The following is a 922746-nucleotide window of genomic DNA, read 5'->3' on the forward strand; positions in this document are numbered from 1 at the left end:
TCAACAATTTTATAAAAATCAATCTTTTACTTGTGGATAAAGTGTCTTCATAATACGCGGCCTTGGGCCACTTATTTGGCTATTTTGACGCAATAAATGCATGATTTTTAATCATTAATGATGTGCGGGAATAAAAATTATATCTCTGGGAGTTTAACTGTGTATCTGTCGGTTTGGCAAAGTTGTTTATATGTATTGCAAGATGAATTGCCTTCGCAGCAGTTCAGTATGTGGGTAAGACCACTTCAAGCAGAAAGTACCGAAGATACCTTGACGATTTATGCACCTAATCGCTTTGTGCTTGATTGGGTGAGAGAAAAGTACCTCAATAGAATTAACGAACTATTAGTAGAAATTTGTGGTGTTGAAGCACCAGAGCTGCGTTTTGATGTAGGAAGTAAACCTTTATTAAACGCTCAAGCTGCACCGGTTGCAGAAACACAATCTGCGCCAAGCGCACACGCTTCAACAAAACAGCAACCTCGTGAGCAAAAGCCGATGGTTGAGCCTGCACCTAAATCAGGTTACAAATCTAATATTAAAGAGAACTATACCTTTGATAGCTTTGTTGAAGGTAAATCAAACCAATTAGCAAAAGCTGCGGCCACACAGGTTGCCGACAATCCTGGTTCTGCTTTTAACCCTGTATTTATATACGGTGGTACTGGTTTAGGTAAAACTCACTTATTACATGCAGTAGGCAATGGCATTATGGCAAATAAGCCAGACGCTAAAATTGTTTATATGCATTCAGAACGCTTTGTTCAAGACATGGTAAAAGCACTACAAAATAACGCAATTGAAGAGTTCAAACGTTATTATCGCAGTGTTGATGCATTAATGATTGATGACATTCAATTTTTTGCTAACAAAGAGCGCTCCCAAGAAGAGTTCTTCCATACCTTTAATGCATTGCTTGAAGGTAACCAACAAATTATTTTAACCTCTGACCGTTATCCTAAAGAGATTGAAGGCGTTGAAGACCGCCTTAAATCACGTTTTGGTTGGGGTTTAACTATCGCGATTGAGCCACCAGAGCTTGAAACACGCGTTGCTATTTTGATGAAAAAAGCACAGCAAAGTAAAATTAATTTACCACACGAAGTTGCTTTTTTTATTGCTAAAAAGTTACGCTCAAATGTGCGTGAATTAGAAGGTGCACTTAACCGTGTAATCGCCAATGCTAACTTTACCGGTCGTCCAATTTCGATCGATTTTGTAAAAGAAGCACTGCGCGATTTACTTGCTTTGCAAGACAAACTGGTTACGATTGATAATATTCAGCGCACCGTAGCAGAGTACTATCGAATTCGTGTATCAGATCTGTTGTCTAAGCGCCGCAGTCGCTCTATAGCAAGGCCTCGCCAAGTTGCTATGGCATTATCTAAAGAATTAACTAATCACAGCTTACCTGAGATTGGTGACGCATTTGGTGGACGCGATCATACGACCGTATTGCACGCATGTCGTAAGATAAAATCACTACGTGACGAAAGCCACGAAATTAAAGAAGATTATCAAAACTTAATAAGAACATTGTCATCTTAGGGCTGACTTTATTATGCAAATAACAATATCAAGACAACAATTTTTAAAGCCATTGGTGCAAGTGTCAGGTGCAATAGAGCGCAAACACACACTACCAATTTTATCTAACGTTTTGTTAGTGGTAGAAAACGGACAACTTTCAATGACAGGTACAGACCTTGAAATTGAATTAGTTTCTGGCGTATTTGTAGGTGACGATATTGCCGATACAAAACTAACGTTACCCGCTAAAAAGTTACTCGATATTTGTAAAAGTCTACCAGACGGTTCAGACATTACTTTAAGCTTGCAAGAGCATCAATTACTTTTAACCAGTGGTAAAAGCCGTTTTTCATTAACGACATTATCTGCTGATGATTTTCCTAATCTAGAAGAGTGGGACGGAGAGGTTGAATTTCAACTAACTCGTTTAGAGCTTCGTAAGTTACTCGAAAGCACGCATTTCTCGATGGCGAATCAAGACGTACGTTATTATTTAAATGGTATGTCGTTTGAAGTAGATAATACTGATATAAAAACAGTCGCAACAGATGGCCACCGTTTAGCGATTGCGCAAAAACAGTTATCGCAATCGCTTAATACTCAGCGTCAATTAATTATACCTCGTAAAGGCGTGCAAGAAATAATGCGCCTTATGGTCGCTGATGACGAGTTAGTAACAATTCAATTTGGCGCTAATCATATCCGTATTATCGATTTAGAGTTTACATTTACAAGTAAGCTAGTTGATGGACGTTTTCCAGATTACCGTCGTGTATTACCGCGTGGTGGCGACAAAGTTATTACAGCTAACCGTGAATGGCTACGTAATGCATTTCAACGTGTGTCTATTTTATCTAATGAAAAGTTTCGTGGTGTACGCTTAAACTTATCAAACGGTTTATTAAAAATTACGGCTAATAATCCAGAGCAAGAACAAGCGGAAGAGGTTGTTGAAGTAAGTTACCAAGGCGCGGATCTAGAAATAGGCTTTAACGTGTCTTACGTATTAGATGTACTAAACACATTAAAAACAGAAGACGTACTATTTACATTAGCCGACTCAAACAGCAGTGCATTAATTGAAGGTGCAGGCGATGAAGAAGCAATGTACGTTGTTATGCCTATGCGTTTATAAGACTATAAATACACAATGAGCTTAAGTCATTTGAGCCTCAAATATTTTCGTAATATTGAGGCGCTGACGCTAGAACCAGTTAACGGCGTTAATATAATATATGGTGAAAATGGCAGCGGAAAAACCAGCCTTTTAGAGGCTATTTATTACCTTTCTCACGGCAAATCTTTTCGTACTCCAAAACACAAAAGTATTATCGCGCATCAGCAAGAGCAGTTTGTAATTCACGGGCGCAAAACAATACACGACTTATCTATTCCAATTGGTATTAGTAAAACCAAAACGGGTGAAACTAATTTAAAAATTCAAGGTAAGGCGAGCCGTAAAATATCAGAACTTGCTCAACTTATGCCGGTACAAATTATTACACCAGAGAGCTATTCTTTATTTTTTGGCGGGCCAAAAGAGCGCAGAAAGTTTTTAGATTTAGGTTTGTTCCACGTGGAACATGAGTTCTTTTTTTTGTGGCAATCGTTTAATAAAGTACTTAAACAGCGTAATGCGTTGTTAAAAACTAAGCCAAAGAATTATTTTGACCAAATTAAGTTTTGGGACAAAGAATTTGTTAGACTGGCTGAAGAAATAAATAAATTAAGATTGGCGTATATAAGTAGGTTTAAGCAGCAGTTTTTTGATAAAATGTGTGCAGAATTAACGCTTGTACGCGATTTAGAAATGACCTTTAATGCAGGTTGGAAAGAGACTGAATCTCTTGCAGATGCGTTAGAGCAAAACTTTGAGCGAGATGCTCGCCAAGGGTTTACAAGTAAAGGGCCTCATAAGGCCGACTTTAGTTTTAGTGTCGCTGGCAACAGTGTGGAGAATACATTCTCACGCGGTCAATTGAAGTTATTACTATATGCGTTAAAAGTTACGCAAAATAGCTTAATTGAGTCAGAGACAGATAAGCAATCTATATTGCTAATAGATGATCTACCTTCAGAGTTAGGCGAAGATACAAAAGAGAAAGTGGGACAATTACTTGCTCACTGCAGTTCTCAAATTTTTATCTCTTCAATTTTATCTGAAAGTATTTCTGCTGTGGTGGAACCCATGCAACGAGAACTACAAATGTTCCACGTGAAACATGGCAACCTAATAACAAGATAAGTGGGATTAACCATGTCTGAGAATTATGACTCGTCGAGTATTAAAGTACTTAAAGGATTAGACGCAGTAAGAAAGCGTCCTGGAATGTATATTGGGGACACCGATGATGGCACAGGCTTACACCACATGGTGTTTGAGGTCGTTGATAACTCTATCGATGAAGCCCTAGCAGGTCATTGTGATGATATTTATGTAACTATTCACTTAGACGGTTCTGTCTCAGTACGAGATAACGGCCGTGGTATCCCAACTTCTATCCATGAAGAAGAAGGCGTATCAGCAGCCGAAGTTATTATGACGGTACTTCATGCTGGTGGTAAGTTTGATGATAACTCTTATAAAGTATCGGGTGGCTTACACGGTGTTGGTGTTTCTGTTGTAAATGCACTTTCAGAAAAACTAAAACTTACCGTTCGCCGTGAAGGTAAACTACACGAGCAGTTTTACACTATGGGCGTTCCCGATGCACCTTTAGCTGTTATTGGTGACTCAGAAACGACTGGTACAGAACTGCGTTTTTGGCCAAGTGGTGAAACATTCACAAATTTAGATTTTCATTACGAAATTTTAGCTAAGCGTTTACGCGAGCTTTCATTCCTAAATTCAGGTGTGAGCATCATTTTAAATGATGAACGTGAAGAAAATAAATCTGACCACTTTAAATACGAAGGCGGTATTCAAGCTTTCGTAGAATACTTAAACCGTAATAAAACACCTATACATAAAGGTGTATTCCATTTTACTCATGAACGTGAAGAAGATGGTATTAGCGTTGAAGTATCAATGCAGTGGAATGATGCATACCAAGAAAACATTTACTGTTTTACAAATAATATTCCACAACGTGATGGTGGTACTCATTTAGCCGGTTTTAGATCTGCGCTAACACGTACGCTTAACAACTACATGGAAAAAGAAGGCTTTAACAAAAAAGCTAAAACAACCAGTAATGCGACCGGTGATGATGCCCGCGAAGGTTTAACGGCTGTTGTTAGTGTTAAAGTTCCTGATCCTAAGTTCTCATCGCAAACAAAAGATAAGCTCGTTTCAAGCGAAGTTAAATCTGCGGTTGAGCAAGCAATGGCTGAAAAGTTCACTGAGTTTTTATTAGAAAACCCAGTAGATGCCAAAATTGTTGTTGGTAAAATCATTGATGCATCTCGTGCACGTGAAGCGGCGCGTAAAGCCCGTGAAATGACACGACGTAAAGGTGCAATGGACTTAGCTGGCTTGCCGGGTAAGCTAGCTGATTGCCAAGAAAAAGACCCAGCCCAATCTGAACTATATATAGTGGAAGGGGACTCTGCTGGCGGATCAGCCAAGCAGGGACGTAACCGTAAAAACCAAGCTATTCTTCCGCTTAAGGGTAAAATCTTAAACGTAGAAAAAGCACGTTTTGACAAGATGTTATCTTCGCAAGAAGTAGCAACGCTAATTACTGCATTAGGTTGTGGTATTGGACGTGACGAATATAACCCTGAAAAATTACGTTACCATCGTATCATTATCATGACCGATGCGGACGTGGATGGTTCTCACATTCGTACGTTACTACTAACATTCTTCTATCGTCAAATGCCTGAAATTGTAGAACGCGGCTATATTTATATTGCTCAGCCACCACTTTACAAAGTGAAAAAGGGTAAGCAAGAGCGTTATATTAAAGATGATCCAGCATTAGTTGAATACTTAACATCGCTTGCGCTTAATAATGCGGCTTTATATACAAGTGCAGATGCGTCGGCGCTTGAAGGTGAAGCACTAGAGACAATAGTTCATGATTACCAAAACACAGTTAAAGTAATCGAACGCTTAAAACGTAAATACCCAAGTACGGTAATGGAGCGTTTAATTTATCAAAGCGAACTGAAAAAAGAAGACCTTTCAGATGAAGCTAAAGTAATTGAGTGGACTAAAGAGCTAGTAGACGACCTAATAGCACGAGATGAAGATGCGACTATTTTTAATGCTGCAACAGAGCATGATACAGAGCGTAATTTATATTATCCGGTTGTGAATATTCGTCAGCATGGTGTTGATAAATCGCATGTGTTGAGCTATGACTTTATTACCTCACGCGATTACCAACGTATTGCTGTGACTGGTGTTAACATCGCAAATATCATTACAGAAGGCGCTTATATTCAACGTGGAGAGAAAACACTTCCTGTTGATAACTTTGTGGATGCTTTAGAATGGTTGATAGCAGAATCTAAACGTGGTCTATATATTCAGCGTTATAAAGGATTGGGCGAAATGAACCCAAGCCAGCTTTGGGAAACCACAATGGATCCTAGTGCTCGTCGTATGTTACAAGTGACGATCGAAGATGCCGTAGGCGCGGATCAATTATTTGCTACCTTAATGGGTGACCAAGTAGAGCCTCGTCGTGAGTTTATTGAAACTAACGCATTGCGCGTAGTTAACTTAGACGTATAAAAAGAATATTTACACCAAAAAAGGAGCCTGATGGCTCCTTTTTTATTTTCTTCAATTACACAAACTGCTTAAAACCTGAGTGTACACACGGTATACTAAAGGTAATTTTCACGCTACTTCTTAGATAGTAAAAAGCCAAATATGCAAAAATATGACGTAAAAACCTTTCAAGGTTTGATCCTGGCTTTACAGGATTATTGGGCGCAGCAAGGCTGTGTCATTATTCAACCACTTGATATGGAAGTGGGCGCCGGGACATTTCACCCGCAAACATTTTTAAAGTCTATTGGTCCAGAACCAATGTCGAGTGCTTACGTTCAACCGTGTCGTCGTCCTACGGATGGCCGCTACGGTGAAAACCCAAATCGCTTGCAACACTATTACCAATTTCAGGTGGTTTTAAAGCCATCACCAGATAACATCCAAGAGCTTTACTTAGGCTCGTTAGCGGCTATGGGTATCGATACGCTAACTCACGAAGTTCGCTTTGTAGAAGATAACTGGGAATCACCTACGTTAGGTGCGTGGGGCCTAGGTTGGGAAATTTGGTTAAACGGCATGGAAGTAACGCAGTTTACCTACTTTCAACAAGTTGGTGGTATTGAGTGTTCACCTGTAACGGGTGAGATCACTTACGGCCTAGAGCGTTTGGCAATGTACATTCAAGGCGTAGATAGTATTTACGACTTAGTATGGGCAGACGGTCCACTAGGGCGCGTAACCTACGGCGACGTGTTCCATCAAAATGAAGTAGAGCAGTCTACTTACAATTTTGAACACGCAAACGTAGAAGACTTATTTGCTCAGTTTGATAAATGTGAAGCAGAGAGCCAAAAGTTAATTGAAGCAAACTTACCACTACCTGCTTACGAGCAAGTAATGAAAGCATCGCATGCATTTAACTTACTAGACGCACGCCACGCAATTTCGGTAACCGAACGCCAACGTTATATTTTACGCGTTCGTGCGTTATCAAAAGCGTGTGCACAAAGTTACTATGACAAACGCGAAGCGCTTGGTTTCCCGCTGTGTAAGGATAAGTAAGTATGTCAGCACAAAATTTATTAGTAGAAATTGGCACAGAAGAGTTGCCACCAAAAGCACTGCGTAAATTAGCAGAAGCCTTTGCTGCAAACTTAACTGCAGAGCTAGAAACACTAGAATTAGCACACCAAGGCGTAAGCTGGTATGCATCGCCTCGTCGTTTAGGTTTACAAGTAAAAGCGCTTGAAGCTAAGCAACAAGACAAAGAAGTTGAAAAGCGTGGTCCAGCAACTAAAGCCGCATTTGACGGTGACGGTAACCCAACAAAAGCAGCAATGGGTTGGGCACGTGGTTGTGGTATTGAAGTAAAAGATGCACAAACACTCGAAACTGACAAAGGCGCTTGGTTATTGCACATTGCTAAAGTAGCAGGGCAAGAAACTAAAACGCTAATGACAGGTGCAATTACTAAAGCATTGGCTAAACTACCGATTCCTAAACCAATGCGTTGGGGCGCGAATAAAACACAATTTATTCGACCAGTGCACACAGTAACTATTTTGTTTGGTGATGAGCTACTTGAAGGCGAAATTCTTGGTAAGAAAATAACTAACCAGCTTCAGGGTCATCGCTTTCACCACCCAGAAAAAATTAGCATAAACCATGCGGACGACGTTTTTGACGTACTTAAATCTGCTTACGTTATTGCTGATTACGAACAACGTAAAGCGCAAATTCGTGCACAAATAGAAGAGGCTGCAAGCGCAGTTAACGCTGTTGTTGCAATGGATGAAGATTTACTAGAAGAAGTAACATCACTTGTAGAGTGGCCAGTGACTTTAACGGCAACATTTGAAGAAGCATTTTTAGATGTACCGGCCGAAGCGTTAATTTACACCATGAAAGACGATCAAAAATACTTCCCGTTATTAGATCAAAACGGCAAACTTTTAAATAAGTTTTTGTTTGTATCTAACATCGAAAGTAAAGATCCAAGTGTGGTTATTTCTGGTAACGAAAAAGTAGTGCGCCCGCGTTTAGCCGATGCACAGTTCTTCTTTGAAACAGATAAAAAGAAAACCCTAGAAAGCCGATTAGAATCGCTTGATAGCGTATTGTTCCAAAAGCAACTTGGTACGCTTAAAGATAAGTCTGAGCGTATTAGTGAACTTGCGGGTTACATTGCTGAGCAATTAGGTGCTGATAAAGTGTTAGCGCAGCGTGCAGGCTTATTAAGTAAAACAGATCTAATGACTGAAATGGTAATGGAATTTACCGACGTACAAGGTGTAATGGGAATGCATTACGCTCGCCACGATGGTGAAGCCGAAGATGTAGCCGTAGCGCAAAACGAGCAGTACATGCCACGATTTGCAGGGGATAACTTACCTACAAACTTAATTAGCTGTGCAGTAGCGATTGCTGATAAGTTTGACACGCTGGTGGGTATTTTTGGTATAGGCCAAGCACCTAAAGGTGACAAAGACCCATTTGCTCTTCGTCGTGCTGCTATTGGTGCACTGCGCATCATGGTAGAAAAAGAACTACCACTTGATATTTTAGACCTAGTCGCTAAATCGCAAACATTGTTTGGCGACAAGTTAACTAACTTAAATGTATCAACTGACGTATTTGAATTTATGCTAGGGCGCTTCCGTGCTTGGTATCAAGACGAAGGTATTGAAGTAGACGTAATTCAAGCAGTGCTTGCACGTCGTCCGACTAAACCTGTTGATTTTGATCGCCGTGTTAAAGCCGTAAGCCACTTCCGTACATTAGACGCAGCAGAAGCGCTTGCAGCGGCTAATAAGCGTGTAGGTAATATTCTGGCTAAAAACGACATTACCAGCCAAGGTAGTGTTGATGAGAGCTTATTAAGCGACGACGCCGAAAAAGTATTGGCATCACAAGTAGCAAAATTTACCACTGACCTTGCACCACTTTATGCAGATGGAAACTACCAAGAGGCATTAAGCCAATTGGCGGGTATTCGTGAAAGTGTTGATAACTTTTTTGACAACGTAATGGTTATGGCCGACGATGAAGCTGTTAAGCAAAATCGTCTTGCGCTTTTAAGCCAGTTAAGCGGATTGTTTTTAGGTATTGCAGATATTTCTGTTTTACAAAAATAACACCGATTAGCAATTTAAAAAGCCAGCGTTTTGCTGGCTTTTTAGTTTTCACTGTATGCAAAGGAAACCCCATTGATGATTTCTATGAAACGAATTTTAACCTTAGCAATTGCTGGTTTACTTACTGCCTGTACAAGCCAAATTTCGATTAACGATGTATTGCCACAGCAAGAGCTAGATAAAACAATTTATCTAAGAGGCGACTTTACGCTTTGGGACGCTGAACCTCAGTATCAGTTTTCGCCAGTTGGTCCAGCGCTTTATCAAGCACAAGTTAAATTTTCTAGCCCTGGTAAAGTGTACGAATTTAAAATAGCCGATGCCGATTTTAGTGAAGGCTACAACTGTGGTTACAGCGACTCACAACCAGCAGGGCAAAGCCTAACACTCGGCCAGCCAGCTATCGCAGACTGTAATACTATTTATAACTACTTTAGTTTCACACCAGCAATAAAAGGCACGTACATAGTAAGTATTGATTACAGCGACTACGACAGCCCACAAGTTACAATAACGAAGAAGTAATTAAAAATAGATTAAAAAATATAGTTTGTCGAGATCACTTATATAGATATAGTATGAATGTTCTAGTCAATCTTTATTTTAAGCATTTAGGGATATATGCAATGGCAACTAGTGTTAATCGTTTAGGTTTTGAGTTCAAACTATCTAACAATATTGATTTATTAGATTTTTATCAGCATCTAATATCTAGAAATGAAGGGAACTTTGAGTATGCAGGGACTACATATATTCTTTATGTTTCTTTTTTAAATGATTACTTAGTCGGTCAGATTCTAAAATATAAAGATGACGAGCATTTTTTAGAATCTAAGAAAGATACTGTGGGCAATTTAATTGTTACTAAAAGAAAAACTACAGAGGGTTATAATGGTACAGAAGCTGCCTCATTTATTATTAATCCAAAAACGGGTAGAGGACTTTTAGATACATATATAAACTCTGTTACACCAATGGTGTTTGGAGTTATATTAAAGCGTATTCATTACGAGGTTAGGAATCAATTTCTTAAAATTAAAAAAGAGCAATTGATAGAAATTGATAACGTATTAAGTAAGAAAGAAGCTTTATCAAAAGCTCGATCGTACTTTTCAGGTGAGTTCGATTTTAAATTATTAACAACAGATAATGACTTAGATGAAATATCAAGTACTATAAAATATCTAAAGAAGATAGTTGTAGAGTTTGAGCCTGCAAAAGTAGAAGGTAGTATTTTTGAACCATTATTAGGTATTTCTAAAAAAGGGAAAATTGAAGTTAGTGTTGCTGAAAATACCACTTTAGAAAGTATCAAATCTAGTGTTAATTCAATGTTTCAATGTATCAGCGGTGAAGACTCTAAATTAAAATTTTTTGGTCAAATGCATTCTGGTGAAGATATTCAAAGAGAGTTAGGAGATAATCTAGAGTACTTTGGAAAGCAAACATACGATCAGTATGTAAAATCATTACCAGAAAGGTTATGGAAAAATTACATCTATTCTGAATCAACTTCTTCGTTAATAGGCGCGATGAATAAATATGTATATTTGATGGGGGAAGTTGAGAGCGTTAGTATATGGTCAAATAGTAAATTATCAAATGTAGAATTATTAGATTTTGAAAAGGCTGCGAATGATGTGTGATCAACTTGTTGCTGATATTATTAACTACTACGCTAGTGTTAAAGGCTACTTATTTGTTACAAGTATAACTGTTGGTGCTTTTTTGTTCACTATGAAAACCTTTATTATTCAAACTATGAAAAAGGAAGTTTATGATACAAGTGCATATGGTGAGAAGTATACGAGCGCAAAAATAACAAATAAAAAATTAACTAGGTACAGACAATTAAATCGTTTAAGACTATTTTTGTTTTTAGCTGTTGCTTTTACTTTAGGGAGCGGTTTAATTCAATTAGTGCTAGGCTTTTTTGTAAATATATACACTGTCTTAGTTTGCTTTTTTATAGCGTTCGTTTCTTGGGTAATGGTTTTTATTGCGTTAATTTTAGTCAATAACAATCTTAAATATATGCTTATCTATAGTGATGCTCTAGTTAAATTAAAGAAAGAAGATAAATAATGATTTAGGGCTTTTAAAGCCCTTTCTTCACCACATATCTATACGGTGCTTCTTCTGCATCTTTAGCCACCAGCGTGTGATCCATAAACGTACAAAAGCTTGGAATGTCGCGAGTTGTTGATGGGTCATCAGCAGTTATTAATAACGTTTCACCATCATTCATTTTGCGAATAGCAGCACGTACCATCATTACTGGCTCTGGGCAGCGAAGGCCTATGGCATCTAATTGGTGATCGGGATTATCAAAGCTCATAATAAATTGGCCTGTTTAATTAAAGTGATTGCTGTGTACGCGAGTGCTTAGGTATAGCAATTAGTAAGTTTGGCAGTTTAACGCAATTTTAAGTGTAATTTAACTATTTTACTTATCTTAATATGCCCATTTCATTTGAAACATTATTGCTGCAAAACACGTTATTTAATAATACGCCCGATCACATAATTACGCTGTTACATGCTTGTTTGATAAAGGGACGTTTTTATAAATGAAGCTAATAAAAAAGGCGAACTGAATAAAATCAGTTCGCCTTTTTAATCACCAAGATGGTTTTACATGTTTAAGCTAATTAGTCTTGAACACGTTCAAATACAGTGGCAATGCCTTGGCCTAAACCAATACACATAGTTGCTAAACCGTATCGTACATTTTTGTCTTCCATTAAGTGAATAAGCGATGTGCTAATACGCGAACCCGAACAACCCAGTGGGTGACCAAGTGCAATTGCGCCGCCATTTAAATTCACTTTTTCGTCAACAACATCCATTAACCCTAAATCTTTCATTACAGGTAATGATTGTGCTGCAAAGGCTTCGTTAAGTTCTACTACGCCTAGGTCATCAATTGTAATACCGGCTTGTGCAAGTGCTTTTTTACTTGCTGGTACTGGGCCGTAACCCATAATTGATGGATCGCAACCAGCGACTGCCATTGCTTTAATGCGCGCACGAATTGGCAAACCAAGTTCTTTTGCTTTTTCTTCGCTCATTACTAACATTGCAGATGCGCCGTCAGAAAGTGCTGAAGAAGTACCGGCTGTTACCGTACCTGATGCAGGATTAAATACAGGGCGAAGCTTTGATAGACCTTCTACTGTTGTTTCTGGGCGAATTACTTCGTCGTCTTCAACTAAGATAAGCGAACCATCTGCATCGTGACCTTCCATTGCTAAAATTTCGCGACGGAAACGGCCCTCAACAGTTGCAGCTTGTGCACGTTGATGTGAGCGATAAGCAAATTCATCTTGTTGCTCACGGCTAATGCCATGAAGCGTAGCAAGGTATTCTGCTGTTAAGCCCATAGAGCCAGACGCTTGTGCAATTGATGTTGCTAAGCCTGGGTGAAAGTCGTTGCCGTGAGTCATAGGTACGTGACCCATGTGCTCAACACCACCAATTAGGTAAGTGTCGCCAGCGCCTGTCATTATTGCGCGTGCTGCGTCATGCAATGCTTGCATAGAAGAGCCACATAAACGGTTAACCGTAACAGCAGGAACGCTGTGCGGAATACCGGCAAGCAATGATGCGTTACGTGCTACGTTAAAGCCTTGCTCTAATGTTTGCTGTACACAACCCCAATAAATATCGTCAATTGATGCTGGATCAACTGCTGGGTTGCGATCTAGTAAGCCTTTCATTAAATGTGCGCTTAGGTCTTCTGCACGTTTATGTTTGAATACACCACTTTTAGAGCGACCCATTGGTGTGCGGATACAATCTACAATTACTGGATTATTCATGATATTAACCTTCCACCTTATAGAAAACACGACCTTCTTCGGCCCACTTGCGAGTTTGCTCAGATACTTGGTAAATCGCACCTAGGTGAGCGTATTTGTCTGCTGCTGCAACAAAGTTAGCTAAACCAGTTTGATCTAAGTAACGGAACGCGCCGCCTCTAAATGGAGGGAAACCAACACCGTAAACTAATGCCATATCTGCTTCTTGCGGCGAGGCAACAATGCCTTCTTGCAAGCACAGTAGCACTTCGTTGATCATTGGAATCATACAACGGTCGATGATTTCTTGTTTATCAAATTCTTTTGGTGCGTCTGTAATTGGGCTTAATAGCTCAATTGCTGTCTCGTCATGAGACTTTTTAAGACGACCGCGACGATCTGTTTCGTATTTGTAAAAACCTGCTTTGTTCTTTTGACCAAAACGTTTTTCGTTAGCAAAAATAGTAACAGGGTCTTTATCAGCACGCGCCATGCGCTCAGGGAAACCGTCAGCCATTACACCAGTACAATGGAACGCTGTATCAATACCTACAACATCAAGTAGGTAAGCTGGACCCATAGGCCAGCCAAATACGTTCTCCATTACTTTATCTACTTTCGCAAAGTTAGCGCCTTCAACCACTAATTTGCTAAAACCAGCAAAGTAAGGGAATAAAACACGGTTTACAAAAAAGCCTGGGCAATCGTTAACAACAATTGGTGATTTACCTAATTTAAGCGCGTAATCAACTACTGCATTAATTGTTTTATCTGAGGTTTTTGCACCACGGATAATTTCTACTAATGGCATTTTTGGCACTGGATTGAAAAAGTGCATGCCACAGAAGTTTTCTGGCTTATCTAGCGCTTGCGCTAGTAAATCAATGCAAATAGTCGATGTGTTTGAAGTAAGTACAGTGCCTTCTGGCATGTTCTTTTCAAGATCAGCGAGTACTGCTTGCTTAACTTTAGGGTTTTCTACAACGGCTTCAACAATGATGTTGGCACTTTGTAGGTCTGACGCGTTAAGTGTTGGCTTAATTTTGCTAAGTGTTGCCAACATTTTTTCCATTGGCATGTGTCCACGCTTAACTTTTGCACCTAATAACTTAGACGCTTCACCCATACCTAAATCAAGCGCATCTTGTTGGATGTCTTTCATTATAATAGGTGTACCTTTATAAGCAGACTGGTATGCAATACCGCCACCCATAATACCAGCACCTAATACAGCGGCTTGCTTAATTTCTACATCGCTGTGCTTAGCAAATTTACGTGCTTTGCCTTTAATGTATTGGTCAGCTAGAAATATACCTGTTTGTGCAGCTGCTTCTGGTGTACGTGCTAATTTAGCAAAGTTGGCATTTTCGATTGCCATTGCTTCATCGCGAGTACAGTTTGCCGCTGCTTTAATAGTACGTACAGCCATAACCGGTGCAGGATAGTGGCCTTTGGTTTTACCCATTACCATACCTTCTGCCATAGCGAAGCTCATGCCTTGCTCAACACGGTTTAATTTAAGTGGCTGTAGTTTTACGTTGCGTTTTGCTTGCCAATCTAGCTTGCCTGCAATCGCTAACTCAAGTGTTGATATACTTGACTCTAAAAGTTTGTCAGCACTAACTACCGCGTCAAACACACCTACTTTAAGGGCATCTGCTGCGCGGTTTTCTGCGCCTGAGGTAATCCACATCATCGCGTTATCGGCGCCAATGATGCGTGGTAAGCGCACTGTGCCACCAAACCCTGGCATTATGCCAAGTTTAACTTCTGGTAGGCCCATTTTAGCTGTTTCGCTTGCTACACGATAATCGGTAGCAAGTGCCCACTCACAACCACCGCCAAGTGCCATACCGTTTATAGCGCTTAGAGTTGGGAATGGTAAATCTTCAATTGCATCAAAAACGTCGGTTGCGTTTTTGATCCACACTACTAATTCTTCTTCAGGTTTAGTAAATGTAGGTAAAAATTCGAAGATATCGGCACCAATAATAAAGTGCTCTTTATCACTGGTAAAAATCATGCCTTTGATATCAGTATTGGCGGCTAATTCTTTTAATGCTGCTGCGCAATCTGAAAGAGTTTTTTGAGATAATGTGTTTACAGAACCTGCAACACAAAACTTAAACTCGGCGATGTTTTCCTTTAGGAAGCTAACTTCAAAGGAATCGCTTTTATATAACATTATTATTCTCCCTAGTTGACGAACTAAGACTGGTACGATGAGTTTGCATTTCAATCAGTGTGCTTGCTTTAAATTAAAAATGCAACGAAAAATTTAACTCGGTTACAATCGACTGGTTAAAATATAGCTGGTTTGGTGCTAAGGTGGTTGAAAAGTTTTTATTCACTACTTTAATTTTTTATTAAAGGACATTATGAAAAAATATTTATTAAGCATTGCGGCAGCTGCATTCATTTTCCCTCTTCATTCTGCCGAGGCAAGTATTGATAACGATGCATTTTTAGATGCTGAAAAAAAAGTCCGTCATGGAAGTTATCAAGATTTTAAACAAGCGGTTAGTAACCTTAACCATCCGTTAAAGCCGTATGTTGAAAAAACGTATTGGCAACGACATCCTAATATTAAATACCAGTCAGAAATAGAAAACTATTTAACTATTTATCAGCATACGCCCCTTGAATGGCCGGTGCGTAAAGCATGGTTAGCGTATTTAAAAAAGAAAAATAAAAAAGCGGCATATATTAATAATTACCGTGAAACATCAAATACAGAGCTTACGTGCACTTATTTGGATTTTCAGCTTGATTTAGGTGCACCTGAAAAAGCAATACTAAATCAAGTAACCGATCTATGGACTGTCGGAAAGTCGCAACCGCAAGAGTGCGACGAGCTTTTTTCAGTGTGGCGTAAAAAAGGTTACATGGATAAAGAAACTGTTTGGCAGCGAATTACGCTTGCAGCCGAAGGTGGCAAGCAAAGTTTATTACCTTACTTAAAAACGTTATTACCTAAAAATGAGCGCTACTTGGCTGATTTATATCTAAAGGTGCGTCGAGACCCTAGTGCTTCTGCTGGTTTATATCGATACAAAAAAAAATCAGCTAAAGAAGGGCAAATAGCAATTTATGGTGTTAAGCGTTTGGTTTGGCGCGATAAAGCACTCGCTTTAAAAGCATGGGAAAAGATAGAAAAAATATTTAAGTACAGCGACGAAGAAAAAGCGGATGTCTATTACACCTTTGCGTTGTCACTTGCTTCAAGTGGGCATAAGCAAGCGAGTTTTTGGCTAAATAAAGTGCCAAAAGAGCGACTAGACAGCAAGCTTATCCAATGGCAATTGGGCAATATGCTCAAAACCCAAGATTGGGAGGGGATTGCTGCATTTTTTACAGGGAAAGAAAATTTAAGCCTCGGCCAGCAATATTGGTTAGCTTATAGCTATGCACAACGTGGCGAGCAGCAAAAAGCAGACGATATTTGGAAAAAAGTAGCGACTAATCGTGATTATTATGGCTTTTTAGCTGCCGCACGCTTAGGGTTGCCAGTTGATTTAAATAATGAGCCTTTAATCGTTGATAAGGAACTGGTAGATAACGTTAGTAATGCACCAGGCTTTAAACGAGCAAAAGCGCTTTATGATCTTGAGCGCTTCACGTCGGCTCGCCGTGAGTGGAATTACTTAACTGATACCTCTAGTGATGAAGAAAAGCTAGCTGCATCACAACTATCTACAGATTTGGGCTGGCACGACAGTACTATTTTTACTTTAGCAAAAATTAAAGCGTGGGATAACGTAGAGCAACGTTTTCCGTTTGCGTTTCAAGATGTATTTGAACGCTACAGTAAACGCAGCAAAATAGATGTGGCCTGGAGTATTGCTATTGCAAGGCGTGAAAGCTCTTTTGCCCCTGATGCACGTTCTCACGCTAATGCACGTGGTTTAATGCAATTATTGCCAAGTACGGCCAAATATGTAAATAAAGGCAGTGTGTCGAGTAATCGATTATATCAGCCTAAAACAAATATTAGGTTAGGTACCAGTTATCTACAGTATTTAAAAAAGAAGAACCATGGCAACGAAATACTAGCAACGGCTTCATATAATGCAGGGTATCACCGTGTTAAACGCTGGCTACCTGATGAAGCTATTCCGGCTGAATTATGGGTGGAGCTTATTCCGTATCGTGAAACCCGTGATTATGTAAAAAATGTGTTTGCGTATCGTCAGGTTTACCATACTAGAATGGGCCGAGAAGGAAATGTTCTCGCGCCATTGCTTCAAATGAAAATGGGCGGTTAGTAAATATAAGTTTAAAGTGGGGGGTATTTACATGCTAGATACCCCCTTTTTTGAGCGCTTTGCGGATAATACCAATTTTATTAAAACATGATCATTCTAGCGTATTAAATAACTCAATAACTACGTTAAAAATTATTTATATAGAACAACTATGTATCATAATTTTAGCCTTGTTATTAAGCTATTTTCTTATCGCTATAATAGATCATTAATTTAATGCAATTGGTATAAGTGGTAGACTCAGAGCAAGTTAAATTTAACAGATGGATTAACAATGGATAAATTAGCCGTTTTATACGCCGAACATATTGCAACACTGCAACAGCGTACTCGTACAATTTGTAATAGCGAAGGGTTAGAAGGATTAGTAATTCATTCAGGCCAAGCTAAGCGCCAGTTTTTAGATGATATGTATTATCCATTTAAAGTTAATCCACAGTTTAAAGCATGGTTACCGGTTATTGATAATCCTCATTGCTGGATTGTGGTAAATGGCAGCGACAAGCCAAAACTCATATTTTATCGTCCAGTAGATTTTTGGCATAAAGTGCCTGATGAGCCACGCGACTTTTGGGCTGAATACTTTGATATAGAGCTACTACTTCAGCCTGATCAAGTAGAAAAGTTATTACCATACGATAAAGCTAAATATGCTTACATGGGTGAATACATTGAAGTAGCGCAAGCACTTGGTTTTAGTATTATGAACCCTGAGCCTGTACTTAACTATTTTCATTACCACCGCGCTTATAAAACGCAGTACGAACTTGAATGTTTACGCAACGCTAACCGCATTGCAGTAGATGGGCATAAAGCTGCACGCGATACATTTTTTAATGGTGGTAGCGAGTTCGACATTCAGCAAGCGTATTTAATGGCGACACGCCAAAGCGAAAATGAAATGCCGTACGGCAACATTGTTGCGCTTAACGAAAACTGCGCTATTTTGCATTACACGCACTTTGATCCAAAAGCGCCACACACTCATAACTCATTTTTAATTGATGCCGGTGCAAACTTTAATGGTTATGCCGCTGATATTACTCGTACGTATGATTTTAAAAAGCAGGGTGAGTTTGCTGAGCTTGTACAAGCGATGACTGTTCAACAAATCGAGTTAGGTAAAGGTTTAAAGCCGGGTATGCTTTATGGTGATTTACACGTTGAATGCCATAACCGTATCGCACAAATACTCAGTGACTTTAAAATTGTTAACCTACCCGCGACAGAAATTGTTGAGCGTAAAATTACCTCTACTTTCTTCCCGCATGGACTAGGGCATCACCTTGGTTTACAAGTGCATGATATGGGCGGTTTTATGAGTGACGAAAAGGGCACACATCAACCATCGCCTGAAGGGCATCCGTTCTTGCGTTGTACTCGCCTGATTGAAAAAAACCAAGTGTTTACTATTGAGCCTGGTTTATACTTTATTGATTCACTGCTTGGTGATTTAGCACAAACCGATAATAAGCAGTTTATTAACTGGGAAAAGGTAGAGTCATTTAAACCATTTGGCGGCATTCGTATTGAAGATAACATTATTGTTCACGAAGATAGCCTAGAAAATATGACACGAGATTTAGCGCTCGATTAATTCTAGTTAACACCAATTAGTTTATACACGTTAAAATACGTACATTATTTAAAGGGGCCTTTTGGCCCCCTTTTTACAAGTTTAAAATATGTCTGAATATAAATACCCTGCTGCTGACGTTTTTCATCAAGAAGAAATTAAAAAAAGTACGTTTATAGTCCACATTGCACACACCCCCGATTTAAATTCAGCTAAAGCATTTATTAAAAGCATTGAAGAAAAGTATAGCGATGCGCGTCATAACTGTTGGGCACATGTGGCAGGCAACCCCGGTGGCAGCCATGTTTATGGTTTTTCGGACGATGGTGAACCAAATGGCACTGCAGGAAAGCCTATGTTAAATGTGCTGGTGGGTTCAGGCCTTGGCGAAATCACAGCTGTCGTCACACGTTACTTTGGCGGCATAAAATTAGGCACTGGCGGACTAGTACGTGCTTATGGTGGCTCACTAAACAATGCGTTAGTGAAGTTGCAAACAGTGCTTAAAGTTCCCAGTGTTGAAATTACAGGGAGTAGCGAGTACAGCATGCAAGGCGCGATTGAGCAGTTATTAAAAACAAAGTATCAAGTGCTTAATATTGATAAGCAATTTACTGCTAATATTGAATGGGTGATTACAATAGATAGCCGCGAAGCGCAGCAAGCAATCAAAGATATTTTTGATTTAAGTCACGGCGCAGTTGAGTTAACGATTAAAGAGTAATAACCTACACAAATTGCATGTAATGCATATTCACTCTATTTAATTTGGTTGATACTACTCAACCTGAATTTACTAATAATAAAAGCGATAAGCTAAATGCAATTTCGTACCATCATAAAAATTCTTGGCCAACTCGTTGCGCTGTTTAGTATTACCATGGTGCCCCCAGCACTGGTGTCTTTAATATATAAAGACGGTGGTGGTGTTCCTTTTGTTTTAGCATTTATCTTTAGTGTTGTTATTGGCATGATGGCTTATTACCCAAACCGTCATGAAAATGGTGACTTAAAAGCACGTGAAGGCTTTTTAATTGTTGTTTTGTTTTGGTTGGTACTTGGGGCATTTGCATCGTTACCGCTTATATTTTTACAAGAACCGAATTTATCGCTCGCTGATGCGGTATTTGAAGCATTTTCTGGCTTAACAACCACAGGCGCTACAGTGCTTACCGGTATTGAGTATTTACCCAAATCGGTGTTGTTTTATCGCCAGCAACTCCAGTGGTTTGGCGGTATGGGTATAATCGTACTCGCCGTCGCTATACTGCCTATGTTAGGCGTGGGTGGTATGCAGTTGTACCGCGCTGAAATTCCAGGCCCGGTAAAAGATTCAAAAATGACTCCACGGATTGCTGATACAGCTAAGCATCTTTGGTACATTTATGTGTCGCTTACGTTGACATGTATGCTCGCTTATTGGGCGGCAGGAATGAGCTGGTTTGATGCTATCTGCCATGCATTTTCTACAGTGGCGATAGGCGGCTTTTCTACTTATGACGCATCGATAGGTCACTTTGATAGCCCTGTCATTAACTTTATTTGTGTATTCTTTTTAATTATTGCTGCAATTAATTTTTCGCTACATTATGCCGCTGTATCGAGCCGAAACGTAAGAGTTTATTTACGTGACCCTGAATTTAAAGTTTTCCTATGCATTCAGCTTGCACTTGTAGTTATTTGTTTTACGGTGCTTTCGTCAAATGAAATATATGCTAATGGCGACGAAACCCTCGATCAGGCTTTATTCCAAGCAGTATCAATGAGTACAACGGCAGGCTTTGCTACTGATAACTTTTCAACATGGCCTTTGTTTTTACCTATTTTACTTATATTTTCGAGCTTTATTGGTGGCTGTGCAGGCTCTACCGGTGGTGGTATGAAGGTCGTTCGCGTATTTTTACTTTATTTGCAGGGCGTGCGTGAGCTTAATCGTTTGGTGCATCCTCGTGCTATATATTCAATTAAGTTGGGTCGAAAGGCGTTGCCAGATAAAGTAGTAGAAGCTGTGTGGGGCTTTTTCTCTGCTTATGCGCTGGTGTTTATTATTATTATGCTAGCGCTTATGGGCACGGGTATGGATAACATAACGGCGTTCTCTGCCACTGCTGCTTGTTTAAATAATTTGGGTCCAGGTTTGGGTGATGTAGCATCGCATTATGGCGCGATAACTGATGGCGCTAAATGGTTGCTTACTATTGCGATGGTGTTTGGCCGGTTAGAAATATTTACTTTACTTGTGTTATTTACGCCAACGTTTTGGCGTGGATAAAGCTAACTGTTTTATTTAAAAAATACATTACAAGGGAGAGAATATGCCAATAAGCAATCTTAATAATATAATTATTGGCAGCTTGGTCGACCTAGAAATTTTAACGCCTACCAGTAGTAAACGCATTAAGACTGAGATGGTGGGATTACTTGATGATAAATTTATCATTTTAAATTATCCAAGCTCAAAACGCTTACCTGCGGCAAGTGATTATTTACGTGACGGTATAACCGTTGTCGTGAGGGCTTTAATAGAAGGCAGCGGTGGGAAAGTAATTGCGTTTCGTCAGAAAATTATGTCTATTTCTTCTCATCCGGCTCGGCTTATTTTTATAAACTTTCCTGAGCAGGTTCAGTTATTTAGTTTGCGTTCGCAAACGCGTATCCCTACTTTATTACCTGCAAAGCTAAAACTAAGTGACGACAGAGTACTCGAAGGTGTTATTAAAGATATCTCATTAACGGGAGTTATGTTTGATGTTAGAAGTAATAAAGAGCTTGAAAGTATAAAAGATATGCAATGTACTATTATGCTAGATAGCAGTGCGCAAAATTTTGAAGGCGAGGTGTGTAGTGTTAAAGAGCATGATGCGGGGATCAGGTGTGGTATTAAACTATTAGCCAGTGAAGATGAAATGAATACCTTTATGAAAGAGCACTTTATTGATCCCTCCATGCTCGAATTCGAAGTCGGTTAAAAGAGATTTCGCTATTTTGCAACAAAATAGCGATTGCCTGCTTTATAGATGAAAATTATTTGGTTATTATTTTTAATAATTAAATAAATAATATAAAACAGTAACTTAAAATAATAAAAGATTACCGTAATCTAATTTCATGTAATAAACCCAACCCAAATAAAGCTAAATTTTTGCTTTAAACCTCATCTAAAATATCTAAATTCATAATTTGTGGTTTTTTAATCTAAATTAACCTCTTGTTTTTATGGTCTATTTTGTTTTTTCATATCGCTGTGTTGCTAAAAAGCAACAGGAAAGCACTTGAAATTTATCCATATCACGATTTTATACTGTTAACCACATGAAAAATAACAGCTTTTAAAAGTTGGCACCTAAGTTGTAATAGTCATGGTGTACTGAACTTAAGCGTGATTTAAAGTGAGACACCTTAATCGCACACACATAAATTTGAAGGATACATATTATGAAACGCATTAATAAAACACTAGCACTTATTGCATTAGCATCTTCTTCAGCCGCTTTTGCTGCAACAGATTTTGATACACTTGATGTAGATGGCAGTGGCACAATTAGCCAAGCAGAAGCATCAGTAGATGCAAAGTTAATGAGCATGTTCTCAGAACTTGATACTGACCAAAATGGTGAGTTATCAAAAGAAGAATTTTCAGAAGCTTAATTAACAAGTATTTATCCTGAGTTGCCAAAGACAACCTAAGTAGGCAAGGAGCTTACGAAAGAGGGTAACAAGGAAGTGAAAAATTACGTTTAAGCTAAACGAAGCAACTTTTTTGATAGAACATTGAAGGATTAAACTATGAAACATTTAAATAAAGCACTGGCACTTATAGCTATAGCGTCTTCTTCAGTTGTATTTGCAGCATCAGACTTTAATAGCCTTGATATAGATGGTAGCGGCACAATTAGCCCAAGTGAAGCGGCAGTCGACACCGATTTAATGGCTGAATTTATCGAGCTAGATACCGACGGTAGCGGTGAGCTTTCTAAAGAAGAGTTCGCTAATTACTAGTTAACCAGAGTTCAGGTTAATTAATCTTTTTTCAGATTAAACATTTTTCACAGTCAGGGATCTTTGAAAAGGACTTCCTCTTTATTATTTAGGAAATTATTATGAAAACATTAAACACAACACTGGCCGTCATCATTTTAGCATCGTCGTCAGCTGCGTATGCCGCCGTTGATTTTGCCTCTTTTGATATCGATAGTGACGGGGTTATCACCAAGCAAGAAGCGCAAGTTAACGCGCAGTTAGTGAAATTATTTGATGACTTAGACACTGACGGGAATGGTGAGCTTTCTAAAGAAGAGTTTGCAAAAGTACAGTAACTCTAAAATGATAATTAACACGCGATTATCAACGATTAAAGCCGCCTTCGCCAGCGGCTTTTTATACGTCATAAGACTACAAAAATATAGCACTTACCTGAAATAGTTTTTCTACCACATTAATGTGTTTTTTATCGATTAAAAACATAATAACGTGATCGCCTGACATAATAATGGTGTCGTCATGAGCAATGAGTACGTCGTCATTTCGTACAATTGCCCCAATCGTTGTACCTGCAGGAAGTTTTATATCTGCAATAGCACGGCCAACCACCTTTGATGTATTCTCATCACCATGGGCTACCGCTTCAATCGCCTCTGCTGCACCTTTGCGTAATGAGTAGACGTTAACAATGTCGCCACGACGTACATGTGTTAGTAATGCCGAAATGGTGGCTTGTTGAGGAGATATGGCAATGTCTATTTCTCCCCCTTGTACTAAATCAACGTAAGCACCACGCTGAATAAGTACCATTGTTTTTTGTGCGCCCATACGTTTTGCAAGCATGGCTGACATAATATTTGCTTCATCGTCATTGGTTACGGCAATAAATACATCAACTTGATCAATATGCTCTTCTGAGAGTAATTCTTGATCTGATGCGTCACCACAAAATACAACTGTGTTATCTAGCATTTCTGAGAGTTGCTCAGCACGCTCTTTGCTACGCTCAATTAATTTAACTGTGTGGTTTTTTTCAAGTGAGCGGGCTAGGCCCGCGCCAATATTACCGCCACCCGCTATCATGATTTTTTTGTAAGAACGTTCAAGTTTTTGTAGTTCGTTCATTACTGCGCGTATATGTTTTGTAGCGGCAATAAAAAATACTTCGTCATCGGCTTCAATGACCGTTGTACCTAGTGGTTTGATTGCCTTACCTTGACGGTAAATAGCGGCAACACGGGTTTCTACATTAGGGATGTGTTCTTTAAGTGCAGACAATGCATAACCGACGAGTAAACCGCCATAATAGGCTTTCACTGCAACTAACGAGAGCATGCCATCGGCAAACTGCAATACCTGTAATGCGCCAGGGTAGTCGATTAAGCGACGAATGTACTTGGTTACGAGTGCTTCTGGGGCAATATAATGATCGATTGGCAAGTCGTCGTTCTGAAAAAGTTTCTCGCGGTATTTTAAATATTGCTCTGAGCGAATACGGGCAATTTTAGTGGGCGTTTTAAAAATACTGTACGCCACTTGGCATGCAACCATGTTTACTTCATCTGAACTGGTTACTGCAATAACCATATCGGCGTCTTCAGCTCCAGCTTGACGTAATACATCAGGATGCGCACTGTGTCCTACTACACCTTGTAAGTCGTACTTATCTTGAAGTTCACGCAATCGGTTACCATCTATATCAACGACTGTAATTTCATTCTGTTCGCCTACTAAATTCTCAGCGAGTGTTGCGCCTACTTGGCCAGCACCGAGTATGATTATTTTCATTATTTACCCGTGTTATAAGTAGCAATTAAGAGCCATTTTTAAATTATAAAAATGGCTAATTTACAGTTCATTAATTTTAGATTTTTTTAACTAGCTTAGCGTAATAAAATCCATCGCTTTCGCCTGGTAGTAGCTGTAACCCTGGCATTGTAACGGTGTCTTTGTCATGCAGAGGAATGTGCTCTGCATCGTCATTATTAGCTAAAAACTTAGCTACTTGTTGCTGATTTTCTTGTGGAAGAACCGAACATGTAGCGTATACCAATGTACCACCTGGTTTTAAAAGTGGCCAAATACTATTGAGTATATCACCTTGTAACTTAGCTAAATCTTCGATGTCTGATGCGCGACGTAACCATTTTATGTCAGGGTGGCGGCGAATTACACCAGTGGCCGAACAAGGCACATCAAGCAAAATACGATCAAATAATTTTTCGTCCCACCAAGTATGTGGTTGCGAGGCATCACCACATTGTAAGTCTGCACCTAAGCCAATACGGGTAAGGTTTTGCTTAACACGTTCAAGTCGAGTTGAGTCGCTATCGAGTGCAAGTACGTCTGCGTCAGCAAGTTCTAATATGTGACAGGTTTTTCCGCCAGGTGCTGCACAGGCATCTAAAATAGTGTCATCTGCTTTAGGCTCTAAAAAGCGTGCTGCAAGTTGTGCTGCGGCATCTTGTACTGAACATGCACCTGTATCAAACTCTGGTAAGGAAAATACATCGCGTGGTTTAGCGAGCTTAATTCCGTCTATAAAGTCAGGATTTAAGGTATGTTCAATATCGTTCGCCGTTAGCATATCGCTGTATTCTTGCGTGCTATATTGTGCTTGATTTACACGTAACCACATAGGTGCTTGTTGTTGGTTTTCTGCAAGTATGTCTTCCCAACTATCTGGGTAGGCCTCTTTTACTTGTTTGATAAACCAATTAGGGTGGTTGTATAAACACACAGGGATAAGCTCCGCTTTTTCTTCAAGCTCAATTTGCTGGCGTTGAAAACTACGTAATATAGCGTTAATAAGCCCTTTTAAACCTAAAGCACGTAATTGAGCAAGTGCATTTACAGTTTCAGATATTGCTGCGTGCGGCGGTACACGCATGTGTTGTAGTTGATAAATACCTACATATAATAAAAATTGAAATATTCTGCGTTTACCTTTTAGTGGATCTTCCACTAAATGTTGGCAGTAGTTTTCAAGGCTAGGTAAGTAGCGTAAAACGCCATAACAAATTTGTTGTAGTAGCGCTTTGTCTTTTGGTGGTAAGCCTTGGCTAGCAAATGGCAGTTCTTGATTAAGCGAAGCGCCTTTATCAACTACGTTATATAAAGTTTCAGCGGCAAGCGCTCGTACGTTTTGAACATTACTCATTGTTTTCGCCTAATACTGTGCCAGGGGTAACCCAGTCACTACGACCATTTAAAAAGTCGTTAATTGCCATTGGTTTTTTACCTTGCGGTTGTAATTGCGTAATACATAAAGCATGTTCACCACACGCCACTACTACGCCATTTTTGTCGCTTGATAAAATTTGCCCAGGATTACCTGATTGCGAGGTAACCTGCGCTTGATAAATCTTTACTGTTTGTCCACTCATTTGAGTAAAGCACACAGGCCATGGGTTAAAAGAGCGAATGTTTCGCTCAATTTGCAGCGCACTCATGGACCAGTCTATATTAGCTTCCTCTTTAGAAAGCTTTTTAGCGTAGTTAGCAAGTTCATCGTTTTGAGGTTCAGGCGTGAGCTCACCATTAGCTAATTTATTAATGGTTTCAATTAACGCATCTGGACCTAGTTCAGCAAGCTTGGTATATAAACTAGCGCTAGTTTCTGTCGTACTAATAGGGCAGCGGCTTATATGTAGCATATCGCCGGTATCTAGCCCTTCATCCATTTGCATTATTGTTACGCCGGTTTGTTCATCACCTGCCCAAATTGCGCGTTGAATAGGTGCAGCACCGCGCCAGCGCGGTAATATAGAACCATGCACATTTAAACAACCTAAACGTGGAGCTTCTAAAATAGCTTTAGGTAAAATTAAGCCATACGCTACAACAATCATAATGTCGGCATTTAAGCTTGTTAGCTCTGCTAGTGCTTCATCACTTTTTAATGACTGTGGCTGAAAAACCGGTAAGTTGTGCTCAAGCGCTAGCGCTTTTACTTCACTGGCTTTTAATTTTTTACCACGACCTGCAGGGCGATCTGGTTGGCTATATACACCCACTATTTGGTGTTCGCTTTGTATCAGCGCTTGTAAATGACGTGCGGCAAAGTTCGGCGTACCGGCAAATATAATGCGTAATGGTTGAGTCACTGAGTTTTCCTAAGGTGCTTATTACTGTTCTGCAAACTTGGCTTCTTTTTCAAGCTTTTTACGAATACGTTGGCGCTTTAATGGAGATAAGTAATCAATGAATAGCTTACCTTGAAGGTGATCTAGTTCATGTTGAATACAAATGGCCAGCAGTTCGTCTGCATCTAGTACAAACTCTTCACCGTTTTCGTTAAGTGCAGAGACTGTTACTGTTGCTGCGCGGTCAACTTTTGCATACGAGTTAGGTACTGATAAACAGCCTTCTTCGCTAATAGTTGAGCCATCTTTTTTGATGATTTGTGGATTAATCAATACCAGTGGCTCATCACGCTCTTCTGATACGTCAATAACAACAATTCGTTGATGAATATCTACTTGTGTAGCAGCAAGCCCTATACCATTTTCATCATACATAGTTTCCAGCATATCTTTAACAATTTGGCGTACTGTATCGTCAACTTGAGCAACTTCTTTTGCTATTGTACGTAAACGTTCATCTGGAAATCTTAAAACTTCTAACCTAGCCATAGTTACCTTTTTCACTTGTGCTTAATTTAGGGTATTGTATGCTCTTATTTTAGCCATTCACGTTCACCTTTAACAGGTTTTGGGCAATAATAATGAAAAAACAATACAAGGAAGCTCAATGAGATCCCCGTTAGTTGCAATCATGCTTGCATTAAGTGCTGCTTTTCCGGCAGTTGCAGATGTGTTGGAAATAAAAAAAGACGCGCCAAAACAGTATGTTGTAAAAAAAGGAGACACGCTCTGGGATATCTCTGGTATTTATTTAAATAAACCTTGGCTATGGCCAGAATTATGGCAAATGAATCCTCAAATAAACAACCCAAATCTTATTTACCCAGGGGATGCGCTAACATTAGTTTACGATGCAGACGGAAAACCTCGTTTAGTGATAAATAAAGCATACAGAAAGCTTTCTCCGCAGGGGCGTATTACCCCTAAAGGTAAAAATGCAGTTACAACATTGCCACTTGAACTAATTAAACCTTACTTGACGTATGAGCAAGCAATTAATAGCGACGAGATAGATAATAAGCCATATGTTTTGGGCGCAAATCAAAATACTAAAACACAGACACTGGGCCATATTTTATATATAAATGGTGATTTAAAATTAAATCAGGCTTACGCCATTTACCATAAAGGCGAACCTTATGTTGATCCTAAAACAAATACTGCACTAGCTAATAAAGCAAGCTTTGTTGGGGTGGTACGTGTATTTAGGCGAGGGGATATCACCAACGGTGTGCCAGCTTCAGTAAGGGTTGAGTCGGTTAAGCGTGAAATTAAACAAGGCGATTTTTTATTACCTCTAATGCAGGGACAAATGTTGCCAGCATACTTTAATATGCACCGACCTAAACAACCTGTTGAAGGTGCGGTCATTGCTTCTGCTAATCACAGTCGGGAATTCAGCACGATGGACATTGTGGTGCTAAACTTAGGTTCAGAACAACAAGTAGAACCAGGCCACATATTAGATATTGAACGTCAATCACCAGGTGTAATTGATGGACGACGAGGGCCTCGTTATCCTGAAGACTCCAGTAGCTTTGAAAAACTGGTATCAGACACCAGTGAGTTTGTAGGCTTAGAAGCAGACGAAAACAGTACCGTTTGGACTATGCCTAAAGAAAAAGTTGGCGAGCTAATTGTCTTTAAAGTGTATGACAAAGTAAGTTATGCGTTAATAACTAAAAACCAGCACCCAATTCGCATTGGAGATATTGCAGTTATTCATTAAGAAGTAGCGAGTCGGTGCTCTAGGAGAGAGCATGGATCAGTCATCTGGCAAGCTAGCCCACTGGCTTGCCTTTTATATGTGTAAAGGGTTGGGTATAAAAACCCTTTTAGCACTATCTACAAACTATTCCCTTGGGTCGTTATTCGACTTATCTCATGACAAGCTTGTACAGCTTGGGCTAAGCGCTAATCAAGCGAGTAATTTACTCAACACCAATTGGCAACAAGTCAGTCATTATGAGCAATTAATAGCGCTGAACAACATTACTGTTGTCTGTATTTTTGATGCGCTTTACCCAGAAGATCTCCGGCAGATTGCCAGTGCGCCTTTATTACTCTTTTGCAGGGGAGATGTCTCGTTATTATCAACGCCACAAATTGCAATTGTTGGCAGTCGTAATGCTACCCCTACTGGGCTTGAAATAGCCTCAGAATTTGCATACGAGTTAACTTTGGCGGGTATTACGGTTACTTCAGGTATGGCGCGGGGAATAGATGGAGCAGCACATAAAGGCTCTCTTGCTGGTACGGGGAAAACCATAGCGGTGCTTGGTACTGGGGTTGATATTTACTATCCCAAACGCCATAAACTATTAACAGACCAAGTTTTAGAAAGCGGTTTGCTGGTGAGTGAGTTTTTACCAGGCACAGCTGCTCATGCGCATAACTTTCCGCGTCGTAATCGTATTATTTCTGGGTTATCGTTAGGAGTGCTTATTGTTGAGGCTGAAATTAAAAGTGGTTCGTTAATTACAGTACGCTATGCGCTTGAACAAAATAAAGAGGTATTTGCAGTACCGGGTTCTATTAAAAACCCGTTAGCGCAGGCAAGTCACTTTTTAATAAAGCAAGGCGCTAAGCTGGTAGAAAACGTGGCTGACATTCTTGATGAGGTGAGTTTCACTTACGACAATAATGTATGTAGTAAAGAGCAGCCGATTCAAGCCAATTCTCAATGTGAGGTTTTAAATAGTATTGGCTTTGAAGTAACCAGTGTAGATGACATTGTGCGTCGTGCGCAGTGGCCAATAGATAAAGTACTCAGTAGGTTGCTCGATTTAGAATTAGACGATCAGATTGAGCGAGTGTTAGATGGTTACATCAAGTTAAGCGCAGGAAGGTAATATGTTTGATATTCTTTTGTATCTTTTTGAAAATTACATTCATAGCGAAGCGGATATATTTGCAGAGCAAAATGAGTTAACCGATGAGCTACTGCGTGCGGGCTTTCATAAGCCCGAGATATTTAAAGCACTCGATTGGTTAGAGCAATTAGCCGATTTACAACACAGCGACGAGTCTCCTTATCTTATTACTAACCCTAAAGATGCTGTGCGTATATTTACCGATAGTGAATGCCAAAGGCTCAGTGCTGAATGCCGTGGCTTTTTAATGTTTATTGAGCAAATAGGCGTAATCAATAATGTAACTCGTGAAATGGTAATGGACTGTTTAGCCTCTCTCGATAAACCAACTATAAGCCTAGAAGACTTAAAGTGGATTGTACTTATGATCTTGTTTAACGTTCCTGGCTCTGAAGAGGCATATGAGCAGATGGAAGATTTGATTTTTGATGAACCCAGCGAACTTCTTCATTAGAGATAATTATCTTGATTGTACTCAAATTACTTAAACGGATAAGCACGGCATTGCTTGTATCTTTAAGTGGTTTGGGTATATTAGGCGAAAATTCACCAACCTATTAGGATCACCATGAGTAAAATCGACCATTCGCTTTTCTCGGCGAACAAGCACGCCCTCGAAAAAGAATACGAGATATGCCCACAGTGTGGTTCAGAGTTAGTGATCCGCAATAGTAAATCAGGCCCTTTTTTAGGATGCGCAAGTTATCCCAAATGCGACTTTATTAGGCCACTGGCACATCACGACAGCAACGAAATAAAAATATTAGAAGATTCAGCATGTCCTGAGTGTAGCAAACCGCTGGTGGTTAAAAATGGCCGCTATGGTATGTTTATTGGGTGTACGGGTTATCCAGAGTGTCATTACATTGCTAACGAAAATGAAGAAAAGCAAAGCGAAGACATTTTGCCTAGTTGCCCTAAATGCAAAAAAGGTCATTTAGTCGCGCGCAGTAATAAGTTTGGTAAAGTATTTTATTCTTGTGATTGCTACCCAAGTTGTAAATACACGCTTAATAATAAACCGGTTGAACATCTGTGTCCTGAATGTGGCTGGCCTATCGTCATAGAAAGAAATATGGCAAACGGCATATTATTGCAATGCCCACAAAAAAGCTGCATGCATAAGCTCACCCCAACTGAATAACGTTTAATTATATCTGGAGACTACTTTGTCAGACCTTTCAAATACGCCCACTGCAATAACATGCTTAACGCAAGGCGAAGTTATTTTATACCCAACAGAAGCTGTATATGGCTTAGGTTGTGATCCAGATAATCAACAAGCCGTTGAAGCACTATTAGCTATTAAGCAGCGCCCGGTTGAAAAAGGGCTTATTTTAATCGCTGATAACTACGGACAATTATTAAAATACGTAGATGATGCAAAAATACCAATGGATAAACGCGCTGATATTTTTTCGAGTTGGCCTGCTGCAATTACATGGGTTATGCCTGCATCTAAAAATACGCCTAAATGGCTCACAGGGCAGTTTGATACCATCGCGGTAAGAGTAACAAACCATCCAACAGTAAAGCGTTTGTGCCAAGAGTTTGGTAAGCCACTGGTATCAACCAGTGCAAACTTAACCGGTCAAGAAACGGTAATTAGTATTGAGCAAGCCAAAGCGCAATTTGCAGAACAAGTTGGCTTTTACGTTGACGAGCCGTTAGGTGGTAATACTCAACCAAGCACAATAAAAGACGCCATGACTGGAAAAATATTTAGAGGTTAATATGCAAAGCGAATTATTAAATCAAGTAAAAGCATACTTTATGGCTTTGCAAGACACTATTTGCAAAGGTTTGGAGGCTACAGATGGCAGTGCTAAATTTATAGAAGATAACTGGCAGCGAGCAGAAGGCGGGGGTGGTCGCACACGCGTAACTACTAATGGCACTGTAATAGAGCAAGGTGGAGTTAATTACTCACACGTATTTGGCGCTTCAATGCCAGGTTCGGCAACAGCGCACAGACCAGAGCTTGCAGGACGTAGCTTTCATGCGTGTGGTGTGTCGTTAGTTATTCACCCTAAAAACCCTCATGTACCAACAAGTCATGCCAATGTGCGCTTTTTTATAGCCGAAAAAGAAGGCGAAGAGCCAATATGGTGGTTTGGTGGCGGGTTTGATCTCACTCCTTTTTACCCCGTATTAGAAGACGTACAACATTGGCATCAAGTTGCTCACGACCTGTGTGCGCCATTTGGTAGTGAAGTTTATCCAAAATATAAAACATGGTGCGACGAGTATTTTTATTTAAAGCACAGAGACGAGACGCGCGGAGTAGGCGGTTTATTTTTTGACGACTTAAACGAACTTGGCTTTGAAAAGAGCTTTGCGTTTATGCAATCGGTGGGTAATGGCTTTTTAGATGCCTATTTACCTATTATTGAACGTCGTAAAAATGACGAATACACAGAGCAACAACGTGATTTTCAGCTTTATCGTCGCGGACGTTATGTAGAGTTTAATTTAGTATGGGATAGAGGTACGTTGTTTGGGCTACAAAGTGGCGGGCGTACAGAATCTATATTAATGTCTATGCCACCACTTGCACGCTGGGAATATAATTATAAACCAGAACCAAGTAGCCCAGAAGCTAACCTATATCAGTATTACTTACGCCCGCAAGATTGGTTAACGAGTCAACCAAGTGAGCTGATAGCCCGAGAATGGCAATTATAACAATTACACAGTAATCAAAAAGGCGATAATTAGCGCCTTTTTGCATTGTGGCTAAATACAAATTTAATGCTGGTTAATCATGTGCGTTGCTAGTTGAGAGAATGATTGCTTTAAGCCTTCACGTAACAACGGGTTATCTATTTCTATATCCAGCGTTTTATTCATGCAGTACATCCATTGATCGCGCAATGCTTTATCTACAGTAAAAGGCATATGCCTTTTACGTAGCATTGGCTGGCCATGTTTTTCAGTAAATAGGTTTGGCCCACCTAACCAACCAGATAAAAATTCAAAAAATACTTGGCGAATTCGATCTAATGGCAGAGGATGCATATCATATAACGGTTTAGCGTATTCATCTGACTCCATTATGTCGTAGAATCGATTGGAGATAGCACGCGCCCCTTTCTCTCCACCTATTATTTCATACGGTGTTTTTTCAGGAGTAGGAGCCTGTTGCTCGGGAGCTGGCTTAGATTTAGAAAAAAGTCGTTTAATCATATTACTTATCATCGTTAATAGGCAGTATATAACTGCAAAGAGGTTGCTTTAAAATGGACAAATATGCGGTTTTTGGAAATCCAATTAAACATTCAAAATCCCCCGCGATACATAAACAATTTGCTGTATCACTGGGTGAGCAAATCGACTATCGCGCAATATTAGCACCTATCAATAGCTTTGAAAAAACAGTATTGTCTTTTTTTGAGCAAGGTGGTGTTGGTGCTAACGTTACAATGCCATTTAAAGAGCAAGCCTATGCAATGGCTGATGAGCTTACACAATTAGCTAAAATTGTAGGGGCTGTTAATACATTAAAAAAACGAGATGATGGCACATTACTCGGTGACAACACAGATGGTGTAGGCTTTGTAAATGATTTACTCGCTAATAAAGTAGCTATAACTAACAAGCGTATTTTAATTATTGGCGCGGGCGGTGCAGCTCGAGGCGTTATTTTACCTTTGCTAGAGCATAACCCTCAGGAAATAATAATAGTTAATCGCACAGCACAAAAAGCCAAAGAACTCGCAGAGCTGTTTACTCAATATGGACCAGTATCTGGCTTTGGCTTTAGTGATTTACCAGTAAGCGATTACTCACTAATTATAAACTCTACATCTAGCAGTATGAATAATGAGCTTCCAGCTCTTGATGAAAAATACATAACTAACTGTGAAGTCGCTTATGACATGTTTTATTCACTGCAAAATACCATTTTTATGAATTGGGTTGCACAGCATAATATTAACGCTAAGCTTTTAGATGGCAGTGGAATGTTAGTCGGTCAAGCTGCTCAAGCCTATTATGTATGGCGCAATAAAATGCCAAAAATACTTCCCGTCGTTGATGCGCTCAAACAAGGAATGCTTAAATGAATCAGGCAATACAGTTTATAGATAGACTCGAATTTAGAGAGCCCGATCACCAGTTAGTATTTTTTGCACAAGTTAGTGGCATGCTGGTGGAATGTATAATAGAAGTAAATACACTTAAATTAACAGACGAAAGCCATGCAACAGAGTATTTTGAACAGTATCGTTTTGATTACGAAGAACGTGCCGAGGAGCTTATCGAAGAAGAGAGCTATAACTCGGCAGGTCAGATAGAAGTAAGCTTATTACTCTAAGTTAGCAATTTCAGCTAAATACTCATCTTTAAGTGATACATAGTTATCGGCAGATACTTTTAAAAAGGCAAGTTCTTGCTCTGTAAGAGGGCGGGCTTGCTTAGCTGGACTTCCTACATATAAGTAACCAGACTCTAAACGTTTGTTTGGGGGCACCAAAGAACCTCCTCCAATAATAACATCGTCTTCAACAACCACGTTATCCATAATGATAGCGCCCATACCTACTAGTATACGGTTTCCTAATACACATCCGTGCAGCATTACCTTATGACCAACTGTTACATCGTCACCTATAATAAGTGGGTAACCATCAGGATTGCTTTTAGTTGCACGAGATAAATGCAATACACTGCCATCTTGTATATTTGTACGCTCACCAATACGTATATAGTTAACATCACCACGTGCAGCTACTAACGGCCACATACTACTATTATCACCTAAAGTAATGTTACCAACCAAAACCGATGACTCATCAATATAAACAGACGAATTAAATGAAGGAGTAACACCTTTATAAGAACGAATTGCCATAGTTAGTACCTTTTAGATCATAATTATTAGTCTTTGAGTGTATCAGCAAGGTGATTTTTGTACCATACAGTGCACTGTTTGGTTACAAAACTATCAGTTTTAGGGTGTTTAGTTCAGATACTAACCGAACAGTATCTTTTTTTACTTTTTCTTTAAAAAAGTGCTTGCGTAAAAATATGATCTCCCTATAATGCGACCCCACTGAGACGGGAAGCGCCAACGCATAGCGAGGCACGAACTACTCAGAGAGTTAAATAAAACTTCGGTTTTAAATCTTCCAAAAAGAAAGTTTAAAACTAAGTGTTGACTCGAAAAATAAAGGGTGTATTATTCGCATCCCTTGAGACGCTAAAGCGACTCAAAACGTTCTTTAACAATATAAAGCAATCATCTGTGTGGGCACTCGTACAGATTGAGTTCTAACAGCCAACCTACTTAGGTAGCGAGGCAAACAAATTAGAGTCTCAATTGAAAACTGAGTGACCAACAGAATAGTTATTTCGGTAATTATTCGGCACAGTCAATTCAATATCGAAAGATATTAAAATAAATTCAGAATTCATTGAGCTGTCGAAAGACATAAAACTTTTTAATTGAAGAGTTTGATCATGGCTCAGATTGAACGCTGGCGGCAGGCCTAACACATGCAAGTCGAGCGGTAACAGAGAGTAGCTTGCTACTTTGCTGACGAGCGGCGGACGGGTGAGTAATGCTTGGGAACATGCCTTGAGGTGGGGGACAACAGTTGGAAACGACTGCTAATACCGCATAATGTCTACGGACCAAAGGGGGCTTCGGCTCTCGCCTTTAGATTGGCCCAAGTGGGATTAGCTAGTTGGTGAGGTAATGGCTCACCAAGGCGACGATCCCTAGCTGGTTTGAGAGGATGATCAGCCACACTGGGACTGAGACACGGCCCAGACTCCTACGGGAGGCAGCAGTGGGGAATATTGCACAATGGGCGCAAGCCTGATGCAGCCATGCCGCGTGTGTGAAGAAGGCCTTCGGGTTGTAAAGCACTTTCAGTCAGGAGGAAAGGTTAACGGTTAATACCCGTTAGCTGTGACGTTACTGACAGAAGAAGCACCGGCTAACTCCGTGCCAGCAGCCGCGGTAATACGGAGGGTGCGAGCGTTAATCGGAATTACTGGGCGTAAAGCGTACGCAGGCGGTTTGTTAAGCGAGATGTGAAAGCCCCGGGCTCAACCTGGGAACTGCATTTCGAACTGGCAAACTAGAGTGTGATAGAGGGTGGTAGAATTTCAGGTGTAGCGGTGAAATGCGTAGAGATCTGAAGGAATACCGATGGCGAAGGCAGCCACCTGGGTCAACACTGACGCTCATGTACGAAAGCGTGGGGAGCAAACGGGATTAGATACCCCGGTAGTCCACGCCGTAAACGATGTCTACTAGAAGCTCGGAGCCTCGGTTCTGTTTTTCAAAGCTAACGCATTAAGTAGACCGCCTGGGGAGTACGGCCGCAAGGTTAAAACTCAAATGAATTGACGGGGGCCCGCACAAGCGGTGGAGCATGTGGTTTAATTCGATGCAACGCGAAGAACCTTACCTACACTTGACATACAGAGAACTTACCAGAGATGGTTTGGTGCCTTCGGGAACTCTGATACAGGTGCTGCATGGCTGTCGTCAGCTCGTGTTGTGAGATGTTGGGTTAAGTCCCGCAACGAGCGCAACCCCTATCCTTAGTTGCTAGCAGGTAATGCTGAGAACTCTAAGGAGACTGCCGGTGATAAACCGGAGGAAGGTGGGGACGACGTCAAGTCATCATGGCCCTTACGTGTAGGGCTACACACGTGCTACAATGGCGCATACAGAGTGCTGCGAACCTGCGAAGGTAAGCGAATCACTTAAAGTGCGTCGTAGTCCGGATTGGAGTCTGCAACTCGACTCCATGAAGTCGGAATCGCTAGTAATCGCGTATCAGAATGACGCGGTGAATACGTTCCCGGGCCTTGTACACACCGCCCGTCACACCATGGGAGTGGGTTGCTCCAGAAGTAGATAGTCTAACCCTCGGGAGGACGTTTACCACGGAGTGATTCATGACTGGGGTGAAGTCGTAACAAGGTAGCCCTAGGGGAACCTGGGGCTGGATCACCTCCTTATACGATTTAGAACTTATTTGTTCGTAGTGTCCACACAGATGATTGTTATTGTAAAGAGAACAACACTTATTGTTTTGGGTCTGTAGCTCAGCTGGTTAGAGCGCACCCCTGATAAGGGTGAGGTCGGTAGTTCAAATCTACTCAGACCCACCACTTCTTGTCTAATCAAGAAGATGGTTAAAACAGTAAGTACCAGCATATGTGGGGCTATAGCTCAGCTGGGAGAGCGCCTGCCTTGCACGCAGGAGGTCAGCAGTTCGATCCTGCTTAGCTCCACCACTTTTACTTCTTAAAAATAAATATTCTTTATCGGGCCATTAACCGCCTGAGAATAGAGTGTGTTTAATTTTGAGAGGTTTTTGTATCTCTTGCTCTTTAAAAATTTGGAAAAGCTGATAATAAAATTCTGATGAATACATTGTATTTATCAAGAGTTTTCAAAAGTAAAAAAACAATGGTAGCAGTACCATTGAGTGCCATTTAGTTAACTCTTATGAGTTGATTGATTGGTATCTACTTTAGTATTCAATATTGACTTCTGGCGAAGTTAAACTGTCACAAAACAAAGACCCGTTTGGGTTGTATGGTTAAGTGACTAAGCGTACACGGTGGATGCCTTGGCAGTTGGAGGCGATGAAGGACGTATTAACTTGCGATAAGCCTAGTCAAGCTAGTAAAAAGCGCTTGAGACTAGGATTTCCGAATGGGGAAACCCACCTGCTTGCAGGTATCGTTAACTGAATACATAGGTTAACGAGGCGAACGCGGAGAACTGAAACATCTAAGTACCCGTAGGAAAAGAAATCAACCGAGATTCCGAAAGTAGCGGCGAGCGAAATCGGAACAGCCCTTAAGCTTATTATGTGTTAATGGAAGGCTGCTGGAAAGCGCCACGATACAGGGTGATAGTCCCGTACATGAAAAGACATTTTAAGTGAAATCGAGTAGGTCGGAGCACGTGAAACTTTGACTGAATATAGGTGGACCATCATCTAAGGCTAAATACTCCCAACTGACCGATAGTGAACCAGTACCGTGAGGGAAAGGCGAAAAGAACCCCTGTGAGGGGAGTGAAATAGAACCTGAAACCGTGTACGTACAAGCAGTAGGAGCCCACTTGTTGGGTGACTGCGTACCTTTTGTATAATGGGTCAGCGACTTATATTTTGTAGCGAGGTTAACCGAATAGGGTAGCCGTAGGGAAACCGAGTCTTAACTGGGCGAATAGTTGCAAGGTATAGACCCGAAACCCGGTGATCTAGCCATGGGCAGGTTGAAGGTTGAGTAACATCAACTGGAGGACCGAACCCACTAACGTTGAAAAGTTAGGGGATGACCTGTGGCTAGGAGTGAAAGGCTAATCAAACCGGGAGATAGCTGGTTCTCCCCGAAATCTATTTAGGTAGAGCCTCGGACGAATACTTACGGGGGTAGAGCACTGTTAAGGCTAGGGGGTCATCCCGACTTACCAACCCTTTGCAAACTCCGAATACCGTAAAGTAATATCCGGGAGACACACGGCGGGTGCTAACGTCCGTCGTGAAGAGGGAAACAACCCAGACCGCCAGCTAAGGTCCCAAAGTCATAGTTAAGTGGGAAACGATGTGGAAAGGCCCAGACAGCCAGGAGGTTGGCTTAGAAGCAGCCATCCTTTAAAGAAAGCGTAATAGCTCACTGGTCGAGTCGGTCTGCGCGGAAGATGTAACGGGGCTAAACTATGCACCGAAGCTGCGGATTCAGAATTTATTCTGAGTGGTAGGGGAGCGTTCTGTAAGCGGTTGAAGGTGTACCGGGAGGTATGCTGGACGTATCAGAAGTGCGAATGCTGACATGAGTAACGATAATGGGAGTGAAAAACTCCCACGCCGGAAGACCAAGGGTTCCTATCCCATGTTAATCAGGGTAGGGTAAGTCGACCCCTAAGGCGAGGCCGAAAGGCGTAGTCGATGGGAAACAGATTAATATTTCTGTACTCGATATAATTGCGATGGGGGACGGAGCAGGCTAAGCAAGCATAGCGTTGGTAGTCTATGTGAAAGTGAGTAGGGCGTTTGTTTAGGTAAATCCGGACGAACACTAAACCTGAGACACGAGACGAGTCACTACGGTGATGAAGTTGCTGATGCCATACTTCCAGGAAAAGCCTCTAAGCTTCAGATTATATGGAATCGTACCCCAAACCGACACAGGTGGTCAGGTAGAGAATACTAAGGCGCTTGAGAGAACTCGGGTGAAGGAACTAGGCAAAATCGTACCGTAACTTCGGGAGAAGGTACGCTCCTATCTGTGATGAGACTTGCTCTCTAAGCGGACGGGAGCCGCAGTGACCAGGTGGCTGGGACTGTTTATTAAAAACACAGCACTGTGCAAAATCGCAAGATGACGTATACGGTGTGACACCTGCCCGGTGCCGGAAGGTTAATTGATGGGGTTATCCTTAGGGAGAAGCTCTTGATCGAAGCCCCGGTAAACGGCGGCCGTAACTATAACGGTCCTAAGGTAGCGAAATTCCTTGTCGGGTAAGTTCCGACCTGCACGAATGGTGTAACCATGGCCACGCTGTCTCCACCCGAGACTCAGTGAAATTGAAATCGCAGTGAAGATGCTGTGTACCCGCGGCTAGACGGAAAGACCCCGTGAACCTTTACTACAGCTTGGCACTGAACATTGAACCTACATGTGTAGGATAGGTGGGAGACTTTGAAGCAGCGACGCTAGTTGTTGTGGAGTCAACTTTGAAATACCACCCTTGTAGTTTTGATGTTCTAACGTTGGCCCCTGAATCGGGGTTACGGACAGTGCCTGGTGGGTAGTTTGACTGGGGCGGTCTCCTCCTAAAGAGTAACGGAGGAGCACGAAGGTTGGCTAAGTACGGTCGGACATCGTACGGTTAGTGTAATGGTAGAAGCCAGCTTAACTGCGAGACAGACACGTCGAGCAGGTACGAAAGTAGGTCATAGTGATCCGGTGGTTCTGAATGGAAGGGCCATCGCTCAACGGATAAAAGGTACTCCGGGGATAACAGGCTGATACCGCCCAAGAGTTCATATCGACGGCGGTGTTTGGCACCTCGATGTCGGCTCATCACATCCTGGGGCTGAAGTCGGTCCCAAGGGTATGGCTGTTCGCCATTTAAAGTGGTACGCGAGCTGGGTTTAGAACGTCGTGAGACAGTTCGGTCCCTATCTGCCGTGGGCGTTTGAGAATTGAGAGGGGTTGCTCCTAGTACGAGAGGACCGGAGTGAACGAACCGCTGGTGTTCGGGTTGTCATGCCAATGGCATTGCCCGGTAGCTACGTTCGGAACTGATAAGCGCTGAAAGCATCTAAGCGCGAAGCAGGCCTCGAGATGAGTTCTCACTAGACTTTTAAAGTCTCTGAAGGGCCGTTGAAGACTACAACGTTGATAGGCAAGATGTGGAAGTGGTGTGAGCCATTAAGCTAACTTGTACTAATTACCCGTGAGGCTTAACCATACAACGCCAAACGCGTTTTATGTGATAGTGAAGCAAGCGAAGAAGTTAATATAACTAAAGTAGACATTACTTAGAAAGACTTAAAAAATATTATCAGATATTTTCCAAATTCAGTTAGTGCGTAGAGATACGGATTAACGCCCAAATTTGCTTGGTGACAATAGCGTTTTGGACCCACCTGACTCCATGCCGAACTCAGTAGTGAAACGAAACAGCGCCGATGATAGTGTAGCATTTGCTATGTGAAAGTAGGACATTACCAGGCTTCAAATTGTAGAGAGCCCGACTAGAAATAGTCGGGTTTTTTTACGTCTGCAGAAAAGTGAAAATAAAAGCGGTAGCCAGAGCCCATACCGAACTCAGTAGTGAAACCAAACAGCTCGAAGGCGAGCCCTACGGAAGGCCGCCCCGACACAATGATAGTGTAGCATTTCACTGTGACTTTATACCGCTGTGGGCACTACGACATTCACGTAGGTCGGGTGAGCGCAGCGACTCCCGACACTAAGATCACCGTAAGTACCTTTTTATAAAGAGGTACTTCAATTCGAACCTCATTATATAGCTTCATATTTTCACTAAATCATACACTGATTATAGAGATGTTCGTTTCTTCTCACTTTGTTGCAATTTCATTCTTGGTTTAATAAGTGACCTGTGTAAAACTAGCTGCGTTAATTTAGTAAATCAGGTGACATGAATGTCGAATATTAAAGCTTGGAAACTTATAAGCCTGTTTTGTTTGTTCGCAGTGCTTATGGGTTGTCAATCTAAAGAAGAGCAGCTGCAACAAACAATTCAAGAGTCTATTAAAAAGGCTGATACGGAGCTGTCTCAGCTTGGTACTGCACTCGATAATGGGAATGTGCGCAATGCTATATTACTTAAAGAATATGGCGAGCTCCTTAAAAAACAACAACCAGAGCTTACAAAAGTTGTTGATGTAATTACCCTTGATGCAACGCGCCAAGGTGCACTTTATAGTGGTTTAACACAGCGACTTAAAGATATTAAAGGAACTTACTTAATTCCTCCTTACGAAGATACGTTGCATAGCATTGATTTGTTGCGTGATGCGTCTAAACCTACGCTATTTTCCGATGCGCTAACCGATCCTATTAATATGCTAGCTGATATGTCCAAAGGCACTTTAGCGCGTGTAGGCGCAATTAGTAAGCAAGCTGAAGGTGAGGGTGTTGGTAACCAAATGGTAGGTAACCCTAACTATGGTAACTGGCAATCAAATAGTAACGGTATTAGCTTTTGGCAATGGTACGGGATGTACCGTATTTTAGGTGATGTATTTGATCGTGTTGAATATGGAAGCTGGAGTAAGCGCCGAAAGTATAGTTATTACAATGACTATGGCCGTTCGCGTTATTCAAGCCCTAAACAAATTAAAACCCAAAGCGCGCTAGAAACACGCACGCGCCAAACATACCAACGCCAAGGTAAGCAGTTTACAAGCCCTTATGCGAGTAAAAAAACAGGTGCATCCGGTTTAAGCCGTAGTAGTTATACGCCACCAAAAAGCCGCAGTAGTTATTCTCGTTCGAGCAGTTATAGCAATAGCTCAGGAACGGTGCGTGATAGCGGTAGCAGAACCTCTCGTGGCGTGAGCCGTGGTAAGTAAAAGAATAAAGTTGGAGTTAGAATAATATGTATGAATTTAATGGAATAACTATGTGGTCACTGCAAGCGCTGGCGATTGATTTTGCAATTATTGTTTTATTATTTGTAAGCCTTAAATATATAAAAGGCTGGGTTTCAAACTTACATGCAAATGATGAAATAACAGAGCGTGATAACTTTGCTTTTGGTATTAGCTTTGCCGCTGGTTTAGTGGCACTGGCGATTGTATTAACGGGTGTAAGTAGCGGAGCTTTTGCTGCAACACTGCAACAAGAAGCATTGCAAATGTTAGCTTATGGCGCATTAGCAATTGTACTTATTAAGTTGGGTCACTTTTTTCAAGATAAAGTAGCACTTCGTAAAGTAAGCCTGCACGACGAAATAGTTAAAGGTAACGTTACAGCTTCAATAATTGATTTTGGTCATGTTGTTAGCGTTGCTATCGTTATTCGCTCAGCACTTTTATGGGTTGCTACTGATGGCTGGCATGGTCTTCCAATTGTAATTGCTGCCTTTATTATAGGTAGCGTTGTATTACTACTTGTTAGCCAGTACCGAGTGCAGTTATTTAAGCTTACAAATAAAAGTGGCGACTGCCTACAACAAGCAATTGTTGATGGTAACTTAGCTGTGGGTATTCGTTACGCTGGATTTTTAGTTGGTAGTGCATTAGCTATTACAGCAGCAACGGGTGTTGCACCTTACGCGGCTGATAATATTAATGCGAGTTTACTATACTGGGCTATTAGCGCAGTTGTGAGCCTTGTCGCATTTATTATTTTGCACTTAGTGACAATTAAAATAATTTTATCTGGTTGCGATATTTCCGATGAAGTTAATCGTCAAAAAAATGTAGGTGTAGCTACTATTTCTGCAGCAGTATCATTTGCTGTAGGTATTACTATGGCAACCTTACTAGGCGCATAATCAGTGTCATCAACCAACACTCCCCCAAGTAAGTCTCGCTTACTTGGGCACGATATATTACTAATTACTGTTATGGCCGTGCTTGCTGGATGCGGCCTTATTTATGAATACTTACTGTCTCATTATGCGGGCCGTGTACTTGGCTCAGTAGAAAGCGCTATTTACGCCATGATTGGTACTATGATTGTAGCAATGGGCTTAGGCGCTTTTTTAGCGCGCTGGTTTAAAGATGCATTTACCGCTTTTGCTTGGCTAGAAAGCATTATTGCTTTGGTTGGCATGGGCTGCATTTTAGCGATAGCGGGTGTAATAGCTGTAAGTTACTCTCTTCCTCATTTATTTTCGAGCATTTTTAATTTACCCCCTGATGTTGTACTTAATGGTTACGTATTTCAAAAGCTACAAGAGTGGTCACGTTTTCTACCTTATGTTTTTGGTTTAATACTGGGCTTATTTATTGGTATGGAAATACCGCTTATAGCGCGTATTCGTCAGCACGTTTATGGCCGTTTTTTAGAAAACAACGCAGGGACTATTTATGGTGCCGATTATATTGGTGCTGGTATTGGTGCCGCCATTTGGGTAAGCATCATGCTCTCAATACCTATAATGCAAGCTGCGGCGTGGACGGCGTTATTTAATATCATTGCAGGACTCGCGTTTTTATGGCGCTATCACACTTATGTGCGCTTTGCTAAGGCACTTTTAGTTTGCCATATAGTACTATTGGCATTGTTTGGCTTTATTTTAGTATTTGGCAGTAGCTGGATGAACAATCTAAGTAATGTTTTATACAAAGATAAAGTAATTTATTCGCAAGCAACCAAATACCAGCACGTAGTTTTAACCGAAAGATTAAGCAAAAACCAACCTCAGCCAATCACCGATTTATATTTAAATGGGCGTTTACAGTTCTCAAGTATTGATGAGCAAATATATCATTCAATGCTGGTTTACCCTGCAATGCTTGCCTCTAACAGACACGACCGTGTATTAATAATTGGTGGTGGTGACGGGCTTGCACTTAGAGATGTTTTAAAGTGGCCTGTAAGTGAAGTAACGCTAATAGATTTAGATGCGCAGCTTCTCAATTTATTTGGTCATAAAGACGGTGACTTTACGCCGCCAGAGCACATCAATAAGCGATTACTACAGCTAAACAATAAATCGATGCAAGACTCGCGAGCCAACATAATTGTGGGTGATGCATTTTTAGAAGTAGAAAAGCTGCTTGATCAATCTAAGCAGTTCGACACCATCTTAATTGACTTACCGGACCCAAATCACCCTGATCTAAATAAAATGTACAGTGACTACTTTTATAATCATGTACGTCAGTTATTAGCACCCGATGGCGCAATGGCGGTTCAATCAACTTCACCTTACCACGCTAAAAAAGCGTTTTTAAGCATTGCTAAAACAGTTAAAGCGGCTGGGTTTGAGTATGTTGAGCAGTATCAGCAAAACATACCTTCGTTTGGGCAGTGGGGCTGGACTATAGCTACTAAAATGGGGCAGTCGGCCAGTGGCCGTATTAATGATGCGACGGCTATGCCTGTGCCATCAAGGTGGATTAGTAAAGAATATTTATTGGCAAGCTTTGTATTTCCCAATCAATACTTTGAACAAGTTAAAAGTGTTGAGGTCAATAGGTTAGGCTCTGGTCAATTATATGATTACTACCGAACTGCATGGCAAATAGAAAGCGAATTGTATAAAAATTAAAAAACATGGTTGACATAATATGTCGGCCGTGAGAATCTTAACTCAGACATAATATGTCAAACGACAAAAGGCAGAGACATGGAATTAAATGAACTTTCAATAAAATTAGCTTCTTTTGAAACTGAAGGTGCTAACTTTGAGTCTTTCTTGATTGCCAACCCAGGCGAGCAAGATGTTTTACAAGTCATTGTTGATGGAAATGATGAACTTCCAATTTTTGTTACACAAACGCAAGAGCAGTTATTATGTATTAGCTACTTGTTTGACGAAGATGAAGTTAAGAGTGAATTACGCAACGAGTTGAACGAAACATTACTACGTTTAAACGTGCCAATTCCACTGAGTGCATTTGCTAAAATCGATAACAAATACGCGATTTTTGGTGCACTGTCGGTAAATTCATCATTAGATGACGTTACCCACGAACTAGTGACATTAGCCGATAACGCTATCGATGCACTAGAAGCCGTGACCTTGTATTTAAACGATTAATAGCTAGTTAGTGGAGTTAAGATTATGAGTATTTTAAAAAAATTATTTACAGCAGTACGTGGCGGCGCTCGTGAAGCAGGCGAAGCTATTGTAGACAAAAATGGTATCCGTATTTTTGAGCAAGAAATTGCAGACGCGCAAAATGCACTTCACCGTGCTAAAAAAAGCCTTACTGAAGTAATGGCTAAAGAAATGCAAACTAAGCGTAAAATTAGCGCTGTAGATGCATCAATCGCTGAACATGAAGCGTATGCAGGCCAAGCTCTTGAAAAGGGCAACGAAGCGTTAGCATTAGAAATTGCAGAAAAAATTGGTGACTTTGAAGCTGAAAAAGCTGAAAACGAGCAAGTATTATCTGGCTTTAGCAATCACATTGTTACGCTTAAGCAGCAAGTTAAAGATGCTGAAAAATCGATTAAAGAGAATCAGCGCCAGCTTACAATGGTTAAAACCACTGAAAGCGTACAGCAAGCAACAATGGCTGTTAACAGCACGCTTAATACAAACAGCTCGTCTATGACATCGGCTCGTCAATCACTTGAACGCATTAAACAGCGCCAACAAGATCGTAGCGACCAGCTAGGTGCTGCAAAACAACTTGAGTCAGACGTAAATGGCGATGACTTAAAAGCAAAAATGGCTGAAGCAGGCATTGGCGACACAAGTCCAAAAAGCGCTGATATTTTAGCTCGCATCAAAGCGAAGCAAAATAGCTAACCATTACGTTTATACTTTAAAAAGGTAACCGAGTTTTGCTCAGTTACCTTTTTTGCTTAGAGGGCAGCCTTCCTATGTTTAATTTTTTCAAATCTAAAAAAGAGCCAGAGCGTCAGCTTAATCATCCGAGCGAGCTTAAAAAAGGCGACATGTTTAGCGTTATCGACTCCTTTGCTTATCCGGCATGGCTAAAAGGTGAAACGCTACGTGTTACTGGTATTCAGACTTACCAATATCAGCATAGTAGCGATACTGAATTTGTACTTGAGACAAACAGCGGCCAAGTTGTATTTTTACAAATTGAGCAAGATGACGGCGAGGAGTGGGCTAACTTTTCTATTAAAATTCAGCGAAACGAAGTTGAGGAGATATTTAGCCTTGATGAGTTTGCGCGTATTTTTGATGAAGAGTCGTTAACCCACATTACAGTGCAAAATACACCAGAGCGCTTTATGCAGTTTTTAGCTAAAAGCTATCAACAAAGCGAGTCGCCTTATGTGTGTTATTTCCATAATAAAGATTACCGCAACCAAACTTTGCCTCGTTATGAGCAAGAAGGTGGTGAGCCATGTGAAATGATTTGCTTAGCGTCAGATAATGAAGGTTTTGGTTTAAATATCGAAATTTGGGATGGCGGCGAAACCGAAGTATCGCTAACGCTCATGCGTCCAATGTCAGACATTGTAGACTTGTTTCCCGGAGATGCTAAGTGAGTGATGCTAAAGACAAGTGGTTACGTCAGGAACAAGCTGTACGTGCCACACAAATGGCATTTGATCTAAGCAGCGAAGTTCAAAAGCTGATAAAAAAGCAAGCTATTGATCAAGAGCTAACGCCGTCAGATATGATCCGTAAAATACTTGGCTTAGATGTAAAATCTAAAAAAACGCGTCAACGTTTATCGTTTAATTTAAATGATGATGAAATTGCGCAACTAGCCAGTCGCTTTGATGTCTCAAGTGATGATAAGCGAGCCGTAAAACAACAAGTAGCTGACTTACTAATTGCTCACACTAAAAAAACTAAGTAGTTACACTAGATTATTATGAATATTATTTTAATTGCTTACTTAATTATTTTTGCGTTGTTTGGTACAGCGGCGAGTTATTTTGTACGTTTTATTTATGCGTATTGGGTGCTTAAAACAATGCCCATGAAGTACATTATAAAAGCAGGTATTTGCGTGATACTGGTGGTAGTAATTTCAGCGTTAATTCCGTATTTAAGTTAACGCTGAAATTAAGTTTGATTTACTTTATATCAAACGACTGACATTGCTGATTAATACACAGCGATTGTACTTCAAGTACAGGGGAGCAATCGGTTAAGCCTTGTGCTGCATTTTTTATTTTTTCTTGCTTTGTTATGAGTTGCGCAATATTTTCAGCTTTTTCTTGCGGGGTGTTAAGTGTTGAGTAAACAACATATTTACTCGGTCCACCGCATGCGCGGGCGCCAACTTCAAGCACTTTGCACTGAAAGCTAGCGGTGCAGCTATTATCACTCACCATGTCATTCAGCTCATTGTTTAAGTGAGACAAGTTTTTACTTTGTTCATTGCTTGACGTTATTGTGCTAGCACAACCACTTAGTAATAAAATGCTGCTAGCAACGCTTAAAATTGATAGTTTAATTGCCGATGATAAACAACTCATAACGTTATCCTTAAAATGCACTTACCGCTGAGCCTTCAAGTTTAACACATTTATTTTCAACACACTGCGTGCTTGGCGTTGTTAAATGCTGACAAATACTCATCATCCCTTTTTGTGCATTATAGTTACTTTCAAGCTTTGTAACTTTATCACTTAAGGCTGTTACTTGCTCTTCAGACACTGATTTTGTTGAATACACAATAAAACTACTCGGTCCACCACATGCGCGGCTACCCACTGCATTTACCCTACATTGCGTGCTTGTATCACATTGCGTGTCTGCAATAAGTGTATTTAACTCGGTTTTAGCTGCTCTGATATCTTCTATTGAAACTTCTTTTAAATCGGCTTTCGGGATTTTTTCAGCAACTGATTTGTTTTGTGTTTTAGTATTCTCTTGTAATTTTTGAAGTACTGGCTTTGATGTTTCAGTTTCAGAGGTGACTGTTACTTGCTCTGTTTCAGCTGGTGTTTTATCTAAGCATGCAGTTAAACAAAGAGGTAAAAGTATGGCTAACAATGGGGTACGCATAATAAACCTTGATAGTGATGAAATATTCATCACTATCATACACTGTGCATTTTTTACGGCAATAAAAACTATATAATCAAGTAATTAAAGTCCGCCCTGCGTTAGTTTGGTGGGATTAAGTAGCTTTTCGAGTTCACTGCGTGGTAAATCGGTTTCTTGTTCGGCTACATCAATAATAGGGCGAGCTTCTTTATAAGCCTGCTTTGCTATTTTTGCTGCTTTTTCATAACCGATCACCGGATTAAGCGCAGTTACCAAAATTGGGTTTTTAGCGAGCGCTTTATCTATATTAGGCTGATTTACCTTAAAGCTGGCAATGGCTTTATCGCCCAATGCTTGCGCGCTATTGGCAAGTAATTCTATACTTTGTAAAATATTATAAGCAATGACTGGCAGCATAACGTTCAGCTCAAAATTACCCGCTTGGCCTGCCACTGTAATGGTGGCATCGTTACCTATTACTTGTGCACTTACCATTGCAGCGGCTTCTGGTATTACTGGGTTTACCTTGCCAGGCATAATAGACGAGCCTGGTTGCAATGCTTCAAGCTCTATTTCACCAAGGCCCGCTAGTGGTCCTGAGTTCATCCAGCGTAAGTCGTTTGCTATTTTCATTTGTGCTACAGCGAGTACTTTTAATTGCCCCGAAAGCGCAACTATGGCGTCTTGTGAACCTATGTTATAAAAAAAGTTACTGCTAGGCGTAAATCTAATGCCTACATTGGCACTTAGGTTTTCTGTAAATTTTGCTGCAAATTTAGGGTCTGCATTTATTCCTGTTCCAACCGCTGTACCACCTTGTGCAAGTTCGCATACACGCTCTAAGCTATGTCTAATTCCTGCTGCAGCATGATTAACTTGTGACTGCCATGCACTTAGTGTTTGATTAAATGTAACAGGCATTGCATCCATTAAATGCGTACGGCCCGTTTTAACTATATGGCCTACCTCAGCTTTTTTATTTTCTAGGCTTTGCGATAAGTTTTCAAGCGAAGGAAGTAATTCATACACTACATTTATTGCACTACTGAGTGCGATAGCGGTAGGAACTACATCGTTAGAGCTTTGTCCCATGTTTACATCATCATTAGGGTGAATGCTTTCATTGCCTAATCGGCTAGCAAGTGTTGCAATAACTTCGTTGGCATTCATATTTGAGCTTGTGCCCGAACCTGTTTGAAAAATATCAACGGGGAAATGCTCAACATGTTCGCCATCAATAATACTTTGACAAGCTTGCTCAATAGCATTTGCTTTGTCTTTACTTAGATGGCCAAGCTCGCAGTTACTTTGTGCAGCGGCTTGCTTTATATAAGCCAGTGCAGTGATAAATTGCTTTGGCATAGAAAGGCCACTAATCGCAAAGTTATTAACTGCTCGTTGTGTTTGCGCCTGATAGAGCGCATCAGTAGGTACTTGTAGCTCGCCCATGCTGTCTGATTCTGTTCTAAAGTTGCTCATAAGTGTGCTCCTTAAAAAGGGTTGAATTCGTGGCTAAGAATACGAGCTTCACGCTCCAGTATTAAAAATTGTGCAGTATTGTTATGCACTTTATAAAACCGTTTCAATGCTAATAATGGTTTGTATAACTGCTCTAAACATTGCTTACGAATAGCATTATGGATAAGAGGGTCACACATTTTGTTCATAATTTCATGGTGTGTGCGCCTAAGATAAAACTCTTGAAGCAAAGGATTTCGCTGTTGTTCAAAGTTTTTGGCGACGTTTAGAGCGGTTTCTATGTAATCGGCAACGAGCATGGGTGCATGCAGGCCGGGTCTTAAGCAATGGCAAGAGAGTTCTTGATGGTAACGATGCTGTGCATGATTTGAAGACATAAAAAAACCGACTCAAGTTAACGATAATAGTTATCATTACATTTAATCGGTTTCAGTGTAAACAGTTATTATTAAAATTATTTGCGATATTAATTTGAGTTTTAATTGTAGCCAAGAATAAATATCTGATCTGTTTCATGTTTTGTTATCGCCTTTTGATTATGTTTAGGATGCGAAAGTAAATCGATTACTGTAGCTCTCATATCAACGGCATAACTATGATCGTCGGTGGTTTTTTCAATTATAGCAACAGCTGCATCTACAGCTGTATAAGAGGGAGTATGCATAATATTTTCCTATTAATTAAATCATAAATTAACCCAAGTAAGGGTTAATATAACTAAAGCATAATACATACCACTGCCTTAAATTAGTTGTAGTGTTATGAATTTAATAGTCTTTATAAATACTCGATACAATTTTAGTTACCCAAAATTAGCAATTTGCGATATTGTTGTGCAATATGCTTCTCATTTGGTGCAAAGTAATGGCTAAACCTTTCTCACAAGCTTGCGAAAATAACAAAAAGCCTATTTTAAAAGTGCTTACTCAGGTACTTAATAAAACGAAAGTATTGCTTGAAATAGGCTCAGGAACCGGCCAACATAGTGTGTTTTTTGCAGAACAATTACCACATTTACAATGGCATACAAGTGATCGCGCTATAAACCACGAAGGGATTAATTTATGGCACCACGAAGCTAATTTAACTAATTTACATGCGCCACTTGAGCTTGATTTAAATAATGAGTGGCCAATAGATAAGGTTGACGCTATTTATACTGCAAACACATTTCATATTGTAAGTTGGCAATTAGTTGAACGTTTTTTTGACGGTGTTAAACGTCACTTAAATAGCGACGGTATGTTGTGTATTTATGGGCCATTCAAATACCAAGATGAATTTACCAGCCCAAGTAATGATGACTTTAGTGCCTTTTTAACAGAGCGCGATCCGTTAAGTGGAATAAGAGATTTTGAAGCAGTTGAACAACTAGCTAAGCAAGCAGGGCTTACGCTTATTAGCGATACTGCCATGCCTGCAAATAATCAGTTACTCGTTTTTAAACGGCAGTAATGAGCTACATTGCTCTTTATATATATCAATATGGCCGCGTTCACGCTTTAAGTAGTCGCTTATTGCATTACTGAAATCGCCATCAACAATATGGTGAGCAGAGTAGGTAAGTACGGGTTCAAATCCGCGTGCTATTTTGTGCTCACCTTGTGCACCCGAATGAAAACAGTTGAGTTTATGTTTTATTGCAAACTCAATACCTTGGTAATAACACAACTCAAAGTGAAGCGAATCTACTTCCTCACTTGCTCCCCAGTAGCGCCCATACAGCGTATTTGCACCTACTAAACTGAGTGTTGCAGCAATCACGTTATCGTCTCTTTTGGCCAGCATAATAACGAGAGTATTAGCCATTAAGGCATGTAAAAGCGTAAAAAACTCCATATTTAAATAGCCCAAATGACCAGAACGCTTTAAGTAGGTACGCTGATAAAACTCACAAAACAATTGCATTATCTCGGGCGTAATTTGCGTTCCTTGCAGCCATTCAATATCAATATTTTGTTGCGCTATTTTAGCTCGCTCTTTTTTAAGTGACTTACGTTTTCGTGAGCTAAGTATTTGCAAAAAGTCGTCAAAGGTTTCAAAACCTTTATTAAACCACTGAAATTGCACACCCACTCTTAACATGGCATGTTGCTCAGTTAATGAAGTCGCTTGGGCTTGGTCGCAAAAATTAACATGCCAACCCGACCACTTTTGCTCAGCACTGTGTATGCTAAGTTGCTCTGTAATGTACTGATACACCGCATTTGGGTTAGCGTGATCGATAGCAATACGCTTGCCTTCAATAGGGCTAAAGGGAATTCCAGATAGCCACTTGGGATAATATTCTAAACCGTGTTTTTCGTATGCCTCAGCCCATGCCCAGTCAAATACGTACTCGCCATATGAATGACTTTTTAAATACCCGGGTGCAAGTGCAACGAGCGTATCATCTTCAAAAATAGCGAGGTGATGGGGCTGCCAACCGCTTTTTTGTGTTACGCATTGGCTTTGTTCAAGGGCATATAAAAAAGCATGTTGAGTAAATGGTTCATCACCAAATAAACGTTGCCACTGCGCCTGATCAATCTCATTAATACTGCTAAACCATTGGTGCGAAAACGTTCCCATGACTACTTACCTTGTAGTTGTTCTAAGCTGTTCTACATTTTTAATAAACGTACTAATTTGCATTTTAAGCTCGGTAAAATGAGGATTATAAGTTAAGCGTTGTAAAGCCGGATAGTGTTTTAAGTTGGCGCTTGTACGCTCTCCTAGTTGTGGTTTTGTTGTTGTTTTACATGTTTTGTACAGGGACTCATCGTTAATAAAGCTGCCACAATTACGATAGGTTGCGTTAATTCCATAATGTGGATTTTTCGGTGAGTTAACAACAGCAATATGCGACATACCATGAACTTTTTTACATTGAGGTGTTGTGCATTGCGGGTTATTTACTGTGTAGTCACTAGCAAAGTCTGGCGGTAAAATATCAGTGCTTCCATAAAGTACTAAAGTATCGAGTGGCTTATATTTTACTGAATTACCCTTGTGTAACGCACTTAATAATTTTAGCGTGGCACGCGTATCTATCGTGGTATCAATGTCGGAAAGTACACTAAAAATAGGCAATTTAAGTGCAGGGCGTTTGTTTAAACTACTTACGCTTGCAAGTGACATTGCATCGTATGAAGCGGCAGCTGCATTTAAAGGAAATGATTCATACTTAGCAAAGTCTACATCGGCGTCTTTATCTATCCAATTAACAAAGGGTATGGCATCAATCCACTTTGCTATCCAGCCGTACTTATTATGCGGCTCAGAGCCGGGAGAATAAAGCATAAGCGCTTTAATTTTAGGCGAAACAGTGTGTTTGGTTGCGTAATCAATAAGTAACGCTGCACCGGTAGAGTAACCTGCAAGTATCACCTCATCAAAGTCTTGCATCGATCGCTCAACTCCGTACTTGATTGCCTGTTGCCACTGGCTAACCTCTACATTGAGTAAAGCACTTGCGGCACTTCCATGCCCTGGTAATAATATAGTACGCACGGTATAGCCTTGCTGATAATACACTTGTGCTAAATCGTGATACGTAAAGGGTGAGTCAGTTAACCCGTGGATTAATAGTGCAACTTTATTACTGCTTGGATGCGTAAGCTCAAAAGGGGCAATAATATCTACAATAGTAGGGTCTGATTTTCGGGTACCTTGTGTCACTAATTGCTGATACGTTTGTGTAATAACGGGGCATGGCATATTTGCACGGGGATTGGCTTTATTTATATGTTTATACGCATAATCTAAGTAATGATTGAATGGTAAAAGGGCGTGGTAATTAAAACGCTGGTGATTGTGCTCATTTTCAAAGCGTAATAAGCCTTGTTGCTTACTTTTTGTTATAGATTTGAAGTCGCTCGCCTGCGATATACAATTTTGAGCGACAACAATATGCGAAAAAACACTTAAAATAAAACCAAAAAATATGTTTAAAATTAAACCACTATTGTTCATTAACTTCTGCATATTGGACAAGACACTCGGTTAGCTTACTGAGTTCAAGCGGTTTTGCAAGATGCTGGTTAAATCCAACAGCTTGTGCATGTGCTTTATCCTCTGGCATAACGTCGGCGGTTAAAGCAATGATAGGGAGCTCTTCGTCTGTTTTAAATTGCCTGATCAGTGCCGTGGCTCTATAACCATCCATTATGGGCATTTGGCAATCCATAAGCACTAAGTCAAAATGTTGTTCTTTTACAATGTTGACCGCCAGCTCACCATTTTCAACAATGTGCGGCACAATACCTAGCGACCCAAGCATTGCTTTAATGACCATTTGATTTACAGGATTATCCTCTGCAACAAGAATACTTAAAGATGCAGCATTGGTATTTGCAGTCGTTATGGTTGGGAGTTCTTCTGGCTCTGTTGTTTCTAGCTGTATCTCAAATGTGAAAGTAGATCCCTGCTCTAATTCACTTTGCAACGTTATTTGGGCGTTCATTAATTGGCTCAGCTCTCTAGCGATGGTTAAACCAAGGCCAGTCCCTCCAAACTGCCGTGAAGTAGAGCTATCGGCCTGAGTAAACGCATTAAACAGTTTGTTATGTTGGTTTGATTTAATGCCTATACCAGTATCAACAACGTTAATTGTTATTTTTACTTCATTGGTAGATACAAACTCGGTATCGATATTTAGTGTAACGCTGCCTTTTTTTGTAAATTTAATAGCATTACTGCATAAGTTAAGCAGTATTTGCTCTATCCGCATAGAATCGCCAATAAACCATGTGTCGGCTGGTAATTTACAGTTAATTTTCCAATCAAGGCCTTTATTTATAGCGCTTTGTTCAAACATGGTATTAATACGCTGTACAAGTGCATTTAAATCAAATGGGATATATTCAAGAACTAAGCGTTGTGATTCTATTTTTGATATATCGAGAATATCGTTTATTAGGTTTAACAAGCTTTTTGATGATGAGTTTATTTTATCCAAATAGCCAATGAGTGTATTTGCGTTATCTTCTTTACGCGCCAGAGACGAAAAGCCAATTACAGCATTTAACGGCGTACGTATTTCATGGCTCATATTCGCTAAAAACTGACTTTTAGCTTGGTTAGCTAAATCAGATTGCTTTTTAGCTTGTACTAGAGAGTAAGTGCGCTCAGCTACTTGGCGAGTCAGCGCAATTTGCTGCTGATTAAATAGTAGTAATACCATCAAAATTAATGAGCATACGGCCACTTGGAGTATAAGTAATAATAAAGTGAGTTGGCTATTGTGCTGTGATAAAAACTTTTCTTTTAGTGATAGTTTTACAACCCATTGTTGCCCACCAAAGTCGACATTGAACGACATTGGGCGACTGCCTTGTGCTTGGTCGAGGTTCTTTGAGTAATTAGTATAAAATGGAGGCTCGTTTATATCTTCATAAATACCAATCGAGAACATGTCTGATTGTTGCTCAGAAATAGCTTGTTCAATCATACTGCGCACTAAAAACACACCAGTGGCATAGCCTTTAATTTTTTCTCCACTCATACTTTGAGAGTGCACAGGCGCAAATAATAAATAAGCTGGGCTTGGCTCTTTGGTTTGCACCAGTTGGATTATTTTAGTGCTAATAGGTAAATATTTAATGGCAGGGTTGAGTAATGATGCTTTTCTATCTGAATTTGAAAAGACATTAAATCCAATCGCTTTTTGATTACCGTTAAAAGGTGCAATATATTTAACAATAACGAGAGGGTCATTATCCTCAAGTGGTTTACCTACGATATCAATATCTAAATGATAAATATTTGAGATTTCTTCAGTAAAAGCATTGCGCTGATCTTGGTCTATTTTTACATTCCACGATAAAGCTTTAATAAATGAATGTTGTTTGAGTAGCTGGCTTGCATAAGAATAAAAGTCTTGCTGATTTAATTTTGATGATGATTGGACTTGGCTAGCTAAACTTTGCACGGCAATAATACTGCGATTTGTGTACCTATATAAGCTATTTTCTATAACGTGAACTTCACGCTCAGCAATTTTAATCGTATTGATACGATTTTCTCGGTCATACAATTGAGTTGTAACGGCAACCGAGAAAAATAAAACTGAACATACTGCAAGAGTCGGTAATACAGATATATTATATTGATTCGACTTTTGTGGTAGCAGAGACAGTAACAATGGAGTGGCAATTAAAACGCCTAAAGTATCGCCAAGCCACCAGTAAGTAACATTTTTCCAGTGATTATCAATACTGTAAACAGGGTTGAATTCACTCAGTGCAAATACACCACAATTAGCTGAAATTAAGCTCACTAAAATGGCTACTACAACAATAAAATAAATGATATTTTTGCGTTTTTTAAAGCGTAACGGATGGCCCAACCAAAATTTTAAAAGCGCCGCACCTACCATTGCCTGTATTACAACACCAAAAGAGATGTACATCGCCTCATTAAATGAGTTGCCAATGAGTACCATTTCATGGACTGAGTTATTAAAAACATTAAGATTAAAAGCTATAGAAGCTATAAATAATGGCAGAATAAATCGCCACCACCATATATAACACCCCACTAAAGCAATACCGGCGGGTAACCAAATAGGAATTATTTGTGAGTTGAAAGCAAGTTTAGTGAGTGCAATGCCGACTAAGAAGTATGCAAAGGCAAAAATTATGTAAAAAATAAAAGAGTGATATTTTGAGTTAAAATTTTTCACATAAGGTCCAAGCGATTATTATTCTCATTTTTTAAATATCAGTATAGCTAACAGTAAGTTATTTGCGGAATTTTTATAATGGTAACTGCTTTTTGCTAAATGACTGCTTTAACACGACAGTTGATTCTATATTAGCAATGCAACTTAAACCACCTAATTGATGTTTTACAAATCTCTCATAGCTCTCAAGATCGTGTGCAATAATTTTTAATAGATAATCATAGCTTCCTGATATTACACAACACTCTAATACATGTGGTAATTTTTCTACATGTTGCTCAAATTGCTCAGCAGCACTTACCGAGTTTTGGCTTAGCCTCACAAACGCATACACCAGCACATTAAGATTAAGTGCTTTAGGATTTATAGCTGCGTGGTAGCCGGTAATAATGTTTTCTTGTTCGAGCTTTTTTATACGCCTTAAGCAAGGTGTATCAGACAAATTAATGCTGCTAGCCAAGTCTGAAACTGACATGCGGGCTTGGCTTTGCAGTGCGATGAGTAATTGCTGATCTTTTTTATCTAACATAGTTATCGGCTTTCATTAATTATTTTTATATTTGTAGTGATTATTGCTAAATATCATGGTTTTTACTATTTTTTTTGGCGTTTTACTCTCATTAAACTCTGTTAGCATTTAATTATAAAAATAATAGAGCACAACAATGAACACACATACCGCTATTTTCGATCAATGGATACGAACAGGATTTGTCACTTTAAATAGTGAACTTGAGCAGCTCTATTGGCAACAAACCGATAAAGCAAATGTAGAAGGAATAGGTGAGGCCTTAAAGCAACAGTTAGAAAAAGAAGGCAACGCATTAATTAGCAATTTATTAGCCGAGGGAAACACAGATCAAGGCTTTGATAGCGCTTTTGACTTACTCGGTAACGTAGGATTATTTATGGCGGCGTGTAGGCGCCATGAAATTACTGAGCCAAGCAGAGAAACTACTTCCCCGCTAATTGAAGCCTCAGCGCTTGCTATGCATATAGGCGCATCCATTGGCGTAACCCCTCGTTTTGCTACCGCCCACTTAACTACTCATAACAAAGCACTTAACGGTATTTATAAACGATTTACTAATTTACCTGATGAAAAGCTATTTATTGATTACAACACTCAAGGTATTTTGGCCTATAAACGTGCAAGTGATGCTTTATTAAAAATATTGCCGTTAGGTATTTCACACCCCTTGTGTGGTGAGTTATTAAAAGTAGCTAAACAAGCGCTTATAGATGTAACTGAGTCAAATAATGCACTTTATTCTGAGCTCGATACAGATCGCTTTTTTAACTGCGTTCGCCCTTATTATAAACCGTACCGTGTAGGTAAAGAGGTTTACAGAGGTGCAAATGCTGGTGACTTTGCAGGTATTAACGTGATTGATATGTTACTAGGGCTATGTAGCGCAAATGAGCCTAGTTACTCGCAAATGCTGGTGGATAAGTTTTTATATATGATGCCGGAGGATCAACAAATCCTACGAGAAGCCATGCGTATGCAAAGCTTTATGGATGACTTTTTACAAGCCAAGCCATTTAAAAATACAGATTGGTTTAAAAGCCATGCAACGTTATTTATTCAAGTGTGTAAATTACATGGCGACACCGCAGTCGGTCATCATAATCAATTGGTTGAAAAATTTATTGCTCAGCCTTCAAAAAATATGCAACAGCAGCATATGAGCAAGGTAACAGCAAGTGGTCCGCCGCTTCATGTATTACTTGATTCGCTCGAAAAATTAAGAGATAGGCGAGCCAGTGCCAAACGCGACGATATAAAAACACGTTTTGACGATCTAAATACACTTAAAGAATGGGTTAAATAGCATGCTTAAAAATGATTTTTGTATGGCTGATGGTTGTTATTTACTAAACCACTCGGTAGGGCGTCCTCTTAAAAATACACAGCAATATTTAGAACAGCACTACTTTTTACCGTGGGAGAGCTCAAATAAAGAACCTTGGCAACAATGGCTGCCCGCAGTTGAGCAATTTACTACCGCGCTTGGTAAGTTATTTAATGCGCCTAGTTCGCAGTTTTGTCCTCAAGTTAATTTATCAAGTGGCTTAACAAAGTTGCTTATGTCGCACCCTCGATTACAGCAAAAAAATTGTAAAGTGCTTATGGCGCAAAGTGATTTTCCGAGCATGGGTTTTGCAATGCAAAAAGCGTTGCCAGAGTGTGCGCAAATTATGTTTATACCAGAGCACGAAAATCTAACTGATATTAGTGTTTGGCAACGTTATATAACTTGTGATATCGACTTAGTTTTTATAAGCCATGTATATTCAAATACAGGTGTGCAGGCGCCGGTATACGATATTGTAGCTATAAGTAAATTAACTAATAGTCTGTCAATAGTTGATGTTGCTCAGTCAGCGGGTGTGATACCGCTTGATTTAAGCATACTCGATGCTGACTTTATGATTGGCTCGAGCGTTAAATGGTTATGTGGTGGCCCAGGTGCAGCTTATTTATGGGTTAACAAAAATCAAATAAAGTTCTGTGAGCCTAAAGATGTGGGGTGGTTTTCGCATCAAAATCCATTTGAGTTCGATATTAATAATTTTAAATATAACAGCAGTGCGCTTAAGTTTTGGGGTGGAACACCTTCTGTAGCGCCTTATATTATCGCTGCAAATAGCATTAATTACTTTGCAGAGCTAACTGCTCACAAGGTAAGGGATCATAATTTAGCTATGCTTACGCTTATTCATGAGCAACTAGCTGAATATGTTGCATCACCTATGGGTAGTGATAAATGTAGCGGGACTGTTATTTTATTTTTTAACAAGCAGCAAGACTATTTACTTACAGAGCTTAATAAAGCGAAAGTCAGCGTAGATGCTCGTAAATTTGGGATACGAGTATCGCCACATATTTATAATACCCGAGAAGACGTTGAGCAGTTTATTTCGATAGTAAAACGAGCACTTAAGGGTTTTGGCTAAGCTGCTGCTGTCTTTGTTTTAATGACTCTATTTTTTGCTGCATTTGATTAATTGATGCGTCGTAAGCTTGCTTTAACGAATTTGTTTTAGTTGCGATAGCATCAGCAATAGACGAAGCGCCTAAACGATTGGCTTTATCTTGAGTCATGTAATCTATCTGCTGTTTTTTAGCTGCGTATTCTTTTTGGTTTTGTGCAATAGATAGCTCAAGACGCTTTATTTCACGCTCTATTTGTTGAACCTCTAAGTAGTCATCCACAGAGGTGTCGCTAATACCTTTATCGGGCGTAGAGCTTTTATATGCTTCAATTACGTTTATATCTTTAAGAGTAATAACTTGTGCATCTTTAGCGCAAGGCGTTTGGCTAAAGGTAGTAACGCCCTTAATTACACACTTATACACTGTTGTACTTTGTGCCAAGGTAAAAAATGGAACTGCCGCGCAAACTGATAGCAATATGAATCGGATCATAGCTAAACCTAAAGTGGCTAAAGTTGTGTTAATAATGCCCGAAGTTATTACAAGGCACAATTTGTTTAGTTTTTATAAATTTTAGGCACAAAAAAACCACAATTAAGTGGTTTAAATTAAGTATGGTGGAGAGGGAGGGATTCGAACCCTCGATAGAGCTACAAACTCTATACTCCCTTAGCAGGGGAGCTCCTTCGGCCACTCGGACACCTCTCCAACGCATAACCGGTTGTATTGATGGAAGTAAAAAAGCCACCAATTAAAATATGGTGGAGAGATAGGGATTTGAACCCTAGATGGGCTATAAACCCATGCCGGTTTTCAAGACCGGTGCATTCGACCACTCTGCCATCTCTCCGTGACGCAGAATAATACTTAGGTGATACCGCTGTGTAAATAGCAAAATGACTGTTTGCCTAATATTTGTACGTAAATGAGGTTTTTTTTGTAAATAAATGGAAATTAAGGCAGTTTTTGAATAATAAATAGGTTGCAGCAAACTGTGGGATCTAAAGAAGAGGCTTCATTTAGTGGTTGAGTGTTTGCTGCACCGCAAAAATAATCATGGTTGGGTGATTATTTATATTGAGCTGCGCCGCTAAGTGCTAACCTTTTACCAATAGTGTTAAGTCTAGCTAACATTTTTGCTTTACGGTTAGTTGGTTTAACTGCAATGTGCGCAGATGCCGTTTGGTTTAATGTATTAATTGGATTCATTACCTTGCTCCGAGTTTGCCTGTTGAAATCGAGTGCATTTTGCACGTTAACTGATTAAAAATACAACGATAAAAATTGAGTGTGAAGCATTAGTTATTTTGATGTGAAAAGCTTTTAAATACGTTCTATTTTACTTTTTAAATAAGTGTTTTGAATAGTTATTTAAAAAACAAAATACCTACTGCTCTATATTTGCAAGGCTTGTGTGCTTGTTTAGGTTTTTATGCATTTTACTTTGTTTTTTTTGACTAATTATTCAGATTAAATTATTTTGATTAAAGTGTTTTCCTTCATGCTTTGCGGCTATGTTTTATATCAGTAAAGTTGCTGTTATTGATAATTACTAATGTGGGTAAATATATAATCAAAAAACAGCTTAAATTATTTGAAATTGTTCATTGATGATGGCGTTTATTATAACGAGTCAATGGCACTGCAATGATGAGTTTATTTTTTTCACTATATTGGTAATAAAAAAAGCGCCTACATACTGTAGGCGCTTTGCGTTAGTTGCGTTAAATAACGCGTCTAACTGGGGACGGAGCCACTTTTAGCTATTGCTCTATTTGCTAAAAAGGCATTAATTTGTTTTGTTGGGGTAAGCACAATGGCGTTACCTAATAGCACTAGGCTAAATCCTGCAAAGGTATTTGCATGCCATTCAAAGCCTTCAAAAAAGCTACTCAGTGTTACTGCCACTAATGGAAATAAAACAATAACGTAGCTGGCTTTTTCAGGGCCTATATTTCTTAGCAGCGCAAAGTAGCACCCAAAAGCGATTACGGTGCCAAATATTGATAGGTAAAGTAGTGATAACCAGTAACTTGGTGGAGCATTTAAACTAAATTGCACATCGTTCATTAATACATATAAAGCTAAGCCTATAGCGCTGTATAACATACCCCATGCATTGCCTTGCAATACACCAATTTGCTTACGAGAATTACGAACGCTTACCATGTTTCCTAATGAAGCCACAAAGGTGCCACCAAGGGCAAGTAGTAACCCGACCAACGCACCATTACTCAAGTCGAACTGCTGTAACTGTGGCCAAAACAGACACGTAATACCTAACACAGCGAGTACAGCACCTGTATAAATTCGTTTTGAGATTGGCTTACCAAAAAATAGTCGAGTGTTGACTATGTTCATAACCAGCAGCATTGAAAAGGCAATTGAGGTCATTGCGGAGGTTAAGTGATTTTGCGCCCAGTAAAGCATTAAATAGTTTAATCCAAAATTACAAATGGCTAATAAAACAAAAAAGCCATGATCTAGTAATTTAAATCGCATGTCGGGTTTTTTGTACGCTACATATAACCACATCAAAAGCGCTGCAATAGTAAAGCGATAAAATAACGATAACTCTACCGCAATACCGCCCAGTTGAAATTCGATGGCCAACCAAGTAGAACCCCAAATTAAAACGGTTGTAATGTATAGCGCTGCACTTTTCATGGTTACTCTCCAAAGCCCGATTGAATGGCTATTTTAAGACCTATCTGTATACTTACCATATACAGAAAAGTAAAAATGTAACCTATACAGATTTGGTGTGTGATGATAAGACAAAAAAATAGCCAAGGGCATGAGTTTCTATATCAACAAGTTATTCAGTTGATCAGAGATATGAGTGCCCAACAAGTTTTACTGCCTGGCGAAAAACTTCCATCACTGCGTAAAATGGCAGATAACTTAAGCATAAGTATCCCCACTGTAAAACAGGCTTACCAGTCACTTGAAGATCAAGGGTTAGTAGAGGCGCGTGAAAAATCGGGATATTTTTTAAAAGTCGTTAGCATGGCGCGCAATTTGCCTAAGCGCGTTAAATTAAGTCGCGAGCCTGTTGTGGTAAATAAACAAGCCTTAATAGAGCAGGTGTACAGTGCGATTCATCAAGCTAACGTAGTCCCTTTTGGTATTGCTAATCCAATTGCTGCTGCACCCACCGATAAAGCACTCGCCAGAAACATGCGCCGTGTAATGACAATTGCGGGCAGTAAAGCCATTAACTATGGGCCAACAGATGGGTTTGTACCGCTGAAAAAGCAATTGGTGCATCGCTATTTAGATTTTGGTATTGGCATTGATATGGACGAGCTTGTGATCACCAATGGTGCGCAAGAAGCCATGGCTATTGCGCTTAAATGTGTAACAAAGCCTGGCGATGTAGTTGCTATTGAGACGCCTTGTTATCACGGAATTATCGAGTTAATAGAAAGCCTAGGGCTTAAAGCGCTCGAAATACCACTGTGCCCAGATAATGGTATTTGGTTAAGTGATTTGGAACGCGCTTTAAATGAGCATGACATAAAAGCGTGTTTATTCTCTACTGCAATTAGTAACCCTGTGGGCAGCTTTATGCCTGATACAAATAGACAGCAGCTGGTGGAGCTACTTGAAAGTCATGACGTAGTGCTTATTGAAGATGACGTATACGGCGATTTATATTTTACGGCAAAACGAGGCACACCTGCTTTAGCGTACTCTAAAAAAGGATTAGTGATTAGTTGCTCATCTTTTTCTAAAACGGCAGCGCCGAGCTATCGTGTAGGTTGGTTAGTTGCGGGTAAATTTGCAACGCAAGCAAGGCGATATAAAAGAGCGCTAAGTTGCTCTGCTTCTTTAATAAACCAATGGACGTTATCTGAATTTATTGCCAGCGGCGAGTACGACCGAAATTTAAAAGTACTTAGGCAGCGCTTGCGCGATAATAAAGAGCGTATGCGATGGTGCTTACAACAAGCAATGCCAAAAAACACACGTATAAGCAATCCAAAAGGAGGCTGCGTAATGTGGCTAGATTTAGGAGGCGAGTACGATAGCCAAACATTGTTTTTACTTGCGCTTGAGGTCGGTATTAGTATTACCCCTGGGCTTGTTTTTTCGGCCTCTAATAAATATAAAAGCTGCGTCAGGTTAAGTTATGGTGTGCAATGGAGCGCGCAAATTGAGCAAGCAATAGTTACATTGGGTAAGCTTACTTTATTAGCTAAAAAGTAATACCAATCTGCTTATATATGGGGTCTATTTAACGTTAAGAAAATTACGCTAGAACTAGGCAAAAGTTTTTGTATCTAGTTGTTCTAAATAAAAATTTTTAACGAAGTTATAGTGCAATTTAATTCGTTAAATTGATCAAAGATTTATGCAGGTTGGTATAAGTTTGCGAAACACAAAAAAGCAGCATTTAAGTAAACTTAAGTGCTGCCAAAGGGATGTTAAATAACGTTTGCTGTACTAATTTTGTTTAAAGCTAAATAACTGGTAACCTTCAAGCTCTGGCACTTGCATTACTAATTGCTCTTCTTGTTTTGCAATATCAGCAAAGTTTCCACATAAAGAGTTAGCACGTTCTTCTAGTGCGCTTGCATGTAGCTCTACTTTTTCTTCTATTTGTGCGCCCATATTTTCCATACGTTGTTCAAAGGCATCCATATCGCCGCCTGAACCAAGTAACTCAGAACCTAAAGCAACTAAAATACTGCCCATTGATTGCATCACTGCTGATTCAACCGCTGTTTCTATCTGCTGCTCAAACTGTTGTTCAAAGTTTTCGCCAAATTGATTAAAACTTTGTTGGCCCATCACAAATGTACCTTGCTGGTAAAATGTGTTTTCTACTTCGATTTTAATGTCGTCCATAAGCTCTGACATATTATCAAGGCCGTCAATATTAAATGCATTGCCTACTTCTTCTAATGCTACTCCGGCAATTTTAACACCCTCAAGCGCTATATTAGCTACTTCAGGCAATTGAGTGCGTAAGCTATCAGAGTACTTGGTTAGCGCTTCGCGTTGTGAGTTATTAAGTGCTACAAATTCGCCATTTACGGTTAAGTCACCATGGGTATTAAATCGCATGGCTTTATTATTGGCAGTAAAAATTTCTAATTCGTTTGGTTTAATACGTACGTCGTTTTTAAATTCGACGTTACATTCATCGCTGCTAAATGAAATTGCAGAATCGTTGTCGTTATGAGCCATAGCTGCTGGTGTACAAATTAATGCGCTAACTAATAGTAATTTTTTCATGTGTATTCTCTGCTTTTTTGTTGATGACTATTAACTAATAACAAGTTTAATGCCATTATTTTTTTATTATAATAAACAGTAAGTTAATTTGTTCGAGGCCTTTTTAATAGGTTGGGTTAAGTTAAAAATAAACTATTTTTTAGTCAAATTAACTAAGTTCTACAAATCTATAAGCAATATTTATCGATACGATAAAAAACTCTCACTTTCCACAATTGAAATTTAGCGCTATTTATTCACATTACTGACATGAAGACTATTTACGATAGTCACGTGGCTTTATTTTGATGCTAATTTGCAGCGCATTTTGGTGTTAAACATTTTTAATTTACCGGCTATTGCGATAATAAAATCCTTGGCTGGTCTCAAACACTTTATGGAGTGGGTTGTGGGTAAGACATTTAGTTACGATGCGCTAGATGACGATTTTGTTGAAGACGAGTACGAAATGCTCGGACGTAATCAACACGATAAGAACAAGCAAAAGGTTAAGAAAAAGTTGGAAGACTACCTTGAGCAAAAACGCTTGCGTAAAAATCTAGGCGAAGACGATTTAAGCGATTACACCGACTAAATCACGCTAGTATAAATACAATACCAATTAATATTAGAGTCTTAAATGTGCAGTTAGCCGATATGTTTAAGTTTTAATAGTATTGGCAATAAAGAGGCCTTGCGCCTCTTTATTACTTTTAAAGCGTGCTTTTAGCCTGCGCTAATGCTTTTTGGATTGTAAGTTCTAATTTTTCGGGTTTAGTAAAAGGTGCATAGCGTTTAATTGGCGTCCCATCTGCGGCAATTAAAAACTTAGTAAAATTCCACTTTATTTTGCGTGTTAAAAAACCAGGCAAGGCTGATTTCAAATAACGAAAGACGGGATGTGCATGCTCACCGTTTACATCTACTTTGGCCGCCATTAAAAAGCCCACGCCAAAATTGATTAAACATCCTTGCTCTATTTGTGTTGCGCCGCCAGGTTCTTGTTGACCAAACTGGTTGCACGGAAATCCCAAAATTACTAAACCTTGGCTGGCATACTTATTATGTAAAGCTTGCAGCGACTCGTATTGGTAGGTAAATCCACATTTACTCGCGGTATTAACAATAAGCACAACCTTACCTTCAAAATCATTAAAGTTAATAGGTTGACCCTGCAAGCTTGTTGCGCTTAATTGATGAAATTCGTGCATTTTGGCGTCTTTTTATTATTGTTACCGGTATTTTAACCTGAGTACAGTATTTCATAAAGTATAAAGAGCACTCTAATTTAAAATTAGAAATAGCCCCATACCGGCAAGTGTTGTGTAATAAATATTATGTGTTTTATAGGCAACAATAATGGCGACTATCGCTGCGCTTAAATAAGGGTTTTGCCAGTTTAAGTTAATGCCATCTTCATTCAAAAACACGATAGGAACCCAAATAGCTGTCAGTACTGCGGGTGCGCTAAAACTCAAAAATTGCTGCATTTTTGGGCCTACTTTAAATGGTAAAGCGCGGTGCAAAAATAAATAACGCGTAAAAAATGTAATGCACGCCATGAGTAGAATAGTTGTCATCATGGCGTTACTTCCTTTTTAATGGTTAGTCTTGCTGTAACGTAACCTGCGCTCATTGCCAACAACGCTGAGCAAACAAGCCATAACTCAAATCCGGTACTTTTTAAAAGCGTTGCGCTAACACCTGCAACAATGACAGTAACGAGTGAGGCCAAATTTTTGATTCCCGGAATAACCAACGCGATAAACGTGGCGGCAATGGCAAAGTCGAGCCCTAAATTAGTTAAGTCGGGCAGCATTGTGCCGGCTACAATGCCAATTAATGTCCAAATATTCCATGCAATATAAAAACTAAAACCAGCACTCAATGCGTATATTAAACGCGTTTTTGTTCTATACGCTTTTCGATGATGAGAAAATGCAAATAGCTCATCGGTTAAAACAAAGCTCACAGGTAAGCGCCAACGCACAGGTTGATCAATGACCTTATGACGCACTGCTAAACCGTATAAAAAGTGCCGAGAGCTAATAATAAATGTTGTGAATAAAATTGTGAGCAATGGTGTGTTGCCCGCCATAAGTTCAATCGCAACAAGCTGTGCAGAGCCTGCAAATACTAATAACGACATTGCTTGGGTTTCAAAGGCGCTAAAACCATTTTGAATCGCTAAAGAGCCGCATAAAATACCCCAAGGAACAACGGCTAAACACAGTGGTAGCATATCTAAAAAGCCTTTTAAAATAGCTTTTTTAACTGGTTGCATGATATTTACTCTCACGGCTTGTAGAATGGCTCATAAGGATACCTTAATATTATGATGTTAAAGTAGTTAACAAATTAAATAATACTGTTTTTTTAAGGATAGGCACAATGACGACGTTAAAAGTGTGGGATGGGTTTATTAGATGCTTTCATTGGTTTTTGGTTGTAAGTATTGCAGTACTTTATTTTAGTATTGAAGAGGGCATGATTGAGCTTCACTTTGTTGCAGGTTTTTTTACTTTAGCACTTATAGTAACACGTTTAATATGGGGTGTTATTGGTAGTAAAACCGCGAGATTAAGTGGGTTACTGCACTCTCCTAGTGCTATTTTAAAGGCACTCAAAACACCAAGCGAATCGTTAGGCCATTCAGCACCCGGTAGCTGTATGGTGATAGTGTTTTTTATATTAATCATAACGCAACTTGTAAGTGGCTTAATGAGCAGTGATGGTATTTTAACTGACGGGCCGCTTGCTCAATATGTGTCTAGCGATACGATTGATTTTGCCAATTGGCTACATGAGCTGAATTTTGACATTTTACTTTATGCTATTGGCTTGCATGTATTAGCTATTATTGTTTATAGAATAAAAGGAAAACCGCTAGTTAAGGCGATGATCACAGGCTCAAAAGAGTTAAAAGCGGATGACTCTGAGGCTAAAGTAACAAAAGCGTCTTGGCCTGCGTGGTTAATATTTATATCTTTATTGGTGTTGCTGATATTTACGTGGGCGAAAGAGCCTTTAACTTATTTATTTAGTTAAAAACACATTAAACCAGCCTTAAAGGGTTGGTTTTTTATTTTGGTTACATTCTTTTTTTTGATTGTTGTGTGGTTGCAAATTATAATCATCAAGTTGTTAGCTTATTAAGGTGAGGATAAATTTTTTGCACGATTTATTAGTGCGTATAACTTGCCCTAGATGTATTTTTTGTGTATCCATATAGGTATGGGTAATAGTTTGTGACTCTTAAGGTGTTGCTGTGTTTATGCATACGTCGTTGGCCTGTGGAAAGTGGTCAACTATAGGTTGTTTAAATCATCATACCCAATTATTTATTGGTGATGTGGTGAGTGTAACCTTTTATGACTTGCAAGGAGAGCTAGTCAGTTTATCGTTTGATTATAAAATCACCTCGTTAGAGCAAGGTGAATCCCATGCATGGCCGCGTTTAGTTGCCGAGCACATTAATGTGCATATACCATTAATAAGCGCAGGGCGAATGACTGAACAAGGGCTCGTTGTTGCTTATCGACAAAACGAAATTTTTGCATTGCAAAGTAGTGGTATTTGTAAAGCCCAAGTTGATTTTCATTGCATCGCGAAATGTGATGATTATGTAGTTAAAGAATATGACGCATATGAATTTATTTATCCACAAAGTAGCGATTCTTACAATGCAGGTACAAAAGTACTACAACCTAAAACGGGAAAAATTTATCAATGTAGGCCTTGGCCATTCAATGAATTTTGCCGTGTTAATGATGAGAATAAAGTTATGTTTGAACCCGGCATTGGACAAAGCTGGGCTATGGCATGGATACAAGTATCAGATTAATAAATATAAATAACCTTCTTCCCATAGGTAGAACGATTTTAGTAATGAAACGTATTAGCTTCTAAGCCCTCTCAACTATTGAGTGGGCTTTTTTATTTTTATGGTAAACTGCAATTATTGTTATTTTTCAAATTGGTCTTTTCTGTGCCTCATCCTGATCACTCTCTAAATTTATTGTCTAACGTCCCTATCGCTAAAAAGCAAGCTCATATACTCAATGCGCATAATAAAACACGTGTCGATAACTATTATTGGATGCGTGATGATGAACGTCAAAATGAACACGTACTAGCGCATTTGCATGCTGAGAATACCTATTGTGATAAACAGTTAGCACCTATAAAGCCATTACAAAATACACTATTTGAAGAGCTTAAAGCGCGTATTGTAAAAGACGATAACTCGATACCCGTTAAAGACGGAAAGTATTGGTATCACTCAGAAGTGCGTGGCGATGATGAATATTCACGCCATTACCGCAGTACCAGCATAGAGGCTGATAATAAAGAGCTTTTACTCGATATAAATGCGCTAGCGGCAGGGTTCGAATTTTTTGAATTAGGTGAAGTCGCTCTTAGCCCGTGTGAACAACTTATGGCTTATTCTGAAGATACTGAAGGCCGACGTATATATTTAGTGCGTTTTAAAAACCTTGAAACAGGTGAGATGCTACCTGATGTACTTGAAAACACAGAAGGGCAAGTTGTTTGGGCTAATGACAATAAAACCGTTTTTTATGTTAAAAAAGATTTAAAAACATTATTAGGCTATCAAGTGTTTCGGCATGAGCTTGGTAGCGAGCAAAGCCAAGACGTAATGGTTTACGAAGAGCAAGATAGTAGCTTTTTTATGGGGCTTGGTAAAAGCCGCGACGAAAGCTTAATTATTATTGATTTAGCATCGACAGAGACCAACGATACATGGGTGCTTGATGCTAATAAGCCCACTGGCGAATTTAAAGCATTAATGCCGCGTGAAGATGGCCACGAGTTTGACGTAGATAAGCTAGGTAACACATTTTATATTGTGACTAACTGGCAGGCTAAAAACTTTAGATTAATGACGGCAACAAACGAAACGATTGCTGATAAAACACAATGGTTTGAGCATACAGCTCACAGAGAAAATGTCCTGCTTGAAGGTGTTGAGTTATTTAATGACTTTTTAGTATTAAGTGAACGCGAGCAAGGGCAAGCTAGATTTGTAGTTGTTAATAGGCAAGGAAATTGTATGGCACTTGAGTTTGCCGATCCTTGTTACTATGCCGCTATAGCAATGAACCCAGAGCCAGACACACGTACTGCGCGTATTTATTACTCCAGCTTAACAACACCGGGTTCTTTATATGATGTTGATTTAGCAACAGGCGAAAAAACACTACTTAAACAACAAAAAGTACTGGGTAGTTTTAATACCGATGACTATCAGTCAGAGCGATTAATGGTAACTGCTCGCGACGGCATCAAAGTCCCTGTATCTGTTGTTTATCGAAAAGACAGCTTTAAAAAGGATGGCACAAATCCGTTATTTCAATACGGCTATGGTGCGTATGGTTATACGATTGATCCAAGTTTTTCTAGTTCGTCACTGAGCTTGCTCGATCGTGGCTTTGTTTATGTTATTGCGCATGTTCGAGGCTCTGAAATGCTAGGCCGCGAATGGTATGAGCAAGGTAAAAAAGAGCATAAAAAAAATAGCTTTAGTGACTTTATTGATGTGACAAAAGCGCTTGTTGATCAAGGTTATTGTGATAGCAATAAGGTGTTTGCCTCAGGCGGCAGTGCCGGTGGTTTATTAATGGGAGCGGTTGTAAACCAGGCACCAGAGTTATATTGTGGTGTTGGCTGTCATGTACCATTCTTAGACGTATTAACCACAATGCTTGATGAGAGTATTCCGCTCACAACAAATGAATACGATGAATGGGGTAATCCAAACGATCAACAGTTTTATGATGTGATTGAAGCTTACTCACCTTATGACAATATTCGCGCACAAAACTATCCGAACATACTCGTTACTACGGGTCTTCATGATTCACAAGTGCAGTATTGGGAACCTATGAAATGGGTTGCAAAAATGCGTGAACTTAAAACAGATAGTAATATTTTAGTCTTTAAAACAGATATGGATGCAGGGCACGGTGGTGCATCAGGTCGTTTTAAAAGCTTAGAAGAAAAAGCCCTCGAAATGGCCTTTTTTATTGCTCTGTTAAATTAACTGCAAAATTGGAAAATTGTATTATTCTATATAAGTTGATATCTGTAAGGCAATTTATGTTTGGAGCACATGGCGAATTCCAGATTTTCTCGCAGCCACCTCATATGTATTTAAGATTGAAGGGGAGCTTTAATAATGAAGGTATAACATCATTAACTAATGGTGTTATTCAAGAATTGAGCACTCACCCTGAAAATACGATTAAGTTTGTGGTCGTTAATTTAAAAGAGTTTGAGCTGTTAACTCTGGATAGTCTTGATTCGTTAGAGGCCTATTTTGCGGGTGTAAAAGAACTTGGGTATCAACGAGTTGACTATATAAACATTAATATCATAGCTAAAAACATGTTTGAAAAAGTATGGAAAAATAGCGATGCAGAAGTTAATTTTTATAAAGATACCGACAGCTATTTATTAGTGCATCCAAGTGATAGTTATATAAAACAGAACTGGTAATTAATATGAGTATTATAAACCGCTACTGAAGAGGGCTTATAATACTCTCTAAACAGCCTTTATAGCGCCTTGAAAGGTTTAAGCACATATCGTTTTTTAGCCTTACTTTATAATCGCCACTGTCAGTAGGCATCAGTTCACAAATAGCTTGTTTTCTTACCAGCGTTGAGCGATGAATACGAATAAACCCTTCAGGCTCTAGCTGCTGCTCAATATTTTTCATGGTTTCGCGGTGTAATACCGGTGTACTACCTTGGGTAAAATGCAGCTCTACATAATTGCCTGCACCATTTATCCAAATAATATCATTGATATCAATTAATCTTACCTTACCTACATCTTTAACTACGATATGTGATGATGATTTTTCAGTTTGTGCGCTTTGCTGATATTGACGTTCGGGCGTGCTTGCAATCGGGCAAAGGTGAATCAGTTTATCAAAGCATTTATCAATACGTGGTGCAGTTGAATCTAATATTAAAAAATCAACCGCGGCCACTTCAAAAGCAAAACTCGCAAAATGGTCCGACTGGGCAATAATGACTAATTTCAGTTTTTAGCAAGTTCAGTTAAATGCACTATTTGCATAGGGTCAGACATGCTTGTTAACTCATAAAAAAGTACGTTGTATTGACTTGTATCTATCTGATCTAACCTCTTTTGTTGTGTTAGGGATTGAGATTCAAAGTGTCTATGTTCTTGCACTCTACTTGTTAAAAATGTTGCAAACTTAGTATTGCTAACAAATGTTAATGCATGAAAAGAAGCGATCATTATTTTATATCCTCGTTGTATAATTTAATAAAGACCGTACCTAATGGAAAAATGTTACGAAAATATAATTTTTATAAAACTATTGTTATTTGTTCACTTATCCCAGCAAATTTGCAGCTTGTACCAATATGAATGCCTTGTAAGTAATGTGTATAGAGTCTCAATACCAACCCCCTTAGTGTTGTCCGCGAGGTAACTATTTAGTTACAAAAACAACATTTCAAGAAAATAATTCAGGGGAATTACATGGTATTAACTAACAACGGTAGTGGGCGATTATTTAAAAAATCGTCGCTAACAGTAGCGCTAAGCAGCGTATTACTTGCGGGATTTTCATTTCAAGGTATTGCAGCCGAAGAGGATGAAATAAAAAAAATAGAACGAGTTCAAGTAACAGGTTCTCGTATTCGTTCAGCTGAGGCTATGTCCTCTGCGCCAATTCAGGTTGTAGATAGTGCAGCAATTGATGCATCTGGTTCTCTTAATATTCAAAATCTATTATTAGATAACCCTGCATTCGGTTCACCAGCTATTAGCCGTACTAATTCAAACTTCAACACAGCAAGTGCTGGTGTTGCAACGGTTGATTTGCGTAATTTAGGATCAGAAAGAACATTAGTACTTGTTAATGGTCGCCGTTATGTATCGGGTTTACCTGGTAGCTCAGCAGTAGATTTAAACACTATTCCTAGCCAGTTTATTGAGCGAGTTGAAATTATGACTGGTGGCGCATCATCAGTATATGGTTCAGATGCAGTAGCAGGTGTGGTTAACTTTGTTTTAAAAGATGACTTTGAAGGTATCGAATTTGAAGGCCAATTTGGTGAATCAAAAGAGGGTGATGATCAGTCTCGACAATTTTCTTTTACATCGGGTCTAACCAGCAATGATGGCAAAGGCCATGCAATGTTCCACTTAGGTTATTCCGATCAGGGTGCTGTTTATTCTCGTGATCGTGACCGTTCTGCCGTGGATCAAATTGCGCAAATAGCATTTGAAGATAACAAGACAGGGCAAGCTAATGATATTTTTGAAGCGATAAGTCCATTCTTTTCATCATTTCCACCACAAGGTCGATTTGATGCAGGAGATACTCGTTTTACATTTGATCAAAATAATAATCTACAAGACTCGTTTAGTACCAATGGTGGCGATGGCGTTGCTGCAAATGGCTTTAACCGAAGTGGTGTTCGTACAATCGCGATTCCAACAGAGCGTTACTTATTTGCATCAAATGGTAGTTATGAACTAAATGATAAACACAGCTTTTTCTATGAAGGGACATATGCATCTAGCACAACCCGCTCAGAGCTAGAACCATTCCCATTTGCGTCTGATGATATTTACGCGAATGGTCGTGTTCCTATCGAATTTGAAGTTAACGGAGAGTTGTTGCGTAATGCCTTCGTACCTGATGATATTTATAATGCAGCAACAGATACAGATGGTGATGGTAGCCGAGATATTTTCTTTGCAAAGCGTTTGAGCGACATTGGTAACCGTGGAGCACGTGCAGAGCGAGATACGTTCCGTATAGCATTAGGTTTCCAAGGTGAGATCAATGATAATTGGTTTTACGACACTTATTATGTATATGGTAAAACAAAAGAGTCACAAGTATCAGGCGGTTTAGTTAACGTACAAAGTTTTCGTCAAGGTTTAGAGGCTGTTAACGATCGCTTTGACTTAGATGAAGATGGCATAATTAACGAAGCGATCTGTATTGATGAAACAGCTCGCAGCTTTAGCTGTGCGCCGGTTAATATTTTTGGTTTTAATTCATTATCGCAAGATGTTATTGATTTTGTACGCGCTCCGAGTTCACTTTCAACGTCAGTTGAGCAAGAAATTGTGGGTGGTAACATCTCAGGTGATTTATTTGAGTTACCAGCAGGAACCCTGGGTATTGCTGCCGGTTTTGAATATCGTGAAGAGTTTTCTCGTAGTGAATTTGATGCACTACAACAAGCCGGTCTAAATGCAGGTAATGCAATTCCAGCAACAGAAGGTTCATTTGATGTAACTGAATATTATGTTGAAGCAAATATCCCATTGCTTGATTCTGTCACTATGAATGCAGCAGTACGTTTATCTGATTATTCTACAGTTGGTAATACTGAAAGTTGGAATGTAGGTTTAGATTGGGAGGTGACAGATAGTTTACGTTTACGTGCAACTCGAGCACGCTCGACCCGTGCGCCTAATATTGATGAATTATTTTCTCCACCTTCACAAACCTTTCCTAGCGGCTTAACTGACCCTTGTCGCGGTGTGGGAAGTAGTGGTAATGGCGCTGTGGGTGATGCGTGTCGTGCAGATACAGGTATTGCTAGTAATATTGCAACTAATGGTGAGTTCACATTGGGGCAGTCAGATTTGCAAGGTATTAGTGGCTTTAACCGTGGTAATCCAGATTTTACAGAAGAAGTGGGTAATTCAGTGACGGTAGGTGTGGTATTTACGCCTGAAAACTTGGTTTCTGGTCTTGATATTACGTTGGATTATTTTGATATAGATATAGACGACGCAATAGTTTCTACCCCTCGTCAGTTTATACTTGCACAGTGTTATGGTGGTGGTGATGAAAGTCTTTGTGATTTTATTACTCGTCGCACCGCACCATCAGGTAATAACAGTGCTGGTTCACTAGAGTTTATTGATAGTGGTGTAACAAACAGTGGTGGACTGAGCACTGAAGGTGTTGATTTAACGTTAACTTACGCTACGGATATAGGGCCCGGTGCATTCAAAACCCGCCTCGCATATACCTATTTAATTGATGGTTACAGTATCCCATTACCGGGTGAAGCTAAAGATGTATTTGCGGGTGAAATTGGTGCGTCTGAGCATAAAGCAAACTGGAACTTTGGCTATAAAATTAATGACTTTGATTTTAACTGGAGTATGACATTTACTGGAAGTGCAGATTTTGATGATCAATTTTTAAATGGCTTTGATAATATCCCAGCAGGCTCAGTTGGTGTTGGCTCTGTAACATACCATGATATACAAGCAAGCTATCATATTAGTGATTCAATGGAGTTATATGTCGGGGCTAATAACTTATTTGATAAAGAGCCACCGAGAATAATATCAGGAGTGAGCGGTTCTGATACGGGTACTGAAACTGATGCGGGTACGTATGATCCAACCGGTCAAACTATATACATTGGTTTTAGAAGTAAGTTTTAATCAATAATAGCAGTATTAGCTTCTAGTATTGTCATTCACAATAAAAAGCCTCGGTTGTCACTGAGGCCTTTTATTGTCCATTTAAACCAAAAACAACGCCACTGATCACTGGGGTATTGTTTAGTATTACGAGATGACTAATATAGTGGACGAATCGTTTACGATTTATCCCTAATTAAGACCTCTATGAGGGCTTTTATCTTTTTAGATTAAAATTAATCTAAGTAAGCTTTTAACATCCAAACCAGTTTTTCTTGCTCTGAGATGTAATCACTCATTAGTGAGGCTGTGCCTTCATCGTCTGCATCACCTGCTTGGTTTAAAATATCGCGCTGCATGTGAATTAACGTACTGTAACCAGCAAGTAGGTTCTCTACGGCTGTAACACCATCACTAATACCTTTAGCTTCTTTAATTTTACTTACTTCGAGGTAATCAGAAAATGCATGTAATGGAGCGCCATCTAACGTCAAAATACGTTCGGCAACTTCATCTACTTTTAAAAGTAATAAGTTATAAATTTCTTCAAATTTAACGTGTAGCTCAAAAAAGTTACGGCCTTTAATATTCCAGTGAAAACCACGCGCATTCATGTATTGAATTTGGTAGCTGCTTAATAGCGTATTGAGTGATTTTACGATGTCATCACTTTTTGCACTGTTTAGACCTATTGCGTTTACCTGTGACATAACTTGCTCCTTGAATAACCGTTGATTTGTGAACTTGTGATAAGTATTACTAATTTCGATAAATTAGTAAAATCGTTTAAATTTATCTGGTTAATCGCTTTAACCTATCAACTGTTCTTGGTATCTGTATTCACTTTAGACTATTAATAGAAGTGGGACTGATTAATAAAAATACTACCCCTCAAAAATAAATAAAACTTAAAAGTATATAAATCATGATCTGAAACAAACTTTATTCAAGGTAATAACTTAGCTATTTTTTTATTGATGTAGGTCAAAAATCATCCATCCTAACGGCGCATAATAATGTTGTCGAAATAATTAGGAGAGATAACATGCATGCAAAAACAGCGAAACAAAATAAAGCAGAGTTAATCGTGGTAGGAATTGCAGTCATCGCATTTGTGCTTGGGCTAGTAGCGCACTTAGCAGGTGCAAGCTTTGCTAATTCAGACTTTTTTGGTTACATAGCAGCGCCCATTCCGCTGATACTGGCAGTGGTATTTTTAATTAGTTATAAAATAGCAGCCAATGCTGAGGATTAATCTTTCTCGCTTAAGCATTTTAAAATGTAGTCGACCACTTCGCGTGAGTAAATCATACTGGTATGGCTTAAATGGAACACTTTATGTTCAGCCATACCTTTGAGCTTAGTTTCATCAAGTAATACAGTGCCATCTGATTTACTGCCTTTAACTATAAGGGGCATTAAACCAATGGGTAAGTCACCTGCAATACTAAAAAGCTTCGCTTTAAACGGCCAGTTACCATTTTGTGTAAGCAAAAATTCAACGCTATTTTTTAAAAAAGACTCAAACCCTTTTTGCTTCATTTTTTGTGCAATATGGCTACCTTGATGAGGCGTGCCTAAAGTAACTACTTTTGTAATGTGTTGGCTTGCAACTGAATTAGCTTCTAGGTATGCGCGAGCGACTAATCCGCCCATTGAGTGACATACGAGTGCAGAAGGTTCACCTGCAATAAATTCATCAATTTGAGCAAAAATAGCATCGCGGTTTGGATCAAGCGTATTATAAGTAAGGTTTAATACCTTAACACCAGATTCTTCCAAGCGAGAGCACAGTGGGCGCATAACAAAGCCAGACATATACAAGCCATGTAAAACAATAACGTGTTTAACTTTCATACGCCCTCAAAAAAGTGATTAGTTACATTAACTGCTGTGGTTTTATTTCAATATTAGTTGTATCGGTATTTACCCATGCTTCACCATCTTGAATGGTAATGGCGAGCTTAATGCCACGATCAACCAAAGCAGCAAGTGCTTGTGTGGCTGCGTAATCAAGGCTAAAAATACTCAGGTTTTTAAATTCATACAATTTAGGTTGATGTTTTTGCCACCAAATTGCTTGATTGTTTTCGCCATAAGTATATAGCACCACTTTTTTAGATTTATTACAGGCTTTTTTAAGGCGTTTTTCATCTGGTAAGCCAAGCTCAACCCACAGCTCTATCTCTTCACTATAGCTTACATGCCAAAGTTCAGGCTCATCATCAGCACTTAATCCTTTAGTAAATTCTAAACCATCACAGCTATTGAGTGCAAAAGCGAGTAAGCGAATCATTAACCGTTGGTCGGTTTCTGACGGATGTTGTGCCAAGGTTAAACTAAAATCTTGGTAAACGTGGCGGTCCATATCGCTAAGCGATAATTGCACCTTCATAATGGTGGATTTAAGAGCCATAACAACTAATCTAAAAAAATTTGCGCCAGTATAGCGCAATTAAATGAATTGCCAGTTAAAATAACGGTTAATTATACGTTAGGAGTTAAAAATGGCTATCCAGTGGTTCCCTGGGCATATGAATAAAGCCCGCAATGAAATTAAAGAAATAATGCCGCAAATGGATGTGATCATTGAAGTGCTTGATGCGCGCATTCCTTATAGTAGCGAAAACCCGATGGTGGCAACCTTGCGTGAAGGTAAGCCGGTCATCAAAATTTTGAACAAAGCTGATTTAGCTGATCCTAAAATGACGCAAATTTGGAAGGATTATTTTGAACAAGAAAATGGCGTTAAAGCGATTTCTTTTGGTCACGATAAAGCAGCTGAAGTACATCGTATCAATGAGCTGTGTAAAAAGTTAGTGCCGCATAAAGTAGGCGCCGATAAGCAAATAAAAGCCATGATAATGGGTATTCCTAACGTGGGTAAATCTACGTTGATCAATGTATTGGCTGGACGTATAGTTGCAAAAACAGGTAATGAACCTGCTGTAACGAAAGCACAACAACGCATTAAGCTTGAAGACGGTATTATGCTTTACGATACGCCAGGTATGCTTTGGCCAAAAGTAGAAAACGAAAACTCAGGTTATCGCTTAGGCGCTACAGGTGCCATTCGTGATACCGCACTTGAGTATGAAGAAGTAGCAAGTTATACCGCTGAATATTTATTACGTGCTTATCCTGAGCTTTTAAAAGCGCGCTATAAAATCGCTGAACTTCCTGAGAGTGATTGGGAGTTTGTTGAAATGGCAGGCAAAAAGCGTGGTTGTATTCGTGGTGGTAACCAAATAGACACGTATAAAATGTCTGAAATACTAATCAACGAATTGCGCGATGGTATTATTGGCCGTATTACGATGGAAACTCCGCAAATGCGTGAGGAAGAAGAAGTAATGGTTGCTGGTTTACGCGCAGCTGCAGAAGCTAAAAAACAAGCTAAAGAAGAAGAAAAGCTTCAGCGTCGAGCGCGAGCACGTAAAAACCGTCGTTAATTGATTTAGTTTAATTTAACCAACTAAATTACAGACATAAAAAAAGCCCGTAAGGGCTTTTTTAGTTTCATATCTACCGTCACCGATATGAGCAATGTAGCAAGTAAAATAGTAGGGCGGTTACTCGTCATAAACATCAAGGGGCGTTGCGGCTCATAACAAGTAACCATAGCTGTTAACGTGCGCCACACGTTGTTTCAGGGTCGAGAAACAAATCAATTCATTCCGTTACAAGTCAGTATATTTCCCGCCTTGTTGATATTGATTATCAGTTAGATTCAAGTGTCTGTCAACACCCAAATGCAAATAATTCTTATTATCTTATTGTGCAACTTGTAAGCTGATGTAAAGCATGAAAAAATTGCGACTATTTAATTTTTCTTCATCTTGGGTGATATATGCGGTGATTAAATCGCTCTTAGTTTAAACAAGTATTAGTTTTTAAAGATTAGTAATTTCTGAGTATATATTAAAGTTTTAGCTGTTTAAGCTATGGTAGTGTGTTGTTCCAAAATAACGAAATAACTTTATGTACCTAAAGTTAGGGCGAGAAAAAAATAGTGTTTTCATTATGTTACATGCGATTCTCAACTTGAAATACAAAATAGACCTTGCGCATAAAAAAAATATATTGAATTGATTGCATTTTAAGCGGCTTGCATGGTGATGTTCGCTTTAAGTGATGTTATACTCCTGCCGAATAATTTATCGACTTTATTAAGAGTAAAATTAATGGCAGATTTATCGAAGTACAGAAACATTGGTATTTTCGCGCACGTTGATGCGGGTAAAACCACGACTACTGAGCGTATCCTAAAGCTTACTGGTCAAATCCATAAAACAGGTGAGGTTCATGATGGTGAATCTACTACTGACTTCATGGAACAAGAAGCTGAGCGCGGTATTACTATTCAGTCTGCGGCTGTAAGCTGTTTCTGGAAAGATCACCGTTTTAACGTTATCGATACTCCTGGGCACGTTGACTTCACAGTAGAAGTTTACCGTTCACTTAAAGTATTAGATGGCGGTGTTGGTGTGTTCTGTGGTTCTGGTGGTGTTGAACCACAATCAGAAACTAACTGGCGTTATGCTAATGATTCAGAAGTTGCACGTATTATCTTCGTAAATAAATTAGACCGTATGGGTGCTGATTTTTACCGTGTAACTGAGCAAGTACGTAAAGTACTTGGTGCTGTACCACTAATCATGACTTTACCAATTGGTATTGAAGATGAATTTGTTGGTGTTGTAGATGTTTTAACTAAAAAAGCATACGTTTGGGATGACACTGGTCTTCCTGAAAACTACGAAATTACAGACGTTCCTGCAGACATGGTAGAAAAAACTGACGAGTATTATGAAATGCTTGTTGAAACTGCCCTTGAGCAAGACGATGAACTACTTGAAGCTTACATGGAAGGTGAAGCACCTTCTGTAGAAGACATCAAGCGTTGTATCCGTAAAGGTACTCGTGAGCTTGCTTTCTTCCCTACATACTGTGGTTCTGCGTTTAAGAACAAAGGTATGCAGCTTATTCTTGATGCTGTTGTTGATTACCTACCATCTCCTACAGAAGTTGATCCTCAACCTCTTATGGATGAAGAAGGTAACGAAAATGGCGAATTTGCAATCGTTTCTGCAGATGAACCTTTCAAAGCGTTAGCATTCAAAATAATGGATGACCGTTTTGGTGCATTAACATTCGTACGTATTTACTCAGGTAAACTAAATAAGGGTGACACTATCCTTAACTCGTTTACTGGTAAAACTGAGCGTGTTGGCCGTATGGTTGAGATGCAAGCAGATGACCGTAACGAATTAACTAGCGCACAAGCTGGTGACATCATTGCTATCGTAGGCATGAAAAACGTGCAAACTGGTCACACTTTATGTGATCCTAAGCACCCTGTAACACTTGAACCAATGGTATTCCCAACTCCAGTAATTTCGATTGCTGTACAGCCTAAAGATAAAGGCGGTAATGAGAAGATGGGTGTTGCTATCGGTAAAATGGTTGCAGAAGATCCATCTTTCCAAGTTGAGACTGATGAAGATTCAGGCGAGACTATTCTTAAAGGCATGGGTGAGCTTCACTTAGATATCAAAGTAGATATCCTTAAGCGTACTTACGGCGTAGACCTTATTGTTGGTCAACCACAAGTTGCTTACCGTGAAACTATCACTCGTGAAATCGAAGATAGCTACACGCATAAGAAACAATCTGGTGGTTCTGGTCAGTTTGGTAAAATCGACTACCGTATCAAGCCAGGCGAAGTTGCTTCAGGCTTCACGTTTAAATCATCAGTTGTTGGTGGTAACGTACCTAAAGAATTCTGGCCTGCAGTTGAGAAAGGCTTTAAGTCAATGATGGGCGAAGGTGTTCTAGCTGGCTTCCCAGTACTTGACGTTGAAGTTGAACTTTTCGACGGTGGCTTCCATGCCGTGGATTCATCTGCAATCGCGTTCGAAATCGCTGCTAAAGGCGCTTTCCGTCAATCGATCCCTAAAGCGGGCGCACAACTTCTTGAGCCAATCATGAAAGTTGACGTGTTCACTCCAGAAGATCACGTTGGTGATGTTATCGGTGACCTTAACCGTCGTCGTGGCATGATGAAAGACCAAGAAGCTGGTTTAACAGGCATCCGTATTAAGGCAGATGTACCGTTATCAGAAATGTTCGGTTACATCGGTACACTACGTACAATGACATCGGGTCGTGGTCAGTTCTCTATGGAGTTCTCACACTACGCTGCATGTCCAGCTAACGTAGCTGAAACTGTAATCGCTGCAGAAAAAGAGAAAAAAGCAGCTAAGTAATTAGCTCTTTAACTCTTTAAAAAAAACCCGCACATGTTGCGGGTTTTTTATTGCCTATAATTTTTGGATAAGAATATGCCAAGGAGGAGTAGCTCTATATTTTTAATAAAAGCATGTTCATTTATGTGGTCTGCTATTTTTTATTAGGTTAATTTTTGATGGGAGATCTTAACTAATACCAACCTGCATAAATCTTTGATCAATTTAACGAATTAAATTGCACTATAACGTCGTTAAAAATTTTCTATTTAGAACAACTAGATACAAAAATTTTGCCTAGTTCTAGCGTAATTTTCTTAACGTCAAATAGGCCCCATATATAAGCAGATTGGTATAATCTGAACTCTGGATAATAAATCTATCTCAAGCAGCTATTTTCAGCGCTCACTGCGTTGAATTTACTTGTAATAGGCCAGCGATTGACGCGTAAATTCGCCTTGTTTTCACTGAAAATCTCTGGCTAGAGAAAATAAATTTAAATATCACTATAATTCAAGACGTTGGTAAATCTCTTAACCAGAGCTCAGGTTAACTATTTTAATGCGGAAAAATATTTATTAGACAATAAAAAAGGAGCAACTTATTGCTCCTTTTTTGGTTTTTAACGGCTCTTTTATTTAGCGCTAATTAAACTTTTTTATCGCTTTAGCTTTTAGCGCTTTCATCTTTAGCTTGTGTGGCTTATTAAAGCTTTGAATGGGCATTGTAACCACATGCTCTTTTGGCAGTGTTGGAATAGTTGTTGGATATTGACCTTCTTGAGGTACAGAAATCTTTTTGAGATGAACCTTAAGCGCTTCTAAAGTAGCATCGTTATCTACTTCACTAGGGCAAATAAATATACCTAGATCTCTAAGGAACACGCCTAGCTTAATGCTACTTGAGTAACGGACTATAGGTGCTGCGAGTATTAAGCCTAATAGTATTGGCGACAACCACCAAAAAAATACAGGGGTAAAGTAATACGCTGTGCTGCCCCATGCAATAGCGACGATAGTTGAAAATAGCGTATAACCAAACGCTTCCCTCCAAGGAACCATTCGACCTTCACGAGGCTGTGCATCCCACTTTACTTTTTTACCTAAAAATACGCATATAACAAAGTAAGCATGAAATACCATCATTAATGGTGCAACAATAATAGCAAATACGGTTTCAATGATTGAGCCTAGTATCAGCTTAATTGAACCACCAAAGCGTTTGTTTCTGTGCACTAATGTAACAATAACACCCATTAATTTAGGTAGTAGTAAAATTATGATTGTTAAGTAAAGTAGTGAATCAATCAGTTCGGTTTTGGCAATTTGCCACGTCGGAAATAATTGGTACGCGCGATTAAAGTAAACATCGCTATTAAGCGCACGTGTTACGGCATCAATCGTACTTAGTGCGAGCATTGATAGCCAAATTAGCGATGAAATATAGGCCGTTGCTCCCAGTAAAAAATGAAATTTACTCATTAACTTTAATTTTGATGAGGACAGTAAACCAAGGTGTTGGATATTCCCTTGTACCCAACGTCTGTCGCGTACAGCATAATCTAAAATGTTACTTGGAACTTCTTCATAACTCCCTTCAATGTCTGATAGTAGCAATACGTCCCAATTAGCACTGTGTAACAAAGAGGCTTCTACAAAGTCATGACTTAGTATTTCACCACCAAATGGGGCATTACCTTTAAGCGTTGGTAAACCGCAACAGGTAATAAACGCCTCAACTCTAATGATTGCGTTGTGGCCCCAATAGTTTGCTTTATCGGTTTGCCAAAAAGCAGAACCAGTCGCTAGCATTGGGCTGTAAAGTACGGATGCAAACTGTAAAAAGCGGCCAAAAAAAGTATCTTGACGAACGGGGATAGGAATTGTTTGAATAAGGCCTGCTTGCGGGTTGTTTAGCATGCTTGTAATAAGCTCTAGCATGCACTTTCCGGTCATTACGCTATCAGCATCAAGTACAATCATATGGTCGTACTGGCTGCCCCAACGTTCACAAAAATCAGTTAGGTTGCCTACCTTGCGGTGTTTATTATCTTCGCGGCGACGGTAAAAAACGTGTTTAGCTGTACTGCCTAATCGCTCACACAATGCATGCCATGCACTTAACTCGTTTTTGGCTATTTGTGGGTCTTGGGTATCGCTAAGTAAATAAAAGTCAAAGTGATCTAGTTGCCCTGTTTCTTTTAGTGATTCTAGGCTTACTTCAAAGCCTGCGATAACACGATGAGTATCTTCGTTATAGATTGGCATAACAACCGCTGTTCTTTGCTTAGCAAGTGCTTGGCTGTCGAAAGAGATTGACTTAATACGCTTTAAAGTTAGTGGATCGATGCGCAGTAGTTGCAGTAAGAAACCAATTGTACCGCTACAAAATGCAGTAACAATCCACGCAAACGTAATTGAAAATAGGGCGAGTAATGCATATTCAAGTAAGGTCATACCGTTTGAATTTAAAATTTCAAACATAATAGATATGCCGTAACCTGATATGCCAAGAGCTGCAATAGCAAACAGCCATACACGAACTGTTTTGAAAGGCATTGACGTTCCCTTGTTTTGCTTACTTGATGTCATTTGGATACCAAACATAGCTCCATACCTCACTAATTTCTTTTTCACGTAGTTTTAGCGATAAACGCATATCTACTGGTTTTCCGTCTTGTGGGGCGATTTTAAAGGCCACACGCCATCCATATGTATCAGGTAGCTTTTGTATTGTTACATCACTCACTTCACCTGTTGTTAGCTGTATATCAGCCTTTAAATCTAGCTTTTTAGAGAGCTGGTTAAGCTCTGGTCCTGAAAAGTCGACAGTAAATTGACGGTGACTTTTTGGTGGAGGATTGTCTTCACCTGGTAGTGCTGCACTGCCAATTCTAGTACGCACCACGCGTGCTTTTTCATGTTGGTTTAAATGGGCATTAAAAGTCGTCATTTTATAGCTTAGTTTTAATGAATCTCCCGCTTTGAAGGGTTTTTCAGGTACCCAATAACTTACTATATTGTCATTAGTTTCTGTGTCAGTTGGTATCTCTACTAGCTCAACTCGACCATTACCCCATTCACCTTCTGGTTCAATCCAAAGGCTAGGGCGGTCGTGGTAATGAGCTTCTGTATCAAAGTAGTTATTAAAATCACGATCGCGTTGCGCTAAACCAAAACCTTTTGGGTTCTCGTATGTAAAAGAAGTGACGCTTAGTTGCGCGGGATTGTTAAGTGGGCGCCACACCCATTTATTATCTTGCGATTGTGTTAATAAACCGTCTGAATCGTGTACTTCAGGGCGGTAGTCATCAAAAAATTTAGTACTGTTTTCACCGTGATAAAACATACTCGTTAAGGGGGCAATACCTAGTTTTTTAACGTCTTTACGTGCAAATATTTGCATATTTACTTTTACAGCCGTATTTGTGGTTGGGTCTACATCGAACCTATATGCCCCCGACACTGATGGGCTATCAAGTAGTGCAAACATAACAATATTAGTTTGATCTAGTTTTGGCTTAACTAACCAAAACTCTTTAAACATTGGGAATTCTTCGCCTGAAGCTTCTGCAGTATCAATCGCTAAACCGCGAGCAGACAATCCGTAAACTTGTTTTGGGCCAACAACACGAAAATAAGATGCACCTTGAAATACCATTACTTCATCTTTGTACTCATTGGTATTTAGTGGGTAATGTAATCGAAAGCCAGCGTGACCAAGCTGAGTATTGGCAATGCTTTTAGTAATTTCTTCTTTTAGAGGAGCAGCAGTGCCATCGTACTGATAAAAGTCAGTACTAAATGGGAGGCGGGTGCGTTTTGAGTCACTATTAACAGTATTAATTGTAACGGGTGTTTTATATAAAAAACCGGGGTGGAATAGCTGTAGCTCGTAAAGACCTTCGTCTTTCCACACTGACTTGTCTTGTTTGAAGCGGATAGAGCGATAATCTTGATAATCAATATTATTGAGAGCATCAAGTTCAATGTTTTTTGGAGCTATATATTCTTCACTTGCTAGTTTTTTAGCACGCGCGCTTATAACGTCAAATAAACTACTTTGTGGAATGGCTGCTTCTGTTGTAGCTGCAAATGCTTGATTGCTGTTACCCCAAGCCGAAAATATAATAAGTAGACCCAAGAGTGGCTTTGAGCTCTTTTGCCATGTTGATAATCGATGGGTAAATTGTTTCATTTTCATTCCTTTATAAAAACACGACTTATTTTTAGGGTTGAGACTAAGTTATTTACTTAAGCAATTTTTAAACCTAAATAAATACATTAAAAATCAAAAAGCTAAGTAAGAGGCATAAAAGATCTCGACCACTCTTCGTGTAAAAAACACCCACGGCTATGTAGTTGCTTCTTACTTGGTTAGTTAGTTGACGATGATTTATATTATAAGGCGATATTACGAGGTGTTTACTGAAGCTTGTCTGAATTACATTTGTATAAAAATAAAAAAAGCCGCGATTGCGGCTTTTTAAGGGTATCTAAATTAGTTATTTCTTTTTAAATCTACGCACGATTGATAGCGGTGCTAAAAGAAGTGTTAACCAAAATAATGAACCTGCATCGTTATCGTCATCTGAACGTAGGTTATTAACTTTAATAGCTACATTTTCAGCTTTAGATACGTTACCTGCACTATCTTGTGCTTGAACAGATAAGGTAATGCGGTTTTCAAACTCGTAATCTAACTCACCGGCTACAATGAGTTGTCCCTGGTTGTTAATAGAAACACTGCTGTTTCCTGATACAATAAATTTAACAACTGGTGACTCATCTGCATTAGGGTCACTAAAATCAAGCGTACCAATTACTGTCCCAATCGCGCTATTTTCATCAATAGCAAACGTTTGATTCGCTGTAATAACGGGTGTTTGCTCTTCTGGTGTTAGCGTAATTTCAGATTTTATATCAACAATTACAGGATCATGATCTGAGGCGCGGTATGCGCTTTGAGAATATAAACTTGATTGTTGAGCATCACTTTTAAATTCAACATTGTAATCAAGCGAAATTGGTTCATCAGCATTAATATGCCAATCTTTAGCTGATACTACCTTGCTAAGTAATGATGCACTAGCTACTGCATGGTCAAGGCTACCAGCACGGCCAGAGAAGCTATAAGAGTAAGCAAGAGTATTGCCATCAAGCTCTGCGACTACATTTTTATATCCTTTATCAGCAAACGCACGTATTGGATCTTCCATTGCGTAAGCATTCATGTCGCCAACTAGAATAGTATCTTCGTCGTCAACACCCGTTGGTTTGCTATCAAGCCAATCTGCGAATGCATTCGCACCTTGTGTACGTATTTCATTCCAACAAGCTTGGCCATCATTTTGATCTTCGTTCGCACCGCTTGCACTACCACAACCACCTTTAGACTTTAAGTGCGCTACGGCTACAGTAAATACTTCATCAGTTGCTAAAGATTTAAAGCTTTGTGCGATAGGAGTACGATTACTAAAATCAAATGGTGCATCAGTAGTAATAGCGGCAGTACCGACTTCTTCTACCTTATTAGCACGATAAATCAACGCAGTCGTGATTGCATCTGTACCGATTTGATCAAGACCAAAGTCAACAAATGCATACTGGTTAGCTGCATCAGCTTCGTTTAATGCATTAACTAAGCTAGCAATAGCGCTAAATTCACCAAAACCATCATTTTCGATTTCCATCAAACCAACAACATCAGCTTGCATTGCGCTAATGGCACTTACAATTTTGGCTTCTTGACGAATAAATTCAGCTTCAGAATCTGCACCGCGACTCGTAGGGAACCCTTCACCTTGGCCATCACCATTAAAGTAATTAAGTACGTTAAAGCTTGCTACACGTAAATCTGCCTCAGCATTAAGTTCAGGTGCGTCTTTACGTGCATTTGTTGCAATAAATTGAGGTGCTACAGTTGGGTGAATTCGGTAAAGGCTAAAGCTATAAGCAAGTGCACCAGTCACTGTATTTACTGTATCACCAGTACGTAATGTATTTTCTGCTGATAAACCAGGAGTTGGATAGGCTGTAGGATCTAGATTTTGAACAGTTGAGCCATCATCGATTAATATTTTCTTAGTTAAGTTTTCGGCTTCAACTGCGTTAGCAGTATCACCAGGTAACGCAACTTGCGTACCTTGATACAAGCGCTCAGTCGCGACTTCAACTTCACCATATCGACCAAGGCCAAAGTTATTGGTAACAACTAATGGCTGTTCTAGCGTTACTAGCATACCTTCAAACGATTCTAAATAAGTTGCATCAGCTAAAGGCAAAGTTATTTTTGTAGCGGTTGAAGCTAAGCCAGTATCACAAACAGCTACTTGGCTTACGCTGCCGATTTGTGTTGCATCAAAATATTCTTCAACAGTACCTTGCACACGTACATGGTCGCCTACACTTACGTCAGTATCTGCAAAGTAAACAAACAGGCCTTCAGAAGTCAGTGGGTTAGCGTCTATATCTGCAGCAAGTGAGCTTATAAAAAAGCCTTTTAACTCATCGTCGCCTTGGAAGTCTGCTGTTACAACGCCTTCAAGTTCAACAACACTACCCACAAGAGGGCTTGCTGCACCATCGCCTTGAATAGCGCTAATCAATGTTTTATCTGCACCACATACTAATGGATCTAGTGGCTCAGGTTCTGGTACTGGAGCTGAGTCACTACCAAATACGCCTAAACCAGAAAAATCATCTTGGTCAAATTGCACCCATTCTTCGCTTGGGTCAAAAGGAGCGCTTGGCGAGGTACGGCCAACGAGGACGCTATCGTTGCGACGAAGTGTTTTATTTTGTGTTTGTACGCCACCTTCAGACCAATAAGAGCCCGGATCCGTACCAAATTGACCAAAACTATCAATGACAGTGTCGCCTTGAATTAGAACTAATGCATCATCACCGTTAAAGCTTGTAACACTATGCTCTAAATCAGCTTTACCTTTTAGCTCATCATTTGAACTTGGGTTTACGATTACATAGGTTCCGTTGGCAGGTAAAGTAGCTGATAAGTCGAGCGTAGATTGTATCGTTGTTTTACCGTTCACATATAAATTTAATTTATAGCCAGCAAGTGATAACGAATCAGTCGAGTTATTATAAAGCTCAATTGCTTTATTGTTGCTACTTCCTTCTACATATTCCGAAATGATAAGATTAGCGGAGGCTGGTGCACTAAGGCTTGCTATAACAAGCGCTAGTGGCGTTATTTTTGTTTTAAACATTATTATTTTTTTCCCGTGTATTGTGTCCCAAATGGGACACTTAGTTTAAGGAAAATTTATTACAAATAAAATACAATAAGTAAATAAAATGAAAGCAAAAATAGCGAAATTGTGACTATTGTATTACATTATTTACTTTTTAAGTATTGTGCAGCTTGTTTAGCGAAATAAGTCAGAATACCATCAGCACCAGCTCGCTTAAATGCCAAGAGAGATTCCATTATTGTTGCTTCCTCGTTCAGCCAGCCATTATCGATTGCGGCTTTGTGCATAGCGTATTCGCCGCTAACTTGATAGGCGAAAGTTGGCACGCCAAATTCATCTTTTACGCGACGTACAATATCTAAATAAGGCATGCCAGGTTTAACCATAACCATATCAGCGCCTTCTTGTAAGTCTAATGCAACTTCACGTATTGCTTCGTCAGAGTTTGCAGGATCCATCTGGTAGGTCTTTTTGTCAGCACCTTTTAAGTTCCCTGCAGAACCTATTGCATCTCTGAAAGGACCATAATAGCTAGAGGCATACTTAGCTGAATAAGCCATAATGCGAGTATGGATAAAGCCATCCGCTTCAAGTGCTTCACGAATTGCGCCAATACGGCCATCCATCATATCTGAAGGAGCGATAACATCGGCTCCAGCTTGTGCATGAGAAAGTGCTTGTTTAACCAATATTTCAGTTGTTACATCATTGATGACGTAACCTGAGTCATCAATGATGCCGTCTTGCCCATGTGTAGTGAATGGGTCAAGTGCACCATCAGTAATTACACCGAGTTCAGGGTAAGCTTCTTTTAAAGCGCGAACAGTTCGCTGCACTAAACCATCTTCATTGTAAGCTTCTTCGGCGAATAATGACTTTTTATCTGTAGGCGTTACCGGAAAGATTGCAATGGCTGGCACGCCGAGCTCAACGAGCTCTTTTGCCTCAATAAGCAATAAATCTATTGATAAACGTTCAATGCCGGGCATTGATTCAATCGCTTCACGACGATTTTTACCTTCAAGTACGAAAACGGGGTAGATTAAATCGTTTACGCTAAGTTGGTTTTCAGCCATTAGACGACGAGAAAAATCGCTTCTACGCATTCTGCGCATACGAGTATACGGAAAAAGGTCTAGTCCTGATTGGGCCATATTAGAATACTCCTACTGTGGAATTGGAAAATTAATTACTTGATTACGACCGTGCTGTTTAGCGTAATAGAGGGCTTTATCAGCGTGCTCGGTAAATATTTCGGGGGTGTTAAGATCATCTGCGACGCTAGTGTAAACACCAGCACTAATTGTAAATTTAATGTCAGTGCCAGCAACAATTACAGTACTTTGCGCAATTGTTTCGCGTATTTGTTCTGCAATATCTAACGCGCCTTCATTTGGTGTATTTGGAAGCAGCACTACAAATTCTTCGCCACCGTAGCGTGCAACTTCATCAAGTGGACGCTTTAGATTATTTTTTATAATATCTGACACCGCTCTAATAACCTGATCGCCAGTTAAATGACCATACGTATCATTAATTGTTTTGAAGCGGTCTATATCAAGCATAATAATACTTAATGGCGTTTGCTCTCGGCGAGAACGGCGAAGCTCCATTATTAATTTCTTATCAAAAAAGCGACGGTTTTTTATACCGGTTAAAGCATCTTCAGTATTAAGTTGCTCAAGCTCTCTATTTTTCTCTTCAAGCTCTCTTAAGGTTACTTGTAGTTCAAAGGTTCGTTCGTCGACAAGCGCTTCTAACTCTCGGCGAGCTTTTTCTTGTAACGCTAGACGTTCGTTTAAGAGTGTATCTTGCGCCGTATTTTTAGCAATCAAGGTTTGCTGCGTAACTATTTGTTGGTCGCGTTGCAAAATAAACTTTTCCATTACGGTATAGCACAAACAAAAAATACAGCTAAAAAAGCAAATAAAGACAATAACTAAACTATTCTGACCAAGTGAATACCAGCCCATTGCTGTAGCAATAAAGTAGGCCATAACTATAAGGAAGAAGATTAAAGTCAGTAAAAGGCCTTTATTTTGTTTGGATGGGTCACTACGAGTACATATAAGTGTAGTGATAATATAAAAGCACAAAATAATAGGAATAGTTACAAGGCTAAATAAAGTAACGATTAAGTTAGGTAGCAGCCAAACACATAGTAATGAAATGGCAAATAGGCTGGTTATTATCGTTTGTACCTTTAACAGCGTAGAGCGTTTAGGTTGGCAAATGAGTTGCTGTAAAGGTAAAAACAACAAGGTAATAAGCATCAGTAACATAGAGCTCATTAGTTGCTGTATACCCGTTAGGTTTGGATGAAAAAAACGCAAGCCAAATCCACACAAATAGGAGAGTAATAAACCTAACGTCAACGTTATCATACCAGCACAAGCAAAATAGAGCTTGCGTGAGAACCCATATAAAACAAGACAGCTAAAGGCTAACGAAAATACAAAACCAATGAGCAAACCATATATTAAATTTAGTTTACCTTTGTAAGCTAAATAACTATCTTGCTGCCACAAAGTTAAAGGTACTCGTAACCCCGCACTATCCGTAACTTTGAGGATCACAGTTGTTGTTGTGTTTGCAGGCAATGTTAATTTAACTAATAAAGATTCGCTTTTTATTAGGCGCTGAGAAAGCACAAAGGCGTCGCCTATTTGTGTTTGTGAAAGCAGCTCAGAATTGTGTAAATGAAAAACCTGAACTTTATTTAAGAGAGGATTATCTATTGAAAGTAGTGGCTCAACTTCACTGTTGAGTGTGTTTTTTATTGTAAATGTAAGCCATACTGGTCGTTGTTCTAACCCTAAGTTTAATGAGCTATTTTTAAGTGAATGCCAATTTTTCAAATTACTATTTCGAGCTTCTAAAAGCGAAGTTGGTTCAAAAGAATAGTTTAAATTTATGATATTTTGGGATTTAAAATTTTGGCTTATTACAATGGGATTTGCAGAAGCGTTAAATACACATACTAGGGTAAGTAGGCTAAATAAAACTTTTGCAACTATCATTAACGTGTCTCTAGAGCAAAAATGTGATTAAAGTTTTTTGTAGTTTGAGTTGCTACAGTTTCAGCTTCAATTTTATACAGTTGAGCGACAGTTTGGCAAATATGTGGAAGTAATGCGGGTTCATTTTTACGTGATTTGGGTTTAGGCTTAATCGAGCGCGGAATTAAAAAAGGTGAATCAGTTTCGAGTAGCAAGCGTTCTAAAGGAATGTGAGGGACTAATTGTTGTAACTCTTTCCCACGTCTTTCATCGCATACCCAGCCAGTAATACCAATGTAAAGCCCCAAATCTAGATAACTTTTTAACGAGCTAGCATTACCGGTAAAGCAGTGAAGTATACCGCGTACTTTGAATTCATTAAGTATTTTAAGCATATCTTCATTGGCATCACGTTCGTGTAGGTAAACAGGTAAATTTAAATCTTCGGCTACAGCAAGCTGGCGCCTGAAGACGCTGCGCTGAATATCTCGAGGTGAAAAATCGCGATTATAGTCAAGCCCACATTCGCCAATAGCAACCACCTCATCGTGCTTTGCAAGGTGTTTTAATTGAGTCTCTAATTCGCTGGTGGCTGATTTTGCATCATGGGGGTGTATGCCGGCTGTAGAGTATTGCTGATACTTTATAGCCAGCTCAAGAGATTGTTCACTCCCTGCTATGTCACAGCCAATAATAAGCATGTTGTTAACGCCTGCACTATTGGCGCGGTTAATAATCTCTTGATGCTGTTCATCAAACTGATGGTTAGTTAAATTAACACCAGCATCAATTAAGGTATACGACATTACTTAGTGCGCTTAACGCGAATAGAGCGATTTTGATTCGCTTTTTTTAATAAAAATGAGTTAAAAACACCACGAGTTATAACAACCGTATCACTTTCTTTTAAGCGCATACTATCAGAGCCAATTTGACGCCATTGTTGATCATTATCTAAATTAATAATGAGCTCACCATAAGCTGCTTTCTCTATTGAAGTAATTGTAGCTTTAATTTCAGTATCTTTTTCTTTGTATATCTCTTTATGCTCTAAACCAAAATCATCGGCATTTGCAACTGATGACGCTTTCTGTGTTGGAGCAGGTATTGGCACGTTAGTATTTGTTGTTGGTGGTGCTAAAACTTTTGAAACTGATGGCTTGGTTAGCGATTTACCCGCAATAGTATTGTCGTAACATAGCAAACGGTTAAAGTCGTTTTCAATAAAGCTACATGCTTGTAATGCTTGAGTGTTAATTTCTGTTTGCGCAGCAAATGTGGGTGCGCTTAATAAAACCAATAGTGAGAGTAGTTGTTTTTTCATTTTATTCCTCAGATTCTTGTTGTGGTTTAGCGGTATAAAATTTCGCTAAAATTAAGCCTAGTTCAAACAAAAGTAGCATCGGAAACGCTAGTAATGTTTGTGATAATACGTCGGGCGGTGTTAAAAACATCGCGACTACAAAAACACCTACCACGATATAAGGGCGTTTTTCTTTTAAGCTTGTTGTCGTTGTTGCGCCACTCCAGCATAGCAGCATAATGGCAACTGGAATTTCAAACGCGACACCAAAAGCAAAAAATAATTTTAATACAAATCCTAAATAACTACTTATGTCGGGCGCAAGAGTCATCATCTCAGGACCTGCGCTTGTAAAAAAGCCTAAAATAATTGGCAGTACTACAAAGTAACAAAAGGCTATACCACCATAAAACAGTATTATGCTAGAGGCGAGAATAGGCATGAGCATTTTCTTTTCGTGCTGATATAACCCTGGTGCGATAAACCCCCAAATTTGATGTAATATCCATGGAATAGATGCAAATAAAGCGACAAATAAAGTCAGTTTAAAAGGGGCGAAAAAAGGTGCTGTCACATCAGTTGCAATCATCGTTGCAGTGCTTGGCAAATGTGAGACTAGCGGCTGTGCAACAAAAGCGTAAATGTCATTTGCAAAATACACTATGGCAATAAAAATAACGAAAATGCTCAATAGTGCTTTTATAAGTCGATCTCGTAACTCAATTAAGTGAGCCACAAACCCCGATTTTACTTGCTCAACCATTATTATTTATACCATTTAGTAAGTTGACCATTGAAAAGGAAATTAATTTCACTTTTTTTCATCAATATGTTGGTTGTTTTCTGTCTTTGGCGGTTGTTTTTTATAGCTGTGGGTAACTGATTGAGCTGCTTGTTGTAGCTCGCTCAACGAGTTTTGCAGTTCAGGGCTTAAGTCTTTTAAGTTTTGTTGCTCTGCTTTTTTAAGGTTTTCATGCAGCTCATGTACGCGTAGCTCTTCGCTGACTTCGGCTTTAACTGAATTAGCTAGCGACTTGGCTGTTTTAATCCAGCGGCTCACTGTTCTTATAGCCACAGGCAAGCGTTCAGGGCCTAAAACCACTAAACCAACAATAAGAACAATAACAAGCTCCCACATTCCCATGCTAATTAAACCTTATTACTATCTTTGGTTTTTTCAGCGTTAGCTGGATCGTTTGGAGCTGCATTTTCTGATTTTTGGATTTGCTCGGTAGTGTCTTGTTCTGTACTTTTTTCATCAGACATGGCTTTTTTAAAGCCTTTAACAGCACCGCCTAAGTCGCCACCAATACCGCGTAGTTTTTTGGTTCCAAAAAGAAGAACGATAATTGCTAAAACAATCAATAATTGCCAAATACTAATACCACCAAAACCCATGGTTATCTCCAGTCTATAAAATGATTAAATGTATATTTTAAATACTAATTATACGCTCAATAACGCAAATAGCACTTAGTTTATGCGCTGCGCCATGCAGTTATAAAGCTAACAGCAGAGCAGCTAATAGCGATGCTGGCAGCAATTAAATCGTGCTGTAAATAACAAAGAGCTGACATGATTATTGTCGCACTACCAAACAAGCCCAAGATTAAAGGTTTTTGAGATACCTTTTGTATTTGTACTTGAGTGCGAGGAGTTCGCTTTAAATTTTGATAAATTAAATCCGGTAGCTCGGGCATTTTTTCTGCCCAAAAAGGTAAATTAGCATACATTTGTTTCAATACAGATAATGGGCCGACTTGTTGTTTTACCCAGTCTTCTAAAAAGGGTTTAGCTGTTTTCCATAAATCCAGTTGCGGGTAAAGCTGTCTGCCTAACCCTTCAACATACAATAAAGTTTTTTGTAGTAGTACGAGTTGAGGTTGTACCTGCATATTAAAGCGGCGTGCGGTATTAAATAAATTAACAAGCACATGACCAAACGAAATTTCAGCAAGTGGCTTGTTAAATATAGGCTCACACACTGTACGAATCGCAAATTCAAATTCTTCAATGCTGGTATCGGGTGGCACCCAACCTGAATCAACATGTAGCTGGGCAACTTGGCGATAATCACGATTAAAAAAGGCAATGAAATTTTCAGCTAAATAGCGTTTATCTTCTTTATTAAGCGTACCAACAATACCACAATCTATACCAATGTATTTTGGGTTTTCAGGATGTTCGCGAGAGACAAATATATTGCCAGGATGCATATCAGCATGAAAAAAACTGTCTCTAAATACTTGTGTAAAAAACACCTCTACACCGCGTTCAGCAAGTAATTTCATATTTGTATTTTGTGCTAATAGTGCATCAGTATCAGAGACAGGTATGCCGTAAATACGCTCCATCACTAATATATTATGGCGGCTATAATCGCTATAAACTGCAGGGATATAAAGAGAATCAGAATCTTCAAAGTTACGCTTAAGCTGAATGCCATTAGCGCCTTCTCGCATTAAGTCGAGTTCATCAAGGAGTGTTTTTTTATACTCTTTAACAACTTCTACAGGGCGCAGGCGTTTTGACTCGTTATGTACTTTGGCAAGTACTTTAGCGAGCTTTTCCATTAACGCTAAGTCAGCATTAATCTGTTCATGAATATTTGGACGAATAACTTTTATTACAACATCTTGCTCAATGTTGTGCTCATCAATAAGTTTTGCTGTGTGGACTTGCGCTATAGATGCCGAGGCCAGCGGTGCTTGTGAAAACTCACTAAATAATTCACTTATATCATTAATTTCGAGTGCTTTTTCAATGATTTCTTGTGCAAGTTCACCTTCAAAAGGTTGTACCTGATCTTGTAAAAACGCGAGCTCTAGGGCTATATCGTGTGGTAGTAAATCGCGACGGGTGGAGAGCATTTGGCCAAACTTAATCCATACAGGACCAAGCTCTTGTAATGCAAGACGTAAACGCAACCCTACTGACTTTTCTTTATGCTGATTGTGTAGCCAAAAAAAGCTTCCACGCATTATTTTGGCAAACCAGGGCGTTTTATGCTTAGGGACTAACTCATCTAACCCGTAGCTAAGTAGTGTTTTAGTGATGTAATACAATCGTGCAGTCGACACAAAAAATCCTTAGCGGGTTACGATGTTTAATAAGGCGTTTATACGCTGCTCAATAGCAGCAACTTGGCTTTTAATTACTCGGTTTTGTTGTTTGAATTGCTCAAGCTCTAAGGGATGAATAGTTATAGCAAGCTCATCCTGACATAAACTAGTAAGTGTAGTGGCTAACTGCTTTTTTACTTTACTGCTTTGCTGCTTGAGCGAGGTTAAGTGTAAATAAAGTTGCTGGGCCGGGCCATCGCCAATATGCTTTGATAGTTGTTCTGGCCAATCAATATCTAAACTCGAAAATGCGTTACTGTAAGTTTGGGCAATATTCAAATCACCTTGCAGGTCGAGTTTATCTTGGCGTATTAGCTGGGTAAGCATCGCTGGATTTTTTAGCGCAATAAGCGTATCTATATCGGCGCTTATCATGCAATCAGCGTTATCACTGCTTTGTGCGGTATATAAATGTAGTTTTTTATCAGCAAAAACGAGTTGGATTGTTTGTTGCCAATCTCTTACTTCAACAACTAAACGCAGCTCTTTAACTTCATTTAGTTTTTTTGAAAGCTTTGGGTCGAGTTTAAGTGCTTGATTAAGTACATGCTCGATAAGCGAAAGTACAAAGTTAGGCAACATGAAAAAAGTAGATGTGGTTGACCTATCATTATTTTTTTCAGTTACTTGTTCAAGCGCCATATCACCCTGCCTTAGTATTTAAAACCACGGTGAAGTGCAACAATACCACCTGTTAGGTTTTGATAAGTTGTTTGTTCAAAGCCAGCGTCATCCATCATTGCTTTAAGGGTATCTTGATCTGGATGCATACGAATCGATTCGGCTAAATATTTGTACGACTCGCTGTCGTTAGCAACTAGTTTGCCCATTGTTGGTAATAAATTAAATGAATAAAAATCGTAAGCTTTACTTAGTACTTCATGCTCAGGCTTGGAAAATTCTAGCACTAGTAAGCGACCACCTGGCTTTAAAATACGGTACATAGAACGAAGTGCTTTGTCTTTATCGGTTACATTACGTAAACCAAAAGCAATAGTGATCACATCAAAGCTATTATCTGGAAATGGCAGCATTTCGGCGTTCATTTGTACGTAGTCAATATTACCAACAAGACCCAAGTTATGCAGCTTCTCACGGCCCACTTTGAGCATTGAGGAGTTAATATCGCCTAAAACAACTTGACCTGTTTCACCGACTAATTGACTAAATTTAGCCGTTAAATCACCAGTGCCGCCAGCTAAATCAAGTACATGATGGCCTTTGCGAACACCAGAACTGGCAATAGTTTGACGTTTCCATAAGCGGTGCACACCAAAAGACATTAAATCATTCATTACATCGTATTTTGCTGCAACTGAGTGAAATACGTCTGCAACCATTGAGGCTTTGTCGTTTTCAGCTACCGTTTTATAGCCAAAATGCGTGGTCTTTTGCGGTGTTTCGTTCATGATTAATCTCTATCGTGGCAATAAGCACTAGTGTACTTTATTGTGTACTGCAGGTGCAATTTGAATATGATTTATCAGGTGATTTAATGCCCAGCAATAAAACAACTTTGCCCAAGAGATCGAGCTTTAAAAGCTGCATTTGAGGCTTTTTTAGCAAGTTGATTAAAATCATCTTGTTGCTGATGCTGTGCAATCCCTAATGATAAGTTTATAGCGGGTAGTTTTGTGCCACTTTTTGAGCTAACAAATCGCAACTTTTCTACCCCATTACGTACTTTTTCGGCTATTAAAGTTGCCGTTTCAGGATCAATGTCGGCGAGTAATATAGTAAATTGGTCTTTAGCAGTCCGTCCAGGTAAACCGCTTTGGAATACATACTTTTGTACTTGCTTAGCGACTTTATTCAAAATAACTTCACCAAGAATATCACCATAATTATCAACAAAGTGATCAAGGTTATCTATTTGAACAGCAATGGCACAAATGGATTTTTCTTGATTTGTCCAAACTTGGGTTTGTTGAGTTAAATAATGACGTTTATAAAGGCCCGTTTGGCTATCTACTATATGCTGCTTTCGGAGCTGAGTTAATTGCTTTTGCGTTTTTTCGTGTAACTTTTTAGCTTTGCTAAGTTCTTTCTTAAATTGTTTATGCTGCTCTAGTAACTCTACGGTTTGTGTATTGAGGATTTTAAGGGCTTTACGGCTTTGTTCTATACTGTTTTCATCAAGCGTATGCACACATTCATTTACTTGATCAGCAAAGCGGATAATTTGTTTTTCTGTTGCTTGAGCATTTCGAGAAAGTGACCCGATAATACCGTCAACATTTTGAATCATCGAGACTTGAGTTGTGTGCCCTTCATTTAAAAATTGAAAATATAATTGTTCAATTAAAACACTGTCTATATTTTCTTCTGTTGCAATCGCACGTTCTAGTGCATTTTTAAGGTTTATATTGGCTTGGCTAATATAGGTATAAATTACTTGAAAATTAAGCGGGGTTGGCGGCAGCGCATAACGCTCTAAAAACACACACACTTTAGTCATCTTTTCTTGTGCAATTGCCATGGAATCATGGAACATCATTTTTAAATACCAACTGAGTACGCATAAGAGTTAATTTAAATATCTCATTCCGTGAGGCGGTTATGCATCCGAGCTTTTATTATTTTTTACTACAGTAATCGTTATGGCGGTTATTTAAAAGTAAAAAAAGAGTTACGGAACTTAAATTTTCATTTTAACAACTCAATAGCTGCTTTTCTCATCAATTAAGCTTGTTTTTACTTCTGTTGATATAATTCACTCTCGAAATACACTTAGTTTTAGTAAGGTTTATAACCGTTGATTGGTCTCATTTACTTGCTATTTATTTAGCCTACGATAGCTTTGTGATATCTATTACATCGTCAAGTTAAATTGCAATGAATCATTTTTTACAGCGGCCAATGCGCCATTCTTTACTTGGTTTCATGTTTTTATGCTCATTAAGTGCATGTCAAATAACAACGCAAAATGCAGATCAACAGTTTACGCAGATAGCCAAAAGCATTGTTGATTACAGACAAAGCATTAATCCTTATAGCAATACAAAAGGGGTTAAAGGTTACTTGTTACCAAATCTATCGCCCGAATTTTTAGCGCAAGAATATAAGAATAAAACACAGTTACTTGCCGATTTAGATACCGTCAGCATTGATAAATTAAGTGATGAAAATCAAATAAACTTCAGCATTATTCGAGCACAAGTACAAAACAGCGTTGATGAGTATATATTCAATGCGCATTATATGCCGCTTACATCAGAGTATGGTTTTCACTCTGGATTATCATACATCATCAATAGCTCTCAATATAAAAATCAGCAAGATTTCGATACATACCTTGCACGTTTGGCGCAAGTTCCGCGGTTTTTTGAACAAAACATATATTGGATGAAAAAAGGGATAGAAACGGGCCTTACTCAACCTAAAGCTGTGCTAGAGGGTTACGAAGATTCAATTAATGCTTACATTGTTGACGATATAACTACATCTGAGTTTTATAAACCTTTTTTAACTAATACTGCTGGTTTGAGCGATAGTGAATTTAAGGCACTACAACAAAAAGCTAAAAACATTATAAAAGAAGATGTTATACAGTCTTATAAAAATTATTTAGTGTTTTTTACGCAGCAGTATCGACCTAGTGCACGCACAAGCGTTGGCATATCAGATACACCTAATGGCGAGGCATTTTATAAAAACAGAGCTAAGTATTACACTACTACCGACATGACGCCTAAAGAGATTCATGAACTTGGATTAAAAGAGGTCGCTCGAATTCGCAGTGAAATGGAGGACGTAATAGCTGAAGTAGGTTTTAAAGGCACATTCGCCGAATTTATTCACTTTTTACGTACGGATCCACAATTTTATGCCACAACACCAGAGCAGCTTTTAAAAGAAGCATCTTATATTGCTAAAAAAATGGATGCACAGCTGCCTAAGCTATTTCATACCTTGCCACGTAAACCTTATGGCGTAGCCCCCGTACCAGCCAATATTGCTCCTAAATACACAACAGGCCGTTATTCTGGCTCTAATCGAGATGATGAAGCAGGTTATTATTGGGTGAATACTTACGCATTAGATAAGCGCCCTCTCTATGTTTTAGAAGCGTTGACTCTGCACGAAGCAGTACCAGGACATCATTTACAAATATCACTTAATGCCGAGCTTGAAAATCTACCGAGCTACCGTCGTGATGCTTACCTTTCGGCATTTGGCGAAGGTTGGGGGCTTTACTCTGAATACTTGGGCTTAGAAGCTGGCTTTTATCAAGACCCATATAGCCGTTTTGGTCGCTTAACTTATGAAATGTGGCGAGCAGCACGTTTAGTTGTTGATACGGGAATGCACATGTATGGCTGGAGTAGAGATCGGGCTATGAACTTTATGAGCGAAAACACCGCGCTTTCGCTGCATAATGTTAAAACGGAAACCGATCGTTATATATCGTGGCCAGCACAGGCACTGTCATACAAAATTGGTGAGTTAACTATTAAACGTTTACGCGCTGAGGCAGAGCAAGCGCTTGGGAAAAATTTTGATATTCGTGAATTCCATCATCAAATATTACGCCATGGTTCAGTACCTTTATCAGTGCTAGAAACACAAGTACGTATGTATATAAAAAATGAATCAGTTAAGCTGGAAAGTAAATAAGTATAATTTTTAAAAATGGGTACTGAGTTGTTTTTATAGCTATGTAAGTTAGTACTCTGTTGGTAAGTAGTTGTATTTATTTTAAGTAAGCAGGTTAGTAATTATGATGAGCCATTTAGTTCATTAAAGCGGTCAGTACTTATTAGGTTTTATTTTAAAAATCACCAAGGGTCATAAATGAGCAATTTTATAATGTTTAGTATCGATATATTTGCAAGTATGTTTATAGTTTTACTCGGGTGCGTTGTGCTTACTGTAATTGTTTTTTATTTTCGCGATATTACACAAACTAAGCACGCTATAAGGCGAAATTACCCCGTGATAGGGCGTTTTCGGTATTTTTTTGAGCGCCAAGGGGAGTTTTTCAGGCAGTACTTCTTTGCGCAAGATAGAGAAGAAATGCCATTTAATCGAGCTGAACGAAGCTGGGTTTATCGTGCTGCAAAAGATGTTGACCGTACTGCGGCATTTGGCTCTACGCAAAGCTTAGAAGTAACGGGTACAGTTATGTTTATGAACTGTGCGTTTCCTACTTTAGATGAAGAAGCGCTCGACCCGAGTAATGTTACTTTGGGTCCATACTGTAAAACACCTTACACCACCAACTCGCTATTTAATGTATCAGGTATGAGCTTTGGTGCGTTATCAAAACCCGCTGTACGTGCTTTATCAAAAGGAGCTAAGTTAGCAGGTTGTTGGATGAACACCGGTGAAGGGGGATTAAGCCCTTATCACTTAGAAGGTGGGGCTGATATTGTTTTTCAAATTGGTACCGCTAAATATGGTGCACGAGACGAGCACGGTAATTTAAGTACTGAAAAACTTAAAGAAATAGCGGCTCACGAACAAGTCAAAATGTTCGAACTAAAAATGAGCCAAGGCGCTAAACCTGGCAAGGGTGGAATGCTTCCAGGGCGCAAAGTTAATGCCGAAATAGCTAAAATTAGGGGGATACCAGAAGGGCAAGATTCGATTAGCCCCAATGGTCACCCTGAAATTAAAAATCCAGCCGATATTCTTGATATGATTGCCACTGTACGTAACGCGACAGGTAAGCCTACAGGGTTTAAAGCTGTTATTGGTGCATACGGATGGTTAGAAACGTTGTTCGCTGAAATAAATCATCGTGGTATCGAGTCTGCACCTGACTTTATTACCATAGATAGTGCTGATGGTGGTACGGGCGCAGCACCGCAACCGCTTATGGATTCGGTGGGTTTACCACTGCGCGAAAGTTTACCGCTTGTAGTTAATATGCTTGAAAAACATGGGCTTCGAGATCGTATTAAAATAATCGCTTCTGGTAAATTAATTGTTCCTTCAAAGGTTGCTTGGGCATTGGCGCTCGGTGCTGATTTTGTTGTATCGGCTCGTGGTCATATGTTTGCACTGGGCTGTATTCAAGCAATGCAATGTAATAAAGATACTTGTCCAACCGGGATCACTACGCATAACGAGCGTTTGCAACGCGGCTTAGATGTAGCTGATAAAGCGCAGCGAGTAGCTAACTATAATAAATACATTCATTATGGCGCTGGGCTAATAGCTCATTCTTGTGGTGTGACTAGTGCACGCGAATTAAAACGTGAGCATGTACGTATAGTGCAAGAAAGTGGGCTTTCGGAACCGCTTGATAAAATTTACGAAAACTACAAGTAAGTTTTAACTAACTAGAAGGCGCTAATAGCGCCTTTTTAATGTTTGTTAGTTTAATTGGCTTATTAATAAACTAAAGAATGCTTCTTTGTTGTTGCATGTTTGTGCATTTAAAATAAGTTGCTCGCCTAGTGCTAATGTTTGTTTTTGCACTGTAAGGCGCGCATTCTCATCACTAATACTATCTATATCGCTTACGTGCGCAAGCCCTATAGTACGCCTAATTAGCTCAGCACCACAGTAACCAACAGCATCTTGCAATACGTTTTTCATAAAGTATTGCGCATAGCCTACTGGCGCTAGTGATTCATCTGTTGTTTTAGTGCGTATTAATTCAAGCCATTGCTGCTCAAATAAACTATAGGTGTCTACGATACAGCTAAGTAAATGTGTTTGGTAATTACGACGAGCCACAAAATCTTCAATATGCCCGTATTGTGCGCAGTAATTTAAAAGTAAATTACCAATAAAAGAGCCAATATCGAACCCAACAGGACCAAAAAAACCAAACTCAGGATCGATCATCTTTGTATTATTACAATCAACAAAAATACTGCCGCTATGCATATCACCATGAAGTAATGTTTGCGGGTTAGATAAAAAATTAGCTTTTAATTTTGCTATTTCTAACTTTAATGCGCTGTTTTTTTGTATTGCATCAACTTCGCTTTGTAGTTGATCTGGGTAGTTATTGCGTTCGTGCCCAATGTACGGGTCGCTAAAAAATAAGTCTTCAGTGATTTGGCAAAGCTCAGGATTAGTAAATTGGCTAACGAGCGCTTTTTTAGTTTGCGCGGTTAAGTAAAAATCTGAATTATAAAAGCCGGTGTGGCTTAAGTAGGTAGCTACATGCTGTGCCAATTTAGGAAATTGCTCTGCATTATTTTGTGCAGTACGCAATATTTGTAAATTACCTAAATCTTCTAAAATAGTAAGGGCTTGTATTTCACTATAATGTAAAACATTAGCAGTATAAGTAGGGCAAATAGCACCATGGTTAAGTAAAACTTGTGCTTCTATACGGGCTCTATCAAGTGTTAATGGCCACGACTCACCCACGCAACGCGCGTAAGGCAGAGCTTGCTTTAAAATAACACTATTGTTTTGCTCATCAGTAATTCTAAACACTAAATTAAGATTGCCATCACCAAACTCATACGCAGATAAGGTTTGTCCGGAATCAAAAAAATTACATTGTTTAGATTCAATTAATGTCGATACGTAATCGATAGCGCGCTGTGCGTTAAAAGCAACATAGTTAGTCATGGTTTTAATCTCAAAAATCAGCTTTTAAGCATTCTATACCTTTAAATGTTTAGATGTCTACAAGTCTAACTTGAGAGTTATTCAAAGTGGTGTAAAATAACGTTACGCATTTTTAATACCTTAAGCATTATGCAAAATTTAATCGCAAGCAGTTTAAAATATGAAAACGGGTCGCTTAGTGTTCTCGACCAATATTTACTACCTCACCAGCAGGTATGGCATCAGTGCCATGATGTAGAAACCATGAAAGAGCTGATCATTAACTTAAAAGTGCGTGGAGCTCCACTTATTGGTTTAGGCGCGAGCTTGTTAGTGGCGTATTTAGCTGGGCAAGGGGTAGTGAAAAGTGAGCTTGAAAAAGCAATCAATGAACTAGAAGCCACTCGTCCAACGGCGGTTAATTTAATGCATTGTATGGCGGCATTGCGAAAAGCTTTAACGCAAAGCGATTATGTTGCCGGTATTGTTAGTACTGCTGAGCGGTTGTTTATTGAAGATATTGAGCTGTGTGAACGAATGGCAAGCCGTGGCGCCGAGCTTATAAGTAGTGGCGACAACATATTAACTCATTGTAATACAGGGGCTCTTGCAACCGCTGGTATTGGTACTGCACTGGGTGTTATTTACAAAGCGCAGCAAAAATATGGCAACGTACATGTGTGGGTTGATGAAACACGACCATTATTACAAGGCGGTCGCTTAACGGCCTTTGAGCTTGAGCGCTGGAAAATACCTTACACATTAATTTGCGATAATATGGCGGCAAGTTTAATGGCTGCAGGTAAGGTAGATAAAATAGTGGTAGGGGCTGATCGTATTGCCGCCAATGGTGATTTTGCTAATAAAGTGGGTACCTATAATTTAGCCGTACTTGCGTATTTTCATAACATTCCATTTTATGTAGTTGCGCCTATTACTACGCTTGATACCAACACCGCGTGTGGTGATGATATAGAAATAGAGCAACGTAATCCTCAAGAAGTGCGCGGAGTTAGCGGTAGCTTTGGTGAGGCTTTGTGGGCACCCACTAATGCCAATGTATATAACCCTGCATTTGATATAACACCGGCAAAACTGGTTACAGGGTGGGTGTTAGACACGGGGGTTTATAACCAAAGTCAGGTAGAAAATGGCGGTCTCATAAAGCTTAAGTAACTTCGCGGTATTTTTGGTCCACGCTATGTTTATTAGTGTGGACCAAGGTTTTGAATGACCAACTTACGATAATAGTGGAAATTGCTCTGCAATAGACGAGTCAGTGCTTTTTGCTACCCAGCCCTCTGTATTGTTAAATAAGCGAATGGCAGTAAACTCAGGATCGCTTCCCATATCAAACCAATGCGGGGTAAGTTCAGGCACTGAAATTAAATCGCCTTGTTGGCAAAGTACCTGATAAACCTTATTGCCTAAATGCAGGCAAAATAGCCCTTGGCCTTTTACAAAAAAACGTACTTCGTCTTCACTATGAGTATGTTCAAATAAAAATTTTTTGCGCAGCTCTGATGCGCCAGGGTTACCTTTAGCTAGAGATATAACATCTACTGTTTGATAGCCATTTTCAGTTTTTAACCGATCTATATCGCTTTTGTACGCACTAATAATTTGCTCATGGGTGGTGTGCTGATTAATATCTGCATTTGCTTGCCACTGTTCAAAACGTACGTTTACTTTAGCTAGCTGCTTTGTAATATCATCAGCATTTGATGTGCTCACAAGTGCCTTGTTTGCATTGTTGTCGGCATACACCGTTAATTGGCTCATACTAATTGCTCCAATTTAAATTGACTAAAGTCATTAATATAAGGGTGTGCTTTAGTGCTTGCTTGCCCATCACGAATTAAATGTAGTGTTTTTAAACCCACAGCCTGCGCGGCGTCAAGCTCACCGGTTACATCACTTAAAAAGAGTATTTCTTCTGCCTGAAACGGTAACAGTTCAACAATGGTGTTATAGGCAGTTCGTTCTTGCTTTGCGCCAACTTTGGTGTCAAAAAAGTCAGAAAAAAAGCTGCGAATGTCGCCATAATCACTGTATTTAAAAAGCAACAGCTGCGCTTTTACCGAACCAGATGAGTACACATACAAAGTAATATCGTTGTTGTGTTGAGCTTGTAAAAAATCAAATGCATCTGGGTATAAATGACCCTTAAAATCGCCGTGTTCATACCCTGTTTGCCAAATTAAGCCTTGTAACTGCTTAAGTGGAGTGATTTTTTTATCTTCATCAATCCAGATAAGTAAGGCGCTAATGACTTCTTCTATATCGGCGTTTGGCTTTTCGATAAGGGCTTTTACGGCACTAATTTGCTCAGCTACATCGGGCTTATTAGCATTGGCACGTACAAAGGTAGGTAACTGTTTTGCTGCGTAAGGAAACAACACCTCTTTAACAAACGAGATACGGGTTATTGTACCTTCGATATCGGTTAAAATGGCTTTAATCATTTAGTTACTCCCGCTTGAATGCCTATTATTTTTAGGCGCTCTAGTTCGCAGCTAAATAAAAACTCTAAGGCTTCTAAGTGGCGACGAACTTCATCAATATTACGTCCTACTGCATATAAACCATGACCACGTATCAGTACGCCGTGCTCTATAGGCGTATGTAAATGATGGTCACTGACCAGCAGGCTTAATCGGTCAATATCTTGATCGTTATCGAAAATAGGAATGCTCAGCGTTTCTAAGTGCGAAGTAAAGCCGCTCAGTGCTTTTTGCATTTCATAGCCTGTTAAATCAAGCTGATGCTCTTGGGTAATTTGCGACAGTACGGTAGCGGCTACAGAGTGAGTATGTAAAACACACTGTGCATCAGGTATAAGCTGATACAAACTTAGGTGTAATTGTGTTTCTGCCGATGGTTTTACAGCTCCTGCTAGGCGCTCGCCTTGGTGATCTAATTGCAAAAAATGCGCTTGCGTCAGTGAGCCTTTATCGTGCCCACTTGCTGTAACAACAAAGCCAGTGCTAGTACGAGCTGAAAAGTTTCCGCCTGTTGCGGGTACCCAGCCTTTTTGGCTAACCCATTTTCCGGCTTCAATAAGTTGTGAAATAGCGGTATTGTTTTGCATACATTCCTCACTAATGAGCGTAAAGTTAATTGTTTTTAGACGGCTATACTTCTGTTTTAAGCAATGATAGCATCGCTTTAAGCGCAAAACCATCATTAAGGGCATCTCGTGTTTGAAAGTAAATTACCAAATTTAGGCGTTAGTATATTTAGCCAAATGAGCGGATTGGCTAATGAGTTTTCGGCAATTAATCTCTCTCAAGGCTTTCCTGAGTTTGATGCTCCTGATCTTTTAAAAACGCAGTTAAATTATTATGTGCAGCAGGGCGTTAATCAATATTCACCTTCAAGTGGTGTACCAAGATTACAGCAACAAATTGCTGATTTAGCAAAGCGCAAATATACAGCTGATATAAACGCAGCTGATCAAGTGACTGTTACTTCGGGTGCAACAGAGGCATTGTTTGTGGCTATTCAAACAATTGTGCGCCCCAGTGATGAAGTGATTGTATTTGACCCTGCATATGACTCTTACCAACCGGCAATTAAACTCGCTGGTGGAAAGTCGGTACACATTGCCTTAAGTGCGCCAAATTACACCATTGATTGGCAAGTAGTAAGCCAAGCAATTACTAAAAATACCCGTGCAATTATTATAAATACGCCTCATAACCCAAGCGGTAAAATATTACAGCCACATGATATAAAACAGCTTAAAAAGTTAGTTGGTACTCACAATTTATATGTAATAAGCGATGAGGTATATGAACACATTACGTTTGATGAACAACCGCATTTAAGTGTATTACGCGATGATGAATTATTTACCAAAAGCTTTGTTATATCGAGTTTTGGTAAAACATTTCATAGCACGGGCTGGAAAATGGGTTACTGTATTGCACCTGCCGATTTAGCTGTCGAATTTAGAAAAATTCATCAGTACGTTACGTTTTCAAGTTTTACCCCCGCACAGCATGCGCTTGCCGATATGCTAGAGCAGCAAGGTGAGCATATAGATGAGCTAAGCGGGTTTTATCAGCAAAAACGCGACTTATTAGCGAGTCATTTAAGTAACAGCCGTTTTAAAATTTTACCTAGCCAGGGCACTTACTTTTTATTGTTAGATTACAGTGATGTATCGGATTTAAACGATGTTGATTTTTGCCATTGGTTAGTTGAGCAAGCAGGTGTTGCGGCTATTCCGTTAAGTGTGTTTTATCAAAAGGCACCAACCGACAAAGTAATTCGTTTATGCTTTGCTAAAAACGACAACACTCTCATAGAGGCTGCGCAAATATTATGTCAACTTTAACCATTACAGCATTGCAAAGCTCGCTTTATTGGCTTGATAAAGATGCTAATTTAGCCATGTTTAATAAACAGCTTGAAGCAATTACGCATCAGCCCGATCTTATTTTACTGCCCGAAACATTCTCGACTGGCTTTGCTATCAATTTAGATTGTGCAGAGCCTGAAAACGGTAAAGTACTGACGTGGTTAAAGGCGCAGGCTCATAAACATAGTGCGGTTATTGCAGGTTCGGTACTTGTTGCACAAGGCGATAAAAAAGCGAATCGGTTTTATTGGGTAAAACCCGATGGTGAGGTGAGTTATTACGATAAACGCCATTTATTTCGCTTAGGCAGCGAGGGCGATTACGTTGTAGCAGGGCAAGCGCGTAAAGTTTTTGAAATCAACGGTTTTAAACTATTACCGCAAGTATGTTACGACCTGCGCTTTCCGGTATTTCAACGTAATAATAACGACTACGATGTAATGATAAACGTAGCAAATTGGCCAGCTGTGCGCCGCCATATTTGGGATACGTTACTTATGGCGCGCGCAATGGAAAACCTGTGTTACGTAGTAGGCGTTAATCGAGTGGGTGACGACGGTAATGGCGTGGCGCACAATGGCGGTACTGCAGTATACGACTTTAAAGGCGATGCATTAACTAAAGCGCAAGATGACACCGAGCAACTAGTTACTATAACACTTGAAAAAGCACCACTGGATGAGTTTAAAGCAGCGTTTCCTGCCTATTTAGATGCAGACCCTTTTACATTAGTTTAGAGCGATTTAATGATAAGCGCAGAATGCTCTAAGGAGATATAAATTTATGTTCTACAATTTTTGTGAGACCTTGTTTCTCTTAGGCTATAGAAGTTGCCCGCGCACAAACTTTAAATATTGCTCTAAGCTTTGTTGCCACAGATCTAACGCTTCATCAAGCATGTCGTTGTGTGGTTTTTTATCGAGTAAGCGGCGCTCTATTTTTTTTAGCGCTATACCATAACGATTAAAACCTAACTGTAAGGCTGTGCTTGCCTGGCGATGTAAAAGCTTAATACATTGCTCTGGATGCTGAGTAGTAAGCTCTTGGCAACGAATGAGTTTATTTCGTGCTGAAAGTACAAATTCGTTATAAATAGACGATACTTCATCTTCACTAAACGAAGTGGTTAGTGTCTCTGCTGCGGTTTCGTCGTACAAAGTGTCAATAAGTTCTACAGTAATATTAGCCGTTTGATTTGATTGAGAGTCGCTAAGTGCTTGGCGAAGCTTTTGGTGTTTAATAGGCTTGCCAACAATATCTTTTATTCCTAATTCTAAATATTCTTTTACTTCGTCGGGGCTAAGGCTTGCAGTAAAAGCGAGCACGGGAGTTCGTTGATTTTTATGATCAATGCGTTTTAGGCGTTTAAGTACTTCTTGGCCTGTTAAATCAGGTAAGTTCATATCAAGTAACACTACATCAAAGTGATGTTTTTGCATAAGCTCAATAGCGCTTTTCCCATCTTTTGCGAGCTTAATTTTGTGCTCATCGTCGGCCATAAATTCGATAGCAATTTTTTGGTTCAAATCTAAATCTTCAACCAATAATACATCAAGGCCTGTTAGGTAATCTTTAGTCTGGTGTCGCTGCTCTACTAAACTTAGTTCGCCCAAAGTAAAAGTGACGATAAAGCTAAATACACTGCCTGTACCGAGTTGGCTTGCAATTTCGAGTCGGCTACTAAGCTTTTCAAGCAAACGGCTGGTAATGGCTAAACCTAGGCCGGTTCCACCTTTTTCTTTACCTGCGCTACTTTGTACATAAGGTTCTGTTAAGTAAGCTATCTCGTCGTTTTCTATGCCTGGGCCAGAGTCCTTCACACTTATTTTTATGGTGTGTTCAAGTTGTTTCTCTAAAATTAAATCAACTTGAATTTTCACAACACCGTGGTCGGTAAATTTAATGGCATTACCCACTAAGTTAATAATAATTTGCCTAAGTTTTTGTTGGTCGCAGTAATAACAAGCTTGCTCTGGAATATTGCACACAAGCTCAAATTTAAGATGTTTTTGCTCGGCAAGTGGGCTCAGTAATAGACATAAATTATTGAGCCATGTTTTAAATTCTATATCTTCTTCATAAAGTGCTTCATCACTTTGATCTAGGCTTGCGTAATCAAGTACTTTATCTACGAGTAAATTGAGTGATTCGGCGGAGTTTATAATTGCCTCGCAATAAGCTTTATTACGAGTATCACTTGTTTGGTTCATGACAAGCTGAGCGCTGCCTAAAATGCCATTCAGTGGGGTGCGTATTTCGTGGCTAATAGTTGAGAGAAATAGTCCGCGTATTTCTAAGTCTTTTTGCGCTTTATCGGCTAGTTTATTGAGGTGTTGCTCTCTGCGTTCATTACACAATAAGGCCATGCCTGCAGCATAGAACATGGGTGCAATGACGCCATTTAAAAATAATAGTGAGCTAAACCAGCCATTAATTAATAGATTACTTTGTTCAATATCGTCCATAAATAACGAGCGGCCAATAAAACTAAAAGCAACGAGAGTCAATATAATAATGTATACAATACTGCCATTAGGATAGGGCGCACGGGCATGTTTGATAAATATAAATAATAAAAATATAGCTTCAGCTATATGTTGTATATCAGATGCAATAACTCGTTCGTGTAAAGAGGGATCAAAAAAGGTGTAATAACCGAGCATTACAGCGCTAAAAGCAGTAAATGAGCAGATTAATTTGAAGCCAATACCGTGATAATTTAAAAATTGGCTGAGTGATAGGCAATGCACAATTGAAGCTGCAAACATCATGCTACTGGCAATGCTAATAATAACTAAATTATGTGTATTACCAACAAGGGTAAAACCAATAACAGAACCCAGTAATAAAATAGGGTAAAAAATATAAAGCAGCGTACCCGGAGTTTGCTTGTTTGTTCGCCATGTTAAAAAATTAAGCAAGGTCATTACAACCACTATGGCTATGCTGGCAAAGTAAAGAGTGAAAGAGTCGAGCATTTAGTTTCCAGCGAAGTGATGTTTTAACAAGTGGGTAGTAAATATAAAAACAGACACCTAAGTGTCTGTTTTTATATTTAAACGAAATGCGTATTTAACGAATTTCGTCTGGTATATTTTGCTGCGCCCAAGACAATAGCTCAATGCGATTACGACATTTAGTTTTTCTAAATGCACTGTATAGATGAGTTTTTACAGTGTGCGGACTAATACTTAATTCTTCAGCAATTTCTTTATTTTTAGAACCATTACTCATTAACGAGATAATTGCTTTTTCTCGTTTAGTTAATTTAACTTGTTCTATATCACCTTCAGTTAGCTTATGAAGTGCATCTTTATTAAACTGCAGCATACGGTTTAATGCGTTACACATTATGTCACGGCGATACCAAAGCTGATCTTCCATTAATAAACGAATACCTTTCATTAATACATCGGCGTTATCAGTCGTATAAAACACACCACGAATACCGCTTAATAATGCACGGTTAGCTAGTTCTGGATTTTCGTCTAGGTTAAATAATATGATATCGCATTTAACGCGTAGGTTTACTAATTGTTCTTTTAGCTTTCCCCATGCATCTTTACTTGATGTTTCAATAAACAGTAATCGAGTTCCTTCAGGTATATCTAAAATGTTTGTACCTGTGGTTACGTCAAGGCCTTGCGTTTTTAACAAAGGTTCTAAAACGTTAATGCCAATAGTATTAATTGGCTCTTGATCTAATAACAAAAAGGCAGAACTGCTCATATTTTTATACTCTTTTATAAAGCTGACTGATTAAGTTTATCACGACTTCCACACCTTTTGTATTAGAAAGTCGCTATTTCACTTGAAAATAAGTATGATTTTACGATTATTTAAACATAAAATGTTGCAAATAAGTAATTTTTTCTCGTTTGTTAAACATGAGAAATATTAACATTTGGCACTTAACGTATATTAAAAGAGTACAATAAAAGTCATTATTTAAATAAAACTCTTTTTAACATCTTGATACGGAGGCCAGCCCATCTCTCTCCCTGCAAGCATATGCAAGTGTATATGGTATACAGTTTGCCCACCATGCTCGTTACAGTTCATTACTACTCGATAGCCGTTGTCTGCAAAATTATGTTGTTTAGCTAACTTTGCTGCTACGGTATATAAATTGCCAATTAAGTATGAATTTTCATCATTTATATCATTGATAGTGGCAATTGCTTTTTTTGGGATAATTAATACATGGAATGGGGCTTGAGGATTTATATCTTTAAATGCAAGGGTATCATCATCTTCATAAATAATGTCTGCTGGAATTTCACGATTAATTATTTTTGTAAAAATTGTATTTTGACTCATGGTATGTCCCTAATTAAATATTATGAAATTTAGGCTCACTAATGACAAAATTTCATAGCAGTGTCAAACTGAAAATAACTAAAGGAGTAAATATGCGTAAATCAGTATTAATGGGCAGTGCGGCAGTGCTGTTATTTAGTGTATCGAGTATGGCAGAAAATATTCACTTCCCTGAAGAGTTTGTGCCATTACAAGTGGGAGAGCGTGTTATAGAAAGCTCTTTATTTAGTCGGGTTGATGATTTAGAGCTTGCGCCGGGTACTTATCAGCTAAAATTAAAATATACCGACTTATATGAACAAGGCTTTGACGATCATGAAGTGATTGAGTCAGAACCGTTTTGGGTAGATGTTACCGTTGAAGCTGGGAAAAATTACACTTTGGTGTTTAATCGGGCAGATAACGCCGTGTCGGCGAAACTATTTGCAGAAGTACCAGAAGTGAGTTTACAAGCCAAAGGCAGCTCACTGCCTGAACCCTTAACTGTTATTTCCAATAATCAAATGGAAAAAGTAAAGCCAGTGAAACCAATGGTAAGTTCGGCTGTTGTTTCTCAAAAATCAAATAAGCCACTAGGGCCTGTTAATAGTCAGGGGATGCCAAGCGCAGCGAATATGCTTGATTTTTGGTGGCAACAAGCCACAACGTCAGAGCGTAAAGCTTTTTTAGAAAAAGTGACAAAGTAGAAAAATAGCAAAACAAAAGGGCCAAATTTGGCCCTTTTTAGTTTGTAGTTAACGCTATTTATTCAAATAATGCGTCAATAGTACCTTGTGCAAGAGGGTGATACCCAGGGCGTGCTTTTAAGTACACGCTTTGTGCCCACTCTTTTTTACCGTTAGTGATAAGTGATTTATATAACGGCACAATTAACTTACGACGGCCAATACCTGATAAGTGCTTATTAAGCGCAGGATAAATTGGTTGATAACCATTACCTACTGCTAGCATAAACCAAGCAAACGCACGTTCAGCGTTAGTTGATTGCGTTAGGTTAAATTCACTATCAAGCTCGCTCATTTTCTCTATGCTTAAATCGCGTGGTAAGTTATTTAAAAAGTGTAGCCACTCATGCACAGACCAATCAGCCGTTGGCAGTTGAGCTGCAGTTGTGTCGCCTTTTAGCCATGCTGCTGTTGCGGTATCTACTTTATCAAATGCATCAGAAGTAGGGTTTGGCGCATCACTTGGTAATCCAGGTTCAAAAATCCATTCGTTTACTTTATCCATGCTTACAACACCAGGATACTTTTCAATTAAGTTAGCTTTTAAGTAAGTAACAAATTGCGCGGTAGTAAGTGATTTAAACGAAAACTCTTTAAAGTACGCTTTTACAAACGGGTCAAACTTATCGCGACCATATTTGTTTTCTAGGTAAATTAAAAATAACTGACCTTTAGTGTAAGGCACTGAGCTAAACGCATCGTCTGGGTCGCGGCCATTAAGCTTTAAATTAAGGCGTGTATCTGGTGCATCAATTGTTTTAATTTGTGCGCGTAAAGACGCTGAATCAAGTGCTTGTTCCATAACCGCACGGTCACGACCAAATACTTCTTCCATAATGCGGTTTTCAACGTACGAGGTAAAACCTTCGTTTAACCATAAATCTTCCCACGTTGCGTTAGTTACTAAGTTACCTGACCAAGAATGAGCAAGCTCGTGAGCAATAAGGTTAACTAAGCTTTTATCACCAGCAACAACAGTTGGAGTAATAAATGATAAGCGTGGGTTTTCCATTCCACCAAACGGAAAACTTGGCGGTAGCATTAATAAGTCGTAGCGACCCCATGCATATTCGCCGTACATCGCGTTTGTTTTATCGATCATGGCTTGGGTGTCGTCAAATTCAGCAACTGAGGCATCTAAAATTGTCGGCTCAGCAAATATACCTGTTTGATGCGACATTGCTTTAAATTCTAAGTTACCTGCGCCAATAGCAATTAGGTAAGGTGAAATTGCTTGTGGCATATCAAAAATGTAGTCGCCATCTTTATAAAGCGCATCTTTGTTATCGGCACTCATTACAGCACGTATATCTTTTGGTGTATGAATTCGTGCAGAGTAAGTTACACGCATTGCGGGTGTATCTTGCACTGGGATCCAACTACGTGCATGAATTGCTTGCGATTGGCTGTACATAAATGGATGCGTCTTACTTGCCGTTTGCTCTGGTGTTAACCATTGCAGGCCTGAAGCTTCTGGACGACTGTTGTAGTAAATACGAACTACTTCAGCTTGGTTTTTAAACACAATAGTAAGCTTTGAGCCTTTAACGTCATCTCGCTTAGCTAAATCAAAAGTCGCTTTTTTCCAGTTACCGCTTTGATCTTTGTACATTACTTTATCAATGTCTAAGTCGCGGGTATCAAGTACGAGAGTTCTACTTTTGCTGTTGTTCCACTGAAGAGTATGCTCTACAAAACCTTCTAACTGCTTGTCGGTAAAGTCGACATCTAAATCAAGGTTTAAATGCGTAGTAACAACATCATCAAGGTTAGCATACGAGTTTTGGTCAATCGCATTAGCCATTGCTTGCGAACACATACCCGCCATAGCGAGGCTTAAAAAAAGAGGTTTAATTTTCATCATTACTCTGAACACAAATAAAAAAGTGCAGGTTTTATATCACGATTGACACGGCGGGTTGAGTGATTTTTACAATCTAGTGCCACATTTGCGACGATGAGGTAAACTATTGCGATTAGTTACCGGTATTTTTAGAGAGCTTTGTGGCGCATTCATTACACTCCTTACATACATTCGCATTAAACAGCCAATGCCAAAATTTTGTTGAAATTACTCAGCTTGAGCAACTTAAAACGCAAAGTTTTAGCGCGCCGTTTTGTTTGCTAGGCGAGGGCAGTAATACCGTATTTTTAAATGACTACATGGGTACGGTTATAAAAATAGCTTTAAAAGGTATTAAAATTACCGAGCGCGAGAACGACACACTAATAAGTATTGCCGCAGGCGAAAACTGGCATCAACTAGTTAGCTATTTATTAGAGAAAAATATACCCGGGCTTGAAAATCTAGCACTTATACCGGGCACTGTTGGCGCATCGCCGGTACAAAATATTGGTGCTTATGGCGTTGAAATAGATAAATTTGTTGAGTTGGTAGAGTACTTTGATATAACCACTAACACTATGCATTCATTAAATAACGAGCAATGTGAATTTGCTTACAGAGACTCAATATTTAAACATGCCCTTAAAAATAAAGCGGTGATCACGCAAGTACACTTAGCGCTCCCAAAAAAATGGCAACCAGTATTGAGTTATGGCCCTTTGCAGCAGCTTAAGGTTGTTACGCCGCAGGCTGTGTTCGATCAAGTAATACAAACTCGCAATAGCAAATTACCTAACCCATATACACTTGCCAATGCGGGTAGCTTTTTTAAAAACCCAATAATAACCAACCAGCAGTTAGCGGAGTTATTAAAGCAATTTGCAGATTTACCTCATTACGAATATGGACAAAGTCATCACAAGGTCGCAGCAGGTTGGCTAATCGAACAAAGTGGTTTAAAAGGGCACCGCGAGGCAGGTATTGAAGTGCATCAACAACAAGCATTAGTACTTGTTAATCACGGAAATAGTGAAGGCAGCGACCTAATAAAAATAATTAAACACATTCAGCAAGTGGTTTATACGCGTTACAACATTATGTTAGAGCACGAAGTACGTTTAATGGATGCACGCAGCGAATGCCATATTAACGCGGAGCCTAAGCAATGAAAGCACCTGATGGAAACAAACTCGCTATTTTAAATGCTTTAAAGCAAGGTGTTTTTGTATCTGGCCAAGCGCTGGGTGAACAGCTAGGAATTAGCCGAGCTGCGGTGAGTAAACATATCAAAACGTTACAAGAAATGGGCTTGGATATTTTTAAAGTGACTGGCAAAGGCTATTGTTTGAATAGTCAGGTGGGCCTTTTAAATAAAACACAAATTGATCAGCACTACAAAGCGCTAGGTGCAAATACTGCCGATGTAGAAGTACACCCTATTATTGATTCAACAAACAGCGAGCTTATGCGGCGTATACAGGCCAAAACAGCGCTTGAGTCTGGCACTGTTATTGTTGCTGAAATGCAGCAAGCAGGACGTGGTAGACGCGGCCGTGTTTGGCAATCCCCATTCGGCGCTAATTTGTATTACAGTTACTTTTGGCGTTTAGATGACGGCTTACAAGCTGCAATGGGCGTATCAATTGCAGTAGGTCTTGCAGTTTATGATGCAATTAAAGCCTTATACCAAGTTGACGTAGAACTTAAGTGGCCTAACGATATTTATATAAATAAGCAAAAACTTGCAGGTGTATTAATTGAATTAGATGGACAACCGCAAGGACCTTGTCAGTTAGTGATTGGTATCGGTATTAATTTACAAATGCCAGAAAGTTTTAGTAAAAATATAGACCAAGCGTGGACCGACTTAAACCAACATACTCAAAAGCTTGATAAAAACCAACTTGTGGCTTCTCTTACTCACCATTTGGAGCAGCGTTTAGCGCAGTATCGTCAAACGGGTTTGCAAGCTATGTATGAGCAATGGAATTCGCTCAATGCGTTTGCTGGTGAATATGTTGAACTAAACACAGGGCACCGAAGTTGGCGTGGAATATGTGAAGGTATTGACGCACAAGGTGGAATACGAATTCGCCAAGACGGGGAAGTAAAAAGTTATTACGGTGGAGAAGTCTCCCTTAGAAAGGCGCAATTATGAGATTATTGATCGACGTAGGAAATACATCATTAAAAGCTGTGTTGTGGCATAACGAGCAGGCACAAGCGGCAGATATAAATAATCTGCCTTGGTTACAAATAACCGACGTGATTTATGCATGTGTAGGGCGCAGTGATTTACTAAACGATATTCTCGCGCAAGCGGCTAGCAATAATATTATTTGTTTTGAAGCCAAGGTAACCAAAACGCTTGGAGATCTTGTATGCGCTTACGAGCATGTGGGTAACTTAGGCATAGACAGGTGGCTTGCGCTTATTGCTGGATTTACGTTATATCCAAACACAGCATGCATTGTTGTTGATGCGGGTACTGCGACAACAATTGATGTGCTTAATAGTGAAGGGTTGCATTTAGGTGGCTGGATTTTACCTGGGCTTGATTTAATGACCTCATCACTTACACAAAATACTCAACGTGTTTTTGATGACGGTAAAACTCCATTTACCAATGAACTGGGTAAAAATACGCCTAATGGTTTAAAAAACGGTGCATTAGTGGCAACCATTGGAGCAATTGAGCAAGCTAAGTTGCACTTAACGGATAAAAAAACAGGGCAAAAAGTACAAATAATTTTTGCTGGTGGCTATGGCTTACTTTTACAACAGCAATTTGAGGGAAGTATTTTTGATTCATTACTCGTAATGAAAGGATTAAATTACTGGCATCAGCTAAACAAAACAACATAAAAAAGTTCAAAAAACGTGTTTTCGCGTGAATATTGAGCATTTAAACTAAAAATTTACACTTTTTTTAATTTTATTGTTGCATCCCAATAAACCTTACTCTAATATCTCGCCCCGTACTAAAGCAGTGCCGACTTAGCTCAGCTGGTAGAGCAACTGACTTGTAATCAGTAGGTCAACCGTTCGACTCGGTTAGTCGGCACCACTTTCCTTTTACCGGAAGTGAATTAGTAGAGAATTATCGTGGAGGGGTTCCCGAGCGGCCAAAGGGATCAGACTGTAAATCTGACGGCTCAGCCTTCGCTGGTTCGAATCCAGCTCCCTCCACCACTTTATTCTTGACGGTTAGAGGTAGTTTAAGAACAGATTTTTATGCGGGCATCGTATAATGGCTATTACCTCAGCCTTCCAAGCTGATGATGCGGGTTCGATTCCCGCTGCCCGCTCCAGTTCTTGTGTTGCTGATATAGCTCAGTTGGTAGAGCGCACCCTTGGTAAGGGTGAGGTCGGCAGTTCGACTCTGCCTATCAGCACCAGTCCTAAGAATCTCCTTGATTACTTCCTTTATCTGTCAGAAAATACTATTTGAAAAAATTAACTTAATCTACCTCTGGTGGATTATTTTCATATGTAATTTAGATACACAAAACTGATAGGTTCCGTCATGGCAAAAGAAAAGTTTGAACGCGTAAAACCGCACGTAAACGTTGGTACAATCGGCCACGTTGACCACGGTAAAACTACACTAACTGCAGCAATCACTAACGTACTTGCAAAAGTATACGGCGGTGTTGCTAAAGATTTCGCATCAATCGACAACGCTCCTGAAGAGCGCGAACGTGGTATCACTATTTCAACGTCTCACGTTGAATACGATACTCCTTCACGTCACTACGCACACGTAGATTGTCCTGGTCACGCCGATTATGTTAAAAACATGATCACTGGTGCTGCTCAAATGGACGGCGCGATCTTAGTAGTTGCTGCGACAGATGGCCCTATGCCACAAACACGTGAGCACATCCTTCTTTCTCGTCAAGTTGGCGTTCCTTACATCATCGTGTTCATGAACAAATGTGACATGGTAGATGACGAAGAGCTACTTGAACTAGTAGAAATGGAAGTTCGTGAACTTCTTTCAGAATACGATTTCCCAGGTGATGACTTACCTCTAATCGCTGGTTCTGCGCTTAAAGCGTTAGAAGGCGAGAAAGAGTGGGAAGATAAGATTGTTGAGCTTGCAAACGCACTTGACTCTTACATCCCAGAGCCAGAGCGTGACATCGATAAGCCATTCATCATGCCTATCGAAGACGTTTTCTCAATCCAGGGTCGTGGTACTGTTGTAACTGGTCGTGTTGAAGCTGGTATCATCCGCATCAATGACGAAGTAGAAATTGTTGGTATCAATGATACAACTCGTTCTACTTGTACTGGTGTTGAAATGTTCCGTAAGCTTCTTGACGAAGGTCGTGCTGGCGAAAATATCGGCGCACTTCTACGTGGTACTAAGCGTGAAGACGTTGAACGTGGTCAAGTACTAGCTAAGCCTGGTTCAATCAACCCACATACTACATTCACTTCAGAAGTATACGTACTTTCTAAAGATGAAGGTGGTCGTCATACTCCATTCTTCAAAGGTTACCGTCCACAGTTCTACTTCCGTACAACTGACGTAACTGGTGACGTACAGTTACCAGATGGCGTAGAAATGGTAATGCCTGGTGATAACATCAAGATGACAGTAACTCTAATCGCACCAATCGCGATGGATGAAGGTCTTCGTTTTGCTATCCGTGAAGGTGGCCGTACTGTAGGTGCTGGTGTTGTAGCAACTATCGTAGCGTAATAATTAGCTTTAAAGTTAATTGTTATAAAAAGGTCACTCAGGTGGCCTTTTTTAATGCTTGAAGAAAAGTGTCATATGAAGGTGGCGCTCTTACCTTAGGCGTAGGTACTTTGTAGCAACGGTCAAAGCGTAATAATTAGCTTAAAAGTTAATTGTTATAAAAAGGTCACTTAGGTGGCCTTTTTTAATGCCTGAAGAAAAGTGATTAGCTCCTAGGTATAGCATTATTGCCATAGCTTGGGTTGAGTTTTACGAAACCTGAGGGAAAATAGTGCTGAAGATAACCATGCGGTTAAATATAAAAAAGCACGGCAGGGCCGCGCTTATGTATTGAGTTAGCTTTTGATTAAAAAAGCTTTAGTGCTTTTTCGCATGCTCTTGCGCTCGTTTTAAAACTCTTAATAAATTACCGCTAAGAATCTTTTTAATATCTTTATCGCTATAATCTCTATCCATTAAACCTTGAACAAGATTAGGGTAGCTAGATACATCTTTTAAACCGATAGGTAATGAATCGCCAACCCCATCATAATCAGAGCCAATACCTACATAATCAATACCAATTAGCTCAACTACGTGATCAATATGGTCAAGCACTTGCTCAAGACTTGCAAATGGGTATGGGTTTTTAGCGCGGTACGCAGCATCAAAATCTTTACTTAACTTAGTGCCTTCTTTTTTAGCTGACTCTTTTGTGTTTTTTAATTGCTTGCCCCAACTACCTGCTTTAGCGGTAACAAAGCTTGAGCCAAAGTTGATTTGAATAACGCCGCCATTTTTTTTCAGCGCTAATAACATATCGTCATTCATATTACGCTCAAAGCCGGGCGTGTATTTACGAAGTGATGAATGAGAGGCAATTACTGGTGTTTTAGAAAGCTCCATAACCTGATAAAACGCATCATCAGAAATATGCGATACATCGATTAGCATACCAATATTATTCATTTCAGTGACAAGCTCTTTACCAAATGGGCTTAAGCCTTTCCATTTACGGCGTATATCGTAAGACGAATCCGAAATATGGTTGCTTTGCGAGTGCGCTAGCGTAATGTAGCGAATGCCACGGTCGTAAAAGTGCTGAAGGTTTTTCATATCCCCTTCAATAGGAGAGCCGTTTTCCATACCCATCGCTATAGAAAGCTTGCCTTGTTTAAATTGCTCTTCAATATCAGTACTTGAGCTAGCAATAGCAAACTTATCGGGTGCGCGCTGGGCTATGGCTTCCATACTATCAATCATTTGATTGGCTAGCTGATAGCTTTTTCCTTTACCTTCAAACTCTAAATGCGCAGGAATATAAATTGACATAAATGGGGCGTTTAAACCGCCTTCAATAGCGCGAGGATAGTCAAAATCGCCATCAGTTGTTGCTTTGGTTACATCAACCCAGCTTTTGTGAATTCGATAAGGTACGTCGATATGGGTATCAATTAAAATGGTATCTTTAGCGAGTTTAATTGCCTTGTCAGATGCTGTTATTGTTTGTTCTGCTTGGGCTTGGCTAGTTAAAGCTAGTGATATGGCTACCACTAGAGTGCTGAGTTTTATCATGTTTTGGCTCTTAGGGTAAAAAGCCATTGTGTACGTTCAATTCAAAAGTTACAAGTGCTAATCAAACGACTCTGCTTGATGCTCCTCATTTTGCAGCGCTTTAAATTCGCCTTTCGAAATAATGGTTACAGACTCATGAAGCTCTGAAAAAAACACCATGGCTTCGCCATTTTTTAGCTGAAGCTTAACCTGGTTTACTTTAGATTCAATACTAGCCTCTATTTCGCCATAGTCGGTGCCTTCGCGCAAAACATAGCTTTCTATTAAGTTGTATAGCGTATCTTTATCGAGTTGCTCAAAAGGGATGATCATAGTTGCTCATTATTCACTTTATTTAAAACATATTGCCCAAAGTAATTGGGTACGGTTTTTTCTAACCAAAATATAGGCTTAAACGGATTTTTACCGGCAATAAAGCCAACATGCCCTCCTTTTTCAGAGATGCGCAGCGTAACATGCTCACTTACGTCTTGCCTACTCGGTACGGCTTTAATTGAGAGCATGGGGTCGTCTTTTGCATGAATAATTAATGTAGGCACAGCAATATGCTTTAAATATGGCATCGCACTGGCTTGACGATAGTAATCGTGAGCGTTTTCAAAGCCGTGCAAAGGAGCCGTTAGCTGGTTATCAAACTCTAATAGGTCGTCAATGTTCATTAATTGATCGGTAGTGATAGATATTAGCTGCTTAATTTGTGGCAACTTACGTTGCATCGACTTTTTCATGCGATCGAGCAAATACTTTTGATAAATTTTACCTAGGCTTTTACGAATTACATCGCTTGATGACGACAAATCATAAGGTGCAGAAACAACCGCAGCCGCGCTTAAAGGACATGCTAGTGCTTGTTCACCTAAGTATTTGGCAAGTACGTTACCGCCTAACGAAAAGCCAACGGCAACCATAGGTCTATTTGGATATTGTTGCTTTAGATGATTAATAAAAAAAGCTAAGTCGGCTGTATCACCACTATGATATGCGCGAGGCAAGCGATTTACTTCGGTTGAGCAATTTCTAAAGTGCATAAGCACAACTGCATAACCTTGCTTTTTTAATGCCTTCATCATGCCTTTAGCGTAAAAGCTATTTATATTACCTTCAAGGCCATGAAGGACTATAGCAAGAGGTGCAGTTTCGTTATGCGGAAGTGACCAAGCAAGTTCGATAAAATCGCCATCGGGTGTATCAAGTTGCTCAAGTTCGTAGCTAGTGTTATGAAATGGGCGGAAAAAACGCGGCATTATGGTTTGAACGTGACGGTTTGTCATCCACCATGCGGGTTTAAACTGTGGGATCATATTTGTACTACACACTTTGCAAAAAAGAATCGCTAGTGTATCAAAAAGAATAAAAAGCGCCTAATCAGTAACTGATAGGGCGCTTTGTGCGTCGTGCTTAATTTTGTTCGGGAATTTCTGCGTCATGTATTTTTTTCAAAAAGAAAAAAGCAAAAAAGATACACAAAGAAACAACGATGGTTAAAAACCCAAAAGACATAAATAAAACTGGATCTGTAAAAAAGTCTCTAAAGAATACGCTCATAAGTTGCTCCCCTCGTTTTTGATGGGTTAATCATAAGCGGTGTTTGCAGGTCGCAACGTGATCGAGATCAAGTAATTTTTCTAAGCAGGTGTAGGAGTGAAGCTAAGTTGATTTAGATCATGCTTTAAGAGGGGGTTCTATAGATTCGGTGCGTACTTCAACAATGTATGAAATGTATTTACTTACACGTATAGCTTTATATTGTTGGGTGTATCAGAAGTTTTTAATTTAAGACCGTTAGCGGTGCTTATGAGCATGCATTGCTGTTGTTTTTCAAGCTTTAGCTCAGTGCTTAGTAACTCTGCGCGTATTGTAGCGTAATCACTTATCGTATTCTGATTAGTTTTTAAATAGCTGCGTGCGGCGCGCAGGGGTTGTAATACGTGAGTATCAAACTCACTCACTACTTGCGTTAACTCATTTAGCTGTTGGGTATTAATACTTAAATTTAATGAATCTAAATAAAGCAGTAATAAGCATAAATTGACGTTTTTTCCTTGCTGGTTTTGTAGTGCCAGCAAGGTTGTTTGTTGCACAGGCTTTGCGTACAAGGTGCACGCAAACTGCCAAAAATGGTCGCTATTGAGCAAGTTCATCGGCGAATGCCTGCTCTTTTTCTTCCATTTCTTCAAGTGCCATAAGTAACTCTTCTTCAACGTCGTTAAGTTTAGGTGTAAGGGTTGCTTGCTTAGCTAATAACTCTTTAAGCTTGGCTTTGTTATCGTCGTTGTAGAGTTCGTTATCACCTAAGGTCACTTCAACTTCACTTAATTCAGCGGTGAATTTATCGAGTTGCTTTTCAAGCTTTTCAATTTGCTTTTTAAGTGGCTGAGTGGCCTTTCTAAACTCAGCCTCTAAGCGTTTTTGCTCTTTACGGTTAACACCCGGATTTGCTTTAGGCTCGTCGCTTTGCTGCGCTTTAACCGCTTCTTTATTCGCATTGAGTAACCACTGGTAATACGCATCTAAATCGTAACCAAACTGGGTTACTTTGCCGTCATCTACTAAGTAAAACTCATCGGCGGTATTTTTAAGCATATGGCGGTCGTGCGATACGGTAACCATAGCGCCTTCAAAGCCTTGTAGTGCCATAACAAGTGCATGGCGCATTTCTAAATCAAGGTGGTTTGTAGGCTCATCGAGTAGTAATAAGTTTGGCTTTTGGTATACCAACATGGCAAGTACTAAACGTGCTTTTTCGCCGCCCGAAAATGGGGCTACGGGCTCAAGGGCTTTATCGCCAATAAAGGCAAAACCACCTAAAAAGTCACGTAGTGATTGCTCAGTGGCTTTTGGGTCGAGGCGTTGCAAGTGCATTATTGCACTGGCTTTTAAATCAAGAGATTCAAGCTGATGCTGCGCAAAGTAACCAATATTTAATCCGTGATGCTGAATAACTTCGCCAGCTTGCGGCTCTAAATCACCAGAAAGCAGTTTAATTAATGTTGATTTACCTGCGCCATTTCGGCCAAGTAAAGCAATTCGGCTGCCTGGTACAAGGTTTAGCTCTATATTATTTAAAATAGTGACGTCACCATAACCCGCTTTGGCTTTATCTATTGTCATTAGTGGGTTTGGTAATGCTTTTGGCTCTGCAAACTCAAAGTTAAATGGCGAGTCGGCATGTGCCGGCGCTAGTTTTTCCATGCGTTCAAGTGCTTTCACACGGCTTTGTGCTTGTTTAGCTTTACTGGCTTTTGCTTTAAAGCGCGTTATAAACTGCTCAAGGTGCGCAATTTGATCTTGTTGCTTATCAAACATTGCTTGTTGTTGTAGTAAACGCTCTGCTTTTTGGCGTTCAAACTGCGAGTAGTTACCTTTGTAAACGTTGATAAGTTGCTTATCTACATGCCAAATTTGATCAACCACTGCATCTAAAAACTCACGGTCATGCGATATAAGTACAAGGGTGCCGGTGTAAGCGCGTAAAAAGCGTTCAAGCCAATAAACGGCATCTAAATCAAGGTGGTTTGTTGGCTCATCAAGAAGTAGTAAATCGGCGTCGCGTATTAATGCTTGGGCAAGGTTTAAACGCATACGCCAACCACCCGAAAACGAGCTTACAGGGTTTTCTATAAGGTTATTGGCAAAGCCTAGACCATGTAATAGCTCACCTGCGGTTGATTCAATGCTATAGCCTTTTATGTTTTCAAGCTGAATATGTACTTTGGCTTGTGTGTCGCCATCGTTGATTTTCTCGGCCTCACGCAGTGCTATACGCATTGCGTAGTATTCTGGGTGACCTTGCAGTACATAATCAATCGCGCTTATTTCAAGTGCAGGTGTCTCTTGCTTAACAGAGGCAATAGACCAATCTTTTGGAATACTACAGTTACCGGCATCTAGTTGTAGTTCTGATTTTAGTAAACCAAATAACGTTGATTTTCCACAACCATTAGCGCCAACAAGGCCTACTTTGTGTTCTGGGAATAACGTAGCTGATGCGTTTTTTAATAAGGCTTTACCGCCACGAAGTAGTTCTATTTCTGAGATTTGGATCATGAATGCGTTACTTTGCTGTGCCCTTGTTAAGTTGGCGTTATCATACCATAGAACTTAATGCGCTTATCAAGCGTATCAACAAGTGAAGTTATACGATAAAATGACAGCAGTTCTAACCACAGGAAAAATGTTGTGAGACAAAAAAAGCGATTTATTGCTGGTGCATCGTGCCCTGACTGCAAAGCCATGGATACTATGATGCTATACAGAGAACATGATGTTGAAAAAGTAGAGTGTGTTGAGTGTGGCCATAAAATGGCGCAACCTGATAACGCTGTTCAGGCGTCTACTCGCCAATTTGAACAAGTAATTGGTGTATTTAAACCGGGCGACTAACCCGGTTTTTTATTGCCTAATTTTTACCGGCTTTAGTAGTGCGGTGGAGGCGGCTCAGGTACTTCAGACATCATAGACGATGATGACTGCGACTCTTTAATTTTTTCTGCTAGTAGCTCAGTTTGGCGTTTCATTTTTGCTAAAAGTTGCTGGTGCACTTTTATTTCATCATTTAAGACTTCAATTGTTTCGTCTTGAAAAGCCACTTTGGCTTCAAGTTCCATTAAGCGATGTTCAATTGTGTTCATTATTCTCTCGTATAATAAATCGCTCTGCGATACCGCTGGAGCTTTCGGTTAACAACGACTTACCGTTATCTGTAAATGTCACATCTAGCACCACCGCCGATTTAGGCTTACTGCCTTCGCGCGGGGTAACCTGCCAAGTTTGAATTTTTTCACCGCTTGGTATTTGCCACAAATCTACGCGCTTATTTGGCGAGCCGGTTGCAAGCAAAGTGCCTTGTTCGTTAAAACGCACAGCAGTAAAAATTTTCTGACGCGCAATATACTTCAGTTTACTCACAAGATCACCTGTAGTCAGCTTCCATACATTTGCTTGTGCCATGCTATCGGCCGTAAACGCATAGCGACCTTGTGGATCGAGCGTCACTTGGGTAACACGCGTTGGGTGATTAAAACGATGAATTACTTGCCCTGTACGTGTATCCCAAAAGTAAGCAACATAATCGTTAGAACCACTTAAGGCGTAGCGTCCGTTAGGTGATAGGTCAACGGTGTTAACTTTATCTTGGTGGCCTAAAAATTCGATACGCCTGCCGGTTTCAAGGTTTATGAATACAACTACGCCGTCGCTACGGCCGTATAAAACACTACGGCCTTGATTGCTAATGGCAATATCGCGAATACTGGCTTTTTGTATTTTGTAATAACCTTTATTTTTGCCTGTGGCTATATCCCACACCGCAAACGTGGTTTTTTCGGCGGTAATGGCCACGCTGTTATCAAAAGCAATGGCTACTGCATACACTAGGCTATCTTGTGATTGTTGCTGAAACCACTGGTATTTTAGCACTTGCTGTTGATTATCCCACAGGGCGACCCCATGGTTAATGGAGGAGATCAAGCTGTATTTACCATCGTTCGATAGCGTTGATGAAAATGCACCTTGCGCAGCATGTTCGTAGCTTGCTACAGCCTGTTGTTTTTTATCGGTACAAGCTGTAGCTAAAAAACAGCTTAATACGATTAAATAAGTACGAAATATCGACATGTTACAGGTATTTCCTCTTAACTCTTAGTGACTGAGAGGTTAGACTAGGACGCGTTGAATGCCTAGGTTGTTTGTCTAATCACTGGATATGTTTTTAGTTTAGCTAACAATGTGAAATTTAGTCATTAAACAAGCAGCCTATCATGTAGGCCGTTAATCTTTAACTAGTAATAATACAATAAATGACAACTGCAAAGTGTGTCGGAGATTTAAAATGAAAAAGACGATTAAATTGTCATTGATTGCAGCGTCAGTTTTAGCGCTTACAGCTTGTAATCAAGAAGCAAAAAAAGAACAAGCAGAAGTTAAGCTAGACACTGTTGAACAGCAACAAGCATACGGTATTGGTGCATCTGTAGGTAACTTTTTAAATAAAGACTTAGCAGACAAAACTGAAATTGGTATTGAACTAGACCAAGCACTTTTAATTCGTGGTTTTGAAGACGCACTTGCTGGTAATGCAAAAATTGACGAAGAAAAAATTCGTGAAGTGTTAACTGCATTAGATACATCAGTACGTACTAAGCAAGAAGAAACAGCAAAAGTTGAGTCTGAAAAAAGCAAAGAAGCGGGTGTTAAATACTTAGCTGATAACGCTAAAAAAGAAGGCGTTACAGTAACGGAGTCTGGCCTGCAGTACGAAGTGCTTAGTGAAGGTGATGGCGAAAAGCCAGTAGCAACTGATGTAGTTAAAGTACACTACAAAGGGACTTTATTAGACGGTACTGAGTTTGATAGCTCATATGCACGCAACGAACCTACAACTTTCCCTCTTAACCGCGTAATTGCGGGTTGGACTGAAGGTTTACAGCTTATGTCAGTGGGTTCTAAGTACAAGTTTACTATTCCTTCAGAACTTGCTTACGGCGACCGCGATTTAGGTAAAATTCCTGCTAACTCAACACTTATTTTTGATGTTGAATTACTTGAAATTCAAAACGATGAAGACGCAGCTCCTGCAAAATAATCATCATATAAACTAAAAGTTATTTAGCTTATAAATGTAAAAAGGGACCTTAGGTCCCTTTTTTAATACGTTACTTACACGTATTAATTCGTGTGATTAGAAAACAAGTTATCAATAAGCTCATCCTCTAACGCAAATCGTGCTTCTAGCGCTTCACCGATAACAGATAAATCGTTATCAAAATCTTTTAATAAGTCTTCTTTATCTACTTCTGCGTATTTATCGTTAAAATCCAGTGCAATATCAGTTGTACTAGAAATACGCGGGTAAATTGCATTGGCAAGTTCTTGGCTTTTTGGGCCTTTATTTTCACAAGCTTTAGCAATGTCATCATAAATTTCAAAATGACCGGCAGACAAGTAATCCATCAGAATTTGGCAAAAAGATTCAATTTGAGCAGGCTCTGGTAAAGCATGATCTTTTTTATCATATGGAGAAAAACCAGCCATTTTACAAAAGAGCACAATAAGCTCTTGGCGTTCATTTAACCATTTATCGATTACTGTGTGGCTACCACCCCATTTCTGTTGAGCTTTTTCTACACGCGTCAGCATAACTGTTCTCCTAGCTGGGTTGGTCTTTAAATTAAGTATAATAAGTTTATATACATCAAGATATATTTAATTTGCGTGTATATCAACAAGTAAAATAGATGTTCTAAAAGCGATGTAATTTATTGAATGGTAAATGGTGAGATTTATTGCAGGCAAGAAAAAACCACCGGTTAAGGTGGTCTAATTTCTTTCATTGGCTTGTTATAACAAGCTTTCTTATTTTTATGAGATAATTTTTATTGTTGTTATTTTAAAACTTTTATTTTTATTATTTTAAGATTTTTATTATTGTTTTTGTTAACGCGGGACAAACAATAACAAGCTTTTTTCGATGTTGCAAACATATTAATAAAAAGTTTTAAATGTTATGGTTTGTTTGCTTGTTTTATAGTCAAAATAGGTTGAAACCGTAGATTATATTGATCTGCCTCTAGGTAAGGCTGTTTTCGTCCCTAAGCAATAGAGGGTCGGAGAATATGGTGGTACAATCTTGCACAATTTATACAAGTCTTAGGATCATTTACGCCATGAGCGAATTAAAAAACGACCGTTATTTACGTGCACTTGCAAAACAACCTGTTGATGTAACTCCGGTATGGATGATGCGCCAAGCAGGACGCTATTTACCAGAGTATCGCGCTACACGTGCACAAGCGGGCGATTTTATGAGCCTGTGCCGTAATGCTGAGCTTGCATGTGAAGTTACACTGCAGCCACTACGTCGCTACCCGTTAGATGCTGCTATTTTATTTAGTGATATTTTAACGATTCCAGATGCAATGGGTTTAGGTCTGTACTTTGAAACTGGCGAAGGTCCTAAGTTCGAACGTCCTATTTCATCACTTGCTGATGTTAAAAAAATTCCAAAACTTGATCCAACTGACGAGCTTGGCTACGTAATGAACGCGGTAAGCACTATTCGTCGTGAACTTAAAGGTGAAGTACCGCTTATTGGTTTTTCTGGTTCACCTTGGACGCTAGCAACTTATATGGTTGAAGGCGGTAGCAGCAAAGTATTTGGTAAAATCAAAAAAATGGCGTTTGCAGAACCGCAAACACTTCATTTATTACTCGATAAGTTAGCTGACTCAGTTATTGATTATTTAAATGCTCAAATTAAAGCTGGCGCGCAATCGCTAATGGTATTTGACTCATGGGGTGGTGTATTAAGCCCGCGCGATTACAACGAGTTTTCACTGCAATATATGCATAAAATTGTAGATGGCTTAATTCGTGAATACGATGGTCGTAAAGTACCGGTTACTTTGTTCACTAAAAATGGTGGTCAATGGATTGAAGCTATTGCAGCAACAGGTTGTGATGCAATCGGCCTTGATTGGACTATTAATATTAGCGACGCTAAACGCCGTGTGGGTGATAAAGTAGCTCTACAAGGTAATATGGACCCATCTATGTTACATGGTACACCAGAGCGTATTCGCCAAGAAGTAGGTACTATTTTAGAAGACTTCGGTACAGGTAATGGCCACGTGTTTAACCTAGGCCACGGTATTACACCAGATGTAGACCCTGAAAATGCTGGCGTATTCATTAATGCAGTACATGAGCTAAGTGCTAAGTACCATAAGTAATAGTCACTTAAACAAGCTTTAAAACTGTTTAAAAGTAAAAAACCCGCTAAGTTGCGGGTTTTTTGTTACCTATTTATAAAGGCATTTAAAACTACTTATTTAAATAAGCGATTTAAACCATTTAATGCTGCAACACGGTAGGCTTCAGCCATGGTCGGGTAGTTAAATGTGGTATTCACAAAGTAGTCGATATTATTGCCACCATTTTTTTGTTCCATAATGGCTTGGCCAATGTGAACAATTTCAGAGGCACGCTCGCCAAAACAATGTACGCCAAGTACTTCTTTGGTTTCGGTGTGGAATAATATTTTTAAACTACCTACTTCAGTACCAGCAATTTGAGCACGTGCCAAATGCTTAAACTGAGCACGGCCAACTTCATACGGTACTTTAGCGGCTGTAAGCTCTTGCTCGGTTTTACCGACTGAGCTCATTTCTGGGATGGTATAAATACCAGCCGGAATATCAACAATCAGTCTGTCATCGCAGTTACCACATGCAATTGCATCAGCAGCTATACGACCTTGGTCAAACGCAGCACTTGCAAGGCTTGGATAGCCAATTACATCACCTACAGCGTAGACGTTATCAATTTCTGTTTGGTATGTTTCGTTAACTTTTAATTGGCCACGGCTATCGGCTTTTAAGCCAATGGCTTCAAGATTTAGTGTATCAGTGTTACCAGTACGGCCATTAGCAAATAAAATACAGTCAGCTTTTACACGTTTACCTGATTTTAAATGCATAATAACGCAATCATCACGCGTTTCAATTCGGTCAAACTCTTCGTTGTGACGTATAACAATACCGCTATTCCAAAAGTGATAGCTAAGCGCGTCAGATATTTCTGCATCCATAAAGGCAAGTAGTCGGTCGCGTGTATTAACTAAATCAACTTTAGCGCCTAAACCTTTAAATATTGACGCGTACTCACAACCAATAACACCTGCACCATAAATCAGTACGCGATGAGGGTCATGCTCAAGGCCAAGTATTGTGTCACTTTCGTAAATACGAGAATGCGTAAAATCGACCTCTGGCGGGCGATAAGGGCGCGAACCCGTTGCTATAACAATCGTTTTAGCAGTCAGTCGTTCGGTTGAGCCGTCATTTCGTTTTATTTCAATAGTGTGCTTATCTACAAAGCTCGCATCGCCTTGAAACATATGAATGCGGTTACGATCGTAAAAGCTACTGCGTAAATTAGATTGCTTAGAAATAACCGAACTGGCGTGACGTAAAATATCAGGAAATGTTAAGCGGCTAGGGCGCTCGCCAACATTAAATAACGGATTTGCTTTATATTCAATATAACGACTAACAGAGTGGCGAAGCGCTTTTGAAGGAATTGTGCCCCAATGTACACAACCGCCACCAACAGATTCTTGGCGTTCAATAACCGCTACTTTTTTGTCGTTTTTTGAAAGGTTCATGGCGGTACCTTCACCGCCAGGACCCGTGCCAATAATAATTGCGTCATATTGGTATGTCACGGGTACTTTTTTTTGTTCTGGTTGTTTGGCCACAGCCACTCCTAAATTAATTAAAAGAGGCTTTTAATAACCTCGCATTAAGTGCTAGCCATGCCTGTTTTTGATTTTCCCAGGCGGCTTCCAACTCATGGTATTGTGCCATTAATGCTGAGCGTTCACACTGCTTTGCCATGTTATTTTTTTTAACTTCTAACACTTGTTTTTGTAGTGAACAATAATTTTGCAGTTTTTTCAGCAGTAAATCGTACTCTTGTTGTAATAATGTAATCTTATCTTGTGCTAAAGGCAATTTTGCAAGACGCGTTTGCGTTTTACTCATGAGCGTTTCGGCCTTAGCTTTTTCGATACGTTCAACAGGTGTACGCTTTAGTTTATTAGCTAAACCAACAGCTGCTAAAGAGCGGATCATCCATTTTGTTGGATCGTAATGAAACCATTTAATACCGTTACGGTAGTCGCTTGCAAATATATGGTGGAAGTTGTGATACCCCTCACCGTATGTAAATAACGCTAAAAAGCCGTTATCGCGTGCCGTATTTTTTTCGGTGTATGGGCGAGAGCCCCAAATATGTGCAACTGAGTTTATAAAAAAGGTAAAGTGTTGACTCAGTACTAAGCGTAGTAAACCTGCAAGAATTAACATACCCCACACATCACCAACCAATAAACCAAGTGCTAGAGGCAAGCCTACGTTCATAGCAATCACAAGCTTTAAGTAATGTTTGTGTTGCCACATAACAATTTTATTGCGCTGTAAATCACGACAATTACTATAATCACCGTAGCTATCGCCTTGGTAGTCACGTAACATCCATCCGATATGGCTATACCAAAAACCATTGGTCGCCGCGTAAGGGTCTTTTATTGGGTCGTCAACTTGACCGTGGTGTATACGGTGATCGCTACTCCAATGCAATGCACTGTTTTGCAGTGCAAAAGCACCACCAAGTGCAAAAATAAATTCAACTGCAGGGTGTGCGTTATAGGTTTTATGTGCCCATAATCGATGGTAGCCGGCAGTAATTGATAAGCCTGCATAAAACATGCAGCCTACAAAAGCAATCCAATGCGCGCTGGTAAATCCGTAGCTAATGGCGTACCAAGGTACAAGTGTGGCAGCCGCCAAAAAGGTTAGGCTAAAAAATAGGACGTTTGTCCAAATAATCGGTGGTTTATTCATAATTCTCAATCTCAGCGTACAACTGTAAGCTAAAATAGTATTTCAAACTCTTGTCGTCAAGTATTAGACTGTACAATTGAGCTAATATCACTAAATATTCATATAAAATAATTCAGGGAGCTGTTGATGTCGGGTGTTAGAGCGCAACAGAAACAAAAAACACGACAGGCGTTAATTCAAGCGGCATTTAATCAGCTGAGTGCTGATCATAGTTTTTCGAATTTAAGTTTACGCGAAGTAGCACGAGAAGCCGGTATTGCCCCAACGTCTTTTTATCGTCATTTTAAAGACATGGATGAGCTAGGTTTAACCATGGTAGACGAAGCGGGTTTAACCCTTCGCCAACTTATGCGCCAAGCTCGTAGACGAATAGCGAACGATGGCGGCAGTGTTATAAATACCTCAGTGGTTACTTTTATGGAGTTTATTGATAACTCAAGTAACCAATTTAGGTTGTTGCTGCGAGAACGCTCTGGGACTTCTAAAGCATTTAGAGCCGCTGTAGCCCGCGAGGTAAAACATTTTATTTTAGAGCTGGCTCATTATTTAGAAAGTGAAACTAAATGCAACGCTATGCATGCCTATATTCAGGCGGAATCTATGGTAACGCTCGTATTTAATGCGGGTGCAGAAGCGCTCGATATAGAAGGATTGCAACGCGACGAATTGATTGAGCGCGTTATTTGGCAATTACGTTATATTACTCGTGGGGCCGGGCATTACGTAAGAGAAACGAGTAAAGAAGCATAGCTTAAAAAAATTGCAAAAAGTTAATATAAGCACGGTATATTGCAGTGCTTATTAATTTAAGCGTCACTAGTCGCGTATTTGTTATTTTAATTCTCAATAAGCACCTAGCTTGAATTAAAAGACCCAATTGAATCATTTTTAAATCTGTTTTGTGGAATTTTTATGCTTGCTTCCATCGCTTTGTAATGTTAAAAATAGGCTTCACTGAACACACACACAAGAAAACAAGATGCATATTATTCGTTTAATTACACTAAAACTGAACCTCTTACTGCTATGGCAAGTGAGCGGGGATTAGTGTGTTTGCATCGAGTTGAACACTAAAAACCCCGCAATTGCGGGGTTTTTTTTATCTCGCGGCTGGGATTAATTGAAATTTGGGTAACATAGGAATGAGGGGCAGTTATGCAAGAGCAAGATAAAGTATGGATTTTTGATACCACCTTACGTGATGGTGAGCAGGCACTTAAAGCAAGCCTTACTGAAGATGATAAAATTCAATTAGCGCATACAATTAGCCGCTTGAATGTGGATGTGATGGAAGTGGGTTTTCCGGTTTCGAGCCCTGCTGATTTTCGCTCGGTGCAACGTATTGCAACTGAGGTAAAAGGCCCGATTATTTGTGGTTTAGCACGATCTGTTGCCAAAGACATTGAAGCCTGTGGCGAAGCACTTCGCACTGCACAACAAAGCCGTATTCATACTTTTATTGCAACAAGCCCTTTGCACCTTGAACATAAATTACGTATGAGCCTAGATGATGCAACGGCAATGGCCGTTAAATCAATTAAATTGGCACGTAACTATACTGATGATGTTGAATTTTCGTGTGAAGATGCCGGTCGTACGCCGCACTGGGATTTATGTAAAATTGTTGAGCAGGCAATTAACGCCGGAGCTTCAACTATTAATTTGCCAGACACCGTTGGTTTTGTAACGCCAGACGAATACGCTGCAATGATCCGCCACTTAATGAATAACGTGCCAAATATTGATAAAGCGCGTTTAAGTGTGCATTGCCACAACGATTTAGGTTTAGCAGTAGCAAACTCTGTGGCTGCAGTGCAAGCCGGTGCGCGCCAAATTGAGTGTACTATTAATGGCATTGGTGAGCGGGCTGGTAACTGCTCGCTTGAAGAAGTGGCGATGATCATGAAAATGCGCAAAGACCACTTAAAAGTATACACAGATATTAAAAGTGAAGAAATTTACCGCGCATCTCGCCAAGTGGCTAAAATTTGTAATATGCCAGTACAACCAAATAAAGCGATTGTTGGCGAAAACGCCTTTGCACATAGCTCAGGCATTCACCAAGACGGTGTATTAAAAGCGCAAAATACTTATGAGATTATGTCGCCAGAAAGCGTTGGTGTGCCAAGCAACCAATTAAATATGACTTCGCGTTCGGGTCGTCATGTTATTGAGCATCGCTTAGAAGAGTTAGGCTATCAAAAATCTGATTACGATATGGATGGCTTATATAAAAGCTTTATCGAATTGGCTGACCAAAAAGGCACAGTATACGATTACGACCTTGAGGCGATGATTTACTTTAATCAAATTAACGACAAAGACGAAAAATACCAATTAGAATTTGTTAACTCAGCCTCTAACTCGCAATCGGTAGCAAGCTCTACCATTGGCATGCGAATTGATGGCGAAGCAAAACAAGAAGCCGCGACAGGTAATGGCCCAGTTGAAGCTTCGTTTGCAGCGATTGAGCGCTTAACCGGTATGAGCGTTGAAATGATTGAATATAACTTAGAAGCGACAGGCCAAGGTGCAAGCTCATTAGGGCAAGTAAATATTATAGCTAAATACGATGGCCGACCTTACCACGGTGCGGGCATTGCAGCGGATGTGGTTGAAGCGTCGGTACGCGCCATGATCCGTGTTTATAACTTAATTTATCGTGCACAAAAAGTGTCTGATTTAAAACAACAAAGGAAAGCAGGATGAGTAAAACAAACTACAGCGTTGCAGTATTAGCTGGCGACGGTATTGGTCCAGAAGTAATGGCAGCAGCAGAGCAAGTATTGGATGCTGTGAGCAATAAGTTTGGTTTTACCCTTAACCGTGAACATTATGCAATTGGTGGCGCAGCCATTGACGAATTTGGTAAAGCATTACCAGAAAGTACACTTACTGCATGTGAAAACGCTGACGCTATTTTATTTGGTTCGGTAGGCGGTCCTAAATGGGAAAACTTACCACCAAATGAGCAGCCTGAGCGCGCATCGTTATTGCCGCTTCGTAAGCACTTTGGTTTGTTTTGTAATTTACGCCCTGCACAGTTATTACCTGCATTAAGTGCAGCGTCGCCACTTCGCGCTGATATTAGTGAAAAAGGTTTTGATATTTTATGTGTGCGCGAGCTTACTGGCGGCATTTACTTTGGCGAAAAAGGCCGCAGTGGTGAAGGCGCAGAAGAGTTTGCATTTGATACGCAAACATACTCACGAAAAGAAATTGAACGTATTGCACGCTTTGCTTTTGAAGCTGCAAAATTACGTAGTAACCATGTTACCTCTGTTGATAAAGCAAACGTACTTGCATCAAGTGTATTATGGCGCGAAGTAGTAACCGAAGTAAGCAAAGACTACCCAGAAGTAAGCCTAGATTACATTTACGTAGATAACGCCGCTATGCAGTTAGTTAAACAGCCTAGCCAGTTTGATGTACTACTTTGCGATAACTTATTTGGCGATATTTTGTCAGATGAGTGCGCCATGATCACAGGCTCAATGGGCTTATTACCATCGGCAAGCTTGAATCAATCGGGTTTTGGATTGTACGAGCCAGCAGGCGGTTCAGCACCAGATATTGCAGGTAAAGGCGTTGCAAATCCAATAGCACAAATTTTAAGTGCCGCATTAATGCTACGTTACTCGCTAGGGCAAGACGAAGCTGCACGCACCATTGAAAAAGCAGTAGCAGAAGCCGTAGAAGCAGGCGTTGGCACACCAGATATATATCCAAATGAAGGTTACAGCACAAGCGATGTGGCAGCAGCCATCGTTTCACGCATTTAATAACATAGTAAAGTTGCAGCACCGTTATGCTGCAACTCAAACAGATTAGGGAATTAGCAAGTGGCCCAAACGTTATACGAAAAAATTTGGCAAGCACATACCGTTGCCAGCATAAATGAGCAAACCGACTTACTTTATATTGACCGCCATTTAGTGCATGAAGTTACTTCTCCGCAGGCTTTTGCAGGTCTACGTGAAAAAAACCGTACTGTACGTTGCCCAGAAAAAACTTTTGCAACGATGGATCACAACGTATCGACTAAGAGCCGTTCACTTGATGCGGCAAGCGAAGTATCTAAAAACCAATTAATGGCGCTTGATAAAAACTGTAAAGAGTTTGGTATTGTACTTTACGATTTAAACTCGATTAACCAAGGCATTGTGCACGTAATGGGCCCAGAGCAAGGTATTACCTTGCCAGGCACAACCATTGTATGTGGCGATAGCCATACCTCTACACATGGTGCGTTTGGTGCATTAGCGCATGGTATTGGTACGTCTGAGGTTGAGCATGTATTAGCAACGCAAACGCTACAGCAAAAAAAGGCGAAATCGTTAAAAATTCAAATTAACGGTGTATTGCGTCCAACGGTTACGGCTAAAGATTTAATTATGGCGGTTATTGGCAAGTTAGGTACCGCTGGTGGCACAGGTTATGTAGCTGAGTTTTGTGGTGCAGGCATTGAAGCGCTTTCAATGGAAGCCCGTATGACGCTATGTAATATGAGTATTGAAATGGGTGCAAAAGCGGGTTTAATTGCATCTGACCAAATTACTTATGATTACTTAAAAGGTCGTCCGTTTGCACCTAAAGGCGCTGACTTTGACGCAGCTGTTGAATACTGGGAAACCTTAAAAACAGATGAAGGCGCACACTTTGATTTAGTTGTTGAGCTAAATGCCGACGACATTCAGCCACAAATTACTTGGGGCACAAGCCCAGAGCAAGTAATTGGTGTTGATGAGTGCATACCAGATCCTGACCAAGAGCCTGATTTAATTAAAGCCGATGCTATTCGCAGCGCGCTTAAATACATGGACTTAAAAGCGGGCGATAAATTATCAAGCGCGAAAGTAGACACGGTATTTATTGGCTCATGTACAAATAGTCGCATTGAAGACTTACGCGCTGCTGCAAAAATTGTTGAAGGCAAACATGTTGTTGCCGGCATAGAGGCGTTAATTGTACCGGGCTCTGGCTTAGTTAAAAAACAAGCTGAAGACGAAGGCTTAGCCGATATTTTTAAAGCGGCTGGCTTTGAGTGGCGCGAACCGGGTTGCTCAATGTGCTTAGCAATGAACGATGACCGCCTAGAAGCAGGTAAGCGCTGTGCATCTACGTCTAATCGTAACTTTGAAGGCCGCCAAGGCCGTGGCGGACGTACGCACTTAGTAAGCCCTGCAATGGCGGCAGCCGCTGCAATACATGGCCACTTTGTTGATATTAGAGGAGAAGCATAATGAGCATATTTTTTAGTGGCTTAATGGCCCCACTTGATAAAAACAATGTAGATACTGACCAAATTATTCCTAAGCAGTTTTTAACATCAACTAGCCGCGAAGGCTTTGATGCTGCCTTGTTTTACGATTGGCGCTACCTAGATAACGACGAGCCAAACCCTGACTTTATTTTAAACCGCCCTTGTTACCAAGGCGCGCAAATATTATTAACGCGCGACAACTTTGGTTGTGGCTCATCGCGCGAGCACGCGCCATGGGCGCTCAAGCAATATGGTTTTGAAGTGATTTTGGCTGAAAGTTTTGCTGATATTTTCTTTAATAACTGCGGCAACAACCAAATGCTCGCCATTGCGTTACCTGCCGACACACTTGAGCAGTTGTTTGCACTTAGCGAGCAGCACGACGATATAAACATTGAAATCGACCTTGAAAATCAAACACTAACAAGCAGTAAGTTTTCATCATTTAGTTTTGATATTAGTAAAGAAGTAAAAGAGCGCCTATTAAGTGGCTTAGATTTTATTGGTGTAACCGAAACGCTAAACCCACAAATTGATACGTTTGAAAAACAACTAGCAGCTGAGCGCCCTTGGCAGTAATTTTTTAAATTTAATACTTTAAAACGCGGCTAAGACTGTAATGCCGTTCATTCAAGGTGAGCGGCTTTTTTGTTTCTAGCTTATCGCACCGGTCTTGGTTTGACTGAACGAGGAAAACTTCGCTCTCTTCGAGGCTTTATAATTAGGCTTTCCGCCATGCTATAAAAGTATTTTAATTGACATGGTATTTCTCCAGATGTTGAATAAGGTAATCCAGCGAGTAGTCTCATTATTTGACCTAAACTACCATTGAAACTTAGTTGGTAAGGTAAATAATCACCTTTTAATATGTGGCACATTTTAACCATCTGATATCACATCATACTATAAGTAAGCAATACCCACACAGTTCTTGCTTTACAAGCGCTGGTGAACGACTTTTAACAAGCATATATTGCTTTTGTTCACGATAACCAAGCTCTATGTCCCCGCAGTGACTGTATAAATTCCCTATATCTACTGACGGATATCGCATTGGATCTGTCATAGATGTCATCACACTGTATGACTTACCCTTTATTTTTCTATTCACTAGCCTTGCGACTAATGTGTCAGGCAGCGTTGGCCACATTTTTCTTGCTCTAGGGTTACTGTTAAGTTGGACTAATTTATCATTACGCCCTCATGTCTGAATAACTTCATATTGTACATTATTTTTCAGTGGTATTAGCCAATGACGTCCACAGCCCGTCGCTAGCCATTTATGTAAAAGCCCTAAAGAATAAAAACCTTTGTCGAATAAAGTGAGACTGTTACCGGGTGTGGTTCCTATAAGCTTTTCAGGCAACACTATTTCATTGACCTTGTAAGCATCAAAAGCGCTGCCCGTTATAAAATGGTTGCTCAGCTCAATTTAACACACCATTCTGACTTGTGGATATTGCGTATTGGTCGGTTTTGTAAAGGCCTTGTTGTTTTGGGGGAGTTATCTGTACGCCAAACAACACCATCGAAATCAAGCAAAGTAAGTCCATGCCAGTGAGGGTGATTGGCGTCTTCATTTGTACCACTATAATTCCAATATCTTTGGGTGCATTTAAACAGTCCTTTTATGGCGGCTTCAGCAAAGTTATTACGACGCTGAGTTAAGACGCTAGGCGTTACAAATGGCTTCCCATATCGGTCAACAATATTGAGTATGATAACGGCATCAGCCATGGGCTTGTCATTATAAATAACCATACCAATTAACAACCAAGCCATTGATTTTAAGTTTAGTTTTTCTTTTTGTAGTGCAACGGTTTTGGTTAGCGCATAAGCTTCTTCGATAAGGGGTAAAGAAAGTAAATCTGCTAGTGTTTCAACGTCATTAGGTTTGATGCTGTTGATAATATCGAGAGCATTAGAAAGTTGCATAAAAAATCGAATTCTACAAAAAAATTGGATTTTTACATACCTAGAAGATCGTTCAAGTACTATTAGCTATTTCTGGAATGATTGACATTACGGCTAAAGCTGCGTTTATTTTTTATATATTATTTATGTTGTATTAACTATGATTAAAATAATAAACTATATCTTCTAGTCTTTTGATAATTATTCATTTCTGTTTTGCTGGAAATGTTAGGAAGTTTTATGAATTCTATTCGAGTACATTTAGACAATGTTTATTTAGATCCAAATAATTTTCGATTACATGGACACAGTAAATATAGAAAAGTTGAAAATGCTAACTTTTCTAATCATATGGTTCAAAAAAGAACTATGGATATGATTACAGAAGGGGAGCGAAATGAAGGAATTAAGGATCTTCTTGATTCATTTAAAAGTAATGGTTTTTTAAAAATCGATAATATTTTAGTAAAAAAGCTGGATGATGATAAATATATTGTCATAGAGGGTAATAGGCGTGTTGCTGCTTTAAAAACACTTATAACTCAATATGAAAAAGGTTATGAAACGGGTGTCGTTGATAATCAACTTTTAACAAGCAAGATTATTGATGTTGTTGAATATCCAGTAGAGCTTAATGAGTCTGAATCATATTTATTGCTTATGGGGTTGAGGCATGTTACCAAAGTTAAAGATTGGGGAGATTTTGAACAGTCAGAGCTAGTACATGACCTACATATTGAACACTCTCTGAGTTTTAGTGATATTTCAGAGAAATTAGGTATTCATATTGTTCAAGTTAAGAGAAGGGTCAATACATTTGTAGCAATGCAGTTATATAAGAAAGATGAGGATTATGGTAGCCAGTTTAGTTCAAAACTTTCCCCAATATTTTATGAGTTAATGGGCTCTCCTGATATTAGAGAAGATTGGCTAGGATGGTCTGAGGAAACTAAGGCTTTTACCAATAAGTCACGATTAAAGAAGTTTTTTAGTTGGGTATCTGCATGTGAAGATACAAAAGAACCAATAGTTAAAAATCGTGATGATATTAGGTTGTTGAAAAAAATAATACATGATAGCGAAGCTATTGATATTATGGAAGAAACAGGAAGTGTTCTTGAAGCATATGAGCAAAGTCTGTCTGTGACGACTGAAGGTGTGAAAAAAGCCATTTCTTCACTTAAAGGTAATGTTGATAAAATTACTATTTCAGCAGTGAGGAATCTAGGAGTGCAAGAAAAAGAAAAACTGCGTTCGGCAATTGATACACTAAAGGATATTGAGAAGTTGATAAAGTGACCACGTCAGTATACCCATACGAGCATACCTTATTATTAAAGTGCGACAGCTCTGGTGATTTTTATTCACAATGCCGTGCTCATTTGGCTATTACAGATGAATCGGTAGTTGAAGCCATAGTTGAAAAACTAAGTATTTTATCTGATAACCTAGGAACAAGTTGTTTTATCATCAAGCTCGATTTGTCTACATTAAACTATGTTATTTCTCCAAGCTTTATAAAGCGCTATAGGAGCTTCAATAAGTTCATTAAAGATATTACACCAAAGAATTTTGAATCATTATGCGCTTATTATTTAAGTTTGTTGGGTTGTTCTGAATTTTATACAACTCGCTACTCTAGTGATCAAGGTTTAGATTTTTACGGATTACTGCCATTCAATTCGTTTTCTTATTTTGGCCCTACAAGTGAAAAGAGCTTTTTAATTGGTCAAGCAAAGCTCTACACAAGTAAAGTTGGAACCGGTGAAATTAGAGAGTTCGTTGGCTCTTTGGAGTTGTTAAAAAAACAAATATTTTCAAGAGAAGTTTACTCATATAAGTTTGCTACAGAGATTAAAAGCTATTCTTTAGTAAACCCTATATTTATTTCATCATCTAGTTTTAGTCGTGATGCAGTTGAACTATGTGGGAAAGTTGGAATTAGAATGATTGATATTGTTAAACTAAGTGCTTTAATTGCGACAAGGGATGATATTTATGATAAAGATGCTTTAAAAAGCTCGGTTATTGAAAATTACCTTTGTTTGATTAAAGAAGCGGAAACGAAGTAATATAAAATTCAGCTTCTCATAATAAATTTATGATGGAAAGTTCATTGCGATTACTTTCTTTGTATTGGCTTGAGCATTACGCTAAATTTTTATATTTTTGGTACAGACTTATGAAATTATTAACGGCAGCAACTCTAATACTTGCCTCATCAACAGCCTTTGCACACCCTGCACCTTTGGTGTCTATTGCTACTCATGATGCCTTTTTTAATAGCATTGCAGCGCACTGCGGTAAGGCGTTTGAGGGTAAAGTAACAGTAGATAACGCAAAAGGGCCAAGCTCATTTGAGAATAAAAAACTGGTTATGCATGTGCGTAAATGTACCGACACTGAGCTACAAGTACCGTTTCACGTGGGTGATGATGCATCACGTACATGGATCATAACAAAAACGGGAAGTGGCTTGAGTTTAAAGCACGATCATCGTCATAAAGATGGCAGCGACGACGCATCAACTATGTATGGTGGCCATACGCTTGATGCAGGGTTTGCACAAATGCAGTCGTTTCCAGCAGACCAGTACTCTAAAGAGTTATTTGTAAAACAAGGCATTGCACAGTCTGTAGGTAATACATGGCAAATGTATATTTACCCGGAAGTATTTACTTATCGATTAATTCGCCAAGGACGTGAGTTTAAGGTGGATTTTGATTTAACTCAGCCGATTAATCCACCATCAGCACCTTGGGGTTATAAAGACTAAGGTTACTTGCCCTTGCTTGTATCTTCTTTAGTTTCGCATTGTAGTAAAACACTTAAATCTGGTTGATAGGCGCGTGGCTTAGTTGGAAAACGTTCATATTCTTGCACGCCTTCAAGCACTTTCAACATAAAGGTGTTGCCACGACATAAGCGCTCAGCATGGCGTAATAAAAATACGCTTTGGTTGGAAAAGTGTTTGTAATCGTCAGACTTAATTTTTATTTTATAATTGTCTTCGCCAATTTTTGTTTGGTAGTAATGCACTTTGTTGTCAAAGTCGTAGAGTTTTTCTGTTTCGGCTTTTTCAGCAAAGGCTGTATTTGCACTCGAAAGGGCCACCAGTGTAGCGCCTATAAATAAGCGTGGAGAGTTTAATCCTTTCATAAAAATGTATCCTTTAATTTGCGAACTTTATACCCATTAATATGAGTTATAAGGCCGATTAATTTTCGTTTAGTCTAACACCCAAAAGGGAAAGTGTGATGTTCAAACAGATAAAACAACTTTTTGCTGTATTCGATGACCAGCAGCCAAGTATGCAAAAGCACGATTTAAAAACAGCCGTTGCTGCATTGTTAATTGAAGTTATGCGCGCTGATGCCAAGCTCAAACATGATGAACAACAAACCCTGACTGTAACCTTAAAAAAGTACTTTAATTTAACAGATATCGAAGTTGATGAGCTCACCACTAATGCGACGAGTAGTTTGGATGGTGCGATAGATTACTTTCAGTTTTCAAAACAGATTAATGAGCATTGCAGCGCGGTACAGCGAATAGAAATAATAGAACTATTATGGCGCTTAGCGTATGCCGATGGAGAAATAGATCCCCAAGAAGACTACGTAATACGTAAAGTCGCAGGGCTTTTATATGTAACGCATACCGATTTTATCGCCGCAAAAATAGCGGCGACAAAGTAAGTAGGCGGGCGTGCAAGTTATTTTAACTTACTTGCAACGCTTACTAATTGATGAGCAAGGGCTGATACTTTTTCAGCCGTTACAGGTTCATTTATTTGCCCACTTTCATCAAACAAAGTGTGTACAGCGGGTACAGCAAGCTGATCGGCAAGCACTAATGAACCAATGCCGCTTAATATATCACGCACATGATTTAAACCTCGTAATCCACCAAGCCCACCTGGCGATGCTGCAAACAAAGCTACCACTTTATTACGAAAAGCAGGAACAGCACCTTGTTCTGTGCGCGATGCCCAATCAATGGCGTTTTTTAGTGCTGCGGTAATAGAGCCGTTGTACTCTGGGCTTGCTAGTAAAATACCGTCGGCTTTACGTAGCTTGTCTTTCAAAAGCTGTACATCGCTTGGTGTGCCTTGCGCTTCTATATCTTCGTTAAATAGTGGGATGTTTAATTCGTTTAGTTTTATTACTTCTACTTCAGCACCTGTTTGTAGAGCAAAACGTGCTGCTTCATTAATAATTTTTTGATTAAAGCTTTCTTGGCGAAGGCTGCCTGCTAGAGCGATAATTTTTGGTGCTGACATGGTAGTGGCCTTTTAATGTTTTAAGTTTCATGGCTAATGTAGCAAAATTTTGCTTGTAGAAAACCCCAATAAACGCAACACTTATGTGCGTAAATGCACATAAGTATAAGGTAAGCAGCATGGCGATAAAATTTGAAGATTGGCAAGACGTTAAAGTAGCGTTTGAAGTAGCACGGTTAGGCACGTTAACAGCGGCAGCAGAAGAGCTTAATGTACACCACAGCACAGTGCTTAGACGAATTAATAATCTTGAAAAAAACTTGAATACACGGCTTTTTCATCGCCATGCGCGTGGCTACAAAGTAACTGAAATTGGCACTAAGTTATTTGCAACGGCGCAGACTATTCATAGTTCGTTAGAGCAGCTTCATAACGATATTGCTTCGGCAGACAGTACACTTAGAGGGAGTTTGTTGTTAACTACGGTAAGCGGTTTTATGGATATACTTGGGGATGTGTGTGAGCAATTTCAGGCGTTACACCCGCAGGTGCAGTTAGAAGTTATTTTAGAACAAAAAAGGCTAAGGCTCGATCACGGGCAAGCACATATTGCTGTGCGTGCAGGCCCAAGGCCTGATGAAGGCGATTATATTGCTCAACATTTGGCCCAGCTTTCATCGGGCTTATACGCTAATAAACGTTATATTAATAAATACGGCATGCCTAAATTATTAAGTGATTTACAACAGCATAATTTTGTATCGGGTGTGGCAGGTTTTAATGCCCGCGTGCCTTATTTTGCGTGGGCTGATGAACATATTCCCGCATCGCAAATAAAGCTGCGAGTATCTGAAACCGCAGAAGCGACTCGTGCAATAATTAAAGGGCTAGGCATTGGCGGATTGCAGCATGACGTAGCGGCGCAATATCCTGATTTAGTGCCTATATTACACAGTGAGTTAAGCTGGCCTACCGATGTATGGTTAGTCACGCATCACTTAGTGCATCGTACTGCTAAAGTACAAGCTTTTGCAGGGTTGCTAAAAACACATTTTAGTAAGTTAGCTGCTAATCAATAGTTTTATACCAACCTGCATAAATCTTTGATCAATTTAACGAATTAAATTTCACTATAACGTCGTTAAAAATTTTTTATTTAGAACAACTAGATACAAAAATTTTTGCCTAGTTCTAGCGTAATTTTCTTAACGTTAAATAGACCCCATATATAAGCAGATTGGTATTAGCCGCATTTTAGCTATGTTTTAAATGATTATAGTGTTTTTTTTACTTCTATCCCTAGGCGTTTAGCCAAGCGTACTAAGTTAGCTCTATCTAATTCAAGCACTCTTGCTGCTGCTGACCAGTTGTAGTTATGCTTCTTTAATTGCTCAGTAATTACGTTGTATTGCAACGATTCTACAGTTTGCTTTAAAGGTTGGTTGATTAAGGTGTTGGTTGTACTTTGGCTTGCTACTAGAGAGTTTTGCGGCGCACTCGGGATTAAATCACAGTGCTCGCTTGTAATGGTTATTATTGGATTTTGCCATTGGCTTTGTTTTGCTTTTAGGGCGCTGCGGCTAATGACATGTTCAAGCTCGCGCACGTTACCTGGCCAGCTGTACTGATTAAGTAATGCTTGCGCTTCGGGGCTTAGTTTTAATTGTTTTATCCCTAATTTACGGGCTGTTTGCTCAATAAAATAACCAGCTAAGAGTGTTATGTCGTGCTCGCGTTTACTAAGTGGTGGCACAGTAATAGGGTAGACACTGAGGCGATGGTATAAATCGGCTCTAAAGCGACCTTGAGCTACTTCTTCTTTTAAATTTCTGTTGGTTGCAGCAACAACGCGTACATTTACGTATTTTGGCGTGTCTTCTCCTACCGTTTGTATTTCGCCACTTTGTAGCACTCGTAATAGTTTACTTTGCATGGCAAGGGGTAGTTCGCCTATTTCATCTAAAAATAACGTGCCGCCATCAGCTAATTGAAATTTACCTTGGCGCGAATTTAGTGCGCCTGTAAAAGCCCCTTTAGAATGACCAAAAAATTCACTTTCGGCGAGGTTTTCGGGAAGTGAGGCACAATTTAAGTGAATAAGCGGTTGATCTTTTCGAGCTGAATTTAAGTGAATGTTACGCGCAACAAGTTCTTTCCCTACCCCTGTTTCACCTAATATCAGCACGCTAAAGTTAGATGCTGCAACGAGTTTAATGTCGTTTTTAAGTGTTTGCATTAGCGGGCTTTGACCAATAATTTCACCGCCGTCCCGTGTTAATGCTTCACGATTTAGTTCTTGTACTAATGCACTTGAGTGCTGTGCATGCTGTTTGTAATGGGCAAGTTCTAAGGCCGTTTTAAAGTGCGCACTACACAGCGTTTGTAAAGTATTGAGTGTATCAGCGCTTATGCTGTTAAATGCATTGGCGTTAAGGCTATCAAACGTAAGTACGCCAAGTAGCGCGTTTTTATCATAAAGAGGTAAACCTAAACATGCATGTACCGGTATGTCGCCGGTTTTAGCTAATAGTAATCCGTCGTATGGATCGGGTAGTGGGCAGTCGTGCGCAAATTGCAGCGCAAGTGTGCTTTTGCAAATAGCTTCTAGGCGAGGGTGCTCTGCTATTTTAAATCGTCTGCCTAAACTGTCGGGCATTAATCCTTTAATTGCCAGTGGTTTTAATTGCTCGCCCTGAAGCGCTAATAACGCACTTGCATCACTAGGAATCACCCGCTCAACCGTTGCTAGTAATTGATCAAAACTATGCTCGTGCAGTGTACTTTGAGCAAGCTCTAGAGCAACTTGGGTAAGGTTGAATTGCTGGTTCATGTCAAAATGACCTGTTTGTGTTTTTATGAGTTAATTTATAGTAGGTCATAAAGACTCATAGTGTAAAGTGGTTTAATTTAACTTATTGAATTTAAATGAATAAAGTTGTTGGCACAGTATGTGTAATAGCTAAGTAACGTAGTTGGTTACAGAGATCGCCATGAACACTCTAATGCTGAATAATTTAAATAATCAAACACAGTTTAGTTCACTGTATGAGGCACTAGCGTGCGCTGAGAACTTTTTTGATCAGTATGGTTTAGGGCAGGAGGTACGATAATGCGCCCTATAAACTTAACTGAGCCAATGCCAGCACGCGTTGCTATTCATCAAGTATCTCAATGGCCGTTATGGATGCTTGCTTTTAGGCCTTTCTTTTTGGGTGGTGGTTTATTAGCGTTTTTGTCGGTGTGGTATTGGCTACTTATTTTAACAGGCCATGCAAGTTGGCACTTATCGATACCCGCTACATTATGGCACGCGCACGAAATGCTGTTTGGCTTTGCAGGAGTTGTAGCTGTTGGCTTTTTACTTACCGCTGCACAAACATGGACAGGCGTACCGAGCATAAGTGGGAAAGCCCTTATGTGGCTTACGTTTATATGGCTTGCAGCGCGCTTAGCCTTTTTTGTGATATTGCCTGATATTGCTCATTTTAATTTATATGCTGCACTTACATTACAAGTTATTTGGTGGCTAGGCGCCATAGCCGCGTTGGCTAATATGTTATTAAAAGCCAATAGCAAAAGTAACTATCCGTTTTTAGCTATTTTAGCTGTGCTTTGTGGGCTCAATGTATTGTATTTAATACTTGTTTTAAAACAAAACATGCAGCTTGCACTTGGTGTGGTTGATACCGCAGTACTGGTAATTACTTTACTAGTTGGCATTGTTGCGGGTCGCGTTCTACCATTTTTTACCGCTAAAGGTCTGGGTTTAACCGAGCAAGTTCGCACTCCTAAAATAGATAAAGCGGTGATGTATTTATCTATTGTGGCTATCACTTTATTTTTTATCAACAAGTTGTTTTTGAACACGATTAATCCTGCGTTGGTTGTTGCAACGGTTGCTGTGCTTCACCTGCTTAGGACTGGTTGTTGTTGGGATAGCAAGGTATTGAGAGTGCCGTTGTTATGGTCTTTGCATGTTTCGTACCTTACGTTAGGCGTAGGGTTAATGATGGTTGTATTTAGCTTTTATAGCAGTGCAATACAATTTAAAGATGCGCTGCACCTAATCACTATTGGCACAATAGGTATGATGATTTTAGCAATGATGACGCGTGTATCGCATGGTCATACAGGGCGTACACTCGCTATTCCTCATTACATGGCTGTTGCTTTTGCGCTTTTGCTTGTGGCCGCTATTATTCGTTCATTACTCCCTTTTATTATTGGGCCTCACCTTGCTTGGCAAATAAGTGCTTTGCTGTGGCTAGTGGCTTTTTCGTTATTTTCAATTCACTGCATACCTATATTAACGCGGCGTCGTGTTGATGGGCGTCGTGGTTAGTTCATCCATAGGAAACACATATGTTATCTAATAAAACTATTGAGATTGTAAAAAGCACAGTTCCGTTATTAGCGCAGGCGAGTACGGTTGTTACCGATCATTTTTATAAGCGTTTATTTAGCCATAATCCTGAGCTTAAAAATATTTTTAATATGGCGAATCAAGATACAGGTCGTCAGCAATTTGCACTTTTTAATGCATTGGCTGCGTATGCACAAAATATTGATAATTTAGCCGTATTAAAAGAAGCGCTAACACGTATTAATCATAAGCATACAAGCTTGAATATTTTACCTGAGCATTACCCTATTGTAGGTGCACATTTAATTGGTACTTTAAAAGAGCTTATTCCTGAGCAATTTACTCCCGATGTTGAATACGCTTGGCGCGAAGCTTACGGCGTACTTGCTGATATTTGTATAACCGAAGAAGCTGCTTTGTATGAGCACAGTAAAAATAAACACGGTGGTTGGGCGGGAACTCGCCAATTTGAAATAACCAGCAAGCAGGCTGAATCAGAACTAGTAACGAGCTTTACACTTACGCCAGTTGATGGCGAAGCTGTTATTACACATAAACCAGGGCAGTATTTAGGTATTAAAGTTAAGCCAGAGGGCGCTGAATATGAAGAAATTCGCCAGTATTCTATTTCACAAAAAAGTAACGCTAAAAACTACCGTATTAGTGTTAAAAAAGAGCTACAGCCAAAGCCTGGCATGGTGTCTAATTATTTACACTCATTAGAGCAAGGCACTATTGTTGAGTTATACCCGCCGGCAGGAGACTTCTTTTTACGCAATAACACAAGTCCAGCGGTACTCATTTCAGCAGGTGTTGGGCAAACGCCAATGCTGGCTATGCTTGAAACGTTATTAAGTGATAATTCTAATCAAGAGATTATGTATTTACATGCCTGCGAAAATACTCAGCAGCACTCGTTTTCAAAATATTTATATGATCTAACAGCGCAGAATAACCGCTTGCAAACAATAACCTGGTTTAACCAAGCGACAGAGGGCGCTGATTTTACAGGGTTGATGAACTTAAACGCAGTACAAGCACAGTTACCATTGAGTAATGGCGACTTTTACTTGTGTGGCCCTGCGGGGTTCATGGCATTTATAAAAAACCAATTACTTGGGCTCGGTGTTAAAAGTGAGCACATTCATTACGAAATATTTGGCCCGCATCAAGATTTATAATACCGTTTAAAAGTGGGCATATTTTAGATAATTATTTAGGCTACTAACTTAATCTCGCACTATAAAATTTACTCAATAGTGCGCAACCAATTAAATTATAGTTTTTTAGTATCACTTTGCGCTGCAAACGTTTGTTTTTGCCATGCATTAAAGAGCTTTTGTTGCTTATCTGATATCTTTAAACCGTAGGTTTTTTGCATATAAGCATAGGTGTCGGCTATACGTTTTCGCGCATAAACAGGCGGTTCAACTACACGTTGTTTAAAGTTTACTTTTACTTCGCAGCGGCCATACTGTGTGGCGTTTTCGTTAAGCATGCCAAATCGATAATTGGAGCGATCGGCATTAATTTCGCCAATAGCTGGCGCTAAGTTGTTTATATCGGCTTCCATTTTTCTAAATTTAGCACTTACTTTTCTACAATTTTTTCGCCCGCCATCTTGCCAACATTGTAGTTGATGACCAAATTCCCACGCCGGAACAATGTGTTCCCACTCAATGCGTAGTGCTCGCACGTTTATCTTACCTGAGCGTGTAAGCGTATTTCTCGGAACGTAACCACAGTTTGCGGGATCTGGAACGAGTTTTTTACCTTCTTTTTTAATGTCGCAGCCGCAGTAGATGCTTTTAGCGTTGTCAGGTAGGGTTTTAATAAGGTGTTTTTTTGCAGTAGAAAAACGGGTGAACTGCTCCGCTGATACCGAAACACACAAAAAACAAGCCAATAAGGCCAGAATAAATCGAGTCATATCCATCACATATGTGAACTACAGGAATGGCTAGTTTAAGCTGTTGATTAAAAAAGATAAAGAAGACTTAGAATTTAGCTTGAAATGGTTACTGGTACTTGCTCTTTTTATTTTTGTAAAAAAAGCTGATAGTGCGGGGAAACTATCAGCTTTGTATAAGCTATTTAACCTGAGCTTTGGTTAAGATACTTACATACTATAGCGAATACCTAAAAAGAATTGCCTACCAGTATGATTATACTCTCGTGGTAAATTAAGAGTTCCGTCACCAGTGGTATACAAGCGCTCATATTCATCGGTTAAGTTAATAGCTTCAAATGTTACGGTTACATTGTCATTGAGGTTATAAAAAGCAGAAAGGTCATAATGTGCTGGACCTGTTGTTGCTTCTTCAGCATTACCATTACTGCCAGTATAATCAGTAATGTAGTTATCGCGTTTATTCATTGAAACGCGAGCGCCATAATTTTCTTCTTCGTAATAAAGTGTGAAATTATATGAATTTTTAGAAAGCCCCGTTATTTCTCCTGCGGATACGTGAGTGTAGTTAGAAACAATACCGGTATTTTTTAATAACCCCGGTAAAAAGCTAAATGGCTGTTGATATATTAGCTCAATACCTTTAACAACAGTTCCCTTGCCATTTACAGGTACGTAATGGGTGTAGGGTGTTGTTCTTGGGTCAAGTGCACTTGATGGATCGTATTGCGGATCGTTATCAATGAAAGGTAAGTATGCAGGGTCAACTAATTTTTCTTCAGTTGAGCTGGTGATGAAAGTACCTATATCTTTATAAAAACCAGTTAAAGCAAGTAGCGACTCTTCATCAAAATACCATTCGATACCTAAATCAGTATTTGTTGAGGTGAATGGGTCTAAAAATGGATTACCCGCACTGACTGTTCCATTTAAATAGGAGAATGATGGGTTACCTGGGTTTAGTGAGCCAAGGCTTGGACGGGTCATGGTTTTGGATAACCCTAAACGTACAACAACATCTTGCGTTGCATCCAGTGCTAAATTTAAAACAGGTAAAACATTATCGTAACTATTTTCAATTTCAACAGGATCGCTTTGAATAAAGCCCGTTGATGTTGTTTCTGTTTTTACATAACGTAAGCCTACATTTGTTCGTAGGAGCATATCAGATATTTCATATTCAAAATCTGATTGAATATAAGCAGCGATGGTTTCCTCTTCAACTTCCCAGCTTTGTGCACTTCGCGCCGTCCACTCTTTATTGAGTAGTTGTGATTCAATTGCATCAAAATCGGCCACAATAAATTGCGGTAACGTACCATCATAGCCTGAACCATAATCATCGTAAGGCATTAATTGTGAAAAGCCGACGGCTGACTCTTGATCCGGAAATCCATTAATTTGCGATTCATCATAGTTTACTGTTCTATCGTTATAAGCAATCCCACCTTTAATGCTCATAAAGTCTGTTTCGTAAGTTAAATCTAATTTGGCAGTATCATTTTTTCTGAGTACATCCGTAGCACGAAGTCGACCGTCTGTTAAATTAAATGAACTTGCATCTAAATTATCATAGCCATAATCCATCACTGCAGTATTTGCGCTATTTCCAAAATCAATTGAGACGGTATGAGGTGTATTGCTGGTCATATTATAACGATATTGCTCAGAGCGAGCATTTGACTCAGCGGTGCCGATCATTGCATCTAATTTTAAGTAGTCAGATAGGTGGTATTTACCAGATAACACATACTGTTTAAATTTTGTTTTAGATACCTGTTGACGGCTTTCTGCACGGGACTTTACTCCACTAAATGTACCTGCCTGAATTTGTTTTCCATTTTCGGCAACTGTAATAGAGTCTGGAGTGATCTCGCTAAATGTATTTCTGAACATTTCGAAGAAATTATACATCGTACGACTGTTGTCGAGGGTAGAATGCAAGGTATCGAAGGTAATTACTAAGTCATCGTTAGGCGCATACTGTAATGAGCCTGTAAAACCTAATCTATCTTGTTCATTACCAAAAAAATCAGGGCGGGGAAGTCGAGGAGTCCATAGGCAATTTACATCATCAACTTGCTCACCTTCAAATTCACAATTTCCCACATCAGCTGTGCCAATAACGTCAGTATTTGATGTGTCAGCATAGACACCGCCGCCGTCTTTGACGGGGGTTGTCCAGCGAACGGTACCAAAACCTTCTTGGCGAACTGTGCGCTCTGATTTAGCGACAGAGAATAAAGCCCCAAAGGTATCGTCAGCAAATGTATTACTGATCATAAATACCATTCTAGGGTCTGTCTCTTCTGTTAAATCGTTATAGCCTGCCTGTGCCGACGCAGCTACATGAAGACCGGGGGAATCAAAAGGTTTTGCTGAATACATATCGACAGTACCTGCAATACCTCCTTCTTCGGTTGCAGCTGTTGGTGATTTTTGAATATCAACGCGATTGAATAGCTCTGATGCAAAAACGTTGAAGTCAAATGCTCTGCCGCCATTTACACCACCACCCGAATCAGTCCCATCTGTACTAGCAGGAACTTCCATACCATTAAGGGTTGAGCGGGTAAAAGATGGGCCTAAACCACGTAGAGTAATTTGACGTCCTTCTCCTCCTTCTCGCGAAATTGCGACACCAGGGATTCGCTGTAGTGACTCTGCGATATTTAAATCTGGAAATTTACCAATGTCTTCGGCTGCAATTGATTCCGTGGTATTTACTTCAAACCTTTTGGTAGCCAGCGATTTATTAAGTGATGATCTAAAGCCTGTAACTTCGATTAACTCAATTTCACTTTTCTTTTTTATATTTGTTTGTTCGGCTTCTTCAGCACTGATTTGAGCTGTCGTGCTAATTAATAATGCACTAATAATGTAATTAAGTGGCCTGAGAGTGAATCTTTTTGACGTTTTCATTGTGTGTTCCTGCTGAATTTAGGTAATGCCACTCAGTTCAGATTTTGCACTTATTTTTTGTGTTATAAGTAAGCGTAAATATGAGTGAGGTGTGTTTGGCTTTATTTAAATACACCTCTTTAAACAGTGTATTTAACCCGCATATTTAAAATGCCACCGGTGGCATATAAAAGTCAAGGTTATTTTTTATACTTTTTTAAACAATAATTCACTTAATTTTAATCCTCAAAGGTCAACAGGCCATGGAGTTTATAAAAAAGTATTGTTTGTACTTAAAAATGATAAATATTAAATAATGGATTATAAATGCGTAAAACTATCTATTTACCATATAAAACAGCTTATATTACATAGTTGATTTGGTATAAAAGTAAAACTGCGTTAAAGTTTGCGGTGTAATCATTAGAGGATAAATACTAAACAATGTCGGAAATTCAATTTTTAAATGTAGATCTAGAGCTTGAATCAAAGCAGGATATTAGCGTGCTAGTGGCAGACTTAAAAAAAGTCGCTACAGTTTTACATTATGACAAAGACGAATACCGTCAGTTAGCCCGCATTGAAGCTACAGGTGAAGTAGGTACACCAGATAAAGCAATTAACCATATCTGTGAGCTTATTGAATCGTGTTCGCGTAATGCGTTAAAGCAATGGCTAAGTTGTTCACGTAGAACATTTGATATTGGTTTTGAATCAGGCACATCGCCTAAGTGTTTTAACCAAGCTTTAGATGCAGATACATTATTACGTATATCTGCTATTGGTGCGGGTATGGAAATTACAATTTACCCAATCGAAAAGTAACAGTAAGTAATTATCTTCGCTCTACTACGGCTGCGGTCATTCTTGATACGCAGCAAAGCTCGTTTCGACTATTAGTAATTTTTATTTCCCAGACTGAACTACGCTTACCAATATGAAACGCTTTTGCGGTGGCTGTTAAAGTACCATTACGAGATGCTTTTAAGTGACTGGCGCTAATTTCTTGTCCGACACAATAAAACTGAGTGAAGTCGACTACGAAGTTAGCTGCATAACTTGCCACTGTTTCGGCAAGCACTACGTTGGCTCCTCCATGCACCATGCCCATTGGATTATGATGCGCTGGTATGGCAGGCATAGTTGCTACGAGGTAATCATCACCAATTTCGGTAATTTCAATTCCCATGGTTTTCATTAGTGTACCTTGGCCGTTTATACCCTCATCTAGCTGTTTGCAAAACTCTAAAGTAACAGGTTGATACCAAATACTCATAAGCTTACCTTTTAAAATAGTAGTAAAAATATGGCTTATATTTTCATAAAGTTAAGATAATGAAAATAAAAAAGTGGATCTAAATTTATAGCCAGATAGCGTGAGGCGGATAGTAAGAAGTAATAATAGGGATATCGTAGTTTATTGATACAATCGAGCAGTAAAGAAGAAATCGCCCTAGGCTAAATATAAGCAAGCAGCATAATGTTACTTGCTTATACTTAGCCAGATCTTTTATTGGTAACTAGCTATTAACTCGACATTACTAAAAGCACTGTAGCCTTTAATCATAATAGAGTAATTACCAGTGCGGGTGTCGCTACAGCTTTCATTATTTCCGTTTTTATACGGTCGGCAATCGTAGTTACTGCTCGTTGCAATTGCATTATATTTTACATGTAGGTCAACATCCCCAGTGCCATTAGAGGTCGAAAATGTGACTTGCTCAGCTTCACTTGGCACTGTAAAAGTAAACAATTGCTCACTGTTTCGATCACCACTAACAACGATAGATTGGTTATTTTGCAGTGTATTGTTATTTACCGGTGGGCTAGATGCAGATCTAAAATTTGCAATTGTGGGGTTTGTTAAATTTAAGACTCTAGCGTTATCGTGTTTTGATGGAGTTCCCATAACACTTCCGCTGTATGATTTGTTTGGATTTGACCAGTAATTGATTCTTGTGCAGTTATTTGTGCAGTTATAAGCCATTACTGAACGCCATTGTGATTGAGGTTGCTGATAACCATGGCCGAACGAATAAGGAGATGTTGATGGATCGTTTTCAGGGTTATGACGAGCACCTTGTAAATGACCAATTTCATGACCGAAAGAGTAATAGCCGGTTGCACAGTCATAATCAACCATCGCAAATGCGCTGTTAGCATTTGCACCAATTGCTTTGGCTTGGCCACAGTAGCCGTTAACGTCGTTTATTAATATGACTACATCAGCACCGTATTGATCTCGTAGTGTGTGCGCTTCATCCATATAACCATCGTTTTTGGTAGCTAAACGATTTAAATCCGTACCTGAATTTGTAGCTTCAGTATAATTAACTCGGCTTACATGGGCCAAACTAACAACTGCGTTGACACCTGAGTTTTGGTAACCCTGATTAGTCTCTACTATTGCAAGATCAATCAAGCTATTAATATCACTAGATTTTTGTTCTGCGGCTGGGGTGTATAAAACGAGTAAGCTAATATTGCTTTGCGCGTTAGTTGCCATAGCTGTTTGGAAGCTTTGTTCTGTTAAAATTTGTTCACTGATTGAAATAGTGTTGCTAGATTGCTGATAATCGGGTGCATGCTCAGCAGGTTGCTTGGCAGGATCTAATTCAATAAAATTATGATCAGAATGTTTATTCGGTTGCAATTTATAAACATGTTCATTTACCTTTATCGTACCAGAAATCCCCTTTGTAGATTTTATCAGTGTTACTTCGTCACCATCTAAGCTTTTACCTACCCAAATTAAGTTACCAGTTGCTGATGTACTTGCTGTACTTTTGATAAATTCAATGTCACTTCCCTGAACAGGTAAAAAGAATGCATTGGTTTTTGCGCTTAGTTCGAAAAGCGGTTGTCCAAATTGAGATTGAGCATTACCTTCTTTATTAATGTTTTGCGTAAAGTTAGAGTGTTGCACTTCGAAAAGTGGGACTTGGGCATACGCATAGCCGCTAAACAATAAGCCAATAAACAATGGTGAATATTTTTTCATTTGATAATCCTTTTAAGTGTTTGTACACATAAAGTGTACATGTTAATAAGTTGTTTTCAATTTATTAACATGTGGCTGTCATCAAATTAGCCCTTAATCGTAAATATAAAGATACAAATGTTTATTTTATGTAAGCAGTCGTTGTTTCTACATAAGTGTAAAAGTGATTTATTAACAGCAAGCAATCAATGTAATTTAAATTTGCGATTTTTATTTAACTGTATATACTCACAGTTAAATGTACTGTATGGAAAACCAGTTGTATGCGACCATTAACGAAGCGCCAAGCTCAAATTCTCGAATTAGTTAAAGTTTTTATTAAAGACACTGGTATGCCTCCTACACGTGCTGAAATTGCACAAACATTAGGCTTTAAAAGTGCCAATGCTGCTGAAGAGCATTTAAAAGCGCTTGCTAAAAAAGGTGCTATTAAGATGAAACCAGGTGCAAGCCGAGGTATTCAACTTGTTGAGGAAGAAGAGCCTGAACAGTTAGGTTTACCTCTTATCGGGCGAGTCGCAGCGGGAGAGCCTATTTTGGCGCAAGAGCACGTTGAGAGTCATTGTAAAATTGATCCATTAATGTTTAAACCAGCTGCTGATTTTTTATTGCGCGTTAACGGTATGAGCATGAAAGATATAGGTATTATGGATGGTGATTTGTTAGCTGTGCATAAAACTCAAGTTGCAGAAAATGGACAAGTTGTAGTTGCTCGTGTTGATGATGATGTTACCGTAAAGCGGTTTGAAAAAGCAGGCCGAAAAGTATTATTGCATGCTGAGAATGACGACTTTTCGCCAATTGAAGTTGATCTAGAAAATGAATCTTTTAATATAGAAGGTTTAGCCGTTGGAGTTATAAGAAACGCTGATTGGATGTAGTTTTTAATTTATTTTTATAAATGCGTGCTTTTTAGCACGCATTTTTGTTTTAACATTAGCACTAAAAATATGACGTAAACAGCCAACTAATTATTTTAGCTGTAAATTTTTTTGCACTTATATTTCCCCCTCCGAATACGTTAAACCCCTTTGTTTTGCTCATATTTTGAACTTCCTGTTGACTAGTTGATTACTGACTTTTTATTAATTACTCAATATCACCTGATTGTTTTTTATACTAAAACTTGCTTGTTGTTCGTTTTTTAGCTAATTATTAATGTGCTGAGCTAATAATAACTCACAGCTTTTTAGTTTTGAGAACACACAATATACACAAACTCGTTGTTGGCGCAGCAAAACCAATCAATATTAAATAAGATTGGCTAAAAAAATAAAAATAACGAATTGGCGTTTAAGCCGTATGCCTCTTCGCTTTGCATTCGCAATAGCATCAAAGGAGCCGTCACATGGGTAAACTGACCTCTACCTTGTGGCTTATATTATGTGTTTTTTCGCACTCAGTTTTGGCGAACAGCCAATACAATATGCGCAAAGGCGTAACCGATATAAGCAATAATGTATATCAGCTGCACATGACCATATTTATAATATGTTGTGTGATTGGGGTGATAGTGTTCGCAATTATGTTTTGGGCACTTATTCATCACCGTAAATCTAAAGGGGCTGTACCTGCCCAATTTCACGAAAGCACTAAAGTAGAAATACTTTGGACTGCAATTCCGTTTGTTATTTTAATTGCTATGGCAGTACCAGCCACTAAAACCCTTATTGCAATGGAAGATGCCAGCAAAGCTGATCTCACTATTAAAATTACGGGTTCGCAATGGAAATGGCATTATGAATATATGGGCGAAGATGTAGAGTTCTACTCTATTTTGTCTACCCCGCAAGATGAAATAGCGAATCTTGCAGATAAAAACCCTAACTACTTACTTGAGGTTGATAAGCCTCTTGTACTGCCAATAAATCAAAAAGTACGATTTTTAATGACTTCTGATGATGTTATTCACTCTTGGTGGGTACCTGATTTTGCAGTTAAAAAAGATGCGAACCCCGGCTTTATAAACGAAACATGGACCAATATTAACGAAGAAGGTACTTACCGAGGCCAATGTGCCGAGCTGTGTGGTAAAGATCATGGCTTCATGCCTGTTGTGGTGGTTGCTAAATCTGAGGCTGATTTTAAAACATGGTTAGCAGATGCAAAGCAGGCTAAACAAAAAGCAGCATTAGCAGATGCCGCATTACTTGATAAAACCCTCCCAAAAGAAGAGTTAATGACTTTAGGCGAACAAGTATATATGGCTAATTGTGCAGCGTGCCATCAGCCTACGGGCATGGGGTTACCGGGTGTATTTCCTGCACTTAAAGGCAGTCCGATAGTGCTTGGCGATATAAAAGATCACATTGATGTAGTTATCCATGGACGACCCGGTACGGCAATGCAAGCTTTTGCCAAGCAGTTATCTATAAAGCAATTAGCTGCGGTTATTACTTATAAACGTAATGCGTGGGGTAATGATACGGGTGATGTTATTCAACCGAGTCAAATACAGACAGCACTTGATGCCAAAGTGGAGGCGAACTAATGAGTAGCATAGTAGAACAACCTAACGCCAATGAAGCTCATCATGCTCATCACCCAGCTAAAGGTTTTAAACGCTGGCTTTACACAACTAATCATAAAGATATAGGTAGTTTATATTTAATTTTTTCGCTGACCATGTTCTTAATTGGTGGCGCAATGGCTATGGTGATCAGAGCTGAACTATTTCAACCAGGTTTACAGTTGGTCGACCCTCACTTTTTTAATCAAATGACCACAGTGCATGGTTTAATTATGGTGTTTGGTGCGGTTATGCCAGCCTTTACAGGCCTTGCTAACTGGATGATACCACTCATGATTGGCGCGCCAGATATGGCATTGCCAAGAATGAATAACTGGAGCTTTTGGATTTTACCGTTTGCGTTCTTAATCCTATTGGCATCGTTATTTATGCCTGGTGGGGGTCCTGCATTTGGTTGGACTTTTTATGCACCACTGTCCACAACATACAGTAATGATAATACTGCATTGTTTGTATTTGCCGTACATATTATGGGAATTAGCTCAATAATGGGCGCAATCAATGTGATTGTAACCATAGTGAACTTACGTGCCCCAGGCATGACATGGATGAAGTTGCCCTTATTTGTATGGACGTGGTTAATTACTGCCTTTTTATTAATAGCGGTAATGCCAGTACTTGCAGGGGCTGTCACTATGGTACTTACCGATAAGTACTTTGCGACCAGCTTTTTTGATGCCGCAGGCGGTGGCGACCCGGTGATGTTCCAACACATTTTTTGGTTTTTTGGTCACCCCGAAGTATACATAATGATTCTTCCTGCCTTTGGCATTATATCTACAATAGTACCTACCTTTTCTCGTAAAAAACTTTTTGGTTATGCCTCAATGGTATACGCCACATCCTCCATAGCACTATTGAGCTTTATTGTATGGGCTCATCATATGTTTACTACTGGGATGCCGGTCGCTGGCGAGTTGTTTTTTATGTACGCGACCATGCTTATATCGGTACCTACAGGAGTAAAAGTATTTAATTGGGTTGCCACAATGTGGAAAGGCTCAATAACTTTTGAAGTGCCAATGCTTTTTAGTATTGCGTTTATTGTGCTGTTTACCTTAGGTGGCTTTTCGGGGTTGATGCTGGCAATTACACCTGCTGACTTTCAGTACCACGATACTTATTTTGTAGTGGCGCATTTTCATTATGTATTAGTAACAGGGGCTGTATTTTCGATAATGGCGGGGGCCTATTACTGGCTGCCCAAGTGGACGGGCAATATGTTTAATATCACGCTAGCTAAATGGCATTTTTGGCTATCGCTGGTGAGTGTGAACGTATTGTTTTTTCCTATGCATTTTGTAGGGCTTGCCGGTATGCCGCGTCGAATTCCCGATTATGCACTTCAATTTGCCGACTTTAACGCAATCATAAGTATTGGTGGATTTGCCTTTGGTTTATCGCAATTGTTGTTTGTAGTTGTGGTAATTAAATGCGCGCGTGGCGGTGATAAAGTGCCTGCAAAAGTATGGGAAGGGGCAGAAGGTCTTGAGTGGGAAGTTGACTCTCCAGCGCCATATCATACTTTTTCTACGCCGCCGGTAATCAAGTAATGACACACGCACCGCTACTCAAACGTTTGGTACTTATTTGCATAGGCATGTTTGCCTTTGCCTTTGCTTTAGTACCTTTGTATGACGTGTTTTGTGATGTAACAGGGCTTAATGGAAAGCCTTCGCTTGAGCAAGCAGAGCAAAGTACACAAATAGTACAAAACCGAGAAGTTGGCGTTAGCTTTACTACCCACGCACAAAGTGGTGCACCGTTTGAAGTTAAATCAAAAGAATACAGTTTAGTGGTAAAACCCGGTGCAATGCGTGAAGTAATGTTTAGTGCAAAAAATAACAGCAACCTAGATAAAGTAATGCAGGCTGTACCATCAGTTTCGCCAGGTAAAGCGGCAAAGTATTTACATAAAATAGCCTGTTTTTGCTTTGATCAGCAACCTCTAAAAGCAGGGGAAGAACTTGAATTTAAATTGCTTTTTTATGTTGATACCGCACTGCCAAGCGACATTGAAGAATTAACTTTATCTTATACCGTATTTGATATTAGTGAACAGCTGGTGGCAAGTAATAACTAGCTTTTTAAACTAGTGTGAAACTAGGAGTAATAAAATGAATCAAGAATATGAGCATTATTATGTACCAGAACAAAGCCCGTGGCCTATTGTGGGCGCTATTGCATTGTTTTTTATTGCAGTAGGGGCCGGCTTAACAGTTATGAGTGTAGGCAAAGAAGGAGGTAGCGGGGTTTACCTGCTTTATACCGGTATTGCTGTACTTGTGTATATGTTGTTTAGCTGGTTTAAAAATGTAATTAGTGAATCGGACCAAGGTCTGTACTCAGCACAAATGGATCGCTCTTTTAGACAAGGTATGAGCTGGTTTATTTTTTCTGAAGTTATGTTTTTTATGGCCTTTTTTGGTGCGCTTTTTTATGCACGGGTATTGTCGGTACCTTGGCTTGGAGGCGCAGGCAATAATGCAATGACTAACGAGGTATTATGGCCTACTTTTGAAGCCGTTTGGCCGCTAGTTTCAACACCTGCTGGCGAAACTACTCAAGCTATGGGCTGGCAAGGCTTACCACTTATAAATACCTTAATACTGCTTACTTCCTCAGTTACTTTACATTTTGCCCACGTAGCGATGGAAAACAATAAACGCACTCCACTTAAGGTTTTTTTAGGCGCTACTATTTTATTGGGCGTTTGCTTTTTAGGGCTGCAAGTTGAGGAGTACATGCATGCATATAATGACCTTAATCTAACGCTAGATGCGGGCATTTACGGTAATACGTTCTTTCTATTGACTGGTTTTCATGGCATGCATGTAACGCTAGGAACCGTACTTTTATTTGTAATATTTTTACGGATATTAAAAGGGCACTTTACTAAAGATAAGCACTTTGCTTTTCAAGCAGCTGCTTGGTATTGGCACTTTGTAGATGTGGTGTGGCTGTGTTTGTTTGTATTTGTATATGTGCTGTAGCGTTTATTGGCGAATTATTTGCTTTAATAAAACCAAGTTTAAGCGCTGCAATAACAACAACTAAAACAACGACCGAAAACAATACGCGACGACCTAAAAAGTGAGACATAGGTCGTCCCTCAGTTTTCCCTGACACCATAATAAACAATGCTCTAAATAAGTTAAAAAGTATAAATATTAACAACAGTACGATAATAATTTTAATAATCACTGAGTTGACCCTTTATGCAGTTAGTTTTATGGCACAAACAAAAGCTTAGCTCACTAATCACACTTTGTATGGTTGTGGTTGTTGTACTTGTGTGTGTGCGATTAGGGTTTTGGCAGTTGGAGCGAGGTGAGCAAAAGCAGCAACAACTAACCGCTATTGCTAAGCAACAGACTCGAGGTGTGATGAGCTGGTCTCAATTACTTAACCTGCCTGATAGCTGGAACAAAACTGGTGTATTGGTTGAGTTAAAAGGGCGATTTGTGCAAAACCAATATTGGCTTTTAGATAATCAAGTTTATAACGGGCAAGTAGGGTACGACTTACTTGCTTTACTAAAGCCAGACACCGAAGAAAAAGTGATTTTAGTTAATTTAGGATGGGTAAAAGCGCCTATATCTAGAGATGCACTGCCAAAGGTTACTCTGCCTACAGGTATTTTTATTCTTAAAGCGCAAATAAAAGAAAATAATTTAAGTAGCTTTACGCTTGAAGATAAAACTACAAATAACGACTTACCTACAAGAATCCAATCTATCGACTTGGATATGTTGAGCACTCAAAGCCAGCAATCATTAATTAATTTTATGGCTTACAGACAAGGTACTGGTGATGAGATTGCAACACCTCATTATGAGGCCGTTGTTATGAGCCCTCAAAAGCATAATGCCTACGCTGTGCAATGGTTTTTAATTGCTGTTGCATGTGCTGTTGTGGCTATTTTTGCGAGTAAAAAAAGGACACATAATGAAAAATAATCCCCTTTTGTTGTTTGTGGGCTGCTGCGCAATCCCATTAGCTTTGGCATATGGCGCTTTAAAGTCTGATTGGTTGCCTACTGCAATTACTAATAATGGTGAGTTTTTAAGCCAAGAAATAAAACTTAAAAATTGGCCGCAAAATAATCCCAAACAATGGACTATTGCACTTAATTATTCAAACGAATGTAACACCCCATGCAGCGAACAGCTCAATGCACTGAATAACTTATATGTGGCACTTGGTAAAAACCAAGGCAAGGTTGATATGGCTGTAATGGGAAGTCCCGACAATAAAAATCTACCATGGAAAATTATTACAGAGCAACAGAGTTTAAATCCTGCAAGTTTATATTTAATTGATCATATGGGGTTAGTGGTACTTGAATATCCCTTTAAGGCTGAGCCACAAGAAAACCGTTTAGTACAAAAAGGGTTATTAAAAGATCTAAAAAAATTACTTAACTATTCTCGTTCTAGCTAACTAAGCTGAGCTTAAGTTGGAGTATCTGATGTATAAAAATTATAAAAACTTAGTATTAATAACAGGGTTACTCGCTTTGATTGTAGTTGCTTTAGGTGCGTACACCCGCTTAAGCGATGCAGGTTTAGGGTGCCCCGACTGGCCTGGTTGTTATGGCTTTTTAACGGTACCTAAGCATGAGGCTGACATAGCCTTAGCAACTCAAAGCTACCCCGATATGATGTTCGAAACAGCAAAAGCGTGGAAAGAAATGATTCATCGCTACTTTGCAGGTGCTTTAGGTTTACTTATTTTAGGTTTATTTGTGTTGGCTTTTTTAAAGCGCCAATATCCAACTACGCCAGTTAAACTGCCTTTAGCTTTACTTCTACTCGTGGTGTTTCAGGCTGCCCTTGGTATGTGGACAGTAACCATGAACCTTCAGCCGCTTATTGTAATGGGCCACTTATTAGGTGGCTTTAGTATTTTGTCACTTATAACGCTTTTATATTTACGGCTAACCGCAAAACCTATTATGGGTGGCGATAGCGGCGCAAAACGCTATTTTGGTTTAAGTTTAGTAGCGCTCAGTGTATTAATTATCCAAATTGCACTTGGTGGTTGGCTGGCTGCAAATTACGCCGCTCCTCATTGTAGTGGTTTGCCATTGTGTAATTACGCACAACCGTTTTCATTGAGTAGCGTATTTCAATTACCACTTGAGCACAGTAATTATGAGTTTGGTGTGTTATCGCAGCAAGCGCGTATGTCTATTCATTTATTACACCGCATTTGGGCACTGGTTACTTGCATCGTTCTGGCGCTAATTATGTGGAAAATATACAGCCAAGCGTACTCTAAAAAAATTAAAAATTGCGTGGTGAGCGTATTACTTGTCCTGCTTTGCCAAATTAGCTTAGGGCTTATTTTAGTACATTTGCATATTCCGTTGGGAGTTGCACTGGCGCATAATTTGATGGCTGCCATACTGTTATTAAGCATGGTTAGGTTGTGTTATTACCTAAAATCACGCACATAAAGGGGAAATGTAATGGCACTTATTATTGATAAAAAAATACTGCTACCCGTTAATACTCAATCGCTAATTTCGCGTACTCATAGTTTGCTGCAAGACTACTTAGCAATTAGTAAATTTAAAGTGGTAGCCATGCTGGTACTAACAGCTTGGGTTGGTTTAGCGCTGGCTCCCGATGTAGGGCGTGGTATGGCTGTACAGTTTATTAGCTTGTTAGGTATAGGGCTACTTTCTGCTGCTGCAGCGGTTATTAATCACGTGGTTGATAGCGAGATAGACTCAAAAATGGCAAGGACTCGTCATCGTCCTGTGGCTAAAGGGCGTCTAAGTAAAACACATGCGCTTAGCTTTGCAGCTATTATTGGGGTTGCTGGTTTTATTATGCTAATGGTGTGGGCTAATACCTTAACCGCTATATTAACGTTATTTGCATTGGTAGGTTATGCATTTGTTTATACATCATTTTTAAAGCGTGCTACACCGCAAAATATTGTTATAGGTGGGTTGGCTGGCGCAATGCCTCCATTATTAGGTTGGGTGTCAGAAACAAACCAAATGGCAGCAGCCCCTTGGTTACTTGTAATGATAATATTTACCTGGACTCCGCCACACTTTTGGGCGCTGGCTATAGCACGAAAAAGTGATTACGAACGCGCTAAAATCCCTATGTTACCGGTAACCCATGGAATCGACTTTTGTAAAACCTGCGTCGTTGCCTACTCTGTTTTACTCGCTGTTGTTTGCGTATTGCCTTATTTAATCGGTATGTCTGGAGTAATTTATTTAATAGGCGCATGTGTATTAAATGCAGTGTTTATATATAAGGCGGTCAAATTAAAAATTGCTGGAAATGATGAGACTGCAATGGGCTTATTTCGTTTTTCGATTATTCATTTAATGGTACTCTTTGTAATCTTATTTATAGATAAATGGCTCCCTTTATGAAGCAGTTATGGCTTGGATTAATTGTTGTTTTAGTTTTGTTTTTATCAGCATGTTCAAATGAAAATAGTCCACCAGATGTAGATGCATTAGTTTACGAAAATGCAAAGCCACTGTCTGATTTTACGTTAAACGATCAGCGCGGCGAATTAGTGACTAAGCAACAATTTTTAGGACAGTGGAATTTAGTATTTTTAGGCTACACAAGCTGCCCAGATATTTGTCCATTAACACTAGCTAAGTTAAATGCTGTTTATAAAAACTTACAGGCAGATTATCCGCTACAAGTTTGGTTTTTATCGGTTGATCCAAAACGCGATACACCAGCTAAACGAAAGCAATATATAGATTACTTTAACCCTGATTTTTTAGCTGTATCAGGGGAACATAAACACCTTTTTCCTGTTGTTCGAGAGCTTGGCTTAATTTACGCCATTAGCGATAGTAGTGAATCAGAATATGCAGTTGATCATAGTGCTTCGGTCGCTATGGTTGATCAAAATGGAGCCGTAAGAGCTATTTTTAAACCCGAATTTAAACAAGGTAGTGTGCCATTAATTAATGCGACGACTTTAACCGAAGAGTTTAAAAAAATAGCCGATTACTATAAAAACTAGTTTTTAACTTTTCATGTATTTTAAAGGAGCTTTATGCTCCTTTTTTTTGTTTTTCATTCCTGTTACAAAAATTAATTTAATTTTTTTAGGCCCTTTTATGGCATTTTTAATAACTAGGTCTAAGCTTTTGTTATGAAATAAATTGACAAGGAATGCACTTACTAAATGTTAAAACTTCCACGTGAACTTGTCATTATGCAAGCTGAAACACTGCATCAAGATTTACTAAAAGAACTCAATAGTAATAATGATATTTGTCTTGATATTAGCGATGTAATGTCTGCCGATACTGCCTCAATTCAACTTTTATGTGCTTTGCAAAAACATCTGCTTATCATTAAGCATAAAATAATTTGGGTAGGGGCGAGTGAAGCATTAACACATTCAATTGAGCAACTCGGTTTAAGTCATTACTTAATACTTGAAAGTAAAGGTTAGGAATTCATATGAAAAAAATTTTAGCGGTTGATGACTCAGCATCAATGCGTCAAATGGTAAGTTTTACTCTAAAAACAGCAGGGTTTGATGTAATTGAAGCAAAAGATGGAAGTGAAGCGTTAGCTATCGCTAAACAACAAGATTTTGATGTCGTAATTTCGGATGTAAACATGCCAATAATGGATGGTATTACGTTGATTAGAGAGCTGCGAGGCTTACCTAATTATAAATTTACACCATTACTTATGCTCACTACAGAGTCGGGCTTAGAAAAAAAAGTAGAAGGTAAAGCCGCTGGCGCAACAGGTTGGATAGTTAAACCGTTTAACCCAGAACAGCTATTAGCCGTTATTAAAAAGGTTATTCGCTAGCGAAGGAGTATTGTGTGAGTATAGATTTGAGTCAATTTTTTGAAGTTTTCTTTGAAGAGAGTTTTGAAGGCCTAGATACTATGGAGGCTGAGCTTTTAAACTTAGTGCCAGGTGAGGAAGACTTAGAAACTATCAACACTATTTTTAGAGCTGCTCACTCAATTAAAGGGGGAAGTGGTACTTTTGGTTTTAGTTCTGTTGCTGATTTTACCCATGTACTTGAAACACTATTAGACCAGATCCGCCAAGGAGAGCGAGAACTTAGCACTGAACACGTTAATTTATTACTCAAAGCAGTTGATTGCTTGCGAGGTTTACTTGCCGCGCTTCAAGCAGATCAAGCGTCTGATTTAACTGAAGCTAATGCTTTGCGGATGCAATTTGAACATGTGTTAGAGAAAAAAGACAACGTATTGGAGAGTAAGCCACAAAACGAAGCTGTGCTATCGACTAGCAACACATATCAAATTAACTTTAAGCCTCATCATCACTTATTTAAAACAGGAAATGAGCCGCTGTACATGATCAGTGAACTTGCTGAGTTAGGTGAATTAAAAACAACCGTTTTTTATGATTCAGTGCCTGATATTACGGAGTTAAGTTATGATGAATGTTTTTTACACTGGCGCTTTTTTTTAAATACAAGCCATGACGAAAAGGCGATAAAAGAAGTCTTTGAATGGGTAGAAGATGATGCAGATATTACAGTTGAATTATGTGTAAGATCATTTGATGATGAACAACCAGCTAGTATCTCAGATCATAACCATGATTTAGCTCTCTCAGATCAACCTGAAAAATTAGAAAAAATAACAACCTTACCCGCCAAATCAAAACCAAGTAGCAATAAAGATAAAAAAGTCGCTAGTGCGCCAGAGTCAACCTCAATCCGTGTTGGCATTGATAAGGTTGACTCATTAATAAACATGGTTGGTGAACTGGTAATTACTCAAGCTATGCTGAATCAGCTAAGTGAACAGGAAATAACATCAACTACGATTACGTCGTTGAAAGAGGGTTTAGCGCAACTTGCACACAATACACGTGACTTACAAGAAAACGTAATGCGTATTCGTATGTTACCAATTAATTTTGTATTTAGTCGCTTTCCTCGATTGGTACGCGACATAGCACAAAAGCTAAATAAGAAAGTCGAGCTTAAGTTGATTGGTGAGCAAACCGAACTTGATAAAACCGTAATGGAAAAAATTTCAGATCCTATGGTGCACTTGCTTAGAAACTCGCTTGATCATGGGTTAGAAACCGTAGATCAAAGAGTGCTTGCAGGAAAAAATCCAGTGGGAATTGTCACGTTAAATGCATTTCATCAAGGCGGTAATATTGTTATTGAGATAATGGATGATGGTCAAGGCCTTAATACCAAAAAAATTAAAGAAAAAGCAATCGCAAATGAGTTAATTACAGCCGATAGTAATTTAACGGACAATGAAATCAATGAACTAATTTTTATGCCTGGCTTCTCTACTATGGATGAAGTGAGTGAGCTATCGGGTCGAGGTGTAGGCATGGATGTTGTTAAGCGTAACATTCAATCTTTAAATGGTTCAGTTGAAGTAACATCGGCCCCTGGTATTGGTTCAACATTCACAATTCGATTACCGCTTACGCTAGCTATTTTAGATGGTCAGCTCGTTAAAGTCGCTCAACATACCTATATTATACCGCTCATTTCGATTGTTGAGTCATTACAAATTGATATCACAAAAGTAAGTCGAGTGGGTAAAGACCTTGATGTACTCAGACTTCGAGATGAATATATTCCTATTTTACGTCTATACGCTATTTTTAATCATCAAAATGCGATTGAGTCTTTAGATAAAACATTACTCGTAGTAGTTGAAACTGATAACCAAAAAGTAGGACTTTTAGTTGATGATTTATTGTCTCAGCAACAGGTTGTGATTAAAAGTTTAGAAGCTAACTATCACAAAGTTGATGGCGTATCGGGTGCCACTATTTTAGGAGATGGGCGCGTATCGCTGATTGTGGACATTAGTGGCTTAATAAAGCTCTCAGGTTTAAAAAAACCAGGCAGTCAAGAACTAACCATTGAAACGCAAGCCACTTTGGAGGCGTTATGAACTCAGAGCAAAGCCAGTTAAGTAACCAATTAAACCTTCAGCAGCAACAAGGAGTGAAGCAATTTTTAACTTTTATTATGGCTGATGAAGAGTACGGCGTTGATATTCTAACAGTACAAGAAATTCGTAGCTGGGAGGAAATTACAGTACTACCTAACGCACCTGAGTTTGTAAAAGGCGTAATTAACTTGCGGGGTACAATTGTGCCAATTATTGATTTACGTTTACGGTTTGGCTTACCAAGTACTGATTATGGATCATTGACAGTGGTTATTGTTATAAAAATAGAGTTTGAACAGGGCAGTAAAATTATAGGTATTGCAGTAGATGCAGTCTCAGATGTTTACAGTATTGTAGAGCAAGATGCTAAAGCTGTTCCTAGTTTATCTGAATCAAATAATTGTGAGTACGTTGCTGGGTTGGTCAATGTGGGCGATAAAATGGTGGCGTTGATCGACTTACAAAAAACAATGAATATTTAGTTTATAAAATAACTAAATAAAGTAATAAAAAATAAACTTAAAGGTGGTGATGGGCATGGGATGGTTTAGTAATCCAAAACAGTCAGAATCAAGTAATGATTTAATTGTAAGCGCATTAAATAAGTCATTAGCTGTGATTGAGTTTGAGCCAAGCGGAATAATAATTACCGCAAATGCTAACTTTCTTAGCGTAATGGAATACCAATTAGAAGACGTACAAGGACAACACCATTCTTTATTTGTAGATTATGATGATGCTAAAAGTAATGACTACAAAAATTTTTGGCAGCGTCTTCGCAATGGCGAGTTTATTTCCGATGAATTTAAGCGTTTTGCTAAAAGTGGTAAAGAGGTTTGGATTCAGGCTACTTACAATCCAATTATTAACTCTGAGGGCCAAGTACTCAAAGTCGTTAAACTTGCTACAGATATCACAGATCAAAAGTTGGTATCGGCAAATGCTGCCGGACAAATTAGTGCAATTAGTAAATCCCAAGCGGTTATCGAATTTAGTTTAGATGGCAGTATTATTAGCGCTAATGATAATTTTTTAAATGCTCTTGGTTATCAGCTTGATGAAATTAAAGGTCAGCATCATAGATTATTTGTCGCACCGGAATATGCAAATAGCAATGAATACAAAGAGTTTTGGACTAAACTTGGTCGAGGCGAGTTTGATTCAGGTGAGTATTTACGAATAGGAAAGCAAGGCCAAGAAATTTGGATACAAGCCTCTTATAACCCAATCTATGATATGAATGGTAAGCCTTTTAAGGTTATTAAGTACGCTACAAATATTACAGCGCAAAAAGAGCTTGAAAAAGCTTCTAGAAAGGCAGCCGATTTAGCTAATGCCCTAAAAGTTTGCCAGGCAAATGTAATGATTGCCGATGAAGAGCTTAATATTATTTTTGTGAACGATTGCGTTCAAAAAATGCTTAAAATACGAGAAAAAGAACTGCAAACAGTATTACCAAACTTTTCTGTAGATAATCTTATAGGTACCTGTGTTGATGACTTTCATAAGCACCCTGCGCACCAACGTGAGTTACTAAAAAATTTGGATAAACCACATAAAGCTGAATTACTTTTAGCAGGTGTTACTTTTACCTTAATAGCTTCACCTTGGATTAGTCAAGAAGGTAAAAAGTTAGGCACAATTGTGGAATGGGAAGATAGGACTGCTGAAGTTGCTATAGAAAAAGAAATTGCGACGCTCATTAGTGCAGCAGGTAAAGGCGATTTAGATACAAGAGTTATTGAAAATGGAAAAGAAGGATTTTTCTTACGTTTAGCTCAAGGGCTAAATAGTTTAGTTAAAATTGTTGATGATGCTGTCGCCGATACTGGAGATATGCTTGATGCTATGGCAAATGGTGATTTGTCAAAACGAATCGAGAAAGAATATAAAGGCTCATTTGATAAACTCAAACGTGATGCAAATACGACAGCAGATAAGCTCACCGAAGTTATAAATCGGATAAATTCATCGGCTACGTTAGTTGCAAGTGGCGCTGAAGAAATATCTCAAGGCAATGCTGATTTGAGTCAGCGAACAGAAGAGCAAGCCTCGTCACTTGAAGAAACAGCATCAAGCATGGAAGAGATGACCAGTACCGTTCGCCAAAATGCTGATAACGCTAAAGTAGCAAATGATTTGGCAGAAGAAACCTGTGAAAAAGCAATACAGGGTGGCGAAGTCGTTAACAGAGCTGTCACGAGTATGTCGGCGATTAATGAATCAAGCAAAAAAATTGCTGACATTATTGGGGTCATTGACGAAATAGCATTTCAGACCAATTTATTGGCGCTTAATGCTGCTGTAGAGGCCGCTAGAGCTGGTGAACAAGGGCGAGGCTTTGCGGTTGTTGCAGGGGAGGTTCGTAACTTAGCTCAGCGCTCAGCAGGCGCAGCTAAAGAAATTAAAGAATTAATAAGAGACAGTGTAGGTAAGGTCGCTGATGGTTCTCAATTAGTTAATGAATCAGGCGCTACACTGAAAGAAATTGTTGTTTCAGTACAACGAGTCACACAAATGATTTCTGATATTACAGAAGCATCCGAAGAGCAAAGCGCCGGTATTGAACAGGTAAATAAAGCTATTTCACAAATGGATGAAATGACTCAACAAAATGCTGCTTTAGTAGAGCAAGCCTCTGCCGCTGGTGAGTCTATGGCTGAGCAGGCAAATGAAATGCGTCGGTTACTCAACTTTTTCTCTTTAGGTCAGCAAGATACAGCGATGATTTCACCTACGATGCGAACGCCAGCGCCATCTCAAAGGCCACAGAATAATTATATTGGCAGTAAAACGCGAGGTGATAATTTTGTTGACTCGGCAGATGAATGGGAAGAGTTTTAACAACTCACCTTCTCGGCCTCGTTGTTATGTAATTACATTGAGGCATTGCTTGTTGGCTTGATTGAGAGTGAATAATGAAAGAGTTTTTATTTACCGACCGAGATTTTAAAGAGATTGCCGATCTTGTTTATAACGCATGCGGAATTGTACTAGGTGAACATAAACGAGAAATGGTTTATTCGCGTTTAGCAAGACGTATTAGAGAGCGAAACTTTGTTGATTTTAAATCATATTTAGCTTTCTTGAAAAAGAATAAAGATCAAGAATTCGATGCCTTCATTAATGCTATAACAACGAACTTAACATCTTTTTTTCGTGAAATTCATCATTTTGAATTTATTAAATCTGAACTTATACCTGTCCTTTTAAAAACAAATAAGCACAGTAAACGCGTGAGATTTTGGTCTGCTGGTTGCTCAACAGGGGAGGAGCCTTACAGTTTAGCAATGACATTAAATGCTGCATTTCCGAGTGATTGGGATGTGAAAATCTTAGCCACAGATTTAGATTCAAACGTGTTAGCAAAAGCGCAAAGTGGCATGTATACCGCTGCGAATGTTAATGGACTCAGTGAGCAGCAGCTCAAGCGTTGGTTTTTAAAAAGTAAGGATGGTGAGGCATATAAAGTAAAACCAAAATTGCAGGAATGTATAGCGTTTAAACGTTTAAACTTATTACAAGAGTGGCCAATGAAGGGCCCTTTTGATCTTATTTTATGTCGTAATGTAGTTATTTACTTTGATAAAGAAACGAAAGATCAGCTTTTTGAACGCTACGCTAATATATTGAGTGAGCAAGGGCATTTGTTCTTAGGTCACTCAGAAAGTATGGGTAAAGAGCATTCTCAATATAAAAACTTAGGTAAAACGATGTATCAAAAGGGCAGTAATGCACACGGAATTTAGAACAGTATTACCTAGCTTTGAGCATATTAAGCGGTATTGGGATTCAGGTCGGCAGAGCGTTGTTGCCAAAGTGCTCCCTGGTGAGTTTTATGTGTCGAAAAACAATGAACTTATTTCAACAGTACTCGGTTCATGTATTGCGGCTTGCGTTTATGACGAAGTACTAGGAATTGGTGGGATGAACCATTTTATGCTGCCAATTCAAAAAGGAGTGGAGCTTAATAATGCACATAGCTTAAGTTGTCGTTACGGTAACTGGGCTATGGAATATTTAATAAACGAAGTGCTAAAAAATGGAGCTTCACGTCGAAACTTAAAAATTAAGCTGTTTGGTGGGGGGAAAATTATTAGCGCGATGACTGATATCGGTTTGGGTAATATTAGTTTTGCTACCGCTTATGTTCAAGAGGAAGCCCTTAATTTAGTGGCGCATGATATGGGAGGCCCTTGGCCAAGGAAAATATTTTTTCATCCCCACACTGGTAAAGTTCATATGAAAAAGTTGAAAAACCTACATAACAATACCATTGAGAAGCGTGAAGTTCGTTATTTACAAAGCCTTAAAAAACAAGATGTAGTTACGGATATTGAACTGTTTTAGGTGTGTTTATGATTAAAGTACTCATAATAGATGACTCTCCTTTAATTAGGCGATTACTCACTGACGTTTTACAGCAAGCTGAAGATATTACAGTTGTAGGTAGTGCTGAAGATCCATATAAAGCACGAGAAATGATTAAACAACTTAACCCTGATGTACTTACATTGGATGTAGAGATGCCAAAAATGGACGGTATTAGTTTTTTAAAAAATCTAATGCGCCTAAGGCCAATGCCTGTAGTGATGATTTCTACATTAACACAAAAAGGTTCACCAATTACATTAGAGGCACTAGAGCTCGGTGCGATTGATTTTATAGCTAAACCAACGGCTAATATAAAAGATAAAATAAGCCAATATGCGTATTTAGTTCAGCAAAAGGTACGAGTAGCCGCTGGTGCAAGAGTTAGAAGTTATAAAAAAGCGTTACCATCGAGTGATCCTTTACCTATTAATGCTCAGTTTTTATTAAATAAAGTTATTGCTATAGGCGCATCAACTGGGGGCACTGAAGCGATAAAAGAAGTATTAATAAAAATGCCTATTAATTGCCCGCCGATTGTTATTACTCAACATATTCCCCCTGTATTTAGTACTTCGTTCGCTTTAAGGATGGATCGTACATGTATTATTAGTGTTAAAGAAGCAGAGCAGGGTGATAAGCTAGTCGCAGGTTGCGCTTATATTGCTCCTGGTGGTTTGCATTTAACCATTAAAAAATATGGTGGGCACCTATATTGTGAACTTGATGATAATGAGCCTGTAAATCGGCATAAACCAGCAGTGGATGTATTGTTTAATTCATTAGTAGAAATTAACGCTAAGAATGTTGTGGCAGCGTTGTTAACCGGAATGGGGAGTGATGGCGCAAAAGGATTGCTCGCTTTAAGGGAAGGTGGCGCGTACACACTAGCTCAAGACGAATTTTCGTCTGTGGTTTGGGGAATGCCAAAAGCTGCAGTGGAGTTAAACGCAGCAAACGAAGTTGTTGCGTTGGATAAGGTAACTGAGCGGCTATTGAATCAGGCTGTTAAAGTTTAATTATTTTCAATAACCCACGGCTGTGAGAACCAATAATAGTCACTCGGGTTTTTAATCGAAGGCGCAGTACAATTAAAGCGAGAACGGCCATTATTTAGCTCTTTTGGAGAAGTGACTTCAACCGTATTTTCACTTATCCAATTTAAGCTTGCTTGGCCAACATTTGAGACATAGCAGGCAAACTGTGTTTTATGAAAATCTCCCATTTCAAACTCTATGGTTAGTGTTGGTGGGTTTTGTGTTGTCACGCTATCTTGATACGTTAACTTTGTAATATTAAAAGCATGAGAATTTAGTTTTGTGATTAACGTATCTAGTTTACTGTAAAACCCAGAAGCTGGGAAACGCGGCAAGCGACTGAAGTTTGAGTTTTTATTCACCGCCCCAGAGTGTTGACCAATACCTATAAAGCCAAGATCAGTCACAAGAGCTTGTAATTCGTTATTAAATTCACCATACGGGTAGGCTAAATATTTGTAGTCTTGGCCAACCTCTTCTTTTATACGTTGTTGTGAATACAAAATATCTTGTTTGATACGTATTTTCCACTGGGCATCCGTTTCATTATCAAGTTTAATATGCAAATAATCATGTTGAGCACTGTGGTTGCTTATAAGCGCGCCCTTTTTGCTAAGCTCTTTGAGTTTATCCCAGCCCATTACATAACTTTGGCCTTCATCAATTAATTTTGGATTTACAAAAATAGTATATGGATAATTAAATTTCTCTAAAATTGGCGCTGCTTCGTCGTAATTGTTGTTGTAACCGTCATCAAAAGTGATTGCGATGGTTTTCTCAGGTAATGTTTTACCTTGCTGAAGTGCATTTATTAGTTCATTAAGAGGAATAACGTTAAAGTTATGCTCTTTTAAATAGCTTAAATGTTTAGTGAATGTATTCGCGCTAACACTCGTTACGGCAGGAAGGCTTTCACTAACATGATGGTATTGTAAAATAACAGCAGCTTGAACGCGTAGAGATACACTAATGAGAGAAAATAATACTAAATGAAACAATTTCTTATACATAATAAAGCACACCATAAAAGCTTGTTGTTGTTAGCCGGTCCGATGATACTATCAAATATCACAGTACCACTGTTAGGAATTGTTGATACTGCTGTCATTGGGCACTTAGGGAGCGCTCACTATTTAGCGGGTATTGCGCTTGGTTCTGCTGTTATTTCTATTTTATTTTGGCTAGCGGGATTTTTAAGAATGAGTACGACTGGCATGGTCGCTCAGGCTTACGGAGAAAATGATTTAACTCAATTAGCCGCCTTACTTAAACGTAGCTTATTACTTGCAAGTCTTGTTGCTGTACTACTTATCGCTTTATCTCCTTTGATAAAACATGCTATTGCATTTTTATCTGCTGCTAATAGCGATGTACTCGCACAAGCATATCAGTATTTTAGTATCCGCATTTTTAGTGCTCCAGCAGCATTGTGTAATTTAGTGTTACTGGGTTGGATGCTTGGTGTACATTACGGGCGAGGGCCATTTTATTTATTATTAGTAACAAACATAGTCAATATAGTACTCGATATTTACTTTGTTGTTTACCTTGATTGGGCGGTTGCTGGTGCTGCATGGGCGTCACTTATTGCTGACTATACCGCACTAATTTTTGCACTTTTTTTAGTGGTTAAACTAGCTAAAAAACAAGATATTGAGCTAAATGTACCGAATTGGTTGAGTATTAGCAAAATGGCTGAATTATTGAGTTTGAATCGCGATATTTTTATTCGCTCTTTAATACTGCAATTATGTTTTAGCTTTATGACATTTTATGGTGCACGTATTGGCGAAACGACACTCGCTGCTAACGCCGTGCTACTTAACTTTTTAATGTTAGTTAGTTTTGCTTTAGATGGTATTGCATATGCTAGTGAGGCAAAAGTAGGGCAAGCAAAAGGCCAAAAAAGTGTAAGTAATATCGAGTTATGGGTAAAAATCAGTGTATTTTGGGGAATGATGTTTGGATTGTTGTATAGCCTGTTTTTTGCCGTTTTTGGTGCTCAAATTATTATGCTTTTAACCAATGTGCCAGAGGTTATTAATGAGGCGACGCTTTATTTGCCTTGGGTTATTGCACTTCCATTACTTGCTATGAGTTGTTTTTTATTTGATGGTGTTTTTGTGGGTTTAACACGTGCAAAAGATATGCGTAATAGTATGCTTTTTTCGGCTACAGTTGGATTTTTTGGGGTGTTTTGGATATTTAACGAATTACAAAATAATGGACTATGGTTAGCTATGAGCTGTTTTATGTTAATGCGGGGCGTGACTTTGATTATTAAATACCAAAGGCTTAAAGAAAATAACAAGCTATTAGATTAAGTGCGATGATTATTTATTTCCATAAATCGGGATCGTGATTTTTTGGGCCAATGCCTTTAATGACTTGTGAAAAGCGGTTAGCAAAAATCCCGCAATAACCCCAAGCTGCAAAAAACAGTGCAGGGACTAAAATTGCAACGCCAATTATTTGCAAACTGTAATGAGTGTAATACCCAAGGGAGATGAATACCACGGCTAGCACAAATAGTGCTAAGCCGCGAAAAAAGCGCTTTAAGCTAAGTTTAGGGTTACTCCCTAAACGATAGATTAGTGGCTTTAGCATTTATAATAATTAATAGTAAGAGTGATCGCCCGCTTCGTGCTCTGTGATATCAGCAACACCGGTGATTTCTTCAAATTTAGCGATCATTTCTTTCTCGATGCCTTCTTTTAGCGTTACATCGATCATAGAGCAACCATTACAACCACCACCAAACTGAAGTATAGCAATGCCTGCAGCTGTTATTTCTACTAGACTTACTTGGCCGCCATGGTTTGCTAGTTGCGGGTTTACTTCAGTTTCAAGCATGTGCTGCACGCGTTCATTTAATGATGCATCATCACCAATTTTACGAGCTTTAGCATTCGGCGCTTTTAGCGTTAATTGAGTGCCCATTTTGTCAGTAACAAAATCGATCTCGGCTTCTTCTAAAAATGGCGCACTTTCTGCATCTACAACAGCATCAAAACCATTGAAATTTAGACGAATATCGCTGGCTTCAACAGCGTCTTCTGGACAATAAGACACACCACATTCCGCTTGTGATGAACCAGGGTTTACAACAAAAACACGAATATTGGTTTGTTGTGATTGATCTGCTAATAGTTTAGCAAAATGCGCTTGCGCTGTTTCGGAAATAGAAATCATAAAAACGGCTTTATACCTGACTAAATTACTCGGATACTGCATATCATACTCCGCTCATCGTGTTGCGGCTAGTGTTGAGCGTAAAAAGTTGGCATCTATTTTAAGCAATGGTAGCGTGCAATTAACAAACATTTTTAGAGTGATTTATATGCGGTTCATGTTAACAATAATGGTGGTAATACTGAGTTTTTCAAGTATGGCAAAGCCACTATCTTATTATTTTGAGCAAGATGTTCAATTTGACCCTACCATTCCCACCCCTGAAGCAGTGCTAGGTTATCAAGTGGGGGAGTGGCATGTAAGACACGATCAGTTAGTACGCTATATGGAAGTACTTGCGAAAAAAAGTGACCGCATAAACTTTGAAATTATTGGCCGTACACATGAGCAACGCCCGCTTGTGATGCTAACAATTACTGCCGCCAACAAGTTGCCAAACATAGAGCAAACTCGCCAAGCTCATTTGGCGCGTTTAAGTAACAACAGTGACAAAACTAAAGACCAACCTGCTGTTGTCTGGATGGGTTATAGTGTACACGGCAATGAATCATCGGGCAGCAACGCTTCATTATTGGTAGCCTATTATTTAGCAGCTGCTCAAGGTGCTGAAATAGATGAGCTATTAAATAACACAGTTATTTTACTCGACCCTTCACTTAATCCTGATGGGCTTGCTCGTTTTGCTAATTGGGCCAACAGTAACCGAGGTATGAACTTATCGTCTGATCCTAAGACCCGTGAACATGTTGAAAATTGGCCAAGTAGCCGTACTAACCATTATTGGTTTGATTTAAATCGTGACTGGTTATTACTACAACACCCTGAATCGCGCGCGCGAATTGCCAAATTTCATCAGTGGAAACCAAATATTTTAACTGACTTTCATGAAATGGGGCCAAATAGCAGTTACTTTTTTCAGCCAGGTATCCCAAGTCGTAAACACCCAATAACACCAGATGAAAATGTAACTTTAACGAAAGCGATTGCTAACTATCATGCAAAAACGTTAGATGAAAATAACGCACTTTATTTTACAGAAGAAAGTTTTGACGATTTTTATTACGGAAAAGGCTCGACCTACCCGGATGTAAATGGTGGTGTGGGTATTTTATTTGAACAAGCCAGTTCTCGTGGGCATATTCAAGAAACTATAAACGGACCTTTAAGCTTTGCATTTACTATTAAAAATCAGCTATTAACGAGCTTATCAACCTTTAAAGCAGCCATTGATAATCGCCAGGCGTTACTAGATTACCAAGCGAAGTTTTATAATCAGGCAGCTGATTTAGCCAGTGACGAGAGCTTTGAAGGTTATGTTGTTGAAGGCGCGAGCGACAACACCCGTACCAAGCACTTTTTAGAATTACTAAAACAGCATCAAATTAACGCTTACCCACTTACTAAACCATTAAAAGCAAATGGAAAAAGTTTTAGTACTCATAGTTATTTTGTGCCATTAGCGCAGCCGCAATACCGTTTAGTAAAAGCTATTTTTAGTGAGCAAAAAAACTTTGCTGATAATACATTCTATGATGTTTCGGGTTGGACTCTAGCGCATGCTTTTAATTTACCGTTTGCAAAAGTTAAAAGCAATTGGGGCTTAGATGTTGCAGATACTGCTTGGAATAAAGCGGTAAAAACATCTTTTTCCGATTTAAAAAATGGTTATGCCTTTGGTTTTGCATGGGACGATTATTTAGCCCCTAAAATGCTCAATACTTTACTTAAACAAGGTATTAAAGCACGCGTTGCATTGAGCTCATTAACTGCTAAATCAACATCGGGGGAGGTAAACTTCGAACCAGGTAGTATTATTATTCCAGCAGGCCTACAAACAAATATCGATTGGGTTGCCCAGCTTAGTAAAGCACAAAGTGAATTTGGTATTGCAATTAAACCAATTACATCAGGTTTAACAAGTAAAGGCGCTGATTTAGGTTCACGATCAATGGCCGTTGTTAGTGCGCCAAAGGTACTGCTTATTGGTGGGCAGGGCGCGAGCCAGTACGAAGTAGGCGAAGTGTGGTATTACCTAGATCGCTTTGTTGGCGCAGCGCCAACAATTGTTGAAATGAACCGCTTTAGCTCACTTGAGCTAAGTGATTACAGCCATATTGTACTTGCTCATGGCAATTACAATAGCTTATCTGACACTGATAAAGTGGCAATTAAAAGCTGGGTAAGAAAAGGTGGTGTTATTTGGGGTCACAAAGGCGGCGCTAAATTTTTAGTTGATCAGCAAATTCTTAAAGCAAGTTATCTATCACGACAAGATGTAGCGAGCGCATTTAATACGACAGGTTTAAGTTATGGCGACAAAGATCATTTAGCTGGACGTCAGCGCATTGCAGGTGCCATTTTTAATACCAATGTAGATTTAACTCACCCACTTAGTTTTTCACTTAATCGTAATACATTACCGGTATTTAAAAACAGCACATGGTTACTTGAAGCTTCCGATGCGCCGTTCGTAAATGTACTTACCTACACTAAAAAACCATTATTGGCAGGTTTTACTGATGCCGTTAATGTTGAGCAAGTTGCTGGTGGTGCTGGCTTAATTGCGCACTCATACGGACGAGGCACTGTGATTGGTATGACCGACGATCCTGTATTTAGAGGTTACTGGTATGGTACAAGCCGTTTACTTAGTAACGCTTTATTTTTTGGTCATACCTTTAGAGTGAATGGTGGGTAAAATTATTTTGTACTTTAAAACAGGCTGTTAAGACCTGTTTTAAAGTACGCGCTTTTTAATATGACATTTGCATGAATTTACAATGCAGGCGCATTTTAGTTAGTCATTTTAATTTACTATCTACCCTCTTTTAAAAGCATTATCGCTATAGGTTTAATTATGGTTTCCAGAAGACAGTTTCTTTTAAGTGCAGGTACGCTCGCATTTATTGGCCTTTCTAAAAGCGCATTTGGTAAAGTTACTTTAGCTAACTTAGCAGATAGCGTATATGCATACGGTGGTTTAATTCCTGATACAAAAAAACTACTCGATTTACCTGCTGGTTTTAGCTACAAGGTTATTTCCCAATTGGGCGATACTATGGATGATGGTTTAAATGTACCGGATAAAGCCGACGGCATGGGCTGTATTGCACTTGACGGCGACACTGTAGCGTTAGTTCGTAACCATGAACTTTCACCCAAAAATATTAAGCACGCAGCAACGAGCATTAAGTTGCATAAAACGCCTTTAGCTTACGATATATTTGATGATGGCGTAGCGCTCCCAGGTGGTACAAGTCACATAATTTACAACATTAAAGAGCATAAAAAAGAACAAGAATTTCTATCGCTCTGCGGAACAATAAGAAATTGCTCTGGTGGTATTACACCATGGGGAAGCTGGCTTACCTGTGAAGAAACCGTGGCTAATCAGGCTGATGGATTAGGTAAATCTCACGGCTATATATTCGAAATACCCGCTACTGCAAAAGGTTTGGTAAAACCAGAACCACTTGTTGCAATGGGACGATTTAACCATGAAGCAGCTGCAATAGATCCACGCACAGGCATTGTTTATCTTACTGAAGACAGAGGGGATAGCTTATTTTATCGTTTTATTCCTAATGAATACGGCAAGCTTAAAAACGGCGGCAAGTTGCAAGCGATGGCTATAAAGAGTACTCCACAGTTTGATACTCGAAATTGGAGTGAAGCAATAATGCCTCTACATACCAGTTTTGATGTTGAGTGGGTTGATTTAGATGAGCCACAAAGTCCTAAAGATGATTTAAGAGTACGTGGACATAAGCAAGGTGCTGCACTTTTTGCTCGAGGTGAAGGTGTGCATTGGGGTAATAAAGAGCTTTATTTTTGCTGCACTAATGGCGGTAAAAAACAACTTGGGCAAGTTATGAAATACCAACCCTCAGAGTTTGAAGGCAAAGAGAATGAAAGCTCATCACCAGGGACAATGCAATTATTTGTAGAAAGTGAAGATAAATCGTTGTTTAATTTTGGTGATAATTTAACGGTTGCACCTAATGGGCACTTAATCGTATGTGAAGATCAGTATACCGACGTAGTAGACAACCATTTACGTGGTGTAACACCTAGCGGAGATGTGTATACCTTTGCTCGCTTAACCGCGCAAACAGAGCTTGCTGGCGCGTGCTTTTCACCTGATGGTAACACGCTATTTGTAAACGTATATTCACCCACTAAAACACTTGCTATTACAGGCCCGTGGGATAGCTTTAAAGTATAAAAGATTGACCCTGTTGAGAGGTTTTTTAACAGGGTCTATATGCGAAGTAGATAAAAAGTAAATTAATATATCGACACAAATGTAAGTAACGTTATATTATATCTATTATGCCGAGGCTTACATTAGATTCACTTAGAAACCAAACAACACCACTAAAATATATATTAGTGTTTGTTGTGCTATCCAGTGTTTTTTCTGCTTGGCACGACACTTCTCACGTATTAAAAACGGGTCAAGAATGTGAGCTATGCTCAAGCTCTCTTGATTTAGACGATTCCATACCCGGCAAAGTAACTCTTTTTGAGTCAGACGTTCATTCTTTTTCTTCAGTAAAATTAAATAGTCAGCATTTTTACAGTGTATTTGTTGCAATCACAGGTAACAAAGACCCACCCGTCGTTTTTTAAAGCTAACCAGTTAAATGTATTTCAAACGCTCGTTATTTAATGATAACGAGTAAGTTTTATTGTGTATTTTTAGAGATAACGACATGAAAAATAATTATTCGCCTTTAGTGATTGCCTTATTAACAGCAATGAGTAGCACGGCATATGCAGCTGACAAAAACATCCAAAAAGATGAAACAGATATAGAAAGAGTGCTAATTACGGCTTCTCCGCTAAAGCGCACCGTGCTTGAATCAAGTACACCTGTAACCATTTTGAGTGGTGAAGCGCTAGATCAAAACCAAGCTGCAACGTTAGGTGATACTTTAAAGAATGTACCTGGAGTACATAGCTCTTACTTTGGTCCTGTTGCAAGTAGCCCCATTATTCGTGGCCTAGATGGACCGCGAATTAAGGTTGTGCAAAATGGTTTAGGTGCGTCTGATGCATCGCGCGTAGGGCCGGATCATCAAGTATCAACTGAAACATCTACCGCCACTCAAATTGAGGTACTAAGAGGCCCAGCTACGCTTTTATACGGAAGCGGTGCTATTGGCGGAGTGGTAAATGTGGTTGATAACCGCTTACCCATACAAAGGCAGGAAGGCGTAAGTGGTGAAGTATTTGCACAATACGATAATGTTGCTGATGCTAAAACACTTTCAACAGATTTAAATGCAGGTTCAGGTGATTTCGCTTTCCATATTGATGGATATACCCGAAAAACCGATGATTATAAAATCCCAGTGCCGGCAAATATAGATGAAGAGGGCGGTAGCACAACTCTTGCAAACTCAGACATTGATGCCAGTGGTTATAATCTAGGTGCGGGTTGGATAACCGATGATACACGTGTTGCGTTTTCGTATGGACATATGGACTCTGAGTACGGTTTACCGGGCGAAGAAGGCGTGTTTATAAAGTTAGACCAAGATCGCTATCAAGGCGTAGTTGACTGGAATAATTTAGATGGCTTTATTCAAGCCGTACATTGGCAAAATGCGTATACAGACTATGAACACTCAGAAATTGAAGGTGAAGAAATTGGCACTACGTTTAAAAACGAAAGTATAGAGTCTAGATTATGGGCTGAACATGCACCTGTATATGGCTGGAAGGGGGTTGCTGGTTTACATTATAATAAAAGTGATTTTGAAGCGATAGGTGAGGAAGCATTTACTCCTCCCACTAAAACAGACAGTATTGCTGCTTTTTTAATGGAAGAAAAAAAAGTAGGCCCACTTTTATGGCAACTTGGTACTCGTTTTGAGCAATCAACGCATAATGTAAATAATGACTTTTTTACTGAGCTAAGTGCATCAAATGATATTTCGTTCGAAAATAAAGATTACACAGCCGTATCAGGCTCTGCTGGAGTGGTTTGGAGTATTGACGATAAACACTCACTTGCTTTTAATTATGCCTATTCACAACGTGCACCATCAGCTTCAGAAATATATGCATATGGTCCTCATATTGGATCGGGTACTTATGAAATAGGCGGTGGGTTTGAGCTTAACGACGACAACGGCCAATATAATGTTGTGCAAACTGGTGAAAGCATGGACAAAGAGGTCTCAAATAATTTAGACATTACTTATCGTTACAATGCAGATACATGGAATGCCAGCGTTAGTGTGTTTAATAATGAGGTTAATAATTATATTTTTGAAGATTTTACAGATTTAGTTATTAGCGATGGATCCTTTATTTCATCGACAGACTATGAAAGCCAGGTTGCTATATCAGGAGAGCCGGATGAAGAAAGTGACGGCTTGCCAGTGGTGTTATTTTCACAGCAAAATGCGCGCTTATATGGTTACGAAGCACAAGTTGATTGGCATTTAAATGATGATTGGCGCTTAGAAGTTTTTACCGATTATACACGCGCTAAATTAGATGCAGGCGGTAATGTACCAAGAATACCACCAATGAGATTTGGATCATCTGTGCACTACGAGTATGGAAATTGGCATACTGAAGTAGAAGTTATCCGTAACAGTAAGCAAGATAAAATAGCCGAAAATGAAACTAATACAGATGGTTATACTATGCTTTCTGCTTCAGCTAATTATTATCTTGATTTAGGCGATGTTGATATGACTATTTATATTAAAGGCGAGAATTTAGCTGATAAAGAAGGGCGGGTGCATTCTTCATATTTAAAAGATGAAGCACCTTTACCTGGTCGTTCAGTTAGCTTGGGTGTAAGAGCTCGCTTTTAATCGTTAATAACTAACCATTAAAATCACTAAAGCAAGTGAGTCGCTATAAAGGGTGATACTCACTTGCTTTAAATAGGTGTTAAACAGGTTACAAAAGCCCATACTTGTTTAGCGCCAGCTTGTTTTAATGTATGAGTCGCTGCATTTAATGTAGCGCCCGTTGTCATTACATCATCAACAATAGCGACGGCTTTACCGCGCATATCCTGTGTACAAATAAAGGCATTTTTTAAATTTTTCATACGCTTTGCTTTTGATAGTTTTGACTGAGCCTGTGTTTTTTTGTCGCGAATAAGTACGTTACTCAATGGTAAGTAATTAGTTAAACATGGATACCATACTTGGCTAACTTGATTAAATCCACGGTCAAAAAAACGATTTTTATGCAGTGGTAAAATAACAAAAGCATCAGGTAAGTTTTGGCTCTGAGCAAACAGTTGTACAAGCTGTTTTTTAATGACTTGCTGCAATGCCTTTTTATAATGAATTTGGTTATTAAATTTAAGTTGCTTAAGCCAGTGCTCAAATGGAGGTTGATAAAATGCGCATGCAAATAACATATCAAACTCACAATTGGGAAACATTTCAACAATATCGGGGCGATGAAGTAAATTGGTATGCTCGTTTAAATTAAACAATGGCAAGTCTTCTAAACAATGTTCACACAGTCCTAATGATGCGTTAATAATACACTGGCACTGAACGCAGTAAGCAGGAAATAACCAGTTAAAAATGACTTTATTCATTGATTTGAACCGTACATTGCAATCATCTCTTTAATCGTTATTATGAGCTTAAGTTTGGTTAAGATTATGCAAATATGCAAAACGAATTAGTGTTATTACATGGTTGGGGAATGAATCAGGGGGTATGGCAGTTGGTTCAGCCAGAGCTTGAATTTTTATATTCAGGGAATGTACGCAGCCTTGACTTACCTGGGTTTGGTAATAGTATTGCTTGCCCAAGCCCTTATACACTCCATGATGCAGCCGCACTTTTGAGTGAACAACTACAACCACAATCAATTTTAATGGGCTGGTCATTAGGAGGCTTATTTGCACTGTATATTGCTAAGCATTGGCCTGAAAAAGTGTCAAAAATAATATTGGTTGCATCAACGCCATTTTTTGCAGAGCAAATAGATTGGCCTGGTATTAATTCCAAAGTATTAGAACAATTTAAAGACCAACTAGTTAATCATAGAGAAAAAACGATAGAGCGATTTTTAGCAATTCAAGCGATGGGAAGTGAGTCGGCAAGGGATGATATAAAGCAACTTAAACTATTACTAAATCAGTACAGCGCACCAAATACTGAAGCGCTTATGGCAGGTTTGGATATTTTAAAAAACGAAGACTTGCGTGAGTTATTTACTCGTTGCCCGGTCTCTATTAAAGGTATATTCGGGCGTTTAGATGCACTTGTACCTTATAAAGTGATTGCGGAAATATCAGCACTAAATACTGAGTTTGAATATGAAGTGCTTGATAAAGCATCGCACGCCCCATTTATTTCTCATAAGAGAGAGTTTTTATCTGTCGTTAAATCAATGCTTTAAAATTGAGCTGAAAATAGCGCAGTTTAAAGCTTTATTTTGTGCATAACCTGAGCGATAATTAAGCAATGTTAATTTGGTGGAGGTTTTAATATGCCAATCGGATCTGTATTTAATAACGGTGTTGAAGGATTTAATCGTGCTAGCCAAGGTATCGAAAAGGCCAGTGCTGAGATTAATCGTGCCAATATTGAACAGCAAGACGACGCGCAGTTAGCGCAGCAACGTCAGCTTACGGCAGCACGCCCTGAAGAAGCTATTACTGCACCTGTAGCACAACCTGCCCGTGTTGATGAAGCGCTTGTTAACTTAAAAGTTGAAGAGTTTAATGCCAAGGCAAATACGCAATCAATTCAAACGGCCGATGATGTACTTGGCACGTTAATCGATATTAAAGTTTAGTATTATGAATATTGTCACGCCATTTCCATCTATCAATATAAACACTGCAAATGTTTATACGGAAACTGCACGACGTGACAACCAACTACGCGAAGTCATTCCTGCACCAGCATCAAGTAGCGCAAGTAATACCGAAACTAAAGCCCAAAGTGACGCTGAAAAAGCGAAGTTGCCAGGTGGAAGTGATAGCGTAACATATGATGCAACGGGAAAAACAACAGACGAAAAATCAGTTCAACAACGCGATGAAAACTCAGAAAACCCTGAAGGCTCTGAACAAGAAAACGAAGCAAGTGAGCAACAAGAATTAGAGCAAGAAGAGCTGCAATTAGAGCAAGAAGAGCTGCAATTAGAGCAAGAACAGCTACAAATTAAAGAGCTCAAGGCTCGAGATACCGAAGTCAGAATACACGAACAAGCGCATGCCTCTGTAGGTGGACAACATGCAGGTTCGCCAAGTTATGAATATCAACGCGGGCCCGATGGTACTAATTACGCAGTTGGCGGAGAAGTACAAATTGATGTATCAGAAATACCCGGCGACCCACAAGCGACGATTGATAAAATGCAAACGGTGCGCGCTGCTGCATTAGCTCCTGCTGAGCCTTCGGGAGCTGATCGCTCTATTGCTGCAGATGCTACGCAAAAGCTAGCAGCGGCTCAGGCTGAGCTTGCACAACCTGAAAAAGAAGATGACGAAGACGCAAAAAGTAAACTTGAAGCTTCATTCTCTAGCGATGAAAGCAGCGATACAAAAACAGCTAAAAGTGACGAGCAAACACGTGATGCCAATGTTGAGGCACGTGCAGGGCGTATTGCTAACTTTTATCAAATGGCGACATCGCCAGCGAACCAAAGTAGTTTTTCAGCGTTAAGTTAATAATCTAGCAAAACATAACCACAAAAAAACCGCTTACGCGGTTTTTTTCGTTTTAGTTTAGGGCGTGTTGACCTTTGTGGATTGAAATTTGTTCGATCTAGGGGCTATTTAATCGCGGCGCGAGGTTTGTAACCTAGCGGGCTAAGTAAAAACCGAGCAACAAAGAGTTAATCGTCCCTAGAAAGAACCCAAAGGGCAGCGCATGTTTGGCATTTATGCTGCGTTATCGCCTATTTATGGGGAGTAACCACACGACATAGGCTCTGCCTTGCCCAAATACCAAACATACTGCTGCAAATTCAACCACGAAAGGTCAACACGCCCGAGTTGTACAACTATTATTTTTTCACTTTAGCATTAGCGAACGCATCGGCAAATGCATTACCCATTAACGCATTACCGTTGTCACGTTTAGGCTTTGCAGCACGAGGTTGCGAATTATTAGCACGTGCTTGTGGCTTTTGCGTAGCTGGAGCTGCTGACTTATTACTTGTGTCAATGTCGTCATCTAAGCGCATAGTAAAGCTTATACGTTTACGCGCTGCATCGACTTCTACGACTTTCACTTTTACAATATCACCAGCTTTAACAACTTCGCGCGGATCTGATATGAATTTATTAGTAATCGCGGAAATATGTACTAAACCATCTTGGTGAACACCTACATCAACAAACGCACCAAAATTAGCAACGTTTGAAACCACGCCTTCTAAAATCATACCTGGTTTTAAATCACTAATTTTTTCAACACCGGCTTTAAACTCAGCTGTTTTAAATTCAGGACGAGGATCTCGACCTGGTTTATCAAGCTCAGTAATAATGTCGGTAACGGTTGGTAAGCCAAACTTTTCGTCAGTGTAATCATTAGCAGCAAGTTTAGTTAAAAAGTCGCTGTTACCGATTAGGTTACTGACATCGACGCTATTGCGTTCACAAATACGTTTAACAACAGGATAAGCTTCAGGGTGAACTGATGAGTTATCTAGCGGATCGCTACCATTGTTAATACGTAAAAAACCAGCCGCTTGTTCAAATGCTTTTGGCCCTAAACGCTCAACTTTTTTAAGCTCACTACGTTTAGTAAATGTGCCGTTAGCATCGCGATAATTAACGATATTTTGCGCTAATGTTTTGTTCAAACCAGATACGCGTGTAAGTAGCGGTACCGATGCCATGTTTAAATCTACGCCTACTGAGTTTACACAGTCTTCAACAACGGAGATAAGGCTTTGGCCTAATTGGCTTTGCGATACATCGTGTTGGTATTGGCCAACACCAATTGATTTTGGCTCAATTTTAACAAGTTCAGCAAGAGGATCTTGTAGGCGGCGCGCAATAGAAACAGCGCCTCGTATAGAAACATCTAAATCTGGAAATTCATTAGCTGCAAATTCAGAAGCTGAGTAAACCGATGCACCCGCTTCGCTAACCATAATTTTACTAAGTTTAAGTTCGCTGTTTGCTTTGATAAGTTCAGCAACTAACTTATCTGACTCGCGTGATGCAGTACCGTTACCAATCGCAATTAGCTCAACTTTATGCTGACGACAAAGTTGCTCTAACGTACGCAACGATTTATCCCAATGATTTTGTGGAGCATGAGGGAAAATAGTTTGTGTAGCTAGTAATTTACCTGTGCTATCAACAACGGCAATCTTACAGCCTGTACGTAAACCAGGATCGAGGCCAAGTGTAGTGCGAGGGCCTGCAGGTGCAGCCATTAATAAATCTTTTAAGTTTTTAGCAAATACGTCGATTGCACCAGCTTCTGCTTTTTCGCGCATGGCTGCAAAAAATTCGTTTTCTAAATGCAGCCCTAATTTAATTTTCCACGCCCATTGCACAACGTTTAATAACCAAGGACTTGCCGCTTTATATTTAATATCTAAACGGTAATGCTCAGCAATCATGTTGGCACAAAGTTGCGCTGAATTTTCAGCACTAGGCTCAGGGTTAACATTTAACTGAAGTACACCTTCATTTCGAGCTCTCAGCATTGCAAGTGCGCGATGCGAAGGTACTTTTTTTAGAAGCTCTTGGTGTTCAAAGTAATCACGGTATTTAGTGCCAGCTTGTTCTTGGCCTTTAATAACGGTACTTTGAATTGCGCCATTTTGGCTAATGTGGCTTCTAAATTTAGCAAGTAGTTTTGCGTCTTCAGCAAAGCGCTCCATTAAAATAAACTTAGCACCTTCAAGCACTGCCTTTATATCAGCAAAGCCTTTTTCGATATTTATAAATTGTTCAGCTTGTTGTTCAGGATCAAGGTTAGCATTTTTAAACAGTGCATCAGCAAGTGGCTCTAATCCGGCCTCAATTGCTATTTGGCCTTTAGTACGGCGCTTCGCTTTATACGGGAGATATAAATCTTCAAGTTCAGTTTTGCTTTGCGCAGTACTAATATCTGCCTTTAACTCTGCTGTTAATTTATTTTGAGATTCGATGGTTGATAAAATAAAGCTGCGGCGTTCTTCTAGTTCACGTAAATATGATAAACGCTGTTCTAAAAGGCGTAATTGGGTGTCATCTAAGCCACCGGTTACTTCCTTTCTATAACGAGCAATAAAAGGCACAGTTGCACCTTCATCAAGTAACTTTGTTGCAGCAACAACTTGCTGTTGTTGTGCATTTAGCTCACCGGCTAAACGTGCAGAGATATCGCTCATGCAAAAACCTTTTTAAACAAAAATAAGACCAGTTAGTAAGTTAACTGATACGACTAATTGCTTGAATAATATCACACGAGGTTGTAATAAAAAGCTCTTAAAGCAAGCTATTTTCCTTGCTTTAAGATGGTTGGCTTGATTGGGTAATTATAGCGTTAAAAGAGCCCCTAGTGAGGGTGCTCTATGTTTTCTAATACTTCACTGAATGAATTAGCTATGGGGGTAATATGCAGAGGGATATGTAGCGCTTTAGTAATTTGACGTGCTGAGATTAAACCGCAAATTTCATTGTCAGTTGTAGTCACTAATAAAAACATCACCCCTTGATGCTCCATTGTTTGCAACGCATCACCAATACATGCGTAGCTTAAGCTTTGCATACTTACACTCATTAACTGACTTATTGGTGTCATTATGTGGCGTAAGCTAACTTCATTACGCGGTGTATTTAAACGCTGGGCAATAATCGTGATTTTTGAGCTTTGTAAATCAGCACTTGAAACTATTCCAATTAATTTTTGGTTGTCGTCCGTTACTAAGACAAAATCAGATTGTTGAGCGCTAATCTGTTTTAGTGCTGCTTCAATTGTTGTTTCATACTGGGCGCGGACAGGTGTTTTTTGAGTGAAATTATTTACCACTTTTAATGCCGGAGAGGCTAAATCAATTAATGGTTGGTCATCTGCAAATGTGCTTGCAATAACGCCGTGAGAAATGCTTTGAGTACGTAATTCTTTAAAGTTAGACATAGTAGTCACCTTAGTCGTTATAAAATTTAATTAAGTTGTAAAATAATGAATTAAATTAAATAGCTAGGTGGTCCGCGTTGGTACGCAGTGCTAAAAGGTCTGTTTAGATTGGTGCTCTTATAAAAAGAATCTACGACATTAGGAAGTGGTTGAGGCGACCTAAAGGTAATAGTATTAACGTGAGAGTCTACGTCAAAATCGAGGTTTGCCTGGTCAGGAATATCACAAGCAATAAAGTGATTAGATAGTTTAGCGTTATCAAGGTTTACTTCAGTGTTATTGGCATGCAGCGTCAAACTTACACTCATTAAAAGTGCAAACAATACGGCATTATTTAATATGCGCTGTACTATGTTTGACATACCCACGACCTTAATTAACTGCTTTCAAATTAAACAAATCAACTTGAATAATTCATTTATAGCTTATTGACCTAATTTACACAATCAAAAGTTAACATGATCTGAATCAAAACTTTTTATTTCTTTTTTTGGTAATCAATACTGTTTACATACCATTGCTTTTTACCCTGAGGAGTAGGTACTTCAAAGTCGTCATCTACTTGCTTTTTAATCAATGCACGCGCCATAGGTGAGTCTATTGATATGTAATCTTTTCGGTCGTAAATTTCATCAGGTCCGACAATTCTGAATTTTTTAGTTTCACCTTCTTCGTTTTCAATTTCGACCCATGCACCAAAAAACACTTTTCCATCTTGAACGGGAGAGTAGTCGATGATTTTTAAATCAGGTATGCGTTTGCGTAAATAGCGTACGCGACGGTCAATTTGGCGTAGCAAACGCTTGTTATATTGATAGTCAGCGTTCTCAGAGCGATCTCCGAGACTGGCCGCCCAGCTGACTATTTTTGTTACTTCTGGGCGTTTAACGTTCCATAGTTGGTCGTGTTCTTGTTGTAATTGTAAGTAACCTTCGCGGGTAACTAAATTTGTTTTCATGGTGAATTCTTTATTAACTCTAATGGTGTGCACGTTATTAAATTTGCCAAAACTTGTCGAGCGTAAAATGTAATAAAGTACGAGCAAGTAAGCTTTGAAATGTTCAGTAACAATCTAAGCAAGTAATTAGTTTTTGATTATTCAGTTTTTCATTTATATTAACTAATAATTGGATATAAAAATAAGAAAGAGATTATGGGACACGAGACCACAAAAGTATTGGTTGTTGATGACGATATGCGCTTGCGCAGTTTGCTTGAACGTTACTTAGTTGAGCAAGGTTTTATTGTGAGAACCGCAGGAAATTCGGAGCAAATGGACAGACTCCTTGAGCGTGAAAATTTTCATCTAATGGTTCTCGATTTAATGCTTCCAGGTGAAGATGGATTGTCAATTTGTCGTAGGTTACGCCAAAAAGAAAACGAAATCCCTATTGTTATGCTCACCGCTAAAGGCGATGAAGTAGATCGAATTATAGGTTTAGAGCTCGGTGCTGACGATTACATCCCAAAACCATTTAATCCACGGGAATTACTTGCGCGTATTAAAGCTATTTTACGCCGCCGCGCAAAAGAAGTGCCAGGCGCCCCTGCTGCTGAAGAAAACTTGATCGCATTTGGTAAATTCACCCTTAATTTAGCAACGCGCGAAATGAGTGAAGGGGACAAAACAATATCGCTTACCAGTGGTGAGTTTGCAGTGCTTAAAGCGCTTGTTTCGCATCCACGAGAGCCACTTAGCCGCGATAAGCTAATGAACTTAGCGCGTGGGCGTGATTACAGTGCGCTTGAGCGAAGTATTGATGTGCAAGTGTCGCGACTTCGACGCATGATTGAAATTGATGCTGCCAATCCGCGTTATATTCAAACCGTATGGGGTTTGGGGTATGTATTTGTTCCTGATGGTGAAAAGTAATTTATATGGGATTTTTTCCGCGTAGTGCGTTTGGACAAACGGTTTTTTTGGTAGCCGCATTATTACTAATAAACCAAATAGTGTCTTACGTTACAGTAAGCTTATATGTTGTAAAGCCTACAATTGAGCAAGTAAATTTAATGCTCGCAAAGCAAATAAAAACCGTATTTATAGATTGGGAAGACGGCATTGAGATAAACGACGAGGTTTCAGAAAAGTTTTTTGAAATCACAGGAATTGAAGTAATGACTCAACGTGAGGCAATGCGTAATGGGTTAGGGCAAACTCGTGAGTATTCAGGATTATCGCGCAGTATGACGAAACAGTTAAATGGCTTCTCGCGTGTGCGCATTAGCCAAACTGGTCCACTCATATATTGGGTCGAAGCCCCCCAAGCTCCAGGTTACTGGGTTAAAGTACCGTTAACTGGTTTCCAAGAGAATAATTTAGAGTTTTTAACTTTTTATTTATCAAGCATCGGATTTTTAAGTGTGTTAGGTGGGTGGTTGTTTGCAAGGCACCTCAATAGGCCGCTTAAAGCGTTACAGCAAGCTGCAATAAAAGTTGGTAAAGGTGATTTTACTACTAAGTTAGCAGAGGAAGGTTCAACAGAAGTGATAGAAGTAACGCGCGCGTTTAATCAGATGTCGCGGGGTATTGCTGCACTTGAGAATGACCGCCGTTTATTAATGGCTGGTGTGTCACATGATTTACGCACGCCGCTTACACGCATTCGTTTAGCGACTGAAATGATGGCTGAAGCTGATGAGTACTTACGCGAAGGTATTATTTACGATATTGAAGACATGAACGGTATTATCGACCAATTTATCGAGTATTTACGCCATCATAAGCGTGAAGAACTAACCTGTGAAAATATAAATGCACTGGTGGCTGAAGTTATTCATTCGGAGCTAAAGCATCAACGTGTAATTACGTTTAAAGAGAACCCAAGTATTGGCAATATACCGCTAAGCTCTGTGGCTATTAAGCGTGTAATAACAAATATGATTGGTAATGCGCTGCGTTATTCACAAGATGATATAGAAGTACTTAGTTATTTTAGTCCAAATAAAAAATATGTCGTTATTGCAGTAAACGATAATGGCCCCGGCATTCCTGAAAGTGAGTTAGAGTCTGTGTTCGAACCATTTAAGCAAGGTGATGCTGCCCGAGGGAGCGAAGGCAGTGGTTTAGGGCTGGCAATTATCAAGCGTATAGTAGATATGCACGATGGAAAAGTGATGCTTGAAAATCGTCCCGAAGGCGGGCTAAGTGCGCAAATATACTTGCCTATAAAAGTAACTAACCAAGCTGTTTAAAGCGAATAGCTGTGTAGTTACTAACTGTAAACTAAGTGTTTAATACCAAATGGACTTACAAGGTATAAGCCATATGATTACCTCCACATATTTCAAAATACATGTGCTATGTACGGTCAGGCATTAATCGTTTTTATTAGGGTATTGTATACAGCTTTTTCGTAGAGCTTTTTATAATGGAGCAAAATAGAGTGTTTGTATCGCTTTTTAGTATGCTTTTTAGCTGTTACATCATTAATACATTAATACCAATTCGTAATAATATTTGAGTAATTTGAGAGCTTAAACCTGACGCTAACTGTGTTAAATATTTCTTATATGGAACAACTAAATAACGAATTTTTGCCTTATTATCGACACTGTTTTCTTACCTCAAAATAGCTTACTTAATTAAGCAGATTGGTATTACGAAGATTAAATAGTGACCTTACTTTTTATAGCTACTTGATTTGTAATTATTCGAGTAGTTAGAAAAATTATTAGCATTGGATAGCTAATATATATTTTTACTCCCCATAAATGCCAAACATGCGCGGCCCTTTGGGTTTGCCCTAGAGACGGTTTACTTTTACTTAGCCCACTAAGCTGCAAACTTCCTGCGATAATTAGATAGAATAAATTTTAATCATGAAAGGCCAGTAGGTTCTAGAAGGTTGAAATTAATATTTCAGCTCCCACTTTTAGTTTTGTTATAAATCTATTTGAATTTACTTTGTATATTTTTAATAAGCTTAGTTTTTAAGTCACTGTTTTTTGTTCTTCTTTGGTAGGTTTTTATTTGTTCGATTATTTGATGTTGTTCCCAGGTAACAAACATGTAAATATTTAAATAAAATAATAACAACCAACAAGGATTGTTTTGTGAAATTTACATTGTGCTTTTTTCTATTAGTTTTATCTTCAATGGCTTCGGCTGTTACTGATAAATTTAATTTAACTGAAGATGGAAGTAAAACAGTTAGAATTTGGGAGGTTTGGCGTGTTATAGGCGCACGGGAAGCCTTTTTTGGAGCCGCCATTATAAAACCAAAAAACGGGACTTTAAGTTTTAATACAGATTCATTTGTTTATAAACCAAAGGCTAATTTTTGTGGTGTAGATACAACAACGATAAATGTCTCATTGATAGATTCTGGCAATAACCCAATTAGGTCTATATCTCTAGAATCCGATGAGCTTGTTGAGTACTCAACAAGTCCTATTTTAAATATTCTCCAAAGCTTTTTTGCCTTTGCAACAAAAGATGATGTAGAAAAGCCTCGAATACAATACGCATCCTATAGAACCTATTCAGCTAATTATCAAACTGTAAGCCAAAATGTGACTCGTTATCCTGTTAAGCTTACTTTTAATGTTGCATGTGTGAACGATTCACCAACAATCACAAACATAACGAATCAGTCAACAAACGAAGACATCACAAAAGCGATAAGCTTTACAGTGGGTGATGTTGAAACAAGCACTTCAAGCCTTGGTCTTTCTGTTGTAAGCAGCTCAAACACTTCACTATTGCCGACGAATCGCATTGTTTTTGGAGGGAGTGGCGCTTCGCGGGCAATGAGCATGTCTCCGGTGGCGAATAAGTATGGGTATTCAGACATTCGTATCCGTGTTAAAGACAGTAACGGTGCGACGAGAGACGATACATTTAGGCTCACTGTAAATAGTGTGAACGATGCACCAACGATCACAAATATAGCGAATCAGTCAACAAACGAAGACACCACAAAAGCGATAAGCTTTACAGTGGGTGATGTTGAAACAAGCACTTCAAGACTTGGTCTTTCTGTTGTAAGCAGCTCAAACACTTCACTATTGCCGACGAATCGCATTGTTTTTGGAGGGAGTGGCGCTTCGCGGACAATGAGCATGTCTCCGGTGGCGAATAAGTATGGGTATTCAGACATTCGTATCCGTGTTAAAGACAGTAACGGTGCGACGAGAGACGATACATTTAGGCTCACTGTAAATAGTGTGAACGATGCACCAACGATCACAAATATAGCGAATCAGTCAACAAACGAAGACACCACAAAAGCGATAAGCTTTACAGTGGGTGATGTTGAAACAAGCACTTCAAGCCTTGCCCTTTCTATTGTAAGCAGCTCAAACACTTCACTATTGCCGACGAATAGTATTGTTTTTGGAGGGAGTGGCGCTTCGCGGACAATGAGCATGTCTCCGGTGGCGAATAAGTATGGGTATTCAGACATTCGTATCCGTGTTAAAGACAGTAACGGTGCGACGAGAGACGATACATTTAGGCTCACTGTAAATAGTGTGAACGATGCACCAACGATCACAAATATAGCGAATCAGTCAACAAACGAAGACACCACAAAAGCGATAAGCTTTACAGTGGGTGATGTTGAAACAAGCACTTCAAGCCTTGGGCTTTCTGTTGTAAGCAGCTCAAACACTTCACTATTGCCGACGAATCGCATTGTTTTTGGAGGGAGTGGCGCTTCGCGGACAATGAGCATGTCTCCGGTGGCGAATAAGTATGGGTATTCAGACATTCGTATCCGTGTTAAAGACAGTAACGGTGCGACGAGAGACGATACATTTAGGCTCACTGTAAATAGTGTGAACGATGCACCAACGATCACAAATATAGCGAATCAGTCAACAAACGAAGACACCACAAAAGCGATAAGCTTTACAGTGGGTGATGTTGAAACAAGCACTTCAAGCCTTGCCCTTTCTATTGTAAGCAGCTCAAACACTTCACTATTGCCGACGAATAGTATTGTTTTTGGAGGGAGTGGCGCTTCGCGGACAATGAGCATGTCTCCGGTGGCGAATAGGTATGGGTATTCAGACATTCGTATCCGTGTTAAAGACAGTCACGGTGCGACGAGAGACGATACATTTAGGCTCACTGTAAATAGTGTGAATGATCGGCCACGTATTACTGGAGCTAATTCGATTAAGCTGTTGACTAATGAAAGTATCGGTATTGATTTTAGTGTTAGTGATGAAGAAACACCTTTGGGTTCTTTAAGATTGGATGTTGATGCTATGAATCCATCATTATTTAAAGAGCTAAAAGTTACTTTTATAAATGGAAAAGCCCACCTTGTAGTTGAAGCCTCAAGCCAAAGTGGAAGTACTAATATAGTTCTAAGGGTAACAGATGAGAATGAACTCGTTACCACTGAGTCTATAAGTGTATTAATTCAATCACCAATAGAATTAGCAACAGAGACCTCGGTTATTATTCCTTTAGATAAAGAGTCTACTGATATTGTAGCACCAGACTTTTCAGCAATTGGTGCAATTAAGGGGCAGGCTAGTGTAAGTGGTGGTGCGGCTACATATCAACTTCCGATTCAGCTTACCCCTGGGCGTTCTGGAATGCAGCCAGAAATATCATTAAATTATTCATCTCGTAGTGGTAATGGTATTGCGGGTGTTGGGTGGGCTCTTTCAGTTGGTTCTAGTATTACACGCTGCGCTGCAACTTATGCACAAGATGGGTTTACACAAAGTCCACAATATAATAGTAACGATCGGCTTTGTTTAGACGGCCAGCGTTTAATTGCTACATCGGGTAGTTATGGTAATTCAGGCACACAATACCGCACTGAAATTGATAGTTTTGTGCGTGTAACGCAAAGTGGCTCACTAAATGGCACATCTACGTGGTTTAAAGCTGAGTATAAAAACGGTCGAGTGTCATATTTTGGTAAAACAATTGACTCAAAAGTAATACATGAAGGTAGGACCGCTACTTATTCGTGGTTGGTTGAATATCAACATGATGCAACCAAGAATAATTATATTCATTATGACTATGCCTTATATGGAACTGCAGAGTTGTTGCTAGATCAGATTTCTTATACCGGTAGCTCGGTTAATAATAAAGGAGAGCAAAAAGTACAATTTATTTATGAGCCGAGAAATAAAATACACGAACGCTTTTCGTTTGGAGGTCGCTCAGTTGTTACACAACGACTCCACAAGGTTGATATTTTTAACGTTAATCAAAATGTTTGGAGTTATGAGCTAAATTACCAAAAGAGTACTGCATCGGGTAAAGAACTGTTAGATGAGGTTTCTCAATGTTTTAGCAATAATTATTGCTTACCTTCAACTTTATTTACTTGGAATAATACTCAAGAAGTATTAATGCTGGAGCCTTTAGGCGGGGAAAGTAACATACTTTATCCTAACGAAAAATCAATAAGCAAGGTTTTACCAAGAGGCGATGTAAATGGTGATGGCGTAAGAGATTGGTCAGGTTATTTTGTTAATGCTGAGGGGGACTTTAGCAACAACAATATAGCGTTAGATTCATGCCAGTTTAACCGATTTACACTTAGACATGAATGCAGCCAAGGGGATATTGACTTAGATGGAATAACTGATGAATGGTCAATTAAAAATCAAGAGTTAATGTTCGATTTGTCTAGTGAAGGATTAATTTCGACAAATATCGAAATGCCTCCTTCTTTAAAACCTGAATTAAGAGAAAGCCATATTCGGCAAATTGCAGATTTTAATAATGATGGTTGGCCAGACATATTACTTTATATTGCAAGTGATGCCCCTAAAATTGAACTTTACTTGCATCAAAAAAATGTAAGCAGACCTTACGTTCGTCCTGAATTTAGCTTTAGTCTTACAAAAGGTACAGCTAGCGATTTATATACCACTGTTCTTTTAGATGACTATACAGTATTAGGTGATATTAGCGGCGATGGCACAATAGATATAATGCATGTTAGTACGGGGGCTAAAGATATTATTCCGCCATTACAGGCCCGCCCAAAAACATTACTTTTGGGTGATGATAATTATCAAAACGATCATGCCTTGCCATTTAGCGTTACCTTAGGAACGCTAAAACCTCAGTTAAGTATGTTTATTGACTTAAATGGTGATGGATTAACTGATTGGCTTGGGTGGGAATATAACGAAAATATTATTTCTCTTACTTATAGATTAAATAAAGGGGCATTAGTATTTACAGCAAAACATACCCTTAGTAACAATCTTATCGAAACGGTAGAGCAGAAGGTACTTTATAACGCTGGGGAGTGGATAACGCGAAGAGTACCTAAATATGGAAGAGGCTTTCTTATTGAAGATATTAACTATGACGGAATACCTGAACTATTGATGCCAGGTAAGCGGTTACTGACCCGCTGCACTTCTTTAGGTAGAAATCGTTTTTGTGGTGATCAGTTATATGGTGAATGGGAAACACGACCAGGAGATCGAAGCTCTTTAATCCCAATTGATAGTAGTTCACTCGATAAAAGTATTTATCAATTTGATGCATTACATTTTAGTCAAAATAGTGCCGGGGAGTTGAGTGTAACTAAAAGCGAAACAAATCTGGTGGGGAACCCATATGATTCAGCATTTGTTGATGCATACGGAACAGGCTTAAGAAGCTTAGTATTTAATCATACATCAGAGCCTGGGTTTTCTAATCAAGGAAATGCTGAGGGGACTTTTTCTGCATATACTGAACAATACGGTGTATTTATAAATCGTAATTACGGTACTGGTTCAGGAGTGAGCGGTCGTGATTATGCCCCTGTAGATCTTATGTTAGCAGCTAAAGATGGCCTAGGTAAAGAAGCCAAATGGCAGCAACGACCATTATCGAGTAGCAAAGTTGAATATGATTTACTGAGAAACAGCATTATATCAGAGCCAGGGTATATTAATTTTGCATCTAGCATGTACGTTGTGAATTCATTCCTGCAAAGTAATGGTTTGAACGACACGACAGAAACAGCGTATAGCTATGCAGGCGCTGTGTATAACCAGTTCGGCCGTGGTTTTATGGGCTTTAAAAGCATTATAGAAAAAGATGTAAGTCGAGGGCTCGTTACACAATCAGACTTTAAACAAGTCTTTCCGTATCAGGGTAAGTTAGAACGCCAAGCTACTTTTGCGGTAAATGACTATAACGTGCGAAGTTATAATTTATTACAATCAGCAAGTCTGGAAGCTAATGCATTAAGCTATTCAAGTACTGACTGGCAGGATAACCTGAACCATACTATATCAGGTGTTTATAATGTATATCCTCGTTCTACAACGCAGCTAACGCGAGATCTTGATTCTAAAAGTGTTGTTACATCTACCAATAAAACCATAATTGGAATTGATGAATATGCAAATGTAACAGCCAACTCGGTAGAGATTAATGACGACTGGGGAGTGTATACAACGTCCCAAAGTAGTACTTATCAAATCGATGAAAGCAGTTGGTGGTTAAATAAACTCACTAATAAAACAGTGACAAAAAACGCAATTAAAGAGCGTAATAGTAATGATCCAATAACGAATGTAACACTCGATCAAAAAACATCTAATACAACTGTTTATTCTCAATATCATAGCAGTCGTCAGGCTGGTGTAGTCGAAATTAGTGGTAAAATAGGCTCAGCTATTTCGGGTAATGGCAGTACAGTTACGACTGCTTTTAATGATTACGGCTTACCGCACCTTGTAAGTCAAACAACCAAAGTACGCAACAGTAGCGGCAGTTGGGTTGACCAAACGCGGACGACATCAACTACGTACAGTAAAAATGGCATCAGCGAGGCAAGCGACGGCTATTTCCCCCACAAGCAAATCAATGCTAAAGGGCATATAAGTTATACCAATGTGAACCCCGCTACGGGGCAAGTAACCCAAACACGCCAACAACTCAGTGGCAGTAATTATCAAGTAACCAACTATGGCTATGATGATTACAACCGTCCGTACAGCGTTCAAACTGCGGGTATGCCCATTCAGTACAGTGCAGTACAAACACCGGATACACAAGCTCCCGAACACGCAGCTTTACAAGTCTTAAAGGTGGCAGCCGGGCAACCAGCCCAAAAAATCTATATAGATAAGTTAGGTCGTACACTACGCACTGCCGTACAAGGTTTTGATAGCGATTGGATATTCAGTGATGTTGTTTATAACAGTGTAGGTTATAAAACATTTGAATCTGTAGCACATAAAGAGCATGCCTCAGTATTTGGTACATTTTATACCGCACACGATACACTCGGTCGCGTAACTGAAAAAGTAACCAATCAACATTGCGGTGATATGACTACAAACTACGAATACAGCGAACTTGCCACAGGCATAACAGTTTATGATAGTTGTTATGGCATCACGCTAGATATGTCGCGTACTTACAATAGCCTTAAGCAACTAATGCAAACAACTGATGCAAACAATGGAATTACACGTTATAGCTATAATGGGCAAGGGTTACCAATCGTTATTCAAGATGCTAACGGCAATAACATTGTGGCAATGTACAATGCACTTGGTCAAAAAGTAGAGGTAAACGATCCAAATCAAGGTATCACTAATTTTCAATATAATGGTTTTGGTGAATTACAACATGAATCCCGAGCGGATAATAAAACCATCAGTTATGTAACCGATGTACTTGGGCGCGTTACACGACGCACCGCGACAGGTGAAAATACGTTAACGTATAGCTATGATGGCGCTACCTATGGCCTAGGGCAGTTAAATCAAGCGGCAGGTAATGGCGTAACAAAAAATTACGCATACGATAGTCGAGGCCGTCCTAGTAGCCAAACTATTATTGGTAGTGGTAAAAGCTACACAACAACCACATTTTACGACAGTAACTATGGCCGTGTAAAAGGGCTACGTTACCCGAATAACCTTACCTTAGAGTACATTTATAACGATGCAGGCTATCAAACGCAGGTAAAAAATGCCGCCAGTGGTTATGTGTTTAAAACTATCATTGAACATGATGTGTTTGGTAATATATCACAGGGGACATTAGGTAATGGGTTAAGTGAAAATACCGCTTACAGCCTTAAGAATGGTCAGATGACCCTTAAAACCATTGCTAAAAATAATAGCAATATCATGAGTATTAATTACTCAGCGTATGATGGGTTTGGTAATTTAAAAGCTGTTGATATCACCTCGGGGAGTATTGGCAACCAGCACAATTTTAGTGAAAGTTACAGCTACGATGCACTGCACCGTTTAGAAAGTAACGCTGTTAATGGCATTACGACTATTAATTACAGCTATGATGCGGTGGGTAATTTATTATCTAAATCGGATTACGCCTCACAATACGATTACACTAACGGTGCAACAGGTGGGCCGAATGCAGTAAAACGTGTGCTACGCAGCGGCAGTTGGAAAGTATTTAGTTATGATGCACGTGGTAATATGACACGAGGTGATGGGCTTACAAGTGCAACGTACAACGCGATGGATAAACCCGCACAAATTATAAAAAACGGTAAAACCCTCACCTTTACCTATGGTCCACAACACATGCGCTTTAAGCAAGTGAATGGCAGCGTAACCACTTTTTATAGCGATAAGTTATATGAAGAAGAAATCGACGGCACCAAAACCACATGGCGAGCTTACATAGACGACATAGCCGTTATAAGCCAAACGACAGGGGTCAGTGCAAGCATTCGATACACTCACCGTGACCGCTTAGGCAGTGCACGCGTATTTACCGACCATAACGGACAAGTAGAAGCAGAGCGAAATTTTGACCCATTTGGTAAACCACGGCTAGCCAGTGGCGGCTTGAAAGCATTTGGAGATTCAAAACTCGATGATATGGCGGATGCCAAAACACGAAGAGGCTTTACTGACCACGAACATTTAGATAATGTAGAGTTTATTCATATGAACGGTCGGGTGTACGATTATAACCTTGGTCGGTTTATGTCGGTGGACCCCGTTATTCAAAGCCCAACGAATAGTCAGAGTATTAACCCTTATTCGTACATAATGAATAATCCATTGGCGGGGACTGACCCGACTGGGTATGTGGCAGAAGATATTAAAACTAAGAAAATAATGGAAGCTCCTACAGGCTCCCACATAAAGCGCCAAACAGGAACTAAAGTTAGTGGCACTATTAATTCAGGCGGTGTGAAAACTAAATTTTCAGCTACAATATCGAATAATGGTGCGGTAACAGGAAGTCACACTAGTAGTGCTGGAGGTCAATCTGTTAGTGGTAATTTTACTGGTGATATAGGCTCTCAAAAAAAAATTGCTAAACAAGGTAGTACCAATGAAAATCAAACAGCAGCCTCCTATGAAGAAAAAGGTTTCCATGGTGAACCTTTAACCAGAATACCTTCCACCCTGCATGTCCCCGCTGGAGAAGAGAATGTAGATAGAATCGAAGAAGAGATCATTGACTCTTGGAGTTTGGATATAATTATCGGTAAGAACTGGAGACCTACATTTTCATCGGGCGTAGATTTACCTGACGTGAGAGATATATTGTCGGGGCACTCAATTGTCGGTGGACAAACTATAAGACGTGGCTCTCCTGTATCATTTGGCATGGAGATGCATGTAGATTTTCATGATTTTGATGTGAAAATTGAGCAATTTAGAAGAGTGAGAGTTAGAGGGAAGATTTCTACCTTTCGGACACGTCATAGAGCCTTGTCACCTAGCGGTGACGTAATGCGGTTTGATGGTAAGGGTCTGGTTATTGATAATACAATAAGAACTCCTTTAAAAGGTACTTACTTCCGTTACAAAACTAGCACAGGTCAAAAACTAGGAACACAGAAATGGCCTACACCTTTAAGTCGAAAAGTACCATTACGGTAGGGAGTTATTATGAAGATTGTATTGACTTTTTTTTTATTCTGGGTGGTGTTTTCTGGAAAAGCAAATGCTTCTCAATGGGAAAAGGATGTTTTGAATAATGTAGCTAAGGCTGATGCGGCCAATTGTGCACAATATCCTAAAGTATCAAATTTAGATGAACAGTTTCTATGTGAAGACTTGCTTATCAAAGTATCTAATTCGCTATACAAAAACTGGCTGAATGGCGGAGATAGGGCGGCCAAAAACCAATCCATTGCTGAATGGTGGTTAATGGAAGATTCTTCATCACTAAAAAGCCCATTAATTAAATTGCACTTAGCTGCTTTGTTAGGCCAAAGCAGCTTCCGTAATTTAACTAAGCAGCGAGAGTATGCTCGGAAATATTTGTTTTCGAATAATGAGCTAATTCAAGGTAATGCTATTATAGCTATTGCTTGGGTTGGTAATTGTGATGACGCAAAAGATATTATTGCCATTATCAAAATGGAGAAAGAAGGGATTGCGGAAGAAGCCGTGCTTTCATTACTGACTTTATTGGGTACCCATAAGTCTGTAAATCGTCTTACTGTAATTTCTGGTGACCTTAAACGAGATTCACTTAAAAAATTCATAGAAAAACAATTGTCTAACTTCGGGTAGACAATGCTTAGAAAACTAGGAACAGGTAAACTTAATTGGCAGAGTTAATTTAACTTTTATCCGTCACCATTATTTTTGCTAAAAAGTAAACAATAATAAACCAGACATATATGGGGAACCAAATAAACTAGACATCCACTCAAAATTTTGCACTTTTACGCTCAAAGTACTACGCTTTATTTAGTGTAAAAAACAAGCAGGATGTCTTATGGCCATCGCAAGAAAACGACAAATAAGTTTGGTTGATGCAAAATACTACCACTGTATTTCGCGTTGCGTGCGCCGTGCTTTTTTGTGTGGTGAAGACCACTTTACTGGTCAATCTTACGAGCATCGCAGAGGCTGGGTTGAAGATAAGTTACTGGAATTAGCAAAAATATTTTGTATTGATGTATGTGCTTATGCCGTAATGAGTAATCACACCCATTTAGTATTGTATGTTGATGATAAGAAAGCGAATAGGCTGAATGGTAAAGCGATTGTTATTCGCTGGCATAAGCTGTGTAAAGGCACCGCTCTTACACAAAAATACATACAGGGCGAAAAGCTAAGTAAAGCTGAACTTATCTTTTTTAACCAAACAGTAAACCAATACCGCGAGCGCCTATCCAATATTAGCTGGTTTATGCGGTTACTAAATGAAGATATAGCCCGCAGAGCAAATAAAGAAGATAATTGCACAGGCCGCTTTTGGGAGGGGCGCTTTACGTCTCAAGCATTATTAGATGAAGCAGCCCTTGCTGCCTGTATGGCCTATGTTGATTTAAACCCCATTAGAGCAAAAATGGCAGAAACGCCCGAAGAGTCAAACCATACCAGGCATCAAGCAACGCATAACACACGCAAAAGAAGGTAAGCAACCAAAACCACTACTGCGCTTTGCAGGCAAGCCTCGTCAAACAATGCCAAAAGGGCTGCCGTTTGAGCTTAAATCGTACCTTGAGCTTGTTGAATTAACAGGACGAATAATACGAGAGGATAAACGCGGGTATATTGATAATATGAACCTTCCTTTGCTTGAAAGGTTAAATATATCCCCAGAAAACTGGTTAAAACTGACTACGCAATTTACACGCGTATTTCATGGTGCTGTTGGCAAGCCAAGCTCACAAGTAAGTTATTGTGAAAATCTAAACAGAAAGCGGCGGGTGAATATCAGTAACTGCGAAAAGCTACTGGCATAAAACGTAAGCTACTCAGTAAAACTATTCAGTAATAAATCACAACTGCACCATGCAGCTATTTCCATGCGACGAATTTAATTTTAAGCGTTCTAATTTGTTTTTTACGGATGAAATGCAAGTAACCGAGAAGTGAAAGATAAATTTTTAACAAAAAAATCAAATTTAATAGCAACGTTTTGTTTGTTCAATTGAAGTGGCTGTCTAGTTTAGTTGTTACTCAAGCTGAGGATATGGAATTTACTTGATTTTACCTGATGCAAAAAAATAAACTAGACATATATGGACGCTCCCTTGAAGTCAAGACGAGCTGGTGTATAAACATCAAAATTGATGCCTTTATTTTATTATCACGTATCTCATATCACAGTGAGAAAAAAGAAAGGACAGGCACAAGTTTTTTTGTTGGGGCTAACCCTGCGAGATAGGTGAACAATATGAGAAAGATTAAATTGATGACGGATTATGATTGCTATCCGTTATGGGAAGAGTTCAGTGACGGCGTGGATAATATAGCACCATCATCACTGCCAATATCAGAGAGTTTAGCTGCAAGAATTGATGCTTGGGGCGACGAATATGATAAAACAATGAACCGTGAAACCCCTGCAACTTCTGGATTCAGCAATGAGCAAGCTCTAGTTGCGTTTGAAGAGGAAGGTGAAATGCTTTTCGCTGAGCTAAAGCAGGAGTTGAATGAGGAATTTGCCGTTACTTACTTCAGCACACACTCAAATAGTTTGAAATCATAATGAAAGAAAAGAAAAGAAAAGAAAAGAAAGGACAGGCACAAGTTTTTCGCAAGATATGTCGCGTACTTACAATAGCCTTAAGCAACTAATGCAAACAATGGAATTACGCGTTATAGCTATAATGGGCAAGGGTTACCAATCGTTATTCAAGATGCTAACGGCAATAACATTGTGGCAATGTACAATGCACTTGGTCAAAAAGTACAGGTAAACGATCCAAATCAAGGTATTACTAATTTTCAATATAATGGTGTTGGTGAATTACAACATGAATCCCGAGCGGATAATAAAACCATCAGTTATGTAACCGATGTACTTGGGCGCGTTACTCGACGCATCGCAACAGGTGAAAATACGTTAACGTATATCTATGATGGCGCTACTTATGGCCTTGGGCAGTTAAATCAAACTGCAGGTAATGGCGTAACAAAAAATTACGCGTACGGTAGTCGAGGCCATCTTAGGGTAATCACCCCTAGCTAAAGTAGCTTTAGTCATGAAAGATCAACACTCTAGCGTAAAAATAATCATGGTTATGCTTTATATTGATGTCTGCGTTGCCAAAAAGGCATTTTAGACCAGCGCTGTTCTTGGTTATAAAAGAAATGTTGATGGTGTAAATAATGACGCCATATTTGCTCTATTTGCTGTTGGTAAGTTTTATTAAAGTGCTGTTGTATATCATTGTCGATAATTTTTAGTATATTTGATTTTTTAAGCAGTAATGCGAGTTGCATCGCATTTGCCATTGCGTTAAAAATTCCTTGTGATGACAAGGGATCAAAGCTTATAGCTGCATCACCTAATGCGGCCCATTGTTGACCTGAAAAGTTGTTCAAACGTGTTGAGTTAGCACTTACAATGCCCTGTAAATTTAGCGTTTTTTGATTGTCATTTAGTAATTTTGCGAGTGATGAGTGTTGTTGAGCATACTTAATAAAGTATGCTGGATCGCGATGCAGCCCCTTAGGCATTAGGTCTGAATCAGTTTGGAAGGCTAAAACACGCCGCTGGTTTGGAAGTGGAGCACTGTACCACCAACCATTATTAGTTGAGTGAATATTGCCCAGTTTATTTTCGCTATTGTCATCTAAAGTTGCCCAACATGATATGAGGCGATCACTTTGCTGGCGATCGGTATACTTTTTGGCAAAATGTGCTTGGCGACCAGTTGCATCAATAACGAATGGACATACTATGGTTACTTCCTGATCTTCATTTAAGTCTGAATTTATAAGTGTAATATGCCAAGAGTTTTCTTTGTATTGACTGTTAATTAATTTAGCGGGCCAAATGCATTCTACGCCTCGCTGTTGGGCTTTTTCACGTAAAAACAACTCAAACCTTTTTCGGTCTAGTCGCCAGCCGAAACCATCAGGGTTATTGAGGTTATCTGCAATGTGCAGGGCTTCTTGACCCCAACTTATTTGCATTCCGGCATTAGGCAAATGATGAGGAAGTGCAATATCCGTTTCTAATCGGCTTTCAAATTCAGTTAGTAAGTTGAGTTGTTTTAAAATTCGTCTTGCTGCGGGTGCTAAGCACTCTCCAATACGTTCTTCAGGAGATGCTGATTTATCGATAAGCGTCACCTTATAAGAATCGCACAAAGCAAGCGCGGCAATACATCCAGCCACGCCAGCACCAATGATCACAACACTGTTTTTTGCGTCCTCATTTTTAATCATTGGCATAGCGATTTCAACATCCTTTGATGCGATGAAAACGGTTGGCTTTTTCGGTCACGCCTAAATCTACTTTGCTTCGATTATGAGTCAAATCTACAGAGAGAGTAACGTTACTATGTTGTATTGCTTTACTGGCTAAGTTAACTAAACCTTCGCCTGCTTTATTATGAGGTAGCATGCCTACCTGCATAGTGTTGGGGAATTGTTCGTCGTTAATAGCACCAGTATGTGTTTGTACAATAGCAAGTTCTGCAAAGTGCTCAACCATACTATTTATTTGGTTGGTATAGGTTGCAGGGTTACCATGTAGGGGCAAGTCATCAAGCCAATCTGTTCTATATGCAAACGCTTGCTGGCGGGTACTATCAGATAATGATGTATCAAGAACCTGTTGATAGCGTCGTTGATTCATTATTTGATTGGGAACACGAGCTGGCCAAAATGTGGGTAGAAATGGGTCATACTCAGAGCTATAACCATCGCGACAACTGGCCGTGTCAGTTTGCCATGGAATAGCCATCCAACGTGTGATCCCTCCTGCTACTTGGCCACCAAACAAAGGGCCTTTTGCTAAAGTATAAATATCATGATTCATAATAGGCCCATAATAACAATGATCACTTTGTGTATCAGGTAATGCATGTTTTAGTCGAAATGGAGACATATACATTCCGGCCGTTCGCATTGGCCAAGTCATCTCACAGCCTGGATGAAATGCATCAGCAAGGCAAAACTCCATTGCACCACGCGTTAGCTGTTCAGGCTGTTCGGCAACAGGGTAGTCATCAATAGTTGGTGGCTGAGTTGGCACAGGGCAGCGTGATTGTGGTTTGTAATCATTAATGAAATCACCTTTTACCCACTGGTCTAAAAACGACAATTGTAAATTAGACAAAGTCGCATGCTGGCGTACTGAGCCTGTTGGAGGGATGCTAATAGCGTCACCATATAACCAAGGCCATAGTTGAGGTGCTTGTGCACCTGATACATCAGTTCGACGAAAGTTATTAGATAAAGTCCGGCGGAGCTCTTGATATGCAGGTGATGGGTCACTAAGTTTTGCCAACCATTCTGGGGTCGTATAATCAAATTGACCACCCCAGCCGAATGCACCAGCAAAGCCGCTATTAACCCACTGTAAATTGGTCATCCTAGAAAATATAGGTTGAATATCCTCTGTGAATGATGGGCGTTGTGGTCGTGCTAGCATGCTACTATTAACAGCAACATCGCGCATTAAATCCCACATAGTACGAACTGATTTTTGCATAGGCGCATAATCAGGCGGCGCACAAATGACCCAAGCTGGTTCAACTCTTAATGCAACACCATTATGAACAACCTCGGCAGTAATTGGGCCATCGGATATATCGTCATACCAACCTTCGTTGTTGGCGAAAGTTACCGCAATATCGCCTTTTAAATTACGGGCAACACCATGTCCTCCTAACATTATTAATCGACCGTGGTTATCGCTGCGCATCTCGCCTAAGTAGACATCTTCGTCCATAAACTTACCAATAAAGTTATGTTCGTTTTTGCTATTTACGTTTTTACCACTTAGCTTGCGCTGACCACCATTAATATGAAGTTTATCTCGGTCTGCTACATTATTATTACGCAGTAGCGAAGGTGGAGCGTCTGCGGCTTCAGGAATATCTAAAGCAATTTGAAACTCGTACCAAGATGATTTTTGATTGGCGAGTTGGGCGTGCCATGTGATATCTGCATTATCTAGTGTAAGCTCTTTTATAGCCTTACCTGCAGCGTTAAAACCATAAATTCTAAACTCTGCAGCTTGGCGTTTAAGTGCACCGCTTTTATCGCGATACGCATATTCGTCACTATTGGGAACTGGTTGAGGTTGCTGCGGACCAATAAAATAATCGTCCTTGCTGTTGCCAACGCGCATTACGCCAATAGGAGGGTAAATTCCGGCATAAACAATACATTCAGAATCCGCTTCTTGTGCTTGTTCTGGATTGAAGTTAGTTAATTTAGTTGGCTCTTGTAGCTGTTGTCCGTTAGCTGTGTGACGTGCTTTTGCACTGGCTGCATAGGCTGACTTTCGTGCAAGTGCGATACTGCCAAGTGGTTCATGGGCGGCTAAAGTACGCCAAATATTAAATGCCAAGTTACTACCAAGTTCGGCTTGGCCAATTGCTGTAATATTTTGTTGTGCTAGATGTAGACGAGCAATACACACATAAGGACTTTGTTGAGTGCTCCATACTGCTTGAGCGTCATCGAGTGGCATTGTTTCTGGATTTGTACGTAGTTGTACCTCAAACCGGAATTTAGCACTCCCTTCTCGTAATCGTCGCTGTAAATCTAAAGCAAGGTAATTGTTATCAACGCATGGCGCGCCGACTTCACTCTCTTCAGGAACTAAGCGATATTTAACAATTTGTTGATCACCTAGCTTGAATGGCAAAATAGCCCAATATTTGGCACTTAAGCAGCTCGATTCAACTTTTTGCATGTCGTTTAGGATGTTAGCAACGTCACTATTTTTAGGGTCATTTAGGTAAGCATCATAATCTTTATCAATCACACCTGCTGTTGTAAATTGGCACATCTGTTGCGCATTTTTAGTGAAAAAACGATCCATATTTTGAAAAATAAAATCAGCGGTATTGCTTTCACCAATTAATTTATCTCCATTGACCGCAAACAACTTCATTGCTAAACCAAGTGTGCTGTGTAAATCGGGGGAGGAGGGAGTGGTATCACTCGAAAAACGTATGGCGCATTCATATTCACTTTTAGAAAAAATACCAATTTTGAATTGCGGGTCTATGTCTGGATTAATTTTAAACTTACCGTATGCGATGCCATGTTGCTTTCTAAAAACGGCACGTTGCGCAGGTTGTTGACCTTTATCAATACGTGGTACTTGGCCGAGGCCAACAAACATCTCAGTTAAACGTCTACAGGCTTGTTCAACACTTTCATTATCTGACCAACAAGGTATGTTGTTAGCTGATGGTTTTGTTGGATTTTCTTTTTTAGCCATTGTAAGTATTCCTTTTAAGCTATTGAGATATAAATTGGTTTTGAGAAAGTATTGTATTTTTATTAATTTCAGCTGCGTGATTTTTACGAAAAAAAGAATAAAACTACCGTTGTTATTTGTTTTCAATATTGCATTCGGAATGCTGTGAGATTGGCAATCGAGATTGCAAGAAATAGGTATTAAATGCCTAAGCTGTATGAGTAACCACTTTTTATGTTCTTCTTCGTTTTAGCTGCAACTTAGGATTATTGTTATCCAATACTAATTTTTTTATGTGGAATTATTGATAAAGGTAGATGATGCAGCTAAAGAAATCTATTACAGAGTATTACAGCAAATAGCATATCTAAAAAAGAATAGGTGAGGCTGACAAAGGGTTATTTAAAAAGTGTGTGTTTGGTTTGTAGGCAAGGCTGCGCCTAATGTATATGGTTATCCCTCATAAATACCAAGTAAGTGCACGCTGCCATTTAAGTTACAAGCTTCGCACCGCGATTAAATAGCACCTGGGTTGAATTTCAATCTTGAAAAGCCAATAGCCCAGGTTACTTGGTATATTTTTTGTGTTATTTAAAGTGCTTTAAAGCGAATTGCTGTACCACCACTTGTTGCTAGTTTTAAAGTAAGCTTATCGTTTGCAGTTACAATACGTTTCTCGATAGTTAAATCGTATGGGTTATTTTTCCACTCGGCATTTTCACCGTCTTTATAAATTTGTGCTTCAAATTTTTTGCCTTGCTCTAAAAAATCGAGTTTTACTTTAATCGTACGGGCTTTTTCATCGGTAACGGCACCCAAGTACCAATCGTTTCCTGAGTATTTACCACTTTTACGCTCTTTGCGGGCAAATACAATAAAGTCTCCTACTTCGCCATCTAGGGCAATACTTTGCTGCCAATCGGTGGGAACATCTTGGATAAATTGAAATGCGTCGGGCTTCGCTAAGTAATTTTTAGGTAAGTCGGCCGCCATTTGAATTGGGCTATACAAAACAACATAAAGCGCCAGCTGTTTGGCAAGTGTAGTTTGTGGGCGATTTGTGTCATCACCTAAGCCATTAAAGCTCATATCAAAAATACCAGGTGTAAAGTCCATTGGGCCTGCAAGCATGCGGGTAAAGGCAAGCATTGGTATGTGTTCAGGTGGATTAGGCGGGGAGCCCCATGCGTTAAACTCTTGTCCACGTGCGCCTTCACGCGCAATCCAATTGGGGTAGGTACGGCGCAGACCCGTATCTTTAATCGGCTCGTGGGTATTTATACTAATTTTATGCTTTGCGGCAAGTTTTATGTTGTAAAGATACTCGTTAACCATAAACTGGCCATCGTGCCATTCATGACGAGCTATGCCGTTTTCATCTATGCGTTTAATATTCCCGCCATCAGCTACGTAACCTGTTTTTACCTGGCTTACGTTTGATTTTTCGTAAAGAGCAAAGGCGTCTTCCATTTGATCACGATAGTTGCTCACATTACCTGACGTTTCGTGATGACCAATGAGCTGAACGCCTTTCTCTTTGCCATATTGTGCAAGTGTTGCAATATCAAAATCGTCATAAGGTTTTGTAAAATTAAATACATCGCCATTAAAATACCAATCACCATCCCAGCCAATATTCCAGCCTTCAACTAATACGCCATCAAAACCATACTGCGCTGCAAAATCCATATAGTATTTAGTTGTTTTTGTGGTTGCTCCGTGTTTTTCGCCGCTCCCCCACGTTTGTGTTTCTATGTGCATTCCCCACCAAATACCGACGTATTTACCAGGTTTAATCCACGATACATCGTCGAGCTTATTTGGCTCGTTTAAATTTAAAATAATATCCGAATTAACTAAATCAACAGCATGTTCGCCCATTTGGATTGTACGCCACGGGGTATTGAATGCGCCTTGTTTTTTAACTGCAATACCGTCTGACCAAGGTGTTAAATCTGCCTGAAATGTACCAGGGCGACGTTGATTAAGCACCATGGCGGCGTAATCAACAAGTGCAGCTTCGTGAATACTTAAATGTATGCCATCTTTATTTTTAAAGGTAAATGGAGTGTGCACTAAAGCTGCGTCATTAAGCGGGGTGGTGTTATAAACATACTCATAACGATTCCAACCGCGAGCAGGTATCCACCATGCTGTTGCATTGTTACTGTCGGCTATTGCAAACTCGGTAAGCTCTTTGGTTATTTCTGTTTTTTCGAAACCTATTTGTTCAGGCACTTCGTACCTAAAGCCAATACCATTATTAAAGGCTCTAAATTTTACGGTGAAAGTACCACCTTGAGGCTGTGATTTATTAAATGTTACGGCAACTTCATTATGCTTATCAGTCACTGTTTGGCGCTCACCCCAAGGCAGCTGCCATTGAGTATTAACGGTTTGTTTTTGGGTTTTTGCTATTTTAAAGCCTTCGCTAAAAGGTGCTTGTTGTTTAAATTCAAACCCTAGAGCGGAGCTAGTTATTACTGGTCTGTTTTTAAAATCAATAGAATATGTTGGAGTATTTAGTTCGTCTGATATAGTTATTTTTATATTGCCATTAGGAGATTGCAACGTCGCTGTTTGAGCAAAACAACTGCTCGAAAAAGCTAAAAGTAAAAGTGTTGATGTTCTCATTATGAGATCCTTGGTATGCCAGTATGAATTAACCAGCATAAAGGCAGTTATTAAGGAATACGAACTTCTACATACGTATTCAATGTTATAAAAAATAGAAAGAAATAAGTAATCTAACCGGTCTATAATATAAATAAGTTGAAAATAAGAATGGTAAGCGAATGATTAAGTATTTAATTTTTATAATATCAATGGTTTTAAGTTGGCAAGCAGCGGCAATTCAAATAACAATTAAAAATACAAAAGATGAACCAATGGCGAATGCCGTCGTGTGGCTAACTACAAAAAACACTTCAGAAGTAATCATTGCACCGGATGCGCCTTATGCAATGAGTCAAAAAAACAGAGAGTTTACACCACGCATTTTAGTTGTACCGCAAAACGCTAAAGTGGAGTTTCCAAATGCAGATTCTATTATGCATCATGTGTATTCGTTTTCTAAGGCTAAAACATTCGAATTAAAGCTATATAAAGAACAACCTAAAGCGCCCTTGGTGTTTGAGCAAACCGGTGTTGTAGAGCTTGGGTGTAATATTCATGATTGGATGTTGGGTTATATCGTTGTGGTTGATAGCACTATTTTTGCTATTACCGATATAACAGGAAAGGTTGATTTAGCAGCACCTTTAGGAGAATACACTCTCAATGTATGGCATTCAGGATTTGGTGATATTAGTAATGTTGAATCAGAGACTGTAACTGTAAATTCAGCCCCACTTACTTATAAAATAAAGCAAACTATAACCGAACAAATTGATTTTGCCACGGACGAATTCGATGATTACTAATAACTTACTAAAGCTGACACTGCTGTGTTGTATTGTATTTTTTAGTGGTGCGTTAAGTGCACAGGTAAAAGGCTTAATACAAGTTAGAGCAGTGCAAGGTGATGATACGCTTAGTTTTCAAGAGGGCGGTATTGGATTGTATCGGCACGATGCTAAAAGCGATGAGCTTATTTTATCACAAGGTATTTTAGATTTTAATGTTGATTTAGCATCTAGTTGGTCGGCTCATGGTGTACTGAATATAAATCAAGACCCTGATGTGGCTTTAGGTTTAACGCAAGCTTACATAAAGTACCAACCGTTATCTAACAGTAACTATAAATGGCATGTACGTGTAGGTGGCTTTTATCCATTAATGTCTTTAGAAAACCCAGATATTGGCTGGACGTCGCCATATAATTATACAAATTCAGCAATTAATAGTTGGATTGGTGAAGAACTACGTACTGTCGGAGTTGAGGTTACTATAAAGCGATCTGCAAAGCGTTTTAATAGTGCACATGGCTTTAGCGTTATAGGAGCTACATTTAAAGGAAATGATCCCGCAGGTACATTGCTCGCATGGCGTGGTTTTGCATTACATGACAGGCAAACAACATTTAACGAAGGCGTCAGGTTTGCACCTATAGCAGCATTAAATGAATCCCAATTACGTTGGCAAGCTAACCAAGTATTACCGTTTGAAGAGGTGGATGGTCGCTTTGGTTATTATGTGGGTATGCACTGGGATTACTTAAAACAATCACAATTTCGAATTTATTATTATGATAACAATGGCGATCCGACCAAGCTTAATATTAGCTCAGGACAATATGCGTGGGATACTCGGTTTACCAGCGCCGCATGGCTCTATAAGTTAAATAAAAAAACACGCCTCATTGCGCAAGTGTTAAGTGGTAAAACTGAAATGGGATATAATGCGTTAATAGACAATACATACTATAGTCATTATTTAATGATGAGTCATAAAGAAGGTAAGCACAGAGTATCGTTGCGTTATGATTATTTTAAAGTTACAGATAACGATACCACTGTATTTGACCCTAATGGCAGTCATGGTGAAGGTATAACTGCAACATGGCGTTATCAGTTGAGTGAAAAGTTACAAATAGGTGTTGAAGGAGCTACTCTTAAAAGTGTAGTTGAAAATAGAGCTGCAATTGGTTTTAAACAGTCTATTTCACAACAGCAAGTAATGCTTAACATGCAATGGAAATTATAAATTTAATGCATGTGTTGCTTTTTTAAAACTTAGTTATAGTGTGTAATCCCGTCAGGAGTGATAAATGAATTTGCATAGTATTCGCGTTAAAGTTTCTTTTCCTATAGTGATTTTAGGAATTGCAGTATTGTCGTTAATTATTGGCTACACCCATTTAATTAATCTACAAAAAAATGCATTGGATGTGCAATCTGAAAAATTTATTAAGGCAACTTCACTCGCATTAAATGCGGATCGTGACTTATATCAAGCTAAGCTCGCAGAGTTAAACTTTGTTTCGCATACTAATGATATTGAAAAATATAAGGCAGACTACAAAGAAAATGCAGCGCAAGTAATACAAAAATTAAAGCAATATCTGGAACTTCTCACTGATTTTCCTGAAATCAAAAATGAATTTAGAAGTTTTGATGCTACTTTTAACGCTTGGTTTAATGCTTCTAACGATTATATGGCTGATAAGAGTGAGGCAAAACAGTTTGAATCGGAACAGACATTTGCTGATTTAAGAGCAAGGCTTAACCACGCTGGAGAGTTAGCTGAAAAAACTTCCGAACAAGAAATTAATAAATTATCCGAAAAAATAGAGTCGACCAAGTTGATGATGTTAGTTTTCGTTATAATTATTTTATTAATAGCCGTTTGGTTTAGCTACATAATACCTAAACAGTTAACGCAACAAATTAATTTTGTTACAGAATGTATTAATGATATTGCATCGGGGGATGGTGATTTAACGGGGCGTATACAAGTAACATCTCAAGATGAGTTTGCAGATCTTGCTACCGGTTTTAATAGCTTTTTAGACAATTTACAGCAGCTTGTTCGCGATATTTTAGAGCAATCAAAAGAACTAAATACGTTAGGTGCAGATCTAAGTAAGGTTGCGAATCAAAATAACAGTGTAAACCAAGCTTTAGGTCAGGCTTCTGAGTCTATAGTCAGTGCTGTACATGAAATGAGTGTAGCAAGTAGAGAAGTTGCAGGAGTTGCTCAACAATCGTCGAGTGAGGCTGATAACTCTTTAAATTTGGCGCAACAAGGTTTAACTGCCGTTGCTAATTCGAGCGCTCGTATTGTCTCTCTTTCACAAAATATGGATCAGGCGATGGCGCGCTCAACTGAACTACAACAAAGTTCAGATAACATAGCCAAAGTATTAGAGGTTATTCGTGCTATTGCGGAGCAAACCAACCTATTAGCATTAAACGCGGCAATTGAAGCAGCACGTGCTGGCGAATATGGCCGAGGGTTTGCTGTTGTTGCTGATGAAGTCAGAACGCTTGCAACACGTACACAGGTCAGCACTAACGATATTCAACAAATGATTGAGCACTTTGCGACAAGTGTTGAGCAATCTATAAAAGCAATTGATGAAGGAAAGCAGTTTGCTGATGATGCTGTGGGGTCATTTACTCAAACTAATGATGTACTTAATGCAATGCAAAGCTCGTCAACTAAAGTGAACGATATGGCAATGCAAACAGCGCAGGCTACAGAAGAGCAAACTACGGTCGCCGACGAAATAAGTCAAAATTTATCATCACTAAATGATCAAACTGTTGAAGGTGTTGCACTTGCACGAACAACTGAAGATGTATCTAAAAAAATGGAACAATTAACCGATGAGTTAAATCGTTTAGTGCATCGTTTTAAAGTTTAAACAGTGAGCTATTAAAACAATCAGGGGCCTATTAGGGCCCCTTTTTAATGCAATTTATATCTAAGTGAATGGGACTATTTTTTATCGAATGCGCGTTTCATGTAGTTAGGTGTAGCGAGTGCACCATGGTGAATACCGCTGTTGTAGTATTCACTTTGCTCAGCTATTTGTGCTGCGCCGTCTTCTCTGAAACCGTTAAATGCTTGTGATTTACGTGCAAGTGTTACCGACCATAAACCACTTGGGTAAATTGGTTGTGGGAATGGCAGTGTTTGTAAATCGTTAAAGCCTACGCTTAGCATTGCTTCGCGCATTTCAACTAACAATGGCATGTGCATAAGTGGCGATTCACTTTGTTGTACTAAAATACCACCTGGGCGCAATGCATCTAAACAGCTTGTGTAAAACGCATGGTTAAATAAGCCCTCACCTGGACCCACCGGATCGGTGCCATCAACAATAACCACGTCGATAGATTCGCCAGCGGCTTCGCGCATGTATTTAATACCGTCGTCAAACATAACCGTTGCACGGGCGTCGTTGTTAGATTCACAAAGCTCTGGGAAGTATTTTAACGACATTTGCGTTACTGCTTCGTCTATATCTATTTGCGTTACAGTTTCTACGCCTGGGTGTTTTAATACTTCGCGTAAAGTACCGCAGTCGCCGCCACCAATAATAACGACGTTTTTAGGGTTTGGGTGCGCTAAAAGTGCAGGGTGGCTGATCATCTCATGGTAAAAGAAGTTTTCGCGGGTTGTTACCATAGTACACCCGTCGATGATCATTAAATTACCAAAGTCTGTGGTTTCAAACATTTCTACCTTTTGAAAAGGAGACTGTTTTTCATCTAACTTTTTATTAATACGTAATGAAAATGCGCTGCCATCGCGGTCGCTAATTTCAGTAAACCACTTACTTTGATCTAAATTTGCCATAGTTACTATTACACTTTTTAGGTTGAGTATGAAAAAGGGGCAATTCTGCCAGTGCTTGGCGTTTTGCTCAATGACATTTTAACTGATTTAACGAATAAAGTTAGTTAGGAGTGAGTGAAAGTTCAATTTTTGTTAGCCTAGTGGATAGTGACGTATTAAAATGCGCCTTTATACCTAATTGACTAAAGAAGAGTTGCCATGACCTGGGGTTTAGAAACAGCACGCGCCACTTATAACGTTGCTCATTGGAGTGATGGTTATTTTGATATTAACGCACAAGGCGAACTGGTGGCTTACCCAGATGGCGACCAAACAAAACCGGCCATTTCTTTAACGCAATTAACTGAGCAGTTTAAGCAACAAGGGTTAACGTTGCCGGTTTTAGTACGCTTTACCGATATTTTACAAAATCGTGTAGACACACTTACTAACGCGTTTACGCAAGCGCGAGCAAATCGTGAATATAACGGTAAATACACCTGTGTTTATCCAATTAAAGTAAATCAGCAGCGTTCTGTAGTAAGTAAACTATTAGCGCATCCAAGCGGGCTTGTTGGCTTAGAAGCCGGCTCAAAACCAGAGCTTATGGCTATTTTGGGCGTAGCAAAAGAGCCAATTACTATTGTGTGTAACGGCTATAAAGACAGTGAGTTTTTACGTTTAGCGTGTATTGGTCAAGCCATAGGCCACAGCGTAAAAATTGTGGTAGAGAAGCTTTCAGAACTGACCACACTACTTGAAGAAATAGACAACCTAGGCATTGAGCCGGCAATTGGTATTCGCATTCGCCTAAATTCAGTAGGCAAAGGCAAGTGGCAAAACACCGGTGGCGAAAAAGGCAAGTTTGGTTTAACGGCAGGCCAAGTACTAAGTGCTGTTGAAGTGCTTAAAAAGCATAATAAGCTGCACTTAATGCAAATGGTGCATTTTCATATTGGTTCTCAAATTGCCAATATTCGTGATATTCACCGTGCCTTACGTGAATGCGCACGCCACTTTGCTGAGCTTACGCAATTAAACGTACCGTTAAATACCGTTGATGTGGGTGGCGGCTTAGGCGTTGATTACGAGGGTTCTGGCTCACGCAGTGCGTGTTCAATGAACTACACCGTAGAAGAGTACGCGCGTAATGTAGTGAATGCATTTGCAGACGTGTGCGACCAACATAACTTTACCCATCCGGCTATTATCACCGAATCGGGGCGCGCTTTAACCGCTCACCATGCGGTATTAATTACCGATGTAATTGACGTAGAAAAAGCGCCCAATCATTTAAATCCAGAGCCACCGCTTGAAAATAGCGCGTTAGTGCTTGATGAAATGTGGCAGTGTTTACAGCGTTTAAACCCGCGTATGGCACTTGAGATTTATCACGACGCTATGCACTTATTTAGCGAAGCGCACGATCAGTACGTGCATGGCTTAGTAAGCATGCTAGAGTGGGCAAAAATAGAGCAGCTTTATTTTACTATTTTACATCGTGTACGTGCATCGCTTAGTAATAACGCGCGCGCGCATCGTGAAGTGCTCGACGATTTAAACGAAAAGTTGGCCGATAAACTCTTTGTTAACTTTTCATTATTTCAGTCATTGCCTGATGTATGGGGTATTCAGCAGTTGTTTCCGGTTATGCCAATCGAAAATTTAACTCAGCCATTGACTCAACGTGCGATTATTCAAGATATTACCTGTGACTCTGACGGGCAAATCCGTGAATACGTTGAAGGTGCTGGTATCGAAACCAGCCTACCCATTCCAGAATATAAACATGGCGAGCAATACCATATTGCGATGTTTATGGTGGGTGCATATCAAGAGATTTTAGGTGATTTACATAACCTATTTGGTGATACCGATTCGGTGCACGTAGAACTTAACGACGAAGGTTATGTGTTAACCAATGCCATAAAAGGTGATAGCGTTAAGGATGTATTAAAGTTTGTTGACTATGATAGCGCTATTTTAGCTGACAACTTTGCGTACCAAGTTAATAAACTTGATGTATCGACGCAGTGTAAACAAGGTTATTTAGCTGAGCTTAATGCAGGCCTTGAAGGTTATACCTATTTTGAAGATTAATTTGTAAGCAACTGAAAGCGCAGTATTAGTTACTGCGCCATGTTTAAAGGAAGTAGAAGTAATGTCAGTTATTCGCGGTGTACTTAGTATTATTTTGTACGCAATAAACACACTCTTTTGGTTTGTGCCTATTTTTATTTGTGGGCTTATAAAGCTTATCCCTATTAAGCCACTGCAAAAATTAATGAGCTGGGTTGCTAAACAATGTGCAACTATTTGGGTCACTTTTAATAGCTTAAATCAAATGTTATTTACGCCAACAAAACTTAACGTAACTGGCCTTGAAGACCTAAAACTAAAAGATTGGTACCTAGTAATAGCAAACCACCAAAGCTGGGTCGATATTTTAGTATTACAGCGCGTGTTTAATCGTAAAATTCCATTTTTAAACTTCTTTTTAAAAAAGGAGCTTATTTATGTGCCCATTTTAGGCTTGTGTTGGTGGGCGCTTGATTTCCCGTTTATGACGCGCACAAGTAAAAGCCAATTAAAAAAGAATCCAAAGCTGCGTGGTAAAGATTTAGAAACTACGCGTAAAGCCTGCGAAAAATTCAAAGAGATGCCAGTAAGTGTGGTTAACTTTGTTGAAGGCACTCGTTTTACTACGCAAAAGCATGCGCGCCAAAATAGCCCGTTCCCACATTTATTAAAACCAAAAGCGGGCGGTATTGCTTTTGTAATGCAAGCAATGGGCGAGCAAATTACTAAAGTGGTTAACGTCACAATTCATTACCCCGATGGCATCCCTACTTTTATGGATTTTGCTGGTGGTAAGGTAAAAAATATCAACGTATACGTGGAAGTAAGGCCGGTAAGCGAAGAGCTTATTGGTGACTACACCGGTGATTCTGAATTTAGAATTCGCTTTCAAAGTGAGTTAAATCGTTTATGGGAAAATAAAGAGCAAACATTGCAATCGCTCGAAAAACCATAAAGAAAAGGTAAAAAATATGAGCTTACAGTTATGCTAAAAAAGTGGTTACCAAATTGGCTTAACGGCTTAATTGTAGGCTGCGTGTTGTTTTCTAATGTCATACTTTTTGGGTCGCTGGTATTAATGCTGGGTCTTATTAAGTTATTGCTTCCTCTACCTATTGTTAATTCTATATTGCACAGCGCTTATCGTGGTTGGTGTAACGGCAATCGTTTAGGGCTTTGGTTAGGTTGCCCTAATATTGTGGTTGATATAAGTGGCGACTTAAACTCAAAAAGTTGGTATTTACTTATTTGTAATCACGCGAGTTGGTTAGATATAACCGTACTTAGCTCATTACATGCTTTGCCTGCCCCTAAGTTCTTTTTAAAAGATGAATTAAAATACGTTCCTTTTATTGGCACTGGTGCGTGGGCTATGGGTATGCCGTTTATGAAACGGGTAAGCAAAGCGCAGCTTGCTAAAAATCCTAAACTCAAAGGGCTTGATGTAGAGCGAACTAAACATAGCTGTCGTAATTTCCGTCATCATCCTACTACCATCATTAATTTTGTTGAAGGTACACGCTATACACCAGCCAAACATAATCTGCAACAAAGTCCTTTTAAGCATTTATTAAAACCTAAAGCGGGCGGCATTGCTTTTGCGCTTGAAGTATTAGCCGATCAATTTGATGCCATGCTTAATACAAGTTTAGTATATAGCGGCAAAACAGATCATGTTTGCCGTAACTTGTTAAAAGGTGAGTTAGATTCTATTTATGTGTCGATTGAGGTTATCCCTATTGATGAGAAAATGCAGGGCAGCTATCAAAGCGATGACGTATTTAAAGTTAATTTTCAGCATTATGTGAATGAGCTATGGGTTGCTAAAGATCAGCAGCTTGCCGATATTTATGCTCAGCAAAATTTACCTGAACCACAAATCAGTAAGGAAATTGAAACACTATGACCAACACCCACCTACAGGAGTTAATTACTCCTTGGTTTGATAAAGTGCCCGATGCAGATTTCCTGAGCTCAATTACAGCTACTGCGATTGGCGTATGTTCTCTATTAGTACTGTATTTATTTACGCGTCGTTTAATGTTGCCAGGCATTCAAAAAATAGTAACTAAGCTTTCTCCCGAGCGGATTGGTGCACTTTCTCCAATGTTAACCAAGCTCAACAAACGTATTGCAGGGTTGCTTTGTTGTGTTTTATTTTTAGCGACCTTCGACAGTGTTTATCCGGTTAACGAATTGGCCGCCGAAATATTAAAAACGGTGGGGCAGGCTTTATTAATTATCTACGTCGGCTTTATTATAAGCAGCATAGTGAGTATTGCTGGCGCTATTTATAACCAACTTGAATTTGCTCGTGAAGTCCCTATTCAGGGCTTAATTCAGGTTGTTAAGCTAATCACCTTTATTGTGTGTGCAATTTTAATTGTGAGCATTTTTCTTGAGAAGTCACCCACTTATATTCTCTCTGGTTTTGGTGCTATTGCTGCGGTTACATTATTAGTATTTAAAGACACCATATTAGGCTTTGTAGCGAGCATTCAAATAGCTGCAAATCGTTTAGTAACGTATGGTGATTGGATCCAAGTAGAAAACTACGGCGCCGATGGCGAAGTGATTGATTTGGGTTTAAACACAGTAAAAGTACGTAACTGGGATAATACCATCACAACTATTCCAACTTATATGTTGGTGGCGGGCTCGTTTAAAAACTGGCGCGGGATGCAAGAGTCGGGCGGTAGGCGTATTAAACGTTCACTTAATATAGATATGCACAGTATTTGTTTAGTAAGTGATGAATTTAGAAAGCAAATAGATGCGGCTATTCCGCTACATGACTATATCCGAGTAACGACACTACCTGCGCAAGTTTCTAATTTAGGGCTGTTTCGTCGCTATGCTGAAGGCTATTTAAAACAGCACAGTAAAATTAATACGTCGCTTACGTTAATGGTACGAGAGCTACAACCACTAAACCATGGTTTACCTATTGAGTTTTATTGCTTTAGTGAAGACAAACGCTGGATTTCGTACGAGCATTTACAAGCCGAAATAATGGATCATTTACTTGCGGTATTACCCGTGTTTGGGCTTAGAGCGTATCAAAGTGTAAGTGGACAATTAAGCCCACCTAACGAGCAACAAACAGATAAGCCAACATTTAGAGTGATGGCAAATAGTGTTGTAAAAGACCCACAGCAATAAATAAAGCTAAGAGCCACCAAATAGGTGGCTTTTTAAATCGCAGCCATGCAAATGTAATTATTACTAACGCAACTTGCCAAAAGTTATGCACAGCCGATGTCCAAATTGGCGAATACAGTGCAGCCGCTAAAAAACCGACTACCGCTGCATTAAGCGCCGCTATTGAACTTGCAAAACGTGGCTTACTTGCCAAATTAAGCCAGCTCTTCTGAAACGCCAGTATAAGTAAAAAACCAGGCATAAATATAAGCAGTGTAGCTATAAGGGCGCCCACTAAAGGTTGCTCAGTAGTAAGTTGTGCGCCTAAGTAAGTAGCAATAGTAAACATAGGCCCAGGCACTGCCTGCGCGCTCGCGTAAGCACTTAAAAACTGATCATCACTCAATGCTGGTACGCCAGCTTGAAGTACCGGCAGTACTACGTGTCCGCCGCCAAACACCATTGCACCCGCTTGGTAAAAAGGGGTAAACAAAGCAAACTCATACCCTAGTGGAATAAAGCTAACACCAAGTAAGAGCGCAAACAACCCCAGTGCAATCCAATTAATATTACTTTTTGTACTGCTAGCACCTTTTGCTACTGTGCCAAGTTTTAATAAAGGCCATATAGCACCTATTGTGGCAGCGGTGATTAAAATTGCTATTTGAGTTCCCATCATTGGAAATAACACCAAAGCAAGTGTACTCATTACCGCAAGTAACTTAAGCGCAGCACTTGTACAAAAGCTTTTAGCCATACTAAGTGTTGCATCAGCGACTATAACAACGGCAAATAACTTTAAGCCTGCAATAATAGCAAAGTAAACAGCGTCAAACTGATGAGCACTAACCGCAAGCAGCACCATTATTAAAAACGAAGGCAGAGTAAAGCCTAAAAAAGCAGCTATACCACCAAGTACCCCAGCCCGCTCAACACCAATCGCAAAACTAACTTGGCTAGAGCCAGGCCCTGGTAATGCTTGGCTTAAACTAATAAGTTGTGCGTAACGCGTGTTAGTTAACCAATTTAACGAGTCTACAAAGTGGCGCTTAAAATAGCCTAAATGCGCAGCGGGGCCACCAAAACTCATGCACCCTAGTAAAAAAAATTGTCTAAAAATAGCAATTAACATTGCGCCAATATCCTTTGTAAAATTCATTAAATTGTCACAGCGTAGTATGACATTTTTATTAAAACGGCACATTAGTTTGAGGTCTGTTTAACAATCAAGCAAGATGCGCTGCTTTTAACACTCTCTTCATAGTTTGTTCATACGTGTATTTGCATACTCCTGCTAAATTCTTATTGAATAGGTAACATCATGACTTTAACTAAATCACTTTTAAGCGTAACCGTATTAGCTGTATTGCTTTCAGGTTGTGAAATGAATAACGCAGGTAAAGGCGCAGCAATTGGCGCTGCTGCAGGTGGCGTATTAGGTAAAGCTACGAGTAACCATAAAGATAAACGCTTTTTTATTGGTGCAGCAATAGGGGCACTTGCGGGCGCTGCTGTTGGCGACTACATGGATAAGCAAGAAGAAGCATTTCGTGATGAACTAGCGGGTTCGGGCGTTGAAGTTGTGCGTGAGGGCGACAACTTACGTTTGGTTATGCCATCAAATATTACCTTTGCGACGGATCAATCGTATATTTCATCAGGTTTTAACGACACGTTAAACGCGATTGCTAACGTTATGAATAAGTATGAAAAAACTTACCTTAGTGTTGAAGGCCATACCGATAGCACAGGTAAAGATAGCTACAACATGAACTTGTCGCGCGAGCGTGCACAAAGTGTAAAAGATTATTTAGTGAATCAACAAATTATGGCGGCACGTATTAGCACTAAAGGCTATGGCGAAACACGTCCAATTGCGACTAACGATAGTGCAAATGGTCGTGCTCAAAATCGCCGCGTAGAAATTCAGATAGTGCCTAATACGCAAGGTTAATTGTAATTAATCTGATATCTGCCTGCTTCAAGCAAACTCAACGTAGTTAACGTTGAAAATAGTGACTTGAGATAGTTTATTATTTTCAGTTGAAGTTGGTTATAAACCGCGCTAATGCGCGGTTTATTTGTTTATTTAATGGCACTTTTAAACCGGTTAGCTGTCATAACTAGTTCTTTCATAGGGACATATTTATGGCAAAGTGGCGTTCGACAATTATTTTATCAATACTTTTACATGGATTATTGTTGTTTTTTTTAGCAACTTTAAAGGTACCTGAAATAAAACAGCCGCAATCACCGCCAATTAAAGCCTATATGGTAAGTGTGCCAGCCAAAATTAAAGCAACACAGCAAGCGCCTCAACAGAGTGTTAATAAAAGTGTGCGCATAGAAAAAAAGCCAAGTGAGCCGGTAAATAAAACAGTATTAAAATCAGTAAGCTCTTCTAGTAAAAAAGCAGAAAAAACGGCTGAACCGGTAAACTCCACTATAACAAGCTCGACCACAATAAATGCCCACTCTGCAGAATTAACGCCATATAAAAAAATCGACTTACAAAAAGGCCTTAATCGTATTTTACAGCAACAAATAGGATCTTTACCTGCTAGTACAACCTCTACTGGTACAACAGCTGATGAATACGCAACGGTAAAGAGGATCACAGTTCCAAAAGTACACTCTGCAACGGTAAAGCCACTATTACAAATAGAGCAGCAAAGTATGCAATCTACTACCTATCGTAAAGGTGATACCTGTTTTAAAAAGGTGTTTATTGGCGCAGGCGTTATGCCAAAAAATGAATTACCAGATAGTTATTTAACCGCAGGGCAATTGTGCGGTAAAACTAAGTTAACAGAGGCTTATGATGCGGCTATGAACAAATGGTTTAGCAAAAAGTAGCAGCAAAGCCGCTGCTACTTTAATTAATTACTTGTACCAGCTCAATCTTTATTAAACTGTAATTCACATAGTTTTTGATACAGCGGATTGCTGGCTAATAACGCTTGGTGAGAACCCGTTGCTATTATTTCCCCATTTTCCATTACCACAATCACATCAGCATGTTTTACCGTGGCCAGCCTATGGGCAATTATTAACGTTGTTCTGTTTTGCATTAGGTGTTCAAGTGCCGCTTGTACGTGGTGCTCACTTTGTGCATCTAGTGCGCTGGTGGCTTCATCAAGAAGGAGTATTTCTGGGTCTTTTAATATAGCGCGGGCAAGCACAATACGTTGCTTTTGCCCACCAGATAACCTAACGCCTTGCTCGCCTAAAAAGCTGTGATAGCCTTGTGGCAACTGCTTTATAAATTCATCGGCATGGGCATATTTTGCAGCGGCATACACTTGCTCATCGGTTGCATTTGGGTTGCCGTAGCGGATGTTATGCATAACATCGGAGCTAAATAAAATAGGGTTTTGCGCTACCATGCCCATTTTATTACGCAGAGTATTAAGTGATAGGTCTTTAATATTTATATCTTTAAACTTAATAGCTCCGCTGGCCGGATCGTAAAAACGTTGTAGTAATTCAAATAATGTAGTTTTACCAGCGCCGGAAGGGCCAACAATAGCCACAGTTTGGCCTTGCTCGATATTTAGGCTTATTTTATTAAGCGCACTTACGTCGGGGCGAGAAGGATAGTTAAAGCTAATGTTTTCAAGCGCAATTGCAGGACTGCTACTTTCTTGCAGTAAATTACTATCTTGTGGGTTTAACGGGTTTTCTATTTCACTTTTAACAGCAAGTAACTCAAGTAATCTTGCAGCCGCGCCTGCTGCTCGTTGTAGTTCGCCATACACTTCAGCAACGGTAGCCACCGACATTGCCACCATAATAGCGTAAAACACAAATGCACCTAACTCGCCGCCGGTCATAGTACCCGCAAGTACATCGTTACCACCCACCCAAAGCATTGCGCTAATGGCACTAAAGGTTAAAAAAATCACTACGGCTATTAAAAACGAACGTTGTTTGATACGTTTTTTAGCCACGTTAAAGGCTTTTTCGGTCTCGAGTGCAAAGGCATGTTGCTCTTGTTCTTCGTGGCTATAGCTTTGCACTACTTTAATATTTTGTATGATTTCGCCTGCATAGGTACTTATGTCGGCAATAGCATCTTGGCTAGAACTTGCTAGTTTTCGTACCTTGCGACCAAATATCATCATTGGGACAAGTACTAGCGGCACACAGGCCACAACCACTAAGGTGAGCTTTAAATTAGTAAATAACAGCATAGCAAGCCCACCAATCAGCATAAGTACACTGCGCAACGCCATTGAAAATGATGAGCCAATAATTGATTGTAGTAATGTGGTGTCGGTGGTTAAACGCGACATAAGCTCGCCACTGCGGTTTTCTTCAAAGTAGCTAGGGTGTAGCGTTACAATACGATTAAACACGGCTTTTCGAATATCGTTACTTACTCGTTCGCCAATCCACGACATTAAATAAAAACGGCTAAAAGTGCCTACTGCTAATAAGCTGATTAAACCAATAAGTACTAATACGGCCTGCTGTAATTGGGCCTTTGATCCTGCAATAAAGCCATGATCAATAACAAATTTAACACCTTGCCCTAATGACAAGTTAACGCCTGCGGTAACTAATAACGCAGCTAGGGCGGCGACTACCATCCATTTGTACGGTTTAATAAACGCAAAAACAGGTAATAAACTGCTAAACGCAGCTTTTTCGGCTATAGATGTTTCTTTTGACATAGTGGATTCTTTTTGAAGGTTAAGGTATAGATATGGCATCATCGAATTAAAAATCAATAGTATTAAATATCATCAATAAGGATTCGTTATGACTACAAATATAATAAACGGTGAATTTACAGTCACTTTAGCGCCCATTGAAGGTTATGCCAAAGGGCAGCAAGGCATTAATTTAGGGCGTATGTCGATAGATAAAACATTTAAAGGTAGCTTAAATGCCACCAGCCAAGGCGAAATGCTCAGTGCTATGACGCCAACGCAAGGGAGTGCAGGTTATGTTGCTATTGAGCAAGTAGTTGGGGAGCTTGAAGGCAAAAAAGGCAGCTTTGTACTGCAACACTTTGGCACTATGAATAAAGGTCAAGATAGCCTTATTTTAAACGTCATTCCCGATTCAGGTACTGATGAGCTTGAAGGCTTAAGCGGCAGTATGAAAATTCGTATAGAGCAAGGTATTCATTACTATGACTTTGAATATACTTTAGATAGTAAATAACCTCAATTCTGGATAATAAATCTATCTTGAGCAGCTATTTTCAGCGCTAACTGCGTTGAATTTACTTGCAATAGGCCCGCTATTGACGCGTAAATTCGCCTTGTTTTCACTGAAAATCTCTGGCTAGAGAAAATAAATTTAAATATCATTATGATTCAATACGTTAGTAAATCTCTTAACCAGAGTTCAGGTTAAATAAAAAAGCATAGGTAAGTACGTATGCGGATTAGCTATTGAAAACCATAAGTTATAAGGAACATAAATGGCTTTATCTGTTTGGTTGAGTTTAGCATTGGTATGCATGATGGGCGCGATGTCGCCAGGGCCAAGCCTTGCGGTGGTGTTAAAGCACACGCTTAGTGGTGGCATGAAAAACGGTATGCTTGCTGCGCTCAGTCATGGTATTGGCGTTGGGCTTTATGCTGCTGCCTCATTACTTGGCTTAGGAGCATTAATGGCTCAATTTCCAACACTATACCAAATATTGGTGTATTTAGGCGCTGCGTATTTAGCCTATTTAGGTTTAAAAATACTGCTAGCAAAACCAAGTAATAACGAGCTGCAAGTACAAAAGAGTGAAGTAAGTGCGAGTAAAGCGCTACAAGATGGATTCGCGATTGCTTTTTTAAATCCTAAACTCGCGATTTTCTTTTTAGCGTTGTTCTCACAATTTATAGATCCGCAAAACCTCACTTTAAGCATTGGTATTATTATGTGCTTAACCGTGTTTGTAATTGATACTGGTTGGTATTTATTAGTTGCAGTGCTAACTGAGGTGTCTAAAAATCGTTTTGGTTTTACTAAGCAAAACCCGTGGTTAGACAAAATACTGGGTGTTGTGTTTATTGCCCTAGCCATAAGGGTGGTAATTGGTTTGTAGTTTTATAATTGGTTGTTGCTGAATTATTTGTACAAAATAGCTACAGCCAAAGCCCTCTATGATGCATACGTATTCATCACAATTTGATTACCTTTTAGTTACACTTTGTTGGTTATGTTTTAACTGCACTGACTGACATAACGAATAACAATAACTAAAAGGTACGCACACATGAAAAAATTCAAATTAAGCGCGCTAATGCTGGCATTATTTGCTGCAAATAGCGCAATAGCGAATGAAAGCCAAACTAAGGACGAAAGTAAACCTGAAAAAGTTCAAGCAGACTTAGAAGTAATTGAAGTGAGCGGCTTTAGCCGCAGCTTAATACAGTCTTTGAATCAAAAGCGCTTTAGCGATACGGTATCGGAGCAAATATCAGCGGATGACTTAGGTGCTTTACCTGATATATCAATGGCTGATGCACTGACGCGTTTACCTGGTATATCGGCGGTAAGAACCGGCGGCCAAGCTGCACAAATTAACATCCGTGGGCTTTCGGGCGGCTTTGTTTTTTCGACATTAAATGGTCGCGAGCAAGTATCGACCAGTGGTAGTCGTAGTATTGAGTTTGACCAATACCCTTCTGAACTTATTAGTTCTGCTGCGGTATATAAATCACCCAAAGCATCCTTAATTGAAGGCGGTGTAGCGGGCACTGTTGAACTTGAAACAGCGAGCCCATTAAATAATTCACAACAGCATAAATTTGTAGCCAATGTGCGAGGCATGTATAACGACCGTGCGTCAGAGGTATTTGATGCAACGGAGTTTGGCGACCGGATTAGTTTTTCATATCAAGGTAAATACCTCGATGACACACTTGGCGTAGCACTTGGTTATGCGCGATTATTTCAGCCAAGCGTCGCAACTCAGTTTATTGGCCTTGCTTACAATGATACTAAAGATGTTGATGGGCTCGCTAACGACACTAATGGGCCAACGCAAAATCCAGCAAACGAATACATAAGTGAAGGCTTTGAACTACAGCACTCAGGTGGAGAAGAAACTCGAAATGGTTATTTAGCCGCAATAGAGTGGGCACCTGTTGATAACTTTAGACTTAAAGGGGATGCGTTTTTATCTCGATTTGATAAAAAGTCATTTGCTCGTGGTTTTAGGGTGAAGTTAGGTGGCCCTTCTGCAGCATATGCAAATCCTCAGCTTGATGGAAATACAGTTATTGGCGCTGCTGTAAATCGAACTTCACAAAGCTATACTCGCGTTGAAATAGTAAATGATGATAACCAAGACTTTGACGAAGTAGATAGCTTTGGTGTTAACGCTGATTGGCAAGTGAATGATCGTTTAAGCGTTAATGCAGACGTGTCATTATCACGCGCTAAAAGTAACTTTAGAAATGGTTTGTTATGGAGCTTAGTAGCTGAAGATGCCAACGCAGAAGCCCCTGTGTTTGATACGAACGTTGCGATTAACTATCAATTAAATGGCCTAAGTTTACCCGATGTTGGCTTTAATCAAGCCGCTGCATTTAGCGATATAAACCGCGTTATGGTTAGTAAATACGGTATTTACCCGGATCAAACCGAAGATGAAGTAACCGCATTTAGGCTCGACTTTAAATACGAATTAGAAAACGATATATTTAGCTCTGTTGAGTTTGGTGCACGCTATTCTGATAGAGAATATAGCCGTAAGCGTTCGGTATTTGAATACGGAAATGATGGCGCATTTTCATCAACACAGCCTCCAATGCGTTTAACAGACGAGATGACCTCAATTGTTGATTGGCAAGGTGAGTTTAGTTATTTTCCCTCTTATTTAGCCATTGATTTAGACAAAGCGCTAAACGCATGGTTTCCAGATGGTACACCACAACCAGTGCAAACATGGGGTAATGCAGACGGTGTTGATGACGCCCAAGGATATACTAGTAATTACTCCTGGACATTATTGCAAAGTGGTTCAGTGTTTGAAGATGTATTGGCCGCTTACGTGATGGTGAATATAAATACTGAAGTTGCTGGTTTAGCGTTGTTAGGTAACGTGGGTGTACGTCGAATTGAGACAGACCAGTCGGCAACCGTACTTGAAAACGTAAATGGTGATGCCCGCTTGGGAGCACAAAATATTGTCGACGAAAACGGGATTATTAACGACCTTTATGCACCCAATGTACTAGGGACAAAGTACACCGATTATTTACCATCACTTAATTTAAACCTGCAATTGAATGACAATTCTCAATTGCGGTTTGCTGCCGCTAAAGTGATGTCGCGAGCACCAATAAACCGCCTTGCCGGTGATGCCAGTGCTAACGTAAGTGATGATGGGGTCATTAATGGTTCGAGCAATAACAACCCATTTTTAAAGCCATTTTATGCTGACCAATATGACTTATCTTACGAATATTATTTTGAAGAGAGTAACGGGTCTGTAGCCGCAGCCCTATTTTATAAAAACATAGACTCGTTTGTTGAAACCTTATCAATCGAAAACTTCGACTTTAAAGGCAATGGTTTTAACGTACCTGATTTTATTGAAGACCCAATAAGTGGTGAACAAGTTGCCACAACCAATGGGATTTACACCACCGCCGTTAACAATGGCAAGGGCGGTTATATTAGAGGGTTAGAGTTAGCTTATACCCATGTATTTACGTTTTTACCCGAGCCATTTAATGGGTTAGGGATCAACGGTAGTTACTCTTACACCGAGAGCGAAATCTCGTCTATTACCAGTTTAGGAGGCGATACCGTATCGCAATCTTTACCTGGGCTTTCAAATAATGTAGTTAACGCGACTTTGTTTTATTCAAATAACAACTTCGAAACACGTTTAAATGCACGTTATCGTGATGAATTTGTATCTGAGCAAGTCGCTATCAACGAACAAGTTGTTAATTTTGACTCTGAAACGGTGATAGATTTTCAAACGTCATACAAACTTACTGATTCCCTCACAATGCTTTTGCAAGTTAATAACCTGACAGACGAACCGACCCAAAGCTACTTTGGCACAAAGCAACGCACCGGTACGACTCAGTACTTTGGTCGTCAGCTTTATCTTGGTTTTACTTATAGTCATTAATTTAGCAAGTTGGAGCGTTTAAAAATGAAAAAAATTAAAAAATATAGTTACTTCTTAGTCGCCTTAAACTTAATGCTATTAGTTGGATGTGGCAGTGGTGATGATGTGAAATCGGGGCAAGTGTTACTCACTTGTAATGTACCTCAAGTACCAAACGAAACTGGCACACAGTGTGTCGATCCTGAGCCGATTGAATGCGCAGCGCCAACGGTTCCCGACGAAAAAAATGAAAGCTGTATTGTTGGCGCTGATCCAACGTTACCTGATCCTGTTGTATTTCCTGGCGATAATGAGGCAATTTTATTTTATAACCGCGTAACAGACGCTAACTATGAAGGTTACCGATTGCATTCGTGGAATAACGATGTGTGCGATGCTTTTGCACCGCCTTTTGATACGAGCGATTGGGAAAACGGCCATGTGCATGATGGGATAGATCCGAATTATGGTGCTTATTGGATTATAAAGCTCAAAGCCGATTACAACGAGTGCGCTAATTTTATTATTCATATAGGCACAGAAGGTGATGGTAAGGCATTTGGTGATGTTGATTTAACAATGCCATTAATGCAAGACGACGAAAAATTTCAGCGTATGAACTTTACTTTACATGGTGAGCCGTCTGTTTTTGAGTTTCCTATTTTAAATTTAGGTGAGCGTCCGGTTGCTATTGCAGGGGCTTCTGCACATTGGATAGATTTAAATACAGTATTATACAAACCGAGTAATGAACTGAGTCAAATCATTAAATTATATAGCTCTGCAAGCGCAGATTTAAAGGTTGATGAAGAGACTGGATTAAATGGTCAAAGCATTGAGTTGATACAAACCAACTTAACCGATGAGCAAGCACTAAAAGTACCGCACTTGAGTGATTGGACCGCTTATCAAGGTAACTGGGATGCAGAGGCCGCTAAGCAATTAATTAAACAACAACTGCTAGTGGCGGGTTTTGATGTTGATGGCAAACTTCTTGAAGCAAGTTACGTTCAAACAGCAAAAGCACTAGATGCGCTTTATACGCAAAATGAAAATGATGCTAACGAGGCGCTACTAGGCGTTAATTACAATAACAATGCAATTGATGTATCAGTATGGGCACCTACGGCCAATAATATGATACTTAATGTGTTTGATGCCGATAAAGCACAAGTGCATAGCAGTGCAATGCTATTTGATAGTAATACTGGCATTTGGTCTATCAGCTTAGATACTAAATACGATCGCCATTACTACCGTTTTGCGTTTGATGTATATCACCCAATCACTAAAGCGATTGAAAGTTTATGGAGTACAGACCCCTATTCACTCAATGTATCAAGCAATGGTTTGTATTCGCAGCTAATCAACCTAAATGACGATGACACCAAACCACAGGGCTGGGATGAACGCAGTATACCGACCGTTACCAATCCAGAAGATGCGATTATTTATGAAGGGCATGTACGTGACTTTAGTGTGCGCGATACCAGTGTTAGTGCACCAAATCGCGGTAAATACCTTGCATTTACAGAGCGCGAAAGCGTGCCAATGCAGCATCTTAAGCAGTTGGCTGATAAGGGTTTAACTCACTTTCATTTACTACCAGTGACAGACATTGGCACTATTGAAGAAAATGCCGCAGAGCGAGTTGAAATAACCGATACGTTAGGTAATTTATGTGAACGTATAAATGATGAAGCAGACGCTTGTAAAACAGAAGACAAGAACAGCACTATTGTCCAGTTGCTGCAAAGTTATTTACCAGGCTCTGACGATGCCCAAGCACTTGCCAGTGCTATGCGTGACCTAGATGGTTTTAACTGGGGTTACGATCCGCATCATTTTATTGCCCCTGAAGGGTCTTATGCCTCAACGGCTGAGGGTATTGCTCGCGTAGTTGAAACGCGCGCTATGGTGCAGTCGTTACACGAAATTGGATTAAGAGTCGTGCTGGATGTTGTTTATAACCATACAACAGCATCAGGTATTTGGGATAAGTCGGTATTTGATAAATTAGTACCCGGCTATTATCACAGGTACAACGAAGTGAGTGGTGGCATTGAGCAATCAACATGTTGTGAAAACACCGCCACTGAGCATGTCATGATGGATAAGTTTGTCACTGATTCATTAGTGATTTTAGCCCGTGACTTTGGTTATGATAGTTTTCGCTTTGATGTGATGGGGCATATGCCTAAGTCATCTATTTTAGCAGCGCGTGAAGCGGTTCAAGCAATCGATGCAGATAACTATTTTTATGGCGAAGGTTGGGACTTTGGTGAAGTAGCTAATAACCGTTTATTTACGCAAGCAAAACAAGCCGATATGGCGGGTTCAGAGGTGGGTACCTTTAACGACCGTATCCGCGAGGCTATTCGAGGTGGAGCATTGTTTAGCAATAACCCAACCGATGGCAATTTAGCTGAGCAAGATACATTGCGTTTATCGCTTGCTGGGAATTTACAAAATTATATTCTAAAAGACTTTAAAGGTAATTCAGCCAAGGGCAATAGCTTTACGTGGAATACTCAGCCAACAGCATATGCACTTGACCCTGCCGATAGCATTAACTACGTCTCTAAACATGACAACGAAACGCTATGGGATCAATTACAATATAAACATGCTGCTAGTATGAATATTGAAGAGCGTGTACGTGCTCACAATATGGCGCTCGCTATGCCGCTTGTAAGCCAAGGCATACCATTTATGCAACTGGGCGCTGATTTACTGCGTTCAAAGTCAATGGATCGTGATAGTTACAATGCCGGAGATTGGTTTAATGCAGTTGATTTAACTAAGCAAAATAATAATTGGAATATTGGCTTACCTAATGCTGAGAAAAACCAAGAGAAATGGTCTGAAATAATGCCTATTTCGGGTAACCCTCAAGCTGCTGCACAACCGCAAAATATTGCTTATGCTGGTGGTGTTTTTCAAGAGTTTTTAGCTATTCGCAGTGCTAGCCCATTATTTAGATTAACCACAGAGCAAGATGTAATAGAACGTGTTGGTTTTCATAATGTGGGTAAAAACCAGCAACATGGCTTAATTGTTATGAGTATTGATGATGGCGAAGGATTAACCGACATTGATGCAAACAACGATGCGCTCGTTGTGGTTATTAATAGCACCGAGCAGTTGCTTACTCATAGCATACCAACGGCGAATGGCTTTGAGTTACACAGTATACTTAAAGATAGTGTTGATCCAATGATGGCTGCAGCTTCTTTTACTCAAGGAGATGGTGAAGGTAGCTTTAACGTACCAGCATACACAATGGCGGTATTTGTTAAGCCGCAAGACGATGGCCAAGGTGTAGGGTTAAGTGCTAATGCAACGGTGGGCGCCCCCGATGTAGTACCTTTTGCGAGTACTGCCGTTTATGTGCGCGGCTCGTTAAATGATTGGGGTACTCGTGATGTACTTGAATATGTTGGTAATGGAGAGTACCGCTTAGCTGTTACGCTTAGTGCGGGTGACTATGAATTTAAAATAGCCTCAGAAGATTGGTCTACTGTCGATTTTGGTGCGCTATCAGATGCTGATAAAGAAGTAATTGAAAGTCAAAGTGAGCCCCTAACAGCTAGTGGGTCTAACATGACTTTTACTGCCGCTATTGATGCCACTTATGTGTTTGTATTTGATGCTAGCGATAAGGAGAGCCCAACACTTAAAATTTATAACGAGGAGCCATTTGTTGGTAATGCCATTTTTGTGCGAGGTACATTAAATAATTGGGGAGTCACAGACGAACTGATTTACAAAGGAAAGGGTATTTATACTTTTACTAATACTCTCGCTGCAGGGAGTTACGAATTTAAAGTTGCCTCTGAAGACTGGAGTTCGGTTGATTATGGCTCTGCTGATAGCGATATTAGTGCAACTTTAGGCAAAGCTAAACTATTAGCACTTGGTGGCGCAAATATGACTATAGATATTGCTAATGATGGCGAATATCAATTTGTATTGGATGCGAGCGATTTAAGCGCCGTTACATTAATCATTTTAAATGCGGAAATGTTTGCTGATACGCAAGTATTTATTCGAGGCAATTTAAATGAATGGAATACGGATAACCCACTTATTTATCAGGGTAATGCTACTTATACAACGTCATTAGCTTTAGAAGCGGGTGATTATGAGTTTAAAGTGGCTTCTGAGGATTGGAGTACCGTTGATTACGGTGGTGTAGGTGAATCCCCAATTGTAAATATAGGTGAACTGACTTTACTGGAAGCGGTGGGTACTAATATAGCTTTGAGCGTTGCTGAGCAGGGTAATTATACATTTAGCGTTATTGGCCCTGATAGAAATAATATAAAGGTAATAATTAATCAACAATAGCATTTAGAGGCCGAGCATTATATATGCTCGGCTTCTATGTTTTAAATTAGAACTGATAGCTAACCGACATCATGGCAGTTGAGATACTCGACGTATCTATAATTGGCGAGTCTTCAATATCAGAGTCTAGTTGTGTGTAGTTAATCATAGCACTCACATTCCATTTTTTATTAAGCTGGTAGCTGAGTAGCATACCGGCATTATAATTCACTGTAGAGCCTAATTCGTATGCATCAAAAGTGTTTGATTCGCCCTTTGTAACACCGTAATAATAATTTGATACTTTGCTACTGCTTAGCTCAACTCCAAATGAAGGTATTAACATAATTTGTTTAGAAAGTTTGAATGGGTAGCTATAGCGAGCTTTTAATTTTGCGCCATCGCCATGGCCCAATATATCGTGTGACGCACTGGCACTTAAACTACCATACCCTGTGGTATAACTTACTTTAGAACCTGCATAGAGAGATATTTTGCGATCGTCGAGTGCTTTAATCTCGGCGAGATCAGAATCAGACGAATCAAAAAATTGACCGGGTTCTAGTATTACTGACCAATTAAACCCCTTATTTTCAACTAATTTGTAATCGAGTACAAAGCCTCTAAAGGTTAATTTTTCACCTTCATAGTTGATCATAGGTAAGAGCAATGTTCTATTATCTGTGCCCGCATAGGGAGATTCAGTTGAAATAAGCCCAGCACCAACCGACCACGGAGATTTATCTTGCGCTTGAGCCATTAGGCTTGATAAGGCTAATGTGCTAAGTAACAGTTGCAAACTCTTTTTCACATAAGTATTCATGATTACCTTCGCTATTAATGTAGTTATAAGATTCGTTATTGGTTTGACGCAGTGAGTGTAACGGTTATAAGTATTTTGAGTTGTAAGTTAGTGTGTGAAATTTTAAATATATGTAAGTAGCTGAAGTAAAGTGTTTAGTGGTTTTTTGGATTGCAATTTTTTATATGTATTACGAAATATAAGTAACATATTTTTAGAATAACTTTATATTTGATGAAATTGCATTCAATTTTGTAATGGAGTACTTTAAATTTTTATGGTGATTAGAAATAATATGATTATGGCTGAAATTATTTTAAAAAGTGCATCATTCGATTTTAAAGTAAAACAATACTGGATGGTTACTGCATCACTCATTAGTTTTTTAGCATTGGTTACTATTCCACTCATCCCTTTGATTTTATTTATAGTGTGGTTGGCGGCTGGGCGAATATTAGCTGCGATGTCTGCTGAACTATTACCACAAAAGCTAGTAGTTAAACGTGGGGTATTATTTAAAGAGGAAAAGTCGATACCGCTTGAAAAAATAACTGATGTTGGGTTGAGCCAAGGCCCGTTAATGCGGCTCTTTGGGTTATATCGTTTAAGTTTTGAAACGGCAGGGCAATCAGGACACGGCGCTTTAGTATCTTTGCTCGGTGTAGTTAATGCGAGTGAGTTTAGAGAGGCGATACTTGAACAAAAAGATGTATTGGCTAATCAAGGTAAAACGTCGCAGCAGTCGACAGAGCAAAGTGAGAAAGAGCTACTAAGAGCGCTGACTTATAGTGTAAAAAATATAGAACAAATGCTACTTGTTTTACTGGATGAAAAACAACAAAAGTAATTTATCTTTAAGTATAGGTAGAGCGCTTACAAGGATATTTTTATGAATACGGATATAAAAAATATATTTAATAATTATCCTGAGATAGCAAAAAGTAAGCTTATAAAATTACGAGAGTTAATTTATACCGTAGCACAAGAGCAAAACTTAGGAGCTGTTGAAGAGTCTTTAAAGTGGGGAGAGCCAAGTTATAACGTAATAAATGGCAGCCCCATTCGCATAGGCTTTAAGGGCTCATCGTGTTATTTGTTTTTTCATTGCCAATCAAAGCTAGTCAGCACATTTAGAGAGTTGTATTCCCACAGTCTCACTTTTGAAGGTAACCGGGCAATTGTATTAAATAGTGAAAAGCCATTACCAGAACACCCAGTTAAAGAGTGTATTAAATTAGCACTGACTTATCACAAAGTTAAACGCCTACCTTTGTTAGGCGCATAATTATAAGTACTTAGTTGATGCTTAAAATACGCTACAAATTTGATTTGCATCACAGGTAATAACGCTAACGTTTTCATAACCAACACGCGTTAACGCTTCTGCTCCCAATGTTGCGCGAGCACCACTTGCACAGTGTAAGTATATTGGCCGTGCAGCATCTTTTTCTATTTCCATTAATTTCATTTCGAGTAACCCACGCGGAATGTTTATTGCTCCTATAGCGGCTTTTGTAGCGTGCTCTGCGGGTTCTCGCACATCAATAAGTAGGCCTTTATTTTGTTCGAGCTCTATTTTTGCTTGCGCTGCGTCAATACGCCGCTGGTTAGGTGTGATAACTTTTAGTAAGTCAGGAATTGAAGTAAGCATTAGTCTGTGAATCCTCTTTTGCGTAAAAAAGACATTAATGGGCACCACTTTGTGAAAGCTGACTGCACTAAGTTAATACCTATGAATAATGTTAGAAACTGGAAATTACTATGTACAAAATAGCTTAAAAGTACTGATATTGTTACTGCACTACCGCCGATTAAAAGTATCGCATCGCTTATTTTCATTATAATCTCAATTTTATATTAGTAATACCTAATGTTAATTTATATTAGAGTTATCTAATGTAAAAGTCTATACTTAAAAGCATATTTATAAATGATGTGATTAAATGAATATTGAACAACTCGCTGTGAATGCAGAACAAGCCGAACAGTTTTTAAAATTAATGGCTAATAAAAATCGTTTAATGATTTTATGCAGTTTGCTACAAGGTGAGCAAAGTGTTGGTGAATTAAATAAAAATGTGCCCTTGGCTCAATCTGCACTATCTCAACATTTAGCCAGTTTACGCAAGGCGGATATGGTTATGACCCGCCGAGATGGACACACTATTTATTACTCATTGACCGACCCAAAAGTTGAGTCGATCATTGCTTTGCTATATGAGTGGTTTTGCCGAGCAGAAAACACTAAATAAAAGTAGCTATTTCATCAATAGATTTTTTATCCAGTGCATGAGCAGGTATTGTTGCATCATCACTTGGGTAACCTGCAATAAGTAGCATGTATGGGCGTTCGTTATCCCTATCGCGGCCACATATGTCGGTTAAAAAACTCATTGGCTTTGGAGTATGAGTAAGGGTTGCCAAACCACTGCGATGCAAAGCCTGAATTAAAAAGCCGGTAGCTAGACCAACCGATTCGTGTACGTAGTAATTAGTATTTTTATCATCGGTGCTTACGCCCCCCTTTTTTTGACTAAATACAGCTATAAGCCAAGGTGCATGCTCTAAATAAGGCTTATTGGCGTCGGTGCCTAACGGTTTTAGCGCATCTAACCACTCTTCACCTGCTCTGCCTTCGTAAAAAGATCGCTCTAGTTTTTCGGCGGCTTCTCTTATTTGTTTTTTTACATCACTGCTGTTTATAGCCACAAAATGCCAAGGCTGATGATTCGCTCCACTTGGTGCTGTGCCCGCTGCTTTTATACATGTCTCAATAATATTTTTTGGTACTGGGCGATCGCTAAAGCTGCGAATGCTATGGCGGCGTTGGCTAGTGGTTAAAAACTCGTTAGCGCGATTTAGCATTTCGTCGTGTGGGTATTCTATAAAGTCGTTTAATGGCTGGCTTTGGTGATCTTGCATGGCTTTTCGCTTCTTATAAAAAGTATATGTGGTTTTTATACCGAGTGAATACAGTGCAAGCAAGTATTATGAGTTTAAACTATGTTTATTTGTTGTTACAAATTTAACCAGCAAGTAACTTATGTTCCTATTTTTTTGTGGTATAAAACATTATAAAAATAATTACTTATATTCAAGGAAGTAAAAATGCTATCAATAACAGGGTTATCAAAAACCTACGATAACGGCGTACATGCACTACAAGGTGTTGATTTAAATATCCCTAAAGGGATGTTTGGTTTACTGGGTCCTAATGGTGCGGGTAAATCTTCATTAATGCGAACGATCGCTACACTGCAATCAGCCGATAGTGGCAGCGTTGTATTTGATGGTATTGATGTGTTAACACACCCTAAAAGCTTGCGTGAGCGTTTAGGTTATTTACCGCAAGACTTTGGTGTTTATCAGCGTGTTAGTGCTTATGATTTACTTGATCATATGGCTATTTTAAAAGGTTTAAGTAATAAGGCTGAACGTAAAGAGGCCGTTGAAGGGTTGTTAGCGCAAACCAATTTATATGATCATCGAAAAAATGCGGTAAGTGGTTTCTCGGGCGGTATGCGCCAACGTTTTGGTATTGCACAAGCTTTATTAGGTGACCCTGATTTACTCATTGTAGATGAGCCAACGGCAGGTCTAGATCCTGAAGAGCGAAATCGTTTTCATAATTTGTTAGTGGGTTTAGGTGAAAGTAAAGTGGTGATTTTATCAACGCATATAGTTGAAGATGTGTCTGAGCTTTGCCCAAATATGGCCGTATTAGCTAATGGTCAAATTTTACTTGAAGGTAACCCAATTGAGCTTACGAATACGTTACAGGGAAAAATTTGGCACAAAGCAATGAGTCAAGCCGAGGCTTTGGAACTCGAACAATCATTACCGGTAATAGCGAAGCGTTTGTTTGCAGGACAAACATTACTCAGTGTGTTTGCTGACGATGCGCCAGAAGGGTTTGAGTCTAAGCCTGCTGATTTAGAAGACGTCTATTTTTCAACATTGCACCAACACCGCAATAAAGCAGCATAAGGATACTGATTATGTTGTTTAAAATGATGCAATTTGAGCTGCGCTATTTTATGCGTCAGCCCTCTTTCTATATCACGTCACTTATCTTGTTTTTTCTTACTTTTATGGCATCGGTTTCTGACTCGGTGCAAATAGGGGGAAGCAGCAATGTAAATATAAATTCTCCTTACGCAATTTTGCAAGTTATTGCGATTATGTCGGTGTTTGCTATTTTTTTAGTGGTCAACTTTGTTGGAAGCTCAGCTATTCGTGATGACGTGAGTAAACTCAACGAATTAGTTTTGAGCAAGCCACTGAACATAGTTCAGTATAAAGCTGGGAGATTCATCGGGGCTTATTTAGTCACGCTATTAGTGTTTTCAAGCACTATGTTGGGTGTGTGGGTTGGCAGTGGTTTTGGTAGCTTAATGGGTTGGTTAGACAGTGAAATGATAGGTGAAAACCAACTAAGTTATTATTTAGTGCCTTTCTTTTATATTGCAGCTCCTTCTTTGTTTGTTGTCTCATCGCTCATTAATGCTGTGGCAATGCGCTTTCGTAGCATGGTAACGCTCTATCTAGTTGCTGTTGCCCTACTTATTAGCTATTTGGTTGGATCTAATATTTTCTCTGATATCCAATATCGTGAAATCTCAGCTTACCTAGATATGTTTGGTATGTCGGCAATGAGAATGCAGATGGAATACTGGACAATAGCAGAGCGTAATGTAATGGAAATTACGTTAACTGATCAGTTATTACATAATAGGTTAATTTGGGTCGGTGTTGCCTTACTAGCATTGGCAATTGCAGCACTCAATACATCTCATCATTTGGCTCAAAAGCAAAAAGTGAAAGGCAAGGCGAGTAAAAATAATAATACTAATTTTGCAGCTGCACTTAAGTTTAATATAACGGCAAAAGCGACGGGAAATAATGCGTGGTCGCAATTTTTAACGCGTACTTTTTTTGAAGTCAAACAAGTTATAAAAAGCTATTCGTTTGGTATTTTACTTATTTTATCTTTAGCGACATTAATTCCAGCGTTGGTAGGCTCAATGGGTCCATACGGAACTGATGTTTGGCCAGTCACATTTAGAATGGTTGAGCTTATTCAAGGTAGCTTTGGCATATTGATGATGATAGTACTTGTTTACTATTGTGGTGAACTTGTATGGCATGATCGTGAATCACGAATGGCCGACATTATCGATGCGTACCCTGTTGCGAATTGGGTGTTCTGGGGCTCTAAATATGTAGCGCTGAGTGCTGTTTTATTATTGTTATGCGCATTTGGCTCCGTGGTGACATTGTTTTATCAAATGATGATGGGCATGGCGAACTTTGATATTGCACAATATGTAATTAGACTCGGTTATTTATTTGTACTCGGGCTTATCTTTCAAGGTGGTTTTGCCTTTTTACTACAAGTAATTAGCCCAAATAAATACGTAGGTATGGGATTATATGTGCTGTACTTTATCGCTACTTTGGTGATGAGTAACTATGGTTTTGAGCATAATATGTTTGTAATAGGTCGGACACCAGAGGCGCCTTATTCAGATATTAATGGTTATGGCCACTTTTTAACTGCGGTGCATTGGTATAATTTATACTGGTTAGGTTTTAGTATGATTATTGCTGCACTTAGCTATGCGCTTTGGCCTCGTGGGGCTGGGCAAAATTTAAAAGCACGCGTTCAGTTGTTAGGCTATCAGCTAGGCAATTCAGGTAAAGCGGTTATTGTATGTGGTACCCTTATTTTTGGTGGTGTAGGAAGTTTTATTTACTACAACACAACGGTTCTCAATCAATTTATAACCAGTGAACAGTATGAAGACTTACAAGAGCAGTATGAGCGTGAGTTTGGTCAGTTTGTAGATGCGGCTTTACCTATTCCAACAGATGTTGTTGTTACTGCTGATATCTACCCTAAAGAACGTCGTATTACAGCTACCGTGGTAATGCAGATAGAGAATAAATCGCAACAACCGATTACACGAATATTAGTAAATAAGCCTGATCATACTCATAAATGGAGTGTTGAGGTGAATGGCGCGCAACTTGGGGAGTTAAACGAGCAGTATCGTCATGCTTGGTTAGATTTTACTAAACCCATGCAACCAAACGAGAGCCGCGAAATTACAATGAGTGTAGAGCGTTATACCGAAGGGTTTGAAGATAGAGGAAGCGATGAGCGACTTGTGTATAACGGTACTTTTATTGACAACACGGCACTGTTCCCGAGTTTTGGTTATTCCTTTGGTAAGCAAATACAAGATAAAAGTGAGCGTCGTCAAAGGGGTTTACCAGAGTTAAAACGCGGTAATAAAATTGAAGAAACGCAGTATCATAATCAACCTTTGTTTGCAGATAACTATGTAAGTTTTGCTGCCACAATTTCCACTGATGAGTCGCAAATTGCGATGGTTCCAGGTTACTTGCAATCACAAAGTACTAAAAATGGCCGAACCACATTTGTATACGAAATGGATGCACCTATGTTGCACTTTTACACTTTACTTTCAATGGAGCTTGAGGTGAAAAAAGAGCAGCATAATGGCGTACATATTGAGGTTTACCATCACAAAGATCATGCTTGGAATGTAGATGCAATGATTCAGTCGACTAAAGATTCTTTAGATTACTTCTCTAAAGAGTTTGGTCCTTATCAGCATAAGCAAATGCGTATTATTGAGTTTCCTCGCTATCGTAGTTTTGCGCAGAGTTTTGCTAATACAGTACCGTACTCTGAAAATATGGGGTTTATTACAGATACACGTGACCCAGATAATATTAATTTTCCTTACTATGTAACATCGCATGAATTGGCGCACCAGTGGTGGGCGCACCAAGTGATTGGCGCGAATGTCGAAGGCTCTAATATTTTATCTGAAATGCTATCGCAATATGCAGCTATCATGGTGATGAAAGAAAAGTATGGTGAAAACAACCTTCGTAAATTCTTAAAGTATGAACTTGATCGTTACTTATTAGGACGCACGACAGAGCTTTATGAGGAACGTACACTTGCACGCGCCGCAGGGCAGCAGTATATCCACTATAACAAAGGTGCCGTGGTAATGATGGCCATACATGATTTGTTAGGTGAGCAGCGCGTAAATGCCGCTTTGCGAGCGTTTTTGCGAGATTACCAATATGCGCAAGAGTTTTACCCAACCACGTTAGACTTTATTGCCTATCTAAAGCGAGGAGCGAGTGAGCAAGAACAAGCATTCATTGAAGATCAATTTAATGCCATTACGTTATATGATTTAAAAATCAGTGATGTTGATGTGCAAGAGGCTGAATCTGCTGATGGGGAACATATCATTACATTGACTATTGCTGCAGCGAAAAAGCATGCCGATGGCGAAGGTAATGAAGAAGATGTACCGCTAGCGCAAATGATAGATGTTGCTTTATTTAGCGCAGATCCGAATGAGGTACATAGTGAAAGTGCTGTGATCTATATGCAAAAGCACGAGATAAAAACGGGTGTAAATACCATTACACTAAAGGTAACTGAATTACCTAAATTTGCAGGTGTGGATCCTTTTATTAAGTTAATTGACAAGAAAAGTGGCGATAATATTAAAGCACTGTAGCTTTTAAATGCAGTATAAAAAATGCCAGTTGTTTTACTGACTGGCATTTTTATAGCTATTGAAAGAGGTTATTGATAGCTAACAGTAAAGTTATTTTTACTATATCTAAACTCATTTAGTAAGTAGCCCTCATCCTAAACTTTGTAGAAAATTGTATAAATTTTTGTATAAACCGCTACATTTTCCCCACACCTTCTTACTAACTTAACTTTAGTTTTTTTGTACACTGCTGTCATTAAGAGTAAACAACAAGGGATAAGAATGAAGCAGCTAATGATAAGCGTTTTAATACTAAGTCTAACCGCTTGCTCTGCGGTGACAATTCAGCCACAGCAAGCAGCCAAAATAACAAGCAAAGCGAGTTATGAAGATAGTCGACCGTTCTTTTTATGGGGATTGGTTGGAGAAGAGCGCGTTGATGTGAAAAAAGTATGTGTAGATAAATCAGTAACTCAAATGCAGTCACAACAAACGTTTAGTGATGGAGCACTTAGTTTAATTACATTTGGTATATATGCACCTCACACTATTAAAGTATGGTGCCAAGATGAAATAGTAGGAGAGGCATTATGAGTATTAAGTTACTTATAACAAGTTGTATGCTGATTATATTAACGGGATGTACGAACATTTACTTTGATAATGGTGTACAAGACAACGTGAGCAATAAAACTCAAGAGAGTTCACAATGGCATCATAATTTTGCTCTTGCATTATATGAAGGATCTAAGCCGTTAGATTTAAGTACTCATTGCCCACAAGGTGAATGGCAAAGTGTCCATACGTATAAATCGTTTACTAATGGTTTGGCAGAGGTGGCTGTTAATCAAATTGCTCCGGCTTGGTACCCTAAAACAGTTGAAGTGAGTTGTACTAAGGTACCATTCAAGTAATATTATAAACGAGAAAAGGGCCAAAAGGCCCTTCGTGTTGCAGCAAGTAACACATTCTTTTTTATAAGTTAAAGTCTACAGAGTAAGCTACGTAGGCTTTAATATCTGAATCATCTATATCTGTATCAGACAAACCAAAAGTAAAACCGTCTTTTGAAATAGATATACCGTAATCTAAGATATTGTCGTCACCAATAAAATCACCAGAGTAATGACCTAAATGTAGTGCCATTTCAGTACCGTTACTACCGACAGCAAAGCCATAATCAGCAGTTAGGTAAAGTGAGTCGCCAAAGTCTGTACCGTCACCACTTGCAGCTGATGTTGCAAGTACAGAAGCGCCAAACGTGAAGCCTTCAACACTAATACTACCGTAAATTTCAGAGAAATCTGCGTCAGCTTCAGAAGCTGCGTCTGGGTAAGCGTAATAAATATAACCAACATCGTAACTAACACTTTCGTTAATGTCGCCACCGAAGCCTGCGTATAAGTCAAGCTCGTAGGTCATTTCGTCAGCCCAAGATGCATTTGAAGCCCAAGTACCGGCATAAAAACCAGACTCATTAGCGTAGTCAATACCACCGGATATTGCCGCATCACCACCCGTTTGCTCTTGGCCGCGCCATAAGTAATTTGATGTTGCTGCCGCATTTGCTGTTACTTCAGCTTGAACCGATGTTGAGACTACCGATGTTGCAGCCATTAATGCGATGGTGCTAATCGCAATTGTTTTTTTTAGTTTGAGCATGTCCATTTCCCGTTATATGATTTTTGCATGCCAAGGTTTTATTATGTATTGCTTTAACCTTTTAATTGGATGCATTTTTATTGTTTAACTGGGGAGGTGGTGCACTGTGTGTGCCAGCTTGGTTTTATTTACTTTAAAATGTATTTTTATAGTTTAAAAATAATGACTTACAAAGGAGTAGTGTTTTTTTATTGAGGTAATTTTAATAAGTGTTCGCACGCTGCTGGTGCATAAATTAACCTAACCGCACCATTAAAGTACAGCTAGGTTAGATTTATTTAGCCGAAAATAGTACGCATTAGACTAATTGTTTCGTTAACGCCTCGACCTTTTTGTACTTCATTAATGATCGAGTCACGTTTGCTGCGAATATGCTCAGGAATATCGTCAGCAGCAAGAGCACGGTCTACTAGAATTTCTGCAGACTCTTTGCCTCTACGTTGAGTTTTACCTGTCGTTGTTGTACTACGCTTAGGCTTGCTAAGTAACTTGATGTAGTTTGAACTGTCAGGTGTTTTAGTGTCTGCATAATAAAAGAAACATGGGATCAGTGCTTTAATAGCAACTAACTGTTCCTCTAGTTCGTTACTTGCATTAGCCATTTTATACCACGACATAGCTTGAATACCTTTAACGATATCTTGCCAGTAACGCTCAAAATCACTATTTTTAAGTTTTGGAACTCCAAGAGCGCCACATAATGCATCTAATCGATTATTTGTAATCGGAGTAAATAAATCAGGGCGACGCATTGCTAGCAAGCGAGTTGCAGGGGCTAGCGTTGGTTTTTCATTGTTGTCGGTAAACACTTTTGAGTAAGCAGCAACAAATTGCTGGTATTCATATTGAGTGATATCACCTTCAAGTGGGATGTTTGCTAGAGCTGCATCAAAATCACCTGGTAAATCGCTAAGCATTTGATGAAAGCTTTTTGCACTCTTAGTTGAGGCAAACCATTCAACATCAAAGTTGTATGTGCTTGGATCAAGTGACGCCATATGCTTACCGCTAAACGCAAGTAAATCTTCAGGAATCATATCTTTAAGAGATTGTTCACGAATGCTTTTAATGTAGTCTACTAAGCGAAGCTGTTCATCAAGAGCAATAACGTCTTTGTGTTGTTCTACAAATACACTTACAACAGGCCACGGAGCAATACGTAAAGTTTTAACCTGTAAAAAGCTGATAGCTGAAATAAGCTGATCGTGTAGCTTCTTAAGTATAGGTAATTGTTGCGGCTCTAGTAAATCGTAGTTCATACGATCTCTACTTGCATTTAATAGTTCGTAACACCAAGGTAAAAAATCATCAGGGTGGTTTTCTACTTTCACGGCCATAAGGTTAAGGCTTAACTCTGAAGATTGTTTCAGAATGTTCTGATAGATTTGATTTTCTTGTTCGCCTAGCGTCATTTTTGACGGTGAAATTAGCAGTTTTTTCATGCCTTGTAGAATCTCCGGATTAGATATATATTTTTTTGCTGGTCTATTTTAGCGCAATTACATCAATAACAACAGCGCTGTCCTCAATGCTTAATAGTGACAGGGGATAAATATGTATACTTTTCAATGTATCAAGATTAAATTATAGGTAAATATTAGTTATTTTGATTTGAGGTTTTTGTGAGATATTGTCATTAAATTTACAATGTTTAATTTCAAGAACATTAAATTGAATTATTTAGTTAATGCTTTTTTATAGCATTAACCATTTCATTAGTACTCTACTATATGTTTTTTATACTGAAATTTTCAGCACGGATTCATATCATGCCAAATAAGTTAAACTAAATAGCATTTTTACAACTTCAGCAATGATTTTAAAGCTAACACTCGCTATGATAAGAGCATTATTTGCACGTTTGAAAGGACGATCATGAAAACCTTACTTAAAATTGTAGGTGTAATACTTTTATTATGTATAGCACTAATTGTTGCCGCACCGTTTTTAATTCCTACTGATACTATTTTTAATAAAGTGTCGCAGCAGGTAGAACAAACAACTGGGCGCACTCTTACTATTAAAGGTGATAAAACACTTAGCGTATTCCCTGCATTAAAGTTAGAACTTAACGACGTGCATTTTGCAAATATGGGATCAGGTTCGCGCGCCGACATGGCGAGTTTGAAACAGCTTGCTGTACATATACCTTGGTTTTCATTATTTGGTGGTGAGTTTAAATTAGATAAGTTTGTTATAAACGAACCAAATATCCTATTAGAAACCGACAAAAATGGTAAAGCTAATTGGCAGTTGTTTGATGCAGTTGCAGAGCAACCTAAAGAGCAAAGCCAATCAGGTGAAGCAATAAAGCTTCCAGATAACTTTGATATTGAGCTAGGTGAGGTTGCTATTTATGGCGGTACATTTACTTATCTAGATGGTCAAACAGGTACTAAGCAACAAATTAGTGATTTAGAACTCGCTATTTTACTTCCATCACTTCGTAAAACATTAGAAGTAAAAGGGGGTATTACTTATATGCAGGAGCGTTTTGAGCTTGATATAAAATTAGATACTCCAGCTAAAGCAATTGAAGGTGCTACTTTTAATGTTAAACAAACCTTAGATTCTCGTTTAGTTGATTTAACGTTCGAAGGGAGCATAGCTAAGCAAGGCCAAGATATTAAAGGTCAGTTAGCACTAAGCGGTGAGTCTGTTAAAAGTATTGCGAAATGGCAAGGTGTAGAGCTAGACGCTAAAGACAATGCATTTAACGGATTTAGTGTAAACGGTAAAATGCACCTACTAGGTGAGAAATTTAATTTAGAAGATTTAGTTGCGACGTTAGACGCATTAGAAATAAAAGGTAAGAGCGAGCTTAACCTAGGTAAGCGTTTAGCAGTAAATGCAGATATTGATTTAGGTATGCTTGACTTAAACCCGTACCTACCTGAAGCAGTGGCAAAACAAGAAGAGCCAGTAGAGCAAGAAGATAAACCTGCAGAGCCAATAGTATGGGATGACACTAAGATTGATTTAAGTGCATTAAATTCACTAGATGCAAATGTAGTGATTCGTTCAAGTGGATTAAAAGCCAATGATATTAAATTAGGCGCAAATCAATTTACTGTTGTTTTAAAAGATAGCGTTGCAAAACTAAGCCTAGATAGCTTTTCTGCTTATGAAGGGTCAGGTAAAGGCGTTATCAATGTAAACGCACAACAAGTGCCTTATAAAATATCAACTAACTTTGACTTAGCTGGTATAGATGCACAGCCTTTATTAGCGGATGCGGCAGGTTTTGACAAGCTAATGGGTAAGGGTTCTTTAAATTGGAACCTAAGCACAACTGGCCAAAGTCAAAAGTCGTTTATTGGTGCGCTTAACGGAAAACTTGGGTTTGAGTTTGCTGATGGCGCTGTAAAAGGCGCGAATATAGCTGAAATGGTACGTAAAGGTAAGGAGCTTATTTCAGGAAACTTTGGTGCAGCATCTGAAGGGTTAGATACTGGGTTTGAAGAATCAGAGCAAACAGATTTCTCTGCACTAACGGGAAGCTTCAACTTTACTAATGGTGTTGGCAAAAATACCGACCTATCACTTATCAGCCCACTTATTAGAATATCAGGTGAAGGCGATGTTGATTTACCCCAAACAACGGTTAACTACCGTTTGGTTACAGGCATAGTTGGATCGATTGAAGGACAGGGAACGACTGATGACAGTACAGGCTTTAAAATACCACTTCGCATAAAAGGCCCTTTCCACGATGTAGGTATAAAGCTTGACGTTGGCAGTGCGCTCAAAGATGAAGCTAAACAAAAGGTCGATGAGGCAAAAGAAAAGGCAAAAGAAAAAGCAAAAGATAAGATTAAAGATAAATTAAAAGGTTTATTTGGTTAATTTATTGCGCTCTAAACAAACAAGGCACATTACAGGTGCCTTGTTTGTTTTGTAACCACCTGTAAAATAGCTACATAGCCGGAATTGCTCAGCTTTAATTTCCCATCACTCCAAATTAATTAAAAAATAACCTATCGCTACCCCCTCAATGCTGGTACAATTGCTCGCCCTTAAGAGACAACTCGTTTGTTTTTGAGTGGGATTTAATCGAAATGTCTTGATTTTAAACAAATTTAAGACACGTTGTAATTACTACACCGGAGGTCATTAACATGATCCAAATGCAAACTCAGCTGGAAGTTGCTGATAACAGCGGCGCTCGCAAAGTGCAGTGTATAAAAGTCCTTGGTGGTTCACACCGTCGCTACGCAGCGATTGGCGACATCATTAAAGTTTCTGTTAAAGAAGCTATTCCTCGCGGTAAAGTGAAGAAAGGTGATGTTAAAAACGCGGTAGTTGTGCGTACCAGAAAAGGTGTTCGCCGTCCAGATGGTTCTCTGATCCGTTTTGACAGCAACGCTGCTGTTATCTTAAATGATAACTTACAGCCAATTGGTACACGTATTTTCGGCCCTGTGACTCGCGAACTTCGTAATGATAAGTTCATGAAAATCGTTTCACTAGCCCCAGAAGTACTGTAAGGAGCCAATCATGGCAGCAAAAATACGTCGTGATGACGAAGTAATCGTACTAGCAGGTAAAGACAAAGGTAAGCGCGGAAAAGTGCTTTCAGTTGTTACTGAATCTGGTCGAATCTTTGTCGAAGGCATAAACTTGATCAAGAAACACCAAAAGCCGGTTCCACAATTGAACCAAGCTGGCGGCATTGTTGAGAAAGAAGCATCTATGGATGCATCAAACGTTGCGATCTTCAACTCGGAAACGAGTAAAGCTGATCGTGTAGGTTTCAAGATTGAAGATGGTAAGAAATTACGTATCTTTAAATCTACTGGTAAAACTATCTAATAGTTGGAGTAGAATGATGGCGAAACTGCATGAAGTATATAAAGACAAAGTAGTAGCTGAACTTCAAGAGAAGTTTGGTTTCAGCTCTGTCATGCAAGTCCCTCAGATCGAAAAGATCACATTGAATATGGGCGTGGGCGAAGCCCTAGCTGACAAGAAGATTTTAGATCACGCAGTAGCTGATCTTGCAGCAATCTCTGGTCAGAAACCTCTAATCACTAAAGCACGCAAATCTGTTGCTGGCTTCAAAGTGCGTGAAGGTTACCCAATTGGTTGTAAAGTAACCCTACGCGGCGAGCGTATGTGGGACTTTTTTGAGCGTTTGGTATCAATCGCTATCCCACGTATTCGTGACTTCCGTGGCGTAAGTGCTAAGTCTTTTGATGGACGTGGTAACTACAGCATGGGCGTACGTGAACAAATCATCTTCCCAGAAATCGATTACGATAAAGTAGACCGTGTACGCGGTATGGATATTACTATCACTACTTCTGCGAAATCTGATGAGGAAGGCCGTGCGTTGTTAGAAGCGTTTAACTTCCCATTTAAGAAATAAGGGTAGGGTTATGGCAAAGAATTCTATGAAAGCGCGCGAAGCTAAGCGCACAAAACTAGTTGCTCAATTCGCTGAAAAGCGTACAGCACTAAAAGCTATCATCACAGATGTTAACACATCTGAAGATGATCGTTGGGACGCGGTTCTTAAGCTACAAGCTTTACCTCGTGATTCTAGCCCTGTACGTCAACGTAATCGTTGTAACATTACGGGCCGCCCACATGGTTACCTTCGCAAATTCGGCATGAGCCGTATTAAAGTTCGCGAAGCAGCTATGCGCGGTGAAATTCCTGGCCTTAAAAAGGCTAGCTGGTAATAGAATCATGGGAGTAAGACTATGAGCTTGCAAGATCCTATCGCGGATTTGTTTACACGTATCCGTAATGGTCAATCAGCGAAGAAAGTATCTGTAACGATGCCAACTTCAAAGCTGAAAGTAGCATTAGCTAAAGTACTAAAAGACGAAGGTTATATCGTAGATTTCGCTGTTAACAGTGAAGCGAAACCTGAGCTTTCTATCGAGTTAAAGTACTTCGAAGGCAAAGCTGTAATTGAAAATATCCAGCGTGTAAGTCGCCCTGGTTTACGTATCTATAAGAAACGTGACCAATTACCTAAGGTAATGGGTGGTCTTGGTATCGCTATCGTATCAACTTCTAAAGGCCTAATGACAGACCGCACAGCACGTAGTGCTGGTGTTGGTGGTGAAATCATTGGTTTTGTAGCTTAATCGGAGGGGAACTATGTCTCGCATAGCAAAGGCACCAATTACTGTTCCTGCCGGTGTAGAAGTTACATTAAAAGGCCAGGAAATCACAGTTAAAGGCAAAAACGGTGAACTAACTCGTACTATCAACAACGCTGTTGAAGTACAAGTTAATGACAACGTTATTACAACTTTACCTCGTGATGGCGTAGCTAATGCATGGGCTCAAGCAGGTACTGCTCGTGCTCTAATCAACAACATGGTTGTTGGTACGCATGAAGGTTACGAGAAGAAACTTCAGTTAGTAGGCGTTGGTTACCGTGCAGCAGCTAAGGGTAAAGTTTTAGACTTAACACTTGGTTTCTCACACCCAGTTAATTTCGCAGTTCCTGAAGGAATTACGATTGAAACTCCAAGCCAAACAGAAGTTCTAGTTAAGGGCGTAGATAAGCAGTTAGTTGGTCAAACAGCTGCTAACATTCGTGCATACCGTAAACCTGAGCCTTATAAAGGTAAGGGTGTTCGTTATTCAGATGAGAATGTACGCCGTAAAGAGGCTAAGAAGAAGTAAGGTAAGACGATGGATAAAAAAACAGCTCGTCTACGTCGTGCTAAACGCACTCGTAGAAATTATATTGAACAAGGCACAACGCGTCTTGTTATCCACCGCACGCCACGTCACATATATGCTCAAGTAGTAAATGCTGAGGGTAATGTACTGGCTGCTGCTTCTACTGTTGAAAAGGCTATTAGCGAAACAGTTAAAGGCACCGGTAACGTTGAAGCTGCGCAAGCAGTTGGCAAAGCGGTTGCTGAACGTGCGGCTGACAAAGGCATCGAAAAGATTGCTTTTGATCGCAGTGGCTTTAAATATCACGGCCGTGTGAAGGCGCTAGCTGATGCTGCGCGTGAAGCCGGTTTGCAATTCTAGGAGTAGACAATGGCTAACGTAGAAGCAAAGCAACAACAGCCTGATCTAGCTGAAAAGCTAATCGCGGTAAACCGTGTGTCTAAAGTAGTTAAAGGTGGTCGTATCTTTAGCTTTACTGCACTAACTGTAGTTGGTGACGGCGCAGGTAAAGTAGGTTTTGGTTATGGTAAAGCACGTGAAGTTCCAGCTGCTATTCAAAAAGCAATGGAAAAGGCACGTCGCAACATGATTAACGTAGACCTAAATGGCAATACATTACAGCATCCTGTTAAGGGACGTCATGCTGGCTCACTAGTGTTCATGAAACCAGCATCTGAAGGTACTGGTATCATCGCAGGTGGTGCTATGCGTGCAGTACTAGAAGTTACTGGTGTGCAGAACGTACTTTCTAAATGTTACGGTTCTACTAACCCGATCAACGTGGTACGTGCAACGATTTCGGCTCTTGAGAATATGAATTCTCCACAGTCTATCGCTGCAAAACGTGGCCTTCGCGTAGACGAAATTCTGGGGTAACCATGGCAAATCAAACTGTAAAAGTAACACAAGTAAAAAGCTCTATCGGTCGTTTACCGAAACATAAAGCTACATTACGCGGTCTTGGTTTACGTCGTATCAACCACACTGTTGAGTTAGAAGACACAGCATGTGTACGTGGTATGATAAACAAGGTTTCTTACATGGTTAAGGTAGAGGGTTAATTCGATGCATTTGAATACACTTTCACCTGCTGCAGGTTCAAAAACTGCTCCAAAACGTGTTGGTCGTGGTATCGGTTCTGGTCTAGGTAAGACTGGTGGTCGTGGTCACAAAGGTCAAAAGTCACGTTCTGGCGGTAAAGTACGCGTTGGTTTTGAAGGCGGTCAAATGCCTATGCAACGTCGTCTACCAAAATTTGGTTTCACTTCTCGCAAATCTTTAGTATCTGCAGAAATAAACCTTTTTGAAATCGCTAAAGTAGAAGGCGATGTGGTAGACCTAAGCGCGTTACAAGCAGCTGGTCTAGTTAAAAAGAACGTTCTTTTCGTTAAAGTTGTTAAATCTGGCGAAGTTTCACGCGCTGTTACCGTTAAAGGCCTTAAAGCCTCTAAAGGTGCTCGCGAAGCAATTGAAGCTGCCGGAGGCAAGGTAGAAGACTAAGGAAGTACTAATGGCTAAACCAGGTCAAGATACACAAAGTGCACAAAGTGGACTTTCGGAATTGAAGCGCCGATTACTCTTCGTATTGGGTGCTATCATAATTTACCGTCTAGGTTCATTTGTGCCGATCCCTGGGATTGACGCCGCTGTACTTGCCGATTTCTTCGAGCAACAAAAGGGCACCATTGTTGAAATGTTCAACATGTTCAGTGGTGGTGCACTTGAGCGAGCTTCAGTGTTAGCACTGGGTATTATGCCGTATATTTCGGCTTCGATTATTACGCAACTATTAACGCATATGTATCCTCCGTTTATAGAGCTTAAGAAAGAAGGTGAACAAGGGCGTAAAAAAATTAGCCAGTACACACGCTATGGCACGCTTGTGCTAGCTACTATTCAATCAATCGGTATTGCTACTAGCTTACCGGGCATGATGGAGGGGTTAGTAGTTAACCCTGGTATGGGTTTCTATTTCACCGCAGTGGTGAGTTTAGTAACTGGTACTATGTTCCTTATGTGGTTGGGTGAACAGATAACAGAACGTGGTATCGGCAACGGTATTTCTGTTCTAATATTTGTTGGTATTGTAGCTAACTTGCCGTCTGCTATTGGTTCGACAGTCGAAATGGCGCGCCAAGGTGATTTGAATGTTTTTGTACTGTTGATGGTTGCGGTAATCGTATTCGCTGTTACTTATCTTGTAGTGTTTTTTGAACGTGGACAACGTCGTATTGTTGTTAACTACGCAAAGCGCCAACAAGGTCGTCAAGTATTTGCTGCTCAAAGCACGCATTTACCACTAAAAGTAAATATGGCGGGTGTTATTCCACCAATCTTCGCTAGCAGTATAATTCTGTTCCCTGGTACAATTGCAAGCTGGTTCGGCCAAGGTGAAGGTCCGGTCGCTGATGTATTACAAGCTGTTGCTACTACGCTGACTCCAGGTCAACCGTTGTACTCACTTGTTTTAGCTGCGGCTATTATCTTCTTCTGCTTTTTCTATACAGCGTTGGTGTTTAACCCGCGTGAAACTGCAGACAACCTTAAGAAATCTGGCGCATTTATCCCAGGTATTCGACCAGGTGAGCAGACATCTAAATACATTGATAAAGTGATGACACGCCTGACATTGGCAGGTGCTTTGTATATAACCTTTATCTGTCTGGTGCCTGAATTCATGACTATGGCATGGCAAACGCCATTCTATTTCGGCGGTACATCAATTTTGATTATCGTTGTTGTAATCATGGACTTTATGGCACAAGTACAGACTCACCTGATGTCTCATCAGTATGATTCTGTGCTGAAAAAAGCGAACCTTAAAGGCTACGGTCGATAAGGTCAGTTTACGGAGTTGAGCAATGAAAGTACGTGCTTCCGTTAAGAAAATATGCCGTAACTGTAAAGTTATTAAACGTGCTGGTGTAGTACGCGTAATTTGCAGTGAGCCTAAGCATAAGCAAAGGCAAGGCTAAGTAAACAGTCGTGCAGGCTGAGTTTTCTCGGCCTGTGTTTTTAGTAGTAATTTGGTCTTCGTTTGAGTATCCTTACGGGCTTTTCAAACTTATGATTACCAAATTCGAATATAGGAGATGTGTTAGTGGCCCGTATTGCTGGCATTAACGTCCCTGATCATAAACATGCAGTTATTGGTTTAACAGCTATTTATGGCATAGGTAAGACTCGCTCTAAGGCTATCTTAGAAGCGACTGGTATCGCCGAAACCACAAAAATCGGTGAACTTTCAGACGAAATTCTTGACGTACTGCGTGATGCAGTTGGCAAGTACACTGTTGAAGGTGATCTTCGTCGTGAAGTTACTTTAAATATCAAGCGCCTAATGGACCTTGGTTGTTATCGTGGCCTACGTCACCGTCGCTCTTTACCACTACGTGGTCAAAGAACTAAGACTAACGCGCGCACCCGTAAGGGTCCTCGTAAGCCTATTAAGCGATAAGGGGATAGTATTATGGCTAAGACACCAATTCGTCGTAAAAAGGTTAAAAAACAAGTTGCTGATGGTATGGCTCATGTTCATGCGTCTTTCAACAACACTATTGTAACGATTACCGACCGTCAAGGTAATGCATTATCATGGGCTACTGCCGGTGGTTCAGGTTTCCGTGGTTCACGTAAATCTACACCATTTGCTGCTCAGGTTGCTGCAGAGCGTGCAGGTACTGCTGCTCAAGAATACGGTTTAAAGAATCTAGAAGTTTTCATCAAAGGTCCAGGTCCAGGTCGTGAATCTGCTGTACGTGCTTTGAATGCTGCTGGTTACCGTATTACCAACATTACTGACGTGACGCCAATACCACATAATGGTTGTCGTCCACCGAAGAAACGTCGCGTTTAACAATAGGTTAGGAGAAATAACATGGCAAGATATTTGGGCCCTAAGCTCAAGCTGAGTCGTCGTGAAGGTACTGACCTGTTCCTTAAGAGCGGCGTAAGAGCTATCGACTCTAAGTGTAAACTTGAGACTGCACCTGGTCAGCACGGCGCTCGTAAAGGTCGCTTATCTGATTACGGTTTACAATTACGTGAAAAGCAAAAAGTACGTCGTATCTACGGTGTATTAGAAAAGCAATTCCGTAACTACTACAAAGAAGCTGCTCGCCTTAAAGGCAACACAGGTGAAAACTTGTTACAGCTTTTAGAGCAACGTTTAGACAATGTTGTATATCGCATGGGTTTTGCTAGCACACGTGCAGAAGCACGTCAGTTAGTAAGCCATAAAGCGATTTTAGTTAATGGTCGTGTTGTGAACATTCCTTCATATGTAATTACACCAGAAGATACTGTTGTAATCCGTGAGAAGTCTAAGACACAAGCACGTATCATCGCTGCTCTAGAGTTGGCTGAGCAACGTGAAAAGCCGACTTGGGTTGAAGTTGACGGTAAGAAATTGGAAGGCAGCTTTAAGCGTCTACCTGAGCGTTCAGACCTGTCTGCGGACATTAATGAACAACTAATCGTCGAACTTTACTCTAAGTAAAGTTAAGAGTTAAGAGAGGATAAAATGCAGGGTTCTGTTACAGAATTTCTAAAACCAAGGTTAGTCGACATCGACGCTATCAACCCAACGCGTTCTAAAATAGTTTTAGAACCATTAGAGCGAGGCTTTGGCCATACTCTGGGTAATGCTTTACGCCGTATATTACTTTCATCTATGCCTGGATGTGCAGTAACTGAAGTTGAAATCGACGGTGTATTACATGAGTACAGCGCGAAAGAAGGCGTTCAAGAAGACATCATTGAAATACTATTAAACCTTAAAGGTTTAGCAGTAACGTTAGAAGGCAAAGATGAAGTTTTTCTGACCCTGACTAAATCTGGTGTAGGCCCTGTTACTGCGGCTGATATTCAGCACGATGGCGATGTAACAATTGCTAATCCAGATCACGTTATTTGTAATTTAACTACAAATAACAGCGAGATCAGCATGCGTATTCGTGTTGAACGTGGTCGTGGTTATGTGCCGGCATCTAGTCGTTTATCCTCTGATGACGATGAGCGTCCAATTGGTAGATTGTTGCTTGATGCATCATTTAGCCCAGTTGAACGTATTGCGTACTCGGTTGAATCAGCTCGAGTTGAGCAACGTACAGATTTAGACAAATTAATCATTGATATGGAAACAAACGGCACTTTAGATCCAGAAGAAGCGATCCGCCGTGCGTCTACTATCTTAGCTGAGCAATTAGATGCATTCGTAGATTTACGTGATGTAACTGAGCCAGAAGAGAAAGAAGAGAAGCCAGAGTTCGATCCTATTCTACTTCGTCCAGTTGATGATCTTGAACTAACAGTACGCTCAGCAAATTGTTTGAAAGCCGAGCAAATTCAATATATTGGTGATTTAGTTCAGCGCACTGAAGTTGAGCTTCTTAAAACGCCTAATCTAGGTAAGAAGTCTCTAACTGAAATTAAAGACGTGCTAGCTTCACGTGGTCTTTCTCTGGGCATGCGCCTAGAAAATTGGCCGCCTGCAAGTTTAGCTGAATAATCTAAATCACTATATTAGTTTAGTTAGAAGGATAGGGTCATGCGCCATCGTAAGAGTGGTCGTCAATTAAACCGTAACAGTAGCCATCGTAAAGCGATGTTTAGCAATATGGCAGGTTCTTTGGTGAAACATGAAATCATCAAAACTACTTTGCCTAAAGCGAAAGAGTTACGTCGTGTAATTGAACCTTTAATCACACTGGCTAAGACTGACAGTGTAGCAAATCGCCGTTTAGCGTTTGCTCGCACGCGTGATAATGAAGTTGTTGGTAAATTATTCAGTGAAATCGGTCCGCGTAATGCAGATCGTCCAGGTGGTTACACTCGTATTCTTAAGTGTGGCTTCCGTACTGGTGATAATGCACCAATGGCTTATATTGAACTAGTTGGTCGCCCAGCGACTAGCGAAGCAGTTCAAGAAGACGCACAGTCTGCAGAGTAAGTCTTAAAGAAACCTAAAAGCCGAGCTTATGCTCGGCTTTTTCTTGCCTAAAATTTGTCAACCTATATGAATCAGTAATTATCTTCTATTATGGGTATCGACTCATAGATTCTGAATCGATAAGTTGTTTTGACAGCTGCTTTAATAGCTCTACCTAGTTACTCTTCACTTATCATTTATACAAAATAGCCTATTAGATTCTAGCTAAAGATCATTTCCACTATTTATAGGAGTGATTATAAGACATAACGTATTCTTTCTAATCTATACCGATACTATGAACTTCATCGTAAGGTTAAGTAAACTTACTTATTAAATATGTAAAACTATGGTTAAACATAGCCCAGTCAATTCAATTTTCAGCTTTTGACTAATTTAAGTGATTTTAGTTATACGACTCTTGCTCTATTGGCTAGCTTTTTCAGCATAGATGATGCAAATATATCTATACCCATAGGTGGTTGCCATAACTTTAATTTTAAATAGCTTTATAAACCGCTGGGTAGAGATGGTTTAGTTGTGTTTTTGAGCGTTTAGCTCAAATACTCAGCGAACAGCACATTATTTCAAGTTTTCTTCAAAAAAGGGTTGATCTGTTTTCGGATCTCCCTATAATACGACCCCACTGAGACGGGAAACGCTGAAGCATAGCAAAGCACGAACTACTCAGAGAGTTAAATAAAACTTCGGTTTTAAATCTTCTAAAAAGAAAGTTTAAAACAAAGTATTGACTCGAAAAATAAAGGGTGTATTATTCGCGCCCCTTGAGACGCTAAAGCGACTCAAAACGTTCTTTAACAATATAAAGCAATCATCTGTGTGGGCACTCGTACAGATTGAGTTCTAACAGCCAAGCTACTTAGGTAGCGAGGCAAAAAAATTAGAGTCTCAATTGAAAACTGAGTGACCAACAGAAGTAACTTATTTATAAGTTGCTTCGGCACAGTCAATTCAATATCGAAAGATATTAAAAAATTCAGAATTCATTGAGCTGTCGAAAGACATAAAACTTTTTAATTGAAGAGTTTGATCATGGCTCAGATTGAACGCTGGCGGCAGGCCTAACACATGCAAGTCGAGCGGTAACAGAGAGTAGCTTGCTACTTTGCTGACGAGCGGCGGACGGGTGAGTAATGCTTGGGAACATGCCTTGAGGTGGGGGACAACAGTTGGAAACGACTGCTAATACCGCATAATGTCTACGGACCAAAGGGGGCTTCGGCTCTCGCCTTTAGATTGGCCCAAGTGGGATTAGCTAGTTGGTGAGGTAATGGCTCACCAAGGCGACGATCCCTAGCTGGTTTGAGAGGATGATCAGCCACACTGGGACTGAGACACGGCCCAGACTCCTACGGGAGGCAGCAGTGGGGAATATTGCACAATGGGCGCAAGCCTGATGCAGCCATGCCGCGTGTGTGAAGAAGGCCTTCGGGTTGTAAAGCACTTTCAGTCAGGAGGAAAGGTTAACGGTTAATACCCGTTAGCTGTGACGTTACTGACAGAAGAAGCACCGGCTAACTCCGTGCCAGCAGCCGCGGTAATACGGAGGGTGCGAGCGTTAATCGGAATTACTGGGCGTAAAGCGTACGCAGGCGGTTTGTTAAGCGAGATGTGAAAGCCCCGGGCTCAACCTGGGAACTGCATTTCGAACTGGCAAACTAGAGTGTGATAGAGGGTGGTAGAATTTCAGGTGTAGCGGTGAAATGCGTAGAGATCTGAAGGAATACCGATGGCGAAGGCAGCCACCTGGGTCAACACTGACGCTCATGTACGAAAGCGTGGGGAGCAAACGGGATTAGATACCCCGGTAGTCCACGCCGTAAACGATGTCTACTAGAAGCTCGGAGCCTCGGTTCTGTTTTTCAAAGCTAACGCATTAAGTAGACCGCCTGGGGAGTACGGCCGCAAGGTTAAAACTCAAATGAATTGACGGGGGCCCGCACAAGCGGTGGAGCATGTGGTTTAATTCGATGCAACGCGAAGAACCTTACCTACACTTGACATACAGAGAACTTACCAGAGATGGTTTGGTGCCTTCGGGAACTCTGATACAGGTGCTGCATGGCTGTCGTCAGCTCGTGTTGTGAGATGTTGGGTTAAGTCCCGCAACGAGCGCAACCCCTATCCTTAGTTGCTAGCAGGTAATGCTGAGAACTCTAAGGAGACTGCCGGTGATAAACCGGAGGAAGGTGGGGACGACGTCAAGTCATCATGGCCCTTACGTGTAGGGCTACACACGTGCTACAATGGCGCATACAGAGTGCTGCGAACCTGCGAAGGTAAGCGAATCACTTAAAGTGCGTCGTAGTCCGGATTGGAGTCTGCAACTCGACTCCATGAAGTCGGAATCGCTAGTAATCGCGTATCAGAATGACGCGGTGAATACGTTCCCGGGCCTTGTACACACCGCCCGTCACACCATGGGAGTGGGTTGCTCCAGAAGTAGATAGTCTAACCCTCGGGAGGACGTTTACCACGGAGTGATTCATGACTGGGGTGAAGTCGTAACAAGGTAGCCCTAGGGGAACCTGGGGCTGGATCACCTCCTTATACGATTTAGAACTTATTTGTTCGTAGTGTCCACACAGATGATTGTTAATTAGTGCTTGTCCCTTTGGGATAACTAATTAATATGCTCTTTAAAAATTTGGAAAAGCTGATAATAAAATTCTGATGAATACATTGTATTTATCAAGAGTTTTCAAAAGTAAAAAAACAATGGTAGCAGTACCATTGAGTGCCATTTAGTTAACTCTTATGAGTTGATTGATTGGTATCTACTTTAGTATTCAATATTAACTTCTGGCGAAGTTAAACTGTCACAAAACAAAGACCCGTTTGGGTTGTATGGTTAAGTGACTAAGCGTACACGGTGGATGCCTTGGCAGTTGGAGGCGATGAAGGACGTATTAACTTGCGATAAGCCTAGTCAAGCTAGTAAAAAGCGCTTGAGACTAGGATTTCCGAATGGGGAAACCCACCTGCTTGCAGGTATCGTTAACTGAATACATAGGTTAACGAGGCGAACGCGGAGAACTGAAACATCTAAGTACCCGTAGGAAAAGAAATCAACCGAGATTCCGAAAGTAGCGGCGAGCGAAATCGGAACAGCCCTTAAGCTTATTATGTGTTAATGGAAGGCTGCTGGAAAGCGCCACGATACAGGGTGATAGTCCCGTACATGAAAAGACATTTTAAGTGAAATCGAGTAGGTCGGAGCACGTGAAACTTTGACTGAATATAGGTGGACCATCATCTAAGGCTAAATACTCCCAACTGACCGATAGTGAACCAGTACCGTGAGGGAAAGGCGAAAAGAACCCCTGTGAGGGGAGTGAAATAGAACCTGAAACCGTGTACGTACAAGCAGTAGGAGCCCACTTGTTGGGTGACTGCGTACCTTTTGTATAATGGGTCAGCGACTTATATTTTGTAGCGAGGTTAACCGAATAGGGTAGCCGTAGGGAAACCGAGTCTTAACTGGGCGAATAGTTGCAAGGTATAGACCCGAAACCCGGTGATCTAGCCATGGGCAGGTTGAAGGTTGAGTAACATCAACTGGAGGACCGAACCCACTAACGTTGAAAAGTTAGGGGATGACCTGTGGCTAGGAGTGAAAGGCTAATCAAACCGGGAGATAGCTGGTTCTCCCCGAAATCTATTTAGGTAGAGCCTCGGACGAATACTTACGGGGGTAGAGCACTGTTAAGGCTAGGGGGTCATCCCGACTTACCAACCCTTTGCAAACTCCGAATACCGTAAAGTAATATCCGGGAGACACACGGCGGGTGCTAACGTCCGTCGTGAAGAGGGAAACAACCCAGACCGCCAGCTAAGGTCCCAAAGTCATAGTTAAGTGGGAAACGATGTGGAAAGGCCCAGACAGCCAGGAGGTTGGCTTAGAAGCAGCCATCCTTTAAAGAAAGCGTAATAGCTCACTGGTCGAGTCGGTCTGCGCGGAAGATGTAACGGGGCTAAACTATGCACCGAAGCTGCGGATTCAGAATTTATTCTGAGTGGTAGGGGAGCGTTCTGTAAGCGGTTGAAGGTGTACCGGGAGGTATGCTGGACGTATCAGAAGTGCGAATGCTGACATGAGTAACGATAATGGGAGTGAAAAACTCCCACGCCGGAAGACCAAGGGTTCCTATCCCATGTTAATCAGGGTAGGGTAAGTCGACCCCTAAGGCGAGGCCGAAAGGCGTAGTCGATGGGAAACAGATTAATATTTCTGTACTCGATATAATTGCGATGGGGGGACGGAGCAGGCTAAGCAAGCATAGCGTTGGTAGTCTATGTGAAAGTGAGTAGGGCGTTTGTTTAGGTAAATCCGGACGAACACTAAACCTGAGACACGAGACGAGTCACTACGGTGATGAAGTTGCTGATGCCATACTTCCAGGAAAAGCCTCTAAGCTTCAGATTATATGGAATCGTACCCCAAACCGACACAGGTGGTCAGGTAGAGAATACTAAGGCGCTTGAGAGAACTCGGGTGAAGGAACTAGGCAAAATCGTACCGTAACTTCGGGAGAAGGTACGCTCCTATCTGTGATGAGACTTGCTCTCTAAGCGGACGGGAGCCGCAGTGACCAGGTGGCTGGGACTGTTTATTAAAAACACAGCACTGTGCAAAATCGCAAGATGACGTATACGGTGTGACACCTGCCCGGTGCCGGAAGGTTAATTGATGGGGTTATCCTTAGGGAGAAGCTCTTGATCGAAGCCCCGGTAAACGGCGGCCGTAACTATAACGGTCCTAAGGTAGCGAAATTCCTTGTCGGGTAAGTTCCGACCTGCACGAATGGTGTAACCATGGCCACGCTGTCTCCACCCGAGACTCAGTGAAATTGAAATCGCAGTGAAGATGCTGTGTACCCGCGGCTAGACGGAAAGACCCCGTGAACCTTTACTACAGCTTGGCACTGAACATTGAACCTACATGTGTAGGATAGGTGGGAGACTTTGAAGATGAGACGCTAGTTTTGTTGGAGTCAACCTTGAAATACCACCCTTGTAGTTTTGATGTTCTAACGTTGGCCCCTGAATCGGGGTTACGGACAGTGCCTGGTGGGTAGTTTGACTGGGGCGGTCTCCTCCTAAAGAGTAACGGAGGAGCACGAAGGTTGGCTAAGTACGGTCGGACATCGTACGGTTAGTGTAATGGTAGAAGCCAGCTTAACTGCGAGACAGACACGTCGAGCAGGTACGAAAGTAGGTCATAGTGATCCGGTGGTTCTGAATGGAAGGGCCATCGCTCAACGGATAAAAGGTACTCCGGGGATAACAGGCTGATACCGCCCAAGAGTTCATATCGACGGCGGTGTTTGGCACCTCGATGTCGGCTCATCACATCCTGGGGCTGAAGTCGGTCCCAAGGGTATGGCTGTTCGCCATTTAAAGTGGTACGCGAGCTGGGTTTAGAACGTCGTGAGACAGTTCGGTCCCTATCTGCCGTGGGCGTTTGAGAATTGAGAGGGGTTGCTCCTAGTACGAGAGGACCGGAGTGAACGAACCGCTGGTGTTCGGGTTGTCATGCCAATGGCATTGCCCGGTAGCTACGTTCGGAACTGATAAGCGCTGAAAGCATCTAAGCGCGAAGCAGGCCTCGAGATGAGTTCTCACTAGACTTTTAAAGTCTCTGAAGGGCCGTTGAAGACTACAACGTTGATAGGCAAGATGTGGAAGTGGTGTGAGCCATTAAGCTAACTTGTACTAATTACCCGTGAGGCTTAACCATACAACGCCAAACGCGTTTTATGTGATAGTGAAACACGCGAAGAAGTTAATATAACTAAAGTAGAAATTACTTAGAAAGACTTAAAAAATATTATCAGATATTTTCCAAATTCAGTTAGTGCGCAGAAATACGTATTAACGCCCAAATTTGCTTGGTGACAATAGCGTTTTGGACCCACCTGATCCCATGCCGAACTCAGTAGTGAAACGAAACAGCGCCGATGATAGTGTAGCATTTGCTATGTGAAAGTAGGACATTACCAGGCTTCAAATTGTAGAGAGCCCGAATCTAACGATTCGGGCTTTTTTACGTCTGCAGAAAAGTGAAATGCGGATAATTAATGCGCACTTATTCAACAGCTATCACGTAGGGCGAGCGCAGCGACTCCCGACACAAAGTATAATGTAGCATTTCACTGTGGCTCTCCACCGCTGTGGGTACCATGACATTCTACTGCGTAGCGCACCGACTTCACATTGTAGAGAGCCCGAATCTAGCGATTCGGGCTTTTTTACGTCTGCAGAAAAGTGAAATACGCGCAATTAATACACATTCACAGCAACACCCATCACGTAGGTCGGGCGAGCGTAGCGACTCCCGACGTCAAAAGCATAAAAAACCTCCGCTCGACAATGAGTGGTAGCATTTGTACTGTGGGTAAATAATACCAATTGGTTTAACATCTGGCCTAATATAAAAGCGTTAATTATCTGGCCTTATGATAAGTATTGAACATGACCTTTAAGCCTTTATATACGCTTTGGGTAGGTTACTGAAGAGAATAAAAATAGTTAGGCAGAGGTTGATACAGAGGTTTACGCATAGAACTTAAATCTAATGGGCATGAGGTTTTTAAATAATAGTCTTCATGGAGTTCCTATCTAAACTTGCAGTATTAACTACCCTTCATTAATTGTTTTATAGCCAGATAGGCGGTTAGGGGCTGCTTTAATTTCATATGTACTGAGCGTTATTAATTTTTAATCCTAAGATTAACTAAGGCCATATACTTTATATTAAAAACTATCGATAAGACTTACTAAAAAGTGTTTTGTGTACTCCTTAAACTAAAGTTTATTTTATATTCTCTTGGTTCTAATTAACCATCTATATATGCCAATAAAGAACAATGCTACAGATCCGAAGCCACTCAACACCCAAATGACTTTTAAAATGTTACCGCCAATGCTGCCGTCATGTAGAGGGTGTATCCAGTTTTTTATTTTACTAGCCGTACTTTGCTTATCTATATTAAACACGATCTCTAACTTTCCTGTAAGTGCATTAACCTCTATATAGCTATGTGGGAAGCGATACGAAGGATCGTCTACAGTTTGAAATCTAAATCTGTAAATAGCATTTAAGTTTGATGGTGTTTCAATCCAAGCTAAACGCGCACCGGGTAATGCTTTTTTAGCTATTAGTATCGCTTGCGATAAAGGAATATTAGATTGTTTACTCGGCTGTATTTGTGTTTTTGAAGGGGAGTTTATATCGCTAACTAAAGCGGTTAATATAGGATCTGTCTGCTTTGGAATAGCAAGCATAATCCCTGTAATCGTTAGAGCTAATAATGGGATGCACAAGCTTAAACCAATTAATTTATGCCAGTCATAAAGTAGGCCTATTTTAGAACTGCGACGTTTAAATTTTAACGATTTTATCCATTGACCTTTTTTTGGCCACCATGCTAATAACCCAGATATGAGAAGGATTAATGTGGCAATGCCTATATACCCCACAATTATAATGCCGGTACTTCCTGTGAGTAATGAAAAGTGCAGGTTATATAACCACGTAACAAAATAATCGCCCCAGTAATCTTTTCGAATTACTTTATATTTATCATTTGAGAGCCAAATCATTAAGGTTGCAAATTCACGATTTTGTGTTTCTACAGGGTTATAGTAACGAGCCGGTATGATTGAATTGTCATCTGTTACCTCAAGCCGCCAGGGCCCATACTTATCTGGAAAAGCCGTTTTTAAGTTTTTGTATGCCAAATCCCAGTCGACTTTGTCTGTATGCTTTATATTTACTTTAGTGAGGTTCAGTTGTGAATCTATTTGTGGGTAATATATTAATACTGAGCCAGATAATGCAATAACAGTGAGTAAAAACCCTATTGATAAGCCTAAATAAAGGTGTAATCGTCTAAATATCTTTTGCCAAGAAAGCTTTGGAAGCATGAATAAAGTAGCCGTAATAAGTGAGTGTACTTAAACAATAATTATTAGGTATTTTATAGTGTTTTAGAGAAGAAAAGTGCGACATTTTGTCGCACTTCTACAATGCATATTTAAAAAATAAAACGCCAGCTCAAGGCTGGCGTTAAAATACAATCTTAAAGTTTATTTAAGCTTTAGGTCCTGCATTTTTTATATCATCTGATACGTCGTACTTAGCAAAGTTCTCAGTGAAGTCTGCGGCAAGTTTTGCTGCGTATTCATTGTATTTAGCTTTATCTTCCCACGTATTAATAGGGTTAAGTAAGTTTGTATCTACACCCGGAACGGCAACTGGCACATCTAGGTTTAAAACATCAATATGTTGAGTCTCAACGCCTGTTAATTTACCAGATACAATAGCATCAACTACAGCGCGAGTCGTTGGAATATCAAAGCGCTTGCCTGTACCGTAAGGGCCGCCAGTCCAACCTGTATTCACAAGGTACACTTTAGCGCCAAACTCGCGTACACGCTTCATGAGAAGCTCAGCGTAAACACCAGCAGGGCGTGGGAAAAATGGTGCACCAAAACAGGTTGAGAATGTTGATTCAATATCGCTAGTAGAGCCAATCTCAGTTGAGCCAACTTTAGCTGTGTATCCACTTAAGAAGTGAAAAGCAGCCGCTTCTTCGCTAAGAACAGATACCGGTGGTAATACACCGCTTACATCACAGGTTAAAAATACAACGGCTTTTGGTTCGCCTGCGCGGTTTTCTACTTTACGTTTTTCAACGTGTTCAAGTGGGTATGCTGCACGGCTGTTTTGAGTAAGGCTTGTATCGTGAAAATCAGGAACGCCCTTCTCATCTAGCACTACATTCTCTAAAATAGTACCAAAGCGAATTGCATTCCAAATTACAGGTTCGTTCTTTTGTGACAGGTCGATACATTTAGCATAGCAACCGCCTTCAATATTAAACACGCTTCCAGGTGCCCAACCGTGTTCGTCATCACCAATTAAAAAGCGAGTAGGATCTGCTGAAAGAGTTGTTTTGCCCGTACCAGATAAACCGAAGAATAATGCTGTATCGCCTGCTTCACCAACGTTAGCAGAACAGTGCATTGGTAATACACCTTTTGCTGGTAGTAGGAAGTTTTGTACAGAAAACATCGATTTTTTCATTTCACCGGCGTAGCGCATACCTGCTAGTAATACTTTACGCTGTGCAAAGTTAATAATAACGGTGCCATCGCTATTTGTGCCATCACGTTCCGGCTCACATACAAACGAAGGAACGTTCATTACTTGCCATTGTGGTAAGTTTGAGGCGTTATAGTTTTGTGGTTCGATAAACATGTTTTTGGCAAAAATATGGTGCCACGCTGTTTCTGTAGTTACGACTACAGGTAAATAATGCTCAGGGTCAGCGCCAACTTCTAGGTGAGAGGTGAAGTGGTCATTACTTTGAACATGTGCTTCTACGCGAGCCCATAATGCGTCAAATTTTTCTGCATTAAATGGGCGGTTAACGTTGCCCCATTGAATGTCATCTTGAGTTGTCGCTTCTTGTACAATAAAACGATCTTTTGGTGAACGGCCAGTGCGTTTTCCTGTAATTGCAACAAAAGCACCATTTGCGGCTAAAGTACCTTCGCCACGGCGGATCGCATGCTCGACAAGTTCAGCTGCGGTTAAATCGACAAAACGTGTAGCGCCTGTAGTCATGTTTATACCTAACTATGTGTGAGAGTTTGAACGGATAGCTCTGGGGTTATCAGTGCCCTTAAACTGAAATTATAGTAACAGAAGGTTTTAAGATATTCGAGCCCGCAAAGCCCCTAAAAACACATATATTTAAGAAAAAACATGAATAATTTCAATGATACCGGTGTCATGGAATTAGCAGAAAATATGACACCGGTATCATCTTTTTATAATATAAAACCGCATATTTTGCGGCTTTAATTACTATATATAGATGAAGCTGAACATTTAGTTGAAAATGCTTTTTATGTCTTGTTCGTTAAAAACATACTCTTTTAAACAGTAATGGCAGTTAATGTTAACAGTCCCTTTCTCAGCTACATCTTTGAGTAGTTCTTCTTGTCCAATATTAACAAGTGCAGTAATTGTTTTATCACGACTACAACCACATTTGAATTTAATCGCTTGAGGTTCAAATACGCGAGGATTATCTTCGTGGTAAAGGCGTGTAAGGACGGTGTTCGCATCAAGGTGTAATAGTTCTTCATCTTTAATTGTATTACTTAATGCTTCTAGGTGTGCAAAGTCTTCAATTGATTTTTGTTTATCAACTGGGAGTACTTGTAAAAATAGACCACATGCTTTTGCGCTACCTTCTGATGTGTCGGTTGCAAACCAAAGGCGTGTTTTTAGCTGCTCTGACTGCTCAAAGTAACTTTCGATACATTTACTAAGAGTGTCATGCTCTAGCGGTACTATCCCTTGATAGCGTTCACCTTTATCTGGTGTAATAGTGATTACCATATAGCCTTGGCCAATAAGCTCTTTTACAGTTGTGCCCGTAATTTCGCTTTGCAGGCGCGCAATACCACGCATGTTTTGTTTGTCATCACCATTTATAACTGCATATTTAACTGGGCCATCACCTTGAAGCTGTACAGCAATTTCACCTTCAAACTTTAAGGTAGCAGTAAGTAAACAGGTTGCAACGAGTAACTCACCAAGTAATGCTTTAACAGGGTCTGGGTAATTATGGTCGGCAATCATTTCATTATAAGCATTCTCGATTTGTACGAGTTCGCCACGAACATCTAGTTCGTTGAATAAATAACGGTGAAGTAAATCTTGTTGCATGAGCGGCTATACCTAACTTGATTTCATTTTTAAAAGTTCGCGTCTTTGCTTTTTATCCGGTTTTTTATCCGGATGAGGGGCAAAAAAGCTGTTATTTTTACGTGCGATGCTGTTCTCTTCGCGTTTAGCAATACTGGCATCAGATTCTTGATACATGGTCTGTGCAATGGGGGCGCTTTGGCGTTTTTCAAGCACTGAGAGTATAGTTATCAGCTTTTCATCTACTCCTTGTGCAAGTTTTATGTTTGCGCCAACTTCTACTATTTTACTCGCTTTTGTACGCTGTCCATTATAATGCACTTTGCCGCCTTGTACCATTTCACGTGCAGTCGCACGAGTCTTATAAAAGCGAGCGGCCCATAACCACTTATCTAATCGAACTTTTAACTCATCTTTATGGTCTGAACTTACGTGGCTGTTACTTTTTTTACTCATAAGGCATTTAATTTAGTGTGTTATAACTTAAAATTTATCATGAAATCATTGTAGGCTGAAGGTATTATAATCGCAGTCTGTTTTGCCTTGAGAGAGTGAGTCAACTCATTCTGTTTACAAAGTTTAATATTAGCGTGCTTGTTGAATGAAAAATGAAAGGGTACTATGGGTACGCGCTTACGCAGTAAATTAAAATAAGAATATTATTTATGGAACAGCAAATACAGCAACTTAAACAATTTTTAATTCGTTTACCACATGCAAAATTAAGTGCATTAGTGACTCTATTAGTTGTTGTTTATCTTGCTTTTTTATTATCAAAATTGGTTTGGCTTATGTGGCCAAATCCGGTTGTATCTCCACTTACTCCAATGCACTACGCTAATCAAACCAAGGGTGTCGCTGGTAATCGCTCTACGCAGCATATAGTGGAGCAATTTTTGTTTGGTAAAAAAGTTGCAACAAATAATAGTACTACGCGGCAATCACAAGTTATTAACAATGCACCTGAAACACGCTTAAGTATAAATTTAACAGGTATAGTGGCGGTAAGCCATGATGATAAAGCAGGTGTGGCTATTATAGAATCACAAGGAAAACAAATAAGTTACTTAGCGGAAGAAGTTATACAAGGAACACGTGCGAAAGTTGCACAAATATTACCAGATCGTGTAATTTTAAGCGTAAGTGGTGGCTTTGAAACATTAATGCTTGATGGTTTAGATTTCACAAAAAAAGTATCAATGCCTGTTCTTGCTGCCCGAGACGATTCAGAAATGGGACCACAGATGCTAATAGCATCAAACGATCAAAAAATAAATGCAACCGCAGATCCACAAGTAAGAGAAGCCTTAATAGAAACACGTGAAGAGTTACTCGAAGAACCAGGTAAATTATTTGACTATATACGTGTCTCACAAGCGATGAGTGATGGAGTACTTATAGGTTATCGCTTAAGTCCAGGAAAAGAACCTGAGCTATTTAAGCAAATGGGATTACAAAATAACGATTTAGCTATTGCGATTAATGGCTATCAATTAACAGATTTAAAACAGGCAATGTCAGCTATTAATGAGCTGCGCAATAGCACAGATGCTAATATCACTATAGAACGTGATGGCGAGCAACTAGATGTGCAATTTAGCCTGTAATAACTTAGCTTTGGAGTTTTAATATAATGGTTCAGGTGCTACACCTCAAAAAAATTAAAAAAGGGTTAGCTAAGTATGCAGCACTTTTTTTAGCAGCAAGTATTTCTTTGTCTGTTTCTGCTGTTGAGTATGCAGCTAACTTTAAAGGCACAGATATCAACGAGTTTATTAACATTGTTGGTAAAAATCTTAATAAAACAGTGATTATTGACCCAAATGTACGCGGCAAAGTGAATGTGCGCAGTTATGAGTTGATGGATGAAGCACTTTATTATCAGTTCTTTTTAAATGTATTAGAAGTTTATGGCTACTCAGCTGTTGAAATGGACAATGGCATTATTAAGGTTGAGAAAAGTTCAGACGCTAAAAAATCAAATGTCCCACTTATTACAGAGGGTAATGAAGCTAGTGGCGACATGATGATTACACGCGTTGTGCGCGTTAAAAACGTAAGCGTACAAGAGCTAGGTCCATTAGTTCGTCAGTTTAGCGATCAAAAAGATGGTGGTCATGTTGCTAATTTTAATGCGGCTAACGTTATGATGCTAACGGGTCATGCTGCGTCGGTTAATAGATTAGTTGAAATTATTCGTTCGGTTGATCAAGCCGGTGACAAGCGTGTAGATATAGTAAAGCTTAAGTATGCAACTGCTGATGATGTAGTATCGGTCGTCGATAACATTTATAAAGACAGTGGTAAAGGCAGTGTTCCTGAATTTTTAATTCCTAAAGTGGTTGCCGATGGCCGAACTAATAGCGTTATTGTAAGTGGCGAAGGCCAAGCACGTACGCGTGCTATAGAACTTATTAAACGCTTAGATGGTGAATTAGAAAGCCAAGGTAACACCAAGGTGTTTTACCTCAATTATGCTAAAGCTGAAGATTTAGTAAAAGTATTGCAAGGTGTGAGTAAGTCACTTGTTGATGACGCGCAAGGCGGCACAACTAAAACTCGTAGCAGAAACAGCAATGAAAGCAGTATAGAAGCTCACCCAGATTCAAATTCATTAATTATTACCGCGCAGCCAGACACCATGCGCTCACTAGAGTCGGTAATTGAGCGTCTTGATATTCGTCGTGCACAAGTATTAGTTGAAGCAATTATTATTGAAGTAATGGAAGGCGACGGGGTTAACTTAGGCCTGCAGTGGATTTCTGAGCAGGGCGGTATGTTACAGTTTAACAACGGCACTACGGTTCCCGTTGGCTCATTAGCTGTTGCGGCGGAGCAAGCACAAGATGTAACGGTTACCAAAAATATAATAGGAACAGAATCTGGTACTGTAACGCCCTATACAGAAACAACCGAAGGTGATTATGGTCCATTAGCTTCCTTACTTAGTGGCATTAATGGTCTGGCGCTGGGTGTTGTTAAAAATGACTGGGGTGCAATCATTCAAGCAGTAGCTACCGATACAAACTCGAATATTTTGGCTACACCGTCTATTACTACAATGGATAACGAAGAAGCATCTATTTTAGTCGGTCAAGAAGTACCTATTATTACTGGATCACAAACCGGCAGTAATAATGCTAACCCATTTCAAACGGTTGAACGTCAAGAAGTAGGTATTAAACTAATTGTTACCCCGCAGATTAATGATGGCTCTGCGGTACAACTTACTATTGAACAAGAAGTATCAAGTGTAAGTGGTGCAACGGCAGTTGATATTTCAGTAAATAAGCGTTCAATTAAAACAACTGTTATGGCTGATGATGGCGGTATGGTTGTGCTTGGCGGCTTAATTGATGAAGACGTGCAAGAAAGCGTATCGAAGGTACCATTATTAGGTGACATTCCTATTTTAGGTCACTTGTTTAGATCAACCAATACAACACGTCGTAAGCGTAATCTTATTGTATTTATTCGCCCAACAATTATTCGTGATGGTGTAAGCATGAATAAGCTAAGTTTTAATAAGTATAACTTTATCCGTGGTGAGCAATTTAAACAGCGCGAAGATGGGATTGATTTAATGCCAGCGACTGATTCGCCAATATTGCCTGAATGGAACGATGAATTAATACTTCCACCAACGTATGAAGAACATTTACGTAAGCAAAATGCACAAGAGCGTAAAGATGACTAATGCGATACAAGAGATAAACCAAGATGTGGTTCATCCTAATACGCATCATCAGGATGCGCTATTAGCAGATGATGTATTAATAGAGTTACCAGCTAAACGTTTACCATTTTCTTATGCAAGGCGCGCAGGTGTATTGCTAAGTAAAAATAAAGATAATCGTATTGTATATTATCGTGGTGAGCTTGACGTAGAAGTACTTTTAGAAGTGCGCCGTATTGCAGGTAATGGTTTTACATTAGAGCAGTTGGCTGACGATAAGTTTGAGTTGTTATTGGAAGCATCTTATCAACGTGATAGCTCTGAAACGCAACAAATGATGGAAGATATAGGGAATGAGGTTGATTTGTTCTCACTCGCCGATGAACTTCCACAAACAGAAGATTTGCTCGCCGGTGATGATGATGCACCAATCATCAAACTTATTAACGCCATGCTCAGTGAAGCGATAAAGGAAGGGGCATCTGATATTCATATCGAAACCTTCGAGCAAGAGCTTGTTATTCGCTTTAGGGTAGATGGTGTACTTAAAGAAGTCCTTAAGCCTAATCGTAAACTCGCATCGTTACTTGTATCGCGTATTAAAGTAATGGCCAAGCTTGATATAGCCGAAAAACGTATTCCTCAAGATGGCCGTATTAGTTTGCGTATTGCTGGGCGTGCAGTTGATGTACGTGTATCTACAATGCCATCAAGCTTTGGTGAGCGTGTAGTACTGCGTTTACTTGACAAAAATAACGCACGTTTAAATCTAGAAGATTTAGGTATGACCGCAGAAAATCGTGCATTGTTTTCTGATTTAATCAGTAAACCGCATGGCATTATCTTAGTCACAGGGCCAACGGGTTCTGGTAAAAGTACTACGTTGTATGCTGGTATGAGTCAAATCAATTCACGCGATCGCAACATTCTGACAGTTGAAGATCCAATCGAGTATGAGATTCCGGGTATTGGTCAAACACAGGTTAACGCTAAAGTTGATATGACCTTTGCGCGTGGTTTACGTGCAATATTACGTCAAGATCCTGATGTAGTAATGGTGGGTGAAATACGCGATCTTGAAACGGCGCAAATTGGTGTTCAAGCGTCACTTACCGGTCATCTTGTTATGTCTACTCTGCATACAAATACCGCATCGGGTGCAATTACACGTATGGAAGATATGGGTGTTGAACCATTCTTACTTTCATCGTCGTTACTCGGTGTGTTGTCGCAACGCTTAGTACGTACGTTATGTAATACCTGTAAAGAAGGTCACACGGCTGATGAGCATGAATGCCAGCTGTTAGGCGCCTCTTTTGAAAGCCAACCGACAATTTACCGAGCGGTCGGGTGTGAAGAGTGTAACTTTAACGGTTACCGTGGTCGTACGGGTATTCATGAGTTACTTGTAGTTGATGAAACAATACGCGAAATGATTCACAACGGTAAAGGTGAGCAAAGCGTAGAAAAATACATTCGTAAGCGTAGCCCTAGTATTCGCCAAGATGGCTGTAGCCGTGTACTCGCAGGTAAAACAACACTTGAAGAAGTATTACGTGTTACCCGTGAGGAAGGTTAATTATGGCGGCGTTTGAGTATCGTGCTCTCGATGGTAGAGGTAAAGAAAAAAAAGGTATTTTAGAAGCTGATACGGCTAGACAAATACGTCAAGTTTTACGTGAACAAAAGCTAACGCCGCTCGAAGTGGTTCCAGCAGCGCAAAGTGATAAACAAGTTAAAGGTGAAAAAGCTCCTTTATTTGGTAGCTTTTTTAAACCCACTATATCAACATCTGATCTGGCACTTATTACTCGTCAGTTAGCAACGCTGATTCAATCAGCACTGCCAGTTGAAGGTGCGGTAATGGCTGTAGCTGAGCAGTGTGAAAGGCCGCGTTTAAAGCGCATGCTTATGTCAGTACGCTCAAAAGTTGTTGAAGGCTATACGCTTGCTGATGGTATGAGCGAGTTCCCCCATGTATTTGACGATTTATACCGTGCAATGGTTGCCGCAGGTGAAAAGTCGGGCCACCTTGACCAAGTACTTAACCGCTTAGCTGATTACACCGAGCAGCGTCAACATATGCGAAGCCAAATTACTCAAGCAATGGTTTATCCTATTATTTTAGTGGTGTTTGCAATTGGTATTGTGTCGGTTTTATTAGGTACAGTTGTACCTAAAATATTAAAAACCTTCGAAAAGACCAAGCAAGTATTACCTTGGACAACAGAATGGGTAATGGCCGGCAGTCATTTTGTGCAAAATTATTGGTTTATTAGCTTAATTGCTATTACAGGCATAGCTATTGGGATTAAGCATGCATTGAAACAGCCAAAAATACGTTTTTGGTGGGACGATAGGGTGCTGCATATGCCGGGAATTGGCAAAGTTGCACGTGGTGTTAATACAGCTCGTTTTGCACGCACGCTAAGTATTTTATCATCAAGTTCGGTACCTCTACTTGAAGGGATGCGAATATCAGGAGGTGTGTTAGTTAACGAAAAAATTAAGAAAGCAGTTGCTGACGCTTCTGATAGAGTAAGTGAGGGAGCGAGTCTAAGGGCTGCGCTTCAACAAACAAAATTATTCCCACCCATGATGCTGCATATGATAGCCAGTGGTGAAAAATCTGGAGAGTTGGAGCAAATGTTAGAACGTGCTGCAAATAACCAAGATCGCGAATTTGAAAGTATGGTTAATGTGTCGCTTAAGTTATTAGAACCCGCGATGATAGCGTCAATGGCCGTTATTGTACTTTTTATCGTTATGGCAATTTTACAGCCAATTATGGCAATGAATAAAGCCGTTGGGCTTTAACCTAAAATAACTTTTTAATATATTAGTATTTTTAGAATAATGAGGTAATTACGTGAACAAACAATCAGGTTTTTCTTTACTAGAAGTAATGGTGGTACTTGTTATCATCGGAATGATCATGTCAATTGTGGCACCAAATATTATGGGTCAACAAGAAGAGGCTGCTATTGATAAAGCGCATTTAGATATTCAGCAGCTTGAAGATGCAATGAGCCTATACAAGCTTAAAAATAAAAGTTATCCAAGCACAGAGCAAGGTTTAGAAGCCCTTGTTAATAAAACAAGTATTGAGCCTGTTCCTAAACGCTTTCCAGATGGTGGGTTTATCAGTGAACTACCAGAGGATCCTTGGGGTAATACTTATCAGTTAATTAGCCCTGGAGAAGTTGGTAAGTTTGATATTTTCTCTTTTGGCCCAGATGGTGAACCCGGAACCGATGATGATATTGGGAACTGGGATGAAGAAAAACAATAATGCAAATTAAGAGTACATTGTTTTTATGCGTAAATAACGAGAGCTTACTATGCAAGTAAGCTCTACGCGTATAAACGCAAAAACGCGTGGTTTTAGTTTGATCGAAATTTTAGTGGTATTAGTGATTATCGCTTTTGCCACAAAAATGGTGGTATACAGCTTAGAAGGCGGAGCTGAGGATGAGCTAGATACTCAGGCACTTAGGCTGCATACCACCATTAATATGGCGTCAGAATTTGCTATTTTAAATCAGGTAGAGCTTGGTTTTCACTTAGATGACAATGTGTTTGAGTTTTTAGTTTTTGATGGCGAAAAATGGATAATCTTCGATAGAGAAGACTTGTTTAAACCAACGGAGTTTGATGAGCGTTTTAAAGTAACACTTAATCTTGAAGATTTAGCTTGGGCACAAGATAACTTGCTTGAGCAAGCTAACTGGCGTGAGTTAATGAGTGGTGGTGACGAAGATAGTTTGCTGGAACTTAAAAAACTTAAAATTCCAGAAGTACTTATTTTATCATCAGGAGAGGTTAGTGCATTTCAGCTAATACTTGAATTAAAAGAGCAAAGTGAGCCTGTCTATTATATTGAAGGTGAATTTACAGCCCCAGTTAATTTACGTCGAGAACCAGAATAAATGCATAACCATAAAGGTTTCACCTTACTTGAAGTGCTCGTTGCATTGAGTATTTGTGCCATGGCAGGTATTGCCGCTATGCAAGCAACAGGCGAGCATATTCACCATCTATCGACGATTGAAGAGCAAACTTACGCTTCATGGGTTGCTGAGAATGTTTTAATAGAACAGCGCACTAAAGGTGAGCAGTGGCAAGGTAAAAATGGCGCACGAGGCAGTGAAGTAATGGCAGGGATAGAGTGGTTTTGGCAGCAAGAAGTAATTCCTACTGCAGATAAAAATTTTGTAAAACTGACCATTAATGTATTTAGCGATGAAAAGTATGAGCAATCTACTTATGAGCTTACAACCTATTTAAATAAAGGTAAGAAGTAAGTGAAGCAACGTGGATTTACATTACTCGAAGTTATGGTGGCATTGGGGATCTTAGCTTTTGTAATTATTGCTACGCACCAAATATTAGATACCACCACGAGAGCGAAAGATGCCTCAGATGAAAAAATAGCCGAGCTTAATGGACTACAAACTACATTTAGACTGATGGATCAAGATTTTAGCCAAATGACAAAGCGAGCGGTGCGTAATGAATCTGGTGATGTGCAAGAGCTGTATTTATTGGCCGGACGATATGTTCTTGATAGTCAATATGATGGGATTGCTTTTGTACGCGATGGTTGGATAAACCCGATTAATTTACTACCACGCTCTGAACTTCAAGCCGTTGGATATAGGGTTATAGATGATAACTTAGAGCGCGTGTACCGTGTTTATGTCGATCAGCTTGATAACATGGAGCCGCGAGTACAAGTTATTCTAGAAGGGATTGAAGAATTAAAGTTTGAATTTTTAGATGATAAAAATGAATGGCAAGATAAATGGGAAATTAAAGCGTTGCCTAAAGCCGTTGCGGTTACTCTACAGCAAGTTGACGCAGAACCTATTCGTCGTGTGTTTTTAGTGCCGGGGCAAGGGAAAATAGTAGTACCACCAAGTACGAACTCTACTAATACAACCTCAAACAGAACAAGCGGAGGGACTCCTTAATGGATAAGCACTCTTCGCGTGGAGCCGCTTTAGTCATTGTATTATTTATTGTTGCTTTAGCTGCAATTCTAGCTGTAGAAATGAGTGCAAACTTAATGGTGCAAGTCCAAAAAAGTACCAATTTACAAGGGCATCAGCAAGCTAAATGGTATGCCTATGGCGCAGAAGAACTTGCCATTAAAGCCCTTATTCAAAGTAAAAAAGATGATGCAGAAAAAACCACGTTAGAGCAAGTATGGGCAACACAAGGTGATGTGCCTTACCCTGTAGATAACGGTACGTTGAGTGGAAAAATCACTGATTTACAAGCATGCTTAAATTTGAATGCGTTAGCCGTAGAGCCCGATCCAAACAGCGCAGAAAAAACAAACCCAGCGCACAAAGCTTTGTTTGCTCTTCTTGAAAATATAGATGATTTACCAGCGAATGAATCAGAAGAGGCGATGGCCGATAGTGTATTTGATTGGCTTGATAGCGATAGCATAACCTATCGCTCTGGCGCTGAAGAAGACGAGTACTTATCACGTGAATTCCCATATATGACTGCAAATAGTTTATTCGCTTCTACATCAGAGTTGCGTTTAGTTAAAGGGTTTAATCCTTTAGTAATGGAAAAGGTATTACCTTATATATGTGTTATTCCTGGCAGCAAGCTGCTTTCTATTAACGTAAATACATTAGCACCAGAGCAAGCACTTATACTTAGCGCATTAATTGATGAGCTTAGTTTATCAGGAGCTGAAGCGGTTATTGCCGCGCGTCCGCAGGCGGGCTTTGATAGTAAAGATGAGTTTTTTGAAGTGGTTCAGCAACAAGGCGGAAAAAACGTCAAAGCTGTTGAAAACTTATTTGATATGAAGAGTAGTTATTTTAAATTACAAACGCAGGCAAATTTCGTTGACCTGCGTTTTTCGATGACCACCTTACTGTACGCCGAAAATGGCGACGTAACGATACTGGCGCGAAAATTTGGAGGCGTACAGTGACAGAGATACTGTTGATCCGCACGGGTCAAACTGAACAAGATAGCCTTAATTGGTTAATTTATTCACCGCAAGAACAAGAAATAATAGCAAGTGGTGAACTATTAAATGCGAGTCACTTAAGTGAGCTGAGCGAGAAAGCACAAAGTCGGGAAGTGATCGTATTGCTTCCTTGCGATCAGGTGCAACTGAAAACAGTCATTTTGCCAACAAAGTGGAATCGCAAATTAGAACAAGCTTTACCCTATATGCTTGAAGAAGATATAGCGTGTGATGTCGATGAGTTATTTATTGCTGTTGGTGAGTCAACAATGGTTGGCGAACAGCACGCAGTTCGAATTGCAATGACTGACAGAGAATGGTTTGAGCAATGGTTAGCACTATTTAACGAACATCACTTAGCGGTATATACAATTATTCCTGATGCCCTATTACTCCCTTTTGCTGATAACGATATAGTCACTGCAATAGAGCTTAATAATCAGTGGTTATTTAAGCAAGGCCAATGGCATATCAGTGCTGTAGAAACCAGTTGGTTAAACGGTTACTTATCAGCCATGGGTAATCCTGAAATCAAACATTTTAGCCCTGCTAATCACTTTCCTGAGAGTGTAAATTTGCAAGCACAAACGAGTGATTACGATTTACCGTTGGCATTATTTGCAAAGCAGCTTGGACAGATTAAATTTAATCTTCGCCAAGGGACGTATCAGCTTAAAAAGAAAAGTACATTGTGGTGGGGATACTGGCAAAGTGCGGCAATTATTGCCGGCGTTGCTTTAGCGTCAACAATCGCAATAAAGGCGTTAGAGTTGCATCAATTAAATACCAAAGTTGATATAGCAAAAGCACAAGTTGTAGAACGCTATCAAAATGCATTTCCAGGTACTAAAGTACGCCCACAGCTAATTAAGAGCCAAATTAATGGTGCACTAAAAAAAGTACAAGGTACAAGTGATGCTGGGTTTTTAGATTTAACAGCTCAGTTAGTAGATGTTTTTTCGCAAGTGAGTGAATTTACCCCCGAGACGCTTCGCTACGATAAACGTCGTAATGAGTTACGCATTCGTGCCCGAGCTAAAGACTTTCAAACTTTTGGTAAAGTTAAAAGTATTCTTGAAAAGCAGGGCTTGACCGTAGAACAGGGATCACTAAACAATGATGGTGACTTTGTTGTAGGTGAAATAAAACTGCGAGGTGCAGTATGAAAAAGCAGTTAATACAATATTGGCGTTCGCTAAAAGAACAAGAGCAACAATTAGTTGTTGGTGCTGGTGGCGTGTTTATTATTTTTGTATTAGTAATGGGAATTTTTAGACCATTAAATAATGCAATTGAGCGAGCTGAAAAATCACAAATTAAGCAGCAAGAGTTATTAGTTTGGGTCGATGAAAGTATTGTTAAGCTTAAAGCCGCAGGTAATACGCGAATAGAAAGCAACCAAAACTTAAGCCAGATAGTTAACTCAACGCGTAGTCGTTATAATATCAGTATTAGTAAAATGCAGCCAAGTGATAGTTCATTACGTTTAACACTTGATTCCGTAGAGTTTAACCAGTTAATAGAATGGCTTGACGAATTGGTGAATCAGCATGGTTTACGTGTCGAAAATTTAGATTTAAGTCGTGATGATAAATCGGGCTACGTTCGTGTAAGTCGTTTGGTATTAGAGAATTAATTAATGAAAAAAATAATAACGTTATCGATTGTCTTTTTACTTAGTTTTATCGTGTTTTGTATTATGAAATTACCGGCAGCTATTGCGCTTGATATCGCAAAGCCGTATTTACCAAAACAATTAGAAATAGGGCAAACTGTAGGTACTGTCTGGCAAGGTCAAATGATGCAGGTCCGTTTTGATGACGAGCAGTTAAATAATGTCCGTTGGGATATTGCTGGCTGGCAGTTATTTATAGGTAAACTAAATACTAATGTAAAATTTGGCAATGCACGTGAGCGCAGTGATATTTCGGGTTATGCGGATGTAAGCTATGGGCTTTTTAATAAGGAAGTTATAGTGACTGATGGACTTGTTCGTTCGACAGTAGAGCGTGCAATGCAACGAGTGCGACTTCCTCTGCCTGTAACCGCTAAAGGGCGTGTAATTTTGGAAATTGATGAATACAGCACCGGTGCACCATATTGTGATTCATTAAAGGGTGAAATAGCGAGTCCTAATATTGACGTACAAGGCTTAAATGGGTGGTTTAATATTGGCCCTCTGGCTGGTAAATTAAGCTGTAAGTCGGGCGATATTGCTATATTAATTGATCCAGATAATACGTTAGGCCTTGAGGCTGATGCTACACTTAAAGCTAATTTTGACTTCAGAGTCGCGGGCTATGTTAAACCTGATGCCAGTCTTCCAAAAGATGTACATGATGCGGTTAAGTTTTTGGGTCGTCCAGATAATCAAGGTCGTTACCCGCTCAATTTTTAATATTTACTAATAAAGAGTTTTAATGCAATTACCTCAATTTACTGAGTTGCACGCGAAGCAGCTCAGCACATTTTTAGATACCCAGCCCCAAGCAATGACATTATTACAAAGCCAAGGTTATTTGTTTGGCGTAATTTGCTCTCCTGAACCACTTGATGTGCATGAATGGCTCGATACAATATTATCAAATAAAGCCAATGATTTAGACGAAGAGACATTGTTTTTGTTTATGGCGCTATATCATCAAATTAGCGAACAGGTGTTTGAAGCTGGTTATAAATTGCCTGCTAATTATGATATTTATTTTTGTAAAAGCTGGAGTGAAGGTTTTTTACAAGCAACCACAATGTACACTCAAAAACTGCTAGATGCCCCACAATTAGAAGTACAATATAAAGAAGCACTAGAGAGCGCTCAAGCTACACTGAGCTTTTTTGCACTCGATGAGCAAATTATTAGCCAAATTGCAGCACAAAATTTAATGGATGAACAGTTACTCTGTTTACAGCAATATGAGCTAATGGGCGATTTTGCTTTAGGTTTTGCTGAACTTGTTGAGATTGTAGCGCTTAATAGTGGCTTATATACAGACGAAGGCTGGGACGACTAGGTGTACTTTTAGTGCTCAGGTTATTTTTATTACGTGGGCCTATTGCAAGTAAATTCAACGTTAAATAGCGGCTTGGGATTGGTTTATTATCCAAAATTCAGATTAAGTACCCAATTCCAGAATAATGTCAGTACAACCTTGCTTACACCTTACTACTCCTTTACCAGCTTCGGTGGTCGCTAGGTTTAGCGTTAAAACACCACTGCACTTCTCGCACTTTAGTGTTTTTCCCTGCGCTAGTTTTTTAAGCATGTTGCGCTGTTTATGAAACGAGTCACTGGCTTTCTTATTTAATTTTGAAAAATCCATTACTTTGCTCACCTTTGTTCTAACGCTTCAGATATTATTTTACATACAGTATTTAAACGCTCATCGTAAAAATATAGGTTTAACTCACGCTCACGACAATAACGTAAATTAAACAACTGCACTGACTCGTCTGTTGTAAAGGTTTTCTCTACGTACTCTTTCCCTGAGTCAGACAGTCTTAATTGTGATTTTATACGGCTTTTAGTCATATTAGCTGCGGGGCTGCGATTGACTTTAGTTGTCTCGCTTAAAAAACTAATACCTTCACCTAGTAATTTCTCTCGAGGCTCTTTTATAAGTGGATGATCGATCGTAAAAAAAGCAAGGATCATTAACACCAGTATTATAAATTTTTTCATGAGCACGTAAACCTTGATCTGAATGAGGTTGAATTACCATGCAGTGTAATAAAATGCATTTTAAAAGCAAGTAACTGAGATGAATAAATTATTAGCGATCTATGCCAGTAATTTTAATCAATATTGGTATAATGCTTAATAGCAATCAGATGTTTCTGAAATATCTGAAAGTATTCAAATGATGATTTATCAAACTGATCATGCCTAGCAAGTAACTTGCTACACTTTACTGTATAGGGCATTTGAATATTGCTAAACTTTTATTTCCAAGCGGCGTTGAGGAACTTCGATGGACAAACAAATTAAAGTAAAGAACATTCCTGTGGAGGTAAAAATCCAAAAACCGGATTTAAGCCGTCAAGATGACAGGTTTAATCCCCGAAATCGTATTTATGTGCGAGCAGTGAAAGGTCTTCATCAATTATTAAGGCAGCGTATTGGTTTTTTAGGTTTGCTTGCATTTATGGCACTACCATGGATTAATTTTAACGACCAACAAGCTGTGCTGTTTGATTTAATCGGGCAAAAATATAATATTTTTGGTTTAACGTTGTGGCCACAAGATTTCACCATACTCGCGTTCATTTTTATGTTGGCAGCATTTGCGCTGTTTTTAGTGACCACCTTCTATGGGCGAGTGTGGTGTGGCTACACATGTCCACAAACTGTTTGGACCTTTATTTTTATTTGGTTCGAAGAGAAGTTTGAAGGCACGGCTAATCAACGTAAAAAACTTGATCAACGGCCCATGAATTTTGATAAGTTTTGGCGTAAAACGGCAAAACATACTAGTTGGGTATTATTTTCGTTATATACCGCTATTTCCTTTGTCGGTTACTTTACGCCGATAAGAGAGTTACTTCCTGATTTTGTAACGTTTAACGTAGGCGGTTATGCATTAGTAAGCATTATATTCTTTGCTGTGTGTACCTATGGCAATGCCGGTTGGATGCGAGAAATTATGTGTTTACACATTTGTCCTTACTCACGTTTTCAATCAGCTATGTTTGATAAAGACACATACACAGTAACGTACGATGAAAGCCGAGGTGAAAGCCGTGGTCCTCGTTCACGTAAAGTAGACCATAAAGATTTAGAACTAGGCGACTGTATAGACTGTAATTTATGTGTTCAAGTATGCCCAACGGGTATTGATATTAGAAATGGGCTACAAGCTGAGTGTATAAACTGTGGCGCGTGTATTGATGCGTGTGATGGCGTAATGGATAAAATGGAATATCCGCGTGGGCTTATTTCATATACGACAGAGCGAAACCTCGAAACACCTGAAAATAAAACTAATCCACTACGCGCTAAAATCATTGGTTACACAGTTATACTTGTTGTGCTTACGGGGGCGCTTGTAGCTAATATCGCACTGCGTAAAACAATGGACTTTGATATCATTCGTGACCGAAACCAATTATATCGTGTCGATTTTGATGGTTTAGTAGAGAACACCTATACATTAAAGGTAATTAACAAGGCGCAGTACGAGCAAACCTTTAATATTAAAGTACAAGGGTTAGATAACTTTAAATATATTGGTAAGCAGTCATTTACAGTGCAGGCAGGGCAATCTCATAATGTGCCATTGTCGCTTGTAATGGATCCTTATGATTTGAAGGCGCCGATGACAGAGTTTAACTTTGTGCTTTCACCGGTAGATGCGCCGGATGAGACAATATCGCAGTCGAGTAACTTTTTTAAAGCGCGATAATCACAACCTACCTTAAATAGGTAAGTTGATATAGCAATTAACAAAAGCGGGTATATAACCCGCTTTTTATTTTATATAAGAAGAGTATGAGTAAATTTAGTTTTATTGACTTAACACCCGACCTAATACTCGATGCAATAGAAAGCGTAGGTGTGTACGCCGAATCTGGTTTATTGGCGCTCAATAGCTATGAAAACAGAGTGTACCAATTTAAAGCCGATGATGGCCTGCGTTACGTAGTGAAGTTTTATCGCCCAGAGCGATGGAGTAAAGAGCAAATTCAAGAAGAGCATGACTTTGCATTTGAACTAGCAGAAGCGGAAGTACCCGTTGTTGCCCCTATTTTATATAATGGGCAAAGCTTGTTTGAACACGAAGGGTATTTGTTTGTGTTGTTTCCAAGTGTAGGCGGGCGTTTATTTGAGGTTGATAATTTAGATCAGCTTGATGTAATGGGGCGATTAATTGGCCGTATGCACCAAGTAGCTAAAACAAAACCTTTTACTTACAGGCCAACAGTTACCTGTGATGAGTATTTGCATACAGCCAAAGTTCATCTTCAAAAAAGTAACTTAGTGCCCATGGGAATAAATACTGCCTTTTATACTATTTTAGATTTAGTGATAGAGCAGGCGCAAAAACAGTATAAAGATGTGCAAAGTATTCGCTTACATGGTGACTGCCACGTTGGTAATATTTTGTGGGCGGGTGATGCGCTAATGTTTGTTGATTTAGATGATAGCCGTCAAGGTCCTGCAATCCAAGATTTATGGATGATGCTCAGTGGCGATAGAGCGACGCAACTGTTACAGTTAGACACCCTTGTAAATGCGTATGAAGAGTTTTGTGATTTTGATCACTCTCAACTCAAATTAATTGAACCGCTGCGAGCAATGCGTATTATCCATTATATGGGATGGGTAGCTAAACGATGGAGCGATCCTGCCTTTGTGCGGAATTTTACATGGTTTGCTGATGACAAATACTGGGAGCAACAAATTTTAGCACTGAAGGAGCAACTTGCAGCACTGCAAGAAGCGCCGTTAAAGTTATTGCCGTAATATTTTATTTAAAGACAAGTACAACGAGATACAAATGCTTAAAAAATTAAAACTAGGCCTACTACTTCTTTGTTTACCATTTGCGGCATTTGCTGCACAATTTGAAGCTGATAATCAATATACAATTATTAATGCAGAGAAAAGTAAAACACCACAAGTGACGGAATTTTTTTCATATTATTGCCCGCATTGCTTTAAGTTTGAACCTGTTGCTCAGGCAATAGAAAAAAGCTTACCAACAGGTGCAACGTTTATTAAAAATCATGTTAACTTTTTAGGTGGTGTTTCACCACAGGCGCAAACCAATCTGAGCTTTGCCTATCTGATTGCCAAAAAACATGGGCAAGAAGATACTATCACAGAGCAAATATTTAAAAGTATTCATGTTCAACGTGCACCATTGACTGAGATGAAAGATTTGAAAAAACTTTTAGAAGTAAATGGCATTGATAGCGAAACGTTTGATAAAGATATGGCAAGCATGCCTATTATTTCAGCTGAGCGTGCATTACAAGATAATCAAAACAAATATTCAAAATTAGGCGCACTTACAGGTGTACCTACTTTTATTGTTAACGATAAATATAAAATTAATATTAATACAATTAAAAGCCAACAACAGTTTGATGAACTAGTTGCGTTTTTATTAGCCTTATAATTTCGGAGCATAATAATGATTAAATTAGTTAAAGCAGGTTTGCTTGCAGTATTACTTCCTATGGCAGCAACAAGCTTTGCAGCAACGTATGAAGAAGGCGTGCATTACGACGTTGTTTCTGAGCGTGCAACTAAAAAGCCAGAAGTTAAAGAGTTTTTCTCATTTTACTGCCCTGCATGTAATAACATGGAGGCACTAATTGGTGAGTTTAAGCCTAAGCTTGATAAAAACGTTAAATTTAAAAAGAGTCATGTTGATTTTGTAGGTGTACGTGATCCAGAAAACCAACAGATGATGAGCCAAGCACTTGCGACAGCTGAAGTATTCCCACAGAAAGATCAGATTATTTCTGCAATCTTTAATCATATCCATACAAAGCGCGCTAAATTTAATGAGCTTGCAGATGTAAAAGATATATTTGTAGCGCAGGGCGTTGATGGTGATAAGTTTGATAAGCTGTTTAAAAGCTTCTCGGTACGTACGCTGAGCTCTAAAATGAAACGCGATCAAGACTACTTTAAAGAAAAAGGCGCACTACGTGGAGTACCTACCTTTATTGTAAATGGTAAGTACAAATTAAACCTAGGTCGTGAGTCGGGTATTACTGAACCAGAAGATATTGGAAAATTAATTAATTACCTAGCTAATAAATAAATTTAACCAAAATAAAAAAAGCTCCTTAAGGAGCTTTTTTACTTTATAAGGATATAGCGATGGAAAAAATATTAGTATCGAGTTGTTTGCTAGGGCAGCCTGTTCGCTACGATGGTAGAGGACACACAATTTTGCATCCACAGCTTAATTTGTGGCAAAAACAAAATAGATTAATTGTGTTTTGTCCTGAGGTCGCTGGTGGGCTTCCTACTCCTAGATCTCCTGCTGAAATAATACAGGGGAGTGTAGTTACTAATTTAGGAGAAGATGTAACAGAGCAGTTTCAAACTGGAGCTAATATAGCGCTAGAACTCTGTAAAAAGAATCAAGTGCGTTTGGCTCTACTTAAAGAATCGAGCCCTTCTTGCGGACGAAATACAATATATGATGGAAAGCATCGCGGAGTAAAAATCGAAGGTCTAGGTTTAACTACAGCATTATTAATAAAAAATGGTATTCAAGTATTTAGTGAAGAGCAAATACCAGCACTTATAAAAGTACTGGCACTTTAATTTTGGCTGGTTATTTGCGTTGTAAGAAAACGCCCGACTCAATGTGATGTGTATATGGGAACTGATCAAATATAGCAAAGCGCTTAACGTTGTGCGTACGTGTTAAGTGATCAAGGTCACGCTCAAGGGTTTCAGGGTTACACGATATATAAATTATGCTTTCGTAGTTAGCCACTAAGTCACATGTTAATTCATCCATGCCCGCGCGCGGTGGATCAACTAATATGGTTTGGCAGTCATAGCTTTTAAGGTCAATACCATCTAAACGAGAGAAAGTACGCTCGCCATTCATTGCTTGAGTAAACTCTTCACTCGACATACGAATAATATCTAAGTTCTCTACGTTATTTTTAGCAATATTGTATTGAGCAGAATGAACAGATGATTTTGATATTTCTGTTGCTAATACTTTATTAAAACAGCCCGCTAACGCAATTGAAAAGTTACCGTTACCGCAATACAGCTCTAATAAATCATTTTTAAGTGGTTTACATAAATCTTGCGCCCACTCCAGCATATTAATATTTACTTTTGCATTAGGCTGAGTAAAGCTATTTTCTACTTGTTGATATATAAGCTCTTGACCATTAACTGTTAAACGTTCAGTTACAAAGTCATCACCTAGTACTTCTTTTTGTTTGCGAGCACGGCCTATAAAGTCAATTTTGTATTTACTGCTAAGCTTTTCTTTAAGTGCTTTAATTTCACTTAACCATTCATCATCCAGTGGTTTGTGATAAAGCAAGCTTACTAAAATTTCACCGCTTAGCGTTGATAGGTAATCGATTTGAAATAACTTACGGCGTAATATTTCACAAGGCTTGAGGCTTTCAATCATCACTTGCATTATTTCACCTACTAAAGGTGCTGCTGGATCAAATGTATCAACACGGATTTTTTCTTTTGTTTGTTGATCAAACATAATGTGAAACAGATCGTCACCGTCGTGCCATACTCTAAATTCAGCACGTTGGCGGTAGTTAGTTGGCTCTGAGCTAAATACTTCTAGTTGCTCCACACCAAAACGTTGAAACTGCGCACTAATACGCTGCTCTTTTTCACTTAACTGCGCTTGGTACTGTGTGGTATCTATTTTAATAACTGCCATTAACGCTACTACCTTATCTAAGATCTGTTTATCGGCGCTATTGTAGGGAGCGCTGCGTATTTGTCTAGTTTTGGCTAGCATTTATGCTGTTTTATTGCACATTGTACTTTAGTTTTTATTGTTATAGCCGATAATAAATTACGCACGCTTAGGAGATGTAACATGAAAATAGGTAACTATGGCTTCACGCCAAACAACAACATTAATAAATTCAATAATAAAGCAGATATACAGCAACCTACTATTCAATCTCCCCAAGATAGTTACCAGCAACGTGGCAAAGAATTAGCTGCAAAAGTGCTTGGCGATAAAATGGCTGAGCAGCTTGGATTGCCTATCGCAGAAAAAAAAGCAGACAAACCACTATTTGATTTTGATGAAATCGTAAAAAACGTACTCGATTTTGTCAGCGGCGCTGTAAATAAAGCAAAAGCTAATGGCGCTAATGATGAAAATCTTAAAGACATGTTAGGCGACGCGCGCAAAGGAGTCCAAATAGGGATTGACGACGCTGTTGATGAACTCAAAGGTACAGGTGTATTTAATGACGAAATGGAAGAGGGCATCAATAAGTCCAAAGAGGGAATTTACAATGGGCTTGATAAATTTGAAGAGTCGCTATTTAATCCACAACCTGCCAGCGTAAATATAAGTCAGGCTCAATATGTCAGTATGACTAGCAATGCAGAGTATAAATTCACTACCGCAGAAGGCGATGAGGTAAGTATTAGCTTTGCGGATGCATTTGAATCTCAATCGGCGAGTGGCTATCAGAGAAACAGTGATAGTGAATCGTTTGCAAGCTCATCATCGCAATATCGACAGGTATCATTTTCGATGTCGGTTAATGGTGACTTAAATGAGCAAGAGCAAGAAGCGATTAATGCGATGATGGAAGACTTACAAGATTTAAGTAAAACCTTTTTTGGTGGTGATTTAGATGAAGCATTTGAACAAGCACAAGAGCTGAGTTTAGACAGCGATCAGCTGGTGGCTTTTTCTATGGATTTACGCCAAACAAAAACAATAGCCACAGTTAAAAGTTACGAAGAATATAAACCAGCACCAGAAAAACAAGTAGCAGAGGGTTTAGCCCCTTTTAATGACGACCTTAAAAGTGCTTTTGAAAAAGCGGGTGAACTTGGATTACAAAATCAACTAGCTGGCATTCTACAATGGTTAAATCAAGATCAGGAACAAATAGATAAGTTAGTAGATTACACAAAGTCTATGTTCGAAAACCTTAATCAATTAAATTCAGCGGCCGATGATCTTGCCGATTTAGAAACCACACAAAGCTAAACTACTTTCTTTTATAAATACCTCATGGCAAACTGCCGTTCTTAAAGTAAAGTGGGAACGGTAGTTTGTCAGCGCATATAATGGTCTTTGATTCAGGTATTGGTGGAACTACCGTACTTGAACATATAAAGCAAAGTATCCCCAATGCTCAGTACAGCTATTTTATGGATAATGCATTCCTACCTTATGGTGCTCAATCCCAACAAACAATAATCAACCGATTGTGCTCACTTATTCATTTCATCAAAGCCAACACGCTTGACGTTGATTTAATAGTAATAGCGTGTAATACGGCTTCTACATCTGCACTTAGTGCTGTTCGCCAAGTGACAGATATTCCTATAGTAGGTGTTGTGCCAGCAATAAAGCCTGCCGCAGAATTAACACGCTCAAATCATATTGGCTTATTAGCCACACCAGCCACGGTCGCCAGTTCATACACTAAAACATTAATTGCTGAACATGCACGTAATGTAATCGTTAATCTATATAGCAGTGTGGAGTTAGTCACATTAGCTGAGCAACACTTTTTTACAGACTATTTAGATACAAACAAGTTGCACCAAGTGCTTGATGGCCTAAATATAGATAAAGCTATAGATGTACTTGTACTAGGGTGTACGCACTTTCCGATATTAGTAGAGCCGATTAGTCAGTATTTTGAAGGGAATGTAAAATTACTTGATTCAGGTGTAGCGATAGCAAACAGAGTCAACTACCTACTTAACCAACTTAACCTATGTGTGAATAAGCGAACAGACATAAAAAAGCCGCTGCAATATTATGCAACGGCTGATGTGTTTAGCAATAAGCTAGCGGTAAAGCTAGTTACACTGACTGATCCGTCTCAGTACGTAGAGCATTAGAATCGTCTTCTTGTTTTTGTTTTGCTTCACGTACTTTTAAAGTACGTTGTTGGAACTCGCTATCGTTCAAGTTAGCAATTGCATTGTCTGCATCAGCTTGTGCCATTTCAACAAAACCAAAACCACGACGCTTGCCAGTATTTTTATCCTTTAATAAACGAACATTGAATACTTTGCCTTGTTCTTCAAATAATGCACGAACAACACCTTCATTTGCGCGGTAAGGAAGGTTACCAACATAGAGAGTCTTTGTTTTTACTTCGGCTTCTTCAGTTACATCAGACGACATTGCTGCAATAACAAGTGCGCCTACTAACAAACCAACACCAAATAGAAGCGCAGGGTCTAGTGCCAGGCTTGCTAAAGCAAACTTAACAACAACAAAACCAACTACAGCAAGAATAACAGAGAAGATAAAAGCTTTTTGATCGGGTAATTTCATTTTAGATCTACCAATAAACAGGAAATAAACATTAATTTAACATTGTGAACTTGCTATCTTAACGTCTTAATTGAACATAGCAATGATATTTGTATTAAATAATAAAGAAGAGCACAAAAAAACATCGTTTTACTAAGGTTTTAATATGATTTCACTCGGTTCTGTTCTATTTTTGTTCGAACAGTAAAAAGATCTAAAAAAAGGGTTGATCTGTTTTCGGATCTCCCTATAATGCGACCCCACTGAGACGGGAAACGCCGAAGCATAGCAAGGCACGAACTAATCAGAGAGTTAAATAAAACTTCGGTTTTAAATCTTCTAAAAAGAAAGTTTAAAACAAAGTATTGACTCGAAAAATAAAGGGTGTATTATTCGCATCCCTTGAGACGCTAAAGCGACTCAAAATGTTCTTTAACAATATAAAGCAATCATCTGTGTGGGCACTCGTACAGATTGAGTTCTAACAGCCAAGCTTAGTTCGCTAAGTAAGGCAAACAAATTAGAGTCTCAATTGAAAACTGAGTGACCAACAGAATAGTTATTTCGGTAATTATTCGGCACAGTCAATTCAATATCGAAAGATATTAAAAAATTCAGAATTCATTGAGCTGTCGAAAGACATAAAACTTTTTAATTGAAGAGTTTGATCATGGCTCAGATTGAACGCTGGCGGCAGGCCTAACACATGCAAGTCGAGCGGTAACAGAGAGTAGCTTGCTACTTTGCTGACGAGCGGCGGACGGGTGAGTAATGCTTGGGAACATGCCTTGAGGTGGGGGACAACAGTTGGAAACGACTGCTAATACCGCATAATGTCTACGGACCAAAGGGGGCTTCGGCTCTCGCCTTTAGATTGGCCCAAGTGGGATTAGCTAGTTGGTGAGGTAATGGCTCACCAAGGCGACGATCCCTAGCTGGTTTGAGAGGATGATCAGCCACACTGGGACTGAGACACGGCCCAGACTCCTACGGGAGGCAGCAGTGGGGAATATTGCACAATGGGCGCAAGCCTGATGCAGCCATGCCGCGTGTGTGAAGAAGGCCTTCGGGTTGTAAAGCACTTTCAGTCAGGAGGAAAGGTTAACGGTTAATACCCGTTAGCTGTGACGTTACTGACAGAAGAAGCACCGGCTAACTCCGTGCCAGCAGCCGCGGTAATACGGAGGGTGCGAGCGTTAATCGGAATTACTGGGCGTAAAGCGTACGCAGGCGGTTTGTTAAGCGAGATGTGAAAGCCCCGGGCTCAACCTGGGAACTGCATTTCGAACTGGCAAACTAGAGTGTGATAGAGGGTGGTAGAATTTCAGGTGTAGCGGTGAAATGCGTAGAGATCTGAAGGAATACCGATGGCGAAGGCAGCCACCTGGGTCAACACTGACGCTCATGTACGAAAGCGTGGGGAGCAAACGGGATTAGATACCCCGGTAGTCCACGCCGTAAACGATGTCTACTAGAAGCTCGGAGCCTCGGTTCTGTTTTTCAAAGCTAACGCATTAAGTAGACCGCCTGGGGAGTACGGCCGCAAGGTTAAAACTCAAATGAATTGACGGGGGCCCGCACAAGCGGTGGAGCATGTGGTTTAATTCGATGCAACGCGAAGAACCTTACCTACACTTGACATACAGAGAACTTACCAGAGATGGTTTGGTGCCTTCGGGAACTCTGATACAGGTGCTGCATGGCTGTCGTCAGCTCGTGTTGTGAGATGTTGGGTTAAGTCCCGCAACGAGCGCAACCCCTATCCTTAGTTGCTAGCAGGTAATGCTGAGAACTCTAAGGAGACTGCCGGTGATAAACCGGAGGAAGGTGGGGACGACGTCAAGTCATCATGGCCCTTACGTGTAGGGCTACACACGTGCTACAATGGCGCATACAGAGTGCTGCGAACCTGCGAAGGTAAGCGAATCACTTAAAGTGCGTCGTAGTCCGGATTGGAGTCTGCAACTCGACTCCATGAAGTCGGAATCGCTAGTAATCGCGTATCAGAATGACGCGGTGAATACGTTCCCGGGCCTTGTACACACCGCCCGTCACACCATGGGAGTGGGTTGCTCCAGAAGTAGATAGTCTAACCCTCGGGAGGACGTTTACCACGGAGTGATTCATGACTGGGGTGAAGTCGTAACAAGGTAGCCCTAGGGGAACCTGGGGCTGGATCACCTCCTTATACGATTTAGAACTTATTTGTTCGTAGTGTCCACACAGATGATTGTTATTGTAAAGAGAACAACACTTATTGTTTTGGGTCTGTAGCTCAGCTGGTTAGAGCGCACCCCTGATAAGGGTGAGGTCGGTAGTTCAAATCTACTCAGACCCACCACTTCTTGTCTAATCAAGAAGATGGTTAAAACAGTAAGTACCAGCATATGTGGGGCTATAGCTCAGCTGGGAGAGCGCCTGCCTTGCACGCAGGAGGTCAGCAGTTCGATCCTGCTTAGCTCCACCACTTTTACTTCTTAAAAATAAATATTCTTTATCGGGCCATTAACCGCCTGAGAATAGAGTGTGTTTAATTTTGAGAGGTTTTTGTATCTCTTGCTCTTTAAAAATTTGGAAAAGCTGATAATAAAATTCTGATGAATACATTGTATTTATCAAGAGTTTTCAAAAGTAAAAAAACAATGGTAGCAGTACCATTGAGTGCCATTTAGTTAACTCTTATGAGTTGATTGATTGGTATCTACTTTAGTATTCAATATTAACTTCTGGCGAAGTTAAACTGTCACAAAACAAAGACCCGTTTGGGTTGTATGGTTAAGTGACTAAGCGTACACGGTGGATGCCTTGGCAGTTGGAGGCGATGAAGGACGTATTAACTTGCGATAAGCCTAGTCAAGCTAGTAAAAAGCGCTTGAGACTAGGATTTCCGAATGGGGAAACCCACCTGCTTGCAGGTATCGTTAACTGAATACATAGGTTAACGAGGCGAACGCGGAGAACTGAAACATCTAAGTACCCGTAGGAAAAGAAATCAACCGAGATTCCGAAAGTAGCGGCGAGCGAAATCGGAACAGCCCTTAAGCTTATTATGTGTTAATGGAAGGCTGCTGGAAAGCGCCACGATACAGGGTGATAGTCCCGTACATGAAAAGACATTTTAAGTGAAATCGAGTAGGTCGGAGCACGTGAAACTTTGACTGAATATAGGTGGACCATCATCTAAGGCTAAATACTCCCAACTGACCGATAGTGAACCAGTACCGTGAGGGAAAGGCGAAAAGAACCCCTGTGAGGGGAGTGAAATAGAACCTGAAACCGTGTACGTACAAGCAGTAGGAGCCCACTTGTTGGGTGACTGCGTACCTTTTGTATAATGGGTCAGCGACTTATATTTTGTAGCGAGGTTAACCGAATAGGGTAGCCGTAGGGAAACCGAGTCTTAACTGGGCGAATAGTTGCAAGGTATAGACCCGAAACCCGGTGATCTAGCCATGGGCAGGTTGAAGGTTGAGTAACATCAACTGGAGGACCGAACCCACTAACGTTGAAAAGTTAGGGGATGACCTGTGGCTAGGAGTGAAAGGCTAATCAAACCGGGAGATAGCTGGTTCTCCCCGAAATCTATTTAGGTAGAGCCTCGGACGAATACTTACGGGGGTAGAGCACTGTTAAGGCTAGGGGGTCATCCCGACTTACCAACCCTTTGCAAACTCCGAATACCGTAAAGTAATATCCGGGAGACACACGGCGGGTGCTAACGTCCGTCGTGAAGAGGGAAACAACCCAGACCGCCAGCTAAGGTCCCAAAGTCATAGTTAAGTGGGAAACGATGTGGAAAGGCCCAGACAGCCAGGAGGTTGGCTTAGAAGCAGCCATCCTTTAAAGAAAGCGTAATAGCTCACTGGTCGAGTCGGTCTGCGCGGAAGATGTAACGGGGCTAAACTATGCACCGAAGCTGCGGATTCAGAATTTATTCTGAGTGGTAGGGGAGCGTTCTGTAAGCGGTTGAAGGTGTACCGGGAGGTATGCTGGACGTATCAGAAGTGCGAATGCTGACATGAGTAACGATAATGGGAGTGAAAAACTCCCACGCCGGAAGACCAAGGGTTCCTATCCCATGTTAATCAGGGTAGGGTAAGTCGACCCCTAAGGCGAGGCCGAAAGGCGTAGTCGATGGGAAACAGATTAATATTTCTGTACTCGATATAATTGCGATGGGGGACGGAGCAGGCTAAGCAAGCATAGCGTTGGTAGTCTATGTGAAAGTGAGTAGGGCGTTTGTTTAGGTAAATCCGGACAGACATTAAACCTGAGACACGAGACGAGTCACTACGGTGATGAAGTTGCTGATGCCATACTTCCAGGAAAAGCCTCTAAGCTTCAGATTATATGGAATCGTACCCCAAACCGACACAGGTGGTCAGGTAGAGAATACTAAGGCGCTTGAGAGAACTCGGGTGAAGGAACTAGGCAAAATCGTACCGTAACTTCGGGAGAAGGTACGCTCCTATCTGTGATGAGACTTGCTCTCTAAGCGGACGGGAGCCGCAGTGACCAGGTGGCTGGGACTGTTTATTAAAAACACAGCACTGTGCAAAATCGCAAGATGACGTATACGGTGTGACACCTGCCCGGTGCCGGAAGGTTAATTGATGGGGTTATCCTTAGGGAGAAGCTCTTGATCGAAGCCCCGGTAAACGGCGGCCGTAACTATAACGGTCCTAAGGTAGCGAAATTCCTTGTCGGGTAAGTTCCGACCTGCACGAATGGTGTAACCATGGCCACGCTGTCTCCACCCGAGACTCAGTGAAATTGAAATCGCAGTGAAGATGCTGTGTACCCGCGGCTAGACGGAAAGACCCCGTGAACCTTTACTACAGCTTGGCACTGAACATTGAACCTACATGTGTAGGATAGGTGGGAGACTTTGAAGATGAGACGCTAGTTTTGTTGGAGTCAACCTTGAAATACCACCCTTGTAGTTTTGATGTTCTAACGTTGGCCCCTGAATCGGGGTTACGGACAGTGCCTGGTGGGTAGTTTGACTGGGGCGGTCTCCTCCTAAAGAGTAACGGAGGAGCACGAAGGTTGGCTAAGTACGGTCGGACATCGTACGGTTAGTGTAATGGTAGAAGCCAGCTTAACTGCGAGACAGACACGTCGAGCAGGTACGAAAGTAGGTCATAGTGATCCGGTGGTTCTGAATGGAAGGGCCATCGCTCAACGGATAAAAGGTACTCCGGGGATAACAGGCTGATACCGCCCAAGAGTTCATATCGACGGCGGTGTTTGGCACCTCGATGTCGGCTCATCACATCCTGGGGCTGAAGTCGGTCCCAAGGGTATGGCTGTTCGCCATTTAAAGTGGTACGCGAGCTGGGTTTAGAACGTCGTGAGACAGTTCGGTCCCTATCTGCCGTGGGCGTTTGAGAATTGAGAGGGGTTGCTCCTAGTACGAGAGGACCGGAGTGAACGAACCGCTGGTGTTCGGGTTGTCATGCCAATGGCATTGCCCGGTAGCTACGTTCGGAACTGATAAGCGCTGAAAGCATCTAAGCGCGAAGCAGGCCTCGAGATGAGTTCTCACTAGACTTTTAAAGTCTCTGAAGGGCCGTTGAAGACTACAACGTTGATAGGCAAGATGTGGAAGTGGTGTGAGCCATTAAGCTAACTTGTACTAATTACCCGTGAGGCTTAACCATACAACGCCAAACGCGTTTTATGTGATAGTGAAACACGCGAAGAAGTTAATATGACTAAAGTAGATATTACTTAGAAAGACTTAAAAAATATTATCAGATATTTTCCAAATTCAGTTAGTGCGTAGAAATACGAATTAACGCCCAAATTTGCTTGGTGACAATAGCGTTTTGGACCCACCTGATCCCATGCCGAACTCAGTAGTGAAACGAAACAGCGCCGATGATAGTGTAGCATTTGCTATGTGAAAGTAGGACATTACCAGGCTTCAAATTAAAGAAACCCGTTACAGCAATGTAACGGGTTTTTTGCTATCTGGGATTTAATAAATAGCCAAGAGTCCATGCCGAACTCAGTAGTGAAGTCAAAGCTTCGACCGATGATAGTGTAGCATTTGTTATGTGACTTTCTACCGCTGTGGGCACTAAGACATTACCAGGCTTCAAATTGTAGAGAGCCCGACTAGAAATAGTCGGGCTTTTTTACGTCTGCAGAAAAGTGAAAATAAAAGCGGTAGCCAGAGCCCATACCGAACTCAGTAGTGAAACCAAACAGCTCGAAGGCGAGCCCTACGGAAGGCCGCCCCGACACAATGATAGTGTAGCATTTCACTGTGACTTTCTACCGCTGTGGGCACCACGACATCCTACTGCGTAGCGCACCGACTTCACATTGTAGAAAGCCCGACTATAAATAGTCGGGCTTTTTTACGTCTGCAGAAAAGTGAAATTCGCGCAATTAACACACACTACATCAACACCCATCACGTAGGGCGAGCGAGCGAAGCGACTCCCGACGCTAGAATCACAACAAAACCCCTCAATATCTCAGTCGGCCATTATCCCAGTCCGACCTCCCAATAAAGTAGCATTTGCTACGTGACTTTCCACCGCTGTGGGTACCACGACATTCTACTGCGTAGCGCACCGACCTCACATTGTAGAAAGCCCGACTAGAAATAGTCGGGCTTTTTTACGTCTGCAGAAAAGTGAAAATATATTTCAATGAGGGTTATGCTTGTGCGTAGTTTGACTTATTGCCAAGCCATCTATGAATCAGAGGATCTACATGTTGAGGGTATTGTTTTAGCATTTGCTGCGCGATAGGTCTTACTTGATTAAGTGTTTGTTTGTCGCGCGTTAAGTCTGCAATTTTGAATTCTGCTAAACCAGTTTGCTTTGTGCCGAGAACTTCACCAGGGCCACGAATTTCTAAATCGCGCTCTGCTATCACAAAGCCATCGTTACTATCGCGTAGTACACCTAATCGCTTTTGAGCGGTATGAGACAGTGGTGCGTGATATAAAAGCACACAATGCGATGCCGTAGCGCCGCGGCCAACTCGCCCGCGTAACTGATGCAGCTGTGCTAAGCCTAAGCGCTCAGGGTTTTCTATAATGATTAAGCTCGCATTAGGGACATCTACACCAACTTCAATAACCGTAGTGGCAACTAAAACATGTATATTACCTGCCTTAAACTCGCTCATAATGGCTTGTTTTTCAGCTGATTTCATTCGCCCATGTACTAAGCCTACGTTTAGCTCTGGTAATGCTTCTTTTAACTGCAGTGCACTGTCTTCGGCTGCCTGGCATTGCAGGACTTCTGATTCATCAATAAGTGTACACACCCAGTAAACTTGGCGGCCTTGCTCGTTACACGCTAATTTAACGCGGGCAATAATATCGTCTCTGCGAGTATCAGGAAGTGCCACTGTTGTAATTGGCGTACGCCCTGGTGGTAGCTCATCAATTACAGAGGTTTCTAAGTCGGCATACGCTGTCATAGCGAGTGTGCGTGGGATGGGTGTTGCAGTCATGACCAGTTGATGGGGATAGCAATCACCAAACTTACCTTTTTCACGCAGTGATAAACGCTGATGAACACCAAAGCGGTGTTGTTCATCAATAACGATAAGCACTAAGTTATTAAACTTAACTTCATCTTGAAATAAAGCGTGAGTACCTACAATCATTTGCGCCTCACCAGAGGCTATTTTTTCAAGTGTTGCTACGCGCTCTTTGCCTTTTGTTTTACCGCCAAGCCAAGCAACTGTTATACCTAGTTGATTAAACCACGTTGTAAAATTAACACCATGTTGCTCTGATAAAATTTCAGTAGGAGCCATTAAAGCGACTTGAAAGCCCTGAGCAATGGCTGTTAGTGCACTAAGTGCTGCTACTAGGGTTTTACCAGAGCCTACATCGCCTTGTACTAAACGCATCATGGGATACGCGTGTTGCATGTCACCTTTAATTTCAGCAACTACGCGGCTTTGCGCATTTGTGGGTGCAAAAGGAAGTTGCTCTAAAAATTGGCTTTCTAATGTGTTTACCGGATTTAATGCCACGGCTTTAACTTGTTGCCCTTGCTCTCGTACTTTTAATAAGCTGAGGTTTTGAGCAAGTAACTCCTCAAATACAAGGCGCTGTTGAGCAGGGTGAGTACCTTGCTCTAATGCAGTTACATCAACATCATTTGGTGGGCGGTGCAGTAATAATAAGGCGTCACTTAGTGGCATATTTGATGGCTGACACTGTGAAGGCAGTAGTTCTTCTACTGAGTATTTATTTAGTAAATCAATAGCCTGTTCGCTTAAAGCTCTAATCGATAGTTGCTTTAAACCTTCGGTAGTTGAATAAACGGGCGTTAATGTTGTCGCTACCGGCTGCTCGTTAGAGGTATCGCTGATGCTGTATTCAGGATGACTCATTTCAAAGCCAACACGGCCACGGCGCACTTCACCAAAGCAACGTATTATTTTACCAGCACTAAATGCGTTTTTTTGTGCGGCGGTAAAATTAAAAAACCGTAATGTTAGCCTCCCAGTACCATCATTGATTTGGCAAACAAGCATGCGCCTTTTACCAAACGTGATTTGGCTTGTTTCAATTGTTGCTTCCACACTTACATGACTATGAAGTAGCAGCTCATTAATTGCGTATAAGCGAGTGCGATCTTCGTAGCGAAGTGGTAAATGAAAGAGCATATCTTGTACAGTTAAAATACCTAGCTTCAACAAGCGCTCGGCCATTTTTGGACCAACCCCTTTAAGTTCTGTTATTGGGTATTGGCTTAAGCTAGGTTTAGACAAAGTAGGCTCAACTTTTATTATTTAATGTAGATTAAGTGTACTTACAGAGTGTAAGTGCATCAAGTATGTTTTAAAGCTTGCCAAAATTGCTCATCAGCGACTATTTCGCCGTTTTCATCAAGTGCAGGGTAAGGTAATTTTTTTTGTTTACACTGCCTTGCAATAATAGGGTGGCAACCTTCGAAATAAAGCGGGTGCTTAACTTCAGCGCTGAGCATATCTCTATTGTATAAACCTGCAAGTTCACGCTGGCGCTGTGCTTCAAACAATATTAGCGCAGCAGCAACTGAAACATTTAGCGATTGCACCATGCCTTGCATTGGAATAATAATATTTTGATCAGCATATTCTAGGGCTTTTTCTGAGATCCCTGTTTTTTCTTGTCCAACAATAATAGCCGTTGGCTTGGTGTAATCTACTTCTCTAAAATCAACGGCATCTTCTGATAGGTGAGTCGCGAGTATTTGTATTTCTGGATTGCGTTCACGCATTGCAGTAACGGCATCATCAATATTTCTATGTAAGTGCGTCTCTAGCCAGTTTTTACTGCCACCTGAGGTATTATTTGTTAGCCATTTTTGCTTTTCAGGCCATACAGCATGTACGTGATGGCAACCAACCGCATCAGCACTTCGTACTATTGCAGATAAGTTATGGTGTTTGTGCACGTCTTCTAAACACACGGTTAGGTCTGTTTGACGGCGCGAAAGTACGTCTTCGATTCTTTGATAGCGAGTTTGCTGCATGGTTATCCTCTTTTTTCGGCAATTATACGAGATTTTTGCAGTTAAGGCATTACCGTACGGCTAATTGGATTTTGTAGAGAAATAAGTGTTTCTGTTGATTGAATGGCTTCTATTGCCTGTATTTTATTAATCAGCACATCTTGTAAGTGATCAATGGACTTTGTCATTACCTTTATAAATATACTGTAGTTACCTGTTGTGTAATAAGCCTCTACCACTTCCTCTAATGCTTCTAGCTTTATAAGCGTTTGCGGGTAATCACGTGCGTTATTTAAATTAATGCCTATAAAGCAGCACACATCGTAGCCCAGCTGTTTAGTATTAATCGTTAATTGGGTGCCTATAATGATCCCTGCTTGCTTCATTTTTTCAATTCTTACGTGAATTGTCCCTGCGCTTACATTAAATCTTTTTGCTAATTCGGCATACGCAGTACGGGCATTTGCCATTAACGCATGAAGTATCTGTTTATCGAGATTATCGATTAAATAATTTTCCATTATATATTTGTCATAAAATTATCGAATATATGGTTTTTATACCACTTAATTAATGCTTTTTATATATTGAAGCTATTTTTGTTATGGGATATTGAATTAATCCTTTAAATCGTTACATTAACTTCATTGAAGGCGCTCATTAGAGCGTTTTTTATCAATTAAGCAAGTAACAATAACTGGGAATGAGGCCAATTATTATGAGTTCACACTATGTCCAGCAACAGCAGCAAATAAGTAAAGTTAAGCAATTTTTTTCACAGCAACTAGAAACCCAACTAGGGCTGGTTGAGGTTCAAGCCCCTATTTTGGCTAAGGTTGGCGACGGCACGCAAGATAACTTAAGCGGCCATGAAAACGCAGTTGCTGTAAATGTGAAAGCGATTACAGATAGCCGCTACGAAGTGGTGCATTCACTGGCTAAGTGGAAACGTAAAACACTGGCAACTTATGGCTTTGGTGTTGGTGAGGGTATTTACACTCAAATGAAAGCTTTGCGCCCAGATGAAGATTCATTAAGTCCTATTCATTCTGTATATGTTGATCAGTGGGATTGGGAAAAAGTAATTAACAAAACGACAGAGCGTTCGCTGGCAACACTAAAGCAAACTGTTCAATCTATTTATAAAGGGATAAAAGAGACGGAAGCTTTTGTAAGTGAGTCTTATGGTTTGACGCCTTTTTTACCGGACGACATTAAGTTTGTACACAGTGAAGAGCTACGTAAAATGTATCCTGACTTTAGCGCTAAGCAACGCGAAAAAGCCATTGCACAAGAATATGGTGCTGTATTTTTAATTGGTATTGGTGGCGCGCTTGGTGATGGCAAAATTCACGATGTAAGAGCCCCAGATTACGATGATTGGTCTACGCCAACATGCGATCAATACATGGGTTTAAATGGTGATATTTTAGTATGGAATCCAGTACTTGAAGATGTATTTGAAATTTCATCAATGGGTATACGTGTAAGCCCTGAGGTTTTAAAAGCGCAGTTAAGTACAACTGGAGATGAAGACCGCTTAGAGTTTGATTGGCATAAAGCGCTACTACAAAGTAAATTTCCGCAAACAATTGGCGGTGGAATAGGGCAGTCGCGCTTGGCTATGTTACTACTGCAAAAGCAACATATTGGACAAGTACAGGTTAGTGTGTGGCCAAATAAAACTTACGATACAGTAAGTGATTTACTTTAGGGTATATGAGGAGCTATTGATTTGAGTGCCTGTATTTGCACTCATTTCTAGTGTGTTTTAAACTCGATTTCTACTTTATTATTCAACAACTTTACATTGCATGGTGGGTAATTACGGATTGTTTTGAGTACTTTATTAAAAATATGAATTTCTACTCCAGAATGCAAAACAGTGTTAACAGCAAGGTTTGCATCACTAAGCAAATCATGTAACTCATGATCTAAGCTCGAAAGGCGTTTTTCTAATTGTTCAGCCTGTTGGCAATAATGCAGTTGTGTAGCGCCAATTTTGGCTATTAGCTGATTCTTTTTATCAATATCTTTAACTAAATCAGCTTTTTCGAGAGCAGCTTGAAGAGTATCTAATTGTTGATCTGTATTTGCTAAATCTTTAAAGCAATTGTCTGTGTCAGCAGTTATTTCAGCGCCTGAAGCTGCTAAATTTATTACCATTTTTGCGCCTGATTCGTTTCCTATTTCACCAGCAATGAGCGTTGTAGCATCCAGTATTTCACCACCAAAAATTTTACCTTTAGGTAAGTCTGTTTGACCAACTTGTAGTAATTTTTTCGCTTTCATAACGCAGTGGCTAGTTTGGCGATCAATAAATATGTTAGCTGCTTCTATATAACAATACTGTGAATGAGAAACATGGACATCTCCAGCACAAACTAATTTGCAGGATAACGATTTATCCTCAGGCTTTTGATGGCCAATTACACCTTGCTTCACAGTGATATTACCGCCAGCAGTAAGCTCCCCTGATTCGACAGTACCTAAGATAGTAATATCGCCTTTTGCGTTTATTTTCATACCAGGATCGATGTTTCGTGTAACAATCACACTGCCTTCAAAGTCGATATGGCCACTTTTCACATTTACATCAGATATTGTAAAAATATCATCTACACGCATTCCGTTATTAATTTCTACAGGAACGCCGGCAATAGTAGAGACTAATTCCATAGGGTTTAATTTTGATATTTCAGTGCCTTCACCTGCGACCAGTTGTTTATTTTCACCAGGTTTAGCGGTAAGTATATCACCGACTACTGTGAAGCCCTCTTTACCAGGGGTTGCGGGGTGCTGTCGAATAAGTACTGTACCAGGTTCTACACTTGCGAGTTTTCCAAAGTCACGCATATCAACGCTGCCATCTTCTTTTAATTTTGGCGCGTTTAAACGATCTTTTAGGGTTTCTACCACTGTTACTAATTTTGTCGCTAATCCATCACTTGGAAGCCGCCCTTTGGCGAGAGTACCTTTAACGATTGTCCCAGGTGATAGCTCGGCTTGTTTTTCTAGTAATTGTTCTAAAAATACTTGCTTGTAGCCACGAACTATTCCAGCTTTAACAAGGTATTTTTTCGCATCATCTAGGCTTAGCTGCTTACCGCCCTGAGCGAGAGTGAGCTCGCCTATAGCTAGCATTTTATCATCGCTAATTTCTATCTTGATTGCGGCATCGTACTTAGTTGCAACAACTAAAACTGACTCAGTATTTTTATTTTTGAAGAAGTTGTTTATGGCTTCATGATCGATTTTACAGTCACAAAAAGTCGACATTTCGAGAGCTTCAATCACGAACGCAGCACTCGGCGGAGCGTGCTTACTTACATCAAGTAAAATATTTCCATTATGAGCAAGCTTAAACACTAGTTAATCCTTCTCTACTACTTAAGTTAAGTTTGAGTATATTACATAATAACAGATTGCTAGAAATTTACTTTTGAGTCAAGAAAACAAAACGAGGTTATGGAGAAATAGAGCTATAGCTGGGACCATAGCTCGTAGGTAATACTAATTAGTTGAAGGTAGTTCCATTATTCCATCTATCTCAACTTGCACACCTTTTGGCAGCGCACGCACACCAATTGCGGCACGAGCAGGGTATGGTTGTTTGAAGTATTGGCTCATTACTTCGTTAACAATAGCAAAGTTAGATAAATCAGTAAGGTAAATATTCACCTTAACTAGGTCGTGTATCTGACCCCCAGCTTCTTCACATACAGCAGCAATGTTTTTAAATACTTGATGTGTTTGTTCGCCAAAGTCTTCCGAAATAACTTCCATAGTCTCAGGCACTAATGGTATTTGACCCGATAAGTAGACAGCCGTTCCTACTTTAACGGCTTGGCTATATGTGCCTATTGCTGCAGGCGCTTTGTCGGTAGAAATAAATGCTTTATTCATGTGTTTCCTATTTTATTTTTTACGATAGACTTTTTGTACATCAGGCATAACGCGAATGCGTCGCATAATGTTAGCAACGTGGATACGGTTTTTAACGGTAACCCCTAAATCTATCACGTATAAATTACTTTCTTTTTCATCAGTGGCTATTTCCACAATATTGGCTTGGGTAGTCGCAACAACATTGGTTAACTTTGCAAGCGCCCCTTGATGATTAATAATCTCGACTCTAAGGGCTGCGATATATTCTTTCTCTGGATTATCGTCCCACTTTACAACTAAGTATTTAGAGCGCTCACTTTCCCAGCCGCGAATATTTTTACATTCCTGGCGATGAACAGTTAATCCTTTGCCTTGGCTTATATGTGCAGTTATTGCATCCCCAGGTACAGGGCGGCAACACTTAGAGTAATTAACTAACATACCTTCGGTGCCAATAATGGTTGCTTTGACTTGGTTGGTAATGTCTGTTAAATCATCGTTTTCGTTTTGTAATAAGCGTTTAGCAATTAACATGCTCATCAGATTACCAGAGCCTATTGCTACTAGTAACTCAAGTAGTGTAGAAAGTTCATGTTCTTCAAGTACTCGCGCTATATTCTCATCAGGAATACTGTCGAACTTATTTTCACCAAGTGCGGAGTCGAGTAAACGCCTGCCCAATAACAGCGCTTCCTCGTGATGCTGACTCTTAAGGTAGTTACGAATGCCTAACCGTGCTTTACCGGTAACAATAAAGTTTAGCCAAGTTGCATTTGGGTGAGCCCCAGAGCTAGTAATTACTTCTACTGTTTGGCCGGTATCAAGCGCTTTACTCAAAGGGTAAGGTTTGCGATTTACTCTTGCCCCTACGCACGTATTTCCAACGTCAGTATGTACAGCGTATGCAAAATCAACAGCTGTTGCGCCCATTGGTAATTCAACGATTCGGCCATCTGGCGTAAATACGTAAATTTCTTCAGGGAATAGCTCAGTTTTTACATTTTCTATAAATTCAAATGATGAGCCAGCACTTTGCTGAAGCTCTAATAAACTTTGCATCCATTGGCGAGCACGTTGTTGTGACGTATTGCCCGCGCCATCACCTGATTTTTTATACATCCAGTGTGCGGCCACGCCTTTGTCTGCCATATGATCCATGTCGTGAGTACGAATTTGAATCTCAACAGGTATGCCGTGTGGGCCAACTAAAGAAGTATGAAGTGACTGATAGCCATTGGTTTTAGGCACTGCAATATAGTCTTTAAAGCGCGTTTCAATAGGCTTATAAAGGCTGTGAGCAACACCTAATACGCGATAACACGTATCCATAGAGTCAACCGCAATTCTAAACGCGTAAATATCCATGACTTCGTTAAATAACAGTTCTTTATTAAGCATTTTTTTATAAATACTATAAAGGTGCTTTTCGCGGCCCGATACCGTCGCTTTTATGCCTGACTCTTCAAGGCGCGCTTCAATTTCGTTTTGAATATTTGAAATAACTTCTTTTCGATTACCACGTGCTTTTGCAACTTCAGATTTAAGTGCACGATGGCGCATAGGATATAGAGCTTGAAAACCTAAATCTTCAAGCTCATTTTTAATGTCGTGAATACCTAAACGGTTTGCTATCGGCGCGTATATTTCTAGTGTTTCGCGTGCTATACGGCGGCGTTTATCGGGGCGAAGAGCACCCAATGTGCGCATATTATGCGTTCTATCAGCAAGCTTGATTAAAATAACTCGTATGTCTTGAGTCATAGCCATAATCATTTTACGGTAGTTTTCGGCTTGGAATTCTTTTTTATCTTTAAAGCTGAGCTTATCGAGCTTACTTACACCTTCAACCAATTCAGCAACCGTTTCACCAAAAATTTCAGCTAAATCTTGTTGGCTAAAATCAGTATCTTCAATTACATCGTGCATTAACGCGGCCATGAGCGTTTCATGGTCAAGATGCATGCCGGCAAGAATTTGAGTTACTTCAACAGGGTGAGTAATATAAGGTTCGCCACTTGAGCGAGTTTGTCCTTCGTGGGCCTCTCGGGCTACCACGTAAGATTTTTGTACCAGCTCTACATCTGCAGCAGGCAAGTATTCAGAAATTTTCTTTTTAAGACCTTCAAAAAGATACATTTACACTCCAATGTTCTAGGGCCCGTTGACCTTTCAGGATTAAAATTTGTTCAATCTAGGGGCGATTTAATCGCGGCGCGAGGTTTTTAGCCTAGCGGGCTAAGTAAAAACCGAGCAACAAAGAGTAAATTGCCCCTAGGCAGAACCCTTCGGGCTGCGCATGTTTGGCACTTATGCTGCGTTATCGCCTATGCATGGGGAATAACCACACTACATAGGCTCTGCCTTGCCTAAATACCATGCATGCTGCTGCAAATTTAACCTCGAAAGATAAACAGGCCCTAGTGAAGTAAATTAGGTAAGTTACGAATATACGATGAAAAGAATGGATTGCCAACGGCTATAGTAGAAATACTGCGCCGTTGGCTAAATCAGACCGGGAGGTCGATTATTGATTGCCACCAACAATGGCAGCAACAGCAGCTAGTTCTGCTGCTTCTTGGTGTTGTTGTTCTTCACGGTCAATTAAGTCCATTGAAGCGCTATCAACTAAACCTAATTCAATTTCACGTAAAGCAACAACCGTTGGTTTATCGTTTTCAGGGTCTACTAGTGGCGTTTTACCACCAACAGCAATTTGGCGGGCACGACGAGCCGCAACTAAAATTAAGTCAAAACGATTACCAACTGCATCTACTGCATCTTCAACTGTTACGCGGGCCATCACAGCACTCCAAAAATAATTTAAAAGCAAAGGCGTAGTTTACTCCAAGGAGCCACTTTCGCCAATAGCCAGTGTTCAATTTTTATCAGTTTTACTCGCCTAAGCCTAATTTAAATAGGCTTAAATTATTTAAGCAGACTATTTAGTAAAACTTGATGACGATCTTCTTGAGCTTTTAGGGTTAAGCGTTGAGCCATTACAATTATTTCTATATCAGCAAGTGCGCTCTCAAAGTCATCATTTACAATTACAAAGTCATACTCGTTATAATGTGACGTTTCAGATTGTGCTTGTGCCATACGTCCGGCAATAACGTCAGCCGAATCTTGGCCACGGTTATTTAAACGCTGCTCTAGCTCTTTTTTTGAAGGAGGTAGAATAAAAATGGTTTGTACGCTTGGCATAATTTTGCGCACTTGCTGCGCGCCTTGCCAATCAATATCTAAAAACACATCAATACCCGCATCAAGTTGCGACTCAATAGCTTGCTTTGATGTGCCATAGTAATTATCAAATACTTGAGCCCATTCAAAAAAGTCATTTTTTTCAATCAGCGCTTTAAACTCATCTGTAGAGACAAAATGATAATGCACGCCATTTTCTTCACCGGGGCGAGGAGAGCGAGTCGTGTGCGAGACCGATACTTTCATATCAGTATGCTTTTTTAATAACGCATTGATTAAGCTTGATTTACCAGCACCAGAAGGGGCTGATAAAATAAATAGGTTTCCGCGCGATTTTACCATTACATTCTCTATTTAAAAATAAACAGGCTTGGATTACGAGTAAACTAAGCCTTTAATACCCGCATTGTACTGTATTTAGTGAATGGTACTCAACTAGGTCAAAATGGGTTTGGGTTAAGCAAATTTTACTTTATTTCGTCCATCAGCTTTTGCTTCGTAAAGAGCAATATCAGCACGCTTAAAAAAAGTGTTCTCAGTATCATTTGGCTTATAACTCGTAATTCCAATACTTAGCGTTATATGATCTATTTTAGGGAAATTAATATTGCTTATATAAGCTTTTAATTGCTCAGCACAATGGAGTAACTGTTCTTTGCTTTGCCCGCGAATTAATACAGCAAACTCTTCACCACCGAGTCTATAAAGTAGATCTGTTTCTCTGAGTTCATTAGTAATTTCACGGGCTAATTTTATAAGAACTTTGTCGCCAACATCATGTCCATAACTATCATTAACTTTTTTGAAATGGTCTACGTCTAGTACAAGTACACCGAGTAATCCGCCTCTAGACGCTATTTTTAACTCATGAGTAAGCTGCTCTTCCCAACGATGTCTATTATAAGCCCCTGTTAATCTATCTTTTGTTGCAAGTTCTAGTAATTTATTTTCAGCGTCTTTTCTATTTATTAGCTCTTGAGACAAATTTTCGGAAAGTGTTTGTAAGTTTTTTTCTAGGTATCTAAGCTCATCTTTTTTAGCTTCATCTTGAACAGGCACATCTTCAACATCAGAGTCGGCTAGTGAACCACGAATTGTCTCTAAATGGTCATGAATTCGAGAGAATGTCTTTCTGAAAGAGCTAATAATGTATTGAGTCATAATAGAACCAATTATTAGAGCACACAGTCCTAAAATAAAATTAATAATAACAAATTGTTGAAGGTGTTTATTGGTATAAATAGAGACTTCCTTTGTAACTTCTTCTAACTTTAATAAAAGGGCCTCAACCTCATTATCAAGTTGCGTGTCTAACTGTTTGGCATGATTCCATTGTTCTATACTTAAGTTTTTGTTTTTTAATGGCAAAATTGCTAGGTAATTTTTATAATCAGAATATAGTTGATCTAATCTTTTTATTGAATCAATAGCAGAAATGTGTGCTGTTTGGACAACAGCAATGTGTTCGTTTGCTATACCCTGTTCAATGATTTTTAAAGCTAATCTAATTCGTACAATCTGATGTTCAATACTTTCTTTTATATTGTTTTTAAGCCCTAAATGTTTTTGAATTTCAGTGTTTTTAAAGTATTTACTTTCAGAGACCTCCATCAATAAATGATGCTTAATTTGCAATATTTCTATTTCATTAATCTTTTCATTTAATGGAATATCAACTTTAGTTAACTCATGCATTTCCTTTTCAATGGTTTGCAAAGTACTTAGAGAATATAAAATTACGATCAATAAAAAAAATAGCAATAAAGCAGACAAACCTCTTATTCGGCTAACAGTAGATAGACTTGGAAATTTAGACATAGTTCTATGTATCCTACATATTTGATCGTTGCATAGTTAATTATAGTTTTATTTAGTTATGGTAACTATTTAGGGGATAGCTTAGTACCTACATAATACACTTTGATGGTTTGACAGGGCAAGGGCATTAATGGTAAGGGTAGCTCAAAATGGAATCAACAAAAGCGATCTAGATTTTGAATGTTTCTCAGTCTGTTTAGATTAACTCCAGCGTGCTTATCACTAAAATTTACAAGTAGTCCGCTTTTTTTCATGCTATTACCCTTGCCCTAGGATCTGTTGAACTTTGCTGTATATAAATTGTTCATGCATGCATTGGCAGCCACATCATCAAAAAACTAAGCGTAATCATACTTGAATAATTACGCGATAATTTATCGTATTTTGTTGCTATTGCTTGATAATTTTTAATTCTACCGAATGCATTCTCAACCAAATGTCTGTATCTATATAAGCACCAATCAACATCCTTATTACCTTTCTTCTGGCTCTTCCTTCTTGGGATTGTTGAATCTGCTCCCATTTTTCTATTTTTTCACGAAAAGTGTCGCTATCATAGCCCTTATCTGCGACAACATGTTCAGCTTTCGGCGAGTTTTTTACCAAACTTTTTGCATGAACGATATCGTTTACTTGTCCTTGTGAAAACTCAAAGTAAACAGGTAAGCCGCCGCTATCTACGCTAAATGGATCTTGGTTGAGTTGCCTCCTCGGCGCTTCCCTATATCTTCGGTCGCTGAAGAAGCTGCCCCCGTTCCATGTTGATGAGCACTGATAATACTCCCATCTATAAAGAGCCATTCGACGTCTTCAGAATCCACCAATATATTGAAAGCATGAGATAAGACCCCCTTACTTGACCATAGGTTAAATCGGCGAGAAACCTTACTCCAGCGCATCCAAATTCTTTTGGTAAATCACGCTATGGTAAACCTGTTCGCATTCGATAGAGTATTCCTTCCATGGTTATTTGATGCGCAGGCTTATCATAAATTCTCCCCGAACTTAGCATTGCTTTGTAAAGGATTTCCCAACGTTCATCTGTTAACATTAGTCTTAGCATAGAGAGTCGCTATTTTTTGTTTTTGGCGAAGTAAATTATACCCGCTCACGATGCTGTTTAAAAAGTATACTTGAAAAATCAACAGCCCCTAGAACGGTAGAAAACAAAAAAGCCTAGAAAAATCTAGGCTTTTTAATGCGATTCTGCTTACCCAATATTAAAGGTTCGAATTAAACTAACCAAAGTTAAACTCTACTTCTGTAGAAGCTTGCTTTGTCATTACCTTATTTTCTTCGAAATCGTCATACAGCACTGATTCTTTCTCGGTAAAGTGGTCAAAGCTGTCATAGCAATTCATACCTCCTTGCTGTAATTCAGAGGATAAAGTATCAGTAGACCAGTCGTTGATATCTCCGATAACAAATAAGTGATGCTTTGCCCGAGTAACGGCCACATTGAGTAAATTAGGTTTCCCATTAACCCATGTTATACCTCCTGCTTTATTACGCACCTTAGACGCTGCGGTACATATAATTACTGTTGAAGCTTCTTTCCCTTGGAAGGTATGAACTGTACCAATATTATCTTCAGCAAAAGTAGCTAAGTTTTGTTTCTGTTTACTTTCACCTAACGCTTCCTGCATCCAGTCATGATTACCTGAATCGTTTGATCTACTTTCCCACTCTTTCTTCAATACAGCACTCATATTAGAAAACGGTGTAATTATGTACACTCCTCCAGCAACCATTTCGGGTTGCTCTTTAACCAAAAACTGAACTACGTCAAGTGCAATTCTAGCCTCTTTTTGATTAGCATATCCCTGCTTATTTATTTCATCAGATTTTTCCGAAACGTTTATCCAGCCACTCTGAATAGCCTTCCACTTAAAAGGCTGGCTAGCTAGAACCATGCGGTTATCGTACGCAATTTTATTTGCCACAGAAAACATAGGCTCGGTGCACCGTCTATGTACTAATAAAGGAATACCTACTTTTCGCTCACCTATTTTTGCAATGTATTGCCCTGCATTATCGCCAAGAGACTGAGCAGAACTAGTACTAACTATGTAATCATCTCCCCACTGGCGAGCGGTATCTTTTTTAGAAATTGGAAGGAAATCAGCTGCTATAGCTAAGTCAATTGAAGGTTGCATTGTTACTACTGGCTCAAGCTGGATAGGATCTCCAACAAAAATAGTTTGCCTACTTCTTTGTAGAAGGCCAGCCACATGATAATTAACAGACTGACCTGCTTCATCGATCATTGATAAGCCAAAACCACCTGTTTTTTGCATTAACTTAAATTGATTCTCTACTGAAGAAAGTGAGGTACTAATCACAGGAAAAAACAAAAACAACATTGACCATAATTGTTGATGCTCAGGAATAGCTTCTTTAGTTTCTAGTCGACCATCAATAAGTTGACCAAGATTTCCCCAGTGCTTTTTAAACTGACTTGCTCCTTGCTCAAGAATCGCTTCATTCAATGCCATAGCATAAATAAATAATTCACTTCTACAACGGTTTAGCTCTTCACTTCCTAAAGGTGATTGTTGTTGCAATCTTTTTTCTGCTTCTTCGAAAGATTCGTCACTTCTTTTCGAATAAGCCTTTGTACCAATTAAGTGTCTATCATGATCAAACACCCATTCTTTAGACGATCTATCAGCTAACTTTTTTATCTTTGCAAAGGCATTTTCAAAATCACTTTTAGCTGTTTTAAATTTTCGTTCACTATGGTCTTGATGAAGTTTTTTACCAAACCACTGTTTTTTAAAAGAATCTAAAGCTTCTATCACTGCTAGCCATTGTTCATTAGTAAATTTAGCCCAATTAGTTGAAAACGCATCTATTGATAATTCTGACTGCTCTATGCTAATTAACGCGTCTGTAAAAGGTAAGAAAAACTTATTATACTTATTGTTAGCATGACACTTCTTAATATCACTGGCCAACAACATAAGCTTCTCTTGCTCTTGTAATGACTGAACAAAGTTAGCAATAATTTCTTTTGCACTTTCTTTGCCTTTTTTCTTCAAATCTTTCATTAAAGAATCAAGGTGAAAGAAATCACTCACTTTATTGAGATGCGCAGAGAGCGCCTTCAAAAGTGGTTTAAATGCTTTACGGTTTTTTGAATTCCCCAACACTGCACAAAATACCCCCCAGTCACCTTCTGGGGCAACGATTTTAAAATGCTTGGTTTTGGAGGAGAACGCTTTATGAAGTTTTGATAAGGAAGGTAATTCTTTAGATATATTCTCAACAGCTTTATTATTGCTAGAAGCGACAACCATACTGTGTTGCATAATTAAGCGAGTGACTTTTTCATCACTGAACCAGTCATTTTTATCGCTAAGCTCCTTTAATAACAGAGTACGCGAAACAAGTTTGTCAGCAATAATATCTTTTAATAATGTTGTTTTACCTGTCCCAGGAGGACCATTGACAGCAACAACAGGGTTATCGCCTGCCTTTTTTGCTGTATTCACAGCAAATGACTGTAGCAAACTAAGGCCAAACTCGGGGTTCTCAGGCCAACGTCCATATATAATGCCATTAGTTAAAGGCCAGAAAAAGTCGCCTTGGTTAACTGCTTCCGGGACTTCGGTTTTATCCTTACGTCCGAGTAAATAAGATCTCAAAGGTAAAGATAAGCCCTTTGTACCCCATTTACTAACAGCTGAAATGGACCTTTCAAGATCATCAACAAAAAATGGACCTAGTTGTTTACTCTCTAACCCATCCGGGTAATAACAAAAACGCCAACGAAATGTAACGGCTCCTGATTTTTTTCCAACTTCAGGTATATCTGAATTGGAATCATAGCTAGGATCAATTGGCTGGCATTGTTCTATCATAAACTGTCGAGATAATTCATCAGGCCAGAACTGTCCAGCTAACTCTCTGTTTAATAGTAGAATTCTTTTGCTCAACTCTGTTGATGTCAGCGGCGTATTTTCATCTTCAGACAGAAAACCTGAGTGGAGAACTGTTTCTATATTTTCCATTCGAGCTTCTACCCATTCAGACAAGCTCATACTATCAGGGATAGATGAATTGCAGCGACGATATAATGTACGAATAGTTGCCAAGTTAATAATCAGGTCTTCATCTTCTTCTGAACGTGACCATACAATAATCTCCCTATCTTCATCCCAACGAGGTATTAGTGCTTGTCCAACAAGGTATGTACGAGGCGTTTTATAGTTAGGGTGTTTTTCATCATCTTTAGCAATATAGCCTGCGCGATGACATTGAAACATAATCATTAAACGGCTATTTTCAGTTATTTCCAGTTTGCCATCTTTGAACTTGTCTTCGGCTTGTTCTATCCAACTTGTTTTAAACTTATCAGCCGGTTCACTGATAAGATTCTTTTTATAATCAACAGGACACTCCGGTAAATCAAACAACTCAGCATCTAACCAGTAATTTAGGATACGTTGGCAGCGATCCTTATTTTTATTTTCGTTGATAATTGCATTATCTACTTCTGGGGTAGCTTTTGGTTCTTTATGTCTCACTTTGAAATTATTGATTTTCTTCGCTGAGCTGCTAGAAAGTTGGGTCGTTTGAGTTGAGCTACTAGGAGTAAAATCTATAAATGCTTTTTTTCGGCCAAATAGAGCATGTAAAGCGGATTTGAAAATCCCTATCATTTAAATTATTTCCTTATATTTAGTAAGTTACAGACAAGATTGCTAAAACTTAGTTTTAATATTTATAAGCCTGTTCTTCATTATTATTTATTACTGTTTCCACGGTATCCCCATTCATAATATAGACGGGCAGTAGAATATCTACGTGGTTATTATTTTAGTTTTTGTATCGTCTAACTCGATGTTAGGTTGTTCATTATTATAAGTCCATAACCAATCTTTAGGTATATCTTGTAACTCACTAATATTACGTAAATATAGTAGCTTAGCCAGTCGTGTTAAACCATGCTACATAAGGTACCTGAATGAATAATTAGTATATTCGGGTTAATTGTCACACCTGATAAATGTAGGCTTTCCGCGCCATTCTATAATTTGATTAAGTGACCAATAACACGCTCGGCTGGGAGTGGTAATTCAGCACCTTTTGTGAGTCCTTCGTGATTATAATCATCAGTCATACTGAATAAACGATAGCTTCTATTATTTTTCAGGGATTATTACCTTTTACTAGTTAGCCGTTTGAATGGATACGGTAATTTAATAAATAAAGAAAACAAAAAACCTAGCAAATGCTAGGTTTTATAGGGCGTTGAGAACGTATACTCAGAAGTATTACTCAATATTTTGGATCTGTTTATCGTTTTAAATTTCGCAAATCCACCTATATCAAGGCCTGTAAGGTGTTTTTTGCTCGTTTCAACCCCAGTGTACTCACCATAAAGAAATCGAAAAAATTTATGAAAAAATTAAAAAAAATACTCAATTTCTAACTGGGAAAGTTGGGATATGGGAAACATAGCTAACTATCTCCATCAGTAAAAACACAAAATGGTGAGTGCAAAGAGACATTCACAGACAACAAACAATCATCACGAGTGATCCAAAATTGTAACTTACTGCCTGCTTTAACCAGGTAATATTTATCGGTAGCCCGAACGTGTTTAAGAGTGGTACGTTCAATCGGCTTTGCCGACCTTGCTATATCAGCAAATTCTACTTTTTTAGCCCTGTTTATAAAGTCCATAGATTTCATATAAGCCCCTTTCGCTATGAGGTTGGTAAGTTTTAGGCGCTTGCCGCCTAAGGGCGCGCCATACCTCATGGCCAACACAGACTACGAAGAGAAAAGCCAGTCAAGCTAGAAATCGCCCGAAGGGTTGCGCAGCAAGGGGGCCCCGCTTGCGGGGTTCCGATTTATGGCTTTACAGGATTTGAACTAAGTGGTTTAGGGCTTTAGACTCAACTCCATCGGTTGAACGTTCCTATCAAAGCTCTTCTTCCTTAGCATCACCAATAGAGCTGTGTAGCTTATCTTAGCGTTCTATTTGGGTCAGTGGGTGGCTAGTAAAGTGTTCGCTGAATGTTTTTATTAATTCTTTGTTGTTGGTATCTTTGATCGTCTGAGATACAGTTTTAGTATCTTTATAATCTATAGTGTATTTAGTAGTGTTGCTTTTCGCATTTGTAAGTCTGACTTTAGCATCATTGTCAAAGTAGCCTGTTGTCCAAAACTCAAACCTAAGATTCTTATCTTTCCAGTCTGGGTGAGCTAATGCGAATTTTCTGAAAACTGGAATCTGTTCTGTTAGCCAGTATTCAATAGCGTCTAATGACACTTTATTAGATAGGCTATATCCCTTACCTTCGATGAAAAGAACGTCGCTGTTACTGACACATATAACATCAGCCTCTTTTGAACGGCCTTGAGTTTGGCATAACCTGTTCAATTGAATGCTGGAACCAAATTTACTGCGCATTGCTTCAGCTATTACAAACTCAAAGAATGCTCCTCGGAGCCTATTTGCAGCCCCCTCAATTTTTCCTAATGAATTGAAGAGAGCATCTAATTTTTCAGGTTCGATAACCTGCACTGCGGCACGTGATAAAAGGCTAATAAGCTCTGCGAGCCCCTTGCCTATATCATTGTCAAAAATTGCTGAAGTGGTAGCTGGAGAGATACCTAGTGATTTCAACTTTTTGAAAGCGTCTTCATGAAATGTATTAGCGATGAAGAAACATAGTTGGCTGCCTACTTTGGGTAAGCTACGAAGGGCGCTTAGTTTTTGAAGGTAAGGTTGTATAGCTCTCATTGAAACTTCTGAGTTGAGAAGAATATCGCAAACAACAAAACCGGGATTAGGCTTTGATTCATTTTTGCTGAAGCTGACAAGTGGTGATAGGTATGATGGACCGGCTAAATCCCACGCTGTTGTGCTTACTTTAGGGTTTTTTTCAGGGCCGCGAGAGCTTACCTGGTTGTAAGATATAAATCCCAGTTTTCGCATCCAACTCTTTAGGCCGCGCAAGATAAGTTCTTCTGCAAATATACGAGCTTTCATAGCTGGAATTATGGACTCAATAAGATTTGTATAAAGTCCTAAGTAGACACAGTGCCCAATACCTTCAACATATATCTCTTTTATCAAGTTTGTATCAATTAACCTCTGTAACACTAGGCTAGCAGATAAATGTTTCTTTTGTCGTACTGGAGAACCGCAAGCAATTTCAAAATGCTGTTTAGGCATTATCCCTTCTCGTACATGAAGCGCCATAATGGCGTATCCATATGCTGAGTTGGTTGCCAAAAGAGCTTCTTCAAGACGTCCCCAATAATGGCCAGTTCCAGCTTGCTCTTTAAGAAATAAGAATTTAGCTCGTCGTGGAAAATTAAGCTCGAGACGAAAAATGTTTTTTCCACTACGAGACACGCGCTGACGAGCTGCAGCTGGACTGAGCTGGTATTTTTTCGCTAGATGTTCTGAAATTTCAGAGCTTAAGCTAGGGCCATTTTTCTTCAAGTATTGCTCAACAATATTTGACATGTCACACTGCGCTATATATACAAGATGAATATGCTATAGCAGAGGCGAGACAGCTAAGGTAGGGAGCCCTTTATATTCAAGGTGTTTGAAGGTGACTTTCTATTTTATGTCTTTAATTTGTCACAGTGGTTTTTTAGGTGTTGAAATCGAGCTTCAATATTATCGTTCAGCATAACTATAATGGTACGATCAAGCATTGGAAAAAGCGTCAAGGACGATCTAAAGGTTGTAATTTATTTCTCGCTTTAACCTGGCAACAGTGGATCGTTGGCTAGAGCCGATTTAATAGTTATACGTTCAATTGATTTTACCGACCTCACTATATTAGCGATTCCCTCTTTTTTGTGTTGATCCATGCAGTCCATATATTTCATAGAAGCCTCTTTCGCTATGAGGCTGGCTATTTTTAGTCACTTGCCGCCAAAAGGCATGCCACACCTGGACTTTCCAGCTTTCACTAGACAGTTTTTAATTCTGAATAGTATGCTTCTTCAAACTTGGCAGGTGAAACACCGCCGGTATTTGAATAGTGCTTTTTTAATTCCAAGTAATATTCTTATCTAACGACAATATAGCGCATTTCCAACAAATTAAACTTAAAGTAAGAATGAACTCATATTCTGCTTAAAGCTACTTGGATTTCAAGTTAATAGTTTTGTGCTTGATTAAGAGGCTTAATAGTGTAATTTTGGATAAAAATAATGAGATGAAATTAAAAAGCGCCAAAATTATCGTTTACTAAAGAACGTCAACCTCACCTTCGATAGTCGAACGACGTTGATTGTGGGGAGGAATAATGCAGGAAAAACATCTCTAGCAGAAATTTTCAGGAGTTTTTTGTCTCAAAGTGGGCCTAAAATCAAATATGAAGATTTTAATCAATCATGCCTCTGTGAGTTTGAAAAGGCATTAAACGCTTTTCAACAAAAGAAGTCTGAGCAAGACATCCGCCAACTTATGCCGTCTATCCTGTTGGAATTGGCTTTTGATTACCAAGAAGATGCTGATGATTATGGAATTTTAGGCGATTTCATTATTGATCTGGACGATAAGCTCTTTGAAGCGAATGTCCAAGCTTGCTACCAGTTAAAGAACGGTAAAATTAAAGACTTCTTTAGCGTATTAGATTGCACCGATAAGGAAAAAAGGAAAAAGTACTTTACGGACTTAAAAGCCGCTATAAATTTGCATTATGAAGTTGTCATATATGCGGTTGAACCTACGAACCCAAATAACAAGGTTAGAGTTGAGTTCTCGAAGTTTAAAAAGCTCTTATTGCAAGGGCTGATTAACGCTCAAAGGGGTTTAGATGATGAGACCCATACCGAAAGGGATGTTCTGGGAAAATCATTAGGTAAGATTTTTAACAGCGCAAGCAGTACTGGTGCCCCAGATGCCTTTAAAGCTAAATCTGACGAGGTAAATAAGGTTGTAGAGGAACTACAAGAAAAAGTTGATACTGATTTTCAAGATAAGGTTAAAGATTTATTACCTACACTAAATATTTTTGGCTATCCAGGTCTGCAAGATCCCAATTTGAGTGCAGCTACAGAGCTTAATGTTAAATCTTTGCTGGAAAGTAATACTCGTGTATTTTATGAGGGTGAAGATCATTTTACTTTACCTGAAACATACAACGGTTTAGGGGTTAGAAACCTAATTTTTATCCTTTTTAGAATTTATGAATATTTTCGAGATTTCCAATCTCAATCGACACCACCAAAGGGACATCTGATCTTTATTGAGGAACCAGAAGCTCACCTTCATCCGCAAATGCAGGAAGTATTTATTAGGCAGCTGGATGAAATTGTTAGTGAGTTTCAAAAGCAATTAAATAATGGAAATATCTGGCCAGTACAATTTGTTGTTAGCACGCATTCATCTCATATAGCCAATGAAGCGGATTTTAGTAAAGTTCGTTACTTTCTATCAAAGCATGGCCAAGAAACTAAAGTAAAGGATCTAGGTGAAGCTTTTCAAGGAGAGGAAGTAAAAGCAGATAAGGAGTTTTTGCACAAGTATTTAACTTTAACTAAGAGTGATCTGTATTTCGCTGATCGAGCAATATTAATTGAAGGAGCTACTGAGAGAATATTGCTTCCCGAAATGATTCGAAAAACAGACGATGTAGAGCAAACTAAGTTAAGGCGAAAATACATGTCTGTGGTTGAAGTCGGCGGAGCCTATGCTCATCACTTCTATAAGTTTATTGATTTTCTCGAGTTAAAGACATTAGTTATTACTGATTTAGATTCGGTGAAAGCCTCCCAAGGAGAGCAAAGGGTAAGTTACCCTGCCTCTATAGTAAGTAACGGGACTCACTCCAGTAATTCTGGGTTATCAAACTGGTTTGGCAAAGGAGGTTATGCTGATTTAAATGAGCTCATGGAAAAAGGGTCTGATGATAAAGTTTCTGGGTGCCGTGGGCTGGCTTACCAAGTCTCAGAGGATGAAGGGGGGGTTTGTGGCCGAAGCTTTGAAGATGCCTTCATTTTAGCTAATATCGCTTTATTTGAATTGGACAAACTCGAAGGTTTAGAGTTAGAAAACGCAGTATTCAATCGAGCTAAAGAAGAAAGCAAAGACAGCAAGGCTAACTTTGCAATTAAGTATGCTATTGAACTGTCCGATTGGTCAGTTCCCAAATATATTAAAGATGGACTCGTATGGCTTGACGCAGATTACATAGCAGAGGGAGCGTAACTATGAACCAGATGAGCCCCGCAGAAACAGCATCAGAAGAAACTCTTGCCAAACTTAGATCTTGTATCAATAACAATAGGTGCTTTCGATTGGAAGCAGGTGCGGGAGCCGGTAAAACATACTCTCTCATCGAGTCAATAAAGTATTTGATAAACAAAAAATCCAGTGAATATCTGTTAAATGAACAACAGATCGCATGCATAACATATACAAATGTAGCAAAAGGTGAGATTAAAGATAGAACAGATAATCACCCGGTTATATTTGCAGACACTATTCATGCTTTTAGTTGGAGTATATTGCAGCATTATCAGGTTAAGTTAAGAGAATTAATACCTGAACTAGGAGAGAAGTGGGTTAAGAGAGTTGAAGAGGCTGGAGGCATCATTAATCAAGAAGTTAGGTATGACCTTGGTTTTGCAAACATTAATGATAACTCGATTACACTTCATCATGATGACGTCATAGCTTTAATGGGAAAGCTGTTAGCTTACCCTAAATTTCAAAAACTACTCAAGAACAGGTTTCCAGTTATTTTTATCGATGAATATCAAGATACCGATGCGCAGCTGGCTCAAAGTATTGTTAATAACCTAATAGATAATAAATCAGGAATTATCATTGGTTTGTTTGGCGATCATTGGCAAAAAATTTATGGCTCGTCTGCTTGTGGTTTGATTGAGAGTAATGCCAATTTGCTTGAAGAAATTGGTAAGAAAGCTAACTTTCGTTCAGATAAGAACATTGTAGATTGTTTAAATCGGATGAGGCCGGAATTACCTCAGGCGGAATCAAACCCTCTCTCTGCTGGTGTCATAAAAGTTTATCATTCAAATGAATGGCAGGGAACCAGGCGTACTGGTGGCCACTGGAAAGGTGACTTGCCAGAAGTAGATGTTAAGGAGTATATAGAGAAAGTTAAACTGCTGCTTGAGGAAGATGGTTGGGATATGAGACCTGAGAAAACTAAAATTCTCTTCTTAACCAACAATCTTATTGCTAGTGAGCAACAATTTAAAAATCTAGCTAGTTGTTTTACGTACACGGATGATTATCTTAAAAAAGCTGATAAATACATTAAATATTTTTTAGATATTGTAGAGCCTGTTTCTTTTGCATTTGAGCAGCGTAATTATGGTGAGTTGTTTCAGATAGTGAATCAAGGTCATCTACGGCTTGCTAGTCAAACAGATAAAAAAGTTTGGGCAACAAACCTAGAAAAGCTAATTAAAGTAAGAGACACCGGCACTATTGGCGAGCTTATGGAGTTACTAAGAGAAACGAAGACTCCTCGTCTGCCAATGAAAGTATATGAATCTGAGAAAAGATATGACGAAATTCAAGACCGAGAAAAATCAAATGATTTGTCGGATGAAGATAAGCGTTTTTATAATAAGCTACATAAAATCAAAGAGGTAAGTTATAAAGAGGTAAAAAATTTAGGCGAGTACATTGATGAGAAAACACCTTTTTCAACTAAGCACGGTGTAAAAGGGGCGCAATTTGACAACGTGTTGGTAGTCTTAGGTCGTGGGTGGAACCATTACAATTGGAATCAAATGCTTGAATGGATGAACCAAGCACCTCCTCAAGACAAGGTAAATACCTATGAACGCAATCGAAACTTGTTTTATGTTAGTTGCTCAAGAGCTAAACATAACTTAACGCTGCTATTCACTCAAGAATTGTCAGACGATGCACTTGCTCAAATTGAATATGTTGCTGGAGCCGATAATTTAATTGGCAATCCATTTTAGTCAGTTATATTCCTTTAGAGATCAGGAGTGTTAAAAGAGCAACAACCGCCGCTTCGGTTAATATTGCTCTGGCTTTATTAGCTTCTTTTGTCGTTGTCACGATGTATTATGAAGTTAATAAATTGCAGGCGAAAAAAGCAGCTGCACACCTTTGTCGCCTTGACAGTGTCTAAGGCCGCGTATCTATTCAGATACGACTATCCTTTGAGATGGTAGATGCTAAAAACCCTAAAAGCATCTACTATGATTGTTCACCTCTTGGGCAACGCCCGGTTGTACCATTAGCCATACGGCCACCTAGGTAGAGGTCGTCTGTAGAGAAGACGGGTCTGGTGTGCAGCCACTGATTTGAACTATAACTTACCTTCCTACATTGTGCGTCAGAAAAACACCCCTAAGTTTTCCCCGGTTTTTTTAAGGCGGATTGGCGACGAGTCGTCCCTACTCGAAAGAGGTAGGGACGACTCGCAGAGTCGCCCGTCGAGGCCACTGCTCATGATGCCTCGACACCCAATCCGCCTTGAAAAATTACAGGGCCAGAAGAGGGATGGAGATTTGAGCGTGTCAAAAAAGATGTTGCAATCTCTGATCACTGTGATAATTTTATTTATGAACTAGCTCTAAATGGGCACCAAGAAAAAGGGCGTATCCACTGCCCGCAACACGTTCCTGAGGAGCTGCATTCGCAGCATTATGGGTCACACGACCACCCCCTATAAACAACACAAATATAAACCACAGTAGTTCGCGCTGTATTTCAACAGAAATCACACGGCTCAGCTTTGTTGCTTTAGACCAGTTAGCCTTTATGTCTTATGACAATATGCTCGGTTACGCACCGTTCATATGGCTTTAAAACTTACCTATTTTGGCGTTTCGCCCCCTGGTCTTCGGTTTGGTGTTTTTCTCAATACTTTCAAAATTACTTTTTAAATTTATGAGGAACATGAAATGAGCCAATTAGGATATCGACTTCACCAAATGGTGAACGACACACACCGCGAAAGCAGCTTTAGCACCCGAGCTACACGAAGCAACGTTTTAAACCTTGCAGCAGCACAGCTACTTAGCCATGGTTATAGATTAAGAGATCCATCAGGCCTTAAAACCAAACATATCAACCACCTTGTAACGCGTTGGCAAGATGAAGGTTTAGCTCCCAAAACGATTAAAAACAGAATGGCCGCACTGCGTTGGATTGCCGAAAAAATAGGTAAACCTAATATCTGTTCTCGTAGCAATGATGATTACGGCATTCCAAGGGTTTGCAACAACCCCATTGGCAAGTCAAAAACGTTAGACATGGATAAGCATGCCAAGATCAAAAGTGACCTAATCAAGTTTTCACTGCGTTTGCAGCAAGAGTTTGGGCTTAGAAAAGAGGAATGTATGAAATTCAGCTTATCTTATGCTTTGATAGATGCGAACACTCTGCAAATAAAAGGCTCATGGGCTAAGGGTGGCAAATACCGCACGATTCCGATTTTAAAAGAGTCTCAACGACAGCTCATTCGTGATATTGCTGCCGTTACCAAAGGCGCACTTATCGAACCTGACAAGAACTATAAGTCACAAATGGGAGAGTATGACCGCGAAACAATCCGAGTTGGATTAAATAAAAATCACGGATTACGTCACCATTACGCAAGGGAGCGTTATTTAGAGCTTACAGGTTGGAAATGCCCTGCCGATGGAGGCCCACATAGAAGAGAGCTGTCGCCCACTGATTATGAGCATGATACCAAAGTCCGTGAGCAAATTAGCCAAGAGTTAGGTCATGAACGTTTGAAGATAACCTATGCTTACTTGGGCAGTTAAAATTAGGCATGCCTAATTTTGAATGGGCGAATACAATAGCATCGCCCTAGTTTATTGATCTACTAACCCTCAGTTTTTACATCCGTTTTTATCGCAGTTGATTTTAGAGTGGGATTCTACCCAGTGGGTAGCTTCCTTTTTAGTATCAAAACCACATCCTGTTGTTCCACCTTTGCTTCCTTTATGAACAATTCCAGTTGGCACATGTTTAACAGCCATAATTCTACTCCATCAGATTGATTTAAAAATTAACGCTTATAAGTTAAGCATTAATAGGATGGCAATAATCGAGCAAAAAGCTAGTTATTTGTTCTTATTTTTTGAAAAAAGTAAAAGTATATATTTTGAATAATTTACTATAACCACATGAAAATTATTATTTTTAATGCTTCAAATTTTAACATGTAAGACATCTTCCATATTGATTTAAAAGGATTTATTAGCTTAACTAAAAGTAAGCTCAATTATCGTTCGAATTAGGCATGCCTAATTTTAGGAGTCTCGTATGTGGAAAAAAGCGTTAAAAGTAACAGGGTTGGTAGCACTAGGTGTTGTTGATGTTTTGTTATCAGTTTCTGAAGAGAATGACCAGCTAGATGAATTGGATGATGGTATGGGTAACATTATTGCTGATGGTGAAGAGATGACTCGCGCAGAAGCTGAAGACGTTAAAGCTCGTGGCGAACTCTACGATACTTATCTGTAAATTAGGCATGCCTAATTTGAAAGGGGAAATGATGACAAATAAAGAGCTTTGGCCATTTAAGCCTGTATATGATGAGCTGAAGATTCGCTTAGCTGGTATTGAGGACGAGTGTGAACCATTAGGTTTAGAGCTTAATCTTCGCAATGAAACGGAAGAAGAAATGTTCATTGCTTTAACCACACAAAAAGCATTTGCATTTGATGTTATGAATGAGCATGACGATATTTGGGATATTCGACTGGAACCCTTTTCAACGTTCAAAAGGCGTAGTGCTCAGATTTTCTTTCCTTTCACAGGCCTTAACCCAGCTAAACGGTTGAAAATTAGTAACTGGATTTTAGAGCTTTGTAATTGGGAAGGTAATATCTATTTAGGTAATACAAGGCATTAAGGTGCACTTATGACTGATTATGAATGGTTTCAAATGTGGGTATTAATGGTGTTGGCTATTCGCGCGACTCGCCACTACGACAAATTGAAGCATGATTTATTTGAAGCAATTAAAGATGGGAAAATATAGATATGGCTCCTTTACTAACAGGATGTGGTTTAATTCTAGCTATGGTGACATTTTTTGCTGTACTATTTCATTTTAATCGCGACGACCTCAATAAATTCGACTGATATCCAATCTTTTAACCCACGAAATTAGGCATGCCTAATTCTTGGTGCCCAAAAGAGTTTTTTTCTCCTACTTTACGTAAAAATGGAATACCTGAAACAGGTAAAATTCAACGCTTTTTTTAAGCTTAGAAAAACCCCTAGAAAGTAAGGGGGGTTTTTCCGATCCAACCAGTCTCAAACCGTGTCAACCTAACCCTCAATGATTCAAGCAATACAAATGCGTTGATTTTGAGAGGTGAAATTCATGCTAAAGACAAAACCCGATGGTATTTACTCATACACTAGCAGTGGTGAAGAGAAAAAAATATCTGGGCCAATAGAAGTGAAAGCTATTGTCTCTTCCCATGATAAGCGAGATGACTTCGGCCGCCTTTTAGAGTGGAAAAACTACTTTGGCTTACCAATTCGAGAAGTACTGCCAATGGGAGAAGTTGATGACAATTTTGCAAAAAAATTTAAAAAGAGGCTGCTTAGGTCTGGTTTTCAAATCACGCCAGGAAAAAACTCGTGGGAATCTCTTTTAGCCTACCTAATTGAAACTCCATGTAATCTGCATGCTTACAGCGCAAGGCAAAGTGGTTGGGTTGATAGGCAATTTGTGACACCGGATTGGAGTATAGGCCAATACGATACTCCAGCAGTTTATGTTGGTGAATTTGCAGGTGACAGCTTAGTTGAATCCGGCTCATTGTTGGATTGGCAACAAAATATAGGAAAGTATTGCCGAGGCAATCCAATCATGATTCTTGCTGTATGTACTGCACTTGCGGCCCCTATTATTGGATGGACTGATTTAGAGAGCTTTGGTATACAAATCGTCGGAAGTTCAAAATCAGGCAAGGGTACGATGATTTGATCATGTATCTATTCAGATCAAACCTATTGGGAGACCTGGAGCTCTACTTCTAACGGTATTGAGTCTATCGCTCGTGCACGTAATAACATGCTACTTTGTCTCGATGAATTTAAGCAGTGCCCCGCACAAGAGATAGGTCAGTTAATTTACCACTTGTGTAATGGCGTATCAAAACTAAGAAGCCAGAAAGATGGCGCCCTAGATAAGCGTTATCGTTGGCGCACAATCTTTCTTAGTACCAGCTTACCCTTGAAGAGCTTTTGTTAGGTATTAATCAAAGTGTTAGTGCAGGGCAATCAGTCCGGTTAATAGAGGTTCCCGTATTTAGCAAATACGATGCTTTTGAAAATACTCATGGATTTACTTCGGCTAAAGAGTTTGCTGAGTACTTATCAGCTAGCATAGGTAAATACCATGGTACTTTCATTAAATCGTGGGTGGAAGCTCTCTCAAATTTTGATTGCCCAAACAATGAGGTTATTAAAGAGTACAAAGATATACGGGAGCAGTGGCCTTGGGCAAAAAACATAGAGAGCCAAGCTAATAACGTTTTAGATAAATTTGCGCTGCTAGCTGCCGCGGGGGAAATTGCTATTAATTTAGGGTTGTTGCCATGGCACTTGGGTGAAGCTAAAGATGCATTAGAACAAGTAGCAACAATTTGGTTAGATGACCGAAATAGCACCGAAAATTCAGAAAGTAAGAAAATTATTAAAAAGCTTATCAAGCTAATCAATAAGTGGCGGCATAGCCTGAGTCCTCGGGGAGAATCACATAATGGAAGCATTGGACTCTTCGAATCAGAGCCGGAACTGGCTTGGTACATTCCTCAGCAGTTATTCAAATCGGAAGTAATTGAGTCCGTTGCTCATGAATACAGTCAAACAGTCCATTACATGCTTCAAAAAGGTTGGGCGATTTCCAATGAGGGCACGCGACGCACATTTAAAATAGGAGGAGAGCGGTTTATTAAGCTTTTTCCCGATAAAATCTGTCGCGAATGCGGTGAAAGTGTAGATCTATCCCACTTTTATCCAAAAGATAACTCTTTGAATAGCAATACCAATCCCATTTTCCCAGCTTCCCAGAGCGAGAATTACTAATGCTTACTGACCAATTATTTGACGAAATAAAATGCGTTATTGAAAACCAGCTATGCAAAGTAGCGCTCAACAGCAAAGAGTTTCTTACATTTGATGAGTGTGTCCAGTATACAGCACTGAGCCCGAATTTCTTGCGGCAACAAGTACGAGACGGGTTGCCCAGCTACAAGCTTGGAGGACGGCGAACCTTTTTCAAGAGAACAGAAGTTGATGCTTGGGTACTTAAGAATCGCGTTGAACTGGGAGACGAACATGAATAACGAGCTATTTGAAAAACGAGCGGGAATTTTAAAACTTTATGGCGAAGAAGAGCGGTTGATAAGCGAGACTGAGCGTTGTCGCAGAACCGGCATTAGCCGCACTACTTGGTGGCGTATGCAAAAGGCGGGAGAAACCCCGCCTGCCTCCAGCGTTGGTAAGGGGAAAGCCCGTTGGTTGCTGTCTGATATCTTGCTTTGGATATGTCGAAATGAGTAGACACTTTAGTAACTTAACATCATGATATACAGTTATTATTCTTTTTTATGGTGAATAAACAACATGGTAATAAAAAAAATTTTGTACGGTCTTTTAGGCTTGTTTATGGTTTCTTTTGCGGTCGTTATGACAATCTTATTTCTTAACGATTACAGCTTAATTGTGCTCTCCGAAGATGTGGCTGAGTTTTTCAAAACTTTTCAAGTGGTGTTTACTTCAATAGCTATTTTGTTTGCACTCATTTATTGGGTTCTTGCGTTTATAAATGATGGTGTTACTGAGTATAGACTTCACGATATAGCTGGAGTCATTGGTAGCGCTATGTTTATGGCTGCGTTTTTAGGCATGATTTGGAGTGTAGATTTGTCATACCTTTTTATCTTAGGGGGGGTGTTTTGCTTATATTGTGTACTGATACCACTCGTTACAAGCTTTTCAGGGAAGTTTTCAAATGAAAAGTGGGAACCAGCACTAATTTGGGCTGTTATATTTTCAGTGTCAATATATGGGATGAGTACATTTTCAAATATTATAATTAATGAAATATTTGGAGTGGATGCTGTTTATTTTAGCCAGACAAAACCAATTGCAATGCTCCTTGCAGCTACACCGATAACTGCATTGATCTCTTTTTCGTGTCTCCTTTTTACAACTTTACCTTTTTTTACTAAAAGCAAAAAGTTTGACTTTTACACAGCAAATGGCTTTTTTGCCAGTTATGCGATATTAGTTCTTAGCTTGGCCTATGGAGGAAATATTGCTGGTGTTCTTGAAAAAACAGCTGTTATGGTGGATTTTAATAGTAATCATCCATGTAAAGTAGATGATGATATCAAAGGTGTTATATTTTTAGATCCAACATTACAAAATGTATTGGCCTACAACCCTAGTGCAGAGAAGAAATATATAGTTCAGCCTTGTATTGCTAACTATAGCCCCCTACCTGAAGAAACTGATCATTAGGTTTTGGGAAGATAGTATTTATGCTTGTTATATGAGTTAGGTTTGCCTCTTCATCACTAAAGAAGAGGCTGCAAAGTGACTGATACAGCTTGATGAATAACCCTTCTCTCATCAAAGAAATCATGCTTGTTATAAATTTCATCTAACTTACTGATTTGATGATTTAAGCAACGCTCTAAATGATCATCTTTAAACTTCAGCCCAGCCCCAATAGATCTGAAAGTGCGCCGCAGATCGTGAACTCTAAAATGCTCTAAGTCACCCATAAGGTTTGGTGGTTGAACCTTTTTACTACGATCTATACCGAACAGTGAATTTATTGCGCTGTTGATAGTATCTGAACCCATATACGGTTTACTGCTTTTGCGCCTAGCTGGAAATACATAACTTGAACCATGTGAACGAACTCTTAGTTCTTTAAGCCATTCTACAGCGAGTGATGGTAACGGAATTTTTATAGCTCTAAAGTTTTTCTTGGTACGCTCTTTTGGTAGATACCAAACCGCGTTATCTAAATCAAATTCATACCATGGAGCCTGAATTAATTCAGATTTACGTACACCTAAAACTACCAACAAACAACAGGCTAGGTAGTTGTCGCGAGTAAAAGATTCGGGGTATTTTCGGAATACGCTGAATGCTTGTTCCACCTCATTAATAGTTAATACTCGTTCTCGTGATGACTCATGTCCTCCAGCATCCTTATAGGTAAAAGCTGATGCAGGGTTGTTCAGTGTAATATTCAATTGTATGGCATGTTTAAAAAGGTTATTAAGTAGATCGAGAACATCATTTGACACTGTAGGTCGCCCACTATCGGTAATGATATTTAGGATATCTCGAATGTGGAACGCATTAACCTGCTCAACTTTAAGATGACCAATGAATTTGGCTACATTGTTGTTATATTTACTTTTCGGGATATCAGGCCTTTTTAATCGTTTGAGCAGCTTATTTTCATACATATCTTGAAATAGCTCGTTAAAAGTCATCCCGTTATGTTTAGTCAGAGAGTTCAATGATAGTGGATCAATGCCTTCTCTTAGCATTGCTCTGATTGTTTCAGCCTCACCCCGAGCTTCAGCCAGTGTCAGTTGCCCGAATTTACCCAGTGACTTTTCCCTCCTCTTTTCGTTAAAGGTATATCTTAGGGACCAATAAGATTCGCCACGCTTCGGAACGACGAAGGACAATCCATTGCCATCGGATGTTTTACTATGCTGTCCATTAGCAAGTATGTTGACTTGTTTAACTGTTAAATTTGGCATTTTTTCACCTCTTGTACTCACCAGTAGTTTGAGACTAGCAGTGAAAAATACTCACCACAATACTCACCAATTGGATGAAACAGAATGAAATAATACGGAACGATAAAAAACAAAACCCCGCTATAAAGCGAGGCTTTTCAATTCGTTATGAATATTTTTGAGCACTAGTCAGCTTTATTCAATATTCTGGATCTGCTCACGCATTTGTTCAATTAGTACTTTTAGCTCTACGGCTGCAGTAGTAATATCGCTATTAATAGACTTAGACGCTAGCGTGTTAGCTTCACGATTAAATTCTTGCATCATAAAATCTAAGCGGCGGCCACATGCACCTCCTTTTTTAAGGATTTTTTTAGTTTCTTTAACGTGAGACTTTAAGCGATCTAATTCTTCAGCCACATCTTGTTTTTGCGCAAGGTAAATTAGTTCTTGTTCAAGGCGTGATTCGTCAATGTTTGCTGTTAAGTCTTCTAGCTTTTGAGCCAGTTTTTCACGCTGCCACTTAGCAATCTCAGGCATATGCGTTTCTACAATTTCTACTTGCTCTAGAATTGCATCAAGGCGGATTGCTATCATTTCTTCAAGGTTTGCACCTTCATCGCCACGTGCTGATTTAAAATCTTCTATTACTTGATCAAGACCAACAATTAGCGCTGTATTAACGCTATCCATATCAAGTTCTTGTGCTTCCATAACGCCAGGCCAACGTAATATATCAACAGGGTTAATGTCGCCATTACTTTGTTGTTGAACCCATTTAGCACTATTTATAAGTTGCTCAGCCAGAGCTTGGTTAATTGATAGCTCCCCAACATGAGCAGGGTTTGCTACAAACTTTAAAAAAACCTCAACTTTACCGCGTTGTAAGTGTTTACGTAAGCGCTCACGAATAACCGGTTCCATGCCACGAAATTGCTCTGGTGCACGAATAAATGTTTCAAGGTAACGCTGGTTCACTGAACGAACTTCCCAAGTGCCAGTTCCCCAATCGCCTTTTATTTCGCGACGCGCATAAGCTGTCATACTGTGGATCATGGATATTTTCCTAAATTTATAAATACAATACTATGATGATTATACCGTAACACTGCTTAAGCTCTAGGGAAAATTTAATACACTGAATATTTTGCATACAGCTATTTATTTAAATCAGCATGGTATCTATACCCACATACACTTATAATGTCGCAAATTCTGAATTAAGGGGATCGTCAATGCGTCCAAGCGAAAGAACACCTAACCAAATTAGACCTGTTACATTTACACGTAATTATACTTTGCATGCTGAAGGCTCAGTACTTGTTGAGTTTGGTAACACCAAAGTACTTTGTACAGCTACTGTCGAATCGGGCGTTCCTCGTTTCATGAAAGGTCAGGGTAAAGGTTGGATCAATGCTGAATACGGTATGTTACCGCGAGCAACGCATACGCGTAATGCTCGTGAAGCTGCACGTGGTAAGCAGGGCGGCCGTACTATGGAAATTCAACGCTTAATTGCACGTGCACTTCGTGCGGCTGTTGACTTAAAAGCGCTTGGCGAAAACACAATTACCATTGACTGTGACGTTATTCAAGCTGACGGCGGTACACGTACTGCTTCTATAAGTGGTGCATGTGTTGCACTTGTTGATGCGTTAACGCATATGCGTGCAAAAGGTATGATTAATTCAAACCCACTTAAACATATGATTGCAGCTATTTCAGTTGGTATATATAAAGGCCAAGCAATTAGCGATTTAGAATACATTGAAGATTCAGCTGCTGAGACTGATATGAATGTAATTTTAACCGAAACAGGTAAAATTATAGAAATTCAAGGTACAGCCGAAGGCGAACCTTTCTCGTTTGATGAGCTAGATGAGTTACTTACTTTAGCTAAACATTCTATTCGTGAAATCATTGACGTACAAAAGCAAGCATTAGCATAAATAGGTAGGCCACTCGATATGAAAGATTATCAAAAAGAGTTTATAGAATTTGCTCTAGAGAAGCAGGTATTAAAATTTGGTGAGTTTACTTTAAAGTCAGGCCGTACAAGTCCGTACTTTTTTAATGCCGGTTTGTTTAATACAGGTCGTGACTTAGCACGCTTAGGTCGTTTTTATGCATCAGCATTAGAAGATTCAGCGATAGAGTATGATGTACTATTTGGTCCCGCGTATAAGGGTATCCCAATAGCGACAACGACAGCGGTTGCATTAGCAGATCACCATGATAAAGATGTACCTTACTGTTTTAATCGTAAAGAGAAAAAAGCACATGGTGAAGGCGGTACATTAGTAGGCTCAGAACTCAACGGCAAAATAATGCTGGTGGACGATGTAATAACCGCAGGTACTGCTATTCGTGAGTCAATGGAAATTATTGCACAAAATGGCGCAGATCTTAGCGGTGTATTAATAGCATTAGATCGCCAAGAGAAAGGTAAAGCCGAGTTATCTGCTATTCAAGAAGTTGAACGCGACTTTAATACCCAAGTGATCTCTATTGTAAAATTAGCTGATCTTATTAGTTACCTTGAAAACCAAGGAACGATGGATGAGCATTTAGCTTCAGTTAAAGCTTACCGTGATCAATACGGCGTAGCGTAAATAAAAAGCCTCGCAGTGCGGGGCTTTATTTTGACCTTCATTCATAGAGTTTATTAATGAAAGATGTATTAAAACCAAATGGCTTAGGCCTTAAGCGTGTTTTTAAAGCAAGTTATTGCTCCTACCTTGGCTTTAAAGCTGCATTTAAAGAAGAAGCAGCATTTAGACAAGAGCTACTCCTAAGCCTTATATTATTCCCTATCTCATTTTGGCTTGCCTCATCATTATTACATTGGGCAGTCCTAGTAAGCTCATTGCTTATTATACTAATAGTTGAATTACTAAATTCTGCCATCGAAGCATTAACTGATCGAGTAAGTACAGAATTACATGTATTGTCAGGCAGAGCCAAAGATATGGGATCTGCAGCCGTAACACTTTCATTAACGATCGTGTTGATCATTTGGGGTGTAAGCCTTTATATGAAAATCGCTTAAGCGCACTTTTAGACAATAAGAAAACTGAAAGTGCCTTTTTTTGTTAATGTTTTGCTAGTTATGTTGTGTTTTTAACCTGTTTAGCTCAAATAGTCAGCGAACAGCACATTATTTCAAGTTTTCTTCAAAAAAGGGTTGATCTGTTTTCGGATCTCCCTATAATGCGACCCCACTGAGACGGGAAACGCTGAAGCATAGCAAAGCACGAACTGCTCAGAGAGTTAAATAAAACTTCGGTTTTGAATCTTCTAAAAAGAAAGTTTAAAACTAAGTGTTGACTCGAAAAATAAAGGGTGTATTATTCGCATCCCTTGAGGCGCTAAAGCGACTCAAAACGTTCTTTAACAATATAAAGCAATCATCTGTGTGGGCACTCGTACAGATTGAGTTCTAACAGCCAAGCTACTTAGGTAGCGAGGCAAACAAATTAGAGTCTCAATTGAAAACTGAGTGACCAACAGAAGCAACTTATTTATAAGTTGCTTCGGCACAGTCAATTCAATATCGAAAGATATTAAAAAATTCAGAATTCATTGAGCTGTCGAAAGACATAAAACTTTTTAATTGAAGAGTTTGATCATGGCTCAGATTGAACGCTGGCGGCAGGCCTAACACATGCAAGTCGAGCGGTAACAGAGAGTAGCTTGCTACTTTGCTGACGAGCGGCGGACGGGTGAGTAATGCTTGGGAACATGCCTTGAGGTGGGGGACAACAGTTGGAAACGACTGCTAATACCGCATAATGTCTACGGACCAAAGGGGGCTTCGGCTCTCGCCTTTAGATTGGCCCAAGTGGGATTAGCTAGTTGGTGAGGTAATGGCTCACCAAGGCGACGATCCCTAGCTGGTTTGAGAGGATGATCAGCCACACTGGGACTGAGACACGGCCCAGACTCCTACGGGAGGCAGCAGTGGGGAATATTGCACAATGGGCGCAAGCCTGATGCAGCCATGCCGCGTGTGTGAAGAAGGCCTTCGGGTTGTAAAGCACTTTCAGTCAGGAGGAAAGGTTAACGGTTAATACCCGTTAGCTGTGACGTTACTGACAGAAGAAGCACCGGCTAACTCCGTGCCAGCAGCCGCGGTAATACGGAGGGTGCGAGCGTTAATCGGAATTACTGGGCGTAAAGCGTACGCAGGCGGTTTGTTAAGCGAGATGTGAAAGCCCCGGGCTCAACCTGGGAACTGCATTTCGAACTGGCAAACTAGAGTGTGATAGAGGGTGGTAGAATTTCAGGTGTAGCGGTGAAATGCGTAGAGATCTGAAGGAATACCGATGGCGAAGGCAGCCACCTGGGTCAACACTGACGCTCATGTACGAAAGCGTGGGGAGCAAACGGGATTAGATACCCCGGTAGTCCACGCCGTAAACGATGTCTACTAGAAGCTCGGAGCCTCGGTTCTGTTTTTCAAAGCTAACGCATTAAGTAGACCGCCTGGGGAGTACGGCCGCAAGGTTAAAACTCAAATGAATTGACGGGGGCCCGCACAAGCGGTGGAGCATGTGGTTTAATTCGATGCAACGCGAAGAACCTTACCTACACTTGACATACAGAGAACTTACCAGAGATGGTTTGGTGCCTTCGGGAACTCTGATACAGGTGCTGCATGGCTGTCGTCAGCTCGTGTTGTGAGATGTTGGGTTAAGTCCCGCAACGAGCGCAACCCCTATCCTTAGTTGCTAGCAGGTAATGCTGAGAACTCTAAGGAGACTGCCGGTGATAAACCGGAGGAAGGTGGGGACGACGTCAAGTCATCATGGCCCTTACGTGTAGGGCTACACACGTGCTACAATGGCGCATACAGAGTGCTGCGAACCTGCGAAGGTAAGCGAATCACTTAAAGTGCGTCGTAGTCCGGATTGGAGTCTGCAACTCGACTCCATGAAGTCGGAATCGCTAGTAATCGCGTATCAGAATGACGCGGTGAATACGTTCCCGGGCCTTGTACACACCGCCCGTCACACCATGGGAGTGGGTTGCTCCAGAAGTAGATAGTCTAACCCTCGGGAGGACGTTTACCACGGAGTGATTCATGACTGGGGTGAAGTCGTAACAAGGTAGCCCTAGGGGAACCTGGGGCTGGATCACCTCCTTATACGATTTAGAACTTATTTGTTCGTAGTGTCCACACAGATGATTGTTAATTAGTGCTTGTCCCTTTGGGATAACTAATTAATATGCTCTTTAAAAATTTGGAAAAGCTGATAATAAAATTCTGATGAATACATTGTATTTATCAAGAGTTTTCAAAAGTAAAAAAAGAATGGTAGCAGTACCATTCAGTGCCATTTGATTGACGTTTTACGTTGATTGATTGGTATCTACTTTAGTATTCAATATTGACTTCTGGCGAAGTTAAACTGTCACAAAACAAAGACCCGTTTGGGTTGTATGGTTAAGTGACTAAGCGTACACGGTGGATGCCTTGGCAGTTGGAGGCGATGAAGGACGTATTAACTTGCGATAAGCCTAGTCAAGCTAGTAAAAAGCGCTTGAGACTAGGATTTCCGAATGGGGAAACCCACCTGCTTGCAGGTATCGTTAACTGAATACATAGGTTAACGAGGCGAACGCGGAGAACTGAAACATCTAAGTACCCGTAGGAAAAGAAATCAACCGAGATTCCGAAAGTAGCGGCGAGCGAAATCGGAACAGCCCTTAAGCTTATTATGTGTTAATGGAAGGCTGCTGGAAAGCGCCACGATACAGGGTGATAGTCCCGTACATGAAAAGACATTTTAAGTGAAATCGAGTAGGTCGGAGCACGTGAAACTTTGACTGAATATAGGTGGACCATCATCTAAGGCTAAATACTCCCAACTGACCGATAGTGAACCAGTACCGTGAGGGAAAGGCGAAAAGAACCCCTGTGAGGGGAGTGAAATAGAACCTGAAACCGTGTACGTACAAGCAGTAGGAGCCCACTTGTTGGGTGACTGCGTACCTTTTGTATAATGGGTCAGCGACTTATATTTTGTAGCGAGGTTAACCGAATAGGGTAGCCGTAGGGAAACCGAGTCTTAACTGGGCGAATAGTTGCAAGGTATAGACCCGAAACCCGGTGATCTAGCCATGGGCAGGTTGAAGGTTGAGTAACATCAACTGGAGGACCGAACCCACTAACGTTGAAAAGTTAGGGGATGACCTGTGGCTAGGAGTGAAAGGCTAATCAAACCGGGAGATAGCTGGTTCTCCCCGAAATCTATTTAGGTAGAGCCTCGGACGAATACTTACGGGGGTAGAGCACTGTTAAGGCTAGGGGGTCATCCCGACTTACCAACCCTTTGCAAACTCCGAATACCGTAAAGTAATATCCGGGAGACACACGGCGGGTGCTAACGTCCGTCGTGAAGAGGGAAACAACCCAGACCGCCAGCTAAGGTCCCAAAGTCATAGTTAAGTGGGAAACGATGTGGAAAGGCCCAGACAGCCAGGAGGTTGGCTTAGAAGCAGCCATCCTTTAAAGAAAGCGTAATAGCTCACTGGTCGAGTCGGTCTGCGCGGAAGATGTAACGGGGCTAAACTATGCACCGAAGCTGCGGATTCAGAATTTATTCTGAGTGGTAGGGGAGCGTTCTGTAAGCGGTTGAAGGTGTACCGGGAGGTATGCTGGACGTATCAGAAGTGCGAATGCTGACATGAGTAACGATAATGGGAGTGAAAAACTCCCACGCCGGAAGACCAAGGGTTCCTATCCCATGTTAATCAGGGTAGGGTAAGTCGACCCCTAAGGCGAGGCCGAAAGGCGTAGTCGATGGGAAACAGATTAATATTTCTGTACTCGATATAATTGCGATGGGGGGACGGAGCAGGCTAAGCAAGCATAGCGTTGGTAGTCTATGTGAAAGTGAGTAGGGCGTTTGTTTAGGTAAATCCGGACGAACACTAAACCTGAGACACGAGACGAGTCACTACGGTGATGAAGTTGCTGATGCCATACTTCCAGGAAAAGCCTCTAAGCTTCAGATTATATGGAATCGTACCCCAAACCGACACAGGTGGTCAGGTAGAGAATACTAAGGCGCTTGAGAGAACTCGGGTGAAGGAACTAGGCAAAATCGTACCGTAACTTCGGGAGAAGGTACGCTCCTATCTGTGATGAGACTTGCTCTCTAAGCGGACGGGAGCCGCAGTGACCAGGTGGCTGGGACTGTTTATTAAAAACACAGCACTGTGCAAAATCGCAAGATGACGTATACGGTGTGACACCTGCCCGGTGCCGGAAGGTTAATTGATGGGGTTATCCTTAGGGAGAAGCTCTTGATCGAAGCCCCGGTAAACGGCGGCCGTAACTATAACGGTCCTAAGGTAGCGAAATTCCTTGTCGGGTAAGTTCCGACCTGCACGAATGGTGTAACCATGGCCACGCTGTCTCCACCCGAGACTCAGTGAAATTGAAATCGCAGTGAAGATGCTGTGTACCCGCGGCTAGACGGAAAGACCCCGTGAACCTTTACTACAGCTTGGCACTGAACATTGAACCTACATGTGTAGGATAGGTGGGAGACTTTGAAGCAGCGACGCTAGTTGTTGTGGAGTCAACCTTGAAATACCACCCTTGTAGTTTTGATGTTCTAACGTTGGCCCCTGAATCGGGGTTACGGACAGTGCCTGGTGGGTAGTTTGACTGGGGCGGTCTCCTCCTAAAGAGTAACGGAGGAGCACGAAGGTTGGCTAAGTACGGTCGGACATCGTACGGTTAGTGTAATGGTAGAAGCCAGCTTAACTGCGAGACAGACACGTCGAGCAGGTACGAAAGTAGGTCATAGTGATCCGGTGGTTCTGAATGGAAGGGCCATCGCTCAACGGATAAAAGGTACTCCGGGGATAACAGGCTGATACCGCCCAAGAGTTCATATCGACGGCGGTGTTTGGCACCTCGATGTCGGCTCATCACATCCTGGGGCTGAAGTCGGTCCCAAGGGTATGGCTGTTCGCCATTTAAAGTGGTACGCGAGCTGGGTTTAGAACGTCGTGAGACAGTTCGGTCCCTATCTGCCGTGGGCGTTTGAGAATTGAGAGGGGTTGCTCCTAGTACGAGAGGACCGGAGTGAACGAACCGCTGGTGTTCGGGTTGTCATGCCAATGGCATTGCCCGGTAGCTACGTTCGGAACTGATAAGCGCTGAAAGCATCTAAGCGCGAAGCAGGCCTCGAGATGAGTTCTCACTAGACTTTTAAAGTCTCTGAAGGGCCGTTGAAGACTACAACGTTGATAGGCAAGATGTGGAAGTGGTGTGAGCCATTAAGCTAACTTGTACTAATTACCCGTGAGGCTTAACCATACAACGCCAAACGCGTTTTATGTGATAGTGAAACACGCGAAGAAGTTAATATAACTAAAGTAGAAATTACTTAGAAAGACTTAAAAAATATTATCAGATATTTTCCAAATTCAGTTAGTGCGCAGAAATACGTATTAACGCCCAAATTTGCTTGGTGACAATAGCGTTTTGGACCCACCTGACTCCATGCCGAACTCAGTAGTGAAACGAAACAGCGCCGATGATAGTGTAGCATTTGCTATGTGAAAGTAGGACATTACCAGGCTTCAAATTGTAGAGAGCCCGACTAGAAATAGTCGGGCTTTTTTACGTCTGCAGAAAAGTGAAATGTGCGCAATTAACACACACTCATATCGCGACACAAAGATAGTGTAGCATTTGCTATGTGGCTCTCCACCGCTGTGGGCACTACGACATCACCAGGCTTCAAATTAAAGAAACCCGTTACAGCAATGTGACGGGTTTTTTGCTGTTTTGGATTTAATAAATAGCCAAGAGCCAATGCCGAACTCAGTAGTGAAACAAAACAGCTCGAAGGCGAGACCCACTGAAGGCCGCCCTGACACAAAGATAGTGTAGCATTTCACTGTGACTTTCTACCGCTGTGGGCACTACGACATCCTACTGCGTAGCGCACCGACCTCAAATTGTAGAGAGCCCGACTAGAAATAGTCGGGCTTTTTTACGTCTGCAGAAAAGTGATTTAGGTATTCCTCTAAGCGAAGCGCTTCTTGGCGAATAATTTGTATCAATCAGCAATAATATTTAATCAATTTGAGGGATTAAATCTGACCCTAACTGCGTTAAAAACCTCAAATATGAAACAACTGGATAACGAATTTTTGTCCTTCTTTTATCGACTCCGCTTAGTTATTGCTCTAATCTCAATTTATGATCTGTTCAATTATGTAGTTTATAAAATGTGACAGAGTTCGTTTAGGTAAAATTAGAATAATAAGGGCTTAATCATGAGTAAAGTTGAAAACCACCCGCATGGTGTTTTTTGTTGGTCAGAGCTTTGTACGCACAATTGGAAAGACGGTAAGGCGTTTTATACATCATTATTTGATTGGGGGCATGACGATCAACCTATTGGAGAGAACATATACTACACCATGCTACAAAAGCAAGGTGATGATATCGCTGCAATGTACGAAATGCCTAAAGAGCAAATTAGTGCAGGTATCCCAAGTCATTGGTTGGCTTACATTGCCGTCGATAATATTGATGATTGTGCGCTAAAAGCAAAAGAACTAGGTGCTGAGGTTATTGCCGGTCCTCATGATGTTATGAATGCAGGACGAATGTTGATGCTAAAAGATCCAGTAGGCGCAACTGTTGCACTATGGCAGGGGAATGAGCATAAAGGTTGTAAGCACTTAGGTGAATTAAATACGCCTTATTGGCATGAGTTAGCAACAAGAGATAGTAAAGTAAGTCGAGACTTTTACTGTGCTTTACTAGGCTGGGAAAGCGAAATAAAGCCTATGGAAGGGATGGACTACATTTTATTTTTAGTCGATGGACAACCAATTGCCGGTATGCTTGAAATGACAAGTGAATGGCCTGATGATACCCCTGCTCATTGGATGATTTATTTTGCAGTAGAGAGTTGCGATGTAATTGTTAGTAAAGCCGCTAGCTTAGGTGGACAAGTATGTGTTCCTGCAACAGATATCCCCGATGTTGGTCGTTTTAGTGTTATATGCGACCCTCAAGGTGCTGTATTTTCGGTGATCGAATCTGTTATGGATGACGTTTAAACACAGTTAAATTAGCTTTAGCGTTAATTTGCTCGCTAGTTTGATATAATACTCGTCAATTAAATCGTCAGAAAGTGCAGAGAACGCAATGGAATTTGAACAAGATAGTAATTTAACCCTCCCTTTATTTCTATTAGATGAATCATTAAGTAATAGAGACTTAGAGCAGCCTGATTTTGAAATATCAATTGGACTTGATGATGAGTTACTTGCTCAAATTTGCCAGAACCCAAGTGAAGATAGCAGTGTCGCTATTACTGTTAGCGGTTATGAGTTGCTTATAACTAATCCTCTGTACTTAGCTATATTAGATCAAGAGCACGATGCGCAGATAACATTAACGCATGGCCCTCTTTTAAGTATTGTTTTGAATACTGAAGGTCAGAATACATTCGTTTCTCCTCAAATGGATATGATGCCCACCTTTGATTTAGGTGATGAGGACGACGAATGAGAAAAATACTAATAAGTACGATAGTACTCATTATTTTAAGTGGTTGTGCATATTTGGGAAATGCTCACTACGATGATCTTTTTGGACCTGAACAAACACAAGAGAGAATGGTGCCTCATACAACAGGTGCTGGTGCTGATTTTTTACAAAATGTAAAACCTGTACTCGATACCCGCTGCGTAGTTTGTCATGGTTGTTACGATGCACCATGTCAACTGAAGCTCTCATCCCCTGAAGGTATTGACCGAGGTTTGAGTAAAGAGCTCGTTTACGATGGAACTCGTTTATTGGCAACAACCCCAAGCCGTTTATTATTTGATGCAACTAATACTCAGCAATGGCGAGAGAAAAACTTTACGCCAGTGCTAAATGAGCGCGTGCAAAGTGAAGAAGCTAACTTAGCGGGCAGTGTGTTATTTAATAGCTTAGTGTTAAAGCAAAGCCATGAATTGCCAGTAAATGAAGTGTTAGGTGATGAGTTTGACTTTTCGTTAGCGCGTTCGCAAACCTGCGCAACAATGGGTGAGTTCGATCGATTGGCAAGTGATCAACCTCATGGCGGCATGCCTTATGGTTTACCTGGTGTTTCGCGTGAAGAGTTTAATCACTTACAGAACTGGCTTAAAGGTGGTGGTAAAATGTCACATATTCAGCCACCAAGTAAATATGATCAGAATAAAATAGCGGGCTGGGAAGCATTTTTAAATCAAGATAGCTTAAAGTATCAGTTATCAGCACGGTATATTTATGAGCATTGGTTTTTAGCACATATTTATTTTACTTCAGAAAACCCACAAAGCTTTTTCAAATTAGTTCGCTCAAGTACGCCTCCTGGTGAGGAAATAAAGTTAATTAACACGCGCCGCCCATACGATGACCCTAAAGTTAGCCGTGTTTATTATCGTTTTATGCAAGAACGTACAACCATACTTTCTAAAACACATTTACCACTTGAGCTTAATGAAGCTAAATTACTGCGTTTATATGAGCAGTTTATTGCGCCAGATTATACTGTTACGAAAATGCCTAGTTATGAGGCTAAGGCAGCATCTAACCCTTTTAAAACTTTCGAAGTTATTCCAATTAATTCTAAGTATCAATTTATGCTTGATGAGGCAGAGTTAATTATTATGGGCTTTATAAAAGGGCCTGTTTGTCGTGGTCAGATTGCTTTAAATGTTATAAACGATCATTTTTGGGTGGCTTTTGCTGATCCTAATAAAGTAGCGACTCCGGCTGTAGGGGAAATGCTAATGCAACATGAAGAGGCATTAGAACTTCCTGCCGCTGAGGAGAGTAATGCCTTACCCATTTCTAGCTGGGTTAAATATTCAGTTCGCGAGAAAAAGTATTTACAGGCGAAAGTAGAGTTGGCTAACAAAATGTTCAAAGGTGGTGAGCACCTTACAACAGACTTACTTTGGAAAGGTGATGAGCATAATAAAAATGCGGCACTAACTATTTTCCGCCATTTTGATAGTGCAACTGTAGTTAAAGGTTTTATTGGTCAAGAGCCTAAAACCACCTGGATATTAGATTATGCTTTGTTTGAGCGTATTCACTATTTGCTTGTAGCAGGCTTTGATGTGTACGGAAATATAGGCCATCAATTAGTGACACGCCTATATATGGATTTTTTACGTTTAGAGGGAGAGCAAAACTTTTTAGCATTGTTACCTGAGGCTAAACGTAATCAAATCAAAAAGCAGTGGTATCGTAATTCACCACCTGACTTATCTAAGTTCTTTAAAAATAACCGAGAATTTAGCCAGCCCAGTGGTATTAACTATGTAACAGATGATCCACAGCATGAACTATATACTTTGATGAAAGAAGCCTTAGCGCCAGTTTTAAGTGAAAGATACAACTACACTGAAGTACCAAAGCCGTTAAATGTAGTAAGTAATATGCCAGCAAAAGCGGTAAACTTGTTACCTCAGCTTTCTTTTGTACTTGTAAAGCAAAAAGATGATAGCCATAAGGGCTACACTATTATTCATCATAATGCGCACTACAATATATCTAGTTTATTAAACGAAGATGGCCAACGTGCTTATGATGAAGATACCGCGACTATTGTTCCTGGCTTTATCGGTGATTACCCTGCAGCTATTTGGTATTTAAATAACGAGCAGCAAGTAAATGCTTTTGCCGAGCAATTGCCTATGATGCAAATAGAAGCCGATTATGGTGCTTTGAAATCTAAGTTTGGTATTCGACGTACTCATCCACAGTTTTGGCAATACAGCGATATATTGCACGATACAGCTAAAAAGTATCGTGGGATAGAATATGGAATGTTCGATTATAATCGATTAGAGAATCGCTAATATAATTTTACTACTATGGCCCAGCTTGATGCTGGGCTTTTTTATTGGGTATTAATAATTCGCTTAATTATTTTGACTGATTCTTCGTTTTAAAAAATTAGTCTACACTTATATAAAAAAACTGGTTTATACATGTTCAATATTATTAAAAGCGTGAGAACACGTTACCGATGGGCACTAATTGCAATAGCGCTATTAATAAGTGGCTCTGCTTTATTAATGCAGCATAGTTTTTCTGTTCAAAAGTTTGATGCAAAAATTATTAACATCGCTGGTAGCCAGCGTATGCTCTCACAGAAAATTGCTTGGCACAGTAATGCTATGCTTAACATCAGTAATTACTCGCCAGCTCATACTGAGTCACTTGAGAAGTCCCTCAATACATTTAAAAAGTCCCATCAAACATTATTAACTAAAAACTCTGATGACGAATACATTTACTTAAATCCAGCGTTAGTAGACTTATATTTTGGTGAAACGATAGGGTTAGATAAAGCGGTATTTGACTATATAGAACAAACAGAGCGGCTTTTGTATCAGCAAGGAGAGATAAACCACTCAGTATTTTCTATTAAGCATGTTGAAACGTTATTAACAAAGCTTGATAAGGCAGTGAGCTTATTTGAATCTCAAGCTGTTAAAAAAGTAAATTGGGTCGCCAACCTAGAGATACTATGCTGGTTATTGGCAATGACATTATTACTTATTGAGTTAAGATTTGTTTTTATACCAATGGAAAAAGAGGTTTCAGACACGCTTTTAGAGCTACAAAAACAAAAAGATTTTGTTTATCAAACAAGTCAAAATAAAGAACATTTTATTGCCAGAGCTAGTCACGAATTTAGAACACCTTTGCAGGGACTTATTACGTCTATTGAGGAGCTAGAGGTTTCTGATAAACAGCAAAGCGTTAAAACCCAAGCTAACTATTGCGCGCTTAGGTTAATAGCCATATTAGATGAATTACAAGACTTGCAGGCTTTAAGTGCAGGTAAATGGGTACCGCATTTAAATGATGAAAACCTTTTAGAGTCGTGTAATAAAGTAGTAATAGCTTACAAGCATGCGTGTAAGCAAAAAGGCCTAAAACTAGTTAGTCGTTTAGATGAATCGTTAAATTGTGTATGTAAACTGGATCATCAACGTTTGCAGCACACACTTACAGAATTAATTAGTAACGCTATTAAGTTTACACAAAAAGGTGAAATTACTGTTTCAGCTAAGCTTTTAAATGATGAATTTCATTTAACGGTGAGTGACACTGGCAGTGGCTTTTCGAAGAAGATTACCAGTCTTGAATTTGACTCATTTAAACAAACCAATCACTTTCAAGGGTTAAGAACTGGCCTAACCCGGGTTCAATACGTTGTAAAAGCACTGCATGGTGAAATTACTTTTACAAATAATAAAACTCATGGTGCTTTGGTGTCTTTGTATTTACCAGTGACTATAAGTAAAGCCCTCCCAACACCTCTTAAAGTAAACGACAAGCTAACGTGTTTAGTCGTTGAAGATAACCCATTAAACACTATGTTATTAACCCGCATACTTAGTTTATTAGGTTTAAGCTATGATTGCGCAGAAAATGGTAAAGTCGCGTGTGATATGGTGAGTGAAAATCAGTACGATATTGTTTTTATGGACCTAAATATGCCTGTAATGGATGGGTTTGAGGCTATTAAAAAAATACGTTCCGATCTTAATAAAGTAATGCCAATTATTGTTATAACAGCAAATACCTCACAAAATGATATAGAGCGAGTTTATGAATACGGAGCTAACCTCCATATTCATAAGCCAATAAGCCAGCAAGCAATTAAAGATGCATTAAATAGTATTAGCGTTGTTAGGGCGTGTTGATCTTTGGTAGTTGAATTTGCAGCAGTATGTTTGGTTTTTAGGCAAGGCAGAGCCTATGTAGTGTGGTTATTCCCCATAAATAGGCGATAACGTAGCATAAATACCAAACATGCGCTGCCCATTGGGTTCTTTCTAGGGACGATTAACTCTTTGTTACTCGGTTTTGACTTAGCCCACTAGGTTACAAACCTCGTGCCGCGATTTAATCGTCCCTAGATTGAACAAATTTCAATCCACAAAGGTCAATACGCCCTAGTGAAATAAATTAATTTTGCGGATAACAAGCTTGCTAAGCACTTTTAATATACGTTAACTTGCTGTTTTAAGGTTTATTAGGAAAAGTTAGTGCAGTCAATTACGCTTGAGCAATTTAATGGTTACTTACAAGGGCAAGGTAAAAGCCGTTACGATATATGCAACTTAGATTGGCAAGTAAACCTAGGAGAACATTGGTTACTTTTAGGTGCTAATGGAGCTGGTAAATCTGCTCTGACAGCTGCGTTAATCGGTGAGGCTAAGTGCGAAAGTGGTAAGCGTATAAGTAGTATTAATAAGCTTATGCTCGTGTCTTCAGATTCACATAAACAGTTACTAGCTCAAGAATTAGAGCATGAAAAGCACACTCTCGTTAAAGACCTTATTTTTACAGGGCATAGTAATAATGATGAATTATTAGCGCAGCTAATAGAATTATTTAAATTTAGCTCATTACTAAATAGGCATTTTAGAGACCTTTCAACGGGTGAAACTCGTAAACTCCTACTTATAAAAGGACTCAGCTCCCATAGTGAGTTAGTCGTGCTTGATGAGCCATTTCATGGACTCGACGTACAATCTTGCCAGCAGCTTAATAAAATACTCATAGAACTTAGCCAAATTATTACTTTTGTTTTTGTACTAAACCGCCTAGACGAAATCCCTTCATTCATTACTCACTATGGCTATGTAAACCAAGGTTGCTTGTTACATACTTTGGCAAAGCCAGACAGTGAGCAATTGAGTGATTTGCTAAAACTACTTCATTTAGAACATACCTCATTGGATGTGCCATCTCCGGATACTGAACAAGAGCAAAAGGCATTCACCGGTAATACCTTAGTTAAATTGAGTAATGCTAAAGTTAGTTACAGTGATGTAAGCATATTCAAAAATCTCAATTGGACTATAAAAAAGCATCAGCATTGGCAGCTTAGTGGAGCGAACGGTTCAGGCAAAACATGCCTATTAAATTTAATAACAGGTGATAACCCACAGTGTTATAGCAATGACATTGAAGTGTTCGGTTTTAAACGCGGAACCGGGGAGAGTATTTGGGATATAAAACAGCATATTGGTTTTATATCTAACGCGCTACATATGGATTACCGCGTAAGTATATCGGCTTTAAATACTGTTATTTCAGGATTTTACGACAGCATAGGTTTATATCAAAAACCGAGCGACGCACAAATTAATATTGCTCAACAGTGGCTGGCATTTATTGGTTTAAGTGATAAACAAAATACCTCATTCACCCAGCTTTCGTACGGCGATCAACGTATGCTTTTAATTGTGCGAGCTATGGTAAAACATCCAACGTTACTTGTTTTAGATGAGCCTTGCTTAGGCTTGGATGAAGCAAACAGGCAACGTGTACTGCTACTAATAGAGAAAGTTTGTGCTGCTAATACAAGTACTGTGATTTATGTAAATCATCATGCGGCAGACAAAATTAAAGGAATAGAGAATTACTTAAAAATGGAAGACTTTAGTTGTTAGTTCGTTTTTTATATTTTTTATTAATGCTTTCTATTAAGTAAATAACAATTTCAATCGCAATAAAAATAGAGGCAAGGATTAACCCACCACTTGGTTTAAAATACCCCTCTTGGTAGTAATATACTCCATTGATAAAAAGCATCGTGAGAAAAAATAAAATCTCAAATTGAAAACGTTTCATAATTTACCTAAACATTATGAGCTTACTTAGCGAGTTTGTTTACGTAAGCTCTATTGGGGTCATTTTTATTTTAAAGACGAGTAACGCTAAAGCCTTTATCTCGAAGTTGTTTAAGTAACCCGTGTTTTTCAGGTAAATGCAGAGCGCCTACAGCAATAAATAGCTGCTCGTTTGCTAAACGCGGTGTGAGTTGTTTAACCCAATTATTATTGCGGTTAGTTAGCATTACTTGCTCGCTAATTTCACCGTAATTACTGTCATCAAAACTCATGTTGTAGTAATCGGTTAGTGTGTCCATGTCACCGCTTTTCCACGCATTAACTAACTTGATAAAGTAAGTATTAATATCGGCTAGTTGCTCAAAGGTTTCTTCAATCATTTCATTGCTTAATAGCACCATACCATCAAACATTTGTAGTTGTTGTTCTAGGGTTTCAAGCTCGCCAATTTTAATATTATGCTCTTTAGCATAACTAAGCACTTGCTTGTCTATGCCGGTTTTATCTGAATAACCTGCATTTTGAAATTCAATTTGCATCATAGTCACCATAACAGCCCAAGGCTTTAAGCCATTAAACATAGCAATATCAATCGACTTTTTAGCAAAGTAATCTTTTAGCTTGGTATAATTTTGCTTTGAAAGCTCAGTTTGTAATGTTGTACCGTCACTTAGCATCATAAATGGCATTGAGCGCTGCTGCATTTCAAGTGGAGTAAGTTTGCTTATATCAACTTCAACAATGACTTCTTTGCTTGCACTAATTGCATCGGTTACATTTTTAGGTAAGCCTTTCATGCTGGCATCACCAACGTGTACAGTGCCAAATAGGTATGAGCTGACGCCATTTTTTTCTATTTTATATAAGGCAGGTGCTGCATAGCTGTTAAAGCTAAATGTTATAAGTAATGCCACAATAAAAAAGTGGCTAACACGGGTAAGAGCATTCATGGTTTGTCCTTAAAATCTCAAAATTAGTAGTGTAAATACTAACCTAAATTTACTTCAGAGGTAACGTTAATATAAACGTTAACGTATTGTTTTCGGTATTACTGGCCGTAATAGTAAAGCCATTTAAGTTACATAAGCTCTGTACAATTGATAATCCTAAACCATGGCGCTGATTATTAGTTCTAGATGAATCTAGCTGATAGAGCGGGTCAAAAATAGCAGTTAGCTGTTCATCACTTAGTGGTTTATTTACTTTGTTACTAACAGAGATGCTCATGTTTGTGCTGTTATTTACGGCAGTTAATTTAGTTGGCGCCTCAGGAAGTCCATAAAATAGTGCGTTATCGATTAAGTTACATAAAATGGTACTTAAACTAAATTCGTCAACATTAAGCGTAAGTTCGCCATTTATTTCGTTATTTAAACGCGTTTTGATACTTGGATGCTTAAAGGTCAGCTCATCAATAATTTGATTTACTAAGTTATTTAGAATGATATTTTGCGCATTCAATTGCATAGCACTACTACTTGAGCGCTGCAATAATAAGAGGTTGTTAACAATCGTTTTCATACGCTGTGAAATACTAAGTACATCACTTGTATAGGTGTCGCTAATACGTTTATCGTCAGGGTAGCGAATAGCCACTTCTGAAAGGCTTATGAGTTCAGCTATTGGGGTTTTTAGCTCGTGTGCAATGTCGCTTGTTAGGCGCTTTTCATTACTATAGAGTTGCTGATTAACGGTAATAAACTTATTTAGCTCGTTACGTATAGGTTCTATTTCTTCTACTTTGAAGTCGCTTTCTATTGTTTGCGCTACACCGGTAATATCGAGTAACTTAATTTGGTCGTTTAAATTGTGTAGAGGGTGCAGGCCTTTATTTACAATACGTGTCACTAAATAGCGCACACCAAACACACCAAGTACACAGGTTAAAATAAAGACCACATCAATAATTATCAGTACTTTATTAAGTTCGGCTGTCGGCGCTGCAATCGCAAGAGTCATGGTATTAAAAACAGCAGAGTGAGTGGGGTTTCTATCATCTTTTTGGGCTACAAAGTGACTTATAAGTGCGCGACCATCACGCCCGTTAGGAAGCTCGTAATCTATAATTTTAGATTCGTTTATCGGCATTTCTAAAAAAGGCAGGTTAGCATTTTCATAAAGCGCTAATGAGTCCGAGCGCTCAAACACATCACGGCCATGCCATAACTGGTAAAACTCCGTGGCATCGGCTGCTTCATACTCCGACATAAATTCACCAGCAAAATCAAATTCAACCACGTTGTTGTCATCTTCAACTAAGGTTTTTAAGTAGTTAGCTTTGTTAGTTAAAGACTGATTGAACTGATCTTCCACCCAAGTATCAACGCTTAAATCAACGGTTAAAAATATGGTGAATAAAATAACTGAGATCACAGCGCTAATATTATTAACGAGTTTACGTTTTATTGAGTGACTTTTATTTTGTTGTTGCGACATAACCAAATCCACGTTTATTTTTTATCGGGAGCTCGCCGTCAAACTGTCTTACTTTTTTACGTATGGTTGAGATGTGTGCTTCAAGCGCATTTTTAGAGAGCATATCAAACTGACCTACCACCGCTTCACTTATAAGCTCGAGTCCTAATACTCGCTCTGGGGCATTAAATAAGCATTCTATTATTTTGTATTCATTGCGAGTGAGCTCAATGACATGTTGCTTGTAGTGAAGAGTTTTAAGCGAGAGATCTAATACGCAATCACCTACGGTAAGGGTATTTTGTTGGTTTTGCAGTGAACCACGACGAAGTAATGCAAGGACACGAGCATGGAGTTCTTCAAACGAAAATGGCTTAGTTAAATAATCGTCAGCGCCTTTCATAAGACCGTTAATTTTATCTTGAGGCTCACTTCGTGCAGATAAAATTAGCACACGGCTTTGGCTATTACTGCTGCGCAGTGCTTGTAAAATACTCATGCCATCAACACTGGGTAGCATTAAATCAAGTACAAGGAGGTCGTAGTTTCCACTCAGTGCCATACTCAACCCTTCTGAGCCATCACCTGTTTCATCTACGGTAAAACCAAGGTTGCTAAGGCCAACTTGCAAGCTGCGTCTTAGTGCTTCAGAGTCTTCAATAACGAGGATTTTCATGTTTACTCGGTTTATAAAAATAGCCTTGTTACTTTAACAAGGCTTTATTATCAAGTCACTGCAAGAATAATAACTAATGGTACCAACCATTTGTATAAGCTAGATTACCTAAGTTCGCGTGGGCTAGGGCTTTTTTAACTAGTTGCTCATCGTTTTCATATGGCACAAGCTGGTTATTGCTATACGTATAGGTGGTTGCTGGTTTTTGTGGTTGTAACACCACCACTTTATTATCGTGCATGTAGGCAAAGTTTTTGTCGTATTGCATCATTGCGCGTTGTTTGTTGTCGCTAATTGGCTTTGATAAATCATGGCCTATCATAGGGTGCTTACCACTTGCGCCAATTAAAGACAGTAGAGTAACAGGAATATCGATCTGGCTGGCTAGTTGGCTATCTCGTTTATGGGTAATATCTTTACCAAAAATAACGGCCGGAATTTTAAAGTGATCAACCGGTACTAAATTCGAACCCGATACGCGCGAGTCGTGATCGGCAATAACTATAAATACAGTGTCGTCCCAGTAGCTCGATTTTTTGGCTTTTTCGATAAATGTACCTAGCGCGTAATCTGCATACTTTGCTGCATTATTACGGGTTTGTTTTTGTTTGTCGTACAGCGTTATTTTATCGTCAGGAAAGTCATACGGACTATGATTAGAGCTTGAGAATATAAGGCTAAAAAAAGGTTTGTTTTGATTTTTAAGCTTAGTAAGTTCTATGTCGGCTTGGTCGTATAAGTCTTCGTCTGATGCGCCCCACGAGCCATTAAAGTCTATTTTTTTAAAGTTATTTGTATCTACGATACTTTTAAAACCGTTGCCTAAAAAGAAGCTGCGCATGTTATCAAAATGGCTTTCGCCACCATAAATGAACTGCGTGTTGTAATTTTGCTTCGCTAAAAAATCAGCAATGGTAAAAAAGTCACGTTGTGATTTATCAAGCTTAACAACTGCACGCGAAGGCGTTGGTGTAAACCCTGTAATTACTGCCTCAATTCCACGTACTGAACGTGTACCCGTGGCGTATAAATTATCAAACCCCCAGCCTTGTTTATAAAGGGCGTCTATATTAGGTGTAAGCGGTAAACCGCCAAGCGTGCCTACATAACGAGCACCTAAACTTTCTTGTAAAATAATGACTAGATTTTTTGGTTTACCTGTATTACTTGCTTCATGAAACGTTTTTGTAGGGGCGGTTACATCATTAAATGCAGCTTGCGTGTTTTGCATGTTTCTACGCACAATACTAAGCAATTCAGCGGTAGGCATTTTGCCATAATAGTCTTGGCTTGATTGTTCGTTAGAGAGTTGCTTAACTGCAAACGCGACGCTATAAAGTGAGTTAAGGGTTAAGTCGTTAAGTAAGTGATCAGTAGAGAACGAGACCATGGCGGGGTTAAGTGGTCTGTGCCCTAATGAGTTACGCGCGCCCAAAATAGTTAAGCATACTAAAACGAGCGCTAAAATTGATTGGTTTAAGCCTGTTAGTGATGACGTACTTTGCCATTGATTGCTAAATATTTTGCTTGCAAATTTACAGCTTAAAACAAGTGCTATAACAGCAATAAATACTTCTAACTTATAGCCTGAAAAAATCATTTTTGAGACTTCTTTAGGGTAAATTAAATATTCTATAAATAAGCGGTTAGGGCGCAAGTCGTACTCGTTTATAAACGTAGGCGTAATCACTTCAAAAAAAACGAGTAAAGCAGACATCCCCACTAAGTAAATTTTAATTAGGCCGCGTACTTTATTTTGCCAACCTACGCTTTGCATCAGTAAGGTAAGTAGTAATGCGGGCATAATAATGTAGCTTAGAGTGGCTATATCAACTCTTAAACCACCTATAAATATAGACAACCACGCATGCGATCCAAATACACGTTCGCCTTGCCATACACTTAAACCAAAGCGGGCAAGTGTTAAAAAGCTAAGTGCTAAAATAGTAAATACAATAAAAATCCATACAGGGCCAAGTGCATTTTGTACCTTAGGTATTACTTTAAATATTAAACTGGTTATTTTAGGTATAAAAGTTAGCTTTATGCCCATAACACAGCCCACCAAATAAGTGTGGCAATTAGCATAGCTATAAACACGCTTGCAGAGGCAATATCTTTAGCGAGCCCTGAAAGCTCATGGTATTCACTGCCAATCCTATCAACTACAACCTCAACTGCCGTATTTACTAGTTCAGCAAACAACACAAAAAGCAGGCTGGCAATAAGTAATAGTTTATCGCTTAGTGTAACTTCTTGTAGCCACACGAACACACCCAATAATGAAAACAGTGCTAGCTCTTGTTGAAACGCCGCTTCAAATCGACTCATCCATTTTAAGCCGTTAAAAGAATGGCTTAAGGTAAAAATAAGGCGCATTAAGCCTTGGCGTTTTATAACGGTTTTATTACTCATAATTGTATTTCGCTTGGTGTTGTTTGGCAGCTAGCAAGTAAATCAAGGGATGCCTGATACGCTTTGCTTTTAATGCCAATTAAATTTAAAAGGGTGTGAAAAATATTGTTGTGTGAGCGTGCAGCGCGGGTGTCTAAATTAACTAAACAGGTATTGGTAATGCGCTGGTTATGCTCATCAGCCCACATATAAAGGGGGACATGTGTTTGTGTACTTGGGGCAAAGCTATACGGAAAACCATGTAAATAAGCACCAGCTTCGCCAAGTGATTCACCATGATCAGAGACATATAAAAACTGCTTATCTATATTGCTTGGCAGTGCTTTTAATTGCTCAATTACTTGGGCATTAACAAAGTCGCTGTACGCAATTGTGTTGTCGTAGGTATTAACTAATTCATCGAGTGAGCAGTTTTGAATGTCGCTTCTATCGCACGTGGGTGTAAATTGCTTAAATTTTTCTGGGTAGCGTTTAAAGTAGGTTGGTCCGTGTGAGCCCATCATATGTAGGACGATAACGGTATTAGCTTGGCTTAAATTAGCGAGTTTGCGTTTAAGTGGAACAAGCAGTGCTTCATCAAAACAATATTTTCCATCGCAAAGTGCTGATGGGGTGGTTGGGATGTCAATGTTAACAACACGGGTGCATACGTTTTTACAGCCGCTGTTATTATCAACCCACAGTACATCGCTGCCAGCTTGTTGTGCTAAATCAATCAGGTTTTGTTGGTTGTCGGCTGCTAATCGATCAAAGTTATCTTGTGTTTGCAGTGAAAACATACACGGCACAGACACTGCAGTAGCGGTGCCACAAGACGCCACATTATTAAAATATGTAACATTGTACTTTTGTGTGTAAGAATTTGTGTTGCGCTTATAACCTTGATAAGTAAAGTTTTCTGCTCGTGCGGTTTCGCCAACAACTATAACGGTTACGCTGGTGGTATTGGGTGCAATAAGAGTAGGTGTTGCGTCTATATTTTTAAATTCCATATTGGTATACAGCAGCTGATCGCGCATATATTTATAACCGCTAGAGAGGTATTGAAATGGAATGATTTCTTTTTTTAAAATACGGTTATTGCGGCCTGTGGCTGCGTAGTCGGCGTAAAAGTTAGCGACCACTAAAGCAATTAGCGTTAAGCAGGCAATAATAAGTTTTATGCGGCTAATCGCTTCTTGGTGAGGGCGGGTAAAGTGTATTTTTACTTTGCTTAATACAAAAACAGGTAGCGCACAAAACAGCAGTAGAAAACCTATGAGCTGCGGGTTTAAATAGCTCAACGCTTCGCTTAAATCAGTTTCAAATGTGTTTTGAATCATTGAATAGTCAAACACGACGCCGTAATTTAATGAGCCGTAAAGCACAGCGCTCGAAATTATCAGTAAAAGGTAGTTAATTGGCTTTAGTAACCACCTAACCGACACTATCGAAAAGAAAATGATTAAAAGGCATAACAACAGTAGTGGCACTGAAAGTAAAAATAGCCACGAAAAAGATGTAAGGGAGGTGATGGCGCTAAACGAACCTTGAATAAAAGGAATGTTTATAACTAAACAGTAATAACAGGCAATCATCACTACAAAGGCATTTGCACTACAGTGAATGTAAAATCGTTTACTACGATTTGGCTTTTTTTGTGCTGGTGTTTGACTAATGACGTTCATATTTAGGCTCGTTTAAAATAACAACGCCATGCTATGCAACAACACTTAAGAACTGCTTAAGAGAACCTACGCATTACCTGAAGGTGATAAATAATTTTATTTATAAAAATATTCTTAAAAATTAATCAAACCTTAAATAAGGGATATAAGAATAGTGAATTTCTGAGAATGAAATTAGAGCATAAAAAAACCACCACCAGTTTATATAATGAATTTTAAAACCTGATAAATTGCCTTTTAGTCTTTTTGTTAGATTAACTTTGGTGTTGACTTAAAGGGCCTAGCGCGGTACTAATATAAAAAGAGAGTGAAGAGTTAATCTTCGCAATAATTGAACAAAATTTGGTATTAATTACATGCTTACAAATGCACTTAACCTAGTCCTGATTATTATCGTGGTGATTATTCCCGCGAGGGCTTCGTAGTGCTTTAAAAACTTAAGCATTAAAAAGCCCTCCGCACTTAACCGTTCGGAGGGCTTTTTAGTTTTAAGGGTAAAGTTTTTAGCGTAAAAATGTAATTGGGTTGTCACTGAGGAATGAGGGTTTATTAATGACAGGCGCAGAACTAACAATCGATTTATTGACCAAACACGGCGTAAATGAAGTATTTGGCTACCCAGGCGGAGCTATTATGCCAATTTACGATGCGCTGTATGGTGCGCCAGTCAAACACTACCTTACTCGCCATGAGCAAGGTGCAGGGTTTGCCGCTGTTGGTTATGCTCGCAGTACGCGTAAATTAGGCGTGTGCTTTGCAACATCGGGCCCAGGTGCAACTAACTTAATAACAGCCCTTGCTGATGCGATGATGGACTCAGTTCCGTTGTTAGCGATCACCGGCCAAGTGCCTACTGCAGCCATTGGATCTGATGCATTTCAAGAAATAGATGTACTAGGTATGTCGCTTTCGTGTACCAAACATAGCTACATGGTAGAACGAGCTGAAGACTTAGCAGAGATATTACAAGAAGCGATCCATTTAGCGCAAAGCGGCCGACCAGGTCCCGTACTTGTCGATATCCCAAAAGATATTCAAATGGCGCAAGTCCCTTTTAAGCCTTGGCTTGCAGCTGATGAATACTTACCAGAGTTAGATTTAAAGCAAGTTGCTATTGCTAACCAACTGTTGAGTGAGGCTAAACAGCCTGTAGCGTATGTAGGCGGTGGTGTACAAGCTGCTGATGCGCAAGACGAGTTAATGCAGTTTTTAAACAAAACGCAGATGCCAGCTGTATCAACACTTAAAGCGCTAGGCAGTGTGTTACCAGATTACGAGCATTACTTAGGTATGTTAGGTATGCATGGTGGTCAAGCTGCTAATATTGCGGTGCAAGAATGTGATGTACTTGTATGTATAGGTGCACGCTTTGATGATCGCGTAACAGGTAACTTAGCTAAATTTGCAGCTAAAGCAAAAGTAATCCATTTAGATATAGATGCCGCTGAAGTTGGTAAACGAAAACCTGCTAAAGCCTCATTAATTGCTGATTTAAAAACGTCGTTACCCGCACTTGAGTGCTTTGTAACACCTAAAGCCTGGTGTGACACAAATAAAGAAATGAATATTAAGCACGCGTGGCGTTACGACTACCCAGGTGAGAAGGTTTTTGCACCGTACTTATTAAACCAACTAAGCCAACGCATGCCAAAAACGGGTGTTGTGTGTTGCGATGTTGGTCAACACCAAATGTGGGTAGCACAACACATGAAGTTTACTCACCCGAGTAATCATTTAAGCAGTGGTGGTGCAGGTACAATGGGCTTTGGTTTACCTGCGGCTATTGGCGCGCAGGTAGCACGCCCTGATGACTTTGTTATTACTGTGTCGGGTGATGGCTCAATAATGATGAATATTCAAGAATTGGCCACTATTCGCCGTAATAATTTACCTGTAAAAATATTAATTTTAGATAATCAGCGCTTGGGTATGGTTCGCCAATGGCAGGAACTATTTTTTGAAGGGCGTTACTCTGAAACTGACCTTTCGGATAATCCAGATTTTGTTCAATTAGCTGCTGTATTTGGTATTCCTGGGCAAACAATTACCCACGCGAACCAAGTTGATGATGCTATTACAGCATTAGTTAACAGTAAAGGCCCGTACATAGTACATGCCTGTATTGATAATAAAGAAAACGTTTGGCCACTTGTACCACCTGGGGCTGCTAACGACGAAATGATGACGGAGAAAGCACAATGAAACATAGCCTAACTATTGCATTAAAAAGCCAAAGTATAGCGGTAGAGCGCTTTTTACGCGTTGTGCGTCATCGTGGTTTTGACCTCACGCATTTTCAGCTCAATATGGATGATGGCTTATACAATGTGGTCATGACGGTAGATAGTGATAAACCTATTCACCTATTAACCAGCCAGTTAAATAAGCTGGTGGATGTAAAAGAAGTCACTTTACAAAATTTACAGCACCAACAGGCTGTGTAATTACGCATTAAAAAATAATTTACGAGTAACTGAGTCACTCGGTTATTCACCAATTTTAGAATGAGGAATGCCCGCTTACATTGCGGCAAAAACTGAGGTAACTATGGCTAAATTAAGAAGTGCAACAACAACTGAAGGACGTAAACGTGCAGGCGCAAGAGCATTATGGCGCGCAACAGGTATGACAGACTCTGATTTTGGTAAACCGATTATTGCCGTAGTTAACTCGTTTACACAATTTGTACCAGGGCATGTACACCTTAATCAGCTTAGTGAGCTTATGGGTGAGACAATAACCCAAGCCGGTGGCGTTCCAAAAGAATTTAATACCATTGCGATTGATGATGGTATTGCGATGGGGCACGGCGGTATGCTTTATTCGCTGCCTTCGCGCGATTTAATTGCTGATTCGGTTGAGTACATGGTAAATGGTCATTGTGCTGATGCGATGATCTGTATTTCAAACTGCGACAAAATTACGCCAGGAATGATGCTTGCAGCACTACGCTTAAACATTCCGGTAATATTTGTATCGGGCGGTCCAATGGAAGCGGGTAAAACTAAACTTGCTAACATCGACATTAAACTTGATTTAGTTGATGCCATGGTTAAAGGTGCTGATGAATCGGTAAGTGATGCAGATTCAGAGCAAGTAGAGCGTTCTGCGTGTCCTACATGTGGTTCGTGTTCAGGTATGTTTACTGCAAATTCAATGAACTGTTTGCTAGAAGCGATTGGTTTAGCATTGCCGGGTAACGGTACCACGCTTGCGACTCATAAAGACCGTAAACAACTGTATGTTGAAGCGGGTGCCCGTATTGTTGATTTATGTCGTGAGTATTACCAAAAAGACAATCAAGATGTATTGCCACGCGCTATTGCCAATAAAACAGCCTTTATGAATGCAATGGTTGTTGATATTGCAATGGGCGGCTCGTCAAATACCGTATTACATTTACTCGCTGCAGCGCAAGAAGCGGGCGTTGATTTTGATATGTCGCACATTGATGCGCTTTCTCGTAAAACACCGTTTTTATGTAAAGTTGCACCAGCAACACCAGAGTACCATATTGAAGATGTACATCGCGCTGGTGGCATGATGGCAGTTGTTCGCGAGCTTGGTAAAGCAGGTTTAGTTGATATGTCGGTTAATCATGTTGCAGGGTCAACGATGGCTGAGCTTGTTAAAAAATGGGATGCAACCGACCCAACTAACGAAGCTGCGCGCAAATTTTATCGTGCAGGCCCTGCGGGCATTCGTACAACTAAAGCAATGAGCCAAGAGTGTCGTTGGGATGAAGGCGATAACGACCGTGTGAATGGGTGTATTCGAAGCGTTGAACACGCTTTTCGTCAAGACGGTGGCTTAGCTGTGCTTTCGGGGAATTTAGCCGTTGATGGTTGTGTTGTGAAAAGTGCAGGCGTCGTTGACGAAATGCTGCATTTTGAAGGCACCGCAGTGGTGTACGAATCACAAGATGATTCAGTAGAAGGGATTTTAAATAACGAAGTAAAAGCCGGCGATGTTGTTGTTATTCGTTATGAAGGGCCAAAAGGCGGCCCAGGGATGCAAGAAATGCTATACCCAACAAGCTACTTAAAATCGAAAGGCTTAGCTGAAAAATGCGCACTTATTACTGATGGTCGCTTTTCGGGTGGTACTTCGGGTTTATCAATTGGCCATGTGTCGCCAGAGGCTGCAAGTGGTGGTGCAATTGCTTATGTTGAAAATGGCGACAAAATCATTATTGATATCGCAACACGCGAAATTACGTTAGCGCTAAGCGATGAAGAACTTGAGGCACGTAAACAAAAGCAATTAGCACGCGGAAAAATGGCGTACAAACCAGTTGATCGTGAACGTTATGTGTCGTCTGCTTTAAAAGCCTATGCATTACTTGCAACGAGTGCTGATAAAGGCGCTGTTCGCGATTTAGCTAAATTGGAGGCGCTTAGTTAATTATGGTTTCTCAAGAGCTCGATTATTTTCGCGCTATTATTCAAGCAAACATGGAGCCTTTGGCTAAAGTTACTGAGGTTAGCAAAATGGCTGAACTCAGTAAAAAGCTAGGTAACCATGTTTGGTTAAAGCGTGAAGACCAACAGCCCGTGTATTCGTTTAAATTACGCGGGGCGTATAACAAATTAAATAAATTACCTAAAGGTTCGGTGGTTATTACCGCTTCTGCGGGTAATCATGCTCAAGGGGTTGCATTAAGTGCATCTCACTTAGGGCATCAAGCCACCATTGTAATGCCAGTAACAACGCCTGAAATAAAAGTAAGCGCCGTACGCGCACTTGGCGGTGAAGTTGTATTACATGGCCATCATTTTGATGCAGCAAAAGCATATGCGCTTGAACTTACAGAGCAACGCAATGGTATATTTGTCCCACCATTTGATGATCCGGATGTCATTGTTGGTCAAGGCACTGTAGCACGCGAGCTAATGCAGCAATTAAACGAGCTCGATGCGGTGTTTATTCCTGTTGGCGGCGGCGGTTTACTTGCTGGGATGGCGGTTTATATTAAATCGCTGCGTCCAGATATAAAAGTAATTGGTGTAGAGGCCGACGAAAGTGCGTGTTTACAAGCAGCACTTGAAGCCGGCAAGCCAGTAGAGCTTGATCGCGTTGGCAGTTTTGCCGATGGCGTAGCGGTTAAAATTATTGGCACTGAAACATTTCGCTTAGCGCAAAAGTTTTGTGATGAAGTTATAACCGTTACCAGCGACGAAATATGTGCTGCCATGCAGGATATTTTTGTATCTACCCGTGCAATTGCAGAGCCTTCAGGTGCACTTGCAACGGCAGGGCTTAAAAAGTGGAGCCAACAGTCAGGGTTAAAAGGGTTACATTTAGCGGCTGTGCTTTCGGGTGCTAATTTAAACTTTGATCGCCTGCGTTATGTTGCAGAGCGCACTGCGCTGGGTGAAAAAAACGAAGCGTTATTAGCGGTTACTATTAAAGAAGAAAAAGGCAGTTTTAAACAGTTTTGTGCTTCTTTAGGTGGCCGTGCTATTACTGAGTTTAACTACCGTTATGCAGGACCTGGTGAAGCACAAATATTTGTAGGTATTGCCCTGCGCCAAGGCGAGCAAGAGCTTAATGAGCTAAAGCAAGACTTAACAAATAATGATTACCAATTTTGCGACCTGTCGGATAACGAACTCGCTAAATTACATGTGCGCTATATGGTTGGCGGAAAAGCACCAGAGCAATTACATGAGCGCTTACTTCGCTTTGAATTTCCTGAATATCCAGGTGCGCTTGCACGCTTTTTAGATACTTTAGGTAGTAATTGGAACATTACCTTATTTCATTATCGTAATCACGGTGGTTCTATGGGGAATGTACTGGCAGGTTTTGCTATTGAGCCAAGTCAGTATGAGATGTTTAACGAGCACTTAAACCGTTTAGGTTACAGTGTACAAGATGAAACACAAAATCCGTGCTTTAGCCAATTTTTAACATCAAAGCCGCAAGCAGAAAAAGCCGAAAAACTCGCCTCAGTATAGTCCTTCTTTAAAGGCAGGCACCTAACTAGGGTGCTTGCTTTATCGTAAATTTTACATATAGTTACAGGTAATCGTCATACTTTTTGAGGGCCCTTGGTTGCTATTAAAAGGATTAATTTTTGTATTGTGTTTTTTTTGTAGTCACATAGTGGCGCAAGAATCAGTTACATTACAGCTAAAATGGACGCATCAGTTTCAGTTTGCCGGTTATTATATGGCAGAGCAAAAAGGCTTTTATAATGAAGCAGGCCTTGATGTAACTATAAAACCAGCTAATCCAATGATGCCTGATACTTTTGGTCCTGTTGCCAATGGAGAAGCACAGTTTGGTGTCGGACATTCAGGCATTTTACAGCAACGTATTAATGGACAACCTCTTGTTGCTATGGCTGCCTTATTACAGTTTTCACCTTACTGCTGGATGGTTAAAGACACGTCTGATATTTTTCATCCACGTGACTTTGTTAATAAACGTATCACTGCGGTGAGCAAAAATGATGGTACCGAACTACTTATTATGCTTAAACGCAGTGGCGTTGATGTCGATAAACTCAAACTTTACGATGGCGAAAATCCAGATCAGGCTTGGATTGAAAACAAGCTAGATGCTATGCAAGTGTATGCTACTAACCAGCCGTACTACATGACTCAGCAAAGCGTATCTCACCGGCTTATATGCCCACAGCGTTATGGTATGGATGTATATGGAGATATTTTATTTACCAGCGAAAGTATGCTTAAAAAAAATCCGCAAACGGTGGAAAAGTTTTATCAAGCAAGCCTAAAAGGCTGGCGCTATGCAATGATGAATATGGATGAAGCTATTGCGGTAACCCAGCAAAGATATGCACCGAGTAAAAGTTTTCATCAGCTCGCTTTTGAGGCCGAAGTACTAAGGGATTATATAACGCCACCCACGACCAGTTTAGGGCATATGTCGATAGCAAAATGGCGTTTAATTGCTGATCTATATGCAATTGAGCAAAATGAATTTGATGAGGTGAAAGCGAATTTTATATATAAATATCAAGAACCCGAAAAAGTGCAGTTATCGTGGATGTTAATTGCTGCGATGATTATTAGTATTGTTTCTATTCCTCTGTATTTACGTTTAATATTCAGCAAAAAATAACCACTTAATGAGAGTTCATCGAGCTGGTATAATTAATTGTCTTTTTTATACTTTAAGCAGTTATGACTTTAGCGGAACAATTTTTTGCACTTGATTCATTACTCATGCGTAATCGTCATTATTGGCAGTGCACTGCGTTTGATTTTGACGCGATTCCTTGGAGAGATCTGCAAGACACACTCAATAATCTAACGGATGATCAAGTAATCGCACTTGATAATGATCAAGATAAACTATATCAATTTTTTAGCAATCATATAAACCAACTTGATGAGCTCGCTAATTTATGCGAATTACCTAGCACCGCACACGCGAAAGTTGATTATCCTTTTTGGCTGAGTAACGGCATTAAAGGCCGTAAATTTGAGCAGTTAAAAGATTTTGTATCTGCACTACCTAATACTAAGCAACCAGTTTTAGAATGGTGCGCCGGTAAAGGGCACTTAGGGCGAATGCTTGCGTTTAATGGCGCAAGTAATGTGCATAGTATTGAACTGCAACAAAGCTTATGCGAGCAAGGACAAAAAAGTGTACAGCAACAAGGCTTGGTAATGCACTTTAGCCAAGCAAATGTATTAAAAGACGATATCACTCAATTTTTTAATACAGATATGCATGCTGTAGCACTTCACGCATGTGGAGGTTTACACCAAACATTTATGCGCCAAGCAAGTTTAGCAAAAGTACAACAAATTAGTTTTTCACCTTGTTGTTATCATTTATTTACGGCTAATGAATACCTTGCAATGAGTGAGGTTGCAAAACAAAGTGGACTAAACCTAACACACCGCGATTTAAAGCTCGCTTTACAAGAAACTGTTACTGCGCCTTCTCGTTTAGAAAAAGTGCGCAAAACAGAACTAGAATGGCGACTCGGTTTTGATGCACTAAGAAAGTCGATTACTGGCGAACAACACTACGTAAGTGTTCCTTCGGTTAATAAAGCTATATTCTCAGATTCGTTTAAATCATTTTGCGGATGGGCAGCAGAAAAAAAGACACTAAAAATACCTCAAGATACTGATTACAATAAATATTTATCTATTGGGCAGGCTCGAAAAAAAATAACAGATCGCGTTGAACTGGTTCGACATGTGTTCAGAAGGGCAATTGAGGTTTGGCTTGTGCTCGATCGTGCTTTATATTTGCAACAGCAAGGCTATCAAGTAAGCGTTAAAACGTTTTGTGAAAAGCAGTTAACGCCTCGCAATATTTTGATTCTTGCTAATATCCACTAAATTTCCGCCCTCGACTTAATAAGAGATGCAATGAGAAAGTTAAAAAATTTATTCGATAACAATAAACGTTGGGCTGCTCGTACAAGTGAAGCAGACCCTGAGTTTTTTAAAATTTTATCTATGCAACAAAATCCTGAATATTTATGGATTGGTTGCTCAGACTCTCGTGTACCTGCTAATCAAATAGTTGATTTACTACCAGGCGAATTATTTGTACATCGTAACGTTGCTAACGTGGTTGTACATACCGATCATAACTGTTTATCGGTTATGCAGTACGCTGTAGAGGTTTTAAAAGTAAAACATATCATGGTTGTGGGGCATTACGGTTGTGGTGGCGTACAAGCCGTTTTAAGCAATGCAAAATTTGGCTTTATTGACAACTGGCTACGCCATGTAGGGGATGTAAAAGAAAAGCACCTTGAACAACTTGACGCAATGCCAGAAAGCGAACGATTAAGCCGCCTTATTGAGCTAAATGTAATAGAGCAAGTACGTAATGTATGCCGTACTAATATAGTGCAAGATGCGTGGGAGCGTGGCCAAGAGCTAAGCGTTCATGGTTGGGTGTATGGTTTAGAAAACGGGCATCTTCATGATCTAGAATCTGTAGTGACGTGCGCGAGCGAAGAAACGCAAAGCTATAAAAGAGCAGTACAACACGTACTTAATAAAGTGGGTGAGAGTAAATAAATTCATGACTAAAACGGCGGTATTAATTGGTGCTACAGGTTTGGTCGGTAATGAGTTGCTCCATAAGCTACTTAATAGCGAGCATTATACTAAAGTGGTTACGTTGAGCCGTCGGGCTTTGCCTATTTTACACGCAAAGCTAGTTAATCATGTTATTGATTTTGAAAAATTAACTCAATACGTTGAGCTGTTTAAAGGTGACGTATTGTTTTCGTGTTTGGGCACCACCCGTAAGCAAGCTGGATCGATACAAGCTCAGCGTAAAGTTGATTTTGATTATCAGTTTATAGCGGCGCAGTTAGCGGCATGTAATGGCGTTACGCATTATTGTTTAGTGTCATCAAGCGGGGCGAACACGCACAGCAATAGCCCTTATTTAAAAATGAAGGGTGAGCTTGAGCAGCATATAAAAGCACTCGCTTTTGATAAAGTCAGCATTTTTCAACCGTCTTTATTGTTAGGTGATCGTGAGCAATTTAGAGTGGCAGAAAAAATAGGCAGTATTATTTTTCCTGTTATTACACGACTTCCATTTTTAAAGCGTTACAAACCAATAACTGGCGAGCAAGTTGCGCAAAAAATGCTGAGTGTGAGTTTAGAGCAACAGACTAAGTTATTTTATTACGTACTTGATGAGCTATTTGAATTAACTTAGTAAAACGCAAAAGGCAGCCTAAGCTGCCTTTGTAATTATTCAGCGTCAGTCTCAGTGCTAAGTTGTTGCTCAAGCAATGCAACTTTAGCTTCAAGTTCGGTTAACTTTTCGCGAGTACGAATAAGTACTTGGCTTTGCACATCAAATTCTTCACGGCTCACAAAGTCCATCTCAGCAAGCTTGTTTTGTAAAACTTGCTTTGTTTTACCTTCGAGTGTGTCTGCTAGGTTTTTTACACCTTGTGGCATATTGCTAGTAATTTGCTTAGCAATTTCTTCAAGTTTTGCTGGGTTGATCATATTTGTCCCTTCGGCATTGCCTAAATGATAATAACTAATATTACCTTATACCCACGGTATTTAACACATGATCATCTTTACCTTAATTAATTAAGGCAATTGCTATGCTCGCAGTAATGGTTACGTTAAAATTGCGCGTCTTTTAAATTTCTTTGGTCGTTATGAAACTCAATCCTAAACAAGATGAAGCCGTAAAATATATTAGTGGTCCATGCTTAGTACTCGCAGGCGCAGGCTCTGGTAAAACCCGTGTTATTACGAATAAAATAGCTTATTTAGTGAAAAAATGTGAGTACAAAGCGCGAAATATAGCCGCCGTTACTTTTACCAATAAAGCAGCTAAAGAAATGCGTGAGCGAGTACTGCAAACGCTCGGTAAGCAAGACGCTAAAGGTTTATGGGTATCAACGTTTCATACACTCGGTTTAGAAATAATAAAAAAAGAGTTGAGTACATTAGGGTTTAAGCCCGGCTTTTCGTTATTTGATGATCAAGATACTAATCAGCTTCTTAGTGAGCTCACCGAAGACGAACTAAAAAAAGACAAAGACCTACTCAAACTACTTAAAATGGAAATTGGTAGTTGGAAAAATGAATTAGTACTGCCAGAGCAAGCAATACGCGAAGCGCGCGATGCGCAAAAAGCCTTGTTTGCACAGCTTTATGCTCGCTATCAAAATCAGCTACGTGCATATAACGCACTGGATTTTGATGATTTAATTATGATCCCTACTTTGTTACTCACTAATAATGCCACTTCCCGTGAGCGTTGGCAGCAACGCTTTAAATATTTGCTGGTGGATGAGTATCAAGATACCAATACAAGCCAATATCAACTTGTTAAATTGCTAGTAGGCGAGCGTGCCCGTTTTACCGTGGTAGGTGATGACGACCAATCAATTTATTCTTGGCGTGGTGCACGTCCGCAAAACTTAGTGTTATTAGGTAAAGACTACCCAGGGCTTAGGCTAATAAAGCTTGAGCAAAATTATCGAAGTGCAGGGCGAATACTAAAAGCGGCTAACATTTTAATTGCCAATAACCCTCACGATATAGAGAAAAAGCTATTTAGTGAGCTAGGTTACGGTGAACCGATAAAAGTAATAGGGTGTCGCGATGAAGAGCATGAATCTGAGCGCGTAGTTGCTGAAATAATCTCGCATAAGTTTATGAAGCGCACAAGCTATAAAGACTACGCTATTTTGTATCGTGGTAATCATCAAGCGCGTGGCTTTGAAAAATCACTAATGAGTAACCGTATCCCTTATAAAATTAGTGGCGGTATGTCGTTTTTCGCTCGCTCAGAAATTAAAGATATTATGGCGTATTTACGTTTGCTAGTTAATCAAGATGATGACAATGCTTTTTTACGTATCGTAAATACACCACGACGTGAAATAGGTACGGTTACCCTTGAAAAGCTTGGCACATTAGCTAACGAAAAACATGCGAGCTTGTTTGCTACTTGCTTTGATAACGATTTAGGCTACAGACTAAAAGGGCGTGGCTTTAATGCGCTTGCTGGATTTGCTCGTTGGGTTGTTGAGCTATCTGATAACGCGGTACGAAGCGACACGCTCGAAGCAGTTAAAGATTTAGTCCGTAATATTAACTACGAGGCGTATTTGTACGAGTCGTCCCCTAGCGCAAAAGCCGCTGAAATGCGCATGAAAAATGTATCCGAGCTATATCGCTGGATCACCGATATGTTGACCGGTGATGCCGATAACGAACCAATGACATTGGCTGAGGTTGTTAGTAAGCTAACCCTTCGCGATATGCTTGAGCGTAACGAAGAAGAAGATGAAACTGATGCAGTGCACTTATCAACACTACATGCATCAAAGGGCTTAGAGTACCCATACGTATTTATGGTGGGTATGGAAGAGGGCTTACTTCCGCATCAGGTCAGTATTGATGAGGACAACGTAGATGAAGAGCGCCGCTTAGCTTATGTTGGTATTACTCGCGCACAGCAGGAGTTAACACTTACTTATGCAAAAATTCGTCGTCAATTTGGTGAAACCTCACAAACTGAGTTAAGCCGATTTGTACAAGAGTTACCGCAGGACGATCTCGCGTTCGAAAACAAAAAGGCGCCAAATACGCAAGCAGAGCGCATGGAAAAAGGCCAAGCAAGAGTCGCTAATTTACGGGCTATGTTTAATAAAAAACCTGAGTAATTAACTACTATAAAGGGTAATTTCTTAGCTGAGCTGTGATTGCGTTGTGCTTGTTGGAGATTGCTCAGCGCAAACAAGAGAATGTTGTTTACCGACAAAAAAAGCTAAACCGTGTTTATCTAATAATGTTCTAAAGTTGAGTATTGATGGGCCCTTGGCTATTACCTTTATTGTTTTAAGTTTAGTTATTGCTAATACGCCTTGTAACTGAAAATCATAGCTTTCCTGCTGTAGAATACGCTTGCTAAATGTTGAACTTAGTAATAAATAGTCGAAGTTAACGTCGGTTAATAAATTAAGTTCACATCTATCTCTAGCAAAATTGTTTAATCCAATGGAGTAGCCAAGCTGGGGAAGTTTTTTTAGATTTTCGAGTTGTGTAGCACATGCATGGCGAATTTCTTGCTCATCAAATAATAGACAAAGCTGGCTTTGGCCAATTTGTTTGCTCAGTACTTCGGTGAATAAAGTAAATTCATGAGGCTCTAATAACAGGCAAGAGCAGGGCACAAGTGCCATACTTACATTAGCTTCAAGCGCTTGTGCATAAGCTCGTTGTAGTAGCTGTAATTCTACCTCAAGATGCTGTTCTTTGTCGGATGCAAACTTTTTCAAAATATCAAAGCTAGTAAAACCAAGTATTGGGTGTTCACCAAATGCTTCAAATAATGATTCAGATTGATGTTGCTCATCTAAGGTAATAATTTCTGAGCTTCTAAAGCTCATTGGTAATGCATCTAAATGATGCAATATATGTAATTCTTGCTGTGATACTGATTGTGACAAGAGTGGATGAAATAACTCGTAGCGATTTCGGCCCGAATTTTTTGCATAATACATAGCTGCATCAGCATCGCGAATAATTTCGTCTGTGTGTGTATAGTCGTGCTTTGAGTAGGTTATTCCTATACTCGCGCCGCTTTGAAGAGAGGTACCTTTTAAACTAAATGGTTTCTTCATTAAATCAATAATACGATTTGCAACGTCTTCCGCTTGCTGTGGCTCGGTTAAATGCGTTAATAAAATAACAAATTCATCCCCGCCTAAGCGAGCAAGTAAATCGTGCTCGCGTATGCACTGAGAAAATAGCTCTGCGACACTAATTAAAAATTGATCACCGGCATGATGTCCTAACTGGTCGTTTATATCTTTAAATTTGTCTAAATCTATAAATAACACAGCAAAATGATGTTCAGGAAAGCGTTGAAAATGTTGTAGCGTTTTTTCTAGTTGTGTTAAAAATAAACTACGATTAGGCAAACTAGTGAGAGAGTCATGATGTGCATCATGATAAAGCTGCTGTTCTATTTTTTTTCGCTCTTCCATTTGCATTTGTAAATGTAAATTAGTTTGACGTAACTCTTTCGTTTTTTCGCTCACCCGAAACTCTAGCTCTTGGTGGCTTTTTTTTATTGCTTGGTTAGCTAGTTTGGTTTGCAATACAGCTGCAATTTGATGCGATACAAAGGTGATAAGTTCGCAATCATCTTGGTTAAAAATATGTTTGTTGTAATAGGCTTGGCAAACAATTAAACCCATAACTCCTTGCGAGGTCTTTAGTGGAGCACCCAACCAACTGGTGGCCATTTGCTCTTTTTTTACTGGTTTAGCTCGTTGTACTACGCCTTTCTCTATTAATTTTTTTGCTCTGCACGGATGTATAAGTTGTGTTTCTTCGGTGCTTATAACTAGCTCACTATAGCCTTTAGCAAAGCGTCTTGGTTGCGTATTATCTTTAAATTCATCAACACAATAAGGAAAGCTGATCCAGCCAGATTCTTTATCATAAAGTGCAATATATAAATTTTCTGCATAGGTAATTGTTTTTATTATTTCATGTATTTTAACGTAAGCATCGTTAAGGTTTTTAGCTTGAGTCGCTAATTCTGAAATTTTAAATAGAATTTGTTGACGTTGAAGTGCGCGTTTTCGTTGCTCTATTTCTAGGTTTAATGCGTCATTACTCTGAGTGAGTGCACGGGTACGAATTTTAACTTCTGATTCTAATAGCTCGCGCTTTTTAACACGCTCTATTGCTGTTGCTAAGTAAAGTGACATAACCTCAAGCAATTGTATTTGCTGGTCACTGTAACCTTTTCGAGTATCGTAACTTTGTGCAGCGAGCACACCAATGATATTTCTTTCCTGATAAACAGGTACGCCAACCCAATGCTCGGCGGGGGTGCCTAATGCTTTAAATAAACCTTTTGCAGCTGCGTCTTGCATTTGCTGCTTAGTAAAACAGGTTGTTTTGCCTTGTTTAAATACATAGCCAGTCGCGCCTTCATCAAAGCTGTTTGTTTGGTTGAGTGCAACTGCAATTCCATCTTTTTCATCTGAAAAGTAAGAAAGCTCTAATGATTGTGTGTCTTGGTTCGATAAAACGACATAAAAACTTTTACTGGGCACATATTTTTGTAAAATGTCATGGATAGCGGGATATAACAGAGTTAACTCAGCAACAGTACTAGCTTGCTCTGATAGTTGGATCAGCGCATTTTGTAGGTGATGGGATTGTTTGTACTTTTCGAGTAGCACTTTAAGGCGCTTGTTTTGATACGCTAACTTACTCGATGCTGAGAGTTTATCTTCCAATGACGTTAACCGACTATTATTATTGTATAGTTATTAGCCTTATAATTTCATTTTTAGCGGCGATCGTCAAGTGGATATTACCCTAATTAAGGCGCTAAAAGCGTTAAAAAGGTATTAAAAAAGGCTTACCCATAGGTAAACCTTTTTTATTTTACAAATACTTATTTAGATGTCATAAAATCGATTGCAGCGCTTATCTCATCATCAGAACAATCCATACAAGTGCCTTTTGGCGGCATTGCATTAAAACCATTAATTGCATGCCCAAGTAAAGTGTCTTTACCTTTAGCTATGCGTGGAGCCCAATCGTCAGCTGACTTTGGCGCGCCTAGTGCACCAGTGCCATGACATGCAAAACATGCACCCTGATATACTTGCTCACCAGAACGTGGGCCTGTAGGTACTGCAGCAACAGCTGCTTTATCACCTTCAAGATACACAGCACCAACCGGCGCGAGACGTTTTTTAATTGCATCTTCAGTCATAGAGTTATCATATGGCTGTGCGTATGCGGTGGTTGCTAGCAATAATAATGCAGCAGCTGTTAATTTTTTCATTTTGCCTTGCTCACTTCGATTTGAACGTGATCAATCACGATATAGATGACGGAAATTAAACCGATTATAACTCTCTGAGCCAATTTATAAAATGCTAAGAGACGTTTTTATTAATAAAACTGACTACTTTTTGCGTTAACGCAATAAAATTTAATTATTTATTGTTTTTTGTTGAGCAATTTAATAAGCGTAATCAGTCATATTATTAACTTCTTAGATCTTAAGATCAAAATTAATTCATTGTTAATACGCTAGTAACTAGTTTTGCGATCCCCGCATCCGCATCAAGAATCGATTGTGCCAACATGTAAGCAGGAGTGGTAACTAGCTTATTTGCTTCATCGATCACTACATCATCCACTGCGCAGTTAATATGTTTGGCGCCTAATGTGCTTAGTGCTTGTGCTGTATCTACATCGTTACCAATAGTGAGTTGGGCATTATCGTAAATAAATGGGATCAAAGCGGGTGCAATACACATATACCCAGCAGGTTTTTTTGCTTTAGCAAATGCTTTACAAGTATTAAGTACGTCCTGATTGATATTTGCTTTTGTGCCCTTAATTGCAAAGTCGCATAAGTTTTTAGCCGCACCAAAACCACCAGGTACAATTAACGCATCAAATTGAGCTACATCTAGGTCAATCAGGGATTTTATGTCGCCCCGTGCAATACGAGCAGCTTCTGTTAATACATTGCGTTTATCAGGCATAACATCGCCTGTTAAGTGGTTAATGGTATGAAGTTGCTCAATATCAGGTGCAAAACATTGATAAGCCCCGCCATTTTTGGCTATGTGTAATAGCGTTAAAACTACTTCATTAATTTCACTGCCATCGTATACGCCACTTCCTGCTAATATTACAGCTACTTTTTTCATGCTTTTATATTCCTTAATTAAATTTATTAAGCTTATAGTTTGAAGTTTAACATGTACTAAATTGTCTATTTAAATTAATTTCAGTGTGAAAATTGTACGCTAGGTAAGTTGTAATGCGGTATATATCTTTTGGTGATTATAGCTAATGAAAAAAAGTATAAAGGATCGCTATGATCTTTGATCCATTATGCTAGAATACTCGTCCGGTTATTGGGTTGGATGACTATAATCGAAGTGAGTAACAGCGGATGTAGTCGTTAAAAAACCTTTTTCCACATTGGTCTAAAAGAATAAAAAAAGAACCTCGTATTATCTTTTTTAAATAAAAACATGTAGTTAAAGTATTTTCTAGGCATTGTATTATGCTTTGGAAGAATTTTTTGTGGCTGTTATCTACATACTTATCCACAGCTTGCTCAAGTTGAAATGAGACAATGATTGATAATTCACAGTCGTTTTATTTCCTACCTTATGGCATGCTTACAATCACCTTAATTTTTTGCATTTAGGATCCAAATTCACCATGGCTCAGATCCCCGAAAACCCACTTATTTTAGTTGATGGCTCGTCATATTTATTTCGTGCTTATCATTCTCCGCCGCATTTAACTAATTCTAAAGGTGAGGCTACGGGCGCTATTTACGGCGTGATCAACATGCTTAAAAGCTTGATCAGACAATATGATCCCTCACACATGGTGGTTATATTTGATGCAAAAGGCAAAACATTCCGTAACGACATGTATAGCGAGTATAAGGCAAATCGTCCGCCTATGCCGGATGACTTACGCACACAAATAGCACCAATACACAGTATTATCAAAGCGATGGGTTTTCCGCTAATTAGCATCGAAGGTGTTGAAGCCGATGATGTTATTGGCACATTTGCACGTATAGCATCAGAGCAAAAACGACATGTACTCGTCTCCACTGGTGATAAAGATATGGCGCAACTTGTAAATGAACACGTTACGCTCATAAACACGATGACCGACAGTATTTCAGATCCCCTTACTGTGGTTGAAAAGTTTGGTGTAGGTCCTGAACTTATTATTGATTACTTAGCATTAATGGGCGATAAGGTCGATAACATCCCTGGTGTTGAAGGTTGTGGGCCTAAAACGGCGGTTAAGTGGTTAGAAAAATATGGCTCGTTGCAAGGTGTAATGGATCACGCAAGTGAGATCAAGGGTAAAATAGGTGAAAAGTTAGCTGCAGCTCTCGATCATCTGCCTTTAAGCTACGAGCTTGCAACAATTAAGTGCGATGTTGAAGTCGAATCAGATCTTGATACGTTCAAACTACAAGAGCCAAATAAAGACGAATTAATTGCACTATATGGTGAGTGCGAATTCCGTCGTTGGTTAGCTGAGTTGCTAGATAACCCTAAAGATGCAGAAACACATCTAGCTGTACCTACCGAAGCCACTGAATTACCAAAAGTAGAAGATGCTCATTACGAAACTATTTTAACGCAAGCGCAATTTGATACGTTAATAGAGCAATTAAATAGTGCCGAGTTATTTGCATTTGATACAGAAACTACCAGCCTTGATTACATGAAAGCGCAATTAGTGGGTATGAGTTTTGCCGTAAAAGCGGGTGAAGCTGTGTATTTACCTCTAGCGCATGACTACCCAGGTGCGCCTGATCAACTAAGCCTTGAATTTGTAATGCAAAAGCTAGGTCCAATTTTGGCCGATGAAAACAAAGCTAAAGTAGGGCAAAACCTTAAATACGACAAAAGTGTATTAGCGAATGCAGGTTTTGCGCTAAATGGTATTAAGTTTGACACCATGCTTGAGTCATACGTATTTAATAGTGTGGGTACACGCCATGATATGGACTCGCTAGCACTTAAATATCTAGGCCATAAAAATATTAGCTTTGAAGATATTGCTGGCAAAGGTAAAAAGCAACTTACCTTCAACCAAATTGAACTTGAAAAAGCTGCGCCTTATGCTGCAGAAGATGCCGATATTACTTTGCGCCTACATGAAGTGCTTTGGCCAAAAATAGCGGCTGATGAAAAGCTAAAATCCGTATTCGAAGATATAGAAATGCCACTTGTTAGTGTGATTTCTGATATTGAACGAACCGGTGTAGCAATAGATAGCAATATGCTTGCAGCGCACAGCCAACGATTAGGCGAGCGTTTAATTGAACTTGAAAAAGAAGCATTTGAAATAGCAGGCGAACCATTTAATTTAAGCTCTCCTAAGCAACTACAAGTATTGTTGTTTGAAAAGCTTGGCCTGCCTATCATCAAAAAAACACCTAAAGGTGCACCTTCTACCGCAGAAGAAGTATTGCAAGAGCTTGCTCATGATTATCCACTACCTAAAGTAATTATAGAGCATCGTGGTTTATCAAAGCTTAAATCAACTTACACCGATAAATTACCATTAATGGTGAATGAGAAAACCCAGCGTGTACATACGTCTTATCATCAGGCAATTACTGCAACGGGGCGCTTGAGTTCAACCGATCCTAATTTACAAAATATTCCTATTCGTTCAGAAGAAGGGCGTCGAATTCGTGAAGCGTTTATAGCTGCAGATGGTTATAAAATTGTCGCTGCCGATTATAGTCAAATTGAGCTGCGCATTATGGCGCACCTTTCACAAGACAAAGGTTTATTAAATGCATTTGCTAACGGCTTAGATGTACACAGTGCAACTGCCGCTGAAGTATTTGGTGTAGAGCTTGATGATGTAACTACCGATATGCGCCGCAAGGCGAAAGCAGTAAACTTTGGCTTAATTTATGGTATGTCGGCATTTGGTTTAGCACGTCAACTAGATGTGCCACGCCATGAAGCGCAGCATTACATAGATAAATACTTTGAGCGTTTTCCAGGTGTATTAGAGTACATGGAAACAACACGCGAAAAAGCAGCTGAAAATGGCTATGTTGAAACAATATTTGGTCGCCGCCTACATTTACCAGAAATAAACGCACGTAATGGCGCGCGCAGGAAAGGAGCCGAACGTGCTGCTATAAACGCACCAATGCAAGGTACTGCCGCCGATATTATTAAAAAAGCAATGCTGAGTGTTAACCGTTGGGTACACGAACAGGCGCCAAATACGATTAAGCTACTAATGCAAGTACACGATGAATTAGTATTTGAAATTAAAACAGACTGCGCACCAGAATATACAAAACATATTTGTGAACTGATGTCGCAAGCTGCAGCGCTTGATGTGCCACTTATTGTTGAAGCCGACGAGGGTGACAACTGGGAACAAGCCCATTAATGCAATTTGAGCATTTTAATTAAAGCGCCTTTTGGCGCTTTTTTTATGTTTAAGTAAAAGGGCGAATAACAGCGATTCAATTAGCTATGTGCAAGCTTTAGTTAAAATAAGGTTAATTTAAGCAACTATTTGTATTAAATCGTTATATGTTCGTCAATTCGAGCTATTTTACAGGAATATGATTGTATTTTAATGCGTGCTTTTGTTAAAGTCCCGCCTGTCCTATCCTGTAGGACATCCTGTTGATGATGCATCTGAAAGGGTGCAACAAATTGATAGCTTCTCCCCAGTTTGCTATACCGGCCTACCAACTTGTTTGGTGGGCCGTTTTTTGTTTTACACCGGAAAATCCTATCTAAAAAATTATTTATTGCGCTATACCTATTGTATTATTCATTCGTCATTTCGAGGTGGTTTGGGTACATCGCAGGTGATACCATCAAAGTAATATTATTATTTTCATTTTATTACTAAGGAGTGCGTTATGTTTAAAGCATTAGCTATTGCAGGTTTTTCTTTATCAAGTTTAGTTATTTCTAATGTTGCTCAGGCCGATTGGCAGCTAGTGAATGATAAAAGCCAACTAAGCTTTGTTTCAATTAAAAAAGATTCGATTGCTGAAGCTCACCATTTTACTAACCTTGAAGGTATGCTTTCTGATAAAGGTGAGTTTAGCGTTAATGTTGATTTAACATCAGCCGAAACTCTAATTCCTATTCGTAATGAGCGTTTAACAGCAATATTATTTGAAGCAGCTAAATTCCCCAATGCTGTTTTAACTGCAAATTTAACTAAAGAGCTGAGTAATCTTAAAAAATCTGGTCAATATGTATTGAAAGGTATTGAAGCGGAACTTGATTTTCATGGTAATAAAAAATCATTGGCTATTGATGTACTCGTTAATAGCACGCAAAGTGGCGATTTAACCGTATCATCATTAACACCTATTATTATTAATAGTAGTGATTTTGGTGTAACTGAAGGCGTTAAACAACTGCAAAAATTAGCGGGTTTACCTTCAATTGCAACAGCAGTACCTGTTACGTTTGCAATTACACTTAAAAAACAGTGATTTCTTTAAGTGAACTTAGCAAGCAATTAAGCGAGCCAAGCAAACCTTTTGATAGTTGGCAGCCTAACCATTGTGGGGAGCTGCCAATTGTTATTAATCATGAGGGGAAATGGTTTTACGATGGCAGCGAAATAACACGCCCAGCCATGGTGAAGTTGTTTGCTTCTGTATTGTGTAAAGAAGGTGAGCAATTTTATTTAAAAACACCTGTCGAAAAAATAACAATAACGGTTGATGATGCGCCGTTTATTATTGTTGATTGGCGTTTTGAAAATACAGCGCAAGGACAGGTGTTGTGTTGTATTGATAATCTAGCTAGGCAGTGGCTGGTGAGCGCTCAGCAGCCCTTGCATATAAAAGACTACAAAGGTTCAAAGGTGCCTTATTTAAAGCTACCGTATGGGTGTAGTGCGCGAGTTTCACGCAGTGTATTTTATCAGTGGGCTGAAAAAGCCGAGTCTGATAAGCTCGGCTATTTTATTAAATCTGCCAAAGAGCAGTTTTATTTATCCTAACACCAGATCTTAAGCTTCTGGGTTAGTTTCGTCAGTGACTACTTCATCAGTAGGTGGTATAGCAATCACAGGTCCTAAAAACCATTCATCTAGCTTTTTAGCTACTTCTGGTAAACCCGTGCCTTTTAATGATGAAAATGCATGAACTGTAATATCCCCATCAAGCGTGCTTAATTCACGGCGAACTTGCAGTACTTGTGATTTACGAGGGCCTTGCTTTAGTTTGTCGGCTTTAGTTAATAGTGCTAATACTGGAATTTCACTACCAATTGCCCAATTAATTAAATCACGGTCTAAGTCTTTTAATGGATGACGAATATCCATTAAAATAACAATACCTTTTAAGCTTTGACGCTTTTGTAGGTATTCGCCTAACGACTTTTGCCATTTCTTTTTCATTTCGATTGGTACTTTAGCAAAGCCATAGCCTGGCAAATCGATAAGGCGCATATCGTCAACATCCGCTAAATCGAATGTATTGATTAGCTGGGTACGCCCAGGTGTTTTACTTGTACGTGCTAGCTTTTGATCGGTTAATGCATTTAATGCACTCGACTTACCTGCATTGGAACGACCGGCAAACGCAACTTCAATTCCCGTATCAGCAGGTAATTTAGTAATGTCGGGAGCGCTTGTTACGAAAGACGCAGTATTATATTTGATACGAGATTTGAGCACAGGCTCTCCTAAAACTTAAAAAAATAACGTTGAGTAAACCAAATTCACTCAGGGCACGTATTTTATACTATAAAGGATGTATTAAAAAGCGTATTTAAGCACCTAAAAACAGTACCTATGGTACATTTAAAACATGTTAAAGCTTAATCTAAGTCAAAACCCTGTAAATTATAAGCTTAATATGTGTAGAAAACGTGCCAGAGAATTTATTATCGTGTAGAATATATGTATTACAGCATCACGATTGTAGATGATACAGGGTCGGAAACAGAGAATTCACCATGAAAAAAATAGCACTATCTTTAACAATATTGCTTGGTGCGTTGTCAGCAAGCAACGCAACAGCATTTGATGGCGATGTAAACGCAGGTAAAGAAAAATCAGCAACGTGTGCGGCTTGTCACGGCCCAGACGGTAATGCGCCGGTTAATATTTACCCTAAAATTGCAGGTCAACATCCAGATTATATCCTTAAGCAACTGCAGGATTTAAAATTAGGTATGACGTCAGGCGGCAAAGAAGGGCGTATGGATCCAGTAATGAGCGCTATGGCTATGCCACTTAGCGAGCAAGACATGAAAGATCTAGCAGCTTATTTTTCTTCAATGAACATGACCGAAGGTGCTACACCTAAAGATGTCGTTGATGTTGGCGAAATGCTTTTTAAAGCAGGCGATGCAGAGCGTGGAATTCCATCATGTGCAGCATGTCATGGTCCACGTGGTAACGGTTCGTCACTTGCTAAGTTTCCAAAAATTTCTTTTCAGCATCCAGGATACATCAAGTCTCAACTTGAAAAATTCCGTGATGGTACTCGTCATAATGACCTAAATGGCATGATGGGCGATATTGCAAAAAAATTAACAGATAAAGACATTGAAGTACTTTCTCAGTACTTAGGTGGTTTACACTAAAGTCGTATTTATTTATTTTTAATTAATGAATAGACTACAATATGTATAAAAAAGCAGCTTAAGCTGCTTTTTTTGTGTCCGAAATTAGCGATATTACCGTTATGCTTTGTAAGACATTGACCATGCAGTGGTGTGAGAAAAGTCTTATTTTAAATATTTTTTTTTCATTAACTCATTGTAATTTAAAATAAGTTAAATTTGTTAATGTATGTAGTGTAAGAAAAAAGATATAAATTAGTTGTAACAAAATTATTAACGAGTAGATTAACCCCTGTCGCAAAAAAACAATAAAAAAACGGAAATAGCTATAAGGAAAGTAGCGCGGCACGACTACATAGCACAAGATTGGTGCTACTAAAGGAAATAATAAAAAAGAGTCAGGAAGACCGATAATAATAAAAATTCATGGAAGTTTAATAATAAAAACAAAATGGAATGCTACAAGGAACGTAAAAATAATAACAATACGGACTGATAATAATAAAAATAATAAAGACTAAAAAAGTCGAAGGGAGAAGTGTCCAGATAATGGCGCTCAGATTAGCAGGCGGTAGAGATGTTTTCTCTACCGCCTTTTTATTTGTCCTGTTACAATACCCACCGTTTAATAACTAGCAGTAAGCTAGTTTAGGCGCTATAACACAGAGAAGCCCAACCTCTGAAGCGCAAACTGAATTCTTCTGGCTATGCCAGCATTGCGATGCCCATTAATTTGCGCCTCGCTCAAAACCTCTTAAGTGAGACGATCAAGATATGAGTAGAACGAAAAAGTCACGCAAAAGCCCAGCAAATGGACCTGTACGTTTAAGCCAAGATAAGCTTAAAGAGATGCGTGCGTTAAAAGAGCAACGAGTTAAAAAAACCAAAGGCGCTAAGCCTGGTTCGCGTAATGCACCGGATGCATTAAATGGTGATAGCCAAAATTCACAATCAGGTTCTAGAGATAAGCGTATTGGTAGTAAAAAACCAGTGCCATTGGTTGCAACTGCTGTTGAACCAAAAGTAGAAATGAAACGTAACCTGAAGCCAACTATTGAGCTTAAAAAAGTTGTACAGCCAGAGTTTACACCAGAGCAAGAGCTTGAAGCGCTTGAGAACGATGTGCGTTTACTTAAATTAGTTGAGCGCCATGAAGGTGGTGAATTACTAACAGGCAAAGATGCTAAATATTTTAATAGCCGCATTGCTCGTCATCAAGTTTTATGTGAATTGTTAGGTCTTGAAGACGAAGATGAACCAGAGCTTGAAGATGACTTTAGTGATGAAGACAAGTCAAATTCTGACTTTGATCAGTATTTATCAAATGATCTAGCAAATGAATGGCTAGATGATGAAGAAGACAAGTAATTAATAAGGGTAATTAATGAGTACCGCGGTAATTTTAGCCTTACTTTTAGGCGCTGCTATTATAGCTGGCTTGGCATTTTATGCAGGTCAGTTATTGTATAAGTTAAATGCGCAAAAAAAGTTAATTGCGAAGGCGCAGACTGAGAAAAAGCAAAAGCTTGAAAAGTCTCGCTTAGAGCGAAATGCAAAACTAGCCGATAGTATTCATTTAATTGCGCGTGCAATGAATGAAGAGCAGTGTGAGTTTTCTGAAGGCTGTTTACGTATTTGGGTACTTATGTCTCAATATGGCTTTGAGAGCGAGCGTGATTTAACGGCGCTGTATCCTGGCATTCATCAAATGTACCAGGTAGTTAAAGAGATGCCGACGCACGATGCACGTAAAAAATACTCTAAAAAAGAGATTTTTAAGCTAGATAAGGCTCGCTGGCAAGCTGAAAAAACACTTAAAGATGAAGTTAAAGCGGATTGCGCTAAAATTATTATCGAGTTTAAAGCCGCTCCAGGTAGCGATAAAGTCGTTTTTAATTAAAGCTACAACTTAAATACAAAAAGCAGACCTAGGTCTGCTTTTTTTGTGCCGATGTATTTATTATCCAGAGTTCAGGCTAAATCACCCTTGAAAAGCGCGTTGCGTTAATTTGTTTTTGTAAGTGAGCATCGAAGCACATACAAATAATACGAATGAATAAGTTTCCGCGTGGTGTTACGCTAATTTTATTATCAATTATAGTGACTAGTTCATCTTTTATAAGTGGCGCCAGCGCTACTAATGCATCCTCAAAGTAGTCATTAAATATAAGCGCGTGTTTTTCACTAAAGTCTTGTATATCTAATTCAAATTGGCAAATGAGCTGTTTAATTGCATCAGCACGAATTACATCATCATGTGTTAAGTGCATTCCTTTATTAAGAGCACTACCGCTTTGTGTTTCTACGTTGTGGTAATAATGTTTTAATTCTTTTTGATTTTGTAAAATGGCGGTGCCAATTTGTGAAATTGATGACACGCCTAAACCTAATAAATCACAATTTCCATGGGTTGTATAACCTTGAAAGTTACGATGTAACTTGCCTTCATTTTGCGCAACAGCTAGTTCATTATCAGTTTTTGCAAAATGGTCCATACCAATAAATTGATAGCCTGCTTGCGTCATCTGCTCCAGCGTATTTTTAAACATGGTGAGCTTATTATGAGCACTGGGTAAATCTGCATCTTTAATCTTACGCTGTGCAGCAAAGCGCTCTGGTAAATGCGCGTAGTTAAACACTGATACTTTGTCAGGGCTTAACTCAATAAGTTGCTCTATAGTTTTCTTAAAGCTCTCTGGCGTTTGCAGAGGAAGCCCGTAAATCATATCTGCATTAATAGATTGAAACCCCAACTCGCGAGCTTGTGTAATTAATTGCTTAACGGTATCTGCATTTTGCGGGCGATTAACAGCAAGTTGCACGTCGTCGTTAAAGTCTTGAATACCAAACGAGACACGATTAAAGCCAAGCATTCTTAAATCAACAAGCATATTATCGGCAAGTGAACGTGGGTCTATTTCAATGCCGCGCTCTGTCGTGCGTGTAAAATTAAAGTGCTGCTCTAAAAGCTTAATTAAACGGGTCATTTGTTTTGCGGTTAAAAAGGTGGGAGTACCGCCACCTAAATGCAATTGCTCAACCGTGTAGTTTTTAAATAAATGAGCCTGAGCGATAATTTCTTTTGCTAAAAAGTCGAGATAAATATCTGCTTTAGATTGGTGGCGTGTGATTATTTTATTACAACCACAGTAGTAGCAAAGCTGGCTACAAAACGGGATATGAATATATAAAGAAAGAGAGCGACTTGTTGATGATTCTATAGCGCTTAGTAGGTCTTGTTGCTGATACCCGTCACTCAGTGATAAAGCAGTGGGATACGAGGTATAACGCGGGCCAGACACATTATATTTGTTTATTAGGGTTTGATCCCATTGTGGAAGTTTAATCATCACGCGCACCTAAGTATTTATCTAGGGGGGGATTATAAAAAAGTACTCAGTAAGTCGGTTTGATCTATAACAAAAAAGGTGCCGAAGCACCTTTTTTAATAAAATATCAATTAATGCGGTCTAATTAATACGTAACAGTATGGGCATCTTTGAGATATTGAAATAACTCTTTATAACCTTTACCCGGCTTTTCAGCTTTCGCTTCTTTTGCCGCATTACGAACTAATTGGCGCATTTGTTGGCGATCAAGAGATGGAAACTGTTCAATCGTCTCATTGATAAGGTCATCGCCTTGCTCAATTAAATCTGAACGTAGTTGCTCAATTTTTTTGACCAATACTTCAGCTTGGTTATTTTTATTAAGCATTACATCGATAATCGCTCTAATCGCGTCAATGTTTTCAACAGTACGCAACGTTTTAGCAATGTAGTTTAAGTGACGGCGGTACGCGTCGCTTTTATTGCTAATTTTATCAGCAACAACCATTGCTGCTTTTAAATCGTCATTTAATGGCAGGCGTTCGCGCTGTTTTTTACCCATTTTGGCTATTTCAGTACCTAACTGATGAAACTCTTGCGCTTCGCGCTTAAGCTCCGTTCTTGATATATATTCAATTTCTTCTTCAATTTCAGCAGGCTTGCCTTTTTTCTTTGCCATGGGGTGCTCTTAAATAAAAATAACTTTTACCATTATACATGAATATGATACTTAGGAATATTAGCTGATGTGATGCATTGAGTGTGTTAGCATTTAAATATAAGAAATGCGTGCATTATGCCTCTAAGGCTCAGGACTTAATTTATGAAAAGCCAACAAAACGATCCAATTTATTCTCAAATATCGCAAGTTAAAGATGCGGTATCAGAAGTACTCGAACATGCTAAAAAATTAGGTGCTACAGCTGCAGAAGCTGCTATGTCTAGCACGTCTGGTTTATCGGTTAGCACACGAATGGGTGAAGTAGAAACCATTGAGTTTAACCAAGATGGCGGCTTAGGCATTAGTGTATATGTTGGTAACAATAAAGGTTCGGCGTCGACGGCTGATTTAAATCCAAAAACATTGCGCACGGTAGTTGAAAAAGCGATTGATATAGCCAAATTTACATCGGATGATCCATTCAACGGCGTTGCTGATAATGAGTTACTTGAATTTAATCCTAAAGATTTAGATTTATATCATCCTTGGGATGTAAGTCCTGAGGAAGGCATTGAGCTTTGTCATGCTGCTGAGCAAGCTGCATTAAATGCGGATGAGCGTATTGTTAACTCTGATGGTGCGAGTTTTTCATCGCATCAGGGATTACGTGTTTATGGTAACAGCCACGGTTTAATTGCAGGTTTTCCGCGCACTCGTCATAGTATTAGTAATATGGTAATAGGTAAAGATGGCGAACACATGCAGCGCGACTCTGCTTATACAGTTGCTCGCGATCAGGCTGGTTTAAATGATGCTGCGGCAGTGGGTCTTGAAGCGGCAGCTGAAACCTTAGCTAAATTAAACAGCCAAAAGTTAGGCACAATGAAAGTGCCTGTTATTTTTAGAGCAGATATTGCAAATTCATTGTTTGGTCACTTGGTGTCGGCAATTGGTGGTGGCGCGCTTTATCGTAAATCAAGTTTTTTACTTGATAGCTTAGGCACTCAGGTATTTAGTCATTGTGTGAATATTGCTGAGCGCCCACATATTTTAAAAGGGTTGGCATCGTCTCCGTTTGATAGCGAAGGTGTTAAAACATTCGATAGAGAAATAATTCAAGGCGGCGAGTTACAAACTTATTTATTAGCAAGTTATGCTGCGCGTAAAATGAACATGACCCCAACAGGGCATGCGGGCGGTATACATAACTGGCTCGTTGAGCAAACTCATAACGATTTAACTGCACTATTAAAAACCATGGGTACTGGCTTATTAGTTACAGAGCTAATGGGGCAGGGCGTAAATACCGTAACGGGTGACTACTCTCGTGGTGCTGCAGGTTTTTGGGTTGAAAATGGTGAAATTCAATATCCGGTAAGTGAAATTACTATTGCTGGTAATTTAAAAGACATGTTTAAAGGTATTTCTGCCATTGGTGGTGATATAGAACGCCGTGGTGGTATTCAAACAGGCTCAGTACTAATAGAGCAAATGCAAATAGCCGGCGCGTAGTATTAATACGCAGTGTATACTTAGACTCAGAGTATTATCTCTGGGTCTAAGTGAGTTTTTACGAGGTGTAAAATGGCTAAAGATAGATATGCACCAAAACCGCTAACCGATATTATGGCGGGGTTAAATAATCGTTTATCGGCTTATGCAGGAAAAAGCCAAGCACTTGATACACAGCAAACCTTATTAAAAGATTTTTTAGGCCCTAAATTGGGTGATAAATGCCGAGTTAGTAATTACCGAGACGGCACGCTAATGATAGAAGCCGTGTCTGCGCCTATCGCGCTTAGGCTTAATTATTTAAAAATGGATATGCTTTCACACTTTAGAGCTGCTGGAATGGCAGAGCTTGGACAAATAAAAATAACTGCAAATCCTCAAGCAACTCAGCGATTAAGTACCGCGAATAAATCGGGCAGCCCTACAGTTACCAACTCTCGGAAAATGAGTGAGCAAACCGCTAATTACTTAAATGCGATAGCGGCTTCTGCCCCCCCTTCATTAAAAGAAAAACTAGAGCGTTTAGCGCTCCACGGGAAGAATAAAAGTTAGCCTTAGCCACCTACTATATTGTTATTGGTAGGGCTATTTTTGCAGCTCACCGCATTCAAAATACTTTGTTACATATTCCATTTTATTGTTGGTCTAATGAGGTTTATGATACTGCGTGGTGTGCTTTATTATTTAAAGCTCCCTTGATACCCATTCCATTAAGTAAAAGCGTACAGGCAGTGCTATTTTTACTCCTGCTATATTCAAGAATTTAATGGAGTTGGTATGTGATACCAACCTGCATAAATCTTTGATCAATTTAACGAATTAAATTGCACTATAACGTCGTTAAAAATTTTTTATTTAGAACAACTAGATACAAAAACTTTTGCCTAGTTCTAGCGTAATTTTCTTAACGTTAATTAGACCCCATACATAAGCAGATTGGTATGATTTAATTCTAACTAACAAACGGAATCATTATGAATAAAGTAACAATGGCCGCTGCGAGCATAGCGCTTGCACTTGGTCTAGTAGGTTGTGGTGAAAAACAACAAGAAGCTAAAGTAACCGATACTCCTGTAGTAACAGCACCCGCTGAAAAGCCACTAGAGCTTGGTATTGAACTAGCGAATATGGATAGTTCAGTACGCGCACAAGACGATTTTTATTATCATGTAAATGGACAGTGGTTAGCAAAAACTGAAATACCAGGTGATAAGTCTAACTACGGTTCTTTTTCGCAGCTATATGATGAGTCACAAAAAGCGATGAAAATTGCCCTTGAAAACGCAGCCGCGAATAAGGCCGCTAAAAAAGGCAGTGATGAGTATAAAATTGGCGCATTTTATAAAAGCTACATGAATCAATCTGCGCGTAATGAGCTAGGTATTACGCCATTACAACCGTCATTAGATACGATTGATAGCGTTAAATCTAAAGCTGACTTAGTGGGTTTAATGGCTAAAATTCAAAAACAAGGCGGTACTTTACCGTTTGGTTGGTTTGTAAATAACGATGCTAAAAACTCGAGCGAGTATGCATTGTATTTATCTCAGTCGGGTCTTGGTTTACCAGATCGTGATTATTACTTAAATGATGACGAAAAATTCACTAAAATTCGTGCTTCTTACGAGCAATACATCACAGATGTTTTAGCAAAATCAGGCGTTAAAAATGCAGCAGAAGCTGCCAAGAGCGTACTTGCATTTGAAAATACACTAGCTGATGCTCAGTGGAGCCGTGTGCAAAGCCGTGATGCAACTAAATCTTATAACAAGATGACAGTAGCAGACGCAAGCAAGTTGATGGGCGACCTTGATTTAGCTGCATTCTTTAAAGATGCAGGTGTGAGTGCAAGTGATATTATTGTACGTCAACCAAGCTACTTAGAAGCACTTGCTACTATTTATAAAGATACTGATTTAGCGACGTGGAAAAACTACTTAAAATTTCATTTTGTAAGTGGTTATGCAGAGCTACTTAGCGAAGATTTAGTTAACCTTAACTTTGACTTTTACAGCACAACACTTCGTGGCGTAAAAGAACAAGCACCTCTTTGGAAGCAAGCGGTTGATGCATCTAACAGTGTACTTGGTGAAATTTTAGGTAAGGTATACGTTAAAGATAACTTCCCGCCAGAAGCTAAAGCACGAATGGAAGAATTAGTTGATAACGTAATTAAAGGTTATGGCGTTGCTATTGAAAATCTTGAGTGGATGAGCCCTGAAACAAAGCTTGCAGCGAAAGAAAAGTTAGACAAATTTACGCCTAAGATTGGTTACCCAGACACGTGGAAAGATTACTCAGAGCTAGAGATTAACTCAGACGAGCTAGTAGGCAATTACATCCGTTATAGCGAATGGGCATACGCAGATATGATTGCTAAATTGGGTAAACCAGTTGATCGCTCTGAGTGGCACATGACTCCGCAAACAGTCAATGCGTATTACAACCCAGTAAACAATGAAATTGTATTTCCAGCCGCTATTTTACAACCGCCATTCTTTAATTTAGAAGCGGATGATGCTGTAAACTACGGCGCAATTGGCGCGGTAATTGGGCATGAGCTTGGTCATGGTTTTGACGACCAAGGTGCTAAATACGACGGTGACGGTAACTTACGTAACTGGTGGAGTGAGACTGACCTTAAGCAATTTGAAGAGCGTACAGCGGCTTTAGTTGCACAGTATAACGAATATAAACCATTTGAAGATGCAAGTGTTAATGGTGAGCTAACGCTTGGCGAAAACATTGGTGACTTAGGTGGGTTAACCGTTGCGCATAAAGCGTATATGCTCTCTTTAGGTGATAAAAAAGCACCCGTGATAGATGGTTACACAGGCGATCAACGTTTCTTTATGGGTTGGTCACAAATCTGGCGTCGTAACTACCGCGATGAAGAGTTACGTAATCGTTTATTAACAGACCCTCATTCACCAAGCCACTACCGTGTAATCGGTATCTTGTCGAACATGCCTGAGTTTTACGAAGCGTTTGACGTAAAAGAAGGTGATAAAATGTATATCAAACCAGAAGATCGCGTAAAAATCTGGTAATTTCATTGCTATAAATAACAAAAAACCAGTAAGTTTTTAGCTTACTGGTTTTTTTGTATCTTGAATTTGTTCATCGACTAAGCACGCGTGCATCCATTCTTCGTTACTCAGTATGTTTTTATAAAGCGCGAGTTGGTTTTGTGCTCGCTCTAAATTATGCTCTGCATGAGATACTTTAAAGTACACATCGTTATTTAAGTAATCAGTTAAAAAGCGCACACTCAACATAAGCGGCATTATTTTAGCGCCTAATAATAAGCTTTCTTGCTCTAGTATACTCATGCTGCTTTTTAATGGCGTTACATAGCCTTTAACAATGGCTGAAAATATACCTTTTCGAATAACAACGTTGTGTAAGTTTGTTGAATCCTCGGCTTCGGGGGAGCAAAATGTACGTACCATGTCACCAAAGTCATAAAGCCAAAATCCTGCCATGCAGGTGTCTAAATCAATAACTGCTTTTGCATTGTGAGTTGTATTACAAAACAGCATATTATTTATTTTTGTATCGTTATGACACACTCTAAGCGGTATTTGCTTAGCTACCTGACTAAGCTCAGTAATTAAATGCTGCTGCGTTAAGCAATATTCTATTTCGTCAGCGCAGTGCTTTACTCTATTTACAGAGTTATTTGTGATTGCGGTATTTAATTGCTCAAAGCGCATCGCTAAGTTATGAAAATCAGGGATTACAGTGTGTAGCTGTTGCGCATTAAAATCTTGTAATGCATGAGCAAATACGCCAAAGGCGTAAGCCGCTTGCTCGCTCTGCTGGGTATTTTTAACAACGTCTTCGCTGTAGCTACCGCTAATATAGTTAAGGACGCGATAATACGCATTATCAATTTTTATTAAGTGTTCGTCGTTTTGTGTAGTTATATGTTTGATTATTTCAAGAGGGTAATTATTTTGCAGTTGTTTAGCATTTAAATGCTGCTCAATCAGTTTTGCATTATTCACTAACTGAGCAGGGTTTTTAAATACCTCGGTATTAAGTTTTTGCACAATAAATTGTTTATCAATACTTGTAAGTAGCCATGTACTATTTATATGACCGCTACCAATCGCACTAACTTGAGTTAGCTCAGGGGGCAGTGTTAACAGTTCGCTTAGCTTATTTTGTATTGAGATATTCATTGTGCTCACCTATGCCCTTTTTTTATGCGTATCGGGCAACTATTTTTTCGATAATTTCAGCATTCGCTTCAGGGAAATCATAATTTTCTAATTCACTAATTGCTACCCATTCGCTAGGTTGCCCTTCAGCGCCATGTGCCTCACCGCTAAAGTTACTTACTACGTGCACATCTAATTTAACGCATTTATCGCCGTAGTCATGTTCAATCACCATCAATTGGCTAGAGCTGTGAATGGTTAGTCCAACTTCTTCAATAAGCTCGCGTTTAAGTGCAACAAACACACTTTCTCCAGCTTCGACTTTACCACCAGGAAATTCCCATAAACCGCCTTGATGTTGTTCATCTGCACGTTTACAAATGAATATAGCGTTATTTTTCTTAATAACACCAACAGCTACATGTACAATTTCTATAGTCATTACTTTAAAACTCCATAAAAAAAAGCGACGCTAGCGCCGCTTTTTAATAAGCTACTGACAATATTGGGTTATTTTAATTTACCGCAACACTGTTTGAATTTTTGACCTGATTTACAAGGACAAGGGTCATTACGACCTACTTTTGGTTCTGTACGAGCCATTACTGTCGCTGTTTCTGGCGCTTCGCCACCTACGTGCTCAGCTTCTTCATGTTGGTATTCGCGAGGAGCATTTTCACTTTTACGGTGTTGCTCTTCTACTTTTTCAACATCTTCTTCTGCGCGTACTTGTACTTTACTTAGAATGCTTACAACATCTACTTTCAAGTTTTCAAGCATTTCGGAGAACAGCTCAAACGATTCACGCTTGTACTCTTGCTTAGGATTCTTTTGCGCGTAACCACGTAAATGAATACCTTGGCGTAAATGATCCATAGCAGCCAGGTGATCTTTCCAATGCTGATCAAGGCTCTGTAGCATAATCGCTTTTTCGAATTGACGTAAAACAGAATCGCCAACTTGCTCTTCTTTTTGCTTGTATGACTGCTCAACCGCCTGCTCAATACGCTCACGAAGCTTTTCTTCGTATAGCTTATTGTCATCTGCTAACCACTGAGTAATAGGTAACTCAATTAAGAAGTCTTGTTTTAAACGCTCTTCAAGGCCAGGAATATCCCACATTTCAGCAAGGCTTTGCGGTGCAATGTACTGATCAATTGTATTGCTAAGTACGTCACCACGAATTGCAGTAATAGTTTCTGAAATATCGCCTTCTTCAAGTAGTTCGTTACGCTGAGAGTAAACAACACGACGTTGATCGTTTGCTACATCATCGTACTCAAGTAGTTGCTTACGTACATCAAAGTTACGTGCTTCTACTTTACGCTGTGCATTTTCAATCGCACGGTTAACCCATGGATGTTCAATTGCTTCACCGCGTTGCATGCCTAATTTACGCATCATGTTAGTCATACGCTCACCGGCAAATATACGCATTAGCGCATCGTCCATCGATAAGTAAAAACGGCTTGAACCAGCATCACCTTGACGACCAGAACGACCACGTAATTGGTTATCTATACGACGAGATTCGTGACGTTCAGTACCAATGATATGTAAACCACCAGCATCAATTACTGCATCATGGCGAATTTTCCAAGCGGCTTTAATTTCAGCTATTTGTTCATCAGTCGGGTTTTCAAGTTTTTCAACTTCACTGTTCCAGTTACCACCTAACACGATATCGGTACCACGACCGGCCATGTTTGTTGCAATTGTTACTGTACCTGGTAGGCCAGCGTCTGAAACGATATCTGCTTCTTGCGCATGAAATTTAGCATTAAGTACGTTGTGCTTAATTTTTTCTTTGCGTAAAAACTGCGATAGATACTCAGAGCTTTCAATTGAAATAGTACCAACTAGCACAGGTTGTCCGCGCTCTTGGCAATCTTTAATATCAATTAAAATAGCTTCGTATTTTTCTTCTTGCGTTAGGTAAACTAAATCGGCGCGATCGTCACGAACCATCGGCTTATTAGTTGGCATAACAACGGTATCAAGGCCGTAGATTGACTGAAATTCAAATGCTTCAGTATCGGCAGTACCTGTCATACCTGCTAATGTTTCGTATAAACGGAAGTAGTTTTGGAACGTAATAGAGGCAAGCGTTTGGTTTTCATTTTGAATTTTCACACCTTCTTTAGCTTCAACAGCTTGGTGTAAACCTTCTGACCAACGTCGACCTTCCATTGAACGACCCGTATGCTCATCGATAATGATTACTTCGTTTTCTTTTACAACGTAATCAACATCTTTTTGGTATAGCTTATGAGCACGAAGGGCGGCATAAACATGGCTTAGTAGCGTAATGCTTGCTGCTGAATAAAGCGAATCGCCTTCTTCAATTAAGCCGCGCTCAGTAAGTAGCTCTTCTACTTTAATTTGACCGCGTTCTGTTAAATGAACTTGCTTAGACTTTTCATCAATCGTGTAATCGCCGTCGCCTTCAATACCTTCTTCGTCTTCTTTTTCTTGAAGTTCAAGTAAAGGCACGATGGTATTTATTTCAGTGTATAGCTCAGAGCTATCCTCAGCTGGGCCTGAAATAATAAGGGGGGTACGTGCTTCATCAATTAAGATTGAATCCACTTCATCGACTACAGCATAGAATAATGGACGTTGAACTCGTTCATCAATGCTAAAAGCCATGTTGTCACGAAGATAGTCAAAACCAAATTCGTTATTTGTACCGTAAGTAATATCAGCAGTGTACGCTAACTTTTTCTGCTGTGGCATCATACCAGGTACGTTACAGCCTACAGTAAGGCCTAAAAATTCAAACAACGCACGGTTTGTTTCGGCATCACGCTTAGCAAGATAGTCATTCACGGTAATTACGTGAACGCCTTTACCGGTTAAACCATTTAAATAAGCAGGTAAAGTCGCTGTAAGTGTTTTACCTTCACCAGTACGCATTTCTGCGATGCGGCCTTCATGTAAAACCATGCCGCCTAATAGCTGTACGTCAAAATGGCGCATGCCATTAACGCGTTTTGACGCTTCACGCACCACGCCAAAGGCTTCAGGTAAAATATCGTCTAGACTTTGCCCGTTATCGTAACGTTCTCTAAACTCGGCTGTTTTAGCTTTTAAATCTTCATCAGAAAGCGCTTCAAGTTGCGTTTCTAGCGCATTAATTAGCGCGACCGTCTTTCTAAAGTTTTTAATAGTGCGGTCATTGCGACTACCAAAAAGCTTGGTAAATAAATTAGATATCATGATAAAACCGTTACAATGTATTCTTTGTCAGCCGAGTATCGGCTAACCCATTTTTAATAATTGGTAATTAATATATGCTTTTAAGTAACACTTAGAACATATTAATTAGCAATTTTGTATTAAACCGCTAAAAAGCACTGTTTATTACGTGCGCTACTATACCAGACTCTGCCAAACAACAAACTATCTCAATAAAAAGATCTGTATATAAAATCGAAAAATTTGATCTGGTTCGTAAAAATAACTTTGTATTACCCAATTACAGTAAAAATAGTAGCGAACTGTAAAGATATGGTGCTAAATAAATTAAAAACAAGGGGGGGCATTCATGCTTAAATTTAACGCATGGATATGAATTCTAAACGCGCTATTTTTGCACCTAATATATTTGATTAACCAACAACAATACTTCAAAAATGATTGATTGGTTTTTGTAAAATAATTTTTTACATCAGTGCACATACGCTTTTGATTTAGTAGAGTGGTTATAATCATATCTAGTTTTAATTTGAATTAAAGTTAGGTTTTTACACTTGTTTTCCTTATAAAATAAAGGTTTAGGTGAAAATGAAAAATAAAAGCAATAAATTGGTAGTATTAGGTGCAGGTTGGTTAGGACATGCTTTATGCGTAAGTGCGCAAAAAGCTGATTGGCAAGTACAAGGAACGCATAGAACAGATATACACGAGTTTGATTTTGAACGTCAGTTTGCACTTGAAGATGGACAACTAACACATCAAATTGATTTACAAGATGCTTATTGGGTATGTGCTATTCCACCACGTAGCAGGCACAGTAAAAGTAATTATCCTGAAACACTCACCGCAGCGCTTAAGCTTTCAAAGGAGTTAAACGCAAAGGGCTTTTTATTGTGCTCATCAACCGGGGTATACGATCAAGAGCCTGGTGTGTATAGCGAAAGTAGCGATATTTCATGCACAAACGAGCGCCAAATAAAGCTCTATGAAGCTGAAGAGCAAGTGCTTGAACAAGATGGCAAAGTACTTCGTTTAGCTGGCTTGCTAGGGCCTAATAGAGAGCCGGGGCGTTTTGTGGCAGGCAAAGAGCTCAATACATCAAGTGAGCAAGTAGTAAATATGGTGCATCAACAAGATGTAATTAATGCTATTTTTGCGGTGATAGAGCACTGGCAAGTAGGGCAAAATATTTATAATGTGGTTAATCCTGCGCACCCCACAAAAGCTGAATATTACGCGATGAAGTGTCAGCAACATGGTGGTGAAATGCCAACGTTTACAGGAACTGATTCGGCTGAGCGCAAAGTATTAGGCTCAGCCATTGAAGCCTTAGGGTTTAGCTATCAGCACGGTATTTAATATGCTGAAGGCAGGGGACTGCTCTCTATGAAGTCGCATAGCTTACCTTCACTTAGTAATGTATTAGCAGCTTCGATATCGGGAGCAAAGTAGCGGTCTTTATCATAATAACTCACATGTTCGCGTAACAACGCTTTAGCGCTTTGCACTTTATTTGATGGTTCAAGCGGCTTTCTAAATTCTAGCCCTTGAACCGATGCTAACCATTCTATTGCCAAAACACCTTGGGTATTATTGGCCATTTCATCTAAGCGCCTTGCTGCAAAGGTTGCCATAGAAACATGATCTTCTTGATTTGCAGATGTAGGCAAGCTATCGACCGAAGCCGGATGCGCTAATGATTTGTTTTCTGACGCAAGCGCTGCGGCGGTAACTTGGGCAATCATAAATCCTGAATTTACACCGCCGTTTTCAACTAAAAATGGCGGTAATTTGGATAGATTTGAATCGATAAGTAATGCAATTCGCCTTTCTGCTAATGCGCCAATTTCGGCAATTGCGATAGCTAAGTTATCGGCGGCCATTGCAACGGGTTCTGCATGAAAGTTACCGCCCGATATAATGTCGCCTACATCGGCAAAAACTAGGGGATTGTCGGTTACACCGTTTGACTCGCATAGCAACACTTCTGCGGCTTGGCGTATCTGAGTTAGGCAAGCACCTAGCACTTGAGGTTGGCAGCGAAGGCAGTATGGATCTTGTACTTTTTCACAATTGACGTGGGAATCACTAATTTGAGAGTGCGTATCGAGTAGGTCTCTAAATACTTGAGCGGTGTCTATTTGTCCGCGCTGACCACGAATATCATGAATACGTGCATCAAATGGCGCGCGACTGCCCATTGCAGCTTCTATGCTTATTGAGCCGATAACGCAGCTTTGTGCATATAAGTTCTCGCTTCTAAATAGCCCCTGAAGTGCAAACGCAGTCGACGCTTGTGTACCATTTAATAATGCTAAGCCTTCTTTGGCTGCAAGTGTTATGGGTTCAAGTCCCGCTATTTTTAACCCTTGTGCTGCGCTAATTATTTCTCCTTTATGTCGCATTTGACCTTCAGCTAATAAAGGTAGGCACATATGCGCAAGAGGGGCTAAATCTCCCGATGCCCCCACGGATCCTTTTTTAGGCACGCATGGATATACTTCGCTACTAAGCAGCTGCATAAAAAATTGGATTACTTGCAGGCGAATACCCGAGTAGCCGCGCGAAAGCGAATTTACTTTTAAGATGATCATTAACCTTACTGTACTGTCATCCATGTATTCGCCAATACCTGCAGCGTGTGAAAGTACAATGGAACGCTGTAATAATTCAAGTTCGTCGTCGGCAATTTTGGTATTGGCTAATAATCCAAAGCCGGTGTTAATTCCGTATACAGTGCGGTGTTCATTAATAACGTTTTGAACGGTTTGCGCGCTTGCTGCTATTTGCGACTCGGCATGTTTTGCAAGGCTTAACTTTACCGCTGAATTATTAATTTTTCTTAGTGTGTTTAAATCAAGTGATCCGGGTGTGAGAGTAAGTTCGAACATGATCATTCCTCGTTTAACATAGGTAGGTCTAAATTTTGTTCTTTAGCGCAGTTTTTTGCTATGTCGTATCCGGCATCAGCATGGCGCATTACACCTGTTGCAGGGTCATTCCACAGTACGCGAGCAATACGCTCTTTAGCTTCATCAGTACCATCGGCAACAATAACTACACCAGAGTGCTGACTAAATCCCATGCCTACACCGCCACCATGATGAAGTGACACCCAAGTAGCGCCACTTGCGGTATTAAGCAGTGCGTTGAGTAATGGCCAATCCGACACTGCATCTGAGCCATCTTTCATGCTCTCTGTTTCGCGGTTAGGGCTGGCAACTGAGCCAGAGTCGAGGTGATCGCGACCAATAACTATAGGGGCTTTAAGTTCGCCATTTCTAACCATTTCATTAAAGGCCAATGCAAGGCGTGCTCTATCTTTTAGCCCAACCCAGCAAATACGTGCAGGTAGACCTTGGAATTGTATGCGTTCCCGCGCCATATCAAGCCAGTTATGCAAATGTGCATCATTAGGAATAAGCTCTTTTACTTTAGCGTCGGTTTTATATATATCTTCAGGGTCGCCCGATAATGCTACCCATCTAAATGGTCCAATACCTTCACAAAATAAAGGGCGAATATAGGCAGGTACAAATCCAGGAAAATCAAATGCGTTGGTAACACCCTCATCAAACGCCATTTGACGAATATTATTACCGTAATCAGTAGTGGCGGCACCGGCTTTTTGTAGTGCCAGCATAGCTTTAACTTGGACTGCCATTGATTGTTTAGCAGCTTTTACTACGGCTTTTGGATCTTGCTCACGCATTTTTGCAGCGTGCTCCATTGTCCAGTTTTGTGGTAAGTAACCATTCAATGGGTCGTGAGCAGATGTTTGATCTGTGACTACATCAGGGGTAATGCCTGTTTTAACCAGTGTACTAAAAATATCGGCAGCGTTACCTAGTAAACCCACTGAGAGGGCTTTACCTTTAACACATGCATCGGTTATTAATTGCAGTGCGTGTTCAAGACTTGTTGCTTTTACATCAACGTAGCCTGTTTTTATACGAAAATCGATACGGCTTTCATCACATTCAACAACCAGTGCACTAAAGCCAGCCATTGTAGCTGCAAGTGGTTGCGCACCGCCCATACCACCAAGACCACCTGTTAATACCCACTTACCACTAGCGCTACCTGCAAAGTGTTGCTTTGCCATAGCTACAAAGGTCTCGTAAGTTCCTTGTACTATGCCTTGCGAGCCAATATAAATCCAAGAACCCGCCGTCATTTGCCCGTACATCATCAAGCCTTTTTTATCGAGCTCATTAAAGTGCTCCCAATTTGCCCAGTGTGGAACAAGATTTGAGTTAGCAATAAGCACGCGAGGGGCATTACTGTGGGTTTTAAATACACCAACGGGTTTTCCTGATTGTACAAGCAGGGTTTCGTCGCTTTCGAGTCTATCGAGGGTTTCTATAATTTTGTCATAACTTGGCCAATCACGAGCCGCTCGGCCAATACCACCATATACAACAAGTGCATGAGGATGTTCTGCTACTTCAGGGTCTAAATTATTCATTAGCATGCGCTTAGCTGCTTCAGTTTGCCAGCTTTTAGCACTTATTTTATCGCCATGAGGTGCACGTATTACGCGACTTGTGTCGAGTCGGTTGTTCATGTTTTTCTCCTGTTGTATATACAAGGTGATTTGTTATAAAAAAAGCGCAGTAAGCGCTATTGTTTGTTATTTTTTAAATGTTAAGTGACCACCTAAGCGATATTTACTGCCTGGTGATACAAGGCGCGCAAAGCTTACAATGCCGTTAATAGACCATGTGCGTCGAATAACTTGTAAGCATGGCTCTTCGTTATATAAGTTTAACCATTGGCACATTTCGCTGTTTGGCATAATAGCCTCTACGGTATGCCTTGCTTGGGTAAGTGGGGCAACACTAGATAGATATTCATGAGGTGTAAGCATGCTAAAGTCTTGTTGTAAGTAGCCAGTCGCAAGGGCAGGATTTACAAAACGCTCTTCTAGCTGCAAAGGGCTGTCGTTTTCGTTATGCACAAGTACACTTCGATATACAACACTGTCAACCTCAACACCAAGTGCAATGGCAATAGGTGCGATTGCATTTATTGATTCGAGTATGAGTACGCTACAGGTGTAGTTGCCGTTACGCTCTTTTACTTCATCAGCAATATTTTTTATTTCAAGTAACGATGACTGCGATTTAAATGTAGCTACAAATGTACCTAACCCTTGGCTGCGGGTTAAAATACCTGCCTCGGTTAATTCGCTTAGTGCTCTGCGGGCTGTCATCCTGCTTACACTAAATTGACTACTTAGTTCGTTTTCAGAGGGAACACGTTGGTTTTCTTGCCACGTACCGCTGCGAATTTTATCAACAATGAATTGTTTTATTTGCGCAAATTTAGGTGTCGTCATTAAATTTATGGTTACATTAAAAATAAACTATATAATAAGATGACACAATTATCTTGTATATACAAGATGGGTTGTTAGACTATATTTTCATTATTCACGGTGTGAAAAGGGCTGCAATATGCAAAGTACAACACAAAATTATGAGTTAGAAGAAATCGACTTACTTTTAACTGATGCCAATATTGCCACTATGGATAGCAATATAAATGCCCCTTATGGCGCAATTAGAAATGCTGCTATAGCCATTAAAAATGGTAAAATTGCGTGGATTGGAGAGCAATCAATATTGCCTAGTTTTGATGTGTTTGCAACGCCGACATTGAGTGTAAAAGGACAATGGTTAACGCCGGGCCTAATAGACTGTCATACGCACTTAGTATTTGCAGGTTCAAGATCGCAAGAGTTTGAACAGCGCTTGCAGGGTGTAAGTTATGAGCAAATCGCAGCACAAGGCGGTGGCATAGCAAGTACGGTTAAAGCCACAAGAGCAGCCGATCGTGAACAGCTATTTGTTGATGCAAAAGATCGCTTAAATACGTTGTCAAAAGAAGGTGTAACCACCGTTGAAATAAAGTCGGGTTATGGACTAGATACTGAAAACGAGATAAAAATATTAGAAGTCGCTCGTTTATTAGGTGAACATCACCCTATTGATATTAAAACTACTTTTTTAGGGGCGCATGCTCTACCGCCTGAATACAAAGGCCGTGCTGATGAATATATTGATTTGGTATGTACTGACATGCTTGATCAGGTAGTGGCTAATAATCTTGCTGATGCAGTCGATGTATTTTGTGAAAATGTAGGCTTTAATTATTCGCAAACCAAACGCGTTTTCCAGGCAGCTAAAAAGCATAACCTCCCAGTAAAATGCCATGCTGAACAGTTATCTAATCAACATGGTGCTGAGCTGGTGGCGCAGTTTAATGGCCTTTCGGCGGATCATATAGAGCATCTTGACGAAGAGGGTGTAAAAGCTATGGCAGACGCTGGGACGGTAGCGGTGTTATTGCCAGGCGCATTTTATTTTTTAAGAGAAACTAAATTCCCACCTATTGAATTACTTAATCAATATAAAGTACCGATAGCTATTGCGAGTGATTTTAACCCAGGTACATCTCCCCTATGTTCAGTGCACTTGATGATGAACATGGCGTGCACATTATTTAGATTAACACCTGAGCAAGCATTAGTTGGTGTTACTCGAAATGCAGCTAAGGCTCTAGGGTTAGATGAGCGTGGTGTTTTAAAGGTTGGCGCAAGAGCTGACATTGCGCATTGGCAAATAAATCATCCGTCACAATTAAGTTACCAATTTGGCGTAAATAGACTGTTAAACTTATGGATTTTGGGTAAACTTAGTTAGTATTAATTTCGTCCATAATAAACATGCTTTTATTGAATTTTTTAGCGAGTACAAGTGGTGCTAATTTGAGTTTTTTAACCGACAGTAACTTCCCGATATTTTTTAGTGGTGCCTTGTTAATGGCGATGATCGCGTCCTTATTTACTATAAAAAATAGCGGTATGAAGTTTAGCTACCTATGCATTGCTGCTGTTGGTTTAGCAATTTTAAGTCTGGGTAATGCTTGGTTAGCTATTTTACTTGCCTTTGGGTTTTGTTTTCATTTGTGGCAGGCGTTTGAGCGTAGTAATTGGACTCTGATCATCATCAGCTCGTTTGCTAGTTTGTTATTTGTTGTACTTTTTTCTGCACATTTATTATTAGCAATCCCTTTATTTTGGATTGTTATCGCTATTTTATTCTTAGCTGTTGCCGGTTTTATCAGTGAAGATGAATTGGCTGAGGAAGTGATTGTCGAAGATAAAGCGCAAGAAATATTTATTGAAAATTCACCACTTTCTAGCTTTGCAGACAGAAAAAAGTTACGAGAAGGCTATTATGCCTGGTGTGATGATACACCCATAAAGGCAGCACTAGTCATTATTCGCCTAGAGGGCTTTGAACAAGTTAACCAGCAAATAGGGCGAGATTTCGGTGACTTATTACTGACTCAATCAGCAAATAGAATAAAAAAACTATTAGAAAACGATGAGATTGTTGATTTAGGGTCGCAAGAAAAACTGGCGCATTTAGGTGGACTTAACTTTGCCTTTATTTGTAGTTTGGCGACTCAAAATCATCTTCATGAGCACGTTATAGAGCACATTCTTGGTGCAACATTAAAACCTTTTAACGTTGCAAACTGTACCGTAGAGGTTAACGCACGAGCAAGTTATGTGGATTGCGGGGCACAAGAAAATAATTTTGATGATTTAATATCCTACGCATATTTAGCGCTTGATAGTCACCCTCAACGAAAGGTGGTCCCGTATCATCAGCAAATGATGGTAGAGCAACTTGAGCAACAAGCACGCTTAAAAGAGTTAGCTAATATCGACTTTTCAAGTGAACTAGAGCTCTATTTTCAACCAATTATTCGTAATGATGATGGAAAAATAGAATTTTTAGAACTGTTGTTACGTTGGCAGCATCCAAAGCAAGGTATTTTATCTGCAAATAGATTTATTGATGATATTAGAATTGCAGGATTGGCTTATCCATTAGCTACTTTTGTGATAGAGCGTGCGGCAGAACTCGCAATGGCATTGCGTATAGAAGGGATAGCAATACCGCTTAGTATTAATGTATTTGGTCCTGAAATGCTTAACGAAGAGTTTGTTGAGTTTGTTGACCGCATCACAAGTGAACATCAACTAGAGGCTGGGGATTTAATTGTTGAATGCCCGTTACACATTTTTACCAATTTAGATAATAAAGGTAGGGCGATGATTGCTAGGCTCAATAACATTGGATTAAAAGTCTGTGTTGATGGGCTCGGCGATAATCCAGTACTACTGTCTAAATTACCCAATTTAGCTGTTGAGTATATTAAAGTTGCACCGTCGTTAACTGCTGATTTTAGCAATCAAAATAATATACGCAGTTTAATTAGTGGCATGGTTGAAATGCATAACCAGCAAAAGACTAAAGTTATTTTTGAGGGCGTAGAAACGTTTGAGCAACTGAGATTTGTTAAAAGTTTAAATGCTTATGCTGCACAAGGTTATTACTTTGGTCATCCATTGAGTAGTATTAGTTTAATGAGCTGGCTAAAGCAGTGGCAGTTAACACAAGGGGAATATATTCCTCCTACTTCACGGTAAATAGCAATATTAATTTTATTTCAATAAAAGTAAGGCGTTTACTAAAGACCTTCTTTAGCTTGTAAATAGGTATTCACTAGCGCGCTAATTACTTGCCCACAGTGTTGCATGCCATTCTCAACGTCATTTGGATGCTGATTTGGTGCAGCTTCACATAAATGTAAATACTGAGACTGACGGTTTTTAGCGGCTAAATGCACAAAGTGCTCACTGTCGTCCACGTTAAATCCACTGCACGTATAGGCACTTACTGGCATGTAAGAAATGCTGTCTAAATCTACTTCAACTCCAAGTGGTAAGTTATCAAAGCTATTTAGTGCATTATTAACGGCTTGAGTGAGTGTAATATCCCGTCTCACTTTTATCGATTGGTAGCTATTAAATTTAAAATTAGCGTTAGCCATAGCTTCAAGAATAGCTTGATTGTTTTTCAGTTCGTGCAAACCAATCACGTGATAATTATTTAAGAGTTGTTCGTTGTACGCATACCGGAAACCGTTGCCACTGTGACGGCCTTCACAGTCTCTAAAGTCGGCATGAGGATCAAAATTTATGGCATTAACCGGTGTATTTTTATATTTACTTAAAGCACGAATAATACCTAAACAGTTATTATGCCCCCCGCCAATAATAATTGGCTCAAGACCTGCTTTAAATACAAGGGATAATACATTTTCTACTCGTTCATCGAGTTGCTGACATAAATTTCGTAATTGATTTAACTGTTTAGGCTGTTGATTATCAAGCTGCTTACTTTTTGCCATTAGATCATCAACATTGACTTCACCTAATAAAAGTACTTTTTGTGTAGCAATAAATTGATTATGAGGTTGGTTTAAAAAACGCTTTAAAAAAGCCGGCCACGCTTCGTCTGCACCGCCATTTCCTAGGTTTGCTTTGGGGCCAATATCTTCGCAAATACCGAGTAATACATAGCGAATACCAAACTGTGCTGCATCAATAAGTGCTTGTTGCACATTAACTTGAGTATCGAGCAAGGCCATCGCTTGCCAAGCTTTTTTTTCGTTTGCGCGGATAGAGCAAATCGCTTTAACCGCGCTTTCATCATATACCTTTAAATGCTTGGTCACGTTATGCTTCTACGATTTCCAATTCTAGTTCTTCAGCAGATAAAACAATGCCAGTACTGTCAGCATAAATAAAGTCGTCATCAAAAAATGATACACCAGCAAAGTTAACACCTATAGCGTCTTCGCCAGCACCTTCGCTGTCGGCAGCAACCGGTATTGAGGCAATTGCTTGAATACCTAAATCAAGTTCTTCAAGCTCATCGACATGACGTACTGCGCCGTATACAACAATGCCATTCCAGTTGTTTTCGAGTGCAAGTTCGGCTATTTCGATGTCGATAAGCGCACGACGAGTTGAACCACCGCCATCAATAAGAAGCACTAAGCCAGTACCATCTTGAGAAAGTAATTCGCGGATCAGTTCATTATTTTCAAAACATTTAACCGTTTTAATGCGACCACCAAAACTGTGGCGACCACCAAAGTTGATGAACATTGGTTCTAGCACGTCAACCACATCAGCAAAGTGGTCGCATAAATCAGAAGTGCTGTAATCCATTATTTTATCCTCAAAAGGTACATTAATTTATACCTCAGTATACCCTCCTCATAAGCAATAACAACGACTTAATCGCAGTAAATTTAGGCAAAATAAGAAGAGAATCAATAAAAGCAATAATAGTGTCTTAAAAGCGTCACGCAATTGTTATTTACAACACCTAAGCTAAAACAGTGTTCATATATTATGCAGCTAGGAGTAAGTGATGGATGGTAATAATATGCTTAAAAAAGTAGCTCAAATAGATGAGCAATTATTTTTAACTCTGTTTAATTGTAAATCGCCTTCATGGCTGAAAGTAATTGCATTTGGACTATCAAAAAGTGGTGATGGTGGCCTTTATCTACTCATATGTGGGGCTGTATGGTGGTTAAGTGACAATGAACCATATCAGTTATTACCAGTAACTTTGCTACTCGGATTTGCGATAGAAAGACCTATCTACTTTTTAGCTAAAAATCGTTTTGCTCGGGTTCGGCCGTGCGATTGTTTAGTTACAAACGCTTACATAGTACCTAGTGATAAATTTAGTTTACCTTCAGGACACAGTGCAGCCGCATTTTTAGTCGCGATGATCTTAAGCCATTTTTTTCCTGAATATACTTGGCTACTATTTGGCTGGGCCTCGGGAGTGGCAATTTCTCGAGTTGTACTCGGGGTTCATTTTCCCGCGGATATTATTCTAGGTGCTGTGGTTGGTAGTTCATGTGCGATATTTTCTTTAGCATTAGTGGTGCCTGAATGAAAATATTATATGGTATTCAAGGTACTGGGAATGGTCATGTTACTCGCGCCCGGGTCATGGCAAGTGGTTTTAAGGAATTAGGAATTGATGTTGATTATATTTTTTCAGGACGTGCTAAAAAAGACTACTTTGATATGCAAGAGTTTGGGCAGTATAAAAGTTTTCGGGGGTTATCTTTTGATACAGAAAATGGTCAAGTAAAAAGCTATCGAACAGTTAGCAACGCACGCCCTTGTAAATTGCTTGCAGATATAAAGTCGCTCGATGTAAAACAGTATGATTTTGTACTCAATGACTTTGAGCCAGTTTCTGCATGGGCTGCAAAAAGGGCTGGAATTCCGGTTGTTGGAATTAGCCATCAGGCCGCATTTTTGTCCAGTAGTGTGCCTATGTTTAGTCGCGGGATTTTACGTAAGTCACTTATTAAATACTACGCACCAGCCAATACGTATTTAGGTGTTCATTGGCAGCCTTTCGCGCATAATATTATTCCCCCTTTTATCGCTAATCATCAACATGGCAATCCAGTGGCGGTTATGAATAAAGTATTGGTGTATTTACCTTTCGAAAATTTAGACAGCATTATAGATTATTTAAAAGACTTCCCCGAAAAAGAGTTTTATTGTTATCACCCGCACGCCTGTAATCAATCTATTGGACATATACATTTGCGTTCCCCTTCACGCACTGGCTTTTTAAATGATTTAGCAAATACAAGTGGCGTAATAGGAAACGCAGGGTTTGAGCTTGCTAGTGAGGCATTAAAATTAGGAAAAAAATTATTATTAAAACCTTTAGACGGGCAGTTTGAGCAAGGCGCTAATGCACAAACGCTACTTGCAATGGGTATGGCACATGTAATGAGTTATTTAAATCCCCAAGCGCTTGATGATTGGAATACTGCGCCACAAAATAAACAGATTAATTACCCCAGTGATCCCGCACCTTTAATTTTTTGGCTGCTTAAAAAACAATGGAATAATACACACTCATTACATAAAGGTTTATGGGGAAGTGTGAATTTATAATGATGAAAACTAAAATTAACAACACTAAATAACTATATAAAATAAAAATCTATTAATTTAATTAGTTGCTTTGACTCAATAAGCTATAATATTAAAGCATATTTAATAAAGGCGTTTGCGATGATTTTTTTACAAAACTTAACTATTAAACGACGTTTGCAATTAAACGCAGTTGTTGTTGGTTTAGCTATGGTGATTCTTTTATGTGTGATCATTTTTGAATCACGTACAACCTTAAACTTAAATAAGACTATTCAATTAGCAGAAGAACTTAATGTACATGCACTAGCACTGCGTAAACATGAGAAAAATTTTCTATTTTATAAGCACGAAGAAGCGTTAACTGAATTTGAAACTGATTTTAAGCAGTTAAGTAGTAAAATTACAAAATTAAAGCAATCAATGAGCCAACAAGATATTTCTGCTGCTCAGGTTGAGCATTTTGAGCAACTAATTAATAGTTATAACAATGATTTTAATACTGTTGTTAAATTACAAAAAGAGATTGGGCTGAATCCTAAAGATGGCTTATATGGTAAGCTCAGAGCTGCTGTGCATGAAGTCGAAGTACTGCTGAAAGAGCAGCAAGACTACAAGCTTTTATCATCTATGTTGCAACTTAGGCGCTCAGAAAAAGATTTTATGCTGAGATTTGATATTAAATACTTAGAGCGATTTAATGAAGGCATAAATACGTTTAAGCAACAGATAGCATCGACTGATCTGCTAAGCAGCTACAAAGAAAAAATAACCCCTTTGATTGATATGTATCAAAATGAGTTTGAAACACTTGTACAAGCGCAAACAGCATTAGGCTTAGACCTTAATTCTGGTGCGTTAGGTGTGATGCGAGAAAGCGTCAATAAAAGCGATGTAATTGTTACTCAAATTGTTAAAGAAACAAAACTACAAGTTGAAAAGAGTGTAGAACAAGCACAATTTTTAGCCATTTTGGTTTTTGTAATTGCAGGTGTGATTGTTCTAGCGCTTGTTTACTTTACCAGTCACTCAATCATTGTACCTATAGAGCGTGTTTATCACACCATTAACGACATTCGTCGTAATAATGATTTAAGTGTGATGATAGAGCAAACAGGTAAAGATGAAATTACCACCATGACAATCGATTTTAATAGCCTCATTGGTGACTTTAGAAACTTAATAAATGAAGTCAACACGGCTTTAAATACGCTTAATGTAGCCACTGAGCATTTATCAGAAAGCACTGCAGCAACAAGTTCAGGTATGCAAGAGCAACTTCATGAAGCAGATATGGTAGCAACCGCGGCAACTGAAATGCAGGCGACTATTCAAGATATTTCTCATAATACCGAAGCAGCAGCCAAAAAAGCGGAATCGACCAACTTAAGTGCACAGCAAGGGCGTAATGAAGTGGATTCAACGGTTAAGCATATTAGAGACCTATCTGAATCCCTTGGGAATGCATCGAGTGTGGTATCACAGCTCGAAAAAGATGGGGAGACAATTGGTTCTGTGCTTGATGTGATCCGTGGTATTGCTGAGCAAACAAATTTACTCGCACTTAATGCTGCAATTGAAGCTGCTCGAGCTGGTGAGTATGGTCGTGGTTTTGCCGTAGTAGCAGATGAAGTCCGTTCACTTGCACAACGTACACAAGAGTCTACTAGCGAGATTGAAGGGATTATTAATACATTACAACAGCGCACTCAAGAAGTTGTGAGTATTATGCATCAGTGTCGTTCACAAGGCGATGAAAGTGCCTCGCAAGCGATTAAGGCCGGAGAATTATTAGGTGCAATTACGGAAGATGTACAAACTATAATGGAAATGAGTACTCAAATAGCCGTCGCAATTGACGAGCAAAGCCAAGTGGCGTCAGAGGTTAATAAAAATGTAGTGCGTATTCGTGATATTGCTCAAGATGCATCAGGGCATGCCGCGAACAATGCACAAACAAGTGAAGAAGTATCTGAGCAGGCTCGTGTGTTATTTAGCGCGATTGATAAGTTTAAGGTATAAATAAAGCTTGTAAAAAATAACCAATAAAGTTTAAGGAATAAACTTTATTGGTACACTGTCTTTACTTTGCTTGAGCTCAATTACACGCTCTAAATATTCAGCCCACAATGTATCGTGCTGCTCTTGCAGTTTTACAAAATAGTGCCAGCTAAATAACCCGCTATTATGGCCATCATCAAAATCTAAGCGCAAGGCATAGTGTCCAACAGGTGCAATACTTTTTATTCCTACATCTTGCTTATTAAGTACTAGCTTCATTGGACCAGAGCCATGGCCTTGCACTTCAGCAGAAGGGGAGTGAACACGTAAAAATTCACAGCTAAAGACGGCTTGGCTGTCATCATCAAAGTAAACATCTAGATTTTTACTCACACTGTGGTAATGCACTTTTGTTACGTGTTTCATTTAATATATCCCATTAAAAAGCCTCCAATATGGAGGCTTTTAGTATAACGTTTATATTCGTTTTATAGAATAAAGCGGCTTAAGTCTTCATCTTCAACAAGTGCACCTAAGTGTTTTTCAACATAAGCGGCATCGATTACTAAAGACGAACCTGCTTTTTCAGAAGCATCGTATGAAATCTCTTCCATCAATCTTTCCATTACAGTATGAAGACGACGAGCACCGATGTTTTCGGTTTTTTCGTTAACTTGCCAAGCGGCTTTAGCAATACGCTCAATTGCATCATCACTAAACTCAATTGATACCTGTTCAGTTTTAAGTAGCTCGCGTTGTTGCTCAGTAAGCGATGCATGAGGCTCTGTAAGGATGCGTTTAAAGTCATCTGCAGTGAGTGCTTCAAGTTCTACTCGAATCGGTAAGCGACCTTGTAGCTCTGGGATCATATCTGATGGCTTTGCCATCTGAAACGCACCAGAGGCAATAAACAACATATGGTCAGTTTTAACCATGCCGTGTTTAGTGTTTACTGTTGAGCCTTCAATTAGCGGTAGCAAGTCGCGCTGAACACCTTCTCGGCTCACATCAGGGCCTGAAGAATCGCCGCGCTTACAAATTTTGTCTATTTCATCAATAAACACAATACCGTTTTGCTCTACTGCAAAAATAGCTTGTTCTTTTAGCTCTTCAGGATTTACTAATTTAGCGGCTTCTTCTTCCGTTAATAGTTTGAAGGCTTCTTTGATTTTTAGTTTACGTTTAGTACGCTTATCATCGCCGCCCATGTTTTGAAACATGCTTTGTAGCTGGTTGGTCATATCTTCCATACCAGGAGGCGCCATAATTTCTACGTTTGGTTGTGCTTGTGCTAAATCGATTTCAATTTCTTTATCATCTAACTGACCTTCACGTAGCTTTTTACGGAATGTTTGGCGTGTTGATGAATTATCGTCGCGTTGGCTTTCGCCAAATTGGTCTTTTGCAGGAGGTAAAAGGGCATCTAAAATGCGCTCTTCTGCTGCTTCTTCGGCGCGATGTTTAAACTTTTTAGTCTGCTGTTCGCGAGTCATTTTAATTGATACATCGACTAAATCGCGGATGATTGTCTCAACTTCTTTACCAACATAGCCAACTTCAGTGAACTTAGTCGCTTCTACTTTAATGAATGGCGCATTCGCTAATTTTGCTAAACGGCGTGCAATTTCTGTTTTACCTACGCCGGTTGGACCAATCATTAAAATATTTTTTGGTGTTACTTCGCTGCGTAAATCTTCATTTAATTGCATACGACGCCAGCGATTACGAAGCGCGATAGCCACTGCTTTTTTAGCTTTAGCCTGACCTATAATATGCTGATCTAGCTCGTGAACAATTTCTCTTGGGGTCATATCAGACATAATAGTTCCTATTATAATTCTTCGATTGTTTGGAAGTTATTAGTAAATACGCAGATGTTGCCTGCAATAGTTAAACTTTTTTCTACTATTTCACGAGCGCTTAAGTCGGTATTTTCTAATAAGGCTGTTGCTGCTGATTGGGCAAAGTTACCACCACTGCCAATTGCAATTAGGTCATTTTCTGGCTGAACCACATCACCGTTACCGGTAATAATTAAAGAGGCTGTTTCGTCTGCTACAGCGAGCAGTGCTTCGAGTTTTCGAAGTGCACGGTCACTTCGCCAATCTTTAGCCATTTCTACTGCGGCTTTAGTTAGGTTTCCTTGGTGCATTTCTAATTTGCTTTCAAAGCGTTCGAAAAGAGTGAAGGCATCAGCAGTACCGCCGGCAAACCCAGCGATTACTTTGCCATTATAAAGACGTCGAACTTTACGGGCGTTGCCCTTCATTACGGTGTTACCAAGGGACACTTGGCCATCGCCGCCAATTACAACTTTGTCGCCGCGGCGAACACTTACGATAGTAGTCATGTTATTCCTCATCATCGAGCTGCAGAGGCAACTCGTAAAAAACGATTATGATGAGGTTATATGGGTGAATGGTTTATTTTCAAGTCCAGCCCCAAATTCCGCAGCCGACTATTTTTACACGTTTAAGTTTGTTTTTATCGCTTTCGGCTTGGCGTTTGGTTTTATAAGGACCTAGGCGCACTTTATACCAAGTACCATTGCTGCCCTCAGCCTGTTTTATCTCAGAAATGAGCCCTGCAAATGCGATTTTAGCTTTTAACGATTCAGCTTGTGCATGAGTTCTGAACGAACCGCATTGCATAACATAAGGACCTTTTTGTTCAAGCTCTTTTACTTCAACTTGAATTTCGTGGTTTCTAATTTCTTTAATAAATTCCGGCGTGCGTGGAATAACAACTTCTACTTTTTCAGGCGCAGTTGGGTGAGCTTGCTTTTCGACAAGTTTTGGATCGGCATTACTTTTAATAAACCATAATCCGTAAACGAAACCACCTACAAGTAAAATAGCAATGCTCACTAAAAAAATTGGAAATGGTTTTTTAGTGGGTGCTTTTTTAGTGTTTTTTCTATTTGCTGGTTTTTTGTTAATGTAATCGTGCTGTGCCATAGCGTTATTTTGGCCTTAACCTAAATCATGTCTATAGGGTCTACGTCTAAGCTCCAGCGCACTTTTTGTGCAAGTTTGCTTGAGCTTAAATAATCAACCATTTGCGCAAGGTACTGATGTAATATGCGACGATCTTGCGCTTGAATATGTAATTGAAAGCGATACATACCTGCGACTTTTTCAAGAGGTGCAGGGATCGGACCGAGCAATTGTATACCAGATACCCCATTCACAGGAACCAAATCCGTCAAAAAATCGACGACTAGTTTAATACTATGTCCTTGTGCACGGACAATGGCCATATTTGTAATGGGTGGTAAGTCCGCATCATCGCGCTCACTAAGGGCAAAACGGGCAAAATCCTGATAACCGTTATTAACTAAGTCTTGTAAAAGTGGGTGCTCTGGAAAGTGTGTTTGTAATAATACTTGGCCAGGCTCCCCTGAACGCCCAGCTCGCCCCGCGACCTGAGTAACTAACTGTGCTAAATGCTCTGTCGCTCTAAAATCGCATGAATATAACCCGCTATCAACGTCTAAAATTATAACGAGGCTTACATCTGCAAAGTGATGACCTTTAGCAAGCATTTGTGTGCCTACTAGAATGCGTGCACCGCCTAGGTTTATTTCATCTAGTGCTTTTTCAAGGCTACCTTTACGGCGAGTTGAATCGCGGTCTATGCGAGTAACGGGTGTATCAGGGAATTCGGTTGATAAAAATTCTTCAATTTGCTCTGTGCCTTTGCCGTTAGGAAATATTTGCGTGCTGCCACAATCAGGGCATTGGTGAGGAACAGGGTACTGGTCGCCACAGTGATGGCAGATCATTTGCCCAATCGCTTTGTGAAAAGTGGCGCTGGTACTGCAGCGTTTACATTCACTTAGCCAGCCACACTCATGGCAAATAAGAGTGGGTGAGAAACCTCGACGATTTAAAAACACCATAACCTGTTTACCGCGGTTTAAATGCTGTCGCATAGTGGCAAGGCTAGCATGTGCAATACCTGCTTGGTTGGGCTGACCTTTCATATCGAGTAACTTAAACTGGTTGTCGGTGGCTGTTTGCGCGCGCTCGGTTAAGCTTAATAACTGATATTTGTTATTAAGTGCTTTGTGGAGCGTTTCAAGCGCGGGTGTGGCGCTGCCTAATATAAGCGGAATTTTATGCTGAAAAGCTCTATAAGCGGCTAAATCACGAGCATGGTAACGAAGGGTATCTTGTTGTTTAAATGACGAGTCGTGTTCTTCATCAACAACAATCATACCGAGTTTTAAAAATGGCAGAAAAATACTCGAACGTGTGCCAATAACTATCGCACAACTGCCTTTTTCACAAAATCGCCATGTTTGTAGGCGTTCGTTGTCGGTAAGTGCTGAGTGCCAAAGCATAACAGGTGTATCTGGGAAGCGGCGACGAAAACGGTTTACCGTTTGCGGTGTTAGGCCGATTTCGGGCACGAGTACGAGGGCTTGCTCGCCACGTTTTAATACTTCTTCTAAGCACTGTAAATACACTTCAGTTTTACCACTGCCCGTTACGCCTTCTAATAAAAAGCTGCTAAAACCGGTACTTTGATTGATTGCTGTACAGGCCACTGCTTGTTCTTTATTAAGTACCGGTTTACTACCGACGGTTGGCGCAACGCTTTGCCATTGGTTATCGTGTTCGATAGTTTGTGTGATAAGTCCTTTATCAATGAGGCTATCTATTGTTTTTTTACTAAAGCCAAGTGCTTTTAGTTCGGTTAACGATGACTTACCTGATTGTGATAACTGCTTTAATAAGTTGAGTTGAATTTTAGCTTTTAATGACGGTACTTTAGCGCCTTTTTCGGTAAGCATTACCATGTTAATGCTTGTTTTGTCTGGTGATTCACCTTGGCGTAGTGCACTAGGCAGAGCTATATGAATCGTTTCGCCGAGTGGGTAACAATAATAACGCGCTGTAAAACTAAGGAGATCTAAATGTTCGCTAGATAATATTGGGGTATCGTCGATAACTTCAAAAATGCTTTTAATTTTACTCTCGGGTACTTCAGTACTCTTTTTTACTGCTAATATAACAGCCACTTTACGCTGATTACCAAAGGGTACCAAAACGCGCATTCCGGGCTTCAGATCAGAAACCAAGCCTGGGAGCTGTTCATCTACTTTATAATCAAAGGTGCGCGGTAATGGGACTTTAATAGCAACTTCAACAAAACGCATAACAACTCAACCAATAAAATTAATGGTGTAATGTACTAAATATACAGTTAAAAACCTACTAGCAAATTATAGTCATTTTATTATTTGGTTACTTTTTTAGCAAAAAATTATAATTAAACCTTGTGTGCTCGGTAGTTGTTGGATAAAATCCGCCACCAACAAATTTGTTTTAACGACGTATGGTACCAAACTACGGGTTTGGAGAGCGATGCGGCCTTAACTAGAGGTTTCTATGAAAGAAGGTATTCACCCTAAGTACGAAGTAATTTCAGCAACATGTTCATGCGGAAATGAATTCGAAACAAGCTCTACTCTTTGTAAAAACATTCACTTAGACGTATGTTCTGCGTGTCACCCGTTTTACACTGGTAAGCAAAAAGTTTTAGACACTGGCGGACGTGTTGATCGTTTCAACAAGCGTTTCGGTGCACTTGGTAGCAAGAAGTAATTTTTGCTATTTAGTTAAAAGAAGCACCTTAGGGTGCTTTTTTTGTGCCTGAAATTTATCTTTACGTGCTTTTCCTGCCTATTTATACGTTATCTCCTTTGCATAACTATTTCTTGTTCTTATTCTGAGTATGCATAAACCTTTGCAGACAAAGTACGTAATAGTCTCTATATTTTGAAGTGTTCATTTTTTAACTAAGTTGTTAAATGTAGCTAACGTGAAGATAAATGTTTTTAAAGTAGACTATTAAGCTGTTTATAGTTATTTATACTAAAAATTTGATAGTCGTTTTTAGAGAAAATGGCTCGCGGCTAAAAGTACCTCTAAAAATGCTTTTTATATGAATTTCTATTTATGAAATGTCGCTATATCTTCGCAAAGTTACTGAAAAACCTCTTAAAATTAATGAATCTAGCATATAACAGGATAGACCTGATATTGCTTGGAATTTAAAAATAATAAGGGTATCGTAACCCAGACAACACCTCTCACTTTAACTTAAATTGCAGGATACAATCGCGTTATGTCAGACTTTCGTGAACAAGCACTACATTACCATTCTCATCCCGTTCCAGGAAAAATCAGCATTGAGCTAACCAAGCCTGCCGAAACGGTTCAAGATTTAGCTTTAGCATATAGCCCAGGTGTTGCTGAACCTGTGCGTGAAATTGCTGCTGATCCTGCAAATGCTTATAAATATACCGGTAAAGGTAATATGGTTGCAGTTATCACTAATGGTACTGCAATTTTGGGCTTGGGTAATTTAGGCCCTTTGGCATCAAAGCCTGTAATGGAAGGCAAGGCGCTGTTATTTAAGCGCTTTGCAGGCCTTGATTCTATTGATATCGAAGTGAAGCATAAAACAACAGAAGACTTTATTAACACGGTTGCTAATATTGCCGATACATTTGGTGGTATTAATCTTGAAGATATTAAAGCCCCAGAGTGTTTTGAAATTGAAAAGGCATTGATTGAGCGCTGTAGTATTCCGGTTTTTCATGACGATCAACACGGCACTGCAATTGTAACAGCCGCTGGTATGTTGAATGCACTTGAAGTGCAAGAGAAATCGATAGAAGAAGCTATTATAGTATGTTTAGGTGCTGGTGCGGCTGCAGTTGCCTGTATGGAACTGTTAATTAAGTGTGGTGCACTGCGTGAACACATTTACATGCTTGACCGTAAAGGCGTTATTCATACTCGTCGTGATGATTTAAACGAGTACAAACAACTATTCGCTAACAATACGGATAAGCGTACGTTGCAAGATGTTATTGCTGATGCTGATGTATTTGTTGGTGTATCTGGGCCTAATTTGTTAGCAGCCGATGATTTAAAACTGATGGCTGATAAGCCGGTTGTGTTTGCGTGCTCAAACCCCGACCCTGAAATTGACCCCGCACTTGCACACAGCGCGCGCAACGATTTAATTATGGCGACAGGGCGTTCTGATTATCCAAACCAAGTGAATAATGTTTTGTGTTTCCCGTTTATTTTTCGTGGTGCACTAGATGTGCGCGCAAGTGCAATTAACGATGAAATGAAAATAGCAGCAGTAGAAGCGATTCGTAGTATTGCAAAAGAGCCTGTACCAGCAGAGGTCCTAAAAGCTGCCGGTGTTGATAAGCTGGAATTTGGTGCTCAATATATTATTCCAAAACCGATGGATCCACGTTTATTACCACGTATAGCAAGAGCGGTTGCTCTTGCTGCTGTTGAGTCGGGTGTGGCACAAATTGATTTGCCAGAAAGCTATATGCAGTAAAATTTAGCATGCTCATTATATTAATAGGTAAAGTTTGTATTCAATAAATAACATATGGCGCCATATGTTGCTTAGTACATTACTGTGAATAAACTTTAATGTTGCTAATATGGGGACGTTAGTGCTATTCACTTCTATAGTCTGAATTCTTACAGTAAATAATCATTTACTCTACTTACTATTGTCTTTATTTGATATCTTATAAGTGGTTTACGGCGTCATGACACATCAATAATGGAAATTTATGAAAGTTGAGAAAATGAATAAGAGTGAGTTAGCTGAATATTGTATCGCTCTTAAAATAGATACAAAAAATAAAACTAAAGCAGATCTTCTAAAGTTATTTTATCAACATGAAAGAATGCAAATCGATAAAGCTATAAACGACGGAGAATGTCTAGCTTTGTTAAAGGCTAAAATTAAGAAATTAGCAGATGAGTATTCTAAAAACTTAAATAGTAAAATTATTAAACGAAAAGAGGAAATGAAAGCTGATAATAACTCTCATTACCTTATTTACAGTGTTTTAGGTATACCTAGCAATGAGGGGGCGCTAATTGATGAATATCAAAATACAGGTCGTTTTTTATACAAGTATGCAGGATCTTTTCTAGAAGAGGCTGCTACTATGTGTATGTTCTTTTCAAACAGCACTGGTGGAAAAAGATTAGTAAAAAATACTATCGGTACTAAACCAAAAACCTTTGAAATAGATTTTTTAAACGACATGAATGCTGTTGAATTAAAGTGGCGTGATGCTACTACTGATGGTGATCATATAACTAAAGAACATACTAGAGTTCAGGTGATAAAAGATCATGGTTATAAGCCAGTTAGAGTGATGTTCTACTACCCATTACGTGAACAAGCCATCAAAATACAAGAAGCTCTAAAAACTATTTATAAAGGTGTGGAAGGTGAGTATTATGCTGGTGATGATGCTTGGGACTACTTGAAAACAGTAAGTGGTTATGATCTTAAAGCAATTTTAATGGAAATTGCAGACAATAAAGAAAAAGAAGTTTTACATGGTTAACGATATTTTATATGGTGATTGTCTTGATAAAATGGAACTTATCGAAAAAAACTCTATTGATTTAATTTATTTAGATCCTCCTTTTTTTACAGAAAAGAAACACACTTTAAAGAACCGAGAAAGAACTCAAGAGTTTAGTTTTAATGACAGTTGGGGAAGCAACTTAGGTTATGCAAAGTTTTTGGAAAAACGCTTAAAGTTAATGCATTCTTTATTAAAAGATAGCGGCTCTATTTTTGTTCACTGCGATAAGAGCGGTGAGCATATTATAAGGGGTTGTTAGATCATATCTTTGGAGCCAAGAACTTTCAGTCTGAAATCATTTGGGCTTATAAAAGGTGGTCTAATTCTAAGAAAGGGCTGTTACCTAGCCACCAAAATATATACTTCTACTCTAAAACTAAAGACTTCAAATTTAATACACTTTATAAACCATATTCAGAGACTACGAATATTGATCAAATACTTCAGCGAAGAACTAGGGATAGGCATAATAAGTCTGTTTATGATAAGGACAGTTTAGGTAATTCAATAAACGGCGCTGAAAAAAAAGGTGTTCCGTTAAGTGATGTTTGGGATATTCCTTATTTGAATCCTAAGGCAAAAGAGCGGGTTGGCTATCCGACTCAAAAGCCTCTTTTACTCTTAGAACAAGTAATTAATCTTGTTACTGCTGAAGGTGATATTGTTTTAGATCCTTTCTGCGGAAGCGGTACAACATGTGTTGCAGCAAAGCTTCTAGGTAGGAATTTTATAGGTATAGATGAATCTTTAGATGCGGTAAATTTAAGTAAAGATAGAATAGATAACCCAATAAAAACAGAGTCAAACCTTCTTAAAAATGGCCGTGATTCTTATAATAATGTCGAACATTCAGTCCTTAATTTTCTAAAAGGTATTGAATTTAATCCGATACAAAGGAATAAAGGGATAGATGCAATTCTTATTAAGCAATATGAAGGAACCCCTGTACTTGTAAAAGTGCAAAAAGATAATGAAACTTTAGGGGAAGCTATAAAATTGCTCAGTAATGCGATGAAAACAAAAAAAGCTAAAAAGGCTTTTTTAATACAAACGTCAGATGAAAATGAGCTTTATAAGATGGATATAGAAAATTTTGGTATGAGTATTATTATTTCACCTGCCTTAGAATTATCTCGACAATTAGCGAAAATTTATATTTAAGTACACATAGAGTTAGCTCTTAATTACCAACTAAATATTTTTATATCTGTTGGTAATTTACTAGTTTTGAACTGCGTGGATTGAAATATCTGAATTTTATTTAAGATCATTTAAGTCAGGTATATTTAGTTTCATTTCTTCCATTATCGATTTAGCCTCTACAGGTATCTTTTCTATATTATCTTTACTCAGGTCTTCATCGCTTGGTAAGGGTTGGCCTGTAAATGCATGTAAAAATGCTTCGCATAGTAACTCACTGTTTGTGGCGTGGCGTAAGTTTTTAACTTGACGACGAGTACGCTCGTCAGTTAAAACTTTCAGGACCTTTAACGGGATTGAAACGGTGACTTTCTTCACATGCCCTGATTTTTGCCCGTGTTCTACGTATGGGTGAATATACTCACCATTCCATTTAGCCATAAGATGTATCGTTGCCTCAGATTATTAATTTCTTACACGCCATAAAAAGCGTGTAAATATGCTTGAAATTCTATCGATTTAAAAAAGATAGTCAAATAATAGATACAGATCTACCTTAATAAGCTCAATGTGAATGCAAATATAACTACTTTTTAACAAGTTTAAGCACGTAATTTTCAAAGAACACTTTAATTTTTAGCTATCTAGAGCTTTAAAATACTTTGACTTCCCAAATTGAATAAACTACTCTTTTAGACGTCTAAACATCCAAATTAATCAGGTGACGAATATGAGCGAAAAAAACAAAGCAACCATTGCGGTCCGTAGTGGCGTTGAAGCCGATAAACACCACGGTGCAGTGGTCGCGCCAATCTATTTATCGACTACTTATTCGTTTGCCGATTTTGATACTAAACGCCAATATGATTATGGCCGCAGCGGTAATCCTAACCGCGATATCTTAGCCGAGACCCTTGCTGAGCTCGAAGGTGGAGTACGCGGCATAATTACAGCCACAGGCATGGCGGCTGTACACTTAGCAACTCAGCTGCTTAATCACGACGACACGTTAGTGATCCCACACGACTGCTACGGTGGAAGCTACCGTTTATTTACGTCCCTGCAAAAGCGTGGCTTGCTAAAGCTTGAGGTTTTAGATTTAACAAAACCAGAAAGTCTTCAAAAAATATTAGTAATTAAACCAAAACTCATTTGGATTGAAACACCAAGTAACCCTGTACTACGTTTAACTGATATTAAAGCGGTTACTGATATTGCTAAGCAGTGTGGCGCACTGGTGGCCGCTGACAATACATTTTTATCGCCTGCTTTACAAAATCCGATTAAGTTTGGTGTAGATATTGTGGTGCATTCAACCACTAAATATATTAACGGACACTCAGATGTAGTGGGCGGTGCTGTTATTGCTGCAACACAAGAGATCGGTGACGAGCTTGCTTGGTGGGCTAATAACATTGGTATCACAGGGGCACCTTTTGATAGCTATTTAACGCTTCGTGGTTTACGTACTTTAAATGTGCGATTAAGGCAGCATCAAGAAAATGCATTAGCAATAGCTAAGTATCTCGAAGAATCTGAGTTCGTTAGCCAAGTTTATTACCCTGGGCTTGAGTCGCACCCCCAACATGAATTAGCGAAAGCACAGCAGCTTGGTTTTGGTGGCATGGTTAGCTTTGATATTAAAGGCGATATAAACGATGCTGCGGCTTTTTTAACTAGTCTACATAACTTTAGTTTAGCTGAGTCGCTAGGCGGCGTTGAGAGCTTAATATGCCACCCTGCTACCATGACGCATGCAGGGATGGATGCAACAGCGCGCTTAGAAGCCGGCGTTGGTGATACGCTTATTCGTGTTTCTGTCGGAATAGAAGACATTGAAGATTTATTAGCAGATCTTGAACGTGTATTTACACTTGTAAAACCTGGCAGAAAAAACAATACAAATCGATTAACTAAAGGTGCGGGAACATCGAGCGGTGATGCTAAGTTAAGTGCCGCTTACCCCGCGCTTTGGTAACTAACATGACTAAAAATATACATAAATTTGGCGGTTCGAGTTTAAGTTCAGCGCAGCGTTACAAAAGTGTTGCGGGTATTATATTAGAGCACACACAACCTGGTGATTGCGTTGTGGTATCAGCAGCTGGGAAAACAACCGATACACTAGTTAAGTTATGGCAAAGTTACCAGCAGCAAGATACACATGTAATTGCTGATATTTTATTACAGTTAAATAATCATCAAATAGATTTAATAGAGCAGTTATTACAAGCTAATACAAAGCGTAACGCTCTAAAAATATTGAATGAAGAGCTATCAACAATAACGCTGTTAGCGCAAACAGGGCAGCTACAAGAAGCCCAATTGCTTGCTCATGGAGAGTTATGGTCAGCACGCGTACTCGCTGCTTACCTGCAGGAGCTTAATGTTGATGCGTGTGTTCACGATGCGCGTGCTTTATTTACATTAAATGATGGGCAGTTATTACATGAACAAAATACTCAACAGTGCGCAAATTTAATTGCGCATAATAAAATTAACGTTGTGACTGGATTTATTGCAGCTAATACAGCAGGGGATACTGTAACGCTTGGTCGTAATGGAAGTGATTATAGTGCGACCTTACTCGCTAATTATTGTCATGCAAAACAAGTCTGTATTTGGACTGATACACAAGGTGTATTTAGTACCGACCCTCGTAAAGTTAGTAAAGCGATTAAATACGCGAAGGTGTGTCGTGGACAGGCCAATTTGTTAGCACGACTAGGTAACCCCGTATTGCATGCTAAAACATTATCTCCTCTTAAAAATACGGATATAAAATTATCAGTACGAAGTAGCTTTGATGTACAAGCTAGCTCTACTGACATCGTTAAAGAAGGTAGTGCCAAACAAAAGCGCTTTATAACAACGTTACAAAATATTGATTTATTGATAGTTGAAAACTTAAGTGAAGGAGATATTGCGCATGTGAGTCAGCTTATTCAGCATAGCTTGCATCACTTTAGTCAAAATGGTGAGACGTACTTAGTTGTGCCAGCTATTTCGACGCATCAGGTTATTAGCTATTTTGAAGGTCGAGCTAATATTAACGAATCGAGCTTACACGGGTGTGCTGTGATAGCGCCAGAGCAAGATATTAGTAAATTGCACTTATTGGCGATTAATTTATTAAATGCACATGCGATTGAACCACGATTTGCACACCAAGATAGCGGCTATATTTTATTACTTACCGATCAAGTGATTGATAGCGATATACTTAGCATATTACACGATAAGCTGATTAACAAAGGGCAGGAAATTGCTTTAATAGTCGCTGGACTTGGTAATGTAGGTGAGGTGTTTATTGAACAGTTATCTACTCAAGTTGAGCGCTTGTCAGATGACTTTAGTATTAAGCTTGTTGGCTTAGTGCGCTCTCAAAAAATGCTTTTTAATCCTAATGGGATTGGTGTATCGCAATGGAAAACCCAGTTTCAACTTGAAGCGTCTGATTATCAAAACCAAACATTATTAAATGCAATTGATGAACTTGATTACGAACATAAAGTGATTGTAGATATAACAGCGAGTGAAAAGTTTAGCCGGTTATATCCTGATTTTGTAGAAATGGATTGTCATTTAATAAGTGCTAATAAGTATGCAGGTACAGCTCCTACTAATTGGTATAAAGCACTACGTACAAGTATCTCTGAACGCAACTTACATTGGCGTTATAACACCAGTGTGGGGGCTGGTTTACCCATTAATTTTGCGCTTGCTGATTTACAAAATAGTGGCGATAAAATAACACGTATTGAGGGCGTGTTTTCTGGGACGTTATCGTGGTTGTGTAGTAAGTATGATGGTTCGATTATATTTTCAGATTTAGTGCTCGAAGCGCAAAAAATGGGTTTTACGGAGCCCGATCCTCGCGAGGATTTATCTGGGCGTGATATGCAGCGAAAATTGCTTATTTTAGCCAGAGAGTTGGGGGTTGAATTAAATCTTGAGGATATTAGTCTTTCGGCATTGATGCCTGATGAGCTTGCGCAAGGGAGTTGGGATGATTTTTTAAGTAAAAAATCCCAGTTAGATAGCTTTATTCAAGAGCATGCAAAGAGAGCTAAGGCACAAAATTCGGTGCTTCGTTATACAGGCTTACTCGAAATCGCAGAAAATGAAGTAATAGCGAAAGTCGGTATCGCGTATGTATTACAAAGTGATGTTTTGGCTAGTTTAACGCCAGGAGATAATATTTTTGTTATAAATAGTAAGTGGTATAGCGATAACGCGCTCGTTATCCAAGGCCCTGGTGCTGGTAAAGAGGTCACTGCAGCGGGTGTACATTCTGATTTGTATTGGCTGGTCCAAAATTTAAGGTAGCATTACGGCAGCCTAAAGTGGCTGCCGTTTTTATTTAACGCTATTTAAAATAGCTCTTCTTCTGTTTTTGTATCTTCCTCAAATATATCGGTAGGTTGGGAAAGTACATACTTAGTTGGGGCTGTACCTTTGTCAAAATATTCAAAGCGGCTTGTGTAATCGTTTTTGTGGCTCAGTAAACCTGTTGCTAAATCAATACGAATAGATACTAAGTCTTCGGGTGGTTCTATAGGCGCTTCTGGTGCATCTTCAAGTGCTACTTTCATAAACTCAATCCATGCTGGTTGCGCCGTTTTAGCCCCTGACTCTGCCCCTGAGATTTGACTGCTATCAAGGTTGTTATTATATGTTGAGCGGCCTAACGAGTTACCGGGGTTATCAAACCCAACCCATACAGACGTTAGTACATTACGATTAAAGCCACTAAACCAAGTATCTACTGAGTCATTAGTCGTGCCTGTTTTACCTGAGAGATCACGTCTCTTTAATGCTTGAGCACGCCAGCCTGTTCCGCTCCAGCCTGTTTTATGTGCCCAACTACCACCGCCCCAAATACCACTATGCATTGCATCAGCAATTAAAAATGCATTCTGTTTAGAGATAATCCGTGGTGCGCATTTTTTTTCTTGTTGCTTTTCAGTTTCGAAATTCTGCATTGTTACATCGTTGTTCAATACGCTTAACGTACTATCGCTATCGTCACAAGCTTCTGTTGGGTTTGTTTTAAATAACACGTCACCATAAGCATCTTGAATTTCAGAAATGAAGTAGGGTTCTATTAAATGCCCGCCATTTGCAAAAGCACTCATACCGCGTGCAAGTTCAAGCGGCGTAATAGAAGCGCTACCAAGCGCAAGTGATTCACTGCGATTAATATCTGAATTTTTGAAGCCAAATTTTAGTAGGTGCTCTGCCGTACGCTGTAGGCCAACTCCGCGTAACAAGCGCACCGAAATAACGTTTTTAGATTGTGCTAAAGCACGACGAATACGAATAGGTCCATTATAAACAGCGGGGCTGTTTTTTGGTCGCCATGCAACACCTTGGCTTTTATCCCATTGGTTAATTGGTGCATCGTTTAATATTGAGGCTAAGGTGTAGCCTTTTTCCAGTGCAGCAGAGTAAATAAAAGGTTTTATATTAGAGCCTACTTGGCGCTTAGCTTGTACTGCTCGGTTATATTGACTTTGTTCGAAACTATAACCACCCACAATCGCTTTAATGCGCCCATTTTGTGGGTCAAGAGAAACGATGGCACTAGATGCTTCAGGAATTTGGCTAAGTAAATAGCTACCGTCGGTATTTTTACGTAACCAAATTTGTTCGCCGGGTACGAGTATTTCATTGGCTGCTTTAGGTGCAAAGCCTTGGCGATAACGCGTAATGTATTTACGAGCCCACTTTAGGTTATCCCAAGTTAGTGTGGTTTGCTCGCCACTTTTAAGTAATACATCAGCTGTTTTGTCATTCACTGCGATTACAACGGCCGCTTTTAATTGGCCAAACTCATTTACAGATTTTAGCTCACTGAGTATTTGAGACTTGCTAAATACAGGCTGTGTTTCTGGATCCCACAACGTTTTAACAGAGCCTCTATAACCATGGCGCATATCATAATTGTGTAAATTATTGATGAGTGCTGTTTGTGCCGCTTTTTGAACTTGTGACTCAACAGTAGTAAATATTTTATAACCTGAGTTATAGGCTTTATCGATTCCGTAACGTGCCACCATTTCTGCACGCACCATTTCAGAAATATAAGGAGCATACAGATCAATTTCTGCACCGTGAAAATAAGCTGTAATAGGTTGCCTGATGGCATCGTTGTATTGTGTTTGTGTTATGTAGTTTTCTGTTAACATGCGGCCAAGAACAACATTGCGACGAGATTTTGCGCGAGTTGGGTTACGGATCGGGTTTAAGGCTGATGGCGCTTTGGGTAAGCCGGCAATCATCGCCATTTGGGCAAGTGTAAGATCTTTTAATTCTTTTCCGTAATATACCTGTGCAGCAGCGCCAATACCAAAAGCACGGTTACCTAGTTCTATTTTGTTTAAATAGAGTTCAAGAATTTCGTCTTTCGTTAGTAAATTTTCTATATGAAGCGCTATAAAAATTTCTTTAACTTTACGAATATAAGCTTTTTCACGAGTTAAGAAGAAGTTTCGAGCTAGCTGCATTGTTATTGTACTTGCACCTTGCTTTTTTTCGCCTGTTGAAATCAAAACCAATGCAGAACGAACAATACCAATAGGGTCTATTCCCACATGGTCATAAAAACGATTATCTTCAGTTGCTAAAAATGCATTTATTAAAGGTTTTGGTATTTCGTCAATCGTTACGGGGATCCGTCTTTTTTCACCAAATTGATTGATCAGAAGGCCATCTTTAGTGAATACTTGCATAGGAGTTTGTAATTGCACATCTTTTAAAACTTGCACACTTGGAATATCAGGTTTAACGTAGTAATAAAGACTGATTAAAGTAATCAGCCCAAGTAATGTGCAAATGATAAAAAATTGTAAAGTTCGTTTTAATAAAATCACTTATATTTCCCTAAATGGACTCCCAATTATGTATGGAGACTGCTAGTATATATTGATTAAAAAATGAATAATATTTTTTAAGATAAAAATTATAACTTGTTTATTATTAAAACAAAGGCCAAGTTTCAAACATGCTAAGTCAACTATTTCAAAAGCCGTCAAAAATGATGGTAGGAATTGATATTGGATCGCACTCTATCAAGGCGGTACTTTTAAGTGAAATTGAAACTGGATTTCGTCTTGAAGCATTAGCGATTGAACCAATGCCTAAGGGCGCAATGAGCGAACGTATTATTCAAGATATTGAAGCAATTGGTAATGTAATATCAAAATTAAAAAGAAAGTTACCAAAATCACTAAAATCTGCTGCTGTAGCCGTCTCTGGCCAAACAGTTATTACTAAAGTTATTTTTATGGATGTGTCATTAACTGACGCTGAACTTGAATCACAAATTGAAATTGAGGCTGATAGCCTTATTCCATACCCCCTTGATGAAGTTAGCTTAGATTTTGAAAAATTATCAACAAATGAAGCCGATCCAAGTAAAATGAATGTGTTACTTTCTGCAGCCCGCACAGAAAGTGTCGAAGCGCGAGTTGGTGCTTTAGAAGTTGCCAATTTAGAAGCGAAAGTTGTTGATGTAGAAAGCTATGCATTGAGCCGCTCGATGGATGTTTATTACAAGCAGTTACCAAGCGATGCCTTTAATAAGTGTGTTGCTGTAGTTGATATTGGTGCTGTGTTGATGTTGGTGAGTGTTGTACAAGCCGGTGAAACAATATATACCCGCGATCAAGTTTTTGGCGGCGATCAATATACCAATAGTATTGTTGCTTACTATAATAAAGGGTTCGATGAAGCTGAAATTGGAAAAACATCGGGTGATCTTCCGCCAAATTACACTTTTGAAGTACTTGCTCCTTTTCAAACATCATTACTTCAACAAGTACGTCGAGCGGTACAGATGTTTTTGACTACCAGCGGTAAAGACCAAATTGATTATATTGTTCTAACCGGTGGAACGGCCATGATAAATGGGCTAGATCGTTTATTAATAGAAGAACTTGGTATCCACTCCATTGTCGTAGAACCGTTTACGAATATGGAGATTTCTCCCAAGGTAGACCGTAATGTAATGCAACGCCATAGAACACAGTTTGCTATTGCGACAGGACTGGCATTAAGGAATTTTTCATCATGCCACATATAAATTTATTACCTTGGCGTGAATTGCAACGCGAAGAGTCAAAAAAGAAATTTGTTACTATTTTAATTGCTGTTGTTATTGTTTGTTTTGCAAGTATGTATGTATTGAACTCGTTCTATACTGCTTTGAAGGATGGACAGAATTTAAAAAATAACTACCTCAGTTCAGAAATTAGTCTATTAGATAAGAAAATTAGTGATATTAGAGATTTAGATTATAGGAAAGAAAACTTACAACAACGTATGCACCTAATTGAAGAATTACAGAGCAGTCGTAATTTAGGCACTCAAATAATGGATGAAGTTGCTAAAATAGTCCCCGCTGGTGTTTATTTAACTAAGTTAGAACGTCGAGGCAATAGAATTCATGTATTAGGGCGCAGTGAATCAAATAACCGCCTCTCCAACATGCTTAGAGAAGTACAAAACTCATATTTATTAGAGCGCCCAACAATGCAAGGCATTGTTGCTGGCAATCAATCTTCTCGTTTACTTAGTGATTTCAATATGGAGTTTTACGTTAAACCATTTGATAAAATTGGTGAGGTTCCAAATGAACCTTGATTTAAAAGCGTTTAGTGATATTGATTGGAATGAGATTGAACTTGATAATATTGGCGAATGGCCAATTGCTGTTAAGGTTATTTGCGCTACATTTGTTGCTGCTTTAGTGCTGTTTTTTAGTTATAGCTTATTGGTATCTGATGAAATTGATAGTTACCATAATGCGGTTACAAAAGAAGTTGAATTACGGACAACTTATCGTACCAAATATGCTGTAGCCAGCAGGCTTGATATTTATCGTGAACAAATGCTTAAAATGGAGGAGAAATTTTCTCAATTATTAAAGCGTTTACCTACCTCAAATGAAACCCCTGGTTTGTTAGATGATTTATCTTATGTGGGAACTACAAGTGGTTTAACTTTTTTAAAGATTGGCTGGCTGCCAGAAGTTGAAAAAGAATTTTATACTGAGCTACCTATTAAAATAGAGGTTGTAGGTACTTATCATGAGTTTGGTGAATTTGTGGGAAAAGTGGCTCAATTGCCGCGTATTGTGAGCTTACACGACTTTTCTATTTCATCCTCAGGCGAAAAGCAGTTAACATTTAGTGTGGTGGCAAAAACTTATCGCTATGAAGAAGGGGAGGTAAAGTGAAGCATTTTTCCTTTATTCCTATAGTTGCTCTCCTGCTAAGTGGTTGTAACGACGATACCTCAGAACAAAAAGAGTTTATAGATCAAGTTAAAGCGAGTACGACTGCTAGAGTTGAAGCAATTCCTGAATTAACAAAGTTCGAGCATTTTGAATATAACGCTGGGCAGCTAAGGAGTCCTTTTGTGGCCCCGCAGCCTGAAATAATCCAAAACAAATTAACTCAAGTTAAAAATTGTTTACATCCGGATCCTGAACGCCAACGTGAAACCTTAGAAAAATACCCACTGGATAATTTATCTATGAAAGGAACAATCGGATCAAGTGGACAAGCTTGGGCGCTCATTACAGCTACAGACGATACTTTACATCGTATTACAGTCGGTAATTATTTAGGTAGCTATGATGGCAAAGTACAATCAGTAAATAATGATTATATTGAGTTAATAGAATTAATCCCAGATGGGTCTGGTTGTTGGAAAGAGCGCCTGACTAAATTAGAAATGTTAGAGGCGGCAACCAATGGCGCAGGTTAATAACAAAAAAGGTAAGAACAAAATGCATAAGGGTGTACTTTGGCACAACCGTATTCAACGAGCTCTATTTGCAACTTTAGCTCTGGTTATAGCCAATTCAGCTATTGCAGCGCCGTTGCTCTATGATATTCGTTATAACCCATTACTCAAGGGTGAAACCGAGTTGCAGCTGGTATTTGATGAAAAGTTAACGCAAGAACCAAAAATACAAGTATTTAATAGCCCGGCACGAATTGAAATGATGTTTGATTCGGCACAATTAGAGCAAGGTCTTGAAAATGTACAGGTAAACCAAGCTGGCATTAATAATGTTACTAATGTACTTACTGATAAGGGATTAAAAGTAACAATAAATCTTACTCGTTTGAAAATCTATGAGACGGAAGTTAATAATAATTTAGTGTCTTTACGTGTTTCTGATAACCCATTAACAGAGCAAGACGTTGATGATGAAGCAACTAGCTCTGATGCAGTGTCTGGAAATTATATCAATCGGATTCAGTCTATTGACTTTCGTCGGGGGGAGAAGGGCGAGGCAAAAATACTGGTGTTCTTACAAGATACGCAAGCCGCAATAGAAGTGCATGAAAGTGGTGGTAAAATTATTGCTGATTTTCATCATACAGATATTTTAGATGACTTACTGTATGAGTTAGATGTGCTCGATTTTGGCACCGTAGTAAGCAGCATTGAAACTTTTAAAGAAGATGGATTAAGCCGCGTTGTTATTGAACCAAATGCCGCTTTTACTTTTACCTACCAACAAATAGATAATATTCTTACTTTAACGGTGGAAAAAGACGAAACGCAAAATGCATATTTAGATGGCGGTAAAGATTACCAAGGCCGCCTAATGACATTAAATTTTCAAGATATTTCTGTTCGTGCAGTGTTACAAATCATAGCGGGCTATAATGACTTTAATTTAGTCACTAGTGACTCGGTGACAGGCAATATTACATTACGCTTAGATGGCGTGCCTTGGGATCAGGCGCTTGATGTTGTACTTAAAATTAAAGGCTTAGACAAGCGTATGGATGGTTCTATTTTGATGGTTGCCCCATCAGAAGAGCTTGCAGCACGTGAAGCTAAAGATTTACAAGCAAAGCAGAACGTAGAAAACTTAGAGCCGCTTTACAGTGAATACATTCGTTTAAACTACGCAAAAGCAGAAGAGTTTGCTGATTTATTAAAAACAGATACAAATAGTATTATCACTCAACGTGGTAGCGTATCTGTTGATAAGCGTACTAATACATTATTACTCAAAGATACGGCCAAAAGTATTGAGAGCGTGCGACGCATGGTCGAAACACTTGATATAGCGGTTAGACAGGTTGTAATCGAATCACGTATGGTAACCGTACGTGATAATGTAACCGAAGATTTAGGTGTGCGCTGGGGGTTTAGCGACCAGCAGGGCAGTGATGGCATATCAGGTACACTTGAAGGCGCTAATACAATATCAAATGGTATCATTCCTGATATCTCTGATCGTTTAAACGTGAATTTACCCGTGACAAACCCATCAGCAAGTATCGGCATGCATATCGCCAAGTTAGCTAACGGTACTTTGATTGATTTAGAGTTAACAGCTCTTGAGGAAGAAAACAAAGGTGAGATTATTGCGAGCCCTCGTATTACTACTGCAAACCAACAACAAGCACGAATAGAGCAAGGTACTGAAATACCTTATGTTGAGTCAGCTTCTAGTGGTGCGACAACGGTTAGCTTTAAAAAAGCAGTACTGAGTTTACAAGTAACCCCTCATATAACTCCTGATAATAAAGTTATTTTGGATTTAATTATTACTCAAGATACGCGAGGAGATACAGTTCAAACAGGAACTGGGCCAGCGGTTGCAATTGATACTCAGCAAATTCAGACACAAGTGCTAGTGGAAAATGGGCAAACAATCGTGCTCGGCGGTATTTTTCAGCAGCAAATCATAAATTCGACTAAAAAAGTACCTCTACTTGGTGATATTCCGTACTTAGGAAGGCTGTTTAAGAGTACAAGTGAGTTTAACGAAAAGAGAGAATTACTTATTTTTGTAACACCAAAAATACAAATAGACTAAAATTAGGCGTATTTTTGTTAACCAATGGGCGATTATTCAGATTAATTGCTCGTTATATGGCTTTTTATTCTAATTGACTTGAAATACCCCAGCAATTACTGAGATAATCCCCTCCTTAATTTTGGGGCCAGGTCGTTAGGCGGGGTTTTATTTCAAATTTTAGAGTTCGTTTGTACTAAAAGATATGGCTGAGAAACGTAATATATTTCTAATTGGCCCCATGGGGGCTGGAAAAAGCACAATTGGTCGTCACATTGCCGATCAATTACACCTTGAATTTGTTGATTCTGATCAAGAAATCGAACGCCGTACCGGTGCAGATATTGCCTGGGTGTTTGATCTTGAAGGTGAAGAAGGCTTTAGACTTCGTGAAGAATCTGTTATTGGCGACTTAACTGAGATGCAAGGTATTGTACTTGCAACTGGTGGTGGTTCAGTAATGAGTAAAGAAGTTCGAAACAAGCTTTCTGCTCGCGGTATAGTAGTATACCTAGAGACACCTATAGAAAAGCAAGTTGCACGCACACAACGCGACAAGCGTCGCCCATTGCTGCAAACTGAAGAAGCACCTCGTGATGTACTAGAGCGCTTAGCAGAAGAACGCGAACCGTTATATAAAGAAGTGGCTGATTTTGTTGTACGCACTGATGAGCAAAGCGCTAAAGTTGTTGCTAACCAAATCATCGAGAAATTAGATTTTTAAAAACCAATAATAAAGGAAGACTGAGCATGCTTGAATTAACTGTTAATTTGGACGAGCGAAGTTATCCTATATATATTGGTCAATCTGCACTTCAAGATAATGGCCGCCTAATTCACTACATTGGTGATTGTCGGCCTATCATCATTACTAATGACACAGTTGCACCTTTATATCTACAAGGGCTACTTGATTCGTTAGCTGAGCTAAAACCACTCTCTTTTGTCATACCTGACGGTGAGCAATACAAATCACTAGAATGGTTTGAAAAAATATCTGCTTTTTTACTCCAAAATAACTGCGGTCGTGATACGTGCTTAATTGCATTAGGTGGTGGTGTTATAGGTGACTTAACTGGGTTTGTAGCTGCATGTTACCAACGCGGTGTGCCATTTATTCAAATACCAACCACATTGTTATCGCAAGTAGACTCATCAGTTGGTGGTAAAACAGCTGTAAATCATCCTTTAGGTAAAAATATGATTGGGGCATTTTATCAGCCACAAGCGGTTTTTATTGATACCAAATCTTTGCATACGCTACCAGCAAGAGAGTTTGCTGCCGGTATGGCTGAGGTTATAAAATATGGATTGATTTATGATACTGAATTATTTAGTTATTTAGAAAAAAACGTAAAAGACTTACAGCAATTAAATGAAGCGTGTTTACAGCATATTATTTTTAGATGTTGTGAAATTAAAGCTTTAATTGTTGCTCAAGATGAAAAAGAGCAAGGCCTTAGGGCACTTTTGAATCTGGGTCATACATTTGCCCATGCGATTGAAGCGCAGATGGGTTACGGTATTTGGCTACATGGTGAAGCTGTTGCAACAGGAATGGTGCTTGCCGCACAACTTGCTCATACACGCAAAGACTTGAGTGCTGATGAAGTGGCACGTATTATTGATGTTATTACGCAATATAACTTACCAACTAAAATACCTACAGAAATGACAAGCGAGCAGTTTTTAACGCATATGCGTAAAGACAAAAAGAATAAAAAAGGTACAATTCGGTTTATTTTACCAACCCAATTTGGTCAATGCGCATTAGTTGATGATGTATCTGACGACCAAGTTCGAGCCTTAATCGAGCAATAAATGCAGTCACAAATTTTACCAAGCCGTGCGGCTTTGGTGGATAGAATCGCGTTGCAATTTGAATACGGGCAAAACCTTATCGTTTTACTTGGCACATCAGGGCTAGGTAAAAGTTATATGCTCGAAACCTTCATTACCGATAAATATAATGACTTCAATAAAGCTTTTGTACAAGTAACAGGAAAAATGACTGATACTCAGCTTATGAGTCAGTTATTAGAACAAAGCTTTAATGCTCCTTTGGTGGATCATAACTTAAGCTTATCTGAAAACTATTATCAATTGCTTCAACAGCAAACATGTGGGCCTTGTTTGTGGGTGCTTGACGGTGGTAGACATCTCTCAGAAGAAATACTCATTGAGCTTGAGTCATTGGCTAAAATGAGTCCAAGTACCTTGTATATTATGGTCGCTTCACAATCAAAACTGTTTTTTAATGATGTTGTTGAAATTTATTTAGAGCCTTTAAGTCTACGAGAAAGTAAGCAGCTTATGAGTTGGTACTTCACTGCTCTTCCTTATGACGAGGATCCTGTTTTCCAGACTTTTTTGTCTGAAGCTCGAGGGAATCCTAGCTTATTGTTGGCATGGCAACCCACTGAACATGTGGCAGATTTTACAGTCAAAGATAAAGTATCGTGGCGATTACACTTATTAACTTTACTGTTGATAATAATGTTCTTAATTATAGGTTTATTGTATAAATCAAATATGACGCAATGGTGGCAGCAATATCATCAGCAGGAGCAACCTGAGTTGCTAACGTTAGCCATTCCAGTGAGTGAAGTAAGTAATCGACTCATGTCTCCTAATGAAGCGCCTATCCCCCAAATACTTCCAGATGTAATAAACGAGACGAAGCTTAAAGAGCACCAGAATGATGTGCCCGCAATTATGCAAAGCTTAAAAAAAGCGAGCGTAGAAACGGAACGGTTAGCTACAAATATAAAAATAGCTGAAGAGCCACCTAAACCGCAAGTGAAGAATGAACAATCAGATGTTGAAAAGAATTGGTACTTACAACAGCCTACTCACCACATTGTAATTCAGTTATTAGCCGTAACACAGCAGCAAATTAGTATTGAGTTTATGACTAAATATGAACTGGAAGGTGAGGCCTATACTTATCAAACTAAAAGAAACAACAAAATTTGGTGGGTAGTTACGTTTGGTAATTTTGCGAGTTTAGAGGATGCAAAATTGGCAATGAAAACATTGCCTTCTGACATTTTAAAAAATAAACCTTTTTATAAAAAAATTAGCAAAATAAAACAAGAAATAGCACTAGTTGATCAGTAAATTAAATCGCTTTAGTGTAAAATCGCGTAACACCAGATTGAAGTAAAGAGCCAATGCAGCAAAAGAGTAGAGCCTTCCTTAAATGGGCTGGCGGAAAATACAGCCTCGTTGATGATATTAACGCGCGACTAAACCAAGCAAGCAAGCAAGCAGACACTTTGGTTGAACCTTTTGTTGGTGCTGGATCGGTGTTTTTAAATAGTAATTTTAAACATTATATTCTTAATGATATAAATGCAGATTTAATAAACTTATACAAAGAACTAAGAAATTCACCAGATGAGTTTATTAGTGATGCAAAAAAGCTATTTGTTGATTTGAATAACCATCCTGACGCTTACTATGAGTATCGTGTACAGTTTAATCAAAGCCGCGATGTATATGAGCGATCAATGTTATTTTTGTACATGAACCGCTATGGTTATAACGGGTTGTGTAGATACAACTTAAAAGGTATTTTTAATGTGCCTTTCGGTAAATATAAAAAGCCTTATTTTCCTGAAAAAGAAATGTATTTTTTTGCCGCGAAAGCTCAGCAAGCAACTTTCACCTGTTTAGATTACGATGATGTATTTAAATTGGTACCTGAGAATGCAGTTATCTATTGCGACCCGCCATATGTACCCTTAAGTAAAACTGCATCATTCACCTCTTATGCAAAGGGTGGCTTTAATTTAGATGATCAGGCTAACTTAGCTAATTTGGCAGAGCGGGCAGCATTTGAAAATAATACACCAGTACTTATATCTAACCACGATACAGTATGGACACGAAAGATTTATAGCCAGGCATCATTGGATCAAATTCAAGTAAAGCGGACTATTAGCCCTAAAGGCGGTTCTCGTAATAAAGTAGATGAGTTAATGGCTATGTATTTACCACTAAAGCAACAATCGCGTAAATCGAAAATACAAAAACTATAAAAAGCACAATCGCAATTATAATTATTGAATATGGAGAGTGTTTTTTGAAGTCTGAATTGCGTTTACTTTCTGATTGAACGCCAAAAAATGCTGCTAGCACACTTTGTAACGCGCTAAAAAGTTGCAGCATTATATTAAAATAGAGGTTTTAAAGATGGCGCTTTTTTCGAATCATCTGAGCTGGTAAGTAGTTCTAATAAATCTAAATAATGAAATTGCGCACTTCTACTATCACCAGTAATCCACGAAACCCAAGACGAATCCTCTTCTATCTTAATACACACTTCTGCAGTATTTTTAGAAACCACAGATAGATTTTGATAATGGCAATTATTTACTGAGCTAATTTCCGGCTCAGAATTTGGAGAGAAACTAAACGCCCCAATAAACAATAATGCCGATGCAATTAATATCCCTGTTTTAAAAGCTCGCATATGTAGGCCTAATTATTTGTTACTTTTTTAATCATACCAAAGGTTGGTTAAATAACAAACTTAAATATTTAAGATAATAGTGAATAATTATAAAAAATAATAACTTAACTATTCTTTTTAATTTTAGGGATCCATCATTATCTTTTATCCGTTCTTGGGTAACTTCATTAATTAAGTTACATTAACGAAATATACTATTTATTGATGGAGTTAGTCATGTTTAACCCAGAGCAAAAATATTTAATTGCCCCTTCTATTTTGTCTGCTGATTTTGCAAAACTAGGCGAAGATGTTGATAAAGTACTCGATGCGGGTGCTGACGTGGTTCATTTTGATGTGATGGATAATCACTATGTACCTAATCTCACAATTGGCCCAATGGTGTGTAAAGCACTCAGAGATTACGGTATAACAGCACCTATCGACGTACATTTAATGGTTAAACCTGTAGATAGCCTTATTCCACTGTTTGCAGAGGCTGGCGCATCAATTATTACTTTTCATCCAGAAGCCAGTGAACACGTTGATCGTACAATACAGTTAATTAAAGATCATGGCTGTAAAGCAGGCTTAGTGTTTAACCCTGCAACGAGTCTAAGTTATTTGGACCATGTTATTGATAAGCTAGATACCATTTTACTAATGTCGGTAAACCCTGGGTTTGGCGGACAAAGTTTTATCTCTCATACGCTTGAAAAGCTACGACAAGCTAAGCAACGTATAGTTGCATCGGGTCGTGATATTCGCTTAGAGGTAGATGGCGGTATTAAAGTCGATAATATTGCAGCAGCGGCTCGAGCGGGTGCAGATATGTTTGTGGCAGGCTCCGCTATTTTCAACCAACCTGATTACAAAGTGGTGATTGATCAAATGCGTGAGCAGCTTGGAAGTGTAAAATAATGAAGTACGACGTCGCCTTATTTGATTTAGATGGTACTTTGGTTGATAGCGTTTACGACTTGTATATTGCTATTAACCTAACCTTGAGTGACCTCGCTTTTCCTATCGTTAGCCAACGCTTAGTTGAAAGCTGGGTAGGTAATGGCATAGAAGTACTCGTTAAGCGTGCTTTGAGTGGCGATATGCAAGTGAGTGAACATTTAGACGAGTCACTTAGTGATAAAGCAATATCACGGTTTTATAAGCACTATGAGCAACAAGTTGGTGAGTATAGTGTGCTGTACCAACACGTGGAAACTGGGCTTGCAGCACTTCGTGGTATGCCAAAAGCGCTAATCACTAATAAGTCTCGAATTTTTACAGAGAAACTACTCGAAAAATTGGCCCTAACGAGTCATTTTGATGTGGTTGTATGCGGTGACGACATGGCAAAAAAACCATCGCCAGAACCATTGCTATTTGCCTGCAAAAAACTAAATGCGGAGCCTAATAAAGCAATAATGATAGGTGATTCTAAAAGCGATATACTTGCAGCTAAAGCCGCTAATATAGACGTAATTGCACTTAGTTATGGCTATAACCAAGGTGAAAGTCTTGAGGATTATAATCCGCAGTACCTATGCGATAACTTCTTAGATATAATACCTGTTCTAACGCAGCGTTAAATATTATTCATTAAGCAAAATAAAGGAAAATCATGAGTAAACCAGTAGTTTTAAGCGGCATTCAGCCAACCGGTGGTATGACAATAGGCAACTATGTTGGCGCTATTAACCAGTGGCTAAAGTTACAGGAAGACCACGAAAGTTTCTTTATGTTAGTAGACTTACACGCTATTACGGTTCGCCAAGAGCCTGAATTACTGCGCTCTCGAGTGTTAGATGGTATTGCTCTTTACGCGGCATGTGGCATTGATCCTGAAAAATCTGCGTTATTTGTACAATCGCAAGTACCTGAGCACGCACAATTAGCGTGGGTATTAAATTGTTACGCGCAAATGGGTGAGCTTAATCGAATGACTCAGTTTAAAGACAAGTCATCTAAGCACGCAAATAACGTAAACGTGGGCTTATTTTCATATCCGGTATTGCAAGCTGCAGATATTTTATTATACCAAGCTGATCAAGTACCAGTAGGGGATGATCAAAAGCAACACTTAGAGCTGACTCGCGATATAGCCACACGCTTTAATAATTTATATGGCGACGTATTTAAATTACCAGAGCCGTACATCCCTGAGTTTGGTGCACGCGTAATGAGCTTGCAAGATCCACTTAAAAAAATGTCTAAGTCTGACGAAAACCCAAATGGTTACATCATGTTATTAGATGAGCCTAAGCAAATTGTGAAAAAGCTTAAAAAAGCAGTAACTGATTCAGATGAACAAGCACGTATTTATTTTGATCGCACAGAAAAGCCTGGCGTATCAAACTTGCTTACTTTATTGAGTGTTGCAACTAAACGTTCAATTGAAGACCTAGTGCCTGAGTATGAAGATAAAATGTATGGCCACTTGAAAAAAGATACAGCAGATGCAGTTGTCAACATGATTGAGCCAATTCAAGCACGCTTTAAAGAGATCAGAGATGATCAAAACCTACTTGATAGCATAATGAAATCAGGTGCTGAAAAAGCAAGTGTACGTGCTGAGAAAACACTTAAATCAGTTTACGATGCACTTGGTTTTATACCTCGCGGTTAAATTATAAATATTGAACCCCCATAAAATACCGCTACTTAGCGGTATTTTATGTTGTAGTACATTCATTTTATGCAACATTACAGTATTGAAAGGAATTTACATGAGCTTTAAAGTTAAGCACTATGCTGCAAAAACGATTAAGACTAGCTATGCAATGGAGTGGGAAATGCTACTCACTGAATTAGTTATTGGCTTATTGTGCAGCGTATTTGCTTATCTTGGTTTTAAGGCGAGTGTATTACTCATTTTTGTCGCTAATTTATTTATTGCAGTATGTTGTTTTTCTTTAATAACATTTTCGATTGTTATGTTGATAAAAGAAAAGTTAGAGCAAAAAAATAGCGGGAAGTGAGTCTTCTCGCCATTTTTAATTAAGTGCAATCTCGACAGTTAAATAACCTCAAAGCCGATTAATTCGTAACAACTGAACCTCTATTTATTTAATAGAGGTTTTAAGTAATGCCCAGTATGTGAACGCTCACATTCGGCTACTTCTTCAGGCGTGCCTGCAATGAGTATTTCACCGCCGCCAGCTCCGCCTTCAGGTCCTAAATCGATAACCCAATCTGCTGTTTTAATTACATCGAGGTTGTGCTCAATAACCACAATGGTGTTACCGTGATCGCGCAGGCGATGTAATACAACAAGCAGTTGTTCAATGTCGGCAAAATGTAGGCCGGTTGTGGGCTCATCAAGTATGTACAGTGTTTTACCTGTATCCCGTTTAGAAAGCTCACGGGCAAGTTTTACACGCTGAGCTTCACCACCAGAGAGCGTAGTAGCTGCTTGTCCTAAGCGAACATACGATAAACCAACGTCCATTAGCGTTTTAAGCTTACGCGCAATAGCCGGTATTTTATCAAAGTAATCATGAGCGTCTTCAACAGTCATCTCAAGTACTTGGTGTATGTTTTTACCTTTGTATTGTACTTCGAGCGTTTCGCGGTTATAGCGTTTGCTCTTACACACATCACACGGTACATACACATCAGGTAAAAAGTGCATTTCAACTTTAATTAAGCCATCACCTTGGCACGCTTCACAGCGTCCGCCTTTAACGTTAAAGCTAAAGCGACCTACTTTGTAGCCACGTGAACGCGCTTCTTGTGTGCCTGCAAATAACTCACGAATGCCGGTAAATATACCTGTGTAGGTTGCCGGATTTGAACGCGGAGTACGACCAATCGGACTTTGATCAATATCAATCACTTTATCAAAATGATCTAAACCGCTAATTGATTTATACGGTGCCGCTTCGGCAGTGGTTGCGCCATTTAGCTCTGTATGAGCAAGTTTAAATAAAGTATCGTTTATTAGCGTTGATTTACCTGAGCCCGATACACCTGTCACACAGGTCATTAAACCAAATGGGATTTTTAAATCCACATTTTTAAGGTTATTACCCGTTGCGCCAAATAGCTCTAGCCATTTGTCGTTCGTTGGGTGACGTTCTTTTGGTATTTCTATTTTACGTACGCCTGATAAAAATTGGCCCGTAACAGACTCTTTGCTTGCTAAAATATCATCGCGTGTACCTTGTGCAATAATATGCCCACCATGAACACCCGCACCTGGACCAATATCAATAATATGATCTGCCGCACGAATAGCATCTTCATCGTGCTCTACCACAATAACGGTGTTACCTAAGTCGCGTAAATGGATTAGTGTTTGTAGTAAGCGGTCGTTATCGCGTTGATGCAGCCCAATAGATGGCTCATCTAGTACATACATTACACCTACAAGGCCAGCACCAATTTGACTGGCTAAGCGGATACGTTGAGCCTCACCACCTGATAATGTATCGGCGCTACGTTCAAGTGATAAATAATTGAGGCCAACGTTAATTAAAAACGATAAGCGGTCGCGAATTTCTTTTAATATTTTTTCAGCTATTTGGCCTTTTTGTCCGGTTAACTCTAAACCTTCAAAAAATTCCATGGCTTCACCAATACTCATGCATGTGATTGCAGGTAAGTTGGTTTGTCCAATAAATACATTTCGAGATTCTTCGCGTAAACGCGAGCCATGACAGCTAGGACAGGCTTGGCTTGTTTGGTATTTAGCAAGTTCTTCGCGTACAGAGCTTGACTCTGTCTCGCGGTAGCGGCGATTCATGTTATTTAAAACGCCTTCAAACTCATGGTTACGCGTAATTAAATCGCCACGGTCGTTACGGTAATTAAACGCAATTTTAGTGCTACCAGAGCCGTCTAATATAATTTTTTTCGAGTCGCTGTCTAAATCTTGATAAGGCACATCTAAATCAAAATTGTAATGATCCGCAACCGCTTGCAGCATTTGATAGTAATAAAAGCTGCGTTTATCCCATCCTTTAATTGCACCGCCAGCAAGGCTTAACTCTGGGTTATGCACTACGCGATTAGGATCAAAATATTGACGTATACCTAAACCATCACAGGTTTGACACGCACCAGCTGGGTTATTAAACGAAAACAAACGCGGCTCAAGTTCAGTCATTGCATAGCCACAAGTAGGGCAGGCAAAATTTGCTGAAAATAGAATCTCTTCAGCGCTGCTATCATCCATATATGCTACATGTGCAACGCCATTAGACATTTCTAGTGCAGTTTCGAACGATTCTGCTAAGCGTTGTTGTAAGCCATCTTTTACTTTAAATCTGTCTACAACAACTTCTATTGTATGTTTTTTATGAAGCTCAAGTGTTGGTGGATCAGACAAGTCACATACTTCACCATCTATACGGGCGCGAATATAACCTTGGCTAGATAGCTGTTCTAATAACTTAACATGCTCGCCTTTACGCTCTTTTACTATTGGCGCAAGCAGCATTAATTTACTGCCCTCAGGTAGAGCCAAAACAGTATCTACCATTTGGCTCACTGTTTGCGCAGCAAGTGGTAAATCATGTGTAGGACATCGTGGTTCGCCAACGCGGGCAAACATAAGTCGTAGGTAATCGTAAATTTCGGTAATAGTACCTACGGTTGAACGCGGGTTATGAGACGTTGACTTTTGCTCAATAGAAATGGCAGGAGAGAGGCCTTCAATGTGATCTACATCAGGCTTTTCCATAAGCGATAAAAATTGTCTTGCATACGCAGAGAGTGATTCAACATACCGGCGCTGCCCTTCTGCATAAAGTGTATCAAATGCAAGTGATGACTTCCCCGAACCAGATAGGCCAGTAATAACTATTAATTTATCACGTGGGATGGTTAGGCTGATGTCTTTTAAATTGTGCGTGCGGGCGCCTCGGACTTCAATGTTTTCCATGCTATCTCGTTTATTACCAAAATTATTTACTCAGTATCGCATAATACGAAGCAATATTAATCCTTGATCAATGAAAAATCCTTACTTATAGGCGATTAATTATTGCCAAGCTTATGGTAGAATCCCAACCTCAATTTTTCATAGAGTAAGATCACGCAGATAATGACCGCATCTTCACTTAATTCACGAGAAAAACGCGCCGCTGTATCACTGGCGAGTGTGTTTGCATTTAGAATGCTCGGCTTGTTTATGCTGATGCCTGTATTGGCTATTTATGGACAATCGCTTGAAGGTTTTTCGCCTATTTGGATTGGTTTTGCCATTGGTGCGTATGGTTTAACGCAAGCTGTATTACAAATACCTATGGGTCGATTATCCGATAAGATTGGCCGTAAAAAGGTTATTGTTGGTGGCTTAGTTGTATTTGCCATTGGCTCTGTAGTTGCTGCATTAGCTGACTCTATACAAATGGTTACCGTAGGCCGCGCTCTACAAGGTATGGGCGCAATAGCCAGTGCGCTACTCGCGTTTGCTTCAGATTTAAGCCGCGATGAGCAACGACCAAAGGTAATGGCCGTTATTGGTATGAGCATAGGAATGAGCTTTGCCTTTGCTATGTTACTTGGACCAATTGTTGCAGCTTCGTGGGGTATTGCGGGTGTATTTTGGTTGACTGCTATTTTAGCTGTCTTTGGTATATTTATAGTGACCATGCTAGTGCCAAAGGCGGTAAATAAAGCACCCAAAGGCGATACATTAGCAAGCTTTAGCGACATTAAAAAATTAATTAAACACCCTCAGTTAGCACGATTAAATGCAGGTGTATTGTTATTGCATTTAACGCTAACCACAATTTTTGTGGTACTGCCGAGTCAATTAATTAAAGATGGTTTGGTTGCCGACCAGCATTGGTATTTATATATCCCAGTGTTGTTTTTAGCCTTTTTATTAATGGTACCAATAATGATTGTGGCCATTAAAAAAGAGAAAGAAAAACAAGCGTTCATTGGCTCAGTAGCCTTGTTAACTATTAGTATGTTAGCAATGTCGGTATGGGTTAATAGTGTAGTAGGCATTGCTGTGTGTATGCTGCTTTATTTTGTGGCGTTTAACTTTTTAGAAGCCACTATGCCTGCGCTTGTATCGCGAATAGCACCTGCAAGCCAAAAAGGTTCAGCAATGGGTGGCTACTCATCTAGTCAGTTTTTAGGCGCCTTTTTGGGCGGTATGTTAGGTGGCTATGTAGCACAAACTACAACGACGCAAGCTGTGTTTGCGGCAGCGGCACTTGTTGGGTTAATATGGCTTATTATTGCGTGGAAAATGCAAGTCCCACCCAAAAGTAAAGTTATTAGTTTAATGACCAAATTAGATTCTGAAGAGCATGCTCAAACACTTGCTTCTCAGTTAGTTGCTTTACCAGGCGTAATAGAAGCAACTGTGGTTTGCGATGAAAGTCGCAGCTATTTAAAGATTAATGATAAAGAATTTGACCTAGACCAAGCGCGTAAAGTAGCTGGTTTAATCTAACATTTATAGGAGATGGTTCCATGGCACGCGGTGTGAACAAAGTAATTTTGGTTGGTAATTTAGGGCAAGATCCTGAAGTTCGTTATATGCCTAACGGCAACGGTGTAGCAAATATTACCTTAGCAACTTCAGATAGCTATAAAGATAAAAACACTGGCCAAATGGTTGATAAAACTGAGTGGCACCGTGTTGTATTCTTTGGCAAGTTAGCTGAAATTGTTGGTGAATATTGTCGTAAAGGTTCACAAATTTATGTTGAAGGTAAACTTCAAACACGTAAGTGGACCGATCAACAAGGCCAAGAAAAATACACTACAGAAATAGTTGTAGATGGCTTTACTGGTCAAATGCAAATGTTAGGCGCACGTGGTGGCGATCAACAAAGTGGTGGTTACCAAGGTAATCAGCCGCAAGGTGGACAACAAGGTGGTGGTTACCAAGGTAATCAAGCGCAAAGTGCTCAACAAAGTGGTGGTTACGGCCAAAATAATCAAGGCCAAAATAACCAGCAACAAGGTGGTTATGCTCCACAACAGCAAGCAGCACCTGCAGCGCAACCTCAGTCAGCGCCAGCACCACAACAAAATAATCAATACCAACAACCGCAAGGCGGCTTTGCACCACAACAAAATAGTGCACCGCAGCAACAAGGTGGTTTCGCTCCTAAACCACAAAGTGCTCCGCAAGGTGGCGCATCAAACCCAATGGAACCAACCATTGATTTTGATGACGATATTCCGTTCTAGCTTACGTATAATCTAAAAGTGTAAATATAAATCGCTTTTAATTAAAGTGTTAAACCAAACCCAGTGTAAAAACTGGGTTTTTTTTTTTTAAAAGATGTAAAAATGACATGGTGTATCTATAAAACACTATGTCACTATTATCTAAACAATTAGCCACGTAACTGAAGCTAATGTTTATATCAATATTATTAAAATATGACTCATTCTTGCGAGCTAAATAACTTATCTACTTTGTTTCTTCTCTGTTGTAGAAGTATTTGCCAATCGTATCAGTTGCTCATTTTATTTTATGTAATTTGTATTAGTTGATATATAAATGATTGCAATCTATCCTCTACAGACTTTTTTAAATGAAGCTATGGGAAATATGAAAACTCATATCGTAACAGTATTTCTATTTTTTCAGCTTTTTAGTGCTAATTTGCATGCTCAAGTATCATCCGAGACTACGCAAGTTCTATTAATTAATTCTATAAATCAAGATATGCCATGGCAGAAAAGTGTTGAGGTTGGATTACGTGCAGAATTAACTAGACAAGCTTTTGACTTTGATCTCTTTGTTGAAAATATGGATGTTGGTCGCTTTGATGAAGTACAGCAAAAAAAAGTGATGAAACTGTATTTACAGCAAAAGTATCAGAACAGAAAAATTGATATCATTGTTACTCAATCGGTATCAGCTGCAGCGTTATTGACTGAATTTTATGGTTTTTTCCCAGATGTACCAAAAATATATCTAGAGCCAGGCGCTAATTTTACAGTACCTGAGAGTATCAATACGGTTACAATAAATGCTAAATTAGACTACAAGCAGGCAACTCAAGATGCAGTTAATTTAATAAACCCAAAAGAGCTCATTGTTATTTTAGATACGACGAATGACATGGGGCGTAATTTTTATCAAAATCTTCTTCCGGTTATTGGTAATGATTTTCCTCATTTGAGGATAGAAAAATGGTTTGATGTGCCAACCGAGACCTTAATAAATAAAATAAATAATGCCCCATCTGATGCCATTGTATTGTTTACTCCTATTTTTCGAAAGTATAAGGGGAAGCAGTTAAGTCCTTTTCAGTTTGTAAAATTACTAACAAGTGATAACCAAGCTCCTATTTTTAGTTATTGGCATGCGTTATTAGGTTCTGGTATTGTTGGCGGGTACTTATTATCGGGCGAAACCATTGGTAATCGCATCGCAGAATCAATCATTTTTTTTAAGGAAAATAAAAGCTTAAAACCGATTGATGATGAAAAACTCAGTGCGCACTATTATGATTGGAGACAATTAAAAAAGTTTAAAATAGATCCTCAACGTTTACCCCAAGGGTCGATGCTTTCCTATTACGAACCTACCTATTTTGAAGAAAACAAAATGCTTATTTATAGCGCAATTATTATTATATTAACGCTAAGTAGTTTTTTAATGTTTTTTTTAATTTTGAATAGCAAACGCGTACAGCTGTTAAAAGAGTTAGATAGCGAAAAATTAAAACTAGAATTTCGTGTTGAGCAACGAACCAAAGAGTTATTAACAGCAAAAGATGAAGCGGAGCATTTAGCTTTGGTTAAATCAGAGTTTTTGGCTAATATGAGTCATGAGATAAGAACCCCAATGAATGGAGTTATAGGCCTCACCAATATTTTACTTGAAAGTGAATTGCCACTAAAACAAAGGCAGTACCTAGATAAAATTAAATACTCTTCGGATCAATTGTTAATCGTGATAAACGATATCTTAGACTTTTCTAAAATTGAATCAGGAAATACTAACCTCGAAGAATTTCCTTTTTCGGTTAACGCTGTTGTAGATTACATAAAAACAACGTTTGAAAACCAAGCTCAGGACAAGGGCATTAAATTTATAGTTAATGTAGCGTCAAATGTTCCACCTGATTTAGTCGGAGATGTTGTTCGCATTAATCAAGTGCTATTAAATTTATGCTCTAATGCAATAAAGTTTACTTCACACGGGAAGGTGTCTGTTTGCATTCATGCAGAGCAAATACTGAACGATGATGAATCAATATTAATACACTTTATTGTTAAAGATTCAGGCATTGGTATCGCACCTCAAAACGTATCTCACTTATTTGATGCATTTACGCAAGAAGATAGCTCTACGACCCGAAACTTTGGCGGCACAGGATTAGGTTTAACAATAAGTAGACGTTTGTGTAAGTTAATGGAAGGCGATATTTCTGTCGTAAGTACGCAACATTTAGGCAGTGAATTTACTGCATCAGTGAAAGTAAAAGTTAATAAGAAAATTGTTATTGCAGATTCTTTCAATTCAATTCAAACCAGTATTTTAGATTCAAAAAATTCAGCTAATCATCCATCTTTAATTGGTTTAAAGGTGTTAGTAGCCGAAGATAACGAGATTAACAAATTAGTTATTAGCGCAATGTTGGAGAAAAAAGGTGTGGTAATTCATTTAGTCGATAATGGGTTTGAATGTATTCAAGCCCATAAATCTCAACAATTCGACTTAATATTAATGGATATCCATATGCCAATTATGGATGGTATTGAAGCGAGTAAAATGATACGAAATGACAGCGATAAAACGATTGCCAATATTCCAATCATCGCTTTAACAGCTAATGTTATGGAAAAGGATATTATGTATTATCTATCAATAGGTATGAATGCGCATGTGGCTAAGCCAACAAAAGCCGCAGAGTTATATCGCATTATTATTCAGTGTTTAAAGACTGCGTAGTCTAGGTAGATAAAATATAGCCGCTAAAGCGCTCCAGATAAGTGATAAAAGCCTAATACCACCACATTTGACTTAAAAAATGGTTTTATAAAAAAAAACAAGTACTATAATACTCAACACGCCCTAATCTAAAAGCTGGATAATAAATCAATTTTGATTCAAAAATTTAGTAGGTAGTTTAACTATTTGTAATCACGGCAATTAAGCTGATCTCAAAAATATAAGTAATGCAAAAATAACAAAGCCATGGAGTCCCCCACGGCTTTGCAACGTTACTTTTATAGTGCAGCAACAACTTCAACTAACGTATCTTTGGCATCTCCAAAGAGCATTTGAGTGTTTTCTTTAAAAAATAGTGGATTTTGTACCCCAGCATAACCAGTTGCCATACTACGTTTTAAAACAATGGATGTTTTGCCCTGCCAACACTCAAGTACAGGCATTCCCGCAATAGGGCTATTTGGTTCATCAAGTGCAGATGGGTTAACAATATCGTTTGCACCAATCACAAGTGAAACATCGACTTGTGGAAAATCATCATTTACTTCATCCATTTCAAACACAATACCGTAAGGAACTTTAGCCTCAGCGAGTAACACATTCATTTGTCCAGGCATGCGTCCTGCAACAGGGTGTATTGCAAAGCGCACATTAATATTTTTTTCACGTAATTTATTTGTGAGTTCGCATACTATTTGCTGTGCTTTTGCAACGGCCATCCCGTACCCCGGAATAATCATTACTTCTTTTGCACTCATAAGTAGTGCAGCTGTTTCGGTTGCACTTATGGTAAGCACTTCACCTTGATCTTGAACCTCACCAGATGGGGCTTTTACATTACCACCACCAAAGCCGCCGGCAATGACAGATAAAAAATTTCGATTCATAGCTTTGCACATTATGTAGCTTAAAATAGCTCCGCTTGAACCTACTAATGCGCCAATGACAATAAGTAAGTCGTTATTTAGCATAAAGCCTGTCGCGGCAGCGGCCCAGCCTGAGTAACTATTAAGCATAGATATAACAACGGGCATATCGGCACCGCCAATTGCCATAACCATATGAACACCAAAAACTAAAGCAAGCGCTATCATAATAACCAGCGGCAACATGCCATTACCAACAGCAGACTGCACAACGAATTGCTGCCCAAGCCACGCTACAGCAACTAATAAAACAAGATTAAATATGTGTCGTCCTGGTAGTGTTAAAGGCTTACTGCCCATTCGACCAGATAATTTACCAAAAGCGGTAATTGAACCTGAAAATGTAATAGCGCCAATTAAAACTCCTACATAGGTTTCAATATCATGAATAGTTAAATCAATACCCGAAAAGTGGCTGGAAGCGTCAGCAAAATTAGCATAGCCAACCATTATAGCCGAGAGCCCAACAAGGCTGTGCAAAATAGCAATCAGCTCTGGAATCTCTGTCATTTGCACGCGTTTGGCTACAAGTAGGCCAATACTGCCACCCACTAATAGTGCAATCATCAATTCAATATAGTTATTGGTAACAACGCCCAAAACAGTCGCAAAAAGCGCAATAACCATGCCTGAAATACCATACCAATTACCTTTACGGGCAGTTTCTTGATTGGATAGGCCGTTTAAAGCCAAAATAAAAAGAACCATCGCAGCAATATATGCCACGGTTACAATACCAGTACTGATCATGACAACCTCACTTACGGAACATTTTGAGCATGCGATGTGTTACAGCAAAGCCGCCAACAATATTAATACTCGCAATTAACACGGTAAAAACGGCAAACCATTTAATGGTGTCGTCTGTTGAGCTTATTTGAATTAAAGCACCGATAACAATAATGCTTGAAATGGCATTGGTTACACTCATTAAAGGCGTATGCAGCGCAGGCGATACACTCCAAATAACCATATAACCTACAAAGCAGGCTAAAACAAAAACGGTAAAATGAGACATAAAATCAGCGGGTGCAACGCCACCAAGACCAAGCAGTGCTAATGCACCGATAGCAGCGCCAATAATAGGTCCAAATACCGATTTCTTCTTCTCAACAATAGTGGGGGTAGAAATTGGTGTTGCGGCTACCTTTTTAGGGGTTGCAGATAGTGTGGTCGCTGGTGGCGGCCAGGTTGTTTTTCCTTCTGTGCATATGGTTGCACCTAATACAACGTCGTTTGTCATATCAACAAAGAGTTCGCCGTCTTTTTCTGGGGTCATTTCGGCTAACAGGTTGTATAAGTTATTGCTGTATAATTGGCTCGATTGCGTAGCAAGGCGACTTGGTAAATCGGTGTAACCAATGATCGACACACCATGACACACGGCAACCTTTCCCGGGACTGTTAATTCACAGTTTCCGCCTTGTTCAGCAGCGAGGTCGACTATTACGCTGCCGCTGTTCATTGATGCAACCATCTCGCTGGTGATCAACTTAGGCGCTGGTTTTCCGGGTATGAGCGCGGTAGTAACAATTATATCAACGTCTTTAGCTTGCGCTGCAAACAATGCCATTTCGGCTTCGATAAATTCATCGCTCATTACTTTAGCGTAACCGCCTTCGCCTGAGCCGTCTTCATCTTTAAAGTCGAGCATTAAAAACTCAGCGTCCATGCTTTCAATTTGCTCTTTTACTTCAGCGCGCGTGTCAAATGAGCGAACAATTGCGCCCATACTTTTTGCAGCCCCAATAGCGGCTAAACCAGCAACACCTGCGCCAATTACAAGTACCTTGGCGGGAGCAACTCTTCCTGCCGCTGTAATTTGTCCGGTAAAAAAGCGACCAAAATGTTGGGCTGCTTCTACAATTGCACGATAGCCAGATATATTAGCCATTGAGCTTCGGGCATCCATTTTTTGTGCCCGAGAAATACGAGGAATGCTATCTATTGCAATGGCGGTGATGCCGCGTTGAGTTAAATCTTTTAGTATCTCTGGATTTTGTGCAGGCCATAAAAAACAGATTAATATTTGTCCACTTTTTAGTAATGTATTTTCATCAACTTCAGGTGCTTGTACTTTGAGCACAATATCAGATTGTGCCCATATATCTTGTGCTGAGTTAACTACTTCACAACCTGCTGCGATATACGCATCATCTGTGTAATTAGCCGCCATACCTGCACCCGCTTCAATGGCGACATTAAAACCAAGTTTTATTAATTTACTTACAGCATCAGGGGTTGTTGCGACTCGGCGCTCACCTGTGCGAATTTCTTTTGGAACACCGATTTTCATTTTATACCTCAGATTTTAATGCCAAGAGTAGAGATTAGTGTTTTAGGGCGTGGAATCAGTAATACGGTGGTGGTTGTTGCTTATTGGCACGTGTCCACCGTATTTATTGCTATTTAAAGTGTAAAATCAATAACTACGCGAGAAGGGACCTTGCCATTTTCGAGCCTTTCAAAAATGTTATTGATAGCGCTCAAAGGCTGTAATTCAATATCAGCTTTAACTTTGCCTTGTGCCGCAAAAGCCAATGCCTCGGCCATATCTTTGCGATTACCAACGAACGATCCTTTTATAGTGATACAATTTGCTACTACATCAAATAGCGGCGTCGGAAACTCGCCTGGTGGTAAGCCAACTAAAACACATGTACCGTGTTTGCGGGTCATGTTAACCCCTTGCTCAAATGCAGGCAGTGAAGGCGCTGTAATAAGCACGCCATGCGCACCACCTTGCGTTATTTCTTTGACTGTATCAGCGGCATTCGCTTTTTTTGCATTAACAACCGCATCTGCGCCCAATGAGGTGGCATGTTCAAGTTTTGTATCATCAATATCAACGGCACAGACTTTAAGACCCATAGCTTTAGCATACTGAATTGCTAAATGACCAAGCCCTCCACAGCCTGAAATTGCAACCCACTCACCTGGTTTAGCATCGGTCTCTTTAATACCTTTGTACGTTGTAATGCCAGCACAAATTATAGGGGCTGCTTGTACTGCTGATAAACCATCAGGAATATGCGCTACGTAATTAGGGTCAGCGATAATATATTCGGCAAAGCCGCCATTTTTAGTGTAACCACCAAACTCAGCATCAGGGCAAACGGGTTCATAGGCACTTAAGCAAAACTCACAGTGTCCACAAGCAGAATAAAGCCACGGAACACCCACTCTATCACCCACTTTTACACTAGTAACACCTTCACCAACTTTAGTAACTAGCCCAATACCTTCATGACCAGGCGTAAATGGTGGGGTTGGTTTTAATGGCCAATCACCGTTTGCTGCGTGTAAATCGGTGTGGCATACACCGCAGGCTTCTGTTTTAACTAATATTTGCCCTGCATTAGGTGATGGAATATCTAAATCACGTAGAACTAAAGGTTTACCAAATTGCTCTACAACGGCTGCTTTCATTTTTTGGTTCATAATTTTTCCTATAATATTAAAAAGCTAGAAACAGCGCCTTTAAAAAGGCGCGTCAATATCAACAACATTAAATGTTAAGTCGACTACATCTTTTGCACGAAATAATATAGAGAACAGCTCCCCATCTCACTGACTACAGGGTGATGTAGCTTGCATTTCATTCACTTGCTTCCGTAAGCCAATTTTCCTTAATCGAACACCTTGTCCGCGACCTTATCGGTAGACGATACCACCATCAGTAATGATTGCCTGGCCAGTTATGTAGTCTGAGTCTGGGCTTGCGAGATACGAAACTAGGCTTGCAACATCGTCAGGTATTTCTGAGCGGCCTAGCGCAATGCCATCCACGAACTTCTTGTAGGTTTCACCAACAGCAGCCCCCGTAACTTCTGAAAAGCGTTTATCAATTGTTACCCACAATCCCAGGACAATAGGCGTTTACGGTGATACCATCGCTGGCGTACTCTTTCGCAGATGCTTGTGTTAAAGCTCGGATTGCAAATTTTGTTGCAGAATAAACACCTAACATAGCAAAACCATCATGTCCGGCTATCGATGAAGCATTAATGATCTTTCCTGAATGTCCTAGAGCTTTGAACTTAGCTGCTGCAGCCTGAATTCCCCATAGCACACCTTCAATGTTTATTTTTAAGATGCGCGAGACTTCTTCAGGTTCTACATCGGCAATAGTGTTAACCTGTGCGATACCTGCGTTGTTAACCATGACATCAAATCCACCTAGTGTATTTTGAGTATGTTCAACGGCAGCATATACTTCATCGCGGTTACTTACGTCAGCTTTAAACGTCGTTACTTTACGACCAAGATTTTCAATTTCTGAAGCGACTACTGCCATTTTTTCTTCGTTAATATCAACGATTGCAATATCAGCCCCATCGCTTGCAAGCCGTAATGCAATACCGCGTCCAATACCCTGACCAGCTCCAGTCACAAGTGCTACTTTGTCATTTATATTTTTCATAAAAATGTCCTCTAGACTTGAATTTATAGATATTTATATAAATAATTTTTCTGTATGCTATTTAACAGCGCCTTTAAAAAGGCGCGTCAATATCAACAACATCAATAAGTTTATGATTAACAAACTCTTTAATCCCTAGGCCAATTAACTCACGACCAAAACCAGAGCGACGAACGCCACCAAATGGTAGGTCTGCTTTAACCATTGTTGGATGATTGACAAAGATCATCCCGGTAGATATTTGCTTAGCGACTTCTAAGCCATGTTCAGGATTTGAGGTAAATACTGATCCACCTAAGCCAAATGGAGAGTCATTTGCAATTTTAATTGCGTCTTTTTCATCTTTTGCACGAAATAGCATTGATACAGGACCAAAAAATTCCCAGTTGCGCGCAGGATTATCTTCGCTAATATTTGTTAAAATGGTGGGTTGTACAAAGGCGCCTTGACTCGGTACTTTAGGGCCCACTTCAGTGGCTGTTGCACCAAGCTTAATAGCCTCATTGATTTTTGTTTTTAACTCATCAGCAGCGCTTTGTGATGACAGCGGAGCTAACGTAGTGGCGGGAACAAGCGGATCGCCTGCCTGCAACTTAGCAACACCTGCAGTGTAAAGTTCAACAAATTCATCATAAACGCTATCTTCGATGATCATACGCTTGGATGATACGCATACTTGTCCACCGTTCCAGTGGCGACCAAATACCGCCCAATTAACTGTTTTTTCCATTTCAGCGTCAGCAAGTACAACAAACGCATCGGCTCCACCAAGCTCTAATGTAGACTTTTTAAGTGCTTTACCAGCGGCTGCAGCCACTATTGCACCAGCACTTTCAGAACCCGTAAGTGCAACCCCACGAACTCGTGGATGAGAAATGATCATTTCTGTTTGAGAGTGTGCGGCATACAGGTTTTTAAAAGCGCCTTTAGGTAGGCCTGCTTCGAGCATAAGTGCTTCAAATGCTGCTGCACATTGTGGAACAATCCCAGCGTGCTTGAGTAGCATCGTATTGCCCGCTGATAATTGTGGCGCAATGATACGAGCAACCTGGTAATACGGAAAATTCCATGGTTCAACAGCAAGTAGTACACCAAGCGGTTCGTGTACAACAACTGCTTCACCTTCAGCAGGCTCTGCTACGGGTAAATTTGTAGGTGCAAGAAGTTTTTCAGCGTTGTTAGCGTAGTACTCTAAAATAGCGGCTGATAATTCTACTTCGGCTTTTGCTTCTGATGTTATTTTTCCCATTTCTAGGGTTAATAAATTAGCGTATTTAATAACATTTTTGCGTAATAAGTCGGCCGCTTTTTGCATTATTTTTGCGCGTGAAGAAAAAGATGTTCGCTTCCAAGATTGGAATACCGAATCGGCATTTTCTATTGCTTGAGTGATTTCAGCATCAGTAGCATCAGGAAAGGTTTTTACAACCTCACCTGTATATGGATTTGTTGTTGCGTAAGCCATGATAGTACCCTCAATTAAGCTAAATAAGATTGTTAACACTTTCATTTTTAATGAATAACGCCGAGAAACTGCGTATGTAACTATCCTAGAGTAAGTATTGAAGTGAAACTATTGGTGATGTTACGTAAAAGCATGTGGAAAACCACAGCTTGAAAAGTTAAGTGATTGACTCAATAGAGCTAATTTTATTGTTTAGGGTCTGTTGAACTTTGCGGATTAAAATTTGTTCAAACTAGGGGCGATTTAATCGCGGCGCGAGGTTTGTAACCTAGTGGGCTCGGTAACTGCTCCTGCGTTACCCTAATGGCTTACATCCATGTAAGAATAAGTAAAAACCGAGCAACAAAGAGTAAATAGCCCCTAGGAAGAACCCTTTGGGCTGACGAATCCCCAAAACGTGACAGGCACAGCAATTTATGATCTTATGTAAATCACCACAACCCACATAAGTCACAACTGCTATGCCTGACACATCAGTTTGCCATAAGTACTTTAAACATGCATTAGCGCCATTCAATAATGCCAGAGTAAAAACATTACTAAGCTGCAGTAATGCATTAATTTCGGGCAATAAACTTACCTTAACTGAAATCGGCAGAAATTTGTCTGGCGCTGTGGATGTAAAACATAAAATAAAACGCGTTGATCGCTTCTTAAAAAATACTCACCTCTACAATGAAAGGGTCGCTATCTATAAAGCATTAGCTCATCCTATTATCGACTCTTTACCAATGCTTGCAATTGCCGTTGACTGGAGCGGTGCCTGTGGTCACGACTATCACTTACTGCGAGCAAGCTTACTTGTGGATGGGCGCTCTATCGTGATTTATAACATGATTGTTGAGCAGAAGAATTTTGATAGCCCAGCAACCAACAGCCTGTTTTTAGATGAACTTTATGAAGTGCTTGGACGACATCCTAGTGTCTATATTGTAACAGACGGCGGCTTTCTTACGCCTTGGTATAGTAAAGTACGCGAACTTGGTTGGCATATGATAGGTCGATTAAGAGGCTCAATGAAGTGTAAACTAGCCATGCAATCACAATGGCATACATTAAAACAACTTAGGGCTGGTGCCAGCGATATACCAAAGGCGTTAGGTCAAGCACGACTAACTCAGTCCAGCCCGACAGCATGCGATGCATTTTTACACGTATATCATGGAAAAAATAAAGGAAGAAAAGGAAAAAGCAGATTTACGAAAGATACAAAAATGTATCAAAACTTAGCGAAAGAGCCATGGTTACTCGCGACATCAGACAATACAATGACGAGTAAGCGAGTAGTTGGTTTATATAGTAAAAGAATGCAAATAGAGCAAAATTTCCGCGATGACAAAAGTTTGAGATATGGTTTTTCGTGGCGTTTTAGTAAAAGCACCGGCATAAATAGAATAGGAATATTATGCTTGATAGCCACAATAGCGAGCACTGCGTTATGGTTTATAGGGTGTGAAGCAGAAAAAAGAAAGTGGCATATAAAATTTCAAGCAAATAGTGTTAAGAATCGCCGAGTTCTTTCATTTTTAACCTTAGCCAAGCAAGTCATAAAGCTATGTAAGAGACGTATTACACAAAGCTATATAGAAAAAAGTTTAAAAAACTTTATTTTTAATTATCAAAAAGAGGCCGCTGGATAAAGTGGGGATCCCTCAGCCCTTTGGGCAGCGCCTGTTTGGCATTAATGCTACGTTATCGCCCATTTATGGGGAATAACCACACTACATAGGCTCTGCCTTGCCTAAATACCAAACAGACTGCTGCAAATTCAACCTTGAAAGATCAACAGACCCTAGTTACCTCTTGACGCAAGTGTAAGCGAGGAGGATTATTAAGCAAGGAAGTGGGAGATAAGTAAGTGTACTCGTTATTAATCAACTAGGCGTTAGTGTAAATTCACTATGAACTACAGCGATAAAGAAGCAAGGCTATTTTCCTCATCCCAACTAGCCATTTTATGGTATGCAATAATACTTGGTATGCTGGTTACGTGCTTAATGATTATTATAGTCTTCCATATAGATTCCCAAGAGCGAACATATATTGAACGCATAACCCAAGACACCGCTGAAGGCATTAAAACACTACTTAAAAACGATTTAGAAAAGCGAATAACATCACTTTCAGAGCAATCTAAACTATCGGTTATTTCAAGTGGTATGTCGCAAAGTGATTGGGATGCGATTAGTAAAAATCTTTATGGTACACAATATGGTTATCAAGCTATTGGCTGGATTGACAGCACCTTTCATGTTCGAAAAAGAATACCAAAGCACAATAATGAAGTGACTATCGATTTTAATTTAGCGTTAAATCCACCTGCCTTATTAACAGCAATAAAAGCACAAGATACACAGCAAAGGGCAGTCACAATGCCTTTGGCGTTTATTCATGGAGATGAAGGGATTGGAATACATATCCCAATTTTTAACGCAGGTACAAGAGGCAATAAATTAGATGGTTTTATTTCAGGTGTATTGCTGTTTAAACCTTATATTAAGTCTGTTGTGCCTGATTTTTTACTCAACGAGTATTATTTCACACTGTTTATTGATGGGGATAAAGTGTACTCAGATCAAAGCAACCAACCCGCTATTGCATATGCCTGGAGTAAAAGCTCATCTTATTATTTGCAAGGTCATGAGTGGGAAATAAACGTATCGCCCAACGATGAGTTTTTATATATTGCTCACTATAAAGTAATGAGAATTTTAATTGCACTGGGCCTTTTTATCACTTTTATAATTGTATTGGCTGCTTACACTTATTTATTTGCACGTAGTAAACTAAAAGATGAACGTTATAAAATTGAACACTTGTTAAAAAACCTTCCAGGTATGGCGTATCACTCATCTAACACTATAAACAGGCCAATGATACTTGTTAGTGATGGGTGTGAAAATTTAACTGGTTACTCTCGGGCTGAGTTTAAAAAAAATAGAATGCTGTGGAGAAAAATAATACATGAGGATGATTTTAAACGGGTAGAGAAGTCACTTAACGAAGCTTTTAAAGTAAACAGCCCTTTTGAGCTTGAATATAGAATTATCACTAAAAATAGTAGCATTAAATTAGTATGGGAAAAAGGAGGCCCTGTTAGTTCTATTTTTAATGGCGAAATAATCATTGAAGGGTTTATCAATGATATTACTTCTATTAAGGAGGCTGAGGCTGATTTAATTAGTAGTTATGCCTTCTCTGATGCGGTAGTAAATTCAGTAGTTGAAGCGGTTATTACAATTGACCAGCATGGGCTTATTCAAAGCTTTAATTTTGCTGCACAAGTTATGTTTGGTTATAGCGCTGATGAAGTGAAAAATAAAAACATAACAATACTAATGCCTACACCTTTTTGTGATCAGCACGATCAACATTTAGGTCAATACTTAAAAACAAAGCAAACGCATATTATTGGTGTAGGCCGAGAGCTTATTGCTAAACGCAGAGATGGTACGCAGTTTCCAATTCATTTATCGGTAAGTGAAATACAAAACCATGAAAATACGATGTTTGTTGGTTTAATTCGAGATATCACAAAACAACGGGCTTCTGAAGAACAAGCTCGGCTTCATACTGAACAATTAGCTCATGCCGAAAGGGTAAATGCATTAGGAGAAATGGCAGCAGGAATTGCACATGAGATAAACCAGCCTCTGACTGCAATTTCACTTTTTTCTCAGACAGCTAAAAATTTTTGTGAAAAAGGAAGGTTTGAAAAGCTCCCCTCAATATTTGAAAAATTAAGTTTGCACTCTCGTCGAGCGGGAGCCGTTATTGAGCGTATGCAGTTAATGACAAAAAAAGGGCAGCGCTCAAAAGAAGTCATCGATTGTATATTTATGATAAAAGAAGTAATAAATCTTGCTGAGTCAGAAGCACGGCTTCGCAATGTAACTATGCGAATGACAGCATGTGATGAGGCTGTTGATGTATTTGTTGATCGAGTTCAAATAGAGCAGGTTATTCTTAATTTGTTGCGCAATGGTATGGAAGCTATGCAGTTAAATACTTGTGATAATGGTTCAAAAATAGAGCTTGAAATAAAACTAAATGAAGATAAAAATGTTGAAATATCAGTGACCGATACTGGGGCAGGATTGGCCCAAGAAATGAGAGAAAGATTATTTAAACCATTTTCGTCAACCAAAGAAAATGGCACAGGTATTGGCCTATCAATATCAAAAAGTATTATTGAAGAGCATGGCGGTCATATTAATTTTTGTGATAATAAACCAACAGGGGCCATTTTTATGTTTACTCTGCCAATTTATGAAAAAAGGAGTCGCGAATGAGTTATAAGCAAAGCGTTTTTATAATTGATGATGATGAAGGTGTGCGTGAAGGGCTTGCAATATTATTAGACTCCATTGGAATAGATGCACAGAGTTTTAGCTCAGGGTCTGCATTTTTAGATGTATATAATGAGAATATGACCGGTTGCTTAGTGCTGGATATACGTATGCCTAAAATGAGCGGCTTGGAAGTGCAGCAAAAACTTAAAAATTTAAACTGCTCACTACCTATTATATTTATTACCGGACATGGTGATATTCCAATGGCAGTAGAGGCTATGCGTTTAGGCGCAATTGATTTTATTAGAAAGCCATTTGATGAGCAGCATTTGATTGATCGCATTAACGAAGCATTGATATTTAATGAGAGCCAACATGAGAAATTACTCGATAAACACAAAAATAAAATTAATGTAGAGTCGCTGTCAAATCGAGAGCGAGAAGTGTTTGAGCGAGTGACTGATGGGGCTATGAACAAAGTAATTGCATACGATCTTAGTATTAGTGAGCGTACAGTTGAAGTTCATCGTTCTCATGTAATGGCCAAATTAGGCGCTAAAACGTTGGCTCAATTGGTGCGCAGTAAGATCATGTATGAGCAATTAAACTAATTACCAGTCTATTTTGATCTAAGGATCTAATTTTTTTGAGGCCTTAATGTGTGGCCGCTGAGTAACTTGTTGTCTGGATAATAAATCTATCTCAAGCAGCTTTTTCAGTGCTACTAGGTTGTATTTACTTGCAATAGACGCCTATTGTTAGCGTGTAACTTCGTCTTATTTTTACGAAGAATCTCTGGCTAACGAAAAATAAATTTAAATACATTATGGTTCAATGTATTAGTAAATTATTTAGTCACGATTCAGGTTAAATATACTGTTTGCTTGGCGGGATTATTGATCAATGCTCTATTTAGGAGATCTATAGAGAGTCAGTGGAATGATAATTATTGCTTTAGATCGCTTAAATTCATAATTCCTCGTTTATACAGAGCTTTTTTAAAATTAGTAATGAACATTTAAACTTGCTTTATTGACTTGTGCTAATGGGGATCTTGAACAACACTTTAGTTATTAATTTAACGAGTGGGCAAGCTATGCAAAAGGAAAGGTTCTGGATTTTTAATCAATTTAAAGTCATCTATTTTGCCCTGCTTGCATTAATAATTTTGGGTTTTAATTTTATTTTGAATGATGCATTACATGAAAAAATACATCACTCAGGCCAGCTATTAGTTAAACAAGTTTTTGAACTTGAAATAGCCCCTTCTTCAAATAATAAGATACTTGCAGCCCTCGTAAAAAATGAAGGGTTTATGCTTAAGCCGAATTCATCTCTTACGCACTTTGGTCATATTATAAAGTTAGAGCGAGAGGTCTATAACTATAAAACGCTGAGCTTAAATCTATACCACCCTCCTGTATGGATAATAGAAAGCTATTTATTTATATTGCTTAACTTGGTTATGTTTGGAGCTGCTAGCTGGTTTTATCGTTGGTGGAACACGTTACATGTCAACAATATTTCACGTTCGAAAAACTTACTCGCCAGCACAACTCCATCAGTTAAAGAGCACAATACACAGGTTGTTAAAGTATTAAAAAATTTCGAATTAAGCTCGCTGTACACAACAGCACCTGTATGTCACAGCTTGTTTGTACTGGTTCAATGTAATTGCCATTTTGATAACAATATTGATAAAGAAGCCAGCTTTGAAGTGTTAATGGTGAAAAACTTTTCTGAATTGAGTGGTGTTTCAGTAAGGTTATTAAATTGCGGTAACTTAGCGATTACATTATCAGAGGTTCCTTTTTCAGAACTTGAACGATATGTACAACACTTACATAAAAGTATTTTTTTAGCATGCAGAAACTATCAAAAAAATATCACCAGAAAAGACATTAAAGTCGGTGCATGTGATTATCGGCTTAGAGCCGATCAAACAACTGTTTATCAGCTTGCAAAAGCTGCGTTAGTTTTATCCCAACGTAGCTTGTTAAAGCATTGTCATCGATTACCTCTAAATCAAAGCCAAACAGGAGTACTTTCTAGTAAACAAGTTATCGATAATATTAAAAAGCATAAATTTATACTTTTTTTTCAGCCTCTATTCGAACTCTCAAGTGGCGATATTTTACAACATGAAGTATTGCTTAGAGTTAGGCACAGTAAGCATGGTTTGATTGCTGCTCGCTATTTTATCGATCAAACGTATAGCCGCCAAGATACTTTAATATTAGATAAAGGTGTTTTAATTCAAGTTAAAAAATTACTATTAGCAGAGCCTTCGCAATTAACCGTAAGTGTTAATTTATGTTCTGACAGCTGGATAAACAAAAAGTTTTGGAGCTGGTTTAGCGTTCAAATTAATGATTTTAAACTGAGTAGTAAGTTACAATTTGAAATAAGTGAAGTCGAGTTTTTTAATCATCATGAGGCTTTAAAGGACGTATTTATAATAATGAAAAAAGGAGGCTCTCGAATTATGATCGATAATGTAAAGTGTAGTGAAAATTTAATGAAGTTAGCTGACCACCAAGAGGTGTGTGGGTTAAAGTTATCGTATGAGTTAGTGCATCTAGTGGATGAAAAAACACAAAACCAAAATCAAATAAAAACAATTATAAGTATAAGTAATATATTAAACTTACCTGTGTTTGCGGTGGGTGTTGAAACACAAAAAGAGCTATTAATGCTAACAAAATTAGGGGTAGCAGGGGCTCAAGGGTTTTATTTTTCAGAGCCGTTAGAGGAACTCACTCAGGCGGTATTTCATTAAATCAGACCTCTATACCTTAACCCGTTTAAACCTTGCATTCCTCCTGTATGTATCGCCATAATTTTACTACCTGTAGGGAAAAAATCTTTTTCAATTAATTGCCAAAGTGCATACATCATTTTACCACTATAAATTGGCTCCAAAGGAAGTTGATGTTCATCACTCATTTTTTGACAGAACTGCCATAGTTCGGGTGTGAACTTACCATACCCTCCATCGTGAAAATCGGTGAGTAGTTGCCAATTATTTTGCTTATCGGCTTTATTACTTAATTTACCTACCTCTTTTTTTAAGTAATCTGCTTGTTTTAATACAGCAATCCCTATTATTTGGGTGGTTTCTTCACTGCCTTCAATTAGACCCGCTAATGTACCGCCACTGCCTGTAGGACAAATTAGGTAGTCATGCTTTGGAAGGCTTTTTGCTAACTCAGCACAGCCCAATAGAGCAAAGGAGTTAGTACCACCTTCAGGAAGTATATAGGCACTAGGAAAGCGAGCTTGAAGTGACTTTAAGTAGTCATCATCGTTTCGTCGTCGGTATTCAATACGATTAACAACGTGCAGCTTCATTCCGCATTGCTTTGCAAATTCAAGTGTGGGGTTATTACTGTCGAGCTCAGGGCCTCGTATAATTGCGTGCGTAGTTAAACCAAATTCTTTTCCGGCAGCAGCACAAGCATGAATATGATTTGAAAAGGCGCCTCCGAAAGTCAGTAATTCAGTTTTTCCAAGTTTCTGCATATTGGCTAGATTATATTTTAATTTACGCCATTTATTACCACTTATTAATGGGTGTATTAAGTCATCTCGTTGAATACTCACAGAGATATTTTTGTTTTTTAGAAGCTGAGAGTCTATTTTTTGAATATAATTATTTTCTTTTATTTTTAATTGCTTAGACATTTTATCTTCTGTTTTTGTTTAGTGCATTGATAATAAATATATGATTAATCCGCAGCCTACTTAGGGCTAATCTATTACTTTAGAGTGCTACATTGTATTTTTAAAGGTGCACCATAGGCAAGTAATCTACACATGTAGCGTATCAATACATGGATGTAGAAATATCTTAGTTTATGCTTGGGCAATTAAGCATTAAAAACCTTATCGTGATTTTTATAAAGGTATATGAACGTTGGATAATAGATTTAAATATCATCATAGCTCTATGTTTTAAGGTCCAAGGTCTATTTTCCTTTCGGGATTGAATTTTCAGCAGCAGGTTTGGTTTTTAGGCAAGGCAGAGTCTATGTTATGTGGTTATACCAACCTGCTTATATAGGGTTTATTTAACGATAATAAAATAGCGCACAAAACTATTCGATAAGCAGCATAAATGCCAACTGCGTTGTCCTTTGGGATCGTCTTAGGGGCAATTTATTTTTTATTTATTCTTACATGGACGTAAGTCATTAGAGTAACGCAGAAGCAGTTACTAAGCCTACGAGGTTACAAATTTCGCGCCGCGATTAAATAGCCCCTAGATAGAACAAGTTTGATTCTTAAAAGATCAACAGGCTCTGGTAAGTCCCTTACCTAGAGTTCAGGTTAGGTCGCGTTATTTATAAAGTCATATTTTTAAATGCAATACAAAAGTCTTGTTAATACTGAAAAGACGGGAAGTGAACTTGTGGCTATTTTATAATTTTGCCGCTTAAAGGGAAATGATCGGGTTATTTACTGGCGTGGTACACGTGAATAGTTGTAAACTCAGATAATAATTGAACAAAGCTTGTATTTTGTGCTGCAAGTACATAGCATAAGACTTTAATTATAAAAAATAATAACGACCAAATAATTGCCGCTTTTTGGGACTGGAATATATGCGAATTACTCCTTTATCTCTGTTAATTTCAGCTAGTTTGTTAGCTAGTAGTGCATTTGCACAAGATACAGCAACTGTAACTGGAATTGAGTCAGAAATTAGTATTAAACAAACAGAATACGATAACTCGACAAGAATACTTGATAAACATCTTAAAGAAGAAAATCAGTTACAAACTCAACTGGAGTTACTTCGTTCTCGTTCAACTGAATTAGATAAAGAAAAAAACCAAGCACTTGACGCAATGAACGAAATGTATCGTCGCTTAATTGACGATCCTACGTTAGATATCAGTACAACTCAGTCGCGTTATCAAAAAGCGGTGGTTGATCACAAGCAAAATAAAGACGATATTTCTATGCAGTTGGCGGCAATTGCATCCCACCGTAAAGACATTGAACAGATCCGTGTTGCTAAGCATACGTTACTAAACACCTTAGAAAGTTTAAAAGAGCAACTAACAACAGCGCGAGTTGAACGTTTACGTAATGAGTTTACGCGCGAGGGTACGCTAGAAGTTAATCATACAATTAACTGTAAACGCACCGAAACACTTGCAGCTTGTGAACAACGCGGCCAACAAATGGGCTTACAAAAAGCAACAAAACGTTTTGTAGACCAAATTTTTGCCAACTTAACGGAAGAGCGCTTAGTAGAGCCAAAACGTAATATGGCGGGCGCTCAAGTACAAATTTTAAGTAGTCATGTAGTGAGCAGCGCATTTAGTGGGCAAGGTAATTACAACGTTAATTTAAGCGTCACAATGCGTGGTGAAGTCAACAGCAGTCGTTTATGTAACTTACTAAGTGTTGATAACCATTATTGTTCTGAGTATGGGACACCACTTACCGCTGTGTATCAGCCAGCTTATGGCACTACTTTTTCAGATAGTCAGTTAACATTCAGTAATAGCACGGATAATAGCGCAACAGTTCAGGTATCTCGTTTAGATGAGGCGTCAGTAAGTAATTACACAATGAAACCTGTTGCTAGCAATAATCGTGTTATTACCACAAATGATAACAATAAACAGGTAGAGTTAACGCTTCGCTCTAATGTGTACGACGACGAAGTTTTTATTGATGGTGTTAGTTTTGGTTCCACTCGTTTAGTAACTAGTTTACCGCGTGGAGTTCATAATGTAGAAGTGCGTAAGTTGGGTTACAAACCCTACCAAGCACGTGTAGATTTAAATAAAGCACAGACTATTCATGTAAATTTAGTAAAAAAGCCTGAGTCGATTGCTGCACCGACATACACTCGTGAGCAAACAGAAGTGACTACCCGTCAGGTTAATGAAAATATAAATGTATTAAATGAAAATGTTCAGACCGCTGTTGTTGTTATTCCAGCAGGCAAGTTTAAAATGGGCGATATTAACGGCAATGGTTTAGCGAATGAGCGTCCGGTTGTTGAAAAAGTGATCGCCAATTCATTTGCGATGCAAAGTCGAGAAGTGACCGTTGGAGCCTACGAAAAATTTGTAGCAAATACCGGTTACAAAACACAAGCAGAGCAAAATAAAGGGTGCGCATATTATTTAAATGGCGAACCAGTATGGGAAGCAAATTTAAATTGGCGCAACCCAGGATTTGATCAAAATAGTAACTTTCCTGCTGTATGCTTAACCTATAACGATGCTAAAGCGTATGCAGAATGGTTATCAGGTCAAACCGGGCAGCAATTTCGTTTACCTAATGAAGTTGAATGGGAATATGCTGCACGAGCCGGTACTGAAACCGAATACCCTTGGGGTAACGAAATTGGTAAAGGTTTAGCTAACTGTGGTTGGTGTGGTAGTGAATGGTCAAATAAGCGCGCTGCACCAGTTGGTTCTTTTTCACCGAATGCATTTGGACTATACGATACCGTAGGTAATGTATGGGAATGGACCAATAAAGAATCAGGTGAATCTGATATTGCAGTAAGAGGTGGGGCGTGGAATTTTGCACCAAGTCTTGCTCGTGCTTCAACGCGCTTAATTTTAGCACCTGATTTTAGATCTAATTACATTGGTTTTCGTCTAGTACGTGAACGATAAAATTTAAGAAGGAAGCTTAGCTTCCTTTTTTTCACAAATTTACAAAGGCAGCTGCGCTTTATATTGCTCACATAACTAAGCATGTTAAAGTAAGGCAGCTAACATAAGAACGTATTTCAAAGGTCATCCAGCCTCATGTTTAAAAAACTCCGTGGTATTTTTTCTAACGATCTATCGATCGATTTGGGTACAGCCAATACCCTAATTTATGTAAAAGAAGAAGGTATTGTATTAAACGAACCTTCAGTTGTTGCTATTCGCCAAGAGCGTGCTGGTGGACCTAAAAGTGTAGCCTCAGTAGGAACTGAAGCAAAGCAAATGTTAGGTCGTACGCCTGGTAATATTAAAGCAATTCGTCCAATGAAAGATGGTGTAATTGCTGACTTTTATGTAACAGAAAAAATGTTACAGCACTTTATCAAGCAAGTGCACAACAATAACTTTATGCGCCCAAGCCCACGTGTACTAATTTGTGTACCGTGTGGTGCTACTCAGGTAGAAAAACGTGCAATACGTGAATCTGCTATGGGTGCCGGTGCTCGTGAAGTTTACTTAATTGAAGAGCCAATGGCAGCCGCTATTGGCGCAGGCTTACCAGTATCAGAAGCAACCGGTTCTATGGTTGTTGATATTGGTGGCGGTACAACTGAAGTTGCTATTATTTCACTTAACGGTGTTGTTTACTCATCATCTGTACGTATTGGTGGCGATAAGTTCGACGAAGCGATTATTAACTATGTGCGCCGTAACTTTGGCAGCTTAATTGGTGAAGCAACAGCTGAGAACATTAAGCATCAAATTGGCTCTGCGTTTAAAACTGACGAGCCAATCGAAATTGAAGTACGTGGCCGTAATTTAGCTGAAGGTGTACCACGCTCATTTACACTTAACTCACACGAAATCTTAGAAGCGCTACAAGAGCCATTAATGGGTATTGTAAGTGCAGTTATGGTTGCACTAGAACAGTCTCCACCAGAGCTTGCGTCAGATATTTCTGCGCACGGAATGGTATTGACTGGCGGCGGTGCATTGCTAAAAGATTTAGACCGTTTATTGATGGAAGAGACGGGTATTCCGGTTGTTGTTGCCGATGATCCACTTACATGTGTTGCACGTGGTGGTGGTAAAGCGCTGGAAATGATCGATGTTCATGGTGGTGATGTTTTTAGTTACGATTAATGAAATTAATGTTTGGACGAACCGTCTCCTTACAACTGCGACTTTTTGTCGCAGTGTTTTTGAGTATCGTACTCATAATTGGTGATAGATACACACAAGGTGGTACGGTTGTTCGTACTAGCCTCAATACCCTCGTTAGCCCGCTAATTTATGTTGCTAATTTACCATATGAACTTTTTAGTTTTAGTGCCAAAAGCCTGCATACACGTGATCAACTTCTTACTGAAAACGAAGCGCTTAAAAAAAAGCAAATGTTACAAAGTGAGCAACTTCAGCAATATCAATTCTTAGCTAGAGAGAATCAAAAACTACGTGCCCTACTTGGCTCATCGGCAAAGCAGTCTAATCGTAAAATTATTGCGCAAGTGCTTTCAGTTCATTCAAATCCATATAGTCACCAAGTGGTAATTAATCGTGGTACAACCGATGAACTCAGTGAGGGGCAAGCCGTTATTGATGAAATGGGAGTGGTAGGGCAACTTACTAAAGTAGGATCGACGACATCACGGGTATTGCTAATGACAGACACCACGCATGCTACGCCGGTACGTATTTTACGTAATGATGTGCGCACCGTGGTCGAAGGCATTGGTAAAATTAATGTCGTTAAACTCTCGCATGTGCCACATAGCTTAGATGTGCGTATTGGCGATGTACTCGTTACGTCAGGTTTAGGCGGCACATTCCCAGAAGGCTACCCCGTGGCTGTTGTAACTGAAATTAACCGAGATGAAGGTCAGCCATTTGCTCAAGTATATGCCGAGCCAATTGCTCAGCTAGATCGTATTCGTTTATTAGTTATTTTGTGGCGCAATAAGCAGGAGCGTCTAAATAATGATTAGCCGTTATTCATTGTTAATAGGGTTGAGCATATTTTTTGCCTTAGTTATGGCGTTAATGCCATTACCTTTTTCGTTTGAACCATTTCGCCCTGATTGGGTATTACTTGTTTTGATGTATTGGTCACTTGCATTACCGCATCGTTTAAATATTGCTACAGCATGGGTGGTTGGCTTATTAATTGATTTAGCTTCTGGTTCGCCACTTGGTGTGAATTCACTGACTTATTCGATTTGTATTTTTGTAACTGCGAGCAATTTCCAAAAAATTCGTAATTTTTCGCTTTGGCAGCAAAGCTTATTAATTGGTTTGTTTTTAACGCTTTATCATTTAATGCAGTTTTGGTTAAATCACTTTTTACTCGGTGTTTATTTTAATCCACAATATTTATGGCCAGTGCTTACCGGTATGGTGAGTTGGTTTTGGGTATTTTCATTACTTCGTAAGTACCGCAGACATTTTAGGATCAGGTAAATGACTACCTCAGTGTATTTGGCATCAGCCTCTCCCCGCCGTAAAGAATTACTAAATCAGTTAGGCATCGAGTTTTCGCAATTTAGTGTTGATGCAGACGAAAGCCAGTTGCCTAATGAGCAGCCGCATAATTATGTAGAGCGTTTAGCGCGTTTAAAGGCAAGCTTAGGTGTTGAGCTTGGCTATACCGACCGACCGGTGCTTGGTAGTGATACAGTGGTTGTTATTGATAACGAGTCTTTATGTAAGCCTCGTGATGAAGCTGACTTTACGCAAACATTAAAGCGCTTATCAGGTAACACACATCAAGTGTTAACGGCTATCGCATTTGCTAGTAAAGATAAAATACTTAGTTGCGTAGTAAGTACTGACGTTACGTTTAAAACCCTCACCGATGAAGAAATAAAAGCATATTGGCTAAGTGGTGAACCACAAGATAAAGCCGGTGGCTATGGAATACAAGGTTTAGGCGGTCGCTTTGTTACTCATATTTCGGGTAGCTATTTTTGTGTTGTAGGCTTACCTTTATATGAGACCGAACAATTATTACAAGCATTCTTAAGAAGGTAACATGAGTACAGAATTACTGATCAATGTCACACCAAGCGAAAGCCGTGTTGCCTTAATAGAAAACGGTGTATTACAAGAAATTCAACTTGAGCGTATTGGCAACCTCGGTATTGTTGGTAATATTTACTTAGGGAAAATAAGTCGTGTATTACCAGGAATGCAAGCTGCTTTTGTTGATATAGGCCTTGAAAAAGCGGCCTTTTTGCATGCGTCAGATATCGTAAACAGCGCATCAATTGTAGAAGGCGTTGACGACACTCCGATAAAAAAAGTACAAGATATTCGTGAGTTAGTTCGCCAAGGTCAATACATTATGGTGCAAGTGGTTAAAGATCCGCTTGGTACTAAAGGTGCAAGACTCACCACAGATATAACAATTCCTTCTCGTTATTTAGTATTTATGCCCGATGCTACTCATGTAGGAGTTAGCCAACGCATCGAAACCGAAGAAGAGCGTGCACGCCTTAAAAAAATAGTTGCGGAATATGGCGATGAAAATGGCAGTTTTATTGTGCGTACAGCAGCCGAAGGGGCAATCGAAGCTGAGCTAAGGCACGACGCTGAATTTTTAAGAAAGTTATGGGAAAAAATAGTATCTCGCAGAAAAAAAACAAGTAAAGCGAGCATCTTACATGAAGACTTAACACTTGCGTTCAGAACGCTTCGTGATTATGTAGGTGAAGACATGGAGCGTATTCGTGTCGATTCAAAATTGACTTATCAAGAGCTTAAGTTATTTACTGATGAGTTTGTACCACAGCTTTCTAAAGTACTTGAGTATTATCCAGGTGAGCGCCCAATATTTGATTTGTTTGATGTCGAAAATGAAATTCAAAAAGCATTACATCGTAAAGTAACGTTAAAATCGGGCGGTTATATCATTATTGATCAAACCGAAGCGATGACCACGGTTGATGTAAACACTGGAGCTTTTGTTGGCCATCGTAATTTAGAAGAAACTATTTTTAATACCAATGTAGAAGCTACTTCGGCTATCGCCCGTCAACTCAGACTACGTAATTTAGGCGGCATTATTATTATCGATTTTATTGATATGGTAAGCGAAGACCACAAACGCCGCGTATTACATTCGCTTGAATCTGCGTTATCGAAAGATTGCACCAAAACGAATATAAATGGTCTTTCTGCACTCGGTTTAGTGGAAATGACCCGTAAGCGTACGCGCGAAAGTCTAGAACATATTTTATGTGATGTATGTCCTGCATGTTCAGGTCGTGGTTCGCAAAAAACAGTTGAAACAGTGTGCTATGAAATATTACGCGAGATAGTGCGCGTTAATCGTGCTTACGCAGCCGATAAATTTATGGTGTACGCTGCCCCAGCAGTGAGTGAATCTTTACTTAATGACGAATATCATAACCTAGCGGAACTTGAGCTTTTTATTGGTAAGCAAGTACATATTCAAACCGAGAGTTTATACAGCCAAGAACAGTTTGATGTGGTAATGATGTAATGAAAGCAAAAGCGGTCTGTTTTTTTTGTTTTAGAAAGTTATGGCAAACCTGCGCCATAATTTTGGTATTACTGGCCGTTATTGTTTCTATTTTAAAATATACACTTCCTTATGCTAATGACTATAAAGGCGATATTGAAACTTACTTACACAGTAAATTTGATGTCAGCCTTTCAATTGGTTCTATTTCAGCAAGTTGGCAGGGTAGTGGCCCCGCTTTGGTTCTTGAAGATTTATCCTTTAAAGATAATGAAACGGCTCCTATTTCTCTTACCATCGCAAAAACCAGTTTAGAGCTTAATTTGTGGGAAAGCTTAAAAACGCTACAGTTAAAATCTAATTATTTTGTTATTAGTGGCTTTCACACCAGCGTTAATGTGGGCAACTTATTTAATGGCAATGAGCAAGGTGAAGTTTCTTTTGAACAAAAAGAACTCATTGAAGGTCTTTTTTTAGGTGAAACTGGGCATTTTGCTATTGAGAATTCAAGCGTCAACTTCATACTTGAAGATGGTAAAGAGCGTAAAGTAATGCTTAAAAATATTACTTGGCAAAATGAAGATAAAAAACACCTAGGCAGTGGTAGCTTGGCATTGCCTGGTATCTCAGTTGGTAATTTTGATGCGCGCATTGCTTTATCGGGTAAGACCTTGGAAAAGGTAATTGGTGATATGTATGTGCAAGCAAATAAAGTAGATGTATCTAACTGGTTAGCGCAATACATAACAAGTGAAAAGCAGCAATTACACAGTGATATAAATTTACAAGCTTGGCTTAAGCTCGAAAAAGGGCTATTTAGCGATATAAAAGTGCAATGGTTACCAAGCTTTGTGCGTTGGCAGTATGAAGAAAAAAATCAACAAGTTAGTTTAAGCGAAGGGGGATTTCATTTATACCCAGAGCAAAATGGTTGGCGCTTAAAAAGTACAGGTTTAACATTTGCTAGTAACAGCAAGGCTTGGCCAAGTTTAGAGTTTGAAGCAAAGCTAGATGCGCAAAACAAAGTATGGTTACAGCAAGTTGATTTAGAGCTACTAAATAATTTAGCTGGATTAACTAATTTTAATGGTTTAGCCCCTTTTTTAGAGCGTGAACCAAGTGGTTTGATTAAACAAGCATATTTAAATTTTGAAAGCGTTGAGCAGTGGCAGCTATGGTTTGAGGCTGACAATATTGGTTGGCAAGAGCTCGATTCAGTACCGGCTGCTCAAGGGTTAAGAGTAAGTGGTCTTGTAAATCAAGCAAGCGGACGTATTAGCTTATTTGGCGAAAATGGCACGCTTGTTACTGGCGAAAACTTTAGTAATGATATCCAATATAATCAAATTAATATCGATTTAGATTTAGTAAATCGAAAAGAAGGTTGGCACATCAGTAGTGATGAAATTTGGTTTGATAATAATGAAATAACACTTGCTGCTGAAATGCAGCTGAGCCTCGGGGATACGCCTCGTTTAGATTTATATGCAGAAGCGTTCGCTCCAGATGCCAATATTGCAGGGCATTACTTCCCGCTAAAAGCAATGAGCCATGAGCTCGTTAGCTATTTAAATGGTGCAATTAAAGGCGGAGAAGTATCTAAAGCACAGGTCTTATTTGCAGGGCCTTTGTCTGGTTTCCCATTTACTGATGGTAGTGGTCAGTTTGATGTATTAGCACAAATAGACAATGCAACCTATGAGTTTGACCCTGATTGGCCTGCGGTCACTAATGCTAATGTGCAGCTACATTTTGCTAATGAGCGGATGGACATATATAGCCAGCAAGGCAAGTTGGTTAATTTAGATATTGGTCATAGTGTACAGGTGAGCATTGCAGATTTAATGAATGCTGATGAACTTATTGTGCAAATTGATAAAAAAGCAGAGATGGAAAAGTTACATGATTTTTTTGCAGCGACACCTATTGCCAAACCTCTTGCTGAAATTTTTAAAGTCGTACAGGGCAAAGGCGAAGCCGATGCCAGTATTGAGCTTTTAGTAGGCTCTAAGTTTAAAGGCGGAGCCAGTGTTAGCGGCAAAGTTAATTTAAATGACTTGCCAGTATTTATAGCAACGCCAGGCATTGAGCTTAAAAACTTAACTGGCGAGCTTAATTTTACAAACGACAATATTACACTTAAAAATGCGACTGCGAAGTGGTTGGGTATGCCGCTAAATATTAATTACAGCAGTAAAAGTGATGCTAAAAATTACCAAGCAAACATAGATATAAACGCCAAAGTTGACGCCGATACACTAATTGATAGTGGGCAAGGTATATTAAAAAATTATTTAAGTGGGCAAAGCGATGTTGATATTGGTTTAGTACTTAATTTTACCGAACAAGGCTTTAATTACCGTGCACAGGTAAACTCAGAACTACTTGGCTTAACGAGTAACTTACCCGCACCTTATAATAAAAATAGCGAACAAGCGTGGGCACTTGATGCAGTAGTTCAAGGTGATGATATTTCTAATCTCATTACAGCAAACGCTAATCAACAGTTTTACTTTAATGCTATTTTAGAAAATGGGAAATCACAGTTTAGTAATGCCCATTTTGTGATCGGAAAACAAGATTTAGGATTAAACCAAAAAGACTTAAGCGTAAATATAAATCTTGAGCAGAGTGAACTAGTGCCTTGGTTTGATCTGATTGATCAAATAATTAAAGCAGGTAAAGCAAATCCAGATAAAGAATCAAAAGGGATTATGCCACCGCTTAATGAGGTGGTCGCAAATGTAGGTATGCTTGATGCGAGTAACATCATCTTTAATGATTTTGAAATGCGTTTAGCACCATCAAAAGACGATTTATACCTAAAGCTAAATGCTAAAGAACTTAGAGCTGGAGTTTTTATTCCTACATCACAACCTAGCCAGCCTATACGAATTAATACCGATTACTTAAGGCTTAATTTTGCACAGCCTAGCGAGCAATTAATTGAAATAACAGATGTACTTCCTGAGGAAGACTTGAGCTGGCTTACTAAAATACCTGCCATTGAGTTTGAATGTAGTGACTGCAAAATTGATCGCTATCAGCTTGATAAAGTGAGTGCGTCATTATTAGGTGATGGCGAGCGCTTATCGATATCAGAACTTGTAATCGATAAAGGAGATCATGTACTGCGCACTAAAGGGCTATGGCAAAATGGTTTGACAATGCTAAGTGGTGAGCTTAAAAGTGATGATATAGGCGCATTGTTTGGCGAGTTTGATATTACCTCTGCAATTAAGGATTCTAAAGCTGATCTAAATTATGATCTTACTTGGCAAGCTGCACCTTATGATTTTGATGTGAAAACTTTAAGTGGTGAAGTTACTTGGGATTTAGGGGAAGGTCACTTAACTGAAATCAGTGATGGTGGTGCACGCGTATTTTCGCTGTTGAGCCTTGATTCACTCGTACGCAAACTGAAACTTGATTTTAGAGATGTATTTTCAAAGGGCTTTTTTTATAACAGCATGCAAGGCTCTATGCAGTTAGAAAACGGTATCGCTTACACTAAAGATACTAAAATGGACGGTGTGCCTGCCGATTTAACTATTAAAGGCTACGCAAACTTAAATACCCTAGATATAGATTATGACCTTGCTGTAGCGCCACAAGTAACCTCAAGCATTCCGGTTATAGTGGCATGGATGGTTAATCCAGTAACAGGGCTTGCTGCTTTAGCACTTGATAAAGTTATTCATTCTGCGCGCGTCATCTCAGAGATCAATTTTAAAGTAACGGGTAAAATGAACGATCCTATTGTTCAAGAACTCGACAGAAAAAGTCGTGAAGTTACACTACCTCAAGCTGCGCAAAATCAGCCACAAGCATCAGTCGATTTAAAGCTTAAAGATGCACAAGTAACAGTAACGCAATGAACAAAACAGCAAGCATAAGCACACCCACAATAGTTGCCCTACAAATGTGTTCAGGGCTAAACCCTGATGACAACATAGCAAGCTTAAAGCGCGCACTTAAAACTCTGCCAGCAACAAGGCCATTACTTGTTTGCTTGCCAGAAGCTTTTTTAGTGTTTAGTAAAAGTGGCAGCGATACTTTACTTGTTGCTAAGCAAGTTGAGCAATACAAATTACAACTTAGTGAATTGTGCCAACACCATAATATTTGGTTAAATGCAGGCACAATGCCTGAGCCATTTAACGAACATAAGTATTACGCAGCATCGCACTTACTCAATAATCAAGGCGAGCTTGTTGCAACGTACAACAAAATACATTTATTTGATGTAAACGTAGATGATAAGACAGGTAGCTATCGAGAATCAGATTTTACCCAAGCAGGTAGCGATGTGGTGGTGGTTGAGTCTCCATTTGGTAAAATAGGTTTAACAGTATGTTATGATCTGCGCTTTAGTGGCTTGTTCAATGATCTAGTTCGCCAAGGCGCGGAGATTATTTTAGTCCCGAGTGCATTTACAGTTGTTACAGGGCAAGCACACTGGCAACCGCTATTAGCAGCTCGCGCAATAGAAACACAATGCTATGTAGTTGCAGCGGCTCAACACGGTACACATGAAAATGGCCGACAAACATATGGTCACAGTATTATTATTTCACCTTGGGGCAATACCCTGAGCGAATTGCCAACAGGCACCGGTTTTATAAGCTGCCACGCAGATTTAGACCAGTTACAAAAAATTAGACGAGATATGCCCGTGCAGTCTCATCAACGATTTAGAGAGCATTTATTATGAATTCGGTTGAACAGCATTTACTACACGACAGCCTGCTAAATAGAGAAGAACTCGAAAAAACGCTCGCTTACATACATCAGCATAAAGTGGATTACGCTGACTTATATTTTCAATCAAGCCACCACGAATCGTGGGTGCTTGAAGACGGCTTAGTTAAAGAAGGTTCTTATAACGTTGAACGTGGTGTTGGTGTACGTGCTGTAAGCGGCGAAAAAACAGGTTTTTCTTACTCTGATGCAATAAACCTTGAAGCGCTAAATAAAGCGGCAACAGCAGCGCGTAGCATTGCCGATGCTGGCGAAGATAGAGCAATTAAAGTATTTAGCGATGTTAAAGCTAAAGAGCAGTTTGCACCGCATCAACCAATTTCGAGTATGAGCGATACCGACAAGGTTAATTTATTACGCGAACTTGAAAACTACATTCGTGAATTAGCACCCGATGCAGAGCAAGTAATTAGCTCAATGTCTGCGGTATACGAAGAAGTATTAATCGCGGCAAGTGATGGCACGTTTGCTACCGATATTCGCCCACTTATTCGCTTAAACTGTTCAGTACTGCTTGAAAAAAATGGTCGCCGTGAACGCGGTGGCGCAGGCGGTGGTGCACGTTTAGATTATGGTTACTTTAAAGAGCTTGTTGATGGTAAACCGCGTTGGATGGAATTTGCAGAAGAAGCGGTACGCCAAGCTAAAGTAAATCTTGAAGCTATTGATGCACCTGCAGGCACGATGGAAGTTGTACTTGGTAATGGTTGGCCTGGCGTGCTTTTACACGAAGCGGTAGGGCATGGCCTTGAAGGCGACTTTAACCGTAAAGGCGCGTCTGCGTTTAGTGGTAAAGTGGGCCAAAAAGTAGCATCTGAGCTGTGTACTGTGGTTGATGATGGCACCATAGCTGACCGTCGAGGTTCACTTAACGTAGATGACGAAGGTACACCAGCGGCTTACAACGTGCTAATCGAAAACGGTATTTTAAAAGGCTATATGCAAGATAAGCTAAACGCGCGTTTAATGGGTGTAAATCCTACCGGAAACGCACGTCGTGAGTCTTACGCACATTTACCAATGCCTCGCATGACTAATACCTACATGTTAGGTGGTGAGCACAGCCAAGCCGATATTATCAGTAGTGTTAAAAAAGGGGTATTCGCGCCTAACTTTGGCGGCGGACAAGTTGATATAACCTCAGGTAAGTTTGTATTTAGCGCATCAGAAGCGTATTTAATCGAAAACGGTAAAATTACTCAGCCAATTAAAGGCGCAACGCTTATTGGTAATGGCCCAGAAGTAATGCAGCAAATATCTATGGTTGGTAACGACTTAGCACTTGATAAAGGTGTTGGTGTTTGCGGTAAAGATGGTCAAAGCGTACCGGTAGGCGTAGGCCAACCAAGCCTTAAAATTGATCAGTTAACAGTGGGTGGTACAGCATAAAAAACCATGAGCGCGAAGTGGATTCGCGCTTTCGTTTTGATGAAAGTGAGGTTTTACACCTCGCTTTTTAAATATACGCTCACGTAATAGAGCGCGAAATAAATTCGCACCTACAATTTGCATTCTTACTCAGTGTAGGTGAAGTTTTACACCTCGCTTTTTAAATATACGCTCACGTAATAGAGCGTGAAATAAATTCGCACCTACGATTTGTATTTTTACTCTGGGTAGGTGAGGTTTTACACTCGCTTTTTAAATATACGCTCACGTAATAGAGCGCGAAATAAATTCGCACCTACGATTTGTATTTTACTCTGGGTAGGTGAGGTTTTACACTCGCTTTTTAAATATACGCTCACGTAATAGAGCGCGAAATAAATTCGCACCTACGATTTGTATTTTTACTCTGTGTAGGTGAGGTTTTACACCTCGCTTTTTAAATATACGCTCACGCAATAGAGCGCGAAATAAATTCGCACCTACAATTTGCCTGCTTACTCTGGGTAGGTGAGGTTTTACACCTCGCTTTTTAAATATACGCTCAGAAATAGAGCACGAAATAAATTCGCACCTACAATTTGCATGCTTACTCTGTGTAGGTGAGGTTTTACACCTCGCTTTTTAAATATAAGCTCAGAAATAGAGCACGAAATAAATTCGCACCTACAATTTGCATGCTTACTCTGTGTAGGTGAGGTTTTACACCTCGCTTTTTAAATATAAGCTCAGAAATAGAGCACGAAATAAATTCGCACCTACAATTTGTATTTTTACTCTGTGTAGGTGAGGTTTATACTTCTCCCTCATCCCCTTTAGTTTTTTCAGCCTCTTTATACCATAACGCAAAAAAGCACTCTGTTAATTTGTGCTCTATCTCAAGCGCTTTTTCTGTAGGACAAAACAAGGTAAAGCTTGCTTTAAACTCACCTAAATCGGTTGTACCAAAGTGAATTACAGGCTCTGGGCCAGATATTTTTGCATCAAGTTTACGCTCAATCATCGAATTATAGCGGCTTGCTACTTCTTGAAACTCTTCGCAGTACAGCTTAGCCTGTTCAGTTAATGTGTCGTGAATAGGGTACGGGTTAAAGCTCTCTCTTCGGACAATAATAAAATGGTGTGTAACAAAGCGTTTTACAAAGTTTAAGTTTTTAATCGAGCTGGTAATTAGCTTATTGTTTGGTATGTATATGGTTTTTCTCGAAAATTGATAAGTATGTATATCAATTTCATGCATGGTCGTTTTAATCCAATCGGTTTCAGCAACTTCACCAAAGTAATCACCAACTTGTATCCAATCACCCACTCTAAACGGGCGTGTTGTTACTAGGTAAAAAAAGCCTATTACACACTGAATAAATTCACGCGTTGCAAGTACAATCGCCACAGCAAAGGCGGCAATAGAAAGTGCAAAGTTTTGAATCTCTGTAGACCACACAAAGAGAAGTGATATCACCATTACAAAGTTAATAAAGTGCTTAATATTATGCGCGATGTAGCGAATATCTTTTTCTTTTTTCTCAGCGCGACTTTTTGCTAACTTATCGACAAGTATCTTAAGCACAAATGCAATTGTTAACATTATTAGTGAGAGAAGAAACGGATGCAGTAATATATCTTTAGTCATAAATTCCTAATGGTTTAAAGTTGATAAACACGACCAGTTTATTGATTTATTTTGCCAATGGGCTAATTTAACGCAAATAAAAACCCTTTAGCAAATTAATGCTAAGGAGTATTCGTTTTTATCAGTAATTTTCAATGGTTAAACCAACCTACTCTATTTGATCTCTGGTTAAGAGGTTTACTAACATATTGAACTACAGTGATATTTAAGTTTATTTCTCTCTAGCTAGAGATTTCAGTAAATTAAACGCAGTTAGCGCTGAAAACAACTGCTTGAGATAAATTTATTATCCAGAGTTCAGGTTATTTAGATATGAGGTCTATTTAACGATAGGTAAATTGCACTATAACTAGAGTCTGTTTATCTTTTAGGTAAGGGTTAGCCTATGTTGTGCGGTTACCCCCATCAATAGGCGATAAAGCAGTATAAATACCAAACATGTGCAGCCCTAGGTTAAATAAATTTTAATACTTAAAGACTAGGTAATATTTTTTATATCTAGTTGTTTTAAATAAAAATTATAACAACGCTATTGGAAGGGGAATTCGTTAAATTGTACCGGTACTTATGTCAGTTGGTATTAAAGGCTATTTAACATCAATAATGCCTTTGCTTGTATTTTATCGAGAGTAAATTAGATGTACCGTGGTGGAATAGTCCAGATCCTATAGATAATTTAGTGTGAAGCACGCATTTCAAGTGAAGATGGGTATTGTGGTTTTAATCGATAAGACAAGCTGCTAGATACGTATTTCCGGCTTTTATTTAAGTACGCGCAATATAGAATTAGAATACTTATCAAGCATTAAATTTATTTCACTAAGTACTTTCCCTTTACTTCATAAGTTCCATTTAACCCATATTTTATAAGTCGGAAATAACAAAACAACTACTTATAAGTTAGAAGGTATTGAACCGTCCTATTGAGACTAGGACTGCTAATTTTTTGTCAGTGCAGTTTTATTTGATGAGGTTTAAGTTCACAGACTTTAATTTATAACGCTATTCTAATAATTAAAACTACATACAGTAATAAAAGCGATTATTAGTTTTTATCACTCCTCTACCTTGCAATATATTGGCGCTTTTTTGTTGTAATGCTTTGTAATAGACACGAATCAAAAAAGTAATACTATTATTTCCTTAAATACAGACAAGTAAGAAAAACACCGATTAATGATAAATAACTACATATTGTTATTTTTTTGTTTTTCTTTTGTTTTGTTTTTGTTCACATAACTCTTGGTTCTACGTCATCGCTTCGTAAATTCAATTTAAAGCGGAGAGATGATGTTTTTATCAAGGAGTTCCCATTCAAGCGTTCAGCTTGAAACTAATCCCCACCTAAAGTTTTGGGTTATTTGGTCAGATTATGAAAAACGAGTGCGGGCTTGTTGCTATAAATGGTTATATAGTGACCAAGATCGAGTTGAAGACGCCATGGCACAAGCGTGTGAAAAAGCGCTTAAAGTTTATATACAAGACAGCTCTCAAATAGAAAACATGTTTGCTTGGCTTTGTCGGATAGCCCATAACATCTGTATGGATATACATCGCTTAAATAGTAAAGAAAGCGATTTAGTGAAACAAGCCAACAGCTCCTCAACACAGTTTTATTTTACGGAGAGCCAGTCACAAACATTGGAAAGTGAGTATGAACGTATTCACCTATATCAGAAGTTGATGGATGCCATTAATGATTTGCCTAATGATTTAAAGCAAGTGATCCAGTATAAATTTATTTATGAAATGGAGTACTCAGAAATAGCAAACCAATTACAAATTAGCCAAGAAAATGCAAGAAAGCGTGTGCAATTGGCTCGTAAGAAACTAAGTGCATTACAGTATGTATAAGCCCTCATGTTCAGGTCATCGGTTTTTCTTGGCTTGTAACCACAAAATAATTTAAAAAATCTTTTTCACAAACAGATGAATACCCCGTTATTCAAATAACGGGGTATCTGACCAAGATACCCAAATTTAAATCGAACATTCGCATCACCTTAGCTGGGATTGATGTGGCGGAGCTTGGCTGGAGCATTAATATGAAAAATGAAAGGCAGTGGTTTGTGGTTTATACCAAAGCCAATAGTGAGAAAAAATTTGCTGTACAGGTCAATCTTTTGCAAAGTGATTGTGAAGCATTTTTGCCTTTAATAGATCAGGCCCGCCAATGGAGTGACCGAACCAAAGTGGTAAGCGTACCGTTATTTAAATCATACGTATTTGTTTATATTGACGGTAATGAATTTCAACAGTTAAAACGCCTACCAGGTTTCGTTTCATATATTAAATTTAATAATCTACCAGCTGTGATTTCTCAGCAAGAAATGAAAAAAATTCAACGTTTTATATCTACAGGTAAAGTGGTTGAAGTGCTGTCTAATCGTTTGCTAGTAGGAACTAAAGTGGAAATTGTTAGCGGTAGTTTACAAGGGTATTGCGGTATTCTGGTTGAGCGACGTAATCAACAATTAGTCGCAATTGAAGTCGAGGGATTAGCGCAAAGTATGATGCTAACTTTACCTGAAATGCTATTGAAACCGATTGTTGAGGTTTAATTATGGCGTATCTAAGTGAAACAAATATACAAACGCTGAAAGCCCAATTATTGCGTTATGAGGGGTTATCATTAAAACCATATAGATGTACCGAAGGAAAATTAACGATCGGTATTGGCCGTAACTTAGAAGATAAAGGTTTGTCATTGGATGAGGTAGATTACCTATTAAACAATGACATTAATAATGTTATAGCACAGGTTGCAGTGCATATTCGCGTTTTCAAATTATTGAATGAAACTAAAAAGATTATTTTGCTAGATATGGCGTTTAATCTTGGGGTTGCAGGGCTATGTAAGTTTAAAAATATGCTCAGGGCACTGGAAGATAAAAATTACCCTTTAGCAGCGGCTGAAATGCTTGACTCTAGATGGGCTAAGCAGGTTGGAGTGAGAGCTGATGAGCTGGCACAAAAAATGGCTCTAGGAGAGTGATATGAGTGCCATTATACCTCAATTACAAGTGCCTCATTCAGAGCAAGAGCGGCGAGTTGCTTATCATCTCTATCAGTTTGGTAGTGCGCTAAAAGCACAAGATGAACATCTAAGTGATACTGTTAAAGAGCTACATGAGCAGTTAAATAAACTAATTTTTATGCCACGGTTTAACCATCTTACTGATTTATTTTCGTTGTCTCATTCTGAAACTAAGTTGCTAGCACTTGTTTATATTCAAGTTCAAGATCCAGACGTAATAGCCCCATTTTTAGGATTAAGTTGGTTTGAGCAAGGGCCAACATTGAGTTTAGATAAGTTAGTAACATTAGTGGACGAATCTTTAAATAAATACAACACCATAGCAGAATTTGGCCCTAAATCAGCATTGTTTAAATGGGGGTTAATATACCTAACAAATGAGAGTATAGGTTTACAAAGCGCAGTGAATATTGCCCCTTATTTACATGAATTTTTGCAATGTGGTACTACAAGCTGTGATTACCTTAGTTTCTTTACTTTAGTAGACACGGCGCAGGACCCAGTATTTGATAGTTGTTTTAGTTTACCAGAAGAGGTTGCAGCTCAATCATTACTTATTATCGACAGTGAAAATGATGAAATAACCGCCTGGTATACTCAGCAGTTGGCATTACGGTGCGATACCACGTTGGCACACTATGTAGCAGAGCCAAACAATGGTTTCAACATATCTCATTTAGCGCATGAATTTGCCTGCTTACAGCTCATAGCTCAAACGCAACCAGTATTATTGTATTGGCCCGAAATTGGTAGCTTGTTACAACACAACTTAATTCAATTAAATACTCTAGTTGAGCAATGTACAAAATTGGCGTTAATAACAACAACAGCTAGCCCCTTGTTTGACGAGGTATTTACGCAATCATTAAAAATTAAAGTACAAGTACCAAATTTGTCACAATTAAAAGAGGCTTGGTTGTCGTTATGTAATAGCGAGCAACATACGCATTTAGATAAAGCCCAAGCTCAGCAGTTGGTGGCTAAATATCCCGTAGCGTTACCTCATATGAAGCAGCTAGCAAATAATGCTAAGGCAGATAAAAGTGATGAACAAGATTACTGGGAAACATTGCAAGCGCTGTGTTTTTCAGCGCAAAGTCAACACTGCGATGAACTAGCTAAATTGTGTCAAGCGCGCTTTACCCTCGACGACATGATATTGAATGACAAAATTACGGTGCAATTGCAGGAGTTAATCGCCAGAATTAATTTTAAAGCTTCATTACAACAGCGTCTACCTAGTTTTAATCAAGGATGTAAAGCGCTATTTTGGGGTAAACCAGGCACTGGTAAATCTATGGCCGCAGAAGCCATTGCAGGTGAATTGCAACTACCACTGTACATAGTTAATTTGGCCAATATTGCCAGTAAATGGATAGGTGAAACTGAAAAGCACTTAGCTAAGCTATTTGATTCAGCTCAGAAATATAATGCGGTACTCATGTTTGACGAAGCAGATGCGATTTTTGCAAAACGCAGCGAGGTAGAGTCAAGCCATGATAAAAACGCCAATATGGGCGTAAGTTACCTACTTCAACGTATGGAACACTACACGGGCTTGTTGTTACTAAGTACTAACTTTAAAAGTAACCTTGATGAGGCATTTTTACGTCGCTTTCAAGGGGTAATTGAGTTTACTTTACCTGATAAACAGCAGCGCGTTGATATTTGGCAGCGTAATTTAAGCACCAATGCAGATAGTGATTTATGCCAAGGCATTAGCCAACTTGCAGCATTGTTTGAGCTCAGTGCTGCGCAAATAATCAATATCTGCGAAATGGCATTGTTGCAAAGTTTGATCGCTGACAAAAAGTTGATTAGTCGAGCCGAGATTGCCAATGCATTACATAGAGAACTCTCAAAACAACATGCCGGCTTTATGACCCAGCAATCTTTATCAACGTGGTTAACGGGAGGGCACAATGGACGCAACCTTAATTTATAAAGTACAACAGGCACTTGATTCGTTTATTAAAGACAAAGTTTTATCGCTCAATAATAACGATGATGTAGTAGATACTTCTATTGTATTGAGCTTTCAAGCGCCAGATAATGAATTTACTACTGGTTTAGGCAGCGACCCCGCAATAAATTGTTATTTAGTTGGTATAACTGAAGATATTCAGCGTCGTCAAAGTGAGCCACCTCGTACGCAAATAAATTTTACGCAAACTCACCGTACACGATTCATTGAGCCTAAATTTGTGTCATTGACTTATATGCTAACCGTTTGGAGTAAAAACCCACAGCAAAGCGCTGCGATAGAGCATTTGATCATGGGCTATTTAATTGCAGGTATAGGACGGTACGATTTTCTACCTGAAGAGTTACTACTCGCACAACAAATTGATATATCACCTTATGGTATCCGCAGCCAAATATTCGGTAATGAGTACAGTGAAAAAGTAACAGGGCAAGTATGGCAGGCACTCGGGAGTACGCCTAAAGCAACCATTCTCTATACGCTCTCTTTGCCTATGCCAGTATTTGAGCCAGTACAACTGCCAATAGTAAAAGAAATTAATAAACTATTAGATAACAAAGCTTAATTTAACCTCAATTATTTTACCTAACAGATCCCATAATTTAATCGGCAGTTGTTGAGCATTCAGCTCAGCGGCTGAAATCATCATTTATTTATTAGATTACAGAGGAATATTATGAGTACTTCAGAACTCAATGAACGATTAAAAAGCTACTTTCAGCGTGGTGATATCCCTACTCAACAAGAATTTGGGGATCTAATTGATACGGCAACAAGCAGTATCAATAATGATCGTTTACCAGAGCAGATAGATTTAACTCAAATTGGAGAAAATTCATCGCTTAAAGTGAAAGAGGTTATAGCTAATGGCGCACAAATCACGAATATAGCCAACAATCATTTACCGCCTCAAATAGATTTAACGCAGAGTGGATTGGTCACCGATTCAAGTGTAAAAGCGGGTGAATTAATTGGTGATGGGGCAAAAATAAGCAATATAGCCAACAATCATTTACCGCCTCAAATAGATTTAACGCAGAGTGGATTGGTCACCGATTCAAGTGTAAAAGCGGGTGAATTAATTGGTGATGGGGCAAAAATAAGCAATATAGCAAACAATCATTTACCGCCACAAATAGATTTAACGCAGAGTGGCTTGGTCACCGATTCAAGTGTAAAAGCGGATGAATTAATTGGTGATGGGGCAAAAATAAGCAATATAGCCAACAATCATTTACCGCCTCAAATAGATTTAACGCAGAGTGGATTGGTCACCGATTCAAGTGTAAAAGCAGGTGAATTTATTGGTGATGGGGCAAAAATAAGCAATATAGCCAACAATCATTTACCGCCTCAAATAGATTTAACGCATAGTGGCTTAGTCACTGATTCAAGTGTAAAAGCAGGTGAATTTATTGGTGATGGGTCAGGCCTTATAAACTTACCTCAGATTGATCTCCCTTCGCAAATTGACTTAACCCAAGCGGGAACGGTGACGGATTCGCGCATTGAAGCAGGTGAATTTATTGGTGATGGATCTGGCCTTATAAACTTACCTCAGATTGATCTCCCTTCGCAAATTGACTTAACCCAAGCGGGAACGGTGACGGATTCGCGCATTGAAGCAGGTGAATTTATTGGTGATGGATCTGGCCTTATAAACTTACCTCAGATTGATCTCCCTTCGCAAGTTGACTTAACCCAAGCGGGAACGGTGACGGATTCGCGCATTAAAGCAGGTGAATTTATTGGTGATGGGGCTAGGTTATCTAATATTCAAACTACTAGTTTACCCATTGCAACGTTTGCAGATATTCAAATGGGTGATACAAGCAAGCTGACTACCGCACAACACGGTGGCTGGTTAAATCAAAAAGTAGAAGCGCTTACATGCCCCAATTTGTTGTCGCTGCTGATTGCATGTGTTGAGACAACACAAAACATCGATATTGATAACGTTCCTAGTGAAATTGATGGTTATATGCTTGTTGATGGTGATTTGGTGTTATTGAACGCCCAAACGAATAAGAGTGAAAACCGCATATGGCAAGTAAATGAACTATCAAGCTCATTTTCTTTACAGTCTGTGGTCCGCTATGAACCTGTTGACATGGTTCACGGCGATGCGGTGATCATAACTCAAGGTGACATTTATAAAGATCAAGCATTTATGCTTAGGGCTATTTACGATAATGATGCTGATTTTGAGTATCAATGGAAAATGACAGCCAGTTTAGTGACTGTTGGTGATGGGCTCATAAAGAGTAAAAACCGCTTCAGTGTAAATTTCGCTTCAGCTAATGATCTCGCTAATGGCAGAGTTGATAAGGTTATTGATAGTGCTTTATTAAAGCAAAACTTAACTTCGCTTGGGCAACAGCTTCAAAACCAAATGCTTAATATTAACCCTCAAGTACACACTAATGACTTTACTATTGACGCAAATTCCATTCATTTTTTAGATCTTACAGATGACACTACATTGACAGCTATAATTGATGAAAAAGTCACCTATTTTAGGGTGCAGGACTTTAGTGGAACTTGGGGGACAAACAGCCAAGTTATTCTTAAATTTGCAGATAACTCCAGCCTTACAATATTGCTCAACAGCTCACATGCTTATTATGATTTATACAAAGTAAATGACATTTTTTATTCCTATGACTCAACTGGCAAATTTTTTCTCTAAGGCAACCAGTTATTAATTTAGTCATCAATTCAAACACCCCCTCCTTCTAAAAGGAAAACCCTATGAATAATTTTGTAAACGTGATCCAAAAACTTGAAGAACTGAGTGCTCGTGATAGTAATAAAGCTAGAAGCCTAAACTTATTAAATAGTGTTATTTATCAGGTTCGTGCTGATATGAACCAATATTTAGGTATGCAAACAACTGACTTACACAGGGTAGAAGATATTGCAGATGTGCTTGGCTATGCTGGTCGTGTAGTCGCCGCTAGTGATGACTTACCAGTGACCCCGGTTGAGCCTGCCATGTTTGGCGCAACAGAGTTTTACACGGGGGATTACTTTTTGGTTAAAAATGGTCCTGATCGCGGTATTTATCCAATCACCATTTTTGATGATGGGGCTGGTTTTAAAACGTACGACCTAGACCCTGCTTTAAAACGATATTTAGGCGATGTTGCCGTTGTTGTACTTAAATTAGTTGAAAATGATTTAGTACAAAAACACAGTATATTCAACCTCTCCAACGATATATGGCAAGAGCGTGTAATTGCGTAATCACGTAATTTTACGGTACAACTAAGCCATGTTTACGACCTTTCGAGAAAAGCTAAAACACTACTTCATTACAGGTGCAAAACCAACCCAGGCGCAGTTTGCCGAGTTTTTAGATGCAGCGTTTATTCAAAGTGATGATGGCATTACGAAGAAGTCATCTGCAGCGGGGCAAGTACTGACCTTTTTACTGCAAGAACACCATCATAACAATGCAGTTTTTCAACAAAGTGTGTGTATTCAAGGCGATTTAATTGTAGAGGGGCAGCTACTCGGTGCCCCTTCATCAAGCGCCACAACACCAACCAGCCGAGTTTATGAAACATCAAACTACAGTGCGGCTAACGCAAATACCCAACAAGTTAGCGTGCCAATTGGCTGTATTTTACTCTACTGCGGCGCACAAATCCCCGACGGCTTTTTAGCCTGCGACGGCCTAAACGGTACTCCTAGTTTGGCACCGTTGGTGGATAACCCCATTCAACCGATTCGTTACATTATTAAAATGCATTAATGCTGCTTTTTATTCATTGACATCTTATATACGGCAGCTTCATTTAACCTATTATTATACCTTGGAATTTTTATGTACCAGTCACTTAATCAAAAGCAGCAAGAACACGACACGCTCCCCGTACAACGCCAAGCAATAAGCCGAGAAACGCGTTTAAAAGACAACGTAGGCAGCATGATGGGCGTCGATTTAAGCCACGTTGCTGTGCATACCAACTCATCCAAGCCCGCGCAACTTAATGCCCACGCCTATGCCCAAGGCAGAGAAGTACACATCAGCCCGGGGCAAGACCGCCATTTAGGGCATGAGCTTGCTCACATTGGCCAGCAAATGCAAGGTCGCGTACAAGCCACTACCCAGTTTGCAGGGCAAGCGGTGAATGATGATCCAAAATTAGAACATGAAGCCGATGTGATAGGGGCAAGAGCAGAGAGTATGTGACTAAGTTAGAGCGTCATGTCGAATTGACAAGCTTTGTTTTAAGTTAAGTGTTGTGAAGCAAGTGACTTGACCCCTTATCTCTACACATTGGCCAGCAAATGCAAGGTCGCGTACAAGCCACTACCCAGTTTGCAGGGCAAGCGGTGAATGATGATCCAAAATTAGAACATGAAGCCGATGTGATAGGGGCAAGAGCAGAGAGTATGTGACTAAGTTAGAGCGTCATGTCGAATTGACAAGCTTTGTTTTAAGTTAAGTGTTGTGAAGCAAGTGACTTGACCCCTTATCTCTACTACCCAGTTTGCAGGGCAAGCGGTGAATGATGATCCAAAATTAGAACATGAAGCCGATGTGATAGGGGCAAGAGCAGAGAGTATGTGACTAAGTTAGAGCGTCATGTCGAATTGACAAGCTTTGTTTTAAGTTAAGTGTTGTGAAGCAAGTGACTTGACCCCTTATCTCTATGACCCCTTATCTCTATTGCTAGGGCATTCTAGCTCTAAAACGACCGAGATTTATACGCACATAACCACGAAAGGTTTTGAGGGGATAAGTTCACCGCTGGATGAGATTGACGGGTTGTGAATAGATGACCAAAAGAGTGGCGCTTTAACAGCCCATGCGGGTATTAAAGAGCTACCGCTAATGGGAAGTAGATGAAGTTTAAAAAAGTGGACTTTTAACAGCCAAAATAGGTGTTAAAAGTCCAGAAATGATAATGAGATAGTCAGAATAAACGCCACATCCACCACTGTGTGGTGTATCTGGGATTGTTATAGGCAATAAAAAAAGCCTATAACATCGAAAAAACCCAATTAAAAAAGGTTTGAAATATGTATGAACAAGTAGATAAACCGAAAGAGAACAAAAGTAGGGCTGTGGCTAATTCTGTTACTCAAAAGAAAAGTGATGTGAAGCAAGGTTTTGGGTTTGTGGATAATAGGTCTGACGCAACTTCTAAAAGAAAAATGAAAGAGACCGTTAATGATAGTCTTAAATCGATACAGTTAAAAGTAGGTGAGGTTACAGGTAGTCTTGGGAAAACGAATATTCCAAGTATTAGTTATGGCCGGCTGAGTACTACAGTATTGCAACGCCAAATATTAATTGGGGACAAGTGGGAAGGTCATGCAGATGATGTTCTGGTAAGTGATATTGAGAAAGACGTAAAGCCTCGGTTGAACTCCTGGTCAGAGCTTAAAGATAATATATTTAAAAAAGGAACCAATGGAGATACTAATAAGGCAGTCAACGCCTATTACACTGTCGACCTCAGTATAGGCGTGTCTCCATTCGAAGCTGACATTCGAGCATCCCTTAGAAAGCACAATAACCGTACAAGCTTCGCTGACAGAAGTGATTTATACAGACAAGTGACACAAGACATCAAACTCTCTCTATTGGGTTTCCACAATATAGCCGGTATTGCCCATCATGACGGGCAATTTAAAAGAACTGACGATGGCTTTGGTGGTTCTGCCAGTGGCCGTAAGAAGAAACTTGTTATTTATCGAACCATGCCTAAAGCCGATTGGAGTAATTACAAAGGCAGTGGTGATTTGAAAGATATTCTGTTTGGTCATGGAGGCTCTCTTGGTCAGGCAATGCACTATTTTGATAAATCTAAAAAGAGTAGTAAAGATGATGTGCTTGTTGAATTTAAATTTTCAGGTGATGCTTCGAAGCTATTGGACTATTCAAAAGTTAACGGAGGAGGTGAGGGCGGTGCCCCACAGGGTAATAAATTGACTGGTAAATCAGAGCAGAACGACATTATGAAAGTAGATAAAGATGTTTTTAGTGTCCACTTACATAAAAGTAAAGACTTAATAAAAGAACTGAAGCCACAAGTTCGTCTCGTTGAGAAGGTTTTATGAAAGTTAATATACACCCAATCAAAAAAACAGGCACTGAATTTAGCCTTTACCACAGAAGCCCATAACAAAACCTAAAAGCCATTGAAAACGTCTTTTAGCCTGATTGTTATAGGCAATAAAGAAAGCCTATAACAACCACTGAATAAAAATTAAAAGGTTTGAGATATGTATGCACAAGTAGAAAAGATGAAAGAGAACAAAAGTACGACAATTGCTAATAATGTTGGACAGAAAAAAAGGAATTCTAGCCAGGGTTTTGGATTTGTGGATAATCGCTCCTTGTCAATATTGCAAAAAAATACAATGGTCAGCCAAAGCCGTAGACAATTAAAGAGTATAAATAGTGAATTGGTCGATAAGTCTATCAAGAAAAAGGACAATTCGAGACCGGGGGATACTCTTCAGAGAGTATGTTATTCCGTGAAAGGAAACGGAACGCATGATGGAGATACTGCGCCTAAATCGGGGTTTACTAATCAGGATACGTATTATAAAGATGGGGTTGTGGCTGTAAACTTTAACTCAACTCGTATAGGAGTAAATGAACTGGATGGTAGCGGTTTGGTACCCACTTCTGATGTGACTCATCTAGTGGGGCAGGTAGATCATATCGTTCCAGCGAATTTGGGAGGCGGAGCATTGGACAGTAACGGAAGGTTAATCGATGCAAAATCAAATATGAGCAGAGGGGATAATTTCACCAAATTCAATCCGAAATTTGCTACAGATGATATAGTCATAGTAGCTGATAATAACAAGGCATATGAAACCGCAACTAACGCAATGAATTATGGTGGAGCAGCTGCGGCACAAATAAAGTATTTACATGATCAGTTCCCTGCTATTTGGGGACCTACTAAGCGTTTTCAAATGCCAAAATAATCCCATAACAAAACCTAAAAATCATTAAAACGCTTTTTAGCTCAATTGTTATAGGCAATAAAGAAAAGCCTATAACAATCGCTAAAGTCCAATTTAAAAAGGTTTGTAAATATGTATGCACAAGTAGAAAAGTCCAAAGAGAATAAAAGTATAGCTATTGTTAATTCTGTTGCGCAGCGGAGATTACAATCACAAGTAAAACAGCGGGTTAAGAGCGAGGCCTTTTTAGTACCGATAGAAGGGTCGCAATATACTGGTTCTGGGTGGGCAGGATCTGGTCCGGGGGAACTATTTTCGAGTGGTGAAAGACATAGTCTTTTAGGTAATAATAAAACCAAAACTGTTAAAAAAGAAACATTAATCGGATCTTTTGATCTTTTAAGTGACGATAATGATGGCTCAAGACTGCTTAGTCCTGGTGATTTATCAACTGACCTAGCTGCGGTTGATCATATAGTGCCAAAAGCGGGTGGTGGTGGAAATCACCCAGCTAATGCTCAAATAATTTCATACTCGAAAAATTCTAGCAAAAGTGATTCATATCCTTGGGGGCCTTTCAAGGGCGATGTGAAAGTATATAATCCAGCAAATGACCATGTGTATAAGAATACAACTACCGCTAAAGCATATGGTGCAAATGTTACTGAGCTAGAAAAGACATATAATTCATGGTGGTTGCAGGACTTAAAAACGATGTAGTTTATGTATAAAACGCCTATAACAAAACCTAAAACCCATTAAAACGTCTTTTAGCCCAATTGTTATAGGCAATTGAAGAAAGCCTATAACAACGAATAAAGCTAATTCAAAAAGGTTTGAGTTATGTATGAACAAGTAGAAAAACCAAAAGAATACGAAAAAAGGGGTCCGAAAAAAGGGGTCAAATCACTGAAAAAAGGGGTCTGAAAAAAGGGGTCAAATCACTTGCTTCATGATATAGGTCGACTACCTTCAAAGGAGTATTATTAAAACAGGTAGTTCAAAATGCCAAGGCCACAACGAATTGAGTACGAACATGCTTTTTATCATGTTATGAACCGTGGGCGCGGACGGAAAAATACCTTTCACGACGAATTATACTTTCAAGCCTTTTTAATCACATTGTATGAAAAAAGGGGTCAAATCACTTGCTTCATGATATAGGTCGACTACCTTCAAAGGAGTATTATTAAAACAGGTAGTTCAAAATGCCAAGGCCACAACGAATTGAGTACGAACATGCTTTTTATCATGTTATGAACCGTGGGCGCGGACGGAAAAATACCTTTCACGACGAATTATACTTTCAAGCCTTTTTAATCACATTGGGTGAAGCACAAGCGCGCTTTGATTGCGTTATTCATGCGTATTGCCTTATGACGAACCATTATCATTTGTTGATTGAAACACCCAAAGCTAATTTAGGCCGTGTTATGCGCCATATTAATGGGGTTTATACTCAGCGATATAATAAGTTGAAGCATACCGATGGGCCATTATTTCGTGGGAGGTACAAAGCGATATTGGTCGAAAAAGATGAGTATTTGCTGCAATTAAGCCGCTATATCCATCGTAATCCTATTGATATGACTATGCCGCTGGTGGATGACTTAGCGCACTATTCTTGGTCGAGCTACCCAGCTTATATCGGGAAAGTAAAACCACCAGAATGGCTTACGCGCGACTTTACTTATCAAATACTGGGTCATCGTCACAAGTTTAAGCAGTACAAAGCTTATGTATTACGAGGTAGCAGTGATGAACTCACTGACTTTTACGACAAAGGTAATATTGCATCGGTTTTGGGTAGTGATGGTTTTAAACGTTGGCTTAAAAATACTCAGCTTATAAATAGCCCCGAACCTGAGGTTTTACAGCAACTAAAACCGAATATCACAATGAATGAGGTGGTTATGGCGGTTGCTGATTATTATGCTTGCCCGCTATCTAAAATTACCAGTGTGCTTAAAGGGCCAAGCAAAGGATTTGAAGGACGTAAAGTTGCCATGTATTTTTGCCAAGAGGTTTTGGCTGAAAAGTTAAGTAATATTGCAGAGTATTTTAACCTTGGTCATAGTGGCTCTGTGAGTTTTATTACTCATCAAATAAGGAAAAAGCGCAGAGAAGATAAGCAATTTTCAAAACAATTAGATGCTATTTTTGACAGTATTATGAAGCAAGCGATTTGACCCCTTAAGACCTTTGATGCTATTTTTGACAGTATTATGAAGCAAGCGATTTGACCCCTTAAGACCCCTTAAGACCTTTCTTAAGACCCTTTCAAAAAAATTAGATGCTATTTTTGACAGTATTATGAAGCAAGCGATTTGACCCCTTAAGACCCTGACCTCTTAAGACCCTGGCTCCTTATAAGACCCGTTGGCCTGACGAATCCCCAAAACGTGACAGGCACAGCAATTTATGATCTTATGTAAATCACCACAACCCACATAAGTCACAACTGCTATGCCTGACACATCAGTTTGCCATAAGTACTTTAAACATGCATTAGCGCCATTCAATAATGCCAGAGTAAAAACATTACTAAGCTGCAGTAATGCATTAATTTCGGGCAATAAACTTACCTTAACTGAAATCGGCAGAAATTTGTCTGGCGCTGTGGATGTAAAACATAAAATAAAACGCGTTGATCGCTTCTTAAAAAATACTCACCTCTACAATGAAAGGGTCGCTATCTATAAAGCATTAGCTCATCCTATTATCGACTCTTTACCAATGCTTGCAATTGCCGTTGACTGGAGCGGTGCCTGTGGTCACGACTATCACTTACTGCGAGCAAGCTTACTTGTGGATGGGCGCTCTATCGTGATTTATAACATGATTGTTGAGCAGAAGAATTTTGATAGCCCAGCAACCAACAGCCTGTTTTTAGATGAACTTTATGAAGTGCTTGGACGACATCCTAGTGTCTATATTGTAACAGACGGCGGCTTTCTTACGCCTTGGTATAGTAAAGTACGCGAACTTGGTTGGCATATGATAGGTCGATTAAGAGGCTCAATGAAGTGTAAACTAGCCATGCAATCACAATGGCATACATTAAAACAACTTAGGGCTGGTGCCAGCGATATACCAAAGGCGTTAGGTCAAGCACGACTAACTCAGTCCAGCCCGACAGCATGCGATGCATTTTTACACGTATATCATGGAAAAAATAAAGGAAGAAAAGGAAAAAGCAGATTTACGAAAGATACAAAAATGTATCAAAACTTAGCGAAAGAGCCATGGTTACTCGCGACATCAGACAATACAATGACGAGTAAGCGAGTAGTTGGTTTATATAGTAAAAGAATGCAAATAGAGCAAAATTTCCGCGATGACAAAAGTTTGAGATATGGTTTTTCGTGGCGTTTTAGTAAAAGCACCGGCATAAATAGAATAGGAATATTATGCTTGATAGCCACAATAGCGAGCACTGCGTTATGGTTTATAGGGTGTGAAGCAGAAAAAAGAAAGTGGCATATAAAATTTCAAGCAAATAGTGTTAAGAATCGCCGAGTTCTTTCATTTTTAACCTTAGCCAAGCAAGTCATAAAGCTATGTAAGAGACGTATTACACAAAGCTATATAGAAAAAAGTTTAAAAAACTTTATTTTTAATTATCAAAAAGAGGCCGCTGGATAAAGTGGGGATCCCTCAGCCCGTTGGCTTCCTTGACTTCTTTCCTGACCCCTTAAACTTCCTACATGATTGTACTTTCATTTATTGTGATAATGTTGGATTTCACATTTTTACTTTTCACGCGTCTGTTCAGGTATGCAATTTATTTTATTTGAGTAAGGGATGGTTATGCCGCTTGTATGTGTGGATGGTGCTGCGATTAAAATTACAGTTAATGGCGCCCAGCAGCTAGTAAAAACCAGTGATAAAATTCCAACTGCGACTAAAAACAAATTCTCACAAGGTAAAAAAGCAGTGCTCACTGAGGATGATGTAAAACAGTGGTTGCAAAAATTTCAGTCAAACTACGATAACGCTGCTTTTAAGGGCGGTATTGCGATGGGTAAAGTCATTTCTGGTAAGCCAAATTTAACGGTTAAAGGTAAGTCTAAAACAGCGCTAGTCACCAAAGACACGCAAATAATGGCGCTACTACAAATTTCAAAACCAGCGCAAAGTCCACAAGGTGTACCCGATCCCGTTCCTATGATCAATATTACTATTGAGTTTACTGATGCAGGGCAGACAAAGCTTACAGTTGTTTAGTTCGTGGAGCGTTATTACTCTTCATCAGCAAAAAAGCATATTTAATTTTAAGCAGGAGAATAAATGATGGGACTGTTATCGGTTTTATTTTCTTCCAAAGCACAAGAGCCTATTAACGCAATCGGCTCAATACTAGATGAGTTATTTACTAGTGATGAAGAAACGCTAAATTTAGATATTCTCAAACAACGTGTAGCGCAGCAACCTAATTTAGTTCAAGCAAAAATTAATCAAGTGCAAGCATCTCACCGTAGTTTATTTGTGGCGGGTGCCCGGCCTTTTTTAATGTGGGTGTGCGGCCTTGGCTTTTTATTTGCCTTTGTTATTAATCCTATATTGCAGTGGTTGTTGCCAGAGATTGGTACTCCACAATTACCACTCGACGTCATGATGGAGCTTACTTTGGCCATGTTGGGGTTAGCGGGCTTACGAACCGTTGAAAAACTCAAAGGTGTTTCTCGCTAACTATAAAATAATGCATTACAAAATTATATTTCAATTAGTTTTCACATTTCTTATCGAACAACGTCTTCTGAACACAATATAAATAAACTTGTTATTAGGGCTGTTTACCTTTCGAGGTTGAATTTACAGCGGTATGTTTGGTTTGTAGGCAACGCAGCGCAGCGCCTATGCTGCGTTATCCCCTATAAATAGGCGATAACGCAGTATAAAAAACCAAACATGTGTAGCCCTTTGGGTTCGCCCTAGGGGCGATTTACTCTTTGTTGCTTGGTTTCAATTTATTGTTACATGGATGTAAGCCAATAGGGTAACGCAAGATCAGTTACCGAGCCCACTAGGTTATAAACCTCGCAACGCGATTAATCGTCCCTAGATAGAACAAGCTGTAATCTTAAAAGGTTAACAGGCCTTAACGTGACAGATGAAGCTGGTTGTGAGGTAACTCAAATTTTCTTCTAAGTAAGTTTCAATTATTTTGCCATCAGTTGTGACTGATGAGGCGGAGCCGTGGGTTAACCCATAAAGTCTTTTGAGTACTAAGTAGGATCCGCCAGGCGTTTATCCATTTTATTTGGTGGGTAGGCATTGATAAAAGGCTTGCTTGGTGCTCAATCCCTAATTCTTGCCATTTCGGCGTTTAAGAATGCGTTCTATTAACTAAAGGAAATACTATGTCTCAATATAAAACCCCTGACGTCTACGTTAGAGAAAAATCAATTCTACCGCCGTCAGTCGCAGAGGTGGCAACGGCTATTCCAGCATTTATTGGTCATACCACTCAACTTAATGAAGCCGGTGATGCTGCCAACTTTTTAAACATGCCAGTGCGTATTACTAGCATGGTGCAGTTTGAAGCAAACTTTGGTGGCCCATACAAAGAGAGCTTTACGCTAATGCCTAGCTCTAAAGGTTATGATATTACCAATGTAGCGGCTGTTGCTGATGATCTTGCAAAACTAGAAGGCGCTAAGTTCTTTCTTCATCAAGCAGTTAGTCACTTTTTTGCTAATGGTGGTGGGGCGTGTTATGTCGTTTCTATTGGTATGGCAGGTACACTTGCGTCAAAAGAGTCTTATAGCGCTGGCATTGACCTTTTAAATAAGGTTGATGAAGTAACACTTATTTCATCTCCAGAAGCAATTGGTTTAGACGAAGTTGGCCACTACGAGGTGCAAAATAAGGCGCTTAAACATGCAGAAAAACGCATGGACCGTTTTGCATTAGTTGATGTGCAAATGCAAGAAACGCCTGCTGGGACTACTGCAATTGTTCATGACTCTGAACGTTTGCGCGCCAAAGTAACGCAGGGTTTAAAATATGGTGCATCTTACTACCCATATTTAAAGACGACTATCGCACGCAGTTACGATGAAGCAAACGTGACTGTTAAGGTGGTAGAAGATGAAACAGCAGACCCTATAACTTACAAAGATGTGATGCTATCTGTACTAGGTAATGATGACAGTACAAATACAGATTATAACGCGCAAATTTATAATCAAGCTAAGGCGGCGTTAGCAAAAAGTTATCTCGTATTGCCTCCGTCACCTGCCGTTGCGGGTATTATCGCTAAAACCGACAAAGAACGCGGAGTATGGAAAGCACCTGCTAACGTAGCTTTATCGCAAGTGCTTGCGCCAACGCTTGCTATTGATAGCACTGAGCAAGAGAGCCTTAACGTTGATGCCATTTCTGGTAAATCAATCAACGCGATTCGTACCTTTGTTGGTAAAGGGACTTTGGTTTGGGGTGCACGTACTCTTGCTGGTAATGACAATGAGTGGCGCTATGTATCGGTTCGCCGTTTATTTAACTTAGTGGAAGAGTCAATTCAAAAAGCCACACAGTTTGCGGTGTTTGAGCCAAACACGCCTTTCACTTGGTTAAAGCTCAAAACCATGATTGAAAGTTACCTTGAGAATTTATGGCGTCAAGGTGCTTTCTTTGGTGAGACCCCAGATCAAGCCTTCTTTGTAAACGTAGGCCTTGGCCAAACCATGACCGAAGACGACATCAATAATGGTGTAATGAATATAGAAATTGGTTTAGCTGCGGTACGCCCTGCTGAGTTTATTGTATTAACCTTCTCACATAAGAGCTTAGAAGGCTAACGAACCCGACCAAGGTTGGTTGGGGGTCATATTTATACGTTTTATGTTTTCTCAATCAGCCTTTTTAATTTACTTATTTACCTAAGTTTTATTGTAACTTGGGCACTAAAATTATTATTTTTTGGAGTTTTTTATGGCTACTACAGCAGCAGATATTGCAGCAGAATACCCGATCCCGGTATATCGATTTGTCGTTAGTTTTGGTGAGGAGAGCATTCCGTTTTCTGAAGTGTCGGGCTTAGACATTGGTGTTGAAACCATTACTTACAAAGATGGTTACGGCAAAAAGCACATGCCTGGGCAATCAACCGATGTGAATATCACACTTAAACGAGGTTTAGTGCGTCAAAAGAGTCAGTTTTATGATTGGATTTCATCAATTAGCTTAAATTTGGTTGATAAAAAAGACATTACTATTTCACTCACTAACGAAGACCGTTCACAGCCATTGGTTACTTGGAAGGTGATTAATGCTTTTCCTAAAAAGCTTACAGCGCCAAGTATTAATGGTGGCTCAAACGAAGCCAGTGTGGAGTCGTTAGAAATGATGGCCGATGATATTAAGATCGAATTCCACTAATTTTATTCTCCTTGTCTTGGGCACGTTAGTGCCCTTTTTGGACATTACTATGATTCAAGAACTAACAACACCTATGGTGGGATACCGCTTTGCTGCGCTAATTACATCAGCGGCTATACCGAATCCGATAGATATTTTTTTTAAGGAAATCAGTGGCCTAAAAGTTAATCGCAACATTGAGTATGACGGTAATCGAGCAACGGTAGGCAGTAATAAACAATCGCGCACCTTAACTTTGAAACGTGGTGTACTGCGCACTGGTAGCACCTTGGAATTAACAAACTTTATTAGTTTGCCGCAGTGGAATCAGTTTGCGGTTCGCAACGATATTTTGATCACTTTACTTAGCGATAACAACCTACCCACAAAAGCATGGCTAGTCACTCGCGCATTTATGGAAAGTTGGGAGTGGGACAGTCTAGATGCAACGCGTAACGATGTACTCATTGAGTCTATTACGTTTAGCTATCAAAACTTGGTGACAGTGCCAATTCCTTTTACTTAACACATTAAAGACAAGGTGATGCTAATGGAAATTCAATGTGATGCGATTCATGTTAAAGCTCGTTTATCTGGACAAAGTGAACCTGATGGCGATAGGCCGCAATCACAAAGTACTAGCACAGGCGAAAATACTGGGACTATTAATAACCAAGTTGAACAAATCGAAAAATCTTTAAAACGCTACATAGACAAGCAATTTCAGCAATTTACTAAACAAAAAAGGCCATAAAAATGATAGGTATTGGTGCAAATGCGGCTGGGTCACCGCTATGTAAAGTGACCTTTTATAGTAAAATAGAGCGTGGCTCTGGTAACCAGCTGGCTGAGATGACACTTGCGTATGATGCAAAATCGTTGCAAACCAGCTATTCCAACAGTATTCAAAAATCACAAACGATAGGCGCCGAAAGCGGCGCAAGCCAATATCAAAAGTCTTCGCCTTCAAAGCTATCGGTGACCTTTTTGCTAGATGACACCATTATTGATTTACCCACCGAATTACTAGCAAAGTTGCAAGGGAACATAGAAACAGAAAAAAACATCCAAACTTTGTTGAAGTATGGCACCGCAGTTCAGAGTGAAACACACGAACCCACTTATGTGACAGTCCAACCATTGAATATGGTACTTAATCATGGCCCAAGTGGGACATTTGATGGCATGTTATGCACCACTAAAGTAGAAACTGAACTGGTAGATAACAAAGGACGCCGTTTAAAAGCCAAAGTTCATTGTTGCGTGGTGGAGTGTTTATCTGAAAAAGAAATGAAACTTAAATCAGGTAAAAGTTCTCCCGACTTAACTCATGTTATTCAACATAAGGCGGGCAGTTCGGTGCTTGTACAAAGTGCAAAAATATACGGCAACCAACAGTTTGTACATCAGGTGGCGATGGTTAATCGTCTACCTTCTATTCGTAGCGCTGAGGTGGGTACGCAAATCATTTATCCTCCGTTGGAGCGTTAGTATGGATTTGCGATATACCATTGCCGTAGAGGGCAACAAAATCAGTGATAAATTTGCCTTGCGAGAAGCAACTGTAAAAAACGGCGTTAATCAAATTGCGCATCTGAGTTTAGTAATTGACGACGGTGATATGGCCAAAGAAACCTTTGCTAAAACTGATGAAGGGCTATTCACTATGGGTAAAGCGATAGAGCTAAAAGCCGGCTTTGGTGATGGCGAACAAAGTGTGCTATTTAGCGGTGTTATTACTGCTCAAGGTATAGGCTTTGAACGGCAACCATTTATGCATATTGAAGCTCGAGCCGATACAATTAAGCTGTGTCAAAGTGCCATGAGTAAACTCTATGATGAAAAAGCCAAAGACGGCGATATTCTCAGTGATTTACTCACTACATACGGTGCAACGCCTGGCACTATAGCGGCCAGTAAAATTGAACATCACCAATTTTTAGTGGTGGATGAACAGCCATGGGCGGTGTTTATGCGCCGAGTGCTGTGCAATGGTTTTGCATTTTTTAACGATGGCAAAAATCACGTTGTTGATTTGGCAAAACACACTCCCACTGCGCATGAATTTAACGTGGCAATGGATGGCTGTGTTGATTTCGCTTTGCACTGTGATGTGAGTTCGCATCTTAAAAAACTGCAATACAGTAGTTGGGATATAAAAGAACAAAAACTCTACGACAATGCTGATCCAGTCATGCCGGCTGCTAAGTTTAAAACTCACAGTGATGCAGATACGGCGATGGCTTTACCTGATACTTTACGCCTATCACAAGCACCTATTGAAAAATTAGAGTTGGCGGCTAAAGCCGGTGCTGAGCAATATTATCGATTACTCGATATGTACCAAGGGCATGTACGTATAGATATGTCTGCGCAAAAAGCGCTTACTAAAGTCAAGCATTTAGATGCACTGACACTCTCTGGAGTGGGAAAGGAATATAGTGGTGATTATGTGGTGGGTGAAATTCATCACCATTTGTCGAGTGATGGCTGGTTTAGTGAATTCATACTGGGTGTTCCTTTAACGCTAAGTATTTGGTCAGACTATGCTAAACCAAGTTATACCCCAATATTAATAGGGAAAGTAGCTGCATTTAAAGCCGATGCACAAGCATTACACCGTATCCCAGTTTTATTACCCAGTGCCAGTGGTGAAAAACCACTTTGGGCACGGTTAGCCAGTCCTTTCTCAGGAGCTGAAGAGGGGTTGTTTCTGCCCCCAGACATAGATACAGAAGTAATGGTTGGATTTATTGGGGGCGATAGTCGTTACCCTGTGATTTTAGGTGCATGTCATAACCCCAAAGCAAAGCCACCATTTGAATATGATGATAAAAATGAGCAGCGCGGATTGTTTTTTAAAGAGCAAGCATTAGCGTTGCAATTCACCTTAAAAGAGCCGCTACTTACACTACAAAGTAGCGCCGATCACACCATCACTTTTGACGCTAAAGAAGGCTTAAAACTAACCCAAAAAGACATGACGTCTTTGGTTGCAGGGGAGTCATTAATGATTGAAAGCAAAGATAAGTCTACCTTAGAGGTGGCAAAAGCCATTAATTTTAAAACTTCAGATAGCATCACACTAGAAGGCAAAGGTGTGGATGTAAAATAACCTCAAATTAAGGCTAAAAGGAGCAGCAATGTTAAATCAAGCTTTTCTAGGAACTGGCTGGAGCTTTCCCGTGCAGTTTAGCAACCCCGCCACAGGGCCTGGTATGGATAGCGGTGAAACCTTACTTAAACAAGCGATTCATTTGACTTTAAATACCTTAGTCGGAGAGCGGCCTTTGTCGCCCAATATGGGTTCTGGTCTTTCGAGTTATTCATTTGCTGATGCTAATGAACAGAGTTTATCGCAACTAAGACAAGAAATTGCCACCGTGTTACTTAATCATGAACCTCGTATTACTCTGCAAACCATCGAATTTGATAGTAGCGAATTGTACGACGGCGTGCTGTTAATTCAGCTTAACTACGTGATACGGCAAACCAACAGCCGTAGCAACATGGTGTTTCCATTCTACTTGACTGAGCAGTCAGTTTAGCCACTATCAAAGTACGTTCTGTCATCTTTGTGAGCACGCTTTATTTTATTGCATTTTAATTAAATCTATTACTTATCAAGGTACTATCATGACTTTGAAGTCTAACAACAACCTCACCGTTGCGACGCTTAATACAGTTAACCCAAGTGAAGTGGGACGAAGTCAACTAGGGCGGAATATTAAAGCGTTATCTCGTTCTTTTTTTTACATAGAGCCGCGTACTGTAGACGCTTGGTTGAAGTACTTATCTGTGCTGGCCAAACAAGTAAACTATATCGATGAGCGTGTATTATCAGCTAATGGCACATGGGAAAACCTACTACCCGAGCCAGAAAAGCTTGCGGGTCTTGCGCAGCTAATTGAATATGGTAACGCGGATGAACATATTAAACAGTTAGCCAGTCGTCCTGATATGGCGTTATTACTCACCTTTATAGATTTATTACAACACAGTAATGCTCAGTTTAATCAATTTGTAGCGCGGCATTTAGATCATTTTTATGGTGAAGTGTTGCGCTTTGAGCCGTTATCAGAAAGCGCAGACAGTGCGCATTTAGTAATGTCGTTGAATAATGTTGATATGCTGACTTTACCTGCGGGAACACAATTTGATGGTGGTAAAGATGCAGAGGGAGCCCCTCTTATTTACAGTACTGATGAAGTAGTGACTATTAGCAAAGCGCAAGTGGATTATGTTGCTACTGTTAATAAAATCAAGTCTTCAGACCGAATCAGTTTAAATCAGCAAGTATTACTTGATAATGAGCAGAGTATATTACTTGAGCAAAGCGAGCCTACTTTTGGGCAAAAGCTAGCTGAACAAGTGTCATCAAGTGTTGAGGTTGGCTTTAAAATTGCTTCACAAGATTTATTTTTAAGTGGCGGTGAACGTATCGTCAGCTTAGGTTTTGGAGAACAAGCACTGTTACAAAATTGGTTAACTTGGTTTGACTTCTATATTTCCACCAGTGAAGGGATAAAAGAAATCGATGCAGCTCAATTGAGCGTTGTTGAACAGCATCTGCAATTAACATTCAATAGTTTGTTTCCTGCCATAACACCATTAGAAGATACGCCTATTGGCGAAGATAAAGCCCTGCCTTTTATTGCTTTGGTACTTAAAAATGATTATTACTATCTGCTCTATAGTGATGATTCGAGTGTATTTACGCGCTTTAATAGTTTCACAATCTCACAAATGAGTTTAACTACACAAGTGAGCGGTCTAGGTGGCGTGGTTGCGAATAATGGCGAGATAGATTTAGATACCTCAAAGCCATTTGAGCCGTTTGGTCTGACGCCAAGGTTGGCGTCTAAAGTTCATTTTACTCACCCCGAACTGGTTATCAAAAATATCACTCATGCTAATGTCGAGTTTGCATGGTTAGATAGACCCGATAATTTTGATAATTATTATCGTGCCTACAGTTATTATTACAGTGCACAGCATAGTCTAGATGAACGCTATTTTGATAGCAGCGCCTCATGTGGTATTGATCAACCTTGTGAAGGCATTGAATTGTTGGTGGAAACACTGTTTTCAAGTGATTGCCACTGCTTAACTTGGCCACACACTGTGGTGAATATTTCTCGCTCAGATGCGAGAAGTGATGCGCAAACGCATCTTGAGTTGTTTTATAATGAAGATTCGGGCGCGTTGCCTGAAGTAAAAAATAATATCGCTATTAACACACTAACCTTTGTGTATAACGATAATAATGCATTGCGTGACTATCAGCTATTACCCCTTGATGAGCCAACAGCTAGTAAATGGCCTAAGTATTATACCTTAGAGTTATCAGAGCAAGATTTTGCCCACAAAGATTATACCAAAGTGATTGAGCTATTTGCTTATAAGAATGCTAATTCAAATAACCCTGTATTAGTGAATGCACCTTACACCCCAACTCTTGATAGCTTAACTTTACACTATGAGAGTGAAAGTATTACTTCATCAGCGCTGACAGTGGGTAATCCTATTTTTTTAGAGCATATAACTCCTGTAGGGCGACCAACTGAGCAATTAAACAAGCAAAGCCTATTGTCTTTACTGCCCAGAATAGAAAAATTTGGTTATTTGTATATAGCGCTTAGCCAAGTCAATACGCCAGGGCAAGTGCGTATGTACTATCAGGTTGACCCCGTTGATGGTTATAACATGGGTGATAACCCGTTATTTGTATGGGAGTACTTTAACGCAGGTACTTGGCATCGTTTCAAGCGTGAAGAATCACAAGGTCAAGCGGGTGAGGGGCGCATCCTCAGAGACAGCACTTATGATCTACTCGATTCGGGGTTAGTGGTATTTTATTTACCTGAGCTGACACAAGACGGTTCATTTAATCACGATGGTAAGCTTTGGCTACGCGCCACGGTAGATCATAGTCAAACTGAAGTGCCGAGTAGCTTCGTTAATGCTTTTCCTATTTACTCCAAACTCAAAGGGGTGTTTGCGCAAGGTATGAAGGTGATTCTAACCAGCCAAGGTAATGACGCCTCTCATTTTGATCAACCATTACCCAGTGAGTCTATTAGTAAGTTGCTATTACCCAATCCTAACGTTGATAAAGTATTGCAGCCTTTTGCTTCTTTTGATGCCAAAGTAGCAGAAAAAACAGTGCAATTTGACCGTCGGGTGAGTGAGCGATTACATCATCGACAGCGCTTATTAAGCGCGTGGGATTATGAGCACTTCGTTTTACAAACTTTCCCGCAGTTGCATTCGGTACGCCCTGTGGTTAATGCATCTGGTTTATCGCTTGTAGTTGTACCGCTTAATTATGATGTTACGGTGTTGCAGCCCAAGGTGCCGCGTTATCTTAAGCGACAAGTTAGGGAGCAGGTAAATGCGTTGTCTGTACCAAACTTAACAATTGAAATAGATGATCCAAATTATGTTGAAGTACAGCTGGAATTGATCGTAAAAATTGATCCATTATACGATATTCAAAGCACTGTTATTGACCTGAACGAGATGGTAGTAGATTCACTAACACCATGGAATAAATTAGATAAACCGCTTGAGCGTACTATTTATTTAGCATCAATAGCACAAGTGCTAGAAACCCACCCTGCAGTGGATATGATTCAAGTGATCCGTGCCACTAAAAAAGGTCAAACTGAGAAACAATACAGCGTAATTAGCGCCGATAATGCACATGATATTTTAGTGCCTGCTCGCAATCACAAAATAGCCCTCGCTAATACCTTAGGCGATGTATTTGAAGGTATTGGCAAATGGGAAATTGAACTGGATTTTGTTGTTCAATAAGCCCGTATTCCCCCACTAAATTAATTATTAAACGGCCGCTTACAAAATAATTGAAATTAATTTTCACAGTTTTTGGATGCGTGCGTCTTGTAGTTATTCATATGACTAATTCAGGAATGTTATGGACAATCAAGTTCTGCAGATCTTAAATATTGCGCCCAGAAATACGGGGCAAGATTTAGAGGCACTGCGTCAGCAAGGCATAGCTAGAATACAACAATTCGCGCCCAATACCTGGACCGATCACAACCGTTTTGATCCTGGTGTAACGGTACTAGAAGTGTTGGTGTATGTGCTGTCTGATCTCAGTTATAAGTTGGACTATCCAATTCCGGAGCTATTAGCGCAACCACATAGTGGGGGGAGTGTTAAATTTTACGAGCCCGAGCAAGTGTTATTTAGTCACTGTGTGACAGAAGATGACTATCGACGCCTTATTTTAGATTTACTAGAAGTTAAAAATGTACATGTTATATCGCGTCAAACCGAAGGCTCAAATGCCACTGTTTTAGATTTTAATGTGCTGTTGTACTCAACTAATGACGACAAAAAAACAAATGTAACACAGCTGATTAGCCGTGTATTTAGCCAAGCTCGATGCGTGAACCATAGACTAGGTGATATTACATTTTATGACGTCAGTAAAGTGACAATAGGCATGACCTTGTCATTACAACATGTTGATAATTTAGTGGCTTTATTAACGGATTTGTATACGTTAATCGGTCGGGAGATCTCCCCTGATATCCCTAAGTATTCTGCGCAGCAGTTATTACAACTTGGCATGAGTACTGGGCAAATCTATCAAGGACCCAAATTACATCATGGCTTTGTACTAGATGAAGACTTACATAAGTCATCTTATAGCGTGCGCTTGTTTAGCTCAGACATTTTAAGTGTATTACATGGGTATGAAAACATAGAGCGCGTTAACGCGTTTCGGTTTTTAGCCGATCAGAATAATGCGGATGGGAACTACAATGCTCAAGATGGTTATGAGTTTTGGCAAATTCAATTTGGTAGCGATGATAACGAGCAAATCGTTAACATTGCGCAATTAGGCTTTGATGAAGATAATTTTTTTAATGACTTAAATTTACTGATTGATGGTCAGTCATATCAGCTAACCGAACAAGAAAAAACCCTGATACGCCAAGGTTTGCAGGTGCTTAATCAAGCTCCTCAAGTTACTCAGTCAGTCATGTTACCTGAATTTGAGCAAGCAGGGCATTTAGGATTAAGTGACTATCGTTCATTACAGAATGAACTTCCACAAGTGTATGCTGTTGCAGAGCACACCTTAAATGAAGCTATTGATAGTACTGAAAAGGCTCGATTACTACAGTTTAAAGGGTATTTACATCTGTTTGATCAAATACTGGCAGATCAGCATAAACAACTTGATGTTTTGCCCGATATTCTCTCGCTTCCAAAGCCGCAATCATTTGAAAGTTTGGGTAAGTTACTCGATTGTATGTTGGCTAGTGAGTCGTTAAATGCTCAACAGGTCGACGTATTTTGGCAGCATGCTTGCACTTTACCGCATTCGCAATTAAGTCAGGCGCTAGAAGAAATAAGTGGAATTGAGCATTTGTTAGATACTCAATCGCTTAATTACAGGCAGCGGGGCATGCAACACAGCCTTGAGAGTGACTTTTCTATTGCACAATTGACACGATTAAATCAAAGCGTAGACCATTTACTAGCACGATTTGCTGAACGTCCTGTTGATAGTAATTTATTAAAATACAAAGCGGTATTTGCGCTTTATGCACCAAGCTTAAAAGATGAACGAGATCCTAACCCTGATGAATCATTGCTTGAGCGTTTGGTATTGTTGCGTCAGTACATAGATAAATGCCGCTTGCTAAGTGAGATTGGTGATTTAGGGCAGAATCGTTGTCGTGGTTTTGATTATCTTTCTAAAACTTTACAGTATCAGCATTGCAGTTCTATGGCTAAGGGTATTATGCGCCGCCTTGGCATGTCGCACCCTGGTCAAATGCCATTGGCCACCCATAACCGAGAAAGCTTTTACTTGGTTGAAGGGAGTTTACTTACAACGCCAGCACTGAGCGATACTTTACATGTCATTTTACCTGATTGGACAACTCGTTTTGCCACAGCAGAATTTCAGGATTTTGTACAACGTACGATCCGTGAATACACGCCGTTGCATATGCCTGTGCAATGTCTATGGCTAGACAGAGAAACGATGAGTTTATTTGAACGCTTATATTATGGTTGGTTGAATTATTTTGCGCAAACTCAACGTACTCGTTTTAGTGAGCAAAATGACACTCTGCTAAATATTACAGAGCAACTTAGCCAGCTACTAAGTTCTTTTTTAATTGAACCCAAAAGTACTGATGACAAAGGCCACACACATTGGCTGCTTGCAGATTTAATACTCACGTATCAAGCACTGCAGCATGGTAATTGGAATGCAATAAAAGCCACCATAGTGGAGCTACTCAATACCTACGATAGTGAACATTCAAATACTGATTTTATTATCACAGGGCAAAACGCTGATCAAATACATGATTCGGTTAATGAGAATATCCTAAGCCACGATGCGAACTTTCCCGATGGATTTGATGCCGATACTATTTTTTATCTAACAGCACAGCATCACATTGATGAAATCTGTCGCCCTAGTCTACAAGAGCATGCATCCCGTCAGCAGCGGCTCGCCATTAGCTATACGCCTTTGGCTTATTTAAAGCCACTTTTTCCTGTGTCTATTTCTGCTATTAATCCAATTTCGCCAGAGAAGTACCAATTTATCGTTGCTAACAGCACGCCAAATCGAATTTAATTAAGGAACACATAATGACTACACTTAATGATCAAAATGCGACGTTACCTGCGCATGCAACAACAGTAATTGAAAAGGAAAACCGCGATTCACTTATTGAGAAGTTTGATGATCTAAAAACGCCCTCAGGCAATGATTTTGAGGCGTTGATCCGCTCTAGTTTCAATCAAGTAGATGATCCTATTCAAGTGGTTAAAGTAGATGATAAAAGTGAATTAGAAGTGTCTGCACCTCTGACTATCACATCTGATACACAAACCAATGAAAAGTTGAAATTAAGTGCTAACGAATTGAGCATGACACAAGGTGAGACGCAAACGCTAAATCTCGATAGTGACAGCATGGAAATGTTTGACGGTGTATTGTCGCTTTCAAAAGACGATAAAAAGCTGCAAGTTTTGGGCACTGTACAAGCAAGTATGCTCAATGCGACTACTCAGGTGAATACGGTACAACTTAATACTGATGCATTGCTGGTTAACAACGCCAGTACAGAAATCTTACGTGCCGAGCTTGATGAAAATACAGCACCTAAAGTCACGATATCTGGTGATGCAAACATCACAAAATCTGTTACAGCTAAATCACTTAATGTGACGGATACAATTGATGCGTCAGATTTGGTGGTGTCAGTATCATCGACACTTGCAAATGCCAGTGCCAATACATTAGTGGTTACAGGTAAAACAATACTTAGCGACAAGCTTGAAGGTGAAAATGCGATATTTACCAGGCATCTAGAAGTAAGTGACACATTAGGTGTGGGGATTGATGCGCAAAGTACACAAGCTAAACTGCACATATCAAAACGCAGTAGTGATATGGATGCCTTGCTGCGAGTAGATGACTATAACAACGATACCACGCCATTTTTTATTAATTCTGAAGGTAAGGTTGGTGTGGGCACAACGGATGTTGCTGCCGATTTTCATGTGGCCAGTGATGCGCTTTTTGGTGATATACGAAATGCGCATTATGTGAAGCTTAACGGGCTAGATAAAAGTCACTTTGAAGGTAATGTTAGTGTCTCTGAATCAATGTCAGTGGGTGTGAATGAATTACCGATTGACGCTGGAAGCTTAGCGGTATCAGGTAAGCTTGCATTGGGCAAAGTTAACGCTACGGCTAAGTTAGATGTGAATGGTAACACCGGAGAGTCATTATTAAATATAGCGACGAACGCAGCACAGTTTGTCAAAGTCACAGATGCCCCATTGCTAGATGAATCAAAAATTACGGTGTACCAAGCAACTAAAATCAAAGATGCTTTAAGCGTTGAGGGACATGTCACTGGCGAAAGCGTAACAGTAAATCAGCACCTTGATAGTGATACAGCAACAATAAATGGCCAGTTAATTGCTGGCAGTACAACGACTGATAGTTTAACGGTGAATACTCACGCTGATATTGAACAAGCGCAGATTTATAATCAGCTTAATATTGCTTCAAACAATGATCAACTAAACTGGGAGTGCGACGCAAAGCTTGCTGTATTGAGTAGTCCAAGTAACTCTTCAGGCGTTGAGATCAGTCATTTTAACGGCCAAGCAGTGACGCCTATTATCACCAGTAAGATGGATAAATTAGGTCTTTTTGAATCTAACCCAATGAAGTCCTTGCACGTAGGAGCTGATGCGCTGTTTGCGCACTCTGTAGATTTTGCCAGTGATATTAATGTATTGAACAATAATGACGAAGCCATTTTTAGCGTCAACGATATGAATGTGGTTGTGGGGAACAGTAATTATTCCACACAACTTAGTGTGCATGGCGGTGCTGGTATTTTTGGTAATACAGAGGTTCATGGTCAATTAACGGTGGGTGTTGCTGGTAATCCATTATTAAGAACTGCCAACTCGCAAGTGCATATCACCCAATTGAGTGAACAAGCGGCAATAAAAGTCGAACATGCCACTGAAGGTTTTGCAACTTATATGGCTGCCGGTCAACTTGCTATTAACCAGCCATTACCAGTATCTGATGTGAATTTTGCACTAACTGGCCAAGCTTGTGTGACTGGTCAAGTGCAGATCATGGGTGAGGCGAACTCAGGTGAAGAGGTTGCGCTTGAAGTTCAAGGCGACACTAAACTAAAAAACAAGCTGTGTGTTAATGGCACGGCTCAAGTTGATGATGGTTTATCACTTAGCGTAACGAATAATAGCGCGCAGCAACAAAAAGATGCCTTAGCTGTGCAAGGTTCTAGCCACCTAGCTGGCACTTTATCTGTGACAGATGCCGTTGATTTTCATAATGGCTTAACGGTAACAGATGGTGCTGTGACCTTTTCTGATAACTTCAATGCTAATGGTCCAACGACCGTCGATAATACACTCACAGTGAATGGCCATGTGAGTGTTATGGATGGTATGAAAATATCGCCCACTGAAAGCGGTAATGCGTTACTTGTTGAAGGCGGAGCGCAATTTGATACTGATGTAGAGATAGAGGGTGACTTAAATCTATCAGATAAACCGGCAAACGCACGATTACATATTCAAGAGCAAGGAAAGCAAGGGCTTTATATTGAAAGACAAGGAGGCCAGGCGGGTTTAGTATTTAACGACGGTCGATTAGGTGTGGGTGTTGAGCGACCCGATTATGCGCTCGATGTTGCTGAAGATAGTCAGTTTAGAAAAGACGTTGGGATCAAAGGGCGCTTAGAGGTCGATGAAAGTTTACATGTTGATGAGTATGCCAGCTTTAGAAGTAACATTAATGTGTACGGTAATAGCGAACTCGCAGGAGAAGCGCGCTTTGGTTTACCTTTTAGTAGCGTTATTGATGACGAATCAGCAGGTATGCCTGCGGGTATAGCACAAGTGGCTATTGACCAAAATCATTTTGCAAAAGCTTTTGCTGTTTACCATCAAGGTGCAAAACCCGTTGTGATTGAAGACGGTAAGCTTGGTGTACAAACCGACTCACCAACACAAGCATTGGATGTTAACGGCAATGCAGTATTTAGAGGTGATGTTGAGCTTAAAGGAACGTTGCACGGCTCTGGTCGATTAGAGTGCTTGGATGGAGCAAAAATATTTGGCGATGTTGAGCTGCGATCGGACTTAACTGTTAGTGATGATGTTCATCTCAAAGATACGTTGTTAGTGGATGGTATCTCAACATTTAATCGCCATGTTGAAGTGAAAAGTGAAAGTACATTCCAAGGTTCGGTAAGGCTCAATGATGAGCTTTCGGTCCAAAATCACACGTCATTGCGAGATACCCTTACAGTTGCTAAGCAAGCAACGTTCCAAGGCGGCATAAACATTGAAGGATTAGAGGTTGGTTCACAGGTGTCTGTTACACCAGCAGCCACGTTCAATAATGCAGTAACAGTGCATGGTCAAGTTAATTTACTTAGTACTTTGCAAATGGGAAGCCGTATAACGGGGCCCTCTATGTCGGTATTTGGCACTGAGGGTGAGCATCTTATCAATGTTGAGTCGGGCAAAGATGCAGCTCCATTAATGATTCAAGCTAATGGCCACGATGCCCTACACATAACATCAGAAGGTAATGTTGGTATCGGCACGCAAGCACCAAGCTATAAATTAGATATTGAAGGGGATGTACGTGTTCGCAATGCATTGCTGGTGGATAATAGCTTAAGCTTTGCTGATGGTGCCATCATACAAAGTGATTGCACTGTAAATGGGTCACTTAATTCATCAACACTCCAATTGGGTGAAACCCAAATGATTGACTGTATATCAGCTGATGTTGATCTTGGTGGTGATATGGCTTCAGATGAAGCTCTGGCAACACAGGCTGCCGTAAAAGCGTATATAGATGCGCATTGTTGGTCGTGGGCTAAAAGTAACAAAGTACTGTTGATACAAAATCAGCAAGAGTTTGATGAAGTGATGAGCCGAGAGTTGCTCTGCAATGTGACTCTTTTACTACTGCCACACACCAGTCATCCACAAATGAACCGAGTTTACAAATTGAAACAACAAGTACGCATAGGTTCAAACGTTAGTATTATAGGTTTTAATGAACGAGAAACGCGCATTGTAAAAGAACATGCAGGGTGTCGCTTTTTAATTCATGGTCAAAGTGACGCGCTGATCAAAAGTGTTGAAATGCGTGGTTTTACCTTCGATGGTTCATTACTTAATGGTGGCTTGTATGAAGGTAATGGAGGCGCATTTCATTTACGCTATGTGCAAAGCACAAAACTTAATTGTGTTATCGAAAATCACCATGTTAATGGTGATGGTGGGGCTATTTACGGTGAAGCTGACGTCAGTGGTGTCGAAGCTAGCAATATTAAACACTGTTCAGCAACACGCCAAGGTGGCGGTGTGTATGGTGTGCGAGAGTCAACTTTAGATGTGTCGTCATGTCACTCTGAATATGGCGCAGGTGTTGCGTATTGCGATGATTGTCAAGTAGTTGCACGTGCTAACACCGCGGTGCTATACGGTGGTGGCGCATATAAATGTCAAAACCTGATGGCACAGGGTTATTGGCGAAGTAACCGTGCGGAGGCGAGTGTTGGGCATCATATTTATAGTGCAGGAGGAGACATTAGTCACGATGACCATACACATCAAGATTATTGGTGGCATGCATTATATTTAGATGGCCCAGTGATGTGTGGTACTCAACCTTGGCGCAATGATCACTTTTAATTATGAAACTAACCATCAAACAGTTTAGGGCTGATATACAGGCCCCTCAATCAGCTTTGCGTGCATCAGACATAACCTTGGATGATGTTCAAAGTCAATTTTCAGAGTGGATCATGCAAGGTCTATCACAAATGGACTGGCCTGAATTAGATGAATCAGACTTACAGCTTGATACGATTAAGTTACCTGATTTGGTTATTGATTTGGCTGAAATTGATTGGCAATTTGTAATGCTAGACCCATTTGCAGCGTTTAAACATTATGTTTATCCGCTGCTGAGCGACAGCATAGCAAGGCCATTAAAACAATACCGTAAACAGAACTCTGCTCAGTTCGCTGTGATAAATAGCCAAGGTGCAACTCGTCTTAATAGAGTTTTACTTAGTTTACTTACAAAATTAAGTAAACAAAATCCACAGGGAATAATGGCCAAGACGACGCTTAGACTTGAGTTAAAAAGGCAAATTAGTGAAGCAATTAAAACCATCTCTAACCCGCTTCAGCAACTCCAAGCAGAGCCAAATTGGCCGCAACTTAGGCAAAGGTTAGTACAGTTATTCAAACAAGATAAAACGGTACTCCTGTTGCTGGTGGCGCCACTTTATAATGCGCAAGAACAGCAAAGAGTTAGCAAATTGTTGGCTTGCTTAAGTATGGCGCAATGTGATCGTTTTATTCGCTTATTAGAATTTACGACGAGTATCACTGAGCATACTGAGCGCGAACAACAGTGCATTTTGTTGCTCTCACTACATGAATTATTTGTTGCCCATAGCGCTTTTAGCGAGCGATTATTACTACAAACTACTGCTGTACTTAATACACCTAAATATAGGCAAATGCTCAGCATGTGGTGTGTATTAAATAAAGCGCAGTGTAATAAAAAATTACTGAGTGATTTACAGCGTATTGTGACTAGTGCTGCGAAGCAAAGTGATCTAGCAATTGAGCTGGTTGAGCACTCAGAGTTGGTTAACAATGACAGTAGGAAACTAAATATAGCCAAAAAAGTCAATGTTTTAGGGGTAAAGCAACAACAAACTTTAAAACAGGTATTAACATTATTACAGATCCTTGCTGATTCACATGCTTTACCAAAGCAAAGGCTAAAAGCTTGGTTCGCACTGCAGGTTATTCGCGCCAATCAAACACGACTAAGCGTAACTTTAGCTTCCAAATTAACCCAAATAACTCAAGCGGTCGGCGATACTTTTCGAAAGAGAGAAACACCGCAGCATACAGTAGATAAAATAGTAAAACTAACAGACAAGCTAGGTTCTGAAGGACTATTTAGTTGCCACGTAAATAACCAAAAATTGGGAGTGTTGAGGCTCTATAGCTTGTTGAGTCGGTTGCCTGATGTGCCAGCTCTACTCTTAGAGAGACCGATTAAATGGCAAGTAAAAAAGCGTATACCTGAACAAGAAATACAATGCTGGTTTGATGACGTAAATAGATGGAGTAAGCAATATCAGCAAATAGCGACGAAGAAGCAATTAGATGAGTTCGCTATACAAGTTAACCATAATGAACTATCGACTGTGCTCAAACAGATTAAAATTTGGTTGGTGCAGTATCAACAAACGATGTCCCTAGATGCCTATGATCACATAGTACTACCTTGTGTTATTGAACTATTGAAAAGCTTACCTATTCAAAAAAACTCGAACTTATGGTTGCAATTACACAGTACAGAAAGTGGTCATGCACTTAATCGGATCGTTGAAAAGTTACAGGTAGAGTGTCAACGCGCTCTTTCAGATGAATCAACTACTCAAGCTAACTTAACTGGATTGTTATTTGATGGTGCGCAGAGTGAAAAAGCTATGCATGAGTGTTTAGATAAACTTTATCAAAAACTTAACCGCAATTTAGTAAACATGGTTCAAAGTTTTGAGCAACAACATGCTTTAACATCTGGGCAAACTGCAATGAATAACCGTGGCTCTATTACTTGGCAATGTTACGCTAGAGTCACCCACATGGCTAAATTTGGGTATAAATTACAGTTTTGCTATCAGCCATCATTACAACGTGTTTATCGTTTTGTTTTAAATCAGCAAGTATGGCTTGCTAATGAACTAAGTTCATTACTTTTTGGTGAAATAAAGCAAGATGAGCAGTGCAAGCAGCTGCAAAAAATAATTACACAGCACGTTCAGTCTTTAGGTTTGATTGAAAAAGAGCTACTTCAAAAGTTACCGCTCATAGCGCGTGCCGAGGTTGGTTTGGATGCTTGGTTCACACCTTTGATTAGTCATGCAACAAAACATCTAACAGAAATGAATAGTGTATGGCTGCAGCCTTTTAATATTGAGGAACTTTATACATCACGCATAGCAAATTTCAATGATGAACAAGTTACGGTTTTTCAGCCACAAAAAAATGAGCGACGAGCTGACAGCGTTACTCATAACATAACCCAAGAATATGAGGTGGATGAAAAACCTCTAGCGGTGCAATGTAATTTGCAAAAGCATAAAGTTGATACGCATATTACACATGGAGCGGTATCAACCTTGGTTGAGGACGAGCAAGTGTCTTTCACTAAAGCTACCTTAAATGCCACTAAAGACGATGACAAACTACGTAATAATTTTCTACCAGATGTACTTACGCATGAAGATAACAATGACAGCGTATTGTTAAACATGAGTAGCGATATGAACATAAGTCATAAACCTTCAGAAACGTTTGAGTATAGCGATGAAAATCAAGTTAATGTCGATAAAACACAGGTGACACTCGATAAAAACTCAGCGCAAGTACCTAAGCTCAATATGCAAAAAATAGCGTTTGAAAATAATAATACACGTCAAAGTAAGGGGGTATAAAACAAACTCAAAGCTCACATGTCGAGCTGGATATTGAGACAATTAAAGACGACGAAGTACACCATGGTTCAGCGTTATCAGCACAGAATAATAAGCTTAATAAAGTGAGTTCATATACAGAGGAAACCATAGGTACTCATTCATCAATATTAGTTAAACATGACGCAAAAGAAGCATTGACAGCACAGACGCTCGTAACTTCGCCTCAAGGAGAGAAAAACCAAGTAGTAACCCGCTCAGAAACGCTGCTTAACGCATTAATGGCGGTTGAACGCGTTGATGAAACGCAAAACTTATTAGCTCACATAGAAAAACGAGCTGATGTTCAATCAACACTGCAAAATTCTGATCTCAAACAGGCAATTAAACAAAGTAAAAGACTTTTAACAAAGCTTGCCAGAACCACGTCTTCAGAGGGCGAAAAAGGGGTTGTTCAAAGTGCTATTTCACAAGTTAAAACGCAGCTAGCGCAATTACAACAAGTGAATGAACAGCAAAGTGAGCCTGTCACATTTGATGTGGGTTTGGTTATTCTATGGCCTTTTTTACCTACTTTGTTTACCAGGCTTGAGCTGATGGATGAAGGGGAGTTTAAAAACGATGACACGCAAATGCAGGCGCATGCCGTGCTTTGTTATATCGCTAATATTGATCCACTTATTGAAGTTAGTTTAACCGTTAATGCGTTGCTGGGACTGCCATTAGATACCCAAATAGAGGAACCCATTGAGTTGAATGAACAGACAATTATGGCAATTGATCATATGTTACATGCGCTTGTGAATCGTTGGGAAGTGTTAAAAAGAATGCCAACTATTGAGTTTTCTAAGATGTTTATTACACGAGAGGGGACGGTTGAGCAAACAGAATCAGGTTGTCACATTCGCGTAGTGACTATGCCGCAAGACGTTCTAATGTCAAAGTTGCCTTGGGGGCTTGGCATGGTGACATTACCTTGGTTAGGTCAAGTGTTACTTCATATTGAATGGAAGTATGGTTTTTAACAAACAAGTTACAGAGGATTTTTATGCATACCTATAGCGAAACCAACACGCATGAGTTGATTCTTACACATCAGCATAAATCAACACTTTATGACGCTGCTAAAGCGAAAGCCGATAGCACTCGCCTACTTAGCGAATACGATCGCAAACGTTACTTTGACGAGCTGTTTTCACACACAGTGTTAGCGCAGTTAAGTGATATAAAAATAGAGTTGGCCAGTCATGGTTACGCGAGTGAAGTTATGACGAAAACAGCTCAGTTAGAGAGTGGCAACACTGTTGTTGATTTTATTTATGAAGTCACATTTAAATTTAATGGTAATTTACAAAGTGACAACACAATAACCTCCGGTGATAGTCAAATGGTATTTTTCACACAACCAGGCAGCAATCATATTGCTTGTCGTTATAAAACAGCACAGTTAAATAGTCAGATACAACACTTATATTTTGACGATGAAGGATACAGCCACTTTCTAGCGAATGGCGAGTCTAAGACTTTGTGGCACGGGCATTTAAGGAATCATTCAGAGCTAGCATCAATCCTTGATGATTTTATTTCACTTATTTTTATTGAAAAAAGGACTAGTTTGAGTCGAATTTAATTCACATTTCTAATGCCCGCACGTTATTCCTAGAAGTTCTAACAAAGGAAGTGATAATGGCAAATTATGTGCAGGCATTTGAAAAAGTCTTTGCTTTAAAGCGTGAAGCAGCAAACATTTATAGTGTCAATATTGAGGATCTCACCTGCTGGCAAACCATGAAGGACATTGGCTTCTCCTCATCTGAGCTATACCAACTATTTAAACATCATTACTGTGAAGAAATATGGCTGCAGTTGCAGGGAGAAAATATCCAGCAACAAAGTATTGCTAATTTATTATTTAAAGCATCAGTTAAAGGCTATGTTGACGAATTATTAGTGCAATTTCAGCAGTGTTTTTCACTCCCTATTAGTGGCGTAATGTGTTCGTACACGCTGCAACAAATTAATCAAACTGATCAGCCTAGGCTCACTATATGGCTTCGTTTATATACTCTTTATTTTGATATTTATGCCAATCAAACACACCTATATTCTCAACTCGAATATTCACCGGAACAACACTTTTTTAGTCCTCAAGTTTGGCTTCATTAAGTAGCCCTATTTAAAGACATAACCCTCTTCCATACTCTCCTTCCTTCTCCTGTTAATAACGACTATTGCAGCGACTGACTAAGGAGGCTTTTGCCTCCCCCTCCTTCCCCAAAAAATTTATTAATCAGAGGAGTAATTTTGATGAAAAAAAATTTTGAGAGTTCATCGGACTGCGATGCAAAAAACAAATCTAACCCCGAGCTTGAGCAAACAAATATAGATCAATCTACCAATCGTACTATGCCTCAAGATATTGTCATTATGTTAATAGGACGATGGGCGATGCCCACTACGGTAGTGTTAGTCTTAGTAACTTGCCTTGCTGGATATTTTCTTGAGCTTCAAGCGTTTACTGCCGTGGTAGGAATGATATCGCCGGTAGTGATGGCACTAATTATGGTCATAAAAGAAGCTTTGATAGGAGGTAGAAACAAGCGTAACCGAAAGAAGTAACAAAGCTGGCAGTAAGTTCCCATACTGTTATCCAATTCAACAAAACATAAGACCGTAAGGCGATAATAAGGGTAGGGCGTTTATCAAGAAGTTTAAAAGTAGAATGGTTACCTACAGCCGTTTATCGAAATAACTCAGAAATAGAGAAAGATATAGGTTGTTACTGTATAGATTAAAGCTTGGAGGGCTACATAGTCACAATAGGCGGCTCGCCTTACTGCTACGGATGGAAAAATTAATTTACTGTCTAAAGTTAGTTGATCACTCCCCTCATTGATAAAGTGATTAATGCGGGGAGTTTAACGTTTTCAGATATTGAAAACGTTTATGTGTATCTTTTTTACACTAACCTCTCATGGTTACAAACTCTTCTGAGCCAGTCGGGTGAATAGCCACAACAGCATCAAAATCAGCTTTAGTTGCACCCATTTTCATGGCAACGGCAAAACCTTGAATCATTTCATCAACCGCAAAACCAATACCATGTAGGCCAACTACTTTTTCGTCTGGGCCGGCACATACAAGCTTCATTTTACAAGGCTGGCGATGTTTAGTTACCGCTGTGTACATAGCCGTAAAGCCAGATTGGTAAATCTTAACGTTTTCTTCGCCATACTGAGAGATAGCTTCTTGCTCAGTAAGGCCAATAGTACCAATTGGTGGGTGACTAAATACAACAGTAGGAACTAGGCTGTAATCCATTTTTAAATCATCAGGTAGTTCTTTATTAAATAAACGCTCTGATAAGGTACGCCCTGCTTTCACTGCTACAGGCGTAAGTTCAATACCGTTTTCGATAATATCGCCAACCGCGTATACATTTTTAGCTGTGGTATTTTGAAACTCATCAACTTTAACAAAACCATCGCTGTTAACTTCTACGCCGGCAGCGGCTACATTAATTGCATCTGTTGTTGGCTGGCGGCCAATGGCCCAAATTACTTGGTCAACGTTATGAGTTTTGCCATTATCTAAATGTAGCGTTACAGAGCCATCATCTTCTTTAACTAATTTATGAGGTACAGATTCTGTATGAAGAGTAGGGCCTTCAGCAGCCATAACATCAACAAGTGTTTCAACTATGTATGGGTCAAAGTTACGAAGTGGAGAATGCTTACGAACAAATAAATGTGTTTCAGTACCTAAACCATGTAATACACCAGCAAGCTCGACGGCTATGTAGCCTGCGCCAATAACGGCAACGCGCTTAGGTTGCTCTTTTAGCTCAAAAAAGCCATTTGAATCGATACCGTGTTCAGCACCTTCAATATGCGGAATGCTTGGGCGACCACCTACTGCAATTAATATATGGTCGGCTGTGTAGTGCTCGCCGTTTACTTCAACTGTTTTATTATCTACAAATTTAGCAAAACCTTTAATTACAGTAACGCCATTGCTAGCAAGGCCACTGTCGTAACCTTTATGAATTCGACCTATGTAGGCTTCACGGCTTTCTACTAACTTGCTCCAATCAAAGCCTTTAACTTCAACATTAAAGCCGTAATCTGGGGCATATAAATTAATTGCTTCAGCAACCTGAGCACCGTGCCACATTACTTTTTTAGGTACGCAACCCACGTTTACGCATGTGCCGCCCATGTGTTTTGCTTCTATAAGTGCTACTTTAGCGCCACGCATTGCCGCTCTATTTGCAGAGGCAATACCACCACTGCCACCACCGATTGCAATATAATCAAAGTGTTGTGTCATTTTATGTCCTTAGGCGTTGAGTTTTATGCGCATTAGCATAACATTAAGTTTTAAAAATAAAGAGTGTTTAGGTGACCTATGTTTAGTAAAAAAACATTCGAATTTCTTGCTCAGCTTGATCAAAACAATAATAGAGACTGGTTTAACGACCATAAATCACAGTATGAGGAATACGTAAGAGAGCCCGCTTTAGATTTCATTAGGCAAATGCAAGCACCACTTGCTGAGGTTTCTAGCCATTTTGTCGCATCAGATAAAAAAGTCGGCGGTAGTTTAATGAGAATCCATAAAGACGCGCGTTTTAGTAAAGATAAAACCCCATATAAAATTAATGTAGGAATTCAATTTCGCCATTTTATGGGAAAAGACGTACACGCCCCTGGTTTTTATTTTCACTTAGCAAATGACGAATGTTTTATAGGTGCTGGTATTTGGCGACCAGAATCAAAGGCGCTTAACGCAATTAGAACCTGCATAGATGAAAACCCAAATAGCTATAAAAAAGCAATTTATGATGAGCAATTTAAATCTATATTTGAAATGTCAGGAGAGTCGCTAAAACGCCCACCAAGAGGTTTTGAAAAAGAGCATCCCTTAATAGATGAGCTCAAACGAAAAGACTTTATAGCCATTAGCCCACTTACTCAAAAGCAAATATGCAGCAATAACCTAGTTGATACGGTGTTAGAACGTTATAAAGTGGCCGATTCATTAATGGGTTATTTGTGCTTTGCTTTAGAGCAACCCTATTAAAATTACACAACTTAAAAGCAGTTGAGTTGTTTTTTTACTTTTAGACCCAATTTAAAACGTAATGCATTAACGCAAAGAGAGTATTTATGAGCAACCCACTAATTGGCCTTGAAGGCTTACCACCATTTTCAAAAATAAAGCCTGAGTACGTAGTACCAGCACTAAAAGACGGTATTGAGCTTTGTCGTAAAGCTATTGATGACGTGCTAGCGAAAGGTTTGTACACGTGGGATGACTTAGTATTACCCCTTGAAGAAGCTGACGATAAATTATCGCGCATGTTTTCCCCTGTATCGCATTTAAATTCAGTAATGAATAACGACGAATTACGTGAAGCTTACGAGCAATGCTTACCGTTAATATCAGAATATTCAACATTTGTAGGTCAGCACCAAGGTTTATACAACGCGTATAATACGCTTTATAACAGCGACGAATTTAAAACGCTGACTACAGCACAGCAAAAAACAATTACTAATGCGCTGCGTGATTTTAAATTATCGGGTATTGCATTAGCACCGAAGCAGCAAAAACGCTACGGCGAAATTAGCGCGCGTTTATCAGAACTAGCCTCAAAATTTGGCAACAACGTAATGGATGCCACACTTGCTTGGCACAAACATATTACTGATGAAAGCGACTTAGCTGGCTTGCCAGAATCTGCTTTAGCGCTTGCAGCTGACACAGCAAAAAGTAAAGAGTTAGACGGTTGGGTATTTACCCTTGATTTCCCGTCGTATTTACCAATTATGACCTATGCAGATAACCGCGAACTCCGCAGAGAAACTTACACCGCGTTTTCTACGCGCGCATCAGATCAAGGCCCTAATGCCGGTGAATTTGATAACTCAGAGATTATGAGTGAGGAGCTTGCGCTTCGCCATGAACTTGCACAGTTACTAGGATTTAACAGCTACGCTGAAAAGTCACTGGCAACTAAAATGGCCGAAACACCGGCGCAAGTATTCTCGTTTTTAGAAGACCTAGCGGCTAAATCAAAACCACAAGCAGAGCAAGAAGTGGCAGAGTTAAAAGCCTATGCTGAGCAAAAGCATGGTATTTCTGAATTAGAAGCATGGGATTTTGGTTACTACAGCGAAAAACTTAAGCAAGAAAAATACGCTATTTCAGATGAAGTACTACGTCCTTACTTCCCTGCAAATAAAGTATTAAGTGGCTTATTCGAAACCGTTAACCGCTTATTTGGTATTAGCGTAAAAGAAGTTACTGACTTTGATACTTATCACAAAGATGTACGTTTTTTTGAAATTGTAGATAGCAGCAATACCTTACGTGGACGTTTTTACCTCGATTTATATGCACGCGACCGTAAACGCGGTGGGGCGTGGATGGATGACTGTATGGGTCGTAAAGTACGTGCTAACGGCGAACTACAAACTCCAGTGGCTTATTTAGTGTGTAACTTTAATAAAGCGGTTGGCGATAAACCTGCATTGTTTACTCATGACGAGGTGACAACCTTATTCCACGAGTTTGGTCATGGTATTCACCACATGCTTACACAAGTTGATGCTGCTCCTGTTGCGGGTATTAATGGTGTAGCGTGGGATGCGGTAGAGCTTCCTAGTCAGTTTTTAGAAAACTGGTGTTATGAAGAAGAAGCATTGAGCTTTATTTCAGGTCATTATGAAACGGGCGAGCCGTTACCTAAAGAGCTACTTGATAAGCTACTAGCGGCTAAAAACTACAACTCAGGCATGCAAATGCTACGTCAAATTGAGTTCTCGTTATTCGACTTTAAAATCCACAATGATTATAAAGCGGGTGAAGAGTGTCAAATTCAAGCCGTACTAAACGATGTGCGTAGCCGTACCTCGGTCGTTAATCCACCTGAGTTTAACCGTTTTCAGCATGGCTTTAGCCACATTTTTGCAGGCGGTTACAGCGCTGGTTATTACTCATATAAATGGGCTGAAGTTCTATCTGCTGATGCTTATTCTAAATTTGAAGAAGAAGGTATTTTTAACCCGCAAACCGGGCAAGCTTTCATGCAAAATATTTTAGAAAAAGGCGGCAGTGAGGAGCCAATGGAATTATTTAAAAAGTTCCGTGGTCGTGAGCCTAATGTTGACGCGTTACTACGCCACAGCGGTATTGCAGCTTAAAAAAGCTAATATTTAGCACAAACCAAATTAAAGCGCCTAATGGCGCTTTTTTATTATCTAAATTTTAGGGCGTGTTGATCTTTGGTGGTGAATTTGCAGCAGACTGTTTGGTATTTAGGCAAGGCAGAGCCTATGTAGTGTGGTTATTCCCCATAAATAGGCGATAACGCAGCATAAATGCCAAACATGCGCTGCCCTTTGGCTTCTTTCTAGGGACAAATTTCAATCCACAAAGATCAATACGCCTTAACTTATTCACTAAAATTTTTAGTAAATTCAGTCTACCGAGCTATGCTCTTAACATACCTAATAAAATGGACTAGGGCATGGCAAAGCTAATATTGGCAATTGATGACGATAAGTTGGTTCACCATATAATAGAGGAGTCTTTAGCAGGGTTTTGTAAAATTATTCATGCAAAAGATGGGGATGAAGGTTTAAGGCTCGCTAATAAATATAACCCCGACATTATTTTGCTCGATATAGAAATGCCGGGTAAATCAGGCTTTGAAGTTTGCCAAACGATTAAAAAAAATGAGCTAACCAAAGATATTCCCGTTATGTTTTTATCATCCAATATTGAGTTGGCTGATCGTGTTAAAGGTTACAGTGCTGGTGCATCTGACTATATAGCTAAGCCTTTTAACGCAGAAGAATTAATGGCGCGCATAAAAGTGCTTTACGAATATCGACAGCAAGGCATAAAGTTAAAATATGATGTAGCGCACGCAAATAAAACAGCCGAAATGGCGATGACTGAATCAGGTGATATGGGCCGAATAATACGCTACGTTGGGCAAAGTTATCATGCTAATAATTTCTCATCATTAAGCGAATATTTTTTAGCCTTTTTTACACATTTATATTTAGATGTTGTTGTTGTTTTTTGGTATGAAAGTAGAGGCATATTTTATTCTCAGCAAAGTGCAGTGTGCCCATTAGAACAAGAGTTATTAGAACAACATAGGCATGCACAGCGGTTTGTCGATATTAGCTCCAGCACAATTATTAATTACCCTAAAATATCATTACTGATAAAAAACATGCCCGTTGACGATAGCGCTAAATTTGGGCATTACAAAGATTTGTTTCCGCACATATTGGAGATCACCAATGAAAAAGTGATCACTATACAAAATAATGAAAATAGCTACGAACAGGCCACGCAAATAGGCATCGTGCTTGAAGACATAGTGAAGCAATTAGATTCTCAGAGCCAGGCAAAAAACAGTATTGCTAAACAGCTTATAGAGCAATTAAGTGAGCTTGATAGTGCAATTAAAGTGCAAAAAGAGAGTGATAATATTTGTGACTTAACGCCTTACTTTACCAAGCTAGATAAAACTATGCAGTTGTTTACTTCTGCTAATAGCGATTTAGCATTTATTAAATGTCAGCTTAAGCAAATTAGTGAAACTCGTAATGGGCTACTCGCTAGCTTGCGTAGTAACGATAGTGAAGTTGTCTTACAAAATACCACTGAAAATAACGATATAGAGCTATTTTAGTGCTTTAACCTGTACTGATTGATATACTAAATAGGTATTTTATCGTCGGAGTGTAGAGTGGTTATTCAGTGTGCTTTTAAAGAGTGTCGCCCTTATTTAAATGAGTTAGAAACGCGTTTTGGTTTGGCTCAATGGGCAGAGAAAAACAATGGTTTTCGGCTGAATTACGACGATAGCGGCCTGAGTTTATATAAAACGGATGAACCCAAATTAGGCGCGATCAACGTTGATTTTGTAACCGGCGCAGCGGCGCATAGGCGCAAGTTTGGTGGAGGTAAAGGCCAAGCAATTGCCAAAGCGGTTGGCTTAAATAAAGGCGCAACGCCCGTAGTGCTTGATGCAACTGCCGGCTTAGGGCGTGATGGTTTTGTACTTGCGTCACTTGGATGCAACGTTATATTACATGAGCGCCACCCCGTAGTCGCCGCGTTATTGTATGATGGTTTGCAACGTGCTTATAACGACATTGAAATTGGCGCATGGATGAAGCAAAGCATGAGCCTTATATTTGGCTCAAGCCATACATTATTAGCGCAATGTGAAAGCATGCCTGATGTTGTGTATTTAGACCCTATGTTTCCGCATCGCGAAAAATCAGCATTAGTAAAAAAAGAAATGCGTGTATTTCAAGAGCTTGTTGGTGCAGATACCGACGCTGACGATTTACTCGAATTCGCCTACCCACTTGCCAGTAAGCGCGTAGTAGTAAAACGTCCCGATTACGCCCCATTTTTAAATGACAAAACCCCAAGTATGCAAATTAAAACCAAAAAGAACCGTTTTGATGTGTATGTAAAAGCGGCAATGGTTTAAACACTAAGAATAGATTGGTGTTTTTATACAATTAAATTGTCGCTGAAACCATAGTTTATAGTTTGCTTGCAGCGACATTAAAGTCGACTCACGTAAGATGCCTTATATTAGGCTAGATCTTAGGATCTCGCCTTTTGAATCTAGGATCTTATTACACTTTCGTGTTAGAATTCGCGCAATTTTTTGGTATAGGTAAGTAGCATAGCAATGATCTTAGATGATATTCGCGTTGTTTTAGTTAACACATCACACTCAGGCAATATTGGTTCGGCGGCTCGCGCCATGAAAACCATGGGTTTATCAAAACTGTATTTAGTTGACCCTGCATGTGAAATAGACAGCCACGCGAGTGCTTTGTCTGCAGGTGCTAGTGATGTTTTAGGTAATGCTGTTATTGTTGGTACAGTTGAAGAAGCTATTGCCGATTGTGCATTAACAATTGGGACAAGTGCACGTTCACGTACGCTTTCTTGGCCTATGGTTGAACCTCGTGAATGTGGCGAAAAACTAGTTGCGGAAGCTATAAATGGCCCAGTGGCATTGGTATTTGGCCGTGAAAATAGTGGCTTAAGCAACGATGAATTACAGCTTTGTAATTACCATGTATGCATCCCTGCGAATCCTGAATATAGCTCGCTTAATTTAGCGATGGCTGTGCAAACTCTGTGTTACGAAACGCGTATGGCGTTTTTAAATCAACAACCTAAAAAGGTTGAAGAAGATGACACTGTTTACCCAAGCTCAAAACAAACTGAGTTGTTTTATGACCACCTTGAAGAGACACTATTTAACACCGGTTTCATCATAAAACAGCACCCAGGTATTGTAATGACAAAACTACGTCGTTTATTTAACCGTGCTCGTCCAGAAGATGCAGAGATGAACATTCTACGCGGTATTCTCACTTCAATTAATAAGTCTATCCCTAAGTGACCAGAGTTCAGGTTAAGTAACTTAGGTATAGCGATTAGTTATAAAAACCAGTGGTTAAATAACTAGCTAATACTTGACTAAAATACTCAGGTAATTACAATGGTTATAATACTTGACCAAAGAGGTCAGGTATTAAAAAATTTGTTAACTCTACAATTTAATAAGTAAGAGTTTTAAATCAAATTTTTATCAAGTGATAATACTTGACTAATTTACTCTGGTAATTAAAATTTGCACTCTTTGTGCAGGGGGCGTTATGAAGTTAACATCAAAAGGCAGATATGCCGTTACAGCGATGCTGGATGTTGCACTGCACACAGGTGTAGGTCCTGTAGCCCTTGCTGATATTTCACAGCGACAAGAAATTTCTTTGTCATACCTTGAACAATTATTTGCTCGTTTACGTAAAAATGGCTTAGTAAGTTCTGTTCGTGGGCCTGGTGGTGGTTATTTACTAGGGCGTGAAGCGGGCGTTATCTCTGTTGGCGATATTATTAGCGCCGTAGACGAATCGGTCGATGCTACACGTTGCCAAGGTGCCGATACCGGCTGTCAAAGTGGTATGCGCTGTTTAACACATAATTTGTGGTCAGACTTAAGCGCACGCATAGAAGAATTTTTGAATAATATTACCCTTGCTGAATTGGTGGAAAAATCAGATGTGAAAGAAATAGCATCTCGCCAAGATAACAGTATCAATAATGCAATTAAGCAGTTGGAAAACATTCAAGTAAGCTGTCAACTTTAAGGTTGACCTGCAGCGGAGAGAGAAATGAAGTTACCGATTTATTTAGATTACGCAGCGACCACGCCTGTTGATGAACGTGTTGCTAAAGAAATGATGCAGTGCCTTACAATGGACGGTAAGTTTGGTAATCCTGCGTCACGTTCACACCGTTTTGGTTGGCAAGCAGAAGAAGCTGTTGACCAAGCGCGTACAGATATTGCTGATTTAATTAATGCAGACCCACGTGAAATTGTTTTCACATCGGGTGCAACAGAATCAAATAACCTAGCTATTAAAGGTGCAGCACAGTTTTATAAGAAAAAAGGTAAGCACGTTATTACCGCTAAAACTGAGCATAAAGCTGTAATCGACACATGTCGTGAACTTGAGCGCCAGGGTTTTGAAGTAACTTACATGGACGTTGAAGAAAATGGCCTACTTGATTTGCAAAAACTTGCCGACACAATGCGTGACGACACAGTACTTGTAAGCATCATGCACGTTAATAACGAGCTAGGTGTAATTCAAGATATCGCGACTATAGGCGAAATGTGTCGCGAACGTAAAATTATGTTCCACGTAGATGCAGCGCAAAGCGCGGGTAAAGTATTAATCGACGTGCAACAACTTAAAGTTGATTTTATGTCGTTCTCTGCACATAAAGTGTATGGCCCTAAAGGTGTTGGTGCACTTTACGTTCGTCGTAAACCACGTGCTCGCCTTGAAGCGCAAATGCACGGTGGCGGACATGAACGTGGTATGCGCTCTGGTACACTAGCAACTCACCAATTAGTGGGTATGGGTACTGCGTTTAAAATTGCTAAGCAAGATTTCGAAAAAGATCACGCACACATCAGCGCCTTACGTAATCGTTTAATCGACGGCATTATGGCTGATATGGACGAAGTATACTTTAACGGCACACAAGACCAATCAGTACCTGGCATTGTAAACATCAGCTTTAACTTTGTTGAAGGTGAGTCGTTACTTATGGCAGTAAAAGACATTGCAGTATCGTCAGGTTCAGCCTGTACATCTGCAAGCTTAGAGCCTTCTTATGTACTGCGTGCACTTGGCCGTAACGACGAATTAGCACATAGCTCAATTCGTTTTAGTATTGGTCGCTTTACTACCGAAGAAGAGATTGATTACACCGTCGAATTAATGAAAAACTCTATCGGTCGCCTACGTGAGATGTCTCCACTTTGGGAGATGCATCAAGAAGGTATTGATTTAGATTCAGTTGAATGGGCTCACCACTAATAGTGTGAGCACATACCCTAGCAGGTAATGAGGATAGAATAATGGCTTATAGTGATAAAGTAATCGACCACGTAGAAAACCCACGTAACGTAGGTACTCTAGATAAGAACGATCCGTCAGTGGCAACGGGTATGGTAGGCGCACCAGCATGTGGTGACGTAATGAAATTGCAAATCAAAGTATCTGCCGAAGGCGTTATTGAAGATGCAAAATTCAAAACCTACGGTTGTGGTAGCGCAATTGCTTCTTCTTCACTTGTAACAGAGTGGGTTAAAGGCAAAACGCTAGACGAAGCAGCGACAATTAAAAACACTGATATCAGTGCAGAGCTTGAATTACCACCAGTGAAAATTCACTGTTCAATTTTAGCCGAAGACGCAATTCAAGCAGCAATTGCAGACTACAAAAGCAAACAAGCGAAGTAAGAAGAGAAACTCATGGCAGTGACATTGACAGATGCGGCAGCAAACCGCGTACAATCATTTTTAGCAAACCGCGGCAAAGGTTTAGGCCTGCGCGTTGGCATTAAAACGACGGGCTGTTCAGGTCTTGCTTATGTACTTGAGTTTGTTGACGATTTAAACGAAGACGATGAAATTTTTGCGGCTAAAGGTGTCACCTTAATTGTTGACGCTAAAAGCTTAGTTTACATTGACGGCACAGAGCTCGATTACACTAAAGAAGGCTTAAATGAAGGGTTTAAATTTAGAAACCCTAATCAAGCAGATGAGTGTGGTTGTGGCGAAAGCTTTACCGTTTAAGCTTAAAATATCTTTGTAGTATCAATAAGCCCTGCCAGTTAATGTAGGGCTTTGTTATTTTTGAAATTAATTTCTGAATTTTATTGGTTGAAGTTATGCGTTACTTTGAATTATTTGCAGTCCCCGTTGATTACAATATTGATTTAGCAACAGTTAACAAGCACTACTTGGAATTACAGCGTACTGTACATCCAGATCGCCACGCGAACGCGAGTAGCCGTGATAAGTTAATGGCAGTGCAAAGCGCCGCCGAAATTAACGATGCGCTACAAACATTAAAGCACCCAGTCAAACGTGCCGAATATATGCTGAGCGAGCTAGGCGTTGATATTCGTGCAGAGCAGCAAACCTTGCAAGATCCAATGTTTTTAATGCAACAAATGGAACTTCGCGAAGAACTTGAAGAGCTAACATCAGCAAGCGATCCTGATACTGCGATTGCAAATTTTGAAAAACAAATTAAGCAACTAAACACGCAGTACAGTGCACAACTTGCCGAGCAACTCGCAAGTAACGATGAGCAGCAATATCAACTTGCCGCTGATAATATTCGTAAACTGAAGTTTGTTTATAAGTTACGTGACGAACTAGAGCGTATTGAAGATAGTTTATTTGACGATTAATTACTTGCTGCAAAGCGAGCAACACGAGTTTAAAGAGCATTATGGCATTATTGCAAATTGCTGAGCCGGGGCAGAGCGCGGCACCACACGAACATAAACTAGCGATTGGTATTGACCTTGGTACAACCAATTCATTAGTTGCAACAGTGCAAAGTGGCGAAGCCCGCACGTTAACTGATGATCTTGGCGTGGCTATGTTACCGTCGGTTGTTCGTTATCAAGCAGGCGGTATTACTGTTGGCGCAGAGGCTGCTCAAGCAGCAACGCAAGACCCTGCTAATACACTTATTTCGGTTAAGCGTTTTTTAGGTAAAACTCAGGCTGAAATAGAGCAAAGTTATGGGCAACTACCGTATGAATTTTGTGAGCACAATGGTGCGCTAGCAATAGAAACTGCGGCAGGTAAAATTAGTCCAATTAAAGCATCAAGCCATATTTTAGCTGCATTAAAAGCACGAGCTGAGCAAAGTTTTGGCAACCAAGAAATTTTAGGGGCTGTAATTACAGTACCTGCGTACTTTGATGACGCACAGCGCCAAAGTACTAAAGATGCCGCAGAGCTTGCAGGCATTAACGTACTTCGTTTATTAAACGAGCCAACAGCAGCAGCGGTTGCTTATGGCTTAGATTCAGGTCAAGAAGGTATTATTGCTGTTTACGATTTAGGCGGTGGCACATTTGATATCTCAGTACTTAGACTACATCAAGGTGTATTTGAAGTAATGGCAACCGGTGGCGACTCTAGCCTCGGTGGCGATGACTTTGACTCGCTCCTTGTTGATTACTTTAAGCAGCAAACTGGTGTGTCGGCGTTATCGTCTTCAGTTTTACGTTTATTCATCAATAAAGCAAAAGCCTGTAAAGAAGCATTAAGCCAATACGCTAAAGTAAACGTGGGTCTTGAGTTTGACGATCAAAAATACACAGTAGAAGTAACGCGCGAAACGTTTGACGAAATGGCTATGCCGCTGGTTAAAAAAACACTGCGTTCGTGTCGTCGTGCTGTAAAAGATGCTGGCATAGAAAACGAAGAAATACTGCAAGTTATTATGGTAGGCGGCTCAACCCGTATGCCATTAGTACGTAGCCAAGTACAAAGTTTTTTTGATAAAGAGCCGCTAACTTCAATCGATCCTGATCGTGTTGTAGCCTTAGGTGCCGCGCTTCAAGCCGACGTGTTAATTGGCAATAAGCCCGATTCTGACATGTTATTGCTTGATGTATTACCGTTATCACTGGGCCTTGAAACGATGGGTGGTTTGGTTGAAAAAATCATCCCACGTAACACGACAATTCCGGTAGCACGCGCACAAGAATTTACAACGTTTAAAGATGGCCAAACAGCCATGTCATTACATGTGCTGCAAGGTGAGCGTGAGCTTGTTGATGATTGTCGATCGCTTGCTAAGTTTAGCTTAAAAGGTATTCCACCAATGGCGGCAGGCGCTGCGCATATTCGTGTTACCTTCAAAGTTGATGCCGATGGTCTATTAAGTGTTTCAGCTATGGAAAAATCAACAGGCGTACAAGCTGAGATTCAGGTTAAGCCGTCGTTTGGTTTATCTGACGATCAGGTCGCTAATATGCTAAAAGAGTCAATGAGTAACGCTAAAGGCGATATGCAAGCGCGTATGCTTAAAGAGCAACAAGTAGAAGCACTGCGCGTAATTGAAGCGCTTAATGCATCACTTGCAAGCGATGGAGCATTGCTTGACGATACGCAACTAGCTAACTTACGCGCTGAAATTGCAGAACTGGTAAAAGTGCGCGAAAATGCACAAGAGCCTAGTGAAATTAAAGCAGCTATCGAAAAAGTCGATAATGCGAGTAGCGATTTTGCATCGCGTAGAATGGATGCATCAATTAAAAAGGCCCTTACAGGGCAGTCAGTAGACAACATTTAAGAGAGATTAGAATGCCACAAATTGTTTTTCTTCCACATCCTGAATTATGTCCTGACGGCGCTGCAATTGAAGCTCCTACAGGTCAAACGGTACTCGACGCTGCACTTAAAAATGGTATTAGCATTGCGCATGCCTGTGAAAAGTCGTGTGCATGTACTACGTGTCACTTAGTGATTCGTGAAGGATTTGATTCACTTGACGAAAGTGATGAGCTAGAAGATGACATGCTAGATAAAGCATGGGGTTTAGAGCCTGAATCGCGCCTTGGTTGCCAAGCAATTATAAGAGATGAAGACCTAGTGGTTGAAATACCTAAGTACAATCTCAATATCGTTAATGAAGAGCACTAGTTTTTAACGATAAATTTATTAAAAGCCGCTGTTTGATACAGCGGCTTTTTTGTTTGTATACGTTCATTTTTGTAAGTGAGGCTTTATATCTCGCTTTGTTTTGCATTAAAGCTGCATTAAAACCAAATTACATAAGCGCGAAATAAATTCGCACCCACAAGTTTGGTGTATGTGTTGATGTAGGTGAGGTTTTATACCTCGCTATGTTGCATAAGCGCGAAATAAATTCGCACCCACAAGTTTGGTGTATGTGTTGATGTAGGTGAGGTTTTATACCTCGCTATGTTGCATAAGCGCGAAATAAATTCGCACCTACAAGTTTGGTGTATGTATTGATGTAGGTGAGGTTTTATACCTCGCTATGTTGCATAAGCGCGAAATAAATTCGCACCTACAAGTTTGGCGTATGTATTGATGTAGGTGAGGTTTTACACCTCGCTATGTTGCATAAGCGCGAAATAAATTCGCACCTACAAGTTTGGCGTATGTGTTGATGTAGGTGAGGTTTTATACCTCGCTATGTTGCATAAGCGCGAAATAAATTCGCACCTACAAGTTTGGCGTATGTGTTGATGTAGGTGAGGTTTTATACCTCGCTATGTTGCATAAGCGCGAAATAAATTCACACCTACAAGTTTGGTGTATGTATTGATGTAGGTGAGGTTTTATACCTCGCTTGTTACTAAATTAACACGTACCTGTAATTTTTATACGTAGCCTTTAGGAGATCTATTTTGAGTAATCTTATTTTTTCAGACTCATTTATTAACGGCGAATTTTATAAAACTGATACGCGCTTTAGTGTTAACGATCCTGCTACCGAAAAAAGTATTGTTGAAGTAAGCGATATTGACGAGCAGGGTGTAAATAGCGCAATAACCGCAGCTCAAGGGGCTTTTGTTAAGTTAAAAGAGACGAATGCGACTGAGCGAAGTGAAACCTTGATGCGCTGGTATGAGCTAGTTATAAAGCACAAGCAAACACTTGCAGAGCTAATGACTAAAGAGCAAGGTAAACCACTCAAAGAATCCTTTGGTGAAATTGATTACGGTGCAGGGTTTATCAAATGGTTTGCAGAAGAAGCCAAACGTAGTTACGGAGATGTAATTCCGCCAACAGATGACTCGCATCGTTTAACTAGCTTTAAGCAGCCTGTAGGTGTTGTAGCTGGTATTACGCCATGGAACTTCCCTGTTGCTATGGTTACTCGTAAAGTGGCTCCAGCTTATGCTGCGGGCTGTAGCTTTATACTTAAACCTTCTGAACATACGCCACTATGCGCCATTGCACTTGCTTATCTGGCCGATCAAGCTGGTTTTGTAAAAGGCGCATTTAACGTACTTGTATCACAAGATGCCAAAACAGTAGGCAAAATGTTAACCGACTCAGACGTTGTGCGTAAGTTTACATTTACCGGCTCTACCGGTGTAGGTAAGCAATTACTATCGCAGTGTGCAAGCACAATCAAGCGTACTTCAATGGAGCTTGGCGGCAATGCGCCTTTTATCATTTTTGATAATGCAGATTTAGATGAAGCTGTTGAAGGGCTAATGGCGGCTAAATTTAGAAATAGTGGGCAGGCGTGTGTTGCTGCAAACCGTATTTTTATACAACGTAATATTCTCGACAAGGTACTGTCAAAAATCACGCCTAAGGTTGCAGCGTTAAAAGTGGCAAATGGTTTTGAGGACGATGTTGATATTGGCCCACTCATTTACCCTAAAGCCAAAGAGAAAGTGCAGCAGTTAGTACAAGACGCACTCGATAAAGGCGCGACGCTGATTGGCGATAATAGTGACTTAGGTGGCAGCTTTCAAAACCCATTAATAGTGAATAATGTAACCACTGACATGGATATTTACCACGAAGAGGTATTTGGGCCAGTATTAACGGTTATTCCTTTTGATGAAGAAAGTGAAGTGCTTGCACTTGCCAACGATGTACCATTTGGTCTAGCAGCTTATTTTTACAGCCAAAACATTAAGCAAGTCTACCGAATTAGTGAAGGGCTTGAATTTGGTATGATCGGCGTAAATGAAGGTGTTATATCAAACCCAGTAGCGCCATTTGGTGGCGTTAAACAGTCAGGTTTAGGGCGTGAAGGCGGCCATCAAGGACTTGATGAGTACTTAGAAGAAAAGTACGTGTGCATTAAAATTTAATAACGTCTTATTTACGCGGTTTATTTGCTTATAACGCTTAATTTATGGGCAAAAAACAAACTAACAGCTATATTGTCAATATGGGTACAAGTGATTGTAAACGTAAATCTTTATAATCAATTTTTTATTACAGTAATGTGGCAGATATATGATCTTTATCCTTTACTGTTGCCACACAAGGCACTAAATGCTACCTTTGGCAGTATATTTTTTGTTAAAAAAATAAGACAAAAACTAATAAAAAGTAAAAGGATTTCTATAAGTAGAAATAACCCCGTGTGTAAATGCCACCGTAAGGTGGCATTTTTTTGTTCAAAATTTAAAAAGGTTAATTTTAGCAAAATAACTGGTAGAGAATTTTAAATTAAGCATTCAATAATCAGATCTTTGGATAATAAATTTTTGCCTAGTTATAGCGTGATTTTCTTAACGTTAAATAGACTCTATATAAGCGAATTGGTATAACGTGTGAGGATTTTTAATTTTATTACAAACTGGTCTGTGTTATTTAAATCACACAAACCAGCTTTTGTAATAAATAGATCAACGGATAGGTGAGTAACCGGGAAGGTTATCGAGGTCGACTTCATCTAGCTGCTCAGGTTTTGCATATTCATTGATGTAATGTTTATACACTTCGGATTCAATAAATACTGCAAAAATGTCTGCATCAAGATGGTTCTGACTAACCATAGAGCCTAAAATATGCAAACATTCACTTACTGGTTTTGCTTTTTTGTATGGTCGGTCTACAGCCGAAAGAGCTTCAAAAATATCAGCGATAGCCATTAATCTAGCAGGTACTGACATTTGTTCTTTAGTCAATCCGCGAGGATAGCCTGTACCGTCAAGTTTTTCATGATGCCCTAGAGCATACTCAGATACATTACTTAAATGCTTTGGAAACGGTAAGATATCTAAAATATTCTTAGTTATATCCATGTGGCGCTTCATAATGTCACGTTCACCTTGAGTAAGCGTACCACGCCGAATCATTAAGTTTTCAACTTCATTATCAGACAGTAATGGGATTTTTTCGCCATTAATTTTTAATTGATATTGGGTTGATATTCTTTGGATATGCGCCTGTTCTTCCTCACCTAAAAACTCTCCGCCAACGTTCACGCGTTGTAATAATGCACGATCTAATGCGAGTTGTTTCAGTTCGGTATCAAGCAATCGTTCAAATTGGAGTACTTCAATTGGCTTATTTTTTTTCATCGCAGAGATTATTTTCTGCTGATACGCTATTTTTAAATCTCTGCTAATTATTTCAAATTTTGCATCGATAAATTTGATTCGATCAAAAATAGTTTCTAACTTTGTTGATTTTTCCATGACGTGGTCGGGAGTCGCAATTTTTCCACAATCATGTAGCCATCCTGCAATATCTAACTCATGGCGCTCTGCGTCACTCATTTTAAATGTAGCAAGTGGGCCTTTATCTATTAGATGAACAGCATCGGCAAGCATCAATGTTAATGCGGGTACTCGTTTGCAATGACCTCCTGTATGAGGTGATTTTTCATCTATCGCCATGGCAATAGCCTCAGCAAAAGTTGCAAACAACTCTTCCATATCTTTAATTAATGCAGAGTTTGTTAACGAAATAGCACCTAAAGAGGCGAAAGAACGAACTAGCGTAACAAGCTCCTCACTAAAAGGAATATTATTATTTTCGTCGTCTTTTACATTGATAAGCTGGATAACGCCAATAATATCATCAGCATGATCTTTTAAGGGAATAGTTAACATTGACTGGGTACGATAACCTGTACGAGCATCCATAGCGCGAGCTGCGCTCATATCAAAAGGCAGTGCAGCATAAACATCAGGAATATTAATAATTTCCCCAGAGTTAACCGCATGAGCAACAATCGCTGTTTTATTTTCTTTTCCGTCGATAAAAAGATCTATATTAGGAAAATCAACAGGCTTACCTAAACGACCGCCTAAATACAGATCCAATGATTCATTAATAACCGTTTCAAACTTAAGTTGTTTGTTATCTGTAATCGAATAAATAGTCCCAGCATCTGAATTAGCTATAGACATAATTACTTGCAGTATATCATCGAGCAATTTACTCGAATCTTTTTCGGTCGTTAACCTAACGCTGATATCAATAAAGTGATGCAGGTTTATTTTATCTTTGATGTGCTGCGGCATATTTCCACTACTTTTTGGTATGAATAAAGGCACCATTCCAATCCTTTGCGAGTGCTTGTAAATCAGTATTTTGAATTCGTTTGATAAAAACACCATACACATGTGAACTAAACAGAGTAGTACTTTGTAATTCAGTAAATAAACTTAGTGCTTGCGGCCAATCTTTATTATAAAAATGGGTCATGGCGATAAATGATTTTTTTATTTCAGCGAATTGTTTTGTATCTAATTTATTTGTTAAGCCAATGGGCTCAAATAGCTGCGTTGCGGTCGTTTTTCCAACGACCTGCACTTTATCTATCAAGCGAAACGTTATATGTGGACATGCATTCATTGTTTCTTCAGCTACTAGAATAGCTACGCCATAAAACTTGGTCAAGTTTTCAATTCTTGCACCTAAATTAACTGTATCACCTAGTACGGTATAAGCTTTACGATAAACGGATCCCATATCGCCCACATTCATATCACCGGTACTTAAGCCTATACCAATTTTGACCGCCGGTAGTTTTTGTTCGGCAAATAATTTATTAATGAGAGTCAGACCGTTAATCATAGCCATTGCTGCTTCAACACCGTTTTGTGCATGGTTTTCATCTTTTAATGGGGCATTCCAAAACGCCATCACCATATCACCAACGTATTTATCGATAGTCCCGTTATGATCAAATATTATTTGCGTTATTGAAGTAAGGTATTGGTTTAAGTACTCGCTTAATTGATGTGCAGTCATGTTTTCAGATAATGAGGTGAAGCTGCGAATATCAGCAAATAATACTGTCATGTTTCTTTTTTCACTGCTTTGAGATAGCTCATTGCCTTGTTTTATAAGTTGTTCAATACGCGCAGGGGGGACATATTGATTGAACATAGATTTAATTTTTCGGCTGTGGTGCATCTCGGCGATAGAGCCAACAATAATGTAATAACCAGCTAATAATATTATGAGTAAGAGTGGCATTAATAATGGCAAACTAATTTTTTGTACTGACCATAAATACACGTTAAATGATATAACAGCTACCGTAATAGTTAACGAAAGAAAAATAATAAATCGGGCACTTCTGCCGTGGCTAAAAAGTGATAAAACGACACCCGTTAGCGCAATAATAAATAGGCTCGCACCTAAAGACCAGTTGGGCTTGGCTGGCAGTATCTCTGGGTGCATCAGTCCTTCAAATATATTGGCATGCACTTCAACACCAGGATATTGCATACCAACTGGGGTTGACCTTAGGTCAGCTAAGCCCACAGCTGAAGTACCAATAAAGGCAACTGTTCCTTCTAGTTCATCAGAGCCAACTCTTTGCATCAGCACATCGGTTGCTGAATAATAAGGGAAGCTATGTGCTCGGCCTTTATAGGGAATGAGTATTTGGCCGTGCTCATCTGTCTGAATCCATTTATCTTGAAACTTAATTCCTTCAAACAAAGTAATACCATCTAAAATATTTGAGCGCGTTTCAATTTTATTAGCAAGGACATACAGTCGAGCCACTTCAAGTGCTAAAGAGGGATAAAGTTTATCACCGACCCGATTAATAAGAGCGGCTCTGCGGATAAAGCCATCGTTGTCGCTATGCGCATTTATAAAACCAATACCAGCAGCGGCATTTTGTAATTGTGGGATATTTACAATAGCTCCCGAAAACTCACTTATTTGTGAGTTTGCATGTTCAGCATTTTGCCATAAAACGCTGCTTTTTTTTGGTGGACTGTGGGCTGCAAGTTGGTCATCGGTTAGTAAAAACCCAAGAGCGATATCATTTTTAGCAAGTGCGTTAGCAAACTTGGTATCGGCGTCTACTTGCTGTTTAATTTTGGCAAGTGGTAAGCTATATTGCTTTGATAAGTTAGGTATTTCAGAAATGATTTGTGTAACTGGATTTACTTCAGGCTCGGCAAAAAATATATCAAAAGCGATAACAATAACACCTGCATCGGTGAGTTTTGTTACAAGATCAGCTATTTTCGATCTACTCCAAGGAAATCGACCTTGCTCTCGCATACTTTTTTCATCAATATCGATAATAACTACTGATTCGTCGATATGTCTAGGTGTTGCAGGTGTTGTTAATAAGAGTCGAGAATCATAAATGATGCCTTCCACACGATTAACTAATTTGGCCAATGTTCCTGTAGCAAATAACTCTATTGATGCAATAAATAGAGTTATAACGGCACCAATAAAAAAATGCCTGGAAATTATAGGCTTTAAAGATCTAATGGGCGTTTATCCTTGATAGATTAAAAATCAAAAACTCGTCCTTCTCGGCCGCATTCTATTAGTAACTTGTCACCGTATTTAGCTTGCAATGAGTTTTCTATTGCTAAAAGTTCATCATCGCTTCTTGCAGGGTCGTGGCTGATAATAACAATGTTTTTGATGTTCGCCTTTACGGCGAGATCGGCAACTTGATTAATCGTGCTGTGTCCCCAACCATGCTTTAGTGGTAAGTCGATATCTATAAATTGTGCGTCATGGATCAGTAAATCAGCGCCTTTAATAAAGTGAATCCACTCGTTGATATCGGTTCTTAGATCTTCTGGGGGGTTTAATTCATTATCAGTAACATATGCTACTTTCTTGCCGTCAGCGTTAACACAATACGCAGTACCGCCATCGGGGTGATTAAGCGGCGCAGTCGAAATTGAAAAACTATTAAGGCTAAATGTTTTTTTAGCCGACAATGTCGTATTTAGCGTAATATTTGCAGGTAACTCTTGGTATTTAACCGGAAATTGAGAGCCACTCATTTGTTTTAGTATGGCATCTTTACTTTCTTCGTCATCTACATTCCCAGCCACTATTGTTATATTTTGGTTAGATTGATAAATAGGGGTGAAAAAGGGGAAACCCTGAATATGATCCCAATGATTATGTGTCAGTAATATAGCGATAGGTTCCGCTTTTACCACTAAACGTTTACCTAGTTCAACAATACCTGTACCTGAGTCTAAAATAAGGGATTTGCCATTTTTCTGCTCTATATATACGCAAGATGTGTTACCACCAAAAATGTGCGTATGTTTTCCTGTTGAGGGCATTGAGCCCCTAACACCAAAAAGTTCAACTCTCATAAATTAAGGTGTAACTCCATCAACATAAAAATTGAACTTAGATGCACTTATATTATTAGAAGTACCGTTATTACAGGTGCTGCTAACAATAACTTGGGTATCACTTTGTAAAATCATTGATGTAAATACTTGTTCATTTGCACATTGCTCGGCCTTGTAAAAACCAACACCGTTGTGGCCAAATGTGCCATCTAATACACCATTACTTAAAATGCGCGCTAACACACCTTTATTATTACCCATACCACTTAGTACAATGTTACCCATGCTATCAAGCGCGGCATCTTTTACCTTAGTGTCACCGGTTTGCGTCAGTATGTACTGCCCAGCTCCACCTTCAGCAAAACTAGTCTCTTTTATTCCTGCTGATGATAATTTAACAATGACAGCTTGGTTTGGCGTATTCGTTTCATTACCAATTAAATACAGATTATTTAAGGTATCAGCAAATATTTTAACTATTCTATCGTCGTTATCTAAACTCATTACAGAGTCTATATAGCTAAATTCGCGTTCACCATCAACACTTAGCTTTACTGCTAGTATCTGAGAATCAGAACCCGAAACAACTTTTCCGCCAATAAAAATTTTATCGCTATTATCAATGTAAACAGTTTTATAGGATTCGAAAGCGGTTCCAATAATTTTACCATTGTTACCAAAGTCGCTCTCCAGTGAGCCTTCTGGCGTTAACTTCATAACAAATGAGCTCGGTGTATCTGCCACTGTTAACGAGCCTACGGCAATAATATCGTTATCGTTATCCAGTGCTGCGTCAGTTAGATTGAGCTTCTGCGTCGTTACGGCTGTAGTGGCGTAAATCCCTTCTGTTGCAAAGTCTGTATCAAAATAACCATTTTGATCTACTCTTGCTACAAAACCTTCTTCATTATTTTCAGTTTTACGCGAACCCGCGATAATAAGTTTGCCATCATTTTGCTCAATTAATGCAAAATTAGATGTACTTAAGTCGATTGCAATTTGCTTGTGCCCACTTTCACTAAAGCTAGTGTCTAACAGCCCGGCAACGGTCAGGCGCGTTAATACTAGTTTAATTACGGAGCCTTGCTGAGCTGTTGATGCGATAATATATTTACCAGCATGGGTGCCATGGCTAAGCTGTATCACCTGCTTTGATTGATCATTAGAGTCAGTCCCTAAGTTGCTCAATGTAAGGTAACCAGATCCTGCTAAGCCAGTAAACAATGCCGCGTGATTGTCTATTGCTACAATAAATGGCTGACTACTTGAATCATCGCTGATGCCTGATACCCAAAGCGTATCATTTAAATCTATTGTTGCAGCATTAGCTATTTGTTTACCGTTAATATCCGAAATAATATTAATGCCGTAGGTGTCATCAAGTGCCCCATCGGTTGCTAAAATACGCGTAGAAAACAGCTTTTCAGTCTTACCTTTTCCCGTTGTGCCCGATAAAGTAATTTGATTATTTATAGGTTCATATTTTACGCCAGTAATTTCAGTACCACCATTGCCAGTGCCTGTATTACCATCAATGTCATAAACGGCAATACCATGATTACCTATACTCGTTACCAAATCGCCTTTTTTATCAATAGCGAGAACAACAGCTTCTTTTTCACCTGAATGGCGAGTGGTATATCCGCCAACAAAGGCGGTAAAATCAGCTGTATTTAAACCGCCAAGTGCAAAGAGTTCATCGTCGGTGTTATTCCCAGATAAATCGATGCTAAGTGCATTATAATCATTAAAATTACCGTTATTTTCACCATCTGAAATAAGGTAACGGATTAATGCATCTTTATCACCGTTTGCACTGGTAACACTCCCCACAACCATAAGATCAGAACCATTAAAGTTTTTAATGGCAAATGCTTCATCATCGCGTTGTTGACCACTTACATCTTTAATTTTAGGGCTAGACGCTTCGTAAGCTAATGTCGAAATGTCATATTTTATCCATAAACTATCATCGTCATTACCATTAAACTGTTTGCCAACAGCTTGAATTTTATTGTCGCTAAATTCAAGATCATTAATAACCAGCGTACTTGCCATTTTGGTACAGTGAATACCTGAATTATTGTCACCTGAGGTGTTGCTTATCACGCCTGTAACGCTCATTTTTAATAAACATGCTTCGGTGTTGGTACCATCAAAACTAGAAAAGGCGATAAACAAGTCACCGCCACCTGAAATTATGGCCGTTGCTTTTTCATCGTGCCCTAAATCCAGTATTTTTATGCCATCTTCATCGAACGCATTGTTGGCCGCACCATTATTAGTATATGAAGCGATGACAATATCTTGGTCTGTGTTTTGACTAAACCCAACAAAATAAAGATTATTATTTAACTCAATACTGTCGTTAAATTCACCGTTTGAAAAAACACTAGACAGCTCTAACTCACCAGTCACAGGGCGTCCAAAAGTTTCATTTTCGACAGGTATGAGGTAGTCGTCAGCATTAATTACATTAACAGTAATATTAATAGAAGTTGTTTCATTAGGAGTACCATCGTCGGTAACTGCTACTGTTATCAAATGCTGAGTCGCATTTTCATAATTAAAAGGGCTCGGGCCGCTTGCTGTTAATAGGCCAGAGCTGCTGTTAATGTTAAACAAACCTATGTCGCCACTGACCAGTGTGTAGCTTAAATTTTCGTTTTCAATGTCGCTGGCAACAATGGTGCCGACAACGTCACCGTCTGTCGAATTTTCACTAACACTAAATGTTTGATTTGATGCAGTAGGTGCATCGTTTACAGCTGTGATTGTAATCGACAAATTTGCCGAAGCAGTGCCTTGGTTTCCATCACTTACAGAATATAAAACGGCTGCCACGCCATTACTATTTACAGCGGGTGTATATTGCAGTTGATTGCCAATAATTAATACCGATCCTAAGTCGGCGGTCGCTGAGGTAATTGTTAAGGTATCTCCGTCAATATCGGTGTCATTGGCGAGCACATTAATTAATAGCGGGGCGGCATCTTCGGCCATTATTGCTGTATCAGCATTTGCAATGGGCGCATCGTTTACAGGTGTGATTGTAATCGACAAACTTGCCGAGGCAGTGCCTTGGTTTTCATCACTTACAGAATATAAAACGGTTGCTGCGCCATAACTATTTATAGCAGGTGTATATTGAAGTTGATTACCAACAATTAATACCGACCCTAAGTCAGTAGCTGCAGAGGTTATTGTTAAGGTATCTCCGTCAATATCGGTGTCATTGGCGAGCACATTAATTAGTAGTGGGGCGGCATCTTCGGCCATTGTTGCTGTATCTGCGTTCGCAATAGGCGTATCGTTTACTGGGATAACCGTGATAGTTACTGTTGCGGTTGTATCATTAGCATTGGTGCTTTCTAAGGTGTTTCCATCAGTAATACTATAAGTTAGCGTTATATCACCATTAAAATTGACTGGTGGTGTAAATTCTATTTTTTTATCGACAATAACAGCTTGGCCAATCGTGTTTTCAATACGAGATATACTAATTACATCGCCATCTAAGTCGTTATCGTTAGCCAGTACATCAAGTAACGTCGCTGGACTATCTTCATTTAGTGTAAAGGTATCATTATTTGCACTTGGCAAAGTATTCACACCACTTTTACTTAATATTACTTGAGCACTCGCCGCAAGGCCTTGTTCATTTGAAACTAAATAAGTAAAGCTATCAACACCTACAAAATTTTGATTCGGTTGATAAGTAAAAGAGCCATCAGTATTAAGATTAAGCTCGCCATTTTTTACAGCCACAACCGGTACGGTATTAACATAAAGATCACCGCTTTCAATATTAATGTCATTAACTAGCAGGCCGCTTTCAACGTTAACTTCAAGCAACTTATTCGGTCTGAATAAATACTCATCATTTTGGGCAATCGGATTATCAGCTTCACTATTAATTGTTAACATTACGCTGGCTTGAGCTGTAGCACCTTGAGAGTCAATTATTTGATATTGAAACTGATCTACACCAAAAAAATTAGCATCGGGTATATAAGTAAAGCTACCATCAGTTGCAAGTAATAATTGGCCATGAACAGGCCCAACAATAAGGTTTTCATCAACAAAAAAGTTGTCATTATTAGGATCTGTATCATTTTTAAGTAAACCAGCAATAGCTTCAACAACTAATGTACTGTCTTCACTTAAACTATAACTATCGTTAGTCGCAATCGGTGGCATATTTTCAGCTGCGCCGATGATAACTACATTGGCAATAGCTTGCTCACCTTGACTATCAACAATACGATATTGAAAGCTATCCTCCCCGCGCATATCTACTTCACCAAGGTATTCAAAGCTACCATCTGCGCGTAAAGTCAAACGTCCTCTTTTTGGCTCTGTGATAGGTGAGGTATCAACCGTTAAGCTATCTAAATCAATATCACTATCATTGGCAAGTAAGCCTGGTGATGCAATATTCAAATTACCATCAAGTGGAATGCTATAGCTGTTATCAAGTGCAATAGGTGCATCATTTATCGGATTAACAACAATTTCAACAACAGCGATGTCTGTCATATCAAGCTCATTAACCACTTGATAGCTAAAAGCATCTTCACCATTAAAGTTGGCCGTTGGTGTGTAATTAAACTCACCAGACTCATTTATATTTAACGTACCGTGCTGTGGTTGCACTAGCGCATCTAAATTTATGCGCAATTCACCCATATATTGATCGGTATCATTAGCAACTACATTGCCTTGTAAGCTTTCATCTTCATTAATTTGAAATTGATCGGGTTGCGCATTCGGGGCAAAATTTAGTTCTCCACCAATAGGGGCTATATTTATTGCTTCAGCAAAACCACTTTCGCCACTGCCATCAATGCCAGTGATCAGTATTTGATAGCTTTTATCAACAAGCGATCCATCAAAGCTAAAAGCTGAATTGGATAAGCTTAGAAATTGTTGCCCATTTTCGAGCGTATTAATATTTTCAGGAGTCACACCAGCTTGAGTTGCTAAATAAACATTATAGCGATTGAGGTCTGAATTGGCTTGCCATGAAAGATCAATACTTTGATCATTACGCTGCGCCGTAATGCCTTCAATTTGATGGGGTTGCCAGCTAAATGTAGTCGCGTCAGCAAGTACTTGGTTATTTAAATTATCGGTTATCCATATTTCTAAACGAAGATCGCCCGCTTTTTCACCATAAAAATAAGGGTTAAAGCCAATAATTGATTGTTCAAAGCTTAAGCCACATAGTTCAGAACAAAGTGCGATGCTTTTATCTACACTTGGTAATACCAAGCTTACTGTAGCAATACCATCGGGATCTGAAACCGCAAGTGAAAACGTTACATTACCTTGCACAACTTCATTTTTTTGCGCAAATATAATATCAGCCTGTGAATTAGCAACTACATCGCTAACAAATGCTCTACTTGACGTCGAAACACCTGAAACTTTAAATTTGGTCGATTGATTACTAGCAGTAACTCCCGTTAAGTTGAGGTTACTTGAAATAGGCTGAGGTGTTGCTTCGTTACTCGAACTTGGTGAAGCTTCTGGTGCAGTGGTGCCTTCTGAGCCACCACAGGCGCTTAATATAAACGCCATGGCACCAAGCAAAAATATATTTTTTGCTATCATTTTAAATACTCCATAATAAAAAGCGCTGTGTCCAATGTGTTTATGGTTCTAACCTAAAGGAGCCATTAGCATTTACATTAGGATTATTTATTTCATTGAGATTAAAATTGCCGGTAATCGTATCTAAACCATTCAAAAAAATCGCCTCAATATCGCCAGCCGCTTTGTTATTACCATGAGATGCAAAGGTAACAGCTAAATCAAGTTTACTTATATCTATTAAGCCGCTGTAAGCTGCATACCAATTACCACCAGTATCGCTAAAGCTAATTTCACCCTCGGGTACCGTACCATTATCAAAATCAACCGCCATGGTCATTGCAAAGTCAGTCACTGCACCTAAACTAGAATTCACTCCAAAGCTTGTCGCTTGATAGTTAAAAACGCCTTGGCGTTGTGCTATTTGATCAACCAAAGATGCATCACTAACCGTTTGATATTGTTGTTCAGAATAAACATCAGCAATAATAACTGCCTCTGAATCAAAGTTACTTTCTACTACAATCTCAGTAACAGGATCGGGCGAGGCAGTAGCCGTTTGTTGCTCACTTTCTTCTTCCTCACTTTCACTTGGGCTATCGATACTTGTTATATTTTGATCAAAAACGCGCGACGCACTAATACTTGTGAATACCTCACCAGAAGACGTTACTTGCGCAAAGGAAAATGCTTCATCGCTGCCTAAAGAAAGAACTTGCTGGTTTTCGAGTGTTAAATCTATTGCGCCGTCCCAAACAGCTAAAAACACATCGCCTTCAACCAACTGAACTTCAAAATGTGTACCGCGAATACCAATAGATCCAACAGGGGTTTTTACGCTATAAGAGCCACCATTTTTTTTAATCACTCCCGAAATCGAACGCAAACCACCTTTAAGTAACTCAATTGACGCAGAACCTTGTTGGGTATTACTATCAAATTCATAATTAGCAATATTGAGCACCGAATTCTCTTTTAGCGCAATCAAGCCACCGTCAGACATTGAAAACTGAGCTTTACTTCTTTCACCAGTAGTTATGCGATCTACACCAAATACAGTGTCTCTGCGTTTTAATTGTCTTTGCTGTTCGGAGTTAGCATCTAGAGCTAAAACAGTACCTCGGGCAAGAATCGTTTTACCAGCAGGATTGACGGCTTGTGCATTAAAACTCACACAAAGTAAGGTTGTTATCACAGGGAGTAAAAGTTTCATAAGTACCTTAAATTAGAATGAGTAAGAAACGCTTAAATTAACATCTAAGCGGTCATATTCGAATAAAGATATATTACTGGTTTTATCTTGGTAATTGGCCGCCAGTTGTATAGCTAAATCGTCGTTTATTAAATAACGTATGGTGCTTGTAAGCATCAGTAAATTATCTTCACGGTCTTTTAAAAATAAAGGATGTTCATCTTGGTAATCAATCCACTGATATCCTGCAAGTGTTAGTAGTTGCCAATGTTCAGCAAGCTGAGAATTAGCCTGATAATACATGCCAAGTATATTACGACTATTTGATTTACCCGCAGGTACATCCGCATTTTCAGTTTTGATATTAATACTCACACTTTGGAACCAGCGTTGAGATACATAACTAGTTCCTGCGTTTAGTGCAATAAATGTGTTATCGAGTTTTTCATCAAGTTTATTATTCATTACACCAAAAGAAACAGCCCCAAATAAGCGAGACTTTTTAGATAATTTAAAATCAGCCCCTGTTACGAGCGACGATTCTGTTCTATAAAGTTCACCATCAAGTATTAATGGTGTTACACCAGCTTGTACATACCAACTTAGCTTATCTTGTTTGTGTTTATAAGCTGCATTTATGTGTGTGTTAACGCGGTCATATTGTTCTAACGCTTCAAACTTATACCATGCAGTATTAACACTTAACGTTAATAAGCTTTGTTGGTCCAGAGGATGAGAATAGCTCCCTCTATAGTTAAGCTGCATATAGTTATCATCAGTACTTTTGCTGTCTGGCGACAGTAAAAATTCGCCTAAATTAGGTATGATAATAGTATCTTCGGCTGTGCCTGCGTTTACATTGTCATCCACACCAAAAGCCAGTTGAATATTTTGTGTATAAGAGCGCCCTGCACGTTGCTGTTCAACAATGGCAGCATCAAGTAGTGATTGCGCGCTCGTTTTTATATTTTTAGGTGTATTAGCCGCGTTAATAAGTATTAGCGCTTGAGTATCTGCTGCGGGTAAGTTTTTAACCATTAAATAAGCTCGAACTAAATGTAGGCGAGCTTCGTACCATTGCGGGCTTGCCTCAACTACACGTTCAAAAGCAAAGACTGCTGTAGCTGGTTGGTTTGTTTTAAGTGCGGAAATCCCTAATAAAAAGTCAAAAGCAGGCTCGCCTAAATATTGATTTTCAATATGACTTATTTTGTAGGCTTGTTGAAACTTATGATCAGAAATTAATTGTTGTAGTTCAGTTAACAATTTAGCGTAGCTTTCGTCATTTTTAGCCAGAGCACTAACACTAACTACAGTTAAAAAACCACACAGTAAATGTGCTAGAGCCTGTTTAATCATGTTTTATCGAATATCCTATAAGAAATTTTTTGCTTTATTGCCATTAGGGTCAGTTGACCTTTGCGGATTGAAATTTGTTCTATCTAGGGGCGACTTAATCGCGGCGCAAGGTTTGTAGCTTAGTGGGCTCGGTAACTGCTCCTGCGTTACTCTAATGGCTTACATCCCTATAAGAATAAATCAAAACCGAGCAAAGCTGCCCAATCATGCTCACGGGCCTTATTTAAAACCAAACACGCCGCTGCAAATCTAACCTCGAAAGATAAACAAGCCCTAATAAAATGATGGTAGTAGGTAATAATTTAGCACTTTTTATAGGCATGTAAAGCAAATGAAAACATTATTTCAAAAATGTAAATATTAATATCTTCCAGCTTTTTAAATCAATAGCATAAAATTAGTGGCCTATTATAGCGATAATAAAACAGCTTGATAACAAAGCATAAATTTCGTTATTTATACCAATTCCATTAAGTATGTGTTCTAAATTTTACGCCGAAAAAACAATTCAGTTCTAGGCGTAAATTGATGTAAATGGTTGTTCCCTTTGCGAAATTTACAACAAAGAAATGGGTTGTTTTAGCAAGTAAAATAGATCAGCTATTTATTGGAATTGGTATTAGTTATTCTAAATAAAATTTAACAACGTTTTAGAGTAATTTAATTCGGTAAATTAGTCATGTTTTAATAAAATAGGTTTAGCACTGGTCTAGCTGTTCAGACAAGTAAATGCAGAGGGTAATAGATTGTATTTTTAGTTATTTAAAATTACTGGGGAAATAATATGAAAATGATTATACAAAAAATAAAAAAGGAGAAAAATTGGGGCGATTGACGGGGCTTGAACCCGCGACAACCGGAATCACAATCCGGGGCTCTACCAACTGAGCTACAACCGCCACAACACACCTTGTTTGGTGTGGCGCGCATAATACATAAAATAATAAATCTTGTGAAGCCTAAAAGTGAAAAAAATCAAAAAAAATAACTAATGCGTAAAATACAGTATGTAAGATGGTGATTGATTAGTGCTTAAATATGGCTACTTTAGGCCATTTAACTGGGGGCAAAACGTGTAACGAACGAGATTAGTAAAGGGAGAAGAAATATTTAAGTCTTACTTTCTTTATTAGTAAGTGCGAATGATTAAGAAACAGCGCATACCTTCTAAAAAAACGATAAATACTTAATAAATATGAAACATATTGTCGATTTTATATATTAATTTATATAAACATAGCGTTTTTTATAGTGAAAATTCATTGTTTTTTGAGAATAAATTGTAAATGAATGTATAATGTTGGCTGGAAAAACGCTTAATGAAAACTATTTGGAGTGATTATGGATTCAATATTAAACTGGCTGAACGAAAACTCAGGCCTAATTTTACATTACGGTATACAGGCGGTTGTTGCGCTTGTTATCTTTTTACTTGGTAGTCGTATTGCTAAGTTTTGTTCTAACTTAACTGAAAAAGGTTTTGCTAAAAAGAACGTAGATAAAGCGGTTGGCTCATTTGTTTCAAGCATTGTGTATACACTTGTATTTGCTGTCACTATTTTAATGGCACTTTCGCAAATTGGTATTGAAACTACGTCATTCATCGCTATTTTAGGTGCCGCAGGTTTAGCTGTTGGCTTAGCGCTTCAAGGTTCATTGTCTAACTTTGCATCTGGCGTACTAATTATTTTACTTCGTCCATTCAAATCAGGTGATTTTGTTGAAGCTGGTAGTAAAATGGGTACTGTTAAAAAAATCGAAATATTCTCAACTGAACTACGCACTCCAGATAATAAAGTAATAATTGTGCCAAATTCACAAATTATGTCGGGTGCTATTACTAATTTCTCACGTGAGTCTACTCGTCGTATCGATTTAGTTATCGGTGTTGGTTACGATGCTGATTTACGTCAAGCAAAAGAAGTATTAAAATCAGTGTTAGATGCAGAAGAACGTCTACTTAAAGACCCAGCTTATACAGTTGCTGTATCTGAGCTAGGTGATTCGAGTGTTAATTTTGTAGTGCGTCCTTGGGTTAACAGTGCGGATTACTGGCCAACATATTTCTCGCTAATGGAAAATATTAAAATTGCATTAGACGACGCAAACATTTCAATTCCATTTCCACAAATGGATGTTCATTTACACAAGCAAGACTAATTTTAAATAGGTTATTTTTTTAATGAAATTAAAGCTTTTATCAATGTTAGTTGCAGCCTCTGCTGCAACTAACGCATTTGCCGAAGATGCAGAGCAAAAAACGTGGGAAGTTACCAGTGAGCTTGGTGCTATTATTACCAGTGGTAATACAGAAACAACCACGCTTAAAGGTGGTATTAAAGTACAGCACAATCTAGAAAACTGGAACAACGAGTATAAAATCGATGGAATCTTCAAAGAAGATGAAGTTGAAGATGCTGACGGTAATAAAGATAAGCAGCGTACCAACGAAAAATACTCTATTTCTGCGCAAGGTAATTACAAATTAAATGAAAAGCATGCTCACTTATTCATTTATGGTTCACACGTGTCAGATTACTTTGGCGCATACCGAAGTGAATCAGTAATTTCTGCTGGTTATGGTTTACGTTTATTAAACGAAAAAACCATGTGGCTAAGTGCTGAAATTGGTCCAGGTTATAAATATTTCGAATACCCAGATGACAGCACTGAAATTGACGACAACGGCGATTTACTTGCTGGTGAGTTTGAAGGTGAGGTGATTGCTCTAGGTAAGTTAGATTATAACTGGAAGATTTCTGATAATGCGCGCTTTACTCAGTTAATTGCAGTGGAGTATGGTGATACAAACACTAAAACGCGTTCAGAAACTGCACTACTTGCAAAAATTAATGGCTCATTACAAATGAAAGTTGCTTTTAATGTTACCAACAACTCAGATGTTGCTGATGATAAAGAAAGCACTGATACTGAAACGTCATTCACGTTAGTTTACAGTTTTTAACCAATGTAACTAAAGAAATGACATTTAAGTGACAAAAAGGGACGAAAGTCCCTTTTTTATTTGCTACTAAATAATGTATTATGGCGACCAATTTTGGTTGTAGACCTAGGGATATACCTACTCGTGAAAGTATTTACACAATTTATTAGTGCTTTTGTTCTATTGTGCAGTTTTAGTGCATTGGCTTTTACGCCAACAGCGTCACAATTGGAGCAGTTTAAAAAGTTACCTAAAGCTCAACAAGAAGCCCTCGCAAAACAGTACGGTGTTGACTTATCTACAATCACAGGTACAAATCAATCAAGCGAACAGGTTGAAACTGAACAGCTGACTATCGGCCAACGCTCAGAATCTGAGCCGGAACAGCTTACAGATGAAGAGCGCTTTAAACCAAAAGTAGACGAAATAAAGCCTTTTGGTTATGCGTTATTTGCAGGTGAACCTACAACATTCATGCCAAGTGAAAATGCAGCGGTTCCTGATACGTACTTAATTGGACGCGGCGATCAACTAAGAATTAATTTTTATGGTAAAGAAAGTGAAAGCTTCGACATAACCGTTGACCGTGAAGGGCGACTTAATATTCCTGACTTAAGTCCAGTTCAAGTGGCTGGCCTTACTTTTGCTGAAGTAAAAGAGTTAATTAATGCAAAAGTAGAGCAAGAGGTAATAGGTGTAAAAGCGTTTGTATCACTTGGTCAGCTTCGTAGCATGCGTATTTTAGTGCTAGGAGAGGCTTACAAGCCAGGTAGCTACAGCGTTTCTTCATTAACAACCGTTTCGCACGCATTATTTGTGAGCGGTGGCGTGTCTGATATTGCTTCTCTTCGTAATATTCAAGTTAAGCGAGCAGGCAAGGTTGTAGCAAATTTTGACCTTTACGATTTACTTATTAATGGCGATAGCAGTAACGACATCGTATTAAAGCCGGGCGACGCTGTATTTATTCCATCAGTTGGCGCTCAAGTAAGAGTTGAAGGTGCGGTTAAACGCCCAGCTATCTTTGAACTTAAAAAAGGTGAATCTGCTAAGCAGTTATTAGCAATGGCCGGAGGCCTTAAACCAAATGCCTATGCCAAAAGTGCAATTGTAGAGCGCTTTAACTTCGATCGTAAAGAAGTACTCTCGGTAGATTTTTCAAAATCGCAAATTAACTATATTCCACAAGATGGCGACCGTATTCGCTTTAATTCAGTTAGCTCGCAATATCAAAACTCAGTTAGCTTAATTGGTGCTGTAGCGCGCCCAGGCAATTATCAGTGGCATCAAGGCAAGCGCATTTCAGATGTACTTAAATCAGTACGTGGTGATTTACTACCGCAAGCCGATTTAAGCTATGGACTCGTAATCCGCGAAATAAATATAAACGGCGATATAGAAGCACACCAATTTGACGTTGCTCAAGCGATTATTAAAAATCCTGAAAATAACTTACAACTTCAAGCTAATGACAAGATAGTTGTATTTAGTCGTTTTGAAGAAAAAGAATTAGAGCAATCAACTCTAGCAAATATGGCTCTTAGTCAAGAGCAACAAGAGCAGCAACAAAAAGCAGAGCAATGGCATAAGTTTGAACAAAAAGAGTTCGAAAAATACATTGGCGTTAATCAAGAAGACGAAGAACTTGTTCTTGAAGACAATAAAATACTCACTATTGCTGAAATTTCTAAGCGCAAAGCAAAAGAAGAAGAAGACCAAGAACTCAAACCTGAAGATTACGCGTTATTTAGCCGCCATAATTTATTAGCGCCAATTATTGCTAAATTTAAGCAGCAAGCATCAGTGCAGCAAGCAATGCAATTAGTTGAGATTAGCGGAAACGTTACTTTCCCTGGTATTTATCCACTAATGATTGGTGGTGAGGTAAGTGATTTAATAACAGCAGCAGGTGGCTTGCTGGAGTCAGCATACATAAAACAAGCTGAAATTACGCGAATAGTAGCGAGTGATGGTTCTAAAATAGAACACTTAAGATTTGACCTTGAAAGCGCCATGAAGGGCGACTTTCAAAGTAATATCACGTTACAAAGCAAAGACAGTATAAACGTATTCGCTATTCCAAATTGGCAAGAAAACGTAAAAGTAGAATTAAAAGGCGAGCTTAAATTTCCGGGCACTTATACAATACGCAGAGGTGAAACGCTAACCGAATTACTTGAACGTGCCGGTGGTTTTTCACAATTTGCAGAGCAAAAAGCAGCTGTATTTACCCGTACGTCGATTAAAGAGCAAGAGGAAAAACAACTCGCACGCTTATCTACAGAGCTTCGCCGTGATATAGCTTCTAAGAGCTTCCAAAACTCGGTAAGCAGTAGCACACTTTCTTATGAAGAAATGAACAAACTATTAAACGACCTCGCTAGTGTAGAAGCCGTAGGACGATTAGTAATTGATTTACCTTTAATTGTAAATAATCAGCAAAACTTGGTACTACAAGATGGCGATACACTTTATGTACCAAGCAAGCGCGATTCAATCAGCGTAATTGGTGAAGTTAACTACTCAACATCACATCTGTATAAATCAGGTGTTAGTGTTGACGATTATATAGCGCTAAGTGGTGGCCTTAAAGAGCGTGCCGCTGAAGACCGTATTTATATTATTAAAGCCAATGGTTCAGTAAAAATCCCTAATACAGGTGGCTGGTTTGCAGCAAATAATGCTGACCAGTTAGAACCAGGTGACACAATAGTAATACCAATGGATGCAGGACACATGGATAAGCTAACGCTTTGGAGTACTGCAACGCAGATTCTTTATCAGCTTGGTGTAGCAGTTGCAGCGATTGGTAGTCTTTAGTGGAATTCAGGCTTCCATTTATTAGATAAACTTTAAGAATAAATAGTTCGAGCTGTTTTTAGAATTATGATCAGCGAATAGCTAATTTTATGAGATTGATATGGAAAATGACTTAAATAATTATATGCAGAAAAATGAGCGAGGACACGCTTATCAAAATGCTGATGAACAGATTGATTTACGAGAGCTATTCAGTGCGATCTGGCAAGGGAAGTGGATTATTATTACTATCACTTTCCTATTTACTGTCGTATCGGTATTTTATGCAATCAATCAACCAAATATTTATAAATCTGAAGCTCTACTGGCTCCTGCAGAGCAAGAGAAAAATGGCGGTTTAGGTGGGCTGGCTGGTCAATTTGGTGGATTAGCTAGCTTAGCTGGAGTTAATTTAGGTGGCATATCAAGTAATAAAAGTGAACTGGCTATCGAAATATTAAAATCTCGTCAGTTTACTAGTGAATTTATTAAAAAACATAATTTATTGCCTTATTTACTCGCTGTAGATTCATGGGAGTTAGAAAGTAATACGTTAAATTTTAATACTGAAATTTATAACCCTGATACGAATACATGGGTACGTGATGTAAAAGCACCAAAAAAACCAGAGCCCTCAATGCAAGAAGCTTATAAAGAGTTTAGGGAAATCATCACATTAAACACAGATAAAGAAACAGGTATGCTAAGACTCTCAATACAGCATAAGTCACCGGTCATTGCTCAGCAGTGGGTAAATTGGTTAATAAACGATATTAATTCAGAGATGAAAAAACGTGATGTTGCTGAGGCAAATAAAAGCACTGAATTTTTAACTAAACAATTAGAAAAAACAAAAATAGCCGATATACGTACTATGTTATTTAAATTAATTGAAGAGCAAACAAAAACTATCATGTTTGCAAATGTTAGAGACGAATATGTGTTTAAAACTATAGATCCAGCATTAGTGCCAGAAGAAAAGTCAGGGCCTAAACGAGCCTTAATTTGTATCTTAGGCATGTTTTTGGGTGGCATACTGTCTATAGTATTTACACTATTAATGTACTTTTCTAGAAGAAAGTTAACATAGTGCCTCTGAATTTATACATGTAATTAATTGCATGTCTGAAAAGTAAATTTTAAATAACATACATGTTATTGATTAGATTAATTGGAATTTATGTTGTTAACGAAAAGTTTTAAATCAAAAAAAGAAGCGTTGAAACAAAATATAATCTATGTATTTTGTCCAGATGAATGTGTTAGTAATATTACTGAAATAATTAATGAGCATTCATTTGATTTAGTAATTAATGACTACTCTATAATTGATTTTACTGAAAAAGTAATTTGTCATTATAGAGGAGCACATTTGACAAAAGAGCAACGTGAATATTTAGTAAATGCGACAGAGTGTGGTGCCTGGGTAGAACCATTAGTGAGCTATTTGGATGATAGACTAAAGTATACTGAAGTACGATTATTACATAGTAGTTACTTCTTGCACCAAAAGGCATTTTCCATTTTATCGAATAAACGTACACAAATAACAAAGCGTACTATCGATATAATGAGTGCTATATTGCTACTACTAATAACGTTACCACTTTCTGTTGTAGCAGCCTTATTTATAAAGTTAGAAAGTCCTGGAGATATTCTATATAGGCAAAAGCGAACAGGTCAATACAACAAAGAATTTAAAGTTTATAAATTTAGATCAATGCGTAATGATGCTGAAAAAAATGGCGCTCAGTGGGCTAGTGAAAATGATGCACGCGTGACAAAGGTTGGAAAGTTCATTCGCAAAACAAGAATAGATGAAATACCACAACTTATAAATGTGCTGCAAGGGACTATGTCTATAGTTGGGCCAAGACCAGAGCGTGAAGTATTTATAAAAGATTTAGAGAAAGCAATACCTTACTACCGTTTTCGCCATGCAGTTAAGCCCGGTGTTACAGGGCTTGCACAAGTAAGTTATCCGTATGGTGCATCGGTTGAAGATGCAATTTGGAAACACAAGTACGACATACATTATATTAAGCATCATTCCAGTATGTTAGATATAAAAATCTTATTGTTGACAATTAAGACCGTGATGTTTGGGATGGGTCGTTAAGTTTTAACGGAAAAAAGTAGGTAGTATGAAAATTTTAGTAACAGGCGGAGCTGGCTTTATTGGCTCAGCGGTAATTCGCCACATTATAAACAATACGCAAGATGAAGTTATTAACATCGATAAATTGACTTACGCAGGCAACTTAGAGTCACTTGAGTCCGTAAAAGATAGCAAGCGTAATATTTTTGAACAAGTTGATATATGTGACCGTGTAGAGCTAGATCGAATTTTTAAAATGTATAAGCCAAATGTTGTGATGCATTTAGCGGCCGAAAGCCATGTTGATCGCTCTATAACTGGTCCAGCTGAGTTCGTCCAAACAAATATCGTAGGTACTTATAATTTATTAGAAGCCGCGCGTAATTACTGGAATAATTTAGAAATTGATGCGAAAGAAGTATTTAGATTCCACCATATTTCAACGGATGAAGTTTATGGAGATTTGCCTCATCCAGATGAGCAGGAAGGAGAGCTGCCATTATTTACCGAGCAAACGGCTTATTCACCAAGTAGCCCGTATTCAGCGAGTAAAGCATCTAGCGACCACTTAGTGCGTGCTTGGCTTCGCACCTATGGCTTTCCTACTATAATTACAAATTGCTCAAATAACTACGGCCCCTTTCATTTTCCTGAGAAGCTAATACCTTTAGTTATTTTAAATGCCCTTGAAGGTAAAAAATTGCCTATATATGGTAAAGGTGATCAAATCCGTGATTGGTTATATGTAGAAGATCATGCACGGGCTCTTTATAAAGTAGTAACCGAAGGTAAAATAGGCGAAACCTATAACATTGGCGGGCATAATGAAAAACAAAATATTGAGGTAGTACAAACTATTTGTAGTATTTTAGATAATCTAGTACCTAAGAAAACAAAATACGCAGAACAAATTACTTTTGTAGGTGACCGCCCTGGCCACGATAGGCGTTATGCAATCGACTCATCAAAAATGCAAAATGAATTAGCTTGGACGCCAGAAGAAACCTTTGAAACTGGTTTACGTAAAACGGTCCAATGGTATTTAGATAATAGTTCGTGGTGTGAAAATGTGCAAGATGGTTCATACCAGCGCCAACGCCTTGGTACAATAGAATAATTAGGAGACACACATGAAAGGAATTATCTTAGCTGGGGGTTCTGGTACACGCCTTTATCCATTAACGCGTGGCGTTTCAAAACAGCTATTACCAGTCTATGACAAGCCGATGGTTTACTATCCAATATCAACATTAATGTTAGCAGGCATTCGCGATATATTAATAATTACCACGCCGGAAGATAATGAAAGCTTCAAGCGCTTATTAGGTGACGGTAGTGATTATGGTATAAATCTAAGTTACGCAGTACAGGCGTCACCAGACGGATTAGCTCAAGCATTTTTAATTGGTAAAGAGTTTATCGGTGACGATAGCGTATGTTTAGTACTTGGCGATAATATTTTCTATGGTCAATCTTTTAGTAAAACGCTTAAAAACGCTGCAAGTCGAGATACAGGAGCAACTGTATTTGGTTATCAAGTTAAAGATCCAGAGCGGTTTGGTGTTGTTGAATTCGACAAGGATATGAAGGCAGTATCTATTGAAGAGAAACCAGAAAAGCCGAAGTCTAATTATGCAGTAACTGGGCTTTATTTTTATGATAATCGCGTGGTTGAATTTGCAAAGAAAGTAAAGCCATCACATCGTGGAGAGCTTGAAATAACAACATTAAATGAGATGTACTTAAATGATGGTACTCTAAATGTTGAATTACTAGGGCGTGGTTTTGCATGGCTAGATACAGGCACTCATGAGAGTCTCCATGAGGCCTCGTCATTTGTACAAACTATCGAGAATGTGCAAGGCTTGAAAGTGGCATGTCTTGAAGAAATTGCATGGCGTAATAACTGGTTAAGTACAGAGCAGTTACTTAAAATAGCTAAACCAATGTTGAAAAATGAGTATGGGCAATACCTAAATCGTTTGGCCAAAGAGAAAAAGTAATGAAAGTACTTATTACTGGTAAAAATGGCCAGGTGGGGAGTAGTTTGATTGCACAACTAACCGCTATGCCTGCAATGGACTTTTTAGCATTAGGCCGTAAAGAGTTAGATATCACTAATTCTGAAGAGGTTAATCGGATTGTAACTGAGTTTAGACCAAATGTTATTATTAATGCTGCGGCCTACACAGCAGTAGATAAGGCTGAGTCTGAGCAAAGTATAGCTCATGCGATTAACTGCCAAGGGCCTAAAAACCTAGCTGTAATTGCTAAAGAGATTAATGCTGTAATTTTTCATATTTCAACTGATTACGTTTTTTCCGGTGATAAAGAAGGTTTATATACTGAGAGTGATACAGTAAAACCGCAATGCGTTTATGGGCAAACTAAACTTGCAGGAGAGCAAGCTGTAGCAGAAGCCTGCGATGAGCACATTATATTACGTACTGCATGGGTTTTTAGTGAGTACGGCAGTAACTTTGTGAAAACAATGCTTCGTTTAACTCAAACGCGTTTAACATTAGGTGTAGTTGGTGACCAGTTTGGCGGGCCAACTTATGCAGGTGATATAGCTGCTGCAATTATTGATATCGCCGAGCAGCTACAAAAGGGTAGTCATCATTACGGGGTATATAATTACACAGGGTATCCATATGTTAGCTGGCAAGAGTTTGCAGTGCAGATATTCGAGAGTGCTTTAGCTAATAAGATGATTAATTCTCCTATCGCAGTAAACGCGATTACAACTGCAGAGTACCCAACACCAGCCAAACGTCCTGCCAACTCAAAACTTGATTGTTCCAAAATAGCCTCTGACTTTAGTATTATTCAAAGCGATTGGCATGCAGCATTGAAAGCACTCAAAAAATATCAATAGATAGGTTTTTTATGAAAGTAATAGATACAGAAATAGCGGATGTAAAAATTATTGAACCAACGAAGTTTGGAGATGATCGCGGTTTTTTTATGGAAACTTGGAATCAAAAGCAATTTGAAAGTCTAGTGACAAAAAAACCGACACAATTTGTGCAAGATAATCACTCTAAATCAAAACAAGGCATACTTAGAGGTCTACATTTTCAAAGGAAGAACACACAAGGTAAATTAGTACGTGTGATCTCAGGGGAGGTTTTTGATGTTGCAGTAGATATACGTAAAGACTCTGCGACATTCGGGAAATGGGTTGGTATTTATTTAAGCGCTGAAAATAATCGCCAGCTTTGGGTTCCAGAAGGGTTTGCTCATGGTTTTTATGTTACGAGTGAAGAAGCTGAATTTGTATACAAGTGCACAAATTATTATCACCCGGAGTCAGAGGTATCAATTGCTTGGAATGATAAAGTTCTAGATATTAAGTGGCCAATATCGGGGACTCCATTACTATCAGAAAAAGATAGTAATGGGATAGAAATAAATTCTCTGTAATTAAATAATTGTTTTTATTAGTAAGTATAAGTAAAGAACAGACTTATATGATTAGGATATAAAGGACCCAAATGAAAATTCTTGACTGTACATTAAGAGATGGTGGATATTACAATAATTGGGATTTTGAGCCAGAGTTAGTTCAAAGCTACTTACAGGCAGTCGCATTAAGCGGAATCTCATATGTCGAACTTGGCTTGCGTAACTTCCCAAAAAATGAATTTTTAGGTCCATTTGCATATAGCTCTGAAAATTACTTAAAGACTTTAGAATTACCTGATGGGGTAACTTATGGAGTAATGGTTGACGCAAAAACTATTTTATCTAGTCAATTGAGTATAGAAGCTGCTGTAAATGCACTATTTTGCGAAGAGAAAAATAGCTGCGTTAGTCTTGTGCGAATAGCTGCTCACTTTCATGAAGTCGAAGAATCTAAAGAAATAGCAAACCAACTAAAAAGTAAAGGCTATATCGTTGGTTATAACCTTATGCAAGCGGGTGGAAAGCCTGATTTAGAAATAGAAGAAAAAGCTAAAGAAATTAGTCAATGGGGAAGTGTGGATGCTCTTTATTTTGCTGATTCACTAGGGAATATGGATGCCAACGAAGTTCAACGAATCGTTAGGCTAATCCAAAAGCATTGGCTTGGTGAAATGGGAATACATACTCATGATAACATGGGGCGTGGTCTTGCAAATAGCTTAACCGCACTTGAAGCTGGAGTTGAATGGCTTGACTCTACTGTTACAGGTATGGGACGAGGTGCAGGTAATACTCAAACAGAAAATTTAATGGCCGTATTAGCTGAAAAATATGTAGAACTGAAGCCAAATAAGATCTATGAGTTAGTCATTCGTTATTTTGAGTCAATGCAAAAACAATATGGCTGGGGAACTAACTTATTATATTTTTTAGGTGCACAGCAGAGTGTTCACCCCACCTATATACAAAACCTGTTATCAAACACACATATAGGGAAAGATGAAGTTGTTGGTGCTTTACAATACTTACTCCAACTAAACGGCACTAGCAAGTATGACGGTTCTGTATTAGAAGCCGCGTTGAGTCTTAACAAGAATACTTCAGAAGTTACAGGAGATGATGTCAGTGGCTTACTTGATGGTAGAGAAGTTCTATTAATCACTAATGCGAATTCTGTAGCTAAGCATAAAAAAGCTCTTGAGTTGTACATTAAAAATAATAAACCAATTGTGATCTCATTGAACATAAACAAAGTGCTAGATGATAGTTTTGTAGATTATATTGCAATCACACATAACCTTAAATTTTTAACTGAAAAAGAGAATTACTCTAATTTAAGTAAGCCAATTATTTATCCTGCTCATCGTTTTCCAGCCCAAGATGTTGAGCTTTTAGCCGATAATGGAAACATCAATTACGGTGTTGATATCGCTGATAATACCTTTAAAGTTGAAAAAACATCTTGCCTAATCCCGTCTGAACTAACAATAGCTTATGGCTTAGCATTTTCGATAGCCGCAGGTGCTAATAAAGTTACCTTTGCTGGAGTTGATGGTTATAATTCAAATGATTCAAGGCACTTAGAGATGATTGAGTTCTTCGATACTATTGAAAATGATCTACAAGACAACCTTGGCTTTATATCAATAACTCCAACAACTTACCCTATTAAAAAGGGAAGCGTATATGCTTATATTTGAGCCATACGATCTGATTATATTTGACTGTGACGGAGTTCTTCTTGATTCTAATAATATGAAAGTGGCTGCTATGAGAGCAGCCTTGTCCCTTTCAAATTACTTTTCAGACACACAGGTGGAAGCATTAACGTCACAATTCAAAGAGAACTTTGGCATGAGTCGTTACCATCATGTTGCTAGTTTTACAGAAACATTAGATATTGATGGCGCCGAAAAACAAAAGTTAGAAGAGATGCTTTTATTAGCGTATGCAGAGCAAGTTGATAAATTCTATTTAGAAGTACCTGAAGCTTTAGGAATAAAAAGTACACTTTCCTCGCTAAAAGGTAAGCTTATGTACGTGGCTTCAGGGTCGGAACAGGAGCAGCTAAGAACAGTATTAGAAAAAAGGAATTTTTCTAATTATTTTATTGAAGTTCTAGGCAGTCCAGTATCAAAGTCTCAGAATATTAAAAATATTTTAAATAGTGTGAGCCATATTAGTGCTGTAATGGTCGGTGATGCTCTTGCTGACTATGAAGCGGCTAAGAAAAACAATATAGATTTTATCTTCTATGCACCATTATCAAATGTTAAACAAAGTATGCTTGAGTTAAGTCAAAAACATGACTTTAAAGTTATACATAGTTTTAAGGGTTAACATGTCACTTAGTTACGCAATCGTTATTCCAGCTCGCTACGAGTCTAGCCGCTTCCCGGGTAAACCATTAACTATTATTGATGGCAAACCGATGATACAACATGTATGGGAGCGCTGTTGTCGTGCTGTTGACAAAGAATTAGTGTACATAGCTACTGATAATATTAAAATTGCCAATGCAGTAACAGAGTTTGGAGGCAAGTTTATCATGACTTCCTCACAGTGTTTAACGGGCACAGATCGACTTGCAGAGGCTAATGAAGTACTAAATTGTGATTTCATAATTAATGTACAAGGAGACGAGCCTTTAATCGATCCTAAAGACATAGTAACAGTAATAAATGAATACACCAGGCTGCCAAATAGAGTCATTAATGCTATGTCATTAATTGAGGATGAAGATGAATTTAGATCACCTAACATCCCTAAAGTAGTTGTGAGTAGCTCAAATAGATTAATGTATATGAGTCGTTCGCCAGTACCTATAACAAAGACGGGCGGGTTTGCTTTTGGCTATAAACAGGTGTGTATTTATGCTTTTTCTAAAGAGCACTTAAGGTTTTTTATGGCTCATGCTGAAAAGTCTAAAGTAGAGGAAGTAGAGGATATTGAAATACTAAGGTTTATAGAGAGTGATATAAGCGTACAAATGGTTGAAGTAGCCAGTTCAAGTATTGCTGTAGATATCCCTGAGGATGTAAATAAGGTCATTTCCAAAATTAAAGCCAATAAAAACCTAGGCTAATTTGCAGAGATGAAAAATACAAAATATCTTATGCTACAAGATGCTTTAAAAAAAGTATTAACTATTGTCTTGTTTATTTTCTTAGTGAGAAACTTTTCTGAAGAGGAGTTCGGTACTTACCAACAAGTATTATTGGTTGTTAGTTTAGCTTCTATTTTATTTAGTGCAGGTGTACCAGTATCATTAACTTACTTTTATGGGCAATACGCTAAGTACTCGCAACGACAGCAAATATTTAAACGTTTTTTTATTTTCCAACTCCTTTTGCTCTGCTTGGGCGCTATTTTATTAGCTTTATTTGCAAAACCTTTAGCTGAACTTATTAATAATCCTTTGATTGAAAAATTCATCGTCATTATATTAGTACTTTTTGTGACTACAGCGACATTTGAATATTTTAAAAATTTGAGTGTAATAACAGGAGGTTTAAAAGGGTATTTATATTTAACAACATCAATACAGCTAATTACCGTACTTATAAATATATTTATTGTTATATTCTTAGATAATTTAGCTTATGTACTATTTTTTTCGGCTTTTAGTAATCTACTTTTATTTTTATTTTTACTATATGTAAATAAAAATAGTTTTTTATTGAGGGTTAACAGAGGGTTCGTTTCTTCTGTTGAGATTAAATATATAATAGCGATGGGATCCGTCTCTCTAGTTGCTGTTTTAAATGGTTATATTGACCAACTAATGGTGTCTTTTTTGATGGACGCGAGTAGCTTTGCTACTTTAAAAGTAGGAGCTTTTCAAATCCCATTTATTAGTATTATTACAGGCTCATTATTGACTGCGATGATACCTGTTATTTCTAAATTAATACGCTCAAATGACACTAACGGCGTTATTGCTGTGTGGAAGGAGTCGATAGAAAAAGCGACAGTGTTGCTGGTGCCCATCGTTATATTTTGTTTAATTTACAGTAATGAAATAATTTTAACTTTATTTGGCGAAAAGTACGAAAACTCAGTTATTGTTTTTCAGGTCTATATGTTTCAATGGTTGAGGGCTGTTGTTATTTTTGGTGGTGTAATGGGAGCTATAGGGTTAGAAAAAGCACTGTTTAAAAATACGCTAGTAACAACTACATTAAATGTGGTATTGAATTATTTTTTAATTTCAAAATATGGCGTTATTGGGGCCGCTTTCGCGACAACATTTCTAAACTTTTTTGGTGCTTACTTACTTATAAAACCAATAAATAAAAGGCTTAAGGTTAAATTTTCCTCTTATTTCCCAACCAAAATATATATAACTTCAACTTTATTGTCTGTTGGATTGGCATTCTTATTGAAATCTTATAATTTACTTTTTGAAGTTAATATATTTTCTCTAGGTATTATCGCGATTGTTTTTTATATATTAATGATTATTATCCAAATGAAAGTTTTTTATAAAAAAGTGTCATTACTTCAGTTAAAGGAAATGATTTGAAGAAGCTATTTGATAAGTATAAAACAGTGAAAAAACAATTGGCCTATGACCATAAAGGTTATCCAATTGAGAATATAGTATCTCTTGAATTGATTTCTTTGATTTATAAAAGAGAAAATTTCAATATTCGTCGAAGTTTGGTTTATTTTTTTGCGGTTCGTAAAATTAAAATACCGACGCAGAAAAAAGCACTTTTTTCTATAGGTGATTATAATCGCAAAGATTATTATGAGCTTTTAAAGCATGTTATGACAAGCTACCAAAATGAAAGTGATCTTGTTGATTTATCGAATTCTAAACGAAGTCTCACATTCTCGCTGTCCAATATATTTTCAGCATTTAAGATTGTCTTTTTTAGAAAGCTTGAGTTAAATTTTTTATCGAAAATAACCTTGGCAGCTTCAATAGCACATAACCTTAATAATATTGATTTTTTAGAAAAGCAAACACCGACTAACATTAAGCTTTTTTGTGCATTTTGCAGTAACCTTAATGAAGAAGCTGTACTAAATTACTTTTTCAAAAAAAACAATATACCTACCTATTCTTTACAGCATGGGTTGTGGTTTATTTACGATATCCCGCCGATAGACGCTATTGCTTATGAGAATGTTGTTGCTGATAAGTTACTTTGTTGGGGAGAGTATACCCGTGATGAATTCATAAAATATGGTATGGACGAGCGCAGGCTTGTAGTTGCAGGTTACCCTAAAAAAACAACTCCATTGATTTTACCTAAAAAAAGCCATAAAAAATTAAGAGTGCTCGTGTTGTTGGCTAGGAGTCAATTTGATGAAAATAATCTCAACTTAATCTCCTTGCTTTCTCAGTCGACTTTGAATATAGAGTTTGAATTTAAGCTTCATCCAGCGTTGATAGTAGAGAAGTATTCAGATCAGCTTAAGTCTGAAAGCTTTAATTTTGCGCCTACAGGTACAGTACAAGAGTTATTAAATTTAAACCGCTATGACTGTTCTATTTCTTATAATTCTACAGCTTACTATGATAGTTACATAAATAACTGTATCTGTTTAAGGTATCAAGATGCTGACGCAGATAACGCTATTAGCGTGCTTGATGATAGCTTTACTTCGGTCTCTGAATTTGAAAGTAAAATTAACTTAGTGCTTACAGCACAAAGTGACGAAAAGGTTTGGACTGAAATTGAGAAAAACCTTAAATATATATTAGGCTATAGGATCAACAATTATGAAAGTTTTTCTTAAATTTAAAAAGTTGTTATTGTTGCCTGTGTCTCTTAAAAAGCGTTATGTAGCGCATTTGTGGCTATTGGCCAAAGGTGCGTTAATTTATCGCTTTATATTTAGTCATTATGGAAAAGGAAGTATTGTATACAAACCTTTGTTTATAAGCTATGAGGCAGTAAAACTTGGTGAAAACGTATCAATTGGAGAGCATGCCCGAATAGAAGCAATAGATAGCTGGCTCGAAAGAAAATACACGCCCTCTATTTTAATTGAAAGCGGTGTACGCATTGAGCAGCGCTGTCATATTACCGCTGCAGGCCAGCTAGTTATTGGCAAAAACTCGTTAATATCATTCGATGTTATGATTCAAGATACCGATCACGAGTATCAAAATATTGAACTCCCGGTTAGTCAGCAGCCTCTGATCGTGAACAAAACTATAATTGGTGAGAGTTGTTTTATTGGCAGTGGTGCGAAAATAAGTGCCGGGACTACACTTGGAAAACATTGTGTTGTGGGTGCTAATGCGGTGGTTCGTGGTGATTTTCCTGACTATTGCGTTATTGTTGGAATACCTGCAAAGATTGTAAAAAGATATAATTTAGCTACGCAAGCGTGGCAAAAAACAAACTCTTTAGGGGACTTTGTTTAGGTCCTCGGTTGAAACAAAATACTTAAAGGTAAATGGTGGTGTGGTGTTAAATTATACAGTTATTGGTGGGCGTGGCTTTATTGGTAATGAAGTCTCAAAAAAGTTACTTGAAAATAACCATTCTATATATATTCCAGAAAGAAACGATATTGATTTGTTTTCTAAGCCATTAGGCACTGTAATTTTTTGTGCAGGGGCTGGTGATTGTAAAAATGCACCCTTGCAGGTTTTTAAGTCAAATTCATTATTGTTAGCTGAAATATTAGAGAAAGCGTCATTCGATAAACTGATTTATATTTCATCTACTCGCCTTTATATGGGGCAGGACAATACCCAAGAAAATGCAAATTTAGTCGTTTCTCATGGAGATGAAAGGCGTTTATTTAATTTATCTAAGTTAATTTCTGAAGAGCTCTGTTTGTTAAGCTCTAAAAAGGTTGTTATCATTCGACCCTCAAATGTTTATGGCTTGGCATTAAATAGCCCCCTTTTCTTACCTGCAATTACTCGTAACGCAATAAATAATAAACATGTTGATATGTACGTTACACCAGAATATGCAAAAGATTATATTTCTATCACTGATCTTGTTGATGCTATTTATCAACTTGCTGAAAAAGATAATCTAAGTGAAACAGTTTATAATATTGCGTCGGGTATAAATACAAAAGCTAAAGATATAGCTAACGTTCTGGAAAGTGAAACTGGTTGCAATATCAATTGGATAAATGGCTGTGTAGATGAGTATTTTCCAGTTAATGATATCTCTCGACTAAAAAAAGAAATAACATTTAATCCTCGAAATGTATTAGATGATATGAAAATTATGATTGATGATTTTAAAGATAAATTAATTTAGGTATTTCGAAGGTATTAAAATGGATTTTCAAGGTCGCAAAATATTATTTATAGGTATTGGCTTTTATGATTATGACAAATTAATTGTTGAAAAATTAAAGAACAAAGGAGCGGTAGTTAATTATATCTGCCAATCTCATCGTAATAGAGTAATGAACCAATTTGCTAAGTTTAAATCTGCGAGCCATATAGAAAAAAAACACTCAGAAAAGCATCTATTTCTCCAGCTAGATAATCAAACAAACTATGATTATATCTTCGTAATTAAAGGGGATAGGCTTTGCTCCCAACATATTGATATGTTGAAGAAAAACAACCCAGGTGCTACTTTTATCTTATATCATTGGGATAGTATCAGAAGGGTTGAAGGGGGGGCAAAAATTGCGAGCTTATTTGATAGAGTATGTAGCTTTGATCGTTTGGACTGCAATAAATATTCATTTGATTTTATACCCCTTTTCTATAGAAATAGAATTGAACGGAAAGCTACTTATAAATATGACATTTCTTTTGTGGGCTGGTTGCACTTTAACCGTTTAGACTTGCTAAAAGATATTGCATTAAAAATGGATGTTGTAAACAAGAGCTATAAGTTTTACTTGTTTACGAATCCAATAAACTGGTTTAGGTTAAATATTCTAAAAAGAATAACATTTATCCATAGGAAAACATTAGCTTATAGTGAATATTCGGAAATTGTGAGTAATTCTAATGCGATTTTAGATTTCCATCATCCAAAGCAAGATGGACTTACAATGCGAACAATTGAAGCATTAGGTGCAAATAGAAAAATTATTACGACGAATTCAGATATCAGGCATTACGATTTTTATGAATTTAAAAATGTATTTATTTTAGATGATGATGTAGAAATACAGAGCCTTATTAACTTTATTAATGAGGATTTTTCGCCTGTTCCTGAGTCTATTTTATATCAATACTCGATGGATGCATGGCTTGATAAAATATTTTCCTTTTAGCACGTCGCTGTTGGATCTAATGTTGTACGGTGGGCTCTGTCGCTGAGAGCCACGCCATACAAAAGGTGGGTTTTAAAAAATTCATCTTTTTCTATTAAAATAATTTATAAGTAGCTACCAGTGATAAATTCTTTCCTTTTTGTAATCATCACCTTTGTCGTCACTAGAAATCTACCTTTTTCTACCCTTGCACCTATCGCTAACTTTTGCGTCTTGTGCCTTGTCATAATTGGCTTTCTTCATTGGTTCAAAAAAAGAGACAAATATATCGGTTTAGCTTTTTTACTGATTACATTTCTCGCTTCATATAGCTTATTTTTTTTAGAAAATGATCCGTTACTTATTATGCGGTTTTATATAATTTTACTGTCTTTACTATGTGTACATTTCATTCCATTTAATAGCTTAAAATCATTAAATATCGTAATTGGACTGCATATTCTTCAAGGTATTGTTATTATGGCTATATCTTTGTACCTTTATTCGACTTGGGAAGTATCAAGTTATTTACCAATTAGGCATTGGTTTTTAAATAACGGTTTTGGTGATGTGTATACATATGGAAACGGCTTCTTCCGAGTTCAAATTAAAGGGAATGCTCTTATTCCTTTTTTTGCCATGGTATCTAATTTTTTATATTTGAAAACACAACAAAAAAAGTATCGATTTAGTGAAGCCTTCCTTTTGCTTGCAACACTCTTTGCTGGCAACTTTATGTACCTAATTGGTTGCGGCTTTTATTACATTTGTGCTTTCTTGATGCAAACTAACTATTTAAGTAAGGTTAGGGGGTTGAAGAATATAACGTTATTGTTTGCATCTATTTTAATCATACCGATAGCGGTTACCTCTGCTGTGAATGTGATTGAAAAAAAGTCCACTGGACAAGTCTCATCTATTGGTACTCGTATAGATCAGGCTGAAGTATTGCTTTCTGATATGAGCGATGATGTATTTACTGTACTAGCTGGTAAGGGGCTGGGCAATACGCTCGATGTTACGACAAGTGCGAGAGATTATACTGGTAATATTTATTTTGAACTACAAGGCGTCTATTTTTTAAATCAATTAGGCTTTATCTTTTTAGCATTATATATATTAGCTTTGTTTTATCTCTATAGTAAATTTATATATTTTAACCATTTAGGTTTAATTTATTTATCCTATGTTGGTTATGCTATATCAAACCCGTACATTTTGGATACTAATCATATAATTGTAATTATAACACTCTGTTTATTAAGTAGGTTAATCAGAGCCAATATGTTAGTGACTGGAAAATTCAGTAGGAATGTATATTAAGTAGTTTTAGTGTTTATAAATAGAAAAAATTAAAGTGCGAAATTAACTGGTTTTTTCTTAGATGTTTACTAAGGCAAGTGTTTATTTATATAAATGTGATTGAGTTATAATTATGAATGAAAAAGTTTTTTCTGTATTAGTCTTATATAATGCAACCCAAACAGAAGCTGAAGTAGCTGTCAATAGATTAGTTGAGTTGGGTACACAAGTGGTTGTCTGCAATAATTCAAAATATGATGTTGAAATAAATATAAGCGATTGTGTAAAAGTATTTAATTTTAGGGAAAATTTAGGAATTGCAAAAGCTCAGTCATTAGGAATGGATTGGGCTTTTAATAATGGTGCTGACTTTGTATTGCAGATGGATCAAGACAGTGAGCCTGACAGAAATCTACCTAGTAAATTACTAGAGTGCTATCATGAATTAACACAAAATAATTATTCTGTAGGTTTAGTCGGTTGTCAGGATTATGATAAAGATACGTTAGAAGTCAATGAAGCCAAGGTTTCTAAAGGGCAAAGTGTTTATTGTTCAGAGTATATCTCCGTGTCTAGTGTTTTAAGCTCAGGTAGCCTAATTCCAAAAGAAGTATATTTGCAGGTTGGAGGAATGGATGACGATTTATTTATCGATGCAGTTGATTTTGAATACTGCTGGAGAATCAAAGCTGCCGGCTATTTAGTTATAAAAAATAACAAAGCAAAACTTGCTCATAAATTAGGCGATGGCAATAAGAAGATACTGCTTTTTATTAATGTAGGTGTTTGTAGTCCTATTCGACATTATTACCAATTTAGAAATACTCTACTTTTAATGAAACGTGGTTACGTGCCTATTTATTGGAAAATATCTAGTTTAGCAAAGCTACTTTTTAAACTATTTATTTATCCATTCACATTACCAGACGGGTATGTACGTTTTAAATACATGTTAAAGGGGATTAAAGATAGCTTGATGGGGCGAGTAGGTATAGTTACATGAATTTTTCTGTACTAATGTCAGTATATTGCAAAGAAAATGCATTATTCTTGGATGAAGCGCTAAGGAGTATTTACAATCAAACTGTAAAGCCGACCGAGGTTGTACTCGTTCAAGATGGACCTCTCTACAGAGAACTATATGCTGTTATTAAGAGCTGGAAATCTAAATTAAACATAGTCGATGTTTTAATGAAAGAGAATGTTGGTTTGGGGGCGGCTCTAAATGAAGGTTTGAAATATTGTCGTTACGATTTTGTAGCCAGAATGGATACTGACGATATTGCCCTTGAAGAACGCTTTGAGCAGCAGCTTTCTATTTTGACATCTTTAAACGTTGATGTTTGTGGCTCGTGGATTAGCGAATTTGACGATGATCCAAGTATCATCTTATCAATAAGAGAGGTTCCCGAAAAACATTGCGATATAGTTAAATTCTCTAAGTCAAAAAATCCAATCAATCATCCATCAGTTATGTTCAAAAAAAGGGTGGTAGAGCAAAGTGGTGGCTATCAGAATGTGTTGTATTTTGAAGATTACTTCTTATGGTTGAATTTAATTAAAGCGGGATTTGTTTTTTACAATATACCTGCAGCGTTAGTACATATGAGAGCTGGTTTTAATCAATTATCTAGACGAAGTGGTTATTTATACTTCAAGCGAGAGCTGTATTTTTATAAGTGTTGCTATAAAAATAAATTATTGCCTACAGGGCATATACTAAAAAGCTTAACATTAAGAATGCCTATAAGGCTTTTACCTAAGGTTATTATCGCAAAAATTTATACATTGATTAGAAATAGAAAAACCTAGGAGTAATCCCTTTTTTAAGTAAGTTTTGTAGCATAATGAGTTTTTCGTGGCTTCTATGTTATTTTGATCCTTGTGTTACAGGAAAAATAAGTAATTAAAAATAGAATAAACTTCAGCTTATAACTCACGCTCGTTAAACTCATCAGCAGCTTAGGTAGAATAATTGAATTGCCCTTAATAAAAGAATCTAAGGGCATTAAATGCTTTTTATTTATCCGTTTATTACATCATTGTTAGAAACCACTTACCCTCGAAGTTGAACATTCTGCTGTTACCTAACTTCGGAAAATAAATATATTCTAGTTTGTATTCGGTAGACTCAGTTGTGATAGATACGGCATTAACTTTTTTATTTATAAGTATTATTTCCGATTTCTATAAATATTTGTTCGTCTAAAACTGCTTTATACCTTGCTGCCAAAGCAGCTTTTGCATCATCATCGCCATGTACAATTTTTATATGGCTTGGCTTTTTATGCATACCCGTTACAAACTTAATTAATCCGTTTTGATCCGCATGGGCGCTGTACCCGCTAATTGTATGTATTTTTGCGTTTATAGTAATGCGAGCATCATTTATAAAAACATACCCATTACGCGGGCCATATTTTTGGATTTCGCGGCCTAACGTTTTATTTCCTTGGTAACCTACAAACAATACATCAGTGGTTTTGTCATTTAAAAATCGCTCAAGATAATTAACTATTCGGCCACCAGTGCACATACCGCTTGCTGCTAATATTATGGCTGGTTTTTGCCGCGAACTTAAATAGTTGATAATAGCTATGTGCTCTTTGTGTGAATCAACCGTAGTTAGGTTTTTAAAATCGAGCGGGTGCCTACCGTTTGCAACTTTGCGTTTGGCCTCGCTATCCCATAGGTGTTTAAACTTTTTGTATTGCTCAGTAAAATTGGCTGCCATAGGGGAGTCGAGTATTACGTGAATGTCTCGCCACTTAGACTTTTTAGGTGAGCTATGTATGAGTTGCTCAAGCTCATATAGCAGCTCTTGTGTGCGGCCAATACTAAAAGCAGGTACTAAAACAACACCATTGTCGGCTACGGCGCGTTCGATAATGTTTTTTAACGTTTGAGTACGCTCTTTACGGCCTTGATGATTTTTATCACCGTAGGTTGATTCAATAACGAGGGTATCGGCTTTATAGGGCGGCTTAGGCGAAGGGAGTAACGGGGTGTATGGCGCACCTAAGTCTCCTGAAAACACAATACGGTGTTTGTTGTTATCACTATTTGTAACATCAATTTCTACATAAGCAGAACCTAATATATGGCCTGCACGCTGAAACCTCGCTTTAGCTTTATTAAGTCCTTTGCAAGGTAGTTCAAACCACGTTTTATAATCTACAGCAACTATACGTTTATTTAATAAGCTTAAGCAGGCAGCTATAATTTTAGGGTCGCGGGTTACACCCACTTTTAAAGCATCTTCTATTACCAAAGGTAATAAGCTGGCCGATGCAATACTTGTAAAAATAGGGCCTTTAAAACCGGCAGCTAATAAGTAAGGTATTCGACCAACATGGTCAATATGGCAATGGGTAACAATAAGGGCAGTAACATGAGTAATATTAAACTCAATTGAAAGGTCGGCTTTAGAGTCTTCGCCTTGAAATAACCCGCAATCAATAAGCACACTTGTTTGCTCGTTAACTACCAGCTCGTGGCACGAACCAGTAACGCCGTTAACCGCTCCGTGGTGAAGTATTTGCATTGTGCTTCCTTGTCATCAATTTGTTACATTGAATTTTAAGGTAGAAGTAAAGCCATAATTATTCAAGGTTCTAACGCTTGAGCTAAATTAATAACCTTATCTAGAAGCATGTACCCACCTGTAGGCGCGAATTTACTTCGCGCTCATGATTAACTTTTTAAAAAAGCGAGGTATAAAACCTCACCTAGAAATATGAACCAACCTGTAGGTGCGAATTTATTTCGCGCTCATGTTTTAACTTCTTAAAAAAGCGAGGTATAAAACCTCACCTACAACATGCGCCAACCTGTAGGTGCGAATTTACTTCGCGCTCATACTTTAACTCCCAAAAAGCGAGGTATAAAACCTCACCTACAAACATGTGCCAACCTGTAGGTGCGAATTTACTTCGCGCTCATGTTTTAACTCCTTAAAAAGCGAGGTATAAAACCTCAACTGCAAATATGAACCAACCTGTAGGTGCGAATTTACTTCGCGCTTTTATTACTTTTATCACTTTGCGTTCTTACTTAAATGTTAATTTTTTAATCATATAAATTCAGGTTTTTAATAAATTTATTACCTTTTCCTAAACTTTTGTTTAGTTTGCTCTAAACATTGCTTTATAAGCGCTAAACCAGCGTTAAAGCCTTTATTTCTCTTAAATTCAATAACATTGTTTACTAATGTGAGTGGCTATTAACCACTAAGCCTTATTTACATAGGCACTCTATGGTGGTTATAATGCCGCCGTTATTTAGTTTAGCGTTGTGTTTTTTGCAACTTAGTTATGTATTAAGGACTATTATGGAAAGTTGGTATTTAGTCGTATGCAAACCTAAGCAAGAAGAAAGAGCCAAAACTAACTTGCAAAATCAAGGGATTGAAGCGTTTTACCCCAAATTAACTACCGAAAGGTTGGTTAAAGGTCGGCGTACCGTCAAACAAACTGCTTTATTCCCAAATTATTTATTTATATGCCTTGAATCAAAAAACGGTAATTTTTCAGCTGTAAAAAATACGCGTGGCATAGGTGGCTTTGTATCTTATGGGGCTAGTTACCAGTTGGTTCCTGAGCTTATAATCAGTCAGCTAAAAAATGAACGCTTACACACGATAGAATCAAAAATACCAAAAATGGGCGATGTAATGTGTGTTAACAACGATTCATTTAGCAATATACAGGCAATTTATAAAGAGCCTGATGGCGACATGCGCAGCATTTTACTAATTAACTTACTCAACCAAAAAATTGAAGTAAGTATAGATAATAAAGACATTGCGAACTAAAAGGCTATAAAGGTAAAAGCATTAGCTCCTTTAGCACCAAGTATTAGTTAATAACCCCATAAAATTTAAGCATGCACCAGTACATAGGGACTGTAACCTAAGGGCGGAAGCGTATTCAAAGCACTAAACAATAAAGAGTTTAAGAGAGCGCTACGCTCTTGAGATAAAGAGTTAGACGTGTAGGTTTTAAAAACTGCGTATTTGGCGTGAGCAAGCAGCAAAATTTGGCGCTGTAGCTCATTCACTTGTAGACGCACAGCTTGCTGACGTGACGAGCAAAGCTCGTAATCTTTGTGTTTTTTCATCCACAAAGAGTTGGTAAGTTAGACGTGTAGGTTTTAAAAACAGCGTATTTGGCGTGAGCAAGCAGCAAAATTTGGCGCTGTAGCTCATTCACTTGTAGACGCACAGCTTGCTGGCGTGACGAGCAAAGCTCGTAACCTCTGTATTTTCACATCTACTTATTTATGCAAGATATTTTAATTAAATTTATTCATAAATACCTTATGAAAATACTGATATAATTTCAGTGCTAATTAAAAACTTAGTAACAAAGCTTTTACAAAGCAAAGGCTATTGCTTCACAATAGTGCACATGCTTTAATTAGCCAGTTAAAAATACAAGTGCTCACCAAGGTCGGTGAGTAAGTGCAATATTAAAAAAATTGGGATTCTACAATGGCGTTAAGCTGTAAATCACTCGCATCAATACTCGTAATACTAAGCATGACCGGCTGTACAATAGTACCTGGCAGCCACTTTGAAGGTATAGACTCAGGCGAGCAAACACAAAACCTTGAACAAGATCTCGAAAAAGTAAACATTCAAATAATTGACTCGCTACTAATAAATAAACAAAATCAAGCGCGTATAGCAGCTAAACCATTTTCGAGTACAGCGGGTTTAAATGTAAATAACTACGAATATAAACTAGGTGTTGGTGACGTACTAACCATTGGTGTATGGGATCATCCTGAGCTAACAATACCAGCAGCTGTACAACGAACAGCCGAATTTGACGGCTTTAGAGTACAAAAAGATGGCACAATAACCTACGCATACGCACCCAATATTCCTGCCGCAGGTAAAACGGTTGGTGAGGTTCGTAACGAGCTGGTAAAACGTTTAAGCCGCGTAATAGAAGATCCTCAAGTAGACGTAAAAGTAGTTGGTTTTAGAAGCCAAAAAGCGTATGTAACTGGTGAAATAAAACAGCCTGGTGTATACCCAGTAACCGAAATTCCACTTACCTTGATAGATGCTCTAAGCCAAGCCGGAGGCTTAACAGAAGAAGCAGATTGGCGAACAGTAACGTTTACCCGTGGCAATACAACAGAAGTTATTAAACTTGATGATTTTTATGCCCATGGCGACATTTCGCAAAACAGATTATTACAAAACGGCGATATAGTGCATGTTAGTCGTAACGACGCGCAAAAAGTGTTTGTATTAGGTGATGTAAAAAGAGCGGGTTCAGTAACCCTTAATCGTTATGGCTTAAACTTGGCCGAAGCGCTAAGCGACTCGGGCGGTTTGAACGAAAATACAGCCGATGCTAATGGTGTATTTGTACTGCGTAAAAGTAATGTTGAGCAAACAGGTATTATTGCTAATGTTTACCAGTTGCATGCAAAAAATATAGCCGCAATGGTATTGGCTGAGCAATTTGAACTACAACCGCACGATATAGTTTATGTAACATCAGCGCCACTTGCGCGTTGGAACCGTGTAATTAGTTTATTATTACCATCGGTAGCGACTGTTGATAATTTAAACGACATTAACAACTAAGGATTTATTAAGATGTTTGATTCTGTTTTAGTTGTGTGTGCCGGTAATATTTGCCGTAGCCCAACAGGTGAGTATGTATTAAAAGCAAAACTCGAAGGTAAAAGTATTAAAGTATCATCAGCGGGTTTAACAGCGCTTGAAGGTAAACCAGCAGATGCAAAAGCCAAACAAATAGCACTCGCACACGGCGTTAATATGGATGCTCACCAAGGGCAGCAGCTTACATCAAGCTTAGTAGCGCAAAACAGCGTAATACTAGTGATGGAAGAGCGCCATTTAAACGACGTACACGCACGTTACCCTGAAGCTCGCGGTAAAACCTTTTTACTAGGGAAATGGATTAATAACGCCGAAATACCCGACCCATACCGCCAAAGCCAAGAGGCTTTTGAGCACGTTTATACATTAATCGACAGCGCGTGTAGCGCTTGGCAAAAGTATTTATAAGGAATGGCTAATTTAATGAATGCTCAGCCGAATAACAGCGCTAATGGCGCGAATAATAAAAACACTAATAACACAGCACAGCCATCGCAAGAAATTGATTTAATGGCATTATTAGGTACATTGCTCGACCGAAAATACTTTATTGTGGGAATTACCGCACTATTTATGTTTATAGGTGTTGTATATGCCGTGTTAAGCACGCCAGTGTACCAAGCAACAGCCATGATACAAGTTGAAGATGGCGGTGGCTCAGTCCCGGGCTTTGACGACATGGCAGGCATGTTTGAAAGTACATCGGCTGCGGTAACAGAAATTGAGCTATTAAAGTCGCGCAGTATAATTGGCGAAGCGGTAGATACATTAAAACTTGATGTAACAGCAGAGCCTAAGTTATTCCCGTTCATAGGTAGCCGCGCTTACCGTAAATATACCCCAATGGAAGAGGGCGATTTAGCCCAGCCAAGTTTTGGCGCTAACAGCTACGCCTGGGGCGGAGAGAGCATAAACGTATTTAGGTTTGATGTACCACGTACCGCTATAGGGCAAGAATTTACGCTTATAGTGCAAAATAACAACGGTGTTGTGCTAATAAATGATAATGGCGAACAAATATTAAGTGGCAAAGTAGGTGAAGAACTCACTAATGGTAAATTTAACTTAACTATACGCAGTTTAAATGCACGCCCAGGTACCGAGTTTATAATTACCCGTAAAGATCGCCTGAATACTATTTTAGACCTTCAAGCAGAAATAGGTGCAAGTGAAAAAGGCAAAGACTCAGGCATTATTAACTTAAGCTTACAAAGTACTAAACCAAGCTATGCCGAAAAAGTGCTAGATAAAGTGGCAGCTATTTATGTACGCCGTAATGTTGAACGTAGCAGCGCAGAGGCGCAAAAGTCACTCGAATTTTTAGAAGTGCAATTACCAGAGATAAAAAAACAGCTTGAGTTTGCCGAGCAACGCTTTAACGATTACCAAATAAAACGCCAATCAATAAATATAACATTAGAGACCCAAGGCGTGCTTGAGCAAGTTGTAAAGCTTGAAACTAAACTACAAGAGCTTAACTTAAAACGCTTAGAACTAGGGCGCAAATTTAAAAAAGACCATCCCGCATATCAAAGTATTATTGAGCAAGTAGCGGCTGTAAATAAGCAAAAAGACGAGCTAATTGGTGAAGTAGGTAACCTACCCGAAACTCAACAAGAGCTACTGCGCTTAAAGCGTGATGTTGAAGTAAGTAACCAAATTTACACACTATTACTTAGTAAAACACAAGAGCTTGATATAGTACGTGCAGGCACTGTGGGTAATGTACGAGTAATTGACTACGCCGAGGTAAATACCAGCAAACCCGTAAAACCTAAAAAAGCATTAATTGTTGTAATGGCAACTATGCTAGGTGGCATGTTGGCTATAGCTATTGTACTTATACAAAAAGCCATACATAAAGGGGTAGAAGACCCTGCTGAAATAGAAGCCTTGGGTATACCTGTTTACGCAAGTGTACCGCACTCAGATTACCAAGATAAACTAAGCGGCTTTACCGCAAAGGTACGCAAAAACAAAGTAAATAAACCTAAGTCGATACTTGCACTCGATAACCCCGCCGATTTAGCTATTGAGGCACTACGCAGCCTGCGTACTAGCTTACACTTTGCGATGATGGAATCTAAAAATAACATTATTGCAATTTCGGGTCCAAGCCCAAGCGTAGGTAAATCGTTTGTATCAGTAAATTTAGCGGCTGTACTGGCTCAAAGTGGTAAAAAGGTATTGGTTATAGATGCCGATATGCGTAAAGGCTACTTACAAACTCAATTTGGCTTAAAGTGGGATAATGGCCTAAGTGACTACCTATCTGGCCGTTTAAACCTAGAGCAAGTTACTAAACCGACCAAGGTTGATGGCTTAAGTGTTATAACTCGAGGGCAAGTACCACCTAATCCTTCTGAGTTATTAATGCATAGTAACTTTAGTAAACTAGTTGCAGAAGTTAGTGCCGCTTACGACATAGTAATTATAGATACACCGCCGATATTGGCAGTAACCGATCCTGCTATTGTAAGTGCCCATACCGGTACAACCTTGCTTGTAGCGCGTTTTGGTCAAAACCATTTGCGTGAAATAGAACTAACGCGTAATCGCTTTGAACAAAATGGCATAGACGTGAAAGGCTTGGTGTTTAACGGCGTAGTTAAAAAAGCCAGTAATGCCTATGGGTATTATGGCTATTACAATTATGAGTATAAATCGGATAAGTAATTATCGTCGTGACTATAAATATTTGACGTTTAGTTAAAATATATCAAAGTAAGCGCAAGTTAATTTATATATAAACATCATGCAAATATTTAACTTAAATGCATTTGATAAATTAAAGGATTTAGAGTGAGCAATTTACTTTCACTAATAGGCCGAACAGAACAGTTGTTTTCTCAAGATATTGAGATTTTTAATACAAGATTAAAAGAAAAAGTGTCGAGTGCTAGTTTTCTAGTTCTAGGCGGTGCGGGTTCTATTGGCCAAGCTGTGACTAAAGAGATTTTTAAACGTAATCCTAAAAAGCTACATGTTGTCGATATTAGTGAAAACAATATGGTTGAATTAGTTCGCGATATTCGCAGCTCTTACGGCTATATTAATGGCGATTTCCAAACCTTTGCGCTTGATATTGGCTCAATTGAATATGACGCATTTATAAAAGCAGACGGCCAATACGACTATGTTCTTAATCTATCTGCGCTTAAACACGTTCGCAGTGAAAAAGACCCTTTTACATTAATGCGTATGATAGACGTAAATGTATTTAATACAGATAAAACGATCCAACAGTCTATTGATTGCGGGGTAAAAAAATATTTTTGTGTATCTACAGATAAAGCGGCTAACCCAGTTAATATGATGGGTGCATCTAAACGTATTATGGAAATGTTTTTAATGCGTAAAAGCGAAAAAATTGCTATTTCGACAGCTCGATTTGCAAACGTAGCTTTTTCTGACGGCTCCCTTTTGCATGGTTTTAATCAACGAATTCAAAAGCAACAACCAATAGTCGCTCCTAGCGATATTAAGCGTTATTTTGTAACTCCTCAAGAGTCAGGTGAGTTATGTTTAATGTCGTGTATTTTTGGTGAGAATCGAGATATTTTCTTTCCAAAATTAAGTGAAGCATTACATTTAATTACTTTTGCAGATATTGCTGTTAAATATCTTCAAGATCGTGGTTATGAACCTTTTTTATGCAAAACAGAAGATGAAGCTCGTGAGCTAGTAAAAACCCTACCAGCTCAAGGGAAGTGGCCATGTTTATTTACCGAAAGTGACACCACAGGTGAAAAAGACTTTGAAGAGTTTTTTACTGACAGTGAAACATTAGATATGGAGCGCTTTGAAAATTTAGGCATAATCAAAAATGATGCAATTTTTGACCAAGTATTACTGACCGAGTTTGCGCAAAAAATTGCTCAAATGAAGTCGGATAAGTCTTGGGCAAAAGACGAAATTGTCGCTCTTTTCTTTAAAATGATCCCAGATTTTGGGCATAAAGAAACAGGCAAATACCTTGATGGTAAAATGTAACTAGGCAGATATATCATGACTAAACAGCTTGTTTCATTTGTAAAAGATCTTTACCAAACTAATGAGTTTATTCCCTTACATGCACCTACGTTTTCAGGGAATGAACAGAAATATGTATCCGAAACTATAAGTAGTACGTTTGTTTCAAGTGTTGGTAAATTTGTAGATGACTTTGAAACACATATTGAAAATTACACCGGAACAGCAAAAGCAGTTGCCACTGTAAATGGCACTGCAGCATTACATGCAGCGCTTTATATGGCTGGGGTTAAAGCAAATGATATTGTCATTACCCAAGCGCTTACTTTTGTAGCTACTTGCAATGCTGTGCATCACATGGGTGCTCAACCAGCATTTGTTGATGTATCACCTGTTAGTTTGGGTTTATGTCCTAAAGCATTATCCGTATTTTTAGAGCAGCATGCAGTGTTAACCGAGTCAGGGTCTATACATAAAATAACAAAACAGCGCTTTCAAGCTGTGGTCCCAATGCATACATTTGGTCATCCTGTAGAGCTTGATGAATTGATAAAAGTCTGTGCAGATTGGAAAATTGCTGTAGTTGAAGACGCTGCAGAAAGCCTTGGTTCTTTTTATAAAGATAAGCATACAGGTACCTTGGGTAATTTTGGCGCTATTAGCTTTAATGGCAATAAAATTATTACCACAGGTGGCGGCGGCATGGTTTTATGTAAAACTTTAGCGTCGGGGCAGCATACAAAACACGTAACTACTACTGCCAAGGTTCCTCATCCGTATGAGTTTTTCCATGATGAAGCTGGTTTTAATTACCGGATGCCTAATTTAAATGCGGCACTTGGCTGTGCGCAAATGGAAAACCTTGTAGCATTTGTTGATAATAAACGGCATCTTGCAAGCCTATATTCAGACTTTTTTAAAGAGTCAGATTTTCAATTTGTAACAGAGCCGAGCTATGCAAAATCAAACTATTGGTTAAATGCGATAATTTGCCCAAACCACAACGAGCGAGAAAAGCTGCTAAAACAAACGAATGCTGAAGGTGTAATGACTCGGCCAATATGGCAACTAATGCATCGCTTACCTATGTTCGGAAATGCCATGAGGGGTGACTTAAGCCATTCAGAGTTTATTGAAAGTCACTTAGTGAATATACCAAGCTCTCCAGTCAAAAGTTTAGGCAAGTTATAATGACAAAGAAAATAGCTGTTTTTACAGGTACTCGTGCGGAGTATGGGCTCCTATATTGGCTTATAAAAGACATTCAAAGTGATTCAGAGCTAACATTACAGCTATTAGTTTCAGGTATGCATTTATCATCAGAATTTGGTGAAACCTACAAACAAATCGAGCAAGATGGTTTTACAATAGATGAGAAAATAGAAATATTATTATCATCAGATACTGCCGTAGGCACAGCTAAAAGTATGGGGCTTGGAGTACTAGGCTTTGCTGACGCATTAAGCAGATTAAAGCCTGATGCACTTGTTATTTTAGGAGACCGTTTTGAGGCACTTGCAGCGGCTCAAACAGCGATGATATTACGTATTCCTATTTTACACCTACACGGTGGAGAAATAACCGAAGGCGCTTATGACGACGCTATACGACATGCCATTACCAAGCTTAGCTATTTACACGGAACTTCCACTGAACAATATCGTCAGCGTGTAATACAGCTAGGTGAAATGCCTGAGCGGGTTAAAAATATTGGTGCAATTGGTCTTGACCATTTGGTACGTAGTAACTTTATGAGTGTTAACGAAGTTGGTAACTCGTTAAACTTCAATTTAAAGCAACCTTACTTTCTGGTTACTTACCATCCGGTTACATTGGGTGTTGAACCACCTGAGCAGAGTTTTGTTTCACTACTTAACGCATTAGGTGAATTTAAAGATTATCAAGTTATTTTAACGTATCCAAATGCCGATGATGGTGGTCGTCGTATAATTCCAATACTTGAAGACTATGCTAAACAATATCCAACTAGAGTTTGTGCAATACCTTCATTGGGACAAAAGCGCTACCTCAGTACTGTAAAAAATGCTGCGGCTGTTATAGGTAATTCATCGAGTGGAATAATTGAAGTACCTGCATTCAATGTGCCTACAGTAAATATAGGTGTAAGACAAAAAGGCCGTTTAGCGGCTAAAAGTGTACTTAACTGTATAGCAACGGAAGAGGCAATTTCAGCAACAATAGAGTCGGCTGTTACAGGTAGTTATAAAACCCCGGACGAAATAATAATAAATCCATACGGCGCCGGTAATGCAAGTGCTCAAGCTATTCAAATGCTCAAATCTTTAGAGTTTGACCCAAGCAAATCTTTTTACGATTTAAAGTGAGAACCCCTATGACATTAATTATTGCTGAAGCTGGTGTTAATCATAATGGCAGTGACGATTTAGCGTTTTCTCTTGTTGATGCAGCGCATCAGGCAGGTGCCGATATAGTTAAGTTTCAAACATTCAAAGCTAAAAACTTAGTCACTGAAAATGCACAGCAAGCAGAGTATCAAATTACTAATAGTGGCCAAAAAGAGTCACAGTACTCAATGCTAAAGCGATTAGAGTTAAGCTACGAAACGCACCATAAGTTAGTTAAATATTGTAATGATTTAGGTATTGAATTTTTATCTACAGCATTTGATTCAGAAAGCCTTTCATTTTTAGTTGATGATTTAAAAATAACACGACTGAAGTTGCCTTCAGGTGAAATTACAAATGCACCACTAGTGCTTGAACATGCAAGAACAGGTTGTGATTTAATTGTATCAACAGGTATGGCAACGCTTTCTGAAATAGAACAAGTATTATCAGTAATAGCCTTTGGTTATATAAACCCCGAAGGTAATCCGACTGATGAAGCCTTGCAAACAGCATATTTTTCAGAACAAGGTAAGCAACTATTAAAAGATAAAGTAACGCTTTTACATTGCACAACTGAATACCCAGCACCATTTAATGATATAAACTTAAATGCCATGAATACAATGAAAGATGCATTTAAGCTAGAAATAGGCTACTCCGATCATAGTGCTGGAATAGTAGTTCCTATTGCAGCTGTTGCCAAAGGAGCTATCTTAATTGAAAAGCATTTTACCGTAGATAAAGCATTAGCGGGTCCAGATCACAAAGCATCTCTTGATCCAATAGAATTGAAAGAAATGGTTGATGGCATCCGAATTGTAGAAAAAATCTTAGGTGACGGAATTAAAGGACCAAGACCTTCTGAAGTTAAAAATAAATCTGTTGCGCGAAAAAGCTTAATTGCCGCAAAATCCATTCTTTCAGGTGAAAAATTTAACGAAGCTAATTTAGCGGTAAAGCGCCCAGGTAACGGTATTAACCCAGTTAAATACTGGCAGTATTTGAATAAAACAAGTGTAAAAAGTTACCAGGCTGGCGAACTAATAGATGAGTAGCACTAACTATTTAATTATAGGCGGTGGTGGGCATGCTGCAGCACTAGCTGAAATACTAATAAAACAAAATAAAAAAATTATCGGTGTAGTAACCCCTAAAATAACAGCAGGGGAAGTTATCTTTGATTGCGTAGAGCACTATTTAAATGATGATGATGTTTTAAATTTTAATACAAAAGACATTAAATTAGTAAATGGCATTGGTTCAATGCCTTATAAATCATTAAGAGAGATAGTTTTTAATCGTTTTAAAAAGTTAGGGTATGTATTTGCTACCGTTGTTTCTGATTCAGCTTTAGTGTCTGATTACTCTGTATTGGCTGATGGAGTGCAGGTTATGAACAATGCTGTTATTAACATAGGTAGTAGAGTTGGTGAAAATAGTATAATTAATACTTCTGTATCTGTTGACCACGATTGTAGTATTGGTGAACATACCCATTTAGCACCGGGTACAACCTTAAGCGGACAGGTTATCATTGAAAACAATGTACACGTAGCAACTGGCGCTAATGTAATTAATAACATCACTATAGGTCATAACACAATAATTGGAGTTGGCGCTAATATAACTAAATCAGTTCCTCCTAACTCAATTGTATACGGCGCACGTTCAGTAATTAAAGGATTAGGTATAACACATGACAATTAATTGGCAAAAAGTAGTGATTGAATCTTCAGTTTCAATCAAAAATGCATTAAAAGTTATCGATAAAGAAGCACTAAGAGTTACTTTAGTTGTTGATAATGAAAAGTTAATTGGGATGGTAACTGATGGCGATGTACGTAGAGGAATATTGCAAGGCATAGAGCTTTCAGCCCCAGTAAGTCAAATAATGAATACTAACCCCATAAGTGCTAACGTTTTATTAAGTAGTCATGGCTTAAAAGCACTGATGCAGTCTCGAAAAATATTATCACTACCATTAGTGGACGATGAAGGTAAACTTGTTGGTTTAAAAACATTACACGATACCCTAATTATCGAAAAGCGTGAGAACCCAATATTTATAATGGCGGGAGGATTTGGTACTCGTTTAAAACCCTTAACCGATAATTGTCCTAAACCAATGCTTAAAGTTGGTGGCAAGCCAATGCTTGAAACGCTAATTAATAACTTTAAAAACCATGGGTTTTATAAGTTTTATATTTCTACTCATTACTTACCAGAAGTAATAATGAACTATTTTGGCGATGGTGGTGAATTCGACGTTGAAATAACATATGTGCATGAAGAAGAACCATTAGGGACAGGTGGTGCACTTTCTTTATTGCCTAATACACTACCTAAAGAGCCTTTAATTATGATTAATGGTGATATTTTAACGAATGTAGATTTTGGTAAGGTGCTAGATTTTCATATAAAGCAAAACAGTGATGCGACTATGTGTGTTCGCGATTACGAGATAAAAGTTCCTTTCGGTGTTATTCAAGGTGAAGGGCATGAAATTACAGGTATGGTAGAAAAGCCAACATACCGTTACTTTGTCAATGCAGGTATTTATATAGTGTCTAATCGTATTATTAATTCGCTTTCAAAAAATGAACGATTAGACATGCCGAGTTTATTTGAGCAAAAACAAGCTGAAGGTTTAAAGACTCTTAAATTTCCAATACATGAATATTGGTTGGATGTAGGTCGTCATGATGACTTTGAAAAAGCACAAGTAGATATCCATGAATTAGGTTTTAATAAATGATGCGAGTTGCTGTAATTGGGCTAGGTAATATTGCAAAAAGGCATAGAAGTAACATCAAGAAGATGTTCCCGGAAGCGGAAATTATTGCTATGTCTGCAAGTGGTCGACTTCCTAGTGAAATGATATGTAATGCTGATTATATTGTTTCAAATATACAAAACATAATTGATTATACTGTTGAGATGGCGGTTATTGCCTCACCAGCTCCGTTTCATTCTTTACATGCAATTCCTTTGATTGAAGCAGGTATACCCGTTCTAATAGAAAAGCCAGTAACCACTAGCGTAGAAGATGCAAAATCAATAATAAAAGCTAAAAGCAAATACCAAGTAAATGCCGGTGTCGGCTATTGCTTGAAGTATTTATCATCGGCTTTGTTCGTCAAAAAAATTATTGAGTCTGGCCAAGCCGGCAAAGTTATTAATGCAAACATTGAGATAGGGCAATACCTTCCTGATTGGAGGCCTAATACCGACTACAAAAAAAGTGTATCTGCTGTTCATAGTTTGGGTGGTGGAGTACTTTTCGAATTAAGTCATGATATTGACTATGCTCAGTGGTTATTTGGTAAGTTAGAAATAAAGCATGCTCTTATTCGCAATACTGGTGAGTTAGGTATTGAAGTTGAAGATGTCGCTGATATATTGGCTATATCACAGTCTGGTTGCGTAGTTAGCTTGCATCTAGATTTTCTACAAAGGCAAGCGTCTAGAAAGTGTAAAATTATTTCTAATAGAGGTGCCTTAGTTTGGGATTTAATTAAAAACCAAGTAGTTTGGACTGATGAAACGGGTGAATCTGTTTTATTTTCTGATGAGTTGTGGGACAGGAATGAAATGTACCTAAATATGCTGAGCGATTTCAATAATAAAAATAAATCGGATAGCTTTTCAAGTATTGAATCTTCTTTATCAGTTGTAGAACTAATAACGGATCTTAAAACTAAGTTCGGAATAGAGAGTTAGGTATGAAAAATTTTGCATTTATTTTTGCCCGAGGTGGTTCAAAAGGTTTACCAGGTAAAAATATTAGACCACTATTAGGTAAGCCCCTCATTGAATACTCAATTGATATAGCAAAATCTAGTACCTCAATTGATAAGGTCTTTGTTTCAACAGATGATAATGAAATAGCTAAAATTGCTGCAGACGCTGGTGTTGAAGTAATATTTCGTCCGAATGAGTTAGCTACAGATAAAAGCCCAGAATGGTTAGCTTGGAGGCATGCTATTGAACATGTAAAGCAACTGCATGGGGAATTTGATAATTTCATAAGCCTTCCCGCGACAAGCCCTCTCAGAAGTTTGGATGATGTAGAAACAGCCATTTTAAAGCGGGTTGAAACAAAAGCAGATATTTGTATTTCAGTTGTTGAAGCTAGCCGAAGTCCATTTTTTAATATGGTTAAACAGTCTAAAAATGGTTTTTTCGAACTGGTGAATAAGCCAGAAAGTTCAGTTGAGCGCAGGCAGGATGCGCCTAAAGTTTATGATATTACAACGGTTGTTTATGCTGCTTCACCAAGTTTTATAATGAGTAATTATGGTTTATTTTCAGGTAATGTGACTAGCATTGAAGTCCCAAAAGAAAGAGCTGTAGACATTGATGATATCTATGACTTTTTGTTAGCTGAAGCTATTTTGAAGAAAGGATTAAGTAGTGACTCTTAAAAATAAAACAATATTAATTGTCGGTGCAGGTGGCTTACTTGGGGCTAATGTTGTTAAAGCATCTCAAAGATTAGGTGCTAAAATAGTTGCGGCCGATATTTGTATTAAAACATTGAGCGAAAAGTTATTGCAATCAGACGTAGAGTTAGAACAAGTTGCTTTTGAAAGTTTAGATATTACTGACACTGAAAGCGTTGCCTCTCTATTTGCTAAGTATGATTGTTTAGATGGCGCGGTTAATTGTACTTACCCAAGAAATAAATCATATGGTGCCCATTTTTTTGATGTTGAACTAGAGAGTTTTAATGAAAATCTAGCTTTGCATTTAGGTAGCGCTTTTTTATTTACTCAGCAATGCGCAAAGTACTTTAAAGAGCATGAAAAGCCTTTTTCATTAATTAATATATCATCTATTTACGGTGTGATAGCTCCTAAATTTGAGGTGTATGATAATACAACAATGACAATGCCCGTTGAATATGCAGCGATAAAATCAGCGATACTGCATATGTCAAAATATACAGTAAAGTACGTCAACGATAGTCGCTTTAGAATAAATAGCGTCAGTCCAGGTGGTATATTTGATAATCAGCCAGATAGTTTCTTGTCTGCATATAAAAAAAATACTCATGGTGAAGGGATGTTGAATGTTGATGATGTTCTAGGGGCAGTAGTTTTTTTATTGTCTGATGATTCTAAGTTTATTACAGGCCAAAATATCGTAGTTGATGATGGGTTTTCACTATAATGTTAAATAAATTTATTTTTTGGTTGAAATGTGAGCGGCTGGGGCCTGATATACCTTTGACGCATTTTCTTCTTCATTCACGGCGCTTAGGAAGATGGCTTTGTAAAAAAAAGTTTCACTCATTCGAAGAGGGAAGTTTTTTTAGGCCTGGTGCATACGCTGTAGAATCAAAAAAAATTTCTATAGGTAAAAATGTCATTATTCGTCCTCAAAGCATGTTATTTGCCTCACCTAACTCAGAGGAAATACAGATAGTCATTGAAGACTATGTATTAGTTGGTTCAGGTGTTCATCTATACGTATCAAACCACGAGTTCCGTGATAAGACTAGGCCAATTTACTTTCAAGGGCACACTGATATCCAGAGTGTATACATAAAAAAAGGTGCTTGGATTGGTGCTAACTCAGTTATCTTACCAGGCGTAGTGGTTGGAGAAAACTCAATTGTTGCTGCTGGTAGTATAGTGACAAAAAATGTAGAAGCATTTACGGTTGTTGCTGGTAATCCGGCTAAGATGATCAAACGTCTGTAAGAAACTTTTATTCCTTGTAAATTAACTTTTGGGTGTGTAATGGTAAATACTTTAATTATAGTAGAGTCGCCGCTGCAATTAGTAAATGCTTTTGAGTTCATTGAAAAATTTGATGTTACAAAATATTTAATTATTTTGAGACTCTCCGGTAAGCCTATAAATGACCATCAAATGATTAACCTTATAAATCTTTTAAATTTAGATGATACTAAAATATTTAAAGTTACTGTTGAGGTCAATAGTAAAAACTTTTTTTATTTTATTAAGATAGTTAGTATTAAACTATTTGTTACCTATTCCTCATTTTTTTTAGAAAAACTATTGATTGGAAATTATGAGTCGAAATTTATGACATTTATGATGAAGTGGGTTGGTAAAAATAAAATATATTTACTAGATGATGGAAATAAAAGTATTAATATACAAAAAAGTACCGATTTAAATCTTTTTACGATGTATGATGTTGAAAAAAAAGAGGAGCAAATAGTATTAAAAAATGACTATTTTGGTATAAAAAATATAATTAAGAAAGATAAGCCAATTAGTAATAAAGTTATATTTATAGGAAGTGGAATGAGTGAGATAGGCGTTATCAGTGAAGCTTATTATCTTGAAAGTGTTAAAGCCGCTATCGCTCATTATAATAACTTAGGCTTAGATTTTATATATATACCACATAGAGCTGAGAGCAAAAAAAAGATAAGCAAAATAAGAAAGTTTAATAATGTTAATATTTTATCTCTTGACTACCCTATTGAGTTGGTGGGTTTACTTATTGATTTTAAACCAGAAAAAGTAGCAGCTTTTTATTCAACCGCTATTATCACACTTAGTCAGATATATAACTACAACGTTGAAACTTTAGATTTTAATTATAGTAACTCTTACAACAGCAAAGATATTGGTAATGTCTATAAGTATATGGAATCTTTAAATATTCCCTGTTTGAATGTGTTAAAATATTAGGTGTTCAATTGTTTTTAAGGATACAAATGAAATTAGTTATTGTATTAATAAAAGAGTTATTAGAATCATTAATAAGAACTTATAGACATATATTTAGAACTCGCGATTATTCTTCATCATTTAAAGAAAAAGTTGGGATTCTAAATGATGAAGGCATGTTGGTAGAAAATCATTTCTATAGTAAAGAAACATGTAAAATTTTAAGAGACAAAATAGACTCAATGATCGATGATGAAGGTGTTCAGACTTGGATAGACGATAGCGCTTCAGATCATCGAATATATTTTGCTAATCAGTTAGATAGTGATTTTAACGACTTTTATAATCATCCCGAAATACGAAAAATGTTAAATGCTTATACAGGTACTAAAACCCCCACAGGAATGTTACTAGCAGCTAGAATTGATGCCAAAGAAGGGAATTTAGGATCTGGCGGTGGTTGGCATAGAGACTCTCCAATAACACATCAATTCAAGGCAGTTTGTTATTTAAGTGATGTAACTGAAAAAAATGGCCCATTTCAATATATCAAAGCATCACATAAGAAGTTTGACGTTCTAAAGGCCTATTTATCAGGTAATTTTAAACCTGGTCAATATCGGTTTACTGAGGATGAAATCGATAATTACTTGGAGAAAGCGGGTAGAGTGGTTACGGACTTTACGGCAGAAGAGGGCACAATAGCATTTGCTGATACTAAAGGAATTCATCGTGGTAAGCCAATAGCTGAAGGTAGTCGATATGTACTGTTTTGTTATTTTTGGCATGGTAATATTCCATCTCATTTTGAAAAGTTAAGACAGAAGTAAATGTATTTTGATGTAAAAAAAAGAAAAATAATAAGTTTTTTTAGTTTAGTTTTTAGCTCTTTGGGGTTTACTTCAGGAATTCTACTTGTCCGTGCATTTTCAAATCATGAATCTCTTTCGCAAGTTATAAATTTACAAAGCATTGTGGTGTTTTCAAGTTTTATTTTACAGTTTGGATTACGTGCGGCTTTAAGAGGGCATATTTATAATGGCCGAATTAGGCTTGCACAATTATCGGAAAGATCCTTACATTATATTTTGGCTTTATGTTCGATCCTTGTATTTTTTATTGAATATTTATACGGATTATATTTCTATTTTTGTTTGTCAAGCTTGATTGCGTTAGTTACTTTACGACTAACTATAAATGTTGCGAAAAATAATTTTTTATCAATTTTTAAATTTAGTGCTCTTAATTTTTTTGTTGCGATTGTCGGTAGTGTTTGCATTTTAATTTTTGATGAAATTGAATATGCAAACATAACAATAGAGCTATTTTCTTTATTAATTATTATTTTTACAGTTAAATTGAATAGTTTTTTTTATTGTTTAAAGTATAAAACCAGTCTACTCAAAGTTTATTTCGATGCACAATCATTTCAACTGGGTTCCTGTGTGATAGCTTTATTTATCTTTTTACTGAGTCAAACTGCAATAGTTCAGTTTTCGAACAGCAACCAATTGTCTGCGTATTCGGATGCGCTAATAGTAAGTGGCTTCTTGGTATTATTGCTTGGTAAGTTACTACTATTATTTGAAAGAAAGTTATATCAAGAAAATGCAAAGCACCTCCGCTTTTTTATAATCATGATTTTAAGTCAAACTATATTAGCTAGTTTTTTTTCATTAATACTATCTAAAGTTTATAGTGTCAGTTTTCTAATTTCATTTACTGTTGTTTTTATATTATTATCTCGAATACCTATAGGTTATATTGTGCAATATGAAAAAGAAAATAGATTTTTATTAAATGTAGTGTCAGGTTTGTTTTTTATTGGTTATATATGTTTTTATATGTTTGGGTTTAAGTCTTTAGATATAACTCTTCATATTTTACCAGTTATTATCTTTATGCTATTTGGTCTGTTTTTATTTTGGCGTGCTCGTAACTATGATTGATCTCAATGATTATTTTAATATAATATTTCTGGTGGTGTAAATGGATAGTACTTTTTTTCAATGTTACAAGTCATTTGTTTTATTGTTCGTTGTTATATATTTACCAGGTTTGCTGTTTTACCCTTTTTTTAGTGAAGGGTTTTCTTCGTACTTTAATTACACCGAAGGAGTGTATTTAAATTCTTTTATCCTAATTTTTAGTTTTTTATTTTTAACATTTATTTCATTTTATTTAGTAAGTAAAATTCCATACACAAAAGTTTATTATATCAACTCAAAGCTATGTCTTTTAATTGTATTTAGTGTGGTTTTAGTGTACTTTTTACTGTCTGTTAACTTTTCATTAAATTTCACATCAAGTTTTCGTCATAAAAATAGACTTTCAAATGCTGGTGGATTAGTTGCTGTCTTGTTTTTCCTTAAACCCATCATCTATTTTATTGTTAGTCTGATGTTGATTAATATATTAAATGGAAGAGGCTTTGGCCGAAAAGGGAAAATATTACTTTTTTTAATTTTAATATCGTCAATATTATCATTAAACTCGTCGTTGCAATTCATCATAGTACCAATAATTTTTATAATGATAGTATCCCCCGGTTTAATGACAAAGAATTTCTATGACTTCAACATCAAGTACCTTTTAACAACTATCCTGTTTATTCCGTTGATTTGTATTGTTGTAGTCTTTATTGGAATAGGTAATAAGGTCGGTTATGACTATTTATTGAGCTCGGAAGGGCTTAATTATATTTTGAACTACGGAAATACGCTTTTTCCCAGGATGTCTACTTCACTTTTTTCTTCTGTAATTTTACTCAATAACACACTTAATGGTGTTTTTTATAGTAGTGAAGTTTTAGATGGTATTCATGCAACCTTGCTAAACCGTTTTTCACTTATTTTACCTATTGACAACTTTGATAGTTCTTTAATCAATACAGTTAATCGTCTAAACTATCTAGAGGTTTTTAGGAATCATGCGGACCGTGCAGGTGCGTCGCCCGGAATTATTTCCTCGATATTCTATACACCATTTTTCCCTGCTACTTTTTTTATAATTCCCTTATATATTGCATGTATCTTTAGGGCACTTAGGGTTCATATGAAAAATATCAGGTTTAACTTTCTTTCTGTGATTATTTTTCCTTACCTCATTTTAAATTTATTTGAGTCACCACTAAATATCTTATATATAGCAGATCCTGTTTTTATTTTATTTTTCACTGTGGTTTTCTTAGGTAGGTTCATAAATGTTGAAGAAGTTTTTTCTAAGTAACTATTTAACCTTAAGGGTAGTAAATTGAGTCAAGCTAATTCATTAATAAGTATCATAATGCCCGCTCACAATGTAGCTAAGTACATTTCTGAATCTATAGATAGCGTACTAAATCAAACTTATTTAGACTGGGAGTTAATTATTGTTGATGATTGTTCAACAGATGAAACTATAAGCGTAATTACTCCTTTTTTAGAAGATACACGCATTCGATTATTTGTTAATGATGTTAATTTAGGTGGTGCTGGTTCACGTAATGTTGCTATTAAGCATGCGAGGGGCCGGTATGTTGCCTTTTTAGATTCTGATGATTTATGGACCTCGTACAAGTTAGAAAAGCAAATAAGTTTTATGCAAAACAATAATGTCGGCTTTTCATTTGCAGCACATACTACTATTGACGAACAAGGGAATATTCTTGAGATAATTAATGTACCTAAAAAAGTCAACTTTAAAACATTGCTTAAGCATAATTATATTGGCTGTTTAACAGCTATTTACGATACAAAGCCTTATGGTAAAATTTATATGCCTTTAGTTAAAAAGAGACAGGATTTTGCATTGTGGCTTGAATTGTTAAAGCGGTTTAAATATGCCTACTCCTTAACTGATAATTTAGGGTTTTATAGGATTCGTTCAGGCTCGCTATCTAGAAGCAAGCTTGATGCATTTAAGTATTATTGGCGTGTTCTTCGGGTTGTGGGCGAGTGTAACGTTCTTTTTGCTAGCTATAATTTGACCTGTTACCTGTTTATAGTGTTTATAAAGAAAAAAAATGTCAAATTGTACAATAAACTTTTTATAGGGTGATAAATGAGAAAAATTTTATTGACTGGCTCTACAGGGTTTATTGGAAAGGAATTATGCCAATCTATTATTGAGCAACAAGAGTTTGAATTATGTAAAGTAGTGCGGAATAAAAATAACAATGATAGTGATAGTTTTATTGTTGGAGAGTTTAACAGCGATACAGACTTTAGTTCTGCATTGGAGGGAGTTTCTGTAGTCATACATTTAGCTGCGGTTGCGCATTCTAATTATTCTTCACCTTCTGATGCAGCTAAAAGTTATAAAAGCTGTAATGTTGATGCTACCTTGGCCTTAGCAAAGCAAGCTTCAGAGCAAGGTGTATGTCGTTTTATTTTTTTAAGTTCAATAGGGGTTAATGGAAATAGTAATAGCGTACCTTTTACTCCGCTAGATTTAGAGTGCCCTGTGGATGATTATGCTAAGTCTAAGTATGAGGCAGAAACTGCTTTGAGGGAGCTATCTAAATTGACTAGGATGGAGGTGGTAATCATTAGGCCACCTCTTGTGTATGGTAAAAACGCTCCAGGTAATTTTGGTATTTTATTAAAAGTTGCTGAAAAAAACCTCCCGTTACCTCTAGGATCCATAAATAATAAACGAAGTTTTGTTGCTATAGATAATCTAGTTGATCTTATAGTTGCCTGTATTGATCACCCCAATGCTGTAAATCAAACTTTTTTAGTTAGTGATGATGTAGTTATTTCAACCTCTGATTTATTGAAAAAATTAACTCTAGCCGCAGGTAAAAAGCCTTGGTTGTTTCCAGTGCCGGTTTCTTATTTAATGTTTGTAGCTTCAATTTTTGGTAAAAAAGAAGCTGTTGAGAAGTTTTCAAGCTCATTAACAATTGATATTGAATACACTAAAAAAACATTAAACTGGAAACCACCAATTACACTAGACGAAGGTATTCGTCGTTGTTTTAAATAATTTTCATATAAATAATAATGGGTTTATAAATGATACGTTTACTCGACTTTCTGTTTTCACTATTTGGATTATTGTTGGCAATGCCATTTTTAGTGATTTTATATATTATTGGTTTATTTGATACAGGCTCGCCTATATTCACACAAGAACGGGTTGGTCGAAATAAAAAACCATTTATATTAGTTAAGTTTAGAACCATGACGGTTGATACTGCATCAGTTGCAAGTCACTTAACAAGTACTGCATCAATAACAAGTTTTGGTGGCTTTTTACGCAAAACTAAGCTTGACGAGCTACCACAGCTATGGAATGTACTAAAAGGTGAAATGAGCTTAGTTGGCCCACGCCCTGGTTTGTTTAATCAAGAAGAATTAACTAAAGCGCGCGATGCTAAAAATGTATTTTCAGTACGCCCTGGCATTACCGGTTTAGCTCAAGTTAACGAAATTGATATGTCTACTCCTGAACTACTTGCTAAAACCGATCGTGAAATGATTGATAATCTATCTATATCAAATTACTTTAAATATATACTAATGACGGTAACGGGTAGTGGAAGTGGTGACAGAGTTAAATAAATGAATACTATGGCAGATAAGCCCCACCAAAAATAAAAGAGAAGTTTTATGGATAGCTTTATACACTCTATTTTAAATGCATCACGCGCTAAAAAACGCCTTATTACTTTGTTTATCGATACGTTATTTATTGTAGCTGCTTTTTGGTTAGCCCTTATTGTTAGGCTTGATAGCTTTGAACCACTGCAGCGTTTAGATAATTGGCTTTTATTAGCGGTATTGATACCTGTAAGCTTATATACATTTATAAGTTTAGGTTTATACCGAGCTGTGCTTAGGTACATGAACTCTCAAGCCATTTGGGCAATAGTGCTAGGCACAGTAATAACAACGGTTAGCTTGGTGTTAGTTGCTTTTTTTATGGGTATAAATATACCACGTACTATGCCCTTTATATTTGCTTGGTTGTGTTTACTAACCGTTGGTGGGGCCCGTGTATTGGTGCGTGCCATTATTGGTAAAATGACCACAAGTAAAAAAGAGTCCATTATTATTTATGGTGCGGGCGCTGCTGGGCGTCAGTTAGCCACTGCTTTAGGTGCTGGACCTGAGTATTTTGTTAGTGCATTTATTGACGATGATGTAACAAAGCATGGTTCAATAATTCAGGGAATACCTGTTATTGCGTTTAAAGGTATTTATGAGTTAAGCACTAAACGTAAATTCAGTAAGGTATTACTAGCATTACCGAGTGCTACCCGTGCCCGCCGAAAAGAAATACTCGCGCAATTAGAGCCATTAACAATTAAAGTACTTTCAATCCCCGGTATGACCGATATAGTTGAAGGTAAGGCTAAACTTGCCGAAATTACAGATGTCGGCGTTGAAGATTTATTAGGCCGAGATCCTGTATCACCAAAAATAGATTTAATGACCGCCAATATAGCTAAAAAAGTGGTTATGGTAACTGGTGCGGGTGGCTCTATTGGGTCAGAGCTTTGTAGGCAAATAGTTAAGCAAAAACCAACTAAATTAATTTTATTTGAGCAAAGTGAATTTGCCTTATATTCAATTGAAAAAGAGCTCAACGAATACATTTGCAATAATGCCCTAGAACTAGAATTAATACCTATTATGGGCTCTGTGCAGCGAATTAACCGCCTTGAAACGGTAATGAAAGCCTTTGGCGTTCAAACAGTTTACCATGCCGCAGCTTATAAGCATGTGCCTTTAGTTGAGCACAACGTGGTGGAAGGTGTTCGCAATAATGTATTTGGTACTTATTACTCCGCAAAAGCTGCTGTAAATGCTAAAGTTGAAAATTTTGTACTTATTTCTACCGACAAAGCGGTACGGCCAACTAATGTTATGGGCGCAACTAAGCGTATGGCAGAACTTGTTTTACAAGGGTTAGCGCAAGAACAAGGCGTTAAGCATAAAACACGTTTTTGTATGGTCCGCTTTGGTAATGTACTTGGTTCTAGTGGCTCGGTTGTACCATTATTTCGCAGGCAAATTAAAGAAGGTGGGCCAATAACATTAACTCACCCCGACATAACTCGTTTTTTTATGACCATACCAGAAGCCGCCCAATTAGTAATACAGGCCGGCGCAATGGGAAAAGGAGGCGACGTATTTGTGCTTGATATGGGCGACTCTGTTAAAATTAAAGACCTTGCTACAAAAATGGTGCGCCTTTCTGGCTTTGAGGTTAAAAGTGACACTAATCCACATGGCGACATTGAAATAAAGTGCACAGGCCTGCGCCCAGGCGAAAAGCTTTATGAAGAACTATTAATTGGCGATAACGTGGGTGAAACAACCCATGAGCGCATAATGTCCGCCAATGAAGTAATGCTGCCATTAGCTGAGCTTAATGTATTTATAGAAGCATTAGATATTGCATGCCATAATTTTGATCACGAAACAATTCGCCAATTATTGTTAGATGCGCCAACAGGTTTTAATCCAACTGATGGCATATGCGATTTAGTTTGGAATGCAAAAACTGAAAAATCAATTAAAAGTACCAAGTTAGATAATATAGTTAATTTAAAGAGTTAACTGTATACATGCTTAATAAAGCCAATCTACGTACAGGCTAATACTAGTAGGCTTCTATTTTGCATTTTCTAGTTTATAATTTTTAATTATTCGTATTAGGCTGTGGCTCTGATAGAATTACTTATTAATTATGAATAATCTTAAAGGATTAATATGAAAGTTGCTGTAGTAGGCACTGGTTATGTAGGGCTTTCTAACGCTATGCTATTAGCACAGCACAATGAAGTGCTGGCGCTAGATATTGATGAGCAAAAAATAGCACTATTAAATAATAAAAAATCGCCCATTGTTGATACCGAAATTAGTGAGTTTTTAACGCGTAGTGACTTAAATTTTACTGCTACTACAGATAAAGTAGAAGCTTATAAAAACGCAGATTTTGTAATTATTGCAACACCTACCGATTATGACGTTGAAAATAACTACTTTAATACAAGCTCAGTAGAGGCTGTAATTAAAGATGCTATAACACATAACCCACATGCAGTAATGATTATTAAGTCGACCATACCAGTTGGTTTTACTCAAAGTATTAAAGAGACGTTGGGCATTAGTAATTTAATATTTTCGCCAGAATTTTTACGTGAAGGTAAAGCGCTACACGATAACCTATACCCATCGCGTATTGTAGTGGGTGAGCAAAGTGAGCGCGCAAGTGTATTTGCTAACTTACTTCAGCAAGGCGCTATAAAAAAAGATATTGAAGTGTTGTTTACTGATTCAACTGAAGCCGAAGCTATTAAGTTATTCTCAAATACTTACTTAGCAATGCGTGTTGCTTATTTTAATGAGCTAGACAGCTACGCTGAAGCACATGGTTTAAACAGTAAGCAAATTATTCAAGGTGTTAGTTTAGACCCACGTATCGGTAACCATTATAATAACCCTTCGTTTGGTTACGGTGGTTACTGCTTACCAAAAGATACTAAGCAACTACGCGCAAATTATGCAAATGTGCCAAACAACATTATTGGTGCCATTGTTGACGCAAACACAACACGTAAAGATTTTATTGCCGACTCAATAGTTAAGCGTAACCCTAAAGTGGTTGGTGTGTATCGCTTAGTCATGAAAACAGGGTCTGATAACTTTAGAGCTTCATCGATTCAAGGCATTATGAAGCGCATTAAAGCTAAAGGTATTGAGGTTGTAGTTTACGAGCCTGTATTACAAGAAAGTGAATTTTTTAACTCTCGTGTTATTAAAGATTTAAGTGAATTTAAACAAATATCTGACGTTGTTGTATCTAACCGTATGGTTGCAGAACTTATTGATATTAAAGATAAAGTATATACGCGAGATTTGTTTGGTAGCGATTAATCTATAAAGGCGTAAAATAAAATTGATTCCAAGTGAAAGCTCCAATTAGCTTGGAATTAATAGTTTTTAGGTAAAGCTTGCGCTTTACCTTTTAATATAATTAAATTTAAATATATGCCTAATAAATAATACTCCTATTTTATATAAACCTCTTTGCAAGACAAATTTAATTCAAAAATCACTTTCAAGTTAGTAATTATGAATCCTTACTCATTTTGTTTTATTCAGCCCTCATCTACTTTTTACCTGTTAACTTAAAAATAATTAATTTATAAATAAAGGATTACCCATGAAAGCTGTTATTCCTGTTGCCGGCCTTGGCACTCGTATGTTACCCATGACAAAAGCAATTCCGAAAGAAATGCTACCAATAGTTGATAAACCTCTGATTCAATATATTGTTAGTGAATGTGTAGCCGCAGGTATTAAAGATATAGTGTTAGTTACACACAGCTCAAAAAATGCGATTGAAAACCACTTTGATACAAGCTACGAGCTAGAAGCCACCCTCGAAAAACGTGTTAAACGCGCACTGCTTGACGAAATCCGCTCAATTTGCCCAACAGACGTAACGGTTATGAGTGTACGCCAAGGTGAGGCTAAAGGGCTAGGGCATGCAATTTTATGTGCAAAGCCAATTGTAGGTAATAACGATTTTGTTGTGCTACTCCCTGATGTAATACTCGATGCCTACACGGCTAATCAAAAAACTGAAAACCTAGCCGCGATGATTAAGCGCTTTAACGAAACCCAAGCAAGCCAGATTATGCTAGAACCTGTGGCACAGGAAGATGTAAGTAAATACGGTATTGCTGATATTAATGGCGTTCAACTTACCCCAGGGATGAGCGCAGCAATTAAAACCATGGTTGAAAAACCGCCGGCAGATATAGCGCCTTCAAACCTTGCGGTAGTTGGGCGTTATGTATTAAGTAAAAATATTTGGCCATTACTGGCTAAAACACCTGTAGGCGCAGGCGACGAAATTCAATTAACTGACGCTATTGATGCATTAATGACACAAGAAACGGTTGAAGCATTCCATATGAGCGGGCGCTCACACGATTGTGGCGATAAGTTAGGTTATTTAAAAGCGATTGTTGAGTACGGTATGCGTGACGCAAAGCTAGGAAAAGAGTTTACTCAGCATTTAAATATACTTATGAACGGAGAAAATTAATAATCTAGTTACATGGGCGGATGTAAATTCGTACCTACGGTTTGGCATATGTTGTAGGTGAGGTTTTACACCTTGCTTTTTGACATTAAAGCCACATTACATGGGCGGATGTAAATTCGCACCTACGGGTTGGTGTATGTTGTAGGTGAGGTTTTACACCTCGCTTTTTAAGCATTAAAGCTTTAGTGATATGAGTGATATGAGCGCGAAGTAAATTCGCACCTACGGTTTGGTGCATGTTGTAGGTGAGGTTTTACACCTCGCTTTTTAAACATTAAAGCCACGTGATATGAGCGGATGTAAATTCGCACCTACGGTTTGGCGTATGTTGTAGGTGAGGTTTTACACCTTGCTTTTTGACATTAAAGCCACATTACATGGGCGGATGTAAATTCGCACCTACGGTTTGGCGTATGTTGTAGGTGAGGTTTTACACCTCGCTTTTTAAACATTAAAGCCACGTGATATGAGCGCGAAGTAAATTCGCACCTACGGATTGGCGTATGTTGTAGGTGAGGTTTTACACCTCGCTTTTTAAACATTAAAGCCACGTTACAAAGCGCGAAGTAAATTCGCACCTACTGTTTGGCGTATGTTGTAGGTGAGGTTTTACACCTCGCTTTTATACATTAAAGCTACGGTGTATGAGCGCGAAGTAAATTTGTACCTACGGTTTAGCGTATGTTGTAGGTGAGGTTTTACATCTCGCTTTTTACTTTATGTAAATACAGTCCCAGTAGGGATACGAAGCAACTTTATCGACGATTTTAGCCCTTAAAGGGTTTGCAATTATATACCTAGCGTTATTAAGTAAATCATCCTCATTTCTAATCATATGGTCGTAGTAGTTACGTTGCCATAGTTTTTGTACCCCTAAACGATCGCGTATAGTTTTGGAGCAGCGGCCTTTAAAAGATTTAATTACATCCGATAGGGATTTTTCATTTCCCAATTGAATTAACCAATGCACATGATTTGGCATAATTACAAACGCTATTGTTTTAGCTGCTTTTTGATCTTCTATATTTTTCATTTCTTTAGTAATTAAACGATTAATATCTATAGAGATAAACTTATTTTCTCTTTTATGTGCTACCAATGTAATAGAGTAAAATCGATTTATTAACGATACTCTGCCTTTTCTTAATAAATCGGAACGATGCATTTTTATTGATCCTTTTTATTTAAAGGTAGCAGAAATATAGAAATTTTTAAGATGAGTGAGCGCGAAGTAAATTCGCACCTACAGGTTGGTGTATGTTGTAGGTGAGGTTTTACACCTCGCTTTTAAACATAAAAGCCACGTTACAAAGCGCGAAGTAAATTCGCACCTACGGATTGGTGTATGTTGTAGGTGAGGTTTTACACCTCGCTTTTTAAGCATTAAAGCTTAAGTGATATGAGTGATATGAGCGCGAAGTAAATTCGCACCTACGGTTTGGCGTATGTTGTAGGTGAGGTTTTACACCTCGCTTTTTAAACACCCAAGCCACGTTACAAAGCGCGAAGTAAATTCGCACCTACAAGGTGTTAAAAATTAGGTGAGGTTTTACACCTCGCTTTTTAAGCATTAAAGCTTAAGTGATATGAGTAATATGAGTGATATGAGCGCGAAGTAAATTCGCACCTACGGATTGGTGTATGTTGTAGGTGAGGTTTTACACCTCGCTTTTTAAAAACCTAAGCCACGTTACAATTCGCACCTACGGTTTGGCGTATGTTGTAGGTGAGGTTTTACACCTCGCTTTTTAAACACCCAAGCCACATTACATGGGCGGATGTAAATTCGCACCTACAAGGTGTTAAAAATTAGCAAATAAGCCTAACCTAGCAAATGTTTCTCCATATACATCTTTGCCTTGATATAGCTCTGCGCCCCAACTTTTTGCGCCCATAATAGGTTTGCTTAATTTTCGCGTATAGGCGGTTTGTAATTCGTAACTTGTTTTATAGCCGCTGCGTTTATTTTCAAGCATACGAATTGTGGTATTTAAGCTCTCTATTTTACTTAATTGCCAATGCCAGTTTGCACTCATTGATTTAGCTGGTGTGTAGTCGTTGTAATCGTGCTCATCACCTGCCCAATGGCCAATTACGTTACCAGAATTTCGGTTACCATCTAGATAAATACTATTTGCATACCAGCTTTTTTGCCAATTACTATGTTCAAAGCGTAGGCTGTGGTTATTAGCAATAAATGGTAAATAAATGCCAAAACTATATGCGTTATTACGCGAGCCACCTAGAGTATCTTCAAGTGCTACTTCACCGTAAAGCTCATAAGGAAGTTCATAAATACTGTTATTATAGGCGAAGGTTATTGAGCCTAATTGATCACCAAGCTCAAAGTTTGCATCAACTTCTTCCGCGTCTGAGCGAGTTATATTATCTTTACTGCCAGGGGTAAAAAAACCTTCCGCGAAGTCTTTTAACGTCACACTTCGTGGCCCGCCACCAAACTGCATTAAACGGCTTAAGCCAATGGTCAAATTATCGGTTGCTGCAAAACTAGTGTGTAAACCAAATAAGTACGGTTTTCCTGGTTTGTACTGACGAGTAGCACCTTTTTGTTTTGTGCTTTCGAGAATTCCGCTTTGCTCTGTCATTTTACTAATAAACATATCGTAACGAATATTAAAGCTGGTAATTGGCTCTACATTGCTCAGCGTGATAGAAGGCGTGGTTTTAGCTTGCGTGCTTAATAACATGGCGCTGTCGTTAAATGGTGAGTACCAATGCTCGCGGTAGCCAATATCTAGCTGAGCATATTTATAACCAAGGTAAACAAAGCTTTGTGTTGGGAGTATTTCGTCTTCGTTGGCTATACCAGCAACACTTACACCAAAGTAACGGCCAAAATTAGCATACGCACCGCCTTCAACTATTAAATTAGTTTTAGTGGTTTGGCCGCGTTGGTTAGGGAGAGTTTTATCTTTTGTGCCCGCAGCGAGTGTTACTTTGGCAAAAGTGCCGGCATCGCTTTGCACGTAAGGACTAATTTGATACGACAATGTTTGGTAAAGCTCAGGGTAGGAGTGTCTTACAGTTTGCAAAACCTTGTAAATATCGTGCGCTTTATAAGGCTTACTCATTATATGTGTATTTTTACTAACCGCTAAAAGACGTTGTATTTGGTGCTCAAGTTCGGGTGCTTGATTTAAAGGTAAATAAGGAGATACGCCACCTTTAGCCATCGCATTTGCACTGATTGCCAACCCGACGAGCAGCGATATTTTTTTTAGCATAATTATTCCGTTAGCAAAATTAGTTCAAGTAAAAACGTAAATGCGAGGTTAACAATAAACGCTTGAGTAAGAAAGAAGAAAAGCAAAGGCTAAACGAAAAGTTTACCGCTTTGAGCTTTCAATCATTGAGGGTATTTATGGTTATTAGGCGCAGCCTTGTCATATTGTTATAAGCAGTTCTTTTGTATTGGTTACATTAAAAATTGTTGTATAACTCGGTCTTTAAAGGTGGTTTACATAAAAGTGTCATAAATAGTTAATACTCTAAGCGCGCACTCACTATTGGAGCTAATATTTATGCGCGTGTCATCTATTACCCGGTTACTGGCTATATTATTGGCCTTGGCGAGTATTTTATTAGGCTCTACCTTATTTTGGGCAAGCCAAACTTTACTTAAGCTAGAGCAGCAAAATACCGCATACAGCCAACTAAAAAATACTATTTTAGTTGATTTAGCCGGTTATTTAGGGCGTTACTTAGACCAAGGTGACAGCCAATATTTAAATCAAGCCTCTACTTTAATTAACAATGTTAAAGTTAATCAATTATCTATATTGCCAAGTGAGTTAAGCACAACGCTTGAACAGCAATTAACGACCCTCAACAATGACATAAATGGCAAATACCGTGCACTTGGTAAGCTTTCGGGTAACGAAACCGCACTACTTGATAACGCGCTTAGGCAAATGGCAGGCTCAGCATCAACATTAATTAGCTATGCTAAAAAAGCACCTGAGCAAAATAACCATGCGCTAATGTATTACTCTCTGGCGAGTGATTATTACACTGAAGTAATTAATTTATCTTTATTTACCTATCAACTTATTGTTCAGTACGATAAAAACACAGAACAAAGCTTGCAACAAAGCATCGTAAATTTAAATAAATTAGGACAAGCTATTGAGCAGCTTCCTAATTTAGGTGTTATGAGTGCCGTTGACGAAGACGCTCTATTTATTGATGAAGAAGCTGAGGACCTTGGCGACGAAATAAAGTCAGAGCTTGTCAGTTGGCCTAATCGTTATCCACGTGATTTAGCAAGTACCCTTAAGCAAACTCAGTTACGAGAAAATGGCTCTAATGCGTTACGCTCACAAATTAGTGCACTTTCAAATACGGTTATTAATGCAGAGCAGGCGCTTAAGGCGGAGCAAGATAATTTAAAGCAGCAAGTACTTTGGGTATTTTGTGTTGCAATAGGTACGTTGGTTATATTGGCTGCAAGCGTTTATTTTGTACAACGTAATCAAGTACTAAACCCGCTTAGGCAATTACGAGATGGCTTTGCTTTTTTAATTGAAAGTAATGAGCTTAAGAGTATTGAAAGTAAAAATTCAAAAACTGAGATTGGTGAGATTGCGCAGTTTTTTAATCAACTCATCGATAGGCAGCGAACTGAAGCGCAAGAGCGGGCACAAATGCTAAAGGTGGTTAACAGTTTTATGCAGCAAATGAGCGAAAACTTATACACTATTAGTCAACAAGCATCGCTTAGCCATGGGCAAGTAGAACAAAATCAAAACTTATTAAGCGATATTCAACGTATTGGTGAGCAGGTAAATGATATAAATGCACAGGTGGCCGATAACGCACAAAGTACATTTACTGCAATGGAGCAAAGCTTGGGCTTTTCAGCAAATATGTTAGATGCCAGTTCTGATACGCAAGTGCGTGTAGAGCAAGGAATGCAAAGCATACAAGAGTTACTAACAGGTGTTGATGGGGTGGGTAAAATTATTGAGGTTATTCGTAATATTGCCGATCAAACTAACCTTTTAGCCCTAAATGCAGCGATTGAATCAGCACGTGCAGGAGAGCACGGACGTGGCTTTGCTGTGGTGGCTGATGAAGTAAGGCAGTTAGCGCGGCAAACACAAGGATCGCTTAGCGATATAAACGATCAACTAAGCTTGCTAACTGAAAACTCGCGAGTGGTGTCTACGCAAATATCAGCATTGGCCAACGGTGCACAGTCGCAAACACAAAATGCTCAAGAGCTAAAACTAAACTCCGAAGGGGTAGCCAGCAATGCTCAAAGTGCAAACAGCGTTGCTTTTGAGGCAATGGAACTGGCAAAGCAGCAGAGTAGCTTACTCGACAATTTTAGTAAATCAATGCAAAGCATGAAAGGGCAAGTGAGTGAATCCAGTTTACTTGTTGATGATATTCGTAATCAGCTACAGCAGCAAATGCAGACAATAAAAGGTAGCTTGGGCCTTAAAAAATAAACAAAGCTGTATGTTAGTCGCATTAAGCGATAAGCTAAAAATTCATTACGTTTCAATATTTTTTTAAGGATTTATTATGATTGAACAAGGCCAAACGTTACCGGCTGTAACACTTACGCAATTAACTAACGACGGCATGCAAACATTGACGAACAGTGAGTTATTTGAAGGTAAGAAAGTTGTGCTGTTTGCTGTGCCAGGCGCGTTTACACCAACCTGTTCAAATGCTCATTTACCAGAATTTATTACCCTCGCTGATAAAATTAAAGCAAAAGGTATTGACGCTATTTACTGTGTGTCAGTTAACGATGCATTTGTTATGAAAGCATGGGGCGATTCACAAAACGCACAAGAAATTGCTATGCTTGCCGATGGTGATGCAAGCTTTACTAAGGCATTAGGCCTTGATAAAGACACCGCTGGCTTTGGCGGTATACGTTCTTCACGTTACGCAATGATTGTTGATAACTCGGTAGTAACCGGTTTGTTTGTAGAACAAGATAAAGAATTTGCAGTAAGCCGCGCAGAATACGTTTTAGAAAACCTTTAAGCGCGAAGTAAATTTTCACCTACGGGTTGGCGTATGTTGTAGGTGAGGTTTTACACCTCGCTTTTATACATTAGAGCTATGGTGATATGAGCGCGAAGTAAATTCGCACCTACGGTTAGGCGTATATTGTAGGTGAGGTTTCACACCTCGCTTTTTAAACATTAAAGCTACGTTACATGGGCGGATGTAAATTCGCACCTACGGTTTGGTGTATGTGGTAGGTGAGGTTTTACACCTCACTTTTTAAACACCAAGCCGTGTTACATGGGCGGACGTAAATTCGCACCTACGGGTTGGCATATGTTGTAGGTGAGGTTTCACACCTCGCTTTTAAACATTAAAGCCACGTCATGAAGCGCGAAGTAAATTCGCACCTACGGTTAGGCGTATGTTGTAGGTGAGGTTTTACACCTCGCTTTTTAACATTAAAGCTACGGTGTATGAGCGCGAAGTAAATTTGTACCTACGGTTTGGCGTATGTTGTAGGTGAGGTTTTACACCTCGCTTTGGTAAAGTTAAATTACATTAGCGCGAAGTAAATTCGCACCTACGGATTGGCGTATGTTGTAGGTGAGGTTTTGCACCTCGCTTTTATACATTAAAGCTACGGTGTATGAGCGCGAAGTAAATTTGTACCTACGGTTTAGCGTATGTTGTAGGTGAGGTTTTATACCTCGCTTTTTACTTTATGTAAATACAGTCCCAGTAGGGATACGAAGCAACTTTATCGACGATTTTAGCCCTTAAAGGGTTTGCAATTATATACCTAGCGTTATTAAGTAAATCATCCTCATTTCTAATCATATGGTCGTAGTAGTTACGTTGCCATAGTTTTTGTACCCCTAAGCGATCGCGTATAGTTTTGGAGCAGCGACCTTTAAAAGATTTAATTACATCCGATAGGGATTTTTCATTTCCCAATTGAATTAACCAATGAACATGATTTGGCATAATTACAAACGCTATTGTTTTAGCTGCTTTTTGATCTTCTATATTTTTCATTTCTTTAATAATTAAACGATTAATATCTATAGAGATAAACTTATCTTCTCTTTTATGTGCTACCAATGTAATAGAGTAAAATCGATTTATTAACGATACTCTGCCTTTTCTTAATAAATCGGAACGATGCATTTTTATTGATCCTTTTTATTTAAAGGTAGCAGAAATATAGAAATTTTTAAGATGAGTGAGCGCGAAATAAATTCGCACCTACGGTTTGGTGTATGTGTAGGTGAGGTTTCACACCTCGCTTTTAAACATTAAAGCCACGTGATATGAGCGCGAAGTAAATTCGCACCTACGGTTTGGCATATGTTGTAGGTGAGGTTTTACACCTCGCTTTTTAAACATTAAAGCCACGTTACATGAGCGCGAAGTAAATTCGCACCTACGGTTTGGCATATGTTGTAGGTGAGGTTTTACACCTCGCTTTTTAAATATTAAAGCCATGTTACATGAGCGCGAAATAAATTTTCACCTACGGTTTGGTGTATGTTGTAGGTGAGGTTTTACACCTCGCTTTTTAAACACCAAAGCCATGTTACATGAGCGCGAAGTAAATTCGCACCTCTGGGGTGGTGTATGTTGTAGGTAAGGTTTTACACCTCGCTTTTTGGCACCAAAGCCACGTAATATGAGCGCGAAGTGAATTCGCACCTCTGGGGTGGTGTATGTTGTAGGTAAGGTTTTACACCTCGCTTTTAAATGAAGCTAAATATTGTCGCAATTAATTTCCCGTTTCGAAGGTCAATTAGGTAGCATGTCAGATTTTTTAATCTGACACTCAATTATGAACATTCTTCACACATTCAAAGTGGTACTTTGAAGCCATTTTAGCAAAGGAATTTAATAATGATTTTACCTGTAATAATGGCTGGTGGATCGGGTACGCGTTTATGGCCGCTTTCTCGCGGGAATTACCCAAAACAATTTTTACCATTAAGTGGCGAACAAACTATGCTACAAAATACGATAAGTCGTTTAAATGGTTTAGTTCATAGTCCTGCAATGCTTATTTGTAATGAAGAGCATCGTTTTATAGCGGCAGAACAAGTTCGACAATTAGGTGTGCAGCATAGCGGACTGTTTTTAGAGCCTATAGGGCGTAATACGGCGCCAGCGATTGCCTTAGCTGCATTTAAAGCTGTAGAGAAAGGTGAAAACCCTTTGCTGCTTATACTTGCCGCAGATCATGTGATTGACGACACTATTGCATTTCAACATAGTATTAACCAAGCTGTAGAACTGGCTAAGCAAGACAAGTTAGTTACCTTTGGTATTGTAGGAAACAAACCTGAAACAGGCTATGGCTATATAAAGCGCGGTGAGCAATTTAATAACGGTTTTGTGGTTGATAGTTTTGTAGAAAAGCCAAGCCTAGAAATGGCAAAAAAATACATAGATAGTGGCGATTATTATTGGAATAGTGGCATGTTTTTATTTAAAGCAAGTCGCTATTTAGAGGAGCTAAACACTTTTCGCCCTGATATTTATGAAGCATGCGAAAAAGCTATGCAAGTACAAAACGACGATATGGATTTTGTTCGTATAGATAAAGCAGCATTTGAAAAATGCGCGAGCGAGTCGATAGACTATGCTGTGATGGAACATACCAAAGATGCAGTGGTTGTGCCGATGGATGCTGGTTGGAGCGATGTTGGTGGTTTTTCTGCATTGTGGGACGTATCAACTAAAGATAAAAATGGCAATGTATTTACAGGTGATGTAAAAGCGATTAACACTAAAAACACCCTGGTTTTTGGTGAAGATAAACTCGTTGCTACAATCGGTATTGAAGACCTCGTTATAATAAATACTAAAGATGCAGTGCTTGTTGCGCACAAAGATCAATCACAGCATGTAAAAGCAATCGTACAGCAATTAAAAGCTGAAAATCGTTCAGAAGCAGTCACGCACCGCGAAGTTTACCGACCTTGGGGTAAATATGACTCAGTTGATAGCGGCGAACGCTTCCAAGTTAAGCGTATTACAGTAAAGCCTGGCGCAAAACTCAGTGTGCAAATGCATCATCACCGTTCAGAACATTGGATTATTGTATCAGGCGCTGCAAAGGTGCGAATAGATGGTGCTGAGCAGCTCGTAACTGAAAATGAGTCGGTGTACATTCCCATTACTGCAGTACATGCGCTGGAAAACCCAGGTAAAGTTGATTTAGAGCTTATTGAAGTTCAGTCTGGTTCATACCTTGGTGAAGATGACATTGTACGTTTTGAAGATTGCTACGGCCGAGTGAAGTGATTAATTACTTGGTATTCAATGCTTGTAAGGGCGCTGTATTTAACCTGAGTTCGGGATAATAAATCTATTTCAAGCAGCTATTAACGCGTAAATTCGCCTTGTTTTCACTGAAAATCTCTGGCTAGAGAAAATAAATTTAATATCATCATGATTCAATACGTTAGTAAATCTCTTAACCAGAGTTCAGGTTATTTAGATAAGTGATAGTTATTAGTAATTTTCGTTTTCACTTTTCTTTGTATAAAAAGTGATAAGGTTGTATATGGATAACACATTAATTTGCTCAGAAGTGATAGCCAAAAGTGGTGTTGTTTTTGGCACCAGTGGTGCACGTGGTTTAGTTACAGATTTTACCGCAGATGTATGTGCTGCTTTTTCTATCGGGTTTGTTAAGTCGATAAAAACAGAATTTAGCTTTAATACCGTAGCATTAGCTATTGATAATCGCCCCAGTAGTTATTTTATGGCGCAAGCCTGCGCGCAAAGCTTAAAGCAACTCAATATTAATGTAATTTACTATGGTGTTATACCCACTCCAGCGCTTGCTTATAAAGCGATGCAAGACTCTATCCCAAGCATAATGGTTACAGGTAGCCATATACCGTTTGACCGAAATGGCCTTAAGTTTTATCGACCAGACGGTGAAATCACCAAAGCTGATGAACAAGCTATCTTAAATAATATAATGCCGTTCTCAGCGGTAACACAAGTAAGTGAACTTGATCTAAATACTGCAGCAAGTGAAGCTTATATAAAGCGTTATACCAAGTTATTTAGTGCCGATGCACTGATTGGTAAAAAAGTAGGCATTTATGAGCACTCCAGCGCAGGACGAGACTTATATAAAAGTTTGTTCGAACAATTGGGGGCGAAGGTAATAAGCTTAGGGCGCAGCGAAAATTTTATACCAATTGATACAGAAGCCGTTTCTGAGGAAGATAAAAAACAAGCAATTATATGGTCAAAAAAGTATGGGGTTGACGCTATATTTTCAACAGATGGCGATGGTGACCGCCCGCTCGTTGCTGACGAAAATGGTGGCTGGTTACGCGGTGATTTATTAGGTTTATTGTGCAGTCAACTCCTTGGTATTGAAGCATTGGCTGTCCCTGTAAGTTGTAACACGGCGATAGAAAAATCAAATAGCTTTAAACACATCATACGTACAAAAATTGGATCACCTTTTGTAATCGCAGAGTTTAGCCAATTAAATGAAAACTTTACCCGTGTTGCTGGTTTCGAAGCCAATGGTGGGTTTTTATTAGGCTCAAACATAGACATAAATGCAAAGCAGCTTACAGCTTTACCAACACGTGATGCAGTGTTACCTGCACTTATGTTGTTAATACAAAAGCAACCAATATCTATGCAATTGAAGTTATTACCAGGGCGCTTCACCGCGAGCGATAGGGTGCAAAATTTTGCAAAAGCCAAGAGCCTTGAATTAATTGCAACGCTTAAGTGTAGTGCCGATGCATTTCTCACAGAATTAGGCTGCGGTCTAAATTACTCAGTTAATACAGTCGATGGTTTGCGTATTGTCCTTCAAAATGATGACGTAGTGCATTTAAGAGCTTCCGGCAATGCTCCTGAGTTACGTTGTTATACTGAAAGTGATACTGTTTTTAATGCAGAAAAATTAGCCGACAAGGTAATCCAGTATTTAAATAAATTAAAATAACTGTAATAATTTCAATAAACTAAATTTCAAGCATGGATTTATTATCCAGAGTTTAGGTTAATTATACTATGTTAGCTTTAGTGCAGGTTTGTATTGGTCTGTTCCTGATTTTTATTCATGTTTATGCTTATGTTATCCTACGTACTAAATTATTAGGGTATTACTTTTAGTCGTAGGTTTTGAAATGAAAAAAATAGGCTATACCACTGGGGTTTTTGATCTGTTTCATATTGGCCATCTCAATGTACTTAAACGCGCAAAGCTAGAGTGTGATTACCTTATTGTTGGGGTAACAAGCGATGAGTTATCTATATCGGTTAAAAACAAAAAGCCGGTAATCCCTTTTCAAGAAAGGCTAGAAATTGTCGAAGCGATTAAGTTTGTGGATGAGGTTGTTCCTCAAGTTAATTATGACAAACTAGAAGCGTGGAATAATTTAAAATTTGACAAAATGTTTGTCGGAGACGATTGGAAAGGCACTGATAAGTGGAACGCAATAGAAGAAGACTTTGCTAAGCGGGGAGTTGAAATAATGTATTTCCCTTACACTACGCATACTTCGAGCACTATTTTACGTGAAGTACTTAGTAAAATATAAAACCTGATTAAAATCGTATCTAGTTTAGAGTGTTTTTATTTCCCATACATAGGTTATAACGGCGCATAAATACCAATCCGCAATAATACTTAACCTGAACTTTGCTTGAGATAGATTTATTATCCAAAGTTCAGGTTACTTATACCAATCCGCAATAATACTTAATCAATTTGAGGGATCAAATCTGACGTTAACTGCGTTAAAAATTTCTGATATAGAATAACTAAATAACGAAATTTTTGCCTTGTTATCGACACGATTTTCTTACCTCAAAATAGCTCACTTAATTAAGTGAATTGGTATTAATTATGCTAATTGGTATAAAAACCCAGCTAAAACAAGTTTTAACCCTAAAAATCCAATAATCCTTTGTTTTGTATGTGATTGTTTGGCTTTAAAGTTATGACCACCAATAGTAATTTAGGCTTTTTCTAATTTTAAATTTACGAAGTAAGTTTAAAGGTTTTCTTTTTAGGTGAGATGTACCAGAACAAATTAAATTATTAATAGCGCCTAATACCCTCACACTCGACTTGCCATCTCTGTATGGATGAACACTGTCGCAGTATTGTTTTACCTTTTCTAATGTGTGCTCATCTTTTTGAAAAGCGCTTATTAAAGTACTTTCTAGGTCGGCTTCGTTACTAAAGTTAATCATCCAGTCTTTAGGTTTGCGGTTGTTAAACGCAACGGCTACTTTTTCTTGTAATGCAAATTCGGTAATAATTGATGATGTGTCAGACAGTATAATGTCGGTAGCCTGTAGAATTGGAATCACATCACCGGTGGTAATAAAGGTGAGGTTTTCGCAGGCGAGTGATTTATACATTTCAATTTCTTCGCTTGTCGCTTTTGGATGAAGCTTTACTATCCACTGCCAGTTTTGTGTTTTTAATAGCGCTTTAATATAAGGGTAAAGCTTGTAGGTACTTGTTAGCTTTGGCGAAAAAGTGGGGGCATATAATATGGTAGGCTTATCAGATTGATATAGCGCTATGTCTTTATGCTCAGTAAATAAAGGATCTAACTTTGACCAGCCGGTTTCGACTACGTCGCAAGTGCCATCGTTAATATCATTAAACCCTTGAGTAATATTTGGACCTTGTGTGCAATATAAGTCAAAAAATCCTCTAATATTAAATTTGTTCTTTTTGCCCGAATCAAAACCATGAAAAACCTGCACTTTAATCCCAGGAAAAAAATGAGGGATCACGTTACCAGGCGCAAGTGTGGCATTGGCGTTATATTTTTTAACTTCTTTTATGTTGAGTAGCTGGTAATCATCAGGCTGTAAAAAGCCCTCTGCCTCACTTCCAGTAGGAATAAACCAAGCAACGCTGCCTCCTCGCTTTTTTATTTCGTGCTCTATGGGTCTTAAAACGTTAAACGAGTACGATAAATTTACAAAAAACAAATATTTAAATTCGCTTGTTTTGTTTAGAGAAGGCAGATCTTTATTTAGCACTGGTGGTTCCTTTTTTAACTGAAAAAGTAAAAGTATTTAATCTAAACTTTGACTAAGGGGTTTAGGGCATGTTGAAATTTGTTCAATCTAGGGGCAATTTAATCTCGGCTCGAGATTTGTAACCTGATAACGGCTCCTGCGTTTATTGGCTTACATCCATGTAAGAATAAGTCAAAGCCGAACAACAAAGAGTCAATCGCCCCTAGGACGAACCCAAGGGTAGCGCATGTTTGGCATTTATGCTGCGTATCGCCTATTTATGGGGAACACCACACAAGAACACCACACAACGTAGGTTCTGCCTTGCCTAATAACCAAATATACTACTGCAAATTAAACCACCAAAGAACAACACGCCCTAATAACATATTGCGTTTAAATTTATCAGCCGTTCAGATTAGTTAATTAAAGTTCAAATGGCGCAACGCCAACTGCCTTCATTTTATAGCCTACTTGGGCTATTTCGCCTGACCACGTTTCTGTACTTATAACACCGGTTACAACGATTGCGTCATACAGGCTGTCTATAGGTACGCCACCTTTAATAGTTACATGCACAATTTGATTTGGCGGCGGTGGCGGTACGTGTATACATGCACCAAAATATGGGACGAGTAAAAACTCAGTAATAATTTCACTGTCACCTTCAAGTGGTACTACAAAGCCAGGTAAGCTTACAGACTGACCGTTTAACGCTTTAACTACAGGTGCGTCTAGATCGGGTTGCACCCAATTTTGATCGCTGCCTTCGTGATTGGCTTGTGCTTGTGTGTCTATTTGCACGTGATTTTTAGGGATTAAGTCTTCCCAAAAAATCTCTTTTGGTGGATTTGCATTACTTGCAAAACTTACGAGTAGTAAATTAATAATAGTAATATATTGAAAAGCTGTTTTATAAAACGTCATGGGATACCTAAAAATTATGTTTTTATACTCATGCCATCGCTGAGAGAATAAAAGTAAGCGCGTGTGGCAGGCACTAAACCAATAATAAAACCAGCTACCATAATAACGCCTATTAATGTGAGTTCATAGTAAGAGAGCATCGCTATATTTACGCTAATACCTGCATGGCTTTGTAGGTAGCCGGCACCTAAATACATAACTAAATAAAATAATGCACAGCCAACTAAGCAACCTAATAAAGTAGTTAACAGTGACTCTATGCTTATAAGTGTGAATAATTGCCAAGGGCGGGCACCTACCGAACGTAATATAGCAAGCTCACGGCGACGTTGACTTAGGTTTGCAAGCAGTGTGGTTAGCATGCCTAGTAAGCTAACAAGTACGACGATTGCGGAAAATAGTTGCAGTGTTTTTTCTACTATGGCGAGCATTTGCCATAATTCTTTCAGTGTTACGGTGGGCATAATACCAAGCAATGCTTCTTGCTTATATTGATTTATATTGCGCCTAATTTGCAATGTGTATAGCGGTGATTTAAAACCCATTAAAAATGCAGTGATTTGTTTTGGATGTCCGATAAGATCGTCATGTTCGTCATGTTCGTCATGTTCGTCATGTTCGTCATGTTCGTCATGTTCGTCATGTTCGTCATGTTCGTCATGTTCGTCATGTTCGTCATGTTTGGTGCTAGCTCTGGCATGTATTAAATCGATAGCGGCAAGCGGTATGTGTAACGTTTTATCAACAGGTGTACCGGTGGGGTTTAAAATACCGACAACTTTAAATGGGTTGTCGTCATGATGATGAAAGCTAGTATTGCCCATACCGTGGGATATAACGATATGATCGCCAAGTTTATAACCTAATTTGTTAGCTACGCTGCTCCCCAGTACAACCTCGTTAATATTTAAAAATGGATGGCCTTGGTTAAAGCTTAAGTTTTGTTTTTTAGCAAAGCGGTAATGTTCAAAGTAGTCAAGAGTAGTGCCAAGTACAGCTTGGCCTTTATGGCTATCGCCTAGGCTTATAGGTATGCTCCATTTTACGCCGCGCTGATTGGTTATATATTGATAACTTTGCCAGCTTACGCCGTTGTTGGTATGGCCAATTCTAAATACCGACGCAAGTAATAATTGAATATCACCAGTGCGTGCGCCCACAATTAAATCAGTGCCCGAAATTGTATTACTAAAGCTACTTTTTGCATCAACTCTTACACGCTCAATACTTAGCAATAATATAACGCTAATTGCAATAGTAAACAGTGTTAAAAATACGCTGGCACGACGATTTAATAAGCTTTTATAAGCCAATTTAGCAAGGATCATATTTGCTCCTGCAAATGGGTTAAATTTATTGAGCGATCGAATAACGGTTTTAAGCTTTCGTCATGACTTACAAATATTAAGGTGCTATTTAAATGTAATGCCTGTTCAAATAATAACGTTATAAAGCTTTCGCGGTTATTTGCATCAAGTGCTGATGTTGGCTCGTCAGCGATTATTAGCTCAGGGTTACCAATAAAAGCACGGGCTGCTGCAACACGTTGTTGTTGGCCAATACTGAGCTGTGCTACGTTTTTATGATGGTATTGCTCAATTAAGCCAAGTGCGTTTAATAAGCGCTCAGCTTCTTTGTGTAATGTTGTGGCGTGTTTAAGTGCTTGGTTTTGCCGTACTTTAGAAAATTGACACCCTAAAATGACATTTTCGATAGGTGTTAAATAAGGTAATAAATTAAAGTTTTGAAAAATGGTGCCAATATGGTCGGCTCTAAATGCATCGCGCTTGGTATTACTTTGTGTGTTTAGGCATTGATTTAAAATATACACATCACCGCTGGTGGCTGTATTAATTCCCGTAAGTAACGCTAATAAAGTAGATTTTCCTGAACCGCTTGGGCCATATAAAAAAATACGTTCGCCTTTTTCTACAGCCAGCTCTGCAATCCTTAGAGTCGGTTTTTTATCGTTTTTATGCCATTTAAAAGTAACGTTTTTTAGGCTGATCATTAAATGTATACCTGTATAAATCTGACGAAGATAAAACTCGGGTTAAGAAACTAACTAAGAGGTTGACCTGTAAATATAATTAAAGTTGCTTTTTGTTAGTCAAAATTTTTAAGTGCAAACAAGGCGAATTTACGCGTCAATAGAGGGCCTATTGCAAGTGAATTCAACGCAGTTAGCGTTGAAAATTACTGCTTAAAATAGATTTACTACCCAGAGTTCAGGTTATTTAGCTTACCCGTAAAGTTTACCTTATCCCAACAAGCATATAAATATGTGCCTTTATTTGTTTTAAGCATCCGATTGAGCTTTAGGGTTGGCTAGATTATTATACAGCCCACATAACCCCATACCATACTTTGCTCAAAGAGCATCCCTAACCCCGGAGATAGCATGACTAGCTATAAAGTTTTAGATGTAAACGATGATTTACCCATTCGTACCAAAGGTGAAGTACACAGCGGTAAGGTTCGTTCAGTTTATTGGCTAACAGATGAAGACAGCGCGCGATTAATTAGCGACAAAGGCTATAAAGTACCTGCAGGCACTGAGCTTGCAATTATGGTTATTTCAGACCGAATTTCGGCGTTTGATTGTATTTGGCAAGGCGAAAACGGGTTAAATGGCGTGCCAGGTAAAGGGATCGCCCTTAACTCGGTTGCATCGCATTGGTTTAAATTATTTGATCAAGCAGGCCTTGCAGGTAACCATATTGTTGATATTCCGCATCCTTACGTATGGATTGTGCGCAAAGCCAGTACAGTAAAAGTAGAAGCGATTGCACGCCAATACATTACAGGCAGCATGTGGCGTGATTACGCAAAAGGCGTGCGTAATTTTTGTGGTATTGATTTACCAGAAGGCTTAAAAGCAAACCAAAAGCTTGATAACGTTTTAATTACGCCCTCAACAAAAGGTATTATTGAAGGTGTTACCGACATCCCACCTGTTGATGATGTAAATATCACGCGTGCTAACATTACTAATAACTTAGATGTATTTAACTTTAAGTCGGCAGATGATGTAACTAAGTACGAAAAACTGCTAGTTGAAGGCTTTAGGTTAATTAGCGATGAGCTTGCAAAGCTTGATCAAATTTTTGTGGATACAAAATTTGAGTTTGGTTATGTGGAAGATTTAAATGGCGCACAGCAACTTATTTATATTGATGAAGTAGGCACGCCTGATTCGTCACGTATTTGGGATGAAGCCGCTTATCGCGATGGCAAAATTGTTGAAAACTCTAAAGAAGGCTTTCGCCAGTTACTAATTAATAATGTGCCAGAAAGCGATGTATTATTAAATAAAGACCGTATGAATGAACGTGAACAACTTGCTAAAGATTATATTTTACCAGAATCAGTCATGCTTGAAGTGTCAAATACCTATGTAGGTATTGCGAGTAAAATTGTTGGCAAAGATATTGTTATACCTAGCGATCCTCGCCAAGAAGTAATTGCTATTTTAGATGCTGAATACGGATTGATTGTAAAATAACACGACTAAAGGATGACTTAACCTAGTTACTCGGTCTTTATTTGTGGTTACTGGGCTATAATTCTTGCAATTAGTGCTCGTCTCTAATTAACTTAGCTTAACGTTAATAGTTTGGTGTTGTTATGTTAGAGCGAGCATTGCAAAAAATTGCAAAAAATCGTTGTTTTTTAGCGATAGGTTTGTTTTTTAGCCATTTTGCTTTGAGCGCAAATATTGATTTAGTTATACAAGAGCAACATGGGCAAGCATTACCTGATGCGGTGGTTGAGCTAAATCAAAATAATATAAAGTCTGCTTTTACACCAAAGACGGTTGCGACAATGGATCAAGTTAATAAGCAATTTTCACCTGAATTATTAATTGTTCAAAAGGGGCAGCAAGTAAATTTTCCTAATAGCGATAATATTCGCCATCATGTGTATTCTTTTTCACAAGCCAAGCCTTTTCAGCTAAAATTATATTCAGGGCAACCAAAAGACCCTATTGTATTTGATAAGCCCGGTGTAGTTGTTTTAGGATGCAATATTCATGACTCTATGATTGGCTATATTTATGTGGCAGATAATCATCTTGTTTATAAAACAGATGAAAGAGGGCGTGTTACTTTGCCAGCCACTTCTTCTGAGGTGACTGTATGGCATCCTCTTCAGCGTGCCGCATTGGAGAATAAAAAAATAATTACTATTAATTCTCAAACTCAGCTTTTAATAACCATAAATACTTCGGTCCCAGAGCTTCGAAATATATTTGGCAGTAAATTTAAGGCCCAAAATGACTAATAGTTTAAAAAACCGTATAACCATACTCTGCGTTGGCTTAGTGTTATTAACCACTGTGGTTAGCTTATTTAGTTTTTGGTGGTCTACGAGTAAACTCCAAGAAGAAAAAGTTAACCAAGATATAAGCGTTGCCCAAAGTGTATACAAGCAATACTTAAAGTCAAAAGAGAGCCTATTATTAACCGCCGCTAAAGTACTTACCTCTGACTTTGGCTTTAAACAAGCTGTTGCTACACGAGACGCCGGTACAATAAGCAGCGTATTATTTAACCATAGTCAGCGTATAAACGCCGAGCTAATGTTGTTAATTGATTTGTCGGGTAAATTAATTTCGGCTAATACCAGCGAAGATATTTACGGGCACGATTTACAGCCGCTAATGAAAGAATTATTAAGTACTTCGGAGCAATCTAGTTTTGTTGTTTTAAATAACGAACTTTACCAAGTGATTTTACTTCCCGTTAAGGCGCCACGTACAGTTGCTTATAGTTTAGTTGGATTTAAAATAAATAACGAAGTGGCCGCCGAGCTTAAAAGCTTAACAGGTATGGATGTAAGCTTTATAGGCAGTGCGGATAATTTAGTTATTAGCTCTTTAGTTAAACGCCCAACCCCTTTTGAACCTGTGAACTATTTTAATACGTTAACCACATCACGCTTTTTTGGTGAATATTTAGTGTATCGCAATCGTGATATTGATTTACCGTCGCTACTTTCTCACCCAATAGTTATTTTACTCAGTGCCGATTTAACGCAAAGTTACAGTGATTTTGAAAAGCTATTTTTTACATTAATGATATTGGCTATTTTAACCATGTTTGTAGGTGTTATAACAAGTAGCTTATTAGCAAACAACCTTACTACTCCTTTATCTCAACTCGCTGTTATTGCTAGGCAATTTGCACAAGGTAACTATAGTTTCGAATGTAAAGGAAAAAAACAAAGTACAGAAATAACGACCCTAGTTGATGCATTTAATAGCATGGGTAACGATATTAATGAACGTGAGAAACAAATTTGTTTTCAGGCTCGCCATGACTCCCTTACAGGGTTTTATAATCGTTCAGCAATGCTAGATGTGTTGGGGGATGAATTAGATACATCGAATGAATACACACTTGTTGCTATTGATATTAAGGGTTTGCGACACATAAACGATAAGTTAGGCCCTCGTGTTGGGGATGACTGTTTAAAAGCGGTAGCAAGTCGTATAAGTGAGTTTTCTGATGAGCTAGGTGGTTTTCATGCGCGAATTGGCGGCGATGAATTTTTAACGGTATTCCCAGCAACTGCAGCACAAGAGCTAAAAAGTGGCATTGATGGCTTAATGATGCAGTTACAGGCTTGCTATACCATTCAAAAGTTAAAAATTAATTTACGGTTTAGTGCCGGTATTGTGCAATACCCAGCGCAAGGTATTACTAGCGATGATTTAATGCGCCGTGTATTGATTGCTGTCGACAGTGCTGCGAGCGATCACGAAAGTATTCATTATTATCAAAGTGGCGAAGATGAGACGCATTTAGAGCGCTTGATAATGCTTGATGAGTTAAAACAAGCAATTATTGACGATGATGGCCAGTTATTTATGACCTATCAGCCTAAGTTGCATATGAAAACGCAAAAAATCGATAAAGTTGAGTCGCTTATACGTTGGCAACGAAAAGATGGTAGCTGGGTTAATCCAGAGCTATTTATTGATTTAGCTGAGCAGTCGGGGCTTATTGTTGAGCTAACCGCGTGGGTGGTTAATACCGTTGTTGCACAGGTAGCTAACTGGCAATCAAAAGGCATTGAGTTACAAGCCGCTATTAATGTATCGGCGCAAGATATTGCATTTTCGGGATTTCATTCAGCTTTGGTCAGTACGCTTGAAAAACATAAAGTAGACCCTAAGTTGATTACGATTGAACTTACCGAGCGCGATATGATCGAAAATGAAGAGAAAGGTATTAAAGCACTCGAAAACTTAAAGGCAATTGGCGTTAAAATATCACTAGACGATTACGGCGTAGGGCAAACGTCACTTGGGCGCTTAAAAATGCTACCTATTGATGAGTTAAAATTAGATAAGTGTTTTATTTTAAAACTTGATGAGTCACAAAAAGATCAGTTTATTGTGCAGTCTTCGATTACGTTAGGTCATCAATTAGGATTTTCTGTTGTTGCTGAAGGGGTCGAAACATTGGGGTCTTTAGAGTTGCTTAAAAATATGCAATGCGATCATGCACAAGGCTATTATTTAAGTAGACCGTTAAAAGCTGAATTACTTGAAGAATGGCTTCTAGATCATTATGTATCACATTAAATATTGGAGCGTAGTTGCCTTTTGTTTAATGAGTTTACCGTGTGTAGCCAGCAGTGGAAAACTGCTTGCTACTCCTGGTGTGTCTCAAATTGAAGGCAATGCGGGTGGAGGCATTGTACCTTGGGCGCAACTAGCTGGTTATGCCAGTGATGATGAGTTTTCGATAAATGGCTTTTGTAGCCGGGCAGATGTAACCGATTACACTCTTGATGTGTGCGGTGCCCAGTTAAACTTGTTTAATCGTGTTGAATTTAGTTACGCAATACAGCAATTTGATGTACCGGCATTCAATGCGCAGATAGAGCAAAATATTAGCGGCGTTAAAGTTCGTTTATATGGGGATATTGTTTACAGTGAGTGGCCACAATTAAGTGCAGGCATTTTACATAAATCACTGGATGATGGTTCTATTGCACAGTTAGTTGGCGCGAAAAGTACCAGTGGAACCGATTTTTATTTAGCGGCCAGTAAATTACATTTAGGCGCGATTGCAGGTTACAACTGGTTTTGGAACTTAACGGCACGCTACAGCGAAGCAAACGAATTAGGCTTGCTAGGCTATGGTGGTGAAAGCGACAGTACTAGGGTGTTGTTTGAAGGCAGTACTGCACTTTTTTTAAGCCGTGAATTGGCCGTAGGTGTTGAGTATCGTCAAAAAGCGAATAACCTTAATTTAGGCGAACAAGATTGGAAAGATGTATTTGTGGCTTGGATACCAAATAAGTACGTGAGTATAACAGCGGCTTATTTAGACTTAGGACGCATTGCCGGTGCTAATGATCAAACTGGTTGGTATTTTTCGGTAACAGGTTATTGGTGATGCAAAATATAGCCTTATTTTTATTATGCGCAGGGTTATTAGTAGGCTGTGCAAATAAACCTGCACTGTCGCTTTATCAGCAGTTAGATGGAAAAGCAGGTATAGCTAAGCTTGTTGATAGTTTTATCTATCAAATAGGTAACGACGAGCAAGTATTTCATTACTTTGAACACGCTAATATTACGCATTTTCGTGATGGTTTTATTTCCCATATGTGTATGTTATTTGAAGGCCCATGTGAGTACAGAGGCGATTCTATGATTGCTATTCATACGGGTATGAATATATCGGAAAAAGACTTTAATCATGTGGTTGATTTACTCGTTAACGCAATGAATGAGCAAAATATTAGTTATAACGTGCAAAATAAAATACTTTCAAAAATGGCACCACTACGTGGTGGAATAATAAAAATATAGGTACCTTGGTTTTTGTTATGTGGCTTTCAATGTAGAATATAAAGAAAACAACTGTGGCGATACTATGAATATAATTTTTGACACTCAAAGCCTCTATTACCTTCCTCAGTACATTCCAGTATTTAAAAAGTTATGCGAAAATGGCATTAAAAGTCAGTTTGTTTTTTATAAAAATAGTCATCAGGATTTGATTCAAGGTGTTATAGATAACTACAATCTAGAACATATATGGGTTGAAAATCAGCTACAAGCTATTGATTACTACGAGCAAGAAAAATCTGATTGGGTATTTTTTGCTAACTCATTTTGCCATCTAGAACGTTTACATAAGGTATCTAAAAGTGCTCAGCTTGGACATGGGATCGGCCCTAAATCAAGTTATTACACTAAATCTAGCCAAGCTATGACTGCACGTTTTGTAGAAGGTGAATACAGATTAAGCCGCTTACAGAGTATGTACCCTGATGATACGTTTATTGATGTAGGTTTTTGTAAATTAGATCCTATTTTTAATAATGAAGAAATTGATGGAGCACTCTCATTAGAAGGCTTTAGTGACAAAAAGCAGACCATTTTGTATGCGCCAACATTTTATCCAAGTAGCTTAGAACTGTTTCCTGAAAACTGGCCTGAACATTTTAGTGATTACAATATTTTAATAAAACCTCATTATTTTTCGATTAGTAAAGAAAAGTATAAATGCCATTTAGCGCTGCTAAATCACTGGTCTACTTTCCCAAATGTTTATTTGGCTAAGGTTGAGGATTATTCTCTGGTGCCTTTTTTAGATAAAGCCGACTTGTTGATTAGTGATGCATCGTCAGCTTTATTTGAATTCGCACTATTAAATAAGCCGGTTATTTGGTGTGATTTTTTAAAGTTGAGATGGAGCTATAAAGGAATTTTTTCTTTTCGTTTTAAAAAACGTATGGACCGAGATTACGGGGAATACGCAAATATTGCGGTACATGCTAGTAAATATAAAAATCTAAAAAAACTAGTTGTAGAACAATTAGCTAAACCAGAAAAGCTAGCTAATACTAGGTTAGCTTTATCGGAAAAACTCGCGGGCAAGTTAGACGGCAAAGCGAGCCAAAGAATTGTTGAGTACATAATTGAAAATAACTAAGCTAACTGGACGTTACTATATTTTATAAAAGGATTTCTTAAACTTAAAAATAATAAACTAGGTTTGTTAAATGAAAAAAATTGGATATACAACGGGTGTTTTTGACTTATTTCATATTGGTCATTTAAATATTCTTAAAAGAGCAAAATTAGAGTGTGATTACCTAATTGTAGGTATAACAACGGATGAGTTAAGCCAGTCAGCTAAAAATAAAAAGCCAGTAATTCCCTTTCAAGAACGCATGGAAATAGTTGAAGCAATTAAGTTTGTTGACGAAGTTGTGCCGCAGGTTAATTATGATAAAGAAGAAGCGTGGAACAATTTAAAGTTTGATAAAATGTTTGTTGGTGATGACTGGAAGGGCACTGAAAAGTGGCAAAAGATTGAAGCTGACTTTGCAAAGTTTAATGTAGAGATATGTTACTTTTCGTATACATCTCATACGTCGAGTACAATGTTAAGAAACGTATTAGATAAAATAAATAACACGAAATAAATCATGAAAAACCTTATCTCCTGCCAGCAATTACACGAGCAACTTAATGACCCTGCATTAGTGATATTTGATGCAGGTATGCTGCGCCCTGGTGTTTTGGGTACTTATTCGCCGCAAGCAATGCTGCCTAACGCTAAACGTTTTGATATAAAAAACGAACTGGCTGATAGGTCAAACCCCTTACCAAGTACGATATGCAGCGAGCAGCAATTTACTCATGTTATGCAAAATGCAGGCGTAAATAACGATTCGTTTATAGTTGTATACGAAGATGGCGGTTTATTTAGCGCAGCAAGAGCGTGGTGGATGTTTAAAGCTATGGGGCATCACAATGTTAAAATACTCAGCGGTGGTCTTAAAAAGTGGTTGGAGTACGGCTACGACGTACAACAAAGTTATAGCGAGGCGTCAGGTAAAGGTGATTTTACGGCAAACTATAATTCTGAGTATTTTATTAATAGCCAACAAGTGCTTAACGCAATAGATGATCCTAATACTTTATTGCTTGATGCACGTGCTTATAAACGTTTTACTGGTGAAGAAAGTGAACCTCGTAAAGGTATGCGTAGCGGGCACATTCCTAATAGTCGCTCGTTGCCTTTAATGAATTTACTAGATGACGGTGAAGCCAAACCACTTTCTGAAATTAAAGCGATATTTAGTGACGTAATTGGTGATGCGCAGCAGTTACAGTTCACCTGTGGCTCAGGTATTACGGCGTGTGTTTTAGCGTTATTGGCTACTGAATGTGGTTACAGTAATTTAAGTGTTTATGATGGCTCGTGGAGTGAATGGGGCGCAAGTGATTCGTTTCCAATTGCTACGAACGAGACATAAAACAGCTGTAGACGTAGAGCTTGCTCACGTTAAAAGCGCAGCTTTTGGTTTATTTTTTATAACCATAAGGGCAATTTTTACAACCGTTTTTACAGCACGAACCACGCTTTAAAAAAAACCACTTACTAAATATCATGTAACCACTTTGCATGGTGTAATCGAGCCCTTCAATTAAATTTTCGTTACCTCTAAATTGTTTTGCAAAGTTTATTTGGGTTTTAATAGGTTGTGTATAAACACCCTCTAAAAAAGTATTTATTTTATTAAGCGTGCACTTGCGGCATAAACAACTTGTTGCTGTGATATCAAGCGGTAAAATAGCTGGCAGCTCATTGCACCAACACGCTGATATATCGTCTACATTACACGTTAGAGTACTGTGGCATTGAGTGCAGTTAAGTTGAGTCATTATAATTCTTTTTAGTAACAGTGAGCCAAGAATAACAAATATTATGAATACACAAAAAGCATTAGCTGAATTTATTACGTTTGGTGAGCAAAGAGATGAAGCTATATCGGTTATCGTTTCAAGCCCTGCTGATAGCAATAAAACTCACTATACTCTCTCAACCGAGGTTTTAATTGATGTGCTTAAACGCTGTTTAAGTAACGAAATAGACTTAGATGATTTAGAGCTTTGGGCAAACGTAATTGAATCGCGAGATGATATTGATTGTACTGAGCATGAAGGTTTTATTTATGCGCTCAGTAATAGCGAGCAAATGGGAGAGCTTAATCATCAAAAGCTTGCTCAAATAGTTGCCTTAGTTGTACTAGCTCAGACTTGATCTGACAGTTACCCATTTTTCTAATGGTGACTGTTAGTTTAGATTTGAGCTAAATTCTTTTCTGCCCAAACCGTTTTTCCATCCAGTAATGTTTCAAGTGGTGTTCGACCGCAACATACTTTTCCTTGATGAGTCCGATCATTGTTGTAGTAATCCATCCATTCGTCCAGATCTTTTTGTAGTTCTTCCATTGAATCGTACAACTTTTTGCGGAATGTGATTTGATAGAACTCGTTTAAAATCGTCTTATGGAAACGCTCACAGATACCATTTGTTTGCGGGGACATTGCTTTCGTTTTTGTATGGTCGATGTCGTTAATTGCCAAATATAGCTGATAATCATGATGCTCAACTCGCCCACAATACTCAGTTCCTCGGTCAGTTAATATTCTAAGCATAGGTAACTTATGACCTTCGAAATAAGGCAATACTTTATCATTGAGCATGTCAGCCGCTATAATTGGCGTTTTCGTTGTGTAGAGCTTCGCAAAGGCGACTTTACTGTAGGTATCCACAAAGGTTTGTTGATAGATACGACCAACACCTTTAAGGTTACCAACATAAAATGTGTCTTGTGAGCCAAGATAACCGGGATGCGCTGTTTCAATTTCACCACAGGCTTCATCGTCATGTTTTTTCTTTTCTAGCGCAGCAACTTGAGCGTCAGATAAAATAATGCCTTCATTAGCGACTTTGTTTTCCAATGCTTTCAATCGTTTTTTGAAGTTTTCTAAATCGTGACGCAACCAGATTGAACGAACACCACTACCTGAGACAAACACGCCTAACTTACGAAGCTCATTGCTGGTTCTATGTTGACCGTGAGCAGGATAGTCAACTGCATAGTTAATGACGGCTTGCTCTGTTTCTTCGTCAACGCGATTCTTTATATTTGGTGTACGGCGGTTCTTTTCGATTAATGCATCAATACCACCTTCATTAACGAGTTCTTGATAACGATAAAATGTATCTCGTGATACGCCCATGACTTTACAGGCTCTTGATACATTGCCTAGTTCTTCGGCAAGGTTAAGTAAACCAGCTTTGTGTTTTATGATTGGATTGTTAGTATGCAACATGAGAGTTACCTTTTTGTTTGTTTTGATTTAAAGATTCGACACCTTTATCAAAACGGGTAACTCTCACTTTTTCAAGTTGAATTGTCAGATCTTGTCTGAACTAATACACCTTAGTAAAAGTTTGATTTGTTTAAAAAGCGAGGTGTAAACCTCACCTACAACATACACCAACCCCGTAGGTGCGAATTTACTTCGCGCTCATGTAACGTGGCTTTGGAGTTTAAAAAGCGAGGTATAAAACCTCACCTACAACATACACCAAACCGTAGGTGCGAATTTACTTCGCGCTCATGTAACGTGGCTTTGGTGTTTAAAAAGCGAGGTATAAAACCTCACCTACAACATACACCAAACCGTAGGTGCGAATTTATTTCGCGCTCATGTAACGTAGCTTGGGTGTTTAAAAAGCGAGGTGTAAAACCTCACCTACAACCTCACCTACAACCTCACCTACAACATACACTAAACCGTAGATGCGAATTTACTTCGCGCTCATGTAATGTGGCTTTGGTGTTTAAAAAGCGAGGTATAAAACCTCACCTACAACCTCACCTACAACATACCGTAAACCGTAGGTGCGAATTTATTTCGCGCTCATGTAATGTGGCTTTGGAGTTTAAAAAGTGAGGTGTAAAACCTCACCTACGACATACACCAAACCGTAGGTGCGAATATACTTCGCGCTCATGTAACGTAGCTTGGGTGTTTAAAAAGCGAGGTGTAAAACCTCACCTACAACAAACGCCAACCCCGTAGGTGCGAATTTATTTCGCGCTCATGTAATGTGGCTTTGGTGTTTAAAAAGCGAGGTGTAAACCTCACCTACAACATGGGGCATAGACCTGTAGGTGCGAATTTATTTCGCGCTCATGTAACGTGGCTTGGGTGCCAAAAAGCGAGGTATAAAACCTCACCTACAACATACACCAACCCCGTAGGTGCGAATTTATTTCGCGCTCATGTAATGTGGCTTTGGAGTTTAAAAAGCGAGGTGTAAAACCTCACCTACAACATACACCAAACCGTAGGTGCGAATTTATTTCGCGCTCATGTAATGTGGCTTGGGTGTTTAAAAAGCGAGGTATAAAACCTCACCTACAAAAAAACCGCACTTCAATTGAATGCGGTTTTTTAAATTGAAGACGATCGTTTTAAGCGATTATTTATGATATCCCAAGCACGTTTCTACTTCGTTTTTAGAACCTAAAATAACAGCTACTCGCTGGTGGATTGCATCAGGCTGAATATCCATAATACGCTCGGTACCGGTGGAAGCGATACCGCCAGCTTGCTCTACTAACATAGCCATTGGATTTGCTTCGTAAAGTAGGCGTAATTTATTTGGCTTTTTAGGATCTTTGGTGTCGGTAGGGTAAGTAAATAAACCGCCACGGCTAAGTACGCGATGCACGTCGCCAACCATTGCTGCAATCCAGCGCATATTAAAGTTTTTAGCGCGAGGACCGGTATCGCCTGCGAGTAAATCGTTGATATAGTTTTGCATCGCTGGTTGCCAATGGCGTTGGTTAGACGTATTAATGGCAAATTCGTTTGTATCAGCAGGAATATCAGCAAAATCTTGTGTAAGTAAAAAGCTGCCTTGTGTTTTATCAAGAGTAAACATGCGCGTGCCTTTACCTGTAGTCAGCGCAAGCATTGTTGACGGGCCGTAAAGTACGTAACCTGCTGCAACTTGCTTGTGGCCTGGCTGCATAAAAATGCTTTCATCAGCGGCGTCAGAACCTTCAGGCGCTTCCATAATAGAAAATATAGTACCCACAAGTGAGTTAATATCGGTATTTGACGAGCCATCGAGTGGGTCAAATGCCACTATAAATTTAGCGTCTGGGTTACCTGCTACTGTGTAGTCTTCTTCTTCAGAGGCGATTGCTTTAACCGTACCTGATTCCAGTAAAATATCTTTTAACAGCTGATTAGATAATACATCGAGCTTTTTTTGAGTTTCACCTTGAATGTTTTCATCAAGGGTTGAGCCTAATACGCCAGAAAGCGCGCCTTGACCAACGCGAAACGAAATTTCTTTACATGCTGCTAAAATTGTTCGAATTAATGATAAAAGTTCTCTTGAACAACCATCTTCAAGTAATACTGGAGGGAGTCTACGCATTCTATTTTCCTGATAACGTGTTAAAACCAATCATAATGTGAGAGAGATTAGCTTAGAGCGCTGAAATTCGTCTTAAATAACTGTATTGTTTAAATAGCACCCTATAATGGGACCACCTAATCGTACTTAAAACACAAATAACAAAGATAAGATTATGAAAAAAATACCACTACTAAGTTACATATTCTTTACTGTGCTGTGCTCTATCATAACTCAAGCGCACGCAGCAATTAAGTCAATTGATGAATTTACTACGCAAATGAATCATTTTCCGGGCTATTATTCGTTTTTTTACGATACCCAAAACGCAAAAGTATATTTAAAAGTTGATAAGTTTGAACAACAATTTTTACTGCAGCAAAGCTTGCCTTACGGTATAGGCTCTAACGATATAGGCCTTGATAGAGGTCAGCTTGGTAATACTCACCTTGTGCAGTTTGAGCGTTTTGGCGACAAAGTAATGCTGCGGGCTGTAAATACTTACTATCGTGCCAACACAAGTAATAAGGCTGAACAGCAAAGCATTAAAGAAGCGTTTGCATCAAGTATACTTGCTGGTTTTAAAGTAGTCGCAGAAGATAAAGCCACAGCACTTATTGATTACACGCCCTATTTATTAAGTGATGTACACGGTGTAAGTCGCAAACTTGCTGCACGTAAACAAGGCAACTTTAGCCTTGATGAATCACGTAGCGCCGTTTATATAAATCGCTCAAAAGCATTTGTAAAAAACACCGAGCTTGAAGCCGTACTTACATTTAAGGGCACAAAACCAGGTGAATTTGTTCGCCAAGTAAGTGCCGACCCTTATGCGCTTACTGTTCATATGCATCATTCACTTATTCAATTACCAGATGATAACTACACGCCTCGTAAGTTTAATCCGCAATCAGGTTTTTGGAGTATAGAACATAAAGATTACGCAGCGCCGCTTGGTGACTCTATGTACGTGCGTTATATACCGCGTCATCGTCTAACTAAAAAGGACTCAAGTTTACCAATTAGTGAACCTGTTAAACCAATTGTTTATTACCTGGATCCTGGCGTTCCAGAGCCTGTAAAAAGCGCTTTGCTTGAAGGTGGAAAGTGGTGGAACGACGCATTTACTGCTGCAGGATATAAAAATGCATTTATAGTAAAAGTACTGCCAAGTAATGCCGACCCTATGGATATTCGTTACAACGTCATTCAGTGGGTACACCGCGCAACGCGTGGCTGGTCATACGGTAGTTCTGTAATTGACCCACGTACAGGTGAAATACTTAAAGGGCACGTAACACTTGGCTCATTGCGTGTTCGCCAAGATATTTTAATAGCTGAAGCACTCGCTGCTCCTTATTTAAAAGGCAATGAAGTTGCTAAAAACTTGCAAGCAATGGCGCTTGATCGTATTCGCCAATTAAGCGCGCATGAAATTGGTCACACATTAGGTATTGCTCATAACTTTGCGGCATCGGTAGGGGATAGAGCTTCTGTAATGGATTACCCACACCCGCTACTTAGTTTTAATGAACAAGGTAAGCTTGATGTAACGCGCGGCTATGCAACAGGCATGGGCGTGTGGGATACCCAAGTAGTTAAATATGGTTATAGCGATTTTACTAACCAAGATGAAAGCGCAGAACTCGCTGCTATTTTAAAGGAGAATAAAACTAAAGGCCTTGAGTTTATATCAGATAGCGACGCTCGTGCTAAAGGTGGCGCGCATCCAACCGCTCATTTATGGGATAACGGCACTAATCCTTCGCAGGAACTTTTAAGAGTACTCGACGTACGCAAAAAAGCGCTTTCGCAGTTTGGTATTAATAATATTAAAACGGGCGATGCATTATCGCAATTAGAGGAAAAACTAGTTCCGCTTTATCTGTTTCACCGTTTTCAGGTTGAGGCTGCAGTGAAACTTATAGCCGGTGTTGATTACGAATACGAAACACGCAGTGACTCACCCGCAAAAGGCGCACAAGTCGTTAATAAAAAAACACAGCAAGAAGCGGTAAACGCTATTTTTGCAACGCTTAAGCCAAGTAACTTATTACTTCCTGAATCTGTACTATCGCTAATTCCGCCAAAAGCGTATGGCGAGTCTAAGTCGCGCGAGAGCATAGTTGGGCGCACAGGGTTAACGCTCGATGCAATGGCATTACCCGAGGTTGCAGTGCAGCACAGCTTGTCGCTTTTATTAAATGCACAACGTTTAAACCGCCTAGCGCAGCAACAAGCACGTAGTAATGACTTTTATAGTTTAGATGAACTATTAAAGACGCTTTATAGCCACGTGTTTAACGTATCGTCGCCTAATACAATGACAGGTAAAATAACTCAGCGCGTACAATTTTTAACAGCAAAAACCATGGCTGACTTAGTAGCAAGCGATAGTGCAAGCCCTGAAGTGCAGGCGCAGTTACGTTACTACTTAGTTAAGTTGAGTGAAGACTTTAACCAAAACTCAATATTGAGCCATACCAGTACTGGCGAGAGTGCGTTTAAGCAATATTTAGCCGAACAAGTAAATCAGTTTTTAATTAAAGGGCAATGGCCAAATAATTTTAAAGTGTTACCAATACCACCTGGATCGCCAATTTAATTATAAACCTCGCTCTTGAGCGCCAATAGCATGTTTAAGAGCGCGAAGTAAATTCGCACCTACAGGGTTTTACATATTGTAGGTGAGGTTTTACACCTCGCTCTTGAGCGCCAATGACACGTTTAAGAGCGCGAAGTAAATTCGCACCTACAGGGTTGAACATATTGTAGGTGAGGTTTTATACCTCGCTTTTTAGCACCAAAGCCACGTTACATGAGCGCGAAGTAAATTCGCACCTACAGGGTTTTACATATTGTAGGTGAGGTTTTACACCTTGCTTTTTAGCACCCAAGCCACGTTACATGAGCGGACGTAAATTCGCACCTACAGGGTTACACATATTGTAGGTGAGGTTTATACCTCGCTTTTTAAACACCCAAGCCACGTTACATGAGCGGACGTAAATTCGCACCTACAGGGTTTTACATATTGTAGGTGAGGTTTACACCTCGCTTTTTAGCACCAAAGCCACGTTACATGAGCGGACGTAAATCCGCACCTACAGGGTTGTATATATTGTAGGTGAGGTTTTACACCTTGCTTTTTAAACACCCAAGCCACGTTACATGAGCGCGGAGTAAATTCGCACCTACAGGGTTATACTTATTGTAGGTGAGGTTTTACACCTCGCTTTTTAAACACCCAAGCCACGTTACATGAGCGGACGTAAATTCGCACCTACAGGGTTACACATATTGTAGGTGAGGTTTTACACCTCGCTTTTAAACACCAAAGCCACGTTACATGAGCGCGAAGTAAATTCGTACCTACAGGGTTGAATATATCGTAGGTGAGGTTTTACACCTCGCTTAATTAGCTGTGTATTGTGCATGTTCTTTTACTTGCATAAAGTTGGTTTTTTGTTAACCTACTCGCCTTCCATTTTAGTCTTTTTGAGGTGTTTATGGCGTTTCTATCTCGTTCGATATTGGCGTTGTCCATAGCACTTTCAAGCACCAGTGTATTTGCTCAAAAGCAATGTGATGTAGAACTCAGGCATGGGTTAATCATCACCGACGATGTAATTCGAATTGTTGATAAAGGCCAAACACGTGTGCAAATTAACAACAATAACCAACTGTTTATTCGCGGTTATTGGGTTGATTTAAGTGATGACGAAAGTAAAGTGCTCGAGCAGTTTAGTAATGGTATTCGCCATACAGTCCCTGAACTAGTTAATTTAGCCACCGATGGTGTTAATTTAGGTTTAAGTGCTATTGAGCACGTGGTTGAAGGTATGTCAGATAAAGAGCCTGAGGTGCTTAAAACCCAACTGCAATATGTAGAGCGTGCGCTAATGGATAAATTTAAGCGTGGCGATGATTTCTTTTTTATAGCCCCACAATCACTTTCTCAAATAGATGATTTTTTTACTAAAGAGATCAGCCAAAAAATTCATTCCGCAGTTCATGGGTCTCTCGGTGCCATTTTAGTGTCACTAGGTGATGCGTTTAAGTCCCGAGAAGGTAATATAGAAGATCGTATTAACGATATGGGACAACGGATGGATATCATTTCAAAAGAAATTGATAAATCATTGCAAAAAAAAGCACATCAACTTGAGCTAAAAGCTTCAGAATATTGCGAATGCTTGAACGCGCTCGATGTTACTGAGTCTCGCCTGCAGGCAATTGTACCAGGCATGGCTGACTTTGATTTAGTACAGATAAAATCGTAATTTAAATATTAACTATAAAAGCGCGAAGTAAATTCGCACCTACAGAGCTGCGCATATTGTAGGTGAGGTTTATACCTCGCTTTTTAAACACCCAAGCCACTTTACATGAGCGCGAAGTAAATTCGCACCTACAGGGTTTTACATATTGTAGGTGAGGTTTTACACCTCGCTTAATTAGCTGTGTAGTGTTTGTATTGTGCATGTTCTTTTACTTGCATAAAGTTGGTTTTTTGTTAACCTACTCGCCTTCCATTTTAGTCTTTTTGAGGTGTTTATGGCGTTTCTATCTCGTTCGATATTGGCGTTGTCCATAGCACTTTCAAGCACCAGTGTATTTGCTCAAAAGCAATGTGATGTAGAACTCAGGCATGGGTTAATCATCACCGACGATGTAATTCGAATTGTTGATAAAGGCCAAACACGTGTGCAAATTAACAACAATAACCAACTGTTTATTCGCGGTTATTGGGTTGATTTAAGTGATGACGAAAGTAAAGTGCTCGAGCAGTTTAGTAATGGTATTCGCCATACAGTCCCTGAACTAGTTAATTTAGCCACCGATGGTGTTAATTTAGGTGATGCGTTTAAGTCCCGAGAAGGTAATATAGAAGATCGTATTAACGATATGGGACAACGGATGGATATCATTTCAAAAGAAATTGATAAATCATTGCAAAAAAAAGCACATCAACTTGAGCTAAAAGCTTCAGAATATTGCGAATGCTTGAACGCGCTCGATGTTACTGAGTCTCGCCTGCAGGCAATTGTACCAGGCATTGCTGACTTTGATTTAGTACAGATAAAATCGTAATTTAAATATTAACTATAAAAGCGCGAAGTAAATTCGCACCTACAGGGTTTTACATATTGTAGGTGAGGTTTTACACCTCGCTTTTTAAACACCCAAGCCACGTTACATGAGCGCGAAGTAAATTCGCACCTACAGGGTTGCACATATTGTAGGTGAGGTTTTATACCTCGCTTTTTAAACACCCAAGCCACGTTACATGAGCGCGAAGTAAATTCGCACCTACAGGGTTGCACATATTGTAGGTGAGGTTTTATACCTCGCTTTTTAAACACCCAAGCCACGTTACATGAGCGCGAAGTAAATTCGCACCTACAGGGTTGCACATATTGTAGGTGAGGTTTTATACCTCGCTTTTTAAACACCCAAGCCACGTTACATGAGCGCGAAGTAAATTCGCACCTACAGGGTTTTACATATTGTAGGTGAGGTTTTACACCTCGCTTTTTAAACACCCAAGCCACGTTACATGAGCGCGAAGTAAATTCGCACCTACAGGGTTGCACATAATGTAGGTGAGGTTTTATACCTTAATCTCATCAGCTGTTAGCAATCTATACTTACCACTTGCTAAGTTTTCATCTAATTTAATACCTGCAATTTTTTCACGGTGCAATTCAACCACTTTGTTATCTACTGCGTAAAGCATACGCTTAACTTGATGATACTTACCTTCACTTATTGATAAACGCAGTCCGTAATTAGCAAGTCGTTCGGTAATCGCTGGGCGGGTTAAATCTTTTTCGTTATGCAGCATGACACCTGTCCGTAATTGCTCAAGCGCTTCGTCGGTTATAGGCTCTTGAGTTTCGACTAAGTAGGTTTTAAATTTATTACTTTTAGGTGACGTGATTTTATGTGACCAATCGCCATCATTGGTAATAATAACTAATCCTGTGGTATCTATATCAAGGCGGCCTGCCACGTGAAAGTCGCTCATATTTGGCTCATCAAGTAAGTCAAAAACGGTTTTGTGTAGCTCGTCACTATTAGCGCAAACATAACCGACTGGTTTATTTAGCATGTAATAGCGCTTACCTAAAAATACCAAAGGAATACCTTGGTGCAGTATTTTATCTTGCTGAGATAGCTGAAAGTTATGTGAGGTAATTATTTCGCCATTAACGCTTACTTCTTTTCGCTTAATACTAGCGCGGGCTTGAGTGCGTGGCATTTCAGCTAAGTGGCTAATAAATTTATCTAAGCGGCAAGGGAATTTCATTTTGGTTCACATTTTTAGTCGGCTACAATGGGCGCGATTATAGCCGATAGTGAAATACCATGACAGTGCACAGCACACAAATATTAAGCCTTTACCAAGCAAAAATAGACACGGGTGAATTGTGTTTTGATGCTGCGCAGCAAAATGCGGTGGAAGCTTTAAATACGTTAGGCGAGCAACTTCAAGTTCACACATTATGGTGGCAAAAAGCGCCCTTAACAAAAGGTGTTTATTTATATGGACCAGTAGGGCGCGGTAAATCTATGCTGATGGATTTATTTTATAAAAACCTACCGATTGAGCAAAAGCAGCGGCTGCATTTTCATCATTTTATAGCACAAGTGCATGCCCAACTTTCGCAGCTACAAGGCCAAAAAAATCCATTAATCTTAATTGCAAAACAGTGGGCTAAAAACATCCGTTTACTGTGTTTTGACGAGTTCTTTGTGAGCGACATCGGCGATGCCATGATTATGGCCAGATTGTTCAATGCGTTGTTTGAACAAGGTGTTGTGCTGGTGGCCACATCGAACGCAAAGCCAGAGCAGCTTTATTACAACGGCCTACAACGAGTGCGATTTTTACCTACTATCGATTTAATTAATAACCATTGCCATATAATTAACGTGGCAGGGGAGGACGATCACCGCTTTAGATATGGTAAAAACAGCCGGCACTATTTTATTAATTTACCTAAACATGATTTTCAAAATGAGTTTTTAGTTTCTTATCCTGCTGCAACATACAGCAATACAATTAGCGTGCATGGCCGTGATTTACCTTATTTATTAAAAGCCGATAATGCCTTAATGATTGATTTTATGGCGCTATGCTCCGGCCCGCGTAGTGCTAACGATTATATGTATTTAGCAACGCAATTTGATGTGTTATATGTATCGAATGTGCCACAAATGGGTGTTAAGGCGACGGGTAAAGTTATAGTTCACGGTATAGAAGATAGTTATCAGCGCGAAAAACAAACACTTGATGAGCACACATTTGACGACGAAGCGCGTCGCTTTATTGCCTTAGTAGATGAATTTTACGATTGCCATAAATTGCTGGTAATAAATGCGCAAACCGACATTGAACATTTGTATAAAGGTAAAAAATTGCGCTTTGAATATGCACGCACACAATCACGCATAGTCGAAATGCAAAATTGGTAACGCTTTGGTTTGATATATAGTAGGCGTAGAGCTTGCTCACGCGAGAAGCATAGCTTCTAATTATTAAGCAATTCTAAAAACTGCGTTTTTACACGCCAGCAAGCTGTGCGTCTACAAGTGAGTTTAACCACAGCGCTAAATTTTATCTGTAGACGTAGAGCTTGCTCACGTGAGAAGCATAGCTTCTAGTTATAAAGCTATTTTAAAAACTGCGTTTTTACACGCCAGCAAGCTGTGCGTCTACAAGTGAGTTTAACCACAGCGTTAAATTTTATTTGTAGACGTAGAGCTTGCTCACGTGAGAAGCGTGAGCTTCTAGTTATAAAGCTATTTTAAAAACTGCGTTTTTACACGCCAGCAAGCTGTGTGGCTACAAGTGAGTTTAACCACAGCGTTAAATTTTATTTGTAGACGTAGAGCTTGCTCACGCGAGAAGCATAGCTTCTAGTTATTAAGCTATTTTATAAAAACTGCGTTTTTACACGCCAGCAAGCTGTGCGTCTACAAGTGAGTTTAACCACAGCGCTAAATTTTATCTGTAGACGTAGAGCTTGCTCACTCGAGAAGCATAGCTTCTAGTTATAAAGCTATTTTAAAAACGGCGTTTTTACACGCCAGCAAGTTGTGCGTCTACAGGGAAACTCAATGGCTGGAAATGTAGACGCCTGGCTTGCTCACGTTAAAGCTATAAACTTACCCTTCTTGGCGCACAATATTTTCAAGTGCACGAATATTGGTAATTAAATCCTGGCGTTGCGGGTTAGCTTGCAATGCTTTTCTAAGATGCTTCAGCGCACTAGAGTAGTCTTTAGAATCAATTGCTATTTGCGATAATCCAAGCCATGCCGATAGTTGGTAATCAGGAAGTGCCTGTGCACGAACATACATAAATTTAGCTTGGGTGAGTTGGCCTTTACTGCGATATATACTTGCTAAACTAAGTAAAGCATCACCTAAATTCGGGTTTATTTTAAGTGCGTTGTTTAAACTTTTAAGTGCGCGCTTAGTATTACCTTGTTGCATAGCAATTTGTGCGCTGTATACAGAAAACTGCGCTTGTTCATCACGGGGTAGCTGCTTAGTTAATCTTTTTGCGCTGCCTATTAGCTCTTTAGCTAAATCCCATTTTTGTTGAGATACAAGCCAAGCTAGCGTTTGCATCGTGGTATTAATAACCTCAACTTGCTGCTGTTTAGTGGCGTGTTTTAAACCTTGCTTTAATAAACTAACAGCGCGTTCAGTGCTGCCTTCACTTAAATGCAGCTGGGCTGCTAAAAGCTGGTTACTGGTATCTTTAGGGTTGAGTTTTAAGGCCACTTCAATGGCGGCAAGTGCTTTTTTATTTTGCTCTAATTGCAGTGCTATTTGTGCACGTTGTAACCACAATTGAGCATTATCAGGTGTTTTATTAAGTAACTCTTTTAATAATGCATTTGCTTGATTTAAATCGCCCGATTCAATTAAGGCAAACAATAGCCCTTGTTGGTACTGAGGCGTTTCAGGGGCAAGCATCAGTGCTTGACGATAAGCGGCTACTGCGCTCCAAGGCTGGCTGTGTTGTACATGAATATAAGCAAGTTGCGCATAACTTTGTGCATCTGCTTGGCCCTGTTCAATACTGTGTACTAGGTGTGTTTGTGCCTTGTTGTAATTTGCTTGTTGCATGTATAAAAGACTCAAGCCTTGGTGTGCTTTTACTAAGTTAGGTGCGGCTTTTAAACATGCTAAATATGCATTTTCGGCGTTATCGAACTCTTTTAAGGTGAGTAAAACCTGAGCACGCAATAAATTGAGTGCGGTGCTATCTTGCGTGAGGTCGCGGTTTTTAAATAGCGCGGCTACTTCGTTATAATTACCTGCTTGTAGTAATGGTTGCACTTGGCGTGCAAAGCCACGTTCAGTCGGTTCAATAAGCATTTCAGTAGGACTAAGTAATTTATTATTTATGGCCAATTGCCATGTTGGATCGCTAGGAGATAAAATTACTTTCAGTGGAGGACTAACTGTGTTTGCATTCACATTACCAACAGCTAATAAAGGCAATGAGCACATTAAAGTTGTTAGTAATGCGTGAGTGAAAGGTTTCAGCGTTTTAATTACATTCATATTTTTCATTTTAATAAGGCTTAAAGCTTAAGGTTTAAATTCAATGGGCCAAATAAAGCGAGCGCGTACGACTTCGCCTTCTTTTTTAGGCGCGCTAAAGCGACTCTGTTTAATTATTTTATCGATTGCAGGTTTAAGCGACGGATATGGATTTTGCACCACTTCAATCAAACTTACATTGCCACCCTCATCAATTAGTACATCGAGCTTTACGGTAAATGTATCAATACCTTGGCGAGTTAAGCTTTTTGGGAGTAATGCTTTTACTGGTGTGAGTAAAGTGGGTAGGCCGTCGAGCTGGTTTAGGCTAAGTGCATCCCAATTTACATTGACCGATTGCCATTGTGGCGTACTTACTTTTACACTTGGCGTATCGGGTCTTACAATTTTTAGTTTACTCTTTATTTTAATTTTAACTGCTTGAATAGAAGCGCCAGCGCCTTCCACCATTAAGCTTTGCGCAGGCTCATTTGCTTGTTGCTGTTGTATTGAAGGCGGAGGTGGTGGCGGTAATGCCACCATAGCTACCTCGCGTACAATAACTTTATCTTGCACTATATGTTCAGCTAGTTGAGCGAGCCATAAAAGTAACAATGCAGCAGTAAGTACTATTAGGCTTAGCGCAAATGCAAACAATGGATGACGAATATTTCGTGATTTTTGGGCCGGCGTAATCGCGTACATATTATTGTTTGGTCGCTAAATTAACTTGTGCAGCACCGGCAAGCTTTGCCTCGTCAATCACTTGAACAAGCAACTCGGTAGGTACTGTTTTATCGGCTTGAATAACCACAGGGCGCTGTTGTTGCTTTAGCATTTGTTCAACGCTGCTGCGCACGCCAGCAACACCAATTTGGCTGCCATCAAAAAATACTTGTTGGGTGTCTGTTATGGCTAAAAATATAACTTGTTGTTCTAGACGGCTGGCCGATACGGCTTGTGGTTTATCAACCTCAACGCCACTCTCGCGTACGAATACCGTAGTCACAATAAAAAATATTAACAATATAAATACCACATCAAGTAGCGGCGACATATCAATATGTTGGCCAGATTCTTGTTCTAAGCGATGTTTTAAACGTGATTGCATGCTTATTACCCTAATTGTTTACTTAGTGCATGTAATTTAGGGTTGCGCTGCGAATATGCTAAATAGGCTTGCATTAACCAAGCAGGAATAGCGCACACCAGACCAAGTTGAGTGGTTAGTAATGCATGGCCAATTGCATCACTCATTAACTCATTATGACCCTGAGCCATAACTTTAAAGGTATCGAGTAAGCCAACAATTGTGCCTAGTAAACCAAGTAGTGGCAAAGCCGCAGTTAAAATAGAGCTTACTTCTTGCCAATAACCTTTGCGTTGTGTTTGATAATGTTTCAGATGTAGTAAGTCATGAAAAATCAATTGATACACAAATAAAGCCAGTAAAATAATGCACCAACAAATAGGGTTACTAATGATTTGATCAAACATTGTTTTTTCCTTCATCTAGCTGACTTAGCTGTAATGCAAAGCCTTCTAATTGGCTGTAATAGGCTTTAGCTTTACGCGATAACAAGGCGTTTAGTACCAGAGCTGGTATAGCAACGACTAAACCAAGTTCTGTGGTTATGAGTGCTTGTGCAATGCCACCTGATACGACCTCAGGATCGCCTGATCCGAACAAGGTCATCATTTTGAATGTTTCGATCATACCGCTTACAGTACCCAGTAAGCCAAGTAGTGGTGCTACTGCTGCAGTAACGGCTATTGCACCAATAAAGTTATCGAGCTTGTGTTTATCGTGGATAAGTTGGTTAAATAACTGATCATCTCGTACTTGGCCTTTTTCGCTTTGCAAGGTTAGGTTAAATAGCTGTTGCTGCATGCCATTAAATTCGCTGCTATTTTTACTTATAAACAATTTCTGTAATTGCAATTGCGAGTGCATTTTTATTTTATTTAAACGCAGTAACTGAGCTGCTTTCAGTAATGCGATAGTTAGTGCAAAGCAGGCAAATAAAATAATAGGAATAGCCCATAAACCGCCTTTTTCTAAATGCTCCAGCGGACTTTCTTGTTGAGACTGACTCGTTACTAAATGCGTTAAACTCGGATCAAAAGTGAGGAGTGTAGATCCTACGCCATTTTGTTTTAAGGTATTATCGAGAGGGTTATCGTCACTCGTAGATTGCACTAGCGCTACCTTTAACGCGTTAGATTTGTCGTCTAAATCGAGTAATCCAGCTAGTTTTGGGGTTTGTGTACTAAACCAAGCAACTGGGCCTACTTGCAGGGTATTCGATTGGCTTAATTCGCCATTACTTAGCACAACCGATTGCTTTTTAAATTGTGGATAAAGTGCCTGTTTTTGGTCATTAATAAGTGATACTACTTGTTTCAACAATTTGTTTTGATCATTAGAAATGTGTTGGTTTTTACTATTTTGGCGTACAAATCGATTTAACAAATTTAGCTGATATTGTTGCTGCTGTTGCCATGTATCTAGGCGTGTTTGCAGCTGATTTAAGCTCAAAGTATCTTCATCAGCAAGGCGGCGGTTAACGGCAGCCTGCTCACGTAATTTACTCAGTGATTGCTGCTTGTTAAATATATTTTTAGCAAGAGCGGCTTGCTCTTTGGCAATGTTATTTTGAGTTTTATTCAACGCGCGTTGAGCTGTTTTAATGTCACTTAAAATACTTTGTTGCGCGTCATCACTGCTTGCTGCAAAAACGATGTTTGCACTAAAGAGTAAAGCTAAAATATTAGCTATTGTAAGGATGCGGGCGAAAATCATTATTTAGCCCCTTTTTGTGTGTTTTTTGCATAACTTAAGATAGGTAGTGTTACCCAGTCAGCAGCGCGCTTTTTTTGTTGAACAGCTATTCCTAATGCAACTTGCTCAGCGTTAATACTCGGATCGAACTCCCACTGCCAGCCTAAATCACTTGGAAAGCCAATGCCTACATAACTTAAATCTTCACTTACAAACCAAGCTTGGGCTGCACCTAAGTAAAGCTGTTTTACCCATACTTCTTGGCCGTCAGGGTGCAGAATTGCCATTTCGTGTATAGAAATCCGTTGCTGAAAATCACGTAATAACCCCAGCATCTTGAGTGCTGTTTGCAATTTATCTGTGGTATTTAGTTGTGAGTTAGTTAAATCACCTGTGTTTTTCCAACTACTTAAAAGTGGCGGAGGTAATTGCACTTGTAATGAAAGTAATTGCTGGGAAATGCGTGTAAGTTGTTCGTTTAATTGTTGTTGATCGTTTTCAAGTTCCGATTGTTTAGTAACAAGCTGTTCGCGTTTTTGAGTAAGCTCGCTGGTGCTTTTTTTTCTACGCTGATTAAGCTCGCTAAGTTGCTGCTGCTCAGCATCTAAAAGCGTTAATGTTTGCTCCATACTGCTTTTTTGTTCAAGCCAATGAGTATTTAATTTATTGTTTTGATTTTCTATTTGCAGCCATTTGTTGATGAGTTGTTCTAATTCGCTAACGGTATCGGCTTGCACTGTCATAGCGCAACAAAGCGCGATAACCATACTGATTGGTTTAATTAAACTTCGCATTGTTCAACAAAGACCCTGAAAGTTACGACGAGTAATTACATGGAGCAATTACTGTTAATTTTTAAGTGCGCATACAATATAACAACGGGTATAACAACGCAACTGATAACAATTGGTATTTACATTTATTTGTGGCGGTGGTAGGATTTTGCCGAAATTCAATATGTACCTAATTAGTTTAAACCTCGGAGTAACCATGAGTAAGCCATCGAATAAAGGGAATACCTACGTAAAACCAATTGCGGCGGTTGTTACAGCCACTCTTTCAACTTGGGCGAGTGCACAGGATGTTCAAGAGTTATCGGTAACGAAAGCGCAAACTAAAACCGAGTCTAGCTATGTTGTAGAAAAATCAACATCGCATAAATATACTCAACCGCTACTCGATACGGCTAAAACAGTTACTGTAATTAACCAAGCGGTAATGAAAGATAGAAACGTAGATAGCTTACAAGATGCATTACGCAATGTATCAGGTATTTCTTTAGCGGCTGGCGAAGGTGGTTCTCCTACTGGCGATAGCATGTCTATTCGTGGTTTTAGTGCCGCAAGTGATATTTTTGTTGATGGTATTCGTGATGTTGCAGGATACACCCGCGATGTTTATAACATTGAAGCCGTTGAAGTAGCTAAAGGCCCTGGTTCTGCAGTCTCTGGTCGTGGTGCAACAGGCGGTAGTGTTAATTTAGAAACTAAAAAGGCGAAATTAGACAACTTTAATGATGTTTCGTTACGTTTAGGCACAGAAAACGATTACCGTGGTCGTCTTGATACTAATATTCAAGTAAACGAAACAAGCGCATTACGTGTTAATTTATTGTCTGATTCAGGTGATGTTGCTGGCCGTGATTATGTTGAAAACGAAAAAAATGCAATTGCTGTTGCTTTGGCTACAGGGCTTGGAACCAACAGTCGATTTGATCTTAATTTTGAATACCAACGACAAGATAATTTACCAGATTACGGTATTGCATGGGTTAGAAGTGATACTCCAGTTGCTGAACTAGTTGGCAATGAATACGCTCCACCACCAGTCGATTTTGATAACTTTTATGGTAACGTTTACCGTGATTATGAAGACATAGAAGCTTACTCAACAACTGCTCGTCACGAGTATGATTTTTCTAAAAATACTACGTTACGTACACAAGTCCGTTTAGGTAAAGTTAAGCGTGAATCGGTAACAACTGCACCACGTTTCTTTTCAGTTACAACCGATACAGATATTACCTTTGCAGATGAAAAAACACGTGATACAGAAAATTCATTGGCTGCATTACAAGTTGATTTAATTGGTAACTACGAGTTTGCTGGTTTTACTCACGATGTTGTAGTGGGTATTGAACTTGCAAACGAAACGTTTACACGCCATAACTTTGTTGCAACTACGGCTGATAATCTAATTGAAGATGGAATCCGTAACGACTTATACAATCCTGATGCAACAATTGCATTTACGGGTGTGTACGGTCGTGACGGTACAAGCATTGAAGCTAAAGCTAAAAACCAAGCTATTTATGCATTTGATACAGTAACCCTTAATAAGCAATGGGAAGTTACAGGCGGAATTCGTTTTGATAGCTTTACTACGGATTACCATTACGATTACGCGAACCCAAGTGCTTTAATTTCTACAAGTGACGACTTATTTAGCTGGAATGCAGCTGTAGTTTATAAACCTACAGAAAACGGCAGTATTTATTTTGGGGCGGGTAATTCGTTTAATCCTTCAGCCGAAGGTATTACGGTATCTACTCGCGGAAATACAGCAGATCTAGATCCAGAAGAAAGTAATAGCTATGAATTAGGTACGAAATGGAACTTAATGGATGGTCGCTTACAAACTAATGCAGCTCTTTTTCGTACTGAAAAAATAAATGCTCGTACCGATGATCCATTTGCAGAAGATACACGAGCTGATTTATTAAATGGCGAACAACGAGTTCAGGGTTTAGAGTTATCAGCTACAGGTTTAATCACCAAAGAGTGGACCATTATTGCATCGTATACTTATCAAGATAGCGAAGTAACTAAAGCATCAGGTGACGATATTATTCAAATAGGTAATGAGTTACCACGTACGCCTAAAAATAGTGCGAGCATATGGACAACATACGAAATATCTGAGCAATTATCATTTGGTGCAGGTATGCAGTATTTAGGTGAGCGTTACAGTAGCTCATCGTCTACTCGCGCTCGTGCTCCAAGCTATACTATTTTTGATTTAATGGTTGCGTATGATGTATCAAAAGATTTGAGCTTGCAGCTTAATGCTGAAAACTTAGGTGATAAAGATTACGTTAACCAGTTAGGTGGCGGACACTTTGTTCCTGGTGAAGGTCGTAAGTTTAGCTTAACGGCAAGTTACTCTTTTTAAACTTTACTTTAAGAGTACATAATCATTAAGGGCAGAAATTTCTGCCCTTTCTTTTTATTATGTGAGAGGGCGCACATGTTAGTTAAAATACCAGAGTTGTTAACTAAAGAAGAAGTTGCTTATTGTCATGAGGTTTTACTAAAAGCACAGTGGGCAGATGGTAGTATTACGGCTGGGCATCAATCAACGAAAGCTAAAAATAACTTACAGTTACCTGAAAATAGTCCTGAATGCCAAGAGCTTGGCGACATTATTATGGCTGCTCTCGCTCGTAGCAATTTGTTTATGTCGGCAGCACTTCCTGCAAAAATATTTCCTCCATTATTTAACTGTTATCAAGGCGGACAATCGTTTGGTGTGCATGTCGATAATGCCATTAGGCAGGTTCCTGGTACGCCTGTAAAAGTACGAACAGATGTATCAATGACGCTTTTTATTAATGAGCCTGAAGATTATGAGGGTGGAGAATTAGTTATTGAAGATACGTATGGATCGCACAGCGTAAAATTACCAGCTGGGAGTATGGTGTTGTACCCATCAACCAGCCTGCACCGTGTAATGCCAGTTACAAGTGGGCGAAGGTTAGCCTCATTTTTTTGGTTGCAAAGCATGGTTAATAGCGACGAAAAACGTGGTTTATTATTTGATTTAGATATGTCGATTCAAAGTTTGCGCAGCAAAGTACAAGATAGCCCTGAGATTATTCAGTTAACGGGGGTTTATCATAATTTGCTTAGGCAGTGGGCACAGACATAACGAAGATGCTTGTTATTAAGTGTTAGATTTAGATATAAGTAATTAAAATCTGCGCTTTTCGCGTGAGCAAGCTCTACGCCTACCGGCAAAGTTTTACAGTGTGGTTTGATTTACGTGTAGACGCGCAGCTTGCTGGCGTGACGAGCTAACTTAGCAATCAGTTGTAGATATTAAAAGCTGCGCTTTTCGCGTGAGCAAGCTCTACGCCTACAGCCAAAGTTTTACAGTGTGGTTTGATTTACGTGTAGACGCACAGCTTGCTGGCGTGACGAGCAACGCTCGTAATTTATTTAAATGATTTATTCATAAAGAGTAGCTTAGCAATCAGTTGTAGATATTAAAAGCTGCGCTTTTCGCGTGAGCAAGCTCTACGCCTACAGGCAAAGTTTTACAGTGTGGTTTGATTTACGTGTAGACGCGCAGCTTGCTGGCGTGACGAGCAACGCTCGTAACCTCATGCTTTGGTGTCTTCTCACTTACCTTTATTCTCTTCTTTTTGTGCAATAACGTTTTAGATAATTTATTTACATAGAGTTTAAAGGGCGCTTTACCTGCTGGTGCAACAGGCAAAGCTTATAAATTACTTTTTACTTAACCTTTATAACCGTTGGGGTTATTTGACTGCCAACGCCATGTATCTTGCATCATTTCATCAATGCCACGCACCGCTTCCCAACCAAGTTCATTAAGTGCTTTTTCTGGTGCTGCATAACAGGCGGCTATATCGCCTGGGCGGCGAGGTGAAACCTGATATGGCACAGCCTGATCGCTGGCTTTAATAAATGCATTAACCATTTGTAGTACAGAATACCCGTTACCAGTACCCAGATTATAAACTAATGCCCCCGTGCTGCTGGCAATTTTATCAAGCGCTTTTAAATGACCAATTGCTAAATCTACAACGTGTATATAGTCGCGCACACCTGTACCGTCAACTGTGTCGTAGTCATCGCCAAATACAGCAAGTTGCTTTAATTTACCCACAGCAACCTGTGCAATAAACGGTAAAAGATTATTTGGGATACCGTTAGGATCTTCACCAATTAGGCCCGATTCATGTGCGCCAACAGGGTTAAAGTAACGCAAAATAGCAAACGCAAAACGCTCGTCTGATTTAGCGATATCTTGCAGCATCATTTCAACCATCAGCTTAGATGTGCCGTAAGGGTTAGTAGTACCGCCTACAGGGAAGTCTTCTTTAATTGGTAAACTAGCCGGATCACCATAAACGGTAGCTGATGAGCTAAATACTAATTTAAATACACCAGCTTCGCGCATTGCATCAACAAGCGTTAACGTACCTTGTACATTATTTTGGTAGTATTCAATTGGTTTAGCCACTGATTCACCAACCGATTTCAAGCCTGCAAAATGTATAACGCTATCAATAGTATGTTTAGCAAACACTGAATCTAAAAAAGCTTTATCGAGAATATCACCTTGGTAAAAGGTAGTATCTTTACCTGTGATTTTTTTAACACGAGCAAGAGATTCTTGCGATGAATTGCTCAAATTATCAATAACAACAACATCATTACCTTGCTGTAAAAGTTCTAAAACAGTGTGCGAGCCAATATAGCCTGCGCCACCGGTTACTAAAATAGTCATGAAAGCTCCGTGGTTACCTTTTATCAATTAAGCTAATTTCATCATAAATTATGATTATTTACATGCATTATCTGTATTTATTATTGCTCTACTAAAGTCTTTTTTAAATTAAATACAGTTAATGTGGTTTAGAGCTTATTGGTCTTTCAGGATTAAAATTTGTTCTATCTAAGGAGTATTGAATCGCGGCGAGAGGTGTGTAACCTAGTCGGTTCGGCAACTGCTCTTGCGTTATCGCCTATGTATGGAGAATAACCATATTAAAATCAGCGTACTACTGAAACTTCTAGCTAGGAAGAAAAGCAGGCTTTAATCGCAACAGGAAGTTTTAAAATCACAAAAAGCACGGTTAGGACTTTTGTTGCATTGTGAAAAGGAACTAAACTAGGTACATTTGGTGCTTACTCAAAGGGAATTTTATGAAAACAAAAATATTACTACTCACTTTATCTATCGCTTCTTGTTCTACTTTTGCTAACGATGTTAGTTTTTCGATTGGGGGTGGCTATCCTTACTTAGTTATTCCAGAAGTGTCTTTATCGGCTAATGAGAATCAACAACGCTGGTATGCAAACTATAAAATAGGCCTTGATGATGGATTTTCAGCAGGTTTTGAACAAGCAGTAAGCGATAATAAAAAGCATGCATTTGGCGCGCTTGTGGGCGCTATTGGCGCAAGAGATACAGACCAAGAATGTGAAAGTTCAACAAATGATATAGCAACTGACTTTGCTAATACGCTAGGCTGCGCAATTGGCAGTATTTTTGATGAGGAAACAACTAACGGCATAGGGCTTACTTACAGCTATAACTTTAATGGATTAAACAATGCCGGTTTTAGACTGGAATTAGATGTAGGCTACGGTAAAACAAGTGACAGCAATGAAAAAAGAGCCGATGGCGGTATTAGCGTAAGTTACGAATTTTAACTACGTAGGATTTGTATTAGTTAGTATTAAAAAAGGCGCTTAAAGCGCCTTTTTTAATGAGCCGCTTTTAATGGCGATTAATTTTAAAGTCGAGTTGTACCTGAGAAATAGCGCTAACGGGTTTGCCATTTTCAAACTTTGGCGCGTAACGCCATTGCTCAAGCGCTGCTTTGGCTGATTTTTCAAATGCGCTGCCCCCTTCAGAGCTAAGTACTTTTGGGTTTTTTACAAAGCCAGCTGCGTCTACCTCAAACTCCATAACAACGCTACCATCGGTACTAAATCTGGCTTTGTTAACTGGGTATTTAGGGTTAACACGATAGAGTGGCGTTTGCTCTTGCGATTCTTTCCATGGCACCATTTTAGCAATTGCTAGACAGTGTTTGGTTGCTTCTTCGCTTTTACCTTGTTTTTCGTACAGGCCAATAAGCTTAGAGTGAGCGCTTAGCTCTGCGCTGTGATCAAAGTTTAAGTTACTATCGAATACATTCACTATACGGTTTAGCCTTTCAATTGCTTGATTGTATTTTTTACGACCTTCTGCGAATGAGGCCATTAAAAAATCGGCTTTTATGCGCTCTAGTGAGTTTTCTGGTAAGTTTTCTTGGTAGTACTCGTCGGCTTCTTCTAGGTAGTTTTTCGCTTCGCGATATTTTTTAGAGCTAAACTTTTTAGCAAGCAGTGATGCCGCTTCTAGTTTCATGTCGGCTACAAATTTAGGCTTATTTTGTGTTTTAGCTATATCTATTACTTGTTCTAAAAAGTTAGCTGCTTTGTAAGCTGATGTTGTGTAGTTAGCTTGGCCGAGCAGTGCATCAATTGTTTCTATTGATTGTTTACCGTGGTTTGCAGCTAAAATAGTATGTGCTTCATTATAGAGTGCAAAACGCTGTTCGTTTAGCTCATCGCCGTAGCCTTTAATTGCTTTAGCGTAATTAATAGCTAAGTTGGCAGTATTGTCGTCGCTTTTACCGTAAACGGCTTTACCTGATGTGTAAGCAAGTTTGGCAGTTTGTTGTACGTTTTCGTCTGCTTTAACTGCTGCTAAATAGCTTTGGTATGCTTGGCTAAATACCGTTTGAGGATCGCTTGCTTGGCTGGCAAGTGCTGTAGTACTTAAAGTTGTTGCGCTTAAAGCAGATAAACTTAAGCCTATAAATAAAGCGAGTTGCTGACGTTTCATAATAATCCCTATCGTTGTTTAAAATACAAAATACCAAACGCGCCCGTAAGTGTCACTGATTAAGGTAAATCAACGTAAATAACATTGGCTGTTATTTGTATTAATTTATTGCTAATAGTCATTGAAAATAACCTATGTCGTCGCCATATATTTGCCATAAAAAGTCTTGTACTACGGTGTATTTATCGGTGTATTTATCCTGTTTTGTGATATTATCACTTTATTGTCGTGTCGTAGTTATTTAAATATTTGGATTTGTCGTGGCGCAAGTAAGAGCAAGAGTCCAGCTTAATGTTGGCAGAAATAGTGATATCCCTGCAGAAATAATCTCATTTACTGATTTAAAAGATGGTAAAGAACATATTGCTATGGTGTTTAACAACGCTGATAAAGAGCAAGATGTACCGCTTATTCGTATGCATTCTGAGTGTTTAACGGGTGATGTGTTTTACTCATCGCGTTGTGATTGTGGCGAGCAGCTAAATGAATGTATTGAAATGATGCACGAGCAAGGCGGTATTTTATTGTATTTACGCCAAGAAGGCCGTGGCATTGGTTTATACAACAAAATTGACGCTTATGTACTGCAATCGCAAGGGATGAACACCTACGAAGCTAATAATCACTTAGGCTTTGCTGATGATTTACGTGACTTTTCGGATGCGGTATTAATGCTTAATGCGCTTAATTTAAGCCACGTTAAATTAATGACCAATAATCCTAAAAAGCTTAACGCATTAAAAGATGCCGGTATTAATGTTGACTCGGTTGTGGGCACGCATGCACACATTAAAGCGGGTGTTGCGGGTAATAAATCGTACCTAGAAACAAAAATTAAGCATGGCGCGCATATGTTAGATATTAAGAAAATTAAAAAACCTTAATCATTTAATTACGTTTCGTCTATTAATCCCCCCTCACGCCAAGTTATACTTGGCGTGTTTCGTTTTAAATTAAGAGCAAGTATGTCTACACAATTACGAATTTTTAAAGCCGATGCAGGGCTAAAGTGGTTAAAAGCCGGATGGCTTATTTTTAAAACCCAGCCAGCAACCTTTATTTTTATGCATTTATTTATTGGCATTGTAGGGCTGCTGTCTTTATTTTTACCTTTACTGCAAGTAGTTGCAGCACTAGCTACGCCATTTTTAACCGCAGGGTTTTACCAAGCGGTGCTTAGTAAGCAGCAGGGCGGAAAAATTATGCTAGCCGATATTCTCAAGCCATTTACGGCTAAGGGAAATCGTTTAGGGTTATTACGTTTAGCACTTTATCAAATGGGTGCGGGTATTTTAATGGCGTTACTTGCTAATGGCTTATTTGCCGATGCAGTGGCTGTTATGAGCCAACCAGGACTTGATCCAAACGTAGCACTTGAACAAATGCTTGAGAGTATTTCGGGCGCGAATGTAATTTTATTTTTTATGGCAATGCTAATTTATTTAACGGCGTTTGCTTACGCTGTACCGCTTGTTTATTTTAGTAAAGAAACACGCATTTTAACGGCGCTGAAAAAGTCGTTAATGGTGTTTTATCATAATATTTTGCCACTTGGCGCTTTTGGTCTTATTTGCGCATTATTTATGGCGCTTTCGATGTTCTTATCGTTCTTACCACTGTTGATTTTAATGCCGATTTGCTACATTAGCTTTTTTGTATCTTATCAAGCCATTTTTATGCCTGTTGTACCACCGAGTGACGACATTAATGTTAAGCCACTTAGTAGTGAAACAAGCGGGCGTTTTGACGCTTAATGGATGATAAATTAAAGCAAAAACTAAAAAACTATGTACTTTGGTTACTAGGGCGCCAAGAATATTCGCGTCGTGAGTTAACGCTCAAATTACAGCAAAAAGAAGCGACAGAAGAGTTTATTGAAACGCTGCTTGATTGGTGCGAAAAGCACAATTTTATTAACGAGCAGCGATACTGTGAAGGCTTTGTAAGAAAACACATATTTAAATGCCACGGGCTTAAGCGAATAAAAAGCGAAGCTATGGGCAAAGGGATTGATCGTTCGCTACTTGAAATGGTAGTTGAAGAGCTTGAAATAGATTGGTTTGAGCTTGCGCAGGATGCGTACAATAAAAAATATTCGAATACACCGCCAAACCTCGATTACAAAGATAAAGCTAAGCGCGTGCGCTACTTAATGTATCGGGGTTTTAGCTACGATGAAATTAATTTTGCAATGCAAGCACAGTAAATACAGGTGAGACTTTCAAATGCAGCACATGACTACCGCACAAATTAGGCAACAGTTTTTAGACTTTTTTGCCAGCAAGCAACATCAAATAGTACCTTCTAGCTCGCTTATACCGGGTAACGATGCCACGTTGTTATTTAACAATGCCGGCATGGTGCAATTTAAAGATGTATTTTTAGGCGCAGAAAGCCGCCCTTATACACGTGCGACAAGCTCGCAGCGCTGTGTACGTGCTGGCGGTAAGCATAACGATTTAGAAAATGTAGGCTACACTGCTCGCCACCATACATTTTTTGAAATGTTAGGTAACTTCAGCTTTGGTGATTACTTTAAGCAAGACGCGATTAAGTTTGCATGGGAGTTTTTAACTGAGGTAGTAAGCCTACCTAAAGAAAAACTTTTAGTAACTATTTATCACGATGATGAAGAAGCGTTTGGTTACTGGGCTAACGAAATTGGCTTACCAGAGGATCGTATTATTCGTATTGCGACCTCAGACAACTTTTGGTCTATGGGCGATACGGGTCCGTGTGGTCCGTGTTCTGAAATATTTTATGATCACGGCGAGCATATTTGGGGCGGTCCTCCGGGCTCTCCTGAGGAAGACGGCGACCGTTTCATCGAAATTTGGAACCTTGTATTTATGCAATACAACCGTCAAAGCGACGGTACAATGTTGCCTCTACCTAAGCAATCTGTTGATACGGGAATGGGCCTTGAGCGTATTTCTGCTATTTTGCAGGGTGTGCATTCAAACTACGAAATCGATTTATTCCAAGGCTTAATTGCTGCAGCTGCAAGTGTTACTAATGCACAAGATATGGACGATAAATCATTACGCGTAGTGGCGGATCATATTCGTTCGTGTGCGTTTTTAATCTCAGACGGTGTTATGCCATCTAACGAAGGCCGTGGTTATGTACTGCGTCGTATTATTCGTCGTGCTGTGCGCCACGGTAACAAGTTAGGTGCACAAGGTTCGTTTTTCTATAAATTAGTTGCTGCGCTAATTGAGCAAATGGGTCAAGCGTACCCAGAGCTTGCTAAGCAACAAGAAATTATTGAAAAAGTATTACGCATTGAAGAAGAACAGTTTGGTAAAACACTTGAGCGTGGCTTAGCTATTTTAGAAGAAAGCTTAAGCGACCTTAAAGGCGATATAATACCGGGCGACTTAGTATTTAAACTTTACGATACGTACGGTTTTCCAGCTGATTTAACGGCCGATGTTGCGCGTGAGCGCCAGATGACAATTGATCATCAAGGCTTTGAAGAATGCATGGCTGTACAACGTAAAACAGCGCAACAAGCGGGTAAGTTTGGCGCTGATTACAATGACCAATTAAAATCAGATAAACACACTGACTTTAAAGGTTACGACAGCACACATTACAGCGCGACCGTTATTGAAATTTTTGCCGGTGGCGAAGCTGTTCAGTTATTAGAAGATGGTCAACAAGGTATTGTAGTACTAGACCGCACACCGTTTTACGCTGAATCAGGCGGTCAAACGGGTGACACGGGTACTATTACAGTTGCTGGTGGCGAATTTAATGTTACTAATACCACTAAGCTTGGTAATGCTTTTGCTCACCACGGTACTGTGCAAGGCCGCATTGGTGTTAACGATAAAGTGGATGCAACTATTGATGATACGCGCCGCGACAGCATTAAGAAAAACCACACAGCTACGCATATTTTACACGAAGCACTACGCCAACTATTAGGTGACCATGTAGGCCAAAAAGGCTCACTTGTTCAGCCAGATCGTTTACGTTTTGACTTTTCGCATTTTGAAGCAGTTACTAAAGATGAGCTACGTGAAATTGAGCGTGTAGTTAATGACGAAATTCGTCGTAACTTTGCACTTAATACTGAGCTTATGGCTATTGATGATGCTAAAGCGAAAGGCGCTATGGCATTATTTGGCGAAAAGTACGATGACGAAGTACGTGTAGTTACTATTGGCGACTACTCTATTGAGCTTTGTGGTGGTACTCACGTTGAGCGCGCTGGCGATATTGGTTTATTCAAAATTGTATCTGAAAGCGGTATTGCCGCAGGTGTTCGCCGAATTGAAGCGGTAACTGGTGCAGAGGCTGTAGCGTACGTTAGCGAGCAAGAGCAACAACTTAGCGATGTTGCAGCTTTAGTTAAAGGCGATAGCGCATCGGTACTTGAAAAAGTAACCGCGTTACTTGAAAAGTCTAAAGGTCTTGAAAAGCAAATTGCGCAACTTAACGATAAGTTAGCAAGTGCAGCGGGTGCGTCTTTACTTGATTCGATTGTTGAAATTAACGGTGTTAAGCTACTTGTAGCAAACGTTGAAGGTACTGAATCTAAAGCACTGCGTGGTATGGTTGATGACCTTAAAAACAAAATTGGCTCAGGTGTTATTGCCCTCGGTGTTGCCAGTGGCGACAAAGTAAGCCTAATTGCCGGTGTAACTAAAGATTTAACAGGCAAAGTAAAAGCCGGTGAATTAGTTAATCACATGGCAGGCCAAGTAGGTGGTAAAGGTGGCGGTCGTCCAGATATGGCACAAGCCGGTGGTAGTGAGCCACAAAACCTTGCTGCTGCACTAGATAGCGTTACAGCTTGGTTAACTGAGCGTACTTAAGCCTAAGTGGCGCTTATTGTTCAAAAATTCGGTGGCACTTCGGTCGGCTCAATAGAGCGAATTGAAGCAGTCGCCGACCTTGTTGTTAAAACCAGACAACAAGGACATCAAGTGGTTGTGGTGCTCTCTGCTATGTCGGGAGAAACCAACCGCTTAATTAATCTCGCCAAACAAATTGATACTCGCCCGGGTAGCCGTGAACTAGATGTACTTATTAGCACCGGAGAGCAGGTTTCTGTATCACTACTTGCTATGGCTATTATAAAACGTGGCCACTCTGCTGTGAGCTTATTAGCCGATCAAGTCAATATTTTAACCGATAACATGTTTGGTAAAGCTCGTATTGCAGAGGTTGCTGCTACGCGTTTGAAGCATGAGCTTGAGCATAATCGTATTGCTATTATTGCTGGGTTTCAGGGGCGTGATGTTGAGGGCAACATTACAACGCTTGGGCGCGGTGGCACCGATACATCGGCTGTGGAAATAGCTGCGGCTATAAAAGCTGACGAATGCCAGATCTATACAGACGTTGACGGCGTATATACTACAGATCCTCGTGTTGAACCTAACGCGCGCAGAATGAGCCAAGTTACCTTTGCCGAAATGCTAGAACTGGCAAGTTTAGGGGCGAAAGTTTTGCATATTCGCTCAGTAGAAGCCGCAGGCAAACATAATGTGCCACTTAGGGTGCTTTCGAGCTTTAATCCCGATGAAGGTACATTAATAAGTTTTGAGGAGAACGATATGCCAAGCAAGGTTGTATCGGGGATTGCGTTTAATCGTGACGAATGTTTAATTAAGGTACAAGGTGTGCCAACGGGTACGCAATATCTTTCAAAAATATTGAAACTTTTTGCCGAAAATGGCATCGAAATAGATATGATTAATCAAGTTAATCATAACTTTGAAAAAATAGACTATGCTTTTACTGTGCACACGAATGATTACCTGCAAGCAATTGAATTGCTCACTGAGCAGCAAGTTCAATTAAGTGTTCAAAATATATGTGGATTAACCACAGTGGCAAAAGTGTCTGCTGTTGGCATGGGTATGAAATCGCATTCTGGTGTCGCGAGTCTATTTTTTGAAGCATTAGCGCAAGAAAACATTAATGTAGTTTTAGTTTCAACATCCGAGATTAAAATTTCAGTTTTAATAGATGAAAAGTACTTAGAGTTGGCTGTTCGTGCATTACACAAAGTATTTTTAACAGAAAATGAATAGATTGGGAGTTTTTACTTACTTTTCAGTCTAATTTTTATTAGTATGTTTAAGCGGAATCTTATAATTTTTATTGGAACATGGGAGCAATAGAATGCTAATACTAACTCGTAGAGTAGGTGAAACCCTAATGATTGGTGACGAAGTAACAGTTACCGTTCTAGGTGTTAAAGGAAATCAAGTTCGAATCGGTGTTAACGCACCAAAAGACGTATCAGTGCATCGTGAAGAAATTTACATGCGTATACAAGCTGAAAAGTCTAACCCTGAGCCGGGCAATGCTTAATCAACATGTAATACCAAACTGCATAAATCCTTGATCAATTTAACGAATTAAATTGCACTATAACGTCGTTAAAAATTTTTTATTTAGAACAACTAGATACAAAAATTTTTGCCTAGTTCTAGCGTAATTTTCTCAACGTTAAATAGACCTCATATATAAGCAGATTGGTATAAAATAGCTGAGTAATTTACTTAGCTAAACAAAAAAGCCACTCATCGAGTGGCTTTTTTGTTTATATAATTAATAATTTCGGGGCTTAAAATTTGTTTTGAAATATATTGCATACCACGTTTATTTTTTAATAATAATCCGCGCTCTGTATCTATAACTTCGTTTATATCTTGCCATACTAATTGATAGTTTTTGTAATGATTAACCGATTTAATGCCTTCTTCATCAAAAGTAAGGGTGACTTCTGAGCCAGATGCTCTGCTGAGCATTTGTCTGGTTACCCACCAAGGACGGCGATAGTAAAAGGCAACGCATTCAAGAATTGCCAGCATGATTAAAAAAGAGCCTAAGTAATGATCATTTAAACCATAAATACCAAACAAACCCAGTGCTGTTAATAGCACGAGTAGAAAATATTTAGGTTGCGCGCGTTTACTATAAGGAAGCGACTCATCGAAGCATTCATAAAAGTAAGGTCTATCAAGTGTATAGGTAGTAGTTAATGCCATATTGTTTTACTTAAAACATATTTTTTCCTATTTTAGCAAGCTAAGCTGCAAATGCGCAGTTTTTATAATAAAGAACCTGAACTCTGGATAATAAATCTATCTCAAGCAGTTATTGTCAGCGCGAACTGCAATAAATTTATTTGCAGTAGGCCAGCTATTAACGCGTAAATTAGCCTTGTTTTCACTGAAAATCTCTTAATCAGAGCTCAGGTTAAATAATATTTTTTCCTTGTTCAGGATCTCTTGATTTATCTGCTTGTTCACGTATTTCGTCAGTATCACTGCTCACATCATCGAGTGTTTTAGTTTTATCGTCTGTTTCGTTAACTATGTTTTTTACTTTTGGTGATTGTTTTTGCTCTGAACCAAAAATAGTTTCGTTAGCAGGGGTAAGTAAAATACGCTCTCTTGCGTCGTCAGGCATGCTGATATTGTGCTTTGTAAATTCGTTTACAAGTTCTCGCATAAGTTGTGAGCCTACTTTTAATGGGCTGTGCTGCTCGCTATTAACCCAAAAGAACAAGGTAAAGTTAATAGTGGATGAGCCAAGGTTTTTTATTAATACTTGCGCTGGTGGGTCGCTTAGTACGGCACTTTGCTGATTGGCAATGTCGAGTGCGAGAGTTTGTGCATTGCGTATATCGTTATCATAGCCAATACCTATTTCTACTTTACCGCGCATTTTGGGATTGGCGGTGAGATTTTTAATGGTGTTTTTGTACACCGTCGCATTTGGTATTTGAATATGATTACCATCGTAATCCACTAGTGTTGTTGCCCGTGCGGTTACTTTTTTAACGATCCCTAAGCGATTATCTACCTCTATTACATCATCAATTTTAAAAGGTCTTTGTATGCTTAGTAATAAACTGGCGATGAAATTTTCTGCTATGTCTCTAAAAGCGAAACCTAATATTAAGCCTATTAATCCTGTTCCACTCATAATAGCGACTGCAAACTCAGTAAGCCCAGCTAAACGTAAAAATAAGTACACGCCTAATAAAATAATTAAGGTGCTAATACTGCGCCTTGCGACCAAGTGAACGAGTTTACTGTCGGTCATATAATCGATGGGTTTTATAAGTAGTCGCGAAAGCGGCCCTGCGATTAAATAGCTTAGTACTAAAAGGACTGTGCCAAGTAATAGAGTGGGTAATATTTGCGCTGTTGCGTGCAGTAATTGCAGACTTTGTTCGTGGAAAAAATGCCATGAAAGCATATCACCTTCAAAACTATGTGTTATGAGAGGGGCATTATTTTGTACTATGTTGTTTGCATGGCTACTGGGCATGGCTGTCATCCGTGTTTAGTTTTTATAATTGTTAGCAGCAAGTTTAGTACCAAATGTTCAATATAACTTGGCAAACATTTTGCTGAGATAACGTAACACAAATTTTGGGATTTAGAATGAAAGAGACTAAACGAGGGCAGCAAGCAGCGCAACCTGTGCATATTCCTGTAGTAGGTTGGTGGGATATTGTTAAGCGTATTTTTAAGCAAATGAACGAGGACAATTTATCGCTTGTTGCTGCAGGAGTTGCGTTTTATGCACTGCTTGCTATTTTTCCGGCTATTGCCGCCGTTGTTTCTATTTATGCTTATTTTTCCTCTCCTACTGATATTAGTGAACATTTGAGTTTGTTTGTTACGTTATTACCTGACAGCTCACGAGAACTCATTTTGTCTCAAGTTTCAAGTCTTGCTCAAAGTTCAAACGCTAGTTTAAGTATCAGTGCATTGGGAACTTTAGTACTTACTATTTGGAGTAGTTCTAAAGGGAGTCAGGCGCTTATTACTGCGTGTAATATTAGTTATCGAGAATACGAAAAACGCTCATTTTTTAAAGCGTTACTAGTGCGCTTTTTATTTTCTATGGGTGCGATTATCGTTGCTATTTTTTCACTTATAATTATTGGTATCTTGCCAATTGTACTTAACTTAGTTGGACTTAAAGAAGGCATAGATTTACTGATCAAGCTTATTTCTTGGCCATTATTGGCTTTAATATTTAATTTTACATTAGTTCTCTTATATCGCTACGCCCCGCACCGAAAGCCAGCTAAATGGCGTTGGATCACAATAGGATCCTCCATTGCTACCGTGCTTTGGATTTTGGCATCTATTGGTTTTTCATTTTATGTGTCGCGTTTTTCGAGCTATAACGAAACCTATGGCTCGTTAGGTGGGGTAGTTATTATGTTAATGTGGCTTTATATAAGTGCCTATATTGTTATTTTAGGCGCTTCGACTAACGCCGCAACGGAACAACAAACGGCGATAGACAGCACAATTGGCCCCGCAAAAAAAAGAGGCAATCGAGGCGCATATGTAGCCGACCACCTCGATGTGAAAAACAAGTGATTTAATTTACTATAACTTAGGGCGATGAGTTAAAGATTGTTAATCTAAACTCAGGTTAATTAATTGCTCTTTAAACTCTTGTGCAGCAGGCCCTAGTCTGTCTGTGTCATTACACATTAAATATAACTTAAGGGCACGGGTTGTCCCTTGCTCTAGATTTAGTACCTTTAATTTTTCCTCTTCAATTAGGTGAGATACTTGTGTACGAGGAAGCCATGCATAACCTAAATTTTGGCTAACCATATCAATAGAGTTTCGTAAATGACTAACCGTCCAGCGCATATCTGCGCCTAGCCAACCTTCATCATGGCTAGTTTGCGTGCCAGAATCACGAACTACAATTTGCCTATACAATTTTAAATCACGAAATGACAAAGTCTCTGTGCGCTGATGCAGCGGATGATTTGGGTGTGCTACAGCGACAAATTCTATATCACAAAGCTGGTTACAACTAATACCGTAAATAGGAATTGAAGAAATAGCTAAATCAACAACGGCATTATTTAATAACTCGTTAGCGCCCGTTAACACGCTTTCTATTAAATCGATTTTTAAAAGCGGATAAAGTTCACTGGTTCTGGCCAGTGCTTGATACAAAATGGGGTGGGGGAATACTTCATCAACTGCAATTTTTAATGTGCTCTCCACACCTTCGCTGAGCGTATTGGCGACAGATTCTATTTTACTCGCTTCTTCAATTAAAAACTCTGCGCGGCGTAAAATAAGTTTCCCGCTGTCTGTTAAAAAGGCTTTGCGACCCTTTACTTCAAGTAATTTAATTTGCAAAGCGACTTCTAGTTTTTGCACTGCGTGATGAACCGTTGACTGGCTTTTATGAACAGCTGCACTTGCACCAGCAAATCCACCATGGTCAACAACAGCCTTAAACATTCTCCACTGCTCTAGTGTTGCTTTCGCCATATTTTATCCTACTACCACTTTTATCTGATTGCATAACTTGACCGCATAGACTCATTATTTATTGCGTAACAGTTAAACTTTTTGTTGGATTATTTAGATAGAATGATTTTTTATTTTTCGAAACGCCATAAAATCATTTCTATTTTTAAGTAGTCGTATCCATTTATTGTAAGTAAGTGATGAGGAGCCTGTACCAAAGCCGTCGAAAGCAAGCTGCATTCTAATTTTACTAATCATTATTAAACAACTTTGCATTAGTACTTCAGGATTAACAATCAATTACTCAGCAATTTAAGTAATTGATAAAGCGGATATTTAAAAAATAAGTAAAAATAACCACGGTAATACAAGGTTTGAAATATGAACAATAAAGCATAGCTTTCTATTTTTTAGAATGTTATGACCAATTTAAAGACATAGTTGTTTTGTTTAATGAATGATTTAATACCTTCATCAACTTCTTTTTTAAAGTGAATTAAAAAATGAAAATATCAAAAGTGCTTACAGCTTATGCAACTCAAGATGGCGATGGCGTAAGTATTAGTCGTATCCCAGGATTTGATGGTAAATATTTAGATCCATTTTTAATGATTGACGAACTTAAGTCAGACGACAAAAAAGATTATATGGGAGGCTTTCCAGAGCATCCCCATCGAGGGATTGAAACGTTTACTTATATTTTAAAAGGTGGCTTTGAACATCGTGACCAAATGGGTAACAAAAAAGCAATTAAAGCAGGTGATGTGCAATGGATGAGTACAGGGCGCGGCGTTATGCACAGTGAGATGCCACTCGCTGATACCGTTGATGGATTGCATGGCTTTCAAATTTGGATCAACATGCCAAGTTTGGATAAGATGCGCGACCCACGTTATCAAGATACTACGCAAAATTCAGCTCCGAGTTTTACAAATACGCACGGTGTGACGTTAAAAGCACTTGCGGGATCGTGGCAGTTCGAAAGTGAAACGCTTACAAGTAGTTTGCAGGGTTTAGCTGCTAATGCTCTACTTGCTGACATTACATTACCCGCCGGTAAAAGCGTTCATTTGGAGCCTCTTAGCCAACAAAAAGTAATGATCTATATTCATAGCGGCTCAATAATAACAAGCGACGATCAAACAATCCCAGCTGGTAAGTTACTTATTTTAGAGCCAGACAGTAATATTAATATTACCTCAGAGCAAGGCGCTGGTGTTTTGGTTTTAGCAGGCGATCCACTTAATCAACCGATTGCTCACATGGGGCCGTTTGTAATGACGACGCAAGCTGAAGTACAGCAAGCAGTGCGTGATTATCAAAACGGCGAGTTCGGCAAAATTTAACCCTATTTTTAGGAGAGTTTCATGGGATTATTAGTTGATGGTCAATGGCAAGATAAGTGGTACGACACCGATTCAAGTAACGGAAAGTTTGAGCGTGAAGCTGCGCAGTTACGTCATTGGATAACTGCTGATGGTAGCGCTGGAATAACGGGCGACGCAGGTTTTAAAGCCCAATCTGATCGGTATCATTTATATGTATCACTTGCGTGCCCTTGGGCGCATCGAACGCTTATATTTAGAGCGTTAAAAGGGTTGGAAAATTTAATTACTGTGTCGGTTGTTAGCCCTGATATGCTTGATAGTGGTTGGGCTTTTGATACGCAAAACCACAGTACTGGTGATGCTTTATTTAATAGTAACTACTTACATCAAGTGTATACAAAAAATAACCCAAAGTACTCCGGGCGGGTAACCGTTCCCGTATTGTGGGATAAAAAGCTAAATAAAATTGTCAGCAATGAGTCTGCCGATATTATACGTATGTTTAATAGTGCATTTAATGAATTAACAGGTAATACCGATGACTTTTATCCTGAAGAATTGCAACCAAAAATTGACGAATTAAACGCGTTGATTTATCCAAATATAAATAATGGTGTTTATCGTACGGGTTTCGCAACAACTCAGGAAGCGTATGAAGAGGCGTTTAACGATTTATTTAAAGCACTCGATACAGTAGAGGGGATTCTGAGCAAGCAGCGTTATTTAGCCACAAACAGACTCACCGAGGCTGATTGGCGATTATTCACTACGCTGATTCGGTTTGATAGTGTGTACGTTGGTCACTTTAAATGTAATTTACGCACAATTGAAAGCTACCCTGCACTGAGCAGATATCTTAGAGATCTATATCAAGTTAGAGGAGTGGCCGAAACAGTTGATTTTTATCATATTAAACGTCATTACTATTTTAGCCATACAATGATCAACCCGACACAAGTTGTGCCAAGTGGTCCAAGTATTGATTACTTATCTGATCACGGTAGAGGTATTTATCTTTAAGCGAGTAGCCTAACAAGCCAGCCATATTTTCTAACCAAGCTGGTTTCGCTTTTCCCTGCTTGTACAGCAGCACCGGCTAAAAAAGCACTTGTTAGTCCTACTTTAGTTGCTGCAAAACGTTTTAACCGATATTGAAACGCCGCATGGTGTTGGCGTTTTAATTCACTGCGCATATCCATTTGCTTACTAAGAGCTTGAACGTTTTTGTTTGGGGCCTTAATTAAATTATCTACTAACATACTAATTCCCATGTAAATTTAATAGCTGCTTTAAACTTTTAAGTGTTTTACTAAAGCCAATTTTATTGCTTAGGTAAACTGTGTTTTTCCAAAGCCATACCAAACAAGCAACTTGCAGTGAAGTAGCTGTTACAATACTCAGCCATACCGACCCAAAGAGATCGTATACACCGTATCCAACAGCACCTAGAAATCCTGCCCACAACAAAACCAAACCACTGGCAAAACAGCCTAAAAATATAGTGATCAATGCAAGCGCTCTAAGCGACAACCGCCATTCAGCTTTAGCAAGCTGATGGGTGATCTCTCCTTGGGTCTGGTAATCATCCTTGAGCTGCTTAGAGTACTCTAAAAGCTTTGCAATATGATCTTGCCAATCGTCCTTTTGGCTTGGCTGCTCAGTAGCTTGGTTTTGCGCGTTACCATCCTTGGTTGCGGTTGTTTGTGGGTTATTCATCACTGATTACTTACGACGAAATAATGATGTAATTAACATACCAGCAGCAAAAGCAATGCCCGCAGTTGCTAATGGATTTTCAGAAGCGAAAGCACGTGTTTTTGCAGTGCATTCGCTCAGCTTTTCGCGTGCAATAAGTTGTTTTTCGCTTAGTGCTTCTGCTGAACTAGAAGCGCCTTTACGAACACTGCTTTCAGCTGTTGCTGCTTTGCTAGAAAGTGCATCTACAGCATCGTGCGCCGCTGATGTGGCTTTCTCTGTAAGTGGTGAGTCAGTATTTTTTAGTTTAACGTCAGGCTTAACATCTGAAGTTGTGTTTGGTTTCGTATTTGTTGCAGTAGCCATAATCAATCCTTAATAAGTTAAAAATTTAAATAGTGATTTAGACGATGCAATGATTAAACCAAATTTAATTTTCATTTTAACTTATTGAATTTTAGTTATTTTTTTTGTTCCTCCTGGTTTTGTCATGGTTGGTAATTAAAAAAAACAGTAACTATTACTACACGGTTAGGTAAATTTTACAAAGAAGGTGAAAATGCTTAAAAAACTGTAAATATTCATTGTTTATTCAGTAAGCAGAACGTGTAGAAATAAGCATATTAAAACTAAGTAAATTTTTTTTCGCTGTTATTCCACTTTTTCCCACGTAATTCAATCGCTTTGCTTGAACCCTTATTTTTTCTAGCTTTGAGACTCGTTAAAGCTGGTCAGCTTACTTGACAAAAAGGCTTGTCAAGCCCTAAACTGGAGGACTGTGGTAAAAAGTGGTTTTTAGTGGATCAAACTGGATCAAAGTAATCGTTAGGTGATTAAAATAATTTAAAGCAGGCTGTTTATGTTTCGTGGCGCAAGTTCACTGAGTTTGGATGATAAAGGACGCTTTGCGGTACCAACCAAGTACCGAGAATCTCTGCTATCTGAAGACCAAGGAACTGTTATTTGTACTGTTGCGCTAAATGAGCCGTGCTTATGGTTATATCCGCTTGCTGAGTGGCAAGAAATAGAAAATCGTTTAGCTAAAATTTCAAATATGAATCCACGAGCTCGACGTATGCAGCGTATGTTGCTAGGGAATGCCACAGAATATCAACTTGATAAAAATGGTCGGATTTTGTTAGCGCCTTCATTGCGTGCACATGCAGATCTAGGCAAAAAAATAATGTTGGTTGGTTTGATGAATAAGTTTGAAATTTGGGATGAGGCGCGTTGGAACGAACAAATGCGCCAAGATACTGAGCTTGAGAGGCTTGGTGATTTTGAACCTCACCCTGATTTAGATAATTTCACTCTCTAACAGCACAATAAAAGGCAAATAATAGCTAATGACAGCGCAATTTGAACACGTATCCGTTTTAATGGACGAAACCATAGATGCCCTTGCAATTAAGCCAGACGGCATATACATGGACGGCACTTTTGGACGTGGCGGTCATTCAGGGCAAATATTAGCACGCCTTGGTAATGAAGGTCGTTTGCAAGCGATTGACCAAGATCCGCAGGCAATACAATCAGCTGAAAAGTTTGCTGATGATCCGCGATTTGCAATTGCACATACTCGCTTTTCAAAACTTTACGAAGTAGCAGAGCAAAACGATCTCATTGGTAAAGTCGACGGGATTTTATTAGATATAGGTGTGTCGTCGCCACAGTTAGATGATGCTGGGCGTGGTTTTAGTTTCATGAAAGACGGCCCACTAGATATGCGTATGGATCCAACAAGTGGTCGCAGTGCAGCCCAATGGTTAGCTGAAGCTGAATTGGATGATATTACCCATGTAATTAAAAAGCTGGGTGAAGAGAAATTTGGTAAGCGTATTGCGCATAAAATACTTGAGATTAGAGAGCACACGCCAATTACTACGACTAAGCAGTTAGCTGATTTAGTCGATGAAGCAGTACCTGTAAAAGATAAGTTTAAACACCCTGCTACTCGTACTTTTCAGGCGATCCGTATTTATATTAATAGCGAACTTGAAGAGATTCAAACGGCATTGCAGTCTGCAATTAAGGTCCTTAAACCCGGTGGTCGTTTGGTTGTTATTTCGTTTCATTCATTAGAAGATCGTATTGTAAAACAGTTTATTAGAAAACAGAGTCGGGGAGAAGTATTACCCAGAGGTCTGCCTTTAACTGACGCACAAATAAATAAAAATCTGACGTTAAAGGCAGTGGGTAAAGCGATTAAGCCAAGTGCCGCTGAAGTTGAGCGTAATCCGCGTTCTCGTAGCTCTGTACTTAGGATTGCTCAGAGGCTGGAATGAATATAAAAGCGAATCATCGTCAACCACCTAATTTATTTTTTGAAATTGTTAAAGGCCTAGGAGCTAATAAGCTTACCTCGGCCTTGTTGGTTGTGATATTCGCGTCAAGTTTAACTGTGGTACAAGTAACACATCTTGCTCGAGGGCAACTTATTGAACAAGATTCGTTACTCCAAGAGCGTGATGAACTTGATTTAGAATGGCGTTATTTATTAGTTGAAGAGGAATTTTATTCACAGCATGCACGTATCGAAGAAATTGCGAAATCACAGCTAAAAATGAAACGACCAACGAGTCAAGATGAACAGGTAATAATACTGCAATGAGAAATCGAGGCAAAAAACCAGTAAATAACTTAATTACATGGCGCTTTATGCTGGTGTGTGGCGTTGTGTTTATGGTGTTTGTAACACTGGTATCTCGTGCTGCTTATTTACAAGTAATTGAACCTGACAAAGCCCGTTCTGAAAGTGATAAACGTACCGTACGTGTCGAAAAACTTCACGTCCAGCGTGGGATGATTTTTGATCGTAATGGCAAAGAGCTCGCGGTGAGTGTACCGGTAGTGAGTGTGTATGCAGATCCTAAAGCACTTCACAAATCACTTGTTTCTAAAGTGATTAAGCAAGCGCGTAAAAATGGCGAGGATCAACAATCACTTGCAGACAATGCGGTCGAACTTGATAAACGTACAGTGCAGTATTACAAAAATGATATGCGCTGGCGTGAACTCGCTGACGTTCTGCGTACCGATCCGAAAAAAATTAATTCACGCCTTCTTAACGATCCTTCTCGTCGCTTTGTTTACTTAAAACGCCAAGTAACTCCTGCCGTTGCAAATTATATTGGCGACTTACGTTTACCTGGCATTCATTTATTAGATGAATCTAAGCGTTATTACCCTGCCGGTGAAGTAACTGCACATATTATTGGTTTCACCAATATAGATGGCAAAGGTATTGAAGGTATTGAAAAGCTGTATGAGAATGCATTAACGGGCGAAGAAGGCCGTCGTACTATACGCAAAGATGCACAAGGACGCGAAGTAGAAGTGCTTGATGAGCGCGAACGCGTAGAACCTGAAAGTATTCAGTTAAGTATTGATCAACGTATTCAAGGCATCGCTTATAAAGCGATTAAATCTGCTGTACTTACTTATAAAGCGACATCGGGTTCAGCGATGGTTGTTGATATAAAAACAGGCGAAGTATTAGCGATGGTTAATAGCCCTTCGTTTAATCCAAACAACTTAAGCGATGCTGCCCCGCATAAGCGCCGTAACCGCGCAATTACCGATTTGTTTGAACCAGGCTCAACTGTTAAGCCCCTAGCCATTTTAGCTGGGCTAGACTACGGCGCAATTAAAGCCGATGACAAAATTGATACTTACCCTGGTTGGATGCGTTTAGGCGGTAGCTTAGTTCAAGATACTCGCAATCATGGTGAGATGACACTGCGCGAAATTTTAAAATACTCTTCAAATATGGGAGTTACGAAAGTAACGCAGTTAGTACCTAAAGATTATTTAGTGGGATTGTTTCAAAAGGTAGGGTTTGGCTCAGATTCAGGCACCGGTATGGTGGGGGAAAGCAGTGGTTTGTTTTACCCTAATCGCCGTTGGTCGGATCATGAAATTGCTGCGCTTTCATTTGGTTACAATATTGCAGTAAGTACAGCCCAAATGGCACGATTTTATGCCATGTTAGGCGCTGGGGGAGTCAACCGTCCATTAACGATTTTAAAACAAGATAATGTACCAGAAGGCGAACGTATTTTTAAACAAAAAGACGTAGAAGCCGTGGTCCATATGATGGAAAGTATATTTGAAGAGGGCGGCACAGCCAGTCGCGTTAAAGTTGATGGCTATCGTGCAGCAGGTAAAACGGGTACATCTAAAAAAGCAGCTGTTGGTGGTTATGGTGACGAATATGTTGGCTATTTTGCAGGTGTCGCACCTGCAAGTAATCCTCGATTAGCCGTTGTTGTTATGATTAATGAACCCGGCGGGGATGTGTACTACGGAGGGGCCACCGCTGGGCCTGCATTTGCTGAAATAATTTCGAATTCATTAAGAATATTAAATGTAGCACCGGACAAGGAAGATGTTGCCTACGTGGAAGGTAAAAAGAACGATGCGTGATTTAAGAGATACTTTAAAATACATCGAAATTGATGCGCCCTCGCAACTGGTAAAACATTTACGCATTGATAGTCGTGAGGTAACACCAGGTGATGTATTTGTTGCTATTAAAGGCCATTCACTTGATGGCGGACAATTTATTGCTAAAGCAATTGAAAATGGCGCAACAGCGATTATTGCTGACAGATTATGCGAATTTGAAACAAGTTTCGAACCACTATATTTAGTTTCAGAGCTTGATAAAAAGCTTCCAGAATTAGCAAGTCGCTTTTATAACCAACCAAGTCAGGCTTTGGATTTAATTGGTGTGACTGGCACAAATGGTAAATCAACCACCACAGCAATGATTGCTCACTTAGCGCAATTTTGTAGTACTGAGTCAGCGATTATTGGCACGCTAGGTTATGGACATCCTAATAACTTAACTCCACTGATGAATACTACGCCTTCAACGGTTGATTTACAGCATATTTTGAGTGATCTAAATTTACAGCATAAAAAGCTAGTCGCCATGGAAGTGTCATCGCATGGGTTAGTGCAACAGCGTGTTGCTAAATGTGAATTTAAAGCAGCTGTGTTTACTAATCTTTCGCGTGATCACTTAGATTATCATGGTGATATGGCAAGTTACGGTGATGCAAAATTAATGCTTTTTCGTGATTTTGAACCGCAAGTTGTGGTGCTTAATCAAGATGATTTTCAAGCGGAGCAATGGCTTGAAAAGTATGATTTTAATAATCTAATTTGTTATGGCCGCAAAAACTTCGCTCCTAAGAATACTCGATACGTCTATTTTTCTGATGTTGAATATTCAAGTGTAGGTATTTCGGCGCAGTTATCGACGAGTTGGGGTGATATATCAATTAAATCGCCTCTGTTTGGCGAATTTAATTTATATAACTTAACGGCAGCGCTCGCTACATTGCTAGGGCTTGGTTATCCGCTTGAGCAATTAATTACAGGTTGTGCGCAGTTACAGCCAGTCGCTGGGCGAATGCAAGCATTTAGTCAAGCAGGCATGCCAACGTGTGTTGTTGATTATGCACATACGCCCGATGCACTTGCACTTGCATTGCAAGCATTGCAACAGCATGTACCAGGTGGTGTGAGTTGTGTATTTGGTTGCGGTGGTGACAGAGATAAAGGTAAGCGAGTATTAATGGCGCAAGCAGCTGAGCAAAATGCTAATAAAGTTATTATTACCAGCGATAACCCGCGATCTGAAAATCCTGATGACATTATTGCTGATGTGGCTGGCGGTTTAGTGAACCCTCAAGACGCACATTTAGAGGCTGATAGAGCAACTGCAATTCGTTTTGCTATAGAAAATGCTACAGCTGATGATGTTATTTTGATTGCAGGTAAAGGCCACGAAGATTATCAAATTATAGGCGATAAGCGCATCGACTTTTGCGATCGCCGTTATGTACAAGAACAACTAAAAAAAGCAGTAAGAGGGATAACACAATGATCCCAATGGATTTTGATTGGTTAGCCAATGTACTAACAACCGATTATCAAGGTGATAATCAACAAGTGCTTAATATAAATACTGATACTCGTACAGTGTGCGATGGCGAAGTGTTTTTAGCACTTAAAGGGCCCAATTTTGATGGCCATAAATTTATAGCAGAAGCTAAACAAAAAGGCGCTATTGGCGTTATTGTTCAGCACAAAGTAGATGTAGATATTCCACAATTTATAGTAAGCGATACACGTATTGCACTAGGTGCGATTGGCACTGCTGTTATGGCGCAAGTGGCGCCTAAAACAATTGCAATTACAGGGAGTGTAGGTAAAACCACCGTAAAAGAAATGTGTGCAGCAATTTTGTCGGTTCACGGTGATGTATTAGCTACTAAAGGTAATTTTAATAACGATATTGGCGTCCCACTTACGTTATTGCGCTTAGAGCCTCAACATCGTTTTGCAGTAATTGAACTAGGTGCAAATCACTTAGGTGAAATTGCCTACACAACTGCAATGACCAAACCAGATGTGGCCGTTGTATGTAATGTTGCAGCCGCTCACTTAGAAGGTTTTGGTAGCTTAATGGGGGTTGCAAAAGCTAAAGGTGAGATTTTTGATGGCCTAAAAGATGACGGCGTTGCCATTGTTAATTGCGATAGTGAATTTAGCCAGTATTGGTTAGATAAACTTGAAGGGCGTAATGTTAAACGTTTTTCTACAACCGAAAAACTCGACATTTGGGCAGAGAATATCACGCTTGATGCCAATGCGCGTGCAAGCTTTACGCTTTGTACTAAAGACAAGCAAGTCCCTGTTACTTTGGCGCTACCTGGCAAGCACAATATTAGTAACGCACTTATTGCGGCTGCACTTACTAGTGAATTTGATGTAACTCTTGAAGAAATAGCCAATGCACTTGCCACTATGGGTGATGTAAAAGGGCGCGTTAATCTAATTGAAGTGTCTGATTTACTCACCGTGGTTGATGATACCTATAATGCCAATGTTAAGTCGGTAAAGGCTGCGATTGACTTGTTAAGTGATATGCAAGGTCACCGCATTTTAGCGCTGGGAGACATGGGGGAGCTAGGTGAAGATGCACGTAAATATCACCAAGAAGTTGGTGAGTATGCACTTGAGCAAGGGATTGATGAGTTATTTACATTAGGTGTATTAAGTAAATGCGCAAGTGATGTGTTTGAACTCCCTAATCGCCACTTCTCGAGCCGTGAACAAATGCAGCAAAAAATTCAAGAAAGTATTAATAAAGTGAATACAAAAACAACAATAGTAGTGAAAGGATCGCGCAGTTCTCGCATGGAATTATTAGTAACCGATTTAGTTAATGGCCAGCAACAAGCCATCAATGGAGTATCATAATGTTAGTTTGGCTGGCAGAGTATTTAACCCAGTATTTTAGTGGTTTTCATGTTTTTTCGTATTTAACGCTACGTGCCATTTTAGGTATTTTAACTGCGCTAATTATGTCTCTTTATTTAGGACCTAAGTTAATTCGTGGTTTGCAACGTATGCAAATAGGTCAAACGGTTCGAGACGATGGTCCGCAATCGCATCTATCTAAGTCGGGTACGCCGACTATGGGTGGCTTACTTATTTTAGCGGCTATTTTTACCAGTACGCTACTATGGGCTGAATTATCGAATAAGTATGTATGGGCAACGCTGTTTGTAATTGGCTCATTAGGTATTGTTGGCTTTGTTGATGACTACCGTAAAGTTATCCGTAAAGACCCAAAAGGTTTAATTGCTAAATGGAAATATTTTTGGCAGTCAGTAATTGCGTTAGTGGTAGCTACTGCTTTGTACTTTACCAGTGCACAAGCATCTGAGACATCTCTTGTTGTTCCATTTTTTAAAGACGTATTACCGCAACTTGGCTTGTTTTATATTGTGCTTACGTATTTTGCGATTGTAGGTACATCAAATGCAGTAAACCTGACTGATGGGCTTGATGGCTTAGCCATCGTACCCACTATTTTAGTCGCCGCAGCATTGGCAATTATTGCTTACTTAACAGGTAATATTAACTTTTCGGCTTACTTACATATTCCGCATTTACCGCTAGCAAGTGAGCTTGTGGTTGTGTGTACTGCCATTGTGGGTGCAGGGCTTGGCTTTTTGTGGTTTAACACTTACCCAGCACAAGTATTTATGGGTGATGTAGGCTCATTAGCACTTGGTGGTGCATTAGGTATTATTGCTGTTTTAGTACGCCAAGAGTTACTGCTTATTATTATGGGCGGCGTATTTGTTATGGAAGCACTCTCGGTCATATTACAAGTGGGATCGTATAAATTACGTGGGCAACGCATTTTTAGAATGGCGCCAATTCATCATCATTACGAATTAAAAGGTTGGCCGGAGCCACGTGTTATCGTACGCTTTTGGATTATTTCTATTGTGCTAGTCCTCGCTGGTCTAGCGACATTAAAGATTCGATAAATGCAGTATTTAAACGAGATAAAAAATAAACAAATAACAGTGCTCGGACTCGGTGTTACCGGTCTGGGCATTGTGCGTTTTTTATTATCTCGTAGCCTTATGCCAAAAGTTGTTGATAGCCGTACAAGCCCTCCAGGGATTGATTGGCTTAAAGAGCATGCACCAAATCTAGATACACACTTTGGTAATTTGGATGACGCAGAGCTTCGTACAAGCGATATAATTATTATAAGTCCAGGGCTCAGCTTAAAAATACCAGCTGTTGCAGATGCAATTAACGCAGGTGTTGAAGTGATTGGCGACGTTGAGTTATTTGCACGTATTAATACAAAACCGGTTGTTGCAGTAACTGGCTCCAACGGTAAATCAACCGTGGTTACGCTCGCTTATGAAGTATTAAAAGAAGCCGGCTATAAAGTTGCTTTGGGTGGGAATATTGGCACTGCGGTGCTGGATTTACTCAATGATGATTTTGATGTGTATGTACTTGAGCTATCTAGTTTTCAACTAGACACCACAAAGAGCTTAAAGCCAATAAGTGCAACGGTATTAAATGTGTCAGAAGATCACCTTGACCGCTACGACAGTTACCAAGCTTATATAGACTCAAAGCTAAGTATTTATGACGGTGCAGAGCTTATTGTAGTTAATACTGACGATAGTCAAACGCATCCAATTGAGCGCAGTACAACCCCCAAAATTAGCTTTGGTGTTCAACAAGGTGATTACCATTTAGCGCAATACAATAACGAAACTCACTTTATGGTTAAAGGCGATGCCTTTTTACCAGTGAGTACGCTTGCTGTAGTGGGGAAACACAATTATTTAAACACACTTGCTGTAATGGCGCTTTTAAGTCCGTTTGAAGTAAGCAAAGAGCAATATGTAAACGCGTTGAGCCAATTTAATGGGTTGGCGCATCGCTGCCAATTTGTAGCTGAATTTAATGGTGTAAAATATTTTAACGATTCAAAGGCGACTAATGTTGGGGCAACTATTGCAGCAATAGATAGCTTAGCTAGTGATGGTGAAAACCTGATTGTTATTGCAGGTGGTGATGCCAAAGGCGCTGATTTAAATGCCCTTAAACCTTATATTCAACGGCATGTTAAAGCATTAATTTGTTTCGGCAAAGACGCAAGCGACTTAGCTGCGATTACCAATAAGAGCTATTTAACTAATAATATGGAAGAAGCCGTTACTTTGGCCAAAGTACTCAGTCGTGCTGGTAATATTGTTTTATTGGCCCCTGCGTGTGCCAGTATTGATATGTATAACAACTATATGCAACGCGGTGATGACTTTGTTGTGTGCGTTATGGCGGAGAAAGTATGATTACCTTTGCCGATATAAAAGACGCATTAACACCTAAGCCTTCGGCGCAGTTATACGATGTACCGCTATTGTACTGCGTAATAATGCTAATAGGTGTTGGTTTTATCATGGTAACCAGCGCATCAATGCCGACCGCTGAACGATTATTTGATAACTCGTATCATATTACTATTCGTCACAGTATGTTTTTAGCTATGGCTTTTGTTCTTTTTTGGATAACGGTTTGTGTACCAATGGATTGGTGGAAAAGATCAAACCCTTATTTATTAATACTAGGCATGGTGCTGTTAATAGCCGTATTAATTATTGGTCGTGAAGTGAATGGAGCTAGGCGATGGATCCCTATTGGCCCGGTTGGTTTTCAGGTGGCTGAGGCTGCAAAGCTGTATTTTTTTAGTTATATTGCGGGCTATTTAGTAAGAAAACGCGAAGAGGTACAAGAAAATATTAAAGGCTTTGCAAAGCCTATTGCTGTATTTGCGGTATATGCTCTGCTTATTTTGCTGCAACCTGATTTGGGCACCGTAGTTGTTATGTTTGTAACTACGGTTGGTCTGCTATTTTTAGCCGGTGCTAAGTTATGGCAGTTTTTTGTACTTATTTTAACGGGGGTTGGCCTTGTTGTTTTACTTATAATTGTTGAGCCATATCGTATGGCACGTGTTGTTGGCTTTTTAGATCCCTGGGATGATCCTTTTGGTAAAGGTTATCAGTTGGTGCAATCGCTAATGGCATATAGCCAAGGTGGTTGGTTTGGCCAAGGTCTTGGCAACAGTGTACAAAAGCTACAATATTTACCTGAAGCGCATAACGATTTTATTTTTGCTGTTATAGGTGAAGAACTTGGTTTAATCGGCGTTGTAAGTATTTTAATGGTATTAGCTACCTTGGTATTTAGAGCGCTATTAATTGGTCAGCAAGCATTAAAGTGTGGCAAAGAATATGAAGGCTATTTTTCGTTTGCTATTGGTATTTGGTTTGCGTTTCAAACTATGGTTAATGTAGGTGCGAGTGCGGGGATTTTACCGACAAAAGGATTAACACTGCCGTTTATTTCTTACGGTGGTTCAAGCTTAATGATTATGACGATAGCCACGGGCATTTTATTACGCGTAGATTTTGAGACTAAGATGGCAACAAAACAAGCCACTTCACGCGGAGGTAAGCGATGAGTAAAAAATTAGTCGTTGTAGCTGGTGGAACTGGCGGGCATATTTTCCCTGGTATCGCTGTAGCTGACTATTTAAAACAACAAGGCTGGCAAGTTAGCTGGATAGGAACACCTGATAGAATGGAAGCTGACGTTGTTCCAAAGCATAACATAGACATTGATTTTATTGATGTTAAGGGTGTGCGTGGTAACGGTATAAAACGTCTTGTTAAAGCGCCATTTATGGTGTTTAACGCCATATTGCAAGCACGTAAAGTTTTAAAAAAACAGCGTCCAGATGTCGTACTTGCGATGGGCGGGTATGTAACTGGACCAACAGGTATTGCTGCCAAAAGTTTAGGTATTCCGCTGGTTATTCATGAGCAAAATGCGGTAGCGGGCATGAGTAACAAATTGCTAGCTAAGTGTGCTAATCGTGTATTAGCGGCATTTCCAAGTGCATTTGCGCATGGCCAAGCTGAACTTGTTGGCAATCCGGTACGTCAAAGTGTTATTGATATACCAAAGCGTGATGTATCAAGCCCAATAAATATGTTGGTAGTGGGTGGTTCACTTGGGGCACAAGTACTTAACCAAACATTACCTGAAGCATTTAAAGTATTGAGTAATACCACCGCAATTAGTGTGTGGCATCAAACAGGTAAAGGCCATTTACACAGCGTTAAAGAGGCTTATAAAGCACACGGTTTTGATAGTAATAACTTAAACGTTGCTGAATTTATTGATGATATGGATACGGCTTATGCTTGGGCTGATATTGTCATTTGCCGCGCGGGTGCGTTAACGGTTAGTGAAATTGCTGCGGCTGGAAAAATGGCTATATTTGTTCCGTTTCCTCATGCAGTGGACGACCATCAAACAGCGAATGCACAGTATTTAGTAAAGGCAAATGGGGCTTTGTTAATGCCTCAAGCACAGTTTAATCAACATTCAATTGTTGAGCTTTTAAATCCTTATTTAGCTAAGCCTATATTAATTAAACAAATGGCAGCAAATGCTCAAAAGCAAGCCATTTTAGATGCCACAGTAAGCGTTGCAGCACACTGTGAGCAAGTAACAAATAAGAGAGTGTAAGTGAAAGAAGCATCAGTACAAGAAAAACACACACGACCTGCAATGCGTCGAATTGATACTATCCATTTTATTGGCATTGGTGGTGCCGGTATGGGCGGTATTGCTGAAGTACTCGCTTTTGAAGGCTACCGTATTACAGGTTCTGACATTGTTCATAGCGCTATGACAGATCGCTTAATTAAAGCCGGTGCTGAGGTATTTATTGGTCATCACGAAAATAACGTAAAAGATGCTAACGTAGTCGTTGTTTCAAGTGCTATTGATGAAACAAACCCTGAGATTATTGCAGCAAAAGCAGCAAGAGTTCCGGTTGTGCGCCGCGCAGAAATGCTCGCAGAGCTAATGCGTTTTCGCCATGGTATAGCGATTGCGGGTACGCATGGTAAAACAACGACAACGAGCCTAATTGCGAGTATTTATGGACAGGCGGGGCTTGATCCAACTTTTATTATTGGTGGCTTGTTAAATAGCGCAGGTAGTAACGCAAAAGTAGGAAAAAGTGATTTTTTAATAGCAGAAGCGGATGAAAGCGACGCGTCGTTTTTACACTTGCAGCCAATGGTTTCGGTGATCACAAATATTGAAGAAGATCACATGGATACTTACGGCGGCAGTCTTGAAAAAATGAAAGACACGTATGTAGATTTCATTCATAACTTGCCGTTTTATGGTTTAGCTGTTGTATGTATTGATTCTGAAGTTGCTGCTGAACTTATCCCGCGCTTTGGTCGCCCAGTTATCACGTATGGCGAATCGAAGGATGCTGATTACCGCATGAGCGACTTTAGCCAATCAGCTAATACGTGCACATTTACAGTAACTAACAAACAAGGTGAATGTTTAACTGCCACGTTGAATATGCCAGGTAGACACAACGCACTTAATGCAACCGCTGCGATTGCTGTGGCAAAAGATCAAAACATTGCTAACCATGCAATTTTAGAAGCGCTGCAGAAGTTTGAAGGCATTGGTCGTCGTTTTCAACACTATGGTGAATTTGAAAACGAGCGTGGTAATGTGATGTTAGTTGATGATTATGGGCATCACCCTTCAGAAGTTGCAGCAACAATTGCTGCAGTGCGTGAAGGTTGGCCTGATAAGCGCTTAGTAATGGTATATCAACCACATAGGTTTTCTCGTACACGCGACTTGTACGAAGATTTTGTAAAAGTACTTGCTGATGTAGATCAGTTACTATTACTTGATGTGTATAGCGCAGGTGAAGACCCTATAGTCGGTGCTGATAGTAAAAGCCTCTGTAGAAGTTTACGCCAACGTGGCAAAGAGCCACTTCATGTTGCTTCAAGTTCAGAGCTTGCAGGTGTCCTCGGTGAATGCCTAAAAAATAACGATTTAGTATTAACCCAAGGCGCAGGTAATATAGGCCAATTAGTAAAAACCTTAGCTGCAACGGGTATGTCGATAGAAAAACTTAAGCAAGGTGAAGTATGACCCAGGTAAACACACAATTTGGTAAAGTAGCGGTGCTGTTAGGTGGCAATTCAGCAGAGCGTGAAGTGTCATTAAAATCTGGTCAAGCTGTTTTAAATGCACTGCAAAGTAGTGGCATTGATGCAATTGCATTTGACCCACAAAGTCGTTCTTTGTGGGAATTAAAAGAATTAAATGTAGAGCGCGTTTTTATTGCGTTACATGGTCGTGGTGGTGAAGATGGCACCGTACAAGGTGCGCTTGAATTTATGAACCTGCCTTACACAGGTAGTAATGTATTGGGCTCAGCCCTCGCTATGGATAAAATTCGCTGTAAACACTTGTTTAAATCGGCGGGTCTAAGTACGGCCCCTTATGCTGTTGTCGATGCTAAAAAAGGCTTTGATGCAGTTGCCATTATGGATGAATTTAAAAAGGTAATGGTTAAGCCATCGCACGAAGGCTCAAGCATAGGTATGGCACAAGCAAGCAATGCGCAAGAGTTAGAAGAAGCACTCGCTAATGCATTTAAGTTTGATAGCCAAGTACTTGTCGAACAGTGGATTACAGGACGAGAGTTCACGGTTACTGTATTGGGTGATGAAGTACAGCCTGTAATTGAGATGACCACGCCTAATGGTTTTTACGATTACCAAGCTAAGTATCAATTAAGCACGACGCAATATCATTGCCCTGCAAATTTATCAAAGCACGATACAGAGCACTTACAAGAAATTTCACTTGATGCATTTGACCTTGTAGGTGCAAGTGGCTGGGGACGTGTGGATGCAATGCAAGATGAGCAAGGACACTTTTACCTACTAGAGGTAAATACAGTGCCTGGCATGACTGAAAAATCACTAGTACCAATGGCTGCAAAAGCGAATGGGGCAAGTTTTGAGCAATTAGTTGTTCGCATTTTGGAGCAAACACTTTAATATGCACCCCCTTTTAGAAAAAGCTCAGAAAATCAAACAGCAACTAAATTGGTCGCTAATTTTTGGTGTGAGCTTTTTTCTAATTGTTGTGATTGGCTTAATACAGATCACGGCGGGGGTTTCGCATTGGTTAGTTGAAAACAAAGATGCTCAAATTAAGCATTTAACAGTGCAAGGGCATCCTAAGTACACTGATGAAACGGCAATAATAAAAGCAATAAAAAGAGCCGATTTAAGTAGTTTTTTTGAACTTGATGTAAAACATGTGCAACAACTGGTGCAAGATTTACCTTGGGTTGCGACAGTATCAGTACGTAAACAATGGCCAGATACTTTGCAAGTATATGTTGTTGAGCATGATGCTGTGGCACATTGGAATAGTGATTTATTACTAAATCAAAAAGGTGAAGCTTTTCAGGCTAGTAGCGATAAACTAAATGTAGATTTACCGCAGTTATTCGGGCCAGAAGGCAGTGAACAAGAAGCATGGTTAGCTTTTAAACAGTTTGATGAAATGCTTAAAGTAAATGCGTTAACATTAAATAGTTTAGCGTTGTCTGAGCGCTTTTCATGGCAACTGTGGTTAGATAATGGTGTACGTTTAAATTTAGGGCGTAAAGATAAAGCTAAGCGAGTTCAGCGCTTTATAGATGTTTACCCGAGAATGGAACATCCTGAAAATGCACAGATAGATACAATCGATTTACGGTATGATACCGGCCTTGCAGTAAGCTTTAAGCCAATGCAAGAAGAACAATTACAAAATAAGAGTAAGGCATGACTAAGTCAGCAGAAAGAAACCTCGTGATTGGATTAGATGTTGGTACCTCGAAAGTGGTTGCCACGGTAGGTGAAATCACCGCAGATAACAAACTCAGTATTGTTGGTGTGGGGAGCCAAGTGTCTCGTGGTATGGATAAAGGCGGCGTTAACGATTTAAACTTGGTATCTGAGTCTATTCGCCGAGCTATAGACGAAGCTGAGTTAATGGCTGATTGTCGTATTAGTTCTGTGTACCTTGGTATCTCTGGTAAACATATTCAGTGTCAAAACGAGAGTGGTGTAGTTGCTATTAACAACACTGAAGTGACCGATGAAGATATTGAAAATGTCATTCATATTGCACGCTCTGTGCCTATTTCGGCAGAGCGTAAAATGCTGCATGCATTGCCGCAAGAATACAGTATCGACATGCAAGAGGGCATTAAAAACCCACTTGGTATGAGTGGTGTTCGTATGGAAGCGCGAGCACATATCATTACTTGCTCAAACGACATGGCAAAAAACATTGAAAAATGTGTAGAACGTTGTGGTCTTGAAGTCGATCAGCTTATCTTTACCGCACTAGCATCATGTTATTCTGTATTAACAGATGACGAAAAAGAGCTAGGTGTTGCAGTACTTGATATTGGTGGCGGTACTATGGATATCACCATTTATATTAATGGTGCACTTCGCCATTCTGCCGTTATTCCTGTTGCTGGTAATCAGGTTACAGGTGATATTGCAAAAATATTTCGTACACCTATATCACATGCAGAGTCACTCAAAGTACAATACGCATGTGCTAGCAGCCAAATGGCAAGTAGCGAAGACACAATTGAAGTACCAAGTGTTGGCGGACGACCAGCAAGATTGATGTCACGCCATACATTGTCAGAGGTAGTAGAACCTCGTTTTAGAGAATTATTTGAGCTTGCGATGGATGAGATTCGTCGTTCTGGTTTGGAAGATCAAATTGCTGCAGGCCTCGTTGTTACAGGTGGCACTGCTAAAATGACTGGTGCAATGGAAGTGGCAGAAGACATTTTCCAAATGCCAGTTAGAATAGGAAAACCAATAGGGATAGTTGGTTTGACAGACTATGTAGATGATCCCTCGTACGCAACTGCTGTTGGTTTGTTACAATACGGACGTACAATGCAATCGATGAATGCACAAAAGTCGAAAGCAGAAGGGAACAATAATTTATGGAACCGTGTTACAAAATGGTTTCAAGGCGAGTTTTAATGCTCAAGTCGGAGAGTAAATATGTTTGATATAATGGAACAACACAGCGAAGAAGCTGTCATAAAAGTGATAGGCGTGGGCGGCGGCGGCGGTAACGCTGTTGAGCACATGGTAAAACAACAGATTGAAGGCGTACGCTTTATTGCTGCTAATACGGATGCACAGGCATTACGTAACTCTGCTGCCGATATTACAGTTCAATTAGGCACGCAAATAACCTCAGGGTTAGGTGCGGGCGCAAATCCTGAAGTAGGCCGTAAATCGGCTGAAGAAGACGCCGATACAATTCGTGCCAGCCTTGAAGGCGCCGACATGGTATTCATAGCTGCAGGTATGGGCGGTGGTACAGGTACTGGTGCAGCACCGGTTGTTGCTAAAATTGCTAAAGAGCTCGGTATTTTAACAGTTGCAGTTGTAACACGTCCTTTTGATTTTGAAGGTAAAAAACGTGCAGCAGCCGCCGATCAAGGCATTAATGAATTGTCAGAAATTGTAGATTCGCTTATTACAATTCCGAACAATAAATTACTTAAGGTTTTAGGAAAAGGGACTACTCTTCTAGATGCCTTCGCTAAAGCTAATGACGTATTATTTGGTGCGGTACAGGGTATAGCAGAGCTAATTACACGTTCTGGTTTAATTAACGTGGATTTCGCCGATGTACGTACAGTAATGTCTGCAATGGGTACTGCAATGATGGGAACGGCGTCTGCGTCAGGTCCTGATCGTGCACAGGAGGCTGCAGAAGCGGCTATCTCAAGCCCACTACTAGAAGACGTTGATTTAACAGGTGCTAAAGGCATCTTGGTTAATATTACCGCCGGTATGGACATTGCGATTGAAGAATTTGAAATTGTTGGCAATCACGTTAAAGCACTTGCGTCAGAAAACGCAACGGTTGTTGTTGGTGCGGTAATCGACCCAGAAATGACTGATGAGCTACGTGTAACGGTTGTTGCAACAGGTTTAGGCGGTGATCGTCGTCCACAGTTTGGTATTGTTGATAATGGCTTTAAAAAGGCATCAGGATCTGATGTTGCAAGCACATCAAACCAAGCAAGTAGTATGTACGTACCAAGCTTTGCAAGCCAAGACACAAACACTGAAGAAAATGTTGCTAAAGCACAAACGCAAAGCAAAGAAAAAGCGCCTTCAACGAGTTCAAGTAGTTCGAGCTCTTCAGCGCAAAGCGGTAAAAAAGCGGATAAATCAGAAGGCGGTGATTATTTTGATATTCCAGCTTTTTTACGTAAGCAGGCAGATTAACATTTAATAATACTTTTGTTTGAAATATGTACAAATATTGAAAGGCAAAAGGATTTATGTTAAACTCCGCCGTCTAACTGTAACTGATTTAAAAGTGAGCGAACCTATGATTAAACAGCGTACGATTGCAGAAATAGTCAAAGCCATAGGAATTGGACTTCATAAAGGTGAGAAGGTCACAATAACTCTCCGACCTGCGAGCGCAAATACTGGGATTGTATTTCGTCGTGTCGACCTTGATCCGGTTGTTGATTTTGAAACAACACCTGAAGCCGTTGGTGATACGCAATTGTGTACTTGTTTAATTAACAAAGATGGCGTTCGCTTATCGACTACTGAGCACCTTATTGCAGCCGTTGCTGCAATTGGCATTGATAATCTAATTGTAGAATTAGACAGCTCAGAAGTGCCGATTATGGATGGTAGTGCATTACCATTCATATATCTGTTACAAAAAGGCGGAATTGAAGAGCAAAATGTTGCTAAACGCTTTATTCGTATTAAAGAAAAAGTACGTATTGAAGAAGGTGATAAATGGGCTGAAGTTGAACCTTATGATGGTTTTCATATCGACTTTGAGATTGCGTTTAACCACCCTGCTATCAACGAAAGTCGCCAACGTATAGGGTTAGATATAACAACGCAAAGTTTTATTGAAGAAATTAGCCGTGCGCGTACTTTTGGATTTATGAAAGATATTGAATACATGCATGCAAACAACCTAGCACTAGGTGGTAGTATGGATAGTGCTGTGGTACTTGATGAATTCAAAGTTTTAAATCCTAATGGTTTACGTTATAGCGACGAGTTTGTTAAGCACAAGATATTAGACTGTGTTGGTGACATGTTTATGACAGGTCATAACCTTTTAGGTAAAGTAACCGCATTTAAATCGGGTCATGATTTAAATAATAAATTACTTCGTAAAATTATGGCTACAGAGTCAGCATGGGAATGGGCAACATTTGAAACGCCCGTGACGATGCCTGCACCCGGTCTTGAGTTAGCTCCAGCCTAAAAGCAATAAAAGTACAGTTCGCAAACAGTTATAAAAAATGACGCTAATTAGCGTCATTTTTTTGCGTAAAATTTACTTTATTGCAATTCTAAAATAGCTTGTAACTGATTTAAATGAGTTACGGTATAGGTTGGTTTTATTCCGTCGGGTAATTGCTCACCAGGGTGTTGTAACCAGCAAGTATCAATACCTGCATTGTTTCCGCCAAGTATGTCACTTGCTGCGGTGTCACCGACCATAAGTATCTCGCTTTTATTTGGGTTACCGATTAGCTCAAATGTGTGTTCAAAAATCGCTTTATTCGGTTTTGCTATGCCAACAAGCTCAGATATAACCAACCATTCAAACATATCTTTTAAACCAGTGTGTTCTAAACGTACTGTTTGTAGGCGGGCAAATCCGTTAGTAATAATACCTAATCGAGCATTTGGCTTAAGCTTATTTAAAAGTTCTATAGCGCCAGGTAATGGCTCGCAAATTTGCGCCATAGCATCTAAAAAAGCATCGTTCAGCTCTTTTGCTGGCACATTTAGCTTTGCAGCCCATTCATTAAAGCGAGTTACTTGTAAGTAATCAGCAGTTATAGAACCGTTTTGATAATCAACCCACAGCTGCTTATTGGTTTTTTGATAATGAATATAATCGTCTTTGCTAAAATCTACGTTGTAAGCTTTAAACATGCGAGTCATGCCCGCTAAAATATCAAACCTAAATAAGGTTTCGTCTGCGTCAAACAATACATAGCTGTATTTCATTAAACTTCCTAAATTAATTTGTTTGGCTGTATAGCTCAGAGTGTAAAAATGGCGCCATAGCTAAAGTGAGTGCTTGTGTATATGTACTTTCACGCGTGGCATGATTGTTTGTAAGTAGTCCAATAGCGCCCCCTTTTTGCTTAATATTGGTGGTATTGAATGCCTTGTCCATTACATCGCCAAGCTCTTCACCTTTAAGTAATGCATTATAAAGTACTTGAGGCAAGGGTAGGTTACTGCTGCGCCCTACAACTTGATTTAAGGCATTATCAATAATTACATAGGCAAAGGTTGCTGGACCATAGCTAAACTGCTCTGCACCGCCTTCCATTGCCACGTAATAGTGAGCTTGGTGATGTTCTTTGCAGTAATCAACGCGGTTTTGCGCGCCAATGCGTGTTTCGTCTTCGCCAATAGGTTGATCGGGCACATTGGATGGTGCATCAACACCTTGGCAATCAATTTCATGATCAGGGAAATACATTGCAAAAATATATTTAGCCGCGTTAATTTTTACAGGGTTTTTAGAACCCACAATAATTTTTAATGAGTACAACACAATGTCCCTTATTGTTACTAAAAATCAACAGTGTACGTGAGAGAGCTCAACCTTAGAAGAGGAGTTAAATAGGTATATCCAGAGGTGCTAAGTTTTCCAGTGCACGCTTTTTCAAAATAATATCTTTAATTAGTGGAGTAAGCACCAGCTCCATTGCTAAGCCCATTTTGCCACCAGGTACTACAAGCGTATTTATACGAGACATAAAACTGCCTTCGATCATGCGTAAATAATAAGGAAAATCAACATCATCAATACCTCTAAAGCGAATAACTACAAAGCTTTCATCAAGCGATGGAATATCTTTAGCGCTAAATGGATTTGAAGTATCAACGGTCGGCACTCGTTGGAAATTTATATGAGTTCGAGAAAACTGTGGCGTGATGTGATTAATGTAATCATCCATACTACGGACAATTGAGTCCATAACAGCCTCACGTGAATGACCTCTCTCAGAGGTATCGCGTATCAGTTTTTGAATCCACTCAAGGTTAATAATAGGCACCATGCCTATTAATAAATCAACATGCTTAGCAACGTCTACATCTTGATCGACTACACCACCGTGTAAACCTTCATAAAATAAAATATCAGTATTATGCTCAAGCTCTTGCCAAGGAGTAAAGGTGCCCGGTAACTGATTGTACGGAACTGCTTCATCAAATGTATGTAAATAGCGGCGTAATTTACCTTGCCCAGTTTCACCATAATGATTAAATAAAGTTTCGAGGGCACCAAAATCATTGGCTTCTCGGCCAAAGTAACTTATGTGCTTACCTTCTTGCTGTGCTTCGCGTACTTTTTTATCCATTTCAGGGCGAGTGTAACGATGAAAGCTATCCCCTTCGATAAAAGCCGCTTCAATATTAAGGCTACGAAAAATATGTTTAATTGCATTGGTTGTGGTGGTTGTGCCTGCACCAGACGAACCCGTAATCGCAATAATAGGATTTTTAGCTGACATGTTAATTCTCTTTTTTAGGAGCCGATTTTATAACCAGACTAAACTTAACATTATTTTAAGTCGTTTGGGTATCTTAAGAGTTGACTGACTTAGCTCAAGTGACGCCATCAGCAAATAACGTTATCATGAGGTGCTTAAAATTAAAACGAGAGAAAGCATGAAACTTATTAAACCATTACTTGGATTATTTTCTATAGCAGCGCTTAGCCCAATTGTGGTGCAGGCTAGCATGCCAAAAAGCCAAGTATTACTTGCTGATTTAAATACGCCTTATGGCTTACAAGTTAGTATTGTGAGTGATAAAAACAGTTATAACAACCAGCCACATTTAACAAATACAGGTTTATACTTTACTCATGAAGTAATTACTGATGAGCAAAGCCAAACCGATATTGCTTATTATGACTTAACATCAAAACAAATCAGCAATATAACTAATTCTCCAGTAAGCGAATATTCACCAACGGTTATGCCAAGTGGTGATGCGATATCAGCGATTGTTGTAGAAGCTGACGGTAAGCAAAAATTGTGGCAATACCTACTCAAAAATGAAGATGCGCCAAGTCGTATTTTTGATTGGATTGAACCTGTTGGGTACCATGCATGGGGTGTTCAAAATGATTTAGTGATGTTCATTTTAGGAAAGCCTCATACTCTTCAATATACTTCAGTTGCACAAGCGAAGGGGGAAATAGCAGCCAGTAATATTGGGCGAACGCTTATTTATAACAACTCAATGGCTGCATTTTTATTTAGTTACACTAAAAACGAGCAACACATTTTAGCGAGTTTCAATCCACAAGATAAACAAGTTGAAGACCTATTAAGGTTACCGGCTCAAGTTCAAGATTTTATTTTAAAAGATAATACGACCATTGCTTATGCTATTAAAAACCGCGTTTATCAGCGTAAACTTGATGGAAGTGATGAAGTATCGCAATGGCTTAATTTAAGCACCTACTGCGGAAAAAATATCACAAGAATGAGTTACAACAATGAAAAACTCGCTTTTGTATGTGATATAACAAAGTAAAATAGACAAATAAATTCAGATTTTATTGTGTGTATGCGTTAATCTAATACGCAAATTAACTAATAGGGATTACACGTGGCTTATAGTGCAGACGAGCTGACAGAACAGCTTATTAAATTACAGTGCAGAAGTAATTTTAAGATTAAAAATATTGCAGAGTACATGTTAGTAAACTCTAAAGAAGCATTTTATACCCACAGCGAAAGCGGCAAGGGTAAAATAGTAATTCGGCCCGCATTTGAAGTATTTAGCGATGACTTTAATGATATTGATGGCGTAACACGTGCGCAAGGGTATTTTCATAGCAGTGAGATGACACGCTTTCCTACGCGCATTTTTAAAAGCGCTCAACCTATTCATTATGGTGTTGCGTTTAAAATAAACTCTGAGCAAGCAGCCAAAGATTTTATAGCTAAACTTACGATGATTATTGGTAATTAATAAAGCAAAAATATAAACGTAAACATAAACGTAAAAAGCCGCTGAATTTATATTCAGCGGCTTTTGTATTTTTATAGCTCAATAAACCTAATAATTACTTACTTTTTAAGAAGCTATTAACCGATTCAAGTTCACGTGTTTTAAGCGCGATACAATCGTTTGTGCTTTCTTCAAGCTTACTTAATGTGCGCGCGTAGCCTGCTACATCAGCTACTTTTTCGTTAAAGAAGGTTTTTGTTGTCGCTAAGCTTTCTGCATCACAGCTTGCAGTTGTAAAGTACGGCAAGTTAGGAATAAAGAAAGGCGGTAAGCTTGCTGTTACTTTATCGTAGTTACTGTAAACCCAATCAATAAATAACGCTTGGCGCTCATCTGTATAACTTTGACCTGACAAAATAGTACGCATGTCAGATGCCGTTACTTCATCCGTTAAGCTATAAGCTAATACTGCTTTTTGTAACTCAGGTTTACCAAAAAAGCCCATAGCTGCAAGCATGTTTGTGCGTACTTGCGGATCTTTAGTCGTTTTGAACGTTGTCATGAATTGATCAAGCAGCGCTTTGTCACCATGAAAAGCAGCAAGAGTTAAGTACGTACCCGCTAAGTATGGGTCTACTTTTTGTGGATCATTTAAATAAACTTGCGTTTGTTCTTTGGCTTTATTGATGACGTTTTGATCTTCACCATCAAAACCTAAGCGTGATACAACGGCTGCACGAAGTTGTGCAATAGCACCATCTTCACCCGCTTTTGCTTCTAAACCATATTTTTTAGCAGCAGGCGTTACTGCACCGCGAATAAATTCAGGCCATAAGTCTTTATTGCTATCGTCTTTAAAAGTGCGCTGTTGCGATACTAAGTAACCTAGTGCGGTATTTGCTACGCGAGGGTGGCTATCGCTTACGAACACTTCAAGTGTTTGCATTAACTTAGCTGCAGATATAACACCAGCATCAAGTAGCGCATCAGTAGCCGATAGTAACGCTAAGCGTTCACGGTCACTCAGTACGCTTGGCGCCTTTTTAACAAGTGCGCTAAATTGTGCATCATCCATTACCCAGCGGTAGTAGCCTAGTGCACCTTGGTCAGGATAAATCCACTCTGGTTCAAAGTCTAAATCTAGTGTTTGGCTTTGTTTATTAAGTAATACGTTTGCAGTTTTTACTTTATCGCCAGCACCATATTTAATTGCAACCGGTACATTCCATAGCTGCTCTGGCGCATCAACGCCTGCGTTTACAAAGCGGCTTTGTGAAATAGTTACTTTGCTACCTTGTTGAGTTACTTTAACTAGTGGGAAAGAAGATTGCTCAATAAACGACTTTAAAACACTCGCTACGTCTTTATTTGATGCTTTACCAAGTGCTTGCCATAAGTCGGCCGCTTCTGCATTTTTATATGAAAACTCTTTTAAGTAGCTTTGAATACCTTTTTGAAATGCGTCTTCGCCAATCCAGTTTTCAACCATTGCAAGTACTGAGCTGCCTTTACTGTAAGCAAGACCTAAACCGTCCATAATGTCGGCTTCAGTTTTAATTGGCTTACGAATAGGCTTAGTGCTTAGGCGTGCATCAAGTGCCATTACGTTGTTTTGTGGCAGGTCTAAGTGCGATTCAAACTCAGGGTTAAGCTGCTTAGTAATTTTTGCAGCCATCCAGCTAGCAAACGCTTCGTTTAACCATAAGTCGTTCCACCACTTCATGGTTACTAAGTTACCGTACCATTGGTGAGCAAGTTCGTGAGCTATAATTGATACATTACGCTGTTTTTTACTGCGTGTTGCTGCAGCTAAATCAACTAATAAAATATCTTCTCGGTAGGTTACTAAGCCGGAGTTTTCCATTGCGCCAAATGGAAACTCTGGTACCGCTACTGAGTCTAATTTTTTGTAAACGTAAGGAATACCAAAATACGCTTCAAGTGCGCCCAGTACTTTTGGCATGTTTTCTTTTGCGTATTGGGCTAAGTGAATCTTACCTTGTGGGGTAATTACACGACCAGGAATTGGCATACCTTTTATTTCTAATTCTTCAAACGGGCCAACAGTCATAGCGACTAAGTATGAAGGAATTGGCGGCGTTTTATCAAAGTAGTGTGTGGTCATATCGCCATTAACGATTGCTTTAAGCTCAGGCGTATTTGAATATACTTTTTGTGATGTAGGCGCAGTAATCGTTAACTGAAATGGAATTTTATAGCTAGGTTCGTCAAAAACAGGAAACGCACGACGCGCGTCGCTCATTTCAAACTGAGTAAATAAATAAGGCGTACCTTGGTCTAGCGTTTTGTACAAGCCTACGCTTTGGCGATTATATGGCGCTGAAAAATCAACTTTAAGCGTGTATTTACCTGGTTGAATTTGCTCATCACAACTAAATTTAACTTTGCCTGTTTTAAGCATTTCGTTGTTTAAATCACAGTTTTCGTCGCCAAGCAGTTGCGCCATTTTAACAGCGTAAGCAACGCCATTTAGCTCAATGTATTTTGTTGGTTTTAGTACTTCTAGGGAAATCTCTGTCATCCCTGTGAATGTATCTTGGCTTGGGTCGAGTATTAGCGATACTTTTTGCGAGCTTGGTTTTGCGAGTTTTTCGATAACAAATTCGTTAGCGTTTGCAGCATTCATTGCCAGCGCAACGCTCACAGTTAAGAGGCTTTTGAGAAACATAATGATCCCTAGATTGTTGTTGTTAGAAATTACCCTAAATAGGCTTTTTTATGCGTATATAATTAGGGATGTGGATATCCTAACAGCTTTTTTAAATAGAGTAATTGATTATAACAGTGACTTTAAGGGGAAATAGTAACAAAGTTTGTCAGTGACTTTCACGTGTTATAAAACGTTGCCAGTGCAGGTGTGAGTTAATAGTACGTATTTTTTGGATCACGTTATTTAATAAAAGCACGTCGTTAAATTCATCACATGAATATTCGTTAAAGCCCATTAAATAATTAAAGGCGTCTTTCGAGTTAGCCTGCAGAGCATGTATACGAACTTGTTGCTCAAAGTTGAGGCGTAAGCTGCTTATTGCTGTTTTCATGCCGAGTTGATCAACATTTGGTATATCACACTTTTGTAAATAGCCGGCTCGCTCACCTTCACCTGAAAACCAAATACGCACTTTTTCACTGTACCTGCCAGTTTTTGCGGGCAAGTCGAACATCAATCGGTGTTGATTTTGCGATTTAATAAACGCTATATATTCATTAAGACCATAATTTATAAGCGCTTTGTGTACAGGGACTAAGCGGGGCTTTATTTTTCCGTGAGTATGAAAACTAAAACATAAAATATTTTGTTTAAAGATTAGATCATCAAGTGTTAAGTAACCAATTTCGTCACTGTAAGCACCACTATAATATGAAATTAAGGGCAGCCAAAAGTGCCAATGTTTTGGTTGCTCGCGGATAACTTTAACATCACCGTATATATATCCATTATAAAGTGTATGCAGCTCCATAGCTGAAAAAGGGCGACGGCCAAGATGGGTTTTCAACGCAATACCTTGAAAATAATGACGTGTTATATTTTATACTCAAACCACAGTAAGATGCGAGTGTCGTTGAGGTTAAAATCAATTAAACCCAACGAGCAGCGGGACTCGTTGGGTTTCAGTAACTTTATAATAAGCTACGCTATCTGTTTATTCGCTTAATGCGCGAGCTAGACCAACAGGTTCAATTTCCACACATACTTGGTCATCATTCCAATTAATACCAACTAGTGCGTTATCTTCGCTTAAATCTTCAACCCAAGCATCTAAAAACTCGTCAAGATTAATTTCTACAGGGCTGTAGTCTTTCCATTCTTCTTTACATTGTGCCTTAGCAGCTTCTTCGCTTTCCCAAAGTAGTAATACGTCAGTTTCGTCAAATTGATTTGAATCACATACTACAAAGCCATTATCTTCTGCACCTAGCGCCCAAATTACTTCGCTAACACGTACTTTTTCTACAAAGTTAACTAGTTGTGATTCAATTTCGATATCGCTCATGTGTTTACCTTTTTAATTAGTGACTAGGATTAGTATCTATAGCTGCTTGGCGTTGGTTATATTACTTATGAAAAGCAATAAATTACGAATGTTGGCAAAAATGAGTCAACAAACGAAAGCAAATCCAATCAAGCGGGCAGTATAAACTGATGTTGAAGCATTCACAGCCTTTAAATTCATCATCAGTTAAATGGGCAGTTAAATAGTTTAATGTTTCAACAATATGTTCATTTTATGAAATTAAAGCGTAAGTAACCTGAATTCTGGATAATAAACCTACCCTAGTCAGTTATTTTTAACGCTAACTGCGTTGAACTTACTTGTAATTGGCCGGCTATTGACGGGTAAACTTGCCTTGTTTTCACTGAAAACCTCTGGCTATGGCCTGTTTATCTTTCGAGGTTAAATATGTGCTGCCCGTAGGGTTCTGTCTAGGGCTATTTACTCTTTGTTGCTCGGTTTTTACTTAGCCCACTAGGTTATAAACCTTACGCCGCGATTAAATAGCTCCTAGAGAACAATAAATTTAAATACCATTATTGTTCAATATATTAGTAAAAATTCTTGCTTAGTTCTAGCGCAGTTTTTTTATCGTTAATTAGACACCATATATAATACCAATTCGCTTAATTGAATAATCTATTTTGAAGCAAGAAAATCGTGTCGATAACAAGGAAAAATTTCGTTATTTGTTCTATATCAGAAGTTTTTAACGTAGCTAGCGTCAGATTTAATATCTCAGATTGATTAAGTATTATTGCGGATTGGTATAAGAAAGTTGGTACTAATTGCTCATTTAAAAAGCCGCAAAAGCGGCTTTTAGAAGTTTTACTTACAATACAAAAATTTATTCTGAACGGCTAGTAACTTCAAGTAAATGATAACCAAATTGTGTTTGTACTGGGCCTTGTACTTGGTTAATAGGCGCAGAAAATACCACTTTATCAAATTCTGGTACCATCATGCCCGGTCCAAACTCGCCAAGGGCGCCGCCATCTTGACCTGAAGGACAGTTAGAGTGGTTTTTTGCTAATTCAGCAAAATCTTCACCTTGTTCAATTTTTGTTTTTAAGTCTAAGCATTGTGCTTCGCTATCTACTAATATGTGTCGTGCGCTTGCCACTGTCATAAAATCTCCCGCTTATTATGTGGTGTTTTTTTAACCTAATGAAATGTCATTCTAGTTAGTTTCAACTAATTGTACCAGTATAAACTTAATTATTAGAAAGTGTATTTTCAATTGCCGTAATCATCTTTTCTGAGTCAGGTGACACTTTGCTGTTAAATCGTAAAATTGTTTTGCGATCTGCAGATACTAGGTATTTATAAAAATTCCAATTAGGGGAACTAGTTTGCTCATTTAGGTGTTTAAAAATAGGATTGGCATCACTGCCTCGTACTTCACTGGTAGCAAACATAGGAAAAGTAACCCCATAATTAATAAAGCAGACTTTAGCTGTCGCTTTTTCATCATTTTCTTCTTGAAAGAAATCGTCAGAAGGAAACCCTAAGACAACTAACCCCTGACTTTTATATTGTTTATAAAGTGCTTCTAAGCCTTTAAATTGAGGTGTGAAACCGCAGTTACTGGCTGTATTAACGATCAATAAAGGCTTATTTTTAAACTGACATAAGTTGATTGACTCTTCAGAACGTAACTTACGTACCCGAATTCATTTTGCAAGTGCACCACTGACCATAACCCACCAATAAATATGACATTCTGAAGTATTTGCTAATGTAGTAAGTGCGACCAAACTCATTATCGAGGGAATTCAGAATGTCTTATGAACATCTTAACAGTTTCGAACGAAAAGCTATCTACTATCGATTCAACAGTGGCGAAAGCTGCCGATCCATTGGTAAACTATTAAATCGACACCATACAACTATCATGCGTGAAGTTAAGCGAAATAAGCCACCCTACTATGATTATTTCGATGAGGCAGCGCACGAAAAAGCGATGGAAAGAAGGAAGGTCTCCAGGCATGCAAGAAAAAGAAACAATAAGGCACTGTACGAGCTTGTGTTGAGTAAGATAGCAATGGGATGGTCTCCAGATGCTATAGCAGGTCGGCTTAAGAAGGATAACCCGTCAGATGAATTAATGCATGTCAGCCATGAAACAATCTATCAATGGGTGATTAAGGATTTTAAAGCAGGTGGAGAGCTATACAAAGACTTAGCTAAGAGGCATAAAAAAAGACGTAAACAACGTAAATATGGCGATTTACGTGGGCAAATTAAGAATAGAGTAAGTATTAGCGAACGACCAAAAATAGTCGAAGACAGAAGCCGAATAGGTGACTGGGAAGGTGATTTAATTGAAGGCAAAAAGGGCTCTGGTTTTTTTGTAACCCATGTTGACCGTAGCTCTCGATATTTAATCGCGCAAAAAATAGAGACTAAGCAAGCTGAGTCATTCAATACGGCTACAGTAGAGATGTTTAAAGAGATTCCAGAGCATAAACAGTTAACTCTGACCTTGGATAATGGAAAAGAATTTTCGAAATTTAAAGCTTTGGAAGAAGAACTAGATTTTATTATTTACTTTGCTGATCCTTATTGTTCGTGGCAACGAGGAACAAATGAACATACAAACGGTCTGATCAGGCGTTATTTCCCAAAGAAAACTGATTTTTCAACTATAACTAATGAACAACTCCAAGAGGTTGTAATGAAAATTAATACTCGCCCAAGGAAAATACTAAATTATCAGACAGCTGAAGAGGTCTTTATTAATTAGTGATTTAAGGTTTGGTGCACTTGGAACCTGAATTCGGGGTATATTGACGTTAGTAAAATCTTGGCATGTTGTGGCCACGTGCTTATCAATTGATTCTGTTTGAGCATGAAGTGGTGTATTTATTAATAAAACCCCTAAACCGAGTAATATTTTTTTTAGCATAGCTAACGACCTAAACTTTACGATTGTTTGAGTGGATGATCATACGCTAATATGGAGAAAATTGATCAACCATGCAATCTATTATGACAACCCGTTTAGCAACTATAAATGATCTTAGCGAAATCGTAGCAATTTACAACGAGACTATAGCTGGTCGAATGGTGACTGCTGACACTGAAGAAGTCACCGTTGAAGAAAAGCGTGAGTGGTTTAATAGCCATACACAAAAAAGACCTATTTATGTTTACTGTGAGAATAACAAAATACTCGCATGGCTTAGTTATAAATCATTTTATGGTCGCCCAGCTTACGATGGCACTGTTGAAATGAGCATATATATTACCGCAAAAGCACAAGGTAAAGGGCTTGGCAAAAAGTTGATGAAATTTGCACAAACCCAAGCTAAACAACTCAATATACGCGTATTGCTAGGATTTATTTTTAGCCACAACTTACCAAGTGTAAATCTATTTAAACATTTTGGCTTCGATGTTTGGGGAGAGTTACCCAATGTCGCTATGATGGATAGTAAGCTTTATAGCCTTACTATTTTCGGAAAACATGTAGAATAAAGTTCGTATCTCTTTTAGGTAAAAAATCTTATGAAATAACGCTAAGAACCTATGCTAACTAAACAATAATAGGCTACGCTATTAATATATTAAGTTAATTATTTTTAAAGTGTAGCTTGATGATTCGGAAAATATTAATAGTAGACAGCAGCACTATTATCGCAATGCGAGTAAAAGTACTTTTAGAGTTAATTGGATGTGAGGTTGAATTAATTCATTTTTCTATGCTCGATATGCATATAAATGCTGATGCGTATGATTTAATTATAGTGGCACATGGAGTACCTGTTATTTCTATTGAACCGTTGATTGCTAAGGTCTCACAATCACGGTTTATGTTGCTTGCTCCAAAAGCTGAAAATGGTGAACAACTAAACGCATTTAGTGAGCTTAATCATGCTGTTGCTAATGCAACTGTAGTTTACCCATTTTTTTCTAATAAGGAGATAACTTCTCTACTTGAGAGTTTATTAGAGCTTGGCTCTAACCATATTCTTCAATTACCCACTATTTTACTGGTTGATCATATACCTGAGCGTCTTGAAAAAATGAAAAGCAGCTTAGTAGGCGCTCATATAAACACCTACACCGCGACAAATTTAGATGAAGTATTGGCAATATCCGTTGATACTAAAATTGATATATTAATTAGTGATTTTAGTTTTGGTGATGTAACTGGGTTAGGTATATTTTCTAGCCTAAAATTAAAGCAGCCACATTGTAGGTGTTTACTTTTTACGTCACGCCCTGATCAAGTGTCCATGATTGAGGCTATTCGTGAGGGAGTTGAAGATGTACTTATTAAACCCCTTAACGATAGTATTCTTTTGCAGTCGGTCCATAAGCTATGGCAAACCGAATTATTGAAACGACATAATGCAGAGTTAGTAGAAAGGCTTCAAGACACCGTAGATGCGCTTATTGAAAAGGATAGCTTATTACAAGTTATTTATAAGCATACACCCGATGCAATTATGTTATTTGAGCGCGGTGGTAAAGTTATCGAAGCGAATGATGCTTGCTTAAAGCTATTTGATTTACCGTTTAATGAATTAGAAAGTAAGTCTCTTTTTGATTTTTTAGATGTTGATTCAAGCGCAGGAATTAAAGATAAAATTTTGACTTTAAATAGTAATCGACAGTTTAGTTGCGATTTACGTTTAACAAAAACACTAGGGGGTTATATACCTCTTGTGGGATCTTTTAATGAAATAGATCACCATGGTGAAATTGCGCTGGCAGTTATTTTTAAAAATGTAACGCACTTAAAACAAAAAGAAGAGTTGCTACTTGAAGCAAAAGATATTTTAGAAGAACAAGTTAGAGCGCGTACCTCACAGTTAGAGCACGCTAAAAATGTGGCTGAAGCCGCCAATTTAAGTAAATCAGAATTTTTAGCAAACATGTCTCACGAACTTCGTACACCAATGCATTCAATTTTAAGCTTTTCTCGTTTTGGCTTAAATAAATTAGAGGTTGGTGATTTTGCGGAAGAAAAATTATTTAAGTACTTGTCTCGAATTGAATCCAGTGGAGAACGGTTACTTTCATTACTTAATAATTTACTGGATCTATCCAAGCTTGATGTGGGTAAATTTCCTTTCAATCCTAGAACACATAATTTAGCTAATATCATTAGAACGAGTATTGATGATGTCGCTGGAACTGCAATGGAAAAAGAGATTGAAATCATTTTTTCAGTGCAGTCTAACCCGGTAGTCGCTCTGTGTGATGAGGAACAAATTAATCAATTAATGTGTAATTTATTAGGTAACGCATTAAAGTTTAGTGAGCCAAAAAGTAAAATTAAAGTGGAATTGGCATCTGAGAACGAGTTTGCAGTAATAGCCGTTATCGATAATGGTATTGGTATACCTGAGGATGAACTTGAAGACATTTTCACTAAATTTGTACAAAGCAGTAAAACCAATAGCGGAGCTGGTGGAACAGGGTTAGGCCTTGCATTATGTAGGGAGTTTGTTTCTTTGCATCAAGGTAATATTACAGCCTTAAATAACACTAATGGCGGCGCTACTATTTGTATACAAATACCACTTAAAATAAACCTAGACGAACACTTAGCACTGCAAAGCAGTTAATTTTTTAAACAAGTGTTTGAAGTAGCATATTTAGAATTTAAATGGATGATGAAACGATGGCTTTAACAAAAATACTCGCAGTGGATGACGAACCCTTTAATCTTGAAATTATAGAAGAGATTCTGGAGGACCTCGATTTTGAATTAAAGGTAGCCGTTAGCGGTCCAGAGTGCTTGAGTATGGTAGAGGACTATATGCCTCAGGTTATATTACTGGATGTGAGTATGCCACAAATGAATGGTTACGAAGTCTGTAAGAGCCTTAAATCCAACCCAAATACCGCGCATATAATTGTGATGTTTGTATCAGCAAGGGGGACGGTTGAGGAACGTATGGAAGGTTACTCTGTTGGTGCAGAAGATTATATTGTTAAACCGTTTGGGCATGACGAACTCAAGTCTAAATTAAATAATTTGAATCAAGTGTTGGTAGAGAAAGAGAGTCTTGAAAAACAAGTTGAAGATGCAACTTCTACAGCATTTAATGCGATGGCTAATAGTAGTGAAATGGGGCAAATAGTTAATTATGTTGAAAATATTGGTTTTATAAATGATCCCCAAAGTTTAGGAAAAGCGCTCATAGATTGTCTACAGTCTTTTAATTTGCAAAGTAACGTAGAGTTTCGATATGCGAATGTTATAGAGCATTTTGCGTTACATGGGGTTTGTTCACCGATTGTTATTGAACTATTTGAAATGCTTAAAAGTAAAGGTCGGTTGCACGAATTTTCACATCGAATTTTGGTTAACTACGAATACATAAGCTTACTGGTTTTAAATATGCCGGATCATGATCCAGATAAGCATGGACGAATTCGTGACCACGTATGTTTTATTGTCAGTGTTACAGAGCAGCAATTACGAGCAATAATGACCAAAAGAATACTTGTATCCCAACAAGAACGACTAAATACGGTCGCAAATTCCGTACATAGTAAATTTCATAGTTTAATTGGCTTACTTAACGATAATCGTAAAAATAACGAAAGAGTTTTTAAGCAACTACAAGAAGATCTTGAAGTGCGAATACCAACAATGGGATTAGATGAGGACCAAGAGGTTTTTATTTACAAAAAAGTAGATGAAACAATTCAAAATTCAATTGCAAGAGAGGAGTCAGTTCAAGAAGTTAAAGGATCTTTTGCTGAGATTGAACAAGACCTGTCATTACTTTTAAAGAGCTAAGTAACCTGAGGACTGGATAATAAATCTATCTTAAGCAGTTTGTTCAGCACTGACTGGGTTGAATTTACTAAAATCTCTGGCTAGAGAAAATAAGTTTAAATATATTTATTATTCAAAATGTTAGTAAATCTCTTAACCAGAGTTCAGGTTAAATATACTTAACTAAATAATGTTACTTTAAAGGCTTACACCAACTGCATTATGCATCTCTGGGTAAGCCTTTTTCTACAATTCTGATTAACCTAGCTGTTTTACGAAGCGCTACTCGTTGTTTATCATTTTGTTGGGAAAGTGCCCATTCAATATGCTCTAAAACAAGTTCACTGCATATTTGGCTTTTGTCTTCTAAGGCATAAATAATAGCGGGACTAAATTGTGCATTACCTAACCCTATTGCTAAGTTACGTAACCAACGTTCGTGACCAATACGGCGAATAGGACTGCCTTCGGTATTTTTTAAAAAAGTAGCTTCATCCCAAGCAAACAACTCAAGTAAATCTTTGTCTTTTAATTGAGTGCGCGGGTGAAAATCGTTTTCGTCAGTAATTTGGCCATAACGATTCCAAGGGCATACTAACTGACAATCATCGCAGCCATAAATTCTATTACCCAATAAAGTCCTGTATTGCTCAGGAATGGGCCCTTGGTGCTCTATTGTTAAGTACGATATGCATTTACGTGCGTCAACGACATAAGGCTCTACAATTGCGCCTGTTGGGCAAAGAGTGATGCAGGCAACGCATTTACCGCAGCCTTCAAAGGTGTTTTCGGCGTCTATTGGCAGTGGTAAATCAATAAATAGCTCGCCTAAAAAAAACCACGATCCTGCTTCTTGATTAATTAACAAAGAATGCTTACCACGCCAACCTAAACCCGCTTTCTCGGCGAGTTGACGTTCAAGTACTGGGGCTGAATCTACAAAGGGTCTAAAGCCATATTCACCAATTTCTTGTTCTATTTTTTGGCCGAGTTTTTTTAATCGATTACGCATTAATTTATGATAATCACGGCCCAGTGCGTATCGGCTTATATATGCTTTTTCTTTATTTTTTAAGGTTTTTGCAAAGCCAGCATCGGGTGGGAGGTAATTCATTTTTACTGATATTACACGCTGTGTGCCAGGTACTAATTCAGCTGGGCGAGCGCGTTTCATGCCGTGTGAAGCCATGTAGTCCATTGAACCATGAAAGCCAGCATCAAGCCAACGTTGCAGTTGAGCCTCGTGCTTACTTAGGTCAATATCGGTAATACCCACTTCGCTAAAGCCAAGCTCTTGTCCCCAGGTTTTTATTTGCAGGGCTAATTTTTCATAGTCTGGGGTTGGGTTGCTCACACACTTTACACACTTAAATTAATAGCTGCGTAATTTACCATATTTACTAGGGCTTGTTTATCTTTCGGGTTGAATTTAAAGCAGTGAGTTTGGTTTTTAAGTAAGGCAAAGCTATGTTGTATGGTTGTTCCCCATAAATAGTCGATAACGCAGCATAGATGCCTGCCATGCGCTGTCTCTAGGTAGAAAAATTTTAATCCTAAAAGGCCAACAGGCTCTAATAAGTTAAAACGTTTTGTTAAAGTACAAAACGTTTTAACTGTTGTTGAGTTTGTAAGCTTAGCTGCTGAGAGTTTTCGCTATCGGCCACAGCAGTGTCGATTAATTGCTTAGCTTGCTCACCTAGCTCTACAATTTGCTCAACAGATTGATGAGTTTGAGTTTGTGTTTGCTCAAGCAGATGCACGGCACTGGCTATTTGCTTCAATTGTTGCTGATTTTGCTCAAATTCATTAAGCATCTTGCTAAACCCGTCAGACGTTGCACTAATTGCACTTTGTGCACTATTAGAGTGGGTGATCAGTTGCTCTGACTCTTTATTTGTTTCGTTTACTAGCTCATTCATTTGGGTAATAAAATCACTAATTTGTCTTGTTGCGCCACTTACCTTTATAGAAAGCGTACGGACTTCATCGGCAACTACAGCAAAGCCTCGTCCAGCTTCACCTGCTCGGGCTGCTTCTATTGCAGCGTTGAGTGCTAATAAGTTGGTTTGATCTGAAAACTCTTCAACCATTTTTAAAATACTACGTATATTTTCACTGTTTTCTTTTAAACCTGCGACCGTATTTGAAAAACTACCTAGCATATTAGTGATTAATTTAACTTGTTCGACAAGCGCTGAAAGCTCTTTAGCTGAGAGTTTTACAAAGTTTAGATGTTCATTATTAACGTTATGGACACTGTCGGTATTAATGACTATGTTTTGTAAGCTTTGCGTTATTTGCATACTCGCATTAATTATACTGTGGCTTAAATGTATTTGTTGCTCGCTTGAGTTGTCCGTATTTTTCATTGATTCGGTAACGGCTTTATTACTATTGGCACTGGCTTCAGCGCTACTGTAAGTTGTATTTAGTAGTTCGCCTAAGTGAGTGGTGAAAGTGTTGTATTGGGTACTTAAATCTCTAAATTCATCATACGAAAAATGCGGAAGTTTTGCGGCTAAATTAGCATCTTGTTGGTTTATTTTTATTAGTGTATCGCGCATCGCGGTAATAGGGCGCACGATTAAAAAACGCATATACGAAAGTGTAAAACCAAATCCCATAACAATTACTAGTGTTAAAAGCCAAAATAGCTCTGTACTTTGTTGTTCGCTAAGGCTTTGGTACAACCAAAACAGAGTGATGGCTTGAAATAGGAATACAAAACTTAGATTGCCTACAATTTTACGTGTTAATGTGAAAAAGAAGGTCTGCTCGATGTAATTATAAATTTTCATGTAGCTACTCATTTTACTGAAACCTTTATGGTATTAGTGCTCTTACGTTCTATGTAAGGAGTATAGATGTGTTTAACTATGATCTAACGATAGTAAGTATGCTTTAGTTTGTGCTGGGTAGTTGGTAAAAATCCCATCTAAACCATATTCGAGCATTAGTGCTATATCTTGCTCTTTGTCTACCGTGTAGGCATAAATTTTTAGTCCGCGTTGCTTTGCATCATTAGCAAATGCTTTATTAACAAAATTTTTATCTACATGCACACTATAGGCATTTAAATCTTCAGCAAATTTTGCATAGCTTATAGGTATAGAAGACGTTAGTACGCCTATTTTCAACCATGGTAAACGGTTTTTAAGCCACAGTAATTGATGGTGATCAAACGATGATACTAAAACATTGGTACGTGATATTTTTCCCATACTTATATTGTATTCAAGTTGAGTCGCAAGTTTTTCAAGTTCAAAAGTATGCTTAAGCTCTAGGTTGAGTAATGTTTTATCGTTATTCCAATCTAATAACTGCTGTAAGTTAGGTACAGACTCACCATTTCCCGCGTCAAGCTTGGCTATTGTTACAGCGTCAAATTCATTGACCTTACCTGTGCCATTAGTCGTTCTATCAAGCCATGAATCGTGGATTAACATGTAATCATCAATAGCACTTTGTATATCTACTTCAATGCCATCTACACCTATTTTTAGCGCTTCTAAAATAGCACTTTTAGTGTTTTCTGGGAAATGTCCGCTTGCGCCTCTGTGTGCAAATACTTTCATTTACGTGCCTTTTTTGTGATTGACCAAGTTTCAAAGCAGGCGGCACTAACAATTAATGTGCCACCTATTAGTGTCATTGCTGATGGGCGTTCATGTATTATAATAATCGCTAATAGTGTGCCATAAAGAGGTTGAAGGCAAGAAATGAGCCCAGCAGTAGCAGCAGATAAATGTTTTAAACTGGCTGCAAATAGTGAATGAGGCGTAGCTGTAAATATTACCCCTGCAATCAAAATTAATAACAAATCATGGTTACTTATTTCATACACAGGTACTTTTATAAATGCACATAGCATAAGGCTTGCAACCAAGGTTTGATAAAACATAGTTTGTGGGCCACCGTATTGGCTAAAGTAACGTTTTTGAGTGATGTTTCTTATTGAGAAAAAGAATGCTGACACTACGCCTGTTATCACTCCAAGAGTTACGTCGTCACCTAAACTGGCAGTAGGGACAAGAAGGTAAATACCTAATATAACCACCGCTGCACTAAGTATATCTTTAGCTTTGGGTTTACTCTTATTAAATAAAGGCTCTAAAAATACAGTAATTACTGGATAACTAAAAAATGCGAGCATCCCAATTGTTATACCCGCCATTTGCATACCAGCAAAGTAGGTAACCCAATGTATACCTACCGCCACACCGAGCAATATAGCCATTAAATAATCTTTAGGTTTATTAAGCTTAATAGGTTTTTTTTGCATACTTAGCAAAAACCAAATCGCAATGCCAGCAACTGTGGTTCTATAGACGGTTATATCAAGTGCATTTAAGCCAATGAGCTTTGCAAATAGAGCGGTTCCGCCAAAAAGTAATACGGCAATATGTAAATAAAGCAGGCTTTGCTGTTGGGGTTGCATTGAGTTTCCTTGTTATGCTTTTTTAGCATATTAGCATCGGTTAAAAATTCTTGAGATGATTTTTTTAATACATGACAAATGTCAGTAAAGTTAATGACATTCCACACTCACATTATTTTTGCACACTGGCATAATTACTCTACTTAATTGGAGGTAGTTATGAATTCCTTAATTTTATTTAGTTTGACTCTTAGTGAAGCGCTAGAAACATTAAATTTTACTATTAGTGACGCATATTGCTTTATGCTGATATGTATTTTCGTGTTATTTATATTTAGTAATAAAAACAAAATTATAAATAAAAATAATATACCAGAGGTATTAGCATGAGTTCACTTAGTGTCTTTTCTAAGCAAAGCGATAAAGGTTTTTGGAAATATGGACATCTAATTTTTACTGGCTTTTACTTACTTCCGATGATAATCGATTTTGCTCATTTCACGAGTGAGCAAATCGTTATTTCCTTAGCTTTTTATATTGCATTTATTCTTTTATATGTAAAAGCAATAAATTGTAAAGGTACTGGTGTAACTAAGTTATTTTTAGCAATGCTATTAATTTGCTTCAGTGCTACTTTTTACAGCACTGGCACTCCTACCTTGTTTGGCTTTGCAGCCTATATAGCAGGCTATGCATACAGCAAGCGTCAAAGAGTTTATGCTGCACTAGCGATTATATTCTCGGTTTTATTAAGCGCATATATTGGTGATATAGGAAAGGTTCAGTACTTTTTAGCGATTGCTTTAATTTTATGCGCTGCGTTATTTAGCTACGGCATTGCAGCAAGAAGGGAGCGTCAATATAAAAAGCGTGAACAAGAAAATGCAAACCAACTAGAGCAATTAGCAGCAATTGCAGAGCGAGAGCGAATAGCTCGTGATTTACATGATATTTTAGGCCATTCACTTTCATCAATAGCTCTAAAAGCCGAGCTTGCCAACAAATTATATAACGCTGAGCGGTTTGAACAAGCTGGAAATGAAATTACCCAAGTAGCCGATTTAGCCCGTGCGCTTTTATCAGATGTTCGTCACGCTGTAACCGATTTAAAACAGCAGCAACTGACAGGGCAAGTTGAGCAACTAAAACAGCGCTTAGAGGAGCAAAACATTATCACTAATGTAACGCTTAATTTACCGGTGTTACCTGCAGTAATAGAAAGCGAGCTGTGTTTAATTATTAAAGAAAGCGTGACGAATATTTTACGTCATAGTAAAGCCAATCAATGCGATATTAATCTCACATCAACTAAACAAAGCATAACGCTAAATTTATTTAATAACGGTGATTGTGAAAATATCACTCCTGGCAATGGTTTAACGGGTATTAAACAGCGCGTAGAAAAGTTAAATGGCCAAGTGAAATTTGAAATTCAAAATGGATTTAAACTGACAGCACACATTCCTTTGCCATAAGCAAAGTTAAAAATACCAAGTAAAGGAAAAAGTATGATCAAAGTATTTTTAGTAGAAGACCAAGGGTTAGTTCGCGATGCTATATCAGCATTACTAAGTCTCGACTTTAATATAGAAGTAATAGGCCAGGCGTGCGACGGACAAGCTGCACTTGATCACCTATCTAGTTTATCAAACGTATTACTACCAGATATTGTACTTAGCGATATTGAAATGCCAAATATAAATGGCATTGAACTAAGTGAACAAATAGCTGCAAAACACCCATCAATTAAAGTAGTAATAATGACTACGTTTTCCCGCGCGGGTTACATCAGACGTTCACTTTCGGCTGGTGTTAAAGGCTTTATTTTAAAAGAAGCACCAAGTGAAGATTTGGTAAATGCACTTAAAAAAGTAATGTTGGGGCAAAAAGTGATAGACCCAGAACTTGCTATTAATGCACTGGATGACTCCGATCCACTTACAGATAAAGAGCGCAAAGCACTTAAACTTGCAAGTGACGGTCTTAAAACGAGTGAAATAGCCAAGCAGTTGTTTATAAGCGAGGGAACTACACGTAATTATCTCTCGGATGCTATAGCTAAATTAAATGCCACAAACCGAATAGATGCAGCACGTATAGCGAAACAAAAAGGATGGCTTTAAAATATAGGGCTGAACATAGCCCTATATTTTAAAGCAAAAAAACAGACTAATTATAATAGTTATGTATTTCCCTCATGCCCTTCATTTTATATGTCTAGGAGCGGTTGGTGACAGTATTTTTTCCTAATAAATTTATGTAGTACGTTAGTTTTGAGCTGATTCGAATAAACTAACTTCTAAAGAGTGCTGGCTTACGCTGTTCCTTCTTAAGGCGATATATAAGTCGGAGTGAATGTATATACCTTCTTTACCTGATGTCATTCCTGCAATTTCAAACCATGAAAGCAGTTGGCGTTTTCTACCTGCTAATTCAAGCCTTATATCACGCTTTTTAAATATAATGTCTAAGTCGGCAAGCATGGCCATTACACTTAAATCTAAGTGAGTAAAGCAGGGGACAGCATCAATTATTACGCATTGAGTGTCGTCTTTTTGTCTTGCGTATTGCTCTAGTAATCTGCGTTTAAAGTAGCTGGCATTAAAGTAAGTTAGAGGGGAATTAAAACGATAAATAAACACGCCTTGGACTGCTTTTGCTTTATCTGTTGCATCTAAACTTCTTACAACTCCGTTTATATCTACGCCTAGTATATTGTCAGTTGGACGCATTACTGTGCGGATAAACTGAAATAGTCCCAGTAATACAGCAAGCGTGATGCCAGGGATAACACCAATAAATAACACCGCAAGTAAGGTGGTCGAGGCTAGATAAAATGCCTGTTTATCTTTTCGCTTTAATTGCCAAACCGCTTTTAAATCGAGTAAATGAACAGAGGCAATAATAAGTACAATACCTAGCGCTGCGCTTGGAATAAATTCAAGTGGGGCTGTTAAAAATACAGCTATGAGCGCAATAATGGCCGCTGCTATTATTGATACTAACTGCGTTTTACCACCCGTTGCATCGTTAACAGCGGTGCGTGAGTCGGCGCCACTGACTGCAAAACCTTGCGAAAGAGCTGACGCTATATTGGCAATACCTAGTGCTCTAAATTCTTTATCGGCGTCTATGTCGTAGCCATTTTTAGCTGCAAAGCTGCGGGCAGTTAGCATCATACTAACAAAGCTCACTATGGCTAAGTTAAGTGCGGGTACCACCAGCTCACGAATAATCCCTAAATCAAAAACAGGGGTATTAAAAACGGGAAGCCCGCCAGTTACTGTGCCAATAGTTTTTATATCAAGCTGTTTTAAATCAAAAATCCATACCAAAAGCGCACCGAAAGCAATAGCAAACATAGATGCAGGCCACGTGGGCTTTATCCGTTTCATGGCAAAATAGACCGCCAGTGTAAACAAAGCCATTAATAAGGTTGGAACGTGTGTTTGCGCTAGGTATGTGGGCACACCACCGAGGCGTTCAAGTAAGTAGCGCTCATCAAAAGTAAAACCAAATACTTTAGAAAATTGACCAACAATAATAGTGATGGCTACGCCGTTTAGTAAGCCCATTAAAATAGGTTTAGATAAAAAGTCAGCTAATACACCTAACTTAAACTTACTAGCTATAAAGCACCAAAAGCCGGTCATAGCGGTCATGGTGACAACAAGTTGCCAATGCTTAAAGCTGTCACCTGCAGCAAGAGGTGTTACTACAGCGGCAATAACAGCGCAGGTTGCGGCATCAGGGCCGACTATTAATTGTTTTGAAGTACCAAAAAGTGCATATAGCATCATTGGCAGTATGCAAGAATATAACCCGACGGCGGCGTTAACACCGGTTAGTTGTGCGTAAGCAATGGCAACAGGTAAAGCCACTGCAGCTACCGATAGCGCCGCCCTTACATCATCAGCAAACCATTGTCGCTCATAGTGCAGCAATGTATTTAAACCGGGCATAAAATTATATAAACGCGACAGCACTTTAGTTTTCCTGCTAATAGTTACAACGTTTTGATAGTAAATTTAATATTCAAATAAGTATAGCGGGCACGGGGTTATTTTAATAAATGGGGATGATTTAAATTAATAATGATTTTAAATTACTTTAAAACACGAGCTGATAATTAATGTGGGATTGTTATGCTGAAAAACAGTTAAATTACAGATATAAAAAATGACGCTTGCGTTGTGATAACACGCGCGCCATTTTATAGTTTTAAAAAGTGCCTGCTCATAAAAATAAGGAGCAGGCTAAACTTTAGGGGGATATTAAAATTTTGCGCGAATACCAAAGCTGTAACGACGATCCGCTTCAGTGTACTTCCAAGCACCACCTAGTTCAGATAGATAGATTGAAGGTTCACCTGTTAAGTTCGTTGCATTACCAACAACCGTAATGTTTTCGTTGATGTCCCAACTTGCAGAGAAGTCTAACTGACCTCTATCGTCACGGTAGTTATTACCATAAACAGTGCCATCTTCAGAAATGCTGCCATTGGAGTTAATATTTTCTACACGTTTTTCGTTTTCAGTATCTAAGAAACTGTCACGATAGTTATAAGCGATACGAGTAGAGAACCCTTCGTACTCCCAAAATACTTGTAAGTTGTAAGTGTTTTTAGAGATATCTAATAACGGATTGCCATTTGGTTGCTCACTATCTGCATATGTGTAGTTTGCATTGATGCCTAAGCCAGAAAATGCACCTGGTAGGCTTGTAAAGAACTGCTGGTAGCCCACTTCAAAACCTTGAACTGAACCGTTTTCACCATTTACATTTTTAACAGTATCGATACCCGTTAGTCCTGCGTCGCGTAAGCCTGCAACATGGTTAAAGCCGTCAGCATCTACTGGAAAGTCAGTTGCATCAGAGTAAACTAAATTGTCTTGAGATACACCCGCTGCATCAAGTTGACATACTTGGTTCCACTGAGTCACGTTTTGACCAGCAGTAGTGCTTGATGAAGCGACACAACTACTTTCGTTGCTTAAGAAAGATTCAACATCTTTATAAAATACTGCGAAAGATAGTACGTTTCCTTCATCAAAGTAATGCTCTACAGATAAGTCGTATTGTGTTGCACGGTATGGTTCTAAATCAATAGAGCCTTGCGTTGCACCCGTAATGTCGTTGTTAACGTCAAACGCAGGGCTTAGCTCGCTAAAGTCAGCGCGGCGCATAACTTTTGCTGCAGCAAAACGAAATAGTGTTTCATCTGAGTAGTTATAAGTAACGTTTAAGCTTGGTAAAAAATCGCTGTAGTCGTTTTCGCCAGTTACTTTTTCGCCATTGAGGAACACGCTTGATTCAAGATCTGTAGTTACATAACGACCACCTACAATAGCGGTGATATCATCAAAATCTAAATATGCAGATACATACACTGCGGCTGTATCTTCAACCACATTGCGGTATGCGCTATCTTGAAACTTTTGGTTGTCTGAAAGGCTGCCCGTTGAAGCTAGGTTAGTGCCTACAAGCAATTGTTGAAGTTGAGCATAAGTATTTGCTGGGTTGGATAAACCGTTATAGCTTAAAAAAGTTAGTAGGTCATTTTGCCCCGAGTGTCCTAGTTGGTCAAAAGAGTTGTCGTGGCTAACGGTAGTAAAGCTATCAGGAAATGCAGAATTGAAATCATCAACCCATAAAGTAGCTAATGAACCATCTGAGTCATTAAATGCATTTTTATAAATGTCTTTAATTTCTACTTTGTATTGTTCGTATTCGTAATCACGGTTAGTAACACGTACACCTGCTTTTACTTTAGATACCCAACTTAAGCTGCTGAGAGGTTCGAACATTTCAATATCAAAACGAACCGCTGTTTCATCATTGTTTGTTCTTTTATCTTCACTTTTAAAAGTACGTAATGCTAAGTTTTGTGGGTCGGTAAATGCATTTGGATCTGAATGAATGATGCTTGGTAATTTATTACCGTTTTGCGAAAATGCACCATCATATAAATGATTTACTAAATCAACCCCACCGCTAGCTTCAAAGGTCGACTTTTCGATTGGACGAAGTGTAAATTCAGAATCAGGCCTTACGCTTTCTGATGATGCTACCGCAATTTCACCAGAGATTTTTATGCTGTCAGTAAGGTTCCACTCTGCACCAAGTGCATTTGAAAACGAGTCGGTTTCACGAAAGTCACTGTATGTTTTTGGGATACCAAATTCGTTTGTTAGCGTGTAGTTGTTTACGCCGTTAGCACCTTGAGTTGTGTTTGCATCTGTTGATAATGAGCCAACGACACCTAAAATAGAATTACCAGCTTGCTCGCCAGAGCGCTTAGTACCGCTTAAATCAAGGTACACCATGCCGTTACCAGATGTTGGTGCCCACTGAAGAGATAAATTTACAGCAGTACGTTCACGTTTTTCTACGTATTGTTCAACACTGTGCTCATCTCTAACAATGGCATTACCACTAGGTGTATTACCTTCTTGACCATTAATTTCGATATCTTGAGGTTTAACTCGGCTAGATGTTTCATCTTGACGAATTTCACGATCTTGATATGAAAACATAGCAATGGCACCAAAAGTACCCATTTCGTCAAAGTCCCAATTGTTACCAATTGAGCCGCTAAAAATAGGTGCAATATTCTCTGTTTTATCAGCGTATTCGCCATCAAGAGAGATTGCGCCGGTTAGCTTATCCAGCTCTAGTGGGCGAACTGTCTTTAAACTCACTGTTCCGCCTAATGCACCTTCAATCATATCGGCAGTAGGCGATTTAACTACTTCTACTGTTTTTAAGAAGCTTGATGGGTAATCTTGCAAGCTAATACCGTCACGAGAGTCACCAATCGTAGAGCGGCCATTTAATTCAACACGGTTTTGAGGTAAGCCACGAATAGAAACACTGTCACCCACACCAAAGTCGGTATTAATAGATACGCCAGTAATACGTTGCAGTGCTTCTGCAATGTTATTGTCTGGTAATTTACCTATATCTTCAGCAACAATAGCATCAACAATACGCCCATCAGTACGTTTAAGCATTGCCGCAGCTTTCATGCTACCTAGCATGCCTTTTACTTCAATAACTTCAATATCATCAGATGCGGTTTCTGAAGCAGTTGGAGCCTCTTGCGCTGCAATATTAGAAGAAGCCATTAATAAAAGGGCTGCGGCACTGATTGTTGTAGAGCTACTTCTTTTATGTTTATTAGTTAATGTTGAAGTAATTTGATTGAGTTTCATGTATCTCTCCCGTTTGGGTACGACTTAACGTCATTGTGTGTGTTGTTACTTGGTTTGGTTAACCAATTTAACTACTTTTCCCTGCACTGTGTCATACAGGTGGTATGGTTGAAATTAGTCCAATTCAGCTTTTATTACAACCTTTGTTTACCAAAAATTCACAAAATGTATTGCAAAGTGTTCATTTATTTTTTTATATTTAATAAATTTAACGGCTTATGGTTTACTTTTGTTTTTTATATTTTGAGTGAGTTTTATTAAAGTATGTTTACCAGGGGCATTTTTTATATTTTTTGTACTATTTAATATCATTTTTAGCGTTTTTTTTGAACTTTTAGCGGCACTTTTATATGTATTTAGTTTGTTTTTTAAGTGATGTTAAAATAATTAGGTGTTCATTAAAGGTTGAGTACGGCTTATAAACTTGCGAAATAATGAGGAGTATAAAATCATTCAATTTTATTTTGGTTATTTTTTTTGGTAATACCAATTTTCTATTGTTTTTATATGGATTTTGTATTAGAGCTTACTGATACACGTCTATATGTAATTATAAATAGAGTGATTTTTACGCAAAAAAAAGCCCAGCATATAAATGCTGGGCTTTCTTAGCTTAAATATATTAGCTTTTTAGTTCGCCTGTAGATGATTCTAAGTGGGCTCGAATAAACCACTGAAATTGTTCTAGATCAGCCAGTTGGCTGGTTACCATATCTTCAGACACAGGATCTAATTCAGAAAGAGTCTCAATTGCTTTGCGGTGATCGGCATTAACGCCGTTATATACTTTATCAAGTGCAGCTAAATGCTCGGTCACTAGCCCTTTACCAATTGAGTATTCGCTCCATGTTCGGCGATCTACAATTGATTTTGGAGTGCCCACTGGTACTCCACCAAGAGTCGCAATTCGCTCAGCGATGGTGTCTGTCATTTCGCGCACAATGTCTACCTGTGGGTCTATCATTTCGTGTACGCCAATAAAGTTAGGTCCGACTACATTCCAATGAATATGTTTTAAAGTTAGTTGTAAGTCTATCAATGCAACCATGCGGTTATCGAGGGTAGCTATTGTTTTTTGAGCTGATTCGTCACTCATACCTGGCGCGGTAAATTTAGTTGTTTTGTTTGATTCGTTATTGTTACTCATAATTTCTCCTACTTAACTAATGTGTTGCTCATATATATGTTGCGTGATGAGCGTGACTTAAGCTTAATAAAGCAACTGCTATGCCGTAAGTTGATTTGTTTGAAAAGTAATTTAAAAACAAATGGTTATATTTTAATTTAAGGTTTTTAAGGCTGAAGAGGAGATTGGATTTTTGAAAAGCCTGCATATATTTGTAAAATATGCAGACTTCGATTTAGTTACTCTTAGGTGTATTTAAACGTTGGCTATATATTCGTGCGCTTTCAAAACATCGAGCGGCACTATTTCTAATGATTTTTTATTTGTGGCTTCAAGTGCCACCGGTGGCGCAACGTTTGCTGAAATAGCATGAAGCCATCTTACTGCACACAAGCACCATTTATCACCGGCTTTTAAACCTTCGAAATCGTAAAGAGGGTTCGGGGTTATTAAATCGTTACCTTGTGATTTTGAAAATTGTAAAAACTCATCAGTCATAATTGCACACACACTGTGATTGCCAAGATCTGATTCTGGTACATAACAAAACCCTTCACGTGTGTAGCCACCATTACCGCAACATAGTTTTAAGCGTGTGCCGAGTACATTAAATTGATTCGCCATGAAATACCTTAATTTGTGGTGTTTAATAAATTTACTCTATCAGGAGTAACTCGCTTGAGATAGCTATAAAACTTAAAAGAGGGAAGGGCTACACAAACTTAAGCCCGCAGCAAATTGCGGGCTTAGTATTGTTTATTATTTAATACGCAGCGCCATACAATCGCTATGGCCGTTTATGATCATGCTTTTATCAACACGTACGCCACCACCAGAGTATTTTCCGGCGGCTGTAAAACTACATATTTGTACAAAGTAGTCATCTACTTTGGGCAGTGCAAATAGTTGTTGGTATATTTGGTCTTGCTCGGCAAAGTGCCCCATTGTTTTTTCTATAACTTGCTGCTGTTCATCAACAAGTTGAATATTAGCGCCACAGCGTCCTACTATTGGTTTAACTACATAACCGGTTTGTAATAACTCGTCGTTAAGCCCAAACGCGGTATTAAGTAAATACTTATGATTAGGGAACAAGCTCCAAAGTATTGGTAAAATGGCCTTATTACTTGGGATTAATGTCCACAGTGGTTCAAATACCATCACGTTTTTACGCAGTAGTACATCGACTAAGCGTGGCGTTTCACCAGCTTGAAATTGTGGTTCAAAGTTATCAGTTAGTGATTGGTCGGCTTCGCATTCTTCACGAATTTGATCAAGTGCGGTTTCCCACGACCAGGTTTTCCATACGTAACTAAGTTGTGCGCCATCAGCATCTACTATGTTGCCTGACTCATTCCAGCGAAGTGTGCTTAAGCCAATTACTAACTTACACTCAAAGCCCGCGGCTTCAATAGCTTCTTTCATAAATAATGCGTGGTAATGTTCTTCTGGTTCATCGTCTTGTAAAATATGAACAAGACCTTTCACTTCACTTTTACGCCATGCTTTTACGAGGTCTTTAAATAAGTTTTGACCTGCATCTACACCTGCTTTAACACCAAAGTGTTTTGCCCACTTGCCCTGAACTTTGCCGCTTTCCATATAACACGATGCCGAATCGCAATTGTATTCGTAAACTTTTAAACCTGCTGCTGTTAAGGCAAAGTCAAACCGGCTGGTAATTAATTGGTTTAAGCGGTTATCCCACGATTGGCGAATTTTATTAAGCACAACATCGGGTAAATTAAACTTTTTTAATAACTCAGGGTGCTGCAGTACATAATCGGTTGCATGCATAAATAAGCCATGCAGCTCATTTGTTGCATGCTCAATGCTTTGCTGCGCCGTTTGAGATATTGCAAAGTAATTATGCTGATCCTCATCTACGGATGTAAGTTTATGACCTTGCATCATTTCTACGTAGGCAGCTTCATCGTCATTCGCAATATTTAACCATGACTTGTTTGCTTGGCCTGTATCTACTGCTTTATAGGCTTCTATAATAAATAAATCAGTGTTTAGCTCAGACGTTGGCTCAGCATATTCTGTTTCATCAGTTTGTGTCATCCAGCCTAAAATAGTGGCGTCGCTGTAAGAGCACTCAATCCAATAGTCGCCATCTTTAGTTACTTTTGCTTTTAGTTCTCGGCACCAGTTTTGATTTGTTGGCCATATTTGATACCCTACATTTTGCTCAGCAAGACGTATTTTATCTTCATGCACTTCAACAATGACAGCGACATGGCCTGTTTCTTCAAACTCGCCGCCTTCTTCCCATATAAGTAAACTACCTACTTGAGGGTGATGTTTAGCACCATTTTTAAACGCGTTTAGTGGCAGTCTATTTTGGCTATTTACATCGCGCACTGAACGCAGCTCAAAAATATTGTAAGCCATGGCTATGTCATCAAAAATATAACCATGGTTGAGGTACATCCATCTACGGGCAAACTCAACGCATTGCCATTTATAGCCCATGTAAATACCGTCTAGGTAACTACGATAGGCGCTACGATTAGGATAAATGCTTTCATCAGCCGTATCATAATCAGATGAGTAAACAGCAACATTACCTGGTGCATAACCTAATAAGGTACCAAAAACGCTAGCAGGAGCAGAAGATTTCATAAACAAAGGTGTTCAAAATAAGGTGTAATAATTTGCTGACTATATGAGCGAAACTGCGTTATAGCAAGATATAAAATATGTTTTTACGAAGGAAAATGAGTAAAAAATTACTCATTCATTAAAGAGTGAAAATGCGGGGGAGAACCTTTATTAATAGCATTAGGTTTGGTGATTATTTGAACTTGTAGTTGGTTGAAAATTAGTAATGTTTTTGACGTAATAATTACTTTTTAAATCTTAACTAAAAAATGGAGAAGCTATAGGTAGCTTCTCCACTTTTATTATTCATAGTTAGTGCTTTTTATAATTTGTTAAGCAGGTTACACGTTACTAAATCATTTCAGCATCTATATGGCGTATAAGGTTTGATACCCAATTAACATACTGGCGGTGAATTTTTTTGCCATTGTAGTTTAAGTTAATAGAGTTTTTATAGTTGATTGAGTATGCCGTTTTATCATATGTAATATCGACTGTTAATTGGTGTGTGCGAATATCCAGCACACCTTTTATTTTACCTTCACTCATAGGTGTGCACTTCCAACCAAGCTGAATACATGCTTTTAGAATACCTTTTGCTACGTCAGCTTCACTGTTGGTAATTGTTGATGTTTGCGGAATAGGGTTTTGTTCGAAGTCTCTTACTGCGACAGATGTTGAACAACCAGCAAGTACAGTAAGAGCTGCCGCTGTAAGTAAAATTGAGTACTTTTTCATAATAATCCTTTGTTTTAATTTCATCCAATTGCGTTGTGTCGCCAATATATGCGCTTAGGTTAGATTATCGGTAAATTTATAGGTGAGTGCCAGTAATAATTTAAAATAAAGGCACTTGATCGAACCCTAACCAGAGTTATAGATTGGTCGAGAATTTAATCAGTTAAGAATATTATGTTACTTACTTAAAATAACGGTGAAGGGGAAAGCTAGTGAGATTATGCATTAAAGGCTTACTTTGGTTGTGTATATCCATTGAATCTATATTTTTCAATCTGCTTTAACTTACTCCTATATTCGTATGTTCGTTAATTTTTTGTTAAAGTACTGTGCTTGGTATGGGATACAGTAATTTAATGATTTTATAAACAGGAAATGAAATGGAAGATATAATAAATCAAATAGATGTTAATCAATATTTACCCGCTGCAGTTACGTGGGCAACCAACATATTACTGGCAATTGCAATTTTACTTGTAGGCTTATGGTTAGCGGGCAAAGTACGCAATTTAATTATTGGCTTATGCCACAAATACACTCATCTTGATGATACGCTTTTTCGCTTTTTAGGCAGCATGGCTCGCTACATAATATTAGCGTTCGTTATTATTGCTGTGTTAAATCGCTTTGGTGTACAAACAGCCTCTATTATTGCTTTACTCGGTGCTGCAGGACTTGCTATAGGCTTGGCGTTACAAGGTGCAATGTCGAACCTTGCAGCAGGCGTTATGTTACTTGTTTTTAGACCTTATAAAGTGAATGATTTTATTGAGGCGGCAGGGCGTTTTGGTAAAGTAACAGAAGTAGATATGTTTACTACTATTTTACAAACGTTCGATAACCAACAGGTTATTATTCCAAATAGTCAAATTTGGGGCGCGCAAATTATTAACCATTCACATCATCCAATTCGTGGTGTTGATATGCATTTTGGTGTTGCATACGGTGAAGATACAACGGCTGTACGTAAAGTTATAGATGCCGTACTTGCAGCGCACCCACACATACTAAAAGATCCAGCGCCTTTTGTTGAAGTAGAAACACTTAACAACAGTTCAGTAGACTTTTTAGTAAGACCTTTTTGTAAGGGTGAGCATTACTTCGATATTCTTTACACTGTGCCAGAGTTAATTAAAAAAGCACTAGATGAAAACAACATCGAAATACCTTTCCCTCATCGTAAAGTAATTTTAGTTAACGAAAGTAAAGATTAACTAAATTTATAACGATTTAAACGCAAGGGCACTTTAAAGTGCCCTTTTTTTGATCTTGAAAAACTTACAGGGCTCTGTAAGTTTTTCTATTTTTAATACCACTTAAAGCATCATTTTCACTCTGTATCCCACGCTTTTATTGCTCTTACTGTTTGGTCTTTATTTTGCATTTAGCTCAGTTGTTTTTGCTGTTAAGCAAACTTTAAAAAACGACCCCAATCACTTAAATTGTAATGAAGGATTAGACATGGCTGAATCATTTAAATACGCAGGTAAGAAAGGGAATGGCGGCGAGCTGCGCCAAAGTGCATCTGATGGCTACCCAACAATGACCACAGCGCAAGGCTGCCCTGTGAGCGACGATCAAAACTCGTTAAAAGCAGGCAAACGCGGTCCTGGCTTAATGGAAGATCAGGTACTGCGCGAAAAGCTTTTTCATTTTGACCACGAGCGTATTCCTGAGCGAGTAGTACATGCTCGTGGTTACGGGGCACATGGGTACTTTGAAACTTACGACACGCTTGAAGATTTAACCTGTGCTGATATTTTTAAACGCAAAGGTGAAAAAACACCTGTGTTTACGCGCTTTTCTACGGTTGCTGGTAACAAGGGCTCTCCGGATTTAGCACGCGATGTACGTGGTTTTGCCGTTAAATTTTATACTCAAGAAGGTAATTGGGATTTAGTCGGTAACAATATACCGGTGTTTTTTATTCAAGATGCGATGAAATTCCCAGACTTAGTTCATTCAGCTAAAGCAGAGCCCGACCGAGGTTTTCCTCAAGCGCAAACCGCACACGATAACTTTTGGGATTTTGTAAGCTTGTCGCCTGAGTCAATGCACATGGTTATGTGGGCGATGTCTGATAGGGCTATTCCGCGTTCATTGCGATTTATGGAAGGTTTTGGCGTTCATACCTTTAAATTCATTAATGCCAAAGGTGAAGAGAAATTCGTTAAATTTTATTGGAAGCCAAAAGGCGGTATGCAGTCAGTTGTGTGGAACGAGGCGCTTAAACTAAATGGCGCAGACCCTGATTTTCATCGTCGCGACATGTGGGAATCTATTGGCAACGGAGACTTCCCAGAGTGGGAGCTAGGGGTGCAGGTGTTTGATCAGCAATTTGCTGATGAGTTTGAATTTGACGTATTCGATGCCACTAAACTAATACCAGAGGAACAAGTGCCCGTTAGAATAGTTGGGCGGATGGTGCTTAATCGCGTAGTCGATAACTTTTTTGCAGAAACAGAGCAAGTTGCATTTTGTACACAAAACATTGTACCAGGGCTCGATTTTACACCCGACCCGCTACTGCAAGGTCGTAACTTTTCATACTTAGATACTCAAACTAAGCGTTTAGGTGGTCCTAACTTTACGCATATTCCGGTTAATGCGCCTAAGTGCCCAATGAGGCATTTTCAGCAAGATGGGCACATGGCGATGCAAAATCCAAAAGGACGTGTTAACTACGAGCCAAACTCATGGAGCGCAGGCGAAAATAACTCTCGTGAATGCCCAGTACACGGCTTTAAAAGCTCAAAGGAACCTGAAGTAAGCGACGGTGATAAACTGCGTTATCGCTCAGAAACATTCAGCGATCATTACAGTCAAGCTCGTCAATTTTATTTAAGTCAAACAGAGGTAGAGCAAGCACATATTCAATCAGCATTTGTGTTTGAGCTTTCTAAAGTTGAGCATTTACCAATACGAGAGCGTTTGGTATCGCATTTATTGAATATTGACGAAACCCTCGCGAACAAAGTTGCCGAAGGACTTGGTTTGCAAGAAATGCCAGCCCCAGCTGAAGCTGCTATGCCAACACGTAAAGACTTACCTGTATCTGATGCGTTAAGTATTTTGAAAAATGCGCCCAGCACCTTCAAAGGCCGTAAATTAGGTATTTTAGTAAGTGATGGCTTTAATGCAGAAATTTTTGAATCGGTTACCAATAAACTTAAAAGTGAAGGTGCAAACTTTGAAATTATTGCCCCACAAGTTGGCGGTGCTAAATGCAGTAAAGGTAAGTACTTTAAAGCTGATCAGGTTATTAATGGTGGTCCATCGGTTTTATACGATGCGGTACTTGTACTCACCACTGAAGAAGGAGCTGAAAAACTAGCTGCTATAGCAGAAGCTAAAGACTTTGTAAGTGATGCGTACGCACATATGAAATTTATAGGCTTTACAAATGAGGCCAAGCCTTTATTTAAAGCGGCAGGCCTTGATGGAAAAGTAGATGATGGTTGGATAGATTTAAAGGTAGACTCTGCCGATAAATTTATAAGTACATTGCGTAATTTAAGATTTTGGAAACGTTAGTAAGCTCATTAATTTAAAAACCACAGCGTGTAATTGTTGTGGTTTTTTTATGCTTACCTCGTTAAAGTATTAGTTCAAGCCAACAATAAAATTGGATTTATTATGAAGTTAAATGGCGCTTGCCACTGTGGCAAAGTGGTATTTACGGTCAACTCAAAACACCCTTATCCTTACAATTTATGTTATTGCTCTATATGCAGAAAAACTGCAGGAAGCGGGGGCTTTGTTATTAATTTAAGTGCAGAATATAAAACATTAAAAGTGACAGGTGCGGAGCATATAACGATTTATCACGCTAAAATAGACAATAAAATCAGCCCCGCTGAGCGTCATTTTTGCAAACATTGTAGTGCTAATTTATGGCTGTACGACGCGAGTTGGCCAGATCAAGTTCACCCATTTGCTGGTGCAATTGATAGTGAGTTACCCATACCGCCAGAGCGCACTCATTTAATGTTAGGCAGTAAAGCCCATTGGGTTGATGCGCCTATAAAAAACGGTGATCTGCAGTTTGATCAATACCCAAGCGAAAGTATTGCTCAATGGCATCAACGTTTAAAGTTAGAACAATAAAAATGTATTTTTTAACACTATAAAATAATGGCGAAAATGACGTTGTTGCTTTTATTGATCAGAGCCATTTAGCGTATACGGGCTATTACCACTCTCTCATTGAGCTCAATGAGAGAGTGGTAGGTTTAATGTTTAAATAGCAATATACATAAATTAATTCATCCCAGCTTTATAGCGAGGTATTTTATTTCATCGTCACTTATTTGCGGTAAAAAATAAATATCGCCGTATTTAAAATACTGCTGTGAGTTAATTATTACGGCCTGTGCAGCCATAGGCAGTGAGTCGTATGTTTGACCCAAGCGATAGTCCTTTACATTACCCACTTTTATTGCCTGATTAAGGCGAGTTGATGGCTCATCAACAACCGTATAACCATCATTATCCGCCATGTAGTATACATTTTGATAAGTGTAGTAAGTCGTATTATGGTGTTTAAAATGCCTGTAATTTCTTGGTAGCGTATTTATACGCAGGCCTCTAGGTGGTTTAACAACATGGTAGCCTCTTTTAGCTTTACGGTAATAAAGGCCGTCGTTAAACGTAAACGAAATACCATTAAATCTGATTGATGCGCTATTGCGTGGTAAATGGTTTATAAATCGGTTTTGTCTGTAAGCGACTGAATTATGATGGTTTGTTAAGTAGTTATATTTTCTCTGGTTGTAGCGGTGTTGTTCACGCTTTTCCTGCTTGTACTTAGCGAGTCTACGTTTTTCTTGCTTACGGTCTTCTCGTTTTTCTTTTTTATGCTCAATACGCTGCTTTTTTTCATGGCGGCGTTCAACGCGTTTATATTCAACACGTTTGTCGTGATCACGTTTAAAGCTTTTATCATTCTCTCGCTCGTTTTGTGCTCCAAGCGCAGAGCCTGATACTGCGCCAATGGCGAGCAGGGCAGGTAGTAAAAAAGTAAGTTTCATAGTGTTGCCTCGTTTATGTTTTTACATAACTGGGTTCAATACTAGCGTCTCAAACTGAATGTTAACTGACATACAACAGTAAACAGAGCTATGCTTACAGCTTTTTACATTTTACTGACGGTTCTTGACATAATACCTAGTTTTTGACGATTTTAGGAACGTTTTAATGCACCCCAAACGATTAGTCGTGTCATAAAAAATGGATATAAAATTAGTAATTAAGCCTTCCTTGGCTTTGTTTATTAACTAACCTGAACTTTGGTTTAGATATTTACTAACTTATTGAATCATGGTGATATTTAAATTTACTTTCTCTAGCGCTGAAAATAGCTGCTAGAGATAGATTTATTGTCCAGAGTACAGCTTAATTACTTTTGATAAAAAGGATAATCGCTATAACCCACTTCAGTACCGCCATACATAGTGGCTGCATCGGCTTCGTTAAACGTCCAATTATTCGCTATACGCTCTGGTAAATCAGGGTTAGCTATAAATGGGCGACCAAATGCAAATAAGTCACCGTAACCTTCACCTAAAATACGCACCGCTTTTTCTACTGTGTATTTACCAGCATAAATAATGCGACCTGAAAATTCAGCTCGTACTGCTTTATAAAACTCTAGTGGTAAATCGGGAGCGTTATCCCAATCAGCCTCTGCAATCGATAAGTAAGCAATACCAGCTTGCTCAAGCACTTTAACGGCTTGTATATAAGTATGGTGAGGGTTTGATTCAACAAGTCCTAAATACACTCGTGTTTCGTCTGTGCTTTCAAATAAAGGAGCAAAGCGTACACCTAAACGGTTTGCGCCTACAACGTCACTTACCGCTTCAACTATTTCTTTTAAAAATCGCAGGCGATTAGTAAGTGTCCCACCGTATTGATCATCACGGTTATTTGTATGCTCAGAAATAAACTGATTAACTAAATACCCGTTAGCACAATGAAGCTCCACACCATCAAAGCCTGCTTCTAAAGCATTGCGTGCAGCTTGAGCGTACATGTTTACCAGTTCACCAACTTCAGTTGTAGTTAGTGCGCGGGGCTCACTTGGGTCAGCCAACACTCCTTCACCAGGTGCGGTTTCAATAAATACTTTTACATTGTCAGCAATAATATCTGAAGGGCCAACCGGTTTACCTGAATTTGGTTGTAGTGTGGTGTGCGATACGCGCCCTACATGCCAAAGCTGAGCAAAAATAACGCCGCCTTTAGCGTGTACTGCATGTGTTACTTTTTTCCAGCCTTCAATTTGTGCTTGCGAGTGAATACCTGGGGTCCAAGCGTAACCTTGTCCACGAGGTTCTATTTGTGTGCCTTCAGCAACCATAAAACCAGCCGATGCGCGCTGCGAGTAATACTCAGCCATTAATTCATTAGGGATATTGCCAGGCTGAGTGCTGCGAGAGCGAGTAAGAGGAGGCATCACAATACGGTTTTTAAGTGTAAAAGGGCCAAGCTCAATTGATGAGAATAAAGGGGCGGTGTTAATTAATTCTGATTTCATTTTAAATTCTCTTATAAAGCAAACAAAGGCTTAAATAGTGGTTAAGCGACATTGGCAGCATAGAGATTTAAAGATACAATTTGAAACAACACTTTTTTGTACAGCATACAATTATGAATGGTATTAGTCGGCTTGATATAAAGCAGTTAAGAGTACTCAGTAGCTTATTAGAACTGCAAAATCTTTCACAAGTAGCCAAAAAAATGGGGTTAACGCAACAAGCCATTAGTGAGCAACTACGAAAGCTACGAGATTTATTTGACGATCGTTTGTTTATTCGCCAAGGCAATAACATGGTTGCTACTCCTAAAGCGCAAGGGCTAAAGGCGCCTGTTAACCATATTTTAAAGCAATTAGAGTCGTTACTAGAGCCTGAGCAGTTTAGCCCGCAAACTTATAAAGGTGTGTTTACCATAAGCGCAACCGACTACGCCACGCAGGCTTTATTGCCGCAATTATTTAATATTACCCGCCGTGAAGCGCCAGGTTTAAAGCTGATAGTGCGCGACTTTGCGTCTGACAACGTTAATCAACTTATAACGGCAGGCGAGCTTGATTTACTGATAAGCTTTCCAGAGTTCATACCTGACAACTTAGCGTATGTCACTTTACTAGAAGAGCAGCACTTGTGTATTACAGGCTGTAAAAATGAGTTTGAAGATGAGCCCTTAACACTGCCGGAAATTGCAGCGCACCCGCAGCTGGTGGTGTCGCCTTCACGCGCTAATTTACGCGGATCGCACGATCAATGGTTTGAAAGCCAAGGGCTAAAACGTAATATTGTTATGTCGGTACCGAGTTTTTCAGCGGTGCCCGACATTTTACATACTACTGATATGCTCGCGTTTTACCCTTCAAGATTATTACCAAATAGTAAAGTTAGACTGCTAGAAGTTGAGGCACTTCCACCTACTTTTAAAGTGATAGCAGCATGGCATCCACGTACTAATAACAGCCCAATTCATAAATGGTTGATAGAGCAATTACAAAACTTATAAAATCCGTAAAAATGCAACAAGATCTAAACGCTCTTGCTTGGTGAGTTTTAATGGTTTTAACAGTTTCGTCGTCTTAGGAAAGTGTGGATCGTTTAATTGGTTTTTCCTAGGCTTAGGTCTTACTCCACCATGGTTATACATATTTACTATGCCTAGTAGATCATCAAAAAGTCCATTGTGCATCCATGGAAATGTTTCAGTTAAACCAAGTAGAGAAGGGGTTCTAAATAACCCTATATCACTTGGATTATTTGTAAAATTAAACCGGCCTTTATCTTCAAAACTACGGCCGTAGTAATGAAGGCCAGTGCCATGAAATTGGTTGTCACTTAATAGCGCGCCATTATGGCAAGTCATACACTTCGCTTTAGTTCTAAATAAATGTAATCCGTTTAATTCATTATCTGATAAACGTCTAAGCGCTTTTTTTGGATTACTCTGAACCTCATTAATAAATGATTTAAAGCGAGTATTAGGTGCAATGAGTGTTCGCTCAAATGCAACGAGGGCTTCTGCCATTTGTGCCATAGAAAGCGTGTCTGAATTAAAGGCACTTTTATTAAATGCCGTATAGCTTTTATCTTTATTGACCCGTATTAAGGCTTCTTGTGGATCTAAGTCCATTTCAATTGGATTGCTAATAGGCATAAGTGCTTGTTGCTCAGCTGTTTTAGCGCGACCATCCCAAAAAAAGCTTTGCCACTGATCTATACCAAAAATAGCAGGGGTATTGCGAGTGCCTACTTGATCATTTATGCCTATAGCAGTGGCACGACCATCATGAAACCCCTTATCTCGTTCATGACAACTCGCGCAGCTTACGGTTTTATCGCGCGAAAGCTGTGGATCATGAAAAAGCTTATTACCAAGTGCAACGTGCTCTGGCAATGGAGTAGCTATTGGCAATAACGAAAGAGGCTCAACTATACGCTCATCACTGGTTTGAATGGCAGGCCAGTTTACTTGGCTCTTACTATAAAAACCACGTAACTCTTTGTTGCTGTATTGTTGAGCGTGCATACTAAAGGAGAGTAATAATGTAATTACACAAAGTTGCTTAATCATATTTATAAGTTACTCCAAGCCAAAACATACGCCCAGGCTCAATGCCTGATGCACCTTCGTTTACTGTGTAAGTACGGGCATTTAATAAGTTAGAAATATCCGCTCTAATGTCAATAGATTGAGTTTTTGTTAGGTTATGGCTATAGCGTAAACTTAGCCCTAGCATGGTTCTGGCGCGCATTTCTCGCTCTTCGTATTCATCAACTAAACTTGATTCTACGGGGCAACTTGCACAGCTTTTTTCAAGCCCAATGCTTTGACTTGCGCCGGTGCTTACAGCGCTGGTGTAGCTGCCACTATAGGTAACGTTTAAGCCTGTACTAAATGAGTCGCTCCAATCAACATTCCAGCCAAGTGCGCCTGTAACAGGGGTACCAAAGTTGGTACGTATTTGAGCAAGCTGCCCAAGCGTTACAAGTTTGCCGCTGCCACTTGCATTTACATAATAAACAAGTTCGTCAAGCGGGGTATTTTCAGCGCTAGCACTGTATTCGTCGTTTGAAATTTTGTTTTCAGCGTATGAGGCGTTAGCCCATAATGAGTGGCTACCAAACTGCGCGCTCCACGATATTGAGTAGCGCTCTGAGCTGCCATCACCTTCGTTAGTCATATAAATATATTTATAACCATCGCTGCCTGCTTCCTCGTCGGTAACTTGAGAAAACTGCTGATGCTTTTTACGCTTTACATACTTAAGCGATATATTTCCTGCTTTCTCAAAGGAGTGGGCTATGCCTAATGCTAGCTCGTCATCGTAGGGGGTATTTACATCATCAAAGCGGTATTTAAATGCGCCCGTGTAGTTAGATGGCAGCCAACCTTGAAGGTAGCCATTTTCGATAGGACGGTACTCTCGGTATGAAAAACGCTGCTGTTCTTTAACTTTATAACCAATAATAGCTGAGTCGTAATAGCGGTTAACGCCTGCGCTAATAATAGTGCGGTTGTCGTTAAATACATCGTAACCAAGCGATATACGCGGTGCGATATTATGATTAGCTAAAAAGTCATCATATTCGTAGCGCATACCTAAGTTTAGATTTAATTGCCCTAATGTAATGCTATCTGTTGCATAAAATGAGGCTCGATTTAAGGTTGCATTTATATACTCTGCAGGAGTTACTAAACGGCCATTAAAATACTGCGCGGTGGCTGTTACATTATTACTGTACGCTTTATTGTGATCTTTATTATTAAAATCAATTTCTCCGCCTAACTGCGCTGCAAGTTCGTCAATCGATATAGTTGTTTCAAGTGCTTGGCAGTCAAGTGTATAGCCACTGCAATTAAGTGGCGTGCTAGCGCTAGACCATATAATTGGCGAGTCATAGCCGTAGCTATTTTGTATACGTTCGCGTTCTACTTCTTGGCGAATAAGCTCAATACCGGCTTTAATACGGTGCTCTGTGCCAGCAAATTCAAACGTCTTAAAGTCGAGGGTATTTTTCCAGCTGGTGGTATATTGGGTGTTATCGAGCGCGCCATAACCCCCTTGGCGAGAGTAACGTGTTTGCGCATCGCCTTGGTCGGCGTATTGCCCCCAATCTTTTCCTTTTGCTTGTAGCCAGTTATAAAAGTGAGCAGGGCCTTCTCGGCTGCTGTCGCTCATACTAAAATTAAGATTACTGTGCCACGTTGCTAAATCAAAGTGTTCAGTTAGTGCCGCCACGGCGCCAATTGCACCACCTTCTAAATGAAAGTCACTGTCTTTGGCGTCGGTTATAAAGTCATCTACTTCGTAAGGTGAATACATTAAAATTAAATCTAATGCGTCTATCCAGCCATTACGGTAACCATATTTTACAATGGCATTAATGTTTTTACGGCTTTGCGTTTTGACTTCTCCTAACGACAAATCACTAATATCGCTAGTTAAGTAATTAACGCTCATCATTAAGCCATGGCGCTCATTAATTTGTTTATTAGCACGTAAGTTGTAGCTTATTTTTTCGTATTTAGGTTCTTCAAGTGTGCTTTGGTCAACACTTTGCTGAGAGCTGTCTTGCTCGGCTTCTATAAAGTGATAACTCCCCCAGCTGCTTTGATTGCCACGTACGCCAAAACTATAGCTGTCGTTCGTAAATACACTTTTAGTTTTACTATCAACAATACCACCCGAAAAACCACCAAACTCTGCCGGAATGTTATGGTCGTACACTGTGATTGATTCAACTACATCTGAGTTTACATTCATGCTTTGTACGCCGCCCGACACATCGTTTGACGATGAGCTCAACCGAGATGAACTGCCAGGGTCTATGCGGTTATTGTAGTTCAATCCATCTAACGAAAACCCCGTTTGCCAAGGTTGCGCACCTGATATAGAAATTTCTGGTGCGCTAATTTCTGCGAGGCTACCAATAGAGTAGGCCTCGTTGCTTAGCTGTACGCCAGGGAGCAGGGCAATTAGTTCATTTATATCGCCGTTGCCTTTAGGTGTGGCGTTTATAAAGTCACGATTTAAGTAAGAACGTCCAATAACTTCGGGTACTTCTATGCCTATGTACTGGCCTTTTACTTCAATGTGCTCAAGTGCTTCACAGCGCTCTTTTTGCTCATTTTTAAGTTCGTTACATGGCTGTGGTTTTGACTCTGTCTGCTGTTGCTGTTCTGCGGCGTATACACCCTGAGAAAGCAAAAGCAGACACGCGAGGGTAGTCGGTGTCTGCATATATTTCGGCTCTTTGTTAAATACCTAGTGGGGTTGTGTCTTCGCTATCAATTACGCCATCATTATCAGCGTCTTGGTCGGCTATTAATCCAGCTAAGGCTATGTCTTCATCACTGCTATTAGGTAAAAAGAAGTTAGGTAAGCCGTCGTGGTCGGTGTCTACGCTCGCAATAGCTATGCCTCTAAAGTCATCGCGTGAAGCAACTAAGTTGGTCATGCCTATGTAAAGCTCAAGCTGATCAGCCTCGCCATTAACGCCATTAGTTATTAGGCTTTGTGCTTTGGTAATATCGTTAATTAACGTAAAGCTGTTAACTAAATCTTCCATGTTGTCGGCAATAATTGTATTGGCAAAACCCAAAATAAGAGGCTCAAGCGTATTTAAAAGCGTGCTTGCTTGATTTTTTGCATTACTATAATTTGCTGAAAAATCACTTATATTGGCCGCGTTTGTGCCCATGCTTGAAAGCATAGAGTAACGTTCAAATTCCCCGCCTGTAGCCGCTTCTAAACCAATGACTTCAGCTTTAACAGCGGCTAATATAGTTTCTAGCTGATCGCTTGTTAACTCATTTAACGCAGGCGTTATTTCGGCAATGGCATCATTTAAGGTGGTGCTTGCCAGTGATGTTTGGTTGGCATTAACTAAATAACCTAATGTTTCTAGGCGGGCTTCAAACCTGTCTTCGGTATCTCCTAGTGCAATGTAGCTAAGTAGTTGATTGTGTACACCAGCTACTTGCTCCGATAAGCCGCCTTTAATAAGCGATACCATTACTTGATTATGAGCTGTAATTGATGAGCTATTACTTAGCGTACGTACATCGCCTGCATTGAGCGTATTAAGCATAGTTAAACATTTATTCGCTGCACTTGCTGCATCGCCACCAACTCGCGCTGTTAAATCAACTAACGATTTACAGCCCTTGTAACCCGTTAAAACTGTGGTTGATAACTCTTTGCTAATGTATTCATCAGAGACTAAAAAGTCGCCAGCATAGGTAAATACTTGCTGTGCTAAGTCGTTTCTGCCGGCTTCACTTAAAATTAGGCCTGTGCCAGGGACGTTATCAAGTGAGGTTAGCGCTCTAAAAAATTCGCTGTAATCGCCGTTTTCAGTAAAAAAGCTGCGAGCTTGTGCTGCGGCACTGTTTATATCTTCACCGGCAAGTAGGCGGTTAGCTATATTAAAGCCGTACACTTGTTCTTGCGCGTTGTTTATATCGGTTTCGCTGTCTGATAGCATTATTGCTGGGTTTTCGTCGCTTTGGTATAAGCCTTCAATTAAGCCTGCTAAAAATTGAATAGGGTAGGTGTAGTTATCTAATGTAGCGGCGCTATAAGCCGACGTACTATAGTTATAGTTACTATCAAAACCCGTTGAGCCATACATAGCAAGTACTTGGTTAGTGTAATCTTTTGCGGCCTCAAACTCGCCAGCTCTATAAAGGTATTGCGCAGCCCATGCCCCGTGCAACGTTTTGTATTGCTCGTATGGTTGGCCTTTGTATTCGCCGCTACGTACTAGTCTGTAACCCGCTTTTACCGCAAGTTGCGCGTAGTTGTTTGCAAGTAATTTAGCTTGAGTTAAATCGCTTTCATCTAGGCTTTGCGCATAGCTTTCTAGAGCGTCATCTATTGATAAGCGTACACCATTTAAAAAAAAGCCATAGCTCGATGTGTATTCTTCTTCACGTACTTGTTCAGCGTATAACGAAATAGTATTTAACAAATTACTTGCTTGCGAAACTTGATCCGCAGCTAAATAGCTTTTTACTAAAGAATAAAGCGCTGATGCGTCTGATGAGGCAATGTTATCAAAGCCTTTATCAGCTAAGTATTGGTTGTAGGCTGCTACTGCTTGGTCGCGGTAATCGTTTGCTTTTTCTGTTTGGCCTATTTCATCAAGTGCTTGCGCTACCTCTTTTAATGCTGAAGAACGTGCGGTTTGCTCGTTTATAAGCGCTAAATAGTCGCTAGCAGTATCTAAAAAACCTGCACGCGCATAGGCAGCAGCTTGTGTTGCGTATACGTCATATCGAGAAAGTTCATCAGCAATATTTACGCTTAACTCATCTGCTTGTTTTAAGTGAGATAAGCTAGAGCTGTAGTAATAATTAAGTTTATCTTCGTTAGTTACATAAGAAGGGCTTAGCGAAATAATAGCCGTTAATGGCTCGCTAATTAAGCCATCTGTGTAGCTAATTTCAAATTGTTCATCAATGCTGCTTAGAGTTTGTGCCTTATAGGTAAATTCACCTGTGGTGCTATTTATGCTCATTACGCCATTGCTTGGTGGGGTAATTAGGCTAATAGTTACGGTGTCGCCATCTAAGTCCTGTGTGGTTATAACCCCTTCGGTGGTGGTTGAAGAAGTAACAAACACGTTAGTGGCGAGAAGTTGAGGAGCATCATTAACATTTTCAATAGCAAAGCGTATTACTACATTTGCCGTTAAACTGCCATCGTTTGCACTTATGGTTGCCGTATCTTCACCAAAATAATTACTAAATGGTGTGTAAGTAAACTCACCGTTAGCCTCTACTGCTATGATGCCATTACTTGGCGCGTTAGCAAGTGTATAGCTTAGGACGTCATCGTCGGTGGCTGTTACTTGAGCAGTAAAAGAGGTGTCTTCGTTTAAAGTGAAGCTTAGGTTTGGCTCATTAAATAAAGGTGCTTTATTACTAGAGCCACCACCGCAACCAGTTAAAATTAAAGTGCATAATATAGGTGTGAGTTGAATTAGCTTATTCATGATTATTGAACAGTAAAGGTTAATGATGTTGCAAATGATAACGCATATCAATTGTATTTTATACGGAAAAAGTAATTTATATGATAAATTAAGGTGATTTTTTGGATGAAATAAAGTTTAAGGGGTTTAAATAAACTAAAAAATAGAATGGTAGTTTGCTAAGGCTGAATGGTTATTCCTTAGCAAACAATAGATTAAGCTTTAATTAACGTCTTTTATTATTAATAAAGGGAAGTGCTTAACGGAACGAGGTTGCCACTGATTAAAAATTATATTTTTAACACCTAAAGACGCAAGTGCCTTGGGTGAGTATGTCCAGCCTCGCGCATGTTTTTTTATTGCTGCTTTGCGTAAACTTGGCTCAAGACCAACAGTAAGTAGGTCATGATTTACATTAAAGCGTTTATACATTGCTCGTTCTCGCTTACTTGCTTTGGCTATAACCTGATCATAATGCGCACGGAGTACTTGCCATTTTTTACTTTTTTTTGGTTCATCTAAATTTTTGACCATAGTGTCTATATCACTGTCGAGCCATTTTGCAGAGGCGGCATCGCCATGCCAGCCAACTATTGCATTTTTCTCAATGGTTGTCGGTTGCCCTACGAGTAGTATGTAGTTAGCACAAGATGAAAAGCAAAAGTCTTTTATGCTCACGCTAAGTTTATGAGCGGCGATCAAGTCAGCTAAATCCATACCAAAATCGATGTTACCGCCACCGCTGGTAATCGTTAATGCGTTTATCGAGGAATTGCTTTTTAAAAGTTCAGAAGCTTTATTATTTTGAACCTCAGTAATTTGGCCACTGTAATACAGGGTGTTTTTTTTAACGAGCACCAGCGCGCTTGTTGAAAAGCTACAGCATAATAACGATATGTAAATAAGCACTAATTTTATCATTACTTGGTTTATTCCTATTTAATTCAAGCTATAAATATTTTGCAGAGAAACGATTTAATAATGCTAATGAACATACATATAAGCTTACCAAAACAAGGTCTGTAAAGCCGTTATCGCTTTGAATGATGTAAGTACTTAAAGCCATGTGGCCGCCATATGAAAAACATAAAAGTATACCCATAATACTGGTGTTTTTAACAATGTTACCAATTATAAAACTAGCTAAAAAAGCTGCGCATGCTGTAAGTGAAAAATTAGCTGCATATACAAACTGCCATTGTTGTTGTCCAATTAATGGCAAAGTAACAATAAAACAAAATATTCCTACGTAAATTGTAAATTTTAATGCACTTTGGATAAAAGCGCTTTTTGCTTGTGCAGTGCTATTGTAAATAGGGAGAGTGTAAAGCAATTCCCATGACTGCGTCCTTTGTGATCGACTCCATTGGCAAAGCGTGAATAGCGCAAGCAAGACATTTGTTAAACTAAACATTGAGTGCTTAGATATATCGTAAAAAAAGTTAATGATTATTGCGCTGGCACTCAATCCTACTAGCAAAATAGTAAATTGAGATAGTGAAGGCCCTACAAAATAACTCAAAGGAAAGAGCTGTTTATTTAAATACTTAGAGTAACTTGATAAAAAACCAACAGGAACAGGCGACCACCCCGATTGCACACCATGACGATAATTAGCAAAGGCATGACTGCTAAAGTGATATGGTTGGCCAAATTTATCTCTAAATACTAATAGGACTAAGTAAGTAACAATAGCTATAGGGATTAAAAAAATAGGTGTTTTTTCTAATAACACACAACTTATAATGCCTGTGGTGAATATTATGTAACATCCAAGGGTAAATAAATGACTGCTCACTCTACATAAAAGCCATAGCCCTAAACCAAGTGTATTCGCTACAAAGATAGTAGATAAAAGATGAATACTCTGCTCAATAGCTGCATTAATCAGCATGAAACCATTTATTATTGCAATAAACACTTTGCCTTGTTGCGTTACATGTTGGCAATAATCAACAACTAGCGCCTGCCACTCTGTGGCTTGTAAGCGAATACTTTGTAAAGCAAGTGATGCGTACATGCAAATAATCGCAAACATTGCGAGCAGATTAAGAATAACAGGTTCACTACCAATAAATAGAGGGGAAAAAATAGTCGCGAATATTGATGGCACAAAATAACTAGCGGGACCGGCTTCTTTTAACCATAAACCGCTCCAACCTTGGTACCACTTACGGCTTTGTGGCGAACTCATGCATGTAGCTCCACAAACAGTTGCTCTAAAGAAAGCGGATTAATACTCAATGCGCCATCAATTGTTTCGTTGTTATAACCATAAATAATGGCCGAATTTTTGTTTTGAGCTAATACAGTGTAAGCAGTTAAGTTAATGGTGTTATCGGTAAAATTAACTTTTCGGATAGTTTCGCGAATCTCATCTTGTTCATCAAATAACAGCAGTTCACCTTCTTTTATAAGGGCAATATGGCTTGCAACGCGCTCTATGTCGGAAGTGATATGTGATGAAAACAAAATCCCCGAACCGGAATCGAGTGCGAGATCGAACAAATCGCTCATAAACTCGCGTCTGGCAATAGGGTCTAGGCTTGCAACTGGTTCATCTAAAATAAGTAATTTAGGGCGATATGCCATTGCCATAATTAACGCAAGTGTTTGTCTTTGACCTATTGATAAGTTGCTAATTGCAGCGGTGCTTGAAAGTTCAAACCGACCTAGCCATTTGGTTTCAAGCTCGGTATCCCAGTTAGGGTAAAAACTACGATGTAGTGCCAATGCATCGGCTATTTTAAACCCCTCATAACCAAATGACTGTTGAGCAACATAGCCAATTTTAGCTTTGTTTTCAGCATTAATTTGTAAACTTGGCTCTGAAAAAACACTAATATCACCCATATCGGGAGTTACTAATCCAAGTGCACAGCGTAGTAAAGTCGTTTTACCTGCGCCATTTTTACCGAGTAAGCCAATTACCATACCTGAATACACATCTAAATTAATATTTTTAAGAATATTTTTTGAGTTAATTGTTTTATATACATTTTTGTAGCTAAGGAGTGGTTGTTCCATAGGGGTTATTTCCATCGCTTTTTAATTAATTCTATTAAAACAGCTTGCGATACATCGAGTTGTTTGGCTTGCTGAATAAGTTGATCGGCACCATTAAATAATAGCGTATCTTGTTGTTGTGTTTGCTGCTGTGATTTTTGCGCAACACAGGTTGGTTGCCCACGCCTTCGTTCTAACCAACCTTGTTCAACCAATTGACTGATCGCACGCGACACAGTCATAGGGTTAACCGAAAAGTGCTCAGCTATTTTTCTTACTGAAGGTAATTGCTCGCCTATCGATAATTGCCCGCCCACAATCAACCGCACAATTTGTTCATGCAATTGTTTATAAATTGGATCGCCACTATTAGGGTTGACATTAATAAATTCTAACATTATTCTTTCTCTACTGTATTAATACATTAATACACCGATACACTGTAGTTAAAGTTATCATATTGAGTGTAAAAAGCAACAAGGGAAAAGTAATGGAAACCATGTTTAATTTACGTAAAAAACTAACTAAGCTAACGCTTTTATCAATATTAGCGGGAAGTGGCAGTAGTGTATTTGCTCAAAGTAATGATCAAATACATACAGCTTTAACCCCATGTTATATGGAAGGGTTAGCCGATAGATTAATGTGTGGCAGTATTAAGCGCCCTCTCTCAGATAGCAGCGCTGATGGCGAAATCGACATTAACTTTGCGATTATTCCTGCTATTAAACCTAGCCACCCTGATGAAGCAGCGCTTGCTTTTGCTGGTGGCCCAGGGCAGGGCGCAATAGAGCTAGCTGCTATTTTTAATCGTAATTTACGATTTGTCCGCGAAACGCGTGATATTTTATTGGTTGATCAACGCGGCACTGGCTACTCAAATAAGTTGCAATGTGAAAGTAATGACCTGCAAACACAGTTTGCATTTAACGATTCAATGACTGATCTCGCATTACTGGGCGCTCAAGAAACACAAAAATGTAAAGCGCAGCTGAATATTGATTTAAGTCACTTTTCAACACCTGTTGCTGCAAAAGACTTTGAAGCTGTGCGTAAAGCTTTAGGTTATAAAGGGCTGCATTTGTACGGGGTATCGTATGGTACACGTATTGCGCAAGAATATACCCGCCAATTTCCAAATTCAGTATTAACGAGTACATTGGATGGGGTTGTACCTATGCAGCAAAGCTTGGCTGCAATAGGCGCAGCTATTGATGATTCGTTAGCGGCTTTATTTGCACGTTGTGAAAGTAATACGCTTTGTAATTCACAGTATCCACAGTTAAAAAATCAATTTAATACCTTAATGACGCAGTTAGATAGCCAGCCAATTGAAACAACAGTGAAACACCCGCGTACATACAAAAACATAACGCTAGTGGTGACTAAAACTAAGTTTTTTGGCGCAATACGTATGGCACTTTATAGCCACTCAATGCGAGCAATTTTGCCTTTGGCAATTAGCCAAGCCGCTAATGGTAATTTTTCGCCATGGGTTGGATTGATGTCGGGCGTTGATATAACTGAACAGCTCGCAATGGGCATGCACAATGCCATTGTATGTGGTGAAGATTGGCCGCAGCTTAATGAGCAAAAGCGTTCAAAATATAATAAAAGCTACATGGGAAAAATGATGATTGAAGGGTTTGATGTAATGTGCCCAATTTGGGATGTAACCCCAGTAAATAAGAGCTTTTATAAGCCCGTGACCACTGAAGTGCCTACTCTATTACTTTCTGGTGGGCGAGACCCTGCAACCCCTGCAAGTTGGGCTGAGTTGGCAATGGTAAATATGAAAAATGCCACTCATTTGGTGTCACCTTCGGCAACTCATGGTATTGGCTCACAAACATGCGCGCCCAAAATAATTGCTCAGTTTATTAATCAACAAAATATGCAAGATATAGATACAAAATGTATCAATAACAATAACGATAAAAAGTTTTTTATGAATATAAATGGCGCAGCCAGTTCAACAATTCAAAGTATGGAGTAAAGGTATGATTAAGGTAACTAATCTAACTAAAAAAATTGGCGATGTTAACGCCCTTAACGGCCTAAGCTTTGATGCGAAAAATGGCCAAATTACAGGTTTGCTTGGACCTAATGGTGCAGGCAAAACAACCTGTTTACGTACCGTGTTCGGGTTATTAAAAGCCGACAGCGGTGAAACCGAAATAGACGGCATAGATGTAGCAAAAAATCCTATGGAAGCTAAGAAAAATTTAGGATTATTTCCTGATCCGTGTGGCCTGTATGAGCGATTAACACCTAGAGAATATATTACCTTTTTTGCACAATTAAGCGGGCTTTCGTCTGTAAAAGCGAAAGCAGCAACCAGTGAGGTAATAAAAAAATTAAATATGGACGATATTGCGGATCGCCGCTGCCAAGGTTTTTCACAAGGCCAACGCATGAAAACCGCTTTAGCACAGGCTGTGGTACATAATCCGTCTAACGTTATTTTAGATGAACCTACACGCGGCTTAGATGTAATGAGCACACGTATTTTAAGAGATCTACTTATACAGCTAAAGGAACAAGGACATTGCGTGCTTTTTTCATCGCATGTGATGCAAGAAGTTGCCGCATTATGTGACCACGTAGTGATCATGGCTAACGGCCAAGTAATAGCGCAAGGTTCGGTAGATGAACTGTGTGAAAAAGCAGGAAAAGCCACGCTAGAAGAAGCATTTATTGAGCTAATTGGTAGCGATGAAGGAATAGCAGCATGATTAATTTATTAAAAGTACTCTATAAAAAAGAAATCATTGATGCCAGCCGAGACAAACGTTCAGTGATGGCGGGCTTGTATTACGCAATAGGTACTCCCATTGCAATGTGTTTACTATTAAGTGTATTACTGCAACAGCTTACATCGCCCGAAGGGCTCAAAATCACCATAGTAAATGCGGAGCAAGCCCCTAGTTTAGTTGCGCATTTAAATGCCAATGAAATACAGAGTACAAACGATAAAAATGACGAACTACTCAAGTCTATTACATTAAATATTAGTGATGACTATCAAAAAAATATGCGTGAAGGTCGTCCTGCAACAGTTACATTAATTGCTGATAAATCAAATGATAAACTTGGTAAGCATATAAATCGTATTGAAAAAGCTCTTGCAAGTTATAACGCTGAAGTGGCTAGTCTACGTTTAATATCGCGTGGCATTGATCCAAGCATTATGCGTACCTTAGCGGTAGAGACGCATGATGAGGCGACTCCAGACTCTAAAGGCGGTATGTTTTTAGGCATTGCTACGTTGTCTATAATTTTAACGGTATTTTACGCTGCGATGAACCTAGCTATAGATACTAGCGCCGGTGAACGCGAACGTAATTCGCTGTCGTTATTATTAAGCCATCCGTTGAGTAGCTTACAAATTGTACTTGCTAAATCGGCCGCTATTGCCAGCTTTTCGATGCTAGGACTCGTAATCATTTTAATTGTATCTAAAATTACATACGGCTTAGTACCTTGGCAACAGCTCGGCTTTAGTATCACTATTACCCCAGCATTTATGCTATTTTGTTTTGCAGTATGCTTACCTATTGCATTAATGTCGGCAAGCTTGCAGGTATTTGTTTCGTTTATGGCAAAGTCGTTCAAAGAGGCACAGTCATATGTAACTATGGTGTTATTTATTCCTATGTCGCTAAGTATGATAACTACCTATGACATTGCCACCGATATTATACAGTGGGTTCCTATTGCAGCTCAGCAATATGCACTTATTGAGTTTATCAAAGGTAACCCATTGCCAGTACCACAATTAGTACTTTCTACCTTGATTACATTAATATTATTTAGCGTGTTTAGTTTTTTAAGCAGCCGAATGCTGAAAAGTGAAAAGGTTGTGTTTGGTTTGTAACCCCACGCTTAAAATGTATTTCAAGCAATGCCCATAGTTTAACTAACATGGGCGTTTTTATATCCGACGATAAACAATGGCTATAGTTTATATTTTTTGAAATTAAAAAGAGGTGCTCACAAAGGGGGCAGAGAAGCTACGCTTAAGAGTAGAAAATACCTGTGTTGTATGTTTTTCTGAGGCTGAGGACGTACTCAAACATAAATATGGGAGGTATAAAGTAGAAGTGATGTAGTAAGGAGTCATAAAAACGCAGTAACGTAGTTACAATCTTAAAAACACCTGTTGAGATGGTATTTAGGGAAAATCTAGAAATAGCTAAATATGGCGTAACAATAATTTTTGTATTTACTCTCATAAAGTGTGCCCATTTAACCCATCTTTAACTCTCGCCCTAATAAACTGCTCGTAATGGTATGAATTAAGCATAATTAATGGTTTATTTTAAAAAGCACTCAACCAGTTTGTTACTTGCGCTTAGTTGTACGCTTGCTGCATGAAGCAGCCAGTCAAGCTATCAAGGTAATGGTATATTGCGCAGCGAGATCTCTATAGTAAATAAAGCGTACAAACTAATACGGCACGCGACTAATAACACAAATAAGCCCGCTAATGTTGGCTACGGTTTAGGGCTGGAGTGAAGCGAAAAAATAATAAAACGACACGGTTGGGTATACGAAGTAAACGATATGCCCGAGCGTTATGAAGTGGTGGTTGATTTTAGTTAATACGCTTTTTTTAATACTTAGAATACTTAGATTTAAAGTATAAAACCGCGCTAAGGCATCTTTAAAAAAGCTTTAGCGCGTTTTTTTACATTCAAAAATATTTAATTTAACGCTGAGAATATAAAAAACTTAGTGATAGTAATGTGTTAAGTAATTTGCTAAAACTGTAGGTAAGAAAAGTGAGGGTAGCGCGAGTAGGGATGTACGTTAATTTTGTACAGCTAACTTGTTGAGTTTCTTATAATGTTCGATTTATGTAACAAATAATGAGTAAAATAATATACGCAGTACGGAGTGTTAATTTAGACAAAATCAAAATAGGTGAGTCTAATGTACATTCAATGTTCAATAGAATACGAACGCATCAAACAGGCTCTGGAGATGAGCTTGAGTTGATCGGTGTGCACTATGGGAAGTACCAAACGGATAAGCAAATCCACCCTTTTTTAAATTCAAGCCATTCTCATTTAGAGTGGTTTAATAATACTGAAGAAGTAGCAAATTTCATCCAATCTAATTTTTTAATTTTTCCTAAAGCACTGTCACTTTTAACTGACATTAGTTGGTCAACAACAGAGACAATATCAACTGAAACAATCGCAATTAATGAGTATGTGAAAGGAAATATTAACAATAATGAGTTTACTACATGGTTGGCTAGCTTTAATGTTCTTGAATATATACAAAGTCAACTTAGAAAACACGAAGACGTTTAGCTTCAGTTAAAGTTAATTAAAGCAATTTGTTAGGTTTTTCTATACATTATAACCTGCAGTTTTAGCACTGCTTAGTGCTACGTCTTTAGCATGCAAGAAAGGATAAGCTTTATGTTTGGATTTGGTAAGGGAAAGAAAATTGAGAAATTAATTGATGCAATTGGTTCTACTTTTTCTGGTCAAATGATGATATTACCAATTAGTCCTGAAGAGTTAATTTCGTTATCTAAGCATGACAAATTAATATCCGGTTATATTATGGGATTTCAATTGCATATTATTTCTCAATCACCTTTCAATGAAAAAGATCATAAAGGGATACTTTTAGATAGCTACTTTAATCTTTTTGGGTCGTATGATGCCCAAGAGGTGATTGATTTTGCTTTCAGTTCAGCAGGCGATAAATTGTTTAATTCAGGAGTTGCACTTGGAATTCAAGATATTATTAACTTCAGCAAAGATCCAATGGATGCCCCCTTAAGCCTAATAAGAATACTTAATGAAGAAAATCAAGGTGATGGTATACCATTTTGACTTGCTTCATAGCTAACGATACCATCAAGCCAGATTCGCAATAGTTGACTTAATCCAACTCAGCTAAACATTTTAGCGAACTATTACTCATCGCTTATAGCTTAAATAGACTTACATGGAGTGTTAATTCATATGTTCAAATTCATAATTATTTTAATCTCAATTACTTCTTTCAATGCCTTGGCTGCAGAGAAGGTTAAACTTGGAGTTTTGGGGAACGTCGGGGCTGATGGTTTTTTTAGCCCGACGGTAACATCATTTGTTATTGAAAAAGTAGAGCCTAATTCACCCGCTGAAAAAGCAGGGATTATTGCAGGACAGAAAATCATTTCTATAGAAGGCTGTAAAATTCCAGGCTGCCCTGCCAGTGAAGCAAAAGAATTAATGCGCAAGGAGTCTGGAGAGATTTTACAATTACTTTTAGAGAATGAAGATGGTAGCCAAGTACCTTTAAAAATACCTATGAATGCTTGGTAAGCCTAATCAATTTTAAAATACCTAAATATACCCAGCCTATAAAGCATGGTTATTTCCAAAGCGTGGTTTTGTGTAAATGAGCTAGACGCAGTAAATGTTGGCAACGTTAGCGAGCTTTTGGAGTACTACTTACTCGGTTTATATGTAGGTTACTGCTTAAAGTAATTGGGATAGATTAAAAAGGTTTGATCAGTAATAACCTTATTTAATTAATGAATACATTGGTATTGCGTTAAATACGGCAATACCAATGATTATTAGACTAAAGCTTATAGATCGCTGCGCCAGCCCATGCCTGACTCTTCCATTAAACGCTCGTACACGCCTTCTATGTTAAGTGGTAACCATACATCAAACTGTTTAAAGTCACTAAATTGGTCTAATTTTACATTTTGTTTAATTTCGTCAAGCGTATTACCAGCTAAAACGCCTGCTGTTACTTGGCTATATAAAATCTCTATATAAGTTAAATAGCGCGCTACATCTGCCTTGCTGCCAATATCGGCATGACCACCTACAAAAGTATCAAAGTCATATTTGAGTACCGCTTGGGTTGAGTTAATCATGCCTTGAATATCGTAACTCCACAGTTTTTGCCATGGCATTCTGCCAATAACAATCCAATCAACCACAAATAACGTTTTTTGCTTTTCGAATAATATACTAACCGAACCACGACCATCGTTTGGACCATGATAGTTAAGTTTTACTGTTGACTCACCAAGGGTAAGTAGTAGCTCGTCATCAAAAATAAGGCTGGGCGCTACCGTTTTCATTTGTGTATTTTTAATATCTTGCGCAGCGAGTTTATGCGCTATAAACGTGGTGTGCGGGCTTTTAAATACCTCGGCGCCGTAAATATGATCGCTGTGATTATGGCTATAAATTACATATTTTACAGGCACGTTATAGCGAGTTTTAATTTGCTCGCTTAACCAGGTGGCGGCTTTTTTATTAAGTGGGTCGGTAACAATCGCGCCCTCAGAAGTGATTAAAAATACTGAGCGGTGTCTGTCGTCTATAAAGCGGTGTAAGCCATTGCCTAGGTCTTCTATTTCATAGGCTTGTGTGGCAAAGCCCATAAATAATAGGGCTGTAGTTAATAGTTTTTGTAGCAAGCGGGGCATACACCATTCCTTTTTAAATTAATTAATAACACGTTTAAAAGAAGAGAGTGCAAGGCCGTAAAAAATTTCAGTTGTTAGTTAAATTAAAACTTAAACCTAAGCCTAAACTTAAGTAAAAGGATCAAATATAAGGATGAAATAAAAAGCCATTATAAAAATGGCTTTAGATAGGTTGGTTGGGTTTATCTTTGTGTTAGTTGTTGGTTTATTTCTTCAAAGATACTGGCATCGTCTATGGTTGAAGGTATTTGTAGCTCTTCGCCATCGACTAGTTGGCGCAAATTTTTACGCAGTATTTTACCCGAGCGAGTTTTAGGTAACCTATCTACGCTAACTATATTTTTAAGGCACGCAATAGCGCCAATCTGATTACGAACACTTAAAACAAGCGCTTCTTCCACGTCGGTACTTGAGCCCATAAAATCATTTTTAAGCACGATCATTCCCATAGGAAGCTGCCCTTTTAGAGGATCGTTTACACCAAAAACAGCGCATTCAGCAACAGCAGGGTGCGCGGCTACTATCTCTTCCATTTCGCCGGTAGAAAGCCTATGCCCTGCTACGTTTATAACGTCGTCGGTTCTGCCCATAATAAATAGGTAGCCGTCTTCATCAATATAGCCGCCATCGCCAGATAAATAATAACCTTCGTATTCATTTAGGTAGCTTGCTTTAAAACGCGAGGTATCTTGCCAAATTGTTGGTAGGCAACCCGGTGGTAGTGGCAGTTTAATTACCACGGCGCCTTGTTCGTTAGCTGCGCATTCATTGCCATCCATATCTAATATTCGCACGTCAAAACCAGGAGTAGGCACGGTAGAGCTGCCAGGTTTTGTTGCTAAGTACTCAAGCCCTACAGGGTTACAAGCAATAGCCCAGCCGGTTTCTGTTTGCCACCAATGATCGAGCACTGGCAGTTTGGTTTTTTCTTTAAGCCACTCGTAAGTGGGAGGATCTAATCGCTCGCCTGCTAAAAACAAACGTTTTAAGCTAGAGGTATCGTATTGATTAAAACCATCAGCATTTGGATCTTCTTTTTTGATTGCTCTAAATGCGGTGGGGGCACTAAATAATGCATTTACTTTATATTCTTCAACCACGCGCCAAAATGCACTGGCGTCGGGTGTTTTAACGGGTTTACCTTCATATAATACAGTTGCGCAGCGATACATTAGCGGCGCGTAAACTATATAAGAGTGCCCAACTACCCAGCCAATGTCAGACGCTGCCCAAAATACGTCGCCGGGCTTCATACCATAAACGGTTGCCATGCTGTATTGCATTGCCACTGCGTGACCGCCATTTTCGCGCACTACGCCTTTGGGTGTGCCTGTCGTGCCTGAGGTATATAAAATATAAAGTGGATCATCTCCATTTACAGGCACCGGATCTGCGCTTGCAGCAGTTTGCATTGCCTGAGTCCAATCTATGTCTCGTTCAGGCTTAAGAGTGGCGGTTACTTGTGGGCGCTGATAAATAACGCAGTGTTCTACTTTGTGCGTAGCTAAGTCTATTGCGTTATCAATAAGTGGTTTGTATTCAATAATGCTGTTTATTTCAACACCGCATGAGGCGCTAAGTATAAGTTTGGGCTTGGCATCGTCAATGCGTACAGCTAATTCATGTGCAGCAAACCCACCAAATACCACAGAATGAATAGCACCAAGGCGAGCGCACGCCAACATACCAATAACAGCTTGTGGGATCATGGGCATATAAATAACAACGCGATCGCCTTTTGTAACACCTAACGATTGCATTACGCCTGCAAATTTAGCAACTTCTTGTTGTAGTTGTGAGTAGTTATAAGTTTGCTTTGTGTTAGTGACTGGAGAGTCGTAAATCAGTGCAGTTTGCTTACCAAATCCGGCAATAACATGTTGGTCTAGCGCTAAAAAACTGGTGTTTAATTGCCCGTCGCTAAACCAATGATAAAGCCCGTCGTCGTCTTGTGTGTATGCTGTTGTGGGGGTTTTATACCATGGAATATTTTTACTTTGTTCGAGCCAAAATTGGGCTGGGTTTTGTTTAAAGCCATTATATTGCTGTTTATATTCGCCTGACATGTAAGGCTCCTAAAGCTAAATTTGTGTGTGAGAGACCTTACAAAATGTAGGCTTTTTTTAGCAAGCAAGCTATTCGACCTTGGTCGGTTGAAAGTTAATCAACACACTGGTTTTAAAAATACAAAATTGACAATACAAAGCGTGTGGTTCAGCATGGCAGGCAGTAAAAATAAGAGAAAACACGATATGAGTAACGTAGTAAGAGTAGGGGTTGCGGTTATCATAAAGCATCAAAACACAATTTTACTAGGTGAACGCATTGGCGCGCATGGTGCTAATACATGGGCAACACCTGGTGGGCATTTAGAGTTTGGTGAAAGTGTTGAGCAATGTGCAATACGAGAAGTGTTTGAAGAAACAGGTTTAAAGGTAAGTAAAATTACTAAGCTTGATTTTACCAATGATATTTTTACAGCAGAGAACAAACACTATATTACGCTGTATGTAAAAGCTGATTTTGAAGGCGGAGAGCCTGAGCTTAAAGAGCCTAATAAATGTTTAAAGTGGCGCTGGTGCGATATTAATAATCTACCAACGCCACTGTTTACATCACTAAAAAATTACTTATCTGAGACTGCCTAAGCTAATAAGTTATTTTGTTGGCGGTGTCGCTGGGCTTAACGCTAGTTTACTAAAGCTTACTTGAGCGTAATCACCATTTTGTTTATCTGTAGTCCAATCGCCAGTACCTAAACAACCTGGGTACCAAATACCTTTCGCGCTTTTAGTACTACATTGGTTATAAGCACCGGCTTTAAAGTAATGCCAATCTGCGGCGTAGCCATGTGGGTGATCTTTTTCGTCCACTTTGCCATAAGCATCTACGTTATTACCTAAGTTAATAGAGTAGTTAACGTCTTCTTTGCCTTGTGCGCTAAATGTAAGGTGCATAACATTTTTATACACATTTACTGTGTAGCTAAATTCTTCACCTAATGCAATACCGGCGCTGCCTGGCTCGTTAGGGTTTTCCCATGTATTACCCCAAACAGGGTAAGTAATGTCTGTACGGTCAGGATTTGTTTTAGCTAAGTTACGTTCGTAGTTCCAAAAAACTGAGCCTGTTTTATGTCCTGGCCATTTTTTGTAATATATTTTAAGTGGTTCATTGCCCCAGCCATAACCAAGTTTGGTATCAATAAGTGCCTGATCTTTACCTGCGTGAATTTGCCCTACAACAACCGAGTAAGCCGCTTTTTTATCAGGATCAGTTGCACGTAGCGCAACATGATCTACCTTTAACGTTGCTTCCATTTTTCCACCAACAGAACCAAATCGGTCAGATAACGGATGTACAGCTAAAGCAAAGTTGTTTTTAGAGTATTTAGTTTTAATTTTAGTATTTGATCCACGGATCATTTGTCTAAGTTCACTACGAGTATTAGTAGAGTTAGCACTTGTAAGCGCTTTATTAGGCGAGGTAAATACCATGTAGCCTTTATCATCAAGATAGAAAAAATCAGGGTGTGCGTAAGTCTGAATTTCTTCTACATCTATTTCATCAATTTTACCGTCGTTGTTTAAATCAACTGGTACATTTATTTTCCAGTGTGATAAATCAAACTTTGTTGCAGGTACCGGCGCATCGCTTTGCTGATTAGTGCTTTGGGTACTTGAACAAGCCGTAAAAAGTAGAGGTGTGATAACGGCTAAAGCCGTAAGTTTAAATGTGGATGTATTTTTTATCATTATTGTCTCTGTGTGATGAAGTAAAAATTGTGCGGTAAAGACATCGCTTAACTTCAATCTAACATACCAATTTAAAAATTAAAACTTACCAATTTTGTGTTTTTTATAATTAAACCTTATTTTTAAAGTTTATTTTGGTTAACCAGTTGGTGTTTTTTATTGCGTAATTTTTCTAGATACTTTCGTTGAGACTTTTTTATATGCTTAGCAATCCACTTTGTCATTTTAGGCGTAAGCTCTGGTACAAAGTTATGACCCATACCATCTATAATTTTTAACTTCGATTTTTTAATGAGTTTAGCCGTTTTTTCAACTTCAATAGATGGAAAAACTATATCGGCATTACCATGAATAATTAACGTAGGCGCTTTTATTTTTTTTATTAACTGGGCTCTGTTTTTACTGGCTGCTATGGCTATTAGTTGGCGTTTATAGCCATTTTGATTATATGAGCGGTCAATTATTTTAATTGCATGCTCTTTTAATAATTCTTCACTTTGTGGGTAAGCTGGGCTACCAATAAGTTGGTTTAACTGAATGTTGTAGTTTATAGCGGCACTGCGCGTTAGTGTTTTTGGTTGCAGTTTAGATACTTTTAAAAATACCTTTAAACTTTTTATTGTTGGCTTAAAAGTAGAGCTACTCGACATTATTGTGGTTAAGCTAAGTACTTTCTTTTTATGTTTTGCTGCAATAATTTGGGCAATCATCCCACCCATTGATGCGCCAACTAAATGCGTTTTTTTTATTTTAAGTGCAGCCATTAAGGCGAGTACATCATCAGCCATATCATCAAGCAGGTAAGGAATATTCGAGCGTATAGGTAAGTACTTACTTAACCATGTTTTAAATAAACTAGGATTTTTGTAATCATCTAAATGGCTAGATAACCCGACATCACGGTTATCAAATCTAATCGCTCTAAAGCCTTTTTTTACTAAACCATAATAGAGCGAGTCTGGCCAAACTATCATTTGCGCCCCAAGCCCCATAATTAAAATAATAGCTGGTGCTGTTTTATCGCCTTCATCTTGGTAGCTGAGTTTAATACCTTTTTTAGTCTTAATAATAGCCATGGTAAAGTGAGAGTTAGCAAGCTTTGTGAGGAGTATAGGGCAGCTTTATTACATTTAATTTATGGTAGGTGGGAGGGGGAGTTGCCATTTTTTTAAAATAGCTTGGTACTTGCCATTTACCTTTAGCGTTTTTAGCCCTTTTGATATTGCGATGGCTGTTTGTTCATCAAACTGGTTATTAGTAGCAAGATAGAGGGTTGAAGGAAAATCAGTTAAATGAACTCGTTTAGCTATTAAGCTAGGATCAAGCCCGGACATTTTTAGTTCATTATTTAAAGTAAGTGTATTCACTACAACAAAATCGATACGTTTTTTGTAGAGCATTTGCCATAGCTGCTGATAATAACTAACTAAGATTAAATTTTTGTCTTCTTCGAAACCCATATCTTTTAAATATTTGGCGCTCATATAACCACGAATAGTTGCTACTTTGTAAAATTTGGCGTGATTTAAATGGCTAATATTATCTTTATGATCTTTTAAACTAACTAAGTACGCATCTGTAAAGTATATCGCACCTAACCATTTAAATTGATTTTGCCTAACAGGGGTTTTTAAAAAAGAGAGCATAATAGCATTAGGGTTGGTTTTTAATTCATGGGAAGCACGCGCCATAGGCATTATTTCAAACTTCGCGTTTAGCTTAGCTTCTCTTAATACGGCTTTAGCTATATCTACCGAGGCTCCGTCTGCTTCACCGTTTTCGTTTTGAAAATGGTAAGGGTGTAAATCTTCGGCAATAAAGGTAAGTGGACTAGTTGCGTTTACCGTACTACAAAACATAAATACAAAGGCATTAACTACAATACGCAAATACATAGCAATAATCTTTTTAACTACAATGTCTTGAGTTTAAAGACTCTTGTCTGAAATATATACTCAAATGTATGAAATAAGTAAATTTTATATTGGAGGTTTATTTACCTATTTGCATTTTAAAATATTTAATAGGGCTATATGAGTACCAGCGTTTAAATGCCCGATTAAACGAACTCTGATCTTTAAAGCCGAGTGATAAAGCTAAATTGGCTAAGGATTGTGTTCCTATTAATAAGGGAATACGTCTTTTACGCTCTTGTTCGAGTAATATTGCAAAGGATGTTTGCTCTAGCTTTAAATGCCGTTGAAGAGTCCTTGGCGTGATATTTAGCGCATTTGCAGTACGTATTAAGTCGCACTCTTGCAAGTCGGTTTTTGCCATAAGCATATGGTTAATTTTTTCGCTTACATGTTGCTGGCTTTTAAAGTTAGAAAGCTGCTGCTCTGATATTTGCCTAAGTGCTAAGTGAACTGCTGCGTTATCGGTTTTAAATGGCAGGGTTAAATAACTACTCGGGAATGAAATTTCATTGTACTTAGCGTTTATGCTTACAGGGCAATTAAACCACGTAGCCAATGTATTTAAATGTTCTTTTGAGTAGTGATCCGTGAAACATATTGAACTAGGAGATAGCTTGGAGTTAAGTAATTGACGTATTACACATACCCAAGCAGTCATATTACGCAAAATAACCTGTTCGTTACAACTTGGATGCGGTAGCCAGCGAATAATTGCAATATCTCCAAGCTGCTCAAATTGTGATTTACCTATGTCAGCGACCAAACTGTCATAATTTAAAAGTACCTGTATAGCACTGGCTAAACTATCGCTTGATTCTATTAAGTAACCTAAAATTCCAAAATTTGCTGTGCGAATATGCTGCCCAAGCTTAAAGCCGAACAGGGGATCGTTAAGTGTTTTTTGTGAATATTCAAGTAATGCGTTGTAACTTGTTAAGGTAATACGAGGTGCGAATTGTCGTGCTTTATTATCACTGTACTCATTAAACTTGATGGCCTTCAAAGCCACTTCATTGGCTATACCTTGGCTTTGTAAGTAATCAAGAGTACTTGAAAAGTAATGATCAGCAAGTGAGTACATTTGTCGTCTAAAGCTAAAAAATGGTCGTGTATGAGCAAGTCTGCCATGTAAAATTTTATTATGCTAGGACCTATTGACCTTTGGGGATTAAAGTTTGTTCTATTTAGGGGCAATTTAATCGCAGCGCGAGGTTTGTAACCTAGAAGGCTAAGTACCTACTCATGTGTTACCGATCTGGCTTACATCCTAAAAGCTGAGCAAAGTTCTGTATCCTGCTACCGCCCCTAGGACGAACTCAAGGGGAGATCATGTTTGGTATTTATACTGCGTTATCGTCTATTTATGGGAAATAACCACACAACATGGGCGCAGCCTTGCCTAAAAACCAAGCATACGACTGCAAATTTAACTTAGAAAGATAAACGGGCCCTAGGTGAATAATTTTTAAGGTTATAGCAGTGATATTAATAAATTTAAAACAAAACCTTGCAGCTCCTCCCACTGAAATAATTAATGTGTTGCTTGATCATGAACGTTTAAATAGGTTTTTTAACGCTCAATTTTTATTATTGAAACCGCAAAATTGCGGGCAGATAAACGGCGGAAAAGGAGCCGTGAGGCAAGTTAGAACATCAGGGTATACTTTTACTGAGCAAGTTATAAGTGCTAGCGGTAATCACATTTGCTATCAAATTGTGGGCAATAAGCCTGTGGCTGCTCATCAAGGTGATATTTATTTAACTGCTATCGAAAAGCAGGCATTTATCTCTACTGAGCTTACTTATTCTATACAGTGTATTTCACCTTGGTGGATGCCCAGTTTTATACTTAAATTTTTCATTAAAAAAGATATTAAAAACGCACTTACAAAATTAGAGCGCTATTTTAAGGAGTGCACAACATGAGTGTTGAAATTATTTTACTTGCCTTAAGCCCTGTATTTTTAACCTTTGTAGTATTTGAATTTATAGCGTTTAGGCGTTATTACAGTATAAAAGACAGCCTAGCTAATACGGTTTTGGCTTTAATGCATCAAGGAGCAGATGCGCTTTCATTAATTATACTCATGCCGTTTTTTTATTGGCTTTACGGATACCGCTTGTTTGATATAGAGCTTTCTGTATTTTCTATTTTATGTGCTTTTTTACTGCAAGACTTTTTGTACTATTGGTTTCATAAAGCATCACATCATATTCATTGGTTATGGGCGGCGCATGTCGTACACCATAGTTCCACTAAAATGAATTTTACTACCGCGTTTAGGCAAAGCTTAATGTATCCCTTGGTGGGCATGTGGATATTTTGGTTACCTATGATGTTGATCGGGTTTGACCCAATGACAGTCCTAACTGTTGTGGCGCTCAACTTGGCGTATCAGTTTTTTGTGCATACACAAATAGTGAATAAGCTTGGTTGGTTTGAAAAGGTGTTTAATACACCTTCTCATCACAGAGTGCATCATGCAATTAATGCAGGCTACCTGGATAAAAATTTTGCGGGTGTATTAATTATTTGGGATAAATTATTTGGCACCTTTGTTGAGGAAGACCCAAATAAAACCTGTAAATATGGCATCGTAGGACAGTTAAAGACTAACAACCCATTTAAAATAACATTTCACCAATGGGACTATTTGATAAAAAGCATCTATAGAGTAAAAGGCATTAAAGCAAAGCTAAACGTTTTATTTGGTTACCCCACATGCTCTCGTAAATCCTAACTATTTTTTACTTCTTGGTGCGCCTAGTAGAATAAAAGTATGGCAAATACATACAGACAAAAACGCGCTAATGCCAAGTGCGCCGCCATAGCCATCGAGCCTTGGAACTAAATACTCAAAGAGTATTGAAAAAATAATGGCTGAGTTAGTTACAGTATATATACCAAAGCGATGTGGGGCGCTCATGCCTATAAATGTGCCGCCAAAAAACACAATGCTGTAAAGCTCAGGGTTTAAGTTAAGCACGCTAAGAAGTAGATAGGCAACAATGGAAAGCGCAGCTGATGCTCTTATGGCATCAAAGCGATTATGTTTTGCTAAAAAAAACGTTAAAAATGCCCCTAGCAGCGCAATTAACGGATATTCAAGGCTCATAATACAATCCCTTTAGCTAATACAAATATTGCAACACTTGCAAAAGCAACACCACCTAACTTGCCGCCAAAACCAGTAAATAAGTTCATGGAAAGCACATACAAACTAGCACCTATAAGCGAGATAATTACAATCTCCCAATAACTAGTAATTAAATTAGTCGAGCACATGCCAGCAAAACTACCGGCATAAATAGCAGCATAAGGGTGATTTTTAACGTTTTTAGGAAACGGTATAAACGAGCCAATGAGCCCAGTTAATGCGGCCGAAATCACTAATGGAACATTAAATGTTGTATGCATCACAAAGCAGGATATAAAACCCATAAAAAAAGTGATGAATTTTAAAGATAAGAATTTAATCATAGTCCACGCATTTTAAAGTAACCCTTTTTGGTTTTAAAGCACTGCCTGAAAATATAATTGCATAAGTATTCACTAACTTTAATAAGGTTGTTTATTAATCATTTTAAAAGTATTAAATATGCTTAATTATATGGTTGTTAATGTTCTATAAATTAAGATTTATGTATAATCCGGGTAATTTAGTATATTAAAAGAGTTAACCAAGGGTAATTTATGTCTAACTGTTTGCATTTAGCTATTCCAGCTGGCGATTTAAAAGTCACTAAAGCATTTTATTGTGACGTACTTGGTTGTAAAACCGGTAATAGTGAAGAGGGTCGCTGGGTTGATATCGACTTTTGGGGTAACGAGTTAACATTGCATCAAAGTGTTGAGCGTCTTCCTACAGTGCGCCACGACGTAGATATGGGCGCTGTAGCTGTACCGCATTTTGGTATTCATTTATCAGAAACCGACTTTAACGCGTTAAAAGTACGAATACAAAGTGCGGGTATAGAGTATCTTGATAAACCTTACCGTCGCTTTATTGGTGATGAGTTTGAGCAAGAAACATTTTTTATTGAAGATCCAAATGGCAATGTGCTTGAAATGAAAACCATGGTTAACCCAGAGGTTTTATTTAAAAAAGTATAGTTTTTCACTCGTGCTATTTAAAGCCACTTTTTATAGTGGCTTTTTTGTGGGCTAGCTATGTAGCTGAGTTAATACTTCGCTAGGTGTTTTATTAAAGTGGCGTTTAAACTCACGGCTAAACTGCGATGGACTGGTATAACCAACCTTTAATGCAGCTTCGTTGGCTTTACTGCCGCTGGCAGTAATGAGTTCTTTTGCTTTAGCCAAGCGTACTTTTTTTAAGTACTGTAGAGGGGATTCAAAGGTAATTTGCTTAAAGGCGCGATGAAACGACGATACACTCATGTTTACATCTTCCGCCAAACCTTCAACAGTTATTTGGTTTGCATAACTACTGTGCATAGTGGAGAGCGTACGTGCTATGCGAGCATAATGCCCATCATGCATCGCAAGGCCTATTAAAGTGTTGCCTTGAGGGCCGCAAAGTACGTGATATACCAATTCTTTTACTATATCTTCGCCAAATATCTCTGCCTCAAGTGGATTATTTAAAACAGTCAATAGCCGATGGGTAATGAGCTCCATTGCTGTATCTAGAGTTGCCGACTGCACTGCGCCAATTTGTGCTGACGACGATGACGCTGAAAGAGGCTTATGCTGCATTATTTGATTAACGAGTTTGTGTAGCATTGCAGGGTTTATATCTATGGCAATGCCCATAACGGGTAAGTCGTTATCGGTAAATGCTTCACATTCTAATGGCACCGGTACGCCAAGGACTAAGTAGTCGCCTGCGCCGTATTTTATTTGATGTTCAGGAAAGTGAATTATTTTATGGCCTTGCCCAACAATAATAATACCTGAGTTATATATAAGCGGCTGACGCGGCGAGCTTTTAGTTGCTCGATGAAAATACACGCCTGGAATAATAGTTTCCATGGTGCCTTCAAAGCTGAGTAATTGATTATGCTCGGCGTATTGTTGCAACATATTGGCTATGGTGGGCATAAAAGGCATCTTTAATTGAGTGTATTCTGCGTAAAATAACAACGTTGATAGTTTTAGGCAAGCTTTTGCGAGTTATTGGGCTTTTTTTATGTTTGTTTTGCCATTAATATGCACATATCGATACTTTATTAGGTAACTAAGTAAAGTACTCAGCAATTAACCGTCACCTAGGAGCAAAATAATGAAATTTAGCTACGTAAATCCAACACTTATCCAGTTCGGCCAAGAACAAATTGCCTCACTAACTGATTTGATCGCAAAGGATCAAAAAGTACTTGTAGTGTACGGCGGCGGTTCAATTAAAAAGAACGGCGTGTACGACCAAGTTGCTGCAGCACTTGAAGGCTTTGATTGGGTAGAGTTTTCGGGCGTTGGCGCTAACCCAACAATTGAAGTACTAGACCAGGCAGTAAAAATTTGTAAAGAACAAGGTATCGACTTTGTACTAGGTGTAGGCGGCGGCTCAGTAATCGACGGCGTTAAATACATCGCAGCATCTGCAGTTTATGATGGCGAAGGTTGGGATATTCCTACTGGTAAACATAAAGTAACTAGCGCATTACCTATTGGGGCAGTACTTACTCTTCCTGCTACAGGTTCTGAGTCTAATCAAGGTTCTGTTGTGAGCAAAGCTACGACTAAACAAAAACTTCCGTTTATGTCTCCTGCGGTACAACCTAAGTTTGCAATTATGGACCCTGATGTAATGAAAACATTACCACAGCGTCAACTTGTAAATGGTTTAGTAGACGCGTGGGTACATACCTGTGAGCAATACTTAACATTCCCAGCAGGCGCACTTGTACAAGATGGCTACGCAGAAGCACTATTAAAAACGCTTAAAACACTGGGCGATAACTTTGAAAACCAAGACGACGCATGGCGCGCAAACCTTATGTGGTCTGCTAACCAAGCACTTAATGGTTTAATTGGTTCTGGTGTATCGCAAGATTGGGCTACGCACATGATTGGTCACGAGCTTACAGCCGCTTACGGCGTTGATCATGCACGTTCACTTGCTATTGTTCAGCCTTCTTTACTGCGCAACCAATTTGCAGTTAAAAAAGCAAAGCTTGAGCAAATGGGTAAAAATGTGTTTGGTCTTGATCAATCTGACGACCTGGCTGAGAAAACAATTCTAGCGATTGAAGCGTTTTACCACAGCCTTGACGTAGCGACCCAGCTTACTGAGCATGGCGATGATAAAGCTGCAGCTATTGACAATATTATTGGCAAACTTGAAGCGCACGGCATGTTAGCACTTGGTGAAAACCAAGCTATTACGCTTAAAGAAAGCCGCGAAATTTTAGAGCAAGCAGTCGTTTAATTTTCAAAGCCAAGCGCTTACTTAAATATACTAAGTAATACGTTAATAAAAAACCGTCAACCTTTAGGTTGGCGGTTTTTTTTATGGATTATTATAAATAATGCGTTGCTAATTAACCAATAAATTCCATGTTAATGTTTTTTAATGATGATAGTAAACTGTGTTCAACGGTTAGGAAAAACCTAACGATTAAATAAATTAAAACAGGACTAAAACTCATGAAATTACTAAACACATTACTTAGCTCAAAAGCAGGCGTAGCAGCATTAATTTTACGAGTGCCAGTTGGCCTTATTTTAGCGGCGCATGGAGCACAAAAGCTATTTGCTTGGTTTGGCGGTTACGGGCTTGAAGGCACTGGGCAGTGGATGGCGAGTATTGGTTTAGAGCCTGGCTATTGGTTAGCAATGATGGCTGGTAGCGCTGAGTTTTTTGGTGGCATTGCATTAGCAATTGGTTTGTTAACGCGCCCTGCTGCTGTAGTTTCTGGCTTTACTATGCTGATTGCTATTTTTAGCGTACATATTAGTAATGGCTTATTTATGGCAAACAATGGTTATGAATATGCATTAACGTTACTTGTTGTAACTGTGGTTTTAGCAATTCAGGGAGCGGGAAGTTTTTCGCTTGATAACGTATTAGTTAAAAAACTAGCTAATAAATAGAGTTTTTAAATTAAAAAATAGCGGCCAATTTGGCCGCTATTTTTGTTTAAATTATTTAGCAGATAATGTTAAAGAATAGCTGTACTGTTTTTGTTCGAGTAAATATTCTTTATGGGTACTTGGGCTCCATGAATCATCGCCACCAACCCCCATATGTTGATGATCAATGTGTACATGTACGCAATCATCAGCAATGAGTTCGTTAGTGTGTTTCGCTTGCGTTAACATACTTTGCGAATACTCGCTGGCGGCAAACAAAAACGCGCCAGTCACAGTTAAGTTATTAATACGCAGTAATTGGCAATCGCTACGCAGGCCATTATCAGTTGGGAATATATACGGTGTATGTAGCTCATTTAAGCTCAAGCTGTAATAACCTAAACGAGCTGCGGCTTTGCGATCTGGGTAGTTTTCAAAAGGCCCTAAACCTAGCCAGTTTACTTTTGTATCGCTTTGTTTGTTAAGCGTTGTACTTAGCCCTATGCGCGGCATTGGCGGAAGTGTATCGTTTAAGTGCACATCAATATTTAAGCTAATCTTACCGGTATTATTTAGTGTATATAGCCACTGTGTTTGAGCCTGTAGCACGCCATTAAACTCGTACTTAAATACACAAGTAATACGTACATCAACACTTGATTTCACGGCGTGAATTGAGCTACATGTGCGCTGCCATTGCCCTATACCTGCACGTAACCAACGAGCCTCCCATGCATTAGGGTCTAGGTTGTCTACTTCGCTTACACCAATGTCGTTATCAAGTGGGGCACGATAAAAGTTATCAACCAGTGGGCTACTAATAACCTGAGTATCGTTTTGTAACCACTGCTCTATAAGCCCTGATTGCTTGCTAAAAATAAGTTTAAATTTATCGTTTTCAATACTTAGTTGAGAGTCGGTTTCTCTAACACTTATAGCGTTTTGCTCTGTAGTTGATGTAAATGACTTACTGCTTAAATTGTTACTATTTATAAGCTTAAACTGCTCTGAATCCATAACGTGATTAGCATTTGCAAAGTGTGAGTCGTTAATTAGTGCTACATCTAAATTAAGGTAATATTGCGCACCTTGCTCAAACGCTGTTTTAGTTTTAATTGTTAACGTGTGCGTACTTTGCGGAGCAATATTAATAATTTGCTCGCCTTGTTCAACACAGATGCCATTTTGCATTAACTGCCAAACGAGCTTTTCGTTATCTGTGTGTCTAAATACGTAATCGCTAAATACATCAATAGTGTATTGATTTTTAGTTTGCTCGCGCAATGTAAATTGTAAATGCTGTTGGCTGTATTTAGCTTCAAACAGGCTAGGGTGCGGCGTACGGTCTGGAAATAATAACCCGTTTATACAAAATTGGCGGTCATTTAGCTCATCACCAAAATCGCCACCGTAAGCCCAATAATGCTCACCGTTTTCGTCAGTTTTAGATAAACCTTGGTCTACCCAATCCCAAATAAAGCCGCCTTGTAGGCGAGGGTATTCTCTAAATGCTTGCCAGTAGTCGTCAAAGCTACCTAGGCTGTTACCCATTGCATGGGCGTACTCACATAAAATAAGCGGGCGCGTTTCACCCGGTAGGCTTAGCCATTTTTTTATTGAATATTTTGGTACGGCGTCATCGGCAACATGTGTATCTACACGGGCATACATAGGGCAAATAATGTCGGTAGCCGTTGTATTTGCGCCGCCGCCTTCGTATTGCACTGGGCGAGAGGGGTCAAAGCTTTTTGACCAGCCGTACATGGCATCATGATTTGCGCCGTGTCCGCATTCGTTTCCTAGTGACCAAATAATAATTGAGGTGTGGTTTTTATCGCGCTCAACCATTTGTGTATAACGCGACATAAATGCACCAGCCCACTGCGGATCGCTAGCTAAACGCCCCATAGGAAACATGCCATGGGTTTCTATATTTGCTTCATCAACTACGTATAAACCTAGCTCGTCACATAGTTCGTAAAAACGAGGGTGGTTAGGGTAATGAGCAGTACGCACGGCATTAAAGTTATTTTGCTTCATCAGCTTAATATCTTCAATCATATCGGCGGTAGTAACTGTATGGCCGTTTTCTGGGTGGTGTTCGTGGCGGTTAACACCGCGAATAAGTAGCGGTTTGCCGTTTAAGCAAAGCTGCCCGTTCAGCATTTCTACTTTTCTAAAGCCAATGTTGTAGGCTTCTGCGTCTATAGTATTGCCTTGATCATCAAGCAGACTCACAACGCAGCGGTATAAGTACGGGGTTTCGGCGGTCCATTTTTTAGGGCTTTGTATATCAATTGTTTGAAATACAACATCGCTCCAGCCACCTTTTTCATCAACACGTTTATTGTTAGTACTTTGAATTTGTGGCTCACATAGCGCCTGTTCGCCATCAAAAACTTGCACTGCTATTTGATAGTTATTTGGCGCATTAATCGCCGTTTTTATCTGTAGCGTTGCATCGCGATAGCAAGCGTCTAAATCGGGGGTTATAAACACATCACGTATTTTGTTTTGTGGTTTTGTAAGTAAGTTAACATCGCGAAAAATACCGCTTAGCCACCACATGTCCTGATCTTCTAAATAACTGCCATCGCTCCAACGAATAACCATAACGGCAATACGGTTAGTGCCTGCAACTAATAGTTCGCTTAAATCAAACTCGCTCGGTAAACGGCTATCTTGTGAATAACCCACCCATTGTCCGTTACACCACAGGTGAAACGCCGAGTTAACGCCTTCAAAAATAATATGATTACGTTGAGTTAGCTTACTTTCGCTTATATTAAATTCAGTGCGGTAACAGCCTGTAGGGTTGTCGCTTGGTACAAAAGGCGGGTTAACTGCAAATGGGTACTTAACATTACAGTAAATAGGTTTATCAAAGCCGTGTAATTGCCAGTTAGAAGGCACTGTAATGCTTTGCCAGTCGCTGTTTAGTGTTTCACTTAGCAATGACTCATCAACCGCTTCGGGTTTATCAAATAATTTAAAGTCCCATTGCCCATTTAAACTTTGTTTTTGCGATTGTGTGTTAGTACGGGCATGTTCAACGCTTTTAAAACCATTGAGTGGGCTGTGCGCTTTTACTTGATTAACTTGTACTGAAATTGGGTTTTCCCAATCGCGGCGATTAATTATGTGCTGTAAAGAAGTCATGTTTATCCTATTGCATAAGCGGGCAATTATAATGTGCTAAATATAGCTAAAAATAATCGCAGGGGTTATGCTTAAAGCTCTCCTTTGCTTGTCCAAAACTATCATTGTAATTATGCGCTATAACATTAAAGACATACTCGATATTGGCCCGCACTGCACAGAGCGCTTTATTGATTCGCAAACGCTCGCGCAAATGCCAAACCTTGAAATAGCACTTGCGGGTTGCTCAAACCTATCGGGTCGTTATTGCGTAGCACGCTCAGCACCGCTAGAACACACACTTTTTTATACGCTTGCAGGGCAGGGTAAATTAACAACACAAAATGAGCAGTACACACTTAATGCCAATACACTTATTGTGCTACCAGCAAAGCAAAGCTTTGAAGTGAAAATTGATGCTGATCATTGGGATGTTATTTGGTTAAACCTTGCAAATACTAAACGTTGGCAGCATTTAAATTTAGCGCAAGCATTGGTATTAACCGAGCAAAAACTTGAGCCGTTACACCTTGCTATGGAGCTTTTATACAGCGAGCCCAATGCTAATTTACGCGAAAGCGTAACGCCTATTTTAAGTCATTACTTAAATGCTACGCTGCAAAATAACTCACAAGGTGCGGCGCATAACCGTTTAATTAGTTTGTTTGAAGAGGTAGACAAGCGCTTGCAGTTTGATTGGACAATAGAGGCAATGTGCGAACATGTGCATTACTCATCGCCGCATTTACATCGGTTATGCCAAGCGCAATTTGGTAAAAGCCCAATACAACAACTTATTTATTTACGCATTGAGCGAGCTAAAAACTTATTGTTAAACACGGCTTGGCCAATATCGCATGTGGCAAATTATGTGGGGTACTCTAATATTTTTAATTTTTCCAAACGTTTTAAGAAGTCGGTAGGTGTGTCGCCAAGCGAATTTAGAAAATAACGTTAGCGGCTCTCTACATTTGAATAAATTTAAGGTATTGTGCGATTTCTTAAATTGCATTTTAGAGTTTTAGGTAGGTAATGCGCTCAAACCGTTTTTTAATAGTGATATTATTAGTGCTTGTACACAGCTTCATTAGCTGTGATGGCGCTGCGTATCATTTACAAGAAGATGTTGATCACGTAACCAGTTCGTTATCGCAAGGCGACTCCATAGCCGATGATAACCAAAGCGATAAAACATCAACTACCGAGATTCATGCTCACCAACATTGCCATTGTGGCTATAACAGCACCTCTAGCCATTCAATAAGCCCTGAGCAAAGTAAAGCAACTTCGCCTGCGTGCTATAACGGGTTAAATTACCCGCCAGATGTACCGCCACCAAATTTTTATAGCTAGTTTCTAACTTTAAATACTTTGTATATTAGAGCCTGCGTTTATGCGCTATTAGGCTAGTTATATGCATATTTAGGTTACTTGATCGCGCTTGTTTTTAAAGTAGGCGTAGTGATTAAGTTAACTCTGTTTATTAAAAAACGGACACGCTATATGAATAAAAAACCAATTATACTGGTGGCGCTAATGTGCGCGTTACCTGCTTTTAGTACTTTGGCGAATGTTAAAACATTAACCCTTAAGCAAGCGCTGAGTAATACCGAACAACAAAACCCGGTATTAAAACGCTACCCTTATCATCAAAAAATATTGAGTGCGCTTAAAACTCAAGCAGCTCTTTCGCCTAATCCTGTATTGAATGTTGAAGCCGAAAACTTACTGGGTACTAACAAGGCGCGTGGCATTCAAGGCGCTGAAATAACACTTGGGCTTAGCCAACTAATAGAGCTGGGCGATAAGCGCCAAAGTCGTATTAATTACGCAACCGCCAATATAAAAGCCCAAGCAATACAGTATCAAAATACCCGTTTAGTGTTATTGGCAACCACTGCTGAGCGATACTATCAAGGGCTTAAATTTCAAACATTATTAAGTTTAAATAGTGAACGTAAACAGGTAGTTACCCAGGCGCTTAAAGCGATTGAACAAAGAGCCAATGCGGGTGCTGCGTCGCAAGCTGATGTAACGCGCATGCGTTATGCACTTAGCCAAGTAGAGCTTGATAAAGCCATGCTTAATAGTGAATTTGAGCGAGCAAGTTTATCGCTTAACGAGCTGTGGAGTGAGGAGCAACCCTACAATACTTTTGCTGGCAATATTAATGCAATTACTGCGCTTAAATCAGCGCAAGCACTTTTAGATGCGGTTAACCAAGCCCCTGAATTTGCATTATTACAGCAGCAATATTTACAGCAAACAGCTAACTTAACACTGCAAAAAGCAAACGGACAAACCGATATTAATATAGGGGGAGGCGTGCGCTATAACCAACAAAGCGACTCCAGCTCATTAGTGTTTTCGTTTTCTATGCCACTGCAATTAAGTAATTCAAATAGCGGAAATATTGCAGCTGCAAATAGTCAGCTCATGCTTTTAAATGAGCAGCAAGGGCAATTGCGCATCCAGTTACGCCAGCAAGTACGTACTTTGTACGCTTATTATCAAGGTCGAGCTAATCAGGCAAAGCTATTATCTGATCAAATTATTCCTCAGGCACAAACATTGATTGAGCAAAGCTTAAAAAGTTATCAACGCGGGCAAACTTCGGTGTTGCAATTACTTGATGCTCAACAAGCACTTTTTGATTCTAAACGCACACTAATTACAACTCACGCAGAGCTGTACCAAGTGCTACTTACTCTTGAGCGTTTAACAGGCCAATCTTTAATTGAGACTCATCAATCATGAATAAAAATATAATCGCATTACTAGTATCACTTTCGTTTGCCAGCAGCTTTGTAAGCACAGATGTATTTGCCTCTGCTGAGCATGGCGAGTCAGGTCATAAAGAAACAGAGCAACACGAGCAAAAGCAAGGTCCACACGGCGGCTTTTTATTAACTGACTCTAAATTAACACTTGAGCTTAAATTGCAAAAATTTGCAGGTAATGTTGAGCTACGTGTATACGGCTATAAACAAAATCAGCCGATTAATATAAACGACTTAAACATAACAATGAGTTTAAAGCGCTTAGTTGAAGCGCCGCAAAATATACAGTTTGCAGCTGAGGGCGACTATCTTGTTAGTACGCAATCAATTAACGAACCACATTCGTTTGCACTTGCCGTTACTGCTAATTATAAAGGCGAGAGCATTAGCTATGAATACGACAAACACGAAGGGCAAACTACACTAACAGAGCGAGCTATTGAACGCGCAGGCATTAAAACCGAGATAGCGCAAAGTGGTGAAGTGGATATTACCGATACGCTTTTTGGCGTTATTGCTCCAACACAACACGGCACGGTAGAAGTAATGGCGCCGTATGCCGGATTGATCAGTGATATTTTTGTAAGCATTGGTCAAAACGTTAAAAAAGGCGAGGTACTTGCCAGCGTAACCAACCGTGAAACACTGCAAAATTACCCCATTAAAAGTCCGATTAGCGGTGTTGTAACCGAGCAATACTTAAAGCGTGGCGAGCTTGCAAGCACCAGCGCACTTATGCAGGTAGTTAACCTTGATAAAGTGTGGGTTGAGCTGTCGGCTTTTCCTGAAAACATTGAAAAACTAGCCATTGGTCAAAGCGCTAAAGTGTACGACTTGCATCATCATTTAAATACGCAAGGCAAAGTGTTTTTTATAGCCCCAATGATGACTGGCGGGCACATAGCGCGTGCCCGTATAGAGCTTAATAACCCAGACGGGCATTGGCGCCCAGGCATGCATATAAATAGCGATGTAAGTGTGGCTAAAATAAATGCCAGCGTGCGTGTAAAGCCACAAGCAATTCAAGAATTTAACGGTCAACCCAGTGTGTTTGTTCGTAAAAATAATGTATTTGAAGTGCGCCCCGTTACCTTAGGTGCAAAAAATAGCGAGTGGGTAGAAGTACTTACAGGCTTAAACGCAGGTAGCGAATACGTAACAGACAATAGTTATGTCATTAAAGCTGATATTTTAAAAAGCGGCGCAAGCCACGCTCACTAGGAGGCACCATGATTAATTGGATAGTTTCTTTTGCGGTTAAACGCCGCATGCTGGTGCTTGCGCTTACATTTTTATTTGCTGGATTTGGTGTATACAACATTCAAAATTTAGCGGTAGACGCAGTACCCGATATAACAAACGTACAAGTGCAAATTAATAGCAAAGCGCAGGGTTTTACGCCATTAGAGGTAGAGCAACGCATTACTTATTTGGTAGAAACCGCCATGGCGGGCATACCTAAGCTTGATTACACCCGTTCGCTTTCGCGTTATGGGCTTTCGCAAGTAACGGTTATTTTTGATGAAGGCACCGATATTTATTGGGCGCGTCAGCAAATTGGTGAGCGCATTCAAAGTATTCGATCCGACTTACCTAATAACGTAGAGCCAAACTTGGGTCCTATTGCCAGTGGTTTAGGCGAAATATTTACTTATAGTGTGCACGCCGCGCCTAATGCGTTAAAAGAAGATGGCACTGCCTACAACGCCGAAGACTTACGTACTTTGCAAGATTGGGTTATTCGTCCGCAGCTTTTAAAAGTAAAAGGCGTAACCGAAATAAACAGCCAAGGTGGTTTTGAGCGTCAATATCAAGTAGCGCCAGTGCCCGAAAAACTCATTGCCTATAAGCTTACTATTAGCGATGTAATTAGTGCACTTGAGGTTAATAACAGTAACCGAGGCGCAGGCTATATTGAGCGTTTTGATGGGCAATATTTAGTACGCTCACCAGGGCAGTTAAAAACCATTGATGACATAGCCAATACCGTTATAGCTAAGCGCGACGATGCACCTGTACGCATTAAAGATGTGGCTAACGTGCTTTTAGGCAAAGAGCTTAGAACTGGCGCGGCCACTTATAACGGCGAGGAAACCGTGCTCGGCACCGCCATGATGCTAATTGGCGAAAACAGCCGCGTAGTGGCAAAAGCGATGGCTGATAAGTTAGTTGATGTGCAAAAAAGCTTACCCGCTGGCGTTATTGTTGAAGCGGTTTACGACCGTACAACTCTTGTTGATAAAACCATAGCAACCGTGCAAACCAACTTATTTGAAGGTGCCGTTTTAGTGATAGTAATTTTGCTATTACTGCTGGGTAATGTAACGGGCGCGCTTATTACGGCAATGGTTATTCCGTTGAGTATGTTGTTTGCCGTTACAGGTATGGTGGGTAATCGCGTATCGGGTAACCTAATGAGCCTAGGCGCAATCGATTTTGGTTTAATTGTTGATGGTGCTGTAATTGTAGTTGAAAACTGCCTGCGCCAATTAGGTATGGCTCAGCATAAACATGGCAGGCTACTTACCTTAAACGAGCGTTTAAATGTAGTGACCGCAGCCACCAAAGAAGTATTTACACCGGCTGTATTTGGCATTGTTATTATTATGCTAGTTTATTTACCTTTATTTGCACTAAGCGGCGTTGAAGGCAAAATGTTTCAGCCAATGGCATTTACTGTAGTTGTGGCGTTAATTGGCGCGCTTATATTTGGCGTTACCTTTGTACCGGCTGCTATTGCAGTGTTTGTTCGCGGTAAGGTTGATGAAACCGAAAACGCAGTCATGCGCGGCGTTAAAAAAGTGTATAAGCCATTACTTGGTATATCGCTTAAATTACCGTGGCTGATGGTGGGTATTGCCACTGCATTAGTATTAGTGCTTGGTTTTAAAGTTAAAAACATGGGCGCAGAATTTTTACCGAAACTTGATGAGGGTGATATTGCTATGCACGCGCTGCGCATTACTGGCACCGGTATTGAGCAATCTGTGCAAATGCAAAAAGAACTTGAGCAAGCCATATTAGATCAGCCTGAGGTTGCTAACGTATTTTCAAAAATTGGTACTGCTGATGTAGCAAGCGATCCTATGCCGCCCAATGTTGCCGATACTTTTTTAATACTTAAACCGCAAGAAGAGTGGCCTAATCCAGCACTCACTAAAGCAGAATTGGTTCAGCAAATTCGTACCCGTGTTAACGATGTACCTGGTAATAATTACGAATTTACACAACCAATAGAAATGCGCTTTAACGAGTTAATTGCTGGCGTGCGCGCCGATGTGGCACTGCGTATTTATGGTGACGACTTAAGCGTACTTAAAGAGTTTGGCGAAAAAGCCACAGGGCTAATGCGTAATATTGCAGGCGCTACCGATGTACGTTTGGAGCAAATGGAAGGATTGCCAACACTTTCGGTAACACCAATGCGCGACCACATGGCGTTATTGGGTTTAAGCGTAAACGATATTCAACAAACACTTGCCGCCGCTGTTGGTGGTGTGCAAACCGGACTAATTTACGAGGGCGATAAACGTTTTTCGTTATTAGTGCGTTTAGATGAACGTTGGTCAAGCGATGTATCACAGCTTGCGCGTTTGCCAGTGGCCGTGCCTAAAAGTGCTAACCCCGACCTTGCATTTGTACCGCTTGGCGAAGTAGCAAATATTAGTATTGATAAAGGGCCTAATCAAATAAACCGCGAAAGTGGTAAGCGCAACGTCGTGGTAACTGCCAATGTAGAGGGGCGCGATTTAGCAAGCTTTGTAAGTGATGCGCAAGCGAGCATGAATGAATCACTTAACTTACCAAGTGGCTATTGGCTTGAATACGGCGGCACGTTTGAGCAGCTACAATCGGCAAGTAAGCGATTGTCGTTGGTTGTGCCGGTCACTTTACTGCTTATATTTGGCTTACTGTATAGCGCCTTTGGATCGCTTCGTGATTCATTGATTATATTTAGTGGTGTGCCACTGGCATTAACGGGGGGTGTGCTTGCGTTATTGCTGCGCGATATGCCGCTTTCAATATCAGCAGGTGTCGGCTTTATTGCCCTAAGCGGTGTAGCGGTATTAAACGGCGTAGTTATGCTGTCGTTTATTAAGCAGTTACGAAGCGATGGTTTAAGTTTGTTTGAAGCAATTCACAGCGGTGCATTACAGCGCCTGCGCCCAGTACTGATGACTGCGCTGGTGGCAAGTTTAGGCTTTATACCTATGGCGCTTAATTCGGGAACGGGTTCTGAAATGCAAAAACCTCTCGCGACAGTAGTGGTTGGCGGGATTATTTCATCAACATTACTAACACTGTTAATTTTGCCCGCGCTTTATAAGTTAGTACATTCTAAATTTACTAAAAAAGCAGAAGCTGAATTAGCTTAAATACTAGCTATTGATAATGTAATAAAAAAAGCAGCTGTACTTACAGCTGCTTTTTTATTTGGGTATTATTTAGCAAAAATACGACATTAATTATATTGAAACAGATTATCCCAACGCCCATCCAAAATAGTTTTTGCGTGCTCTAAATTTATTGCGCTATACACATCACTAGTGCACGTTACCAAACGCATACGCACCAGCTTTTCAAGTGCGTCGCTAATTTCAAAATCAAGATCGCACTGGTATTTGCTTTTAAACCAATGCTCTATTTGTTCATCAAGCGTTTGGGCGGTTAAGCCGCTTTCTGATTTTAGTAAAAACGTATACGCAAGCAGCGCTTCTTTTATATCTTCTTCTTCGGCGGCGTCTATAAGGGTGTGAAAAACACCGGCGTTGTTATCAAGGTTTTTAAAGTAGAGGTTATCGCTAAGTGCTTTCATAAATTTAATTTTACGGTTTTTAAACTTACTCCATTCTTTAAAAATAAAGCTGCCAAATACCCCCATGCCAATAGCAAAGGTAATAAAGTGTTGTTGCGTCATTTCGACAGCTTCACTTCTAAAGCCACCCCAAAAAGCAAACAGAGCAAGCAATAATAAAATTGATGCACCAAGCTTAGTTATAAGTACCACCGCACCGCCAATTAAAGCCGATGAGCCAATAATTGCTTTATCAATAGGGCGCATGCGTACTTCACTGTTAGGAAATAGCATTTCGAGATCGGCCTTTGGCACATTTTGAAACAGCTTAACTATGGTCGAACTTGGCTCAAACCCTAAAGGCGTTTTATTTTTAGCTTCAAAATAAGCACTATCTTTAAAGCGAATAAACACGGCTACTCGGTCGTAATTAGTAAAGTGCAGCGGTTTTTTACGAAGGCCCCAAAAGCTGGTTATGGTTTCAGTGAGTTGCGACTCGCCACGGCGATAAAAAACCACTTCTTCAAAGTCATCAAATTCAACCTCAAGGCGCACTTTAAATAGTGACTCTTCGTTTAATGCATCTTGTAAGTCTTCATTGGTGATCACTTCAAAGTTAGCTGCATTAAGTACCTTAGCAAAATCTTTAGCAAAATCTCGTTGGCACTGCGCTTTTTGATCCTCCGATACTGGCGCTAATGATCGCGTGTCACTATTGGGATCAAACGGTGCGTAGTTGTTTTTAAGTGATTCAAGTGTTGCGTGGTAATCGTAATGAATAAGGCTTGCTAGTAAATCGCAAAATTGTTTAAACGATGTTTTTTGTGTACTGCTTCTAAGCTCTTCGCTACACATATCAACAATATCTTGCTTTCTAAAGGGAATAAAACGCGCACTTTGCATAAATTTAATAACTACTTACAATTAAAATACTCACTACTTTTAATTGTAAGTTAATTTGTCTGCTATTTCTAACGTGCTTTTTGTTTAAGCACTATTTATCTTGGCTAGAAGGAAAAAAGCCGAGTTATAGTCATAACTCGGCCTAAATATTAATTATTTTGTGTACCTTTAAAATTTATAACTTACATTTACACCTAAATTACGGCCTGCTTCGCTGTAGCGTTTAATGCCGTTATCAGTCACTCCGATCCCAGGTCTCATATCACCTTGGTCAACAAAGCGGACACTATCCCAACGGTAATATTCTTTATCTGTTACGTTGTATACGCCTGCAACCAAGCGTAAAGACTCAGTAATATTGTAATACCCAGTTAGGTCAATAATTGTTGCTGCATTACTAGAATAAAGAGGGTATGTTTTTTCGCCATTTTCATCGATTGTAAAGGAGTCTTTATCTTCTTTACCTGCAGTGTAAGAAGCATATGTGTGAACGCCCCAATTACCTTCAGGCTGGTCGTAGCTTATTCCCCACGTTAAATTAAACGGCTGAATAGAGTAGATAGGCGTATCTTCGCTATTTTCACCACTTGTATAAGCCGCTTGTACACGCGTTTTTAAACCGGGTGTTAAATCAAATGTGCGGCTTAGGTTAAGGTCGGCCGAGAACTCAATACCTTTAATTTCAACGGTATCTGAATTAAAGTTGACAAAAAATCCATCAGGGTCTGTTTCACCCGTATTAGTATTTATGCCTTGGCGTTTTTCGCTATCAATAAAGTCTTTATACTTACTGAAAAAAGTACCTAAACGAAAACTACCTTTAGAAAACTCACCAACTAATGCAACGTCATAGTTAGTGCTGTATTCCGCTTTTAGATCGGCATTGGGAACTTCATTCCAATCATCGAGAGTGCCACTTGTTGTGTACATATCTTCAATGGTAGGTGCTCTGAAGCCAGTTGATACACCCATTTCAATACTAAATGAATCATTGAGTGCTTGTTCAATGCCAGCTGTCCATGTTGCCATAGAGAACGAAATTTCTCCTAATGTTCCTGATTCATCTGAATAGTTTTCATCTGCTTTAGCATTATATGTATAGTGGTCATATCGTGCGCCAAGACGCGCCTGAGTCGTTTTTCCAAGATTAAACGTATCTAAGGCGTATAAAGTATAAATGTCGGCTTCTGATTTTGGGATCAAAGCTTGGCTGCTTGATTCTACCCAACCCTTGTCGTTTAAAATGCTGTTAGACTTTCGTACTTGTGAGTTTTCATAGTCTTTATTTAATATTTCAGCACCATAAACTAATTTATGTTTTTGTTGCGCAAACTTAAATGACTTCTCTAGATCAACTGTTACTTGGAATAGGTCTTGATTAAAAGCACGTGTATCAACACGGTCTTCATCGGTAGTTATTCCACCACCAAAACCAAATCTAGCGTGTTGGCTCGTATTAGCCGCAAAGTCGATACTTTGTTTATTTAATGCAGTGGTTATTTTATCAAAAAGAGCTGTTTCACCTTCGTATTTATGAAAAACACCAACTCGGGTTGTTTTACTTATATCGTTGCCTACTCGGTTTGAATACCAACCCCCATTAAATGATTGCGTATCAGTAATTACTTTTGTTTTATAATAAGTACCAACAAATCCAATTTCATTGTCAGGACTAATTTCATAAATAAGCTTAGCTAGTACACTATTTAACTTAGTATCTTGAGGGTCAGGAATTTCTCTGGCAGAGCCTTCTATATCAGCGCCATTCATATCATAGTTTTCAAATTCATTACCATCGCGATAGGTATAAATAATGAGTGATTCTAGAGCACCAGTTCTATTAGCCGCAGTGAGTGAGGTCATTGTTTCGCTATTTTCACCACTGTAGCCTGCTTTTATGGCAAAACCTGAGTCATCGCCTTGATAAGAAAGAAAATCGTCAGGATCTTTCGTTGTCATATTAACGGCACCAGCAAGCGAACCGTTACCCGATAAAATAGCATCAGCACCTTTAACAATTTCAACTGATTTTAGTGCTTCAATATCGACACCATTACGTGAACCTTTAAAATATCCGTAAGCTTGTCCGCTTTCGTACTTTAGTGTTTCGCCCTGTGGCACGCCATCAACATTAATAGCAACTCGGTCTTCATCTAATCCTCTAATATTAAAGCCACTTGCACCCCAGCGATCATCACCTTTTGATACAGATACACCAGGTACTAATTTTACTAAATCTTCAAAGTTATCAACTTGGCGAAGTGCTAATTCTTCACTACTCAGTACTTCTACTACCGCATCACGCTCAATGCTTTGAGATTTAACAACCGTTTTTTCTAGTGTTTGTATGGTCTGTCCGAAAGCTTGCCCACTAAGTGCAATGGTTATTGCACTGGTTAAAATGGATTTTTTATATTTCATGATGATCCCTAATTTAATGTTAATTTAAATGCAAAAGCAAATGATTGCGATTTACATATTTATTTTTTCATAATACCTTTAAATGAGTGAGCGTTAGAGGCGATTATTATTTGTTGTTTTATAAGTTATGCTTACAATTCCCAGTTCACCTTTAGCAGGAATGACTAATTTTTTAGGTAGTGAGGCTGATTCAGTATGAGGGTTAAACTCAAATTCAATCCGTTTATAGTTGTGGCCTCCACCTTCTCTTGCCGCTTCTATATTTAGATAGTATTTAGCTTTTCTATCAAATTCACCATTGTTATTTAGGCCACTCCAAAGAACTTTATATTCTCCTGGTCGGCGAGTTGGACGAGCTATACCATCTAATAAATCTGGATTTTTACGACCGACACGTCGCCACCAACGACTGTTTTCTTTAGCCCATCGATTACTTTCACCCAGTAATAGTAAATTATAAACACTACGGTTTTGGCGATCGCTTATCCAAATAGCAACATAAGGTTTTTCATATTTAGCTACTTGTAAATTAGGTATTTGATATTCTATTTGCAGTGAGTTCGCAGAAAGCTCATCAATGGCTTCAGTTTCAGAGCCTACAAAAGTATGCCATCCAGCTGATGCCACTTTTAAACCTTGAGGCGATACTATTAATGCTTCAACATTTTCTAGTTGATTAACCCAATCTATTCCTTGTGATATTGATTGAGTGCTTAATGCCGTTGCGATGGCATCTGCAGTGACGGCGTCTTTAGCTATAACCGTTGCAGATGGCGCATAGTCCATTGGCCAGCCATCTTGTGGATCTAAAATATGACTAAATTTTCTTCTTTGAATCTGTCTAAAGCGACTATGGTGACTACTTGATGCAATGGCCATATTTGATAAATTCACATAATATGGCGCTGCTGATTGAGCATCGTTTAGATTTGTCGGATCGGCTATTGCAACATGCCATTTAGCATTATTATTTGGTTTTCCCCAATAATATGCATCACCGCCAATATCTAATTTTAATCCCGTTGCATCAGGCAATAACGAATGCAAATGCGCATAAGCTAAGTCAATAATAAACCCTTTTGCTAACCCCGCAGGATCAAGTGCTATTTTTTCATCTAATATTACACTGCTTTTTACAGCATCAATGTTAATGGTTGAGCGTTGGATGTCGCGAGCTTTATAACGTACGGCAATCCTATCTGGTACGCTATCAGTGCGTTCAGCGGCTAACCAAAGCTCTTTTAATTTGCCCATTTTGCAACTGAATTTTTTATGCGAAGCGGCATGCCATTTTTCACATAATTCAACAATTTCAATTAATTCACTAGGAAGGTTTTGTTTACTTCCTAATTTGTTTAGCAAGCTAATCTGGCTCTCTTTTTGCCACGTTGAAAGAATCCCTTCTAAGCGTGTTATTTCATTTAATGTACTACCTATCGCTTTTTCGGCTTGCAGTTGAGGTACACCTGCAATGCTTATATCCATTGATGTACCTAATACATTATCGTAATGGGCATTTACCATTGCAAGAGCTGGCTGTGTGTTAAAAATAAGTAATAAAGCAGCACCGAATATTTTTTTTAACATGATTTATCAACATTCCTTAATTCAATATTGTTCTCCCTGCCTGTAAATTTATTGGCAGGGAGGCGTTTAATATTCAGTAATTAGTGTTTGATGATTTTGCCGTTTTATTGTTGCTCACATATTCATTTTTTTTAGGCGCTGGATCTAGGTTGTTGACGATACCGTCTTTGTCAGTATCCCAACGTGTAAAACTACGATGCCCTGACAGCTGGTATTCAGCAAAGGTCATTGCACCATCTTCATCTTTATCTAAAACATTAAAACGAATGTGTGTTTGTTTTAATGCAGCTTTGCGTGTACTGGCTATCTTTTTATCTAAACGGTTTTCATATTCAAAAATATACTCTTGCTCTGTTAGCCAATTATTAGCATCTTCGTCGGCACGATCAAAGTCTTGTCGGCGGCGTTGGTTAAATTCTTCTTGGGTAATAATGTTATCTTGATTTAGGTCGTATTTAATAAAAAAACCTTTCCGATCGTGCGTTGTTGGCATACGAAGTAGGCGTTTTGCTCTGTTTAATTTGTTTTGTTTTTCTTGTGCTAATTGCTGCTCAGTTTTTTCAACCGTTTTCTTTTCTGTTTTTCTTTTTGGCTCAGGATCTAGGTCGTTAATTGTGCCGTCTTTATTTACATCATATTTTGTAAAACTCCGTACACCAGATGCTTGGTATTCTTGCCATTCCATTTTAGCATTTTCATTTTTATCGAGTGCTTTGAAGCGTACTGTGGTTTGTTTAACTTGCACTAACCTATCAAGGGTAAGTTGTTTATCCATACGGTCTTGGTATTCAAAAACATATTCGTTTTCGCTTACTGCGCCATCCTTATTTTCGTCAGTGTTGTTAAAGTTATTTTGTCGGGCATTGTCAAATTCAGCTAAGTGCACATTGCCGTCATTGTTGGTATCGTATTGGTTTATGTAAATCGACTTGCTATGCGATGCTGCATTTGTGACTGTACTTAGTAGTGCTAAAACAGTAGTAAAAGTAATCGTTATTATTTTGTTCATTTTATTTCTCGTTTATTCTGTCGCTTCAACAACAAGGGTGTAGGTATTACTGATTTGAGGAGCCGGAGAGCCTTTAGGTGCATCACTTTTATAACGTGCACGTAAAAGGTATACGCCTTGTTTTTGTGGCATAAAGCTAAACTCGCCTTTATCGTTACTTTTTAATGAGATGGAAGGTTTATCATTGCTAAATTGATCGTTCGCCTGAAAAACATCAACAGTTAAGTCAGCCAGTGGTTTTCCATTAAACACGCTAACCATTGATAAACGTTCACCAACAAAAAGTTCATTAGGGTGGCTTTTAGCAACAAACTCTAAGCCTTGACCGTAAGGTTTTAGGGCTGTTTCACTTGGGGCACCTTTGGTTACATAACTTTCAGCTAAGGTGAGTGATTGGAAAAAGGCGAGTAACTTTCCTCCCTCAGGGATTGCATCCATTGGGTTTTCTAGCGATTTTCTTTCACCGTTTATTTCATACATTTTAAACACACGGCCTAAGCGTTTACCTGTGCTAAAGCGATAAGTACCTTCTTCTTTTAGCTGATGCTCTACAACCATACGTAAATGCAATTTCACAACATTATCAGGATTTATGGTTTCACCATTAGGAGTAATTACAGTAAAAATACTGTTATTAAACGCAAGCTCAGGAACAAAGAATTTCTCTGCAAAAGCAGCGTCTAAAGTAACGTTATCTTGACTTGATTCATCAAAAGAGTAGGGCGCTAAATAAGGAGTGTGGGCATAACTTGTTGCACAGACTGTGAGTAGCATCACACCTGTTAATAGTTTTTTTAAACGCATAATAAATTCCTAATTAAGTAAACAAATAATACAGTTGAGCGGGAATAATTTCGCCATATTATATATAAATGCGAATAATTCGCAATATCATTTTCATTTAATTGGTGTATTTTTTACATGAATATGTTTTCAGTAAAAACCTTGGACTTAGCTTGTAACGTTTATTGCTTATAAGGCGAAACATATGTAGTAAATAGCGACTTGCTCATAAATATGTATTTTCATCCTGTATTAAGCTGAATATGCGATGATACTTCGCAAGTTAGTTATATTGTTACTTGGATTGTAGGGAGGTTAATTTAACCTGAACTGTGGATAATAAATCTATCTCAAGCAGCTATTTTCAGCGCTCACTGTGTTGAATTTACTTGCAACAGGCCAGCTATTGACGCGTAAGTTCGTCTTGTTTTCACTGAAAATCTCTGGCTAGAGAATATAAATTTACATATCACTATAATTCAATACGTTGGTAAATATCTTAACCAGATCTCAGGTTAATTTAACTTTATTAGCATTCGATTTTGGTGGGTTTATCTCTGTAGGTTAAATTTACAGTAGTGGTTTTTTAGGTGAAATAGACTTTATATTTGTTTTTTAAGTGTCTGATAAATAGAAATAAAGTCCTCTGCTTTATATTGTCGAGAGTTTAAATTATAGAAGGGAATTATAATGGCTATTCAAAAAAAGCTTAAACAAAAAACACGTCAATTTATAGATTCTAAGCATATGTTAAGTGGTATTACCGTTGCGTCTTTTTTAGAGTCGACTATAGTCCCTATTCCACTTGAGGCTGTTTTAGTGCCATTAATGCAAGCTCGACGTGAAAAACTTTGGCTTATTGCATTTATGGCTACTTTGGGATGTGTTGTGGGAGCTCTGTTTGGCTATGCTTTGGGTTATTACCTATTTGACGCCGTTGGTGATTGGATCATTAATACGTTTTCAACACCTGAGCAATTTAAAAATGTTCAGCAACAAATGCAAGAACAAGGTTTTTGGTTTGTTATAACGCTTGGTATTGTACCAATCCCTTTTCAAATAGCGATGCTTGCTGCTGGTGCAACTAAATATTCAATTTGGTTATTTTTGTTAGCCAGTGCTATTGCACGTTCTATTCGTTATTTTAGTTTGGCTATTATTGTGTATTACGCGGGTAATCAAGCTGAATGGATAATTAGTAAACATAAAACTAAGGCTATGATTGGTTTAAGTGTTTTAATACTAGGGACATGGGGGGTAAGTACACTCATTTAATGCAGTGGTTTTGTATCTGAATTTTGAACGTGTGTTATAATTTTACGTGTTGCTCATATAGCCTAACGTAAAATTGGACGATAATGAATCCCGAAATAGTCAGTATAAAGTTAAGTCGCTTTGTCCATCTCACTAAGCTGAATAAGCTTTTAATGTTTATACTTCTTTCCTATATTTTGGTGTTTTCTACTTATTCTTTAATGAATTTCCCTTTTTTAGATTTTAAAAATAATATTTATGGTTTTACGACGGATATTATTAATTTAATAGTCATTGTTGCTATTTTCTGGGTTGTACAGTGCTCAAAGTTAGCTAAAAAAGCATATTTTTATGTAAGCACTGGATTGTTATTATGGATTGTCGGTATTACGGCTGATGTGCTTGATGAGGTAGTTATACCGCCTTACTGGGTAAGTTTGTATGTTGAAGATTTATGCCGAACTATAGGCATGGCAATAACCGCTTTTGGCTTGTTTAAAACTATGTTATTTATACAAAAAATGCATAATCGATTAGCTAAAGAGCTCATTATGGATGATTTGACTAATGTGCATAACCGGCGTTGTTTTTATCGATATGTGAAAAATGTGACGACACCCGCATACACTCTTTTAATAATTGATATAGATCATTTTAAATCTATAAATGATGACTTCGGTCACGATATGGGAGACAAAATACTTAAAGAGTTTGCCTATAAAGTGAATGCTTTATTTGATGACACGAGTGTTTTTGCTCGAATTGGTGGTGAAGAGTTTGCCGGTTATTTCCCCCCAAGTAATATTAATGATGTGACTGATTTTTCCCAAACTATTTTAGAACTCGCCCATACAATTAATGTGAAAAATGACCGCTTTATAACTGTAAGCATAGGTATTGCACAACGCATTGAACGAGAGTTGTTTGATGAGGTAATGAAGCGAGCTGATCTTGCTTTGTATAAAGCAAAAGAAACTGGCCGTAATAGGTATGTAGTGAGCTGATCTTTTCAACCTCTAAACGCAGACGTTAAAACGCTAAGCATTTGATGTGGTTGTCCCTCAAACTTTCCCTTTTGTAATCTATTATCAATATTAAAGACACTTTCATACACTTTTTAACGTTTACGTCAGGAAGTGTCAGTGCGAGTAATGCTTTGTAAATTATGAAATTAAAATAGGGTATTCGAGTCATAAAAGGGATTTTAATAATAAGGAATAACTCTAATGACCAACTCCCTGTTTAAAGCTGCTTTAGCACTTAGTTTAATCTCTATCTTAGCCGGTTGTGGCTCCGATGATAGCTCAAGTGATACCGGTTATATTCAATTATATAATGGCTCTTATAACAGCCCATACACTCGACTATTTATTGATGAAACAGAGCGTTCAGGTACTGACTTTGCTGATGTAACTACTCGTCACAACTACAGTACTGACACTTATGATGTAAGTTTTGAGTACCTTGATGCCAACGACAGTTACATAACCATTAGTGAACAAGAAGTGTCGATTAAAGGTGATAAAACGCAATTAATTGTGATGAGTGGCGATTTTGCTGAGCCTATATTCACAGAGCTTAGCGTGCCTATCTCTAGTGACACTGATGAATTTAACTTAGGTTTTTTTAATACCACGAATGAAAATAATAACTATGATATTTATATAGCTACGGATGATGGTGTATTTGAAAGCGCAACATTATTTGCCTCTGCGCAGTATTTGACTGAGCCCGATCTGCAAACACTTGAAGAAGGGTATTATACAATTTATGTGACAGCGGCAGGTAGTTCGGATGTTATTTTTGAATCACCTTCAGTTTATTACTACGACGAAGCAAGCTACGTTGCTATGATCCGTCCAAGCTATGCAACCGAAAAAAACGGTATTACGCTTGATATAGTGACTGATAATAACTATGTCACGGAGCTAAATCATCAAGATGCACAAGGCCAATTACGATTCATTAATACAATGGATAGCTATTCACCTGTTAGCTTCTCAATTACTCGTGGTACTACAGAGTTAACAACAGATACAGTAGCCAACGATACTTATACTAACTATGTTGAATTATCGCCTAACAGCTACAGTGTTGCTATGTATGACGAAGAAGGCACCAAGCTTGCTGATAACTTTTTAATGACGTTAGAGCGTGAACAAAGTGCAGTGGGGATTTTTTATAACGACGAAGAAAATGGTCCTCGTATGATGAGCGTAGAAGAAAACCTTACGCCTAGCAGTTATAGTCATACGGTATCAGTTGTAAATTTAATTGAAAATTATGCAGGTCAATCAGTCTCTGAAGTTGACGTGTACTTTACACTTAACGGTGAAACAGTAGAAGACACAAGTAATGTTGTTGATGGGCTTGATAAATACGATCAAGAAGAGCAAGTCGTAGACAACGAGATTTACACTGTTTATGCAGTATTTGAGGATAACGGGCAGCAAATCGTGCTTATCCAACAAAGCGATATGGACTTTACGCAAGAAGGAAACTACATACTTATCTTAGAGCACGATACAACAACGAGTTCAGGTTATAAAATGACCTTAGAACGTACGATCACCGATAGTGTTGAATAGTTAGTTTTAAAAATAGTTACATGCCCTGAGTATTTTTTACTTGGGGCTTTTTTTTGATTAAAAATAACAGGTTTGTTTGTTGATTGAGACAGGTTGTATTTTGGTCGTAAACAGATGTCTTAGTTAAGTTAGAGTCTGAACAGCTCAACATATTTAATCGTTTATTATTTTAGCTCTATTTTGTTTGTAGTTTTTATTATCAAACCGTAATTATAGGTAAATTAAGGGGAGTCAAATTAGCTCACGTTGTCGTTTTTTTGTAAAAAAAAACAACATAAACACATGGTTTAAATAGGAGATAAAAAACACTGACATATTTAATTCATCTTCTGTAATTAGGATGTCCGTGCCGAGCCAGTATGGCCTATTAATCATAAGCAGCAATTAAGAGAAACATTATGAACCCTTTTAAATCATCACCTTTTATTAAGTCGAGTCTCGCATTAGCATGTTGTGGTATTTTATATACAACCCCAGTTTTAGCTGATGGCGCCGTTAAAGGACGCATTACCGATTCAAGTCAAAGTGTTTACTTTGGTGGTGCAAAAGTTACTTTAAAAGAACTAAACCTAAAAACAGTCAGCGGGCGTGATGGTACTTTCTCATTTAATAATCTACCAGCAGGGGATTACACCTTAATGGTTGATTATATTGGTGCATCCTCGGTAGAGAAAAAAATAAAAATTGTTGATGAAAACGTGTTCACGCAACAAATAATAATAGGTGAGCAAGAGGATGCGATTGATAATATTATTGTCTATGGTCAAAGTGCAGGGCAAGCTGGCGCAATTAACAGACAAAAAAATGCCAGTAACCTAAAGTCAGTGGTAAGTGCTGATTCAATTGGTCAGCTCCCAGATCAAAATGCAGCGGAAGCTTTACAACGCCTGCCGGGGGTTTTTATAGCGCGAGACCAAGGTGAAGGACGTTTTGTTGGTATTCGTGGTATCGATCCTAATTTAAATAATGTGACCGTGAATGGCCTTAATGTACCTTCTCCCGAGGCTGGGGTTCGCAGTGTGGCAATGGATGTTATTCCAAGTGAATTAATTCAAAGTTTAGAAGTAAGTAAAACGGTCACACCCGACATGGATGCAAGTGCGATTGGTGGCTCTATTGAAGTTAAAAGTTTAAGTGCTTTTGATAAATCAGGGCAGAGTTATAGCTTCACCGCACAAGGTTCATATAATGAACTTGAGTCGGACACTAGCCCTAAACTTTCGGCAAGTTTTACAGATGTTTATGAACTCAATAACGGTTTGGATTTAGGGGTAGCGACAGCTATTTCATGGTTTAAACGTGACTTTGGTTCTCGTAATGTTGAAACTGATGGTGGCTGGAGCGAATTTAAAGTTGAAGATGACGCTACGGGTGAAGATATAAAAATCTTTGGAGCAGAAGAGATTGAGCAACGCCAATATCAAATTACACGTGAGCGTTTAGGTGCTGCGCTTAACTTTGATTTACACAGTGGTGTAGCAAATCGATACTATTTACGCACACTTTACAGTGATTTCTCGGATGATGAATACCGCCAGCGTAAAGAGTTTAAGTTTAGCGATGGCCAAGTTAATACACATGATAATAACAGCGCTTCTTTTTCTGACGCTGAAATGGACCGAGATACGAAAGATCGTTATGAAGAACAAAGCATTTTGTCATTGGTCGCAGGTGGCGAGCATCAATTAAACAATTGGTTTGTTCAATACAGCGTCGGTTACTCAAAGTCAGACGAAAAAGAGCCAGATCGCTTAGATGTAAGCTTTGCGGGTGAAGGGCTTGATTTGGGTTATATTGCACAAAGTGAAATACCAAGCTTATCTCAATCATCTAATACTAACGACATGAGCAATTTTGTTTTAGATAAAGTCGAGGCTAACGACAATCTTAGTGAAGATGAAGCAATGACCTTTAAGGTTGATTTCAGTCGTGATTTTGTTTGGAATAATAACAATGGTGAATTCAAGTTTGGCGCTAAATATCAAAGCCGTGAAAAACGTAACGATGTAAATGTTTGGATTTATAAGGATGACTTACAAGGAGCACTCGCAAGTGACTTCGCTGCGTCTGCCCCCGACTATGATTTAGGAGAATTTGGTCCAGGTCTAAATCGTTCAGCTATCCGTCAATTTGTGAATAATAATCGTGGTGCATTTGAACTGAACGAAAACGACTCACAAGTTGAGTCCGATGGTGCAAGTTATACCAGTAATGAAGATATTGTTGCAGCTTATGCAATGGTAACGTTAGATATTGATAAGTTACAAATTGTCGCAGGCCTTCGTTATGAAGGAACTCAATTTGATACTGAAGGTAATCAGGTCGCGCTATTAACTGACGATGTAAACGATACGGAAGTAGTTACAAGCACACCTTGGAAAGCCACAAAAGATTATGATCATTTTTTACCTAGTTTAAATATGCGCTATGAGCACAGTGATAAATTAGTCTCTCGTTTTGCCTATACAAATACAATTGCACGTCCTTCATTTAAAGATTCTGCGGCGTTTCAGTTAATTGAATCTGAAAGCAGTGAAGATGACGGCGTAATTTCCGTTGAGCGTAAAGCTGAAGTGGGGAACCCCGATTTAGACCCTTATGAATCAATGAATCTCGATGCCTCTATTGAATACTACCCAGATAGTATTGGGGTACTTTCAGCGGGGCTGTTCTACAAAGATATCGACAACTATATTGTTCAGCAAGAAGTACAAGATAACGGCCAATGGAATGGTTACCAAGAAGTTGTGCAAATGGTTAATGGTGGCTCTGCATCACTAACAGGGCTTGAACTTAACTGGAGTAAAACGTTTGATTCTGGTTTTTTAATTAGTGCAAATGGCACATTTATTAATGCTGACGATGACTTACCAAATCAAGCAGATAAAATAGGTAACTTTATTGTTGGTTATGAAAACAATGTAATTAGCACTCGTTTGAGCGCATCTTATAAGAGTGAAAGCTTCCAATTTGAAGATGCTGACATGAATGTATATGAAGATAGTCACACGCAATTAGATTTCAGCGGTAAGTACTTTATAAATGATTCTGTTAATGTTTACTTTAATGCGAAAAACTTAACCGATGAGCCTTTGTATCTTTATCATGGTGAGCGTAAATACAACTACCAATATGAATCATACGGTCGTACTTATGAGCTAGGGTTTACTATTAACTCTCTTTAATTTACACAACTAAAAAGGCCTACTTGATATAAGTAGGCCTTTTTGTGGAATATAAAATGATGAACAAATTACTTCTTTCACCACTTGCATTTGCTTGTTGTATGTTACTTAGTGCGTGCAGTGCGCAGGCTGAAAAAACACCTAGTAAAAATATAAATTTTATCGCTTTTGGGGATGGCGGCTATCACGTTGACTACCCCAAAAAGAAACAGATTAAAAACCCCAAAAACAAAACTGAATTTATAGCCAAAGAATTACAAGATTGGCTTGAAGATTATCGACCACGTAAAGAGTTTGATCATGCTCCTATTTATGTGTATCCGGGGACAGATATAGCAACCGAACAAGGTGGTGCACAAGCGGTTGGCCTAGCTATGGCTAAATTATGTGAAAGCAAAGAGTGTCAGTTTGCTATTCAATTAGGCGATAATGTTTACCCCGATGGCGCAGATGCTAATGATGGTAAAGATGATCAAAAACGTTTACATGATTTAATTTATGCCCCTTTGAAACCTTTGTTCGATGCTGATCCATCTTTGATTGTATATTCTGCTTTAGGTAACCATGACTGGCGCAGCTCTCGAAAAGGGGTGGCATTACAAACTGAGTGGATGGCGCAACAACCTAATTTTTTTATGGGTGAACAAGGGTACTACAGTTATAAAAAAGGGACGCCAGGTAACGACGTAGAATTTTTCGTTTTAGATACAAATATGCTGTTGGCGGGGCAAACATACTATAAAGTGCCGCTTAACCCTGATGGCAGTGAAGGTAATGAACAACAAGCAATTAAAAGTGGTGCAGCCAAGCTTGAAGTTCATGATAAGCACGAAGGACCGAAAAATGGCGAAGATATTAAGCAACTAGCATGGTTAAAAAAAGAAATTGCTAACTCAACGGCTAAGTGGAAGTTAGTGTATGGGCATCATATTTTATGGTCAATTGGTGGTACAAAATACACAGAAGGACATGTGTTACGGCGTTTACTAATGCCAACACTATGTAAATATGCTGATGGCTATATTGCGGGTCATGAACATGATTTAGAACTGTTAACTGATGATTGCTCTGAGTTTGATAGCGGCAGTAGTCATGGCAAATTACCGCTTATAATATCTGGTGCAGCTTCAAAAATGCGTGGCAAACATTCCCCATTTGCACAGTTTCAAGCCCAAAAATATCCGGAGTATGATTTAGTGTGGTCAAAGAGCTTTGTTTGGGGCTTTAGTCACATAAATATTGATAATCAACAAGATCAACTTAAAGTTAGTTTTTATACAACGCCGCGAAACTTAAGTGGTGGGTTGATAGATGAGGGGCAATTTAGGTTTAAAAAACGCACACAATAATATAAAAGCTTAATACAACAAAAGCCAAGCTGTGCTTGGCTTTTGTATTATTTATTGATGCTAATTAAGCTGAACTCTGGATAATAAATCTATCATGAGCCGCTATTTTTAGCGCTAACTGCGTTGAATTTACTTGCAATGGGCCGCTATTGACGCGTAAATTCGCCTTGTTCTCACTGAAAACCTCTGCCTAGAGAAATAAATTTAAATATCACCATGATTCAATACGTTAATAAATCTCTTAACCCGAGTTCTGGTTAATTAATAGTGTAAAACACATTATTAATGTAGATAATATAAAAAATAGGTACTATAGCCGCTGTAAATGAATAACTACAGAGTGTGCCATGGATGATTTAATCGGTTTAGCAGTAATACTTATATTGGTAGTTGTGGGGGGCGCTATTTGTGGATTAATTGCGCTTATACAATTAAAGAGTTTGAAGCAAGATATTGCTTTTTTAAAAGCAAAAGTGAATGAGTTACAATCAAATGCCGTAGTGCAAAAACAAACTCAATGTGTCGATGCAAATATTGCACATAACCAGCCTGTGATTGCTTCAGCCAAAGTATATAAACCAGAACCCATATGCACAAATCTAGCCACTGAACCCCAAATAGCGGTTAAATCCAGTATTAACAGCACAGCTAAAACAAAACGCAAAACACCATCTCCTATCGAATTATTACTTAATAAACTACGTACAGGGTTTGAAGAGAATTGGATGACCTGGATTGGCGCAATAGCGCTTGCGTTTGGTGGCATATTTTTAGCTAAATACAGCCTAGAAGCGGGATTACTATCGCCTGTAATGAGGCTGAGTTTAGGTGGCTTATTTGGGCTTAGCTTAATTGCAGCTGCGGCTTATTTACACCATAAACGCATTGTATTTGAAGGCTTTAATAATTACATTCCCGCAGCGCTTGCCAGCGGCGGGTTTATTACCTGTTTTGCTTTAACGCTTTTAGCTTACAGTAGCTACGCTATGCTTAGCCCTACCGTGGCATTTTTTGCACTGGCTGTTATTGCGATTAGTGCAAGTGCAATGGCGCTTAGGCTAGGCCCATTATTGGCTGTATTAGGTATTATTGGCGCTTATAGTGTACCAATATGGGTTAGTACAGGCAGTGGTAACTTGTTTGCATTATTTATGTATGTTGGTTTTGTAAGTTTGTCGGCTGCGTTAGTTGCACATAAAGTACAGCGAGCTTGGTTGTGGTATTTATTATGGGCAGGGCACATTGGCTGGTATTTAGTTGGTTTTACATTACTTAAAATTAATACCGTTTGGTTAATGGGGACGTTTGCTTTACTTAGTATTATAGGGCTAATTGCTATACCACGCTTAGGTCTAAAACTGAATGTTATTGAACATCGCCCGCACAGTTTAAAGCGCTTAATTAAAGTGCTCCCAGATCATCTCTTATTACTCGCTTTTATAGCGCCCTTAATATTTACCATGTTGATAAGTCACTTTGATATGCAGTGGCAAACAGTCGGCGTGTTAAGTATTGGTTTGGTGCTATTTTTAGTCCTTAAAAATAGCCGCTGGGATATTTGGCAGGGCGTAGTGTTAGTTATTTCAACGCTATTAGTTATGAGTGCTGAGCGCACGCATTTGTCGCCAAACCTATTTGATGACGCACTCTTTATATTCAAAAATGAATACGGTTTGGGTTTATTACTCGGGTTGTTACTTACAGTTTACGGGCTTTATTACGGTAAAAAGCAATCTAAGCGTTTAGCGTTTCATATAACGGGGGCATTTAGTGTATTTGTAATGATAGCGGCTTTATATGCGCTTATTCCTAACTCTGCGTTAAGTACTGCATATCCACTTTGGGCCGTTGTATTGTTTGTAGTGGCGGCTGTTTTAATAAAGCTCGCGCAGCATAATACAACGCTATTTCAGCGTTTTACTTATTGGGTAGGCGCTAATGCCAATATTACGTTAGCAATTACCATGCTACTCAGTGACAGCGGCTTAACCATTGCACTTGCTGTACAAGTATTACTTATAAGCGTGCTTATTAAGCGCTATAGCGTGCCTATGCCGCATTGGCCTATAAAAGCCTTGGTTGCTGCGTTGTTACTGCGCCTTACGCTTTCACCTTGGACACCAAGCTACGATGCGTTAACGGTATTTGGTTTGCATTGGAGTATTGTGGTTTATCCGTTATGTATTGCGTTATTTTTTGCCGCAGCTAGGTGCTTTAACACATCTCAATTAAAAGTATGGTTAGAGGGTGCGGCGCTTCATTGTTTAGCACTTTTTATTACAACCGAAACAAGTTATCAGCTAGTAGGGCATTATCCGCAATTTGATTCACTTAACTTTTACGAACAAATACTCCTTACCTGTAACTGGCTGGCATTAGGGTGCGTGTACTTACACAGAGCAAAACTTACCGGTACTTTAGCTAAGTTATATAAAGTGGCGGGTTTTGCACTTGCAGGGTTAGCGGGGCTTTTTGCTATTAAAACACTGCTTGACGACAACCCATTATTTGAATCACTTTACATAGGTGAGCTGCCAATATTTAACTGGTTATTACTATTGTGGTTAGTACCTGCAGGATTAACGCTTTGGCTGGCCAAGCTTGTAAAGCCAATAAATGCTAAAGCTACGCCATTTATATTGGCCGTTGCGGGTGGTTTTATATTATTGGCTATAAACAGCTTTATTCGCCAATATTGGCAAGGCCCTTACATTTACCTATCAAAAGGGGCGAGTAATGCAGAGCTTTATAGCTACTCTGTTATTTGGTTATTATTGGGGGCGGGTACTGTTATTTTTGGTCATTTAAAAAATCAATTATTAATACAAAAAGTAGGCCTAGGCATACTAGCTGCCGTTATTGTTAAAGTGTTTTTAATTGATATGGCTAACTTGGAGGGCTTACTTAAAGCGCTTTCATTTATTGGATTAGGGCTTTCGTTGGTGGGGTTAAGTTGGTTGTTCCAAAAGCTTAGAAGCCGAGTAAATCAAGTTTAACTTTATGAACACTTTATAAAGCAAAGCCCAGTGAAGATACTGGGCTTTTTGTTTTACGCTATTTTTACTTAAACACCTTTTGCTCGCTTATTATGTGCTGTGATTAAGCAGTGCTTTTAGTTTTCCTGGTTTAATTGGCTTACTTAAGTAATGAATATTAGCCGCTTTGGTTTCTTGTTTAAGCTCTGTGTCGCGTACTGCGGTAATTAAAATAGCAGGTACTTGGCTTTGCCAAATTTCGCGCAAGGTTTTAATTAGTGTTATTCCATCGCAGTCACTGCCTAGTTGATAATCCATTAAAATAACATCGGGTGCGCCATTTTGTTTAGCATAAGTGAGTACACTATCTACATTATCAAATAGTGTGTAATTAGCTTGCCATTTTTTAAGTAAACTCGCCATGGCGGCTAAATTTTCGGGGTCGTCGTCTACGGCTATTATATTAATTGCTGCGCGGTTTTCTATTTGGCTACTTGCAGTGTTTTTTTGCTGTACGAACAGCTTATCGCCATAAGGTACTTCAACACTAAAGCGACTGCCTTTATTGGGCTCTGAGCGTACATGCAATGGCAAGCTAAGTAAGTCAGCCATTCGCTTCACTACGCCAAGGCCTAAGCCAACGCCTTTGTTATCACCCGATTCAACACGGTAAAAGTCGTTAAATATTTTGGCTTGCTCAACTTCGCTAATACCTGGGCCGGTGTCCCATACTTCTATCAGTAGGTTGTGTTTACGGTTTCTACAAGCAATTAATACACGGCCTTTGTCAGTGTACTTAACGGCATTAGATACTAAGTTTTGAATAATTCGGCGTAAATAGGTTATGTCGCTGTGTACGATTTGTTGATTTGAACGCACCGTTAGTTTAAGCCCTTTATCACTAGATAATATTGCGTATTCGCTTTGTAATGGCGCTAAAATTTCATCAATGCAAAAATGGCGAGGCGTTGGGGTCATCGCGCCTTGTTCTAGTTTGGCTATTTCGAGCAAAGCTGACATTAAATGCACGGTTGAGTCGAGGCTGTCGCCCAATTTATCAAAGTTATTTTGGTTGGTGCTATCGAGCTGCTTTTCGTCAATAGCAGCAAGGTATAAACGCGCTGCATTAAGCGGCTGTAAAATATCGTGGCTTGCCAACGCTAAAAATCGCGTTTTACTGTCGTTAGCTTTCTCTGCTTCACGCTTGGCTAAAGTAAGTGCTTGCTCTGTTTGTACGCGACTGTCTATTTGTGCTTGTAAGTCTTTATTAATTGTTTGTACTTCTTGGGTGCGTGCTTCTATGCGATTTTCAAGATCCATGTTTACTTCTTCAAGGGCATTTTGTGTGCTTATATGATTTGTAATATCCGAAAAGCTAGTAACAAAACCGCCATCAGGCAGCGGGTTACCAATCATCTCAAATACTTGGCCGTTACGGCGGTGGCGAATAAAATGATGGGAACTGCCATTTTTTAAATGCTGCACGCGTTTTTCTACTTGGCGTTCTATTTCGCCTGGGCCACATTCACCACGGTTGGCGTTGTACCTAATAATATCTTCAATATGTTGGCCTACTTCTAAAAAGCCCTCTGGGTAGCCAAACATTTCACCATAGCGTTTGTTCCATGCAACAAGTTTTAAGTCTTTATCGACTACTGAAATACCATGACTTAAATTTTCGAGCGAGGTAAACAATAAATTTTGATTAAACTGCAGTGCTTGTGTCGTTTCGTCAAAAAAGTTTACAACCTCTTCAAACGCCATGCGCTTACCCGACGATACCGTATGTATTAATGCTTGTGCCGATGAGGCGCCCAACACACCCGTAAGAGCACGCTCACAATAAGCAATAAATTCAGGTTCAGGGTGAGCGTTGTTGTCACTTAAATGATGTGCCAATGCGTAATGCGCGAGGACTTGTTGGCTACGCTGAATACCCAAAAAAGTTTGCAGTAGTATTTTAAAATCGTAAACCGTGGCTTTTACATCTTTATTTAAACGCCTTGCTAAAATGGCCTGATCTTTTGGGTTAACAAATGCAGCTGCTTGAATTTTATCGATTAGACGCTCTTCTGCGCCTAATGAAAAGCTAATATAACAACCAATATTGGCAAATAAGGCAATGAGCGTCCCGCGTGTTATGAGTGTTTGTTGTAATTCACTATTTAAGGTGTTGCCTGCATCTAAAATAGGTAGCATTAAAAATAGCACCCAACAAATAATGCCAGCTATTAAACCAGCATAAACACCGTAAGCATGACCTTTTCGCCAGTATAAACCGCCAACAATAGCGGGCAATAATTGCGTAACGAGTGAAAATGCCACTAGCCCCATACTCGCCAATGCACTGCTGTGGCCAAACCATTGTTGATAAAAATAAGCCAAAATTAGAATACCGGCAATGGTAAAACGTCTTACCAATAAAATTTGCGATTTGTAGCTGGTGGTAATTAAGTTACGTTTAAATTTACGGCGTAATATTAATGGCAATACAACATCATTTGAGATCATAGTACTTAATGTAAGTGTTGCGACCACTATCATTGCGGTGGCGGCAGACAACCCGCCTATAAATACAAAAGTGGTTAAAAATGCATTGTCGTTAATTAATGGTAGGGCAAGTACAAAGCTGTCGGGGGAATAACCACTGCCGATTTCAGGATGGATAGCAGCAGTTGCAATGGGTAAAATCATCGCAGCAGTCAATAACAAATACAGAGGAAAAGCCCAGCGAGCAGTAAATAAATGACGTTTATTTTGGTTGTCTACAACGGTGACATGAAATTGGCGTGGTAAGCATATAATGGCAGCTGCAGCCATTAACGACTGACCAATAAAGTTAAAACTGAAAAAGTTAAAATCGCTCCAGTGATCCCAAATTGATTCGGTGATTTTACTTGAGGTTGATTCGGGCAAATTAAATAGTGTAAATATGGCAAGTCCTGCCACAGCCATAAGTGCAATAAGTTTAATCATTGATTCAAAGGCAACAGCAAGCATTAAGCCTGAGCGATATTCGGTCACATCGACTTTGCGCGTACCAAAAAATATAGCAAATAAAGCCATAATTAATGTGGCAGAAAGCGCGAGCATATCGCCGGATATTTTATTACTGTTTTGCAAAAGTAAAAAGCTGGTACTGAGTGCTTTTAGTTGTAGTGCGATATAAGGAATAGTCGCCAGTAACGCGATAACTGTTACCATAATTGCAGTAGTTTGGCGCTTACCGTAACGAGCAGAGATGAAATCGGCAATAGTGGTTATGTTTTGTTTTTTACTCACCAACACTAATTTACGTAAAAAGCCTTGTCCGAAAAAAAACAACAATGCAGGACCAAGCAAAATAGGTAAGTAGCTCCAGCTACTAGTCGCCGCAGTTCCTACTGACCCATAGTAGGTCCATGAAGTACAATAAATACCTAATGAAAATGAGTAAACAAAAGGGTGGTGGCTAATGCGTTTTGCTAAAGGCGTCGTTTTATCACCCCAGTTAGCCAGCCAAAACAGCACACCTATATATCCTAAAGCAACAATAATGAGTACGGCAGTCATGTTGTTATTAAACCTTATTATTTAAAATAGCCCCCCAACCCTATGAGGGATTAACACAATACCAGAACTCAGGTTAAGTGTGAGGGTTGAATTTAAATCATAATTTTAGTTTTGTTTTTATCTTTTTGAATATTAAAGATAAAAATAAAATAACTTATAGCATTAGACTAATGTCGCATTAATTTAGTACTTAGCTTCTTTATAACCCTAAAACTCAACTTAAAAGCCTTAACAGGCTGAAAAATAACAAAAAGAGCCATTTAGGTTTAGTTGTTTTTATACAGTTTACGTAAACGTTAATAAGCTGTTACGACTATGGTCGCAATTCAATCTTGAGACAGCATTGCTAAATTGGTAAGTGAAGATAAAAAACCACTCATCGCGATATTGCGGTGCTTAAAGGGGAAAATAAAAATGGCTTTTAAAGATGAAGAACAAGCAAAAGCTTATTGGGCAGAAAACATTTCACTGTTATTTAAACTATTAGCAGTGTGGTTTATTGTGTCTTTTGGCTTTGGCATATTATTGGTAGATGTACTTAATGAAGTACGTTTTTTTGGGTTTAAACTTGGCTTCTGGTTCGCCCAGCAAGGCGCGATTTATACCTTTGTTGCTTTGATTTTTGTGTACGTTTTCAAAATGAATACGTTAGATAAAAAATATGGCGTAGACGAATAGGAGCTAAGCAATGGATGTTCAAACACTCACGTTTTTAATTGTTGGTTTAAGCTTTGCGCTTTATATCGGCATAGCAATTTGGGCCCGAGCGGGTTCAACTAAAGAATTTTATGTCGCGGGCGGCGGCGTACCTCCTCTTGCTAATGGTATGGCAACAGCAGCTGATTGGATGAGCGCCGCGTCGTTTATTTCAATGGCGGGTATTATTTCGTTTGCAGGTTACGATGGCAGCGTTTACTTAATGGGGTGGACAGGTGGTTATGTACTATTAGCTATGTGTTTAGCACCTTACTTACGTAAATTCGGCAAGTTTACTGTACCTGACTTTATTGGCGACCGTTACTATTCACGCACCGCACGTTTGGTGGCAATTGTATGTGCCATATTCATTTGTTTTACTTATATTGCAGGGCAAATGCGCGGCGTAGGCGTCGTATTTTCACGCTTTTTAGAAGTAGAAATTGAAACTGGTGTTTACATCGGTATGGTGATTGTATTCTTTTATGCGGTACTTGGCGGCATGAAAGGCATTACCTATACACAGGTAGCGCAATATTGTGTACTTGTATTTGCCTACCTTGTACCAGCCATTTTCATCTCAATGATGATGACGGGTCACTTTTTCCCACAAACCGGTTTTGGTGCCACATTAATTGGCAGCGACGGCGTGTACGTACTTGATAAACTAGACGGCTTAAGCGCTGAACTTGGTTTTGCGCAATATACCGAAGGCTCTAAGAGCATGATTGACGTGTTCGCTATTACTGGTGCGTTAATGGTAGGTACTGCTGGTTTACCACATGTAATTGTACGCTTTTTCACTGTACCTCGCGTAAAAGACACGCGTATTTCTGCCGCATGGACTCTTGTGTTCATCGCGATTGTTTATACTACAGCACCTGCGGTTGCAGCTTTTGCTCGAGTAAACATGGTTGATACCATTAATGGTAAAGACGGTAGCGGTACAGCTTACGCAGAAGCACCTGCATGGATTAAAAATTGGGAACGTACGGGATTAATCACGTTTGATGATAAAAACGGCGATGGCGAAATGTTCTACACGGCGGGTAAAATTACCGATCCGAACAGTGCTAATGAAGTCAATGTAGATCGCGACATTATGGTATTAGCAAATCCAGAAATTGCTAACTTACCAGCATGGGTTATTGCACTTGTAGCAGCAGGTGGTATTGCAGCCGCATTATCTACAACAGCAGGTTTACTACTGGTTATTTCGACCTCCGTTTCGCACGATTTACTCAAGCGAACCCTCAAGCCCGATATTACCGACAAGCAAGAGCTACTTGCAGCGAGGTTGGCAGCCATGGTTGCTATTGTTATCTCCGCGTACTTTGGTATTAACCCGCCTGGATTTGTGGCATCGGTTGTGGCATTTGCCTTTGGCTTGGCGGCTGCGAGTTTCTTCCCTGCAATTATTATGGGTATATTCTCTAAAACAATGAACCGCGAAGGTGCTGTTGCCGGTATGGTAACGGGTATAGGCTTTACTGCTGCGTATATCATCTTCTTCAAGTTTGTTAGTCCAGATCTAAACAGCCCTGAAAATTGGTTCTTAGGTATTTCGCCTGAAGGTATTGGCTTAATTGGTATGATTATTAACTTTGCAGTTGCTGCAATTGTTCTTAAATTTACTCAACCAACACCTGTTGAAATTCAAGAAATGGTAGAAGGTATTCGTAATCCTAAAGGATCGGCAGAAGCGCACGATCACTAAGATTACTTAAAATAAAGCGTAAAAAGCCCGACTTAAGTCGGGCTTTTTATTTGTATAAAAAATGAGTACATTGGTGTTGTGTATACTTTTTAATGATCACAACGATGAGCATAGAACAACAAGAAATAGCCCAATATGTTTGCATGCAAGCACCATTTAGCCTACTTGATAGCAGTGCATACGAGTATTTTGTAAATCACCTCGACATTATTTACCTCACCCGCGAAAATCAAACTCAGTGGTTGCAAAGTGAAAACCCTAAACTATTTTTAATTCGCTCAGGTTTGTATGATTTAGTTGATGCTAAAGGCGACGTTGTTACGCGTTTAGCACAAGGTGATTACTTTGGCTTCCCGTCGTTACTAACGGGGGAAGCGATTCAAAACCGTTTAGCGGTACAAAAAGAGGGCATAGTGTATATGCTCTCTCAAACGCATTTTGATTTTTTACGCAGAGAATATAAATCGTTTGAGCAATACTTTGTACGCGCTCACGCTAACCGGTTGTTGTCATCGCATTATAAAAGTAAAAACGATAGCTGGTCTGAGCGTAAAATATCAGAGTTGATGGCACGCACAGCGATTACGCTTGCGCCTGATGCAAGCATTAGGCAAAGCGCTAAAAAAATGAAACAGCAGGGTGTATCGTCAATAATGATAACGCAGCATGCACATTTAGTTGGCGTGGTTACCGATCGTGATTTACGTAACCGCGTACTCGCCGACGAGGTAAACCCCCAAGATGCAGTAAGTAGCATTATGACCGCTAAGCCCAAGTTTATATTTGAAAATAATCGAGTGTTTTCAGCGCTGCACTTAATGCTTAAGCATAATATTCATCACTTACCGGTTCTTGATGAAAACCATAAACCGATAGGAATGATAACCAGCACCGACTTATTACGCCAACAAAAAAGTGACCCCGTGCAGCTTATTGGGCGCATTTATAAAGCGCACACTATTACTGACTTAAAACGCTATGCAAAAGAAATCCCTGAGTTATTGCGTGGTTTTTCGTACAACATTGACGACATATCGCTAATTGGTAAATTACTAAGTGGATTAACCGATGCGCTTACATCGCGACTTATTCACTTATTTCAAGAAGAGCATGGCGCAGCGCCAACCAGCTTTAGTTTTATTTGCTTTGGCTCGCAAGCACGCGAAGAGCAAACTCTGCACTCAGATCAAGATAACGGCTTATTACTTCCTAACGACTTAAGCACTGATCAGCAAGCTTACTTTAAAAGCATGGGGGAATTTGTATGTGAGAACTTAGTTGAATGCGGCATTAGGCGTTGCCCAGGTAATATTATGGCAAGCAGCGATGAGTGCCGAATGAGCGTAAACGACTGGAGCGAGCGCTTTTTTAAATGGATAAAAAGCCCCACACCAGATGCGATGCTTAATTGTAAAATATTTTTTGACCTGCGCTTTATTGAAGGTTCAAACGCTTTATACACCGCTTTTTGCGAGCAGCTAATTCGTATATCGCGTAACGACTTATTCTATGCTGCAATGGCAACCGACATAAGTAGTAACAGCGTGCCAATTGGTTTATTTAATAAATTTAAAACCGAAAAAACCGATGAAAATAATAAATACATAGATTTAAAAAAACGCGGTGTCGTAATTATAAATGACATAGTGCGGTTATACGCTTTAAAAGCGGGTATTAAGCGAGCTAATACCCAAGAGCGACTAGAGGCACTGCTCAAACATAAATTGCTTAGCAAAGAAGATATATACAACCTAAAAGATTGCTGGCGGTTTTTAACGCAGCTTCGTTTGAGTACACAAATAAACGAAGAAGGTTTACCAAGTAATTGTATTAATCCTAATAAATTAAACTCACTAGAGCGCCATCAACTAAAAGAAGCGTTTTACCTTGTTAAACAAGCGCAGCAAGCTGCTGCGTTTAAGTTTGCTCGCGGCAGTTTATAATGATGGATTACTAACATGGTAAAAAAGCTGCTCACTCGGTACTTAAAGCGCCGTAAATTACTAGGCAAAAATGCCTTGCAACAGCGTTATTTAGTGATTGATTTAGAGCTCACTGGCCTTGATGCAAAACAGCACGAAATTGTATCGGTAGCGTGGGTGGTAATAGATAATCAATGTATAAAAATGAGTGAGTCGCAGCATATTATCAATAAAGACGTTATAAGTCTCGAACAAAGCCCTGTTTTTCATGGGATCAGCGACGATGCTATAACAAAGGGACAGAGCTTGTGCTGTATATTAACGCAACTAAGCAGCCACTTTAGTAATTGTATTTTAGTGTTTCATAATGCCATGCTCGATTGGGGCTTTTTAAAAATAGCCTTAAAAAATGCCAATATAACAACGCGGCCTAAACTGATACTCGACACCCTTCACATCGAGAAAAAGCGCTTACTCAACCATTCATCTGAAATAAAACAAGATGATTTAACCCTTAATGCCTGTCGTATACGTTATAAGTTACCAAGTTATCATTGTCATCATGCATTGACCGATGCACAAGCGACTGCCGAGTTACTGCTAGCCCAGTGCCATCAAATAAGCCGTGGCAAAGAGTTAAAAGTAGGCGAGTTGGCGTAGGTTGGCTGTAGGTGGGGCTTTATGCCGCGCGAGATAAACTCCCGCCTACAATAAAGGACAGTTTACTTTTATTGTTATCCGTATGAGTATAGGTACAGTTGCGTAATCATTATCTAACTAATTACTTCAAGGAACGAATATGAAACTCATTACTGCCATTTTCTTAACATTATTCCCACTTATCACTTTTGCTAATTCAAGCTTACCTGCTAATCGCCATATTGCAGTGCAGGGTACTGCTGAGGTATTAGCAAAGCCCGATATGGCTAAGATTTCTTTTGAAGTCATAAGCTTTAAAGACAAATCACTTGATGCTAAACGTGATGTTGATGATCGAGTAAATTTGTTACTCAAAGGATTAAGCAAGTACGGTGTTAAGGAGACGGATGTTTCTGCTACAAGCCTGTTAACTTACAATGATGACGACAAGTTTAATGTTGAGAGTGGCACAATGATTAATGCAGGATTTGTGGCAACAAGAACACTTAAAGTAACATTAAGAAATATTGAAAAGTTGAATGATTTTATCGATTTTGCACTAAGTGTAAAAATTAATGAACTGACGAATATTGAGCTTATGTCTTCAAAAGCCGCGCAGTTAGAAGCTGAAGCAATACAAGGCGCAATAGATAACGCTATAGTTAAAGGGGGGAAGCTTGCCAAAGCATTTGGCGCAGAGCTTGGAAAAATTTACAGTATTAATTCAAATTCTAACCGTTCAAGTTATGGTTATGGCGTAGATGATTTTGAGCGAATAGTTGTGAGCGGTTCTAAAGTTACTAGAAATCCATTTGAGCAAGGTAGATACCTGCAAGAAACTATTACATTTAAATCATCAATAAACGTGGTATTTGATTTAGAAATAACTGATTGATTAATATTTTCATTTCAAATACATTTTCATAATGTAAGCTGGCTTTAAGTTTTTGATTAATTTAAAAGTAGCTATATTATGAGCGATGAAAATAACACGTTAAAAGCACAAACTGAGGCAAAAATAGCAGCTGGGCGTAAAGGTAATCCTGATTTTATGAAAGGTGTTGATGAAACGATTGCACAAGCAAAAGTGTTTCAACAAGGTGCTAATGCACTTGATTTAAACCAAAGCGCACCAAGTTTTGAGTTACCAAATCAGTATGGTCAATCGGTGCAGTTAACCGAGTTACTTGCTAAAGGGCCTGTGGTTGTTACTTTTTATCGTGGAAGTTGGTGTCCGTACTGCAATTTACAGCTCAAAGCGCTTCAAGCACGTTTACCTGAAATTCACGCATTAGGCGCACAATTGGTGGCTATTAGCCCGCAAGTACCCGATGGCTCAATGAGCGAAAGCGATATAAGCAACATGGATTTTTTAGTGCTGAGCGATCAAAGTGCAGATGTAGCAGCAAGCTACGGCGTAGCATGGCAAGTACCCACATTTTTACTAGAGCATATGCGAGTAGACCGAGGCCTAGATTTAGAGTCGGTTAACAATGGCAATAGTAGTGTTTTACCGATCCCTGCCACCTTTGTTTTAGATAAACAAGGTAAAGTGACTTGGCGTTATGTTGATGTTGATTATCGTACTCGTTCTGAGCCAGAAGATATAATTAACGCTTTAAAAAACTTAATTTAAAAAGTCAGAACCCTTGAAGAGCTTGCAATGTTTAAGCTCTTTAACCTTAATTTAAAGTTTCTAATGCTTCCCTCTTATAATCAGATGCAAGGTCGATTACAATACAGCCATCTAAAAGGCATATTGCCTTTATCTGCACGCTAAAAGAGTGGATTTTATATTTCATGGCAATCAAACTTGCAATTAATGGTTTTGGTCGTATTGGTCGAAATATTGTCCGCGCGTTATATGAGTCTGGTTTGAGCGACGATATAAAAATTGTTGCGATTAACGAACTTGCTGATCCTGAAGCTATTGCTCATTTATTAAAATACGACACATCCCACGGTCGTTTTTCTTTTCCTGTAAAACTTGGTGAAGACACCATTAGTGTTGCAGGCGATACCATTGCACTTTTTTGTGAAGAAAACCCAATTGAATTACCTTGGCAAACGCTCGATGTAGACGTTGTACTTGAATGTACAGGTGTTTATCACTCGCGCGAACATGCGCAGTTACATATTACAGCAGGTGCTAAAAAGGTGTTGTTTTCACATCCGGCCGACAACGATGTTGATGCCACTATTGTGTATGGTATTAACGACGATGAGCTTAAAAGCGAACATACAATTGTGTCTAACGGCTCGTGTACAACTAACTGTGTTGTGCCGGTTATTAAAGTATTAGATGATGCATTTGGTATTGAGTCGGGCGCTATTACAACGATTCATGCGTCGATGAACGATCAACAAGTGATTGATGGTTATCATCATGATTTACGCCGTACTCGCGCTGCAAGCCAATCAATTATTCCAGTTGATACAAAGCTTGCCCGTGGTATAGACCGTATTTTACCTAAGTTTAAAGGTCGTTTTGAGGCCATTGCCGTACGAGTTCCGACTATAAATGTAACGGCAATGGATTTAAGTGTAACGGTTAATACCGATGTAGATTTGAACGCAGTAAATAATGCACTTAAAGCACAAGCAAAAGATCGCTTAGAAGGTATTTTAAGTTATACCGAAGAGCCGCTTGTATCGATTGATTTTAATCACGACCCACATTCTTGTATTATTGATGGCACACAAACACGTGTTAGTCACAAACGACTGATAAAGTTATTAGTATGGTGTGATAATGAATGGGGTTTTGCTAATCGTATGCTCGACACAGCGCGTGCTATGATGGCAGTGAATAAGTAATTTATTAATATAATAATTTTAAACGTATTTTTCAGGTTCAGTATTGTTAACTAAGGAGATGTTCATGTCGGTCATAAAAATGGTAGATTTAGATTTAAACGGCAAACGCGTATTAATTCGTGAAGATTTAAATGTACCAGTTAAAGCAGGTAAAGTGACGTCAGATGCGCGTATTCGTGCAGCACTACCTACTATTAAACTAGCCCTTGAGAAAGGCGCTAAAGTAATGGTTATGTCACACCTTGGCCGTCCTACGGAAGGGGAATACGATGAAGCGTTTTCGCTTGCACCTGTAGCTGATTACTTAAACGATGCCCTTGAGCAAACTGTGCGTTTAGAAAAAGATTACCTAAATGGTGTTGATATTGCTGATAACGAAGTGGTTGTTTTTGAAAACGTGCGCTTTAACAAAGGCGAGAAGAAAAACGACGAAGCGCTATCTAAGCAACTAGCAGCACTGTGTGATGTATATGTAATGGATGCATTTGGTACGGCTCACCGTGCACAAGCATCTACCCATGGCGTTGGCTTATTTGCCGATGTTGCATGTGCAGGTCCGCTGTTATCGGCTGAACTTGAAGCATTAGGCAAGGCACTTGATAACCCAGCTCGTCCATTAGTGGCGATTGTTGGTGGTTCTAAAGTTTCAACTAAATTAACCGTTTTAGATTCACTTTCTAAAATTGTTGATCAGTTAGTTACCGGTGGTGGTATTGCAAATACCTTCATTGCGGCATCAGGTAGCCCAGTTGGTAAATCGCTTTACGAACCTGATTTAATGGATGAAGCGAACCGTTTATGTGCAGCAGCGATTGCTAATAATGGTGAAATTCCGGTACCGACTGACGTAGTTGTTGGTAATGAGTTTTCTGAATCTGCTGTAGCTACGCTTAAAGATGTAAGCGAAGTAACAAGCGACGATATGATTTTTGATATTGGCCCTGATACAGCGAGCAAGCTTGCAAAAATTATTGCAAATGCAGGCACTGTTGTATGGAATGGTCCAGTAGGCGTGTTTGAGTTTGACCAGTTTGGTAATGGCACTCGTGCTATTGCACAAGCAATTGCTAACTCAAATGCGTTTTCAATTGCGGGTGGCGGTGATACCTTAGCCGCCATTGATAAATACGGCATTGCCGATAAAGTTTCTTATATTTCTACTGGTGGTGGTGCGTTCTTAGAGTTTTTAGAGGGCAAAAAACTGCCAGCAGTTGAAATGCTAGAGTCGCGCGCTAAGTAATTTTAGTCGCGTAAGGTGAGGGGGTAATAGCCCTCACCGACAATTAATTATTAAATACCTCTCACCCTAATTTAATAGTTAATTTAGACGGAATTTTACTGCAAAGCAGTGGTTTTTCGTGGCGTTGTTATAACGCCAAACTAACAAATCCGTTCAAACTAGATGGTAGGGAACTACTGTCGATAAATTGGAGAATACCCAATGGCTTTAATCAGTATGCGACAACTTTTAGATCATGCAGCAGAGCATGGTTACGGCGTACCTGCTTTTAACGTTAATAACCAAGAGCAAATGCGCGCAATAATGGAAGCGGCTGACAAAACAAACAGCCCAGTAATCGTGCAAGGATCAGCGGGCGCACGTGCTTATGCTGGTGCTCCATTTATTCGTCATATGATTTTAGCAGCCGTTGAAGAATGGCCACATATCCCCGTTGTTATGCACCAAGATCACGGCACATCGCCAGGTGTATGTCAGCGTTCAATTCAGCTTGGTTTTTCATCAGTAATGATGGATGGCTCGCTAATGAGCGACGGTAAAACCCCTTCAAGCTACGAATACAATGTAGAAGTAACGCGCGAAACTGTTGCTATGGCGCATGCCTGTGGCGTATCGGTTGAAGGCGAGCTAGGTGTACTTGGTTCACTTGAAACAGGTGAAGCTGGCGAAGAAGATGGCGTTGGCGCAGAAGGCATATTAACCACTGAGCAAATGCTAACAGATCCTGAAGAAGCGGCTGACTTTGTAAATAAAACACACGTTGACGCACTTGCAATTGCATGTGGTACTTCGCACGGTGCCTATAAATTTACGCGCCCACCAACAGATGACATTTTAGCGATTGACCGCATTAAAGCGATTCATGCACGTATTCCTAACACGCACTTAGTGATGCATGGTTCATCTTCGGTTCCACAAGAGTGGTTAGAAATTATTAATCAGTATGGTGGCGAAATTCCAGAAACTTATGGTGTGCCTGTTGAGCAAATTGTCGAAGGTATTAAGTTTGGTGTTCGTAAGGTAAATATTGATACTGATTTACGTTTAGCTTCTACCGGTGCAATTCGCCGTCATATGGCGTTAAACCCATCTAACTTTGATCCTCGTAAATACTTAGCTGAAGCAACTAAAGCAATGACAGAGATTTGTGTTGCACGCTATAACTCGTTTGGCACCTCTGGTCAGGCGAGTAAAATTAAGCCAATTTCACTTGATGAAATGCACCTTAAATATTTAAGCGGTGAGCTAGACCCTAAAATTAGATAATAGATTGGTTTTATTACTAGGGCTTGTTGACCTTTCGTGATTGATTTTGCAGCAGTATGTTTGGTTTTTAGGCAAGGCGGAGCCTATGTAGTATTCCCCATGAATAGGCGATAACGCAGCATAAATACCAAACATGCGCTGCCCTTTGGGCTGACGAATCCCCAAAACGTGACAGGCACAGCAATTTATGATCTTATGTAAATCACCACAACCCACATAAGTCACAACTGCTATGCCTGACACATCAGTTTGCCATAAGTACTTTAAACATGCATTAGCGCCATTCAATAATGCCAGAGTAAAAACATTACTAAGCTGCAGTAATGCATTAATTTCGGGCAATAAACTTACCTTAACTGAAATCGGCAGAAATTTGTCTGGCGCTGTGGATGTAAAACATAAAATAAAACGCGTTGATCGCTTCTTAAAAAATACTCACCTCTACAATGAAAGGGTCGCTATCTATAAAGCATTAGCTCATCCTATTATCGACTCTTTACCAATGCTTGCAATTGCCGTTGACTGGAGCGGTGCCTGTGGTCACGACTATCACTTACTGCGAGCAAGCTTACTTGTGGATGGGCGCTCTATCGTGATTTATAACATGATTGTTGAGCAGAAGAATTTTGATAGCCCAGCAACCAACAGCCTGTTTTTAGATGAACTTTATGAAGTGCTTGGACGACATCCTAGTGTCTATATTGTAACAGACGGCGGCTTTCTTACGCCTTGGTATAGTAAAGTACGCGAACTTGGTTGGCATATGATAGGTCGATTAAGAGGCTCAATGAAGTGTAAACTAGCCATGCAATCACAATGGCATACATTAAAACAACTTAGGGCTGGTGCCAGCGATATACCAAAGGCGTTAGGTCAAGCACGACTAACTCAGTCCAGCCCGACAGCATGCGATGCATTTTTACACGTATATCATGGAAAAAATAAAGGAAGAAAAGGAAAAAGCAGATTTACGAAAGATACAAAAATGTATCAAAACTTAGCGAAAGAGCCATGGTTACTCGCGACATCAGACAATACAATGACGAGTAAGCGAGTAGTTGGTTTATATAGTAAAAGAATGTAAATAGAGCAAAATTTCCGCGATGACAAAAGTTTGAGATATGGTTTTTCGTGGCGTTTTAGTAAAAGCACCGGCATAAATAGAATAGGAATATTATGCTTGATAGCCACAATAGCGAGCACTGCGTTATGGTTTATAGGGTGTGAAGCAGAAAAAAGAAAGTGGCATATAAAATTTCAAGCAAATAGTGTTAAGAATCGCCGAGTTCTTTCATTTTTAACCTTAGCCAAGCAAGTCATAAAGCTATGTAAGAGACGTATTACACAAAGCTATATAGAAAAAAGTTTAAAAAACTTTATTTCTAATTATCAAAAAGAGGCCGCTGGATAAAGTGGGGATCCCTCAGCCCTTTGGGTTCTTTCTAGGGACGATTAACTCTTTGTTGCTCGGTTTTTACTTAGCCCACTAGGTTACAAACCTCGCGCCGCGATTTAATCGCCCCTAGATTGAACAAATTTCAATCCACAAAGATCAACACGCCCTAGGCCAGTAACTTTGTTACTGGCTTTTTTAATGTTATACCAATCTGCTTATATATGGGGTCTATTTAACGTTAAGAAAATTACGCTAGAACTAGGCAAAAATTTTTGTATCTAGTTGTTCTAAATAAAAAATTTTTAACGACGTTATAGTGCAATTTAATTCGTTAAATTGATCAAAGATTTATGCAGGTTGGTATTAGCCCTTTTTATATTGCAGATTACGGTTTATTGATCAGATCACTGTATTACCAACACCGTACTTTGGGATCACGCATTTACTAACACAGCTATTTTTGGATCATTATTTTACTAAGAAAAGTACACTTTGACGCTATTTTAGGCTTTGAAATAATCTGATCGTTATTTATTTGTATAAACAATCAACAACTTATAGCTTTGACTAAGTACAACTCTGATCTGAGGGTAGATCGGCTTGGTAAAAATCTGATCCTTTATTTAAGGCTTAGTAAGATTTAGATCTATTTTTAAACGTATTGATGGTTGCACAGGCGGGTTTGCTGATTTTAAAATGGCTTTAAAGCTACTTTTAAACGATCGATCTGTAAAAATGTCTTGGTTAGTAAAACAATGATCCCAGCTAGTTTAATATTGTTTAGTGGTTTAAATAGCGATACAAAAAAGATAATTTCAAAAAGTTAGCTATTACATAAATTTATCGTAAACCTCTTTTTATTGCGTTAAATATTAAAAAGGTTTTAAAAATATGACGTTAATGAGGTTATTTGTCACTAATTTGTATTTTTTTTACCACCATTTTAATTTACACGTTACACTTTCATAAAAATGTCATACTTAGTCATAATAATGAAAACTAATTCGATAGCGTAAGAGATAAATTGGAATGTCACGTAAAGTACTAGTCGTAGATGACGAAGCTCCTATCAGGGAGATGCTGGTTTTTGTTTTAGAGCAAAATGGATTTCAAGCAATTGAAGCAGAAGATTATGACTCTGCAATTGCAGCTATGGTTGAACCTTATCCAGACATGGTTTTACTTGATTGGATGTTGCCAGGTGGCAGTGGTATTCAAATTGCGAAAAAGTTTAAGCAAAATGAACATACCCGCCAAATCCCAATTATTATGCTTACAGCCCGTGGCGAAGAAGAAGACAAAGTACGCGGTCTTGAAGTAGGGGCTGACGATTACGTCACTAAGCCGTTTTCCCCTAAAGAGCTTATGGCGCGTATTAAAGCAGTTATTCGCCGTGTATCGCCAACCTCATTAGAGGAAGCTATTGAAGTACATGGCCTGCGCTTAGATCCAATTTCTCACCGTGTTACCTCTGAAGGTAACGAGCTTGATATGGGGCCAACCGAATTTAGATTGCTACACTTTTTTATGACCCACCCAGAGCGTGTTTATAGCCGTGAACAACTGCTTGATCATGTATGGGGAACTAACGTTTACGTCGAAGATCGCACGGTTGATGTGCATATTCGTCGCCTGCGTAAAGCAATTGGCCCACTTGGACATGACCGTTTAGTGCAAACTGTACGTGGTGCTGGGTATCGTTTTTCAAGTAAGCTGTAATACCAAATTGCATAAATATTTGAACAATTTAACGAGTTAAATAACTCTATAACGTTGTTAAAAATTTTATTTAGAACACAACTAGAAATAAAATTCTTGCTTAGTTATAGCGCAATTTCCTTATCGTTAAATAGACCCCATTTATAAGCCAGTTGGTATAACGTGCGTGTGTATTACTACTCTAAGGTAAAGTGAGTGTATGTATCGAGTTGTTAATAAGCAGGCGTTAGTAAAACGTCTGTTTATCTATTTTTTACCTTTACTATTAATTGGTGTGCTGGTTGGCGCGCCATTTTTGCTTTTATTTTTAGGATCTTTTTCCCTCCTTATTTGGCACTATCATCAGCTTTATCGCTTGAGCGATTGGCTACTTAATCAACGCAGCTTTAATCCACCCGAGGGCGAAGGTGCGTGGGAACAAGTATTCGAAGGCATTTATCATCTACAGCACCGCAATCGTAAAAAGCGTAATGAGCTTGCTGATTTAATTCGTCGCTTTCGCGATGGGGCAGAAGCTGTACCTGATGCTGTTGTGGTACTGCAAAATGATTTAAGTATTGTGTGGTGTAATCAACTAGCACTTAAGGTGCTTGGCCTGCAGTGGCCAACTGATCACGGTCAGCGCCTTGATAACTTAATTCGCGAACCTAAGTTTGCTAAATACATGCACAAAGGTGAATTTGATGATGCCCTTGAGCTTGATAATGGGCATGCGGTTGAGCAAGTACTTGAATTTAGGGTTATGCCATATGCAAGTACACAGCTAATGGTCGTTGTGCGTGATGTAACACGTTTAAAGCAGCTTGAACAAATGCGAAAAGACTTTGTAGCCAATGTATCACATGAACTACGTACGCCGCTTACAGTGGTATCTGGCTATCTTGAAATGATGGATGGCGATATGATGCCGCCGCCAGCAATGTGGGGCAAGGCACAAAAAACGATGCTTGAGCAATGTAAGCGCATGGATAGCTTGGTTAGCCAGTTATTATCACTTTCGCGAATAGAAGGTGCTAGGCGTCAAGATAACGATAAAGCAATTAATGTTCCGAAGTTGCTTGGTTACATTCAAACCGAAGCACAATCAATTAATCAGGATAAAGGTCATGAACTTGTTTTTGATATTGATGCGACTTTAGATATTAAAGGCTCTGAGGATGAACTACGTAGCGCGTTTTCTAATCTCGTTTTTAACGCTATTCATTACACCAAAGCTGGCGGCAAAGTACAGGTATGCTGGCAGCATAAAGGTGATCGTGCTTGTTTTAGTGTTACCGATAACGGTGATGGTATTGCGCCAGAGCATATTAATCGTTTGACGGAGCGCTTCTATCGGGTAGATAAAGCACGAAGCAGAACAACAGGGGGATCGGGTTTAGGCCTTGCGATCACAAAACATGTACTAACGCGCCACGATAGCAAATTAAATATTCGCAGTGAAATAGGCAAAGGTTCATGTTTTTCTTTTGATTTTTCGATCGATAAGATAGTTCCGTTGGCTAAGTAATTATACTAGGGCGTGCTGATATTTAGTGGTTGAGTTTGCAGTAGTATGTTTGGTTTTTAGGCAAGCCAGAGCCTATGTAGTGTGGTTATTCCCCATAAATAGGCGATAACGCAGCATAAATACCAAACATGCGCTGCCCAAAGGGTTCTTTCTAGGGAGGATTAACGCTTAGTTGCTCGGTTTTTACTTAGCTCACTAGGTTACAAACCTCGCGCCGCGATTTAATCGCCCCTAGATTGAACAAATTTCAATCCATAAAGAACAACATGCCCTAATACTAATTCGCAATAATACTTAATCAATTTGAGGGATTAAACCTGGTGCTAGCTGCGTTAAAAATTTCTTATATATAACAACTAAATAATGAATTCTTTGCCTTGTTATCAACACAACTTTCTTATCTCAAAGTAGAACAACGAATTAAGCGAATTGGTATAAAAAGCAAAGTCATAAAAGTGTCACTTAATAGCAATCTAACTGTCATCTACTCACTTTAGAGTGGGCAACAGTTAGTAAATGAGACGAACAAACCGGGGAACCCGACATGAAATTTAAAAATTTAGTTGCCGCAATGGGTGTGGCTGTTACAACTTTCGTATCTGCGCAAGCAGTTGCACTAGATAAAAACATTCCTGAATATCAAAAAATTAGTGGTGTTTCAGGCAACTTTTCATCGGTAGGTTCTGATACTTTAGCCAACATGATGACGTTTTGGGCTGAAGAGTACAAACGTATTTACCCAAATGTAAATATCCAAATTCAGGCCGCAGGTTCTTCTACTGCACCACCTGCATTGACTGAAGGTACAGCTAACTTAGGCCCAATGAGCCGAAAAATGAAATCAAAAGAAATCGAAGCGTTCGAAAAACGTTACGGTTATAAACCAACAGAAGTGCGCGTTGCTATTGATGCGCTAGCGGTTTATGTTCATAAAGATAACCCAATTGAAGGTCTTCGCATTGACCAAGTAGATGCTATTTTTTCATCGACTCGTAAATGTGGTGCACCAGAGCAAGTTAACCGCTGGAGTGAAGTTGGCCTAACTGGTAGCTGGGCAGCAAGAGATATTCAACTTTACGGACGTAACTCGGTATCAGGTACTTACGGTTACTTTAAAAAGAAAGCATTGTGTAAAGGTGACTTTCGTAACAACGTAAATGAACAACCAGGCTCTGCATCGGTAGTACAGTCAATTTCATCATCATTGAATGCAATTGGTTACTCAGGCATTGGTTACAAAACGTCGGGTGTACGTACTGTTCCATTGGCTAAAAAAGGCAGTAATTTTGTTGATGCGACTCTTGATAACGTTGCTCAAGGTAAATACCCGCTATCTCGTTTCTTATACGTTTACGTGAATAAACACCCAAATAAACCATTAGCGCCTATCGAAGCACAATTTTTAAAAATGGTGCTTTCGCAAGATGGTCAACAAATTGTAGAAAAAGATGGTTATGTACCACTTTCGGCAAAGCTCGTAGAAGTAGAGCTTAAAAAGCTAGGTTTAAATTAATAAACTATAAGCAATAAAAAAACCGCTCATTGAGCGGTTTTTTTGTGCCTAAAATTAAGGGCCTGAAAGATAAACAGCTCCAAGTATTTTAAACGCTTATATACCACCTAATTTTTCGGCTTGTACTTTACACTGATTGTAGCTTTCAACACATTTGCCAGAGCATACTTGTTGCTTTAAGCCTTCGCCACTTGACTGCTGTTCACAGGTAGTTTCACATTGATAGTTTTGTTGAGCACACTGGTTAAGTTCAGGGCTTTGTATTTGGTTTTGACAACCAGCTAAAAATGCAAAAGTAAGGGCAACTACGCTTGTTTTTATTAAATTGTGCATGTTTAATCCTTAAAAATGGAGTCGCAATAATATTAAATTTCGACCTGAATATTGTCGATTAATCTAACATTACCAAAATAGGCAGCAGCTAAAATAACAAACTTGGTGTCTTTGAGTGTAGCAGTTTTTAATGTATCTCGTTGAGCTATCTCAAAATAGTCTGGCTTTAGACCAGCTTGCTCTAAGCTCTGTTTAGCTAAGCTTTCAAGTTTTACGAAGTCTTTCTCGCCACTTTTTAGCTGTTCTGCGCATGTATTAAGCGTTTTAAATAATACGGTTGCAGTCGTTTTTTGCTCTTCAGATAAATAACCATTACGTGAACTCATAGCAAGGCCAGAAACTTCTCGCATTGTAGGGACACCAATCACTTCAACCGGAATTGATAAGTCGCGTGCCATGGTTTTAATGACTTGCAGCTGTTGAAAATCTTTTTCACCAAAGCAGGCATAATCAGGTTGTACTAGATTAAATAACTTAGTAACGATTGTTGCAACGCCTCTAAAATGCCCTGGGCGTGAACCACCGCAATAGCCTAATGAAATGTCAGGCACATCGACAAAGCTTTGTGCACCAAGTCCGTTAGGATAGATTGTTTCTACGCTTGGAGTAAATACAATATCGGTTTCAAGCTCAGCAAGACCTTGTTTGTCTTCGTTAAGTGTACGAGGGTAGTTATCTAAATCTTCGTTAGCACCAAACTGCATAGGGTTTACGAAAATGCTCACAACCACTTTGTCGGCCAGTGTTTTTGCTTTTTCGACTAGCGAAAAATGCCCTCGGTGTAAGTTTCCCATGGTTGGTACTAATGCCACGCTAAGACCTGCTTGTCGCCATGCTTTAATTTGGCTGCGTAATGATTTTATTTCAGTGATTGACTGCATTATTTAAACTCGTGTTCAGCGCAAGGAAATGCACCGCTTTTAACGTCTGTACAATATTTTTGAACGGCTGCAGGCATATTGCCTGTTTCGAGCAAAAAGTTTTTAGAAAATTTAGGAATATACCCAGCTGAAATACCGACTAGATCGTGCATTACCAGTATTTGGCCGTCAGTTAGGCTACCAGCACCAATACCAATAGTTGGGATATTTAGAGCGTCTGTAATGCGTTTTGCCAATGCACTAGGAATACATTCAAGTACTAATAATTGTGCGCCAGCAGCTTCTAGTGCTTTTGCGTCATCAATCATTTTTTGTGCTTTGTCTTCTTCGCGACCTTGTATTTTAAAACCACCAAATACATGCACTGACTGCGGTGTAAGGCCTAAATGCCCGCAAACTGGAATACCTTGTTGAGTAAGTGTTTTAATACTCTCGTAAAGCCATTCTCCGCCTTCAAGCTTAATCATGTTTGCGCCAGCGCGCATAAGCTCAGCTGCATTTTTACAGGTATCACTTACGCTTGAATAGGTCATGAAAGGCAGGTCGGCAATTACAAATAATTCACGACTACCAGCGCGTACACAACGTGTATGGTATGCGATATCTTGATTGGTTACGCCAAGCGTGTCATCGCCACCTTGAAGTACCATGCCCAAAGAGTCGCCCACTAAAATAACTTCAACGCCGTTATCATGAAATAACTTTGCAAAACTGGCGTCGTATGCCGTTAACGCAGTAATTTTGTTATTCTCTGCTTTCATTTTATTTAAAGTAGAAACAGTTATTTTAGACATAATATTCCTCGCAGGCTGAGCCTAGGTTAATTACAGAGGTAATTGTTGTAAGTCGTTGAGCGGTAAATTTTTTGCAATGGTTTTTAATGCAACGCCGCTAGGTAAAATAAGTTCAGGTGCAAGCTCTAATAGTGGATACACTACAAACTCGCGATTATTCAAACCATAATGAGGCACTGTTAAGCGCTGTGTATTTATGATTTGATCATCAAATAATAGGGTGTCTATATCAAGAGTGCGTGGCCCCCAACGCTCTGCTTTTCTAACTCGACCGTGCTCAAGCTCTATACTTTGTGTTAAATCAAGTAATTGCTCTGGCTCAAGGCTTGTTTTAATACATGCAACGGCATTTATGTAGTCGGGTTGATCTTGTGGGCCCATAGGTTTGCTGGCGTAATAATGCGATACGCTCATAAATTCACAGTGAGGCAACTTTTTAAGCGCAATAACGGCGTTATCAAGCTGCTCTTTTGGTGAGTTTAGATTTGCACCTAAACCCAAATAAACACAATGCATGGTATTACTCAGCAGGCTTTTTAGGTGCACGACGGCGTGTGCGCTTTCGTGGTTTAGGACCACCAGGATGACCTAGGTTCTTAACCATCTCTTTTTGGCCGTTAATGTCTTGGCCTAGATACTGTGTCCACCATTGTGCTAATTCGGTGTGCTGTGTTTCACCTGCATCAACACGTAATAACAAAAAGTCATAAGCGGCTTTAAAGCGAGGTTGCTGCGTTAGTCTGTAAGCGCGTTGCCCTGCTCGTTTATCTAAACGGTGCTGAATATGCCAAATGTCGCGAGCACCTAGTGTAAAGCGTTTTGGAACTGCAATGTGCTGAGCGCTATCGCTCAATACTTTATTCATTGCTTGAGCAAATGCATCGTATTCAACGAGTTGCTCTTGTTCTTGAATTTCTTTAGTTCGTGCTAATAATGGAAACCAAAGTAGCGCTGCAAAAATAAATGCAGGTGTTACTTTTTTATCGGCATTTATACGTTCATCGGTATTTTGAAACATTTGCTGAACAAGTGTGTGCTCTAGCCCACCAGGCTTTTTATTTAAAATGCTATCAAGGTCTGGAAATAGCGATTTAAATAAACCGTATTTACGCAGCATTAAAAAGTTAGCTTCAGCTTTACCGTTTAAAAACAGTTTAAGTACTTCTTCAAACAAGCGAGCTGGCGGAATGTTATCAAGCAAACTTGCTAGTTCTGTAATTGGTTTTTCGCTTTTCGGTGCGATGCTCATATCAAGTTTAGTGGCAAAACGCACTGCACGTAACATACGAACAGGGTCTTCACGGTAGCGAGTTTCTGGGTCACCAATGAGCTCAATTTGTTTAGCTTTAATTGCAGCTAAGCCGTTTGCGTAATCATGAATACTAAAATCATTGATTGAGTAATAAAGTGCATTGATTGAAAAGTCGCGGCGCTCTGCATCTTCTTCAATACTGCCAAATACGTTATCACGTAGTAATTGACCTTGATCGCTCGATTGGCTTATTTGGTTTTTATCTTCTGGCGCTTCGTGATGTCCGCGCATCGTTGCGACTTCTATAATTTCACGACCAAATACGATATGTGCTAAGCGAAAGCGACGACCAATTAAGCGACAGTTTCTAAAAAGTTTCTTTACTTGATCTGGCGTTGCATTGGTTACTACATCAAAATCTTTTGGTTGTTGGCCCAACAATATATCGCGAATGCAACCACCAACTAGGTAGGCGTCGTAACCACCATCTTTTAAACGGTAAAGTACTTTGATTGCATTTGGGCTAAATTGTTTGCGCGAAATACCATGCTCACCACGAGTGACAACAATAGGTTCACTGCTTACCGAAGCGCTTTTTGCACTGGTATTCGGGCCGATTATTTGTCGGCAAAATTGAAAAAGCTTGGAAATAATAGTCTGTCTCCTAGAAGGTGTTGATTGACTTGTCATCGCAATCAAAAATTACAGCAAATAGGGAAGTTATAACCCAGTACAAGCTGTTTAACGTAAATAGCATATATTTAGGCGGCTATCATATACCAGCAGGGTTTAAAAATTAAGTTGATGTGTTGAAATTAAGCCGTTTTTAGCGATTTTTATTTACTTAGTTGAGTAAATTGGATGGCTTGACTCGTCGGATGCTGAGAAATCTGTATTTCGGGAACGTGTGGCACCTGTTTTAAGCTAAAGTTTTTAACTCCCCAAGCGACTAATTGTTCAATATTTAAATCGATTAGATCAGCAATTACAGGTAGTCCTAAAAACTCAAATGCACTGATTAATGCAGGTTTTGGATTGTTTTTACTAATTGCGGGTGCATAATTTTGTTTAGACAGTTTAAAGCCAGGTTTGGCAACCGCTAAAGGTAAATGAGCAAATTCAGGTACAGGGCTGTTGAGTTGTTTAAACAAACTAATTTGCCGAGCAGTAGGTTCAATTAAATCTGCGCCTCTTACAATTCTATTAATCCCTTGATCAATATCATCAACAACCACTACAAGCTGATAAGCAAATAAACCATCGCTACGTTTAATTAAGTAATCTTCATGGGCAAGGGGACTATTTACCGTTATATCACCTTGGATTAAGTCACTAAATTGAGTCGTTGGATGTTGTTGAACTAAGCGAAGTGCACCGGACTCAGTGCTGTGATCAAGTACTTTGCAATGCCCCTGATAAATACCACCAATGGTTTTTATTTGTTTGCGAGTACAGGTGCAACCATAAATAAGCTTTTGTTTTAAAAGTGAGTGGGTAATATCTTGATATAAAGGCAAGCGCTGTGTTTGATAAACAACCGGTTCGTCCCAGTAAAGGGCGTAAGCGTGTAAGGTATTTAGAATATCGAAGTCGGCATTTTTTACAACGCGCGTAGTGTCTATATCTTCGATACGGACTAACCATTTACCTTTGTTTGCTTTTGCATCAAGGTAACTACCCACAGCCGCCACAAGTGAGCCAAAATGTAATGGCCCAGAAGGAGACGGTGCAAAACGACCGCGATATTTACGCACAGGCGCAGTAACGGCTGTAGGAGACATAACTAATTAATAGAAGTTAATTAGCCGCGTCCAGATTGTTTTTCTTTGATTTCTGCAAGTGTTTTACAGTCTACGCATAAATCGGCAGTAGGACGCGCTTCTAAGCGGCGTATGCCAATTTCGATGCCACAAGACTCACAAAAGCCAAAATCATCTTCTTTAATCAGGTTAATTGTTTTTTCAATTTTTTTGATTAATTTACGTTCGCGGTCACGAGTACGAAGTTCTAAAGAGAACTCTTCTTCTTGTGCAGCGCGGTCAACTGGGTCAGGAAAGTTAGCAGCTTCGTCTTGCATGTGCGATTTAGTACGGTCGACTTCATTGCGTAAATCATTACGCCAAGCTTCTAAAATCGCTCTAAAATGCGCACGTTGTGCATCATTCATGTACTCTTCACCTGGTTTTTCTTGGTATGGTTCTAAACCGGCTTGAGCCAATAAACCATGTTTCTTTTGGTCTGGCATAACTCTCTCCTAAATCCTTAATTTAATGCCTCAGCATTAGCCGGCGGTATAAATAACAGAATCTTATACCCTAGGCAAATTTATTTTTAATTAATCGAATTAGCTTCAACCATGTTCACTGATCAAAAAGTGTATTAATAGTCTATTTAAACTTTTATTAATTCATGTATTCGCTCTTTAAAACTTGCCTAGTTATGTGGGCAAAAGTTTTAAAAACAAGCTGATTTGTACAATTTAACAAGGACTATTTTCGAGTCTTTGTCATTTCAACAGTAAGACTAGTTTAATTGTTTGTATTTATACATTATTTTACAAATGCTATTTTTTTATGAAGCAAAACCTCATTTGCTGAAATCTTTGCTTTGTATGCTAATACTTCAACCCCCGCCACAATTGCTTGGCTTAATAGCATGGCGTACTTTTCATCAATATGCGCAGCTGCACTTACTGTATTTATTCCTTCATGCAAAACAGCAAACAGTAATACTGCTCGGTGACCTTGTTCGATCATTTCTATTAGTTCGCGAATATGTTTTTGTCCGCGCAGTGTTTGCGCATCTGGGAAGTAGCCTTGCCCACTTTGTGGTGCATCTTGGCTTAGTAATGTGACTGATTTAACTTCTACGTAGCAATCAGGTTTATTTTCGTCTGTGAGTAAAAAGTCTATGCGGCTATTTTCACTGCCGTACTTTACTTCGCTTTGCAATTGACTGTAGTCGAGTAGCTCGCTTATCACATTATTGTTTATTGCTTCTTCTACTACTTTATTGGCCACCGCTGTATTTACACAAATAAGCTGCGATAAATTATTTTGCGTCAGCTCTAATGAATGTGGGTATTTTCGTTTTGCGTTATCGCTCGTTGAATAAAAAGCAGTAAAACCCGGCTCTGCGCATCCGGTCATTTTACCTGTATTAGCACAATGGGCGGTAAATTCGCTGCCATCACTTAATTGTAGGTCGGCTAAAAAACGTTTGTAGCGTTTTAATAAGGTGGCAGGTTGCAGAGTTGGCGTGTACTTCATGATAAATTCCAAAGCGTAAATACTGCACAGCAGTGTGGTTTATGTTATTTATCTCAAGCTGTTGGGAACTTAAGCGCTCTATAGTAAACTCGGTGGCACATTTAAGTGCAAGGGTATTCTAACATGAGTGAAAAATTTGTTGTTCAACTAAGCGAACAAGCAGCAGCGAGTCATTGGGGCGATAATGCGTCATTGTCTTTTAACGAGCGCGGTGCAACTGTTCATTTATCTGAGCAAGACACATTAAAAAATGTTCAAAAAGCAGGCTGTACTATTGCAAGCCAAGGCGTTAAAAACGTTGAACTAGCAGGCGATACCTGGTGTACAGAAAGTCAGTGGGCTTTTTATCAAGGTTTTGTAACACCAAAATCGTTAAACGGTGTTGAGTTTGTTGATAACGCACAATCAGATATTAAAGAACTTGCTCACTTAAAAACGTCAGCAATTTGGGCTCGTGAAATGGTTAACGGCACTGCCGATGACATTTATCCTGAAAGCCTTGCAGAAAAAGCGGCTGAGTTTATTCAATCATTAGCGCCTGAGCATGTAAGTTACCAAATTATTAAAGGTGATGCCTTACTAGAGCAACAATGGATTGGTATCCATGCTGTTGGTCGTGGCAGTGAACGCCCACCAGTATTGCTTGAGCTTGATTACAACCCAACAGGCGATGAAAATGCACCAGTAAGTGCTGCGCTTGTAGGTAAAGGTATTACGTTTGACTCAGGTGGTTACTCAATTAAATCAAGCGAAGGTATGCTTGGTATGAAGTGCGACATGGGCGGCGCTGCAACTGTAACCGCAGGTTTAGCATTGGCTATTAACCGTGGTATTGAAAAGCGCATTAAACTGTTTTTATGTTGTGCTGAGAACTTAATTTCGGGCCATGCATACAAATTAGGTGACATTCTTACTTATAAAAATGGCACGACAGTTGAAATTGTAAACACTGATGCTGAAGGTCGCTTAGTACTTGCTGATGGCTTAATGGCCGCAGGAGAGACTGGCGCTCCACTTATCATTGATGCAGCAACACTAACTGGAGCAGCGCTTGTTGCTGTTGGCCAAGAGTACAATGCTTTATTTGCACTTGATAAAGAACTTGCACGCGAAGTTGAAAGTTTTGCATCTCAAGAAATGGAAGCTGCTTGGCCACTGCCTCTTGAAAAATGGCATCAACAAAACTGCCCGTCTCCTTATGCTGATACGGCAAATAGCCGTGCACAAAAGGGTGGCGGTTACGGCGGTGCATCAAATGCGGCTGGCTTCTTATCACGCTTTGTGCCAAACGACGGCAAAGGTTGGGTACACATAGATTTAGCCGCTGCGTTTAACATGGGCAGCACAAGCCAGTGGGCAGCGGGTGCAACTACTCAAGGTATGCGTACAGTTGCGCGAACTTTACTAGAAAAAGCATAGTATTTACTAAATTTATGCTTTTTATACTTTGAATGAATAGGCACCACTTGGTGCCTATTTTTTTGTACGTGAAGCAAGCAATTTTATTTCATTTGCGGTAAAATCCGTCGCCAATACCTGTTTGAGTTTAATTTATGCTTAACTCTAAGCTGCGCTCAAGCGTTATATCCACCACTGGGGTTTCTAATTATGTCAGATAAGTGCTACATCACAGCTCAACAACTGCTTGAAGATTCGTTCCGCGTAGCGGCACAAGTATACCAAGATGGCTTTCGTCCTGATTTTATTATTGGTATTTGGCGAGGTGGTGCACCGATCGGTATTGCTGTTCAAGAATATTACGATTACAAAGGCATTGAGACTGACCACATTGCAGTACGTACTTCGTCTTATTACGGTATTGGTAAACAATCGAAAGAAATTAAAGTACATGGTTTACATTACATAGTTGAAAACGCGAATGCAGGCGATTCATTATTAATTGTTGATGATGTATTTGATTCTGGTCGTAGTATTGTTGCATTAAAAGAAAAACTTTCAGAGCTTATGCGTTTAAACTTGCCACGTGATATTCGTATCGCATGCCCATATTACAAACCAAAAAACTCAAAAGTAGATACAGTGCCAGATTACTATATTCATGAGTCTGAAGAGTGGTTGGTGTTTCCGCATGAACTATCGGGTTTAACACCAGATGAAATTATTGCAGGTAAATCTGACCTTGCAAAAATACATGATATTTTGCTAGAAAAGTAAGATTCATAAGTAATACCAACCTGCATAAATCTTTGATCAATTTAACGAATTAAATTGCACTATAACGTCGTGAAAATTTTTCATTTAGAACAACTAGATACAAAAATTTTTGCCTAGTTCTAGCGTAATTTACTTAACGTTAAATAGACCCCATATATAAGCAGATTGGTATAAAAAGATAAAATAAATACGCCGTTCATTTTAAATGAACGGCGTATTTATTTCTGGCAATTAGCTATTAATACGAAAGTTTGCCTTTGCTCTTAGAATATTAAAGAGTTCTAAGTTAGAGTTCAGGTTTAGCTAAATCGTCAGAATCACCTAAGCCAAGAGTAAGTTCTTCAAGAAGTTGCTTAATCTCTTCTGATGACAAAATAAAGTCAGCATCTAGTTTTACAGCCATATCTTCTTTTGGGATATCCGCATTTTCTTCTTTTAATGTTTCGGAGTAACTTAAGCGCTTAATAGAGCCATCATTTTGTAGCATGAACTTAACGCGTTCTTGCCAATCTAGAGCAAGTTTGGTTACGCGTTTGCCACTTTCAAGATGTGATTTAACTTCGTCACACGACAAGTCATGACCTTTAAGCTTTACCTGTGCTCCGCTGTCATCTGCTTCTTCAAGCTCAGCGTCTGAGCCTATAGCAAAGCCTTCTGGTGTACTAAAGTTAGTTAACCAATCAGTTAAAAATACATCCAAGTCGTAGTTTGCAAATGCAGGTACTACTGGTAACGTACCAAGTGACTTACGAAGCAATGCAAGTAGCTCTTCGGCTTTATTAAAGCTGCCACTATTAACAACTACCCAGCCATTTTCTTGGTCAATAAACGCAAATTGTAAGCTCGATTTTTTAAATGCTTGAGGTAGAAGAGCATGAAGAATGTTTTCTTTTAATTCGTCTTTTTCTTTTTTCTTAACTGGACGGTTTTCTTCAGCTTCAATTAAGTCAATTTTTTCAGCGACAAGTTCATTAATAACTGATGCTGGTAGTACCTTTTCTTCACGTTTAGCGCAGACTAAAATACTTTTTTGAGAAAAATGCGATAGTGTTTCACCGTGCTTTCCAAATGCTTTTGTCCAACCAAATGTAGAAAGCTCCTGGCCTGTACATGGACGAAATAAATCTTGCTCTAATGCTTTGTCGAAATCTTCTTGCGTGTATGAAACGTCTTGTTTAAAGCGATAACATATAAGGTTACTAAACCACATAGGGGTACTGATCCATTTGAAAAATTTGCACAATCATAACAATAAAATCACTATCTCGAAATGCTTGATTTTATTCCTGCCAATTTAATTCTGATTAAAAATAGGCAGGGGTTTAGGCATGTTTTTAGGGAATTGTATATGGTAGTGCAAACCCTCACCTGGTTCGCTAATCGCTTCAATTGAACCACTTAAAGTTTGTTTTACTAAATTGAACATTATATGTGTACCAAGCCCACTACCGCCTTGATCTCGTTTTGTTGTGAAAAAAGGGTCAAACAGCTTTTTAAGTTGTTGCTCTGTAACACCGCTCCCATTATCTTTATAATCAATAGTTAAAAATGTTTCGTCGCTGGCTATTTTTATATCTATAATGCCGTTGTTTATATTTTCAAAACCATGAATTAGCGAGTTCATTATTAGGTTAGTGAAAATTTGGCTTATTGCCCCCGCAGGTAAATTTAAAACTAAGTCATCAGGACATTCTAGCTGAAGTTTATGAGATGTTTTTTTGAGCTTGGGATGAAGTGAACGGATCACCTCGTTCACGTAGTCTTTAAAATTGATCGTTCTTACTGCATCACTTGCCTGATCTACGGCTATTTGTTTAAAACTTGCAATTAGTTCTGAGGCTCTATCAAGGTTAGTTGTAAGCAAACTCGTACTTTGCTTTGCGTCATTAATGAACTCTTCAAGGGCTTTCGGCGAAAGCGTTTTTTCTTTATAGGCGGCTTCAAGCTGATTTAAGCGTTCTTGTAAAAACGAAATTGCAGTCACCCCAATTCCTATAGGGGTATTTATATCATGAGTTATCCCAGCAACGAGTCCCCCTAATGCAGCCATTTTTTCAGTGCCAAGTAAGCGCTCTTGTGCAAGACTTAATTCTTCAACATAGCGTTCTAGTTCAGTTTGTTTTGTTAGCAGCTCTTGCTCTGTACTTCTACGAAGATCAACTTCCTCAGTAAGTACAATTTTTTGTTTTTCTAATTCATATTTTTGCTGCTGTAGATCCATCATTGCTTGGCTTAAATTTGATGTTTTACGTGCTACATCTTGTTCTAATTGAATGTTATGTTGATCTAGCTTCTCATTACTAATAATGAGTTCTTTTTGTGCTTGCTCGAGCTCTAGACGGTATTGGACTACTTTATCTATTAATTTATTAAACGATTGTTCCATAACGTTAAGTTCATTATGTTCCTCCGTTTCGATTTCGATATGTTGCCCTTCAAGTTCGTCTAGTTCGAGGTTTTCTAATTGATCTGTTAGCTGAGATAAAGGGTCTGTGAGTAACTTTCTAAATGCCATTAGAAATAGAATGATTAAAAAAGTAGTTTTAATCATTGCGTTACCAATCAAAAAGTAGATTGAAACCATGATTCGACTAAAAACGACTTCACGACTAGAAAATAACGTCACATCGCCAACTTGCGTTGCTCTGCCTGAAAACTCAAAAATAAGCGGAAAAGTATAACCAAACAAACCAGACTTAGAGTCCTCTAACATGACTTCTTCTTGTACTAGCTGTTGGCTGTAAAGTTTATGTATATCGAGAGAACGGCCGAGTTGCGAAATTACTTCACCACTATCATCACGGACAATAATACCTTCAATCATAGGAATAGCTAACAGACCTTCTGCAGTTGTTATGGTTTGCTTTATATTCAGCTCCCAAATAGCGCGGGTTAGGCTTCGGCTAAAGGTTTTTTGTAAAGTAGTTAGCTCGTCTCTTATATAGTCCTTAGTGTTTACATATTCGGCAATAACTTGTCCGCAAGTGACCACAAAGGTAAGCAAAAAATAGACCGATAGCACACTGGTCAGCAACTTTTTAGAAAGGCTTTGTTGTAACATAAGTGATTTATGGTTCCTTGGGTTGAGTTAAATAACTGCGGTTTATATAAAAGCTAGTCAATAAAGGCGTAAAAATAAATAAAAATTAATTTTTACTTATTAAAAAGTGTTAAAAGTCGGAAGTGTATCTCAGATATTTAACTTTCCCCCTTAGTTAAATAATGATTTCTGTTAATGTAATCAAAATTTATTTTCTGATTACATTGAGTCTTTAGCTTTATTTTACTTCGGCATGTTTGATTTTAAGCAAGGAATGCATAACCAGAGCCCGACATTTTTACTAAGCGGTTAGGTTACAAACTTTGTACCTGATTAGCTACAAAAATGAGCACGTTTAGTTATGTAAGATCAATACGCCTAGTACTATAGTTTATCGTAGGGTGAAAATTTAAGAGTAAATAATTACCATTACTTTGTTTGCTTATAAAGAGACCGTGATAAGATAAAATAAAGTTGCTATGGATAGCTGTTTTTTAACAAATTTAATTATGCTTAATACAGTAGTAAATATTATGAATTTTTCTATTTTAGTATGTGATGACTCAACCGTGGCTCGTAAGCAAGTTATTCGATGTTTGCAGCAATGTCTTGATGCAGATATTCAGCAAGCAATAAATGGCGCACAAGCTATTGAGCTATTAAATACTCATAATTTTGATTTGTTATGTTTGGATTTAACTATGCCTGAAGTTGATGGAGTTCAAGTGCTTGAGTATATCAAAGCTAATAAAATAGAGTGTTTTGTGCTCGTCATATCGGCAGATATTCAAGACAAAATGAAGTTACGAGTTACTCAATTAGGCGCTATCGACTTTATAAATAAACCAATAGATAAAACCCGCATGAATAATATTTTGCATAAATTTGGCATTCATTAGGTTTTTTTATGTTCAAAAAGGCTGTTTTATCTTTTAATTTGGGGTTGACAGCATAGCCTTTGTTAAGGCAGTCTTAACTTATGAAAATAATTAATCGCGTACTGACCATTATTATTACAACCACCATTCTTACTGGATAGTGGCATAGGTCGGTGCAACAAATTTAAAGGCCTGTGTTCACTTAGAACACAGGCCTTTTTTCGTTTTATGGGATGAGGAACATAAACAATGCGCGTTTTAAAATTTGGAGGCTCGTCGCTTGCCGACTTTACTTGCCTTCAGCAGGTAGCTCAATTAGTTAAAGCACAGCTAAAAGATGAAATGTTATTGGTGCTTTCTGCTCCAGGTGGAATGACCGATTCATTAGTTGCGTTAGCAAATGAGGCAGAGCAAGGCTTAGATTTTTCGCAGCAATGGCAAACATTAGCGAGTCGTTGTGAAGGCTTAAAAGCTGACGTTGAAAAGAGTGGCGTAGTAGTTACAAGCTGGCCAGACCTAAGGGAACTTAAAAATAAATTAGATGGCGTGTCGCTTATACAATGTTGCCCCGATCAAGTTCGCGCATTTGTAATTAGCTTTGGAGAGCGCGTTAGTGTTTCTTTAATGCAGGCTTTATTGAACTCGCAAGATGCAAGATACTTAGAAGCAACAAGCTGTATAGCTTCAACGGGTGGCTACATTGATGCAGAAGCGGATTTAGTGGCAAGTAAAGCGCGCTTTCAAGCTGTGCTTAAAGAAAACCCTGCAACTATTTATATCATGCCTGGTTTTACGGCGAGTAATGATAAAGGTGAGCTTACAACGCTTGGCCGTAATGGTTCAGATTACTCAGCAGCTATTGCTGCGGCATGTTTAGAAGCTGAGATTTGCCAAATTTGGACTGACGTTGATGGCGTATATAGCGCTGATCCTCGTTATATTAAAAAAGCCACTAAAGTAGATTTTTTATCTTATAAAGAAGCGATGGAGCTTTCTTACTTTGGTGCAAAAGTACTTCACCCTAAAACAATCTTACCGTGTGCTAAAGCAGGCGTGCCATGTGAAATTAAAAATACGCATAACCCAGACGCACAAGGCTCATTAATTGGTAACGATTATTCATCTGATGAGCCCGTAAAAGCGCTTTCTAGCTTACAAGACCTTGCAATGTTAACTGTTTCAGGCCCTGGCATGAAAGGTAAAGTAGGCATGGCGTCTAAGGTATTTAACGCGCTTGCTCACGATAACGTATCAATTGTATTGATCACGCAATCATCATGTGAATTTAGCATTAGTTTTTGTGTGCACGAAACAGACCTAGCACTTGCACTCGATGCGCTACAAACTGCATTTGAGCTTGAATTACAAGCAGGGCTTATTGAGCCTGTACAAGTGCAGCGCAATTTAGCCATTGTTACTTTAGTGGGCGATAACATGCGCGCACACCGTGGTTTAGCAGCTAAGTTTTTTGCATCGCTTGCACAAGCGCAAGTAAATATTGTGGCAATTGCACAGGATTCTACAGAAAGTGCTATTTCTGCGGTAATTGATGGTGAGTTATGTAATGACGCCGTAAAAATATGCCATGAAAACTTTTTCACGCATGTGCCGTCAATTGATGTGTTTTTACTAGGTTGTGGCTTAGTAGGGCTAGAGCTTATTAATCAGCTTGAACGTCAACAAGCTTGGCTTGAAAAGCGTAATATTAAACTCAACTTGTACGGTGTTGCTAACTCTCGTCAATTACACCTTGATAACGAAGGCATTGCTTTTAGTGATTGGCAGCAAAAATTGGCCTCATCTGAGCAAGCATTTGATTTAAAGGTAGTAGAGCAATTTGTTAAGCAAAACCACTTAGTGAATCCGGTATTAGTAGATTGTACATCTTCAGATGCACTTGCTGCGCAGTATGTAGACTTTTTAAATGCAGGCTTTCATGTAGTTGCTGCTAATAAAAAAGCGACAACAAGCTCATACACGTATTACCAAGACTTAATAGCTGCTACGCAAAAGAATAATCGGAAATTCTTATACGAAACAAACGTTGGTGCAGGCTTACCAGTAATCGATAACTTACAATCGTTATTTGGTGCTGGTGATGAATTGTTAGAGTTTAGCGGTATTTTATCAGGTTCACTTTCGTATATGTTTGGCGCACTTCAAGATGGTTTATCACTTTCTGAGGCAACCATTAAAGCCAAAGAAAGCGGCTTTACAGAGCCAGACCCTCGTGATGATTTATCGGGTACCGATGTAGCACGTAAGTTACTGATCATTGCACGCGAAGCAGGTATGAAATTAGAGCTGAGCGATATCGAAGTTGAATCGGTATTACCAGTTGGTTTTGCACAAGGCGATAGCGTTGATGAGTTTATGGCAAAACTACCAAGCCTAGATGCTGATTTTAATGACCGCATTCAAAGCGCTGCGAGCGAAGGTAAGGTACTTCGTTATGTAGGAAAAATTAAAGAAGGTCACTGTAAAGTAGGTATTGAAGCGGTAGATGAAAAACATGCGCTTAATGTAATTCGCGATGGCGAAAATGCACTTGCTATTTTAAGCCAATACTACCAGCCGCGTCCGTTTGTAATTCGTGGTTATGGTGCAGGCTCTGAAGTAACAGCAGCGGGTGTATTTGCTGATATTTTAAAAACGCTATCGCGCTAGGAGCACATTATGATTGAAGTATATGCGCCGGCGTCTATTGGTAATTTTGCAGTGGGTTTTGATGCCCTTGGCGCAGCCCTTGCGCCAATTGATGGCAGTTTATTAGGCGATGTAGCCGTTGTCAGCGCAGCACCAAGCGACGAATTTATTTGCACAGGCGAGTACGCTCATAAGTTACCAAGTGATGCGCAGGATAATTTAGCGTACCAGTGTTTAGTGCATTTTAGAGCGCATGTTGCGCCTACTATGCCAAGCGTAAAGCTCGAGCTTAAAAAGAATTTACCAATTGGATCTGGACTTGGATCTAGTGCATGCTCGGTCGTGGCTACCTTTGCTGCTCTTGATCAATTTGCACAAACTAACTTAAGTCAGGTTGAGCTTATTGAGCTTATGGCTGACTTCGAAGCTGTAGTGAGCGGTGGCCGTCATTACGACAACATCACGCCATGTTATTTAGGTGGTTTGCAATTAACAGGTGGTTTAATCCCTGATAAATCGATTGCACTGCCTGTTGATGAAAATTGGTACTACGTTGCTGCGTTCCCTGGTTTTTCACTCAACACTGCAAAAGCGCGCTCGGTTTTACCAAAAGAGTTGAGCATGCATGCAAGTGTTGAGTTTGCACAGCGTTTATCGGCATTTAGTAGCTTACTGTTAACTAATCGTTTTGACGATGCGCTGAGCATAATGAAAGATGAAATAGCAGAACCTTACCGCGCACCGCTTATTAAAGGCTTTAGTGAAGCCAAAGCAAGCTTACCAGCGCTGGGCGCTGAAATAGTGAGTATTTCGGGCGCAGGACCCACCTTGTTTAGTGTATGTAAAACACTTGAAGCTGCACAGCAATGCGCGCAGTGGTTAGAGGCAAATTACATTAACGAGCAAGGCTTTTGCCACATTTGTAAATTAGATAACGACGGCACGCGTCAATTAACAGTTTTATAGGATAGGTAGTCATGCAATTACATAATTTAAAAGATAGCTCACAAAAAGTGTCGTTCGTTGAAGCCGTAAAAACAGGTTTGGGTCGTAATCAAGGTGTGTTTTTTCCTGAAACCCTTGCCCCACTGTCCGATGTTGATGCATTGCTTGATATGGACTTTGTTACACGCAGTGGCAAAATATTATCTCACCTAATTGGTGATGAGCTACCAAGCGACACTGTGGCACAAATGGTTAAAAATGCATTTAATTTTCCAGTTAAGCTGGTGGAAGTTGAAGAGAATACATACTGCTTAGAGTTGTTTCATGGTCCTACGCTTGCGTTTAAAGACTTTGGTGGTCGCTTTATGGCAGAGTGTTTGGCGCAATTTAATAAAGATGAAAAAGTAACTATTTTAACCGCAACATCGGGCGATACTGGTGCAGCCGTTGCACATGCTTTTTATAACAAGCCAAATATTGATGTTGTAATTTTATATCCTAAAGGCAAAATTTCACTTGCTCAGCAAAAGCTATTTACTACGCTAGGTAACAATATTCATTGTTATGCAGTTGAGGGCAGCTTTGATGATTGCCAAGAGTTAGTTAAAAATGCCTTTTTAGATGAAGAAGTTAAATCAACACTTGGGCTTAATTCTGCTAATTCAATTAATATTAGCCGTTTAGTTGCTCAGGTTTGTTATTACTTTGAGGCCATTGCACAACTACCAAAAGAAAAACGCGCAACAGCGCATATATCAGTGCCAAGTGGCAACTTTGGTAATGTATGTGCTGCAATGATTGGTGCGGTTATTGGCTTACCTGTAGGTAAATTAAGTGCAACAACCAACCAAAATGATACTGTGCCGCGCTTTATGCTTGATAAAACGTGGACGCCAAGCGCAACACTTGAGTCGCTTTCAAATGCAATGGATGTAAGTAAGCCAAACAACTGGCCACGTGTGCAAACAATGTTAGATAATAACTGGTTTAGCTACGATAACTTTTATTCAACTAGCGTAAACGAGCAAGACACGCAATCGGTGATGAAAAAAATTCAACAAACGGGTTATGTTGCAGAGCCTCACACTGCTATTGCGTACCAAGGTCTTGTTGAAAATCGAGCGCCTGGTGCAGCGGGTATCTTTTTAGCGACCGCTCACCCTGCTAAGTTTAAAGAAAGCGTGGAGGATATTTTAAATATTGAATTGGATATGCCAAAACCACTTAGCGATGCATTAGCAAAACCATGTCTAGCAAGCGATATAAACGCCGATTACGACGCATTACGTACAGAAATACTTGCAAAGCTAGGATAATAAAAAATAACAATTAAAGCGGCTATGGCCGCTTTTTTTATAAATTATAATTCAAAAAAGAGAGGCTTTCATTAGCTAATTAAATGTGAAAAATGAAATGCATTTAAAATAGTTATGTACTTATTAAAAAATATCATCTTAAAAAGTCTGTGAAATAGTTTCAATCCCTGTTTAAATATCCTCAACTTAAGAGCGTAGGCAAAGAGTCGTTTAAAGCGTACAATAAAGCCTCTAAAAAACACCATACACGTTGCCCTAGGAGACCCCAATGTTAGAACGTAGCATGAATATTTCGGATTTTGATCCAGAGTTATTTGACGCAATCACTAAAGAAACTGCTCGCCAAGAAGAGCACATTGAACTAATTGCATCTGAAAACTACTGTAGCCCACGTGTACTAGAAGCACAGGGTTCACAGCTTACTAACAAATACGCAGAAGGTTACCCAGGCAAACGTTATTATGGCGGTTGTGAGCATGTAGATGTTGTTGAGCAATTAGCAATTGACCGTGCTAACGAATTATTTGGTTCTGACTACGCAAACGTACAGCCACATGCCGGTTCGCAAGCAAATGCTGCTGTTTTTCTAGCGCTATTAGAAGCAGGCGACACTGTACTTGGTATGAGCTTAGCTCATGGTGGTCACTTAACTCACGGTTCTCACGTAAGCTTCTCTGGTAAGCTTTACAATGCAATACAATACGGACTAGATGAAGCAACGGGCGAAATTGATTACGCACAAGTTGAAGCACTAGCACTTGAGCACAAACCAAAAATGATTATTGGTGGTTTCTCAGCGTACTCAGGTATTGTTGATTGGGCTAAATTCCGTGAAATTGCTGACAAAGTAGGTGCTTACCTGTTTGTTGATATGGCTCACGTTGCAGGTTTAATTGCGGCAGGGGTTTACCCAAGCCCAGTTCCTCATGCACATGTTGTAACTACAACTACGCATAAAACACTTGCTGGTCCTCGTGGTGGTTTAATTATTTCTGCATGTGGCGACGAAGCAATCTATAAAAAGCTTAACAGCGCAGTTTTCCCTGGTGGCCAAGGTGGCCCTTTATGTCACGTTATTGCAGCAAAAGCAGTGGCATTTAAAGAAGCGCTTCAACCAGAATTTAAAGTATACCAAACACAAGTTGTTAAAAACGCAAAAGCAATGGTTGCTGTAATGCAAGAGCGCGGCTACAAAATCGTATCTGACAAAACTGAAAACCACTTATTCCTACTCGATTTGATCGATAAAGATATTACTGGTAAAGATGCAGACGCAGCCCTTGGTAACGCTAACATCACAGTTAATAAAAACTCAGTGCCAAACGATCCACGTTCTCCATTTGTAACATCTGGTTTGCGTATTGGTTCTCCTGCAATCACTCGTCGTGGTTTCAAAGAAGAAGAATCAAAAGAGCTTGCTGGCTGGATTTGTGACGTACTAGATAACATCACTGATGAATCTGTACAGGTGCAAGTTAAAGAAAAAGTTAAAGCAATTTGTGCAAAATTACCTGTTTACGCTTAATTGCATAAGCAGCAGTAATTTAGAGCACATAGGCTAGGGGCCTGTTTATCTTTCGAGGTTTAATTTGCAGTAGTATGTTTGGTTTTTAGGCAAGGCAGAGTCTATGTAGTGTGGTTACTCCACACAAATAGGCGATAACGCAGCATAAATGGCAAACATGCACTGCCCTCGGGTTCGTCCTAGGGGCGATTTACTCTTTGTTGCTCGGTTTTTACTTAGCCCACTAGGTTACAAACCTCGCGCCGCGATTAAATCGCCCCTAGATAGAACAAATTTAATCCTGAAAGGTCAACAGGCCCTATTTTTTTGCTAAGATAAAAGACCGCTATTTAGCGGTCTTTTTTGTTTTAAAACGGAAGTACCGAGCTATGCATTGTCCATTTTGTACCGCAAAAGATACTAAAGTTATTGACTCACGCCTTGTTGGCGGCGGCCATCAAGTTCGCAGGCGTCGTGAGTGTAACGACTGCCACGAGCGCTTTACTACATTTGAAGGCGCTGAACTGGTTATGCCTCGTGTTATTAAACAAGACGGTAGCCGCGAACCATTTAACGAAGATAAATTATTAAATGGCTTAAATCGCGCACTCGAAAAACGCCCAGTGAGCACAGAGCAAGTAGACGAAGTAGTGAATATAATAAAATCGCAGTTGCGTGCTACAGGCGAGCGAGAAATTTCAAGCCATTTGGTGGGTGAATGCATTATGGAAGCCCTCAAAAAGCTCGATAAAGTAGCTTACGTAAGATTTGCCTCTGTTTATCGTTCGTTTGAAGACATACGCGAATTTGGCGAAGAAATTGCCCGTTTAGGGGAGTAATACCAATTTTATTAAAAACATGATCATTCTATCGCATTAAATAGCGCACTCACTGCGTTAAAAATTATTTATATAGAATAACTATATGTCATAATTTTCGCCTTGTTATTACGCTATTTTCTTAGCGCTATAATAGAACACTTATTTAACGCAATTGGTATAACAATGCAAAGCCAAACTACTTTTACTGAACATGACGAAATGTATATGGCACGTGCCATAGAACTTGCCAAAAAAGGCCGGTTTACTACCACGCCTAACCCTAATGTTGGCTGTGTATTAGTTAAAAATAATCAAATAATTGGTGAGGGTTTTCATCAATTAGCAGGTCAAGGTCATGCTGAAGTAAATGCACTGGCAATCGCTGGAAAAAATGCACAAGGTGCAACGGCTTATGTAACGCTTGAACCGTGTAGTCATTATGGGCGTACGCCACCGTGCGCTGAAGGCTTAAAAAAGGCGGGCGTAGTAAAAGTAATTGCCGCTATGGTTGATACAAACCCACAAGTTGCAGGCAAAGGCCTTAAAATATTGAGCGACGCCGGTATTGACGTTGCTTATGGGTTACTTGAATCACAAGCGCGGGCACTTAACGTTGGCTTTTTTAAGCGTATGGAACAAGGCTTACCTTATGTGACCTGTAAAATGGCAGCAAGTATTGATGGTAAAACAGCGCTTAAAAATGGGCAAAGTAAGTGGATCACAAGTCCTGCTGCTCGACAAGACGTACAATTATACCGAGCGAAAAGCTGCGCTATTTTAACCGGTGCCGATACCGTGTTAGTCGATGATGCTAAACTTAATGTGCGACTAAGTGAGCTGCCTTGCACACTGCCTACTGATTTGCCGCTTCGCCAGCCCGTGCGTGTTATAATTGACTCTCAAAACCGTTTAACACCTGACCTTGCTTTATTTGAAATCCAAAGTGATGTAATTATATTTACCATTAAGGTTGATAAATCATTGCAATGGCCGCATTTTGTAAAGCATATTGAAGTCAGTGAAAGTAACGGTAAAGTTGATTTACAAGCCGTTTTAGAAAAACTTGGGCAACTGCAGTTTAATAATGTTTGGCTTGAAGCTGGCGCAACACTTGCTGGTAAAATGACAGAGCTTAATTTAGTTGACGAGTTTGTTTTTTATTTAGCGCCTAAACTAATGGGCCATGATGCAAAAAGTTTAGTTAATTTTCCTGAATTGACGAGTATGCAAAACACCGTTGATTTAACATTTAATGAATGTGCGCGCATTGGTGACGACTTACGTATCACCGCGTTAAAAACTCATTAAAATCACTTAATAAAAAGAGTAGCGCTATGTTTACTGGGATAATAGAAGCCACAGGCAAAATTGCTTTATTACAAAAAAAACAAGGCGACTTAGCCATTCGTATCCAAAGTGCTGACCTTGATATGAAAGACGTAAAGCTAGGCGACAGCATTGCAACCAATGGCGTTTGCTTAACCGTAGTTGATAAACATATTGACGGTTTTAGTGCTGATTTATCTAACGAGACGATTGGTTTAACCGGTTTTGCTCACTATGCTTTAGGGCAAACGGTGAATCTTGAAAAAGCCATGCAACCTGTTTCGCGTTTAGGCGGTCATTTAGTATCTGGCCATGTTGATGGCATAGCAACGATTACAAGCATTACAGCAAACGCTCGAGCAACAGAGTATTGGCTTACAACCGAAGAAAATTTAATGAAATACATTCCTTACAAAGGTTCGGTATGTATTGATGGTATAAGCCTGACAGTAAACGCTGTAGAAGGTAATAAATTCAAATTAACAATTGTCCCACATACGAGTGAGCAAACCACAATTGCTCATTTTAAAGTAGGCACTCAAGTTAATTTAGAAGTCGATCAAATTGCACGTTATTTAGAGCGCCTTATAAAAGGTGCAGAGCAACCAACGGGCTCTGATATTTCGATGAGCTTACTCGCTAAAGCGGGTTTTATTAAATAACGAAACTGATAACTTACACGAGCAAATTTATGAATTTACACAGCGCACAAGAAATCATCGACGATATTAAAGCCGGTAAAATGGTTATTTTAATGGATGATGAAGATAGAGAAAATGAAGGCGATTTAATAATAGCTGCTGAGCATATTAGCGCAGAAGCGATTAATTTCATGGCTACCCATGGCCGTGGTTTAATTTGTTTAACCATGACGCAAGAGCGTTGCGAGCAACTTGATTTACCGTTAATGGTTAAAAACAATGGTGCAGCATTTTCGACTAACTTTACAATGTCGATAGAAGCATCTAAAGGTGTTACAACCGGTATTTCAGCAGCAGATAGAGCGCGCACAGTGCAAGCGGCTATAGCTAAAGGTGCAATACCAAGTGATATTGTGCAGCCGGGGCATATTTTTCCTATTATGGCACAACCTGGTGGCGTATTAACTCGCGCAGGACACACCGAAGCTGGCTGTGATTTAGCGCGTTTGGCTGGGCTTGAAGCATCATCTGTTATTGTTGAAATACTTAATGCTGATGGCACCATGGCGCGTCGCCCTGATTTAGAAGTCTTTGCGAAAGAGCACGGTATTAAAATTGGCACCATTGCTGATTTAATCGAATACCGCAACTTAAACGAAACAACAATTGAGCAAGTAGCAAAATGTAAGTTACCAACAGAGCATGGTGAGTTTGATTTGGTGACTTACAAAGACACAATTGACGGCCAATTACATTACGTATTGCTCAAAGGCGATATAAAAGATCAAGAGCCGACAAATGTACGTGTACATTTACAAAGTACCTTTAACGATATTCTACTTTCGGACAGAAGTGCTGAGCGTAGTTGGGGTCTTTCTGAAGCAATGGCCTATATTGCTAAAAATGAAGGTGCTTTAGTTATTTTAGGTAAGCAAGAAAGCACTGAAGAATTAGAAGCAACAGTAAAAGCATTCGCGGCAGCTGATGCTGGCGAAAGCGTTACACCACGTAAATTCAAAGGTACATCTCGTACTGTTGGCGTAGGCTCGCAAATACTTGCCGATCTTGGAATTAAACAAATGCGATTAATGAGTCGTCCTAAAAAGTACCATGCACTTTCGGGCTTTCATTTAGAAGTTGTTGATTACATTGAGCCACAATAAGCATCACGCTTAAACTAGGCTATTATTTTATTTTTATGGTATGATGCGCAGCAATTTTTGCGCAATCGCAACCGCTTGAACTTATTTTTAGGGTTATCAAATGAAAATTATTGAAGGTAATAAGTACGCTCCAGGCAAAAAGTTTGCCATTGTCATTTCTCGTTTTAATGACTTTATTGGTAGCAGCCTCCTTGCAGGTGCTGTTGATGAGCTAAAACGCACTGGTGGCGTATCTGATGACGACATTACCGTTATTTATGTACCAGGCGCGGTAGAATTACCTTTAGCGGCTAAACGCGTTGCAGCAAAAAAAGAGTATGATGCAATCATCGCATTAGGCGTAGTGATCAGAGGTGGTACACCACACTTTGACCTAGTTGCTGGCGAATCAAACAAAGGTCTTGCGCAAGTATCACTTGAGTATGATATCCCGGTTGCATTTGGCGTATTAACCACAGAAAGCATTGAACAAGCAATTGAGCGTGCTGGCACCAAAATGGGCAATAAAGGCGGCGAAGCTGCTTTAGGCGCGCTTGAAATGGTTAATGTGTTAGATAAAATTTAAGTTTAAGGAATTTTTGTGAAACCAGCAGCAAGACGTAAAGCACGTATCTTAGCACTCCAAGCCGTTTATTCTTGGCAAATAAGTGGCAATCTAATTGCCGATATCGAACAACAAATGTTGATCGAAACAGACGTTACTAAAATTGATGTTGAATACTTTAAAGATTTAGCGACGGGTGTTGCTGTAAATTACAAGCAACTAGACGAAGCTGTATCACCACATTTAACACGTCCGTTTGATGACTTAGATATGGTTGAGCGTGCAATTTTACGTTTAAGCAGCTATGAGCTTAAGTTCCGTGAAGACGTACCTTATAAAGTTGCTATTAACGAAGGTATTGAGCTTGCCAAAATTTTTGGCGCTGAAGATAGCCATAAATTTGTAAACGGTGTACTTGATAAAGCTGTTAAGCATTTACGCAAGTAATAACAATTCACTCTGAATTTTAAATTTCAGATTGATTGGTTAAACAACCGTTAAAAGGAGAGCCGGCATAGGTCGGCTTTTTTGTGTATGAAGGAATTTGAATTAATTAATCGCTACTTTAAAGGTCGCGGTATCACTCGTCGTGATGTAAACCTAGGAATAGGGGATGATTGCGCATTGGTCTCTGTTCCACAAAATTGCCAACTTGCCGTTACAACAGATACTCTTGTTGCTGGCGTGCACTTTTTTGATGATATTTCCCCTCGTGCACTCGGTCATAGAGCACTCGCTGTGAATTTAAGTGATTTAGCTGCAATGGGCGCTGAACCAACATGGGTTTCGGTTGCACTCACATTGCCAAGTATAGATCCGCAGTGGATTGAAGAATTTACTGAAGGCATGCATGAAATTGCAGAATACTTTAATGTACAAATTATTGGTGGCGATACGACTCAAGGGCCATTAACTATTACTATTTGTGCAAAAGGAACGGTACCTGAGGGGAAAGCTCTGCGCAGAAGTGGTGCTAAAGTGGGGGATTGGATTTATGTTACAGGTCCTTTAGGGGATGCAGGTTTAGCTATTGAATCGCGCAAGCAAGGTTTTAAAATAGAGCCTGAACATTTAAAATATGTTAATAAACGTTTCGATTATCCAACACCTCGCGTAGCAGCTGGCCAAGTTTTACGCGGACTTGCATCATCGGCTATTGATGTATCTGACGGTCTTATTGCTGATTTAGGCCATATTCTAGATATGTCGCAAGTAAGTGCTGTTATTAATGTTGAAAGTATTCCTACATCAGATGCGATGAAATCGAGCCTTGATTTTGATCAGCAATTACCGTTTATTCTTAGCTACGGCGATGACTACGAATTGTTATTTACTGTTCCTGATAGTAATAAAGGGATGTTGGATTTAAAACTACGTCAATATGGTGTAGATGCCGTATGTATAGGACAAGTTAAAAGTGGTGATGGCCAAATTGAGCTTTTATACAATGGTGAAGAGTTTAATTTTGAGCAGCATGGCTTTGAGCATTTTGCAAAGGAGCAGGTTTGAATAATAACCGCAAGTTTAATTTAAAGCGTCCGCACCAATTTTTTGGTTTAGGGTTTGGCACAGGCCTTGCGCCTACAGCGCCTGGTACATTTGGTACTTTTGCTGCACTGCCATTTATTTTTATGACAATGTACTATCCATTATGGTTACAAATTGTGTTTGCTGTAGTGATCAGTATATTTGGTATTTGGGCATGTGGTAAAACGGCTGATGATTTAGGCGTGCACGACCATCCTGCAATTGTATGGGATGAAGTGGCTGGCTATTACATTACCATGATTGGCGCAGCGCTTAGCTGGCAGAGTTTATTAGTTGGCTTTTTGTTATTTCGCTTTTTTGATATAGCAAAACCAGGCCCAATACGTATGCTAGATAAACGAGTACATGGCGGTTTAGGTATTATGGCTGATGATATATTGGCTGGTATTTTTTCGCTTATTTGTTTGCAAGCGTTAATAAAAGTGGGTTTACTACCCTTTTAATTTTTATATTTGAATTGTTTAACTAGGTGGCAGCAATATGATGCGATTTTTACTGGTTTGTGTACTGATGTTGTGCGCGACGCCAAGCTGGGCCTCAATTACTGATTATGTCGTTAAGCAATGGAATATAAAAGACGGTTTGCCGTCACAATCACTCAAAAGTGTAGTGCAAGATCAGCAAGGTTATATGTGGCTGGGTACTCAGTTTGGGTTAAGCCGTTTTGATGGAACAACATTTACTAACTATAGTACCCAAAATAGTTATTTTTTACCAAGTAATGGTATTAATAAACTTTTAATCGATTCGAACGGGTTATTGTGGATAGGTACTAAAAGCGGATTAGTTGTAATTAACCCGGCAACATTTGCAGCACAAGAATTTAATATTAAAGGCCCTGTAAGGGATATTTTAGAAGATGCTAAAGGCAGTATCTGGATTGCAGCAAATGGTTTGTATTATGTTGATAGAGGGCAAGTTGATTTACGCACTGAAGTAAATGGGCCTCTACCTATTGTTAATGCTACCGTAATTACCCAAATTGTTGGCTCTGTTAGCCAAATGGCACTTTCTCCGGAAGGTATTTGGCTGGTTAATGACCGTCATTTATTACGCCTTACTAAAAACGCCTCCGATTTTTCTAAATTACGTTTAGAGCTCACTGCAAAAATATCGCTACCAGAGCGTTTAGCGCAAACTATTGTGCATGATTTATCATTTTTGAACGGCAATTTATACTTGGCTTCAGAACTAGGTGCATATTTTCTAGATTTAGATGATGAACTAAGGCCATTTCCTTTACCCAATGCTAATAATTCAGCTGTTTATAAGTTTATGAGTGATACCAATGGTGGATTATGGGTTTCAACTTACGGGCGTTTATTATTTAGAGATAAGTCAGGCGAATGGCAATGGGTTGAGCCAAGCCAACTAGATCAAAGTATTTGGTTTGCAGATATTTTTCGTGATGATAAAAATAATGTATGGCTAGCAAGCTTTAGTGAAGGCTTATGGCTTGCGCATGAAGGGCGGGTTGAACGACATTCAGCTGTATCTGAGATGACTGAGGCCGTTATGGCAATAAGCCAAGCACCTGATGGTAAATTATGGGTCGCTAACAAAAGTGGTATTGGTTACTTTGATTTAAGTAAAAGCTTTATAAATCTGATCCCTAGTAGTAAATACAGTCGATCGTCAGTCCATGACTTACAGTTTGATGGTGAGCGACTCTATATAGCTACAGGAAGAGGTTTATTTGTTTATGAGAATAATACACTTTATACCGTTCCAGGGCGTGCGCTACGTGATAACCCTGTATTTGCTATAAGCCGTTCAAGCAAAGGTGGTTTTTGGATTGGCACTGGACGGGGGTTATATCGTCTTGGTTATGCGGGACTAACGCCGTTTGCGTATAATGCATTTTTAGGTAGTAAGTTTATTACTTACGTATTGGATAAAACTAATTTTGGAGTGATAGGTACAAGTAAAGGCGCCTATTACTTTACCGAGCGTGGCATTGAAAAAATTGGTGATCAAACGTCTTTAGAAAGTGCTTATGTAACAAGTGTACTGCATATTGATGGTGTAGGTATTTTAATTGGTTCTCTTAACGACGGGCTTTTTTATAGAAGTACCCAAGGGCAATGGCGTCAACTTGATGCGGCTAATGGTCTACCATATGGATCAATTTTTAGCCTCGAATATGATGAAAAGCTAAAACATGTTTGGGTTAGCACCATGAAAGGCGTTTATAGGATGCCTGTAGATCAATTCAAAGCAGATATTAAAAGCTTAAAAGTAGAGGAAGTTATTTCTTCATTTGATCGTCAACTCGATGGTAAAGCTAATCAGTGTTGTAGTGGGTTAGGCCATGACGCAGTTGCTAATATTGGCAGTTCAATTTGGTATCCTAGTTTGCAAGGGATTGTAGAGATCCCTAAAAACGTAGAGCTATTTGGCGTGTTGTCATTGAAGCCAAAAGTAGAAACAATTACCACACCATTGCGTAATTTAACAACTGCAGCCTTAGGTCAAAAACCATCATTAGAAACTGATGAGCGAGATATAACGCTTACCTACACGGCTATAGATTATTATGCACCAAACAGCATTGAATTTAGGTATAAGCTAAGTGGCTTAGATAGCGATTGGCGTTATGCAAATACACGTAGAGAAGCTATTTATACTAACTTACCGGCAGGGTCGTTTTTATTTCAGCTTGAAGCAAAGCGACAAGGTGAAGATTGGAGTAAAGCACAAGAAGCTGAATACGGCTTTATTGTGCCAGAGCGCTTTGATGAAACTATTTATTTTAGATTGTTGATCACCAGTGGCTTCATTTTGTTTTTTTACTTGGTTTTTTGGGTATTTAGAGCACAAGAGCGCAGAAAGCAAGAAGCACTCGAGGGATTGATCACCGAACGTACATTAGAGTTACGTCAAGCTAATGATAAGCTTAATCAAGTGAATTCACAGCTCAAGCTAGTAAGTCATTCAGACGAGCTTACGGGGCTTCGTAGTCGTCGATTTTTGTTCGATCAATTGCCTAAAGATATCGAACACTTTCAACGTAATTCTCAATCGCTGCAAGCTCAGGGTAAGTCACTTGTTTTACTAATAATCAACTTTGATAACTTTAGTCGAATTAACGATGCATATGGCCCAATAGCGGGTGATAGCTGTTTGCAGCAAATGGCAGCATTACTTAACTCTCGCACACAAGGATCCGACTACGTAGCGCGTTGGAGTGGCGATGAATTTTTACTCCTACTGCGTGATTTTAAATGTAATAAAATAGATAGCTATGCTTCGGAGCTGTGCCAAGCTGTTGCAGAGTATTCATTCCAGCTTCCGAATGGAAAAAGTACTAATATTATGGCGTCAATTGGTTGGTCTTTCTACCCGTTACCACTTTTAGGTGGGCAAGTCATCAGTTGGGAGACATCTATTAACTTAGCTGATATTGCACTGCACCAAGTTAAAAAGCGTGGTGGCGATGGTGTTGCAAACATTACGTTTGATGATCAGCTTGATGCATTTGAGTTTGAGCAAAATTCTAACGTTGACCAACAATTAGGTATTTTACAAAGTAATGGCCTAGCTGATATTAAAGTGTGGATGCGCTGATCAGCTGATGGGTAATATTTGACATTAAAAAAGGAGCCTAGGCTCCTTTTTTAATGTGCTCTACATTTAAATGTATAGAAGTTAATTAATAAACGTTTTAATCGCGGTTAGTATTCCTTGCTCGCCTAATCCCATTTCATCGTGCATTTCATTTTGCGTGCCGTGTTTAATAAACTCATCAGGAATACCTAAGTTAAGGATATTAATATCAGCTTTTTGCGTTGCGAGGTATTCGTTAACTGCAGAGCCGGCACCGCCAGCAATCGCGTTATCTTCAAGCGTAACAAAGGTATCGTGGCTAGTAGCAAGCTCATTTAAAAGTGCAGTATCAAGTGGTTTAATAAAACGCATATTAACAAGCGTTGCATCTAATTCATTTGCGGCAAGCTGTGCGTTTTCAAGTAATGTACCGAATGATAAAATGGCAATCTTTCTGCCTTCTTTAACCGTATTTGCTTTGCCTATTTCAAGCAATTGCATAGTGCTTTCAATGTCTGCAGTACCTGCGCTACCTCGAGGGTAACGAACTGCAACAGGGCAGTTTGCTTTATAACCGGTGTATAGCATTTGGCGACACTCGTTAGTATCGCTTGGTGCCATAATGACCATATTTGGAATACAGCGCATAAAGCTTAAATCGTACGCACCTTGGTGAGTTTCACCATCGGCTCCAACAATGCCTGCCCGGTCAATGGCAAATAATACAGGTAAGTTTTGCAGTGCAACATCATGTATTAATTGGTCATATGCACGTTGTAAAAAGCTTGAGTAAATAGCCACAACAGGCTTTAAACCTTCACAGGCAAAACCAGCAGCTAAAGTAACAGCATGCTGCTCTGCAATGGCCACATCAAAATACTGGTCAGGGAATTCTTTAGAAAAACGCACCATACCTGAGCCTTCGCGCATTGCTGGCGTAATCGCCATTAAATTACTGTCTTGCTCTGCCATATCGCATAACCAATCGCCAAATACTTTTGAAAAAGTAGCTGCACTAGGTTTAGATTTAGGTAAGCTAGTTGTGCTTGGGTCAAATTTTGGTACGCCATGATAGCCAATCGGATCGGCTTCAGCTGGTTTATAACCCTTACCTTTTTGCGTTTTTATATGTAAAAGTTGCGGACCTTTTAAATTACGCATATTACGTAATGTATCTACAAGCATGTTTACATCGTGACCATCAATTGGGCCGATGTAATTTAGGCCTAATTCTTCAAAGAAGGTCCCTGGGATCATCATGCCTTTAATATGCTCTTCCATTTTACTGGCAAGTTGCTTTACCGGAGGCACGCCTGAGAGTAACTTTTTACTACCTTCACGAATGTTAGTGTAAAAGCTACCAGATAAAATTCGGGCAAAGTGATTTGTTAAGGCGCCAACATTTTCAGAAATCGACATTTCGTTATCATTTAAAATAATAAGCATGTCTGATTTTACATCACCTAAATGATTCATCGCTTCAAATGCCATGCCTGCGGTTATTGCTCCGTCACCAATAATGGCTACAGATTTTCGACCTTTGCCTTCTTTTTGGGCGGCAATAGACATACCTAAGGCAGCTGAAATAGAGGTGCTTGAATGACCTACGCTAAACGTATCGTATTGGCTTTCATCGCGAAAAGGAAAAGGGTGTAAACCGTCTTTTTGGCGAATAGTGTGCATTTGGTCGCGGCGACCTGTAAGGATTTTATGCGGATAAGCTTGATGACCCACATCCCAAACTAGGCGATCGTCTGGAGTGTTATAAACATAATGTAGCGCAACGGTTAGTTCAACCGTCCCTAAACCAGACGCTAGATGACCGCTACTTTGCGATACTGAGTTGAGTAAATAATCGCGCAGCTCATTGCTAAATGCAGGGAGTTTATCTTGCGCTAAATCACGCAATTGGGCTGGCTCGTCAACCAAATTAAGTAATGGATACTTGCTACTATCAAGTGTCATGGTTTTATATATATCCTTCGCTAACATTAATTAATCCAAAGCTTTTACGAATAATTAATGTTGAGTAATAATGTCAGTGTTAATTGCAATACGTATGAGTAATAATTAGTGGTCACGCTCAATTAGGTAATTTGCCAGCGATGCGAGAAGTGTGGTGTCTGCATCTATATTTGCCAACGCTTCATGGGCTTGTTGTATTAAGTTTTGTGCCTTTTCTTTAGCGCCTAGCATACCTAATAACGCAGGGTATGTCGCTTTATTCGCGGCAATATCGGAGCCTTGTGGTTTACCTAAAGTAAACGTATCGCCTTCAACATCTAAAATGTCGTCGTGTACTTGAAATGCAAGCCCTATAGCATACCCAAAAACGCTTAAGTTTTCTAAGGTTTGTTCATCAACATTTTCGCTGCACAGTGCACCAAGTGTAATTGCGCAATTAATAAGTGCGCCAGTTTTTAGCTTATGTATTCGCTCAAGTTCTTGTACTGTAATGATTTTATCAGTGGCTGCAATATCTAAACCTTGACCTGAAACCATTCCTTCAAGGCCTGATGCGTGGGCGAGTGTCGCTATCATTTTTACCTGTGTTTGAGCAGAGCAGTTAAAACTATGTTTAGCAATTAGTTCAAAAGCTAAAGTTTGAAGAGCATCGCCGGCTAAAATTGCTTGGGCTTCACCATAAACTATATGACAAGTTGGTCGACCACGACGCAGATCGTCGTCATCCATAGCAGGTAAGTCATCATGTACTAGCGAGTAACTGTGTATGCATTCAATAGCTGCTGCTAATATATCTAAATCTTTTTTGTCTGCCCCTAATATTTTGCCTGTTGCGTAGACTAAAAATGGGCGCAGCCTTTTTCCACCATTAAACAAACTGTAATGAGTTGCTTCTTTTATTGCTCTATCACTATCAAGTGCTTGTTCAAAATAAAGGTTTAGTGCTGATGCAACGTCTATTTGAGCACGCTCAATATGTTCTTTAATGCTCACCGCTATTCCATATCATTATCAAAGTTTGTAAGTACTGATTTATCGCCATTACCCATTAAAATAGATACCTTTTGTTCTGCTTGCTTGAGTTTACCAGATGAAGCGTTAGCTAGAGCAATACCGCGTTCAAACTGCTTCAATGACTGCTCAAGCGATAAATCACCTTGTTCCATATCACTAACAATTATTGATAATTCTTCTAGTGCTTGTTCGAAACTTAAGTTTTCAGGTTTTTTAGTCGCCATCTTATTTCAGCTTACTTGATAAATTTAGGAGCCAATTTTAGGGGGAATGCTAAACTAGGTCAAAGAATGATATGTTTTTTTCTTCTATTACGGCTAAATGTTACTTTATGTGGATTAATAAAGCCTTAATTACGGTCATACTGATATCATTTAAATGATTAATCGTTATATTAACATTGTAACTTTGTTTAAAAATAATCCTGAAATTGTTTTTTATGTTTATTTTCATATATGACTCAAGCAATTTAGCATGTTGCCGATAAGCAGTTAATAATAAAAGTTTTACAATAAGGCCTTAGTGCATGAAACCTCTGGAGGTAATGTGGATTTAGCAACCATAATAGGGATCCTTGGCGCAATTGGCTTAATTGTCATGTCCATGTTTATGAGTAGTAGTGGTGAAATGGCCATGTTTTACAATACCCCTTCAGTGGTAATTGTATTTGGTGGCTCTATATTTATAGTTTTATCTAATTACACCATGGGACAATTTTTTGGGATAGGTAAAGTTGCCGCTAAAGCTTTTATGTTTAAAATTGAATCGCCGGAAGAGTTAATTGAAAAAGCGGTTGAACTTGCAGATTCAGCTCGAAAGGGCGGTTTTCTGGCGCTTGAGGAAGCTGAAATACCAAATCAATTTATGCGTAAAGGTGTAGATATGCTAGTTGATGGTCACGATGCTGACGTTGTTAGAGCGACCTTACAAAAAGATATCACTTTAACTTCAACACGACATGAAATGGGCGCAGGCTTATTTAAAGCGATGGCCGATATTGCTCCTGCAATGGGTATGATTGGTACGCTTATTGGTTTAGTTGCTATGTTATCGAATATGGACGATCCAAAATCAATTGGTCCTTCAATGGCTGTTGCACTATTAACTACCTTATACGGTGCCTTTTTAGCAAACGTAGTGGCTATCCCTATTCAAGTTAAATTGGAACTTCGTAAAGACGAAGAGGCGATGAATCAACGTTTGATTTTAGATGCAGTTTTAGGTATCCAAGATGGTCAAAATCCAAAAGTGATTGAAGGTATTTTGAAGAACTACTTAGCTGAATCAAAACGTAAAGTTGATACTGAGGAGTAACCATGTCTGAGCAAGAGTGTAAATGTCCACCTCCTGGTTTACCTGCTTGGATGGGAACCTTTGCCGACTTAATGTCTTTACTGATGTGCTTTTTTGTACTCTTGCTTGCATTTTCTGAAATGGATGTACTTAAATTTAAACAAATAGCAGGCTCGATGAAGTTTGCTTTTGGTGTGCAGAATAAAATTGAAGTAAAAGATATCCCTAAAGGTACCTCTGTTATTGCTATGGAGTTTACCCCAGGCAAACCAGAACCCACTCCAATAGAAACTATTCAACAACAAACAGTAGAAATGACTCAACAAATGTTAGAGTTTCAGGCTGGAGAAGAAAGCTCAGCTGGTGGCAGGCAAGAACAACGCGGGGACAAACGTGGTGGCGAATCTCGGAGCACTTCGCAAGAAAAATCATCAGAGCAGGCTATTTCAGCAGCGGATCAAGAACAAACAAACGAGCTTGTTAAAAAAATCGCGCAGCAGCTTGAAAAGCAAATTATTGATGGTGCAATAGAGCTTGAGTCTTTAGGGCAGCAAATAATTATTCGTATTAGAGAAAACGGTTCCTTTCCTTCAGGTAGTGCATTTTTACAACCTAAGTTTAAACCTATAATTCAAGATATCGGTGTTCTTTTAAAAGATGTGCCAGGAGAGATTACAGTTTCAGGGCATACCGATGATTTTCAGGTATCGAATGAACTGTATGTTAATAATTGGGATTTATCATCTAAACGTGCTGTGGCTGTTGCAAGTGAATTACAAAAAGTACAAGGCTTTGACAAAACTCGGATGATGGTTGTTGGGCGAGCTGAAACAAGACCACTTGTACCAAATGATACAGATGAAGACCGCCGAAGAAATCGTCGTGTCGAGATTTCTATTTTGCAAGGTAAAGCAAAAGAGTCAGCACCTATTGATGTTAGGTAACTTTACTTGGCAAATACGTTTATTTATCATAAAGTAAGCTTTCAATAACAAATGTAACGGAGTCAGCCATGAAGAATATCGATAAATTTAGTTATATGCCAGGCAATGGAAATGGACAGGATGATGACACAAAACCAGATTAGGTAACTCTATGCCTACATGGTTTAATAGTAGTATGCAAATACTCGAAATTAGCTGGGTGCTATTTTTACTCCCAGCTATTTTTGTATTCTACTTACGTAAGGATTATCTGGCACTTCGCTTTGTGTTAGTTACCGCTGCTTTTTTTTTGTACGGTACTTTAATTTACGGTGATCTAATAACTATTGATGACCCTTATATTTGGCGTTATGTTGTCTGGGTATTTAATGATCTGGCGTGGATGGCTCTGATTGCCTATTGGGGTCTTAAAGATAAAGTGCATTTGTGGCAATGCGTATTGGGCCAACTTGTGGTTATTGGTGCACCCATCCTGCAGTTGTTTCGTCTAGTTGACCGTCACCTTTGGGATTTATCTTACAGCACTTATATGTATAAAACTTTGCTGCCATTAATTAATATTGGCACTATTGTAGTGTGTTATCTTCCTCTTTTATATATTTTTGCTAATAAGCGAAATAAAGCTTTAAGTTAATAACTACAAAATACCCCTCGTTTTAAAATGATATGCTAGAATACTGTTTATATGAACAGTGTTAGAGCTTGGTTATGAAACTTTATATTGCTGAAAAACCCTCTTTGGGTCGCGCTATTGCAGACGCACTTCCTAAACCGCATAAAAAGCATGATGGCTATATTGAAGTGGCGAATGGTGATTGCGTATCTTGGTGCATAGGTCATTTGCTCGAGCAAGCAGAGCCTGATGATTATGATGAGCGCTTTAAAAAGTGGCAGTTTGATCACTTACCTATAATACCTGAGCAATGGAAATTAAAAGCTAAAACCAAAACACGCAAACAACTTACTGTTTTAAAAAAATTGATTAAACAAGCTTCACTACTTGTACATGCTGGCGATCCAGATCGAGAAGGCCAGCTTTTAGTGGATCAAGTAATAGAAGAAGCTAAAATAAGTCAGGCTAAAAAGCAGAGTACGCAACGCTTACTCATTAGCGATTTAAACTTATCCGCAGTAAAAAAATCACTGGGCACTATGCGTTCTAATCGAGATTTTATCCCGTTAAGTGTATCTGCTTTAGCGCGCTCTCGTGCGGATTGGTTATTTGGAATGAATTTAACCCGCGCATATACATTAGCGGGGCAAAAAGCAGGATTTGGTAATGTGCTTTCGGTAGGGCGAGTACAAACCCCTATTTTAGGTCTTGTTGTTAATAGAGATAACGAAATAGCACACTTTGTATCTAAGCCATTTTACGATGTACTGGCGCATTTACTTACTCCAGATAACCAGCCATTCATAGCTAAGTGGGTTCCTAGTAAAGCATGTGAGCCACATCAAGATGAAGAAGGGCGAATACTTAACAAAGCACTTGCGGAGAATGTTGCTTCACGTATTGCAAAACAAAGTGCTGAGCTTACTTCACTCGACCAAAAACAAAAAAAGCAAAGTGCTCCATTGCCTTATAATTTATCTGCACTACAAATAGATGCCGCTAAAGCATTTGGTATGCCAGCTCAAAAAGTATTGGATATTTGCCAAATACTTTACGAACGTCATAAATTAATAACTTACCCACGTTCAGACAATCGTTATTTACCCAAAGATCATCATCAAGAAGCATCTGCTATTTTTAGGGCAATAAGTGCTAATGGGGGGCAAAGTAGTGAATTAGTAAACGGGGCTGATGTAAAAAAGCGTAGTAAATGTTTTAACGATTCAAAAGTAGCTGCCCATCATGCCATTGTGCCTACGGCTAAGCAGTTAAAGTCAGCGAGTTTGAGCGGTGACGAAGCAAAGGTATATCAATTAATAAGCCGTCATTACTTAATTCAGTTTTATCCCGACTATATATATAACGAAACTAAAGCTGAGGTAATTATTGCAGGTGGGCTTTTTAAGGCAAATGCAAAGCAAGATGTAAGCTTGGGTTTTAAGGTGTTAATGGGTAAATCTGAATTAAAAGATGAAGCCTCGCTACCTCCTTTAACAAAAGGTATGCCTCTTTTTTGTGATAAAGGCGAAGTAGTCGAAAAGCATACGTCGCCTCCAGCTTATTTTACCGATGCGACATTATTGGCTGCGATGACGGGCATTAGCCGTTATGTTAAAGATCCACAAATTAAAAAAGTATTAAAAGACACCGATGGTTTAGGTACGGAGGCAACACGTGCGGGAATAATCGAGTTGCTTTTTAAACGACGTTTTTTAAAACGTGAAGGTAAGTCAATTAAAGCAACCGAAACCGGTTTGGCACTTATTAGTGTTTTACCCCAAGGTCTAGCAAGTCCCGACTTAACGGCTAAGTGGGAGTCGAGCTTAGGGGATATAGCGCAACAAGCAATGAGTTATCAGCAATTTTTACAGCCTTTACTTGCTGACCTAAATGGGTTTGTTCAATTAGCAGCAAGCTGCGATAGCAATGCATTTGCGAAGTTACCAAAAACCTCACCTAAAAAACGTTTTGCTAAACGAGGTGGAAAAGCGACCTTTAAAAAGTCGAGTTATAAAAAAAGCTCTGTTGCTAGTTAGCAACAGAGCCATTTTATTAAACCATATTGCTTAATGTTGAATTGGTATTACATCAGGTTACTTATTAAATAAAGCAACCGCAGCGTTACTCATTGCTTTTATTCCGGTAGGGATAGCAATTTTATAATCTGGTGCAAATTTACTAGAGTGTAGGGAAGGGAGTACCTCACCTGTTTTTATCGAATCTGCATATTGTGCTTGGTTTACGCCTCCTAGCCAAAAAAGGGTAATAGGGATATTTTCATCGGTGCGTCCGTATAGGCCAAAATCTTCACCCGCCATTACAGCTTGTGTTTCAAGTACATTAGTATCGCCAATTGCGCTGGCAATAGAGTTTCTAACAATATCTGTTTGTGCAGGGTTATTATAAGTAGATGGAATAGATTCATCTTCATGTACATATACTACAGGGTAGTTTGATTCATCCAATCCAGCACTTTGTGCTATCCCAGCTGTAATACGTTTGATAGCAGCTATTTGAGCGCTTCTTACATTTGGGTTATAGCTTCTGAGGGTGAGTTGTAGTTTTACTTCATCCGAAATCACATTATGTTTTGAACCGCCATGAATAGACCCCACTGTAATAACAGAAGGCTCAAGCGGTGAAAGCTCTCGGCTTGTGATTGTTTGTAGAGCAAGTACAGTGCGTGCAGCTATAACCACTGGGTCAATAGTTGTATGCGGATAAGCACCATGACCACCTTTACCTTTTATTGTAATATCGACAGAATCTACACTTGCCATAGTGTATTCATTTTTCATTGATACCTTACCAGCGGGGACGCTAGCGCTTACATGTAAAGCAATTATATGATCAGGTTTTGCATATTTACTAAATAGTCCTTCGCTTAACATGGCTTTAGCACCCCCACCAACTTCTTCGGCAGGCTGTGCAACCATCATCAAAGTGCCTTTCCATTGATCTTTGTGTACTATTAATTGCTCAGCAGTACCAATAAAAGAACTCATGTGAATATCGTGGCCACAACCGTGCATTACACCTACTTTCGCACCATGCTCGTCTATTACTTTAACTGTTGAGGCATAGGACTTTCCTGTCTGCTCTATAATAGGTAAGCCATCGGTGTCAGTGCGGATCATCACGGTTGGACCGTTTCCGTTTTTGTAAATGCCGACAACACCAAAGCCACCTACATTACTTGTTACTTTAAAACCCAGCTGAGTTAATTTATCCGCTATTTTATTACCCGTTTTTTGTTCGTGATAAGAAAGCTCTGGCGATTGGTGTAAATCGAGGTAAAACTTTTCTATAGCTGGCATGGCTTTGCTTAAATTCAAATCGAGTCCATTTGCCTGTACAAATGGACTTGCTAATAAAAGTGCTGCACTTAGGTAAGTTAATTTCATGTTTTCCCTCATTGTTGAATATGTATACCGAGTGATTTAGGTATAAGACTTGTAATTATTATGTTCACCACCATATAAAAACCTAAATAGATGAATATGGCAATCAATTCAATGAGCAACATAGTTAGTATTAATGCGCAAAACCTTCAACAAGTACTCGGTGAAACATCACAGCAAAAATTAGTGTTGCTTAACTTTTTCTCTCCTCAAAGTCCTGACTGCATCGGACAAGCTGCGATTTTAGATAAAGTAGCGGCTGAATATGCAAGCCATATAGTAGTAGCAAACCTAGATTGCGATGTAGAACAAGCACTCGCTTCTCAACTTGCGCAACAAGTTGGTCTTCAAACACTGCCTACGCTTGTATTATTAAAAGACTCTGCACCAGTAGATTTACTTGCCGGTGTTCAAAGCGAAGCACAAATACGCGAAGCCCTAGCAAAGCATTTACCTGCGCAACAAGACTTACTGTTAGAACAAGCAAAGCAAGCGTTATTAAAGTCAGATTTAAATGCTGCATTTAATTATGCAAAGCAAGCTTATGAAATAGACAGCGGGAATGTACGTATCAAATTAGTGCTAGCAGACATATGTATTCAAATTCACAAGGTAGATGAAGCGCAAGCGCTTATACATACAATAGATGCACAAGAGCAAGATGCTTACTTTAATAATATAAAAGCAAAATGCGAAGCCGCGCTTGAAGCAAAAGATTCACCAGAGATTAAAGAAAAGCAACAACAAGTAGAAAAGTACCCTAATGACCTAGAATTAAAAGAAGAGCTCAGTATTTTACTCAATGAAGCGGGCAGAAAAGAAGAAGCATTGGATGTACTATTTACAGTGCTGCAAAAAGATCTGAATTTCAACGAAGCAAAACCAAGCTTTTTAGCCATTATTGCCTCTTTACCTGATGGCGACGCACTCGCAGCTAAGTATCGTCGCAAGTTATATAGTATTTTATACTAGGGTCTGTTGCTCTTTGCGGATTAAAATTTGTTCAAACTAGGGGTTGTTTAATCGCGGCGCGAGATTTGTAACCTAGTGGGCTCGGTAACTGCTCCTGCGTTACCCTACTGGCTTACATCCATGTAAGAATAAGTAAAAACCGAGTAACAAAGAGTAAATAGCCCCTAGAAAGAACCCTTTGGGCTGACGAATCCCCAAAACGTGACAGGCACAGCAATTTATGATCTTATGTAAATCACCACAACCCACATAAGTCACAACTGCTATGCCTGACACATCAGTTTGCCATAAGTACTTTAAACATGCATTAGCGCCATTCAATAATGCCAGAGTAAAAACATTACTAAGCTGCAGTAATGCATTAATTTCGGGCAATAAACTTACCTTAACTGAAATCGGCAGAAATTTGTCTGGCGCTGTGGATGTAAAACATAAAATAAAACGCGTTGATCGCTTCTTAAAAAATACTCACCTCTACAATGAAAGGGTCGCTATCTATAAAGCATTAGCTCATCCTATTATCGACTCTTTACCAATGCTTGCAATTGCCGTTGACTGGAGCGGTGCCTGTGGTCACGACTATCACTTACTGCGAGCAAGCTTACTTGTGGATGGGCGCTCTATCGTGATTTATAACATGATTGTTGAGCAGAAGAATTTTGATAGCCCAGCAACCAACAGCCTGTTTTTAGATGAACTTTATGAAGTGCTTGGACGACATCCTAGTGTCTATATTGTAACAGACGGCGGCTTTCTTACGCCTTGGTATAGTAAAGTACGCGAACTTGGTTGGCATATGATAGGTCGATTAAGAGGCTCAATGAAGTGTAAACTAGCCATGCAATCACAATGGCATACATTAAAACAACTTAGGGCTGGTGCCAGCGATATACCAAAGGCGTTAGGTCAAGCACGACTAACTCAGTCCAGCCCGACAGCATGCGATGCATTTTTACACGTATATCATGGAAAAAATAAAGGAAGAAAAGGAAAAAGCAGATTTACGAAAGATACAAAAATGTATCAAAACTTAGCGAAAGAGCCATGGTTACTCGCGACATCAGACAATACAATGACGAGTAAGCGAGTAGTTGGTTTATATAGTAAAAGAATGCAAATAGAGCAAAATTTCCGCGATGACAAAAGTTTGAGATATGGTTTTTCGTGGCGTTTTAGTAAAAGCACCGGCATAAATAGAATAGGAATATTATGCTTGATAGCCACAATAGCGAGCACTGCGTTATGGTTTATAGGGTGTGAAGCAGAAAAAAGAAAGTGGCATATAAAATTTCAAGCAAATAGTGTTAAGAATCGCCGAGTTCTTTCATTTTTAACCTTAGCCAAGCAAGTCATAAAGCTATGTAAGAGACGTATTACACAAAGCTATATAGAAAAAAGTTTAAAAAACTTTATTTTTAATTATCAAAAAGAGGCCGCTGGATAAAGTGGGGATCCCTCAGCCCTTTGGGCAGCGCCTGTTTGGCATTAATGCTACGTTATCGCCTATTTATGGGGAGTAACCACACTACATAGGTTCTGCCTTGCCTGAATACCAAACAGGCTGCTGCAAATTTAACCTTGAAAGATAAACAGACCCTAGATTCTAATAACTATTACTTTTGAGAAGCACCTATATAGGGTGCTTTTTGTATTTTTAGGGTTTTAATTAAAAGCTTTAGTATGGTTTAGCTATGTAAAAACAAGAGTTATCAACAGGCTTTTGTGGGTAACTTGTGTTTATCATGTGCGCTTGCTTGGGGCTTAATTTTAATTACTATTTTATGCAAATAACGCTTGCGTAAAATCCGCCGCTCCCTATAATGCGACCCCACTGAGACGGGAAACGCCGACGCATAGCGAGGCACGAACTACTCAGAGAGTTAAATAAAACTTCGGTTTTAAATCTTCCAAAAGAAAGTTTAAAACAAAGTATTGACTCGAAAAATAAAGGGTGTATTATTCGCACCCCTTGAGACGCTAAAGCGACTCAAAACGTTCTTTAACAATATAAAGCAATCATCTGTGTGGGCACTCGTACAGATTGAGTTCTAACAGCCAAGCTACTTAGGTAGCGAGGCAAAAAAATTAGAGTCTCAATTGAAAACTGAGTGACCAACAGAAGTAACTTATTTATAAGTTGCTTCGGCACAGTCAATTCAATATCGAAAGATATTAAAAAATTCAGAATTCATTGAGCTGTCGAAAGACATAAAACTTTTTAATTGAAGAGTTTGATCATGGCTCAGATTGAACGCTGGCGGCAGGCCTAACACATGCAAGTCGAGCGGTAACAGAGAGTAGCTTGCTACTTTGCTGACGAGCGGCGGACGGGTGAGTAATGCTTGGGAACATGCCTTGAGGTGGGGGACAACAGTTGGAAACGACTGCTAATACCGCATAATGTCTACGGACCAAAGGGGGCTTCGGCTCTCGCCTTTAGATTGGCCCAAGTGGGATTAGCTAGTTGGTGAGGTAATGGCTCACCAAGGCGACGATCCCTAGCTGGTTTGAGAGGATGATCAGCCACACTGGGACTGAGACACGGCCCAGACTCCTACGGGAGGCAGCAGTGGGGAATATTGCACAATGGGCGCAAGCCTGATGCAGCCATGCCGCGTGTGTGAAGAAGGCCTTCGGGTTGTAAAGCACTTTCAGTCAGGAGGAAAGGTTAACGGTTAATACCCGTTAGCTGTGACGTTACTGACAGAAGAAGCACCGGCTAACTCCGTGCCAGCAGCCGCGGTAATACGGAGGGTGCGAGCGTTAATCGGAATTACTGGGCGTAAAGCGTACGCAGGCGGTTTGTTAAGCGAGATGTGAAAGCCCCGGGCTCAACCTGGGAACTGCATTTCGAACTGGCAAACTAGAGTGTGATAGAGGGTGGTAGAATTTCAGGTGTAGCGGTGAAATGCGTAGAGATCTGAAGGAATACCGATGGCGAAGGCAGCCACCTGGGTCAACACTGACGCTCATGTACGAAAGCGTGGGGAGCAAACGGGATTAGATACCCCGGTAGTCCACGCCGTAAACGATGTCTACTAGAAGCTCGGAGCCTCGGTTCTGTTTTTCAAAGCTAACGCATTAAGTAGACCGCCTGGGGAGTACGGCCGCAAGGTTAAAACTCAAATGAATTGACGGGGGCCCGCACAAGCGGTGGAGCATGTGGTTTAATTCGATGCAACGCGAAGAACCTTACCTACACTTGACATACAGAGAACTTACCAGAGATGGTTTGGTGCCTTCGGGAACTCTGATACAGGTGCTGCATGGCTGTCGTCAGCTCGTGTTGTGAGATGTTGGGTTAAGTCCCGCAACGAGCGCAACCCCTATCCTTAGTTGCTAGCAGGTAATGCTGAGAACTCTAAGGAGACTGCCGGTGATAAACCGGAGGAAGGTGGGGACGACGTCAAGTCATCATGGCCCTTACGTGTAGGGCTACACACGTGCTACAATGGCGCATACAGAGTGCTGCGAACCTGCGAAGGTAAGCGAATCACTTAAAGTGCGTCGTAGTCCGGATTGGAGTCTGCAACTCGACTCCATGAAGTCGGAATCGCTAGTAATCGCGTATCAGAATGACGCGGTGAATACGTTCCCGGGCCTTGTACACACCGCCCGTCACACCATGGGAGTGGGTTGCTCCAGAAGTAGATAGTCTAACCCTCGGGGGACGTTTACCACGGAGTGATTCATGACTGGGGTGAAGTCGTAACAAGGTAGCCCTAGGGGAACCTGGGGCTGGATCACCTCCTTATACGATTTAGAACTTATTTGTTCGTAGTGTCCACACAGATGATTGTTAATTAGTGCTTGTCCCTTTGGGATAACTAATTAATATGCTCTTTAAAAATTTGGAAAAGCTGATAATAAAATTCTGATAGATACATTGTATTTATCAAGAGTTTTCAAAAGTAAAAAAACAATGGTAGCAGTACCATTGAGTGCCATTTAGTTAACTCTTATGAGTTGATTGATTGGTATCTACTTTAGTATTCAATATTGACTTCTGGCGAAGTTAAACTGTCACAAAACAAAGACCCGTTTGGGTTGTATGGTTAAGTGACTAAGCGTACACGGTGGATGCCTTGGCAGTTGGAGGCGATGAAGGACGTATTAACTTGCGATAAGCCTAGTCAAGCTAGTAAAAAGCGCTTGAGACTAGGATTTCCGAATGGGGAAACCCACCTGCTTGCAGGTATCGTTAACTGAATACATAGGTTAACGAGGCGAACGCGGAGAACTGAAACATCTAAGTACCCGTAGGAAAAGAAATCAACCGAGATTCCGAAAGTAGCGGCGAGCGAAATCGGAACAGCCCTTAAGCTTATTATGTGTTAATGGAAGGCTGCTGGAAAGCGCCACGATACAGGGTGATAGTCCCGTACATGAAAAGACATTTTAAGTGAAATCGAGTAGGTCGGAGCACGTGAAACTTTGACTGAATATAGGTGGACCATCATCTAAGGCTAAATACTCCCAACTGACCGATAGTGAACCAGTACCGTGAGGGAAAGGCGAAAAGAACCCCTGTGAGGGGAGTGAAATAGAACCTGAAACCGTGTACGTACAAGCAGTAGGAGCCCACTTGTTGGGTGACTGCGTACCTTTTGTATAATGGGTCAGCGACTTATATTTTGTAGCGAGGTTAACCGAATAGGGTAGCCGTAGGGAAACCGAGTCTTAACTGGGCGAATAGTTGCAAGGTATAGACCCGAAACCCGGTGATCTAGCCATGGGCAGGTTGAAGGTTGAGTAACATCAACTGGAGGACCGAACCCACTAACGTTGAAAAGTTAGGGGATGACCTGTGGCTAGGAGTGAAAGGCTAATCAAACCGGGAGATAGCTGGTTCTCCCCGAAATCTATTTAGGTAGAGCCTCGGACGAATACTTACGGGGGTAGAGCACTGTTAAGGCTAGGGGGTCATCCCGACTTACCAACCCTTTGCAAACTCCGAATACCGTAAAGTAATATCCGGGAGACACACGGCGGGTGCTAACGTCCGTCGTGAAGAGGGAAACAACCCAGACCGCCAGCTAAGGTCCCAAAGTCATAGTTAAGTGGGAAACGATGTGGAAAGGCCCAGACAGCCAGGAGGTTGGCTTAGAAGCAGCCATCCTTTAAAGAAAGCGTAATAGCTCACTGGTCGAGTCGGTCTGCGCGGAAGATGTAACGGGGCTAAACTATGCACCGAAGCTGCGGATTCAGAATTTATTCTGAGTGGTAGGGGAGCGTTCTGTAAGCGGTTGAAGGTGTACCGGGAGGTATGCTGGACGTATCAGAAGTGCGAATGCTGACATGAGTAACGATAATGGGAGTGAAAAACTCCCACGCCGGAAGACCAAGGGTTCCTATCCCATGTTAATCAGGGTAGGGTAAGTCGACCCCTAAGGCGAGGCCGAAAGGCGTAGTCGATGGGAAACAGATTAATATTTCTGTACTCGATATAATTGCGATGGGGGACGGAGCAGGCTAAGCAAGCATAGCGTTGGTAGTCTATGTGAAAGTGAGTAGGGCGTTTGTTTAGGTAAATCCGGACAGACATTAAACCTGAGACACGAGACGAGTCACTACGGTGATGAAGTTGCTGATGCCATACTTCCAGGAAAAGCCTCTAAGCTTCAGATTATATGGAATCGTACCCCAAACCGACACAGGTGGTCAGGTAGAGAATACTAAGGCGCTTGAGAGAACTCGGGTGAAGGAACTAGGCAAAATCGTACCGTAACTTCGGGAGAAGGTACGCTCCTATCTGTGATGAGACTTGCTCTCTAAGCGGACGGGAGCCGCAGTGACCAGGTGGCTGGGACTGTTTATTAAAAACACAGCACTGTGCAAAATCGCAAGATGACGTATACGGTGTGACACCTGCCCGGTGCCGGAAGGTTAATTGATGGGGTTATCCTTAGGGAGAAGCTCTTGATCGAAGCCCCGGTAAACGGCGGCCGTAACTATAACGGTCCTAAGGTAGCGAAATTCCTTGTCGGGTAAGTTCCGACCTGCACGAATGGTGTAACCATGGCCACGCTGTCTCCACCCGAGACTCAGTGAAATTGAAATCGCAGTGAAGATGCTGTGTACCCGCGGCTAGACGGAAAGACCCCGTGAACCTTTACTACAGCTTGGCACTGAACATTGAACCTACATGTGTAGGATAGGTGGGAGACTTTGAAGATGAGACGCTAGTTTTGTTGGAGTCAACCTTGAAATACCACCCTTGTAGTTTTGATGTTCTAACGTTGGCCCATGAATCGGGGTTACGGACAGTGCCTGGTGGGTAGTTTGACTGGGGCGGTCTCCTCCTAAAGAGTAACGGAGGAGCACGAAGGTTGGCTAAGTACGGTCGGACATCGTACGGTTAGTGTAATGGTAGAAGCCAGCTTAACTGCGAGACAGACACGTCGAGCAGGTACGAAAGTAGGTCATAGTGATCCGGTGGTTCTGAATGGAAGGGCCATCGCTCAACGGATAAAAGGTACTCCGGGGATAACAGGCTGATACCGCCCAAGAGTTCATATCGACGGCGGTGTTTGGCACCTCGATGTCGGCTCATCACATCCTGGGGCTGAAGTCGGTCCCAAGGGTATGGCTGTTCGCCATTTAAAGTGGTACGCGAGCTGGGTTTAGAACGTCGTGAGACAGTTCGGTCCCTATCTGCCGTGGGCGTTTGAGAATTGAGAGGGGTTGCTCCTAGTACGAGAGGACCGGAGTGAACGAACCGCTGGTGTTCGGGTTGTCATGCCAATGGCATTGCCCGGTAGCTACGTTCGGAACTGATAAGCGCTGAAAGCATCTAAGCGCGAAGCAGGCCTCGAGATGAGTTCTCACTAGACTTTTAAAGTCTCTGAAGGGCCGTTGAAGACTACAACGTTGATAGGCAAGATGTGGAAGTGGTGTGAGCCATTAAGCTAACTTGTACTAATTACCCGTGAGGCTTAACCATACAACGCCAAACGCGTTTTATGTGATAGTGAAACACGCGAAGAAGTTAATATGACTAAAGTAGATATTACTTAGAAAGACTTAAAAAATATTATCAGATATTTTCCAAATTCAAGAGGTGACTCTTAGCGCGTAGCGTTAAAGTTGAGGCACCTTGCGCAAAGAAAATGGTAGCACTACGTGCTTGTCATTAATTCTTTGCACCTAATTTGCTTGGTGACAATAGCGTTTTGGACCCACCTGATCCCATGCCGAACTCAGTAGTGAAACGAAACAGCGCCGATGATAGTGTAGCATTTGCTATGTGAAAGTAGGACATTACCAGGCTTCAAATTCAGTCGAAGGACTTTAACCTTAATAATTAAAATAAGAAAATTGAAAAGAATTTTCTTGGTGACAATAGCGTTTTGGACCCACCTGATCCCATGCCGAACTCAGTAGTGAAACGAAACAGCGCCGATGATAGTGTAGCATTTGCTATGTGAAAGTAGGACATTACCAGGATTTAATTAAGAGAAACCCGTTGCAGTAATGTGACGGGTTTTTTGCTTTTTGGAATTTTGTAAATAGTCCATGCCGAACTCAGTGGCGAAATAAAATAGCTCTAAGGCGAGCCCCGCAGAAGGATGGCCCGACACAAAGATAGTGTAGCTTTTGCTATGTGGCTCTCCACCGCTGTGGCACTACGACATTACCAGGATTTAATTAAGAGAAACCCGTTACAGTAATGTGACGGTTTTTTTGCTTTTTGGAATTTTGTAAATAGTCCATGCCGAACTCAGTGGCGAAATAAAATAGTTCTAAGGCGAGCCCCGCAGAAGGAGGCCCCGACACAAAGATAGTTTAGCATTTGCTATGTGACTCTCTACCGCTGTGGGCAACTACGACATTACTAGGATTTAATTAAGAGAAACCCGTTACAGCAATGTGACGGGTTTTTTGCTTTTTAAAATTAAGAAAAACATCCCCCTTTAAATTCAACAACAAAACTAGTTGCGTCTATTCGCGCGTGCTAAAATCCAATTTTTATGAATGATGATATAGAGGTCTAGTTTGCCTACAGCTGATTATCAAAAGGTGCTTGATGAAATAGCACATGAAGTACGCCCTTTATTATCACAAGGAAAAGTAGCTGATTATATACCGGCCCTAGCAGAGGTCGATCCTGAGCAATTTTCTATTGCTATTTATACAGCTGATGGTGAGACTGTGTGTGCGGGGGATTGCTCCCAACGTTTTACTATTCAATCAGTTTCTAAAGTTATGACACTTACTATGGCACTGCAACGTTATGGTGATGAGCTTTGGCATCGAGTTGGAAAGGAACCTTCAGGGACTGCCTTTAACTCGCTTACACAGCTTGAGTTTGAAAAAGGGATTCCTCGTAACCCTTTCATAAATGCAGGCGCAATTGTAACGTGTGATGCGTTGTACAGCCGCTTATCTGCACCAATGCACTCTATGCTCGAGACCTTTAGGTTGTTAGCTGGTAATAGAGGGATAGTGATTGATAAAAAAGTTGCTAATTCTGAGTATGAATTTAGGCATCGTAATGCTGCTATGGCACATTTAATGAAGTCGTTTGGTAATTTTGAAAATGAAGTTGATGATGTTTTGTGGGCTTACTTTAATTTTTGTTCTATTGAGCTTAACTGTATTGAATTGGCTAAAGCTTATAATTTTTTAGCAAATAAAGGTGTTGATAATAGTTCAGGTCATCGTGTTTTAAGTAGCCGTCAAAACAAGCAGCTAAATTCGCTTTTATTTACGAGTGGTTTATATGATGCTGCGGGGGATTTTGGTTACAGAGTTGGTATGCCTGGTAAGTCAGGGGTATCGGGAACTATTTTAGCCGTGTTACCAAATAAGTTTACTGTGGCTGTTTATTCTCCGGGGCTTAATTCGTTTGGTAATTCGGTTGCAGGAGTTGCGGCGCTGGAACTACTATCTAAAAAGCTCGATATTTCTATTTTTTAGCTAAACGAAAGGGAGCAATAATTGCTCCCACCGTTATCTATTGTTCCCAATAAACTTGTTCTAAGCAGTCTTCGCGTTCTGGTAAACCACGAGATAAACGTGGAGAGTGCTGAACTAATACTTCATAGCTAGCTCGGTTAGCATATTTACTAATTTGCGATAATGATGAGTAAGTAATCGCTTGTTGCTGATGCTTAGCAGAGTTTGCCACGTTAAGTTTATGGTAAACATTCGCTGATAAATCATGTAGCACAGCGGCTAACGCACAATCGCCTGCACCATTGGTGTTTTTGATTGAGTCAGGTCCACCCATAAATGGGGCTGTATGGCTATATGCTCTGATAGGCTTATCACACTCGGTTTTACGCATAGCACGTGAAAATTCATATCGGTTAAAATCAGGTATTGCACCTGGTAATAACGGGTATTCGGTTTCGCGCTTTAAATTTTCGTCAACGTAGCCGGCCATAAACAAGCCTTTTTCGCCAGCAGTACAAATGACTAAGTCAACCCAATCAAGTGCTTTATCAGCAGCTAGTAGTGGGTCTTCAAAGCCCGTAATAGCTAACCCTTCTTCTTCGTTCATGGCAAGAATATCAACATGCTTTTCAACAAAGTTTGCCCACCAGGTCGGGTCTTGTTCAATTAAGAATTTAGTTCCGAGTGTAAGAACAACTGGCACACCTGCATCATTAGCGTATTTTACCGCTTGCATAGTCGCTTCAGTCATTGTTTCACTACCTTGCGTACGCATGAGGTAGGCACTGATCACTAATGCTGATGAATTTTCAATAAGGTTTTTATCGATAGATTCAGGACGTAAGTGATTCATTAGGCCCGCACTTATTGCAAAAGTACGCTCACCGGTTTCATCAATTAATGTAAAACAACGACCTATAGGCCCATCTACTGGTTGAAGATAGTTTAAATCTACACGGCTTGAGGTATTACATAAAAAGCGGTAAGCATAGCTACCTATTTTTATATTTTCGCTCATTACGCCTAATAAAACTGAGCGATCATCTGCAAGTACAGAGTAGTTGTGCATAGTGTTACCAATGGTCCCACCGGCAAACTCAAAATCAACCATATCGTTTAATTTTAAACGATCGTATAAGGCGTTTGTTATGTCGCTATCAATAACTTGCGACATACCTCTACGTAGTTGAAATTCGTCAAGGAAAGCTTGATCAACTTTTGCCTCTATATCAACAACGATCTGATCGATACCCGTAATATAACTACGTTGTAATCGCTCTGTTGCGTTAAGTTGATTGGTAAGTGGATCTTTGGCTTCCACTGGAAAATAATGTTTATGCCTGCGGCGTCCAGGAAATTTCATTTGCTACCCGTGTTGTGAGCTAAATAAAAAAAGCGTGAGATTATAGCGTAAATCAGCACGAGTGAGCCATTACAAACGGGTAAATATTGTTTTATTTTTGCAATAAAGTAATGAATGACGCACTTTAGAGTGCTAACTAGGTATAATCACAGCATAAAAAGTTATTTAAGTAGAAAGAATGAACGAGCCATTTGATGATTCCTACTGGATGGAGCAAGCGCTTTTGTATGCAAAGCAGGCAGAGTTGCTTGATGAAATCCCTGTAGGAGCGATTGTAGTAAAAGATAACCAGCTAATTTCAGTAGGGTACAACCGTTCAATAACCGATAACGACCCATCTGCCCATGCCGAAATGATCGCAGTACGAGAAGCAGGAAAAGTGCTTAACAACTATCGTTTAATAGATTGTACACTGTACGTAACATTAGAGCCTTGTTCTATGTGTGCAGGAATGTTGGTGCATAGCAGAATAAAGCGTTTAGTATTTGGTGCAGCCGACGAAAAAACAGGGTCTGCTGGTTCAATTATGAACTTATTACAAGAACCGAGGTTAAACCATCAAGTTGAAGTGTGTGGTGGTGTTTTAGCACAGCAGTGTGGCAATACTATTTCAGATTTTTTTAAACGTAGAAGAGCACAAATTAAAGCAGCTAAAAAAGCTGCTCGTGATGCGACTAATCTTTAATTAGTCGCAGGGGATATTTCTGACTCTACCATTTGCTGCATAGCAAACATTCGGCGACGCCAGATAATCTTTTTGTGCAGTTTGCGCAACATAACACGACGACGTGTGGCCGTTGAATAAATTACATTACGTTTTAATCTTTGTGTGCGTCTACGTTTTAGCATGTTTTCTCCTAATGCAAGAGTGAGAAAGGCACGAGGTATATCTTATAAATTAATGATATACAATTAACACACATTAGTGATCATTTGATGACAAGTAAACAGATATTTAATTTACTTAAATTTCGCTTATAGATATGGTCAAAAATAAACACCTAAATTAATCTTAGTTATTTTTTTCACTTGACAGCTCGGGCTCAATTATAGGTAGTTGCTTTTGTATTTGAGCTTCACTTGCCTCAATTTTTATCTCACTTGTTACGTTTAGCTTTGGCTCGATTACAGTGCTTAGCTCTACGATTGATTCAGGTTTTTCTGTAATAGCATTATTTTCATCTAGCCAAACAAGTGCATCGTAATAGCGACGAATATTATCAACATATTTAACCGCTACATCGCCACGCGCATAACCATAGCGGGTTTTACGGTAATAGCGCTTTTTAATTAACAGTGGTAAGCGTTTTTTTACATCAGCCCATTTATCAGGGCTTGCGCCTTGCTGCTCGGTAATTATACGCGCGTCGTTAACGTGCCCCCAACCTACATTGTAAGCCGCTAATGCAAGCCATGTTCTATCGGGTTGCGGGATTCTGTCGGGAATACGCTTAATAAGCTTACTTAAATACTTACCGCCACCGCGAATGTTTTGCTCTGGCTCTAATCGGTTAGTAACACCCACTTGTTTTGCTGTACTGCGGGTTAGCATCATAATACCGCGAACGCCTGTTGGCGATTTAGCGCGAGGATTCCACATAGATTCTTGATAACTAAGCGCTGCTAGTAAACGCCAATCAAGACTACCTGCATATTGTTCAAACCACGGTTGGTATGTTGGTAGAGTTTCTTTTATCGCTTCTATATAAGCTAGGGTATTTACATAGTTAAATTGGCGTACATGCCCAAAGTATTTTTCTTCGAGTACGTAAAGTTGATTACTTTGCTTTATATCACCAAAAAATGGCACTAATAGAGCATATAAAGAGTCGTCTTTAGATTTGTTGAGTATCCATGCGATTGGATCGTTATGGGTAACTGAAAAGCCAATACTTAAATTAGGGTGATACCGACGAAACAGCGACAAGGTATGTGTATCGGCAAGGGTGTAATCTATCTCACCGTCAATAACTGCTTGAAGTAACTCTTCTTCGTCAAACTCTTCGCTTTCGGTCCAAGTGAGTTCAGGATTGTTTTTTTTCATTTTTTGTAAAGTAAGTGAATGACTACTTTTAGCTATAACGGTAAAGTTACCATCTAAATCATCAAAATCACGTGGGCGAACGCGCCCTTGTTTATAAACTAACTTTTGGCTAATTGTGCGATAGGTTGGGCCATAGCGATATTGCTCTGCACGGGTTTTATTGTAGGTAAGTCCTGAGGCAATTAAGTCTAAATCACCCTTTTCAAGGCGTTCAAACATGTCAGATAAGTTAAAGAAAGGGACTATTTCAAGCTCTACACCTAAATAATCAGCAAAGGCTTGAGATAACTCATATTCAAAACCTTGCTCTCCTTGTACTGCTTGATAATAATTACTGGCACTCGCAAGCGTACCCACACGTATTTTGTTTTGCTCTTTTATTTGGGCGAGTTGAGTTGGCTGTTCTTGCATATCACATGCGCATAACAGCATAACTAAAGTAATGATTATTATTAGTTTTTCTTTGAACATTGAGTGCCCCTTAAACTCGCCAGCCACCGTTATAGCAAAACTAAGCCATCACGTCACTTTACCTTTTATTTTATTAACCAAAAGAGGCTATAAATAAAGCTAAAAAGTTAATTTTATGAAAAGCGTAATTTTGAGTTAAATCTGAATGCTAATTGGACTATAATGCGTGCCTAAAATATCGTTCAATCCCTAACCCCGGATGAAATTACCTATGTTGATCCTTCGTGGTGCACCAGCACTTTCAGAGTTCAGAGTTAATAAAATTTTAGCGCGTTGCCAACAATCGCAACTTCCAGTCACTAACGTATACGCCGAGTATGCTCACTTTGCCGATTTAACATCGCCGTTGAGTAGCTCTGAGCAAACCAAGCTTGAAAAACTATTAACTTACGGTCCAACTATTGCAGAGCATACCCCAGCTGGCAAACTTGTACTTGTTACACCTCGCCCAGGTACCATTTCACCTTGGGCATCTAAAGCTACCGACATCGCCCACAACTGTGGTTTAAAGCAGGTTCACCGTGTTGAACGCGGTATTGCTTATTATGTTGAAGGTGATTTAAACGCAGAACAACTTGCACAAGTAACTGCGTTATTGCACGACCGCATGACTGAAGCCACACACAATGAACTTGAAGATGCGGCTCAGCTGTTTCGCAGTGATGCCCCACGCCAAATGTCGTCTGTCGATATTTTAGGTGGTGGACGTGAAGCACTAGCAACAGCGAATGTTGAGCAAGGTTTTGCTCTTGCTGATGACGAAATAGACTACTTGGTAGAAAACTTTGTAAAGTTAGGGCGTAACCCTAACGACATCGAATTGTTTATGTTTGCACAAGCAAACTCAGAGCATTGTCGCCATAAAATATTTAATGCTGACTGGACAATCGATGGAAAAGAACAGCCAAAATCGCTGTTTAAAATGATTAAAAATACGTTTGAGCTAAATCCTGAAAATGTATTGTCGGCGTATAAAGATAACGCGGCAGTAATGAAAGGCTCAAAAGCGGGTCGCTTCTTCCCCAATGCGCAAGGTGAATATGCGTATCATCAAGAAGACATTGAAATACTAATGAAGGTTGAAACTCATAACCACCCAACCGCTATTGCGCCATTCTCAGGTGCTGCTACAGGTTCTGGTGGTGAGATTCGCGATGAAGGCGCAACGGGTCGTGGCTCTAAGCCAAAAGCAGGCTTAGTTGGCTTTACTGTATCAAATTTACGTATTCCAGGTTACGAGCAACCGTGGGAAAGCGATTTTGGTAAGCCGGGTCGTATTGTAAACGCACTTGATATAATGACAGAAGGTCCACTAGGTGGCGCTGCATTTAATAATGAGTTTGGTCGTCCTAACTTGTTAGGCTACTTCCGTACTTACGAAGAAAAAGTAACAAGCCATAACGGTGAAGAAGTACGTGGTTACCATAAACCAATTATGCTTGCCGGTGGTTTAGGTAATATTCGCTCTGATCATGTTCAAAAAGGTGATATTCCTGTTGGCGCTAAGTTAATTGCGCTAGGCGGACCTGCAATGAACATTGGTTTAGGCGGTGGTGCTGCATCAAGCATGGCCTCTGGTCAATCAAACGAAAATTTAGACTTTGCTTCAGTACAGCGCGAAAACCCAGAAATGGAACGTCGTTGCCAAGAAGTTATCGATAAATGTTGGCAGCTAGGTGACGAAAACCCAATTGCATTCATCCACGATGTAGGTGCCGGTGGTTTATCTAATGCGTTTCCTGAGCTTGTTAATGATGGCGGACGTGGCGGTAAATTCCAATTACGCAGCATCCCTAACGATGAGCCAGGCATGGCACCACACGAAATTTGGTGTAATGAATCACAAGAGCGTTATGTACTCGCTGTTGGCGTAGAGGACTTTGACCGCTTTGAAGCAATTTGTAAGCGTGAACGTGCCCAGTACGCTGTTATTGGTGAAGCAACCGCTGAACCTCACTTAACGGTGTCAGACAGCCATTTTGAAAATAACCCTGTTGATTTGCCGCTGGACGTATTATTAGGTAAAGCACCTAAAATGCACCGCGATGTAACGTCAAAGCAAGTTGTTGGCAAAGCGCTTGATATCACATCAATAAATGCAGCAGATGCAGCGCAGCGCTTAATGCGTTTACCTACCATTGCAGAAAAAACATTCTTAATAACAATCGGCGATCGTTCAGTTACGGGTTTAGTAGCGCGCGATCAAATGGTCGGTCCTTGGCAAGTACCTGTTGCTAACTGTGCAGTAACTGCGGCAACGTATGATACTTACCACGGTGAAGCTATGTCACTCGGTGAGCGTACTCCTGCAGCATTACTTAATTACGGTGCATCTGCTCGTTTAGCTGTGGCGGAGTCGTTAACTAATATTGCCTGTGCAAACATCGGTAGCCTTGAAAACATTAAGTTATCGGCAAACTGGATGGCAGCAGCGGGTCACCCGGGTGAAGATGCAGGTTTATATGAAGCTGTTAAAGCCGTAGGCGAAGAGCTTTGCCCTGCGCTTGGTTTAACGATTCCAGTAGGTAAAGATTCTATGTCGATGAAAACGACATGGAAAGATGAAGGTGACTCACAAGAGAAGTCAGTAACATCGCCGCTTTCACTGGTTATAACTGCGTTTGGTCGTGTTGACGACGTACGTAAAACAGTAACACCACAACTGCGCACAGATAAAGGCGATACATCGCTTATATTAATTGATTTAGGTGCGGGTAAAAACCGCATGGGCGCATCAAGCCTTGCGCAAGTTTATAAGCAATTGGGTGATGTAACCCCTGATGTTGATAGCCCAGAGTTATTAAAAGGCTTTTATAACGCAATGCAAGCGCTTGTGGCTGATAGTAAGTTACTTGCTTATCATGACCGCTCAGACGGTGGTTTATTTACCACGGTTGCTGAAATGGCGTTTACGGGTCATACCGGTGTAACGGTTGATTTAGCAGCTTTAACAGGTTCAGACATTGAAGCGCTTTATAACGAAGAGCTAGGTGCAGTAATTCAAGTTGCAAATGCTGATTTAGATGCAGTGAATGCGGTGTTTGAACAACATGGTATAGCAGCAATTAGCCACAACATTGGCACGCTTAACAGTGACGATACGATTATATTTAACCGTGGCGAAAATACGGTACTTAATCATACGCGTACTGAGCTTCGTACTATTTGGGCTGAAACAACGTATCAAATGCAAGCACGCCGTGACAACCCTGAGTGTGCTAAGCAGGAGTTTGATGCTAAGTTTGATGCAAAAGATCCAGGCTTAAACGTAAAACTTAACTTTGATTTAAACGAAGATATAGCTGCACCATACATTGCAACCGGTGCTAAACCGCAAATGGCTATTTTACGTGAGCAGGGTGTTAACTCTCATTTAGAAATGGCGGCAGCGTTTAATCGCGCAGGTTTTGCAGCCGTTGATGTACACATGAGCGACATTTTAGAAGGTCGTTTAACACTAGAGCAATTTAAAGGTTTAGTGGCCTGTGGTGGTTTCTCATACGGTGACGTACTTGGTGCGGGTGAAGGTTGGGCTAAGTCTATTTTGTTTAACGACATGGCACGCGATCAGTTCCAAAACTTTTTTCACCGTGAAGATACTTTCAGCTTAGGTGTATGTAACGGTTGCCAAATGTTATCAACGTTAAAAGAGTTGATCCCTGGTACTGAACATTGGCCGCGCTTTGTAACTAATAAATCAGAGCGTTTTGAAGCACGCTTTAGTTTAGTAGAAATACAAGAGAATCCGTCTGTGTTCTTTAACGGAATGGCTGGCTCGCGTATGCCTATAGCGGTTTCTCATGGTGAAGGTCATGCTGAGTTTGCAAACGATGCAGCCACCAAAGCGGCGCTTGATAGCGGCACTGTAGCGGTTAAGTTTGTAGATAACTACGGTAACCCTACAACGCAGTACCCAGCTAACCCTAATGGTTCTCCAAAAGGTATTACCGGTATTACGTCAACAGATGGTCGCGCCACTGTAATGATGCCGCATCCAGAACGTGTATTCAGAAGCGTTGCCAACTCTTGGCACCCAGATGAGTGGCTCGAGGATAGCCCGTGGATGCGTATGTTCCGTAACGCACGTAAAAACGTAGGTTAATTATATTTACGTTTATACAAGTTAGATTCATAATCTTACTGTAAAATTAAAAAGGCTGCATTGTGCAGCCTTTTTTGATTATACCAATCTGCTTATATATGGGTCTATTTAACGTTAAGAAAATTACGCTAGAACTAGGCAAAAGTTTTTATATCTAGTTGTTCTAAATAAAAAACTTTTAACGACGTTATAGTGCAATTTAATTCGTTAAATTGATCAAAGATTTATGCAGGTTGGTATTAGTATAACTAAAAGCACAAAGCATTTAAGGATAGTATGTTTAAGCGAATTGGTTTAATTGTTGGCGTTTTATTGCTAAGTACCTTGCTGCTTAGTTATGTATTTCGCTTGCCGTTATTACAGTGGGCTATAGCGCCTGAGCTCGAAAAAGCGGGTGTCACATTAAACTGCCTTGATTTTTCAATCACGTCTAGCTTAAATATTCATGCTGATAAAGTGTGTGTAAATTATCAAAATCAACAATTACAACTTACTGGTATTACTGCAAATACAAAGCGTGTAGATATTGAAAATGCAGTGCTAACAGTTAATCCACTCCCTAAAAGTGATAATGCTAATCAGCTTGCTAAAAATCTCGATTTAGCACTTCCCTTAAATCGCCCATTAATCAATATTAAACAGCTTGTAGTAAAAAGTGATGAGCTCAATAAGCCACTTAAAATAAGCATATTAGAACCCGAACTAAATAAATTTAATGTCTCAGGTGATATAAACGCAAGTGCAATTTTGACTGCTAATAAAGTAAGGGGTCAGTTTGAAATTAATGACACTTTTTTAAAGCACGTTATAAACACTAAAAATACATTAATAGCAGATTTTAACTTTAATACTCAGCAAGCATTTAGCTTTGATGGTATAGAACTTGAGTTAAATGGCGATATTAGCTCCCAGTTTGCTCACACGTATGAGCAGTACAAAGTTAACGTATTAACCACTGGTAAATTGGCGACGCGTTTTAATTTAAATAGCCAAGCGTTAGTGTTTAATACCGATTTGCTTAATAACAAAATTAATTTAACACCAAGCTGTACTGAGTTAATTCCACCAAGTGAATATGCAGGCTTTATTAGCAAACAAGTTCCTTTAAATTGGCAACTTAAACTCCCTCAATCAATTCGCTTAGAGGCTAGTGAGTTGAGGGTACCTGCAATTAATTTGGTAAGCGTGGGCGATAAGCAATTTGATATTTTAATAACAGATACAACACTAAATATTACATCTCCATTTAAAGACTTACAGTCAACTTTATCAGCTCAAATAAATACACCAAATATAAATAATATTAACGTTAATGCTCAGTTATCTGGTGCTGCGATTAAAGGCGATTACGCCGTTATGCTTGAAAATTTACCTGAGTTTGTACCCGCAACAGCGGATGGGCTTAGCCTTAGTGGTCACTTTAATATAAGTGAGTTTATAGACTCAAAACCAATTGGGCTTATAAATGCTAAATTAACGCTTAATAGTGTAGATGCGTTTGATATAAGTGCAGTGCAATATCAAGGTGATTTAACAGCAAAAATGGATAAACAGTTAAACGCAGAAGTAACGTTAACTCAGCAGTTAAAAAGCGCAGAATATAAAGAATTTAAAGTCACAGATATAAGTAACACATTAACAGCAAATGCTAATTTAGGCGTAGGTGAGTTATTTGCTGATCTAACAGCAAAAACCAATATAAAGGCTGTTAATAGCCCCGACATAAAACTTAATAATATAAAAATAGAGTCTACGGGCTTGCAAAGCCGTGCACTAAAAGCCACGCATCACGCATTTATAAACGATGTTGAGTTAGTTATAAATCATCATGTGTCGTCGCAAGCTCATCCATTTGAAGTCATTATTCCTGAACAAAGTACGCTGCCGTTAAATGCGTTTATTAGTCAATTTGAGCCACTTGCACAGTTAACAGAGGGCGAATTTAATGGCTATATTAGTGGCGATATAAACTTACAAAATGCACTGTTCAATATAGGGATTAGTCATGCAAGTGCACTGTATAACGATTACCTTGCGAGCGATTTAAACAGTACATTTAGCGGGGAATATAATTCAGGTAAGCTTAATGTAAAACCAACTACCTTTAATTTAAATGAGTTTAGGGCGGGTGCCGTAGTTAAAGCGATTGAAGGGCAATGGCAAGTTAATAGCAATACCGCGCTTATAAATGATGTAAAAGGAAGTGTGTTTGGTGGCGAGTTTTCATTAGATAGCTACACAGTAGGGAAGCCAAACCAAGTTGCTAATGTTAAGTTTGAAAATATTGATGCGAGTAAACTTGTTACACTCGACGATAAGTCGGGCATTGTATTAACGGGACGCTTGGCGGGGTCTTTACCGGTTCACTTTGATAGTGGAAAAATTGAAATAATTGACGGTAGCTTATTTAGCCAAGGAACAGGTAATTTAAAAATTACCAATAATGCCGCGTTTGATTCAGTAATGCAGCAACAGCAAGAGTTACAACCTGTGTTAGGGCTATTAACTAATTTAGATATTCAAAAACTTAATAGCAGTGTGGCACTAAAAAACGATGGTTGGTTAAAACTAGGGGTTAATTTGCAAGGCTATAATAAAGCAGAGCAGCAGCAGGTTAACTTTAATTATAACCACGAAGAAAACGTATTTACACTTTTGCGTGCACTGCGTTTAAGTGACGAAATTACACAAAAAGTTGAGCAACAATACTCACAAAAAGGAAACTAATAATGAGACAGTCGTTATTGATAAAAGTACTGCTCGCGCTGAGTGCTATTAGTGCATTAAGTGCCTGCACGCATCGTGTTGAGGTGTCTGCTAAAGAGCCCATTACTATTAATTTAAATGTGAAGGTCGATCACGAAATTCGCGTAAAAGTAGATAAAGAACTCGACAATTTATTTAGTGACGACAGTGAGTTATTTTAAGGAGCTAGAACATGAATACGAAGAAAAAATTAAACATTATTACGTTAGTTAGTGCAGTATGTATGTCGTTCTCTGCGTGGGCTATTAGCCTTTATGACGCTAAAAACCAAGGTCTAGTAGGTGAAGATAGCTCTGGTTATTTAGGGCTTGTTGTACAAAACGCAGAAGCAAAAGCCGTTGTTGATGATATAAATGCAAAGCGTAAAGCGCAGTACTTAAAGTTGGCTAAAAAGAATAACTTGTCACTTTCACAAGTAGAAGCGCTTGCTGCCGCTAAAACAATTGAAAAAACCCAAAGTGGTCATTACGTTGAAGTAAATGGTAACTGGGTTAAAAAATAAGCGTTTGTTATTGTCTTGTTTTGCACAAACCAAAATAAAACCGAGCATTTAAGCGCTCGGTTTTTTACAGCCTTCAAGTAACTGCTGCCAAAAATCAATCCCCTTACGCCTTGCTAGATTTATATTATGCTCAGGAATAGATTCAGGCTCGTTATAACTATCAAGTGCTTCGCTCATACTTGCTTCGCGGATTAAGTGCAATGTAGGAAAGGGCGCTCTATTTGTGTAGTTTGCGGCATCGGTTTCATCACTGTCAGCAAATACGTAGTCAGGATGAAAATTAGCGATTTGATACTTACCTTCAAAGCCTTGCGCGACTAAAAGTGCATTAGCTAAATCGACCAAGTCTAAAAAGTCTTCAAAGTCACTAAAGCCGTTGTCAAACATGATAAGGGTTGTTTCGCGCTCTGGTTCACGGTCAAGCTCAACACATTGCTCAAGCATATCCATTACAGCATCATCCATACTCGTTGCTGAGCTTACTATGTAATGAATACAGTTATTTTCTACTTCTTTTCGAGCAAACGGGCAAAAGTTATATTTAACAATAACAGATGATACCCATTCGCGGGTTTGGCTTATAGCTATGTTGGTCACGGTTTTGGCTCTAAATATTGATTAATAATGTTAAGTGTTTTTTGTATAGCACCTTGGTTTTTAGTTACGCATTGCGCAGCTTTAATACCTAAGGTTTGGCACGCTTTTGTGTTTTGACTAAACGTTATAAGCTGCTTTGCGAGTTCGTCGTTACTATCAACCACTACAGCACCTTTGAGCTTTGTTAGCTCGGGATAAACATGATCGAAATTGTATGTGTGTGGACCTGTTATTACACCTACCGAAAACGCTGCTGATTCCAGTGGGTTATGCCCACCTCTGCGAATTAAGCTGCCACCAATAAAGCTCACATTTGCAGCGCCATATAAACACTGTAATTCACCAAGCGTATCAGCAAGGAGTATTTGCTCATTATTATAGTTATTTTGGCTACGACGGCTAAAGCTAAGTGGGCTTTGCGTTAAAAGCTCTGCCACTTTATCAAATTGCTCTGGATGGCGCGGGGCAATTATAAGTAATGCGTTCGGTTGCTTTTTTAGTAATTCTTGATGGGCTAAAAGTACCAGCTCATGCTCAACAGGATGTGTTGAGCCTGCCACCCACACAAAGCGTTCATTACTACTATAAAGCTGTTTAAGGTTGAGTACTTTAGCTAGTTGATCTGCACTTGGTGTTATATCAAATTTTATTGAGCCTGTTACATGGCTTTTTGAAGCTTCAAGACCAAGTTCAATAAAGCGTTTAGCATCTGTTTTATTGTGACTCGCAAGTACCGTAATTGAGCGCATAATAATATGCGTTAATTTAGCGACCTTTTGATAGCCTTGCTGTGACTTTTCAGAGAGTCTTGCATTGATGACAAGTACTGGTATGTTTTTTTTGTGGCTTATCGCCATTAAATTTGGCCATAGCTCAGTTTCTAAAATACATAATGCCTGTGGTTTTATACGCTTTAAAAATCGAGCCGTCGCAAACGGAAAATCGATTGGTAAGTAGCTACACGCCACAGTATTTTTAAACTGGCTAAGTATTTGCTCTCTGCCTGTTGGGGTATTACAGGTTATAAGTATATTTAAGTTTGGATGCGCTTTTTGCAAAGCTTTAATAAGTGGCGTTGCGGCAAGTACCTCACCAACAGAAGCACAATGAAAAACTAAAGGTTTAGTTCTAACCGTAAATAAAGACTTACTGACAAACCCAAAGCGCTCTTTAAAGTGTGTACGATAGCCTTGGTTTTTTTTACCTCGTAAAATATAGAGATAAAATACAATCAGTGGACTAATAATAATTAATGCAAATGAGTAAAAAATGCGTGCCATACTGATCTTTCTTAAAGGGAGGTGGCGTTAGTTTACCGTGAAATAGCCGTTTTCTAAACATACTCGTAATAAAATATGGTCTGGGTTCAGTTATAACCCGATAAAATACACACAATTAAATAAAATTATGGAATAATGAATTTAATTTTTCCTGCCATTTCAGTTCCAAGAGGAATTTTTTCATGTCAATTATCGATTCAGTGGCAACTAGCTACGTTGAAACATTAAACCGTCATCAGGCATTATTTGAAACGATGGAGGCTTATCATCAAGAATCTATGCAACTGTTAGAAGCATGCCACAGTGCATTACAAGCTGGTGGCAAGATTGTTTGGTTTGGTAATGGTGGTAGTGCAGCAGATGCACAGCATTTAGCAGCAGAATTTGTAGTGCGTTACAAATTAGAGCGTGGTCCGCTTGCCTCAATGGCATTGACCACCGACACTTCTATTTTAACAGCGCACAGCAACGATTATCACTTTGATACGGTGTTTGAGCGCCAAGTTCAAGCGTTATGTAAGCCAGAAGATTTAGTGATTGGTTTAACCACATCAGGTACTAGTAATAATATTAATTTAGCATTAGAAGCTGCAAATAAACTAGGCGCTTTTACTGTGGCATTAACTGGGCGTGATGGCGGTAAAGTAAAAGATATTGCTAAGTTACCTATTATTATAAAAAATGACGAAACAGCACGTATCCAAGAAGCTCACATGTTTATAGGTCACTGGTTATGTGAAGCCATGGATATGGTTGTTGCGGAGCAGCAGTAATGGATTTATCGTTATTAAAAAACTTATCAGCGGCACGAATATTAGTTGTTGGCGATGTAATGCTAGACCGTTATTGGTATGGCGATACTGGTCGTATTTCGCCAGAAGCGCCAGTACCGGTTGTTAAAGTAAGTAAATTTGAAGACAAAGCGGGCGGCGCAGCTAACGTTGCAAAAAATATAGCGCGGTTAGATGCAAAAGTTGGTTTATTGGGTTTAATTGGTGAGGACGAAAGCGGGCAAATTTTAGAGACCATCCTAAAAGGTGAAAAAATAAGCTCACAATTAGTCAGTGTATGTGATTTACCAACTATTTCAAAAATGCGTGTTATTAGCCGCCATCAACAACTAGTCCGACTTGATTTAGAAGAAACGTTTACCGAGCAGCATAGCCAGCTTTTATTAAATCGCTTAGAGCTTGTACTTGATGAATACGACTTTATAGTGTTCTCTGATTACAGCAAAGGATCTTTAAGCTTAATTAAAGAGATGGTAAGCCTTGCTAAGGGCGCCGGAAAAACGGTTTTAATCGACCCTAAATCGCCAGATTTACATTTATATGAAGGTGCTGATTACATTACGCCTAATTTACATGAGTTTAAATTAGCGGGTGGTCAAACCGATTCAGAAGCAGCTTTAGCAGCAAGTGCGCGTGATTTAATAAGCAAAAATGGCATTAAAGCCATGTTACTTACGCGTTCTGAGCAAGGTATGTCGCTTATTAGTGCAGATGAAAAGTTTGATTTTGCAGCGCAAGAGCTTGAAGTAAGCGATGTAACCGGGGCTGGTGATACGGTTATAGCTACACTCGCGGTTATGCTTGGCGCGGGCATGGAACCTAAAGATGCTGTCGAAATTGCTAATTTAGCCGCAGGTATCGTTGTGAGTAAGTTTGGTGCAGCAACGGTCTCGCCAGAAGAGCTAAGCCGCAAGCTTGGTCAGTATTTACATACTACGGGTGAGCATTACCAAACACCATTTGATGATGTACTTCAGCATATTGAATTTGCAAAACAAAACGGCGAAACCATTGTATTCACTAATGGCTGTTTTGATATTTTACATGCCGGGCATGTACGTTATTTAGCGCAAGCTAAAGCACGAGGCGATAGACTCGTTGTTGGATTAAATAATGATGAATCTATTACGCGTTTAAAAGGGGTAGAACGTCCTATTAACCCGCTAGATGAGCGTGCGATGGTACTTAGCGCACTTTCATCAGTTGATTGGGTTATTCCGTTTGGTAGCTTAGATGAAAACGATACTCCCGCTAAATTAATTGAGCAAATAAGCCCTGATATTTTAGTTAAAGGTGGCGACTACACCGTAGAGCAAATAGCAGGTGCTGAACATGTACTTCGCCATGGCGGAAAAGTTGAAGTGCTTGAATTTTTAGATGGGTGCTCAACATCAAAAGTAATTAGTAAAATTAAACAGTAATACCAATTTTATTAAAAACATGAGCATTCTAGCGTATTAAATAACTCACTAACTACGTTAAAAATTATTTATATAGAACAACTATGTATCATAATTTTAGCCTTGTTATTGAGCTATTTTCTTATCGCTATAATAGAACAATAATTTAATGCAATTGGTATAATTACTGATTTAAGTTTGCTTAAAAAATACAAAAAAGGGATGAAAACAGTGTTTTCATCCCTTTTTATTTTTAATAAAGTAACTTACTAAAAATTTAATTCGTACTTGGCAAATGCTGATGTATCGTTTTCAGCACCGTCATTGTTAGATGCAAAAGCACCTAAAGTGACGCGGCCGCCCATAGAAAGCATTCTGTAACGCATTTCTAGCTGCTTAGAGTCAAACCCTATTTTAGTAATGGTGTTACCTAAGTCAGGATTATTTGGGTAACTATCTCGGTTATCGCTATTGTAATCAACACTGCGCAATTTTACCTGCCAATCGTCTCCATTAGATAACTGACCTAATAGGGTTAAAACAACTGACTGTGCATCGTTATCATAAGTGGAGCCAATAGTGCGACCGTGGTAACGGTAACCCGATTTGTAATCTGAATGCTCATAGTAGCAATTTTCAACTATTGATTCAGCTTGGCATGAAACACCTGTATCTATATACTCTACATTTATTAATAAGTTTTGATCATATACACGCTGTGTTGTCTGTACACCAAATAAGTAGGCTCTATCAGCGGGTTTAAATTGTGAACTGGCATCTTCTCCAATCGTACTGGCATATACAGCATAAGGTTGGTTGAAAAGTGTATCTGACCAGCGAATATCTATGCCAGCTAATTGATTACCTATTTTTGACTCTAATTGGCTATCACAACTATCGCTTCCATCAATACAGCTTGTTTGTCCTGTAACTACATCAATAAAGTCACCAGCAGATCCTGGTTGTCCGTCTCCTGCCCATTGTGCAGACCAGCTAACGGCAATTTCTAATTGTTGTATTGGGCGTATATTTAATCTACTGCTCCAAAGTAAAGCATCAGGAATTACACGTGTAGACTCAAGTTTAGCCATTTGTGCGGTAAAGCCCCATTGACCAATCCAGCTTAGCCACGGTGTTTCAAAAGCAGTACTTTTTTCTCTGGTTACACTTAGTGCAGGTAAAGGTTTCGCATTACCAGACATAATTAAGCTGTTATCAACACCAGGTCCCCAAAATTGTTCAACAGCACCGGCTCTAAAAATCCAATTGCCTAAACGATAAGCTAAGTAACTATCGTCAAGTGAAGTGTCGTTACAATCTGTTAAAGCTTGCTGATCAGTAACTATATCGTCAGCCGTTTTTCCATCGGCTAAACATTTTTTACCGTCTTTTCTATAATTTACAGCGACTTTAGCAGCAAAGTTATCGCCTAAATAAGCATAAGCTGCTGAAAGCTCTGTTTCTTGTGTATTTGTTGCACCAAAGCTTGTTGCTACAATTGGATCTGTAGCTGCAAAAGCTGATAATTGAAGACTATGCGAGCTACTATTTTCGGATTTATATCGATGTTTAACACGTAACAATGCATCTTGTAGACTTGGTGTTAATTGCTCAAGCGGCATACTATCAACATCGCTTATAAAACTTTTCCACATAAGTGGGTAAGTGGTTACAGGGGCTAAAATAACGCCGGCATCGGCTAATTGTTGAATGTCAGCTCTTAATCCGTAGTCATCTGGTTTTACCCATGGTTCAGCGTTAATCGATACGCTCATTGCGCAAAAAAGAGAAGAAAGAAGAAAAATTCTGTTTCGCAAAGTTCAGATCCTTGTGATTTAGATTGCGGCTAAGTTTATCAACCTCAGGCGTCTATTGCAGCAAATAATAGACAAAATAGGGGGTATTTAATGTATAAAAATGTAACCTGTCTATCGTAATAACGATGTGGTTGATATACTGCGGGTTAAATAGGAAATTGAGAATGCAATGAGCAACAAACGACTTTTATTTATTCCAGTATCATCACCAGAAGGCATTGGTGAGTATATGCGCTCGTTGCTGTTAGCTCAAAGTTTACAGGATGAACTTCACGCTTCTATCGATATTCATTTTATATTAAATAAGCATGCTGCTTATGCAAAAAGCTGCCCATTCGAAACGACACTACTTGATCATTCAGCGACCAAAGAGCTGGATTATGTGTGCGATGTCATTGAAAAATTTAAGCCTAACGTTGTTATTTTTGATTGTGCCGGACGAGCAGGGCATATGAAAGCGGCTAAAAAGGTAGGTGCAAAAGTAGTCTTTATTTCTCAACATGCTAAAAAACGAGCAAAAGGCTTAAAGCTTAATAGAATCAATTTGATTGATGTACATTGGGTTGTCCAGCCAGACTATTGTATAGAGCCATTAACTTGGGCTGAAAATGCTAAGTTAGATATATTTCCTTTAGTGCGTCCACGTAATGTGGGCCCATTTGTTGCTTTTGCATCCAATGAGCAAAAGCAACAGATGTTGAGCCGATATAGTTTAGAACTAAAAAATTATTTTATAGTTAATGCAGGATCTGGCGGTCACACACTAAATGGTCAAAATTGCGCCGATATTTACTTTGAAGCTGCGCTTAAAATTGCTAAACAAACGGGTTTGAGGGGCGTTGTTGTATTTGGCCAAAATTATAGTAAAACGATCCCAAGTTCTGATAGCATTCTTTGTATCAAAAGTTTGCAAAATACTGAGTTTTTAGCATTAATGAGCCAAGCTAGAGTCGCATTGCTAAGTGGTGGTGACACCTTATTACAAGCAATTGCCGTGCACACACCTGCTGTTGCATGTGCAATATCTAAGGATCAAAATGCACGTTTAGACCACTGTATTAATACGGGGGTTGTATTAAAAGCAAATCTTAATATTGATGACATAGTGACTAAAGTAGAGAAAGTTATAGAGGTGGCTTTTTATAATGAGACAACTAGTAAATATGCTCAGCTTGAAAATATACACAGTTATGATGTTATTACTAATGGTGTGAAAAATATGCTTGATGGATCCTCTTTATGAATATCATTATTGTAATTGATTCACTAGTAGGTGGTGGTGCTGAAAAAGTAATGCTTACTTTGGCTGAAAAAATGGCGAAACTACAGCACAACGTCACTATATTATCTCTTGCGAGCAACGCTGAGTATGACATTCCTGATATAGTTAAAGTTGATAGCCTTTTTCCTGATAGAGCATCTAAAGTAGATAGATTCTGGCAGCGAAAAAACAGTATTTTGCGATTAGAAGCGTGGTTTGAAAAAAAACAAAGCGAGATTGGCAATATTGATCTAGTGCTTTCTAACCTTGATAGAAGTAATAACTTGCTCGCGCTTAGTAATATCAAAAATGTTCACTTTGTTATTCATAACTCCGTCAATGCAGAACTTGCCCGTCAAAAAAAGTTAGGTCCATTTTCATATTTATACCTTAAAAAAAGTAAGCAAAACTTAAATGGTAAATCACTTATTTGCGTATCAAAGGGTGTTGAAAAAGAAATAACACAAGGGGATTTAATTAACCCAAGTGCAATCGCGACTATTTATAACCCGTTCGATTTTGAAAAAATAAACCAACAAGCAAATGAGAAAAATAACGACATCCCAAATGAGCCTTACTTAATTCATGTAGGAAGGCTGGCCAAACAAAAACGCCACGATATATTATTTGCAGCATTTGCAAAGCTTGATAAAAAATACAAGTTAGTCCTTTTATGTAATAAACCTGCAAAAGCGTTAAAGCTTGCACAGCAATATGGCATAGATAAACAGTTAGTAGTGCCTGGATTTCAACAAAACCCGTACAACTGGATTCAGCATGCCAAAGCTTTAGTTTTGAGCTCTGATTTTGAAGGGCTGCCAACGGTATTAATTGAGGCTTTAGCAGTGGCTACTCCGGTAGTTAGTACTAATTGTACATTTGGACCAAGCGAGATATTAACAGGCGAGCTGAGTAAATATTTAGTACCCGTTCAACAAAGTGAGGCATTAGCCAATGCCGTTAAGCAGGTGCTAGCAGATAAGCCAAATGTAGAAAACGCAGATATTTTAAAACAAGTACAGGCAGAGCAGGTTGCTCTGCAGTATTTAGCATTGGCTAATTAACTTATATTAGGTTAACTGATATTGGCGAGCGCTTTGAGGTAGTTGCTGTGCAGAGTTTGCCAGTCACTCGCTTGCCAATTGAATGGCTTGTTTCGACCTTGTTCCTTTAAAAATGAGCGCTCAAGGCGTGCCATATTACTTTGTTGCCACTGTGGGTTAGGCGCTCTTATTTCACCTCTATCAAAGTCGATAATATACACATCACCAGTATCATTAAATAAAATGTTATTAATGTTTAAATCGGCGTGATACACACCTTTTGAATGAAATAGCGCGATTGTTTTAGCAATGCGCTCCAACTCATCTTCAGTCAATGGGCGTTCGATTAATATATCGAGTACACTTTTAGCGCCTTTAACAGCCTCGGTAATAATATCACCACGGTAAATTAATCCGCTGTGGGTTACTTTAGCTGCAACAGGGGGGGGTACGTTTAAACCAAGCTCTATAAGTTTACTCATTAAACTAAACTCTTTATACACACGGGTTTGTTCAAGCCCTGGGTATAAATATTGATCGCTTAGCAATTTACCCACTAAACCACCGCGCCAATAATGCCTAAGTACGGCTGTTAATTCGTCTTGTTTAAAAAACCATGCTGTTGCTCTGCCTTTTTTAGCGCCCACAATTTTATTTTGTTGTTGCCAATAATTTGCATCAAACCAATCGAGGGTAATTTGGCTTGTGTATTTAGGGTGGCTTAATACAGTGTGGTTGCCTTGCACGTGTTGTTTAAACATAGCTCTGTGTAATTGCTAAATAATGGGCCTATATTAGCGCGTTTTAAAGCGCAGGATAAGTGCTTGCAATAGCGTGATTATAATTTAAGATCGGCTTTTGTATTTAATACCTAAGGGAATGTGTGACTCAAGCTCCTAATTATTCATCTATTTGTATATTAAGACTCTCAGCCATTGGTGACGTATGTCATGGTGTGAGTGCTGTACAAGCTATTCAAAAAGCACACCCTAATGCAAAAATCACCTGGGTTATTGGCAAAGTAGAAGCCATGCTACTTGCCGACTTACCGGGTGTTGAGCTGGTGGTATTTGATAAAAAGCAAGGCAAAGCAGCGCTGAAAAGCTTAAAGCAACGCTTCAAAAACCAAAAATTTGATGTGTTACTTAACATGCAAGTTGCATTAAGGGCTGGGTTTGTAGCGCGCTGTATTCCTGCAAAAGTAAAAATAGGGTTCGATTGGGCACGTTCAAAAGAATTGCACAGCTTATTTATTAATAAACGAATAGACCCACAAGCCCAGGCGCATGTGCTTGAAGGCTTTAAAGGTTTTGCAAAAGCCATTGGTGTAGCTGATTATAAACCGAGTTGGGACATGCCATATACCGAGCAAGACCAAGCGGTTGCAGATGAGTTATTAACATCAGAATACCTAACTAATAAACTATTAGTAATATCGCCTGCAGCTAGTAAAGCGCAGCGTAATTGGCTCGCTGATCGTTATGCCACATTGGCTGATTATGCAAGCGAGCAAGGCTTTAAGGTGGTATTGACGGGTGGCCCAACAGAGCTTGAAATTAACCTAGCAAATAGCATTATTGAGCACAGTAACACGCCTATTTTAAATTTAGTCGGTAAAACAAAACTCAAAGAGTTGTTGTGCGTGTTAAAGCGTGGCAGCTTAGTGCTCGCGCCCGATACGGGTCCTGCGCATATGGCAGTAACTGTTGGTACGCCGGTTATTGGTTTATATGCACATTCAAATCCAGCACGCACAGGTCCTTATTTATATCAAGACTACGTGGTAGAGGTTTATCATCAGAACTTGTTTAAGCAAACAGGTAAAACGGCTGAGCAAGTACCGTGGGGTACACGCGTAAAAGGCGATGATTTAATGAGCCAAATTACAGTTGATGATGTAAAAGCGATGTTTGACCATGTTGTACAAAAAGAGTCTTTGTAATGAATGCACAACAAAAAAATAAAGCGCTTTTTTTAGACCGAGATGGCGTGGTAAATGTTGATCATGGTTATGTGTATCAAAGCGATAAATTTGAATTTATTGACGGTGTTTTTAGCACCTGTAAAACATTTTACGATGCAGGCTATAAAATCATAATCGTCACTAATCAATCTGGAATTGGTCGAGGTTATTACAGCGAAGCTGATTTTTTAGCACTGACCGAGTGGATGAAAGACCAATTTAGTGCCCACAGCATTGCAGTTACCGATGTGTATTTTTGCCCGCATCACCCTAAAAAAGCGCACTCTGAATATTTGAAAGAGTGCAGTTGCAGAAAGCCTGCGCCAGGTATGTTATTACAAGGCATACAAGAGCATAACATCGACCCTGCTTGCAGTATTATGGTGGGCGATAAACTCAGTGATATGCAGGCTGCGAAAAAAGCGGGCATCACTACACGCGTTTTAGTGCGTTCAGGGCAAAGCTTTGACGCAAGCGCTAAGCAAGAAGCTGATTTAATTATCGATTCTATAAGCAGTTTACCTGCACTTTTAAACACATAAATAAACAGCCTGTAAACTGGCAGGAATTCCTTCCAACTTAGGGTGTTTGCGACGAACTGCAAACCGTGCATTTTACCCATTAAACTTTTACAATACCTCGCATAATAAACAGCCGCGAAAGTGCGGTTGTTTACCCGTTCAAATATATGGAGAACCTAGATGAGAGCATCTGCTTTTTTTAGCCAGCTACAACAGCAAATTGAAGACGTAAAAACCGAAGGTTTGTATAAAAACGAACGTATTATCAAGTCCCAGCAGCAAGCTCAAATCGAAGTTGCATCAGGTAAAGTAATCAACTTTTGTGCTAATAACTACTTAGGTTTAGCTAATAGCCCAGAGTTAATTGAAGCGGCGCAGAATGGTTTAAATAATCATGGTTTTGGTGTGGCTTCAGTACGTTTTATTTGTGGCACTCAAGATATCCATAAAACACTAGAGCAAAAAATCAGTGCGTTTTTAGAAACAGAGGATACTATTTTATATTCTTCATGTTTTGACGCAAATACAGGTTTGTTTGAAACTATTTTAGGCGCAGAAGACGCTATTATTTCTGATTCATTAAATCATGCATCAATTATCGACGGTGTACGTTTATGTAAAGCTAAGCGTTTTCGTTATGCAAATAACGACATGGCTGATCTTGAGAAACAACTTATTGCAGCAGATGAAGCAGGCGCTAAAACTAAACTAATAGCTACTGATGGCGTGTTTTCTATGGACGGCGTTATTTGTAATTTAGAAGCTGTGTGCGACTTAGCTGATAAATATGATGCGCTTGTGATGGTTGATGACTCTCACGCAGTTGGCTTTGTTGGCGAAAACGGTAAGGGTACACCTGAGTACTGTAATGTATTAGACCGTGTAGATATTATCACCGGTACATTAGGTAAAGCGCTGGGCGGTGCATCAGGTGGTTATACATCAGGTAAAAAAGAAATTGTTGAATGGTTACGTCAGCGTTCACGCCCATACTTGTTCTCAAACTCATTAGCGCCTTCAATTGTTACTGCATCAATTAAAGTACTTGAAATGCTTGAAAATGGCGGCGAGCTTCGCGCTAAACTTTGGTCAAATGCTAAATATTTCCGTGAGCAAATGGAAGCTGCTGGTTTTACGTGTGCAGGTAAAGATCATGCAATTATCCCTGTAATGCTAGGAGATGCCAAAGTAGCCTCGTTAATGGCTGATAAATTACTTGCTGAAGGCATTTACGTAACCGGTTTTTCATTCCCTGTAGTACCAAAAGGGCAAGCGCGTATTCGTACACAAATTTCAGCGGCGCATAGTATTGAGCAACTCGATACAGCTATCGATGCATTTACCCGTATTGGTAAAGAAATGGGCGTTATTTAATTTTATTTTAAACCGAAGCCTCGCTTCGGTTTTATAGTTGAGTGTGGATTATGAAAGCATTATCTAAATTAAAAGCAGAACCGGGCATTTGGATGACAGATGCACCAAAGCCAGAAGTAGGTCATAACGACTTACTGATTAAAATTCGCAAAACAGCTATTTGTGGTACCGACGTACATATTTACAAGTGGGACGAATGGGCAAGTAAAACCATTCCAACGCCTATGGTTGTTGGCCATGAATATGTTGGTGAAGTTGTTGATATGGGCCAGGAAGTTCGTGGCTTTAAAGTAGGTGACCGCGTATCGGGTGAAGGGCATATTACGTGTGGTCACTGTCGAAATTGTCGTGCAGGGCGTGTACATTTATGCCGTAATACAACGGGTGTAGGTGTAAACCGTGAAGGTGCGTTTGCCGAATATTTAGTTATTCCTGCATTTAATGCATTTAAAATTCCAGATAATATTTCTGATGAGCTGGCTTCAATTTTTGACCCGTTTGGCAATGCCGTCCATACTGCATTATCGTTTGACTTAGTTGGCGAAGATGTACTTATTACTGGTGCCGGCCCAATTGGTATTATGGCTGCAGCTGTTGCAAAACATGTTGGTGCTCGCCACGTTGTAATTACCGACGTAAACGAATATCGTCTAGACTTAGCTCGCAAAATGGGTGCATCACGTGCTGTAAACGTGGCAAGCGAAAAGCTTGAAGATGTAATGAAAGAGCTAGGTATGACAGAGGGCTTTGATATTGGTCTTGAAATGTCAGGTGTGCCAAGCGCGTTTAATTCAATGCTTAATAACATGAACCACGGCGGTAAAATTGCCATGCTAGGTATTCCACCATCTGATATGGCAGTTGATTGGAACCAAGTTATTTTTAAAGGTTTAGTGATTAAAGGTATTTACGGTCGCGAAATGTTCGAAACGTGGTACAAAATGGCAAGCTTGATTCAATCTGGTCTTGATTTAAACCCAATCATTACACATCAGTATTCTGTGGATGACTTCCAAGCTGGCTTTGATATGATGATTTCAGGTCAGTCAGGTAAAGTAATTTTAAACTGGGACTAGTTTAAACTTATTTTACGAGAAGGGCGGCTCTAGGGCCTGTTGACCTTTCAGGATTAAAATTTGTTCAATCTAGGGGCTATTTAATCGCGGCGCGAGGTTTGTGACCTAGTGGGCTAAGTAAAAACCGAGCAACAAAGAGTAAATTGCCCCTAGGCAGAACCCTTCGGGCAGCGTATGTTTGGCATTTGTGCTACGTTATCGCCTATTTATGGGGAATAACCACACTACATAGGCTCTGCCTTGCCTAAATACCAAACATACTGCTGCAAATTTAACCTCGAAAGATAAACAGGCCCTAGCCGCCTTTTTTATACTATTAATTAAAGAGACTTCAATGGCATTTAAACATATTTCTATAGCGCAAACGTTAGATCTTTTAGATAAAGAAGACGTGGTAATTGCAGATATTCGCGATCCTAATTCGTATCAAGCCGGTCGCATTCCAGGCTCAGAAGCACTTTCTAACGGTAATATCGCACAATTTATGATGGAAAAAGAATTCGATCAGCCAATTATTATTGTCTGCTACCACGGTATGAGCTCTCAAGGCGCAGCTAGCTATTTAGTTGAGCAAGGTTTTGAAGACGTTTACAGTATGGATGGCGGCTTTACAGCTTGGGAAGCTGCTTACAGCGAGAAAGTAGAGCGATGATAGAGCTTGGCAGTTTAAATAACCCGCGCGCCGCACAGGGCTTTATAGATTATTTAAAAAGCCAAGGTTTACAAGGGCAATTAAGCTCCTCAGATGGTAGCAATGTCATTATTAGTGTTGCGCCTGAGCATTTTCATCAAATACAACCTTTATGGGCTGAATTTACACAAAACCCTAATCATGAACGCTATCAACAAGCGTCTTGGGATGTAGGTAGCACTCAATCGCCGCTTAAATATCAAGGGCAATCACTTAATTTAATGGCGCGATTTAAAGCGCTAAGCTGGCTTAATCAAACGGTTAGCATATTGAGTATTGTTATTTATGTTGCTTTTTTATTAGGTGGATTTAATGAAATTTATACCGCTCTGCAATTTAACCCATCACAACCACTTAGTTGGCTAACCCCCGCGCTCGTTCACTTTAGCGCGATGCATATAGTGTTTAATTTAATTTGGTGGATGTCGCTTGGTGATAATATCGAAAAGCAATGCGGAAAACTAAGCTTAATAGGTTTGTTTTTAGTGACTGCACTGATTAGTAATTGGGCACAATATTTAATGGTTGGTCCTAATTTTGGTGGGCTAAGCGGCGTGGTGTATGGATTGCTCGGTTTTTGTTGGATACACAGCTTTTTAAACCCTAACAAGCCAGCGCTAGTCAGTACGGCAATTGTTGGTTTTATGTTGATTTGGTTAGTACTTGGCTTTGCAGATGTTTTGTTTGTAGGTATGGCTAATTGGGCGCATTTAGGTGGGTTAGTTAGCGGTATGGCTTTTGCCTACACCGCCAAAATATTTAACGCAAAACGTTAAACACTAATGATATAAATATTTAGTGAACAAGACTTCACGGATGATCTCTTGTCCTGTTTCTTCTTTTAACAGGCTCTTAAGTTTTTCTACACACTTTGCGCGTATTTCTTCACGACCAGTGAGGGATTTTACTTTTTCTTCTGGCTCTTTAGATAAAATCTCTACTAAAGCGTCACGCAGTAATGGTGTGTGATGTTCGACTACAGCAATATCTGAAGTATCATTAAGCATTAAATCGACAGTGACACGCACATAGCCCATTTTTTTACTTGATGCACCTATATAATTAGTGATTATATCTGGCTCAAAGCCAAAATAACCGACGGTTGATTCCGCACGTGCCGTAAAGCTTATTACGCTTACCAAGAATGTAAAAAGACCTGCGTATACTATTTTTTTCATATTTTAAGCGTTTCCTAAAACCTGTTGTAAATAGTTTATACTTAATAATAGGTAATAAACAGCGCCAAACAATTATTTATATTAGGGTATGTTGATTTTTGCGGTATGAAAAATAAATAGCATGAAGGAAAGGCATAATTGAACTCGCTAAAAAACGATACACCGAATCCTCATACCAAGATTAATGTTTATAGGCGTCATGGAATATCTTATCAAAAGTAATGTGCTTAAGCGGTCGAATTTATAATCAGCTTGATCATAGAAAAACGCTTGAAAGCAAATTATATAATATGTGCACAGGTATTCAATGGCGAGATCTGACTTCTTATTTTAGTGCATGGAGTGCCATATGGAGTCGGTTTAGCTTATGGTCTAAAAAAGATATTTTGAACGAATTGTTTCGCATGTTATCTCGCGATACTGGTATGGATTAGGTCTTTATTTATGGCAGTATTGTTATGGCTCAGCAGTATAATTGCGGTGTAAGAATCGCAGAGAATGAATCAATCGGAAAAGTCGAGGTGGAAAGTCTACAAAAATTCACCTTGCAGTAGATAGCAGAGAGTTACCTGTTTACTATGAATTATCCTGTGTAAATACGCAGATACCTTCCATGCAGAGTCACTCGAAGCTAACTTCCCAGTAAACAGTGCAATACCAATCTGCTTATATATGGGGTCTATTTAACGTTAAGAAAATTACGCTAGAACTAGGCAAAAATTTTTGTATCTAGTTGTTCTAAATAAAAAATTTTTAACGACGTTATAGTGCAATTTAATTCGTTAAATTGATCAAAGATTTATGCAGGTTGGTATAAAGGCTACGATAGTGAAAAACTGAGAGCGTTCGTTTGTAATAACAGCGCTACACCTTTTATTCCACGTAAGTGTAACAGCTTGGTCGGTAATGAAAAGATTGACTGGTGTACGTAAAAATATAGGCACTTGGTTGGCAATGCATTTGATCGAATTAAGCAATATAGAGAAATAGCTACGAAGGTATGCCTTTGCTGTGCTTACTTATATGGGTTGTTATGTATTACAAAGATAACCCGTATGTTGGTTTTTAGGTAAAGCTGCATGTGGTTATTCCCCATAAATAGGCGATAAAATAGTATAAATGCCAAATATATGCCGCCTGAAGGGTTTCGTCTGGGTTAAGTAAACCTTAATCCTGAAAGATTAAATGGCTCTAGTCTTTTTACCAGAGTAATTATTTTACAATCATCCAATCTAGAACGACGTTTATTACTCATTTTACTTCCTCAATATTGCGTCAATGATCCCAATACAAAAATGGCTAGCTAACGCTTCCGTTTTCAAATTCACTGTAAATTACAAAATGATGACAGTGCTTCGCATCGTACAGACCTTTTCACATCTTTATTAGTTCTCAAAAAATTTAGATTTATTCAACAATAATAATAGGTTAAATAAACAGAACAAAAAAAATGAAATTAATCTCTAATTTTATTTGTGAACTTTACGTTAAGTTTTTATTTATTTTATGTTATTTACTTGTTTTAAATTAGTTACTGGGCTAGGGTTTTATTCTTAACAGCACTTATTCGCTCGACTGTTTTAATTATTGAGTCATTGCGTTCAAGTGGAAAGGTATCTTCAAATACTTATGGAGTTAATATGAAAGGATTAAAGTCTCTTTGCGTTTTAGCATTAGCGATAAGTACGCATTGCCATGCAACAGAACGTGTATCTTTATTCAACGACACGCAAAAAATTGCGCCTTCTTTACAAAAAAAACAATCCATATTTAGTAATGCTTCAGATCAAAACTATCTACTCGCGCTAAAAGTATTTGCAGCGCAATACTCAGGTCACACGCTTACATTTCACCAAAGCCAAATTAGTCAAACCAAGCAAAGCCATACAATTACCCAAAAGTACCAAAATATTCCTATTTGGAATCAAGACCTTGTTGTACTGACTGACGAGAGTGGTGTAGTTGAACAAGTTTATGGCGATCTCATTGTTAATGTTGCTAAAGATATATCAACTCTAACTCCCGCGTCAGAAGAACAGCTAAGCGTAGCTCTAGATTCAATAATTTCTCAGTTTAATAATGAACGCCCCAGAGTGTATAGACGTAAATCAGCAGAGGAAGTCATTTATATAGATACTCAAGGAAAAGCACGGCACGCTGCTAAAATTGCCTTTTTCACCGATTTCGAGTCAGGGCCCTTTAAACCACAGAGAATTATCTCTTTTATAGACTTAACGACAAACGAACTCATCAGCCAATCCGATGTATTACAGCGGATCGTTTATGAGGGAGGAAGCGGCCCATCAGGCAATGACAAGGTTTCACGTCCAGATTATAAGCAAGTAGATTATGTTTCTTATCCACCAAAGACTTTTGTTGTTGCAATGGAAACTGACAATCAGCAAACCACCTGTTTATTCGATGCAAAAAACGTTGAGACTAGAAATTATAATCACGGCACAGCGCAAGTTAATAATCCTTATAGCTACAACTGCTCAGATTCAACTCGTAACAATTATAAAGAATATCACGGTGCCCGCTCTGCCTTGAATGATGCCCATCATCATGGACAAACAGCGAATTTAATGTTTGAAGCTTACCTTGGGCATAAGCCTTACTTTAATAAAAAGATAACTCAAAATGTCCATTATGGTCTTAACATGGATCAGGCATTTTACGAAAACGGCGAGGTATATTTTGGTGATGGTGACTACCTCTTCTATCCTATGGTTTCCTTAGATGTAGTTGCGCATGAAATCGCTCATGGTTTTACTGAGGAATTTGGCTCAAATACGCCAAAGTCAATGCTGACAGGACAGGCTCGTGCTATTAATGAAGCTTTTTCTGATATGGCGGGTGAAGCAGCTAAATACTTTTACTTGGGAACCAATGATTGGAAAAGCAATCACGAAACATTTCGCCTCGATGATGCACTGCGTTATTTCAAAACACCTACACTCGATGGAAATTCAATTGATCATGTTGATGACTATGATGACTCAGTAACTTCTCATCATGGCGCAGGGGTATTTAACAAAGCTTTTTACTACCTCACTACAACTGATTTAGATAATGAATCCTCACCTTGGAATACAAAATATTCCTTTATCCTGTTTGCTAACGCAAATAAAAACTGCTGGACCAGCAATAGTAATTATCTTACTGGCGCAGATTGTGTAATGCGACAAACCCACACGGTACGTGATCAGTTGACTCAAGATGGGATTAAAAAGCAAGATGGTAGCCAATGGCTAATCATTGAATTACAAAACCATGTACGTAAGGCGTTTGCGCAAGTAGGTATTGGCCTGAAAGTTGACCATGGGCTCGAAAGCGAACTTGGTTATGACCGCCAATTTTTGGCCTTTGATTTTAAAAATTTGACCCGTAAAGATGGTCAGCAAGTTACGGCTGCCAACAGCGAGGGCTGGCAATGGCAGTGGAATTTTGGTGATGGCAGTTTGCAAAGTAGCGTCTTTGAGCCTAAACATAACTTTGCTATTGCAGGCGAATACAACATTGAACTTACGGCTATCGACCCTTCTGGTCAATCAGATACTTTCATGTTGCCTATTGACGTTTTTGACGACTATTGTCTAGCGCAAGGCATTAATCATAGTAAGTATTACTTATCGTCAGTTTCGTTAAATAACTACAAAAATGACTCTACTTCAAGCAATTACAGTGACTACTCATATAATATCGTCGACGTGGAGGACGGTAAAGCACTCAATGTAACGCTAACCGCAGCACCACATCCAGATACTCAAGACAAAACAAAGAACTTTTATGTCTGGTTAGACAAAGACAATGATGGTTTATTCCACAAGACTGAAGAGCTCGTGCTCTATGGAAGCACTAAGACGCAATTGACTGGCGAGATATCATTGAGTGGCGAGTTAAACCAAACTTACCGCATTCGTACTATGGTGTCATTTGGTTTAGTAAAATCAGCGTGTGGGGATATGTCTTGGGGTGAAGTTGAAGATTACACCGTTAAACTAATCGAAAACAATGACCCTGCTGATTTGAGAGTTACCGCTAATCAAGGCGTTAATCAAATGAGTTTTGATAACAGCACGGTAGATGCGCGTGTTAAGCGTTGGCAGTGGAAATTTGGCGACGGCACCACTAGTAGCGAAAAATCTCCTGTTTATAGATATGCGCAGTCTGGAAACTATGAGGTAGAACTAAAAGCGTATGATAGATTCAGCAAAGAGATAGGAAGTTGGAACAAACAAGTTCAGTTTGATACGACAATCACAGCAAAATTTACACCACAAAGATCTGGTAACACTATTTCTGTAAATACAGATCAAAGTCTTATGCCCCAAAACAGTACGATACAGTGGCAATTTGGTGATGGCGATAACTCTTCGGTTAGAGATACTCAGCACACCTACCAAGCCGATGGTGAGTACACTATTACACTCACAATTGAACATGTCGATGGTACGCAATCGGCCAGTGAAACGGTAAAAATTGGCGAGAGCAATTTTACTCCTGAAGTGAGCTATACGGTAAACGAACAAGCAGATGGTACGTTTAAGGTAAGCTTTAATAACACTACCAAAAAACCTGAAAATGCAGCTTGGGATCCCGATGTTACTCTAGTTTGGGATTTTGGAGACGGCACAACACTTACACAAAACAGTAATTTTGGCCAAGACACAGAGCATACATATCAAGTCGCTGGAACCTATACCGCTAGCTTAACTATTAGTTACGACAAACCTTTGTGGGATGATTGGGGAAGCCGAGCTACTGGCACCAAAAATATACTGCTAGAGCTTAAATCAGCACAATCTGTTGAATATTGCACGGCGGTGGATCTCACAGACTATGAACACATTAGTAAAGTGACTTTCAATCAAGATGGTCCGTTTAGCAATGCGCAGCAATCTGGCGTCGTTAACCCGAATAATCCAATCAAACTATATGCCACACAGAGTAATACCTATCGTATTGAAGCCGGTTATGCAGGCAGTGAAACATTCGCTGAGAATTACCATGTCTGGATTGATTTAAATAGTGATGGCCAATTTGGTAATGGTGACTGGAGAAACGACAAATCAGAGCTTTTAATAATGGACTTCGACCAGACTAACCAAGACTACGGTAAAGGTTATGTTGAAGGGGAATTTAGCATTTTAAGCAATAAGTTGTCACAGCCTATCACGACGACTCGTATGAGAATTTTGCAGTATTACGGATTTAGCAGAGTAAATAGTATTAATCCTTGCTCTGACTATAGCAGTGCCGCAACCTCGGGGAGCGGAGAAATTGAAGACTACCTTGTCGAAATCTATAAAAATTAAGGAAAATAACATGAAAAAACTAAATAAAAAGGTGCTCATGCCGCTTGCAATCGCTTTAGCAATCAGTAACGCGGTAGCTGCTAGCAACTATATTAATGAACAACAAGTTACCACCGCGTCAAAACAGAAGTCTGGGCCTGCAGCAACGAAGGGCACAGCGGTAACACAGCCGGATCAATTTGGGATCCGCAAGCTAGATATGTCAAATCCACAGCACTATCAATTGGCAAAGTCACGATTGATAAAAGCAAATCGTATTGAGAGTGATTATCCGCAACTACATAAAACGCTAGATGTAGCTAAAGGACAGCATTTATCAGCAAAAATGAACATGACAACGTCTGAAGTGCCACCGGTTAGTGAAGCTGAAGTCGATATCATCAAAGAAGCGCATTTCTTCTTGGATATGAACTTAGCCATTTCATCAGATACAAACGAGCCATATATTATTGTACGTGCAAAAAGCTCACGTTTTGGCGGTACAAAAGCGACTTACATCGACTTATTATTAGAAGATGCAAACGGCAATCAGCTTGCTCCTTTGGGCTCTACATTTAATGTGTTGTATGGCAAAGACACGCTTGCAACTTCGACTATTTCACTGAAATCATTGAAGGCAAACTTCCCAAATTTAGATACCATTTATGCCAGTTCATATGTGGAACTTGAGCAAGAAGATGGCACCATCAGTACAACGATGAAGTATACTGAATACCCCTTCTCATGGGAGCATTTTGAAGCACTTTATGGCTCAGCTTCACCAGCTGCAAAGGGCGACGCTCCAGTATCTGCACTTAACGTTGGGATCAGTTCATCATTGGACACACGTCCAAAATACAATGCAACTGCACCTATCGATAAAAACAATGATGCTGTTATTAAAATCTGTCTAAACCGTAGTCATGCAGACTGTGACTACGCAGCAGATCAAATTGGAGATCCTAACGAAATTACGGATGTAAACATCCCATTCAACGGTGAATTACGCATTCCTCACGAGATCACTGATATTTATCCAACTATAGGTGATTTACCAAACGGTATAGATGAGCCAACAAATATCTATTTACAAGAAGGTATCTATGGTGGCGCGACAAAGCAAAGCTACAAAGGACTCGAAAATGCAGTTAAACAATTTTCTGACTATTTAGAATTTGAAGTTGATAGTGCAAACCAAGAGTCGATCATCCGCTGGAACATCCCGCGTTCAGAAGGTCGTTTTGGCAATGCCAAACTTTTCTCGAATATCGCCCAAGCAAACTGGTATATGACATTTGCTGTTAAAGGTTATCCGTACTTTAAAAAGGGACGTGGTGGCGCGAATGCATTCCAAGTATCGTTAACGTCAGAGACATCAGCGCGTTTTGGTAACTTTTATAGTGAAGTGTTGCCTATGATGAAGCTTGGTTACAGTTGTTTAGCAACCGGCACAATGATCACTATGGCCGATGGCAAGCAACGCGCTATTGAAGATATTGCGAAAGGCGATTTGGTGTTAGGTGCACTAGCTTCGAATACTCAAGTTAAAGAACCTATGCAAGTTATTGATGTGTCAGTAGGAATTGAAGCGATTAAGATGTATCGCATAAAAGGCGCTGATGGCTCTGATATCTTAACAACTGAAACCCACCCAATTTCTACCTCTAATAAAGGTCTTATTTGGGCGAAAGAACTGCAAATAGGTGATCGTATTCTTACGGAAACAGGTTCTGTGCTTGTTACTAATGTAACAAAAGAGAAGTACAAAGACAAAATCTACAATTTGAAACTGGCGCCTACAGAAAATTCGAAATTCGCTGAGTCTCGTAATTTTGCAATGTTTGCAAACGGCATGGCGGTAGGGGATTTGGCTACTCAAGACGAATTGAACTACAAAGATCAGAATATTCGCATGTCAGAAGAAGAGATTCTTCAACGCCTTCCTGAAAAGTGGAAAACTGACTATATCAACAGTTTGGATTAATCAGGCCACTAGGCCTTTCTATTCGAAAGGCCATACTTCTCTGTAAGGAATTAAATATGAAATTTACATATTCTCCATTGGCACGTGCCATGGGGGTAGCGGTTTTTTTTGCCTGTAGTTTTTCAACCGCAGCTGAGCAAATAGGCAATTTTAACTTTGCTACTCAAGCAAGTAACTCTGACTTAGATTCAGTCACGCTAGGTACCGCTTACCACAGTGAAAAAGAAGGTTTTTATGCACTGCAAAGTGTACTTGGTCAAGTAGATGAAACCTATGGTAATACTGAAATGGATTTTGTTGTCGGTGTTGACATGAGTTATAGCCAACTATCGAGTATGCTTGATGGTAACTTAGGAGCGGCCCTTGATGTCCCCGTAATAAAAGTGGGGGTTGGCGCAAGCTACGCAAAACAAAATACTGCAGATAACTACACCGGTACTTACACACTATTTCTCTCCTTAAAGCCAAAAAAACGGCTGTTAGTTGCAGATCCTCAAACAGGGTTTAAACCTACACAAGCCGCGCTTGATTTGGCCAATGCTAATCCAGGAGACAAATTCAATAATATTGGTAATGAGTTCGTGTCAGCGATTGAATATGGATCTCAAGTGATGATCAACCTCAAGTTCCAATATAAAAATGACGAAGACAAAGTAAAATGGGGGGACAGCTTGGTGTAGATTGGGCTGGTAAAGTCAATGTCAGTGGTAAATTGCAAAAAGTAGACGAAGACGTGAAACGTAATATCAAAATTACGGTTTCAGCATTACAGTTTGGTGGCGACCCGATAGAGCTTTTGAAGGTGATCCCAAATCAACTCGTCAACTGTACGATGGAAAACCCGACACCATGCTTTGATGTTTTTAAAAACAGCATCGATTACATCAAAACCAACTACGTTGCTCAGTTTGATACCTTGGATAAATATAACGTCGGTAGAGTATTGACACAAAGTTACACCGATTCAGGGCCAAGTCTATCTCCTTTAGTACCTGATGATGTGTACCCAGCTAAAAGCATCTTGACTAAATTGGCGCTCAAAAACATGAGTGATGATTGGGTGCAGGCAATTCTCGATAATCGTCGTGCGGATAACGTACTCAATTACTACGCCAGTGAGTTGAATAACTCACATCGAACTGCATTAGAAACCATTCGCGATAATTCACTCTTTAACTCTTTTATTTTGGCGGACGCCGTTGATTTTTGTAAGCGTAATCCAATAGGCAATTATTGCCGTGATAGAGAGCTACAGACTCGTGGCCGCGTTCATCAATATGACCGTAAATGGCTAGAATTATAAGGAATAAGACTATGTTAAAAGTCATGCTAACCAGCACATTAATTACCTCGTTTGCTGCCATAATAGTGCCATCAGTACAAGCGAATACGACTTTATTTGAATCTCGAGATGTACTCACACCACAGCAAGCGTTAGGTCGCTTTCAATGGTTGGAAAAGTGCTATTCAGGATTATTGGTTGAGGTCTCTGATAATATTTTCGACCCCACAACCCCCATTCCAAACGATGAGAAAATAGCGGATCTTAAAAAAGTGATGCTATACGAAAATAATACCCTTAGGGGAGATGCTAAATACCTCACCTTTGGTGACGAAGATAATGCGAATCCTAAGAACTGGTTTGCGGGTAAATTACCAACTACCTCTTGTTTTCAGATCCCGTCTGACTATCGGATCAGTGCTGTTATGGTCACCCCTACAATGCCAAACTACTGTACGACAAAGTCTCGTGAGCGAACCTACGAATTCATCCAATCGGTGAAATTTTCCAATATTGATAACACCAGCAGCAGCACCTTTTACAGTAACTATGTTGGCGATACCGCGAAAATATATGCAGATAAAAGCTACCAGTTAACATTAACCCCGGGATTTAGTAGTGCAGAAGCATACCCTGAAACTTGGCATGTGTTTATTGATTGGAACCAAGACGGTGATTTCAATGATACAAAAGAAACCTTGTTTGCTGGTGTTTCTGAGCAAGCAACTCAGGTCGAAATTACCCCACCAACAGGTGCAAAAAAGGGCATGACGAAAATGCGCGTTACCATGGATTACTTGGGTGGCAGCAATGATGCATGTAAAGAAGTAGACTCCGGAGAGGTAGAAGATTACCTCCTTTACGTGAAGTAATAGGTGGCAACATGAACTTATACAAACAGACTATCGCGGCACTTATTGCCTGCACTACACCTTTCGCATTCGCAGATTCAAATTTTGTGAATGAAGCACAGCTAATGCAAAAAGCACTCAATGTGAATACCTTCCAAAGTGAAATACCTGGATTGGTGAACGATCACATTGTGTTGGGTACAGCCTATAACAGCGATCAAAAACGCTTTTTGAATGTTCAAACTGTCGCAGGTGAAACCATTGAAACCCTTGGTAATACTCGTGTGCAATTTGAATTAATAAATAATGGCAGCTACGACGCAGTTCTTCGTCAGCTAAATGGTAATGTTGATGTAGATGTTGGCTTTCCTGTTATTCGTATTAAAGCGGGTGGTCATTTAGCCAAGGAAATGTCCTCTACTGAGTTTTCGAATACTTATACCTTCCAAGCATCGTTGACACCCAAAAAACGTGTTCTTATGCCAACAGATGCCAATATTGGTTATACATTGACACCTTCAGGTAATACGCTAGCAAATGAGTATCAAAGTAAACTAATGAGCATGGCTGGTGATGCCTTTATTAGTGAGATTGAATACGGTGCTCAGTTACTTATTAACATGAAAATTGAGTACTTAAGTGAGCAGCACAAAAGTGAAATTGGCGGTTATTTAGGCGTTAGCTATGGCGCAGGAAATATTGGTATTAGCGTCGATGGTAAGCTTAATTATATTGACGAAGATCTTAAGAAAAGTGTGCGTATCACCGTCAGAGCATTGCAAAAAGGGGGGATCCTAAGCAGCTGCTAAGTATAATTCCTAACAATATTATCACTTGTTCACTTGATAACTATGAGCCTTGCTTTACCTTATTTGAGCAAGCGGTGAACTATGCGAAGAACGACTTTGGCAATCAGTTTAATGCACTCTCTGATTATAATGTTGTGCGTTACAAAGCGACTCCTTACGAGATCAGTTCACAGGATTTACGTCGCTTAGACTCCGGTAATAAAGATATTCGCTTTGAAACTACCTACCGTACTTTATGGCTTGAAGATCAATTCAAAAAGTCGGTTAATCATGAGCACCGTGCTCGTGGTGTGCTTGCACAATACGCTAGCTGGATGACTGATGTACAACGTCAAAAAGCAGAAAGCGTGCAGGAAGCCGCTTACAATAACGCTTGGATTTATGAGCAATATGCCCGGGTTTGTCGCGATAACCCTTATGGGGCAGCATGTTCAGATGCATGGAATGATTACCTCAACACCTGTGGTGGTAGCGGTGTCGGCTGCATACAAAGCTACACGCTTGCTGATCTGAATATACCAGCGGATAACATGAGCCAATATTTCAAATGCGAAAATGCTCGAGAGGCAACCGCGAACTTTGGTATTGAAGAAAACCATGTATCGCTTGGGTTTAGACAATTAGGTTGGGCACCATCATTTGTTGATGCTAATGACCCCGCTGCGGGTGTGATGGCATGGCTACCATGTAAATCAGCCCTTCCAACCTATGGAGCTGCTTTTGAAAATTAGCGAGTAATAAAAAATGCTAAGATTCAATTAGTAAAATTGGGACGTGGTAAGTAATAAACAATCGAATATTGAGTTATTGCTTCCTCGCCCTTTGCCTCTGCAAACCATTTACAGGAATTTATGTATGCACTTAATAACCATATTAATAGTGCTCTGTGGCCTGTTAAGCTTTTACGCAAATGGACATACCTATTACTCTTTAAATACCGAACAAGAACAGCTTGGACACGGGTTTGAGCAGAAATTAGGCATACCGCTTGAACCATGCCTCGATGGTCAGTGGCAATTTCAAGGCGGTAGTATGGGCGATTTGGCTTATCGTGGCGACTTTGACTCAGATACCATGATCAATACCATCACAGGCAGCGTAAAGGCTGGTATCAACTTGGTTATTTTTGGAGGTTCAGCCAAATTTTCCATGCGCAGGAAAGTAACAAAAAATAGAAATTCTGCCGCCTCGGCAGTAGAATTAACCTATGAAAAAGGAAGTTATAACTTTGAAAATAGAACGACTAAAATGGCTATTCAAGGGCTACTAAATACAGATCCAAATCAAGTAAGAAGCCGCTGTGGTGACAGCTTTATCCACAATATCAAACTCGGCTCGCGTATCTATGTAACAGCCAAACTCCATTTTAAAGATCGCGCTAAATACGAATGGTTTCAGACTAAAATCAAAGTGAAGTTTCTTTTTTTTAGTAAGACTTTTACTAAAACTAAAGTATTTCAAGAAGCTACCAAAGATGCTGTATATACTATTCAGGTGAACACCGATGGTGGTATGACGCCAGAACTAGCAGGGCTAAGTAAAAATGGCACTATGCATTGTAAAACCGATAATCTAACTCCTTGTATAACGTATGCCGATAATTTGTTTAGCTATTTATTTGATGGTGGTGACTATGTTGATGATCTTAAAGACGAACATTTAAATATTTTAAAGTATGAAGTCGAAAGTTACGAGGATTCTGGCCATTATGACTTAGCCTATGCTGGTCAAGCTGCAATATCTGAGCGCTATATTGCGCTGTCCGCAAGGCTCAGAAGCTATCAAGATTTAGTTTATGACGAGATAGAGAGGTTGAGTGCGTTTAAAGCGGTATCTGAAGAGCCGCTTGAAATCGAGCAACTAGCAGCGCGTATTACTGCACGTAATACTCAACGTATCGGACTTGAGCAAGCTGGCGAGTATTGTGCAATTTTGCCCGGAACAACTCTTTGCGAAAGCCGTATTGAGTCTGCGATAGCGAACGTTGACTAGTTGAACAAATATTTGGAAGAATATCTGCGATACTGCACGGTCTTAACCCGTTGTCTAGCCACATTAGTTAGATTGTTCTTTAACTAATGGGGTTATTTAACCTGAATTTGGATGAAAAACAGGCTAATCGAAACCTCAAGTTACTTACACACTACAGTCTATAATTTAGCCTAATAAATTGAAAAAATAGCGTATTTGTTCTAGAGTGTAAACTTAATGATAAAAAGCTAAAGTTAACTTATATTTCATTGATTTATAATGTCTTTTTATATGCCCATCGACTAAGGATAGCCAATGACTTTTTTTAAATCACTTTTATTGCCGACAAATCTCATCCAATTAAATCTTATTCGATTTAAACAATTCACCTCTATATTTATTACTTTATTCCTCGTTTCGTGTGGCGGCGGCAGCTCTGGCTCTCCTGAGATAAAACTACCGCCAATTGAAGAACCGCTAAACTCTGTTACTGAAGTACCAACAAATCAAATATTACATGCGTTTTTTCGTGATCAAGATAGTTCTATTGGCAAACTATCTGGCAGCGTAACTATTGTCGCGCCTGAAGTTATTGATAGTGACCCCGCTAGAGTTGAGTCTGTATGGGCTTATTGGGTAGATGAGCAAGGAAATAAACAGGGTGATGCTTGGTTAAAAACTATGAAAAAATCGGTTTACGATCTTAATATTCCAGAGGATACAAGTATACCTGAAAATACCAATGCGTTACTTCTTTTGCCGGTAAACACCATTGGACAGGCCACGAAAGGTACCCTTATTCCCTTTCATGATTTCATCGGTAATGTTGAATTATCGGGGCCTGGTGGAAATAAAGTTCACACTTGGGATTATGGCGTTGGTCGCAAGAAAATTTCAATTCAACGCACAGAAGATCAAGGTGGATTATGTATTTTTGATAATGGTTTAGTTAGTATTACGCATATGAATAATACTAAGGATGAAGTTGGGGAGAGTTATAATCGTAACGAACTCCCTAACGATATTAATGAGAATGCCTTCCCTCCTTATTCCTTTTTATGTGGTACGCAGCCAACACATTCCGAAGATATGATTTCTGATGAGACTGGGGTTTGGACGTATTCAACGCTAAATGACGCCATGTTTTACGGCACACTAGTTTACAATAGCTTTGTTAAATACCTAGGGGAGCCGCCACTGGAGGACAAAATTAGAATCCGTGTCCACTATGGTCAACAATATGAACAAAGCGCCTTTTGGGATGGCGCATATGCCAACTTTGGTGATGCGTATCCATTATTTTACTCAATGGCTTCACTTGACATCATTGCGCACGAAGTAGGCCATGGAGTTTTAAATAGAATATCTGATTTAAATCGATTCGATCATGAAATTAGTACTGATGCTCGTACCTTGCATGAAGCCTTTGGCGATATCTCAGGTGTAATGGCAAAATACGAGTTTACGGGACATTCAGATAATTGGATTCACGGCCAAGAGAATGGCGGCTTTATTCGTCATCTCGATCAGATAAAAACTGAAAATGGTGCAATTGATAGCTTTCTTGATTATGAAGAGGCTGGTGATAATTTCTATTTACGCATTGGTATGATCACCTACCCATTTTATTTACTATCAAATCAATGGGGAATAGAGCCTACCTATAAAGTGTATTTAAATTCAGCGAAGGTCTGTTGGAGTGCGTTGACCACACTAACTGAAGCTGCTGAATGTATTAAACAGCAAGCAGGAGTAGCTGGCTTATCTGAAGAAGATGTTGTTGAAGCTTTTAAGGTGGTAAAAATAAAACTTTTTGACCAAGGCGTGCTTAGCTATTTTAATGCAGAGAAAATTAAATTACGCACTCAGTTTACCGATGATAGCCGCTCAACGAGTCAAGTAGTTCAATGGTTATGGGATTTTGGAGACGGCCAAACTTCAACAGAAGCAAGCCCCGAGCATATCTTCGCAGAATCTGGAAGCTACTCAGTTAAGTTGACAGTAACTGATCAATCCGATGATCAGGATACCTTTGAGCGGCTTATTCAAGTAACAGATGAGTATTGTTCAATAAACTCAGCTAGCGTCGATAAGCACATCACTCATGTTTTAGTTGGTGGTAACAACATTAATTATAGTTCAACAGCATGGGACTATACCCAAATGCCTATAGAGCTAATAGATCCCAGCAATACTATCATTAATATTCAAGGAGATACTGAAGTAACAGAGCGTTCTACCTCATGGAAAGTCTGGATTGACCTCAACGATAATGGAATTTATGGCGATGAGGTTAATGAGCTTGTCGTAGATGAATTTGTCGAAGAGGGGCAACCTTATGGCCTTAATACTATACTCGATTTATCAACACTGCCAAAGAGCAGTCAGGCTAAATTTATGAGAATTATTGGTGACTATGCCGTTTTTGGTCCTTGTTCCTCGAGTATAGGGGAAGCACTAGATTTAAGAGTGAGTTGGCAGTAAATTCGGTTAATACACCCTATTGAGTCGAGCTATTTATACTAGAGTGCGCTGAACTTTGAGGTATGAAAAATAAATAGCATGAAGGAAAGGCATAATTGAACTCGCTAAAAAACGATACACCGAATCCTCATACCAAGATTAATGTTTATAGGTGTCATGGAATATCTTATCAAAAGTAATGTGCTTAAGTGGTCGAATTTATAATCAGCTTGATCATAGAAAAACGCTTGAAAGCATTATAATCTGTGCACAGATATTCCATGGCGAGATCTGACTTCTTACTTTGGTGCATGGAGTGCCATATGGAGGCGGTTTAACTTATGGACTAAAAAAGATATTTTGAACTAATTGTTTCGCTTATTATCTCGCGCTGCGATTAAATCGTCCCTAAGTTGAACCATTTTCCATCTTGAAAGGTCAACACGCCCTCGTTATTTACGATAATGAATGATCACTTTTTCAAATGCTTTGGGAATGTTATTATCGCGTTGGATTTTATTTAATAGAGTTATCGTGATTACTTTCCCTATTTCGTTATTAGTCAATTGGCAATGCACATCACAAGTAAGTGATTTATCATCCTCTGAACGTGAGTGGCTTTTTGAGCCACATTCCTTAACAGTTAAATTAAAAAGCAGGGCGCAAGTATTTAGCGTAAAAGTGCTCAGTGAAAAAATTTTTGATTTAACACTTGAGCAAAAAGCATTGCTTGGCTGCGAAGCCTCAACGGCATTAAACCGAGAAGTACTTTTATTGTGCGATAATATTCCCATGGTATATGCACAAAGCTGGCTGCCAGATAATCAATTATCAAATCAACCAAAAAACCCTCTGCATAATATGGGGGATCGCCCATTAGGCGATGTTATTTTTCAAAATCGAGAGCTCGTGCGCAAAGAGATAGAAGTCGCTCGTTTTGATACAGAGCACCCGATACAGCAATTAGCATTACAACTAAACTTACCAATACAAAAGTTGTTAGGCCGACGTAGCGTATTTTCGCTTAAAGATTACAATTTTTTGGTCTGTGAAGTGTTTTTACCTGGAGCGTACCTTTACTCATGAAGCTAGCAACCTTAAAGTCACAGCATCTCCCTTACTACATACAACTTATGCGTGTAGATAAACCAATTGGTACACTATTGTTACTTTGGCCAACCTATTGGGCTTTATGGCTTGCTAATGATGGAATGCCTAGCTTAGTCAACTTTGTTGTATTTACGCTTGGCGTTATCGTTATGCGAAGTGCAGGTTGCGTAATCAATGATTTTGCTGATAGAGAGATAGATGGCTCAGTAAAGCGGACCGCCCAGCGTCCATTGGCTTCGGGGCTGGTTAGCAGTGGTGAAGCACTTAGTTTGTTTTTACTATTAATAGTCATAGCATTTATTTTAGTGTTGATACTCAGTTTTAATACTATTTTACTTTCTTTTGGGGCGTTGGCATTAGCCTTTTGTTATCCGTTTATGAAGCGCTACACACAGTTACCTCAAGTTGTACTCGGGGCAGCATTTGGCTGGGCAATACCGATGGCTTATATGGCTTCGATAAATGCACTTCCTTTACAGGCTTGGTTATTATTTATTGCTAATATTTGCTGGACGGTAGCCTACGACACAATGTATGCAATGGTAGACAGAGATGATGATTTAAAAATAGGCGTTAAATCGACGGCTATTTTGTTTGGTGAATACGATCGTCACATCATTTTTTTCCTTAATATGACCTTTGTAGTTATAGTGGCTTTTATAGGTTTTATTAATGAACTATCAACTGCATTTGGAGTTGGATTAAGTGTCGCTGCTGGTTTGTTGTTTTATCAGCAAACACTTATCCACAAACGTGAGCGCGGGGCATGTTTTAAAGCATTTTTAAATAATCACTATGTTGGATTAGCTATTTTTATAGGTTTATTGTTTTCGTATCCAATGGCTATTTAGTTTGAGTCATCTTTAGCGAGGCGGATCAATAATGCCGCTGATAGATGCGTTTTTTCTAAACCACCCAGCAATTGAATAACGATTATCTATGGCTGGCAATACCTCATGTACAAAACGCTCACTTTCAAATAAAACCAATGTACCGGCTTGAGGTTTTATTATTATTTCAATTTCTTTGCTTTTGGTTTTGTAGACAACGAGTTCACCACCTTGTGCAGGAGTATTTAGGTAAAGCACACTGGTAAAAACTCTGTTTGAGCGGCCTTTAAAAGCATCAACGTGTTTTTTATAAAAATCACCTTCAGTATATTTTGCATAGTGACATTCATAGTCAAATAAGCCCATGAAAAAAGTACGGTTAAGCGTTGTACGAATACTTTCCATAGTCGCTTGATAAGTTAATTGCGCTTGTGAGGTACCATCAAACCAAAAGGTCTTATCTTTGCGGATAGTATCGTCAATTTGCAAATTATTTAAACGGCCAATACCAGCGAGGCTAAATTGAGGATTTATACGATAACAGTCAGCCATTAAATCAATAATAAGCTCTTCATTTATAGCATTAGGTATAACAGTGTAGCCAAGCTCTTCGATATCATTTAAATAAGTATCGTCGGCTGAAAAGTTAATCATTCAAGTGGGTCATTTTTTGAAGGTGCGACAGTGTAGCTCAAAAGAAGTTAAAAGCTATCACTTTGTGTCGCACTTATCTCAAGACAAAACGAGGTTAGTTGATTGTCGTTGCGGCTTTTTTAATGAGAGATAACAGTTGATCTATATGTTCATTAACAGCTGTCTGTTTGTTTGTTTGTACGACTAACTGTTCGTGGCTTAAACTCTTATTTGTTTTTAGCTGAATTAACTCAGAGTGCTCAGCTACAGCATTCGTATGCTCTATGCTAGCAATAGCAAAGTGGTCTGACTTTTCTAAACCAGCTATGACCTGTTCAATACTACCCACTTTAATGCTTGATGACTTATTTAAAGAGTCAATTGCTTCATTTAGCATTGTTTGAACTTGTTTTGATTGCGAAAAGCAACCATACATCGGGTAGCTATCAAGGTCGTGCTTACTAATGTCATTTTTTTGAGCTAATGGGTGATTTTTAGATACGAATAAAATGAGTTGATCTGGTAAATGTATATCACTGCCAATACTATTAATCGCTTGTGAATATACGCTAATATCAATTTCACCTAGTTGAAGCTTTCGGCTCAGTTCGTGTTCTTCTTGCAGTTGCATTTCTATTTTTACATGTGGGTACTGTGCTAAAAATTGCCCGCAAGAAATAGGTACAACATTACTTGCTTTATTGGTGTAACCAATAATTAATCTCTCACCTGTTTTTCCACTTACGGATTGAAAAATAAGCTTTTTAGTAAGCTCTAGCTCAGATAAAGTGTTTTTTGCGTAATCAAGGAATAGCTCACCTTGCTGAGTTAGCTTTACAGAACGAGTTGAACGTTTAACTAGTTCGTATCCCATTTCATCCTCAAGTGTTTGAATACTTCGCGTAAGTGCGGAGGTGCTGATTTGGGTTTGTTCTGCTGCTTGTCTGAAATGGCGTAGTATGCCGAGTGCTACAAATTGTTCTAATTGTTCAAATCTCACTTTATAGTCCCTTTTTATAAGTAAGTCGCGGATGCCGCGAACATCAATTATATTAATTTTTAGCTAAACAAAATAGTAAAATTTAATATCTAAATGCGTTTGCAAATTTATGACAAATTTTGGTCAGGATATCCCCCTTTTAATATTTATCAAAGAGGTAAATTGTTAAAAAGTATTATCCTTTAGCCTTAAAACTCATGATTTATTACTTACCTAGTATCCTTTTTAGGGATAAGTAAATCATAAAAAAGACTTTGTAATCAATTTTTTATATATTCTAGTAAAGACGAACATTCTAAATTAAGAAAAAAGTATGCCACATAATAGGGTATTGATTAAGCACAATTTACGAATAGTTGAATGAACATTGACACATATCAGCTTTTTATTTAACAAAGTTACGATTAACACGGTTGCTTAATGGTTTGTTTTCTATGCTTTGGAGTTCTATTTCAATAGCATCACATGATATGTGGATTTCAAATAAAGAGGTTAATAACGATAAACTTAAGCAAGTTAAGCTAACACCAAATAAAATAATGCCCGCTGTATTAAATTCAATAAATAGTGCAAACATGGATAAAGTGCATAATAAAAATGATGCCACACCATATACTTGCATAGTTCTAATTAGCTTAATACGCTTTCTCAAGTTTGTTATTTGCGCGACGACAACGGGACGAATTGACTCTCCTTCTCGTGCATTTAGTTCCCGAATTAATTGTGCTAATACTAAAAATCGGTTTGTGTAGGCAAGTAATAACAATGATATTGCAGGAAAAAGTAAACCTGGAGTGGTGAGTGTCATAATGTATCCTTAAGTGGTATTACTAGCTTTAATTTGTACAGCGTAACGCAAGATATTGTATACATAAAATAAACGAGGTGGAAATTGCAAAATACTAATAATACAAACGAAACAGTAGGCTCTTTTCAATGGGTAACAATTTATAATGCCGAAAATACCCTTGAAGCTAATATTCTTAAAGGTTTAATACAAACAAGTGGTATTGAATGCCAAATTAAAGGAGAGATGTTGCAAGGCGCAATGGGAGAAATCCCATTTGATCAAACCCAAGCTAGCGTGCAGGTTTATGCGATAAAAGAGCGCCATGCGCGACAAATATTGGTAAACTATCAACAAGTAAAACAATCCGCTCCAGATTGGGTATGCCCTAACTGTAATGAGCATAATGGATCAACATTTGATTTTTGTTGGTCATGTGAGACATTAAAGAATGACTAAAGCAAATAATTTTCAGCGTATTAGAGAGCTAAACTATTTACAAAAAGCCGTTTTAGCGAGTGCTTTAATTGAGCGAATGCTGCCAAATTACGGTTTATTTAGCGAAGCAACAGGGTTTGGTGACGAAACCTTATTACGAAATTCGCTTAATGTTTGTTGGGAAAAAATATTACTACCTAAAAGTAAAATAGATCTCGAGAAACAAGTTGAAAAAATAGAGCCAAATGTTCCTGAACTTGCTGATTTTGATATGTTTGGTACGTATCCAGCTATTGATGCAGCAACGTCGTTACTTAGCTTAATGCACGGTTTAATGGCGCAAGACGAGCAAGAGTTCATTAGTGTAAGCAAAATATCGCAAGCGACCGTTGCGCGTTTTATTGAATACCAAATGACAGTTGAAGGTGAAATCGCAGATAATACCGCCGTTAGAGAGCATCCATTAATGCAATACGAGATTGAAGTATTGGGTGAGCTAATTGATTTTGTAGAGAATATGGGGCGTATTACCTCCGATAGCGTAAAGGCACTTAAAAAGTTTGCCCTTGAAGATGGCCAAACAAATATTGGTCTTTCGTTATAAAAATAGTTTAGTAATAATTTAAAAAGGCTGGAGAAATACTGTGCGAATTTTAGGCATTGAATCGTCGTGTGATGAAACGGGTATAGCAATATACGATGATGAAAAAGGCTTGTTAGCTCATCAATTATATAGCCAAGTAAAAGTACACGCTGATTATGGCGGTGTAGTGCCGGAGCTTGCATCACGCGATCATGTTCGTAAAACGCTACCGCTTATAGATGCTGCTTTTGCGCAAGCTGGTTGTGGCCCTGAAGATTTAGATGGTGTTGCTTATACTGCAGGACCTGGCTTGGTTGGCGCACTACTTGTAGGTACCTCCATTGGCCGCTCTCTAGCATACGGGTGGGATATTCCTGCGGTAGCGGTTCATCACATGGAAGGGCATTTACTTGCCCCTATGCTTGAGGAAAATATCCCTGAGTTTCCGTTTATTGCTTTATTAGTATCTGGCGGTCATACCATGATGGTTAAAGTAGCAGGTATTGGACAATACGAAGTACTAGGTGAGTCGGTTGATGATGCTGCAGGTGAGGCTTTTGATAAAACGGCTAAGTTGCTTGGTCTTGATTACCCCGGTGGTCCGCGCTTAGCTAAAATGGCTGAACAAGGTGTTGCTAAACGCTTTGTATTTCCTCGTCCGATGACCGATAAGCCAGGCCTTGATTTTAGTTTTAGTGGTTTAAAAACAGCTGCATCAATCACTATTCGTGAAAATGATGATGACGAACAAACTAAAGCCGATATAGCGCATGCATTTCAAACTGCAGTTATTGATACGCTTGTTATTAAATGTAAGCGAGCACTTAAACAAACCGGTATTAAACGTTTAGTCATTGCAGGCGGAGTAAGTGCAAATACACAGCTTCGTTTACAGCTTGAGCGCGTTATGAAGGGCATGAAAGGCGAGGTTTTTTATCCTCGCACTGAGTTTTGTACCGACAATGGAGCAATGATTGCTTATGCAGGTATGCAGCGTTTAAAAGCAGGGCAATTTGCCACGCTTGATATGAAAACAAAACCGCGTTGGCCAATAGATAGTTTGGAAGCTATTTGATACTCGATATATTAAATGTTTTTATTTTCATCTGTGGGTGCTTTTTTAGTGCCCACTTTTGGTTCATCGCCACTAAATAATCTAATAATATTAGTGCGATGACGAAAAATAATTAAGATCGTAATAAAAGCGACTGGTAACGTATAAAGTGGTTTTATTAGCCAAGTATACAAAGGTGCTAAAGAGACCGTAACCAATGCTGCAAGTGATGAATAACGTGTAACTGCAATAATAACTAACCACGTAAAAATAAGTAAACCCGCCAGCGATAAACCAATAGGTAACAATGACCCAAATGCTGTAGCGACTGCTTTACCGCCTCTGAAACTAAAAAACAGTGGATACATATGTCCTAAACACGCAGCAACTGCAATCAAACCTAACTCAAATGGCTCAAACTTTAAAAAATAAGCGCCCCAGACCGGAATCGTCCCTTTTAAAATATCAAAAATTAACACTAAGCAAGCAGGTAATGCACCTCCCAATCTATAAACATTAGTTGCGCCAGGGTTGTTAGAACCATGGCTTCGAGGATCTGGAAGGGAGAATAGTCGTGACACCAATATGGCCGATGAAATTGACCCGAGTAAATAAGCTAAAACAAATATCAAAATGGCTAACACACGCTTCCTTACTTTTTTATTGTTATACCAACCACATTTAATGCAATTGGTATTGCTTTTGGGCTATTATTGGCGGCAAAATTTATCGTAAAAATTATTATGCTTCTTTCATTACTAGCTAACCTAGCTATTTTGCTATTGTAGAAGGATTTTTTACATATTTAAACACTGATTAAAGCATATACAGCATTAATTTTTTTGATGCTTTATATAACAAGTTCAGTCGTTTTGGTTATTTGGAGTATCAATGGACAAGGTATTTATATCTCAATTGCACGTCGACACTATTATTGGAGTGTACGACTTTGAAAAAGAAAGTAAACAGAGCCTTTATTTTGATATTGAAATGCTGAGTGATATTAAACCCGCAGCTGCGAATGACGATATTAATTTAGCACTTGATTACTCAAAAGTAAGTGAGCGAGTTATTGAGCACTGCACTGCTAAACCAGTTGAATTACTCGAAACATTAGTAGAACAATTAGCGCAAATTATTTTGACTGAATTTAATACTCCACAAGTAACAATTAAAGTAAGTAAACCCGCAGCAGTGGCGCAAGCGCAAACTGTAGGTGTTGAAATTACACGCGCTAAGGTAAGTAACTAAATGGCGCAGATTTATATCAGCCTTGGGTCAAATATAAATAAAGTACATCACATGCAGTCTGCATTAATCGCACTTGAGAGCCACTTTAAAAAAATTATTCACTCGTCTGTTTTTGAGAGTGAAGCGGTGGGGTTTGCTGGTAATAATTTTTATAACTCAGTGGTTGCAGCGACAACAAGCATGGCATTGGCTGATGTATGCGCTCTACTTAAGCAAATAGAACGTGATAATGGCCGTACTGCCAGTGACAAAAAGTTTAGCCCTCGGACACTGGATTTAGATTTACTGTTTTACGACGATGTAATTTGCCAAAGCCCTGCACAACTGCCTCGTGACGAAATAACTAAAAATGCATTTGTATTACAGCCTCTGAGCGAGGTTGCTCCTGATTTTTATCACCCTGTAGCTAAACAAACAGTTGCCCAGTTATGGAGTGCGTATAATAACCCTCAACAAAAATTATGGAAGGTGGAGTTTTCTAACCCATGAGTATTATTGAAATAATTATTTTAGCCCTCATTCAGGGGTTTACTGAGTTTCTACCTATATCGAGTTCAGCGCATTTAATTTTACCATCGCAAGTTTTAGGCTGGGAAGATCAGGGACTTGCATTTGATGTCGCTGTTCACGTTGGGACTTTAATTGCGGTCGTTATTTATTTTCGTAAAGAGGTGGCCGATATACTTACTGGGTGGTTTAAATCATTTGGCGCACAAGGTACTACAGATGATAGTAAGTTAGGCTGGTGGATTATTTTAGGCACTGTTCCAGCGGCTATTTTAGGCTTACTGCTAAAAGACTTAGTTGAATTGTATTTACGCAGTGCATGGGTTATTGCCACAACGACCATTGTATTTGGTTTACTCCTTTGGTACGCCGATGCAAAAGGTAAGCAAATTAAAACTATTTACCAACTTAATTGGAAAACAGCGCTTCTCATCGGTTTTGCACAAGCTGTTGCAATGATCCCGGGAACTTCTCGCTCAGGTATTACCATGACTGCTGGTTTAATGCTTGGAATGAATAAGCAAAGCGCAGCGCGTTTTTCGTTTTTACTGGCAATTCCTATTATTTCTATGATGGGGCTATATTACACAGTAGAGCTTGCGCTAGGCGATCATGTTGTAGATTGGAACACGTTATTACTAGGTGTGGGGTTATCGTTCCTATCAGCTTATGCATGTATATTTATGTTTTTGAAAGTGATAGAGCGAATGGGTATGCTGCCGTTTGTAATATACCGCTTATTACTAGGTGTTGGCTTGATTGTATTTTTGACAATGTAGTTAACCACCGACGAACAAAAAAGCCTTCTAACTTAAGAAGGCTTTTTTGTTATTAAAGTGTTGTTTTTTGGCATGAGTGAAATGCTTACTCGCAATGGTAACTCAGCACTAATTTTGGCATTATAGCGCCATTAAACTTTACATTACTGTAAAGTGGTCACGCGATTTAAGGAAAGTATATGCATATACATATTTTGGGCATTTGTGGCACGTTTATGGGTGGTATTGCAGCCATAGCTAAATCGTTGGGTCATAAAGTAACCGGCTCTGATCAAAACGTTTACCCGCCAATGAGTACGCAACTTGAAGATCTTGGTATTGAATTAACCCAAGGCTATGACGTATCTCAATTAGATCCAAAGCCTGATATGGTGGTTATTGGTAATGCAATGAGCCGTGGTAACCCGTGTGTTGAATATGTCCTTGATAAAGGTCTGCCTTATACTTCAGGTCCTGAATGGCTTAAACATAATTTATTGCAAAACTCATGGGTGCTTGCTGTAGCAGGGACCCATGGAAAAACAACCACAGCGAGTATGTTGGCATGGGTATTAGAATACGCTGGCTTAAAGCCTGGGTTTTTAATTGGCGGCATAGTACAAAACTTTGGTATATCAGCGAAAGTGGGCGAAACGCCATTTTTTGTTATTGAAGCCGATGAATACGACACAGCTTTTTTTGATAAGCGCAGTAAGTTTGTGCATTACCTCCCGCGTACGCTTATTTTAAATAACCTTGAATTTGATCATGCTGATATTTTTGAAGATTTAAACGCAATAAAAAAACAATTTCATCACTTAATGCGTACATTACCCCAAAGCGGCAAGGTAATTTGGCCAAAGCAAGACGTAGCGCTTAATGACGTAATAGCACAAGGGCTTTGGAGCGAAAGCGAAACGCTCGGTGTTGATTGGAATTATGAGCTAATAAAAGCCGATGGTAGTGAGTTTAATGTATTACTTAATGGCGAAAAGCAGGGAGTTGTTCGCTGGCAAGCAATAGGCGAGCATAATGTTAAAAATGCGATAATGGCTATAGCTGCTGCGCGCCATGTGGGTATAGCCATTGATCATAGTATTGATGCGTTAGGAGAATTTATTAGCCCTAAAAGGCGTATGGAGCTTAAGGCTGATATAAATAATATTAAAGTGTATGACGACTTTGCGCATCACCCAACGGCAATTAAAACAACGCTTGCGGGCTTGCGCGCAAAAGTAGGCTATGAAAAAATTATCGCTATTTTAGAGCCGCGCTCAAACACCATGAAAATGGGCGTACACCAACATACATTATTAGATTCACTGCGTGATGCTGACGAGGTACTACTTTTTGAACCAGAGAATCTAAATTGGTCGCTAAAAGAACAAGCAGATAAAGCGGGTATGCAGTGCTTTAACAGTACACAAACAATTATTGATACAGTGCTTGAAAATATTGAGCCTAATCAACACATTTTAATTATGAGCAATGGCGGTTTTAATGGCCTTCATCAACACCTTGTTAATGGTTTAGCTGCTAAATACAGCGGAGAATAACGTGCAATTTAAAGATAAAATTACGCTCGCTTTTAGTGGTGCATCAGGTGCGCCTTATGGGCTTAGGTTACTTGAAGTATTGCTTGAGCAGCAATTTCAAGTTTACGTACTTATCTCAAGTGCTGCGCGAGTGGTGCTTGATACAGAATCAAACATCAAGCTCTCTGGTAATGAAGATAAAGCCACTGAGCAGTTAAGTACGCTGTTTAATGCCAAACCTGAGCAGCTAAAAGTATACGGTAAAGATAACTGGTTTAGCCCTGTGGCTTCGGGCTCTGCTGCACCTAAAAAAATGGTGGTATGTCCGTGTAGTGCCGGATCGGTTTCTGCAATTGCAGTGGGGGCGTCAGATAATTTATTAGAACGCGCCGCTGATGTGGTAATTAAAGAACGCGGACAGCTCATTTTAGTGCCTCGCGAAACACCATTCAACGAAATTCATTTAGAAAACATGCTTAAGTTATCTCGTTTAGGGGTGACAATTATGCCAGCAGCGCCTGGTTTTTATCATAAACCACAAAGTATTGAAGACTTAGTTGATTTTATGGTGGCGAGAATTTTAGATCATTTAAACATTGAACATAACCTAACAAAACGTTGGGGTTATGGTGAGGGTAAATAATGAATAAGCAAAATATTGCTTTAAATATTGAAGGCCTAACCAAGGTTTATAAAAATGGTGTCGAAGCTGTAAAGGGCGTTGATTTACAAGTTGAAGAGGGCGATTTTTTCGCTTTACTTGGTCCAAACGGAGCAGGTAAATCAACTACTATTGGTGTTATTTCGTCACTTGTTAATAAAACAAAAGGCAAAGTAGAGGTATTCGGTTGTGATATTGATACTGATTTAGAAGCTGCAAAAGCGCATTTAGGACTCGTGCCGCAAGAGTTTAATTTTAGCCAGTTTGAAACGCTTAACCAAATACTGGTTAACCAAGCCGGTTATTATGGAGTACCACGCGGCGAAGCCCACAAGCGCGCCGATAAATACCTAGCGCAGCTTGGTTTGTTAGAGAAAAAAGACAAACAAGCGCGTACGCTTTCAGGCGGTATGAAACGCCGTTTAATGATTGCCCGCGCACTTATGCACGAGCCAAAACTGCTTATACTTGATGAACCAACAGCAGGTGTAGACATAGAACTTCGCCGTTCAATGTGGGATTTTTTACGCCAAATAAATGAGCAAGGCGTAACGATTATTTTAACCACACATTACCTTGAAGAAGCTGAGTTACTGTGTAAAAACATCGCCATAATCGATAATGGCCGAATTGTCGAAAACACCACAATTAAAGCGTTGCTTGCAAAGCTTGATAAAGAAACCTTTATTTTAGATTTAAAAATGCCTGCAAACCCTGTCACGCTTGAAGGCTATAAATTTACCATGACGGACGATCACACTGTTGAAGTTGAAGTCGCTAAATCTCAGGGGTTAAATGCGGTATTTAGTGCATTAACAACTCAAGGTAATACTGTTTTGAGTATGCGAAATAAAGCAAACAGACTAGAAGAGTTATTTGTAGGATTATTAGAGCAAGGGCGGGGCGAATAAATGTTTAAATATGGCGTAGCCTTAAAGAGTTTATGGATTAAAGAGTGCATTCGTTTTTTACGTATTTGGGTGCAAACCTTAGTGCCACCGGCAATTACGATGAGCTTATATTTTGTTATTTTTGGTAACTTGATTGGTTCACGGATTGGCGATATGGGTGGCTTTAGCTACATGGAGTTTATTGTACCTGGTCTTATAATGATGTCGGTTATTACTAATTCCTATTCCAATGTAGCCTCTAGTTTTTATTCAACAAAGTTTCAAAAAAGCATTGAAGAGCTTTTAGTTGCACCTGTGCCTAACTACATTATTGTGCTTGGCTATATGGGCGGTGGTATGACGCGCGGTATTATGGTGGGCTTTATAGTTACCTGTGTGTCGTTGTTATTTGTTGATATTCAAATTCATAATATTTTTGTAATTATGGCGACCGTTATTTTAACCTCGGCTGTATTTGCTTTAGGTGGTTTAATTAATGCAATTTATGCAAATAGCTTTGACGATATAAGCATTATCCCCACCTTCATACTAACGCCATTAACCTACTTAGGAGGGGTGTTTTATTCTATATCGTTATTGCCTGAATTTTGGCAAAATGTATCACAAATCAATCCTATAATTTACATGGTTAACGCATTTCGTTATGGCTTTTTAGGCGTGTCGGATGTCGATTTAAACGTGGCGCTTGGGGTTATTTTAGTATTTATAACAGCGTTATTTACATTAGCGCTTACATTAATTAAAAAAGGTGTGGGGCTAAGACACTAATGAGTGATGCAAATTCACGTAGTATTGTATCTAATCAAGCGGGTATTCACGAAAAGCTTGATGAAATAGTAAATAAGCACTTAGAGGCAGAGTTTAAAAAACCGATTGCAGCGCATACTCAGGCCGCATTTGATGAAGTAAACGCTAAAGTACAGGCCTTTAATGGCCCGCTTATTTTAGACTCGTGCTGTGGCGTGGGTGAAAGCTCAGCTAACTTAGCTAAGCGCCATCCTGATGCACTTGTCATTGGTATTGATAAGTCATCACACAGATTAGATAAGCACGATGTTGAGTACAAGCAAACAGACAGCGGGCAATATATTTTAGTTCAAGCTGATTTAAATGATTTTTGGCGTTTAGCGGTTGCTGCTAATTGGCAACCTACGCACCATTACTTGTTGTATCCAAATCCATGGCCTAAGTCTAAGCATATTCGTAGACGCTGGCATGGCGCGGCTATTTTTCCATTTATTGTTAAGTTAGGTGGCCAATTAGAAGTGCGCAGCAATTGGGATATTTACGTTAAGGAGTTTGCTAGGGCACTTGAATTAACAGGCAACCCTTGCGATGTAACGCTTTATGAGTCAGACGATGCAATTACGCCTTTTGAGCGTAAATACTGGGCCAGTGGCCAGCAAAGCCACCGACTCATTATTAATTTAATGACCAATTTAACTCATTAGTTCTTCATCACTTTGAGAATTAACATGTGGCGCTGGGGGAGCAAAATAAATACCTTGCATCAGCGTCACATTCGCTTTTTTCAGTGCGGTCACTATGGTTGCATTTTCTACTGAACCGGCTGTGAGTTGTAAGCCAAGTTGGTTTGCAAAGCTTGCTATGTGCTCAATAAACAAATAGATATCTTTATCGTTAACAATTTGTTTTATTAAGGCCCCATCTAACTTAATACCATCAACTTCAAGTTTTAGTACGTTAGAAATATTTGAATAACCACTGCCAAAATCATCAATGATTACTTTTACACCCTTTGTTTTAACCATTCCTATGAATGCTTTTACCTCTGAAAAATTAGCTATAGCTTGTGTTTCTAATAATTCTAAGGTGATGTTACTCGGGTGTGGATAACGTTTTAATTCGTCGGCTATAAATTCGCTCAAACTAGGATCAAGCATATCTTGCGCGGTTATATTTAAGCTCCAGCAAATATCTGTTTTTCTAAAGCGGCTAATACATTGTGAGAATATAGTACGGGTCAACAAGCCATCCATTCTTGAACGGGTAACTACATTTAAAAAAGCCTCTGGCTTGAGTATTTCACCACTTGCTGTAACCATGCGCGCTAAACATTCATACTGCACTACGCGTTTAGTGTTTATATCAATAATAGGTTGAAAGTAAGGGACAATACGATTGTTATCAAATGCTTCGCGAACCTCTTTAGCCATTTCTACATTGTATTGATATTGCACTTTTACATCGTGAAGTGCTTTTGAGTAATTAACAACGGTATGACGACCTTGTTTGGCTTGCAGTGCCGCAATATGGGCATTTTCTAATAACAAAGATTTGTTACCGCTGGCTATACCGGCACACAACGTAATATAAATAAACGGGTCGGTTAATAGTGGGGTATTAAAGTTGTAGGTTTCGATTAAGTCGTTAAACTCATCGTACGGAATTTCTTTTGGTGCAAGTAATACCAGTTTATTGGTCGCTAAGCGATAAATATGACAACGAGCAGAGCAGCGACTTTTAAAATGCATGAGCAAGTTTTTCATTACTTTATCGCCCACCTCAGTGCCATAAAAGCTATTTATGTCTTCAATTTCGTTAATCCAAATAACAGCTAGTTGCATATGGTGCGCATTACTTTGCTTTAGGAAGTATTCAAGCGCTATATGATTTGCAAAGCCCGTACTGGAGTCTGTTGCTAAAGATCGTTTGAGTAAGTAAATATAAATAGTTGCAACAAGTATAGCGATAAAGAAAAAGAAGCTCGCCATAGCGGCCGCCTTTGATACACTTTCTTTAAGTTTTTGGTTTAAATCATAAATGGTGATATCAGCACCTGTTATGTAGGTTTTACCATTAGTGCTATCAACATAAGGGATAAAAATAGTTTTAAAATGTCCCCATTGATCTGCTGATATTTCAAATACAGGCTCTGTCGAATAAAAAGCACTAATGTTCGCCTTAGTGGCTTCAGGGTAAAGATCTAAAAACTGGGTTACTTTGCCATTGCTTTGGTCTTCTTTTGTATAACTCGATGCACTAAAGTAGACTTTGTTATCTTGAAGTACCATCGCGTATACATAAGCAATGTTGAGTGCTTGGGCAAAGTCAGAAAGTTGCTTACTCTTTTTTTGATAATCAGAAAAACTAATCGTTTTTCCCTGATTAACTTTATTTAGGTATGTATCGCCGAGTATATGCTTAACACTGGTGGCTGCGTTAAGTAAGCGCGTATCAACAGAGTGCATTATATCTGCGCGTGTTGTTTGGTAAGTATAATAAACGTAGGTAAGTAAACTGATTAAAAATAGGCTAAAACCCGCCATTAACCAACTTACCCTTACTCTTCCTTTTAGCATGTGCGTCCCTTTTTTGTTATTTTTTTATTATACGCAAAATATATAAATGCCCAATAATTAATTCTTATTTATTGGCAAGGCTTAAATATTAATTAAATTATCACTTTTTTGTCATGTCTTTGTCTGCTTTTATGGCTTTAAGCGAGACATTTTAGTTATATTGCAGTAAAGTTAGCGCAATTAATTAAAAACACTGTTACTTAAAATAACGTCTTAGTTTGGCGTGTTTCATAGACAAACACGTGTTTTAGCTACACACACACTAGGTATTGAGATGGATCAAAAGCGTTGTGCCGTCGCCTCTAAAGAAAGCCTTAAGCGTATATTTACTGTACCTGAAGCGCCAGACTCAACTTTAAGCAAAATCGAGCTTGAAATTTCGAGTAATTTAGCAGGTTTCTTAAACGAAAATATTGCGGCAATTGAAAAACCATTACATGAAATAGAAAAAGACTTTCAATCGGCAGTGATCCCAGAAGATCCAACGTTTGTATCTGCTTATGCCCAAGACATTATGGAGCAACTTGTTGCGCATTCTGTGCATACAGCTGCGCCTAGCTTTATTGGTCACATGACTTCTGCTTTGCCGCATTTTTTATTACCGCTGTCAAAACTGATGGTAGGGCTAAATCAAAATCTAGTAAAAATAGAAACATCTAAAGCGTTTACGCCTCTTGAACGTCAAGTACTTGGGATGATGCATCATCTAGCTTATGGGCAAGAAGACTCATTTTATTCTAAATGGATGCACAGTGCTAAAACCTCATTAGGTGCATTTTGCTCTGGTGGTACGGTTGCTAATATTACTGCGCTTTGGATTGCGCGAAACCGTTTATTAAAACCGGATGGCGATTTTAGAGGTATAGGCGCACAAGGCTTAATTGCCGGTATGCTGCATTATGGCTATAAAGGTTTAGCTGTATTAATATCAGAACGTGGACATTATTCATTAGGTAAATCGGTTGATTTACTCGGCATTGGTCGCGATAACCTAATTGGTATTAAAACTTGCGAAAATAATAAAGTCGATGTAATAGCGATGCGCGAAAAAGCACGTGAGCTTGAAGCGCAAGGCATTAAAGTAATGGCCATTATTGGGGTGGCGGGTACAACCGAAACCGGGAATATTGACCCACTGGACGAAATGGCCGATTTGGCACAAGATATTAACTGCCATTTTCATGTAGATGCTGCATGGGGAGGAGCGACGCTTTTATCAAACACGCATCGTCCTTTACTAAAAGGAATTGAGCGAGCAGATTCAATTACCATTGATGCACATAAACAAATGTATGTACCCATGGGCGCTGGTTTAGTTTTATTTAAAGACCCCGCTGCAACTGATGCAATAGAGCACCATGCTGAGTATATATTACGTAAAGGTTCAAAAGACTTAGGTAGTCACTCGCTTGAAGGTAGTCGCCCAGGTATGGCGATGTTAGTACATGCTTGCTTACGTGTTATTGGTCGTAAAGGCTACGAGATGTTAATCGATCGTAGTATAAAAAAAGCACATTATTTTGCTGGTTTAATTAAAGCAGATGAAGATTTCGAACTTATTTCAGAGCCTGAGCTGTGTTTACTAACGTATCGTTATGTACCTAAACAGATTAAGCAGGCAATAAAAGATGCTGATGCAACAACACGTTTAGACATTTTTGCATCACTTAATCGTTTTACTGCGAGTATGCAAAAGCGTCAGCGGGAGTCTGGTCGCTCGTTTGTATCACGTACACGCCTAACGCCATCTAAATACGATAATCAACCTACTGTTGTATTTAGAGTGGTCCTTGCAAACCCACTTACATCAGGCGCTATTTTAAAAGATATTTTAGCCGAGCAAAAAGAACTAGCTAAAACAGATCCTGTATTTAAAAAGTACCTCAGTAAGTATATGTAGCTAATAGGGTGTAATTTAAAACAAGAAGACGCTTAATTGCGTCTTTTTTTTACTTGGTTACTTAATAAACTTGAGGGATTAAACCTAACGCTAATTTCTTATTTACAACTGTATGAACACAGGAGTAATACCAATCTGCTTAAGTATAGGGTCTATTTAACGTTAAGGAAATTACGCTAGAACTAGGCAAAAAATTTTGTATCTAGTTGCTCTAAATAATTATTTTCTGTTGTCATCGATAAGATTTTTTTACCTCAAAATAGGGCACTTAATTAAGTTAATTGATATTAAAACAACTGGCTTTAATAATGTTACTGATAATTTTTTGTGACGGTTTTATTTTTTCCATTGCTAAAAACTCATCAGGCTGATGGGCTTGATTTATTGAGCCCGGCCCCATAACGATTGTTTCACACCCTAATTGCTGAATAAAAGGTGCTTCAGTACAGTAATTAACAGCTATTGCTTTTTGCCCTGCTATTTTTTCAGCTAATATCACTAAAGCACTGTCGGTGTTGCCAGTAAAGGCTGGTATTGGCTCGTGTAAATCAATTACGCTGACCGCATTGGGGTATTGTTGATTTATCTCTTTCGTTGCATCAAGTATTAATGCTTGTAACTCTTTTACACTCAAACCTGGTAATGGGCGCATATCTATATGCATTTCGCAGCAAGCACAAATTCGGTTAGCGTTGTCGCCGCCATGAATATTACCAAAATTTAATGTTGGGTAAGGTATTTCAAAGTGGCTTAATGAATACTTATGCTTTAACTGCTCTTTTAAGAACAATAATTTTGAAGTCACTTTATGCATGATTTCTATGGCGTTGAGACCACGTTCGGGATCAGAGCTATGACCTGAGCGTCCAATTACTCTAATCGCTGTACTCATATGTCCTTTATGTGTAAATACCGGTGTCATATCAGTAGGTTCACCAATTATACATCGCGCAGGTTTTAAATTTGGGTGCTTACATATTTGCTGCGCACCTGCCATTGTGGTTTCTTCGTCGGCAGTGGCGAGTATTAAGATAGGCTGGGTTTGCTGCTTTTCATCAAGTTCACTAATTGCTTGTAATACAAACGCAAAAAAACCTTTCATATCAATGCTACCGAGCCCATATAATTTATTGTCGAGTTCGGTAAGTTTAAACGGATTATGATTCCAGCGACTATCATCAAACGGGACAGTATCGGTGTGGCCCGCGAGCATTAATCCACCATCTCCTTTGCCACGTTTAGCTAATAAGTTATAGCGACCTTTACCTCCTTCTAATTCAATGATTTCACATGTAAAGCCAAGTGTTTCGCACCACCTCGCAAGTAGTTCAATTACGCTTTTATTACTCATACACTGACTATCTTCAATTGCACTGATAGACGGAGCTGCAATCAATTGTTGATACATAGAAATAAACGATGGCAAAGGCATAAAAAAATCCAAAATAAGTATTCAATTTAATTGCATAACAATATAAAAGTATTTATGATGAATATCAATTCACTTTTTAAGCATAAATATATTAAAGTAACGTTATGGAAACAATGCGACGATAATCAAAATTCATTAATAAAAGGCTAAATTAGCGCCAAGGCTAGTTTAAGCGAACAAGATAGACAAGTAACAACTAATTTTAAGATAACGAGTAACAAATGAATGTAGTGATTATTGGCGCAAGCGGTTACAGCGGCGCAGAGTTAGCAAGTTTAGTTGCTAAACACCCAAACTTAACTTTAGCGGGTTGTTATGTATCAGAAGGTAGCTTAGATAAAAATAAATTGCTAAGTGATTTATATCCTGAACATCTAGGCTTGCTCGACTTACCATTACTCCCTCTTGGTGAATCAGCTTTTGATGACATTCAAACTAGTGCTTACTATGTGTGCTTATGTACAGACCATAAAGTGAGTGTTGATTTAGCACCGCGTTTTTTAGCAATGGGTAAAAAGGTATTTGATTTATCTGGTGGCTATCGCCTTGCAAGCAATGATGATTACGTTACATATTATGGTTTTGAGCATCAATATCCAGAGCTTTTAAATGAAGCGGCTTACGGTCTAGCTGAGTGGAACCATGATGCTATCGCTAATGCAAAGCTAATTGCTGTTGCAGGTTGTTACCCAACAGCAGCGCTTAATGCGCTAAAACCGCTTAAGCAAGCAGGCTTATTGAGCAGCGAAAGTATTATTATTAATGCGGTTTCGGGCGTTACAGGCGCAGGGCGTAAAGCCAGTGTAGGAACGCATTTTTGTGAAGTGTCGCTTGCACCTTATGGTTTGTTTAACCATCGCCACGGCCCTGAAATTGAACAACACCTTGGCCACAAAGTGTTATTTACACCGCATCTAGGTAATTTTCCACGTGGTATTTTAGAAACTATTTATGTACAGCTTAAGCCAGGCGTTACCAAGGAAAACGTTGCATCGGCTTATCAAGTACTTGCGAGCGAGCCATTAATTCGTTTATTAGGCGATAAAATACCGTCAATTAAAGGTGTAGCTAAGCAGCCATTTGTTGATATTGGCTGGCAGCAACAAGGTACGCAGTTAATTGTGATGTCTGCTATTGATAACTTATTAAAAGGCGCTGCTGGACAAGCTTTGCAGTGTATTAATATTTCTATGAATTTAGATCATACCACTGGTTTAAAAGGAGCGTTTTAAATGAGTAAAAAAACGTGGGTAATTAAGCTCGGTGGTGCAGTACTTAATACAGAAAATGCAGCAAAAGCATTGTTTGATGTACTTAATGAGCAACAAAATGCTCAGTTTGTAATTGTACACGGTGGCGGTGCACTTGTTGATACTTGGCTAAAAGAAGCTGGTTTTGCCAGTGCTAAGCACCAAGGTTTGCGTATCAGCCCTGCAGAGCAAATGCCTTACATCGTAGGTGCACTAGCAGGTTGTGCCAATAAACAATTAATGACTCAGGCTATTAGTGCAGGGCATAAACCGGTTGGGTTAAGTTTGTATGAAGCGGGTGTTACTGCTACTCAAAAGTTAAAAGCACTTTGTTTAGTAGGTAAATGCACAAGTAACGATGATTCTATTATTAACGATTTACTTGAAATTGGCAGGCTACCGATCGTTAGCTCTATCGGTTTTGATGAGCAAGGCCTTTGGTATAACGTAAATGCTGATGAAGCTGCAGCGGCTATTGCTAGTAATTTAAACGCAGAACTTATTTTTATGACTGATGTAGAAGCGGTGCTTGACGCAAATAAGCAGCCCTTACATCAACTTGACACAAAACACATTGATACTTTAATAGATGAAGGAGTAATTGTGGGCGGGATGGAGGTCAAAGTTAAGACCAGCCTTCACGCTGCCCAACATTTACGACGCGGTGTGTATATTTCCAGCTGGCAAAAGCCAGAAAATTTAACTGACTTGCTTGAAGGCAAGCATGTCGGAACTAAAATTACACCATAGGTTTATTATGTTTAAGAATTTTTTAACCGGTTTAGAATTAGACCAAGAAGGCGCACTTAATTTATTAAAGTTAGCGCAAGACATTAAAGTAAAACCAGAGAAATACAGCCAAGTATTAGCTGGTAAATCGGTTGTAACGTTATTTGAAAAACAAAGTTTACGTACGCGTTTATCATTTGATATAGGTATTAATCGCCTGGGCGGTCACGCGGTTTATTTAGATCAGCAAAATGGCGCTATGGGTGCACGCGAATCAATTAAAGATTTCGCTCTTAATATTTCAACATGGGCTGACGGGATTGTAGCGCGTGTTAATCAACACAGTACGTTAACTACATTAGGTGAATATTCATCGGTACCGGTGGTTAATAGTTTGTGTGATTTGTACCATCCGTGCCAAGCACTCGCTGATTTTTTAACGCTTCAAGAAGTACATGGCGATGTAAGTGAGCTTAAAGTTGCTTACTTAGGTGAAGGTAATAACGTAACTCATTCATTGATGTTGTTAGCAGCTACACTAGGTACAGATTTTGTAGCTGTAACACCAAAAGGGTGCTCACCAGATTCACAAATACTTAAAAAAGCAGAGCAGATTGCAGCAATGAACGGTGCATCAGTTATGGTGAGTGATCGCGTTGAAGCTGCTGTTGGCGCAAATGTTGTTTACGCAGATACTTGGGTATCAATGGGTAATACAACACCAATTGAGCAAGTTAAAGCCAAGTATATGCCATATCAGCTAAATCAGGCATTGCTAGATCAAACCGGTGCTACGACGGTATTACACTGCCAACCGGCGCACCGTGAATTTGAAATTACCTCAGAGGTAATGGATGGTCCAGCATCTAAAATTATTCAACAAGCAGAGAATCGTATGCACGCGCAAAATGCTCTGCTAGTTACATTATTAAATCCAAATTTTGTTAAGGAACACCTATGAGTTCAATTAAAAAAGTCGTTTTAGCCTATTCAGGTGGTCTTGATACGTCGGCTATCGTGCCATGGTTAAAAGAAAACTACGGCTGTGAAGTAATCGCGTTTGTTGCAGATGTAGGTCAAGGCGCAGAAGAACTTGAAGGCGTAGAAGCTAAAGCAATTGCCTCTGGTGCATCTGAATGTTATGTAGTTGACTTAAAAGATGAAATGGTAAGTGATTACATTTACCCAACACTTAAAACGGGCTCAATTTATGAAGGCACTTATTTATTAGGTACCTCTATGGCGCGCCCAATTATAGCTAAAGCGCAAGTTGAAATAGCGCGTAAAGTAGGTGCCGATGCACTTTCTCATGGTTGTACTGGTAAAGGTAATGACCAAGTTCGTTTTGAATCATGCTTTGCAGCACTCGCACCTGATTTAAAAGTAATTGCGCCATGGCGTGAGTGGGACTTATCGAGCCGTGAGTCATTACTTGATTACTTGGCGGAGCGTGACATTCCGTGCTCAGCATCAGCGACAAAAATTTACAGCCGTGATGCTAACGCATGGCATATTTCACACGAAGGTGGCGAGCTTGAAGACCCATGGTGTCAACCAACTGAGCAAGTATGGACATGGACTAATTCTCCAGAGCAAGCACCAGATAAATCAGAACTCGTAACTTTAAAAGTTGTTGAAGGCGAAGTGGTTGCTGTAAATGGCGAAGAACTTAAACCATATGACTGTTTAGTTAAATTAAACGATATTGCATCACCTCATGGTGTTGGTCGTGTTGATATTGTAGAAAACCGTTTGGTAGGCATGAAGTCACGCGGTTGCTACGAAACGCCCGGCGGTACAGTTATCATGGCAGCACTTCAAGCAATTGACGAGCTAGTGCTTGATAAAGCAAGCCGTAAATGGAAAGAAGTGCTGGGTGGTGAATTTTCGCATTTAGTATATGACGGCCGCTGGTTTACACCACTTAAAGATTCTATTTTAGCCGGTGCAGAAGCGCTTTCTAAAGTGGCAACAGGTGAAGTCGTACTTAAATTATATAAAGGTCAAGTAACTGCGGTTCAAAAGCAGTCGCCAAATAGTTTATATAGCGAAGCATTTGCCACATTTGGTGAAGATGATGTGTATGACCAATCACACGCTGAAGGCTTTATTCGTTTATTCTCGCTTTCAAGCAGAATTTCAGCACTCGCTAAAAAGTAAATTATTACGCCCCTGTAAAAGGGGCAATACAGGGTTTGGAGATATTTCATGGCATTATGGGGCGGACGTTTTTCTACGGGTCCAGATGAGGCGTTTAAGCAATTTAACGACTCTCTTCCCTTCGATTATCAGTTAGCAGAGCAAGATATTATCGGCTCTGTGGCATGGGCTGGCGCACTTGAGCAAGTTAATGTGTTATCGAGTGATGAGCACAAAGAACTCGTTGCAGCATTGTATGAGTTACTTGAAGAAGTAAAAGCTGATCCACTCGCTGTAGCTACATCGGGCGCAGAGGATATTCACTCGCATGTTGAAGCTGCATTAATCGAAAAAGTAGGTGATTTAGCTAAAAAATTACATACAGGCCGAAGCCGTAATGATCAAGTCGCAACAGACTTTAGATTATGGTGCCGTGATACCGCTGAGCATATTTTAAAAGCAATTGAGCAACTTAAAGGCGAGTTTGTATCTTTAGCTGAGCGTGAACTTGGTACTATATTGCCCGGTTATACTCATTTACAGCGAGCACAGCCAGTATTATTTAGCCACTGGTGTATGGCTTACGTAGAAATGCTAGAGCGTGATGAAAGTCGCTTGCAAGACGCGAAAGCGCGCATGAATTTTTGCCCACTAGGAAGTGGTGCATTAGCCGGTACTGCTTACCCAATTGATCGTCAAGCACTTGCGCAAGGTTTGGGTTTTACTGGTGCGACTAAAAATAGTCTTGATGGCGTCTCTGATCGCGATTTTGTTGTAGAGTTATTAAGCTGTGCATCGATTTCGATGATTCACTTATCGCGTATGTCAGAAGATTTAATATTTTATAACTCGGGTGAAGCTGGTTTTATAGAGCTTGCAGATAACGTGACATCGGGCTCATCGCTTATGCCACAGAAAAAGAACCCTGATGCATTAGAACTTATCCGTGGTAAAACGGGTCGTGTATTTGGCGCGTTTAGTGCGATGATGATGACCTTAAAAGCACTCCCTCTTGCTTACAACAAAGACATGCAAGAAGATAAAGAAGGTATATTTGACGCTATGCCAACATGGCTTGCGTGTATTCATATGGCACAAGCTTGTATTAAGGGCGTTAAGGTAAGAGGAGATCGTACACTTGCTGCTGCTAAAGGCGGTCATGCTAATGCAACAGAGCTTGCTGATTATCTCGTCGCAAGAGGCGTACCTTTTAGAGAGGGGCACCACATTGTAGGCGTCCTTGTTCAGCTTGCTATTAGCGAAAATAAAACGCTAGAAGAGCTTTCGCTTGAGCAATACAAATCAGTTAATGATGTTTTTGAAGACGATGTATACCCGGTATTAGAAATTGATGCGTGTATAAAAGCGCGCCAAGCTCTTGGCGGCACATCGATTGAGCAAGTAACTGGTGCAATTAAAGAAGCCAAAAAAAAACAGCAAATAACGGTTCGTGATGCAAATCTAGATGACGTTGAATCTATAGCTAAGCTCATTCAGCATTGGGCTACAGTTGGCGAAAATCTACCTAGAGCTAAAAGTGACATGGTGCATTCTATAAATGAATTTGCGGTCACTGAAATTAACGGTAAGGTATCGGGCTGTGCCTCGCTGTATATATATGATACAGGTCTTGCTGAAATTCGCTCTTTAGGTATTGATCCTCAAAGCGTTGTTACTGGGCAGGGGCGGCAACTCGTTGAGCATTTGTTAATTAAAGCTAAAAAACTGGCGTTGAATAGAGTTATTGTACTAACGCGTGTGCCTGACTTTTTCGAAAAGCAGCGCTTTACCTTTTGCACTAAAGACAGTTTGCCAGAAAAAGTAATGAAAGATTGTGAGCTTTGTCTTCGTAAAGAAAATTGCGATGAAGTTGCTATGGAATTTATTTTAAAGCCAAGTAAAAGTGTGGAGATCCCGTGTAAATACGTGGCTTAAACTCCCTGGATACAAAAAACGTACGGTTATCCCTGTGCGTTTTTTTATATCTAAAACAAACTGGTTTGATCTGTTGCATTTTTAAAGTGTCAAATAAAGTTGGCATACAGGTTGCTTTATTATAGGTGGGTGGCAAAAATGGCTACCTAGATTAAAACAGGTAACATGTTTACCTATATAATAGCGTGATAAAAGTTGCGCAAACTATAATTTTATAAGGATTAATAACATGCAAATTTCAGCGAATAACCAAGTACAAATGCAAGCATATAATAAAACACAACAATTAAAGCCTGCAATGGAACAAACTGCTAGCCCTAAAACCCTGCAATCTGATACAGTAAGCATTTCTCAAGAGGCTATTGCTGCAGCAAGTGGTGATAGCTTACAACGTGGCGGGGGCAGTGTAATGCCTGTCAGACCAAAGTAATAATTTAAGGTTTTAAATGATTCTAACTGAGCTTTTTGGGTTGTTCTCACTGTCTGCTTTTACGATGTGGGGATTTCTGATGACTTTCTTTTTTAATGTGTTTGTATACTCATTAGATTTAAAAAGAGGTACAACTCTTCTGCTCAGTTCATTTATTATGATGATATCTTATACCTTATCTGACTACTTCTATACATGGCTTTCTATTAAAAACTCAATATACTTGGATTGGGCTTTGTATGATATTTCTACTATTTTAGCGTTAATATGCATATATAAAATAACCGAAAAAACAACACCTTCTTTTTTGTATTTAATTGTTGGATTGTCTATAAATTCGATTTTCTTTTTTTGTATGTATTTAGATATGTATATATTCGGAAATATGGAACGATGGTTTTTTTGGGATGTTTATACATACGCAGTTAATTTAATGGACTTAATTATGATAGTCGCATTAATTGTTGATAGAGACTTCCTAGGTCTTCATAAGTTAAAGAACAAAACCCTCAGTTACTTCAAATCAAACGATGCCCACAAATTAACCTAGTTTAATATGTACGTTACTGAAGCCTTAACGGATTATGTAGGAGCTTTCTCCCAAAGGGGTCTTTTTAATGGCTTTCTTATGCTGTTTAGCTATTAATATAAATAAGGAAAGTAAGTCTCCTGTTTATTTATCTGCGCTTATGCTCTGCTCATATATTTTTAGTGGCTACATAGATTTATTAGAAAATTTATATTTAAGCTGGGCACTCTACGATTTCATTACAATTTTAGCTTTGTTAACTTTACAGTGCTTCAAAGTACTCCAACGTTCTGTTGCTTTTCACTTAATCATAATTTCGTTAACAATAAATGCTGTACTCACCCTCATAATATATTATGACCTATACGTTTTATATAGCTATGAACCTTGGTGGTATTGGAGTGTTTATTCAATAGGGATCAATACGATAGATATTCTCATGGTGCTCTCACTGATACTCAATAAAAAAATTCTACGGATGCTACATTTTAAAGCATTCAAATTGAATTTAAAAAAGCCTTAGAATAATGGATGAATTTTTGATTAGTCCAATCGTCTCATTGTACATAGGTGCTTTTGTACAATGGTGTTTCTTAATGGCATTTTTATACTCGCTTGCTATAAGCATAAATAAATTAGATAAAACAGCGGTTTGGTTATCGTTGATTATGTTGCTTTCTTATTCACCTAGCCTTTTTATTGATATAGAGAAAATATCATATATTCAACTCTTTTTTTTAGATGTGATAACAATTCTTTTCATCATTGCTTTTAAATACTTTCTAACTATAAATTTTATATCTCTTTATTTATTATTAGGTCTAACGATAAATGCATTTTTATTTTTTTGTATGCATCTAGATGTATATATTTTTGATAATTACGAGCCTTGGTGGTTTTGGTCATTTTATTCAATTGTTGTTAATTTAGCCGACTTTATGATGGTAGCTATATTTTTTATAAACAAAGATTTTTTAGCTTTAGCTGCAATTAAAAAATGGTTCCACAATAGTATTATGAAAAGGAATAATAGTAGTGGCTGACATACTGTGGGATTTGGTAGCGATTAGAGATTATGTAGGTATCTTTATTACATGGTTCTTTGTAATTGCATTCTTTATAATTTATCAGCAAGCATAAACAGTCCCTATAAAAATACAATGTACCTTTCTGGAATTATGATGATTTCGTACACCTTAAGTACACTATTCGATATGGTTATAGTGTCTCACTTAAACTATTTTTACTTCGTGACGTGGTTTAATGGATTCGACTACCCCAGTTAAGAGATAATCAACTTAACTGGAGATCGATAATGACAAAACGTAAAAAGTATTCCAAAGAATTTAAACTTGATGCTATCGCATTAGTTGTTGAGCAAAACTACTCACAAGCAGAAGCCTCTAGAAATTTAGGGGTAAATCCCAACATGCTTGGTCGCTGGATAAAAGAAGCTGAAAATGATGATGGGCATGCTTTTAGAGGGAACGGTAATTTAACCCCTGAGCAAGAAGAGATCAGAGAGCTAAAAGCGCAAGTGAAACGCCTAGAAATGGAGCGTGAAATATTAAAAAAAGCGACGGTCTTCTTTGCCAAAGAAACGAAGTGAAATATTCGTTCATAACCCAATACAAGAAGACCTGGCCTGTGGCGACAATGTGCTGAATACTGGGTGTAAAAAGTAACAATTACTATAGTTATCAAAAGCGATTCTCAACTAAATCAGAGGATCCAACACATCAAGAAATGATTTATTGTGTCAAGGACATAGCGCACTTCAGTGATAATACTTACGGTGAAAGGCGTATTCAGAAAGTCTTAAATGCACTCGGTTTTCCGGTGAGTCGTCACAAAACAGCACAGCTAATGAAAGAGGCAAATGTCTGGGTGCGTTATAAAAAGAGATACAAAGTGACAACGAATAGTGAGCAGGGCGCGAGCATACTTTGTTAAAAATGTTAACCAAAAAGAAGTTCTTCTCTAAAAGCATCATCATAACAAGCTCTTACACACTTACTTCTTATTGACCCCTTGCTTTTCGTATGCTGCTTTATCATGTTCCTAACGACGCGTCTAAATAGTGCCATATGTTGCGCACTTAATGGCTCATTTATTTGACAGGCATCTTCTTTAAATACGACATCCAGTATCCAGTGTTGCTGATTTTCTATCAGCCAATGTTGTCTTATTGCTTTACTTATCAATATATTGTCTGTCAACGATGTTAGGTAGTAATGTGTGTCAATACTCGTTCTATTACCCTTCGTTCGCTCTCGCTGCACCGCAACGATTGTCCTAACTGATGGCCAGCTCTCTTTAATTTCACTCGGTAATAAACGCGCATCAAGACAATCTATCGTGCGTACTTCTTTTCGCCCATGCCCTGCATCTTGTGTTACATGACTAAGTATCTCTGAGTTTTCAGATTCATACTGGTGTGTAAATGCATCTTGAATCGCGCTATAAAGTTTCTTTTGATTACCCTTTGCTTGCACTAGATAATCTGCATGTCTGCTAATTAGCTGTTTTAGCGTTTCTTTTTGGCAGTGCAAAGCATCAAGTGTAATGACGGTGTTATTGATATCGAGTATTTTCAATAAATCCCGAACTGCCGGTATTTCATTCGTCTTACTGCCAACTGTTTGGTGGAATAATGTGAGACCTGCCTCACAATCAAATGCTGAGACGAGGTGTAATTTATCAGCAATGTGTTTACTTGCTCCGCGAATAGTTTTGCCATCGAAGGCAATGACAGGATGCGCTGATTTAACGCGGTTTTGATTGACCCAGCTATACATCGCGAGTAGTAATGAGTCAGTATCAACGGTTCTAAAAATCCGAGCAATACTATGTCGAGTGGGTATGCCATTTTTGAAAGAACGAAATCCTCTTAACCAATTAAGCTTACTTTCGCCATAGACTTCAATATCTTGCCAGTTTTCACACCCTGATGTAACGGCAGTAATAATAAGAAAAAGCACATCAACTAAGTTATGGTGTTGATTTATATGTGAACGATTATCTTTGACGAGTTCTAAATGTGAGAAGAGTGACATAATAAGTTTAAGGTGATTAAATTTATGGTATTAGATCATAAAATTTGTTTATTTACAAAGTGTGATCCCGCCCTGCAGATTTGATAATGCCATTAGCGCTTATCTTTAACAAAGATTTTTTAGGTTTAGTTAAGTTTACTAAATTTTTAGCTGAAAAATTTAACAGGTCACGCCATGCCTGACTTTCTATGGAGGCTGGCTGGTTTATACGACTATATAATTATTTTTATTACATGGTCTTTTGTTATTGCTTTTTTATATAATTTGTCTATGAGCATTAACAATTATGACAAAAGCTGCACACAGCTTGCATTCATTATGGTGGTATCTTACACCTCAAGTATTTTTATGGATCCCTTTAGCAACACGCCTCATTTGACCCTTTTCATATTTGATATCGTAACTATATTTTTTCTGATTATATGGCGGAGCTATTTTAGTAAAAGCCTCCCTATAGCCTTTTATTATCTTTTAGTTGGACTTAGCTTTAACGCATTTGTTTTTTTTGGAGTGCACTACGACAGTATTGTTTTAGGAAATTTAGACTACTGGTGGTTTTGGGCCTTGTATGTAATAGGGCAACTAATTTCTGATTTAACAATGCTTTTAGCTCTCCTAATTAATAAAGACTTTTTAGGTTTGGTTGCATTAAAACGTTATTTATTTGGCAGTACAAAAAGCATTCATAAAAAGGTTGAATAGAATGGAGGATCTATTTTGGCAATTAATGAATATTTTGGAATACTTATTACATGGCTTTTTGTTATTGCTTTTTTGTTCACTCTATCAATTGCTATTAATAAGCAAGATAAAAGCCGAGTTCACCTCTGCTTTATTATGATGGCTTCGTACACATCTAGTTTATTTGTGGACATAACTACTGCAGCTCCACATTTAAAGTTGTTTATATTTGATGTACTAACAATTGCCGCTATTCTTATGTGGCGTATTTTTTTAGGACGTAAAATACCGTACGGATTTTATTATCTTATTGTAGGGCTTTGTATCAATGCCTCACTGTTTATGGGCATGTATATTGATAATACTCTTTATGGCAATTGGGACTTTTGGTGGCTGTGGATACTGTATGGTTTCTTTATGCCTGTTATTGATATTACGATGGCACTAATATTAATTATCAATAAAGACTTACTGAAGCTGGTTTGGTTAATTAAAAAATTAAAGACATCATCTATATCAAAGCTAAATTAGCGCATACGAGTTATGCGCTAACGCAGTAAATTACTATTGGGCACCACAGCCCAATTTAGTTTTTAGCGCTTTGACAATTACAGGGTCCACAAACTCGCTTACATCACCATTGTGACGTGCTACTTCTTTAACGAGTGTTGATGAAATAAATGAATTTCGCTCTGCGGGCGTTAAAAATACACTTTCTAAATCGGGGTTTAGGCGACGGTTCATATTTGCGAGCTGAAATTCATAATCGAAATCAGATACAGCCCTAATACCACGAATAAGCACATTAGCATTATGATCGCGCGCAAGGTCAGCCAGCAAGCCTGAAAATCCGATAACTTTGACATTACCCAAATGACTCAAAATGGTATTAGCAAGTTCAACACGTTCTTCTAGGGTAAAGCAGGGTTTTTTACTTGGGTTGTGGGCAACAGCAACTAATACGGTATCAAACATTTTTGCAGCACGATGAATCAAGTCTGTGTGCCCATTGGTAAGCGGATCAAAAGTGCCTGGGTAAATTGCAGTAACGTTCATAATATTCACTATTTATTATTTTAGCGTTAGTTTAACAGTGTTTAGGGCACAAATCAGCTTTGCCCAAATAGATTATTTATTCAGTTCCTAATGATGGTTAAGGAGTAAGTGTGTTTTAATCGATAATATTTGTTTATACTGCGTGGTCTATTTTTAGTGTAATGTAGTGCATAAGATAATTAGAGTATTAGCGTATGAATACCAAGGATAAAATAATACACACCAGTATTTCGTTATTTAATGAGCAAGGTGAGCGTGCAATATCAACCAATCATATAGCGTCGCATTTAGGGATGAGCCCCGGTAATCTTTACTACCATTTTAAAAATAAAGAAGACATTATTCGTCATATATTTGCGTTATATCGCGATCATTTAAGTACGCAATTTAAACCTATCAACAAAAATGACGATGCATTTAACCACTTAACAGCTTATTTAGATTCGTTGTTTGAATTGATGTGGCGCTATCATTTTTTTTACGACAACCTCGGCGATATACTCGCCAGAGACGCTGATTTGAAGCAAGCTTACATTGATTTCCAACTCGAATTATTAGAACAAGTGCGAAAAATTATACTGGGGCTTCGCGACAGTGAAATGATTGCAATTGATGAGCAAGATGTCATTGATTTAGCCCATACGCTTAAGTTAACGGTTAGCTTTTGGACGCCTTATATTAAAGCGCGTAGGCCAAGCGGTACCCTTGCTGAGCAAGATATATATCACGGTATTTTAAAAGTACTCACATTGTTTAGAGCGTATAGTACTGATAAAAGTATCGATAAAATGAACCTGCTACGCAAAAAATACACTGAATTAGCACAACACGCGCAAACTGTTGCCTAATCGCTAGTCATTGGCTGTTTCCTAGACGCTGAATTTTTTGCTATAATCGCGCGCCAAATGCCTGGGAGCGCGAATTCCCGCAGTCTAAGAGTGAACTATGCTTAAATTTATCGTCAAACTACATCCTGAAATAGCCATTAAAAGCCGTTCAGTCCGTAAACGCTTTACTAAAGTGTTAGAAAATAACATTAAAATTGTATTGCGCCGTGTTGACGAAAAAGTACAAGTTAGAAATAACTGGGATAATATTTCAGTTGTTACAAAGCTTGAAGATGCGCAAGTTCGTTTAGATTTTATCGATAGCCTTAAACGCATACCTGGCATCGTTCAATTTATTGAAGTAACCGAAACACAATTCGAAACTCTTGACGATATTTACCAAAAAACAATAGCGTTAGTTGGGCATACAATTATAGGTAAAACCTTTTGTGTTCGTGCTAAGCGTATAGGTCAACATGACTTTACCTCAACTGATTTAGAGCGTTATGTTGGTGGTGGATTGAATCAACATATTGAAGGCGCAAGCGTTAAACTTAGCCGTCCAGAAGTAACAATACGTTTAGAAGTAAAAGACGACAAAGCTTACATTGTTTCGCAAACGCATTTTGGTATGGCTGGTTTTCCGCTGCCAACTCAAGAAGATGTGTTGTCGCTTATGTCAGGTGGTTTTGACTCTGGCGTAGCAAGTTATCAAATGATTCGTAAAGGTGCACGTACACACTTTTTATTCTTTAATCTAGGTGGCGCAGCGCACGAAATTGGTGTTAAGCAAGCAAGTTACTACTTATGGAAAAAATACAGCTCTACACATAAAGTTAAATTTGTAACGGTTGATTTTGAACCTGTTGTTGCTGAAATTTTAGAAAACGTTGAAAACAGCCAAATGGGTGTTGTACTTAAACGTATGATGATGCGCGCAGGGAGTGTAGTTGCCGACAAGTTAAACATTCAGGCACTTGTCACTGGTGAAAGTATTGGCCAAGTATCTAGTCAAACATTAGCGAATTTAAGCGTGATTGACCGTGTTACTGAAACGCTTATTTTACGTCCGCTCATTCAACACGATAAGCAAGAAATTATTAATATTGCTCGCCAAATTGGTACGGCTGAAATGGCAGAAACAATGCCTGAATACTGTGGTGTTATTTCTAAAAAGCCAACGGTTAAAGCCAAAATAGACGTTATTCTTGGTGAAGAAGAAAAGTTCGACTTTGATGTACTTGATACCGTTGTAAACAACGCACGTATAATGGATGTGCGTGATATTGACGTTGAAGCCAAACAAGAACTTAAAGAAGCTGAATCGGTTGCTGATTTACCTGTAGGCTCTGTGGTAGTTGATATTCGCTCACCAGAAGAAGAAGAAGCTGCACCGCTAGAAATCGACGGTGTTGAAGTGGTGCATTTACCGTTCTTTCGTCTGGCGACTAAGTTTGGTGATTTACCAAAAGACACCGACTACTATTTATATTGTGACAGAGGCGTAATGAGCCAACTACAGGCACTTATGCTGCACGAACAGGGCTTCGAAACTGTAAAAGTTTATCGCCCGTAAAGTTAAAAGTTTATGTAAGCGTGGTTTATACCACGCTTTTTTTTGCCTGAATTTTGACAAACAACTCATCGTTGTAAGGTGTTTTAATGTTGTGGAGTTTACCTTGCTGGCTAATATAGCCGCATATAGCTGAGATTTCAGTTTCTCTGTTATACGCTAGATCTTGCTGCATTGAGGAGTAATTATTTGCGGTTAACTCCATTATTTTATAAGCGGTATTGAGTGCTTTAATTAATGGAATATTAAGCCCTTGAGCCTTTGCAATATTACATGCTTCAGTGAGTGCATTAAAAATTATTGTGTTGTACTTAGGTGCACGTAATTCGCCATTTCTTACATTACCTAAAGCGCTTAATGGGTTAATGGCAATATTTACGAGTAGTTTTTCAAAACGAAGCTGCTGAATGTTATTAGTAAATTTTAGGTTGGGTATTACTTTAAAAATATCAGCTATTGGCGCACTATTTTGAGGTGCTAGCTCATTACAGCCACCAATAACGCTTTGTCCTTCACCAGTGTGTTGCACAATATATTGGTTTGATTTAAAGCCCGCTATGCTTGTCGTTAAAAAGTAGAGTGCTTGATGGGGGTTTAGTTGGCTATTTACCTCATCAACATTACCCATTCCGTTATGCGAAAGTACAACAGAGCAATGAATTGGTAAAAATGGCTTTATTTGTGAAAACGCATCAAGTACTTGAAAAGCTTTAACAGTAAATAAAACAACATCAAATTCAGCAGCTTTATTTAGCTGATTTAATGAAATAAATTGTGCGTCAATTTTTTTAGAGGTGCCCTTACCTCGACTATAAAAGCGGGTATTTGTTGAGCTTTTACGAGTTAAAACACTGACATTATGCGATGCGCTTAAAAAGTGGCTAAGTAATAAGCCAATAGCACCATCGCCAACGATTAAAATATTAGCCATATGGGTTCTTTTTTCGAGATGTAAAAATTACTCTAAGTAAAAAGTAGCTTGCAGCACCTGCAAAATCAGCAAAAAAATCACCGAGTGATGCCTGCCTATACGGGAGTGCGTCTTGCATTATTTCTATAGATGCGCCATAGCCTGCCAATAAAAGTATTTGCGTATATAAAGGAAGTTTAAACGCTTTATCCATTATTATAGCTAGTATAAAAAAAATCCCAAAATGGGCGACTTTATCAACATGAGGGAATAAATTTACAACGCCACCTTTTATTTCTTTAGCAAATAAAAGGGTAAAAGCCACAATGCTAATTAAAAAAATTGCTTGGTAAACACGCCTTGTCACGACAAATCCTAAAATCGCTTAAAAAAGAGACCGCAGTATATCAAACTAATTTAGTATCGCACCTGAACAAGATGCAGAAAAATGTAAAGAATTATAATTTTAGCGTTATAATTGCCACATAAAATTAAGATTAAATAGTTAGGAGAAACCAATGCCTTCATTTGATATTGTATCTGAAGTAGAAATGAACGAAGCTAAAAATGCGGTTGATAACGCCAACCGTGAGCTAGAGACCCGTTTTGATTTTAGAGGTGTTGATGCATCTATTGAATTAAATGACAAAACAATTAAATTAAAAGCTGAAGCTGATTCTCAAGTTATGCAATTGTTTGATATTTTGGCAAACAAAATCTCTAAGCGTGGTATGGATGTATCAAGCTTAGAGCTTCAAGATATTACTCGTGCAGGTAAAAATGTATTTCGTAACGTTGGCTTAAAGCAAGGTATCGAAAAAGACATGGCTAAAAAAGTAGTTAAGGCCATTAAAGACTCTAAAGTTAAAGTTCAAGCCGCTATTCAAGGCGAAGAAGTACGCGTTACTGGTAAAAAGCGTGACGATCTTCAAGAGGCTATGCAAGTAGTGCGTAGCGCTGAGCTAGGTCAGCCTTTTCAGTTTAAAAACTTTCGCGACTAAATTACACCAGCTAGAACCTAGCTAACGAGCGTGTAAAATGTATTAATAAAAGCTAAGCAGCAATGTTTGGCTTTTTTTGTGAGGTTATTTTTCGTATTTATCATAGATGAACATATCTTTAGCTGTATAGACGTCCATTGACATTTATAAACAAAATACCCACAATAGCGGCATATTTTCAAGGTGCTTGCTAGCCACTTCATGTAATGATTTTTTTAGCAGGATAATCGGGAAGTTGGTGCGTTTTCATGATGACTACAAGCCCAACACTGCCCCCGCAACGGTAAAGTATTGCAGTTTTTATATGCTTACTGAGTCCGGAGACCGGCCTTGATGCAATCTTACTTACTTAAATCTTTGCGGTGGGCAAAGGTAGGGGACCTCATGTTAAACAAAACAACTCTAGGCGTTGCAATTTCTGCTGCGCTTTCATTTTCTGTGTCTGGTGCAGAGCAATCAATTGAAAAAATAACCGTTACAGCTAATAAGTTTGAGCAATCAATTAACGACGTTTTAGCGAGTGTAAATGTTATTGAACGTGCTGAAATAGAAGCTAGTAACGTACGCGATTTACCTACACTTTTAAGCACGCGAGTGGGTTTTCAGGTTAATCCAAACGGTGGTTTTGGTCAAAATACAGGTGTGTCACTTCGTGGTACGGGCTCTGGCGATACGTTGATTTTAATTGACGGTGTACGTACAGGCTCAGCAACACTTGGTCAAAAAGCACTAAATAATGTTCCTCTAAATAGTATTGAACGCATAGAAATTATTAAAGGCTCTCGCGCGGCTGTTTATGGCTCTGATGCACTCGCTGGTGTTATTAATATTATTACGCGTGAGTCAGATAACTTATCCCTAAGCGCTACATTTGGTTCTGACTCTTATCAAAATTATCAAGTGGCAGGCTCTGTAAAATCAGATGATATAACAACAGCATTTAACGCAGGCTTTGAAAAAACAGATAACTTTGATGCACTGCAAGGCGTAGCACCAGATGAAGATGGCTATGAAAATAAAAACCTTGGTTTTAAAGTAAATTACACCGATGCACATTTCGGCGACTTTAAGTTATTAGGCCAATACAGTGAAGGCTATGCAGATTACGACAGTCGCTTTAGCCCAGCCACAAGTACTATAGAAACAGGTGATTTTAAAAACTATCAGCTTTCTGCAGGTTGGAGTAAAAACTACACTAACCAAACGCATAGTATTGATTTAGCGCTTTCAACAGATGATTCTCACGATACCTCAGCATTTGGTGTAAATGATTTTATAACGAAACGTGTGCAATTTGATTATAACGGTCAATATATATTATCTGAAAAGCTTAATATTAGCGGTGGTGTTAACTGGTACAACGATGATGTATCGCACAGTTCAACGCAGTATGATATGCAAGAGCGTGATGTATTAGCAGTATTTGTTGGGGCTTATTACAATGCTGAAAAAGTGTTAGCTAATTTAACAATTCGCCAAGACGATGATGAACAATTTGGCGACGAAACAACATATACAGCTGCTGCGGGTTATCATTTATCTGAAGACGCCACGTTCCGCATAAGCCAAAGCACTGGTTTTAAAGCACCTACATTTAACGATTTATACTTTCCGGCTTTCCCTGGTTTTCCACCTTCATCTAATCCTGATTTAGAGCCTGAGAAATCATTAAATCAAGAGATTGGGTTAAATGTAGATTTTGATATAGCAAGTATTGACGTTGCTATTTTTAGAAATGATATTGAAGATAAGATATCTTTAGATTCTAACTTTTTTCCTATCAACTTAAATGAAGCACGCTACGAAGGGGTTGAATTTAGCTTATCTCAGCAGTTTTTTGGTTTTGATAGCAACCTTAACTTTGCTTACTTAAGCGCTGAAGACGAAGAAACGGGCGCAGAGTTGCGTAATGTTGCTAAACGTACTTTTAACTGGGAACTTGCAAAACAGTTTGGTGCGTTTGACGCAAGCTTAGACATGCAATACCGTAGCGACCGACAAGGTGCTGTGACTCGCTTAGGCTCTTATACACTTTGGAACTTGGCGGGTAATTATCAAGTAAATGAACATATTGAAGTTTCGCTTCGTGTAGAAAACTTATTTGATAAAGAGTATAACGCTGTTGATTCAAGCGCTGATTTTACAACGGGTGAAGTGTATTACTACAACACGCCAGAGCGTCGCTTTTTTGCAGGCGCAAGCTACCAGTTTTAACGGTATTTATTAATATTAAAAAGCCCGACATATGTCGGGCTTTTTAATGTTTAGCTAAGTTTAACTACTAAAATTAGCTAGTCAGCTAAGAACTCTTTAAATACGGTTTCAAACTTATGTAATTTAGGTGCTATTAAAATACTACAGTAACCCTGCTGTGGATTTTCGTTATAGTAATCTTGGTGATAATGCTCTGCTGGGTAATACGTAGTGGCAGGGCTGACTTCTGTCACAATTGGCTCAGCGACATGGCATTGCAGTTGAGCTATCACTTCGTTGGTTTGCTTAAGTTGAGCTTCATCGTGATAGTAAACCACACTTCTATATTGTGTGCCTATATCGTTACCTTGGCGATTCAATTGTGTTGCATCATGCAGTGTGAAAAACATTACTAAGAGTGTTTCAAAGCTAACTACAGTCGCGTCAAATTCAATTTTAACAACCTCAGCGTGACCGGTTGTGCCTGAGCATACAGAATCATATGTTGGGTTATTTGTTTCACCGCCGGTGTAGCCAGAGCTTACGGTTAGTACGCCATTTACACGTCTAAATGCAGCATCTATACACCAAAAACAGCCGCCACCAAATGTTGCTACTTGCGTTGTTGAGCTCATAAGTATTCCTAAAATGTATATGGGGTTTAAAGGCGAGCATAAATTGTATGCGCCGCAACAACAAGGTTACGGCGCAATTAAGAGGCTAGATCTCTTCGAAAGGTTTTTCAGCGGCTTGTTTGTCTAATTTTTGCTGTAAAAACTCAGGTGATTGAGTGTTACGTGCAAGTGCATAATATGCAGCAGGTACAACAAAAAGAGTTAGTAGGGTCGATACAATAACCCCAGTAAACACGACTACACCTATCACCATACGGCTTTCAGCGCCCGGACCTGAAGCAAGTACTAAAGGTACCGAACTCATAACCGTAGTCAGCGAGGTCATAATAATAGGGCGCAAACGCTGAGTTGCTGCTTGCAAAATAGCTTCACTAAATTCAACGCCTTTATCGCGCAGTTGGTTAGTAAATTCTACAATCAAAATACCGTTTTTAGCACTTAGCCCTATGAGCATGACAATACCTATTTGACTGTAAATATTTAAAGTAAGTCCTGTAGCCCAAAGTCCGAACATAGCGCCCATTAAACCAAGTGGTACGGTAAGCATAATGACGAACGGATGCATAAAGCTTTCAAACTGCGCTGCCAGTACTAAAAAGGTAACGGTGAGTGCAAGTATAAATACGTAGGTCATCGCTGATGCGCCTTCGTAATAAAGCTGCGACTCGCCTTTGTAATCTACGGCGCCATCTATATCGTTTTCTTGCGCGGCTACTTCGTTTAAAAAGTTAAGCGCTTGCTCAAGCGTATAACCGTCGGCTAAGTTGGCGCTTAATGTAATTGCGCGCATACGGTTATATCGGTTTAAGCGCGATGCGGTTGCTTCTTCTTTTAAGCTGATAAGGCTATCAAGTGGGACTAGTTCACCGCTTCGTGATTTAAGGTATATATTTGAAATGTCAGTAGGGTTAGTAAAGTCTTCTTTAGTCCCTTTTAAAATTACATCGTATTCTTCACCGCGGTCAATAAAGGTTGTAACACGGCGCTGGCCAAGCATTGTTTCTAGTGTACGGCCTACATCAGATACCGAAACGCCTAAATCAGCAGCCTTGTTTTTATCTATGCTGACTAAAAACTGCGGGAAGGTTTCTTTATAATCATGATCGATTCTTACTAAACCTGGGTTTTGTTCGGCACGCTTAATTATACGGTCACGCCAGTCGGCAAGTTGAGCGTAATCATTACCTTGCAATACAAACTCAATTGGACGAGATGAGCCACCACCGCCAATACCACGGCGCATAATGGCAAACGCACGTACATCGGTAACTTCTTGCATTTTACCGCTTATTTCGTCCATTACTTCCCATGTTGAGCGTTTGCGCTTATCCCAATCGGCCATACCAACAATCGCAACACCGCCGCTGCCACTCCAGCCAGGCACTCGAACAAGTACACGACTTAGCTCACCCGCTTGCGAGTAAGGCATTAAGCGTTCTTCAATTTTAGCCATATTAGCAGCATTATTTTCGTAACTTGCGCCCTCAGGGCCGCTCATCATAATAAAGAACGTGCCACGGTCTTCTTTTGGCGTTAGTTCAGAAGGAACTTGTAAAAACAACGAGTAACTAACAAAGCCAGCTAATAATAAGCTCACCATTAAGCCCCATTTACGGGTTATGTTAGTGGAGAGTGAATTACGGTAACTTACTTCAATTTTAGTAAACTGGCGGTCCATCCATTGGCTAAATTTATTTGGTTTGTCTGATACTTTAAGTACTTTAGAACACAAGGCTGGTGCAAGTGTAAGCGCTGTAACACTTGAGAAAAATACGGCAGCACTTACCGCCATTGCAAACTCAGTAAATAACGCCCCTATACGGCCATCCATAAACACCAATGGCACAAAAACAGATATTAGTACAAGCGTGGTTGCTACTATGGCAAAACCAACTTCACGCGCGCCTCTAAATGCAGCTAGCAACGGCGGCTCACCCAGCTCAATACGACGGTGAATGTTTTCAAGCATTACAATGGCATCATCTACTACCAAACCAATAGCCAGTACTAAGGCAAGTAAAGTGAGTAAGTTGATTGAGTAGCCCATTGCTAATAAAAACATAAAGCTACCAACAAGTGCAACCGGTACGGTAACAGCTGGAATAAGCGTTGCTCGTATATTGCCTAAAAACAAAAATATAACGAGTACGACTAAACCCATAGAGATGGCAAGTGTGCTGTAAACTTCACTAATTGATTCTTTAATAAATACAGACGAATCGTAGCTGTCTTGAATTGTTGTACCTTCAGGTAGGTTACGTTTTATTTTTTCAAGTTCACTGCGTGCGTTATCTACTACGGTAAGCGTGTTTGCTTTAGCTTGTTTTACAATGCCTAGGCCAATCATGTTGCGCCCGTTACCACGAAATAAGCTTTCGTCATCGGCAGCTTCTAATTTTACATCGGCAACTTCACCTAAACGCACTAAATAACCTTCTTCACCTCGTTTAATAACAAGGTTTTTAAAATCGCGCTGATCTTTATAACTACGTGCGGTGCGCACGGTAAAGTCGCGATCTATTGATTCTATTTCGCCGGCGGGTAATTCAACGTTTTCTGTACGCAGTGTATTTTCAATATCGCTTGAGGTAATACCGCGTGCAGCCATTGCTTGGCGGTTTAACCAAATTTTCATGGCGTATTGGCGCTCACCACCAATACGTACATTAGATACACCGTCTACAACGGCTAAGCGATCAACAATAAATCGCTGTGCGTAATCAGAGAGCTGTAACGAGTCCATTGTTTCGCTGTTTAATACAAACCAGGCGATTGGGCTTTCATCACTATTTGATTTAGACACTTCTGGTGGGCGTACCTGATCGGGCAAGCTATCAAGTGCACGTGCTACACGTTCACGTACATCGTTAGATGCAGCATCTATATCGCGGTTAATATCAAACTCAATGGTAATGTTTGAACGCCCATTACGACTTGATGAGTTAATACTTTTAATACCTTCAATACCCGAAATACGGTTTTCTATTATTTGCGTTATTTTGGTTTCTATAATTTCGGCAGAAGCACCTGTGTATTCAGTGCTGATATTTACTATTGGCGTTTCAATATCAGGGTACTCACGAAGCGGTAACATCGTAAACGCAACTATCCCAAAAGTAAGAAGCAGTAAATTAATTACTATGGCAAAAACGGGGCGTTTAACGCTAGTATCAGTAATTTTCACGTATTACCCCTTTACGCTTACTTTACTTCCAGAGCGAATTTTTATTAGCCCTTCAGTAACAATTTGCTCGCCATCATTTAAACCTTCATCGATAGCAACCCAGCCATTATTTCTGCTTGCAACATGTACTTCAACTTTATTGGCTACTCCGTCTTGAATTTGAAAAACAAAGTGTTTGTCTTGTAAAGGGATAACCGCTTTTTCTGGCACCATTAAAGCTTGGTTGCTGCTTAGCTCAAGTGCTGTATTTAATAACATGCCAGGGCGAAGTAACCCTGATTTATTCGCAAAGCTTGCTGTTACTTCAACACTGCGTGTCACCGAATCAATACGCGAGCTAATATGCGTTACCTTGCCATTAAATGTCTGCCCTGGGTACGCGTCGTTTTGAGTTAATACTTTCATGCCCATATTTAATTGTGCTAAATATTTTTCAGGCACTTTAAAATCAACTTTAATAATACTAATATCATCAAGTGTGGTGATTATTGTAGCGTTGTTTACGTAGGCGCCAACTGATATTTCACGTTTACCTAACAGGCCTGAAAATGGCGCGGTAATAGTCATTTCATTTAACTTTGTTTTAGCGCTTTCTAGTTGCGCCTCTGTTGCATCAACGCGAGATAGCTGCTCTTCTAATAATGACTTTGCAGTTGATTGAGATCGTGAAAGTTCGGTTAAGCGGTTGAGTTGACGTTTCTCTTCTTGTAAGTTAATGCCAAGCTCTTTAACTGCAAGTTGTTCTTGCTTACTTTGTAGTTGCACTAATTTTTGGCCTTTACTAACTAAGTCACCGTCTTTAAAGTAAATATCTGTGACATAATCGTTTTGGGCACTTTTAATATAAACAGCTTGGTTAGCACGTGCACTACCAATAGCTTCTATCATTACCGCGTTTTCTTGTGATGTCACAGTATGCGCAGATACCTGAGTAGACATTTTAGATAAGTCGGCTTGTTCACCATGGCTTGACGGTAAATATAAGTAAACGCTAAATATCAAAAGTAGCGTAATAATAAATGGAAAAAGAGCTTTGCCTGATTGTCTTGAGTACATCGTTTTCATACCTGAAAATTAATTGTAAGTATTGTACGAAATAAGACCGGAGAAAGGCGGTTATGTGTCTCATAAATTTGTGCGTTAAGCGTAAAAGTTAATGATCCTGATGCAGTGTCCCCCTTTTGTTACATATAAAGTGGTAAATATATGAATTTTAAAACATCCTGTAAGGCTTGTATAACTGCCCGCAAAGTTATTTTATGGGCTATTATTATGTTGATATTTTATATGGTGTTCTATCAGCATGGATAAAAACGATAGAAACCATGTAAAATACAGGGCACAAGGCGCACGTAATGGCATCGAAATATTAATAGTGGGTGCCATTGGGTTGGTGCTTATTATGGGTTTTAATTTATTACGTCCAGATAAAATAAGTATTGTTGAAGTTTTTTTAGTGAGTGCTTGTATCGGTGCTATTTTTATTGGGTTTTTAAAAACTCAAGAACCCTTCTATAGTTTAATATTAAGTGAATCTAAACTTATATATCAGCATAAGTATGGAGCATGGCACCTTTTTCAAAGTAATTTTAGGTATAGCGGTATACCTAAGGTTGAGGACGGGGTTGAATACATTGAGTTAAATACTGTGGGTATCAAAGTAAATGATATTGATGAATTTTTAGCAAGTTTATCACCTAGAATTGCAGGGAAACTGCTAATAGAACAACGACATTTATTTATGCAAGCTGTTCAAAAACATTGCAAAAATGGTCATTGCCCATCAGAATGGTTAATAGAAGATACACAGTATATCTCTCAAAGGGGAATAAGCTATAATGGGCTTATAGCTATGTTTGCAAATAGAACAAAGCACCTTCAGCTGTTAACAGGTTATGATTTATTGTTACCTGCCAGTGTATTAGATAGAGATATTTGGGCGTTTAGTGCTAACTTAAATAAGTGGAAGCAAAACCCCAGTCAGTTTATAGCGACGCAGAGTAAATAACGTAAATACTCAAGTGCGGTAGTAGGAATAGTAATGAGTCAAGACAGATCCTTTTTAAAAAGTGGGCGAAATACCATAATACATAAAGATAAAAAACACGATTTAGTGATTGTTAACTCTGAAATTCATCCGCGAATTAAAGTAACACAAAATGGCCTAGAGCCTTTTAAAGAAGAGTTGCCAAAAAATCGACGTGATGCAAAAGATCGTTATTTAGAAATAGTGTATGTTGGAAGCCCAGACGTGTTTGGTGAAGAAAAACAGCTATTGTTCATTCAAGCCTTAGATGGGCGTGAATACAAAGTAGATTACAGTAAAATCGGTACTAAGTTGTTTGTACGTATTCATCAAGATACTTATATGTAGCACTTTAATGGCATCTTTATTGCTTATGATTACACTATAGTAACTATTTGACATAAAAGGTGCTTTGTATGAAAGCGTTTGCTTTAATTCCTCTTATTGCTTTGCTTTGCGCATGTGGAGGCGGTGGTGGCAGCGATGATGCCGATGTAGAATCATCTGTTAATGCTGGAAACGACTTACAAATTATTGAAAAAACCGATTTTTCCATTACAGCACAGGGTTCTCCTGCTGATGGAACTTTTACTTGGCAACAAGTAAGCGGTCCAAGCTTAGAAGGCTTTCCGTTAGAGGGAGCAGAACAAACGCTCACCGCACCAGATGTAAAAACTGACAGTGAAATAGTTTTAAGAGTGAGCTATCAAAGCTCCGGCACTAGCGCCGTTAGTGACGACATTTCCATCTCAGTTAGTTCTAATAACCAGCTTCCCCTTGTTACTGTTACACAAACATCGCCTGAAACACTTCCTTCTGTATACAAAGACACGGTCACTTTAAGCGGTCTTGAGTCAAGCGATCCGGATGAAAATGGCCAAATTGATAGCTATTTTTGGCAATTGCTATCGGGGCCTGAGTTAAATATTGCGAGCTTTAATGAGTCAACACTCAGCTTTTCTCATCCATTGCTTGAAAGTAACGTAAATTTATCTTGGCAGTTAACTGTTATAGATGATGAAGGCGGTGAGGCAAGCACTCAATATTCAATGACCCTCAACAAAACAAATGAATTAGTGGATGCAAATGCGGGTGCTGATCAAAATATTGAAGAGTTTGAGCAGGTAACACTTGATGCAACTAGCAGTGAAACCGTAACAGATACATACCAATGTAAATGGCAACAACTTACCGGTAATACCGAAACATTAAGTAATAGTAATCAGTGTACAACGACATTTTTTGCCTCAGATGTAGACACCGAGACCACATTGAGCTTTGAAGTAACGGTAACTGACTCAAAAGGACGTACAGACACAGATTCTTTATTTGTAGATGTATCGCCAAAAGCTCTCGGGCTTATAAATGATAGTGGTGTGGGTGAGTGTTATAACAATACCCAGCGTATTAATTGTGAAAGCGATGACTTTCCCGCGCAAGATGCAGAACTTGGCCGCGACAGCTTTGCAAATCGTTTGGATAAAGTAGGTAAAGGTAATTTAGCGTTTGATTATACGAAGTTAAATGAATTTGCCGATGAAGTGTCTGATACCAGCAATAGTTTTAATTGTATTCGCGATAACGTAACAGGGTTGGTTTGGGAGGTGAAAAGTGTGGCATCTGGCACGGTACCAAATACTTCGTTACGTGATGGTCAAAATCATTATTTTTGGGATGTAGGCAACACGACCTTTACAGATACAAGTTCAGCTAATAGTACGTGCCCTGATAATACAAGTTGTGGTGTACAAAGCTATATAAACGAAGTAAATGACTTAGATTTTTGTGGCGGTACGAACTGGCGATTACCTAGTTACAAAGAGCTTTTAGGCTTAATTGATTACGGAAAACAAGGTCAAAGTGTATTAATTGACGAGGCATTTTTCCCTAATATGCCAAGTGAAAGTGCATTAAGCCATTTACGTTACTGGACCTCACAAACAGCAGCTGATGGTACAAGTTTATCGCAAGCGTATATTATTGATATGAGTGATGGTAACGATCTTGCTTATCCAAAAGAAAATACTGCTTATGTACGTTTAGTTAGAAGTCGTTAGGAGAAAATAATGAAATTAAAATTACTCTATGCAATAACAACTATAAGTTTGAGCTTTAATATTGCAGCGGCGCAAACGTGCTACGACGGTGCAGATACCACAACACCGACAGATAGATTTACTATAAATGCAGATGGCACAGTGTCTGATAGCGAAACTGGCCTTATGTGGCAACGCTGTAGTTATGGGCAGACTTACAATACAGAGACACAACTTTGTGAAGGCTCAACACCTTCTCTCACTTGGCAAGAGGCACTACGCGGAGCTAAAAATGATACAACCGCAGATTACGATGATTGGCAAATGCCTAACATTAAAGAATTGGCGAGTATTTTAGAGCACAGTTGCACAGAGCCGAGTATTAATGAAACTGTATTTTTTGGCACTAAGCTTCAAAATTATTGGTCAAATACATCGGGTGTGAGCACAATGAGCTCTGCATGGGTCTATCAGTTTGATAGTGGCCTAAATAGTTTGCATGCTAAAACAAGTAATGTGTATTTACGATTAGTGCGCTATGAAAAATAAAAAAGTGTAAATTTAAAGGTATAAAGCGCAACTTTAAAACAGCTGCGCTTTTTTGTTTTTCATAAATTTACGTTATTTCAATAATAAAGCACTCACAGTGTTGTCACTTAGGGGCTTTTTTTGCCATTATAGGCCGTGATTTAATTATGAAGGAACATCACGGTGTATTTAAGCTATTTTGGCCTGAACGAAAAACCTTTTTCTATCTCGCCTAACCCCCATTACTTGTTTTTAAGTGAACGGCACAAAGAAGCCTTAGCGCACCTTACCTATGGATTGGGTGAAGATGGCGGCTTTGTATTATTAACGGGCGAAGTGGGCACCGGAAAAACCACGATCACTCGCAGTATGCTTGAGCAATTGCCTGAAAATACCCAAGTCGCAATGATCCATAATCCAGCACTTTCGGAGCTAGAGTTATTAGCCAGTATTTGTGATGAGCTTAATATTAGTTACGATACTAATAATTCGACGCTTAAAAGCCTTACCGATATTATAAAAAAGCATTTAGAGACTAATAATAAATCGGGTGGTCACACCATACTTATCATTGATGAGGCACAGTTACTTGCTCCTAATGTGCTTGAGCAATTGCGCTTGCTGACAAATATAGAAACCGATCATAAAAAGCTATTACAAATAGTGCTTGTGGGCCAACCTGAACTCCAAGAGCTTTTAAAGCGCAATGAATTAAGACAACTTGCTCAGCGAATAACAGCTCGTTACCATTTATTGCCGCTTACGCAAGGCCAAACCGTGGCTTATATAAAGCATCGTTTGCACGTTGCAGGGTGCGATAAAGGGATTTTTTCGATGGATGCTATGCAAGCAGTTCATCAATTAACGGGTGGTGTGCCGCGCCTAATGAACTTGGTGTGTGAACGTGCTTTAGTGGGCACATTTGCAAAGCAGCAGTTGATAGTTGATGGCGATATAATAAAAAAATCAGCACATGAGTCATTACCAATGGATTTTGTAGCGCCAGTTAATGAAGCGAACAAGGGAACATCATTTGTATCATACAGCTTTGCTTTCGCTACTTTATTTGCCGTAGGTATTGGGCTTTCATTTATTTTATAGTTAGGTAAGTTATGTCTTATTTATTAGATGCGCTAAAGCAGTCGCAGCAATCAGATATGAGTGCTGAGCAGTACGACTTGCAATCAGAACAGTTAAAACAGCAGCAAGCACTCAAGCGTTATAGGCGATTAGCATTAGTTTTTGGTACAAGCTTAGGTGCTTTTATTGCTGTCGCTGGTGGCTTTACTGTCGGTAAGTGGTTTCAAAGTTCTACCTTATTAAACGCAGCGGGACCCGCTGTACTTAATGTGGTTGAAAGCGAAAAATCAGCACCTAAAGAAGATGCTAAAAAAATAGATACTGAAGTTGAAAAGCAGCAAATAGCTAAGTTAGAGCCTGTAAAAGTAGCTTCAACAAATACTGCAACGATTGAAGGGCAACTTGTGCATGTGCAAACACCTAATGGTGTACAGCAAATGTTATTAACCCCTAGTGGGCAATATATCCCTATGCCATCGAGTCAGGTCACGAGCGCAGCAGGTTATAATCAGCAAAATATGCAACAAGTAATGCCGGTTCAAAATTATAATCAGCCAGCGTTTAACCCACAAAGTAATTACAATCCAAATAATGCACAAAACACTTCGGTATTCGGGAAAAATCAAAATACCGCATCGGCTCAACTAGATATGAGTAAATATAAAGTACTAGGTAAGCCAATTAATGGTAGCAATCAATCTCAACAAGTGAGCGATCCTGAACTTGATGCCGTGCCAACAACGCTTAAAAATGCATTTGCGCAAGCGATACAAGATGTCGAAAAAAATCAAGATTATGAAGTTACTCAAGCATCAAAAACGTCATCACGTGTTGAGCCTGTGGAGCTACTGCCTGATGGTTTGCAATCAATGTTGCCTAGTATTAAATACCAAGCGCATATTTATTCATCCAGTGCTGATAAACGTTGGATAAAGTTAAATGGACGAGAGCTACATGAAGGAGAGAGTATTGGTGCGCTAACGGTTAGAGAAATAACACCAGAGCAGAGCGTCCTTGATTTTGATGGTTACGAGTTTAGTTTAAAAGCATTGCAAGATTGGCCGCAATAAGCGACCACTCTATGGCAGTATTGAATTTTTATAAAAACGTTCTAAATCAATATTATATTCTTTTGGTTTAACAGTTGATTCAAGGGTATCTAAAGTCTTTTTATTGGCTAAATCTATATCTTGTACTTCCGTATAACGGCTGTGTTTAGCACTGTAAAATGTTTTTACTATCGGTTTTAGTGGCGATGCAGGGTTGCTTTCAGTCACTAGTCCGACTTTTTGGCTTGATAACCTTACTAAAGTCCCAACCGGGTGAATACCAATGCATTGAATGAATTTAGTAAGCAGCACAGGGGCAAAACTATCGGGGCAGCCTTCTTTTAATATTTTAAATGCTTTAATAGGTTCCATGCCAGCTTTATAAACGCGTTCAGCGGTTAATGCATCATAAACATCAACAATTGAGGCCATGCGCACATATTGGCTTATTTCATTGCCTTTTTTACCAAACGGATAACCTTTGCCATCCAAACGCTCATGATGCATACCAGCAATATCAACAGCGATTCCTTTTAAGCCAGACCCTTCTAAAATTTCTTTACTAAAAAGGGAATGTTTTTTCATTATTTCGAATTCAGCGTCGCTAAAACGACCCGGTTTATTGAGAATTTCGTCAGGTATTTTTATTTTACCAATATCATGTAACAAAGCACCTGTTGTTAATTGTTCGATAATTTCTTTATCTATTTCTAAGTGCTTAGCAAAAATACTCATTAAAATAGAAACATTAATAGAGTGCTCAAGTAAATAAGCATCTTTTTGACGCATTTGTGTAAGGCACGCTAACGCATCTTGATTTCTAAACACTGAATCCATAAAGCCACTTGCAAGCTCTCTAAAAGGGGCTATATCTATTTTTCGGCCAGCTTTTATTTCTTTAAATGCTTTGAGTTGAAGTGTTTTAGCTTCGTCATAAAGCTTTTTAGCTTTGCCCATTTCTTGTTCTGCACTGTGTGCTTTTTGCCAAGGGTCTCGTTTGATTTTTACTGCAGAAGTGCTTTCTAGCTCTTTTTCAGGAACTGTATTGACAAGGGTTTTATCAGGATCTATTTCTACTTCTAAGATCCCTGCTTTTTTTAGCTTATCAATATCCGCTTGAGTTTTAACCCAGCCTTGGCTTTTAACTTTAATGCGACCTGTTTGCTTAGTAACATGTTGTACAAACATACCTGGAAGTAATTGTGAAATAAGAATGGTTTTCAATTTATTTACTTATATAGTTTGATTAACTATAAAGTAACAAACTTTACGCTATTTACATAGTAAAAAGGCACCATTAGGTGCCTCTCGTGTCTATTAAGAAATTAGTTTTCTAATTACTCATCATCTTCAACAAGCGTCATTAGTGATGTGTTACCACCTGATGCTGTTGTATCAATACTGATTGTTTTTTCAGTAATAAGACGTTTGATTAACGTATCGTAATACTCAGAGCTAATTACTGGTAAAATAGCACCTTTACGCTGTGCTAGCTGCTGGCTAAAGTAGCCTAAGCGAGACGAGCGAGCAGCAACTACTGCACCTGCTAAATGAGGGTGAGCCAAGATAGCTTGTAACTGATTAGGTTTAGCAACTTGGAAAACACCTTCAGCAACACCTGTAGAGATAAATTTATCTTTAAAGGCAACAGCTTCATCATAAAACAGCTCAGACGCTACAGTAATTACCGTATTACCTGCGGCAATAGCGGTAATGATAGACAATGCCCAGAAGTTAAATGATGTGCTCTTATCTGCATAACACACGACACAACCACGCGCTTCTAGATGAAGTGTATTAGACTCACCCGTTGGCCCAGGCAGGGTAGTAAATTTACGCATGTGCTTTTCTAGGCGGTTAAGCTGTGCACGAGCTTCTGATAGTGTTAATGCCAAATCGTCTGCTAAATCGTCGATAATTTCTACCGTCGCGATTTTAGCAAGCAACTGACGTACAGCCGAAACACGGTCATTTAGCGGTGTTGCACGCCAAATCTTTTCATCGCGCATTGAGTTAGCCATTAGCTTTTTAACTTGTTCATTTGCACCACTGTAGTGGTGTAAATCAAGTTCGTCTGGCGTCAGGTTTGTCATTTGCACGTTATCTGGTGATGCCTTTTCTTTTACTAAACGTTGTAGGTAGTTAGGGCCACCGGCTTTAGGGCCAGTACCTGATAAACCACGGCCACCAAATGGTTGCACACCAACAATAGCACCAATCATGTTGCGGTTAATGTAAACATTACCCGCACGTGACATTTTAGCAAGGTATTCACAGCGCTCTTCAATACGTGAATGTACACCCATTGTTAAGCCATAACCTGTGTTGTTAATTTGATCCATCACATCATCAAGTTCGCTCGATTTAAAACGCACAATATGAACACATGGGCCAAATACTTCACGTTTAAGTACTGATAAGTCCTTAATTTCATATAAACGAGGCGCAAAAAAGAATGCACCATTTAATGTATTATCAGGAATTTTGCACTCGTAATGCAGTGTTGCATTACCTTTTAAGTACTCAACATGGTCGTTTAAGTTTTTAAGTGCTTTTTCATCAATTACAGGGCCTACATCAGTTGATAGTAACGATGGGTC

General features: G+C 39.2%; 770 protein-coding genes, 11 tRNA genes, 16 rRNA genes, 7 pseudogenes and 1 riboswitch (1 of these 805 only partly in view). Of the genes and pseudogenes, 532 read left to right on the plus strand and 272 right to left on the minus strand.

Annotated features, from left to right (window positions below; translation table 11 throughout):
* The first annotated feature begins 159 nt into the window (after positions 1-159).
* The 9 genes from dnaA to AOR04_RS00045 all read left to right on the plus strand — a co-directional run bounded on the left by dnaA (position 160) and on the right by AOR04_RS00045 (position 11415).
* A complete protein-coding gene (dnaA, locus tag AOR04_RS00005) occupies positions 160-1548 on the plus strand; it encodes a chromosomal replication initiator protein DnaA (protein ID WP_096792163.1) in 1389 nt (462 codons plus the stop codon).
* 13 nt (positions 1549-1561) lie between these two features.
* Positions 1562-2665, plus strand: a complete 1104-nt coding sequence (gene dnaN / locus AOR04_RS00010; RefSeq protein WP_096792164.1) for a DNA polymerase III subunit beta — start codon at positions 1562-1564, stop codon at positions 2663-2665.
* A 15-nt stretch (positions 2666-2680) separates the two neighbouring features.
* The gene (gene recF / locus AOR04_RS00015; protein ID WP_096792165.1) at positions 2681-3775 is read left to right on the plus strand and encodes a DNA replication/repair protein RecF; all 1095 of its coding nucleotides are present in this window, start codon (positions 2681-2683) and stop codon (positions 3773-3775) included.
* 12 nt (positions 3776-3787) lie between these two features.
* Complete coding sequence (gyrB, locus tag AOR04_RS00020) at positions 3788-6214, plus strand: DNA topoisomerase (ATP-hydrolyzing) subunit B (protein ID WP_033040338.1); 2427 nt, start codon at positions 3788-3790, stop codon at positions 6212-6214.
* A gap of 141 nt (positions 6215-6355) precedes the next feature.
* Positions 6356-7258: a glycine--tRNA ligase subunit alpha gene (glyQ, locus tag AOR04_RS00025; protein ID WP_007377648.1), complete on the plus strand. Its 903-nt coding sequence runs from the start codon at positions 6356-6358 to the stop codon at positions 7256-7258.
* 2 nt (positions 7259-7260) lie between these two features.
* Positions 7261-9330 (plus strand): glycine--tRNA ligase subunit beta, encoded by a 2070-nt coding sequence (glyS, locus tag AOR04_RS00030; RefSeq protein WP_096792166.1) that lies wholly within the window; start codon positions 7261-7263, stop codon positions 9328-9330.
* 75 nt (positions 9331-9405) lie between these two features.
* The gene (locus AOR04_RS00035) at positions 9406-9855 is read left to right on the plus strand and encodes a hypothetical protein (RefSeq protein WP_096792167.1); all 450 of its coding nucleotides are present in this window, start codon (positions 9406-9408) and stop codon (positions 9853-9855) included.
* A 101-nt stretch (positions 9856-9956) separates the two neighbouring features.
* On the plus strand, positions 9957-10976 hold the full coding sequence (locus tag AOR04_RS00040) for a hypothetical protein (protein ID WP_096792168.1): 1020 nt from the start codon (positions 9957-9959) through the stop codon (positions 10974-10976).
* Entirely contained in the window at positions 10966-11415 is a 450-nt protein-coding gene (locus AOR04_RS00045) for a hypothetical protein (RefSeq protein ID WP_157770525.1), read from the plus strand. The genes AOR04_RS00040 and AOR04_RS00045 overlap by 11 nt, the downstream gene beginning before the upstream one ends.
* Positions 11416-11428: 13 nt before the next feature.
* Here AOR04_RS00045 and tusA read toward each other — a convergent pair whose 3' ends face one another.
* From tusA to fadB, 3 genes are all read right to left on the minus strand, one after another.
* Complete coding sequence (gene tusA, locus AOR04_RS00050) at positions 11429-11668, minus strand: sulfurtransferase TusA (protein ID WP_004335190.1); 240 nt, start codon at positions 11666-11668, stop codon at positions 11429-11431.
* Positions 11669-11981: 313 nt separating this feature from the next.
* Entirely contained in the window at positions 11982-13151 is a 1170-nt protein-coding gene (gene fadA, locus AOR04_RS00055) for an acetyl-CoA C-acyltransferase FadA (protein WP_024597185.1), read from the minus strand.
* A gap of 4 nt (positions 13152-13155) precedes the next feature.
* Entirely contained in the window at positions 13156-15315 is a 2160-nt protein-coding gene (fadB, locus tag AOR04_RS00060; RefSeq protein WP_096792170.1) for a fatty acid oxidation complex subunit alpha FadB, read from the minus strand.
* A 193-nt stretch (positions 15316-15508) separates the two neighbouring features.
* Here fadB and AOR04_RS00065 point away from each other — a divergent pair, with 193 nt between their 5' ends.
* From AOR04_RS00065 to AOR04_RS00100, 8 genes are all read left to right on the plus strand, one after another.
* Complete coding sequence (locus AOR04_RS00065) at positions 15509-17395, plus strand: transglycosylase SLT domain-containing protein (RefSeq protein WP_033031136.1); 1887 nt, start codon at positions 15509-15511, stop codon at positions 17393-17395.
* A 274-nt stretch (positions 17396-17669) separates the two neighbouring features.
* A complete protein-coding gene (pepQ, locus tag AOR04_RS00070) occupies positions 17670-18992 on the plus strand; it encodes a Xaa-Pro dipeptidase (RefSeq protein ID WP_007377641.1) in 1323 nt (440 codons plus the stop codon).
* Positions 18993-19080: 88 nt separating this feature from the next.
* Complete coding sequence (locus AOR04_RS00075; RefSeq protein WP_007377640.1) at positions 19081-19695, plus strand: YigZ family protein; 615 nt, start codon at positions 19081-19083, stop codon at positions 19693-19695.
* 96 nt (positions 19696-19791) lie between these two features.
* Positions 19792-21243: a TrkH family potassium uptake protein gene (locus AOR04_RS00080; RefSeq protein ID WP_007377639.1), complete on the plus strand. Its 1452-nt coding sequence runs from the start codon at positions 19792-19794 to the stop codon at positions 21241-21243.
* 43 nt (positions 21244-21286) lie between these two features.
* Positions 21287-21940, plus strand: a complete 654-nt coding sequence (locus tag AOR04_RS00085; protein ID WP_033031142.1) for a flagellar brake domain-containing protein — start codon at positions 21287-21289, stop codon at positions 21938-21940.
* A gap of 466 nt (positions 21941-22406) precedes the next feature.
* On the plus strand, positions 22407-22619 hold the full coding sequence (locus tag AOR04_RS00090; RefSeq protein WP_096792171.1) for an EF-hand domain-containing protein: 213 nt from the start codon (positions 22407-22409) through the stop codon (positions 22617-22619).
* Between the two features lie 138 nt (positions 22620-22757).
* Positions 22758-22970 (plus strand): calmodulin, encoded by a 213-nt coding sequence (locus tag AOR04_RS00095; protein WP_007377636.1) that lies wholly within the window; start codon positions 22758-22760, stop codon positions 22968-22970.
* Positions 22971-23071: 101 nt separating this feature from the next.
* The gene (locus AOR04_RS00100) at positions 23072-23287 is read left to right on the plus strand and encodes a calmodulin (protein ID WP_007377635.1); all 216 of its coding nucleotides are present in this window, start codon (positions 23072-23074) and stop codon (positions 23285-23287) included.
* Between the two features lie 76 nt (positions 23288-23363).
* Here AOR04_RS00100 and trkA read toward each other — a convergent pair whose 3' ends face one another.
* From trkA to def, 4 genes are all read right to left on the minus strand, one after another.
* Positions 23364-24740, minus strand: a complete 1377-nt coding sequence (trkA, locus tag AOR04_RS00105) for a Trk system potassium transporter TrkA (protein WP_007377634.1) — start codon at positions 24738-24740, stop codon at positions 23364-23366.
* A 76-nt stretch (positions 24741-24816) separates the two neighbouring features.
* Positions 24817-26112 carry a 16S rRNA (cytosine(967)-C(5))-methyltransferase RsmB gene (gene rsmB / locus AOR04_RS00110; protein WP_096792172.1) on the minus strand — a complete coding sequence of 432 codons (1296 nt, stop codon included), beginning with the start codon at positions 26110-26112 and terminating at the stop codon, positions 24817-24819.
* Positions 26105-27058 carry a methionyl-tRNA formyltransferase gene (gene fmt / locus AOR04_RS00115; protein WP_096792173.1) on the minus strand — a complete coding sequence of 318 codons (954 nt, stop codon included), beginning with the start codon at positions 27056-27058 and terminating at the stop codon, positions 26105-26107. The genes rsmB and fmt overlap by 8 nt, the downstream gene beginning before the upstream one ends.
* A 21-nt stretch (positions 27059-27079) precedes the next feature.
* Complete coding sequence (gene def, locus AOR04_RS00120) at positions 27080-27586, minus strand: peptide deformylase (protein WP_096792174.1); 507 nt, start codon at positions 27584-27586, stop codon at positions 27080-27082.
* Positions 27587-27704: 118 nt separating this feature from the next.
* On the opposite strand from def, the gene AOR04_RS00125 reads away from it, so the two are divergent.
* From AOR04_RS00125 to hemF, 6 genes are all read left to right on the plus strand, one after another.
* Positions 27705-28826, plus strand: a complete 1122-nt coding sequence (locus AOR04_RS00125) for a LysM peptidoglycan-binding domain-containing protein (protein WP_096792175.1) — start codon at positions 27705-27707, stop codon at positions 28824-28826.
* Between the two features lie 31 nt (positions 28827-28857).
* The gene (dprA, locus tag AOR04_RS00130) at positions 28858-29949 is read left to right on the plus strand and encodes a DNA-processing protein DprA (protein WP_096792176.1); all 1092 of its coding nucleotides are present in this window, start codon (positions 28858-28860) and stop codon (positions 29947-29949) included.
* A gap of 1 nt (position 29950) precedes the next feature.
* Positions 29951-30424 (plus strand): DUF494 family protein, encoded by a 474-nt coding sequence (locus AOR04_RS00135; protein ID WP_096792177.1) that lies wholly within the window; start codon positions 29951-29953, stop codon positions 30422-30424.
* Positions 30425-30538: 114 nt separating this feature from the next.
* Entirely contained in the window at positions 30539-31114 is a 576-nt protein-coding gene (locus AOR04_RS00140) for a DNA topoisomerase family protein (protein ID WP_096792178.1), read from the plus strand.
* A 25-nt stretch (positions 31115-31139) separates the two neighbouring features.
* A complete protein-coding gene (locus tag AOR04_RS00145) occupies positions 31140-31703 on the plus strand; it encodes an L-threonylcarbamoyladenylate synthase (RefSeq protein WP_004335153.1) in 564 nt (187 codons plus the stop codon).
* 1 nt (position 31704) lies between these two features.
* Positions 31705-32655 (plus strand): oxygen-dependent coproporphyrinogen oxidase, encoded by a 951-nt coding sequence (gene hemF / locus AOR04_RS00150; protein WP_096792179.1) that lies wholly within the window; start codon positions 31705-31707, stop codon positions 32653-32655.
* Between the two features lie 63 nt (positions 32656-32718).
* On the opposite strand, the gene AOR04_RS00155 is transcribed toward hemF, so the two are convergent.
* The gene (locus AOR04_RS00155) at positions 32719-33156 is read right to left on the minus strand and encodes a group II truncated hemoglobin (RefSeq protein WP_004335148.1); all 438 of its coding nucleotides are present in this window, start codon (positions 33154-33156) and stop codon (positions 32719-32721) included.
* Positions 33157-33209: 53 nt separating this feature from the next.
* Here AOR04_RS00155 and aroE point away from each other — a divergent pair, with 53 nt between their 5' ends.
* Together aroE and AOR04_RS00165 are read left to right on the plus strand one after the other, a co-directional pair.
* Positions 33210-34034: a shikimate dehydrogenase gene (gene aroE / locus AOR04_RS00160; RefSeq protein ID WP_096792180.1), complete on the plus strand. Its 825-nt coding sequence runs from the start codon at positions 33210-33212 to the stop codon at positions 34032-34034.
* The gene (locus AOR04_RS00165; RefSeq protein WP_096792181.1) at positions 34031-34285 is read left to right on the plus strand and encodes a DUF1488 family protein; all 255 of its coding nucleotides are present in this window, start codon (positions 34031-34033) and stop codon (positions 34283-34285) included. Before aroE ends, AOR04_RS00165 begins: the two co-directional genes overlap by 4 nt.
* On the opposite strand, the gene AOR04_RS00170 is transcribed toward AOR04_RS00165, so the two are convergent.
* Positions 34277-34822: a gamma carbonic anhydrase family protein gene (locus AOR04_RS00170; RefSeq protein WP_096792182.1), complete on the minus strand. Its 546-nt coding sequence runs from the start codon at positions 34820-34822 to the stop codon at positions 34277-34279. The genes AOR04_RS00165 and AOR04_RS00170 overlap by 9 nt on opposite strands.
* A gap of 590 nt (positions 34823-35412) precedes the next feature.
* Between AOR04_RS00170 and AOR04_RS00175 the strand changes: the two genes are divergently transcribed.
* The 13 genes from AOR04_RS00175 to AOR04_RS00235 all read left to right on the plus strand — a co-directional run bounded on the left by AOR04_RS00175 (position 35413) and on the right by AOR04_RS00235 (position 47147).
* Positions 35413-36948 (plus strand): 16S ribosomal RNA (locus tag AOR04_RS00175).
* 76 nt (positions 36949-37024) lie between these two features.
* Positions 37025-37101, plus strand: a tRNA-Ile gene (locus AOR04_RS00180).
* 50 nt (positions 37102-37151) lie between these two features.
* Positions 37152-37227: transfer RNA gene (locus AOR04_RS00185), tRNA-Ala, on the plus strand.
* A 306-nt stretch (positions 37228-37533) separates the two neighbouring features.
* A 23S ribosomal RNA gene (locus tag AOR04_RS00190) occupies positions 37534-40423 on the plus strand.
* A 150-nt stretch (positions 40424-40573) separates the two neighbouring features.
* Positions 40574-40688: ribosomal RNA gene (gene rrf / locus AOR04_RS00195) — 5S ribosomal RNA — on the plus strand.
* Together the 16S, 23S and 5S rRNA genes with 2 tRNA genes alongside form the textbook arrangement of a ribosomal RNA operon.
* Before the next feature lie 435 nt (positions 40689-41123).
* Positions 41124-42056: a hypothetical protein gene (locus tag AOR04_RS00200; RefSeq protein ID WP_096792183.1), complete on the plus strand. Its 933-nt coding sequence runs from the start codon at positions 41124-41126 to the stop codon at positions 42054-42056.
* Between the two features lie 26 nt (positions 42057-42082).
* On the plus strand, positions 42083-42982 hold the full coding sequence (locus tag AOR04_RS00205; RefSeq protein ID WP_096792184.1) for a DUF350 domain-containing protein: 900 nt from the start codon (positions 42083-42085) through the stop codon (positions 42980-42982).
* A 3-nt stretch (positions 42983-42985) separates the two neighbouring features.
* The gene (locus tag AOR04_RS00210) at positions 42986-44707 is read left to right on the plus strand and encodes a polyamine aminopropyltransferase (protein WP_096792185.1); all 1722 of its coding nucleotides are present in this window, start codon (positions 42986-42988) and stop codon (positions 44705-44707) included.
* Positions 44708-44785: 78 nt separating this feature from the next.
* Positions 44786-45199, plus strand: a complete 414-nt coding sequence (locus AOR04_RS00215; RefSeq protein ID WP_004335098.1) for a YjfI family protein — start codon at positions 44786-44788, stop codon at positions 45197-45199.
* A 24-nt stretch (positions 45200-45223) separates the two neighbouring features.
* On the plus strand, positions 45224-45916 hold the full coding sequence (locus AOR04_RS00220) for a PspA/IM30 family protein (RefSeq protein ID WP_007377917.1): 693 nt from the start codon (positions 45224-45226) through the stop codon (positions 45914-45916).
* Positions 45917-45990: 74 nt separating this feature from the next.
* On the plus strand, positions 45991-46629 hold the full coding sequence (locus AOR04_RS00225; protein WP_096792186.1) for a DUF4178 domain-containing protein: 639 nt from the start codon (positions 45991-45993) through the stop codon (positions 46627-46629).
* Entirely contained in the window at positions 46626-46946 is a 321-nt protein-coding gene (locus tag AOR04_RS00230; protein WP_007377915.1) for a hypothetical protein, read from the plus strand. The genes AOR04_RS00225 and AOR04_RS00230 overlap by 4 nt, the downstream gene beginning before the upstream one ends.
* A gap of 15 nt (positions 46947-46961) precedes the next feature.
* Complete coding sequence (locus AOR04_RS00235) at positions 46962-47147, plus strand: hypothetical protein (RefSeq protein WP_007377914.1); 186 nt, start codon at positions 46962-46964, stop codon at positions 47145-47147.
* Positions 47148-47166: 19 nt separating this feature from the next.
* Here AOR04_RS00235 and AOR04_RS00240 read toward each other — a convergent pair whose 3' ends face one another.
* From AOR04_RS00240 to AOR04_RS00260, 5 genes are all read right to left on the minus strand, one after another.
* The gene (locus AOR04_RS00240) at positions 47167-47571 is read right to left on the minus strand and encodes a hypothetical protein (RefSeq protein WP_096792187.1); all 405 of its coding nucleotides are present in this window, start codon (positions 47569-47571) and stop codon (positions 47167-47169) included.
* A gap of 10 nt (positions 47572-47581) precedes the next feature.
* Complete coding sequence (locus AOR04_RS00245; RefSeq protein ID WP_096792188.1) at positions 47582-48103, minus strand: hypothetical protein; 522 nt, start codon at positions 48101-48103, stop codon at positions 47582-47584.
* Positions 48104-48187: 84 nt separating this feature from the next.
* Complete coding sequence (locus AOR04_RS00250) at positions 48188-49564, minus strand: class II fumarate hydratase (RefSeq protein ID WP_096792189.1); 1377 nt, start codon at positions 49562-49564, stop codon at positions 48188-48190.
* 11 nt (positions 49565-49575) lie between these two features.
* Positions 49576-49941 (minus strand): hypothetical protein, encoded by a 366-nt coding sequence (locus AOR04_RS00255; protein WP_232525492.1) that lies wholly within the window; start codon positions 49939-49941, stop codon positions 49576-49578.
* A gap of 101 nt (positions 49942-50042) precedes the next feature.
* Positions 50043-50228, minus strand: a complete 186-nt coding sequence (locus AOR04_RS00260; protein ID WP_007377909.1) for a hypothetical protein — start codon at positions 50226-50228, stop codon at positions 50043-50045.
* A 200-nt stretch (positions 50229-50428) separates the two neighbouring features.
* Here AOR04_RS00260 and AOR04_RS00265 point away from each other — a divergent pair, with 200 nt between their 5' ends.
* Positions 50429-51019, plus strand: coding sequence for a DUF938 domain-containing protein (locus AOR04_RS00265; protein WP_007377908.1), 591 nt, complete (start codon positions 50429-50431; stop codon positions 51017-51019).
* On the opposite strand, the gene AOR04_RS00270 is transcribed toward AOR04_RS00265, so the two are convergent.
* The 4 genes from AOR04_RS00270 to AOR04_RS00285 all read right to left on the minus strand — a co-directional run bounded on the left by AOR04_RS00270 (position 50996) and on the right by AOR04_RS00285 (position 56757).
* Positions 50996-52135, minus strand: a complete 1140-nt coding sequence (locus AOR04_RS00270) for a GNAT family N-acetyltransferase (protein WP_096792190.1) — start codon at positions 52133-52135, stop codon at positions 50996-50998. The genes AOR04_RS00265 and AOR04_RS00270 overlap by 24 nt on opposite strands.
* Positions 52136-52141: 6 nt before the next feature.
* Positions 52142-53518 (minus strand): alpha/beta hydrolase, encoded by a 1377-nt coding sequence (locus AOR04_RS00275; protein ID WP_096792191.1) that lies wholly within the window; start codon positions 53516-53518, stop codon positions 52142-52144.
* Entirely contained in the window at positions 53508-56228 is a 2721-nt protein-coding gene (locus AOR04_RS00280) for an ATP-binding protein (protein WP_096792192.1), read from the minus strand. The genes AOR04_RS00275 and AOR04_RS00280 overlap by 11 nt, the downstream gene beginning before the upstream one ends.
* Positions 56229-56301: 73 nt before the next feature.
* Positions 56302-56757, minus strand: a complete 456-nt coding sequence (locus tag AOR04_RS00285; RefSeq protein WP_096792193.1) for an Lrp/AsnC family transcriptional regulator — start codon at positions 56755-56757, stop codon at positions 56302-56304.
* A 136-nt stretch (positions 56758-56893) separates the two neighbouring features.
* On the opposite strand from AOR04_RS00285, the gene AOR04_RS00290 reads away from it, so the two are divergent.
* Together AOR04_RS00290 and AOR04_RS00295 are read left to right on the plus strand one after the other, a co-directional pair.
* A complete protein-coding gene (locus AOR04_RS00290) occupies positions 56894-58063 on the plus strand; it encodes a PrnB family protein (RefSeq protein ID WP_096792194.1) in 1170 nt (389 codons plus the stop codon).
* Position 58064: 1 nt separating this feature from the next.
* A complete protein-coding gene (locus AOR04_RS00295) occupies positions 58065-59189 on the plus strand; it encodes an aminotransferase class V-fold PLP-dependent enzyme (RefSeq protein WP_096792195.1) in 1125 nt (374 codons plus the stop codon).
* Here AOR04_RS00295 and AOR04_RS00300 read toward each other — a convergent pair.
* The 5 genes from AOR04_RS00300 to AOR04_RS00315 all read right to left on the minus strand — a co-directional run bounded on the left by AOR04_RS00300 (position 59173) and on the right by AOR04_RS00315 (position 61836).
* Positions 59173-59661, minus strand: coding sequence for a DUF4124 domain-containing protein (locus tag AOR04_RS00300; protein WP_033032141.1), 489 nt, complete (start codon positions 59659-59661; stop codon positions 59173-59175). The two genes, AOR04_RS00295 and AOR04_RS00300, sit on opposite strands and share 17 nt — an antisense overlap.
* 123 nt (positions 59662-59784) lie before the next feature.
* Positions 59785-59877: transfer RNA gene (locus AOR04_RS00305), tRNA-Ser, on the minus strand.
* 51 nt (positions 59878-59928) lie between these two features.
* Positions 59929-60019 (minus strand) — tRNA-Ser (locus tag AOR04_RS00310).
* A 218-nt stretch (positions 60020-60237) separates the two neighbouring features.
* Positions 60238-60378, minus strand: coding sequence for a hypothetical protein (locus AOR04_RS21675; RefSeq protein WP_007377900.1), 141 nt, complete (start codon positions 60376-60378; stop codon positions 60238-60240).
* 528 nt (positions 60379-60906) lie between these two features.
* On the minus strand, positions 60907-61836 hold the full coding sequence (locus AOR04_RS00315) for a DMT family transporter (RefSeq protein WP_096792196.1): 930 nt from the start codon (positions 61834-61836) through the stop codon (positions 60907-60909).
* 102 nt (positions 61837-61938) lie between these two features.
* Between AOR04_RS00315 and AOR04_RS00320 the strand changes: the two genes are divergently transcribed.
* Positions 61939-63381 carry an aminotransferase-like domain-containing protein gene (locus AOR04_RS00320; RefSeq protein ID WP_096792197.1) on the plus strand — a complete coding sequence of 481 codons (1443 nt, stop codon included), beginning with the start codon at positions 61939-61941 and terminating at the stop codon, positions 63379-63381.
* A 237-nt stretch (positions 63382-63618) separates the two neighbouring features.
* Here AOR04_RS00320 and AOR04_RS00325 read toward each other — a convergent pair whose 3' ends face one another.
* Positions 63619-64413 (minus strand): YggN family protein, encoded by a 795-nt coding sequence (locus AOR04_RS00325; protein WP_096792198.1) that lies wholly within the window; start codon positions 64411-64413, stop codon positions 63619-63621.
* A 388-nt stretch (positions 64414-64801) separates the two neighbouring features.
* Between AOR04_RS00325 and AOR04_RS00330 the strand changes: the two genes are divergently transcribed.
* On the plus strand, positions 64802-64987 hold the full coding sequence (locus AOR04_RS00330; RefSeq protein WP_007579801.1) for a PA3496 family putative envelope integrity protein: 186 nt from the start codon (positions 64802-64804) through the stop codon (positions 64985-64987).
* A 118-nt stretch (positions 64988-65105) separates the two neighbouring features.
* Here AOR04_RS00330 and AOR04_RS00335 read toward each other — a convergent pair whose 3' ends face one another.
* The 3 genes from AOR04_RS00335 to AOR04_RS00345 form a co-directional block, all read right to left on the minus strand.
* Complete coding sequence (locus AOR04_RS00335) at positions 65106-65603, minus strand: glutathione peroxidase (protein WP_096792199.1); 498 nt, start codon at positions 65601-65603, stop codon at positions 65106-65108.
* 72 nt (positions 65604-65675) lie between these two features.
* Positions 65676-65975, minus strand: a complete 300-nt coding sequence (locus AOR04_RS00340) for an AzlD domain-containing protein (protein ID WP_004335020.1) — start codon at positions 65973-65975, stop codon at positions 65676-65678.
* A complete protein-coding gene (locus AOR04_RS00345) occupies positions 65972-66676 on the minus strand; it encodes an AzlC family ABC transporter permease (protein ID WP_096792200.1) in 705 nt (234 codons plus the stop codon). Before AOR04_RS00345 ends, AOR04_RS00340 begins: the two co-directional genes overlap by 4 nt.
* 107 nt (positions 66677-66783) lie before the next feature.
* Between AOR04_RS00345 and AOR04_RS00350 the strand changes: the two genes are divergently transcribed.
* From AOR04_RS00350 to AOR04_RS00365, 4 genes are all read left to right on the plus strand, one after another.
* Positions 66784-67440, plus strand: a complete 657-nt coding sequence (locus tag AOR04_RS00350; RefSeq protein WP_096792201.1) for a cytochrome b/b6 domain-containing protein — start codon at positions 66784-66786, stop codon at positions 67438-67440.
* A 226-nt stretch (positions 67441-67666) separates the two neighbouring features.
* Positions 67667-68236, plus strand: coding sequence for a chitin-binding protein (locus tag AOR04_RS00355; RefSeq protein ID WP_096794054.1), 570 nt, complete (start codon positions 67667-67669; stop codon positions 68234-68236).
* A gap of 144 nt (positions 68237-68380) precedes the next feature.
* Positions 68381-70456, plus strand: a complete 2076-nt coding sequence (locus AOR04_RS00360) for a S9 family peptidase (protein WP_096792202.1) — start codon at positions 68381-68383, stop codon at positions 70454-70456.
* Positions 70457-70512: 56 nt separating this feature from the next.
* Positions 70513-70911, plus strand: a complete 399-nt coding sequence (locus AOR04_RS00365) for a hypothetical protein (protein WP_096792203.1) — start codon at positions 70513-70515, stop codon at positions 70909-70911.
* A gap of 22 nt (positions 70912-70933) precedes the next feature.
* On the opposite strand, the gene AOR04_RS21755 is transcribed toward AOR04_RS00365, so the two are convergent.
* Both AOR04_RS21755 and AOR04_RS21760 read right to left on the minus strand, forming a co-directional pair.
* Entirely contained in the window at positions 70934-71410 is a 477-nt protein-coding gene (locus AOR04_RS21755) for a LytR/AlgR family response regulator transcription factor (protein ID WP_232525493.1), read from the minus strand.
* A 50-nt stretch (positions 71411-71460) separates the two neighbouring features.
* The gene (locus AOR04_RS21760; RefSeq protein WP_232525494.1) at positions 71461-71685 is read right to left on the minus strand and encodes a hypothetical protein; all 225 of its coding nucleotides are present in this window, start codon (positions 71683-71685) and stop codon (positions 71461-71463) included.
* A gap of 246 nt (positions 71686-71931) precedes the next feature.
* Here AOR04_RS21760 and AOR04_RS00375 point away from each other — a divergent pair, with 246 nt between their 5' ends.
* Entirely contained in the window at positions 71932-74877 is a 2946-nt protein-coding gene (locus AOR04_RS00375) for a TonB-dependent receptor domain-containing protein (protein WP_096792204.1), read from the plus strand.
* Between the two features lie 215 nt (positions 74878-75092).
* On the opposite strand, the gene AOR04_RS00380 is transcribed toward AOR04_RS00375, so the two are convergent.
* Positions 75093-75566: a Dps family protein gene (locus AOR04_RS00380; RefSeq protein ID WP_007377885.1), complete on the minus strand. Its 474-nt coding sequence runs from the start codon at positions 75564-75566 to the stop codon at positions 75093-75095.
* Between the two features lie 335 nt (positions 75567-75901).
* Between AOR04_RS00380 and AOR04_RS00385 the strand changes: the two genes are divergently transcribed.
* Positions 75902-76111 carry a hypothetical protein gene (locus AOR04_RS00385; RefSeq protein WP_007579816.1) on the plus strand — a complete coding sequence of 70 codons (210 nt, stop codon included), beginning with the start codon at positions 75902-75904 and terminating at the stop codon, positions 76109-76111.
* Here AOR04_RS00385 and AOR04_RS00390 read toward each other — a convergent pair.
* Positions 76108-76713, minus strand: coding sequence for a PGAP1-like alpha/beta domain-containing protein (locus AOR04_RS00390; protein ID WP_033030961.1), 606 nt, complete (start codon positions 76711-76713; stop codon positions 76108-76110). The two genes, AOR04_RS00385 and AOR04_RS00390, sit on opposite strands and share 4 nt — an antisense overlap.
* A 22-nt stretch (positions 76714-76735) precedes the next feature.
* Positions 76736-77272: a YaeQ family protein gene (locus AOR04_RS00395; protein ID WP_096794055.1), complete on the minus strand. Its 537-nt coding sequence runs from the start codon at positions 77270-77272 to the stop codon at positions 76736-76738.
* A 91-nt stretch (positions 77273-77363) separates the two neighbouring features.
* On the opposite strand from AOR04_RS00395, the gene ylqF reads away from it, so the two are divergent.
* Positions 77364-78308 (plus strand): ribosome biogenesis GTPase YlqF, encoded by a 945-nt coding sequence (ylqF, locus tag AOR04_RS00400; RefSeq protein WP_096792205.1) that lies wholly within the window; start codon positions 77364-77366, stop codon positions 78306-78308.
* 732 nt (positions 78309-79040) lie between these two features.
* A complete protein-coding gene (gene fusA, locus AOR04_RS00405; RefSeq protein ID WP_007378013.1) occupies positions 79041-81125 on the plus strand; it encodes an elongation factor G in 2085 nt (694 codons plus the stop codon).
* Positions 81126-81748: 623 nt separating this feature from the next.
* Here fusA and mdoH read toward each other — a convergent pair.
* From mdoH to AOR04_RS00475, 14 genes are all read right to left on the minus strand, one after another.
* Positions 81749-83710 (minus strand): glucans biosynthesis glucosyltransferase MdoH, encoded by a 1962-nt coding sequence (gene mdoH, locus AOR04_RS00410; protein ID WP_096792206.1) that lies wholly within the window; start codon positions 83708-83710, stop codon positions 81749-81751.
* Positions 83682-85301, minus strand: coding sequence for a glucan biosynthesis protein G (locus AOR04_RS00415; protein ID WP_096792207.1), 1620 nt, complete (start codon positions 85299-85301; stop codon positions 83682-83684). Before AOR04_RS00415 ends, mdoH begins: the two co-directional genes overlap by 29 nt.
* A 307-nt stretch (positions 85302-85608) precedes the next feature.
* Entirely contained in the window at positions 85609-88332 is a 2724-nt protein-coding gene (locus tag AOR04_RS00420; protein WP_096792208.1) for an ExeM/NucH family extracellular endonuclease, read from the minus strand.
* A 128-nt stretch (positions 88333-88460) separates the two neighbouring features.
* On the minus strand, positions 88461-89471 hold the full coding sequence (hemB, locus tag AOR04_RS00425) for a porphobilinogen synthase (RefSeq protein ID WP_007378017.1): 1011 nt from the start codon (positions 89469-89471) through the stop codon (positions 88461-88463).
* Positions 89472-89483: 12 nt separating this feature from the next.
* Positions 89484-91337, minus strand: a complete 1854-nt coding sequence (locus AOR04_RS00430) for a diguanylate cyclase (RefSeq protein WP_096792209.1) — start codon at positions 91335-91337, stop codon at positions 89484-89486.
* A complete protein-coding gene (locus AOR04_RS00435) occupies positions 91337-92122 on the minus strand; it encodes a TatD family hydrolase (RefSeq protein ID WP_007378019.1) in 786 nt (261 codons plus the stop codon). Before AOR04_RS00435 ends, AOR04_RS00430 begins: the two co-directional genes overlap by 1 nt.
* Positions 92122-92640 (minus strand): hypothetical protein, encoded by a 519-nt coding sequence (locus tag AOR04_RS00440; RefSeq protein WP_096792210.1) that lies wholly within the window; start codon positions 92638-92640, stop codon positions 92122-92124. The genes AOR04_RS00435 and AOR04_RS00440 overlap by 1 nt, the downstream gene beginning before the upstream one ends.
* A 1-nt stretch (position 92641) precedes the next feature.
* On the minus strand, positions 92642-93382 hold the full coding sequence (tatC, locus tag AOR04_RS00445) for a twin-arginine translocase subunit TatC (protein WP_007378021.1): 741 nt from the start codon (positions 93380-93382) through the stop codon (positions 92642-92644).
* Positions 93383-93430: 48 nt separating this feature from the next.
* Complete coding sequence (gene tatB, locus AOR04_RS00450) at positions 93431-93763, minus strand: Sec-independent protein translocase protein TatB (RefSeq protein WP_007378022.1); 333 nt, start codon at positions 93761-93763, stop codon at positions 93431-93433.
* A 5-nt stretch (positions 93764-93768) separates the two neighbouring features.
* On the minus strand, positions 93769-94017 hold the full coding sequence (gene tatA / locus AOR04_RS00455; RefSeq protein ID WP_096792211.1) for a Sec-independent protein translocase subunit TatA: 249 nt from the start codon (positions 94015-94017) through the stop codon (positions 93769-93771).
* A gap of 80 nt (positions 94018-94097) precedes the next feature.
* The gene (gene ubiB / locus AOR04_RS00460) at positions 94098-95699 is read right to left on the minus strand and encodes a ubiquinone biosynthesis regulatory protein kinase UbiB (RefSeq protein WP_096792212.1); all 1602 of its coding nucleotides are present in this window, start codon (positions 95697-95699) and stop codon (positions 94098-94100) included.
* A 9-nt stretch (positions 95700-95708) separates the two neighbouring features.
* The gene (locus AOR04_RS00465; RefSeq protein WP_007378025.1) at positions 95709-96383 is read right to left on the minus strand and encodes a ubiquinone biosynthesis accessory factor UbiJ; all 675 of its coding nucleotides are present in this window, start codon (positions 96381-96383) and stop codon (positions 95709-95711) included.
* A gap of 11 nt (positions 96384-96394) precedes the next feature.
* A complete protein-coding gene (gene ubiE, locus AOR04_RS00470; RefSeq protein ID WP_007378026.1) occupies positions 96395-97150 on the minus strand; it encodes a bifunctional demethylmenaquinone methyltransferase/2-methoxy-6-polyprenyl-1,4-benzoquinol methylase UbiE in 756 nt (251 codons plus the stop codon).
* A gap of 83 nt (positions 97151-97233) precedes the next feature.
* Positions 97234-98220 carry a GGDEF domain-containing protein gene (locus AOR04_RS00475; RefSeq protein ID WP_007378027.1) on the minus strand — a complete coding sequence of 329 codons (987 nt, stop codon included), beginning with the start codon at positions 98218-98220 and terminating at the stop codon, positions 97234-97236.
* A gap of 356 nt (positions 98221-98576) precedes the next feature.
* Between AOR04_RS00475 and AOR04_RS00480 the strand changes: the two genes are divergently transcribed.
* Together AOR04_RS00480 and AOR04_RS00485 are read left to right on the plus strand one after the other, a co-directional pair.
* The gene (locus AOR04_RS00480; RefSeq protein WP_096792213.1) at positions 98577-100358 is read left to right on the plus strand and encodes a DUF885 domain-containing protein; all 1782 of its coding nucleotides are present in this window, start codon (positions 98577-98579) and stop codon (positions 100356-100358) included.
* A 177-nt stretch (positions 100359-100535) separates the two neighbouring features.
* Positions 100536-102017, plus strand: coding sequence for an FMN-binding glutamate synthase family protein (locus tag AOR04_RS00485; RefSeq protein ID WP_033023783.1), 1482 nt, complete (start codon positions 100536-100538; stop codon positions 102015-102017).
* Positions 102018-102062: 45 nt separating this feature from the next.
* Here the strand turns inward: AOR04_RS00485 and mtnK are convergent, their stop codons facing one another.
* Positions 102063-103280 carry an S-methyl-5-thioribose kinase gene (gene mtnK, locus AOR04_RS00490; RefSeq protein WP_096792214.1) on the minus strand — a complete coding sequence of 406 codons (1218 nt, stop codon included), beginning with the start codon at positions 103278-103280 and terminating at the stop codon, positions 102063-102065.
* Between the two features lie 129 nt (positions 103281-103409).
* Here mtnK and mtnA point away from each other — a divergent pair, with 129 nt between their 5' ends.
* Entirely contained in the window at positions 103410-104435 is a 1026-nt protein-coding gene (gene mtnA / locus AOR04_RS00495; protein ID WP_096792215.1) for an S-methyl-5-thioribose-1-phosphate isomerase, read from the plus strand.
* A 63-nt stretch (positions 104436-104498) separates the two neighbouring features.
* On the opposite strand, the gene AOR04_RS00500 is transcribed toward mtnA, so the two are convergent.
* Genes AOR04_RS00500 through AOR04_RS00510 form a run of 3 tightly spaced genes read right to left on the minus strand, consistent with a single transcriptional unit; the run spans position 104499 to position 106350 of the window.
* Positions 104499-105041 carry a 1,2-dihydroxy-3-keto-5-methylthiopentene dioxygenase gene (locus AOR04_RS00500; protein ID WP_008136549.1) on the minus strand — a complete coding sequence of 181 codons (543 nt, stop codon included), beginning with the start codon at positions 105039-105041 and terminating at the stop codon, positions 104499-104501.
* Positions 105038-105724 carry an acireductone synthase gene (mtnC, locus tag AOR04_RS00505; protein WP_008136551.1) on the minus strand — a complete coding sequence of 229 codons (687 nt, stop codon included), beginning with the start codon at positions 105722-105724 and terminating at the stop codon, positions 105038-105040. The genes AOR04_RS00500 and mtnC overlap by 4 nt, the downstream gene beginning before the upstream one ends.
* Positions 105721-106350: a methylthioribulose 1-phosphate dehydratase gene (locus AOR04_RS00510; RefSeq protein WP_008136552.1), complete on the minus strand. Its 630-nt coding sequence runs from the start codon at positions 106348-106350 to the stop codon at positions 105721-105723. The genes mtnC and AOR04_RS00510 overlap by 4 nt, the downstream gene beginning before the upstream one ends.
* A 108-nt stretch (positions 106351-106458) precedes the next feature.
* Here AOR04_RS00510 and AOR04_RS00515 point away from each other — a divergent pair, with 108 nt between their 5' ends.
* On the plus strand, positions 106459-107601 hold the full coding sequence (locus tag AOR04_RS00515) for a methionine aminotransferase (protein WP_096792216.1): 1143 nt from the start codon (positions 106459-106461) through the stop codon (positions 107599-107601).
* A complete protein-coding gene (locus AOR04_RS00520; protein ID WP_096792217.1) occupies positions 107589-108362 on the plus strand; it encodes an amidohydrolase in 774 nt (257 codons plus the stop codon). Before AOR04_RS00515 ends, AOR04_RS00520 begins: the two co-directional genes overlap by 13 nt.
* A gap of 84 nt (positions 108363-108446) precedes the next feature.
* On the opposite strand, the gene AOR04_RS00525 is transcribed toward AOR04_RS00520, so the two are convergent.
* The 3 genes from AOR04_RS00525 to AOR04_RS00535 all read right to left on the minus strand — a co-directional run bounded on the left by AOR04_RS00525 (position 108447) and on the right by AOR04_RS00535 (position 111945).
* Positions 108447-110603 (minus strand): response regulator, encoded by a 2157-nt coding sequence (locus tag AOR04_RS00525; RefSeq protein WP_096792218.1) that lies wholly within the window; start codon positions 110601-110603, stop codon positions 108447-108449.
* 94 nt (positions 110604-110697) lie between these two features.
* On the minus strand, positions 110698-111354 hold the full coding sequence (locus AOR04_RS00530; RefSeq protein ID WP_096792219.1) for a helix-turn-helix transcriptional regulator: 657 nt from the start codon (positions 111352-111354) through the stop codon (positions 110698-110700).
* A gap of 219 nt (positions 111355-111573) precedes the next feature.
* Positions 111574-111945 (minus strand): histidine triad nucleotide-binding protein, encoded by a 372-nt coding sequence (locus AOR04_RS00535; RefSeq protein WP_096792220.1) that lies wholly within the window; start codon positions 111943-111945, stop codon positions 111574-111576.
* A gap of 92 nt (positions 111946-112037) precedes the next feature.
* Here AOR04_RS00535 and AOR04_RS00540 point away from each other — a divergent pair, with 92 nt between their 5' ends.
* Positions 112038-112631: a DUF2057 domain-containing protein gene (locus AOR04_RS00540; protein ID WP_096792221.1), complete on the plus strand. Its 594-nt coding sequence runs from the start codon at positions 112038-112040 to the stop codon at positions 112629-112631.
* Positions 112632-112689: 58 nt separating this feature from the next.
* Here the strand turns inward: AOR04_RS00540 and AOR04_RS00545 are convergent, their stop codons facing one another.
* Positions 112690-114531: a M1 family metallopeptidase gene (locus AOR04_RS00545; protein ID WP_096792222.1), complete on the minus strand. Its 1842-nt coding sequence runs from the start codon at positions 114529-114531 to the stop codon at positions 112690-112692.
* A gap of 143 nt (positions 114532-114674) precedes the next feature.
* On the opposite strand from AOR04_RS00545, the gene murB reads away from it, so the two are divergent.
* From murB to tuf, 8 genes are all read left to right on the plus strand, one after another.
* A complete protein-coding gene (gene murB / locus AOR04_RS00550) occupies positions 114675-115685 on the plus strand; it encodes a UDP-N-acetylmuramate dehydrogenase (protein WP_096792223.1) in 1011 nt (336 codons plus the stop codon).
* Entirely contained in the window at positions 115682-116674 is a 993-nt protein-coding gene (gene birA / locus AOR04_RS00555; protein WP_096792224.1) for a bifunctional biotin--[acetyl-CoA-carboxylase] ligase/biotin operon repressor BirA, read from the plus strand. Before murB ends, birA begins: the two co-directional genes overlap by 4 nt.
* The gene (locus tag AOR04_RS00560) at positions 116671-117381 is read left to right on the plus strand and encodes a type III pantothenate kinase (RefSeq protein WP_096792225.1); all 711 of its coding nucleotides are present in this window, start codon (positions 116671-116673) and stop codon (positions 117379-117381) included. The genes birA and AOR04_RS00560 overlap by 4 nt, the downstream gene beginning before the upstream one ends.
* A 126-nt stretch (positions 117382-117507) precedes the next feature.
* Positions 117508-117583, plus strand: a tRNA-Thr gene (locus tag AOR04_RS00565).
* Between the two features lie 40 nt (positions 117584-117623).
* Positions 117624-117708: transfer RNA gene (locus tag AOR04_RS00570), tRNA-Tyr, on the plus strand.
* A 44-nt stretch (positions 117709-117752) separates the two neighbouring features.
* Positions 117753-117827, plus strand: a tRNA-Gly gene (locus tag AOR04_RS00575).
* Positions 117828-117838: 11 nt separating this feature from the next.
* Positions 117839-117914: transfer RNA gene (locus tag AOR04_RS00580), tRNA-Thr, on the plus strand.
* 128 nt (positions 117915-118042) lie between these two features.
* On the plus strand, positions 118043-119227 hold the full coding sequence (gene tuf / locus AOR04_RS00585; RefSeq protein ID WP_008133488.1) for an elongation factor Tu: 1185 nt from the start codon (positions 118043-118045) through the stop codon (positions 119225-119227).
* Between the two features lie 357 nt (positions 119228-119584).
* Here tuf and AOR04_RS00590 read toward each other — a convergent pair whose 3' ends face one another.
* The 5 genes from AOR04_RS00590 to AOR04_RS00610 all read right to left on the minus strand — a co-directional run bounded on the left by AOR04_RS00590 (position 119585) and on the right by AOR04_RS00610 (position 124828).
* On the minus strand, positions 119585-120781 hold the full coding sequence (locus tag AOR04_RS00590) for a dipeptidase (RefSeq protein WP_096792226.1): 1197 nt from the start codon (positions 120779-120781) through the stop codon (positions 119585-119587).
* Between the two features lie 57 nt (positions 120782-120838).
* Positions 120839-121093 (minus strand): YheU family protein, encoded by a 255-nt coding sequence (locus AOR04_RS00595; protein WP_096792227.1) that lies wholly within the window; start codon positions 121091-121093, stop codon positions 120839-120841.
* Positions 121090-122082: a hydrolase gene (locus tag AOR04_RS00600; RefSeq protein WP_096792228.1), complete on the minus strand. Its 993-nt coding sequence runs from the start codon at positions 122080-122082 to the stop codon at positions 121090-121092. The genes AOR04_RS00595 and AOR04_RS00600 overlap by 4 nt, the downstream gene beginning before the upstream one ends.
* A gap of 426 nt (positions 122083-122508) precedes the next feature.
* The gene (locus tag AOR04_RS00605) at positions 122509-122922 is read right to left on the minus strand and encodes a TIGR02444 family protein (RefSeq protein ID WP_096792229.1); all 414 of its coding nucleotides are present in this window, start codon (positions 122920-122922) and stop codon (positions 122509-122511) included.
* Positions 122906-124828, minus strand: coding sequence for an ATP-binding cassette domain-containing protein (locus tag AOR04_RS00610; protein ID WP_096792230.1), 1923 nt, complete (start codon positions 124826-124828; stop codon positions 122906-122908). Before AOR04_RS00610 ends, AOR04_RS00605 begins: the two co-directional genes overlap by 17 nt.
* Positions 124829-124960: 132 nt before the next feature.
* Between AOR04_RS00610 and AOR04_RS00615 the strand changes: the two genes are divergently transcribed.
* Positions 124961-125164 (plus strand): YheV family putative zinc ribbon protein, encoded by a 204-nt coding sequence (locus AOR04_RS00615; protein ID WP_007378899.1) that lies wholly within the window; start codon positions 124961-124963, stop codon positions 125162-125164.
* A gap of 32 nt (positions 125165-125196) precedes the next feature.
* Here the strand turns inward: AOR04_RS00615 and AOR04_RS00620 are convergent, their stop codons facing one another.
* Together AOR04_RS00620 and AOR04_RS00625 are read right to left on the minus strand one after the other, a co-directional pair.
* The gene (locus AOR04_RS00620) at positions 125197-125412 is read right to left on the minus strand and encodes a SlyX family protein (protein ID WP_004335946.1); all 216 of its coding nucleotides are present in this window, start codon (positions 125410-125412) and stop codon (positions 125197-125199) included.
* Complete coding sequence (locus AOR04_RS00625) at positions 125399-126397, minus strand: WD40 repeat domain-containing protein (protein WP_096792231.1); 999 nt, start codon at positions 126395-126397, stop codon at positions 125399-125401. Before AOR04_RS00625 ends, AOR04_RS00620 begins: the two co-directional genes overlap by 14 nt.
* 214 nt (positions 126398-126611) lie before the next feature.
* On the opposite strand from AOR04_RS00625, the gene fkpA reads away from it, so the two are divergent.
* On the plus strand, positions 126612-127364 hold the full coding sequence (fkpA, locus tag AOR04_RS00630) for an FKBP-type peptidyl-prolyl cis-trans isomerase (RefSeq protein ID WP_007378902.1): 753 nt from the start codon (positions 126612-126614) through the stop codon (positions 127362-127364).
* A gap of 83 nt (positions 127365-127447) precedes the next feature.
* Here the strand turns inward: fkpA and AOR04_RS00635 are convergent, their stop codons facing one another.
* Entirely contained in the window at positions 127448-127918 is a 471-nt protein-coding gene (locus AOR04_RS00635) for an Rsd/AlgQ family anti-sigma factor (protein ID WP_008138658.1), read from the minus strand.
* 527 nt (positions 127919-128445) lie between these two features.
* Between AOR04_RS00635 and hemE the strand changes: the two genes are divergently transcribed.
* Complete coding sequence (gene hemE, locus AOR04_RS00640) at positions 128446-129510, plus strand: uroporphyrinogen decarboxylase (protein WP_002961084.1); 1065 nt, start codon at positions 128446-128448, stop codon at positions 129508-129510.
* Between the two features lie 95 nt (positions 129511-129605).
* Here the strand turns inward: hemE and sthA are convergent, their stop codons facing one another.
* Entirely contained in the window at positions 129606-131036 is a 1431-nt protein-coding gene (gene sthA / locus AOR04_RS00645; RefSeq protein ID WP_198403004.1) for a Si-specific NAD(P)(+) transhydrogenase, read from the minus strand.
* A 13-nt stretch (positions 131037-131049) separates the two neighbouring features.
* Positions 131050-132183, minus strand: a complete 1134-nt coding sequence (locus tag AOR04_RS00650) for an acyl-CoA desaturase (protein ID WP_008138662.1) — start codon at positions 132181-132183, stop codon at positions 131050-131052.
* 126 nt (positions 132184-132309) lie between these two features.
* Between AOR04_RS00650 and fabR the strand changes: the two genes are divergently transcribed.
* The 5 genes from fabR to leuD all read left to right on the plus strand — a co-directional run bounded on the left by fabR (position 132310) and on the right by leuD (position 138025).
* Positions 132310-132933: an HTH-type transcriptional repressor FabR gene (gene fabR, locus AOR04_RS00655; protein WP_002961087.1), complete on the plus strand. Its 624-nt coding sequence runs from the start codon at positions 132310-132312 to the stop codon at positions 132931-132933.
* A gap of 405 nt (positions 132934-133338) precedes the next feature.
* On the plus strand, positions 133339-134892 hold the full coding sequence (gene leuA / locus AOR04_RS00660; RefSeq protein ID WP_002961090.1) for a 2-isopropylmalate synthase: 1554 nt from the start codon (positions 133339-133341) through the stop codon (positions 134890-134892).
* Positions 134889-135965, plus strand: a complete 1077-nt coding sequence (leuB, locus tag AOR04_RS00665; RefSeq protein ID WP_096792232.1) for a 3-isopropylmalate dehydrogenase — start codon at positions 134889-134891, stop codon at positions 135963-135965. Before leuA ends, leuB begins: the two co-directional genes overlap by 4 nt.
* Before the next feature lie 60 nt (positions 135966-136025).
* A complete protein-coding gene (leuC, locus tag AOR04_RS00670) occupies positions 136026-137426 on the plus strand; it encodes a 3-isopropylmalate dehydratase large subunit (RefSeq protein WP_096792233.1) in 1401 nt (466 codons plus the stop codon).
* Entirely contained in the window at positions 137426-138025 is a 600-nt protein-coding gene (gene leuD / locus AOR04_RS00675) for a 3-isopropylmalate dehydratase small subunit (protein ID WP_096792234.1), read from the plus strand. Before leuC ends, leuD begins: the two co-directional genes overlap by 1 nt.
* Positions 138026-138105: 80 nt before the next feature.
* On the opposite strand, the pseudogene AOR04_RS00680 reads toward leuD, so the two are convergent.
* Positions 138106-139381: pseudogene (locus AOR04_RS00680) on the minus strand (IS4 family transposase).
* A gap of 219 nt (positions 139382-139600) precedes the next feature.
* Here AOR04_RS00680 and AOR04_RS00685 point away from each other — a divergent pair.
* The 3 genes from AOR04_RS00685 (at position 139601) to AOR04_RS00695 (ending at position 142136) form a co-directional block, all read left to right on the plus strand.
* On the plus strand, positions 139601-140659 hold the full coding sequence (locus AOR04_RS00685; RefSeq protein WP_157770526.1) for a ParB/Srx family N-terminal domain-containing protein: 1059 nt from the start codon (positions 139601-139603) through the stop codon (positions 140657-140659).
* 83 nt (positions 140660-140742) lie between these two features.
* Entirely contained in the window at positions 140743-141432 is a 690-nt protein-coding gene (locus AOR04_RS00690; RefSeq protein WP_157770527.1) for a restriction endonuclease, read from the plus strand.
* Between the two features lie 110 nt (positions 141433-141542).
* Positions 141543-142136 (plus strand): hypothetical protein, encoded by a 594-nt coding sequence (locus AOR04_RS00695; protein WP_096794057.1) that lies wholly within the window; start codon positions 141543-141545, stop codon positions 142134-142136.
* Between the two features lie 2 nt (positions 142137-142138).
* On the opposite strand, the gene AOR04_RS00700 is transcribed toward AOR04_RS00695, so the two are convergent.
* Entirely contained in the window at positions 142139-142519 is a 381-nt protein-coding gene (locus AOR04_RS00700; protein ID WP_096792237.1) for a hypothetical protein, read from the minus strand.
* Between the two features lie 98 nt (positions 142520-142617).
* Here AOR04_RS00700 and AOR04_RS00705 point away from each other — a divergent pair, with 98 nt between their 5' ends.
* A complete protein-coding gene (locus AOR04_RS00705) occupies positions 142618-143058 on the plus strand; it encodes a tellurite resistance TerB family protein (protein WP_096792238.1) in 441 nt (146 codons plus the stop codon).
* Between the two features lie 17 nt (positions 143059-143075).
* On the opposite strand, the gene AOR04_RS00710 is transcribed toward AOR04_RS00705, so the two are convergent.
* A complete protein-coding gene (locus AOR04_RS00710) occupies positions 143076-143642 on the minus strand; it encodes an NADPH-dependent FMN reductase (RefSeq protein WP_096792239.1) in 567 nt (188 codons plus the stop codon).
* Between the two features lie 119 nt (positions 143643-143761).
* Between AOR04_RS00710 and AOR04_RS00715 the strand changes: the two genes are divergently transcribed.
* Positions 143762-144661 (plus strand): LysR family transcriptional regulator, encoded by a 900-nt coding sequence (locus AOR04_RS00715; protein WP_096792240.1) that lies wholly within the window; start codon positions 143762-143764, stop codon positions 144659-144661.
* 194 nt (positions 144662-144855) lie between these two features.
* Here AOR04_RS00715 and norR read toward each other — a convergent pair whose 3' ends face one another.
* Positions 144856-146412 (minus strand): nitric oxide reductase transcriptional regulator NorR, encoded by a 1557-nt coding sequence (gene norR, locus AOR04_RS00720; protein WP_096792241.1) that lies wholly within the window; start codon positions 146410-146412, stop codon positions 144856-144858.
* Positions 146413-146691: 279 nt separating this feature from the next.
* Here norR and AOR04_RS00725 point away from each other — a divergent pair, with 279 nt between their 5' ends.
* Positions 146692-147924, plus strand: a complete 1233-nt coding sequence (locus tag AOR04_RS00725; RefSeq protein ID WP_096792242.1) for an NnrS family protein — start codon at positions 146692-146694, stop codon at positions 147922-147924.
* Positions 147925-147944: 20 nt separating this feature from the next.
* A complete protein-coding gene (gene hmpA, locus AOR04_RS00730) occupies positions 147945-149126 on the plus strand; it encodes an NO-inducible flavohemoprotein (RefSeq protein ID WP_096792243.1) in 1182 nt (393 codons plus the stop codon).
* Positions 149127-149221: 95 nt separating this feature from the next.
* Here the strand turns inward: hmpA and AOR04_RS00735 are convergent, their stop codons facing one another.
* Both AOR04_RS00735 and AOR04_RS00740 read right to left on the minus strand, forming a co-directional pair.
* Positions 149222-149875, minus strand: coding sequence for an endonuclease (locus AOR04_RS00735; protein WP_096794058.1), 654 nt, complete (start codon positions 149873-149875; stop codon positions 149222-149224).
* A 189-nt stretch (positions 149876-150064) separates the two neighbouring features.
* Complete coding sequence (locus AOR04_RS00740; protein ID WP_096792244.1) at positions 150065-152776, minus strand: TonB-dependent receptor; 2712 nt, start codon at positions 152774-152776, stop codon at positions 150065-150067.
* Positions 152777-153199: 423 nt separating this feature from the next.
* On the opposite strand from AOR04_RS00740, the gene AOR04_RS00745 reads away from it, so the two are divergent.
* On the plus strand, positions 153200-153580 hold the full coding sequence (locus tag AOR04_RS00745; RefSeq protein WP_007376393.1) for a hypothetical protein: 381 nt from the start codon (positions 153200-153202) through the stop codon (positions 153578-153580).
* Positions 153581-153590: 10 nt separating this feature from the next.
* Here AOR04_RS00745 and AOR04_RS00750 read toward each other — a convergent pair whose 3' ends face one another.
* Both AOR04_RS00750 and AOR04_RS00755 read right to left on the minus strand, forming a co-directional pair.
* On the minus strand, positions 153591-154031 hold the full coding sequence (locus AOR04_RS00750) for a PaaI family thioesterase (RefSeq protein WP_033030264.1): 441 nt from the start codon (positions 154029-154031) through the stop codon (positions 153591-153593).
* Positions 154032-154265: 234 nt separating this feature from the next.
* On the minus strand, positions 154266-155756 hold the full coding sequence (locus AOR04_RS00755) for a M12 family metallo-peptidase (protein ID WP_096792245.1): 1491 nt from the start codon (positions 155754-155756) through the stop codon (positions 154266-154268).
* Positions 155757-156019: 263 nt separating this feature from the next.
* Between AOR04_RS00755 and lexA the strand changes: the two genes are divergently transcribed.
* From lexA to AOR04_RS00780, 5 genes are all read left to right on the plus strand, one after another.
* Positions 156020-156637 carry a transcriptional repressor LexA gene (gene lexA, locus AOR04_RS00760; RefSeq protein WP_007376396.1) on the plus strand — a complete coding sequence of 206 codons (618 nt, stop codon included), beginning with the start codon at positions 156020-156022 and terminating at the stop codon, positions 156635-156637.
* A gap of 467 nt (positions 156638-157104) precedes the next feature.
* Complete coding sequence (gene coxB / locus AOR04_RS00765; RefSeq protein ID WP_033039608.1) at positions 157105-158247, plus strand: cytochrome c oxidase subunit II; 1143 nt, start codon at positions 157105-157107, stop codon at positions 158245-158247.
* Positions 158247-159839 (plus strand): cytochrome c oxidase subunit I, encoded by a 1593-nt coding sequence (gene ctaD, locus AOR04_RS00770; protein ID WP_096792246.1) that lies wholly within the window; start codon positions 158247-158249, stop codon positions 159837-159839. Before coxB ends, ctaD begins: the two co-directional genes overlap by 1 nt.
* Positions 159839-160369 (plus strand): cytochrome c oxidase assembly protein, encoded by a 531-nt coding sequence (locus AOR04_RS00775; protein WP_096792247.1) that lies wholly within the window; start codon positions 159839-159841, stop codon positions 160367-160369. Before ctaD ends, AOR04_RS00775 begins: the two co-directional genes overlap by 1 nt.
* Before the next feature lie 34 nt (positions 160370-160403).
* The gene (locus AOR04_RS00780) at positions 160404-161279 is read left to right on the plus strand and encodes a cytochrome c oxidase subunit 3 (protein WP_096792248.1); all 876 of its coding nucleotides are present in this window, start codon (positions 160404-160406) and stop codon (positions 161277-161279) included.
* Here AOR04_RS00780 and AOR04_RS22075 read toward each other — a convergent pair.
* Positions 161182-161490, minus strand: a complete 309-nt coding sequence (locus tag AOR04_RS22075) for a DUF2909 family protein (protein ID WP_081824568.1) — start codon at positions 161488-161490, stop codon at positions 161182-161184. The two genes, AOR04_RS00780 and AOR04_RS22075, sit on opposite strands and share 98 nt — an antisense overlap.
* Before the next feature lie 14 nt (positions 161491-161504).
* Between AOR04_RS22075 and AOR04_RS00790 the strand changes: the two genes are divergently transcribed.
* From AOR04_RS00790 to AOR04_RS00850, 13 genes are all read left to right on the plus strand, one after another.
* Positions 161505-162245, plus strand: a complete 741-nt coding sequence (locus tag AOR04_RS00790) for an SURF1 family protein (RefSeq protein ID WP_096792249.1) — start codon at positions 161505-161507, stop codon at positions 162243-162245.
* On the plus strand, positions 162235-162729 hold the full coding sequence (locus AOR04_RS00795) for a transmembrane cytochrome oxidase associated protein (protein ID WP_096792250.1): 495 nt from the start codon (positions 162235-162237) through the stop codon (positions 162727-162729). The genes AOR04_RS00790 and AOR04_RS00795 overlap by 11 nt, the downstream gene beginning before the upstream one ends.
* A 28-nt stretch (positions 162730-162757) precedes the next feature.
* A complete protein-coding gene (locus tag AOR04_RS00800) occupies positions 162758-163747 on the plus strand; it encodes a COX15/CtaA family protein (protein ID WP_096792251.1) in 990 nt (329 codons plus the stop codon).
* Between the two features lie 12 nt (positions 163748-163759).
* A complete protein-coding gene (gene cyoE, locus AOR04_RS00805; RefSeq protein ID WP_096792252.1) occupies positions 163760-164689 on the plus strand; it encodes a heme o synthase in 930 nt (309 codons plus the stop codon).
* A complete protein-coding gene (locus AOR04_RS00810; protein WP_007376403.1) occupies positions 164686-165303 on the plus strand; it encodes an SCO family protein in 618 nt (205 codons plus the stop codon). Before cyoE ends, AOR04_RS00810 begins: the two co-directional genes overlap by 4 nt.
* 165 nt (positions 165304-165468) lie before the next feature.
* Entirely contained in the window at positions 165469-165741 is a 273-nt protein-coding gene (locus tag AOR04_RS00815; RefSeq protein ID WP_007376404.1) for an STAS domain-containing protein, read from the plus strand.
* 8 nt (positions 165742-165749) lie between these two features.
* Positions 165750-166112: a response regulator gene (locus AOR04_RS00820; RefSeq protein ID WP_007376405.1), complete on the plus strand. Its 363-nt coding sequence runs from the start codon at positions 165750-165752 to the stop codon at positions 166110-166112.
* A gap of 14 nt (positions 166113-166126) precedes the next feature.
* Positions 166127-168214, plus strand: a complete 2088-nt coding sequence (locus AOR04_RS00825; RefSeq protein WP_096792253.1) for a chemotaxis protein CheA — start codon at positions 166127-166129, stop codon at positions 168212-168214.
* Complete coding sequence (locus AOR04_RS00830) at positions 168211-168696, plus strand: chemotaxis protein CheW (RefSeq protein ID WP_096792254.1); 486 nt, start codon at positions 168211-168213, stop codon at positions 168694-168696. The genes AOR04_RS00825 and AOR04_RS00830 overlap by 4 nt, the downstream gene beginning before the upstream one ends.
* A 55-nt stretch (positions 168697-168751) precedes the next feature.
* Positions 168752-171058: a methyl-accepting chemotaxis protein gene (locus AOR04_RS00835; protein ID WP_096794059.1), complete on the plus strand. Its 2307-nt coding sequence runs from the start codon at positions 168752-168754 to the stop codon at positions 171056-171058.
* 74 nt (positions 171059-171132) lie between these two features.
* The gene (locus AOR04_RS00840; RefSeq protein WP_096792255.1) at positions 171133-171963 is read left to right on the plus strand and encodes a CheR family methyltransferase; all 831 of its coding nucleotides are present in this window, start codon (positions 171133-171135) and stop codon (positions 171961-171963) included.
* Positions 171947-172564: a chemoreceptor glutamine deamidase CheD gene (cheD, locus tag AOR04_RS00845; protein WP_096792256.1), complete on the plus strand. Its 618-nt coding sequence runs from the start codon at positions 171947-171949 to the stop codon at positions 172562-172564. The genes AOR04_RS00840 and cheD overlap by 17 nt, the downstream gene beginning before the upstream one ends.
* Positions 172565-172572: 8 nt before the next feature.
* Complete coding sequence (locus AOR04_RS00850; RefSeq protein WP_096792257.1) at positions 172573-173604, plus strand: protein-glutamate methylesterase/protein-glutamine glutaminase; 1032 nt, start codon at positions 172573-172575, stop codon at positions 173602-173604.
* Here AOR04_RS00850 and AOR04_RS00855 read toward each other — a convergent pair.
* Positions 173601-174632, minus strand: coding sequence for a polysaccharide deacetylase family protein (locus AOR04_RS00855; RefSeq protein ID WP_096792258.1), 1032 nt, complete (start codon positions 174630-174632; stop codon positions 173601-173603). The genes AOR04_RS00850 and AOR04_RS00855 overlap by 4 nt on opposite strands.
* On the opposite strand from AOR04_RS00855, the gene dinF reads away from it, so the two are divergent.
* On the plus strand, positions 174612-175946 hold the full coding sequence (gene dinF / locus AOR04_RS00860) for an MATE family efflux transporter DinF (protein ID WP_096792259.1): 1335 nt from the start codon (positions 174612-174614) through the stop codon (positions 175944-175946). The two genes, AOR04_RS00855 and dinF, sit on opposite strands and share 21 nt — an antisense overlap.
* A 13-nt stretch (positions 175947-175959) precedes the next feature.
* Here the strand turns inward: dinF and AOR04_RS00865 are convergent, their stop codons facing one another.
* Positions 175960-176229, minus strand: a complete 270-nt coding sequence (locus AOR04_RS00865; RefSeq protein WP_007376414.1) for a hypothetical protein — start codon at positions 176227-176229, stop codon at positions 175960-175962.
* A gap of 9 nt (positions 176230-176238) precedes the next feature.
* Positions 176239-176814 carry a Fe-S biogenesis protein NfuA gene (gene nfuA / locus AOR04_RS00870; protein ID WP_002959571.1) on the minus strand — a complete coding sequence of 192 codons (576 nt, stop codon included), beginning with the start codon at positions 176812-176814 and terminating at the stop codon, positions 176239-176241.
* Between the two features lie 148 nt (positions 176815-176962).
* Here nfuA and AOR04_RS00875 point away from each other — a divergent pair, with 148 nt between their 5' ends.
* From AOR04_RS00875 to AOR04_RS00890, 4 genes are all read left to right on the plus strand, one after another.
* Entirely contained in the window at positions 176963-179512 is a 2550-nt protein-coding gene (locus tag AOR04_RS00875) for a M14 metallopeptidase family protein (RefSeq protein ID WP_096794060.1), read from the plus strand.
* A gap of 159 nt (positions 179513-179671) precedes the next feature.
* Complete coding sequence (locus AOR04_RS00880; protein ID WP_096792260.1) at positions 179672-181039, plus strand: alkaline phosphatase PhoX; 1368 nt, start codon at positions 179672-179674, stop codon at positions 181037-181039.
* Between the two features lie 176 nt (positions 181040-181215).
* On the plus strand, positions 181216-181446 hold the full coding sequence (locus AOR04_RS00885) for a hypothetical protein (RefSeq protein ID WP_157770528.1): 231 nt from the start codon (positions 181216-181218) through the stop codon (positions 181444-181446).
* Between the two features lie 83 nt (positions 181447-181529).
* A complete protein-coding gene (locus tag AOR04_RS00890; protein WP_096792262.1) occupies positions 181530-183650 on the plus strand; it encodes a TonB-dependent receptor in 2121 nt (706 codons plus the stop codon).
* Positions 183651-183718: 68 nt separating this feature from the next.
* Here the strand turns inward: AOR04_RS00890 and AOR04_RS00895 are convergent, their stop codons facing one another.
* A complete protein-coding gene (locus AOR04_RS00895) occupies positions 183719-184396 on the minus strand; it encodes a ComF family protein (protein WP_096792263.1) in 678 nt (225 codons plus the stop codon).
* Positions 184397-184470: 74 nt separating this feature from the next.
* Here AOR04_RS00895 and bioH point away from each other — a divergent pair, with 74 nt between their 5' ends.
* From bioH to AOR04_RS00910, 3 genes are all read left to right on the plus strand, one after another.
* Complete coding sequence (gene bioH, locus AOR04_RS00900; protein WP_096792264.1) at positions 184471-185208, plus strand: pimeloyl-ACP methyl ester esterase BioH; 738 nt, start codon at positions 184471-184473, stop codon at positions 185206-185208.
* A 90-nt stretch (positions 185209-185298) separates the two neighbouring features.
* Entirely contained in the window at positions 185299-185607 is a 309-nt protein-coding gene (locus AOR04_RS00905) for a hypothetical protein (protein WP_007376419.1), read from the plus strand.
* Positions 185608-185611: 4 nt separating this feature from the next.
* Positions 185612-186487 (plus strand): putative metalloprotease CJM1_0395 family protein, encoded by an 876-nt coding sequence (locus tag AOR04_RS00910; RefSeq protein WP_096792265.1) that lies wholly within the window; start codon positions 185612-185614, stop codon positions 186485-186487.
* Between the two features lie 338 nt (positions 186488-186825).
* Here AOR04_RS00910 and AOR04_RS00915 read toward each other — a convergent pair whose 3' ends face one another.
* The 4 genes from AOR04_RS00915 to greB form a co-directional block, all read right to left on the minus strand.
* Positions 186826-189153 (minus strand): Tex family protein, encoded by a 2328-nt coding sequence (locus AOR04_RS00915; RefSeq protein ID WP_096792266.1) that lies wholly within the window; start codon positions 189151-189153, stop codon positions 186826-186828.
* 167 nt (positions 189154-189320) lie between these two features.
* Positions 189321-189902 carry a CBS domain-containing protein gene (locus tag AOR04_RS00920; protein ID WP_007376422.1) on the minus strand — a complete coding sequence of 194 codons (582 nt, stop codon included), beginning with the start codon at positions 189900-189902 and terminating at the stop codon, positions 189321-189323.
* 50 nt (positions 189903-189952) lie between these two features.
* Positions 189953-190264, minus strand: coding sequence for a hypothetical protein (locus AOR04_RS00925; RefSeq protein WP_007376423.1), 312 nt, complete (start codon positions 190262-190264; stop codon positions 189953-189955).
* Positions 190265-190380: 116 nt separating this feature from the next.
* Positions 190381-190860 (minus strand): transcription elongation factor GreB, encoded by a 480-nt coding sequence (gene greB / locus AOR04_RS00930; RefSeq protein WP_007584978.1) that lies wholly within the window; start codon positions 190858-190860, stop codon positions 190381-190383.
* A gap of 195 nt (positions 190861-191055) precedes the next feature.
* Here greB and ompR point away from each other — a divergent pair, with 195 nt between their 5' ends.
* From ompR to AOR04_RS00965, 7 genes and pseudogenes are all read left to right on the plus strand, one after another.
* Entirely contained in the window at positions 191056-191775 is a 720-nt protein-coding gene (gene ompR / locus AOR04_RS00935) for an osmolarity response regulator transcription factor OmpR (protein WP_007376425.1), read from the plus strand.
* 5 nt (positions 191776-191780) lie between these two features.
* A complete protein-coding gene (gene envZ / locus AOR04_RS00940; protein WP_007376426.1) occupies positions 191781-193097 on the plus strand; it encodes a two-component system sensor histidine kinase EnvZ in 1317 nt (438 codons plus the stop codon).
* 861 nt (positions 193098-193958) lie between these two features.
* Positions 193959-202715 carry a SpvB/TcaC N-terminal domain-containing protein gene (locus tag AOR04_RS00945; protein WP_096792267.1) on the plus strand — a complete coding sequence of 2919 codons (8757 nt, stop codon included), beginning with the start codon at positions 193959-193961 and terminating at the stop codon, positions 202713-202715.
* A 9-nt stretch (positions 202716-202724) separates the two neighbouring features.
* Positions 202725-203354, plus strand: a complete 630-nt coding sequence (locus tag AOR04_RS00950; RefSeq protein ID WP_096792268.1) for a hypothetical protein — start codon at positions 202725-202727, stop codon at positions 203352-203354.
* A 208-nt stretch (positions 203355-203562) separates the two neighbouring features.
* Positions 203563-204538, plus strand: a pseudogene (locus AOR04_RS00955) (transposase).
* A 434-nt stretch (positions 204539-204972) separates the two neighbouring features.
* Complete coding sequence (locus AOR04_RS00960) at positions 204973-205287, plus strand: hypothetical protein (RefSeq protein ID WP_096792269.1); 315 nt, start codon at positions 204973-204975, stop codon at positions 205285-205287.
* A gap of 171 nt (positions 205288-205458) precedes the next feature.
* Positions 205459-205770 (plus strand): hypothetical protein, encoded by a 312-nt coding sequence (locus AOR04_RS00965; protein WP_096792270.1) that lies wholly within the window; start codon positions 205459-205461, stop codon positions 205768-205770.
* Positions 205771-205820: 50 nt separating this feature from the next.
* Here the strand turns inward: AOR04_RS00965 and AOR04_RS00970 are convergent, their stop codons facing one another.
* The 3 genes from AOR04_RS00970 to AOR04_RS00980 all read right to left on the minus strand — a co-directional run bounded on the left by AOR04_RS00970 (position 205821) and on the right by AOR04_RS00980 (position 212604).
* Positions 205821-206981, minus strand: a complete 1161-nt coding sequence (locus AOR04_RS00970; protein ID WP_096792271.1) for a tryptophan 7-halogenase — start codon at positions 206979-206981, stop codon at positions 205821-205823.
* A 7-nt stretch (positions 206982-206988) separates the two neighbouring features.
* Complete coding sequence (locus AOR04_RS00975) at positions 206989-209991, minus strand: LodA/GoxA family CTQ-dependent oxidase (RefSeq protein ID WP_096792272.1); 3003 nt, start codon at positions 209989-209991, stop codon at positions 206989-206991.
* A gap of 570 nt (positions 209992-210561) precedes the next feature.
* On the minus strand, positions 210562-212604 hold the full coding sequence (locus AOR04_RS00980; protein WP_096792273.1) for a glycoside hydrolase family 97 protein: 2043 nt from the start codon (positions 212602-212604) through the stop codon (positions 210562-210564).
* Positions 212605-212765: 161 nt separating this feature from the next.
* On the opposite strand from AOR04_RS00980, the gene AOR04_RS00985 reads away from it, so the two are divergent.
* The 3 genes from AOR04_RS00985 (at position 212766) to AOR04_RS00995 (ending at position 216277) form a co-directional block, all read left to right on the plus strand.
* Positions 212766-213392 (plus strand): methylamine utilization protein, encoded by a 627-nt coding sequence (locus AOR04_RS00985; protein ID WP_096792274.1) that lies wholly within the window; start codon positions 212766-212768, stop codon positions 213390-213392.
* Complete coding sequence (locus AOR04_RS00990) at positions 213382-214614, plus strand: hypothetical protein (protein WP_096792275.1); 1233 nt, start codon at positions 213382-213384, stop codon at positions 214612-214614. Before AOR04_RS00985 ends, AOR04_RS00990 begins: the two co-directional genes overlap by 11 nt.
* Before the next feature lie 64 nt (positions 214615-214678).
* Complete coding sequence (locus AOR04_RS00995; protein ID WP_096792276.1) at positions 214679-216277, plus strand: methyl-accepting chemotaxis protein; 1599 nt, start codon at positions 214679-214681, stop codon at positions 216275-216277.
* 74 nt (positions 216278-216351) lie between these two features.
* Here the strand turns inward: AOR04_RS00995 and speE are convergent, their stop codons facing one another.
* The gene (gene speE, locus AOR04_RS01000) at positions 216352-217215 is read right to left on the minus strand and encodes a polyamine aminopropyltransferase (protein WP_096792277.1); all 864 of its coding nucleotides are present in this window, start codon (positions 217213-217215) and stop codon (positions 216352-216354) included.
* Between the two features lie 198 nt (positions 217216-217413).
* Here speE and speA point away from each other — a divergent pair, with 198 nt between their 5' ends.
* The 4 genes from speA to AOR04_RS01020 all read left to right on the plus strand — a co-directional run bounded on the left by speA (position 217414) and on the right by AOR04_RS01020 (position 222435).
* On the plus strand, positions 217414-219294 hold the full coding sequence (gene speA / locus AOR04_RS01005; protein ID WP_096792278.1) for a biosynthetic arginine decarboxylase: 1881 nt from the start codon (positions 217414-217416) through the stop codon (positions 219292-219294).
* A 61-nt stretch (positions 219295-219355) separates the two neighbouring features.
* Complete coding sequence (locus AOR04_RS01010; RefSeq protein WP_096792279.1) at positions 219356-220228, plus strand: acyltransferase; 873 nt, start codon at positions 219356-219358, stop codon at positions 220226-220228.
* A 30-nt stretch (positions 220229-220258) separates the two neighbouring features.
* Entirely contained in the window at positions 220259-221179 is a 921-nt protein-coding gene (locus AOR04_RS01015) for an acetyltransferase (protein WP_096792280.1), read from the plus strand.
* Positions 221176-222435 (plus strand): mechanosensitive ion channel family protein, encoded by a 1260-nt coding sequence (locus AOR04_RS01020; protein WP_007376437.1) that lies wholly within the window; start codon positions 221176-221178, stop codon positions 222433-222435. Before AOR04_RS01015 ends, AOR04_RS01020 begins: the two co-directional genes overlap by 4 nt.
* Here AOR04_RS01020 and chrA read toward each other — a convergent pair.
* Complete coding sequence (gene chrA, locus AOR04_RS01025) at positions 222392-223546, minus strand: chromate efflux transporter (protein ID WP_096792281.1); 1155 nt, start codon at positions 223544-223546, stop codon at positions 222392-222394. The genes AOR04_RS01020 and chrA overlap by 44 nt on opposite strands.
* Positions 223547-223735: 189 nt before the next feature.
* On the opposite strand from chrA, the gene AOR04_RS01030 reads away from it, so the two are divergent.
* Entirely contained in the window at positions 223736-224368 is a 633-nt protein-coding gene (locus AOR04_RS01030) for an OmpA family protein (protein ID WP_096792282.1), read from the plus strand.
* Between the two features lie 194 nt (positions 224369-224562).
* Complete coding sequence (locus tag AOR04_RS01035) at positions 224563-225270, plus strand: hypothetical protein (RefSeq protein WP_096792283.1); 708 nt, start codon at positions 224563-224565, stop codon at positions 225268-225270.
* A gap of 41 nt (positions 225271-225311) precedes the next feature.
* Here AOR04_RS01035 and AOR04_RS01040 read toward each other — a convergent pair whose 3' ends face one another.
* Entirely contained in the window at positions 225312-227090 is a 1779-nt protein-coding gene (locus AOR04_RS01040) for an ABC transporter transmembrane domain-containing protein (RefSeq protein WP_096792284.1), read from the minus strand.
* 88 nt (positions 227091-227178) lie between these two features.
* On the opposite strand from AOR04_RS01040, the gene AOR04_RS01045 reads away from it, so the two are divergent.
* The 4 genes from AOR04_RS01045 to AOR04_RS01060 all read left to right on the plus strand — a co-directional run bounded on the left by AOR04_RS01045 (position 227179) and on the right by AOR04_RS01060 (position 235843).
* Entirely contained in the window at positions 227179-227586 is a 408-nt protein-coding gene (locus tag AOR04_RS01045) for a DUF3224 domain-containing protein (RefSeq protein WP_096792285.1), read from the plus strand.
* 262 nt (positions 227587-227848) lie between these two features.
* Positions 227849-228466 (plus strand): LysE family translocator, encoded by a 618-nt coding sequence (locus AOR04_RS01050; protein WP_096792286.1) that lies wholly within the window; start codon positions 227849-227851, stop codon positions 228464-228466.
* A gap of 171 nt (positions 228467-228637) precedes the next feature.
* Complete coding sequence (locus tag AOR04_RS01055) at positions 228638-231514, plus strand: TonB-dependent receptor (protein WP_007376445.1); 2877 nt, start codon at positions 228638-228640, stop codon at positions 231512-231514.
* Positions 231515-231538: 24 nt separating this feature from the next.
* Positions 231539-235843 carry an alpha-1,6-glucosidase domain-containing protein gene (locus AOR04_RS01060; protein WP_096792287.1) on the plus strand — a complete coding sequence of 1435 codons (4305 nt, stop codon included), beginning with the start codon at positions 231539-231541 and terminating at the stop codon, positions 235841-235843.
* Between the two features lie 46 nt (positions 235844-235889).
* Here the strand turns inward: AOR04_RS01060 and AOR04_RS01065 are convergent, their stop codons facing one another.
* Positions 235890-236645, minus strand: a complete 756-nt coding sequence (locus AOR04_RS01065) for a MipA/OmpV family protein (protein ID WP_096792288.1) — start codon at positions 236643-236645, stop codon at positions 235890-235892.
* Positions 236646-236925: 280 nt separating this feature from the next.
* On the opposite strand from AOR04_RS01065, the gene AOR04_RS01070 reads away from it, so the two are divergent.
* Both AOR04_RS01070 and AOR04_RS01075 read left to right on the plus strand, forming a co-directional pair.
* Positions 236926-237471, plus strand: a complete 546-nt coding sequence (locus AOR04_RS01070; protein WP_033016345.1) for a PH domain-containing protein — start codon at positions 236926-236928, stop codon at positions 237469-237471.
* A gap of 42 nt (positions 237472-237513) precedes the next feature.
* The gene (locus AOR04_RS01075; protein ID WP_008138776.1) at positions 237514-237909 is read left to right on the plus strand and encodes a DUF1801 domain-containing protein; all 396 of its coding nucleotides are present in this window, start codon (positions 237514-237516) and stop codon (positions 237907-237909) included.
* 21 nt (positions 237910-237930) lie between these two features.
* Here the strand turns inward: AOR04_RS01075 and AOR04_RS01080 are convergent, their stop codons facing one another.
* Both AOR04_RS01080 and AOR04_RS01085 read right to left on the minus strand, forming a co-directional pair.
* Complete coding sequence (locus AOR04_RS01080; RefSeq protein ID WP_007376450.1) at positions 237931-238275, minus strand: rhodanese-like domain-containing protein; 345 nt, start codon at positions 238273-238275, stop codon at positions 237931-237933.
* A complete protein-coding gene (locus AOR04_RS01085) occupies positions 238275-238463 on the minus strand; it encodes a YgaP family membrane protein (RefSeq protein WP_033023357.1) in 189 nt (62 codons plus the stop codon). Before AOR04_RS01085 ends, AOR04_RS01080 begins: the two co-directional genes overlap by 1 nt.
* 104 nt (positions 238464-238567) lie before the next feature.
* Between AOR04_RS01085 and AOR04_RS01090 the strand changes: the two genes are divergently transcribed.
* Positions 238568-238876, plus strand: a complete 309-nt coding sequence (locus AOR04_RS01090; protein ID WP_096792289.1) for an ArsR/SmtB family transcription factor — start codon at positions 238568-238570, stop codon at positions 238874-238876.
* On the opposite strand, the gene AOR04_RS01095 is transcribed toward AOR04_RS01090, so the two are convergent.
* Positions 238869-239546 (minus strand): nitroreductase family protein, encoded by a 678-nt coding sequence (locus tag AOR04_RS01095; RefSeq protein WP_096792290.1) that lies wholly within the window; start codon positions 239544-239546, stop codon positions 238869-238871. The two genes, AOR04_RS01090 and AOR04_RS01095, sit on opposite strands and share 8 nt — an antisense overlap.
* A gap of 186 nt (positions 239547-239732) precedes the next feature.
* Here AOR04_RS01095 and AOR04_RS01100 point away from each other — a divergent pair, with 186 nt between their 5' ends.
* The 4 genes from AOR04_RS01100 to AOR04_RS01115 all read left to right on the plus strand — a co-directional run bounded on the left by AOR04_RS01100 (position 239733) and on the right by AOR04_RS01115 (position 245091).
* Positions 239733-240611: an ABC transporter ATP-binding protein gene (locus AOR04_RS01100; RefSeq protein ID WP_007376453.1), complete on the plus strand. Its 879-nt coding sequence runs from the start codon at positions 239733-239735 to the stop codon at positions 240609-240611.
* An 11-nt stretch (positions 240612-240622) separates the two neighbouring features.
* Positions 240623-244198 (plus strand): ABC transporter permease/M1 family aminopeptidase, encoded by a 3576-nt coding sequence (locus AOR04_RS01105; protein WP_096792291.1) that lies wholly within the window; start codon positions 240623-240625, stop codon positions 244196-244198.
* A 261-nt stretch (positions 244199-244459) separates the two neighbouring features.
* Positions 244460-244771, plus strand: coding sequence for a Bor family protein (locus AOR04_RS01110; protein ID WP_096792292.1), 312 nt, complete (start codon positions 244460-244462; stop codon positions 244769-244771).
* The gene (locus AOR04_RS01115; protein WP_008138787.1) at positions 244768-245091 is read left to right on the plus strand and encodes a Bor/Iss family lipoprotein; all 324 of its coding nucleotides are present in this window, start codon (positions 244768-244770) and stop codon (positions 245089-245091) included. The genes AOR04_RS01110 and AOR04_RS01115 overlap by 4 nt, the downstream gene beginning before the upstream one ends.
* Positions 245092-245152: 61 nt before the next feature.
* On the opposite strand, the gene AOR04_RS01120 is transcribed toward AOR04_RS01115, so the two are convergent.
* Positions 245153-245839: a TorF family putative porin gene (locus AOR04_RS01120; RefSeq protein ID WP_096792293.1), complete on the minus strand. Its 687-nt coding sequence runs from the start codon at positions 245837-245839 to the stop codon at positions 245153-245155.
* Positions 245840-246117: 278 nt separating this feature from the next.
* The gene (locus AOR04_RS01125; protein WP_033023362.1) at positions 246118-247281 is read right to left on the minus strand and encodes a hypothetical protein; all 1164 of its coding nucleotides are present in this window, start codon (positions 247279-247281) and stop codon (positions 246118-246120) included.
* Between the two features lie 433 nt (positions 247282-247714).
* On the opposite strand from AOR04_RS01125, the gene AOR04_RS01130 reads away from it, so the two are divergent.
* The 21 genes from AOR04_RS01130 to rrf (AOR04_RS01230) all read left to right on the plus strand — a co-directional run bounded on the left by AOR04_RS01130 (position 247715) and on the right by rrf (AOR04_RS01230) (position 264439).
* Positions 247715-249685 (plus strand): AsmA family protein, encoded by a 1971-nt coding sequence (locus AOR04_RS01130; RefSeq protein WP_096792294.1) that lies wholly within the window; start codon positions 247715-247717, stop codon positions 249683-249685.
* A gap of 272 nt (positions 249686-249957) precedes the next feature.
* A complete protein-coding gene (rplN, locus tag AOR04_RS01135) occupies positions 249958-250326 on the plus strand; it encodes a 50S ribosomal protein L14 (protein WP_002959498.1) in 369 nt (122 codons plus the stop codon).
* A gap of 10 nt (positions 250327-250336) precedes the next feature.
* The gene (rplX, locus tag AOR04_RS01140) at positions 250337-250651 is read left to right on the plus strand and encodes a 50S ribosomal protein L24 (protein WP_002959496.1); all 315 of its coding nucleotides are present in this window, start codon (positions 250337-250339) and stop codon (positions 250649-250651) included.
* A 16-nt stretch (positions 250652-250667) separates the two neighbouring features.
* Complete coding sequence (rplE, locus tag AOR04_RS01145) at positions 250668-251207, plus strand: 50S ribosomal protein L5 (RefSeq protein ID WP_024610257.1); 540 nt, start codon at positions 250668-250670, stop codon at positions 251205-251207.
* Positions 251208-251217: 10 nt separating this feature from the next.
* The gene (gene rpsN / locus AOR04_RS01150) at positions 251218-251523 is read left to right on the plus strand and encodes a 30S ribosomal protein S14 (protein ID WP_033016334.1); all 306 of its coding nucleotides are present in this window, start codon (positions 251218-251220) and stop codon (positions 251521-251523) included.
* Between the two features lie 21 nt (positions 251524-251544).
* The gene (rpsH, locus tag AOR04_RS01155) at positions 251545-251937 is read left to right on the plus strand and encodes a 30S ribosomal protein S8 (RefSeq protein WP_007376462.1); all 393 of its coding nucleotides are present in this window, start codon (positions 251545-251547) and stop codon (positions 251935-251937) included.
* A gap of 13 nt (positions 251938-251950) precedes the next feature.
* On the plus strand, positions 251951-252484 hold the full coding sequence (rplF, locus tag AOR04_RS01160) for a 50S ribosomal protein L6 (RefSeq protein ID WP_007376463.1): 534 nt from the start codon (positions 251951-251953) through the stop codon (positions 252482-252484).
* A 9-nt stretch (positions 252485-252493) separates the two neighbouring features.
* Positions 252494-252844 (plus strand): 50S ribosomal protein L18, encoded by a 351-nt coding sequence (gene rplR / locus AOR04_RS01165; RefSeq protein ID WP_002959486.1) that lies wholly within the window; start codon positions 252494-252496, stop codon positions 252842-252844.
* A 9-nt stretch (positions 252845-252853) separates the two neighbouring features.
* On the plus strand, positions 252854-253360 hold the full coding sequence (gene rpsE, locus AOR04_RS01170; RefSeq protein WP_002959485.1) for a 30S ribosomal protein S5: 507 nt from the start codon (positions 252854-252856) through the stop codon (positions 253358-253360).
* 2 nt (positions 253361-253362) lie between these two features.
* Complete coding sequence (gene rpmD, locus AOR04_RS01175; RefSeq protein WP_002959482.1) at positions 253363-253545, plus strand: 50S ribosomal protein L30; 183 nt, start codon at positions 253363-253365, stop codon at positions 253543-253545.
* A gap of 4 nt (positions 253546-253549) precedes the next feature.
* On the plus strand, positions 253550-253984 hold the full coding sequence (gene rplO / locus AOR04_RS01180) for a 50S ribosomal protein L15 (protein WP_002959480.1): 435 nt from the start codon (positions 253550-253552) through the stop codon (positions 253982-253984).
* A gap of 10 nt (positions 253985-253994) precedes the next feature.
* Positions 253995-255323 carry a preprotein translocase subunit SecY gene (secY, locus tag AOR04_RS01185; RefSeq protein ID WP_007376464.1) on the plus strand — a complete coding sequence of 443 codons (1329 nt, stop codon included), beginning with the start codon at positions 253995-253997 and terminating at the stop codon, positions 255321-255323.
* A gap of 22 nt (positions 255324-255345) precedes the next feature.
* Complete coding sequence (rpmJ, locus tag AOR04_RS01190; protein WP_002959476.1) at positions 255346-255459, plus strand: 50S ribosomal protein L36; 114 nt, start codon at positions 255346-255348, stop codon at positions 255457-255459.
* Positions 255460-255584: 125 nt separating this feature from the next.
* Entirely contained in the window at positions 255585-255941 is a 357-nt protein-coding gene (gene rpsM, locus AOR04_RS01195) for a 30S ribosomal protein S13 (protein ID WP_002959473.1), read from the plus strand.
* Between the two features lie 12 nt (positions 255942-255953).
* Positions 255954-256340 (plus strand): 30S ribosomal protein S11, encoded by a 387-nt coding sequence (rpsK, locus tag AOR04_RS01200; RefSeq protein ID WP_002959471.1) that lies wholly within the window; start codon positions 255954-255956, stop codon positions 256338-256340.
* A gap of 21 nt (positions 256341-256361) precedes the next feature.
* Positions 256362-256982 (plus strand): 30S ribosomal protein S4, encoded by a 621-nt coding sequence (gene rpsD, locus AOR04_RS01205; protein WP_002959461.1) that lies wholly within the window; start codon positions 256362-256364, stop codon positions 256980-256982.
* 24 nt (positions 256983-257006) lie between these two features.
* Positions 257007-257993, plus strand: a complete 987-nt coding sequence (locus tag AOR04_RS01210) for a DNA-directed RNA polymerase subunit alpha (protein ID WP_002959452.1) — start codon at positions 257007-257009, stop codon at positions 257991-257993.
* Positions 257994-258032: 39 nt separating this feature from the next.
* The gene (rplQ, locus tag AOR04_RS01215; protein ID WP_002959450.1) at positions 258033-258434 is read left to right on the plus strand and encodes a 50S ribosomal protein L17; all 402 of its coding nucleotides are present in this window, start codon (positions 258033-258035) and stop codon (positions 258432-258434) included.
* A gap of 1014 nt (positions 258435-259448) precedes the next feature.
* A 16S ribosomal RNA gene (locus tag AOR04_RS01220) occupies positions 259449-260984 on the plus strand.
* 299 nt (positions 260985-261283) lie between these two features.
* A 23S ribosomal RNA gene (locus AOR04_RS01225) occupies positions 261284-264174 on the plus strand.
* Positions 264175-264324: 150 nt separating this feature from the next.
* Positions 264325-264439: ribosomal RNA gene (rrf, locus tag AOR04_RS01230) — 5S ribosomal RNA — on the plus strand.
* Positions 264440-265253: 814 nt separating this feature from the next.
* On the opposite strand, the gene AOR04_RS01235 is transcribed toward rrf (AOR04_RS01230), so the two are convergent.
* The 4 genes from AOR04_RS01235 to hslR form a co-directional block, all read right to left on the minus strand.
* Complete coding sequence (locus AOR04_RS01235) at positions 265254-266363, minus strand: PepSY-associated TM helix domain-containing protein (RefSeq protein ID WP_096792295.1); 1110 nt, start codon at positions 266361-266363, stop codon at positions 265254-265256.
* A 166-nt stretch (positions 266364-266529) separates the two neighbouring features.
* Positions 266530-268068, minus strand: a complete 1539-nt coding sequence (locus tag AOR04_RS01240; RefSeq protein WP_033038379.1) for a phosphoenolpyruvate carboxykinase — start codon at positions 268066-268068, stop codon at positions 266530-266532.
* A gap of 267 nt (positions 268069-268335) precedes the next feature.
* Complete coding sequence (gene hslO, locus AOR04_RS01245) at positions 268336-269181, minus strand: Hsp33 family molecular chaperone HslO (protein ID WP_096792296.1); 846 nt, start codon at positions 269179-269181, stop codon at positions 268336-268338.
* A 12-nt stretch (positions 269182-269193) separates the two neighbouring features.
* Positions 269194-269616, minus strand: a complete 423-nt coding sequence (gene hslR, locus AOR04_RS01250) for a ribosome-associated heat shock protein Hsp15 (RefSeq protein WP_007378582.1) — start codon at positions 269614-269616, stop codon at positions 269194-269196.
* Positions 269617-269825: 209 nt separating this feature from the next.
* Between hslR and gspC the strand changes: the two genes are divergently transcribed.
* Genes gspC through AOR04_RS01315 form a run of 13 tightly spaced genes read left to right on the plus strand, consistent with a single transcriptional unit; the run spans position 269826 to position 281842 of the window.
* A complete protein-coding gene (gene gspC, locus AOR04_RS01255) occupies positions 269826-270767 on the plus strand; it encodes a type II secretion system protein GspC (protein ID WP_096792297.1) in 942 nt (313 codons plus the stop codon).
* A gap of 26 nt (positions 270768-270793) precedes the next feature.
* Positions 270794-272857 carry a type II secretion system secretin GspD gene (gene gspD / locus AOR04_RS01260; protein WP_096792298.1) on the plus strand — a complete coding sequence of 688 codons (2064 nt, stop codon included), beginning with the start codon at positions 270794-270796 and terminating at the stop codon, positions 272855-272857.
* The gene (gspE, locus tag AOR04_RS01265) at positions 272850-274415 is read left to right on the plus strand and encodes a type II secretion system ATPase GspE (protein WP_096792299.1); all 1566 of its coding nucleotides are present in this window, start codon (positions 272850-272852) and stop codon (positions 274413-274415) included. The genes gspD and gspE overlap by 8 nt, the downstream gene beginning before the upstream one ends.
* Before the next feature lie 2 nt (positions 274416-274417).
* The gene (gspF, locus tag AOR04_RS01270) at positions 274418-275653 is read left to right on the plus strand and encodes a type II secretion system inner membrane protein GspF (protein ID WP_008137591.1); all 1236 of its coding nucleotides are present in this window, start codon (positions 274418-274420) and stop codon (positions 275651-275653) included.
* A gap of 52 nt (positions 275654-275705) precedes the next feature.
* Positions 275706-276128 carry a type II secretion system major pseudopilin GspG gene (gspG, locus tag AOR04_RS01275; protein WP_007378576.1) on the plus strand — a complete coding sequence of 141 codons (423 nt, stop codon included), beginning with the start codon at positions 275706-275708 and terminating at the stop codon, positions 276126-276128.
* 49 nt (positions 276129-276177) lie between these two features.
* Positions 276178-276765 carry a prepilin-type N-terminal cleavage/methylation domain-containing protein gene (locus tag AOR04_RS01280; protein ID WP_096792300.1) on the plus strand — a complete coding sequence of 196 codons (588 nt, stop codon included), beginning with the start codon at positions 276178-276180 and terminating at the stop codon, positions 276763-276765.
* The gene (gene gspI, locus AOR04_RS01285; protein ID WP_007378574.1) at positions 276766-277140 is read left to right on the plus strand and encodes a type II secretion system minor pseudopilin GspI; all 375 of its coding nucleotides are present in this window, start codon (positions 276766-276768) and stop codon (positions 277138-277140) included.
* Positions 277141-277809, plus strand: coding sequence for a type II secretion system minor pseudopilin GspJ (gene gspJ / locus AOR04_RS01290; RefSeq protein WP_007378573.1), 669 nt, complete (start codon positions 277141-277143; stop codon positions 277807-277809).
* On the plus strand, positions 277809-278795 hold the full coding sequence (gene gspK / locus AOR04_RS01295; protein ID WP_007378572.1) for a type II secretion system minor pseudopilin GspK: 987 nt from the start codon (positions 277809-277811) through the stop codon (positions 278793-278795). Before gspJ ends, gspK begins: the two co-directional genes overlap by 1 nt.
* A complete protein-coding gene (gene gspL, locus AOR04_RS01300; protein ID WP_096792301.1) occupies positions 278792-280000 on the plus strand; it encodes a type II secretion system protein GspL in 1209 nt (402 codons plus the stop codon). Before gspK ends, gspL begins: the two co-directional genes overlap by 4 nt.
* Positions 279997-280470 (plus strand): type II secretion system protein GspM, encoded by a 474-nt coding sequence (gene gspM / locus AOR04_RS01305; RefSeq protein ID WP_007378570.1) that lies wholly within the window; start codon positions 279997-279999, stop codon positions 280468-280470. The genes gspL and gspM overlap by 4 nt, the downstream gene beginning before the upstream one ends.
* Before the next feature lie 3 nt (positions 280471-280473).
* Complete coding sequence (locus AOR04_RS01310; RefSeq protein ID WP_007378569.1) at positions 280474-281232, plus strand: type II secretion system protein N; 759 nt, start codon at positions 280474-280476, stop codon at positions 281230-281232.
* Positions 281233-281254: 22 nt separating this feature from the next.
* Entirely contained in the window at positions 281255-281842 is a 588-nt protein-coding gene (locus tag AOR04_RS01315; RefSeq protein WP_007378568.1) for a UPF0149 family protein, read from the plus strand.
* Positions 281843-281944: 102 nt separating this feature from the next.
* Here the strand turns inward: AOR04_RS01315 and AOR04_RS01320 are convergent, their stop codons facing one another.
* Positions 281945-282151, minus strand: coding sequence for a hypothetical protein (locus AOR04_RS01320; RefSeq protein WP_007378567.1), 207 nt, complete (start codon positions 282149-282151; stop codon positions 281945-281947).
* An 8-nt stretch (positions 282152-282159) separates the two neighbouring features.
* Positions 282160-282510 carry a hypothetical protein gene (locus AOR04_RS01325; RefSeq protein ID WP_096792302.1) on the minus strand — a complete coding sequence of 117 codons (351 nt, stop codon included), beginning with the start codon at positions 282508-282510 and terminating at the stop codon, positions 282160-282162.
* Positions 282511-282799: 289 nt separating this feature from the next.
* Here AOR04_RS01325 and ccoG point away from each other — a divergent pair, with 289 nt between their 5' ends.
* The 5 genes from ccoG to AOR04_RS01350 all read left to right on the plus strand — a co-directional run bounded on the left by ccoG (position 282800) and on the right by AOR04_RS01350 (position 287115).
* Entirely contained in the window at positions 282800-284230 is a 1431-nt protein-coding gene (gene ccoG, locus AOR04_RS01330) for a cytochrome c oxidase accessory protein CcoG (RefSeq protein ID WP_007378565.1), read from the plus strand.
* 86 nt (positions 284231-284316) lie between these two features.
* Entirely contained in the window at positions 284317-285291 is a 975-nt protein-coding gene (locus AOR04_RS01335) for a serine/threonine protein kinase (protein ID WP_008137601.1), read from the plus strand.
* 34 nt (positions 285292-285325) lie between these two features.
* Positions 285326-285949 (plus strand): thiol:disulfide interchange protein DsbA/DsbL, encoded by a 624-nt coding sequence (locus tag AOR04_RS01340; RefSeq protein ID WP_096792303.1) that lies wholly within the window; start codon positions 285326-285328, stop codon positions 285947-285949.
* Positions 285950-285964: 15 nt separating this feature from the next.
* Positions 285965-286603, plus strand: coding sequence for a thiol:disulfide interchange protein DsbA/DsbL (locus AOR04_RS01345; protein WP_096792304.1), 639 nt, complete (start codon positions 285965-285967; stop codon positions 286601-286603).
* Between the two features lie 59 nt (positions 286604-286662).
* Positions 286663-287115, plus strand: coding sequence for a DUF523 domain-containing protein (locus AOR04_RS01350; protein ID WP_096792305.1), 453 nt, complete (start codon positions 286663-286665; stop codon positions 287113-287115).
* A gap of 10 nt (positions 287116-287125) precedes the next feature.
* Here AOR04_RS01350 and trmA read toward each other — a convergent pair whose 3' ends face one another.
* Positions 287126-288223, minus strand: a complete 1098-nt coding sequence (trmA, locus tag AOR04_RS01355; protein ID WP_007378561.1) for a tRNA (uridine(54)-C5)-methyltransferase TrmA — start codon at positions 288221-288223, stop codon at positions 287126-287128.
* 162 nt (positions 288224-288385) lie between these two features.
* On the opposite strand from trmA, the gene AOR04_RS01360 reads away from it, so the two are divergent.
* Positions 288386-289525, plus strand: coding sequence for a DUF5610 domain-containing protein (locus AOR04_RS01360; RefSeq protein WP_096792306.1), 1140 nt, complete (start codon positions 288386-288388; stop codon positions 289523-289525).
* 65 nt (positions 289526-289590) lie between these two features.
* Positions 289591-290391: a glutamate racemase gene (murI, locus tag AOR04_RS01365; protein ID WP_096792307.1), complete on the plus strand. Its 801-nt coding sequence runs from the start codon at positions 289591-289593 to the stop codon at positions 290389-290391.
* Here the strand turns inward: murI and AOR04_RS01370 are convergent.
* Positions 290354-290833: an RNA recognition motif domain-containing protein gene (locus AOR04_RS01370; protein WP_007378558.1), complete on the minus strand. Its 480-nt coding sequence runs from the start codon at positions 290831-290833 to the stop codon at positions 290354-290356. The genes murI and AOR04_RS01370 overlap by 38 nt on opposite strands.
* Positions 290834-291464: 631 nt before the next feature.
* On the opposite strand from AOR04_RS01370, the gene AOR04_RS01375 reads away from it, so the two are divergent.
* From AOR04_RS01375 to rrf (AOR04_RS01395), 5 genes are all read left to right on the plus strand, one after another.
* Positions 291465-293000: ribosomal RNA gene (locus tag AOR04_RS01375) — 16S ribosomal RNA — on the plus strand.
* Between the two features lie 76 nt (positions 293001-293076).
* Positions 293077-293153, plus strand: a tRNA-Ile gene (locus tag AOR04_RS01380).
* Positions 293154-293203: 50 nt separating this feature from the next.
* A tRNA-Ala gene (locus AOR04_RS01385) sits at positions 293204-293279 on the plus strand.
* 306 nt (positions 293280-293585) lie between these two features.
* A 23S ribosomal RNA gene (locus tag AOR04_RS01390) occupies positions 293586-296475 on the plus strand.
* A 150-nt stretch (positions 296476-296625) separates the two neighbouring features.
* Positions 296626-296740: ribosomal RNA gene (gene rrf / locus AOR04_RS01395) — 5S ribosomal RNA — on the plus strand.
* A 744-nt stretch (positions 296741-297484) separates the two neighbouring features.
* Here rrf (AOR04_RS01395) and recG read toward each other — a convergent pair.
* From recG to asnC, 3 genes are read right to left on the minus strand one after another with little or no spacing between them, the layout of a single operon-like run.
* Complete coding sequence (gene recG / locus AOR04_RS01400) at positions 297485-299566, minus strand: ATP-dependent DNA helicase RecG (RefSeq protein ID WP_096792308.1); 2082 nt, start codon at positions 299564-299566, stop codon at positions 297485-297487.
* Positions 299567-299625: 59 nt separating this feature from the next.
* Positions 299626-300312, minus strand: a complete 687-nt coding sequence (gene trmH, locus AOR04_RS01405) for a tRNA (guanosine(18)-2'-O)-methyltransferase TrmH (RefSeq protein ID WP_007580009.1) — start codon at positions 300310-300312, stop codon at positions 299626-299628.
* A gap of 41 nt (positions 300313-300353) precedes the next feature.
* The gene (gene asnC / locus AOR04_RS01410; RefSeq protein WP_007378830.1) at positions 300354-300812 is read right to left on the minus strand and encodes a transcriptional regulator AsnC; all 459 of its coding nucleotides are present in this window, start codon (positions 300810-300812) and stop codon (positions 300354-300356) included.
* 197 nt (positions 300813-301009) lie between these two features.
* Between asnC and asnA the strand changes: the two genes are divergently transcribed.
* Positions 301010-302005: an aspartate--ammonia ligase gene (gene asnA, locus AOR04_RS01415; protein ID WP_096792309.1), complete on the plus strand. Its 996-nt coding sequence runs from the start codon at positions 301010-301012 to the stop codon at positions 302003-302005.
* 47 nt (positions 302006-302052) lie between these two features.
* Here asnA and AOR04_RS01420 read toward each other — a convergent pair whose 3' ends face one another.
* The 11 genes and pseudogenes from AOR04_RS01420 to AOR04_RS01465 form a co-directional block, all read right to left on the minus strand.
* On the minus strand, positions 302053-303660 hold the full coding sequence (locus tag AOR04_RS01420; protein WP_096792310.1) for a DUF342 domain-containing protein: 1608 nt from the start codon (positions 303658-303660) through the stop codon (positions 302053-302055).
* 144 nt (positions 303661-303804) lie between these two features.
* A complete protein-coding gene (locus AOR04_RS01425; protein ID WP_007378833.1) occupies positions 303805-304197 on the minus strand; it encodes a RidA family protein in 393 nt (130 codons plus the stop codon).
* Between the two features lie 12 nt (positions 304198-304209).
* Positions 304210-306315: a bifunctional GTP diphosphokinase/guanosine-3',5'-bis pyrophosphate 3'-pyrophosphohydrolase gene (spoT, locus tag AOR04_RS01430; protein WP_008139659.1), complete on the minus strand. Its 2106-nt coding sequence runs from the start codon at positions 306313-306315 to the stop codon at positions 304210-304212.
* A 388-nt stretch (positions 306316-306703) separates the two neighbouring features.
* Positions 306704-306979, minus strand: coding sequence for a DNA-directed RNA polymerase subunit omega (gene rpoZ, locus AOR04_RS01435; protein ID WP_007378835.1), 276 nt, complete (start codon positions 306977-306979; stop codon positions 306704-306706).
* Between the two features lie 125 nt (positions 306980-307104).
* Positions 307105-307725 carry a guanylate kinase gene (gene gmk / locus AOR04_RS01440; RefSeq protein WP_096792311.1) on the minus strand — a complete coding sequence of 207 codons (621 nt, stop codon included), beginning with the start codon at positions 307723-307725 and terminating at the stop codon, positions 307105-307107.
* Between the two features lie 114 nt (positions 307726-307839).
* Complete coding sequence (locus tag AOR04_RS01445; RefSeq protein WP_096792312.1) at positions 307840-309201, minus strand: GGDEF domain-containing protein; 1362 nt, start codon at positions 309199-309201, stop codon at positions 307840-307842.
* Positions 309202-309505: 304 nt separating this feature from the next.
* Positions 309506-310264: pseudogene (locus AOR04_RS01450) on the minus strand (IS5 family transposase).
* Positions 310265-310439: 175 nt separating this feature from the next.
* Complete coding sequence (locus AOR04_RS01455; RefSeq protein WP_096792313.1) at positions 310440-313865, minus strand: DEAD/DEAH box helicase; 3426 nt, start codon at positions 313863-313865, stop codon at positions 310440-310442.
* 330 nt (positions 313866-314195) lie between these two features.
* Positions 314196-314332, minus strand: a pseudogene (locus tag AOR04_RS22100) (IS3 family transposase); the annotation flags it as partial.
* A 335-nt stretch (positions 314333-314667) separates the two neighbouring features.
* The gene (locus AOR04_RS01460) at positions 314668-314901 is read right to left on the minus strand and encodes a hypothetical protein (protein WP_096792314.1); all 234 of its coding nucleotides are present in this window, start codon (positions 314899-314901) and stop codon (positions 314668-314670) included.
* A 280-nt stretch (positions 314902-315181) separates the two neighbouring features.
* The gene (locus AOR04_RS01465; RefSeq protein ID WP_096792315.1) at positions 315182-316690 is read right to left on the minus strand and encodes a hypothetical protein; all 1509 of its coding nucleotides are present in this window, start codon (positions 316688-316690) and stop codon (positions 315182-315184) included.
* 711 nt (positions 316691-317401) lie between these two features.
* On the opposite strand from AOR04_RS01465, the gene AOR04_RS01470 reads away from it, so the two are divergent.
* The 3 genes from AOR04_RS01470 (at position 317402) to AOR04_RS01485 (ending at position 322968) form a co-directional block, all read left to right on the plus strand.
* Positions 317402-319393: an ATP-dependent nuclease gene (locus AOR04_RS01470; protein ID WP_096792316.1), complete on the plus strand. Its 1992-nt coding sequence runs from the start codon at positions 317402-317404 to the stop codon at positions 319391-319393.
* Positions 319394-319395: 2 nt separating this feature from the next.
* Positions 319396-321150, plus strand: coding sequence for a UvrD-helicase domain-containing protein (locus tag AOR04_RS01475; RefSeq protein WP_096792317.1), 1755 nt, complete (start codon positions 319396-319398; stop codon positions 321148-321150).
* Positions 321151-322101: 951 nt separating this feature from the next.
* Positions 322102-322968: a phage integrase N-terminal domain-containing protein gene (locus AOR04_RS01485; RefSeq protein WP_096792318.1), complete on the plus strand. Its 867-nt coding sequence runs from the start codon at positions 322102-322104 to the stop codon at positions 322966-322968.
* A gap of 69 nt (positions 322969-323037) precedes the next feature.
* On the opposite strand, the gene AOR04_RS01490 is transcribed toward AOR04_RS01485, so the two are convergent.
* Entirely contained in the window at positions 323038-323187 is a 150-nt protein-coding gene (locus tag AOR04_RS01490; RefSeq protein ID WP_096792319.1) for a hypothetical protein, read from the minus strand.
* Between the two features lie 286 nt (positions 323188-323473).
* Between AOR04_RS01490 and AOR04_RS01495 the strand changes: the two genes are divergently transcribed.
* From AOR04_RS01495 to AOR04_RS01530, 6 genes and pseudogenes are all read left to right on the plus strand, one after another.
* Entirely contained in the window at positions 323474-323674 is a 201-nt protein-coding gene (locus AOR04_RS01495) for a hypothetical protein (protein WP_006793966.1), read from the plus strand.
* Positions 323675-323702: 28 nt separating this feature from the next.
* The gene (locus AOR04_RS01500) at positions 323703-324065 is read left to right on the plus strand and encodes a hypothetical protein (protein WP_232525495.1); all 363 of its coding nucleotides are present in this window, start codon (positions 323703-323705) and stop codon (positions 324063-324065) included.
* 477 nt (positions 324066-324542) lie between these two features.
* Positions 324543-325421, plus strand: a pseudogene (locus AOR04_RS01505) (DUF927 domain-containing protein).
* Positions 325415-326257, plus strand: coding sequence for a hypothetical protein (locus AOR04_RS01515; protein WP_096792323.1), 843 nt, complete (start codon positions 325415-325417; stop codon positions 326255-326257). The pseudogene AOR04_RS01505 and the gene AOR04_RS01515 overlap by 7 nt, the downstream one beginning before the upstream one ends.
* Positions 326258-326509: 252 nt before the next feature.
* On the plus strand, positions 326510-326734 hold the full coding sequence (locus AOR04_RS01525) for a helix-turn-helix transcriptional regulator (protein WP_096792325.1): 225 nt from the start codon (positions 326510-326512) through the stop codon (positions 326732-326734).
* A gap of 63 nt (positions 326735-326797) precedes the next feature.
* On the plus strand, positions 326798-327697 hold the full coding sequence (locus tag AOR04_RS01530) for a hypothetical protein (RefSeq protein WP_096792326.1): 900 nt from the start codon (positions 326798-326800) through the stop codon (positions 327695-327697).
* 56 nt (positions 327698-327753) lie between these two features.
* Here the strand turns inward: AOR04_RS01530 and AOR04_RS01535 are convergent, their stop codons facing one another.
* Both AOR04_RS01535 and AOR04_RS01540 read right to left on the minus strand, forming a co-directional pair.
* Complete coding sequence (locus AOR04_RS01535; RefSeq protein ID WP_096792327.1) at positions 327754-328965, minus strand: tyrosine-type recombinase/integrase; 1212 nt, start codon at positions 328963-328965, stop codon at positions 327754-327756.
* 174 nt (positions 328966-329139) lie between these two features.
* The gene (locus AOR04_RS01540; protein WP_007378838.1) at positions 329140-330000 is read right to left on the minus strand and encodes a YicC/YloC family endoribonuclease; all 861 of its coding nucleotides are present in this window, start codon (positions 329998-330000) and stop codon (positions 329140-329142) included.
* A 179-nt stretch (positions 330001-330179) separates the two neighbouring features.
* Between AOR04_RS01540 and rph the strand changes: the two genes are divergently transcribed.
* The 11 genes from rph to AOR04_RS01595 all read left to right on the plus strand — a co-directional run bounded on the left by rph (position 330180) and on the right by AOR04_RS01595 (position 345444).
* The gene (gene rph / locus AOR04_RS01545; protein ID WP_002958890.1) at positions 330180-330893 is read left to right on the plus strand and encodes a ribonuclease PH; all 714 of its coding nucleotides are present in this window, start codon (positions 330180-330182) and stop codon (positions 330891-330893) included.
* Between the two features lie 18 nt (positions 330894-330911).
* Positions 330912-331556: an orotate phosphoribosyltransferase gene (pyrE, locus tag AOR04_RS01550; RefSeq protein WP_096792328.1), complete on the plus strand. Its 645-nt coding sequence runs from the start codon at positions 330912-330914 to the stop codon at positions 331554-331556.
* Positions 331557-331612: 56 nt separating this feature from the next.
* Positions 331613-331993 (plus strand): diacylglycerol kinase, encoded by a 381-nt coding sequence (locus tag AOR04_RS01555; protein WP_008139662.1) that lies wholly within the window; start codon positions 331613-331615, stop codon positions 331991-331993.
* 561 nt (positions 331994-332554) lie between these two features.
* Positions 332555-334090 (plus strand): 16S ribosomal RNA (locus AOR04_RS01560).
* 298 nt (positions 334091-334388) lie between these two features.
* A 23S ribosomal RNA gene (locus tag AOR04_RS01565) occupies positions 334389-337279 on the plus strand.
* 150 nt (positions 337280-337429) lie between these two features.
* Positions 337430-337544, plus strand: a 5S ribosomal RNA gene (rrf, locus tag AOR04_RS01570).
* A 703-nt stretch (positions 337545-338247) separates the two neighbouring features.
* The gene (locus AOR04_RS01575) at positions 338248-339042 is read left to right on the plus strand and encodes a VOC family protein (protein WP_096792329.1); all 795 of its coding nucleotides are present in this window, start codon (positions 338248-338250) and stop codon (positions 339040-339042) included.
* 88 nt (positions 339043-339130) lie between these two features.
* Positions 339131-339496 (plus strand): hypothetical protein, encoded by a 366-nt coding sequence (locus AOR04_RS01580; protein WP_002959878.1) that lies wholly within the window; start codon positions 339131-339133, stop codon positions 339494-339496.
* The gene (locus tag AOR04_RS01585) at positions 339493-341826 is read left to right on the plus strand and encodes a fatty acid cis/trans isomerase (RefSeq protein ID WP_096792330.1); all 2334 of its coding nucleotides are present in this window, start codon (positions 339493-339495) and stop codon (positions 341824-341826) included. The genes AOR04_RS01580 and AOR04_RS01585 overlap by 4 nt, the downstream gene beginning before the upstream one ends.
* A gap of 132 nt (positions 341827-341958) precedes the next feature.
* Positions 341959-343686 (plus strand): response regulator, encoded by a 1728-nt coding sequence (locus AOR04_RS01590; RefSeq protein WP_096792331.1) that lies wholly within the window; start codon positions 341959-341961, stop codon positions 343684-343686.
* A 345-nt stretch (positions 343687-344031) separates the two neighbouring features.
* Positions 344032-345444, plus strand: coding sequence for an ATP-binding cassette domain-containing protein (locus AOR04_RS01595; RefSeq protein WP_096792332.1), 1413 nt, complete (start codon positions 344032-344034; stop codon positions 345442-345444).
* Here the strand turns inward: AOR04_RS01595 and AOR04_RS01600 are convergent.
* The 7 genes from AOR04_RS01600 to AOR04_RS01630 form a co-directional block, all read right to left on the minus strand.
* Complete coding sequence (locus AOR04_RS01600; protein WP_008166123.1) at positions 345434-345625, minus strand: hypothetical protein; 192 nt, start codon at positions 345623-345625, stop codon at positions 345434-345436. The genes AOR04_RS01595 and AOR04_RS01600 overlap by 11 nt on opposite strands.
* A 70-nt stretch (positions 345626-345695) precedes the next feature.
* Positions 345696-346574 (minus strand): TraB/GumN family protein, encoded by an 879-nt coding sequence (locus AOR04_RS01605; protein WP_096792333.1) that lies wholly within the window; start codon positions 346572-346574, stop codon positions 345696-345698.
* A 49-nt stretch (positions 346575-346623) separates the two neighbouring features.
* A complete protein-coding gene (locus tag AOR04_RS01610; RefSeq protein WP_096792334.1) occupies positions 346624-348060 on the minus strand; it encodes a sensor histidine kinase in 1437 nt (478 codons plus the stop codon).
* Positions 348041-348715, minus strand: a complete 675-nt coding sequence (locus tag AOR04_RS01615; protein WP_033028815.1) for a response regulator transcription factor — start codon at positions 348713-348715, stop codon at positions 348041-348043. Before AOR04_RS01615 ends, AOR04_RS01610 begins: the two co-directional genes overlap by 20 nt.
* Positions 348716-348788: 73 nt before the next feature.
* A complete protein-coding gene (locus AOR04_RS01620; protein WP_096792335.1) occupies positions 348789-350768 on the minus strand; it encodes an LTA synthase family protein in 1980 nt (659 codons plus the stop codon).
* A complete protein-coding gene (locus AOR04_RS01625) occupies positions 350759-351130 on the minus strand; it encodes a diacylglycerol kinase (protein WP_096792336.1) in 372 nt (123 codons plus the stop codon). The genes AOR04_RS01620 and AOR04_RS01625 overlap by 10 nt, the downstream gene beginning before the upstream one ends.
* The gene (locus AOR04_RS01630; RefSeq protein ID WP_096792337.1) at positions 351127-352797 is read right to left on the minus strand and encodes a phosphoethanolamine transferase; all 1671 of its coding nucleotides are present in this window, start codon (positions 352795-352797) and stop codon (positions 351127-351129) included. Before AOR04_RS01630 ends, AOR04_RS01625 begins: the two co-directional genes overlap by 4 nt.
* Before the next feature lie 552 nt (positions 352798-353349).
* Between AOR04_RS01630 and ilvG the strand changes: the two genes are divergently transcribed.
* The 8 genes from ilvG to AOR04_RS01670 all read left to right on the plus strand — a co-directional run bounded on the left by ilvG (position 353350) and on the right by AOR04_RS01670 (position 362475).
* Complete coding sequence (gene ilvG, locus AOR04_RS01635) at positions 353350-354999, plus strand: acetolactate synthase 2 catalytic subunit (protein WP_096792338.1); 1650 nt, start codon at positions 353350-353352, stop codon at positions 354997-354999.
* The gene (gene ilvM, locus AOR04_RS01640; RefSeq protein WP_096792339.1) at positions 354996-355241 is read left to right on the plus strand and encodes an acetolactate synthase 2 small subunit; all 246 of its coding nucleotides are present in this window, start codon (positions 354996-354998) and stop codon (positions 355239-355241) included. Before ilvG ends, ilvM begins: the two co-directional genes overlap by 4 nt.
* 103 nt (positions 355242-355344) lie before the next feature.
* The gene (gene ilvD, locus AOR04_RS01645; RefSeq protein WP_096794061.1) at positions 355345-357201 is read left to right on the plus strand and encodes a dihydroxy-acid dehydratase; all 1857 of its coding nucleotides are present in this window, start codon (positions 355345-355347) and stop codon (positions 357199-357201) included.
* Positions 357202-357203: 2 nt separating this feature from the next.
* Positions 357204-358757 (plus strand): threonine ammonia-lyase, biosynthetic, encoded by a 1554-nt coding sequence (gene ilvA / locus AOR04_RS01650; protein WP_096792340.1) that lies wholly within the window; start codon positions 357204-357206, stop codon positions 358755-358757.
* A 97-nt stretch (positions 358758-358854) separates the two neighbouring features.
* Positions 358855-359889 carry an ABC transporter substrate-binding protein gene (locus AOR04_RS01655; protein ID WP_096792341.1) on the plus strand — a complete coding sequence of 345 codons (1035 nt, stop codon included), beginning with the start codon at positions 358855-358857 and terminating at the stop codon, positions 359887-359889.
* A 62-nt stretch (positions 359890-359951) separates the two neighbouring features.
* Positions 359952-361127, plus strand: a complete 1176-nt coding sequence (locus AOR04_RS01660) for a methyltransferase (RefSeq protein WP_096792342.1) — start codon at positions 359952-359954, stop codon at positions 361125-361127.
* 30 nt (positions 361128-361157) lie between these two features.
* Positions 361158-361820 (plus strand): carbonate dehydratase, encoded by a 663-nt coding sequence (can, locus tag AOR04_RS01665; protein WP_007377282.1) that lies wholly within the window; start codon positions 361158-361160, stop codon positions 361818-361820.
* A 4-nt stretch (positions 361821-361824) separates the two neighbouring features.
* The gene (locus AOR04_RS01670) at positions 361825-362475 is read left to right on the plus strand and encodes an NAD(P)H-binding protein (protein WP_096792343.1); all 651 of its coding nucleotides are present in this window, start codon (positions 361825-361827) and stop codon (positions 362473-362475) included.
* Between the two features lie 35 nt (positions 362476-362510).
* On the opposite strand, the gene ubiK is transcribed toward AOR04_RS01670, so the two are convergent.
* Complete coding sequence (gene ubiK, locus AOR04_RS01675) at positions 362511-362774, minus strand: ubiquinone biosynthesis accessory factor UbiK (protein ID WP_096792344.1); 264 nt, start codon at positions 362772-362774, stop codon at positions 362511-362513.
* Positions 362775-362935: 161 nt separating this feature from the next.
* Between ubiK and rep the strand changes: the two genes are divergently transcribed.
* The gene (gene rep / locus AOR04_RS01680; protein ID WP_033028820.1) at positions 362936-364957 is read left to right on the plus strand and encodes a DNA helicase Rep; all 2022 of its coding nucleotides are present in this window, start codon (positions 362936-362938) and stop codon (positions 364955-364957) included.
* Between the two features lie 24 nt (positions 364958-364981).
* Here rep and AOR04_RS01685 read toward each other — a convergent pair whose 3' ends face one another.
* The 3 genes from AOR04_RS01685 to elbB all read right to left on the minus strand — a co-directional run bounded on the left by AOR04_RS01685 (position 364982) and on the right by elbB (position 368989).
* On the minus strand, positions 364982-367552 hold the full coding sequence (locus AOR04_RS01685) for a bifunctional diguanylate cyclase/phosphodiesterase (RefSeq protein WP_008137697.1): 2571 nt from the start codon (positions 367550-367552) through the stop codon (positions 364982-364984).
* A gap of 161 nt (positions 367553-367713) precedes the next feature.
* Positions 367714-368109 (minus strand): c-type cytochrome, encoded by a 396-nt coding sequence (locus tag AOR04_RS01690; protein WP_007377277.1) that lies wholly within the window; start codon positions 368107-368109, stop codon positions 367714-367716.
* Positions 368110-368341: 232 nt separating this feature from the next.
* Positions 368342-368989: an isoprenoid biosynthesis glyoxalase ElbB gene (elbB, locus tag AOR04_RS01695; RefSeq protein WP_008137696.1), complete on the minus strand. Its 648-nt coding sequence runs from the start codon at positions 368987-368989 to the stop codon at positions 368342-368344.
* Positions 368990-369512: 523 nt separating this feature from the next.
* Here elbB and polA point away from each other — a divergent pair.
* The 3 genes from polA to AOR04_RS01710 all read left to right on the plus strand — a co-directional run bounded on the left by polA (position 369513) and on the right by AOR04_RS01710 (position 373835).
* Positions 369513-372248 carry a DNA polymerase I gene (gene polA / locus AOR04_RS01700; RefSeq protein WP_096792345.1) on the plus strand — a complete coding sequence of 912 codons (2736 nt, stop codon included), beginning with the start codon at positions 369513-369515 and terminating at the stop codon, positions 372246-372248.
* A 484-nt stretch (positions 372249-372732) separates the two neighbouring features.
* Positions 372733-373320, plus strand: coding sequence for a YceI family protein (locus AOR04_RS01705; protein WP_008137693.1), 588 nt, complete (start codon positions 372733-372735; stop codon positions 373318-373320).
* Entirely contained in the window at positions 373317-373835 is a 519-nt protein-coding gene (locus tag AOR04_RS01710) for a DUF1285 domain-containing protein (RefSeq protein ID WP_096792346.1), read from the plus strand. Before AOR04_RS01705 ends, AOR04_RS01710 begins: the two co-directional genes overlap by 4 nt.
* 9 nt (positions 373836-373844) lie before the next feature.
* On the opposite strand, the gene yihA is transcribed toward AOR04_RS01710, so the two are convergent.
* Positions 373845-374513 carry a ribosome biogenesis GTP-binding protein YihA/YsxC gene (yihA, locus tag AOR04_RS01715; RefSeq protein ID WP_008137691.1) on the minus strand — a complete coding sequence of 223 codons (669 nt, stop codon included), beginning with the start codon at positions 374511-374513 and terminating at the stop codon, positions 373845-373847.
* A gap of 281 nt (positions 374514-374794) precedes the next feature.
* Here yihA and AOR04_RS01720 point away from each other — a divergent pair, with 281 nt between their 5' ends.
* From AOR04_RS01720 to AOR04_RS01730, 3 genes are all read left to right on the plus strand, one after another.
* The gene (locus AOR04_RS01720) at positions 374795-375427 is read left to right on the plus strand and encodes a c-type cytochrome (RefSeq protein WP_007377271.1); all 633 of its coding nucleotides are present in this window, start codon (positions 374795-374797) and stop codon (positions 375425-375427) included.
* Between the two features lie 753 nt (positions 375428-376180).
* Positions 376181-376774, plus strand: coding sequence for a Der GTPase-activating protein YihI (gene yihI / locus AOR04_RS01725; protein WP_007377270.1), 594 nt, complete (start codon positions 376181-376183; stop codon positions 376772-376774).
* A 16-nt stretch (positions 376775-376790) separates the two neighbouring features.
* The gene (locus AOR04_RS01730) at positions 376791-377306 is read left to right on the plus strand and encodes a DUF2489 domain-containing protein (RefSeq protein WP_096792347.1); all 516 of its coding nucleotides are present in this window, start codon (positions 376791-376793) and stop codon (positions 377304-377306) included.
* 76 nt (positions 377307-377382) lie between these two features.
* On the opposite strand, the gene hemN is transcribed toward AOR04_RS01730, so the two are convergent.
* A complete protein-coding gene (hemN, locus tag AOR04_RS01735) occupies positions 377383-378756 on the minus strand; it encodes an oxygen-independent coproporphyrinogen III oxidase (RefSeq protein WP_096792348.1) in 1374 nt (457 codons plus the stop codon).
* Positions 378757-378880: 124 nt separating this feature from the next.
* Positions 378881-379414 (minus strand): ribosome biogenesis factor YjgA, encoded by a 534-nt coding sequence (yjgA, locus tag AOR04_RS01740; RefSeq protein ID WP_096792349.1) that lies wholly within the window; start codon positions 379412-379414, stop codon positions 378881-378883.
* A gap of 144 nt (positions 379415-379558) precedes the next feature.
* On the opposite strand from yjgA, the gene pmbA reads away from it, so the two are divergent.
* The 3 genes from pmbA (at position 379559) to AOR04_RS01755 (ending at position 383958) form a co-directional block, all read left to right on the plus strand.
* Positions 379559-380908, plus strand: a complete 1350-nt coding sequence (gene pmbA, locus AOR04_RS01745; RefSeq protein ID WP_096792350.1) for a metalloprotease PmbA — start codon at positions 379559-379561, stop codon at positions 380906-380908.
* Positions 380909-380980: 72 nt separating this feature from the next.
* Positions 380981-381460, plus strand: a complete 480-nt coding sequence (locus AOR04_RS01750; RefSeq protein WP_002959934.1) for a DUF721 domain-containing protein — start codon at positions 380981-380983, stop codon at positions 381458-381460.
* Between the two features lie 422 nt (positions 381461-381882).
* Entirely contained in the window at positions 381883-383958 is a 2076-nt protein-coding gene (locus tag AOR04_RS01755; RefSeq protein ID WP_096792351.1) for a M13 family metallopeptidase, read from the plus strand.
* A gap of 36 nt (positions 383959-383994) precedes the next feature.
* Here AOR04_RS01755 and AOR04_RS01760 read toward each other — a convergent pair whose 3' ends face one another.
* The 3 genes from AOR04_RS01760 to secA all read right to left on the minus strand — a co-directional run bounded on the left by AOR04_RS01760 (position 383995) and on the right by secA (position 388293).
* Entirely contained in the window at positions 383995-385095 is a 1101-nt protein-coding gene (locus AOR04_RS01760; protein ID WP_096792352.1) for a phosphotransferase enzyme family protein, read from the minus strand.
* A gap of 22 nt (positions 385096-385117) precedes the next feature.
* Positions 385118-385516 carry an 8-oxo-dGTP diphosphatase MutT gene (gene mutT / locus AOR04_RS01765; protein WP_007582062.1) on the minus strand — a complete coding sequence of 133 codons (399 nt, stop codon included), beginning with the start codon at positions 385514-385516 and terminating at the stop codon, positions 385118-385120.
* A gap of 68 nt (positions 385517-385584) precedes the next feature.
* On the minus strand, positions 385585-388293 hold the full coding sequence (gene secA, locus AOR04_RS01770; protein ID WP_096792353.1) for a preprotein translocase subunit SecA: 2709 nt from the start codon (positions 388291-388293) through the stop codon (positions 385585-385587).
* 567 nt (positions 388294-388860) lie between these two features.
* Between secA and AOR04_RS01775 the strand changes: the two genes are divergently transcribed.
* The gene (locus AOR04_RS01775; protein WP_007377260.1) at positions 388861-389631 is read left to right on the plus strand and encodes a hypothetical protein; all 771 of its coding nucleotides are present in this window, start codon (positions 388861-388863) and stop codon (positions 389629-389631) included.
* Here the strand turns inward: AOR04_RS01775 and hutH are convergent.
* The 3 genes from hutH to hutC all read right to left on the minus strand — a co-directional run bounded on the left by hutH (position 389628) and on the right by hutC (position 393613).
* A complete protein-coding gene (gene hutH / locus AOR04_RS01780; protein ID WP_096792354.1) occupies positions 389628-391163 on the minus strand; it encodes a histidine ammonia-lyase in 1536 nt (511 codons plus the stop codon). The two genes, AOR04_RS01775 and hutH, sit on opposite strands and share 4 nt — an antisense overlap.
* A gap of 2 nt (positions 391164-391165) precedes the next feature.
* On the minus strand, positions 391166-392839 hold the full coding sequence (gene hutU, locus AOR04_RS01785) for a urocanate hydratase (RefSeq protein ID WP_096792355.1): 1674 nt from the start codon (positions 392837-392839) through the stop codon (positions 391166-391168).
* A gap of 66 nt (positions 392840-392905) precedes the next feature.
* Positions 392906-393613, minus strand: coding sequence for a histidine utilization repressor (hutC, locus tag AOR04_RS01790; protein WP_096792356.1), 708 nt, complete (start codon positions 393611-393613; stop codon positions 392906-392908).
* Positions 393614-393731: 118 nt separating this feature from the next.
* Here hutC and hutI point away from each other — a divergent pair, with 118 nt between their 5' ends.
* Together hutI and AOR04_RS01800 are read left to right on the plus strand one after the other, a co-directional pair.
* Positions 393732-394979, plus strand: coding sequence for an imidazolonepropionase (hutI, locus tag AOR04_RS01795; protein ID WP_096792357.1), 1248 nt, complete (start codon positions 393732-393734; stop codon positions 394977-394979).
* A 119-nt stretch (positions 394980-395098) separates the two neighbouring features.
* Complete coding sequence (locus AOR04_RS01800) at positions 395099-396781, plus strand: bifunctional diguanylate cyclase/phosphodiesterase (protein WP_198403016.1); 1683 nt, start codon at positions 395099-395101, stop codon at positions 396779-396781.
* A 41-nt stretch (positions 396782-396822) separates the two neighbouring features.
* On the opposite strand, the gene AOR04_RS01805 is transcribed toward AOR04_RS01800, so the two are convergent.
* Both AOR04_RS01805 and rraA read right to left on the minus strand, forming a co-directional pair.
* Positions 396823-397872, minus strand: a complete 1050-nt coding sequence (locus AOR04_RS01805; protein ID WP_096792359.1) for a formimidoylglutamase — start codon at positions 397870-397872, stop codon at positions 396823-396825.
* A gap of 1 nt (position 397873) precedes the next feature.
* Positions 397874-398371, minus strand: a complete 498-nt coding sequence (rraA, locus tag AOR04_RS01810) for a ribonuclease E activity regulator RraA (protein ID WP_007377253.1) — start codon at positions 398369-398371, stop codon at positions 397874-397876.
* A gap of 205 nt (positions 398372-398576) precedes the next feature.
* On the opposite strand from rraA, the gene AOR04_RS01815 reads away from it, so the two are divergent.
* From AOR04_RS01815 to AOR04_RS01825, 3 genes are all read left to right on the plus strand, one after another.
* On the plus strand, positions 398577-399116 hold the full coding sequence (locus AOR04_RS01815) for a phosphatase PAP2 family protein (protein WP_096792360.1): 540 nt from the start codon (positions 398577-398579) through the stop codon (positions 399114-399116).
* Positions 399113-400144, plus strand: coding sequence for an MJ1255/VC2487 family glycosyltransferase (locus AOR04_RS01820; RefSeq protein WP_096792361.1), 1032 nt, complete (start codon positions 399113-399115; stop codon positions 400142-400144). Before AOR04_RS01815 ends, AOR04_RS01820 begins: the two co-directional genes overlap by 4 nt.
* A 120-nt stretch (positions 400145-400264) precedes the next feature.
* Positions 400265-402145 carry a methyl-accepting chemotaxis protein gene (locus AOR04_RS01825; protein ID WP_096792362.1) on the plus strand — a complete coding sequence of 627 codons (1881 nt, stop codon included), beginning with the start codon at positions 400265-400267 and terminating at the stop codon, positions 402143-402145.
* A gap of 30 nt (positions 402146-402175) precedes the next feature.
* On the opposite strand, the gene AOR04_RS01830 is transcribed toward AOR04_RS01825, so the two are convergent.
* From AOR04_RS01830 to priA, 5 genes are all read right to left on the minus strand, one after another.
* Positions 402176-402550: a gamma-butyrobetaine hydroxylase-like domain-containing protein gene (locus AOR04_RS01830; protein WP_007377249.1), complete on the minus strand. Its 375-nt coding sequence runs from the start codon at positions 402548-402550 to the stop codon at positions 402176-402178.
* Between the two features lie 62 nt (positions 402551-402612).
* A complete protein-coding gene (gene hslU / locus AOR04_RS01835) occupies positions 402613-403944 on the minus strand; it encodes an HslU--HslV peptidase ATPase subunit (protein WP_096792363.1) in 1332 nt (443 codons plus the stop codon).
* 11 nt (positions 403945-403955) lie between these two features.
* Positions 403956-404474, minus strand: coding sequence for an ATP-dependent protease subunit HslV (gene hslV, locus AOR04_RS01840; protein ID WP_002958366.1), 519 nt, complete (start codon positions 404472-404474; stop codon positions 403956-403958).
* Between the two features lie 79 nt (positions 404475-404553).
* The gene (locus tag AOR04_RS01845) at positions 404554-405081 is read right to left on the minus strand and encodes an SPOR domain-containing protein (RefSeq protein WP_007377247.1); all 528 of its coding nucleotides are present in this window, start codon (positions 405079-405081) and stop codon (positions 404554-404556) included.
* A 20-nt stretch (positions 405082-405101) separates the two neighbouring features.
* On the minus strand, positions 405102-407288 hold the full coding sequence (gene priA, locus AOR04_RS01850) for a primosomal protein N' (protein WP_096792364.1): 2187 nt from the start codon (positions 407286-407288) through the stop codon (positions 405102-405104).
* A 232-nt stretch (positions 407289-407520) separates the two neighbouring features.
* Here priA and rpmE point away from each other — a divergent pair, with 232 nt between their 5' ends.
* The 5 genes from rpmE (at position 407521) to AOR04_RS22055 (ending at position 411722) form a co-directional block, all read left to right on the plus strand.
* Positions 407521-407736: a 50S ribosomal protein L31 gene (gene rpmE / locus AOR04_RS01855; RefSeq protein WP_007377245.1), complete on the plus strand. Its 216-nt coding sequence runs from the start codon at positions 407521-407523 to the stop codon at positions 407734-407736.
* Between the two features lie 523 nt (positions 407737-408259).
* Positions 408260-409501, plus strand: a complete 1242-nt coding sequence (locus AOR04_RS01860; RefSeq protein ID WP_008137651.1) for a malic enzyme-like NAD(P)-binding protein — start codon at positions 408260-408262, stop codon at positions 409499-409501.
* A 244-nt stretch (positions 409502-409745) separates the two neighbouring features.
* Positions 409746-410537, plus strand: a complete 792-nt coding sequence (locus AOR04_RS01865) for an ApaLI family restriction endonuclease (RefSeq protein ID WP_096792365.1) — start codon at positions 409746-409748, stop codon at positions 410535-410537.
* On the plus strand, positions 410530-410820 hold the full coding sequence (locus tag AOR04_RS21995; RefSeq protein WP_157770529.1) for a DNA methyltransferase: 291 nt from the start codon (positions 410530-410532) through the stop codon (positions 410818-410820). The genes AOR04_RS01865 and AOR04_RS21995 overlap by 8 nt, the downstream gene beginning before the upstream one ends.
* Positions 410814-411722 carry a DNA-methyltransferase gene (locus tag AOR04_RS22055; RefSeq protein ID WP_157770530.1) on the plus strand — a complete coding sequence of 303 codons (909 nt, stop codon included), beginning with the start codon at positions 410814-410816 and terminating at the stop codon, positions 411720-411722. Before AOR04_RS21995 ends, AOR04_RS22055 begins: the two co-directional genes overlap by 7 nt.
* 96 nt (positions 411723-411818) lie before the next feature.
* Here the strand turns inward: AOR04_RS22055 and metJ are convergent, their stop codons facing one another.
* On the minus strand, positions 411819-412142 hold the full coding sequence (gene metJ / locus AOR04_RS01875) for a met regulon transcriptional regulator MetJ (protein WP_096792366.1): 324 nt from the start codon (positions 412140-412142) through the stop codon (positions 411819-411821).
* Between the two features lie 289 nt (positions 412143-412431).
* Between metJ and metB the strand changes: the two genes are divergently transcribed.
* Positions 412432-413679 (plus strand): cystathionine gamma-synthase, encoded by a 1248-nt coding sequence (gene metB / locus AOR04_RS01880; protein WP_096792367.1) that lies wholly within the window; start codon positions 412432-412434, stop codon positions 413677-413679.
* A 5-nt stretch (positions 413680-413684) separates the two neighbouring features.
* The gene (gene metL, locus AOR04_RS01885; RefSeq protein ID WP_096792368.1) at positions 413685-416030 is read left to right on the plus strand and encodes a bifunctional aspartate kinase/homoserine dehydrogenase II; all 2346 of its coding nucleotides are present in this window, start codon (positions 413685-413687) and stop codon (positions 416028-416030) included.
* A gap of 44 nt (positions 416031-416074) precedes the next feature.
* On the opposite strand, the gene AOR04_RS01890 is transcribed toward metL, so the two are convergent.
* Positions 416075-418576, minus strand: coding sequence for a penicillin-binding protein 1A (locus tag AOR04_RS01890; RefSeq protein WP_096792369.1), 2502 nt, complete (start codon positions 418574-418576; stop codon positions 416075-416077).
* Positions 418577-418707: 131 nt separating this feature from the next.
* Between AOR04_RS01890 and AOR04_RS01895 the strand changes: the two genes are divergently transcribed.
* The 9 genes from AOR04_RS01895 to AOR04_RS01935 all read left to right on the plus strand — a co-directional run bounded on the left by AOR04_RS01895 (position 418708) and on the right by AOR04_RS01935 (position 427577).
* Positions 418708-419787: a pilus assembly protein PilM gene (locus tag AOR04_RS01895; protein ID WP_007378655.1), complete on the plus strand. Its 1080-nt coding sequence runs from the start codon at positions 418708-418710 to the stop codon at positions 419785-419787.
* Positions 419775-420347: a PilN domain-containing protein gene (locus AOR04_RS01900; protein ID WP_007378656.1), complete on the plus strand. Its 573-nt coding sequence runs from the start codon at positions 419775-419777 to the stop codon at positions 420345-420347. The genes AOR04_RS01895 and AOR04_RS01900 overlap by 13 nt, the downstream gene beginning before the upstream one ends.
* Positions 420337-420942 (plus strand): type 4a pilus biogenesis protein PilO, encoded by a 606-nt coding sequence (locus AOR04_RS01905; protein WP_007378657.1) that lies wholly within the window; start codon positions 420337-420339, stop codon positions 420940-420942. The genes AOR04_RS01900 and AOR04_RS01905 overlap by 11 nt, the downstream gene beginning before the upstream one ends.
* Entirely contained in the window at positions 420939-421475 is a 537-nt protein-coding gene (locus AOR04_RS01910; protein ID WP_007378658.1) for a pilus assembly protein PilP, read from the plus strand. The genes AOR04_RS01905 and AOR04_RS01910 overlap by 4 nt, the downstream gene beginning before the upstream one ends.
* On the plus strand, positions 421462-423555 hold the full coding sequence (locus tag AOR04_RS01915; RefSeq protein ID WP_033015621.1) for a type IV pilus secretin PilQ: 2094 nt from the start codon (positions 421462-421464) through the stop codon (positions 423553-423555). Before AOR04_RS01910 ends, AOR04_RS01915 begins: the two co-directional genes overlap by 14 nt.
* Positions 423556-423739: 184 nt before the next feature.
* Positions 423740-424258 carry a shikimate kinase AroK gene (gene aroK / locus AOR04_RS01920; protein WP_006793103.1) on the plus strand — a complete coding sequence of 173 codons (519 nt, stop codon included), beginning with the start codon at positions 423740-423742 and terminating at the stop codon, positions 424256-424258.
* Positions 424259-424284: 26 nt separating this feature from the next.
* Positions 424285-425355 carry a 3-dehydroquinate synthase gene (gene aroB, locus AOR04_RS01925; protein WP_033028836.1) on the plus strand — a complete coding sequence of 357 codons (1071 nt, stop codon included), beginning with the start codon at positions 424285-424287 and terminating at the stop codon, positions 425353-425355.
* Positions 425356-426654, plus strand: a complete 1299-nt coding sequence (locus tag AOR04_RS01930; RefSeq protein ID WP_033038498.1) for an AAA family ATPase — start codon at positions 425356-425358, stop codon at positions 426652-426654.
* Positions 426655-426707: 53 nt separating this feature from the next.
* Complete coding sequence (locus AOR04_RS01935) at positions 426708-427577, plus strand: Dam family site-specific DNA-(adenine-N6)-methyltransferase (RefSeq protein WP_008135905.1); 870 nt, start codon at positions 426708-426710, stop codon at positions 427575-427577.
* Here AOR04_RS01935 and AOR04_RS01940 read toward each other — a convergent pair.
* The gene (locus AOR04_RS01940) at positions 427522-427707 is read right to left on the minus strand and encodes a DUF2970 domain-containing protein (RefSeq protein ID WP_096792370.1); all 186 of its coding nucleotides are present in this window, start codon (positions 427705-427707) and stop codon (positions 427522-427524) included. The two genes, AOR04_RS01935 and AOR04_RS01940, sit on opposite strands and share 56 nt — an antisense overlap.
* A gap of 4 nt (positions 427708-427711) precedes the next feature.
* Positions 427712-428011 carry a hypothetical protein gene (locus tag AOR04_RS01945; protein ID WP_096792371.1) on the minus strand — a complete coding sequence of 100 codons (300 nt, stop codon included), beginning with the start codon at positions 428009-428011 and terminating at the stop codon, positions 427712-427714.
* A 216-nt stretch (positions 428012-428227) separates the two neighbouring features.
* Here AOR04_RS01945 and rpe point away from each other — a divergent pair, with 216 nt between their 5' ends.
* The 4 genes from rpe (at position 428228) to AOR04_RS01965 (ending at position 430965) form a co-directional block, all read left to right on the plus strand.
* Complete coding sequence (rpe, locus tag AOR04_RS01950) at positions 428228-428911, plus strand: ribulose-phosphate 3-epimerase (RefSeq protein WP_096792372.1); 684 nt, start codon at positions 428228-428230, stop codon at positions 428909-428911.
* Positions 428911-429576, plus strand: a complete 666-nt coding sequence (locus AOR04_RS01955; protein ID WP_096792373.1) for a phosphoglycolate phosphatase — start codon at positions 428911-428913, stop codon at positions 429574-429576. Before rpe ends, AOR04_RS01955 begins: the two co-directional genes overlap by 1 nt.
* A gap of 32 nt (positions 429577-429608) precedes the next feature.
* The gene (gene trpS, locus AOR04_RS01960; protein ID WP_096792374.1) at positions 429609-430613 is read left to right on the plus strand and encodes a tryptophan--tRNA ligase; all 1005 of its coding nucleotides are present in this window, start codon (positions 429609-429611) and stop codon (positions 430611-430613) included.
* A gap of 100 nt (positions 430614-430713) precedes the next feature.
* Complete coding sequence (locus AOR04_RS01965) at positions 430714-430965, plus strand: hypothetical protein (protein WP_096792375.1); 252 nt, start codon at positions 430714-430716, stop codon at positions 430963-430965.
* An 80-nt stretch (positions 430966-431045) separates the two neighbouring features.
* Here the strand turns inward: AOR04_RS01965 and uvrA are convergent, their stop codons facing one another.
* Positions 431046-433871 carry an excinuclease ABC subunit UvrA gene (gene uvrA / locus AOR04_RS01970; RefSeq protein WP_096792376.1) on the minus strand — a complete coding sequence of 942 codons (2826 nt, stop codon included), beginning with the start codon at positions 433869-433871 and terminating at the stop codon, positions 431046-431048.
* A 162-nt stretch (positions 433872-434033) separates the two neighbouring features.
* Here uvrA and AOR04_RS01975 point away from each other — a divergent pair, with 162 nt between their 5' ends.
* The 3 genes from AOR04_RS01975 to AOR04_RS01985 all read left to right on the plus strand — a co-directional run bounded on the left by AOR04_RS01975 (position 434034) and on the right by AOR04_RS01985 (position 438869).
* Positions 434034-435401 carry an MFS transporter gene (locus AOR04_RS01975; protein WP_096792377.1) on the plus strand — a complete coding sequence of 456 codons (1368 nt, stop codon included), beginning with the start codon at positions 434034-434036 and terminating at the stop codon, positions 435399-435401.
* 20 nt (positions 435402-435421) lie between these two features.
* Positions 435422-436147, plus strand: a complete 726-nt coding sequence (gene ssb, locus AOR04_RS01980; protein WP_007378609.1) for a single-stranded DNA-binding protein — start codon at positions 435422-435424, stop codon at positions 436145-436147.
* 316 nt (positions 436148-436463) lie between these two features.
* A complete protein-coding gene (locus AOR04_RS01985; RefSeq protein ID WP_232525496.1) occupies positions 436464-438869 on the plus strand; it encodes an ATP-binding protein in 2406 nt (801 codons plus the stop codon).
* A 278-nt stretch (positions 438870-439147) separates the two neighbouring features.
* On the opposite strand, the gene AOR04_RS01990 is transcribed toward AOR04_RS01985, so the two are convergent.
* The 6 genes from AOR04_RS01990 to AOR04_RS02010 form a co-directional block, all read right to left on the minus strand.
* Positions 439148-440542 (minus strand): NAD(P)(+) transhydrogenase (Re/Si-specific) subunit beta, encoded by a 1395-nt coding sequence (locus tag AOR04_RS01990; protein WP_096794063.1) that lies wholly within the window; start codon positions 440540-440542, stop codon positions 439148-439150.
* A gap of 10 nt (positions 440543-440552) precedes the next feature.
* Positions 440553-442091 (minus strand): Re/Si-specific NAD(P)(+) transhydrogenase subunit alpha, encoded by a 1539-nt coding sequence (locus AOR04_RS01995; protein ID WP_096792378.1) that lies wholly within the window; start codon positions 442089-442091, stop codon positions 440553-440555.
* A 113-nt stretch (positions 442092-442204) separates the two neighbouring features.
* Positions 442205-443224 carry an alcohol dehydrogenase AdhP gene (adhP, locus tag AOR04_RS02000; RefSeq protein ID WP_198403017.1) on the minus strand — a complete coding sequence of 340 codons (1020 nt, stop codon included), beginning with the start codon at positions 443222-443224 and terminating at the stop codon, positions 442205-442207.
* A 225-nt stretch (positions 443225-443449) separates the two neighbouring features.
* Positions 443450-443584 (minus strand): SDR family oxidoreductase, encoded by a 135-nt coding sequence (locus AOR04_RS22005; RefSeq protein ID WP_250645115.1) that lies wholly within the window; start codon positions 443582-443584, stop codon positions 443450-443452.
* A 55-nt stretch (positions 443585-443639) separates the two neighbouring features.
* Positions 443640-444188 (minus strand): SDR family NAD(P)-dependent oxidoreductase, encoded by a 549-nt coding sequence (locus tag AOR04_RS02005; RefSeq protein ID WP_250645116.1) that lies wholly within the window; start codon positions 444186-444188, stop codon positions 443640-443642.
* 103 nt (positions 444189-444291) lie between these two features.
* The gene (locus tag AOR04_RS02010; RefSeq protein WP_096792380.1) at positions 444292-445683 is read right to left on the minus strand and encodes an NAD-dependent succinate-semialdehyde dehydrogenase; all 1392 of its coding nucleotides are present in this window, start codon (positions 445681-445683) and stop codon (positions 444292-444294) included.
* Between the two features lie 461 nt (positions 445684-446144).
* On the opposite strand from AOR04_RS02010, the gene AOR04_RS02015 reads away from it, so the two are divergent.
* The 4 genes from AOR04_RS02015 to AOR04_RS02030 all read left to right on the plus strand — a co-directional run bounded on the left by AOR04_RS02015 (position 446145) and on the right by AOR04_RS02030 (position 452754).
* The gene (locus AOR04_RS02015; RefSeq protein ID WP_096792381.1) at positions 446145-447323 is read left to right on the plus strand and encodes an IS4 family transposase; all 1179 of its coding nucleotides are present in this window, start codon (positions 446145-446147) and stop codon (positions 447321-447323) included.
* A 261-nt stretch (positions 447324-447584) separates the two neighbouring features.
* Complete coding sequence (locus AOR04_RS02020) at positions 447585-449975, plus strand: PAS domain S-box protein (protein ID WP_096792382.1); 2391 nt, start codon at positions 447585-447587, stop codon at positions 449973-449975.
* Positions 449972-450586 carry a response regulator transcription factor gene (locus tag AOR04_RS02025; protein WP_096792383.1) on the plus strand — a complete coding sequence of 205 codons (615 nt, stop codon included), beginning with the start codon at positions 449972-449974 and terminating at the stop codon, positions 450584-450586. Before AOR04_RS02020 ends, AOR04_RS02025 begins: the two co-directional genes overlap by 4 nt.
* A gap of 485 nt (positions 450587-451071) precedes the next feature.
* On the plus strand, positions 451072-452754 hold the full coding sequence (locus tag AOR04_RS02030) for an EAL domain-containing protein (protein ID WP_442960143.1): 1683 nt from the start codon (positions 451072-451074) through the stop codon (positions 452752-452754).
* On the opposite strand, the gene AOR04_RS02035 is transcribed toward AOR04_RS02030, so the two are convergent.
* A complete protein-coding gene (locus AOR04_RS02035; protein ID WP_096792384.1) occupies positions 452751-453659 on the minus strand; it encodes a 1-aminocyclopropane-1-carboxylate deaminase/D-cysteine desulfhydrase in 909 nt (302 codons plus the stop codon). The two genes, AOR04_RS02030 and AOR04_RS02035, sit on opposite strands and share 4 nt — an antisense overlap.
* Positions 453660-454579: 920 nt before the next feature.
* Between AOR04_RS02035 and AOR04_RS02040 the strand changes: the two genes are divergently transcribed.
* The 9 genes from AOR04_RS02040 to tldD all read left to right on the plus strand — a co-directional run bounded on the left by AOR04_RS02040 (position 454580) and on the right by tldD (position 467288).
* Positions 454580-456622, plus strand: coding sequence for an SUMF1/EgtB/PvdO family nonheme iron enzyme (locus AOR04_RS02040; protein WP_096792385.1), 2043 nt, complete (start codon positions 454580-454582; stop codon positions 456620-456622).
* Between the two features lie 135 nt (positions 456623-456757).
* Entirely contained in the window at positions 456758-457801 is a 1044-nt protein-coding gene (locus tag AOR04_RS02045; RefSeq protein WP_002958401.1) for a rod shape-determining protein, read from the plus strand.
* A complete protein-coding gene (mreC, locus tag AOR04_RS02050; RefSeq protein WP_188085504.1) occupies positions 457801-458643 on the plus strand; it encodes a rod shape-determining protein MreC in 843 nt (280 codons plus the stop codon). The genes AOR04_RS02045 and mreC overlap by 1 nt, the downstream gene beginning before the upstream one ends.
* Positions 458636-459115, plus strand: coding sequence for a rod shape-determining protein MreD (gene mreD, locus AOR04_RS02055; protein ID WP_007378603.1), 480 nt, complete (start codon positions 458636-458638; stop codon positions 459113-459115). Before mreC ends, mreD begins: the two co-directional genes overlap by 8 nt.
* Positions 459116-459685: a Maf family protein gene (locus AOR04_RS02060; RefSeq protein WP_008137331.1), complete on the plus strand. Its 570-nt coding sequence runs from the start codon at positions 459116-459118 to the stop codon at positions 459683-459685. It begins immediately after the preceding gene.
* Between the two features lies 1 nt (position 459686).
* Positions 459687-461159, plus strand: coding sequence for a ribonuclease G (gene rng, locus AOR04_RS02065; RefSeq protein WP_007378601.1), 1473 nt, complete (start codon positions 459687-459689; stop codon positions 461157-461159).
* The gene (locus AOR04_RS02070) at positions 461159-465016 is read left to right on the plus strand and encodes a YhdP family protein (RefSeq protein WP_096792386.1); all 3858 of its coding nucleotides are present in this window, start codon (positions 461159-461161) and stop codon (positions 465014-465016) included. Before rng ends, AOR04_RS02070 begins: the two co-directional genes overlap by 1 nt.
* Complete coding sequence (locus tag AOR04_RS02075; RefSeq protein WP_096792387.1) at positions 465013-465852, plus strand: carbon-nitrogen hydrolase family protein; 840 nt, start codon at positions 465013-465015, stop codon at positions 465850-465852. The genes AOR04_RS02070 and AOR04_RS02075 overlap by 4 nt, the downstream gene beginning before the upstream one ends.
* Positions 465849-467288, plus strand: coding sequence for a metalloprotease TldD (gene tldD / locus AOR04_RS02080; RefSeq protein ID WP_033040856.1), 1440 nt, complete (start codon positions 465849-465851; stop codon positions 467286-467288). The genes AOR04_RS02075 and tldD overlap by 4 nt, the downstream gene beginning before the upstream one ends.
* A gap of 790 nt (positions 467289-468078) precedes the next feature.
* Here tldD and AOR04_RS02085 read toward each other — a convergent pair.
* The gene (locus AOR04_RS02085) at positions 468079-468915 is read right to left on the minus strand and encodes a mechanosensitive ion channel family protein (protein WP_007378994.1); all 837 of its coding nucleotides are present in this window, start codon (positions 468913-468915) and stop codon (positions 468079-468081) included.
* A 1287-nt stretch (positions 468916-470202) separates the two neighbouring features.
* Here AOR04_RS02085 and AOR04_RS02090 point away from each other — a divergent pair.
* The 31 genes from AOR04_RS02090 (at position 470203) to AOR04_RS02240 (ending at position 507943) form a co-directional block, all read left to right on the plus strand.
* Positions 470203-470769, plus strand: coding sequence for an RNA polymerase sigma factor (locus AOR04_RS02090; protein ID WP_232224826.1), 567 nt, complete (start codon positions 470203-470205; stop codon positions 470767-470769).
* Between the two features lie 164 nt (positions 470770-470933).
* Positions 470934-471476, plus strand: coding sequence for a UpxY family transcription antiterminator (locus AOR04_RS02095; protein WP_008137321.1), 543 nt, complete (start codon positions 470934-470936; stop codon positions 471474-471476).
* Between the two features lie 2 nt (positions 471477-471478).
* Positions 471479-471910, plus strand: coding sequence for a glycoside hydrolase family protein (locus AOR04_RS02100; RefSeq protein ID WP_007378997.1), 432 nt, complete (start codon positions 471479-471481; stop codon positions 471908-471910).
* Between the two features lies 1 nt (position 471911).
* Positions 471912-473897, plus strand: a complete 1986-nt coding sequence (locus AOR04_RS02105; protein WP_007378998.1) for an ATP-binding protein — start codon at positions 471912-471914, stop codon at positions 473895-473897.
* Positions 473875-474501 carry a Pvc16 family protein gene (locus AOR04_RS02110; protein ID WP_007378999.1) on the plus strand — a complete coding sequence of 209 codons (627 nt, stop codon included), beginning with the start codon at positions 473875-473877 and terminating at the stop codon, positions 474499-474501. Before AOR04_RS02105 ends, AOR04_RS02110 begins: the two co-directional genes overlap by 23 nt.
* Before the next feature lie 111 nt (positions 474502-474612).
* Entirely contained in the window at positions 474613-476625 is a 2013-nt protein-coding gene (locus tag AOR04_RS02115; RefSeq protein WP_096792388.1) for a hypothetical protein, read from the plus strand.
* A gap of 62 nt (positions 476626-476687) precedes the next feature.
* The gene (locus tag AOR04_RS02120; RefSeq protein WP_096792389.1) at positions 476688-477182 is read left to right on the plus strand and encodes a hypothetical protein; all 495 of its coding nucleotides are present in this window, start codon (positions 476688-476690) and stop codon (positions 477180-477182) included.
* A gap of 28 nt (positions 477183-477210) precedes the next feature.
* Complete coding sequence (locus tag AOR04_RS02125; protein ID WP_007377706.1) at positions 477211-477693, plus strand: hypothetical protein; 483 nt, start codon at positions 477211-477213, stop codon at positions 477691-477693.
* Positions 477694-477765: 72 nt separating this feature from the next.
* Complete coding sequence (locus AOR04_RS02130) at positions 477766-478134, plus strand: eCIS core domain-containing protein (protein WP_008138021.1); 369 nt, start codon at positions 477766-477768, stop codon at positions 478132-478134.
* Positions 478135-478967: 833 nt separating this feature from the next.
* Positions 478968-480011, plus strand: coding sequence for a hypothetical protein (locus AOR04_RS02140; protein ID WP_096792390.1), 1044 nt, complete (start codon positions 478968-478970; stop codon positions 480009-480011).
* A gap of 165 nt (positions 480012-480176) precedes the next feature.
* Positions 480177-480893, plus strand: a complete 717-nt coding sequence (locus AOR04_RS02145; protein ID WP_096792391.1) for a hypothetical protein — start codon at positions 480177-480179, stop codon at positions 480891-480893.
* A 111-nt stretch (positions 480894-481004) separates the two neighbouring features.
* Positions 481005-481592 (plus strand): hypothetical protein, encoded by a 588-nt coding sequence (locus tag AOR04_RS02150; protein WP_096792392.1) that lies wholly within the window; start codon positions 481005-481007, stop codon positions 481590-481592.
* 488 nt (positions 481593-482080) lie between these two features.
* Positions 482081-483061: a transposase gene (locus AOR04_RS02155; RefSeq protein WP_198403005.1), complete on the plus strand. Its 981-nt coding sequence runs from the start codon at positions 482081-482083 to the stop codon at positions 483059-483061.
* 277 nt (positions 483062-483338) lie between these two features.
* Positions 483339-484517 (plus strand): IS4 family transposase, encoded by a 1179-nt coding sequence (locus AOR04_RS02160; RefSeq protein WP_096792381.1) that lies wholly within the window; start codon positions 483339-483341, stop codon positions 484515-484517.
* 165 nt (positions 484518-484682) lie between these two features.
* Complete coding sequence (locus AOR04_RS02165; protein WP_007377702.1) at positions 484683-485099, plus strand: hypothetical protein; 417 nt, start codon at positions 484683-484685, stop codon at positions 485097-485099.
* 63 nt (positions 485100-485162) lie between these two features.
* The gene (locus AOR04_RS02170) at positions 485163-485564 is read left to right on the plus strand and encodes a 3TM-type holin (RefSeq protein WP_007377701.1); all 402 of its coding nucleotides are present in this window, start codon (positions 485163-485165) and stop codon (positions 485562-485564) included.
* 671 nt (positions 485565-486235) lie between these two features.
* Complete coding sequence (locus AOR04_RS02175; RefSeq protein WP_007377700.1) at positions 486236-487675, plus strand: phage tail sheath family protein; 1440 nt, start codon at positions 486236-486238, stop codon at positions 487673-487675.
* 133 nt (positions 487676-487808) lie between these two features.
* A complete protein-coding gene (locus AOR04_RS02180) occupies positions 487809-488255 on the plus strand; it encodes a phage tail protein (protein ID WP_007377699.1) in 447 nt (148 codons plus the stop codon).
* Between the two features lie 49 nt (positions 488256-488304).
* Positions 488305-488760 (plus strand): phage tail protein, encoded by a 456-nt coding sequence (locus AOR04_RS02185; RefSeq protein WP_008136322.1) that lies wholly within the window; start codon positions 488305-488307, stop codon positions 488758-488760.
* Positions 488761-488784: 24 nt separating this feature from the next.
* Positions 488785-488988, plus strand: a complete 204-nt coding sequence (locus AOR04_RS02190; protein WP_007377697.1) for a hypothetical protein — start codon at positions 488785-488787, stop codon at positions 488986-488988.
* Between the two features lie 2 nt (positions 488989-488990).
* Positions 488991-489725: a CIS tube protein gene (locus AOR04_RS02195; RefSeq protein WP_007377696.1), complete on the plus strand. Its 735-nt coding sequence runs from the start codon at positions 488991-488993 to the stop codon at positions 489723-489725.
* Between the two features lies 1 nt (position 489726).
* Positions 489727-491349: a phage baseplate assembly protein V gene (locus AOR04_RS02200; RefSeq protein ID WP_008136320.1), complete on the plus strand. Its 1623-nt coding sequence runs from the start codon at positions 489727-489729 to the stop codon at positions 491347-491349.
* A gap of 28 nt (positions 491350-491377) precedes the next feature.
* Positions 491378-491782, plus strand: a complete 405-nt coding sequence (locus AOR04_RS02205) for a GPW/gp25 family protein (protein WP_008136319.1) — start codon at positions 491378-491380, stop codon at positions 491780-491782.
* Positions 491783-491870: 88 nt separating this feature from the next.
* Entirely contained in the window at positions 491871-495053 is a 3183-nt protein-coding gene (locus AOR04_RS02210; RefSeq protein ID WP_096792393.1) for a hypothetical protein, read from the plus strand.
* 121 nt (positions 495054-495174) lie between these two features.
* Positions 495175-497874 carry a hypothetical protein gene (locus tag AOR04_RS02215; RefSeq protein WP_096792394.1) on the plus strand — a complete coding sequence of 900 codons (2700 nt, stop codon included), beginning with the start codon at positions 495175-495177 and terminating at the stop codon, positions 497872-497874.
* 14 nt (positions 497875-497888) lie between these two features.
* Positions 497889-502511 carry a hypothetical protein gene (locus AOR04_RS02220; protein ID WP_096792395.1) on the plus strand — a complete coding sequence of 1541 codons (4623 nt, stop codon included), beginning with the start codon at positions 497889-497891 and terminating at the stop codon, positions 502509-502511.
* A gap of 2 nt (positions 502512-502513) precedes the next feature.
* Entirely contained in the window at positions 502514-505345 is a 2832-nt protein-coding gene (locus AOR04_RS02225) for a hypothetical protein (protein WP_232525497.1), read from the plus strand.
* Positions 505346-505449: 104 nt separating this feature from the next.
* Positions 505450-506349 (plus strand): contractile injection system tape measure protein, encoded by a 900-nt coding sequence (locus AOR04_RS21770; RefSeq protein ID WP_232525498.1) that lies wholly within the window; start codon positions 505450-505452, stop codon positions 506347-506349.
* Positions 506350-506372: 23 nt separating this feature from the next.
* Positions 506373-506954 (plus strand): hypothetical protein, encoded by a 582-nt coding sequence (locus AOR04_RS02230; RefSeq protein ID WP_096794066.1) that lies wholly within the window; start codon positions 506373-506375, stop codon positions 506952-506954.
* A 56-nt stretch (positions 506955-507010) separates the two neighbouring features.
* Positions 507011-507490, plus strand: coding sequence for a hypothetical protein (locus tag AOR04_RS02235; protein WP_007377688.1), 480 nt, complete (start codon positions 507011-507013; stop codon positions 507488-507490).
* Between the two features lie 141 nt (positions 507491-507631).
* Entirely contained in the window at positions 507632-507943 is a 312-nt protein-coding gene (locus AOR04_RS02240; RefSeq protein WP_096792396.1) for a hypothetical protein, read from the plus strand.
* Positions 507944-508288: 345 nt separating this feature from the next.
* Here the strand turns inward: AOR04_RS02240 and gorA are convergent, their stop codons facing one another.
* Positions 508289-509653, minus strand: coding sequence for a glutathione-disulfide reductase (gene gorA, locus AOR04_RS02245; protein ID WP_096792397.1), 1365 nt, complete (start codon positions 509651-509653; stop codon positions 508289-508291).
* Between the two features lie 78 nt (positions 509654-509731).
* On the opposite strand from gorA, the gene AOR04_RS02250 reads away from it, so the two are divergent.
* The 13 genes from AOR04_RS02250 (at position 509732) to AOR04_RS02310 (ending at position 523576) form a co-directional block, all read left to right on the plus strand.
* A complete protein-coding gene (locus AOR04_RS02250) occupies positions 509732-510406 on the plus strand; it encodes a DUF2461 domain-containing protein (RefSeq protein ID WP_096792398.1) in 675 nt (224 codons plus the stop codon).
* Positions 510407-510492: 86 nt separating this feature from the next.
* Positions 510493-512532, plus strand: a complete 2040-nt coding sequence (gene prlC / locus AOR04_RS02255) for an oligopeptidase A (RefSeq protein ID WP_096792399.1) — start codon at positions 510493-510495, stop codon at positions 512530-512532.
* A 326-nt stretch (positions 512533-512858) separates the two neighbouring features.
* Positions 512859-514040, plus strand: a complete 1182-nt coding sequence (locus AOR04_RS02260) for a response regulator transcription factor (RefSeq protein WP_096792400.1) — start codon at positions 512859-512861, stop codon at positions 514038-514040.
* Positions 514041-514097: 57 nt separating this feature from the next.
* Positions 514098-514853, plus strand: a complete 756-nt coding sequence (locus AOR04_RS02265; protein WP_096792401.1) for a class I SAM-dependent methyltransferase — start codon at positions 514098-514100, stop codon at positions 514851-514853.
* 207 nt (positions 514854-515060) lie between these two features.
* Positions 515061-515786 (plus strand): tRNA (cytosine(32)/uridine(32)-2'-O)-methyltransferase TrmJ, encoded by a 726-nt coding sequence (gene trmJ / locus AOR04_RS02270; RefSeq protein WP_096792402.1) that lies wholly within the window; start codon positions 515061-515063, stop codon positions 515784-515786.
* Positions 515787-516042: 256 nt separating this feature from the next.
* Positions 516043-516534: a Fe-S cluster assembly transcriptional regulator IscR gene (gene iscR, locus AOR04_RS02275; RefSeq protein WP_002958424.1), complete on the plus strand. Its 492-nt coding sequence runs from the start codon at positions 516043-516045 to the stop codon at positions 516532-516534.
* Between the two features lie 24 nt (positions 516535-516558).
* A complete protein-coding gene (locus AOR04_RS02280; RefSeq protein WP_002958425.1) occupies positions 516559-517776 on the plus strand; it encodes an IscS subfamily cysteine desulfurase in 1218 nt (405 codons plus the stop codon).
* A gap of 41 nt (positions 517777-517817) precedes the next feature.
* Positions 517818-518201 (plus strand): Fe-S cluster assembly scaffold IscU, encoded by a 384-nt coding sequence (gene iscU / locus AOR04_RS02285; protein ID WP_007377675.1) that lies wholly within the window; start codon positions 517818-517820, stop codon positions 518199-518201.
* A 12-nt stretch (positions 518202-518213) separates the two neighbouring features.
* Positions 518214-518537 carry an iron-sulfur cluster assembly protein IscA gene (iscA, locus tag AOR04_RS02290; protein WP_096792403.1) on the plus strand — a complete coding sequence of 108 codons (324 nt, stop codon included), beginning with the start codon at positions 518214-518216 and terminating at the stop codon, positions 518535-518537.
* A 95-nt stretch (positions 518538-518632) separates the two neighbouring features.
* On the plus strand, positions 518633-519160 hold the full coding sequence (gene hscB, locus AOR04_RS02295) for a co-chaperone HscB (protein ID WP_096792404.1): 528 nt from the start codon (positions 518633-518635) through the stop codon (positions 519158-519160).
* Between the two features lie 41 nt (positions 519161-519201).
* Complete coding sequence (hscA, locus tag AOR04_RS02300) at positions 519202-521064, plus strand: Fe-S protein assembly chaperone HscA (RefSeq protein WP_096792405.1); 1863 nt, start codon at positions 519202-519204, stop codon at positions 521062-521064.
* Between the two features lie 11 nt (positions 521065-521075).
* Positions 521076-521414: an ISC system 2Fe-2S type ferredoxin gene (fdx, locus tag AOR04_RS02305; protein WP_007377671.1), complete on the plus strand. Its 339-nt coding sequence runs from the start codon at positions 521076-521078 to the stop codon at positions 521412-521414.
* Positions 521415-522148: 734 nt separating this feature from the next.
* Positions 522149-523576 carry an NAD-dependent succinate-semialdehyde dehydrogenase gene (locus tag AOR04_RS02310; RefSeq protein WP_096792406.1) on the plus strand — a complete coding sequence of 476 codons (1428 nt, stop codon included), beginning with the start codon at positions 522149-522151 and terminating at the stop codon, positions 523574-523576.
* Positions 523577-524119: 543 nt separating this feature from the next.
* Here the strand turns inward: AOR04_RS02310 and AOR04_RS02320 are convergent.
* The 7 genes from AOR04_RS02320 to AOR04_RS02350 all read right to left on the minus strand — a co-directional run bounded on the left by AOR04_RS02320 (position 524120) and on the right by AOR04_RS02350 (position 537853).
* Entirely contained in the window at positions 524120-525781 is a 1662-nt protein-coding gene (locus tag AOR04_RS02320; protein ID WP_096792407.1) for an HD family phosphohydrolase, read from the minus strand.
* On the minus strand, positions 525753-527876 hold the full coding sequence (locus tag AOR04_RS02325; protein WP_232525499.1) for a CHASE2 domain-containing protein: 2124 nt from the start codon (positions 527874-527876) through the stop codon (positions 525753-525755). The genes AOR04_RS02320 and AOR04_RS02325 overlap by 29 nt, the downstream gene beginning before the upstream one ends.
* 116 nt (positions 527877-527992) lie before the next feature.
* Positions 527993-528793 (minus strand): MBL fold metallo-hydrolase, encoded by an 801-nt coding sequence (locus AOR04_RS02330; RefSeq protein ID WP_008136291.1) that lies wholly within the window; start codon positions 528791-528793, stop codon positions 527993-527995.
* A gap of 36 nt (positions 528794-528829) precedes the next feature.
* Positions 528830-534424 carry an Ig-like domain-containing protein gene (locus AOR04_RS02335; RefSeq protein WP_096792409.1) on the minus strand — a complete coding sequence of 1865 codons (5595 nt, stop codon included), beginning with the start codon at positions 534422-534424 and terminating at the stop codon, positions 528830-528832.
* 40 nt (positions 534425-534464) lie between these two features.
* The gene (locus AOR04_RS02340) at positions 534465-535616 is read right to left on the minus strand and encodes a FecR family protein (protein ID WP_096792410.1); all 1152 of its coding nucleotides are present in this window, start codon (positions 535614-535616) and stop codon (positions 534465-534467) included.
* Between the two features lie 12 nt (positions 535617-535628).
* A complete protein-coding gene (locus tag AOR04_RS02345; RefSeq protein WP_033038706.1) occupies positions 535629-536954 on the minus strand; it encodes a DUF2860 family protein in 1326 nt (441 codons plus the stop codon).
* 823 nt (positions 536955-537777) lie between these two features.
* A tRNA-His gene (locus tag AOR04_RS02350) sits at positions 537778-537853 on the minus strand.
* Between the two features lie 442 nt (positions 537854-538295).
* On the opposite strand from AOR04_RS02350, the gene AOR04_RS02355 reads away from it, so the two are divergent.
* The 20 genes from AOR04_RS02355 (at position 538296) to AOR04_RS02450 (ending at position 559519) form a co-directional block, all read left to right on the plus strand.
* A complete protein-coding gene (locus AOR04_RS02355) occupies positions 538296-539114 on the plus strand; it encodes a mechanosensitive ion channel family protein (protein WP_008133554.1) in 819 nt (272 codons plus the stop codon).
* Positions 539115-539136: 22 nt separating this feature from the next.
* The gene (locus AOR04_RS02360) at positions 539137-539919 is read left to right on the plus strand and encodes a DUF481 domain-containing protein (protein WP_007376723.1); all 783 of its coding nucleotides are present in this window, start codon (positions 539137-539139) and stop codon (positions 539917-539919) included.
* 123 nt (positions 539920-540042) lie between these two features.
* The gene (locus AOR04_RS02365; RefSeq protein ID WP_096792411.1) at positions 540043-542718 is read left to right on the plus strand and encodes an SLBB domain-containing protein; all 2676 of its coding nucleotides are present in this window, start codon (positions 540043-540045) and stop codon (positions 542716-542718) included.
* 100 nt (positions 542719-542818) lie between these two features.
* The gene (locus tag AOR04_RS02370; RefSeq protein ID WP_096792412.1) at positions 542819-543787 is read left to right on the plus strand and encodes a Wzz/FepE/Etk N-terminal domain-containing protein; all 969 of its coding nucleotides are present in this window, start codon (positions 542819-542821) and stop codon (positions 543785-543787) included.
* A 90-nt stretch (positions 543788-543877) separates the two neighbouring features.
* On the plus strand, positions 543878-544816 hold the full coding sequence (locus tag AOR04_RS02375; RefSeq protein WP_096792413.1) for an exopolysaccharide biosynthesis polyprenyl glycosylphosphotransferase: 939 nt from the start codon (positions 543878-543880) through the stop codon (positions 544814-544816).
* A 25-nt stretch (positions 544817-544841) separates the two neighbouring features.
* A complete protein-coding gene (gene rfbB / locus AOR04_RS02380) occupies positions 544842-545912 on the plus strand; it encodes a dTDP-glucose 4,6-dehydratase (protein ID WP_096792414.1) in 1071 nt (356 codons plus the stop codon).
* Between the two features lie 13 nt (positions 545913-545925).
* Complete coding sequence (gene rfbA / locus AOR04_RS02385) at positions 545926-546798, plus strand: glucose-1-phosphate thymidylyltransferase RfbA (RefSeq protein ID WP_096792415.1); 873 nt, start codon at positions 545926-545928, stop codon at positions 546796-546798.
* A complete protein-coding gene (rfbD, locus tag AOR04_RS02390) occupies positions 546798-547673 on the plus strand; it encodes a dTDP-4-dehydrorhamnose reductase (RefSeq protein ID WP_096792416.1) in 876 nt (291 codons plus the stop codon). Before rfbA ends, rfbD begins: the two co-directional genes overlap by 1 nt.
* Positions 547674-547684: 11 nt before the next feature.
* Positions 547685-548221, plus strand: a complete 537-nt coding sequence (gene rfbC / locus AOR04_RS02395; protein ID WP_096792417.1) for a dTDP-4-dehydrorhamnose 3,5-epimerase — start codon at positions 547685-547687, stop codon at positions 548219-548221.
* 71 nt (positions 548222-548292) lie between these two features.
* Positions 548293-549903, plus strand: a complete 1611-nt coding sequence (locus AOR04_RS02400; protein WP_096792418.1) for an aldolase catalytic domain-containing protein — start codon at positions 548293-548295, stop codon at positions 549901-549903.
* Positions 549890-550543, plus strand: coding sequence for an HAD family hydrolase (locus AOR04_RS02405; protein ID WP_096792419.1), 654 nt, complete (start codon positions 549890-549892; stop codon positions 550541-550543). The genes AOR04_RS02400 and AOR04_RS02405 overlap by 14 nt, the downstream gene beginning before the upstream one ends.
* A gap of 1 nt (position 550544) precedes the next feature.
* Positions 550545-551288 carry a 3-deoxy-manno-octulosonate cytidylyltransferase gene (kdsB, locus tag AOR04_RS02410; RefSeq protein ID WP_096792420.1) on the plus strand — a complete coding sequence of 248 codons (744 nt, stop codon included), beginning with the start codon at positions 550545-550547 and terminating at the stop codon, positions 551286-551288.
* Between the two features lie 9 nt (positions 551289-551297).
* Positions 551298-552728: an oligosaccharide flippase family protein gene (locus AOR04_RS02415; protein WP_096792421.1), complete on the plus strand. Its 1431-nt coding sequence runs from the start codon at positions 551298-551300 to the stop codon at positions 552726-552728.
* Positions 552725-553954, plus strand: a complete 1230-nt coding sequence (locus AOR04_RS02420; RefSeq protein WP_096792422.1) for a hypothetical protein — start codon at positions 552725-552727, stop codon at positions 553952-553954. Before AOR04_RS02415 ends, AOR04_RS02420 begins: the two co-directional genes overlap by 4 nt.
* Complete coding sequence (locus tag AOR04_RS02425; RefSeq protein WP_096792423.1) at positions 553938-554588, plus strand: acyltransferase; 651 nt, start codon at positions 553938-553940, stop codon at positions 554586-554588. Before AOR04_RS02420 ends, AOR04_RS02425 begins: the two co-directional genes overlap by 17 nt.
* 43 nt (positions 554589-554631) lie before the next feature.
* Positions 554632-555447 carry an NAD-dependent epimerase/dehydratase family protein gene (locus tag AOR04_RS02430; protein ID WP_165728158.1) on the plus strand — a complete coding sequence of 272 codons (816 nt, stop codon included), beginning with the start codon at positions 554632-554634 and terminating at the stop codon, positions 555445-555447.
* Positions 555448-555466: 19 nt separating this feature from the next.
* A complete protein-coding gene (locus AOR04_RS02435) occupies positions 555467-556426 on the plus strand; it encodes a hypothetical protein (protein WP_096792424.1) in 960 nt (319 codons plus the stop codon).
* A 459-nt stretch (positions 556427-556885) separates the two neighbouring features.
* Positions 556886-557728: a hypothetical protein gene (locus tag AOR04_RS02440; RefSeq protein WP_157770531.1), complete on the plus strand. Its 843-nt coding sequence runs from the start codon at positions 556886-556888 to the stop codon at positions 557726-557728.
* Between the two features lie 112 nt (positions 557729-557840).
* Positions 557841-558710: a glycosyltransferase family 2 protein gene (locus tag AOR04_RS02445; protein WP_096792426.1), complete on the plus strand. Its 870-nt coding sequence runs from the start codon at positions 557841-557843 to the stop codon at positions 558708-558710.
* A complete protein-coding gene (locus AOR04_RS02450) occupies positions 558707-559519 on the plus strand; it encodes a glycosyltransferase (protein WP_096792427.1) in 813 nt (270 codons plus the stop codon). Before AOR04_RS02445 ends, AOR04_RS02450 begins: the two co-directional genes overlap by 4 nt.
* A 349-nt stretch (positions 559520-559868) precedes the next feature.
* Here the strand turns inward: AOR04_RS02450 and AOR04_RS02455 are convergent, their stop codons facing one another.
* On the minus strand, positions 559869-561251 hold the full coding sequence (locus AOR04_RS02455) for an MBL fold metallo-hydrolase RNA specificity domain-containing protein (RefSeq protein ID WP_096792428.1): 1383 nt from the start codon (positions 561249-561251) through the stop codon (positions 559869-559871).
* 786 nt (positions 561252-562037) lie between these two features.
* Here AOR04_RS02455 and rfaH point away from each other — a divergent pair.
* From rfaH to galU, 24 genes are all read left to right on the plus strand, one after another.
* Positions 562038-562520 carry a transcription/translation regulatory transformer protein RfaH gene (gene rfaH / locus AOR04_RS02460; RefSeq protein WP_096794068.1) on the plus strand — a complete coding sequence of 161 codons (483 nt, stop codon included), beginning with the start codon at positions 562038-562040 and terminating at the stop codon, positions 562518-562520.
* Between the two features lie 678 nt (positions 562521-563198).
* Positions 563199-564311, plus strand: coding sequence for a polysaccharide export protein (locus tag AOR04_RS02470; protein WP_096792430.1), 1113 nt, complete (start codon positions 563199-563201; stop codon positions 564309-564311).
* Between the two features lie 12 nt (positions 564312-564323).
* Positions 564324-564758, plus strand: coding sequence for a low molecular weight protein-tyrosine-phosphatase (locus tag AOR04_RS02475; protein ID WP_096792431.1), 435 nt, complete (start codon positions 564324-564326; stop codon positions 564756-564758).
* 15 nt (positions 564759-564773) lie between these two features.
* Positions 564774-567026, plus strand: a complete 2253-nt coding sequence (locus AOR04_RS02480; protein WP_096792432.1) for a polysaccharide biosynthesis tyrosine autokinase — start codon at positions 564774-564776, stop codon at positions 567024-567026.
* A gap of 126 nt (positions 567027-567152) precedes the next feature.
* A complete protein-coding gene (locus AOR04_RS02485; RefSeq protein ID WP_096792433.1) occupies positions 567153-568343 on the plus strand; it encodes a UDP-N-acetylglucosamine 4,6-dehydratase in 1191 nt (396 codons plus the stop codon).
* Positions 568344-568358: 15 nt separating this feature from the next.
* The gene (locus AOR04_RS02490; RefSeq protein ID WP_096792434.1) at positions 568359-569513 is read left to right on the plus strand and encodes a LegC family aminotransferase; all 1155 of its coding nucleotides are present in this window, start codon (positions 568359-568361) and stop codon (positions 569511-569513) included.
* Positions 569513-570667, plus strand: coding sequence for a UDP-N-acetylglucosamine 2-epimerase (gene neuC / locus AOR04_RS02495; RefSeq protein ID WP_096792435.1), 1155 nt, complete (start codon positions 569513-569515; stop codon positions 570665-570667). The genes AOR04_RS02490 and neuC overlap by 1 nt, the downstream gene beginning before the upstream one ends.
* A gap of 8 nt (positions 570668-570675) precedes the next feature.
* A complete protein-coding gene (gene neuB / locus AOR04_RS02500; RefSeq protein ID WP_096792436.1) occupies positions 570676-571746 on the plus strand; it encodes an N-acetylneuraminate synthase in 1071 nt (356 codons plus the stop codon).
* The gene (locus AOR04_RS02505; RefSeq protein ID WP_096792437.1) at positions 571739-572398 is read left to right on the plus strand and encodes a NeuD/PglB/VioB family sugar acetyltransferase; all 660 of its coding nucleotides are present in this window, start codon (positions 571739-571741) and stop codon (positions 572396-572398) included. The genes neuB and AOR04_RS02505 overlap by 8 nt, the downstream gene beginning before the upstream one ends.
* A complete protein-coding gene (locus AOR04_RS02510; RefSeq protein ID WP_096792438.1) occupies positions 572388-573446 on the plus strand; it encodes a nucleotidyltransferase family protein in 1059 nt (352 codons plus the stop codon). Before AOR04_RS02505 ends, AOR04_RS02510 begins: the two co-directional genes overlap by 11 nt.
* On the plus strand, positions 573443-574411 hold the full coding sequence (locus tag AOR04_RS02515) for a Gfo/Idh/MocA family protein (protein ID WP_096792439.1): 969 nt from the start codon (positions 573443-573445) through the stop codon (positions 574409-574411). The genes AOR04_RS02510 and AOR04_RS02515 overlap by 4 nt, the downstream gene beginning before the upstream one ends.
* Before the next feature lie 2 nt (positions 574412-574413).
* Positions 574414-575115: an acylneuraminate cytidylyltransferase family protein gene (locus AOR04_RS02520; protein WP_096792440.1), complete on the plus strand. Its 702-nt coding sequence runs from the start codon at positions 574414-574416 to the stop codon at positions 575113-575115.
* Positions 575105-575863, plus strand: a complete 759-nt coding sequence (locus AOR04_RS02525) for an oxidoreductase (protein WP_096792441.1) — start codon at positions 575105-575107, stop codon at positions 575861-575863. The genes AOR04_RS02520 and AOR04_RS02525 overlap by 11 nt, the downstream gene beginning before the upstream one ends.
* A complete protein-coding gene (locus tag AOR04_RS22060; protein WP_096792442.1) occupies positions 575863-576396 on the plus strand; it encodes an acyltransferase in 534 nt (177 codons plus the stop codon). Before AOR04_RS02525 ends, AOR04_RS22060 begins: the two co-directional genes overlap by 1 nt.
* 39 nt (positions 576397-576435) lie before the next feature.
* The gene (locus AOR04_RS02535; RefSeq protein WP_096792443.1) at positions 576436-577362 is read left to right on the plus strand and encodes a polysialyltransferase family glycosyltransferase; all 927 of its coding nucleotides are present in this window, start codon (positions 576436-576438) and stop codon (positions 577360-577362) included.
* Positions 577363-577388: 26 nt separating this feature from the next.
* Positions 577389-578171: a phytanoyl-CoA dioxygenase family protein gene (locus AOR04_RS02540; RefSeq protein ID WP_096792444.1), complete on the plus strand. Its 783-nt coding sequence runs from the start codon at positions 577389-577391 to the stop codon at positions 578169-578171.
* Positions 578172-579290, plus strand: coding sequence for a hypothetical protein (locus AOR04_RS02545; protein ID WP_096792445.1), 1119 nt, complete (start codon positions 578172-578174; stop codon positions 579288-579290).
* A 40-nt stretch (positions 579291-579330) separates the two neighbouring features.
* Positions 579331-580569 carry a hypothetical protein gene (locus AOR04_RS02550; RefSeq protein WP_096792446.1) on the plus strand — a complete coding sequence of 413 codons (1239 nt, stop codon included), beginning with the start codon at positions 579331-579333 and terminating at the stop codon, positions 580567-580569.
* A 24-nt stretch (positions 580570-580593) separates the two neighbouring features.
* On the plus strand, positions 580594-581379 hold the full coding sequence (locus AOR04_RS02555; protein ID WP_232525500.1) for a glycosyltransferase family 2 protein: 786 nt from the start codon (positions 580594-580596) through the stop codon (positions 581377-581379).
* 3 nt (positions 581380-581382) lie between these two features.
* The gene (locus tag AOR04_RS02560; RefSeq protein WP_096792447.1) at positions 581383-582309 is read left to right on the plus strand and encodes an NAD-dependent epimerase/dehydratase family protein; all 927 of its coding nucleotides are present in this window, start codon (positions 581383-581385) and stop codon (positions 582307-582309) included.
* 29 nt (positions 582310-582338) lie between these two features.
* On the plus strand, positions 582339-582887 hold the full coding sequence (locus tag AOR04_RS02565; RefSeq protein ID WP_096792448.1) for a sugar transferase: 549 nt from the start codon (positions 582339-582341) through the stop codon (positions 582885-582887).
* Between the two features lie 48 nt (positions 582888-582935).
* On the plus strand, positions 582936-584891 hold the full coding sequence (locus tag AOR04_RS02570; RefSeq protein WP_096792449.1) for a polysaccharide biosynthesis protein: 1956 nt from the start codon (positions 582936-582938) through the stop codon (positions 584889-584891).
* 153 nt (positions 584892-585044) lie between these two features.
* The gene (locus AOR04_RS02575) at positions 585045-586211 is read left to right on the plus strand and encodes a nucleotide sugar dehydrogenase (protein WP_096792450.1); all 1167 of its coding nucleotides are present in this window, start codon (positions 585045-585047) and stop codon (positions 586209-586211) included.
* 289 nt (positions 586212-586500) lie between these two features.
* A complete protein-coding gene (gene galU / locus AOR04_RS02580; protein ID WP_096792451.1) occupies positions 586501-587391 on the plus strand; it encodes a UTP--glucose-1-phosphate uridylyltransferase GalU in 891 nt (296 codons plus the stop codon).
* Positions 587392-588103: 712 nt separating this feature from the next.
* Here the strand turns inward: galU and AOR04_RS02585 are convergent.
* Positions 588104-588556 (minus strand): REP-associated tyrosine transposase, encoded by a 453-nt coding sequence (locus AOR04_RS02585; RefSeq protein WP_096792452.1) that lies wholly within the window; start codon positions 588554-588556, stop codon positions 588104-588106.
* Positions 588557-589193: 637 nt separating this feature from the next.
* Positions 589194-590636: a capsule assembly Wzi family protein gene (locus tag AOR04_RS02590; protein ID WP_096792453.1), complete on the minus strand. Its 1443-nt coding sequence runs from the start codon at positions 590634-590636 to the stop codon at positions 589194-589196.
* A gap of 297 nt (positions 590637-590933) precedes the next feature.
* Here AOR04_RS02590 and AOR04_RS02595 point away from each other — a divergent pair, with 297 nt between their 5' ends.
* Positions 590934-592865 (plus strand): methyl-accepting chemotaxis protein, encoded by a 1932-nt coding sequence (locus tag AOR04_RS02595; RefSeq protein WP_096792454.1) that lies wholly within the window; start codon positions 590934-590936, stop codon positions 592863-592865.
* A 76-nt stretch (positions 592866-592941) separates the two neighbouring features.
* A complete protein-coding gene (locus AOR04_RS02600) occupies positions 592942-593415 on the plus strand; it encodes a peroxiredoxin (protein WP_033031288.1) in 474 nt (157 codons plus the stop codon).
* A gap of 681 nt (positions 593416-594096) precedes the next feature.
* On the opposite strand, the gene AOR04_RS02605 is transcribed toward AOR04_RS02600, so the two are convergent.
* Entirely contained in the window at positions 594097-594549 is a 453-nt protein-coding gene (locus AOR04_RS02605) for an REP-associated tyrosine transposase (RefSeq protein WP_008138164.1), read from the minus strand.
* A gap of 720 nt (positions 594550-595269) precedes the next feature.
* Between AOR04_RS02605 and AOR04_RS02615 the strand changes: the two genes are divergently transcribed.
* The 3 genes from AOR04_RS02615 (at position 595270) to AOR04_RS02625 (ending at position 598955) form a co-directional block, all read left to right on the plus strand.
* Positions 595270-596676: a mannose-1-phosphate guanylyltransferase/mannose-6-phosphate isomerase gene (locus AOR04_RS02615; protein ID WP_096792456.1), complete on the plus strand. Its 1407-nt coding sequence runs from the start codon at positions 595270-595272 to the stop codon at positions 596674-596676.
* Positions 596677-596938: 262 nt separating this feature from the next.
* Complete coding sequence (locus AOR04_RS02620; protein WP_096792457.1) at positions 596939-598357, plus strand: phosphomannomutase; 1419 nt, start codon at positions 596939-596941, stop codon at positions 598355-598357.
* A 184-nt stretch (positions 598358-598541) separates the two neighbouring features.
* Positions 598542-598955 (plus strand): adenylyltransferase/cytidyltransferase family protein, encoded by a 414-nt coding sequence (locus AOR04_RS02625; RefSeq protein ID WP_007376768.1) that lies wholly within the window; start codon positions 598542-598544, stop codon positions 598953-598955.
* A 400-nt stretch (positions 598956-599355) separates the two neighbouring features.
* On the opposite strand, the gene AOR04_RS02630 is transcribed toward AOR04_RS02625, so the two are convergent.
* From AOR04_RS02630 to AOR04_RS02645, 4 genes are all read right to left on the minus strand, one after another.
* Positions 599356-600420 (minus strand): CDP-glycerol glycerophosphotransferase family protein, encoded by a 1065-nt coding sequence (locus tag AOR04_RS02630; RefSeq protein ID WP_096792458.1) that lies wholly within the window; start codon positions 600418-600420, stop codon positions 599356-599358.
* 405 nt (positions 600421-600825) lie between these two features.
* Positions 600826-601326, minus strand: coding sequence for a DUF3299 domain-containing protein (locus AOR04_RS02635; protein ID WP_096792459.1), 501 nt, complete (start codon positions 601324-601326; stop codon positions 600826-600828).
* A gap of 14 nt (positions 601327-601340) precedes the next feature.
* Positions 601341-602654, minus strand: coding sequence for an ABC transporter permease (locus AOR04_RS02640; protein ID WP_096792460.1), 1314 nt, complete (start codon positions 602652-602654; stop codon positions 601341-601343).
* The gene (locus AOR04_RS02645) at positions 602651-603337 is read right to left on the minus strand and encodes an ABC transporter ATP-binding protein (RefSeq protein ID WP_096792461.1); all 687 of its coding nucleotides are present in this window, start codon (positions 603335-603337) and stop codon (positions 602651-602653) included. Before AOR04_RS02645 ends, AOR04_RS02640 begins: the two co-directional genes overlap by 4 nt.
* Before the next feature lie 390 nt (positions 603338-603727).
* On the opposite strand from AOR04_RS02645, the gene AOR04_RS02650 reads away from it, so the two are divergent.
* The 8 genes from AOR04_RS02650 to AOR04_RS02685 all read left to right on the plus strand — a co-directional run bounded on the left by AOR04_RS02650 (position 603728) and on the right by AOR04_RS02685 (position 611619).
* On the plus strand, positions 603728-604831 hold the full coding sequence (locus AOR04_RS02650) for a phosphoribosylaminoimidazolesuccinocarboxamide synthase (RefSeq protein ID WP_096792462.1): 1104 nt from the start codon (positions 603728-603730) through the stop codon (positions 604829-604831).
* Positions 604832-604953: 122 nt separating this feature from the next.
* Positions 604954-605610, plus strand: a complete 657-nt coding sequence (locus tag AOR04_RS02655) for a methylamine utilization protein (RefSeq protein WP_096792463.1) — start codon at positions 604954-604956, stop codon at positions 605608-605610.
* Entirely contained in the window at positions 605603-607918 is a 2316-nt protein-coding gene (locus AOR04_RS02660) for a bifunctional diguanylate cyclase/phosphodiesterase (RefSeq protein WP_096792464.1), read from the plus strand. The genes AOR04_RS02655 and AOR04_RS02660 overlap by 8 nt, the downstream gene beginning before the upstream one ends.
* A complete protein-coding gene (locus AOR04_RS02665) occupies positions 607905-608738 on the plus strand; it encodes a DUF3034 family protein (RefSeq protein ID WP_096792465.1) in 834 nt (277 codons plus the stop codon). Before AOR04_RS02660 ends, AOR04_RS02665 begins: the two co-directional genes overlap by 14 nt.
* Complete coding sequence (locus tag AOR04_RS02670) at positions 608738-609157, plus strand: group I truncated hemoglobin (protein WP_033031584.1); 420 nt, start codon at positions 608738-608740, stop codon at positions 609155-609157. The genes AOR04_RS02665 and AOR04_RS02670 overlap by 1 nt, the downstream gene beginning before the upstream one ends.
* A 64-nt stretch (positions 609158-609221) precedes the next feature.
* Positions 609222-610286, plus strand: a complete 1065-nt coding sequence (locus tag AOR04_RS02675; protein ID WP_096792466.1) for a CDP-glycerol glycerophosphotransferase family protein — start codon at positions 609222-609224, stop codon at positions 610284-610286.
* A gap of 70 nt (positions 610287-610356) precedes the next feature.
* Positions 610357-610782: an adenylyltransferase/cytidyltransferase family protein gene (locus AOR04_RS02680; protein WP_007376780.1), complete on the plus strand. Its 426-nt coding sequence runs from the start codon at positions 610357-610359 to the stop codon at positions 610780-610782.
* A gap of 3 nt (positions 610783-610785) precedes the next feature.
* Positions 610786-611619: a sulfurtransferase gene (locus tag AOR04_RS02685; protein ID WP_096792467.1), complete on the plus strand. Its 834-nt coding sequence runs from the start codon at positions 610786-610788 to the stop codon at positions 611617-611619.
* Between the two features lie 49 nt (positions 611620-611668).
* Here the strand turns inward: AOR04_RS02685 and AOR04_RS02690 are convergent, their stop codons facing one another.
* Positions 611669-612028 (minus strand): DUF5522 domain-containing protein, encoded by a 360-nt coding sequence (locus tag AOR04_RS02690; RefSeq protein ID WP_007376782.1) that lies wholly within the window; start codon positions 612026-612028, stop codon positions 611669-611671.
* Positions 612029-612071: 43 nt separating this feature from the next.
* Here AOR04_RS02690 and AOR04_RS02695 point away from each other — a divergent pair, with 43 nt between their 5' ends.
* Positions 612072-612407 (plus strand): hypothetical protein, encoded by a 336-nt coding sequence (locus tag AOR04_RS02695; RefSeq protein WP_096792468.1) that lies wholly within the window; start codon positions 612072-612074, stop codon positions 612405-612407.
* A 38-nt stretch (positions 612408-612445) separates the two neighbouring features.
* Here AOR04_RS02695 and AOR04_RS02700 read toward each other — a convergent pair whose 3' ends face one another.
* A complete protein-coding gene (locus AOR04_RS02700) occupies positions 612446-613486 on the minus strand; it encodes an IS481 family transposase (RefSeq protein ID WP_096792469.1) in 1041 nt (346 codons plus the stop codon).
* A gap of 1159 nt (positions 613487-614645) precedes the next feature.
* The gene (locus AOR04_RS02710) at positions 614646-615614 is read right to left on the minus strand and encodes a class 1 fructose-bisphosphatase (RefSeq protein ID WP_010553311.1); all 969 of its coding nucleotides are present in this window, start codon (positions 615612-615614) and stop codon (positions 614646-614648) included.
* A gap of 154 nt (positions 615615-615768) precedes the next feature.
* Between AOR04_RS02710 and AOR04_RS02715 the strand changes: the two genes are divergently transcribed.
* The 3 genes from AOR04_RS02715 (at position 615769) to AOR04_RS02730 (ending at position 620687) form a co-directional block, all read left to right on the plus strand.
* The gene (locus AOR04_RS02715) at positions 615769-618198 is read left to right on the plus strand and encodes a zinc-dependent metalloprotease (protein ID WP_096792471.1); all 2430 of its coding nucleotides are present in this window, start codon (positions 615769-615771) and stop codon (positions 618196-618198) included.
* Positions 618199-619102: 904 nt separating this feature from the next.
* On the plus strand, positions 619103-619876 hold the full coding sequence (locus AOR04_RS02720) for a YggN family protein (protein ID WP_007376785.1): 774 nt from the start codon (positions 619103-619105) through the stop codon (positions 619874-619876).
* A gap of 274 nt (positions 619877-620150) precedes the next feature.
* Positions 620151-620687 (plus strand): DUF2884 family protein, encoded by a 537-nt coding sequence (locus AOR04_RS02730; protein ID WP_096792473.1) that lies wholly within the window; start codon positions 620151-620153, stop codon positions 620685-620687.
* Between the two features lie 520 nt (positions 620688-621207).
* Here AOR04_RS02730 and rsuA read toward each other — a convergent pair.
* Positions 621208-621906 carry a 16S rRNA pseudouridine(516) synthase RsuA gene (rsuA, locus tag AOR04_RS02735; protein WP_096792474.1) on the minus strand — a complete coding sequence of 233 codons (699 nt, stop codon included), beginning with the start codon at positions 621904-621906 and terminating at the stop codon, positions 621208-621210.
* A 59-nt stretch (positions 621907-621965) separates the two neighbouring features.
* Here rsuA and zapE point away from each other — a divergent pair, with 59 nt between their 5' ends.
* Positions 621966-623075: a cell division protein ZapE gene (gene zapE, locus AOR04_RS02740; protein ID WP_096792475.1), complete on the plus strand. Its 1110-nt coding sequence runs from the start codon at positions 621966-621968 to the stop codon at positions 623073-623075.
* Between the two features lie 693 nt (positions 623076-623768).
* On the opposite strand, the gene AOR04_RS02745 is transcribed toward zapE, so the two are convergent.
* Genes AOR04_RS02745 through AOR04_RS02770 form a run of 6 tightly spaced genes read right to left on the minus strand, consistent with a single transcriptional unit; the run spans position 623769 to position 628736 of the window.
* A complete protein-coding gene (locus AOR04_RS02745; protein ID WP_096794070.1) occupies positions 623769-625181 on the minus strand; it encodes a tetratricopeptide repeat protein in 1413 nt (470 codons plus the stop codon).
* Positions 625182-625208: 27 nt separating this feature from the next.
* Positions 625209-625865: an energy transducer TonB gene (locus AOR04_RS02750; protein ID WP_008134675.1), complete on the minus strand. Its 657-nt coding sequence runs from the start codon at positions 625863-625865 to the stop codon at positions 625209-625211.
* Position 625866: 1 nt separating this feature from the next.
* Entirely contained in the window at positions 625867-626271 is a 405-nt protein-coding gene (locus AOR04_RS02755) for an ExbD/TolR family protein (RefSeq protein ID WP_007378977.1), read from the minus strand.
* 5 nt (positions 626272-626276) lie between these two features.
* On the minus strand, positions 626277-626657 hold the full coding sequence (locus tag AOR04_RS02760; RefSeq protein ID WP_007378976.1) for a MotA/TolQ/ExbB proton channel family protein: 381 nt from the start codon (positions 626655-626657) through the stop codon (positions 626277-626279).
* Positions 626650-627963, minus strand: coding sequence for a MotA/TolQ/ExbB proton channel family protein (locus AOR04_RS02765; RefSeq protein ID WP_096792476.1), 1314 nt, complete (start codon positions 627961-627963; stop codon positions 626650-626652). The genes AOR04_RS02760 and AOR04_RS02765 overlap by 8 nt, the downstream gene beginning before the upstream one ends.
* Positions 627963-628736 (minus strand): DUF3450 family protein, encoded by a 774-nt coding sequence (locus AOR04_RS02770; protein ID WP_033031921.1) that lies wholly within the window; start codon positions 628734-628736, stop codon positions 627963-627965. The genes AOR04_RS02765 and AOR04_RS02770 overlap by 1 nt, the downstream gene beginning before the upstream one ends.
* A 196-nt stretch (positions 628737-628932) precedes the next feature.
* On the opposite strand from AOR04_RS02770, the gene AOR04_RS02775 reads away from it, so the two are divergent.
* Together AOR04_RS02775 and AOR04_RS02780 are read left to right on the plus strand one after the other, a co-directional pair.
* On the plus strand, positions 628933-631113 hold the full coding sequence (locus tag AOR04_RS02775) for a TonB-dependent receptor (RefSeq protein ID WP_096792477.1): 2181 nt from the start codon (positions 628933-628935) through the stop codon (positions 631111-631113).
* A 75-nt stretch (positions 631114-631188) separates the two neighbouring features.
* Positions 631189-631869, plus strand: coding sequence for a Fe2+-dependent dioxygenase (locus tag AOR04_RS02780; protein WP_096792478.1), 681 nt, complete (start codon positions 631189-631191; stop codon positions 631867-631869).
* A gap of 591 nt (positions 631870-632460) precedes the next feature.
* Here the strand turns inward: AOR04_RS02780 and galE are convergent.
* Positions 632461-633477: a UDP-glucose 4-epimerase GalE gene (gene galE / locus AOR04_RS02785; RefSeq protein WP_096792479.1), complete on the minus strand. Its 1017-nt coding sequence runs from the start codon at positions 633475-633477 to the stop codon at positions 632461-632463.
* Between the two features lie 419 nt (positions 633478-633896).
* On the opposite strand from galE, the gene AOR04_RS02790 reads away from it, so the two are divergent.
* Positions 633897-634406, plus strand: a complete 510-nt coding sequence (locus tag AOR04_RS02790) for a hypothetical protein (protein ID WP_096792480.1) — start codon at positions 633897-633899, stop codon at positions 634404-634406.
* A gap of 67 nt (positions 634407-634473) precedes the next feature.
* Here AOR04_RS02790 and AOR04_RS02795 read toward each other — a convergent pair whose 3' ends face one another.
* Positions 634474-635589, minus strand: coding sequence for an energy transducer TonB (locus AOR04_RS02795; protein WP_096792481.1), 1116 nt, complete (start codon positions 635587-635589; stop codon positions 634474-634476).
* Positions 635590-635849: 260 nt separating this feature from the next.
* Here AOR04_RS02795 and AOR04_RS02800 point away from each other — a divergent pair, with 260 nt between their 5' ends.
* From AOR04_RS02800 to csrA, 6 genes are all read left to right on the plus strand, one after another.
* A complete protein-coding gene (locus AOR04_RS02800; RefSeq protein ID WP_096792482.1) occupies positions 635850-636473 on the plus strand; it encodes a GTP cyclohydrolase II in 624 nt (207 codons plus the stop codon).
* Between the two features lie 81 nt (positions 636474-636554).
* Entirely contained in the window at positions 636555-637343 is a 789-nt protein-coding gene (locus AOR04_RS02805; RefSeq protein WP_096792483.1) for a BPSS1780 family membrane protein, read from the plus strand.
* Complete coding sequence (locus tag AOR04_RS02810) at positions 637343-637795, plus strand: regulatory protein RecX (RefSeq protein ID WP_096792484.1); 453 nt, start codon at positions 637343-637345, stop codon at positions 637793-637795. Before AOR04_RS02805 ends, AOR04_RS02810 begins: the two co-directional genes overlap by 1 nt.
* Before the next feature lie 19 nt (positions 637796-637814).
* Positions 637815-640415: an alanine--tRNA ligase gene (alaS, locus tag AOR04_RS02815; RefSeq protein ID WP_096792485.1), complete on the plus strand. Its 2601-nt coding sequence runs from the start codon at positions 637815-637817 to the stop codon at positions 640413-640415.
* 6 nt (positions 640416-640421) lie between these two features.
* On the plus strand, positions 640422-641639 hold the full coding sequence (locus AOR04_RS02820) for an aspartate kinase (RefSeq protein ID WP_096792486.1): 1218 nt from the start codon (positions 640422-640424) through the stop codon (positions 641637-641639).
* Between the two features lie 91 nt (positions 641640-641730).
* Positions 641731-641922, plus strand: coding sequence for a carbon storage regulator CsrA (csrA, locus tag AOR04_RS02825; RefSeq protein WP_011327236.1), 192 nt, complete (start codon positions 641731-641733; stop codon positions 641920-641922).
* A 212-nt stretch (positions 641923-642134) separates the two neighbouring features.
* Here the strand turns inward: csrA and AOR04_RS02830 are convergent, their stop codons facing one another.
* Both AOR04_RS02830 and AOR04_RS02835 read right to left on the minus strand, forming a co-directional pair.
* Positions 642135-642602 carry a YcxB family protein gene (locus AOR04_RS02830; RefSeq protein WP_096792487.1) on the minus strand — a complete coding sequence of 156 codons (468 nt, stop codon included), beginning with the start codon at positions 642600-642602 and terminating at the stop codon, positions 642135-642137.
* Between the two features lie 211 nt (positions 642603-642813).
* Complete coding sequence (locus AOR04_RS02835; protein WP_007376994.1) at positions 642814-643893, minus strand: mechanosensitive ion channel family protein; 1080 nt, start codon at positions 643891-643893, stop codon at positions 642814-642816.
* A 116-nt stretch (positions 643894-644009) separates the two neighbouring features.
* Here AOR04_RS02835 and AOR04_RS02840 point away from each other — a divergent pair, with 116 nt between their 5' ends.
* Positions 644010-644963 carry a YihY/virulence factor BrkB family protein gene (locus tag AOR04_RS02840; RefSeq protein ID WP_008135009.1) on the plus strand — a complete coding sequence of 318 codons (954 nt, stop codon included), beginning with the start codon at positions 644010-644012 and terminating at the stop codon, positions 644961-644963.
* Between the two features lie 39 nt (positions 644964-645002).
* Here the strand turns inward: AOR04_RS02840 and AOR04_RS02845 are convergent, their stop codons facing one another.
* A complete protein-coding gene (locus tag AOR04_RS02845) occupies positions 645003-645884 on the minus strand; it encodes a LysR family transcriptional regulator (protein ID WP_008135010.1) in 882 nt (293 codons plus the stop codon).
* A 482-nt stretch (positions 645885-646366) separates the two neighbouring features.
* Between AOR04_RS02845 and AOR04_RS02850 the strand changes: the two genes are divergently transcribed.
* Together AOR04_RS02850 and AOR04_RS02855 are read left to right on the plus strand one after the other, a co-directional pair.
* Positions 646367-647209: a pirin family protein gene (locus AOR04_RS02850; protein WP_008135012.1), complete on the plus strand. Its 843-nt coding sequence runs from the start codon at positions 646367-646369 to the stop codon at positions 647207-647209.
* A gap of 21 nt (positions 647210-647230) precedes the next feature.
* Positions 647231-648211 carry a glutathione S-transferase family protein gene (locus tag AOR04_RS02855; RefSeq protein WP_096792488.1) on the plus strand — a complete coding sequence of 327 codons (981 nt, stop codon included), beginning with the start codon at positions 647231-647233 and terminating at the stop codon, positions 648209-648211.
* Here AOR04_RS02855 and AOR04_RS02860 read toward each other — a convergent pair.
* Genes AOR04_RS02860 through AOR04_RS02870 form a run of 3 tightly spaced genes read right to left on the minus strand, consistent with a single transcriptional unit; the run spans position 648208 to position 649252 of the window.
* The gene (locus tag AOR04_RS02860) at positions 648208-648450 is read right to left on the minus strand and encodes a hypothetical protein (protein WP_007376988.1); all 243 of its coding nucleotides are present in this window, start codon (positions 648448-648450) and stop codon (positions 648208-648210) included. The genes AOR04_RS02855 and AOR04_RS02860 overlap by 4 nt on opposite strands.
* A 1-nt stretch (position 648451) precedes the next feature.
* The gene (locus AOR04_RS02865; RefSeq protein WP_096792489.1) at positions 648452-648907 is read right to left on the minus strand and encodes a hypothetical protein; all 456 of its coding nucleotides are present in this window, start codon (positions 648905-648907) and stop codon (positions 648452-648454) included.
* A gap of 6 nt (positions 648908-648913) precedes the next feature.
* Positions 648914-649252, minus strand: a complete 339-nt coding sequence (locus AOR04_RS02870) for a hypothetical protein (protein ID WP_007376986.1) — start codon at positions 649250-649252, stop codon at positions 648914-648916.
* Positions 649253-649745: 493 nt separating this feature from the next.
* Here AOR04_RS02870 and mraZ point away from each other — a divergent pair, with 493 nt between their 5' ends.
* From mraZ to lpxC, 16 genes are all read left to right on the plus strand, one after another.
* Positions 649746-650204, plus strand: coding sequence for a division/cell wall cluster transcriptional repressor MraZ (mraZ, locus tag AOR04_RS02875; protein ID WP_007376985.1), 459 nt, complete (start codon positions 649746-649748; stop codon positions 650202-650204).
* Positions 650205-650232: 28 nt separating this feature from the next.
* On the plus strand, positions 650233-651171 hold the full coding sequence (gene rsmH / locus AOR04_RS02880) for a 16S rRNA (cytosine(1402)-N(4))-methyltransferase RsmH (protein ID WP_007376984.1): 939 nt from the start codon (positions 650233-650235) through the stop codon (positions 651169-651171).
* On the plus strand, positions 651168-651497 hold the full coding sequence (gene ftsL / locus AOR04_RS02885) for a cell division protein FtsL (RefSeq protein ID WP_007376983.1): 330 nt from the start codon (positions 651168-651170) through the stop codon (positions 651495-651497). The genes rsmH and ftsL overlap by 4 nt, the downstream gene beginning before the upstream one ends.
* Positions 651494-653311: a peptidoglycan glycosyltransferase FtsI gene (locus tag AOR04_RS02890; RefSeq protein WP_007376982.1), complete on the plus strand. Its 1818-nt coding sequence runs from the start codon at positions 651494-651496 to the stop codon at positions 653309-653311. The genes ftsL and AOR04_RS02890 overlap by 4 nt, the downstream gene beginning before the upstream one ends.
* Positions 653304-654782, plus strand: coding sequence for a UDP-N-acetylmuramoyl-L-alanyl-D-glutamate--2,6-diaminopimelate ligase (gene murE / locus AOR04_RS02895; RefSeq protein ID WP_096792490.1), 1479 nt, complete (start codon positions 653304-653306; stop codon positions 654780-654782). Before AOR04_RS02890 ends, murE begins: the two co-directional genes overlap by 8 nt.
* Positions 654779-656161, plus strand: a complete 1383-nt coding sequence (locus AOR04_RS02900) for a UDP-N-acetylmuramoyl-tripeptide--D-alanyl-D-alanine ligase (RefSeq protein ID WP_096792491.1) — start codon at positions 654779-654781, stop codon at positions 656159-656161. Before murE ends, AOR04_RS02900 begins: the two co-directional genes overlap by 4 nt.
* Complete coding sequence (mraY, locus tag AOR04_RS02905; RefSeq protein WP_096792492.1) at positions 656161-657243, plus strand: phospho-N-acetylmuramoyl-pentapeptide-transferase; 1083 nt, start codon at positions 656161-656163, stop codon at positions 657241-657243. Before AOR04_RS02900 ends, mraY begins: the two co-directional genes overlap by 1 nt.
* Positions 657244-658578, plus strand: a complete 1335-nt coding sequence (gene murD, locus AOR04_RS02910; RefSeq protein ID WP_096792493.1) for a UDP-N-acetylmuramoyl-L-alanine--D-glutamate ligase — start codon at positions 657244-657246, stop codon at positions 658576-658578.
* Complete coding sequence (ftsW, locus tag AOR04_RS02915) at positions 658575-659750, plus strand: cell division protein FtsW (RefSeq protein ID WP_096792494.1); 1176 nt, start codon at positions 658575-658577, stop codon at positions 659748-659750. Before murD ends, ftsW begins: the two co-directional genes overlap by 4 nt.
* Positions 659747-660823, plus strand: coding sequence for an undecaprenyldiphospho-muramoylpentapeptide beta-N-acetylglucosaminyltransferase (gene murG / locus AOR04_RS02920; protein ID WP_096792495.1), 1077 nt, complete (start codon positions 659747-659749; stop codon positions 660821-660823). The genes ftsW and murG overlap by 4 nt, the downstream gene beginning before the upstream one ends.
* Entirely contained in the window at positions 660824-662275 is a 1452-nt protein-coding gene (murC, locus tag AOR04_RS02925) for a UDP-N-acetylmuramate--L-alanine ligase (RefSeq protein WP_096792496.1), read from the plus strand.
* Positions 662272-663192 carry a D-alanine--D-alanine ligase gene (locus AOR04_RS02930; RefSeq protein WP_096792497.1) on the plus strand — a complete coding sequence of 307 codons (921 nt, stop codon included), beginning with the start codon at positions 662272-662274 and terminating at the stop codon, positions 663190-663192. Before murC ends, AOR04_RS02930 begins: the two co-directional genes overlap by 4 nt.
* A gap of 1 nt (position 663193) precedes the next feature.
* Complete coding sequence (locus tag AOR04_RS02935; protein ID WP_008135031.1) at positions 663194-663973, plus strand: cell division protein FtsQ/DivIB; 780 nt, start codon at positions 663194-663196, stop codon at positions 663971-663973.
* Positions 663970-665202, plus strand: coding sequence for a cell division protein FtsA (ftsA, locus tag AOR04_RS02940; protein WP_096792498.1), 1233 nt, complete (start codon positions 663970-663972; stop codon positions 665200-665202). The genes AOR04_RS02935 and ftsA overlap by 4 nt, the downstream gene beginning before the upstream one ends.
* A gap of 21 nt (positions 665203-665223) precedes the next feature.
* Entirely contained in the window at positions 665224-666468 is a 1245-nt protein-coding gene (gene ftsZ, locus AOR04_RS02945) for a cell division protein FtsZ (protein ID WP_096792499.1), read from the plus strand.
* A 106-nt stretch (positions 666469-666574) separates the two neighbouring features.
* Positions 666575-667486, plus strand: a complete 912-nt coding sequence (gene lpxC, locus AOR04_RS02950; protein ID WP_096794071.1) for a UDP-3-O-acyl-N-acetylglucosamine deacetylase — start codon at positions 666575-666577, stop codon at positions 667484-667486.
* A 77-nt stretch (positions 667487-667563) separates the two neighbouring features.
* On the opposite strand, the gene yjjG is transcribed toward lpxC, so the two are convergent.
* The 3 genes from yjjG to AOR04_RS02965 form a co-directional block, all read right to left on the minus strand.
* A complete protein-coding gene (yjjG, locus tag AOR04_RS02955; protein WP_096792500.1) occupies positions 667564-668241 on the minus strand; it encodes a pyrimidine 5'-nucleotidase in 678 nt (225 codons plus the stop codon).
* Positions 668242-668254: 13 nt separating this feature from the next.
* Complete coding sequence (gene yjjX, locus AOR04_RS02960; protein ID WP_096792501.1) at positions 668255-668800, minus strand: inosine/xanthosine triphosphatase; 546 nt, start codon at positions 668798-668800, stop codon at positions 668255-668257.
* A 64-nt stretch (positions 668801-668864) separates the two neighbouring features.
* The gene (locus tag AOR04_RS02965; protein ID WP_007376967.1) at positions 668865-669764 is read right to left on the minus strand and encodes a phosphoribulokinase; all 900 of its coding nucleotides are present in this window, start codon (positions 669762-669764) and stop codon (positions 668865-668867) included.
* 157 nt (positions 669765-669921) lie between these two features.
* Here AOR04_RS02965 and AOR04_RS02970 point away from each other — a divergent pair, with 157 nt between their 5' ends.
* A complete protein-coding gene (locus AOR04_RS02970) occupies positions 669922-670797 on the plus strand; it encodes a hypothetical protein (protein ID WP_096792502.1) in 876 nt (291 codons plus the stop codon).
* A 75-nt stretch (positions 670798-670872) separates the two neighbouring features.
* The gene (locus tag AOR04_RS02975; protein ID WP_007376965.1) at positions 670873-671238 is read left to right on the plus strand and encodes a hypothetical protein; all 366 of its coding nucleotides are present in this window, start codon (positions 670873-670875) and stop codon (positions 671236-671238) included.
* A gap of 94 nt (positions 671239-671332) precedes the next feature.
* Here the strand turns inward: AOR04_RS02975 and AOR04_RS02980 are convergent, their stop codons facing one another.
* From AOR04_RS02980 to AOR04_RS03000, 5 genes and pseudogenes are all read right to left on the minus strand, one after another.
* Positions 671333-673906: a M1 family metallopeptidase gene (locus tag AOR04_RS02980; protein WP_096792503.1), complete on the minus strand. Its 2574-nt coding sequence runs from the start codon at positions 673904-673906 to the stop codon at positions 671333-671335.
* A gap of 148 nt (positions 673907-674054) precedes the next feature.
* Positions 674055-674735, minus strand: coding sequence for a hypothetical protein (locus tag AOR04_RS02985; RefSeq protein WP_033029922.1), 681 nt, complete (start codon positions 674733-674735; stop codon positions 674055-674057).
* Between the two features lie 147 nt (positions 674736-674882).
* The gene (locus AOR04_RS02990; RefSeq protein WP_007376962.1) at positions 674883-675233 is read right to left on the minus strand and encodes a DUF2750 domain-containing protein; all 351 of its coding nucleotides are present in this window, start codon (positions 675231-675233) and stop codon (positions 674883-674885) included.
* Positions 675234-676080: 847 nt separating this feature from the next.
* Complete coding sequence (locus AOR04_RS02995) at positions 676081-676362, minus strand: peptidylprolyl isomerase (RefSeq protein WP_007376961.1); 282 nt, start codon at positions 676360-676362, stop codon at positions 676081-676083.
* A gap of 85 nt (positions 676363-676447) precedes the next feature.
* Positions 676448-676906, minus strand: a pseudogene (locus tag AOR04_RS03000) (glutathione peroxidase); the annotation flags it as partial.
* A 107-nt stretch (positions 676907-677013) separates the two neighbouring features.
* Between AOR04_RS03000 and AOR04_RS03005 the strand changes: the two are divergent.
* The 4 genes from AOR04_RS03005 to AOR04_RS03025 all read left to right on the plus strand — a co-directional run bounded on the left by AOR04_RS03005 (position 677014) and on the right by AOR04_RS03025 (position 681996).
* Complete coding sequence (locus tag AOR04_RS03005; RefSeq protein WP_096792504.1) at positions 677014-677979, plus strand: IS30 family transposase; 966 nt, start codon at positions 677014-677016, stop codon at positions 677977-677979.
* Between the two features lie 245 nt (positions 677980-678224).
* Complete coding sequence (locus AOR04_RS03015; protein ID WP_096794072.1) at positions 678225-678713, plus strand: GNAT family N-acetyltransferase; 489 nt, start codon at positions 678225-678227, stop codon at positions 678711-678713.
* Positions 678714-678832: 119 nt separating this feature from the next.
* Complete coding sequence (locus tag AOR04_RS03020; protein WP_096792505.1) at positions 678833-680812, plus strand: ATP-binding protein; 1980 nt, start codon at positions 678833-678835, stop codon at positions 680810-680812.
* A 56-nt stretch (positions 680813-680868) separates the two neighbouring features.
* Positions 680869-681996, plus strand: coding sequence for a response regulator (locus tag AOR04_RS03025; RefSeq protein WP_096794073.1), 1128 nt, complete (start codon positions 680869-680871; stop codon positions 681994-681996).
* A 199-nt stretch (positions 681997-682195) separates the two neighbouring features.
* On the opposite strand, the gene queG is transcribed toward AOR04_RS03025, so the two are convergent.
* The 4 genes from queG to AOR04_RS03045 form a co-directional block, all read right to left on the minus strand.
* Complete coding sequence (queG, locus tag AOR04_RS03030) at positions 682196-683329, minus strand: tRNA epoxyqueuosine(34) reductase QueG (protein ID WP_033029925.1); 1134 nt, start codon at positions 683327-683329, stop codon at positions 682196-682198.
* Between the two features lie 238 nt (positions 683330-683567).
* Complete coding sequence (locus AOR04_RS03035) at positions 683568-684785, minus strand: methyl-accepting chemotaxis protein (protein WP_007376955.1); 1218 nt, start codon at positions 684783-684785, stop codon at positions 683568-683570.
* A 60-nt stretch (positions 684786-684845) separates the two neighbouring features.
* Positions 684846-685550 (minus strand): glycerophosphodiester phosphodiesterase, encoded by a 705-nt coding sequence (locus AOR04_RS03040; protein WP_096792506.1) that lies wholly within the window; start codon positions 685548-685550, stop codon positions 684846-684848.
* The gene (locus AOR04_RS03045; RefSeq protein WP_096792507.1) at positions 685547-686413 is read right to left on the minus strand and encodes a DMT family transporter; all 867 of its coding nucleotides are present in this window, start codon (positions 686411-686413) and stop codon (positions 685547-685549) included. Before AOR04_RS03045 ends, AOR04_RS03040 begins: the two co-directional genes overlap by 4 nt.
* Before the next feature lie 326 nt (positions 686414-686739).
* Between AOR04_RS03045 and AOR04_RS03050 the strand changes: the two genes are divergently transcribed.
* A complete protein-coding gene (locus AOR04_RS03050) occupies positions 686740-687828 on the plus strand; it encodes a sensor histidine kinase (protein WP_096792508.1) in 1089 nt (362 codons plus the stop codon).
* Between the two features lie 33 nt (positions 687829-687861).
* Positions 687862-688476 (plus strand): response regulator transcription factor, encoded by a 615-nt coding sequence (locus tag AOR04_RS03055; protein ID WP_007376950.1) that lies wholly within the window; start codon positions 687862-687864, stop codon positions 688474-688476.
* 144 nt (positions 688477-688620) lie between these two features.
* On the opposite strand, the gene AOR04_RS03060 is transcribed toward AOR04_RS03055, so the two are convergent.
* The 6 genes from AOR04_RS03060 to AOR04_RS03085 all read right to left on the minus strand — a co-directional run bounded on the left by AOR04_RS03060 (position 688621) and on the right by AOR04_RS03085 (position 698038).
* Positions 688621-690339, minus strand: coding sequence for a SulP family inorganic anion transporter (locus AOR04_RS03060; RefSeq protein WP_096792509.1), 1719 nt, complete (start codon positions 690337-690339; stop codon positions 688621-688623).
* Between the two features lie 288 nt (positions 690340-690627).
* Entirely contained in the window at positions 690628-693567 is a 2940-nt protein-coding gene (locus tag AOR04_RS03065) for a TonB-dependent receptor (protein ID WP_096792510.1), read from the minus strand.
* 622 nt (positions 693568-694189) lie between these two features.
* Positions 694190-694714: a DNA starvation/stationary phase protection protein Dps gene (dps, locus tag AOR04_RS03070; RefSeq protein ID WP_096792511.1), complete on the minus strand. Its 525-nt coding sequence runs from the start codon at positions 694712-694714 to the stop codon at positions 694190-694192.
* A 234-nt stretch (positions 694715-694948) separates the two neighbouring features.
* Positions 694949-695317 carry a DUF2237 family protein gene (locus AOR04_RS03075; RefSeq protein ID WP_033029934.1) on the minus strand — a complete coding sequence of 123 codons (369 nt, stop codon included), beginning with the start codon at positions 695315-695317 and terminating at the stop codon, positions 694949-694951.
* A 135-nt stretch (positions 695318-695452) separates the two neighbouring features.
* Entirely contained in the window at positions 695453-697321 is a 1869-nt protein-coding gene (gss, locus tag AOR04_RS03080; RefSeq protein ID WP_096792512.1) for a bifunctional glutathionylspermidine amidase/synthase, read from the minus strand.
* A 330-nt stretch (positions 697322-697651) separates the two neighbouring features.
* A complete protein-coding gene (locus tag AOR04_RS03085) occupies positions 697652-698038 on the minus strand; it encodes a hypothetical protein (protein ID WP_007376940.1) in 387 nt (128 codons plus the stop codon).
* 380 nt (positions 698039-698418) lie between these two features.
* On the opposite strand from AOR04_RS03085, the gene AOR04_RS03090 reads away from it, so the two are divergent.
* The 3 genes from AOR04_RS03090 to AOR04_RS03100 all read left to right on the plus strand — a co-directional run bounded on the left by AOR04_RS03090 (position 698419) and on the right by AOR04_RS03100 (position 702145).
* Complete coding sequence (locus AOR04_RS03090; protein ID WP_007376939.1) at positions 698419-699252, plus strand: mechanosensitive ion channel family protein; 834 nt, start codon at positions 698419-698421, stop codon at positions 699250-699252.
* A 247-nt stretch (positions 699253-699499) separates the two neighbouring features.
* Positions 699500-701572, plus strand: coding sequence for a catalase (locus tag AOR04_RS03095; protein ID WP_096794074.1), 2073 nt, complete (start codon positions 699500-699502; stop codon positions 701570-701572).
* 102 nt (positions 701573-701674) lie between these two features.
* Entirely contained in the window at positions 701675-702145 is a 471-nt protein-coding gene (locus AOR04_RS03100) for a GFA family protein (RefSeq protein WP_096794075.1), read from the plus strand.
* Positions 702146-702303: 158 nt separating this feature from the next.
* On the opposite strand, the gene AOR04_RS03105 is transcribed toward AOR04_RS03100, so the two are convergent.
* Entirely contained in the window at positions 702304-703068 is a 765-nt protein-coding gene (locus tag AOR04_RS03105) for a DUF6515 family protein (protein WP_096792513.1), read from the minus strand.
* A gap of 368 nt (positions 703069-703436) precedes the next feature.
* Entirely contained in the window at positions 703437-704576 is a 1140-nt protein-coding gene (locus tag AOR04_RS03110; RefSeq protein ID WP_096792514.1) for an alkene reductase, read from the minus strand.
* A gap of 80 nt (positions 704577-704656) precedes the next feature.
* On the opposite strand from AOR04_RS03110, the gene AOR04_RS03115 reads away from it, so the two are divergent.
* Positions 704657-705574, plus strand: a complete 918-nt coding sequence (locus AOR04_RS03115) for a LysR family transcriptional regulator (protein WP_008135084.1) — start codon at positions 704657-704659, stop codon at positions 705572-705574.
* Here AOR04_RS03115 and AOR04_RS03120 read toward each other — a convergent pair.
* The 7 genes from AOR04_RS03120 to AOR04_RS03155 form a co-directional block, all read right to left on the minus strand.
* On the minus strand, positions 705569-706639 hold the full coding sequence (locus AOR04_RS03120) for a cytochrome-c peroxidase (protein WP_096792515.1): 1071 nt from the start codon (positions 706637-706639) through the stop codon (positions 705569-705571). The two genes, AOR04_RS03115 and AOR04_RS03120, sit on opposite strands and share 6 nt — an antisense overlap.
* A complete protein-coding gene (locus AOR04_RS03125) occupies positions 706632-709310 on the minus strand; it encodes a TonB-dependent receptor (RefSeq protein ID WP_096792516.1) in 2679 nt (892 codons plus the stop codon). The genes AOR04_RS03120 and AOR04_RS03125 overlap by 8 nt, the downstream gene beginning before the upstream one ends.
* A gap of 16 nt (positions 709311-709326) precedes the next feature.
* Positions 709327-712068, minus strand: a complete 2742-nt coding sequence (locus tag AOR04_RS03130; RefSeq protein WP_008135089.1) for an Ig-like domain-containing protein — start codon at positions 712066-712068, stop codon at positions 709327-709329.
* 201 nt (positions 712069-712269) lie between these two features.
* Positions 712270-712968, minus strand: a complete 699-nt coding sequence (locus AOR04_RS03140; protein WP_232525501.1) for a hypothetical protein — start codon at positions 712966-712968, stop codon at positions 712270-712272.
* Positions 712969-712996: 28 nt separating this feature from the next.
* Complete coding sequence (locus AOR04_RS03145; RefSeq protein ID WP_096792517.1) at positions 712997-714241, minus strand: ABC transporter permease; 1245 nt, start codon at positions 714239-714241, stop codon at positions 712997-712999.
* Complete coding sequence (locus AOR04_RS03150) at positions 714238-715074, minus strand: ABC transporter ATP-binding protein (RefSeq protein WP_033040229.1); 837 nt, start codon at positions 715072-715074, stop codon at positions 714238-714240. Before AOR04_RS03150 ends, AOR04_RS03145 begins: the two co-directional genes overlap by 4 nt.
* Before the next feature lie 5 nt (positions 715075-715079).
* Positions 715080-715451, minus strand: a complete 372-nt coding sequence (locus AOR04_RS03155) for a GntR family transcriptional regulator (protein WP_007376926.1) — start codon at positions 715449-715451, stop codon at positions 715080-715082.
* A gap of 92 nt (positions 715452-715543) precedes the next feature.
* On the opposite strand from AOR04_RS03155, the gene AOR04_RS03160 reads away from it, so the two are divergent.
* The 6 genes from AOR04_RS03160 (at position 715544) to AOR04_RS03190 (ending at position 721385) form a co-directional block, all read left to right on the plus strand.
* Positions 715544-717049 (plus strand): alpha/beta fold hydrolase, encoded by a 1506-nt coding sequence (locus AOR04_RS03160; protein WP_096792518.1) that lies wholly within the window; start codon positions 715544-715546, stop codon positions 717047-717049.
* 4 nt (positions 717050-717053) lie between these two features.
* Entirely contained in the window at positions 717054-717788 is a 735-nt protein-coding gene (locus tag AOR04_RS03165; protein ID WP_008135099.1) for an ABC transporter ATP-binding protein, read from the plus strand.
* The gene (locus AOR04_RS03170) at positions 717785-718930 is read left to right on the plus strand and encodes an ABC transporter permease (RefSeq protein WP_096792519.1); all 1146 of its coding nucleotides are present in this window, start codon (positions 717785-717787) and stop codon (positions 718928-718930) included. Before AOR04_RS03165 ends, AOR04_RS03170 begins: the two co-directional genes overlap by 4 nt.
* 1069 nt (positions 718931-719999) lie before the next feature.
* A complete protein-coding gene (locus tag AOR04_RS03180) occupies positions 720000-720374 on the plus strand; it encodes a hypothetical protein (protein WP_096792520.1) in 375 nt (124 codons plus the stop codon).
* A 111-nt stretch (positions 720375-720485) separates the two neighbouring features.
* Complete coding sequence (locus tag AOR04_RS03185) at positions 720486-720908, plus strand: hypothetical protein (protein WP_024589722.1); 423 nt, start codon at positions 720486-720488, stop codon at positions 720906-720908.
* Between the two features lie 132 nt (positions 720909-721040).
* Positions 721041-721385, plus strand: a complete 345-nt coding sequence (locus AOR04_RS03190) for a PDZ domain-containing protein (RefSeq protein ID WP_096792521.1) — start codon at positions 721041-721043, stop codon at positions 721383-721385.
* Between the two features lie 269 nt (positions 721386-721654).
* Here the strand turns inward: AOR04_RS03190 and AOR04_RS03195 are convergent, their stop codons facing one another.
* Positions 721655-722512, minus strand: coding sequence for an MBL fold metallo-hydrolase (locus AOR04_RS03195; protein ID WP_096792522.1), 858 nt, complete (start codon positions 722510-722512; stop codon positions 721655-721657).
* Positions 722513-722694: 182 nt separating this feature from the next.
* Positions 722695-724578 (minus strand): propionyl-CoA synthetase, encoded by a 1884-nt coding sequence (locus AOR04_RS03200; protein WP_096792523.1) that lies wholly within the window; start codon positions 724576-724578, stop codon positions 722695-722697.
* A 186-nt stretch (positions 724579-724764) separates the two neighbouring features.
* On the opposite strand from AOR04_RS03200, the gene AOR04_RS03205 reads away from it, so the two are divergent.
* Positions 724765-725160, plus strand: coding sequence for a nucleotide triphosphate diphosphatase NUDT15 (locus AOR04_RS03205; RefSeq protein WP_198403019.1), 396 nt, complete (start codon positions 724765-724767; stop codon positions 725158-725160).
* A gap of 9 nt (positions 725161-725169) precedes the next feature.
* On the opposite strand, the gene AOR04_RS03210 is transcribed toward AOR04_RS03205, so the two are convergent.
* The 4 genes from AOR04_RS03210 to AOR04_RS03225 all read right to left on the minus strand — a co-directional run bounded on the left by AOR04_RS03210 (position 725170) and on the right by AOR04_RS03225 (position 729264).
* Positions 725170-726267 (minus strand): polysaccharide lyase family 7 protein, encoded by a 1098-nt coding sequence (locus tag AOR04_RS03210; protein ID WP_096792524.1) that lies wholly within the window; start codon positions 726265-726267, stop codon positions 725170-725172.
* Between the two features lie 122 nt (positions 726268-726389).
* The gene (locus tag AOR04_RS03215; protein WP_096792525.1) at positions 726390-727343 is read right to left on the minus strand and encodes an alpha/beta fold hydrolase; all 954 of its coding nucleotides are present in this window, start codon (positions 727341-727343) and stop codon (positions 726390-726392) included.
* A gap of 54 nt (positions 727344-727397) precedes the next feature.
* Positions 727398-728162, minus strand: coding sequence for a substrate-binding periplasmic protein (locus tag AOR04_RS03220; RefSeq protein ID WP_096792526.1), 765 nt, complete (start codon positions 728160-728162; stop codon positions 727398-727400).
* Positions 728163-728259: 97 nt separating this feature from the next.
* Positions 728260-729264: an AraC family transcriptional regulator gene (locus AOR04_RS03225; protein WP_096792527.1), complete on the minus strand. Its 1005-nt coding sequence runs from the start codon at positions 729262-729264 to the stop codon at positions 728260-728262.
* Between the two features lie 398 nt (positions 729265-729662).
* On the opposite strand from AOR04_RS03225, the gene AOR04_RS03230 reads away from it, so the two are divergent.
* Positions 729663-730109 carry an SRPBCC family protein gene (locus tag AOR04_RS03230; protein WP_096792528.1) on the plus strand — a complete coding sequence of 149 codons (447 nt, stop codon included), beginning with the start codon at positions 729663-729665 and terminating at the stop codon, positions 730107-730109.
* Positions 730106-730924 (plus strand): sterol desaturase family protein, encoded by an 819-nt coding sequence (locus tag AOR04_RS03235; protein WP_033029956.1) that lies wholly within the window; start codon positions 730106-730108, stop codon positions 730922-730924. Before AOR04_RS03230 ends, AOR04_RS03235 begins: the two co-directional genes overlap by 4 nt.
* Here the strand turns inward: AOR04_RS03235 and AOR04_RS03240 are convergent, their stop codons facing one another.
* Both AOR04_RS03240 and AOR04_RS03245 read right to left on the minus strand, forming a co-directional pair.
* Complete coding sequence (locus AOR04_RS03240; RefSeq protein WP_007378224.1) at positions 730925-731299, minus strand: hypothetical protein; 375 nt, start codon at positions 731297-731299, stop codon at positions 730925-730927.
* On the minus strand, positions 731296-731664 hold the full coding sequence (locus AOR04_RS03245) for a hypothetical protein (RefSeq protein WP_232525502.1): 369 nt from the start codon (positions 731662-731664) through the stop codon (positions 731296-731298). The genes AOR04_RS03240 and AOR04_RS03245 overlap by 4 nt, the downstream gene beginning before the upstream one ends.
* A gap of 213 nt (positions 731665-731877) precedes the next feature.
* Between AOR04_RS03245 and AOR04_RS03250 the strand changes: the two genes are divergently transcribed.
* A complete protein-coding gene (locus tag AOR04_RS03250) occupies positions 731878-732297 on the plus strand; it encodes a VOC family protein (protein ID WP_007378226.1) in 420 nt (139 codons plus the stop codon).
* Between the two features lie 51 nt (positions 732298-732348).
* Here AOR04_RS03250 and AOR04_RS03255 read toward each other — a convergent pair whose 3' ends face one another.
* Complete coding sequence (locus AOR04_RS03255) at positions 732349-733245, minus strand: AraC family transcriptional regulator (RefSeq protein ID WP_096792529.1); 897 nt, start codon at positions 733243-733245, stop codon at positions 732349-732351.
* A 181-nt stretch (positions 733246-733426) separates the two neighbouring features.
* On the opposite strand from AOR04_RS03255, the gene AOR04_RS03260 reads away from it, so the two are divergent.
* Together AOR04_RS03260 and AOR04_RS03265 are read left to right on the plus strand one after the other, a co-directional pair.
* Positions 733427-734572, plus strand: a complete 1146-nt coding sequence (locus tag AOR04_RS03260) for an iron-containing alcohol dehydrogenase (RefSeq protein WP_096792530.1) — start codon at positions 733427-733429, stop codon at positions 734570-734572.
* A 218-nt stretch (positions 734573-734790) separates the two neighbouring features.
* On the plus strand, positions 734791-735237 hold the full coding sequence (locus AOR04_RS03265; RefSeq protein WP_007378229.1) for a DoxX family protein: 447 nt from the start codon (positions 734791-734793) through the stop codon (positions 735235-735237).
* 51 nt (positions 735238-735288) lie between these two features.
* On the opposite strand, the gene AOR04_RS03270 is transcribed toward AOR04_RS03265, so the two are convergent.
* A complete protein-coding gene (locus AOR04_RS03270) occupies positions 735289-738375 on the minus strand; it encodes a beta-galactosidase (protein WP_096792531.1) in 3087 nt (1028 codons plus the stop codon).
* A 112-nt stretch (positions 738376-738487) separates the two neighbouring features.
* Between AOR04_RS03270 and AOR04_RS03275 the strand changes: the two genes are divergently transcribed.
* The 5 genes from AOR04_RS03275 (at position 738488) to AOR04_RS03295 (ending at position 745510) form a co-directional block, all read left to right on the plus strand.
* Positions 738488-739306, plus strand: coding sequence for an AraC family transcriptional regulator (locus tag AOR04_RS03275; protein WP_096792532.1), 819 nt, complete (start codon positions 738488-738490; stop codon positions 739304-739306).
* Between the two features lie 80 nt (positions 739307-739386).
* Positions 739387-739707: a hypothetical protein gene (locus AOR04_RS03280; protein WP_033028709.1), complete on the plus strand. Its 321-nt coding sequence runs from the start codon at positions 739387-739389 to the stop codon at positions 739705-739707.
* 150 nt (positions 739708-739857) lie between these two features.
* A complete protein-coding gene (locus AOR04_RS03285; protein ID WP_096794078.1) occupies positions 739858-741111 on the plus strand; it encodes a TolC family protein in 1254 nt (417 codons plus the stop codon).
* Positions 741108-742355 carry an efflux RND transporter periplasmic adaptor subunit gene (locus AOR04_RS03290; RefSeq protein WP_096792533.1) on the plus strand — a complete coding sequence of 416 codons (1248 nt, stop codon included), beginning with the start codon at positions 741108-741110 and terminating at the stop codon, positions 742353-742355. The genes AOR04_RS03285 and AOR04_RS03290 overlap by 4 nt, the downstream gene beginning before the upstream one ends.
* Positions 742356-742363: 8 nt before the next feature.
* Complete coding sequence (locus AOR04_RS03295; RefSeq protein WP_096792534.1) at positions 742364-745510, plus strand: efflux RND transporter permease subunit; 3147 nt, start codon at positions 742364-742366, stop codon at positions 745508-745510.
* An 86-nt stretch (positions 745511-745596) separates the two neighbouring features.
* On the opposite strand, the gene AOR04_RS03300 is transcribed toward AOR04_RS03295, so the two are convergent.
* The 5 genes from AOR04_RS03300 to AOR04_RS03320 form a co-directional block, all read right to left on the minus strand.
* The gene (locus tag AOR04_RS03300) at positions 745597-746832 is read right to left on the minus strand and encodes a TMEM143 family protein (protein WP_096792535.1); all 1236 of its coding nucleotides are present in this window, start codon (positions 746830-746832) and stop codon (positions 745597-745599) included.
* A gap of 168 nt (positions 746833-747000) precedes the next feature.
* Positions 747001-749253 carry a TonB-dependent hemoglobin/transferrin/lactoferrin family receptor gene (locus tag AOR04_RS03305; protein WP_007378237.1) on the minus strand — a complete coding sequence of 751 codons (2253 nt, stop codon included), beginning with the start codon at positions 749251-749253 and terminating at the stop codon, positions 747001-747003.
* A gap of 93 nt (positions 749254-749346) precedes the next feature.
* Entirely contained in the window at positions 749347-750840 is a 1494-nt protein-coding gene (locus tag AOR04_RS03310; protein ID WP_096792536.1) for a DUF2271 domain-containing protein, read from the minus strand.
* A 73-nt stretch (positions 750841-750913) separates the two neighbouring features.
* Entirely contained in the window at positions 750914-751849 is a 936-nt protein-coding gene (locus tag AOR04_RS03315; RefSeq protein WP_096792537.1) for a hypothetical protein, read from the minus strand.
* Between the two features lie 12 nt (positions 751850-751861).
* Entirely contained in the window at positions 751862-752653 is a 792-nt protein-coding gene (locus tag AOR04_RS03320; RefSeq protein ID WP_007378240.1) for a DUF4198 domain-containing protein, read from the minus strand.
* Between the two features lie 669 nt (positions 752654-753322).
* On the opposite strand from AOR04_RS03320, the gene AOR04_RS03325 reads away from it, so the two are divergent.
* From AOR04_RS03325 to AOR04_RS03350, 6 genes are all read left to right on the plus strand, one after another.
* Complete coding sequence (locus tag AOR04_RS03325; RefSeq protein WP_096792538.1) at positions 753323-753907, plus strand: YqaA family protein; 585 nt, start codon at positions 753323-753325, stop codon at positions 753905-753907.
* A gap of 152 nt (positions 753908-754059) precedes the next feature.
* Positions 754060-754890, plus strand: a complete 831-nt coding sequence (locus AOR04_RS03330; protein WP_096792539.1) for a GGDEF domain-containing protein — start codon at positions 754060-754062, stop codon at positions 754888-754890.
* 222 nt (positions 754891-755112) lie between these two features.
* Positions 755113-756474, plus strand: coding sequence for a hypothetical protein (locus tag AOR04_RS03335; RefSeq protein ID WP_096792540.1), 1362 nt, complete (start codon positions 755113-755115; stop codon positions 756472-756474).
* Positions 756475-756872: 398 nt separating this feature from the next.
* Positions 756873-759659, plus strand: coding sequence for a TonB-dependent receptor (locus tag AOR04_RS03340; protein WP_096792541.1), 2787 nt, complete (start codon positions 756873-756875; stop codon positions 759657-759659).
* A gap of 56 nt (positions 759660-759715) precedes the next feature.
* A complete protein-coding gene (locus AOR04_RS03345) occupies positions 759716-761008 on the plus strand; it encodes a metallophosphoesterase (RefSeq protein WP_050482465.1) in 1293 nt (430 codons plus the stop codon).
* A 347-nt stretch (positions 761009-761355) separates the two neighbouring features.
* Positions 761356-764004, plus strand: a complete 2649-nt coding sequence (locus AOR04_RS03350) for a DUF2339 domain-containing protein (RefSeq protein WP_096792542.1) — start codon at positions 761356-761358, stop codon at positions 764002-764004.
* Positions 764005-764094: 90 nt separating this feature from the next.
* Here the strand turns inward: AOR04_RS03350 and AOR04_RS03355 are convergent, their stop codons facing one another.
* Positions 764095-767535 carry a PAS domain-containing hybrid sensor histidine kinase/response regulator gene (locus AOR04_RS03355; RefSeq protein ID WP_096792543.1) on the minus strand — a complete coding sequence of 1147 codons (3441 nt, stop codon included), beginning with the start codon at positions 767533-767535 and terminating at the stop codon, positions 764095-764097.
* A gap of 414 nt (positions 767536-767949) precedes the next feature.
* Between AOR04_RS03355 and AOR04_RS03360 the strand changes: the two genes are divergently transcribed.
* The 14 genes from AOR04_RS03360 to AOR04_RS03425 all read left to right on the plus strand — a co-directional run bounded on the left by AOR04_RS03360 (position 767950) and on the right by AOR04_RS03425 (position 783967).
* Positions 767950-768213, plus strand: coding sequence for a DUF4212 domain-containing protein (locus AOR04_RS03360; protein ID WP_007377498.1), 264 nt, complete (start codon positions 767950-767952; stop codon positions 768211-768213).
* A gap of 10 nt (positions 768214-768223) precedes the next feature.
* Positions 768224-769948 (plus strand): sodium:solute symporter family protein, encoded by a 1725-nt coding sequence (locus AOR04_RS03365; RefSeq protein ID WP_096792544.1) that lies wholly within the window; start codon positions 768224-768226, stop codon positions 769946-769948.
* 104 nt (positions 769949-770052) lie between these two features.
* Positions 770053-771891 carry a DUF294 nucleotidyltransferase-like domain-containing protein gene (locus AOR04_RS03370; RefSeq protein WP_096792545.1) on the plus strand — a complete coding sequence of 613 codons (1839 nt, stop codon included), beginning with the start codon at positions 770053-770055 and terminating at the stop codon, positions 771889-771891.
* 15 nt (positions 771892-771906) lie between these two features.
* Positions 771907-772530 (plus strand): 3'-5' exonuclease, encoded by a 624-nt coding sequence (locus tag AOR04_RS03375; protein WP_096792546.1) that lies wholly within the window; start codon positions 771907-771909, stop codon positions 772528-772530.
* A gap of 139 nt (positions 772531-772669) precedes the next feature.
* Entirely contained in the window at positions 772670-773404 is a 735-nt protein-coding gene (locus tag AOR04_RS03380; protein WP_096792547.1) for an SIMPL domain-containing protein, read from the plus strand.
* A 78-nt stretch (positions 773405-773482) separates the two neighbouring features.
* A complete protein-coding gene (locus AOR04_RS03385; RefSeq protein ID WP_096792548.1) occupies positions 773483-774145 on the plus strand; it encodes a peroxiredoxin-like family protein in 663 nt (220 codons plus the stop codon).
* Positions 774146-774309: 164 nt separating this feature from the next.
* Positions 774310-775326, plus strand: coding sequence for an erythrose-4-phosphate dehydrogenase (epd, locus tag AOR04_RS03390; protein WP_096792549.1), 1017 nt, complete (start codon positions 774310-774312; stop codon positions 775324-775326).
* A 64-nt stretch (positions 775327-775390) separates the two neighbouring features.
* Positions 775391-776566 carry a phosphoglycerate kinase gene (locus AOR04_RS03395; protein WP_007377492.1) on the plus strand — a complete coding sequence of 392 codons (1176 nt, stop codon included), beginning with the start codon at positions 775391-775393 and terminating at the stop codon, positions 776564-776566.
* A 201-nt stretch (positions 776567-776767) separates the two neighbouring features.
* Positions 776768-777832 (plus strand): class II fructose-bisphosphate aldolase, encoded by a 1065-nt coding sequence (gene fba / locus AOR04_RS03400; protein WP_007377491.1) that lies wholly within the window; start codon positions 776768-776770, stop codon positions 777830-777832.
* Between the two features lie 232 nt (positions 777833-778064).
* Positions 778065-778916 carry an IS4 family transposase gene (locus AOR04_RS03405; protein WP_096792550.1) on the plus strand — a complete coding sequence of 284 codons (852 nt, stop codon included), beginning with the start codon at positions 778065-778067 and terminating at the stop codon, positions 778914-778916.
* A 96-nt stretch (positions 778917-779012) separates the two neighbouring features.
* Positions 779013-779243 (plus strand): hypothetical protein, encoded by a 231-nt coding sequence (locus AOR04_RS03410; RefSeq protein ID WP_096792551.1) that lies wholly within the window; start codon positions 779013-779015, stop codon positions 779241-779243.
* A gap of 1014 nt (positions 779244-780257) precedes the next feature.
* Positions 780258-780947, plus strand: a complete 690-nt coding sequence (gene phoB, locus AOR04_RS03415; protein WP_006791869.1) for a phosphate regulon transcriptional regulator PhoB — start codon at positions 780258-780260, stop codon at positions 780945-780947.
* 199 nt (positions 780948-781146) lie between these two features.
* On the plus strand, positions 781147-782454 hold the full coding sequence (phoR, locus tag AOR04_RS03420; protein WP_033041152.1) for a phosphate regulon sensor histidine kinase PhoR: 1308 nt from the start codon (positions 781147-781149) through the stop codon (positions 782452-782454).
* A gap of 544 nt (positions 782455-782998) precedes the next feature.
* Complete coding sequence (locus AOR04_RS03425) at positions 782999-783967, plus strand: PstS family phosphate ABC transporter substrate-binding protein (protein WP_007377489.1); 969 nt, start codon at positions 782999-783001, stop codon at positions 783965-783967.
* A gap of 96 nt (positions 783968-784063) precedes the next feature.
* Here AOR04_RS03425 and AOR04_RS03430 read toward each other — a convergent pair whose 3' ends face one another.
* The 8 genes from AOR04_RS03430 to sfsA all read right to left on the minus strand — a co-directional run bounded on the left by AOR04_RS03430 (position 784064) and on the right by sfsA (position 790496).
* On the minus strand, positions 784064-784300 hold the full coding sequence (locus AOR04_RS03430; protein WP_007377488.1) for a hypothetical protein: 237 nt from the start codon (positions 784298-784300) through the stop codon (positions 784064-784066).
* Positions 784301-784332: 32 nt separating this feature from the next.
* Positions 784333-785181, minus strand: a complete 849-nt coding sequence (gene panC / locus AOR04_RS03435; RefSeq protein WP_096792552.1) for a pantoate--beta-alanine ligase — start codon at positions 785179-785181, stop codon at positions 784333-784335.
* Positions 785181-785975: a 3-methyl-2-oxobutanoate hydroxymethyltransferase gene (gene panB / locus AOR04_RS03440; RefSeq protein ID WP_096792553.1), complete on the minus strand. Its 795-nt coding sequence runs from the start codon at positions 785973-785975 to the stop codon at positions 785181-785183. Before panB ends, panC begins: the two co-directional genes overlap by 1 nt.
* Positions 785976-786005: 30 nt before the next feature.
* The gene (gene folK, locus AOR04_RS03445; RefSeq protein WP_033040306.1) at positions 786006-786491 is read right to left on the minus strand and encodes a 2-amino-4-hydroxy-6-hydroxymethyldihydropteridine diphosphokinase; all 486 of its coding nucleotides are present in this window, start codon (positions 786489-786491) and stop codon (positions 786006-786008) included.
* A gap of 4 nt (positions 786492-786495) precedes the next feature.
* Positions 786496-787917, minus strand: coding sequence for a polynucleotide adenylyltransferase PcnB (pcnB, locus tag AOR04_RS03450; protein WP_007377484.1), 1422 nt, complete (start codon positions 787915-787917; stop codon positions 786496-786498).
* A 146-nt stretch (positions 787918-788063) separates the two neighbouring features.
* Complete coding sequence (gluQRS, locus tag AOR04_RS03455) at positions 788064-789008, minus strand: tRNA glutamyl-Q(34) synthetase GluQRS (protein ID WP_096792554.1); 945 nt, start codon at positions 789006-789008, stop codon at positions 788064-788066.
* Positions 789009-789028: 20 nt separating this feature from the next.
* A complete protein-coding gene (dksA, locus tag AOR04_RS03460; protein ID WP_007377481.1) occupies positions 789029-789472 on the minus strand; it encodes an RNA polymerase-binding protein DksA in 444 nt (147 codons plus the stop codon).
* Between the two features lie 304 nt (positions 789473-789776).
* Positions 789777-790496, minus strand: coding sequence for a DNA/RNA nuclease SfsA (gene sfsA / locus AOR04_RS03465; RefSeq protein ID WP_007377480.1), 720 nt, complete (start codon positions 790494-790496; stop codon positions 789777-789779).
* Between the two features lie 123 nt (positions 790497-790619).
* Here sfsA and pepB point away from each other — a divergent pair, with 123 nt between their 5' ends.
* Together pepB and AOR04_RS03475 are read left to right on the plus strand one after the other, a co-directional pair.
* Positions 790620-791915, plus strand: a complete 1296-nt coding sequence (gene pepB / locus AOR04_RS03470) for an aminopeptidase PepB (RefSeq protein ID WP_096792555.1) — start codon at positions 790620-790622, stop codon at positions 791913-791915.
* Positions 791916-792104: 189 nt separating this feature from the next.
* On the plus strand, positions 792105-792671 hold the full coding sequence (locus AOR04_RS03475) for a phosphoribosyltransferase (protein ID WP_007377478.1): 567 nt from the start codon (positions 792105-792107) through the stop codon (positions 792669-792671).
* A gap of 286 nt (positions 792672-792957) precedes the next feature.
* Here the strand turns inward: AOR04_RS03475 and rdgC are convergent, their stop codons facing one another.
* Together rdgC and AOR04_RS03485 are read right to left on the minus strand one after the other, a co-directional pair.
* Complete coding sequence (gene rdgC / locus AOR04_RS03480) at positions 792958-793881, minus strand: recombination-associated protein RdgC (RefSeq protein WP_007377477.1); 924 nt, start codon at positions 793879-793881, stop codon at positions 792958-792960.
* A gap of 84 nt (positions 793882-793965) precedes the next feature.
* Positions 793966-795732: a sensor histidine kinase gene (locus tag AOR04_RS03485; RefSeq protein WP_096792556.1), complete on the minus strand. Its 1767-nt coding sequence runs from the start codon at positions 795730-795732 to the stop codon at positions 793966-793968.
* 512 nt (positions 795733-796244) lie between these two features.
* Between AOR04_RS03485 and AOR04_RS03490 the strand changes: the two genes are divergently transcribed.
* The 14 genes from AOR04_RS03490 (at position 796245) to AOR04_RS03555 (ending at position 812610) form a co-directional block, all read left to right on the plus strand.
* Positions 796245-796610 (plus strand): response regulator, encoded by a 366-nt coding sequence (locus tag AOR04_RS03490; protein WP_188085272.1) that lies wholly within the window; start codon positions 796245-796247, stop codon positions 796608-796610.
* A gap of 228 nt (positions 796611-796838) precedes the next feature.
* Positions 796839-799256 (plus strand): bifunctional aspartate kinase/homoserine dehydrogenase I, encoded by a 2418-nt coding sequence (gene thrA, locus AOR04_RS03495; protein WP_096792557.1) that lies wholly within the window; start codon positions 796839-796841, stop codon positions 799254-799256.
* A gap of 9 nt (positions 799257-799265) precedes the next feature.
* The gene (gene thrB / locus AOR04_RS03500) at positions 799266-800201 is read left to right on the plus strand and encodes a homoserine kinase (RefSeq protein ID WP_096792558.1); all 936 of its coding nucleotides are present in this window, start codon (positions 799266-799268) and stop codon (positions 800199-800201) included.
* Between the two features lie 11 nt (positions 800202-800212).
* Entirely contained in the window at positions 800213-801496 is a 1284-nt protein-coding gene (gene thrC, locus AOR04_RS03505; RefSeq protein ID WP_096792559.1) for a threonine synthase, read from the plus strand.
* 268 nt (positions 801497-801764) lie between these two features.
* Positions 801765-803021, plus strand: a complete 1257-nt coding sequence (gene glyA / locus AOR04_RS03510) for a serine hydroxymethyltransferase (RefSeq protein WP_007377471.1) — start codon at positions 801765-801767, stop codon at positions 803019-803021.
* Positions 803022-803389: 368 nt separating this feature from the next.
* Complete coding sequence (gene nrdR / locus AOR04_RS03515) at positions 803390-803839, plus strand: transcriptional regulator NrdR (RefSeq protein WP_002961761.1); 450 nt, start codon at positions 803390-803392, stop codon at positions 803837-803839.
* 165 nt (positions 803840-804004) lie between these two features.
* The gene (gene ribD, locus AOR04_RS03520; RefSeq protein ID WP_033032242.1) at positions 804005-805129 is read left to right on the plus strand and encodes a bifunctional diaminohydroxyphosphoribosylaminopyrimidine deaminase/5-amino-6-(5-phosphoribosylamino)uracil reductase RibD; all 1125 of its coding nucleotides are present in this window, start codon (positions 804005-804007) and stop codon (positions 805127-805129) included.
* Positions 805130-805155: 26 nt separating this feature from the next.
* Positions 805156-805809, plus strand: a complete 654-nt coding sequence (locus tag AOR04_RS03525; protein ID WP_033032244.1) for a riboflavin synthase — start codon at positions 805156-805158, stop codon at positions 805807-805809.
* 29 nt (positions 805810-805838) lie between these two features.
* Entirely contained in the window at positions 805839-806951 is a 1113-nt protein-coding gene (gene ribBA, locus AOR04_RS03530) for a bifunctional 3,4-dihydroxy-2-butanone-4-phosphate synthase/GTP cyclohydrolase II (protein WP_096792560.1), read from the plus strand.
* A gap of 100 nt (positions 806952-807051) precedes the next feature.
* Positions 807052-807516 carry a 6,7-dimethyl-8-ribityllumazine synthase gene (gene ribH, locus AOR04_RS03535; protein ID WP_002961753.1) on the plus strand — a complete coding sequence of 155 codons (465 nt, stop codon included), beginning with the start codon at positions 807052-807054 and terminating at the stop codon, positions 807514-807516.
* A 15-nt stretch (positions 807517-807531) separates the two neighbouring features.
* Positions 807532-807942: a transcription antitermination factor NusB gene (gene nusB / locus AOR04_RS03540; protein WP_002961751.1), complete on the plus strand. Its 411-nt coding sequence runs from the start codon at positions 807532-807534 to the stop codon at positions 807940-807942.
* Positions 807943-808029: 87 nt separating this feature from the next.
* A complete protein-coding gene (gene thiL, locus AOR04_RS03545) occupies positions 808030-809004 on the plus strand; it encodes a thiamine-phosphate kinase (protein WP_008137965.1) in 975 nt (324 codons plus the stop codon).
* Entirely contained in the window at positions 809001-809486 is a 486-nt protein-coding gene (locus AOR04_RS03550) for a phosphatidylglycerophosphatase A family protein (protein ID WP_096792561.1), read from the plus strand. Before thiL ends, AOR04_RS03550 begins: the two co-directional genes overlap by 4 nt.
* Before the next feature lie 37 nt (positions 809487-809523).
* Positions 809524-812610 (plus strand): ligand-binding sensor domain-containing diguanylate cyclase, encoded by a 3087-nt coding sequence (locus AOR04_RS03555; RefSeq protein ID WP_096792562.1) that lies wholly within the window; start codon positions 809524-809526, stop codon positions 812608-812610.
* Between the two features lie 81 nt (positions 812611-812691).
* Here the strand turns inward: AOR04_RS03555 and dxs are convergent, their stop codons facing one another.
* The 3 genes from dxs to AOR04_RS03570 all read right to left on the minus strand — a co-directional run bounded on the left by dxs (position 812692) and on the right by AOR04_RS03570 (position 815792).
* A complete protein-coding gene (gene dxs, locus AOR04_RS03560) occupies positions 812692-814554 on the minus strand; it encodes a 1-deoxy-D-xylulose-5-phosphate synthase (RefSeq protein WP_096792563.1) in 1863 nt (620 codons plus the stop codon).
* Between the two features lie 105 nt (positions 814555-814659).
* The gene (gene ispA / locus AOR04_RS03565; protein ID WP_096792564.1) at positions 814660-815547 is read right to left on the minus strand and encodes a (2E,6E)-farnesyl diphosphate synthase; all 888 of its coding nucleotides are present in this window, start codon (positions 815545-815547) and stop codon (positions 814660-814662) included.
* A 2-nt stretch (positions 815548-815549) separates the two neighbouring features.
* Entirely contained in the window at positions 815550-815792 is a 243-nt protein-coding gene (locus tag AOR04_RS03570) for an exodeoxyribonuclease VII small subunit (protein WP_008137959.1), read from the minus strand.
* Positions 815793-816114: 322 nt separating this feature from the next.
* On the opposite strand from AOR04_RS03570, the gene pomA reads away from it, so the two are divergent.
* From pomA to AOR04_RS03590, 4 genes are all read left to right on the plus strand, one after another.
* On the plus strand, positions 816115-816882 hold the full coding sequence (gene pomA, locus AOR04_RS03575) for a flagellar motor protein PomA (RefSeq protein ID WP_007377461.1): 768 nt from the start codon (positions 816115-816117) through the stop codon (positions 816880-816882).
* 2 nt (positions 816883-816884) lie between these two features.
* Positions 816885-817805: a flagellar motor protein MotB gene (locus tag AOR04_RS03580; RefSeq protein WP_096792565.1), complete on the plus strand. Its 921-nt coding sequence runs from the start codon at positions 816885-816887 to the stop codon at positions 817803-817805.
* Between the two features lie 151 nt (positions 817806-817956).
* Positions 817957-818439, plus strand: a complete 483-nt coding sequence (locus tag AOR04_RS03585) for a hypothetical protein (RefSeq protein ID WP_096792566.1) — start codon at positions 817957-817959, stop codon at positions 818437-818439.
* A 74-nt stretch (positions 818440-818513) separates the two neighbouring features.
* The gene (locus tag AOR04_RS03590; protein WP_096792567.1) at positions 818514-820454 is read left to right on the plus strand and encodes a DNA topoisomerase III; all 1941 of its coding nucleotides are present in this window, start codon (positions 818514-818516) and stop codon (positions 820452-820454) included.
* Between the two features lie 57 nt (positions 820455-820511).
* Here AOR04_RS03590 and AOR04_RS03595 read toward each other — a convergent pair whose 3' ends face one another.
* Positions 820512-821822 (minus strand): M20 metallopeptidase family protein, encoded by a 1311-nt coding sequence (locus AOR04_RS03595; RefSeq protein WP_096792568.1) that lies wholly within the window; start codon positions 821820-821822, stop codon positions 820512-820514.
* A 111-nt stretch (positions 821823-821933) separates the two neighbouring features.
* On the opposite strand from AOR04_RS03595, the gene AOR04_RS03600 reads away from it, so the two are divergent.
* The 7 genes from AOR04_RS03600 (at position 821934) to glsB (ending at position 831710) form a co-directional block, all read left to right on the plus strand.
* Positions 821934-822791, plus strand: coding sequence for a tetratricopeptide repeat protein (locus AOR04_RS03600; RefSeq protein ID WP_096792569.1), 858 nt, complete (start codon positions 821934-821936; stop codon positions 822789-822791).
* Positions 822792-823056: 265 nt separating this feature from the next.
* Positions 823057-824235, plus strand: coding sequence for an IS4 family transposase (locus AOR04_RS03605; RefSeq protein WP_096792381.1), 1179 nt, complete (start codon positions 823057-823059; stop codon positions 824233-824235).
* 775 nt (positions 824236-825010) lie between these two features.
* Positions 825011-826545: ribosomal RNA gene (locus tag AOR04_RS03610) — 16S ribosomal RNA — on the plus strand.
* A gap of 299 nt (positions 826546-826844) precedes the next feature.
* Positions 826845-829734: ribosomal RNA gene (locus AOR04_RS03615) — 23S ribosomal RNA — on the plus strand.
* A 211-nt stretch (positions 829735-829945) separates the two neighbouring features.
* Positions 829946-830060 (plus strand): 5S ribosomal RNA (gene rrf, locus AOR04_RS03620).
* 62 nt (positions 830061-830122) lie between these two features.
* A 5S ribosomal RNA gene (gene rrf / locus AOR04_RS03625) occupies positions 830123-830237 on the plus strand.
* A 549-nt stretch (positions 830238-830786) separates the two neighbouring features.
* Positions 830787-831710, plus strand: coding sequence for a glutaminase B (gene glsB, locus AOR04_RS03630; protein ID WP_096792570.1), 924 nt, complete (start codon positions 830787-830789; stop codon positions 831708-831710).
* A 37-nt stretch (positions 831711-831747) separates the two neighbouring features.
* Here the strand turns inward: glsB and AOR04_RS03635 are convergent, their stop codons facing one another.
* Complete coding sequence (locus tag AOR04_RS03635; RefSeq protein ID WP_033016283.1) at positions 831748-833052, minus strand: inosine/guanosine kinase; 1305 nt, start codon at positions 833050-833052, stop codon at positions 831748-831750.
* Between the two features lie 178 nt (positions 833053-833230).
* Between AOR04_RS03635 and tadA the strand changes: the two genes are divergently transcribed.
* On the plus strand, positions 833231-833737 hold the full coding sequence (tadA, locus tag AOR04_RS03640) for a tRNA adenosine(34) deaminase TadA (protein WP_007378794.1): 507 nt from the start codon (positions 833231-833233) through the stop codon (positions 833735-833737).
* On the opposite strand, the gene AOR04_RS21680 is transcribed toward tadA, so the two are convergent.
* On the minus strand, positions 833734-833901 hold the full coding sequence (locus tag AOR04_RS21680) for a hypothetical protein (protein WP_007378795.1): 168 nt from the start codon (positions 833899-833901) through the stop codon (positions 833734-833736). The two genes, tadA and AOR04_RS21680, sit on opposite strands and share 4 nt — an antisense overlap.
* 163 nt (positions 833902-834064) lie before the next feature.
* A complete protein-coding gene (gene mltF / locus AOR04_RS03645) occupies positions 834065-835567 on the minus strand; it encodes a membrane-bound lytic murein transglycosylase MltF (RefSeq protein ID WP_096792571.1) in 1503 nt (500 codons plus the stop codon).
* Between the two features lie 211 nt (positions 835568-835778).
* On the opposite strand from mltF, the gene purL reads away from it, so the two are divergent.
* From purL to AOR04_RS03665, 4 genes are all read left to right on the plus strand, one after another.
* Complete coding sequence (purL, locus tag AOR04_RS03650) at positions 835779-839669, plus strand: phosphoribosylformylglycinamidine synthase (RefSeq protein WP_096794079.1); 3891 nt, start codon at positions 835779-835781, stop codon at positions 839667-839669.
* Between the two features lie 276 nt (positions 839670-839945).
* The gene (locus AOR04_RS03655; RefSeq protein ID WP_096792572.1) at positions 839946-842396 is read left to right on the plus strand and encodes a YdbH domain-containing protein; all 2451 of its coding nucleotides are present in this window, start codon (positions 839946-839948) and stop codon (positions 842394-842396) included.
* A 2-nt stretch (positions 842397-842398) separates the two neighbouring features.
* Positions 842399-842596 carry a YnbE family lipoprotein gene (locus AOR04_RS03660; RefSeq protein WP_007378800.1) on the plus strand — a complete coding sequence of 66 codons (198 nt, stop codon included), beginning with the start codon at positions 842399-842401 and terminating at the stop codon, positions 842594-842596.
* Between the two features lie 11 nt (positions 842597-842607).
* Positions 842608-842937, plus strand: coding sequence for a YdbL family protein (locus AOR04_RS03665; RefSeq protein ID WP_096792573.1), 330 nt, complete (start codon positions 842608-842610; stop codon positions 842935-842937).
* A gap of 48 nt (positions 842938-842985) precedes the next feature.
* Here AOR04_RS03665 and AOR04_RS03670 read toward each other — a convergent pair whose 3' ends face one another.
* Together AOR04_RS03670 and waaA are read right to left on the minus strand one after the other, a co-directional pair.
* On the minus strand, positions 842986-843534 hold the full coding sequence (locus AOR04_RS03670; protein ID WP_002961067.1) for a DUF1415 domain-containing protein: 549 nt from the start codon (positions 843532-843534) through the stop codon (positions 842986-842988).
* Entirely contained in the window at positions 843531-844814 is a 1284-nt protein-coding gene (waaA, locus tag AOR04_RS03675; RefSeq protein WP_096792574.1) for a lipid IV(A) 3-deoxy-D-manno-octulosonic acid transferase, read from the minus strand. Before waaA ends, AOR04_RS03670 begins: the two co-directional genes overlap by 4 nt.
* Positions 844815-844996: 182 nt before the next feature.
* On the opposite strand from waaA, the gene AOR04_RS03680 reads away from it, so the two are divergent.
* Complete coding sequence (locus tag AOR04_RS03680) at positions 844997-845587, plus strand: SIS domain-containing protein (protein WP_002961065.1); 591 nt, start codon at positions 844997-844999, stop codon at positions 845585-845587.
* On the plus strand, positions 845587-847026 hold the full coding sequence (gene hldE / locus AOR04_RS03685) for a bifunctional D-glycero-beta-D-manno-heptose-7-phosphate kinase/D-glycero-beta-D-manno-heptose 1-phosphate adenylyltransferase HldE (RefSeq protein WP_096792575.1): 1440 nt from the start codon (positions 845587-845589) through the stop codon (positions 847024-847026). Before AOR04_RS03680 ends, hldE begins: the two co-directional genes overlap by 1 nt.
* A 248-nt stretch (positions 847027-847274) precedes the next feature.
* On the opposite strand, the gene AOR04_RS03690 is transcribed toward hldE, so the two are convergent.
* Positions 847275-848780, minus strand: coding sequence for a capsule assembly Wzi family protein (locus AOR04_RS03690; protein WP_096792576.1), 1506 nt, complete (start codon positions 848778-848780; stop codon positions 847275-847277).
* Between the two features lie 211 nt (positions 848781-848991).
* On the opposite strand from AOR04_RS03690, the gene AOR04_RS03695 reads away from it, so the two are divergent.
* Positions 848992-850065 carry a hypothetical protein gene (locus AOR04_RS03695; protein ID WP_096792577.1) on the plus strand — a complete coding sequence of 358 codons (1074 nt, stop codon included), beginning with the start codon at positions 848992-848994 and terminating at the stop codon, positions 850063-850065.
* Entirely contained in the window at positions 850062-851147 is a 1086-nt protein-coding gene (locus AOR04_RS03700; RefSeq protein ID WP_008134928.1) for a glycosyltransferase, read from the plus strand. The genes AOR04_RS03695 and AOR04_RS03700 overlap by 4 nt, the downstream gene beginning before the upstream one ends.
* Before the next feature lie 11 nt (positions 851148-851158).
* On the opposite strand, the gene AOR04_RS03705 is transcribed toward AOR04_RS03700, so the two are convergent.
* Positions 851159-851887: a 3-deoxy-D-manno-octulosonic acid kinase gene (locus AOR04_RS03705; RefSeq protein WP_096792578.1), complete on the minus strand. Its 729-nt coding sequence runs from the start codon at positions 851885-851887 to the stop codon at positions 851159-851161.
* Between the two features lie 122 nt (positions 851888-852009).
* Here AOR04_RS03705 and AOR04_RS03710 point away from each other — a divergent pair, with 122 nt between their 5' ends.
* The 6 genes from AOR04_RS03710 (at position 852010) to glpG (ending at position 857527) form a co-directional block, all read left to right on the plus strand.
* Positions 852010-853068: a glycosyltransferase family 9 protein gene (locus AOR04_RS03710; RefSeq protein ID WP_096792579.1), complete on the plus strand. Its 1059-nt coding sequence runs from the start codon at positions 852010-852012 to the stop codon at positions 853066-853068.
* Entirely contained in the window at positions 853068-853631 is a 564-nt protein-coding gene (gene gmhB, locus AOR04_RS03715) for a D-glycero-beta-D-manno-heptose 1,7-bisphosphate 7-phosphatase (protein ID WP_096792580.1), read from the plus strand. The genes AOR04_RS03710 and gmhB overlap by 1 nt, the downstream gene beginning before the upstream one ends.
* 159 nt (positions 853632-853790) lie before the next feature.
* The gene (locus AOR04_RS03720; RefSeq protein ID WP_002961055.1) at positions 853791-854984 is read left to right on the plus strand and encodes a glycine C-acetyltransferase; all 1194 of its coding nucleotides are present in this window, start codon (positions 853791-853793) and stop codon (positions 854982-854984) included.
* Positions 854985-855034: 50 nt separating this feature from the next.
* Positions 855035-856060 carry an L-threonine 3-dehydrogenase gene (tdh, locus tag AOR04_RS03725; RefSeq protein WP_096792581.1) on the plus strand — a complete coding sequence of 342 codons (1026 nt, stop codon included), beginning with the start codon at positions 855035-855037 and terminating at the stop codon, positions 856058-856060.
* Positions 856061-856394: 334 nt separating this feature from the next.
* The gene (glpE, locus tag AOR04_RS03730) at positions 856395-856712 is read left to right on the plus strand and encodes a thiosulfate sulfurtransferase GlpE (protein WP_002961051.1); all 318 of its coding nucleotides are present in this window, start codon (positions 856395-856397) and stop codon (positions 856710-856712) included.
* Positions 856709-857527, plus strand: coding sequence for a rhomboid family intramembrane serine protease GlpG (glpG, locus tag AOR04_RS03735; protein WP_096792582.1), 819 nt, complete (start codon positions 856709-856711; stop codon positions 857525-857527). The genes glpE and glpG overlap by 4 nt, the downstream gene beginning before the upstream one ends.
* A gap of 3 nt (positions 857528-857530) precedes the next feature.
* Here glpG and AOR04_RS03740 read toward each other — a convergent pair whose 3' ends face one another.
* Complete coding sequence (locus AOR04_RS03740; RefSeq protein ID WP_007378947.1) at positions 857531-857929, minus strand: flagellar basal body-associated protein FliL; 399 nt, start codon at positions 857927-857929, stop codon at positions 857531-857533.
* 206 nt (positions 857930-858135) lie between these two features.
* Between AOR04_RS03740 and AOR04_RS22105 the strand changes: the two genes are divergently transcribed.
* From AOR04_RS22105 to ubiA, 13 genes are all read left to right on the plus strand, one after another.
* Positions 858136-858363 (plus strand): transposase, encoded by a 228-nt coding sequence (locus tag AOR04_RS22105; RefSeq protein WP_420892175.1) that lies wholly within the window; start codon positions 858136-858138, stop codon positions 858361-858363.
* Between the two features lie 1206 nt (positions 858364-859569).
* Entirely contained in the window at positions 859570-863247 is a 3678-nt protein-coding gene (locus AOR04_RS03755) for a PKD domain-containing protein (protein ID WP_096792583.1), read from the plus strand.
* Between the two features lie 37 nt (positions 863248-863284).
* Positions 863285-865210 (plus strand): Hint domain-containing protein, encoded by a 1926-nt coding sequence (locus AOR04_RS03760; RefSeq protein WP_232525503.1) that lies wholly within the window; start codon positions 863285-863287, stop codon positions 865208-865210.
* 56 nt (positions 865211-865266) lie between these two features.
* On the plus strand, positions 865267-865890 hold the full coding sequence (locus AOR04_RS21780) for a hypothetical protein (protein WP_232525504.1): 624 nt from the start codon (positions 865267-865269) through the stop codon (positions 865888-865890).
* Entirely contained in the window at positions 865869-866513 is a 645-nt protein-coding gene (locus AOR04_RS21785; protein ID WP_232525505.1) for a hypothetical protein, read from the plus strand. The genes AOR04_RS21780 and AOR04_RS21785 overlap by 22 nt, the downstream gene beginning before the upstream one ends.
* Positions 866514-866524: 11 nt before the next feature.
* A complete protein-coding gene (locus tag AOR04_RS03770) occupies positions 866525-867364 on the plus strand; it encodes a GEVED domain-containing protein (RefSeq protein ID WP_096792585.1) in 840 nt (279 codons plus the stop codon).
* Between the two features lie 11 nt (positions 867365-867375).
* Positions 867376-868152: a hypothetical protein gene (locus AOR04_RS21790; protein ID WP_232525506.1), complete on the plus strand. Its 777-nt coding sequence runs from the start codon at positions 867376-867378 to the stop codon at positions 868150-868152.
* A 74-nt stretch (positions 868153-868226) separates the two neighbouring features.
* A complete protein-coding gene (locus tag AOR04_RS21795) occupies positions 868227-868883 on the plus strand; it encodes a hypothetical protein (protein ID WP_232525507.1) in 657 nt (218 codons plus the stop codon).
* Positions 868884-869007: 124 nt separating this feature from the next.
* Positions 869008-870144 carry a hypothetical protein gene (locus AOR04_RS03780; RefSeq protein WP_033030909.1) on the plus strand — a complete coding sequence of 379 codons (1137 nt, stop codon included), beginning with the start codon at positions 869008-869010 and terminating at the stop codon, positions 870142-870144.
* Between the two features lie 294 nt (positions 870145-870438).
* The gene (locus AOR04_RS03785) at positions 870439-872607 is read left to right on the plus strand and encodes a PKD domain-containing protein (protein ID WP_096792586.1); all 2169 of its coding nucleotides are present in this window, start codon (positions 870439-870441) and stop codon (positions 872605-872607) included.
* Positions 872608-872850: 243 nt separating this feature from the next.
* A complete protein-coding gene (locus tag AOR04_RS22110; RefSeq protein ID WP_096794080.1) occupies positions 872851-872955 on the plus strand; it encodes a transposase in 105 nt (34 codons plus the stop codon).
* Positions 872956-873120: 165 nt separating this feature from the next.
* Entirely contained in the window at positions 873121-873672 is a 552-nt protein-coding gene (locus AOR04_RS03795) for a chorismate--pyruvate lyase family protein (protein WP_096792587.1), read from the plus strand.
* Complete coding sequence (gene ubiA, locus AOR04_RS03800; RefSeq protein WP_007377866.1) at positions 873669-874547, plus strand: 4-hydroxybenzoate octaprenyltransferase; 879 nt, start codon at positions 873669-873671, stop codon at positions 874545-874547. Before AOR04_RS03795 ends, ubiA begins: the two co-directional genes overlap by 4 nt.
* A 12-nt stretch (positions 874548-874559) precedes the next feature.
* Here the strand turns inward: ubiA and AOR04_RS03805 are convergent, their stop codons facing one another.
* The 3 genes from AOR04_RS03805 to AOR04_RS03815 all read right to left on the minus strand — a co-directional run bounded on the left by AOR04_RS03805 (position 874560) and on the right by AOR04_RS03815 (position 876967).
* Positions 874560-875180 carry a 2OG-Fe(II) oxygenase gene (locus AOR04_RS03805; protein WP_007377865.1) on the minus strand — a complete coding sequence of 207 codons (621 nt, stop codon included), beginning with the start codon at positions 875178-875180 and terminating at the stop codon, positions 874560-874562.
* A gap of 94 nt (positions 875181-875274) precedes the next feature.
* Positions 875275-876159 (minus strand): LysR family transcriptional regulator, encoded by an 885-nt coding sequence (locus AOR04_RS03810; protein ID WP_096792588.1) that lies wholly within the window; start codon positions 876157-876159, stop codon positions 875275-875277.
* A 385-nt stretch (positions 876160-876544) separates the two neighbouring features.
* The gene (locus AOR04_RS03815; RefSeq protein ID WP_007377863.1) at positions 876545-876967 is read right to left on the minus strand and encodes a DUF2721 domain-containing protein; all 423 of its coding nucleotides are present in this window, start codon (positions 876965-876967) and stop codon (positions 876545-876547) included.
* Positions 876968-877051: 84 nt separating this feature from the next.
* Here AOR04_RS03815 and AOR04_RS03820 point away from each other — a divergent pair, with 84 nt between their 5' ends.
* From AOR04_RS03820 to tsaD, 3 genes are read left to right on the plus strand one after another with little or no spacing between them, the layout of a single operon-like run.
* Positions 877052-877405: a putative signal transducing protein gene (locus tag AOR04_RS03820; protein WP_008134890.1), complete on the plus strand. Its 354-nt coding sequence runs from the start codon at positions 877052-877054 to the stop codon at positions 877403-877405.
* On the plus strand, positions 877398-877988 hold the full coding sequence (locus AOR04_RS03825) for a YjaG family protein (protein WP_008134889.1): 591 nt from the start codon (positions 877398-877400) through the stop codon (positions 877986-877988). The genes AOR04_RS03820 and AOR04_RS03825 overlap by 8 nt, the downstream gene beginning before the upstream one ends.
* Positions 877989-878028: 40 nt before the next feature.
* The gene (gene tsaD / locus AOR04_RS03830; protein ID WP_096792589.1) at positions 878029-879042 is read left to right on the plus strand and encodes a tRNA (adenosine(37)-N6)-threonylcarbamoyltransferase complex transferase subunit TsaD; all 1014 of its coding nucleotides are present in this window, start codon (positions 878029-878031) and stop codon (positions 879040-879042) included.
* Positions 879043-879053: 11 nt separating this feature from the next.
* Here the strand turns inward: tsaD and plsY are convergent, their stop codons facing one another.
* Positions 879054-879665, minus strand: a complete 612-nt coding sequence (gene plsY, locus AOR04_RS03835; RefSeq protein WP_033030919.1) for a glycerol-3-phosphate 1-O-acyltransferase PlsY — start codon at positions 879663-879665, stop codon at positions 879054-879056.
* 247 nt (positions 879666-879912) lie between these two features.
* Between plsY and folB the strand changes: the two genes are divergently transcribed.
* The 8 genes from folB to trmB all read left to right on the plus strand — a co-directional run bounded on the left by folB (position 879913) and on the right by trmB (position 886095).
* Entirely contained in the window at positions 879913-880272 is a 360-nt protein-coding gene (gene folB / locus AOR04_RS03840; RefSeq protein ID WP_033030921.1) for a dihydroneopterin aldolase, read from the plus strand.
* The gene (gene folK, locus AOR04_RS03845; protein ID WP_096792590.1) at positions 880273-880761 is read left to right on the plus strand and encodes a 2-amino-4-hydroxy-6-hydroxymethyldihydropteridine diphosphokinase; all 489 of its coding nucleotides are present in this window, start codon (positions 880273-880275) and stop codon (positions 880759-880761) included.
* Positions 880758-881558 carry an undecaprenyl-diphosphate phosphatase gene (locus tag AOR04_RS03850; protein WP_007377856.1) on the plus strand — a complete coding sequence of 267 codons (801 nt, stop codon included), beginning with the start codon at positions 880758-880760 and terminating at the stop codon, positions 881556-881558. The genes folK (AOR04_RS03845) and AOR04_RS03850 overlap by 4 nt, the downstream gene beginning before the upstream one ends.
* A 179-nt stretch (positions 881559-881737) precedes the next feature.
* A complete protein-coding gene (gene mpl, locus AOR04_RS03855; RefSeq protein WP_096792591.1) occupies positions 881738-883093 on the plus strand; it encodes a UDP-N-acetylmuramate:L-alanyl-gamma-D-glutamyl-meso-diaminopimelate ligase in 1356 nt (451 codons plus the stop codon).
* 1 nt (position 883094) lies between these two features.
* The gene (locus tag AOR04_RS03860) at positions 883095-883715 is read left to right on the plus strand and encodes a flavin prenyltransferase UbiX (RefSeq protein ID WP_033030926.1); all 621 of its coding nucleotides are present in this window, start codon (positions 883095-883097) and stop codon (positions 883713-883715) included.
* The gene (locus tag AOR04_RS03865; protein WP_096792592.1) at positions 883715-884644 is read left to right on the plus strand and encodes an ABC transporter ATP-binding protein; all 930 of its coding nucleotides are present in this window, start codon (positions 883715-883717) and stop codon (positions 884642-884644) included. The genes AOR04_RS03860 and AOR04_RS03865 overlap by 1 nt, the downstream gene beginning before the upstream one ends.
* Positions 884645-885412, plus strand: a complete 768-nt coding sequence (locus AOR04_RS03870) for an ABC transporter permease (RefSeq protein ID WP_096792593.1) — start codon at positions 884645-884647, stop codon at positions 885410-885412.
* Positions 885412-886095 (plus strand): tRNA (guanine(46)-N(7))-methyltransferase TrmB, encoded by a 684-nt coding sequence (gene trmB / locus AOR04_RS03875; RefSeq protein WP_096792594.1) that lies wholly within the window; start codon positions 885412-885414, stop codon positions 886093-886095. The genes AOR04_RS03870 and trmB overlap by 1 nt, the downstream gene beginning before the upstream one ends.
* On the opposite strand, the gene AOR04_RS03880 is transcribed toward trmB, so the two are convergent.
* On the minus strand, positions 886084-887967 hold the full coding sequence (locus AOR04_RS03880) for a bifunctional diguanylate cyclase/phosphodiesterase (protein WP_096792595.1): 1884 nt from the start codon (positions 887965-887967) through the stop codon (positions 886084-886086). The two genes, trmB and AOR04_RS03880, sit on opposite strands and share 12 nt — an antisense overlap.
* A gap of 274 nt (positions 887968-888241) precedes the next feature.
* On the opposite strand from AOR04_RS03880, the gene panP reads away from it, so the two are divergent.
* Positions 888242-889867, plus strand: a complete 1626-nt coding sequence (gene panP / locus AOR04_RS03885) for a pyridoxal-dependent aspartate 1-decarboxylase PanP (RefSeq protein ID WP_096792596.1) — start codon at positions 888242-888244, stop codon at positions 889865-889867.
* Between the two features lie 277 nt (positions 889868-890144).
* Here panP and argE read toward each other — a convergent pair whose 3' ends face one another.
* Complete coding sequence (gene argE, locus AOR04_RS03890; RefSeq protein WP_096792597.1) at positions 890145-891299, minus strand: acetylornithine deacetylase; 1155 nt, start codon at positions 891297-891299, stop codon at positions 890145-890147.
* A 221-nt stretch (positions 891300-891520) separates the two neighbouring features.
* Between argE and argC the strand changes: the two genes are divergently transcribed.
* The 9 genes and pseudogenes from argC to AOR04_RS21805 form a co-directional block, all read left to right on the plus strand.
* Positions 891521-892531 carry an N-acetyl-gamma-glutamyl-phosphate reductase gene (gene argC, locus AOR04_RS03895; protein WP_096792598.1) on the plus strand — a complete coding sequence of 337 codons (1011 nt, stop codon included), beginning with the start codon at positions 891521-891523 and terminating at the stop codon, positions 892529-892531.
* The gene (gene argB, locus AOR04_RS03900) at positions 892532-893299 is read left to right on the plus strand and encodes an acetylglutamate kinase (RefSeq protein ID WP_033040076.1); all 768 of its coding nucleotides are present in this window, start codon (positions 892532-892534) and stop codon (positions 893297-893299) included.
* Between the two features lie 7 nt (positions 893300-893306).
* Positions 893307-894239, plus strand: coding sequence for an ornithine carbamoyltransferase (locus AOR04_RS03905; protein WP_007377845.1), 933 nt, complete (start codon positions 893307-893309; stop codon positions 894237-894239).
* Positions 894236-895438, plus strand: coding sequence for an argininosuccinate synthase (locus tag AOR04_RS03910; protein ID WP_008166173.1), 1203 nt, complete (start codon positions 894236-894238; stop codon positions 895436-895438). The genes AOR04_RS03905 and AOR04_RS03910 overlap by 4 nt, the downstream gene beginning before the upstream one ends.
* Positions 895439-895486: 48 nt before the next feature.
* On the plus strand, positions 895487-897352 hold the full coding sequence (gene argH / locus AOR04_RS03915; RefSeq protein ID WP_007377843.1) for an argininosuccinate lyase: 1866 nt from the start codon (positions 895487-895489) through the stop codon (positions 897350-897352).
* A gap of 229 nt (positions 897353-897581) precedes the next feature.
* A complete protein-coding gene (locus AOR04_RS03920) occupies positions 897582-897782 on the plus strand; it encodes a hypothetical protein (protein ID WP_096792599.1) in 201 nt (66 codons plus the stop codon).
* 16 nt (positions 897783-897798) lie between these two features.
* Positions 897799-898332 (plus strand): hypothetical protein, encoded by a 534-nt coding sequence (locus tag AOR04_RS21800; RefSeq protein ID WP_232525508.1) that lies wholly within the window; start codon positions 897799-897801, stop codon positions 898330-898332.
* Between the two features lie 575 nt (positions 898333-898907).
* Entirely contained in the window at positions 898908-899354 is a 447-nt protein-coding gene (locus tag AOR04_RS03935) for a hypothetical protein (protein WP_342864519.1), read from the plus strand.
* A 272-nt stretch (positions 899355-899626) separates the two neighbouring features.
* Positions 899627-900240: pseudogene (locus AOR04_RS21805) on the plus strand (transposase); the annotation flags it as partial.
* A gap of 29 nt (positions 900241-900269) precedes the next feature.
* Here the strand turns inward: AOR04_RS21805 and AOR04_RS03955 are convergent.
* Complete coding sequence (locus tag AOR04_RS03955) at positions 900270-901367, minus strand: ISAs1-like element ISPsesp1 family transposase (protein ID WP_096792602.1); 1098 nt, start codon at positions 901365-901367, stop codon at positions 900270-900272.
* A 174-nt stretch (positions 901368-901541) separates the two neighbouring features.
* Here AOR04_RS03955 and AOR04_RS03960 point away from each other — a divergent pair, with 174 nt between their 5' ends.
* Positions 901542-902069, plus strand: coding sequence for a hypothetical protein (locus tag AOR04_RS03960; RefSeq protein WP_096792603.1), 528 nt, complete (start codon positions 901542-901544; stop codon positions 902067-902069).
* 12 nt (positions 902070-902081) lie between these two features.
* Complete coding sequence (locus AOR04_RS03965; RefSeq protein WP_096792604.1) at positions 902082-902579, plus strand: hypothetical protein; 498 nt, start codon at positions 902082-902084, stop codon at positions 902577-902579.
* A gap of 33 nt (positions 902580-902612) precedes the next feature.
* On the opposite strand, the gene coaD is transcribed toward AOR04_RS03965, so the two are convergent.
* Positions 902613-903104 carry a pantetheine-phosphate adenylyltransferase gene (gene coaD / locus AOR04_RS03970; protein ID WP_007377838.1) on the minus strand — a complete coding sequence of 164 codons (492 nt, stop codon included), beginning with the start codon at positions 903102-903104 and terminating at the stop codon, positions 902613-902615.
* A gap of 194 nt (positions 903105-903298) precedes the next feature.
* Here coaD and AOR04_RS03975 point away from each other — a divergent pair, with 194 nt between their 5' ends.
* Complete coding sequence (locus tag AOR04_RS03975; RefSeq protein WP_008134856.1) at positions 903299-903952, plus strand: TetR/AcrR family transcriptional regulator; 654 nt, start codon at positions 903299-903301, stop codon at positions 903950-903952.
* Between the two features lie 97 nt (positions 903953-904049).
* Positions 904050-905507 (plus strand): tRNA uracil 4-sulfurtransferase ThiI, encoded by a 1458-nt coding sequence (gene thiI / locus AOR04_RS03980; RefSeq protein WP_008134855.1) that lies wholly within the window; start codon positions 904050-904052, stop codon positions 905505-905507.
* A gap of 25 nt (positions 905508-905532) precedes the next feature.
* Here the strand turns inward: thiI and AOR04_RS03985 are convergent, their stop codons facing one another.
* Together AOR04_RS03985 and AOR04_RS03990 are read right to left on the minus strand one after the other, a co-directional pair.
* Positions 905533-906435 (minus strand): ketopantoate reductase family protein, encoded by a 903-nt coding sequence (locus AOR04_RS03985; protein ID WP_096792605.1) that lies wholly within the window; start codon positions 906433-906435, stop codon positions 905533-905535.
* The gene (locus tag AOR04_RS03990) at positions 906428-906781 is read right to left on the minus strand and encodes a VanZ family protein (protein ID WP_096792606.1); all 354 of its coding nucleotides are present in this window, start codon (positions 906779-906781) and stop codon (positions 906428-906430) included. Before AOR04_RS03990 ends, AOR04_RS03985 begins: the two co-directional genes overlap by 8 nt.
* Before the next feature lie 151 nt (positions 906782-906932).
* Between AOR04_RS03990 and AOR04_RS03995 the strand changes: the two genes are divergently transcribed.
* Both AOR04_RS03995 and AOR04_RS04000 read left to right on the plus strand, forming a co-directional pair.
* Positions 906933-907415: a YajQ family cyclic di-GMP-binding protein gene (locus AOR04_RS03995; RefSeq protein ID WP_007377833.1), complete on the plus strand. Its 483-nt coding sequence runs from the start codon at positions 906933-906935 to the stop codon at positions 907413-907415.
* Positions 907416-907579: 164 nt separating this feature from the next.
* Positions 907580-907762, plus strand: a riboswitch (cobalamin riboswitch).
* A 37-nt stretch (positions 907763-907799) separates the two neighbouring features.
* Complete coding sequence (locus AOR04_RS04000; RefSeq protein WP_096792607.1) at positions 907800-909629, plus strand: TonB-dependent receptor domain-containing protein; 1830 nt, start codon at positions 907800-907802, stop codon at positions 909627-909629.
* Between the two features lie 77 nt (positions 909630-909706).
* On the opposite strand, the gene msrA is transcribed toward AOR04_RS04000, so the two are convergent.
* The 3 genes from msrA to AOR04_RS04015 all read right to left on the minus strand — a co-directional run bounded on the left by msrA (position 909707) and on the right by AOR04_RS04015 (position 914483).
* Positions 909707-910243 (minus strand): peptide-methionine (S)-S-oxide reductase MsrA, encoded by a 537-nt coding sequence (gene msrA / locus AOR04_RS04005; RefSeq protein WP_096792608.1) that lies wholly within the window; start codon positions 910241-910243, stop codon positions 909707-909709.
* Between the two features lie 85 nt (positions 910244-910328).
* Positions 910329-913427: an efflux RND transporter permease subunit gene (locus AOR04_RS04010; RefSeq protein ID WP_096792609.1), complete on the minus strand. Its 3099-nt coding sequence runs from the start codon at positions 913425-913427 to the stop codon at positions 910329-910331.
* Between the two features lie 3 nt (positions 913428-913430).
* Positions 913431-914483, minus strand: coding sequence for an efflux RND transporter periplasmic adaptor subunit (locus tag AOR04_RS04015; protein ID WP_096792610.1), 1053 nt, complete (start codon positions 914481-914483; stop codon positions 913431-913433).
* A gap of 247 nt (positions 914484-914730) precedes the next feature.
* On the opposite strand from AOR04_RS04015, the gene AOR04_RS04020 reads away from it, so the two are divergent.
* The 6 genes from AOR04_RS04020 to AOR04_RS04045 all read left to right on the plus strand — a co-directional run bounded on the left by AOR04_RS04020 (position 914731) and on the right by AOR04_RS04045 (position 920167).
* Positions 914731-915435: a DUF2982 domain-containing protein gene (locus tag AOR04_RS04020; RefSeq protein WP_007377554.1), complete on the plus strand. Its 705-nt coding sequence runs from the start codon at positions 914731-914733 to the stop codon at positions 915433-915435.
* 33 nt (positions 915436-915468) lie between these two features.
* Positions 915469-915801: a hypothetical protein gene (locus AOR04_RS04025; RefSeq protein WP_007377553.1), complete on the plus strand. Its 333-nt coding sequence runs from the start codon at positions 915469-915471 to the stop codon at positions 915799-915801.
* A 68-nt stretch (positions 915802-915869) separates the two neighbouring features.
* Positions 915870-917510, plus strand: coding sequence for an Lcl C-terminal domain-containing protein (locus AOR04_RS04030; protein WP_096792611.1), 1641 nt, complete (start codon positions 915870-915872; stop codon positions 917508-917510).
* A 9-nt stretch (positions 917511-917519) separates the two neighbouring features.
* Positions 917520-918038 carry an Lcl C-terminal domain-containing protein gene (locus tag AOR04_RS04035; protein WP_096792612.1) on the plus strand — a complete coding sequence of 173 codons (519 nt, stop codon included), beginning with the start codon at positions 917520-917522 and terminating at the stop codon, positions 918036-918038.
* Between the two features lie 162 nt (positions 918039-918200).
* On the plus strand, positions 918201-919118 hold the full coding sequence (locus AOR04_RS04040) for an ExeA family protein (protein ID WP_007377550.1): 918 nt from the start codon (positions 918201-918203) through the stop codon (positions 919116-919118).
* Between the two features lie 11 nt (positions 919119-919129).
* On the plus strand, positions 919130-920167 hold the full coding sequence (locus tag AOR04_RS04045; protein WP_096792613.1) for a general secretion pathway protein GspB: 1038 nt from the start codon (positions 919130-919132) through the stop codon (positions 920165-920167).
* A gap of 9 nt (positions 920168-920176) precedes the next feature.
* On the opposite strand, the gene AOR04_RS04050 is transcribed toward AOR04_RS04045, so the two are convergent.
* Both AOR04_RS04050 and putA read right to left on the minus strand, forming a co-directional pair.
* On the minus strand, positions 920177-921370 hold the full coding sequence (locus AOR04_RS04050; RefSeq protein ID WP_096792614.1) for an HD-GYP domain-containing protein: 1194 nt from the start codon (positions 921368-921370) through the stop codon (positions 920177-920179).
* 113 nt (positions 921371-921483) lie between these two features.
* A protein-coding gene (gene putA, locus AOR04_RS04055) for a bifunctional proline dehydrogenase/L-glutamate gamma-semialdehyde dehydrogenase PutA (protein WP_033028985.1) crosses the window boundary here: on the minus strand, positions 921484-922746 show its 3' end. The gene runs 2541 nt beyond the window's last position; only the last 1263 of its 3804 coding nucleotides appear in the window; the start codon falls outside the window, past its right edge — the gene reads right to left on this strand; it ends in the stop codon at positions 921484-921486.

Source organism: Pseudoalteromonas sp. 1_2015MBL_MicDiv (assembly GCF_002407505.1).
In the GTDB taxonomy this organism is placed as follows: domain Bacteria; phylum Pseudomonadota; class Gammaproteobacteria; order Enterobacterales; family Alteromonadaceae; genus Pseudoalteromonas; species Pseudoalteromonas fuliginea.

Excerpts from the sequence above, each read along its gene's own strand:
- chrA (WP_096792281.1), bottom strand. The coding sequence starts at position 223,546 with ATGTTAATTGCTATTTTTAGACAATTTTTTTTACTAGGGTGCATGAGT.
- murE (WP_096792490.1), top strand. The coding sequence starts at position 653,304 with ATGCGTGATTTAAGAGATACTTTAAAATACATCGAAATTGATGCGCCC.
- AOR04_RS00085 (WP_033031142.1), top strand. The coding sequence starts at position 21,287 with ATGCCAATAAGCAATCTTAATAATATAATTATTGGCAGCTTGGTCGAC.
- rpe (WP_096792372.1), top strand. The coding sequence starts at position 428,228 with ATGTTTAACCCAGAGCAAAAATATTTAATTGCCCCTTCTATTTTGTCT.
- AOR04_RS01475 (WP_096792317.1), top strand. The coding sequence starts at position 319,396 with ATGAACCAGATGAGCCCCGCAGAAACAGCATCAGAAGAAACTCTTGCC.
- AOR04_RS03635 (WP_033016283.1), bottom strand. The coding sequence starts at position 833,052 with ATGAAATTTCCTGGACGCCGCAGGCATAAACATTATTTTCCAGTGGAA.
- AOR04_RS02520 (WP_096792440.1), top strand. The coding sequence starts at position 574,414 with ATGAAAAATTTTGCATTTATTTTTGCCCGAGGTGGTTCAAAAGGTTTA.
- hutU (WP_096792355.1), bottom strand. The coding sequence starts at position 392,839 with ATGAACAACCGACTCGACACAAGTCGCGTAATACGTGCACCTCATGGC.
- AOR04_RS00380 (WP_007377885.1), bottom strand. The coding sequence starts at position 75,566 with ATGTCACAGGTAAACGCAATAGGTCTAAACAGTGCAAAAAGTGATGAC.
- AOR04_RS02020 (WP_096792382.1), top strand. The coding sequence starts at position 447,585 with ATGAACTACAGCGATAAAGAAGCAAGGCTATTTTCCTCATCCCAACTA.
- AOR04_RS01965 (WP_096792375.1), top strand. The coding sequence starts at position 430,714 with ATGAGCTTTAAAGTTAAGCACTATGCTGCAAAAACGATTAAGACTAGC.
- AOR04_RS02595 (WP_096792454.1), top strand. The coding sequence starts at position 590,934 with ATGCGCGTGTCATCTATTACCCGGTTACTGGCTATATTATTGGCCTTG.
- AOR04_RS01620 (WP_096792335.1), bottom strand. The coding sequence starts at position 350,768 with ATGGGCATAAAGCTAACTTTTATACCTAAAATAACCAGTTTAATATTT.
- AOR04_RS04030 (WP_096792611.1), top strand. The coding sequence starts at position 915,870 with ATGAAAGCGTTTGCTTTAATTCCTCTTATTGCTTTGCTTTGCGCATGT.
- tatC (WP_007378021.1), bottom strand. The coding sequence starts at position 93,382 with ATGGTTGAGCAAGTAAAATCGGGGTTTGTGGCTCACTTAATTGAGTTA.
- AOR04_RS00170 (WP_096792182.1), bottom strand. The coding sequence starts at position 34,822 with ATGGCAATTCGTTCTTATAAAGGTGTTACTCCTTCATTTAATTCGTCT.
- rplF (WP_007376463.1), top strand. The coding sequence starts at position 251,951 with ATGTCTCGCATAGCAAAGGCACCAATTACTGTTCCTGCCGGTGTAGAA.
- AOR04_RS01525 (WP_096792325.1), top strand. The coding sequence starts at position 326,510 with ATGAATAACGAGCTATTTGAAAAACGAGCGGGAATTTTAAAACTTTAT.
- AOR04_RS02870 (WP_007376986.1), bottom strand. The coding sequence starts at position 649,252 with ATGGCTACTGCAACAAATACGAAACCAAACACAACTTCAGATGTTAAG.
- leuA (WP_002961090.1), top strand. The coding sequence starts at position 133,339 with ATGCAAGAGCAAGATAAAGTATGGATTTTTGATACCACCTTACGTGAT.
- rfbC (WP_096792417.1), top strand. The coding sequence starts at position 547,685 with ATGAAAGTAATAGATACAGAAATAGCGGATGTAAAAATTATTGAACCA.
- hmpA (WP_096792243.1), top strand. The coding sequence starts at position 147,945 with ATGTTATCTAATAAAACTATTGAGATTGTAAAAAGCACAGTTCCGTTA.
- AOR04_RS03490 (WP_188085272.1), top strand. The coding sequence starts at position 796,245 with ATGAATTTTTCTATTTTAGTATGTGATGACTCAACCGTGGCTCGTAAG.
- AOR04_RS00600 (WP_096792228.1), bottom strand. The coding sequence starts at position 122,082 with ATGATCCCACAGTTTAAACCCGCATGGTGGATGACAAACCGTCACGTT.
- aroB (WP_033028836.1), top strand. The coding sequence starts at position 424,285 with ATGCTTGAATTAACTGTTAATTTGGACGAGCGAAGTTATCCTATATAT.
- AOR04_RS00385 (WP_007579816.1), top strand. The coding sequence starts at position 75,902 with ATGCATGCAAAAACAGCGAAACAAAATAAAGCAGAGTTAATCGTGGTA.
- AOR04_RS03290 (WP_096792533.1), top strand. The coding sequence starts at position 741,108 with ATGAATAAAAATATAATCGCATTACTAGTATCACTTTCGTTTGCCAGC.
- AOR04_RS03215 (WP_096792525.1), bottom strand. The coding sequence starts at position 727,343 with ATGGCTATTATTAAGACTAAAAAAGGTATTAAACTCAGCTACCAAGAT.
- AOR04_RS00740 (WP_096792244.1), bottom strand. The coding sequence starts at position 152,776 with ATGAAAACGTCAAAAAGATTCACTCTCAGGCCACTTAATTACATTATT.
- AOR04_RS00605 (WP_096792229.1), bottom strand. The coding sequence starts at position 122,922 with ATGAACTTGCTCAATAGCGACCATTTTTGGCAGTTTGCGTGCACCTTG.
- rph (WP_002958890.1), top strand. The coding sequence starts at position 330,180 with ATGCGTCCAAGCGAAAGAACACCTAACCAAATTAGACCTGTTACATTT.
- AOR04_RS01820 (WP_096792361.1), top strand. The coding sequence starts at position 399,113 with ATGAAAATATTATATGGTATTCAAGGTACTGGGAATGGTCATGTTACT.
- AOR04_RS00875 (WP_096794060.1), top strand. The coding sequence starts at position 176,963 with ATGCGGTTCATGTTAACAATAATGGTGGTAATACTGAGTTTTTCAAGT.
- ubiE (WP_007378026.1), bottom strand. The coding sequence starts at position 97,150 with ATGAACGAAACACCGCAAAAGACCACGCATTTTGGCTATAAAACGGTA.
- ilvG (WP_096792338.1), top strand. The coding sequence starts at position 353,350 with ATGACAGGCGCAGAACTAACAATCGATTTATTGACCAAACACGGCGTA.
- leuB (WP_096792232.1), top strand. The coding sequence starts at position 134,889 with ATGAGTAAAACAAACTACAGCGTTGCAGTATTAGCTGGCGACGGTATT.
- thrB (WP_096792558.1), top strand. The coding sequence starts at position 799,266 with ATGATTGAAGTATATGCGCCGGCGTCTATTGGTAATTTTGCAGTGGGT.
- trpS (WP_096792374.1), top strand. The coding sequence starts at position 429,609 with ATGAGTAAACCAGTAGTTTTAAGCGGCATTCAGCCAACCGGTGGTATG.
- metB (WP_096792367.1), top strand. The coding sequence starts at position 412,432 with ATGAGCGAAAAAAACAAAGCAACCATTGCGGTCCGTAGTGGCGTTGAA.
- rraA (WP_007377253.1), bottom strand. The coding sequence starts at position 398,371 with ATGGATTACAGCACTTCTGATTTATGCGACCACTTTGCTGATGTGGTT.
- AOR04_RS02545 (WP_096792445.1), top strand. The coding sequence starts at position 578,172 with ATGTATTTTGATGTAAAAAAAAGAAAAATAATAAGTTTTTTTAGTTTA.
- metL (WP_096792368.1), top strand. The coding sequence starts at position 413,685 with ATGACTAAAAATATACATAAATTTGGCGGTTCGAGTTTAAGTTCAGCG.
- AOR04_RS00475 (WP_007378027.1), bottom strand. The coding sequence starts at position 98,220 with ATGGCAATTGCACAAGAAAAGATGACTAAAGTGTGTGTGTTTTTAGAG.
- AOR04_RS02480 (WP_096792432.1), top strand. The coding sequence starts at position 564,774 with ATGAATGCTCAGCCGAATAACAGCGCTAATGGCGCGAATAATAAAAAC.
- AOR04_RS00270 (WP_096792190.1), bottom strand. The coding sequence starts at position 52,135 with ATGGGAACGTTTTCGCACCAATGGTTTAGCAGTATTAATGAGATTGAT.
- epd (WP_096792549.1), top strand. The coding sequence starts at position 774,310 with ATGGCAATCAAACTTGCAATTAATGGTTTTGGTCGTATTGGTCGAAAT.
- trmH (WP_007580009.1), bottom strand. The coding sequence starts at position 300,312 with ATGCAGCAAACTCGCTATCAAAGAATCGAAGACGTACTTTCGCGCCGT.
- AOR04_RS00775 (WP_096792247.1), top strand. The coding sequence starts at position 159,839 with ATGACACACGCACCGCTACTCAAACGTTTGGTACTTATTTGCATAGGC.
- rpsD (WP_002959461.1), top strand. The coding sequence starts at position 256,362 with ATGGCAAGATATTTGGGCCCTAAGCTCAAGCTGAGTCGTCGTGAAGGT.
- AOR04_RS02070 (WP_096792386.1), top strand. The coding sequence starts at position 461,159 with ATGAAAGCAAAAGCGGTCTGTTTTTTTTGTTTTAGAAAGTTATGGCAA.
- AOR04_RS02415 (WP_096792421.1), top strand. The coding sequence starts at position 551,298 with ATGAAAAATACAAAATATCTTATGCTACAAGATGCTTTAAAAAAAGTA.
- AOR04_RS00890 (WP_096792262.1), top strand. The coding sequence starts at position 181,530 with ATGAAAAATAATTATTCGCCTTTAGTGATTGCCTTATTAACAGCAATG.
- AOR04_RS01455 (WP_096792313.1), bottom strand. The coding sequence starts at position 313,865 with ATGATAGGGATTTTCAAATCCGCTTTACATGCTCTATTTGGCCGAAAA.
- AOR04_RS01100 (WP_007376453.1), top strand. The coding sequence starts at position 239,733 with ATGCTATCAATAACAGGGTTATCAAAAACCTACGATAACGGCGTACAT.
- AOR04_RS02260 (WP_096792400.1), top strand. The coding sequence starts at position 512,859 with ATGGCAAAGCTAATATTGGCAATTGATGACGATAAGTTGGTTCACCAT.
- AOR04_RS01345 (WP_096792304.1), top strand. The coding sequence starts at position 285,965 with ATGATTAAATTAGTTAAAGCAGGTTTGCTTGCAGTATTACTTCCTATG.
- AOR04_RS03270 (WP_096792531.1), bottom strand. The coding sequence starts at position 738,375 with ATGACTTCTTTACAGCACATAATTAATCGCCGCGATTGGGAAAACCCA.
- glyS (WP_096792166.1), top strand. The coding sequence starts at position 7,261 with ATGTCAGCACAAAATTTATTAGTAGAAATTGGCACAGAAGAGTTGCCA.
- ftsA (WP_096792498.1), top strand. The coding sequence starts at position 663,970 with ATGACTAAGTCAGCAGAAAGAAACCTCGTGATTGGATTAGATGTTGGT.
- sfsA (WP_007377480.1), bottom strand. The coding sequence starts at position 790,496 with ATGAAGTACACGCCAACTCTGCAACCTGCCACCTTATTAAAACGCTAC.
- AOR04_RS02685 (WP_096792467.1), top strand. The coding sequence starts at position 610,786 with ATGAAAAACCTTATCTCCTGCCAGCAATTACACGAGCAACTTAATGAC.
- gspC (WP_096792297.1), top strand. The coding sequence starts at position 269,826 with ATGGAACAGCAAATACAGCAACTTAAACAATTTTTAATTCGTTTACCA.
- AOR04_RS00625 (WP_096792231.1), bottom strand. The coding sequence starts at position 126,397 with ATGTCGATATTTCGTACTTATTTAATCGTATTAAGCTGTTTTTTAGCT.
- AOR04_RS02025 (WP_096792383.1), top strand. The coding sequence starts at position 449,972 with ATGAGTTATAAGCAAAGCGTTTTTATAATTGATGATGATGAAGGTGTG.
- fadB (WP_096792170.1), bottom strand. The coding sequence starts at position 15,315 with ATGTTATATAAAAGCGATTCCTTTGAAGTTAGCTTCCTAAAGGAAAAC.
- AOR04_RS03600 (WP_096792569.1), top strand. The coding sequence starts at position 821,934 with ATGAGCAACATAGTTAGTATTAATGCGCAAAACCTTCAACAAGTACTC.
- AOR04_RS03350 (WP_096792542.1), top strand. The coding sequence starts at position 761,356 with ATGGATGATTTAATCGGTTTAGCAGTAATACTTATATTGGTAGTTGTG.
- AOR04_RS01065 (WP_096792288.1), bottom strand. The coding sequence starts at position 236,645 with ATGAATACTTATGTGAAAAAGAGTTTGCAACTGTTACTTAGCACATTA.
- ribD (WP_033032242.1), top strand. The coding sequence starts at position 804,005 with ATGCAAAGCCAAACTACTTTTACTGAACATGACGAAATGTATATGGCA.
- AOR04_RS03210 (WP_096792524.1), bottom strand. The coding sequence starts at position 726,267 with ATGATAAAAAATACATCCACATTTAAACTTACGGCTTTAGCCGTTATC.
- AOR04_RS03025 (WP_096794073.1), top strand. The coding sequence starts at position 680,869 with ATGGCTTTAACAAAAATACTCGCAGTGGATGACGAACCCTTTAATCTT.
- AOR04_RS03955 (WP_096792602.1), bottom strand. The coding sequence starts at position 901,367 with ATGTCACTCTTCTCACATTTAGAACTCGTCAAAGATAATCGTTCACAT.
- iscU (WP_007377675.1), top strand. The coding sequence starts at position 517,818 with ATGGCTTATAGTGATAAAGTAATCGACCACGTAGAAAACCCACGTAAC.
- AOR04_RS02760 (WP_007378976.1), bottom strand. The coding sequence starts at position 626,657 with ATGTTTGATCAAATCATTAGTAACCCTATTTGTTGGTGCATTATTTTA.
- AOR04_RS03395 (WP_007377492.1), top strand. The coding sequence starts at position 775,391 with ATGTCGGTCATAAAAATGGTAGATTTAGATTTAAACGGCAAACGCGTA.
- AOR04_RS03330 (WP_096792539.1), top strand. The coding sequence starts at position 754,060 with ATGTTTATACTTCTTTCCTATATTTTGGTGTTTTCTACTTATTCTTTA.
- AOR04_RS03095 (WP_096794074.1), top strand. The coding sequence starts at position 699,500 with ATGGCTGAATCATTTAAATACGCAGGTAAGAAAGGGAATGGCGGCGAG.
- AOR04_RS01955 (WP_096792373.1), top strand. The coding sequence starts at position 428,911 with ATGAAGTACGACGTCGCCTTATTTGATTTAGATGGTACTTTGGTTGAT.
- AOR04_RS00865 (WP_007376414.1), bottom strand. The coding sequence starts at position 176,229 with ATGCTAAAGCCACTAATCTATCGTTTAGGGAGTAACCCTAAACTTAGC.
- dksA (WP_007377481.1), bottom strand. The coding sequence starts at position 789,472 with ATGCCAGACCAAAAGAAACATGGTTTATTGGCTCAAGCCGGTTTAGAA.
- AOR04_RS02470 (WP_096792430.1), top strand. The coding sequence starts at position 563,199 with ATGGCGTTAAGCTGTAAATCACTCGCATCAATACTCGTAATACTAAGC.
- AOR04_RS03305 (WP_007378237.1), bottom strand. The coding sequence starts at position 749,253 with ATGAAATATAAAAAATCCATTTTAACCAGTGCAATAACCATTGCACTT.
- AOR04_RS01915 (WP_033015621.1), top strand. The coding sequence starts at position 421,462 with ATGGCGCAGGTTAATAACAAAAAAGGTAAGAACAAAATGCATAAGGGT.
- dprA (WP_096792176.1), top strand. The coding sequence starts at position 28,858 with ATGGATCAGTCATCTGGCAAGCTAGCCCACTGGCTTGCCTTTTATATG.
- ompR (WP_007376425.1), top strand. The coding sequence starts at position 191,056 with ATGGGACACGAGACCACAAAAGTATTGGTTGTTGATGACGATATGCGC.
- gspD (WP_096792298.1), top strand. The coding sequence starts at position 270,794 with ATGGTTCAGGTGCTACACCTCAAAAAAATTAAAAAAGGGTTAGCTAAG.
- AOR04_RS02320 (WP_096792407.1), bottom strand. The coding sequence starts at position 525,781 with ATGGTGCCTTTATTCATACCAAAAAGTAGTGGAAATATGCCGCAGCAC.
- AOR04_RS03905 (WP_007377845.1), top strand. The coding sequence starts at position 893,307 with ATGTTTAAGAATTTTTTAACCGGTTTAGAATTAGACCAAGAAGGCGCA.
- AOR04_RS03075 (WP_033029934.1), bottom strand. The coding sequence starts at position 695,317 with ATGGCGAATCAATTTAATGTACTCGGCACACGCTTAAAACTATGTTGC.
- fba (WP_007377491.1), top strand. The coding sequence starts at position 776,768 with ATGGCTTTAATCAGTATGCGACAACTTTTAGATCATGCAGCAGAGCAT.
- AOR04_RS01625 (WP_096792336.1), bottom strand. The coding sequence starts at position 351,130 with ATGAGTAATAAAACCGTTATAAAACGCCAAGGCTTAATGCGCCTTATT.
- AOR04_RS00610 (WP_096792230.1), bottom strand. The coding sequence starts at position 124,828 with ATGATCCAAATCTCAGAAATAGAACTACTTCGTGGCGGTAAAGCCTTA.
- AOR04_RS02155 (WP_198403005.1), top strand. The coding sequence starts at position 482,081 with ATGCCAAGGCCACAACGAATTGAGTACGAACATGCTTTTTATCATGTT.
- folK (WP_096792590.1), top strand. The coding sequence starts at position 880,273 with ATGGCGCAGATTTATATCAGCCTTGGGTCAAATATAAATAAAGTACAT.
- rpmD (WP_002959482.1), top strand. The coding sequence starts at position 253,363 with ATGGCAAATCAAACTGTAAAAGTAACACAAGTAAAAAGCTCTATCGGT.
- prlC (WP_096792399.1), top strand. The coding sequence starts at position 510,493 with ATGAGCAACCCACTAATTGGCCTTGAAGGCTTACCACCATTTTCAAAA.
- phoB (WP_006791869.1), top strand. The coding sequence starts at position 780,258 with ATGTCACGTAAAGTACTAGTCGTAGATGACGAAGCTCCTATCAGGGAG.
- AOR04_RS02840 (WP_008135009.1), top strand. The coding sequence starts at position 644,010 with ATGAAAGAGACTAAACGAGGGCAGCAAGCAGCGCAACCTGTGCATATT.
- ilvA (WP_096792340.1), top strand. The coding sequence starts at position 357,204 with ATGGTTTCTCAAGAGCTCGATTATTTTCGCGCTATTATTCAAGCAAAC.
- gspE (WP_096792299.1), top strand. The coding sequence starts at position 272,850 with ATGACTAATGCGATACAAGAGATAAACCAAGATGTGGTTCATCCTAAT.
- AOR04_RS03690 (WP_096792576.1), bottom strand. The coding sequence starts at position 848,780 with ATGAGCGTATCGATTAACGCTGAACCATGGGTAAAACCAGATGACTAC.
- AOR04_RS03590 (WP_096792567.1), top strand. The coding sequence starts at position 818,514 with ATGAAACTTTATATTGCTGAAAAACCCTCTTTGGGTCGCGCTATTGCA.
- AOR04_RS00075 (WP_007377640.1), top strand. The coding sequence starts at position 19,081 with ATGTCTGAATATAAATACCCTGCTGCTGACGTTTTTCATCAAGAAGAA.
- AOR04_RS03260 (WP_096792530.1), top strand. The coding sequence starts at position 733,427 with ATGAAATTTAGCTACGTAAATCCAACACTTATCCAGTTCGGCCAAGAA.
- AOR04_RS02340 (WP_096792410.1), bottom strand. The coding sequence starts at position 535,616 with ATGAAACTTTTACTCCCTGTGATAACAACCTTACTTTGTGTGAGTTTT.
- AOR04_RS03245 (WP_232525502.1), bottom strand. The coding sequence starts at position 731,664 with ATGATTAAATTCTTATCTTTAAAATTCATCACTTTTTTTATGGGTTTT.
- AOR04_RS04045 (WP_096792613.1), top strand. The coding sequence starts at position 919,130 with ATGTCTTATTTATTAGATGCGCTAAAGCAGTCGCAGCAATCAGATATG.
- AOR04_RS03360 (WP_007377498.1), top strand. The coding sequence starts at position 767,950 with ATGGCTTTTAAAGATGAAGAACAAGCAAAAGCTTATTGGGCAGAAAAC.
- AOR04_RS02015 (WP_096792381.1), top strand. The coding sequence starts at position 446,145 with ATGCCTGACACATCAGTTTGCCATAAGTACTTTAAACATGCATTAGCG.
- AOR04_RS02655 (WP_096792463.1), top strand. The coding sequence starts at position 604,954 with ATGTTAGAGCGAGCATTGCAAAAAATTGCAAAAAATCGTTGTTTTTTA.
- AOR04_RS01105 (WP_096792291.1), top strand. The coding sequence starts at position 240,623 with ATGTTGTTTAAAATGATGCAATTTGAGCTGCGCTATTTTATGCGTCAG.
- AOR04_RS01755 (WP_096792351.1), top strand. The coding sequence starts at position 381,883 with ATGAATAAAGTAACAATGGCCGCTGCGAGCATAGCGCTTGCACTTGGT.
- glpE (WP_002961051.1), top strand. The coding sequence starts at position 856,395 with ATGGCATTTAAACATATTTCTATAGCGCAAACGTTAGATCTTTTAGAT.
- AOR04_RS00275 (WP_096792191.1), bottom strand. The coding sequence starts at position 53,518 with ATGAACAATAGTGGTTTAATTTTAAACATATTTTTTGGTTTTATTTTA.
- AOR04_RS00850 (WP_096792257.1), top strand. The coding sequence starts at position 172,573 with ATGATTAAAGTACTCATAATAGATGACTCTCCTTTAATTAGGCGATTA.
- AOR04_RS01310 (WP_007378569.1), top strand. The coding sequence starts at position 280,474 with ATGAAAAAAATAATAACGTTATCGATTGTCTTTTTACTTAGTTTTATC.
- AOR04_RS03355 (WP_096792543.1), bottom strand. The coding sequence starts at position 767,535 with ATGACTGCCGTACTCATTATTGTTGCTTTAGGATATATAGGTGTGCTG.
- gss (WP_096792512.1), bottom strand. The coding sequence starts at position 697,321 with ATGAAATCTTCTGCTCCTGCTAGCGTTTTTGGTACCTTATTAGGTTAT.
- AOR04_RS00535 (WP_096792220.1), bottom strand. The coding sequence starts at position 111,945 with ATGAGTCAAAATACAATTTTTACAAAAATAATTAATCGTGAAATTCCA.
- AOR04_RS00220 (WP_007377917.1), top strand. The coding sequence starts at position 45,224 with ATGAGTATTTTAAAAAAATTATTTACAGCAGTACGTGGCGGCGCTCGT.
- AOR04_RS00250 (WP_096792189.1), bottom strand. The coding sequence starts at position 49,564 with ATGAGCAACTTTAGAACAGAATCAGACAGCATGGGCGAGCTACAAGTA.
- AOR04_RS00345 (WP_096792200.1), bottom strand. The coding sequence starts at position 66,676 with ATGCAACCAGTTAAAAAAGCTATTTTAAAAGGCTTTTTAGATATGCTA.
- AOR04_RS00045 (WP_157770525.1), top strand. The coding sequence starts at position 10,966 with ATGATGTGTGATCAACTTGTTGCTGATATTATTAACTACTACGCTAGT.
- AOR04_RS00705 (WP_096792238.1), top strand. The coding sequence starts at position 142,618 with ATGTTCAAACAGATAAAACAACTTTTTGCTGTATTCGATGACCAGCAG.
- galE (WP_096792479.1), bottom strand. The coding sequence starts at position 633,477 with ATGACTATTTTAGTAACCGGTGGCGCAGGCTATATTGGCTCGCACACT.
- rplQ (WP_002959450.1), top strand. The coding sequence starts at position 258,033 with ATGCGCCATCGTAAGAGTGGTCGTCAATTAAACCGTAACAGTAGCCAT.
- AOR04_RS03130 (WP_008135089.1), bottom strand. The coding sequence starts at position 712,068 with ATGAATAAGCTAATTCAACTCACACCTATATTATGCACTTTAATTTTA.
- AOR04_RS03700 (WP_008134928.1), top strand. The coding sequence starts at position 850,062 with ATGAATATCATTATTGTAATTGATTCACTAGTAGGTGGTGGTGCTGAA.
- AOR04_RS02845 (WP_008135010.1), bottom strand. The coding sequence starts at position 645,884 with ATGGCGAAAGCAACACTAGAGCAGTGGAGAATGTTTAAGGCTGTTGTT.
- AOR04_RS00205 (WP_096792184.1), top strand. The coding sequence starts at position 42,083 with ATGTATGAATTTAATGGAATAACTATGTGGTCACTGCAAGCGCTGGCG.
- AOR04_RS04020 (WP_007377554.1), top strand. The coding sequence starts at position 914,731 with ATGGATAAAAACGATAGAAACCATGTAAAATACAGGGCACAAGGCGCA.
- AOR04_RS01575 (WP_096792329.1), top strand. The coding sequence starts at position 338,248 with ATGAGTAAAGTTGAAAACCACCCGCATGGTGTTTTTTGTTGGTCAGAG.
- csrA (WP_011327236.1), top strand. The coding sequence starts at position 641,731 with ATGCTAATACTAACTCGTAGAGTAGGTGAAACCCTAATGATTGGTGAC.
- AOR04_RS02100 (WP_007378997.1), top strand. The coding sequence starts at position 471,479 with ATGGCGTATCTAAGTGAAACAAATATACAAACGCTGAAAGCCCAATTA.
- AOR04_RS00325 (WP_096792198.1), bottom strand. The coding sequence starts at position 64,413 with ATGAAAAAATTACTATTAGTTAGCGCATTAATTTGTACACCAGCAGCT.
- AOR04_RS03585 (WP_096792566.1), top strand. The coding sequence starts at position 817,957 with ATGCCTACATGGTTTAATAGTAGTATGCAAATACTCGAAATTAGCTGG.
- galU (WP_096792451.1), top strand. The coding sequence starts at position 586,501 with ATGAAAGCTGTTATTCCTGTTGCCGGCCTTGGCACTCGTATGTTACCC.
- AOR04_RS03910 (WP_008166173.1), top strand. The coding sequence starts at position 894,236 with ATGAGTTCAATTAAAAAAGTCGTTTTAGCCTATTCAGGTGGTCTTGAT.
- AOR04_RS00685 (WP_157770526.1), top strand. The coding sequence starts at position 139,601 with ATGAATTCTATTCGAGTACATTTAGACAATGTTTATTTAGATCCAAAT.
- AOR04_RS00985 (WP_096792274.1), top strand. The coding sequence starts at position 212,766 with ATGATTAAGTATTTAATTTTTATAATATCAATGGTTTTAAGTTGGCAA.
- rfbB (WP_096792414.1), top strand. The coding sequence starts at position 544,842 with ATGAAAATTTTAGTAACAGGCGGAGCTGGCTTTATTGGCTCAGCGGTA.
- AOR04_RS03985 (WP_096792605.1), bottom strand. The coding sequence starts at position 906,435 with ATGGCTAATATTTTAATCGTTGGCGATGGTGCTATTGGCTTATTACTT.
- AOR04_RS02210 (WP_096792393.1), top strand. The coding sequence starts at position 491,871 with ATGACTTTGAAGTCTAACAACAACCTCACCGTTGCGACGCTTAATACA.
- rsmB (WP_096792172.1), bottom strand. The coding sequence starts at position 26,112 with ATGAGTAATGTTCAAAACGTACGAGCGCTTGCCGCTGAAACTTTATAT.
- AOR04_RS03995 (WP_007377833.1), top strand. The coding sequence starts at position 906,933 with ATGCCTTCATTTGATATTGTATCTGAAGTAGAAATGAACGAAGCTAAA.
- AOR04_RS02445 (WP_096792426.1), top strand. The coding sequence starts at position 557,841 with ATGAATGAAAAAGTTTTTTCTGTATTAGTCTTATATAATGCAACCCAA.
- AOR04_RS03035 (WP_007376955.1), bottom strand. The coding sequence starts at position 684,785 with ATGAGTAGCTACATGAAAATTTATAATTACATCGAGCAGACCTTCTTT.
- AOR04_RS01580 (WP_002959878.1), top strand. The coding sequence starts at position 339,131 with ATGGAATTTGAACAAGATAGTAATTTAACCCTCCCTTTATTTCTATTA.
- AOR04_RS03425 (WP_007377489.1), top strand. The coding sequence starts at position 782,999 with ATGAAATTTAAAAATTTAGTTGCCGCAATGGGTGTGGCTGTTACAACT.
- AOR04_RS03920 (WP_096792599.1), top strand. The coding sequence starts at position 897,582 with ATGCAAATTTCAGCGAATAACCAAGTACAAATGCAAGCATATAATAAA.
- AOR04_RS00795 (WP_096792250.1), top strand. The coding sequence starts at position 162,235 with ATGAAAAATAATCCCCTTTTGTTGTTTGTGGGCTGCTGCGCAATCCCA.
- AOR04_RS01040 (WP_096792284.1), bottom strand. The coding sequence starts at position 227,090 with ATGTCAAAAGAAACATCTATAGCCGAAAAAGCTGCGTTTAGCAGTTTA.
- AOR04_RS00780 (WP_096792248.1), top strand. The coding sequence starts at position 160,404 with ATGAATCAAGAATATGAGCATTATTATGTACCAGAACAAAGCCCGTGG.
- AOR04_RS02195 (WP_007377696.1), top strand. The coding sequence starts at position 488,991 with ATGATAGGTATTGGTGCAAATGCGGCTGGGTCACCGCTATGTAAAGTG.
- AOR04_RS02360 (WP_007376723.1), top strand. The coding sequence starts at position 539,137 with ATGAAATTAAAGCTTTTATCAATGTTAGTTGCAGCCTCTGCTGCAACT.
- AOR04_RS22060 (WP_096792442.1), top strand. The coding sequence starts at position 575,863 with ATGTTAAATAAATTTATTTTTTGGTTGAAATGTGAGCGGCTGGGGCCT.
- uvrA (WP_096792376.1), bottom strand. The coding sequence starts at position 433,871 with ATGGAAAACATTGAAGTCCGAGGCGCCCGCACGCACAATTTAAAAGAC.
- AOR04_RS03720 (WP_002961055.1), top strand. The coding sequence starts at position 853,791 with ATGAGAGCATCTGCTTTTTTTAGCCAGCTACAACAGCAAATTGAAGAC.
- AOR04_RS21995 (WP_157770529.1), top strand. The coding sequence starts at position 410,530 with ATGGTTAACGATATTTTATATGGTGATTGTCTTGATAAAATGGAACTT.
- AOR04_RS00755 (WP_096792245.1), bottom strand. The coding sequence starts at position 155,756 with ATGAAAAAATATTCACCATTGTTTATTGGCTTATTGTTTAGCGGCTAT.
- rplN (WP_002959498.1), top strand. The coding sequence starts at position 249,958 with ATGATCCAAATGCAAACTCAGCTGGAAGTTGCTGATAACAGCGGCGCT.
- AOR04_RS02170 (WP_007377701.1), top strand. The coding sequence starts at position 485,163 with ATGATGGGACTGTTATCGGTTTTATTTTCTTCCAAAGCACAAGAGCCT.
- AOR04_RS01210 (WP_002959452.1), top strand. The coding sequence starts at position 257,007 with ATGCAGGGTTCTGTTACAGAATTTCTAAAACCAAGGTTAGTCGACATC.
- AOR04_RS01690 (WP_007377277.1), bottom strand. The coding sequence starts at position 368,109 with ATGAAAAAATTAACAGCTGCTGCATTATTATTGCTAGCAACCACCGCA.
- ilvD (WP_096794061.1), top strand. The coding sequence starts at position 355,345 with ATGGCTAAATTAAGAAGTGCAACAACAACTGAAGGACGTAAACGTGCA.
- AOR04_RS03100 (WP_096794075.1), top strand. The coding sequence starts at position 701,675 with ATGAAGTTAAATGGCGCTTGCCACTGTGGCAAAGTGGTATTTACGGTC.
- rplE (WP_024610257.1), top strand. The coding sequence starts at position 250,668 with ATGGCGAAACTGCATGAAGTATATAAAGACAAAGTAGTAGCTGAACTT.
- AOR04_RS01340 (WP_096792303.1), top strand. The coding sequence starts at position 285,326 with ATGCTTAAAAAATTAAAACTAGGCCTACTACTTCTTTGTTTACCATTT.
- AOR04_RS02615 (WP_096792456.1), top strand. The coding sequence starts at position 595,270 with ATGATTTTACCTGTAATAATGGCTGGTGGATCGGGTACGCGTTTATGG.
- AOR04_RS03225 (WP_096792527.1), bottom strand. The coding sequence starts at position 729,264 with ATGTACTCACTTGCTGATCATTACTTTTCAAGTACTCTTGATTACTTA.
- AOR04_RS00800 (WP_096792251.1), top strand. The coding sequence starts at position 162,758 with ATGTATAAAAATTATAAAAACTTAGTATTAATAACAGGGTTACTCGCT.
- coaD (WP_007377838.1), bottom strand. The coding sequence starts at position 903,104 with ATGAACGTTACTGCAATTTACCCAGGCACTTTTGATCCGCTTACCAAT.
- AOR04_RS01730 (WP_096792347.1), top strand. The coding sequence starts at position 376,791 with ATGAGTACCGCGGTAATTTTAGCCTTACTTTTAGGCGCTGCTATTATA.
- AOR04_RS02995 (WP_007376961.1), bottom strand. The coding sequence starts at position 676,362 with ATGACAGTGGCAAGCGCACGACACATATTAGTAGATAGCGAAGCACAA.
- msrA (WP_096792608.1), bottom strand. The coding sequence starts at position 910,243 with ATGAGCTCAACAACGCAAGTAGCAACATTTGGTGGCGGCTGTTTTTGG.
- AOR04_RS01235 (WP_096792295.1), bottom strand. The coding sequence starts at position 266,363 with ATGCTTCCAAAGCTTTCTTGGCAAAAGATATTTAGACGATTACACCTT.
- AOR04_RS03020 (WP_096792505.1), top strand. The coding sequence starts at position 678,833 with ATGATTCGGAAAATATTAATAGTAGACAGCAGCACTATTATCGCAATG.
- AOR04_RS02765 (WP_096792476.1), bottom strand. The coding sequence starts at position 627,963 with ATGATTTTCGCCCGCATCCTTACAATAGCTAATATTTTAGCTTTACTC.
- AOR04_RS02490 (WP_096792434.1), top strand. The coding sequence starts at position 568,359 with ATGACTAAACAGCTTGTTTCATTTGTAAAAGATCTTTACCAAACTAAT.
- AOR04_RS02450 (WP_096792427.1), top strand. The coding sequence starts at position 558,707 with ATGAATTTTTCTGTACTAATGTCAGTATATTGCAAAGAAAATGCATTA.
- AOR04_RS03380 (WP_096792547.1), top strand. The coding sequence starts at position 772,670 with ATGAAACTCATTACTGCCATTTTCTTAACATTATTCCCACTTATCACT.
- AOR04_RS02980 (WP_096792503.1), bottom strand. The coding sequence starts at position 673,906 with ATGTTTCTCAAAAGCCTCTTAACTGTGAGCGTTGCGCTGGCAATGAAT.
- AOR04_RS01015 (WP_096792280.1), top strand. The coding sequence starts at position 220,259 with ATGCTAAAAAAGTGGTTACCAAATTGGCTTAACGGCTTAATTGTAGGC.
- rdgC (WP_007377477.1), bottom strand. The coding sequence starts at position 793,881 with ATGTGGTTTAGTAACCTTATATGTTATCGCTTTAAACAAGACGTTTCA.
- folB (WP_033030921.1), top strand. The coding sequence starts at position 879,913 with ATGGACAAGGTATTTATATCTCAATTGCACGTCGACACTATTATTGGA.
- AOR04_RS00430 (WP_096792209.1), bottom strand. The coding sequence starts at position 91,337 with ATGATAGTTGCAAAAGTTTTATTTAGCCTACTTACCCTAGTATGTGTA.
- AOR04_RS02575 (WP_096792450.1), top strand. The coding sequence starts at position 585,045 with ATGAAAGTTGCTGTAGTAGGCACTGGTTATGTAGGGCTTTCTAACGCT.
- AOR04_RS02110 (WP_007378999.1), top strand. The coding sequence starts at position 473,875 with ATGGACGCAACCTTAATTTATAAAGTACAACAGGCACTTGATTCGTTT.
- AOR04_RS00975 (WP_096792272.1), bottom strand. The coding sequence starts at position 209,991 with ATGGCTAAAAAAGAAAATCCAACAAAACCATCAGCTAACAACATACCT.
- AOR04_RS01800 (WP_198403016.1), top strand. The coding sequence starts at position 395,099 with ATGGCGATGATCGCGTCCTTATTTACTATAAAAAATAGCGGTATGAAG.
- dps (WP_096792511.1), bottom strand. The coding sequence starts at position 694,714 with ATGAGTAACAATAACGAATCAAACAAAACAACTAAATTTACCGCGCCA.
- AOR04_RS02965 (WP_007376967.1), bottom strand. The coding sequence starts at position 669,764 with ATGTCAGCTAAAAATCCTATTATTGCGATTACGGGTTCGTCTGGTGCA.
- AOR04_RS01465 (WP_096792315.1), bottom strand. The coding sequence starts at position 316,690 with ATGTCAAATATTGTTGAGCAATACTTGAAGAAAAATGGCCCTAGCTTA.
- AOR04_RS00950 (WP_096792268.1), top strand. The coding sequence starts at position 202,725 with ATGAAGATTGTATTGACTTTTTTTTTATTCTGGGTGGTGTTTTCTGGA.
- AOR04_RS02145 (WP_096792391.1), top strand. The coding sequence starts at position 480,177 with ATGTATGCACAAGTAGAAAAGATGAAAGAGAACAAAAGTACGACAATT.
- ftsW (WP_096792494.1), top strand. The coding sequence starts at position 658,575 with ATGATTACCTTTGCCGATATAAAAGACGCATTAACACCTAAGCCTTCG.
- folK (WP_033040306.1), bottom strand. The coding sequence starts at position 786,491 with ATGCATTGTGTTTATTTGGGTTTAGGTGCAAATCTAAACTCACCAAAA.
- AOR04_RS02475 (WP_096792431.1), top strand. The coding sequence starts at position 564,324 with ATGTTTGATTCTGTTTTAGTTGTGTGTGCCGGTAATATTTGCCGTAGC.
- AOR04_RS00980 (WP_096792273.1), bottom strand. The coding sequence starts at position 212,604 with ATGAGAACATCAACACTTTTACTTTTAGCTTTTTCGAGCAGTTGTTTT.
- AOR04_RS00340 (WP_004335020.1), bottom strand. The coding sequence starts at position 65,975 with ATGATGACAACTATTCTACTCATGGCGTGCATTACATTTTTTACGCGT.
- AOR04_RS01050 (WP_096792286.1), top strand. The coding sequence starts at position 227,849 with ATGGCTTTATCTGTTTGGTTGAGTTTAGCATTGGTATGCATGATGGGC.
- gyrB (WP_033040338.1), top strand. The coding sequence starts at position 3,788 with ATGTCTGAGAATTATGACTCGTCGAGTATTAAAGTACTTAAAGGATTA.
- AOR04_RS01605 (WP_096792333.1), bottom strand. The coding sequence starts at position 346,574 with ATGAATGCTCTTACCCGTGTTAGCCACTTTTTTATTGTGGCATTACTT.
- AOR04_RS00240 (WP_096792187.1), bottom strand. The coding sequence starts at position 47,571 with ATGAGTTGTTTATCATCGGCAATTAAACTATCAATTTTAAGCGTTGCT.
- AOR04_RS03780 (WP_033030909.1), top strand. The coding sequence starts at position 869,008 with ATGCACTTAATAACCATATTAATAGTGCTCTGTGGCCTGTTAAGCTTT.
- fabR (WP_002961087.1), top strand. The coding sequence starts at position 132,310 with ATGTCGGGTGTTAGAGCGCAACAGAAACAAAAAACACGACAGGCGTTA.
- AOR04_RS00245 (WP_096792188.1), bottom strand. The coding sequence starts at position 48,103 with ATGCGTACCCCATTGTTAGCCATACTTTTACCTCTTTGTTTAACTGCA.
- aroK (WP_006793103.1), top strand. The coding sequence starts at position 423,740 with ATGGCTGAGAAACGTAATATATTTCTAATTGGCCCCATGGGGGCTGGA.
- AOR04_RS01495 (WP_006793966.1), top strand. The coding sequence starts at position 323,474 with ATGTGGAAAAAAGCGTTAAAAGTAACAGGGTTGGTAGCACTAGGTGTT.
- AOR04_RS00260 (WP_007377909.1), bottom strand. The coding sequence starts at position 50,228 with ATGCATACTCCCTCTTATACAGCTGTAGATGCAGCTGTTGCTATAATT.
- zapE (WP_096792475.1), top strand. The coding sequence starts at position 621,966 with ATGACAGTGCACAGCACACAAATATTAAGCCTTTACCAAGCAAAAATA.
- pyrE (WP_096792328.1), top strand. The coding sequence starts at position 330,912 with ATGAAAGATTATCAAAAAGAGTTTATAGAATTTGCTCTAGAGAAGCAG.
- AOR04_RS03125 (WP_096792516.1), bottom strand. The coding sequence starts at position 709,310 with ATGCAGACACCGACTACCCTCGCGTGTCTGCTTTTGCTTTCTCAGGGT.
- AOR04_RS01080 (WP_007376450.1), bottom strand. The coding sequence starts at position 238,275 with ATGCTTACTTCAATTCCTGACTTACTAAAAGTTATCACACCTAACCAG.
- spoT (WP_008139659.1), bottom strand. The coding sequence starts at position 306,315 with ATGTATCTTTTTGAAGGTCTTAAAAAGAAAATTTCTGAATACTTGCCT.
- AOR04_RS01540 (WP_007378838.1), bottom strand. The coding sequence starts at position 330,000 with ATGATCCACAGTATGACAGCTTATGCGCGTCGCGAAATAAAAGGCGAT.
- dnaN (WP_096792164.1), top strand. The coding sequence starts at position 1,562 with ATGCAAATAACAATATCAAGACAACAATTTTTAAAGCCATTGGTGCAA.
- AOR04_RS02795 (WP_096792481.1), bottom strand. The coding sequence starts at position 635,589 with ATGAAACGTCAGCAACTCGCTTTATTTATAGGCTTAAGTTTATCTGCT.
- AOR04_RS02115 (WP_096792388.1), top strand. The coding sequence starts at position 474,613 with ATGAGTACTTCAGAACTCAATGAACGATTAAAAAGCTACTTTCAGCGT.
- aroE (WP_096792180.1), top strand. The coding sequence starts at position 33,210 with ATGGACAAATATGCGGTTTTTGGAAATCCAATTAAACATTCAAAATCC.
- AOR04_RS01490 (WP_096792319.1), bottom strand. The coding sequence starts at position 323,187 with ATGGCTGTTAAACATGTGCCAACTGGAATTGTTCATAAAGGAAGCAAA.
- secA (WP_096792353.1), bottom strand. The coding sequence starts at position 388,293 with ATGATATCTAATTTATTTACCAAGCTTTTTGGTAGTCGCAATGACCGC.
- AOR04_RS03200 (WP_096792523.1), bottom strand. The coding sequence starts at position 724,578 with ATGTCAGGCGAATATAAACAGCAATATAATGGCTTTAAACAAAACCCA.
- pepQ (WP_007377641.1), top strand. The coding sequence starts at position 17,670 with ATGGATAAATTAGCCGTTTTATACGCCGAACATATTGCAACACTGCAA.
- AOR04_RS02075 (WP_096792387.1), top strand. The coding sequence starts at position 465,013 with ATGAACAAAACAGCAAGCATAAGCACACCCACAATAGTTGCCCTACAA.
- AOR04_RS03605 (WP_096792381.1), top strand. The coding sequence starts at position 823,057 with ATGCCTGACACATCAGTTTGCCATAAGTACTTTAAACATGCATTAGCG.
- murD (WP_096792493.1), top strand. The coding sequence starts at position 657,244 with ATGCAGTATTTAAACGAGATAAAAAATAAACAAATAACAGTGCTCGGA.
- AOR04_RS00650 (WP_008138662.1), bottom strand. The coding sequence starts at position 132,183 with ATGAATAAACCACCGATTATTTGGACAAACGTCCTATTTTTTAGCCTA.
- AOR04_RS01975 (WP_096792377.1), top strand. The coding sequence starts at position 434,034 with ATGACCGCATCTTCACTTAATTCACGAGAAAAACGCGCCGCTGTATCA.
- AOR04_RS03240 (WP_007378224.1), bottom strand. The coding sequence starts at position 731,299 with ATGAGCCTTGAATATCCGTTAATTGCGCTGCTAGGGGCATTTTTAACG.
- AOR04_RS01115 (WP_008138787.1), top strand. The coding sequence starts at position 244,768 with ATGAGTATTAAGTTACTTATAACAAGTTGTATGCTGATTATATTAACG.
- AOR04_RS00265 (WP_007377908.1), top strand. The coding sequence starts at position 50,429 with ATGGCTAAACCTTTCTCACAAGCTTGCGAAAATAACAAAAAGCCTATT.
- rplX (WP_002959496.1), top strand. The coding sequence starts at position 250,337 with ATGGCAGCAAAAATACGTCGTGATGACGAAGTAATCGTACTAGCAGGT.
- birA (WP_096792224.1), top strand. The coding sequence starts at position 115,682 with ATGAAAGCACCTGATGGAAACAAACTCGCTATTTTAAATGCTTTAAAG.
- AOR04_RS03485 (WP_096792556.1), bottom strand. The coding sequence starts at position 795,732 with ATGTTACAACAAAGCCTTTCTAAAAAGTTGCTGACCAGTGTGCTATCG.
- AOR04_RS00715 (WP_096792240.1), top strand. The coding sequence starts at position 143,762 with ATGGCGATAAAATTTGAAGATTGGCAAGACGTTAAAGTAGCGTTTGAA.
- AOR04_RS03405 (WP_096792550.1), top strand. The coding sequence starts at position 778,065 with ATGCCTGACACATCAGTTTGCCATAAGTACTTTAAACATGCATTAGCG.
- dinF (WP_096792259.1), top strand. The coding sequence starts at position 174,612 with ATGAAACAATTTCTTATACATAATAAAGCACACCATAAAAGCTTGTTG.
- AOR04_RS03110 (WP_096792514.1), bottom strand. The coding sequence starts at position 704,576 with ATGAAATCAGAATTAATTAACACCGCCCCTTTATTCTCATCAATTGAG.
- AOR04_RS02200 (WP_008136320.1), top strand. The coding sequence starts at position 489,727 with ATGGATTTGCGATATACCATTGCCGTAGAGGGCAACAAAATCAGTGAT.
- AOR04_RS03145 (WP_096792517.1), bottom strand. The coding sequence starts at position 714,241 with ATGAGTTCGCCACAAAGCCGTAAGTGGTACCAAGGTTGGAGCGGTTTA.
- AOR04_RS02970 (WP_096792502.1), top strand. The coding sequence starts at position 669,922 with ATGAAACTTATTAAACCATTACTTGGATTATTTTCTATAGCAGCGCTT.
- AOR04_RS00525 (WP_096792218.1), bottom strand. The coding sequence starts at position 110,603 with ATGCTCGACTCTTTCACTCTTTACTTTGCCAGCATAGCCATAGTGGTT.
- AOR04_RS00095 (WP_007377636.1), top strand. The coding sequence starts at position 22,758 with ATGAAACATTTAAATAAAGCACTGGCACTTATAGCTATAGCGTCTTCT.
- coxB (WP_033039608.1), top strand. The coding sequence starts at position 157,105 with ATGGGTAAACTGACCTCTACCTTGTGGCTTATATTATGTGTTTTTTCG.
- AOR04_RS03005 (WP_096792504.1), top strand. The coding sequence starts at position 677,014 with ATGTCTTATGAACATCTTAACAGTTTCGAACGAAAAGCTATCTACTAT.
- can (WP_007377282.1), top strand. The coding sequence starts at position 361,158 with ATGAGAAAGTTAAAAAATTTATTCGATAACAATAAACGTTGGGCTGCT.
- AOR04_RS03475 (WP_007377478.1), top strand. The coding sequence starts at position 792,105 with ATGTCAGATAAGTGCTACATCACAGCTCAACAACTGCTTGAAGATTCG.
- AOR04_RS02900 (WP_096792491.1), top strand. The coding sequence starts at position 654,779 with ATGATCCCAATGGATTTTGATTGGTTAGCCAATGTACTAACAACCGAT.
- AOR04_RS02695 (WP_096792468.1), top strand. The coding sequence starts at position 612,072 with ATGAATACACAAAAAGCATTAGCTGAATTTATTACGTTTGGTGAGCAA.
- AOR04_RS00080 (WP_007377639.1), top strand. The coding sequence starts at position 19,792 with ATGCAATTTCGTACCATCATAAAAATTCTTGGCCAACTCGTTGCGCTG.
- AOR04_RS03140 (WP_232525501.1), bottom strand. The coding sequence starts at position 712,968 with ATGATAAAATTAGTGCTTATTTACATATCGTTATTATGCTGTAGCTTT.
- AOR04_RS00880 (WP_096792260.1), top strand. The coding sequence starts at position 179,672 with ATGGTTTCCAGAAGACAGTTTCTTTTAAGTGCAGGTACGCTCGCATTT.
- AOR04_RS00480 (WP_096792213.1), top strand. The coding sequence starts at position 98,577 with ATGAATCATTTTTTACAGCGGCCAATGCGCCATTCTTTACTTGGTTTC.
- AOR04_RS03805 (WP_007377865.1), bottom strand. The coding sequence starts at position 875,180 with ATGATTAACTTTTCAGCCGACGATACTTATTTAAATGATATCGAAGAG.
- trkA (WP_007377634.1), bottom strand. The coding sequence starts at position 24,740 with ATGAAAATAATCATACTCGGTGCTGGCCAAGTAGGCGCAACACTCGCT.
- fdx (WP_007377671.1), top strand. The coding sequence starts at position 521,076 with ATGCCACAAATTGTTTTTCTTCCACATCCTGAATTATGTCCTGACGGC.
- AOR04_RS00855 (WP_096792258.1), bottom strand. The coding sequence starts at position 174,632 with ATGTATAAGAAATTGTTTCATTTAGTATTATTTTCTCTCATTAGTGTA.
- AOR04_RS01095 (WP_096792290.1), bottom strand. The coding sequence starts at position 239,546 with ATGCAAGATCACCAAAGCCAGCCATTAAACGACTTTATAGAATACCCA.
- pepB (WP_096792555.1), top strand. The coding sequence starts at position 790,620 with ATGAGTGAAAAATTTGTTGTTCAACTAAGCGAACAAGCAGCAGCGAGT.
- AOR04_RS03040 (WP_096792506.1), bottom strand. The coding sequence starts at position 685,550 with ATGAAAGTATTTGCACACAGAGGCGCAAGCGGACATTTCCCAGAAAAC.
- AOR04_RS03665 (WP_096792573.1), top strand. The coding sequence starts at position 842,608 with ATGAATACGAAGAAAAAATTAAACATTATTACGTTAGTTAGTGCAGTA.
- def (WP_096792174.1), bottom strand. The coding sequence starts at position 27,586 with ATGGCTAGGTTAGAAGTTTTAAGATTTCCAGATGAACGTTTACGTACA.
- bioH (WP_096792264.1), top strand. The coding sequence starts at position 184,471 with ATGCAAAACGAATTAGTGTTATTACATGGTTGGGGAATGAATCAGGGG.
- AOR04_RS00295 (WP_096792195.1), top strand. The coding sequence starts at position 58,065 with ATGCTTAAAAATGATTTTTGTATGGCTGATGGTTGTTATTTACTAAAC.
- norR (WP_096792241.1), bottom strand. The coding sequence starts at position 146,412 with ATGAACCAGCAATTCAACCTTACCCAAGTTGCTCTAGAGCTTGCTCAA.
- mdoH (WP_096792206.1), bottom strand. The coding sequence starts at position 83,710 with ATGTTTGGTATCCAAATGACATCAAGTAAGCAAAACAAGGGAACGTCA.
- AOR04_RS00435 (WP_007378019.1), bottom strand. The coding sequence starts at position 92,122 with ATGTCGTATACCTTAATTGATGCTGGTGTTAATTTAACTAACCATCAG.
- AOR04_RS02185 (WP_008136322.1), top strand. The coding sequence starts at position 488,305 with ATGATTCAAGAACTAACAACACCTATGGTGGGATACCGCTTTGCTGCG.
- gmk (WP_096792311.1), bottom strand. The coding sequence starts at position 307,725 with ATGGTAAAATCGCGCGGAAACCTATTTATTTTATCAGCCCCTTCTGGT.
- AOR04_RS21800 (WP_232525508.1), top strand. The coding sequence starts at position 897,799 with ATGATTCTAACTGAGCTTTTTGGGTTGTTCTCACTGTCTGCTTTTACG.
- AOR04_RS01020 (WP_007376437.1), top strand. The coding sequence starts at position 221,176 with ATGACCAACACCCACCTACAGGAGTTAATTACTCCTTGGTTTGATAAA.
- AOR04_RS02165 (WP_007377702.1), top strand. The coding sequence starts at position 484,683 with ATGCCGCTTGTATGTGTGGATGGTGCTGCGATTAAAATTACAGTTAAT.
- AOR04_RS02505 (WP_096792437.1), top strand. The coding sequence starts at position 571,739 with ATGAGTAGCACTAACTATTTAATTATAGGCGGTGGTGGGCATGCTGCA.
- gmhB (WP_096792580.1), top strand. The coding sequence starts at position 853,068 with ATGAATGCACAACAAAAAAATAAAGCGCTTTTTTTAGACCGAGATGGC.
- neuB (WP_096792436.1), top strand. The coding sequence starts at position 570,676 with ATGACATTAATTATTGCTGAAGCTGGTGTTAATCATAATGGCAGTGAC.
- AOR04_RS03055 (WP_007376950.1), top strand. The coding sequence starts at position 687,862 with ATGATCAAAGTATTTTTAGTAGAAGACCAAGGGTTAGTTCGCGATGCT.
- AOR04_RS00915 (WP_096792266.1), bottom strand. The coding sequence starts at position 189,153 with ATGAGCGATATCTCTGCACGTTTAGCCGGTGAGCTAAATGCACAACAA.
- AOR04_RS01075 (WP_008138776.1), top strand. The coding sequence starts at position 237,514 with ATGAATACGGATATAAAAAATATATTTAATAATTATCCTGAGATAGCA.
- AOR04_RS02780 (WP_096792478.1), top strand. The coding sequence starts at position 631,189 with ATGTTAGTTAAAATACCAGAGTTGTTAACTAAAGAAGAAGTTGCTTAT.
- AOR04_RS02830 (WP_096792487.1), bottom strand. The coding sequence starts at position 642,602 with ATGGCATTAACTACTACCTATACACTTGATAGACCTTACTTTTATGAA.
- gspI (WP_007378574.1), top strand. The coding sequence starts at position 276,766 with ATGCATAACCATAAAGGTTTCACCTTACTTGAAGTGCTCGTTGCATTG.
- trmB (WP_096792594.1), top strand. The coding sequence starts at position 885,412 with ATGAGTGATGCAAATTCACGTAGTATTGTATCTAATCAAGCGGGTATT.
- AOR04_RS01350 (WP_096792305.1), top strand. The coding sequence starts at position 286,663 with ATGGAAAAAATATTAGTATCGAGTTGTTTGCTAGGGCAGCCTGTTCGC.
- argE (WP_096792597.1), bottom strand. The coding sequence starts at position 891,299 with ATGCCTTTGCCATCGTTTATTTCTATGTATCAACAATTGATTGCAGCT.
- AOR04_RS02180 (WP_007377699.1), top strand. The coding sequence starts at position 487,809 with ATGGCTACTACAGCAGCAGATATTGCAGCAGAATACCCGATCCCGGTA.
- AOR04_RS03345 (WP_050482465.1), top strand. The coding sequence starts at position 759,716 with ATGATGAACAAATTACTTCTTTCACCACTTGCATTTGCTTGTTGTATG.
- AOR04_RS02565 (WP_096792448.1), top strand. The coding sequence starts at position 582,339 with ATGATACGTTTACTCGACTTTCTGTTTTCACTATTTGGATTATTGTTG.
- AOR04_RS04025 (WP_007377553.1), top strand. The coding sequence starts at position 915,469 with ATGAGTCAAGACAGATCCTTTTTAAAAAGTGGGCGAAATACCATAATA.
- AOR04_RS00920 (WP_007376422.1), bottom strand. The coding sequence starts at position 189,902 with ATGTCTAACTTTAAAGAATTACGTACTCAAAGCATTTCTCACGGCGTT.
- AOR04_RS03190 (WP_096792521.1), top strand. The coding sequence starts at position 721,041 with ATGTTCAAATTCATAATTATTTTAATCTCAATTACTTCTTTCAATGCC.
- AOR04_RS21680 (WP_007378795.1), bottom strand. The coding sequence starts at position 833,901 with ATGCTAAAACGTAGACGCACACAAAGATTAAAACGTAATGTAATTTAT.
- AOR04_RS03430 (WP_007377488.1), bottom strand. The coding sequence starts at position 784,300 with ATGCACAATTTAATAAAAACAAGCGTAGTTGCCCTTACTTTTGCATTT.
- AOR04_RS00140 (WP_096792178.1), top strand. The coding sequence starts at position 30,539 with ATGAGTAAAATCGACCATTCGCTTTTCTCGGCGAACAAGCACGCCCTC.
- AOR04_RS03825 (WP_008134889.1), top strand. The coding sequence starts at position 877,398 with ATGACTAAAGCAAATAATTTTCAGCGTATTAGAGAGCTAAACTATTTA.
- hutC (WP_096792356.1), bottom strand. The coding sequence starts at position 393,613 with ATGACGACACCTAAATTTGCGCAAATAAAACAATTCATTGTTGATAAA.
- AOR04_RS00595 (WP_096792227.1), bottom strand. The coding sequence starts at position 121,093 with ATGATCATCCCTTTTGAGCAACTCGATAAAGATACGCTATACAACTTA.
- AOR04_RS00530 (WP_096792219.1), bottom strand. The coding sequence starts at position 111,354 with ATGAGCAGTTCTGCCTTTTTGTTATTAGATCAAGAGCCAATTAATACT.
- polA (WP_096792345.1), top strand. The coding sequence starts at position 369,513 with ATGGCTCAGATCCCCGAAAACCCACTTATTTTAGTTGATGGCTCGTCA.
- AOR04_RS01860 (WP_008137651.1), top strand. The coding sequence starts at position 408,260 with ATGTCAGACTTTCGTGAACAAGCACTACATTACCATTCTCATCCCGTT.
- AOR04_RS02890 (WP_007376982.1), top strand. The coding sequence starts at position 651,494 with ATGAGAAATCGAGGCAAAAAACCAGTAAATAACTTAATTACATGGCGC.
- AOR04_RS02850 (WP_008135012.1), top strand. The coding sequence starts at position 646,367 with ATGAAAATATCAAAAGTGCTTACAGCTTATGCAACTCAAGATGGCGAT.
- AOR04_RS03315 (WP_096792537.1), bottom strand. The coding sequence starts at position 751,849 with ATGAACAAAATAATAACGATTACTTTTACTACTGTTTTAGCACTACTA.
- AOR04_RS03170 (WP_096792519.1), top strand. The coding sequence starts at position 717,785 with ATGATTAATTTATTAAAAGTACTCTATAAAAAAGAAATCATTGATGCC.
- AOR04_RS00700 (WP_096792237.1), bottom strand. The coding sequence starts at position 142,519 with ATGAAAGGATTAAACTCTCCACGCTTATTTATAGGCGCTACACTGGTG.
- lpxC (WP_096794071.1), top strand. The coding sequence starts at position 666,575 with ATGATTAAACAGCGTACGATTGCAGAAATAGTCAAAGCCATAGGAATT.
- AOR04_RS00745 (WP_007376393.1), top strand. The coding sequence starts at position 153,200 with ATGTCGGAAATTCAATTTTTAAATGTAGATCTAGAGCTTGAATCAAAG.
- AOR04_RS00925 (WP_007376423.1), bottom strand. The coding sequence starts at position 190,264 with ATGTCAAACATAGTACAGCGCATATTAAATAATGCCGTATTGTTTGCA.
- argC (WP_096792598.1), top strand. The coding sequence starts at position 891,521 with ATGAATGTAGTGATTATTGGCGCAAGCGGTTACAGCGGCGCAGAGTTA.
- AOR04_RS01370 (WP_007378558.1), bottom strand. The coding sequence starts at position 290,833 with ATGAAATTACCCGATCAAAAAGCTTTTATCTTCTCTGTTATTCTTGCT.
- mraZ (WP_007376985.1), top strand. The coding sequence starts at position 649,746 with ATGTTTCGTGGCGCAAGTTCACTGAGTTTGGATGATAAAGGACGCTTT.
- AOR04_RS02085 (WP_007378994.1), bottom strand. The coding sequence starts at position 468,915 with ATGACTAAAGATATATTACTGCATCCGTTTCTTCTCTCACTAATAATG.
- AOR04_RS02345 (WP_033038706.1), bottom strand. The coding sequence starts at position 536,954 with ATGATTAAACAGGCTCTAGCACATTTACTGTGTGGTTTTTTAACTGTA.
- AOR04_RS02990 (WP_007376962.1), bottom strand. The coding sequence starts at position 675,233 with ATGAGCGATATCGAAATTGAATCACAACTAGTTAACTTTGTAGAAAAA.
- rpsE (WP_002959485.1), top strand. The coding sequence starts at position 252,854 with ATGGCTAACGTAGAAGCAAAGCAACAACAGCCTGATCTAGCTGAAAAG.
- glyA (WP_007377471.1), top strand. The coding sequence starts at position 801,765 with ATGTTAGAACGTAGCATGAATATTTCGGATTTTGATCCAGAGTTATTT.
- AOR04_RS00485 (WP_033023783.1), top strand. The coding sequence starts at position 100,536 with ATGAGCAATTTTATAATGTTTAGTATCGATATATTTGCAAGTATGTTT.
- mtnA (WP_096792215.1), top strand. The coding sequence starts at position 103,410 with ATGCAAAATTTAATCGCAAGCAGTTTAAAATATGAAAACGGGTCGCTT.
- envZ (WP_007376426.1), top strand. The coding sequence starts at position 191,781 with ATGGGATTTTTTCCGCGTAGTGCGTTTGGACAAACGGTTTTTTTGGTA.
- AOR04_RS03300 (WP_096792535.1), bottom strand. The coding sequence starts at position 746,832 with ATGCAAAGTGCGCGTTTTATTCCCTTTAGAAAGCAAGATATTGTTGAT.
- rep (WP_033028820.1), top strand. The coding sequence starts at position 362,936 with ATGAAACTCAATCCTAAACAAGATGAAGCCGTAAAATATATTAGTGGT.
- cheD (WP_096792256.1), top strand. The coding sequence starts at position 171,947 with ATGCACACGGAATTTAGAACAGTATTACCTAGCTTTGAGCATATTAAG.
- AOR04_RS00995 (WP_096792276.1), top strand. The coding sequence starts at position 214,679 with ATGAATTTGCATAGTATTCGCGTTAAAGTTTCTTTTCCTATAGTGATT.
- yihI (WP_007377270.1), top strand. The coding sequence starts at position 376,181 with ATGAGTAGAACGAAAAAGTCACGCAAAAGCCCAGCAAATGGACCTGTA.
- AOR04_RS02620 (WP_096792457.1), top strand. The coding sequence starts at position 596,939 with ATGGATAACACATTAATTTGCTCAGAAGTGATAGCCAAAAGTGGTGTT.
- AOR04_RS01615 (WP_033028815.1), bottom strand. The coding sequence starts at position 348,715 with ATGAAAATCCTCGTTATTGAAGACTCTGAAGCACTAAGACGCAGCTTG.
- AOR04_RS00500 (WP_008136549.1), bottom strand. The coding sequence starts at position 105,041 with ATGAGCCAATTAACGGTGTATGCCGACAACAATGCAAACAAGGCACTT.
- AOR04_RS02675 (WP_096792466.1), top strand. The coding sequence starts at position 609,222 with ATGAATATAATTTTTGACACTCAAAGCCTCTATTACCTTCCTCAGTAC.
- AOR04_RS02400 (WP_096792418.1), top strand. The coding sequence starts at position 548,293 with ATGAAAATTCTTGACTGTACATTAAGAGATGGTGGATATTACAATAAT.
- thiI (WP_008134855.1), top strand. The coding sequence starts at position 904,050 with ATGCTTAAATTTATCGTCAAACTACATCCTGAAATAGCCATTAAAAGC.
- glyQ (WP_007377648.1), top strand. The coding sequence starts at position 6,356 with ATGCAAAAATATGACGTAAAAACCTTTCAAGGTTTGATCCTGGCTTTA.
- AOR04_RS00420 (WP_096792208.1), bottom strand. The coding sequence starts at position 88,332 with ATGTTTAAAACAAAAATAACGCCACTAGCGCTTGTTATAGCAAGCCTT.
- AOR04_RS01750 (WP_002959934.1), top strand. The coding sequence starts at position 380,981 with ATGGCTAAAGATAGATATGCACCAAAACCGCTAACCGATATTATGGCG.
- AOR04_RS02090 (WP_232224826.1), top strand. The coding sequence starts at position 470,203 with ATGATGTTTTTATCAAGGAGTTCCCATTCAAGCGTTCAGCTTGAAACT.
- AOR04_RS03045 (WP_096792507.1), bottom strand. The coding sequence starts at position 686,413 with ATGCAACCCCAACAGCAAAGCCTGCTTTATTTACATATTGCCGTATTA.
- recF (WP_096792165.1), top strand. The coding sequence starts at position 2,681 with ATGAGCTTAAGTCATTTGAGCCTCAAATATTTTCGTAATATTGAGGCG.
- ssb (WP_007378609.1), top strand. The coding sequence starts at position 435,422 with ATGGCACGCGGTGTGAACAAAGTAATTTTGGTTGGTAATTTAGGGCAA.
- AOR04_RS02225 (WP_232525497.1), top strand. The coding sequence starts at position 502,514 with ATGAAACTAACCATCAAACAGTTTAGGGCTGATATACAGGCCCCTCAA.
- AOR04_RS02810 (WP_096792484.1), top strand. The coding sequence starts at position 637,343 with ATGGATGATAAATTAAAGCAAAAACTAAAAAACTATGTACTTTGGTTA.
- rplR (WP_002959486.1), top strand. The coding sequence starts at position 252,494 with ATGGATAAAAAAACAGCTCGTCTACGTCGTGCTAAACGCACTCGTAGA.
- AOR04_RS02140 (WP_096792390.1), top strand. The coding sequence starts at position 478,968 with ATGTATGAACAAGTAGATAAACCGAAAGAGAACAAAAGTAGGGCTGTG.
- AOR04_RS00820 (WP_007376405.1), top strand. The coding sequence starts at position 165,750 with ATGAAAAAAATTTTAGCGGTTGATGACTCAGCATCAATGCGTCAAATG.
- rplO (WP_002959480.1), top strand. The coding sequence starts at position 253,550 with ATGCATTTGAATACACTTTCACCTGCTGCAGGTTCAAAAACTGCTCCA.
- AOR04_RS01085 (WP_033023357.1), bottom strand. The coding sequence starts at position 238,463 with ATGAAAATAAGCGATGCGATACTTTTAATCGGCGGTAGTGCAGTAACA.
- panB (WP_096792553.1), bottom strand. The coding sequence starts at position 785,975 with ATGTCTAAAATAACTGTTTCTACTTTAAATAAAATGAAAGCAGAGAAT.
- cyoE (WP_096792252.1), top strand. The coding sequence starts at position 163,760 with ATGGCACTTATTATTGATAAAAAAATACTGCTACCCGTTAATACTCAA.
- mutT (WP_007582062.1), bottom strand. The coding sequence starts at position 385,516 with ATGACTATAGAAATTGTACATGTAGCTGTTGGTGTTATTAAGAAAAAT.
- AOR04_RS01930 (WP_033038498.1), top strand. The coding sequence starts at position 425,356 with ATGCAGTCACAAATTTTACCAAGCCGTGCGGCTTTGGTGGATAGAATC.
- ilvM (WP_096792339.1), top strand. The coding sequence starts at position 354,996 with ATGAAACATAGCCTAACTATTGCATTAAAAAGCCAAAGTATAGCGGTA.
- thrC (WP_096792559.1), top strand. The coding sequence starts at position 800,213 with ATGCAATTACATAATTTAAAAGATAGCTCACAAAAAGTGTCGTTCGTT.
- AOR04_RS01060 (WP_096792287.1), top strand. The coding sequence starts at position 231,539 with ATGAAAAAAATTAAAAAATATAGTTACTTCTTAGTCGCCTTAAACTTA.
- AOR04_RS00165 (WP_096792181.1), top strand. The coding sequence starts at position 34,031 with ATGAATCAGGCAATACAGTTTATAGATAGACTCGAATTTAGAGAGCCC.
- rpsN (WP_033016334.1), top strand. The coding sequence starts at position 251,218 with ATGGCAAAGAATTCTATGAAAGCGCGCGAAGCTAAGCGCACAAAACTA.
- AOR04_RS01360 (WP_096792306.1), top strand. The coding sequence starts at position 288,386 with ATGAAAATAGGTAACTATGGCTTCACGCCAAACAACAACATTAATAAA.
- AOR04_RS00750 (WP_033030264.1), bottom strand. The coding sequence starts at position 154,031 with ATGAGTATTTGGTATCAACCTGTTACTTTAGAGTTTTGCAAACAGCTA.
- AOR04_RS02710 (WP_010553311.1), bottom strand. The coding sequence starts at position 615,614 with ATGCGTAGACTCCCTCCAGTATTACTTGAAGATGGTTGTTCAAGAGAA.
- hscA (WP_096792405.1), top strand. The coding sequence starts at position 519,202 with ATGGCATTATTGCAAATTGCTGAGCCGGGGCAGAGCGCGGCACCACAC.
- AOR04_RS00335 (WP_096792199.1), bottom strand. The coding sequence starts at position 65,603 with ATGCACGAATTTCATCAATTAAGCGCAACAAGCTTGCAGGGTCAACCT.
- AOR04_RS02030 (WP_442960143.1), top strand. The coding sequence starts at position 451,072 with ATGCAAAAGGAAAGGTTCTGGATTTTTAATCAATTTAAAGTCATCTAT.
- AOR04_RS03375 (WP_096792546.1), top strand. The coding sequence starts at position 771,907 with ATGGTAAAAAAGCTGCTCACTCGGTACTTAAAGCGCCGTAAATTACTA.
- AOR04_RS02435 (WP_096792424.1), top strand. The coding sequence starts at position 555,467 with ATGGATTTTCAAGGTCGCAAAATATTATTTATAGGTATTGGCTTTTAT.
- AOR04_RS00235 (WP_007377914.1), top strand. The coding sequence starts at position 46,962 with ATGAATATTATTTTAATTGCTTACTTAATTATTTTTGCGTTGTTTGGT.
- AOR04_RS00960 (WP_096792269.1), top strand. The coding sequence starts at position 204,973 with ATGAGAAAGATTAAATTGATGACGGATTATGATTGCTATCCGTTATGG.
- hslV (WP_002958366.1), bottom strand. The coding sequence starts at position 404,474 with ATGACTACTATCGTAAGTGTTCGCCGCGGCGACAAAGTTGTAATTGGC.
- mtnC (WP_008136551.1), bottom strand. The coding sequence starts at position 105,724 with ATGATTAAAGCCATTTTAACCGATATCGAAGGTACAATAACCCGTATC.
- AOR04_RS03370 (WP_096792545.1), top strand. The coding sequence starts at position 770,053 with ATGAGCATAGAACAACAAGAAATAGCCCAATATGTTTGCATGCAAGCA.
- AOR04_RS03325 (WP_096792538.1), top strand. The coding sequence starts at position 753,323 with ATGGCTATTCAAAAAAAGCTTAAACAAAAAACACGTCAATTTATAGAT.
- AOR04_RS03320 (WP_007378240.1), bottom strand. The coding sequence starts at position 752,653 with ATGCGTTTAAAAAAACTATTAACAGGTGTGATGCTACTCACAGTCTGT.
- AOR04_RS00285 (WP_096792193.1), bottom strand. The coding sequence starts at position 56,757 with ATGTTAGATAAAAAAGATCAGCAATTACTCATCGCACTGCAAAGCCAA.
- rpmJ (WP_002959476.1), top strand. The coding sequence starts at position 255,346 with ATGAAAGTACGTGCTTCCGTTAAGAAAATATGCCGTAACTGTAAAGTT.
- AOR04_RS02635 (WP_096792459.1), bottom strand. The coding sequence starts at position 601,326 with ATGACGTTTTATAAAACAGCTTTTCAATATATTACTATTATTAATTTA.
- AOR04_RS03880 (WP_096792595.1), bottom strand. The coding sequence starts at position 887,967 with ATGCTAAAAGGAAGAGTAAGGGTAAGTTGGTTAATGGCGGGTTTTAGC.
- AOR04_RS01895 (WP_007378655.1), top strand. The coding sequence starts at position 418,708 with ATGCTAAGTCAACTATTTCAAAAGCCGTCAAAAATGATGGTAGGAATT.
- AOR04_RS03050 (WP_096792508.1), top strand. The coding sequence starts at position 686,740 with ATGAGTTCACTTAGTGTCTTTTCTAAGCAAAGCGATAAAGGTTTTTGG.
- AOR04_RS02375 (WP_096792413.1), top strand. The coding sequence starts at position 543,878 with ATGTTGTTAACGAAAAGTTTTAAATCAAAAAAAGAAGCGTTGAAACAA.
- AOR04_RS02860 (WP_007376988.1), bottom strand. The coding sequence starts at position 648,450 with ATGTTAGTAGATAATTTAATTAAGGCCCCAAACAAAAACGTTCAAGCT.
- AOR04_RS02790 (WP_096792480.1), top strand. The coding sequence starts at position 633,897 with ATGAAAACAAAAATATTACTACTCACTTTATCTATCGCTTCTTGTTCT.
- tadA (WP_007378794.1), top strand. The coding sequence starts at position 833,231 with ATGAACGAGCCATTTGATGATTCCTACTGGATGGAGCAAGCGCTTTTG.
- AOR04_RS02775 (WP_096792477.1), top strand. The coding sequence starts at position 628,933 with ATGAGTAAGCCATCGAATAAAGGGAATACCTACGTAAAACCAATTGCG.
- panP (WP_096792596.1), top strand. The coding sequence starts at position 888,242 with ATGGATCAAAAGCGTTGTGCCGTCGCCTCTAAAGAAAGCCTTAAGCGT.
- AOR04_RS00390 (WP_033030961.1), bottom strand. The coding sequence starts at position 76,713 with ATGAAAGTTAAACACGTTATTGTTTTACATGGCTTGTATATGTCTGGC.
- fkpA (WP_007378902.1), top strand. The coding sequence starts at position 126,612 with ATGAAAAAGACGATTAAATTGTCATTGATTGCAGCGTCAGTTTTAGCG.
- AOR04_RS00125 (WP_096792175.1), top strand. The coding sequence starts at position 27,705 with ATGAGATCCCCGTTAGTTGCAATCATGCTTGCATTAAGTGCTGCTTTT.
- AOR04_RS00395 (WP_096794055.1), bottom strand. The coding sequence starts at position 77,272 with ATGGCTCTTAAATCCACCATTATGAAGGTGCAATTATCGCTTAGCGAT.
- secY (WP_007376464.1), top strand. The coding sequence starts at position 253,995 with ATGGCTAAACCAGGTCAAGATACACAAAGTGCACAAAGTGGACTTTCG.
- hemB (WP_007378017.1), bottom strand. The coding sequence starts at position 89,471 with ATGGCCCAATCAGGACTAGACCTTTTTCCGTATACTCGTATGCGCAGA.
- AOR04_RS01995 (WP_096792378.1), bottom strand. The coding sequence starts at position 442,091 with ATGAAAATCGGTGTTCCAAAAGAAATTCGCACAGGTGAGCGCCGAGTC.
- tatB (WP_007378022.1), bottom strand. The coding sequence starts at position 93,763 with ATGGGAATGTGGGAGCTTGTTATTGTTCTTATTGTTGGTTTAGTGGTT.
- hldE (WP_096792575.1), top strand. The coding sequence starts at position 845,587 with ATGGATTTATCGTTATTAAAAAACTTATCAGCGGCACGAATATTAGTT.
- AOR04_RS03960 (WP_096792603.1), top strand. The coding sequence starts at position 901,542 with ATGCCTGACTTTCTATGGAGGCTGGCTGGTTTATACGACTATATAATT.
- AOR04_RS03335 (WP_096792540.1), top strand. The coding sequence starts at position 755,113 with ATGACCAACTCCCTGTTTAAAGCTGCTTTAGCACTTAGTTTAATCTCT.
- AOR04_RS03660 (WP_007378800.1), top strand. The coding sequence starts at position 842,399 with ATGAGACAGTCGTTATTGATAAAAGTACTGCTCGCGCTGAGTGCTATT.
- hemE (WP_002961084.1), top strand. The coding sequence starts at position 128,446 with ATGAGCGAATTAAAAAACGACCGTTATTTACGTGCACTTGCAAAACAA.
- AOR04_RS03085 (WP_007376940.1), bottom strand. The coding sequence starts at position 698,038 with ATGAAAAAGTACTCAATTTTACTTACAGCGGCAGCTCTTACTGTACTT.
- AOR04_RS03205 (WP_198403019.1), top strand. The coding sequence starts at position 724,765 with ATGAGTAACGTAGTAAGAGTAGGGGTTGCGGTTATCATAAAGCATCAA.
- AOR04_RS01865 (WP_096792365.1), top strand. The coding sequence starts at position 409,746 with ATGAAAGTTGAGAAAATGAATAAGAGTGAGTTAGCTGAATATTGTATC.
- tdh (WP_096792581.1), top strand. The coding sequence starts at position 855,035 with ATGAAAGCATTATCTAAATTAAAAGCAGAACCGGGCATTTGGATGACA.
- AOR04_RS00215 (WP_004335098.1), top strand. The coding sequence starts at position 44,786 with ATGGAATTAAATGAACTTTCAATAAAATTAGCTTCTTTTGAAACTGAA.
- AOR04_RS00465 (WP_007378025.1), bottom strand. The coding sequence starts at position 96,383 with ATGGCGCTTGAACAAGTAACTGAAAAAAATAATGATAGGTCAACCACA.
- AOR04_RS02605 (WP_008138164.1), bottom strand. The coding sequence starts at position 594,549 with ATGCATCGTTCCGATTTATTAAGAAAAGGCAGAGTATCGTTAATAAAT.
- AOR04_RS02550 (WP_096792446.1), top strand. The coding sequence starts at position 579,331 with ATGGATAGTACTTTTTTTCAATGTTACAAGTCATTTGTTTTATTGTTC.
- AOR04_RS03185 (WP_024589722.1), top strand. The coding sequence starts at position 720,486 with ATGTTTGGATTTGGTAAGGGAAAGAAAATTGAGAAATTAATTGATGCA.
- AOR04_RS02175 (WP_007377700.1), top strand. The coding sequence starts at position 486,236 with ATGTCTCAATATAAAACCCCTGACGTCTACGTTAGAGAAAAATCAATT.
- AOR04_RS01590 (WP_096792331.1), top strand. The coding sequence starts at position 341,959 with ATGTTCAATATTATTAAAAGCGTGAGAACACGTTACCGATGGGCACTA.
- AOR04_RS00365 (WP_096792203.1), top strand. The coding sequence starts at position 70,513 with ATGTTTGGAGCACATGGCGAATTCCAGATTTTCTCGCAGCCACCTCAT.
- AOR04_RS03760 (WP_232525503.1), top strand. The coding sequence starts at position 863,285 with ATGCCGCTTGCAATCGCTTTAGCAATCAGTAACGCGGTAGCTGCTAGC.
- AOR04_RS02220 (WP_096792395.1), top strand. The coding sequence starts at position 497,889 with ATGACTACACTTAATGATCAAAATGCGACGTTACCTGCGCATGCAACA.
- AOR04_RS01500 (WP_232525495.1), top strand. The coding sequence starts at position 323,703 with ATGATGACAAATAAAGAGCTTTGGCCATTTAAGCCTGTATATGATGAG.
- AOR04_RS02040 (WP_096792385.1), top strand. The coding sequence starts at position 454,580 with ATGCGAATTACTCCTTTATCTCTGTTAATTTCAGCTAGTTTGTTAGCT.
- AOR04_RS00810 (WP_007376403.1), top strand. The coding sequence starts at position 164,686 with ATGAAGCAGTTATGGCTTGGATTAATTGTTGTTTTAGTTTTGTTTTTA.
- AOR04_RS02130 (WP_008138021.1), top strand. The coding sequence starts at position 477,766 with ATGTACCAGTCACTTAATCAAAAGCAGCAAGAACACGACACGCTCCCC.
- AOR04_RS02250 (WP_096792398.1), top strand. The coding sequence starts at position 509,732 with ATGTTTAGTAAAAAAACATTCGAATTTCTTGCTCAGCTTGATCAAAAC.
- AOR04_RS02930 (WP_096792497.1), top strand. The coding sequence starts at position 662,272 with ATGACCCAGGTAAACACACAATTTGGTAAAGTAGCGGTGCTGTTAGGT.
- AOR04_RS02330 (WP_008136291.1), bottom strand. The coding sequence starts at position 528,793 with ATGCCCTCAACAGGAAAACATACGCACATTTTTGGTGGTAACACATCT.
- rsmH (WP_007376984.1), top strand. The coding sequence starts at position 650,233 with ATGACAGCGCAATTTGAACACGTATCCGTTTTAATGGACGAAACCATA.
- AOR04_RS00255 (WP_232525492.1), bottom strand. The coding sequence starts at position 49,941 with ATGTCTTCAAATCATGCACAGCATCGTTACCATCAAGAACTCTCTTGC.
- AOR04_RS03155 (WP_007376926.1), bottom strand. The coding sequence starts at position 715,451 with ATGTTAGAATTTATTAATGTCAACCCTAATAGTGGCGATCCAATTTAT.
- leuD (WP_096792234.1), top strand. The coding sequence starts at position 137,426 with ATGAGCATATTTTTTAGTGGCTTAATGGCCCCACTTGATAAAAACAAT.
- AOR04_RS01120 (WP_096792293.1), bottom strand. The coding sequence starts at position 245,839 with ATGCTCAAACTAAAAAAAACAATTGCGATTAGCACCATCGCATTAATG.
- AOR04_RS02750 (WP_008134675.1), bottom strand. The coding sequence starts at position 625,865 with ATGTACGCGATTACGCCGGCCCAAAAATCACGAAATATTCGTCATCCA.
- tldD (WP_033040856.1), top strand. The coding sequence starts at position 465,849 with ATGAATTCGGTTGAACAGCATTTACTACACGACAGCCTGCTAAATAGA.
- pcnB (WP_007377484.1), bottom strand. The coding sequence starts at position 787,917 with ATGACAAGTCAATCAACACCTTCTAGGAGACAGACTATTATTTCCAAG.
- AOR04_RS01555 (WP_008139662.1), top strand. The coding sequence starts at position 331,613 with ATGAAAGATGTATTAAAACCAAATGGCTTAGGCCTTAAGCGTGTTTTT.
- AOR04_RS03580 (WP_096792565.1), top strand. The coding sequence starts at position 816,885 with ATGTCTGAGCAAGAGTGTAAATGTCCACCTCCTGGTTTACCTGCTTGG.
- AOR04_RS02540 (WP_096792444.1), top strand. The coding sequence starts at position 577,389 with ATGAAATTAGTTATTGTATTAATAAAAGAGTTATTAGAATCATTAATA.
- AOR04_RS21785 (WP_232525505.1), top strand. The coding sequence starts at position 865,869 with ATGGGGGGACAGCTTGGTGTAGATTGGGCTGGTAAAGTCAATGTCAGT.
- ctaD (WP_096792246.1), top strand. The coding sequence starts at position 158,247 with ATGAGTAGCATAGTAGAACAACCTAACGCCAATGAAGCTCATCATGCT.
- AOR04_RS03555 (WP_096792562.1), top strand. The coding sequence starts at position 809,524 with ATGATGCGATTTTTACTGGTTTGTGTACTGATGTTGTGCGCGACGCCA.
- AOR04_RS00290 (WP_096792194.1), top strand. The coding sequence starts at position 56,894 with ATGAACACACATACCGCTATTTTCGATCAATGGATACGAACAGGATTT.
- mpl (WP_096792591.1), top strand. The coding sequence starts at position 881,738 with ATGCATATACATATTTTGGGCATTTGTGGCACGTTTATGGGTGGTATT.
- AOR04_RS04015 (WP_096792610.1), bottom strand. The coding sequence starts at position 914,483 with ATGTACTCAAGACAATCAGGCAAAGCTCTTTTTCCATTTATTATTACG.
- rfaH (WP_096794068.1), top strand. The coding sequence starts at position 562,038 with ATGGAAAGTTGGTATTTAGTCGTATGCAAACCTAAGCAAGAAGAAAGA.
- AOR04_RS00905 (WP_007376419.1), top strand. The coding sequence starts at position 185,299 with ATGCCAATCGGATCTGTATTTAATAACGGTGTTGAAGGATTTAATCGT.
- ylqF (WP_096792205.1), top strand. The coding sequence starts at position 77,364 with ATGGCTATCCAGTGGTTCCCTGGGCATATGAATAAAGCCCGCAATGAA.
- AOR04_RS02585 (WP_096792452.1), bottom strand. The coding sequence starts at position 588,556 with ATGCATCGTTCCGATTTATTAAGAAAAGGCAGAGTATCGTTAATAAAT.
- AOR04_RS00540 (WP_096792221.1), top strand. The coding sequence starts at position 112,038 with ATGCGTAAATCAGTATTAATGGGCAGTGCGGCAGTGCTGTTATTTAGT.
- AOR04_RS02280 (WP_002958425.1), top strand. The coding sequence starts at position 516,559 with ATGAAGTTACCGATTTATTTAGATTACGCAGCGACCACGCCTGTTGAT.
- AOR04_RS01240 (WP_033038379.1), bottom strand. The coding sequence starts at position 268,068 with ATGACTACAGGCGCTACACGTTTTGTCGATTTAACCGCAGCTGAACTT.
- AOR04_RS03285 (WP_096794078.1), top strand. The coding sequence starts at position 739,858 with ATGAATAAAAAACCAATTATACTGGTGGCGCTAATGTGCGCGTTACCT.
- AOR04_RS01935 (WP_008135905.1), top strand. The coding sequence starts at position 426,708 with ATGCAGCAAAAGAGTAGAGCCTTCCTTAAATGGGCTGGCGGAAAATAC.
- fusA (WP_007378013.1), top strand. The coding sequence starts at position 79,041 with ATGGCAGATTTATCGAAGTACAGAAACATTGGTATTTTCGCGCACGTT.
- AOR04_RS02590 (WP_096792453.1), bottom strand. The coding sequence starts at position 590,636 with ATGCTAAAAAAAATATCGCTGCTCGTCGGGTTGGCAATCAGTGCAAAT.
- AOR04_RS21780 (WP_232525504.1), top strand. The coding sequence starts at position 865,267 with ATGAAATTTACATATTCTCCATTGGCACGTGCCATGGGGGTAGCGGTT.
- AOR04_RS02670 (WP_033031584.1), top strand. The coding sequence starts at position 608,738 with ATGCAAAATATAGCCTTATTTTTATTATGCGCAGGGTTATTAGTAGGC.
- AOR04_RS02035 (WP_096792384.1), bottom strand. The coding sequence starts at position 453,659 with ATGTCTAAGCAATTAAAAATAAAAGAAAATAATTATATTCAAAAAATA.
- lexA (WP_007376396.1), top strand. The coding sequence starts at position 156,020 with ATGCGACCATTAACGAAGCGCCAAGCTCAAATTCTCGAATTAGTTAAA.
- AOR04_RS01720 (WP_007377271.1), top strand. The coding sequence starts at position 374,795 with ATGAAAAAAATAGCACTATCTTTAACAATATTGCTTGGTGCGTTGTCA.
- AOR04_RS01035 (WP_096792283.1), top strand. The coding sequence starts at position 224,563 with ATGGCAAAGTGGCGTTCGACAATTATTTTATCAATACTTTTACATGGA.
- AOR04_RS02755 (WP_007378977.1), bottom strand. The coding sequence starts at position 626,271 with ATGCAATCACGTTTAAAACATCGCTTAGAACAAGAATCTGGCCAACAT.
- nrdR (WP_002961761.1), top strand. The coding sequence starts at position 803,390 with ATGCATTGTCCATTTTGTACCGCAAAAGATACTAAAGTTATTGACTCA.
- hemF (WP_096792179.1), top strand. The coding sequence starts at position 31,705 with ATGCAAAGCGAATTATTAAATCAAGTAAAAGCATACTTTATGGCTTTG.
- AOR04_RS02535 (WP_096792443.1), top strand. The coding sequence starts at position 576,436 with ATGGTAAATACTTTAATTATAGTAGAGTCGCCGCTGCAATTAGTAAAT.
- AOR04_RS03340 (WP_096792541.1), top strand. The coding sequence starts at position 756,873 with ATGAACCCTTTTAAATCATCACCTTTTATTAAGTCGAGTCTCGCATTA.
- AOR04_RS01760 (WP_096792352.1), bottom strand. The coding sequence starts at position 385,095 with ATGAATATCTCAATACAAAATAAGCTAAGCGAACTGTTAACACTGCCC.
- hutH (WP_096792354.1), bottom strand. The coding sequence starts at position 391,163 with ATGTTCGAACTTACTCTCACACCCGGATCACTTGATTTAAACACACTA.
- AOR04_RS03180 (WP_096792520.1), top strand. The coding sequence starts at position 720,000 with ATGTTCAATAGAATACGAACGCATCAAACAGGCTCTGGAGATGAGCTT.
- AOR04_RS03740 (WP_007378947.1), bottom strand. The coding sequence starts at position 857,929 with ATGAAAAAAATAGTATACGCAGGTCTTTTTACATTCTTGGTAAGCGTA.
- AOR04_RS02105 (WP_007378998.1), top strand. The coding sequence starts at position 471,912 with ATGAGTGCCATTATACCTCAATTACAAGTGCCTCATTCAGAGCAAGAG.
- AOR04_RS01535 (WP_096792327.1), bottom strand. The coding sequence starts at position 328,965 with ATGCCAAATTTAACAGTTAAACAAGTCAACATACTTGCTAATGGACAG.
- AOR04_RS02405 (WP_096792419.1), top strand. The coding sequence starts at position 549,890 with ATGCTTATATTTGAGCCATACGATCTGATTATATTTGACTGTGACGGA.
- AOR04_RS00510 (WP_008136552.1), bottom strand. The coding sequence starts at position 106,350 with ATGCAAAACAATACCGCTATTTCACAACTTATTGAAGCCGGAAAATGG.
- argH (WP_007377843.1), top strand. The coding sequence starts at position 895,487 with ATGGCATTATGGGGCGGACGTTTTTCTACGGGTCCAGATGAGGCGTTT.
- AOR04_RS04000 (WP_096792607.1), top strand. The coding sequence starts at position 907,800 with ATGTTAAACAAAACAACTCTAGGCGTTGCAATTTCTGCTGCGCTTTCA.
- AOR04_RS00710 (WP_096792239.1), bottom strand. The coding sequence starts at position 143,642 with ATGTCAGCACCAAAAATTATCGCTCTAGCAGGCAGCCTTCGCCAAGAA.
- AOR04_RS03105 (WP_096792513.1), bottom strand. The coding sequence starts at position 703,068 with ATGAAACTTACTTTTTTACTACCTGCCCTGCTCGCCATTGGCGCAGTA.
- AOR04_RS02240 (WP_096792396.1), top strand. The coding sequence starts at position 507,632 with ATGAAAAAAAATTTTGAGAGTTCATCGGACTGCGATGCAAAAAACAAA.
- AOR04_RS00835 (WP_096794059.1), top strand. The coding sequence starts at position 168,752 with ATGGGATGGTTTAGTAATCCAAAACAGTCAGAATCAAGTAATGATTTA.
- AOR04_RS03365 (WP_096792544.1), top strand. The coding sequence starts at position 768,224 with ATGGATGTTCAAACACTCACGTTTTTAATTGTTGGTTTAAGCTTTGCG.
- rfbD (WP_096792416.1), top strand. The coding sequence starts at position 546,798 with ATGAAAGTACTTATTACTGGTAAAAATGGCCAGGTGGGGAGTAGTTTG.
- AOR04_RS02570 (WP_096792449.1), top strand. The coding sequence starts at position 582,936 with ATGGATAGCTTTATACACTCTATTTTAAATGCATCACGCGCTAAAAAA.
- AOR04_RS03755 (WP_096792583.1), top strand. The coding sequence starts at position 859,570 with ATGAAAGGATTAAAGTCTCTTTGCGTTTTAGCATTAGCGATAAGTACG.
- AOR04_RS01815 (WP_096792360.1), top strand. The coding sequence starts at position 398,577 with ATGGATGGTAATAATATGCTTAAAAAAGTAGCTCAAATAGATGAGCAA.
- AOR04_RS02700 (WP_096792469.1), bottom strand. The coding sequence starts at position 613,486 with ATGTTGCATACTAACAATCCAATCATAAAACACAAAGCTGGTTTACTT.
- AOR04_RS02230 (WP_096794066.1), top strand. The coding sequence starts at position 506,373 with ATGCATACCTATAGCGAAACCAACACGCATGAGTTGATTCTTACACAT.
- AOR04_RS01070 (WP_033016345.1), top strand. The coding sequence starts at position 236,926 with ATGGCTGAAATTATTTTAAAAAGTGCATCATTCGATTTTAAAGTAAAA.
- AOR04_RS02935 (WP_008135031.1), top strand. The coding sequence starts at position 663,194 with ATGCACCCCCTTTTAGAAAAAGCTCAGAAAATCAAACAGCAACTAAAT.
- tuf (WP_008133488.1), top strand. The coding sequence starts at position 118,043 with ATGGCAAAAGAAAAGTTTGAACGCGTAAAACCGCACGTAAACGTTGGT.
- AOR04_RS01460 (WP_096792314.1), bottom strand. The coding sequence starts at position 314,901 with ATGAAATCTATGGACTTTATAAACAGGGCTAAAAAAGTAGAATTTGCT.
- AOR04_RS00830 (WP_096792254.1), top strand. The coding sequence starts at position 168,211 with ATGAACTCAGAGCAAAGCCAGTTAAGTAACCAATTAAACCTTCAGCAG.
- AOR04_RS01325 (WP_096792302.1), bottom strand. The coding sequence starts at position 282,510 with ATGAAAAAATTTATAATACTGGTGTTAATGATCCTTGCTTTTTTTACG.
- AOR04_RS00545 (WP_096792222.1), bottom strand. The coding sequence starts at position 114,531 with ATGAAAATTAAACCTCTTTTTTTAAGCCTCGCTATGGCGGGTATGTGT.
- hslU (WP_096792363.1), bottom strand. The coding sequence starts at position 403,944 with ATGTCTGATATGACCCCAAGAGAAATTGTTCACGAGCTAGATCAGCAT.
- AOR04_RS01585 (WP_096792330.1), top strand. The coding sequence starts at position 339,493 with ATGAGAAAAATACTAATAAGTACGATAGTACTCATTATTTTAAGTGGT.
- AOR04_RS03065 (WP_096792510.1), bottom strand. The coding sequence starts at position 693,567 with ATGAAACTCAATCAAATTACTTCAACATTAACTAATAAACATAAAAGA.
- mltF (WP_096792571.1), bottom strand. The coding sequence starts at position 835,567 with ATGTTCAAAGAAAAACTAATAATAATCATTACTTTAGTTATGCTGTTA.
- AOR04_RS00560 (WP_096792225.1), top strand. The coding sequence starts at position 116,671 with ATGAGATTATTGATCGACGTAGGAAATACATCATTAAAAGCTGTGTTG.
- trmA (WP_007378561.1), bottom strand. The coding sequence starts at position 288,223 with ATGGCAGTTATTAAAATAGATACCACACAGTACCAAGCGCAGTTAAGT.
- ubiA (WP_007377866.1), top strand. The coding sequence starts at position 873,669 with ATGAAGCTAGCAACCTTAAAGTCACAGCATCTCCCTTACTACATACAA.
- AOR04_RS03295 (WP_096792534.1), top strand. The coding sequence starts at position 742,364 with ATGATTAATTGGATAGTTTCTTTTGCGGTTAAACGCCGCATGCTGGTG.
- rng (WP_007378601.1), top strand. The coding sequence starts at position 459,687 with ATGAGTACAGAATTACTGATCAATGTCACACCAAGCGAAAGCCGTGTT.
- AOR04_RS00315 (WP_096792196.1), bottom strand. The coding sequence starts at position 61,836 with ATGAAAAGTGCAGCGCTATACATTACAACCGTTTTAATTTGGGGTTCT.
- AOR04_RS03165 (WP_008135099.1), top strand. The coding sequence starts at position 717,054 with ATGATTAAGGTAACTAATCTAACTAAAAAAATTGGCGATGTTAACGCC.
- AOR04_RS00635 (WP_008138658.1), bottom strand. The coding sequence starts at position 127,918 with ATGCTGACGCGTGTAGAAAAAGCTCAACAGAAATGGGGTGGTAGCCAC.
- AOR04_RS02160 (WP_096792381.1), top strand. The coding sequence starts at position 483,339 with ATGCCTGACACATCAGTTTGCCATAAGTACTTTAAACATGCATTAGCG.
- AOR04_RS01940 (WP_096792370.1), bottom strand. The coding sequence starts at position 427,707 with ATGCTGCAACTTTTTAGCGCGTTACAAAGTGTGCTAGCAGCATTTTTT.
- purL (WP_096794079.1), top strand. The coding sequence starts at position 835,779 with ATGTTGATCCTTCGTGGTGCACCAGCACTTTCAGAGTTCAGAGTTAAT.
- AOR04_RS00375 (WP_096792204.1), top strand. The coding sequence starts at position 71,932 with ATGGTATTAACTAACAACGGTAGTGGGCGATTATTTAAAAAATCGTCG.
- AOR04_RS02440 (WP_157770531.1), top strand. The coding sequence starts at position 556,886 with ATGGCTATATCTTTGTACCTTTATTCGACTTGGGAAGTATCAAGTTAT.
- ftsL (WP_007376983.1), top strand. The coding sequence starts at position 651,168 with ATGAATATAAAAGCGAATCATCGTCAACCACCTAATTTATTTTTTGAA.
- AOR04_RS02855 (WP_096792488.1), top strand. The coding sequence starts at position 647,231 with ATGGGATTATTAGTTGATGGTCAATGGCAAGATAAGTGGTACGACACC.
- AOR04_RS01905 (WP_007378657.1), top strand. The coding sequence starts at position 420,337 with ATGAACCTTGATTTAAAAGCGTTTAGTGATATTGATTGGAATGAGATT.
- priA (WP_096792364.1), bottom strand. The coding sequence starts at position 407,288 with ATGCGTTTTGTTGAAGTTGCTATTAAAGTCCCATTACCGCGCACCTTT.
- AOR04_RS01320 (WP_007378567.1), bottom strand. The coding sequence starts at position 282,151 with ATGGATTTTTCAAAATTAAATAAGAAAGCCAGTGACTCGTTTCATAAA.
- AOR04_RS03595 (WP_096792568.1), bottom strand. The coding sequence starts at position 821,822 with ATGAAATTAACTTACCTAAGTGCAGCACTTTTATTAGCAAGTCCATTT.
- AOR04_RS00790 (WP_096792249.1), top strand. The coding sequence starts at position 161,505 with ATGCAGTTAGTTTTATGGCACAAACAAAAGCTTAGCTCACTAATCACA.
- AOR04_RS04035 (WP_096792612.1), top strand. The coding sequence starts at position 917,520 with ATGAAATTAAAATTACTCTATGCAATAACAACTATAAGTTTGAGCTTT.
- AOR04_RS02150 (WP_096792392.1), top strand. The coding sequence starts at position 481,005 with ATGTATGCACAAGTAGAAAAGTCCAAAGAGAATAAAAGTATAGCTATT.
- AOR04_RS00355 (WP_096794054.1), top strand. The coding sequence starts at position 67,667 with ATGCATACGTCGTTGGCCTGTGGAAAGTGGTCAACTATAGGTTGTTTA.
- AOR04_RS02455 (WP_096792428.1), bottom strand. The coding sequence starts at position 561,251 with ATGCAAATACTTCACCACGGAGCGGTTAACGGCGTTACTGGTTCGTGC.
- AOR04_RS01530 (WP_096792326.1), top strand. The coding sequence starts at position 326,798 with ATGGTAATAAAAAAAATTTTGTACGGTCTTTTAGGCTTGTTTATGGTT.
- AOR04_RS03785 (WP_096792586.1), top strand. The coding sequence starts at position 870,439 with ATGACTTTTTTTAAATCACTTTTATTGCCGACAAATCTCATCCAATTA.
- AOR04_RS01485 (WP_096792318.1), top strand. The coding sequence starts at position 322,102 with ATGAGCCAATTAGGATATCGACTTCACCAAATGGTGAACGACACACAC.
- AOR04_RS02730 (WP_096792473.1), top strand. The coding sequence starts at position 620,151 with ATGGCGTTTCTATCTCGTTCGATATTGGCGTTGTCCATAGCACTTTCA.
- AOR04_RS03235 (WP_033029956.1), top strand. The coding sequence starts at position 730,106 with ATGAGTGTTGAAATTATTTTACTTGCCTTAAGCCCTGTATTTTTAACC.
- AOR04_RS03385 (WP_096792548.1), top strand. The coding sequence starts at position 773,483 with ATGAGCGATGAAAATAACACGTTAAAAGCACAAACTGAGGCAAAAATA.
- AOR04_RS00735 (WP_096794058.1), bottom strand. The coding sequence starts at position 149,875 with ATGACTCGATTTATTCTGGCCTTATTGGCTTGTTTTTTGTGTGTTTCG.
- gorA (WP_096792397.1), bottom strand. The coding sequence starts at position 509,653 with ATGACACAACACTTTGATTATATTGCAATCGGTGGTGGCAGTGGTGGT.
- hslO (WP_096792296.1), bottom strand. The coding sequence starts at position 269,181 with ATGCAACAAGATTTACTTCACCGTTATTTATTCAACGAACTAGATGTT.
- AOR04_RS01775 (WP_007377260.1), top strand. The coding sequence starts at position 388,861 with ATGAAAAATAAAAGCAATAAATTGGTAGTATTAGGTGCAGGTTGGTTA.
- AOR04_RS01600 (WP_008166123.1), bottom strand. The coding sequence starts at position 345,625 with ATGAAACGTTTTCAATTTGAGATTTTATTTTTTCTCACGATGCTTTTT.
- ftsZ (WP_096792499.1), top strand. The coding sequence starts at position 665,224 with ATGTTTGATATAATGGAACAACACAGCGAAGAAGCTGTCATAAAAGTG.
- AOR04_RS02045 (WP_002958401.1), top strand. The coding sequence starts at position 456,758 with ATGTTTAAAAAACTCCGTGGTATTTTTTCTAACGATCTATCGATCGAT.
- AOR04_RS00090 (WP_096792171.1), top strand. The coding sequence starts at position 22,407 with ATGAAACGCATTAATAAAACACTAGCACTTATTGCATTAGCATCTTCT.
- metJ (WP_096792366.1), bottom strand. The coding sequence starts at position 412,142 with ATGGCTAAATGGAATGGTGAGTATATTCACCCATACGTAGAACACGGG.
- trmJ (WP_096792402.1), top strand. The coding sequence starts at position 515,061 with ATGATCTTAGATGATATTCGCGTTGTTTTAGTTAACACATCACACTCA.
- glpG (WP_096792582.1), top strand. The coding sequence starts at position 856,709 with ATGATAGAGCTTGGCAGTTTAAATAACCCGCGCGCCGCACAGGGCTTT.
- gspK (WP_007378572.1), top strand. The coding sequence starts at position 277,809 with ATGGATAAGCACTCTTCGCGTGGAGCCGCTTTAGTCATTGTATTATTT.
- fadA (WP_024597185.1), bottom strand. The coding sequence starts at position 13,151 with ATGAATAATCCAGTAATTGTAGATTGTATCCGCACACCAATGGGTCGC.
- AOR04_RS03015 (WP_096794072.1), top strand. The coding sequence starts at position 678,225 with ATGACAACCCGTTTAGCAACTATAAATGATCTTAGCGAAATCGTAGCA.
- neuC (WP_096792435.1), top strand. The coding sequence starts at position 569,513 with ATGACAAAGAAAATAGCTGTTTTTACAGGTACTCGTGCGGAGTATGGG.
- AOR04_RS01090 (WP_096792289.1), top strand. The coding sequence starts at position 238,568 with ATGAATATTGAACAACTCGCTGTGAATGCAGAACAAGCCGAACAGTTT.
- ccoG (WP_007378565.1), top strand. The coding sequence starts at position 282,800 with ATGGACAAACAAATTAAAGTAAAGAACATTCCTGTGGAGGTAAAAATC.
- thrA (WP_096792557.1), top strand. The coding sequence starts at position 796,839 with ATGCGCGTTTTAAAATTTGGAGGCTCGTCGCTTGCCGACTTTACTTGC.
- AOR04_RS01630 (WP_096792337.1), bottom strand. The coding sequence starts at position 352,797 with ATGAACGTCATTAGTCAAACACCAGCACAAAAAAAGCCAAATCGTAGT.
- AOR04_RS01125 (WP_033023362.1), bottom strand. The coding sequence starts at position 247,281 with ATGAAAAAACTGCTAATTTCACCGTCAAAAATGACGCTAGGCGAACAA.
- hutI (WP_096792357.1), top strand. The coding sequence starts at position 393,732 with ATGCAAAGTACAACACAAAATTATGAGTTAGAAGAAATCGACTTACTT.
- AOR04_RS01315 (WP_007378568.1), top strand. The coding sequence starts at position 281,255 with ATGCAATTACCTCAATTTACTGAGTTGCACGCGAAGCAGCTCAGCACA.
- AOR04_RS02010 (WP_096792380.1), bottom strand. The coding sequence starts at position 445,683 with ATGGCTTACGCAACAACAAATCCATATACAGGTGAGGTTGTAAAAACC.
- AOR04_RS00620 (WP_004335946.1), bottom strand. The coding sequence starts at position 125,412 with ATGAACACAATTGAACATCGCTTAATGGAACTTGAAGCCAAAGTGGCT.
- AOR04_RS01055 (WP_007376445.1), top strand. The coding sequence starts at position 228,638 with ATGAAAAAATTCAAATTAAGCGCGCTAATGCTGGCATTATTTGCTGCA.
- AOR04_RS03250 (WP_007378226.1), top strand. The coding sequence starts at position 731,878 with ATGTCTAACTGTTTGCATTTAGCTATTCCAGCTGGCGATTTAAAAGTC.
- AOR04_RS03310 (WP_096792536.1), bottom strand. The coding sequence starts at position 750,840 with ATGTTAAAAAAAATATTCGGTGCTGCTTTATTACTTATTTTTAACACA.
- AOR04_RS02510 (WP_096792438.1), top strand. The coding sequence starts at position 572,388 with ATGACAATTAATTGGCAAAAAGTAGTGATTGAATCTTCAGTTTCAATC.
- AOR04_RS01110 (WP_096792292.1), top strand. The coding sequence starts at position 244,460 with ATGAAGCAGCTAATGATAAGCGTTTTAATACTAAGTCTAACCGCTTGC.
- kdsB (WP_096792420.1), top strand. The coding sequence starts at position 550,545 with ATGTCACTTAGTTACGCAATCGTTATTCCAGCTCGCTACGAGTCTAGC.
- AOR04_RS00695 (WP_096794057.1), top strand. The coding sequence starts at position 141,543 with ATGAAATTATTAACGGCAGCAACTCTAATACTTGCCTCATCAACAGCC.
- adhP (WP_198403017.1), bottom strand. The coding sequence starts at position 443,224 with ATGAAAGCAGCCGTTGTAGAGCAATTTGGTAAACCTTTAGTTCTACGT.
- rpsH (WP_007376462.1), top strand. The coding sequence starts at position 251,545 with ATGAGCTTGCAAGATCCTATCGCGGATTTGTTTACACGTATCCGTAAT.
- AOR04_RS01985 (WP_232525496.1), top strand. The coding sequence starts at position 436,464 with ATGATTGCAATCTATCCTCTACAGACTTTTTTAAATGAAGCTATGGGA.
- AOR04_RS03680 (WP_002961065.1), top strand. The coding sequence starts at position 844,997 with ATGTCAATTATCGATTCAGTGGCAACTAGCTACGTTGAAACATTAAAC.
- AOR04_RS00895 (WP_096792263.1), bottom strand. The coding sequence starts at position 184,396 with ATGAATAAAGTCATTTTTAACTGGTTATTTCCTGCTTACTGCGTTCAG.
- AOR04_RS02835 (WP_007376994.1), bottom strand. The coding sequence starts at position 643,893 with ATGCCCAGTAGCCATGCAAACAACATAGTACAAAATAATGCCCCTCTC.
- ribH (WP_002961753.1), top strand. The coding sequence starts at position 807,052 with ATGAAAATTATTGAAGGTAATAAGTACGCTCCAGGCAAAAAGTTTGCC.
- AOR04_RS03770 (WP_096792585.1), top strand. The coding sequence starts at position 866,525 with ATGTTAAAAGTCATGCTAACCAGCACATTAATTACCTCGTTTGCTGCC.
- AOR04_RS00225 (WP_096792186.1), top strand. The coding sequence starts at position 45,991 with ATGTTTAATTTTTTCAAATCTAAAAAAGAGCCAGAGCGTCAGCTTAAT.
- tusA (WP_004335190.1), bottom strand. The coding sequence starts at position 11,668 with ATGAGCTTTGATAATCCCGATCACCAATTAGATGCCATAGGCCTTCGC.
- elbB (WP_008137696.1), bottom strand. The coding sequence starts at position 368,989 with ATGAAAAAAGTAGCTGTAATATTAGCAGGAAGTGGCGTATACGATGGC.
- yjgA (WP_096792349.1), bottom strand. The coding sequence starts at position 379,414 with ATGGCAAAGAAAAAAGGCAAGCCTGCTGAAATTGAAGAAGAAATTGAA.
- AOR04_RS21675 (WP_007377900.1), bottom strand. The coding sequence starts at position 60,378 with ATGAATCCAATTAATACATTAAACCAAACGGCATCTGCGCACATTGCA.
- asnA (WP_096792309.1), top strand. The coding sequence starts at position 301,010 with ATGAGTTCACACTATGTCCAGCAACAGCAGCAAATAAGTAAAGTTAAG.
- panC (WP_096792552.1), bottom strand. The coding sequence starts at position 785,181 with ATGCAGTCAATCACTGAAATAAAATCATTACGCAGCCAAATTAAAGCA.
- AOR04_RS00350 (WP_096792201.1), top strand. The coding sequence starts at position 66,784 with ATGACGACGTTAAAAGTGTGGGATGGGTTTATTAGATGCTTTCATTGG.
- rpmE (WP_007377245.1), top strand. The coding sequence starts at position 407,521 with ATGAAAGAAGGTATTCACCCTAAGTACGAAGTAATTTCAGCAACATGT.
- AOR04_RS03865 (WP_096792592.1), top strand. The coding sequence starts at position 883,715 with ATGAATAAGCAAAATATTGCTTTAAATATTGAAGGCCTAACCAAGGTT.
- asnC (WP_007378830.1), bottom strand. The coding sequence starts at position 300,812 with ATGGAAAATTATTTAATCGATAATCTCGATAAACAGATACTTCATGCG.
- rfbA (WP_096792415.1), top strand. The coding sequence starts at position 545,926 with ATGAAAGGAATTATCTTAGCTGGGGGTTCTGGTACACGCCTTTATCCA.
- AOR04_RS00590 (WP_096792226.1), bottom strand. The coding sequence starts at position 120,781 with ATGATAAAACTCAGCACTCTAGTGGTAGCCATATCACTAGCTTTAACT.
- yjjG (WP_096792500.1), bottom strand. The coding sequence starts at position 668,241 with ATGAAATACAGCTATGTATTGTTTGACGCAGACGAAACCTTATTTAGG.
- nfuA (WP_002959571.1), bottom strand. The coding sequence starts at position 176,814 with ATGATTTCTATTTCCGAAACAGCGCAAGCGCATTTTGCTAAACTATTA.
- AOR04_RS00300 (WP_033032141.1), bottom strand. The coding sequence starts at position 59,661 with ATGATCCGATTCATATTGCTATCAGTTTGCGCGGCAGTTCCATTTTTT.
- AOR04_RS02660 (WP_096792464.1), top strand. The coding sequence starts at position 605,603 with ATGACTAATAGTTTAAAAAACCGTATAACCATACTCTGCGTTGGCTTA.
- AOR04_RS03975 (WP_008134856.1), top strand. The coding sequence starts at position 903,299 with ATGAATACCAAGGATAAAATAATACACACCAGTATTTCGTTATTTAAT.
- AOR04_RS01705 (WP_008137693.1), top strand. The coding sequence starts at position 372,733 with ATGTTTAAAGCATTAGCTATTGCAGGTTTTTCTTTATCAAGTTTAGTT.
- AOR04_RS00135 (WP_096792177.1), top strand. The coding sequence starts at position 29,951 with ATGTTTGATATTCTTTTGTATCTTTTTGAAAATTACATTCATAGCGAA.
- AOR04_RS00415 (WP_096792207.1), bottom strand. The coding sequence starts at position 85,301 with ATGAAACAATTTACCCATCGATTATCAACATGGCAAAAGAGCTCAAAG.
- AOR04_RS00910 (WP_096792265.1), top strand. The coding sequence starts at position 185,612 with ATGAATATTGTCACGCCATTTCCATCTATCAATATAAACACTGCAAAT.
- AOR04_RS01280 (WP_096792300.1), top strand. The coding sequence starts at position 276,178 with ATGCAAGTAAGCTCTACGCGTATAAACGCAAAAACGCGTGGTTTTAGT.
- AOR04_RS02125 (WP_007377706.1), top strand. The coding sequence starts at position 477,211 with ATGTTTACGACCTTTCGAGAAAAGCTAAAACACTACTTCATTACAGGT.
- AOR04_RS03265 (WP_007378229.1), top strand. The coding sequence starts at position 734,791 with ATGAAATTACTAAACACATTACTTAGCTCAAAAGCAGGCGTAGCAGCA.
- AOR04_RS02060 (WP_008137331.1), top strand. The coding sequence starts at position 459,116 with ATGACTACCTCAGTGTATTTGGCATCAGCCTCTCCCCGCCGTAAAGAA.
- AOR04_RS00155 (WP_004335148.1), bottom strand. The coding sequence starts at position 33,156 with ATGATTAAACGACTTTTTTCTAAATCTAAGCCAGCTCCCGAGCAACAG.
- AOR04_RS00440 (WP_096792210.1), bottom strand. The coding sequence starts at position 92,640 with ATGAAAAAACAACTACTCTCACTATTGGTTTTATTAAGCGCACCCACA.
- mtnK (WP_096792214.1), bottom strand. The coding sequence starts at position 103,280 with ATGACTAACTATGTTGCTTTTAACGCACAGCGCGCTATCGATTACGTA.
- AOR04_RS00200 (WP_096792183.1), top strand. The coding sequence starts at position 41,124 with ATGTCGAATATTAAAGCTTGGAAACTTATAAGCCTGTTTTGTTTGTTC.
- AOR04_RS01900 (WP_007378656.1), top strand. The coding sequence starts at position 419,775 with ATGCCACATATAAATTTATTACCTTGGCGTGAATTGCAACGCGAAGAG.
- AOR04_RS02865 (WP_096792489.1), bottom strand. The coding sequence starts at position 648,907 with ATGAATAACCCACAAACAACCGCAACCAAGGATGGTAACGCGCAAAAC.
- AOR04_RS02650 (WP_096792462.1), top strand. The coding sequence starts at position 603,728 with ATGACTAGCTATAAAGTTTTAGATGTAAACGATGATTTACCCATTCGT.
- AOR04_RS00100 (WP_007377635.1), top strand. The coding sequence starts at position 23,072 with ATGAAAACATTAAACACAACACTGGCCGTCATCATTTTAGCATCGTCG.
- hscB (WP_096792404.1), top strand. The coding sequence starts at position 518,633 with ATGCGTTACTTTGAATTATTTGCAGTCCCCGTTGATTACAATATTGAT.
- AOR04_RS03815 (WP_007377863.1), bottom strand. The coding sequence starts at position 876,967 with ATGACACTCACCACTCCAGGTTTACTTTTTCCTGCAATATCATTGTTA.
- AOR04_RS00320 (WP_096792197.1), top strand. The coding sequence starts at position 61,939 with ATGATAAGACAAAAAAATAGCCAAGGGCATGAGTTTCTATATCAACAA.
- AOR04_RS03160 (WP_096792518.1), top strand. The coding sequence starts at position 715,544 with ATGGAAACCATGTTTAATTTACGTAAAAAACTAACTAAGCTAACGCTT.
- AOR04_RS03150 (WP_033040229.1), bottom strand. The coding sequence starts at position 715,074 with ATGGAACAACCACTCCTTAGCTACAAAAATGTATATAAAACAATTAAC.
- pmbA (WP_096792350.1), top strand. The coding sequence starts at position 379,559 with ATGAAAAGCCAACAAAACGATCCAATTTATTCTCAAATATCGCAAGTT.
- AOR04_RS00840 (WP_096792255.1), top strand. The coding sequence starts at position 171,133 with ATGAAAGAGTTTTTATTTACCGACCGAGATTTTAAAGAGATTGCCGAT.
- phoR (WP_033041152.1), top strand. The coding sequence starts at position 781,147 with ATGTATCGAGTTGTTAATAAGCAGGCGTTAGTAAAACGTCTGTTTATC.
- dxs (WP_096792563.1), bottom strand. The coding sequence starts at position 814,554 with ATGACACTTGATAGTAGCAAGTATCCATTACTTAATTTGGTTGACGAG.
- AOR04_RS02120 (WP_096792389.1), top strand. The coding sequence starts at position 476,688 with ATGAATAATTTTGTAAACGTGATCCAAAAACTTGAAGAACTGAGTGCT.
- AOR04_RS02355 (WP_008133554.1), top strand. The coding sequence starts at position 538,296 with ATGGATTCAATATTAAACTGGCTGAACGAAAACTCAGGCCTAATTTTA.
- gluQRS (WP_096792554.1), bottom strand. The coding sequence starts at position 789,008 with ATGTCTCCTACAGCCGTTACTGCGCCTGTGCGTAAATATCGCGGTCGT.
- speE (WP_096792277.1), bottom strand. The coding sequence starts at position 217,215 with ATGGCAAATTTAGATCAAAGTAAGTGGTTTACTGAAATTAGCGACCGC.
- AOR04_RS02205 (WP_008136319.1), top strand. The coding sequence starts at position 491,378 with ATGTTAAATCAAGCTTTTCTAGGAACTGGCTGGAGCTTTCCCGTGCAG.
- AOR04_RS00520 (WP_096792217.1), top strand. The coding sequence starts at position 107,589 with ATGTCAACTTTAACCATTACAGCATTGCAAAGCTCGCTTTATTGGCTT.
- AOR04_RS02770 (WP_033031921.1), bottom strand. The coding sequence starts at position 628,736 with ATGCGAAGTTTAATTAAACCAATCAGTATGGTTATCGCGCTTTGTTGC.
- AOR04_RS00065 (WP_033031136.1), top strand. The coding sequence starts at position 15,509 with ATGAAAAAATATTTATTAAGCATTGCGGCAGCTGCATTCATTTTCCCT.
- AOR04_RS03195 (WP_096792522.1), bottom strand. The coding sequence starts at position 722,512 with ATGCCCCGCTTGCTACAAAAACTATTAACTACAGCCCTATTATTTATG.
- AOR04_RS03870 (WP_096792593.1), top strand. The coding sequence starts at position 884,645 with ATGTTTAAATATGGCGTAGCCTTAAAGAGTTTATGGATTAAAGAGTGC.
- AOR04_RS02560 (WP_096792447.1), top strand. The coding sequence starts at position 581,383 with ATGAGAAAAATTTTATTGACTGGCTCTACAGGGTTTATTGGAAAGGAA.
- alaS (WP_096792485.1), top strand. The coding sequence starts at position 637,815 with ATGCAGCACATGACTACCGCACAAATTAGGCAACAGTTTTTAGACTTT.
- hemN (WP_096792348.1), bottom strand. The coding sequence starts at position 378,756 with ATGATTAAACTTCCACAATGGGATCAAACCCTAATAAACAAATATAAT.
- AOR04_RS02335 (WP_096792409.1), bottom strand. The coding sequence starts at position 534,424 with ATGATAGCAAAAAATATATTTTTGCTTGGTGCCATGGCGTTTATATTA.
- AOR04_RS21760 (WP_232525494.1), bottom strand. The coding sequence starts at position 71,685 with ATGATCGCTTCTTTTCATGCATTAACATTTGTTAGCAATACTAAGTTT.
- AOR04_RS03275 (WP_096792532.1), top strand. The coding sequence starts at position 738,488 with ATGCGCTATAACATTAAAGACATACTCGATATTGGCCCGCACTGCACA.
- AOR04_RS02370 (WP_096792412.1), top strand. The coding sequence starts at position 542,819 with ATGGAAAATGACTTAAATAATTATATGCAGAAAAATGAGCGAGGACAC.
- AOR04_RS02720 (WP_007376785.1), top strand. The coding sequence starts at position 619,103 with ATGGCGTTTCTATCTCGTTCGATATTGGCGTTGTCCATAGCACTTTCA.
- mreC (WP_188085504.1), top strand. The coding sequence starts at position 457,801 with ATGAAATTAATGTTTGGACGAACCGTCTCCTTACAACTGCGACTTTTT.
- AOR04_RS01010 (WP_096792279.1), top strand. The coding sequence starts at position 219,356 with ATGTCAGTTATTCGCGGTGTACTTAGTATTATTTTGTACGCAATAAAC.
- AOR04_RS02690 (WP_007376782.1), bottom strand. The coding sequence starts at position 612,028 with ATGACTCAACTTAACTGCACTCAATGCCACAGTACTCTAACGTGTAAT.
- AOR04_RS02625 (WP_007376768.1), top strand. The coding sequence starts at position 598,542 with ATGAAAAAAATAGGCTATACCACTGGGGTTTTTGATCTGTTTCATATT.
- iscA (WP_096792403.1), top strand. The coding sequence starts at position 518,214 with ATGGCAGTGACATTGACAGATGCGGCAGCAAACCGCGTACAATCATTT.
- AOR04_RS03255 (WP_096792529.1), bottom strand. The coding sequence starts at position 733,245 with ATGCCCACCATAGCCAATATGTTGCAACAATACGCCGAGCATAATCAA.
- AOR04_RS03655 (WP_096792572.1), top strand. The coding sequence starts at position 839,946 with ATGTTTAAGCGAATTGGTTTAATTGTTGGCGTTTTATTGCTAAGTACC.
- AOR04_RS01130 (WP_096792294.1), top strand. The coding sequence starts at position 247,715 with ATGAAAACCTTACTTAAAATTGTAGGTGTAATACTTTTATTATGTATA.
- AOR04_RS00035 (WP_096792167.1), top strand. The coding sequence starts at position 9,406 with ATGATTTCTATGAAACGAATTTTAACCTTAGCAATTGCTGGTTTACTT.
- AOR04_RS03705 (WP_096792578.1), bottom strand. The coding sequence starts at position 851,887 with ATGTTTAAACAACACGTGCAAGGCAACCACACTGTATTAAGCCACCCT.
- AOR04_RS00815 (WP_007376404.1), top strand. The coding sequence starts at position 165,469 with ATGTTAAAACTTCCACGTGAACTTGTCATTATGCAAGCTGAAACACTG.
- AOR04_RS01425 (WP_007378833.1), bottom strand. The coding sequence starts at position 304,197 with ATGAATAAAGCATTTATTTCTACCGACAAAGCGCCTGCAGCAATAGGC.
- AOR04_RS00040 (WP_096792168.1), top strand. The coding sequence starts at position 9,957 with ATGGCAACTAGTGTTAATCGTTTAGGTTTTGAGTTCAAACTATCTAAC.
- AOR04_RS01830 (WP_007377249.1), bottom strand. The coding sequence starts at position 402,550 with ATGAAACACGTAACAAAAGTGCATTACCACAGTGTGAGTAAAAATCTA.
- AOR04_RS21790 (WP_232525506.1), top strand. The coding sequence starts at position 867,376 with ATGAACTTATACAAACAGACTATCGCGGCACTTATTGCCTGCACTACA.
- AOR04_RS02515 (WP_096792439.1), top strand. The coding sequence starts at position 573,443 with ATGATGCGAGTTGCTGTAATTGGGCTAGGTAATATTGCAAAAAGGCAT.
- AOR04_RS02805 (WP_096792483.1), top strand. The coding sequence starts at position 636,555 with ATGTCTACACAATTACGAATTTTTAAAGCCGATGCAGGGCTAAAGTGG.
- ribBA (WP_096792560.1), top strand. The coding sequence starts at position 805,839 with ATGAATTTACACAGCGCACAAGAAATCATCGACGATATTAAAGCCGGT.
- gspF (WP_008137591.1), top strand. The coding sequence starts at position 274,418 with ATGGCGGCGTTTGAGTATCGTGCTCTCGATGGTAGAGGTAAAGAAAAA.
- AOR04_RS00970 (WP_096792271.1), bottom strand. The coding sequence starts at position 206,981 with ATGCCAATGATTAAAAATGAGGACGCAAAAAACAGTGTTGTGATCATT.
- AOR04_RS01030 (WP_096792282.1), top strand. The coding sequence starts at position 223,736 with ATGACTTTAACTAAATCACTTTTAAGCGTAACCGTATTAGCTGTATTG.
- hslR (WP_007378582.1), bottom strand. The coding sequence starts at position 269,616 with ATGAGTAAAAAAAGTAACAGCCACGTAAGTTCAGACCATAAAGATGAG.
- AOR04_RS02640 (WP_096792460.1), bottom strand. The coding sequence starts at position 602,654 with ATGATCCTTGCTAAATTGGCTTATAAAAGCTTATTAAATCGTCGTGCC.
- AOR04_RS03935 (WP_342864519.1), top strand. The coding sequence starts at position 898,908 with ATGGCATTTTTATACTCGCTTGCTATAAGCATAAATAAATTAGATAAA.
- AOR04_RS02645 (WP_096792461.1), bottom strand. The coding sequence starts at position 603,337 with ATGATCAGCCTAAAAAACGTTACTTTTAAATGGCATAAAAACGATAAA.
- tatA (WP_096792211.1), bottom strand. The coding sequence starts at position 94,017 with ATGGGTTTTGGTGGTATTAGTATTTGGCAATTATTGATTGTTTTAGCA.
- AOR04_RS01845 (WP_007377247.1), bottom strand. The coding sequence starts at position 405,081 with ATGGCACAGCACGATTACATTAACAAAAAACCAGCAAATAGAAAAAAC.
- AOR04_RS02715 (WP_096792471.1), top strand. The coding sequence starts at position 615,769 with ATGAAAAAAATACCACTACTAAGTTACATATTCTTTACTGTGCTGTGC.
- AOR04_RS00725 (WP_096792242.1), top strand. The coding sequence starts at position 146,692 with ATGCGCCCTATAAACTTAACTGAGCCAATGCCAGCACGCGTTGCTATT.
- mraY (WP_096792492.1), top strand. The coding sequence starts at position 656,161 with ATGTTAGTTTGGCTGGCAGAGTATTTAACCCAGTATTTTAGTGGTTTT.
- AOR04_RS03120 (WP_096792515.1), bottom strand. The coding sequence starts at position 706,639 with ATGATTAAGCAACTTTGTGTAATTACATTATTACTCTCCTTTAGTATG.
- AOR04_RS02680 (WP_007376780.1), top strand. The coding sequence starts at position 610,357 with ATGAAAAAAATTGGATATACAACGGGTGTTTTTGACTTATTTCATATT.
- AOR04_RS01610 (WP_096792334.1), bottom strand. The coding sequence starts at position 348,060 with ATGTCGCAACAACAAAATAAAAGTCACTCAATAAAACGTAAACTCGTT.
- mreD (WP_007378603.1), top strand. The coding sequence starts at position 458,636 with ATGATTAGCCGTTATTCATTGTTAATAGGGTTGAGCATATTTTTTGCC.
- AOR04_RS01670 (WP_096792343.1), top strand. The coding sequence starts at position 361,825 with ATGACTAAAACGGCGGTATTAATTGGTGCTACAGGTTTGGTCGGTAAT.
- rpoZ (WP_007378835.1), bottom strand. The coding sequence starts at position 306,979 with ATGGCCCGCGTAACAGTTGAAGATGCAGTAGATGCAGTTGGTAATCGT.
- argB (WP_033040076.1), top strand. The coding sequence starts at position 892,532 with ATGAGTAAAAAAACGTGGGTAATTAAGCTCGGTGGTGCAGTACTTAAT.
- AOR04_RS01825 (WP_096792362.1), top strand. The coding sequence starts at position 400,265 with ATGATTTTTTTACAAAACTTAACTATTAAACGACGTTTGCAATTAAAC.
- rsuA (WP_096792474.1), bottom strand. The coding sequence starts at position 621,906 with ATGAAATTCCCTTGCCGCTTAGATAAATTTATTAGCCACTTAGCTGAA.
- AOR04_RS01660 (WP_096792342.1), top strand. The coding sequence starts at position 359,952 with ATGACTTTAGCGGAACAATTTTTTGCACTTGATTCATTACTCATGCGT.
- AOR04_RS03525 (WP_033032244.1), top strand. The coding sequence starts at position 805,156 with ATGTTTACTGGGATAATAGAAGCCACAGGCAAAATTGCTTTATTACAA.
- AOR04_RS02215 (WP_096792394.1), top strand. The coding sequence starts at position 495,175 with ATGGACAATCAAGTTCTGCAGATCTTAAATATTGCGCCCAGAAATACG.
- AOR04_RS03695 (WP_096792577.1), top strand. The coding sequence starts at position 848,992 with ATGAGCAACAAACGACTTTTATTTATTCCAGTATCATCACCAGAAGGC.
- thiL (WP_008137965.1), top strand. The coding sequence starts at position 808,030 with ATGAAGGAATTTGAATTAATTAATCGCTACTTTAAAGGTCGCGGTATC.
- AOR04_RS02235 (WP_007377688.1), top strand. The coding sequence starts at position 507,011 with ATGGCAAATTATGTGCAGGCATTTGAAAAAGTCTTTGCTTTAAAGCGT.
- AOR04_RS01445 (WP_096792312.1), bottom strand. The coding sequence starts at position 309,201 with ATGTCTAAATTTCCAAGTCTATCTACTGTTAGCCGAATAAGAGGTTTG.
- AOR04_RS02190 (WP_007377697.1), top strand. The coding sequence starts at position 488,785 with ATGGAAATTCAATGTGATGCGATTCATGTTAAAGCTCGTTTATCTGGA.
- greB (WP_007584978.1), bottom strand. The coding sequence starts at position 190,860 with ATGAAAACAAATTTAGTTACCCGCGAAGGTTACTTACAATTACAACAA.
- AOR04_RS00990 (WP_096792275.1), top strand. The coding sequence starts at position 213,382 with ATGATTACTAATAACTTACTAAAGCTGACACTGCTGTGTTGTATTGTA.
- AOR04_RS01945 (WP_096792371.1), bottom strand. The coding sequence starts at position 428,011 with ATGCGAGCTTTTAAAACAGGGATATTAATTGCATCGGCATTATTGTTT.
- AOR04_RS01335 (WP_008137601.1), top strand. The coding sequence starts at position 284,317 with ATGAGTAAATTTAGTTTTATTGACTTAACACCCGACCTAATACTCGAT.
- AOR04_RS02600 (WP_033031288.1), top strand. The coding sequence starts at position 592,942 with ATGATTGAACAAGGCCAAACGTTACCGGCTGTAACACTTACGCAATTA.
- murG (WP_096792495.1), top strand. The coding sequence starts at position 659,747 with ATGAGTAAAAAATTAGTCGTTGTAGCTGGTGGAACTGGCGGGCATATT.
- ubiK (WP_096792344.1), bottom strand. The coding sequence starts at position 362,774 with ATGATCAACCCAGCAAAACTTGAAGAAATTGCTAAGCAAATTACTAGC.
- waaA (WP_096792574.1), bottom strand. The coding sequence starts at position 844,814 with ATGGCACGCATTTTTTACTCATTTGCATTAATTATTATTAGTCCACTG.
- AOR04_RS03220 (WP_096792526.1), bottom strand. The coding sequence starts at position 728,162 with ATGTATTTGCGTATTGTAGTTAATGCCTTTGTATTTATGTTTTGTAGT.
- AOR04_RS03090 (WP_007376939.1), top strand. The coding sequence starts at position 698,419 with ATGGAAGATATAATAAATCAAATAGATGTTAATCAATATTTACCCGCT.
- AOR04_RS01045 (WP_096792285.1), top strand. The coding sequence starts at position 227,179 with ATGACTACAAATATAATAAACGGTGAATTTACAGTCACTTTAGCGCCC.
- gspM (WP_007378570.1), top strand. The coding sequence starts at position 279,997 with ATGAAAAAGCAGTTAATACAATATTGGCGTTCGCTAAAAGAACAAGAG.
- AOR04_RS03570 (WP_008137959.1), bottom strand. The coding sequence starts at position 815,792 with ATGGCGACTAAAAAACCTGAAAACTTAAGTTTCGAACAAGCACTAGAA.
- AOR04_RS02745 (WP_096794070.1), bottom strand. The coding sequence starts at position 625,181 with ATGAATGTAATTAAAACGCTGAAACCTTTCACTCACGCATTACTAACA.
- speA (WP_096792278.1), top strand. The coding sequence starts at position 217,414 with ATGACCTGGGGTTTAGAAACAGCACGCGCCACTTATAACGTTGCTCAT.
- AOR04_RS02425 (WP_096792423.1), top strand. The coding sequence starts at position 553,938 with ATGAAAGTTTTTCTTAAATTTAAAAAGTTGTTATTGTTGCCTGTGTCT.
- AOR04_RS03850 (WP_007377856.1), top strand. The coding sequence starts at position 880,758 with ATGAGTATTATTGAAATAATTATTTTAGCCCTCATTCAGGGGTTTACT.
- AOR04_RS02665 (WP_096792465.1), top strand. The coding sequence starts at position 607,905 with ATGTATCACATTAAATATTGGAGCGTAGTTGCCTTTTGTTTAATGAGT.
- rpsK (WP_002959471.1), top strand. The coding sequence starts at position 255,954 with ATGGCTAAGACACCAATTCGTCGTAAAAAGGTTAAAAAACAAGTTGCT.
- iscR (WP_002958424.1), top strand. The coding sequence starts at position 516,043 with ATGAAGTTAACATCAAAAGGCAGATATGCCGTTACAGCGATGCTGGAT.
- AOR04_RS03280 (WP_033028709.1), top strand. The coding sequence starts at position 739,387 with ATGCGCTCAAACCGTTTTTTAATAGTGATATTATTAGTGCTTGTACAC.